Below are 906705 nucleotides of genomic sequence, written 5' to 3' on the forward strand. Positions count from 1 at the left end.
TCGCCGAACAAATCTCCCCCCACCGGCAAAGCCCTGCCGGAGGGGCAGGAGTATCCTATCGCCATGGCTGATACCCCCCTCACTTCGCCGCAGTCGCCGGCGACGCCGCGTTGGCGGCATTACTGGAGTCTGATGCGCGCTGATCGCCCGATCGGCACGCTGCTGCTGCTGTGGCCCACCTGGTGGGCGTTGTGGCTGGCCGCGGGCGGCCTGCCGCCGCTGTGGACGCTGTTCGTGTTCACCGCCGGCGTGTGGCTGACCCGCTCGGCCGGTTGCGTCATCAACGACTACGCCGACCGCTGGCTCGACCCGCATGTGGAGCGGACCAAGGCGCGCCCGCTGGCCACCGGTGCGATCAGCGGCCGCGCCGCGCTGGCGCTGTTCGCCGTACTGATGCTGGTGGCGTTCGGCCTGGTGCTGACCCTGAACGGGCTGACCATCGGCCTGAGCTTCATCGGCGTGTTCCTGGCTGCCAGCTATCCGTACCTGAAGCGCTACACCCATCTGCCGCAGGTCTACCTGGGCATGTCGTTCGGCTGGGGCATCCCGATGGCGTTCGCCGCCGTGCAGGGCGAGGTGCCGATGCTGGGCTGGCTGCTGTATGCCGGCAACATCCTGTGGTCCACCGCCTACGACACCTGGTACGCCATGGTCGACCGCGAGGACGACCTGAAGATGGGCTCGCACTCCACCGCGATCCTGTTCGGTGATCTCGACCTGGTCATCCAGGGCGTGCTGTACGCACTGTTCCTGGCCACGATGGCGCTGGTCGGCGTGCGTGGCGGGCTGGGCGGGTACTACCTGGCCGGCGTGGCCGTGGCCACCGCGCTGGTGGTGTACGAGTTCTGGATCTGCCGCAACCGCGAACGCGGCCCGTGCTTCAAGGCGTTCCTGCACAACAACTGGGTGGGTGCCGCGCTGTTTGCCGGCATCGCCGTGGACCTGGCGCTGCGTTGATTGCCCGGGGTCGGATCCCTTTTCCTGTGGGAAAGGGCTCTGACCCTTCTGCCGCGCCGATACCCGGCTCGGGGTCAGAGCCCTCTCCTGTGGAGAGGGATCCGACCCCGCCGCCTACGACCAATAGGTGGCTGACAGCCCGCACCCCACCGCCCAGAATCGGGCCATCGAACCTGGGAGGGTGAATGATGGCCTCTACGGCAGCAGTACAGGACGGCTGGATGGCGCGCGCAGCGCTGCGTTCGGCCGCCTGGGCGGAAAAGTGGTTCCCCGATGCGTATGTGTTCGCGGTGCTGGGCGTGGTCATCGTCGCGCTGGCCGCGATGGGCTTCGGCTCGACCCCGCAGGCCACCGCGAGCGCCTTCGGTGACGGCTTCTGGAGCCTGATTCCCTTCACCATGCAGATGGCCTTCGTGGTCATCGGTGGCTACGCCGTGGCGACGGCGCCGGTGGTCGCACGCTTCATCGATTTCCTCGCCCGGGTGCCGCGTACCGGCCGCGGTGCGGTGGTGTACGTGGGCCTGGTCAGCATGCTCGCCTCGCTGCTCAGTTGGGGGTTCTCGCTGGTGTTCGGTGGCCTGCTGGTGCGTGCGCTGGCCCGTCGTACCGAACTGCGCATGGACTACCGCGCCGCCGGTGCTTCGGCGTACCTCGGCCTGGGTGCGGTGTGGGCAATGGGGCTCAGTTCCTCGGCCGCACAGCTGCAGGCCAACCCGGCCAGCATGCCGCCGGGGCTGGTGGAGATCACCGGCGTGCTGCCGTTCACCGAAACCATCTTCCTGTGGCAGTCGATCGCGCTGACCTCGGTGCTGATCCTGGTCTCGCTGCTGATCGCCTGGCTGACGGCACCCGCGGCGGGTAGTGCGCGTACCGCCGAGGAGTTCCCCGGTGCTGCACAGGCCGAGCCGGAACCGCTGCAGCGACGCACGCGCCCGGGCGAATGGCTGGAATACAGCCCGCTGCTGACCGTGCTGCTCTCGCTGCTGGCGTTCGGCTGGCTGTTCAACGAGTTCGCCAACAAGCCGGTGATCACCGCCATCGCCAACCTCAATACCTACAACTTCCTGTTCATCTCGTTGGGCCTGCTGCTGCACTGGCGCCCGCGCAGCTTCCTCAACGCGGTGGCCAAGGCGGTGCCGAGTACCACCGGCGTGCTGATCCAGTTCCCGCTGTACGGCGGCATCGCGATGATCCTCACCCACGCCGCTGGCGGTGACGGGCAGACCCTGGCGCACCGGCTGTCGAGCCTGTTCGTGCACGTGGCCAGCACCGATTCGTTCGCGCTGGTGATGGGCGTCTATTCGGCCGTGCTGGGCTTCTTCGTGCCGTCCGGTGGCGGCAAGTGGATCATCGAGGCGCCGTACGTGATGCAGGCCGCCAACGAACTGAAGGCGCACCTGGGCTGGGCGGTGCAGGTCTACAACGCGGCCGAAGCCCTGCCCAACCTGATCAACCCGTTCTGGATGCTGCCGCTGCTGGGCGTGCTGGGCCTGAAGGCACGCGACATCGTGGGCTTCACCTTCATCCAGCTGCTGGTGCACATCCCGCTGGTGCTGGGCCTGCTGTGGCTGCTGGGCATGACCCTGGCGTATGTGCCACCGGTGATGCCATGAATGCAGAGCTGGCTTCCCTGCATGCGCCGGGAAACCAGCCTCGTTCAGCGCGTGTTTCCGGCTGCGAGCGCCATGAATACGAGCAACGCTGGGGATGGCATGAGGACATGCCGAACCCGCATGAATCCTTCAGCGGCTTGTGCCGCAAGGGCTTTCGCGCGTTCATTCACGCGCGTACACACAGGTGTAGCCGTCCGCCAACGCGCGATTAACTCTTCGCTGCAGACGATGGCCCCGTCCACCGCATTCCGCGCGTGGCTTTGGAGATCGGACATGGCACAGCAGAACCAGAACCCGAACCAGAAGCAGCAGGGCCAGCAGAACCAGCAGGATCAGCAGCAGGGCCGTGGCCGCGACCAGCAGCAGCAACAACAGCAGGAACAGCAGCAGCGCAACCAGCGCAATCAGCAGCAAGGTGGGCAGGACGAGGAAGAGTGACGTCGGTACCCACCCTGGGCAACCCCCGAAGCCCCGCCGCGCGCGGGGCTTCGCTTATTCCAGCACGCCGATGCGTTGCAGCACCGGCGCGGCCGACATGTCATTGGGATTGGTGCCGGGCTGATCCTGCGGCACCTCCATGCCCATGCCGCGGTACAGATCGACCCAGTGCTGGGCGATCTGCCCGGTCTGCGGATTGCGGAAGTTCATCGGCTGCAGCGCGAACACATGGTGCGCACGGAACGCACGCTCGATGAAGTCGGAACAGTAGTAGCTGTCCTCGTTCAACACATACGACGTGTTGTACGGCTTGCCCAGCATCATGCGCGCGGTGGCGACCGCATCCTTGATCGCCGCCTGCTGCGGTGCCCGCAGGCGATAGACCACGATCTGCCGCTGCTTGGCCCGGGCGTCCTGGCGGAACTCGACCAGCGATTGCCGACGCGATCCCTTCTCGTCCGCATGCAGTACCTCCCAGCCGTTTGGCGCCACAGCGACCAGGGCCACATGATCGAAGCTGGGCGCGCCCTGCTTGCCGGTGGCATCGTCGATGGCCGCACTGAGGCCGCTGCGGCCGGCGGTGACGAACAGCAGATCGCCTTCGTGGACATCGACGGCCATCGCCAGCGCTGGCCACAGGGCGGGCAACAGCAGGCCGATCATGAGCAGGAGGCGACGCATGGAGAGTCTCGGTCAGGCGGAATGCCGGAATTGTAGGGCGCGCGGTAGCATGGGACGACCCAACCGGATTCAGGATGAGCCCATGCGTCGAAACCGTTCCGCTGCCGTGCTGATGCTTGCCTGTGGCGTGGCCCTGGTTGCCTGCACGCCCGAGCCCCAGGTGACGCCCACGGAAGTGGCGCCTGCACATCCCGCGCCGTCGTCCACGGCGGCAGCGGTCCAGCCCGCACCGGTGCCTGCCAGCGGTGAATGCCCCTACTCGCAGTTCGATGCGTTCCTGAAGCACTTCGGCAACGAGATCGCGCTGCAGGAAAAAGCCACCGCCGATCCGCTGCTGGACAGCTACATCGATGCCGAGGCCGAGCCGGAACCGCGCAAGGTGGAAAGCCGCCTGGCGCTGGCCGATGTCGAGTGGCCGGTGATGCCCGATCCCGCCGCGTTGGCCGGGCAGGGCCGCGAGATGCAGGTCAGCACGCTGGCCGATGGGCAACGACAGGTACAGATCCGCACGCCGGACAGCAGCGACCAGCAGACCTACACCTTCGCGCAGTCGCCCTGCTGGACGCTGGTCAAGCGCGAGGATGAGTCGATCTGATGCCTGTCCCGGCACAGGCGCGGCCGGGCGGGGGCTGCTAGGCTCGGAGCCTGATCCAGGCAGGGAGACGCCGATGCAGGCTCGCAGGATGTGCACCATCACCGCCACCATGACTGTCATGCTGGCAATGGCACCCTTCACCGGCGTCCAGGCGCAGTCGCTGCCGGCCGACGATAGCGCCTACTTCGCCAGTGCGGCAGCCGAACAGGCCGCGCGCGGCGAGCTGGGCAAGCGTGTCGAGGCCCTGCAGCAGGCTTCCGCGCTTGCACCTGCGCAACGCTTCCATCAGGCCGAGGCACTGCAGGCGCAGTGCCTGCGTCATCACAGCTATCTGCATCTGCAGGCCGCACGCAATGCCCGTGACCATCGCCCGACGCAGGCGCTGGACCAGATGATGGGGCTGTGCAGCCGCATCGCCCACACCGGCCGCGCGGCGCTGCGCGAAGCGCCCGCAGACGCGGCGTGGGCCGCACCGTATGCCTTCCTGCGCGCGCGTGCGCTGAAGGACGCTGCAGCACCGGCCAGTACCGCACTGGATGAGGCCGTGGAGGCCCTGGCCGATCCGGCGCTGGACAGTTTCGCACGGCTGCGTGGGCAGATCCTGCGCAGTGCCGAGTACCCGCAGATCGAGCGTGATGGTCGGCACTGGGACACCGGGCACGACAAGCAGGCACTGGCCCAGCAGCAGGACCGCGCGTTGCGGGAAGCGGGCTGGAAGGGTTATTGGCAGGGCCTGCACTCGCGCCGCGAGCCGATGGCCTCGGTGCTGCTGGGCCTGGTGCAGGTGAACGATGCCGCCGCGCGCCTGCAGGGCGATGGTTCTGCACCGGCGCGGGGCTACCAGCGCATGGGCCTGGATGCATCGGCGGTGGATGCTACGCTGCAGGCGATCGAACGCCATGCACGGGACCGTCGCGCCTACCAGGACATGCTGCTGCGCCACGCCGCGCGTTCAGGCATCGATGCGCCGCAGCTCTGGGATACCACGTTGCCCGATGCCGGCTATATGCCGCCGGTACTGACGCTGGCGCAGCTGCGCGACAATGCCGCCGATGCCATGCAGCACCTGGGGCCGGCATACGTCAGTGAGCTGCGTGCGCTGCTCGATCCGGCCAACCGGCGCATGGATCTGGCCACCGAACGTGGTGACCGCAGCCAGGACGCGTTCTCGGTAAGCGCTCCCGGCGTGCCGGCAATGCTGTTCGTTGGCGTGCGCCGTGGTGATCTGGAAAGCGATGTCGAGATGGCCCATGAGGCCGGTCATGCCATGCACGGTGAGTGGATGCAGCGCGGCCATGCCTCGCCGCTGCAGCGCAATGGCAGCCAGTGGCTGACCGAGGCCTTCGCCATCTACAACGAACTGCGCTTCCGCGACCAGCTGTACCAGCAGGCAGAGGACCCGCGGGCCAAGGCCTATTACCTGAAGTCACTGCTGGACGATATGGTGCTGCAGCTGTTCACGTCTTCCGAAGAGGCGCAGCTGGAGCAGTCGATCTACGAGGGCGTGGCGGACAACACGCTGGGTACCGCCGATGACCTGGACGCGTTGACCGGCCGGGTGCTGGCGCGCTTCGGGCAGGACCCGGAGCGCTATCCGCAGCTGCGCAACGGCTGGATCGGCAAGCGCCTGATGTATGACGACCCCAACTATCTGGTGAACTACCTCTATGCAGGGCTGCTGGCCGTGCAGCTGTTCGTGCAGGATCAACGCGACCCGGCAGGGTTCCGTGAACGCTATCTCGCGGTGCTGGGCGAAGGCTTTGATCGTGCGCCGACCGAGCAGGTGGCGCAGTTGCTGGGGCACGCGCCCGACTGGCCGGCGCTGGTCGATGCCGATATGCAGGTGTTCAATCAGGCGGCCGCGCAGCTGCAGGCGCTGCATGCGCGGATCGAGGCAGGGCAGGGCACGTGAAGATGCTGCGCAGGACGACGTGCACCCGGGCCACGGCATGGCTGTTGATGCTGTTGTGCCTGTTGCCGATGGTGGTGATGGCCGGTGCTGCGGTCCCTGCGCTGGATGACCCGGTGGTGGACGCCGCCAACGCACTTTCGGCGGATACCCGCGACATACTGCGCACGCAGGCCTTCAAGTTGCAGGCACGCACCGGCGCGCAGCTGCAGGTGCTGGTGGTCGACCATGCTGGCGACGAGGGCATCGAGGCCTACGCACAGCGGGTGTTCGACCAGTGGCAGCTGGGCCGCGAAGGCGTTGACGATGGCGTGCTGCTGCTCGTGGCCGTGCAGGACCGCCGGGTACGCATCCAGACCGGTTACGGTCTGGAGGGCGCGATTCCAGATGCCTATGCCGCCCGCATCATCGACAAGGCGATCGTGCCGCGTTTCCGCGATGGCGACCTTGACCAGGGCCTGCTGGATGGAACGAAGGTCGTGGTCGCGCTGATCGATGGCGAGGACCTGCCGGCCTGGGAAGCGCCAGCGATGCGCAACGTGTTGCCGGCCGATTGGCGCAGCGCGGATTCCGTGGTTGCACTGACGCTGCTGGCCGGCTTCCTTGCGGGTCTGTGGCGCTCACCGCCCTCGGCGCCCGCGGCCAGGATGCCGGACGACCTCGCACGCAGGCACCGCGAGCGCCAGCGTGGAGCGCCACGCGAGGTCACCACGCCGCAGGCGCGCCCGAAGCGATTGCCGGCCTGGGGTCGCCCGCTGCTGGTGACGGCTGTGGTAGCCGCGGGTCTGCTGTCGGCGGCTATGTGGGCGCCACGCCAGGCATTGGCAGCGGTCTGCATCGTATTGGCGTTGTGCGTACCGGTGGCGAGCCTGCTTGGCTGGTGCTGGCGCCGCAGCCGAGGTGTGCGCGTGGTGCTGCTCGGCATGCTCGGGGTCAGTTCGGGGTTCTTGGTGGTGATGCTGCTGCGTGGCCAGTTGCCGCCCAGTCTGGCCCTGCACACGTTGCTGGACCTGGCGGCAGGCATCGTAGCCATGCTGCTGTTCTTCCTCGTGCAGGCGTGCCGCGCGCGCTGGCACAAGGACCGCAGCAGCTTCGGGGTGAGGTTCGCAGTGCTCTTGCTGCTGACCGCTGGCTACGTGCTCTTCGCACTGCTGGCCATTGATCGCGCCGACCCGGTGGCACGCCTTGCCGCGACGATCGGGTGGAGTGCCGGCACGGTCGTGCTGTACTTCGCCTGGATTTTCACCATGCTGCCCGGTGAGAAGGCACGCGGCAGCCGCAGATCATCCGTCGGCCACCGCAGTGCGTCCAGCACCCCGTCGTCAAGTTCGTCTGCGAGCAGCTCCAGCAGCTGGTCCGGAGGCGGCGGCCGCAGCGGCGGAGGTGGTGCGTCGGGCAGCTGGTAGTTCAGGCTGCCTGTACCCGCCAGCCGAGCACAACGTCCTCCACGACACCGGGGCCAGCCACGTCGCCCACCTGCAGCAACAGCCCCTGCGCATTGGGCAGGTCCTTCTGCTCGGGAAACCACCGTCGATCGGCCGCGACCACGATCAGCAGGCCCTCGTCGTCGCCCATCGGTGCGAACTGCGGCGAAGCCGGGCTGATCGGCTGCAGGCCGAAACGTTGGTTGGACAGTTCGCGTACGGCCTCGACATCGCGGCTGGGCAGGCCGACTTCGCTCAGGCAGGTCAGCTCGCTGCCATGGAACACGCCTTCGCAAGCGCTGGCCGGCAGGCGGCGGCGGCCGATCAGTTCAAGGATCAGGCCGTCCGGGCCGGTGAAGTACACCGACTGCGACTGCCAGCTGCTCTCCAGCGCGAAGTAGTCCAGCCCCGCCGGATTGCGCTGCAGCGGCGTGCGCTCACGCAACCACGTCATTGCCTCGCTGAAGCGGTTGTCCGGCACGTTGAAGGCCAGATGCACGCCACCCACCGGACGCCCCGCCGCAGGCTGAAGTTCGAGGGTGCTCCAGCCGACGTGCACATGGTTGCCGACCACGCGCTGCTGCAGCACATCGTGGAAATATGTGGCCACGGAAGCGACGTCGGATACCGGCAGAGTGAGGTGCAGCAGGCGCATGATCGATTCTCCGTGGACGCGCCCACTGTAGCGCCGGGCGATGCCCGGCGGCCACTAGCGCAGCGAATGGTTGAAGAACCGTATTGCCGCCTCCGCTGCCTGCGCGTGGGTCTGCGCCTTCGGCACCGATGTGCTGCACAGGTCCTGCAGCCGCTGTTGTCCGGCCGGGGTGCATGCGGCGAGGAAATCGTAATGGCCGACACCGGGCAGCACCTGCAGTGCAGCGCCCGCAATCACCGCACGCGCAGCCTCGCCATTGGTCTGTGGTGGCGCGACCGTGTCCGCCTGGCCCAGCACGATCGACACCGGCTGTTTCAGCGAGGAGAGCTGCTCGGGCGCAAAGGCCTGCACGATTGCCGGCGCCAGCAGGAACACCGCGCGCACGCCGGGAATGGCGCGTGCGTCGTTGGCGTGGGACATCCATGGCGACAGCTCGGGCGACGCCGCAGCGGCAACGCGCGCCTCCATCGTGTGCGTTGCCGCCTCGTGTTGGGGCCGGCAGACGCCGTCATCCGGATGTGCGGTGCAGAAGTCCCGCAATCGCTGCAGGTCCGGTCGCGCACCGGCTGCCAGCAGCGCGGTGTAGCCACCGGCCGAGAAGCCGGCGACCCCCAGGCGCTCAGGATCGACATGCGGGCCCAGCACCGGATCAGCTTGCACGGCCGCCAGTGCGGCACGCAGGTCATCGGCGCGCAACCAGGTCAGAAGGCTGCCGGGCAGGGTCATGGTGTCAACGCCGTTGTTGCCTGGATGATCCACCGCAATCACCAGATATCCGGCCCGCGCCAGCGCCGTGCCCAGCCAACCCATCATGCGCGCGCTGCCGCCGTTGCCATGCGAGAGCAGCAGGGTCGGCAGGCGATCACCCGCGACCGGCGCATCCTTGGCCGACCGGCCGGCGTCGAACAGCGGCGCGTCGGGAGGACCGATGGTCAGCGCGTTTTCGCGGCTGCCGGCCTGTGCCGGATACCAGGCCGTGTAGCGCAGCGCGTCGCGGTGCCCTGCGTCGCGCACGGCGGCGCTGGCCAGCGTCGTCGTGCCGTGGCGCTCGCCGGCGACGCCGCTTTCGCGGGCGGCGCCGACGCTCGCGAACGCCAGCAGCATTCCTCCCAGCACAGCAGCGGTCATGCGCATCTTCAACTCCTTGTCAGTGGGGACGTTCTTCCACCGGCAGCCAGATCTCCACGCCGCCGTTGCCGCTGTGCTCGTCGAACCGGGCGTCGTAGCGCTCCAGGTCCGGCGCATCGGCAAGGCTCAGGTTGGACGCAGGGAGATAATGATCCAGCAACCAGAACCAGGTCGAGCGGATGGCCGAGATGTGTCCGCCGTGCCAAGCCACCAGGTAGCGGCGCGCCGGGATGTCCACGCGTCGCCAGTGCGCAGGCACGCTCGGCACCGTGCTTGCCGGTAGTGCCGCAATGTAGTCGAAGCCACCATCGTCATCACTGTTGCAGCACACGCCGAAGCTGACCGGTGCCGGCGTCGGCCACTCGCGGTTGAGCTGGGCCCATTGGCCCGGAATCGCGCCGCTGCTGTCGCGGGTGTGCCGCATGCCGACGCCTGCCAGCTGGAACGCGGACGTATCGAGCAGCCGCGGGGCTTCAATGCAGGCTGACGGGGCCTCGTCCAGGCGGATCGCCTGCACCAGCGTCAGCCCATCGGTGCCCTGTTCGCGTACCCGTTCCGGTGTCTGCCCGAACTGTTCGCTGAAGGCACGGGTAAAGGCAGCATGGGTGGTGTAGCCGGCCCCCAGCGCCACCTGCAGGATGTCGCCCGCGCCGTTGGCCAACCGCTGCGCGGCAGCGCTCAGGCGGCGCCCGCGCAGGTAGCGCACCACCGAGGTGCCGGTGCGGGCCTGGAACAGGCGTGACAGATGAAACGGCGACAGGCCGGCCGCAGCGGCGATATCGGCCAGCGCCAATGGCTGGTCCGCATGGGTTTCGATGTACCACAACGCCTTGCCTGCCGCGCTCATCCTGCCGTTCCCCGCATCCAATGCCGGCACAGTAGCGGATCGGCAGGCGCGGCGTTTAGCAGTTCTTGCGCTGCCGGGCTTTGCGTCTGCCTGCGTACCGGCAACAATGCGTGCTTCATGGACGTGATGGGGGGCAGGGAGATGCGATCGACGACGGGGGATGCCAGGCCAGCGGAGCCCGGCCGATGATCGAGATGATCGAAATGCTGCTTGCCCTCTGGGTACTTCCCAGTCTGTTGACCCTGGCGCTGATGCTGCTGATGTTGTTCGGCGCGCCACGGTGGCGCGGCAACCCCTGGGTGTACCGTGTCGGCTTCGCGTTGCTGGGCGGGTTTCTGACACCGACGTTGTTGGGGGCCGGTCACGGTGGGTTGCCGTGCGCGACTATCGGCGGGCTGGTGATGATACTGACGCAGCTGCAATGGATCGGCGATCTGCAGGTCGACTTCATGGGGATCGGGATTCGCAACAGGGGCATCTGGATCATGTCCACCCCCGCCTTGGTGGTGTTCGCTGCCATGATGTTCGTTCCGCTGCGAACGGCACGGCCGGCCCGTTTCGGCTTTGGCGACGACGCCAACGGCTAGCCGCTGTGTGCGGAGATGGGGCGTGGGTCTGCATTGCCACCCATGCATGGCGTGGATCTACGGATGAGCCCTGGCAGGGGCCAACCTTGGTTGGCGCATCAAGCTGTCGTACTGACGTCATGCCTCCTTCACACATCGCGCCGAGACTGCGCGCCTTGTCCAGGCCTGTTGTGTGCGCACAGGTGCTGGCCCTGTCGCGTCCTCCCGGAGCCCTGCCGTGCATCGTTCGAAGCTTTCGCGTTCCATCCTCCTTGCCCTTTCCATGGCCAGCGCAGGAGGCGCGATCGCAACGGAGGCCGATGCGGTCGATGCCGCCGGCGGCAGCCGCGCCGCGCCCACCCAGCTCGACGCGATGCTGGTCACCGGTACCCGCGCGTCCAACCGCACCCAGTTCGAAACGCTGGCGCCGGTGGATGTGTTCAGCAAGGAAGACATCAGGTCCGTCGAATCCACCGACCTGAAGGACGTGCTGGCCCAGCTGGTGCCGTCGTTCGTGGTGCAGCGCCTGCCGATGGCGGACGGCCAGGTGTTCGTGCGTCCGGCCACGCTGCGTGGCCTGTCGCCGGACCAGACCCTGGTGCTGGTCAACGGTCGCCGCTTCCACCGCAGCGCGCTGCTCGGCAACCGTGGTGCACAGGCCGCTGATCTGGCACAGATTCCAACCAGCGCGATCAAGCGCATCGAGGTGCTGCGTGATGGCGCGTCGGCGCAGTACGGCTCGGACGCCATCGCCGGCGTCATCAACATCATCCTGGAGGATGGGCCGGGTAGCGAGATCACCGCCGGCTACTCGCAGTACGCGCAGGGCGACGGTGCTTCGCGCGATTTCAGTGCGCGCACCGGCTGGTCGCTGGGCGACTATGGCAGCCTGGTGCTGTTCGCCGAATCGTCCACCTCCGACGCCACCTCGCGCACCCGCCAGCGCCCCGATGCCATCGCCTTCCAGGCCGCGCATCCGGAGCTGGAGGTGCCCAACCCGGTGCAGCGCTGGGGCCAGCCGGAACTGGAAAGCCGCCGCGTCGGCTTCAACGTAAAGGCCAACGCCAGCGATACGCTGGAGCTCTATGCCTTTGGCCTGTACAGCCACAGCGATGGCGTCAGCGATTTCAACTGGCGCAACCCGGACACCACCACCGGCGCGTACCGCACCACCGCCATCTTCCCGGGCTGGAACCTGCGCTCGCTGTATCCGGTCGGCTTCAGCCCGCAGTACGGCAACGTGCAGAACGACCTGCAGCTGGTCGGTGGCCTGCGCGGCGAGATCACGCCGAAGCTGCGCTGGGATGTCAGCGCCTCGTATGGCCGCAACGCCATCGACTATCGCCTGAAGAACTCGATCAATGCCTCGCTCGGTCCGGCCAGCCCGACCGACTTCGATCTCGGCCGCCTGACCCAGACCGAGAAGAACGCCAACGCCGACTTCAACTACGAATGGGACGTGGCTGCGCTGTCCAAGCCGATCAACGTCGCCTTCGGTGGCGAGTTCCGCCAGGAAACCTACCAGGTGCGCGCCGGTGATCCGGCCTCGTACGCGGTGGGTCCGGGCGCGGCCGCGGGCCTGGAGGCCAACTCCAATGGCGCGCCGGGCTTCTCGGCCAGCCAGGCCGGGCAGTGGAGCCAGCGCAGCAAGGCCGCCTACGTGGACATGGAAGTGCCGCTGGGCGAGCGCTGGAGCATCGGTGCAGCCAGCCGCTATGAGGACTTCTCCAGCTTCGGCAGCACACTGGACGGCAAACTGTCGGCGCGCTTCGCGATCACCCCGGACGTCGCCCTGCGCGGCACCGTGTCCACCGGCTTCCGCGCGCCGACGCCGGCGCAGCTCAACACCACCAGCACCACCCAGGGGTTGGATACGCGCACGCTGCAGATCTTCACCAGCGGCCGCCTGTCGCCGAACGATCCGCTGGCGCAGCTGCTCGGTGCCAGGCCGTTGAAGCCGGAAGAATCGCGTACCGCATCGCTGGGCCTGACCTGGCGCACCGACCTGGGCCTGTCCGGCTCGGTGGATGTCTACCAGATCAAGCTCACCGACCGCTTCAGCCAGTCGGCCAGTTTCGCCATTCCGGCCGGTACGCCCAATCCGCTGGGCTATACCTCGGTGAACTACTTCACCAACGACTTCGACACCACCACCACCGGCGTGGACGTGGTCGGCAACTACCTGCGCGACCTCGGCGCGGGCCGCATGACGCTGACCCTGGCCTACAACTACAACCGCACCCGCGTGGACAACGGCAGCACCTCGGTGGCCACCAATGAGACCCAGCGCGTGCTGTTTGAAGACCGCCTGCCCGAGCACAAGGGCAGCCTGACCGGCAGCTGGGACATCGGTGCCTGGTCGCTGATGGCGCGCATGCGCTACTACGGTGCCTGGACCGATTCCAGCGGCAATGCGGTGGGCGATATCTACCAGCGTTTCGGTGCGATGAGCTTCCTCGACCTGGCCGTCGGCTATCGCATCAACGAACATCACAGCCTGCGCGTGGGTGCCGACAACGTGTTCGACCGCTATCCGGACGAAGCCACCTTCCAGGCCAGTCGCGGCCTGGTCTACTCGCGCAACGCGCCGTACGACACCGACGGTGCCAACCTGTACGCACAGTACCGGCTGAGCTTCTGATGGACCGCAACCGCCGCGTCCTGTTGCGTGCCGGTGCACTGCTGCCGGCTGCAGCTGCGCTGTCTTCACTGCCCGCCATGGCGGCCGCGGGTTACGCTGCGCCCATGCAGATTCCCGCAACGACCGTAGCGCCGGACGCGCTGGCCCGCGATGAAGGCTACTGGGCCGCCGTGGCCAGCCACTTCGACATCACCGATGAAGTGAACCACCTGGAGAACGGCTACTGGGGCGCGATGGGCCGTGAGACGCTGGCCAGCTACCAGCGCCACACCGCCGAGGTGAACCGTGGTAACGCCTGGTACGGCCGTCATGAGTTCCCGGCGCAGTACATGGCGGTGCAGCGGCAGGTGGCCGAACTGCTGGGCGTGGGCGCCGACGAGATCGCACTGACCCGTGGCGCCACCGAAGCGATGCTGGCGCTGATCGGTGGCTACAACCGCCTGCGGCCCGGCGACCAGGTGCTGTACGCCGACATCGACTACGACAGCATGATCGGTGCGATGCGTTGGCTGCAGCAGCGCCGTGGCGTGCAGGTCGAGCGCATCGCGCTGCCGGTGGTGCCCGACCATGCGCAGATCCTGCAGGCCTACGAGGCCGCGTTCGCGCGGCTGCCACGCCTGAAGCTGGTGCTGCTGACCCAGGTCAGCCATCGCCATGGGCTGGTGCTGCCGGTGGCCGAGATCGCCGAGCGTGCACGCGCAGGCGGTATCGACGTGATCGTCGATGCGGCGCACGGGTTCGGCCAGATCGACTACGCGGTGCCGCAGCTCAAGGCCGATTTCGTCGGCATCAACCTGCACAAGTGGATCGGCGCACCGGTCGGTGTCGGCGCGATGTACGTGCGCAGGGGCCGCGTTGCGGACCTCGACCCGTACATGGGCGAGACCGACGACGGCCGCGTGGGCAGCCGCGTACACACCGGCACGGTCAACTTCGCCGCTTACCTGGCACTTCCGGAGGCGATTGCCCTGCACCAGCGCATCGGTGCGGACAACAAGCAGGCGCGCCTGCGTTACCTGCGCGAGCGCTGGACGCTGCCGGCGCGGCAGATGGCGCACATCGAAGTGCTGTCTTCGCCGGATCCGGCGTTGGCGAGTGCATTGGCCAGCTTCCGCCTGCGCGGGCGCACCAGCGTGGCTGACAACATCGCGCTGCAGAAGCGCCTGTTGGATGAGCATCGCGTGTTCACCACCCATCGCGACGGCTTGGACTCCGGCGCCTGCGTGCGGGTGACGCCGTCGGTGTTCACCCGGCCGCAGCAGATGGATGCGCTGGTGAAGGCCCTCTCCGCCTTGGCCTGACCCTGCTTTGGTGGGTGCCAACCTTGGTTGGCACATTCCAACCGTGCCGGGGAATCTTCCGCCGGCCAGCGGCCGGCGCTACCGGTCGGGTGGGTGCCAACTGTTGGTTGGCACATTCCAACCGTGCTGAGGAATCTTCCGCCGGCCAGCGGCCGGCACTACCGGTCGGGTGGGTGCCGACCGTTGGTCGGCACATCCCATTCCAGGGCTACCGCTCGATCGCCGGCAACGCGTCCGACAACAACAACCGGTCAATCCGCCGCAACGCGCTCTCCAGCTGCCGGCGATCGGCCGCCAGCCCCAGCGACAGCCGCACGCCGTTCTGATGCTGCACCCCCGGCGGACAGAACGCCGAAGATGGCGCGATCGCCAGCCCCTGCAGCTGTGCGGTACGCACCAGGGTGGCGTCAGTCCATGGCGCTGGTACCCGGCACCAGGCATGCAGGCCTTCGGCGCGCAGCAGCAGCGAAGGCGCCAGCAGGTAGCGCGCCATGCGCATGCGCTCGTGCGCTTCGCTGCGCACCTGCGCCAGCAGCGATTGCGCCGAACCATCCAGCAGCAGCTGGCTGGCCAACGCCGAGACCAGCGGATGACCCATCAACCGCGTCGCCCGCAATGCAGCCGTCATCGACTCGGCGTGCGCAGCGCTTGGGCACTGCACGAACGCAGTGCGCAGGCCGGGGCTGATCACCTTCGACAGCGTCGCCACGAAGAACACATGGCGCGGTGCCAGCGCCGCCAGCGGTGTCGGTGCATCCTCGGCGAGGTGCCAGTAAGGATCGTCTTCGATCGCCAGCAGGCCTTCCCTCTCCAGAACACGCGCCAGCGCTTCGCGCCGCTGCAGCGGCAGGGTCAGCGCGGTCGGGTTCTGGCAGGTGGGGTTGAGATAGACCAACCGCGCGCCGCTTTCGCGTGCCAGCCGGGCCAGCGCATCGGGGCACATGCCGTGTTCGTCGCTGTCCACCGGCAGCAGCCGCCGGCCCAGTGCGGCGGCGGCCTGCAGCAGGCCCGGATAGACCAGCGCATCGCAGAGGATCGCATCATCGTCGCGGCCCTGGCTGACCAGGATCGCGGCAAGCGCCACCTGCGCGCCTTCGGTCAGCAACAGGCTGGCATCCTCCACCGCGCCCAGCATCGGTTGCAGCCAGCGCGCTGCCGCGTGGCGGTCGGTGGGATTGCCGCCGCCCAGGTGGTAGGTCATCAGGTTCGGCGCGTTGCTGCGCGCAAGCACGGCGGCGGCACCGCGGCGCAGGGTTTCGGCCAGCGCATCGGCATCGGGCACCGGCGGCACGTTCATGCTCAGGTCCACCACCTGGTCGAAGCCGGCCTTGGGTGGTGCGATGAAACTGCCTTGTGGCCCGCGCGCCTCGATCAGGCCGCGCTTGCGCGCTTCGTCGAACGCCCGCGTTACCGTGGTCAGGTCGACGCCGAGCTGCTGCGCCAACGCGCGCTGCGAGGGCAGGCGTTGTCCTGGTGCAAGACCACCGCGACGCACCGTGCGCTCCAGCGAATTGACGATGCGCAGATAGATCGGCCCGTTGTGCGCGAGCACGTCCTGCACCCATTCGCGGGCTGCGACATCCGGTCGCGGCATGTACGGAGCATGTCGGGGCGTATCGTTGCTTCCAACGGCGGGAGCCTGTCCATAACCATCGGTCGGTTCGGACAGGTGACCGCCGTTGTTGCTTGTGGCGGCCACAGCGGCCAGCGTCAGTGGTGTCATTGCGCGTCCTCAGCGCTTGGCCTGCCAGGGGCAGTAGCAGCCCACGGCAAGCAGTCCTTTCGGGCGCACGGTTTCGCCGCGCACCAGTCTGTCCAGCAGTGGTTCGACGAAGCTGTTGGCCGAGTTGCAGACCATGCCGATGCTGTACGGGCCGGCATAGGCGAGGTGGCCCTGCCGGTCCCAGATCGCCACGGCAGGGCTGGCCGGGATGTGTTCGATGCCGTCGATGGTCGGCAGGTTGATCACCTTGTTGCGCAGCGGCTCAGGCAGTTCGCCCTGGGTACCGGGGCGGCGGATCGCATAGAAGTCGATGCCGGCGCGGCGGTACATGCTGATCAGGTAGCTCAGGTGTGCGCCGGTTTCGCGGTTGCAGACGGCACACGCCGGGTCCCAGAAGTGCACCACGCGGATGCGGCCGGTATCACCGGCCAGATCGGACGGCAGGCGCAGCTGCGAGTCGTCGAAGACGATGGCCTGTTCGGTGAACGTCGACTGCGCGCTGTAGCCGAAGTACTGCCACAGCGCAGCCGCCACGCCGGCCATGAACAGGCAGGCGAGGGCGATCATCGTCGGCAGCAGCCAGCGGCGGCGCGGCGCGGCTGCGCCCATCAGGACGCGTCCCCGCCGAACTTGTGCACGTACTGCTTGCGCATCTCGCGGCAGGAGTCGGCCTGCGCGCGACGCTGGATCTCGCTACGCGACGGATCCTCGCTGCGCTGCACGCATTGCTCGATGGCGTGGCGCTCGGCGGCCTGCACATCCACGGTCTGCGGCTGCAGGCAGACCCAGGCCAGCGCGGCCAGCATCAACACCACAAAGCCACCACAGCCGGCCATTACCAGGTGGAACTTCAGTCTCTCGGCGCGCATCGACGCACGTCCCTTCATCCATACATTGCATACAAAATATCATCTTGTATGGATGAGGCGCCATGCGCCCGGTTCAGACGATGGCGTTGTGCCGGGCCCCGGGGGCCTCAGACAGGATCTCGTTCAGTTTGGCCAGCGCCCCGGCCAGCGCATCCTGGTCAACTGCGCCGCCCAGCGACAGGCGGATGGCGTTGCCCGGTGGCGGTTCCTCCACGCTGAAGGCGTCCGAGCTGGCGATGCCCAGCCCCTGTTCCTGTGCGGCCTGGATCAGCCGGTACTGGTCCAGCCGCGGCGGTAGCGGCAGCCATACGTGCAGGCCGGCCGGGTGCGCCCGCGCGCGGGACGGCAGGTACTGCGCGGCAATCGCCTGGCGCTCGCGCAGCTCCTGCTGGAAGCGCTGCACCATGTCCTGGGCCTGGCCGCTGCGGATCCACTGCGACGCCACCGCCACCATTGACTGGGTCGGCATCAGCGCGATCGCACGCAGGGCGTCCAGCACCGGTTCCATCGGTTCGCCGCCCGGCACCACCAGGTAGGCGGTGCGCAGGCCCGGTGCCAGGCACTTGGACAGGGTGGAGATGTAATACACCGGGCAGCCGGCGTCGCGGTGGGCGGCCAGCGGCGGTGCGGCGTCCCCGGCCAGCAACCAGTAGGGATCGTCTTCGATCACGGTCAGATCGTGGCGCTTGGCAACCGCCAGCAGGGCCTGCCGGCGTTGCGCCGACATCGTCGCCGTGGTCGGGTTCTGGATGGTCGGTACCAGGTACAGCAGGCGCGGGCGGCGTAGCTGGCAGGCCTCTTCCAGCGCTTCGGGCAGCATGCCTTCGGCGTCCATCGCCACTGGCACCACACCCCGCTGCAGCACGCGCGTGGCGGCCAGCAGGCCCGGGTAGGTCAGCTGCTCGGCGGCGATCAGCTCGCCCGGCTGGGTGCGGGCCAGGATCAGTGCGCACAGTGCGGTCTGCGCGCCGGGGCAGATCACCACCTGGTCGGCACCCACCGTGCCCAGCACCGGTGACAGCCACTGCACGGCGGCGGCGCGGTCCTCGCGGGTGCCGGCGCCGACGTGGTAGCTCATCAGTTCGCCCTGGCCCAGCTGCTGGCCCACGTGCTGGAAACCGGCCTCCATGCCCTGTGCGAACGGCGCGCTGCCCAGCAGCGGCGGGATGTTCATGCTCAGGTCCACCGAGGTGCTGCGGTTGCCGGCCGACAGCGCGATGAAGGTGCCGCCGGCGCCTTGCGCATCCAGCAGGCCAGCCTGGCGCAGCTCGGCAAAGGCCCGGGTGACCGTGGTCAGGTCCACGCCCACCTGCTGGGCCAGGTCGCGCTGCGGCGGCAGCCGGTCGCCCGGACGCAGCACGCCGTCATCCACTGCCTCGCGCACCTGCTGGGCGATCTGCAGGTACAGCGGGCCAGCGCCCTCGCGGAAGGGGCGAACCCAGGTGCGATTGGGGTGTTTCAGGCGGCGGCCGGCGGCAGGTGGCGTCATCGGTCAGTTTTTCCATACGTGCAGATGCACAAGTCCATACAATAATGTATCTTGTATGGGCTTGATTGGAGTGGATCGCTCTCTTGTAGGCGACCTCGTACCCACAGTGTAGCCGCTCCACGCCCGGGCGCTGCGCGCAGGCGAGCCGGTCAAGCGCGCTTCTTCAACAGGGTTGACCTCCAATGAATATCTGCTGGAACCGCATCCGCCTGGCGCTGGTCGCCCTGGCCTGCGTCGGCCTGTCGGGCTGTGACTGGGTGCTGCTGGATTCGAAGGGCATGGTCGGGCTCGCCCAGCGCGACCTGATCCTGATCTGCATCGGCCTGATGCTGATCGTGGTGATACCGGCCATCGTGCTGACCTTCGTATTCGCCTGGCGCTTCCGCGCCGGCAACACCAAGGCGAAATACACGCCGGACTGGTCGCATTCCACCAAGGTGGAGATCGTGGTCTGGGGCGTGCCGCTGCTGATCATTGCCGGCCTGGCCGTGATCGTGTGGAAGTCGACCCACGAACTGGACCCATACAAGCCGCTGGACGTGGCCGGTGAGCCGCTGCACGTGGACGTGATCGCCACCGACTGGAAATGGGTGTTCGTCTACCCGGACCTGGGCATCGCCACGGTCAACCAGCTCAACTTCCCGGCCAACCGCCCGCTGGCGTTCAACATCACCTCCAACTCGACGATGAATACCTTCTTCATCCCGCAGCTGGGTGGGCAGATCTACGCGATGGCCGGCATGCGCACGCAGCTGCACCTGATCGCCAACGAGCCCGGCCAGTTCCGTGGCATGTCCGGCAACTACAGCGGGCATGGCTTCTCGAACATGAAGTTCATTGCCACCGCCAGCAGCAACGAGGAGTTCGAGCGCTGGGTGGCCGAGGTACGCAGCGCACCACAGGCGCTGGACTTCAACCAGTTCAAGGCGCTGGCCGCACCGTCGAAGAACGCGCCGGTGCAGCACTTCTCCAGCGTCGAACCGCTGCTGTTCAAGAAGGTCATCGACCAGTTCATCGGCGTCGGTGAGAACACCGCTGCTGCGTCCCCGGCGGGTGCTGCCGGTGGTGCCCAGGTTTCCCAGGAGTAACGAACATGTTGGGTAAATTGACGTGGGAGGCCGTGCCGCTGCACGAGCCGATCGTCGTGGTCACGCTGGCGGCCATGGTGCTGGGTGGCCTCGCGCTGCTTGGCGCGGTGACGTACTTCAAGCTATGGGGCGTGCTCTGGCGCGACTGGTTCACCACCGTGGACCACAAGAAGATCGGCATCATGTACGTGGTAGTGGCGCTGGTCATGCTGGTGCGTGGCTTCGCCGACGCGCTGATGATGCGCGCGCAGTTGGCCGCGGCCGGGCCAGGCAGTGATGGCTTCCTGCCACCGGAGCACTACGACCAGATCTTCACCGCGCATGGCGTGATCATGATCTTCTTCGTGGCCACCCCGTTCGTGGTCGGCCTGATGAACATCATCGTGCCGCTGCAGATCGGCGCACGCGACATGGCGTTCCCGTTCCTCAACGCCTTCAGCTTCTGGATCTTCGTGGTTGGCGCTGCGCTGATGATGATCTCGCTGGGCGTTGGCGAGTTCGCCATGACCGGCTGGGTGGCCTATCCGCCGCTGTCGGGCATCGAGTTCAGTCCGGGCGTAGGCGTGGACTACTACATCTGGGCGTTGCAGGCCTCGGGCATCGGCACATTGCTGACCGGCGTCAACCTGTTCATCACCATCCTGCGCATGCGTGCGCCGGGCATGACCCTGATGAAGATGCCGGTGTTCACCTGGACCGTGCTGGTCACCAGCGTGATCATCATCGCCGCCTTCCCGATCCTGACCGTGGCGCTGGGTGCGCTCACCCTGGACCGCTACCTGGACTTCAACTTCTACACCAACACGTTGGGTGGCAACCCGATGATGTACGTGAACCTGGTGTGGGCCTGGGGCCACCCGGAGGTGTACATCCTGGTGCTGCCGGCGTTCGGCATCTTCTCTGAAGTCACCGCCACGTTCGCGCGCAAGAAGCTGTTCGGCTACAAGTCGATGGTGGGCGCCACGCTGGCGATCGGCATCCTGTCGTTCATCGTCTGGCTGCACCACTTCTTCACCATGGGTTCCGGTGCCAGCGTCAATGCCTTCTTCGGCATCATGACGATGATCATCGCCATTCCCACCGGCGTGAAGATATTTACCTGGCTGTTCACCATGTACGGTGGCCGCGTCGAGTTCAGCGTACCGATGCTGTGGACCATCGCCTTCCTGGTCACCTTCACCATCGGTGGCATGACCGGCGTGCTGCTGGCCATCCCGGGCGCGGACTTCCTGCTGCACAACAGCCTGTTCCTGGTCGCCCACTTCCATAACACCATCATCGGCGGCGCGCTGTTCGGCTACCTGGCCGGCTTCGCCTACTGGTTCCCGAAGGTGTTCGGCTTCACCCTCAACGAGCGCCTGGGCAAGTGGTCGTTCGCCTGCTGGGTGATCGGCTTCTACCTGGCCTTCATGCCGCTGTACATGCTGGGCTTCATGGGCATGACCCGCCGCATGAACCAGTACGACAACCCGGCGTGGACGCCGTACCTGATCGCCGCCTTCATCGGTGCACTGTTCGTGTTCGCGGGCATCATCCTGATGCTGGTGCAGATCTACGTGAGCGTGCGCGACCGCAAGCGCAACCTCGACCTGACCGGCGACCCGTGGAACGCACGCACGCTGGAATGGGCCACGCCGTCGCCGCCGCCGTTCTACAACTTCGCCGTGGTGCCCAAGGCCGATGAGCTGGATGCCTTCCACGAAGCGAAGAAGCGCGGCCTGCCGCCGCCGCCGAAGACGTACGCCCCGATCCACATGCCGAAGAACACCGGCGTGCCGCTGATCCTCAACATCTGGATCCTGGTGCTGTGCTTCGCCTTGGTCTGGCACATCTGGTGGATGGCCGCAGCCAGCTTCATCGCGATGATCGTGACCCTGATCGTGCGGTCCTACGATGAGGACGTGGATTACTACGTCAGTTCCGAAGAGGTGGCGCGCACCGAAGCGGCCAACCTTGCCAAGCTGAAGGAGGTACGCGCATGAACCTGTTGACCCGCCCGGAGCTGGCCAGCGACACGCAGGCGCACGAGGACCACCACGAGCACGACCATGGCCACGAACAGGGCGGCATGAAGGTGTTCGGCATGTGGGTGTACCTCATGTCCGACCTGGTGCTGTTCGGTTCCCTGTTCGCCTCGTACGCGGTGCTCAGCACCGCCTACGCCGGCGGCCCCACCGGCAAGGACCTGTTCTCGTTGCCGTTCGTGATGGCCGAGACCTTCCTGCTGCTGGTCTCCAGCATCACCTACGGCCAGGCCGTGCTGGCCATGCATCGCCACGACACCTCGGCGGTGTTGCGCTGGCTGGGCGTGACTTTCGTGCTCGGTGCCTCGTTCATCGGCATGGAGATCTACGAGTTCTCGCACCTGATCCACGAAGGCGCGGGCCCGAGCACCAGTGCCTACCTGTCGGCGTTCTTCGCGCTGGTCGCCACCCACGGCCTGCACGTGGCCAGCGGCCTGATCTGGATGGCGGTGGTCATGCACCAGGTCTACCGCCGTGGCCTGACCCCGACCAACATCACCCGCGTGTCGTGCCTGAGCCTGTTCTGGCACTTCCTGGACCTGGTGTGGATCTGCGTCTTCACCTTCGTCTACCTGATCGGAGCCTTCTGACATGGCCCACGTCGAAACCTCGCGCGCCGGCAATGCGCACGGCTCCACCAAGTCCTACCTGATCGGTTTCGTGCTGTGCGCGCTGCTGACCGTGGTGCCGTTCGCACTGGTGATGAATCCGGTGCTGTCGCGGCCGCTCACGCTGTTCCTGCTGGTCGGCTTCGCAGTGGCGCAGATCCTGGTGCAGCTGGTCTATTTCCTGCACATGGACCGCAAGTCCGAAGGTGGCTGGAACCTGGCCAGCTTCGTGTTCACCCTGGTGATCCTGTTCATCGTCGTCGCGTTGTCGGTCTGGATCATCTGGAGCATGCACTACCACATGATGATCAACTGAGCCTGCGAACCGTGAAAGGCATTGCGTTCCCCCATCGTGGCCTGCGCCTGGCCGCAGGCCTGCTGCTCGGCCTGCTGGCCGGCTGCAGCGCGCAGTCGCGCATGGACTTCTATGCGAAGGACATCGCCTGCGAAGAACTTGGCCAGCAGTGGTCGATGCCCGACAGCCACGGCACCGTGCGTGGCCCCAAGGACCTGCAGGGGCAGGTGACCTATCTGTTCTTCGGCTTCACCAGCTGCCCGGACGTGTGCCCGACCACGATGGTCGAGCTGAGCCAGGTCAAGCACCTGATGGGCAAGGATGCCGATCAGCTACAGGTGGTGTTCGTCAGCGTCGACCCGGCCCGCGACACGCCCGAGGTCGCGCGCACCTATGTGGAAGCGTTCGATCCCAAGGCAATCGCGCTGGTTGGCAACGATGCGCAGCTGGCCGCGATGGCCAGCGACTTCAAGGCGTTCTACGAAAAGGAACCCGGTCAGGTACCGGATACCTACACCATGAGCCACATTGCCGGCGGCTACGTGTTCGACCGCCAGGGCCGCCTGCGCCTGTTCGCGCCGTACGGCATGCCGGTGGAAAAGCTGTTCTCGGACGTGCAGCGCCTGCTGCTCGAGCCCGGCCACCCGGCCGCCGGCAACGACGCGCTGGCCAGCTGCCACCTCAAGCACAGCGGCACACTGGCCGCGCGGTAACGCCGGTGGGTGCCAACCTTGGTTGGCACGTCCGAATCTGCTCCTGGTAGATGCCAGCCTTGGTTGGCACAGCTGTAGAGCCGAGCCCATGCTCGGCGCCGCGCGCACCGCGCCTGCGGCACCCCGTAGACAGCAGCCGAGCATCGGCTCGGCTCTACACGCGCACGGCCCCGGCAGGTGTCGACCGTTGGTCGGCACACCCCCACACCAATCCCCGGCCGGCCAGGAGAGCCAGCCGGCCGGGGCACCGCTCAACGCCTTACTTGGTCTCTTCCCACTGCACCACGTCCGGCTCGGTGGCGCGGATACCGGCGGTGGACAGCAGCTTGGTGCTCGCATCCAGCGCCGCGTTCACCGACGGGTACTCCACGATCGCCTGGCCCGACGCCTTGGAGACCTTCACCACGGTGCCACCGGTGGCCGTAGCCGCGCGCTGGGCCGATGCTGCATCGGTGAAGAACACCTTGACCCGCGAGGTCGCCACCACCGGCGCTCCGTCACGGGAGACCGCCGCCGCGAACTTGCCGGCACCGGCATCAGCAGGCGCCGCCGCGGCGCCATCCAGCGAACGCTTGGTACGCGAGCTGGTGGTCGCCGCCGCCTGCGGGGTGATCGTGAACTGGCCGCCGCTGGCCTGCTTTACCGTTGCCGAGGGCGACAGCTGGAAACGCGTGCCGCCCACATCGAACGAGCGGCCGGTAGCGGACGCCTTCAGTTCCTGAGCATCCACGGTCGACAGGGTCCTAGCCGGAGGGGTCTGCCCCGAGCTCTGTGCCCAGGCAGGGAAGGTCATCGCCGCGAAGGCGAGCGTGCTCAACAGAATGGTGGTCTTCATCATCAGTGCCCCAGAACGCGGATCTTGAAGAATTCGAGGTTGCCACGCGATGCAGCGGTCGCGGCCTGCCCCATGTCGGTCACTTCCAGCGTCCAGGTGCCCGTGGCGTTCTCATCCAGGAAGGCATTGCTGGACAGCAGGTCCCAGCTGGTGAAGTTGCTCTGCGCGCCACCCGTGCCCGAACCGATCGCGGTGAACGCCGGTTGCACCACGCTGCGGGTACCGCTGGGTGACACCAGCACGAACTGCAGCTGGCGCGTGTTGCGGTGGTTGACCCGGAAGCCCAGCTGCACGCTTTCGATGTTGCGCGCGCCGTTGGCCAACTGGAAGGTCAGGCGTGCAGCGGCGGCCGAGGTGTTGCCGATGGCCACGGTACGCGTGGTGTTGCGCCAGCCGCTGTCGACCAGCGCACCGAGCGACTGGAAGTTCTCGGCCACCTGCACCGCGCGTGCAGCGTTGACCACGCCGAAGCCATACCAGTTGCTGTAGGCACGGCCGGCAGCATTCACCGTCCAGCCCGGCACCAGCGTGCGCCCGTCGGCCAGCGTCACCGCCGGCTGGTTCGGGTGGTTGCGGGTGGCGGTGGTGGCCAGGATGTACTTCACATCGCGATAGGACAGGTTCGGATTGGCTTCCAGCACCAGTGCCGCCACGCCCGAGACCATCGGCGCTGACGCCGAGGTGCCGTTCATCTTGGCGGTGTAGTTGCAGGTGCTGTCGATGGCCGACAGGTTGCTGTCCAGCGTGTTCTGGCGGTTGGTGTTCTTGTTGCTGCCCTGCGCGCATCCGGTCACGTCGGTGGTGACGATGGCCGGGTCGTACGCGCGTGCCACCAGGCCGGGGGCGTACTGGGCCTGCAGGCCGTATTCGCCGCCGAAGGCCGACACCCACAGCGCCGAGCCGGTGGAGGAATACGACGAGCGCACGCCATCGGCACGCACCGCGCCTACCGTGATCACGTTGAACAGGTTGTTGCGCGGATCACGGCCAGCCGGCACGCAGCCGGTGTTGCGGTTCTTGGTGTCGGTGGTGCAGACATCCTGGGTCTGGCTGATCGAGGCATTGTTGAAGTTGTTGCCCGCCGACTTCACGTAGATGCCGCCGCGGCCACCGCGCGTACCCGACAGTGCCTGCTCATACGAACGAATCGTGTTTTCGCTGTACGCCAGCGGCAGGTTCGGATTGCCCGGGCCGGCGCCCCAGCTGTTGTTGAACACCTGCACGTCGGCCGACTCCGCGCCGTCCCACCAGGCGTACTCGATGTTGCTCTGCTGGTTGCCCAGGGCTGAGCGCGAAATCGGGTTGAAGCCCTTCAGCGTCGCCGCCGGCGCCACACCACGTACGCCCAGGTTGTTGGCGCCCACCGCGCCAGCAATGCCGCCGACCATGGTGCCGTGGTTGTCGACATCCGGGTTGGTCGGGGTGGGGTTGTTCGAGCCGTTGGTGAAGTTCTTGCCGGCCACCGCCGCCACGTTGGCCGCCAGGTCCGGATGCGCGATCTGCAGGCCATCATCGACGATGGCGATGGTGACGCCCTGGCCACGGATGCCGTTGCGGAACAGGCCATCCACGTTCAGGTCGTTGCCGGCCACCGGCAGGGTGTCGGCCGGGACGGTCTGCCCGGTGTTGAGCAGGTGCCACTGGATACCCGCCAGCGGATCGGCCTGTTGGGCCTGCGCGGTGGCGGCCAGGCTGCCCAGCACCAGGGCAGTGGCAAGGGCCAGGCGCGCGGAGCGCGGTGGCGCGGAGCGTTGCGTGTGTCGCTTCATACACGAATCCTTCTGTTGTGAATCGGCATGGCAGGACGGCGGGGCGGAACTGCCCCATCGCAACGAGCCAAACGCGACACAACGGAGAACCCCCTACCTCTTCACATCCGCAATGTACGAATATGCAAATTGCGTCACAAACACTTATTCCGTGGGGTAATGACGGCTGCAGCGGCCCGCATCTGGTGGGTGCCAACCTTGGTTGGCACGCGTATCCACGCATGGCGCGAATCTACCCAGCATCATCGCGCGCCCTCACATCGCGCTGTGCTACTACAGCCCGTGCACCCTTCCGCACGGAGCACGATGATGGTCAATCCGCTCGCCCAGGCCCATCGCGGCCTCGGCACCACGCTGTTCAGCCTGTTGAACCCGATACCCTTCGGCTTCTTCGTCGGTGCACTGATCTTCGACGCGATCTACCTCAACAGCGCCGAGGTGATGTGGGGCAAGGCCGCCGCTTGGCTGATCACGTTCGGCCTGCTGATCGCCATCGTGCCGCGCCTGATCAACCTGTTCGCGGTCTGGCGCCGCAACGGCACGGCCACCCGCATCGACCGCATCGACTTCTTCCTCAACCTGGTCGCGGTGGTGCTGGCCATCTGGAACGCCTTCGTGCACAGCCGCGATGCGTATGCCGTTGCTGTGCCGGGCACGATCCTGTCGGCGCTGACCGTGGCCCTGATCGCGCTGGGCCTGATCCTGTTGTCATTGCAGCCGCCGGTGCTGCAGGGAGGTCGTCATGGCTAAGCACATCCTGCCCACCGTCGCCGCGCTGGCACTGGCCGTCACCCTGTCGGCCTGCGCGGGCAAGGCCGAATACCATCCGGCCGACCAGTCGGGCCCGCAGCCGCCGCTGCCCAAGCCGGCCAACTTCCTGATGCCGCCGATGCAGGTACCCAAGGGCGTTGGCTGGGCTGATGGACAGACCCCCACGGTGGCCGAAGGCCTGAAGATCGAGCGCATCGCCGCCAACCTGCAGCACCCGCGCCGGCTGCTGACCCTGCCCAACGGCGATGTACTGGTGGTGGAAGGCAATGGCCCCGGCGAAGAGCCGGTCACCACACCCAAGCAGTGGATCGCCGGCAAGGTGAAGGCGCGCTCGGGCAAGGCCGGCAAGGGCGGCAACCGCGTCACGCTGCTGCGCCGCTCGCCAGGCACGAACACCTGGACCCAGCACGTCTACATCGAAGGCCTGCACTCGCCGTTCGGCATCCAGCTGATCGGTGACACGCTGTATGTGGCCAACACCGGCAACATCATGCAGTACCACTACGTGCCCGGCGAAACCCGCATGTCCGACAAGGGCCGCGAGTTCACCGACCTGCCCAGCACCATCAACCACCACTGGACCAAGGAACTGCTGGCCAGCCGCGATGGCAGCAAGCTGTACGTGGGCGTCGGCTCCAACAGCAACATTACTGAAAATGGCCTGGCCGTCGAATACCGCCGCGCGGTCGTGCTGGAGGTGGACGTAGCTACCCGTGGCAGCCGCATCTTTGCGTCGGGCATCCGCAACCCGACCGGGCTGGACTGGGAGCCGAGCACTGGCCAGCTGTGGGCCGTGGCCAACGAGCGTGATGAGATCGGTGCCGACCTGGTGCCGGATTACCTCACCTCGGTGAAGGAAGATGGCTTCTACGGCTGGCCCTACAGCTACTACGGCCAGCACGTGGACGAGCGCGTGCAGCCACAGCGGCCGGACCTGGTGGCCAAGGCGATCGTGCCGGACTATGCCATCGGCTCGCACGTGGCACCGCTGGGCCTGTTGTTCTACACCGGCCAGGCACTGCCGGCGCAGTACCACGGCGGCGCCTTCATCGGCGAGCACGGCAGCTGGGACCGCTCGCCACTGAGTGGCTACGAAGTGGTCTACGTACCGTTCAAGGACGGCAAGCCGACCGGGCGGCCGCAGACCGTGGTCAGCGGCTTCACCTCGAAGGACGAGAAGACCCTGATGGGTGCGCCGGTGGGCATGGCCATGGATGCCGAAGGCGCGCTGCTGGTCGCCGACGACGTGGGCGACGTGGTGTGGCGGGTGTCGGCACGATGAAGGCCGCTGGCCGGCACCGGATGACCCGATGCTGGTCATTTCGTTACGATGCTCCCCGTCGATAGGGAGCATCGTATGAAGTTGAATCATGAAACGTCCAACGTGGCCGCGTTCAGCAGGAACCTGGAACGCGAGCTGGAGAACCTGGGGCATAGTGCCTATATCGCGCCAACCGACCATCAGGATGTTCGGCTGGGTGCGGACGTGCTTGCCTCAGATGGCCGGAACTTCTCGCTGATAGAGTTCAAGGATGAGAAGCGTGATGCAGCCAGTGAAGCAAGAAAGCCGCGCAGGAAGACGCTGTGCCGTCGCCTGGATGGGTGGTCTGACATCCATGCAAGCTGCCATCTGATCGGCTGGCGATCGCGCCAGGGGTCCAGTATCGAGTTTCCCGTGAGGAGCTACGGAACCTATGTCTGTACTCCCGCGATCATCCAACTTCCTCAGGCTGATATCACCTTCAGCAGCACCATCTCCATCCAGTGCGAGACGGTCCAGGAGTTTGCACAGGCGATGGTGTCGCAGAAGGTCGGAGTCGACTTTCAGCATTTCAGGGACTACGTGCGATGGCTGCTGTCACTGGACGATGACACCGACGATAAAGGCGAAAATGACGATGCCAACGACGTCGAACTGCTGATGTGTTGTGTCGTAGACGGTAAGCTGTACACCAAGGAGTTCGCAAACCTCGCCGAACTCAAGCTCTGGATCGACAACGCGCCCGGCCCCAGCCCGCGTAGAACCTTTGTGATGTGACGTGACGTGCGTCCGCGTCCACCGTGGCGCGGCCTTGCCCGTATGCCCAACCCCGCAGCCGAGTATCAGATTGAGTTGCCACGCACCCCGTTGAACACGGACTCGGCAGCAAACCCGACGCCGCCCAGCAGCACGCCGAAATACACCACCGTGGCCACCACGAAACCATAACCGGCAGCCACCGCCGCACCATCGCGCTGGATGAAGCCAATCGCAAACGACATCAGCGCCAGCGCCGGCAGCGTGTTGCTGAAGGGAATCGGCCCGGCCGGCGCCATCAGCAGCAGGGTCGCGAACACCAGCATCAGGTTGTTCAGGCGCATCATCTTCTTCGAGCGCACCATCACCGCCAGCCGCATCGGCCGCGACAGCCGCTCCATGCGGTGCACCCATTTCAGCGCACGGCCCAGGTTGGCCTTCAGCTTGTCGGTGGCGATCCCGCGGCCCGCCAGCTTCTGCGGCACCCACAGCGGGCGGTCGCGCACCCGGCTCAGGCCGATCAGCAGGATCGAGGCGCCAAACACCGTGCTCAGCCCGGGAATCGACACCGGAATGATGAAGATGGCCGAGAGCAGGATCACGACCAGCAGCAGGCCCTCATCGCCCAGCGCGCTGAGCAGGGTGCCGACGCTCACCTGGTCGCCGGGCAGCTCGTCGATCATCTGCTCGATCTGCTGGGCCAGGGGGGCGCTGTCGTTGGTTTCGGGGGCACGGTAGGTCATGCGTCGCAAGGTTCTCCAGGGAAGGGCGGTCAGCGGGCCGTCCTGCGGTGGGGGACGCACAGGCTCCTGCAGTATCCCGGCCAACGTGGGCAAAGAGGTGAACCGGGCATGAGGGGGTAAACTGGCGTGCCCCGCACGAGTTGAACGCAATGGACATGGGCCGCAGGCAATCGACCATCGAACTGGTCGCCATCGACATGGATGGCACGCTGCTGGACCCGTCGCACCAGCTCACCCCCCGCGCCAGGAAGGCCATCGCGCAGGCGCGGGCGCTGGGCGTGCACATCGTGCTGACCAGTGGCCGCCCGGTTCCGGGCCTGGCGCCGTACCTGCACGAGCTCGGCATCACCGGCAACGACGACTACTGCATCGCCTGCAATGGCGGCCTGGTGCAGCGCATCGGCACGCGCGAAACCGTGGTCGAGTATCCGCTCAGCTTCGACGACTTCCTGTTCTGCGAGCAGGTCGCCCGCGACCTGGGCGTGCACTTCCAGGCGCTGGACAGCCAGCGCATGTACACGCCCAACCAGGACATCAGCTACTACACCGTGGCCGACTCGCATCTTTCGCGGATGCCGCTGTCGTATCGCCGCGTGGAAGACATGGACCCGTCGATGTCCTTCATCAAGCTGATGATGATCGACGAACCCGAGGTGCTGGACGCTGCCATCGCGCGCCTGCCCAGCGCGATGACTGAGCGCTTCGCGGTATTGAAGAGCGCGCCGTTCTTCCTGGAAGTGTTCGACCACCGCGCCGGCAAGGGGCCGAGCCTGCAGAAGTTGGCCGAGCACCTGGGCATCGACCGCGCCAACGTGATGGCCATCGGCGACCAGGAGAACGACCTCACCATGCTGCAGTACGCCGGTACCAGCGTGGCCATGGGCAATGCCATCGATGCGGTGAAGGCGGTGGCGCGGTTTGAGACCAGCAGCAATGCCGATGAAGGCGTGGCGCGCGCGATCGAGCGTTTCGTCCTGCAGTAGCCGCGCGTCCCTATGCTCTGGTAGCTGCCAACCTTGGTTGGCACACACAATCGGCAAGCGCCGACCAAGGTCGGCCTCTACCAGGCCCCATTCGTCCCGGTGGGTGCCAACCTTGGTTGGCACACGAGCACCGACCAAGGTCGGCCCCCACCATGCCGGGGCTATACCCACGTATAACCCACCCATCCCCATCGCCATCGGCGCTGTACCACCGCGCAATGGCGGATGCGGCAGCGCGATGCAAGAATTCCGCACGTCGAAATCACCCCACCGAATCCCACGGCAGATGATCGTCTTCGTCTGCCACTGACCGGCACGCACCGCGCCGTCAAGCCCTCAACGCAATCGCATCGCCAGCCAGGGCGCCGACACCGGCGCTGCAACGCGCTGGGCGTGCGCCTGCGCGGCTCTCTCCCTGCACCCTGGATCTACTGCCATGAACACCCCACCCACGACGCGCCTCGCCCTGGCCATCATCGCGGCCACCACTGCACCTGCCTACGCCGCAGACACGCACGACGCCGCGCTCGACACGCCCACCACGCTCAACGCCCTGCAGGTCATCGCCACGCCGCGCGGCGCGGCCGTGGCACCGACCCAGGTGGTCGGTCCCAACCGCTACATCATCAACGCCGAGGACCTCGACGCGATGGTCACCGGCAACAATGGCCTGGCCATGCTGAAGCAGGTGCCGGGCGCGAGCTATACCGCCACCGATGGGCTGGGCCTGGATATCTCCGCCACCAGCCTGTTCGTGCGCGGCTTCCGCATGAACGAAATGGGCATCACCTTCGAAGGCGTGCCGCTGAACGACAACGGCTTCCTCTCGCTCACCGGCACCAGCGTGGTGAACGTGGGCGTGCCCGATGGCATCGGCGCGATCACGGTCAGCCCCGGCGGCGCACCGGTCAGCGTGTTCTCCAGCAGCGTCAACGGCGGCAGCCTGGAATACCGCCTGCGCGACCTGCAGGACACGCCCAGCCTGCGCGTGAAGCAGGGTGTGGGCAGCAACAGCACGCTGGTCACCACCGTATCCGGGCAGAGCGGCCAGCTCGGCGAGCATGGCCCGAAAGTGCTGGTCGACCTGCAGCGTGTGTCCGCCGACAAGTACCAGGGCGAGGGCACGCAGAACTTCCTGCGCGGCGACCTGAAGCTGCAGCAGGACGTCGCCTGGGGCGATGTCACCGTGTTCCTGTCCGACAGCAAGGCCAAGGTCTGGGGTTACAACAACATTTCCTTCGACATGATCAGCAAGCTGGGCTGGAAGGCCGACATCTTCTACCCGGACTACGCCTGGGCGTACTACGTGGCCTCGCCGGAGAACGCAGACAAATCCTGCGGCGCCTATACCTGTGGTGAACTGTCCGGGCTGATTCCCTACGACACCGGCCAGAGCACGCGTGACCGCGCGTCCTCGATCAACCACCGCTTCCAGATCAGTCCGGCGCTGAGCGGCAACGTGCAGCTGTACAACGCCAACAGCCACACCCAGGCCACGCTGACCGACCCGAACGTGCCGTCGCCCAACGGCGCGCCGTTCTCCGAACAGGTGCAGACCCCGCGCCTCAACCGGCTGGGCGGCATGCTCAATCTGCAGTTCGAGACCGGCGCGCACACCTTCACCGCCGGTTTCTGGCAGGAGAAGAGCAAGGCCGCGGCCAAGACCGAGTGGTACCAGCAGCCGCTGCTGGGCGAGGGCCCGCCGCTGAAGGCCACCGGTCCGTTCGATGTGTACGGCCCCGCGTTCAAGACCGACAACGCATCGAGTTGGGTGACCCGCTCGCGCCAGTTCTACCTGCAGGACGACATCGTGCTGAACGACACACTGAAGCTGGGTGTCGGCTTCAAGGCCGTGGACTTCCGTACCCGCGGCGGCGGCCTCGGTGACGCCAAGGACCGGCCGGTGAACGGCACGCTGCGCGCGAAGAGCAACTTCCTGCCGCACGTCTCGCTGTTCTGGAGCCCGACCGAGTCCACCGATGCCTTCATCGACCTGGCCAATACCATGAACGGCTATCGCGTGGCCCAGCGCGGCAACATCGGCTACACCGCCTCGGCGTGGACCATCACCGACCAGGAGGAGTTCGACCGCGTGGCCGGCACGCTGCGCCCGGAGAAGAACTGGAACCTCACCGTGGGCGCATCGCATCGCTTCGACCGGCTGACGATCACCGGCGACGTGTTCTACAACGACATCCACAACCGCTTGCTGTCGGCCGCCATCGGTACCCAGTTCGCGCAGATCAACACCGTGCGGCTGATGCCGAAGATGCACGTGATCGGCGCTGACCTTGGCATCACCGCCGACCTGAGCGACCACCTGCAGTTCTACCAGGGCGTGGCCGTGGCCCGTTCCTACTACGACAGTGACTTCGTGGTGGGCGACACGGTGTACCCGATCAAGGGCAACGCCCAGCCGGGTTACCCGCAGATCTCGCTGGTCAGCGACCTATCGGCGCATTTCGGCGATTGGCGTTTTGGTGCCACCAGCACCTCGTACCTGCGCCAGCCCTTCACCTACGAGAACGACATCCGCGTGCCGACGTTCTGGCAGGTCAACACCTATGCCGCCTACCGCTTCGGTGCCGACAGCGCCGTGCCCGGCCTGGAGCTGCGGCTGGACGTGAGCAACCTGTTCAACCGCCACAACATCGGCACCGCCACCATTGCCGGCTCGTCGTTCTCGGGGGATTACCAGACCCTGCAGCGCAGCGCGCCACGGCAGCTGATGTTCAGTACCTCGATGGCGTTCTGAGGCGATGAGGGCGGGGTCAGAGCCCTTTGCTGCGCGAAGGGATCCGACCCCGCAGCCATCCCGTGATCGGGGGTCAGACCCCTTTGCGCAGCAAAGGGCTCTGACCCCCAAAACCCGCCTAGAAACCCGCCTTGCGCAAACAACAGGGGTTTTCTGGCGGCGACGCAAGGTTCCCACAATGTTGCTGGGTCATCCTGTTGGCATGGCACAGCACAACCCGCGAACCCCGTTGTTCGGCATCCGGGGCCCAGGACGGCCCCGGCAGGCGCTGTCCGTGGCGCCGGCGATCGATCTGCAGGGCGAGTACCAGTTCTGGCAGGTCTACGAACGCGTGGTCCGCCCGCTGCCCGGCGGTGGGCTGCGCCGGGCCTGGCTGGTGTGCCAGAAGGTGTACCGGGACCGCCTGCGGTTCCCGCATGACACCCGTGAAGCCGCGCTGGCGCGTGTGCTTTTCGGCAGCAACAGCACGCCCGAGCGCGCAGCCGAACTGCAGGACCTCTTCGGCCTTGTCAGCCGCCGCATGGCGTCCGTTGCCGTCCGGCGACAGGCGCCCATCCCGGGAAAGTGAATCACTGGCCAGGAATCGACACGCGTTGATGGCTTTCTCTTGGTCCGCCTGCTTTTGGCCTATTCTGGGGCGGGCTGGTAAGGACGGGAAACGATGGAAATCAGACGATCTGCACGCCTTGTGATCGTTGCTGAGGATGCGGTGTTGCTGTTCCGGTATCACGATGAACACCACGCTCCCTTCTGGGCTACACCGGGCGGGGAGCTTCTGCCCGGGGAGGGATATGCGGACGCCGCACGGCGTGAGCTCAGGGAGGAGACCGGATTGGATCTGCCGATAGGCGTGCGGCTGGAAAAGCGCGATGCCATCTACGCGGTCGCCCGATCAACGCCCGCGCGATGGCTGGAAGAATATTTTCTGGTCCGCAGCCCCAACCAGCCCGACATCCAGCGTGACGGGTGGACGGAGGAGGAAAATGCCACGATCAGGGCGTGGAAATGGTGGCGCGTAGAAGAGATGAGAGAACAGCCTGCTTCCCTGTTCAAGCCGGAATGGCTGCCGGATCTTTTTGAACGTGTGCCCGCATGACGCGGCCTGATTCTGCCCGCTGCAATTACGTGCTCGCCTTCCCGCGGTCCAACTGCCGGTAGCCAATGGCCTCGGCCAGATGCGCCGTCTGGATCGTTTCGCAACCCGCCAGATCGGCAATCGTGCGCGCCACCCGCAGAATCCGGTGCATCGCCCGCGCCGACAGCTGCAGGCGCTCGATGGCCTGTTCCAGCATGTCCTGATCTGCCTCGCTCAGTCGGGTACAGGCCCGCAGTGCCGCCGGCGGCAGATGCGCGTTGAGCCCGCCACGCACCTGCTGCTTGGCATGGGCGGCTTCCACCCGTGCACGTACCGCCGCACTGGGCTCCCCCAGCGGCGTGCTCTCCCGCAACTCCACTGCGTCCATACGGGCCACACTGATATGCAGGTCGATACGGTCCAGCAACGGACCAGACACCCGCGCACGGTAACGGTTGATACGCTCGTCGCTGCACAGGCAGCGGTTGCTGCGGTCACCGGCCCAGCCGCAGGGGCAGGGATTCATCGCCGCCACCAGCTGGAACCGCGCCGGATATTGCACGCTGCGTGCCGCGCGGGCGATGCGGATGTGGCCGGATTCCAGCGGCTCGCGCAGGGTCTCCAGCGCGCTGCGGTTCCACTCTGGAAGCTCATCAAGGAAAAGGACACCGTGATGGGCCAGCGAGATCTCACCGGGGCAGGGTGGATTGCCGCCGCCTACCAATGCCGCCGCGCTCGCACTGTGGTGCGGTGCCCGGAAGGGCCGCTGCCGCCATCGTCTGGGGTCCAGCCCTTCGCCACTCACCGAGGCAATCGCGGCCAGCTGCAACGCCTCGGCTTCCTCGGTATCCGGCAACAGGCTGGGCAGGCGCGAAGCCAACAGCGTCTTGCCGCAGCCAGGGCTGCCGATCAACAACAGATGGTGCCCACCGGCGGCCGCCACTTCCAACGCGCGCCGTGCATGCGCCTGCCCCCGCACGTCGGCCAGATCGGGCAGGGGCAACGGTGTCGTGTCCACGCGCTCCACGGGCGGCAGCAGGCGCGGATTGCCCAGACCGGCACAGCACTCCAGTAGCGTGCGCGCCACGCGCACATCCGCGTGCTCGGCCAGCGCCGCCTCGGCGGCATTGCCGGGCGGCACCACCAGGATGCGGCCGGCATCAGCCGCCGCAATCGCAGCAGGCAGCGCTCCGGCCACCGGCCGCAGTTCGCCGGTCAGCCCCAGCTCGCCCAGGAACTCGTATTGCAGCAGCGACTGCGGATCGACCTGGCCACTCGCGGCAAGAATGCCCAGCGCGATGGCCAGGTCGTAGCGCCCACCTTCCTTGGGCAGGTCGGCAGGCGCGAGGTTGAGCGTGATGCGCCGCTGCGGAAAGTCGAAGCGTGCACAGAGCAGCGCGGCACGCACGCGCTCGCGGGATTCGCGCACGCTGGTCTCGGCCAGGCCGACAATCTGGGTGGCGGGTAGGCCGCCAGAGAGGTGCACTTCCACCCGCACCAGCGGGGCATCGACCCCGGCGCGGGCACGGCTGTGGACCAGCGCCAGGCTCATGTGTGGATTCCTGCAGAAAGACGCCTGATGATGCGGCAGGTAATCTGCGTGGGACTATCGGGGTTTGCCGGCAATGCGTCTCGGGGTATTTCTGCCTGCAAAGGGTGCAGCGTGCGCATCGAGGGCAAATGATCTGTGCAGCGCGGCTCTGCGATGGCGGTCTCGCAGGTCTTGCGTCAGACAAGGCGTACTACAGGGCAGTGAAGGAAAGGAGCGAGCTGAAATGCAGTGCATTCGAGTACTGATGGCCCTCTCGCTCGCCATGGGCCTGCCGGGGTGCCGGGATGAGGTGGAGAGTTCAACGTATCCCATTGGCCAGACGGGAGAGACGTGCACCGCCTACAAGGGCTTCGAGCGCCAGCCTCCTGAAGTAGTTGTGGCCGAGCTTGCCAAGCGAGGGTTGGATAGCAGCCGTTTGGTGCATAGGACAGTCTGCGGCCCGATCACAAGTTGGGACATTCTCCCCGCAGGGGCGTCGATCGATCGGATACCTCCGCCAGACGCATATGTAAGCGTCCACCTGCTGGAAGACGGCTCGGTTTCCGTCAGTACAGACCGCCCCTGACGTTGGCGCCGCCCTTGATGATCGAGCGGCGGGGGAACAGACAAAAGTACGGATGGGCTCGCAGGCGGGGCGAGTGGCACCCAGGTGGGCTGGAAGGGTGACAACGATACGACCCTGCGTGCTGAGAGCGGCACCAGGACAGCGGCGGAGTAGACATTGAGTTTTCCACATGTCAGGAGTACCCGGGAAATGTACAGATTCAAGGCCGAAGTCGTTTTCATAGAGGAAGATGACTACTGCATCGTAGTTGGCTTGGCCGACAGCTCGACGAATCCGTCTCGTTACGTGGTATTGCAGAACGCGAAGGCGTATGACGACCAGGACGAAGAGTTGGGCATGGCGCACGCCCATATCGAGGTCGGTGGAGGTCTTGAGCCTTGCTATGGCGGTCTGGTGCATATCTCTCTGCGGCGCATGGAGCTTGAGCTGTCTCTCTCCGAAAGTGCACAGAGGAAGCTTGGGATCACTGGTGGGATTGCAGTGACACTGAAAACGTTGGACAACGGCAGCAAGCTGGAGGCCGCGTTGCGGAAAATCTGTGTTGCGGAGAGTATTCCGTTTGATCTGAAATGGTGATACGTCTCCGGAACGAATGGGCTATCCGCGCATGAGTCGCGAATGTCCCGTGATCATTCCTTCAGATGGATGGACGAAGTTGTCATGAACACACGCAGACTCATCTTGATTGCGCTGGGCATGTTGCCTGCAGCTGCAGGCTTCCCCGCAGGGAGTCCACGTGTGGACTTTGTATCGGAAGCCTTCCGCGATGGAAGTTTCATCCCGCATGTCTACAGCGAGCGGGATGTCCTGCGCCGCTATGGTGATGGCGAAATGGTCGCGGACGCGGCAGGGCTGATACGGCGTAGATATCTGGATCCAACTACCCGATTGGAGGTGCTGATGACCTCCAACCCTGACGTCGCTCCGGAGTTCCGAACCATCGATGAGATCCGCGTTTCATCGATCAGCGCAGGGCAACCCGCTGCAGGCAGAACCGAGAGCTTGCGGGGCGTGAAGCTGAAAGGCGTTGCCATGGGTGACCCGGCGTCCAAGGCTGCCAGCGCAGCAGGCGCGTATGGCCAGAGGGACACAGAGCAGGCAACGCTGGGCAGCTTCAAGGTCGAGCGCACCTGTGGGTTCTCGGAAGGTGGATCGAGCATTTGCTTCTACGTCCGGGATGGAAAAGTGGTTGCGATGGCACTGGGATTTGGCCCCTGACCAGTTGCTGTGCCCCTTGCGGTGCAGGCGCAGCGCAACTGTGAGCGTCAGCCTACGATGGCACTTCAGCGCTGAAGTAGTTGGTGGGATCGGGCTGGCGGCGGCCTGGGGCCCCAAGCAGGCACCGCTGCTCATCCAGCACCAACCCATTGAAGCGCCCAAACCGCGTCTCAACCCACGAAGGCCCCGCACTTTCCACCAGCAACCGCCCCTGGCTCTGGTGCAGATCCAGCCAGCGCTCGAAGCTGATGCGCAGACGTTCGATATCCGGTGCCCGCCAGCGTGCATCGGCAGGCATGCGGATCAGCACGCGCGAGGGCGCGTTCTCCACCTCCATCACCAGCACGCCCTTGCAGCGGATCTCGAAGGACGTCGCCCCGGCATGGCGCGTGTGCAGTTCAAAACCCTCGTGGGCCTTCGCGGTCACGAAGCCGAGTGCATCACTGTGCAGCAGGCGGTAATCGGCCGGCTGTAGCTTCTGGTAGGCCCACACCTGATCGCCCGCTGGCTCGGGCCACTCCACCCACATCGCGCCGATCACCGCGATGCACACCATCGCAGCGGCAAGGCCGTGCATCTTCATTCGTCACCCCGCACACAGGCAGAAAGGTCCGCGCCATAAGCGCGCTCATTCCTTGGGTCGCATCCGCTCGTGGATGAAGGCGGTCAGCGCCAGATCGGCCATCACCAGCCCCTCCATCACCCGGTCGCCGACGTACTGCTCCGGCTCCCCGTTCTGGCGCGTGCGCTCGGCCGCCAGCAGGATCTCCTGCACGATGCGCTGGCCGGTAAGCGCGCAGTCGGCGTCGGACAACTGCATCTGCCGGCTGCGTAGAGGGTGCCGCTCGGGCCAGGGCTGGCCGTCGGCCGCAGCGCCCGCGCCGATGGCGTGCAGGATGGCGATGAGGCTGTTGGGGGCCAGGGCCGGAGCGGCCGAGGGCGCTTGCTGGATCGGGCGTGGGGGAGGGGAGTGCGGCGTGGTCATGGCGGGCTCCGTGCATGCAGGCGGACGCCGCCACCGATAAAGGTGGCGGGCAGAGCGTGGCTCGAAAACCGGATGTTGGGAACCGGCGGGTACAAGACCCCCACGCCCCGCCCGCCATAGCCGGCAGACGGATTGCCAGCCGGCACCACGCGCGGTGGTGCCGGCTGGCAAGCGCAAACTACTTCCCAACAAAACGGGCTTTCGAGTCCCGACCACCGATGCACGGTGGCGCAGTAACGATTACCTGCTGTTGTTCGGAATTCCAACGGGTGGGGGGCAATGCCGCCAAAACCCGAGACGCTTTTGGCATTGTCGCATAGCACCGGAAGCGGCGAGAGCCTTGGCGTGCTTGGCGCAGCGGCACTTCTGGAACGGAGTCGTCAGAACCTTCCGTCAGAGATGTAAGGCGCGGCAAATGCGACAGCACTCGCCCATCGGACATGTGTGATCGCTCATGCAACCGAACCGCTGCGACACCCGCTAGATGGTTTAAATGACTTCTTGCCTATTGAACCTACCGAGTGCCCCGCGCAATCTGACTACCGCTGTAGTCACGCGGGGCTACCCTGCCCGCAGCAGGACGGTCTTGTAGCGTTTGAACGGATTCCACCCACTGGCGCAGGCCAATACAAGGATCACTGTACGTGTTACGCCCAATCGACTTCTTCTGTCTGCGGGTCTGATCCCGCTTCCGTGGTTCCTGTTCTGGACCAGCGTTGCCGCCGTGTTTGCGCCGGGCTTCAACCCGCTTGCGCAGCACGCCAGCGAGCTGCTGCAGGCGCCGACGCTCGCAAGCATCTGCGGCAGGATCGCCGCCATCGGCTCCGGTGTCGGCTTCGTGGCGTTCTCCATCGGGGTATGGCGGGAGTCCGGCCGCCGGCTTGCAGTAGGTGCAATCTGCTGGTTGGTCTTTGGCATTTCCATGCTGACCAACGGGCTCTGGCCCATGGGCCATCCGATGCACGGCTTCTACACCATCGGTATCGCCAACATCATTGCACCGGCGATGTCACACATCGAGTTGAGCGCGTGGTCTGCCAACCGAAGGGCGTACGCCGTGACCGCTGTGGTGAGCATCGGGGGCATCGTCTATCTCTGGTTGAACGTGGTGGGGGCGGATCCGGAGGGGTTCAGGGGGCTGACCCAGCGCGTGTTCTCTTCGATCAACTCGCTGTGGCCGTTCCTGGTTGCGTTATATCTGGTGCGCAGGGGTTCAAGTGCGTTGCGGACGCAGCCGGCGCCTTGATGGAAAGGCGCGCCGGCACATGGACGACTATTGAGCGTGTGGGGTTGAGAAGGGGATGAGGATGTTTCGCCGTCAGCTGATCTACGTTCAAGTGCACCAGGACCACTTTATCGCGCGCGTGGTGGGTGGAGACAGGACCATCCGTCGCCAGTGCCATGCCCTTGGCAATCGCGCGGGCCCGATCAAGGACTTCTCTACTCTCCAGCCCCAGCTCAAGGCGATCTTCTCGGAACTCTTGCCTGGGTTCTCTTTCGTCAAGCCGTGGGGGCTTCTGCACTTTGATCCGGTTGAGTATCCGGTCACGAAGGAGGAATTGGCCGGATTTCAGAAGGCTGCCATGCAAGGTGGTGTGAGCTTCTGTTTTCTCTCCACGTGGGAGCAGCGGCATGAAGACAAGGATCTGTTGGAGATGTTCAAGTAGGGTTCGGCCCGATACTTTGTTCTAGGCCATGCAGATTCTTGGGCCGGTTCGAGGCACTGCGAGAGTCCGCTCTTGGCCGAAAGCGGACACTGGGCCAGCTTCCGGCCTAAGCGGTGCCGATCTCCGCATTCGACACTCAGGCGGCCTCCGCCGGAGGGCTCGTTCCTACCGTTTGGAGGGAGGGGGGCGGCGGTGAAACATGTGCTTGTTAGCCGGACCCAGCCTCTCTAAGATCGATCAGTATCAAGGGGAAAGCCCGCATACGGTGATTTGTGGATACGTCGCAGGGCAGGACTCACGGGTCAGTCTATTAGGTCGTTAGAACTCATAGAGGAAATTCATGGCACGTTGGACAGAGACTCATGCAGATCTGGTTCGTATAGCCTCCGCTCTAAAAGAGATCCCAGTTTCTGGCATCGTTTCCATGCGTCTTTCAGATGGATCAAGCATCGAGGGTGTCATTCGGCGCATGAACTTCGGAAACAATGCTGGGCGCGGTGGTTGGCGCTACTACGGAGAGTACGAATTGGAAAGCATCGATGGAGCCAGATGGGTCATCGACGTTCTTGACATTGAATCAGCTTGTGACATGTGGAAAAGCCGCCACGCAGACTATGAGGCAGCGGGCCGGATTAACATCATCAGGTGAGTTCTAACAGTTCGTTCAAGGTGAAGCCATTTCGTGGCTCGCCTTAACTCTGGCGTTAGGCCAGGCAGGGGGGCAATTGATATTCGAACAAGCATTCATGGCGATGCCAGAGTTCCTAACCGGTACGCCGTTCTCGGCATATCAGTTCGAGGCGACAATCGCCAATGCTTTTACACTGGCTATGCTCCAAGAACTCAATTCGCGCAATGTACAAAATCCGATTTCACTGCTCCGCAGTGAGGTGTCGTATCCTGGAACGGGGAAGCATGCAGACATTCATATTGGGCTAGGGCCCCTGGGAATTTTTAACAAAGAATTCGCTTCATACGGGTATTACCAAGATAACTGGCTGGAGGCGAAATTCTGCCGTTTGTCTACGGCTGGTACGCCAATCGTCCCCCCGCTGACCTCTACCCATCTGCTGCTGAAAGATTTGCTCAGGCTTTGTATGCTGGTACCCGATGCGCGTCCTGGAGATGCGTCGTCATCGGGTCGCTACTTGCTGCACGCCTACCAAAACAATCCGAGCCAGTATCTCGTCCACAACCGAAACTCTGGCGGCTCGCGGACGGAAAGGGCTTGGCTGTCCCCGCTATTAGAAGCGGGCGACCAGCATCTTGTGATTCGAGACCTTGGGAAAGAACGAACGAAATCGTTTGATGTGAACGTTGGCAAGAAAGCTGCCCTCTATCAAGTTGAAGCTCACATCACTAATCTCGTGCACAAGCCTCGGACGGCAAGCTCCAATGTTTATTATATTGTGCTAACCCGTATCAATGATTTTTCGGTGATGAAGGGTAATCTTCTTTACGGTCGCAGCAATGGGCAAGCGACGGGAAATCCAAAATTCTTCCGGAACCTGGCGACTGCGGCTGACCGGCGTTTGGCGTGACAACTCAATCAATCCGAGGCCGCTTCGAGGCTCGGCGCAGTTCAGGCGTTGAACGTCCGCTACTGGCCGGAAGCAGACATCAGCACTGCGTCGGCGCTTGGTCCGGTGCTATTGTCCGCTTTCGACCCAAAGCGGATATCTGCACTTCTACCGGAGCGAGTCTGCTGTGAACACCAAGCCCTCCGTCGGGTTCCGTTGTACGCTGGCCTGTTCGCGGGACGCAGTCGCGCTAAGGTCACATTGCATCAAGGGGAAAGACCGCCATAGGTGCTTTCTGAATAAGTCGCATAACCAGACCCGCGCGTCTGTTTATTAGGTGGTTGGGCCGCTAAGGAGAGGTGTATGGATCGTGCACAAGAAACAATGCTAAACGCGGGTCTGATTTTTATATATTCCATCTGGCTTCAGGGGCAGATGTCAGATCTCGTCATCCTCAAGAAAAATCCGGAATTGGTGGTGGATTTTGTGGCTGACCCAGCCAAAATTCCTGCCGCCTACCACGAACTGCGAGTCAGCTACTGGGAGCGCCAGTTCGGAGATGTAAAGAAAGAGTTCTTGGAGGTGTTCGCTGATCAGCTAACGGAACTAGAGCTCAAAGAAATAGACGAGATTTATCACGTTCGCAATATGATCGGCCACGCCCATGTATCAGGAGGTCGTGATTACATGCTCTATCGGCCCAGTAGTTCCCGCAAGGAGAAAGAGGTCCTTGCAGCACTTAATATAAAATCAATTCTTGATCAGGCAGATCCTGTGCTCATCAAGCTGCCATTTGGGCAGCCAGAAGTTTTCAAGTCCCTATCTGATAAAATTGAACACCTTGATCAAGTTTGTTTTGCAAGGTTAGCAGCATCGCTTCGGGTGCCGCATGGCCGCGTTAGGTAGGTCGCAGCCTGACAATTCGTTTAAGCCGAACCCACTTCGCGGCTCGGCTAAATGCAAGGGTAGAGCGTCCGCTTCTGGCCGGGAGCGGACATTGGCTCACGCATGGCAATTCCTGCGGATCAGTGGCCGGCCAGCGATCCGTGACGGACATGCCCGTGGTGTCTTGAACGTGGATTTCGCGGGGCTTCTGATCCTATGCCTGGATCTGGCCATGCGCCGGCTTGATGGCCGAACCCAGCCGCCCTAGGATCGCGCTGTATCAGGGGAAAGTACGCCACATGGTGCTTTGTGGGCAGGTCGTATGACCGGATCCAAGGGTCCATCCATCAGGGAGTCAGGTCCCATGAGAAACATGACAGTGCTCCTACTCGTGCTTGCGATTGCCAGCGCAGCTGCAGTCGCGGCGGATCGCCCTTCGGCACAGGCCGTGCTCAATCGCGTTGCCAACGAAGGGGGGCGCAAGGTGCTTTGGGACCTGTGGCAGCACGAGCGGGAGTTTGGGCAGGTCACCGCTGGCATCGAGTCAGGCGATCCTGCATGGCTTGAGGTTGCGGCTGCGCTAAAGCCGTTTTCAGATGCGGGCGCCTCGCTATCCATCAATTACGCGGTAGCCCGTGCATTGCCCAAAGCGCCTGAGCGGGTCTTGGCATTGACCACCCAGGGATTCAAGCTCGAGGACATCTGCACATCGCCGTTCATCGAGCCAGATCCGGGAGTCGCGGAGGCGTATGAACGACGTACGCTTGCGGCACTTTCACGACTGAAGGGCACATCGGTTGCGTCCGTTGCGGCAGAATGCGCGGCGCAGGTCCGCCTTCCGGATGGGGCTTGATGATTTTTACGGCTGGGCTTTTTGGACATGTTCAAGTAGGGACCGGCCAGCTCTCCGTTTGAGCCCAAGCCGATTCCCCCGGTTCGGCCTATTCTGAAGCTGCTGTCGTTCGGTTCCGGCCGGAATCTGACATCAACGAGGCCTACGCACTGGAATACGTTCCGAAAAGGACAGCTGGATTCCCATGGCAGCATTCGATCATTCCCTGGTAACCCTCCGATTCTTCGGGGATGACCTCCTACCCGATGAAGTCAGTGCCTTGCTCGGGGCGACCCCGACCGCATCGCATCACAAGGGCCAGGAACTCAGAGGCAGCCGATCAGGCACCGTGCGTATCGCTAGGACTGGAAGCTGGCAACTTGATGCGGAGCGTCGTGAGCCTGAAGATCTGGACGCTCAGATCTTCGAGATCCTCGATCAACTCACCGGCGATCTCGCCGTATGGCAGGCTCTGGCACGCTTCCGACCTGATCTGTTCTGCGGTCTTTTCATGGGCAGCAGCAACGGTGGTGTCTCGCTTTCGCCTCGCGCGCTGCTCGCCTTGGGTGAGCGCGGCATTGAGCTCGGGCTGGACATCTATGAAGCCGATGAAGAAGTGCGCAACGCCCAGCGCCAGCAGGCCATCAGTTGATGATCTCCCCACTCCCCGAAGCAACAAACGCCTTCAACTGCCGAACGAACTCCGCGTCGTAGGCTTCCCACTCCGTAACCTCCCCAACCACCCGCAACGGCTGCGCACTCCGATACGATCGCGTCGGGTTGCCGGGAAACTTCTTGTTGGTCACGTTCGGATCGTCCTCGAACGGCCCGGTCGGCTCCACCACATACACGCGCGGTCGCCCTTCACCGCGAGCCATCTCCGCAGCCAGCCCGGCGCCCTTGGCAATGGTGGTGAAGTAGATGTGGTTCATCACCACGCTGTCGCGATAGTTGGAGCGGAAGCCCGCGCTCAGCAACTCGCCCACCGCCAGGTCAGCGCGGGTGCCGTGATAGAACGGCCCAGCCACCTGGTCGCAGGTGTCATGCGAAACGGGTGTCCAGTCGGTGTCCTGTGCCATTGCTGCTGCCCCTCTCTGTGCTGCCGGATCGACAGGCCGGCGAGTCTAGGGCGCCCGGTGGGCCTTGCTGCAAGGCCCCATCCGGGAAATAATCTGTAAACGGGAGGCGCAGTGCGCCTCCTTTTTTCATTCTGCAGCGCCGCGCCCTTCCAGCTCGCGCACGGCGGTTTCCAGCGCGTCCAGCTTCTGGCGGGTCTTCAGCAGCACGGCGCGCTGCACTTCGAACTCCTCGCGGGTGACCAGGTCCAGCTTGGCCAGGCCGGCCTGCAGCGCGCTCTTGAAGGTGGCCTGCAGTTCTTCGCGCGATTCGCGCAGGCCCGGCGGCACCAGGTCGCTGAGGCGACGGGCGAGGTCATCGATTTGGTTCAGGTCGATCATGGGGTGCTCCGTGGGGGTGGGCCCGTGCATCCGGCGCGGGCAGGCCATTCGGGCACAAGGATACTGCCGGCACCCACTGCCCGGACAGGCCGCAGCGGCTTCGCACGGGCCGCGTTCAGGCGCTATCCTCCACGCCGGAAGACAGGAGATAGACGATGAAGATGGTCATGGCGGTGATCAAGCCGTTCAAGCTCGACGACGTGCGCGAAGCGCTGGCCGAGCGTGGGGTTACCGGGATCACGGTGACGGAAGTGAAGGGCTTTGGTCGCCAGAAGGGCCATACCGAGCTGTACCGTGGCGCGGAGTATGTGGTCGATTTCCTGCCGAAGGTGAAGCTGGAAGTGGCGGTAACCGATGACCAGGTGGAGGCGGTGGTTGAGGCCATCGTGAAGGCCGCCGGCACCGGCAAGATTGGGGACGGCAAGGTGTTCGTGTACGACCTGGGCAGCGTGGTGCGTATCCGTACCGGCGAGTTGGACGCGGACGCGTTGTAACCCGCTCGGCGGGATGTTGTAGAGCCGAGCCCATGCTCGGCTGCATTTCGCGCGATGCAGGAACAGCAGCCGAGCGCGGGCTCGGCTCTACAAAGAGCGGTAAAGCGGTCGAGCGAGCTCGACCCCTACCGCCGCTTGGCCCACTTGTAGAACCGCTTCCAGCCCTGGCGCACGGCGGCGACCCAGCCCGGGTCGGCCACCAATGCGGCCTGCGCGGCGCTCGGCGCCTGGCCGGTCACGCGCTGGCGGATCTTCAGCAGGTTCTTCATGTCGCTGCGGCGCATCTGCCGGCTCAGCGGGCCGCGGCGCAGCCAGCGGGGTACGCGCCAGGCGGAGGTGAAATCCAGCAGCACCGGCACGCCGCCACTGACCACCACGTTGGTGCCATGCAGGTCGTTGTGGGTGATGCCGGCGGCATGCAGGCGGCTGAGCGCGTGTTGCAGCTGCTCGAACACTTCATTGCCGACGGCCTGCGCGGTGCTCAGGGTCTGGCCGGGGATGAACTCCATGCCCAGCGCCAGGCCGCCCAGGGTGCCGAGCAGCGCGGGGGCATGCTTCCAGCCGCCAAGGCGCTGCAGCATGCGGGCTTCACGGCGCACCATCAGCCGCGCGATCAGCGAAACGGGAGTGCCGCGGTAGCGGGAATAGTCCTTGATGACTGCCTCGCGCCCGTCCAGGCAGGTGCGGTAGACATCGGGGGCCAGGAAGCGCTCGCCGCGCTTGAGCAGCAGCGGGGAGGCGGCATCATTGCCGCAGGAAGAGGGGGGAAGAGCAGGAAGATGCATGTCGGGGTCTCGGACGACCCGGTGGGTGGCGCAAAGCGTCAAGCGAACCGGTGTTACAGGGAGTTACTAAGTTTTCGTTAATTTTAGTACTCGCCAGTTCGCTATTCCACGATTTGTCGGAGAAATGTCGGGGTCGTGGCTGGAACAGTTCGTCACGCAGAATCGGACAATTCCGTCTCACTTATAAGGGTTGCCTCGCTGGATCAATGAGTTGGGCGCGATTCCAGCCCATTCATCGGCGGCGCGCTGAACGCCACGCACGTCCAGCTTGACCCCGGCGCACGCCCTGCCGACCATAAGCTGTTAACCCGCGACATCGGCGGCCGCCCCCCTCCGGCACGTCCCCGTCCCCTGCCGCGTTCCGAACCGGTGCTGGCCGCCTGGCCGTGCATCGCCCCGTTTCCCGTTCCGGCCGCGGCTGGAGGAAAGTGCTTTGATCATCAAAATCGTCATTGCAGCGCTGTTCGTGGCCTGCGTGCTGTACATCCACTTCCGTGGCAAGGTCCGCGCGCGCTGGTCGCGCCAGCTGCTGGACCACTCCAGTTTCATGGCCCCGATCAACGTGGTCATGTACATGTTCTCGAAGGTGCCGACCACGCCGTTCCTGGACCCGGGCAAAGAGTTCCCGCAGCTGGAGCCGCTGCGCCAGAACTGGCAGATGATCCGCGACGAGGCGCTGGCGCTGCGCGACGCGCAGAAGATCGCTGCCTCCAGCACGTTCAACGATGCCGGCTTCAATTCGTTCTTCCGTCGTGGCTGGAAGCGCTTCTACCTGAAGTGGTACGGCCCGTCGCACCCGTCGGCGAAGACGCTGTGCCCGAAGACCACGGCGCTGATCGAGTCGATCCCGGACGTGCGTGCGGCGATGTTCGCGCAGCTGCCACCGGGCAGTGAGCTGCGCCCGCACCGCGACCCGTTCGCTGGCTCGCTGCGCCTGCACCTGGGCCTGAGCACGCCCAACGACGATGCCTGCTACATCGAAGTGGACGGCATCAAGAAGAGCTGGCGCGACGGCGAGTGGATGATGTTCGACGAGACCTACATCCACCATGCGCACAACGAGACGCAGCAGGACCGGGTGATCCTGTTCTGCGACATCGCCCGCCCGCTGCGCTTCGGCCTGCCGGGCCTGTTCAACCGCGCGGTGGCGGCCACGCTGCTGGCCGGTGGTGCATCGCCGAACCTGCCGGGTGACCCGACCGGTGGCGTCAACAAGGCGTTCGGCAGTGTCTACAAGGTGCGCCTGAAGGCCAAGGCACTGCGCGAGCGCAGCGTGGTGGCCTACCAGCTGATCAAGTGGGGCCTGGTGGTGGCGGTGATCGCCGGTATCTGGGCGCTTTGATCGTTACATGAGGTTGCCGGCCAGCGGCCGGCACTACCGGAACATGAAAAAACCCGCGCTGTCGCCAGCGCGGGTTTTTCTTTTGCATTGGTGGGTGCCGACCGTTGGTCGGCACGCCTTACTTCAGTGCCGCCTGCACGAACGGCGGGGTCACCAGCACGCCGGTGTGCAGCGCGGCGGTGTAGTACAGGGTGTTGAAGGTCTTGGCGGCCGAGTCGGCCTGGCGGAAGTCGAAGCTGCTGTCGCCCTTGCGCGCCATGGTCACGCTCCACCAGCCGGTGGGGTAGCACGGCTGCGGGAACGGCAGGGTCTTGAACGAACCGAAGCCGGCCTTGCCCATCTCGGTGCGCATTTCGTTGATCAGGTCCAGCTGCATCAGCGGCGATTCGGACTGCTGCACCAGGATGCCGTCGTCCTTCAGGGCCTTGAAGCAGCTCTCGTAGAAGGCCTTGTTGAACAGGCCTTCGCCGGGGCCGACCGGGTCGGTCGAATCGACGATCACCACGTCCACGCTGCCGGCCGGGCAGTTGGCCATGTAGGCCACGCCGTCGTCGAACAGCAGCTCGGCGCGGGCGTCGTCGTTGGAGTCGCACAGTTCCGGGAAGTGCTTGCGCGCCATCACGGTGACCTGCTCGTCGATGTCGCACTGGGTCACGCTCTCCACGCCCTTGTGCTTGAGCACTTCGCGCAGGGTGCCGCAGTCGCCGCCACCGATGATCACCACGCGCTTGGGCGCAGCGTGGGTGAACAGCACCGGGTGACTGATCATCTCGTGGTAGAAGAAGTTGTCCTTGCTGGTCAGCATGATGGCCCCGTCGATGGTCATCAGGTTGCCCCAGTCGGTGGTCTGGAAGATCTCGATCTTCTGGAACGGCGACTGCACCTCGTCCAGCTTGCCGGTGATGCGGTAGCCGATGGCCGAGCCGGTGCGCTCGAAGTGTTCGATGTACCAGTTGTTGCTGTCAGTCATTGGAAAACAGTCCTGTTCGGAGGGGTGGAGCCGGGCTGGCGGGCGGGGCCGCGTGGCACAGATGCCACATCCGGACGGATCGGCCCGTTCAGGTTGGAACCTGTCACGGGCGCGGGCGCGCATGATAACGAACCTGTGGGCATATAGGCGTTATCATGCCCCCCCTTTTATTGCCAACAAGGCCGACTGAAATGACCGATTGGTCCCTCGACCAAGCCCGCAAGACCTACTCGATCCCGCATTGGGCGGACGGTTACTTCGACGTGGATCAGGCCGGGCACATGGTGGTGAGACCGACCGGGGCGGACGGCCCGGTGGTATCGCTGCCCAAGGTGGTGGACGCTGCGCGCGCGGCCGGTGCCAAGCTGCCGCTGCTGGTGCGCTTCCCGGACATCCTCGGCCAGCGCCTGGGCAAGCTGCAGGCGGCCTTCGCCCAGGCCCAGCAGGACTGGGAGTACAGCGGCGGCTACACCGCCGTGTACCCGATCAAGGTCAACCAGACCCGCGGCGTGGCCGGCACCCTGGCCAGCCACCACGGCGAAGGCTTCGGCCTGGAAGCGGGCAGCAAGCCCGAGCTGATGGCCGTGCTGGCGCTGTCGCGCCCGGGTGGCCTGATCGTCTGCAACGGCTACAAGGACCGCGAGTACATCCGCCTGGCCCTGATCGGCCGCAAGCTGGGCCTGCAGACCTTCATCGTCATCGAGAAGCCGTCCGAGCTGAAGCTGGTGCTGGAAGAGTCCAAGGCGCTGGACGTGAAGCCGGGCCTGGGCGTGCGCATGCGCCTGGCCTCGCTGGGTGCCGGCAAGTGGCAGAACAGCGGTGGCGACAAGGCCAAGTTCGGCCTGTCGCCGCGCCAGCTGCTGGACCTGTGGAAGTCGCTGCGTGACACCGAGTACGCCGACTGCCTGAACCTGCTGCACTTCCACATGGGTTCGCAGATCTCCAACGTGCGCGACATCGCCAACGGCATGCGCGAAGCCACCCGCTACTTCGTGGAGCTGTCGCGCCTGGGCGCGAAGATCACCCACGTCGACGTGGGGGGGGGCCTGGGCGTGGATTACGAAGGTACCCGTTCGCGCAGCTTCTGCTCGATCAACTACGGCCTGCATTCCTACGCCAGCAACATCGTGCAGCCGCTGGCCAATGCCTGCGAAGAGTTCGGCCTGACCCCGCCGCGCATCGTCACCGAGTGCGGCCGCGCAATGACCGCGCACCACGCGGTGCTGATCGCCAACGTGTCGGAAGTGGAAGAGGCACAGGAAGGCCGCGTGCCGGACCAGCACGACGACGAGCCGGCAGCGATCCGCCACCTGCGCGAGATCCACGACGAGCTGGACGTGCGCCCGGCGGTGGAACTGTTCCAGGAAGCGCAGCATTTCCATGCCGAAGGCCTGGCCAGCTACGCGCTGGGCCAGATCGACCTGCCGCAGCGTGCGCGCATCGACGACCTGTTCTACGCCATCGCCCACGGCGTGCGCGCGCGCCTGAGCTACGACGAGAAGAGCCATCGCCCGGTGCTGGACGAACTGAACGAGCGCCTGGTCGACAAGTATTTCGTCAACTTCAGCGTGTTCGAATCGATCCCGGACGTGTGGGCGATCGACCAGGTGTTCCCGATCGTGCCGATCGAGCGCCTGGATGAAACCCCGGACCGCCGCGGCATCATCGCCGACATGACCTGCGACTCGGACGGCATGGTGGAAACCTATGTCGAGAACGAGAGCCTGGACAGCTCGCTGCCGCTGCACAAGATGAGGCCGGGCGAGAGCTATCGCATCGGCTTCTTCATGGTCGGCGCCTACCAGGAAATCCTGGGCGACATCCACAACCTGTTCGGCGATACCGACGCGGTGGAAGTGCTGGCCGATGCCGATGGCTACGCCATCACCCAGCAGCGCCGCGGCGACACCACCGACGTGATGCTGGATTACGTGGGTTACCGCCTGGACGAACTGCGTGCGACCTATGCGCAGCGCGTGGCTGCGGCGCAGCTGTCGCCGGAACGCGCGCAGGAACTGTCGGACGCGCTGGAAGCCGGCCTGACCGGTTACACCTACCTGTCCGACGAACCGCTGGTGTGATGGACGGCGCCGGGTTTGCCCGGCGCCACCGTTGCCGATGAGCGCGCGCGCGATCTTCCACCTGTTCCTGCATGCCGCCGTGCCAGCGTTGCTGGCATGGCTGTTCTGGCGCAAGCGCTTTGCCTCGGCGTGGCTGCTGATGCTGCTGGGCTGGATCATCGACCTGGACCATCTGCTGGCCGACCCGATCTATGCACCGAACCGCTGCAGCATCGGGTTCCACCCGCTGCACACCGCACCGGCCATCGCAGTCTATGCCGGGCTGTGCGTGCCGAAGAAAACGCGGTTGTTCGGCATCGGTTTGATCATCCACATATTGCTGGACGCGATTGATTGCTGGTGGATGCATCACCGTTGATGTTTGATGTGTGTCGACCAAGGTCGACACCTACCGGGTGTACGGCGACCGGTCGGATTGGCGCTCGGTAGAGCCGGCCGCTGGCCGGCTTCCGCTGGGTGTTCCCGGTGATCACGTGGCTGCCGGCCAGCGGCCGGCACTACCCACCGTTGGGTTGGCCGCGTCACGCCACCGGCAACCACAACGTCGCACGCAGGCCCGGCTGCGCATTCTCCAGCTGCAACCGCCCGCCATAGCTGGCAGCGATATCGCCCACGATCGCCAGGCCCAACCCGCTGCTGCCTTCGCGCTCGTCCAGCCGCACACCACGCTGGGTGACACGTTCCAGCGCGTCTGCGGCCAGGCCGGGGCCATCGTCGCGCACTTCGATGCGTAGCTGCCCTTCGCTGGTTTCCGCTTCGACAGTGACCTGCTGTTGCGCCCAGCGCCCGGCGTTGTCCAGCAGGTTGCCCAGCATCTCCTCCAGATCCGCACTGGCGCCGGCGAACTGCAGCGCCGGATCGATGCCTGCCGCCGTGAACGCGATGCCACGTTCGCCATGCACGCGTGCCATCAGCCGGCACATCGCCTGTGCGACGGCCGCCACGTCGGTGCGCTGGCGATGGTCGGCAGCCAGCCCTGCAGCCAGGTAACGGTCAACACTGGCCTGCATGCGCGCACTCTGCTCGCGCACGGTGGCACGCCAATGCGTGCCGTCGCTGTCAGCTTCGGTGGCCAATACGCTCAGTGGAGTCTTCAGCGCGTGCGCCAGATCCTGTGCACTGGTGCGCGCACGCGCGACCATGCGTTGCTGGTGGTCCAGCAGCGCGTTGAGTTCCTCACCCAGTGGTGCGACTTCCGCGCCCAGTCCCTGTGTGTCGATGCGCTGCGCATCGCCGCGACGTACCCGTTCCAGCTGCGCACCGAGGCGATGCAGCGGTCGCAGGCCGAAATGCACCTGGCTGGCCAGCACCGCCAGCCACGCCGCGACCAGCATGCCCAGTGCGATGGCGGTGCGCTTGCGGAACGCGGCAACATCGGCATCCAGCGCGCTGCGGTCGGTGGCGACCACGGCCACGAACGGTTCGCTGGCGCGTGGCAGGCGCACCTGCTGCACGCGTGCACGCAGGAATTGTTGCAGCGGCCCGGGCAGATTGCGCGTGGCCGGCCCGGCGGCCTTCGCCGGCAGGGTTTCATCCCACAGCGAGCGCGACTGCAGCAGCACGCGGCCATCGGTACCGGCGATCTGCCAATAGGCACCGGAAAACACGCGCTCGAAGCGCGCATCATTGGGTTCCTGGCGCAGGCGCAACTGCCCGTCCGGGTCCACTTCGGCCTGTGACAGCAGGGTCAGCATGTCCTGCTGCAGTTCGTGGTCGAGGCGGTCGCGCGCGCTGCGCTTGAACAGCTCGCCCAGCAGAGCGCTGGCCAGCAGCGAGACCAGCAGCAGCCCGACGCCGCCGGCCAGCAGCAGGCGCCGCCGCAGCGACGGTTGCCGGTTCATGGCGCGGCCAGCCGCCAGCCCTGGCCGCGCACGGTCTGGATCAGATCGATGCCGAGCTTGCGGCGCACGCGTCCGAGCAGCACGTCCAGTGCGTTGGAGTCCGGGTCGTGGCCGCCGTCGAATACCTGCTCGCCCAGCCGGTCGCGGCCGATCACTTGTCCGCTGTGGTGGATGAAGTAGCTGAGCAGGCGGAATTCCTGCGGACTCAGTGGCAGCGGCTGTCCATCCAGCTCGAAGCGGCCGGCGTTGACGTCCAGCTGCAGCGGGCCGCAGTGCAGGCGCGGGCTGGCGTGGCCATGGCTGCGGCGGATCAGGGCGCGCAGGCGCAGCACCAGCTCATCGGCCTGGAAGGGTTTGGTGAGGTAATCGTCGGCACCGGCATCGAAGCCGGCCAGCTTGTCGTGCCAGCGCCCGCGCGCGGTCAGCACCAGCACCGGAAACCCCCGGCCGTTGCCGCGCCAGCGCTCGATCACGCTCAGTCCATCCAGCCCGGGCAGGCCGAGGTCGACGATGGCGGCCTGCAGGTCTTCGATCTGGCCGATTTCTTCGGCCTCGCGGCCGTCAGCGACCACCGCCACCACGTAGCCGGCCTGTTCCAGCAGGGGCACCAGGCGCTGTGCCAGTGCGGCATCGTCTTCGGCCAACAGGATGCGCATCAGTCGTCGAGCTCCGTCTTCAGCAGCTTTCCGCTGCGCGCATCATAGTCCAGCTCCACCACTACGCCGTCGCCGCGCAGGATCTCCACTTCGTAGACGCCGTCGTCCAGCTCCACTTCCAGCAGCTGGCCCGGGTAGCGCTTGAGCGCATCGCGCACCACGCTCTCCAGCGGCACGTAGCGGCCCTGCTGCACGGCGCGACGCGCGACCTGCTGCGCCGGGTCCTGCAGGGGCGCGGCGGCGGTCGGGGCGTTGGCCAGGGCCAGCAGCAGGGGCAGGGTGGCGAGCATGCGGGTAAGGAAAGAGAGAGGGTACAGGCGCGAGTGTGGCGGGGATGACTAACAGCCGGCTAACAGCCACGGCTAAGGCGCTGTTAACCGGGCCATGCATCGTGGCGTTGCCGGGATGGTCCGGCCACGAACAGGAGAACCCCCATGTTGAAGTCGCTCACCCTCGCCACTGTTGCCCTGCTTGCCGTCGCGCCGGCCGTACAGGCCGCGCCGCTGGGCATGGCCCAGGTTGAACAGACCCTGCGCAAGGCCGGCTACACCCAGGTCCACGAGATCGAACGCGATGATGGCCTGTGGGAGGCTGACGTGAGCCGCGCCGATGGCCGCTTCAGCGAGGTCTACGTGGACCCGAAGACCGGCGAGATCTTCGATGAGCACAGCGGCCGCGCGCTGCTGACTACCGAGCAGGTGCTGGCACGGGCGCAGTCGCATGGCCTGCGCGAGATCCATTCGCTGGAACGCGATGGTGCGACCTGGTCGCTGGAAGCCCGCAATGCCCGCAACCAGAAGGTAGAGGTGCGCCTGAGCGGCTATGACGGCCGCATCCTGCACAGCGAGCGCGATGGCTGGCTGGATTGATGCGTGTGCGGGTAGGTGCCGGCCGCTGGCCGGCACGGAATGCAGAGCGTGTCGACCAAGGTCGACACCCACCGGCACATGCAAGGTCGACACCTACCAAGTGTACGCAGCGGTAGTGGCCGACCTTGGTCGGCCCAGGCCTGGCGCGGGGCTTACCAGCCGTACGGCGGCGGGTAATCCCAGCCCGGCCCGCGGCCGTAGTAGCCGCCATACGGGCCGAAGAAGCCCGGGCCCTTGCCCTCACTCACGTGGATGTTGAGGTTGACCCCGTGGGTCTTGCCTTCATCGGTGGTGTAGTTCTTGCTCAGGTTCAGCGTGGCCGCGTTGTAGTGGCTGTTGCCGCCGTTCTTCGAATAGCCGATGCCGGTGGTGAAGCTGCCGGACACCTTGACCTTGTCGTCGGTCACGTCGGCGATCTTCGCATCGTCGTGCACGCGCGGGCCGCTCTTGTCACCGTAATAGGTGCCGGGCGGGTCCTGCTGCAGGGCCGGGTCGTTGAGGTAGCGCATCGGCGCCTGCGGCAGCGTCAAGTCCAGGCCGGCAGCCTGCGGCGCAGTGGCGCCAGCGGCGGACTGGGCCAGCACGGTTCCCGGCAGGGCCAGGCACAGCAGCAGGGTCAGGGGGCGGATCATGACGGCGCTCCAGCGGACAGGTGGCCGCGCAACTCGCGGCGGTACAGGCCGACGCTAGCAGGGGTTGCTTGAATGATGCCTGTCGGCGCCGGATTGGGGTAGAGCCGGCCGCGGCCGGCTGCAGGTCACAACCGCCCGAACCCGAACAGCCTTTCCAGCGCATGCTTGCGCCGCTCGATCCGGGCCCGCAGCAGCTGGGCGCCGATCATCGAATAAGTGATGCCGTTGCCGCCGTAGGCCATGGCGAAATGGACCCGCGGTCCCCACTGCGCGTGCGGGCCGAAGAAGGGCAGGCCGTCGGCGGTTTCGGCGAAGGTGCCGGCCCAGGAAAAGGCGGGTATCGGATCCAGCCGTGGGAACCAGTGCCGCAGCTGCTTCATCAGCTTGCCGGCCTTGCCATCAACGCGCCGGTCGCGCCGGGCGGGGATATCGATGGCGTCGTCCAGCCCACCCACCAGCAGGCGGCGGTCGCCGGTGGCGCGCAGGTACAGGTACGGGCGGGCGCTTTCCCACACCATCGTGTTGCGCAGCCTGCCGAGCACGTCCGCTTCGATGGGATCGGTGATGAAGGCATAGCTGCTGCGGTTGCGCGCAACCCGCTGTTCCAGCCACGTCTGGTTGGCATAGCCCATGGCCAGGACCACGTGGCGGGCACGGACCGAGGCGCCGGCCTCGGTCATCGCGGTGACGCCCTGCGCGCCAGGCTTGAGCGTGTGCAGCACGGTGCGGTCGTGCACATGGCCGCCGCGGCGGCGCACTCGTTTGAGCAGGCCGTAGGTGAGACAGTAGGGATCGACCCGCGCCGCCTGGCGGGTCAGCAGGGCGCCGCCGGCATCCACGTCGAAACGCTCGCGAAGCGCTTCGCGGTCCAGCCAGCGGGCATCCAGGCCGATGCTGCGCCGCGCCTCACCTTCGGCCATCAGGCGCGGCACGTCGCGATGGCGGCTGGCCAGGTACAGGCTGTCCATGCGCTGGAAATCCACGTCCTTCAACCCGCGTGCCACTTCGCCCAGTGCCGGGATTGCCTCCGCGCAGGCCCGGTACGCCCGTGCTGCGGCGTCTTGCCCGTAGCGTTCGGCCAGTTCGAGCAGATGGGTATCGATCTCGTACTGCAGCAGCGCGGTGCTGGCCGCCGTGCTGCCCCAGCCGATGTCACGCTGCTCGATCACGGCCACGTCATGGCCATGGTGGGACAGCTCGTCGGCAATCAGCGCGCCGGTGATGCCGCCACCGACCACCAGCACATCGCAGCGCAGATCCTTCTCCAGCGGGGGGAACGCCTGGATCAGTCCGTTGCGTACGGCCCACCACGGGTAACCGCTTTTCAGGTCCATGCGTGCGTGGGGCTCAGGCTGTGGGTTTGCCGGTATGTGGCGTCTGGATCAGTTCGGACAGATCGAAGCCCTGCAGGCGGGCCGCCGCCAGATAATGGTCCTGCACGGTCGCGTCCAGGCGCGGCTCGCGCGCCAGCAGCCACAGGTACTTGCGATCCGGGCTGCCGACCAGCGACACGCTGTAGTCCGGGGCGATCTGGATCACCCAGTAGTCGCCCTTGGCGAACGGCAGCCAGCGCAGGCCCTTGGGCAGGAAGCTGACCTCCAGCCGCGCGCTGTCGTTGTCGACAGCGCAGGCCTCGCCGGTGGCCTCTTCGATCTCGCCGTCCATGCGGCAGCGGTTGGTGACGCCGACGTTGCCGTTGTCGAGCAGGGTGTAGTGCGCCGATACGTCGGTGCAGCCTTCCGGCTCGTGGCGCATCGGCAGGCGTGCGATCTCGTACCAGGTGCCTAGGTAGCGCGGCAGCTTGAGGTCGGCGACGGTTTTCAGCGGCGGGTGCTCGGTCATCGGCGGTCGTGGCAGGGGTGGGCCTCCACGATGCCGATGGCCTTGCCATGGGCGGGTGAAGCCGGGGCGATGGCCGTGTCCAGAACGTTCCATCGCCCCGGCGGAGCGCCCGTTGTCACCGGCCTGGGGGTATCCTGCCGCCAGCGCCGTGTTTTCCTGATCCAACCGAGGTGGAGGTGCCGATGTACCAGGTGATCCTGTTGAAGAGTGAATCTGCGTTCGCGCGCGAACAGTGGCCGCAGGTCGACGAACTGGTCGACTACGAAGGTGTGAGTTACAGCCTGCGCGCCGGCCCGCGCCAGCCGCTGCCGACCGACCACGACTGGCACCCGGTGGCGGTGTACGCGCCCGATGAGATCACCGAGGAAGAGTTCCAGGACTGGTATGCGCTGCAGCAGCCGACGGTGGAAGAGCTTCGCCTGAAGTACTGATGCGCGACGCTGGCGGGGCCGCCCATCCGGCCTTGACCGGCTCTGCCGTATAGTCGCGCGCAGGCGCGGTGGTCCGCGCGAACCGGTGTGGCTGCGTGTCTTCTTTCCTGCGATCGATCCGTGCACGGGGGCCCTGGTGGGTCCTGCTGCTGTGTACCGCCTTCCTGCTGTCCGCGCCGGTGCTGGCGCAGGATGAGGACCCCACGCCGAAGCAGCAGCTGGCGGATATCGATTCCAGCCTGAAGGATGTGGAGCGCAAGCGTGGCGATGCAGAAGCCACCGAGACGCTGGCGATGCTGTCCGAGAATGCCTCGCAGGTACGGCGCGATGCCGAGGCGCTGGAAAAGGCGCTGCAGCCGCAGCTGGACCGACTCAACGAACAGCTGGCGCAGCTGGGAACGCCGGCAGAAGGGGCCGCTGAGCCGCCGGAGCTGGCGGCGCAACGGCGCACCCTCACCAAACAGCGTGACGGCCTGGCCGCTTCGGTGGTGCAGGCCAAGGCCAGTGCCGTGCGTGCGCAGCAGCTGGCGGCGGACATCGAGCAGCAGCGAGCCGCGCAACGCACGGAAGAACTGGGCCAGAAGGTGGCCTCGCCGTTGTCGCCCGCGCTGTGGAGCAAGGTGGCCGAACGTCTGCCGATCGATATCGCGCGGGTTGCGCCATTGGCCGGGCAGGGCCGCGATGCGCTGGTCGCCGGTATCCGCGCCCATGGCTGGGGCACGCCGTTGCTGGGCCTGCTGGCCGCGCTGGTGATGATGTTCCCACTGCGGCTGTGGCTGCGCAAGCTGGGGCGCCGTTTTGCTGCGTCCGAACGTGCGCCCGATGGTCGACTGCGCCGGTCCGGCCTGGCCATGTGGCTGCTGCTGGTCGGTACGCTGCTGCCCGGCTATGCCGTGGTGGTGCTGATGGCGGCGCTGGATGCCATCGATGGAATCGCGCCGCGCCTGCAGGTGGTGGCCGACGGCCTGGAGACCGCAACGTTCCGCGCGGCCTTCATCGCCGCACTCAGCGCCTGCCTGCTGGTGCCCAAGCGCCCGTCATGGCGGCTGTTGAACCTGGACGACACCGCCGCGCTGAAGCTGCGCAAATACGCCTGGGGCGCGGCGGCGCTGGCCTGGCTGAGCACGGTGCTGGTGGCCCTGGACCAGGCCACGCGCACCAGCGACGTCACCACGGTGGCGCTGGACGGACTGATTGCGCTGACTTACCTCGGCCTGATCATGGCCATGCTGGTGACCCTGGCGCGCCTGCATCGCCGGCAGACCGCCGAGGCCGAGGCCAAGCTGGAAGCGCAGGCCGATGGCGTGGGTGCAGCCACGCCGGTGCGCCGCAGCAGCTGGCTGGTACTGGCCCGGGTAGCGGGTAACATCGCGGTGGTGGCCGCCATCATTGCCACATTGCTGGGCTACCTGAATTTCGCCAAGTTCGTGAACCAGCAATTGATCGGCGGCAGCATCGTGGTGTTGGCCGCGACGTTGCTGTTCAAGTTCGTCGATGACCTGAGCACGTGGATGCTCAACGCCGACAGCAAGGTCGGCCAGACCATCCTGCTCAGCACCGGCCTGAGCGTATCGCGGCTGGAACAGGCGGGCGTGCTGCTGTCGGCAGCGCTGCGTACCATCGTCGTACTGATCGCGCTGCTGGCGCTGGTGGCACCGTTCGGCAACATCGGCGCGGTGGTGGAGCGCTTCACTTCACTGTTCACGACCGGATTCGATATCGGTGGCACCAAGCTGGCACCGGCGGGGATCGTGTTGGCGGTACTGGCGCTGCTGGCCGGCCTGGCGATCACCCAGCTGGTGCAGCGCTGGCTGACCGACACCTACCTGCCCAAGACCGAGCTGGACCTGGGCGCGCGCAATTCTGTGAGCACCGTTGCCCGTTACGTGGGCATCATCATCGCGGTGATCTGGGCGCTGTCGGCGATGGGGCTGCAGCTGAGCAAGCTGGCCCTGCTGGTCAGCGCACTGTCGGTGGGTATTGGCTTCGGCCTGCAGGTGATCACCCAGAACTTCGTCTCCGGCCTGATCCTGCTGGCCGAGCGCCCGGTGAAGATCGGCGACTGGGTGAAGCTGGGTGACCAGGAGGGCGACATCCGCCGCATCAGCCTGCGATCGACCGAGATCCAGGTGGGCGACAAGTCGACGCTGATCGTGCCCAACTCCGAGCTGGTCACCAAGACCGTGCGCAACATGACGATGGGCAACAACCAGGGCCGCATCCAGATCCAGTTCGCGGTGCCGCCCAGCACTGATGTCGGCAACCTGCGGCAGGCGCTGCTGGATGCGTACACCGCGCACACCAACGTGCTGAAGCAGCCGGCGCCGACGGTCTACATCGACAGCATTGCCGGTGGCCAGATCACCATCAACAGTTTCGCGTACGTGGCCAGCCCGCGGCAGGTGTATGCAACCCGCAGCGATCTGTACTTCAGCCTGCTGCAGATCCTGGCCGAGCGGAACATTCCGCTGTCGACCCCGACCGACATCCACATCATCCGCGACCCGCAGGAGTAGGGGTTGTTTTGCAGGGCTGCGCCCTGCACCCGCGGTAGTGCCGGCCGCTGGCCGGCAACTTCAACAGCAACAGCAACAGCAACAGCAACAGCAACAGCAACAGCACAGCTGATTTCCTGCGGGATGGCGGGGTGGGTCCGGTTGCGGTAGACGCCGTAAACCCCCAGGCCGGCCCAGCCCCTGGCGGCTGTGCGTTCGGGCGCTTGCGAAGCAGTGCTTCGCAAGCAAAGCGCCCTCACCCATGGGGGCTTGGCCGCGGCATCCATGCCGCGGACACTCCTGCGACCGGACCCACCCCGGCTTCGACAGTTTCCCGCGATCTGTCGGAAATGCTCTTGGGGTCAGATCCGTTTTCCGGAGGAAAACGGATCTGACCCCATCTTGATTTTCGATATCTGACAGAGTGTGTCGACCAAGGTCGACACCGCCCCGCCAAACCACGGATTGCACGCTGTTGCCGTTGCTTCTGAGGTTGCCGGCCAGCGGCCGGCACTACCACGGGTGCAGGGCGCAGCCCTGCAAAGAACCCTATCCCCGTGGTCGGCTGCGCGAGGGCACCAGTGCGAACGTATCCACCGCCAGCTTCTCGGCATGGTTCAACCACGCGCGGATCTCCAGATCATCCACTTCGTGGTCCAGCCCGAACGACACGTTGATCTTGCCGTCGGCATCGGGCTGCACCCACTGCTGGGCCAGCACCACCTTGCGCTGCGAGGACACCGCCTCGATCCAGAAACCGCGATCCGGGCGCGTGCTCGCCACCAGCTGCAGCATGTACTGGCCGGCACGGGTGCGGCGGCCCTTCTGGGTGATCATGTGCGCCTGGCGCACGCTCGGGCGCGGGCCCTGGAATGCGTCCAGCGGTGCATCGACCGCGATGCCGCCGCGCAGGTCATTGTCGCGGTACAGCTTGATGCCGTTGTCGCGGTTGACGAGCAGCGCACACCAGTCGCCGTCGGCCGAACCGTCCTCGAATGCGGTGCAGCGATCAACATAGGCCAGCGTGTTGTCCGGATCCGCGTCATCGAACTGGCGCGAGGTGTTCTCCAGGTAGACCGACTTCAGCCCCCAGTCCTTGCCGTACTCCAGCAGCACCGGTGGCTGCACGTGCTGCAGGCCGACCACCACCTGGTCATCGCCATCGATCTTCAGTTCGCGGGTCGGTTCGCCCAGCCACAGTGAGCGGGCGAAGGCCAGGTACTGCGGGTAGTCGCGGCCACCATCGCGCCGGGCCGCCACGCTGGCGCTGGGTGCGCGTTGGCTGTCGATCAGCGAGCGGCCAAAGCCCATCGTCTTCAGATTCGGGTCCAGCAGGCTGAGCAGGGTCGCACCCGAATCCAGGGTGGTGCCGGCGTCGGCGCTGAGCTGCTGCGGGGCAATGCCATCGCCCAGGAACAGCAGCAGGTTCTCGCGCTTCTGCCGGGTCAGGATGTGGGTCAGATCGTTGGGCATCGCCAGGTGGTCGGAGGCGATCACGATCAGCGTGTCCTTGCCGTACGGGCTGGCCTGGATGCGCTGCACCAGCTGCGAGATCAGCCGGTCGCTGCACTTGAGCGCGTTGAGCATGTTGATGTTGCCGTACTGGCTCTGGTAGCGCTCGCCCTTGCACGATACCGGCAGGTGGCCCGCCGGGTGGTGGGTGTCCATGGTCAGCGTGGTCAGCATGAACGGTGAACCGGCGCGCGAGAGCTGTTCGAAGCGCTGGTAGGCGGTGTCCAGCAGCACGTCGTCGTGCACGCCCCAGGCCGAGTAGTGGATGCGGCCGATCTTCTTCTGCTGCTTGAACCACGCCAGGTCATGCACTTCGTCGAAGCCGTGGCTGGCCAGGAACTGGCCCTTGCCGGCGAACTGGCCGTTGGCCCCCCCCAGATAGTGGTTGGTGTAGCCCTGCTGCTTCAGGTAGTCGCCCAGGCAGACCGCCTTGGGCAGGAAGCTGCCCATGCGGTCCATGCTGTTTTCATCGCCCTGCGAGGTGGTCAGCGGCACGCCGCACATCGACGACACCAGGCCGGCGATGGTCCAGCCGCTGCCTTCGGCCGAGGCCAGCCCACGCACGTCCAGCGACTCGGACGCCAGGCGGTTGAGGTTGGGCATCAGGCCGGGAAACACGGCCTCGTCCAGATAGGTGCGTTCCAGGCTTTCGCCGTAGATCCAGACGATGTTGCGCGGGCGCCGCAGCGGCTGCGTCGGCACCTGGTACTCAGGGGCGATGCGGGCGAAGTCGACCGGGCGCAGCTGCTGGTACAGGCGCTGGCCGTCGCGGGCCAGCGGGCTGATCATGATCGTGGCCACCCACACGGCCGCGAAACCGGCGAACAACGCGCCACCGTGGCCGGGCCGGCGCCAGCGCTTCACCCGTGTGGCGAACAGTGGCAGCAGCGAGACCAGCGCCAACACGATGAAGCCGGCGATGTAGCCCTTGAAGTCGGAGACACCGGCACCTTCCATATCGGCGCCGAGGTGGTACAGGGTGGCGGCATTGAGCCCATCACCGGACAGCTTGTCGATCAGCCACCACGCGCTGAGCATGAGCAGCAGCAGCGAGAACGCGCCGGCCTTCCACCACACCCACTTGTCGGACGCGAGGAACAACCAGCACAACAGCAACAACGACAGCAGCAGTATCCAGAGCATAGGAAGCTTCGGCAGTGACGGGGTGGTGGTGATGGACGTCGTACCGACGCGTGTCCATCCGACCGGCGCTGCCGCAAGCACATGCATGTGACAGGCCGATGACCCGATAGTGCATGCACGAACCTGACTGAAATGTTTGTTGAAATGACGCGCGCGTAATCGCGCTCAGAAGGTAAAACGAGCGTGAAAGGGGTAGCTGGATTGCATTAAAAACTGCATGAATACGGGCGTTTTCGTCGATGCGCTAGCGATGCCCGCGTTCTTCGCGTGCCCGCGCACGACGGTCGAACAGCAATGCACTGGTTACGATGCCCAGGCCGAGCACCACGCCGATGAACAACAGGATCAGGGCGATGAGCGGGTAACCGAACAGGTGCCAGCCGGTGTCGATCCTCATCATCATCGCGGCGGCCATGATCAATGCGGCGCTGATGATGCCGGCCGCCACGCGGTTGGCGATCTTCTGCAGGTTCTCCATCAGCCGCGATTCTTCCAGGCCGGTGACCTTCATCTGCAGGCGGTTCTCGGCCAGCAGCGCCATGATGTCCGACAGCTTGCGCGGCCCATCACGCAGCAGCTGCTGCAGCTCCATCGCCTCGCTGGCGATGTTGGCTGCAGACAGCGACTTCTTCAGGCGCGCACGCATCACGTGCTGCAGCTGGCGCTCGACGATGCGGCGCGTGTCCAGCTCTGGCGCCAGCAGCCGGCACACGGTTTCCAGGTTGAGCAGGGCCTTGCCGAGCAGGCTCAGTTCCGGCGGCGTGCGCAGGCCGCAGGCGGTGGCGATGCGCACCATGTCCAGCACCACGCGGCCTTCGGAGAAGCTGCCACTGGCCGCATAGCGCGCGATCAGCTGACCGGTTTCGCGCAGGTAGCGCTCTTCATCGAAGGCCTCCAGCCGCGTGCTGATACTGATCAGGTCATCGGCCACTTCCTCGCCACGGCCGTCGACCGCCGCGAACAGGATCTTCAGCAGACGCTCGCGCAGGCGCGGCGGCATGTGCGCGACCATGCCCAGGTCGAAGATCGCCAGCCGGCCGTCGGGCATCACCCGCAGGTTGCCCGGGTGCGGGTCTGCATGGATCTCGCCATGCACGAAGATCTGGTCCAGGTAGCCGCGGATCAGCGCCGCCGCCAACGGGTCCATGTCCTGCTCGGTGCGGCGTACGCCGGAGATCGCATCCACGCGCACGCCGGTGGCAAGCTCCATCGTCAGCACGCGCTGGCTGCTGTAGTCCCAGATCGGTTGCGGCACCCACAGCCGGCGGAACGGCCGCAGGTGCCGTCCGAAGCGCGCCAGGTTCTCGGCCTCGGCGTGGTAGTCCAGCTCCTGCATCAGGGTCTTGGCGAACTCGTTGAGCCAGTCGCGCAACCGCACGCGGCGACCGACCTGGGTCAGGTGGTCGGCGGCCAGCGCGAAGCTGCGCAGTGCCTCCAGGTCCGAGCGCAGCTGCGCGGCCACTTCGGGCTTCTGCACTTTCACCGCCACCTGGCGGCCATCGTGCAGCACCGCGCGATGTACCTGCGCGATCGAAGCACAGCCCAACGGCTCGGGATCGAACGAGGCAAACAGCTTGTTCACCCCTACGCCCAGTTCCTGCTCGATGATCGCGTGGATGCGCTCGACCGGGATCGGCGCCACCTTCTCCTGCATGCGCTCCAGCGCCGTGGCGAACTCCACCGGCACCATGTCCGGCCGCGTGGACAGCATCTGGCCCAGCTTGACGAAGGTCGGCCCCAACGCTTCCAGGTCGCTGACGAACTGTTCCGGATTGCCGTCGGCGGGCACGTCGGCCTGGTTGCTTGCCGCATCCAGGTTCATGCCCGAGAACACGCCCGAATGGCGGTAGCGCATCAGCAGGCGCAGGATCTGGCTGCGCCGGCTCATGCCTTTGACCAGCGGGGGATTGCCATTGGCGGCGGACGGATTGCTCAAGCGGGACTCCCATGCGACGAAGACAGGTAGCGCCGGCTGCGGGCCGGCAATGTCCGGATTCCGCAGTGTCGCCGGGGGGCGGTGGGCATGCGGTGAACCCGGTGTCTTCCGCAGTCCACATCGGATCGGTCAGAATCCGCCTATTCCCTTTCTTGGACGCCCCATGGCCGGTGCCAGCCTGTTCGCCCTGCTCGACGATATCGCCACCCTGCTCGACGATGTCTCGGTGCTGACCAAGGTCGCCGCGAAGAAGACCGCCGGCGTGCTCGGTGACGATCTGGCGCTGAACGCGCAGCAGGTCACCGGGGTCAACGCCAACCGCGAACTGCCGGTGGTGTGGGCGGTGGCCAAGGGCTCGCTGGTCAACAAGGTGATCCTGGTGCCGGCGGCCCTGGCGATCAGTGCGCTGGAAGCCTGGCTGCACAGCCGCGGCTGGAACGTGCCCCTGATCGTGCCGCTGATGATGATCGGTGGTGCCTTCCTGTGCTTCGAGGGCGTGGAGAAGCTGGCGCACCGCTTCCTGCATTCGGCCGACGACGATGCCGAGCGCCAGACCGAACGCCGCAAGGCGCTGGCCGACGCGCAGGTGGACATGGTCGCGTGGGAGAAGGACAAGGTGAAGGGTGCGATCCGCACCGACTTCATCCTTTCGGCCGAGATCATCGTACTGACCCTGGGCGTGGTCGCCACCGCATCGTTCACCAACCAGCTGGTCACGCTGGCCGTGGTTGCACTGGCGATGACGGTCTTCGTCTATGGGCTGGTGGCGGGCATCGTCAAGCTGGATGACGTGGGCCTGTACCTGTCGCGCAAGGGTGGGGCTGTTGCCGCCTTCGGTCGCGGCCTGGTCGCGTCGGCACCGTGGCTGATGAAGTTCCTTTCGGTGGCCGGCACCATTGCCATGTTCCTGGTCGGCGGCGGCATCCTGGTGCACAACGTGCCGGCGCTGCACCACGCAGTACAGGCGCTGGGCGGCGAGGGCCAGTGGGGCTGGCTGGTCAGCGCGGCGGGCAACATGGTGGTGGGCATCATCGCCGGCGCCATCGTGCTGGCGGCGGTGACCGGGTTCCAGAAGCTGCGCGGCAAGTAGTCGCCGGCAGGTTCCCCGGTAGAGGCCGACCTTGGTCGGCGCTTTGTTTCCCACGCGTGCCAACCAAGGTTGGCACCTACCAAAGCGGTTCAAGGTGGTCGGCATCGTCGCCGGCGGGTTCCCCGGTAGAGGCCGACCTTGGTCGGCGCTTTGTTTCCTGCGTGTGCCAACCAAGGTTGGCACCTACCAAAGCGGTTCAGGGTGGTCGGCATCGTCGCCGGCGGGTTCCCCGGTAGAGGCCGACCTTGGTCGGCGCTTTGTTTCCTGCGTGTGCCAACCAAGGTTGGCACCTACCAAAGCGGTTCAGGGTGGTCGGGATCATCGCCGGCGGGTCGCCGGGTAGAGGCCGACCTTGGTCGGCGCTTTGTTTCTGCGTGTGCCAACCAAGGTTGGCACCTACCAACGTAGTTTGCTGCGGGCCGGACGGTCAGCCTGCCTGCACGCGGTTCTTGCCCTGTCGCTTGGCGGCATACAGCGCGTCGTCCGCGCGCCGCAGCAGGGTTTCGGTGTCGTCGCCGGGTTGCCATTGCGCCAGCCCGGCACTGAAATGCACTGGTACGCGCCGGTCCTGCACGGTCAGCACGCGATGCGCCAGTGAACGCTGAAGGCGCTGCACCGTGGCCATGCTGTCGGCGCCCTGGGTTTCCGGCAGCACCAGTACGAACTCGTCGCCGCCCAGCCGCGCGATGCCATCGGTGGCGCGCAGCAGCAGCTTGCAGACGGCCACCAGGTGCTGCAGCAGTGCATCGCCACCGGCATGACCATGTGCATCGTTGGTCTGGTGGAAATCATCCAGATCGATCACCGCCACGCCCAGCGGCGAGTTGTTGCGTGCGGCACGGGCCAGCTCGCGTTGCAGCAGTTCGTCCAGGCCACGGCGGTTCAGCGCCTGGGTCAGTGGATCGATGCGTGCCAGGTCACCGGCCGCGCGCAGTTCCTGCTCCAGCTCGGCGATGCGCTGCTCGGCACGCTCCACTTCCTGCCGTGCGTTGGCCAGGTGATCGCGCGCCTGCGCGGCCTGCTGCTGCACCTTGCCGGTGTCGCGCATCACGTCCTGCAGCAGCTGGTTGAGGTCGGCGATGCTGCGCGCCTCGCGCAGCTGCAGTGCGTAGCTGCCGATGCGATCGTGGTACTCGCCGGTGCTGGTGGCCATGCCATCCATGCGCTCGATGAACTCGCCCATCAGCCCGCGCATCGCCGCCTTCGAATCGTCGATGCCCTGGCGCAGCAGGCCCTGCTTGTAGATCACTTCGCGCAGTTCGGCGCGGGTGCGCTCGACCGCTTCAGCTTCCAACGGCCCGTCCAGCAGCTGGCGTACCGCGGCGATCTGGCCCTGCAGCCAGCTGCGGTCATCCAGCAGCTCGCTCACGTTCTCCAGCAGCAGCGCGAACAGCTCCAGCAGCAGTGCCTGCTGCTCCTGCCAGCTCTCGGCACGCACGCCGACCTGGTGGCCAAGTTCGCGCACGCCCTGCTCGATCGGTTCCAGCGCCGTGCCTGGCTGCCACTGGCGCAGGTGCATGGCCAATGCCTGCGCCTGTTCGCGCAGGTCCGGGTCGTGCTGCAGCAGCGCCACCACCGCGCCGCCCAGCAGCAGCCGCAGCTGCTCGGACAGGCGCAGGCTTTCGGGTTGCCCATCCGGCGAATGCTGTTCGATGGTGCGGATGTACTTGTCGATCAACTGCCGCATCGCGCGCCCGTAGCGCGGCCAATCGGCGCTGGCCTGCGCCGACTGCAGGCGGTCGCCCATATCGCCCAGCTCGCCGGGCAGGGTGGCCATGCCGTTGGCGAACGCGGCCAGCAGCGGTTCCGGCGCGTCGGCGCCTGCGAACAGCTGCTGCAGCGCCACGCCACCGCCGCCCTGCAGCACCACGCGGTCGCCCAGCCCATCGTCCACCACCGCGCGCACGCGTGCCGGCGGCCCAAGGGCGGTACCGGGGGCAGGGCGGTGGTCGGGCTGGTCCGTCATGGAGCGAATCCTGGGGGCTGGCAGGGACTGGTTCCAGCATATCGGCGCGGCCGCCGACGGCTTGAACGGCTAGGATGGGCGACAGGATGCCGCAGTGGAGGTGGTGATGCGCGTGATGTTGCTGGGGGCGACCGGCCTGGTCGGTGGGCTGACCCTGCCCCGGCTGCTGGACGACCCGCGCTGCAGCGCCGTGATCGCCCCGGCCCGTCGCCCGTTGGGCGCAGCCCACGGGAAGCTGGAGAACCCGGTACTGGCCTTCGATGCGCTGCCCGCCGCAGCCGGGTGGGCGTGCGTGGACGCGGTCATCTGCGCGCTCGGCAGCACCATTGCCCAGGCTGGCAGCCGCGAGGCCTTCCATCGCATCGACCATGATTACCCGCTGGCGTTCGCCCGCCTGGCGCAGGCACAGGGTGCGCAGACCTATGTGCTGAATTCCGCAGCCGGTGCCGATCCGCGGTCGTCGATCTTCTACAGCCGGGTGAAGGGTGAATTGGAGCGCGATCTGCGCGCGCTGGGCTTCACCTCGTTGACCCTGGTCCGCCCAGGGTTGATCGGTGGCGAGCGCAACGAGGTGCGGCGCGGTGAGCGTCTCGCGCTGAAGGTGCTGGGCGTGCTGGGGCCGGTACTGCCGCGGGCGTGGCGGATCAACCCGGCCAACGAGATCGCCAAGGCGCTGGTCGAGGCCGCGCTGGCCCCGCAACCGGGTGAGCACGTGGTGGCATCGAGCGCACTGGCCGGCTGATGTCGCGTGCGCTGCGCCTGACCCAGCTTCAACAGCTGCTGCGCCGCCATCGGCGGCCGGTGGCCGGGCAGGTGCTGGCCGACGCGCTGGGTATCAGCCTGCGCACGCTGTACCGCGATATCGAAACCCTGCGCGAGCAGGGCGCCGACCTGCGCGGCGAGGCCGGCGTCGGCTACCAGCTGACGCCCAGCGACACCCTGCCGCCGATGACCCTGCCACCGGCCGAGATCGACGCACTGGTGCTGGGCCTGCGCTGGGTTGCGGCCCGTACCGAACCCGCGTTGGCCGAAGCCGCACGCGATGCCCTGGCGCGTATCGCCCATGTGTTGCCCGCAGCGCGGCGCGAGGCCCTGCGTGACAGTGGCCTGCGGGTGGGCCCTTCGCGTGCGGCGGCCAAGGTTCCCCCAGCTCGTCTGCAGGCCGTGCGAGAGGCTGTCGGTTCACAGCAGCGCCTGAAGTTCGGCTATGAGGACGCGCACGGCCAGCGCAGCGAGCGCATCGTCTGGCCGTTCGCGCTGGGCTACTTCGATGAGGTGCCGATGCTGGCGGCGTGGTGTGAGCGCCGCGAGGATTTTCGCCATTTCCGCCTGGATCGCATCCGCCAGGTGCGCGTGCTGGAGGAGCACTACCTCGTACCACGCGCCACGCTGCTGCGGCGCTGGCAGAAGGCGCAGGGCATCGCGCCGGACTGGCTGGACCGTTCGTAGCGTCGGGCCTGCTCGACTGCTGCTGCGTTCTGCTTCCTGCCTCTGGGGGAGGGCGGCCTTCGCACTTTGCTCCTGGTAGGGGTCGAGCTTGCTCGACCGCCTTTGATCTTCGCGAACAGCAGTCGAGCAAGCTCGACCGCTACCAGGGCAGTGGCAACAGCAGTCGAGCACGCTCGCCGCTACTGACAGAATCTGTCAGCAGGCTCGTACCACCATGATCGCTCCCAACAACGGAGCTTCCCCATGTTCACGCCCAGCACCCTGCTGCAGTACGTGCGCGACGTCGCCACCAGCGCCACCTTCTACAGCGGCATCCTCGGCAAACCGCCGGTCGAGCAGTCGCCTGGCTTCGCCCTGTTCCTGCTCGGCGATGGCGCCGCACTCGGCCTGTGGCAACGTGACGGCGTGCAACCGCCGGTGTCTGCGCAGGCTGGCGCCGCCGAACTGGCGATGGTGGTCGCAAACCCCGAGGCCGTGCAGCAGATGCACGATGCGTGGCGTGGGCTCGGCGTGCAGATCCTGCAGTCGCCGGTGACGCTGGAGTTCGGCCACACCTTCGTCGGTGCCGACCCTGATGGCCACCGGCTGCGTGTGTACAGCCGCGCCGAAGGCATGGTCGCGCGCAATTGAGTACATGCGTTCTGTAGAGCCGAGCCCATGCTCGGCTGCTTATTGCCTTCATCCACACGTGGCGTGGATCTACTGAAAAGCACCCGGGCATGGCTCGGCTCTACAGTAGTGCGGGCACAAAAAAACGCCGGGCAATGCCCGGCGTTTTCTCCAAGTCATGTGCCAACCAACGGTTGGCACCTGCCGGTCAGGTGGCCGATCAGCTGGCCAGCGCCAGGTCGTCCATCATCGCGCGCAGGAAGCGGGCAGCTTCACCACCCGTGGCTGCGCGGTGGTCGAAGGTGACCGACAGCGGGATCACCTTGTGTGCTTCCACGCCGCCCATCACCGGGGTCATCTGGTGGCGGGCTCGGCCGGCACCGACGATGGCCACGCACGGCGGCACCACGACCGGGGTCGCGTAGCGGCCGGCGAACATGCCGAAGTTGGACAGCGAGATGGTGTAGCCACTCAGTTCCGACGCCGCGATCGAACGCGATTCCACCTGCTCGCGCAGGCGGTTGACGCCTTCGCGGATGCCGCGTGCGTCGAGCATGTCGGCGTTGCGCAGGGCCGGCACGAACAGGCCGTCGTCGGTGTCCACGGCGATGCCGATGTCCACCTGCGCGTGCAGGGTACGGGTCAGCGCTTCACCGTCGAACCAGGCGTTCATCGCCGGCACCTTCTGCGCGGCGACCACGATCGAACGCACCAGGCGCGCGGTGACGTCGTTGCCCGGCAGCCAGGCGTGGATGTCGGCGTCGTCGTTCAGCGTGGTCGGCACGACCTTGCTGTGCGCATCGGCCATCACGCGTGCCATGTTGCGGCGCACGCCCTTCAGCGGTTCCGGCTGGCCCTTGGCGACCACACCCGGCGGCTGGGTGCGCATCGGCTTGCCGGCGGCAGACAGCGGGGTGCGGGCTTCGCTCTGCACCGGGGCAGACACCTGCGCCGGGGCCGGCGCGGCATAGGCAGCAGCGGCAACCGGTGCCGGAGCAGCGCCGAGCTTGGCGCTGCCGTTGGCGGCAGCCTGCTTGACGTCGGCCATGGTCACCGCGCCATCGGTGCCGGTAGCGGCCACGCGGCTCAGGTCCACGCCCAGCTTGCGCGCCATCGCACGCACGGCCGGCACGGCCTTGACGCCACCGACGGCCAGCGCCTGTTCGGCATGCACGGCATTGGAGCTCTGCATCGCGCCGACCACGGTACCGGCGTCATCGCGCTCGGCCGCGGCGGGCTTGGCCTCCTCGGCGGCAACCGGAGCGGCCGCAGCCGGCAGCGGCGGCGGGGTCGGTGCGGCCGCCGGTGCAGCGTGGCCATGGCTGTGGCCGGTGTCCTGGCCATCGGCTCGCTGCGGCAGGTTCGGGTCCAGTTCGAAGCTGGCCAGCACCGAGCCGGTCGGGATGATGTCGCCGGCGCCGCCGGACAGCTTCAGCACCTTGCCGGAGAACGGCGAGGGCACTTCCACCACGGCCTTGGCGGTCTCCATCGACACCAGCGGCTCGTCCAGCTTGATCACATCGCCTTCCTTGACGAACCACTCGACGATGGTCGCGTCCGGCAGGCCTTCGCCCAGGTCGGGCAGGTTGAAGTTCTTGGTCTGGCTCATTTGCAGTTCTCTTCCAGCAGTTCCAGTTCGCGGGCCGGCAGCCAGCCCGTCGCGCCATTGGCGCGCTCGGACCACCACCACCCGCCGTGTTCGTGATGAAGCTTCACCATCTCGCCGCTTTCCACATCCAGCTCGCGGGCGTCGTAGTCGCACAGCGCTTCGGCGCGACCCTCGTCCAGCAGCTGCAACCAGGCGATGGGCGCCCATCCAGCGCGCCCATCGTTGGTGCGTACCCAGGCAAACGCCGGCCATTCCTCGTCACGTACACCTACTTCGACGATCTGGCCGGTGTGGAACCGGAGCGGGTTGGGATACTGGCTGCGGTAAGCCCCCAGAAGGCGGGCCCGCATGTCAGCCGGCCGCCACCGCGCGCTTGGCCGCAGCCACGATCCGCTCAACGCTCGGCAGGTACTTCATTTCCAGGCGGAACAGCGGAATGTGGGTGTCGTAGCCAGTGACGCGCTCGACCGGTGCCAGCAGGTCGTAGATCGATTCCTCGGCCAGGCGCGCGGCGATCTCGGCGCCGAAGCCCGCGGTCTTCGGGGCCTCCTGCACGATCACGCAGCGGCCGGTCTTGGCCACCGACTCGGCGATGGTGGCGAAGTCCAGCGGACGCAGCGTGGCCACGTCGATGACTTCGGCACTGATACCTTCGCCGGCCAGCTTGTCGGCCGCTTCCAGCGCTTCCTTCACCTGCGCGCCCCAGGTCACCAGGGTCACGTCGGTGCCGTCGCGCAGCACGAAGCAGACGTCCAGCGGCAAGGCTTCGCCGTCGTTGACGACCACTTCCTTGTACTGGCGGTAGATGCGCTTGGGCTCCATGTAGATCACCGGATCCGGCTCGCGGATCGCGGCCAGCAGCAGGCCATAGGCACGCTGCGGCGACGACGGCAGCACCACGCGCAGGCCCGGCACGTTGGTGAAGATCGCCTCGTTGGCTTCGCTGTGGTGTTCCGGCGCGCGGATGCCACCGCCCCACGGCACGCGCAGCACCATCGGGCAGTGCAGGCGGCCACGCGTGCGGTAACGCAGGCGTGCGGCGTGGCAGACGATATGGTCGACCATCGGGTACATGAAGCCGTCGAACTGGGCTTCGGCCACCGGCTTCATGCCCTGTGCGGCCAGGCCGATGGTCAGGCCGGCGATGGTGGTTTCGTCCAGCGGGGTATCGAGGATGCGGTCCGAGCCGAAGCGCTGCTGCAGCCCGGCGGTGGCGCGGAACACGCCGCCGTTGACGCCCACGTCCTCGCCCAGCACCAGCACCGACGGGTCGTGTTCCAGCTCCCAGGCCAGCGCCTGGGTGATGGCTTCGATGAGGGTGATCGGGGTGGTGGTCATGCTCTCTTCTCCGCGCGCGACCGCAGCGCTGTCGGCGGCGTTGGTGTGCGCGCCGGGCGCGCCGTTCTTGATCTCATCCATGGCGCTTCTCCAGGGCGATCGCCTGGGCACGCTGGGCCAGCAGGTCCGGCGGCGGATCGGCATACAGGAAGTCGAACATCGCCTCGACCGGCTGCACCGGCGTGTTGAGGTACAGGTTCACTTCCTCGTCCACGCGCTTGCCGCACTCGGCGACCCAGGCGCTTTCCTCATCCTCGCTCCACACACCGGCGTTGATCAGGTACTTGCGCAGGCGCAGCATCGGCTCGCGCTGCCAGGCATCCTTCACTTCAGCATCGTCGCGGTAGCGGCGCGCGTCATCGGCGGTGGTGTGGTCGGACAGGCGGTAAGTCATCAGTTCCAGCACGGTGCCACCGTCGCCGGCCAGCGCACGTTCGCGCGCCTGCTCCATGGCAGCCAGCACGGCGATCAGGTCGTTGCCGTCCACCTGCAGGCAGTGCAGGCCGCCAGCCAGGCCCTTCTGCGCCAGCGTTTCGGCACCGGTCTGGGCCGAACGCGGGACCGAGATGGCCCAGCCGTTGTTGACGATGCACAGGATCAGCGGGAGCTTGTAGGCGCCGGCCGAATTCAGTGCCGCGTAGAAGTCGGTCTTGGAGCTGCCGCCGTCGCCGCACACCGCCACGGCGATCTGCGGTTCCTTGTTGAGCTTGAACTTCAGCGCGGCGCCTGCGGCATGCAGGCACTGGGTGGAGATCGGCACGCAGAACGGGAAGTCCTTGGCCGCGTTGCCGCCGTAATCGTTGCCGCGTTCGTCGCCGCCCCAGTACATCAGCACGTCGTGCGGGCGCACGCCACGCATGAACATCGCGCCATACTCGCGGTACGAAGGCGCGAACACGTCGTCCTTCTGCATCGCTGCGCCGATACCCACGTGCGCGGCTTCGTGGCCCAGGCAGGCGGCATAGGTGCCCAGCTTGCCGGTGCGCTGCAGTGCGATGGATTTGCTGTCGAACGTACGTACGAACAGCATCTGCTTGAACAGCGGTACCAGGACCTGGGGGTCGCGCAGCGACGCGGGCAGGTCATCGCGGACGAGTTTGCCGTCCGTATCCAGGTACTGCAGGTATTCGATCTTGAATTCAGCGGCAACCGTCATTGCGTACTGCACCTTCGACAGAGAAGTTACAAATGATATGAATCGCCATGTTAAGGAACGCGTACGGAATAGCCTTCCTGCGCCGCAACACGGCAACGCCCTGTTTTACCCCTGCCGGCGGGTGGGGGGCCAATAACAACAACGTATTCAGTCGTTGCTGCAAAGCATCAGAATACGCCTCTGGCTGACTGCTGGCGCAACGACCCGATCGGTTCCACGCGCAGGCCCCGCATCGGCCAATGCTCCACGGGGCACCGCACGCCCCGGTATGGCCCCGGCGGCTGCCAGCGCGGCGGCAACGCGCTACCCTTGCCGCCCCCGATCTGGTCCCGCCCATGTCCGTCGACAACAACCAACGCGATCTCGAAGCCGGCATCCACACCGACCTGCAGGGACGCCTGACCTACGGCGGCTACCTGCGGCTGGACCAGCTGCTCAGCGCGCAGCAGCCGCTGTCCAACCCGCCGCACCACGATGAGATGCTCTTCATCATCCAGCACCAGACCTCGGAGCTGTGGCTGAAGCTGCTCGGCCACGAACTGCGTGCGGCGATCGGCTTCCTGCAGCGCGATGAAGTCTGGCAGTGCCGCAAGGTGCTGGCGCGCAGCAAGCAGGTGCTGCGCCAGCTGACCGAGCAGTGGTCGGTGCTGGAAACGTTGACCCCGTCCGAATACATGGGGTTCCGCGACGTGCTGGGCCCGTCTTCGGGCTTCCAGTCGCTGCAGTACCGCTACATCGAGTTCCTGCTGGGCAACAAGAACGCGCAGATGCTGCAGGTGTTCGAGCACGACCCGGCCGGGCAGGCGCAGCTGCGCATCGTGCTGGAGGCGCCGAGCCTGTACGAGGAATTCCTGAAGTACCTGGCCCGCTTCGGCCATGCCGTGCCGGCGGTCTACGAGGCCCATGACTGGACCCAGCCGCATGTGGCCGACGATGCGCTGCAGCCGGTCTTCGAACGCATCTACCAGGACACCGATCGCTACTGGCGCGAGTACGCGCTGTGCGAGGACCTGGTGGACCTGGAGACCGCCTTCCAGCTGTGGCGATTCCGACACATGCGCACGGTGATGCGCGTGATCGGCTTCAAGCGCGGCACCGGCGGCTCGTCCGGCGTGGGCTTCCTGGCCAAGGCGCTGGAGCTGACCTTCTTCCCCGAACTGTTCCAGGTGCGCACCAGCCTGCAGGCGGCACCCCCGGCAGAACTGGGCTGACCCCCATTCAGCTTGGACCCCGGCCATTGGCTGGATCGTTTCAGATGCAAGTTCAGCGAGCAGGCTGGCACCTGCCTCAAACGGCGTGTATTTGACGTGAACGGCAGAAGTCGGTGATCCTCGCGCGTTGCTCCAACTGCACAGCGGACGTGCTCGTCATCCACCGAACCAGGAAATCCGCATGAGCGTAAACGCCACTGCGAACACCCCAGAGCCGGCGCTGCCGGACTTCAAGACCACGCTGGGCCACCCGCGCCCGTTGTGGATGCTGTTCATGACCGAGTTCTGGGAGCGCTTTGCGTTCTACGGCATCCGCTGGGCGTTGGTGCTGTACATCGTCGCCCAGTTCTACAACGGCAGCGCTGCCGGTGAAGGCGACGCCAGCCGCATCTATGGCGCCTACCTGGCCCTGGTATACGCCGCGGCGATCTTCGGTGGCTACGTGGCCGACCGGGTACTGGGCTACCAGCGCTCGATCCTGACCGGCGCGATCATCATGGCCGCCGGCCTGTTCATGATCTCGCTGCCGCAGGAGCACATCTTCAAGCTTGGCCTGGCCACGATCATCGTAGGCAACGGCCTGTTCAAGCCCAACATCTCGACCATGGTCGGCAAGCTGTACGGCCTGAAGGACGAGCGCCGCGACTCCGGCTTCACCATCTTCTACATGGGCATCAACATCGGCGCGATGATCGCCCCGGTGCTGACCGAGTACCTGGCCCGCAAGGTGTTCGGTACCGACGCGATGCCGTCCTACAAGGTGGTGTTCATCGCCTCTGGCGTGGGCATGCTGATCTCGCTGGTGTGGTTCTACATCGGTCGCGCCGGCCTGAAGGGCATCGGTGCACCGCCGGCCGGCGCTGAAGGCTTCGGCCGCATCATCATGGTGCTGGCCGGTGCCGTGGTCGCCATCCCGGTGGCGTACTTCCTGCTGGCTACCGGCGCCACCGCGCTGGCCTGGATCCTGGGTGCGATGTTCACCGCGCTGGCCGTCCTGCTGCTGGTCGAGGGCATCCGCGAAGGCAAGGTGCAGCGCGACCGCGTGATCGCCATGCTGATCATCTTCGCCTTCAACGTGATGTTCTGGATGTTCTTCGAACAGGCCGGCAGCTCGTTCACCTTCCTGGCCGAGAACATCGTCAACCGCCAGTTCGGTGACTGGACCTTCCCGACCGCGTGGTTCCAGTCGGTCAACTCGGTGGCCATCATCACCCTGGCACCGGTCATCGCCTGGATCTGGGTGGCCATGGGCCGCGCCAATCCGTCCATCCCGCGCAAGTTCGGCCTGGGCCTGCTGTTCAACGGCGCCGCCTTCGCCCTGCTGATGTTCGCCCTGTCGCAGATGGTCGTTGACGGCAAGATCCCGTTCTGGACCCTGTTCATGGTCTACGTCATCCAGTCCGTGGGTGAGCTGTGCCTGTCGCCGATCGGCCTGTCGATGGTGACCAAGCTGGCCCCGGTGCGCCTGGTCGGCTTCGGCATGGGTGGCTGGTTCCTGTCCACCGGCATCGGCAACAACCTGTCGGGCATCTTCGCCGGCGTGGTCAGTGGTGAAGGCGGCATGACGGTCGAGTCGGCCCTGAAGGGGTATACCTTCGGGTTCTGGGCCCTGATCGGCTCCGGCGTGGTGCTGTTCCTGATCGCCCCGCTGATCAACAAGCTGATGCACGGCGTCAAGTAATGATGAGAGGGTAGAAGGCATGCGCAGCAAGCTCGGTGGTGCAATGGTGGTGGTCTGTGCGGCGCTGATCGGCGCCTGTTCGCAACCGCAACCGCCTGCCGCCGCCGAGCCCACGCAGCCCCTGGATACCCGACCCACCGAGCCACCGGTTGCTGACCCCAGCGAACCGGTGGCCTCGGGCAACACCCCGGTGGCGGCGGACATCGCCGCCATCGCCGGGCTCGGCGCGCAGTTCGACCCGGCCCGCAACCCCGCCGACGACCTGGCCACCGCCAAGGTGGAAGCCCAGCGTGGCAAGAAGCGGATCCTGCTGGAGGTCGGCAACGCCGCCTGTGAGCGCTGCCGGGCGCTGGACGACGTGGTGGAAGGCAACGGCGACCTGCGTCGCTTCCGCGATGCCCACTACGTGTGGGTGAAGGTCAACGCCAGCGACGAGCAGCCCAACACCGCCTTCTTCGCCCAGTACCCGGTGATGGCGCGCGACTACCCGTACCTGCTGGTGCTCGATGCAGATGGCGGCCTGCTGGTATCGCAGGCCACCGGCGAGCTGCGCAGGGGCGAGGCGTTCCAGCCTGCGCGGGTGAGTGCCTTCCTCAAGCAGTGGGCGCCTGACAAACCGGAATAGGGTAGTGCCGGCCGCTGGCCGGCATGCTCTGGTGGGTGCCGACCGCTGACCGCCCACCCCGGTGGGTGCCGACCGTTGGTCGGCACTGAGGCGCATCCACGCCTGGCGCGGATCTACTGCGCGCACCGTCACACTCTCTGAATCGGCGTCTCAACTTCACCGTGAGCACGCCGTTACCGGCAAGGACCTCAGTCGACATCCCGTCGATGCAACCTTCCGGAACGCCCATGCACAGCGACCACGCCGAACGATTGCCCGAACCCGCCAGCGACCTGGCCGAGGGTGGGGCAGGCGAGGGCGTGACCCTGCCAGCGCAGGAGGCCCTGCTGGACGACGCGGGCACCGGCGAGGACGCCGTTGAACTGGCGCCGCCACGCCATCGCCTGCCGCAGATCGCGCTGCCCGACAACGTGGTGCTGAAGGGGGCGGTGCAGAAGCTGGTCGAGCAGAAGTCCCGGCTTGATGCGCTGGCCGCCGAAGGCCAGCTGGCCGGGCTGCTGCCGCCCGAATGGCAGGGCCACGGCGCGCGCGCGATCGAGCTGTCCACCTTCATCCAGGGCGTGCTGCCCTTCCTGCAGACCGGCGAGCGTGGCGAGACCGCCCCCGCGCGACTGCCGGTGCGCCATGTGTTGGGTGACGACAGCCGCTGGGGCCTGGACGATGTGGCCGAACCGAAATCACTGGCGTGGTATCTGGCCAGTGACGAGCGCGCCACGGCCGGCAGCAAGGACGTCGCCGAGGCGTATCTGGTGGGCGCACTGGGCCTGGCGTGGATGCAGGAAGGTCGCAGCCGCCCCGGCTTCCTGCGCGCGATGGGCCAGGACAGCCTGGCCGCGCGGGTGACCATGCTCGGCTATCCGCCGGCCAACGAACTGGCGCTGTACAGCGTCACTGCGCACGGCCAGCCGCAGATCTGGTGCGTGCACGGGCGCCGCCGCATGCGCCCGCTGGTGGCGCCGTGGTTGAGCGTGCCGCTGCTGACCGCCTACGGCGTGCCGGCGCCGGTTGCGTGGCCGTCCAGCTTCCCGCCGGTGGAAGCGGTGGCCGAGCTGCTGGCGACCGCCCGCCTGGGGCGCGCGCTGCCGGAAGTGGACCTGGCCAAGGCCGTGGCGAAGATCGCCGAGGACGCCGCCTCTGACGCCTGGCAGCCGGTCAGCCTGCTGCAGCTCAACACCTGGTCACCGCGCTGGCACTTCTTCCTGGGCACCTTCGTCGGCCTGCCGTCGCTGCTGCTGGTGGCGGCGGCGCTGGCGCTGCCGGGGGCGGTCGAAGCAGCGACGGTGGCCGCTTCACTGGGCTTCGCCGGCGGCGCCATCGCAGCACTGGCCGTGCCGTGGATCCACGCACGCCGCAAGCACCTCAGCTGAAAAAAGGGGACGGAGGGGATTAAGCCGCAATCAGCACAGGTGCGCCTGATACGACTTAATCCCCTCCGTCCCTTTTTCTTTCAGACGCCTTCGCCCATCCGCTCCAGGCCTTCGCCGGCCAGGCGCAGGATCAGCTTCTCCAGCACCTGCTCTTCCTCCTCGCTCAGCACCGACATCAGCTTGCGGGTGATCTCGATCACCATCGGCGCGATGGTCTCGTACACCTCGAAACCGGCGGCCGACAGCGCCAGCACCGAGCGGCGGCGATCGTCGCCGTGGGTCTCGCGCTTGATGAAGCCGCGCTCCAGCAGGCGGGCCACGGCGCGGCTGACCGCCACCTTGTCCATCGCCGTGCGGTCGGAGACCTCGCTGGCCGAGGAGCCCGGGTACAGCGCCAGGATGGTGATGACCCGCCACTCGGGGATCGCCAGACCGTAACGATCGCCGTACAGCTTGGCGATGTTGCCGCTGACCCGGTTGGACAGCACGCTCAGCCGGTACGGCAGGAACTGTTCCAGGTCGAGCAGGACGTGCGAGGCACGCAGGCGGGTCGAAACGGGATCGGCGGGGCTCATGTTGCGGTGCACCTTGCTGGTGGTTTCAAGTGTAACTATAAGGGGTGGGTCCAGACCCTGCATTCTCGCCGGGTCCCTACCTGCCCGCACCTGGTTTGTACCGATGCGGTACCGATTCGGAGCCACGCCATGAATACCGCAGTCCCGACCGCCTCGCATCCCAACCCCGGCATGCAGGTCACCACCTTCGAGAACCCGATGGGCATCGACGGCTTCGAGTTCGTCGAATTCGCCGCCCCGGCCGGCCGTGGCCAGGAGCTGCACGAGTACTTCCGGAAGATGGGCTTCAGCGCGGTGCTCAAGCACAAGCAGCGTCCGATTACCGTCTATCGCCAGGGCGACGTCAACTTCCTGGTCAACGAAGACCCCGATTCGTTCGCCGCCGACTTCGCCGAAAAGCATGGCCCCTGCGCCTGTGGCTTCGCCATCCGCTTCAAGAAGCCGGGCCAGGAGGTCTACCAGACCGCGCTGGGCAACGGCGCCGAAGCCATCGCCTTCAAGCCGGACAGCAAGGCGGTCAGCGCGCCGGTCATCAAGGGCATCGGCGACTGCATGCTGTACCTGGTCGACCGCTATGGCAGCGCCGGCAGCATCTACGACGGCGACTACGAGCCGATCGCAGGGGCCGACCTGCACCCGTTCGGCTTCGGCCTGACCTTCATCGACCACCTGACCCACAACCTGTACTTCGGCAACATGCAGCAGTGGTCGGACTACTACGAGCGCCTGTTCAACTTCCGCGAGATCCGCTACTTCGACATCAAGGGCCTGAAGACCGGCCTGGTGTCCAAGGCGATGACCGCGCCGGATGGCATCGTGCGCATCCCGCTGAACGAATCGTCCGACCCGAAGAGCCAGATCAACGAGTACCTGGACGCGTACAAGGGCGAGGGCATCCAGCACATCGCCTGCTTCACCGAGAACATCTACGAGACCGTCGAAGCGATGCGCGCGCAGGGCGTGGATTTCCTCGACACGCCGGAAACCTATTTCGACGTGATCGACCAGCGCGTGCCGAACCACGGTGAAGACGTGGCGCGCCTGGCCAGGAACAAGATCCTGATCGACGCCGATCCGGAAACCCACCAGCGCAAGCTGCTGCAGATCTTCACCCAGAACTGCATTGGCCCGATCTTCTTCGAGATCATCCAGCGCAAGGGCAACGAAGGCTTCGGCGAAGGCAACTTCACCGCGCTGTTTGAAAGCATCGAGCGCGACCAGATCCGCCGCGGCGTGCTGTAAGGTCCGCAGGCAATGTCGGCGTCCCGCCGGCATTGCCTGTCCGAATGGTAGTGCCGGCCGCTGGCCGGCAATCTCTGGAGTTCCCATGTCCCCCGCCATCACCGCCCGCGGCTACCAGTCCGGCTTCGGCAACGAATTCGCCACCGAGGCCGTCGCCGGCGCGCTGCCGGTCGGGCAGAACTCACCGCAGAAGGTGGCCCACGGCCTGTACGCCGAACAGCTGACCGGCACCGCCTTCACCGCGCCGCGCGGCAGCAATCGCCGCAGCTGGCTGTACCGGATCCGCCCGGCGGTGACCCATGGCGAGTTCACTCCGTTCGCGCAGTCGCAGCTGCAGTGTGATTTCGGCGCACAGCCGGCTTCACCGAACCAGCTGCGCTGGAGCCCGCTGCCGCTGCCGGAGCTGCCGACCGACTTTGTCGAAGGCCTGTACACGATGGGTGGCAACGGCTCGCCCGACGCGCATGCCGGCGTGGGCATCCACCTTTACGCTGCCAACCGCGACATGGTCGGCCGCTACTTCTACGACGCCGACGGTGAACTGCTGATCGTGCCGCAGCTGGGCGCACTGCGCCTGCTGACCGAGCTGGGCGTGATCGAGATCGAGCCGCAGCAGATCGCGGTGATCCCGCGCGGCGTGCGGTTCCGCGTGGAACTGCCCGATGGCCCGAGCCGCGGCTACATCTGCGAGAACTACGGCGCGCTGCTGAAGCTGCCCGACCTTGGCCCGATCGGTTCCAACGGCCTGGCCAACCCGCGTGACTTCGAGACCCCGCACGCGGCGTTCGAGGATGTCGATGGCGATTTCGAACTGATCGCCAAGTTCGAGGGCCGCCTGTGGCGCGCGCCGATCGACCATTCGCCGCTGGACGTGGTGGCCTGGCACGGCAATTACGCGCCGTACCGCTACGACCTGCGTCGCTTCAACACCATCGGTTCGATCAGCTACGACCATCCGGACCCGTCGATCTTCCTGGTGCTGCATTCGCCCAGCGACACACCCGGCACCAGCAACATGGACTTCGCGATCTTCCCGCCGCGATGGCTGGTGGCGCAGAACACGTTCCGCCCGCCGTGGTTCCACCGCAACATCGCCAGCGAGTTCATGGGCCTGGTGCATGGCGCCTACGACGCCAAGGCCGAAGGCTTCGTGCCGGGTGGCGCATCGCTGCACAACTGCATGAGCGGTCATGGCCCGGATGCGCCGACCTTCGACAAGGCCTCCAATGCCGATCTGTCCAAGGCCGATGTGATCAAGGACACGATGGCCTTCATGTTCGAGACCCGCGCGGTGATCCGCCCGACCGCGCAGGCGCTGGCCGCCGGCCATCGCCAGGGCGATTACCAGCAGTGCTGGAACGGCCTGCGCAACAACTACCGCTGACCCGGAAAAGGGGACGGAGGGGATTAAGCCGCAATCAGCACACGTGTGCCTGAAACGACTTAATCCCCTCCGTCCCCTTTTTCTTCAGGCGGCCTCGGTGAACGCGTCGCAATGCTCCAGCGGCAGCGCTTCCAGCAGGCGTTGCCGCACACGCTGGCAATAACCCTCCGAGGTCAGCCCGGGCAGCATCTGCATCGCCGAGTGCAGCACCTGCAGTACTTCACTTTCGGCGCGCGCCTGCTGCAGGTCGCGGAACAGCGCCGCCGCCTGCGGGTGGCGCTGCATTTCCAGGATGCCCAGTACATAGATGCGCGCGGCCACCAGCGAGCGGCGGCGCTCGCTGCCGGTTGCGGGTGCAGCCGGTGCCGCCGCCGGCGTGGTGGGTGCCGGTGCTGCCGCGTCTGCGGGTGGTGGCGGTGCGGCTGTGGCGCCGGTACCGGTGCTCAGGTAGCCGGCCTGCACCAGCTGGATGACCATGGCGGGCGCGTCCTGGCCGAGCAGGCCGGTCAGATCGGCGATGCTGCGCTGGCCGTCGCACAGGATCAGCAGCCGGCGCTGGCGCATGTCCAGCGGCGCGCGATGGGCCTGCAGCGCGGTTCGGGCGAGTTCGGTCTTGCGCGGTTGCATGGAAGGGACAGCCAAGTCGGTGCACGCCGAGCCTGAACGAAGGCGATGAAACCGCGATGACAATGCAGCGCCTGCACACGGGATGGGCTAGCGTGCAGCCATCTTCGTGCCAGGGAACCGCACCGATGAAGCACCTTCCGCTTGCTGGTCTGTTGCTCCTTTCGCTCACCGCCTGCAGTGCTGGCCCCGACAAGCAGGGGGCGGCCGGCAGTGGCAGCGACACTCCGGCCGAAACCGCCTCGGCGACCGGGCCCGCGCAGTCGGCGGATCCCGACCTGGCCGCCCGCCCGGCCAACGACCTCCGCAAGGACAGTCCAGCGCGCCTGGACGGCTTCGGCGGCGTCACGCTGGGCGCCGGCATCGCCGAGGTCCGCAGCGGCTTCGGCACGCCGCTGCAGGGACTGGGCACCGACGCCAATGGCAAGCCCCTGCCGGCCGACGACAGCAACGACGGCTGCTACTTCCTGCGTCCGCAGGGCGCCGAAGACCCTCGCCTGATGATCGAGGCACGCAAGCTGGTGCGCTATGACGTGCGCAGTGCGGCGATCGTCGCTCCGGGCGGCGGCAAGGTCGGCATGACCCTGGGCGAGCTGCAGGTGCTGTACCCAGAGCGCGCGGACGTCGGTCCTGACAAGTACGACGAGAAAGCGCAGCACCTGCGCGTGCGGCCGGCGCAGGAAGGCGGGGCGGTCATCGACTTCGCGCTCGGCGCCGATGGTCGGGTCAGCGCCTGGCGCGTCGGCCAGACCCCGCAGGTCGATTACGCCGAAGGCTGTGGCTGATCCTTGATCCACCGCCCAGCCATGCGCTCGGGCCAAGCGTAGAATCGCGCCACCACTGCTGGGGAGTGCTCGATGATCGCCATTGCCATTGCCTGGTTCCTGCTCGGCCTGCTGTTGCTGGCGCTGGGCGGGGATTCCATCGTCAAGGCCGTGTCCGGCCTGGCCCAGCGCTTCGGGGCCAGCCCGTTCACTGCCGGGCTGCTGCTGCTCGGGGTGACCACCTCGTTGCCGGAACTGGCGGTCAATGCGCGCGCGCTGGCGGTCGGCCAACCGGAGCTGGCACTGGGCAATGCCGTGGGCAGCAGCATCGTCAACCTGGGCTTCACCCTGGCGGTGGCAGCCATCGCCGCGCCCCTGTTGCTGCGCGCGCGCCTGCAGACGGTGCTGTGGTGGTCGCTGCTGGTGGCCGGCGTGCTGCTGGTCCTGTTCGGGCTGGATGGTCGCCTGGCGCGCTGGGAAGGCGGCGTGCTGGTGGCAGGCTTCATCGTCATGCAGGTGCTGCTGCTGCGCCGCGGCCGCGTTGAGCGTGCCGAGGTGCAGGCGGCCATCGCCGAGTCCGCCCTGAGCCGCACCAGCCTGCCGTTGAACGTGCTGCGGGTGCTGATCGCAGCGCTGACGCTGTACTGGGGCGCGCGCCTGGTCGTGGGCGCCGCCGCTGACTTCGGTGCCGCGCTGGGCTGGACACCGCTGCTGGTCGGCCTGCTGCCGGTGGCGATCGGCACCGCACTGCCGGAGGTGGCAACCGCAATTGCTGCCGCGCGTCGCGGCCACGGCGACATGGTGCTTGGCCACGTGCTGGGCTCCAGCGTGGTCAACCTGCTGCTGGTGATCGGGGCGATGGCGGTGTTGCAGCCGTTGGCGTTGCCGGCCTCGTTCGTGCGCCTGGAACTGCCGGCACTGCTGGCGTTCGCCCTGGTGCTGTACCCGATGCTGCGTGGCGATCTGAAGATCAGCCGCAGTGAGGGCGGAATCCTGCTGGTCGCGTTCGCCGGCTGGTTCGTGCTGGAGCTGCTGCTGGTCGGCGCGGCATGAGGTAGTGCCGGCCGCTGGCCGGCAACCTCACTGCCTCTGACGGAACCCTTGCCACTGCCGGCCAGCGGCCGGCACTACCGGTTCTGCGTGGCTTCCTCTTCCCGCGCCGGTTCCGGCGGCGGAAGCTGTTCCTCGGCAGCCGGCTCGTTGCCCGGCAGGCTGGGACGGGTTTCCATCAGCAGCGACAGCGCCGCCTTGGCCATCATGTGGGCGCTGATCGGCGCGGTGATGAACAGGAATACGGTGATCAGCAGCTCGCGCGGCTGCGGGTCCTGGCCCAGGAAGATGTGGTAGCAGACCGAGCACACCAGCACGCAGCCCACGCCCAGCGTGCTGGCCTTGGTCGGCGCGTGCAGGCGCTTGAAGAACGTGGACAGCTTCACCAGCCCCAGTGCGCCGACCAGGATGAAGAAGCAGCCGAACAGCAGCAGGATCGACAGGCCGATCTGGATCGCGGTGATCATTCGACGATGTCCCGGCGCAGCACGAACTTGCTCAGCACCACGGTGCTGCCGAAGCCGAGCATGGCGATGACCAGTGCGGCTTCGAAGTAGATCGCGGAGTTGAGGTACATGCCGAACAGCATCAGCTCGGCAATGGCGGTCACCGACAACGTGTCCAGTGCGAGGATGCGGTCAGGCACGGTCGGTCCGCGCAGCAGGCGCCAGGTGGCCAGCAGCATGGCCAGGCCGACCACGTGCATGCACACCACCAGCGTGGTCTGGATGATCTGGAATCCAGTCATGGGAAGATCTCCATCAACGGCGCCTCGTAGCGGCGCTTGATCGTATCGATCAGGTCCTGTGGGTCCTCCAGGTGCAGCACGTGCACCAGCAGGAACTTGCGGTCGTCGCTGAGCGCGGCCGAGACCGTGCCCGGGGTCAGCGTGATCATGCTGGTCAGCGCCGCGATGCCGTGGATGTTGGCGATGTCCAGCGGCAGCCAGATGAAACCGGGGTGAATCTTCTTCTCCGGGCCCAGCACCTGCAGGGCCACGCGGATGTTGGACATCAGGATGTCCCACAGGGTCACGCACACCAGCTTGGGCAGCGGCCGCAACGTGCCGATGCGCGCGAACTCGCGGTCCAGGCGTGCGGCGAACAGCGGCACCACCACGCCCAGCACCAGCCCCAGCACGATCTGGCCGAGGGTGAAGCTGTCGGACATCAGCAGCCAGAACGCCACCACCATGATGCTGAGCATTGGCGAGGGAATCAGGCGACGGAACAGGGAGCGCTGGGCGGTCATGGCTGGCGGATCTCCGGTGCGGTCGCGCGCAGCTGCTGCACGTACTCGCTGGGTTGCAGCAGCTGTGCGGCGGTGGCGTCGGTGTAGCGCATCAACGGTGCAGCGGCCAGGGTCATGGCGATACCGTAGGCCAGCAGGATGCACGCGGCGTACAGCTCCACCCGGCGCAGAGAAGCCTTGCGCGGCTTCGGTGCCTCCGGATCGACAGGCGGCACGCGCCAGAACAGGCGGATGCCGCCGCGGGTCAGGCCCATGATCACCAGCAGGCTGCTGACCAGCACCGCGGTCCAGACCGGAGCGGTGTACTGCGCCGGCATGCCGGCCAGCAGTGCGGCCTTGGCCAGGAAACCGGACAGCGGTGGCAGGCCGGCCACCGACACCGCGCCGATCAGGAACAGCACGGCGGGTGTCTCCTTGCCCGGCATCGGCGCGACCACTTCCTTGCGGTCGCTGGCACCGCCGCGACGACGGCGGATCAGGTCGGCGATCAGGAACAGCGCGGCGGCGACGAAGCTGCTGTGCGGCAGGTAGTACAGGCCGGCCGACAGCACCTGCGGCGTGCCCACCGAGAAGGCGATGAACAGCGTGGCTGCCGACACGATGACCAGGTAGGAGATCAGCACGCGCAGGCGGGTCGCGGCGAGGGCGCCCAAGCCGCCCAGCACCAGCGTCGCCACACCGGCCCACAGCAGCCAGTCACGGCCGTAGCCGGCCATCGCGCCGGCATCGTCGCCGAACCACAGCATCTGGATGCGCAGCACCGAGTACAGGCCGACCTTGGTCATGATCGCGAACAGCGCAGCCACCGCCGCCGGTGCGCGCGAATAGGCTTCCGGCAGCCACAGGTACAGCGGCATCAGGGCGGCCTTGGCGCAGAACACCAGCAGCAACAGGCCCATCGTCGCCTTCACCAGGGTCAGCTGCGCCGGCGGTACCTCGGCGATGCGCTGCGACAGCTCGGCCATGTTCAGCGAACCCAGCGTGGCGTACAGCAGGCCCAGCGCGATCAGGAACAGGGTCGAGGCGGTGACGTTGAACACCACGTAGTGCAGGCCGATGCGCATGCGCAGGCCACGGCCACCACTGAGCAGCAGGCCGTAGGAAGCGATCAGCATCACCTCGAAGAACACGAACAGGTTGAAGATGTCGCCGGTCAGGAACGCACCGTTGAGGCCGACCAGCTGGAACTGGAACAGCGCATGGAAGTGCGGTGCGCGGCGGTCCCAGCCCGAGCAGGCGTGCAGCAGGCAGGGAATGGCCAGCAGCAGGGTGGTCAGCAGCATCCACGCCGAAAGCCGGTCGGCCACCAGCGCGATTCCCAGCCGCGACGGCCAGTCGCCCAGCAGGTAGACGTTGATATCACCGCCCGCGGTCGACGCGAACAGCAGGCCCACCGCCAGCGCCAGCGCCGACAGTGCGGTCCAGGCCACCGCGCGCTGCACCCTGGGGCCGTAGCGGCGGTGTTCGACGAACAGCGACAGCGCGGCGCCGAGCAGCGGAATCAGGATCGGCAGGATCACCAGATGGTTCATGCGCGGTCCTCGCCCTGGCGCGGCGAGGCGCTCTCATCCTGCAGGTCGTCGTCGGGCTCGTGGGCGTCCACATGGTCGCTGTGGTTGTCGCTGCGGCTGCGCATGGCCAGCACGATGCTCACTGCGGTCATCGCGAAGGCGATCACGATCGCGGTCAGCACCAGTGCCTGCGGCAGCGGGTCGGTGTAGTTGCCCAGGTGGCTGTCCACGCCTTCCTGCAGTACCGGCGCCTTGCCCAGCACCACGCGGCCACCGGCGAAGATCAGCAGGTTGGTGGCGTAGGACAGGAAGGTCATGCCGAGGATCACGTCGAAGCTGCGCGCACGCAGCAGCAGGTAGATGCCGATGGCGGTCAGCACGCCGATCGCGGTAGCCAGGGCCAGTTCCATCAGTGCATCTCCCCGGTGCGTGCCGAGCGGCGTTGCAGGTCGATCTCACCCTTGCGGGCGGTACGGGTACGCGATGGCTTGATCGTGCCCATCATCGACAGCATCAGCATGGCACCGCCGAACACCACCAGATAGACGCCGATGTCAAAACCAATCGCACTGGCCAGCGGCACGTCGCCGATCAGCGGCAGGTGCAGGTCGAGGTGGCCGCTGGTCAGGAACGGCACGCCGAACAGCATCGACGCGCTGCCGCTGAGCAGGGCGATCAGCAGGCCCATGCCGATGCAGCGGATGTAGTCGAAGCCGAAGCGCGACTCCACCGACGCAGTGCCTTGGATCACGTACTGGATCAGCAGCGGCACCGCCAGCACCAGGCCGGCGATGAAGCCGCCACCCGGCGCGTTGTGGCCGCGCAGGAACAGGAAGATCGACACGGTCAGGGTCAGCGGGAACATGATCTGGGCCAGGTCGGCCGGCACCGGCAGCTTGATCGGCGGGCCGGGCATGATCTGCTCCGGCGCCATCCGCGTGCGCCGCAGCAGGGCATGCACCACCAGCGCGGCGATGCCGAACACGGTGATCTCGCCGAAGGTATCGAAGCCGCGGAAGTCGACCAGGATCACGTTGACCACGTTCTGGCCATAGGCCTCGGGCAGGGCACGGGCGAGCAGCTCGCCGGCCATGGTGTTCGGCGGCAGGGTCATCGCGGAATAGGCCAAGGCGCCAAGTCCGGCACCGGCGATGATCGCGATCACCGCGTCACGGCGCTTGCGCCAGCGCGGCCGCTCCGGCCCGGACTGCGCAGGCAGGTAGTTCATGCCCAGCAGCATCAGCACCAGGGTCACCATCTCCACCAGCAGCTGGGTCAGGGCCAGGTCCGGCGCGGACAGGAACACGAAGGTCAGCGCCACCATCAGGCCGACGCCGCCGACCAGCAGCACCGCCAGCAGGCGCTGCTTGTAGATACGCAGGGTAGCCACCGCGCAGGCCATCATCACCAGCCACAGCGCCCAGCCCAGCAGCGGGATCGGCTGCGGCCTGGTCCAGTTCGGCGAGGCGGGGTTGGCCACGAACGGCGCGGCGGCGGCCACGATCGCCACCAGCACCAGGCCCAGCAGCATGCGCTGAAGGCTGCCGTTGGCGATGCCGTTGGTCAGGCGCATGGCCAGTGCGGAGATCGCGTCCAGCTGCGCATGGAACACATTGCGGCCAGTGCTGACGTTGGTCACGGCGTGCAGGTTGATCAGCTTGCGCAGGCCGAAGTACAGCGCCACGCCGCCGATCACGCCGATCGCGCTCATCGCCAGCGGCAGGTTGAAGCCGTGCCATACCGCCAGGCTGTACTCGGGCATGGCGTCGCCGAGGATCGAGGCCGCAGCGGCGTGCAGCACCGGCGCTACGGTCAGTGCCGGTGCCACGCCCACCGCCACGCAGATCACCACCAGCAGTTCCACCGGCACCTTCATCCAGCGCGGCGGTTCGTGGGGCACGCGGTCCAGGTCGTGCGGGCCGGGGCCGAAGAAGGTGTCGTGCACGAAGCGCAGGCTGTACGCCACCCCGAATACGCCCGCCAGCAACGCTGCGATCGACACCGCCGTGCGCATGATTCCCGGGCCGCCGGCCGTGATCGCTTCGGCGAACAGCATTTCCTTGGACAGGAAGCCATTGAGCAGGGGGATGCCAGCCATCGCCAGCGAGGCGATGATCGCCAGCGCGCTGGTGAACGGCATCAGCCTGCGCAGGCCTCCCAGCTTGCGCATGTCTCGGGTACCGGTCTCGTGGTCGATGATGCCGGCGGCCATGAACAGCGAGGCCTTGAAGGTGGCGTGGTTGAGGATGTGGAACACGCCGGCCACCACCGCCATCGGCGTGGAAAGGCCGAACAGCAGGGTGATCAGGCCCAGGTGGGAAATGGTCGAGTACGCCAGCAGGCCCTTCAGGTCATGCTGGAAGATCGCATTCCAGGCGCCGATCAGCAGGGTCAGTGCGCCGATGCCGCTGACCGTGTAGAAGAACAGGTCGCTGCCGGCCAGTGCCGGATGCAGGCGCGCCAGCAGGAACACGCCGGCCTTCACCATGGTGGCCGAGTGCAGGTAGGCCGAGACCGGGGTCGGCGCCGCCATCGCGTGCGGCAGCCAGAAGTGGAACGGGAACTGCGCGCTCTTGGTGAAGATGCCGGCCAGTACCAGGAAGAGGGCGTAGGGGTACAGCGCGCTGGCGCGGATCTGCTCGCCAGCGGCCAGCACCATGTCCAGGTCGAAGCTGCCGACGATGCGGCCGATCAGCAGCACGCCACCGAGCAGGGCCAGGCCACCGCCACCGGTGATCACCAGCGCCATGCGTGCGCCTTCGCGGGCGTCCTGGCGGTGCGACCAGAAGCCGATCAGCAGGAACGAACTGATGCTGGTCATTTCCCAGAAGATCATCAGCAACAGCAGGTTGCCCGACAGCACCATGCCCAGCATGGCGCCCATGAACAGCAGCAGGTAGCAGTAGAAGCGGTGCGCGTTGTCCTGCGGGCTCAGGTAGTAGCGCGCATACAGCACCACCAGCGCGCCGATGCCGAGCACCAGCCCGGCGAACATCCAGGCCAGCCCGTCCAGTCGCAGGGTGAAGTCCAGCCCGATCTGCGGCAGCCAGGGCACCAGGGTGCGGACCACCTGGCCATCGAGCACCGACGGGGTCAGCCAGCCGAGGATGGCCAGCCCGCCCAACGGCGCCAGCGCCGCCAGCCAGGCAGCAGTCGAGCGCGAACTACGGGGGAAGGCCGCAACAGCCGCTGCCATCAGGAACGGCAGGGCCAGCAGCAGGGGCAGGCTGGGGAGCATGCAGGGAATCCATGATTCACGAGCAGGTCAGGGAGGATAACAGGCTGCGAAATGTCGCCGAAACCCATCGAACAGCGATCAATTGCATGTAACGTTCGCTGATTCATTTTTTCTGCGATGCAACATCACATTCCTGCATCCCTTCCCTGGCTGCGCTCGGGGGACACCCTACGCCCACGCAGGGAGACCGCAGGCCCTGTCGCACAGGGGCTGCCGTCGACGGGCGGGCAATGGGGAGCGGATCACCGGCGCAGGCTGGCAGGGCTCCCGTGGACTACGGGTGACGGAATCCGCCCGTTCAGGAAACGACGGCCGCTGTCGGCCGCCGCCAGGTCAGTAGCGCCAGTCCAGCTTGCGGTAGAACTTGGCCATCACCCAGGCCGGGCCGATCAGCAGGTAGGTCAGGTCGGTCAGGAAGCTGGGCTTGCGGCCCTCGAATTTGTGGCCGATGAATTGCGCGATCCAGGCCACCACGAACACGCCCACCGCCAGCCAGCGCAGGGCCTGCAGGCCGATCTCGGCCTCCAGCAGCCGGCACAGGCAGCCGAACACGAAGAACTGGATGAGCATGCCGATGCCCAGCGGGCGCGACAGCTTGTTGTAGAAGCACCACGCGCTGAACATCGCCAACGCCGACCAGATGCCGTACTGGAACCAGGTGATCAGCGGCGGCAGGCACCACAGCAGGGCCACCACCGACCACAGGATCGCCGGGACCGCCACCACGTGGATGCGCTGGTTGATCACATTGCGGTGGTCGTCGGAGTAGCTGGCGAAATAGCGGTCGATCGGCCGCGCAAGCTGGGTGGATGTCTGCATGCTGCGTCGCTTCCTCGGGCAACGGTAGTGCCGGCCGCTGGCCGGCACTCCAGAGCATAGCCGAGTTCGCGAGGTTGCCGGCCAGCGGCCGGCACTACCGCGATCAGAGCGCCCCCCGCCTTTCCGGCCGGGGGGACGCGGGGGGATCAGTCGACGCTGATCCCGGCCAGGCGCTGCAGCGCCTCGGCGTACTTGGCGCGGGTGCGCTCGATGATCTCGGCCGGGATGCTCGGGCCCGGGGCGGTCTTGCCCCAGTCCAGCGTCTCCAGGTAATCGCGCACGAACTGCTTGTCGTAGCTCGGCGGGCTGGTGCCCACTTCGTATTCGTCGGCCGGCCAGTAACGGGAGGAATCCGGCGTCAGCATCTCGTCCATGATGTACAGGCGGCCATCGGCGTCGGTACCGAACTCGAACTTGGTATCGGCCAGGATGATGCCGCGCTCGCGGGCGTAATCGGCCGCGAACTTGTAGATGCGCAGGGTGGCGTCGCGCACGCGCTCGGCCAGTTCCGCACCGACCTGCTTCACCATCGCATCGAAATCGATGTTCTCGTCATGGTCGCCGACGGCGGCCTTGGTCGAGGGGGTGAAGATCGGCTCCGGCAACTGCTCGGCCTGGCGCAGGCCATCGGGCAGGTCAATGCCGCTGACCTTGCCGGTGCGCTGGTAGTCCTTCCAGCCGCTGCCGATCAGGTAGCCGCGGGCGATCGCTTCCACCGGCACCGGCTTCAGCTTGCGGGTGACCACCGCACGCTTGGCGTACAGGGCTGGGTCCACGCCTTCGGGCAGCACGCTGGCCACGTCGATGCCGGTCAGGTGGTTGGGCATCAGGTGCGCGGTCTTGGCGAACCAGAAGTTGGAGACCTGGCAGAGCATCTCGCCCTTGCCCGGAATCGGGTCAGGCAGCACCACGTCGAACGCCGACAGGCGATCGGTGGCGACCATCAGCAGGTACTCGCCCGGCGGGGTTCCGGCTGGCAGCCGCTCGCGCGGGATATCGAACACATCACGCACCTTGCCGCGATGGCGCAAGGGCAGGCCGGGGAGATCGGATTGCAACAGCGTGGTTGGCACGGGCACTCCTGGGGCGTTGTCGATACGGCTGCTGCCCAACGGACCCGGCGGGCCCGCTGACCAGCGGGCGGCCTAGTGTAAAGCGGTCCGGGCCCGCTGTGACGTAAAATGAGCGTCCATTTCGTCGGTCGACCCCGGAGCGCCATGCGCTGGTACGGAAAACTGCTCGGATTCATCGCCGGCGCCCTGCTGTTCCGGCCCAATCCGCTGTTCGGCGCGGTGGTCGGCCTGTTGATCGGCCACGCCTTCGATTCGGACTGGTTCCGCCTGAACAAGGAGAACCCGTACCGGGAGCTGGGGCTGACCTCCGAGGCCACCGATGCCGAGGTCGAGCGCGCCTACCGCAAGCTGATCTCGCAGTACCACCCCGACAAGCTGGGCGGTGCCGCCCCCGAGCTGCAGCAGCAGGCCGAGCAGAAGTCGCGGCGGATCAATGCCGCCTACGACCGCATCAAGACCCTGCGCAAGCGCTGATTCCAGAGTCCCGCCTGCGGGCGGGAGAACCTTTTCCCCGTTCCGAAGGCCCCGGCCATGTCCAACTGCCTCATCGCCCCCTCCATCCTGTCCGCCAACTTCGCCCGCCTCGGCGAGGAAGTCGACAACGTCCTCGCCGCTGGCGCGGACTGGGTCCACTTCGACGTGATGGACAACCACTACGTGCCGAACCTGACCATCGGCCCGATGGTCTGCCAGGCGCTGCGCAAGCACGGCGTCACCGCGCCGATCGACGTGCACCTGATGGTCGAGCCGGTGGATCGCATCATCCCGGACTTCGCCGAGGCCGGTGCCACCTACATCAGCTTCCACCCGGAGGCGAGCCGCCACGTGCACCGCACCATCCAGCTGATCCGCTCGCTGGGCTGCAAGCCGGGCATCGTGCTCAATCCGGCCACTCCGGTGGACATCCTCGACTGGGTGCTGGATGACCTGGACCTGGTGCTGCTGATGTCGGTCAACCCGGGCTTCGGCGGCCAGGCCTTCATCCCCTCGGCGCTGGACAAGCTGCGCGTGGTGCGCAAGATGATCGATGCCAGCGGCAAGGACATCCGCCTGGAGATCGATGGCGGCGTGAAGGCCGACAACATCGGCGAGATCGCCGCTGCCGGCGCCGACACCTTCGTCGCCGGTTCGGCCATCTTCAACGCCAGGACCAGCTACCAGGATGTGATCGCGCAGATGCGCGCCAACGTCGCTGCGGCACGGGGCTGAGCCATGAGTACGGTGGCCGTGTTGAACATCCGCCCGGCCACCGTCGCCGATGCGGGACTGATCCTGCATTTCATCCGCGAGCTGGCCATCTACGAGAAGGCCGAGCATTCGGTGCAGACCGATGAGATCGGCATCGCCGAGAGCCTGTTCGGCGCCGATGCCACGGCGCGCGCGTTGATCTGCGAAGCCGACGGCGAGGCCATCGGCTATGCGGTGTATTTCTACAACTATTCCACCTGGCTGGGCCGCAAGGGCATCTACCTGGAAGACCTCTACGTCAGCCAGGAAAAGCGCGGTGCGGGCGCCGGCAAGGCACTGCTGAAGTACATCGCGCGCCAGGCCGTGGCCGAGGGCTGCGGCCGTTTCGAATGGTCGGTGCTGGACTGGAACACCCCGGCCATCGAGTTCTACACCGCTGCCGGTGCCAGGCCGCAGGACGAGTGGACCGTGTACCGGTTGCAGGGCCAGGCGCTGCACGATTTCGCCAACGGGTGAGGCGTGTGGTGGCTGCGTACCGCAACCCGGTGGGTGCGAACCTTGGTTCGCACTCCCTGCGTACCCCCCCAAAAAAAAAGCCACGCCAATCACTGGCGTGGCCTCGCTGCATGCGTGGGAGGCTGATCCTGCCTCCATCCATCGTCCCTGCTATGGCCTTCCATTCTCCAGCAACTGAATGACACCTGCGTGACATTCACCGCGGGCAAACAGCGCATTGCTAGCCTGTGCCACCCCCTCCTGGAAGTACCGCATGACCACCCCGCGCTGGCGCCTGATCCTCAATGGCAAATCCGCTGGCAACGAGGAGCTGCGCGATGCCGTCGGCCACTGGCGCGGACAGGGCGTGCAGCTGGACGTGCGGGTGACCTGGGAGGACGGTGACGCCGAACGCTACGTGGCCGAGGCCATCGATCATGGCGTGGACGTGATCGTTGCCGCCGGTGGCGATGGCACGCTCAGCGCGGTGGCCGAAACCCTGGCGCATCGTGAGGAAGCGGCGGATGCGCTGCCCTCGCTGGCGCTGATCCCGATGGGGACCGCCAACGATTTCGCCACGGCTGCGGGTATTCCGACCGAGCCTGAGGGCGCGTTTGCGTTGATCGGACAAGCCACGCCGCGTGCCATCGATCTGCTGCGCGTGGACGCCGATGGCACGCCCTGGTGGTGCGCCAACCTCGCCAGTGGCGGCTTCGGCACGCAGGTGACGGTGGAGACCGATGCCGGCCTGAAGAAGATGCTGGGCGGGCTGGCCTATGTGATCACCGGCATCGCCAAGCTGGGCCGCATCGAGCCGATCACCGCGCGGCTGTCCGGCCCGGATTTCGCGTGGGAAGGCGACTTCATCGCCCTGGGCATCGGCAATGGCCGGCAGGCCGGCGGTGGCCAGCAGTTGTGCCCGCAGGCCGTGATCGACGATGGGCTGCTGGATGTCACCGTGCTTCCGGAACTGGAAGGTGAGGTCACCGCCACGCTCGGCCAGATGCTGAAGTCGGGCACCCAGGCGGCGCTCGAACAGCTGGCCACGCGCGCGCGGCTGCCGTGGCTGCAGGTGGAGTCCGAGCGCCCGTTGACCCTCAACCTGGACGGCGAACCAGTCCAGGCCCGCCAGTTCCGCATCGCGTGCGTGCCGGGCAGGGTGCGGATGCACCTGCCGACCGGATGCCCGTTGCTGGCCGGGTAGGGGTAGGGTCGACTGTTGGTCGACTGCTCTTCGTTCCGACGGCGTAAAACCCCGCGCTACGCGCGCAAGTCGACCAACAGTCGACTCTACCGGTCCGCGTCGTTGGTTCCCGTGGCCGGCCCCGCCCGTCCCGTGGTTCAGTTTCCCAGGGTTCCCCTCCCGCCCCGGCTGCGATACAGTCAGGGGGTGTCCAGCCTGACGACCCCGCATACCCTTTCTTCCGCACGCCGTTGGTGGCGATGGTGGCCCGTTGCCGTCGTCCGCCCCCATAACGCTGTGTCCCGGAAGGAAAGTCGTCTTGAACTCGCACGCTCAGTTTCAGCAGCAGGCCGCTGAAGGCCACACCCATATTCCCGTCGTCCGTGAAGTGCTGTCCGACCTGGACACGCCGCTTTCGGTCTATCTGAAGCTCGCCGACGGCCCCAATACCTACCTGTTTGAATCCGTCGAAGGCGGCGAGCGCTTTGGTCGTTACTCGATCATCGGCCTGCCGGCGCGTCGCGTGTACGCCTTCCATGGCCACACGCTGACCGTGCGCGAAGACGGCCAGGTGGTGGACACCCGCGAAGTGGCCGACCCGTTCGCCGAGGTCGAGGCGCTGCGCAGCGCCCACTCGGTGCCGAAGCTGGAAGGCCTGCCGGGCTTCACCGGTGGCCTGGTCGGCTGGTTCGGTTTCGAGTGCATCGGCTACATCGAGCCGCGCCTGGCCCCGCCGGCCGGCCGCGATGAGCTGGGCACGCCGGACATCCTGCTGCTGGACTCCAACGAGCTGGCGGTGTTCGACAATCTCAAGGGCCGGCTGTACCTGATCGTGCACGCCGACCCGCGCGTCGAGGGCGCCTTCGAGCAGGCCCAGGCGCGCCTGGATGCACTGACTGCCAAGCTGCGTGCACCGGGCGCCGGCTATCCGGCGCCGCTCAACAGCGACGTGCTGGACGAATCGGATTTCGTCTCCGGTTTCACCCGCGAAGGGTTCGTCGATGCGGTCCAGCGCAGCAAGGAATACATCCGCGCCGGCGACATCTTCCAGGTGGTGCTCAGCCAGCGCCTGAGCGTGCCGTTCAAGGCGCGCCCGGTGGATGTGTACCGCGCGTTGCGTGCACTGAACCCGTCGCCGTACATGTACTTCCTGGATGTCGGCGACCTGCAGGTGGTCGGTTCATCGCCGGAAATCCTGGTACGCCTTCAGGATGGCGAAGTCACCGTGCGCCCGATCGCCGGCACCCGCCCGCGTGGCGCCACGCCCGAGCTGGACCTGGCGCTGGAAGCCGAGCTGCTGGCCGATCCGAAGGAACGCGCCGAGCACCTGATGCTGATCGACCTCGGCCGCAACGATGCCGGCCGCGTCTCGAAGGCAGGTACCGTGGAGGTGGGCGAGCAGTTCGTGATCGAACGCTACAGCCACGTGATGCACATCGTCAGCGAAGTGACCGGGCAGCTGCAGCCGGGCCTGAGCTATGCCGACGTGCTGCGTGCCACCTTCCCGGCCGGCACGGTCAGCGGCGCGCCGAAGATCCGCGCGCTGGAAGTGATCCGCGAGCTGGAACCGATCAAGCGCAATGTCTACGCCGGCAGCATCGGCTACATCGGCTGGCACGGCGATGCCGATACCGCGATCGCGATCCGCACCGCGGTGATCAAGGATGGTCGCCTGTATGTGCAGGCCGGTGCCGGCATCGTCTACGACTCGGACCCGGACAAGGAATGGGACGAAACGATGAACAAGGGCCGCGCGCTGTTCCGCGCCGTCGCCCAGGCCGCCAAGGGCCTGTGATCCTTCCCGTGCCGTGGCCTGCGCCGCGGCACCTTCCGCTGTTCCCATTCAAGACGAGGAGTACCGCATGAAGCTGCTGAGCGCATTGCTGTGGTCGTCACTGCTGGCCACGATGGCCCCGTCTGCGTGGGCGCAGGCCAACACGATTCCCTCGCAGCCGCACCTGCTGGTGAAGGGGCAGGGCAGCCGCACGGTGATGCCGGATCGGTTCGGCCTGCAGTTGAACATCGAAGAGACCGACATGGACGCCGACGCCGCACGCCGCCGCGTGCAGGACAACGTTGCCCGCGTGCTGGCACTGTTCAAGCAGCACAAGGCGGTGGAGGGCAGCGTGCGCGCGGACAACCTGCGGATCGGCCCGGCCACGCGCTATGAGCAGAACCGGCAGGTCTTCATCGGTACCCGCGTATCGCGCCAGCTGCGTGCCAGCTTCGCCAGCGTGAAGGCGATGCAGGATGTGCTGGGGGCGTTGAAGGCCAACGAGAACGTACAGGTGAGCAGCCTGGCGCCGACCTATTCGGGCGAAGTGGCGCTGCGCCGCGAACTCAAGGGCGAGGCAGCGGCCCAGACCCGCGAGTCCGCGCAGGGCCTGGCCAAGGCCTATGGAACAAGAGTGCGTGGCCTGTACAGCATCTCCGATGTGGCGCCGGACTTCGCCTACGGCATCCGGGCCGGGCAATGGCCGCAGCAGGGCGAGGACGGCGGGGACCTCGACAGGATCTCGGTGACCGGCAGCTACGCGCCCGCCTCCGCGCCCGCGCCCGCGCCCGCTGAGCCCGAATCCATTGAAGCCGGCCCCATCACCTACACCGAAAACGTGTACGCCATTTTCCTGATAAGCGACGGAACCTGACCATGTTGTGGATGATCGACAACTACGACAGCTTCACCTACAACCTCGTGCAGTACCTGCAGACGCTGGGCGCCGAGGTGAAGGTGGTGCGCAACGATGCGATGAGCGTGGACGAGATCGCCGCGCAGAAGCCCGAGCGCATCGTCATTTCGCCCGGCCCGTGCACGCCCAACGAAGCGGGCGTGTCGCTGGAGCTGATCCAGCGCCTGGGCCCGACCACGCCGATCCTCGGCGTTTGCCTGGGCCACCAGGGCATCGGCCAGGTCTACGGCGGCACGGTCATCCGTGCCGGCAACATCATGCACGGCAAGACCTCGCCGATCCGCCATGAAGGCAAGGGCGTGTTCGCCGGCCTGCCGGACCGCTACCAGGCCACCCGCTACCACTCGCTGGTGGTGGACAAGAACAGCCTGCCCGATGTGCTGGAAGTGACCGCCTGGACCGAGAACGACGACGGCTCGATCGAAGAAATCATGGGCCTGCGCCACCGCCAGTTCCCGGTGGAAGGCGTGCAGTTCCATCCCGAATCCATCCTCACCGAACACGGCCACGCCCTGCTGCGCAATTTCCTGCAGCGTCCGGCGGCCTGATCCAAGGAGCATTCCCATGAGCTTCTCCCCCCAGGAAGCCCTGCATCGCACCATCGAACACCGCGAAATCTTTTTCGACGAAATGGTCGACCTGATGCGGCAGATCATGCGCGGCGACGTCTCGCCGATGATGACCGCGGCGATCCTGACCGGGCTGCGCGTGAAGAAGGAGACCGTGGACGAGATCGCCGCGGCGGCCACCGTGATGCGTGAATTCGCCCGGCCAGTGCCGGTGGCCGATACCTCCAACCTGGTTGATATCGTCGGTACCGGTGGCGATGGCTCGCACACCTTCAACATCTCCACCTGCTCGATGTTCGTGGCCGCTGCCGCCGGTGCGCGCGTGGCCAAGCATGGCAATCGCAGCGTGTCGTCCAAGTCCGGCAGTGCCGATGCGCTGGAAGCGCTGGGCGCGGTGATCGAACTGCAGCCGGATCAGGTGGCCGCGGCCATCGAGCAGACCGGCATCGGCTTCATGTTCGCGCCGATCCACCATCCTTCGATGAAGGTCGTTGCGCCGGTACGCCGCGAGATGGGCGTGCGCACCATCTTCAACATCCTCGGCCCGCTGACCAATCCGGCCAGCGCGCCGTCGGTGCTGATGGGCGTGTTCCATCCCGATCTGGTGGGCATCCAGGCCCGCGTGCTGCGCGAGCTGGGCACCGAGCGCGCCATGGTGGTCTGGGGCCGCGACAACATGGACGAGATCTCGCTGGGTGCCGGCACGCTGGTGGGCGAACTGCGCGACGGCAAGGTGCGCGAGTTCGAGATCCACCCGGAGGACTTCGGCATCGCCATGTCGGCCAGCCGCAACCTGCGCGTGGACAGCCCGGAGCAGTCCATCCAGATGCTGCGCGCGGTACTGGACAACGAGCCCGGCCCGGCGCTGGACATCGTTGCGTTGAATGCCGGCGCCGCGCTGTACGTTGCCGGCGTGGCCAGCGACATCGGCGACGGCCTGGCCCGCGCCCGTGCCGCCATCGCCAACGGCAGTGCCCGCCAGCGCCTGCAGCAGTATGTTGAGACCACCCGCGCGCTGGTTGCCTGAGCGCGCGGTTCAGCCTGACCCCGTCGATGGCCGATAATGGCCGTCCTCACCGCCCCCGCACCGAACCGAAGACGATGAGCGACATCCTGCAGACGATCCTGGCCCGCAAGGCCGAAGAAGTGGCCCAGCGCCGCGCCCAGCGCCCGCTCGAGGCGCTGCAGGCCGCCGTGGCCAGCGCCCCGCCGGTACGTGGCTTCGTGCGCGCCTTGCAGGCGGCGGTGGCCAACGGCGATCCAGCGGTGATCGCCGAGGTGAAGAAGGCCAGCCCGTCCAAGGGCGTCATCCGCCCGGACTTCCGCCCGGCCGACATCGCCGTCAGCTACGAGTTCGGCGGCGCCAGCTGCCTGTCGGTGCTGACCGACGTGGACTTCTTCCAGGGCGCCGACGCCTACCTGCAGCAGGCGCGCGAGGCGTGCACGCTGCCGGTGCTGCGCAAGGACTTCGTCATCGACGCCTACCAGGTGTACGAGGCACGCGTGCTGGGCGCCGACTGCATCCTGCTGATCGTCGCCGCGCTGGACGACACCCAGCTGGCCACGCTGTCCGAACTGGCGCTGTCGCTGGGCATGGACGTGCTGGTGGAAGTGCACGACATCGACGAGCTGGAGCGTGCGCTGCAGGTGCCGGCGCCGATGATCGGCATCAACAACCGCAACCTGCGCACGTTCGAAGTGTCGCTGCAGACCACGCTGGACATGCAGAACGCGGTGCCGCGTGACCGCCTGCTGGTCACCGAGAGCGGCATCCTTGGCCCGCAGGACGTGGCGCTGATGCGTGACGCCGGCATCCATGCCTTCCTCGTCGGCGAAGCCTTCATGCGCGTGGAAGAGCCGGGCGAGGGCCTGCGTCAGCTATTCTTCGCGGCATGACAACGCACTATCCAACGCCGCGCGAGGATGCGCCGCTGGTGGTCTTCGACTTCGACCACACCCTGTACGACGGCGATTCGGGCACCCACCTGTTCGCCTCGCTGATCAAGCGCAACCCGCTGCGCATGCTGGCGGCGCTGCTGGTCACGCCGATCGCCGGGCCGATGGTGGCGATGCTGCCGACCCGTCGCGCGGGCATCTCGGTCTATGTGTGGATCGGCAGCTTCGGCCTGCACCGTGCGCGTGACTTCAACAAGGTGATCGACGCCTATGTGCTGCGCAACCAGGCGCAGATGCGCGCCAAGCTGCTGCCGCAGGCGCTGGAGGTGTTCGCCGCGCACCGCGCCAAGGGCGACCGCGTGGTGGTTGCCACAGGTGCGCCGCCGGAGCTGGCGCGCGCGATCCTGGCTTTCGTGGCCCACCAGGACGTACCGGTGATCGGCACCGAGGTCGGCCCACGGCTGGGCGGCGTCGGCCCGACCCGCCACTGCCACAATGAAGAGAAGATGCGCATGCTGCGCGAGCGCGGCTACGGCGACATCGATATCGCCTATTCCGACAGCACCGCCGACCTGCCGCTGCTGCTGGCGGCCAAGGCGCCGGTAGTGGTGAACCCCAAGCCGGGCCGGGTGGCGTTCTTCCGCCGCGTGCTGCCGGCGGGCACCCGCATCCTCAACTGGGGTTGCGTGGACCGGGGCGGCGACAAGGCCTGATCCCGCCGCACGGTGATGGATCTGCCGGCCAGCGGCCGGCACTACCCTTCTCCGTCGCGGTTGTGCCGGCGCTTCTCTGTCCCGGTAGTGCCGGCCGCTGGCCGGCAAACGCTCAGCGGTACAGGTGCCCGTACACCGCGTGGCCAATCTGGAACAGGCTGATCCCCAGCACCAGCACGCCGACGGCCACCAGCACCCAGCGCTCCTTCACCCGCTTGACCAGGATGGCCGCTACCGGCGCGGCCATCATGCCGCCGATCAGCAGGCCGGCGACGATCTGCAGGTGCTGCACCCCCATCGACAGCAGGAAGGTCGCCGACACCGTCAGCGTGACCACGAACTCCGCCGCATTGACCGTGCCGATCGTGGTGCGCGCCTGGCCACCCCGGGCGAGCAGGGTGGACGTGGCGATCGGCCCCCAGCCGCCGCCACCGCTGGCGTCGAGCAGGCCCGCGAAGAAGCCCAGCACCGGTACCCGGCGGATCTCGCCCTTGGGCATCCAGCGTCCGGCCGCGCGGGCCAGGATGATGATCGCCAGCACCAGCAGGTACAGGTAGATCAGTGGCCGGATGATCTCGCCCGGGATCTGCGTGAGCACGTACGCGCCCACGGCACCGCCCACCGCGCCAGGCAGGGCCAGGCGCAGGAACAGGCGCTTATCGACATTTCCGGCTGCGAGGTGCGACACACCCGAGGCGCCAGTGGTGAACACTTCAGCGGTGTGGATGCTGGCGCTGACCTGCGCCGGGGGCAGGCCCATGCTCAGCATCACCGACGAAGACACCAGGCCGAACGCCATGCCCAGCGCGCCATCGACCAGCTGTGCGCCCAGGCCGATGAGGATGAACCACCAGAATTCGCTGCTCAGTTCCATGCCCCGAGCCTAGCGCGCGAAGGAGTGCGGACCAAGGTCCGCACCCACCGGGTGCTCAACGGTCAACGGGTGCCGTACAGCACCACGGTCTTGCCACGGGCATGCAGCAGGCCGTCGGTCTGCAGCTTCTTCAGCACGCGGCCGGCCATTTCCCGCGAGCAGCCGACCAGGCGTGCCAGCTCCTGGCGGGAGACGCGCAGCTGGCTGCCCTGCGGATGGCTCATCGCCTCCGGTTCCTGCGCCAGGTCGTGCAGGGTGCGCACGATCCGGTCGGTAACGTCCAGGAATGCCAGGCGGCTGGCCTTGCGGCTGGTGTCGAGCAGGCGCTTGGAGATCTGCTGGCCCAGCGCGTACAGCAGGCGCGGGGCGTCGGCCGACAGCGGGCCGAGGAACAGCTGATGCAGGCGCTCGTAGCTGATTTCAGCCAGCTCGCAGGCGGTACGGGTCCGCAGGATCACCTCGCGGCGGTCCGATTCGACGAACAGGCCCATCTCGCCGACGAACTCGCCGGCACCGAAGTAGCCCAGCACAAGCTCGCGATCGTCATCTTCCTCGGCCATGATCGAAACCGAGCCGCTGATGACGTAATACAGGGTTCCCGCCGGGTCACCGGGTCGGAAGACGTCGGTACGGGTGGGATATCGCCGCCTGTGGCTGTGCGCCAGGAAACGATCGATTGTGGCGATATCCAGGGCCAGTGGACTGCTAGCTAGGCGCACGGTTGACACGATAGGGGCGCTCCCTCTGCGCATGAACGGATTCACGGGGTCGATAGCGGAGCTTAACCAGCGCAATTGTTAAGGGCAAACAGTGTGCCAGAACTCTTGCGTCTTCACGTTCCCCCCGGGGGCAGTTTGCCCCATAATTCCCCCTTTCCCTTCTTACACAGGAATCGACCGCCGTGGTCAAGCCGTTGCCTCGCCTGAGGCTGCAGGGTTTCAACAACCTCACCAAGGCGCTGAGCTTCAACATCTATGACGTGTGTTACGCGCGCACCGAAGAGGAGCGTCAGCGTTACATTGAATACATCGATGAAGAGTACAACGCCGACAGGCTGACTCAAATCTTGACCGATGTCGCCGAGATCATCGGCGCCAACATCCTGAACGTGGCCCGCCAGGACTACGACCCACAGGGTGCCTCGGTGACCATCCTGATCTCCGAAGAGCCGGTGATCGACAAGAAGCAGGCCGGCAAGGAACTGATTCCCGACGCCGTGGTCGCGCACATGGACAAGAGCCACATCACTGTCCATACCTACCCGGAAACCCATCCGCAGGAAGGCATCGCGACGTTCCGCGCGGACATCGACGTGGCGACCTGTGGCGTCATTTCGCCGCTGAAGGCCCTGAACTACCTGATCGAGAGCCTGGAATCGGACATCGTGATCATGGACTACCGTGTCCGTGGCTTCACCCGCGATGTGAAGGGCAAGAAGCATTACATCGATCACAAGATCAACTCGATCCAGAACTTCCTGGCCAAGAACATCAAGTCGCGTTACGAGATGTTCGACGTCAACGTCTACCAGGAAAACATCTTCCACACGAAGATGCACCTGAAGGACTTCGACCTGGACCAGTACCTGTTCGAGGAAAAGGCCAAGAACCTGTCGTTCAAGGAACGCATGAAGATCGAAGCGCTGCTCAAGCGCGAGATCGAAGAGCTGTTCCACGGCCGGAACCTGTCCGAGTAAGCCCCATGTGCGATGCCCGCAGGCATCGCCGCCCAGGCGGGACGACCCGCCCCGTGGAACCAGTGCCTCGCACGCGTTACAGTTCCACGGTGATGTACCGACCCACGGCCCGGTGTGAAAACACCGGGCCGTTTCGTTTTTCCCAAAAAGGTAAGGAGCCCCCACCCATGCCCTGGATCTATCTGCTGCTGGCCGGCCTGTTCGAGATCGGTTTCGCCCTCGGAATGAAGTACTCCGAAGGCTTCAGCAAACCCCTGCCCACCGTTGCCACGGTGGTGTCCGCCCTGATCAGCCTGTACCTGATGAGCCAGGCGATGAAGAGCATCCCCGTCGGCACCGCCTACGCGATCTGGACCGGCATCGGCGCCATGGGCGTGGCGGTGCTGGGCATCTACCTGTTCAACGACAGTGCGTCGCCGGCCCGCCTGGCCTGCGTGGGCCTGATCGTAGCCGGCGTGATCGGCCTGAAGCTGGTCTCGCCGAACTGATTGATGGCCCGACCAACGGTCGGGCCCCACCGTCGCCCCCGCACCTCCTGGTAGGCCCGCACCGTTGGTGCGGGCGACCCTTCAAATGCGGTAGGCGATGGTCTTCATCACCCTGGAAGCCAGCGCCATCGCGCCCGGGATCGGGAACGGCAGGCGGCGTGCGCCGGCCTGTTCGGCGTGCTCCGCATGGCGGGCCTCGTCTTCCTTCATCACCTGGATGACCGCGCGGCTGCGCAGATCGCCGGCCGGCAGGTCGACCAGGTGCTCGTCCAGATGGGCTTCCACCTGGCGCTCGGTTTCAACCACGAAGCCCAGGTTCCAGCCGTCGCCGCGCAGACCCGCCAGGGTGCCGATGGTGTAGCTGCCGGCGTACCACAGCGGATTGAACAGGCTCGGGCGGCTGTCCAGTTCATCCAGTCGGGTCGCGCACCAGGCCAGGTGATCGGTCTCTTCCTGGGCCGCTTCCAGCAGGTGTTCACGGGTGGCCGGGTCGCGGGCCACGGCCGCCTGGCCGAAGTACAGGCCCTGTGCGCAGACCTCGCCGACATGGTTGATCCGCATCAGCCCCGCGGCGTGGCGGCGCTCGGCGCGGTCCATGCCCGGCTCGCCGGTGCCTGCGGCCGGGTAGGGGCGGGCCGCCGGAGGGTTGCCGAACACCGTGTCCAGGGCGCGCTGCGCCTCGGTCAGCAGGTGGTCCAGCGGGGTGGTCTGGCGGAGCACGGTCATGGCGGCACGCGGTGGGGCGGGAGACCCGCCGATTCTCGCCCGCCCCCGCTCCCCTGCCAACCCGGGGCAGGGCCAGCTTGCACCGAGGGCGTGACCTGCGTACAATCCCGCCTCTTGCGCTTCACCTTTCACAACGCGTGGCAGAGTTCCGGCGAGTCCTTCGCCGCAATGAGCCCGACCTAACCTAGAGTTCTTCATGAGCACTTTCACTGCCAAGAACGAGACCGTCCAGCGCGACTGGTACCTCGTCGACGCCGAGGGCAAGACCCTGGGCCGTCTCGCCACCGAGCTGGCCCGCCGTCTGCGCGGCAAGCACAAGCCGGTCTACACCCCCCACGTTGATACCGGCGACTACCTGGTCGTCATCAATGCAGAAAAGATTGCCGTCACCGGCAAGAAGCTGCAGGACAAGATGTATCACCGTTTCACCGGCTACATCGGCAACCTGAAGACCGAATCCCTGGCCCAGGCGCTGGAGCGCCACCCGGAGCGCGTGATCGAGATCGCCGTGAAGGGCATGCTGCCGAAGGGCCCGCTGGGTCGCCAGATGTACCGCAAGCTCAAGGTCTACGCCGGCACTGAGCATCCGCACGCCGCACAGCAGCCGCAGGTTCTGGATATCTAATCATGGCTATCACTCAAAACTACGGCACTGGCCGCCGCAAGTCCTCCACCGCTCGCGTGTTCCTGCGCAAGGGTTCGGGCAACATCACCGTCAATGGTCGTCCGCTGGACGAGTTCTTCGGTCGTGAGACCGCGCGCATGATCGTGCGCCAGCCGCTCGAGCTGACCAAGAACACCGAAAGCTTCGACATCCTGGTCACCGCCGCTGGCGGCGGCACCACCGGCCAGGCCGGTGCGATCCGCCTGGGCATCGCCCGTGCGCTGGTCGAGTACGACGAAACCCTGAAGTCCGAGCTGCGCAAGGCCGGCTTCATGACCCGTGACGCCCGTGAAGTCGAGCGTAAGAAGGTCGGTCTGCACAAGGCCCGCCGCGCCACCCAGTTCTCCAAGCGCTGATTTACCGCGCCTGGTTGGGCTCCTGCGGGAGCCCGCTGGTTGGAAAAGCAAAAGCCCGGCTTCGGCCGGGCTTTTGTCGTTCTGGGGTCGTGGATTTCCTGGTTGCCAGCCAGCGGCCGGCACTACCCGGGGTTTCGCATCTCCGAAGGGGTGGGGTCAGAGCCTTTTCCTTTGGAAAAGGATCCGACCCCGGGCCTCTCTCTGGAGAGGAGCCCCCTTGTTGTTCAGGGGGGGGGGGGGGGGGGGCGCGCCGACAGGCGCGGGGATAAGGTGGAATGCGCGACCAAATTAAAAGCAAAAGGCCAGATCTTTCGATCTGGCCTTTTGCTTTTAATTTGGCTGCCCCGGATGGATTCGAACCACCGAATGCCTGAGTCAGAGTCAGGTGCCTTACCGCTTGGCGACGGGGCAAAACGTGCAACTATTTTCTCACTTTTCACACTGAAAAACAACTTGATTTTCAGTGTGGTGGCTATGGGTGGACTCGAACCACCGACCCCAGCATTATGAGTGCTGTGCTCTAACCGGCTGAGCTACATAGCCTTGGTGAGCCCGCTATTCTGCGGATGTGTATCGACCCTGTCAACACTTTTGTGTCGTGCTTGTGGGCCGACAGAGGGCATGGGATAGTCCCGACCAGTAGATTTTCTTAGGAGTCCGCATCGTGATCGATCCGGACGGCTATCGACCGAACGTCGGCATCGTGCTGATGCGGCAGGACGGCCAGGTGTTCTGGGCACGACGCGTGCGCCGGGATGGCTGGCAGTTCCCGCAGGGTGGCATGAACACCGACGAGACGCCTGTCGAGGCCATGTATCGTGAACTGCAGGAAGAGACCGGCCTGCTGCCTGAGCATGTGGAAGTGCTCGGGGCCACGCCCGGCTGGCTGCGCTACAAGCTGCCGGCGCGGGCCATCCGCCGCAACGAGCGGCAGGTCTGCATCGGCCAGAAACAGGTCTGGTTCCTGCTGCGCCTGACCGGCGACGAATCCCATGTGACGCTGGACCACACCGACTCGCCCGAGTTCGACCACTGGCGCTGGGTCGACTTCTGGTACCCGGTAGAGCACGTGGTGATGTTCAAACGCGGCGTCTATGCGCGTGCCCTGCGACACCTGGCGCCACTGGCGCGCGGCGTGGCCGGGCAGGGCGTCACCGCCATGCCCAAGAGCGCCGCCGAGGCCTGGATGCCGGGCCACACCGCCGGGCACGACCGCCCGCGCAAGCGCCCGCGGACCCGAGGGTACTGGCCGAAGAAGGTCACGGGCGAAGGCCCGGCCAGCTGACCGGCTGAACCGTATCGAGAATGGTTCAGGTCTCTGATTGACAACCATTCTCGTTTCCATTGGAATAGCCACCAGGCCGCTTCTGGCCTGTCAGCCCGGTTCCCGCCTGTGTACGTCTGCATCTGCAACGGAGTCACCGACCACCAGATCCGCGAAGCCGCCAGCCATGGCGTCAGCACGGTGGCCGAACTGACCATGCGTACCGGTTGTGGTGCCACCTGCGGTTCCTGCCTGGACATGGCCGGCGACCTGCTGGCCAAGGCACGTGCGACCCACGATCTGCCGCTGCCGGTATTGGGCCTGGCGCAGGTCGCCTGATCGCCTTTTCGCGGCGCGTTGACGCCGCGCTTTCGCATCCTTCACCTTCGGCCGCGCAGGCCAATGCGCACGATTCGCGTTCCTTCACGAGTGCACGCGAGGCGTTAAAGTGCCTGCGTTTTCAGCGTGCAGGAGCACCCCCATGAAGGGCGACACCAAGGTCATCGAATTCCTCAACAAGGTCCTCTACAACGAGCTGACCGCGATCAACCAGTACTTCCTGCACGCCAAGATGCTGAAGAACTGGGGCATCAAGGAACTGGCCGAACACGAGTACAAGGAATCGATCGACGAGATGAAGCATGCCGACATGCTCGCCGACCGCATCCTGTTCCTTGAAGGCCTGCCGAATTTCCAGGCGCTGGGCAAGCTGCGCATCGGCGAGAACCCGACCGAGATCCTGCAGTGCGACCTGTCGCTGGAACGCGATGGCGTGGTCACCCTGCGCGAGGCCGTGGCCTATTCCGATTCGGTTGGCGACTACGTCAGCCGCCAGCTGTTCGTGAAGATCCTCGATTCGGAAGAGGAGCACATCGACTGGCTGGAAACCCAGCTGGACCTGATCGAGCGTATCGGCGAGCCGAAGTACCTGCTGAGCAAGCTGGAAGAGTGAGTCAGCCGCCCTGGCCGGCGCGGTGCTGTGCCAGGTAGCCCGTCAGTGCAACACGCGCCCGGGCGAATTCCGCAACCAGCAGCGCCACCGCCACCGCGGGGCGCTGCAGGCTGCCACTACGGGCTTCGTGCTCGATCCGCTGCGCGATCGCCGACAGCGACAATGCGCCGACGTTTGCACTCGATGACTTCAGGCTGTGCGCTGTGGCCTGCAAGCGCAGCTCATCGCCGTTCTGCGCGGCCAGCTGCAACTGCTGCACCATCACCGGCGCATCTTCAAGAAAGACCATGACGATCTGGGTGGCAGCGTCGCCGATCACGGTGTGCAGTTCATCCAGTACGTCGCGGTCGATCACCGGTTTCGGCGCGGCTTGGCTTGTCGTCTCCTGTAAAGCCGAGCCATGCTCGGCTGATGGAGTGGGAGTGCCACTGGCCGTCAGCCGAGCATGGCTCGGCTCTACAGACGGCTCCACAGAAAATTGTCCAGGTGATGCAGCTTTGCCGCCACCCCAACGCAGCAGCAGCGCATGCAGCGTGGCGCGCGCGATCGGCTTGGACAGGTAATCGTCCATGCCCGCCTGCAGGCAGCGCTCGCGGTCACCGGCCATGGCGTTGGCGGTCATGGCGATGATCGGCAGGCGGGCGCGCCCGGTCTCCACTTCTTCGGCGCGCCAGCGGCGCGTGGCGGCGTAGCCGTCCAGCACCGGCATCTGGCAATCCATCAACACGATGTCCACGCCGCCTTCGCGGAGGGCGGCCAGCGCCTGCTCGCCATCGGCGGCGTTGCGCACTTCGCACTGGAACACGCGCAGCAGTTGTTCGGCGACCATCCGGTTGACCGTATTGTCCTCCACCAGCAGCACACGCAGATGCAACGGCGGCAGCGTGGCAGCCGGTTGCTCGTTGTCCGCGCCGGCCAGCAGCGCAGCGGGGCGGGCGGGGGCGACCGGTGCAGCCAGCAGTGCATGCAGGGCCGCATCGTCGAAGTGCGGGGGCAGCTGGCGCTGGCGCTGGCGTTGTGGAAGTGCGCCCTCCTGCAGCCACAGCACCTGCAGCACATCGTCGTCACCACGTTCACTCAGCGCCAGCTGCAGCGTGGCCTCACCGTTGCGGCGTGCGCGGGCATCGACCAGCAGCCATGCCGGTGCCGGTTGTCCGGGCCGCGCGGGAGCGCGCAGGCGCTCGACCACGGCATCCAGCTGTGCCAGCACCTGCACCTGCAGCCCATGGTGGGCGGCGATGCGCTCGATACGTGCCTGCAGCGTTGCATCGGCACTGAACAGCAGCAGCGGTGCCGGTGCGCGCGCCATCGCCGGCAGGTCGCCAGCGACCTTCAGCAGCGGGATCTCGAACCAGAAGGTTGCGCCCTGGCCCGGCGTGGAGTGCACGCCGATGTGCCCGTGCATCAGGTCGATGATGCGCTTGCAGATGGCCAGGCCCAGGCCGGTGCCGCCATAGATGCGGGTGGTGGATGCGTCGGCCTGGCTGAAGGACTGGAACAGGCGTGCCTGCAGCGCGTCGTCGATGCCGATGCCGGTATCGATGATCTCGAAGCGCAGCTGGTGCTGCGCGGCACTTTCACCCAGGCGCAGCACGCGCAGCTGCACCTGGCCGCGGGCGGTGAACTTGATGGCGTTGGCCAGCAGGTTGCTCAGCACCTGGCGCAGGCGCACCGGGTCGCCGCGCACCGGCAGGCGCACCGATGGATCCAGTTGCAGGCCCAGGGCCAGGCCCTTGGCGTCGGCGGCCCGCTGCATCAGCTGTACCACGCCATCGAGCAGGTCGCGCAGGTTGAAGCTGGTGATCTCCAGTTCCAGCGCCTGCGCTTCCAGCCGGGAGTAGTCGAGGATGTCGTCGACGATGCGCAGCAGCTGTTGCGAACTGGCCGAGGCGGTGGCCAGCATCTGCCGCTGGTCTTCGCCCAGCGGCCCGCGTGCGATCAGCTCCAGCATCGGCAGGATGCCGTTGAGCGGGGTGCGGATCTCGTGGCTCATCGTGGCCAGGAACTCGCCCTTGGCCAGCACGGCCGCCTCGGCGGCCTGCTTGGCCTGCAGCAGCTGTTGTTCCAGCTGGCCCTGGCGTTCGGTGGTATGGCGAAGCTGGTCGCGTTCGGCGGCCAGCGCACTGTGCGTGCGCTGCAGCTGGGCCAGCGCATGGTTGCGCGCGCGCAGGCGCAGGCCCAACAGCAGCAGCGCGATGGCGGCCGCAGCAAGGGCAACCAGCAGCACGCCCCACAGCGGCACGTCAGAGCACCGCGTTGTGGAAGTCGAAGTTCAGGTCGCTGCCGGCCGACTGCACCATGTTGCCCTGGATGTAGTCGACGCCGCCTACCCACATCGCCGCTGCAGCCTGCGGATCCTCGATCTGCTGGCCGATGATCTGCAGTCCGGCGGCATGGGCCTGTTCGATCGTCTTGCGCAGTTCCTCGCGCGTGGCCGGATTGGAGTGGCTGCTGGAGAAGCGCGCAGCCATGCGCACGAACGACAGCGGCAGCTGGGTCAGCAGTGCATCGGCCTCGCCGCTGGGTTCGAACTGGCTCAGGCAGAAGCGCACCCCCGCGCTGGCCATGCGCTGGCAGAACTGCTGCAGCGGCACGGTGTGGATCAGTGCGTCGGGCAGGCGCACGTCGATCACCAGCGCACTGCCGGGCAGGTCACGCTGCTGCAGTGATTCCAGCAGCCAGTCGGCGAAGGCATCGCGCTGCAGGGTGCGCAGCGACTGCGAGACGAACAGGCTCAGCGGCTGCGTTGCGTGCCGGTACAGATCCAGCAGGCCCAGTGCGTGGTCCATCACCTGCTGGTCGAGGTCGGCGATGCGCCCGGCGGCTTCCGCGGCGGGGATCACCTGGCCGGCCGCCAGCACCGTGCCATCGGCCTGGCGCAGGCGCAGCAGCAACTGGTATTGCGCGGTGTTGCCGCCTGCCACGGCGACGATCGGCTGGTAGGCCAGTTCCAGCTGGCCCTCCAGCAGCGCCAGGTGTTCCTGTTCGGTGACCGCCTGGCGATGCACATGGCCCGCCACGCCGGCGCTGAGCAGGCGTGCCTGCAGGGTGGTGCGCTCAACCGCTTCCAGCGCACTGCTGGCATCCTCGAAGCCCGGCGACAGCGGCGCATAGCCGACCACGCCGCGCAGATGCACGGATTCGTCGTCGCGGATCACGAAGGCGCGGGCCGACAGCTGCTCGCGCAGGCTCGCGGCGATGCCTTCGAGGGCGTCCTCGTCGGCGTTGCGGGCCAGCAGCAGGAAGCTGTTGTCGTTCAGCCGCGCCAGCAGGTGCGGATGGCCGGCTTCGGCCAGGCGCTGCCCGGCCTGCACCATCAGCCGTTCAAACGCGGCATAGCCATAGCGTTCGCGCAGGCCCAGCGCACTGGCCACTTCGATGAAGAACACGCCGCCCCGGTCGCGGTGGGCGAGTGCGGTGTTGAGCTGCTGCAGCACATGGTGGCGCGTCGGCAGGCCGGTTTCCGGATTGCTGGTGGCCGGTGCGCCGGTGGCGCCCGGCAGGGTCGCGGCCTGGGCACGCGCGCGGCGGATGCGGTTGGCCACCGCTGCGATCAAGTGGCGCGGCCGGATCGGCTTGCTCAGGTAGTCGTCGGCGCCGCTGTCGAGCACTTCGAACTGGCGCTCTGGATCCGGATCGCCGCTGAGGAACACGATCGGCAGCAGCTGCAGGCCGGGCTGCTGGCGGATCAGCGCGGTCAGGCGCATGCCGTCCAGCCCGGGCAGGTGCAGATCCATCAGGATCAGGTCGGGGCGGTGCTCCTTGATCGCCTGCAGCGCGGCATCGGCATCGCTGTGCACGATCGCCTGCATGCCGGCGCCGTGCAGCACGCTCTGCGCGAACAGCGCCTGGGCGCGATCGTCTTCAACGATCAGCACGCGGTAGGGCGAGTCCGAGGGCGGCGGGGCCAGATCGTTGTTGCCGGCTTCGGCCAGTGCGATCGGGCCGGGCAGCGGCGGCGGTGCGCTGTTGACCGGCGCCGGGGCATCGGTCGCGATGGGCGGCGGGGTCGCAGCCGTCGGTGCGGCCACAGCGGGGCCTGCCGCCTCGGGTGCCCAGCGCTGCCAATGATCGGCCGGAGGGATTTCAGCGCGTCCCGGGCGGGCGCCCGCGGGGGATTCGTTTGCGGCCATCGGTGCTCCTGGTGTTCGCGTCCATTATGCGACAAGCCCGGTGCTCAACCGGTACTGCTGTGCCCCGGCGGTGCTGCCGATGCACCGCGCGCCAGCCAGCGCACGCCCTTCCACAGCGCGCGCCAGACCAGCCACACCAGCAGCGCGCCGGCCAGGCTGCAGGCCAGCACCACGATCAGCGCGATCCACGGGTGTGCCAGGGCCAGCGCCAGGCCACCGACTACCACGGTGTCCTCGGCGGCGGAGGCGACCCAGTTGCTGGCCGGTTCCGGCGAGGTATTGAGCAGCGCGCGGGTACCGGCCTTCAGGCCGTGGCTGGCGAGGGCGACGCCGGCACCGGCGGCGAGTGCGCCGGCGCCGAGCTGACCGTCCGGCGACAGGGTAGCCGCTGCGAGGAACGCGCCGGCCGGCACGCGTGCGAGCGTCTGCACCAGGTCCCAGACCGAGTCCACGCCGGGAATCTTGTCGGCGAAGAACTCGGCGATGGCCAGCGCCGCCGACGTGCCCAGCACCCACCAGGATTCGGTGGCCTGCAGGGCGGGCGGCAGGTCGACCCAGCCGAGCAGGCCGGCAAGGCCGACGCCGAACACGGTGAGGTAGACGCGGATGCCGGCCAGCCAGGCCAGCAGGATGCCGATCACGAACAGGTGGGCTTCGGTCATGGCGATGCTCCGGCGACGGAACTGTGCAGGGGACCACACTATCGACGATGGCATGCCTGAACGCCACAGACCGTGGCCGGCCACGGCGCAGGAAACCCACCCGTCCTGTCATACACTAGCCCGTCGTTTGCCACAGGGGCCGTACCGGTGTCGCCCTCGCGATACCCCGGAAACCACCCATGACCAACCGTCCTCCCATGCGCGTGCAGGTACGCCTGCCCGGCGCGCCGCAACCGCCGGCCGACCGTCGCCGCCTGCTGGTGATCGGCGGCATCTGGCTGCTCAGCCTGGTGCTGGCGGTGCTGGGTGGCTGCTGGATGGCCACGCCACGCGATGCCCAGGGCCAGCGCCTGCAGGCTGCCGAGAAGCGCGCCGAGACGCTGCAGGCGCAGCTGACCGAGCTGCGCCAGAAGCAGGCCACGCTGGAAGCCTCCGACCGCATCAGCCGCGCCGCCAATACCGAGGTGCAGTCCTCGCTGGCCGAGCGCGATGAGGAAATCGCCGGCCTGCGCGCCGACGTTGCCTTCTATGAGCGCCTGGTGGGTTCGACCAGCCAGCGCAAGGGCCTGAACACCCATTCGATCGAGTTCAGCCCGGAAGCGGCCGGCACCTGGCAGTACACCGCCGTGCTGACCCAGAACCTCAACCGCGGCGCCATCAGCCAGGGGCAGATGCGCTTCACCGTGGAAGGCGTGAAGAACGGCAAGCTGGCCACGATCAGCTGGGATGATCTGCACCAGCGCAGCAAGGTGCCGGGACAGGATTACTCGTTCCGGTACTTCCAGCAGCTCACCGGCAGCGTGATGCTGCCGGCTGACTTCACCCCGCAACGCGTGCGGGTGACATTGGGGAGTGGTACGGGGGGTACCACCCAGGTATTCGACTGGAAACAGGCCGGCGCGCCGGCCAGCAAAGGGGAGTAGGCAGATGTTCGGAAGCAGCAAATCCAACCGTGAAGGCCAGCTGGTGGTGGATGCCCTGATCGGCAACCAGGTGGTGATCCGCGGTGATGTGGAATTCAGTGGTGGCCTGTATGTGGAAGGTCGCATCCACGGCAAGGTGATCGCCACAGAAGGCGCCAGCGGCGCGACCCTGACGGTCGCCGAGCATGGCGTGATCGAGGGTGAGATCCGGGCCCAGGTGGTGGTCATCAGCGGCCGTCTGGATGGCGATGTACACGCCACCGAGAAGGTCGAGCTGACCCCCAGCGCACGGGTCAATGGCAACGTCCATTACCAGGTGGTGGAGATGAATGCGGGCGCCCAGCTGAACGGCCGCCTGATCCATGCCAGCGCCCCGATGGCGGCCCTGCCGGCGCCGGAAGGCGATGAGGCCAATGGCGGCAAGGGCGACACCGCCGCACGCCGCAAGCTGGCCGAGGCGATGGCTTGAAAGCCATCCCCGGCACCCCCATGCTGGCACCATGAGCACGCTAGTCTCCCTGCCCGGCGCCACCCCGCTTGCCGCGCCCGATTACCAATCGCTGGAGCGCCCGCTGAACTTCACCGAGTCGGCGGCCGCCAAGGTCAAATCCCTGATCCAGGAAGAGGGCAACCCCGACCTGGCCCTGCGTGTGTACATCGAGGGCGGCGGCTGTTCGGGCTTCCAGTACGGGTTCGAGTTCGACGAGAACCGTGCCGAGGATGACCTGGCGGTACAGACCAGCGGGGTGACCCTGCTGGTCGACCCGCTGAGCCTGCAGTACCTGATGGGCGCCGAGGTGGACTACACCGAGAGCCTGACCGGTGCCCAGTTCGTGATCCGCAACCCGAACGCAAAGACCACCTGCGGCTGCGGCAGCAGCTTCAGCATGTAAAAGGCCTGTGGCCGGAATGTGCCAACCAGGGTTGGCACCTGCCAGAGCGGGTAGATCCACGCCATGCGTGGATGATCCTTCCTGCATCCACAACGGCAGATTGCGCACAGCGCCGACCTTGCCACCCGCATCGATTGGCGGCACGCTTGCAGAATGCCCAATACTCCTTCGCCGCTTTCCGGTTTCGCCTTCGTGGGTGAACCGCTGGAGCGCGCCGATGCCCTGCGCGAAGATGCCGATGCACTGGCGCGCCTGTGGCCGGGCGCGCGCATTCTCGTGCTCGATCAGGACGGCAGCGCCTTCACCGGCGATGACGATCAGCCACTGGCGCTGACCGGCGCCGACATCGGCGGCGGCCCGGGTGCCGCGATCTTCCTCGGCCTGCGCGGAGAGCAGGCGTGGTTCTCGGTTGAAGCCACCAACGTCACCATCAGCGCACCACGCCGGCTTGATCTGCGCCAGGCCGCGCTGCTGTGGTCGATGGCCGATGCGACCGCCTTCAGCTATGCCCGCGGCATGTCGTACTGGCACTCGCGCACCCGCTTCTGCGGCGTGTGCGGCGGCGCCGTGGCGTTTGCCCGTGGTGGCTTCGTCGGCCGCTGCGGGCAGTGTTCCACCGAACACTACCCGCGTGTCGACCCGGCGGTGATCGTCGCCGTGGAAAACCAGGGCCGGCTGCTGCTGGGCCGGCAGTCGAACTGGGCCCCGCGTCGCTACTCGGTGCTGGCCGGCTTCGTCGAACCCGGCGAGACCTTCGAGCAGACCGTGGTGCGCGAAGTCCATGAAGAGAGCAAGGTGCGGGTGACGGCCTGCCAGTACCTCGGTTCGCAGCCCTGGCCATTCCCGGGTGCGCTGATGGTTGGCTTCCGCGCACAGGCGCAGGATGACCTGCCGACCGTGGACGGTGAGCTGGAAGACGCGCGCTGGTTCAGTGCCGACGAGGTCGGCGCGGCACTGGCGCGCGACGTGGAGGACGATGGCCAGGGTATCCGCCTGTCGCCGCCGATCTCGATTTCGCGCGGCCTGATCGAGCATTGGTACCGGCAGCAGGAGGGCTGAGCCGGGCCGGCTGGGGCGATTGCATTGCCGCCACCTGAACACGGCCCGGGTTACAGTGCGGGTCATCGCGGAGGGCGCCGCTGCGACAGGTAAGGTAGCGGCGCCGAGCGTTCTGTTTTGTAGGGAGACCTGCCATGTTCACCACTCTGGCCGCCGTGCTGGTGGCACTGGCCCTGGGCCATGTTGCTCCGGCCGCTGCTGCCTCGCTGCGCCGTTTCGACGGTTTCCGGCGTTGGCTGGGCTGGCTGGATGCGCGTGGTGGCAAGGCCTGGCAGGGACCGGCCGGCGTTGCCTTGGCACTGCTGCCGCCGCTGTTGCTGATGGTGCTGCTGGCGTGGCTGCTGCGCGGGGTGCTGTTCGGCCTGCCGTCGCTGCTGCTGGGCGTAGCGGTGCTGGCCTGGTGCTGGGGCCCGCGTGACCTGGACCGCGATATCGAGGCCATTATCGATGCCGATGATGCGGCGACGCGGCAGGCTGCAGTGCGCAACCTGCAGTCGGCCGGCGGCAGCCTGCGCGAGGACATTCCGTCACTGGTCGAGGCGACGGTGCTCAACGCACTGCGGCGCTGGTTCGCGGTGCTGTTCTGGTTCCTGTTGCTGGGCCCGGCTGGCGCGCTCGGTTACCGGCTGCTGGCGCTGATGGCGGAGAGCCCGATGCGCGCACGCGTGCCGGTGGAGCCGCTGGCGCTGGCGCAGCGCCTGCTGGGCTGGATCGAGTGGCCGGTGGCGCAGCTGATGGCCTTCTCGATGGCGCTGGTGGGCAATTTCGATACGGCGTGGAAGGCCTGGCGCCAGGCCCATGGCGAACGCCTGGCCGGCAACATCGGGTTCCTTGGCGCGGTGGCGCGGGCCAGCGTCAACGCCGAGCTGCGTGAGGATGCGCACGATTACACCGAGGCAGGGTTGCTGCCGGTGTGGCAGCGGTTGCCGGACCTGCGTGATGCGATGAGCCTGGTGTGGCGGATGCTGCTGCTGTGGCTGGCGGTCCTCGCCCTGCTGGTGATTGCAGGCTGGGTGACGTAGTTGCTGTTGCAGGGCTTGCAGCCCTGCACCTGCAGAGGCCAAAGCCAATGCCAGAGCCAAAGCGGCTCTGGATTGCTGAGGGTTGGGCGGGGCGGTGTGGGGCTGCAGGACACGCCGTAAACCCGTCCCTGGGGGCTCGATGGCGCCATCCATGGCGCCAACGGTCCTGCTGCCCCACACCGCCCCACCCCCGACAGTTTCCCGGTGACGGTGGGTCAACCGCGACTGCCGGTGGGTGTCGACCTTGGTCGACACGGTCGATCCACGCCATGCGTGGATACAGAGCGAAGCGATCCGCTTCTGTTTTTGATCTTCTCTTTCTTTTCCGTGGTGGACGCACACGGAAACTGTCCGTGGCCGGGCGGGATGGGTTTGCGGGGGTGTCCGCGGCATGGATGCCGCGGCCAAGCCTCCACGGACGGATTCACGGCGTCCCCCGCAAACCCATCCCGTCCGGCCAACCCCAGGGCTTTTGCCTTCAAACGTCGCCCACCGCGAGGGGCTGCGCCGTTGGCTGGAAAACCTAGATCGGTGCCAGTGCGGTGAACGGTGCCCACGGCAGGTTGCGCAGCAGCGCATACCCGGGCAGCACCCAGAGCCAGAACGTGGGATTGGCCAGTACCCGCATCAGCGGGTCGAGCACGCGCGGACGGATGCCGGCGACGTTCAGCAGCATCAGCAGCAGGAACGGCAGGCTGATGACCAGCAGCGGGTTCATCGCCATCGCGCCGGGCAGGTCGAAATGGACCAGTGAATACAGGCAGCGGGTGCTGCCACAGCCCGGGCAGTACAGGCCGGTCAGCGCGTACAGCGGGCAGCTCGGCAAAGGATTGCCGGCGACATATGGATTGACGTTGCGCAGCACCACCGCAGCACCGGCGGCCAGGCCGGTGGCGGCCAGCAGCGGTGCCCAGCGGGCGAATCGGGAGCGGGCGGGAAGTGCGGACATTGCAGCAACGGATCCGGCGCAGGCGCCGGATCCGTCCACGCGGATCAGTAGCCGCTGTTGTTCATTGCACCCATGCCGCCGACAGCGACGATCAGGATGCCGTACAGCACGCCGACCACGACGGCGGCGATGGCCGACCAGATCGCCCACTTCTTGGCCTTGGCGGCGGAGTCCTGGGCACCGGCGATGTCGCCAGCGGCCAGCTTGCCGTTGACCTGCGCGGCGTAGACGATCGACACGATGCCGGCCGGCAGGCAGCAGAACAGGGTGCTCAGGATGGCCCAGACCAGATTGTTCGGGACCTGCGGAGTGGCGGTGTTCATGGGTTCAAGCTCCTTGATGGGTGGTGGTGGTGAATCATTGGTCGGAAAGAGCGCCCAGTACGGCCAAGCCGCCGAACAGCCCGAACCACAACAGCAACAGGACCGGCAGGGCCACGGCCGAAGCCACCGCCCACCAGCCCGCCTTGCGCGACGCACTGTAGGCCCCCGGCAGGTCGCCGGCGGCGCGGCGGCCATCGACCTGGGAGGCATAGACGATCGACACCACGCCCAACGGCAGGCAGCAGAACAGCGTCGTCAGGATCGCCCAGACCAGATGGTTGGGGATGTAGACCGGACGGCTGAGCGGTGGCGGTTGATTCAAAGCGAGACTCCATTCCTTGGTGGCCGGCCATGATGAAACGGCCGAACCTCCCCCCTGTGGGTGCGTAATCTACCTCAACCCGCGCTGCATGTATGCGGTTACAGTCAGATACTGGCCGGTATGGCCCTTGATCTGACGCATCTGACGGACCTCTGCGATGCATCGGAGGGCGAGGATGGGGGCTTGTCGCTGGGACGGTCTACCCGTGTCCGTGCGGTCGATCAGGCGTGATCACCACGCAGGGCCCGCACCTGGGCCTCCAGCACCGGGGCGCTGGTGGCGTGGCCATCCACGGCCGGTGCCGCCACCACCTCGACCGTGGCGCGGAAACGACGCGGCACCCGCATGCGGCCAAGGCGGCTGTCGCGGCGGCTCCACATGCTCGACCACATGCCGCGCAGCGCCATCGGCACCACCGGCACCGGCCGCCGCTCGAGGATCTTCTCGACGCCGGACTTGAACGGCGCCATCTGCCCGTCGCGGGTCAGCGCGCCCTCGGGGAAGATGCAGACCAGTTCGCCTTCGGCCAGCGCCGCGTCGATCTCATCGAACGCACGCTGCATCAGCGCCGGGTCTTCGCGCGCCCCGGCAATCGGGATCGCCTTGGCGGTCCGGAAGATCCAGCGCATCACCGGGATGTTGAAGATCTTGTAGTACATGACGAAGCGCACCGGGCGCGGGATGGTCGCCGACAGGATCAGCGCGTCCATGTAGCTGACGTGGTTGCAGACCAGCAGTGCGGCGCCTTCGTCGGGCACGTTGGCCTCGATGCCGTGCGGGCGCAGCCGGTACAGGGTGCGCACCATCAGCCAGCTGAGGAAGCGCATCAGGAATTCGGGGACGATGGTGAAGATGTAGATCGCCACCAGCGCGTTGGCGATGGCCAGCGCCAGGAACTGCTGCGGAATGGTCCAGTGCAGCAGCTTGTGGGCGGCCAGCGACAGCAGCGCCGCAGCGACGATGAAGCCCGAGTTCTGGATGTTCAGTGCGGCGAACACGCGCGACATCTGCGCCTTCGGCGTGCGGCTCTGGATCAGTGCGAACAGCGGCACCACGAAGATGCCGGTGAACAGGCCGATGCCGATCAGGTCGATGACGATGCGGATGCTGCCGGGCTGCTGCAGGAACGGCCCGATGGTCAGCCCGTGCACTGTCGCTTCGCCGCTGCGGGCGAAGTACAGGTCGAGCAGGAACGCGGTCATGCCGAACGCGCCCAGCGGTACCAGGCCGATTTCCACCGTACGTGCTGACAGCTTCTCGCACAGCAGCGAGCCGACGCCGGTGCCCACCGAGAACAGGGCCAGCGCGAAGATGTACAGGGTCGGCTGGCCGCCCAGGTTGGTCACCGCATAGGCCGGCAACTGCGAGGTCAGCACGGTGCCGACGAACCAGAACCAGGACACGCCCAGGATCGAGTTGCGTACGGCTTTCTGCTGGCGCGCCATGCGCAGCACCGCCAGCGATTCCGGCAACGGGTTCCAGTTGATCTTCAGATTCGGGTCGCCGGCATCGACCTTGGGAATCAGGCGCGCGGCGATGTTGCCGCAGATCGCCAGGGCGATGATCGCGCACGCGGCCACCACCGTGCCGTGACTGCCAGCCACGGTGAACACCAGGCCGCCGACGATCATGCCGGAGAGGATCGACATCGAGGTGCCCATCTCGACCAGGCCGTTGCCGCCGGTCAGCTCTTCTGGCCTGAGCACCGACGGCAGCACTGAGTACTTCACCGGGCCGAACAGGGTGGACTGCATGCCGGTGCAGAACAGCGCGACCAGCAGCACCGGCAGGCTCTGGGTGAGGAAGCCGGTGGCCGCCAGCGACATGATCACGATCTCCATGGTGGTGGTGATCACGATCAGTCGCGATTTTTCCAGTTTGTCGGCGATCTGCCCGGCCAGCGCCGAGAACAGGAAATATGGCAGGATGAAGATGGCCGGTGCCAGGGTGGCGTACAACCCCAGTTCTTCCTCCGGCACAGCCATGAACAGCAACATGCTGATGATCGCCTGCCGGTACACGTTGTCGTTGAACGCACCGAGCGCCTGGACCACGAAGAACGGCAGGAAACGGCGCTGGCGCAGCAGGGCGAACTGGTTGTGACCGGACATGGAACCTCCTTGACCGGCGCAGCCTAGCATTCCTTCCCCTCCGCTGTGGATGCGGACCTGTGGGTGCGGACCGTTGGTCCGCACACCTGCCAGCACTCTCAGACGATATCGTCGACCACGCCGCCATCCACGCGCAGCGCCGCACCCGAGGTTGCCGAGGCCTGCGGCGAGGCCAGGTACACCACCATGTTGGCCACTTCCTCGACCGTGGCGGTGCGCTGGATCACCGAGGACGGCCGGTGCGCCATCACGAACTCACGGCCGATCTGCTCCAGCGGCTTGCCGCTGCGCTGGCGTTCATCCTCGAACATCGCCGCAAAACCGTCGGAGAGGGTCGGGCCGGGCAGCACCGCGTTGACGGTGACGCCACTGCCGGCCACGCGCTTGGCCAGGCCGCGCGACAACGACAGCTGCGCGGTCTTGCTGACCCCGTAATGGATCATGTCGGCGGGAATGTTGCGCGCTGATTCGGAGGAAATGAACAGCACGCGGCCCCAGCCGGCATCGACCATTGCCGGTAGCAGCGCACGCGACAGGCGCACGCCGGACATCACGTTGGTCTGCCAGTAGCGCTCCCAGGTCGCGTCATCGGTCTCGAAGAAGTCCTGTGGGCCGAAGATGCCGGCGTTGTTGACCAGGATGTCGACCTTGGGCAGGCCGGCCAACAGTGTTTCGACACCGGCTGCATCAGAGAGATCGGCGGCGACGCCGACCACGTCGGCTCCCGGCACGGTGGCGAGCAGGTGCCGGCGGGCGCGCTCGACGCTGTCGGTGCTGCGGCCATTGAGAATGACTCGCGCACCAGCGCTGGCCAGTCCTTGGGCGATGGCCCGGCCGATGCCGGCGGTGGAGGCGGTGACCAGCGCGGTGCGGCCACTGAGCTCGATTTTCATGGCGATAGTCCGGAGCGGGGGGATTGCCCAGTATCCGCGCGGCCGCGTGATCGAACCGCAGCGCCAGGCGCAACGCGCCGTTGCACACGGCGCAATTGACCCATGCCACGCGTGGGTGGGATCTCCGATCAGCGATGAGGAGTCAGGTCAGGCTGGTCACCGCTTCATTGGCCGCTGCCCGCACCTTCGGCAGCATCCGCAGTACCAGCGCCATCTGCGTGCGGATCAGCTGCAGTTTCGGCGGCATCGCCTCGTCGATCTGCTCCAGCTCGGCGGCCACCGCGCGGTCGGCGTCGTTGTCATCGTCGGCGACCGGTTGCCGTGCGGTCAGCGCCGAGGCCAGTTGCTGCAGTGCCTTGCGCACGCGCTCGCCGGCCGCCAATGCCAGCGGGTCGCCCGCATAGCTGTCCACCTGGTCGCGATGCGCGCCCAGCGCCGACAGGTGTCCCAGCAGTGTGTTGGACAGCGCCAGGAAGCGGAAGCCGGCATCCAGATTGCGGCGCACATGGCCGGGCTCACGCAGCATGTTCGACAGTGCGGTGGACAGCGCGGCATCGGCATTGTGCATGTCGCGCCGCGCGATGCGGTAGGCCAGGTCGTCGCGCATGCCGCTGCGGTACTGGCCCAGCACCGAATCCAGGTAGCGAGCCGCAGTGTCCAGCACGCGTGCCAGGACGAGATGCAGCTGCCGGCCCTGCCAGTCGGGCAGGACCAGGAACGCGGCCGCCGCTGCGATCGCGCAACCCAGCACCGTATCGACCATGCGCGGCACGATCAGCACGAAGCCGTCGCCGATCAGGTTGAAGCAGGTCAGTGCCATCACCGTGATCGCCGCCGACGCCACCAGGTAGCGGTCGGTGCGGGTGAAGAAGAACAGAAGTGCAGAGAGCAAGGCTATCAGCAGCTGCACGTGCAGCTGCGGGAACAGCTGCAGCAGCGCCCAGGTCAGCACCAGTCCGGCCAGGGTACCGACGATGCGCTGGGCCAGGCGTTGGCGGGTGGCGCCGAAGTTGGGCCGGCACACGAACACGATGGTCAGCAGTACCCACGAACCGTTCTGCGCATTGAACAGGCGGATCGCTGCAAAGCCGGCAATCAGCGCCAGCGCCATGCGCAGCCCATGCCGGAACAGCACCGAGCCGGGCGTAAGCTGCTGGCGGATGCGCACGCCCATCTCGCGCAGGGTGTGTGGGTTGCTGTCGCGCAGGCGGGTATCGACGTTGTCCAGGCTGGCTTCGGAGCGCTCGGCATCCAGCAGGCGCCGTTCGATGCTGCGCAGGTTGTGCACCAGCAGGTCCAGCGAGCCCAGCAGGCGCTGCCATTGCGGCCGCTGCTGGTCGCGCAGGTAGGCCAGCGCATCGGCCAGGTCGCGCCCGGCCTGCTGGTTGCCTTCTCCGTACACGAACGGACGGCGCAGCCGGATTGCCTCGCCCAGGCGGGCACAGGCCTGTCCCTGCAGGTCAAGCAGGCGCTGGCAGCGGTACAGCACGTCGCTGTGGAAGAACGCGTCCACCAGCGCGCCGTACGGGTAATGCGAGGAACTGGCGCGCTCGTGGAAATCCTGCGCCATGTAGTACAGGCGCAGGTAAAGGCCGGAGTTCACGCCGGGTCGGCCGGAGCGGCCGAAGCGGGCCAGGATCGCGGTCTTGGCCTCGTTCAGCGCGCCGACCACGCGGCGGTTCTGTTCGGCCAGGTCGAGCTGGCGACGTTGCAGGTCGGCTTCGCGCACCGGCTCGAACAGCGCGGCCTTCAGCTGCAGGTAGCGGCCCAGCTCAACGTACAGTCGCGCCACCCGCTCGCGGACCGGCCGGTTGGCGAACAGCGCGGTCCACAGGATCGACAGCAGGCCGTACCAGACCGCACCGGCCAGCAGGTGGCTGACCGCTTCCAGCGCACTGTGCAGGTCGCTGGCACCGTGCTGTTCCAGGCCGATCATGGTGTAGATCGCCAGCGTCACCGTGGCCTGGGCAATGGACGCATAGCGCTCGCCGAGCGCGCCGAGCAGGGTCAGGCCGAAGGTGGACAGCGCCAGCGCGCCGATGAAGATCCACGGCCACGGGAACAGCCAGATGACCGATGCTGCGGCAATGCAGAAGCACAGCAGCGACAGCGCCACCGCCTTGGTCCGGCCCCACCAGTTGTCATCGGTTTCGGCGATGGCACTGGCGATGATGCCGAGGAACACGCCGGGCAAGGCGGTCAGGGCATCCAGCTGCCAGCACACCGCCAGCGCCGCGGTCAGGGCGATGAACACCCGCAGGCCGTAACTGGCCTTCTCGTGGGCCCACAGGCGGCTGAGGCGGGATTGTCGGGCGGACATGCAGGCTCGGCGGAAGGGTCTCCGACCATTATTGCGGGTGCGGGGTGAAATATGGAGTGCGGACCAACGGTCCGCACCCACGGTAGTGGTAGTGCCGGCCGCTGGCCGGCAGATTTGCGGTACGGAGAAAGCCGGCCAGCGGCCGGCTCTACCCATAGATCCACGCCGCGCGTGGATGGGCCCTTCTACGCCCGCTGCGCGCGCTTGAGCAGCTTCGCTTCGCGCCTGCGTGCGCGGCGTGCGCGCCAACGCTCGGCCAGGCACGAGAAGATCACGTACAGCGCCGGCGTGCTGAGAAGGGTCAGGCTCTGCGAGAACAGCAGGCCGCCGATCATCGCGATGCCCAACGGGCGGCGCAGCTCGGACCCTTCACCCAGACCGATCGCCAGCGGCACCGCCGCCAGGATCGCGACCATCGTGGTCATCATGATCGGGCGGAAGCGCACGATGCTGGCCTCGCGTGCGGCATCGCGCGGCGCCAGCCCATGCTCGCGCTGCGCCACCAGGGCGAAGTCGATCATCATGATCGCGTTCTTCTTGACGATGCCGATCAGCAGAACCAGCGCGATCATCGAGATCACCGACAGTTCGGTGTTGGTGCCGAACAACGCCAGCAGCGCACCGACGCCCGCCGCCGGCAGCGTGGACAGGATGGTGACCGGGTGGATCAGGCTCTCGTAGAGCATGCCCAGCACCAGGTAGACGGTCAGGATCGCGGCAAACACCAGGATCAGCATGTCGCTGGGATCTGAATTGAAGCCGAAGCCCGCATCGTCGGCCAGGCGGATGTCGCCAGGCATGCGCATGCCGGCGACGGTGGCATCGATGATCGCCTTGGCCTCACCCATGCTCACGTTCGGAGCCAGGTTGTAGCTGAGGTCCATCGTCGTGTACTGGTTCTCGTGGGTGATCTGCGAGGGGGCCAGGCCGGGCATCTGTGTGGCCACCGCGGTGATCGGCACCATGTCGCCGTTGCGCGCACGCACGTACACCTCATCCAGCGCCGCCGGGGTGGCGGTCTGCGAGGGCAGGGCGTTGACCACCACGCTGTACTGGTTGATGTCCGAATAGATGGTGGAGATCTGGCGCTGGCCGAACGCACCGTACAGCGCGCCGTCGATGGCGCCGACAGTGATGCCCAGGCGCGCGGCCTTGGCGCGGTCGATCTGGATGTTCTGGCGCAGTCCGGCATTGTCCACGTCGGTGCCGACGTCACGCAGCTTCGGGTTCTTCTTCAGTTCCGCCTGCAGCTTGGGCAGCCATTCCTGCAAAGCAGCCAGGTCGTTGCCCTGCAGGGAAATGCGGTACTGCGCGCCCTGGCTGGAACCGCCGCCATCGTTGCTGGGCAGGTCCTGGATCGCGCGCAGGCGCAGCTGCAGGTCGGGGTAGCGATCGGCCTTGGCACTGAGTCGCGCCAACGCATGTGCGGTGGTTTCGCGGCGACCGTCGCTGCGTGACTTCAGCTCGATGTTGAACTGTGCACTGGAGCCCTGACGGCCGCTGCCGAGGCGCACACCCACGGTTTTCACTGCCGGGTCGGCCATCAGCATGTCGGTGATGCGACGCTGGCGGGCGACCATGTCCTCGAAGGAGACGGTGGCGCTGGAATTGGCGCGGCCCCAGATCAGGCCGGTGTCCTGCGGCGGGAACGCGCCCTTCTTCACCGCCCCGAACAGGAAGATGGTGACGCCGATCAGGATCAGCGGCGTCAGCGACAGCAGCAGCGCGTGGCGCAGCGAGAAGTCCAGGAACACGGTGTAGATGCGCAGCATGCGCTCGTGGCCGGCATCCAGCCAGCGTCCGAAGCGCGACGGCGGCGCGCTGTGGTCATGGGCGCTGAGGAAGCGGCTGCACAGCGCCGGGGTCAACGTCAGCGAAACGATCATCGAGACCACGATGGCCGCCACCAGGGTGACGGTGAACTCGCGGAAGAACGCGCCCATCATGCCGCTGGCGAACAGCAGCGGGATGAACACCGCGACCAGCGAGGCGGTGATCGAGACAATGGTGAAGCCGATCTCGCGCGCACCGGTCAGCGCCGCCTGCATGCGCGGCATGCCCTCATCGAGGTGGCGCATGATGTTCTCGATCACCACGATCGCATCGTCCACGACGAAGCCGATCGCGATCACCAGCGCCAGCAGGCTCAGGTTGTTCAGGGTGAAGCCCATCACGTACATCACCAGCGCGGCACCGGCCAGCGACAGCGGCACGGTCACTGCGGCGATCAGCGTCGGTGCCAGCCGGCGCAGGAACAGCGCCATGGTCAGCACCACCATCGCCAGGCTGATCAGCAGGGTGATCTGCACTTCATGCAGCGACGAACGAATGGTCGGCGTACGGTCGAAGTACGGCGTCATCGTGGTGCCGGGCTGCAGGTAGTCGCGCAGGGTCGGGATCTGCGCCTTGACCCGGTCCACGGTCTCCACGATGTTGGCGCCGGCACGGGTGAACACGTACATCACCACCGCCGGTTTGTGGTCGAACCATGCGGCCTGGTAGGCATCCTGCTGGCCGTCGTAGACATTGGCGATGTCCTTCAGGCGGATCACCCGGCCATCGCCCTGGGTCTTGACCACCAGGTCGGCGAAGTCGGCCGCACGCGCCACCGAATCGTTGGCGATGATCGCAGTGGTGGTGTTGCCATCGCTGAGGAAGCCGGTGGGCGAGGTCACGTTGGCCGCGCGCACGGCGTTGCGCAGGTCGTCAGCAGTGAGTCCCAGCGCGTTCATCAGGCGCAGGTTGACGTCCACCCGCACCGCTGGCGTGGAGGCACCGGCGATGTCGACCGAGGCAACGCCGCTGATCTGGCGGATGCGCTGCGCCAGCAGTGAATCGGCGACGTTGTACAGCTCGTCGGCCGACTGCGTCTGCGAGGTCAGCGCGATGGCGATGACCGGGTCGTCGTTCGGGTTCGCCTTCTGGTACATCGGCGAGCCCATGCCCGAGGGCAGGTCGGCTTGCGCCGAGTTGATCGCGGTCTGTACGTCCAGCGCGGCCGAATCGATGTTGTGGCCGCTCTGGAAGATCATGAACACCAGCGAGCTGCCTTCCGAGCTCGACGAGCGCATGCGGTCGATGCCCGGCAGCTGGCCGAGATGGCGTTCCAGCGGCGCGGTAACCGTGGAGGCCATGGTCGCCGCATCGGCGCCGGACTGGCTGGCATGCACGAAGATCACCGGGATCTCGATGTTCGGCAGTGCCGATACGCCCAGGCGCAGGTAGCAGATCAGGCCGACCATGAACAGGCCGATGGCCAGCAGCGCGGTGCCGATCGGGCGGCGGATGAAGGGGCCGGACAGGTTCATCGTGCGGCCCCTTGCAGCAGCGGGGCGTGGATCATGCCTGCGGCTCCTGCAGCGAACCGTCGCGCAACGCACGCTGCTCGCGGCGGCGGGCAAGCCACTCGGAGAAGCGTTCCATGTACAGGTAGATCACCGGCGTGGTGTACAGCGTGACCAGCTGCGACAGCAGCAGGCCGCCGACGATGGCGATGCCCAGCGGGCGGCGCAGCTCCGAGCCGATCCCGGTGCCCAGGGCCAGCGGCAGCGCGCCCAGCATGGCCGCGGCGGTGGTCATCATGATCGGGCGGAAGCGCAGCAGGCAGGCACGGCGGATTGCTTCGTGCGCGTTGGCACCGGCGCGGCGGGCCTCGATCGCGAAGTCCACCATCATGATGCCGTTCTTCTTGACGATGCCGATCAGCAGCACGATGCCGACGATGCCATCCACCGACAGGCTCAGGCCGCACAGCATCAGCGCCAGCAGCGCGCCGACACCGGCTGGCGGCAGCGTGGAGATGATCGTGATCGGGTGGATGTAGCTCTCGTACAGCACGCCCAGCACGATGTAGATCACCACCAGCGAGGCCAGCAGCAGCCACACCACGTCCGTCTGGCTGCCAGTGAACTCGGCGGCCTTGCCGATGAACTCGGCATGCAGGTGGGTGGGCATGTCCAGGCTGTCCTTGGTCTCCTGGATTGCACGCACCGCTTCGGACAGCGAATAGCCCGGCGCCACGTTGAACGAGACCGTCACCGCCGGCAGCTGCTGCTGGTGGCTGACCACCAGTGGCGCGCTGCTCACCTTGCCTTCGGCCAGCGCCGACAGCGGGATGATGTTGCCGGCGCCGACGGTGATGCCGGTGTTCTGCGCGCCGATGCCGGTGGCGGTCGACGAGTTGGACGAGGTGACCTGGCCGAAGCTGGTGGCGTTGGTGCCGGTCAGCGCGCCGGCGCCATTGGAGGCCACCGCCAGCTGCTCCATCAACGCGGTGCTGGTGCGGAACTCCGGCGCCACTTCCAGCACCACGCGATACTGGTTGAGCTCGGTGAAGATGGTGGAGATCTGGCGCTGGCCGAACGCATCGTAGAGCGTGTCGTCGATGGTCTGCATCGGCACGCCCAGCACGCTGGCCTTGTCGCGGTCGATGTTCAGCTCCAGGGCGCGGCCCTGGTTGGACAGGTTGTTGTCCACGTCAGCCAGTTCCGGGCGCTTGCGCAGCGCTTCGGTCAGGCGCGTGGCCTGGGTCGCCACCGTTGCCGAATCGACGTCCGACAGCGAGTACTGGTACTCGGTAGCGGCCACACGGGTATCCAGGGTCACGTCCTGCACCGGCTTCAGGTACAGCGCCACGCCGGGAATGCCGGCCACCGCCTTCTGCAGGCGCGGCAGGATCTCGTCCAGGCCATCGCGCTGGCTGCGCTCCTTCAGCACGATCGACAGCTGGCCCTGGTTGAGCGTGGGGTTCATGCTGCCGGCACCGATGAATGCCGACACGCCGGTCACATCCGGATCGTGCCGCAGTGCTTCGGCGACCTGCTTGGTGCGCTGTTCCATCTGCGGGAAGGCGATGTTCTGGTCGGCCTGCACCACGCCGGTGATCAGGCCGGTGTCCTGTTCGGGCAGCAGGCCCTTGGGAATCAGCACATACAGCAGCACGGTCAGCACCAGCGCGCCGCCGGCCACGGCCAGGGTCAGGCGCTGGTGGCCCAGCACCCAGTCCAGGCTGTGCTCGTACAGGCCGACGGTGCGCGTCCACAGGTTCTGCTTGCCGGCCGCTGCCGCGCGCTCATGCGCGTCCTCGCCCTCGGGCAGGGCGTCGGGCTTGAGCAGGTAGGCACACATCATCGGGGTGAGCGTCAGCGAGATCAGCATCGACAGCACCACCGCGATGCTCAGCACCCACGCGAACTCGTGGAACAGGCGTCCGGTGACGCCGGGCATCAGCAGCAGCGGCAGGAACACCGCCACCAGCGAGACGGTCAGCGACAGCACGGTGAAGCCGATCTGGCGCGCGCCGATCTCGGCCGCTTCCTTGCCACTCTTGCCCTGCTCGATGTAGCGCACGATGTTCTCGATCATCACGATCGCATCGTCGACCACGAAGCCGGTGGCCACCACCAGCGCCATCAGCGAGAGGTTGTCCAGCGACATGCCGGCGAAGGCCATCACCGCGAAGGTGCCTGCCAGCGACAACGGCACCGCCACCGACGGGATGATCGTGGCCCACAACCGGCGCAGGAACACGAAGATCACCGCCACCACCAGGCCGATGGTGAGGATCAGGGTGAACTGCACTTCATGCACCGAGGCGCGGATGGTCTCGGTACGGTCGTTGAAGATCTCCAGGTGCACGTCGGCCGGCAGCACGCCCTGCAGCTGCGGCAGGATCGCGCGGATGCGCTCGACGGTCTGCACGATGTTGGCACCAGGCTGGCGCCGGACTTCCAGCAGCACCGCCGGCTTTCCATCGGCCCAGGCGGCCAGCTGGTCGTTCTCCACGCCATCGATCACCTCGGCCACGTCCGACAGCCGCACCGGGCGGCCGTTCTTGTAGCTGATGATGGTGTCGCGGTACTCGGCGGCGCTGGCCAGCTGGTCGTTGGTGCCGATGCTGTAGGACTGCGTCTTGCCGTTCAACGAGCCCTTGGGCGCATTGACGTTGGCCTGGGTCAGTGCGCTGCGCAGCTGCTCCAGGGTCAGGCCCATGTTCGACAGCTGCGCCGGATTGACCTGGATGCGCACGGCAGGGCGCACGTTGCCGGCGATCGACACCAGTCCCACGCCCTGCACCTGCGACAGGCGCTGGGCCAGGATCGAGTCGGCGTAGTTGTTGACGTCGCGCAGCGGGCGCGTGTCGGAGGTCAGCTTCAGGGTGACGATGGCCGCGTCGGCCGGATTCACCCGGTTGTAGACCGGCTGGTAGGGAAGCGACGAGGGCAGGGTGGCCTGGCGGATCGCCGCCTGCACGTCCTGCGCGGCGATGTCGATGTCGCGGTCCATCGAGAACTGCAGGATGATCGTCGACAACCCGGCCGACGAGTCGGAGGTCATCAGCTCCAACCCGGAAATCTGCCCGAACTGGCGCTCCAGCGGGGTGGTGACCAGCGAGGCCATGGTGGTGGCGTTGGCGCCAGGGTACTGGGTGGTGACCACCAGGCTGGGCGCATCGATTTCCGGCAGCGCCGACACCGGCAGCTTGCGGTAACCGAGGATGCCCAGCAGCAACAGGCCCGCCATCAACAGCGAGGTAGCGATCGGGCGGCGGATGAAGATCGTCGAAAAGCCCACGGACTGATCCTTGCTGGCACTTCAATGTCGGCGCCGGCGGGTATGCCGGCGCGAGGGAGATCAGTGGCCTGCGCTCAGCGCGGGCCACCACCGCGGCGGCCACCGCCGCCTGCGTTCTTCTGCTCGGCCGCCTTCAGTTCGGCCTCGGTCGGTGCGGCCGGGGTCTCGCCCGGCTTCAACGCGGTGACCTTGCTGCCCGGCTTCAGGCGGAACTGGCCTTCACTGACCACCCGCTCGCCGCCCTTCAGGCCTTCGGCGATCTGCACCTGGCTGTCGCCCACTTCCACGCCGCTACGCACGGTCTGCATCTTTACCGTGTTGTCGCCCTGCACGATGTAGACGTACTCGCCATCCGGGCCACGCAGCACCGCCTGGGTGGGGATGACCACACCACCGGCGATCGTGCGCAGCTGCATGCGCACGTTGACGAACTGGCCCGGCCACAGGCCGTTGTCGGTGTTGTCGAAAATCGCGCGCGCCTTGAACGTGCCGCTGTCGGCACTGATCAGGTTGTCGACCACGTCGAGCTTGCCGTCGCCGGACAACACATGCGAATCGGCACGGTCCAGCGCGGCCACCGGCACCGTGCCGGCGGCCTGCGCCTGGCGCACGTCGCCGAGCTGGCGCTCGGGCAGGTTGAACAGCACGTGGATCGGATGGATCTGGGTCAGCGTGACCAGCGCGGTGCCGGCGTTGACCACGTTGCCCGCGTCGACCGCGCGGATGCCGGCGATGCCGGAGATCGGTGCGGTGACCTTGGTGTACTGCAGCTGCACCTGCGCCGAACGCATGCTGGCCTCGTTGGCGGCCACGGCGCTTTCGTACTGTGCCACTTGGTTACGCTGTGTATCCAGATCGGTCTTGGCGACGTACTGGCGATACTCAGGCGCGTTCGAGCGCTGGAAGTTGGAGCGCGCAGTGGCCAACAGGGCTTCGTTCTGGCGCTTGGCTGCGGCGGCCTGGTCATAGCTGGCCTGGGCCGTGCGCGGATCGATCACCGCCAGCACGTCACCCTGCTTCACTTCCTGGCCTTCGCGGAAATTCAGGCTCATCAGCTGGCCGCCGACCTGCGGGCTGACGGTAACGGTGTTCATCGCAGTCACCGTGCCCAGCGCGCTGGCATACACCGGCACGTCCTGGCGCGTGGCCTCCACCACGGTCACCGGTACTGGACCGGCATTCGGATCCTCGCCGCCCTGGCGCGCCCCCGCAGCTGCACCACCGGCCTTGTCCTTGCCCCCGCCCATGACGCGCAGGCCGACCACGGCCAGCACCAGCACTGCCACGACCAGCAGCACGATCTTCCAAACACGTGACATTACGAGGACTCCGAGAGGGCTGGACCAGGCGGGACGCCGGGGCAATGCGCAAAGCATACCTGTGCCACATCACGTTTCCTGCATGACGGATGGGACGGGCGCTAAGACCGGATCGAGCGCCGGAGGTTCCCGTGGCGGCGGTGTTGCCCTACATTCAGCTGGAACCCTTCTGCTGTGGAGATTGCGATGCGCCGTTCGCTGCTGCTGTCCGCCCTGCTGCTGGCCCTGCCGGCCCTTGCCCACGCCCAGGACGGGCAGCGCCCGGAAGTGACCGCCGCCGCGCAGCGGCTGCAGGCCAAGGTGGTCGAATGGCGCCGCGATTTCCACCAGCATCCGGAGTTGTCCAACCGCGAGGCGCGCACCTCGGCCGAGGTCGCCAAGCGCCTGCGTGCGATGGGCCTGAAGCCGAAGACCGGCATCGCCCACCACGGCGTGGTGGCGATCATCGAGGGCGGCAAGCCGGGGCCGAAGATCGCCCTGCGCGCCGACATGGACGCGCTGCCGGTGACCGAGCAGACCGGCCTGCCGTTCGCCTCCAAGGCCACTGACCAGTACCGCGGGCAGACCGTGGGCGTGATGCATGCCTGTGGCCATGACGCCCACACCGCGACCCTGCTCGGCGTGGCCGAAGCACTGGTGTCGATGAAGAAGGACCTGCCGGGCCAGGTGATGCTGATCTTCCAGCCGGCCGAGGAGGGCGCACCGCCGCCGGAAGAGGGTGGTGCGGCACTCATGCTGAAGGAAGGCCTGTTCGCCGATTTCAAGCCGGAAGCGGTGTTCGGCCTGCATGTGTTCTCCAGCGTGCAGGTGGGTCAGATCGCGGTGCGCGGTGGCCCGTTGATGGCGGCCTCGGACCGGTTCGGGATCAAGGTGATCGGCCGCCAGACGCATGGCTCGGCGCCGTGGAACGGGGTTGATCCGATCGTCGCCACCGCCGACCTGGTGGGCACCGCGCAGACCATCGTCAGCCGCCGCGCCAACCTGTCCAAGCAGCCGGCAGTGCTGACCTTCGGCGCGATCAACGGCGGCATCCGCTACAACATCATTCCCGATGAAGTGGAGATGGTCGGCACCATCCGCACCTTCGACGAAGGCATGCGCCAGCAGATCTTCGCCGACCTGCGCAACGTGGCCGAGCACACCGCCGCCGCGCATGGTGCCAAGGCGGTGACCGAGATCTACGAAGCCGATGGCAACCCGGCCACGGTGAACAACCCGGCACTGACCGCGAAGATGCTGCCGAGCCTGCAGGCGGTGGTGGGCAAGGACAACGTATACGAGCCACCGCTGCAGATGGGTGCGGAAGATTTCTCGCTGTACGCCAAGGAAGTGCCGGGCATGTTCTTCTTCGTCGGCTCCACCAGCGCGGGCATCGATCCGGCAACGGCGCCGGCGAACCATTCGCCGAAGTTCCTGCTGGATGAGAAGGCGCTGGATGTCGGGTTCCGCGCGCTGCTGCAGGTGAGCCTGGATTATCTGCACGGTGCCGGCACCCCGGCGGGGTGATGGTTTCCGCAGGGCTTGCAGCCCTGCACCCGCCGAGACCAAAGCCACGTCAACGGCAAAAGCTGGTTTCCTGAGGGATGGCGGGGTGGGTCCGGTGGCAGGGGACGCTGCAAGTACGTCCATGTAAGCTCGGTCGCCGCATCCATGCGGCTCACGCCCCTGCCACCGGACCCGCCCCGCCTTCGACGGTTTCCCGCGAGCTGTCGGAACGACATCCTGCTTTGGTGGGTGTCGACCTTGGTCGACACGGCAGGCGTCGTGAACGTCTGAAGAATCGGCTTTTGATCTTGATTTTCTGATCTTTCCCGTGGTGATGGCCGCGCGCAAGGAACTGTCAGGGGCCGGGTGGGCAGGCGGGGCGGGGGTGTCCGCGGCATGGGCCCGAGGCATGCCTCGGGCGGGTTGGGCAGGACGCCCAACCCAGGCCTTGCCGTGTGCGCAAGACAGCGCACACGAGCAAGCCGCGGCCAAGCCCCCATGGACGGGTTTACGGCGTCCCCCGGCCAACCCACCCTCCCGGCCAGCTCCTGTATCCGGCAACACAACCACCACGGAGGGGCTCCGCCGTTGGCCGGCCCGGCCGAAGGCCCGCCGCCCGCGCGATACAATGGCGCCCATGAACACCCCACAGGATTCCAGCCTCGGTCGCGAGGTCAGTTACCCGTCGCAGTACGATCCCGGCCTGCTGTTCCCCATCCCCCGCATCGGCGCCCGCGCCGAGATCGGCCTCGATGACGCCGCGCTGCCGTTCGTCGGCCATGACCGCTGGCACGCCTTCGAGCTGAGCTGGCTCGACCCGCGTGGCAAGCCGCAGGTGGCCGTGGCCACCGTGCAGGTGCCGTGCACCTCGCCGCGGCTGATCGAATCGAAGTCGTTCAAGCTGTACCTCAACTCCCTCAACAGCACCCGCATCGACAGCGCCGAGGCACTGCGCGCGCGCATCGTGGCGGATCTGTCGGCCTGCGCCGGTGCGCCGGTCGAGGTCGAGTTCGGCCTGCCGGGCCTGCGTGAGACGCCGCTCGGCGAATCCATCGATGGGCTGGACCTGGAGATCGACTGCTACGGCCCGCCGCAGGCAGACTTCCTCGCCGCTGATGCCGGCGAGGTGGTGGAGGAAACCCTGGTCTCGGCGCTGCTGAAGTCCAACTGCCCGGTTACCGGCCAGCCGGACTGGGCCACGGTCAGCCTGCGCTACCGCGGGCCGAAGATCGACCGCGCCGGCCTGCTGCGTTACCTGGTCAGCTACCGCGAGCACGCCGAGTTCCACGAGCAGTGTGTTGAACGGATCTTCAGCGAGGTGTCTGCGCGCTGCCAGCCGCAGTGGCTGGAAGTGGAGGCCCGCTACACCCGTCGTGGCGGCCTGGACATCAACCCCTGGCGTGCCAGCCCGGGCATCGCCGCCCCGGCCGCGACCTACCGCGAACTGCGGCAGTAACCGCCACAGGCGGTTGCCCGTTGCGCCGGGCCATGCCCGGCGAGCACCGGCCATCGGCCGGCACTACCATGATTCGCAGGTGGTTACGGGTAGAGCCGGCCGCTGGCCGGCAATCGGTCAAGGCCGGATCCCCCTGGCACAGCCGGCCAGCGGCCGGCACTACCGGGCGTCCATTCCCCCGATTGTTCAGCCGCCCCGGGGGGCGGCTTCACATCTGCACCATCCCCATTTAACAACCTCCATGGCACCGTGCGAATCACGTAGTCATGCAGACGGGAGTTGTGGATGAGTACCGAGAAGAAAGCCGATTTCTCCGGCGTCAGTGGCAGTGTCGACAGTACCGCCGAGCAGGTGCCGAAGGCGGACTTCTCCGGCGTCAGCGCTTCGGTGGACAGCACCGCAGACGTTGTCAGCGGCGGCACCTATACCGTGCAGAAGGGTGACTCGCTGTCGAAGATCGCCAAGCAGCATCTGGGCGACGCCAATGCCTGGAAAAAGATCTTCGAAGCCAACCGCGATGTGCTTGATGACCCGGACAAGATCTTCCCGGGCCAGACCCTGAAACTGCCGCCGAAGTAAGCCGGCCATCGAACGCCGTCCGACAATCCCTGGGAGGAACCCCGAATGATCAAGACCACCCCGCTACAGACCGCCCTGATCGCCGCCCTGCTGGGCAGCGTTGCCCTGGTCGGTTGCAAGAAGAAGGAAGAGTCGACCGACAGCAACGCCGCTCCGGCAGCGACCGCCCCGGCCGAACCCGCAGCTCCCGCGCCGATGACCGGCGCACCGCCGCCGATGGCCGAAGCCTCTGCGGTCAACGTCTCGTCGGTCACCGTCGGCAAGACCGCCGCCGCCGACAAGTCGGTTGCGACGACGGCTTTGTTCGCACCGAAGGATGACATCATCGTCTCGGTCAAGACCGACGGCGCTGCAAACAACGTCACCGTTGGCGCCAAGCTGACCTATCAGGACGGCCAGGTAGCCGGCGAACAGAACGCTACCCTGAACACCAGTGGTGCGGAAACCACCAACGTCACGTTCAAGAATGCAAAGGGCTGGCCGGCCGGCAAGTACCGCGCCGAGGTCACCGTCGATGGCAAGGCGGCCGGAACGCCGCAGGAGTTCGAGGTCAAGTAGGTCCTGCCGACTCTCTCCCGGCAGGGCTCACGATGGACGCAGCCGCGAGGCTGCGTCCTTTTTTGTTGGGCGATGGCTGGCTTCATCCACGCATGGCGTGGATCTGCTGATGCTGTGGGGGGCTTCATCCTGGCGCGGATGGATCACAGCGTTGCCGCCGTGCAGTACCGCCGCGTATGGCGCGGCTTTGCCCCGCGCGGCTGAAAACGCGACAATGCAGGGGTTTCCCCGCCGCGCGCCCACCCTGACGGCGACGGGGGAAAGCGTGGGGCCCGGCCCCGCGCGCGACACGGTTGCACGTGGCCCGGCGCTGGCGCCGGCCTTCCCCTGAGCACTGCTACAGAGTCCAAGTCCCCCATGTCCAAGATTCTCTACACGCTGACCGACGAAGCACCGTTCCTGGCCACCCAGTCGCTGCTGCCGATCGTCGGCGCCTACACCGCCACCGCAGGCATCGTGGTGGAAACCCGTGACATCTCGCTGTCCGGCCGCATCCTGTCGCTGTTCCCTGAACTGCTCAGCGACGCGCAGAAGGTCAGCGACGACCTGGCCGAGCTGGGCCAGCTGGCGACCACCCCGGACGCCAACATCATCAAGCTGCCGAACATCTCCGCCTCGGTGCCGCAGCTGAAGGCGGCCATCAAGGAACTGCAGGACCAGGGCTATCCGCTGCCGGATTACCCGGAAACCCCGGCCGACGACCAGCAGCGCGACTACAAGGCGCGCTACGACAAGGTCAAGGGCAGTGCGGTGAACCCGGTGCTGCGCGAAGGCAACTCCGACCGCCGTGCACCGCTGTCGGTGAAGAACTACGCGCGCAAGCATCCGCACCGCATGGGCGCCTGGGCGTCGGATTCGAAGTCGCACGTCGCGCACATGGCCGCCGGTGACTTCTACGGCAGCGAGAAGTCGGCCACCCTGGCCAACGCCGGTTCGCTGAAGATCACCTTCCACGGCAAGGACGGCAGCGCCGTGGTGCTGAAGGAAAAGACCGCAGTGAAGGCGGGCGAGATCGTCGATGCCGCCGTCATGAGCCGCAAGGCACTGGCCGCGTTCATCGGCGAGCAGATTGCCGATGCCAAGGCCCAGGGCGTGCTGTTCTCGCTGCACCTGAAGGCGACCATGATGAAGGTCTCCGACCCGATCATGTTCGGCGTGGCGGTGAACGAGTTCTACAAGGACGTACTGACCAAGCACGCCGACGTGCTGAAGCAGGCCGGTTTCGATGCCAACAACGGCATTGGTGACCTGGCTGCGCGCCTGCCGTCGCTGCCTGAAGCCACCCGCGCCGCGATCGAGGCCGACCTGGCCGCCGAGTACGCGCAGCGCCCGGGCGTGGCCATGGTCAATTCGGACAAGGGCATCACCAACCTGCACGTGCCGAGCGACGTGATCGTCGACGCCTCGATGCCGGCGATGATCCGCGACTCGGGCAAGATGTGGAATGCCGAAGGCAAGCTGCAGGACACCAAGGCGGTCATTCCGGACCGCTGCTACGCCGGCGTGTACCAGGCCGTCATCGACGACTGCAAGGCGCACGGTGCCTTCGACCCGGCCACCATGGGTTCGGTGCCGAACGTCGGCCTGATGGCGCAGAAGGCCGAGGAGTACGGCTCGCACGACAAGACCTTCCAGATCGCCGCCGATGGCGTGGTCAAGGTCACCGATGATGCCGGCGCCGTGGTGTTCGAGCACGCCGTGGAAGCCGGTGACATCTGGCGCATGTGCCAGACCAAGGACGCGCCGATCCAGGACTGGGTCAAGCTGGCCGTCGAGCGCGCCCGCCTGAGCAGCACCCCGGCCGTGTTCTGGCTGGACGCCGCCCGCGCCCACGACGCGCAGGTCATCGCCAAGGTCGAGCAGTACCTGAAGGACCACGACACCACCGGCCTGGACATCCGCATCCTGCCGCCGGTGGAAGCCACCGCGTTCTCGCTGGACCGCATCCGCAAGGGCGAGGACACCATCTCGGTGACCGGCAACGTGCTGCGTGACTACCTGACCGACCTGTTCCCGATCATGGAACTGGGCACCAGCGCCAAGATGCTGTCGATCGTGCCGCTGATGGCCGGTGGCGGCCTGTTCGAGACCGGTGCCGGTGGTTCGGCCCCGAAGCACGTGCAGCAGTTCGTTGAAGAGGACTACCTGCGTTGGGATTCGCTGGGTGAGTTCCTGGCCTTGGCCGCGTCGCTGGAACACCTGGGCAACCGCTACGACAACGCCGCTGCCCGTGTGCTGGCCAAGGCGCTGGACGAAGCCAACGGCCAGTTCCTGGACAACGACAAGTCGCCATCGCGCAAGCTGGGTGGCATCGACAACCGTGGCAGCCACTTCTACATCGCGCTGTACTGGGCCCAGGCCCTGGCCGCGCAGGACGAGGACGCCGCCCTGAAGGCGCGCTTCGCCCCGCTGGCCAAGACGCTGACCGACAACGAGCAGAAGATCGTCGAAGAGCTGATCGCAGTGCAGGGCAAGGCCGTGGACATCGGCGGCTACTACCGCCCGGACGTGGCCAAGGCCAGCAAGGCGATGCGCCCGAGCGCGACCTTCAACGCCGCGCTGGAGCAGCTGCGCGGCTGATCCACTGCCGTTCGGCCGTGACACCGGAACCCGCGCTTCGGCGCGGGTTTCTTTTTATGGCGCTGGGGTCAGATCCCTTTTGCAAGCAAAAGGGATCTGGCCCCATTCGACCCGTGTCCAGAACCGTGACATCCGTCGGTCGTCGGAATGCCGTCAACGGGGCATGAAACTTGCCCGCGATGGCGGTCGCAGAATGGATCGGCGCGGTTTCGCAGTCGCCTTGAATCTGAGCAATCGATCACGACGGCCGCCGCTGGCGATGCCCTAGCCTTGGCGACGCGAGGCCACCGGGGAGGTGGCCGCACGGGGAACACGGATGGCACGCGTGCTGGTAGTGGGAACCGATATCCAGGGCGAGCAGGCCCTGCTGCAACGGCTGCGCCTGGCCTCGGCGCTGCCGGATGGCCAGGTCCGCCGCAGCCAGGATCTGGACGATTGCGATCTGCTGGTCATCCGCGATACCCCGGCGCTGCGCAACGCCGCCCAACGCATGCGACAGCAACGTCCGCGCCTGCAGTGCTGGATCGAGGACATCGGCGGCCAGCTGCGTGATGGCGACGGGCATCAGGACGTGCTTGATGACGGTGCCATCGGTCGCGCGTTGCGTCGCATGCAGTTGGCACCGGAGCCCCTGGTCATGCAGACACCTGCGCCGATCCGCCTGGCAGATGGCGCGCACGCCATCACCCGCCTGCTGCGCGAGCGGCTGCCGCTGCGACAGGGCCAGGCACTGCTGGGTGATGCGGGCGAGCCTCTGCTGCTGATGGATCTGGAGCACGATCAGGCCGTGCTGTTGCAGGAGCCGGCTGCGGCGCTGGTGGAGCGGCTGGCCGATGCCTTTGAGGGCCTGCAGCTGGACGCGCTGACACCGGCGCGCCTGCAGGCCCTGGCCGGCGAGCGGCCACGCCAGCCGCTGCGGCCACTGCTGTGGCAATGGGCGCAACGCAGCCGCCATTGGCAGGCGCTGGACGAGCGCCTGCGCGGCGCCTCGGTGAAGCTGCTGCGCTGGCCGGACTTCCGCGTACTGGGCCATGACCACGATGGCTTCCGCCTGTGCTCGCTGCTGCTCAAGCGTGCGTGCACGGTTGAGGAATGCGCGATGCTGCTCGAACTGCCGGCGGCGGCGGTTCGCGATTTCATCCATGCCGCCTATCTGTGTGGCTACGCGCAGCTGCAGGCCGCCCCGGCGACGCTGATGATGGCGGCAGGTGGCACCCGCACCGACAACGGACTGCTCGCCCGCCTGTGGCGGCACCTGCGCGGGAGCGAGCGCAATGCGTGAGCACAAGGTGGTCGTGCTGGGCGGCATGGGCAGCGGCAAGTCGACGCTGGTACGCAGCATCGCGGCTGGCGCGGTGGTCGACACGGATGTGGCCAACAGTGATCGCCTCGGCGCCGACAAGGCCTCCACCACCGTGGCGCTGGACTACGCAGACATCGACCTGCCCAACGGCGAACGCCTGCGTCTCTACGGTACACCCGGCCAGCAGCGTTTCGATTTCCTGTGGCCGATCCTGCTGCAGGGCGCGCGTGGCGCGGTGCTGCTGCTGGATGCGCGCCGCGCCGGCCTGGCCAGCGAGCTGGAAGGCTATCTGCAGGTGCTGCAGCCGTTCGCATCATCCTTGGCACTGGTCGTGGCGGTCACCCACCTGGACCAGGCACCGCAGGCCGCACTGGATGACTGGGCCATCCGTGCCTGCCTTGACGACCAGCCGCTGCCGCTGCTGGCCGTGGATGCCCGTGACCGAGGACAGGGACTGCTGCTGATGGATGTACTGATGAGCGAAATGGAAGCGCACGCACTGGTGGCTGCACATGGCTGACGGGCAGCTGGCGGTACTGCCCGACGCCGGTCAGCGTGAGCGCCTGCAGCCCCTGCTGCAGGACCTGCAGCAGCGGGTCGAAGGCGTGCGCACGGTCGTGCTGGCCAGCGTCGATGGCTTTGCCCTGGTCAGCGCCGGCGCCGAAGGGCGCGGCGAACGGCTGGCGGCGATGACCAGCGCGATGCTGGCGCTGGCTGCGGCGGTGGGGCGCGAACTGGTGCTGGGCGATCTGCAGACACTGATGCTGGAAGCGGCGGGCGGAAAGGTGCTGATGCTGGCGATCCAGGCCGAAGGGCGCGCACCGTTGCTGCTGATGGCGGCCTGCGACCAGCGCAGCGTGATCGGCCAGGTGCTGTGGCAGAGCAGGGAATGTGGCCAGGCGATCCTGGCCGAACTCGGCGGATCGTGAGCCCGGCCGCAGGGGAACAAGGGGCTCGGACCAACATCGACAAGGGGTGCGACGTGGCTGGATTGAATGATTCGTTGAACGCACTGATGGGCATCGACGGCGCGCAGGCAGTGGCGCTGGTCGATTACGAAAGCGGCATGCTGCTGGGCGAAGCCGGTGCCGGCATGGACATGGAAGTGGCCGCCGCCGGCAATACCGAAGTGATCCGCGCCAAGATGAAGACCGCCGCATCGCTGAACCTCAACGACAGCATCGAGGACATCCTGATCTCGCTGGGCAAGGCGTACCACATCATGCGCCCGGTGGCGAAGAAGAAGGGCCTGTTCTTCTACATCGTGCTGGACCGTGCCAAGTCCAACCTGGCATTGGCCCGGCGCAAGGTGCAGGACGTGGAGGCCGAACTGGCGATCTGAGTGGCCGCCTCCGTAGCGCCGGACCATGCTCGGCTGCTTCCAGCCGAAGCAGCCGAGCACGTTCGGCGCTGCCTTCAGGCTGCTGGAAGCAGCAGTGCAGAGACGAACGAGAGAGCCTTGCTGTCGCGTGCGGCGAAGTACCTGGGCGCATGATCTGGCAGCCACACTTCGTTGAAGTGGCGGCGGAAGTCCTCGTAGAACTCGTTGGGATACAGCTTGGCCGGCACCGTGCGGCCGTCCGGGTAGGCGTGGTCATACGTGGGCAGCGCATCGGTGTCGACGCCGCGATGATCCCTCAGCCATTTGCAGAACAGGCGGCCTTCGGAGATGTCCGGCACCAGCGCCTGCGGGAGCGTATAGCCCGCCTGCTCCAGCGGTGCGATCAGGTTCAACGTCAGCTCGTTGAGCATCGAGAAATGGGTGTACGGCACCTTGGCACGGTTCTGCATGTAGCGGTCGATGTGCACGGGCAGCAACGCATTGGCGCGACCCTGCTGCCATTCCACCACCCACTGCGAGACCTTCACTGCGAACCTGCGCGACAGCCACTGGCCGAGGTGGATGGCGAGGTACGGGTGGATCCAGGTGCCCTGCATGGCCGGGTTCCCACCGGATACCACGTGGATCAGCTCATTCTCGGACAGCTTCGTCTGCGCCATGAGCTCCTGCAGGAACTCCTCCGTCGATTTCAGTGCCCGGTAGTCGGACCAACGCTTGCCGACGGACTGGCACAGGGCGGTCGCGCTGATGTAGCCGTCGCGGGCGCGCTGCGGGATGACGTTGCCTTCCTCCACGCGCGGAATAAAGGTCATTTGCTGCATGCGTCACCTCGTGCCGTTGTTGGGCCTGAAAGGGTAGGCAGCAGGGAGGCATCAGGTCTGTAGGAATCGTTGCGTTTGTCGCGGCATGCAGTGGCCCTACACAAGCCACCCCACGCCAGCGTATGGTGAGGCAGGTCCTCCCGGGTGAGCCCTGCATGTCCGAGCCTGACACCGTTGCCGACTTGGCGTCGCGCATCGCCGGCGCCATTCACGCCGGCTTCGAGCAGTATCACGCCCGCTTTGCGGCGATCACCGCCCGTGCGCGGCAGCGTTTCGAGCAGCGCGACTGGGTGGGCGCGCGCCGGGATGCAGTCGAGCGCATCGCGTTGTACGACCTGTGCATCGCCGACCAGATGGATGCGCTGCGGCGTCTCGCCGGCGAAGCGATCGGGGAACGCGCGCTGTGGCTGCAGGTGCATGCGCGCTATAGCGCACTGCTGCGGGGGCTGATCGACGCCGAGCTGTACAAGACCTTCTACAACACGCTGTCGCGGCGCTTGTTCTCCACCCGTGGCGTGGACCCGGCGCTGGAGTTCATCGCCTTCGATGTCGAGCCATCCGATGCGATCACCCACCCGGTCGCACGGCATACCTATGCGGTCTCGCCGACGCGGCCGGTGGAGGCTCTCCAGCGCGTGCTGGCCGATTACCGCTTCGACATTCCGTATGCGCACCAGCTGCGCTGCGCGGCGGCCATCGCTGTGCGCCTGCAGGATGATCTGGCCCACTGGGGTGATACGCCGGTGCGCAGCATCGAGCTGCTCGACACCGTGTTCTACCGGGAGCGCCGCGCCTACCTGGTGGGTCGCGTGTTCGGCGAACACCGCTTCTCACCGTGCGTGATCGCCCTGGTCAACGATGGGCAGGGCCTGCGTGCAGATGCGGTGCTGACCCGGCGTCGCGATGTCGCCCATCTGTTCGGCGTGTCGCGCAGCTATTTCCAGGCCGACCTTGCCACGGTGGGCGATGCGGTGGTGTTCCTGCGCAGCCTGTTGCCGGGCAAGCCCATTGATGAGATCTATACGGTGCTGGGCCGCGCCAAGCAGGGCAAGACCGAGCGCTACCGTACCTTCTTCCGCCACTTCAACGAACATCCGCAGGAGCGGCTGGTGCCCGCCGAAGGCACGCCGGGCATGGTCATGGCGGTGTTCACCCTGCCCAGCTATCCGCTGGTGTTCAAGCTGATCCGCGACCGCTTCGCCTGGCCCAAGGCGATGTCGCGGCAGCAGGTGGAAGAGAAATACGCGCTGGTGTTCAATCTCGACCGCGTCGGCCGCCTGCTCGATGCGCAGCCGTATCGCCACCTGCGTTTCCCGCGCGACCGCTTCGCCCCGGCCTTGCTGGAAGAGTTGCTGCAGCAGTGCGCGCAGAGCGTGCGCGTCGATGGCGACCAGGTGGAAGTCGCACTGTGCTACGTGCAGCGTCGCTTCCGTCCATTGAACCTGTACCTGCGCGAGCAGGGCGGCGACGCGGTGCGTGCGGCGGTACTCGACTACGCGCAGGCGATCACCGACATGGCGCGCAACAACATCTTCCCCGGCGACATGCTGCCGAAGAACTTCGGCGTATCGCGGCATGGCCGGGCAGTCTTCTACGACTATGACGAGCTGTGCCTGGTCAGCGACTGCGTGTTCCGCGCCTGGCCGCAGCCGCGCACGCCGGAGGAAGCCATGGCCGACGAACCCTGGTTCCATGTCGGGCCACGCGACGTGTTTCCCGAGCGCTTCGGCCCGTTCATGGGCCTGCCGGCGGGCGAGCTGGCGGCGGTGCGCGAACATTACCGGCACCTGTTTGATCCCGCGTGGTGGCAGGGCCTGCAGGCGCGCTTCGCCAGCGGTGATTATCCGGATACCCCGCCCTATGCGGCGGTCCATCGCCTGGCCTGAACGGCGTGGCGTGGACTGCCTGCCGGTCCCGCTCGGACTGCGGTACGCTCGGGGTTCACCTCATCACCATGGATCCGGCAATGATGCGTTCCCCCCTGTTCCTTGCGCTGGCCCTGGCGTTCGCCGCCGGTGCTCCCCTGCTGCCGGCCGATGCCATGGCCCAGAACGCGCGCGCCGTGCGCGCCACTGCCGAGATGAGCATGGTGCTGTCGGGCAGTATCGACGTGGCGGCCGATGGTTCGGTCAGCACGCTGGTCCTGGACCAGCGTGCCATGCTCGCACCCGGCATCGTGTCGTTCGTGGAAGGCGCCATCCGCGGCTGGCAGTTCGAACCGACGTTGCGCGATGGCACGCCGGTGGCCGTCCACGCGCCGCTGCGCGTACGCCTGCGTGGCAAGCAGCAGGAAGACGGCAACTACCAGATCAGCATGACCAGCGTCGACTTCAGTGAATATGATCCGAAGGCTACCGATTCGATCACCCAGAAGCGCATGCCGCCGCCGCGCTACCCCGAAGAGGCCTTCCGCAATGGCGGGCAGGGTGACGTACTGCTGCTGGTCAAGGTCGCACGCGACGGCACCGTGGCCGATGTCATTGCCGAGCAGGTGAACATGACCGTGGTCGCACCGGAACGGACCATGGCCAGGATGCGCGACATCTTCGCCAAGGCCAGTATCAGTGCGGCCCGCAAGTGGACCTTCTCGCCGCCGACCACCGGCGAGGACAGCACGCGGGATTCATGGACCGTGCGCGTGCCGGTCACTTTCGCCCTGAACAACAGCGACAACGGCCAGCCGGAACGCTACGGCCGCTGGCGTGCCTTCATCCCCGGCCCGCGCCAGGCCGCACCCTGGCGCACGCCGGATGGCGCCGGACAGGCGGGAAGTGATCTGCTGCCGGCCGGCGGCGTGTACATGGTCGATGGCACCCAGCGCGGCCTGCGCCTGCTGACGCCGCTGGCGCAGCGCTGAGCCCGGTGCGATGGAGCGGTCGGCCAGGCCGGCCGCTTTTCAGTCCGCGTACGGGTAGACCACCACGCGGTTGCGGCCCTGTTCCTTGGCCATGTACAGGGCCTTGTCGGCCAGCCGCAGCGCCTGCTCGGCATCGACATGGAAGCTGGGGAAGTGGGCCACGCCCAGCGACACGGTGATGGTGCCGACCGGCTCGAACGGATGATCGGCGATGTGCTGGCGCAGGCGCTCGCCGGCCTGGCGCGCCGAGTCGGTACTGATGCCCGGCAGCAGCAGCAGGAATTCCTCGCCACCGGCACGGCAGAGGATGTCGCTGTCGCGCGAGTAGCGGCGCATCTGGTCGGCGATATGGACGATGGCGGCGTCACCGACGTCATGGCCGTGGCTGTCGTTGATCGATTTGAAGCGATCGATGTCCAGCGCCAGGATCGCGAACGGAATGCCCTGCACCTGCAGCGCATCCAGCGCCTGCTGCAGGCCGCGGCGATTGAGCAGGCCGGTCAGCGGATCGGTACGGTTGGCGCGGTTGAGTGTGCCAATGCGGTCCTGCAGGGCGTTGAAGCTGTGCAGGACCGCCTGCTTGAGCTGGGCAACCTCGAAGTACCATGCGCGGATGCCGCTGACGTGGTTGATCGCGCTGCCGGTGTCCTCGCCACCCTGCACGTTGCGCGCCAGCTGCCACAGCGGCATCGAGATGCGCCGGGCGAACCACCAGGTGATCAGCAGTGACAGCAGGCCGAGCGGGATCGCGTTCCAGATCACCGCGGTCATCAACCGTGACAACGGCTGCAATGTGGCCTCGGTCGGCCGCTGGGCGATGATGCCCCAGCCAGTGGCCGGTACCGGCGCGTAACCGGCCAGCATCGACACGCCCAGGTTGTTACGGACCTGCTGCGCGCCGCGCTCACCGCGCACCACCGCCTTCACCGCCGGATTGCCGACCACGTAGTCGCCGACCCGCTTGCCGTCGGCGTGGTACAGCAGGCGGCCATGGCGGTCGACCACGTACAGGTAGGAGCCGTCGCGGTAGTAGTGCTTGCCCAGCAGCGTATGCAGCGCGCTGCGCTGGCGCAGGTACAGGGTGCCGCTGACGTAGCCGCGATAGTGGCCCTGGCGGTCGAAGATCGGGTGCGACAGCGAGACCAGCAGCTTGCCTGTGGTCGACTGGTACGGGTCGCTGATCATCGGCTGGCGTGCAGCCAATGCGGCATTGTTGCCGACGCTGTGCAGGATCTCGCCCTGCAGCTGCAGGGTCTGCGGCGAGGTGGCGATCACCAGGCCGTCGGCGTCCACCACCAGCGAGGAATTGAAGCTGTTGGTCTGCAGCTGCAGGCGGCTGGCCTCGTCCTGCGCCTGTGCCGGATCGAGGTCACTCTGGCCGAGCCGGGTGGCGGCGTAGGCCAGCTCCTGCTGCGCGGCCAACAGGAAGTTCTGGGTGGTCTCGGCCAGCTTGGTGGCATAGACGCGGTTGGCTTCCAGGGTATTGCCGACCAGCTGGTCGCGCTGCACGCGGTAGCTGGCCAGCAGGGTATTGGCCAGGGCGATGATGGCGCTGAGCAGGGCCAGGGCGAGGATCAGCTTGCCCAGGTTGAGGCGGGGAGACAGCGTTCGCATGCGTCGACGGATCCGGCAGGAGGCTGGACCCGACCGGTTCTCCGGAAGGGGCGACAGCGGAATCGGTGGCCACGCCCGCAGGGCCGGGCAGGGTATCGGGCGGATTATCGCCAAAAGTCGGCGGCGGCAAAGTGAAGTGGGTCGCCCTGCAGGCAAAAAAAAACCTGCCGCAGCGAGCGGCAGGTTCCTTTCGATGCAATGCCGTGGATCAGCGCTTCATCGAGCCGAAGAACTCGTCGTTGGACTTGGTGTTCTTCATCTTGTCCAGCAGGAACTCCATCGCGGCCATTTCATCCATCGGATGCAGCAGCTTGCGCAGGATCCAGATCTTCTGCAGCAGTTCCGGCTCGATCAGCAGGTCCTCGCGGCGGGTGCCGGAACGGTTGATGTCGATGGCCGGGAACACGCGCTTTTCAGCGATACGGCGGCTCAGGTGCACTTCGCTGTTGCCGGTGCCCTTGAACTCTTCGTAGATCACCTCGTCCATCTTCGAGCCGGTGTCGACCAGCGCGGTGGCGATGATGGTCAGGCTGCCGCCTTCCTCCACGTTGCGCGCGGCACCGAAGAAGCGCTTCGGGCGGTGCAGGGCGTTGGCGTCCACACCACCGGTCAGCACCTTGCCCGAGCTCGGCACCACGTTGTTGTAGGCGCGGGCCAGACGGGTGATCGAGTCGAGCAGGATCACCACGTCCTTCTTGTGCTCGACCAGGCGCTTGGCGCGCTCGATGACCATTTCGGCCACCTGCACGTGGCGCGCGGCCGGCTCGTCGAAGGTCGAGCTGATGACCTCGCCGCGCACGGTGCGCTGCATTTCGGTCACTTCTTCCGGGCGTTCGTCGATCAGCAGCACGATCAGGTGCACGTCCGGATGGTTGGTGGTGATGGCAGTGGCGACCTGCTGCATCATCATCGTCTTGCCGGCCTTCGGCTGGGACACGATGAGCGAGCGCTGGCCCTTGCCCTGCGGCGCCATCAGGTCGAGGATGCGGCCGGTAATGTCTTCCGACGAACCGTTGCCACGCTCCAGGGTGAAGCGGCGGCGCGGGAACAGCGCGGTCAGGTTCTCGAACAGCACCTTGTTCTTCGACGCTTCGATCGGCTCACCGTTGATGGTGTCGACGATGTTCAGCGCGAAGTAGCGCTCGCCGTCCTTCGGGAAGCGGATGCGGCCGGAGATGTGGTCGCCGGTGCGCAGGTTGAAGCGGCGGATCTGGCTGGGCGAGATGTAGGTGTCGTCCGGGCCGGCCAGGTAGCTGGCTTCGGCCGCGCGCAGGAAGCCGAAGCCGTCCGGCAGGATTTCCAGCACGCCATCGGCGGCAACGCCGTCGCCGTGGCGGGTCAGCACCTTCAGCAGGGCGAAGATCACGTCCTGCTTGCGGGCACGGGCCACGCCTTCGGAGATCTGCAGCTGCTCGGCGATCTCCAGCAGCTTCTGTGCCGGCATGCGCTTGAGGTCGCTCAGCGAGTAGACCGGGAAGCCCTCGGGCACGTTGGCGTGCGGGCGCGGCACGAAGGGCTGCTGCTCGCCGCCGTCCTGCGGCATGCCGTCATCGCGGCCACCGCGGTTGCGGTCGCGGTCGCGACGGTTGCGGAAACGGTCGCGGCGATTGCCCTGGCCCTGCTGGCCGTTCTGGTTGTAGGGGTTGTTGTTCTGACCCTGGCCCTGGTGCTGCCCACCGCCCTGGTGGTTCTGCTGGCGCTGTCCGGATTCGCGGCCTTCGCCACCCTCACCGCCGCCGGAGGCGGGGGCTTCAGTGGCAGGCGCGCTCGGCGCGGGGGCGGCTGCAGCCGGTGCCGGCGCTTCGGGCGCGGCTGCCAGCGGCAGGGTCGGTTGCGCCGGAGCGGCGCTGGTTTCGGCGGCTGCCGGGGCGGCGGCCTTGCTCACGCGGGGCTTGCGCACGCGCTTTTCGGCGGGCGCATCGGCGCTGCCGGTTTCGGAAGTGTTATCGGACAAGAGCGTTATTCCTCGCTTGAAGGTGCGAGCGCCCGGCTGGGGCGGCGAACGTTGGGAATGGGTCTGGAAGAAACTGCGTCCAGAGGGTGCGGCACGCGAGCGCGGCCGGATATGCCGACACTATCATCGGCCTGCGGCGGCATGCAAGGGTCGCCGGGAACAGCATTCATGATGGACGCGGGGCGCCCGCCGGCAGCCGCGGGCGGCGGCTGCCGGGAACAGCAGGATCAGGCCAGGGCCTTGTCCAGCAGGCCGGCCAGCTGGGCCTTGCCCACCGCACCGATCTGCTCGCCGACCTTCTCGCCGTCCTTGAACACGACCAGGTACGGAATCGAACGCACGTGGTACTTGGCGGCCAGTGCGCGGTTGTGGTCGACGTTGACCTTGGCGATCTTGGCGCGGCCCTGGTAGGCATCGGCCAGTTCGTCCAGCGCCGGGGCGATCATCTTGCAGGGGCCACACCACTCGGCCCAGAAATCGACCAGCACCGGTTCCTTGGAATTCAGCACTGCGCTATCGAAGTCGGCGTCGCCGACATGTACAACCTTGTCGCTCATCTTGGTTTCTCGTCTTGGATTGCACCCGGCCATGCCGGAGGTGGGTGAACTGGGCCATGCCCGGTGGCGCGACCCTCGTCGTTGCCTCGCGGCGCACTGCCGCGGTGCGTTCGGCGGGATGCCTGGACGCTCACGGCCGGCAGTGTACCCCTATCGCAGGGCAGGGACAGGCGCCGGTTGGAACCCAGCGTATCGCGATCGCTTCGATGGCCGGTATGTGTCGGATTTCACTGTCTTCCTGTACATGGGGCTGGCAGTGGGCGACACCAGCGAACCCGGGCAGGCCGTTCAAGTCCGGTGTGGCTGGGTGAAGGTGGCGTCTCTGGATGCCATGAGACGCTGCATTCCGGTTTGCCTGCCCGAGTGCGGTAAACTGGGGCATTGTGCGGCGCGCGGACCGGTGGTCCCAGCCTGCCAACCCGCCGCAGGGGCCGCAGTTTGCGACGGTGCCCCTAGACGATGAAGTGCCAGCCGCCCCACGGGCCGGCGGCCATACCAAGACGGACTCATGAGCGACAAACCGCTGACCGATTTGACCTTCTCCTCCTTCGAGCTGCATCCGGCCCTGCAGGCCGGCCTTGAAGGAGCCGGATTCACCCGCTGCACCCCGATCCAGGCGCTGACCCTGCCGGTCGCGCTGCCCGGCGGTGATGTTGCCGGCCAGGCCCAGACCGGCACCGGCAAGACCCTGGCCTTCCTGGTCGCTGTCGTGAACCGCCTGCTGACCCGCCCGGCGCTGGCCGACCGCAAGCCGGAGGATCCGCGTGCGCTGATCCTTGCCCCGACCCGCGAACTGGCCATCCAGATCCACAAGGATGCGGTGAAGTTCGGTTCCGACCTGGGCCTGCGTTTCGCGCTGGTCTACGGTGGCGTGGATTACGACAAGCAGCGTGAGCTGCTGCAGCAGGGCGTGGACGTGATCATCGCCACCCCGGGCCGCCTGATCGACTACGTCAAGCAGCACAAGGTGGTCTCGCTGCATGCCTGCGAGATCTGCGTGCTGGACGAAGCCGATCGCATGTTCGATCTGGGCTTCATCAAGGACATCCGCTTCCTGCTGCGCCGCATGCCGGAACGCACCATCCGCCAGACCCTGCTGTTCAGTGCCACCCTCAGCCATCGCGTGCTGGAGCTGGCCTACGAGCACATGAACGAGCCGCAGAAGCTGGTGGTCGAAGCCGAGACCATCACCGCTGCGCGCGTGCGCCAGCGCATCTATTTCCCGGCCGACGACGAGAAGATCCCGCTGCTGCTGGGCCTGCTGTCGCGCAGTGAAGGCGCGCGCACCATGGTGTTCGTCAATACCAAGGTATTCGTCGAGCGCGTCGCCCGCTCGCTGGAAAAGGCCGGCTACCGCGTCGGCGTGCTGTCCGGCGACGTGCCGCAGAAGAAGCGTGAGAGCCTGCTCAACCGCTTCCAGAAGGGCCAGCTGGAAATCCTGGTGGCCACCGACGTGGCCGCACGTGGCCTGCACATCGACGGCATCAAGTACGTCTACAACTACGACCTGCCGTTCGACGCCGAAGACTACGTGCACCGCATCGGTCGTACCGCGCGCCTGGGCGAAGAGGGTGATGCGATCAGCTTCGCCTGCGAACGCTACGCGATGGGCCTGCCGGACATCGAGGCCTACATCGAGCAGAAGATCCCGTCCGAGCCGGTCACCAAGGAACTGTTGACGCCGCTGCCGCGCCCGGAACGCCCGGCCCCGGCTGCTGGCGAGGAAGGTGAGGAGAACGAGAGCGTCGGCCAGATCTTCCGTGAAGCGCGCGAAGCCCGCGCCGCTGAAGAAGAGCGCCGTGGTGGTGGTCGCAGTGGGGGCCGCTCCGGCGGTGGCCGTGGCGAGCGTCGCGACGGTGAGCGCAGCGGCGAGCGCCGTTCGCGTGGCCCGCGCAAGCCGCGCGTGGAAGGCGAGCAGGTTGCAGCTGCCCCGGCCGAAGGTGCTGAAGCCGCTGTCGCCCAGGCTCCGCGTCCGCCGCGCCCGCCGCGCGCCGAGGGCGCGCCGGAAGGTGCCGTGGATGGCGAGCGCAAGCCGCGCAAGCGCCGTCGTCGTCGCCACGGACGTCCGGTCGAGGGTAGCGAGGGTGTGCAGGCCAACGCCGGCAACGGCGCCAGCCCGGTGACCCCGGTGCAGGTGATGGCCAAGCCGGTGCGCACGGCGGCCGACAGCGGCGATTCGTTCCTGACCCGCATCGGCCGCAAGATCCGCCGGATGCTGTCGGGCAGCTGATCGGCGCTGCCGATCAGCGGGTAGCACCCGACCGCTGGTCGGGTCGCTTTGAACGGTAGTGCCGGGAACGGTAGTGCCGGCCGCTGGCCGGCAACCCACATGGCTGCCGGCCAGCGGCCGGCACTACCGATCGGCGCGACCGTCTCCACGAGGTCGCGCCGCTCCTGCATAATCGGGGCATGAGTGTCCTGCGCTTCGACAATGTCAGCAAACAGTACGCCGGTGGCCACGAGGCGCTGATCGATGTCAGCTTCGAGGTCGCGCCGGGCGAGATGCTGTTCGTCACCGGCCATTCCGGTGCGGGCAAGAGCACCCTGCTCAAGTTGATCCACCTCGACGAGCGGCCCAGCCGCGGCGCGGTGGTGTTCGACGAGCGCAACCTGCTGAAGGTGCGCGGCGGCGACGTGCCCCGCCACCGACGCGCGGTGGGCGCGGTCTACCAGGACCACCGGCTGCTGATGGACCGCTCGATCGCCGAGAACGTGGCGCTGCCGCTGATCCTGCGCGGCACCCGCCGTGGCGACATCAGCAAGCGCGTGCGCTCGGTGCTGGAGCGAATGGGCCTGGGCCATCGCGAGAAGGCGCTGCCCTCGCAGCTGTCGGCCGGCGAGCAGCAGCGCGTGGGCATCGCCCGCGCCATCGTCGGCGAGCCCAAGCTGCTGGTGGCCGATGAGCCGACCGGCAACCTCGACCCGACCCTGGCGGCGGAGATCATGGCCCTGTTCGCCGAGCTGCCCTCGCGCGGCACCAGCGTACTGGTGGTCAGCCACGACCTGCCGCTGCTGCGCCGCATGCGCAAGCGCGTGCTGATCCTCGACCATGGCCGGCTGGTGGATGACATCTCGCCGCAGGACCTGGCGGAGTAACCGATGGCGAAGAACGAAAACAGCGAAGCCGCCGCCCCCTCACGCGTGGGCGTCTGGTTCCAGCACCACGTGCACAGCGTGGTGTTCAGCCTGGGCCGCGCCTGCCGCAAGCCATGGGCGACCCTGCTGACGGTGATGGTCATGGCGCTGGCGCTGGCGCTGCCGCTGGGCCTGTCGATCGCGCTGGACAACCTCAAGCAGTTCGCCGGCAGCGTGCAGCAGTCGCGCGACATCAATGTGTTCCTGAAGGGCAACGTCGATGCACCCGGCGCGCTGCGCCTGGCCGGCCAGCTGCGCGACCGCGACGACGTGGCCGAAGTGAACGTGCGCACGCCCGAGCAGGGCCTGCAGGAACTGCGCGATGCCGGCCTGGGTGAGGCGATCGACGCACTCAACGACAATCCGCTGCCTTCGCTGCTGGTGATCACTCCCGGCCAGGGCAAGGACGACGCACGCCTGGCGCGCGCGCTGGAAAGCCTGCCGGAGGCCGATCTGGTGCAGCACGATGCGCTGTGGCGCCAGCGCCTGGATGCCTGGCTTGCCTTCGGTGCGCGGCTGGTGCAGGTGCTGTCGGTCCTGCTCGGCGCGGGTGCCGCGCTGGTGGTCGGCAACACGGTGCGCCTGGACATCCAGGCCCGCCGCGAAGAGATCGGCGTGCTGCAGCTGCTCGGCGCCAGCGATGGCTTCATCCGCCGCCCGTTCCTGTATCTGGGCGCGTGGTACGGCCTGGGCGCCGGCGCGGTGGCGCTGGCCCTGATCGGCGCTGCGGGTGCCGCCCTGCGCATGCCGCTGGCCGAACTCTCGCGCAGCTACGGCAGCCCGTTCGTACTGCACGGCCTGGACCTGCTGCACGGCGGCCTGGTCCTGCTCGGCACGCTGCTGCTGGGTTGGCTGGGCGCCTGGCTGGTCACCGGCCACTTCCTCCGCCAGACCCGCCCGACCGACACCTGAGACCGGCATGCAACCGCAAGCGCTGAAACACCTTGAAGGGCCCGCGACGCGGGTGATGGTGGTCGATGGCTCGAAGCTGGTGCGCAAGCTGATCGCCGACGTCCTGCAGCGTGACCTGCCGGGCGTGGAGGTGATCGGCTGCGACAGCATCGAGGACGCACAGCAGGCGCTGGCACAGGGGCCGGTGGACCTGGTGACCACCTCGCTGACCCTGCGCGATGGCGACGGCCTGGCGCTGGCGCGGATGGTGCGCGAAGCGGCCGGCCAGGCCTATGTGCCGGTGATCGTGGTCTCCGGCGATGCCCAGCAGCACCTGGAGCAGCGCCGCTTCACCGAGTACGTCACCGACTATTTCGACAAATCGCTCGGCCATGAAGCACTGGCGACCTTCATCCGCGGCTACGTGCAGCCGCAGACCATCCCCGGCGCCACCATCCTCTATATCGAGGACAGCCGCGTGGTGGCCGAGGCCACCAAGCGCATGCTGGAACGCCAGCAGTTGAACGTGCTGCACGTGGTCAGCGCCGAAGAAGCGTTCACCCTGCTCACCGCCGAGTCGCTGGGCCGCAGTCGCCACCGCATCGACCTGGTGCTGACCGACGTCACCCTGAAGGGCGAACTGAGCGGTCGCGACGTGGTGCAGCGCGTGCGCGTGGATTTCGGCTACGGCAAGCGCCGCCTGCCGGTGCTGGTGATGACCGGCGATGGCAACCCGCACAACCAGACCGGGCTGCTGCAGTCCGGTGCCAACGACCTGGTGCTCAAGCCGATCGAAGAACGGCTGCTGGTCACCAAGGTGCTGTTCCAGCTGAGGCTGGCCCGATTGAACGATGGACCTCTGTTGCGATGATGGATGAAGTAGCCGACACCCCGACGATCCAGCTGGAACCGAGCTGGAAGCAGCATGTCGGCGATTACCTGTTGCAGCCGCAGATGCGCGAGCTGTCCAGCTTCCTGCGCCAGCGCAAGGCCAGTGGCGCGGCGGTGTTCCCGCCCGGCCCGCAGATCTTCGCCGCGTTCGACGCCACGCCGTTCGAGCAGGTGAAGGTGGTGATCCTCGGGCAGGACCCGTACCACGGTCGCGGCCAGGCACATGGCCTGAGTTTCTCGGTGCCGCCGGGCGTGCCGGTGCCGCCGTCGCTGCTGAACATCTACAAGGAGATCGAGAGCGATCTCGGTATCCCGCGTCCGGACCACGGCTGCCTGATTCCGTGGGCGCAGCGTGGCGTGCTGCTGCTCAATGCGGTGCTGACGGTGGAAGAGGGCAAGGCCGGTGCGCACCAGGGTCGTGGCTGGGAAGGCTTCACCGACCACGTGGTGGATGTGCTCAACCGCGAGCGCGAAGGGCTGGTGTTCATGCTCTGGGGCGCCTATGCGCAGCAGAAGGGCAAGGTGATCGACACCCGCCGCCATCGCGTGCTGAAGTCGCCGCATCCGTCGCCGCTTTCGGCCCATCGGGGCTTCCTCGGCTGTCGTCATTTCTCGATGGCCAACGAGTACCTGCAGCGCCGCGGCCAGGCCCCGATCGACTGGTCGCTGCCGCCGCGCTCGGCACTCTGAGGGCCGGCGGGCCGCTGGGCCTGAACAGCGGGCAACGTTCCCGGGCCTGAATGGGCCTTCAGAACGGCCCGTTCAGCTCCGCTTGACCGGAATCGGCCGCTTTACGGCAGGTAATTGCTTGAATTCCAAGGGATTGTGAATCCCGAAAAGCGTGCTCGCCACTGTCATCAAATCGCGCTACGGTAGGGCTCTGTTTGGGACCAGTGTTGCATCAATGGGACGCTGGAACTTTTTCCTCCTTTAGCAGTCCAATTGCCGGACTGCTAAGATGGGTGCCTATGAGCCAGAACACCTCTACTGCCCTTGTGGCAAACAATCTCCCGATTCCCAGTGCGCTCGGTTCGCTGGACGCCTACATCGGTGCCGTGCACCAGATCCCGGTGCTGTCGGTCGATGACGAACAGGACCTGGCCCGTCGCTTCCGCGACGGCAACGATCTGGACGCTGCCCGCGAGCTGGTGCATTCGCACCTGCGCTTCGTGGTGCACGTGGCCCGCGGCTACAACGGCTACGGCCTTGCCCTGGGCGACCTGATCCAGGAAGGCAACATCGGCCTGATGAAGGCGGTCAAGCGCTTCGACCCGGACATGGGCGTGCGCCTGGTTTCCTTCGCGGTGCACTGGATCCGTGCCGAGATGCACGAGTTCATCCTGAAGAACTGGCGCATCGTGAAGGTCGCCACCACCAAGGCGCAGCGCAAGCTGTTCTTCAACCTGCGCAAGTCGAAGACGCGCCTGGGCTGGATGAACGCGGCGGAAGTGAGCGCGGTGGCCAAGGACCTGAACGTGTCCGAGCGCGAGGTCATGGAAATGGAGTCGCGCCTGTCCGGCCGCGATATCGGTTTCGATGCGCCGACCGACGAGGACAACGAACACGCACCGCCGTCGCCGGCTGCGTTCCTGGTCGCCGATGACGAAGACCCGTCGATGGCCTACGAGCGCGAGGACAGCGAAGACAACCAGATGCAGCTGCTGCGCGAAGGCCTGGCGGAACTGGATGCGCGTTCGCGTGACATCATCCGCCGCCGCTGGCTGGATGCCGACAGCAAGGTGACGCTGCAGGAGCTGGCCGACGAGTACGGCGTGTCGGCCGAGCGCATCCGCCAGGTTGAAGCGAACGCGCTGAAGAAGATGAAGGCGCTGTTCACCGCGTAAGGCGGGACGGTGTTGAAGCAATGAAAAGGCCCGGCATTGCCGGGCCTTTTCTTTTCGGTGGCGTTCTCATCCATGCATGGCGTGGATCTACCAATGTCAGTAGAGCCACGCCCTGCGTGGCTGCGGTGCGGTCGTCACTCTTCGCGTGCGATCGCGCGCCAGCCAATGTCGTTGCGGTGGAACTCGTTGGCCCAGCTCACCTTGGCCACGCCGGCATAGGCATTGGCCTGCGCGTCGCGCACGCTGTCGCCCAGTGCGGCCACGCACAGCACGCGGCCGCCGGCACTGACCACCTGGCCCTGCGCATCCAATGCCGTACCGGCATGGAACACCTTGGCACTGGCCGGCACGTCGTCCAGGCCGGAAATCACGTCACCGGTGATCGGCGCTTCCGGGTACGGCCTGACCGCCAGCACCACGCCCAGCGACGGGCGCGCGTCCCACTGCGCTTCGACCTCATCCAGGCGGCCATCGATAGCCGCTTCCACCAGCTCGACCAGGTCCGACTGCAGGCGCAGCATCACTGGCTGGGTTTCCGGGTCGCCAAAGCGCACGTTGAATTCGATCACCTTCGGTGCGCCGCTGGCATCGATCATCAGGCCGGCGTAGAGGAAACCGGTGAACGGGATGCCGTCGGCGATCATGCCCTGCACGGTGGGGTTCACCACCTCGCGCATCACCCGTGCATGCACCTCCGGCGTCACCACCGGGGCCGGCGAATAGGCGCCCATGCCGCCGGTGTTCGGGCCGGTATCGCCGTCGCCGACGCGCTTGTGGTCCTGCGAGGTGGCCATCGGCAGCGCATGCACGCCGTCCACCATCGAAATGAAGCTGGCTTCCTCGCCGTCAAGGAATTCCTCGATGACCACGCGCGCACCGGCATCGCCGAACGCGTTGCCCGAGAGCATGTCACGCACCGCGTCCTCGGCTTCGGCCAGGGTCATCGCCACGATCACGCCCTTGCCGGCGGCCAGGCCATCGGCCTTGACCACGATCGGCGCGCCCTTCTCGCGGATGTAGGCCAGCGCGGCGTCCACGTCGGTGTGCACGGCGTAGAACGCGGTGGGGATGTTGTGGCGGGCCAGGAAGTCCTTGGCGTAGGCCTTGCTGCCTTCCAGCTGCGCAGCGGCGGCGGTCGGCCCGAAGATGCGCAGGCCGGCGGCGCGGAAGCGGTCGACCACGCCAGCCACCAGCGGTACTTCAGGGCCGACCACGGTCAGTGCCACGCCTTCAGCCTGGGCCAGCGCCAGCAGACCGTCGATATCGGTGACTTTCACCGCCACGTTGCGGCACTTGTCTTCGCTGGCGGTGCCGGCGTTGCCGGGTGCCACGATCACTTCGGTGACACGGGAGGACTGGGCCAGCTTCCATGCCAGGGCGTGTTCGCGGCCGCCAGAGCCGATGACGAGGATCTTCATGGGACAGGGTTCTCGGGTACGGAAGAGAAAAGCCGGGCAGGGCCCGGCTTCGTGATGCGGATCAGTGGCGGAAGTGGCGCACGCCGGTGAACACCATCGCCAGGCCATGTTCGTCGGCGGCGGCGATCACTTCGGCATCGCGCATCGAACCGCCCGGCTGGATGACCGCCTTGATGCCGGCGGCAGCAGCGGCGTCGATGCCATCGCGGAACGGGAAGAACGCATCGGAAGCCATCACCGAACCCTCGACCACCAGGTTCGCATCGGCGGCCTTGATGCCGGCGATGCGGGCCGAGTACACGCGGCTCATCTGGCCGGCGCCCACGCCAATCGTGCGGTTGTCCTTGGCGTACACAATCGCGTTGGACTTCACGAACTTGGCCACCTTCCAGGCGAACAGCAGGTCGGTGAACTGCTTGTCGGTCGGCGCCAGCTTGCTGACCACCTTCAGTTCGTCGCGGGTCATGCCGCGGTTGTCCGAGGACTGCAGCAGCAGGCCCGAGCCGACGCGCTTGCTGTCGAAGTTGTTCAGGCCATCACCGTGCGGGATGCGCAGCACGCGCACGTTGGCCTTCTTCTGTGCGTATTCCAGCGCGGCCGGCTCGTAATCCGGGGCAATCAGCACCTCAACGAACTGGCGGTCGAGGATGACCTTTGCAGTGGCCGCATCCAGCGGCTTGTTGAAGGCAATGATGCCGCCGAAGGCGCTGGTCGGGTCGGTGGCGTAGGCCAGCTCGTAGGCATCGCCGTTGCCGGCGCCGACGGCCACGCCGCACGGGTTGGCGTGCTTGACGATGACGCAGGCCGGCGCATCGAACTGGCGCACGCATTCCCACGCCGCATCGGCGTCGGCCAGGTTGTTGTAGCTCAGCTCCTTGCCCTGCAGCTGCTGGAAGGTGGCCAGCGTGCCCGGCACCGGGTACAGGTCGCGGTAGAACGCGCCGCTCTGGTGCGGGTTCTCGCCATAGCGCAGGTCCATCACCTTCACGAAGGTGGAGTTCATCTGCGCCGGGTACTCGGCACGGGCCGGCACGGCGGCGTCAGTGGCGGTGACCGCCGACAGGTAGTTGCTGATCGCCGCATCGTACTGGGCGACGCGGTTGAACGCGGCCACCGAGAATGCGAAGCGGGTGGCCGCCGTCAGCTGGCCGTTGTTGGCCTCCAGCGAGGCCAGCAGCTCGGCGTACTGCGACGGATCGGTGGCCACCGCCACGCGGGCGAAGTTCTTGGCAGCCGAGCGCAGCATGGCCGGGCCGCCGATGTCGATGTTCTCGACCGCGTCGGCCAGGGTGCAGTCGGCCTGGGCGGTGACCGATTCGAACGGGTACAGGTTCAGCACCAGCAGGTCGATGGCACCGATACCGTGCTCGGCCATCACTGCGTCATCCAGGCCGGAGCGGCCCAGCAGGCCGCCGTGCACCATCGGGTGCAGGGTCTTGACCCGGCCGTCCATCATTTCCGGGAAGCCGGTGACCTCGGCCACGTCCTTCACGGCCAGGCCCGCATCGCGGATCGCCTTGGCGGTGCCGCCGGTGGACAACAGCTCCACGCCGCGTGCCGCCAGCGCAGTGGCCAGCTCGACCAGGCCGGTCTTGTCGGAAACGGAGAGGAGGGCCCGGCGGACGGGCAACAGATCAGCAGTCATGGGACAGAATCGGCAGCGGAGCGGGGCCGATATTGTAGGCGGTGGGGGCCGGTGGCGGGCGCCGGCGGGGAAAATCGACCCGCACCCACGGCCTGTGGCCGCCTTCAGCACAGCCTGGCCGGGGACGGTCCGCAAGCAATTCGATGGGGCGCGCTGCTCCAATCGGGTAGGCTGTGCCGGAACTGCCAAGGATCAGCGGGTTCGGATCGTGTCGATCTATGCATTGAAAGGACGTTTTCAGGACCTGTTGCGTCCGGCCGTACGCGGTCTGTACCGCATGGGGATCACCGCCAATGCGGTGACCTTGACCGCGGCCGCGGTCTCGCTGCTGGTGGCTGCCGCCGTCTGGTGCTGCGCGCCGGCCCAGCCCCTGCTGTACCTGCTGCTGCCGCTGTGGATGCTGCTGCGCATGGCGCTCAACGCCGTGGACGGCATGTTGGCCCGCGAGTTCGGCCAGCAGTCGCGGCTGGGCGCCTATCTGAACGAGCTGTGCGATGTGATCGCCGATGCGGCGCTGTACCTGAGCCTGCTCAGCGTGCCGGGCGTGCGCCCGGAAGTGCTGTGGCTGCTGGCCTTGACGGCGGCGCTGAGCGAGTACGCCGGGGTGCTGGGGCTGATGGTCGGTGCCAGCCGCCGCTATGACGGCCCGATGGGCAAGAGTGACCGCGCCTTCGTCGTCGGCGTGCTGGGTCTGCTGCTGGCGTTTGAGTGGGTTGGCGCGATGACGGTCACTGGCGTGGCTGCGGCCATGGCGGTGCTGTGCATGCTGACCATGATCAACCGCGTCCGTCGCGGACTGCGGGAAACGGCGGTTTCGTCGAATTAATCAAGCAGATACAAAAAGACAATCAGGAGATTGCATGCGTCAGGCGCAGGAACGGGAATTCCACAGCTTCGACCAGGTACCGCTGTTCTACCGGTACTGGGCGGGCACCACCGCAACGCCGGCCACCAAGGCCATCGTGCTGCTGCACCGCGGCCATGAGCACTCCGGCCGGGTCACCCACCTGGTCGATGAGCTGGACCTGCCCGACACCGCCTTCTTCGCCTGGGACGCGCGCGGCAATGGCCGTTCGCCGGGCGCACGGGGCGATGCACCGGGCTTCCCGGCGCTGGTGCGTGATCTGGACAGTTTCATCGCCCACATCGGCGCCGAGCACGGCATTGCGGTGGAAGACATCGTGGTGATCGCGCAGAGCGTAGGGGCGGTGGTCGCCGCGACCTGGGTGCACGATTACGCGCCACGCCTGCGCGCGCTGGTCATGGCCTCGCCGGCGTTCAAGGTGAAGCTGTACGTGCCGTTCGCGCGGCCGGGCCTGGCCTTGATGCAGAAGCTGCGTGGCAACTTCTTCGTCAACAGCTACGTCAAGCCGCAGTGGCTGACCCACGATCCGGCGCGGGTGGAAAGCTATCGCACCGACCCGCTGATCACCCGGCCGATTTCGGTGCGCGTGCTGCTGGGCCTGTACGAGGCGGCCGACCGCATCGTGGCCGATGCGCAGGCAATCAGCGTACCGGTGCAGCTGCTGGTGTCCGGCTCGGATTTCGTCGTGCACCGTGGCCCGCAGGACCGCTTCTACGAGCGCCTGTCCAGCCCGATCAAGGAGCGTGTGCATCTGCCGGGCTTCTTCCACGACACGCTGGGCGAGCGCGATCGGGCACCGGCACTGGCGCGCATCCGCAGCTTCATCCAGGCGCGTTTCGCCGAGCCGCTGCGCGAGCTGTCACGGCGCGACGCGCACCGTCACGGGCCAACCTTCGAGGAATCGGAGATCCTGGCCTGGCCACCGGAGCGCAACAGCCTGGCCGACCTGCGCTGGCGCGTGGTACGTGGCGGCCTGCGCTTCGGCGGCACGCTGTCCGAAGGCATCGCGCTGGGCCTGCAGACCGGTTTCGATTCCGGTAGCACGCTGGACTACATCTACCGGAATGAGGCGCGCGGCAAGGGCCCATTGCGGCGGATGGTCGACCGCAACTACCTGGATGCGATCGGCTGGCGTGGCATCCGCGTGCGTGGCCAGCACCTGCAGGAACTGCTGCGCGACGCCGCACAGCGCCTGCGCGGGCAGGGCACGCCGGTGCGGGTGCTGGACGTGGCCGCCGGCCATGGCCGCTATGTGCTGGAAGCACTGGGCCAGGGCGAGCAGCGCGCCGACCGCATCGTGCTGCGCGACTTCAGCGATCTGAACGTGACCCAGGGCCAGGCGTTGATCCAGCGCCTGGGCGCGGCCGACATCGCGCGCTTCGAGCAGGGTGATGCGTTCGACCCGGCACAGCTGGCCAAGGTCGATCCAGCGCCGACCCTGGCGGTAGTTTCGGGCCTGTACGAACTGTTCCCCGACAACGACGCCGTGCTGCGCTCGCTGCAGGGCATTGCCGCAGCGGTGCCGGTGGGTGGCTACCTGGCCTATACCGGCCAGCCCTGGCACCCGCAGCTGGAATTCATTGCCCGTGCCTTGACCAGCCACCGCGGTGGCGCGGCGTGGGTGATGCGCCGCCGTACCCAGCAGGAGATGGACGAGCTGGTGCGCCTGGCCGGGTTCGAGAAGGTGGCGCAGCGCATCGACGACTTCGGCATCTTCACCGTATCGCTGGCGCGCCGGACCGCGTGATGGCGACGCTCGCCGCATCCCCACTGGCCGCAGAGGGGCGCCCCTGGCGGCGCGCCCTGTTGTGGCTGGCCCTGCTGGGTCCGTTCTTCTTCGCCAGTTATGGCTTCGCCAACTGGATGGCCGGCCGCCACGCCACCCTGCCGGTGATGGCGTTCGGCTGGGAGACCCGCATCCCGTTCGTGCCATGGACCATCGTGCCGTACTGGTCGATCGACCTGTTCTACGCGGTCTCGTTCTTCCTGTGCCGGCAACGGCTGGAGCTGGACCGGCACGCATTGCGGCTGTTGAGCGCACAGCTGATCGCCGTGAGCTGCTTCCTGCTGTGGCCGCTGCGCTTCAGCTTCGAGCGTCCGCAGATCGGCGGTGTGTTCGGCTGGCTGTTCGATGTGCTGCTGGGCTTCGACAAGCCGTTCAACCAGGCACCGTCGTTGCACATCGTGTTGCTGATCGTGCTGTGGGTGAAGTTCGCACAGTACCTGCACGGGGTGTGGCGCTGGGTGCTGCACGCGTGGGCGCTGTTGATCGGCGTCTCGGTGCTGACCACGTTCCAGCATCACTTCATCGATATCCCGACCGGCCTGCTGGCCGGCTGGTTGTGCGTGTGGCTGTGGCCGGAGCAGGGCACGCCACCGCTGCGTGCATGGCGCACGGCACGTGATGCCAAGCGCTGGCGCCTGGCAGGGGTGTACCTGCTGGGGGCCGCTGTACTGCTGGTGCCGGTGGTGCTTCTGCGTGGCGCCGCGTTGTGGCTGCTGTGGCCGGTGGTGTCGCTGCTGCTGGTGGCGCTGGCCTATGCCGGGCTGGGTACCGCGGTGTTCCAGAAGCGCGCCGATGGTCGCCTGACCATGGCGGCACGCTGGCTGCTGGCGCCGTACCTGGGCGCAGCCTGGGTCAATTCGCGGCTGTGGACGCGGCGTGCGCCGCATCCGGTGCCGGTGATGGATGACGTGTGGCTGGGACGCATTCCCTGTGCTGCGTTGCCAACACCGCTGGTCGGCGTGGTCGATACCTGTGCTGAACTGTCCTGCCGCGCGCCGGGCGCGGCGTATGCCAGCGTGCCGATGCTGGACCTGGTGGTGCCCACGCCGGAACAGCTGCGCGAGGCGGCCGATGCCATCGAGCGTCTGCGCGTGCAGGGGCCGCTGCTGGTGTGCTGCGCGCTGGGCTATTCGCGTAGTGCCGCCAGCGTCGCCACCTGGCTGCTGCGCAGTGGTCGTGCCGCCGATGCGAACGCGGCAGTGGCGATCGTGCGGGCTGCACGCCCCGGCATCGTGCTGCACGCGGCGCATCTGCATGCCATCACTGCTGCGGCAGGAGCGCGCGCATGAGCACGGTTCCCGATCTGGTGACCATGCAGCTGCTGCTGCGCCAGGGGCGGTGGCCGGCGCTGCTGTCGCTGGGGATGTTGCTGGTGGCACTGCTGCTGCTCGGCACCGAGCCGGGGCTGGCGATGATCGCTGCCGGCCTGTTGCTGCTCAGTGTTGCCGCGGGCATCGCACAGGCCTACCACGCGTGGCGGGTGGGGCTGGATGCCAGCCTGCTGCAGCTGCTGCGCGATGAAGGCCTGGAGGGCGAAGCCGCCGCGCGCCGCATCGATCAGCTGCTGCACGACAGTGGCCTGCGCCGCGCGTCGCCCGATGCGTCACTGCGTGGCTGGGATGCGCGCTGGTCCGGCATGCGCCGCCTGCTGCTGCGCCAGTACCTGCTGACCGCAGTGCAGTTCGCACTGCTGGTGCTGGCCGTGGTGTGGCCGCAGACGTGAATGGGAGTGACCGATGTTTGCCGAACTGATTGCCCGCGCCTGCAGTGGTGCGATCCATGTGGTGACCGGCGCACGCGCGCTGTGGATCGGTTGCGCGCCGTCCAGCGAGCGCCGTGTGTACTACGGCAACCACGCCAGCCATGGTGACTTCGTGCTGATCTGGTCATCGATGCCACCGGCACTGCGGCGCCAGGTGCGCCCGGTGGCCGCGGCCGAGTACTGGCAGCGTGATGGCCTGCGTCGCTACCTGATCGATGCGGTGTTCAACGGTGTTCTGGTCGAGCGCGAGGCCGGCCATCGCCAGCAGGACCCGTTGCAGGTACTGCGCGATGCGGTGGACGAAGACTGCTCGCTGATCCTGTTCCCGGAAGGCACGCGCAATATCGGCGATGAACCGCTGTTGCCGTTCAAGAGCGGCATCTACCACCTGGCGCGGCAACGGCCCGAGCTGGAGTTCGTGCCGGTATGGATCGACAACCTGAAGCGGGTGATGCCGAAGGGGCGGTTCCTGCCGTTGCCGCTGCTGTGCACGGCCACCTTCGGCACGCCGCTGCGGCTGCAGGCCGACGAGGACAAGGCCGCATTCCTGGCCCGCAGCCGGCAGGCGCTGCTGGACCTGGCGCCGAATGGAGGTCGTGCATGAGTTTCGTGCTGGATGTATCTGGCGATCTGGCAACGCAGAGTGTCGGCCAGCAGACCGGCCTGCTGTTTGCCGGCGTCGGCGCGGTGCTGGTGCTGGCCACGCTGGTGGCCGAGACCCTGCGCTGGCGCCAGCGCGGTCAGCCCAGCGCGGTGATCGCCAACCTGGTGTCGCGTATCCGTGCATGGTGGGTGATGGCGATCGTGGTCGGGCTGGCGCTGTTCTTCGGCCGCGCCGGGGTGATCGTGCTGTTCGCGATCATTTCGTTGTTTGCGCTGCGCGAGTTCATCACCCTGGCGCCGACCCGTTCAGGCGACTACTACGCGCTGCTGGCTGCGTTCTACATCGTGCTGCCGTGGCAGTACTACCTGGTGTGGATCGACTGGTACGGCATGTACACGCTGCTGATCCCGGTCTATGCGTTCCTGTTCCTGCCGATCCTGTCGACCATCGGTGGCGATACCACGCACTACCTGGAGCGCACCGCGAAGGTGCAGTGGGGGTTGATGATCTGCGTGTTCTGCATCTCGCACGTGCCGCTGCTGCTGAACCTGCACGTGCCCGGTCACGACCCCTCGCGCAACGTGCTGCTGTTCGCCTTCCTGGTGATCGTGGTGCAGTCCTCGGACGTGCTGCAGTACATCTGGGGCAAGCTGCTGGGCCGGCACCTGATCGCGCCGAAGCTGTCGCCGTCGAAGACGGTGGAGGGCTTCGTGGGTGGCGTGCTGAGCGCCAGCGCGCTTGGGGCGGCGCTGTGGTGGATCACCCCGTTCACGCCGCTGCAGGCGTTCGGCCTGTCGCTGCTGATCAACCTGATGGGATTCTGGGGCGGCCTGGTGATGTCGGCGATCAAGCGCGACCGTGGGATCAAGGACTGGGGCCACATGATCGAGGGCCATGGCGGCATGCTCGACCGGCTCGATTCGGTGTGCTTCGCCGCGCCGGTGTTCTTCCATGTGGTGCGGTACTACTGGAAGGCGGGCGGCGGCGGGTGATCCCGCCGGGGCTGCATCCACGCATGGCGTGGATCTACCGGTAGTGCCGGCCGCTGGCCGGCAACTGCGATATCCTGCCATCGTTCATGGGGTTGCCGGCGAGCGGCCGGCACTACCCGCGCGCGCTCAGGCGCTGATGCCGTATTCCTTCAGCTTCTTGCGCAGGGTGGCACGGTGGATGCCCAGCATCGCGGCGGCGCGGCTCTGGTTGCCTTCGCAGTGGTTGAGCACTTCCACGAACAGCGGGATTTCCATCTCGCGCAGCACGATCTCGTAGACATCGTCCGCGTCGCAGCCATCAAGATCACGCAGGTAGCGGCGCACGGACTGGGCGACGTGTTCACGCAGCGGTGGCCGGGGAGCGCCACGACTGTTGTCAGGACGAGAGAGGACAGCGTTCAAGGGGGTTCCCGATTCGGTTGGCCCGTGCGCGCGGAGCGCGCGGCCGGACGAGGTGGTGGCGGCCAGTCTAGCGCGAGCGTGCCCGACCTGCCACGGCTGGTCGCCTCTACCCTGGTCAGAGGAAGTCGAAGGTGAATGCGACGGTGGACGCGGCGGGTTCCTGCACGCGGAACGCGATGCGCGCACTCTGGCCCGGTTCCAGCACGGTCGTGGCCGGGCTTTCGCCAAGGTATTGCGCGGGCGTGAACACGCCGCTGCCGATCACCCGGCCATCGGCATCGGACAGTGACAGGCGCAGGTCCGGCCAGGCCTGTGCCCAGCGCGCATCGTTGCGGATGCTGGCCTGCACCTGCAGCACACCGGCCTGGCCGGGCAGGGGGCGGATCTCGCGGCTGGTCATGGTGAACGCGGTCGGCTCGTGCCAGGCCGGCAGGCTGCAGCGCAGCACGCCGCACAGTGCGCCCAGCCAGGTGCGGTTGCCGGCGTCGGCGGCCAGGCGCGCACGATCGGCCAGCACGCTCTGCAGTACCAGCAGCAGTGCCAGCCCGGCGACCAGCACCCAGTGCCAGCGCGGCGTCGGCAGCGCGCGCGGCCGCGAAGTGCCCAGGAAGCTCGGCGCATCGCCGGCCACCGCCTGCGCGGCCGGGACGGCAAGGACGGGTTCGATCACGGTCGCTTCGTCGAGGATGACGGTGTCATCGAGCTGTCGCGTCTCCGCCATCGGCGGCAGCGCCGCGTCGACCGGGTCCCCGGACTTCGCGGCAGGGATGTCATGCGCCGACGGGTCGGGCGTGCGCGCGTCGGTCGCAGGTGCGGCCTCGCCTTCCGACGCGGGGCGCAGGAAGGTGGCCAAAGGGCGGCGCGGCGGGTTCGGCTCGGACATGCTCAGGGCGCGGGCTCGGATCCAGCGGTCATTCAATCACGATCAGGCGCGGCGCGTGCCGGTGATGCGCATCCAGTCGCCATCCTGGGTGGCCTGCAGATCGTCGAACCACGCGGCATAACGCTGCAGCAGTTCGCCTTCCTGGCCCTGCAGGATGCCCGACAGGGCGATGCGACCGCCGGCGGCGACGCGTGCGGCCAGCAGCTCGGCCAGCGCATCCAGCGCCGAGGCAAGGATGTTGGCGACCACGATCGGGTAGGTGGCGACCGGTTCGTCCTGCGGCAGGTACACCTGCATGCGGGCCTGCTCGCCATTGCGCTCGGCATTGTCGGCGGTGGCGACCAGCGCCTGCGGGTCGTTGTCCACGCCGATCGCTTCGGCGGCGCCCAGCTTCAGCGCGGCCAGCGCGAGGATGCCCGAGCCGCAGCCGAAGTCGAGCACGCGCTGGCCCTGCAGCTGGCCGTCCACGGCCAGCTGGTCCAGCCAGCGCAGGCACAGGGCGGTGGTCGGGTGGGTGCCCGAGCCGAAGGCCAGGCCCGGGTCCAGCCGCACCACGGCGGCATCGGCGGCCTGTGCAGCGTCCGGCAGTTCATGGTTCCACGGCACGATCCAGGTGCGGCTGCCGAAATCCATCGGCTGGAACTGGTCCAGCCATGCGCGCTCCCAGTCTTCGTCTTCGACGGCGCGGAAGCTGCCATTGCTCCAGTCCAGTTCCGGGTCGAAGGATTCCAGGGCGGCCAGCAGCAGCAGCGCATTGCTGTCGGCGGGGAACAGCGCGCTCAGCACCAGGGTGTCCCACAGCGGCGTTTCACCCACGCCGGGTTCGAGGATGGCCTGTTCGTTGCTGGTGTCGGCTTCGGCATCAAGCAGGGTCACGGCCAGTGCGCCGACGTCCTCCAGCGCATTTTCATAGCGGGGCTGGGTGGCTTCGGTGCAGCGCAGGGTCAGTTCCAGGAACGGCATGGCGGTGGGGACAGTCGCGGGAAAGGGGGCAATGCTAGACCATCGGGGCGTCTCCGTATTGCCTGAGATGCCGCTCTGAGATGAATGGGGGCAGTTCAGACAGGCCTGCCGGGCCTTGCTAAACTCGGCGCTTTCCTGTGTGCCGTGAACGCTCACCACCGCCGATGGCCTTCGCTCCGACCCTGAAAACCTGGTTGCTCGTGCTGCCGGCGGTGGCCGTGCTGGGCGTGGCCGGGTATCGGGCCAGCGGCCATGCCGCGGGCGTGGCGTCGACGTCGGCGCCGCCGGACCTGCCGCTGGCCATGGCCAGCCGTGACGGCGGAGCGCCGCTGCCGGTGGTGCCGGAAGCCCTGGCGCGGCGGCTGGCGGCTTTCGAGCGCGGCAACACGCTGCCGTCGGGCCTGCCGCTGGACCTGCGCGCCGACATCGAAGACGCCAGCGACCTGTATGCCTACGCCCAGCGCCTGCGCGCACAGGCCGACACCGGCAATCACGAGGCGCGCTGGATGCTCAGCCGCGTCTATGACTATTGCGCGCAGTACGCACTCGATCCGGGTGGCTACCGCCTGGACAACAACGTACTGAGCGGGTTGGGCCTGACTGCGGCGCCGGCGATGATCGAGGCACGCGAGCGGGTGGCACAGCGGTGTGGCGGTTTCGTGCCGGGCGACAAGCTGGGCGCGGCGCTGGTGCTGGCCGAACGCCGCAAGGCGGCCGCGCAGGGCAACCTGGCCGCGGAAGCGTCGCTGTTCGCCGAGGGCGAGCCCTTGCATGACAGTGCCGAGTACCGCCGCGACCTGGTCGAGCGCGTGCGCACCTCGCGCGACCCCGAGGCCTACATGGCCATCGCGCCAGGCATGGGCGTGCGTGCGGCCGGTGACCGCGCGCTTGACGGGCTGGTGGCGGGCGAGCAGCTCAGTGAACTTGCATGGCGGCTTGCGGCCTGTGAACTCGGCCTGGCCTGTGGAGCGGACAGCGTGCTGGTCAACAATTTTTGTGCGAACGGAGGGATCTGTTCGCAGGATGGAGCGCAGGATTTCCGGGATTTCGTGTATGACGCTGCGGTATCGCGGCAAGGTGCTGGGAAAATGAAGGAATGGATCAAGCGATTGGTTGGAAAGAGGGACGGGCGATGAATTACCGTCGATTCCTGCATGGGGCCAAGTTCTGGTTCTGGGTGGCGCTGTTCGTGGCCTACTCGGCTGGGGCGGTTGGCCTGCTGATGATCGATACCTACGAGGACCGCTACCGGCATCTGTCGAAGGTGGAGCTGACCACGGTGAAGGCGCAGGAAGACGTGCGCCGCGCCGGTGCCAGCCAGGTCGCTGCGGTCTACCGCGCGCAGAGTGGCATGCCATTCGCTTCACTGCCGGCCGGCAGCACCTTCCAGGTGGTGTGGCCCGATGGTTCGACCGAAACCATGGTGATCGTCGATCCGACCTCGCCCAATGGCGTGCGGCCGCTAGCCCATTCGCAGATTCCGGCCGACGTGGCCGACAAGCGCTGACGTGCTCGCTGTGGAGCCGAGCCCATGCTCGGCTGTGCTTGGCGGCAAGCCGAGCATGGGCCCGGCTCTACAGGAACAGAAAAGGGCGGGGATATCCCCGCCCTTTTCATGTCCAGCACCTGGCGCCGATCAGGTCAATGCGATCGGCTTGTTCTTGCGCTCGGCCAGGCGCTTTTCCAGGTAGTGGATGTTCTGGCCACCGGCCTGGAAGCCCTTGTCACGCATGATCCGCTGCTGCAGAGCGATGTTGGTCTTGATGCCATCGACCACCATTTCGCTCAGTGCCACCCGCATGCGGGCAATGGCGGTTTCGCGGTCCGGGCCGTGCACGATCAGCTTGCCGATCATCGAGTCGTAGTTCGACGGCACGCGGTAGCCACTGTAGATGTGGGTGTCCACGCGCACGCCGGGGCCACCCGGCGGATGGAAGCCGGTGATGGTGCCCGGGCTCGGCACGAAGGTTTCAGCATCTTCAGCGTTGATGCGGCACTCGATGGCATGGCCGGTCAGCACCACGTCGCTCTGCTTGATCGACAGCTTCTGGCCGGCGGCGATCTTCAGCTGCTCGGCCACCAGGTCGATGCCGGTGACCATTTCGGTGACCGGATGCTCCACCTGGATGCGAGTGTTCATCTCGATGAAGTAGAAGCGGCCGTCCTCGTACAGGAACTCGAACGTGCCCGCGCCGCGGTAGCCGATGCGGATGCAGGCTTCCACGCAGACCTTGCCGATCTGCTCGCGCTGCTCGGCGGTGATGCCCGGCGCCGGTGCCTCTTCCACCACCTTCTGGTGGCGGCGCTGCATCGAGCAGTCGCGCTCACCGAGGTGGATGGCATTGCCCTGTCCATCGGCCAGCACCTGGATTTCCACGTGGCGCGGATTCTCCAGGAACTTCTCCATGTAGACCTCGCCATTGCCGAACGCGGCCTTGGCCTCGCTCTTGGTGGTTTCGATCGAGGTCTTCAGCGACGCTTCGGCGTGCACCACGCGCATGCCGCGACCACCGCCACCGCCGGCTGCCTTGATGATGACCGGATAACCGATCTCGCGGGCGATCTTGGTGTTGGCGACGATGTCCTCGCCGAGCGGGCCGCCCGAGCCGGGCACGCACGGTACGCCCGCGGCCTTCATCGCGCGGATGGCTTCGACCTTGTCACCCATCATGCGGATGGTGTCGGCCTTGGGGCCGATGAAGATGAAGCCGGATTCTTCCACGCGTTCGGCGAAGTCGGCGTTCTCCGACAGGAAGCCGTAGCCCGGGTGGATGGCCTGGGCATCGGTGACTTCCGCCGCCGCGATCAGGGCCGGGATGTTGAGGTAGCTCTGCGGCGACGGCGCCGGACCGATGCAGACCGACTCGTCGGCCATGGCCACGTGCTTGAGGTTGCGGTCGACCGTGGAGTGCACGGCCACCGTGCGGATGCCGAGGGTATGGCACGCGCGCAGGATGCGCAGCGCGATCTCCCCTCGGTTGGCGATGACGACTTTGTCGAGCATGGCGCGCCCCTCAGCCGATCACGAACAGCGGCTGGTCGAATTCCACCGGCTGGCCGTTCTCGCCGAGGATGGCAACGATGGTGCCGGAGGTGTCGGCTTCGATCGGGTTGAACATCTTCATCGCTTCGATGATGGCCAGGGTTTCGCCTTCCTTGACCTGCTGGCCCACGGTGACGAAGGCCGGCTTGTCCGGGGCGGACGAGGCGTAGAAGGTGCCGACCATCGGCGAGCGCAGCACGTGGCCTTCCGGCAGTGCCGGGCCCGGCTTGGCGCTGCCGCCGGTGGAGGCTTCGGTCGGCGACTGCATCGGCATCGCCTGCGGCGCCGGGGCGGCCGGAGCGGCATACACCGGCGCGGCGACCGGGGCGGCATAGCCGGCCACCGGGGCGCGCGACAGGCGCACCGACTCTTCGCCTTCCTTGATTTCGATTTCAGCCAGATTCGACTCTTCCAGCAGGTCGATCAGCTTCTTGATTTTGCGGAGATCCATGGTGGCCTCTTTGCTCGTGATGTCAGTGTGGTGGAGAGTGCGGTTGCACTCGGTTCAAAGCAGTTCGTAGAACTCGCGCAGCTGCCGCGTACGGTCGCGCGTCTGGGTGATCAGGCATTGCATCTTCGCGGGGTTGCGCGAGGTGCCGTCTGCATTGAAGGCATACACCGCCTCGCAATCTGCATCGCGCAAGGTGATCCAGATGCGCTGGGCCTTCACCAGCTGCTGTTCGGCCGCCGCGCAGCGGCTGCAGCTGCCATCGGTTGCCTGCGCCTTCAGTTCGCCACGCGCCTGCGCGTAGACGGCGTTCAATGCGCTGTCGGCATCATCCAGGCGATCGGAATCGCACATGTCGCGCTCGTAGCCGCCGCTTGCCTGTGCGCAGTCGATGCCCGCGGCCGCGCGCTCGGCAGCGACACTGGCGCCGCACAGACCGGCCCACAGCAGGATGCCGGCAAGCACACGCGGCGGCATCTTCACGCGCTGGCCGCCTGCACGCGCAGCAGCGCCGCGTCCATCGCGTAGCGGTAGCTGTCGGCACCGAAACCGCATACCACGCCCACTGCCTTGTCACTGAAGTAGCTGTGCTGGCGGAACGGCTCACGGGTATGCGGGTTGGACAGGTGGATCTCGATGAACGGCACCGCCACCGCCGCCAGCGCATCGCGCAGGGCGACCGAGGTGTGGGTGAAGGCGGCGGGGTTGATCAGGATGAAAGCGGTTCCGTCGCTGCGCGCAGCCTGCACGCGGTCTACCAGCACATGCTCGGCGTTGGACTGCAGGCGTTCCACGGTGTGTCCGGCGGCCGATGCCTGGGCAGCCAGGGCCTGGTCGATGTCGGCCAGCGTGGTGTGGCCGTAGACCTCCGGCTCGCGGGTGCCGAGCAGGTTGAGGTTGGGGCCGTGCAGGACCAGCAGCTTCGCCATGGGATCCGGAAGACGGGAAAGGGCGGCAGTCTGGCGGAACCGGCGGATGCTGTCCAGTTCGGCGAAGTTTGCAGCGTTTCAATCGTATGTTTGAAATCTGCCGGAGCGCTTGCGGCCGTATGGCGGGCGCTGGATCAAGGCGCGCTGAACGTGGTGCTGGACGGGGATGCGTGCACGTAGGCCGACGATGCCGGCATCCACGCCATGCGGGGAGACGGGGTTCGGTGGCAGCACACTGCGCCCCAACATGGAGCTGTCCGGCACCCGGCCGCTCAGATCTCCAGCGGCACCGTCGGCACCACGTTCGGGAACACCTCTTCCAGCGGTTCCGGCTGCCCGGGCTTCGGCGCCGGCCAGTTGTAGGCATTGACCGGCTGCGCGCGGTTCACCCACAACGCGTAATGCAGATGGTCAGCGCGGCCATCGCCGGTATTGGGGTGGATCAGGATGGTCAGGCCCAGGCTGTTGAGCTGCAGCCAGGGCACCAGCACCGGCAACAGGTCGTTGGTGAAGCCGAAATAGAACGACGGGGTGACGTGCGGCCCGCGTGGCTCAAGGTTCCAGTTGCCCAACTCCACAGGGAAGCGCTCGGCGGCCCAGCGCCGCAGCAGCGCGGCCTTCTCGAAGCTGTCCTCGTCGAAGTAGATGTGGGCGTGGTAGCTCTTGATGGCGGTGTAGGCACGTGGCCGGGTGGGCAGCGTGGCCTCGCCGGGGCGCACGCTGGCCGGCCGCGGGGTAGGCTCGCTGGCCGTGGCCTGGCCCCATGGGCTGCGGCCCTCGGACGCCGGCGGAACGATGGCGCGGAAGCCGGGTCGCCCGGGTTCGGTGGTGTTCACGGCGTTGTCGCTGCGCGCGGCTGCGGCGGCAGCCGACGCGCTGGCCAGGCCGCCAGCGGCCAACCCGGCCGACGCGATCAGGCGACGGCGCGCGGGTGAAAGCAGGTCGGCCCAATGGGCGTCATCGTCGCCGGCGTCGATCAGGGTCTGCGGGTCCGGGTGCATCTGGGGCTCCGTGGGGCACTGTGTGGCAGGCAAGCACGCTCGGGCAGTGCACCCGGCGGCGTCCAATAAGCAGGCGGCATCACCTCATGCACGGCCGCCTGCATCGCCATTGAGCGCGACCGGGCGGCGGGCTAGGGTGAAGGTCTGCCGCCCGGGAACCCGCCATGACCTCGCTCGATGCCGACACCCAGCGCAAGCGCGCGCGTTTCCGCCAGCTGCATGCGCGAGGTTGTTTCGTGCTGCCCAATCCGTGGGACGTGGGCAGCGCCCGCTACCTGCAGCGGCAGGGCTTCCAGGCACTGGCCACGACCAGTGCCGGCTGCGCCTGGAGTGAAGGGCGGCCGGATGGGGCGGTTTCGCTGCAGGCCACACTGGAACATCTGCGGCTGATGGCGGCCGCGACACCGCTGCCGTTGAACGCCGATTTCGGTGATGGCTTCGGCGCCACGCCACAGGCAGTGGGCGAGGCGGTGGCGGCGGCCATCGACACCGGTATCGCGGCGCTGTCGATCGAGGACGCCAGCGGCGTGGCCGATGCGCCGCTGCGGCCGATCGGGCAGGCGGTCGAGCGACTGTGTGCGGCACGTGCGGCCATCGACCGCGCGGGGGGCGATGTGCTGCTGGTCGCGCGGGCCGAGAATTTCTTCGTTGGCGTGCCGGATCTGCAGGACACCCTGCAGCGCCTGCGCGCCTATGCCGAGGCCGGCGCCGATGTGCTGTATGCACCGGGCATCAGCACGCCCGAACAGATCAGCGCGGTGGTTGCCGCTGCGGGGGCGAAGCCGGTGAACCTGCTGGTGGGTGGACCGACACCGCTGAGCCTGCAGGACATCGCCGCACTCGGCGTGCGACGGGTCAGCCTGGGCGGTGCGCTGGCGCGAGCTGCGTGGGGTGGGCTGATGCAGGCCATCGAGCCGATCATGCAGGACGGCCGCTTCGATGGCCTGCAGCAGGCGGCTTCGGGCGCGGCGTTGAACGCGCTGTTCCGCTGACACATGCCCAGGCCTGCAATGGACCACCCCGGGCGTGGATGGACGCGCGCCTGCGACTACAGCGCTTCCATCCCACCCCTGGGCAGCGTCACGCCCGGCTCCAGCGCCGGCAGCAGTTGCCGCAGCAGTGCCGGGTTGTCCAGCATCGCCGCGCCGTCCAGATAGCGCCATTGCGTTGTACCGACGCGTCGCACAGCAACCATGAATGACGTGCTGCGCATCGGCGCTTCGCGCACGCGCAGCAGTGACTGGCGCGGTACGAAGCAGACTTCCTCGTCACCGGCCGCATAGGTGCGGCCCGGCACGCCTGCCTCGTCGCTGATGATGGTGACGCCGGCCTTGCGCAGCGCCTTCACGGTGTCGCGGGTCGCCCGCGCATAGGCCTCGTCGCCACCGGCCAGCTGCTTCAGGCTGGGATGGGTACGCGCGATGATCAGCTCGGTATCGCCACGGGCGAAGGCGCCCATCATCGCCTGCACCTCCTTGCGCAATGCGGCCGAGTCTTCCGGACTGAGTTCACCGGCCAGCGCGGGCGTAACGTCCATTGCCATCGGCAGGGCCAGCAGAAGGGCAAGCAGATACCGGTGCATCGTCGGGCAGCTCAGTGGGAACCGCCGCACTATACGGTGGATGCGGAAACAGCGTCCCACGCATGGCGCTGGTATCCCGGGCGACACTACTTACTATTGGTAGTTAGTGAACTCCGGACATGCCCCATGCACACCCTCATCGTTACCGCCCACCCTGAACCCGGCGCGTTGACCCATGCCGTCGCCAGGCGCATCGGCGAAGCCATCACCGCGTCGGATGCCGCCAACAGCGTGACCCACGCCGATCTGATGGCTGAAGGCTTCGATCCGCGCTTCAACATGCAGGACCAGGCGCTGTTCCGTGGCACCGGCGCAACTCCGGCTGACGTCGCCGCCGAGCAGGCGCGGCTGCAGGCTGCCGACACGCTGGTACTGGTCTATCCCCTGTACTGGTGGTCCTTCCCCGCGCTGCTGAAGGGCTGGATCGATCGTGTGTTCACCCAGGGCTGGGCCTACCAGGACGGCGCCGATGGCAAGGTGCAGAAAAAGCTGCAGCGGTTGGGCGTGCATCTGGTCGGCATCGGCGGGGCTGGCGCGGACATGATCGAACGGCGCGGCTACGGTGCGGCGATGAAGACCCAGATCGACATGGGCATCTTCGACTACTGCGGCGCGCGCGTGCTGTCGTCCGACCTGCTGCTGGACGCCGATTCCGGTGCAGCCGAAGCGCATCTGCAGACCGCGCTGGCGATCGGCCGTAAAATCGGTGCTCCGATGCGCTGACCGCCGTGCTCCACCGATGCCTGCCAACGCCGCACCCACGCGCCGCCGATTGACCCGCGAGCAACGCGCCCGCCAGTTGCTGGACGTGGCCTGGGCGCTGGTCGGCGACGAAGGCACCGACGCATTGACGCTGGGGCGGCTGGCCGAGGCGGCCGGTGTGACCAAACCGGTGGCCTATGATCACTTCGTGACCCGCAACGGACTGCTGGCCGCGCTCTACGATGACTATGACGGGCGGCAGACGGTGGTCTTCCACGAGCGCATCGGCCGTGCCAGGGCGCAGCTGGCCGATCGTGCGGCGGCCATCGCCTCCGGCTACATCGACTGCGTCCTCAGCCAGGGCAGTGAAGTGCAGGGCATCCTCGCTGCGCTGGTGGGCGCGCCGGAACTCCATGAAGTACGTCGGCGCTACCAGCAGGACTTCATCGACAACTGCGACACCTGGCTGGGCCCGTTTGCGGCCGATGGCACGGTCCCCCTGGCCGGACGCTGGGCGATTCTCGGTGCGGCCGAAGCCCTGTCCGAAGCCGTGGCGGCAGGCGCGCTGGACAAGGCCGGCGCCGAGGCCGAGCTGCAGCGCTTGATCGTGGCGACGGTCAAGCGACGCTGATCCGCTCAGGCGTCGGCGGTGGTGTCGGCCAGCGCCGCAAACCCGGCGGCCAGCCGCTCGCGCACAAGGGCATCGCGTGCGTCGCGGCTTTCAGCGCCCAGCACCACGGTGATCAGGCGTACCGGCAGGTTCCGCCCGGGCACAGCCCGGCAGGCAGTGGCGGCCAGGCAGAAGCCTGCGGCCTGGGTGTAGCCGGTCTTCAATCCATCCACGCCGTCTTCGCCAAGCAGGGCGTTCTGGTTGCTGCGGCTGAAGCGGCCATGCGCGAACGTGCGCTGCGCGGTGATTGCCAGGATCTGCGGATGGTCATTCAGCAGGCAGGCGGCGAGTACCGCCATGTCGCGCGCGCTGGAGGCATGGTGCGGGGTGGTGATGCCGGACACGCTGGCGAACCGCGTGCTGCGCAGGCCAAGCTGGCGCGCGTGCCAGTTCATGCGGCCCAGGAACGCAGGCTGTGATCCGTCCAGATGGCGTGCGATGGCCAGCGCCGCATCATTGCCGGAGACGATCATCAACCCTTCCAGCAGGCGCGCCAGCGTGACCGTTTCGCCGGGCACCAGGCCCATGCGTGTTTCATCATCGGCTACGGCATGCACATCCTCGGCGGCGATGGTGACCGCCTGGTCCCACGTGCCACCGTTCTCTTCGACGCATCCGTAAGCGGCGTAGGCGGTCATCAGCTTGGTCAGCGAGGCCGGTTGCCGCGCGATGTCCGCGTTGTGCTGGTGGACCACCGCGAAGGTTGCCGCTTCCAGGGTGATGGACGAGACCGGCAGGTGGGCAGGCGCAGGAGCAGGCATGGTGGCGGTGATGACAGCGACAGCCAGCGAGGATAGTCCGAAGCGGCTGCATGAAGCCGTACTGCCAAAGCCCTGCGGCGCCCACCGCAACGCCCGGTTGCGCCCGGGCTGCAGTGGAGGCAGCCTGCGCACATGCAGCCGCATATCCGCATCGACGGTCGTGTCTTCGCCTACGTCTTCCCCTGTGCGTGGGAGGACTACGCGAAGATCGGCTTTTCACGCGATCCGCTCGGGCGCATCAGCGCATTGCACCGGCGCTGGTTCGAGTTCTTCGACCTTGATGCCGGTACGCTGGTGGAAGCGGAGAGCGAGCGCGATGCGCGTGATCTGGAGCTGCAGCTGCGTTCGCCGTTCAAGGCGCACCGCGCGCCGGCGCCGATGACGGTCCAGGACAAGGCCGGAGGTCGCACCGAATGGGTGCGTGGTGCCAACCAGGCGTTGTCGCTCGCGGTTGATGCGTTGGGCGCACAGGGCTATCGCTGTTTCCAGCTCAAGGCTTGGCTGCAGGCCGCCCAGCGCCTGCGCATGGACCGGCTGCACGACTGGGCGGCGGTGCAGCTTCCGGAAGAGGATGGCCTGCGCATGCCCGGTGGCCCCGGCGAGCGCGTGCTGCGTGACACCCTCGACGGTTGCCGGGCGCTGGATATCGACCCAATGCCATGGCTGCCTGAACACGTCCAGCGTTGGTATGCAGGTTGAGCCGTGTTCAACGGCCACGCGGTTTCTGAACCGGCGCGGCCGGTTGCGGCGCACCCGTGGGGGAGCCGGTGGACGGGCAGGCCAGCTGCCGGGCCAGTTCGGCGTTGGCCACGTGGCCCTGCAGGAACAACAGGCTGCCGTAGATGTTCATGAGCGTCCCTCCACTTGAGTGGATTGCACGATACGGGCAGCATTGACCGGGAAAAAGCGACATTTCCGCAAGCATGCCTTGAGAGGAATTCAAGCCTGATGTCCCGTCCGCCCCTTCACGCCCTGCAGGGCTTCGTGGCCGCCGCGCGGCTGGGCAACCTGTCACGCGCAGCGGCGTCGATGAGCCTGACCGTCAGTGCGCTCAGCCATCAGATGCGCCAGCTGGAAGAGCGGCTGGGGCAGCCACTGCTGGTCCGCCAGCCACGCGGCGTCACCCTCACCCTGGAAGGGCAGCGCCTGCTCGACCAGGTCGGCCCGCATCTGGATGCGATCAACGAGGCCTTCCAGCCCTATGCCGCACGCGCCGAGCACGTGCTGACGATCAGCGCGGTACCGTCGATGGCGTCGGCGTGGCTGGTGCCGCGCTTGGGGCACTTCGTTGCCGAGCATCCACAGATCGAGATCAACCTGCAGTCGAGTGAACGCCTGATTGACTTCGAGCGACAGCGCCAGTTCGACGCCGCGCTGCGGCTGGGCAGCGGGCAGTGGCCGGGCCTGGTGGTGGAGCCGCTGTTCGACGAGTGGCTGCTGCCGATGGCCAGCCCGGCGCTGATCGAACGCATGGGAGGGATCGACCGCGTGCCGCTGAACCAGTGGCCGCTGCTGGGGGATCCCGATGGCGCGTGGGGCGCCTGGTTCGCGCTGAGTGGGCAGAACCCGCCGCCGCGCTTCGTGGCGGTGCTGGATGATTCGGAGGCGCATCACCGTGCGGCGCTGGACGGGGTGGGCGTAGCGCTGGGACGGGTGACGCGGGCGCGCCTGCTGCTGGATTCCGGCCAACTGGTGGCGCTGTCCAGCCTGCGACTGAAAACCGCCTGGCCGCATTGGCTGGTCTACCCGCAGCGCTCGGCCCGCCATCGCGGCTTCCTGGCCTTCCGCGACTGGCTGCACGCTCAGGCGGCCGAGCACGTCCGGCACATGGCAGACGCGCATTTATAGCGTCGAGCCATGCTCGACCGCGTGTGTCCCGCGGTCACCGTACCAACGTAACCGCCTGCCCGGCACGGGCGAAGGCTTCGCCCAGCAACGAGCCTGCCTTGATCGCCTCCACTTCCTCGAACAGCGCCTGCAATGCATCGGCCGGGCGCGAGGCCGGCGCCGCGACCGCCTGCTGGATCACGGTGAAACGGTCGGCCAGCACGCGGTGGCCGGGATGCGCCTGCGCCCAGGCGGCCAGCGGCTGGCGCACGCCGGCGGCGGCATCCAGGCGCTGCAGATCGAACAGGGTGATGGCAGCGGCCGACGTCTCGGCCCGCTCGATCATGGCGTGGCGCAGTTCGCGGCTGAGGAACAGGTCGTAGGCGGCGCCACGACCGACCGCGATGCGCAGACCATCGCGGTCCAGGTCGGCCACCTGCTGCGCAGGGCTGTCCTCGCGCACCAGGTAGGTGCCTTCGATCTCCACATAGGGGGCGCTGAAGGCGATGCGGTCGGCGCGCGCCGGATCGATGGCCAGGAAGGCCAGGTCCCAGGCATCCTTGCTGGCTGCAGCGACCACCGCGGCCGCGGCGTCGTGGCAGGTGAAGCGTGCCTGCACGCCCATGCGCTGCGCCAATGCCGTGGCCAGTTCCAGTGACGGCCCGCGCGGTGAGCGCGCGTCCCCCTGCGCCAGTACTGGATTGCCCAGGTTGATGGCCACGCGCAGGAAGCCCAGCGGTGCCAGCGCACCACGATGATCGGCCAGGGACATGCAGGACTCCGCGGGGAAAGGGCGGTCCAGCATGCCAGTACGGACCTGCAAGGCAGTGTCAGCATCCGGTTATCCTGCGGACATGAACCCCATCCTGCACGTCGAGATACCGGTCACTGACCTGGGCCGGGCCATCACGTTCTACCAGCACTGGCTGCAGGTGGCGGTGGACGAACCGATCCTGCTGCACGACTGCAGGATGGCCTACCTGCCGTTTGCCGATGAGGCCACCGGTGCCAGCATGGCGCTGGTGCGGGGGGCCGACTATCTGCCCTCCGTCCACGGTGCGCGCATCTACATCGGGGTTGATGACCTGGATGCCAGCCTCGAGCGTGCGCTGCAGGCCGGGGCCGAGCTGCGCTTCGGCCCGGCCGATGCCGGTGACTGGCGCGTGGCCGAGATCGCCGACAGCGAAGGCAATCGCATTGCGCTGCAGGCGCGCGTGGTTCTTTAGGGCCGAGCCCATGCTCGGCTGAGCTGGAGCGGCTGGGCCAACAGCAGCCGAGCATGGGCTCGGCTCTACAAGGGCGCGGCGCGCGAGCGCTGCAGCCAGTCGTTGATCGCCGGGTCCAGCCGTGGGTCGTCCGGCAGCTGCATGCCGAAGCGCTGCTGCAACACTTCGCGCACGTCGCCCACATCGTGCAGCGGACGCTTGTCCGGTGCCTGGCCGGGACGGTACTCGGTGTAGTTGCCGCTGCCGATGGTGCGTCGCCAGTCCGGCCCGGTCAGGGATGCACGCAGCTGGCCGGGGAAACTGGAATCGGGATGGGTGCACACGTACCAGTTGCCCACGACGTTGTCGATCGGTGCCGGCGCGTGCAGGTCGAAGCGATACATCGCCCGCCAGCCATCGCCGGACTCGGCGGACAGCACGAAATCCCCTTCGCCGGGCAGGCGCTGCAACAGGAAGCGCTCGTGGGGCGTGGCCTGCGGCTGCGGATCATGCAGCCGCAGCGGCACGGTCGGGGTCAGGCTGCCGAAACCGGCATCCACCAGCCAGTCATCGCCGTCCACCTGCACGCGCAGCAGCAGGTGGGTGCGTGCGGTCAGTTCGCCGTCCTGGGCGGCCAGCAGCACGCGCGCGCTCAACGGCTGTGCATCGAAGCCCAGCGCCTGCAGCAGTGCCAGCAGGCCGCCGTTGAGTTCGAAGCAGTAGCCGCCACGACGGTCGTCGAGCAGCTTGCGCTGCACGCTGTCCAGGTCGATCGGTACTGCATCGCGCAGCAGGCAGCTGAGGGTTTCGAACGGCAGCAGTGCGTTGTGGCGCTGCTGCAGCAGGGTCAGGCCCGCCAGCGTCAGCGGTGGCGGTGCATCCAGCTGCAGGCGTTGCAGGTAGCGGGGGACATCGAGCGTCGTCATGCGCGCGCCGGGCGGGGGAGGGAGATCTACTGTGCTCCCCCAACCGGGGTTGAGGTCAAGCATTGCGCGGGTGTCATCCCCCCGTCGCCTGTGCCGGGTACAAAGGCCGCGTCCGCCAGCAATCGGTGGGAGTGAACCAGGAGCGCCCTAAAGTTGCGCCATTTCCCGCCGATACAGGTGCGTCCTTCCGCCTGGAGCCTGTCATGTCGGCCGTCGTCCCCCACCTCCGGTCCCTGAGCATGCGGCTTGCCGCACTGCGCTCGGCGTCCCCCGGCCTGCTGCTGTGGCTGCAGCCGCATCGGCTCAGTGTGGCCAGCAAGCTCAAGGCGACCCTGTGGGTCTGTGGGCTGGGCCTGATCGCGATCGCCGCCGTCTACGCCTGGACCGGCCATGCCAGCACGCAGGCGGCGCGCAGCCAGGCCAGCTACCAGCACGGCAGCGATCTGGCCGCGAGCGTGGCCACGCAGGTGGCCGAGGCGCGTCGTCTGCAGACCCAGTATGCACGTAGTTTCGACGATGCCGACCGCGCGCAGCTGCTGGCGACGCAGAAGGCGCTCCAGGCCGATCTTCAGGCGCTGCGCGCGATGCCGATGGATCCCGGCCGGCGCGAGGCGCTGCAGGCACTGACCGAAGCCGCCGGCGCGTTCTCGCAGGGTGTGGCCGCCCTGTTCGAACGCGTCGATGAGATGGGTCGTGGCGATGCCGGCCTCGCCGCGCAATTGCAGCAGGCCGCCGACGCCCTGCAGGCGCAGGTGGATGCGTTGCAGCGGCCTTCGTTGGCGTTGTCCCTGCAGAAGATGCGCCGACAGGAGGCACTGCTGCTGCTCGATGGCGACTCCACCCATGCCGACCGTGCGAGCGAAGAAAAGCTGCCGTTCGATCTCGCACTGGTGGGCCTGCCGACCGATGCGCAGGATGCCCTTCGCAACGGCATGGAGGCCTATCAGGCCGCATTGCTGGGCTATACCGCCGCCCGCGTGGGCCTGGATGTAGAGGCGCAATCGCTGCTGGATACCGCCGCCGGCGTGGCGCCGGCGCTGGCCGCCTTCCAGCAGGCCCAGGTGGCGGCGCTGGCCAAGGCACAGGCGCGCCAGCAGGCCGGCGCACGCACCATGAGCGTGCTGTTCGCGGTGACCCTGCTGCTGGTCGCCGGTGTGTTGATCACCAGCCTGGTGCTGGTGCGGCGTGCGGTGCGCCAGCCGATCCAGGACACCCTGCGCTTCGCCAGCGACATCGCCGACGACCGACTCGACACCACCCTGTGCGTCTACAACGCCAACGATGAAATCGGCCAGCTGGCGCAGCGCCTGGTCGACATGCAGCAGCGCCTGCGCGCGCGCATCGAGACCGAGCGTGCCGTGGCGCGCGGCAACACCCGTGTGCGGCAGGCATTGGACAGTGCGCAGACCGGGCTGATGGTGATCGATGCCGAGGGCCAGGTGGCCTACGTCAATCCGGCACTGCTGCAGCAACTCGAGCGCGAGGCCGAAGATCTGGTGGGCAGCGATGCCGTGCGCCTGCATCCGGCGCTGGCCAGCCTGGCCGGCGCGCGCCAGCGCGAGGAGCGCGAGATCGGCCATGCCGGCGTGCGCTACCAGCTGATTGCCAACCCCATCATCGACGAAGGGCAGTTCCTCGGCGTAGCGGTGGAATGGCGCAGTCGTGCGCTCGAGACGCTGCTGGAAACCGAGGTCGCTGCCCTGGTCGACGCCGCCGCACATGGCGACCTGCACGGCCGCATCGCGCTGGAGGGAAAACAGGGCTTCGTGCGCACCTTGTCGACCAGCATCAACCGCCTGCTGGCCACCTTTGAAACCAACCTTGGTGACCTGCAGGCACTGCTGGCTGCGCTGGCCCGCGGCGACCTCAGCGTGCGCATGGAGGGGGACCTGCAGGGCGTGTTCGCGCGCATGCGCGACGATGCCAATGCCACCGTCGCGCAGCTGGGCCGCATCGTCACCCGCATCCAGCAGGCCACCTCCAGCCTGGATACCGGCGTTGGCGAGATCGTCGCCGGCCATCACGATCTGTCGCGGCGCACCGAGCAGCAGGCCGCCAACCTGGAAGAGACCGCGGCGTCGATGCAGGAGCTGACCGATACCGTCGGCCGCAACGCCGATGCCGCAGGCCGCGCCGATGCACTGGTGCAGGGCGCGGCGGCGGTGGCCCAGCGGGGTGGCGAGGCGGTCGGCCAGGTGGTCGCGACCATGCATGGCATCAGCGAAGCCTCGCGACGGATCGGCGACATCACCCAGTTGATCGACGGCATCGCCTTCCAGACCAACATCCTTGCCCTCAATGCGGCGGTGGAAGCGGCGCGTGCCGGCGAGCAGGGCCGCAGCTTCGCCGTGGTGGCCGCCGAAGTGCGCCTGCTGGCGCAGCGCAGTGCCGAGGCGGCCAAGCAGATCAAGGGGCTGATCGAGGATTCGGTGGCGCGTGTCGGCCAGGGCAACCAGCAGGCCGCGCAGGCCGGCACCACGATGGGCGAGATCGTCGGCAGCGTGCAGCAGCTGGCCGAGCTGCTGGCAGGTATCCGCAGTGCGTCGCAGGACCAGCATGCGGGCATCGCTCAGGTGAACCAGACCATCGTGCAGATGGAAGCCAGCACCCAGCGCAACGCCAGTCTGGTGGAAGAGGCGGGGGCCTCGACTGCGCAGATGCAGGCGCAGGTGCGTGCCTTGGCAGAAGCCGTGGGCGCGTTCCGCTTGCGGTCGATGCCGCAGGCGCGCGCGGCGGCCTAGTCAGCCGAGCGTGGGCTCGGCGCTACATCGGCTGCACGAACACTGTAGAGCCGAGCCCATGCTCGGCTCACACCAGCGTTCGGCGGCAGGAATCAATACACGTCGCGGCGGTAGCGCCCGTTTTCCAGCAGCGTTTCCACCGCTTCATCACCCAGCGCGGTTCGCAGCACCTGGTCCACGCCTTCGGCCATGCCCTGCAACGACCCACAGACATGGATCACCGCACCGCGCTGCATCCAGTCGCGCAGCGCATCGACGGCCGCACGCAGGCGATCCTGCACGTAACCACCCTCGCCATCGCGCGAGAACGCCAGGTCCACCCGCGTGAGATGGCCATTGGCCTGCCAGGCTTCGATCTGGTCGGCGAACAGGAAGTCGTGTGCGCGCTGGCGTTCACCGAACAGCAGCCAGTGCCCGCGCTCGCCTGCGTGGGCAGCTTCGCGCAACAGGCTGCGCAGCCCGGCGATGCCGGTGCCGTTGCCGATCAGCACCATCGGCGCGCCGCTGACGCGATGGAAACCGGGGTTGCGATGCACGCGGGCGACGATGCCGGCACCGATCGGTGCATGCAACGACAGCCAGCCCGAGCCCAACCCGGCGCGACCGGAGGCGTCATGCACCAGCCGCACCACCAGCTCCACCACGCCATCATCCGTGCAGGAGGCGATCGAATACTCGCGGCTGGGCAGCAGCGGCAGCCCGGCCAGCCACAGGCAGGCATCCTGCACCGCCAGCGCGGCATCGGCCTCGGGCAGCTCGCGTTCACTGGCCAGTGCCAGCAGCGTGCGCGGATGGCCATCGACCAGCAGGGGCTGCAGCGGATCCAGACCGTGTCCCTTCAGCACGGCACCGGCATGCCGCGCGTTGTGGCGGGGTGCGATGTGCAGGATGTCACCCGCCTGCCACTGCACGTCGGCCGGTGCGGCAAGACGGATACGCCAGATGGCTCCGCCGACGCTGCCCGGGTTGAGGTGGTCGCGGCCGAGCAGGCGCCACTCATGCATCTGCGTAGCCGCAGGCAGCACGCTGTCATCGGTGACGATGCCGGTGAGCGTACCCAGCTGCTGCTGCCATTGGCGCAATGCCGGCACCGAAGCGGCATCGACATCGATGCGCTCGAACAGCGGGCGCGCGCCGTTGCCGATCAGCCAGCCATCGAACTGGCGGCCGAAGCCGCAGTAATGCGGGTACTGGCGGTCGCCCAGCGCGAGCAGGCCGAACTGCAGGCGCGACAGGTCCAGGCGTTGTGCGAGCAGCAGCCGCGCCGCGCGGCGCGTGGCATCCGGTGGCTCGCCGTCGCCGAACGTGCTCAGCACGAGCAGCGCCTGGGAGGTGGCCTGCAGCGTCGCGGCATCGACGCGGGCCAGCGACTGCACCTGCACCGCATGACCGGACGCCTGCAGCTGCGCGGCCGCACGCCACGCCAGTTGTTCGCCCAGTCCGCTCTGGCTGGCATGCACCACCAGCCACGGCGGACCACGGCCATCGGTGGTCGTGGCCGGCAGCGCGCGGCGCAGCCCTCGCGCTGCACGCTGGCTGCGGCGGCGGTCCAGGTACAGCATCCAGCCGGTGATGAAGAACAGGCTCATGCCCAGGCTGCTGAGCATCACCACCACGCGCCCGGGCACACCGAAGTAGCTGCCCGAATGCAGCGCGAACACGCTTGTGGCCAGCTGTCCGCCCGCGCCCTGGCGTGCGTACGGGCGGGCATCGAGAACCGCGCCGCTGGCCGGATCGAGCTGCAGCAGGTCATGCGCACGGTCGTGGTGGCCGCCGCGCTGCGACGGATCACCGGCCATCACCCGCACGTTCAGCGCCTGCCCCGGCTTCTCCGGCAGGCGCAGGTCGATGAAGCCGGTGCGCACGCCGGGTAGCGCGTACAGCGTGGCCTCGATGCGATGGACGTCCAGTGCCGCGTCGGCGGCAACCGTGTGCTTTGCCGCCGGCGCCACACCGAGCAGCGTGTTGGCCGCGTTGCGGTACCAGTCGAACGACCACCACAGGCCGGTCAGCGCACTCATCAGGTAGATCAGCAGCACCCAGGTGCCGACCACCGAGTGCAGGCTCCACAGGAAGCCTCGGCCGCTGCGCGTCCACTCCACCGCCAGCCAGCTGCGCCAGTGCCACCAGCGTCGTGGCCAGCGCAGGTAGAGACCGGACAGGGTGAAGAACAGCAGCGCGATTGCACAGCTGCCGGTGATCCACTTGCCGCGCTCACCGGCAGCGAGGTGGCGATGCAGGTCCTCGACGACGTCGAAGAATGCCTGCCCGCGCAGGGCGCTGAAGCGCTCGCCGCTGTACGGATCGAAGTACACCCAGTGTTCCTTGCCGCCGGCAAAGCGCGCGACCGACGGCCGCTGTCCGGTGGCATCCACGCGCAGGCGTTGCAGGGGGCGCTCGCTGCCAGCCTGCAGCAACGGCACCAGTTCGCTGAGTGCAAGGGGATGCTGGCCGTCCGCATGGTGCTCGGCGATTTCAGCGAAGCCAGGATTGGCCGCGCGCAGCAGCTCGTCCTCGAAAGACAGCATGGCGCCGCTGAGGCCCATCAGGGCCAGGACGGCACCGGCGGTAATGCCCAGCAGCCAATGCAGTTGGAACAGGACGTTCTTGAACATCGAAGGAGAGGGGCCCGGGAGGCTGCCGCCCGCATCCTGCGCAACAGCAAATGAGAATTAGTCGCGGAATTCTCCGTGGCGCCCTGCCTGCGGTCAAGCAGGGGTTGCCGGCCGGGCTGCGCCCGGCACCCGCGGTAGTGCCGGCCGCTGGCCGGCAACAGCACAAACAGTGGATTTTTAGCAGGTAGGCGGGGTGGGTCCGGTTGCGGAGGACGCCGTGAACCCGTCCATGGAGGCTCGGTCGCGCCATCCATGGCGCTCACGCCCCCTCAACCGGACCCACCCCGCCTTCGACAGTTCCTGCGATCTGTCGGAACGACGTTCTGCTTTGGTGGGTGCCGACCGTTGGTCGGCACGGGGTCTGATTCCGTTCTGAATATCGATATCTAACAGATGTGTCGACCAAGGTCGACACCTACCAACAGCCGCAGGAATCTGTCGAAGGTGGGGCGGTGTGGCTGTGCAGGACCGTTGGCGCCATGGATGGCGCCATCGAGCCCCCACGGACGGGTTTACGGCGTGTCCTGCACAGCCACAGCGCCCCGCCATCCCACGGAAAGCCCGCTTTGGCTGTTGCCGTTGCATTGAGCAGGGTGCAGGGCTCCAAGCCCTGCAAAAAACACCCTCACTTCACCCAGCCGTCGATCTCGCCGTGGGCGAACGGCCCCAGCTTTGCCTTCACCCGCCGCCCCTGCGCATCGAACAGCACGCTGTAGGGCAGCAGGCCCTGGGTATTGCCCAGCTGCACGCTGGCATCGCGCGGCCCCGGGGTCTCGATCACGATCGGGTAGTCCACCGGCACCCGCAGCAGGAAAGCGCGCACGTCGTCCGGGGCATCCAGCGCAATGCCCAGCACCTGCACACCGTTGTCGCCCTGGGCTTCGGCGAAGCGGGCCAGTTCGGGCATCTCTTCCACGCAGGGCGCACACCAGCTGGCCCAGACATTGATCAGCAGCGGCCGGCCGGCGAAGCGGGCGCGCAGGTCCAGCAGCTGTTCCGCCAGGTCCGGCAGGATCAGCGCCGGCAAGGGATCACCCACCTGCAGGGTAGGCTTCACGGCCGTCGCTGTGGAAGCCGTCGTTGCCGCGGCCGGTGCAGACGGGCCGGGTGAGAATCGATGCCCGGCCCACAGGCCGAGGCCGGCGGCCAGCACCGCTGTCCACAGCAGCGCTGGCCGTTGCCACTTCATCGTGCGGTGCGCAGCAGCGCTTCCTCGACCACCGCCTGGGTCAACAGGGTCGGCAGCACGGTCGGCGGCGCACCCGGGCCGTACACCACGTACAGCGGCACGCCCACGGCCTTGTGCTCTTCAAGGAACGTGGTGATCTGCGGGTCGACGTTGGTGTAGTCACCGCGCATGTACACCGCGTTGGTGCGCTTGAGCAGTTCCTTGAACTCCGGCCGCGACAGCACGGCACGTTCATTGGCCTTGCAGCTCACGCACCAGTCGGCAGTCATGTTGACGAACACCACGCGGTTGTCCGCACGCAGGCGGTCCAGCAACTGCGGCGAATACTCGACCACGTTCTCGCTGGCGGCCTGTGCGGCCCGCGCCGGTGGTGCCAGCTGGGTCACGCCCCAGGCAGGAACCAGCGCGCCGATCGCCAGCAGCACGCCGAGCAGGGTCACCGCACGCGAGCCGGTCCAGCGATTGCGCTCGAACAGCCACAGGCCGAAGGCGAACAGCAGCAGGCCGCCCAGCACCAGTGCCATGCCGTCCACGCCGCGCTGTTTGCCCAGCACCCACAGCAGCCACAGCGCGGTGGCATACATCGGGAAGGCCAGCACGTGCTTGAGCGTTTCCATCCACGGGCCGGGCTTGGGCAGGCGGCGTGCCAGCGCCGGCACGAAGCCGATCAGCAGGAACGGCAGCGCCAGGCCCAGGCCGAGGAACAGGAATACGGTCATCGCCTTCAGCGGCGGGGCAATGAAGGCATAGGCGATCGCCCCGCCCATGAACGGGCCGACGCAGGCGCTGCCGACCAGGCAGGCCAGCGCACCGGTGAAGAAATCGCCGGCCGGCCCGCTGCGGCTGGCCAGCGACTGGCCGAGGTTGCCGATGCCACCGCCGAGGGTAAACACGCCGGACAGGCTCAGGCCCACCGCGAACATGATGTAGGCCAGCGCCGCCACCACGCCCGGGTGCTGCAGCTGGAAGCCGATGCCGACGGCGTTGCCGATCGCGCGCAGGCCCACCATCAGCGCGCCGATCACCGCGAACGCGACCAGCACGCCCAGCGTGTACCAGAGGGCATGGCTGCGTGCCCGCTCAGGGCTTTCGCCACTCTGCGCCAGGCTCAGCACCTTCAGCGACAGGATCGGCAGCACGCAGGGCATCAGGTTCAGCACCAGGCCACCGGCCAGCGCCAGCAGCAGCACCCAGACGAACGAACGGTCCGGGTTCGGGGTTGTCGCCGGTGGGCGCGTGCGCAGTGCGTTGCCATCGCGCGCGTCGGCGGCGAACTCATTGCGCGCACCCTCACTGCCGCTGGCGGCGGGAGTGGCAATGCCGTCGTTGGGGACGGTCGGCAGCAGGCGCAACGGTGCGCCGTTGGCGGATTCACGTGGCACGCCGGCGGCGGGCAGCGGGCTGATCACCTCGTTGCGCGCTGGCGCCTGGTCAGTGCTGGCGGACAGCTTGCCAGCGGGAATCGACAGCTTCACCCGGCGGGTCATCGGCGGGTAGCAGATGCCATCGGTCTGGCAGCCCTGGAAGGTCACCACCAGGGTGCTGTCGACGGCATCAGTGACAGTGCGGCGCAGCGGCAGCGGCACTTCCACCTGGTTGAAGTAGACCGAGACATCGCCGAAGTGCTCGTCGCGATGCGATTGCGCGGCTGGCCAGCGCGGCTTGCCGGCCAGCACGCCGGCGCTGCCTTCCAGCTTCAGCGAGGTGCGGTCGCGATACAGGTAATAGCCGGGCGCTGGGCTGAAGCGCAGCAGCAGGGTGTTGCCGTCACTGGCGATGGCATCGAAGCCGAACGCCTGTTCCGACGGCAGCGGCAGGGCCTGGCTGTTGCTGGCCGCACCTGGCAGGCGCAGGCCGCCGCTGTTGCCGGCACCGGCCAGCGGGTTGTTGAACGGACTGGCTGCACCGGTGCGGCTGGCAGGGGCCGCCGCCTGTGCACCGCTGCCGGGCAGGGTGACCTGCACCACGCGCTTCTGCGGCGGGTAGCAGACACCGGCATCGGCGCAGCCCTGGTAACGCACTTCCAGGCTGATGGTGCCGGCCGCCTCGGTCGGCGTGCCGGGCAGGGTGGCCTGCAGGCGCTCGCGATAGGTTTCGACCTCGCCGAAGAAATCGTCGTGGTGCTTGTCGCCCTTGGGCATCTGCAGCGCGCCGGCATTGAAGGCCGGGTCGGCCTTGACGCTGGTGCGGTGGCGATACAGGTAATAGCCCGGTGCGATCTTGAACTGCAGTTGCACCTGGCCCCGTTCGGGGGCACTGGCGGTCAGCGCGAACGCCTGGTCCACCGGCAGCAGGTCCTTCTCATCCAGCGCGAAGGCCGGCAGCGAGAGCCACAACAGGGCGCACAAGGCGGCGCCGCGCGCAAACAGAGTCTTCAATCAGTGTCCTCCCGGGTCTGTGCCCGGATCCAGTCCAGATACGCCGGCAGGCCGGCCCGGGTTTCGACCGCGATGCACTCCGGGAGTTCATACGGATGCAGTGCGACGATCCGGGCAATTGCGTCATCGACGCGGCTCGCGGTGGTTTTCACCAGCAGCTGCAGTTCGGCGTCGGTGGTCACCTCGCCCTGCCAGCGGTAGGTCGACTGCGCGCCATCGAGGCGGGTCACGCATGCCGCCAGGCGCTCGCCGACCAGCGCGTGCGCGATGCGCTCGGCACTGGCCCGGTCCGGGCAGGTGGTCAACAGCAGCAGGACGGGATCGACGGTCGACATGACCGCCGAGTATAGGGCCGCCGCCGGGTCAGGGCCCGGCGGCGGCAGTGGACCGCTGCGTTGCGCGGTCAGTTGGCCAGCTGGCAGGTGGCCGGCTTGGCCGAGGTGAACAGGGCCGGGGTTGCCCACTCGGGGTGGTCGATGAACGGGTTGCGGTTGCCCTGGAAGCTGTAGATCACGTCATTGCGCGCACGCTCGGCATCATCCGGCGGATCGGACAGGTGCCAGTCGATCAGCGTCGACAGCAGGCCCATGTAGGCCGGCGAACTGCTGGTCTTGACGATTTTGCTGCGGTCGTCGGTCAGCTCCAGGTCCGGCTCGGACTGGCCGGTGGCCGCATCCTTGCCGCCCTCGTAACGGATCGCCATGTACATCACCGCACGCGCCATGTCGCCCTTGCGCTTGCCCCACACCTCGAAGGTGCCGGTGTTGCCGTCCGGCGTGCGCACCCAGTTGGAGTTGCCCGGATAGCCGCCGCTGCCGCCGCCCTGGCCGTTGTTGGCCTCGGTGGCGCGCTCGCCGCAGTTGGCGTCGCACTTGCCGAACGGCTTGTTGCCACGGTCGGCGTTCCACTGCGCGTCGGTCAGGTACAGCATGTGGGTGTCGGTATACGGCGCGTACGGCAAGCCCTTGTCACCGGTGGTGGTGGCAAAGCCCAGCGAGTTCGGCCAGGTGTGCTCGCGGTTGTACTTCAGGCCACTGCCACTGCCGGCGCGATCGGTCACCTTGGCGTAGCTGTGGTTGCGATATGCATCGAGGATCCTGCCGGAATTGTTCGGATCCTCGTCGGCGATTTCCAGAATGGTCCAGGTACTGGTGCCCGAGCCGCTGTAAGGGTAGGCGGTGTGGCCCTTGATGGTGGCATGCAGCGAGCAGCGCAGCTGGCTGGGGCTGCTGGTGTTGACCTTGGAGTAGTAGCCGGCCGGCACGCCCGGGTTGCCCGGGTCCGGATTGCCGCCGGTGCTGGCCACGGTGAAGGCGATGCGGCTGTCGGCGGCCGGGTGCGCGCCCTGCAGGTCGGTGATGCGCGCGGCGCGGATGTCGAAGCGGCAGGCCTCACCGGCCACCAGCGCAGTGTTGGTGGACAGCTTCACGCTGCGGCCGCTGGCCGGGAAGGTCAACGGCACGCTGCCGGAGGTGCCGCAGCTCAGGGCGAAGGCGCCACTGGCCAGGTTCACCGTCTCGCTGAACACCACTTCCAGGTCGGCGGCGGCCGGGAAGGTGCTGCTGCCCTGCGCCGGGGTGGTGGTGGAGACCGACGGCGGTGTGTTCGGGCCCGGCGTGCCGCCGCCACTGAAGGTCTGGCCGTTGTTGCAGCTGCCGAAGGTCTGCCTGGCCGACTCGGCCCAGGTGAAGTGGGTGTACTGGCTGCCGCTGCCGGTCAGCTGCAGCGAGGTGCCCGCGGCCGTGCTGTTGGTCTCGGCCACCGGGATGTTCTGGCTGGTCATGCCGGCGGCAGGGCCACCGGAGGCGGTGATGGCGCCCTCGTAGCTGAGGAACTGGACCACCTTGCCGCTGGCATCGACCAGGGCGATGCCGTCGTTGGGGCCGTTCTGGATGCCGTTGGTCGGGTAGTTGACCACGGCGATGGTCGCGCTGCCGCAGCCGGCGGCGGTGCCGGCCGGGACCGGGTTGTTGGCGTAGACCGCGGCCGCCGAAGGATTGCTGCCGTTGTAGAGGTAGAGGCGGTAGCCGGACAGGTCCTCGCCGGCGGTGGCGACCACTTCGATGGCTTCGCCGACGTCACCGGCGGCGGTGCTGTCGTCGTAGTGCAGTTCGTTGATGAAAACCTCGGCCTGGGCCGGCGCGGCGGCCAGTGCCAGCAGGCAGGCGGCGGCAAGCGGGGACAGCAATCGCATCGACTACTCCTTGTGATTGGGAATGCCTGACCGAGCCTAAGGCCGATCCAGTGACACTTTGTCGTAAATGAACGTCAGATATCTGACAGTGCGACGCTTGTCACCGAAATTGTCCAGGACCGACGCCTTGGCCGAGGCGCGCGGGCGGAAAAATTTTTTCATTCCGCCCTTGAAAGGGGGCGGCGGGGCTCCATCTCTGCCCTGCTCCCGACGTTGTCGGGTTTCTTCACGTGCGGTTCTGGCACTCGCCTGGGGTGAGTGCTAACATCGCCGGACTTTTTTAGACCAATCAATCACTTAAGAGGTCTCCTATGAGCATCAAGCCGCTGCACGACCGCGTTGTGGTCAAGCCGATCGAAGCCGACGAAATCTCCGCCGGTGGCATCGTCATCCCCGACTCGGCCAAGGAAAAGTCCACCAAGGGTGAGGTCGTGGCCGTCGGCCCGGGCAAGCCGCTGGACAACGGCAACGTGCGCGCGCCGTCGCTGAAGGTCGGCGACAAGGTCATCTACGGCCAGTACGCCGGCAGCTCGTACAAGAGCGAAGGCGTCGAATACAAGGTCCTGCGCGAAGACGACGTGCTCGCCGTCATCGGCTGAGCCCCGGCGCGACCTGTTTCAACCTGATCCCAAACTCCCAGCCGCCGGGCATCGTCCGGCGCTACCAATGAGGTAAATGCAATGGCTGCCAAGGATATTCGTTTCGGTGAAGACGCCCGTTCGCGCATGGTGCGCGGCGTCAACGTTCTCGCCAATGCCGTCAAGGCCACCCTGGGCCCGAAGGGCCGCAACGTCGTGCTGGAAAAGAGCTTCGGCGCGCCGACCATCACCAAGGACGGCGTCTCCGTCGCCAAGGAGATCGAACTGGCTGACAAGTTCGAGAACATGGGCGCGCAGATGGTGAAGGAAGTTGCTTCGCGCACCAACGACGATGCCGGCGACGGCACCACCACCGCCACCGTGCTGGCCCAGGCCCTGATCCGCGAAGGCGCCAAGGCCGTTGCCGCCGGCATGAACCCGATGGACCTCAAGCGCGGTATCGACAAGGCCGTCTCGGCCGCCGTCGCCGAGCTGAAGAACATCTCCAAGCCGACCGCCGACGACAAGGCGATCGCCCAGGTCGGTACCATCTCGGCCAACTCGGACGAGTCGATCGGCCAGATCATCGCTGACGCGATGAAGGAAGTCGGCAAGGAAGGCGTCATCACCGTTGAAGAAGGCTCGGGCCTGGACAACGAGCTGGACGTGGTCAAGGGCATGCAGTTCGACCGCGGCTACCTGTCGCCGTACTTCATCAACAACCAGCAGTCGCAGACCGCTGACCTGGATGACCCGTTCATCCTGCTGCACGACAAGAAGATCTCCAACGTCCGTGACCTGCTGCCGGTGCTGGAAGGCGTCGCCAAGGCCGGCAAGCCGCTGCTGATCGTGGCCGAGGAAGTTGAAGGCGAAGCGCTGGCCACCCTGGTGGTCAACACCATCCGTGGCATCGTCAAGGTCGTGGCCGTCAAGGCCCCGGGCTTCGGCGACCGTCGCAAGGCGATGCTGGAAGACATGGCCGTGCTGACCGGCGGCACCGTGATCTCCGAAGAAGTCGGCCTGTCGCTGGAGAAGGCCACCATCAAGGACCTGGGCCGCGCCAAGAAGGTGCAGGTCTCCAAGGAGAACACCACCATCATCGACGGCGTCGGCGACAAGGCCAACGTTGATGCACGCGTGGCGCAGATCAAGACCCAGATCCAGGACACCTCCTCGGATTACGACCGCGAGAAGCTGCAGGAACGCGTGGCCAAGCTGGCCGGCGGTGTTGCCGTGATCAAGGTCGGCGCCTCGACCGAAATCGAAATGAAGGAAAAGAAGGATCGCGTCGACGACGCCCTGCACGCGACCCGTGCGGCCGTTGAAGAAGGTGTGGTTCCGGGCGGCGGCGTTGCCCTGGTCCGTGCGATCACCGCGCTGGCCGGCCTGAAGGGCGCCAACGAAGACCAGAACCACGGCATCCAGATCGCCCTGCGTGCGATGGAAGCCCCGCTGCGCGAGATCGTGGCCAACGCCGGCGACGAGCCGTCGGTCATCATCAACAAGGTCAAGGAAGGCACCGGCAGCTTCGGTTACAACGCCGCCACCGGCGAGTTCGGCGACATGCTGCAGTTCGGCATCCTGGACCCGACCAAGGTGACCCGTTCGGCGCTGCAGAACGCCGCCTCGATCGCTGGCCTGATGATCACCACCGAAGCCATGGTTGCCGAAGCTCCGAAGAAGGACGAGCCGGCCATGGGTGGCGCCGGTGGCATGGGCGGCATGGGTGGCATGGGCGGCATGGACTTCTAAGTCCACGTCCCCGGCGGTCGTTGCCGACCCTGGTCGGCACGCCCTCCCGATGCAAGGAAGAACCCCGCCGCAAGGCGGGGTTTTTCGTTGCCCGGTTGCCGCCGCAGCAGCGCATCGCTACGCTCGGTGGCCATGCCTACCTCGTTCATCGTCGTCGACGACTTCCTTTCTCCTGCCGATGCGCAGGGGCTGCGCCAGGCGGCGCTGGGCCTGACCTATCCGGTGCAGGAGGGCGCATTCCCCGGCCGCAATTCGCAGCAGCGGCTGGAACTGGACGGGCTGTCCGGCGCGGTCTCGCGGCTGGTCAACGAACCGCTGCGGCCGGTCAACCCACTGCAGTCGCACGGCAAGTTCCGCCTTACCCTGGCCGGTGACACCGGCCGCGCCAAGGTGCACGCCGATCACTCGCACTGGTCGGGCATCCTCTACCTGAGTGCACCGGAGCACTGCGAGGGCGGCACCGAGTTCTTCCGCCACCGCCGTACCGGCACCGAGCGCATGGCCCTGGATGCAGCGGAGCTGGCCGCATTGGGCTATGCCAACGGCGGCGACATGCATCGTGACATCATCGAGCGCGACAGCAACGACGACAGCCAGTGGGAAATGACCATGCGCATCCCGATGCGTTTCAACCGGCTGGTGCTGCTGCGGCCCTGGTTCTGGCATACCGCCGGGCCAGCGTTCGGCGACCGCCCGGAGAATGGCCGGCTGGTGTACCTGATGTTCTTCGAGCAGGCGCGCTGAGCGGAGCAGGTATCCACGCGTGAGGTGGATCCACACGCCATGCATGGTTGCTCCCATCCCTCCGCACTCCCCGCCCAGGGATCATCGCGCCTTCATTCGACGAAGGCCTTCGCCGCGCCGTACTCCCACTGCCATGGCACGCCGGTATCACCCAGCACGAACGCCACCAGTGCCGGGAAGGTGGCCTCGGCCCGTACATCGTTGCCCAGGATCACCACGCAGCGTTTGTGCCGCTCGATGCACACCAGGGTGTTGCCGACCGCATCGTCGTGGCCGCCCTTGTAGAAGCCTGCACCCTGAGGGCCACGGAAGGTCACCACGCCCAGGCCCGCGGCCAGATCCCGGTGCTGGTGCGCAACGGGCAGCTCCGGCTGCAGCGTTGGGAACTGGCTGGCGGTGGTGATCGGCAGCTGCGGCCGCACCAGTTCCCTGCGCATTGCCGCAGACAGCCCATCGCCGCGCACATAACCGGCGGCGAAGTGGGCCATGTCGGTGATGGTGGTATCCATCGATCCTGCCGCCCGCACACGGCTGCGTTGATCGTGCGGCTCTGTATTGCCTTCGACGGTCCAGCCATCGGCCAGGTTGCCGGCGAAATCCGCGCGCCACGACATGCTGGTGCGCGTCATGCCGAAGCGATCGAACACGCGCTGCTGCATCAACGCACCCACATCCTCGCCCATTCGCCCACGTTCGATCACGAACTGCAGCAGGATCAGGCCCTCGCCGGAATAGCCGTAGCGGCTGCCGGGCTCGAAGTGGAACTTCAACCGGCCATCCGGTTCGAGAAAGCCGAAGTTGGCAAAGCCGCTGGCGTGATTCAGCAGCTTTCGCGGCGTGAGCCGGCGCCAGCGTGCATCACTCGCCAGCACGCTGTAGTCGGCGTACTTTTTCGGTTCGGGCGGGTAGTCTGGCAGCGGCACGTCCAGAGCTGTGGCGATGCTGGCATCCAGATCGATCACCCCGTCCTGCGCCAGCTGTGCGACCAGGTGGCCGAAGGCCATCTTGGTGAGCGATGCGGCATACATCACGGTGTCGGTGCGCAGCGGCTCGCCTGCGGCGTTGCGTTCACCGTAGGCGGCCACATGCACCACCTTGCCGTCATCGATCACCGCCAGCGCCATCCCGCGCGCATGGGCCGCCTGCATCAGCCGCTGTGCTTCGGCATCGATGCGAGTGGGCGAGGGCACGGGTGGCGGCGCGGCCAGTACCGCCAGCGGGAGCAGCGTCAGCAACATCAGGGTGGCACGGCACATGCGTGGAACTCCTGGTGGGGCGCACGGTGATGCTACGCCGGGCTGCCGCTGGCGTCATCGCCAGTTGTCAGCCGGCCTGCGGCCGGCGCAGGCAGATCCGTGCTGCGCCGGCACCGATGTCCACCTGGCCGCCGCGCATTGCATCGGCACCGAGGATCAGCGCCGGCCGGCCCTCCAGGCCGATCGCCTTGAACACCGGCAGTTCGCTGATGCGGACCTCCATCGACGGGTGCTGCCAGCCGCCGCCGGTCATGCCGGGCAGGGTGTACAGCCAGGTTGCCTGCTTGCCGCCGCCCAGGCCTTCGGTGCCCTTTTCACGCACCCGCACCCGCGCGTCGCTGCCGTCGGTGCGCAGCCCCAGTGCGCGGGCGGCTTCGGCGTTGAGGACGGTCTGTGCGGCACCGGTGTCGACCACGGCGATGGCGTCCACCGCGGGCGCGCCCAGTGCAAGCGTGATGAAGCCGAACTGGCGCAGGCCGCCAGTGCGGCCGGGCAGCGCATTGGGCTGGCAACCCGGTCCTTCCAGGTTCAATCCGCCGGGTGTCCACAGCGCCAGTTGATTGCGGCCGAAGTCCCAACGGGTGTCCCAGCGCCCGGTCAGATCGTTGCCGATCAAGCCGTCGATGGCTGGATCATCATCCTTCGGCAACGATGACAGATCCACGTTCATGGCTTGGGCCTGCAGCTGCCAGCTGCCCAGCTGCCAGGACGTGCTGCGCATGCGCTGCAACCGCGCCGAAGCTGCACTCGCCCCTTGCGCCTGTGATACCTCTGCATCCGCATCCTCCAGGCCATAGCGCCGCACGACGCGGGCGTCGACCAGCGTTGCCCCGGCGGCACTGTCGACCACGAAGCGCAGCGGTTCGGCGCGCCCGTCCAGCGAGACGGCCACCGCCGGATGACCGCCCTGCATCCACATCGGCAGGATGTGCGCGGCGGCGTTGGAGGCGAGCGCAGGCAAGGGAGCGGCGAACAGGGGCAACAGGAAGAGGCGCAAGGGAAGACTCCGCAGTGATCGTGGGTGACCATTGGCGCACGGCGGCGTATCGCCGGAATATCGGCGTTGATACCGTCCTGATACACAGGTGCTGGATACTGTCCGAATGAGTACTCCCATCCGTGTCATCGTCGTCGACGACGATGCCAGCATCCGCGACGCCATCGCCGACCACCTGCTGCTGCACGGCTACCAGGTACGCCTGGCGGCGGATGCGGCGGCACTGGACGTGCTGCTGCAGGCCGAACGACCGGACCTGATCATCCTCGACTGGATGATGCCCGGTGAGGATGGGCTGTCGGTCTGCCGCAGGCTGCAGGCGAGGGCGATCCCGATCCTGATGCTGTCGGCGATGGGGGCTGCACCGGACCGCGTGATCGGCCTGGAGATGGGCGCGGACGACTACCTGGCCAAACCCTTTGATCCGCGTGAACTGCTGGCGCGGGTACGCGCACTGCTGCGCCGTCAGGACAAGCTGCGCACGCAGGTGGCCAGCGAGCTGCGGTTTGATGGCTGGCGATTGCTGCCCGACCAGCGTCGCCTGTTCGCACCGGACGGTGCCGAGCTGGTGCTGAGTCGTGGTGAGTTTTCCCTGTTGCTGGCGCTGGCCGAACGTCCCGGGCGGGTGCTGGGGCGTGAGCAGCTGCTGCAGTTGAGTCGCGGAGAAGCCAGTGACAGCGTGGACCGTGCCATCGACCTCGCGATCAGCCGCCTGCGCCGCAAGCTCGGGCAGGCCGCGTCCGGGGCAGAAGCCCTCGTGCAGACACTGCGCGGGGAAGGGTATCGCTTCGACGCTGAGGTACAGGTGCTGTGAGCAGCCGGTGGTCGACCACACGCTGGATCGCGATGCTGGCGCTGGCCAGCCTGCTGCTGGCAACCCTGGTCAGCGTTGCAGTGGTGGGTTGGATGCCCCGGCCCGCGCCGCCACCGATGCGGCTGGACCATGCGATGCAGGTACTGCGTGGGGAACAGGCGCCGGCGTCACTGGGATTGCGCAGGGCGACGCAGGACGCGCCTCCCCAAGGTAGCGCCAGCGACTGGCTCGCGCAGCTGGCGGCCGCGCAGATGGGCATGCCGGCCGAGGATGTACGCCTGGCATGGACGGGGCAGGGCAGGGCGCCCGATGTGCAGGTCATCGAGGGTGGCGCGGTACTGGACGCCTCCGGTCGTGCTGGCGTGCTGAAATCACAGGCCGCGCTGCTGACCGCGATGCAGTGGCCGCCGTTTGAACTGGGGATGCGCCAGGCCGACGGCCGCTGGCGGGTGGTCGGCAGCGACCATAGTGACCTGGCGGCCTGGCGCCGCCAGGTGATGCTCGCCCTGTTGGGCGGTGCGATCCTGCTGGCGCCGTTGGCGGCGTGGGCGTCGATCCGGTTGGGGCGCCCGCTGCGGCGCCTGGCCGAAGCGAGCGCACGCGTCGACCTGCAGGCCGAGTCGCCATTGCCCGACGATGGCCCACGCGAAGTGCAGATGCTGGCCGCCGCGATCAGCACCGGTCGCGAACGCCTGCGGGTCCAGGCACAGGACATGACCCATATGCTGGCGGCAGTGGCGCATGACCTGCGCACGCCCCTGACCGGCCTGCGCCTGCGCGCCGAGTTCGCTCCCGCACCACAGGCCGCCCGGATGGTGGCGGACATCGAACGCATGGACGCGATGATCGAGCAGGTGCTGGACTATGCACGCGGCGAGCTGCAGCCCTTGCAGATGCGCTCGCTGGATCTGGCTGCCCTGCTGCAGGAATGCCTGCAAGGGGCGCTGCTGCGCGGGGTCGACATTTCGCTTCAGTGCCCGGATACGCTGCCGTGGCATGGCGATGCGCTGCTGCTCCGGCGCGCGGTCGACAATCTCATCGACAACGCCGAGCGTTACGCGGGCGCCGTGGAGCTGCATGTCGCCGTGTGGGGACATGGGGTGCAGCTGGATGTGATGGATCGCGGGCCGGGTATCGCCGAAGCTGATCGTGTCCGCCTGCTGCAACCGTTCCAGCGCAGCGAAAGCTCGCGCAGTCGCGCTACCGGTGGGACCGGGCTGGGACTGGCCATGGCCGCCAACGTGGCCAGGCGTCACGCAGGCGAACTGCAGCTGCTGCACCGCGAGGGCGGCGGGCTGATCGCGCGCCTGCTGCTGGGAAAGCTCCCCTGATATCGGCTGTGGTTTACAGATGGCGGCTATCTGGTGATATGATTAGTCGCCTAACCATATCGTGTTCGTGAGATGATCGAAGCCAAGCATCAGGCCCTGCTGGAGGAATCGCAGCGACGCGGCCACGCCAACATCGCGCAACTGCGCCTGTGCTTCCAGCTGCTCTCGTTGTCCTCGTCGATCGATCGCGACTGCGCCGCGCGGCTGGCACCGCATGGGCTCAGCGAGGGCCGCTTCATCGTGCTGTTCCTGCTGCACGGGGCCGGTGGCACGCTGCCGCCGCACCTGCTGGCCGCGCGTGCCGGCGTGACCCGTGCCACCATCAGCGGCCTGCTCGATGGCCTGCAGCGTGAAGGCCTGCTGCAGCGTCGCAGCGATGACGGGGATGGCCGCCGTCTGCAGATCGTATTGACCGCACCGGGAAAGCGCTTGGCCGAGTCGTTGTTCGAGCAGCACACGCAATGGATCAGCGGCCTGTTCGACGGCCTGGATGCGGGTGAACAGCAGCAGCTGTCGCAGCTGCTGCACAAGGTCTGGCAGCACACGGACGGTGGGCGGGAATCGGCAGCATGAGCACGCCCGTTCCTGCGCAAAGGCTGCATGCACTCAACAGTGGCAGCGCTGCTGCCACCCATCTGGCCGAATGCCTGGCCGTGGATTTCACCGCGCTGCTGCAGGTGGTGGCGCCTGCCCTTGAGCCGGAATCGCTGCAATGCATGCGCGACGCCTCAGGCAAGGGCATCACCCAGCGCATGGCGCTGGCGGCGCGGTTGCTGCACGAAGCCGGACAGGGGGAGCCTGCGCGCTGGCAGGCGCATGCGTCAGACACGGTGCGTGGCTGGGCCTGCTACCTGATCGGCGGCGAAGCCGACGCGACGCTGCCGGCCAAGCTGCAGGCGATGCGGCCACTGGCTGACGACCCGCACTTCGGCGTGCGCGAATGGGCGTGGCTGGCGCTGCGTGCCGACATTGTTGCCGCACCACTGCAGGCGCTGGAGTACCTGCAACCATGGACGCAGGAAGGATCGCCGTACCTGCGCCGCTTCGCCTGCGAAGCGCTGCGCCCGCGCGGCGTGTGGGCCACACATGTCGCGCTGTTCAAGCGGCAGCCGGAACTTGCAGAGGCGATGCTGGAAGCACTCGCCGACGACCCGGAGCGCTATGTGCAGGACTCGGTCGGCAACTGGCTCAATGATGCCGGCAAGACACAGCCGCAGTGGCTGCGTGCGCTGTGCGCGCGCTGGCAACAGCAGCACCCTGGTGATGCCAATGCCTACATCCGCAAACGCGCCATGCGCTCGCTCCGGTAGTGCCGGCCGCTGGCCGGCAACCCCCCAAACCTTCAAGGAAGAAGCAGCATGTCGCACACCTTCATCGAGCTCTATACCGCCACCCCCGCCTGGACCACGCTCCAGCCCGCGCAGCGGAATGCCTTCTTCGCCCGTATCGGTGCAGGCATGCAGCAGTTCGATCCAGTCCGCATCACACTGCTGGCGATGGGCCGCATTGCCACGGGCGTACAGCACGGCAGCGATGAGCAGTTCTATGCGGTCTGGCGCTGTGCAAGCCGCGCGGACGCCGACGCGCTGGTGGCCGGCATTGCCGCCACCGGTTGGCATCAGTACTTCGCCACCATCAACGCCGTCGGCGCAGACGATGGGATGGGGCAGCACCTTGCCGACCTGGCCGCCTTGTAGCAGCGTCTCCGGACGCGCATGGCACATGCGCCTGTCACCCGGACGCGGTAAACAGGACATTGCCCATGTCCATCCGCAGGGAAGTTGATCATGCAGAGCACGCTCCAGGTCACGCTGTTCGGCCCGCTTGGCGACAGCCCGGCATTGCAGTTGCCGGGGCGGGAAGGGCCGTCGGTGGCCATCCCGGAGGCGGCCCTGCGGCGGTTGGTCTCCGACCTCTACACCGCCCGTTCCCTGCTCAATCCCGAGCAGCTGGACGAGGCCAGGCAGGAGCTGGACCGCGTGCTGGAGCGCTGGGCCGACATCCACGAAGGCCTGTTGCTGGACGTGGAAGTGCATGGCAAATGAGCGGCTTTGCGTGGCTGCTGCCGCGTGGGCAGCGCCGGCGCGCGCCTCGCTGAACCGCACCCGCGGTTGCGGATGAAACATTTTGCACTGCGCAAAAGCTGTGCTATCAATACACCCCATGAACGCAGCCGCCACCCGCTTTTACTGGTATTACTTTCCGAAGCCACTGGCGGAGGAAGGACTGCGCTCACCCTGAAGAAAGCTTCAGACGCATTCCCGAAAGCCGCCAGCGAACCTGGCGGCTTTTTTCATGCCGCCACGCTGGGGACCCCAACGTTCCGGAGATCTCCTGCAATGCCCCCGCACACCGACGACCTGCGCATCCGCACCATCGAACCGCTGACACCGCCTGCCCAGCTGCTGGCGATGCTGCCCTGTGACGATGAAGCCTCCGACACCGTCAGCGCCTCGCGCGCGGCCCTGCACCAGATTCTGCACGGCCGTGACGACCGCCTGGCAGTGGTGGTGGGCCCGTGCTCGATCCACGACCCGAAGGCCGCCATCGAATACGCCCAGCGCCTGAAGCCGCTGCGCGACGCGCTGGCCGGCGAACTGGAAATCGTCATGCGTGTGTACTTCGAGAAGCCGCGCACCACGGTGGGCTGGAAGGGCCTGATCAACGACCCGGACCTGGACGGCAGCTTCCGGATCGACAAGGGCCTGCGCATTGCCCGCGGCCTGCTGCGCGACATCAACAAGCTCGGCCTGCCGGCCGGTGTCGAATTCCTCGATGTGATCTCGCCGCAGTACATCGCCGACCTGGTGGCGTGGGGCGCGATCGGCGCGCGTACCACCGAAAGCCAGGTGCATCGTGAGCTGGCCTCGGGGCTGTCGTGCCCGGTCGGCTTCAAGAACGGCACCGATGGCAACGTGAAGATCGCCGCTGACGCGGTGGGTGCGGCGTCCAATCCGCATCACTTCCTGTCGGTCACCAAGCAGGGCGGCACCGCCATCGTGTCGACCACCGGCAATCCGGATTGCCATGTGATCCTGCGTGGCGGCAAGCAGCCGAACTACGACGCCGGCAGCGTCGCCGACGCCTGCCAGGTGCTGGCCAAGGCCAAGCTGCCGACGCGCCTGATGATCGACGCCAGCCACGCCAACAGCCTGAAAAACCCCGAGAACCAGCCGAAGGTGATCGAGGACATTGCTGTTCAGCTGGAAGACGGCGAACAGCGCATCGTTGGCGTGATGATCGAGAGCCATCTGGTCGGTGGCCGCCAGGAACTGGTGGAAGGCCAGCCGCTGGTTTACGGGCAGAGCATCACCGATGGCTGCATCGACTGGGACACCACCGTGACGGTGCTGGAGCGTCTGGCTGCGGCCGTGCGCGCCCGTCGCGACGTGAAGGTGTCCGAAGCAGCCTGATCGAAGCCGCCTGAGTGCGGCACGTGTGTGGATGGCGGCCAGCGCCTGCGGGGGTGCGGCCGCGATCAGGGCCGGTCGGAGTTGGAGGCCGGCCCATCTGCACCGGCGATGCGCCTGGCGCTGCGCATGAGCGACAGCGCCAGGTACATCGCCGGGGTGGTGATACCGCTTCCTGTAGCGTCGAGCCATGCCCGACCTGCGCGCGAAGCGCGTTGGTTTCCTGCAAAGAGCAGTCGAGCATGGCTCGACTTTACGAAGAGGCTCAATGCACTTCGTCGTGGTAGACGAACTTCGGCATTTCCCAGCGGTAGTGGATCGCCAGCAGGCGCAACGCGAAGCCGCCGCCAAGGCAGCACAGGATTGCGGTGGCATCGGCCACGCCCCAGTGCAGCAGCAACAGATAGGCCGCGCCGGTCAGCAGCGCGATGATCGCGTACAGCTCCTTCTGGAAGATGAGTGGCACCTCGTTGCAGAGGATGTCGCGCAGCACCCCGCCGAACGCGCCGGTCAGCATGCCGGCGATCAGCACGATCGGCATCGCATGGCCGGCCTCGCGCGCGATCGAGCAGCCGATCAGGGTGAAGGCGATCAGGCCCAGCCCGTCGAGCACCAGGAAGGTGCGGCGGAAGTGGTGCATCCAGCGCGCCACCCAGGTGGCGATCAGCGCCGCGCACACGGTGAAGCCCAGGTACTCGGGGTGCTTCACCCAGCCCAGCGGGTAGTGGCCGAGCAGGATGTCGCGCAGTGAACCACCCCCGAGGGCGGTGACGCAGGCGATCATGACCACGCCGAACAGGTCCATGCGGCGGCGGCCGGCGGACAGTGCGCCGGTCATGGCTTCGGCGGAAATGGCGATCAGGTAGATGATGGACAGCAGCATGGGACAGGCTCCGGGCGCGGTGGGGCCGGCCATGCGCGACCACCGCCACTGCCTGCGCAATGACGGGATGACGATGACCGGTGCCGCTCCCGCTGTCCTTTTGCCTGAGAGTTCAGCGGCATGGGCCGCGTGCCCCTTCGGCGGATCGTCCCGGGCATGCCCGGTGACCTCTCTCCAGCTCGGCGAGTCGAATGCATGGTTGGCGGGATTCCAGCCCACCGGCCTGAGCGATCATGGGAGCCTGCGCCTTCGGCGGGCGCCAGCGCGGCGCCTCTCTCCTGCATTCGGTCGCCAGTATATCCGCTGCAGTGCAGCACGGCATAATCCAGGCATGGCCCCGTCCGTCCGCCCGTGGTTCCTGTACCTGCTCGAATGCCGCGATGGCAGCTATTACGCCGGCATCAGCACCGATGTGGAGGCGCGTTTCGCCGCCCACCAGGCCGGCAAGGGCGCGCGCTACACCCGGGCCCGGCCGCCGCTGCGCGTGCTGGCCGTGCGCGAATACCCGGACCGGGCCGCCGCCTCGCGGGCCGAGTGGCAACTCAAGCAGCAGCCCCGCGAACGCAAGCTGGCCTGGCTGCAGGCAACGGATCCTGCGCTTCTGTAGAGCCGAGCCCACGCTCGGCTGTTGTTCCGTCTGCCCGATGCGGGAGCCGAGCATGGGCTCGGCTCTACAGTAGATCCACGTCATGCGTGGATGGGCCATTCGGCCCATGCGATGATCCGCCCGCGCCCAGAGCCGGAGACCCGGATGTCCACGATTGCCCTGCTGTTCGCGCTTTCCGCAGCAACGAGCCCTGCCGCCGACCCCGCCACGATCGCGGCCATCGAAGCCACCTGCCACGACTACGTCGATGGCCAGCTGGAGGCCGATCCGCAGCGCGTCGCCCGTTCGCTGCACCCGGACTTGGCCAAGCGCGCTGTGCTCGGTGACACGCCAGACGAGCGCCTGGGCCTGCGCCGGATGTCGAAGGAGGAGCTGGTCTCGCTGACGAAACAGGGCGCGCTGAAGACCCCGAAGGATCAATGGGATCGCCGCTGCACGGTGCTGGACGTGACCGGCAACGCGGCCTCGGTGCGGCTGGAAACCCCGTGGTTCGTCGACTACTTCCACATGGGGCGTTTCGACCAGCGCTGGGTCATCGTCAACGCACTGTGGTACCCGAAACCGAAGGCGCACTGAGCGATGCGTGCCGCCGGCAACGCATGGATCTCCGTCGTCGTGCTGGTCGCCGGCATCGCGCTGCTGCCTGGCCTGCTGTATCTGCTCGGGCTGGCATTGGTGGACGGTCGGCCGAAGCCGGCCGACCGCGCGCCCAGTGGCGTGGCTGCGTGCAGTGGTGAGCCACGGGCGGGATACCAGCCGATGAACCCCTGGCGCTTCACCGCCCAGTTCTTCGACAAGGACGGGATGAAGAACAAGGTGCCTGAAGTGGAGCGGGAGGCCTTCTGGATTGCCCGGCGCCACCTGTGGCGGCAACCTCGGCGCGGCATGCTGCGCTGGCATCTCAGCAGCACCGCGTTGGCGATCTGGATCACCCGGCATTGGAGTACCGCGCAGATTGCCGACACCGCGAGGAAGGAGGACTTCTGCCGGAAGTAATCCACGTCATGCGTGGATGCGGTAGCCGGCGTCGGGCCCCTTTCCGGCGGAAAGGGCTCTGACCCCAGGAAAGGCCCCGGGAAGCCCTAGCGCTTCGGCCGCCGGTCGTCCTGGTCATCACCGAAGATGATGCGCGCGCTGCGCTGGTAGCTCCAGTACGCGACCGCCCAGTTCAGCAGCACCACGATGCGGTTGCGGAAGCCGATCAGGAAGAACACGTGCGCGGCCAGCCAGAACCACCAGGCCAGCACGCCGGAGAGCTGCAGCCGGCCCAGGTGCACGATCGCGGCCATGCGGCCAATGGTGGCCAGGTTGCCGTAGTCGGCGTACTTGAACGGACCGGGCTCGGGCTTGCCGTGCAGGCGTGCACGGACCACCTCGGCCACGTACTTGCCCATCTGCTTGGCCGCGGGCGCCACGCCGGGAACCGGCTTGCCGTCGGCCTGGCTCAGTGCGGCCAGGTCGCCGGCCACGAACAGCTCCGGGTGATCGGGCAGGGTCAGGTCCGGCTGCACCTGCACGCGGCCGGCGCGGTCCAACGGCACGTCCAGCGTGCGCGCCAGTGGTGAAGCGGCCACGCCGGCGGCCCAGACCACGGTGCGGGCCGGCACGAACTGCTCACCGAGCTTGAAGCCCTGGCTGTCGATGTCGCTCACCGGGGTACCGGTCAGCACTTCCACGCCCAGCTTTTCCAGCTGGCGGCGCGCCTTCAGCGAAAGCACTTCCGGGAACGAGGACAGCACGCGCGGCCCAGCCTCGACCAGCCGCACCTTGGCGCTGGCCGGATCGATGTGGCGGAATTCGTTGCGCAGCGTGTGGCGCGCGATCTCGGCCAGCGTGCCGGCCAGTTCGACGCCGGTGGGACCACCACCGACGATGGCGAAACTCAGCCACGCCGCCTTCTTCGCCGGGTCCGGTTCGGCCTCGGCGCGTTCGAACGCCAGCAGCAGCTTGCGGCGCAGTGCAATGGCATCGTCCAGCGTTTTCAGGCCAGGGGCATCATCGGCCCACTGGTCGTTGCCGAAGTAGGCGTGGGTAGCGCCGGTGGCCAGCAGCAGGCTGTCGTAGTCCAGCGTGCTGCCATCGGCCATGCCGATCTGCCGTGCCTGCTTGTCGATGGCGACCACTTCGCCGAGGCGGACTTCCACGTTGCGCTGGTGGCCGAGGATGTGGCGCAGCGGTGCGGCGATATCCGGCGCGGACAGGCCGGCGGTGGCCACCTGGTACAGCAGCGGCTGGAACAGGTGATGGTTGCGGCGGTCGACCAGGGTGATGCGTATGCGCTCGCGAGCCAGGGCACGGGTGGCCCAGAGACCGGCAAAACCGCCGCCGACAACGACCAGGTGGGGAACGCGCTCGCGACTCATCGACTCACTCCAGTGGGGGCATTGGGGGAAGCGCCTGGCATCTTCGCACGGCGGCCACCTGTCACGTCAGCGCCCGCGTGGATCGGCGATACTCGGGTTCAGGCAACCGCCCGCGAGGAATCCATGAGCGAACCGGAAAAGCGCATCGCCCTGTTGATCGACGCCGACAATGCGCCGGCCTCGAAGATCGACGAGGTCCTGGCCGAAGTCGCCCGCTATGGCGTGGCCAACGTGCGCCGTGCCTACGGCAACTGGAAGAGCCCGCGGTTGAAGGGCTGGGAAGCGGTGCTGCACGAATACGCGATCCGCCCGATCCAGCAGTTCGCCTACAGCAAGGGCAAGAATGCGTCGGACATGGCGATGGTGATCGATGCCATGGACCTGCTGTACGCGCGCAACCTTGATGGCTTCGCCATCGTGTCGAGCGATGCCGATTTCACCCCGATGGTGATGCGCCTGCTGACCGACGGCGTGAAGGTGTATGGCTTCGGCGAAAAGAAGACGCCGGAACCGTTCGTCAACGCGTGCTCGAAGTTCACCTACCTGGAAGCGCTAGGCCAGACCCACGCCAGCGTGCCGGATGCCGAGCAGGCATCGAGCGAACAGGCATCGAACGAGCCCGTCGCCAATGATGATGCACGCCCGCGCAAGAGCGGGGCGGAGATGCGCAGCGACACCCGGCTGGTGAAGATGCTGCGCCGCGCGGTGTCCTCGGCCGAGGGCGAGGATGGCTGGTCGCACCTGGGGCCGGTCGGCAGCCAGATCGGCAACCAGGCCTCGTTCGATCCGCGCAACTATGGCTACGGCAAACTCAGCGATCTGCTGGCGGCGATCGGCCTGTTCGAGCTGAAGAAGGACGGCAAGTCGTCCTACGTGCGCGCGCTGCCAAAAAAGAACCGGTAGTGCCGGAAAAAGAACCGGTAGTGCCGGCCGCTGGCCGGCATGCTGTAGATGCCCGATCCCGCATCCGGCACGCACATCTCCACTCCAATCAGGCGTATCGTTGCCGCTCGCATTGCCAGCAAGGAAAACCCGCATGTTGAAGATCTGGGGCCGCCGCAATTCCAGCAACGTCCGCAAGGTGCTGTGGTGTGCCGAGGAGATCGGCCTGCCGTACGAATCCATCGAAGTCGGCGGCAGCCATGGCGGCACGCAGACGCCGGAGTACCAGGCGATGAATCCCAACGGCCTGGTGCCGGTGATCGAGGACCACGGCTTGCCGCTGTGGGAATCGAACACCATCGTGCGTTACCTGAGCGCGCGCTATGCGCTGGGCACGCTGTACGCCGAGGACCCGATGGAGCGCGCGCAGGCCGAAAAGTGGATGGACTGGAGCACCTCGCGGATGGCGCCGCTGTACAGCGACCTGGTCTGGGGCATCATGCGCACCGCGCCGGCCGACCGTGACGAAGCGCGCATCAGCGCGGCCATCGTCCGTGCCGGTGACTACCTGGCGATGGCCGATGCCACCCTGGCCACGCAGCCATGGCTGTCGGGCGGGACGTTCGCGATGGGCGACATTCCGCTCGGCTCGCTGGTGTACGCCTGGTATGAACTGCCGATCCAGCGCCCGGACATGCCGCACCTGGCCGAGTGGTATGCGCGCCTGCGTGAGCGACCGGCCTACCAGCGCGGCGTGATGTCGCCGCTGACGTGAGCGAAGGCGTCCGGGGTCAGAGCCCTTTTCTGCGAAAAGGGATCCGACCCCAGGGCATCGGGGTCGGATCCCACCCGACGGGTGGGCTCTGACCCCTCAATAAAGATCCGTTGGATCCACATCCAGCGACCAGCGCACCTTGCGTGCTTCCGGCAGCGCGTACAGCTGCGGAACCAGTTGCGAAAGCACGCCATGCAGCGGCGGCCGCTGCAGGGCAGACAGCAGCAGCTGCGTGCGCTGGTAACCGGCCCGCCGCGGCATCGGCGCCGGCATCGGCCCGTAGGCCTCGACCACGTTCTGTTCGCCCAGCAGGTGCCGGGCCGCCAGCAGGAATGCATTGGCATGTTCCACCTGCTGCGCTTCGGCGCGCATCAGCGCCAGATGCGCGAAGGGCGGGAATCCGGCCGCCTGGCGCTGGTTCAACTCGGCTTGCGCGAACGGATGGTAGCCACCGCTCACCAGGGTTTCCAGCAGCGGGTGCCCGGGGTGATGGGTCTGCAGCCAGACCTCGCCCGGGTCGCGCGCACGTCCCGCGCGACCGGCCACCTGGATCAGCTGCTGCGCCAGTTTTTCGCTGGCGCGGAAGTCGGCTGAGAACAGGCCCTCATCGATACCCACCACCACCACCAGGGTCAGCTTGGGCAGGTCGTGGCCCTTGGCCAGGATCTGCGTGCCGACCAGGATGCCGGGCTGGTCGCCCAGTTTCGCCAGCTGCTGTTCCAGCGCGTCGCGCCGTGAGGTGGTGCTGCGGTCGATGCGCACCACCGGGAAGTCGGCGAAGGCCGCAGTGAGATGTTCTTCCAGGCGTTCGGTACCGATGCCCTGCGGTTGCAGCGCCAGGCTGCCGCAGGCCGGACATGCCAGCGGCGCCGGTTGCCGCGCGCCGCAGTGGTGGCACTGCAGGCGACGACCGCCACCATGCACGGTCATCGGCGCATCGCAGCGCTGGCATGGCGCGGTCCAGCCGCAGTCGTGGCACAGCAGCACCGGTGCGTAGCCGCGGCGGTTCTTGAACACCAGCACCTGCTGGCCACGCTGCAGATGCTCCCCGATGCCGGCCAGCACATCGGCCGAGAGGCCGTCATGCAGCGGGCGCTTGCGTACATCGAGGATGCGCACGCGCGGTGGCCGCGCATCGCCGGCGCGCTGTTTCAGGCGCAGGTGGGTGTAACGCCCGGCGTAGGCGTTGTGCAGGGTTTCCAGCGAGGGCGTGGCACTGCCCAGCAACACCGGAACGCCCAGCGACTTGGCCCGGACCAGGGCGAAATCGCGCGCGTGGTAACGGATGCCGTCCTGCTGCTTGTAGCTGCCGTCGTGTTCCTCGTCGACGATCAGCAGGCCGGCCTGGGGCAGCGGCGTGAACACCGCTGAGCGGGTGCCGACGATGACGCGCGCTTCGCCGCGTGAGGCCGCTGCCCAGACGCGCGCGCGCTCGTTGTCGTTCAACCCCGAGTGCAGCGCATGCACGGCGATGCCGAGGCGGCCACGGAAGCGTGCCAGGGTCTGCGGGGTCAGGCCGATTTCCGGCACCAGCACCAGCGCCTGCCTGCCCTGCGCCAGGCAATGGATGATCGCCTGCAGGTAGACCTCGGTCTTGCCGCTGCCGGTCACACCATCCAGCAGGAACGGCTGGAAGCCGTCGGCGGCATTGATCGCGGCCACCGCCTCGGCCTGGTCCGGGTTGAGCGTGGGACCGGGCAGTGGCTGCGCGTGTTGGGGGGCCACGCTCAGCGCAACCCGCTCGGCCAGCCCGCGCTTGGCCAGGCTGCGCGCGGCGGTGCGCCAGTCCTGCATGCGTTCGCCCAGCACGTCCTCATCCACGATGGCTTCGGCCAGCAGCTCGGCCAGTTGCCGTGGACGGCTGCCTGCGCGCAGCTTTTCACGCTGGGCGTGGCCTTCGGTGGTCAGCTGCCAACCCCAGTGGTGTGTGTCGGGCAGGACCTCGCCATGGCGCAGCGGGCCGGGCAGGGCGGTGCTCAGCACCTCGCCCAGTGGCGCATGGGTGTAGCGCGCCAGCCATTGCAGGCTCTGCCACAGCTCCCCCTGCAGCAGCGGCTGCGGGTCGCACCAGGCCAGGGCCTGGCGCAGTCCCTGGCCGTCGTCGGTCTGGCCGTGCCCCACCACCACACCGACCAGCTCCCGGTTGCCGAACGGCACCTTCAGGCGGCAGCCGACCGCGACCGCCGGGGCATCGCCCTCCGGCGACAGGTAGTCGAACAGGCGGGGCAGGGGGACAGGCAGGGCGACCTGCAGGGTCGGAATCGGTGAAAGCATCGGGCCAGTGTAACGGGCCATGCGCGCGCGAACGGCAGCAGCGGGAGCGGCGGGGCGGCGCCCGTTGAATCATAAATGTCACCTAAATATCGGTGTCCATTGGAGATTCAGTCTTATCCACATGTTCTGTGGATAACGTTGTGCGTTAACGGCCATCGGAAACGTAGAAGGCCGATGGCGACGGCCTCACGCTTGGGTTGGTCAAAAAATCGCCACACAAAAAAGGACAATAAAATCAATATCTTAAGTGTGAAACAATGCTGAAACAGAGTGAATTCAGCCCGAAGCCACAGTTTTCGCCGGAGGGGGCGTGGTGCTGTGCACAACCTGCAGCACGAAGTGCCTGTGGGCGCAAGTCCTACGGGCGTCGATGGCCTGCCGCTATCATGCCGGAAGACCTTTGGAGTGACCGATGACGGCTGTGCCCGCCCCTGTTTCCTCGACCGCGGCCGGCGCGCTGTCGGCGTTCCTGCGTGGCGTCGAGCGCCGTGCCCTGGTGGTCGCTGAACTGCAGTGCGGCGATGCCGCGCGCGCCGAGCAGACCCTGGTGGCGGTGATGCGCGCCTTTGCCGCAGTGGCCAGCGACCTGCCGATGGCGCAGTGGCCGACCCGCTTCTGGACCCTTCTGGGCCAGCGCCAGGCGCTGCGCGAGCCGGTGGGCGGGCAGTGGCTGCCGCCGTTGGCCGTGCTGGGCGCGATGCCGCCGCTGCCGCGCCTTGCGCTGCTGCTGCGGGTGGGGGGCAGCCTGGACGAGGGCATCGCCATGCGCGTGCTCGACCAGGACGAGGCCGGCTACCAGCACCTGCTGGCCGACGCCTGCCCGCGTGATGCCCACGGCCAGCCGGATGCCTCGGCCTGGCGCCAGTTGGCCGAACAGGTGCAGGCGCGTATCCGTGAGTTGCCGGCCGCGCGCCTGCAGCAGCTGCAGCAACCCGCCGCCGCGACCGCCCACAATGAAGCCCCGACCCCGAGCTGGCGCGCACCGCAGCGCGATGAGCGGGCGGCCGCCAATGGCAAGCGCCGTCGCACGAACGCCAAGCCACGTTGGCGCGGTCCGCTGATCCTGCTGGCGACCGTGGCGATACTGTTGGCCGCAGCGCTGGGCTGGCGCCACTGGCAGGGGCATTCCTTCGGCGGTGATGCACCGCTGCCGGAGGGAGTGGTGGGCGAAGCCGGTCCGGTGACGGTGGAAGCCCTGCCACCCAGCAAGGTCGACGCCACGCCGGATGCGACCACGGCCCAGGCCACGGACGACGCAGCGATGCTGGCCGATCGTGACTACCCGCTGGTCGCCGATGCCGACCTGTACGCGTGGACTGCCGCGGGCGGCCCGCTGCCGGTGGATGAATCGCAATCCAGGCCGAGCCGGCCCGAGCCGGCCAGTGCCACGCTGGAAACCGCTGCTGCCGATGAATAAGTCCGTGTTCGCCAGCCTGCTGCTGGCCCTGCCTTTGTCGCTGTCTGCCGCGCCGCAATCGTTGAACGTGCCGTTGCCGCCACCGACGTCGCCGGCCACGCCGCTGGCTTCGCCAGCACCGTCGACGGCAGCACCCTCTGGCTTCGCCCAGCTCGATGCGCAGCAGCAGCGCCAGCGCCGCGCCGACTACGCCGCCTGGCGCGCGCTGCCGGAAGGAGAGCGCGAGCGCATCCGCCAGGCGGCTGCGCGATTCAATGCGCTGCCTGCGGACCAGCAGCAGCGCCTGCGCCAACAGTTCCGCGACCAGGACCAGGCGTTCCGCGACGGGTGGCGGCTGGGCCCGCAACTGGGCCTGGAATTCCCCAAGCTGCATGGCTTGTTCGGCTTCGTGCCGCCGGAACAGCGCGAGACCGCGCTGGCCGTACTGCGCCAGCTCAGCCCGGCGCAGCTGGCCCAGCTGACTCTGGTCGCGCAGCGCACGCCACCGCAGGAACGCGACGCAGTGCGCAGCGCCTTCCTCGCCGTGCCCGCCGCCGAGCGCGACAGCTGGCTCAAGCGCCAGGCCGGCCAGTAAAAAAGGGGACGGAGGGGATTAAGTCGCATCCGGCACTAGCGGGCCTGAAACGACTTAATCCCCTCCGTCCCCTTTTTGTGTGGGGCGGCTGAAACCCAGCATTCACGCCATGTCATGGGAATGCACGCGCCGCCCGCGTAAGATGGGCGCCCGCAACCCGGTGCCTGTGCCCTTCGCGCGCAACCGCAGTTCGCGTCAAGCACCTTATGTCTACTGCAACCTCCACGCCGCGCTTCAGCAAGGAAGTCGGCGCCACCGGTCTGCTCGCCCTGCCGCTTGTGCTGGGCCATGTGTCCACCGGTCTGATCTCCTTCGTCGACAACGTGATTGCCGGCCACCACGCCACGGCCACACTGGCCGCCGTCACCATCGGTACGGCGCTGCTGTGGCTGCCGATGCTGATTCCGATCGGCACCCTGATCTCGCTCACCGCCTCGGTGTCGCAGCTGCATGGCGCCGGCCGCGAGCGCGAGATCGGCCCGCTGTTCCGCCAGGCACTGTGGCTGGCCTTGGGGCTGGGCCTGATCATGTTCACCTTCCTCACCGTGGTGCCGCCGCTGCTGCCGTCGTTCGGCATCGCGCCGGACATCGTGCCGGGGGCGACCGCGTTCCTGCATGCGGTGCGCTGGGGCGGACCTGCGCTGACCCTGTACTTCTGCATGCGCTATCTCAGTGAAGGCATGCACTGGACGCTGCCGACCATGCTGCTCGGCTTCGGTGGCCTGCTGGTGCTGGCACCGATGGGCTATGTGCTGGCCAACGGCAAGCTCGGCTTCCCGGAAATGGGCGCCGAAGGCCTGGGCATCGCCTCGGCGGTGATGATGTGGCTGCAGGCGATCGCCTTCGCCACCTACCTGTGGTTCACCAGGCGCTTCGCCCATCTGCAGCTGTTCTCGCATTTCGAAGGGCCGCGCTGGAAGGCGATCTGGGACTTGCTGCGCACCGGCCTGCCGATCGGCATCACCGTGCTGATGGAGGGCGGCCTGTTCATCGTCACCGCGCTGCTGATCGGCCGCCTTGGTGCCAACGAAGCCGCTGCGCACCAGATCGCGATCAACGTCGCGCAGCTGTGCTTCATGATCCCGATGGGCGTGGCCGAGGCCACCACCGTGCGCGTCGGCCATGCGGTCGGCCGTGGTGACGGCTTCGGCGTGCGGCGTGCGGCCTGGGCCGGTTACGCGATCATCATGGGCACGCAGACGTTGTCGGCGGCGGTGCTGCTGTTCGGCCACGATGCCATCGTCGGTGTGTACACCAACGACCTGGCAGTGGCCGGCCTGGCCTCGACCCTGCTGCTGTACGCGGCCACCTTCCAGTTCCCGGACGGCATCCAGGTGCTGTCGGCCGGCGCGCTGCGCGGCCTGAAGGACACCCGCGTGCCGATGTTCATCGCCATGTTCGCGTACTGGGGCCTGGGCATGCCGCTCGGCGCCGGGCTCGGCCTGGGGCTGGGCATGGGCCCGCAGGGCATGTGGATCGGCCTGATCGTCGGCTTGACCGCCGCTGCCATCCTGATGGGCTGGCGCCTGCGCCGCAGCAGCCAGCGCATCGGGCAATCCGCGCTGTCCTGATCTTCCCGCCCGCCACGTTCACCCGTGACGGGCGATCCCCTGACTTGTGTCCGATGCTGCATCACGCGGCACCGGCTATGCTGGTACCACGGCAAGAAGCCATCCGGAGCGTTCCATGAATCAACCCGTGCCCCCGCTGCCCCCGGCGCGTCGCAACCCCGTCGCCAGTTTCTTCATCGGGCTGTGGGACGTCATGAACTTCACCCGCCGGTTGATCCTCAACCTGGTGTTCTTCGGCCTGCTGTTCCTGCTGCTGGTGATGTTCGTCATCGCCGCCGGCATGGGCGCCGGTGCCAGCAAGTCGCTGCAGGACCGCACGACGCTGGTGATCGCGCCGGAAGGCCGCCTGGTCGAGCAGTTCAGCGCCGACCCGGTCAGCCGCGCGCTGGCCAAGGCGGTGGGTGACAACGGCGCCGAGGAGATCCAGCTGCGCGATCTGCTGCGGGTGATCGAGTCGGCCAAGGAAGACAAGAAGATCGAACGCGTGGTGCTGGAGCTGGACAAGCTGCAGCCGTCCGGTTTCGCCTCGCTGCGTGAGGTGGCCGCCGCGCTGCAGGACCTGCGCGCCTCCGGCAAGCAGCTGGTGGCCTACAGCGAGAGCATGGGCCAGTCGCAGTACCTGCTGGCCGCGCAGGCCGACGAGGTCTACCTGGACCCGATGGGTTCGGTCGTGCTCGAAGGCCTCGGCCGCTACCGCCAGTACTTCCGCACCGGCCTGCAGGACAAGCTGGGCGTGGACGTGCACCTGTTCAAGGTGGGCGAGTACAAGTCCGCGGCCGAGCCGTACGTGCTCGACGCGGCGTCGCCGGCCTCCAAGGAAGCCGACCTGTTCTGGATGAACGACGTGTGGCAGCGCTACCTGGGCGACATCGCCAAGGCCCGCCGCCTGGATCCGGCACAGCTGGCCGCCGGCATCGACACCCTGCCGGAAGGCATCGCTGCCGCCGGTGGTGACCTGGCCAAGTTCGCCCTGCAGCAGAAGCTGGTGACCGCGCTGAAGACCCGCGAGGAATTCGAGGATCTGATGATCGAGCGCGGTGTGGCCGACGAGGATGCCGACGGTGGTTTCCGCAACGTTGACTTCGGCCGCTACCTGGCCCTGCTCGACGCGCGCCGCAACCCGGTGGACTCGCGTCCGCAGGTGGCCGTGGTGGTGGCCGCCGGCGAAATCAGTGGCGGTGACCTGCCGGCCGGCCGCATCGGTGGCGAGTCGACCTCGGCGCTGCTGCGTGCCGCGCGCGACGACGACAACGTGAAGTCGGTGGTGCTGCGGGTGGATTCGCCGGGCGGTGAAGTGTTCGCCTCCGAGCAGATCCGTCGTGAAGTGGTAGCCCTGCAGGCCGCTGGCAAGCCGGTCGTGGTGTCGATGGGGGATCTGGCCGCTTCCGGTGGCTACTGGATCAGCATGAACGCCGATCGCATCTATGCTGATCCGTCGACCATCACCGGTTCGATCGGCATCTTCGGCATGGTGCCGAACTTCAGCCGCGCGCTGGACAAGATCGGCGTGCACACCGACGGTGTCGGCACCACCCGCTTCGCCGGCGCCTTCGATGTCACCCGCCCGATGGACCCGGCCGTCGGCCAGGTCATCCAGACGGTGATCAACAAGGGCTACGCGGACTTCACCGGCCGTGTCGCCGACGCCCGCAAGAAGCCGGTCGAGGCCGTGGACGAGGTCGCCCGTGGCCGCGTGTGGAGCGGTGCACAGGCCAAGGAACGCGGCCTGGTCGACGCCTTCGGTGGCCTGAAGGACGCGGTGGCCGATGCGGCCAGCCGCGCCAAGCTGGGCAAGGCCGATGCCTATCGCGTGCGCTACATCGAGAAGGCAGCCACGCCGTTCGCACAGTTCGTCAGCGGTTTCGCCGGCAGCAGCGCCGGTGCCTGGATGCTGTCCGATTCGGGGATGGCGCGGATGATGCTGGCACGCACGATGCCGGAAGTGGACACTCAGTTGCGCTTCGTCGAGAACGCGGCCCGCGAGAAGGGCAATGGCGCTCCGGTGAAGGCGCTGGCGTACTGCTTCTGCGGATTCTGATCGGCAACGGTACCGAATGAAAACGCCCGGCTCTGGCCGGGCGTTTTCGTTCATGGGGTCGGATTCCTTGGCAGCACAAAGGTCTCTGACCCCACAGGTCATTGCCTCGCGTCTGCTTCGGCCTTGCGCTCACGCGCAGCGGCATCATCGACGGTTTTCTGCACGTCCTTGGCGCGGTCCAGCGGGTCGTTGATCGCACGCGACATCGCTCGTGGCACCGGTGGCTTCTCCGGGTTCGGCGTGGGCGGCCGCTGGCAGGCCGCCAGCAGCAGGCTGGCCAGCAGCGACGTGGACAGGATCAGGATGCGCATGGCGGCTCTCCGCGGTGGGCGTATGGGCAAGTGTCGCATCCCCGGCCGAGCGCTGCCGTGAGCGCGTATCCTTGCGGCATCGAAACACAGCGGGCGCGGCCCCGGAGGACTCATGACCCAGCAACGGTGGCGCCTGGACGGCCAGACGGCCCTGATCACGGGTGCCAGCGCCGGTATCGGCCTGGCCATTGCGCACGAACTGGCTGGCCTCGGCGCCGACCTGATGATCGTCGGCCGCGACATCGACATGCTGGAAACGGCGCGCGACGAACTGCTGGATGTCTATCCGCAGCACCAGGTGCACGCACTGGCGGCCGATGTCTCCGATGACGAGGACCGTCGGCAAATCCTGGACTGGGTGGAAGATCACAGCGATGGCCTGCACATCCTGGTCAACAATGCCGGTGGCAACGTCACCAAGGCGGCCACGGAATATTCCGAGGACGAATGGCGCAAGATCTTCGAGACCAACCTGTTCTCGGCCTTCGAGCTGTCGCGCTACGCGCATCCGCTGCTGGCCCGGCACGCGTCGTCGTCGATCGTCAATGTCGGCAGCGTGTCCGGGCTGACCCATGTGCGCAGTGGCGTGGTCTATGGCATGACCAAGGCGGCGATGCACCAGATGACCCGCAACCTGGCCGTCGAGTGGGCCGAGGATGGCATCCGGGTCAACGCGGTGGCGCCCTGGTACATCCGCACGCGGCGCACGTCCGGTCCGTTGTCGGACCCGGACTACTACGAGGAAGTGATCAACCGCACGCCGATGCGCCGCATCGGCGAGCCGGAGGAAGTGGCCGCAGCCGTCGGCTTCCTGTGCCTGCCGGCGGCCAGCTATGTCACCGGCGAATGCATCGCGGTGGATGGCGGCTTCCTGCGCTACGGGTTCTGATCTTCCAAAAGGTAGTGCCGGCCGCTGGCCGGCAACTGGAATCATTTGAAGATCCTGCGATTGCCGGCCAGCGGCCGGCACTACCGGGTGGCTGTCACCCCGGTACCGGGCAGTTGCTGGCCTCCAGCACGCCCTGCAGCCGTTCGCGTTCCCCACGGGCGTTGTCGCGGTTTTCCGGCGAGGCGAACCGCTCACGGCCACGTGCGTCGCGGAAGCGTTGCTGCCAGCTGCTGCAGCGCTGCGCGTCCGGCAGTTCCTCGCAGCGGTCGCGCACCACTTCGCAGCCGGCGGCATTGACCGGCGTGGCGCCGCCCAGTCCCTGCACGGTCATCAGTTCGCAGCGCCCGGGGGCGGCTTCGTATTCGTGAAGGTAGCCACCGCCCTGGCTGTCGGTGCACTGGAAGATCGGTGGCAGCGGCGGCTTCGGCGGCGCATTGCTGTCCGGCGCGGCATCGGCCTGGCGCGGCAGCGATGCACTGTCGAGTATCAGATCGCCGCCTTCGCGTTCGACCATGCCAGCTTCCATGATCGTGCGTCCTTCGCCGGGGCGACGAGGCGCGGGTGCGGGAACGGACGGCGCAGTGGCCGCGGCCGGTCCGGGCGCGGCCGGCACGGGTGCCGCTGAGGCCGGCGCCGGCGGAGCACTGGCCGGCACCCTCACCACCTGCTGCTTGCTGCCGGCAGGGCAGGGCGTGCGTTGCAGGGTGGGCACATCGCTGCTGCTGGAGGTACAACGGTAGATCACCCCGTCGTCGGCCAACGCGTTGCCGGCGAACAGGCCCAGGGCCAGCCAGATCAGGTTCTTCATGCGCACAGCGTACATGCCCCGGCAGGCATCGCGCTCAGCGTTCGCAGTCCCGCGACAGGCGCGCGTCGATGCCACGCTGTTCATTGCTGATGGCGGTGCGCTCACTCTGCAGCGCGCTGTTGTAACGGCGGTCCAGTTCCCAGCGGCGGTCACGCAGGCGCGCACAGACGTCCTGCGGCGGCAGCGCATGGCAGCTGTCACGGACCAGCACGCTGCCGGCCGGCACCTGCACGCCGACGCCCACCGCAGGCGGCCGGTAGCCTGCGCCTTCACCGATCGGCGCACCGACCGGCGTGCCGAAGCCCGGGCGTGGACCGGGATGGACCGCGCCGTGGTGCCCGTGCGGGAGCCACACGCTGGTCCACAACGGGACCCAGCGTGGATTGCCCTCGTTGCTGTCGCTGGTGTAGCGGCGACCGTCGTCGCTCACGCACTCGTACAACGGTTGTGGCGGCTGGATGTAGACGTGGCGGACTTCGCGATCGCGCATCACCGGAACCTCGCTGGGCACCGCGGGAGGGGCGTCACTGCGCACCACCCGGGGTGCCGGATCGCGCGGGCGCTGCAGGTCACGCACCTCCTGCCGGCCGCTGCTGCAGGGCCTGTCCTGCAGGGCCACGGCGCCATTGCTGGCGACGCAGCGGTAGACGCGCACGTCCTCGGCGGCCGGTGCGGTCCATGGCAGCAGCAGGCACAGGCCCAGGGCGGTGCGCAGCAGGTTCATGGCGGCAGGGTGCGTGATTGTGCGTGGCAGTGCAATCGTCCGCTCAGGAGCGCAGCACGTTGCCGCTGAGCGCGTCGCGGATCGGGGTGGGCTGGGCCAGGCCGCCGGTTTCGCCATCGAGGATGCCATCGAGCAGGCGCAGCAGGCGTGGATCCAGCTCGGCCCGGCTGCGTGCCGGTGGTTCACCGGCCAGGTTGGCGCTGGTGGAGACGAGGGGCCCGCCCCAGGCGCGGCACAGTGCGGCGACCAGCGGGTGCGCGCTGATGCGCACGGCGATGCCGCTGTGCTCGCCGGTAATCCAGGGCTGGGCGCGCGGACCGGCCGGCAGGATCCAGGTGTTGGCACCCGGCCAGCTGGCCAGCACCGCGCGCTGGCGGGCATCGGGCAACGCCTGCAGGCGCACCCAGCCCTCCAGCTGCGACAATTCGGCGGCGACCAGGATCATGCCCTTCTCGATCGGGCGCTGCTTCAGCCGCAGCACCATGTGCACCGCCGCCTCATGCGAGGGATCACAGCCCAGGCCCCAGACCGCTTCGGTCGGATAGGCGATCACGCCGCCGGCGCGGAGCGTGGCGACAGCAGAGTCCAGGGTGAGTTCTTTCATGGCGGCGACCGGCCCGACGTGGGCCCCCATTATCCCCCTGCGGCGTGCAGAAGGGGTGGACCCTGGCCCGGTAGTGCCGGCCGCTGGCCGGCATCGGGTGCTTCTGGATGTTGCCGGCCAGCGGCCGGCACTACCCCTTATCCACGCATGGCGTGAATCTACTTCGCGGCTTTCTTGACGGCCTTCTTCGCCGGTGCCTTCTTTGCAGCGGCCTTCTTTACCACGGCCTTCTTCGCCGCCTTCTTGGCAGGCGCTTTCTTGGCTGCGGCCTTCTTCGGCGCCGCTTCCTTCTTCACCGCCGCCTTCTTGGCCGGTGCCTTCTTCGCGGCAGCCTTCTTGGCGCCGAAGCCCTTGCGCACGGGCTTGCCGGTTTCTTCCATCAGCTGCTGCACTTCGGCCAGGGTCAGCGATGCCGGCTCGCGATCCTTGGGGATCTTGCCGTTCATCCTGCCGTCGCTGATGTACGGGCCGAAGCGGCCGTTCAGCACCTGGATGTCGCTGCCCTCGAACTCCTTGATGATCCGGTTGCGCGCGATCTCTTCCTTCTCTTCGATCAGGAACACGGCGCGGGCCAGGTCGATGGTGTACGGGTCGTCTTCCTTCTTCAGCGAGGCATAGGTGCTGCCGCGCTTGGCGAACGGGCCGAAGCGGCCGATGCCGACGCTGACCGGCTCGCCGTTGTCCTCGCCCAGCGCGCGTGGCATCAGGAACAGTTCCAGCGCGTCTTCCAAGGATATGGTGTGCATCGACTGGCCGGGGCGCAGCGAGGCGAATTTCGGCTTCTCCTCGGCGTCCTCGGCGGTGCTGCCGATGGCGGCGTAAGGCCCGAAGCGGCCGAGGCGCACGCTGACCGGCTTGCCGGTCTTCGGGTCGGTGCCGAGCTCGCGCGCGCCACTGGCCTCGGCGCGGTCCACCGATTCCTTCTTGTCTTCCACCAGCTCCTTGAACGGCTCCCAGAAGCGGGCCATCAGCGGGATCCACTCTTCTTCGCCACGCGAGACGGCGTCGAGCTCGTCTTCGAGCTTGGCGGTGAAGTCGTAGTCCACGTACTGGGTGAAGTGGCTGGACAGGAACTTGGACACCGCGCGGCCGACGTCGGACGGGCGGAAGCTGCGGCCTTCCATTTCCACGTACTTGCGGAACAGCAGGGTCTGGATGATCGAGGCGTAGGTCGACGGACGGCCGATGCCGTACTCTTCCAGCGCCTTCACCAGCGCCGCTTCGGTGTAGCGCGGCGGCGGCTGGGTGAAATGCTGCTCGGCCTGGATGCGTTCCAGCGGCACGCGGTCGCCCGGCTTCATCGCCGGCAGCTTGCGGCCTTCGTCCTCGTCTTCGGCGCTCTTGTTGTCCTTGCCTTCCTCGTACACGGCCAGGAAGCCGGGCACCACCACGGTGGTACCGCTGGCACGGAACACGTGCTCGCTGCCAGCCGACAGGTCGACGCTGACCGTGTTGAGCGTGGCCGGGATCATCTGGCAGGCGACGGCGCGCTTCCAGATCAGTTCGTACAGGCGGCGCTCGTCGTCGGTCAGGAAGCGCGCCACCTGGGCCGGGGTGCGCAGGGCCGAGGTCGGGCGCACCGCCTCGTGCGCTTCCTGGGCGTTCTTGGACTTGGTCTGGTAGGTGTTCGGCTGGTCGGGCAGCGAGGCGATGCCGTAATCACGGGCGATCACGTCGCGGATCTCGGCCAGCGCGTCCTGCGACAGGTTCACCGAGTCGGTACGCATGTACGAGATCAAGCCGACGGTGCCTTCGTCACCGATCGCCACGCCTTCGTACAGCTTCTGCGCCACCTGCATGGTCTTGCGGGTGGTGAAACCGAGCTTGCGCGAGGCTTCCTGCTGCAGGGTGGAGGTGGTGAACGGCGGCGCCGGGCGGCGCTTGCGCTCCTTGCTGGCCACGTCGGTGACATGCAGCGAGCCCTGCGCGGCCTGCTGGATGCGCAGGCGGGCGGCTTCGGCGGTGTCGCCGTCGGTGATGGTGAACTGCTCGAATTTCTGCCCGTCCAGCTTGACCAGCTTGGCGTTGAAGTGCTGCGACGGGTGTGCGCACTCGGCGGCGATCGACCAGTACTCGCGGGCGATGAAGGCTTCGATCTCTTCCTCGCGCTCGACGATCATGCGCAGCGCCGGGCTCTGCACGCGGCCGGCGGACAGGCCGCGCTGGACCTTGCGCCACAGCACCGGCGACAGGTTGAAGCCGACCAGGTAGTCCAGCGCGCGGCGCGCCTGCTGGGCATCGACCAGGTCGCTGGCGATCGCGCGCGGCTGGCTGATCGCTTCCTTGATGGCGCGCGGGGTGATCTCGGTGAACACCACGCGCTGCATCGGCTTGTCCTTGACCAGCCCGCGTTCCTTCAGGATCTCGGCGATATGCCAGCTGATCGCTTCACCTTCGCGATCCGGGTCGGTCGCCAGAAGGATGTCGTCGGCGCCCTTGGCGGCCTTGGCGATCGCGTCGACATGTTTTTCGTTCTTGTCGATCACGTCGTAGTGCATGGCGAACCCGTTGTCCGGGTCGACCGCGCCTTCCTTCGGAATCAGGTCACGCACATGCCCATACGAGGCCAGGACGGTGTAGTCCTTGCCGAGGTATTTGTTGATCGTCTTGGCCTTGGCCGGCGATTCGACGATGAGCAGGTGCTTGGGCATGGCAGCAGTGTCTGTGGGGCGAGCCGCAGGGGAGGGGCCGCTAGGGTGGAGCAAACGGCCGCATTAGTGAAGCGGCCACGGACAAATCAATACGCTGAACGCCCGGTAGTGTGCCGGGCGTTCAGGTTTCACCTTATTAGAGGAATCACGCCCGGCCAGCCCCTGTCAAGCAGCCAGACGTGAGGATGGCCGTTCATGAGGCCATCTTGGCGATGAAGCCGACCGCGGCCACCAGCACCACCAGGCCCGCCAGCACCAGCAGGCCGGTGAGCACCAGGATCACGATGGTGACCGTGCCCAGCTCATGGCGCTGCAGGTGCGGCTGGTCGGTGTAGGCCCAGCGGTCGACCACCAGGGTGTCGCAGATCATGTCGTGCAGGCCCTGCTTGCGCTCGGTGAAGGCGGCCATCAGGAAGCCGATGCCGAGGGTGAAGCTGCTCAGCAGCATGGCCCAGTAGCGGCCGAAGGCGCGGCCCTTGGTCAGGCGATCGCCGTTGCTGCGCACGACCTTGATGCCGACCGCCATCTTGCCCAGCGTGGCGCCACCCTGCGAGGAATGGAACCAGGTGTAGTAGGCAACGCCGATGGCCATGTTGATCAGCGCGCTGGCCACCTGCGCGACGATTTCGATGGAGGTCTCGCCGCTGCCCACCGCGCCCATGCTGGCGCCAAGCACCACGCCGATGATGGCGCCGATGATGCCGCCCGGAATGGCCAGCACGAAGTAGTCGATCATGTACGCCGCTACGCGCTTCCAGAAGCCTGCGTAGACCACCTCGCCGCCGATCACCGGCTGCGGGCCACCGGCACCGGAAGCGGCCGGGGCGCTGTAGGGCGAGCTGCTGAGCGCACCCGTGCCAGGCAGCGGTGCAGTGCCGTTGTCGATGGCGGCGTAGTCGCCGCGCAGGTCGAAGCCGCCGCTGGCGGTGGCCGTGCTGGCATCGGCCAGTGTCTGCAGGCCGAGCTCATCGACCACCTGGCGCAGTGCAGCCCACTGGGCCATGCCTTCGCGCCAGACCAGGGTGTCCAGGTTCAGTTCGCCCCGCTGGAAGCGCTGGCGGATTTCCTGGACCGGCAGCGGGCCCTGGCGTTGCTGTCCTTCGGCGTAGTACCACTCGGTCATTGCATGTTCCCTGTTGGATCGTCCTTGGAGGTGCTGCCGTGCACGTGGCTCAGCCGCGGCACGACGGCGGCAGGTACTTGTCGTCGCTTTCACCGCTGCATTCCCAGCGGCCGCTGTCGCGATCATATTCCAGCCACAGCAGGTCGCCATCGAGGCTCTTGCCGGGCACGGCCAGCGTTGCTTCGATGCCGCAGTGGCCGTTGTTGAAGCGGCCGATGTTCACCGCCGACAGGCCGGCCTGGGTGAAATCACCCGGCGCCGGGAAACCGGCATCGTTGGCACCGGGGCAGCGGCCTTCGTCGTCGGCGAAGTGCTGCACCTGCTGTTTCAGCGGCTGCAGGGCATTGACCGCGGTGGCAACCTTGGCACGCACGGTGTAGTCGTTGTAGGCAGGCAGGGCGATCGCCGCGAGGATGGCCATGACCGGCACCAGCACCAGCAGCAGGCCGCCGCCGATGATCGCGGTCAGGGCGCAGCCGGAGAGCTTCTTTTTCGGCGGCGGCAGCACCCCGGCCGGGGTCTGCGTGGCATAGGGCGTGGACGGCGGCAGCACCGGTGGTTGCGGCGGCGGCGGCGCGACCGGTTCCGGTTCGGGCTCCGGCTCGGGTTCCACGGCCGGCGCGGCGACGTCCAGCGCCGGCACGATCAGGCCCAGCTCATCGACCACGCTGCGCAACGGCTGCCATTGCGGCAGGCCGTCGCGCCAGACCAGGGTGTCCAGGGAGATCTGGTTGTTGCGGAACAACTCGACCAACTGTTCCGCCGGCAGCGGGCCTTGCTGCCGGTTGCCTTCTGCGTGGAACCACTCGCTCACGGGGACGCTCCTGAATACGCTATGCCCCCAAGTGTACGGTCAGTGCAGGGGTTCTGGCTCGTCCATGAACATCTGCGTCTCCATCCAGGCGTAGGCCGCTTCGGAGCCGGGCTGGTTGAACAGCACCATCAGCACGACCCACTTCAGGTCGTCCAGGTCCAGTTCGTCCTGGTCCAGGGCCATCGCCCGGTCCAGCACCAGCTCGCGCTGGTCGGCGTCGAGGATGCCGTGCTGTTCCAGGTACAGCAGGAAGCCGCGGCATTCCACGTCCAGCTTGTCCAGCTCGGGGCCGTGGTAGATGCGCACGGGGCCATCGACCCGCGCCTGGGCCACGCTCGGCCGCTGCGCGGCCAGGGCATCGAGCCAGTCGAACGCCTTGTTGATCTCGGTGGGGCTGAAACCGGCCTGGATCAGGCCGTTCTGGAGCGAATCGCGGTCACGGATCAGGTCCGCATCTTCGCTGAAATAGTGTTCAAACAGGTACAGCAGTACATCCAGGATGCTCTCTTTCATTGCCCCTCGGCCTGCGTCGCGCGACGCTGTGGAGGTGAAGAAACTAGGGAGTTCGACAGTAGCGGCCGTGTACGCACACCACGATTCCCGCCAGTTCCATGGCCAGCAGCATGGAGGACACCTGTGACGCCGTCAATCCACAACGCGTGATCAGTGAATCCATACCGCTTGGGTTGTGGTCCAGCGCCCGCCACAAGCACTGGTAGTCAGGGTCGCCGGCCCAGCGCGCCGGCAGGAGCGCCGGCGGTGCCTGTTCAGTGGGGGTGGCCAACCGCGATTGCAAGCCCGGCAGCTGCTGGCGAAGGGCGGGGGCGAGCAGTTCCAGGACCTCCTCGGGGCGCTCGACCAGCGCCGCGCCCTCGCGGATCAGGCGATGGCAGCCGGCCGCGCGCGGGTTGAGAACCGACCCGGGCAGGGCACAGACCTCGCGGCCCGCCTCGGCGGCCAGGTGCGCGGTGATCAGCGCGCCCGAGCGCTGTGCGGCCTCGACCACCACGGTGGCCAGCGCCAGTCCGGCCACCAGCCGGTTGCGCGCAGGGAAGTGGCTGGGGCGGGCAGCCGTGCCCGGCAGGTACTCGCTGAGCACCACGCCTTCGGCGGCGATCCGCGCCTGCAGCCGGGCGTGGCTGTCCGGATAGGCCCGGTCAGGGCCGGTGCCGATCACTGCCATGGTGCAGCCGCCGGCCTCCAGCGCAGCCTGGTGCGCGGCCGCATCGATGCCTGCGGCCAGGCCGCTGGTCACCGCCAGGCCGGCCTCGACGAAGCAGCCGGCAAAACGCGCGGCCAGTGCACGCCCGCCCGGGGTGGGCGAGCGGCTGCCGACCAGCGCCACCGAAGGGCGCCAGGCCAGGCAGGGATCACCGGCCACGAACAGCGCCAGCGGCGGGTTGGGTACATCCAGCAGTGATGGCGGAAAGGCCGGATCGGTACACGACAGCAGGTGATGGTTGTCCTGTTCCAGCCAGCGCCGGGCGGCTGTCCAGGCCCGGGTATCAACGCGTTCCAGGGCGGCGCACTGCTCCGGCGTGCAACCGTGCGCACGCCAGGTCGCAGTGCCTTGCGCGATGGCGGTTTCCGCATCGCCCGCGGCCTGCAGCAGGGCCCGTCGGGGCGCCAGTGCGCCTCCCGCCATCAACAGGCGCAGCAGCGCCTCGTATGCATGTGTGGTCATCCCCCACTATCGGCCGCACACAACAAAGGCGCCCTAGGGCGCCTTCGCATGTGGCTGTCAGGTTTTGCCGGAGGTGCCTGCCGGCCCGCGGCCGGCACTCCAGTGGTGGCCGGGGCAGTCCGGCAACCGTTACTTCGCGTCCGGGTGCAGCGCGTTGTAACCCACCTGCACCGGCTTCACGCCCTGCATCACCAGCGCGTAGCTGACGTTGTCGAAGGTGCGGAACACCATCGCATGCGCGGCATATTCATCCGGCAGCGAGACCCGGCCTGCGCCGGTGCTGAGCGAGTCGTCCATGCGCGAGGAGGTCGGGTACTTCATGCGGTGCGCTACATGCCGGCCCGGGCGCCACAGCGAGAACACGGTGCCGTTGTCCACGCCCTGGGCACGGCCGGCCGAAATCGCGATCACGTCGCGTGGGCCACCGGCGGTGAACATGTCGGTGACCGCCAGCACGCGCACGTCCACGCCCTCGACACCCGCAGCGGGTACGTGGGGCACGAACTGCAGGTCGTACGGCCGGGCTTCGACCGGCACCAGGCGGTCGCCGGCGCGCACTTCGCGGCCGCCGACGTTCTTGTCCAGCACCAGCGTGGAGGCCTCGACCTTGCCGCCGGCGATCTGGGTGATGGTGCCGGTGGCGACCTGGGCCAGTTCGTAGCCGAGCACGCCACGACGTGCGTTGGGTGCGTTGTAGGCCTTCCACAGGTTGCCGCTGCCCGGGGTGACGTCGCCGTTGGCGGTCAGGTCCTCGGTCGGCTTGGGCTGGGCGTAACGCACGGTCGGGCGTACCACGGCCCAGCGCTGGCCCACCTGGGCATCCGCCAGGCGCACGTAGACGGTGTCGCCACCGGACACGCGCAGGCGGCTGTCCTCCAGGCCGACGACGTAGGGCAGCTGCTTGACGCTGTCGACAACGCTCAGCTGCTTCAGGAACGGCTCGACCTGGGCCAGCGGAATGGCGTCGATCGGGGCCTCCTGGCGCGGACCGGCCTGGGACACGGTCACCCGGTCCAGGTAGGCCAGGCTCAGCACGTCACCTGGATAGATCAGGTGCGGGTTGGCGATCTGCGGATTGGCTTGCCAGATCTCCGGCCACAGCCAAGGCTTCTGCAGGAAACGTGCGGCGATATCCCACAACGTATCCCCTTTTCGGACCACATAGGTGTCCGGGTGCCCGCCATTCACTTCCACGGCGGTAGCATAGGCAGCCACGGTCAGCATCGCCGCGGCGACGACCGTACGAAAACGAAGCAACATAGGTGTGAAGCCCTGATTCCCCAACAGGTCCACGCACTATAGTCCAGAAACCGGGGCGCAAGGCAAGCGTTGGAGCTAGAATCTGCGACGTATGCCGGCGTGCCGGCCCCCTACCCGGAAACAGCCATGGCCCTTCTCCCCATTCTCGAGTTCCCCGATCCGCGCCTGCGTACCAAGGCTGCGTTGATCGACGCCGCCGAAGTCACCACGCCGGCCTTCCAGGAACTGATCGACAACATGTTCCTGACCATGTACGACGCCCCGGGCATCGGCCTGGCCGCCACCCAGGTGGACGTGCACAAGCGCTTCATGGTCATCGATGTCAGCGAAGAGAAGAATGAACCGCATGTGTTCATCAACCCGGAAATCGTCGCCAAGGACGGGGGCCGGGTGTACCAGGAGGGCTGCCTGTCGGTCCCGGGCATCTTCGCCGACGTGACCCGCGCTGACACCATCACCGTGAAGTACCTGGACCGCAACGGCCAGGAGCAGCAGCTGGAGGCCGGTGAAGTGCTGGCCACCTGCATCCAGCACGAGATGGACCACCTGGACGGCAAGCTGTTCATCGACTATCTGTCGCCGCTCAAGCGCGAGATGGTCCGCAAGAAGCTGGCCAAGCAGCGCAAGCACGTGGCGTGATCGCCAATCCGGGCCGCCCTCCGGGCGGCCCGTGCCTGCGCGACGCGCGCGGGCTGTACGGCGCCGGCCGACGGCGCCGTTTTCTTTCCTGCACGAATCCATCCTGCAAGTGGGGTAGCCATGAGGATTGTCTTTGCCGGTACGCCGGAATTCGCGGTGTCGTCGCTGCGCGCCGCGGCGCGCCACCACGAGGTCGTGGCCGTCTATACCCAGCCTGATCGCCCGGCCGGGCGCGGCCGTGGCCTGGCACCGTCGCCGGTCAAGCTCGAAGCCGTGGCCCGTGGCATTCCGGTCTACCAGCCCGAATCGCTGAAGGATGAAGCTGCCCAGCGGCAGCTGCGCGACCTGCAGCCGGACCTGATGGTGGTGGTCGCCTACGGCCTGATCCTGCCCAGGGCGGTACTGGCGATCCCGACCCACGGCTGCTGGAACGTGCATGCCTCGCTGCTGCCACGCTGGCGCGGTGCCGCGCCGATCCAGCGCGCGATCCAGGCCGGTGACGCAAAGACCGGCGTGTGCCTGATGCAGATGGAAGCCGGCCTGGATACCGGCCCGGTGCTGCTGCACCAGGAGCTGCCGATCGCGGCCACCGATACCGGCGGCCAGTTGCATGACAAGCTGGCCGAACTGGGCGCACAGGTGCTGTCCGACGGCCTGGGCCTGCTGCGTGCCGGCATCAAGCCGATCGCGCGGCCGCAGCCCGAGCAGGGCGTGACCTACGCGCACAAGCTGGACAAGGCCGAAGCCCGCCTGGACTGGGCGCAGGACGCCGATGCCCTGGCGCGCACCGTGCGCGCCTTCAATCCGTGGCCGATCGCCGAGGCCACGCTGGCCGGCGAGCGCGTGCGCATCCACGGCGCGGTCGCTCTTGACCTGGCCCACGGCCAGGCGCCGGGGGCGGTGCTGGCGGCCAGCCGCGATGGTATCGACATCGCCTGCGGCCAGGGCGCGCTGCGCCTGCGCACGCTGCAGCGCGAAGGCGGCAAGGCGATCACCGCCGCCGACTACCTCAATGCCCGCCGCGACCTGCACGTGGGGGCATAGGCGGTGTCGAAGCAGAATGATTTCTCCGTCGCCAAGGCGGCGCCGGGCGCGGCCACCCGCATGCTGGCCGCACGCGTACTGGCGCAGGTGTTCACCCGTGGCCGCTCGCTGAAGGCGGAACTGGCCTGGGCACTGCCCAAGCTGGCCGACAGTCGTGATCGGGCCTTGCTGGAAGCGCTGTGCTTTGCAGTCCTGCGCCGCCGCAGTACCTACGACGCTGCCTTGCAGTCGTGGATGCAGAAGCCGCTGTCGGCGCGTGATGCCGATCTGCGCACGCTGCTGATGGTGGGCTTCGCGCAGCTGGACGTGCTGGAACTGCCGGCGCATGCGGCCCTGTCGGCCACGGTCGACGCCGCCCGCGCGCTGGGCCGTGAGCGCCAGGCCGGGCTGGTCAACGCGATCCTGCGCCGCGCGCAGCGCGAGGGGTTCCCGGAGCAGCCTGCGCGTGACGCCTTTCCGGCGTGGCTGGCCGATGCCGTCGAGCGCGACTGGCCGTCCCAGGCCCAGGCGATCTTTGCTGCCAGCCTGCAGCCGGCGCCGCTGTGGCTGCGTGCCAACCGCCAGCAGGGGGGCCGTGACAAGGCGCTGGCCACGCTGGCCGAGGCCGGCATTGCTGCCGAAGCCAGCCCGCTCAGCGCCGACGCGCTGCGCCTGGTGGCGCCCATCGCGGTGAACCAGTTGCCGGGGTTCGCCGACGGTGCGCTGTCGGTGCAGGACCTGTCGGCGCAATGTGCGGCGGACGCGCTGGCACCGGCGTCCGGCGCCCGCGTTCTGGACGCCTGCGCGGCACCGGGTGGCAAGTCGGCGCACCTGCTGGAGCGTGACCCGAGCCTGCGCCTGCTGGCGCTGGATATCGATGCGCGTCGCCTGGCGCGTGCCCGCGATACCTACACCCGCACCGGTGTAGGTGAGGGCGCGCAGACCCGGGTGGCCGATGCCAGCGACCCCGGTGCGTGGTGGGATGGCACACCGTTCGACGCCATCCTGCTGGATGCGCCGTGTTCGGCCACCGGCGTGATCCGCCGCCAGCCGGACGTGATGTTCCACCGCCGCGCCGAGGATATCGATGCGCTGGTCGGCGTGCAGGCCCGCCTGCTGGAGGCCTGCTGGTCGATGCTGCGCCCGGGCGGCGTGCTGCTGTACGCCACCTGTTCGATCCTGCGCGCCGAGAACATCGATCAGGTGCGGGCCTTCCTGAAGTGGCATCCGGACGCGGTGGCACAGCCGCTGGATGACAGATTCGGCCTGGACTGCGAGGGGATCGCGCGCCAGCGACTGCCGGGTGACAACGATGCTGACGGTTTCTTTTACGCGCGTCTGCTAAAAACTGCCTGACCCCCCGCTGACGTTGCGAGTCCCATGCTGAAATCCCGCGCGTCGCGCGAGACGTGGTTGTTCGTGGTGATGGCCCTGCTGGTGCTGGGGGCCGGGCTGGGCCTTCGTGATCCGTGGCCGTCGGACGAGCCGCGCTTCGCGCTGGTGGCCAAGCAGATGTTCGACAGCGGCCACTGGCTGTTCCCGCACCGCGGGACCGAGCTGTACTCGGACAAGCCGCCGATGCTGATGTGGTGGCAGGCCACGCTGTACAGCCTGGTCGGGCAGTGGCGCGTGGCCTTCCTGCTGCCGTCGCTGCTGGCGGCACTGGGCACGCTGTGGTGCGTGGTCGACCTGGGCCGGCGGCTGTGGACGCGGCGGGTGGGGCTGTATGCCGGCTGGGCGCTGCTGTTCGCGCTGCAGTTCACCTTCCAGGCGAAGAAGGCGCAGATCGATCCCCTGCTGCTGCTGTTCATCACCCTGGCCAACTACGGCCTGCTGCGCCACCTGCTGCTGGGGCCTGCCTGGCGCTGGTGGTGGCTGGGCTGGTTCTTCGCCGGCATCGGCGTGATCACCAAGGGCGTGGGCATGCTGGCGCTGCTGATGATCGTGCCCGCGGCAATCGCCACGGCGCTGCGGTGGCCACGGGTGGGCCTGCACGCGCGCGACGCGCGCTTCTGGCTGGCGCCGCTGGCCTTCCTGCTGGCGGTGTCGTTGTGGCTGGCGCCGATGCTGCTGGCCGGCTTTGCCACCGGCTCGGACGAATATCGCGCCTACATGGACGATATCCTGTTCCAGCAGACGGCGCGGCGCTACACCCATTCCTGGGATCACCACCAGCCCGCCTGGTACTTCCTGGCGACGATGCCGCTGATGTGGATCCCGGCATTCCTGGCCCTGCCCTGGGCGATTCCGGCCTGGCGCCGCCGGCTGCAACGCCGCGACGCGCGCTATCTGCTGCCGCTGGCCTGGTGGCTGATGGTGGTGCTGTTCTTCTCGATTCCCGCCGGCAAGCGCGACGTCTACATCCTGCCGGCGCTGCCGATGTTCTGCCTGGTGCTGGCACCGCTGTTGCCGGGGTTGCTGAAGCGACGCGATGTGCAGGCCGTGGTCGGGCTGTTCACCGGCCTGCTGTCATTGGGCCTGGCCGTGGCTGGCGCGATGGCGGTGCTGGGTGACCCGGCCTTCGAGCTGCGCCTGACCCATAGCCGCGGGCTCGCCCCCGGGGCCGTCGACGCGCTGGCGTGGACGATCCTGGCGATGGGCCTGTGGGGCGGATTGAGCCTGCTGGCCTGTGGCCGTCGCCGGCACCTTGCGCTGGTGTCGACCCTGGCGGCGGTCTGGGTGCTGTACAGCCTGGTCGGCTACCCGCTGCTGAACGATTCCAGTTCGGCCCGTGGCCTGATGCGCACGGTCGGTACCCGCCTGGGCCCCGATGCCGAGCTGGGGCTGGTGGCCTGGAAGGAACAGCACCTGCTGCTGGCCGACCGTCCCGCAGCGACCTTCGGTTTCGAGACTGACTGGGACGAGCAGCTGGTGGCGGCCACGCGCTGGCAGCGGCTGGCGCCCGGGCGCCGTTGGCTGCTGGTCCACGAGTACGCGATGCTGTCGTGCGTCGACCGCAACCGCTCCGAACTGGCCGGCGTGTCCAACCGGCGGCGCTGGTGGCTGGTGCCGGCGGCGGCGGTGACGGTGCCGTGCGTGGTCACTGCCGAGGAGCGGGAACGTGAACGGCGTTTGCAGGAACATGACTAGCCAGCACGATTTCCGCTTGTCCAGTCTGCCCAAGCGGGTCCAAAGGCAGTAAAACAGCAGGCTGGGACGGCCCGCGTTGGCCTGTCCCATTCTTCCAGCATATTGCAGCGATACTTCCCGACGTGCCAGCTTCACCGGACAACCTGAACCTCATGGCCGGCGACCCGCTGGGCGTTCCCGTCGGTGGGCGTCACGGGGTTGCACACGGGCTGGCCCAGCTGGGGCTGTTCTGCCTGCCGGCACTGGTGCTGACCGTGCCGATCAACCTGTTGCCGTATGGTCTCCTGCTGCTGCTCAGCACCCTGCTGGCGCCGGAGCTGCTGTGGCGCGCGCGGGGCATGGCCGGCCAGCCGGTGAAAGTGCTGGTCTGGCTGATGCTGGCGGTGCTGGCGCTCGGCGTACTGTCGGTGGTGCTGTTCGAACAGGGCCTGCGTGACGTCGACAACCGTTCGCGGTTCGTGGTGATCCCATGGATCGCGCTGTGGATCTGCGCGCTGCGTCCCAGCCTGCGGTGGCTCTGGTACGGCTCGTTGACCGGCCTGCTCGCCACCTTCGTGATGTCGCTGTGGCAGGTGCTGGGCGGCGCCCCGCGCGCGGAGCTGTTCACCAACGCCATCGTGCTGGCCGACATCGTGATGGTGTTGATGGTGCTGCTGGTGTTCTGCCGGCCGTCGCGGCGCTGGTCGCTGGTGATCCTCGGCATGGCCGCCGGTTGCGGCACCATCGTGCTGACCGGCAGCCGCGGTGTGTTCGCCGCCTTGCTGGCGCTGCTGGTGGTGCTGGCGCTGAGCCTGCGCTGGCGTACCGGTGCGGCGCGCCTGTCGGTGCTGGCCGGGATGCTGGCGATCGGTGCGACGCTGCTGCTGTCGGTGCCGGAGCTGCGCCACCAGGTCCGCCTGAGCGAGCTGCACAGCGACGTGCAGCGGATGGAGCTGGGCGACAGTGATTCTTCCGCCGGTGCCCGCGTCGAGCGCCTGCAGGTAGCCTGGCAGACCTTCCTCGATCATCCGCTGGTGGGTGTTGGCATCGGTCATTTCGACAGCGCGATGCAGCGCGTGCCGGTCTGCCGGGAGAACCCGGAAGAGTTGCGCTGCCACCTGGGGCATGCCCACAACGACATGGCCGAATGGGCGGCGACCCAGGGTGTACCGGGCCTGCTGCTGTTGCTGGCGGTGTATGGCATCCCGCTGTGGTTGTTCGTGCGCCTGCATCGCCGCAGCGGACGGGCGACCTTCCGCGGGCCGGCCGCTGCCGGCGTCATGCTGGTGATCACCTACGCGTTGTGCGGGCTGACCCAGTCAATGTTCGCGCACCAGATGACGGCCAGTTTCTACGTGACCCTGGTCGGGCTGCTGACCGGCCTGTCGATCGTCGAAGGCGCGCGCCACCGGGCGATCACCGGCTCGTGATGCGTCGGCGCGCCGGGCGGGGCCCGGCGATCAGGGGATCGGCGGGTCGGCCACGGGCTGGCCGTTGCCCAGCATCCACAGCATGATGGTCTTCTGCCGCACGTAGTTGGCGCGCACGTATGCGTAGACCAGGCCGTGCCAGCCGTCGCGGAAGCCGCCACGGAACACGAAGCCGCGCCAGAACCGCCAGGCCGGCGCCAGTACCAGCTTGCCCAGCGTGGCCCGCTTGCCGCGTGCGAACTCGTGCTCGGCCATCATCCGCGCGTACTTCTCGGTCTTGGCCAGCTGCTGCTGCAGGGAGCGGTACGGGTAATGGACCAGGTCGCCGCGCAGGGTGCCGACGCTGCCGTCGACGCTGGCCGCCTCGTGGATCTCGCGCTTGCCGCGCCAGCCGCCGCGGCGGCGGTCGAACAGGCGCATCACCCGGTCCGGGTAGGCATTGCCATGGCGCAGGAACCTGCCGAAGTACTCCGACAGGCGCGCGAAGCGATAGCCGGCATGGCTGGCGAAGCCACCGTCGCGGGCCTGTTCGATGGCTGCGCGCAGTTCCGGGCTGATCCGCTCATCGGCGTCCAGGCACAGCACCCAGTCGTGGCTTGCCTGCTCGACGCAGTAGGCCTTCTGGCTACGGAAGCCATCGAACGCGCGCTGCAGCACGCGGGCGCCTGCGGCCTCGGCGATGGCCAGGGTGGCATCGGTGGAGTACGAGTCCACGACGATGATTTCGTCGCAGAAGGCCAGCGAGGCCAGGCAGTCGCCGATGCGGCCGGCCTCGTTGAACGCGATAATGCAGGCCGAGATGCGAGGCCGTTCGATGGGAGCGGTCGTGGAGGACATGATGGCCGGGTACCTGTTGTTTGCGACGGAGCGCTATGCGCTGCCTATTCTCGCCCCGTTGGCGCAGGCCTTGCACGCCTCCGGGCAGGAGGTGGCGGCCTGGTTCGAGGACGGCGCGGCCGCCAGCAGCCTGCCGGACGTGCCCAACATCGGACTGAAACAGGCCCTGGCGATGCGGCCGCGTGCCGTGTTCAGCGCCGCCAACTGGGTGCCGACCTTCCTGTCCGGCGCCAAGGTACAGCTGTTCCATGGCTTCAACGTGGAGAAGCGCGACAGTGCGCGCGGCCACTTCCGGGTGCGCGGCATGTTCGACCTGTACTGCACGCAGGGGCCGGCCACCACCGCGCCGTTCCGTGAGATCGCCGCCCTGCAGGGCCACTTCGCCGTAGCCGAGACCGGCTGGCCGAAGCTCGACCCGCTGTTCCGCGACGACGGTGGCGAGAGCGCCGCGCTGCGCGCAGCGGCGGGCGGGCGCCCGGTGATCCTGTTCGGTTCGACCTTCACCGAGCGCCTGAGCGCAGCGCCCCACCTGCATGCGCAGATCGCCGCCGATATCGCTGGCGGTGAGCGCTACTGGCTGCTGACCCTGCACCCGAAGTGCCCACCGGAACTGTTCGAGCGCTACCGCGCGCTGGCCGGTGCCCATGCCCGCTTCATCGAGCCGGAGCAGGTGATGGCCGCGCAGCGCGCCGCCGATGTGCTGGTGTCGGACACCTCGTCGATCGTTTCGGAGTTCATCGTCCAGCACAAGCCGGTGGTGACCTTCCGCAACCGCGTGCCCAAGCCGCACATGATCGACTTCGGCGACCCGGCGCAGCTGCCGGCGATGCTGCAGCGCGCGCTGCATCCCGACGCCGCGCTGCAGGCGGAGATCGTGCGCTACGCCGACGCCATCCATCCGTACCGCGATGGCCTGTCCAGCGAGCGGGTGATCGCCGCCACCGAGGATTTCCTGTCCGGTGAAATGGGCGTGCTGCGGCGCAAGCCCTTCGGCAGCTGGGTGCGCGACCTGCAGATCCGCAAGGACCTGGGATATTGGGGGCCGTCGCAGCGCTGATGCCTCGCCGACCCCGCTCGCGGTAGTGCCGGGCGCTGGCCGGCAACCTCGGGAATGTCTGCGGTTGCCGGCCAGCGGCCGGCACTACCGGTATTGCTTACCAGCGCAACTTGCGCCGCGCCAGCGCCGCGGCCAGCTGCTCCATCACGTGTTGCGCCTGCGCCTGCGGCAGGTGGCGCAGGGTCAACGCCACATCACCGTGCGCACCGGCCGTATCCAGCTGCAGGCTGCTGGTGCCGAGCAGCTTGTCCAGCGGTGAACGCTGCAGGCGCAGGCCCTGCACCTTGTCCAGCTCGGCCCAGCGCCACCAGCGCGTCCACCAGCCGCCGCGCACGGCCACGTAATGGGCATCCAGATACCAGCCCATGCGCGCCATCTGCCGATGTGCCACCAGCAGCGCCACCGGCAGCCAGGCCAGCACGATCAGGCCCCATGATCCCCAGCGCCAGTACGCGGCCGCTGCCAGCAACGGCACCAGCAGCAGCGCGCCCAGGCACAGCCGCCACCAGCCACGCTGCTGAATGGACTGCCATTGCGCCGGCGGCCATTGCAGTTGAGGCAACAGGTGCTGCACCAGCTGCTCGCAGCGCATTGCCGGTGCCAGCGGTGCCAGCTCGCGCAGGGCGCGGTCCTCGTCGCGCGAGGGGCCGCCGGCGGCGCTGTCGATGCGCAGCTGGCGCAGGCCGAACCAGCGATGCAGGGTGGTTTCGCGCAGCGTCCAGGCCTGGATGCGGCGACGCGCGACACTGCTGCGGGTACGGCTGAGCAGGCCGGCCGAGACGGTCAGGCGGCGATCCTGCTCGCTGAGGGTGAAGCCGTGATAGCGCAGCAGGGTCAGCACCACCGACAGCGCACGCAGCGCCAGCCAGCCCAGCAGCAAGGCTGCGGCCAGCAGCAGGAAGGCGCCGGCCACGCCGGGATGCAGGTGGCTTGCGTAGCCGAAGGCTTCCCGGCCGCCACGCTGGATGGCCGCGTCCATCACCGGCCGCGGCACGGTCTGGAACAGCACGCCGAAGGCGGCGATCGCCAATGCCCAGCCGCGGTTGGACAGCAGGCCCATGCGCACCACATCCCAGCTCGACAGGCGCAGCAGCACCTGTTCGGTGTCGGAGTCGGTGATCGAGGGGGCGGCCACGACGTCGGCGGCCTGCGGTGCCTGCCCACGCTGGCGCACCAGTCGTTCCAGCGCCAGCGCCTGGTCCAGCTTCAGCACGCGCATTTCGGCTTCCGGACGCACGCCGCCGGCCGATTCAAGGTGCAGCTCGGCCACGCCGAACAGGCGGTGCAGCGGGTTCTGCCGCACTTCCACGTTGTGGATGCGGGCGAACGGGATCTCGCGGCGGTTGCGCGCCAGCAGTCCGCTGCGCACGGTGATCGCGTCGCTGCCGATGCGGTAGCGGTAGCTGAGGTACTGCAGCACCGAGACCAGCACCAGCGCGGCAATCGCCGACAGCGGAATCAGCTGCGCCCACATCGGGTCGCGGTCACCGCGCTGGCCGAACACCAGCAGCGCCACCAGCGGCAGGAAGTAGTGGCGCAGCTGCATCAGCAGCACGAACAGCCACGACCACGGGTGCAGGCGATGGTCCTCGCCACCGGCAGGCAGCGATGCGGGCAGGGGCGGCGGCAGGCTCACAGGGCGTCGGCGTCCTGGTCGAGCTGATGGGACAGGGTGTCACGCAGGCGCTCGGCGTCGGCCTCGTCCAGGCCGCTCACGGTCACTGCGCTCATGCGGGTCCCGGCGGTGTGCACGATCAGCGTGGCCAGGCCGGCACGGCGTTCCAGCGGGCCGCGGCGCAGGTCCAGGTGCTGCACGCGCGAAATGGGGATGCGCGTTTCCAGCTGCCACATCAGGTCGCGGCGCAGGCCCAGCCCTTGGGTATCCAGCCGCCAGCGGGTGCGGGTCAAGCGCCGGTGGCCAAGCCACGCGCCGAAGACGATGCCGATCAGCAGCCCAAGGGCGGCCGTCCACAGGCCGCCGGGCAGCTGGAAGAACCACGCGGCCGCGGCCAGCGGCAGGCCCGGCACGAACAGTCCGCCGAAGGCGCCTTCCAGTGCGGCCAGGCGGGCGGCGCGCTGCGGCAGCGACTGCCAGGCATCGGCAGGCGGGGAGGTCAGGGGAACGTCGATCACGCGGGCTCCGTCAGGTGGCAGGGCGGGCGGTGGCGGCAGGGCCGCACCGCGCAGACGGTAGCAGGTCGACCGCGCTACTGGGCAGCCTGGATCAGCGCGTCCACATCCAGCATGTGGCCGGCACGATCGGCCTTGGTGCGCAGGTAGTGTTCGTTCTCGGCAGTGATCTCGCCGGTGACCGGAATGCAGTCCAGCACCTCGATGCCGGCGTTGCGCAGACGCTGTGCCTTGGTCGGGTTGTTGCTGAGCAGGGCCACGCGCGAAATGCCCAGGCCATGCAGCATCGCCACCGCACTGCCGTAGCGGCGCTCGTCGGCACCGAAGCCCAGCTGTGCATCGGCATCGATGGTGTCCAGGCCGTCGTGCTGGTAGCCGTAGGCGCGCATCTTGGCGGCGATACCGGTGCCGCGGCCTTCCTGGTCCAGGTACAGCAGCACGCCGCCGCCCAGTTCCTTCAGCTTGCGCAGGCCGCGCCGCAGCTGGTCGCCGCAGTCGCACTTGAGTGAGCCGAACAGGTCACCGGTCAGGCACGAGGAGTGCACGCGTACCGGCACCACCGCCGACAGGTCCGGTTCGCCGACGATGATCGCGACCTGGTCGCGCTGGGCCACGCCGCCGCGGAACACCGCGAAGGTGGTCATGCCGACGTCGCGCAGCGGTACCGGCGAACGGGCGACCAGTTCGTAATCGTGGGCGGCGTGTGCCGCGCCCTCGGCCAGGTCGCACAACGCCACTTCGGCCGCACCCGCAAAGGTCATGTCCTCTGCATCCAGGCGCACCGCCACCATCGCCGGCAGCAGCAGGCCCAGGCGGGCCAGCTCCACCGCGCCGGCATCGAAGGCGTCGCCGGCCGTCCAGTCGTCCGGCATCGGGCCGGGCTCGCGCAGGTAGCCCAGCGAGGGCAGGGCATCGAAGGCAACCCCCGCCAGCGGCAGGCGCGCGCCTGCCGGTGCCTCCACGCCGAGCACGCGGGCGCGGGTGGCGGTCAGGAACAGGTAATGGCGCTCGCGTGCGGCAGCGGCGAAGGCAGCGAAGCTGCTGGCAGTGGCGCTGTCCAGTGCAATCACCGCCAGGCGCTGGCCCTGCCCATCGTGGAGCAGTACCGGGCGACCGGCACGCAGTTCGGCCACCGCGCGTTCGCAGCGGATCGCGGCGGGGTCGCCGAACAGGGAAGAGGCAGCAGGCATGGCGGGACCGGGGGAGGCGGACATCGCAGTCTCTATGGGGGCGCCGGCGTCGTATTCAACGTGGTGCGGCCGCCGGTCGCAAGGGCCGGATGGGCATGGGCGTGGGGGCCGTCAGTGCGGATGCTCTTCGGTCGCATACGGATCTTCCTCGCCGCTGCCCGGTGGCCGCAGCGTATAGCGCTTGTAGGTCCACTGGTACTGCGTCGGGTCGCGGCGGGCGATGCGCTCGATGCCGGCATTGAGCGCGGTGGCGGCCACCTGCGGGTCCGGATCGGCCACGGCCGGGTCGGTCGGCTCGATGTGCAGGGCGAATTCCATGTCCGGCCCGATGCGCTCGCACCAGCCATACAGCACGGTGGCGCCGGTGCGCTCGGCCAGCCGGTTGACCAGGGTCATGGTCAGCGCCTGCACGCCGAAGAACGGCACGAACACGCCATCGCCGGCCTTGGGCTGCTGGTCGGGCAGGATGCCGGTGGCGCCGCCGTCCTTGAGCACCTTGAACAGCTGGCGCACGGCCGGGCCCTCGGCGCGTACCTGCTGCACGTTCTGGCCGCCGCGCACCAGCTGCAGGAAGGCGTCGCTGGCCTCGTCTTCCGGCGGCTTGTAGACGATGGCGATCTGCCCGCGCGAGGCCAGCCACTGGTTCAGCAGCTCCCAGTTGCCGAAGTGCGGTGCGGCCACGATCACGCCCTTGCCGCTGGCCAGGGCCGCGTCGTACAGGGCTTCGCCGTGGCGCTGCTTCAGGTGCAGCCGCAGGTTGTCGGCCGGCTGCCGGCTCCACAAACGCAGGGTCTCGATGGCCTGCAGCGCAGTGGAGCGCAGCAGTTCGCGGTGCAGACGGTCGCGTGCAGGACCGTCCAGCTCCGGGTAGGCCAGTTCGAGGTTGCGCCGGGTAACGCGGCTCTCACGGGCATTGACACGAACCCACGTCCACGCCAGGGCGTGTGCGAACCCCCGCAGCAGCGGCCAGGGCAGGCGGGCGAACAGGGTGGTGGCGCGGTAGACCAGCCGGGCTTTGCGTTGCGGATTCATCGGCGCCAGTTTAGCCAAGGGCGCTGCTATCGTGGCCGGCCCCGTTCATTGGAAGCCCACGATGCTCGTCCTGATCCAGCGTGTCAGCCAGGCCGCCGTCCATGTCGACGAGGAGGTGGTGGGGCAGATCGGCCCCGGCTTGCTGGCCCTGGTCGGCATGGAACCGGGGGATAGCGAGGCCCAGCTGCGGCGGATGGCCGAACGCCTGCTGGGTTACCGGGTGTTCGCCGACGAGGCCGGGAAGATGAACCGGTCGCTGCGCGACACCGGTGGCGGCCTGCTGCTGGTCAGCCAGTTCACCCTGGCGGCCGATACCCGTTCGGGCATGCGGCCGAGTTTCACCAGCGCCGCACCGCCGGACGAGGCTGAACGCGGGTTCAATCGATTTGTCGACATCTGCCGTGAAAATCATGCGCCAGGGGTGGAAACGGGCCGGTTTGGTGCCCATATGGTCGTCAGCCTGGTCAACGACGGTCCCGTGACCTTCCTTCTCAGGCCCTAGGCCGCCGGGACCACCGCCCGGCAGGCAGGGCCCCGGGCTGGTATAATGCTACGTTCCCTATTTCTCCCTAGCCGGTGGCGCGAGCACTACATGGCCAACGAACGTCCTGCCCAATCCGAAATCAAGCAACTGATCAGCAAGGGCCTGGAACAGGGCTACCTGACCTACGCCGAAGTCAATGACCATCTGCCGGACGACATGGTCGACCCGGAACAGATCGAAGACATCATCGGCATGATCAACGGCATGGGCATCGATGTCCATGAAGTTGCGCCGGATGTGGAAACCCTGCTTCTCAACGACGGCAACACCGGTAACCGCGAAGTCGATGACACCGCGGCCGAAGAAGCTGCCGCCGCGCTGAGCGCGCTCGACACCGAAGGTGGCCGTACCACCGACCCGGTGCGCATGTACATGCGCGAAATGGGCACGGTCGAGCTGCTGACCCGCGAAGGCGAAATCGCCATCGCCAAGCGCATCGAGGAAGGCCTTTCGCAGGTCCAGGCCGCCCTGGGCCAGTTCCCGGTTTCGGTCGAATCGCTGCTGACCGACTACGAGGCCCACAAGGAAGGCAAGAAGCGCCTGGCCGAAGTGATCGTCGGCTTCAACGACCTGGCCGACGAAGAGCCGGCGCCGCCGGCGGTCGCTGCCGATGACAGCAGCGATGCCGACGCAGAAGGCGACGAGGACGAGGACGATGACGTCGAGGGTGGCGAGGAAGAAGCCGCACCGACCGGTCCGGATCCGGAGGAAGTCGCTGCGCGCATGCAGGCGCTGAGCGATGCTTTCAATGCCTTCAAGAAGGCGGCGACCAAGGGCGACAAGAAGAACCTGCCGCGCCTGCGCGAAGAGATGTCGGCGGTGTTCGTCACTCTGAAGCTGCCGCTGCCGCTGACCGACGTGCTGACCAAGCAGCTGCGCGACACCATGGCGTCGATCAAGGCCCATGAGCGACGCGTGCTGAACCTGGCCACCGTCACCGCGCGCATGCCGCGCAAGGACTTCATCCGCTCCTGGGAAGGCAACCAGACCAACCTGGAGTGGGTGGAAGACGCACTGAAGCGCAAGCAGAAGTGGTCGTCGGCCCTGCGCGAAGTGAAGGATCAGATCATCGCCGAACAGCAGGCGACGATCGACATCGAGAAGCTGACCCAGCTGGACCTGGAAGAGCTGAAGGAAATCAGCCGTGCCATGGCCTACGGTGAAGCCAAGGCGCGCAAGGCCAAGAAGGAAATGGTCGAGGCCAACCTGCGCCTGGTGATCTCGATCGCCAAGAAGTACACCAACCGTGGCCTGCAGTTCCTCGACCTGATCCAGGAAGGCAACATCGGCCTGATGAAGGCCGTGGACAAGTTCGAGTACCGCCGCGGTTACAAGTTCTCGACCTACGCCACCTGGTGGATCCGCCAGGCGATCACCCGCTCGATTGCCGACCAGGCGCGCACCATCCGTATTCCGGTGCACATGATCGAGACGATCAACAAGTTGAACCGCATTTCCCGCCAGATGCTCCAGCAGTACGGCCGCGAGGCTACGCCGGAGGAGCTGGCCAAGGAAATGGACATGCCGGAAGACAAGATCCGCAAGGTGATGAAGATCGCCAAGGAGCCGATCTCGATGGAAACCCCGATCGGCGACGACGAGGATTCCCATCTGGGCGACTTCATCGAGGACACCAACGTGGAGTCCCCGATCGAGAACACCACCAACATCAACCTGTCTGAAACCGTGCGCGACGTGCTGGCCGGCCTCACCCCGAGGGAAGCCAAGGTGCTGCGCATGCGCTTCGGCATCGACATGAACACCGACCACACGCTGGAAGAAGTCGGCAAGCAGTTCGACGTGACCCGCGAGCGCATCCGCCAGATCGAAGCGAAGGCGCTGCGCAAGCTGCGTCACCCGAGCCGCTCGGAGCAGCTGCGCAGCTTCCTGGATATCGATTGATTTCCAGCGGCTGGTGAAGCGTTGAGAGAAACCCCGCCTGGTGCGGGGTTTTTCTTTTTTGGGCGTGCTTTCTGTAGAGCCGAGCCATGCTCGGCTGCTGTTCGCGATGACGTATTCGACGGGTCTTCTCAACGGGTGTCGGTTGCTTGCCGCACCTTGTGACGTAACTGGCCTGAGGATTCTTGAGGACTTCGCTGCGATTCGCTGCCGGGGGAAGTGGTCATTCAGCCGAAACCCCAAGTGCCTCAATGAAATGAGTAGCCGCATGTGAGTGATAAGCGCACGCAATGTCGCATTCACCAATTGAAGCCTCTAGCCTTCCTTCCACACAGTCCTCCTCAGGTGCTCAACACACCGTCGTAGGCGGACTGTCTGCCGCAACAGCAGGCAATCCAAGGTCAAACCGCAACTCTCGCCATTCCGGTGAGCCCAAGGGTTTCTGGCCGGGTGGCGCGCAGCCATACAAGACCCTGCAAGGGGAAAGCTGCGGGCGGCCCTACGACCGTGTTGAAGCACCCGGTCGCCTCTCTCAACAGGAGGCGGAAGAGGTTCGACGAATCGTAGGAGAGTGAGTATGGGGCTGACGGAGATTGACGGTGGGTGTGGCTGGGGTGGCTCGGGTACGCGTGGTTGCGACTTCCCCCCGTTGTTGGACTGGGACGATGTGCTGCGTGATGAACGCGAGGATCCACTGGGGTTCGCCCGACGAGCGACATTGGCATTGCTGACACAGTCGGGTGCCGGACTGCTTGCTGGCTTCGGCGGCGGCAACCAGATTGGGCTGGAAGAGGCCAGGAGGACGGTGGCGCTGTTCCACGCCCACTTGCGGCGACTGGAGTGGTTCGCGGAAGTGGCGGAGAAGCGATTGGGGCGCGTTGCTGAGACTCTTGATGCTACCGGGTAGCCGATCGAGCGCGGCCTCCACTACACTGTGAGGCTGCGCAGGGCCTATAGCTCAACGGTTAGAGCAGGGGACTCATAATCCCTTGGTTCCAGGTTCGAATCCTGGTGGGCCCACCACATTGACGTCCATCAGAGTCCAAGGACGTCTTGCGAAGCCTGGTGGGGCTGGATTTAGAGGGGTTTTGGCGTCCAGCGGTGTCCAGTGGCATCCACTTGCATCCACGAAAAAAGTGAGTCAGGCTGTGTGTCAGCGGGCTAGACGCCCCTAGACGACTCACAGGCGCTCGACTCACATGCTGACCGACACCAAGTTGCGCTCGCTCAAGCCGAAGGCCAGTCCCTTCCGTGTGGCTGATGCCAACGGCTTGTGCATCGAAGTGCGCCCATCGGGAGCCAAGGTCTGGCGTTACCGCTATCGCTACCTGGGCAAGGCCAGCATCGTCACGCTTGATGAGTACCCCTCAATGTCGCTGCAGGCTGCTCGCGTAGAGCGCGACCGTCTGCGCTCGTTGCTGCGCGGCGGGGCAAATCCTGCTCAGGTGGCTCGGGTGGAGAAGGCCGCACATGGCGAGCGGTCCGCCAACACCTTCAGTGCCATCGGCCTCGAGCTGCTGGCAAAGCGCACCAAGGAGGGGCTGTCTCCCGGGTCGGTCGTGCGGGAGCGCAGGCTGATCGAGAAGGATCTGGCCGGGCTGGCGGATCTGCCTATCGGGGACATAACGGCTCCGGTCCTGCTGGCGGCACTTAGGAAGCTGGAACAGCGAGGCGTAGTCGAGACTGCCCATCGCGCCAGGGCCCATGCCGGCCGAATCTTCCGCTATGCCATCGCAACCGGTCGTGCTGATAGGAATCCGGCCCAGGATCTAACCGGGGCGCTCGAGCAGCCGCAGACGAAGCACTTTGCGAGCGTGACCGACCCCGCTGTCATCGGCGATCTCTTGCGCGCGCTGTGGGGCTATCAGGGAGCGCTGGTCACTCAAGCGGCGCTGAAGCTGGCCCCTATGCTGTTCGTGCGTCCGGGCGAGCTTCGCCAAGCGAAATGGGCCGATATCAATCTGGATGCAGCCGAGTGGCGTTACGTCACCAGTAAGACCAAGACCCCGCACATCGTCCCTTTGTCCGACCAGGCCGTCGAAGTCCTGCAGGAGCTTTACCCGTATACGAAGCGGAGCGAGTTCGTCTTCCCTGGCGTGCGCAGTGCGCTCAAGCCGATGAGCGAGAACACGATGAACGCAGCGCTCCGAAATCTTGGCTTCGACTCAGACACGATGGTCGGCCACGGCTTCCGAGCAATGGCGAGAACGGTGCTGGACGAGGTTCTTGGCTACCGCCCGGACTACATCGAGCATCAGTTGGCGCATGCCGTGAAGGATCCGCTCGGGAGGGCCTACAACCGGGCAACCCACCTGCCGGAACGCCGGAAGATGATGCAGGCCTGGTCTGACTATCTCGACCAGCTGCGCGTTGCAGAACCGAACGTGCTGGCCTTCAAGGCCAAGCGCGCCTAACCACCAGATAGGCCTCTAGGGAGGGCCATAGCAAGAAGCAGAACCGCATAAACAAAGCGGCCGAGGAAGGGGCGGGAACCCCTAGCTCGGCCTACCACAACCGACTATTGGAGAGTCGATCATGGATTGCAACATTGTACCTGTTGCGCCTGAACGGGCGCGTTCGGCCGAAAAACGGCCGTCAGTCTCTACGCGGGCTACTCGCCCCAACACGTTCGTCCGAGTCCACCGCTGGCTCGCCCTCAACGACGACGCAAATACTTACAAGCTCTGCACGGCGCTGTTTGTCGTTGCTCTTGCGTCGGCCGCTACTTCCCCTGCGTCAGTCACTGCGTGCCTGGGGGTGATCCATGGCTGCTGCTGAAGTCACCATTGAGGCAGCGTATGGGCGGATACCGGTGCAGGACAACGCGCCCACGTACAAGATCTGCGCCGGCATCGACACGCTGCACGCGCTTGGCGACGCCAGCCTTTACGTCAGTTTCGTGCGCTCCTTCTGTAGAAGCTGCATGGATAACGAAACGGTTCCGTCGTTCGATGATCTTGTTGTTCTGGATCATCTTTTGGAACAGGCCCAAGCCCTCCGCCGTGCATCGAGGACCGACTAATGGACGCAAGGGAGATGGAAAGCCGCATCTCAGAGCTTCGCTACGCACTGAACAATGCCGTGCAGGCTGCGTGGGATTTCCAAGGTGTAACAAACCTGCTTCTCAACTCTGCGGAGTATGAGTCGCCGCATATCCCGCCCGAGGTCCGGGCGGTGATAAGTATTGTCAACGAGAGGGCTACCTCTGTCGCTAAGGCGATTGAGGAGGTCCTGTGAGTCGATCAAGCACGCCCAGGTACAGGCGGCCGATCCGATTTAATCGGACCCGCGCAAACCCAATCCAGCGCTTGCCCTTCTATCGCCAGAGCCACGCTAAGGCCGGGGACTACTGGCGAATGCCGGAGGCCCACGGTCATCTGATGGGCCGTGAGGTGGGCCGGGTCTGTTGTCTCGCATTCCTCCAAGCACTGGGGGAGGCGGCAGCAGACCCGCGCACTAGCGGGAGTGCCCACTTGGCCGATATTGTCTGTTCGGTAGTTGAAGCGTACGGCGGGAGCCTGGGCAGCGCTCAGCGGGGCATTGTCGACGGATTCTTTGGGCCAGAGTCGCCGCTGAGGGATGTTCTGCTCTGGGGTCTTGAATCCAAGAAGGGAGCTAACTACACCATGGAACAACTAGAGGATGCTCTCAGCGACTTGGCATCGGTCACCGTTGAGGATTACGCCGGAAGGCGCACAGTTCCAGTCCAATCTCTGATCCCTGATAGGTCCGACCATCCCGCTTTCGAACTGTCATCTCTGGACGCAAGGCCTCGGTGAGAGGCAGCTTTAACTGAGGAAGAACTACATGGCCCGTCCAAAATCTGCCAGTCGAATTCCCGATTGGTTCAATCTGAAGGCATATGACCGCTTGTCCGGCTTGGACGCCAATGGGTGGCTTACGGTGGTCAGTGGACTCCGACTGCTACTCGATGAAGTTCCTTACTTCTATCGAGTTGATGATGAAGACGGGGAGCTCGATCTGGATGAGCTTGAGACGACCTTCGTAAGCTTCCAGGAGGATGAGGGAAAGGGGTGGGCCGACTGGAAGAAGCGGGACTACACCGTCGACAAGGATGCTTTTGACTTTGGAAGCGTGCAGTCATTGAGCAACTGGACAGTTGCTCATATGGGCGCAACTCTTGGCCACATCCCTAACGGGCCGGAGTTGCTGGCCGGCGTCCAAACCGTTGTATCTCTCGAGGGCATGAAGGAGTTCAAAGAGGCGAGGAAGGCCGCTGAAGCCTTGGATCCCTTAGAAGACTTTGCCAATACTCCTTTCTTCATTTCGCTGAGGGACTCCAGGCACCTAGCAGGTTCTGGACGCTTGCTCCCGAGGCGTAGGACGCTTTCCGTCAACATGCGGGCTCCTGACGAAATACTCCGCAAGGATTTCGACCGCTGGCTGCAGGCGATGCGCGCGCTCCAAGGACACCAAGCAGCGAAGAAGCCGTTCTCTGACGCTGACTTCAAGCGGTGGGTCCGCAACGCGTATGTCCCCCTCTTAGTCCTCAACAAATGGAAGGAGATCACCGGCACGAAGATCACGTATGGAGATCTCTGTGACGCTGCATTCCCGCCAGGGAGGCGCGTGGAAGTGGACGACGTCCGCAAGACGTTCTTGCCTAATGCCAAGGCGTGGGTATCAACCGAGACCATCGACGCTCTTGCTGCCCAAGCGGCCAGGGAAGACGAAGAATCGGAAGATTCTGGAGGCTAGAAATTTCCGGAAGTTCCTGGTGCAGACACTGGCCCGGGCAGGAAAGAGGGCCAAATTTGGCCCTTCTAGTGCACGTGCTATGTGCATAGTTTTACATCCGCCCGGACACAGACGGGCGGGTGCGAACACCGGTTCGTACCCAGCTAACAGGTACGAACTATGGTCAACTCAACGAACGCCCTCGATCCCCTGCTGCACCGCATTCCTGATGCGTGCCGCCGGCTCAGCGTCAGCCGAACGACCCTGTACGAACTGATCAAGGCCGGGGAGATTCGCTCGGTCAAGATTGGGACCCGGTCCCTGATCCCGGAGATCGATCTGCAGCGAGTTCTGTCCTCCAGGCTGGGGGACGTGCAATGAGCGGATTCAACTTCTCCGACCTGAGCGCCGATCAACGCCGCCTGCTGGACTTTGGAGGCTGGACCGCCGATCACCCTCACGCCGAGACCAAGCCGGCCCGCAAGGACGCTGTAGGCCTGATTGAGCGCGGGCTCCTGCTGGCCGTCAGCGTCCGCAGGCGCGACAAGTACGGTTCCTACTCCCTGACCGAGTACCGGGTGCCTGATACCGCTCGCCGGGCATGGGCACTGCACAAGGAGGTCACCCCATGACTTCCGATGCTATCCGAGCTGGCCGAGTGGCAGCCAGGGGACGGACCTTGATGCGCCTACCCGAGGTAGTCGCGGCCTGCGGTATTTCCCGCTCCCTCATCTACAAGATGGCGAAGGAAGGCCAGTTCCCCGGACCCATCCGCGTAGCTGCCCGTCTGTCTGCTTGGGATTCGGAGGCTGTGCAGAGCTGGATCGACTCCCGCTGCGAAGAAGGGAGGGCGACCTAATGGCTACTGGAATCGTCCACGTAGAGTTCCACGGGGCCGAACTGATCGGCCGACTCCATCAGGGACAGCCCTTTGTGGCGATGCGACCCATTGTGGAGGCCATGGGCCTGGACTGGTCCAAGCAGCTGGACAAGCTGAAGTCCCACCCGGTGCTGGCCCGCCAACTGTCTACCTTAAGGGGGATGGTTGCTGGCGATGGTAAAGGTCGTCAGATGCAGGCGTTGCCCCTGTCCAGGCTTCCGTTCTGGCTGGCCACGGTCAATCCCAACAAGGTGAAGGCCGCGATCCGGGAACGAGTGATTCTGTTTCAGGAGCAGGCGGCCGACGCCCTTGCAGCTGCGTTTCTGTCGAATGGGGAAAGGCGTGATGCGGCAATGGCAAAGCGCGTCGCGGGAACCGTCATGTGCCGGATCTTGCACGACACGCTGGTGGGCCTCGGGAAGGACCCGAAGGGCTATGACTACGCGACAGAGCATCGCCTGGTGAACCACTGCATCACCGGCGTGTTCCAGGGCGTGTCCGAGGACTCCCTCTCGACTGACCAACTGAAGCTGCAGCAGGAGCTGCGGATGCAGAACGCCGTCTGGATCGGGCAGGGCATGGCCTACCGGGATCGCAAGCCTCTCCTCGAACAGCACGCGGCCACTTGGTGCCGCGCCCAGCATATTGGATTGGAGGCTTCCCATGGCCACTAGAGCGGCTCAGAGGTTGCTGCATGGGCCGAGCGGCCTCTTGGTATCACCCGCGACAGGGCAGCTTTGGAGCGCCTGTGGACGTGCTACGGGCCGAAGGGGCCGCGATGGGTACATTCGCGTCATTGCCCGCCTGGCGGGTGGCTCGTGCGCGACTTGGTACGCCCACAGGCTCGTTTGGGAGGTCGTGAACGGCCCTGTTCCAAAGTCAATGGAGGTCGATCACCTCGATGGCAATCCGTCGAACAACCGGCTGGAAAACCTTCAGCTGGTGACGGGGGCGGAGAACCGCCGCCTCCAGCGTGCGCGGAGCATGGCCAAGTACGGCAGCCCCTCTCCTCACTGCAAGCTCAGCGTTGCGGAGGTGAAAGCAGTTCTCCGCACCATCGGAACGGTTCCCACCAAGGTCTGGGCGCGTCGCTACGGCGTCACCACGCCAGCCATAAGAAGCATCCGGAGGCGGAAGACCTGGCGACACGTCGAAACAGATACGAACACCAAGCCCAGTCGTTCCAAGCGCGGCTGAGGCCGCGACCACCGCCCTTGGGGGGCAAATGCACAGTACAGGCCAGGACCGCGCGCAGCGGCCTCCAGAGGGCGCTGCCGGCTACGCGCCGACACAGCCCAAGAAGAACGTCGACAGGCGGCGGCAGAAGCTGCAAGGGCGCTCTAAGGGGCCGCCCTTCTTCATGATCGAACACAGAATCTCCGACTCGCCCGAGTTCGGCAGACTGTCCGGCAATGCGGTGAAGCTGCTGCTGGAGCTGGCTCGGCAATACCGCCCGGGGAAAAACGGCGACCTGAGCATCCCTTGGTCGATGCTGTCCACGCGTGGATGGAAGAGCAAGGCGACGGTCCACAGCTCCAAGCTGGAGCTCCTGGCCGCAGGCTGGATCATCGAGACGCGAAAGGGCGGCAAGAACATGTGCAGCCTGTACGCCCTGACGTACTACGCGATTGATGAATCAGAGAAGCACCTAGAACCGTCGACTGTCACTCCGCCGAACCTGTGGAGGGGACGCAATGGCTAGTCGCTATGTGGGCCAATGTGGTCGCTATGCAGGCCAATGCCCCGATGAGTTGGCCCGCATACAGACCTACGAGGTCGCAATGCAGGCCAGTCAGGCGGTTATCCACAGTACCCCGAGGTCGCTATGTGTACACCCTTCTAGATATATACCAAGCGGAGCGTGCTTCTACTGCTTCAAGGCACTGTCTTTAGGGCTTAGGGCCTGGGCGGTCCTTTCGCTGGCAATTCGGTGCATCGAACTGACCGGTTCGCGTGCCGGACTGGTTCGCCAGGCGGACGGCCAGCGGCATGGGGAGGGCGCCTATGGCAGCCCGAGACCATGAGCGCTATGTGGAGCTGGTGCTGCTGTCGGACGACTCTGTCGACTTGGTAGTGAGGGCCATCGCTGGCGCGTTCGGTTTCGGGGTGCCTACTCGGCCGGCAATCCGGCACGCGTCAAGGCGGAGGTCCAGCGAGGAGTCCTGTCCGGATGAAGGCGCGTACCTGCCCATCCATCGGGTGCACTCGATTGAGCAGGCCGCATCCAAGTACCTGCCGGCGCAGGCGGCGGCTCGTAAGCAAGCGCTGGAGACGTTCAGCCCGAAGGATCGCCAAGCGGTGCTGGAATTTGACCAGATGGCGGTGATGCGCTCCCCGGCCGCGGCTGATCGCACTCGCCAGCTAAGGGGCTGGAAAGCACAAGGCTCGCTGACAGCTGCACCTGCCAAGGGGCCGAGCAGGCTGGTGCTGCACGCACTGGCGGACGCGCAGCTGGACGGTCCTCTAGGTGCCTGGCTGATGCTGTATGCGGTTGGCGACCAAAGAGTGTGGCCAGTGGTCTGTCGACACATGACCGCCTGCGGGCATCCCGATTGGGCTTCACTCGAAGCAGCCAGGAGACTGCTAGCCGGACGCCACCAGCAGTCCTATCGGGAGGCGGCCAAGGACCAAGCCCGCCAAGAGGCGCGGTTTCGTCGCGAGGTGCAGTCGGCCGAGAGGCGCCTGCTCGAATGGCTGGCTCGCGCCAGCCGGAGAGTTGCCGCCGCAATGGGCTCTGCCTGCGAGTAGTAGACCTACATGGACGGCAGTGGACGCGGGAGTCAAAAGCACCCGGATTCCGACCTACCTAGTAGGGCCCCACGTCCCCCCAAGGGCGGGTCCGGGCGGCAGCCCCCAGAGAGCTGCCGCCTTCTTTTTTTGTCTAGGGAGGCGCGCCGAGCGTACCCCTTGGCGTAGCCCATCCGGCGACTACCAACGGAGCAATCGAATCCAATGGCCACCTTCTACGAATCCTTCGAGCAGGGCATGCGGAATGGCATGGCGAGGCGGGAAGCAACAGAAAAGCGCAACCGGCTCGCAGAGCTCCAGTCCCTGGCGCCGCAGGTTATCGCAGGCGATCTTGACGCTACCACTCGCTCTTACGCGCTTGATCCGACTACTACTCAGGCCTATCAGCAGGAGGGTAATCGCCGTCAGGAGAAGCTTTTCGGTCTTGCGAGGAGCCTGAAGAAGTTTGATAACCATCCGCAGATGCAGGCTGCTTTGTACAAGTCTGGAGTACCTTTCCTGCGGGCCGAATTTGGCCCAGGCATCCCCGAAGTGTTCGACCGCAACACTGCGATGCCGATTGTCGACCAAGTGCTGGCGATGGCCGCTGGCCAGCCAGCGCCTCAAGGCGATCAGTTCACCTTGTCGCCAGGCTCAAAGCGATTCGACGCCGCTGGAAATGTTCTGGCGGAAGTGCCGTTCGCGCCGGCCAATGCCAATGTGATTGACGTGCCCGATGGAATGGGAGGCAGCATGCAGATGATCTGGGACCCTCGCGAGCGCAAGCTAAGCGATTTTCCTGGCTCTGGGCAGCAGGCAGTGATGGCGTCCACTGGAGTAGGCCCGGCAGGCAACCGCTACAGTCTCGGGTCGGACTTGAATCCGGACGAGCTGGCCGCTGCACAGGCCGATATCGCCGCTGGCGGAACGTTGGATAACGTAACTCTGCCTGACAGGCAAGTGGCCACCGCCGGGAGGATGGGGTACACCCCACCCAAGCAGCGTGAGGCGCCACAAGGGTACGTCTATCAGGGGAATGCGTTGGCGCCAATCCCCGGAGGTCCGGCCGACAACTCATCCCCCCAGGCCATTGCTACCGGCGAGCAGAGCCTACGCAAAGAGGTGACCCAGAACCTCAAGGAGGATCAGGGCGTCCTGTCCATGTATCGAAACGTCCAGGCGGCTGCTGGCCAGCCAAGTGCAGCCGGCGACCTGAGCCTGATCTTCGCGTTCATGAAGATGCTGGATCCAGGCTCAGTGGTCCGCGAGCAGGAGTTTGCCAACGCGCAGAACGCTGCAGGCGTCCCAGATCAGGTGCGTAATGCCTACAACAAGGCGATCAGCGGCCAGCGGTTGAATCCCACGCAGCGCCAGGACTTCCTCAACCAAGCCGCTCAGCTCGCGACCAACGCGGAAGGGCGGATCACTGGGACAACCCGGAAGTACCAGGACATTGCACGCCAGTACGGGTACGACCCCGTGCGTGGCACGGGCATGGCCGACTTTTCTGGCGTCACAAGCAGCGTCAGTGGCGGCCCCGAGTCATCCGCAGGCCCGGCTCGTCCCCAGACGGATGCTGATTTCAAGGCTCTTCCCAGCGGCTCTCTCTACATCGACCCGGACGACGGTCGAACCTACCGCAAGAGGTAAGCAATGGCCCGTTTCGATGGAATCCCGGTTGATGAGCCGGCGAAAAGCAAGCCACGGTTCTCTGGGGAGCTTGTGGAGCCTGCGAGATCCACTCCAGCCCCGACCCCGACCGCCCAGCGCAGCCAGGTTGCACCGGATGGATGGAAGTATGGGGCTGTGCGCGACACCATGTTTGGTGCACGGTCGGTGCTGCAAAGCGCCGGCGGCCTTCTGGGCGCTATCGGTGGCGATGCCTTCAACAACTACGTGGTCAACCCGGTTGCGCGCGCTGTGGGCGCTCAGGAAGCCCGGCCTTACCGAGAGGAGGCTGCAGCGTTGGCTGACTCCCTAGGATTGCCCAAGGCGCAGACGGCGGGTGACCGTGTGCTGGGTGACGTAGGCGAGGCTGTTGCGGGCACTGGCTTGACCCTTGGCATCGGCGGCGGCATCAACGCCCTCGCCGCAATGGCACCCCGCGCCGCGCAAGCAGGGGTCGCCCCTGCACTCCGCAGTACGGCGCCGGTGGCACAGAACCGCCTAGCCAACTTCTTGACCGCGCAGCCGGGCCTGCAGACTGCGTCTGCGATTACGGGTAGCGCTGCGGCATCAGGAACCAAAGAGGCTGGTGGCTCTCAGCGCAACCAGCTGCTGGCCGGTCTGGCTGGCGGATTTGCACCTGGCACCCTGAGCGGACTTGCGAGTCTTGCCACGGCTGGTCGAGTCAGCGCCACTGGCACAGTGCCAACGGCTGCAGCTGGCGCCGCGCGCCGTGCGGCGAGGGGGAATGATGCCTCGGGCGTACAGAGCATGATTGACGACTTCGCAGCTTCTGGCACCTCACCCAGCGTCGGGCAAGCCACTGGCAATCGTAGTGCTAGTGCCCTTGAAACCTACCTCGGCAATACCCCAGGTGGTTCGGGCCAGATTGCCCAGCGCGCGGCCGATCAGGCGGCTGCGGCGCGCAACGCCACCGACGACCTGTCCAACAGGATCGCGGCTGGCGGCGCGGACCTGACGCCGACTCAGGTCGGAACGAACGTCCAACAGGGCATCTATGGGCCTGGTGGCTTTGTGGATCGAACCGGGTCGGTTTCGGATCGACTGTATAGCGAGCTGGATCGCCATCTTCCTGCAGGTGAAATGGTGCCCGTCTCCAATGCCCGGGGCGCACTTCGGGAGATCAACGCTGCGATCAACGGCGCGCCGGAGCTTTCCCACCTGTTCGACCAAGCGGCACTTAAGCAGATTGAGCGCGCGCTGGTCAGCGACACCACCGGGGGAGCATCAGTCCTCAGCCGGCCAGGGATGCGTGAGAACGCGGCCGCCTACAGGCAGTACTTGGAGCAGCAAGCCCAGGAGGCGGCAGAGAGAAATGCGCGCAGGCAGTCGCTGGGAATGACTGTGATGGAACCGGTGCCAAGCCGAGCCGACATCGAGCAGAACCTGAGCAGCACTCTGGGCAACATGGCGGACGGGACGCTTCCGTATCAGGCCCTTAAGGAGCTGCGCTCGAAGGTCGGCAAGCAAGTCGGTGCGACGTTCCTGACCCGTGACGCCGCCCACGCTGAGTGGAAGAAGCTGTACGCAGCGCTTTCCCGAGACATGGAGGCTGCCGCCACAACGCCGGAGGCCAAGAAGGCGTTCGCCAGGGCCAATAACTACTATCGGCTCAGGGAGCAGCGCTTGGACGCTATCGGCAAGATCGTCCAGAAGGAAGGAGGCCCAGAGGCCGCCTACCAAGCCATGTTCACTGGTGCGCGGAATGGCGCCACTCCCCTGAAGCGCGTGATGGACTCGCTCCCTGCGCAGGTACGCGCCGACGTAAGCGCCTCCTTCCTGCAGCGGATGGGACGCGCCAGCAAAGCCAACCAGAACGCTGCCGGCGACGCCTTCTCAATGGAGACCTTCCTCAGCAATTGGGCAGATATCAGCCCCGAGGCCAAGAGGCAGCTATTCAACAATGCACGCTTCGGAACGGACTACGTCCAGAACGTGAATAAGCTGGCGAGGATGGCTGACTCCATCCGCAGTGGCAGCAAGGTGTTCGCCAACCCTCCAGGCACAGCCAAGCAGACTGCTCTAGGCGTCACCCTCGGCGGCACGGGCCTCATCGCGGGCCAGAATGTGATGCAGGGGAATCTCAAAGACGCCGCGATTGCGGTCGCATCAACCCTGGCACTGGCTGGCGCCAACAACCTGCTCGCCAGAATGATGACCAACCCCAAGGCGGTCCGCTGGCTGGCTAGGAACACCGAACGGGATAGCGGCGACATTGCCGGGCAGATCAACACGCTGCTGCAGATCGGCAAGGAAGAGGACGACGACGAGATGGTCGAGCTGGCTCAGCGCCTGAAGGCGGAGGCGGCCGGGCGGCGTTAGATGCCGAAGAAGGTCAGAACCGAGTACGCCAGCCCAGCGACTGCAGCGAGGCCCAAGGGGACGGCGATGATGGCCAAGGCGATGGATCTACCGCCAGCCTTCCCCTCTGGGTAGCGCTGGTTGAAGGCCTCGCTCTTCATCGCTTCCCAACTCTTTTGGGGGGCGTAGTTGTTGGTCTTCCAGTCCATGGCACTGCCTCAATCGGTATCGGCCGGTTGAATCGTAGCACCGACCTGGGGCGGAAGCCCTGCGTAGAGGAAGTGACACCCCATGAGGAAAGAGAACCAACCAGCCGGCGGTGCCAGCCAGCGTGCGGCCAAGCTGGATGTGCCTCTGGAGAAGGGGCAGACCCTGGAGGAGAAGTCGGCCGGGCTGATCGCTGAGGGCATCGCCAGCAACGCTTTCATCAGCCTGTTGTTTGCGCAGCATTCCGGGGTGGCCGGCGGCAACGAGCTGAACGAGCTCGTGAAGTCGACCCGGGCGGCAGTAGGGCGTGCCGCAAAGGGCGAGACCGACCAGGCCGATGGGCTGCTGACCAGCCAAGCCATTGCCCTGAATGCGGTCTTCCTGGAGATGAGCCGTCGAGCGGCCCTCAACATGGGGGAGCACATGGGCGCCATGGAGACCTACATGCGGTTGGCCCTGAAGGCGCAGTCCCAGTGCCGAACCACCCTAGAAACCCTGGCCGAGATCAAGAATCCGAGAGCCGTGGCGTTCGTGAAGCAGGCCAACATTGCTGGCGGCCACCAGCAGGTGAACAACCATCCCCCAGGCAGCTCCGGGCCGGTCCCGGATGAGGCCGGGCGCGCGGAAAGCAAAAGACGGCCAAACGAACTATTGGAGGAGATCTCAGATGCGCAATGGCTGGACCCCAGAGCGGCGCCGGCGACAGGCGCAGGCAATCCAGAGCTGGCGACCGTGGGAGCAGGCCACCGGCCCGCGCAGCGTCGAAGGAAAGGCCAAGGCGGCTAGGAACGCCTGGAAGGGCGGGGAGCGGAAGGCGCTCCGTCAGCTGGCCGCTGTCCTTCGGGAAGTCAAGGGGCTAAGGCAGCGGCTCATTGGCTAGGGCGCGGGAGTTTCTGGACGCCTCCACGCGCACGAGCCCGCCGACCGCCACCCCCGGAGTTTCGCGACAAGTACGCGCACGCGCGCGAGGCCGGTCGGGTCTCCGGAGTTTTCCGACGCCTTTACGCGCGCGTGCTATGCGAGCGAAGCGGCATATGTCGGCCCAACGTCCAGTATTTGGAGCCCCTAAAAGGAGCGGATCCATGTTGCTTTGTGATGCCCCCCAAGTCCTTTCGGCAGAGGGGGAGGTGGACTACGTAGACCTGATCACCCGCGCCGGCCTGGCGAAGGACCTGATCGGGAAGATCAACTGGCACTACCTCCTGCATGAGGACGGGTGTCCTGGGGAGGTTGGTGAGGCGTGTACCTGCGGACTTGTCGTGGCCTTCGTAGGGCGGTCCGCCATGGTCATGGTGGATAGCCAGTACCGGCACAGGGCCGATCCGATCAATTAGTCGACTGTGTGGGGGCCTGAAGCCTTGGTTGGGGGGCCTGATAGGATGCGGGCAGGCCCTGGACTGGCCAGGACAGCAATGGAGATGTGGATGGCTATGAAGGCAAGCTTCTTCCGGATCGGTAGAGATAGAGACCTCCCTCCTGGATCGTTGATTCTGCAATCGAACAACTGGCTACTTAGGACAACGATCCACAGCCAGGGAGAAGATAGGCCTTCTGCGCTCTGGCTGACCGGCGAACACGTTGGAACATTCCAGCTTCTCGACGATGTAAGCCAATGCGTCACCTTGGACCCGGCGCTGAAGCTGGAGTTGCGAGTTGACGGACCCATCGAAGGCCCTGCTGGTGCACGGATTGGCTCGCTGATTTGGTCCGAAAATGAAGCATCACCGGCGATCTGCGCTGTAGATCGTTTGTTCATGACGATGGAGGGGATTGCGATGGCCCGCGCGTCGGGTATTAGGTCCTTCTTCGCTCCGGATTGGAGCATCTGGATCGTGGACGAAGACGGCAAGGACATGGCGAAAGGCGCACTCGTTACGGTGAAATCTTAACGGCCCGTACTGGCTGCACGGGCGGTCCTGGCATAAGTCCATCGAGGGCAGAAGGGTGGGCAATTCCGGTTGGCTGGTCGATAGGGCCGCGCCGGAAAAGCAGTCGGCTGCGTGAAGGGAAGCCGTCGAATAGGCCTGGAACTCGATGCGGCAGACCGTTCATCAGAGTTTTGTCAGTCCCTAAAGGCGGGCTAGGCCGTGAAGCGCCTGCCCGCCTGAAGCGTTTTCCCGCGAACCACTGCATGCTGGGCTACTGCTGCTCATCTTCGTGTGCCAGATCCTCGCTGACCGCTCCCTAATCTCACTGCAGCCCGCGAACAACGCATTCTGAGGCTCTCGTCCGCCATTGGCCGATGAGCCCTAGCCCGGTTAGCATCTCCCCAGTCGGGCACGGCGCCCACCAGAGCTTCAAGGGGGATAAATGGAATTGGCTTGGGCCACCGTAATTGAAGGATCGGAAACGCCGGCCGGAGACGGCGACTTTGGGGCTCTCCGGTGTGTAATTGAGACGGTGGACGGCGAGCTTCTTGCCGCAGTTCTTAAGCGCGACCCTCCGGAATTCGTCTTTGCAGAAGCGCTCTGCTCAATTCTTCTAAGCAGATGGGGTCTAGTTGTTCCTCGGCCATTCCTCATCAAGGACACTCACGGGGTGTCGTTTGCTAGTGCAGACGTTGGATACCCCAATCTCAAGCAGCGGGTTGGACTAGGACCAGGCTACGCGGAGGCTGACCAGGAAACGGCGTTTAAGGTGGCTATCACTCTGGTCGGTTCCTTCCCATCCACCCCGCTCGCCCTCGCGATAGATGAAGCGATAGACAACCGCGACCGCAACCTCGGAAATATCCTTTGGGACGGCACCCAAGAGGCATGGATAGATCACGCCCTAGCTCTTGGAAACGGTCTTCACATGGATGACCTGAATAAGCTGTGCATACTGATGGTCGAAGCCGGCAAAGCGGACGAGGCGCTACATGGTGCAATCGCCCAGTGGTTGGCTCTAAATCGATCAGAAGTTGCCAGCGCAGCCCTTGCTGTGGAAAGGCTGCACAATGCAGGACCTTGGCAAGCGCTGATCGTGGAGCGCCTTGAGGACTTGGGTGCTCGTCTCACTGCTCGCTTCCCTAGACCTGATGATCTATTGGCAGATCTGTGATGAATACGCCTACGGAATCCATCGTGACCAAACCCCAACGCCACCCGTGGCGGCCCATGTTCTGGGAGCCGGTGACGGGAACTGGTGAACGAATCCTCGTTGGAGTCCTCTACTGTTTCGAGGGCACAGCGGGTGTATCCCGTTTCATTCGAGATGAGTCGCTTGATGGGATGTTCGGTGCTCAGGCGGCTGGTGCGCGCCGTTTAATTGACCAGGCGTTGTCTACATATGTCGCTATTGCTGAGCAGCGCAATGGGAACATTGGATCGACGGAAGCAAAGTACATGGGGCTGGTTCCTGGGCCGCTGAGGGAAACGTCAGCCCACAGTTTGAACGACCTCTTGCGTACAGCTGCGTTGCTCTACTCCAGTATGGCAAGCCTCGCCAAGCTAGAGGACCTAGATCAAGCGGAGACACCGCTTCCAGAGGACGTCAATCGACGGTTCAGTACCGAGGTTAAGGATCTGGTACTAGCGCAGCGCCCGGAATTCTCGGAGTACTTCGGCCGTTCCACACCTCTGGTCAACGGAGGCAACCCTGTGAAGTTCGGTTTCGCCTCACAACGGGCGCTTCTCCACTTCTGTGTCGTCCATCCATTGCGTGTTGGGGCAAGCATTCGTGATGCTAGGGCCCGTCTTTTTGAGCTTCAGCGTGCTCGCGAACTGGTTGAAATCTCAGAGGCGGCGTTGATCGGTGCGACTACCCGCAACGACGACGTTACGCTGGGCGACAAGCAGAGAGCCGCTGTAGCCAGTGCGCGCGAAGAGATTGAGGCTGAGGCATTGGCGGCAAGATTGCGCTTCTATCCAGTCACATCTGCCGTCGAAGGGGCAGAGAGGGTCTTGGAAGCAGCGTAGAGCGCTGCTGCTCGGCTATGGGCGGGATTGAATTCCTAACTGGCCCCGCCAGAAGTCTAGGGCCTGAGTCAGAAGCCCTCGCATGCTCACATGTCGGCCGTCAGGGCTTTCAAAGTAGATCTCCACTGCCTCGGCGAATACGCCTTGGCCGAATGGAGCATTGAACAGGCTCGGCGTTACCTTCAGCTGATCCGCTCGGTCGATCTGGCGGACGCGTGACTGAATTGAGGCCAACCTCCCGTGCTTGGCGGCATCGGCTGCATCGGTGAGTAGCTGCAGGTCTGGATAGAGAGCTGACAGAGCTTCGCGGCCTTGGCTCACTGCTTCGGTCATGTCCTTCCTGGATGACCCGCCCGTGTAGCTGCCCATCACCCAGTAATCGACCATGTGAGAGGTTACGATCAGTGACAAGATCCCTCGGCGGAACTCCCACGGTCGCTCTAAGTACTCGGAGCAAGTTGGCTCGACTATCAAGGCGAAGTAGTTCTGGGCTTCAACCCGCATTGGAAGATCTCGCTATGGGAATTGGCATGGTTGAAAGGGCAGGATGGCAGTTTCGCAGAGATCGCAGAGGCGCAAGATTCACTTGGGGCGTTTTTTGGGTGCCAGCTGGACGCGGGGCGTCGTAGGTTTATAGATAGCCAAGGCAGGACTAGTCAGCGTCCGGTCGCCAAGAGTGCGCAGCGCGGAGGACGAATGGGGCGTACTGGCTGACACAGACGTCTAGCAACCAAGCGGATAAGTGACGCCGCGCTCCTGAACTGTTCGGGGTGCAGGTCACTGTTTCACGGCGCGATGACGCCGTCTGTTGAGCCCGGTGCTAGCCTCACCAGCTTGGGGGGGGGGGCTGACAGGGAGACTATCCAATGCCGATCAGGGCTGTGGTGTACGTGAGCGAGGCAGGGCCGACAGTGGCTGGTTGCGCTCTTGACCTGCCGAGCGCGAAGCTTGAAGAACTGGTAGACGACGCCGCGCGTTTTAACAGGGATGCCGGAGTGACGGGCGTCCTGCTTTTTGACGGAGCAAGATTCCTTCAGTACCTGGAAGGTCCAGAGGATGGCTTGACTGTCGCCTACTCTCGGGTACTGGGATCGCAGAGCCATGGCGGGGTTGTCGAGCTTCAGCGCGGCCGCGTCGGACAGCGCCGCCTGCCTTTCTGGCCGATGCGCTGGCTTCCGGTAGAGCGCCAGGATTTGTCTAGCGTTGCCCATGCAGATTGGACGCGCTTCAACAGGCGCGGCGATGCTGAGGCGATGAATTCTACAGCGATGGACCGTTTGGTCAATTTGGTCCAGGTTCGTGCGGCTACGCCGGTTATCGCTCGGGATGCGCCGCCGCTTCGATCTGCTCTGTGAGCAGGGCCAGCCCCTGGCGCATTGCTGCGGAAGTTAGGGCGGAATCTTCGAGGTGATTGTCAAAGATCCCTGGAACTATGCCCTCCCATACCCTCGTCAATGATGTCGGATCGGGGTGACTGATGACGAGGGCGCGGAGGCAATATTCCATCGCTTTGAGGTAGCCCCGATGGGCCTCAAGTTCCGTGGTACAGCTATCGAGGCGGTGCAGTAGCTCTGAGATGGTTGGCATAGGGCGCTCGTAGACAGCTCGCTGAATGAGGGTAATAGTTAGGGCATTCCATATGGCCCCAGGCAATGAGCATCCTCAACGTTCTGCTGTCGCCAGATCAACTATTGGTTGCTGTAGATACCTTGGCTGAGGACTCGCGGACGGGAGCCAAGTCGGCCGGCGCTAAGCTGCTCCTTATCCCTCAGCACAACCTAGTACTGGCGACTCGCGGGAGCGCGCAGTTCTTCCTGCGGATCTATGAGTTAGCGCTACAGGCCAGCTTCCGCGCGGACTTCACCATGGAGCAGCTTGGTAGAGAGCTGGGGCTGGTAATCGACCAACTCTGGCCGGCCTACGAGAAGGCCGCGCTGGAAGCAGGAGTGGCTCGGTCGGCGATAGGGACTGAACTCGTCTTCGGAGGATGGTCCCCCCAGGCGGGGCGCATGATGGCCACCGCATACGCCAAAAGCGTCAGCGAGGCTCCAGCTCGCGTGCAGCCGCTTCTAGGCGGACTCGCTTCCCCTGGCGAGCCGCTGCGGGGAAGTCCGGACAGTTTTGCGCCCGAGGACGTGTTGGACGCTGGTCGGATTCAGGCTGCTTGGCTGAATAGGATGAGCGCACGGGAGGTTGCCGGCGGCCGGTTGCTCGCTGCCCAGCTGCGCCCGTCATGTGCCGTGATCTCTGATCTAGGGGCTATATAGGTCGCGAGGATCTATTCCGGCTCGGACCAGCATTCGATCACGTCGCAACTGTTCGGCCCATTCTGCCCAGATCCGCGCACTTGGCAGATCAGCGCAGGCGTGACATGTCGGGCAGGTAAGCTGAACGCCCGTGGGAAGTTCTACAAGCCCTAAACCGTGAGAAAGCTTGGACGTGTCTCCACAGGCCTGGCAGGTGCAGATCAACGCCTCGACGCCTTCAAGGCTGCCGTTGGCGCGTAGCAAAGCACTGATCCTGAGGATCCGGAAGATGGTGGGGGTGGTCATGGGGTCCAGCCATTTGGGGCTGGACACGGGCGGGAAGGATTTTCCGCCGGAGAAGAGCCAAGAGGGTGTAGTGTCGCACTTCGGCGTGAAGTGTTCATCAAAGGGATAGGCGCCTTTCGCAGCCTGTGCGACGGCGGTCCGTATCCTGCGCCCATGCTCCCTTCCCTCGGCTACCAAGGCTTCCGCACCGCTCCTATCCCTGCCGGATGGGTGCAGATGGGCGAGCGCTGGGCACTGTGGTGGAACGGCCGGGAGGTAGCCAGCCTCACCCCTGATCGCGCGGGCGGCCTGCGCATGACGCTTAATGCGCTGAAGATGTGGCAGACCAAGAGCGTGAGAGTGGTCAGCTTGCGCCAGGGCAAGCGATTCGCCGAGCGATGGTGCGCCGCCAGGCTATATCCGGACCTGCCTCTGCGAGACGCGGTCGTCCGCCTGACCGACAACACACCCATCCAGCCGGCGCCACCGCTGCCTGGCCTGCCGCCTACCCGCGAGCAACAACAGCAGGCCGAACGCCTAGACGCGGCAGCGGCGGCAGCATCGGCCCGAGTGATGGCCGCACTGGAGCCGATCCGGACGCCGGCGGAGATCAAGCCCAGGGCAAAGGGGCCATGGAAGGGGAGAATCCGACCCAGCAATGCCGATTTCTCAAGGGTATGACCATTCCCTTGGTCGTCGCGGGGGCTACTCTATTCGTCGCAAAGGCTGGGTTGCTGCAGGGCCACGATGAGATTGATGACGCTCCAGCGCTGGCTGGACCGCTACTTCGAAGAAGGCAGCCGCCCGTCCATGCAGGTGCTGCAGCGGCTGCTGCGCGAGGGCAAGCTGCCCGGTCGCAAGGTCGGCGGCGCCTGGTACATCGACGAACACGAATGGCTGGCGAATGGCGACGATCTTGTCCTGAGGGTCTTGAGGAGTTCTTAAGGCTGGATGCAGTCCCGCCACCTGGCTTCGGGATCGCCTTGGGTTCGGAGCTATAGCTACGAATTGGCTCCGCATCCAATGAGGGGTAGCATCCGCTCAGGCAGCCATGCCGGCTGCAGGACGCCCTCTTGGGGATGACCCCAGAGGCAGGGGAGTGGGCGCTGTGAAAGGATTTCTGATGCTCTGTCTGGGGCTGGCTTTGGCGTGGACAAGCGGGGCTGATGCGCGTGGTGTTCGGGTCAGCGGTTACGTCAAGAAGGACGGGACCTATGTCGCCCCGCACTACAGAAGCGCTCCGAATCGGTCGACGCTGGACAACTACTCAACCCGGGGGAACTACAACCCCTATACGGGCCAAGCTGGCAAGAAGGATCCGTACGCGCTACCTCCGCCGAGGGGAGGATCCGGATCCGGATACGTGCCCAGTGCCCAGGCGTCGACCTATGCCCAACCGGTCTATAGGAGCCCTTCGGCTCCAACGGAGCCGACTCCATATCGCTTTGCAGACTCCAGCGGCGGCTGGCCCAAGTTCAACGCGCCGGCCACCGCGAGCCCGGAGAGTGTGGACGATGTGGAACGCTACGGTAGTGCCCGCGCTAACTATCTGGCGTCGGCGGCTGGAAGTCTCTGCAACGAGTTTTTGCTAGCCGCTGACGAGATGGCCAGGTCGGCAGAGACTTTGGCCAAGTGCGCTTCGCGGATGGACCCCAGACAGACCTGCGCAGTCGAGGCTGATGACGCTATGCAGTCTTCCATTCGTTACCAAGTCAGCGCAAGCAGGGCACAGAGTTACTGTCGCGGGCCTTAGCAGATCGAATGGAGGAAGCGCCATGTCTAGTGAAGATTGCACCGTACCGTGGGAACTGAGGGCAATCGGTGCACATGACGTCGGGATCCTTTTAGGCTTGGCGCCACGCACGGTCCTAGAGACCGTCGCCTGCAGGCCGGATTTCCCTTTACGCGTATCAATGCGGCCAGCGACTTGGGTTGCAGGAGAGGTTCTCAAATGGAGGGACGAGAACAGGGCCATTCCGAAGGGCCGGAAAGGCAAGCGGAGCAGTGCATCGGCCGCCGCCGCTAAGCCTGCCGCGCGTCGGTTCGCCGGCGACCCTTAGTTCTCCGGTTCGTCGGTGCCAAGAGGGCCGCGAGCCTTTCATCGGCCGAGCCAGGGCGGGGGACTGATTGGGATGCTCTTGGTGCTGCTTGCCCTACTGTCGATGCCCGCCGCGAGCGCTCCCACCAATCCTCAAGATCGGCCGGGTGAATGCGATCCGACCTGGCACTAGCTCCTAGCCGAACAGCCACGAGTTGCCCTGCGTCAATGGCTCTGCGAACCGTCTTGGGCGCGCAGGCGCTTCGTTCTGCTGCCTCGGCCAGCGTCATCAGCTTTCCAGGCAGGGTCATTAGCGTTTCCTGTTGCGTTGGTCGTAGCGGCGCAGCCGCGCCAATGCTTCCTCCATCTGGGGAGACGCAGGGACCAGGGACGGCGACGCGCCGGCCGCCACCTTGGATTTCCAGCCGCTGGAGCTGTGGATTGCTCTGTACAGCTCGTTCTTCTCGTAGAGCTTCTTCCCCATGAATTGTCTAGGCGAGAGGTCGTACTCTCCGGCCTTTGCATTGAACTGACTGACTGACACTCCGCAGTAGTGCGCAGCCTCGTCCACAGTCAGCCAGTCTTTGCCAGAAAGGTCGATCCGCAGGGTGGTCAGCTGCTGCCTCAGCAGGGCGATCTCCTGCTCAAGCGGCAATTCGGCTGGCAACTCGTCCATGGCGTCTCCTCGGTCTGTAGCCGAGAGTAGCGCCCTGGGGCATGATCGGCACTGGCTACTCTGAGACGTCCGATGAATGGCGAAGTGCTGTCGCGCGCTGAGGTCGAAGAGATCACTAGAACCCCGATCAGGGTACGGCAGTTGGCCTTCTTTACGCAGAACCGGATCCCTCATTACGTCAACGAGTACAACGAAGTGATCGTGCTGCGTAAGGCGGTGGGAGCGCCAGAAAGGCTCGACGCGCCCAGGCCAGTATGGCGATCCAACAAGGAGGTTTGAAATGTCTGAAAAGCTCTGCCTGACCAAGGATGAGATCAAAGCGCTGACGCGCACGCGTTTGAAGGCACGACAGCTCCAGTTCCTTCGCCAGAACGGCATCCGGCACTACATCGATGGGTACGGGTGGCCGGTGGTGCTGCGGGCCGCAGTGGGCATTGTCGATCCGACGCCGACCGTCAAAGCCGTTCCGTGGCGGTCCAACAAGCTCGGGACACTTCCTGGCTGACCGGCCAAGCAAAAGAATTTCAAACCCATAACACGATAGGGAGGGGCATCAGCCTCTCCTCTATGCCGGCGCAATGCCGGCTCCCTACTGACTAGGAGCCTATCGTGTTCATCGAACGATCCAATTCCCCTCTCGAATACCTGGCCGCCTTCGCGGTCGTCTTCATGGCTGGCTTCTTGACCAGCGAGCTCAGGTAACGCGCCAGGGGTGCTTCATGAAGCACCCCTTCCCTGTTCAAATTTGGTTCCGGGTCAAAGAAATCTAGTTCCTTCTGGCTCCATATCGATGCTTGGCACTACCTGCTCCATTGAAATCAATGACTTGCGAAGTGGTGGAGTAAAAGTTTACCGCCGCTAGCGCGCTCCCCAGCTCGATCTGGGCTGCCTAAGCTCCCCTCGTCGCAACCAGATGAGGATCAGGAAATGCCGCTCGCTAGCAACAAGTCGCTCTGTGTGATCAGCCGTGAAGAGGCGCAGAGGCGCCTCGGGATCGGCCGCTCCACCTTCTACGCTTTCTGCAACGAGAACTCGCCGTCGTTCAAGCCGTCCTTCCCCAAGCGTGTTCGTCAGGGCGGCTTGGTGGGCTTCATCGAGCACGAGGTGGACGACTACGTGCGCAGCCTCATGCAGGCTAGGGAGGTGGGCCGCTAGGAAGCTCTAACTTTCCCAATCAGCAAACCGGCTTGGTTCCTAATGAGGCCGGATTCACGTGACGTTCCCTGTAAACGGCGATGAAAAGCCGGCAGGAATGAACGTTGTTATCAACAAAAGAATTGGAAGAAGTTACATGGGTATCGCAGGAAACAGCGTGTCAATCACGCGGCGAACGTACCTCTGGGATGAATACGGTCGGCCCGTCATCACCAGTGAGCAGAGCGCGATCTATGCCGTGAAAAAGATCGTGGACATGATGGGAAGGCTGATGCGCAGCAAAGGAGACCTGTTTAAGGTGAGCTCCACGGGTCTCGTCTTGCAGGATGATCTGGCTCAGCAGTTCCGAACCTGCCTCAAGGCTGACCTGGCCAAGATCGCGCGCCACTTCCCTGCCCATCGCCACAGCCCGCTCTTCACCATCTTCAAGCGCTTCAGCGCGCCCGTACGCTTCAAGTGCAGTGGGAGGCTCATCGCAGAGGACGTTGCTCCTCTCAATGCTGCTGTGGCGAAGATGCGGGCATTCACTAAGGGCGCCGCACTGGGCACCGCGTTAGCGAACATGCGTCGCGCTGAGCGCAAGAACCGCAGCAGCACACGCGAGCTGCTGCATCAGTTGCGCCAGGGCTACTCCAAGTTGCTGATCATTCGATTGGACTTGGGCTACTTCTCGAAGATCCTGACGGATCTCGGCTTCTGTGCTCAGGATCTGCCTATCAGTGAGGTGCAGCGTCACCGTGACGCATTTGTCACGTACCTCCGCAACGGGCCGTACTCGAAGGATCTCGCTGGCTACATCTGGCGCCTTGAGTACGGTTTGGAGAAGGGCAGCCATTTCCACATGGCCATCTTCTTCGATGGCCAGGAACTGGCCAAGGACATCACTATTGCTGACGCATTGGGACACTACTGGAAGAACTTTGTCACCGGCGGTAACGGCATGTACTTCAGCTGCAACAAGAACAAGGAGGCGTACGAACGCTGTGGCATAGGGATGGTCGCGCGTAATGACGATATGGCTTGGGCCAACGTCGAGGAGGCGATGTTCTACCTCACCAAGCAGGACTATTACCTCCGCTTCCGCCCCGCCAAGGGCACCCGGACGTTTGGTTCCGGTGGTCCGTACGGCGGCGTTCAATCCGTCGAATAAGCGAGATGCTGCCGGCCCCCTCGCGGGGCCGGTGGTCAACGCGCCGAACGCAGCTTAGCTACCAATTCCAGCATGGCGGGCCTCTTCTTGAGCCTCGAAAGCCAATCAGCCTGGTTTGAGCTCATACCGTGCTCGTCGCCAAATTCCTGAGCCTTAAGCTCAAGACCTTCGATTGTCCTGAAAGCGGCCTTTAAATGGTGCGCTTTCAACTTGGCTGCTATCGCATCAAGATTCTCGGTGAGGTTGGCCGCTTTTGCCTTACCCCCTCTTTTCCCGGCGCGGGCTGGTCGGTCGACCTTGCTTGCTTGAAACCGTCCTTCGCGGATGCCTCGGTGATAGGACAGCGTATTGCTCGCCTGAAGCAGATGAAACCACGCGTCCTCTAAGCTGCCTTCCGCATGATGAGCCTTGGCCTGCCTCAAGTGGCCCTCCACGAAGTCCAAGTTCTCCTGGGACAGCTCAATTAGCTCCGAACTACCCCGGCCCCCGATCCGTGTGAAGCTCCCCTCCAGCCGGTCTAAGGCGCTGAAATGGGACTTGTCGACCACGAGCTCCGACGTCCACCCTCGGCTCTCCAAGTACTCGAATTCATCCAGAACGGGCTTTCTTGCCACCGTCAGTCTCCATGGGCTGTGACTGAATAGTCTCTTCACGTTTGGAGCGATGGCAAGAGCAGGCACCGACTAGCCACGGGACAAGTGAGTCGCTTTGTGAGTCCAAAGTAGATTTAGGTACGCATTAGGCTTGCTAGATCAATGACTTATTAGATCTATGTGGTTGCTGGTGGGCCATCGAATCAGGCACTTAGAATCATCCGCAGCGCCTTCTTCGTCAAGCCGGCGCGACCCGGTGACCGCTCGGTGACCGTTTACGCTCCGCTGCTGTCACAGTTGGCCGCGGGTTGCCCTGCATCTTCGGGCGTCCACTGCAGAGCGCTCCTGCGTGCGCGAATCCAACGCTGGATGTCGCTCTGGTATCAACGGCGGACGGATCTCTCCCGACTCCTCGGCTGGCGCATGAGATCAGCACTGACCCAGCGAGTGCAACTCCAGCCACAACTCTGGAGTGATGGAGCTCGCGACGTCTACTGATTTCAGACATTCGGCTAGTTGCGTGCCCTCCGAACAACCGAGCAGGACACTACTGACGAGCCTGTTTTGCAAGCACCACGCAATGGAAAGCTGGGCGCGAGATACTCCCAGAGCCTTGGAAATTCTCTCGATGCCTTTTGCAGCTTCGACCCATCGCAGGAATTGTGCCTCACCCGCATGATCCCTCAACGTCGTGAAGTCCCGGAAGGACAGTCTCGAGCCAGGCGGGATGCCCTGGTCGTAGCGACCAGCGAGTATGCCCTGCTTCAATGGCGACCAAGTGAGCAACCCCATGCCATATCGATCAATCAGGTCTGGTAGATCTTCCTCCACAGCTCTGGTAGCGACCAGGTTGTACTCAGGCTGCTCGACGGACGGGCCAATCAGATGATTGGAAAGAGCGAAATCATGCGCCTCCGCCACCAGTCCAGCAGGCCACTTCGACGTCCCCCAATGCAGCACCTTGCCCTGCACAATCAACGAGTGCATCGTCCATACGATCTCTCCAACACTCACATTTGCATCTTGTGAATGGCAAAGATAGATATCCAGGTACTCCAAGCCCAGCCGTGTCAGCGCAGCATCACACTCCTCCACCAGGTGCTTGCGGCCCAAACCGCGTTGAGTCGGCTTGAGCTGGTCGTCCGGCTTTGCCCCGTAGAATGCTTTGCTACAGATGGAGTAGGTGTCGCGCTGCCAGCCGGCATCTCTTATCGCACGCCCCAGCTCCGTCTGCGCCCCACCCCAGCCATAATTCTGGGCGGTATCAAACAGATTGATTCCTCTATGGTAAGCCTGCGATAGCAACCTGGCGCCATCCGAATTACTCAGCCGCTGACCAACACTAAGCCAGGTGCCAAGGCTGAGTACAGACACGCTCAAGCCCGTCCTTCCAAGATATCGATATTGCATGAAAGTACCGGTAAAGACGGGGTGGCCATAGGACACCCCGTCACGCAGCAAGATTAGAAGTTGAATATCTCAGGAAAAGCTAGGCGTCTCGCACTTCTGGTCATATCCGCCGCTTTTCTGGTCGAATTTGCAATACCCACCTGTATTCTGCGCATAGGTTTCGAACCCGCCACCAGCGACGGCATCGGTCTCCTGCGGCGTCAGCAGCCGCGCGACCAATTCTTCACCCTGTGACTTCTTGTCGCTTGCATTCATCGCGAACTCCCTTCTGATTGTAGATCAACAATTGACCGCACTTCCCTTGATTTCCGTCGACCGCGGTCGGGATCGACGGGTACAACAGGCATGAGCCTCGGTGAAGCGAGAGAGCAGGATTGCCAAGCAATCACCGCTCAGGTCCAGCACACTGCTTAGATGGCGAAGGTGGGCTGCATGACCTCGTCAGCCTTCAGGCGCTCCTGAATCGCTGCCTCCGGATATCCGTTCTCGATCAGAAAATCAACTACATGTGAGTAGTACTTCTTCAGTCCAGCACAATAGACGCTTGGATTATCGAACTGTCGAGTGCGGCTAAAGCGATTCTCTAGTGCGCCCCCTCCGCATATTCTCACCCACCTGCAGTTGAAACAGTCATCGGGGAGGTTTGCTCGCGCCCGATCAAGTACCACAAGGCCTGGGTCATTGACGAAGCTATAGAGCGACGAACCGAAGATTGAGTACGAACGCTGCGAGGATCGCCACTCCAATGCGGGAATCAACGAGTCATCGCAACTCACTTCGCCCGTGCTCTGGATCACCACCACATGGGTTCGTTTGTCGAATACGTCCGTGGCCGCGGCGCGTGCAGGCGCATACTCTTGAAAGTAGCGAATTACCTTCGTTACTTCCCTCACAGAGATGTCCTGGTGGCTCAGCCACTTATTGAAGAGGCCTATCAGTAGATCTCCGTACTCGTCTGGGGTCTCTCCATCGACGAATGGTTCATCATGACTCCTGTCCGGCAACAGGAACCCCATATGACGGAACTTGAGCTCCTCAACGAAGTGATCAAATGTTTCTTCAATCGGGATGTCGCGTCCAAGCACACTTAGTACGCCGATTGCACTGATCTTTCGCTCGGCCTCCAACTCGTGAAGTCGCCCAACCGTGCGCGCGATCTTCTCATGCGATCCCTTCCCCTTATGGGTTACCCGGAATCTATCGTTGTACTCAGCCGGACCATCAAGACTGATGCCAACGGAAATACTGAACTCTGAAATCAGATCTTCCCACTCGGCCGTAAGGTGATATCCATTTGTCTGTATGCCAAGACTCAACCCGCATATGGGGGTCAACGTCTCACGCAGAGCAGAAACCAGTCCCCTGAAATCGCGAGCCCTCATGAGGGTGGGCTCCCCGCCGTGGAAGACGATGTTTACATTCCTGATGCCTAGATCCTCGACGCCACGCTTGATGTAATCAGCGACGGCTGAGAATTTGTCAGGCTTCATGATCGGATCACGGCCCTTGTAGGAATCATCGCCCATGAAGAAGTAGTAACAGTAGCTGCAAGCGAGGTTGCAGCGCTCGGCGATCTTGATGATGACCTGCAGCTCATGTAGCTTCTGAATCGGGGAAGATGTGTCGCTGTTGAGTACGTCGATCATGGTCGCCCCCTTGGCGTGATTCGGGAAAGATGAAACGGCGTGTACAGGGACCTTGGGGGGGATTGGCACGACACGATCGACCGTTTCGCAGAGCTGTCGGAGTAGTCGATGCGCACTGCTCCTCCATTCCGGCAAGCAGAAATCCATGCAGATCGAGCGTCCAACACATGCTCTCTAAAATCAAACCCATCTATTGCCGCGGGTTTTCCCCCAGGCCTCAGAGAGCTGCAGGTCTTCACTTCGGGATCAAGCACAATCACCCCGCCACCGGTAAACAGGCCGTAGTTCCCTTGGCAGTCGTTGCGTGAAACCTCTCGCATCAGTTCGGCGGCAATGCGGAACTGCTGGTCCTTGCTCAAGCCGCTGATCGCTTCGCGAAGCGCGTAGCCATTCTGGGCTAGAAGTTCGATCATGGCGTTCTGCACCGACGATCGCGCACCGAATGCCTCATTGAAGTCGGTGCGTTCATTGAAACGAGACGAGGAGTTATCCTGCAGGGTACTTTTCCAGAACGTGCCCAGAGCAGCTGCTGGATCAGAATCTGTCCGGACGAGGTTGAGGAACGTGTAGACCATCCCGCAGGAGTAGGCGAGTTGATACTTGCCCTCACTGATCAGGTCGTTCAATGGTCGCTTCCTGTACTCTGCCTGGTCGATACATGACTCTGCAGCTGCGCCCACGTCGCGCGTGATCCCTTGCTCCTTGCTCCCAGTCTCCTCCGAAAGAAACAGGCTTGCTGCCATTTCTGCCCCGCCCTCGAGCAGCATCATTCTGCTTTGCTGTGGGAGTGACTCCATCATTTGCACATCTTGATTCCATTGATGAAATGCTTCATGGGCAATGAAGTGAGATAAGTCTTTTGGAAAGCCCTTTGAGGTGTCCAGGCAACCCGCACGAAGGCCAATCAGCAGCAGTCCGGGCAATGAGCTTCCGCTGAAGTGGCAGCCCTGCTGGGTATTGGCGCCCTGCTCAAGCAAGAAGATTACAGAGCTCACGCTGTGCTGCTCAGGTCCGAGGGCACGCCCATAGAACTTCTGGGCCTTCTCCAGCCAATTCTTATACTGGCTCCTGAACACCTGTGGCACGCCTTGATCGGCCAGCATCGTTGGAACGGGTACTGGCCGCCCATCGCTGAAGAATGCGTAGCCTTCGAACACCGTCACTGGAGAGCTTGCTGGGTGCTGTGAGGCTCCTGGATCGATATCGCCACATAGGCGTTCAAACTGCGGATCGTCAGGATTGATCAGAGGCTGTAGGTTGATCATGACAGTGGAGGGCGCCAACCTGATGATCAGCGGATACTTTCTTCCCTCCGGAAGCCGGCTCCTGCTGATATCCAAGGTATAGACGTGTTCGTCCGGGCGGGCGCTCTTCGACGCTTGCCACTCCTGCAGGTTGAGTTTGGGCGTACCCAGCGAGGTCACTCGCAAGGTCGCCTTTGACATGGCTGTGTCAACCTCAAGGCCGGACGCGAGGCAATCACGCTTCCCTGCCCATGCGTTTGCCGTGGGCAGAGCCAACATGAGCAAGGTTGCCAACAGCGCCCATGGCTTTGGAGCTATGGGCACCAGTCGAATGAGAGCTTTGCCGACAGTTACGCGCATATCACCCCGTCCACAGCCACTTCCTTGAATCCTCAGACTCAGCATTGCTCAGCACTCCCGGTGCTTTATCTCGAACCGTTCGTCTGCACTTTGTATTGTCTCCAGCCGATGGGCGATCACCACCCGGGTCATGCTCGACATCTTCACGGCCGCATTGACGCGCCGCTCACACTCGAGGTCCAGATGGCTGGTTGCCTCATCCAGGACCAGCAGACGGGGGCGGCGATATAGCGCTCGAGCGAGGATCACTCGCTGCTTCTGCCCTCCAGACAGGCTGGAACCCATGTCGCCTACCAGAGTTCTGTAGCCCATTGGCATCGCCTCGATATCGTCGCTCACTGCAGCGAGCGTCGCCGCCTCCCTGATGCGCTCATCGGTTGAGTCCTGATCACCAAAACTGATGTTGTCCCCGATCGTTCCGGCGAACAGCTGATCTTCCTGCATGACTGCACCGACCAGGCCTCTGAATCGTCCGTGACCCATATCATCAATTTTCTGTCCTCCAAAGATCACCTCTCCTTCGCTAGGCTTCAGTAGGCCGAGCATGATCTTGGCGAGTGTCGTCTTGCCGCTCCCTGACACTCCAGTGATGGCGATTGAACGACCCGATTCCACTTTAAAACTACAGTTTCTCAACACCCAGGGCTCTCCGTCGGAGTAGCGGAAACTGACATTCTTGAATTCGACACTCGAATCGTCCGGCACGTGGCACGAGTCGACTCCGTCGGGGCTCTCCTGTTCGCTGAGGGCGATATCGGACAACCGTTCCGCGTGCAATCTAAGCATCCTGAAATCCACCCACTTATCCGCCAAAGAAGTAGATCTATGAATAAACATGTCTGCGAAGGCGACAAATGCAACCATCATGCCAACAGAGAACTTCTCATCCATGACCAGAGAAGCAGCTATCCAGATCAGTGCGACTCTGCCCAGGCCAAAGATAAGGCCGTTGATAATTCCGAAAGAAATATTCAGTTGCTGAATTCGGATTCCGCGGTTTATTACCTGAACCGAAGCATTGGCATAGCGTGCGCGTCGCACATTCTGCTGATTGGCCAGCTTGATCGGAAGAATTCCTCGGATGCTCTCTAGGATTTCGCCCTGCTGGCGTGCCGCATGAACAATCTGATCTTCGTTTGCCCTCCACAACGGAGCAAAGAACACCCATCGAAGCATCGTGTAAAGTAGAAATAGGCCCGCTACCAGCGCCGCCAATCCAGGGCTGTAGAAGGTCATTATCAAAAGAACGACAAGTGACATCAGCCCGTCCAACAGTGAGCCGATGAACTGGACTGTCAGCGTACTTTGGATGATCTGGACTGAGCCAAGTCGCGAGACGATGTCCCCCACCTGCCGCTTCTCAAACCAAGCCAAGGGCAGCCGGAGGAGATGCCCAACCATGTTGCTCATCCATTGCGCAGATGTTGTTGCACTGATCCAGCTGAGTAGCCAGGCGCGTAGTGCCGTGATGACAACCTGGAAGACCGCAACAATTGCGAAACCAATCGCCAGCAGCGAAAGAAGATCTCTATCAGCGGATACGATGACCTGATCCATCGTCCACTGGAGATAGAATGGTCCAATGAGAATGAATGCCTCTAGCGCCAGTGCAAGCCCCAGAACTTGGAGGCAAGCCGGCACGAGTCCCTGGATGGTACCTGCCAGTCGCCGAAGTGAAATAGATGGGGATCTGTGCGCTGGACGGAAGTCGGCGCCTGGTATGAGCTCCAAAGCGACACCGGTGAACTGGCTTGACACCTCCAGAAGATCGAGCTTTCGGACACCTCGTGCCGGATCGTGAATTACAGCCGATCGAGGGCCAATCTTGCACAGCACGACGAAATGATTCATGCCCCAATGCAGGATACAGGGCAGCTTCAATCTTGATAGGTTGCCAAGATCGAGCTTCAGCGGGCGCCCCTCCATGCCGAGTGCCGTCGCCAAATGCATCATCTGCCTCAGCGTGACGCCCTTCTGGGACGATCCGAATTTCGCCCGCATTCCCAGCATATCCACATGATGACCGTGATGCCCCGCGACCATGGCTAGACAGGCCAGTCCACATTCAGCGGTCTCTGCCTGCAGAATCAATGGCGTATCGCGACGCCACCCAAAACGGAGTTCGGCCCGGACGTCCGCTCGCGAATGTCGATCGGGGCGCCTCCGCTCTGCCGATGCGGAGCCATCAGCCATTGGAGTTTTCCTCGAACACACGTCTCTGGATGCCAAAAAGCGGCTCAAACAACCATTCGATAAGGCGTCTCCGCTCTATAAGCACATCTGCTTGTAGCGCCATCCCAGGCCGGATCGACTCCTTGATCCCATATGCGGAAACGTACTGCCGGTCCAGCTCTACATCTACTCGATAGAGTGGTCCTTGATCCGCTGGCGGTAGTCGGCCAGTCAAAGCGGAATGTTCCGCTGGCGTCAGTGCGCTTCGGGAGACGATGGATACCCTTCCGTACTGCTGACCAAATTTCTGGTACGGAAATGCCTCATAGCGGAGGATGACGCGATTGCCTGGAGCGATGAATCCAATTGCACGACTAGGAATAAGGAGCTGCGCCTGCAGCTTCGCGTCGCCAGGCAGTATCGTTATCATGGGCTGACCGGCACTCACCATTTGACCGGTCTTAACAAGTAGAGCTGCGACGACACCTCCTTGTCTCGCTCTAAACAGTGTGCCGCGTTGTAGATCGTTTTGGGCCTGCGATTGAGCTACGTCGGCAAGCTCTCGCACGATTTCGTTTCGGCGAGTTGCGTCCTCTAGCGGAAGTTTCGCCAAGGACTCCTGGGCGGCAGCAAGCTGTTGCTGGAGTTCGAGCCCCTGCCGCTGCAGTTCTGCCTTCCGGGAGCGTGCGGCACGTACCACCGCTTGCTGCCGCTGAATCTCAAATGCCGAAATGTATCCACCCTTTCCCAAAGGCTCGATCCGCTCCAAGAGCGCCTGCGAGCCTTCAACTTCCTCAGCCTGCAATGCAACCTGTTCGCCGACTTGGTCCAGCTGTCGTCGTATGAGCGATTCGCGAGCAACCAGCGCCTCTCGCTGATGCCGGGCGACAGAATCCTGGGAAACGAGATCGGCCCTGTAGCGCCCCTCCTTTTCCGCAAGCTGCTCATCAATTGATGCTCGGGTTGCACCAAGTCGAACCGTGTCCTGATCGCTTGAGATCTCCATCAGGACTTCGTCTGCCTGTATGGATTGGCCATCTTCAACATGTAGTCGCGCGACTGTTCCCGGGCTAAGAGCGGTGATATTGATCAGTCCGCTAGCGGGCACCAGTTGACCCGTCACCGTTTCTCGGCGGGTGTATTGGCCTAGGACCAGGAACAGGCCCATAGCAGTCGTTAGCAGAAGGATCAGGCAAAGCCATAGCCAGCGAGAAGGTGGTCCGGCAAGCAGGGTCTCGCCGAGGCCACTATGCTGATCTTCAGGTGAAGCCTCTCTGCGAAAGAGGTTATCTGCCACGGCATACCTCGCGCCATTGATGCACAGTCGCGATGTCGCTCAGCCTCGAAATGAGGCGATGTCCGCAATCGGTTCCAGTGGCTATGCCCCCCCCCAGCCGGGCATCTGTCGCCATTGGCGTCGGGCCTAGACCAGCCCCGCTGGTCCTTGATCGCAGCGCACGCGAAAACAGGAAATGCCCCCATCGAATTTCTCCGCCACCATCCTTGTATGCAATTTCTTTATGGAAGTATTTGCATGGCGTCAACCCCTTCGGCGTGGAGCGTGGAGCGGGGTGCATCGAAGATGGTGGCAATGCTTTGATCTCACATAGTCACCCTCGGCGTTGCGGTGTACGCAGGTCAGCGCCAAGCAGGCGAAAGGCGACACAATGGTGGGGGTGCGCTTGGATCCCCTGCATCACCAGTTGACTTGGCCGCCTGAATCCAGCCGCTACGAAAACCGAAGTGAGGTTCGGGGGAGTGATGTAGGTGGGGGGATGTATCGGCCCGTCCTGACCAGTGCTGCAATCGGCATGACATGTCAGGGGCTCCCTTCCTTACTGCCATGTGGATTGCGACATGATCAATCGTGGAGACATTGCTCTCTTTCATCGCAATCAGCATCAAATTGTCGGCCTGTTTTCGGGGGCATAACTGAGACCAGTGCAGGCAATCGTGAATGATGGCGGCCCGGCCCTACCAGCGTGTCTTGGGAGTGGCGACATGTAGGATTCTCGGGATGGACGCTCCGTCATGCACGAATCCCGCGAAATGTGGGTAGTGTGAGTGCTGGTGGGCCCACCGCAGGAATGGCACTTGGGTTCCGCCCAGGTGCTCATTTTTGTGCCGCGGGCAGAATTCACGTGGGGCAGGAGCGCGGGGTTGCCAGCGGTCCAGGTGAGCCTGATCGTCAGTGTCACGGATGTCCATGGTCATACCCCTCACCTCTGCTATCACCTCCGAAACAGCGATTGGTCTCTGATGGCCGGTCTGTCTCTGAATGCAATGAAGGATGGCTCAACCACGATGGCAACGATTCACCTGGTCGAAGGGCCCGTCGGTGCGGGCAAATCCACGTTTGTTGCCGAGCTGCGAAGTCTGCACACGGCTGCAGGATTCATTCTGGACGCGTGGTTCGTACGGCTGTACAGCCCGGACCGTCCCGCCGCCAACCTGATGGAATGGTATGCCGCAAGGAAGGCGCGTTGCATGGCGCAGATATGGATCACAGCCTGCGAAGTGCTCGATACGGGTCGCGACGTTGTACTCGAGCTGGGTCTGGTGGAGAGAGCCAGCCGCGAGAGCTTCTACGCGCAGGTCAGGGAGGCGGGCTACGATCTGGCCGTGTATCTCCTGGATGCCCCACGTGACGTTCGTCGTGATCGCGTCCGCCAGCGCAATCGCGAGAAAGGCCCAACGTTTTCCATGGATGTGCCGGATGCCTTCTTTGAGTTGGCGAGCGACCATTGGGAGCCCATGGACCAAACCGAGTGCGAGATCTACGACGTCCAGGTAATCACCTGGAATCCAGGGTCTGCTTCTGGTGGATGAGGGATATCAAGGCTGCCGGGTGCTTCAGGAGCGATGCGATGGCGTGTCATCTGCCCTGCAGCCGCGATTCTGGTTCAAGGAAGGCGACAGCGGCAGCCGCGATGCGGCTGCCGCGCATGTGCTCGTCCTGCTGCATGCAACTACTTCGGCATCAACACGGTGTCGATCACGTGGATCACGCCATTGGACTGGCCGACGTCGGCAATGCTGATCCCCGCCTTGCCGCCCTTGGCATCGATGACCCACAGCTTGCCGTCATGCAGTGCGACGGTGAGGGATTCACCTTCAACGGTCTTCAGCGTGGCCTTGCCGCCGTGCTTCCTGGCATCGGCCATCAGCTGCGCTGAACTGTAATTGCCTGGCACCACGTGGTAGGTCAGGATCTTGGTCAGTTGTGCCTTGTTTTCAGGTTTCACCAGCGTATCGACCGTACCTGCGGGCAGCTTGGTGAAGGCTGCATTGGTGGGCGCGAAGACGGTGAAGGGGCCGGCGCCATTGAGGGTATCGACCAGGCCCGCTGCCTTGACCGCAGCGACCAGGGTCGTGTGGTCCTTGGAGTTGATGGCGTTCTGGACGATGGTCCTGGTGGGATACATTTCCGCCCCGCCGACCATCACGGTACTGGCGGCGAAGCTCATTGAAGTGGCTGAGACGAGTACGGCGAAGCTGACTGTGGCGGCTATCCGCTGAAGGGCTTTCACGGCGCGTTCCTCTATGGGATGCCCGCAAGGCGCGGGCATCCTACATACGCGCTGGCGCGGCCCTTGGATGCAGGCAGATGCATCAGTGCGCGTTGTCGCCTGAAACGTCGCAGCGTTGTAAAAGCCGAGTGAACGACTGCCCCCTGCCGGCGGCTACGCAGTACGAACTGCGCGCCGCTCAGCGGCGCGGATGGCGGATGTCGGATGGGCAGCCAGAAAGGCGCGCGTTGCTGATGGCCTGGCGGACACCACAGCCACGGCATGAGAGCACGGTTCCACCGGCAACGTGTTCCATCTCATGCTCGTCCCACACGCTCGTCGATCCGCAGGCGGTGCAGGTGGCGACGATCTGCAGTGCGCGGGCCAGGTCGCCCTGCTCCCCAGCCTTGTAGGTGAGATCGGTGATCTGAAAAATGCCGGTATGACTCATGGGAATGCCGGGGGGTGCTTGTTGGCGAACGATAGGGCCCACCGGGTATCGGTCGTGTCGGTGCTGTGTTGATGGATGGTTGAAGTGCAGGCTATTCGTCGCTGCGTCGATTGAGCTCTTCAAGCCGTGCGCGGCTGACTGACTGGTGATTGCCGCAGGTTGGGCAACTGAGGGCAGCCGCACCGTCGAGATCGACAAGGCCATGGTTGGGAATGGCCCTGAACTGCCAGGAACACTTGATGCAGGAGCAATCGATTCGGGTGACCTGCAGCAGGGTGCCGTCTGCCCGCGTCACTCCCTCGACGCTGATTACGTAGAACTGTCCGATGTCACGCATGAAGATGAACGAAATTCCTGAATCCGTAGGGCGCCATCATGCTGTCTTGTGGGCCATCTGGGACAAAGGTGGCTTGGTCGAATTCTGAAGAGTTAAGAATTCGAGTGACGATGCGGTCCCGCAGCGGGACAGGTAATCCAACGCCGCGCGAGTGAGAGTTGGATACGACGACGTGAGCGCCTTCCGCAAGGTGTTCCAGGGCATTGTCGGCATGTCCCCGTCCGCATGCCGGGATCATTTCCGTATCCGGCGGCGTGCACAGGGGGAAGGCCGACGTCGGGGGGCGTGGTTGACGGGATGGTATCGACCCATCGCCAGCATGCCGGTGTGCCGCGCGGGGTCGTCGACCACAGGCATGCTTGGCGTGCGGATGCTGATTCCGATCCCGACAGGAGATCGCATGATGCGCAGTGCTTGTACGTTCTTCGTTCTGGCTGCATCGCAATGCGTTCCGGCATTCGCGTCCGACGCTGGCGAATCACCCAGGTCAAGACGCCGGCGCCGATCATCGATGGCCTGCAGTACAAGCGCGCCTTCAACGTGGCCGGACCCTCACGGCCGAGGGTTACGGTGCCATCGAGTTCCTGGATGCACAGGGCAAGGTGATCCACACGCTGGCGCCAGAGGCCGAACTTCGCCGCCAGCGCGTGCACACCTCGAATCGAGGCTTACCCGCGCCGACCGCGCCCGTCGATGCTGTAGCGCCCGGCCCCGGTGCAGGCCAGCAGCAGGAACCCACCGGCCAGCCCCAGGTTCTTCAGGAACATGATCTGCTGGGTCTGGTCGGCGAAGTTGTGGTGGAAGATGAAAGCGGTGACCAGGCTGAAGCCCACCAGCACGATCGACACCAGCCGGGTCTGGAAGCCAAGCAGGATGCACAGGCCACTGCCGATCTCGAAGGCGACCGTTGGCCACAGCAGGATGCCGGGCACGCCCATGGCTTCCATATAGGCCTGGGTGCCGCTGAGATCGCCGAGCTTGCCCAGCCCGGAGACCAGGAACAGCGCCATCAGCAGGATGCGCGCAAGCAGGTAGGCAAGCGAATGCGATGAGGTGCTCACAGGGATGTCCTCGGGGATGGCCGACGAAGGCGATCGGAGCCCACCCGCAGTGAAGCCCGTGTCTACGCGGGGGCAAGCCGCCTTGACAGGCGCCGCGCGGCAGTAGACCTTTCCAGCATGACGATCGATATTGAATCGCTCAGCCTGCGGGAGCTGGGCGCCTTGGTGGTTGCCGCTGAACAGCGGAAGCAGCTGATTTCCAACCGCCGTCCTGCCAGCGCGGTGCGGCGTATGCTGAAAGCCGCCGCGGCGGAAGCGGGATATACCCTCGAAGAACTCTTTGGCGATGAAGCCATCGAAGCGGCCGCACCCAGCCGGAAACCGGCACGGCGCAGAACCGGCAAAGTGGCCGCCAAATACCGAGACCCGGAATACAAGCGGCTGACCTGGTCCGGTCGCGGGCGCATGCCGCGTTGGCTCGCTTCCAGGATCCAGAAGGGCCACAAGGTCACCGACTTCCTGATTCCCGGGTTGGCGCGACCGACGGCGCGCAAGGGCAGCCCGATCGGCAAGCGCACGGTCTTCAAGAAGGATTGAACCTGCCACGCTGCTACCCTGCCGGGGTCTTTGAACGAAGGAGCGCGGGATGGCACACGATGCAGGCAGGACGATCACGCCCACGATGCTGTATATCGCCGCGGCCGCGGCCGTGCTGGTCAGCCTGCTGGCCTGGGCGGTGGAATGGAGCGGGATGGCCTATGTCTGCCCATATTGCCGCGTGCAGCGCACGGTCATCGGCGTGCTGGGCCTGCTGACGCTGTTCGCGCGCCCGGGCGGCATCGTGGTGCCCTGGCTGTCGTACAGCGCGGGCGCCTTCGCGTTCGTGGTGGCGGCGATGCAGCACTTCAACGGTTGGAAGCGCATTTCCGCCGGCGACTTCAGTTTCAACGAACAGTGGTACATCGATCCGTGGCTGCTGTCGGGCTGCGCGATGCTGGTCCTGGTGGCGCAGCTGATGCTGGTGCAGGCCGCCTGCCGGCGCAGGTTGCACTGACAGTGTCGTCGCTGCGGGAGAAGTGCCGGGTATGGCAAGCGCTCTCAATCCTTCAAAGCGGTAGTGACATCGCGTGTGGCGCGCGATGCTCATGAAGTATGCCGTCGCACAGGATCCTCTACATACTGAATCCATCGGGCAACATGGCACGAAAGTTCAGCGTCATGCGTGATCGCGAAGGCGGCATCCGTTGCGACAAAATGGAACCCGGCGCGATGGATTGCGAACCCTTCGTCATCATCGACGAGCTCCCGGTCGAGCAACCGGCGATCAACTATCTTCAGTTCAAGCGCATAGTCGCTCAATCGGTGATCAGCCTGTCTGAGCCCGGCTACCCGACCAATGTGTACGATGACATCCAGAATCCGCAGAGAAGGGATGCGGTCAGCCAGCATCTGGGGCAGCGTTTCGAGACTTACATCTACCTGGCTTCTGGCGCGTACTCGCTTGGCATCGATGTCTGGGCGCCGCAGAAGATCCGCTATGCTGACGGGTCTACCGCTTCCTACAACTACAGCATGATCAACCGTCGCTGGGAGCCCAACGCCCTCCTTTACAAGGACAGGTTCGGTAACTCCATTCCGCTTAGCGTTACACAGTTGAGCGAGGGGCGAGGCGGCGTTACGCATCGCTTCGAATTCCCGAATGGCAATGCCACCGATATGGGAAGCTTCGTCAATGCGCTCAACAACATCGGTGTCCCGGTGACGGGGGCAGGCAATCAGTCTGTCACCTGCACCAGCACGATCAGGCTGACCGAGGTCAAGGTGACCTGCAACCGGAACTGATGAGGAATAGATCGATGCGAGTTTCACCAGGCCTGGGTTCCACGGTCATATTCGGTACTTCCTTTGTGGGAGCACTGCTATGCGGGTTCGTGTTTCCATCCATGTCGGCAGGTTCCCCGGAGCTGACCCCTTGGATGTTCAACGGTCTGCTGGCGTGCGGCGCGGTTGCGCTTTTTAGTGCTCCCTTTGGCTGGCGGGGTTACCTGAACTGGAGATCGCGTCGATTGAAGTAACGCATGGGGCCTGCGTGACTGCTGGCCCCTTGTTACCTGGGAGGAGGCGCAGCGCTAGGCGTCCTGGAAAACCGCCAGCTGCGCAGCGAACGCACGCTGGTAGGCGGGCCGCTGCGTGGCCCGGGTCACATAGGCGGCGACCTGTGGGTACTCGTCGAGCAGGCCGCTGCTCTTCAGGCGCAGCAGCACCGAGACCATCATCAGGTCGCCCACGCTGAATTCGCCGTCCAGCCACGTTGTCCTGGCCAACCACGTCGATAGTTGGACCAGCCGCGTCCGGACCCGCTCGTCGAGCATTGGCAGCCGTTGCGCGTACCAGGGCTGCTCGCGTTCCAGTACCCAGGCCATTGAGCGCTCGATGATCGGCGGCTCCACCGTGTTCAGCGCAGCGAACACCCAGATGATCGCGCGCATGCGGGCGTCCGGATCGCGCGGCAGCAGGCCGGGGTGCTGTTCGGCCAGGTGCAGGGCGATGGCGCCGGATTCGAACAGGGTCCGGTCGCCCTCCTGCCACGTGGGAATCTGCCCGAACGGATTCCGTGCCAGGTGCGCGGGCTGCTTCAGCTCGGCGAAGCCGAGCAGTTGTACGTCATAGGCCACGGCCAGTTCCTCCAGCGCCCAGCGCACGCGCATGTCACGGGCCAGGCCCTGGCCGCGGTCGGGGGAGTTGGCGAAGGCGGTGAGGATCGGCGGCATTGGAGCGCTCCTGCAGGCCGATGGGCCTGCCTTTCCTGTTCCGACGAGCGACGGGGCGGGAAATCGACAGCCCTCGATGCGGGCCTTCACGCGGCCCGATGCTGCTGCCGATACTGATCGGGCGTGCACTGCGCGTGCCGCTTGAACATTTCGGCAAACGCGCTGACGCCTGAATAGCCAAGCTCCCCGGCGATGCGGCTGATCGGCTTGCGTGTGCACAGCGCCTCGGTGGCGCGCACGAACTTCACACGCCCACGCCAGTCGCCCAGTGACATGCCCGGTTCACTGCGCGCCATGCGCTCCAGCGTGCGCACGCTCATGTGATGCTGCTGCGCGATCTCGGCCACGGATTCGGCCGTGCATTTGCCGCCTGCATCGTGCTGATGCGGTGCCGGAAGATTCCGCTGATGGTGCTGGAGTCACTGTTCCTGCAGGCCACGGCGGCGTCGCTGATCCTGCTGCCGGTGCAGCTGCCGGAGTGAACAACCTGACCGCGGTGGGCTGTTTCGGTTTCGCTGCGGTGTGTGCATCGATCCTTGCGCCCCTCAGCTGGATGACCGGTCTTTCGCGCTTGGGCGCGGCGCGCGTTTCGGGATTCTTCAACCTGGTGCCGATCGTGACCGCCGCACTGGCGGTGATGCTGCTGGGTGAGTCACTCAGCGGATGGGGGTGCTGGGTGGCAGCCTGCTGGCGGTGTCGGGTGTGGTACTTGCTGAACATGCTGCCAGGCACGCAACGGGGGTGCGGAAGGCCGATGCGGCCGGATGTCTCAGCAAGGTCTGCACGAAACGTGCACCTCACGTCGACGTTGTGCGATGCCGTTGCGCTTCAGTCTGGCAACCCCATTCCCCGCCCGCGCAGGAGCCCATCGATGAATACGCCTGGAAAGCCGAGACCCACCTGGAAGCAATGGCACGTGCTGCTGGTGATCCTGGCAATCGCGCTGCTGGTCACTCTGATCATCGTCACCGCACCGTGGTAACGCGTGCAACGCGCTCAGATTCCGTGAAAGCCGACGATGTTTGAAATGACGAAGTCAGCAGGTGTTTCGCATGGTGATGCGTGCATCAATTCGTGCTCACCTGGTTGGCACACGCGATTGCACACAGTGGGGTCGAAGGCAATGCAGATGCACTGCCATTCTCCACTGACTTTCGAGCACACAGGAGCGACGCCATGAGCACCCAGTCCACCATCGAACATCGCCTCAACGACCTGATCGAAATCGCCCGCGATGGCAAGTCGTTCTATGAAGAAGCGGCCACCAAGGTCAAGGATGCCGAGCTGTCGGCACTGTTCACCCGCATCGCCGGCGTCAAGGGCCGCATCGTGGCGGCGTTGAGCGGCTCAGTGGCCGCCAGCGGTGGCAAGCCGGCCGAACATGGCACCGTGGTCGGTTCGATGCAGCAGTTCTACGGCAAGGTTCGAGCCGCTTTCGGTGACACCAACTATGGCTACGTGGCTGAACTTGAAGAATCCGAGGACCGCCTGCTGGGCGCGTTCAAGGATGTGCTGCAGGACAACGAGCTGCCGCCGGCCGTGCGCCAGGAAGTGACCCAGCTGCTGCCGGAAGTGCAGGAGTGCCACAACGTCATGCGTGCGCGAAAGCACGCAATGAAGGCCGCCTGACCGCAGCGGTCGGCCCAAGCAGCGGGACTGGCAGCCGGGGCGGTTTACCGCCCCGGCTGTTGCATTTGCGGCCCGCGCCGATGGCCTTTGATCAGGCCGCGTCGTCGTTCAGCATGTAGCCCAGCCCACGCTTGGACTCGATGCTGACACTGGCCGAGCGCAGGGCACGGCGCAGGCGTGATACGTGCGGATCCAACACGGTGGTACCGCCGTCGGCGCCGGCCAGGTGCACGGCAGCACTCAGCACTTCATGGCGGACGATCCGGCCCTGGCGGGCGCAAAGCGCTTCCAGCAGCAGCAGCTGGCTGCGCGGCAGGCTCAGGGGCGCACCGCCTACCAATGCCATGCGGTTGGAAAAATCGAACGTGAAATTGCCGATTCTCAGAATGTGGCCGGCATCAGCGTCGAGGCGCCGGGTAATCGCGCGCAGCCGCGCGGCCAGTTCGTCGAACTCGAACGGCGTGGGCAGGTAGTCATCGGCACCGGCATCCAGGCAGGCGATGCAGTCGGCAGCGTGGTTGTGGCGCCCCAACAGCAGAATGGGCAGCCAGGTACGCAAGCCGCGCACGATCTGCACCAGCTTCAGTGAATCGCCTTCGGGCAGCCAGCGGTCGAGAATGAGGGCGCGGTACTCCACGGCCTGTACCGCGGCCTTGGCCAGTGACCAGGTTGCCACGAGGTCCACCAGCATGTTGCGGCTCTGCAATACGTTGCGAAGCGCCTGTGCAAGTTCGGCGTCGTCCATGGCCACGAGGATGCGCATGCTGCGTCTTTTCCTGATTGCTGGATCCGGCGGGCGTGCAGGCGCACTGCGTAGCGTCCGTCATGGTGGTGAGGTCGCAGCGGGGCCGAGCAATGGTCACGGCTGCAGCACGTGCTGCAGCTGGCTGATCATCCCCCCCCCGGGATGCCTGTCCTGGCATTGGCAGATGCAGGACGCGCAGCGCGGGCAGCGGACGGCTGCCTGCCAAGCGATCTCTACGTCGTATGGAGATCTGCCACGTGGCGGTGCATCACGCTGTGGCAGATGTCGAGGTGGTGGGCGCGCACCACCACCTCAGGCAAGCCGGAGAGGCTTAGCCGTTGCAGCAGTTGCTGTCGGAGCTGCTGCAGCTGTTGCCCAGGTTTTCCTGCTGGTTTTCGATCATCAGGCGCTGCAGATTCAGGACGCGATTCATATCAACTCTCCTTAGTCGTACATGGGATCGGGAGGCATGCGTGCCTCCCACGCGTTACGCAATGAAATGATTCACTGCGCGATTGCACCACGCAATCTCAAAGCCCTGTTGCAGTTGCTGAAGAACCCCGGTCTATACGTGGCGGATGGAAAATGGCATTGCCGATTGGAATGAGTCAAGTCAATTGTGGAATGAGAATCGCCTGCGCAATGTAGCGGCAAGGTACGGTGGCAATCATCGATCTGCAGGGACATTCCGGGCGCCTGCATTGCAGCGATAGCCGGCGGATTTCACGCCGTGCTTACGAATGAAGCAGGCAGGGAATCCGCATTCCGCATTTTGCGATGCCTGCAGGCTGGAGCGCCCGCAATGCATCCATCGCGCATGTGCGAGGCGTTCGCGGATGTGTGCACCGGGCAAATGAGCCATGGAACCGACCAGGGAGAGACGATGTCAGCGCGTCAACGATCACTGCGTGAAGCACGCCACATGGACAAGGCCGCCTATGTGGGGGGCGACGAGCGGTTCTACGAATTGAGCTACAACCAGTACCGGCCCAGCGAAGATTTCCGCAGTATCGTTGAAGCGGAGATCGAGGCGGCCGGCATGGCGTGGACGATCCATCGCATCGGTGTCTGGTCGCACCTGGCGACGCATGGCGACCCGGTCGCCGGCAACCTGCCGCCGCAAGGCTGGAAGATCCACGTTTCAGCCACGCAGGAGAACTGCCAGCGGGTGCTGCGCACCGTCACCCGGATGGCCCTGGCCGAGCGCGTGAAGTTCAAGTTCGCCAATGACATGAACACGATGCGCATGATGAGCTCCAAGCGTTGGCCACGCGGTGGCTCGGGCAAGTTCATCACGCTCTATCCGCTGGACCTTGCGGTCTTCACGCGCTTCATCGAGCAGCTGCATGGGGCGCTGAAGGACGAAGATGGCTCGTACATCCTGTCTGATCGACGCTACAAGGACTGCCGCTGCCTGTATTACCGCTATGGCGGCATGCGCCAGGTGTACCGGCTTGATTTCATCGGCCAGAAGGTGCCGATGCTGGTCGCGCCCGACGGCAGCCATGTTCCCGACCTGCGCAATCCCTATTTCGAGGTGCCTGCCTGGGAAACCGACCCGTTCCCCAGCGAGGATGATCCCGGCGAGATGACGTTGAAGGAGGGCCGCTATCAGGTGCAGGCCGCGCTTGGGTTCTCCAACACGGGCGGGGTCTACCTGGCGTTGGACCAGGTCACCGGGGAGGAAGTGGTCATCAAGGAGGCGCGGCCCCATGTGGAAATGCACGGGGAAGGGCTCGACGCCACCAGCCGCCTGGCACGCGAGCGGCGCAATCTGGAGTTGCTGGGCCCGGTGGGCGCCTCGCCGCGCTGCCTGGATGCATTCACCGATTGGGAAAACAGCTATCTGGTGGAAGAGCGCCTGGATGCATTCGATCTTCGCGAGCTGATGCTCAAGCATTCGCCGCTGATGAAGGCCCGTCCCAGCGCACGCGATGGTAGTGACTACTACGGCATGTGCGTGACCATCTTCACCGGTCTGCTTCGCGCGGTCGACCGCGCACACAAGGTGGGAGTGGTGATCGGTGACATCTCGCCGTCCAACATCATGGTCGACCGCAGCGACATGCGTGTGCGCCTGATCGACCTGGAGGCCGCGTTCCTGGACGGCAGCGATGAGTGGGATGACATCCACACGCCCGGATTCCGCCGGATCATGAAGGGTCGCAAGCGCGCCAGCTGTTTCAGGGATGACCGCTATGCGACCGCGGTGGTGATGTTCTACTGCCTGTTCCCGCTGATGGCCATGGCCTACATCCGTACCGACCTGTTCCAGAAGGTGCTGCCGGTGATGATGGAGGACATCGGCTGGCAGCACACGCCAGTGGCCGAGGTCATCCAGGCGCTTGTGGACGACCGTATCGGCCTGGAAGAGGCCGCACAGCTGCTGCAGCAGCCGGCGACCCTGCAGGCGCCGTTCTCGTCGCCGCAGCGCCCGTTGCCGGCGCCGCGCCAGTGTATCCGGCGGCTGCTCGCGTTCATGGATGCACACAGCCGGCTGCAGCCGGAGCGGACGCTGTTCCCACTTGATCCGTTCTCGCACTCCACCAACACGATGAGCCTTGGTCTGGGGGCGACCGGTGTGATCCACGCCTTCCATGGGGTGGGTCATCAGCCGTCGCCGGCGGTGATGGAGCGCTATGCGCAGGAGCTGCAGGCCCTGGATCGCACATCGCTACCGCCGGGGTTCCTCACCGGCCTTGCCGGCATCGCCTGGTCGGCGCTGCTGCGTGGCGAGGTGGAACTGGCCCGCAGCCTGCTCGACAGCGCTGACGGCAGTGACCTGTTGCATGCGCATCACTCGCTCTATCACGGCATGGCGGGTATCGGAATGGCGCACCTGGCCATGCATCACGCGACCGGCCTGCCCGGGCATCTCGACAGGGCGCTGTCGCTGGCGCGGCGGCTTGCAGACACCGTCCACCACGGAGAGCGGGGTGCCTACTGGCAGGACGAAGGTGGCGTCCGCATCGGCATGGGTTACGGCCAGGCCGGCGTGGCGCTGTTCCTGCTGAGGCTGTCGCAGCTCAGTGGTGATCCGGCATGGCGCGTGCTTGGCGAGCAGGCACTGCGACACGATCTCTCCTACGGCTTCGAGCTGGAGACCGGGGTAACCACCTTCCCCAGCTCACCGGAAGAGGTCAACACCTATGAACCCTATCTGGAGCAGGGGACTGCGGGCATCGCCAAGGTCGCGATCCGTTACGGCCTGTGGCAGGACGTGAATCGGCTGGTGGATGACTTCCATCGCAAGTATTCCGGCTTCTGCGGCCTGTTGTATGGCCTGTCGGGCATGCTGGATGTGTTTGTCGACGCCCATCTCTACTCCGGTGACCCGAGGTACCTGCAGATGGCGGAGCGACCGTACCAGGGCATCGTCGATCTGTATCTGTTCGAGGAGGAGGAGGGAATGGCGGCGGTGCCGGGCGAGAATCTGTTCCGCATTTCCTTCGACCACGGTACCGGCATCGCCGGAGTGATCCGCGCCCTGCATCGGTACGACACGCTGGCGCCGGATGAGTTCTTCCTGGATGCACTCGATGTGCATGGCGCGGTGGTACGGGAAGTGGACGGAGCCGGGGTGGGGCAGGCGGCGATTGCATGAATGCGCGCCCGCACCCGGCCGGACAGCCACTTCAGCGCGAGCAGACCGCGCAGCGGCACAGTGTGCGCGCCATCCTCGCCAGCTTCGCGATCCTGCTCGGCCCCCTCCGCGGGCGCTACCTTGCGGTGGCCGCCACCACCGCGATGTTCGGCGGACTGGGCGGGCTGCTGCATCCGCTGCTGATCCGCGCGATCTTCGACGAGGCCGCCAGCCGGCAGGATTTCAATCGCTTCCTGCTGCTTACCGGTGCATATCTGCTGCTGTGCCTGGTGACCAACCTGGGCAACTACAGCTGCGCGCTTTGGCAGCAGCGCGTGGATAACCGCATCGTGGAGCGGATCGGGACCGCGTTGCTGACCGCCTACTATGGCCGCAGTTATGACGAGGTGGTGCAGAAGGGGGCCGGCTACTATGTGGCGCGGATCCGCTCGGACGTGAAGGATGGCGTGGTGCCGATGCTGTCGGTCGCACGCACCACCCTGACCCAGGCGGTGACATTCGTCGCCTTGATCGCAGCCCTGCTGATCATCTCCTGGCGTGCGTTCCTGGTGCTGATGGCCATCATCCCCATCGCCACCACGGTCAGCGTGCTGGTCGGCCGACGCATCCGCGAGCTGACCGTGGTGGAGCGTGACCGCGAGGCCGAACTGGTTTCTTTGCTGACCCGGGCTGTGGCTGCCTTCAAGATGGTCTGTACGTTCGGCCTGGGCCCCAGGACGGTGCAGGCCCATGACCGCAGCCTGCGCGAGGTGCTGGATTCGACCTACCAGCGCTTCAGGGTGGTGAGGACCCTGCAGGGTGCGAGCGACCTGACCATGGTGATCTCGGATGTCTGCTCGATCTTCGTCGGCGCACTGTTCGTGTTCCGCCAACAGATGACACTGGGTTCGTTCATCGCCTTCATGAACGCCTTCTGGCGCTCAGCCACGACGCTCATCGGCATCTTCAAGAACATTGCCGAGATGCACAGCCACGGTGTGGTGGTGGTGCGGGTGGCGGAGTTCATGACCGCGCCGGCAGCCGCGGCGTCGGCCACGCACATCGAGGGTGGTCTGCTGGCGACGTCGATCGGCTACGGCTACGGCGCCGCTCCGGTGTTCTCGGATTTCACCCTGGCCCTTTCACCCGGTGAACGTGCACTGGTGATTGGCGACAATGGCAGCGGCAAGACGACCCTTGCCAACGTCCTGGCCGGGTACTTCCAGCCCGTCGCCGGCCAGCTGCTGCGACCGGCGCGTATCCGCGCCATCACGCTTCCTCTGCAGTTCCCTCCGCTGAAGGTGCGCGACCTCGGCGCCGATCCGGTGCTGCTGGCGCGACTGGGGATGGACGGCGACGGGATCGCCGACAGCCTGCCGGAAACCCTGTCGGCAGGGCAGCAGCAGAAGATCGCCCTGGCGATGGTGCTGGGCGAGGATGCCGACCTCTACATTCTTGATGAGCCGGTCGCCAACCTCGATAGGGCCAGCCGCGAGATTGCGATGGACGCGATCTTCGCACGCAGCCATGGCCGCATGCTGGTGATGATCATGCACGGCGCCGAGGCCTACCGCGCCCGATTCGATCACGTACACGAACTTGGCAGGTCCATGTGGCAACCGGCACGGGTCACGCCCGTGCACGTCCGGGGAGAGGCATGACATGAAGTCGATACAGGGTGCAGGAAAGGGTGCGGGCATGCGCAGGCTGGTCTACTGCGCGCAGGTGGCGCTGCACAATACACTGCGGAGCAAGGCCATCACCGCCCTGATGGTGCTGGCCATCGCGGTGGGCATTGGGGCCAGCATGACCACCTTGACCGTGGTCTACCTGCTGTCCGGCGATCCCTTGCCCGGGCGCAGCGGTGACCTCTACTACCCCCAGCTTGATGCCAACCCGAACTCGAAGGGCCGCGAGCCGTACGATGTGCTGGACTATCGTTCGGCCTACGACCTGTGGTCGTCCGGGCGCGCGGACCAGCAGACACTGGTGGTCACCAATCCGGTCAAGCTGCGGCCCGATCAGGGCAGTGCGCCACCGGTCATCCGCTCATCGATCTCCACCACCACCGACTTCGCGACGATGTTCGCGGTGCCGCTGGCACATGGGCGCTGGTGGTCACGCGAGGAGGATGACGCGCGCGCACGTGTGGTGGTGATCTCGTCGGAGCTCAACGAGCAGATGTTCGGTGGGGGCGACAGTGTGGGGCAGACACTGCGGGTCAAGGACACCGCGATGCGCATCGTGGGCGTGCTCGCGCCCTGGCGGCCCTCGCCGCTGTTCTACAAGGTGCGGGGCGGCCGCTTCAGCGGCGGCAACACGTCGGGCTTCTTCGCCTCGGCCGATGATCTGTTCATGCCGCTGACCTCCAGCCTGGAGATCAATGACGGCGACTTCGTGCCGTTCACCTGCTGGTCCACGCCGGAGGAGCGCGGCCGGCTGCAGACCGCGCCGTGTGTCTGGGTACACCTGTGGGTCAAGCTGGACAGCGCCGCCAAGGTGGCCGCCTATCAGCGGTTCCTGCAGAACTATGCCGCTGAGCAGAAGGCCCTGGGCCGGATCAGCCATGCCGACAACACGCGGCTGCGCTCATTGATGCAGTGGCTCGACTTCAACCAGGTGGTACCCAGCGACGTGAAGCTGCAGGCCATCCTGGCCTTCGCCTTCCTCGGGATCTGCATTGCCAATGTGGTCGGTCTGCTGCTGGCGAAGTTCCTGCGCTACAGCGGCGAGATCGGCTTGCGTCGCGCACTGGGCGCAAGCCGCGCGGCGATCTTCCTGCAGTGCGTGGTCGAGGCCGCGCTGGTGGGGGCACTGGGTGGCACGCTGGGCCTGTTGCTGACCTGGCTCGGCCTGAGCGCGGTGCGCAGCCAGCCGGTGGCCTATGCGGACCTGGCGCGGCTTGATACCACCATGCTGCTGTTCACCCTGGCGCTGTCGGTGCTGGCCAGCCTGCTGGCGAGCCTGATTCCCGCGATCCGTGCCAGTGCGGTCCAGCCCATCGCCCAACTGAAGCTTCTGTAGAGGAACCACCATGCAGATCGGCATCGTACTTTCGGCCCTGCGCCGGCACCGCCTGGCGACCTTCCTCATCGCGATGGAGATCGCATTGGCCTGCGCCGTGCTGTGCAACGCGATCTTCCTGATGATCGAGCGGAACGCTGCAATGCAGCTGGTCAGTGGCCTGGACGAGTCACGGCTGGGGGTGATCCAGCTCGACGGCATCGATGCCGAGCGCGCCAACGATGTCAACGCGCGGGTCGTTGGTGCATTGCGGGGGCTGAGCGGCGTGACGGCGGCCGGGCTGGTCAGTGCCATGCCGTTCGGCAGCCCGGGCATACGCGCCGGCGTCAACCTGGACGAGGACCAGCAGGTGCCCGGCGGTGTTCTGGATTTCTACCTGGCCGATGCCGTAGCCCTGGACGCGCTGCAGTTGCACCTGGTGGGGGGGCGCATGCCCGGTGCGGACGAGTTCGCACCGACCGATGAACTGGTGCCGGCCAATCCCCCGGCGCTGGTCACCCAAGAGCTGGCCCAACGCTACTGGCCCGGCGAAAACGCCGTGGGCAAGAGCCTGTGGGCGATGGACACCCGGCTGCGGGTGATCGGCGTGGTCGAGCACATGGCCGTATCCCGCCCCGGCCGCGGTGAAGCCAAGGGCTCGGACTGGTCGGTGATCGTGCCCGCATCGCAGGGGCCGCGCCTGACCGGCCGCTATCTGGTGCGCGCCGAGGCCGGCGACATGAACCGCGTGATGCGCGATGCGCAGCAGGCAATCCGCCGTGTCGCGCCGGACGTGGTTTTCGATGTCGAAGGCAGCCGGCGGATCTCCGAACTGCGCGAGCGGCATTTCGAAGGTGACCGGGTCATGATGGGGCTGCTGGGCGGTGTCATCATCGCACTGCTGGCTGCCACTGCCCTGGGCATAGTCGGACTGGCCAGTTACTGGGTGGAGCAACGTCGCAAGCAGATCGGCATCCGCCGCGCGCTGGGGGCCACGCGCACCGATGTGATGCGCTATTTCCAGATCGAGAACCTGCTGATTGTCTCCATCGGCATCGCGGCCGGGGCTCTGCTGGCCTACGCGATGAACCTGACCCTGATGCGCTTCTACGAACTGCCGCGCCTGCCACTGCTGTATCTGCCGGTGAGTGCGGTGATCCTGCTGCTGCTGGGCCAGGCGGCGGTACTGCTGCCGGCGCTGCGTGCCGCGGCCATCGCGCCGGTGTCGGCCATCCGTTCGTTGTGAGTCCCGCAGCGGCCTTGGCCGGTCGCTGCTTCCATCTGCAAGCGAGAATTCCCATGCTCAGGATGCAAGGCGTCAGCAAAGTGTTCCAGGTGGGTGAAGTCATGACCCATGCATTGCGCTCCATCGACCTGTCGGTGCAGGAGGGCGATTTCCTGTCGATTACCGGCCCTTCCGGCTCCGGCAAGTCCACACTGCTGAACATCCTCGGTCTGCTCGAGGGCTTTTCCGGCGGCCACTACGCGATCGGCGGCGTGGATGTTGGCGGCATGCGCGACGCGGCGCTCAGCGCGCTGCGCAACGAGAAGATCGGCTTCGTGTTCCAGGCGTTCAACCTGATTCCGGACCTGACCATCCAGGCCAATGTGGAGGTGCCCCTGCGCTACCGTGGCATGGCGGCAGCCGAATGCAGGCAGCGTGTGGTCTCGGCACTGGCCCAGGTCGGGCTGGGCAGCCGCATGTCGCACTATCCCGGCGAACTGTCGGGCGGGCAGCAGCAGCGCGTGGCGATCGCCCGCGCCATCGCGGGTACGCCGGCCCTGCTGCTGGCTGACGAGCCGACCGGAAACCTGGACTCGCAGATGTCGCAGGGGGTCATGGAGATTCTGCGTGAGCTCAACCAGGGCGGCATGACCATCATCATGGTGACGCATGACAAGGAGCTGGCGGCATGCGCTGGTCGCAGCGTCCACATCGTGGATGGGCAGATCGTCGAGGTCACAGCGCAGGCCATGCAGGCGCTGTGCGCCTGAGCTGAAAGGGAATCACCTGCAAGCAGAAGGGGCGGCCGATCGGCCGCCCCTCCTGTTTTCATCGCATTGCAGGCACAGATCAGAAACGCACGGACCAGCGTGCATTCGCACCATGGTCACGGCTCTCGCTGCCGAACTGGCCGCTGTAGCCCAGCTCCAGCTGCTGGCGCGAGGTCAGCCACGCCGACAGGCCCAGTTCGGCCACCACCGCGTTGTCGGCGATCGGCGCGCCGTTGACCGCGAACGTGGAGCTGCCATTGACAAACGCAAGGTTGGCGACCTGGCTGCGATCCCCCGAGGCACGACGATAGCCGACACCCCCGCGCAGGTGCAGCCAGCTGTCCTGCTGGAACGAAGCCTTCAGCCCCTTGTCGAAGCGCACGCCGGCGGTGGCGATCGTGGTTCCGGTGTCTTCCACCTTGCCCTGCAGCGCCGCTGCTCCACCGCGTTCGCTGATGCGCTTGAGGTCCACTTCCACGCGCGCCACCTGCAGGTACGGCTCCAGCCCGGCTTCGGGGCCACCGAAGCGATAACCAGCTTCGATGAAGGCCTGGCGGGTGCGGGCGTCGTAACGCGCGCTCAGGCTGTCACTGAAACCTGCGAAGGCGACTTCACGCGTGCTCTTCACCTCGTGCTTGCTCCACGCCACACCACCGCGCAGGCCGAAGCCGCCCCAGGTGTGGCTGGCGTAGGCACCGAAGTGCGTGTTGTCGATCTTCGACTTGGCGCGGCGGTCCTGCTGCTTGACGTCGGTACGGCCGGTACCGGCCAGCACGCCGACCTGCCAGCCGGAGAACTCGCGGTCGATGCCGACCAGCAGGCCGTTGCTGTTGGCCTCGGTGCGGGCGGTGTTGAAGTCACCGTCCAGCCTGCTGTTGCCACCGATGGCCTGCACCCATGCACCCGTCGCATCACCCACGTCGCTGCCGGGCGCGCTGGCGCCGGCACGGCGTGACAACGCGGCATCGCGCACGTAGCGGCTGCCCTCGACCAGGGCGATGGCCGTGGCCGGATGCAGCTCGCCGCTGAGGCCATCGAGCACGCCACCGACCTGCTGCGGGAACAGCTGGGTCAGCGGCTTGGGCAGGCCCTGGGCGATCGGCAGCAGGTCGGCGGCGGCCGCCACCGCACGCTGGTTGGGCGTGTTGGCAGCCGTGGCCAGCGAAGCGCCACGGGCCACGTCGATGCGCGTGCCATTGGCACCGTAGGCCAGGCTGAACTGCAGGAAGGGCGAGAACGCACTGAAGTCGGTCTTGGCGAACTGGCCGCTGATGCCACCGTCGGCACGCAGGACGTTGAACTGTTCGCCGAGGTAATACACGCCCGGTTCCGGCAGGGCGACCAGGGTGCCGCCGAGGGTGGCGGTGCCGGTCACGTGCAGCTGGTCACTGCGACCACCCGGTGCCAGCTCCGCCGCATACACGCCGGTGGCGCCCTGCACGTAGTTGCCGTTGATGGTCAGCGTGCCGATCGAGTTGCCCGGCGCGATGATGCCGTCCACGCGGGTGTTGCCGAGCGTGCCGACGCCCTTCAACAGGCCATTGGCGCCGACGGTGGTGGTGCCACCGGCCTGCGTGCCGTTGAAGGACACCACGCCGCCGTTGACCACCAGGTTGCTGTTATCCAGCACGCCGCTGGTGCTGACCGTGCTGACGCCACCGGTGGTGGTCAGGGCGGTGGAGACCAGGCTGCCGTTGAGCAGGAACCGGCCACCCTGGACCTCGACCGCCGAGGTGAGCGTGTTGGCGCCGTTCAACTCCAGCATGCCGTCCTGCACCACGGCGCCGTTGAAGCTGTTGTTGCCGCTCAGGCGCAGCCAACCGATACCGGATTTGGTCAGCTTGCCGGGGCCGCCGATGTCGTTGGTCCAGTTGTCCCACGCATCGCCTTCCCAGACCTTCAGGCCGCCGGCCCTCTGGTTCATCACCACGTTGGTGTCCACGCGCAGCGAACCATAGCCTTCGATGGCCTTGCGCAGGTCGACCATGCCCCAGCCGTAGATTGCATCGATGCCTGGCGCGCCGAGATCGCGTGCGGTGGTCAACAGCACGTCGCGGACCTGGGCGTTGTCCAGGTACGGGAAGCGCTCCATCAGCAGGCCGAGGGCGCCGGTGATATGGGGTGCGGCCATCGACGTGCCGGTCTTGGTGCCGTAGACGTAGCTGGTGTTCTCGCTGTCGATGATCAGCCGCACGTAGGCGGAGGTGTTCTCGATGCGGCCCTGGATATCGCCGGAGACGATGGTGCTGACGATATCGGTACCGGGGGCAGAGATGCACCAGTTGGCGGCAACGCCGCAGATGCTGGAACTGCCATCGATCACGTAGTCGGTTTCACCTGCGGCGGTGTCGGGCCGACGGACATTGGCGACCGCCAGCCAGTACGGTTCCAGTTCGGGCTTCCAGCGCGGCATCGAGGCGGTGATGCCGGCAACCGCACCGCTGCCGTTGCCAGCCGACCACACCTGGATGAGAGTGGAGCCCGGGGCATCGCCGTTGTTGGCGTAGATGCTGCCGTACACGCCGTAGTCGGCACCGATGCTGGCGTACTGCTGGTCCAGCGCGGCGGCGGTCATGTTGCGCGTGGAAATGCCCCAGCTGTGATTGATGGCGCGTACACCCTGCGCCTGGATCTGCGCATACATGTCCAGCGTGGCGGCATCATCCGGATCGGTGCGGTACACCGCGCGCGGACGATAGAACCTGTCCGGGTCCAGGCGCCACTCGTAGTAGGTGTCACCGAACACGCGGGCGGCAGTGAGATCCGCACCAAAGGCCACACCATGCATGCCGGTGCCATTGCGGTTGGCGCCGATGGTGCCAAGCACATGCGTGCCGTGATCGGCGTAGCTGAAGCCATAGGGCTGGCCGGCGGCGATCAGGCGTGCCGCCAGTGAGGCCGGAACGCCGGCGCCCAGTCCGTAGTAGTTGTAGCCGGGCTGTTCGCCGCGGGTCTGCCCGCAGGCGCCCGCCCCTGCGACCACGCCCGGCGTCGCACAGTCGGCACCGATGGTGATGCTGGAGGTATTGCGTCCTGCAAACTCCGGATGCGCCAGTGCGGAGCCCGAGTCGAACAGCGCCAGGCGTACGCCCTTGCCGGTCAGGCCGCGCGCATAGGCGTAGTCCGCGCCCATCGCGCCCAGGCCCCAATCGGCGTTGAATTCGTCGCTGCGCCAGCTGGCCGGATCGCCGGGATTGCCAAGAACGGCGTTGCTGCTGGCGGCAGCTGCCGTGGCCGTGGCCGTGGTTGCAGGTGCGGTGCTGGCAGCGGGCTGCGCCCACGCGGCCTGCAGCTGGCGCTGCTGCTGCCAGGCCTCGAGTGATTCGCTGGCCATGGCTGGCAGTGCGGTGGCCAGCAGCAGCGAGCTGGCGACGGCAAGCGCCAGCGGGCGATGCGACAGGGAGCGGGACGAACGGCCGTACAGCGGGTGATTCATCGGACAACTTCCTTGGTTGACGGACAACAAGGCCGTTAACGCCAAGGCATGGCGATATCCCCCAGTAATGTGAAGGGAATTTTATGAACGTGTTAATGTTTTGTGATCGGTGCATGGTGCGGCTCCAGCGGGCAGGGCAACGTGACCCTTCCTTCCGAGGCTTCGGAACCGCCCATGCGTACCGCATTCCGTAAACCACCGTTGGCGATATTGGGCGGTGCCGATCCTGGCAGCGACGCGTTCGAGCGCGCAGCTGGTGGCCAGGTGCCCAGCGTCATCCCGGAAGGCAGCATGCCGCCGGCCGACTGGCCGGCCACGGTGGTGGTGCCCTGTGGCATGGGGGATGCGCGCAACCTGATCATGGCCCTTGCCGGTGATGCCTGCATCGTCAGCGGTGGGCGCGCCTGCACGATCTCGGAGGTTTGGCTGCACAAGCGGCCGCTGCTGCCGCTTGCAGGGGCAGGTGGCGGGTCCGACGCGCTGCCGAACACCCCGCCGGACGAGCGCGGCAATTCGCCGATCCTGCCGTGGCGCAACAGTGATGAGCTGGCCGGGCAACTGCGTGTCCTGGGAATGCTGCAACACTGAGTCCAGCCGCATCCGCCTTCACCCAACGTCCCGTGTGCAGCGCTAAGGTGGCCCGGCCTGGGCTCACCAGGCTTATCAAGGAGTGATGTCGATGCGTACTTTCAGGAAAGTGATCGCCGGTGCTGTGTTCGCGTTGGCCTGCAGCGGCTCGGTGGCCGTGGCCGGACCGGTCCAGCCCTGCGATTTTCCCTGCTGGAAGGCCTACCAGGCGTGTGTAGCCGGTGGGGGTGATGCCATGGAATGCCAGTACGAATACGATCGATGCGTCATGGAGCGCTGCGGCGCGGTGTAAGCCCAGCCATGATCGGCTGATGACGGGCCCCGTCCATGACGGGGCTCTTCTGTTTGTGCGCAGGGTCGGGCACTCTCGGCGCATTCTTCCTGGTGGAGTGGAACATGGCCGTCATGCGTGTCGTCGCCAACATCGCCACGTCTGATCCCGCCCGCGCCGCTGCATTCTATGGCGAGCTGCTCGGCATGCCGGTGGTGATGGACCATGGCTGGATCGTCACCCATGGCGGGCAGGGCAGTGCGCTGGCGCAGGTCAGCTTCGCCAGCGAAGGGGGTTCCGGCGCACCGGTGCCGGACCTGTCTATCGAAGTGGACAACCTGCAGGAGGTGCTGGAACGCATGCACGCGGCTGGCATCGCGCTGGACTATGGGCCGGCCGACGAGCCCTGGGGCGTGCGGCGCTTCTTCGTCCGCGATCCGTTCGGCCGGCTGTTGAACATCCTCGCCCACGCCTGAGCGACGGCGGGCGCTTCAGCGACGGGTGCCGCCACGCTTCGGCGCCGGCGACACGCCGACCATGCGCAGGCAATCGGCCACCACCGCCGCAATGAAGGTGTCGGCGTCCTGCGTGGGCGCAGCGATCAGGTCATCGGTGGCGCCATGTACGCCGGCATAGATCAGCGAGGCCGTGATCTGCGGTGCCGGCAGCTGCCACAGGCCTGCACGGGTGCCCGCCTCGAGGATGTCGAGCAGCTGCTGCTGGATGGCGTTGCGCTCGGCATTGCCGCGCTGGTGGTGGTGATGGTTGGCGTAGACGACGTCGTGCAGTGCGTGCGTGCGCACATAGGTCTCGATGTTGGCGCGGATCCAGGCGCACAGTCGCGCCACGCCATCGTGGGCAGGCTGCTGCTGAACGGCATGGTCGACCTCGGCCATGAACTGCAGCGTGTAGCGCTGCGCCAGCGCCTGCAGGATCTCGGTGCGCGAGGCGAAGTAGGTATAGAACGTGCCCTTGGCCACGTCGGCGGCGGCCACGATGTCACTGATGGTGGTCGCTTCCACGCCCTGTGACAGGAACAGCGCCTGCGCGGCGTCCATCAGCTCTTCCTGGCGGGTTTCAGCGGGTTTGGTACGGGGCCTGGCGACTGCGGGAATCTGCATGGGGCGGGGTCCGGGTGCGACGGTCGCCATTCTAGCTTCCCCCGGCAATGACTGACCGCCGGTCATTGACTGACGGTCAGTCAGCAAACTACGATGCGCGCACGCTCCCTCCCGGCATCCGCACATGCAACGCTTCCGACGGCCGGCCCTGGTGCTGGCGGCCTACCTGGGCACCTTCCTCGCCTCGCTGGACATCAGCATCGTCAACGTCGCGCTGCCGACGCTGCAGCAGGCACTGCACACCGACATGGCCGGGCTGCAGTGGGTGATCAACGCCTATGCCATCGCCCTGTCCGCAGTGATGCTGTCGGCGGGGCCGCTGGGTGACCGCTATGGCCACCGCCGCATGTGGCTGCTCAGCGTGGCGACCCTCACCGTGGGCTCGCTGCTGTGTGCCTGCGCAGGCAGTCTTTCCGCACTGGTGGCAGGGCGGGCGGTGCAGGGGGTGGCCGGCGCCCTGCTGATCCCGAGTGCGATGCCGATCCTCAGCCATGCGTTCCCTGATCCGCGCCAGCGTGCACGCGCGATCGGGGGCTGGTCGGCGTTCAGCGCGCTGGCGCTGGTGCTGGGGCCGCTGCTGGGAGGCGAACTGGTGCAGCGCGCAGGTTGGCCCAGCATCTTCCTGATCAACCTGCCGCTGGGCCTGCTTGCACTCGCGCTGGGGGCCTGGGGCATTCCAGAGCGACGGCATCCGCAGCACGCTGCGCTGGACCCGGCCGGGCAGCTGCTCAGCATCGTCGCGCTGGGTGCACTCAGTTACGGCCTGATCGCGATCGGCGAGCACGGCCTGCTGGCACCTTCGACCCTGCTGGCGCTCGGCATCGCAGCATCCGGCCTGGCGCTGTTTGCGTGGGTCGAGCGCCGCGTGGCGCGGCCGCTGCTGCCGCTGGACCTGTTGGCGAAGCCGGGTTTCGGCATGCTCAACCTGGCCTCGTTCGTGCTTGGATTCACCGCTTATGCGAGCCTGTTCTTCCTGTCGCTGTTCTTCCAGCAGGCGCAGGGACATGGGGCTGCGCAGGCCGGTGCGCAGCTGGTACCGCAGTTCGTGCTGATGGCGGTGGTGTCGCTGCTGTTCGGCCGTCTGGCGGCGTGGTTCGGGCTGCATGCCGCGCTGGTGACGGGCTATGCAATGACAGGCATGGCGCTGTGTGCGATTGCCACGTTCGAGCCGACTACAGCGCACGGCCAGGCCAGCGCACTGCTGATGCTGCTCGGCACTGGCATGGGACTGGCGGTACCTGCGACCGGCATGGCGGTGATGTCATGCGTACCGGCCGAGCGTGCCGGCATTGCGTCGGCCACGATGAACGCGCTGCGCCAGGCGGGCATGAGCCTGGGCATCGCGCTGCTGGGCAGCCTGATGGGCCTGCGCGCGGTACGCCAGTTCACTGCGACCGCGCAGGCGGCAGGGCAGCCCGCAGTGGCCGCACAGGCGCGCACGCTGATCCTGCAGCCGTCGTCACTGCTGCCGGGGACGCAGATACTGGCCTGGTACCGCGGCGCCATGGCCAGCGGTTTCGGCTGGGCGATGGCCGTCGCCGGCGTGCTGGCCCTGTTGGCGGCGCTCGCCCTGTACCGCCAGTGCAGGCGCGCCTGAGCACGCTGCGGTCAGCCCTGCTGGCGTTGCGGCCCTTCCTTCGTCGGCGCGGGTTCGGCCGCGTGCTGCCGCTGTTGCCGTGCATTGGCGTGGCGCGCGTGCCCGCCTTCGCGGCCGATCGCTGCCATGTGCTGGCGATTGCGGCTGATCGCCTCGCCGCCCTTGCGGCCCGCCACGCGTGCCTCGGCCGGGCTGAACTCATGTGCATTGCCGGACGCATGCGCGGCGCGTCCACCCTTTGCGGCAATCGCGCGCTGCTTGTCCCGGTCCATCGAAGCGAAGCCGCGATGGGAGGTGCCGTGATGCTGGTCAGCCATGTGAAGGCTCCCGGTGCATGGAAGGGGAGCTCATCCTTGCGTGTGCCCGGCTAAGGCAGTGTCCGCACCGGCGGTGCTGCCCTCACGCCACGCCGCACCGGCTTTCACGGCGCAACTACGCCGCTGCGCGATGAGCGCCGCTTGGCTAGGATGGACCGGCATGGCGGATGACCGCCCAGACAGGAAAGGACGCCGTGAACAGATTCGGATGGCTTGCACTGCTGGCCTGCGCTGCACCGGCCCATGCGGACACTGCGCTGCTGAGCGGCAGTTTCGTTCACTTCGGTTACTCGTCCACCGATGAGCAGCTGCCAGCGGCGCAGCTGCCGCTGTTCCTCGACGAACTGCGGGACCTGGGCAACGACACGCTCATCATCGGCCAGACCCGCGCCACCCGTGCCGGCGTGGGCTGCGCCAGCAGCGCGCAGGATTTCGAATGGATCGCCGGCTTCCCGGCCAAGCTGGGCACGGTGCTGGACGCGGCCGCAGCGCGTGGGATGAAGGTCGTGGTCGGCACCACCTACAGTTCGGGCCAGTGTGCGGCATTCTGGCAGGGCTCTAACGCTGCAGCGGTGGCGCAGGACGCAGCGCAGTCGATGGCGCAGCTGGCCCAGCAGTACGCGATGCATCCGGCATTCGCCGGCTGGTACATCACCGATGAGCCCGCGCAGGTACCGGCCGAGCGTGCGTCGTTCTATCGTTCAATCGTTTCCACACTGAAAGCGGCGACGCCATCCAGGCCGGTGATGGTGGCGCCCTATCTGGCATCCTCCAGCGTCGACCCGGCCAGCGTGGCCAGTGCTGCGCTACGGTTCCGCTCTGCCACGGGGGTCGACGTGCAGATCTGGCAGGACGGCATCGGCGCGGCGTCGCACGCGAAACTGTTCCAGTGGGATCGACCGGGCTATTCCACCGAGCAGTACTACCAGGCGTTGTCGGCGCAGCTGGGCGCCAGCGCTGTGTGGGCCGACATCGAGCTGTTCAACCATGGCAGCCCGCTGTTCCTTGATACCGGTAACGGCCTGTCCGGTGCATACCGGTCGGCGTCGGTGCAGCGCATCAACCAGCAGTTGTGGAGCGCGCGTTCGGCTGGCAAGCGCGTTGCCTGGCTCAACCAGTACCACATGTCCGAAGTGGTCGGCCCCGGCCAGGGCTACGGCGAGGCGCCACGGATGATGAACACCTATCGCGGGTTGTACGGGCTGGGTGCCTCGTACCTCGTCGATCCGGTGCAGACCACCTATCACTACAGCGTGGCGCCGGCGACCAGCTATCCCGACGGCAGCGGCCATGAGCTGTTCGACCGCCGGGTAGGCGACCCGCGCAATCCGATGGACGCGGGCTGGGTAGGCGTGCACGGCAACGTCAGCATCACCATCGACCTGGGCCAGCGCCGACGGGTGGACTGGATCGGCCTGCATACGATGACCCGCCCGGCCTGGGGCATCGTCACGCCGACGTCGGTGGAGGTGATGTGCGCCGAGCCCGGAACTGCCGCCGTAACCATCGGCACGCTGTCGGCACCCTTCACCCAGTCCGGCGTGATGGGCTCGACCGAAGAGGAGTACGTGCTCGGCAATGCAGCCCCCCTGGCTGCGCAATGCCGCACGCTGGAGCTGCGCGTGGCCAACGGCAGCTGGACATTCCTCAGCGAGATCGAGATGGCTGCAGAGCAGTAACGCCTCAGCGCCGGCGGGCGTCCTGCAGGCGCTGTGCGAAGGGCCGTTGTTCGAGCGCCACCAGTGCTTTGCGCAGCACCTGCTCCAACGACTGCCCCAGATCGGCATCGAGGCTGCGTGCCGCCACTGCGGTGGCCTGCCATTGCGCCTGCAGCACAGGCATCGCGCGCTGCGCGCGCGGGCTCAACTGCAGGATGCGTTCGCGCCCGTCGTCACCATTGGCAGTGTGCAGCCAACCATCGCGCACCATCGCCGCCACGGTCTGGCTGAGCGCCGAATGGCTGAGCCCGCAGGCCAGCGCGAGGTCCTTGATCCGGCAGGGGCCCTGCGCCATCAGCGTGCGCAGCACCGGCGTGTAGCGCGGCCGGTAGTCCAGTTGCAGGTGCCGGTAGGCCTGCTCGACGGCCGGGTCCAGCTGGTCGAGCAGGGCGCGCAGCAGGGTACCCAGTGTGGCGTGTTGGAGATCCATGAGTGGGATGATATATAAGCGCTTATATATCCTCAATGCGGGGTGGATGATGGCGGTCTCCTGGATGCTCGGCGCGCTGCTGGCGACGGCCTGCCCGGCGCAGGATGCGGTGCTGCAGGCGGCCGCCAGCGCCGTGCAGGCGCAGTACCTGGACGAGGCGGAGGCCGCCCGTATCGCCGATGCCCTGCGCAGCTGGTCGGCGCAGCAGCGGTATGCGGACAGCTGTTCGGATTCTGCTGCGTTCAGCGCACGCCTGAACCAGGACCTGGACATGTTCGATGGCCACTTCCACGTTGAGCGCGTGGACGCAGCTGCCGGCCAGGACGACTGGTTGATGGCCTGGCGTGCCGATGCCCGCAGCAATGGTGCCGGTGTGCGCGAGGTGCGGGTGCTGGAAGGCAACGTTGGCTACCTGCGGCTGAGTACCTTCTATCCGCTGGATCTGGCGCGCCCGAAGTTCGCTGCGGCCTTCACGCTGCTGGCCGACACCGATGGCCTGGTGCTGGATCTGCGCCAGAACGGCGGCGGCGACGATGCAAGTGCCGACCTGCTGGTGCGCACGCTGCTGGACGCGAAGATCGGCGCGGTGCAGCAGCTGGACCAGCGTGGCCGGCGCACGCCGGTACCGCTGCCGCCTGCCAGCCTGCCTGTGTACCTGAAGCCGCTGGTGGTGCTGATCGACCGGCGTACCGGTTCGGCGGCCGAGTTCGTCGCCTATTCGCTGCAGACCCTGGGCCGCGCGCGCATTGTCGGCACGCGCAGTGGCGGTGCCGCGCATATGTTTGGTGATCCTGTGTTGCTGCCCGATGGCTATCAGATCAGCATTCCCGACCGGCAACCGATCAATCTGCGCACCGGCGGCAATTGGGAAGGCACCGGCGTGAGGCCTGATGTGGCCGGCGGCGACGATCCGCTGTTCATCGCGCGGCAACTGCTGGCGCCTGCGAGGTCGTCAAGATGAACGCACGATTGCAGGGCTGTCCTATCGCAGATGCGCGAATGCATGCCTAGAATCGAAGCATCCCGGTAGTTCCCGGGCGCTTCGAGTGAATGGACTCAATGAAGATTCTGTTGACCGGCAGTTCCGGGCGCATCGGGCGCGCGATCTTCGGTGCGTTGGCGGCCGCCCACGAAGTGGTGGGGCTGGACCGCAGCCCGTTCGCCACCACGCGCATCATTGCCGATGTCACCGATCGCCAGGCGGTCACGCGTGCGGTGCAGGGCGTGGACGCGGTCATCCATACCGCGGCCCTGCATGCTCCGCATGTCGGCCTAGTGCCGGACGCGGTATTCCAGCAGATCAACGTGGAGGCAACCGCGCACCTGCTGCAGGCCGCACGCGAAGCCGGCGCACGGCGTTTCGTGCTGACCAGCACCACCGCGCTGTACGGCCATGCCGTGGTAGCCGGTGGCTGCCGTTGGATCGACGAAGACACCGAGCCACTGCCGCGCACGATCTACCATCGCACCAAGCTGCAGGCCGAGACCCTGGCTGAAGCTGCCGCCACGCCGGGCTTCAGCGTTCGCGTGCTGCGCATGGGCCGGTGCTTCCCGGAACCGCCCGAGCGCATGGCGATGTTCCGCCTGCATCGCGGCATCGACGCCCGCGATGTGGCCAGCGCACACGCTGCACTGCTGCTCGACGAAGGCGCCCGATTCGCCCGCTATCTCGCCTGCGCACCGACGCCGTTCCGGCGCGAGGACTGCCTGGAACTGGCCACCCACCCGCGCAGCGTGCTGGCCCGTCGCGCGCCGCAGCTGCTGGCCGAGTTCGAACGCCGTGGCTGGCCGCTGCCATTGAGCATCGACCGTGTCTACGACAGTGCCCGCCTGCGCAGTGAGCTGGGCTGGCAACCGTGCTTCGGGCCGGACGACGTGCTGCAGCAGTATGCCGTCGGCAGCATCGAGGTACTGCCGCGCGCGCAGTGGATCAAGGACCGCGTGGCCGAGTGAGGCCATCGCGACGGACGGGTGGCTGACCCGACCCTGAGCAGATTCAGGAATGTGCAGGCCGGTCGCCTCAACCTCGTTGGCGGGCGGCCGCTAACCCGGTGCGCTTCCAGCGCCGGGCCCGCCCGGCGGCCGGTGGCCTGCGCGACGGATCGCGCGCCTGCGCGGTGCCTTCGTGGTGCCGGTCGTCCTGAACTGCCTTGCGGACCCTCCCATGCCTTCTTCCCGTTCCGCCGCTGCCCGCCGCCCGGGCAGCATCGCCCACAAGCTGATGCTGGGCACCGCCGCGATCGCGCTGCTGTGCTTCGGCCTGACCGCGTTCCTGATCTACCGACAGGCCAGCGCCAGCCTTATCAGCGCCTCGCGCCAGACCATGACCAGCGAGGCGACCGCTGAGGCGCGCCAGGTGGCGGCCGATCTGGGCACCGCCTTTGCCAGCAACGATGCCATGGTTGAAGGCGTGCTGGCCCAGCGCGCCCGTGGTGACGTGCCCGACCGCGCCAGCCTGGCGGCGGTGCTGGGCGAGCAGCTGCGCGCCCATCCCGAATGGCTGGGCAAGAGCACCATGTGGGAGCCCGATGCCTTCGACGGCAAGGATGCCGAGTTCGTCAACACCGAGGCGCACGATGCCACCGGCCGCTACATGAGCTACTGGGCCTGGCAGGAGGGCAAGCCGCAGCAGTCGGTGATGACCGATTACACCGAGACCGCCAGCGGTTCCGGTGACTGGTACATGGTGCCCAGCCGCGACAAGCTGCCGAAAGTGAGCGAACCGTATGCCTATGACATCGCCGGGCAGCAGGTGCTGATGAGTACGCTGAGCACGCCGATCATCGAGAACGACAGGTTCCTCGGTGTCTTCACCGTCGACTTCTCGCTGGCAGCGTTGCAGAAGCACCTGGCCACGCTGAAGCCGATGGGGGCCGGCCGCGTCGAACTGCTGTCGCCGAAGGGCGTGGTGCTGGCCTCGGCCAATGCCGCCGAAATCGGCAAGCCTCGCAACGACGCACTGACCCGCAGCATGCTGGCCGAGATCGCCGCCGACCGCCCCTTCGAGGCCTTCAGCCCCGATGCGGCCGGCAACGTGCGCGTGTATGTGCCGCTGCGCGTGGGCGATGCCCCGCAGCGCTTCGCGCTGGGCGTGGTGATGCCGCATGCGGTGATCGTGGCCGAAGCGCGCCAGCTGCTGTGGCTGACCCTGCTGGTCGGCGTGATCGCCGCGCTGACCCTCAGCGCCGGTGTCTACATACTGCTGCGCCGCCTGGCGATCCGCCCGCTGGCCGAAGCGGTGCGCGTGGCCGGTGACGTCGCCGCCGGCAAGCTGGACAGCACCCTGCCGGCGCGCAGCAACGACGAAGTGGGGCGCCTGCTGGACGCGATGCAGGGCATGCGCGGCCAGCTGCAGGCGGTGATGGCTGCGCAGGCCGAAATGGCGCGCCGCCACGATGCCGGTGAACTCAGCTACCGCATGGATGCCGCGGCGTTCCCGGGCGAGTACGGCCGCATGGTGGCCGACAGCAACCAGCTGGTGGCCTCCAGCAACGCGGTCACCCAGCGCCTGGTTGAAGTGATGCAGCGCTATGCCGTCGGCGACCTCAGCGTGGACATGGAAGCACTGCCGGGCGAGAAGGCGGTGTTCACCGCTGCGATGGCAACCACCAAGCGCAACCTGGCCGCGATCAACGAGCAGATCCAGCAGCTTGCCGCTGCGGCCGCCGCCGGTGACTTCGCCGTGCGCGGTGATGCACTGCGCTTCGACCACGATTTCCGCCGCATGGTGGAGACCCTCAACACCATGATGGAAGTCAGCGACCACAACCTGGCCGCACTGTCGACGCTGCTGCGCGCGATCGCCGGCGGTGACCTCAGTACCCGCATGCAGGGTGACTTCCATGGGGTATTTGCGGTGATGCGCGACGATGCCAACAGCACCGTGCAGCACCTGACCCAGATCGTCGGCCAGATCCAGCAGTCGGCAGCCAGCATCCGCCTGGCCGCCGGTGAGATCACTGCCGGCAACAGCGACCTGTCGCGCCGTACCGAACAGCAGGCTGCCAACCTGGAAGAAACCGCCGCGTCGATGGAAGAACTGACCTCCACCGTGCGCCAGAACGCCGACCACGCGCTGCAGGCCAACGCGCTGGCCGGTTCCGCGGCGGGCGTGGCCAGCGAAGGCGGCCAGGTGGTCAGCCAGGTGGTGCACACCATGGAGCAGATCGAGGCGTCTTCGCAGCGCATCGCCGAGATCATCTCGGTGATCGATGGGATTGCGTTCCAGACCAACATCCTGGCGTTGAACGCAGCAGTGGAAGCGGCGCGCGCCGGTGAGCAGGGCCGTGGCTTCGCCGTGGTTGCCAGTGAAGTGCGCGCGTTGGCGCAGCGTTCGGCGGGTGCTGCGAAGGAGATCAAGGAGCTGATCGACGCCTCGGTGGCCCAGGTCGGTGCCGGTGCGCAGCTGGTGCACGGCGCGGGGCGCACCATGCAGGACATCGTCGGTCAGGTCGGTCGGGTCAACGAGATCATGGCCGAGATCTCGGCCGCGTCGCGCGAACAATCGGCCGGCATCGAGCAGGTCAACCAGACTGTGGTGCAGATGGACGAAACCACCCAGCAGAACGCCGCGCTGGTGGAGGAAGCCAGTGCCGCCGCGCGTGCGATGGAGGAGCAGGCCGAGCAGCTGGCGGTGGCGGTGTCGCGCTTCCGCCTGCAGGCCGAGCCGGCGGCCGTGGCACGCCGCGCGGCCTGATCGCGCAAATGAAGACGCCCGGCGGGGGCCGGGCGTCGGTTGCATCCTTGCCGCGCATCCCTGCGCCGGTCTGATGGCTTAGAACATTCCTTCAAACGGGTTCCAGCTGGCGCGACCTTCCACCTTCTCCAGGTAGTAGCTGTAGTTGGTGCTGGAGGCGACCAGCAGATTCATCGCGATGAACAGCATGCGCCCGACGACGTCGGGAAGGAACATGCTGACGATGGCCAGCGCGATGTTGATGCCGATGACCACCAGCGCCTTGCGCCACATGCCCAGGATCAACAGGTAGATCGCACCGAAGAACAACGCGAAGAAGTTCAGGTTGATCTTCAGGCGGTCACCGAACGACAGCGCCTTCCAGGCCTGCTTGAAACCGGGATTCTTGGGCGCGCCATGCTGGCGGAAGAAGTTGAAGCGGAACTGCCACTTCGGGCTGAACTGGGACAGGTCAGTGGTATTCATTTTGGGGAAACATCCCTGTGAGAAAACGTTTTCATGATAAGGCAAGTCCTATTCAGGATCCAAGGGCTGCCGTCAAAAATGTGACGCGTGCCGTGTTCCACGTGCTGCGGCCGGGTGCCGCACCGTCACCCGCCCGCCTTGTTTTTAGGATAGGGTGCGCAGTTCCGCTGCCGCCCCGGTTGGACCCGTGCGGCGGCGGGATGTCCATGGAGGTTGCATGACCACACCTGCTACACCGGAAAACGCACCGGGACCGGTGCTCCTGCCGACACCTGAAGTGGTGCAGGCACAACAACTGCTCGCACGCCAGCAACTGGCGGTGGCGATGGACCGTGCGCGCACGGCCGCCACGCGGGACGCGGCACCGGCCGCGCTGGAAAGCGAGTAACCCGCAATACCGTCGATCGCGCTGGCATGTCGCCAGCGCGATCACGGCGCGTGCCGCCGGTCAGAAGCGCGCGGTCATGCTGAGGAAGTAGCTGCGCCCGGCGACGAAGTAGTCGGTGGAGCCTTCCGCATACAGCTTCTTGTCGGCCAGGTTGCTGACGCCACCGCGCAGGGTCAGCACCTCGTTGACGTTCCATGCGACGGTCAGGTCATACAGGGTGTAGGCCTTGAGGAAGGTCGTGGCGGTGCCGGTCTGCTTGCCGGTGTACTGCGCCGACAGGCTGCCGGAGAACACCGTATTCGGCGACCAGTCCAGCGACGAGTAGCCGGAGAATTCCGGCGTATCGATCAGGTTGCGGCCGGTGGTCAGGTTCCTGGCTTCCTTCATCCAGGTTGCCGAGGTGCGCCAGCGCCACTGCTCGCCGAAGCGGACGTTGAAGTTGCCTTCCATGCCGCTGGTGCGCGCGCGCTGCACGTTGCTCATGCGCGTCCACCAGATGCCGTTGAAGCGGCCCAGCGGTGCGTATTCGATCTTGTTCCGGAAGTCGGTGTGGAAGTAGGTCACGCCAACATCGATCAGGTCATTGTCGAAGCTGATGCCGATCTCGCGGTTGGTGCTGGTTTCCGGATCCAGGTCCGGGTTGCCGGCCATGTAGCACCCGCCGCGGGTATAACCCAGCGGGATCAGCGAGGTGCAGCCACGGCCGCCGGACTGGGTGGCAGCGGTGGCCGAATTCTCGGTCAGGCTGGGCGCACGGAACCCCTTGGAGACGCCACCGCGGATGGTCCACTGTTCGGCCGGATGCCAGACCACGTACGCACGCGGGCTGACGTGGCCGCCGAACTTCTCATGGTGGTCCAGGCGCGCGCCCACGGTCAGGGCCAGGGTGCGGTGCAGCTTCAGTTCGTCTTCGACAAACAGCGCCCAGGTATCCACTTCCAGGCTGGAGCCGCTGACGGCGTTGCCGGCGTAGTCGATCGGCGCGCGGCCGATGGTATCGGTGTTGGTCAGTTCCTGGCGCTTCCACTGCCCACCCACGGCAAACTGGTGTTCAACGCCCAGGGTGAACGGCGTGGTCAGGCTGCCTTCGATGATCGTGTCGGTGGCCTCTGAGCGGCCGGTGGCGCCGATGTCGTTCTTGTATTCGGTCCAGTACGCGCTGAGCCTGGAGGTGCCGAAGCTCCACGTGCCATCGTGGTTGAGCGCCAGCGAGCTGCGCTTGAGCTCACTGGCTCCCCAGGCGCCTTCGTCCTGCTTTTCCAGCGACGCATCGATGAAGGCCTGCTGCACGCCATGGCCGGCTTCCAGCGACAGTTCCTGTGCGTCGCTCAGCTTCCACTGCAGCAGCGCATCGACAGTGCGGTCCTTCTCGCCGGCGTAGGCATTGCCGTAGACACCGTGGTTGGACTGGTCCGAATCACGGCGCATGCTGTTGGCACCGATGCGCAGGCCGAAGCGTTCGCCCAGTGGGCCGGAGAAGGTCGCGCCGATCTGCTGGGTATCGCCGCGCTTGCCATCACCGGGACGGGTGTAGCTGTGGGTGGCGCTGCCGTTCCATTCGTCGCCGATGCGCCGGGTGATGATGTTGATCACCCCGCCCATGGCGTCGGAGCCGTACAGCGAGGACATCGGCCCACGCACCACTTCGATGCGTTCGATCTGGTCGGGCGAGATCCAGTTCAGGTCCTGGCGGCCGAGGTCGGGGCGGTAGTTGGTCGCGGCCGAGCTGCCCATGCGCTTGCCGTCCACCAGCACCAGCGTGTAGTTGGACGGCATGCCGCGCAGCTTGATCTTGGACTGTTCGCCGACGGCGCTGAGGCCGCCGGTCACGCCCGGCACGCGGCTGAGCAGGGTGGCCAGGTCGGGAACCGGCTGGCGCTCGATGTCCTCACGGCTGATCACGCTGATGCTGGCCGGGGCATCCTTGATCCATTGCTGGCTGCCCGAGGCGGTGACCACCACGGTATCCAGATCCTTGGTGGAGGCATCGGCGCCGGCCTCTGCAGCGGCCAGGCCGGGCAGGGCCAGCAGGCAGGCGGAGGCCAGGGCAGGGGCCAGGCGGGTGCGCGGCAGGCGCGCGGAACGGGAACGGGACGATGGGGACATGGCGGCTTCCATGGGAGGTGGGGTGACCCGGTGGAAGCAGCAGGCGCAGGCAGACAGCAGGCAGCCACCCTTCCGTGGGTCGTCGGTGCGCGCGGTGTGGACCGGCGCAGCTGGGTGGGTCGCGGCCGTGCGGAAGACGGTGACCTGCCTGGTTAATGAAATGATAACCGTTCGCGTTTGATACGATCCAGTACCCGGGGCGATGCAGTGACATCTGGCCATCCCCCGACGTGATCGCCTGCTATTTGCTGAATGGGGATAAATCCCGGCGTAGGCCTTCGCACCCGGCTTACATCCAGCGCCCTAGACTGGGCCGCATTTTCGATTCCGCCCCGTTGGAGATCGTGTGGGTTCCGGTAGTGACAGACATCGACTGTGCGGCCTGAAGCCGACGCAGTCTGGACAAGTGCGGGCGCCGGGAAAGCGCGCCGGGAACCTTGGTGCATGCAGCCCGGCCGGGATGGCCGGCCGTGCCGACGGCGCGGAGTAGGCGGCGATGGGGGTGCAGACCATCCATGCGGAAGCAGAAACGCCCCGGCTCGACGCCGGCTGGGCGCTGCTGCCCGCTGAATCTCCGTTGCAGATGCCCGAACAGACCCTGCGCGAAGGTGCACTGAAGGTCCGGCGGCATCGCACGTCGCCGCGCCTGATCGGCCTGCGCCGGCTGTACATCTTCGGTGGCACGCTCGGCATGACCGCCGTGGCCACGCGGATGATGTGGCGGGTGCTGTCGGCCAATGGCATCAGCGTGCTCGAAGCCTGCCTGCTGGTGCTGTTCGTTGGCCTGTTTGCCTGGATCGCGCTGTCTTTCGCCAGCGCCCTGGCCGGCTTCCTGACCGCCGTGTTCGACCGTGGCTATCGCCTCGGCATCGACCCGGACAAGCCGCTGCCGACCGTGCACAGCCGCACCGCGCTGCTGATGCCGACCTACAACGAAGACCCGCGCCGCCTGCTGGCGGGCCTGCAGGCGATCTACGAGTCGGTGGCGGCCACCGGCCAGCTCGGCCGATTCGATTTCTTCGTGCTCAGCGATACCCGTCGCGAGGACATCGCCGCTGCCGAGGAGCGGGTGTTCGGCGAGCTGCGCGAGCGGGTGCCGGACGGCCAGACCCGCCTGTTCTACCGTCGCCGTGGTGACAACAGCGGGCGCAAGGCCGGCAACATCGCCGACTGGGTCCGTCGCTTCGGCGGTGCCTACCCGCAGATGCTGATCCTCGACGCCGACAGCCTGATGACCGGCGACAGCATCGTGCGCCTGGTGGCCGGCATGGAGCACAACGCCGACGTCGGCCTGATCCAGACCCTGCCGTCGGTGATCGGCGGCCGCACCCTGTTCGCACGCATGCAGCAGTTCGGTGGCCGCGTGTACGGGCCGGTGATCGCCCGTGGCGTGGCCTGGTGGCATGGCGCCGAGAGCAACTACTGGGGCCACAACGCCATCATCCGTACCCGCGCCTTCGCCGACCACGCCGGCCTGCCGGCGCTGCCGGGGCGCAAGCCGTTCGGCGGCCACGTGCTCAGCCATGACTTCGTCGAAGCAGCGTTGATGCGTCGTGGCGGCTGGGCCGCGCACATGGTGCCCTACCTCGGTGGCAGCTATGAAGAGGGCCCGCCGACGCTGACCGATCTGCTGGTACGCGACCGCCGCTGGTGCCAGGGCAACCTGCAGCACGGCAAGGTCGTGGGCAGCCGCGGCCTGCACTGGATCAGCCGCACGCACATGCTGATCGGCATCGGCCACTATTTCACCGCACCGATGTGGGCAATGCTGATGCTGATCGGCATCGCCATCCCGCTGTTCCAGGAGGGCATCGACTTCAATGCCCTGCTGCACCTGTCGCCCAGCGTGTACTGGCGCGCACAGGACGAAGAGCAGGTGGTGCGCCTGTTCGCCGCCACCATGGCGGTACTGCTGCTGCCCAAGGTGCTCGGTTACCTGGCGATGCTGCTGGACCCGGTCGACCGCCGCGGCTGCGGCGGTGCGATCCGTGCCTTCGTGTCGATGCTGGTGGAAACCGTGCTGGCCGCACTGATGGCGCCGGTGGTGATGTACGTGCAGTCGCGGGGCGTGGCCGAAGTGTTGTCCGGCCGCGATTCCGGCTGGGATGCGCAGCAGCGTGACGACGGCGGCATCTCGTGGCTGGCACTGATCCGCGGCTACGGTGGCCTGGGTGTGTTCGGCGCCTTCATGGGCGTGCTGGCCTGGGCCGTGTCGCCGTCGCTGGCGGCGTGGATGGCGCCGGTGGTGATCGGCATGGTATTGGCCATTCCGGTGGTGGCGCTGACCTCCTCGCGTGGTCCGGGCGCCTTCCTGCATCGCCTGGGCCTGCTGGACATTCCCGAAGAGAACATCCCGCCACCGGTACTGGTCCGCGCCGCGCAGCTGCGGCGCGAAGCGGCCGAGCAACCGCCGCTGTACTGATTGCCCCACGCCAGCGGCATAATGCGGCTCGAACTTGAAGGAGCCGCATCATGCTGCAAACGGTGGAACAGGAAACCGGCGCCTCGCCGCAGTGGTCGGTGATCTGGCTGCACGGCCTCGGCGCCGATGGCCATGATTTCGCGCCGATCGTGCCGGAGCTGGTGCGGCCGCACTGGCCGGCGCTGCGCTTCGTGTTCCCGCACGCACCGGTGCGGCCGATCACGATCAACAACGGCGTGCCCATGCGCGGCTGGTACGACATCGTCGGCATGGACTTCCGGTCGCGTGCCGACATGGCCGGCGTGCAGGAATCGGTGGTGCAGCTGGACGCGCTGATCGCGCGCGAGATCGAGCGTGGCGTCGCGGCGGAGAAGATCTTCCTGGCCGGCTTCTCGCAGGGTGGTGCGATCATCCTGACTGCTGCGCTGTCGCGTACCGCGCCGCTGGCCGGCCTGATCGCCCTGTCCACCTATCTGCCCGAAGCCGACAGTGCCACGCGCGTTGAAGGCGCGGTGCAGGTGCCGGTGTTCATGGCCCATGGCAGTGGCGACCCGGTGATCCCGCAGGCCGTGGCGGCCCACAGCGCACAGGCGCTGCGTACGCTGGGCCTGGACGTGGCGTGGCACAGCTACCCGATGGCCCACCAGGTCTGTGCCGAGGAAATCCAGGCACTGGGTGACTGGCTGCAGGAACGGCTGGGCGCGGCCTGAGCCATGCCCCTGGCCAGCCCATCGCCGTGGATGCCGGAACTGTGCCGCCTGCCGCGGCTGGCGGCGATGCTGGGCCTGGCCGAGCTGGTGGTGGTGGTGCTGGCCCTGGCCCCGGATGGCAGCCGCCACTGGACCGTTGGCGAGCTGCTGTCAGCCAGCGGCTTCGCCTTGTGGCTGGCGCTGGCCGTGACCGCCAGCCTGTGCCTGCTGCGGCAGGCGCTGTCCAGGCTGCCGCAGGTGATGGGGGCGGTCGCTGCCATCGCACTGGCGGCCCTGATCGCGGTCGTCTGCGCCGGCATCGTGCACGCGCTGTACGCGGTGCTGGGTGACAGCTTCGCCAACGGCATCAGCTTCTGGCGCTTCACCCTCGGCAGCGCCGCCACCACCGCGCTGATCACCGCGCTGGCGCTGCGCTACTTCTATGTCAGCGACCGCTGGGCCGCGCAGGTGCAGGCCAATGCACGCGCCCAGGCCGATGCGCTGCAGGCGCGCATCCGCCCGCATTTCCTGTTCAACAGCATGAACCTCATCGCCAGCCTGCTGCATCGGGACCCGGCGGTGGCCGAGCGTGCCGTGCTCGACCTGTCCGATCTGTTCCGTGCTGCGCTCGGTGCAGGCGAGGGCGATTCCACCCTGCGCGACGAATGCGAACTGGCCGAGCGCTACCTGTCGATCGAATCGCTGCGCCTGGGCGAACGCCTGCAGGTGCGCTGGCAGCGTGACGAGCCGCTGCCGTGGGACCTGCCATTGCCAAGGCTGGTACTGCAGCCGCTGGTGGAAAACGCCGTGCTGCATGGCATTTCGCGCCTGCCCGAGGGCGGCACCATCGAGCTGCAGCTGCTGCGCGAGGGCAACGATCTGCAGATCCGCGTGCGCAATCCCGCGCCTGATCCGCAGGCGCCCGGGCTGGCCCTGGCGCGGGGGGCTGGCCATGCCCAGCACAGCATCGGCCATCGGCTGGCCTGGCGCTTTGGCAGTGCCGCGCGGATGACGGCTGGCTGGAGCGAGGGCTACTATGCCTGCCAGGTGACAGTGCCGATCCAGTGAGGGGACGATCGTGAGGGTAGTCATCGCTGATGACGAACCACTGGCGCGTGAGCGCCTGCGCAGCCTGTTGGCCGCGCAGGACGGCGTGGACGTGGTGGCCGAGGCCGGCAACGGCGAGCAGGCCCTGCACGCGTGCGCGGAGCTGCAGCCGGACCTGGTCCTGCTGGACATCGCAATGCCTGGGCTGGACGGCCTGGAAGCAGCCCGCCACCTGGCCAGCTTCGAACCGCGGCCGGCGGTGGTGTTCTGCACTGCCTACGATGCGCATGCGCTGTCGGCCTTCGAAGCGGCAGCCATCGATTACCTGATGAAGCCGGTGCGCGCCGAACGCCTGGCAGCGGCGATTGCACGGGCACGCACGTTCCTGGCCGGTCGCGATGGCCAGCCGCAGGCGCACAGCGGGCAGCAGGCACGCAGCGTACTGTGCGCACGCCTGCGCGGCAGCCTGCGGCTGATTCCGCTGGACGACATCCACTACCTGCAGGCCGAAGAGAAGTACGTGGTGGTGCACCACGCGCGCGGCGAGGACCTGATCGAGGAATCGCTGAAGTCGCTGGAGGAAGAGTTCGCCAGCCGCTTCATCCGCATCCATCGCAACTGCCTGGTGGCGCGGCACGAGCTGGTGGAGCTGCGCCGCGGCTCCGGCGGGCAGGTGCAGGCAGTGCTGCGGCATGGCAGGCAGCCGCTGGAAGTCAGCCGCCGCTGTGTGGCGACGCTGAAGCAGGAACTGCGGCATCTGTGAGTGGTCCCGCGCGGCCTGCGGCCGCGACTGCTTACAGATCAACATCAACATCAAGATCAACAGCAGGTTGGCCGGCTCGTTGTTCTTACGTGCTGGGTCGGGCCGGGGTGGGGTGGCGGGACACGCCGTAGACCCATCCCTGGGGGCTCGATGGCGCCATCCATGGCGCCAACGGTCCCGCCACCCCACCCCGGCCCAACCCTCTCGTTTTTCCCGCGTCGGACGGCAAAGGCATTGTTGTTATCCGGTGGGGGAAGAGGGGTCAGATCCCTTTTCCTGCGGAAAAGGGATCTGACCCCGGAAGCCGTCGGCTGTTGCCTTTGCTTCTGCACTCTTTTTTTTGATCTTCCGTGGCTGGCGCACACGGAAACTGTCAGAGGCCGGGCGGGGTGGGTTCGCGGGGGTGTCCGCGGCATGGGCCCGAGGCATGCCTCGGGCGGGTTGGGCAGGACGCCCAACCCCGGTCTTGCCGTGTGCGCGGGACAGCGCACACGAGCAAGCCGCGGCCAAGCCCCCAGGGATGGGTTCACGGCGTCCCCGCATGACCCCACCGCCCCGGCCAAGCGCGGCTGTTGCTTTCACGACCCCGCCGCCAGCCACGAGGGGCTCCGCCGTTGGCCGTATCCGCGCCGAAGGCGCGATAATGACCGGATGGAAACCGTCCGCATCGCCACCCGCAAGAGCCCGCTCGCCCTCTGGCAAAGCGAACACGTCGCCAACCGCCTGCGCCAGGCCCATCCCGGGCTGCATGTGGAACTGGTGCCGATGAGCACCCGCGGTGACGAGGTGCTCGACCGCTCGCTGGCCGCCATCGGTGGCAAGGGCCTGTTCCTGAAGGAGCTGGAGCTGGCCATGCTGCGCGGTGAGGCCGACTGCGCCGTGCACTCGCTGAAGGATGTGCCGATGGAACTGGACGAACCCTTCGCGCTGCCGGCGATGCTGACCCGCCACGATCCAGCCGATGGTTTCGTCTCCAACCTGTACGCCTCGCTGGACGCGCTGCCGATCGGTGCGCGGGTCGGCACCTCATCGCTGCGCCGCCAGGCCCAGCTGCGCGCGCTGCGCCCGGATCTGGAATTGCTGGACCTGCGCGGCAACGTCAACACCCGCCTGGCCAAGCTCGACAATGGTGGTTACGACGCCATCGTGCTGGCCGTGGCCGGCCTGGAGCGCCTGGGCCTGGGCGGGCGCATCGTCGCGCGCCTGCAGCCGCCGCAGTGGCTGCCGGCACCGGCGCAGGGCGCGGTGGCGGTGGAGTGCGACGGTGGCAATACGCGCCTGATGGCGCTGTTCGCCACGCTTGATGACGCCGCTACGCGCGCCTGCGTGGAAGCCGAGCGGGCGATGAACCGCGCGTTGCATGGCAGCTGCCACGTGCCGGTGGCGGCCATCGCGCAGTGGCAGGGCGACGACCTGCACCTGCAGGGCCTGGTCGGCAGTGCCAGCGATGGTCGTGCGGTGCGCGCCGAGGCGGTGGGCCCGGCCCGGGATCCGGAGGCGCTGGGCCAGCGCGTGGCGAAGATGCTGCTGGAAGCCGGTGCCGGCGAACTGCTGAACGTCTGAGCTACCGCCGGTAGTGCCGGCCGCTGGCCGGCAACCGCGTGCCCAGTTGAATGCAGTTGCCGGCCAGCGGCCGGCACTACCGGAAGAAGAACGGGCGCCCTGGGCGCCCGTTCTGCTTACTTGAACTTGTAGACCACGTTCATCGTGGTCAGCGTATCGGTCTTGCGCTTGTCCTCGGCCACGTCACTGTTGTAGCGCGCCTGCCAGCCGGCCTTCAGTGCCAGGTGCTCGTTCATGCTCACCGAGACACCGAAGTCGTTCTGGCCGAAGGTGTTGTACGAACCGGATTCGACCAGCAGCGTGTTGACCAGGTCGGTGTTGTCAGTCAGCGAATACTTCATGTCGAACAGGCCACGGCCGATCAGGCCGGTGCGGGTGCGGTCGTCCTCGGTGCTGTGGGTGCGGCGCACACCGGGGCCGATCTGCGCGTCGAACGAGAAGCGCTCGGTGTTCCACAGGCGGGTGCCGTAACCCAGACCGAACGAGCTCTGGCGGTCGTAGGTGGCGAAGTCGTCGCGTTCCGTACGCACCGTCGCGGTCAGCTGGCGGTGTTCGCCCAGCTGCAGCGCGCTGCCGGCACTGCCGGTGTAGCGGTTGGCGGTGGTGTTGTTGCGGCGGGTGGTGGTGCCGTCGTCGTTGGTTTCGGTCACCTTGGAGCTGGAGCGCAGGCCGAACAGGTCCATGCTGTGCACCCAGTCACCGTCGGTGTAGCGCAGGCGCAGGCGGCCGTTGAAGCTCTCGGTGCTGCTGTTGCCGCGTGCCGAGGCAAACCCGAGCTCGCCACCACTGCCGCTCCACGGCGAGGACATCGCCGCCAGCTCGGAGGCATCCTGCGCGTATGCGAGCGGCGCACACAGCAGCAGGGGGATCAGCAGGGACACGCGCAGGGACATCGAGGCTTCTCCGGAACGGTTGACAGCCGGTGATGATACTGGAAGCGTGATGGCGGTCCGAATCGATCCAATGCGCGCTTCAGCGAACGTTGGCGCGGTCGCCTATTCAGGGCAGATCGACGCGCACCTCAGGGTCGTTGAAGCGCGAATAGCGCAGGCGCAGCTGGAAGCTGCGGCCATTGCTGCTGCCGCTGCGCACGATCTGGCGTGGCAGGCCCTGGGCATCCACCCAGTATTCCAGGCGTTCCCCGGACTGGGTGCCGCGCAGCCGGTAATGCCGGGTCTGCACCCCGTCCAGCGACTGGCTGCCGAGGTCTTCGGCCTTCAGTTCGGCGGGCAGGGCATCGGCGGGCAGCGGGTTGCGCCATTGCTCGAGCAGGCCGGGCGGGGTCGGCACCTGGCGGATCGCGCCGTCGGCCTGCAGGAACATGGTGTCGCCGATGATGGTCTGCGGCCCCGCCGGCGTCTCCACCCGGAAACGATCAGGCGCGACGAAGTCCATGGCGCTGCGCACCGGCTGTGGTGCGCCCAGCACCTCCAGTTCGGCGTGGAAGCTGCGCAGGGCCGCGAAACGCTGGCTGGCGCCCAGCACCGCCTGCGTCGGATCGGCGACGGGTACCGGGGGCTCGGCGCCGGTCGGCGCCGGCGCGCGATCACAGGCGGCCAGCAGCAGGCAGGCCAGCAGGGACAGGGCAGGCAACCGGCGCATCGGGCATTCCATGGGGGTGGGGGCGACCACGATAGCCCAAACGTCCCACACAAGACCCGCGACTCGGACATAATCGGGGGTATGGACCGATACGAACGCATCACCGCCCTGCATCGTCTGCTCAAGTCCGCGCGCTATCCGGTGACGGTGGCGACCCTGCAGGACAAGCTCGGTTGTTCCCGCGCCACCGTCTACCGCGACCTGGCCTTCCTGCGCGATGCGCTGATGGCACCGATCGAGGGCGACGGCGAGGCGGGCTTCCGCTACCAGGCTGACGAGAGCGACCGTTTCGAGCTGCCCGGCCTGTGGCTCAGCTCGGAGGAGCTGCATGCCCTGCTGGCCTCGCAGCACCTGCTGGCGCGGACCGGCGGTGGTGTGCTGTCGTCGGTGCTGGCACCGCTGCAGCAACGCATCGAGAGCCTGCTGGCGGCCCAGGCCGGCGTGTCCAGCTGGCCGGTCGACCGCGTGCGGGTGATTCCGCACCGTGGCCGCAAGTTTGACGAAGGCAGCTTCCGCAGCGTCGCATCGGCCGTGCTGGAGCGCCGCCAGCTGGCGTTCGAGTACCGTGCCCGTTCCACCGACGAGCCGACCAAGCGCACCGTCTCGCCGCAGCGCCTGACCCACTATCGCGACAACTGGTACCTGGATGCCTGGGACCATGACCGCGACGCCCTGCGCAGTTTCGCGGTCGACCGCATCCACAAGGCGCGGGTGGTCGACAGCACCGCGCGCGACGTCGCCGACAGCGAGCTGGACGAGCAGCTCGGCGCCAGCTACGGCATCTTCTCTGGCGCGCCGAAGGGCTGGGCGACCATCCTGTTCAGCGCCAAGGCCGCGCGCTGGGTGGCCGACGAGCACTGGCATTCCAAGCAGCAGGGCCGCTTCCTGGCCGACGGCCGCTATGAGCTGAAGGTGCCGTACAGCGTCTCGCGCGAGCTGCTGATGGATGTGCTGCATTACGGCTCGGATGCCGAGATCGTCGAGCCCATGATGCTGCGCGAGCAGGCCAAGGCGTTGCTTGAGCTGGCCCTGAGCAACTACGAAAACTCCTGACACTCCCCCGAGAATTCAATCCCCCATGAAAAAGACCCTGTTGCTGCCCCTGCTCGCCGCTGCGCTGGCCCTGACCGCCTGCGGCAAGTCCGGCGAGCCCTCGCAGAAGCTGGTGGTGGCCGCCACGGCCGTGCCGCATGCCGAGATCCTCGAGGTGGTCAAGCCAATCCTCAAGCAGGAAGGCGTGGACCTGGACGTGCGGGTGTTCAATGACTACGTGCAGCCCAACGATCAGCTGGTGCAGAAGCAGGTGGATGCGAACTACTTCCAGACCGAGCCCTACCTGGATGCCTACAACCGCGACCGCAAGACCGACCTGGTGAAGGTGATCGGCGTGCACATCGAGCCGTTCGGTGCGTACTCGCGCAAGGTCAAGTCGCTGGCCGAGCTGCGCGAAGGCGCCGACGTGGTGATCCCGAACGACCCCAGTAACAACAGCCGCGCGCTGATCCTGCTGCACAAGGCCGGCGTGATCGAGCTGAAGGACCCGACCAACGCACTGTCGACCCAGCGCGACATCATCGCCAATCCGAAGAACCTGAAGTTCCGCGAGCTGGACTCGGCGATGCTGCCGCGCGTGCTGGACCAGGTCGACCTGGCCCTGATCAATACCAACTACGCGCTGGACGCAGGCCTCAACCCGACCCAGGATGCGCTGGCGATCGAGAGCAAGGACTCGCCGTACGTGAATTTCCTGGTCGCGCGCCCGGACAACAAGGACGACGCCCGTGTGCAGAAGCTGGCCAAGGCCCTAACCAGCCCGCAGGTGAAGGCGTTCATCGAGACCAAGTACAAGGGCGCGGTGCTGCCGGCGTTCTGACCGGCGCTACGGGCGTTGTGGCCATGCGGTAGTGCCGGCCGCTGGCCGGCAATCTGCAAACGCCGCGAAAGATCATGGGGTGCCGGCCAGCGGCCGGCACTACCCCTCAATCGACGTGGAAGGCGAGGGTCGCGGCCACCGCCTGCTGCCATCCCGCATACAGTTTCTCGCGCCGGGCCACCTCCATCCGTGGCTCGAAGCGCCGGTCCAGGCCCCATTGCGCGGCGATCTGTTCGCGGCTGTTCCAGAACCCCACTGCCAGGCCGGCCAGATAGGCCGCACCCAGCGCGGTGGTCTCGGTCAGTCGCGGCCGCAGCAGCGGCACACCGAGAATGTCGGCCTGGAAACCGGCCAGGAAGTCGTTGCCGATCGCACCGCCATCAGCGCGCAGCTCGGTCAGCGCGATACCCGCATCGGACTGCATCGCATCGAGTACATCGCGGGTCTGGTAGGCCATCGCTTCCAGCGCGGCGCGCACGAAGTGCGCCTTGCGGGTGCCGCGGGTCAGGCCGAACATCGCACCGCGCACATCACTGCGCCAATAGGGCGCGCCGAGGCCGACGAACGCCGGCACCAGGTAGGCGCCGCCACTGTCGGGCACCTGCGCAGCCAGCGCCTGGCTGTCGCTGGCGCGTTCGATCATGCGTAGTCCATCGCGCAGCCACTGCACCACCGAGCCGGCGATGAAGATCGAACCCTCCAGCGCGTACTCCACGCGCCCGTCCAGGCCCCAGGCAATGGTGGTCAGCAGGCCGTTGCGCGACCGCACCGCCTGCGCGCCGGTGTGCATCAACATGAAGCAACCGGTGCCATAGGTGTTCTTGACCATGCCCGGCTGGAAACAAGCCTGGCCGAACAGCGCCGCCTGCTGGTCACCGGCGATGCCGGCGATGGGGATCGGGTGGTCGAAGAAGAACTGCGGCCGGGTGTGTGCGTACACCGCGCTGGAGTCGCGCACCTGCGGCAGCATCGCGCGCGGAATGCCGAGCAGGGCCAGCAGGTCGTCATCCCAGTCCAGCGTGTGGATGTTGAACAGCAGCGTGCGCGCCGCATTGCTGTAGTCAGTCACATGTGCCTGGCCACCGCTGAGGTTCCACACCAGCCAGCTGTCGATGGTGCCGAACAGCAGCTCACCACGTTCGGCGCGCTGCTGCGCACCATCCACGTGGTCGAGGATCCAGCGCACCTTGGTCGCGGAGAAATAGGCGTCGATCAGCAGCCCGGTCCGCTCGCGGATCAGTGCTTCATGCCCGTCGGACTTCAGCCGCTCGCAGATGGCGTGGCTCTGCCGCGATTGCCAGACGATGGCGTTGTGGATCGGCTGGCCGGTGGCACGGTCCCAGACCACGGTGGTTTCGCGCTGGTTGGTGATGCCCAGCGCGGCGATATGGCGTGGGTCGATCTGCCCGCGGCTGAGCAGTTCGGTCAATGTGGCATAGACGCTGGTAAGGATCTCGCGGGGGTCATGCTCGACCCAGCCGGGCTGCGGGAAGATCTGCGCGAACTCGCGCTGCGCGCTGCCGACGATGTCGCCGGCGCGGTCGAACAGGATCGCGCGCGAACTGGTGGTGCCCTGGTCGATGGCCAGCACGTAGCGGGGCGTCATGCAGCGTCTCCAATGGCGATGGGGAAATCCTAATGCATCGATCGCGTCGCGCGCGGCTGCCCTGGTAGCTGCCAACCTGGGTTGGCACACGTGGCAACACGGGGGTCAGAGCCCTTTCCGTGGAAAAGGGATCCGACCCTCCATCCACGCCTGCAGCCGTGCCACCTGCGCAGCATCCAGGCGCAACCCCAGCTTGCTCCGGCGCCACAGGATATCGTCGGTGTCACACGCCCACTCGCGTTCGCGCAGGAAGTCCACTTCGCGTGCATGCAGGCCACCGCCGAAGTCCTCGCCCAGATCGTGCAGGCCGTATACACCCTGCAGCAGTTCCGCGCTGCGACTGCCATAGGCCCCGGCCCAGCGTCGCGCGATACCTGCGGGCAACCACGGTGCCAGCGCCAGCAGGCGCGAGCACGCCTGTGCGGCGTCGCCCCAGTCGCTGCCCGGCAACGGGTCTCCGCGCGCCGTCCAGGCCGGTCCCATCTGTGGCAGGGCAGGGCGCAGCAGGTCCAGTGCCTCCTCGGCCAGCACCCGGTAGGTGGTCAGCTTGCCGCCCAGTACATGCAGCGCCGGTGCCGGGTCCACCTGCACCTGCAGGCGGTAGTCGCGGCTCAGCTGCGCTGCGCGCGGATCCGGGTCGGCCAGCAATGGACGGACACCGGCGAACGCCCAGACCACCTCGTCCGGGGCGATGGGGTCACGCAGGTAGCGATTGGCCGCTTCGCACAGGTAGGTCACCTCGGAAGGCAGCACGCTGCAGCGCGCCGGGTCACCGCGATAGTCGGTATCGGTGGTGCCCACCAGCAGGTGGTCGTGGGCGAAAGGCAGCAGGAACACCACCCGCCCGTCGGGCTGCTGCAGCAGGCAGGCGCTGTCATCGGGCCACGGCCTGCGCAGCACGATGTGGCTGCCCTGCACCAGGCGCAGCGCAGGGCCGCCGCTGCGCGCCTGCATCCGTTCCAGCAGGCCCCCGGCCCACGGGCCCGCCGCATTGACCACGGCGCGGGCATTCACGGGGTGCCGCTGGCCATCGGCGGATTCCAGAACAGCCCGCCACCGGCCCTGCACGGGGTGCAGGTCGATGCAGCGGCTGCGCACCTGCACCTGTGCGCCCCGCTGCGCGGCATCCAGGGCGTTGAGCAGTACCAGCCGCGCGTCATCGACCTGCGCATCGGCGTAGCTGAAGGCTTGCCGCAGCGCCGGGGAGAGCCACTGGCCGAGCGGATCGTGTTGCAGTTCCAGTGCGCGTGACGCGGGGAAGGCGGGGCTGCGCCGGCCCAGATGGTCGTACAGCCACAGCCCCGCGCGCAGCATCCAGCGCGGGCGCAGGTGCGGTTCCCACGGCAGGACGAAGCGCAGCGGATGGACCAGATGGGGCGCCTGCCGGCGCACCACCTCGCGTTCGCCCAGCGCCTTGCGCACCAGCCCGAACTCGCCCTGCTCCAGGTAGCGCAGGCCGCCGTGGATCAGCTTGCTGCTGGCGCTGGAGGTGTGCGCGGCCAGGTCATGCTGTTCGCACAGCAGCACGCGCAAGCCGCGACCGCTGGCGTCACGGGCGATGCCGGCGCCATTGATGCCGCCACCGATCACCAGCAGGTCGACGTCGTCCATCGTGTCTCCGCGTCCTGTGTCTGTAGAGCCGAGCCGCGCCACCATTGACCGTGGGCGCCATTGAACGTAACGCATCGCAATGCGCGCGGAGCCCGCCGCTCGACTCGGGATAGGGGGCTTGGCTCGACTCTACAAAAAAGCAGCCGAGCATGGGCTCGGCTCTACACGCGGAACGCGGGTGACGGAAACGACGACGGGCCCCGAAGGGCCCGTCGCGTTGCATCAGTGAAGCAGGTGCTGCCTGGATCAGAAGCGGGCGCCGATGCCGAAGCCGACGGTCCACGGATCCATCTTGGCTTCGCCGATCTTCTCGCCGCCGACCTTGATGTCCGGGCGGGCGCGCATGTAGCGGGCGTCAGCACGGGCGAACCAGGTGGAGTTGATGTTCATGTCGACGCCGACGGTGCCGATCACGCCCTTGGCATCCTTGAAGCGGATGTCGGTGTCAGCGCCGTTGCCCAGCTTCTCGTTGCTGAAGCTCGACTGGTAGTAGCCCACGCCCACGAACGGGCGGAACACGTTGTCAGCCTGGCCGAAGTGGTACTGGCCGCTCAGCGCGACCGGCTGCTGCTCGACCGAACCCAGGCGGGCGTTGTTCGGGCCCTTGAACTTGTTGTCGAACTTGTCGGCAGCGCCCCACAGCTCAACGGCCCAGTTGTCGTTGATGTAGTAGCTGAAGCTGACGGTCGGCGCCGGGCCACCGTCGGTCTTCTTCACGCCGGTGATCGGGTCGTTCTTCGGCTCCAGCAGCGAGATGCCGCCAACAACGGCAAAATGCTTGCCCGAAGCGGTATCGGTGGTGCTGCTGTCCTGGGCGAAAGCGGCCGGCGCGAAGGCGGCGGAGGTCAGCAGGGCGAGACTCAGGATACGGATGGAGCGCATGGGGGTATCTCCTAATGTTTCTTGTTTTGGGCCCCCGGTTGCGGGGCGAGCACACCGTAGTCGCCCCAACATGAATCGAATCCGACGCACGTTAAAAAATAGTTTTCCTTGTTCAGCGACGGGTGCGGAATGCCTTTATTCATGGCGTTTTCTGCTCTCGCCGACATTCATGCAGTTGGAGAAGATGTGAGCACGGCAACGTTGTGCATTGGCCTGCCAGCGCAGGTGAACGTCGATTGCAGGGTGCTGCTGCTGGGCTCGATGCCAGGCGTGGCATCCCTGCAGGAGCAGCGCTACTACGCGCATCCTCGCAACCGCTTCTGGCCGCTGATGGCCGATATCTGCGGTTTCGACGCGGATCTGCCCTATGCGCAACGGCTGCAGGCGTTGAACGCCGCAGGCATCGGCCTGTGGGATGTGATCGGGCGCTGCGAGCGGCGCGGCAGCCTGGATGCGGACATCGTGCGTGGCACGGAAGTGGCCAATGCACTGCCGGAACTGATCGCCACGTTGCCTGAGCTGACGCTGATCGGCTGCAATGGCGGCGCGTCATTGCAGGCATTCCAGCGCTGGGTGTTGCCGCGGCTGGAGGCCCCGCCGAAGGTGGTCGCGCTGCCGTCGACCAGCCCTGCCAATGCGGCGTGGTCGTTGCCGCGCCTGCGCCAGGCCTGGCAGCCAGTGGCCGACGCGCGGGCGACATGAAGCGGACATCGCCTGGACAATACGCTACCGACTGGTCGCGCACCCGACCCATGGGCAACAGCCTGTCCCGGCTGCGTGCGTACTGAAAACACCTGTAACGGTTGGCGCTGGACCCCGCTGGCCGCACAATAGACGTTTCCCTACACCAGATTGCCGGAGTTATCCCCATGGCCGAAATCAAGGAAGCACTTGTCCCCGATATCGGTGACTACAGCGATATCCCGGTAATCGAGGTGCTTGTCGCCGTCGGCGACACGGTCAAGAAGGACCAGGGCCTGGTGACGCTGGAAAGCGACAAGGCGACCATGGAAGTGCCGTCCTCGGTGGCGGGCGTGGTCAAGGAGCTCAAGGTCAAAGTGGGCGACAGCCTGTCCGAAGGCAAGGTCGTGGCCCTGATCGAAGTGGCCGAAGGCGAAGCCGAAGCCGCCAAGCCGGCCGCTGCCGCACCGGCACCGGCACCGGCACCGGCACCGGCCAAGGCCGCTGCCCCGGCTGCCGCCACCCAGAGCGCGCCGGCTGCAGCTGCGCCGGCCGCTCCGGCTGCCAGCGCTGGTGCGGTTGAAGCCCTGGTGCCGGACATCGGCGACTACGCCGGCATTCCGGTCATCGAAGTGCTGGTCGCCGTGGGCGATACGGTCAAGAAGGACCAGGGCCTGGTCACGCTGGAAAGCGACAAGGCCACCATGGAAGTGCCGTCGTCTGTGGCCGGCGTGGTCAAGGAGATCAAGGTCAAGGTGGGCGACAATCTGTCGCAAGGCGACGTGGTTGCCATCATCGAAGCCGAGGGCGCTGCCGCGCCGGCGCCGACCAAGGCCGCTGCTGCTGCCGCTCCGGCTGCCGCAGAGACCGCCACCAAGGTCGAGCCGGTCGCTGTGCCGGCGCAGCCGGACAAGCTGGCGGCCCGCGAGATCGCCTCGGCCGGTACCCCGTCCAGCCCGCCGGTGCAGTTCAATGCCGATGGCGTGTTGCCGGCCAAGGTGCCGTACGCCACCCCGGCGGTGCGCGTGTTCGCCCGCGAGCTGGGCGTGGACCTGCTGCAGATCAACGGCACCGAGAAGGGTGGCCGCATCACCAAGGGTGACGTACAGAAGTTCGTCAAGGCCGCGCTCAGCGGTGGCGTGCCGGCAGCTGCCGGTGGCGCCGTCGCCGCTGGTGGTGGCCTGAACCTGCTGCCGTGGCCGAAGGTCGACTTCAGCAAGTTCGGCGAGACCGAAGTCCAGCCGCTGTCGCGCATCAAGAAGATCTCCGGTGCGAACCTGGCCCGCAACTGGGCCATGATCCCGCACGTCACCCAGTTCGAGCAGGCCGACATCACCGACCTGGAAGGCCTGCGCGTGGCGTTGAACAAGGAGAACGAGAAGGCCGGCATCAAGCTGACCATGCTCGCCTTCCTGATCAAGGCCAGCGCCGCAGCGCTGAAGAAGTTCCCGGAATTCAACGCCTCGCTCGATGCCAGCGGTGAAAACCTGACCCTGAAGAAGTACTTCCACATCGGTTTCGCCGCCGACACGCCGAACGGCCTGGTCGTGCCGGTGATCCGCGACGTGGACAAGAAGGGTGTGGTGCAGATCGCGCAGGAAACCGGCGAACTGGCCAAGAAGGCACGCGACGGCAAGCTGGGCCCGGCGGACATGAGCGGCGGCTGCTTCTCGATCAGCTCGTTGGGCGGCATCGGCGGCACCGCGTTCACCCCGATCGTCAACGCACCGGAAGTGGCCATCCTCGGCGTCTCCAAGTCGTCCATCCAGCCGGTCTGGAACGGCAAGGAATTCGCACCGAAGCTGATGCTGCCGCTGTCGCTGAGCTACGACCACCGCGTCATCGACGGCGCACTGGCCGCACGCTTCACCACGTACCTGTCGCAGGTACTGGCCGACATGCGCCGCGTGCTGCTGTAAGGCACCGCTTCGCCCCCACCGTGCGGCCGCAGCCCCTGGCGCGGCCGCGTGAACAGATGCAGTGACAGCCCGCCGGCGCCGCCGGGCGGGCACGAGGAAAACCCACCATGGCCACGATTGAAGTCAAGGTTCCCGACATCGGCGATTACAGCGATGTGCCGGTGATCGAAGTGTTGGTCGCCGTCGGCGACACGGTGAAGAAGGACCAGGGTCTGGTAACCCTGGAGTCGGACAAGGCCACCCTGGAAGTGCCGTCCTCGGCCGCTGGTGTGGTCAAGGAAATCAAGGTCAAGCTTGGCGATACCCTGTCCGAAGGCGCCGTGGTTGTGGTGCTGGACACTGAAGGCGCCGCCGAAGCCCCGGCCAAGGCCGCCGCGCCGGCTCCGGCCGCCCCGGCCAGCAAGCCGCCGGTGACTCCGTCGCACCGCGCCCCGGCTGAACCGGCTGCGCCGAAGCCGGCGCTGTCCAGCGGCAAGCCGGCCGACATCGAATGCGAGATGGTCGTGCTGGGCTCCGGCCCGGGCGGCTACACCGCGGCCTTCCGCGCCGCCGACGTCGGCCTGGATACGGTGCTTGTCGAACGTTACGCCAGCCTCGGCGGCGTCTGCCTCAATGTCGGCTGCATCCCGTCCAAGGCGCTGCTGCATGCTGCTGCGGTGATCGACGAAGTGGCCCACGCCGGTGATTTCGGCGTCGAGTTCGGCAAGCCGACCATCACCCTGGACAAGCTGCGCGCGTACAAGGAAAAGGTCGTCAACCAGCTGACCAAGGGCCTGGCCGGGATGGCCAAGCAGCGCAAGGTCCGCAACGTGCAGGGCGTTGGCAGGTTTGTTTCGGCCAACGAGCTGGAAATCACCGCGGCTGACGGCAGTACCCAGCTGCTGCGCTTCCAGAAATGCATCATCGCCGCCGGTTCGCAGGCGGTGAAGCTGCCGAACTTCCCGTGGGACGACAAGCGCGTGATGGATTCCACCGATGCGCTGGAGCTGGCCGAAGTGCCGGGCTCGCTGCTGGTCGTCGGCGGCGGCATCATCGGCCTGGAAATGGCCACCGTGTACAGCGCGCTGGGCAGCAAGGTCACCGTGGTCGAGTTCATGGACCAGCTGATGCCGGGCGCCGACAAGGACCTGGTCAAGCCGCTGGCCGACCGCCTGAAGAAGCAGGGCATCGACGTGCACCTGAAGACCAAGGCCTCGGGCGTCACCGCCGATGCCAAGGGCATCACCGTGACCTTCGAAGCCGCCGAGGAAGGCCAGGCGCCTGCGCTGGCGCAAGGCACCTTCGACCGCGTGCTGGTGGCCGTGGGCCGCTCGCCGAACGGCAAGAAGATCGATGCCGAGAAGGCCGGCGTGCAGGTCACCGACCGCGGCTTCATCCCGGTCGATCGGCAGATGCGTACCAACGTGCCGCACATCTTTGCCATCGGCGACATCGTCGGCAACCCGATGCTGGCCCACAAGGCCACGCACGAGGGCAAGCTGGCCGCTGAAGTGGCAGCCGGCCACAAGAAGGAGTGGGTCGCCCGCGTGATTCCGTCGGTGGCCTACACCAACCCGGAAATCGCCTGGGTCGGCGTGACCGAGACCGAAGCCAAGGCCAAGGGCCTGAAGGTCGGCGTGGCCAAGTTCCCGTGGGCCGCCAGTGGCCGCGCGATCGGCATCGGTCGCACCGAGGGCTTCACCAAGCTGATCTTCGACGAAGAGACCCACCGCATCATCGGTGGCGCGATCGTCGGCGTGCATGCCGGCGATCTGCTGGCCGAGATCGGCCTGGCGATCGAGATGGGTGCGGAAGCGGAAGACATCGGCCACACCATCCATGCGCATCCGACGCTGAGCGAGTCGGTGGCGATGGCCTCGGAAATCTACGACGGCACGATCACCGATCTGTACATGCCGAAGAAGAAGTAAGGCGTCCGCGCCGTTCCGAACGAAAAGCCCTGGCATCTGCCGGGGCTTTTTTTCTTCGATCAGTGCTGCAGCAAAGGGTGGGGCCACTGCACGGGTGGCAGGCATTTCGACAAATGTCCCCCGTCGCCCGCCTGCGGCGGTCGCCTCCTCCTTTACTTTGTCAAAATGCCTGCCACCCGCGCAGCGGCTCGGCTTGCGGATAGTCGAGAGCCACAGCCTGGCCCGCCTGGATGCCTGACACGCGGGGGAAGAGGGGCTTGTGTGCGAAGTAGAGGAGGAGGTGACGGCCGTAGGCCGGCGCCGGGGGACATTCGCACGCAAGCCCCTCTTCCCCCAGCGCTCGACCACGCATGCGTCTACGGCAACTGCCACCGCGAAGGTCTGGGCCGCTGCGCGGGTGGCAGGCGTCTGGACAAATGTCCCCCGTCGTCCGCCTTCGGCGGTCGCCTCCTCCTTTACTTTGTCCAAACGCCTGCCACCCGCGCAGCGGCTCGGCTTGCGGATAGTCGAGAGCCACAGCCTGGCCCGCCTGGATGCCTGACACGCGAGGGAAGAGGGGCTTGTGTGCGAAGTAAAGGAGGAGGCGCCGGCCGTAGGCCGGCGCCGGGGGACATTCGCACGCAAGCCCCTCTTCCCCCAGCGCTCGACCACGCCTGCGTCTACGGCAACTGCCACCGCGAAGGTCTGGGCCGCTGCGCGGGTGGCAGGCGTCTGGACAAATGTCCCCCGTCGTCCGCCTTTGGCGGTCGCCTCCTCCTTTACTTTGTCCAAACGCCTGCCACCCGCGCAGCGGCTCGGCTTGCGGATAGTCGAGAGCCACAGCCTGGCCCGCCTGGATGCCTGACACGCGGGGGAAGAGGGGCTTGTGTGCGAAGTAAAGGAGGAGGTGACGGCCGTAGGCCGGCGCCGGGGGACATTCGCACGCAAGCCCCTCTTCCCCCAGCGCTCGACCAGCCTGCTTTTCTGCTCGACGATGCAAAGAAAAAACGCGGCCCCGATGTTCCGGAGGCCGCGCCAGGAGAGAAGATGCCGTGGAAGGGGCAGGGGATCAGAACACGAAGCTGATACCGGCCACCGGGCCCTTGAATTCCTGCTTCAGGCCGACCGTGCCGTCGCTGCCCTTCTTGTCCACGTCCAGCTTGAACCAGTCGTAGCCGGCGAACACACCGAAGTTCTTGGTGAAGCGGTAATCGACGATCGCATTGGCGCGGCTCAGGTCGCCCTTGTAGTCATCGAAACTGCCCCAGCGCGTGTTCAGGTACTGGCCCTGCAGCGTGATCATCCAGCGCTCGGACGGAGTGAAGGTCATGCGCGCCCCCACCACCGGTGCCACGCCATCGGCCTTCTCGTTGAGGAACTGGCCTTCATACACCGTGCCCAGGTCCGCGTAGCCCTTGGTGCTGACCTTGGCGTACTCGCCACCGATCTGCAGGCCCAGGTCGAAGGTGTCGGTATCGACGACCGAGTAGTCATAGACCAGGCTGGCCACCTGGTACTTCAGCTCGCCCTTCACGAAGCTGCCGGCCGGCACGCTCTCACCGCCGAAGGAAATGCCCTGGTCAAGCGTCTCGCGACGGTCCTTGTCGTACTTGAAGTAGTTGAACAGCAGGCGCTGACGGTTGCTGATGCGGAACATGCCGTCGATGCGCGGCTCCCATTCCTTGCCACCCAGCTTGAAGTCCTGGTCCAGGGAGATGTCCTGGCCGGCCACGGTGGTGCTGCCACGCAGCGTGTTGTCCGAATCGATGTTCATCGCACCCAGACGGATGGCGAAGCGGTCGTCGCCTTCGGCGGCGTGGGCGGCATTGGCGAACGAGGCGCCGGCAGCGAGCAGGGAAAGGGCGAGCAGGGTGGGTACGGGGCGCATCGAAGAGTCCTTGCAGTGGTTCATCAGAATGAAGACCACTGTGCCGGACGCCGCCGTCCACCATCCGTGAACGTATGGTCCACGGAGTGTGCACGGTTCAGCCCTGTCGCGACGACGCAAAAAGATGGCCCCGGAGCCGGGCTTCGGGGCCATCGTGGGACCTGCGGGGCGGAGCGTCGACGAGGTTGCTGCAGGCAGGTCGAAAGATCGGACCGGCGCATCCGGCGAAAGTTCCGCGCCTGCGACCAAAGTTCAATACTGCAGTGCAGCATCACGCGGACGTCATTGTCCCCCGGGTGGCACGCAAAAATGTAACCGTTACCGCAACTTGCGGCTTCCAGGGATGAACAGGCAGCGGTTGTCTCGCAAATTGTCCCATTGCTATAATTTGGCGGCTCGATGAGGCCCCCCTGCTGTAGCCGCCTCAGCCCTCCACTTGCAACCACGCGGGACGTCCTGTGCTGAACTCCGTTGATGCGGGTCGGCGACTGATGCTGCGCGCCGCGGTCTACCCGCTGGCCGCGGTGGCTGTCCTGGCCCTGGCCTTCCTGCTGGTAGGTCCGAAGTATGCCCTCGGCGCGCTGGCGTCCGGTGTGGCCATTTCGGCCGGCGGCTGGGTTGCGGCACGGATGGCTCTGGGCGGTGGTGCGGTGGCCGCAGGATCGGCGATGGCTCGCCTGATCATTGCGATCGTGGCCAAGTGGGTCGTGGTTTTCGGCGTCCTGCTGGTGGGGTTCCTGGTCTTCAAGCTGCCTGCATTGGCGCTGTTGGCCGGTATCGCCGTCGGCTTGATGTTCCAGGTCCTGGCCATGGCCAGGCGTTGACAGAATTCAATTAACTGAAGGTTCCGGACACATGGCGGGCGAGGCTCTAACCCCTACCAGCTACATCCAGCATCACCTGCACAACCTGACCGCACCGGTCGGCAAGGGTGAGGGTATGTTCTGGCATATCCACGTCGATACCTTCCTCACCGCCGTCCTGATGGGCCTGGTGATCGTTGTCGCGTTCTGGCTGGGAACCCGCAAGGCCACCGCCGGCGTGCCGGGCAAGTGGCAGGCCTTCGTCGAGATCTGCCTGGAGTTCGTCGACCGCCAGGCCAAGGACACCTACCACGGCAAGAGCAAGCTGGTCACGCCGATCGCCATCACGATCTTCTTCTGGATCCTGTTGATGAATCTGCTGAAGATGATCCCGGCCGATTTCATCGCCAAGCCGCTGGAATGGGTGGGCGTGCACTACTGGAAGCCGGTGCCGACCGCTGACGTCAATGCCACCCTCGGCATGGCCATCAGCGTGTTCTTCCTGATGCTGTTCTTCGCGCTCAAGTCCAAGGGCCTGGTCGGCTTCGTCAAGGAATTCCTGACGGCGCCGTTCGGCAAGTGGATGATGCCGTTCAACCTGATCCTCAACATCGTCGAGTGGCTGAGCAAGCCGATCTCGCTGGCGATGCGACTGTTCGGCAACATGTTCGGCGGCGAAATCGTGTTCCTGCTGATCTGGGTGCTGGGTGGTGCCGGTTTCTTCGGTGCCATCGCGGGTGGTGTGTTCGGCCTCGGCTGGATGCTGTTCCACCTGCTGGTGATCCCGCTGCAGGCCTTCATCTTCATGATGCTGTCGATCGTGTACCTGAGCCTGTCGGAAGACGCTCACTGAGTTTCAAGCTTCAACGCGTTTCAACCTTCATCCGTTTCATCACCCTTAGCAACTTAAGTTCCTGGAGATAACCATGTACTTCGCCGTCCTGACCAACTTCGCGCAGATTCAGAGCTCCACCGCCCTTGCCGTCGGCATCATGATCGGCCTGGCCGCGCTGGGCGCCGGTCTGGGTCTGGCCATCATGGCTGGTAAGTTCCTGGAGTCGGCCGCGCGCCAGCCGGAACTGATCCCGGTCCTGCAGGTCCGCATGTTCATCACCGCCGGCCTGATCGACGCCGCGTTCATCATCTCGGTCGCCGTTGGCCTGCTGCTGGCCTTCGCCAACCCGCTGTCGGCTGCCTTTGCTGGCGCCGTCACCAAGGCTCTGGCCGGCTGATACAGCGGTTTGAGACGACCGGGTGCTGATGCACCCGGTTTCGGATGAAGGCCGGATGTGCCGCTTCGGCGGCACGTCCACCCCGAAACCAGCGATCGAGCTAACCATGAATATCAATTTCACCCTTCTTGCGCAGGCGCTGGCCTTCGCTGGTCTGATCTGGATCATCGCGACCAAGATCTGGCCGCCGCTGATGAACGCGATCGAAGAGCGCCAGCAGAAGATTGCTGAAGGCCTCGCTGCTGCCGACCGCAGCCAGAAAGATCTGGCCCAGGCGCAGGAGAAGGTCAACGAAGCGCTGAAGGAAGCCCGCACCAAGGCCAACGAGATCATCGATCAGGCCCACGCGCGTGCCAACCAGATCGTTGATGCAGCCCGTAACGAAGCGATCACCGAAGCCACCCGTCAGAAGGAACTGGCCCAGGCTGAAATCGACGCCGCCGCCAACCGTGCCCGTGAAGATCTGCGCAAGCAGGTGTCCGCGCTGGCCGTGACCGGTGCCGAAAAGCTGCTCAAGCGCGAAATCGACGCCAACGCCCACAAGGCGCTGCTCGACGAGCTGGCCTCGGAGATCTAAGGATGAGCCAGGCCCTCACGCTTGCCCGCCCGTACGCCCGCGCCGCGTTCGCGACCGCGCGCGACGAAGGTGCGTTCGCGCCGTGGTCGGACGCCCTGGCGTTCTCCGCCCACGTCGCCGCCGACCCGCGCGTGGCGGCCCTGCTCGCCAACCCGGAGCTGGGTCGTGACGACGCCGTCGCCCTGCTGGCGCCGGTGTCGCACGGCGAGACCTACTCGCGCTTCCTGGCCATCCTGGCCGAATCGCATCGTCTGCCGCTGCTGCCGGAAATCTCCGGCATGTTCGACGCCCTGCGCGCCGAAGCCGAGCACGTGGTCAAGGCCACGGTGACCTCGGCTTCCGAGCTGTCGGCCGGCGAGCTGGACGCGATCAAGGTCGCGCTGCGCAAGCGCTTCAACCGCGAGGTCGACGTGACCACCGCGGTCGATGCTTCGCTGATCGGCGGCGCCGTGATCGACGCCGGCGACGTGGTCATCGATGGTTCGCTGAAGGGCAAGCTGGCCCGTCTGCAGACCGCGCTCGCTAACTGAATTCATTTAACGTCCGGCCCCGCTGCCGGCACTAGGACTTGACGATGGCAACCACGCTCAACCCCTCCGAAATCAGCGAACTGATCAAGAACCGCATCGAGAAGGTCAAGCTGGCCGCGGAATCGCGCAACGAAGGCACCGTGACCAGCGTGTCCGACGGCATCGTGCGCATCTTCGGTCTGGCCGACGTGATGCAGGGCGAAATGATCGAACTGCCGAACAACACCTTCGCCCTGGCCCTGAACCTGGAGCGCGACTCGGTCGGCGCCGTGGTCCTGGGTGACTACGAGCACCTGCGCGAAGGCGACGTCGCCAAGACCACCGGCCGCATCCTGGAAGTGCCGGTCGGCCCGGAACTGCTGGGCCGCGTCGTGAACGCGCTGGGCGAGCCGATCGACGGCAAGGGCCCGCTGGGCACCGACCTGACCGCTCCGGTGGAACGCGTTGCTCCGGGCGTGATCTGGCGCAAGTCGGTCGACCAGCCGGTGCAGACCGGTTACAAGTCGGTCGACTCGATGATCCCGATCGGCCGTGGCCAGCGCGAGCTGATCATCGGTGACCGCCAGACCGGCAAGACCGCCATGGCGATCGATGCGGTGATCAACCAGAAGGGCACCGGCATCAAGTGCGTGTACGTTGCGATCGGCCAGAAGGCGTCGACCATCGCCAACATCGTGCGCAAGCTGGAAGAGAACGGCGCGCTGGCCCACACCATCGTGGTGGCCGCGACCGCTTCCGAATCGGCTGCCATGCAGTACATCAGCGCCTACTCGGGCTGCACCATGGGTGAGTACTTCATGGACCGCGGCGAAGACGCGCTGATCGTGTACGACGATCTGTCCAAGCAGGCCGTTGCCTACCGCCAGATCTCGCTGCTGCTGAAGCGTCCGCCGGGCCGTGAAGCCTACCCGGGTGACGTGTTCTACCTGCACTCCCGTCTGCTCGAGCGCGCTGCCCGCGTGTCCGAGGAATACGTCGAGAAGTTCACCGAAGGCAAGGTCACCGGCAAGACCGGTTCGCTGACCGCGCTGCCGATCATCGAAACCCAGGCCGGCGACGTGTCCGCTTTCGTTCCGACCAACGTGATCTCGATCACCGACGGCCAGATCTTCCTGGAAACCGACCTGTTCAACGCCGGCATCCGTCCGGCCGTGAACGCCGGTATCTCGGTGTCGCGCGTCGGTGGCTCGGCCCAGACCAAGATCATCAAGAAGCTGTCGGGCGGCATCCGTATCTCGCTGGCCCAGTACCGCGAGCTGGCTGCGTTCGCGCAGTTCGCCTCGGACCTGGACGAAGCGACCCGCAAGCAGCTGGAGCGTGGCCAGCGCGTCACCGAGCTGATGAAGCAGAAGCAGTACGCGCCGATGTCGATCGCCAACCAGGCGCTGTCGATCTACGCCGTCAACGAGGGTTACCTCGACGACGTGCCGGTCAACAAGCTGCTGGCGTTCGAAGAAGGCCTGCACGCCCACTTCGCCAACACCCAGGGCGAGCTGATCAGCAAGGTCAACGCCACCGGCGGTTGGGACAACGACATCGAAGGTGCCTTCAAGAAGGGCATCGCCGAGTTCAAGACCACCGGCAGCTGGTAATCGCGGTCCTGTAGAGCGGAGCCGCTGGCTCCGCTGGACCAGATGACAAACGGTTGAACAACGCGGGGCATCAGCCCCGCGCCACGGGAAACAAGAGATGGCAAGCGGACGCGAAATCAAAACCAAGATCAAGAGCGTGCAGAACACCCGCAAGGTGACGCGCGCCCTGGAAATGGTCTCGGCCTCCAAGATCCGCAAGGCGCAGGATCGGATGAAGACCTCGCGTCCGTACGCGCAGGCGATGAAGCAGGTGATCGGTCATCTGGCCCAGGCCAGCACCGACTACCAGCATCCGTTCCTGGTCGAGCGCGAGCAGGTCAAGCGGGTCGGTTTCATCGTGATCTCCTCCGATCGCGGTCTGGCCGGCGGCCTGAACAACAACCTGTTCCGCAAGATGCTGGGCGAAGCCAAGGCATGGCAGGACAAGGGTGCCGAAGTGGACCTGGTGACCATCGGCCAGAAGGCTTCGACCTTCTTCCGCCGCGTGAAGGTCAACATGGTCGGCAGCGTGACCCACATCGGCGACGTGCCGAAGCTGGAATCGCTGATCGGTGTGATCAAGGTCATGCTCGACGCCTTCACCGAAGGCAGGATCGACCGCGTGTACCTGGTCTACAACCGCTTCGTGAACACCATGGTGCAGAAGGCCAGCTTCGATCAGCTGCTGCCGCTCCCGCCGGCTGAGAAGCAGGTCGCTCACCACGACTGGGATTACCTGTACGAACCCGATGCCGCGACCGTGCTCGAGCACGTGATGACGCGTTACATCGAGTCGCTGGTGTACCAGGCACTGCTGGAAAACGTCGCCTCCGAGCATGCGGCACGCATGGTTGCGATGAAGGCGGCGAGCGACAACGCCAACAAGCTGATCGGCACCCTGCAGCTCGTCTACAACAAGGCGCGCCAGGCAGCGATCACCCAGGAAATCTCCGAAATCGTCGGCGGCGCGGCAGCAGTCTGACCGCGTTCGTTCAAAGCACACATTAGAGGATGCAGCAATGAGTCAGGGCAAGATCGTTCAGATCATCGGCGCGGTCGTCGACGTCGAATTCCCGCGTGAATCGGTGCCGAAGGTGTACGACGCACTGAAGGTGGAAAACACCGAGATCACCCTCGAAGTCCAGCAGCAGCTGGGCGACGGCGTGGTGCGTACCATCGCCCTCGGTTCCACCGACGGCCTGAAGCGCAACCTGGTTGCCGTCAACACCGGCCGTGGCATCTCGGTGCCGGTCGGCGCCGGCACCCTGGGCCGCATCATGGACGTGCTTGGCCGTCCGATCGACGAAGCCGGCCCGGTCGCTGCCAGCGACAACTGGGAAATCCACCGCGCTGCGCCGTCGTATGAAGACCAGTCCCCGGCCACCGAGCTGCTGGAAACCGGCATCAAGGTCATCGACCTGATGTGCCCGTTCGCCAAGGGCGGCAAGGTCGGCCTGTTCGGCGGCGCCGGCGTCGGCAAGACCGTCAACATGATGGAACTGATCAACAACATCGCCAAGGCGCACAGCGGTCTGTCCGTGTTCGCCGGCGTGGGTGAGCGTACCCGTGAGGGCAACGACTTCTACCACGAAATGAAGGACTCCAACGTCCTGGACAAGGTGGCGATGGTGTACGGCCAGATGAACGAGCCGCCGGGCAACCGTCTGCGCGTCGCCCTGACCGGCCTGACCATGGCCGAGTACTTCCGCGACGAGAAGGACGAAAACGGCAAGGGTAAGGACGTCCTGCTGTTCGTCGACAACATCTACCGTTACACCCTGGCCGGTACCGAAGTGTCGGCACTGCTGGGCCGCATGCCGTCCGCCGTGGGTTACCAGCCGACCCTGGCCGAGGAAATGGGCGTCCTGCAGGAGCGCATCACCTCGACCAAGAACGGTTCGATCACCTCGATCCAGGCCGTCTACGTTCCCGCGGACGACCTGACCGACCCGTCGCCGGCGACCACCTTCGCCCACCTGGACTCGACCGTGACCCTGTCGCGTTCGATCGCCTCGCTGGGTATCTACCCGGCCGTCGATCCGCTGGACTCCACCAGCCGCCAGATGGATCCGCTGGTCATCGGCCACGAGCACTACGACACCGCCCAGCGCGTCCAGCAGACCCTGCAGAAGTACAAGGAACTGAAGGACATCATCGCCATCCTGGGCATGGACGAACTGTCCGAAGAAGACAAGCAGGCCGTGTCGCGCGCCCGCAAGATCGAGCGCTTCTTCAGCCAGCCGTTCCACGTGGCCGAAGTGTTCACCGGTTCGCCGGGCAAGTACGTGCCGCTGAAGGACACCATCCGTGGCTTCAAGGCCATCGTCGATGGCGAGTACGACCACCTGCCGGAGCAGGCGTTCTACATGGTCGGCGGCATCGAAGAAGCGGTCGAGAAGGCCAAGAAGATGGCCGAGAAGGCCTGATCCGGGACGGGCGGGAGCGATCCTGCCCGACCTGACGCCCGCGCCGGGCAACCGCCCGCGCCGGTGGACCCCCACGGCGGCATTGCGCCGCCGCGAACAGCGAAGAGATTTGCATGAGCACGATCCGTTGCGACATCGTCAGCGCCGAGCAGGAAATCTTCCGTGGCGAAGCGACCCTGGTCGTGGCCACCGGTGAGCTGGGCGAACTGGGCATCGCGCCCAAGCACGCGCCGCTGATCACCCGCCTGAAGCCGGGCAAGGTGGTGGTGACCACGCCGAACGGCGAGCAGCTGGATTTCGCCATTTCCGGCGGCATCCTGGAAGTGCAGCCGCAGGTGGTGACCGTGCTGGCCGACACCGCGATCCGCGCGCAGGACATCGACGAAGCCTCGGTCCGCAAGGCCAAGGAAGAAGCCGAGCGCATCCTGGCCAACCGCGGCGAAGCGATGGAAGTGGCTGAAGCCCAGCAGAAGCTGGCCGAAGCCGTCGTCCAGCTGCAGGCGCTGGAGCGCCTGCGCAAGAATCTCAAGCACTGAGGTTCGCGCGTCATCAAGCACAAGCGCCGGCTAGCTGCCGGCGTTTTTGTTTGTTCGCCACAGGAGCAGGGAATGCAGCACTACTCGACAGCGATTGAAGGCGGCAGCTGGCAGCGGCCGTGGCGCACACCGGCAGGCGTGTTCCTGATTGCGTGGATCGTTCTGTGCCTGCCATGGCTCAGTGGCATCAAGACCATTCCCTTTGATGCCGTGCAGCAGTTCTTCCCGGCGGTCAGTTTCAGTGCCGAGCAGTTGCGTCACCTGCAGGCCCCCTGGTGGAATCCGTATCTTTACGGTGGCTACCCGCAGGTGGCCGATCCGCAGATGATGACGCTGCAGCCGACGATGCTGCTGCCGATGCTGCTGGCGCCGGGCTCCCTGCACCTGTTCACGGTGGTGGTGCTGCTGCATGTGCTGGCAGGCGGCCTGGGTGCACTGCGGTTGAGCCGCGTGCAGGGCATGCCGCCGCCGGCGCAGCTGCTGTTCGCACTCACGCTGATGTTTGGTGGCGTGGCCGCGTCGCGCCTGCAGCACACGCCGATGGTCATCAGCTACTGCCTGCTGCCCTGGCTGTGGCTGGGCCTGGAGCAGGTCCGCCGGCGGGGACGGATGCGCGACATCCTGCTGGCCGGTGTGGCCGGCGGGATGTGTGCGCTTCAACTGACCCAGGTCACCTATTTCATCATCCTCGCGTGCGTGATCTACGCCGTGGCTGCTGTCGTGCTGGCACAGGGGCAGCGCATGCGCCTGCTGTGGCAGCTGGGCGTGGTGGCCATTCTCGCCGGTGGTGTCAGTGCGCCGCAGTGGCTGTCCACGCTGGCCTGGCTGGACCAGACCAATCGCAATGGCCTGACGCTGGAAGCCGCGCTGCCGGGTGCCATCCACTGGCAGACACTGGTGACACTGCTGTCGGGCAACGTGTTCTCGCAGGGGCGCGGCGACAGCTGGGCCTTCGGTGATATCAGCGCCGATTACCTCTATGTGGGGGCAGTGCCGCTGGCGCTGTGGCTGCTCTGGGGCGGTGAGGTGCTGCGGCGCAAGCCGGCGGCGACGCGCGTCGCGCTGTGTGCGCTGACGCTGGCGATCATGGTCGCGGTGGGTGGCGCCACGCCGCTGTTCCCCTGGTTGTTCGGCTGGCTTCCGGGGCTGGACCTGTTCCGGCGCCCGTCCGATGCGCTGTTCCTTACCGTGCCTGCGGCGGCGTGGCTGGGTGCCAGTGCCCTGCAGGTTGCCCTGCAGCGGCAGCCATTGCGATTGCATCGGGTGTCCGTGGCGGTCGTCGCAGTGCTGGGCGCGTGCGCTGCGTGGCTGGCGATCGATCATGGTCATCCGCTCGCTTTCGCCTGGCTTGCGGTCAGCGCCGCGCTGGGCGTAGCCGCTGTGTGGGTGCTGCGCCGCCACCAGTCACCTGCGCGCTGGGTGCTGGCGCTGGTGCTGTTGGACCTGCTGCTGTTCAACGTCGGCACCAGGTTCAACGCGGGCAGCGGCACAAAGTCGGTGCTCACCGCCGATCGTGCGGGTCCTGCGCAGCGCGCCTATGCGCTGCTGGCGGCAGAGCGGCATATCGGCATACCCGAGCGCGCGGTGGTCTTCGGCATCGGCGGACTCACCAACGGCGCGGCGGTGCATGCCATTGCGCTGGCAAACGGCTACAACCCGCTGCTGGCAAGCGACTATCTGCAGATGACCGGGATGCCGGGCGAGCCGGTGGATACCTTCCAGCAGAAGGTCCCCACTGCCTGGATGCCAGACACCGCTGCTCCCCTGTACGACCTGCTGGGCGTGCGTTGGCTGCTAGCCCAGGAGCCGTTCCCGGGCTCCAGCGCGCAGGGCGACCAGGTGGAACTTGCGCGGCGTGACAGCGTGCTGCCACGGGTGCTGAATCCGCGGCAGGTGCGCCGCCATGAGGAGCGTCTACCGCCTGCGCCGCTGTTCAACCAGACCGATTTCAACCGGCAGCTATGGCTGCCGGCAGCCGCCAGCAGCCACTGTGCCGAACAGGATGCCGGCGAGGCCACGGTACAGGTGCTGCACTACCAGCCGGGACGCATCGAGCTGACGGTGGTGGCCGACGATGCAGCATGGGTGGTGATCAACGAAACCACCGGTCGTGGCTGGCAGGCGCAGCTCGAGGATGGCCAGGTACTGCCGCTGCTGCGCGGCAATGGCCTCTTCCATGCGTTGTGCGTGCCGGCCGGGCAGCATCAGGTGCGGTTGCGCTACAGCGCGCTGCAGCTGTGGCGTGAGGGACTGGGAGCGCGCCTGCGCCGTGACGGTGATCGCTGACCGCTGACCGCGATCAGCGGTACACCACATGGCGCATCAACAGGAACGACACGCACGCCAGCCCGCCTTCCACCAGTGGCTTGGCCAGCCAGGTGTACTGCAGGCCCAGCGCGTGGTCGACCAGGCTCACCAGCAACGTGCTTGCCGCGGTCAGCAGCAGCCACAGCCCGAAGAAGCGTACAAAGCGCCTCCAGCCCAGCTTGTGGGTGCCGGCCTCGGCAAAGGTGTAGCGGCCGTTGAGCCAGAAGCCCAGCAGCATGCCGGCCAGGCGTCCGGCGACGTTGGCCGGTGCGACCGGCATGCCAAGCGCGGTGGCGACCACGAACACCAGCCAATCGACCAGCAGCTGCACGAGCCCGATCACGAGGTAGGCGCTTCCCTGGCGGACAAGGCTCATCGGCATGGTGAAGGAGGAGGGATGCCCATGTTAACGGCGTACGCTCTAGAATCGTCGGCAACGAACCACGGACTGCCGTTCCCATGACCCAAGCCCTGCACGTCATCATCCTCGCCGCCGGCGCCGGCAAGCGCATGAGGTCGGTGCTGCCGAAGGTGCTGCAGCCGGTCGCCGGCCAACCGATGCTGGCGCACGTGATCGATGCGGCCCGCGAACTGCAACCGGCGGCCATCCATGTGGTCTACGGCCATGGCGGTGAGGCGGTGCGGCAACAGTTTGCCGACCAGCCCGACCTGCAGTGGGCTGAACAGGCGCAGCAGCTGGGTACGGGCCACGCGGTGGCGCAGGCGATGCCGCAGGTGCCGGATGCCGTGCAGGTGCTGGTGCTGTACGGCGATGTACCGCTGATCCGCGCGCAGACCCTGCGCGATCTGCTGGCGCAGCCAGGGCGGTTGGCGGTACTGGTCGCCGAGGTTGATGACCCGACCGGTTACGGCCGCGTGCTGCGCGATGCCGAAGGCAAGGTGGGAGCGATCGTCGAGCAGAAGGACGCGACCGACGACCAGCTGCGCGTGCGCACGATCAACACCGGCATCATCGCCGCGGAGTCGACCGCGCTGCGCCGCTGGCTGTCGCAGCTGTCCAACCGCAATGCACAGGGCGAGTACTACCTGACCGACGTGTTCGCGTTTGCCGCGCATGAGTACACCCCGGCCGAAATGGCGCTGGTGGCCGACGCGCAGGAAGCCGAGGGGGCAAACGATCCCTGGCAGCTGTCGCAGCTGGAGCGTGCCTGGCAGCATCGCGCCGTGCGTGCGCTGTGCGCACAGGGTGCACGCGTGCGCGACCCGGCACGACTCGACATCCGTGGCACCGTCACCGTGGGCAGTGACGTGCTGATCGATGTCGATGTCGTTCTCGAAGGCAACATCGTGCTCGGCGACGGCGTTACCATCGGTCCGTTCAACCGCCTGAAGGACGTTACTCTCGGCCCCGGTACCGAAGTACGCGCGCACTGTGATCTGGAGGGTGTGGTCACCGAAGGCGCGGCGCTGGTCGGTCCGTTCGCGCGCCTCCGCCCAGGTACCGTGCTGGCCGATGGCGTGCACGTCGGCAACTTCGTCGAAACCAAGAAGGTCACCCTCGGCGTCGGCAGCAAGGCCAACCACCTCACCTATCTGGGTGATGCGGTGATCGGCAGCAAGGTGAACATCGGTGCCGGCACCATCACCTGCAACTACGACGGCGTGAACAAGTCGACCACCACCATCGGCGACAACGCGTTCATCGGTTCCAACAGTTCGCTGGTGGCGCCGCTGACGATCGGCGAGGGCGCGACCATCGCTGCCGGTTCGGTCATCACCCGCACCGCCCCGGACGGCAAGCTGACACTGGCCCGCGCACGACAGGAAACCATCGATGGCTGGAAGCGCCCGGTCAAGAAGTCCTGAGCCACGTATTCCGCATGCCGACGAGCTCGGCGTGCTGCTGGCAATTGAACAGCGTGCCGGCGAACTGCTGAAGGATCACGAAGCCCATCCGGTATTTGCCGGCCACGGCCTGGATCTGCCGACGCTGCAGGACGGCCTTCAGCGGGGCCAGCTGTGGGTTGTGGATGGCCCCGGCGGCGACATTGCCGGCTACCTGCTGGGCGGCGAGCTGTGTGGCGAGTTCCATGTCCTGCAGATGGATGTGGACCCGGCGCACGCGCGTCGTGGCCATGGCCGCGCATTGCTGCGGCACGCCTTGGCGCAGGCCAGGGCCACCGGCTTTGCTGCAGCGGTGCTGACCACCTTGAGCGATGTGCCATGGAATGCAGCCTTCTATGCCAGCGAAGGGTTCGACGTAGTGCCTGAGGCTGAGTGGAACGACGGCCTGCGCGCCGTCATGGCCGAAGAGGCTGCGCTCGGGTTTCCGATGCACCTGCGGGTGGCGATGCGGCGGACCTGGTAGGTGCCGGCCCTGGTCGGCACATCCGCGCATGGCGTGGAGCTACCCGATCGGCCCGCTCAACCCACCGGCAACAGGATCGACACGCACAACCCGCCATCGCCGCGGTTCTGCAGCGACACGCGGCCACCGTGCGCTTCCACGATCTCGCGCGTCAGTGCCAACCCCAAGCCGGTGCCGTTGCGCTTGGTCGAATAGAACGGCATCAAGGCGTTCTGCAGCACCTGCTCGTTCATGCCCTTGCCGCGATCCAGTACGTCCAGGCGCAGCCATTGCGGCAGCCGCGTGAGTTGCACCTGTACGTCATCGTTGGGCGGATCGGCCTCGGCGCAGGCTTCATGCGCGTTCTTCAGAAGATTCAGCAATGCCTGCCCGAACTGCGCGATGTCGATGCGGCTGCTCAGGTCCTCGTCCGGCTCGCGTTCCATGGTGAACGGGATCTGCTGGCGCAGGCTGGACAGGAACGGCGCCCAGTGCACGGTCTGCAGTTGCGGCTGCGGCAGCTTTGCGAAGCGTGCATAGCCACGGATGAAGCCTTCCAGGTGGCGTGCGCGGTCCTCGATGGTGGTGAAGATCTCCGGCAACCGGTCGAAGCGTTCGCGCTGCACCAGCACGCCACCGGAGTGGGCCAGCGAGGCGATCGGTGCCAGTGAGTTGTTGAGCTCGTGGCTGATCACCCGGATCACCTTCTTCCACGTCTGCACTTCCTGGCGGCGCAGTTCGGCGGTGAGCAGGCGTACCAGCAGCAGGTCGTGCGGACGGCCGTTGAGCTGGAAGGCGCGGCGCGACAGGTGGTAGACCTGCTCGTCATCCTCGTCGCCGTCCTCGCCCTCGGCATGCACCGCGAACAGGCTGTCGCCGCCACGGGCGATGGCATCGCGCAGCTCTACCGGCACCTGTTCCAGCACCTCTTCCAGACGCTGGCCTTCCAGCTTCCAGCCGCCATGCAGCAGCTTGCGCGCAGCCAGGTTGGAGAACACCACGCGGGCGATGCCATCGCCGCCGGAGGCAATCAGCAGCATGGCCACCGGCGTGTTCTGCACCATGGTGTCCAGCAGCAGTTCGCGCTGCACCAGGCCCTGCCGCTGTTCGCGCAGCACATCGCCCAGCTCGCGGTGCGCCTGCACCAGGTCGCCCAGTTCGTCGTTGCCCGGCCAGTACACGCCGAAGTTGTACTCGCCGTCGCGGTAGCTGCTGGTGGTGCCGGACAGTGCACGCATCAGCGAGCGCACCGGTGCGGTGGCACGGCGCAGGGTCCACCACATCAACGCCAGCAGGATCACGGCCGACGCCGTGGTCACCACCCAGCCATGGTTCATCCAGTACGCCAGCAGCCACGGCAGCGCAGCGGCCAGCGCCAGCACCGGCAGCAGGCGCAGGAACAGGCGGAAGGTGAACGAGCGCCGCTTCATTCGCGTGGGATGCCGTGGCGGTCCATGCGCCGGTACAGGGCCTGGCGGCTCAGGCCGAGTTCGGCAGCCGCCTGGGCGATGACGCCGTGGTTGCGTGCCAGCACGTCCTCGATGCGCTCGCGGTCGGGATCGTTGCCAGCGCTCGGTGCGGGTCGTGGTGCCGGTGCGGTGCGCGGCAGGTTCAGGTCGGCCACCTCGATGCGGTTGCCGGTCGCCAGCAGTTCGGCACGCTGGATCACGTTGCGCAGTTCGCGCACGTTGCCCGGCCACGGGTGCCGTTGCAGGGCGGCACTGGCGGCACTGGACAGCGGCTTGCCGGCCGTCAGGAAACGCTCGGCCAGTGGCACGATGTCGCCCGCGCGCTCGGCCAACGGCGGTAGTACCAGTTCCACTGTATTGAGGCGGTAGTAGAGATCTTCGCGGAACGTGCCGTCGCGGATCATCGCCGGCAGGTCGGCATTGGTCGCGCTGACCACGCGGACTTTGACCTGGCGTTCGCGATTGGAACCCAGGCGCTCGAAGCGGCCGGTTTCCAGCACGCGCAACAGCTTCATCTGCCCGCCCAGCGACAGGTTGCCGATCTCATCCAGGAACAGCGTGCCTCCGTCGGCGGCTTCGAACTTGCCCTCGCGTGCCTTGTTGGCGCCGGTGTAGGCGCCGGCCTCGGCACCGAACAGTTCGGCCTCGATCAGCTCCGACGGCAACGCGCCGCAGTTGACCGTGATGAACGGACCCTTGGCCACCAGTGAATTGGCCTGGATGATCTGCGCGATCTTCTCCTTGCCGGCACCATTGGGACCGGTGATCAACACCGGCAGCTCGGAGCGCGCGACCTGGCAGGCCAGGGCGATGACGCGCTCGCTGGCCGGATCGGCGAAGACCGCACCGCACAGGTCGTACTTTTCTTCCAGCGCATTGCGCTGGCGCAGCTCACGGCTGCGGCGGCGGTCCAGTTCGCGCCGCGCCTCGGACAGCTCCAGCAGGTTGTTGACCGTGGTCAGCAGCTTGCGGTCGTCCCAGGGCTTGGCCAGGTAGTCGGCGGCGCCGGCCTTGACCAGGTCCACCGCGCTGCTCAGGTGGGTCCAGGCCGTCAGCAGGATCACCGGCAGGTCCGGGTGGCGTGCGCGGATCTGTGCGAACAGCGCTTCGCCCTCCTCGCCGGAGGTGGTGTCCTCGCTGAAGTTCATGTCCTGGATCACCAGGTCGACCGGCTGCGACTCGAGCAGGGCCAGCCCCTCGGCCGGGCTCTGCGCCTGCAGGGTGTCGATGTCGTGCAGGGAGAACAGCACGTCCAGTGCAGTGCCCACACTGGCGTTGTCGTCGATGATCAGGATCGAAGGCATCAAGCGGTTCTGCAGAAAGGGATGGGCGGCGCCGATGGAGCCGTGTTCGTGTCCATACGCCGGGAGAGCCCGGCGCCACCCATCAAGCATAGCCAAACCCGTAGCCGTCGGGGCGGCGGGCTCAGCGTCGGGGCGGCGGCGGTGGTGGTGCTGGCGGAGGCGGGGCGACCAGCGCCCTGCGCCAGGCAGCGGCGTCCACCGCGACCGTCAGTTCCTGCCTGTCGCGCTGCAGCAGGAGATAGGCCCTGGCGGCGCTTGAACGCCGCAGGGCCTCGGCAAGATGCTCGATCCTGCGTACGGTGGTGTCATCCACCCGCAGGATGCGATCGCCGCTGCGCACGCCGAAGCGGGCTTCCGGGCCGGCGGCTTCCACGCGCACCTGGCCTTCGCTCGAACGCAATGCCAGGCGCGCATCGTCCTGGCGCCACTCCAGTGTCTGCGAGCTGCCACCGCCGGCCAGTGCCGGCAGTGGCAGGAGCATCATCATCAGCATCCAGCGGATACGCATCTCATGCGCCCCGCGTGGCAACCGCAGGCGGTACCGCTGCCGCGCGCCGGGCCGGCCCGAACACCGCGATCTGGCCAAGCACCCACAGCAGCAGTGCGCCCAGCGGCAGGTAGTGCAGCGGCATGCGCGGCAGCTCGTACATGTTCATCAGTGCCAGGTTGATCGCATAGGCGGCCAGCATGCCCAGCACGATGCCCAGCGTGGCCAGCAGGAAGTTCTCGGTCTGGAAGTAGCGCAGGATCTGCCCACGCGTCGCGCCGAGCGCGCGACGGATACCAATCTGCTTGCTGCGCTGCTGCACCCAGAAGCTGGCCAGGCCGATGATGCCCAGTGCGGTGACCACCAGCAGCGAGATGCACACCGTGATCAGCAGCCCGACCATGGCCCTGTCGTTCTTGAAGTAGTCATTGCGCTGCGCCTCATAGGTCAGCTTCTCGCGCACCAGCCGGTTGGGGTCGTTGCGTTCAAGCGCGGCGATCGCGCCCTTGAGTACTTCCTCGCGCCGTTCCGGAGCGGTGCGCAGGACGTACGGGCCCTGGGTGAAATCGGTCCGCACAGGCAGCACCATCGACAGCGTGGTGTTGTTGTTGTAATCGGTGGGCGTGGCCAATGACGCGACAATACCCACCACGTGCAGTGGCTGCTTGCCCATGTAGAACGTCTTGCCCAGTGCGTTCTCGCCGGGGTACAGCCTGTCGGCGAGCGTGCGGCTGATGATCACCGAGGAGGCGGTATTGGTGGAGGCGTTCTTCTGTGCATCCTCGACGTTGCTGTATTCACTGGGCTGGAAGTCGCGGCCGGCGGTCAGCTGCAGTCCAAGCGTGGACAGTCCACCTTCGCCGAACATGTACATGGTGACGAAGGCGGTCGGACGTTCCTGCTCCTGCTTCAGCGAAACGCTGGTATTGGAGGAGTTCGGGCGGAACGGCAGCTGGTTGACCTTCGCGGCGGCGGTGACCCCGGGAACGGCGCGCAGGGCGGACAGGTCCTCCTGGGTGCGGGCCTGGCCATTGGTCTGCTTGCCGATGCCGCTGACCCGGACGAACACCAGCTCGTTCTCGGCCAGGCCGCTGGTCTGGCTGATCCGTTCAACGCGCTGGGTGACCAGGAACAGGGCATTGCAGACGATGGCGCAGGTCAGGGCGACTTCCAGCACGATCAGGGCGGCGGCTGTCTTGTGCCGGCGCAGGGTGCTGAGGATGGGGCGGATATCCATGGGAGGTCCTCGTACTCGTGCTTACTGCGACTTGAGCTGGATGGCCGGGGTAACCTGCATCGCGCGCCAGGCGGGCAGGAAACCAGCGGCGAGGCTGGCGAACAGGGTCAGGCCAATGGCCAGCAGCAGCATGCTGCCGTCCAGGTGGGCCAGGCTCGCGTAGTCCACGGGTTGCTGGCGCACCGCATACAGGCCGAGCAGGGCCAGGCCGATGCCGAGCACGCCGCCGGCAACGCCGATCGCACCGGCTTCAACCAGGCATTGCAGGAAGATCTGCCCACGGCTGGCACCGAGGGCGCGGCGCACGCCGATCTCGCCGCTGCGGCGCAGGAACTTCGCCAGCAGCAGGCCCACCGTGTTGACCAGGCAGACGCCGAGAAAGCCCAATGCCAGCCACATCTGCAGGCGCACGTCGCTGGGCACGGCATTCTTGAACGTCAACCACTCCATCACCGGGCGCAGGCGCACGTTGGTGGGGCGCTCGAAACGGCCCGCTGCGCGCTGCTGGTCCGAGTAGTTGGCCAGGTAGCTGCGGTAGTCCTCGACCTTGGCCGGATCCAGCTCCACCCAGTACTGGATCCAGCTGCAGGGCGCGTTGATCGAGTTGCTGCTGCCATCCGGATTCTCGCCGAAGCAGTTCATGTTGCCGTTGCTGCCGAACTCCAGGTCCATCGCAGTGGAAAACGGCACCAGCAGGTCTTCATCCTTGCCGTAGTTGCCGGTGGTCAGATCGAAGAAGTGGGGTTCGGGATTCCACTTCTTCATCACGCCGATCACCCGCAGTGAATGGCCACTCAGGCGGATCTCGCGACCGGTGCTGTCGGCACCCTGGAACAGCTTGTCGTTGATCGCTTTCGACAGCACCACCACCCGGCTGCGATTGTCATCATCGCTGCTGTTCCAGGCACGCCCGTACTGCATCGGCACGTCGAACATCGGGAAGAAATCGGCCGACGTCCAGCGCGTATCCACCGAGAACGGCTTGAGCGTGCTGAGCTCCGGTTCCACCGTGCCGCCGCCCGCGCTCATCATCGCCTGGCGGATGCCGCGCTTCTCGCGCAGCAGGGTCTCGGCGTCGCGCCGTGTCATCTGTTCCTCAGGCTCCTCACCCGGGGTATAGCCGCCGCGCGGGCGCGGATCGACCTGCACGTAGAACAGCTGGTCGCTCTTGCCGGGAATCGGGTCGCCGGACAGCACGTGGAACACCGTCAGCGTGGTCATCGAGGCACCGATGCCGAGCGCGATGGCGACCACCATCAGTGCGGTCAGGATCTTGTTGCGGCGGAAGCTGCGTACCGCCAATCGGGTGTAGTAGGCGAACATGGGAGTGCCCTCACTCGTTGACGGCAACGATGTGGCGCGGCGGGGTAGCCAGCACCGGTTCGCGCACCAGGTCGGTCACCTGGCCATCGACGATGTGCACGTTGCGCTGCGCGCGCGCGGCCAGTTCCGGGTCGTGGGTGACCATCACGATGGTGGTGCCGGCGGCATTGATCTCCTCCAGCAGTTCCATCACGCCGCGGGCCATCTGCGTATCCAGGTTGCCGGTCGGTTCGTCGGCCAGCAGCAGGCGCGGGCTGCCGGCCAGCGCACGCGCGATCGCCGCACGCTGCTGCTGGCCGCCGGACAGTTCGTTCGGGTAATGCTTCATGCGTGAGCCCAGGCCGACCTGGGTGAGCGCCTTCTCGATGCGTTCGCGGCGCTCGTTGGCACTCATCTTCCGGTAGCGCAGCGGCACGTCGACGTTGTCGAACAGGTTCAGGTCGGGAATCAGGTTGAAGCCCTGGAAGATGAAGCCGATCTTCTGGTTGCGCAGGCGGCTGCGGGCGTCATCGCCCAGCGTGCTCACGTCCTGGCCGTCAAGCAGGTAGGTGCCGCTGGTGAAGGTTTCCAGCAGGCCGGCGATGTTGAGGAAGGTGGTCTTGCCGGAGCCGGACGGGCCGGTGACCGCGACGAACTCGCCTTCCTTGACCTGCAGTTCCAGCGAGCGCAACGCGTGGGTTTCCACCTGTTCGGTGCGGAAGACCTTGGCGACCGAACGCATTTCGAGCATGTACATGGGGTGTCCTCTCTCCAGGATTCAGGTATCGGGTATCAGTTGACGGAGACGCGTTCGGCGTCCTTGAACAGGTCGCTGCCGGAGACCACGATGCGGTCGCCCGGCTGCACACCCGACTTGATTTCCACTTCGCCCAGGCTGCTGACGCCCAGTTCCACCGGACGCCGCACCGCGGTGCGGCCATCCATCACGTAGGCCACGCCATTGCCCTGTTCGACGAACGGGCCGCGCTCGACCTTCAGCACGTCCTTGCGGGTATCGAGCAGCACGCGCACCGACATCCGCTGGCTCTGGCGCAGGCCTTCCGGCTGCGCGCTGGCGAAGCGCACGCGGGCGTTGACCTCGCCGTTGACCACTTCCGGCGACACCGCGCTGATCTCGCCCGGGAACGGCTTGCCATTGCCGCCGGTCAGCTGCGCCGGCATGCCGATCGCCAGGTCGCGGGCGAAGCTCTCCGGCACCTTGATCTCGACCTCGAACTTGGACAGGTCGACCACGCCCAGCACCGGCGCGTTGGCAGCCAGGTTGGTGGACTGGACCGCCTGCACCTGGCCGACCTGGCCGTCAAACGGTGCGCGCAGGGTCAGTGCGTCGACCTGGCGCTGCACTTCGGCCACCACGGCCTTCTGGCGGTCGGCCAGCAGGCGCTTGTTGCGGGCATCCAGGTCGGCGCCCTGGCTCTGCAGGCGCGCATCGGTGGTGGCGTTGGCCAGGGTGATGTCGGCCTTCTTCAGCGAGTCCTTGGCCTTGGCCAGGTCGATCTGTGGCACCGCACCGCCGTCGTAGCCGCGCTGGAAGCGCTGCAGGTCGCGGTCGGCGGCCTGGCGCTCGATGGTGGCCTGGTCGGTTTCCTTGCGCGACTTGGCGCGGGCCAGGGTGGCGTCCAGCGCGGCACGGCTGGCCTCGGCTTCCAGGCCGGCCAGGGTGGCCTGTTCCTGGGCCAGCTTGCTGCGCAGTTCCGGGCTGTCGATGACCGCCAGTTCCTGGCCCTTCTTGACCACGTCACCGGCGACCACTTTCAGGTCCACGGTGCCGGCCGAGATGGCGTACAGGATCGGGCTGTTGGCGGCGATCACCCGACCGTCGGCGGCGATGTCGCGGACCAGGTCGCCGCGCTTCACTTCGGCGATGCGCACCCGGCTGCTGTCGAAGGAGCGGCTGGCATTGGACCAGGCATGCACGGCCCAGCCGATGCCGGCCAGCAGCACGATGGCGCCCAGCGCCGGCCAGCGGTAGCGCTGCCAGTTGACGCGGGTGGCGCCGGCGGGGGCGGAGGAAACGATCTGGTCCTGTGCGGAAGTGTCGCGGATCATCGGGTGCGTGCCTGACGGTGGTAGCCAGTACCAAGCACGTAGCGTGCCAACTTTATTTCCTTTCAGTTCAACAGGTTGGGCGGGCCGCTGGAGTGTCCGGGTGTCCGCGGACACCTTTCCGGACACTTTCATTAAGCGGACAGGAGGGGGAAGCCGGGCACGCGGGCTAGAATGCGCCGATCGTCTTCAAGGAAACGCGTGACATGTGTGGAATCGTGGGTGCAATCGCCGATCGCGACGTGGTGCCGGTGCTGATCGAAGGCCTGAAGCGGCTTGAGTACCGTGGTTACGACTCCTCGGGCATCGCGGTGATCGATCACGCCGAGCGCCCCGAAGTACGTCGTGTCCGCCGCACCGGTCGCGTGTCGGAAATGGCCACGGCGGCCGAGGCCGAAGGGTTCAATGCGGTGCTGGGTATCGGCCACACCCGCTGGGCCACCCACGGCGGCGTCACCGAGGCCAACGCGCATCCGCACATCAGCCACGGCGTGGCGCTGGTGCACAACGGCATCATCGAGAACCACGAAGAGCAGCGCGAGAAGCTGCGCGCGCTGGGCTATACCTTCGAGTCGCAGACCGACACCGAAGTCATCGCGCACCTGATCCATCATCACCTGAAGGGCGGCGATGACCTGCTGGTGGCGCTGCAGCACACGGTGAAGGAGCTGACCGGCGCCTACGCGCTGGCCGTGGTCAGCCGCGCCGAGCCGGAGCGCTTCGTCTGCGCGCGCATGGGCTGCCCGCTGCTGGTGGGCCTGGGCGAGGGCGAGAACTTCGTCGCCTCCGACGTCTCGGCGGTGATCTCGGCCACCCGCAAGGTGATCTTCCTGGAAGAGGGCGACACCGCCGAGATCCGTCGCGATGGCGTGCGCATCTTCGATGAGCATGACCGGCCGGTCGAGCGCGATGTGCACCTGTCCGACGTGTCGCTGGCATCGCTGGAGCTTGGCCCGTACCGCCACTTCATGCAGAAGGAAATCCACGAGCAGCCGCGCGCGCTGGGCGACACCATCGAGGCGGCGATCGACGCCGGTGGTTTCCCGGCCGAGCTGTTCGGCAAGAATGCCGAAGCGGTGCTGTCGGGCATCGAGGGCGTGCAGATCATTGCCTGCGGCACCAGCTACTACGCCGGCCTGACCGCGCGCTACTGGATCGAGGCCATCGCCGGCCTGCCGTGCAGCGTGGAGATTGCCAGCGAGTACCGCTACCGCGCCGCGTATGCCAACCCGAAGCACCTGATCGTCACCATCTCCCAGTCCGGCGAAACGCTGGATACGATGGAGGCGCTGAAGTACGCCAAGGCGCTTGGCCACAAGCACACGCTGTCGATCTGCAACGTGCCGGAAAGCGCGATTCCGCGCGCCAGCGAGCTGGTCTGCTACACCCGCGCGGGCGCGGAGATCGGCGTGGCTTCGACCAAGGCCTTCACCACCCAGCTGGCCGCGCTGTTCCAGTTGACCGTGGTGCTGGGCAAGCTGCATGGCCGCATCGACGCGGCGCAGGAAGCGGATTACCTGGAACAGTTGCGCTTCCTGCCGGGCAGCGTGCAGCACGCGCTGAACCTGGAACCGCAGATCGCGGCGTGGGCCGAACGCTTCGCGCGCAAGTCCAATGCGCTGTTCCTGGGCCGTGGCCTGCATTACCCGATCGCGCTGGAAGGCTCGCTCAAGCTCAAGGAGATTTCCTACATCCACGCCGAGGCCTACCCGGCGGGCGAGCTGAAGCATGGCCCGCTGGCGCTGGTGGACGAGGACATGCCGGTGGTGGTGATCGCCCCCAATGACAGCCTGCTGGAGAAGGTGAAGTCGAACATGCAGGAAGTGCGCGCCCGTGGTGGCGAGCTGTTCGTGTTCGCCGACCAGGACAGCAACTTCAATGAGTCCGAAGGCGTGCACGTGATCCGCACGCCGCGCCATGCCGGCGTGCTCAGCCCGATCGTGCACACCATTCCGGTGCAGCTGCTGGCCTACCACACCGCGCTGGCACGCGGCACCGACGTGGACAAGCCGCGCAACCTGGCCAAGAGCGTGACGGTGGAGTAACACTCCCGGATCCGTTGAATGCTGCATGCGAAAGGGGCCGGCGTGGCCCCTTTCGTTTGCGTCGGTAGCGGTGCCAAGTGGGACAGCCGCCGGGTGTTCTGTCCGCCGTCGGCAGCAGGCAATCATTCTTTAATGCGTGGCATTGGCTGTATTCAGCGGCGGTTTCAGCCGCGGTGCCATTCTCTGGATCGTCGGTTGGTTCCCACGACGAACTGTCCTATCGATGCCGGTAGTGACCGATGGTCGCAGTCGTAGAATCGATTTGACCGAGGTCCGGGTTGAGCGGTTGAGCCCACCTCGTTCGCGTTGCAGCACATCGCCTGCCGATCCATTCCACGCGGCGGGCGGGTGCGCCAGACGTGCGCTGAAAGGTCTGTTCCCGGGGAGGGGGCGTATCGGAAGAGCACACTTTTTTGACTTCAGTGACCTGCACCAGGAAACAAGAATGAACGTCCGCGAACTCCTGCAATCCAAGAAAGAAGCTGTCATCACCATCGACGCCGAGGACACCATCGGTGCCGCCGCCCACAAGATGAGCGCGAACAGGATCGCTGCGCTGGTGGTGATGAAGGACGATGCCCCGGTCGGCATCATTTCCGAGAAGGACATCGTGCGTACCCTGGCCGACGACGGCCCGCAGGCCGGCCGCCGGGTGATCTCCAGCCTGCCGTCCACCGGCCTGGAAGGCATTGCGCCGGACGCGACGCTGAAGCAGGCCATGTCGTTGATGACGTACTCGCGGCGCCGTCATCTGATGGTGACCGACGGCAACCAGCTGGTCGGCATCCTCAGCCTGGGCGATATCGTGAAGAACCTGCTGGGCGAGCTGGAACTGGAAAAGGCCGTGCTTCAGGACATCTACATGGCCGCCCACTGAGGGCTGCAGCGCTGGAAGCAGGGAAGCCGGGCATTGCCCGGCTTCTTCGTTCACGGCTTCGGTGATATCAGAACGTGACCTTCACCGAGTCGGCGCTGTAGTTCGCAGGACCGTGATAGACCACTTCGATGTTGTTGCCGTCCGGGTCGAGCACGAAGGCGCCGTAGTAGCCCGGGTGGTAGGGGCGTTCGCCCGGCGCGCCGTTATCGGTGCCGCCGGCGGCGATCGCGGCGGTATGGAAGGCATCGACGGTGGCGCTGTCGCGGGCCTGGAAGGCCAGATGGTGGCGGCCGGTCAGCTGGCCGGCGGCGGCCTCGCTGCTGGCGCTGGAAATGAACAGCTCATCGGCCCAGAAGTAATCATCGCCTTCGCCGGCGATCGGGATGCCGATGGTGTCGAACACCGCCTGGTAGAAGCGGCGGCTGGCGGCCAGGTCACGCACCACCAACTGGATGTGGTCGATCAGGCGGCCGCGGTGCAGTTCCATCGTTTCCATACGAACCTCGCAAAAAAGGGGACGGAGGGGATTAAGTCGCTTCCGGCCAATAGTGCCAGAAATGACTTAATCCCCTCCGTCCCCTTTTTCTCAGTTGGCGATGATTTCGACCCAGTAGCCGTCCGGGTCCTTGATGAAGGCCAGGTTCTTCATGCGGCCGTCGGTCAGGCGTTTCTGGAAGGTCACGCCGAGGTCCTCGAAGCGCTGACAGGCGGCCTCGATGTCCGGCACCGACACGCAGATGTGGCCGAAGCCGCGCGGGTCGCTGTTGCCGTCGTGGTACACCGCACCGGCCTGGGTTTCGGTACCGTGGTTGTGGGTCAGTTCCAGCACGCCCGGCAGGCCGGCCATCCACAGGCGGCGCTGGCTGTCGTCTTCTGGCACCACTGCGCCGGCCGGCACGTAGGCCAGGAAGTACAGGCTGAACTGGGCGTCCGGGAAGTCGCGCTTGTCGATCAGCTGGTAACCCAGCACGCGGGTGTAGAAGTCCAGCGAGGCGGTGATGTCCTTCACCCGCAGCATGGTGTGGTTGAACACGAAGCCGCTGGTTTCGGCCGGGGCCTGGGCGGCGACGCCGGGGACATCGCGCAGGGCGGGAATGGTCATGGGGGAGGTCCTTCAGACGGGGCCGTTGCCGGCCGGATGGCGCCATTCTACCGGCCCGCACCTGACGGCACCGCGACGTACAATGGCCGGATCGCACCGTTCCGTCCTGATGACGATTGCCCGCCATGTCGCAGCGTGAATGGGTGGCCGCCGCCATCCGCAAGATCGAAGCCGATTTCAACCGTTCCGCCGATACCCATCTGATCCCGCTGGCGCTGCCCGGGTTCGAGGGCATCGACCTGTACCTGAAGGACGAGTCGAGCCATCCCACCGGCAGCCTCAAGCACCGGCTGGCGCGCTCGCTGTTCCTGTACGCGCTGGCCAACGGTTGGTTGCGCGAGGGCCGGCCAGTGATCGAGGCCTCCAGTGGCTCGACCGCCGTGTCCGAAGCCTATTTCGCGCGCCTGCTGGGCCTGCCGTTCATTGCGGTGATCCCGGCCACCACCTCGCCGGAAAAGATCGCGGCGATCGAGTTCCATGGGGGCCGCTGCCACCTGGTCGAGCGCGCCTGCGACCTCAACTGCGATTCGGAAAAGCTGGCCCGCGAAACCGGCGGCCACTTCATGGACCAGTTCACCTATGCCGAGCGGGCGACCGACTGGCGTGCCAACAACAACATCGCCGAATCCATCTTCAAGCAGATGGCCGAAGAGCCCAGCCCGGTTCCGGAATGGATCGTGTGCAGCCCGGGTACCGGCGGTACCGCCGCCACGCTGGGCCGTTATGTCAGCTACCGCCGGCATGACACCCGCATCCTGTGCGCGGACCCGGAAGTGTCGGTGTTCTTCGACGGCTACAAGGCTGCCGTGGCCGGTGAACAGGACTGGCGTGGACTGACCTGTAGCGGTGGCTCGCGCGTGGAAGGCATCGGCCGGCCACGGGTGGAGCCGAGTTTCATCCCGACCAGTGTCGATGCGATGGTGAAGGTGCCCGATGCGCTGAGCCTGGCCGCAATGCGCCATGTCAGCCGCCAGCTCGGCCGCCGTGTCGGTGGCTCCACCGGCACCAACTTCATCGGCGTGCTGCAGGCCGCGCAATGGATGCGTGAGGCGGGCCACCAGGGCAGCATCGTCAGCATCCTGTGCGACAGTGGCGAGCGCTATGCGCAGAGCTATTACGACCCGGCGTGGTATGGGCGACAAGGAATCGATGTCGACGGCGCCGATGCGCAGCTGGCGGCGGCGGTGGCCGGGCAGGGGTTGCCCGAACTGCCGTGGTGCAGCCTGGAAGCGTTGTAACGCGGCAACGCACGGCCGGCTGTGCATCGGCTGGGTAGCGTCTACTGTTGGTCGACCGCTCCACGTTCAGGTCGCCAGAATCCCGCGCTGCGCGCGAAAGTCGACCCACAGTCGACTCCACCCGGTCGCCGGGGCGTCTCAATACCCCGCTGCGGTGAACGCATCCAGCACCGCATCGCGCAGCGCATCAGGCAACGCCTCGATGTCCATCGCGCGGTCATCCAGGTGCAGGCTGGGGTCCAGGATGCTGGCGCGTCCCTGGGCCAATGCCTGCAGCCACAGCAGCACGCAGATCACGAACTCGCGCTCGTGGCCCAGCTGCAACTGGCTGGCGCCGCGCTCGATCACCTCGAACGGGTACCACTCCTGGGCATCGTTGAACGTGCCGCCCTGCTGCAATACCGCCTGCAGCTGCTCCAAATGGCGGGGGGCGTCGTCGCCGGCATCGCACAGCGCGGCGATCCAGGCCAGTTCTGCCGGGCTGGCGGACAGCGCCAGCGAGCGCGCCGGTGAGATGGATGCCACTGCAGCCAGACCTTCCATGTAGGGCCTCGTTCGGTAAGTACCGCTGCGGACTCCCCCGCAGCCAGAGCTTCGGTGCGCGGCCGTCAGGCCGACGTGAACGCCGGCGCATGCCCCCTTGTCAGCCGCGCCTGTCAGCGCCATATCTGGGAAGCTGCCCGCCCGCCGGGCCCGTTCCCTGGAGATCTGCCGTGACCGTTGCCAACCCCCTGCTCGATTTTTCCGGACTGCCGCGCTTTGACGCGATCCGCCCCGAGCACGTCGCGCCGGCGCTGGATGTGCTGCTGGCCGAGGCCGAAGCTGCCGTCAGCGCAGCCGAGCGGGTGCAGCCGGTGCGTTGGGACACCTTCGTCACCCCGCTGGATGACGCCACCGAGCGCCTGTGGCGTGCCTGGGGCCTGGTCGGCCACCTGCAGGGGGTGGTCAACACCCCGGAACTGCGTGAGGCCTACAACGGCAACCTGCCGCGGGTGACCCGTTTCGCCAGCGCGCTGGGCCAGAACCTGGCGCTGTATCGCCAGTACCAGGCACTGGCGGCCAGCCCGGAGGCGGCGCATTTCAATGAAGCCCAGCGCAAGGTGCTGGACAACACGCTGCGTGACTTCCGCCTGGGCGGTGCCGAGCTGGCACCTGAGGCGCAGCAGCGCTTTGCGGCGATCAAGGAGGAACTGTCGGCGCTGTCGGCGAAGTTCTCGCAGAACGTGCTCGACGCCACCGATGCATGGACGCTGTACATCGAGGACGAAGCGCGACTGCTGGGCCTGCCGGAAGACGTGAAGGCTGCCGCGCGCGCTGCGGCAGAGAAGGACGGCAGGACCGGCTGGAAACTGACCCTGCAGATGCCGTGCTACCTGCCGGTGCAGACCTGGGCTGAAGACCGCGACCTGCGCGAGATCCTGTACCGTGCCAGCGCGCAGCGTGCATCGGAGTTCGGCGATGACGCGCTGGACAACAGTGGCAACATCGACCGTATCCTTGCCCTGCGCGCCGAACTGGCCGCGTTGCTCGGCTTCGATTCGTACGGCCATTACTCGGTGGCGACCAAGATGGCGCAGGACCCGGCCGAAGTGCTGGGTTTCCTGCGTGACCTTGCCGCGCGAGCCAAGCCGTTCGCGGCCAAGGACCGCGCCGAGCTGGAGCAGTTCGCACGCGAGCAGCTGGGCATCGATGCCCTGCAGGCCTGGGACCTGGCGTTCGCCGCCGACCGCCTGAAGCAGGCGCGTTACAGCTATTCCGAGCAGGAAGTGAAGCAGTATTTCACCGAACCGAAGGTACTGGGCGGCCTGTTCTCGGTGATCGAGCAGCTGTATGGCCTGCATGTGCAGGAAGACAGCGCACCGGTGTGGCACGAAGACGTGCGCTTCTTCCGCCTGGTCGATGCGCAGGGCGCGCTGGTCGGCCAGTTCTACCTGGACCTGTACGCGCGCGAGGGCAAGCGCGGCGGTGCGTGGATGGACGATTGCCGCAACCGTCGCGTGCGTGGCGACGGCAGCGTGCAGACGCCACTGGTCTACCTGGTGTGCAACTTTGGCCGGGGCGCCAACGGCAGGCCGGCGACCTTCAGCCACAATGAAGTGACCACGCTGTTCCATGAGATGGGCCACGGGCTGCACCAGCTGCTGACCTGCATCGGCGAACTGGGCGTGGCCGGCATCAACGGCGTGGAATGGGACGCGGTGGAGCTGCCCAGCCAGTTCATGGAGAACTTCTGCTGGGAATGGGACCACCTGCAGGGCATGACCGCGCACGTGGACAGTGGCGAGCCGCTGCCGCGCGCGCTGTACGAGCGCATGCTGGCTGCGCGCAATTTCCATAGCGGCATGGCCACGGTGCGCCAGCTGGAGTTCGGCCTGTTCGACATGCTGCTGCACAGCCAGTTCGAACCGGCGCAGGACAGCGTGCTGGCACTGCTGGACCGCGTGCGCGCGGAAGTGGCGGTGAACCACCCGCCGGTCTGGAACCGCTTCCCGCACCAGTTCAGCCACATCTTCGCCGGTGGTTACGCCGCGGGTTACTACAGCTACAAGTGGGCCGAAGTGCTCAGCGCCGATGCCTACGCCGCGTTCGAGGAAGCGCCGCAGGCACTGGCTGAAACCGGTGCACGCTTCCGCGATGAGATCCTGTCGCGTGGTGGCAGCCGCCCGGCGGCGGAGAACTTCAAGGCCTTCCGCGGCCGCGCGCCGCAGATCGACGCGCTGCTGCGGCACTCGGGCATGGCGTAAGCGAAAAAAAGGGGACGGAGGGGATTAAGTCGTTTGTGCACAAACGACTTAATCCCCTCCGTCCCCTTTTTCTATTCGGCGTAGATCATCTTCCGGGTCATGCCGCCGTCGACGATGAAGTCCTGGCCGGTGCTGAAGCCGGACAGCGACGACAGCAGGTACACCGCCAGCGCGCCGATGTCCTCGGGGCGGCCGACCCGGCCGACCGGGTGCTGTGCCTGGTCGATGGCGGAGTACTCCGGTGCGTGTCGCCGCGAGGGGGCCTGCCAGGCCGTGGTGCCGATCCAGCCCGGACTGATGCTGTTGACCCGCACCGTTGGGCCGGCACTGATCGCCAGCGCATGGGTGAACGCCACCAGCCCGCCTTTGGCCGCAGCATAGGCCTCGCTGTGCGCTTCGGATTGCCAGGCGCGGGTCGAGGCGATGTTGATGATTGCGCCGGCGGCGCTGGCCGTCAGCGCCGGTAGTGCGTGCTTGCTGCACAGGAAGGCACCGTGCAGCGAGGACAGGCGGCGCTGCCACTCGTCCCAGTCCATGTCCTGCAGCTGCGTGCCATGCGGTCCGGCGATGCCCGCGTTGTTGACCAGCCCGTCGATACGGCTGAAACGCCGCAGGGCCACGGCGATGAAGTCGCGCACGCTGGCTTCGTCGGTGATGTCCAGCCGCTGGAATGCGGCCTCGCCACTACGCTGCCATTCCGCCAGGCACGCCTCGCCGGCCTCCACGTCCAGGTCGCCGATCAGCACGCGTCCGCCGGCACCGAGCACGGCCTGTGCGATGCCACGGCCGATGCCGTTGGCGCCGCCGGTGACCAGCACCACCTTGCCCGACAGCGGCGCGGCCGGCCATGCGGCAATCGGCGGCACCGTGCTCACGTCAGGTCTTCGCCACGCAGGCGGCGATGCCAGCCGTCCACGCCGATGCGGTCCAGGGTCTGGATGTTACGCTCGACGATCACGTCCGGGTCCGGATAGACATCCACTGCGCGCGCCACGCTGTCTTCGCGCAGCAGGTGCAGGGTGGGGAAGGGCGCGCGATTGGTGTAGTTGCTGGCGTCGTCCGCTGCCACGCCGTCGAACTGGTAGTCCGGGTGGAAGCTGGCCACCTGCAGGATGCCCTGCAGGTCCAGTGCCTCGATCGCGGCGTCGGCGTTGTCGAGGAAATCGTTGTAGTCGAGGAAGTCCGTCAGCACCTGCGGATGCACGATCAGCGTGGTATCGATCTGCTCGGCCGGCGTATCGCGCAACAGCACCAGTTCCTCGGCCAGCTGCTCAACCAGCGCTTCCGGCGTGGTCGCATCACTGAGCACGATGCGGACCTGGTCCTTCACATACACCGCCTTGGCGAACGGGCACAGATTCAGGCCGATGACGATGCGCTCCAGCCACAGGCGGGTGGCAGCGATCGGGTCATCGGTGGGCAGGGGGGAATCGGTCATGGCGGGCACGTCGGCTGGCGGGGCCGCCATTGTAGGCGCGTCGCTGGCAACGCGCCGTCGTGCGGATGCCTCAGTCGCGGAAGTTGTTGAACTGCAGCGGCAGCTCGAACTTGCCGGCCTTGAGCACGGCGATGGCGTCCTGCAGGTCGTCGCGCTTCTTGCCCTGCACGCGCAGCTTGTCGCCGTTGATCTGGCTTTCCACCTTCAGCTTGGCATCCTTCAGCGCCGCCGCGATCTTCTTGGCGATCTTCTGCTCGATGCCCTGCTTGACGGTGATCTTCTGCCGGGCCTGGGCCAGGTTGGTCTCGATGTCGCCGAACTCCAGGCTGAGCACGTCGATGCCGCGTGCGGCCAGGCGAGCACGCAGAATGTCGTTCATCTGCTTGAGCTGGAATTCGGTCGGCGCGGTCTGGTTGATGACATCGCCGTCGCGCTCGAACTTTGCGTCCACGCCCTTGAAGTCGAAGCGGGTGGCCAGTTCGCGGTTGGCCTGGTCGATGGCGTTGGTCAGCTCGTGGGTGTCGACTTCGGACACGACGTCGAAGGAAGGCATGGGCGGTGCTCCGCAGGTTTCAGTGGTGATCATTCTATCGCGAGGGCCCGCATGCCCGCCCTTTGTAGCGCCGAGCCCACGCTCGGCGGCTTTGTGAAGGGCAGCCGAGCGTGGGCTCGGCTCTACAGAAAGCGACGACCGGGCGATAATGGGCCATGAACGTGCAACGCTCCCCTTCGCGTGCGGTGGCCTGGATGGTCGCTGCGGTCGCCTGTTTCTCGCTGATGGACGCTGGCATGAAGCAGCTGTCGGCCAGCTATCCGACCCTGGAAGTGACCTTCCTGCGCGGCGCGGCCTCGTTGCCGTTCGTGCTGGTCTGGGTGTTGGCCAGCGCCGGCCCGCGCTCGCTGGTGCCGCGTCGCTGGGGCCTGCACCTGCTGCGTGGCGCGCTGGGCATGGCGATGATTGGCTGCTTCGTGTTCGCCCTGCGCGACCTGCCGCTGTCCACCGCCTACACCATCTATTTCGTCGCCCCGCTGCTGATCGCCGCCTTGTCGGTACCGCTGCTGGGCGAGCGGGTCGGGCCACGGCGCTGGGTCGCCATCGGCATCGGCCTGGTCGGCGTGCTGGTGGTGCTGCGGCCGGGCGTGGACGGTTTCATCTCGGTGCCCGGCCTGATGGTGCTGGCTGCGGCCACCGCCTATGCCGTGGCGGCGATCACGGTCAGCCTGCTGACCCGCACCGATACCTCGCAGTCGATGGTGGTCTGGTTCCTGGTGATCATGGCCATCGGTGCCGGCCTGCTGTCCCTTCCCGGCTGGGTGCCGCTGCAGCTGGCGCATGCGCCGCTGATCGCCGGCATGGGCCTGGCCGGGGCGCTGGGCCAGATCGCCCTGACCAAGGCGTTCCAGCTGGGCGAGGCCTCGATGATCGCGCCCTTGGAATACAGTGGCCTGGTCTGGGTGATCGGTTGGGATCTGGCCTTCTGGGGCCAGCTGCCTGATGGCTATACCTGGGTGGGCGCCGCGATCATCGTGGCTTCGGGGCTGTACCTGCTGCATCGTGAGCGCCTGAACCGGGTGCAGCCACCTAAGCCGCTGGACCATCCCTGAGCCGGTTGGGCCTGGGAATGGGGTCAGAGCCCCTGCGGGGATCCGACCCCGGGGTCGGATCCCCGCAGGGGCTCTGGCCCCAGCCAACACGTCGGCGCGGGCGGCTTAGAACCAAAAGGAATAACATTCTGGCCCATGGCGCGGGCGCGCGACCGCCTGCGCTGGTAGGCTGCACGCCCCCTTCCGTCACCCAGCCGGTGAGCCACGCCCGTGATCGAGTTCCAGCGCCTGCACAAATCCTATGCCGTTGCCGGCCGCGAAGTCAGCGCGCTGCAACCGCTGGACCTGACCATCGAGGCCGGTGAGGTATTCGGCATCATCGGCCATTCCGGCGCCGGCAAGTCGACCCTGATCCGCATGATCAACCGCCTGGAAGAACCCAGCGGTGGCCGGCTGCTGATCGGTGGCGAGGATGTCACCGCACTGGACGCGGACGGCCTGCGCACGCTGCGCCGGCGCATCGGCATGATCTTCCAGCACTTCAACCTGCTGTCGTCGCGCACGGTGGCTGGCAATGTCGCCTTCCCGCTGGAGCTGGCCGGCACGCCGCAGGCGGAGATCGACGCGCGCGTGGCCGAGCTGCTGCAGACCGTGGGCCTGGAAGCGCATGCGCAGAAGTATCCGGCGCAGCTGTCCGGCGGCCAGAAGCAGCGCGTCGGCATCGCCCGTGCGCTGGCGACCCGCCCGCAGATCCTGCTGTGCGACGAGGCCACCAGCGCGCTGGATCCGCAGACCACCGCCTCGGTGCTGTCGCTGTTGTCGAAGATCAACCGCGAGCTGGGCCTGACCATCGTGCTGATCACCCACGAGATGGACGTGATCCGCCGTGTCTGCGACCGCGTGGCCGTGCTCGATGCTGGCCAGATGGTCGAGACCGGCCCGGTTACCCGGGTGTTCCTGCATCCGCAGCACCCGACCACGCGGCGGTTCGTCAGCGAATCGGAGCACGTGGACGAAGGGACGTTGCACCGCGATTTCGACGTGGTCGGCGGGCGCATCGTGCGCCTGACCTTCCTCGGCGGTGACACCTACGAACCCCTGCTGGGCAGCGTCGCGCGCCAGACCGGGGTCGACTACAACATCCTGTCCGGCCGTATCGACCGGATCAAGGACACCCCCTATGGCCAGCTGGTGGTCGCCCTGGTGGGCGGTGACCAGTCCGCCGCGCAGGCGGCCTTCGTGGCTGCCGGCGTGCATGTCGAGGAGCTGCGTCGATGATCATCGCCACTGCCGGCGGTTTCTTCCGTCACCTGGATGCGGGCAAGTGGGCCGACATCGGCCAGGCCACTATCGACACCCTGCTGATGCTGCTCGGTTCGCTGCCGCTGACCCTGGCCATCGGCCTGCCGCTGGGCGTGCTGCTGTACCTGTTCGGGGCGCCGCAGATGAAGCGCCGGCCGTTTGCCTATGGCGTGCTGGCTCTGGTGGTGAACCTGCTGCGCTCGGTGCCTTTCATCATCCTGATGATCGTGCTGATCCCGGTCACGCTGTTCCTGATGGGTACCTCGCTGGGCGTGCGCGGCGCGATCGTGCCACTGGTGATCGGCGCGGCGCCGTTCTACGCGCGCCTTGTCGAGACCGCGCTGCGCGAAGTGGATCGTGGCGTGATCGAGGCGACCCAGGCGATGGGCGCCACCACCTGGCAGCTGGTCACCCGGGTGCTGCTGCCGGAAGCACGACCGGGGCTGATCGCCGGGGCGACGGTCACCACCGTGGCCCTGATCGGCTTCACCGCGATGGGCGGTGCGATCGGTTCCGGTGGCCTCGGCGACCTGGCGTTCCGCGATGGTTACCAGCGTTCGCACACCGACGTGGCGCTGGTCACCGTGGTCCTGTTGCTGGTCCTGGTGCAACTGCTGCAGATGCTCGGCGACCGCTTGGTCGCGCATTACAGCCGCAAGTAACAGAATGCCGGGCGGCAGCCGGCCAGCGGCCGGCTCTACCCGATTGCCGGGAAAAAAACGGTAGTGCCGGCCGCTGGCCGGCAACTCCACGTGCGGTCAACGCGCGTTCGGTACTTCGTAGCCCAGCTTGCCGACCTGTTCCGGATGCTGAGGCACGCGCTTGAGCTTGTCGGTGTTCACGCCGTACTCGTCGCGCAGGCGCTCGGCCAGCTCCTTGTACAGGGCTTTGTCCATGTCCGGCTTGCGCGCGAAGATCCAGGCCATTTCGCGGCCCGGATAACCGATCAGTGCCCATGAATAGTCCGGGGCCACTTCCAGTACCCGCGAATGGGTCGGCACCACGCGATAGAACCAGGTTCGCCAGCCATGGTTGCCGCTGTCCGGATCGACGCTGGCACGTGCGCGAATTTCCTGCAGTGGTTCGCCGAAGCCATCACGGTAGCGGTAGGTGATGGCGACCTTGTGCTCGTCGCGCAGCTCGTACTCGTTGACGCTGGCGACATGCCCGCGTTCGATGAAGTTCGGCACGCGGCCGATCACATACCAGGTGCCCATGAAGCGCTTCAGGTCGATCGGCGCCCCCGGGTCGGCCGCGTCGGTGGCGCTGGCGCGGGGCGACGGCGGCTCACTGGCGGCCATGGCAGGACCTGCCAGGGACAGAGCCAGCAGCACGGCGCAGAACGGGCGGATCGAAGTCATGCGGGAGCGGGCTCCAGTGGGCTTGCACGCGCATGGTCGACTGTGTGCACGCGATCCGTCAATGGTGTCGCATCCTGTGAGAAGGGGCTTGCCCAAGCTGTGTTGCATTGTCTACCGGAGAAGCCCCCATGAACGCTCGTTCCGTCCGTCGCCCTGCAACTGAACGCGTCATCGAACGCGCCGACCCGCGCCTGCTGCGCGGCGTGCGGCAGCTGACCCTGGCTGGGCTGGCGCTGGTACTGGTCTGGCCGGCGGCGCGTGGCAGCAGCGCATGGCTGGGCTGGCTGCCGATGTGGCTGGTGGGCATGCCGCTCGCGGCCTGGTGGGCGCTGCTGCGCTTTCCGCTGCCGCACCCGTCATGGCGATGGCGGGCGCGGCGTACCGGTGGACAGGCGCGCCGTCGACCGACTACCGCCGCACGCGGGCGGCGCGGTCCGGCGGCCACGGCCTGACCTTCGACACGGGGGAGGCCGCGACATTCCGTGCTAGCGTTCCCCGGCTTATGACTGCCTGGAGCTGCAATGTCACGACTCGCTTCCGCCTGCCTGCTGGCCGGCATGATGACCGCTGCCTCGGTGGGGACCGCCGTGGCCGCTGAAGACACCGATCGCTACGCCTGGCTGGAGGACGTCACCGGCGACAAGCCACTGTCCTGGGTCAAGGAACAGAATGCCAAGTCCGAGGCGCGCCTGGCGCAGACCCCGGCCTTCAAGCAGATGGAGACCAGCATCCGCGAGGTGCTCGACTCCGACGCCAAGATTCCCGGCGTGCAGAAGATCGGCGATTACTACTACAACTTCTGGAAGGACCAGCAGCACGAGCGCGGCCTGTGGCGCCGCACCACCCTGGCCGAGTACCGCAAGGCCTCGCCGCAGTGGGAGACCGTGCTCGACCTGGATGCACTGAACAAGGCCGAGGGCGAGAACTGGGTCTGGCACGGCGCCGATTGCCTGCGCCCGGATTACAGCCGCTGCCTGATCGCGCTGTCGCGCGGCGGCGCCGACGCCGACGTCACCCGCGAGTTCGATCTGGCCAACAAGACCTGGATCAAGGACGGCTTCTTCCGTCCGGAGTCGAAGGGCGGCCTCAACTGGGTCGATCGCGACACCGTGTTCGTCTACACCGACTTCGGTGCCGGCTCGATGACCACCTCCGGCTACCCGCGCGTGGCCAAGCTGTGGAAGCGCGGCACGCCGATGGCCTCGGCCACCGTGGTGTACGAAGGCAAGCCGGAGGACATGTACATCGCGGCGATGCACGATGACACCCCGGGCTTCGAACGCAACCTGGTCAGCCGCACCCTGGCGTTCTACAACAACGAGCTCTACCTGCGTGGCGACGACGGCACGCTGACCAAGATCGATGCGCCGAACTCGGCCGAGAAGGGTTTGCACAAGCAGTGGCTGACCCTGGAACTGCGCGATCCGTGGACCGTGGGCGGCAAGACCTACGCGTCCGGTTCGCTGCTGGCGACGAAGCTGGACGACTTCCTGGCCGGCAAGCGCGACTTCGACGTGCTGTTCACCCCAACCGCGACCACCTCGCTGGCCAGTGCCAGCTGGACCAAGAGCCACCTGGTGCTGAATGTGCTGGACGACGTCAAGAACCGCCTGTCGGTGCTGACCCCGGGCGCCGACGGCTGGCAGACCAGCCGCTTCGTCGGCGCCCCGGCCTTCGGCACGCTGGGCGTGGCTGCGGTGGACAGCAATGACAGCGACGCGGTGTGGCTGACCGCCACCGATTACCTGACGCCGACCACGCTGGCCCTGGCCGAGATCGGCCAGGCGCCGGAAACGCTGAAGACCATGCCGGCCTTCTTCGATGCCAAGGGCAAGGTGATCGAGCAGCACTTCGCCACCAGCAAGGACGGCACCCGCGTGCCGTATTTCGTGGTGCACGACAGGGCGATGAAGCTCGATGGCTCCAACCCGACCCTGCTGTATGGCTACGGTGGTTTCGAGATCTCGCTGACCCCGAGCTATTCCGGTGGCATGGGCCGCGCCTGGCTGGAGAAGGGCGGCGTGTACGTGGTCGCCAACATCCGCGGCGGCGGCGAGTACGGCCCGCGCTGGCACCAGGCGGCGCTGAAGCAGAACCGTCACAAGGCGTATGAAGACATGGCCGCGGTGGCGCGGGACCTGGTCAAGCGCAAGATCACCAGCGCCAAGCACCTGGGCGTGCAGGGCGGCAGCAACGGTGGCCTGCTGACCGGCAACATGCTGACCCAGTACCCGGAGCTGTTCGGTGCGGTGGTGGTGCAGGTGCCGCTGCTGGACATGAAGCGCTACAGCCACCTGTTGGCCGGCGCCTCGTGGATGGCCGAGTACGGCAACCCGGACACCAGCGACTGGGAATTCATCAAGACCTTCTCGCCGTATCACCTGTTCAACGCGAAGAAGAACTACCCGCCGGTGCTGTTCACGACCTCCACCCGCGATGACCGCGTGCACCCGGGCCACGCCCGCAAGATGGCGGCGAAGATGATCGACGCCGGCAAGGACGTGACCTACTACGAGAACATCGAAGGGGGCCACGGCGGCGCAGCCAACAACGCACAGGCCGCGCATATGTCCGCGCTGGCCTACAGCTTCCTGTGGGAGCGGTTGGGCGGCAAGTAAGCAGAACGGAAAACGCCGCCCCAGGGCGGCGTTTTTCTTTACCGGTAGTGCCGGCCGCTGGCCGGCAACCGCATCATTCAGGTATTCCCGGCTTGCCGGCCAGCGGCCGGCACTACCCTCAACGTGATCCCTGCCAACGCTTCAACCCGCGCGCGATCCGCGCCACCGCCTCCTGCAACCGCGGTACTTGCTGGGTATACGCCAGCCGCACATGCTGGTTGGCGCGATGGAAGCCGAAATCCAGGCCCGGGGTGAACGCCACGTGCTCGGTTTCCAGGAAGTGCGCGCAGAACGCCTGCGCGTCGTCGGTGAACGCGCTGACATCGGCGTACAGGTAGAACGCGCCCTGCGGCTCGACTTCAATGCGGAAGCCGAGCTCACGCAACGCGGGCAGCAGGAAGTCGCGGCGTTGGCGGAACGCTTCCCGGCGCTGTTCGAAGATCGCCATCGATTCCTCGCTGAAGCAGGCGAGCGCGGCGTGCTGGGCGATGCTGGAGGCGCTGATGTACAGGTTCTGCGCCAGCTTTTCCAGGTCCGGTACCGCTGCAGGCGGTGCCACCAGCCAGCCCAGCCGCCAGCCGGTCATGCCGAAGTACTTGGAAAAGCTGTTCAGCACGAACGCGCTGTCGTCCACCTGCAGCACGCTGGGCGCATCCAGGCCGTAGGTCAGGCCGTGGTAGATCTCGTCCACCACCAGGTGGCCGCCCCGCGCGTGCAGGGCCTGCGACAGTGCCGCCAGTTCGTCGGCGGACAGCACGGTGCCGGTCGGATTGGCCGGTGAGGCGACCAGCGCGCCGACGCTGTCGTCATTCCAGTGCTGTTCCACCAGCGAAGGGGTCAGCTGGTAGGCGGTGTCCGGGCCGACCGGCACCAGCTGCGCGCCGCCCTCGACGAGGCGCAGGAAGTGGCGGTTGCAGGGGTAGCCGGGGTCGGCCAGCAGCCAGTGGCGGCCGGGATCGACCAGCAGGCTGCTGGCCAGCAGCAGCGCACCGGACCCACCCGGGGTGACCAGGATGCGTTCGGGATCGACATCCAGCCCATAGTGGCTGCGGTAGAAACCGCTGATCGCCTGGCGCAGCGCCGGCAGGCCGCGCGCGGCGGTGTAGCGGGTGTGGCCGGCGGCCAGTGCGGCCTGGCCGGCACGCACGACGGGTTCGGCGGTAGTGAAGTCCGGTTCGCCGATTTCCAGGTGGATCACATCGTGGCCTGCCTGTTCCAGCGCCTGCGCGCGGGCCAGCAGGGACATCACGTGGAACGGAGCGATTTCATGGCTGCGCCGGCTGTAGCCCGGCGTGTGGGGCGGGGTGCTCATGTGCCCATGGTACGCCGGCCGGCGCAACCCATGACGTTCCGCAGGGTTGCCGCATTGCCGAGATTGGGGTCAGATCCCTTTTCGGGAAAAGGGATCTGACCCCGTCGAAGACCATTGCATTGATGCGCCAGGAGCCTTATCTCATGAAGTCCACCCTCTGCCTGTTGCTCGCCAGCCTGATGACCACGACTGCTACCGCCGCCACGCCGCCCGTTCCGCCGGATGCCGCCAAGCATCCGCACGTGGTCAAGGCGCCGTTCGGCGCGACCCGCAACGATGACTATTACTGGCTGCGCGACGACAAGCGCGAGAACAAGGACATGCTGGCCTACCTGCAGGCCGAGAATGCCTACGCCGACCAGCTGCTGGCGCCGCTGAAGCCACTGGAAGACACCCTGTACAAGGAGATCGTCGGCCGCATCAAGCAGGACGATTCCAGCGTGCCGGCGCGCGAGCGCGGCTACTGGTACTACAGCCGCTTCGAGACCGGCCAGGATTACCCCATCCACGCGCGCCGCAAGGGCAGCATGGAGGCGGCAGAGGAAATCCTGCTGGACGTCAACGCGATGGCCGCCGGCAAGGGCTACTTCAGCGTCGGTTCGATGGAAGTCAGCCAGGACAACCAGCTGCTGGCCTGGGCCGACGATGACGTCGGCCGCCGCCAGTACACGATCCGCTTCAAGGACCTGGCCACCGGCACGGTGCTGCCCGATGTGATCACCGGCAGCTCCGGCGACCTGGTCTGGGCCGACGACAACCGCACCGTGCTGTATGTCGAGAACGATCCGGAAACGCTGCTGACCGTGCGCGTGAAGAAGCACGTGCTGGGCACCCCGGCCAGCGCCGACACCGTCGTCTACGAAGAGAAGGACGACAGTTTCTACATGGGCATCGGCCGCACCCGCGACGATCGCTTCATCACCATCGGCGTGCACAGCACCGTGTCCTCGGAAGAGCGCTACGCGCCGGCCAGCGACCCGACCACCTTCACCGTGCTGGCCCCGCGCCAGCGCGATGTCGAGTACGACGCCGACCACCATGACGGCCGCTGGGTGATCCGCACCAATGATGGTGCCAAGAATTTCAAGCTGGTCACCGCACCGACCGATGCCACCTCGCGGGCGCAATGGAAGGATTGGATCGCGCACGACGATGCGGTGTTCATCGAAGGCTTCGAACTGTTCGACACGTACACCGCCATCGCCGAACGGTCCGAGGGCCTGGAGCGCATCCGCCTGCTGTTCAAGGACGGGCGCAGCGACTACGTGAAGGCCGACGAGCCGGCCTATTCGATGGGCCTGGGCGATAACACCGAGGCCGATACGCCGTGGCTGCGCTACGTCTACACCTCGATGACCACCCCGACCACCGTGTTCGAGCTGAACACCGCCACCGGCGAGCGTCGCCAGCTGAAGGTGCAGCCGGTGATCGGCTATGACGCCTCGAAGTACGAGACCGACCGCGTCTGGATCACCGCGCGCGATGGCGTGAAGGTGCCGGTGTCGCTGGTCTACCGCAAGGGCTACCAGAAGGACGGCAAGGGCGCGCTGTTCCAGTACGCCTACGGCAGCTACGGCATGTCGATGGATCCGTACTTCAACCAGACCGCGGTCAGCCTGCTTGATCGTGGCGTGGTGTATGCCATCGCCCACATCCGTGGCGGCCAGGAGATGGGACGCGACTGGTACGAGAACGGCAAGCTGCTGCACAAGCAGAACACCTTCAACGACTTCATCGACGTCACCCGTGGCCTGGTAGCACAGGGCTGGGCGGCGAAGGATCGCGTGGCCGCGTCCGGTGGCAGCGCCGGCGGCCTGCTGATGGGCGCGGTGGCCAACCAGGCGCCGCAGGATTACCGGGTGATGGTGGCGCAGGTGCCGTTCGTCGACGTGGTCACCACCATGCTCGACCCGACCATTCCGTTGACCACCAACGAATACGACGAGTGGGGCAACCCGGAGCAGAAGCCGTATTACGACTACATGCTGTCCTACTCGCCCTATGACAACGTGAAGCAGCAGGCGTACCCGGCGCTGTACGTGGGTACCGGCCTGTGGGATTCGCAGGTGCAGTACTGGGAGCCCGCCAAATGGGTGGCCAAGCTGCGTGATGACAACACCGGCCACTACCCGATCCTGTTCCGCACCAACATGGAAGCTGGCCACGGCGGCAAGTCGGGGCGCTTCCAGCGCTACCGTGAACTGTCCGAGTCGTACGCGTTCGTGCTGCAGCAGCTGGGCATCGCCCAGCCGTAACGGCGAAGGGGCGCCGGGCGCTGCCTGGCACCCCGAACCGGTATCCTTGCGGCCATGAGCCTGCCCGAGCCATCTGCACCCCGCGATAGCGCCACGCCGCCGCGCGTGGTGCGTTTCCGCTGGGCATGGTGGCTGCTGGCGTACGTCAGCCTGGGCACCGGCATCGTCGGCATTTTCGTTCCGGGGCTGCCGACCACCGTATTCATCCTGATCTCGGCCTGGGCCGCCTCGCGCGGTTCGGAGCGCCTGCATACCTGGCTGCTGCAGCATCCGCGTTTCGGCCCGGCCATCGTCAACTGGCAGGCACACGGGGCGGTCAGCCGCTACGGCAAGTGGATGGCCACGATCACCATGGCGGTATGCGCCGGCATCATGCTGTGGTGCGTGCCGATCGCCTGGGTGAAGTGGTTCTCGATCGGCAGCATGACCGTGGTCGCAATCTGGCTGTGGACGCGGCCGCTGCCACCGCCGCCCGCGGATTGAGCGCCGGCGGTAGTGCCGGCCGCTGGCCGGCAACCCGATTCCCTGCACCAACCGCTCAGCCGCCAATGGCTATACTCGGGGCATGAAGATCCCCCATCGAAACGCCATCCTGATTCCGCTGGCAGCGGCCTCGCTGCTGCTCCTCGCCGCCTGCGGCAACAAGGGCCCGCTGGTACTGCCGCAGAAGCCGGTGCCGGTGGAAGAAACTGTCGAACCCGCTGCCGAGCCCGCCACCGAGGCGACTGCGCCGCAGACCCAGGGCAGCGGCACCCCGGCCACGACCGTGGAGCCGGCCGCACCGGCCACCCAGCCGGCGCCCACGCCCGCGAAGAAGGCGGGCAGCGGGAATGAGTAAGGCCGGTTCCAGGGCCCTGCGTTTCAGCAAGATGCATGGCGCGGGCAATGATTTCGTAGTGATCGACCTGCGTGACGGCACCGCGCCGCCCACGCCCGAGCTGGCCGCGCGCCTGGCCGACCGCCACACCGGCGTTGGCTGCGACCAGATCCTGACCATCGAGGCACCGCGTGCGGACGGTTCGGTGGCCTCGTACCGCATCTGGAATGCCGACGGCTCCAATTCCGAGCAGTGCGGCAACGGCGCGCGCTGCATCGCCGCTTGGCTGGTGCGCGAGGGCAGTGCGCAGGGCGATGCATTCGTCATCGACAGCCCGCTGGCCAGCCATGAAGTGAAGGTGCTGGGCGAAGGGCAGTTTGCGGTGACGATGGGCGTGCCCGCCTTCGAGCCGGCCAACGTGCCGCTGATGGGCTTTGCGCACGCGCGCGAGGAATACCTGCTGCCGCTGCAGGGCGAGAGCGTACGCTTCGCCGCGGTGTCGATGGGCAACCCGCATGCGGTGATCGAAGTGGGCCTGGTCGATGCTGCACCGGTCGAGCGCGTCGGTGCGCTGCTGCAGCAGCATGCGTCGTTCCCGCGCTCGGTGAACGTGGGCTTCGCCCAGGTGATGAGCCCGGCCCACGCCCGCCTGCGCGTGTTCGAGCGCGGTGTCGGCGAGACCCTGGCCTGCGGCAGTGGTGCCTGTGCCGCCGCGGTGACCCTGATGCAGCGCGGTCGCCTGCAGCGCGATGCCCGCATCAGCCTGCCCGGTGGCGACCTGCGCATCCAGTGGCCGGGCGATGGCCAGCCGGTGGTGATGGCGGGCCCGACCGCATTCGTCTTCGAAGGGGAGTGGATCGCATGACCGAAACCGTCGACAAGCTCGGGGCCCATGAAGTCGCTGCCTGGTTGCGGCGTCATCCCGGCTTCCTCAAGCAGTTCCCGGACCTGGCCCTGACCCTGGTGGTGCCGCGTGACGACGGCCCGACCGCGTCGCTGGCCAGCTACCAGCTGGAAGTGCTGCGCGAGAAGAACCGCGAGCTGGCACGACGGTTGGCCGATCTGGGCGCGACCGCCCAGGTCAATGAGCGGCTGGCGGTGCGCACGCACCAGCTGACCCTGGCGCTGATGAAGCAGGACAACGCGGCTGACACCCTGCGCGCGATGGCCGCCTCGTTGCAGGAAGACTTCGCCGGCGACCTGGTGCGGCTGGTGGTGCACACGCCAGTGGCCGGGCTGGAACAGGCCGACTGGCTGCAGGTGATTGCCGCGGATGATCCGCAGCTGGGCCCGTTCCGCGATTGCCTGAACGATGGCGAGCCGATCTGCGGCCGCCTGCAGCCGGAAAAGAATGCCGTGCTGTACGGCGTGCGCAGCGAGGAAGTGCAGACCACCGCGCTGCTGCCGCTACCGGGCGTGGGCCTGATCGCGGTCGGCAGCCACGACCCGAACCGCTTCTACCCGGGCATGGGGACGTTGTTCCTGCGCATGATGGGCGACGCGCTGGTCACTGGCCTGAAGCGCTTCCCGGGCTGAGCAGGTTGCGACGACGATGAGCGCGGTACAGGCCTTCCTGCAGCACCTGCAGGTGGAGCGGCGGATGTCGGCGCATACGCTCGACGCCTACCGCCGCGACCTGGACGCGCTGTCGGCCTGGGCCGAGCCGCGTGGCGTGGCGGTGGAGGCACTGAATGCCGAGGCCGTGCGCCAGTTCGTTGCCGACGAGCACCGCCGTGGCCTGTCGGCCAAGAGCCTGCAGCGGCGCCTGTCGGCCTGCCGAAGCTTCTATGCCTGGCTGCTCAAGCACGGGCGCATCGAGGTCAGCCCGGCAGCGACGCTGAAGGCACCGCGCGCACCGCGCCGCTTGCCACAGGTCCTCGACGCCGATGAGGCGGTGCAGCTGGTCGAGCTGGAGCCGGAGGGTGAGCTCGGCCGCCGTGACCGCGCGTTGCTGGAACTGTTCTATTCCTCTGGCCTGCGCCTGAGCGAAGTCTGCGCGCTGACCTGGCGCGATCTGGATTTCGACAGCGGGTTGGTGAACGTGCTGGGCAAGGGCAACCGCCAGCGCCGGGTGCCGTTCGGCCGGCCGGCGCGCGAAGCGCTGCAGGCGTGGCGCGCGGAAAGTGGCGGCGGCCCGGCCTCGCCGGTGTTCCCCGGCCGCAACGGGCCGATCAGCCAGCGTGCAGTGCAGATCCGCATCCGCCAGCTGGCGCAGCGCCAGGGCCTGTTCAAGCACGTGCACCCGCACATGCTGCGGCACAGTTTCGCCAGCCACATCCTGGAATCGTCCGGCGACCTGCGCGGTGTGCAGGAGCTGCTGGGCCACGCCGACATCGCCACCACGCAGATCTATACCCACCTCGATTTCCAGCACCTGGCCAAGGTCTACGACGCCGCGCATCCGCGCGCGAAGCGTCGACGCAGCAACGAGGGCAGCGGAGAAAGCTGAACGTTGCCCCTGCGGCAGCCGGTCGCGGGTGGCTTGAAGGGCGCAGCGCAGTCCCCACCTCTGGTTCTGTCACCCCGGAGGCATCATGGACCCCAGTCAGAACCCCAACGTTTTCCACGCCACCACCATCGTCTGCGTCCGTCGCGGCGAGCACGTGGCCATTGCCGGCGACGGCCAGGTCACGCTGGGCCACACCGTGATGAAGGGCAACGCGCGCAAGGTGCGCCGCCTCGGCCGTGATGGCCAGGTGCTGGCCGGCTTCGCCGGTGCCGCCGCCGATGCCTTCACCCTGTTCGAGCTGTTCGAGGCCAAGCTGGAAAAGCACGGCCAGCTGCAGCGTGCTGCGGTCGAACTGGCCAAGGATTGGCGCACCGAGCGCCGCCTCGGCAAGCTGGAAGCCCTGCTGGCGGTGGCCGACAAGGAAACCTCGCTGATCATCAGCGGCACCGGCGATGTGATCGAGCCGGAGGACGGCATCATCGCCATCGGCTCGGGTGGCTCGTATGCACTGTCGGCCGCACGCGCCTTGATGGCGCACACCGAACTGGATGCGCGCACCATCGCCAGTGAAGCGATCGGCATCGCCGGCGACATCTGCATCTACACCAACCGCAACGTGGTGGTCGAGGAGCTGTGAGGGTAGCGTCGGCCGCTGGCCGGCAACCTCATGATCCCCCGCACGCGTGCCTGGTTGCCGGCCAGCGCCCGGCACTACCGACAGAGAATCCGTGAGCACATCCATGTCGAAGATCGAAGTTTCCTCTGCCACCATGACCCCGCGCGAGATCGTGCAGGAACTGGACCGGCACATCGTCGGCCAGCACGACGCCAAGCGCGCCGTGGCCATCGCCCTGCGCAACCGCTGGCGCCGCATGCAGCTGGTGCCCGAGCTGCGCAATGAAGTGATGCCGAAGAACATCCTGATGATCGGCCCGACCGGCGTCGGCAAGACCGAGATCGCGCGCCGCCTGGCCACGCTGGCCAACGCACCGTTCGTGAAGGTCGAAGCCACCCGCTTCACCGAAGTCGGCTACGTCGGCAAGGACGTCGAGCAGATCATCCGCGACCTGGCCGATACCGCGGTCAAGCTCTATCGCGAACAGGCCAAGGTGCGCGTACGCACCCAGGCCGAAGAGCGTGCCGAAGACCGCATCCTGGATGCGCTGCTGCCGCGCCGCAGCGGTGGCATCGGCTTCGATCCGGAAGTCGCCCGCAACGAGCCGTCGGCGCAGGACAACGAGACCCGCATCAAGTTCCGCAAGATGCTGCGCAACGGTGAGCTGGACGAGCGCGAGATCGAACTCGACCTTGCCGCCAACGTCAGCATGGACATCATGACCCCGCCGGGCATGGAGGAAATGGGCCAGCAGCTGAAGTCGATGTTCGCCAACCTCGGCGGCGGCGCCAAGGCGCACAAGCGCACGCTGACCATCAAGGCCGCGCGCCCGCTGCTGATCGAGGAAGAAGCGGGCAAGCTGGTCAACGAGGACGACATCCGCACCGCCGCGATCGAGGCCTGCGAGCAGCACGGCATCGTCTTCATCGACGAGATCGACAAGGTCGCCAAGCGTGGCGACAACGTGGGTGGTGGTGACGTGTCGCGCGAAGGCGTGCAGCGCGACCTGCTGCCGCTGGTGGAAGGCTCCAACGTGTCCACCAAGTACGGCACGATCAAGACCGACCACATCCTGTTCATCGCGTCGGGCGCGTTCCATCTGGCCAAGCCCAGCGACCTGATTCCGGAGCTGCAGGGCCGCTTCCCGATCCGCGTGGAGCTGGGTGCGCTGAGCAAGAACGATTTCGTGCGCATCCTGACCGAACCGAAGGCCGCGCTGACCAAGCAGTACGAAGCACTGCTGGCCACCGAAGGCGTCAAGGTCAGCTTCACTGCCGATGCCATTGATCGTCTGGCCGAGATCGCTTTCCAGGTGAACGAACGCCAGGAAAACATCGGCGCGCGTCGCCTGCATACGGTGCTGGAGCGCCTGCTGGATTCGCTCAGCTACGAGGCACCGGACCGCGACGGCGAAACCCTGGCCATCGACAGCGCCTACGTCGACAAGCACCTGGGTGAGCTGGTGCAGGACCCGGACCTGAGCCGCTACATCCTGTAATGCCTGGTGGGGTCGGATCCCTCGCCGTGGCGAGGGCGCTGACCCCGCCCACTGCAGCAGAAAAGGCCGCCGCAGGGCGGCCATTTTCCTGTGCGGTCAGTGCGATTGCCGGGTGCGGTAGTCCCGCAGCACCTGGTCGATCACTGCACTGGTGCGGGCGGCGCTGATGCCGTTCGAGGGCGAACGGCCGTTGCCGCGCAGCTCGTCCACGAGGGAGGCGATCAATGGCTGCTGGACCGATGGCGGGTTCGGGACGTCGAATGCCTGCATGCCCGCTTCGGTCTCCAGAACCACTGGAACGTCCTCGAAGGTGGCAAAGCGCAGCTGCCCGCGGTCGCCGGTGATCTCGACCTCATCCTGGCGGCGGAACGCGCAGAAGCTCCATTGCGCGATGCCGTGCGCTCCGCTGCCGGTACGGAAGCACATCGAGACACTGTCCTCGGCGGCGTAGGCGCCGGTCAGCGAACTGGCCAGGCCACGCACGTCGCCCAGCGGCCCCAATAGATGGTCGAGCAGGTCCAGGGTATGCGAGCCCAGATCGACGAACAGCCCGCCGCCGGCGATCGACGGATTGGTCCGCCAGAAGTCGGGCGATGCGGCATTCGCCGAATGCGGCCGATGCAGGGTGGCGCGCACGCTGCGCGGCGTTCCGATCGCGCCGTTGTCCAGCAGCTGCTTCACCTGTGCGAAGCGGGGCAGGGCACGGCGGTAGTAGGCCACGAACACGGGCACGCCGCTGCGGGCGCTGGCCGCGATGATGCGCTGGCACTCGTCGTGGTCCATGGCCATCGGCTTTTCGATTTAGACCGGCTTGCCCGCGGCGATCGCCTGCAGCGCGTATTGCATGTGCGTCGAGGGCGGCGTTGCGACGTACACCGCGTTCACTTCCGGATCAGCGATGAGTGCGTCGGCGTCCGCGTACCAGCGCGGAATCGCGTGGCGCCGCGCATAATCCTCGGCCAATGCCGCATTGCGGCGCATGACCGCTGCCACCCGTGAGCCGGGTGTGCTGGCCAGGGCGGGGCCGCTCTTCTTCTCGGTGACGCTGCCACAGCCGATGAAGCCCCACACCACGTTGTCCAGGATCATCGATCTGCCCTTGCAGGGGGGGCCGCAGTGATGGGAGCAGCCTCGTTCACGCCTCGGGCAGCGGCTCGGGGACGGTGCCGGGAACGAACACACCATCCTTCACGTAGGCGGCCAGGGTCATGTCCAGCGCGAGCATGCCATCGCGCTTGAGGTCCATCAGTTCCGGTTCGACCATCGCGCCGTGCAGCACGCCCAGCACGGTGGCGTGCAGCATGCGCGCGGCGATTTTCGGGTCGGCGCCCTCGCGCAGCTGGCCCAGATCGCGGGCGCGGCGCAGGGCACGCTCCATCCGGTCCAGCGCATCGCGGAATCCGGCCTGCTGCATTTCGGTCAGCACCCTGGTGTCCGCCGACGCATCGCTGCGCAGCATGATCTCCATGGTCTTGCGCAGGCGCTCGTCCTCGGACAGCTCGATGAACGAGTGGATCATCACCGCGCGCAGGTCGTGCACCGGGGTGTCGCGCTGGTCGGTGGAGGTGCGCTCCAGTTCCTGCATGAAGGGCAGGTGCACGCGCTCGACGATGGCGGCCAGCACCTCGCTCTTGTTCTTGAAGTGCCAGTAGACCGCGCCACGGGTGTAGCCGGCGCGGGCACCGATCATCTCCAGCGTGGTACGGGCCACGCCGTGTTCATGGAAGCAGGCTTCGGCGGCGTCAAGGATGCCTTCCCGGGTTGCCTGGGTGTCCTCTTTGGTCTTGCGGGCCATGGGTGTGGGTACGAGTGCGGGTGAAACGTGGCTGAATTGTACCGGTTTACAAACAAACAAGCATGTATGTATATTTCGCACCCATCATTCCCGTCGTGTGCGTGGCAGGCCGGTCCGGCTCCCACTCCACCCGGGTGGGCGCGATCTGCGGGCTTTCACCGGAAGGGGAACGTCCATCGATATCAGCTCCCTCTGAGATTCCTTCCTCCAAGAGCCTTTCCGTCATGTTGCTGAGCCGAATCCGACCCTTTGCACTGTCGCTGGCAATCGCCGCGACCGTGGCTGCCTGCGGCGGCCAACCCCAGGCCCCCGAGCAGGGCCCGGGTGACGTCACCGTGGTCACGCTGAAGTCCGAGACCGTGGGCCTGACCCGCGAACTGCCGGGCCGTACCAATGCCTTCCTGGTCGCCGAAGTGCGCCCGCAGGTCAATGGCATCGTGGCCAAGCGCCTGTTTACCGAGGGCGGCATGGTCAAGGCCGGCGAGCCGCTGTACCAGCTCGACGATGCCAGCTACCGGGCCCAGGCCAACAACGCCCGCGCCCAGCTGGCCCGCGCCGAAGCCACCGCCAATGCCGCGCGCCTGAGCGCCAAGCGCATCACCGAGCTGGCCAAGGTCGATGCGGTCAGCCAGCAGGACCTGGAGAACGCCGTCGCCGCGCAGAAGCAGGCCGAGGCCGACGTCGGTGCCGCCAAGGCCTCGCTGGATGCGGCCAACGTCACCCTGGGCTACGCCCGCATCACCGCGCCGATCAGCGGCCGCATCGGCAAGTCCAGCGTCACCCAGGGTGCGCTGGTCAGCGCCGGCCAGGCCAACGCACTGGCCACCGTGCAGCAGCTGGACCCGATCTATGTCGACCTGACCCAGTCCTCGGCCGAGCTGCTGCAGCTGCGCCGCGAACTGGCCGCCGGCCGCCTGCAGGACAACCAGACCCTGCCGGTCAGCATCCTGATGGAAGACGGCAGCACCTTCGAGCACAAGGGCACGCTGGAGTTCTCCGAAGTCAGCGTCGATCCGACCACCGGCAGCTTCGGCCTGCGCGTGAAGGTGGACAACCCGGACGGCCTGCTGATGCCGGGCATGTACGTGCGTGCGGTGATCGGCGGCGGCGTGCGCAGCGACGCGGTGCTGGTGCCGATGCAGGGCATCGCGCGCGATCCGAAGGGCGACACCACCGCGATGGTGGTCGGCAAGGACAACAAGGTCGAAGTGCGCCCGGTCAAGGTCAGCCGCACGGTCGGCGACAAGTGGCTGGTCGAGGACGGCCTGAAGGCCGGTGACAAGGTCATCGTCGAAGGCCTGCAGAAGATCGGCCCCGGCATGCCTGTCAAGGCCACCGAGAAGGGCGACGCACCGGCCAAGCCGGCGGCAGCCGCCCAGCCTGCCGCCCCGGCCGGCGACGCGAAGTAAGCGGAGAACCCCATGGCACGCTTTTTCATCGATCGACCCATCTTTGCGTGGGTGATCGCCATCATCATCATGCTCGCCGGCGGCCTGGCCCTGTTCAAGCTGCCGGTCTCGATGTACCCCAACGTCGCACCGCCGGCGGTGGAAATCAGTGCCACCTACCCGGGTGCATCGGCCAAGGTGGTCGAGGACTCGGTGACGCAGATCATCGAGCAGAACATGAAGGGCCTTGATGGCCTGATCTACTTCTCCTCCAACAGCTCGTCCAACGGCCAGGCCACCATCACCCTGACCTTCGAGAGCGGCACCAACCCGGATATCGCCCAGGTGCAGGTGCAGAACAAGCTGCAGCTGGCCATGCCGCTGCTGCCGCAGGAAGTGCAGCGGCAGGGCATCAACGTGGCCAAGTCCAGCTCGGGCTTCCTGAACGTCATCGCGTTCGTGTCCGAGAACGGCAGCATGGACGCCAACGACATCGCCGACTACGTCGGTTCCAATGTCGTCGACCGCCTGAGCCGCGTGCCGGGCGTGGGCAACATCCAGGTGTTCGGTGGCAAGTACGCCATGCGCATCTGGCTGGACCCGAACAAGCTGCATACCTATGGCCTGTCGGTGCCGGAAGTGACCGCCGCGATCAAGGCGCAGAACGCCCAGGTGGCGATCGGCCAGCTTGGCGGTGCGCCGTCGGTGAAGGGCCAGCAGCTCAACGCCACCATCAACGCGCAGTCGCGCCTGCAGACCCCGGAACAGTTCCGAAACATCATCGTGCGCGGTGCGCAGGACGGTGCCGAGCTGCGCCTGGGTGATGTCGCCCGCGTCGAGCTGGGTGCCGAGTCCTACGACTTCGTCACCCGCTACAACGGCCAGCCGGCCAGTGGCCTGGCGGTCACCCTGGCCACCGGCGCCAACGCGCTGGATACCGCGGCCGGTGTGGATGCCGCGCTGGAAGACATGAAGGGCTTCTTCCCGGCCGGCCTGAAGGCCGAGATCCCGTACGACACCACCCCGTTCGTGCGCGTGTCGATCAAGGGCGTGGTGCAGACCCTGATCGAAGCGATCGTGCTGGTGTTCGTGGTGATGTACCTGTTCCTGCAGAACTTCCGCGCCACCCTGATCCCGACCATCGCCGTGCCGGTGGTGCTGCTGGGTACCTTCGGCGTGCTGGCGATGCTGGGCTTCTCGGTGAACATGCTGACCATGTTCGCGATGGTGCTGGCGATCGGCCTGCTGGTGGACGATGCCATCGTGGTGGTGGAGAACGTCGAGCGCATCATGTCCGAGGAAGGGCTGTCGCCGCTCGAAGCGACCCGCAAGTCGATGGGCCAGATCACCGGTGCGCTGGTGGGTATCGGCCTGGTGCTGTCGGCGGTGTTCGTGCCGATGGCCTTCATGAGCGGCTCCACCGGCGTGATCTATCGCCAGTTCTCGGCCACGATTGTCTCTGCGATGGCGTTGTCGGTGCTGGTGGCGATCGTGCTGACCCCGGCACTGTGCGCGACCATGCTCAAGCCGCTGAAGAAGGGTGAGCACCACGTCGCCCACCGTGGCCTGGCCGGTCGCTTCTTCAATGGCTTCAACCGTGGCTTCGACCGCACCAGCGAAAGCTACCAGCGCGGCGTGCGCGGCATCATCCACCGTCCGTGGCGCTTCATGGGCATCGTGGCGGCGCTGTTCGTGCTGATGGGCGTGCTGTTCGTGCGCCTGCCCAGCTCGTTCCTGCCCAATGAAGACCAGGGCGTGCTGATGGCGCTGGTGCAGGCGCCGGTCGGTGCCACCCAGGAACGCACGCTGGAATCGATCGCGGCACTGGAAAACCACTTCCTGCAGAACGAGAAGGATGCGGTGGACTCGGTGTTCTCCGTGCAGGGCTTCAGCTTCGCCGGCATGGGCCAGAACGCGGGCATGGCGTTCGTCAAGCTGAAGGACTGGAGCGAGCGTGACGCCGACAATGGCGTGATGCCGATCACCGGCCGTGCGATGGCGGCCCTGGGCCAGATCAAGGATGCCTTCATCTTCGCCTTCCCGCCGCCGGCCATTCCGGAGCTGGGGACCGCCTCGGGCTACACCTTCTTCCTGAAGGACAACAGCGGCCAGGGCCACGAGGCACTGGTGGCCGCGCGCAACCAGCTGCTCGGCCTGGCCGCAGGCAGCAAGAAGCTGGCCAACGTACGCCCGAACGGCCAGGAAGACACGCCGCAGTTCCGCATCGACATCGACGCGGCCAAGGCGACCTCGCTGGGGCTGTCGATCGATCAGATCAACGGCACGCTGGCCGCGGCGTGGGGCAGCTCGTACATAGATGACTTCGTCGATCGTGGCCGCGTCAAGCGCGTGTTCGTGCAGGCCGACCAGGCGTTCCGCATGGTGCCGGAGGACTTCGATCTCTGGTCCGTGAAGAACGACAAGGGTGAGATGGTGCCGTTCAGCGCCTTCGCTACCAAGCACTGGGATTACGGTTCGCCGCGCCTGGAACGCTACAACGGTGTGTCGGCAATGGAAATCCAGGGCGAACCGGCCCCGGGTGTCGCCTCCGGTGATGCCATGGCCGAGATCGAACAGCTGGCCAAGCAGCTGCCGGCGGGTTTCGGCATCGAATGGACGGCGATGTCCTACCAGGAACGCCAGGCCGGCTCGCAGACGCCGCTGCTGTACACGCTGTCGCTGATGATCGTGTTCCTGTGCCTGGCCGCGATGTATGAAAGCTGGAGCGTACCGACCGCGGTGCTGCTGGCGGCCCCGCTGGGTATCCTCGGCGCGGTGCTGGCCAACACCTTCAAGGGCCTGGAGCGCGACATCTACTTCCAGGTGGCGATGCTGACCACGGTGGGCCTGACCAGCAAGAACGCGATCCTGATCGTCGAGTTCGCCAAGGAAAACCTGGAAAAGGGCGCCAGCCTGATCGAGGCGATCATGCACGCCGTGCGCGACCGCCTGCGCCCGATCGTGATGACCTCGCTCGCCTTCGGCATGGGCGTGGTACCGCTGGCGATCTCCACCGGTGCCGGCTCCGGCGCCAAGCAGGCGATCGGCACCGGCGTGCTCGGCGGCATGATCGTCGGCACCGTGCTCGGCGTGTTCTTCGTGCCGTTGTTCTTCGTGGTGGTGCAGCGCGTGTTCAAGCGCAGATCCACGACGTGACCTGTAGCGGTCATGCCGGCCTCAGGCTGGCGTTATCGAAACGGTAGTGCCGGCCGCTGGCCGGCACTGCCTCCTGCCATCCGGCAGTACCGATGGAAGTGATCCCCATGAAAAGTGCATCCCTGTTCCTCTCCATTGCCGCCACGCTCGCGCTGGCCGGCTGCTCCACCCTGGCGCCGAAGAACACCGCCGTCGCTCCGGCGATTCCTGCGCAGTGGCCGGCCGAGGCCGCGCAGGGCGAGGTGGCCGATGTCGCCGCTGTCGGCTGGCGCGATTTCTTCACCGATGCGCGCCTGCAGCAGGTGATCGAGCAGTCGCTGCAGAACAACCGCGACCTGCGCGTGGCCGTGCTCAATGTCGAGCGCGCGCGTGGCCAGTACCGCGTGCAGCGCGCCGATCGCGTGCCCGGCGTGGCCGTGACCGGCCAGATGGACCGCCGTGGTACCGATGCCGGTGTCACCGAGCAGTTCAGCGCGGGCGTGGGTGTGGCCGAGTTCGAGCTGGACCTGTTCGGTCGCGTGCGCAACCTCAGCGAGGCGGCGCTGCAGCAGTACTTCGCCGTGGCTGCCAACCGCCGCAACGCGCAGCTGAGCCTGGTGGCCGAGACCGCCACCGCGTGGCTGACCTATGGGGCTGATGCGCAGCGGCTGAAGATCGCCGATGCCACGCTGAAGACCTACGAGGATTCGCTGCGCCTGGCCGAGGCCCGCCACGAACGCGGCGGCAGTTCGGCGCTGGAGCTGACCCAGACCCGTACCCTGGTCGAGACCGCACGCACCGATGCCGCGCGCCTGCGCGGCCAGCTGGCCCAGGACCGCAACGCACTGGCGCTGCTGGCCGGTGGCCAGCTCGATCCGGCACTGCTGCCGGACAGCATCGAACCGCAGCTGCTGGCGCTGGCCCCGCCGCCGGCCGGCCTGCCCAGCGACGTGCTGCTGCAGCGCCCGGACATCATGGCCGCCGAACACCAGCTGCTGGCCGCCAATGCCAACATCGGTGCGGCACGCGCAGCGTTCTTCCCGAGCATCTCGCTGACCGGCAGCATCGGCAGCGGCTCCAGCGAACTGTCCAACCTGTTCGACAGCGGCACCCGTGTGTGGAGCTTCCTGCCGAAGATCACCCTGCCGATCTTCCAGGGCGGCAGGCTGCGCGCCAACCTGGCCATCGCCAACGCGGATCGTGATATCGCACTGGCGCAGTACGAGAAGTCGATCCAGGTGGGATTCCGCGAAACGGCCGATGCGCTGGCGTTGAATGTCAGCCTGGATGAGCAGGTGAGTTCACAGCAGCGCCTGGTGGAAGCGGCCGAACAGGCCAATCGCCTGTCGCAGGCACGCTACGACGCGGGGCTGGACAGCTTTGTCACCCTGCTTGACGCGCGGCGTACCGCCTACAACGCGCAGCAGACCCAGCTGCAGGCGCAGTTGGCGCAGCAGGCCAACCGCATCACCCTGTACAAGGTGCTGGGCGGCGGCTGGCACGAGCGCGGGTAAGCAGTGCTTCTGGTAGGTGCCAACCTTGGTTGGCACGGATGCGTCAGCGCAGGCGGCTGGCCCTGTGCCAACCAAGGTTGGCACCTACCTGGAGATCGAGGGTAGTGCCGGCCGTTGGCCGGCATTGTCATTCGGGGGCCTGCTACACCGCTTCATCGTCGCGCCGCGCCGCATGGCAGGCGCGAACGCGCGCCAGCGCATCGCCGGCTTCGCGCGCCATCTGCTCGTACTCGGCGCGGATCTCTTCCAGGCGCGCTTCATCCAGTTCTTCCAGATCCAACAGTTCGTTGTTGGCTTCGGCCGTCGCCCGGATCAGCTCGTCCAGCTTGATCTGCATCGCGGCAGTATCCGCGTTCTGCGTGTGCTGGATCAGGAACACCATCAGGAAGGTGATGATGGTGGTGCCGGTGTTGATCACCAGCTGCCAGGTGTCGTTGAAACCGAACACCGGGCCACTGATGCCCCAGATCACCACGATCGCTACTGCAGCCAGGAAGGTCCACGGCGAGCCGGTGGCGGCCGCGGCCTTCTTGGCGATCGTATTGAACAGGTTGCGTGCTTTCATCGTCGTCGTCCCACTCAGGTGACGAGGATGATCGGCAGTGGCCCGTGCAGGGGTTGTGCAGCGGCGGTCAGGCGCGCATGCGCTGCAGTCGTGGCGCCTGCAGGCTGCGCACCGGGCTGCTCTGGTAGACGTGCTGCCAGCAACGGTCGACGAACTCACGGGCCTGGGCTTCGCTCAGCCGCGGCATGATCTGCAGGGCGTATTGGGTCTGGAACATCTCGTCACGTTCGGCCTCGCTGGCGCGCGGCTGGGTGATCAGCGAATCACAGGCGAACTTGATCCACGGCACGTACGAGCCGAACGAGTTGTGCGGCAGTGCGCCTTCGGCATGTTGGCGGCGCCAGTGGTCAAGCTCGGCGTCAACGTTGATGACCGGAGGAATGGTGGGGACTTCAGCGTGCATGACAATCCAGTTCGGTTGAGTGGAAAGGGAGTGGGGGTTCATCCGAGTGTGGCGTATGTGGCGGTGCATGCCGCGTCAGCGGGATGTGGAGCCTGCGTTGGCATGGCCGATCAACTGCGCATGTTCGACCGCACCGAGGTCTTCGGCCAGAGTGGCCATCGCATTGCACAGGCGTTCGTGGTCGAGCGGGTGGCGGCGGACCAGCTCCAGTTGCATGTGCTGATAGGCAGTCCAGAACGGCGCGCCGCGCCGGTGCAGCGCATATTGCTGCTGCAAGCGTTCGCGGATCGGATCGAGGATCGGGTCTGTCGTAGGGCGTACGGCGTGCGCGCACATGGCTGGCTCCGCCGGGGAAAGGGTGCCCCGGTGAACCCACCGTAGGCGTGTCAGCCGCGTGGGGTGTTACCGCAATGTGTGCGCGTGACCTGGCTGACTGTGCGCGCGGTCACGCCGATGCCCGCAAAGGCCGCCGGCACAAGGGCGCACCGGCGCTGAAGCGTTCATTAAATGTGTTGCAGGGACGAGCGCGCGTGGCTCATTCGCCGATGTCCTCGTTCCAGATGTCGGGATGACGGCTGATGAAATCGCCCAGCAGGTCCACGCATTCCTGGTTGTCCAGGTCGATCACGTTGACGCCGTTTTCGCGCAGCCAGTCGATGCCGCCCTGGAAGGTGCGCGATTCGCCCACCACCACGGTGCCGATGTTGAACTGGCGCACCAGCCCCGAGCAGTACCAGCACGGGGCCAGGGTGGTGACCATGATGGTGTCCTGGTAACGGCGCTGGCGGCCGGCCTTGCGGAAGGCGTCGGTTTCCCCATGCACCGACGGGTCGCCTTCCTGCACGCGGCGGTTGTGGCCGCAGCCGAGCAGGCGGCCGTCGTTGTGGTACAGCGCCGCGCCGATCGGCACGCCGCCCTCGGCCAGGCCCTGGCGGGCTTCGGCGATGGCGGTCTGCAGCAGGGCCTGGTAGTCGGGCGTGGTGATCATGCGGGGCTCCGGTAAGTCGTGGCCCGCCATCATACGGGCAGGGGGTGCCGCTGGCCCCCGGCGGTGCGATAATCGGGGCCATGAGCGAATCCCCCTACAAAGCCGGTACCACCCATTTCGGGTTCCGCGACGTCGCCGCCAAGGACAAGCAGAAGCTGGTCGGCCAGGTGTTCACCTCGGTCGCGCGCAACTACGACCTGATGAACGACCTGATGAGCCTGGGCGTGCACCGGGCGTGGAAGCGCTACTACGTGGCCACCGCGCAGGTGAAGCCGGGCGACCGCGTGCTCGACCTGGCCGGCGGCACCGGCGACATCGCCGCCCTGCTGAAGGAGCGCGTCGGCGCCGAGGGCTCGGTGGTGCTGGGCGACATCAACGCCGGCATGCTGTCGGTCGGCCGTGACCGCCTGACCAACCGCGGCCTCGTGCTCGGCCTGGACTACGTGCAGTGCAACGCCGAAGCCCTGCCGTTCCCGGACAACAGCTTCGATCTGGTCACCATTGCCTTCGGCCTGCGCAACGTGACCGACAAGGACGCTGGCCTGCGCGAGATGTACCGCGTGCTGAAGGTGGGCGGCCAGGCCCGCGTGCTGGAATTCTCCGAAGTCACCGCGGACTGGTTCAAGCCGATCTACGACTTCCACTCGTTCAAGATCCTGCCCAAGCTGGGCAAGCTGTTCGCCAACGATTCGGACAGCTACCAGTACCTGGCCGAGAGCATCCGCAAGCACCCGCCGCAGGACGAACTGAAGGCGATGATGGGGCAGGCCGGCTTCGAGCGCTGCCACTACAAGAACCTGACCGGCGGCATCGTCTCGATCCACTCCGGCTACAAGCTGTAAGCCCTGCTCTGGTGGGTGCCAACTTGGTTGGCACTCGCCCGCTGCGGTCATCCGCTCTGGTAGGTGCCGACCTTGGTCGGCACGGGCCTGCCGCGTGCGTTGATGGATCCGTGCCAACCAAGGTGGGCACCTGCCTGTAGATGCCAACCAAGGTTGGCACCTGCCTGTAGATGCCAACCTTGGTTGGCATGCGCCGGAGGCGCAGGAACGGCCCCGGCCTGCATTACCCCGCACCGCGCAACGCCTGCGCGGCCGGAGGGAGGTACCATTGGGGTTTGATCCCCGTAACGGTCCCGATTCATGCGTAATCCGCTGATGCTCCTTCCGCTGGCCGTGGCCCTGGCCGCCGGCTGCTCCCAGGAGGCGGCCGCGCCCGCCGCCGCCCCGACTGCCGCAAAGGCCCCCGCCGCCCCCGTGAACGCCGAGAACCGCAGCCACGACGAAAGCTCGTATGCCGAGCCGGACAAGGTCGTCATCAAGGACATCGCGCTGGATCTGAAGCTGGACTTCGACCAGAAGCAGATCGGCGGAACCGCCACCTACACCCTGGAATGGAAGCAGAAGGACGCCAGGCAGCTGGTGCTCGACACCCGCGAGCTGACCGTGTCCAAGGTCGAGGCCGTCGGTGCCGATGGCGCGCGCAGCCCGCTGCAGTTCGCGCTGGCCCCGGTCGACAAGGTGTTCGGCAGCAAGCTGACCATCGAGACCCCGGAACAGCCGGCCAAGGTGGAAGTGACCTACCACACCGCACCGACCGCCTCGGGCCTGCAGTGGCTGGCGCCGTCGATGACCGAAGGCAAGAAGCTGCCCTTCATGTTCAGCCAGTCGCAGGCCATCCACGCCCGCTCCTGGGTGCCGCTGCAGGACACCCCGAGCGTGCGTTTCACCTACAGCGCGCACGTGGTCTCGCGCCCGGACGTGATGGTGCTGATGAGCGCCGACAACGATCCGAAGGCCGCGCGTGACGGTGACTACACCTTCAAGATGCCGCAGCCGATTCCGTCCTACCTGCTGGCCATCGCCGCCGGCGACCTGGTGTTCGAGCCGATCTCCGGCCGCTCCGGCGTCTGGGCCGAGCCGACCATGGTCAACAAGGCGGCCAAGGAATTCGAAGACACCGAGAAGATGATCGGTGCCGCCGAGAAGCTCTACGGCGAATACCGCTGGGGTCGCTACGACATGCTGGTGCTGCCGCCGTCGTTCCCGTTCGGCGGCATGGAGAATCCGCGCCTGACCTTCGCCACCCCGACCGTGATCGTCGGTGACAAGTCGCTGGTCTCGCTGGTCGCCCATGAACTGGCGCACAGCTGGTCGGGCAACCTGGTGACCAACGCCAGCTGGAAGGACATCTGGCTCAATGAAGGCTTCACCACCTACGTCCAGGGCCGCATCACCGAAGCCCTGTACGGCAAGGAGATGGCCGAGATGGAGAAGCAGATCGACCAGACCGACCTGCTGGCCGAAGTGAAGGACATGAGCCCGGCCGACCAGGCGCTGGCGCTGCCGCCGCTGAACGAGCGTGACCCCGACGAAGCCCTCAGCCAGGTCGCCTACGTCAAGGGTTCGTGGTTCCTGGAATTCCTGGAGCAGCGCTTCGGCCGCGAGACCTTCGATCCGTTCCTGCGCGGCTGGTTCGATGACCATGCCTTCCAGAGCGCGAACACCGACCAGTTCGTCGCGTACATGAAGAAGAACCTGCTGCCGAAGAATCCGTCGGCCGTGACCGAGGCCGAACTGAAGGCGTGGCTGGACGAGCCGGGCATTCCGGCGTTCGCGGCCAAGGCGCAGTCGCGCAACTTCAGCAGCGTCGATACCGCGCGCATTGCCTTCGCCAGCGCCGGCACCGTGCCGAGCAGCCAGGTCATCGCCGACTGGAGCACGCAGGAATGGGTGCGCTTCATCGACGGCCTGGGTGCGACCCAGCCGCTGGACAAGCTGGCCACGCTGGACAAGGCGTTCCACTTCACCGGCACCCCGAATGGCGAGATCGCCATGCGCTGGTACCCGCTGGCGATCCGCAGCGGCTACGAGCAGGCCAATGAAGGTGCTGCCGCGTTCATCGAGCGCGTCGGCCGTCGCAAGCTGATCCTGCCGATCTACGCCGAACTGGTGAAGACCCCGAAGGGGCTGGAGCTGGCCAAGCAGGCCTTTGAAAAGGCCAAGCCGGGCTACCACCCGATCACCACGGCCTCGGTCCAAGACATGCTGGCCAAGGCTGAAGCCAAGTAACCGGTGGTGCCGGCCGCTGGCCGGCAACCGGTCACTGCTTCACCAGCTACGGCGGGGAAACCCGCCGTTGCTGTATCCGCTTTTCGCTGCCGATAGAATCGGGATGCACTCGCATAGGACCTCCGCCATGAAACGACTGATCCTGCTCACCGCCTGCACCCTGGCCCTGGCCGCCTGCAGCAACCCCGAGGAAGAGCGCAAGGCGCAGGAAGCCGCCGCGGCCGCCGTGCAGGCGCAGAAGGAAGCCAAGGCCGAGGACGTAGCCAAGCAGTACGACATGGCCGTGGCCGCGCAGGACTGGGAACGCGCGCGCCTGCATGGCGCCTCGCTGCTGGACCAGTACAAGGACACCGCCGCCGCCGAGCGCATCGCCGCGGGCTTCGACGAGGTCAAGGCCAAGGGCGATGCCGCGCGCGACCTGCGCCGCATGCAGGCGCTGTGGCAGTACAACCAGATCCCGGTGGGCAACAAGGGCAACCAGGTTTCGGCGCAGATCTACAGCAAGGAACGGGTGGACGTGGATGGCAGCGGCGCCAAGCCGGTGCAGCTGGTGTTCCGCGATCACCCGGAGTGGAAGCGGCACGCTTACCTGGTGCTGCAGGCCGGCGATTTCCGCTGCCCGCAGTGCACGGTGAAGGTGACCGTGGACGATGGCAAGCCGGTGTCGATGGCGGCCTGGCGCCCGAAGACCGATGAAGCCATCGCCCTGTTCATCACCGACCAGAAGGCGTTGTGGAAGCTGGCGCGCAAGGGCAAGTCGATCAGCATCGAGTTCCCGGTCAAGGCTGGCGGCACGCGTACGGCCGTGTTCGAGACCGGCGGTGTCGACGCCAGTCGCATGCCGCAGTGGTGGCAGTGATGATCGCGACGGGCAGCGCAGTGCACGCGTTGTCCGCGATCCGGCACTGGGTCTTCGACATGGATGGCACGCTGACCGTCGCCGTGCATGATTTCGCCGCGATCCGCCGTGCGCTGCAGATCGCGGCCGAGGAGGACATCCTGGACCATATCGCAGCGTTGCCGGATGCGCCGGCGCAGGCCAAGCGTGAGTGGCTGCTGGATCACGAACGTGTGCTGGCCGAGGAGGCGCTGCCGGCGCCGGGTGCGGTGACGCTGCTGCGTGCGCTGGCAGCCGACGGTTGCCGGCTGGGCATCCTGACCCGCAACGATCATGCGCTGGCGAAGCTGACGCTGGACGCGATCGGGGTCGGGGAACTGTTCGATGATGCCGACATCGTCGGCCGTGATGAAGCGGTGCCCAAGCCCTCGCCGGATGGCCTGCAGCAGCACCTGCGGCGCTGGGGCATTGCAGCGAGGGAGGCGGTGATGGTCGGCGACCACGCCTACGACCTGGAGTGCGGCCGCGCCGCGGGCGCCCATACCGTACTGGTCAACCTGCCGGAAAACCCGTGGCCCGGCCGTGCCGACTGGCATTTCGCCGATTGCCGCGCGCTGTTGGCGGCCTGGCAGGCCGCATGACCGTGTAGAGCCGAGCCCACGCTCGGCTGCTCTGCGGTCAGATCGCGCAGGCGCGCGCAAGCCGAGCATGGGCTCGGCTCTACAGAGCAGGCAACGTGTCGGTCGGAAGTTCCGGTAGTGCCGGCCGCCGGCCGGCAGTGTCGACCCAGGTCGACACCCACCGAGCGATGCGCGGGCAGTTCGGTTTACGCGCCCAGCGCGTAACCGAACTGCTGCTTGAACTGCTCGTTGAACTCGTCGAAGGTGAAGCGCTGGTTCTGCGTGCCTGGGTGCTCGACCTTCAGTGCGCCCATCAGGTTGCCCATGCGGCCGATGGTCAGCCAGTCGTAGCCCTTCTGGATGCCGTAGATCAGGCCGGCGCGGAAGGCGTCGCCACAGCCGGTCGGGTCGACCACGCGGCGCTCGTGCGCCGGCGGGATGTCGTAGCTCTTTTCCGGGGTGTGGATGACCGCGCCCTTCGGGCCGCGGGTGGTGATGTAGGCCTTGACCCGGCTGACGATCTCCTTTTCGTCCCAGCCGGTGCGCTCCTGCAGCAGGTTCGACTCGTAGTCGTTGACCACCACGTAGTCGGCCTGGTCGATGAAGGCGCGCAGTTCCGGGCCGTTGAACAGCGGCATGGCCTGGCCCGGGTCGAAGATGAACGGGATGCCGTCCTCGTGGAATTCCTGTGCGTTCTGGATCATGCCTTCGCGGCCGTCCGGGCCGACCAGGCCCAGGGTCACGCCCGGCACGCCGCGCACATGGTTCTCGTAGGAACGCATCATCGCGCCCGGGTGGAAAGCGGTGATCTGGTTGTTGTCGTGGTCGGTGGTGATGAACGCCTGCGGGGTGAACAGCTCATCGATAACGCGCACGCGCGACAGGTCGATGCCCAGGCCTTCGAAATACTCGCGGTACGGGCCGAAGTCCGAACCCACGGTGCCCATCGGGATCGGCTGGCCGCCCAGCAGGTGCAGGTTGTAGGCGATGTTGCCGGCGCAGCCGCCGAACTCGCGGCGCATGCGCGGCACCAGGAAGGACACGTTCAGGATGTGCACCTTGTCCGGCAGGATGTGATTCTTGAACTGGTCCGGAAACACCATGATGGTGTCGAAGGCAAGAGAACCACAGATCAGAGCGGACATCGATGTAAGCCTATGCGGTGAATTTTGGGGTGGGCCAGCCCGGTTCAGCGGGCAAGCAAACGGCGCCCTTGGGCGCCCGACGGCGCAAAGGTTACCCGCTGGTGCCGCTCAGGGCCAGAACCGGGTGATGCCCGATCAGGCCGAAAGCCTGTGAAGACGCGGGTTCAGCTAGTTTTTTCCTTGCTCGGCGGCAGGCGGGTTGCTAGGCTTGTCGGCCTCGATTTCTGCCCATTTTTTCGCCATCCCGCGGCGGGCACGACACCCCTCAGGACTCCTTCCTCAGATGTTCAAGAAACTCCGTGGCATGTTCTCCAACGACCTGTCCATCGACCTGGGCACGGCCAACACCCTCATCTACGTGCGCGGGCAGGGGATCGTGCTGAACGAGCCGTCGGTCGTGGCCGTGCGCCAGGACCGTGCCATCGGTGGCACCCGCTCGGTGGCAGCCGTGGGCGCCGAAGCCAAGCAGATGCTGGGCCGTACCCCGGGTCACATCACCACCATCCGCCCGATGAAGGACGGCGTCATCGCCGACTTCACCTACACCGAGGCGATGCTCAAGCACTTCATCAAGAAGGTGCACAAATCGCGCGTGCTGCGCCCGAGCCCGCGCGTGCTGGTCTGCGTGCCGGCCGGCTCGACCCAGGTCGAGCGCCGCGCGATCAAGGAATCGGCCGAGGAAGCCGGTGCCCGTGACGTGTTCCTGATCGAAGAACCGATGGCGGCCGCGATCGGCGCCGGCATGCCGGTCACCGAGGCCCGTGGCTCGATGGTCATCGACATCGGCGGCGGCACCACCGAAGTGGCGGTGATCTCGCTCAACGGCATCGTCTATTCGGCCTCGGTCCGCATCGGCGGCGACCGCTTCGACGAGTCGATCACCAACTACGTGCGCCGCAACCACGGCATGCTGATCGGTGAAGCCACCGCCGAGCGCATCAAGGTCGAGCTGGGCTGCGCCTACCCGCAGGCGGAAGTGATCGAGATGGAAATCTCCGGCCGCAACCTCGCCGAGGGCGTGCCGAAGATGATCAAGATCAGCTCCAACGAGGTGCTCGAGGCCCTGCACGAGCCGCTGTCGGGCATCGTCAGCGCGGTCAAGCTGGCGCTGGAGCAGACCCCGCCGGAACTGTGCGCCGACGTCGCCGAGCGCGGCATCGTGCTGACCGGTGGTGGCGCCCTGCTGCGCGACCTGGACCGCCTGATCTCCGAGGAAACCGGCCTGCACGTGCAGGTGGCCGACGATCCGCTGACCTGCGTGGCCCGCGGTGGCGGCCGTGCGCTGGAGCTGGTGGACATGCACGGCAACGAGTTCTTTGCGCCGGAATAAGCCGTCCCGGCCGTTCCTGCCTGCCGCGCCCTTCCGGGGTGCGGCCCGCCGTGATGGCGGGCCGGCACCGGCGGGGCGCCCGCGTGTTTCCCTTTCGCCTTCTGCCAGTTGAATCGTTGCCGTGCCGCCCTACGCCGGTCCTCCCGTTGCCTCCCGATCCGGTGATGCCGCCAGCCCCCTGCGGTTGCTGGCCTATCTCGCGTTGGCCATCACCCTGATCGTCCTCGATGACCAGGCCGGCTGGCTGGCGCGCCTGCGCGAGCAGGCCAACAGCCTGGTGCAGCCGGTGTGGGCGCTGGCCGGCCTGCCCGGCAAGCTCGGCAACCAGGTCAAGGATTCCGCCGCCAGCCATACCCAGCTGGTGACCGAGAATCGCGAGCTGCGCAACCAGCTGCTGCTGGCCAACGCGCGCCTGACCCGCCTGCAGACCGCCGCGCTGGACAATGCCCAGCTGCGCGAACTGCTGAACGTGGCCGAGCGCAGCGGCCTGGACGTGCAGCTGGCGCCGATCCTGGACATCGACCTGGACCCGGTGAAGCAGCGCCTGGTGCTCGACGCCGGCACCCGCGAAGGCGTGCACGTCGGCCAGGCGGTGATCGATGCCGGCGGCTTGATGGGGCAGGTGATCAGTGTCACCGGCGGCACTTCCACCGTGCTGCTGCTGACCGACCCCGACCACGCGGTGCCCGTTACCGTGGCCCGCAACGGCGTGCGCCTGATCGTCTACGGCCGCGGCGATACGCTGGAGCTGCGCGACATTCCGCTCAGCGCGGGCGTGGAAGTGGGCGATGAGATCGTTACCTCCGGCCTCGGCGGGCGTTTCCCGGCCGGCTTCCCGGTCGGCACCATCACCGGCCTGCGCCCGGACGACACCCATGCCTTCCTGGTCGGCGAACTGAAGCCGGCGGCCCAGCTCGACCGCGGCCGCGACGTGCTGCTGCTGCGCCCGGGGGCGGCGATCCGCATTCCGCCGGGACTGCGCCTGCAGCTGGAAGAAACCGCCCCGGGGGGGCCGGCCACCGGCGCCAGCGTGCCTGCGGGAGCCGCGCCAGCGGCAACGACGCCGGCTCCGGCCAGCTCCCCGGTAGTGCCGGCCGCTGGCCGGCAACAGCCCTCGTCGCAAACGAGGACTGTTGCCCCCGCATCCTCCCTTACCCCCGCGCCGTTGGCGCGCCCCCCTCAACAAGAGGGGGGCTCCACTCCAGCCGGGTCCACGGTAGTGCCGGCCGCTGGCCGGCAACCGACCACGCCGGAGGCCCAGCGATGAGCCGCCTGCGCGACAACCCGTGGGTGCTGCCGGCCAGCCTGGTGGTGGCGCTGCTGCTGGGCCTGCTGCCGTTGCCGGCGCTGCTGCAGCCGCTGCGCCCGTACTGGCTGGCGCTGGTGCTGGCGTACTGGGTCATCGAAGCCCCCGAACGCGTCGGCCTGGGCATCGCCTTCGCCAGCGGCGTGGTTGCCGACCTGCTGTACGGCGGCGTGCTGGGCGAACAGGCGCTGCGGCTGGTGATGCTGGCCTTCATCCTGCAGCGCTTCCGCGCCCGCATCCGCTTCTTCCCGATGTCCCAGCAGATGCTGGCCATCGGCGGCCTGCTGTTCAACGACCGCATCGTCAGCGCGCTGGTCCACATCGTGGTGGATGAGCCGACCCTGCCGTGGTCGTACTGGTGGGCACCGCTGCTGGGCATGGGCCTGTGGCCGCTGGTGTTCGTGCTGCTGGACGCAGTGCGCTTCGGCAAGCGCGGGCGCTGAGCCATGATCCCGCGCCGCCAGGTCAAGAACCCGCACGCCGAAGCCGAACAGTTCCGCCGCCGCGCGGCGCTGGGCTTCCTGGGCGTGCTGGTCTGCCTGCTGGGCCTGGGCGGCTGGTACTTCAAGCTGCAGGTGCTGGACCACGACGTCTATGCCACGCGCTCGGAAGCCAACCGCATCAAGCCGCGGCCGGTGGTGCCCGGGCGCGGCATGATCTACGACCGCAATGGCCGCCTGCTGGCCGAGAACGTGCCGGCCTTCCGCCTGGACGTGACCCCGGACAAGGTCAAGGACATGGACGCCACCCTGGAAGGGCTGGCGAAGATCATCAACATCAGCCCGGAAGAGCTGGAAGCGTTCAACAAGTCGCGCAAGGCGCGCCGCAAGTTCCTGCCGGTCACGCTGAAGCTGCGCATGAGCGACGAGGAGATGGCGCGCTTCGCGGTCGACCGCTGGCGCTTCCCCGGCGTCGAGCTGGAGCCCTACCTGACCCGCCGCTACCCCTACGGCGATCTGTTCGCGCACATCATCGGCTACGTTGGCCGCGTTGATGACAAGGATCTGGAGATCCTCGGCGAAGGCAATGCCGCGCTGACCCACATCGGCAAGTCCGGCCTGGAGCGTTACTACGAGCAGCAGCTGCGCGGCAAGGTCGGCTACGAGCAGGTCGAGACCAACGTGCAGGGGCGCGCGATCCGCACCATCGGCCGCGTCGCCGCGCAGTCCGGCGCCGACCTGCGGCTGTCGATCGACGCCGACCTGCAGCGCGCCATGGTGGCCGCCTTCGGCGACCAGGAAGGCTCGGCGGTGGCGATGGACCCGCGCACCGGCGAAGTGCTGGCGATGGTCAGCCTGCCGTCCTACGACCCCAACCTGTTCGTCAACGGCATCTCGCATGCCGACTTCAAGGCGCTGAACGAAAACCCGTCGCGGCCGCAGTTCAACCGCCTGGTGCTCGGTGGCGTCGCCCCCGGTTCCACGCTGAAGCCGCTGATCGGCCTGGCCGGCCTGGATTCGGGCGTTCGACGCCCGGAGGACAAGGTGCTGTCCACCGGCATGTTCTATCTGCCGGGCACCTCGCGCGGCTGGGGTGACGCCCACCGTGGCGGCCATGGCTGGACCGACCTGCGCAAGTCCATCGCCGAATCGGTCAACACCTACTACTACAAGCTGGCGCTGGACCTGGGCATCGAGCGCTTCGACCATTACATGGAGTACTACGGCTTCGGCCAGCCGACCGGCATCGACCTCACCGGCGAAATTGGCGGCATCCTGCCGTCGCCGGCCTACAAGCGGAAGAGCCGCAAGGAAGCCTGGTACCCCGGTGATACGGTCAACATCAGCATCGGCCAGGGTGACTGGAAGGTCACCCCGCTGCAGCTGGCGCGCGGCGTCAGCGGTCTGGCCGACGGCCAGCTGCGCACCCCGCACCTGGTGATCCAGCAGCGCGACGGTTTCGACAGCGACTGGTCGGCGATGCCGGCTGGCGAGAGCAAGCCGGTCAGCCCCAACCCCGCCAACGTGCAGGCCGTGCGCGAGGGCATGATGGCGACCATGCGGCCCGGCGGCAGCGGCTGGCGCGTGGCGGTGGGTGCGCCGTACGTGATGGCCGGCAAGACCGGTACCGCGCAGGTCATCAGCCGAAAGGGCACGGCGGCGGTGAATCCGAAGAGCCTGCCGATGCACCTGCGCCACCGCGCGCTGTTCGTCGGCTTCGCACCGGTGGACAACCCGGTGATCGCGATCGCGGTGGCCGTGGAAGGCGGCGGCTATGGTGGTTCGGCCGCCGCGCCGATCGCACGCAAGGTGTTCGACGCCTACCTGCTGGGCAAGATGCCCGAAGGCATGCAGCCACTGGACAGCGAGCGCGGCACCACCGCCATCGGCGCCACCGCGTTCGACAACGAAGATGCCGGCGCGCGCCAGGCTGGCGACCTCGCCGCGGCGCAGCTGGGTGAACATCCGGTGCTGGTCGGCGTGCCGGCGCCGGAACCTGTACCCGCACCGCAGCCGGGTACGCCGCCCGCCGCCGCGTTGCCCGCCACGCCACGCCCGACCGTCGCGGAGCCCGTACGATGAGAGTGTTCCTGCGCTGGGCCGGCGACATGCTGCGCCGCTTCTTCAGCACGCTGGACTGGGTGCTGTGCCTGGCCCTGGGGACGCTGATGGTGATCGGCCTGGCCACCCTGAAGAGCGCCGGTGGCGACAGCCTAGTGATGGCCCAGGGCGCGCGCTTCGCCGTGGGCATGGCCGCGCTGTGGGGCATCTCGCGGGTGCCGATCCTGCGCATCCGCTCGGCTACGCCGATGATCTACGCGATCTCGATGATCCCGTTGCTGGCGGTGTTCGTGCTGGGCACCGGCAAGTACGGCCGGCAGTGGCTGGACCTGAAGTTCTTCTACCTGCAGCCGGCCGAGCTGCTGAAGGTCAGCCTGCCGATGATGGTGGCCTGGTACCTGCACAAGATGCCGCTGCCGCCGCGCTTCAACACCGTGCTCGTGGCCCTGGTCATCATCGGCGTGCCCACCGGCCTGGTGATGCTGCAGCCGGACTTCGGTACTGGTGTGCTGATCGCTGCCAGTGGCGTGTTCGTGCTGTTGTTGGCCGGCCTGCCGTGGTGGTGGGTCGGCCTGGGTGTGGGTGGCGTGGCCGCGGTCGCGCCGGTGGCCTGGTTCTGGTTGCTGCGGCCGTACCAGAAGGACCGCATCATGATGTTCCTGGACCCGGAGATGGATGCGCTGGGGGCCGGGTGGAACATCATCCAGTCGAAGATCGCGATCGGTTCCGGCGGCTTCGATGGCAAGGGCTGGGGCGAGGGCTCGCAGTCGCACCTGAACTTCATTCCCGAACAGACCACCGACTTCGCGTTCTCGGTGCTGAGCGAGGAGTTCGGCTGGATCGGCGTGGCCACCGTGCTGGCGCTGTACCTGGTGGTGATCGGGCGCTGCCTGTGGATCGCCAGCCAGTCGCGCGATTCGTATTCGCGCCTGCTGGCCGGCGCCACCGGCCTGGCGTTCTTCGTCTATGTGCTGGTGAACGGCGGGATGATTTCCGGTCTGCTGCCGGTGGTGGGCGTGCCGATGCCGCTGATCAGCTACGGCGGTACCTCGGCGGTGTCACTGCTGGCCGGCTTCGGATTGGTGATGGCGGTGCGCAGTCACAACCCGGTGCACGGCGGCTACGGCTGAGTACGGCGTCGGGGTCAGATCCCTTTTTCCACAGGGAAAAGGGATCTGACCCCACAGCCCGGCTACGGAGATCAGAAGCACCCTGACAGCTTCACGCAAGCGCCCGTTGCTAGCGTGCTGTGCGTGGAATGGAAACGACTGTTTGGCGGCTGCCGTGAGGCAGTGCGCACGATCGATCTGCCGTTGCTGGTCGCATTGCTGATCCTGATGGGCGCGGGCCTGGCGGTGCTGCACAGTGTGTCCGGGCCGGTGGCCGGGCAGGCGGCGCGCTTTGCGGGTGGACTGCTGGCGATGTGGCTGCTGTCACGTGTTTCGCTGCTGCGCCTGCGCGCGTGGACACCAGCGTTGTACGCGCTGTCGATGCTGCCGCTGATGGCGGTGTATGTGATCGGCACCGGCAAATATGGGCAGCGCTGGCTCAACCTCGGCGTGTTCTACCTGCAACCGTCGGAGCTGCTCAAGCTCAGCCTGCCGTTGATGATGGCCTGGTACCTGCACCGGCAACCGCTGCCGCCGTCGCCGCGCACGGTACTGACCGCCGCGGTGCTGATCGGCGCGCCGGCGGTGTTGATCCTGATGCAGCCCAACCTCGGCACCGCCACGCTGGTCACCGCCAGCGGCGTGTTCGCGTTGTTGCTGGCGGGCCTGCACTGGGGCTGGGTGGCGACCGGCGCGGCGGGGCTGGCAGTGGCCGCGCCGCTGGCGTGGTTCGGTCTGCTGCGTCAGTACCAGAAGGATCGTGTGTTGACCTTCCTCGACCCGGCGGCCGACCCCCTGGGCACCGGCTGGAACATCCTGCAGTCACGCATCGCGATCGGCTCCGGGGGATGGCAGGGACGCGGCTGGGGGCAGGGCACCCAGGCCACGCTGGATTTCCTCCCCGAATACACCACCGACTTCGCGTTTTCGGTGCTGGCCGAAGAGTTCGGCTGGATCGGCGTGGCGACGCTGTTCGCGCTGTACCTGTTCGTGGTCGGGCGTTGCCTGTGGATTGCCGTGCACGCGCGCGACACGCATGCACGGTTGCTGGCCGGCAGCCTGGGGCTGGCGTTCTTCGTCTACGTGCTGGTGAACGGCGGAATGATTTCCGGCCTGCTGCCGGTGGTGGGCATTCCGATGCCGCTGATCAGCTACGGCGGGACATCGGCGGTTTCGCTGTTGGCCGGCATCGGGTTGGTGATGGCGGTACGCGGGCACCGGCCCGTGCACGGGGGATAGGGTTTCCGGCCAACGGCGCAGCCCCTCGTGGGTGGTCGCGAAAAGCAGTTAACGGGTGAGGCCAGGTAGATGGGCTGCGCAGGGGCCGCTGCAAGTACGTCCATGTAAGCTCGGTCGCCGCATCCATGCGGCTCACGCCCCTGCGCAGCCCATCTACCCGGCCACGGACAGGTTCCGTGCGCGTCTACCCACGGAGAAGAAAGAGAAGATCAAAAGCAAAAGCGGCCTGGCGGGTCGCTTCATTGCCTTGCGTGGAGCCGAGCCATGCTCGGCTCACAAGCAAGCGCAGCGCCGCGACCCGCTTTTGATTTTCTCTTTCTTCTCCGTGAGTGGCAGACCGCCAAAATCTGTCAGAGGCCGGTCGGGTTGGGTACGCGGGGGTGTCAGCCGCATGGATGCGGCTGCCAAGCCTCCAGGGACGGATTCACGGCGTCCCCCGCGTACCCAACCCGACCGGCCCACCCGCGGCTTCTGCTTTCCGCGACCACCCAGACACCACCCACGAGGGGCTGCGCCGTTGGCTGGAAACTTCCTGACTGCGCAACGCCCGTTGTGTAAGCGTTCTCACACCGATGCACGACAGCACGCCCGCTGACGAAAGTCCGCAAAAAACGTTAGCTGGTTCACACTTTTACACCGCGTTGATCTTGATCAATGGACTTGTCGTAATCGGCCTGCACAATGGCGGCCCGTTCGGCACGGCGCGCCGTCAATCGTTGCAGCGCGAGGGGGCGTCGGGCGGGAAGCAGTACTGATCCAACGGGTACAGGGAGCGCGGGGTACTGCCACTGGGGAGCGGCAGCCGCGCAGGTACCGACCGGATCCGGTCGCCGGTTGCGTCTGCGGGGATGGGGACGCAACCGGCAACCTCTATCTGAATGGGGAAGGGCGATCACGATGTCTTCACATTTCCCGCTGGTCGCAGGCAAATCGTTGTGATTCATGGTGTTAGGGGTTTTAATTCATCCATGACCTGCTAACCTGCGACGATGATTCGACGCACTCTGGCCTGCATGCTCACCCTCGGCCTGGTCGCCTGCGCGACCCAGCCGAAGTCCCCACCGTCTTCGCCCCAGGCCAGCAGTACGCCGCGCCAGCCCGCCGCCAAGGCCCATGGCCCGGCCGAGGCCGCGCCTGAAGCCACCGCCGCCACCGCGGCGCCTGTCGATCTCACCCCGGTGCCGTTCGAGGTCGCACGGGCCCGCTTCATTGCCGATACCGCCAAGCGCTATGGCCTGAAGCCGGAGCAGATCAGCAGCGTGCTCGACCAGGCGCAGGTGCGCCAGCCGATCATCGCCGCGATGTCGCGCCCGGCCGAACGGGTCAAGCCGTGGAATGAGTACCGGCCGATGTTCATCAGCAAGGCGCGCATCGATGGCGGCCGCGCGTTCCTGGCCGAACACCGCGCCGAACTGGATCGCGTGCAGCAGCGCACCGGCGTGCCGGCCGAAGTGATCGTCGCGATCATCGGTGTGGAAACCAGCTACGGCAGGAATGCTGGCAGCCATCGCGTGCTCGATGCGCTGTACACGCTGGCGTTCTATTACCCGCGCAGCGGCGACCCGACCAAGCTGGAACGCGAAGTGCGCCGCGAGCTGTTCTTCCGCGATGAGCTGGCCAAGCTGTTCGAGTTGGGCCACGAAGAGAAACTGGATATCACCACGCTCAAGGGCAGTTATGCCGGTGCGATGGGCATGGGCCAGTTCATGCCGTCCAGCTATCTCGACTACGCCGTGGACGGAAACGGTGATGGCCGCCGCGACCTGTTCACCAGCTACGACGACGTGTTCTCGTCCATCGCCAACTACTTCGTGAAGAAGGGCGGCTGGGTGCGTGGCGGGCAGGTGGCCGTGCCGGCCACGCTGGCGCCGGGCCGCGAGGAGTTCAATCCGACCGAATGGATGCCGACCTGGACGATGGCCGACCTGGCGCAGCGCGGCTACCAGCCGGGCGCGCCGGTGCAGCCGGGCGCCACCGCCACGCCGATCACGCTTGAAGGCAGCACCGGCAAGCAGTACTGGCTGGGCTTCCAGAACTACTACGCGATCACCCGCTACAACCTCTCGAAGATGTACGCGATGGCCGTGTTCCAGTTGTCCCAGGCCATCGCCGGACAGGAGCTGCCCCCGGCATGAACATCAGATGGCTGGTCCCAGGCTTGATCGTCCTCGCGCTGGCTGCCTGCAGCAGCGCGCCGAAGAAGCCGGCCACGGCCGGCCATGGTGGCAAGTCCGGCGGCACGCTGGTGCAGGGGCGTGGCTCGCGCCCGGCACACTGCCCGGAAGGGTCACCGTACGCGGCGGCCAAGGAAGACCTGAGCACCCGCGGCAACTACACTGCCGGTGGCCTGTACAAGCCGGGCGTGCGTGACAGCACGCCGGATTACATTCCCAACGTGGCCTGCATTCCCGAGCCGGAAGTGACCGCCGAGGAGCGCTCGGCGATCGGCAACAAGTCGCCGTACGTGGTGCTGGGCAAGTCGTACAAGGTGCTCGACGATACCCACGACTATGTCGAGCGCGGTACCGCGTCGTACTACGGCGCCAAGTTCCATGGCCGCCTGACCTCCAACCGCGAGGTCTACGACATGTACCAGTTCACCGCCGCGCACAAGACGCTGCCGCTGCCCAGCTTCGCCCGCGTGACCAACCTCGACAATGGCGAGTCGGTGATCGTGCGCGTCAACGACCGCGGCCCGTTCCACGATGGTCGCGTGGTCGATCTCAGTTATGCCGCCGCCGTGCGCCTGGGCATCACCCAGCGCGGTACCGGCAACGTGGAAGTGCGCGCGCTGCAGCCGGGCGAGAGCAACCTGCTGGCGCAGAAGCCGTCCCGCCGCGAGCGTCGTGCCGCCGAAGCGGCAGCTGCGGTGGCCAGTGCACGCCCGGCAGCGACCGCGCGCGCCACTGCCGACAGCGATATCGATCGCCTGGTCAAGCGCCTGCCGGCCGATGGCATGCCGGCACGCGGCCAGCCGGCCACCACCCAGGGCGTGGCCAGCACCGTGCCGGACGTGGCGGTCAGCAGCCTGCCGCCGAGTGCACCGCTGCGCAACACCGCACCGGCGCCGGTTGCAGTCGCCAGCGCCGCGCCGCGCGCCGTCGCGCCGGCACCCGTGCGCACCGTCGCCGCCACGCCGGCGGCACCCAGCCTGTCGCAGCAGGTGGTGGGCGCGGTGATGGTGCAGGTCGCCAGCTTCTCCAGTCGCGACAACGCCAACCGCGCGATGGGCCAGCTCAACGCTGCCGGCATCGTCGGCGCGACCATCAGCGACATCGCCGCCGGTGGCCGCACCCTGTTCCGTCTGCGCGTTCCTGCCACCGACCATGCCAGTGCCGCGGAACTTGCCGGCCGCATCGCCGGTCTGGGCCTGGGTTCGCCGCAGATCGTCAAGGATTGATCCGCCCGGGCCGGTGCTGCCGGCCCAGGCTCCCCCGGCCTTACAATGGCCGTTACGTTCCACCCTCCATTCCCGGCCGTCCCCTGGAGCCTGCTGTCCAATGAATTTCCGTTCCGCCGCCACCGCCCTGGCCGCCACCCTGGTGGTGGGCCTGGCTTCCGCCCAGACGCCGCTGCCGACCCCGGCCACGCCGGCGCCTGCCGCCGCCGCTGCCGCCCCGGCCACCGTCGCGACCCCGCCGGCCCCGGCCCCGAGCGTGTCCAAGGCCTGGGTCCTGATGGACTACGCCACCGGCCAGGTGCTGGCCGGCGAGAACATCCACGAGCAGCTGGCCCCGGCCAGCATCACCAAGGTGATGACGTCGTACGTGGTTGCCGCCGAGGTCAAGAACGGCAAGGTCCGTGCAGATGACCAGGTGATGATGAGCGAGCGCGCCTGGCGCGAAGGTGGCGCCGGTACCGACGGCAGCTACAGCGGCTTCCCGGTCAACCAGACCGCACGCCTGGAAGACATGGAAAAGGGCATGGCGATCCAGTCCGGCAATGACGCCGCGATCGCCCTGGCCGAGCATGTGGCCGGCAGCGAAGAAGCCTTTGCGTCGCTGATGAACAGCTACGCCGCCAAGATCGGCATGAAGGACTCGCACTTCGTCAACGCCCACGGCCTGACCGCACAGGGCCACCACAGCACCGCCTACGACCTGGCGCTGCTGGGCCGCGCGATGGTGCGTGATTACCCGGAAACCTACGCGTACAACAAGATCAAGGAATTCCAGGTCGGCAACATCAAGCAGCCGAACCGCAACCTGCTGCTGTGGCGCGATGGCAGCGTGGATGGCATCAAGACCGGCCACACGTCCGAAGCCGGCTACTGCCTGATGAGCTCGGCCCAGCGTGGCGACCAGCGCCTGATCGCCGTAGTGCTGGGTGGTGCGTCGGAGAAGCAGCGTGCCGACGACAGCCTGGCCCTGCTGAACTGGGGCTTCCGCTTCTTCGAGACCCACCGCCTGTACGAACCGGGCAAGGCCGTGGCCGAGCACAAGGTCTGGAAGGGCACCACCGACAAGGTACAGCTGGGCGTGGCCCAGCCGATGCTGGTGAGCGTGCCGCGCGGCCGCTACAACGACCTGAAGCCGAGCATCGACGTGCCCAAGACCCTGGAAGCACCGTTCACCGCCGGCCAGCAGATCGGCACCGTGAAGGTCACGCTGGATGGCAAGGTCATCGCCGAGGCACCGCTGGTGGCCGTGGCCGCCGTCGAGCAGGCCGGCTTCTTCAAGCGCCTGTGGGACAGCTTCTGGATGTGGTGGGAATCGGAATGATCCACGCCTTGGCGTGGTGAACGAAAAGGCCGGCAAATGCCGGCCTTTTCTGTTTCGGAAGGCCGCTTCCCCCCGCACGCGGGGGCTAGAGCCGGCCGCTGGCCGGCTCCGCGTGAGCCCATCCGGATGCGGGTCGTGCCGGCCGCTGGCCGGCTCCCCATGAACCCACCCGGATGCGGGTAGAGCCGGCCGCTGGCCGGCTCCCCAGCAACTCATCCGGAACTGCCGGCAGCCGGCCAGCGGCCGGCACGACCTGCAGCGCCTGACTTGCAAGAGCGATGCGGTAACCGGTGTGCCGACCAACGGTCGGCACCTACCCGCTTCACCCTCAGCCCCTCGCCTACAGCGAGCGGCTGATGGTGAAACTGCCGAACACCGGCGATTGGCGCTGGCCGTTGAACTCCCGCGTGCTGTGGTAACGCGCAGCGGCGAACTTCCAGCGTCCGTACATCACGGCCACGCCATAGCCGCCGTAGGCCACCACATGGCGCTTGTCCACGCTGTGACTGTTGCGGAACGTGTTGCCATCCAGCGTGATGTCGCGGATCACCCAGGCCGCGTCCGAGGTCGCGAACAGGTGCCAGGACCAGCCATTGGGACGGCCGCTGCGGGTCGGTGCCGTGTTCTCACCGGCCGGGCGCAACGGCGTGCTGCCGAAGTCGTCCGGCAGCTTCCAGCCGAAGCGCACTTCACCGCCGAGGTTGGCCTTGGTTTCCAGGTTGCCGATCGAGCCGCCGTAGTGGCTGATCGCGTCCCAACCCCAGCCGTCGGCATTGATGCTGGCATCACCCGGCCAGCGGCGCATGCGCTCATGGGTCAGCATGAACAGCGGCTCGTTGTGCAGCTGGTTGTCCCAGCCCTTGAATTTCTCGTCGCCCAGCACTTCGTGCACGGCATTCTGCACCTGCTTGCCCTGTGCCCACGGGCCAACTACGCCCAACGTCAGCTGGGTGGTCTGCAGGCGGTCGCCGCTGCGCGCATTGAAACCGAAATTTGCGATCAGTACGCCCGCGTAAGGGCGGTCGTCTTCGATCAGGTCCCTGCGGCTGAAATCGGTCGGGGTGAAGATGCCCTGGCCGATGCTGAAGATCATGTTCTGCTGTTCGAACCTGCCCGGATGCAGGCCTTCCAGGTACTGGTTCACCCAGCGCGCCATGCGTGGAAGGCACGGGTCGTCGGTGTAATCGACCAGATTGGGCGAGACCAGGGTCAACAGCGCACCGTTGGTGTAGCCCTGGTCCTGGTGGCGGCCGCCGAACAGGTCGTTGTCGACGCGGAAATTGACCTGCGGCGGGTGATCGCGCATCGCGTCCGGGCCACATTGTTCGGCCGCCTGGGCGGCAAAGGGGAGGGCAGAGGCCAGCAGGCCGGCCAGCCCGAGGGCTGCGACACTACGCATGGATGGAATGCTCATGGGGAAGGGGGCGGTTTTCTGTCGTTTTCTGCAACGCTACGGTACTCGTGCCCGCGCGCCGGAACGAGCACGTTGGGATCACTTGTCTGTTCCGAAAACAACATTGTCCGGCGGACACAATTCGTTACCCGCGCACGCGCCGCAGGCCTGGCGTGAAGGCGACTGCAGGCCGCGCGCACGATGCCCCGGTCAGTGAGGGGCCGAAAGAACCAGTCAGCTGCCGTTGGGCTCTCCGCCCCCGCTTTTGGGCCAGCTGCAACGCAGCAGGCCGCCAGTGCTGTCTTTGACGTTGATGAATACTCTTGGGTTTGTTGCCCTGCGGCCCGATAATGGGGCCATGGAAATCAAGTCCGACAACCCCGACCACGGCTTCCAGTTCCCCGGCCAGTTCGAGCTCAGCGCCATGGGCCCGGCCAACCGCGGCCTGGAGCATGAGCTTCCCCGTCTGCTGCTGGCTGCCGGCATCGATGTGGTGAACGAACGCATCAGCTGGAAGCATTCGTCCAACGGCAAGTACGTGTCCGTCCGCATCGTGTTCAAGGCCGAGAGCCGCGAGCAGTACGACCTGGCGCACCAGGCGCTGCGCGACCACCCGGAAGTGAAGTGGACGCTGTAGCCGACAGCTGCCCGGCCGAAGCCGCCCCGGAAGACCGCGCGCCGCGTCCGGCGGTGGTCCGCGACCTCGGCCGCCAGGCGTACGAGCCGGTGTGGCGCGCCATGCAGCGCTTCACCGACCAGCGCAGCGACGCCGACGCCGACGAACTGTGGGTAGTCGAGCACGATCCGGTGTTCACCCTGGGCCAGGCCGGCAAGGATGAGCACGTGCTGGCGCCGGGTGACATCCCCGTGCTGCACGTGGACCGTGGCGGCCAGGTGACCTATCACGGGCCCGGCCAGATCGTGGTCTACCCGCTGTTGCGCCTGCCGCGGCTGGGCATCGGTGTGCGCGACTACGTGTGCCGCATCGAGCAGGCCCTCATCGATACCCTGGCCGAGTGGAACATCGGCGCCGAACGCCGCGAGGGCGCCCCGGGCGTCTACGTCGGTGGCGCCAAGATCGCTGCGCTTGGCATCCGCGTGCGCCGCGGCTGCACTTTCCATGGCCTGGCCTTCAACGTGGCCATGGACCTGGAACCCTTCCACCGCATCAACCCCTGTGGCTATCAGGGGTTGCAGGTGACCTCGGTGGTAGACTTGGGCGGCCCCTCCGGGCTGGATGCCGTCAAGCCGGTGCTGCTGGACCACCTGGCCCGCCAGTTCGGCCTGCTGCTGCAGCACACGCCGGAACTGCCCGATCTTTCTGCGGCCGCCTGACCGCCCCCCGGAACTGCCATGACTGAAACCACCGCCCGTTCCATTCCCCTGCAGATCGTGCAGGGCGACTCTCCGTCCGCCGCGCCGTTGCAGGCCGGGGTCAAGCAGCTGGGCGGTGACAAGATCAACCGTTCGCCGGTGCAGTTCGCCGACGCGCCGGTGCTGCGCAAGCCGTCCTGGATCCGCGTGCGCATTCCCTCGGGCAACGCCGTGCAGAACCTCAAGGCCAAGCTTCGCGAGAACCGCCTGGTGACGGTGTGCGAGGAAGCCAGCTGCCCGAACATCCACGAATGCTTCGGCCATGGCACCGCCACCTTCATGATCCTCGGCGAGGTCTGCACCCGCCGCTGCTCGTTCTGCGACGTGGCCCATGGCCGCCCGAAGCCGCCGGATGCCAACGAACCGGCCAGCCTCGGCCAGACCGTGGCCGACATGGGCCTGAAGTACGTGGTGGTGACCAGCGTCGACCGCGATGACCTGCGTGACGGCGGTGCCCAGCACTTCGTCGACTGCATCACCGCCATCCGCGAAAAGTCGCCGGGTACCCGCATCGAAGTGCTGACCCCGGACTTCCGTGGCAAGGGCCGCATGGAGCGCGCGCTGGAGATCCTGGCGCAGAACCCGCCGGATGTGTTCAACCACAACATCGAGACCGTGCCGGAACTGTACCGCAACGTGCGCCCGGGTGCGGACTACCAGTGGTCGCTGAACCTGCTGAAGAACTTCAAGGCGCAGCACCCGGACGTGCCGACCAAGAGCGGCATCATGCTGGGCCTGGGCGAAGACTTCGAACAGATCAAGGCCACGATGCGCGACCTGCGCGCGCACGATGTGGACATGATCACCATCGGCCAGTACCTGCAGCCGACCGCGCATCACCACCCGGTACTGAAGTACTGGACCCCCGAGGACTACAAGGCGCTGGAAGACTACGGCTACGCGCTGGGCTTCAGCCACGTGGCGTCCGGCCCGATGGTGCGCTCGTCGTACCATGCTGACGTGCAGGCCAAGGGCGCCGGCGTCTCCTGAGGTGGGTGCGGACCGTTGGTCCGCACGCCTCTGCCTGCCGTAGAGCCGAGCCCATGCTCGGCTGCTTGCTGCCGGCCAGCCGAGCATGGGCTCGGCTCTACCTGCATTCACAATTTGCTACACCGGCCCGGCTAGGCTGGTTTTCCACCGAGCGCGGCCGGATGACAAACCCGGCAACTTTCGGCACTGTCGTGGTGTCTGAACACCCTGCAGTCTCCCCCTTGGCAAGGCGCCTTCGAGCACGTCAATGAAATTCAAAGCCCCCGCATTCCTGATGGCCCTGGCGCTGGTCGCGCCGCTGGCGCTGGCGGCCAAGGCCGACTCGCCCGCATTGCCCGCGGCGGCCACCGCCGATCAGGTGACCACCTCCAAGCTGGTGTACGGCCTGTTGTCCGACAGCCGCTACGCCTACCGCCCGCGCGCGCTGGACGAGGCCACCTCCAAGGACGTGTTCAAGCGCTACCTGGAGACCCTGGACGGCGGCAAGCAGTACTTCACCCAGGCCGACGTGGCGCGCTTCGCGCCGTTCGAAGCCAACATCTCTTCGGCCATCCGTGGCGGCGAGCTGGAGCCGGCGTTCCAGGTGTTCGCGGTCTACAAGCAGCGCGTCGGCGAGCGCGTGGCCTATGCGCGCAAGCTGCTCAAGCAGGAGCCGGACTTCACCACCGACGAGCGCTTCGAATACGACCGCAAGAAGGTTCCGTGGGCGGCCAGCAGTGCCGAACTGGATGAGCTGTGGCGCAAGTCGGTGAAGAACGACTGGCTGCGCCTGAAGCTGGCCGGCAAGAAGCCGGACGACATCCGCAAGACGCTGGACAAGCGCTACGCGACGCTGGAGAAGTCGGTCAACGAGCTGAAGGGCGAAGACGTCTTCCAGTTCTTCATGAACGCCTACACCAGCGCTGTCGATCCGCACACCGACTACTTCACCCCGCGCACCGCCGAGAACTTCAACCAGGCGATGTCGCTGTCGCTGGAAGGCATCGGTGCGCAGCTGCAGCGGCAGGACGACATGGTGGTGATCCGCGAGATCATCGCCGGTGGTCCGGCCGCAGTGGACGGCACCCTGAAGCCGGGGGACCGCATCGTTGGCGTTGGCCAGGGCAAGTCCGGCCTGGTCGAGGATGTGATCGGCTGGCGCATCGACGACGTCGTGGCCAAGATCCGCGGTGCCAAGGATACCCAGGTCAAGCTGGAATTCATCCCGGCCGCCGAGGGCGTGGACGGCAAGCACCACACGCTGGTCCTGACCCGCCAGAAGGTGCGCCTGGCCGAACAGGCCGCCAAGGGCGAGACCATGAGCATCCCGGCCGCCAACGGCGAACCGGCGCGCAGGATCGGCGTGATCAAGCTGCCGACCTTCTACCAGGACTTCGAAGGCCGTCGCCGCAACGCCGCTGACTACGCCTCGGCCACCCGCGACGTCGCCAAGCTGCTGGCCGGCTTCAAGAACGACAAGCTGGATGGCGTGGTGCTGGACCTGCGCAACAACGGGGGGGGCTCGCTGGATGAAGCGATCGAACTGACCGGCCTGTTCATTGAACAGGGGCCGGTGGTGCAGGTGCGCGAGTCCGGTGGCCGCGTTACCGTCAACAGCGACCGCAACCAGGGCGTGGCGTGGGACGGCCCGCTGGCGGTGCTGATCAACCGCGGTTCGGCCTCGGCCTCGGAGATCTTCGCCGGTGCCATCCAGGACTACGGCCGTGGCCTGGTGATCGGTGAAACCAGCTTCGGCAAGGGCACCGTGCAGAACATCGTCGACCTCGATCGCTGGCCGAGCGGCGAAACCCAGCGCTTCGGCCAGGTCAAGCTGACCATCGCCCAGTTCTTCCGCATCAGCGGCAGCAGCACCCAGCACAAGGGTGTGGTGCCGGACCTGGCCTTCCCGGCCAGCGTCGATGCCACCGAATTCGGCGAAAGCACCTACGACAACGCCCTGCCGTGGACCCGCATCGCCGCCGTGCCGCACACCCAGTACGGCAACTTCGCGCCGCTGCTGCCGAAGCTGGAGACCCGCCACGACGCGCGCATCGCCACTGACAAGGAATTCCAGTGGTGGAACGAGGACGTGGAGCAGTTCCGCACCGAGGCCGCGAAGAAGTACATCTCGCTCAACGAGGCGACCCGTCGTGCCGAGCGCGAGCGGCAGGACGCCCAGCGCAAGGAGCGCCAGGTGCAGCGCAAGGAACTGGGCCTGGCCCTGGACCCGCTGGCCGACGACAGCAGCGACGATGGCCTGACCGGCAACGAGCGCGACATCGTCAAGGATGCCGCCCGTGAGAAGGCCGCTGAAAAGCGTCCGGACCCGCTGCTGCGCGAGTCGGCTTCGATCCTCGCTGACGCGGTCAATCTGCTGGCCAATGACCGCCCGCTGTCGGCCCAGGTGCTGCCGCAGTCCACCGGCGCGGGGCGCTGGGCGGACTGAGCCGGCCACGGAATATGACACCTCAGGGGCCGGCATTGCCGGCCCCTCGGCGTAAAAGGGGACGGAGGGAATTAAGTCGTTTGTGGCACAAACGACTTAATTCCCTCCGTCCCCTTTTTCGTGCATGAACCGGGAGCAACGTGGGAGGGTATGTCGACCTGCCGCACACGGGGGTGGGACTACCCTTGGTGCTTCCGTTCTCGCAGGAGTACCCATGCGGGCCTCCCGTCTTTCCAGCGCCGCCGCGGCGCTCACCAGTGCCCTGATCCTCTCGGCCTGCGGTGGCCGTGCCGCCGACAGCACCGTGTTGCGCGAGTCCTTCGATTCCGGCGATACCTTCTCGCGCACGGTCGATGGGCGCCCGGGCGAAGCCTGCGAAGCGGCGCGCCGCACGCTGCTCAGCCAGGGCTATGCCATCGCCCGTTCCGACGATGCACAGGTGGAAGGCAACAAGAACTTCCAGCCGCGCGAGGATGACCATGAGCAGCTGGTGCTGCGCATCTCCTGCGCCCCGCGTGGCGGCCAGACGCTGGTGTTCGTCAGCGCAGTGCAGGATCGCTATGCGCTGAAGAAGAGCCCGACCTCGGCCAGTGTCGGTGTGGGAGCGCTGGGTTCGGTATCGCTGCCCTTCGGCAGCAACGACGACTCGCTGGTGAAGGTGGCCAGCAGCACGGTCACCGATGCCGAGTTCTATCGTCGCTTCTTCCAGCGCCTGCAGCAGTACCTGCCGGCCGCGGCGGGCAAGCCGTCGCCATCGCCGGCCGCGGCACCGGAGCCCGCACCCGCACCGGCGGTCACGGACCAGGGCTGAGCGTGCGCGGCAGGTGGCTGATTGCAGCCCTGCTGCTGGCGCCCGCGTGGGTCGTCGCAGCGCCATCCCCGGACTGTACGCAGGGCCTGTTGCAGCGGTTGGGGTGGCGCTTCGAGGATGCCGAGCTGCGCACACCGCAGGTACACAAGGGCCCGGTGTGTACGCGTTCCTCGCTCGCCGCGGCACAGGCAGCGGGTGACCTGCGCGTACGCTGGCCGGCGGATCTGCCTGCAGGCGAACGACAGGCACTGCTGCAGCAGCTGCTGGAAGACCCTGCTACGGTCTGCGCCTATGCCTTCGAGCTGGGGGCGGCCACGCGGCGCGCGACCTCGGCATTGCAGGGCAATGCCACGTTCCGCTTCTCCGGCCCGCAACTGGGCTGGATCGGCTTTGGTCTGCGCGGCGCGCCCGCACAGGGCTGGCAGCGTACGCGCAGTTTCGGCCGTGGCTTCGTGCCCAGTGCGGGCAACAGCCATGCGCTGCAGGCGTTCTACAGCGGTGCCGTGCGCGCCGAGTGCGGTGTCGGCCGCCAGGTCGCGCAGCTGGCCACCCAGCGCGAGCTGTATGGCGATGCTGCGTTCGATACAGAGTTCGCAGCGGATGAACTGTCGATCGGCACCTTCCTCGCGCTGCGCGCCACCGACAGCATCCTGCTTGGCGCGCACGCGGGCGAGTTCTTCGCCGATGGCAAGGCGGTGCGCACCTCGGCGATGGGGCGGCAGGCGTTCGTGGGTGTGCCCGGCTTCATCGAACATGTGTACGACAACGGTACGCTGGATGACCTGAGCAACCAGGCCGAGAACTTCGTGGTCGTCACTGTGGGCGAGGGCGCTGCGCAGGCCCTGGCGCAGCACGGCGGCCTGGCCTGGTACGACCAGCGCAATGCCGAACTCTGGAAACTGGCGCAGGACATCCCGCGCATCGGCCAGCGCTACTTCGAGCGCCTGCTGTTCGAGCGCGATCCGCAGTTGCGCGCACGGCTGGCGCCGCGCTACCACGACACGCTCGCGCGCATGGACCAGCTGCTGGACGATCCGTTCTACCAGCAGTTCGTGATCTATGTGCATCCACGCGGTATACGTCCCATCGGCTACCACGTCGCCCGCCTGCTCGATCGCAACCCGCGAACCCCGTTTTCGATCGACCTGGCGGTGCACAATCTGCATACCACGCTCTACCGGCGTTGGCGCGAGGCGCAGCTGCGCCACTGCGCGGCTACCGGCAGGCCAGGCAGCCTGACCCTAGACCCCAACTGAAGGTGAAACAATGGATATTGCAATGATCGGCCTCGGCCGCATGGGCGCCAACATGGCCCAGCGCCTGCATCGCGGCGGCCACCGCGTGGTCGGCTACGACCCGGGCGAAAGCGCCCGCCAGCGCGCCGCCGAGGCCGGCCTGGAGGTGGTCGATTCGCTGGCCGCCGCCGTGGCCGCGCTGCCGGTGCCGCGCGTGGTGTGGCTGATGGTACCGGCCGGCGAAACCGTCGATCAGACGCTGGGCCAGCTGACCCCGCACCTGGCCGAGGGTGACATCGTCATCGACGGTGGCAACTCCAACTACCAGGACTCGATCCGCCGCGCCAAGGCGCTGGCCGAGGACGACCTCGGCTACGTCGACTGCGGCACCAGCGGTGGCGTGTGGGGCCTGCAGGAGGGCTACAGCCTGATGGTCGGTGGCGAAGCGTCGGTGGTGGAGCAGATCGCACCGTTGCTGCGCACGCTGGCCCCGGCCGAAGATCGTGGCTGGGGGCGCGTCGGCCCGTCCGGTGCCGGCCACTTCACCAAGATGGTCCACAACGGCATCGAGTACGGAATGATGCAGGCCTATGCCGAAGGCTTCGCGCTGATGGAGCGCAAGCAGGAGATGGAACTGGACCTGGCGCAGGTGGCCGAGGTGTGGCGCCACGGCAGCGTGGTGCGTTCGTGGCTGCTGGACCTGAGCACCGAAGCCCTCAAGCGCAATCCTTCGCTGGATGGCATTGCCCCGTACGTGGAGGATTCCGGCGAAGGCCGCTGGACCGTGGCCGAAGCCATCGCGCTGGATGTGCCGGCGCCGGTGATTACGCTGTCGCTGCTGGAACGCCTGCGCTCGCGCGAATCGAATTCGTTCACCGATCGCCTGCTGTCGGCGATGCGCAATGAATTCGGCGGCCACGCCATCAAGAAGTCGTAAGCACGAAGCCGGGGTCGGAGCCCTTTCCGCAGGAAAGGGCTCCGACCCCATCAGGAAAGCTGTCTCCGATCGTTTCCACGTCATTCACGCATGGCGTCGATGTGTCGACCAAGGTCGACACCTACCAACAGCCGCAGGAATCTGTCGAAGGCGGGGTGGGGCCGGTTGCGGGGGCGTGAGCCGCATGGATGCGGCGACCGAGCCTACAGGGACGTATTCACGGCGTCCCTCGCAACCGGCCCCACCACGTCATTCACGGAATGCCCGCTTTAGACGTTGACGTTGCCGTTGATTCGGCAGGTGCAGGGCGCAGCCCTGCCGATCACCCCAACGCGATTCGCCGCCCTTCGCGCGCGCTGTCCATGCCGGCCTGCAGCAACCGCATCAGCTGCAGCGCCTGCACCGGGCTGACCGTGGCTTCGCCCTCGCCGTGCATCGCCGCCGCGAACTGCGCATACAACCGGCGATAGTCGCCGGGCAGGTTGTCGACGGTGCTGCGTTGCACGTTGTCTTCGGTATCGCAGCGCACCAGCTCGCCATGCCGCGGATCGAGGCCCCAGCCTGGTGCGCCCGGCGCGACGCCGCGGCGCAGCTGCGCCTCCTGCACGTCCAGCCCGTGCTTGATCCAGCTGGCGGCGCTGCCATGCACACTGAAGTGCGGCGTCTGCGCTGCCACCAGGGAACCGGCGTGGACGATCGCCCGATGCCGTGGGTAGTGCAGTATCGCGTGGAAGTAATCGATGCCGCCGCCACCTTCGCGCTGCACGGCCAGGTCGGCATCGATTGCCTCGGGCCAGCCGAACAGCACCAGCATCTGGTCCAGCAGGTGCGGACCGAGGTCGTACCACAGGCCACTGCCGGGCCCGTCCTGTTCGCGCCAGCGGTCGCGCACCCGCGGACGGTAACGGTCGAAGTGCGCGTGGCACTCGGCCACGTCGCCCAAGCTGCCTTCGGCCAGCAGCGACTGCAGGGTGAGGAAGTCGGCATCGAAACGCCGGTTCTGGAACACGGTGGCGATGCGCCCGGCATCGCGTGCCGCAGCCAGCACCGTTTCCGCTTCGGCCACATCCAGCGCGAACGGCTTGTCGACCAGCACATGCTTGCCTGCCGCCAGCGCCGCGATGGCCAGTGGCGCGTGCTGTTCGTTCGGCGTGGCGATCACTACGGCATCCACGGCCGGATCATCGAATACCTGCTGCGGCGTGGCACGCACGTGCACATCGCTGAACGTCCGCAGCAGGGTGTCGCGTTGTGAACTGACGATGCTGTGCAGCGCCAGCCCGGGGGTGTGCTGGATCAGCGGTGCATGGAAGACGCGGCCGGCGAGGCCGTAGCCGATCAGGGCCAGTTGCAGGTCGGGGCGCATGGCAGGGCTCCGGCAGTGGGAAGGGCAGGGTAAACGACGGGTGCTGGCAGTCCAAAACTGAACGGTTGCCATTGGAAACGTTTCGATTCACGGCGGCATGACCGCAACGCCACGCCTGCTCTACGGTGGGTTGTCCAGACTGGCAGCACATTCCGAAGGAGTACGACACGATGAGCAATACCACCCGCACGCTGATTGCTTCCGCCCTGACCCTGGGCCTGGCGCTGTCCTCCTCGGCCGCATTCGCCAAGGACCCGGCCGCGAAGAGCCCGCCGACCAGCACCCATCCGACGACCCATGCTGATCGTCACGACTCCAACGAGCCGGTGACCGATACCTGGATCACCACCAAGGTGAAGGCCGATCTGCTGGCCAGCAGCAACGTTCCGGGCACCGAGATCAAGGTGGAAACCGTGAACGGCGTGGTCAGCCTGAGCGGTGCCGTCGCTACGCAGGCGGAGAAGGACAAGGCGGTCAACACCGCCAAGGGCATCAAGGGCGTGACCCGCGTCGATGCCGCCGCACTCAAGGTCAGCGCCGCTGCCAAGCGCTGAGCATCCACCGACCGTTGAACAGGGTGGGCGCCCCGCAGGGGGCGCCCACTCGCGTATGGGGCCGGCTGCGGGGGCCCGTTCAGCCTGCCGCGCTTTGGGCTCCAGAGTTGTGATTGCCTGCGCTATATTGCCGGTTCCGCCGCAGCCGGGCTCGTCCCGGGTCCCGCTCCGCGGCCGTGCTGACGAGGAACTATGGCGCTGGTTTTCAGTGACGACATCTGGGACCGCTGGCGGTTGCCGGCCCTGGCGCTGGCGGCTGCCGCGATCATCGTGGTGCCGTGGTTGACCCTGCGCAAACTGCAGCAGGACAGCGAAGAGGCGATGGCCTGGGTCAACCATACCCAGTCCGTTGGCGTGGCGCTGCAACAGCTGCAGGCCGATGTGCGCGACGTCGAATCCGCCGCCCTGACCCTGTCCAAGGGCGTGGATGCGCCCGGCCTGCGCGAGCGGATGGCCAAGGCCAACGAGATCCCCGGGCGCCTGGCCGAACTGGGCCGGATGACCCGTGACAATCCCGATCAGCTGATCCGCATTGGTCGGATCGAATCGATGCTCGAAGGCCGCATGGCGCTTGCCCGCGAGCTGGCCCGGTCCGAACCGAACTCTGACCAGCGTGAGCTGGTGCAGGACCTGAGCACGCGTTATCCGATCCGTGGCCTGGTGGAGGAGCTGCAGGCCAGCGAGCAGAATCTGCTGGCACTGCGCGCTCAGCAGGCCGCGCGCCAGCGCAAGCAGACCGAACTGGTGTCGTGGAGTTCGCTGGCGATCCAGCTGGCCCTGCTCGGCCTGGTGCTGTGGCTGCTGCAGCGGCAGATCGGCCGCCGCCTGCATGCGGAACGGCAATCGCTGCGCTCGGCCGCACGCGCGGCATCGGTGCTGCAGACCGTGCGCGAACCGATCGTGCTGCTCGACCGCGACCTGCGCGTGCAGCTGCACAACCCGGCGTTCGCCGAACTGTATGACCTGCAGGACGAGCGCGCCGATGGCCTGCTGCTGGAAAACATCGGCGACGGCGCCTGGCGGGATCCGGTGGTGCGCCAGCGCCTGGCCGATGTGCTGTCGCGTGGCCGCGAACTCTGGGACTTCGAGCATGAGCAGCGTACCGCCGATGGCATGGTGCGCTACATGCTGCTCAACGCACGGCGCATGCCGCTGCCCGACACCGATGACGAAGTGGTGCTGCTGACCATCAGCGACGTCACCATGCAGCGCGCAGTGCAGCTGCGCGTGGAGGAGCTGAACCGCCAGCTGGAGGGCAAGGTCGCGCAGGTGTCCGAGGTCAACCGCGAGCTGGAAGCCTTCAGCTACTCGGTTTCGCATGACCTGCGTGCGCCGCTTCGCCACGTGGCCGGATTCTCCGACAAGCTGTCGCGCCACCTCGGCGACGCCGCCGATGACAAGAGCCGGCATTACCTGGAGGTGATCTCCAGTTCGGCCCGGCGCATGGCGGCGCTGATCGACGACCTGCTGGTCTATTCGCGGCTGGGCCGCGCGGCGATGCGCCAGCAGGCGGTGGACATGCAGTCGCTGGTGGCCGATACCCGCGCCATGCTCGATGCCAACCTGCAGGCCGAGGCCGAGAACAGCGGCCATGCGCACCACGTGGAGTGGAGCATCGCGCCGCTGCCGATCGTGGTGGGCGACGAGAACATGATCCGCCAGGTCTGGCTGAACCTGCTCGGCAACGCGGTGAAGTACTCGGGCAACCGCGAGCCGGCGAAGATCCGCGTGGACTACCAGCCGCAGCCCGATGGCGGCCATCAGTTCACGGTCAGCGACAATGGTGCAGGCTTTGACATGGCCTACGCCGGCAAGCTGTTTGGTGTATTCCAGCGCCTGCACAAGGCCAGCGACTACCCGGGTACCGGCATCGGCCTGGCCAGCGTGCGCCGCGTGCTGACCCGCCATGGCGGCCGTATCTGGGCCGAGGCCGAACCGGACGTCGGCGCCACCTTCCACTTCTACCTGCCTCCCGCGATCGACGCGGACAAACAAGGGCCTTCTGCATGACCACTCTGCGCACCATTCTTCTCGCCGAAGACAGCCCGGCGGATGCCGAAATGGCGATCGATGCCCTGGAAGAGGCGCGTCTGGCCAATCCCATCGTGCACGTCGAAGACGGCGTGGAAGTGATGGACTACCTGCTGCGCCGCGGCGCCTTCGCCAATCGCGAGGAAGGCCTGCCGGCGGTGCTGCTGCTGGACATCAAGATGCCGCGCATGGATGGCCTGGAAGTGCTTCGGCAGATCCGCGAGCATGAAGAACTCAAGCGCCTGCCGGTGGTGATCCTGTCGTCCTCGCGCGAGGAAAGCGATCTGGCCCGCAGCTGGGACATGGGCGTGAACGCCTACGTGGTCAAGCCGGTGGACGTGGACCAGTTCTTCGGCGCGGTGCAGACCCTGGGCAAGTTCTGGGCGTTGATCAACCAGGCACCGGAACTCGAGTGAGCCCATGCCCCTGACCGGTCCCGCCCTGGGGGCGCTGCGCATCCTGCTGGTGGAAGACTCACCAGAGGATGCCGAGCTGATGTCCGAACAGATGCTCGACGCGGGCCTGGACGCCCGCTTCGAGCGTGTCGAGAGCGAGGCGGAACTGCGCCAGGCACTGGCTGCGTTCCAGCCGGACATCGTGCTGTCCGACCTGAGCATGCCGGGGTTCTCCGGTGATGACGCGCTGCGCATCGTGCGCGAGACCTCGCCGGACGTGCCCTTCATCTTCGTCTCCGGCACGATGGGTGAGGAGAACGCGGTGGCGGCGCTGCAGAAGGGCGCCAATGACTACATCATCAAGCATCTGCCGGCGCGCCTGCCGTCGGCGGTGGCGCGTGCGATCCGCGATGCACGCAGCGCGGTGGAGCGTGCACGGGTGGAAACCGAGCTGATGCGCGCGCAGCGCCTGGAAAGCCTGTCGCTGCTTGCTGCCGGCCTCAGCCATGACCTGCGCAACATCCTGCAGCCATTGCTGATCATGCCGGACCTGCTGAAGGCGCGCACCGAGGATCCGCAGCTGCACCACCTGGCCGATGTCATCGCCGAGTGCGGTCGCCGTGGCCATGAGATGGCCGAATCGATGCTGTCGTTCGTGCGCGGTTCGCGCAAGCCGAGCGAGCGCATCGAGATCGATGGCCTGTTCGACGCGGTTGCACTGCTGTTGCGCAGCAACGTGCCCGATGCCGTGCGCCTGGAACTGCAGGTGCAGGACGAAGGCCTGGTGGTCGATGCCAACTACACCGAGCTGCAGCAGGTGATGTTGAACCTGGCGCTCAACGCGATCCAGGCGATGCCCAACGGCGGTCGCCTGAGCCTGACCGCCAGCCATGCCGGCCAGCGCGATGGCGTGGACTGGATGCGGATCTGCGTGGCCGATGAAGGCATCGGCATGGATGCAGACACGCTGTCGCACCTGTTCAATCCGTTCTTCACCACCAAGGCCGACGGCACCGGCCTGGGCCTGATTTCCTGCAAGCGCATCGTCGAAGGTGCCGGCGGCAGCATCCATGTCAGCAGCCAGCCGGGGCAGGGCACCTGCTTCGAACTGCACTTGCCGATGCACGAAGCCAGCGACGGTAGTGAGCCGATCGAGCAGCTGGTGGCCCTGGGCAGTGGCCAGTCGATCCTGGTGGTCGATGGCGAGGCCACGCGCCTGTCGTTGCTCGGCAATGCGCTGTCAAGCCAGGGATATCAGCTGCAGCTGGCCTCCGATGGCCCGGCGGCGCTGCGCTGGATGCAGCAGGAGGCAATGCCGGCGCTGGTGATTGCCGACGCCGGCTCGAAGTTGTTGCCGGCCAGCCAGCTGCTGGGCGAGATGGCCACGCTGGGCTATCGCGGCCCGGCGCTGGTGCTGGAAGACGCAGCGGTGGAGGTGGCGGCCGATGCATTTCCCGCTGGCGTGCAGGTGCACGTGCTGCGCAAGCCGCTGCAGATGCAGCAGGTGTTCCGCGCGGTGTCCGAAGCGCTGGGCTGATGTCGCGGTAGTGCCGGCCGCTGGCCGGCATCCCTGTGTGGTGGGATCAACGCGGTTGTCGGCCAGCGGCCGGCACTACCGTTCGGCAGGTTCCCAGGGGAAGCGTGGCAGGGCGTCCACTGCCTGTTCCAGCCGCTGCAGATGCAGCTGGTGTTCCGCGCGGTAGCCGAAGCGCTGGGCTGATGCCACGGTAGTGCCGGCCGCTGGCCGGCATCCCTGTGTGGTGGGATCAACGCGGTTGCCGGCCAGCGGCCGGCACTACCGTTCGGCAGGTTCCCAGGGGAAGCGTGGCAGGGCGTCCACTGCCTGTTCCAGCCGCCGCGACCAGTTCTGGTGAATGTCCGCATACAGCGTGGAATCCGCACCCAGCCGCAGCTGCTGGCCGATGCGCAGTTCGCCGTCGCGCAGCAGCGCCAGGTCGATCGGCAGGCCCACCGACAGGTTGGAACGGATGGTGGAGTCCAACGAGACGATCGCCGTGCGTGCGGCATCCTCCAGGCGCGTGGCCGGGCTGAGGATGCGGTCGAGGATCGGCTTGCCGTACTTGGATTCACCGATCTGCAGGTAGGGCGTCTCCGGCGAGGCGGCGATGGCGTTGCCGAGCGGATAGATCATGTACAGCCCGGGGCGCTCGCCGGCGATCTGCCCGCCGAAGATCAGCGTGGCCTGGGTATTGACCCCATCGTGGCCATGTTCGCTGTGGTTGCTGTGCACCTGGCTGTCCACCAGCAGCTGGCCGACGTACTCGGCGGCTTCGAACAGGTGGGTCATGTCGCGCAGGTTGGGCGCGCGCCGTTCGTCGGCATCGCGCCCCAGGCGCGACACCAGCAGCTGGGTGGTGGCCAGGTTGCCAGCCGCCATCAGCACGTAGGCTGCCTGGCCGGGATACTCGAACACGTGCAGCTTGCGGTGCACGCGCACATCGTCCAGCGAGGCATTGGTCCGGGTGTCGGCAGCGAAGACCAGGCCCTCGTCCACCTCGATTCCAACGCAATAGGTCATGTCGGTGCCCTATCATGTGCATCCCGGATTGTAGGCAGGCCGCCGTGACGACGGCATGTCCACGCCCCCATTGCTGCCACCTGAACCGCATGACGACCGTGCTCCTGAGCCTGGGCAGCAATGTCCAGCCCCGCCGCTACCTCCACGCCGCGGTGGCGGCCCTGCGCGAGCGCTTCGGCGCGCTGCAGGTATCGCCGGCCTACCGTACCGCCGCGGTCGGCTTCGATGGCCCGGCCTTCCTCAACAATGCGGTGGCGATCGAGACCGATCTGCCGCTGCAGGAGCTGGACGACTGGCTGCACGCGCTGGAAGACGCGCACGGTCGCGACCGCAGCGGGCCGCGCTTCTCCGACCGGACCCTGGACATCGACGTGGTGTTCTATGGCGACCTGGTGCTGGAAGGCCCGGGGCACCTGCGCATCCCGCGGCCGGAGCTGAAGCACGCGTTCGTGCTGAAGCCGCTGGCCGACATCGCGCCGGGCTTCATCGACCCGGTCAGCGGGCAGGACCTGGCCACGCTGTGGCGCGCGCACCCGCAGTTTGGCGAGGCGTTCGAGGTGGTGGATCTGGAGTGACGGGGTCAGATCCCTTTTCCCGCCGGGGAAAGGGATCTGACCCCGTTGTGGACCCCGGCAACCTTTCAGCTGACCGTACGCCCGCCATCCACGCGCAGGGTGTGGCCGGTGACGAAGCTGGCCTCGGCCACCAGCCAGTACACCGCCTCGGCGATCTCCTCGACGGTGCCGATCCGCGCCAAAGGCGTGCGTGCCAGCAGCGCCTCGCGGGCGAAATCATCCTTGCCCTGTTCCGGCCACAGGATCGCACCCGGCGCTACTGCATTGACCCGCACCTTTGGCGCCAGCTCCAGCGCCAGCGCGCGCGTTGCCATCTCCAGCGCGGCCTTGGCCATGGTGTAGGCGATGTGGTCACGCATCGGGTCGGTGCCGTGCAGGTCGGTGAGGTTGATGATGCAGCCCTGCTGGCGGCGCAGGTAGGGCGCTGCCGCCTGTGACAGCAGCAGCGGCGCGCGTGCATTGACCGCATACAGCGCGTCCATCGCCTCGGCGGTGACCTGGCCGAGCGGGGTGGGGAAGAAGTTGGAGGCGTTGTTGACCAGCGCGTCCAGGCGGCCGAAGTGGGTGACGGCCTGTTCGACCAGATCGGCCAGGGCGTCGGCGTCACGCAGGTCGGCCTGCAGGGCCAGCACGCTGCCCGGGCGCACGTTGTCGAAATCGAACGCAGCCTGCTGCAGCTCGGCGCTGGAGGTGTTGGCGTGCAGCACCACCGACCAGCCACAGGCGTGGAACTGGCGGGCGATGGCCGCACCGATCCGGCGCGCGCTGCCGGTGATCAGGACCACGGGGTGGGTATCGCTCATCGAGGGTCCTCCAAGGCTCGGCTATCCTGTGCACCATTGTCACCGCATTCGAAGACGCCATGCAGCCCACCTTCCCCCTGCCCGAAGCCGATGCCCTGGCCCACAGCGACCAGCTGGCCGCTGCCCTGCGCGCCGAAATCCTTGCGCAGGGCGGGGCAATGCCGTTCTCCCGCTTCATGGAGCTGTGCCTGTACACCCCCGGCTGGGGCTATTACAGCGCCGGCGCCAGCAAATTCGGCGGCAGTGGCGACTTCACCACCGCGCCCGAGCTCGGCAGCCTGTTCGCCGGCAGCGTGGCCAACGCGCTGGCGCCGGTGTTCGCCCAGCTGGGTACGCAGGCGCGGATGCTGGAACTGGGCGGTGGTACCGGCGCCTTCGCCGAAGCGGTGCTGCTGCGCCTGGCCGAGCTGGACGCGCTGCCGTCGCGCTACGCCATCCTCGAACCCAGCGCCGACCTGCGCGAGCGCCAGCAACAGCGCCTGCAGCAGAACCTGCCGGCCGAGCTGGCCGCACGCGTGGACTGGGTCGATCGCCCGTTCGAAGAGGACTGGGAGGGCGTGGTGTTTGCCAACGAAGTGATCGACGCGCTGCCGACGCCGCGCTTCCTGATCCGGGATGGCGAGGTCTACGAGGAAACCGTGGAACTGGACGCCGAAGGCAACTTCATCCGTGGTGCGCAGCCGGCCGACATCCTGCTCAACGGTGCGGTGCGCCACATCGAGCGCTACCTGGAGCGCCCCTTCGCCGAGGGCTACCGTTCCGAGGTGCTGCCGCAGCTGCCGTACTGGTTGCAGGCGGTGGCGGGCGGCCTGCAGCGCGGCGCGATGCTGTTCATCGACTACGGTTACAACCGTGGCGAGTTCTACCAGCACGACCGCGATGAGGGCACCGTACGCGCGTTCTACCGCCACCACGTGCACAACGACGTGCACCGCTGGCCGGGCCTGCAGGACATCACCGCGTCGGTGGATTTCACCGCGATGGCCGAGGCCGGCATGCACGGCGGTTTCGAGCTGGCGGGCTACTGCAGCCAGGCCAGCTTCCTGCTCGGCAACGGCCTGGACCAGGTGCTGTCGCTGGCCGAGGAGCGCACCGATGAAGTCGGTCGTATCCAGCTGCGCGACCAGGTGAAGAAGCTGACCCTGCCGACCGAGATGGGGGAGCGCTTCCAGGCGATCGGCCTTCAGCGCGGCGTCGACTTCGAGCCCGCCTTCGAGCTGGGTGACCTGAGCTGGCGCCTGTGAGCGATGCGCTGCCGCTGATCAAGCCGCTGCGGCGGCCGCGGCTGTGGACCGCGCTGTGGTTCAGCGCGGTGCTGCTGGTGATCGTGGTCTGCCTGATCCCACCGCCACCGATTCCGTTGCCGGAAAACGGCGACAAGGGTGAGCACTTCCTCGCCTATTTCATCCTGGCTGGCAGCGCGGTACAGCTGTTCCGGCGCGGACGTCCGCTGCTGTGGGTGGGCGTGGGCCTGGTGCTGATGGGGATCGGCATCGAGTTCGCGCAGGGCGCATTGACCGATGACCGCATGGCCGATCCGATGGACGCGCTGGCCAACACGATCGGCGTGCTGGCCGGCCTGGCTACGGCACTGACCCCGCTGCGCGATCTGCTGCTGCGCTGGCGCGGGTAAAGTTCCTGTAGAGCCGAGCCCATGCTCGGCTTCCTCCCAAAGGCAGCCGAGCATGGGCTCGGCTCTACAGTAGATCCACGCCATGCGTGGATGAAGTGCCCGAGGTGCCGACCAAGGTCGGCACCCACCAGGATAGGCCTGCCGTTACTTCCCCAGCGTGACCTCATCCAGCACCCACATCGCCGGGCGCGTGTCGCCGGTGAAGTTGATGCACAGGTCACCGGTGCCCTGGGAGCCCTTCGGCAGCGTCGCACGCAGCGTCACGAAGCCATCGGCATCCGGCGTGGCCGGCAGCGGCACTTCGGCCAGCACCTTGCCGCTGCAGTCGCCGCGACGCACCAGCATCTCGCCATGCGCACGCTTGGCCTTCTCGAAGCGACGCTTGGGCTCGTCGTGGGCCAGCTGGAAGTAGTACGGAATACGCCCCGCGCGGACTTCCACGCTGCCGATGCCGTCCAGCGGTGCCTGTGGCCAGCGCCAGCATGGCTGGAAGATGTCCACGTTGAACACCGCGCGGTTTCCTTCGCGCGGGCCATCGTCCTCCAGGCGCAGCACCAGCCCCTTCTTGCCCACGCAGCTGAGCAGTTCGTCACTGCGGCGGCTGAGCAGCGATTGCGCACTGAAGTCCGCGACCGTCGGCTTCGCCGCCAGCATCTGGCCCTGGTAGAACGCGGCGGCCTGCACCGTGGTCGGCAGCGTACTGGTCAGCGGCTGCTGGTACAGCGGCGACTGCGCCGTCACCGGCTGGCCATCGGTGCTGTAGCGCACCTCATAGCCCAGCGGGTTGGCCAGCGACACGGTCACCGTGTTGGCGGCGCGGTTGTCGGTGTAGTCCACGCCCACTTCGAACGGGGTCTGCGCGTAGGCCAGGCCCCAGGCGCGGTAGCGTTGCAGCTGCGCGGGCAGGCGCGCGAGGAAATCGCGGAAGTCGCGATGCTCCGGCGTGCTCCAGCCGGTCTCGGCCACCGCGGCCAGGCGCGGGAACAGGTTGTGCTGCAGGCGCGCATAGGTGCGCGTGTGTTCGGTGAACATGTTGGCCTGCAGGCCGAGGATGTGCCCGCGCTTGTCAGCGGCCAGCTCGGCCGGCACGGGCTCGAAGTTGTACAGCTTGCCGAGGTTGACCTGGGCCGGGCGGCCCGGCGGTTCGTTCGGCGAGGCCGTCTGCAGGTAATCCAGATAGAGGTAGCCCACGGGCGACATGACCACGTCATGGCCAGCACTGGCCGCGGCCAGGCCACCTTCGGTGCCCTGCCAGGACATCACCGTGGCCTGCGGCGGCAGCCCGCCTTCAAGGATTTCATCCCAGCCGATCAGGCGCCGGTCGTGCTCCTCCAGAAAGGTCTCCAGGCGCTTGATGATGTGGCTCTGCATGGCCATTTCATCCTTGATGCCCAGCGCACGCATGCGCTGCTGGACCTGCCTGGAGGCTTCCCACTGGTCCTTGACCGCCTCGTCGCCGCCGACGTGCACGTACTTGGCCGGGAACAGTTCGATCACTTCCTCCAGTACGTTCTCGAGGAAGGTGACAGTACTGTCTTCCACGTTGAACAGGTTCGGGAACACGCCCCATTCGCTGATCGGCTTCAGCGGGGTATTGATCGAACCCACTTCCGGGTATGCGGCAATCGCTGCGGTCGCGTGCCCCGGCACATCGATTTCCGGAATCACCTGGATATGCAGCTTCGCGGCATAGGCAATCACTTCGCGGATCTGGTCCTGCGTGTAGAAGCCGCAATACGGATGCTCCTTGCCAGTGACCGGATCGATGCCACCGTCGCCGGCCGGCAGGCGGCAGCTGCCCACTCCGGTCAGCTTCGGATAGCGCTTGATCTCCATGCGCCAACCCTGGTCATCGGTCAGGTGCCAATGGAAGGTGTTGAGCTTGTGCGCGGCCATTGCGTCGAGCACGCGCTTGATCTCGTCCAGGCTCTGGAAATGCCGCGCCGAGTCGAGCATGAAACCGCGCCAGCTGAAGCGTGGCGCGTCCTGGATCTGCACCGCTGGCAGCACGCCGTTGCTGCCGCCGGTGGCGAGCTGGGCGAGGGTGGTTGCGCCATAGAACAGGCCGGTTTCGTTACCGGCCTGTACCACTACGCCCTGTGCGGTGCTTTCCAGCGTGTAGCCCTCGCCGCTGTCGCGGAAGGTGGGCACGATCTGGAAGCGGATGCCACCGGTCCTGGCCGCCGCCTTGCCCTTGGCCAGCCCCAGGCGCGGGCCGCCACTGCGCGCCAGCAGGTCGGCGAACTGGCTGGCGACGCGCTGTGCGGCCTCGCCTTCGGCCTGCAGCACGGTATCGGCGCGCACGGTGATGCCGCTGCCCTGGCCAGGCTGCACATTGCTGGGGGCGGGAATCAGCATCAGGCTGCCGGCACGCAGCTGCGGGCCGGGTGCCTCAGCGGCCGGCATGGGGGCGGCGGCAAGTGCCGGCAGTGCCGGCAACAGGGCGAGCAGGCTGCCCAGCAGCACTGCGCTGCGCATCCGGGCGCGGGAAGGCTTGACCATCGGTACGACTCCTTGGAACGGTGCGATGAACGCTATACATGAAAAACGCCGGGCCCGGAATGACCCAGGCCCGGCGTGCGTGCACGACTCGGCGATGTTGCCGCCGCTGGATCAGTACTTGAAGCGGAAGTTGAGGTAGTACTGGCGACCGTTGCTGTAGAACGAGGTCGGGATGGCCGCAGTCTGGTAGTACTTGTAGGTCGGGTTGTTGAGGTTCAGGCCATCCAGGGTGATGCTCAGCCAGTCGGTGGCCTTGTAGCTCAGCGACGCCGACAGCGTGCCGAAGTCATCCTGGTAGTACGGATTGGTGCCCGACAGGCTGATCAGGAACGAGGAACGGCGGGTATAGCTGACGCGGGCGCCAAAGCGCTCGTTCTCGAAGTAGGCACCCACGTTGTAGGTGTTCTTCGAGGTGCCCAGCAGGTTGTGCGAGCCGTCCGACCAGGTGTGCGAGGTGGTGCCGTTGGCGTAGGTGTAATTGGCATTGACGCCGAAGTACTCGCCGATCGGCTGTTCGTAGGCCACTTCCACGCCGGTGACCTTGCCGTCGGCATTGATCGGGGTGGAGATCTGGTAGGTCTCAAGCTGGTTGGTCAGTTCGCTGTACAGCTGGCGCGAGACCACGTCGAAGGCGATGTAGTCCTTCAGGTTCATGTGGTACGCGCCCACCGACAGCAGGCCGCGCGGCATGAAGTACCACTCCAGGTTGGCGTCCAGGTTGGTCGACAGGGTCGGCTTGAGGTTCGGATTGCCACCGCCGCCGGTGCGGTTCAGGTCCGAACCGTACGAGGAGGCACCCAGTGCCGAGTAGTCCGGCAGGGTCTGGGTCTGCGAGGCGGCGACGCGCAGCACCAGCGAGTCGTCCAGGTCGAACTTGATGTTGGCGCTGGGCAATACGCGGTTGCGCTTGTTCTGGAAGGCCAGGCGCTCCCACATGCCGAACAGGCTGCTGACATCGGCATCGGCGGCCTTGCTGACGGCGTTGTAGGTGTCGATGTCCTGCTTGATGTTGACGTAGCGCAGGCCGACGTTGCCGCTCCACCAGTCGCCGCGGAAGTTGGCCTGCACGTAGCCGGCGAAGTTCTTTTCCTTCACCTTCCACTCGGCGCCATAGTTGTGGCGACCGGTCGGGCCATCATTGCCGGCCAGCCAGGTGGAGTTGTTGGTCACCGCGTCCTTCAGCGCGCCCGGGGTGAAGTACCAGAGGTTGCGCGGGAAGGTGCCGCCGATGTCACCGGCAAAGCCGCTGGGATAGTTGGCCGTCGCACCGTTCTTCAGCGCGCTCCAGATGTCACCCGGGGTTGCACCTTCCGGCGACAGCGCTTCGCGCTTGTGGTCGGCGAAACGCAGGCCGAAGTCGATCGAGCTCAGCACGCCGCCATCGTTGAAGTACTGGTTGAAGTCGAGCGTGGCCCACTTCTCCTTGTCTTCAGCGGTGACCTGCTGGTTGCCCCAGGTGCCGAAGCTGGTCACGCCGTTGGGCGAGATGTCGCCGCCGACGTTCCAGTCGATCGGCGAGCCATTGCCGTGGGTAGCCCAGCTGGCGCCGCCGCCGTTGGCCAGGGTGACCTCGGCGATGTACTGGCGCGGCGTCTCGCCGGTACCCTTGGTGCTGCCGGCCTGGAATTTGGCGGTCAGGCTGTCGCTGATCTGCCAGTCGGCATCGAAGGTGACATAGCTCGACTTGGCCTTCGACTCGCGGTAGATCATGTCGTACACCGCATAGTCGGTGCCGGGCACGCCCTTGTAGTTGGCGTTGGTCAGCACGCCGTCCTTGACCACATAGCCCGGATCCGGCGCCTGCGACTTGGCGAAGCTGTTGCCGAACATCATGAAGTTGCGGTTGTAGTTGTTCGCCTTCAGCTCGGAGCTGAAACCATTGAGGCCGAGGGTGAGGCTGTCGCTCGGCTTGAACTGCAGCGAGACCAGGCCGCCCTTGCGCTCGCGGGTCTGTTCGAACAGGGTCGAACCCAGCAGGCCCGGAACGTTGACGCCGATCAGGTCCGGATTGGTCCTGGCGACCGGATCGTTTGCGCCGATCTTGAAGAAGCCACCCGGGATTTCCTGCGCTTCACGGCGCAGTTCGCGCTTCTGGCTGAAGCCCTGCACCATCACGCCGAAGGTGCCTTCGTCGTTCTTGTAGTTGAACAGCGCCGAATATTGCGGGTCGTTCGACTTGGCCTGGTCCGAGCGCACCAGGCCGATCGAGCCTTCCGCGGTGAACGGCTTGGAGAATTCCAGTGGCTTGCGGGTGATGATGTTGACGGTACCGGTGGTGCCGCCGTCCTGCAGCTTGGCCTGCGAGGACTTGTTCACTTCCACCGAGCTGACCAGTTCGGACGGCAGCAGCGAGTAGCTGACGCTGCGGCCGACGTTGTTGCCCTGGCTGAGCACGAACCAGTCGGCCGAACCGACGGTGTGGCCGTTGATCAGGGTCTGGGTCAGGCTCGGGCTGGTGCCGCGCAGGCTGACACGGTCGGCTTCGTCGAAACCGCCTTCATCGGCGCTGGACGAGCTGATGTTGACGCCCGGCAGGCGCTGCAGGGTGTCGGCGACGTTGTGCGCCGGCAGCTTGCCCACGTCCTCGGCGGTGACCACTTCCACGCGCGCATTGGCTTCGCGCTTGGTGTCCAGCGATTTTTCCATCGAACCACGGATGCCGGTAACGGTCACGGTGTCCAGGTCGGTGGCGGTCGGGGCAGCCTGCTGCGCGTGCGCACTGAAGGCGATGCAGCTGACGATGGCGGCCGAAAGCAGGGTCTTGCGGGTATTCATGATGTCTCTCCTCATCACTCGATTGGATGCCGGCGGCGGTGTTCGATAACGGTTGCGATGACATGCGCGGGGCGGCGGCGAAGTCCCGTGCGTTGGCGTGCCACGTACTGCGTGCTGCGATTGCGTTGAAGCCTGTTGCGGTGTCAGGCGGCCGACTGCTGCAGGTACCAGCTGGCAGCGCCGACCACGCCCAGCTGGCCGTGCTCGACGACCTTTACCGGGATGCGTGCCAGCGCTTCGCCCATCGGCCCCTTCTGCAGGTAGCGTTCGACAAAGGTGCTGGCGTGCAGGTATTCGCGGATCTGCGGAAGGATGCCGCCGGCCAGGTAGACACCACCGTGGGCGCCGTAGAACAGCGCCATGTCGCCGATCGTGCTGCCGAGCAGGCCGCAGAACACATCCAGCGCCTGGCGCGCATGCGCATCGGTGTCGGCCATGGCAGCGGCGGTGACCGCATCGGGGCTGGCCAGCGTCGGCGCCTGCCCCTGCAGCGCGCAGACCGCGCGGTACAGGTTCATCAGGCCGGGGCCGGAGATCGCGTGTTCGATCGACACGTGGGCGCGGTCGCGCTGCATGTGGCGGACGATGGCCATTTCCAGTTCGGTGCTTGCCGCCAGGGTCGGCTGGCCGGCTTCGGTCGGCAGGACCACCGGACCATGCGCAGTGGGGATCCACAGCGCGGCGCCGAGGCCGGTGCCGGGGCCGACCACCAGGGTCGGGCCACGCGTGCCGGTGTCCGGCCCGCACAGGTGCAGCACGCCACTGGCGTCCACCTGCGCAGCGGCATAGGCCACCGCTTCGAAGTCGTTGACGATGTAGACCCGCTGCAGGCCGACATCGGCCTCCACCTGGCGCGCCGACAGTGGCCACGGCAGGTTGGCGGTGATCACCGTGCCGTCCTCGCGGGCGTAGCCGGCGCTGGCAACCACGCAGTGCGTGGGGCGCGGGCCTTCGCCGAGGAAGTCGGACAGGATCGCGCTGAGGCCGGCATGGTCGGCGTTGCGGTACTTGCGGTATTCCAGCACCTGCACCGGATGGGCGGCATCGCCGCTGGCCTGGACCCGGGCCACGCGCACATGGGTGCCACCGACGTCGGCGGCCAGGAACGAGGGCGCGACGCGGGACAGGACATGGGCCGGGGCGGGGTGGCTGGCGGTCACGCGGGCTCCTGCTGCAGGTGGGGCCGGCCCCGGGAACGGGAGCGGCGATTGGGCCGGAGTCTGTAACCGCGCTGACAACGATGTCAACGAGTTCGTGACACTTTCGTTGCTGCGCCGCAACGAATGCGCTGCTTGGTAAACGTTTACATGGCGTGAATGCGGGATTCACGTGGGAACCGTTGTGCCATGGGGCTCAAGCCGCGCAGCGCATTCAGCGAGATGCACGGCGACCGCCTTGCGCAGTGCAACATGAGGCGCAGGGGGCGTCGGACGGAAGTTGACAAACCGCCGTTGTCCATCGAAAGAATGTGACAACGTTGTTCCCAGCCACTCTCCGACGCCGCGTTCTGCGGCCGTCGCCGCAGGAGCCCTCCTGATGTCCGCCGTCCCCGCTGCAAGCGCGCGCCCGAACGTGGCCACCTCCATCGCCATCGTCGGCGTGCTGTTCTTCCTGATCGGCTTCTTCACCTGGCTCAACGGCCCGTTGATCACCTTCGTCAAGCTGGCCTTCGAACTCAGCGAGGTCGGCGCCTTCCTGGTTCTGATGGTGTTCTACCTGTCCTACTTCTTCCTGGCCCTGCCGGCGTCGTGGATCCTGCGCCGCACCGGCATGAAGAAGGGCCTGAGCCTGAGCCTGCTGGTGATGGCCGGTGGTGCCGCCCTGTTCGGCGAATTCGCCACCCAGCGCTGGTACCCGGGTGCGCTCGGCGGCCTGTTCGTGATCGGCAGCGGCCTGGCCCTGCTGCAGACGGCCATCAACCCGTACATCTCGATCCTTGGGCCGATTGAAACTGCGGCACGCCGCATCGCGCTGATGGGCATCTGCAACAAGATCGCCGGCATGCTGGCGCCGGTGCTGATCGGCACCCTGGTGCTGCATGGCATCGGCGACCTGGACAAGCAGGTGCAGGCCGCCGACGCGGTCACCAAGGTCGCGCTGCTCAACGAATTCGCCGCCAAGATCCATGCGCCGTACCTGGCGATGGCCGCGCTGCTGGTGGTGCTGGCGGTGGCCGTGCTGTTCTCGCCTCTGCCGGAGATCAAGTCCTCCGAAGCCAATGCAACGCCGTCAGGTGCACCAGGAACCGCCGAGCGCCGCAGCATCTTCCAGTTCCCGCATCTGTGGCTGGGCGTGCTGTGCCTGTTCGTGTACGTAGGCGTGGAGGTCATGGCTGGTGATGCGATCGGCACCTACGGCCACGGTTTCGGCTTGCCGCTGGACCAGACCAAGATGTTCACCTCGCTGACGCTGGGTGCGATGTTGGCCGGCTACGTGGTCGGCCTGCTGGCGATCCCCGGCCTGGTCTCGCAGTCGCGCTACCTGACCATTTCGGCAGTGATGGGCGTGGTGTTCTGCCTGGGCGCCTGGGCTACGCACGGCTACGTCTCGGTGGGCTTCGTGGCGCTGCTGGGCTTTGCCAACGCCATGATGTGGCCGGCCATCTTCCCGCTGGCGATCCGCGGCCTGGGCCGCTTCACCGAGACCGGCTCGGCCCTGCTGGTGATGGGCATCGCCGGCGGCGCGATCATTCCGCAGCTGTTCGCCGTGCTCAAGCAGCACATCGACTTCCAGCTGGTGTTCGTGCTGCTGATGGTGCCGTGCTACCTGTACATCCTGTTCTATTCGGTGGTCGGCCACCGCGCCGGCCTTCCGCAGGACAAGGTCTGATCGGCGATGATGGACGGCAGCCAACCCCAGGGAAAACCCATGCGCAGAGCGACCATCAAGGACGTTGCGGAGAAGGCCAAGGTCTCGCTGAAGACGGTCTCGCGGGTGATCAACAACGAGCCCTCGGTGATGCAGGCCACCCGCGCGCGGGTGCTGCGTGCCATCGCCGAGCTCGACTACGAACCCGATCCGTCCGCGCGCAACCTGCGCAGCGGCACCACCTTCGTGATCGGGCTGGTCTACGACAACCCGAACCCGTACCACATCATCGGCGTGCAGAACGGCGTGCTCGCCGCCTGCCGCGAGACCGGGTTCGGCCTGCAGATCCATCCCTGCGATTCCAGTTCGCCGCTGCTGGCCGATGAACTGGCTGACTGGGTGCAGCGTTCGCGCCTGGCCGGGCTGGTGCTGACCGCACCGATGTCCGAGCGCCGCGACCTGATCCAGGCGCTGACCGCGCGTGGCATCAAGCTGGTGCGCATCATTGCGGCCACCGAAGATCCGGCCGACGGTGCCTGCGTGTTCGTCGACGACCGCGAGGCCGCCTACGAGATCACCGAACACCTGATCCAGCTGGGGCACCAGCGCATCGGCTTCCTCTGGGGCGGCAGCTCGCACCGCTCCTCGGGCGAACGCTATGCCGGTTATGAGGCCGCGTTGAAGGACTACGGCATGACCGTGGACAAGCACCTGGTGGTGCAGGGCGACTACACCTTCGACGACGGTTTCCGTGGCGCGCGCCGCCTGCTGGCGCTGCGCGAACCGCCTACCGCCATCTTCGGTTCCAACGACGAAATCGCTGCCGGCGTGCTGGCCGCCGCCAAGTCGGCCGGCATGAACGTGCCCTACGACCTGTCCATTGCCGGTTTCGAGGACAGCCCGTTCTCGCGCCAGTCGTGGCCGCCGCTGACCACCGCCAAGCAGGCCACCGAAGACATCGCCCGCCATGCCGCGCGCCTGCTGATCGCGCAGCTGCGCAGCGACGCCTACGACGATGCGCCGGCACCGCTGCACAACCAGGGCTTCGTGCCGCAGCTGGTGGTGCGCGGTTCGACCGCGCCGATGCGCCCGGCCGGCGCACGCCCCCTTCCTTCCGATCCTGCCTGAGCCTGCCATGTCGCTGTCAGACCCCACCGCTACCCTGATGTTCGCCGAGGCCGCTGAAGCGGCCGACGTGGTTGCCCGCCAGTTCTCGCGAAACCACGCCACCCTGGAAACCCTGGCCGCCAGCCTGCGTGCCGCGCCGCCGCCGTTCGTGGTCACCTGTGCACGCGGCAGCTCAGACCACGCCGCCACCTATGGCAAGTACCTGCTGGAAACCCAGCTGGGGCTGGTGGTCGCGTCGGCCTCGCCATCAGTGGGCTCGGTCTACGCCGCACCATTGCAGCTGCGCGGCGCACTGTTCATCGTCATCTCGCAGTCGGGCAAGAGCCCGGACCTGCTGCGCAACGCCGAGGCGGCCAAGGCCGCCGGCGCGCGCGTGATCGCGCTGGTCAACGTCGAGGATTCACCGCTGGCGCAGTTGGCCGACACGGTCATCCCGCTGCATGCCGGCCCCGAGAAGAGCGTTGCAGCGACCAAGAGCTACCTGGCCTCGCTGGCCGCATTGCTGCAGCTGGCCGCGTACTGGAAGCAGGACAGCAGCCTGCGTGCGGCGCTGGACCTGCTGCCGGACGCGATGCGTGAAGCCTGGCAGTGCGACTGGAGCGCGGTGACCGAGGGCCTGGTCGAGGCCACCAACCTGTTCGTGCTCGGCCGCGGCCTGGGCCTGGGTGCGGCGCAGGAAGCGGCGCTGAAGTTCAAGGAAACCTGCAGCCTGCACGCCGAAGCCTACAGCTCGGCCGAGGTCAAGCACGGCCCGATGGCGCTGGTCGGCCGTGGCTTCCCGGTGCTGGCCTTCGCCCAGCCGGACGAGACCGGCGCCGGTACCCGTGCGGTGGTCGATGAATTCACCGCACGTGGTGCGCAGGTGTGGATGGCCGGTGCCGGCGGCAACCTGCCGGTGGCCGCCGCGCCGCATCCGCTGTGCGCACCGCTATTGACCGTGCAGAGCTTCTATCGCGCCATCAATGCGCTGGCGCTGCGCCGTGGCTTCAACCCGGACCTGCCGCCGCATCTGAACAAGGTTACGGAGACGGTGTGATGGCGACGGTGCTGCGCAATGCCCGCATCCTGGCCGGCGATGAGTTCCGCGACGACCTGGCGGTGGTGATCGAGGACGGTCGCATCAGCGTGCTGCTGCCCGATGCCGCGCCGCAGCTGGGCCACGCGGCCGAGCAGGTGGACCTGGGGGGCGGCTGGCTGCTGCCCGGCTTCATCGATGTGCAGGTCAATGGCGGCGGCGGCGCGCTGTTCAACAACACGCCGGACGTGGCGGCACTGCGCACCATCGCGCAGGCGCACCGCCGCTTCGGTACCACCGCGATGCTGCCGACGCTGATCAGCGATGACGTGGCGGTGATGCGCGAAGCCATCGGTGCAATGCGCGAGGCCATCACGCAGGGCGTGCCGGGCGTGATCGGCATCCATCTGGAGGGGCCGTACATCGCGCCGGCGCGCAAGGGCACGCACGATGCCAGCAAGTTCCGCGTGCCGGACGAAGCGGAGATTGCGCTGGCCGCATCGCTGGATAACGGCGTGACCCTGCTGACGCTGGCGCCGGAGCGCGTGCCGCTGGAGACCATCCGTGCGCTGGTCGAGCGTGGCGTGATCGTCGCTGCTGGGCACACTGCAGGCACCTACGAAGAGATCCGCGCCGGCCTGGATGCTGGTGTGCGCGGTTTTACCCACCTGTACAACGCGATGTCGCCGCTGCAGGGCCGCGAGCCCGGCGCGGTGGGCGCCGCGCTGGAAGACCGCGACAGCTGGATCGGCATCATCGTCGATGGCGTTCACGTGCACCCGGCCAGCCTGCGCGTGGCACTGGCGGCCAAGCCGCGAGGCCGCCTGCTGCTGGTGACCGATGCGATGCCGCCGGTTGGAGCCGACGATCCCAGCTACGTGCTGTATGGCGAAACCATCACCGCCATCGATGGCGTGGTGCGCAATGCCGCCGGTTCGTTGGCCGGCTCGGCGCTGGACATGGCCACCGCCGTGCGCAATACCGTGCAGCTGCTCGGCCAACCGCTGGCCGAAGCGGCGCGCATGGCGTCGACCTATCCGGCGCAGTTCCTCAACGTCGACGACCGCCTTGGCCACATCGCCGAGGGCTACCAGGCCGACCTGGTGCTGCTGGACGACGCCCTGCAGGTCCGTGGTACCTGGATTGCCGGACAGTACGAGGCCGCCTGATGAACATTACGCCGCCACGCCGTCTGGGCTCGATCGATGCCCTGCGCGGCATCACCGTGGCGGCGATGCTGCTGGTCAACAATCCGGGCGACTGGAGTGCGGTGTTCGCGCCGCTGCGTCACTCGGAATGGCATGGCTGCACGCCCACCGACCTGGTGTTCCCGTTCTTCCTGTTCCTGGTGGGTGTGTCGATGGCCTTCAGCGTGGCACCGCGCGCGCTGGATGCCGCTGCACGGCCAGCATTGGCGCGCGGGGTGCTGGAGCGTGCACTGCGCATCCTGCTCGCCGGCGCGTTGCTGCACCTGTTGGTCTGGTGGGCGCTGCATACCCATCACTTCCGCATCTGGGGCGTGCTGCAGCGGATTGCGGTATGCGCAGCGTTGGTGGGTGTTCTGGCGGTGTATGCGCGGCCGCGCGTGCAGGCTGGCGTGCTGGTCACGCTGCTGGTGGGCTACACCGTGCTGCTGCTGGGCATCGGTGATCTGGCGCCATGGACCAACCCGGCCAGCCGCCTGGACACCACGCTGTTCGCACCGTGGATCTACCAGTGGCACGCCGATACCGGACTGGGCCATGACCCGGAAGGATTGCTGAGCACGCTGGGTGCGCTGGCCAGTACCGTGCTCGGCCTGATTGCCGGTGGCCTGCTGCGCAACGGTCGTGCGGCGGCATTGGCTGGCCTGGGTGTGGCAACCGCCGTGCTGGGGCTGCTGCTGGCCACGGTGCTGCCGTTGAACAAGCAGCTGTGGACGCCCAGCTATGTGCTGTGGACCGGCGGCCTGGCCGCGCTGGCGCTGTGGCTGGGCCATGTGTTGATCGACCAGAAGCGATGGCCGCCGCTGGGCCGCCGTTTCGGGGTCAACGCAATTACCGCCTATCTTGGCGCATCGGTGATGTCGGTGGCGCTGATGGCGACCGGCGCGTGGGGCTGGATCTGGCAGCAACTGGCCGCCGCGATGCCGCACGCGCTCGAGCTGGCGTCGATGCTGCAGGCGCTGGCGTTCGTCGCGCTGTGGTGGGGCGTGGGGTGGTGGCTGGACCGGCGGAAGATCTATCTGAAGATCTGACGGCTCCGGGTCGGATCCCTTTCCGCAGGAAAGGGCTCTGACCCAACCCGGGAGGCCGCCTCATCCAGGCATGGGCATGACTCCGCAAAGGTGAACGATTTCAGGCACGTAGAGGTGGGGTGATGCCCGATCAGGTTCGCATCTGAACTGTGATGATCGGCACGCAAATTCACCTGTCGAAACCGTTCACCATGGCGCAGACTTCGCTCGCAGTACCGCATATCCGCAGTTCCTGATCCCCTGTCCAGGAGTGCTGTATGTCCCGTGCCGTCCCGCGCGCCGTGCGTCCGCGCCGCCTCACTGTCTCCGTACTGCAGGCCCTGGCTGTTCCGTCCGTCATGCTGTTGACCGCCAGCGTTGCCTGGGCCGGCTGTGACAGCGCCGCCCCCCTCGCCGGCCAGACGGTCACCTGCGATGCCAACGCGCCGAACCCGCAGACCGTTCCCGTCACCGCCAATGGCGCGGCCGGCATCACCGTCACTGTCGCCAGCACGGCGCAGCTGCAGCAAAGCGGTGGCAGCAGCGCGATTTCGCTTGTCGGGGCCGGTGGGCACCTGTTGTCCAACCTGGGCACGATCAGTTCGGTGGGCGGCGTGGCGGTCCAGCTCGGTGGCGGCAGCCGCGTCGAGAACTCGGGCAGCATCAGCACCGGCAACAACACCGCCCTGCAGTTCGTCGGCGCGGGCGACAGCGTGCTGGTCAACCGCGGAACGATCAGCGGGCGCACCGGCGTGCAGTTCGGTGCCGGCAATGATCGCCTGGACATGCAGGCTGGCAGCATCAGCGGCAGTGTGCTGCAGGGCGATGGCAATGATGCGCTGCTGCTGGACAACGGTACGATCGACAGCGTCGACCAGGGCAGTGGCGATGACCAGATGACCGTCACCGGCGGCACCGTCACCGGCGTGGTGGCGCAGGGCAGTGGCCGCGATGATTTCGTCATGAGTGGCGGCACGGTCGGCGCGCTGCAGCAGGGCGACAACATCGATACCTTCCGCATGAGCGGTGGCCGCATCATCGGTGCGTTCGAGGATGGTGACCAGGCGTGGATGACCGCTGGCCGCATCGGCCGGGTCAACATGAAGCTGGACAAGAACCTGTGGGACCAGTCCGGCGGCACCGTGGACGGCAACGTGGTGACCGGCTTCGATACCGACACCATCATCATCTCGGGTACCGCCTACATCGGCGGCAACATCAGCGTCAGCGGCGGCAACGACAGCGTGACCATCACCGACGGCACCGTGCGCGGGCAGGTACTGCTCAGTACCGGCAACGACACCTTCAACTGGAATGGCGGCGGCATCGTCTACGGCGCGATCGACATGGGGCCGGACAACGACGTCGCCGACCTCGGCAACCTCAACCAGGGCAACCTGGGGGCGGTGCCGCTGGTCGACGGTGGCGGTGGCATCGACCAGCTCAACTTTCACAACGTCAAGACTGCCGGCGTGGGCCGCTTCCAGAACTGGGAGGCGATCAGCCTGGCTAACAGCACCGAGCTGACCTTTGATGGCGACCTGGTGCTGGGCGACAGCGGAACCGGCACCGGCACGCTCACCGTGGACGACACCAGCACCGTCTACGCGGGCAGTGGCGGCCATGCAGTCCGTCCGTTCAACAGTGGTGCACTGGTGGAGATGGTCAATGCCGGGCGCATCGACCTGACCGGCACCGGCGCAGGCGACGTGTTCACCGTGCGTGGCAACTACCGTGGTGACGGCGGTGGCCTGTACCTGCGTACCGTGCTGGGTGCGGACAATTCCAGCAGCGACCGCCTGGTGATCGATGGCGGAACCGCCACCGGTACCACCGGCATCGGCGTGCTCAATGCCGGCGGCAGCGGCGCCGCCACGCTGGCCGATGGCATCCTGGTGGTGCAGGCCTTGAATGGTGGCCGCACTGCGCCGGGCGCGTTCTCGCTGTTCGCACCGGTTGCAGCCGGTGCCTACGAGTACTTCCTGTTCAAGGGTGGTGTCAGCGCCGGCACCAGCGAGAACTGGTACCTGCGATCGACGCTGGTGACCGGACCAACGCCGGCACCCAACGGCGGCGGCACTGCCACGCCACCGCCCCTGACGCCGCCGGTCGCACCGCCGCCGGCGATCACCCCGGCACCGCCGCCGCCGCCTGAAGGCGCTACCGATCCGAACCTGACCGTCGGCGAGGCCGCGCCGCCACCGCCGCCACCGGAACCGGCGCCGGTGGCGCCGCCCAGCGACCCGGCGGTGCCGGACGTGCCGGTGGCCGGCGGTGCGTTGCCCGGTACCGGCACCCCACCAACGCCGGGTGCACGCCCGGCCGAAGGCGCGGTGGTGCCGCTGTACCGCGTGGAGACCGCCGCCTACGCCGTGGTGCCACCGCTGCTGCGCGAGACCTCGCTGGCCAGCCTCGGTACCTTCCACGAGCGGCAGGGCGAACAGCGCCTGCTGTACAACCAGGGCATATTCCGCACCGCCTGGGGCCGGTTGGTGGGGCAGAGCAGCGAGATCCACTGGAAGGGTGATGCGCAGCCGGGCTTCGATGGCGATGTGATGGGCCTGCAGGCCGGTCTCGACGTGTGGGCTGCGGCGTCTGACAACCACCGCAACCAGATCGGCGTATTCGTTGGCCGCACCCGCGCGCAGGGCAAGACCACGGGTCTGGCACTGGGCTGGGAGAACGTGCAGATAGGCCAGAACCGCCTGGATGACAAGCACGTGGGCCTGTACTGGACCTTCACCGACAGCAGTGGGGGTTACATCGACGCCGTGGCGATGCAGAGCCGCTACGACGGCCGCGTGCGTTCCTCGCGTGGGCTCGGCTTCGGCCTGAGCGGCGACGGTACCAGCGTGTCGGTGGAGGCGGGCAAGCCGCTGCTGCACTTGGGGCAGTCCGCATGGTGGCTGGAACCGCAGGTGCAGGTGATCTGGCAGCGCACTTCGCTGGATGACCGTCGCGATGAAATATCGAGCGTGCGCTTCGACAACGACAACGCCTGGACCGGCCGCATCGGCCTGCGCTTGGCGGGCGATTACCAGTTGGCCGACAACGGCTGGCAGCCGTATTTCAAGCTCAATTACTGGCATGGCCGTTCTGGTGAAGACCGCATCCGTTTCGACGACGACGTGATCATCAATTCGCAGCGCTCACGCGCGCTGGAAGCCGGCGTGGGTGTGGTCGGGCGTTTCAACCGAACGATCAGCGCCTATGCCGTGGCCGACTACACGCGCGAACTGGGCGGCGACCGCAACGAGAAGCGCCGCGTCATTGAAGGCAACATCGGCCTGCGTGCGGACTGGTAGCGCCTAGTGCAGATGGCTGACCCGCTCTGGCAGGTGCCGACCTTGGTCGGCACGAATCGCACCCGCGCCATGACGCTGCTCTGGTAGGTGCCGACCTTGGTCGGCGCGAATCCCACCGACGCCATGACGCCGCTCTGGTAGGTGCCGACCTTGGTCGGCACGAATCCCACCGGCGCCATGACGTTGCTCAGGTAGGTGCCGACCTTGGTCGGCGCGAATCCCACCGACGCCATGACGCCGCCCTGGCAGGTGCCGACCTTGGTCGGCACGAAGCCCACCGGCGCCATGACGCCGCTCTGGTAGGTGCCGACCTTGGTCGGCACGAATCCCACCGACGCCATGACACTGCTCTGGTAGGTGCCGACCTTGGTCGGCACGAATCCCACCGACGCCATGACGCCGCTCTGTTAGGTGCCGACCTTGGTCGGCACGAATCCCACCGGCGCCATGACACTGCTCCGGTAGGTGCCGACCTTGGTCGGCACGAATCCCACCGGCGCCATGACACCGCTCTGGTAGGTGCCGACCTTGGTCGGCACGAATCCCACCGGCGCCATGACGCCGTTCTGGTAGGTGCCGACCTTGGTCGGCACGAATCCCACCGGCGCCACGACGCTGCTCTGGTAGGTGCCGACCTTGGTCGGCACGAATCCCACCGGCGCCATGACGTTGCTCTGGCAGGTGCCGACCTTGGTCGGCACGAATCCCACCGACGCCATGACCTCCGCGCAGCCGAGCATAGGCTCGGCTCTACAACAGCGGTGCGCATGCATCCGGTTCCACCAACGCCCCGGCATGATCGGCCAACACGACCACCGCATGTAGCAGCCCTTCCTCCACCTGCGGCGGACACTGCGCCTGCGCATCATCCATCTCGCGTGCCGACTGCGCCGCCAACAAGATGCCCCCACACGCAGACACTGCCGCCAGGCAGCGCGTTGCCTCGGCCAAGTCCCGGCCGCGCGCCTCGCTGAGTTGCTGCTCGCGCCACGCCTGGCCGTCGGCTGCGTGGTTGTGAGCGATGCCGCGCAACCGGGTGAAGAACGCCGATGGCGGCGCTTGTTCGTTGACTTCGGCGAGCGCACCTTCCAACGCTTCGGCTGCGGCGTTGGACAGCTGCAGGCCGGGCAGTGCACCGCCGAGCAGTGCATGCAGGCGTGGATAGGTGGGGTGGGGCGTGTTCATGGCGGCAACCTCACGAGGCGAGGCCACCTGCGGGATGCAAGGTGGCGGGCGGTGCGGGTTGGCGTGCCGGTGAAGCTCTTCACGAGGAATGACGCCGGCGGATCCGGGGATCCCCTCGCACCGCCCGCCGCAGAACGACGGACGGTGCATTGTTCGGGCCGGCAACGACGTTGCAAGCCTGCTCGTGAAAAACTTCATTCAGGACGCCAATCCCGACCAGCGCAGGAGGCGCCGGCAAAGCCACCTTGGCGTGTTGTACGCCGCGATGACATGGGCAAAGTTGTAATGTTGTGATCGCAGTGAGCGTGTCTGCCTGCAATCTGCGGAGGAGGCAAATACGACAGTTCGCGCGTGGCGCAAGCGATCATGCCCCGGTTATGCTGCGGTCCTGATTCAACGACAAGGAAGCGTCGCATGCAGGTTCGCAAGGGAGTGCGTCGCATCGGCGCGCTGATGCTCGTGTTGCTGGCGACCGTCGCCATGGCCGATACGCCAGGCGCGGTCGAGGTGCCCTCGCCGGAGGCCCAGGCCGAGATCCTCAATCTGCTTGAACGCCAGGCGCTGTATCGCGATCGGGTGGACTGGCCCGCCATCCGCATCCGCCTGCAATCGGCGCAGGGGGATCCCGCGCAACGGCTGGCCGTTCTGCGCGAAGCCATTGCGCTCAGCACCGGCCACCATGGTGCGTGGACCACGACCCAGCGTCAGCGCGAATCCCTCGCGCGTGCGCAGCAGGCCGGTGCCGCCGCCGTGGACCGGGCCAAGGCCGCTGATGCGGTGGATGCGCGCATCGGCTGGGTGGTCATCGAGGGCTATGCCTCCTCGCCGGGCGCGACGCCGCAGGAAAAATTCCGCCAGGACATCCAGCGTGCCGCGCGGTGGCAGCAGGTCATCCGCAGCAAGGACGACGGCGCGCGCTGTGGCTGGATCGTTGACCTGCGGGACAACGGTGGCGGCTCCATGTGGCCGATGCTGCTGGGCATGGCACCGCTGCTGCGCACCTCGGTGGTGAACAATGAGGACGTCGGCGCGTTCGAAACCGCGCAAGGGCCGCAGCGCTGGACGTTGACGGCGACTGCGGTGCAGCTGGCGGGCAGGCCGCTGCTGGACTTCGGCCAGTCCGGCCATGTAGTGCGGCAGCCCGGCGCGCCGGTGGCGGTGCTGTTCGGGCCCCGCACCGGCAGTTCGGGCGAGGCCTCGGTGCTGGCGTGGCGTGGCCGCCCGCAGGCGCGGAGTTTCGGCCAGCCGACCGCGGGCGTCTCCACCGGCAATGTCGTGCACACGCTTGCCGATGGCAGTCGCCTGCTGCTGACTACCAGCGTGATGCGGGACCGCAATGATCGTGGCGATGGCCTGAAGATCGAACCCGACCAGCGCGTCGAGGGTGACGCGGCCACTGTGGCCGCCGCCCAGGCCTGGCTGCTGGCCCAGCCCGCCTGCCAGGTCAACCGGACATGATCCTGATCGGCCAACAGGAACGGGTGCTGATCGTCGGCCCCACCGAAGCGCACCACTGCCTGCGCTGCCAGACGGAAACCGAGTTCGCTCCGCAGCTGCGCTACAAGATGGCGCGCATCGACCTGCTGTTCGGGTTCACCTACCAGCGGCGCTACGAGCTGGCCTGTACCCGGTGCGAGCACGGCTGGGTGCTGGATACCGAGACCATGGACCAGCAGCTGGGCGGGGTGCCGATCCCGTGGCGGCACCGCTTCGGCCTGCCGTTGATGCTGGTGGGGGTCGCCGCGCTGGCGGTGGCCGGTTGGATGTGGCGGCACGGATACATCGGTTGAGGACCGGGCCTGTTAAAGTCTGCCCTGCAACCACGTACCGGAACCGACCATGGACCACGATACCCCGTTCGAACCCCTCAACGATCTCGAGGTGCGCCTGCTGCAGGCCCAGGACGGCACGCTGACCGCAGCGCAGTTCCTCGACGGCCTGCTGACCTCGACGGCGTTCGTGCTGCTGGACAAGGCCATTGGTGAGGATGGCGCCTGGGACGAGAGCATCTCGCCGCTGGTGCTGACCAGCGAGAGCGGCGAGCCGATGTTCGCGGTGTTCACCGCGCCCGAGCGAGCGGGCCTGTGGCACGAGCAGCTGCCGCAGTTTGCCCATGCCATGCCGATCGCGGTGCACGCGCTGCTGGCCGGTATCGGCGACGGCGTCGGCCTGGTGCTGAACCCGGGCCTGGACGTGGGCATGGAGATGATTCCCGATGCCGTGGCCCAGCTGAAGCAGCGTGCGGGGGCGATTACCCGTGGGATGGCGCACTGAAGCCAGTGATATAGGGGTGCCGGCCAGCGGCCGGCACTGCCCATAGCAGTGCGCGCGGACGTTGCGGATCAGCGGGCGGCGGCGATGGCTTTCACCCGCGCCTTGGCCAGCGCTTCGCCGATGGCCGGGCCCTTCAGATGCGTGGTATCCAGATCCCGCGCCTGCACTGACAGCGCCGCTTGGTGCAGGCGCTTGAGCGTTTCGCCCTGGGGGTAGTCGGCGTCCTCGAAGCCGAGCCGGCCGCGCTTGTCGGCCTCGCAGCACAGTGCGATGCGGGCCACGCGTTCCGGCCGGCGCAGCGCATCACAGCGGCCCAGCAGTTCCAGCACGGTGGCATCGCGCAGTTCGTCGATGCGGTGCACGTTCAAGTGCTCGCGACACACCGCTTCGGCCAGCTGCTGGTGTTCGGCGGGAATCTTCAATCGTGCGCACAAGGCCTTCAGCGGCTTGATGCCGCGTTGCTCGTGCATGATGTGGCGCGGCCATTCCTCCGGCGGGGTCAGGCCCTTGCCCAGGTCATGGGTAAGCGCGGCAAAGCCGACCAGGTCATCGCCCGGCGCCAGCCTGGCAGCCATGTCGCTGACCATTTCCTGGTGGATGCCGGTATCGACTTCAGGGTGGAACTCGGCACGTTGCGGCACGCCATACAGCGCTTCCAGCTCGGGCAGGATCGGGCCCAGTGCCTGCGCATCGTGCAGCGTGCGCAGGAAGGCGGAGGGCCGTTCACTGACCAGCGCCTTGCGCAGCTCCTGCCAGACGCGCTCGGGCACCAGCGCGTCCAGCTCGCCGCTGGCGGCGACCTCGCGCATCAGCGCCATGGTCTCTTCGGCGACGGTGAAGCCCAGTGGTGCGAAGCGCGCCATGAACCGGGCCGCGCGCAGCACGCGCAATGGATCTTCCACGAACGCGGGGCCGACATGGCGCAGCACGCGTTGCTCGATATCGCGCACACCGCCGTAGGGATCGACCAGCGTGCCGGTGTCTTCGTCGCAGGCAATCGCGTTGATGGTGAAGTCGCGGCGCTGCAGGTCTTCTTCCAGCGTCACTGCCGGGTCGGCATCGACCACGAAGCCGCGGTAGCCACGGCCGGATTTGCGCTCGGTGCGCGCCAGCGCGTATTCCTCAGCGGTCTTCGGGTGCAGGAACACCGGGAAATCGCGGCCGACGGCGGTGAAGCCCTGCGCTTCCATCTGCGCGGGCGTGGCGCCGACCACCACCCAGTCATGGTCGCCGGCAGGTCGCTGTAGCAGGCGGTCACGCACGGCGCCGCCGACAAGATAGATCTTCATGGCTGGAATCATCGCATGCCCGGCGCAGACGCACCGGTAGTGCCGGCCGCTGGCCGGCAACCGCAGTCACCCCGAAGCTGCCGGCCAGCGGCCTGCACTACCGATACACCGTCCAGCCCGATCCAGGCCAGCAGGCTCATCGTTTCCCTCCCCAGGGAGTGGATGCCGGGGAATGCCGGCCAGCGGCCGGCAGTACTGTGTTGCGATCAATCGCCGCCCTGGTCGGCGTTGGCGGCGCAGCTGAAGCGCTTGCGCTTGTCCACCAGGCGGCCCAGCAGGCGATCGCTCAGCGGCAGCGCATCACCATTGAGGCGCCAGTCGTAGATCACGCTGAAGGCCAGCACGCGGGCCACGTACTCGCGGGTTTCCTTGTAGCTGATGGTCTCGATCCACAGGTCCGGATCAAAGCCCGGGCGCTGGCTCTGCCAGCGTGCGGTCGGGGTCGGGCCGGCGTTGTACGCGGCGATAGTCACGTAGGGCAGGCCGTCGTACTTGTTCATCAGCTGGCGCAGGTAGGCGGTGCCGATGGCGATGTTGGTGTCCGGGTCGTACAGGCTGTCGGCGCCGCCGTAGCCGGTCAGGCCGATCGACTTGGCCACGCCGGCACCGGTGGCTGGCAGCACCTGCATCAGGCCCATGGCGTTGGCAGGCGAGCGCGCACGCGGGGTGAAGGTGCTCTCGGCGCGGATCTCCGCCGCCACCCAGGCCGGGTCGATTGCGTTGCGTGCCGATTCGCGGCGGATGGTGGCGTCGTGGTGCAGCGGGAAGCGCAGGTCGTACAGGCGCTGCTCCTGCGGCTGCTTGCCGAGCGCGAACACGGCGCGGTCGAACCAGCCGTTGTCCTGCGCCACGCGCACGGCGAGGCGACGCTGGGTGTCATCGAAGCGCGACAGTGCACTGTTCCATTCGGCCACGGCCCAGCCAGCGCGATCGATCTGGTACAACGCCATTGCGCGCTGGATGGCCGGGTCGCGCGCGATCACCGCCTGAGCCTGCGCGCTGTCGTTGGGCTGCCACGGGCACAGCGTGTAGCCCTGCTGCAGCTTGTCGGCGGCGAGGAAGCCGTGGAAGGTCGATGCACGCGCGGCCTCGCGGAACAGCGGCTGCGCCTGCTGGGCCTGGCCGGTCTTCTCCAGCATGCGGCCTTCGAAGTAGCGCCAGCGCGGGTCGCTGCGCTGCTTGCTGCCCATCTTGCGGATGGCGGTCAGCGCCGCGGTCCAGTCGCCGCGGGACATCGCTTCGCGCACGCGCCACTCGTGCAGGCGTTCGTCATAGGCCGACTCCGGCACCGCGTTGAGGCGGCGTGCCGAATCGGGCAGGTAGGACGCCACCGTCCACAGCGCGATCTGGTACAGCACCTGGCCCTGCTGGGCGGCACTCAGCCCCAGTGCCTGCGCGTACTGCGGCAGCTGCTGTTCGGTGGCGGCCGGGTCGGCCTTGGCCAGCTTGGCCAGGCCATCGGTGGCGATGCGCCGGCTGCGCTCGTTGCGGGGCCAGTTCAGGGCGCTGGCGTTGGGCTTGTCGACGAAGGCGGCGTAAGTGTTGGCCAGTGCCAGGTCAGTGGCAGGCAGGCCGCGGGCCGCGCTGCGCATCACGGCGGGCTGCTGCGCGTCGGCGGCAGCATCGATCCGTTCCCAGCGCAGGGCGTCGCTCAGGCCGCCTTGTGCCTGCAGCACGGTGAACACCGCATCGCAGCTGTCCGGCAGCGGCTTGCCGTTCTTGCGCCACAGCTCCTGTGCTTCGCTGATCCACTGCGGATCGACCTTGCCGGTCACCTGGCGCGCGGTCAGCTGCGCACAGCGCAGGCCGGCGTTGTCGGTGGGCGCCCAGTTGGCCAGCAGGGTCGGCCAGTCCTGGCGGCGGGCGAGCGAGGGCAGCCACACGCTGCGGAACGTGCTGGCCACGGCCTGGCCCTCATAGCGCTTGAGGAAGGCCTGTGCCTGCGCGGTATCGACGGTGTCGATGTTGCGGCGCAGGTTGGCGTACTCCAGCCAGCCATACGCCGGATGGCGGCTGAGCGCAGCGGCCTGGCCAGGATCGAACTGGCCGCGTTCGGCGGCCGCGATCGCGGCTTTCAACTGCGCGTTCTGGGCATCGAGGGACTGGGCATTGGCGCAGCCGATCAGCAGCGTGGTGGCCAAGGGCAGCAGGGACAGGGCGGTCGAAGAGCGTCGGGTCATGGCATGCAGCATAGCGGGCAGTGGCTGAATTCAGTTTCGCATTGCGTGCACGCAATGCGTGGGCAACGATAGCTGAATGACTCCGCACAGGCCCCTGCCGCAGGCGGGCGCAGGCGTCGTAACGTCGGCCTTGGGCGAACCGCCCGGCTGCAGGGAGCGGCACATGGCGTTCAGTAGCGCAGGAAGAAGCGGCCCGCTGGCGGACATCAATGTCACGCCACTGGTGGATGTGATGCTGGTGCTGTTGATCATCTTCATCGTAACCGCGCCGATCGTGGCCCGGCCGATTCCCGTGCAGTTGCCACAGGCCACCGATCGCACGATCGATCGCCCCGAACCGCCGCCGCCGATCGAGCTGCGACTGGATGCGTCGAACCAGCTGAGCTGGGATGGCCAGCCGATGGCGATCGGCGATCTGCAGGGGCGCCTGCAGGCGCAGGCCGGCGAGCATGCCGGCAACCTGCCGGAGCTGCGCATCGCCACCGATCCGGCGGCCGAGTACGAAGGCATGGCGCGGATCCTGGCCGCCGCCGAGGCCACCGGCATGGAGCGCATTGCGTTCGTGCGGTGAGTCCGGCAACGGGCGGCCTGCCATCGGCAGGCCGCTCTTCCTGCGAGGGAACGTGGCATGCGATACGGGACACAGCACGCGGCCTCACTGATGGCCACCCCCAATCTGGCACCGCTGGTGGATGTGTTACTGGTGCTGCTGGCGCTGGTGATCACCACGCTGCCGATGGCGCAGGCGACCGGCCTCCTGGCGTTCCAGCAGCGCACCTCGTGCCCACCCTGGCCGGCGTCCTCACCCCAGCCGATCCACCTGCGCATCGACGCGGCGGGAGCGATGTTCTGGAATGGCCAGCCGCTCGACGCTGTCGCGTTGCAGCGGCACCTGGTGCAGGCGCAGCAGATGCCGCAGCAGCATCGCCCCTGGGTGCACCTGGCGACCGCCGACGACACCGACTACGAAGACATGGCACGCGTGCTGCTGGCCGTGAGCCAGCATGGGCTGCGCGTCGACGCGCCCGGTCACTAGCGCCTGCACCGACAAGTCCCCTTGATGAGCTGTGGCGGATCTCGGCGCGCGCTGACGCAGCCGGCATCAAAGTGGAGGGCGGTGAACAGTACCGTCCGGTTCTAAACGGTCCTCATCTGACGTAAATGGCTGTCAATTGCGTCAATTCCGCGTGAAAGAGTGTCGATCATCACGTCGTGATTTTTACCGCTTGTTTACAAAGGAGACGCTGCCGCCATGCAGGGGGAGCGCGGCAGTCCATGTCCCGACATTCCTTTGGAGAGAGAGCGAATGAAGCACCTGCACCACCGCCCGTTGGCGGTTGCCGTCACGCTGTGCGTGATGGCCTTGGCACCCCTGGGTGCCGCTGCACAATCCACCACCAACCTCGACGCGGTGGAAGTCACCGGTACCCGCATCAAGCGCGCTGAAGTAGAGGGCCAGGTCCCGATCCAGACCCTGACCCGTGGCGACATCGAACGCACCGGCCTGACCTCGATCGGCGAAGTGCTGCAGCAGCTCACCGGTTCCGGCTCTGCGCTCAACGCCAAGTTCAACTCGTCCGGCAACTTCGGTTTCCCGCCCGATGGCAGTGGCGTGGGTGCCGGCTCGGCGCAGGTCGATCTGCGCCACCTGGGTGCCAAGCGCGTGCTGGTGCTGGTCGACGGCATCCGCTGGGTCAATGAATCGTCGGCGTCCGGTGTGGGCTCGGCCACCGACCTCAACACCATTCCGCTGGCCATCGTCGAGCGCATCGAGGTGCTGGAGGACGGTGCTTCGTCGCTGTACGGCTCCGATGCCATCGCCGGCGTGGTCAACATCATCACCCGCCGCGATTTCGATGGTGGGCAGGTGACGCTGAACTACGGCGAGTACAGCAAGGGCGACGGCACGCAGAAGGGCGTGGACCTGGCCTGGGGCAAGAGTGGCGATCGCTTCAGCCTGTTCCTGGGCGCCAGCTGGACCAAGCAGGACCCGGTATTCGCCAAGGATCGCGAGCAGTCGCGCTTCCCCATTCCCGGTACCGGCCTGGCGTTCGGCAGCGGTGGTATTCCGCAGGGCCGTTTCATGTTTACCGACCCGAACACCGGTGCGGTGCAGAACATCGTGCCCAATACCGGCGTGAGCAATCCGCGGTACGACGGCAGTGCCGGCTGCAGCCGCACGGATGACTATCACTGCTTCACCACCGCCGACCGCTTCAACTTCGCCGAGTACAACATGGTGCTGACGCCGTCGGAGCGCAAAGGCCTGTTCGGCCAGTTCCGCTTTGACATCACCGACAACGTGCAGTGGTACATCAAGGCGCTGGGCAACCGCCGCGAGTCGACCAACCAGGCCGGCCCCGAGCCGCTGTTCTTCGGCCCCGATGGCGCCACCGGCAATCCGTTGGCCGACAACATCGTGGTCTCGCGCCTGAACCCGTACAACCCGTTCGGCTTCGATCTCGTCTCCGGCGACAACATGAGCCTGATCGGTCGTCGCCCGGTGGAGGGCGGTGCGCGCGTGTTCAAGCAGAAGGTGGACACCACCTACTTCGCCACCGGCCTGGTCGGTGACTTCCATGCCGCCGACCGCAGCTGGTACTGGGACGTCAACGGCATGTACAGCAAGAACAAGGCCGAGCAGACCAACTACGGCAGCTATGACATCTACAAGGTGAACATGGCGCTGGGCGATCCCGCGGTGTGCGCGGCCACGCCTGGCTGCGTGCCGTTGAACATCTTCGGTGGCGCCGGTTCGATCACCCCGGACATGCTGAAGTGGATCCAGCCGGTGGTGCGCGACCGCAGCCAGAACGAACTGAGCCTGTTCACCGCCAACCTGTCCAGCGAGCTGTTCTCGCTGCCGGCCGGTCCGGTGTCCTTCGCCACCGGCTTCGAGTACCGCAAGTACAAGGGCGCCTACCAGCCCGATCCGCTGACGGTGATCGGCCACTACAACGGCGTGCCGTCGCAACCGACCTCCGGTTCCTACGACGTCAACGAGGCCTACCTGGAGTTGAGCGTGCCGATCTTCGCCGACTCCTCGTTCGGCAAGAAGCTGGACCTGAGCCTGGCCGGCCGCTATTCGGACTACTCCACCTTCGGCGGCGAGTTCACGCCCAAGTACGGCCTGCGCTGGCAGGTGACCGATGACTTCGTGCTGCGCACCACGTACGCCGAGGGTTTCCGCGCACCGTCCATCGGTGAGCTGTACGGCTCTGCCGCACGTGCCGACCTGCAGCTGTTCGATCCGTGCTCGGTGGGCCTGGGCGGCACGCCGCCGCGTGGCAGCGCGGCCAACTGTGCTGCACTGGGCGTCCCGGCCGGCTTCCAGCAGGCCAACTCGCAGATCTCGGTGACCACCGGCGGCAACCGCGAGCTGGACCCGGAACGCTCGCGCAGCTTCAGCGCCGGCTTCGTGTGGAGCCCGTGGTTCGGCAACAACGCCTCGTGGTCGGAGCGCTTCGATGTGGAAGTCACTTTCTACCGCCATGCCATCGATGGTGCGATCCAGGCCATCAACGCGCAGACCCAGCTGGACCTGTGCGTGGATACACTGGACCCGATCTACTGCAACGGCATCACCCGTGCCAGCACCGGTGCGGTCAGCAGCTTCAACAACCGCCTGACCAACCTGGGTTCGATCAAGACCGACGGTTGGGACGTGGATCTGTTCTGGACGCTGCCGCAGACCTCCATCGGCCAGTTCAAGCTGGGGTGGAAGAACACCTTCGTCGGCCGTTACGAGGCCACTGGCGCGGCCGGGCAGAAGCAGCCGCAGAAGCCGGGCGTGGAAGTGGCCGACAGTTCGATCCCGGAGTGGACCAGCAATGCCAGCCTCGGCTGGACGATGGATCGCTGGAGTGCCAACTGGACGGTGCGCCACATCTCCGAGCTGACCGAGAACTGCGGCGATGCGGCGGCCTTCCCGGTGTGCAGCAACCAGGCTGCGGGCACCAACACGCTGTCGGCCACCACCTTCCACGACATGCAGGTGGGCTACAAGATCGACTGGATGAAGGGGCTGCAGCTGACCGCGGGCCTGAACAACGTGTTCGACAAGGATCCGCCGATCTGCCTGTCGTGCTCGTTGAACGGCTACGACGCTTCGACCTACGACATCCCGCGTGGCCGTTACTGGTACCTGCGCGCGGACCTGCGCTTCTGATGTGACGGTGGCAGCGCCGGTCAGTTCCGGCGCTGCCTTGCGGGTGTAGAGCCGAGCCCGCGCTCGGCTGATTCTCTGAGCCGAGCATGGGCCCGGCTCTACAGGTGCGGGGCGTGCGAACCCCGCGTCTGATCAGAACGCCCAGGTGAACGTCAGCGAGCCATTGCGGCCATCGCCGTACGCACCGTAGCCGGTGATCTGCGAGTAGTACTTCTTGTCCAGCAGGTTGTTGAGGTTGGCCTGCACGCTGAACTCCGGCGAGATGCGGTAACGCACGAAGGCGCTGACCAGCGCGTAACCTTCCTGCTCGAAGCGACCCACCACCGGCGCGGTGTAATAGATGCGGTTCTGCCAGTTGGCACCGCCACCGATGGTCAGTTCCTGCAGCGACTGCGGGGTGTAGCTGGTGAACAGCTTCAATGCGGTCTGCGGCAGGTTGGTGCTGATGTCGGCGCCGTTGATGTCCTTGGCCACATAGCGCGAAGCACCGAAGGTCGCGTTCCAGCCCGGTGCCAGTTCGCCGTTCACTTCGAATTCGAAGCCACGGCTGACGGTGCCGCGTGCGGCGATCGAGGCGAACTCACCCGGACGGCCGATGATCGGCTCGCTGGTGACCTGGGCGACGTTGTCCTGCTCGATGCGGAACACCGCCAGCGAGGCGTTCAGCCGGTTGTCGAACCAGGCACCCTTGACGCCCACCTCGTAGCTCTTGCCGTCGACCGGGTCGAGATAACGGTCGTTGCGGTCACGTGCGGTCTGCGGCTGGAAGATCTCGGTGTAGCTGGCGTACGCGGAGTAGGTATCGTTGATGTCATACACCAGGCCGGCGTACGGGGTGGTCACCTTGTGTTCGCGGTCGTCGTTCTCGCCTTCGCTCTTCCAGTTGGTGTAGCGCGCACCGAGGATCAGCTTCAGCGGATCAGCCAGCGACAGACGGGTGGCGGCATAGCCGGCCTTCTGGGTGATGGTGCCCTGGCTGGCCAGCGCCAGCGGGTTCCAGTTCGGCTGGGCGATGTTGCCGGTCCAGTCGAGATAGGAGCTGAAGGGATTCCAGCCGGTGCCGGGGCCACCCATCTGGAAGTCACCGTAGTTGGCGAATTCGCGCTTGTTGTAGCTCAGGCCGGCCATGAACTGGTGCTCGCGGCCGAACAGCTGGAACGGGCCGTCGATGTAGCCATCGATGCCATCGACCTTGCGCTCGGTGTTGTAGTAGCCGGCCATCGGCGTGACGCCGGTGCCGGTGGCCTTGTCGAACGCGGTGTAGGACGGATAGAACAGCTTGTCGTCGGCGTTGGTGCGGTCGTGGGTGGCGCCGATCCTGAACTTCCAGCCGTTGCTGAAGGCGTGCTGCAGGGTGGCAAACGCGCGCTTGCTGGTGGTGTCCCAGTAGGTCCAGTCCGGCGACGGATTGAACGAGGTCGGGTAGTTGGTCGGGCTGCCATCGGCGTACCACATCGGGAAGCCGCCCCAGGTCGCACCATTGGCGCGCTTCTGCTGGTAGTCGTAGCCCACGCTCAGCTGGGTGTCCGGGGTCAGGTCGGCATCGATGACGGCGTAGCCCAGCGTCTTGCGCTGGTTGTAGCGGTCCATCTGGCCGTCGGTATCCAGATAGCTGCCGATCACGCGCCCGCGCACGCTGCCGCTGGCGTTGAGCGCGCTGCCCACATTCACCGTGGTGCGGGTGCGGCCCCAACTGCCCACGTTCACCGAGACGCTGCCGGTCAACTCGGCGCTGTCGGCATGCTTGCGGATCAGGTTCACCGACGCCGACGGATTGCCGGCGCCGCTGAGCAGGCCGGTGGCGCCGCGCACCACTTCCACGCGGTCGTACAGCGCCAGATCCAGGCCGGAGTCACCGTAGCTCCAGTTCTGCACCATCTGCGTTGGCAGGCCGTCGAACTGGTAGGCGTCGATGTAGAACCCACGCGCGTAGAACTCGGTGCGCTCGCTGTCGGACTGGGTGCTGGTCACGCCGGTGGTGTTGGCCAGCACGTCGATGATGTCGTCGAGCTTCTGATCTTCGATGCGCTGGTGGCTGATGATGCTGACCGACTGCGGGATCTCGCGCGGAGCCAGGTCGAAGCGGGTACCGGCCGAGGTGCGGCGCACCGAATAGCCTTCGGCGCGTTCGCCCTTGACCACGACCTTGTCCAGCGTGGTCGGGTCGGCGGCGGTGTCGGCGAAGGCGGCCGGGGCCACGGCGCTGAGAATGGCGAGCACGGCAACGGACAGCCGCTGCGGCTGCGGGATACGGAAGGCGGAACGGGTCATGGGGGTCCTGGACGAGCACGCGCGCTCGACCGGCATCCAGAAGGCGAGGCGCTACGGGTGGGAAACGGGCGGGCAGGCCGTCCTGGCACCACCGGAAACGAAATAAATGGTAATACGAACTATTCCTATTTACAAATCATGAACGAGGAAGACGCTCGCGCAGGGCGCGACGCAGTAGATGGGATTCAGCGCAGCAGCGGCAGTGGATCGCGCGCGCCATCGGCGCCGTAGATGCCCCAGTGCAGGTGGGGCGGCGTGCCCTTGGCGTTGCCGCTGTCGCCTACATGCCCGATCAGGTCGCCGGCCTGGACCACCTGGCCGCGCGACAGGCCCTCGGCCCAGTCGTCCAGATGCGCGTAGTAGTAACGTTCGCGCCCGGGCCCGATCACCCAGACCTGGCGGCCACCGAGGCCGCGCTCGCTGACGTCCGCGATGACGCCGGCAGTGACGCTGCGCACCGCGGTGCCGCGCTTGGCGAAGATGTCGATGCCGGCGTGGGAGCGGTCACGGCCACGTGGTGCGCCGAAGGTGTCGGCGATCTGGCGTGGCCGCACGCCGTCCACCGGCACCGCCAGTTGCGTGGCCGGCGGCATACGAGAGAGTGTCCACAGCAGCTTCGGCGCAGCGGCCCATGGGCTGTTCCACAGCGCCATCGCGGCAATGAGGGCGATGGCCAGCCACAGGCCGCGCAGCAACCAGCGGCGCAGGCGACGGGCGGGGGAGGGCGATGTGTTCATGGTCTCCGACTGTAGCGCCGGGCCATCCTCGGCGGCTGTTGCTGTGCGGTCAAAGCGCAGTCGAGCATGGCTCAGCGCTACAGAACCGGGGCCAACGGCACCTCGAAACTGCGCTTCAACGTGCCCAGCGCCACCGATGTGCGGAAGCGCTCGATGTTGTCATCTGCGCCGAACAGCCGCTCGGTGATTGCCTCGTACTCTTCCATTGACGCGGCCGAGACCAGCAGCAGGAAATCGCCATCGCCGGTGATCGAGTAGCACTGCTGCACCGCCGGGTCGTCCTGCACGCGGCGCTTGAACGGTGCCACGCGGTCGCGCTGCTCGCTGACCACGCGCACCTCGACGATGATGGTCAGCGGTCGCCCGACCCTGGCCGCGTCGACCACCGCCACGTTGGCGGCGATCACGCCGCTGTCCTGCAGGCGCTTGATGCGGCGCTGCACGGCCGGCGTGGACAGGTGCACGGCCTCGGCGATTTCGCGCTGCGGCAGGGTGTTGTCCCGCTGCAGCAGGTCGAGGATGGCGCGGTCGAAGCTGTCGAGCACGGGGGCGGTGGCCATGGCGAGCAGAAGTTGCACGAACGGGCTGTCAATTGAGCCAAGTGCTCGGCGCTGGCGCAATAGACTTTGCCCATGCAGACCTCACGACTCGCGCCGATGTTGCCGGCGCTGGCGGTGCTCGGCTCGGTCACCTCGCTGGCCATCGGCACCTCCTACGCAAAACACCTGTTCCCGCTGATCGGCGCGCAGGGCACCAGCGCGCTGCGCGTGGGCTTCTCGGCGCTGTTGCTGCTGCTGTTCTGGCGGCCGTGGCGCTGGAAGACCAGCCGCCCGGATGCCATCACCATCCTGCGCTACGGCCTCACCCTGGGCCTGATGAACCTGCTGTTCTACATGGCCCTGCGCACCATTCCCTTCGGCATCGCGGTGGCCATCGAATTCACCGGGCCGCTGACGGTGGCGATGCTGTCGTCGCGGCGGCCGATCGATTTCCTCTGGGTGGGCTGTGCAGCGGTGGGGCTGCTGTTGCTGCTGCCGATCGGCGGTGGTCCGGCGCTGGATCCCGCTGGCGTGCTGTATGCGATGGGGGCTGCGGCGTGCTGGGGCCTGTACATCGTGTTCGGCAAGCGTGCCGGCCACCTGCACGCCGGGCATTCGGTGTCGCTGGGGCTGCTGGCGGCATCCCTGGTGGTGGTGCCGGTGGGCGTGGCGCATGCCGGTGCCGCGCTGCTCGACCCGAAGATCCTGGCCGCCGGGCTGCTGGTGGCGCTGGTGTCCAGCGCGATCCCGATGTCACTGGAGATGATGGCGCTCAAGCGCCTGCCGAAGGAGACCTTCGGCATCCTGATCAGCATGGAACCGGCGGTGGCCGCGCTGTGGGCCATGCTTCTGCTGCACGAGCACTTGCATGGGCTGCAGTGGCTGGCGATCGGCTGCACGGTGCTGGCCTCGGTGGGCAGCACGATGACCGCGCGGCGCCTGAAGGCACCCGTCACCGCCTGAAAAAAAGGGGACGGAGGGGATTAAGTCGTTTATGCCCCGATTTAGGGGGCGCCGGGCGGCGCCCGGCGCAGAGCGTGCGGACCAACGGTCCGCACCTACCGTAACGGCGAGTCAGCGCAGGGCGTCGGCCGGGACGTCGATCTGCATCGCCAGGGCGAGGTGATCGGAGAACGCGGCTGGTACGGCTTCCACGGTACGAGTCTGCAGGCCACTGCTGACCAGGATGTGGTCGATGGCGCGGTCGGGGCGCCAGCTGGGGAAGGTCGGCACGATGCAGCCCGGGGGCTGCAGCCGGGTCTTCTGGTACAGCACCTGCATTTCCGGGCGTTCGGCCAGGCAGTTGAAGTCGCCCATCAGCACCGCGTTGGGGTGGTCGGACAGCAGCTCGGCGATGAAGCCCAGCTGCGACATCCGCGAGCCCGCGCCCAATGACAGATGCGCCACCGCCACCGCCAGGCCATCTGTACCGTCGCCGAACTTGGCCAGCAGCACGCCGCGCCCGCCGATGCGGCCGGGCAGGGCATGGTCCTGCACTTCCACCGGTTCCAGCTTGCTCAGCAGGCCATTGGCACTGGACGCCACGCCGCCCATGCGCCGGTTCGGCTGGTGGCTCCAGTAGTTGAAGCCGGCGCGCTGGGCCAGGTAGTGGGTCTGGTTGGTGAAGCCCGAGCGCAGGCTGCCCGGGTCGGCCTCCTGCAGGCCGACGATGTCATGGTCGCGCGCCAGGGTGGCGATCGCGTCCAGGCTGCTGCGCTTGCGCCCCGCCGGCAGCGCATGTGACCAGCTGCGGGTCACATAGTCGCTGTAGCGGCGGGTACTTGAGCCGGCCTGGATGTTGGCCGTCAGCAAGCGCAGGGTCCGTGTACGGGGGGAATTCACGGCCGGGAAATGCTTCTCTTGGATCAGTGAGCCTGGGCCGCACCGCGTTCGCGGGCGATCAGGTGGTCGGCGATGCGCAGCATGTCCGGGAAGCTCTTGCCCTTCACCAGATACTTGCCGTTGACGATGATCGACGGGGTGCCGCTGATCTGGCTGCGCTGGGCGAACTGCTTGGCCGAGTTGGTCTTGGCGTTCACCGCGAAGCTGCCCATGGTGGCGGCGAACTGCTTCGGATCCACGCCATAGGCGGCGTAGAACTTGGCGATGTCTTCCACCGAGTCACGGCCGCGCTCGCCCTTCAGGGTCTTCTGCGAGTGGATGGCGGCGTACAGCGCTTCGTGGGTCTTTTCCTGCACGCCCAGGGTCTGCGCGGCGTAGAAGGCACGGGCGTAGTCATCCCAGGTGCCGCCGAACATGGCCGGCACGTAGACGAAGTTCACGTCGCTGGGCAGGCCGGCCTTCCACGGGCCGACCAGCGGCTGGAATGCGGCGCAGGCCGGGCAGACGTAGCCGAAGATCTCGGTCACTTCGATCTTGCCGGCAGCCGGCTGGAACGGCTGGCCGTTCGGGATCACCTGGTAATCGGCGCCTTCCACCGGGGCCGGGCCGGTCAGCGCGGCGGTGGTCGGGGCCGGCGCCGCGGCGGGGGCGGCTTCGGCCGGGGCCTTTTCGCCTTCGGCGGCAGCCGGAGCGGTGCCTTCGCTGCCCGTGGCCGGCGCAGCGGCCGGTTCGGTGGTGGCCGGGGCGGCTGCCGGTGCGGCCGGGGCCGCGGTGGTGTTGGTGCTGCCGTCATCAGCCTTGCAGGCAGCCAGGATCGGCAGCAGCGCTGCGAGGGCGAGGGCGTAACGGATCTTCATGGAAACGTCTCCAGCATCTGGAAAGGTGGGGGCCGGCGCCAGGCGCCAGCCAGGGGGAAATGATGACATGCGGCGGCGACAGCGCCGTGTCGAGGGTGGGCGTTGGTTCAGCGGCCGCGGGCGGCGCGGGCCTGCGCGATCAGCGCCGAGGCGATGCGTAGCTGGTCGTCGAAGCTGTTGCCCCGCACCAGGTACTGGCCGTTGATGATGATGGCCGGAGTGCCCGGGATCTTGGTGCGCTGGGCGAACGCGCGCGCGGCCTCGACCTTCTTCTGCACGGCATCGCCGCGCAGCGCCTGGAGGTAGCGGTCCGGGGTCACGCCGTAGGCCTTGTAGAACGTGGCGAGCTCATCGGCCGAGACGTTCTGCATCGGCAGCGATCCCTGCTCGTGCAGGGCCTTGAACACGGCAGCGTGGCTGCGCTTGGCCACGCCGACTTCGTCGGCGGCGTAGTAGGCCAGTGCCCAGGCATCCCAGGCGCCACCGAAGGCCGCCGGCACCGGGGTGAAACGCACGTCGGCCGGCAGCTTGGCCGCCCAGGCTTCCAGCTGCGGTTCGAAATGGGCGCAGTGCGGGCAGGTATAGCCGAAGACCTCGACCACTTCGATCTTGCCGGCCAGCGGCTGGAACGGGCCTGGCTGGGCGATGCGCTCGTAGTCTTTGCCCTCGACCAGCGGGGCATTGGCGGGGGTGGCGGCGCAGGCTGCCAGCGGCAGCAGCACCAGCACGGACAACAGCAGGCGGGAAATCAACCTCATCGACACGCATCTCCGTTGAAAAAAGCAACGCCGGCGCGGTCGCCGGCGTGAAGGAAACATACCGCAGCCGTGGGCCGGCGTCGCGGCCCGGGCCGACCAATGGTGGTCAGGGGGCGGCAGCCGGTTGCGTCGGCGTGGCCGCAGCGGCCACATCGTCGGCCTTGTTGTGCAGGCCCTGCAGGTAGCTCGACAGCGCCTGCACCTCCTGCTCGCTGAGCTTCTGCGCGACCGTGGCCATGATCTGGAAGTGCGCCTTGTCGGTCTCGTTGGTCTGGCCGGCCTGGTACTCCTGCAGGCGGCGCGCGACATAGCTGGCGTGCTGCCCACCGAGGTGCGGATAGGCCGGGCCGGGATTGCCGGCACCGCTGGGGCCGTGGCAGGCCATGCAGGCCGGCAGGCCGCGCTTGGCATCGCCACCGCGGTAGAGCTGCTGGCCGATCTCGTAGAACTTCATGCCCTTGTAGGGGCCGTCGGTGACCGCCGTGTCATCGGCGATGCCCGCGTTGGCCTTCTGCGTGGCGAAGTAGGCGCCGATATCACGCATGTCCTGCGGGGTGAGGTTCTGCACGAACGGCACCATCGCCACCGCGGCGCCGGAACTGCGCTGGCCATTGGCGATCAGGGCCATCTGCTGGGCCACGTAGCGTTCGCTCTGGCCAGCGATGGACGGATACATCTCCACCGTGGAATTGCCGTCGGCGCCATGGCAGGCCGCACAGGCCGTCGCCTTGGTCTGGCCGGCCTTGGCATCGCCCCAGTGGGTCTTGCTGAAGTCCACCTCCAGCGAGGCGGTATTGATCGGCCCGTTGTCGGGCAGCGGGGTCAACGTGGTCTGCGCGAACGCAGCAGCGGCAACGACTACAGCAGTGGCAAGGGCGGATACGGCAAGAACGCGAGCGTGGCGCATGCTGAAGCTCCGTATGGACCGGGCCGGACGGTGGCCGCCGGCATCGCCCGGATTATCAACGCCGTTTCCGCGCACGGTCAACGCAGCAGTGCAGCAAAATGGCCGCAGCGGCCGCCGGCACGGGCGCGCGGCGCCGCAACATGCGATCCTAGGCACATGTCATTGCTCATCGAACGCGCCCGTTACCACCTTTCGGCCCACAACGTGCGGCAGCTGCCGCCCGACGAAGGGGCTGAAGTGGCCTTCGCCGGCCGCTCCAACGCCGGCAAGTCCAGTGCGCTCAACGCGCTGACCCGCCAGAACGCCCTGGCCCGTGTCTCCAAGACCCCCGGCCGCACCCAGCAGCTGGTGTTCTTCCAGGTCACCCCGGAAGCGCATCTGGTCGACCTGCCCGGTTACGGCTACGCCAAGGTGCCGCTGGACCTGCAGGCGCACTGGCAGGCCTTCATTGACAAGTATTTCCGCACCCGCGAGGCCCTCAAGGGCCTGGTGGTGGTGATGGACATCCGCCACCCCCTGAAGGACTACGACCGGCAGATGCTGTCCTATGCCGTGCAGCGTGGCCTGCCGGCGCACGCGTTGCTGACCAAGGCCGACAAGCTCAGCCGCAGCCAGCAGATGCAGTCCCTGCAGAAGGTGCGCAAGGAGCTGCAATCGGCTTACGGTGACAGCGTCAGCGTGCAGGTGTTCTCCGGCGAGGACCGTACCGGCGTGGACGAAGCCCGCGGCGTGATCGGCGGCTGGCTGGGGCTGGAATAAGGCATTTACGGTCGCCCGGCTGGCAGCCGGGCGCTACCGGGCAGCCGGCCGCTACCCGATCGGGTGGGTGCCGACCTTGGTCGGCACACCCTCACAACGGCGAATACTCCGCCGGCACCCACGCATAGGCCTGGCCCTCGCCACGCACATGGCCCAGGCCCGGGAACGGCAGGTGCGCACCGGCCACCCACCAACCGTTGGCGGTGGCCTGCTGCAGCAGCCCGCGACGGCTGGCGATGGCCGCCTTGCGGTCCGAATCGGCCTCGAATGCCGCTTCCGGGTGCGCGAACTGCACCGCATGGAAGTGCAGCACATCACCCCACACCAGCAGTGACTGGCCCTGGCTGTCGAACCGGTAGGAGACATGGCCGGGGGTATGGCCGTGGGTGTCCATCGCCACCGCGCCACCGGGCAGGGCATCGCCGGGGCTGAACGTGCGCAGGTGGCCGCTGGCCTGGTAGGGCGCGACCGCGTTGCGTGCCAGCGGGAAGGCGAAGCGCACGCCCTTCGGCGCCGTGGCCTCGCTGGCCGGGCTGAGCCAGTAATCGGCATCGGCCTTGGACAACCACACCGTGGCATTCGGGTAGGCCGGCTTGCCCTGCGCGTCGAGCACGCCGCACAGATGGTCCGGGTGGGCGTGGGTCAGCAGCACCTCGTCCACCTCGGCCGGGTCCACGCCGGAGGCGCGCAGGTTGCCCAGCACCTGGCCCAGGCCGGGGCCGAAGCACTGCGCGGTTCCGGTATCGACCAGGGTCAGGTGGTTGCCCTGGCGCACCAGGAAGGCGTTGATCGCGGTCTGCAGGCCCTTCTTGTCTTCCGGTACGTAGCGGCCTTCCAACAGGCGGCTGACCAGTGTCGGCGGCACGTCGACCACTTCCTGCCGGCCCAGCGCGACCACGCCGTCGAACAGGGCGGTGACCTGCAGCGCACCAACGCGCTGGTGGTAGACGCCGGGCACCTGCTGGGTGGGAGCGGGCGAGGTGGCTTCGGCCAGTGCAGCCAGCGGCAGGGACGACAGGGCCAGCAGCAGGGCGCCGCGCAGCGGCAGGGGACGCAGGATCATGGCGGTTCTCGGTGGATGACGGGCGGTTCCGTTGTGCCCAGCGTGCCGTGGCCGGCGTGTGCGCGGCGCTCAAACCACTGCGCGGAATGCTCAGGGAGGGGGTGTTGTCTGCAGGGCTGCGCCCTGCACCTGCTACGAGCCAGGGCAACGGCCGAAGCAACAGCAACAGCGACAGCGGGCTATCCGTGGGATGGCGGGGTGGGTCCGGTTGCGGGAGACGCCGTAAACCCCGCTCCGCGGTCCGGCCCAGTCGCTGGCGGCTGGGCGTTCGGGCGCTTGCGAAGCAGTGCTTCGCAAGCAAAGCGCCCTCACCCATGGGGGCTTGGCCGCGGCTTGCTCGTGTGCGCTGTCCTGCGCACACGGCAAGACCGGGGCGGGGCATCCTGCCCAACCCGCCCGAGGTATACCTCGGGCCCATGCCGCGGACACTCCCGCAACCGGACCCACCCCGCCTTCGACAGTTTTCCGCGATCTGTCAGCTCGCGGGGTCAGATCCGTTTTCCGCAGGAAAACGGATCTGACCCCAGATCGATTTCGATATCTGACAGATGTGTCGACCAAGGTCGACACCTACCAACAGCCGCCGGAATCTGTCGAAGGCGGGGCACTGTGGGTTGGCGGGGTGTGAGCCGCATGGATGCGGCGACCAAGCCCCCATGGACGGGTTTACGGCGTCCCCGCAAACCCACAGTGCCCCGCCATCCCACGGGATGCACGCTATTGCTGTTGCTCTTGCTCTTGCTTCGGCAGGTGCAGGGCGCAGCCCTGCCGAACCCCCTCAAATGTCTGTCGGAGCCAGCCCGTACTGCTCGGCGAAGCGCTTGCTGAAACTGGCCGCAGACCGGTAGCCCGCGCGCGCGGCCACGGTCTTCAACGGCAGGTCGGTGGTGTAGAGCAGCTGCATGCCATGCGCCAGCCGGGCCTCGGTGAGCAGCTGGCGCAGGCTGGTGTCCTCGGCCGCCAGGCGACGGCGCAGGGTCGCGCCGCTCAGCGCGAACTGTTCTTCCACATCACGCGATTGCCAGTCGCGAGCCGGTTCGGCGGCGATGCGGTCGCGGATCTGTTCGCCCAGGCTCGGCGCCTGCGGCAGCAGCAGGTTGCCGTGGCCCTGTCGGCACAGGGTCAGCACCAGCGAGGCCAGGGCCAGCCGCGCGTCGCTGTAACGGCCGTCCTGCAGCGATTGCCGCCACTGGCGCAGCACCGCGCCATGGTCGATCAACGGCAGTCGCGCCATCGCCTGGCCGGGGGCGGGAAGCTCTTCATTCCAGAGCGTACGCGCCGCCGCCAGCACTTCGGTGCAGAGCGGCACCATGGCACTGAGGTAGCGGCCGCTGCAGGGATCGGGGGTGTTGACCACGTCGATGCGGCACCGCTGGGTCAGCAGCAGGATGTCGCCGGGAACGAACGTCAGCGACTGGTGTGCGGTACGTACCTGCTTGCGGCCTTCCAGCAGGATCGCGAACTGCGGTTGCGGAACCTCCACCGAGCTGGCGCCATGCTCGCGGCGTGCGGTGATGCAGGCATAGCCCTCGGCGCGCCCGCAGCCGGCCAGGCTGGCCATCTCGGCCAGCAACGCAGTGGCCGCTGGCAGCATGCCGGTCATGACACCTGGGCACCGAACAGGCGACCGACGCCGGCCGCCGCAGCCATCGCCAGCGCGCCCCAGAACATCACCCGGACCGCGCCGCGTACAGGCGGTGCGCCCCCGGCCTGGGCCGCCACCGCGCCGGTCAGGCACAGGCCGAGCAGGGTGCTGGCCGTGGTCATCAACGCAACCTTGTCGGTCGGCGCGAGCAGGGCGGTCAGCACCGGCAGCGCCGCACCGCAGGTGAACGCACCGGCCGAGGCCAGCGCCGCCTGCAGCGGGCGCGCGCGCAGGGTGTCAGTGATGCCCAGCTCATCGCGGGCGTGGGCACCCAGTGCATCGTGGGCGGTAAGCTGTTCGGCCACCTGCCGGGCCAATGCAGGCTCCAGGCCGCGGTGGCGGTAGATCGCGGCCAGCTCCTCCAGTTCGCTGTGCGGGTCTTCGCGCAGCTCGCGCTTTTCCATTGCCAGGTCGGCCGCTTCGGTGTCGGCCTGGGTCTGCACCGATACATACTCGCCGGCGGCCATCGACATCGCGCCGGCCACGGTGCCGGCCACGCCGGTGGCAAGGATAGTGGTGGCGGAGGCGCCGCTGGCCGCCACGCCGACCACCAGGCCGGCCACCGAGACGATGCCATCGTTGGCCCCCAGCACGGCGGCACGCAACCAGCCGACGCGCTCGGAGCGGTGCAGTTCGGGGTGTCGCGAATGACGGTTCATGACGCCGAGTGTACGAGGGTCAAGAGGGCGTCGGTAGGATGCTGAAACCCGTCACCGTCGCATGACGCAACGGGGTGCCACGCTATAGTGCGCCCTTGCGATGGAAGGCCGCGAGCCCCACATCCCCCGCCACCGTCCAGCGAGCCTTCCCCTTGTCGAGCCCCAGCCACGTCGCCGATACCCCCATTACCGACCGCTCGCAGCTGGTGGAGGTGATCGCCTCCGGCGAGAAGCCCCGCGCGCAGTGGCGCATCGGCACCGAGCACGAGAAGTTCGGGTTCCGCCTGGATGACCTGCGCCCGCCGACCTTCGAGGGCGAGCGCGGCATCGAAGCGTTGCTCAACGGGTTGGTCCGCTTCGGCTGGGAGCCGGTGCAGGAAAACGGCAACACGATCGCGCTGCTGCGCGACGGTGCCTCGGTGACGCTGGAACCGGCTGGACAGCTGGAACTGTCCGGCGCGGCGCTGGAGACCATCCACCAGACCTGCGTGGAGACCGGCACCCACCTCAACGAAGTGGCACAGGTGGCCGGCGAACTGCAGCTGGGTTTCCTCGGCATGGGCTTCCAGCCGAAGTGGAAGCGCGATGAAATGCCCTGGATGCCGAAGGGGCGCTACAAGATCATGCGCTCGTACATGCCCAAGGTCGGTTCGCTGGGCCTGGACATGATGACCCGCACCTGCACGGTGCAGGTGAACCTGGACTACGCCACCGAAGCGGACATGGTGAAGAAGTTCCGCGTGTCGCTGGCGCTGCAGCCGATCGCCACCGCGCTGTTCGCCGATTCGCCGTTCACCGAAGGCAAGCCGAACGGCTACCTGAGCTACCGCTCGCACATCTGGACCGACACCGACGCCGACCGCACCGGCATGCTCGACTTCGTGTTCGAGGATGGTTTTGGTTACGAGCGCTATGTCGACTACCTGCTCGACGTGCCGATGTATTTCTCCTACCGCGATGGCATCTACCACGACGCCAGCGGGCAGAGCTTCCGCGATTTCATGCAGGCCAGGCTGCCGGTGCTGCCGGGTGCGCTGCCGACGCTGCGCGACTGGTCGGACCACATGACCACCGCGTTCCCGGAAGTGCGCCTGAAGAAGTACCTGGAAATGCGCGGTGCCGATGGTGGCCCGTGGAGCCGCCTGTGTGCGCTGCCGGCATTCTGGGTGGGCCTGTTGTATGACGACACCGCACTGGATGCCGCCTGGGACCTGGTACGCGATTTCACCCTGGCCGAGCGCCATGCACTGCGCGACGGCGTGCCGAAGCATGCGATGAACCTGCCGTTCCGCAATGGCACGGTGCGCGACCTGGCCCGCGAAGCGGTGAAGATTTCCGTCGAAGGCCTCAGGCGCCGTGCGGCGCGCAATGCCGACGGCCAGGACGAGAGCAAGTTCCTGGACGTGCTGCAGGAGATCGTCGAATCCGGCCTGACCCCGGCCGAGCGCAAGCTGGCGCTGTTCCATGGCCGCTGGCACGGCGACGTCGATCCGGTGTTCCGCGAGTTCGCGTACTGAGTGGATTGCGGTAGTGTCGGGCGCTGGCCGGCAGATGTATGGGGTTGCCGGCCAGCGGCCGGCACTACCAGAAGAAAAACCCCGGCATTGCCGGGGTTTTTCTTTTTCGCATCTGCCCTGGATCAGGCGGCGTTCTGCATCGTCGCCATGTCGATCACGAAGCGGTAGCGCACATCGTTCTTCGCCATGCGTTCCCAGGCTTCGTTGACGTTCTTGATGTCGATGATCTCGACGTCGCTGACGATGCCGTGCTCGGCACAGAAGTCCATCATTTCCTGGGTTTCGGCCATGCCGCCGATTGCCGAGCCGGTCAGGTGCTTGCGGCCGAAGATCACGCTGCCGCCGGTCAGCGGCGGGTCCAGTTCGGTCAGCACGCCGACCAGGCACATGGTGGCCTCGCGCTTGAGCAGGCCCATGTACGGGTTGGTGTCATGGCCGACCGGGATGGTGTTGAGCAGGAAGTCGAAGCTGCCGGCGTGCGCCTTCATCTGCGCGGCATCGCGCGAGACCAGTACCTCATCGGCGCCCAGGCGCTTGGCATCGGCACCCTTTTCCGGCGTGGTGGTGATCATCACGACGTGCGCGCCCAGTGCCTTGGCGAACTTCACGCCCATGTGGCCAAGGCCACCGAGACCGATCACGCCCACCTTCTGCCCCGGGCCGACCTTCCAGTGGCGTAGCGGCGACCAGGTGGTGATGCCGGCGCACAACAGCGGGGCGGCCGCCTTCAGGTCGAGGGTGTCGGACACCTTCACCACGAAGCGCTGCTCGACCACCACGTGGTCGGAATAGCCGCCGTAGGTCGGCGCGCCGGTTTCGCGTTCACGGCCGTTGTAGGTCCAGGTCGCGCCTTCGGCGCAATATTGCTCCAGATCGTGCTCACAGGCGTCGCAGTGGCGGCACGAGTCGACCATGCAGCCGACGCCGGCGTGGTCGCCAACCTTGAAGCGGGTGACGTTGCTGCCGACTTCGGTCACCCGGCCGATGATCTCGTGGCCCGGCACCATCGGGTAGATCGAGCCACCCCAGTCATCGCGGGCCTGGTGCAGGTCGGAATGGCAGATGCCGCTGTAGAGGATCTCGATGCGCACGTCGTCCGGGCCGACCGCGCGGCGTTCGAACTCGTACGGGACCAGCGGGTCGGTATGGGAATGGGCGGCGTAACCACGGGCGAGGGACATGGGGAATCCTTGGCAGGGTTTATCGAAAGGCGTTTTACAATACGCCCCGCAACCAGCAGCAAGAAGCGCGGATATCGGCATGATTCATCAAGTGAAACTGCACAATGGCCACTGACAACCTGACCCATCTGGCCGCGTTTGCCGCAGTCGCCCGCCACCGCAGCTTCCGCCGCGCCGGTGCCGAACTGGCATTGTCGACCTCGGCGGTGAGCTATGCGATCCGCGCGCTGGAAGAACGGCTGGGCGTGGGCCTGTTCCATCGCACCACCCGCAGCGTGGCCCTGACCGAGGCCGGGCAGCGCCTGCTGGAGCGCCTGCAGCCGGCGTTGGGGCAGGTGCACGACGCACTGGAAGAAATGAACCACTTCCGCGCAGCCCCGGCCGGCCTGCTGCGCATCAACGCCACCCGCGCGGCGGTACCGACCCAGTTGGGGCCGAGGCTGGCGCGCTTCCTGCACGCCCATCCCGACGTGCGGGTGGAGCTGACCGAAAATGACGGCCTGGTCGACATCGTCGCCGAGGGCTACGACGCCGGCGTGCGCCTGCATGAGTTCGTGCCGGAGGACATGGTGGCGGTGCCGATGGGGCCGCCACTGCGCGGGCTGATCGTCGGCTCGCCGGACTACCTGCGGCGTCGGCCGGCACCGCAGCATCCGCGCGACCTGGCCGCGCACGAATGCATCCGCTTCCGCTTCGCCAGTGGGCACCTGTACAAGTGGCAGTTCGAGCGCGATGGGCAGGCGCTGGAGATCGACGTGCCCGGGCGGTTGACCCTGTGCGAGCAGGGCACGATCGTGCGCGCCGTTCTGGATGGCATCGGCCTGGCGTACGTGCTGGAAGACACGGCAAGGTCGTACATCGAATCGGGGCAGATGGTGGCGGTGCTGGAAGACTGGAGCGAGCCGTTTGCCGGCTTCGCGCTGTACTACCCGAAGCAGCGGCAGATGCCGGGCGCGCTGCGTGCGTTCGTGGATATGTTGCGCGAGTGAGTCGCGATGGATGACGTGGTGCCGACCAACGGTCGGCACCCACCGGGGCAGGCCATTGCCGACCAACGAATCGACATCGGCCGGTAGATCCACGCCATGCGTGGATGGCACCACGCTACGGCCCTTGCAACACCGGCGCCAACAACGCCACGCACTCACGCAGATGCATCTCCACCGGCGCATCCTCGGCCACCACGCCGATCACACGTTCACGCAGCGGCTCGGCCACGGCCATCGCCAGGATCAGCCGCGCCATGCATGCGGAATCTCCCTCGCGCAGCAGTCCACGCTGCTGCTGACGTGCCAGCCAGTCGGCCAGCAGCGCACGGCCGCGTTCGATGCCGTTGTCGAGGTAGGCCTGCAGCAGCGCGTCCTTGCCGGGGAAATCGGTGGCCAGCAGGCGAAACACCTGCACCGCCTGCGCCGATAGCGCCTGCGTGCACACCGCGTGCAGGATGTCCTGCAGCAACGGCACGACCTCTTGGGCATTGCGCGCATCACGCTGCAGCTGTGGCGCGAAGCCGTCGGTCCACTCGCGCACCGCCAACCCGACCAGTTCCTCGCGGTTGCTGGCATGGCGGTACACGGTTTTCTTCGCTACCCCGGCATGCGCCGCCACCGCTTCGATGGTGGTGGCCTCGTAACCCTGTGCCAGCAGCAGCTCCAGCGTCGCCTGCAGCACCGCGTGGCGGACTTCGGCTTCCGGTCGCGCAGGGCGGCCACGGCGGCGGGTCGGTGATGTGGTCGCGGGCAGGGTGGTGCTGTTCATTGCGCCCATCTTACCGCATCCGGTTAATTGCGAAACGGTATACGTTTCCGTATTGTCGGGTCTCCCAACCTGTAGAAGACCCCAATGGATACCGCTGTGAACGCTCGCCCCTGGCTGGACCACCACGATCTGCTGGACCCGGCGCCGATGCATCTGGAAACCGGCATCCAGCGCAGCGAAGACGGCACGCTGCTGGTGGCGGTGCGCACCGATCTGCACGGCTGCAAGGGCCGCATGCTGGACTGGTGGTTCACCTTCTTCGAGACCACCCAGCACATCCGCTGGTGGCATCCGGTCGATCATGTCGAGCATCGCGGCTGGGACGCGGCCTGGCAGCGCGGGCGCAGCTACCACGGCGCCAGCATCCATGCGGTGGAATCGCTCGCTGACATTCCGCCGGTGGCGGCGCGCCTGAAGTTCCATGACCCGCGCACCTTGCTGGTGCCCGAACGCCTGCAGGCGGCACAGGATGCACGCCATGTATCGGCGGTGATCGCCGCGCGCATCGGCTTCAGTGATCACGTGCGTCTGGATGTACAGGGCGATCCCTGCGATGGGCAGATGCTGCATGTGGCGCGCGATACGCCGTTTGGCTGCGTGCTGCGCAGCCGCTTCGTGCTCGGCCTGGATAGCGCCGATCCGCGTCGCGATGCCGGCGACGCGGTCGGCCTGGGCCTGCTCAGGCACTGCTATACGGAGTTCAGTTTCCTGTCGCGGCTGCTGCCTTCGCTGTACTACGGCGAGCGCGCCAACGGCGAAGCAGTGCCGTTGCCGTGGTGAACGGCGCGCCGGTCATTCAACCAGCGCATCGTAGCCTTCGCCACTGAACTGGATCAGGCAGAAGCCATGCCCGAACGGATCAGCCAGTACGGCGATGCGTCCCCAGCGACGCTCGCGCACGGACTGCTCGAGTGTCGCCCCGGCCGCAACTGCACGTGCCAGCGCGGCTTCAATGTCATCCACCACCCAGTCCAGGTGCAGCGGCGTCCAATGACGCTCGTAGTCGCGCACGTCGCCGTCTTCCGTGGCGGCGCTGCCGGCGTCGTTGTGCAGCAGGTAGAGCGGCGTTGGCCCACCGAGCAGCTCCACGGCGCCCGGGCCGAGACGGCGGCCGATGCGCAGGCCGAAGGCCCGGATGTAGAAGTCTTCGGCGGCGGCCAGGTCGGGCACGTCCATGTTGACGATGAAGCTGTGGGCAGTGGCGTTCATGGTAGCGATGGGCGGCATCCGGTGGTCGCAGTCTAGTCCTGCCGCGTGGTGCCGCCGGTTCATCTCCTGCGCGGATTCGGACAAGCTGGGCGGTCTCCATCGACAAGGACATCCATGAGCGCGCTATCCGGCATCGAACAGGCCACCGGCCAGACCTTCCCGCCCCTGTTCAAGCAGTTGCATGCAGCGGGTCGGTTGAGCTGGGGTGCTCCCCATCCGGAATGGTCCGAGGTGGTATTCCCGGCGCTGCAGGCAGAACCGCCGGTGCTGCTGTACGCCCAGGACTATGAGCCGTTGGAGGACGATGAACTGCTCGAGGCGTGGCAGGAGCTGACCGCGGAGGATCATTACAATCCCCTGCGCACTGACCTGCAGTTGCTGCCCTTTGCGCGGACCGGCGCGGGTGACAGTTACTGTTTCTGGAGCAACGCGCCCGGTTTCAGCGAACCGCCGGTGGTGATGGTGTGGCATGACGACGACCGTGCCGACGTGCTGGCCGCCAGCTACCAGGATTTCGTGTTCCGCAAGATGGTCGAAGCGGTTGCCGACTACCAGCGGCCGTACACACTGCTGTCGCACGGCGAGCTGGCCGGGAATCTGCAGCGCTGGCTGCAGACTCACCATTCCTTCCTGCGCGGCGACCAGTACGCGGCATTGCAGCGGCTGTTCGCCCGCGTTGACGATATTGAAGAAGGCAACTTCAGCGAAGACGAGGCACAGGCCATCGTCGCTGAAGTGATCGGCTTCGAGCGGTTGGACGAGTCGTTCGCCTACGTGCGCGAGGACGCCTGAGGGCTGGGGTCGGATCCGGGCGCAGCGTGGCTCTGACTCCTTGTTCGCCGAACAGGGGTCAGAGCCCTTTCCGTTGGAAGGGGATCCGACCCCGTGCGGGCCCCGTGCGGGATCAGCCTGCGGCCGGGTAATCGAGATAGCCCGCCTCGCCGCCCCCGTAATAGGTGCTGCGGTCGGGCGTGGCCAGCGCGATGTTGCGCTGCAGGCGTTCGACCAGATCCGGGTTGGCGATGAACGGCTGGCCGAACGCGGCCAGGTCGATGGTGCCGGCCTCGACCAGCTGCAGGGCGCGTTCGCGGGTCATGCCGCCGGCCAGGATCACGGTGCCACCGTAGGCCTGCTTGAACTGCTGCAGGAAGGCCTCGCCCAGCACCGACTGGCCCGCCTGCTGGTTGTCGTTGAGATGCACATAGGCCAGGCCGCGCTTGCCCAGTTCCTCGGCCAGGTACAGATAGGTGGCCTCGTTGTCGGGGTAGAACGGCATGTCGAAGGTGAGATTGTTCGGTGCCAGGCGCACGCCGATGCGCTGCGCACCGATGCGCTGGGCCATCGCATCGACGGTGTCCAGGATCAAGCGCGCGCGGTTGGGCAGCGAGCCGCCGTAGTGATCTTCGCGCTGGTTGATGACCGGGTTGAGGAACTGTTCGAACAGGTAGCCGTTGGCGGCATGCAGTTCGATGCCGTCGAATCCGGCGGCAATGGCGTTCTCTGCGCCGCGCACGAAGTCGTCGACGATGCCGGGGATCTCTGCGGTCTCCAGTGCACGTGCCGGGGTGGGATCGGCGTGGCCGCGGCTGCCATCGTCCAGGTACACGAACGAGGTGTTCTTCGGTGCGCTGGCCACCGGGCGGGTACCGGCGCTGACCGGTTGCCCACCGTCGGGCTGCAGCGAGGAATGCGACATGCGGCCGACGTGCCAGAGCTGGGCGAAGATCGTGCCCTGTGCGGCATGCACCGCCTCGGTGACGAGCTTCCACCCGGCCACCTGCTCGGCCGACCAGATACCCGGGACGTCGATGTAGCCCTGGCCCTGCGGCGAGACCGGGGTGCCTTCACTGATGATCAGGCCGGCGCTGGCGCGCTGCCGGTAGTACTGCGCGGTGAGTTCGTTGGCGACCGCACCGGGGTTGCGGGCGCGGGTCATCGGGGCCATCGCGATGCGGTTGCGCAGGGCGGTGCCTGCCAGATCGAAGGGGCGGAACAGGGCGGCGATCATGTCGGTCATCTCGGTGTGGGGGAAGGCGCCAGCGGCGCGATGCACACAGGATGGAGTTGACATGCGGACGCATAAAGCGCTTCGATCTCCCTGGGCGCGGGACTATTTGTCCCCAATGGAGCGTGATAGATGCTGCCGCTGGAATCGTTGAATGGCCTGGTGACCTTCGTTACCACGGCCCGCTCAGGCAGCTTCACCGAGGCTGCCGACGCGCTGGGCATCTCGCGCTCGGCAGTGGGCAAGGCCATCGCCCGGCTGGAAGCGCGGCTGGGCGTGCGCCTGTTCCACCGCACCACGCGGCGCATCGCGCTGACCACCGACGGCGAGGCGTACTACGCATCGTGCGCGGCGGCGCTGGAAGAAATCTCCGCCGCCGAAGCCTGCCTGGGGTCGGCCGGCCTGCCCAGCGGACGGCTGCGCATCGACATGCCGTCCTCGTTCGGGCGGCTGGTGGTGCTGCCCGTGCTGCTGCGCCTGTGCCGGCAGTACCCGGACCTGCAACTGACGATGACCTTCACCGATCATTTCGTCGATCCCGTCGAAGAGGGCATCGACCTGCTGATCCGCTTCGGCGGGTTGCACCAGGCCGAGCACCTGGTCGTGCGCCGGCTGGGTCGCCAGCGCCTGGTCACCTGCGCATCGCCGGAGTACCTGCAGGCGCATGGCGTGCCTGCGACCGTGGAGGAACTGGCGCAGCATCGCAGCATCGTTGGCTTCCGCCATGGGCAACCGGTGGCGTGGCGGATTGGCAGTGATGATGCCGAGGGAACATTCATCCCGAACGCGGCCTACCAGCTCAACGATGGTGACGCGGTGATCGATGCGGCCATCGCAGGACTGGGCATCTGCCAGATGCCCATTTCACTGGTACGCCGACATCTGGAATCCGGCGCGCTGCACTCGGTGCTGGATGCGCACATGCAACGGCATATCGACATCCATGCGCTGTGGCCACCGACCCGGCACCTGCGGCCGAAGGTGCGCTATGTGGTGGATGAGCTGGCGCGGCTGGCGGCTCAGGGCCTGTTTGACTGAGCGTAGGGCGTCAGTAGTCGACGATCCGGGCGGACGTGTCTTCGCCTTCCTGAAGTGCTTCAAACACCTCAGCCAGAAGCGCGATCAGATCGCGCCCATGTGAGGTGACGAAGTAGGTCGCCAGGCTGTCGATGTCGCCAGCGATATCGTTTCCCCACGGTGGACGCTGGGTTCGATCCTCGAACGACCATATGACACGGGCTGGCGGAAGCTCGGCCAGCTCGCGGCGGACCCTATGCAGTTCGGCCAGCGCGTCGGCAGCATCTGATTGCTGCAGTCCGCCGGCGTACAGTTGCCTCATGAGGATAGGGAATCGGCTTCCCCATCCATCCGGTTCCAGATTGCCGGTGATCGTCGAGAAGAACGCGTACAGAAAGTCGCCGCTGCCGATCTCATCGGTGATGCGCCCGAGCTGGATACCAACGCCCATTACCTGTTCCTGATTCTGCAGTTCCCAGAGCATGCCTCATGTGTTGATGGTAGAAGCTGGGTTTCTGTAAGTGATTGATCTTGATGAATTCAAGGGCGCCGTTGCGGAGCCCGGAGATGCCATTCCCGTCACCTTAAAAACATCCGTGTATACTATCCCCCAGTATAGTTCCGAGGTGGCGCCGCCATGCCGCACTCCCCCGAAGAGAAGAAGAAGGTCCTGGCCCGCGTGCGCCGCATCCGTGGCCAGTGCGATGCGCTGGACCGCGCGCTGGAAGCTGGCGCCGACTGCGGGCCGGTGCTGCAGCAGATCGCCGCCATCCGTGGCGCGGTCAACGGCCTGATGTCCGAGGTGATGGAGGCCCATCTGCGCGAGGAGTTCGGGCAACCCGCCGCCTCCGATGAACAACGCGCTGAACGCGTGCGCGACATGAGCGCGTTGATCCGCTCGTACCTGAAATAAACGACGGCGCAACATGGCGCCGCCCATCCTGTCATTGCCTGTCTCTGGAGAGTCCACCATGAAGTCCCGTGCCGCCGTCGCCTTTGGTCCCGGCCAGCCGCTGCAGATCGTCGAGATCGACGTCGCCCCGCCGAAGAAGGGCGAAGTGCTGGTGAAGATCACCCACACCGGTGTCTGCCACACCGATGCGTTCACGCTGTCCGGCGATGATCCGGAAGGCCTGTTCCCGGTGGTGCTGGGCCATGAAGGCGCCGGCATCGTGGTTGAAGTGGGCGAGGGCGTGACCAGCGTCAAGCCGGGCGACCACGTGATTCCGCTGTACACCGCCGAGTGCGGCGAGTGCCTGTTCTGCAAGAGCGGCAAGACCAACCTGTGCGTGGCCGTGCGCGCGACCCAGGGCAAGGGCGTGATGCCCGATGGCACCAGCCGCTTCAGCTACAACGGTGAGCCGCTGTACCACTACATGGGTTGCTCGACCTTCAGCGAGTACACCGTGGTGGCCGAAGTGTCGCTGGCGAAGATCAATCCGGAAGCAAACCCGGAACACGTCTGCCTGCTCGGCTGCGGCGTCACCACCGGCATCGGCGCGGTGCACAACACCGCCAAGGTGCAGGAAGGCGACAGCGTGGCGGTGTTCGGCCTCGGCGGCATCGGCCTGGCGGTGATCCAGGGCGCGCGCCAGGCCAAGGCCGGCCGCATCATCGCGGTGGACACCAATCCGTCCAAGTTCGAACTGGCGCGCGAATTCGGCGCCACCGACTGCATCAACCCGAAGGATTTCGATAAGCCGATCCAGCAGGTCATCGTCGAGATGACGACCTGGGGCGTGGACCACAGCTTCGAGTGCATCGGCAACGTCAACGTGATGCGCGCGGCGCTGGAATGCGCGCACCGTGGCTGGGGCCAGAGCGTGGTGATCGGCGTGGCCGGTTCGGGCCAGGAGATCTCCACCCGTCCGTTCCAGCTGGTGACCGGCCGCAAGTGGATGGGCACCGCCTTCGGTGGCGTGAAGGGCCGCAGCCAGCTGCCGGGCATGGTCGAGGATGCGATGAAGGGCGATATCGAACTGGCCCCGTTCGTCACCCACACCATGGACCTGGACAAGATCAACGACGCCTTCGACCTGATGCATGAAGGCAAGTCGATCCGTTCGGTGGTCCACTACTGAGCCGCGGCGTGGGCTGGTTCGACGCCCTGCGCAGGCCGCGTGCGAAGGATCCGCGCGCGGCCCTGGTCGACCCGATCGAGCAGGCGCTGCGCGCGCTGGGCTGGGTCGAGGGCGGCGTGGGTCCACCGCGCGTGGTGGACTCGCCCTTCGGCATTGATGAAATGCCGTTCGAGCACTGGCTGGCACAGGTATTCCTGCCGCGCCTGCACGAAGCCCGCGCCGACGGCCTGTGGCCACCGCGCAGCGACGTGGCGGTCGCGGCGTATCGCAACCTGGACGGCCAGCCTGGCGTCGAATCGTTGCTGCGCCTGCTGGCACAGCTGGATGAACTGATCAACCAAGGCGTCCACGCCGGGCGTGGATAAGCCGACCAAGGTCGGCATCTACCAGAAGCACGCGTGCGCTGACGCGCCGCGCAGGAGAGCACCATGGAACGCATTGAACACCGCGCCTGTTTTGGCGGTTGGCAGGATGTCTACCGCCATCATTCGACCACGCTGGGCTGCGACATGCAGTTCGCCGTGTACCTGCCGCCGCAGGCGGAAACGCAGACGCTGCCGGTGCTGTACTGGCTGAGCGGACTGACCTGCACCGAGCAGAATTTCATCACCAAGGCGGGCGCGCAGCGCTATGCGGCCGAACACGGCGTGATCATTGTCGCGCCTGATACCAGCCCGCGCGGTGATGACGTGGCCGATGCCGAAGGCTACGACCTGGGCAAGGGCGCAGGGTTCTACCTCAACGCCACCCGTGCACCGTGGGCGAAGCACTTCCGCATGCATGACTATGTAGTGCAGGAGTTGCCGGCGCTGATCGAAGCGGAGTTCCCGGCGACCGGCGCACGCGCCATCAGCGGGCACTCGATGGGCGGCCACGGTGCGCTGGTGATCGCGCTGCGCAATCCGGGGCGCTACCGCAGCGTGTCGGCGTTCTCGCCGATCGTCGCGCCCAGCCATGTTCCGTGGGGGCAGAAGGCCTTCCACGCCTACCTTGGCGACAACCCGGCCGACTGGGCGCAATGGGACGCCTGCGCATTGATTGCCGCGGCCAGCGAGCGCCTGCCGTTGCTGATCGACCAGGGCGAGGCGGACGAGTTCCTGCAGACCCAGCTGCAGCCGCAGCGCCTGCAGGAGGCCTGCGCCGCTGCCGGCCATCCGCTGACCCTGCGCCTGCAGCCCGGCTACGACCACAGCTACTACTTCATTGGCAGCTTCATCGGCGAGCACATCGCCCACCACGCCCGCGCCCTGCACGGCTGAGCCCCCGGGAAAAAGGGGACGGAGGGGATTAAGTCGCATTTGCCGCTGTGCCGCAAACGACTTAATCCCCTCCGTCCCCTTTTTCAGCGATGGATCACACCCTCGTGGCGCCGCCCCGCGCTATCGTGCGCGTAGACGGCCTTGCGGATCGGGGGATGCATGCCGGTAGTGCTGGCGCTGCTGTATGTGCTGTGCCATGGCCTGGTGCTGGCCTTGTGGCCTGGTCCGGCCGGGGTAGGCTCCTTCGTTTTCCTGACCGGTGCCCCGTTGCTGGCGGCGGCCGCCTGCCTGTGGCGGGCCCGCCGCGACCGCGCGGCACTGGGGTGGCGCGCCACGGCATTGGCGCTGCTGCTGTGGGCCGGCGGCATGGCGTTCAACATGATCGACGCCCTGGGCGCCGGGCGTGCCGATTTCACCCCGCGCGCAAGCCTGTTCCTTTACGTGCTCTACGGTGTGCCCCTGGTGTTCATCCTGGCCAGGGCGCGCCGGGAACGGGTCAGCATCAGCCTGATCGATGCGGCCATGGCGGCGCTGCTGGGCGTGCTGTTCTTCGTGCACGCGCAGTCGTTCGCCGCCCGCGTTGACATCGACGACCACGCGTTGTCCAACATGCAACGCATGTTCGATATCCAGAACCTGTGCATCGCCGTGTTCGCGGTGGTGCGCTGGCTGGCCGGCGACGTTCCCGAGCGGCGTACCTTTTTCCGCGCGCTGGCAATGTATGCGGCGACCTACCTGTTGGTGGCGTATTACATCAACCACTACACCTCCGGTGATGCGTTCGGTGCCTATGCCGATCTGCTGATCGATCTGCCGTTCCTGCTGCTGGCGCTGCTCGCACTCAGCCAGGCACCGGCGCGGGTCCTGACGCCGCATCCGCGGATGGCGCGCACGGTGCAGGCGGCGGGCCCGATGATCCTGCCGCTGCTGCTGCTGGTGGTGGGCACCCTGGTGGTCGACCATGCCCGGCCCCTGGCCGTGAGCGGTTTCGTGGTGGCGACGCTGGGGTTCGGCCTGCGCAGCATCCTGCTGCAGGTGGACCTGATGGAACGGCAGGCCTCGCTGGACCAGTTGGCGCGCCAGGATGGCCTGACAGGCGTGGCCAACCGGCGCGAGTTCGACGCGCTGCTGCTGGCCGAGTGGAACCGCGCACGGCGCAGTGGCACCGAGCTGGGCCTGCTGCTGTTGGATATCGATCATTTCAAGGCCTTCAACGACCGCCACGGCCATCCCGCCGGCGACCGCTGCCTGCAGGCCGTGGCAGCGGTACTGAAGGCGAGCGCCGGTCGCGCCGGTGACAGCGTCGCACGTTATGGCGGCGAGGAATTTGCGGTGATCGTGCCCGGAAGCGCGCTGTCGGGCGTTCTGGCGCTGGCCGAGCGCCTGCGCCAGGCGGTGGAAGCGCTGCCGTTGCCGGAAGGATCGGTCAGTATCAGCATCGGCGTGGGTTACCTGCATCCGCCGGCTCTGGCCAGTGCCGATCAGTTGCTGGCAGACGCCGATGCCGGCCTGTATGCCGCCAAGCGGGCTGGCCGCAACCAGGTGATCCTGCATGCGCACGTGCTGGATGACGAGGGCAGCACGCACGGAACGATGGACTGCTGAGCAGCTCTCTGCATGCGATCACACGGGGGGCGCGACGGCTTATCGCTGCCGCAACCAGCCGGTCGGTTCGAGCAGCCTCAGCCCGACCGGGGACAATGAGCGCTGCCGCAACGGCAGGTTTGCCGCCTGCACGGCCATTGCACAGCGCGCCAGCTGCCGGCGCAACGGTGCCAGCGTGTCGTCTTCGCGGGGCCGCGCATGCCGCCATTGTGCGATGCGCAGCAGGCAGACCAGCAGGTCCAGTTCACTGGCGGCAATGAAGGGGGAGCCGGCGGGCAACAGGTCGATCGGTGCCGCCGGCGCGGCCAGCAGCGGCAGCAGGCCGATGAAGGCGTCGCAGCCCTCCTGGCCAAGCCCGAGTCCGCTCAGCTGGGCAAGGCCATCGGCCTGCAGATCGGGGTCGCGCAATTGCCGTATCGCGCCCAGCAGCGCCTGTTCGCCCCGGCCGAACTGTCGACCGAAGGCGCGGTAGTTAACCCGGGTGGGAAACAAGGGGGAACGGGAGGCCATGGTGGCTAGGGCTGTGGGTCGCGGGTTTCCACCAGCACCGGACAGGGCGCGTGGTCGATGGTCCATTGCCCGATCGAGGGTTCGAACAGGCGTTCCAGCCGGGACAGGTGGCGATGGCCGATCACGATCAGGTCGCACTTCAGGCGCCGGGCCTGCTCGCTGATCACTTCGCCGGGATCGCCGGAGGGGATCTGCGCGATGGCATCGACGCCGCGCTCGCGCAGTTCGGCCAGGGCTTCGGCCAATACTGCCTCGGCGCGGGAGCGCTGGCGGGCGGCTTCCGGATACTCGGTGCGATCGGCTTCGCTGGCATCGGCCGCCAGCGCGAATTCGGGGTCGAGCACGCACAGCAGGTGCAGGCGGCTGTGGGGGCCGGCGATGGCGGCGGCCAGGTCCAGCACGCGTGCGTGCTGGGGGCCACCATCCAGGGCGACCAGCAGGGTAGTGAACATGGATGTCTCCTTGGCAGGACGGGGATGGTCGCCGATGTCACCGCGCGCACCCATGCCGTGCGCGGCAGTCAATGAATGCGTCGAACGCAACCCACGGTGGTTGCAAGTGCCGTAGAGTCATCTGATTTACTGGAGACTGTCATGCCCCTGCCGGACCTGAACCTGTTGCTGGCACTGGACGTGCTGATTGACGAATGCAGCGTGGCCGCCGCCGCGCGCCGCATGAACCTGAGCGCGCCGGCGATGAGCCGCACCCTGGGCCGGATCCGCACTGCGCTGGGTGACCCGGTGCTGGTGCGTGCCGGCCGCGGTCTGGCGCCCACGCCCCGCGCGCTGCAGCTGCGCGAGCAGGTCCGCGATGTGATCGAGCAGGCCCACCGCGTCTTCAACGCTGGTCGTGAAGTGGACATGCGCGTGCTCGAGCGAACCTTCAGCGTGCGCGCCAATGATGTCTTCATCGGTGGATTTGGCGGTCGCCTGCGCGAGATCTTCCGCCAGCAGGCACCGCGCGCGGTGCTGCGCTTCGTGCCCGAGGGCGATACCGACGATGATGCGATGGCGCAGGGCCGGATCGACCTGTACATCAGCACCGCCGGCAAGCATGCGCCCGATACCAAGGTGCAGAACCTGTTCAGTACCTCGTTCATGGGCGCCGCGCGCGAGGACCATCCACTGTTCGACGAGGAGATCAGTGCAGAGCGCTTTGCCGCGTGCGACCACATCGCGGTGTCGCGCCGTGGCCTGCCGCGTGGGCCGATCGATGATGACCTGGCCACGCTCGGCCTGCAGCGCCGCGTGGCGCTGATCAGCCCGACCTTCCACGGTGCGATCTTCGCGGCGGCCGAATCAGACCTGATCCTGCCGCAGATGCCAAGCGTGATGCTGGAGCGGATCGTCAGCATGCGCCTGCCGCTGCGCCTGTTCCCGCTGCCGATCCCGGTGCGTACCGCGGCCATCGTGCAGGCCTGGCATCCGCGGCTGGACAACGATGCCGCGCACCAGTGGCTTCGCCGTTCGATCAAGACCATGTGCGAGCGCGTCGAGGACGCCCACCGCTGAGACCCGCAGGCGTGCGCTGGACGCACGCCTGGGATGCCGGCGACGCCATTTTTCACAGGGTACCGGCTCCCTAGACTGCGCTCCCCGGAGTTTCACTGAGCGCATTCCAATGACCCTCAACATGCCGTGCACTGCACGGATCGGCGCCTGGCGATGAGTGCGCCGGCCGCCGCTGTCCCGGCCGCCGCGGCGCCCCGTCCTGCCGCCGCCCCCGGGCTCGATCGCCGCATTCTGGTCGGCCTGTGTGGCGTGCTGCTGGCGGTGCTGGTGTCCGGCTTCAACGAGAACATCACCAAGGTCGCGCTGGCCGACATCCGTGGCGCGATGGGTTTCAGCGTCGACGACGGCAGCTGGATCGTCGCCCTCTACAGCGCGATGTCGGTCAGCGCGATGGCCTTCGCACCGTGGTGTGCCGCCACCTTCTCGCTGCGCCGCTTCGCATTGGCGATGATCGGTGGCTTCATGGTGCTGGGCGTGCTGTGCCCGCTTGCCCCGAACCTGCAGGTGTTCCTGCTGTTGCGCGCGCTGCAGGGTCTGTGCGGTGGCGCGCTGCCGCCGCTGCTGATGAGCGTGGCCCTGCGCTTCCTGCCCCCGGGCATCAAGCTGTATGGCCTGGCCGGCTACGCGCTGACGGCGACGTTCGGCCCAAGCATGGGCACGCCGCTGGCCGCGTTCTGGGTCGAGCAGGTGGGCTGGCACTGGGCGTTCTGGCAGATCGTGCCGTACTGCCTGGCCGCCATGGCGATGGTCGGCTGGGGCCTGCCGCAGGACCCGCTGCGGCTGGAACGCTTCGCCCAGTTCGATGGCGTCGGCCTGCTGCTGGGCCTGCCGGCGCTGGTGCTGCTGGTGCTGGGCCTGGTGCAGGGCCCGCGGCTGAACTGGTTCGACTCGCCGATGATCACGCTGATGATCGGTGGCGGTGCCGGCCTGATGGTGCTGTTCATGATCAATGAATGGTTCCACCCCTTGCCGTTCTTCAAGCTGCAGCTGCTGGCCAACCGCAATCTCAGCTACTCGCTGGTGACGCTGGGCGGCGTGCTGTTCGTGCTGCTGGCGGTGATCTCGATCCCGTCCGGGTTCCTGGCCAGCGTGCAGGGCTACCGGCCGCTGCAGACCGCACCGATGCTGCTGTGGGTGGCGCTGCCGCAGGTGATCGCGCTGCCGCTGGTGGCGGCGCTGCTGAACATTCGCGCGGTGGACTGCCGCTGGGTGCAGGCCACGGGCCTGGCGATGCTGGCGCTGGCCTGCTGGCTGGGCTCGCACCTGGACGTGGCCTGGATCCGCGACAACTTCCTGTGGGTGCAGCTGCTGCAGGTGTTCGCGCAACCGATGGCGGTGCTGCCGCTGCTGATGCTGGCCACCGGCGGCCTGGCGCCGCAGGACGGCCCGTTCGCCTCGGCCTGGTTCAACACGGTCAAGGGCTTCGCTGCGGTGCTCGCCGGTGGCGTACTGGATGCCATCGCCCAAGGCCGCCGTCATTTCCATTCCACCGTGCTGGTCGACCGCCTTGGCGAGCAACCGTGGCTGGCCGATGGCCCGCAGCTGGGCGCGCGCCTGCATGCACAGGTACAGGCGCTGACTTCTGCCGACCTGTACTGGGTGGTCGCACTGGTGGCGCTGGCCTTCATTCCCCTCATTGCCTGGATGCCCACCCGCATCCATCCGCCACGCGCCGTGGCCTGAACCTTTCGCAGGAACCCCTCATGACGATCAATCGAACCACTCTCAACACCGGCCTGGGCCTGGGCGTGCTGGCCCTGGCCATCGGCGCGTGGCTGCTGCTGCGCGATGGCGGTCACCAGACCACCAACAATGCGTACGTGGTGGCCGACTACACCCTGGTAGCGCCGAAGATTGCCGGCTTCGTCAGTGCCGTGGAGGTAGAGGACAACCAGTCGGTGAAGGCCGGCGACGTGCTTGCCCGCATCGACGACCGCGACTACCAGGTGGCATTGCAGGCTGCGCGTGCCGACCTTGCCAATGCCCGTGCACAGCTGGCCAATGCGCAGGCCGCACTGGCCCAGCAGGACTCGCTGATCGCGCAGGCCAGGGCCAGCGTCGATGTCAGCCGTTCCGAACTGACCCTGGCCAGTGCCGACCAGCAGCGTTACCGCGAACTGGCCCGTGATGGCGCCGGTACAGTGCAGAACGCGCAGCAGGCGCAGTCGAAGCAGGCCGTGGCCAGTGCGCATCTGCAGCAGGGCCAGGCCGCACTGTCGACCGCACGCCAGCGCACCGACATCCTCAGCGCGGGCGTGCAGGCTGCACAGGCGGCGGTGCAGCGTGCAGAAGCGGCACAGGCACGCGCCGAACTGGATCTGTCGCACACCGTGCTGCGCGCGCCGATCGATGGCATGGTCGGTCGCCGCGCAGTGCGCGTCGGTGCCTACCTGACCCCGGGTACGCCGGTGGCTGCGGTGGTCCCGCTGAAGCGCGCCTTCGTGGTCGCCAACTTCCAGGAAACGCAGATGACCCGCATGCAGGCCGGCCAGCAGGTCGAACTGAAGGTGGACGTATTCCCGGGCACGCCGCTGCGCGGGCACATCGACAGCATTGCACCAGCCACCGGCGTCACCTTTGCTGCAGTCGCACCAGAGAACGCCACCGGCAACTTCACCAAGGTGGTGCAGCGCATTCCGGTGAAGATCGTGCTGGAGCCGGGCCAGCCGCTGCTGGACCAGCTGCGTGCCGGCATGTCGGTGGAAGCCAGCGTTGACCTGGGCAGCCGCGCGCGTGCGCAGAGCGTGCAGCACGGACCGGGCCACAAGCGCGGGGAGGGCGCATGAGCGCCATTACCGTTTTCCGCACCTTCGTTGCGGCCACCCTGTGCACGGCCCTGGCTGCCTGCGCGATGGGCCCGGACTTCGTACGCCCGCAGGCGGAACTGCCCGGCCACTGGCGGGGTGGGGCTGTCGCCGGCAACGCCATCGATCAGGACGCCGCCTGGTGGGCCGGCTTCGACGATCCGCTGCTGGGGCAGCTGGCCCACCAGGTGCTGGCGGCCAACCTGGACCTGCAGCTGGCCGCCAACCGCGTGCAGCAGAGCCGCACCGCGCGCGGCATCACCGCCGCCGATCACCTGCCCAGCGTCAGCGCGAGCGCCAGTGGCGTGCGTGCACGCAACAGCGAAGTGGGCCTGAATGATCCGTCCGGCAACGGCGGCCGTGATGACTACGGGCTGTTCCACGCCGGTATCGGCCTGGGCTGGGAACTGGACCTGTGGGGCCGCGTGCGGCGCCAGGTGGAAGCGGCCGACGCGCGCGTGCAGATGGCCGAGGAGGATGCACACGCCGTGCGCATCGCGCTGCTGGCGGAAACCGCGCGTGATTACCTGCAGCTGCGTGCGACGCGGCAGCTGCTGGCGATCACCGAGGACAACCTCAGCATCGCGCATGACATCAAACGGCTGACCGAGGCGCGCCAGAAGCAGGGCGTGGCCAGCACGCTGCAGGTGTCCAGCGCGGCCGCGCAGGTGGCTTCGCTGCAGGCGCGCATCGCGCCGCTGCGGCATCGCGAATCGCAGCTGCGCAATGCGCTGGCGTTCCTGCTGGCACAGCCGCCGCAGGCACTGGACGCGCAGCTGCAGGATGTACGCCGTGACTGGCCGGCGTTGCCAGCGGTGGCGGTGGGTCTGCCGAGTGAACTGGCCGAGCGTCGCCCGGACATCCGTCGTGCCGAGGCGGCACTGCATGCGGCAACGGCCGGCATCGGCGTGGCCGAGGCCAGTTTCCTGCCGCGCATCACCTTGAATGGTGACGCAGGCTTCCAGGCCAAGCAGCTGGATGACCTGGATGGCTGGAACGCGCACCGTTTCAGCATCGGGCCGTCGATCAGCCTGCCGATCTTCCAGGGCGGGCGGCTGAAGGCGAACCTCGCGCTGAGCAGGCTGCAGCAGCAACAGTCGGCCCTGCAGTTCCGCCGTACCGTGTTGCAGGCCTGGCATGAGGTGGACGACGCCATGGATGGCTACAGTGCCGAGCAGCAGCGCACGGTGCAGCTGCACGTGGCGGTGGATGAGAGCGAGACGGCACTGGGGGCGGCGCGCCGGCAGTACCAGGCCGGCGTGGTCGACATGCTGGACGTGCTGACCACCCAGCGCATCGCGCTGGACAACCAGGCCGCGCTGGCCAACAGCCAGGCCGCCGCCGCGATCGCGCGGGTGGAGCTGTACCGCGCGCTGGGTGGTGGCTGGTAGCGATAGGGAAACGCCGGGCCATGCCCGGCGGTTCGTCGGTAGTTGCCAACCTTGGTTGGCAGCTTTTTTGGAGCGCCAACCAAGGGTGGCGTCTACCAGAGCCCGTCGTGCGCCGGGCCACGTGCTGTGGACCCGGTGGACGCATCAACGCCGGTCCGCTACCTCGCCGTAAAACCAGTATTCCTGTTCCAGACCGTCATCGTGGTCGGTGGGAGGAATGCTGACCTGCACACCTCGCTCCTCAACGCCTTGGGGTAGGACGAGCTGCCATTCGGCGGAAAGACTGCGCGAGGTGATGGCGGTGACCTGGCCATCCGCTGTCGAGGCGACGTGGCCCTGGAAGTACGCTTCGTCCAGGTAAAGGCAAATCTCGCTGGAGAACATCCCTGGCTGGGCGATGCAGCAGGTTACCCGCACAGTAGCTTGTGAAGCGGGCCGCGACTGGATCAGATTTGCGCAGGCGCTGATGAGCGATTGGGCGCAGGCACGCTGGATTCTCAGGGTGGTGGCCGGCCAGGGTTGGCATCTACCGGAGCAGCCCTCGGAAGCGCCGGGCCATGCCCGGCGGCGCGTCAGTAGTGGCCAACCTTGGTTGGCAGCCGTTTGTGCAAGCGCCAACCAAGGTTGGCGTCTACCAGAGCATGGTCATCGGCACCGGGTCGATCACGACACGGGCACGGTAGCGCCGGGCCATGCCCGGCGGGCGGGTGCCTCAACGCACGTCGCGCAGTTCCCAGTGGCTGCCGGCCAGCAGGCGCAGGCGCTGCTTGAACACGTCACTGTCGATGCGGGTGGTGGCGACCAGGTTGATGCGCAGGTCCTTCTGCTCGCCGGTCACGGTGGCCTCCGGGTCGGTCACGCCCCACTGCGGTTCCACCGCATCCGGGTCGGGCTGCTTGGCCTTCCAGCGTTCGAACAGCGTGCCGCTGCGCAGGGCATCCTGCAGCTCTTCGGCGAAACCGGCGGCGCCCTGCGAATGGAAGGACAGGTCAGGGTCGTTGCCGCGGGCCTTGGACGGATCGGGCAGGCTGATGTGGTACTGCGCAGGCATGGAGTTCTCCTTGAAGTGCGGCAAGGCTGGCACAGTCGGGGTGGAATCGATGTGCAGATTCCTGCCGTGGCCAGCGCTCATTCGAACCGATGCGGCCCATCGGCAAATCCCACGGTGACCGCGCCCTTGCCGACGTTGACCATGCCGGTCAGGCTCATCACCGATTCGTACACGGTCACGCCATGGCCGGCGCAGACCTCTTTCATCTGTGCATAGCCGGGCAGGCTGCGCAGCTCGTCCAGTTCGCCGCCGTAGCTGACGCACACCGTCGGCGTCATCAGCCCGGCACGCACGCGCTGGCCGACCACCGCGAACAGCTTCTGCACGGCGCTGTCGAAGCCCTTGATCTTGGCCACCGGCCCGGTCTCGCCACGGTAGCCGTGCAGCACCGGCTTGATGTCCAGTGCACTGCCCAGTGCCGCGCTGAGCAGGCCGACACTGCGGTCGCCCTTGTGCCGCGCGCGTGCGCGCATGTAGTACAGGTCGCGGGTGATCATGTAGCCGTGCACGTTGCCGGCCAGTTCTTCCAGCCGTTCGCGGATCTGCTGCACGCTGGCGCCACTGTCACGCAGGCGGACAGCCTCCACCGCGGTCACGGCCTGCGCGGCGAACAGGTTCTGGGTATCAAGTACGCGCAGCGCGAACGGCGAGTTGTAGCCCGCTGCCTGCCGCACCGGCTTGTAATCGTTGAGGATGGCGAAGCTGGCCTGCAGCGCGTTGTCGTGGATCGGGCTGCGGGTCTTGGTGATGGTCATGCAGAACACGTGGTCGTAATCGATCACCAGCTGCTGCAGGAACAGGTCGCGGATCTGGTTGACGCTGAAGGGGATGGTTTCCGCTTCAGCGCCATGTTCGGCCACATGCGCGTGCAGGAAGCTCAGGGTGGCCTGCTCATCGCGATGATCGGCCAGCACGGCTTCGCCGATCCGTACGGTGATCGGCAGCAGCACGATGTTGTGCTCGGCAATGAAGTCCTGCGGCAGGTCGCAGGCCGAGTCGACGACGATTCCGATGCGCATCCGCGGCTCCCCCTCCAGGGCGGTTGTAGGTTCGGAAATGTGAAATCTATCTCAAATTCTGGCGTGGCGCGCGAGGGAAACGCGGCACGCCCTGTTCAGCGACTGCGCTGCACGGCCACCGGAAGCTCGGCCAGGCGCTGCCATTCGGGCTGCCGCAGCAGATCCGGGTCGGCCAGCACCGCCGCCATCAGTGGGTGGGCGTCGTTGCCCCAGAACAGTTCGCCATCGATGGCCAGGGTCGGCACGCCGAACACGCCGGTTGCAATGGCGGCCTCGGTGTTCCTCCGCAGCTGCTCCTTGACCGCGGGAGTCGCGATGGCGCTGGCGACATCCTCGATCCCCAGCCGCGCGGCTGGTTCGCGCAGGGCCTCGGCGCTGTCGGCGGCATTGCCGTCGCGCCAGATCCAGTCGAACAGCACGTCCACCGCCTGTGCGCTGCCACCCGCGGCCAGGCACAGGCGCAGGGCAGACAGCGGATTGAACGGGTGGCCCGGCGGGAACCGCAGCGGTGTGCCTTCGGCCTGCGCGGTCCACAGCAGCTGGCGGTAGATGAAGCGGCGCTTGGCCGGAATCTCGGCCGGCCCGAGGTTGCCCAGGTGATGCAGCACGGCACCAAAGGCGATCGGCACCGGCTGGATCCGCGGGAACTCGGGCAGCTGCTTCAGCTTCTGCCAATGCAGGTAGGAGTACGGCGAAACGAAGTCGAAATACCAGCGCAGGGTGGCCATGGTGGTGTCCTTCAATGCGGTCAGGGCTGCGCGTTGCGCAGCAGGTAGCGATCGCGCAGCTCGGTCTGGCGCGAGCGCATCGGCATCGCCCGGCCGCCCAGCCAGACCTGTTCGGCATAGTGCGCCACGTCCAGCGGGTCGCCCTCCCACAGCACCAGGTCGGCACGCTTGCCCGGCTCGATGCTGCCGATCTGGTCGGCCACACCGAACGCCTGCGCCGGCACCCGGGTCAGGCCGGCCAGGCCGTCGGCCCAGGGCAGTCCATTGGCCACGGCATTGCCGGCCAGCTGGCGCATCTTGCGGGCGTTGTGCGAGGCGTCGCCACGCTGCACGAACGAGACCGCCACGCCGGCCCGTTGCAGGCGTGCCGCATTTTCCAGGGTTGCACCGATCTGGTCGAAGCTGGCCGGCAGGTTGGACAGCACGTCGACGAACACCGGCACCTGCGCGGCGGCCAGCTCCGGTGCCAGCTGCCAGGCTTCGCTGCCACCGGCAATGGCGATCTTCACCTTCTCGCGGGCGGCCCAGCGCAGCAGCTGGCGGATGTCCGCCGCACGGTCCACCTCCACCACGATGCGGCCCTGGCCGGCCAGGTAGCGGCCCAGCGTGCGGCGCCCGGCCGGGGTCAGCAGCGCATGCGGTGAGTCCGCGGCGACCTGGCCACGCGCCTCGTCCACCATCTGCTGCAGCAGCATCCATTGCGCCGCACGCGAATGCCCGGTCAGTTCCACTGCGGCCGACCCCAGGCGCAGGAACAGCGCGCGCGGCCCGAGGGGATCGGCGCTGCCGTCCAGCCGCATCACACCGCCCTGGCCAGCGACGAAGCCGCCACCGGTGGCGGCCCCCAGGGCGGTGAAGCCGATGCCGTCCAGGCGCGCCACCGGGATCAGCACCGAGGCCGGGTTGTAGGCCAGGGTGACATCGAATTCGGGGCGCAACGGTTGTTCGCCGATCTTCAGCGTGCTGTCGACCGTGCTCGCTTCACCGGAGACTTCTTCGATGCCGATCTCGGTGATGCCCCCGAACAGCGCGGGTGTCAGCGGGCGGCCATCGGCCTCGACGACGTTGGCCCCGGCCGGTGCGGACAGCCCGTTGCCGACTGCGCGGATGATGCCGCCCTGCACCAGTACATCGGCGTGCTGCAGGCTGCCGCGCGCGCTGGCCGTATGTACGGTGGCGTTGCGGACCAGCAGGTCCTGCGCCTGCGCAGCTGCGGAGAGGCAGACCAGCACCATGACCGTAGCGCCGAGCCAAGCCCGGCGACGCTTGTTCAACGCGCCCATCAGTGCACCTCCTGGCCGAGCTGGAAATCGGAACGCGGCGTCGCTGCCGGCGCACTGCGGTCGTACAGGCGGCGGCCGTCAATGAAGACCTGTTCGGCCAGCGCGTAGGAACCGAAGGGGTTGCCGTTCCACACCACTACGTCGGCCATCTTGCCGGCCTCCAGGGTGCCGGTCTGGCCTTCAATGCCCAGCGCTCTGGCGGCATTGGCCGTCATCCAGGTGATGGCATGTTCGGGCGTGATCTCCGGCATGTGCGCGCGGCGCGCGGCGGCGATCACCTTGGCCGCTTCCTGGTTCAGGCGCTGGATGCCTTCGGGCGAATCGGAATGGACGATGGCGCAGCTGTTCTTCGGCCGGTCGACCAGTGCGATGTTCTCCGGAATGCCATCGAAGGCTTCCATCTTGAAGCCCCACCAGTCGGCCCACAGCGCACCGCAGACGCCGTCGGCGGCCAGCCGGTCGGCCAGCTTGTAGGCCTCCACGCCGTGGTGGAAGGCCGCCACCTTGAAGCCGAATTCCTTGGCCAGGTCGAGCATGGTGGCCATCTCGTCGGCGCGGTAGCAGTGGATGTGCACGCGGATGTCGCCTTCGATCGCGCCGGCCAGCGTGTCCAGCTTGAGATCGCGCTTGCCGCCGGCATCACCGGCGCTGTCGCCCTTGTCGCTGCCGAACCAGCCCTTGCGCTTGGCCGGCTTGGGTTTGTTCTTGGCGATGTAGTCGGCAGCATCGATGAAGGCGGCGCGGTAGCCGGCAACGTTGCCCATCCGCGTGGCTGGGGCGACGTTCTTGCCTTCGCCGTAAACCCGTTTCGGGTTCTCGCCGCAGGCCATTTTCAGCCCCCACGGAGCACCCGGGAATTTCATGGCCTGGTAGGTGATGGCCGGCACGTTCTTCAGGGTCACGCCACGGCCACCGACCAGGTTGGCCGAGCCAGGCAGCACCTGCATGCTGGTCACGCCTCCGGCCAGGGCTGTAGCGAAGCCCGGGTCCTGCGGCCACACCGAGTGCTCGGCCCAGACATTGGCGGTGACCGGTGCGGTCATCTCGTTGCCGTCGCTGTGCGCGCCGACGCCCGGGCTGGGGTACACGCCCAGGTGCGAGTGCACGTCGATCAGGCCCGGGGTGACCCACTTGCCCCGCGCATCGATGCGGGTGACCCCGGCATCGGCCTGCAGCTGGCGGCCCACGGCGACGATGCGGCCCTCGCGCAGCAGCACGTCGGCGTTGTCCAGGCGCTGGCCGGTGCCGGTCAGCACGGTGGCGTTCTGGATCAGCACCGGCGCATCGGGATGCGCCTGGTAGGTGCTGGGGTAGGGATCGGCGACGAAGCGCGAGGCGCCCACCGCCGGTGCCGTGCTCAACGAAACCAGCGCCATCCCAAGAGCGGCGCGCAACACCATCGATGCCATGCAGAGATCCCCAACCCACGCGTGAATCCGCCGACGCTATCCGTCGTCGATACCACTTGCCAAGTGACCTTGGGCAGGGGCAGGGGTGGGGATTTTCCTATACAAAAATTCTGAACGAAGCATTAATTTTTTGTGACACCTGCCGCTACCAACCGGTGGGACAGCGAGCGCTGACCCGCCGTGAGGTGTGCTTTCCATTGCTCCATGACGGAGCTGCACCTGAAATATTTCAAGGAATCAAGGACGTAACTGCAGATGATTGTCTTCCCGTCGTATCGCTCCACCGCTTCCCGCCGCTCGATCCTCCCCTCACCCCTGGCCTCGGCCATTGTTGGCTCGCTGCTGATGGCCGCCGCTCTGCCGGCGCTGGCCCAGGACAGCAACGCAGACGCCTTGTCGCGTTACCAGTTCCAGCGCAGCCTGCAGGCCGCGTTTGCCGCACCGGTCCTCACCGCTTCGCCGTCGCTGGCCGTCGCCGCCGCCGATGTGGAAGTCGATCCGGAACCCATCATGGGCAAGCCGGGTGATGCCGCCAGCTGGCGTACCACCGAATTCAACAGCGACTGGGGCCTGCAGGCGATCAACGCCGATGTGGCCTACGCACGCGGCCTGACCGGCACCGGCATCCGCCTGGGCGTGTTCGACAGCGGCACCGGCCTGGACCACGACGAGTTCGCCGGCAAGGACCACCGCAGCATCCATCTGGCCGACGTGCTGGCCGATGGCAGCCTGTGCGCGCGCGAAGTGCTGAGTGGCCCGGACGCCTGCTTCGCCAGCGACGGTGGCCAGGTGGCCGTGTCCTACCAGCTGCTCGACCCGGACTATGCCGATCTGCTGGAGCGCAATGGCTTCTACGAAGGCCTGAGCTACAACGTGCACGGTACCCACGTGTCGGGCACCATCGCCGCCAACCGTGATGGCCACGGCACCCACGGTGTTGCCTTCGGCGCCGACCTGAGCGTGGCCCGCCTGTTCTCCAACAGCGCCACCTACCTGTCGGTGGTGAATATCGGCGGTTCCCTGTATCTGGACGAACAGACCATCGCCGCGATCCAGGCCGACGATTCGATCTACCCGCAGCTGTATGCGCAGATGAACGAGCAGGGTGTGCGCGCCATCAACCACAGCTGGGGCCTGGCCAACGAGCCGACCACAGCGGAAGACCTGGACATGTACCAGTCGCACCCGGTGTTCGCCGCCAGTCTGGCTGCGATGGCCGAAGGTTCGCGCAGCAGCGGCCTGATCCAGGTATGGGCCGCTGGCAACACCGATTCGCCCAACACTTCGCCGGAAGAAGCGCCGATTGCCGGCATGTATGCCTCGCTGCCGCGCGCCGTCGCCGACGTCGAGCCGTACTGGCTGGCCGTGGTCAACGTCAATCAGGACCTGGAGCTGAGCAACCGCTCGATGCGCTGTGGCCTGGCGGCGAACTGGTGCCTCGCCGCGCCCGGCTCGAACATCAACTCGACCGTGTACGGTCCCGATTCGGTGATCGAAGGTGATTTCTACGATGACAATGGCAACCTGGTGGTGGACATCATCAGCCAGACCCCGTCGTCCGATTACGAGGAACTGAGCGGCACGTCCATGGCCGCCCCGCACGTCACCGGCGCGCTGGGCCTGCTGTTCGAGCGCTTCCCGTACCTGGACAGCGCGCAGGTGCGCGACGTGCTGCTGACCACCGCCACCGACCTGGGTGCTGCAGGCGTGGACGATGTCTACGGCTGGGGCCTGATGAACCTGGCTGCGGCCGTCGAAGGCTACGGCTCGCTGCGCGTGGACACCGAAGTGGTGATGAACCAGAAGGCCGGCGGCCTGAAGGTGTGGGAAGGTGATGCATGGGACGACTGGACCAATGACATCGGCGGCCCGGGCAAACTGACCAAGAGCGGCATCGGCTGGCTGCGCCTGAGCGGCGACAACAGCTTCAACGGCGCGGTGGTGCGCGAAGGCGTGCTGGAACTGGACGGCGTGAACACGCTGACCAGCGCCGTGGACGTGACCGGCGGAACCTTCCTGCTGAACGGCACCCTGCAGAACACAGCGCTGAACAGCCTGGGCGGCAGCAGCCGCATCACCGCCACCGGTGTGCTGGACGGCTCGGACCTGACCGTCACCGGCGGCGTGGTGTCCTTCAACGGCGTGCAGACCGGCGGCAGCACCTTCGTGGGTGAAAAGGGCACGCTGAAGGGCGTGGGCCAGCTGGGAAACACCACCGTGGCCGGCATCATCGCTCCGGGCAACTCCATCGGCACGCTCACCATCAACGGTGACTATGTGCAGACCGCCACTGGCGTGTACCAGGCCGAGGTGGCCCCGGGCAGCCGCAGCGACCAGCTGCACGTGACCGGCACCGCCACCCTGGGCGGCACCCTGGTGGCGCTGCCGGAACCGGGCACCTACTACCTGGGCGAGCAGTTCAACTTCATCCAGGCCGACGGCGGCGTGAACGGTCGGTTCGCCAGCACCGATTTCAGCGCCTTCTCGCCCTTCCTGCAGTTCGGCCTGGCCTACTCCGCCGCCGGCGCGCGCATTGAAGTGACCCGCGGCAACGCGCTGGCTACCGCGGCCACCACCGCCAACCAGTTGGCCGTGGCCACCGTGGTCGACGGTCTGGCGGTCAACCAGGGCCTGCCGCGTCCGCTGACCATGCTGTTCCCGGAACAGGTGGGCAGCGCACTGGACAGCCTCAGCGGCGAACTGCATGCCGCCACCAGCGCGGCCCTGCTGGAAGGCAGCCGCTACGTGCGTGATGCCGCGCTGGCCCGCCGTGCCGGTGCCGCTGCACCGGGTGCCGAAGGCGGCGACGCCAGCGGTGTGTGGGTGCAGGCCCTGGCCGGCAGCACCACGCTGGACGGCAACACCAACACCGCCCGCACCGAAGCCAACAGCAACGGCCTGCTGGTCGGTGCCGACCGCGAGTTCGGCGGCTGGCAGGTGGGCGTGCTGGCCGGTACCGGCCGCACCGACGTGAAGCAGGGCGAAGGCCGCCGTGCGAGGTCGAAGGTGGACAACACCCACTTCGGCGCCTACGCCAGCCACAACTGGGGCGGTTTCGGCCTGCGTGGCGGCCTGGCATGGAGCGAACACGATGTGGACAGTACCCGTGAGCTGGCGTTCGCCCGTTACAGCGACACCCTGAGCGCCCGCTACGACGCGCGTACCCGCCAGGCCTTCATCGAAGCGGCCTACCGCTTCGGTGGCCGCGAGGCCGGCCTGGAGCCGTACGTGCAGGTGGCCCGCGTGGAAGTGGACACCAAGCACGTGAACGAGCGTGGCGGTGCTGCGGCCCTGCAGGGTTCGGTGGACGACGTGCGCACCACCCTGGCCACGGCCGGCGTGCGCTTCGACAAGGGCCTGAAGGCCTCGTTCCAGCAGGACAGCTGGTTGCACGTGCGCGGCGCGGTGGCGTACCGCCACGCCAGCGGCGACCGCAACCCGTCGGCCCGCCTGGGCTTTGCCACCGGCGGTGACAGCTTCGTGGTCAACGGTGCACCCATCGCCGACAGCGCGGTGGTGGCCGAACTGGGCCTCTCGGCCTGGCTGACCGCCAAGCAGCAGCTGGAACTGGGCTACAGCGGCCAGTTCGGCGACGAAAGCCGCGACCACGGTGCCAACCTGCGCTGGTCGGTGCGTTTCTGAGCCACCGGCTCCCGCAGGGAAACCAGGAGGGGCGGCCGTTGGGCCGCCCCTTCTCTTTGTGTGGCAGGGCAGGCGCAGCGTTGCCTACAATGGCGCCCCTGCAGAACCGGACCGGGCATGAAGAGCAAACAGGAAATCGTCGACAACTGGCTGCCGCGTTATACCGGCGTTCCGCTGGACCAGTTCGGCCAGCATATCCTGCTGACCAATTTCGGCGGCTACCTGCACACCTTCTCCGCGCTGACCGGCGCCCCGGTCATCGGCCTGGACCGGCCGATGGCCAGCGCCACCATTGATGGCATCACCATGATCAACTTCGGCATGGGCAGCCCCAATGCCGCGATCATCATGGACCTGCTGTCGGCGGTGATGCCCAAGGCGGTGCTGTTCCTGGGCAAGTGCGGTGGCCTGAAGCGCAAGAACCAGCTGGGTGACCTGGTGCTGCCGATCGCAGCGATCCGCGGTGAGGGCACTTCGGGCGACTACCTGCCGCCGGAAGTGCCGGCCTTGCCGGCGTTCGCGCTGCAGCGTGCGGTCTCGACCATGATCCGTGATCTCGGCCACGACTACTGGACCGGTACCGTCTACACCACCAACCGCCGGGTCTGGGAGCACGACGAGGCGTTCAAGGAGCGGCTGCGGGCGATGCGCTGCATGGCCATCGACATGGAAACCGCCACCGTGTTCGCCGCTGGCTTCGCCAACCACATTCCCAGCGGCGCACTGCTGTTGGTGTCGGACCAGCCGATGATCCCCGATGGGGTCAAGACCGAGGCCTCCGATGCCAAGGTCAGCTCCCAGTTCGTGGAAAACCATATCCAGATCGGTATCGAGGCGCTTAAGCTTATCCGGCGCAACGGCAAGTCGGTCCGCCACCTGCGCTTCGACGAATGATGATGATGGCCTGGCGCGGCGCGCCGGCCCTGGGGAGTAGGTGATGGACGTTGCCGCGCACGTGGTGGAATTCTGGAAAGAGGCGGGCCCTGCGAAGTGGTTCGCCCGCGATGATGCGTTCGACGCGCAGTTCCGCCAGTTGTTCCTGGATGAGCATTTCGCAGCCGCCTCGCGCGCGCGCGAACACTGGCTGGGCAGTGCCGAGGGCGCACTGGCGCTGATGCTGCTGCTGGACCAGTTCCCGCGCAACTGCTTCCGCGGTAGCGCCCATTCCTACGCCACCGATGGCCTGGCCCGGCACTACGCCATGCGCGCCATCGAGGAAGGCCTGGACCTGCAGCTGGTGCCCAAGCTGCGCGCCTTCATCTACCTGCCGTTCGAGCACTCCGAGGATCCGCTGGACCAGGACCGCTCGGTGGCGATGTTCGACGTGCTGGGCGACAAGGAATACCTGCAGTACGCCGAGCTGCACCGCGACATCATCCGCCGCTTCGGTCGCTTCCCCCACCGCAACGCCGTGCTGGGTCGCATTCCCTCACCGGAAGAACTGGACTACCTGGCCGAAGGCGGTTTCGCCGGCTAAGAAAAAGGGGACGGAGGGGATTAAGTCGTTTTTGCCACAAACGACTTAATCCCCTCCGTCCCCTTTTTAGGGGTCAGATCGCCTTTCCGCAGGAAAGGGCTCTGACCCCGGGCCTTCAATCAGTACTTCGGCACGCCGTTGTCGACGTCTTCCGACCAGGCGTTGATGCCGCCGGTGACGTTGAACACCTTGGTGAAGCCCAGGGCGCGGAACTGCTCGGCGGCCTGCGCGCTGCGGCCACCGTGGTGGCACATGAAGGCCAGCGCGGTGTCCTTGGGCAGGGCTTCCAGCGCGGCGCGACCGTTGCCGTCGAAGGTCTTGAACGGCACGCCCACGGCGGCGATTTCACGCTCGTCGGCCGGGCGCACGTCCACCAGGGTGATGTTGCCGGCACGCACCAGGTCGTCGGCATCGCGCACGCTGATTTCCTGCACCGGCTTGGGCGCATTCGGGTTGTCGATGGCCAGGCCCTTGCCGCGGATGTCGTCCACCCAGTCGATGGTGATGCCGTTGGCGCGACGGGCGCTGGCCAGGTCGAACTGCACGCGCAGGCCGTTGGACTCGGCGGCGATGGCGCCTTCGTCGTGCGGGGCCAGCTGGAAGTTCGGCTGGAAACCGGCGTCGATGGACAGCTGCAGGGCAGCGCCCGGGGCATCGGCCAGCGCGCCCTTGAGCATTTCCACGGCCGCCGGGGTGACGGTGATGCTCGGCGGGGTACGGTCCGGCGCGGCCAGGCCCAGCACGCTGCTCAGCTCGCCGCTGGCAGCCATCTGCAGCACGATGTCGCTGCCGCCGACCAGTTCGCCGTCGATGTACAGCTGCGGAATGGTCGGCCAGTCGCCATAGGCCTTGATGCCTTCACGGATTTCCTGGTCGGCCAGCACGTTGACGTGGGCGAACTCGACACCGAGGTCCTGCAGGGCGCCCACGGCCTTGGCCGAGAAACCGCACTGCGGCATCGACGGCTGGCCCTTCATGAACAGCACGACGCGGTTGGCGTTGAGGATGGATTCGATGCGCGAACGCAGGGCGGGATCGAGGGACATGGACGTCGGGGTTCCGGGAATTCGAATCATCAATTCTACCCCTCATGGCATCATGGGGGATGAGCAACGCAGGAACATTGCATCGCATCCCGACCCGGCCCTGGCGCTGGCTGCCCTGGCTGGTGGCGTCGCAGCTGGCCGTGATCCTGGTCTGGGCCCTGGCCGGCTGGCACTGGGGGCTGCCCGTGATGGTGGCCAGCCACGCACTGTTCCTGGTGCCGGTATTCCTGCCCAACAGCCGCTTCTACGCGCCGGTGCTGAGCCGGATGGGAGAGGCCGGAAACAGCGTCTGGTTGACCATCGATGACGGTCCCGGCCCGGAGACCCGTGCGGTGCTCGACCTGCTGGACCGCTACCAGGCCCGCGCCACCTTCTTCCTGGTGGGCGAGCGTGCGCTGGCACAGCCGGAGCTGGTGCAGGAGATCCTGCGCCGCGGCCACGACCTGGGCAACCACAGCCACAGCCATCCGCAGGCGCGCTTCTGGCGGCTGGGCCCGGCAGCGATGCGTGCCGAGATCGAGGGCTGCCAGCATGCGCTGCAGGCGGTAAGCGGCCGCCCGGTGCGCTGGTACCGTTCGGTGGTGGGCATGACCAATCCGTTCGTGGCGCCGGTGCTGAAGGCGCTGGGACTGGTGCGCGTGGGCTGGAGCGCCCGTGGCTACGACGGTGTCGGCTGCACGCCGGAGGGCGTGCTGTCGCGGCTGCTGCCGGACCTGCGCCCGGGCGCCATCGTGCTGCTGCATGAGGGGGCCGCCCACGGCCACAACCTGGCGATCATCGAACGCGTGCTGCAGGCGCTGGACGAGCGGGGGCTGAAGGCGCGGCTGCCGGTTCCGTAACGCCGGGCCCTGGTGGTGTAGAGCAGCCGAGCATGGGCTCGGCGCTACAGGGGTTGCCGATCATCCTGTAGCGTAGCGCCGGCACATGCTGCACTCGGCGCTACAACGCGGGGCGTTCGGCCACCAGCAACCAGCTGTTGAACGGCGTGCGCCCGTGCAGGGGGCGCGGGGCCGTCACTTTCAATCCGGCCTCGGCCAGTGTCGCCTGCAGCACCTGCGGGTCGGGGTAGTGGCGCGGCCGCGTGCCCATCCAGCCGACCAGCCAGGCCAGCCGGTCCGCCACCCGCGTGGTGCGGTCGCGGCCATCGCCGGTGGCCAGTGGCGTGCGCAGCAGCAGGCGGCCGCCGGGAGCGACCCGCATACTGGCCTCACGCAGCAGTGCCTGCTGTGGGCCCGCGTCCAGGTACTGCAGCACATCCAGCAGCAGCACATGCCCGGCCTGCGCCGGCAGCGGCGCCTGCACGTCCAGGCAGTCGAAGCGCACAGCGGGCAGGCCGGTGGCGGCACGCTGGGCGCGGGCGATCTTGCCGGCATCCACGTCCACGCCCCGGTAGGGCTGGGAGCCACCGCGCTGGCGCAGCACGTGGGCGAACAGGCCCAGCCCGCAGCCCAGGTCCAGCACGGGTTGCCCGTCGCCAGGCAGGTGCTGCAGCACGCCGTCATACAGCGGGTCGCTGCCCAGCTTGCTGCGGGTGTAGTAGTAGTCGCGGCGGCTGGCCCAGGCGTGTGCGGGGCGGAATGCCTCGGCGATCGCGCGGGCCTGCGCGGCGCTCAAGGGTGTGCAGGGCAGGGGCGGGCCGTTCCGTGGCGTGCCATCCATCGGGTCAGTCCGTTCCGCCGAGCAGGTGGGCGGCGACCGGCAGCGCGCGCGCGCTCCACAGCGCGTACATCCGTGCTGAAGGGTGCAGGCCGTCGTCGGCGATCATCGCCGGGTCGCCACCGTGGTCACGGCTGATGTCGGTGATGTCGACGAAGGCCACGCCCTGCTGGGTGCAGATCACTTCAGCGGCCGCGTTGAATTCGTCGGTCTCGATCTCGATCGCGGCCAGGTCACGGCCGCTGCCGATACCGAACGGGGTTGCACCCCAGTCGGGGAAGGACAGCACCAGCACACGCCCGGGGCGGCCACCGGCAAAGCCGATCGCCCGCTGCAGCAGGGCGTGGAACTGCACGCGGTACTCGTCCAGCGGGCGGCCGCGGTACTGGTTGTTGACGCCGATCAGCAGGCTGACGAAATCGAACGGGCCCTGCGGTGCCGCCGCATCGATGCCGGCGTCCAGCTCGTCGGTGGTCCAGCCGGTGGTGGCGATGGTCTGCGGGTCGGCCAGTGCCACATCCTGCGCACGCAGGGCGGCGGCCAGCTGGTGTGGCCAGCGGCCTTCAACGGCAACGGCTTCTCCGATGGTGTACGAGTCGCCCAGCGCCAGGTAGGACAGCGCCACGGCTCAGGCCACCGAACGGCGCGGCTTCAACGGTACGACCTTGGTCGCGTCCTCGGCACGGCGGGCCAGCACGCGGTCGATGCGGGCGAACACATCGCGCATCACCGAGGCTTCCGGCAGCAGGGTCACGCGGAAATGATGGCGGTAGGGCACGTTGAAGCTGGAACCCGGTACCACCAGCACGCCTTCATTGTTCATCAGGTCCAGCGCGAAGTTGTGGTCGTCGAAGCCCTTGGCGGCGGCACCGACCACGGCCGGGAACGCGTACAGCGCACCGGCCGGCGCGACCAGCGACAGGTGCTCACTGGCTTCGCAGGCTTCGATCACCGCGCGGCGGGTTTCATACAGGCGGCCGCCCGGGGTACACAGTTCGGAGATGGTGTCCGGGCCGTTCACCGCGGCTTCGATGGCGTACTGGCCCGGCACGTTGGCGCACAGGCGCAGCGCGCCGAGCAGGTCCAGCGCGGCGCGGAAGTCGCCCAGGCGCGCGTCGTCGCCGCTGAGGTGAGCCCAGCCCACGCGCCAGCCGCAGGCACGGTGCACCTTGCTCAGGCCACTGAAGGTCAGGCACGGGTGGTCGCCGGCCAGCGGCGCGACCGGCTGGAATACCGCATCGTCGTACAGGATCTGGTCGTAGATCTCATCGACCAGCAGCAGCAGGTTGTGGCGGCGCGCGATCTCGACCACGCGCTCGAGCAGTTCACGCGGGTAGCTGGCGCCGCTGGGGTTGTTCGGGTTGATCAGCACGATGGCGCGGGTGCGCGAGGACACCAGCGTCTCGATCTCGCTCGGGTCCGGCTGGAAGCCGTTCTCGGCGGCGCAGCGGTAGTACACCGGGCGGCCATCGTTGAGGATGGTCGAGGCCGACCACAGCGGGTAGTCGGGTGAGGGCACCAGCACTTCGTCGCCCGGGTTGAGCAATGCGCGCAGCGACAGGTCGATCAGTTCGCTGACGCCGTTGCCGACGAACACACGGTCGGGGTGCGCATCCGGTGCGCCCCGGCGGGCGTAGTACGCCGCGATGGCTTCGCGTGCGACCGGCAGGCCCTGCTGGTGGGTGTATGGATCGGTGCGGCCCATGTCATCGGCGATCGCGCGCTGCAGGTGCTCGGGCGCGCGGAAACCGAAGTTGCCCGGGTTGCCGATGTTGAGCTTGATCAGCTTGCGGCCCTGCGCCTCCAGCTCCCGGGCTCGCCGCGCCAGTTCTCCGCGGATTTCGTAGCGCACTTCGGAAAGGCGCTCGCGGATGGCCAGGGGCTTGGGCGAGATGGTGGACATGGGGGCTGGGCCGTCAAAAGGCATGGGGATTCCATCCTACCGGAATTGCTGCAGTGCATGGCAGGGGTGCCGGGCTTGTCATTGCTGGGCTGGCAGGGCGCCGGCGCAGGTAGAATGGCGGCGATGACCCAGACCCCCGATTTCATCGCCCTGCAGACCATCGGTTGGCCCTGGCCGGGCCCGGCGCAGCAGGCCGACTGGCAGGCCGTGATGGCCGCGCACCCGCAGGCCCGCCCGGCGCGGGTGATCGAACAGCACCGCACCCACTACGTGGTGGCCGATGGCCCGGATGCGTCGATCAAGGCCGAATCGCTGCTGGAATGGCAGCGCCCGCGCTTCCCCAGCCACGAGCGGCCTGCAGTGGGCGACTGGGTGCTGCTGGACGGCATCCGCATTGTCGCGCTGCTGCCACGCCGCACCGCGATCAAGCGTGGCGCCGCCGGCGAGCACTACCACCAGCAGGTGATCGCGGCCAACATCGACACGGTGTTCATCGTCTGCGGCCTGGATGCCGACTTCAATCCGCGCCGCATCGAGCGCTACCTGCTGCTGGTCGGCGGTGGTGGTGCAGAACCGGTGGTGGTGCTGACCAAGGCCGACCAGACCGAGTACAGCGAGGATGCGCTGGCGGTGCTGGAAGAGCTGGAGATGCAGGGCATCGCGCTGCATGCGATCAACGGCCTGGATGCCGACAGCGTGGCGGTGCTGCAACCGTGGCTGGGCCCGGGCCGCACGGTGGTGCTGGTCGGTTCCTCCGGTGCCGGCAAATCCACGTTGACCAACACCCTGCTTGGCGAGCAGCGGATGAAGACCAACGCGGTGCGCGCCAACGATTCGCGTGGCCGCCATACCACCACCCACCGCGCGCTGATGCCGTTGCCTACGGGCGCCTGCCTGATCGACACCCCGGGCATGCGCGAGCTGAAGCCGACCGGTGAAGAGACGCTGTCCGAAGGTGGCTTCGCGGACATCGAGGCGCTGGCCGCACAGTGCCGTTTCAACGACTGCAAGCACCAGCAGGAACCAGGTTGTGCGGTGCGTGCGGCGATCGAGGCGGGCGAGATCGAAGAAAGCCGGTTGCTGAACTACTTCAAGCTGAAGGAAGAAGTGGCTGCCGCTGCCGCCAAGCTGGCGGTACGCCAGGCCGAGACCGCGCAGGAGCGCGGCGGCAAGAAGGGCAAGGGCCAGCAGTTCCGCCCGGCAGGCAAGCCGCGTAGGCGCTGATCGGTACCGCGGGGTCGGATCCCATTGCGCCGCAATGGGCTCTGACCCCTGCAATGAACCCGCCACTGCCTGCTTCGAGCGGGTGCCAACAGCCCGCGCCTGGTAGGTGCCAACCTTGGTTGGCACGGGTGTGTCGGCAAGCCCGCCGTCGGCGGATGCCAACCAAGGTTGGCACCTACCAAAGCAGGGGCAGGGCGTTATAGTCCGCGCATGGAACCGACTGCGACGCTGGACCGTGACGTGGCCCACCATGCAGCGCTCGATGCGCGCCTGGTCGAGGCCGTGGGAGGCATCCGCCTGCTGGGCCTGACCAGCTGGCCGGCCACGCTGCAGGCACCGTTCCTGGACAGCGTGGCGCGCGGCCAGCCGGTGCTGCCGAAGGTGGATTACCCACGGCTGGACTTCAGCGAAGAACGTCGCGCGCTGGCCGCGATCGCCGCCGACTGCGACGACACTCATCCGCTGGGCCACTACGTGCGGCAGTCAGCGCAGAGCTGGGACCTGGCCGCGCAGCTGCTGGAAGGACTGGGCACCGCCGCCGTTGATACCTGTTCGGTGCAGCTGTTCGGCGCCCCCGAGCAGCCGCTGCCGGGCAATGGCCCGAGCACGCGCGACGCGGCGCGCCACTTCATACAGATTGCCGCCGAACTGGACCACGAACTGCTGGCGCCGGAAGAGCAGGTGCCGGTCTCGGCCATCGCCCTGCAGCTGCAGCTGCAGAATGATCTGGATGCGTTCTTCGAATCGCGCATCATCCAGGTGCAGCTGGATCCGGAGCTGGTGTCCAAGGCCGCCGCCGGCCCGACCCGCATCCGCCTGCGCACCAGCGCGCGCTTCAGCGCCTACGACCGCGCGCAGTTGTTCCACCACGAAGCGCTGGTGCATTCGCTGACCGCATTGAATGGCCGCGGCCAGCCGGTACTGCCGAGCCTGGCGTTGTCCTCGCCACGGGTAACGGCGACCCAGGAAGGGTTGGCGACCTTCGCCGAGCAGATCACCGGCAGCATCGACATCGAGCGCCTGAAACGCATCAGCCTGCGTACCGACGCGATTGCGATGGCACGCGAAGGCGCTGATTTCATCGAAGTGTTCCGCTATTTCTGCGATGCCGGGCAGAACGCGGAAGAGAGTTTCGCCTCGGCCCAGCGCGTGTTCCGTGGCGTGCCGCCGAGTGGCGGCCTGGCGTTCACCAAGGACACGGTGTACCTGCGCGGCCTGGTATCGGTGCATACCTTCTTCCGGCACATGCTGGCCGAGGACCGCCTGCAGGTCTGCCGCTGGTTGTTCGCCGGCAAGATGAGCCTGGCCGATGCGATCGCGTTCGCGCCGCTGTTCGAGGCGGGGGTGCTGAAGCCGCCGCGCTGGCTGCCGCATTGGGTGAGCCGGGCGAACGGCCTGGCCGGCATGCTGGCGTTCTCGCTGTTCGCCAACCGGATACGGATGGACCAGCTGGCGCCGGAATGAAATGCGTTGGCGGATCCTCCTGCGCCTGCCTGCTATCGGCTGGGAGGAGGCGGGGCACCCTGGTCAGGACACGCAAAAGCCCCTCCATGGTGCTCGATGGCGCCATCCATGGCGCCAACGGTCCTGACCAGGGTGCCCCGCCTCCTCCAGACAATTTCCTGCGGGCGCGGCAGCAGGTCCACCAGAGGGATTGCGTTTGAGAAGCTTGAAAAGCAAAGCGCCGGGCAATGCCCGGCGCTTTGCTTTTGCTCTTGCTTTCCATTGCCTCCGCGCCGGCGCTGGGAATTGCCTACCTGCGCCATGCAGGAACACTCAATGCGCCGCAGCGCCCGCTTCTGACTTAGAACTCCGCCGCCACCGTCATGAACAACTGCCGCGGTGCGCTCGCATGGATCGCATAGCGCGTGCCCTTCGGATCGGTCGGTGCGAACGAGCTCAGCTGGCCGGCGTAGCGCTTGTTGGTCAGGTTGGTCGCGTTCAACGACACCCGCACGTTGCGCAGGCCCAGGCCCGGGCCGAAATCGTAGCCCGCACCGGCGTCGAAGGTGGTCACGCCCGGCACCGACTGGTCGTTGGTGTAGGTGTAGTAGCGCTTGCCGGTGTACTTCGCACGCAGGCTGGCGAAGAAGCCGTCGCGGTTCCAGCTGATCTCGCTGGAGGCCATGCGCTGCGGCGTATCCACCGTGATCTTGCCGGCCACCGGAACGATCGCACCGCCCGAGGTGTAGTCATCCTCGTAGGTGGTCTTGTTCCAGGACAGCGCGTTGTACCACTGCAGGCCATCAATCGGCTTGAGGATGAAGGTCAGTTCCGCGCCATGGCTCTTCACCGAACCGACGTTGATGAAGCGCGTCACGCACTCCGGGCGCGTGCCGACTTCGATGCTCGAACACGGGTTCAGCGACAGCAGGCGGTTGTCGAACTTGACGTTGTAGGCCGCGATCGAGGCCTGGTACTTCTCGCCGAAAGTGCGGAAGCCGGCTTCCAGGCTCTTGGACTTCTCCGGCTCCAGCCCGGCGCTGGCCGCGAACGATTCCGGCGACACCTGCAGCGGGCCGCCGCTGCCACCGCCGACGAAGGCGGCGATGTTCTCGGCGTAGGAGGCGAACAGCTCGTTGTTGGCGTTGAGCTTGAAGCCCAGGCCTACCTGCGGCAGCACCGATTCCTTGGCGGTCAGTGTGCCCGACGCAATGCGGGTTTCAACGCCGGGCTGCGCGGTGGCGCGCATGCGGGTGTTGGGGCTCTTGATGCCCACGTCCACGGTCAGGCGCTGGTCCAGGAAGCGCATGCGGTCCTGCACGTAGAACTGACGCGTGCGGATGTCGAAGTCCTGGTTGAACAGCAAGCGGTCGGGGTTCTTCAGGTACAGGTCGTCCAGGAACGGGCCGCTGATGTAGTAGAAGTTGCGCGACACGTTATGGTCGTTCTGCTCGTACCACAGGCCGGCTTCCAGCTCGTGGATGCCCACCGTCCACGACAGCGCGGCGGTCAGGCCATCGCGGTTGATCGTGTAGTTGGTGCTGCGGATCGAGATCGGCAGCATCCTGTCGGTACCCGGGTAGGACGGCTGGCCCGGTGCCCACCAGTGGCCCTGGCCACGGTTGTCGTGGTGGTAGGCCAGCAGCTTCAGGCGGCCCTGCTCGCCCAGGCGCAGGTCGGCATCGACCGAGTACAGGTTGTCGTCGCGCAGCGCACGGCTCTGATAGTACGCATCGTCGATGCTGTTGACGCCGCCGCTGAACTTGCAGCGCGCCTTGTTGTAGGTGCCAGGCGCGCAGTACGCGGCGGCGACGGCGCGATCCCAGTCCGGCGCGTAGATGTTCCAGTCATACCCCAGTCCGCGTGCCAGCATGTCCTTGGACAGGTAGGCATAGTTGGCCTGGCTGGCGCGCGAGGTCGCCACGAACGCACCGAAACGGTGGTCGCCAACGTTCCACACTGCCTTGGCATTGAACTGGCGGGTGGTCTGGTTCTGGTACGGCGCGGCCCACATGTCCTGGTCCTGGTGCACGCCGGACACATAGGCCGAGAAGCCGTTGAGGTCGCCGGTGTCCACGCGCAGGTAGCCGCGGCGCTGGTTGTTGTCGCCGACGGTGACGCTGGCGCGGCCACCGAATTCGGTGGACGGATCCATCGAGAAATACTGGATGGTGCCGCCCAGGTTGCTGGTCGAGGCCACGCCCAGCGAACCAATGCCCTGCGACAGTTCGGCGCCGGCCAGGTTCTCGGCGATGATCGCGCGGGCGATGCTCAGGCCGTTGTAATTGCCGTAGCTGTTGTCGCCCAGCGGGATGCCGTCCAGCGTGTAGCCCAGGCGGCTCTTGTCGAAGCCGCGCAGGCTGATGGTCTGCGATTCCTCGTTGGCGCCAAAGGCATCGTTGGACTGCACCGACACGCCCGGAAGGCGATCGAGGATCTTCTGGCCACTGGTGCCCGGCGGCAGCACCTGCTTGTCCACGGCAGTGATGCGCTGCACCTGGCGGGTCTCGCCCTGGCCGATCACGGAGACGGTATCCAGCGTCTGCGCGCTCAGCGCGGCATCGGTGCTGGCGCCGGTATCGGCGGCGGTGGCGGCATGGGCGCTGGCAGCGGCGGAGAGCGCGATCGCTACGGCGATCGTCAGGTGTCGGGTCTGCATGGTGGTCCGTTGCATGGGGGGTGATCACCGGCACGCGTGCGCGGTGCAGGGCCACTATGCGAACGGAACATGAAACCTTCTTTACGGAAAACCAACGAATGGTGCAGGGCACCCGCGCAGGTCCCGCAGCCGGATGAAAAAGGGGCCGGATTCCCTTCGCAAGCAAAGGTTCACCGGCCCCGCGCACTCCGTGGGGGAGGCGGTCCACGCGCAGCGTGGAGACTGGCTTACCCCATGTACAGGCCACCGTTGACCGGATAGTCGGCGCCGGTCACGTACGAGGCTTCATCCGAGGCCAGCCAGGCGCACAGGCCGGCCACTTCTTCGGGGCGACCCAGGCGGCGCACCGGCACCGAGGCCGCCAGCCGGTCCAGTACATCCGGCGGGAAGCTGCTGATCGCCTGGCTGGCGATGTAGCCCGGAGACAGCGTGTTGACGGTGACGCCGCGCGAAGCCACTTCGGCGGCCAGCGCACGGCTGAAGCCATGCATCGCGGCCTTGGCGGTGGCGTAGTTCACCTGGCCGATCTGGCCCTTGTGGGCGCTGACCGAGCCGATGTTGATGATGCGGCCCCAGCCCCGCGTGGCCATGCCGTCGACCACCTGCTTGGTCAGGTTGAACAGCGCGTTGAGGTTGGAAGCGATCACCGCGTTCCAGTCCTCCACCGTCATCTGCCGGAACAGCAGGTCGCGGCTGCCGCCGGAGTTGTTGACCAGTACATCGACCTCACCCACTTCGGCGCGGACCTTGGCGAACGCGGCGCTGGTCGAGGCCCAGTCGGTCGCGTTGCCTTCGGAGGCGATGAAGTCGAAGCCCTGTTCGCGCTGCTCGCGCAGCCAGTTGGCCTTGCGCGGCGAGTTCGGCGCGCAGCCGGCAACCACGGTGTGGCCGCTGCGGGCCAGGCTCTGGCAGATGGCAGTGCCGACACTGCCCATTCCACTGGTGACGTAAGCGATTCGAAGCGTCATTGCAGAAGGCTCCTTGGCAAAGGGTCAGGCGGCGAGGGGATACAGGCCGAACAGCAGGCTGCCGATCATCAGCAGCATCGAGATGGCGATGGCCCACTTCAGGGTGAACTTCTGGTGGTCGGCGAATTCGACCTTGGCCAGGCCCACCAGCAGGTAGGTGGACGGCACCAGCGGGCTGAGCAGGTGCACCGGCTGGCCAGCCAGCGAGGCGCGCGCCATTTCCACCGGAGTGATGCCGTAGTTGCCGGCGGCCTCGGACAGGATCGGCAGCACGCCGAAGTAGAACGCGTCGTTGGACATGAAGAAGGTGAACGGCATCGACGCCACCGCGGTGATCACCGCCAGGTACGGGCCCCACGACTCCGGAATGACCGCCAGGAAGCTGTGCGACATCGCTTCGACCATGCCGGTGTTGTTGAGGATGCCGGTGAAGATGCCTGCGGCGAAGATCAGCGACACCACCGACAGCACGTTGCCGGCGTGGTTGACCACGCGGCGGCGCTGCTCGGCCAGGTTCGGGTAGTTGATCACCAGGGCGATGGCGAAGCCGACCATGAACAGCACCGGCATCGGCAGCACGCCGATGATCAGCGCGGTCATCAGCGCCACGGTCAGGGCCAGGTTCACCCACAGCAGCTTCGGCCGCTTGATGTCCTCGGCGTCTTCCACGGTCGGCAGCGGATTGCTGTCATCGGACACGCTGTTGTCCATCCAGCTGCCGCCCTTGGGCAGGGTCACCACGCCGAGGCGACGACGTTCCTTCAGGCCCAGGTACCAGGCCAGCAGCAGCACGCCGGCACAGGCGATCACCATCGACGGGATCAACGGCACGAACACATCGGCCGGGTCCACGTGCAGCGCGGTGGCCGCGCGTGCGGTCGGGCCGCCCCACGGGGTCAGGTTCATCACGCCGCCAGCGAGGATGGTCACGCAGGTCATGTTCAGCGCGTTCATGCCCAGCCGCTGGTACAGCGGCAGCATCGCCGAGACGGTGATCATGTAGGTGGTCGAGCCATCACCATCGAGCGAGATAAGCATCGCCAGCACGGCGGTGCCAAGCACGATCTTCATCGGATCGCCCTTGACGAAGCGCAGGATCACCCGCACCAGTGGATCGAACAGGCCGGCATCGATCATCACCCCGAAGTAGAGGATGGCGAACATCAGCATCACGCCGGTCGGCGCGATCTTCTTGATGCCCTCCAGCATCATCTCGTCGATGCCGGCACCGAAGCCACCGATCAGCGCGAACAGGATGGGAATGGTGATCAGGGCGACGAGCGGCGACAGGCGCTTGCTCATGATCAAGTACATGAACGTAATGACCATGCCAAAGCCGAGGATGCTCAGCATCATCTGCGGACTCCTTGCGAAAACAGGACGTGGGGAGTGGAAGGGGCCGGGCGGAATGCCCGGAATGTCGGGCCTAGAAGTCGTACTGCAGGCGGCCGGTGACCGCGCGCGTGCGGTCCACCGTGACCCCGGCCAGGCGATCACGGTTGCGGCTTTCGATCACGTTGAGCATGAAGCGCAGGTTGTCGCGCAGGTACCAGTTGCCACCCAGCGTCCAGGCTTCGGTGCTGCCGCGACGCAGGTCCGGCGCACCGTCGAGATGCTGCGCGCCCCACATCTGGTCGTAGCGCAGCGCCACTTCGAAGGCACCGGCCTTGTGCCGGATGTCCTTCACCCGCGCGAATCGACCGGTCTTGCGGTCGTAGGCACGGCTTTCGCCGGTGACGAACCAGCTGAGCATGCCGTAGGCCGCCATTACATCGCCGCGCTGCGCGCCGTCGTCGAAGGTGGCGCCACTGAACTCGCCCTGCCACGACAGCGGGCCGCGCACCTGCGCGTATTCCAGCGACCACTTGTTGACGTCGGTATCGCGGCCGGCGGAGAAGTCGACCAGGGTCAGGCGGCTCTCGTCCGACAGATGGCCGGCCGGGCGCGGGCGGATGCGCAGGCCGGGCACGCCGTTGGCGCCGGGGTTGTCGTAGGCCTCGCGGGCCAGCGACAGGCCCAGGTGCAGCACGTCGCCATCGCTGGGCGAGGGCGCCCAGGTGACGCGGCCACCGGCAGCGCGCCCCTTCACCTGCCAGGCGTCGATGCTCTCCAGGCTGTAGAGGCTGGCCGCCCAGGTGAAGTCACCGGGGTTGGCCTGCCAGGACGCACCCAGGCGGTACAGCGGCGCCAGGGTGGTGCCGGCGTTGCCGCGCTCCAGGAAGCTGCCGTAGTTGGAGCTGGTACGGTCATCCAGCGAGAAGTACTGCTTGAACTGGCCCACGGTCAGCTTGCCGGCCTTGCCGAAGCTGCGTGCCAGGTACACGTCCTTGGCCTCGACGCGGTCGCCGGAGAAATCGGCTTCCAGCTTGTAGTCGACGACGAAGAACTTGCCGGACACGTCAACCCACGCACGGCGGATCTCGGTGTCATCCTTGTTCGGCGTTCCGCGGTTGTCGTTGTCGAAGGTGGCGAAGTCCAGGTGCAGGCGGCCCCCCAGGGTGGCGGTGACCGGACGGTCGTCTTCGGCGGCGAAGGCCGGCACCGACAGGACAGCCAGCGCCATCATGGCGGCAGGACGCCGCCAGGCAAACGTGAATTCCACAAACCCTCCCAGGTGCGCGCCAGGCGCGCGGCAATCGTGGGCACCGGACGGTGCGCGGCCGCAGTCTGGGTCGGGCAAGCTGTCATCGTCCTGTCAACGGATTGTGCGGTGCAGCGAAAAGCAGGCCGCTGGGCTCGCCGTGCCGCGCCCGGCGAGCCCAGCGGCGGCATGCGGTAGCATTCGGTTCCCCTCCCACCCGTGTGCCCATGCGCCTGCTGCTGGTCGAAGACAATCCGGATCTGGCCGATGCGATCATCCGCCGGATGCGCCGCAGCGGGCACGCCGTGGACTGGCAGGCCGATGGCCTGGCCGCTGCCAGCGTGCTGCGCTACCAGAGCTTCGACCTTGTGGTGCTGGACATCGGCCTGCCCAAGCTCGATGGCCTGCGCGTGCTGGCCGGCATGCGCGAGCGCGGTGACAGCACGCCGGTGCTGATGCTGACCGCGCGTGACGGCATCGAAGATCGCGTGCAGGCGTTGGATGTGGGGGCCGACGACTACCTGGGCAAGCCGTTTGATTTCCGCGAGTTCGAAGCGCGCTGCCGCGTGCTGCTGCGGCGTGCGCGCGGCCAGGCCAGCGAAGTGGTGCAGATTGGCGGCTTCCAGTTCGACAACGCGGCGCACCGGGTCAGCCTCGACGGGGAGCCGATCGAACTGCCCAATCGCGAGTACCGCCTGCTGGAGATCCTGGTCGGCCGTCTTGGCCAGGTGGTCGGCAAGGACGAGATCGGCAACGGCCTGTTTGGTTTCGATGACGAAGCGGGCCCGAATGCCATCGAGTTGTACGTTGGTCGCCTGAGAAAGAAGCTGGCGGGCGCGCCGCTGCGCATCACCACGGTGCGTGGCGTCGGTTACCTGCTGGAAGCCAGCGATACCCATGCCGACGCCGATGCCTGACACGCGTGCTGCGACTGCGGCGCCGGGTTCGCTGCGGCGCACGCTGCTGCTCTACCTCGGCGTGCTGCTGGCGGTGTTCGCGGTGGCCCTGCTGTTCGCCGCACGCGATTACGGCCAGCGCGCCGCCAACCGATCCTACGATCACCTGCTGGTGTCCTCGGCGCTGTCCATCGCCGATTCGGTGGCCCTGGTCGACGGCCAGTGGCAGGTCGATCTGCCCTATGCGGCGCTGGACCTGCTGGCGATGGCGCCGGAGGACCGCGTGTTCTACCGGGTGGCCGACAGCCGCGGCACGCTGATCACCGGCTACGGTGATCTGCCGACACCGCCGCGCAGGCCCGGTACCCAGCCGCAGCTGTTCGACGCCCCCTACAGCGGCGAAACCGTGCGCTTCGTGGTGGTCGGCCGCAGTTTCGCCGCGGCCTCGGCACAGGGCGAGGTGCAGGTGCAGGTGGGCCAGACCCGGCGCGCGCGCGAAGCCGTTGCGCAGGACATGGTCAATCGTGCATTGCTGGCGATCGGTGTGTTGTCTGGGCTGCTGCTGGCGCTGGTGGCGTTCGGCGTGCATCGTGCGTTCCGGCCGCTGGTGCGGGTGGAGCGCGAGCTGTCGCGCCGCGAGCCGTCCGACCTGAAGCCGCTCGATGCCCGCGTGCCACGCGAGATGGACCAGATGGTGGCCGCGTTGAACCGCTTCATGGAGCGCCTGTCCAGCAGCAACGAGACACTGCGCGCGTTCATGGCCGAGGCCGCACACCAGATGCGCACGCCACTGGCGGCATTGCGAGCTCAGGCGCAGTTGGCGCTGGATGATGACGATCCGGAGGACATGCGACGCAGCCTGCAGGCGATCGAGCGCAACGCCACGCATATGAGCCGGCTGCTCAACCAGCTGCTCAGCGATGCCAGCGTGATCCATCGTTCGCACCTGCAGCGCTTTGCGGCGGTGGATCTGGCCGAGACCGTGCACCAGGCGTTGCATGAAGCACTGCCGCAGGCAAGCCCGGCACCGCGCGTGCAACTGGCGATGACTGCCGAGCCGGTGCAGGTGCATGGCGACGCGCTGCTGCTGCGCGAGGCAATCAAGAACCTGGTCGACAACGCGTTGAAGTACGGCGGCGACGGCCCGTTGCAGATCGCGCTGACCGTGGAAAGCGGGCAGGCCGTGCTGACCATCGCCGACCATGGCGCAGGCATCGCGGCTGCCGATGCCGAACGCGTATTCGAGCGCTTCGCGCGTGGCGAAGGCGCGCCATCCGGCGGTGCCGGGCTGGGCCTGGCCATCGTCAAGCGGGTGGTCGACAGCCACGGCGGCCGCATCGACCTCAGCAACCGCCCGCAGGGCGGGCTGATCGCCACCATCCGCCTGCCACGGAGCAGTCCATGATCCGCCTGTTTGCCACGGCCGTTGCCCTGCTGCTGGCCCTGCCGGTGCTGGCCGCGCCCGGCGATGTGCGTCGTTTTCCCGCACAGGGGGCGGCCACCGCGCAGCTGCGCATTCACGGCACTACCGACATCGAAGTGTTCGCGGTGGTGATTGCCGATTACCAGCGGCTGCACCCGGGCACCGAGGTGGTGTACGAGGACATCATCACCCAGGACCTGTACGCGCGTTACCTGCACGACCGCGGTGGACCGGCATCGCCGGACCTGCTGATCTCCAGCGGCATGGACCTGCAGACCAAGCTGGTCAACGATGGCCACGCGCTGCCACATCGCTCGGCGCTGACCGCTGCGCTGCCAGCCTGGGCGCAGTGGCGCAACGAGGCCTTCGGCATCAGCTACGAGCCGGTGGTGATGGTCTACAACACCCGCGCAATGCCTTCGGCAAAGGTGCCGCACACGCGCCGCCAGCTGCTGGACCGGCTGCGTGCCGAAGGTGCACCGCTGCGCGGCAGGGTCGGCACCTATGACATCGAGCGCAGCAGTGTCGGCTACCTGCTGGCAACCCAGGATGCGCAGCGCGGCAGCATCGCCGGCGCGCTGCTGGGGGCGCTCGGCGACAACGACGTAGTGCGCGAAGAGCGCACCGGCGTGCTGCTGGACAAGGTGGCCAGCGGCGAGCTGTCGCTGGTCTACAACGTGCTTGGTTCCTACGCGCAGGCACGGGTCGATGCCGGCGCGCCACTGGCCATCGTCGAGCCTGAGGACTACACGCTGGTGGTGCTGCGCACCGCGGTGATTCCGCGTACCGGCCCACACCCGGAAGAAGCGCGGCGCTTCCTCGACTACCTGCTGTCGCCCCGTGGCCAGCAGGTGCTGTCGCGCGAGGCGCGGCTGATGCCGATCGTGACCGGCAACGCACGTGGCGACGATGCGCCCGGCCGCAGCCGGCGTCCGATCCAGCTCGGCCCGGGCCTGCTGGTGTACCTGGATGCGCTCAAGCGCCGCCAGTTCCTCGATGCCTGGCGCAGCAGCGTCGAGCCGGCGGGGCGCTGAGGCTCCGGCCTGCCCGTACAATGGCGGCATGAGCGAATACACCATCCTGATCGCCGACGACCACCCGCTGCTGCGTTCGGCGGTGGTGCAGTCCTTGCGGCAGAGCCTGCCGCTGGCGCAGGTGCGCGAGGTGGCCAGTGCCGATGCGCTGGCCGAGGCGCTCGACGCACAGCCGGACGTGGACCTGGTGCTGCTCGACCTGACCATGCCCGGCGCGCACGGTTTTTCCGCGCTGCTGCACGTGCGCGGCTCGCATCCGGACATCCCGGTGGTGATCCTTTCCTCCAACGACCATCCGCGGGTGATCCGCCGTGCCCAGCAGTTCGGCGCCGCCGGTTTCATCCCGAAGTCCGCGCCGGCCGAGACCATCGGCGAGGCCGTGCAGGCAGTACTCGATGGCGGCCTGTGGTTCCCGGCGATGGCCGCCGAGCGTTCCGAGGCCGATGCACTACTGGCCAGCCGCCTGGCCCAGCTGACCCCGCAGCAGTTCCGCGTGCTGCTCTGCCTGGCCGATGGCCTGCTCAACAAGCAGATCGCCTACACCCTGGGGCTGGCCGAGAACACGGTGAAGGTGCACGTCACCGCCATCCTGAAGAAGCTCGAGTGCCACAGCCGCACACAGGCGGCGGTGCTGGTGAAGGCGCTGGAGCCCGAGGGCGACGCCGGCATCGGGCTGTAGTTTCCAGCAAACGGCGCAGCCCCTCGTGGGTGGACACGTAGAGCAGTTCATGGGTGAGGCCGGGCAGGTGGACTGCACAGGGGCCGCTGCAAGTACATCCCTGTAAGCTCGGTCGCCGCATCCATGCGGCTCACGCCCCTGCGCAGCCCACCTGCCCGGCCACGGACAGGTTCCGTGCGCATCCACCCACGGAAGAGACAAGAAGATCAAAAGCAAAGGCAGCCTGACAGGCCGCTTTTTGCAGAGCCGAGCCCACGCTCGGCTGCTTTCTGGCCGGTCCGTGAAGCCGAGTATGGGCTCGGCTCTACACGAGCAAGCGCAGCGCGCGACCCGCTTTTGATCTTATTTTCTTCTCCGTGGGTGCAGGCCACCGAAATCTGTCGGAGGCCGGTCGGGTTGGGTGCGCGGGGGTGTCAGCCGCATGGGCCCGAGGCATGCCTCGGGCGGGTTGGGCAGGACGCCCAACCCGGGTCTTGCCGTGTGCGCAGGACAGCGCACACGAGCAAGCGGCTGCCAAGCCTCCAGGGACGGATTCACGGCGTCCCCCGCGTACCCAACCCGACCGGCCCACCCGCGGCTTCTGCTTTCCGCGACCACCCAGACACCACCCACGAGGGGCTGCGCCGTTGGCTGGAAACTACCCGCGATGGCGGATCAGCAACTGACTCATCAGTGCCCGCAGCGCCGGCGGCTTCACCGGCTTGGCCATCATCCCCCAGCCGCGTTCGGCGGCCATCTCACGCAATCCCGCATCGCGCTCGGCAGTAACCAGCACTACCGGCGGGCGGGCCTGCCACAATTCGGCCAATGTCTCGTACAGCACCGGCCCATGGTGATCGCCCATGCGCACATCCAGCAGCACCAGCTCCGGTACTGCGCCTGTTGCTGCCAGCTGCAGCGCCGCCTGTGGGCCATCGGCCAGCGCCACCTCGCAGCCCCAGCGCTCCAGCAGCGCGCGGCTGGCCGCGCACACGTGCGGATCGTCGTCGATCACCCATACCCGGCGACCGCGAAGCGGGTTGTCCGCTGCCGGTTCCTGCACCAGCACCGGCACAGGAGCAGTAGCGGGAATCGCGCTGGCTTCGCCGAACGGCACGCCCACCGCGAACACGCTGCCCTGGCCCAGCTGCGAGCGCAGCCGGATCGGATGCCCAAGCAGGCGGCCGATGCGATCGACGATGGCCAGGCCAAGGCCGGCGCCGCGCTGCTGGCCGTCGTGCAGGCGGCGGAACTCCTCGAAGATCTCGCCCTGCAACGCGTCGGGAATGCCGGGGCCCTGGTCGTGCACCTCGATCCACAGCATGCCTTCACGGCGACGGCAGCCGAGCAGCACGCGGCCGCGTTCGCTGTAGCGCAGCGCGTTGGACAGGAAGTTCTGCAGGATTCGGCGCAGCAGGGCTTCATCGCTGACCACTACCGCATCGGTATCGACCCAGTCGACCACCAGGCCACGCGACTGTGCGGCGATGCCGAATTCGCGCGCCAGCGTCTGCAGCAAAGGCCCGAGCCGGAACGCCTGCACTCGGGTCGGCAGGCTGCCGGATTCCAGGCGCGCGATATCCAGCAGACTATTGAGGATCGCATCCTGCGCGGCCAGTGCAGCATCGATGTGGTCCGCAGTCTGCTGCTGCGCCGGGTCGCCCAGCTTGCCGCGCAGCACCGAGACGAACATGCGCGCCGCGTTGAGCGGCTGCAGCAGGTCGTGCACGGCCGAGGCGACGAATCGCGTCTTGTAGCGGTTGGCCTGCTCGGCTTCGCGGCGTGCTTCCTCCAGGTCATGTGTGCGCTCGGCGATGCGGTGTTCCAGCGCATCGGCCAGCGAGCGCAGTTCGCGCGCGGCGTTCTTGTAGCTGGTGATGTCGGCATAGCTGGTGACGAAGCCGCCGTCGGGCAGCGGGTTGCCACGGATTTCCAGCACGGTGCCATCGTCTTTTTCGCTCTCGCGCATGTGCGGGCGGCCGCTGCGCAGGTGGTTCAGGCGGCGCTCGATGGCTTCATCGACCGGGCCCGGACCAAGCAGGCCACGGCGTGCGTTGAAGCGGAACAGTTCCTCGATCGGCCGGCCGACGCGAACCAGGTCCTGCGGGAAGCGGAACAGTTCCAGATAGCGCGAATTCCACGCGACCAGGCGCAGTTCGCGGTCGATCACCACCACGCCCTGCGGCAGGTGTTCGAGGCTGCGGCTGAGGCCGCTGTCGGCATCGGTGGCGGCCTGCAGCAGGCCATCCTGCGCGGTACGCAGTTCCTGTGCATGCTGCTTGAGCAGGGTTTCCAGCTCGCGGCGGCTGCGCAGGCGATGCTTGGCCAGGCGCCGGCGCTGCTGCACGAACAGCACCAGGAAGCCCAGCGCCAGCCATGCAGCGCCACCGGTGAGTGCTGCGGCGCGGCCGGCGCCGGTGGCGGCACCGGCATCGTGCAGCAGGTGCAAGTTCCAGCCTTCGGCGGGCAGCGGCAGGCTCTGCCACAGCATCGGCTGCGGCAGCGCCGGGTCCAGCAGGCGCACCATGCGGCCGCCATCGGCCAGCACGTCTTCGGTGCGTGCGCGCAGGGGCTGCAATGCGCGGTCGGCGTACTGGCGGGCGTCCAGCATCTCGCGGCGCTCATCGGCCCCCAGCGGGCGCAGCAGCCGGTAGCGCCAGCTGTCCCGGTTGGCCAGGAACACCACGTCGTGGTCGTCGCTGGCCAGCACCACGTCGGGGCTGCTCAGCCATTCCTGTTCCAGCGCGGACAACTCGACCTTGATCACCACCACGCCCAGCCGCTTGCCGTCTTCTTCGATGGCCTGCGAAAGGTAATAGCCGGGCACGCCGGTGGTCATGCCGATGCCGTAGAAGCGGCCACGGCCCTGCGCCAGCGCCTGGCGGTAGTAGGGGCGGTAGCTGTAGTTCTCGCCGACGTTGGTGGTCGGCTGGTCCCAGTTGCTGGCCGCCACCGCCACACCGTCGTGGCCGACCAGGGTCAGGGTCGAGGCACGGGTGACTTCGTTGGCGCGTTGCAGCTTGAGGTTCAGCCGCTGCCGTTCGCTGGGCGAGGGCGGCACGCGCAGTGCATGCAGCAGATCCGGGTCAAGTGCCAGCACCTGCGGCAAGGTGCCGAAGCGGTCGATGCGCTGTTGCAGGCCCTGGCCATACAGCTGCAGCTGGCGTTGCACCTGGCTGCTTTCCTCGCCGAGCGCGCGCCGCCAGGCGTAATGACCGGCGGCGACCGCGCACAGCACGGTACCGCCGACCATCACCAGCAGGGTCAGCAACAGCATCCGGTGGCGGCTGAGCCAGTACATGGCGGCAGTCTACGCAGGGCCGGCGGGCGTGGCGTGCACGCCCGCCGGGGTCTGACGTGGAAGGGGTCAGAAGTGCATCTGCGCGCGCAGTTCGAAGATCTCCGGCGTGCTGTGCACGCCACGACGGCTGGCGTCGACCTTCACGTAGTTGGCCTGGAACTTGAAGTGGCTGGTCAGGTACCAGTTCGCGCCCAGCGTCAGGTCGTGCTGGCGGCCGCCGAGGATGCTGCCATCGTCCAGGTCGAGACGGCTGTATCGGGCCAGCAGTTCGACCGCGCCGTAGTTGTGCGCCGGCTTGATGTTGGCCACCGCGCCGGCGTTGTACGGGCGCGATTCGCCGGTCAGCACCCAGCTGGCCATCGCGTACTGGCCACTGCCGGTGTAGTCGGGCTTGCCGTCATGACGGGTGACCGTAGCGCGCAGCGCTTCGGCCTGCAGCGAGAACGGGCCCCGGATCCAGATGCCTTCCAGGCCGGTGCGGCGGATCTGGTCGGCAGTGACCAGCGCACCGGAATCGACGTAGCGGATGTCGGTCAGGCCGGCTTCCGGGCGCGCGCGCAGGCGGGCGCTGGCCTCGTGATGCACGTCGCGGCCATCGCTGTAGCCACGCGGGTTTTCCTGCGAGTAGGCCAGGCCCAGGTGGATCACATCGCCTGGTGCCTTCACCGGCGTCCACACCGCACGCACCGCCTGGGTGGTGCCGGGGTTGTCGCCCTGCAGGTCCTTGCCGCCATAGGCCCCGGCCTGCAGCAGGTACTGCGGGCGCTCCAGCACCCACTCCACGCCGGTGCGGCGGCCTTCGTAGAAGGCCTGCACCGGCAGCGAGGTTTCCAGGAAGCTGCCGGCACGCGAAGAGGTGTTCGCATCCAGGCCGACCGGGGTCTTCATGTAGCCGAAGCGGAAGCGGCCGACGTCACGGCCGAAGAAGGCCTTGCTCTCGAAGCGCACGAACACGTCCAGCCAGGTATCGGCCTGGAAGTCGTAGTAGACCATCGCATCGTAGACGCCCTTCTTTTTCAGCGTCGCGCCGAATTCCTTGCGGCGCACGGCATCGTCGTCCTCGAGGCCACTGGCCGAGGAGAAGTCGTTGTAGTCGTAGGCGATGTTGGCGGTGGCCGCCAGCTCGGTGCCATCACCGAAGGTGTACTTGGTCGGCCAGTTGTCGAAATCGGCGGCCGAGGCGAAGGCGGGAAGGGCGGCCAGCGACAGGGCCAGCAAGGTGGGATTCGGGCGCATGTTGGGTGCGGCTCTCTCAGATTGCGTGTGGACAGGACATCAACGGCCGCAAGGGCCGGAACTTTCGCAAAGACTCACCCAGCCGTTCAGCCCGGGCCACCAGCCTCCCCAGGATCGGGCGGTGCGGCGCCAGTGTAGGCACCTGTGCCACCTGAACCGGGAGGCTAGTACCAATAGGTTATCTGCGCTGGCGTGCCTGGCGCGTACAAAGGCGTCCATTGGTCGCACCTCCTGTGCGTGCTGCACAGGGCCTGCGAACAGTTTCCACGGTAACGGTTCCCGTGCAGCTCCGGGGCCGTACGTGCCTGAAAACGCCCCTTCCGGAGTCCGCCATGCACATCCCGACCGCAGCACCGGTGCCTGCAAAGCCGTTGCCGATCTATCGCCAGCTGTACTTCCAGGTGATCGTGGCGATCGTCCTGGGCGCCATCCTCGGCCATTACGAGCCGTTGATCGGCGAGAAGATGAAGCCGCTCGGTGATGCCTTCATCAACCTGGTGAAGATGATCATCGCGCCGGTGATCTTCCTCACCATCGTCACCGGCATCGCCAGCATGACCCACCTGCGTACGGTGGGCCGGGTCTTTGCCAAGGCGATGGCGTACTTCCTGTTCTTCTCCACGCTGGCGCTGATCGTCGGCATGATCGTGGCGCACGTGGTGCAGCCCGGCGCCGGCATGAACATCAACCCCGCCGAGCTGGACCAGACCGCGGTGCACAGCTACGTCGAGAAGTCGCACGACCTGACCCTGGTCGGCTTCCTGATGGACATCATCCCGAAGACGCTGCTCAGCGCGTTCGTCGACGGCAACATCCTGCAGGTGCTGTTCGTGGCCGTGCTGTTCGGCATCGCGCTGGCGATGGTGGGCGAGAAGGGCAAGCCGGTGCTGAACTTCCTGGAGGCGCTGGTCGCTCCGGTGTTCAAGCTGGTGCACATCCTGATGAAGGCCGCCCCGATCGGCGCCTTCGGTGCGATCGCCTTCACCATCGGCAAGTACGGCGTCGGCTCGCTGATCAACCTGGCCTGGCTGGTGGGCTCGTTCTACCTCACCGCCTTCCTGTTCGTGGCGGTGATCCTCGGCGTGGTCTGCCGCCTGTGCGGCTTCTCGGTGTTCAAGCTGGCGCGCTACCTGAAGGCCGAACTGCTGCTGGTGCTCGGCACTTCGTCGTCGGAGTCGGCGCTGCCGTCGCTGATGGAGAAGATGGAACGCGCCGGCTGCAGCAAGTCGGTGGTGGGCCTGGTGGTCCCGACCGGCTACTCGTTCAACCTGGACGGCACCAACATCTACATGACCCTGGCGGCGCTGTTCATCGCCCAGGCCACCAACACCGAACTGACCCTGGGCCACCAGATCGCCCTGCTGCTGGTCGCCATGCTCAGCTCCAAGGGCGCGGCCGGCGTCACCGGCGCGGGCTTCATCACCCTGGCCGCCACCCTGGCCGTCGTGCCGGAAGTGCCGGTTGCCGGCATGGCGCTGATCCTGGGCGTGGACCGCTTCATGAGCGAATGCCGCTCGCTGACCAACTTCATCGGCAATGCCGTGGCCACCGTGGTGGTCTCGCGCTGGGAAGGCGCGCTGGACCGCAACCGCCTGAAGCTGGCGCTGGATGGCCGCGAAAGCGAACTGCCGCCGCCGGTCGATGCGCTGCCCGAGGCACTGCCGGCCAAGGGCTGATCCAGGTGTGTGGTACCGCGGGGCCGGTCACGACAGTGGTACGGCCCCGCGGCGTTTCAGGGCGTCCCATGGCTGTCATGGGCAACGCCGAAGCTGACATCGCGGTACCGTCGCATACGGCACGGAATTGTGCGGTCGCAGCATGCTTGCGACAGGATAGCGACAGGTCCAGACGCTCCAACGGGGGTATCATCCCCTGTCCCTTCTGCCCATTCATGTAACCCACATCGATGTCCAACGAAGATTTCAAACAGGCCGCCCTCGATTACCACCGGATGTCCCCGCCGGGAAAGATCAAGGTTTCCGCTACCAAGCCCATGCTGACCCAGCGCGACCTGTCGCTGGCGTATTCGCCGGGCGTGGCGTACGCCTGTGAAGCGATCAAGGCCGACCCGCAGCAGGCCAGCGAGCTGACTGCCCGCGGCAACCTGGTGGCGGTGATCTCCAACGGCACCGCGGTGCTGGGCCTGGGCAACATCGGCGCGCTGGCCGGCAAGCCGGTGATGGAAGGCAAGGGCGTGCTGTTCCAGAAGTTCGCCGGCATCGATGTGTTCGACATCGAAGTCGACGAGACCGACCCGGACAAGCTGGTCGACATCATCGCCTCGCTGGAACCGACCTTCGGCGGCATCAACCTGGAAGACATCAAGGCGCCGGAATGCTTCGTGGTCGAGCGCAAGCTGCGCGAGCGCATGAAGATCCCGGTGTTCCATGACGACCAGCACGGCACGGCGATCATCGTCGGCGCGGCGGTGCTCAACGCCATGGCGATCACCGGCAAGAAGATCGAGGACGTGAAGCTGGCGACCACGGGCATGGGCGCGGCCGGCATTTCCTGCGTGAACATGCTGGTGCAGCTGGGCCTGAAGCCGGAAAACATCCTGGCCTTCGACCGCGAGGGCGTGATCCACACCGGCCGTACCGACCTGGATCCGGAAAAGCAGCGCTATGCGCGCGACACCGACAAGCGCACCCTGGCCGAGATCGTCGACGGCGCGGACATCTTCCTGGGCCTGTCGGCGCCGGGCATCCTGACCGCCGACATGGTCAAGACCATGGCGCCGGATCCGGTGATCTTCGCACTGGCCAACCCGACCCCGGAAATCATGCCGGAACTGGCGCGCGCCGCCCGTCCGGACGCGATCATCGGCACCGGCCGTTCGGACTACCCGAACCAGGTCAACAACGTGCTGTGCTTCCCGTACCTGTTCCGTGGTGCGCTGGACGTGGGCGCCACCGCGATCAACGAGGAAATGAAGATCGCCTGCGTGCGTGCCATCGCTGCACTGGCCCGCCGCGCCGCCACCGACATGGGCTCGGCCTATGGCGGTGACACCCCGAGCTTCGGCCGTGAATACCTGATCCCACGTCCGTTCGACCGTCGCCTGCTGGTGGAGCTGTCGGCCGCCGTGGCCCAGGCCGCGATGGACTCGGGCGTGGCCTCGCGCCCGATCGACGACATGGGCGCCTACCGCGACAAGCTGGCCCAGTTCGTCTACCGCACCAGCCTGATGATGAAGCCGGTCTACGACCGCGCGCGCAGCGACAAGCAGCGCGTGGTGTACGCCGAAGGCGAAGAGGAAGTGGTGCTGCAGGCGGTGCAGAACGTGGTCGATGACGGCCTGGCGCACCCGATCCTGATCGGCCGCCCGGAAGTGATCGAATCGCGCATCGAGCGCCTCGGCCTGCGCCTGAAGATCGGCGAGAACGTTGAAGTCACCAATATCAACGATGACCCGCGCTTCAACGAATACTGGCAGTACTACCATGGCCTGACCGGCCGTCGTGGCGTGACCGTGGCCGCGGCGAAGAACCTGATGCGTTCGCGCCCGACCCTGATCGCAGCAGTGATGGTGGCGCGTGGCGAAGCCGATGCGATGCTGACCGGCATCGTCGGCCGCTTCCACAAGAAGCTGGGCTACGTGCGCAGCGTGCTGCCGCTGGAGCCGAAGGTCACCTCGACCTCGGCGATGACCGGCGTGATCAACCAGCAGGGCGTGTTCTTCTTCGTCGATACCCACGTGCAGGAAGACCCGACCGCCGAGCAGCTGTGCGAAGCGACCCTGCAGGCGGCCTACCGCATGAAGTTGTTCGGCATCGAGCCGAAGGTCGCGCTGCTGTCGCACTCCAACTTCGGCAGCCACGATTCGAAGGACGCGCTGAAGATGCGCCAGGTGCGCGAGCTGCTGCTCAAGCGCAACCCGCGCCTGAACGTGGACGGCGAAATGCAGGGCGACACCGCATGGGATGAAGCGCTGCGCCAGAAGCTGCTGCCTGGCTCGACCCTGCAGGGCCGCGCCAACCTGTTCGTGCTGCCGAACCTGGAAGCGGCCAACATCGCCTACAACCTGGTGCGCGTGTTCACCGATGGCGTGGCGATCGGCCCGATCCTGATGGGCGTGAACAAGCCGGTGCACATCCTGACCACCAGCGCCACTTCGCGCCGGATCCTGAACATGACCGCGATCGCGGCGGTCGATGCGCAGATCCGCAAGCAGCTGGAAGCGGAAAAGAAGGCATAAGCCTTCTTTCCCACTTCCGCTGCCCACGCATTCTTCCTCTACCCCCGCCTTCGGCGCGCCCCTTCAACAAGAAGGGGCTCCTGGTCGGAAGAATGATGGCGCTGGCGCGGCTGGACGTCGGCGCAAGTGAAAACACCGGGCATTGCCCGGTGTTTTCACTTGCCGCAACGGCCGCAGAACCTGCCACACGCGCTACGCCGCCCGGTCATTTCCCTGCAACGCCGTTGCGGCCCAATACGCCCACGCGGCCCGGCCGTGGGAAGGGACCGGACCGGCCTTCCCACCCTGGGCCCGACCAACTTTCATGGGCGAGGGTGTCATGCGTAATCGAGTCACGCGGCGATATTTCCAGCAGCTGTTCGCGCTGTACGCCGGTTTCGTGCAGTCGCGCTGAGGCGTAGAAAGCAGCGAGGTAGAGTCGACCGTTGGTCGACTATCGCGCGAAGCGCGGGGTTTTCGGGGGCTGTACGAAAGTCAGTCGACTAACAGTCGACTCTACCCAGTCGCCCCAATTCCCAGTTGACCAGCCAGTCAGCGCCGCTTGCCGCGGCGTGCAGGGGCCGGCGGCGGTGCATCCGAACGCGGCTTGGCGTACTGGGCCCACAGTGCGGGCAGTGCCTTGCCGGTGTGCTTCTGCCACAGCGCCGGTGCATAGCGGCCATCGCGCAGGGCCGTGTCCAGTGCCAGCACCAGGCCGGGGTGTTCGGCGTCGGCCCATTTCAGGAACGCACCGGTGACCCGGTAGCCGCTGTCGAAGTTCTGGCCCTTCTCGACCTTGCCCGGCAGCGACCAGCCCGCGGCGGCATTGTCCATGCCGTAGCGGTCGCGTGCGTAGTCGGCGATGCCCTCCACCAGCCAACCCGGCACCCGTGCGTCGCCATGGCCCGGATAGCCCTGCACGATGTGCATGGCCTCATGGGTGACCAGGTCGATGTCGTTGGGGTGCTGCGCCAGCCAACCCGGATTGATGGTGATCGTTGCCGCCTGGTCCTTGTCACCGACGAAGGCGATCCCGGTGTAGGCCGGATCGATCACGATGCGCACCATCGATGGCGCGGCCGGGTGGAAGTCCGCACGTTCGCGCAGGTAGGCGAAGTAGAACGTATCGATCACCCGCTTGCGCTGCGGCGCGGCCAGGGCGCCACGGGCGTCCTGGTAGTTCAGCGTCACGCCGTCGCGGGTCAGCTGCGCATCAAAGGCCTGGGTCTGGCCGAAGCTGGAGAAGGAAAGGGCAACAAGGGCCAGAGGCAACAGACGGTAGCGCATAGGGCTCATTGTACGGCGCTGGGCGCCAACAGTTCGATCTCCGCCAGCGGCAGCCGGCCCGGCGCGGCCAGGCGCAGCCGGTACTCGCTGTAACGACCGGGTCTGGCGATGCGGAACGGACGGGTCTGGCGGGCAGACTCGAAGGCTTCGCCGCTGCGCTGGTCGAGCACGATCCAGTGGCCGTTGCCATTGCGCGCTTCCAGCGTCCATTCGCCGCCCTGGATGCGGCCGTCACCGCTGGTCAGCGTATACATCGTCGGCGTGCCATTGCTCAGGCCGGTCAGTGCGATGGTCGCGCCGCCATCCAGGCCGACGGTGGTGGCCGCATCGTCATCGACCAGCGCCGGCAGGGCGCGGCCATCGGCCAGCGTCGCCTTCGCGCCGCTGCCGAGCAGGTCGTGCAGCAGTTGCGGGCGCTGGCCACGGGCGGTCAGCGAGCGCGGCACGTCATCCACGCCGCTGCCCCAGCGCGACGGCTGCGGGCCCATCACGAAGTCCAGCGTCGCGCCCTTGGCGATCAGCTCGTGCGGCACCCAGGTCTTCGTCCAGGGCGTGCCGTTGATCTTCAGCGACTGCACGTAGACGTTCTCTCGCGAATTGTTGGCCGCGTTCACGGTCAGCACCGCGCCGCCCTGCAGTTCCACCCGCGCGTGGCGGAAGGCCGGCGAACCGATCACATACTCCGGGGCGCCCATGCGCAGCGGGTACAGGCCCAGCGAGGCCAGCACGTACCACGCCGAGGTCTCGCCATTGTCCTCGTCGCCCGGATAGCCCTGGCCGATCTCGCTGCCGACGTACAGCCGCGACAGGATCTCGCGCACGTGCTGCTGGGTCTTCCACGGCTGCCCGGCGTACAGGTACATCCACGGGATGTGGTGCGCCGGCTGGTTGCTGTGCGCGTACATGCCCATGCGCACGTCGCGCGCCTCGGTCATCTCGTGGATGGTGCCGCCGTAGGAACCGGCCAGTGCCGGGTCCGCGGTTTCCGGCGTGGCGAAGAAGGCATCCAGTTTCGCCGCCAGCTTGTCGCGGCCACCGTACAGCGCGGCCAGGCCCTCGCCATCGTGGGCGGCGGTAAAGGCGAAGGTCCAGCCATTGGACTCGGTGTAGTCGTGGCCCCACACGCGCGGGTCGTAGTCCTTCGCGTCCACGCGCCACTGGCCATCGGCAGTGCGGCCCTGGAAGAAGCCGGCGGCCGGATCGAACATCGTCGTGTAGCTGGCGGCGCGATAGCGGAAGTAGTCGGCCTCGGTGCTGTAGCGCTCGCGTGCGGCCGGCGTGGTCGCACGCTTGGCCAGCGCGTCGGCCATGTTGGCGATGCCGAAATCATTGAGTGCGCCTTCCATCGTCCACGACATGCCTTCATGCACGTCCGCGCTGGCGTAGCCACGGAAGGTCGAACGGTCCATGCCCTTGCGGCCGACATGGCGGTCGGGCGGGACCACGGTCGCGTTCTTCAGCGCGGCGGCGTAGGCCTCGGCCGGATCGAAACCGCCGATGCCCTTCAGCCACGCATCGGCGAAGGCCACGTCCGAGCTGGTACCGACCATCAGGTCCGCATAGCCCGGCGACGACCAGCGTGCGATCCAGCCGCCGGCGCGGTACTGCTCGATGAAGCCCTGCACTAGCTGGCCGGCATCGTCGGGCGTGAACAGTGCATAGGCCGGCCAGGTGGTGCGGAAGGTGTCCCAGAAGCCGTTGTTGACGAACACCTTGCCATCGCGCACGCCGGCGTAACTGCGGGTCGCGCTGCCTTCGGTGTTGTCATCGCTGGCGCTGGCCTGGTTGGCGTAGCGCCACTCCGGTGCGGCGGCGCTGCCCACGTTCTCGTGGCCGGAATTAGGGTACAGGTACAGCCGGTACAGGCTGGAGTACAGCGTGGTCTTCTGGTCGTCGCTGGCATCGCCGATGTCGAAGCGGGCCAGGCGCGCGTCCCACGCGTCCTGTGCGCGGCCGGCCACGCTCTCCAGCGTATCGGCGGCGGCGATTTCCAGTGCCAGGTTGTGCCGCGCCTGCTCCACCGAGATCAGCGAGGTGGCGATGCGCATCGTCACCCGCCGCTCGCTGCCGGCATCGAACTTGATGTAGCCGGTCGGGCGCCCGGTGTCGAGGCGGCCGCTGCTGCGCCAGGGCTTGTCGAAGCTGGCCACCACGTACATGCGGCTGGCGCCGTTGGAGAGGCCGCTGCGCGTGTCGGTGTAGCCGGACAGCGTCTGTGTGGCGGCATCCAGGGTCAGGCCACCACGCGCATCGACGTTGTCGAACAGCAGGTTGGCGTCACCGCCTTCGGGGAAGTCGAAGCGGAACAGCGCGGCATGATCGGTCGGCGCGATGGCGGCAGCGATGCCGTTGTCGAAGCGCACGTCGTAGCGGTACGGGCGCGCGCTTTCATGGCGGCGATCGAACGACAGCGCGCGCTTGCGGCGGTCGGCCTCCGGCACGCCACGGCTGGCCGAGGGCATCACCTGGAAGGTCTGGCGGTCACCCATCCACGGGCTGGGCTGGTGGCTCAGCGCAAGCGCCTGCAGCTGCGGGCGGTTCTGTGCGTCGTTCTGCTCGTTCCAGCGGTACAGCCAGTTCAGTGCACCGGCATCGGTCACCGGGGTCCAGAAGTTGAAGCCGTGCGGCACCGCCGTGGCCGGGAAATTGTTGCCGCGCGAGAAGGTGCCATTGGCCTGGGTGCCGCGGGTGGTCAGCACCCAGTCGGAGACGCGCTGTGGCCGCTGCCGCGGCTGTGCGTCCAGGCGCACGTCATCAATCCAACCAGAGACCGGCGCGCCCTCGGCACTGGCCACCTCCAGCTCGATCGCCACCACGCGGCGGCCCTTCAGCGTGGGTACGTCGCCCAGCCGCACTGCCTTGCGCGCCCACTGTTGCGGGTACAGCGTCTTCGATTCGCCCTGCGCGAGCGCGCCGATCGCCACCCCATGCTGGTCGCGCGCCGTACCGGCCGACACGCGGCTGCCATCGTCCAGCAGCAGGTCCAGCGAGACATAGGTCGAAGCGACGGTGTCCTTGCCGACGATCTCCGGCAGCACCAGCCACGACAGCGTGGTATCGGCCTCGATGGGCAGGTCGGCCTTGAACAGTTCGCGCCGCGCGCTGCCGCCTTCGCTGCTGTAGCGCAGTGCATGCAGGCCGCTGTAGCCGGCGTTGCGCTTGGCCGCGTAAGGCGCCGCAGGGCCGTTGCCGATCGTGACCTGAAGTGCACCCGCGGCCTGCGTCGGGGCAGGTTCGCCGGGCTCGAACGAGGTCTGCAGCCCCTGTGCCAGCACCGGCATCGCAGTGGTCGCACAGGCCAGGGCCAGGGCGAGTGGAAGCAGGGCGCGGCGCGGATCGGACAGGGTCATGCAAGGGTCTCCCGGAAGGGCTGGCGGCGGGCAGAACCCGCATCGGCGGACACCACGGACAGCATCGCTCCGCCCGCCAGGCTGGCAGTGGAAGAGGCGATGCCGGTCCGGTGGGGGCGGGCCATGCGATCGGGTTGGATTGGGTGGGTCGGGGTGCGACCTGGCCCGATCCTGCAACAGCCGTCGCGCGCTGGCAAGTGCCATTTAGTTCGATCCAAATGCGGGAAATCTCGCTGGAGTCGATTCCGGCGAGGGAACCTGCCGGATCTGCCGCAGAATCCCCATGGGTGCCATCGCCCGGCGTGCCGCGCGCAGCTGCGTGACATTCGCGGGAGCGCGCAAAGGCCCGTTGTGGCGCAATGTCGGTGCGGCCCAGATGCTAGAATCACAGGCCTCGCAACCCGTTCACCGACATCCGCCATGAGCCATACCGCCACCGCGCCCGCCAACGCCGAGAAGCGCTACACCGTGCACCGCAGCGATCTGCCGTTGAGCTGCCCGACCCCGGAAATGGCGCTGTGGAACTCGCATCCGCGCGTGTACCTGCCGATCGAAGACGAGCCCAACGGCGAAGCGCAGTGCCCGTACTGCGGTTCCGTGTTCGTGTTGGCCGACTAAACGGCGGCCCCTTCGATGCGCCGATTGACCGTGGTGCAGTTGCTGCCGGCGCTGCACTCCGGCGGTGTCGAGCGCTCGACCCTGGAAATCGCTGCTGCCCTGGTCGCGGCCGGCCATCGTGCGCTGGTGGTGTCCGCCGGTGGCCGCCTGGTGCAGCCGCTGCTGGACAGCGGTGCCGAGCACCTCACCCTGGACATCGGCCGCAAGTCGCTGCTGACCCTGCGCCATCTGCCGACCCTGCGCCGCCTGTTTGCCGAGGTCGGTGCGGACGTCGTGCACGCCCGTTCGCGGCTGCCGGCCTGGCTGGGCCTGTACGCGATCCGCGCCATGCCCGCCGCACAGCGCCCGCACTGGGTGACCACCGTGCACGGGTTGAATTCGCCCAGCCGCTACAGTGCGGTGATGACCAGTGGCGAACGCGTGATCTGCGTGTCCAATACCGTGCGCGCCTTCGTGCAACGCCACTACCCGACGGTGCCGGAAGAAAAACTGCAGGTCATTCCCCGCGGTGTCGATGTCGGCCAGTTCCCACGCGCAGCACGTGCCGACCGTCGCCCGCGGCTGGCCCTGGCCGCCGATTACCCCTGGCTGGCGCAGGTGGATGGCCCGCTGCTGCTGTTGCCCGGGCGCGGCACCCGGTTGAAGGGCCACGCCCACGCGCTGCGGCTGCTGGCCGACGTGCGTGCCGCCGGCGTGCCTGCGCAGCTGTGGTTGCTGGGCACCGAGGAACCCGGGCGCGAGGCCTACGTGGCCGATCTGCGCCGCCAGGCTGCGGCACTGGGCGTGGCCGAGGCCGTACAGATCAGCACACCTACCGCACGCATCGCCCTGGCCTACGCCGCCAGCGATCTGGTGCTGCAGCTGTCGGACAAGCCGGAAGCCTTTGGCCGCACCGTGGTCGAGGCGCTGTCGGTCGGCCGCCCGGTGCTGGGCTGGGACCACGGTGGCGTCGGCGAACTGCTGCAGCAGCTGCAGCCCAGCGGCGCGGTGCCGCTCGGCGACGCGCGCGCGCTGGGTGAACGTGCGCTGGCCCTGCTGGCGCAGCCGCCATCCTTGCCGACCCGCATCCCGTTTACCCTGCAGGCCATGCAGCGCGATACCCTCCGCCTCTATGCCGATCTCGCCGGCTGACCCCGCTGCCATCGTGCGCGACGACCGCGCTGGGCGCTGGGCGCCCTGGTGGGTGCTGGCGTACGTGGCGATGTGGCCGTTGCCAGGCATCGCCGAAACCGTGCTCGGCCTTGGCGCGCTCTATGCTGCCGCGCGCATGGTCATGCGCCGGCTGCAGCGCCGCCCGCACCTGTTGAGCACGGCGGCGTGGGCCCTGACCTCGATCCTGTTCCTCGGCTACTGGCTGCCACAGGCGTTCTCGGCCATCGATGCGATCGATCCGGCGGCCTCGTGGACCAAGGCTGCCGCCGGACTGCGCTACCTGCCCTTCATGTGGCTGGTGGCGATCGCGGTGGCCTCACCGGAACGGCGGCGGCTGACCTTCGGCGGCCTGACGCTGATCACCGGCGCGTGGACGCTGGACGCGTTGGTACAGGCGCTGGCCGGCACCAGCCCATGGTTCTGGTCGCTGGAGCACCTGAAGCTGGCCGTAAGTGGCCACGCGCTGTGCCCGGCCGACGAAGCCGCACTGGCCGACCGCCTCAGTGGCGCGCTCGGGCCCTGCAACCTGAAATTCGGCCAGGTGCTGGCCAGCCTGTCACCCTTCCTGCTGCTGCCGATGGCGCGGCGTTTCGGCAGTGCGGGGTGGTTGCTGGCCGCCGCCGCACTGGGAGGCGTGCTGCTGCTGGCCGGTTCGCGCGCCTCGTGGATCACCTTTGTGCTGGTGCTGGGCTACAGCGGCCTGCGCCAGTTCGGCTGGAAGCGGCTGCTGCTGCTGGCCCTTGTGGCAGCGCTGGGTACGGCCGCACTGACAGCGGGCGTGCCGCAGCTGCGCGAGCGTGTTGCGCGCACGGCACAGGCATGGAACGAAGACGGGCAGGGCGTTGACGAGGCGCTGTCGGGGCGCGCGCGCATCTGGACGGCGGCGGTGTGCATGATCGAGGAACATCCGGTCAACGGTGTCGGTGCGCGCGGCTTCCGTGATGCGTATCCGGCCTGCGTGTCAGACGAGGGCCCCGCCGTGTGGGGCAATCAACCGGCATTGCACGCCCACCAGATCGTGCTGGAAATCCTGGCCGAGACCGGCGTGCTGGGCCTGCTGCTGTGGCTGGCGGCGGTGGCGCAGGCCTGGCGGGCCTGGCGCTATGCACCGCCGGCGGCGCGTGACCGCGCCCGCCCGGCGATGCTGGCGCTGGCGGTTACCGTGTTCCCGCTCAATACGCACCTGGCGTTCTATTCTGCGTTCTGGGGCGGCCTGACCGTGCTGCTGGCGGCCCTGTTCGCCGGCAGTCTGCTGGCCCGCGAATCGGACGAATCTCCGCCGATGCAGTAGTTGCCAACCTTGGTGGGCTCCCCGGGACCGGCCTCGGTTCATCCGGCGCCAACCAAGGTTGGCGACTACCGCGAGGACGCCGGCCCTTCCACCGCATCCGGCTATTTGTAGAAATCACTCCGGCCGCCGGGCTGGCGCTTGAAGCGGCGGTGGATCCACAGGTACTGGTCGGGGGCTTCGCGCACCATCTCTTCGATGGCCTGGTTGACCCGCGTGGTATCGGCTTCCACGTCCTCGCTGGGGAAATTCTCCAGCGGTGCGCCGATCTTCAGCACGTACTTGCCGCCTTCGCGGCGGTGGAAGTACGGGATCACTGCACAACCGGTCATCCTTGCCAGCTGGTGGGTGGCGGTGATGGTCGAAGCGGTGTGGCCGAAGAACGGCACGAACACGGTGTCCTTGCCACGCATGTCCTGGTCCGGCGCGTACCAGAGGAAGCCGCCCTTCTTCAGGTGGCGCACGGTCGCGCGGATGTCCTCGTTGGCGAACATCGCCTTGGCATAGCGCAGGCGGCCGAACTTCACCGCCCACTCGTACACCGGGTTCTTGTGCTTGCGGTACATGCCGGACAGGTCGACGTAGTCGCACAGCAGGCGTCCGCACATTTCCAGGGTCATGAAGTGGCCGGAGACCAGCAGCACGCCGCGGCCTTCAGCCTCCATCTGCCGCAGGTGTTCCAGGCCTTCGATCCGTACCTGCGGGCGGATGCGGTCGATGCTGCCCCACCAGGCGCGGATGCACTCGAACACGCCCACGCCCAGCGCATCGAAACTGTCGCGCACCAGGCGCTGGCGCCAGGCTTCGTCCTTCTCGGGGAAGCAGAGCTGCAGGTTGACTTCGGCGGCGCGGCGGCGGCTGCCGAGCAGGCGCCAGGTGATCCAGCCGACGCCCCGGCCCAGCGCGCGCTGCAGCATCCACGGCAGGCGAGCGATGGCGAAGGCGCCGAACATGGCGGCGAACATCGGCCAGTTGCGCGGATCGCGCAGCGATGGGCGGACGGCGGTGGAGGCATCTGACATGGGGCCATTCTACCAAGGCGGCCGCGTGTCTTTCCCCGGGGGCTCCCGTATCCTTGCCGCATGCGCAAAGACCCTGTCGAATGGATCCTGCGCGGCCTGTATTCGGTCGTGCTCTACATCCTGCTGCCGATCACCGTGTACCACCTGGTCTGGCGCGGTTTCCGGGTTCGTGAATACTTCCGGCGCTGGGATGAACGCTATGCCTCCTATCCGCAGCCGACCGGGCAGCCGCGGGTCTGGCTGCACGCGGTCTCGGTGGGCGAGGTCAATGCCGCCGCGCCGCTGGTCAATGCCCTGCGCCAGCAGCGCCCGGACATCCGCTGGGTGATCACCACCATCACCCCGACCGGCTCCGAGCGCGTACGCGCGCTGTGGGGCGACGCCCTGGACCATGTCTATCTGCCGTACGACGTGCCGGGCAGCGTCAACCGTTTCCTCGGCCATTTCCAGCCCAGCCTGGCGCTGATCCTGGAAACCGAGCTGTGGCCGAACATGCTGTTCGGCTGCCGTGACCGCGGCATTCCGGTGTACATCCTCAACGCCCGGTTGTCGGCGCGTTCGCTGCGCGGCTACCGGTTGCTGGCGGCACTGATCCGCCGCGCGCTGCGCACCGTCACCTGCGTGGCCGCGCAGTCGCAGGACGATGCTGAGCGCTTCGTGCAGCTGGGGGCGGATCCCGGCCAAGTGCAGGCGCTGGGCAACCTGAAATTCGACATCGCCACGCCGGATGTGCAGGGTTTCGTCGAACAGTTCCACGCGCGGGTACCGGCCGCTCGTCCGGTATGGATCGCCGCCAGTACCCATGATGGCGAGGAGCAGGCGGTGATCGACCTGCACCGGCGCCTGCGCCAGCGGCATCCGGAGCTGCTGCTGCTGTGGGCACCGCGACATCCCGAGCGTTTCCCGAAGGTGGAAGCGCTGGCGCGCGAACAGGGCTGGAGCGTGGCGACCCGCCGCGTGGACCAGTGGCCACACGCGGCCACAGACGTGTTCGTCATCGACACCCTTGGCGAGCTGATGCCGTTCTATGCCTGCGCCCAGGTCGCCTTCGTCGGCGGCAGCCTGCAGGCCATCGGTGGTCACAACCTGCTGGAGCCGGCCGCGATGGGAACGGCGGCGGTGACCGGCCCGCACCTGCACAACTTCGCGGAAATTTCCCGGCGCATGCGCGAGGCCGGGGCGCTGCTGATCGGCGAGGACGCGCAGGCGGTGGGCGATCTGCTGCAGCACCTGCTCGACGATGCCCAGGCCCGCGAAGACATGGCGCGGGCGGGATGCACGCTGGTCAGCAATGGCCGCGGCGCGCTGCAGCGCACGCTTGCCCTGGTGGCGCCGCACCTGCCACCACCGCGCGAGTGATCGCGGCAGCGCGGAGTCAGCGGAGCTGACGAGCATTGTCGTGATCAACTTCATCAATTCTGCTTAGCGACGATTTTTCTGTCGTTGCTGGACCGACCCTGCCGCTGGCAGCGTGCCTGCCATCACATCGTTGCGCACATTCCACCGATTCTGATTCCGCAGGGCGACGCAGGCTGCCAGCCTGCTGTCGACCGCGCTTGGGCGGATATCAAGGGAACTTGCGATGGACGGCGACAGGGGCGGGGACGGCACGGGTGGGGCCGGACTGGGGACGGACCATCTGGCGGTGGTGGCATTGACACTGTTGGTGGGCGGCAGCGTGATCGCACTGGTGGGCCAGCACACGGCGGCACAGGCAGGCCCCGCCATCGTGCTCAGCCTGTTGCTGGCTGCACTGGGGGCCAGCCTGGTGCTGTGTTGCCTGCAGGATCTGGTACTGCGGTTGCCGGCGGGCGAGGGCCTGCACGGGCTGCTGGCTGCCAGCTGGGGGCCGCGGGTGGCGGGCGTGTTGGGCATGGCCCTGCTGCTGGAGCTGGTGGCGACCACGGCGGGCGTGGCGCAGTCCATGGCCCTCCATCTGCACGCGGTGCTGGCCGCCGAAGGCCTCCAGCCCTGCGACTGGCTGCCGGAACAGGTCACGGCGGCGGTGGGCCTGCTGATGCTGGGCGCACTGGCATTGCTGCCGCCACGGCGTGTGGTGCTGGTGGCCTGCGCCCTGTTGACGGTGAAGATCGGTGCGGGGGTGTTGCTGCTGGCGCTGGCGGCACGTCATGTGCATTATGCGCACTGGATCCCCTGGCTGCCACCGGCGACCGCGCCGTATCGCTTCGGGCTGGGCGGGGTGCTGGCGGCTGCGGTGCCGCTGCTGGGGGTATTTGCCAGCGTCGGCTTGGCACTGGGCTTTCCTGCGTTGCGCCGCCAGGGCGCGATGTGGCAACCGGCAGTGCTGGCGTTGGTCTCGTTGCTGGCGATGCTGCTGCTGATCGTGCTGGCAGCACTGCAGGCAGGGCTGGTCGAGTTTTCCGCGCTTGCCAGTACCCGGCCACTGTCGGTGGCGCTGCAGATGCATCCGCAATTGGAGTGGATGCTGCCGTTGTTGCCGCTGGCGGGGGCTACGGGCCTGGCCGCCCTGCAGCTGGTGCTGCTGATGCTGGCCTTGCGGCTGGCAACATCGCTGTGGCCAGGGGTGGGTGATGCCGTGGGACGCTCCCGCGGTGTGATCGTGGCGGCGGTCGGACTGCCGGCGGTGATGCTGGTGCTGTGGCTGCCGTTGGGCACCCTGCCGGCGCTGCCGGGTCCGGCAACCCTGCTGGTGATGGCGGCGCTGTGCCTGGCGGTGCTGCGGCGGCGGAATGACATGAGGCAGGGCGCAACCGGTCGCGAACTGGTGCTGCCGATGCTGGCGCCCTTGGCGGCCGCGCTGTGCGTCCTTGCGGCGCTGGAACGCCTGCGGGCATGGCCGGGCTGAGGGTTCGCGGGGCCACGCAACGGGTAGCTGCGGGCGGATGCACCGCCCGCAAAAAAGCCACCCTTGCGGGTGGCTTCTTTGTTGCCGGCAGGGCGACGGATCAGTGCGTGGTCGTTGCCGGATTGCCCGCGTCCTGGGTCAGCAGGCGGTTGACGTCCTGCAGCTCGGCCACGTCCAGCGCACCCAGCGACTGGCTCAGCAGCAGGCGGTTCTGCAGGAAGGTGTAGCGGGCCTGGGCGTAGTCCAGCTGCGCCGAGAACAGGATACGCTGGTTCTGGATCACGTCCAGCACGGTACGGGTACCGACTTCCAGGCCGACCTGCGAGGCGTCGTACGCGCTCTGTGCCGAGACCACGGCCAGGCGACGGGCCTCCACTTCGCTGATGCCCTGTACCAGGGTCTGGTAGGCATTGCGGGTGTTGCGGTCCAGGGCGCGCTTCTGCTGCTCGTAGCCGTCCTGGGCGATGTCACGCTGCGCCAGCGCCTGGCGCACGCCGGACTGGGTGGCACCACCGGAGAAGATCGGCACGCTCAGGGTCAGGCCGATGCTGTTGGTGCGGGCGTCCGGCGACAGCGAACCGGAACCAGTGCTGTCACCCCAGGTCGCGCTCTTGCCCCAGCTGCCGCCCAGCGACAGGGTCGGGTAATGGCCGCCACGGGCGGCCTGCACGCCAGCCTCGGCGGCGCTGACCTTCAGTTCCTGCGCCTTCAGCGCCGGATTTTGGGTGGTGGCCTGCTGCACCAGCTCATCGATGTTGCCACGGTTGGCCGGCACTTCCGGGCGGAAGTCGGCCGGCAGCCCACGCAGGTTGGTCACCGGCTGGCCGGTCAGTTCGGTCAGGGCCTGGTAGTTATCGGCCAGGGTGTTCTGCGCAACGATGGTGTTGGCACGCGCCTGGTCGTACTGGGCGCGTGCTTCGTGCACGTCGGTGATCGGCGCCAGGCCCACTTCCAGGCGCTTGTCGGCGAAGTCGAACTGCTTCTTCGCGGCCGCTTCATTGGTCTGTGCGGCATTCAGCGATTCGATCGCCACCAGCACGTTGAAGTAGGCCGCCGAGGTGCGCACGATCAGGCTGTCGTTGGCCGAATCGAGGGTGAAGTCCGCCGCCTTGCTCAGCTCGCGCTGCGAACGCAGGTTGTTGATCTGGGTCCAGTTGAACAGCGTCTGGCTGCCGTCGATCGTGTAGGTGCGGCGCTTGTTGGTGAACGAGCCGGAGTTGGCGTCGGCGTTCGGCTCACTGCGCGTGCGGTTCAGCTGGGCCTGGCCGTTGATCTGCGGCAGCAGGGCGGCGCGCGCCTGCACGGCGCCTTCCTTGTCATACAGCCGGGTCGATTCGGCGGCGGACAGCTGCGGATCGCCATTGCGCGCCATTTCGTAGACCTGCAGCAGGTCGGCGGCATGGGCGGACAACGGCAGCAGGGCAGTGGCCAGCGCAACAGCGAGGGATCGGCGGATCATTGCGGCTTCCTTGGACTCAGAGGTGGAACTGGGGGGCCGGGGCGGCACCACGCAGGTAATCGATATCGGTCTCGAACAGGGACTCGCTGCTGCCGTCGGCCTTGACCAGCAGGGCCTCCATCGCCGGCGAGCGGCCGTGGATCACGAACAGGCGACCACCCGGACGCAGCCACGAAGCGAACTGTGACGGCACCACGTCGACCGCACCAGTGACACAGATCACGTCAAAGCGGCGTTCGGTCTGCCAGGACAGGGCGTCGGCCACTTCCACGCGGACGTTGGTGCCCAGGCCGGAAGCATCCAGACGGGCGCGCGCGGCGGCGGCCAGCTCCGGGTCGATTTCCAGGCTCAGCACGTCGCGCGCCAGCGCGCCGATGCAGGCCGACAGGAAGCCGCTGCCGGTGCCGATTTCCAGCACTTCGTCACCCGGCTGCAAGTCCAGCGCCTGCAGGGTACGGCCCTCGATGACCGGCTTCATCATCTTCTGGCCATGGCCGATCGGCAGTTCGACATCGGCGTAGGCCAGTGCCCGGTGTGCATCGGCGACAAAAGCCTCGCGCGGCAGGCGGGCCAGGACGTCGAGCACCTTGATGTCCAGCACGTCCCAGGGACGGATCTGCTGTTCCACCATCAGTTCGCGGGCGTGGGCGTAATCAATCGTCATGAGGTTCAAATCCAGCGCAGTGGGCCGGCCATTTTACCGGTGCCGGAGGCCGGCGGCGCGCCCAGAGCATCAGCTGCCGGGTGGCCGGGGTCGCAGTGCCGGAAGTCATCGCGACCTCCGGTTCGTTCAGTTTTGGTTATTCAGCCGTCCCGGCCCCTCGCGGCGCATAGGCGCGCAGGAAGAAGTCGATGCTGGCAGTCACGTGGGCAAGAGGGTCGCACTCCACCGGTGACAGTGGCATGCCGCACATCATATGCATGTGCACTTCACCCTTGACCAGGGTCAGGAACTGCTCGCCAGCCAGCGAACAGTCGGTGATTTCCAGCTCGCCGCGCTCGGCGCGTGCCCGCAGGAAGTCAGCCAGGGCCTCGCAGGTACGTTCCGGTCCTGCCTTCCAGAACAGCTCGCGCAGGCGTTCGTCGGTCTCCGGCGCCATCATCATGCGCTGGATCGAGATCGCCGCATCGGACGTGATCAATTCGAAGAAGGCCAGACCGATCCCGATCAGCTGGTCGCGCAGCGGGCCGTCCGCGTCGGCCACGAACAGGGCATCGGGCAGCATTTCAATGCACTTCGACTGCACGGCCTCGGAGAACAGGGTCTCCTTGTCGCCGAAGTGGCTGTACACAGTCAGTTTCGAGACGCCGGCCTGAGCGGCGATGGTGTCCATGCTCACGCCGGTATAGCCCTGTTCGATGAACAGTGTCTTGGCTGCTTCAAGGATCGCCGCGCGCTTGCCGAGGTCCTTGGGGCGCCCGGGTCCGGCGGCCTTGGCAGCGGGCTTGGCCGACGGCTTGCGGGAAGTGTGAGAACTCATCACGACAATACTAGACCAAGCGGTTCGATATTTATACTATACCGGCCGGTTTATTAAATTGGGCCGGCAGTCGCGGCTCCCCCCTTAGTTGCAACCCTGCGTTTTCAGGACGTTGACCGATGAAGATCGTGCGCTGGATGGGCGGTATGGTGTGGATGGCTGCGCTGGCAGCCTGTTCGGGACAGGAACAGGCGCCCCAGGCGGCCGTTCCGGTGCTGGTGGTTCACCCTGGCGAGCAGGCCGGGCAGGCGCCGGCGGCGTTCCCGGGCACGGTGCGTGCGCGGCAGGAAAGTCCACTGTCGTTCCGCGTTGGCGGCAATCTGGTCAAGCGCCACGTCGATGCCGGGCAACGGGTGAAGAAGGGCGACGTGCTGGCCGAGCTGGACGTGGCCGACTTCGCGCTGCAGGCCCGCGCCTCGCAGGCGCAGCTTGCTGCGGCCGAAGCCGATCTGGTGCGTGCCCGTGATGACCTCAAGCGCTACCAGGTGCTGGCCGACCAGCAACTGGTCAGCCGCTCGCAGCTGGACCAGCAGTCCGCCGCCTTCAAGGCCGCGCAGGGCCAGGCCAACGCCGCCCGCGCCAACCTCGATGTGCTGCGCAACCAGGCCGACTACGCACAGCTGCGCGCGCCGTCCGATGGCGTGATCGCCAGCCGCGAGGCCGAAGCCGGGCAGGTGGTGTCGGCCGGCCAGACCATCTTCAACCTGGCCGCCGATGGCGGGCGCGAAGTGCTGATCGACCTGCCCGAGGCCACCATCCGCGACTATGCGGTGGGCCAGCCGGTCGCGGTGGAGCTGTGGAACCGTCCTGGCCAGCGCCTGCCAGGCACGATCCGCGAGATCGCCGCTGCCGCCGATCCACAGGCACGCACCTATGCAACCCGGGTCAGCCTGCCCGCCGATGCGCTGGCCGATGTCGAACTGGGCCAGAGCGCGCGCGTCTACAGCAGCGCCGGCCGCCACGGCACCCTGCAGCTGCCGCTCGGTGCGCTGCAGCGCGGTGCCAACGGTGCCGCCAGCGTGTGGGTGGTCGATCCGGCCAACAGCACGCTGAAGGCCGCGTCGGTCACCGCCGGTGCCTATGGCAGCGAATCGGTGCCGGTGCTGTCCGGCGTGAATGCGGGTGACTGGGTGGTCGCTGCCGGCGGACACCTGTTGCGTGCCGGCCAGCCGGTGATCGCCGTGGACCGCCAGAACCGCCCGGTGCTGAAGCCGGCCACGCCGACCGCTGCCGCCAAGGCCAAGGAGTAAGCCGGTGCGCCGCTTCAATCTTTCCGAGTGGGCGTTGTCCAACCGCCCGCTGGTGCTGTTCGCGATGCTTGCCTTCGCGCTGATCGGCGCATGGTCGTACAAGCATCTGGGCCAGTCCGAGGATCCGCCATTCACCTTCAAGGCGATGGTGGTGCGCACGCTTTGGCCGGGCGCCACCGCCGAACAGGTCTCGCGGCAGGTGACCGAGCCGATCGAGAAGGCGCTGATGAACACCGGCGAGTACGAGTTCATCCGCTCCTATTCGCGCCCCGGCGAATCGCAGGTCATCTTCATGGCGCGCGACAGCCTGCGTTCCAGGCAGATCCCGGACCTGTGGTACCAGGTTCGCAAGCGCGTGGGCGACATCCGTGCGACGCTGCCGCGCGAGATTGTCGGCCCGTTCTTCAACGATGAGTTCGGCGACACCTACGGGAACATCTATGCGTTGACCGGCAAGGGCTTCGACTACGCGGTGATGCGCGACTACGCCGACCGCATCCAGCTGGAACTACAGCGCGTGCCCGATGTCGGCAAGATCGACCTGGTCGGCCTGCAGGACGAGAAGGTGTGGATCGAACTGTCCAACACCCGGCTGGCAACGCTGGGTGTGTCGATGCAGCAGGTGCAGCAGGCGCTGGCCGACCAGAATGCGATCACCGGCACCAGCTTCTTCGAGACCGCCACCGATCGCGTGCAGCTGCGCGTAACGGGCCAGTTCAACGACATCGACGCCATCCGCCAGTTCCCGATCCGTGCTGGCGACCGTACCGTGCACCTGGGCGACATCGCCGAGGTCAAGCGTGGCTTCGCCGATCCGGCGTCGCCGAAGATGCGCTTCATGGGCGAAGAGGCGATCGGCCTGGCGGTGGCGATGAAGGATGGCGGTGACATCCTCAAGCTGGGCGCCAACCTCGACGCCGAGTTCGAGCGGCTGCAGAAGACCCTGCCGGCCGGCATGCAGCTGCGCAAGGTATCCGACCAGCCGCAGTCGGTGGAGGAGTCGGTTGGCGAGTTCGTGCAGGTGCTGACCGAAGCGGTGGTGATCGTGCTGCTGGTCAGTTTCTTCTCGCTGGGCCTGCGCACCGGCCTGGTGGTGGGCGTGACCATTCCGCTGGTGCTGGCGATGACCTTCTTCGTCATGCATTACTTCGACATCGGCCTGCACAAGATTTCGTTGGGCGCACTGGTGCTGGCGCTGGGTCTGCTGGTGGACGATGCGATCATCGCGGTGGAGATGATGGCCACCAAGATGGAGCAGGGCTTCGATCGCCTGCGCGCGGCCAGCTTCGCCTGGGAATCGACCGCGTTCCCGATGCTGACCGGTACATTGATCACGGCAGCCGGCTTCCTGCCGATCGCCACGGCGGCATCGAGCACCGGTGAATACACCCGTTCGCTGTTCCAGGTGGTGACCATCGCACTGGTGGTGTCGTGGATCGCAGCGGTGCTGTTCATCCCGTACCTGGGCGACAAGATGCTGCCGGACCTGTTCAATCCGCAGCCGCCGAAGCCCGGCAGCCTGTCCGCGCGTTGGCTGGCCAAGCGCCAGCAGTGGGCCGACCGCTATCCGGCGCTGGCCAACCTGATCGCACCGCCGCAGCATGGGCACGACCACGATCCCTACCAGCGCCCGTTCTACCGCAGCTTCCGGCGCTTCCTCGACGCCTGCCTGCGCCGCCGCTGGTGGGTGATCGCCGCGACCGTTGCCCTGTTCGTGTTCTCACTGATGATGTTCCGCTTCGTGCCGCAGCAGTTCTTCCCGGACTCGACCCGGCCGGAACTGATGGTGGACATCGAGCTGGCCGAGGGGGCGTCGCTGCGCTCGACCCAGGCCCAGGCCGAGAAGCTGGAGAAGCTGCTGTCCAGCCGCGAGGGCATCGCCAACTATGTGTCCTACGTGGGTACCGGTTCGCCGCGCTTCTACCTGCCGCTGGACCAGCAGCTGCCGGCGACCAACTTCGCCCAGTTCGTGGTGCTGGCCAAGGACATCCAATCCCGCGAAAGCACCCGTGACTGGCTGCTGCACGAGGTGATTCCGAAGTTCCCGGACGTGCAGATGCGCGTGACCCGCCTGGAGAACGGCCCGCCGGTCGGTTATCCGGTGCAGATGCGCATCTCCGGCGAGCACATCGAGAAGGTGCAGGCGATCGCGCGCCAGGTCGAGGCCAAGGTGCGTGAGAACCCGCACGTGATGAACGTCAACCTGGACTGGAGCGAGCCGAGCAAGGTGGTGCGGCTGGTGATCGACCAGGAGCGTGCCCGCGCGCTGGGCGTGAGCAGCGCCCAGGTCAGCCAGTTCCTGGCCAGTTCGCTGGCCGGCCAGTCGGTGAGCGTGTATCGCGAAGGCAACCGCCAGATCGAGATGCTGCTGCGCGGACCGGCCGATGAGCGCAACCAGCTGGAGCTGCTGTCCAGCCTGTCGATGCCGACCGCCAACGGCGGCAGCATCACGCTGTCGCAGGTGGCGACGATGGAGTACGGCTTCGAGGACGGCATCATCTGGCACCGCAACCGGTTGCCGACCGTGACCGTGCGCGCCGACATCAGCGATGGCATGCAGGCGCTGGACGTGGTGCACCAGATCGTGCCCACGCTGGATGGCATCCGTGCCGAGCTGCCCAGCGGCTACCTGCTGGAAACCGGCGGCACCGTGGAGGACTCGGCGCGCGGCCAGAACTCGATCAAGGCCGGCATGCCGCTGTTCCTGGTGGTGGTGGCGACGCTGCTGATGCTGCAGCTGCGCAGCTTCTCGCGTGCGGCGATGGTGCTGGTGACCGCGCCGCTGGGCATCATCGGTGCGACCCTGTTCCTGCTGCTGTTCCGTGCGCCGTTCGGCTTCGTCGCGCTGCTGGGCACGATCGCGCTGGCGGGCATGATCATGCGCAACTCGGTGATCCTGATCGACCAGATCCAGCAGGACATCGATGCCGGGCATGATCGCTGGCATTCGATCATCGATGCCACGGTGCGCCGCTTCCGCCCGATCGTGCTGACCGCGCTGGCGGCCGTGCTGGCGATGATTCCGCTGTCGCGCAGCGCGTTCTATGGCTCGATGGCGATCTCGATCATGGGGGGTCTGATCGTGGGTACGGTGCTGACGCTGGTGTTCCTGCCGGCGTTGTACGCGGCGTGGTTCCGGGTGAAGCCGGACGAATCCGGGGCGTAATGCCCCGGGTTCTGCGGCCACGGCCCCTGGCAGGTGCCAACCTCGGTTGGCACTGACGCATGCATCCACGCATGACGTGGACTGATCTGCTCGCGGGATCTGCTTTCTGTAGAGCCGAGCCATGCTCGGCTGCTCTTCGCTCTTCGCTCTTCGCGCGATGATGGGATGAGTCGAGCATGGCTCGACTCTACAGAAACATCCCCGTAGGGCGTGGATCTACCGCAGCGGGTCGTTGCCCTGGCAGGTGCCAACCTCGGTTGGCACTGACGCATGCATCCACGCATGGCGTGTATCTACTGCAGCGGGTCTTTGCCCTGGTAGGTGCCAACCTTGGTTGGCACTGGAGCATGCACCCACGCATGACGTGGATCTACTGCAGCTGCAGGCCGATCCGCAGCACTGGAAGCAGCCACTCGACGAACACCTGTACGCGCAGTGCACGGTGTTGCCGATGCGGTTGCAGCAGGGTCACCGGCAGCGGCTGCGCCGCGTACTGCGGCATCACCTCCACCAATGCGCCTGACTGCAGCTCGGCCTGCACGTCGTAGCGCGGAATCTGCAACAGCCCCAATCCCGCCACGCAGCACGCGATCGAGGCCTCGGCGCTGTTCACGCGTACCCAGCCGGGCATCGGCAGCGTGCGCAGCTGGCCGCCATCCTGCCATTCCCACGGTTCCACCCGTGCCGTGGTCGGCGACGCATAGTTCACCGCGCGGTGCTGCGGCAGGTCGGCAGGATGCTGCGGAACACCGTGCTCGCGCAGGTAGGCCGGCGCGGCCACGTTGACGAAGTCGAGCTGGCCCAGCGTGCGGGCCACGAGGCTGGAATCGCCCAGCTGGCCGACCCGCAGCACCGCATCGCAGCCGTCTTCGATCAGGTTCACCGCGCGGTCGGTCATGCCCAGGTCCACTTCCAGCTGTGGATAGCGCGCGAAGAAATCCGGCAACGCCGGGGCGATGATGCGACGGCCGATGCGGCTGGGTACGTCGATCTTCAGCAAACCGGCCGGTTGCGCGTCGTCCTGCCGGAACAGCGACTCGGCGTCTTCAACCTCCGCGATCAGGCGCAGGCAGCGGGCATGGAACACGTCGCCGTCATGGGTGGTGGATACCCGTCGGGTCGAGCGCTGCAGCAGGCGGGTGCCAAGCCGCTGTTCCAGTTCGGCAATCGCCGCCGAGACGGTCGAGCGGGGCAGGCCGAGCTGGTCGGCAGCACGGGTGAAGCTGGCGCATTCCACGACCCGGGTGAAGATGCGGAAGCGATCGATCCGGTCCATTGTTCGCTGGTCCTGGAAAGTTAAGTCAATGTGGCGGGCTTTATCCGCATTTTCTGCACGATATCGTCGTCAGGGCAGGGTTGCCACCCCGGGCAGCCCCCTCCCGAGACCGAAGCCATGACCGAGCATTCCCTCAAGGGCAAGACCGTGCTGATCGCCGGTGGCGCCAAGAACCTGGGCGGCCTGATCGCCCGCGACTTCGCCCGCCAGGGTGCCAGCGCCGTCGTCATCCACTACAACAGTGCCGCCACCCAGGCCGATGCAGAAGCAACCGTTGCCGCCGTGCAGGCGGCCGGCAGCAGGGCGGTGGCCCTGCAGGGCGACCTGACGTCGGCGGCAGCGATGGAGCGCTTGTTCGCCGATGCCGTGGCCGCAGTCGGCCGTCCCGACATCGCCATCAATACGGTCGGCAAGGTGCTGAAGAAGCCGCTGCTGGAGATCAGCGAAGCGGAGTATGACGAGATGAGCGCGGTCAACGCCAAGGCCGCATTCTTCTTCCTCAAGGAGGCCGGCCGCCAGGTCAACGACGGCGGTCGCATCTGCACCCTGGTCACCTCACTGCTGGGTGCGTTCACGCCGTTCTATTCCAGCTATGCCGGCACCAAGGCGCCGGTCGAGCATTTCACCCGCGCGGCGTCAAAGGAGTTCGGTGAGCGCGGCATCTCGGTGACTGCGATCGGGCCGGGCCCGATGGACACGTCGTTCTTCTACCCGGCCGAGAGTGCCGATGCACAGGCGTACCACAAGACCGCGGCCGCGCTCTCGGCGTTCACCCGTACCGGCCTGACCGACATCGCCGACATCGTGCCGTGGATCCGCTTCCTGGTCACCGATGGCTGGTGGATGACCGGGCAGACCATCCTGGTCAATGGTGGGTACACCACCAAATAATGCAGCCGCGCATGGCGTGGATCTGCTGCGCGACATTCGAACGATCCACGCATGGCGTGGATCTACAGTAGAGCCACCCCATGGGTGGCTGCGCACAATGACCAAAGGCAGAGGCGCCACGCATGGAGTGGCGCCATCGGATCAGTTGAGTTTGGCCAGCACCGCATCCGTGGCGGCGGCGGTACTCACGGCCTGGCCCTTGGCGGCCAGGTCGGCAGTGAACACCCCATCATCCAGCACCGCGTGCACCGCCCCTTCCACTGCTGCGGCTTCGTCTTCCAGCCCCAGCGAATGGCGCAGCAGCATCGCCGCACTGAAGATCGTTGCGTAGGGATTGGCGATGCCCTTGCCGGCGATGTCCGGGGCCGAACCGTGGATCGGTTCGTAGATGCCGACCGCACCCGGTTCACCCAGCGAGGCCGAGGGCAGCAGGCCGAGCGAGCCGGCCAGCATCGAGGCTTCGTCGGTGAGGATGTCGCCGAACATGTTCTCGGTGACGATCACGTCGTACTCGCGCGGCTTGGCCAGCAGGTGCATCGCCATCGAATCGACCAGCTGGTGCTCCAGCGCCACCTCCGGGAATTCCTCGCGGCCGATGCGCGCGGCCACGTCGCGCCACAGGCGCGAGGTTTCCAACACGTTGGCCTTGTCCACCGAGGTGACCCTGCCACGCCGCTGCCGGGCCAGGCGGAAGGCACTGCGCAGCACGCGCTCGATCTCGGCCACGGTGTAGCGGCACAGGTCGCTGGCACTGTCGGCATCGCGAGTCTTGTCGCCGAAGTAGATGCCACCGGTCAGTTCGCGTACCACGACGAAGTCCACGCCCTGCAGCAGCTCGGCCTTGATCGGCGAGGCGTGCAGTGCGGCTTCGTGGGTACGCACCGGGCGCAGGTTGGCATACAGGCCCAGCGCCTTGCGGATCGCCAGCAGGCCCTGTTCCGGGCGCACCTTGGCATTGGGATCGGACCACTTCGGGCCGCCGACTGCGCCCAGCAGCACCGCGCTGGCGGCCTGGCAGGCGGCCAGGGTCGACGCCGGCAGCGGTTCGCCGTGGCGGTCGATGGCGATGCCACCGATGTCGTGCTCGCTGAAGGTGAAGCTGTGGTTGAAGCGTTCGGCGACGGCCTTCAGGACGGCGACTGCCGCGGCGGCCACCTCCGGGCCGATGCCATCACCGGGCAGGACAACAATTTCAGCGTGCATGCTCACTCTCGTAACGTTCGATTTCAGGGACACGGCCCAACAGATACCCCAACTGGTCGACACCTTCCAGCAGGCAGGTCTGCGAGAAGCCGTCCAGCGGGAAGGAATAGACGCGGCCGTCCGGCGTGCGCAGTTCGCGCGCGGCCACGTCGATGGTCAGCTCATCATCCGGGCGCTGCATCAGCGCCTGCACGTCGGCCTCGTCCAGCACGATCGGCAGCAGGCCGTTCTTCAGCGAGTTGCCGCGGAAGATGTCGGCGATCTCGCTGCTGACGATGGCGCGCAGGCCCAGGTCGGTCAGCGCCCACGGTGCATGTTCGCGCGACGAGCCGCAGCCGAAGTTGCGACCCGCCAGCAGGATGCTGCGGCCGGCGTTGTGCGGCTGGTTGAAGGCGAAGTCGGCCACCGGTGAACCGTCGGCCTGCCAGCGCCAGTCATTGAAGGCGTTGCGGCCCAGGCCGGCGCGTTCGGTGGTGGACAGGAACCGCGCCGGGATGATCTGGTCGGTGTCGATGTTGGTCTGGCGCAGCACCACGCTGGCCGAGGTCAAGGTACGGAAACCGGCCATCACGCCACCTCCTGTGCGAACAGCTCGCGGGTGTCGGCGACATGCCCGTTCACCGCGGCCCACGCCGCGCTCATCGGTGAGGCCAGCAGGGTGCGCGAACCGGGACCCTGGCGGCCTTCGAAATTACGGTTGCTGGTGCTCACGGCCAGCTGCCCGGGCGCGACCAGATCACCATTCATGGCGATGCACATCGAGCAGCCCGGCTCGCGCCACTCGGCACCGGCCGCGCGCACGATCTCATGGATGCCTTCGGCCTCGGCCTCTCGCTTGACGATCTCCGAGCCCGGCACCACCAGCATGCGCACCCGGTCGGCGACGCGACGACCGCGCAGCACCTGCGCCACCTCACGCATGTCACTCAGGCGGCCGTTGGTGCAGGAACCGACGAACACCACGTCCACCGGCGTTCCGGCCAGCGCCTTTCCGGCCTGGAAATGCATGTAGTCCAGGCCCTTCTGTGCGGCGGCATCGTTGGCGGCCGGAATCGGCGCATCCACCGCGATGGCGGTACCCGGGTGGGTGCCCCAGGTCAGGGTCGGGCGGATATCGGCGGCGTCGATGTGCACTTCGCTGTCGAAGTGCGCGCCGTCATCACTGCGCAGCTGCTGCCAGCGCGCCACCGCAGCCTCGAAATCGGCGCCCTTTGGGCCGCGCGGGGTGTTGGCGACGAAGTCGAAGGTGACCTGGTCCGGCGCCACCATACCGGCACGCGCACCCGCTTCGATCGACATGTTGCACAGGGTCATGCGCTGTTCCATGTCCATCGCTTCGATGGTGCTGCCGCGGAACTCGATCACGTGGCCGGTGCCGCCATTGACGCCGATCACGCCGATGATGTGCAGAACCACGTCCTTGGCGCCGACACCCGGCGCCAGCGGCCCATCGACGGTGATCGCCAGCGTCTTCGCCTTGCGCTGCAGCAGGCATTGCGTGGCCAGCACGTGGCCGACCTCGCTGGTGCCGATGCCGAACGCCAGCGAACCGAAGGCACCGTGGGTGGAGGTGTGGCTGTCGCCGCAGACGATGGTCATGCCCGGCTGGGTGAAGCCCTGCTCGGGCGCGATCACGTGGACGATGCCGCGGTTGTCCGAGGCCATGTCGAACAGCTCGATGCCGTGCTCGGCGCAGTTGCGCGCCAGCGTGGCGACCTGTGCCTCGGAGGCGGCGCTGGCATAGGGCAGCGTGCCGTCCGCGGCGGCCGGCAGGGTCGGCGTGGAGTGGTCCATCGTCGCCTTGGTGCGGTCCGGCCGGCGCGGCGACAAGCCGCGTTCGCGCAGTTCGGTGAAGGCCTGCGGCGAGGTCACCTCGTGGATCAGGTGCAGGTCGATGTACAGCACGGCGGGCGCGCTGTCGGATTCGGGAACCACCACGTGGGCGTCCCACAGTTTGTCGTACAGGGTGCGGGGTGCGGAAGTCATGCGTATGCCTGGCAGAAGTACGAAATAGCGAACATCAGTAAGGAAAGCGGAACGGTCAAGTCAGCGACGGCGGGCGAGCACACGCAGGCGCACGTAGTCGGCCAGCGGCTGGCCAGATGCGTCACGCGGCAGCTCGGCCAGCAGTGCGGTGGCCGCCTCGCGCACGGTGGCGCGGGCCTCGGCCGGCAGGTCGTCCAGCAGCGGTGCGGCGAATACCCGCAGCCAGCCGGCCACGCCGGTCGGCAGTGCGGTCGGGCGCGGCGTGCACTCGATCAGTTGCACCTGGAAGCCATGCTGGCGCAGGCGATCGGCGTAGGCGTCGGCCGTCGGGAAGTACCACCGGAAGGTGCTGGCGCCATGCCCGTGGGCCACGCGCGCGGCCTGCACGGCCGCGACGATCGTGGCCACGTTGCCGTGGCCGCCGAACTCGGCGACGAAGCGGCCACCGGGGCGCAGGGCGCGGCGCACGCCTTCCAGCACGCGGTCCGGAGTCGTCATCCAATGCAGTGCCGCATTGCTGAACACCGCATCGAACTCGCTGTCGAACGACAGTGCGTGGCCGTCCATCAGCTGGGCGTCGACGCCGCGCGCACGGGCGGCGATCACCAGTTCCGGCGAGGCATCCACGCCGTGGATGCGCGCACCGCTCAGGGCCAGTTCGGTGCTGAGTACGCCATCGCCACAGCCCAGGTCGAGGATGCGCTCACCGGCGCGCGGGTCGAGCAGGCGCGATACCGCACCGCCGAGCAGCGGCACGAAGCCGGCATCGATCGCATAGTCCTGGGCGTTCCACTGCTGGCCAGCGGCGCTGGCCGGGGTGGGGGTGTCGAAGGCGCTCATGGTGGGATCCTCAGGCGGTGGCGGAAGCGGGAACGTCGGTGCTGCTGTGGACGGCGGCCTGACGCTGGCGCAGCAGGCGGTTGGCCACATCCAGCCAGGCCAGCGCGGAGGCTTCGATGATGTCTTTGCTGGTGCCGGTGCCGTCGTACTCCACGCCGTCATGGCGCACACTCAGGTTGGCTTCACCGCGCGCATCGGCGCCGATGCCGACGCTGTGCACGTGGTAGCTGTCCAGCATCAGCTGCACGCCGGTAGCGGCCGACAGCGCGCCGAACAGCGCATCGACCGGGCCGTCGCCCTGCGCGGTCTCGGCCACGCGGTTGCCATCCGGGTCGGACAGTTCAACCAGCGCGTTGGCGCGGCTGCCGACGTCGCTGATGGTCATCGATGCCAGGCGGTAGCCCTGCGCGCTGGAGCCGCCCTGCATCAACGTCTGCAGGTCGGCATCGGTGACCACGCGCTGCTGTTCGCACAGGCCCTTGAACTGCTCGAACACCAGCTTCAGTTCGTCTTCGTCCAGCCAGAAGCCCAACGCACGCAGGCGCGCTTCGACGGCGGCGCGGCCACTGTGGCGGCCCAGCACCATCTGCGAATCTTCCCAGCCCACGTCTTCCGGACGCATGATTTCGTAGGTGCCGCGATGGCGCAGCATGCCGTGCTGGTGGATGCCCGATTCATGGGCGAACGCGTTGGCACCGACGATGGCCTTGTTGCGCTGTACCGGCATGCCAACCAGACGCTGCAGCAGCTGCGAAGTGCCGACGATGCGTTGGGTGTTGATCGAACTGTCCTGTTCGTAGAAGGCCTGGCGGACCTTCAGCACCATCGCGATCTCTTCCAGCGAACAGTTGCCGGCGCGCTCGCCGATGCCGTTGATGGTGCACTCGACCTGGCGTGCACCGCCTTCGATGGCGGCCAGCGAGTTGGCCACCGCCAGGCCCAGGTCGTTGTGGCAGTGCGCGCTGAAGATCACGTTGGCCGCGTTCGGCACGTCGGCGACGCCGGCGATGACCTGCTGGAACATCGCGCGGATTTCTTCCGGCGTGGTGAAGCCGACGGTGTCGGGCAGGTTGATGGTGGTGGCGCCGGCGGCAATGGCCACGCGCGAAACCTCGATCAGGTAGTCCAGCTCGGTGCGGGTGGCATCCTCGGCCGAGAACTCGACGTCGTCGATGTAGGAACGGGCCAACGAGACGTGCTTGCGTACCGACTCCAGCACCTGCTCGCGGGTCATCCGCAGCTTGTGCTCGCGGTGCAGCGGGCTGGTCGACAGGAACACGTGCAGGCGCGGGTTGGCTGCCGCTTCCAGTGCACGTGCGGAGGTCTCGATATCGGCCTGCAGGCAGCGCGACAGCACCGCCAGGCTCAGGCTCGGGCGGCGCAGTTCGCGGCCGATCAGCGCCATCGCCTCGCGGTCGGATTGCGAGCTGGCCGGGAAGCCGGTCTCGATGATGTCCACGCCCAGTTCGTCCAGCGCACGCGCCATCACCAGCTTCTGCGGCGGGCTCATGCTGCAGCCGGGGGACTGCTCGCCGTCACGCAGGGTGGTGTCGAAGATGCGGATGCGCGGGGTGGTAATTCGTTCGATGGTGGTCACAGGGAAATCTCCTCGACAGCGGGTGCGACGGCTTGCAGGGGGGAAGGGGAAGAGGCGGGGGAGGCGAGGGCGCTGGCCGTGGTCGGCGAGCGCGGGGTTTCGCTGCGCCGTCGCCGCGGTTTGCGTGGCGGGCGCGGACGGATGTCGGTGAGCAGGCCGGCCAGGACACCGGCATCGATGTTGCCGCCGGACACCACCGCACACTTGCGGCGGCCGGCGACGCGGCGGCCGGCCGCCAGCGCCAACGCGCCCGCGCCCTCGGCGATGATGTGTTCCTCCAGCGCAAGCCGGACCAGCGTTTCGCGCAGTTCGGCCTCGCGCACGATCACCACATCGTCCAGCAGCGAGGTGCACAGGCGGCGGGTCAGGAAACCGGGAATCTTCACCCGCACGCCGTCGGCCAGAGAGGCAACCGGGGCGATCTCGCGCACGTCGCCGCGGATCGCACGTGCCATCGAATCGACGCCTTCCACCTGCGCGCCAATCACGCGCACGCCCTGCGATTTCAGCGCCAGTGCAACGCCGGAGGCCAGTCCACCGCCGCCGATCGGCACGATCACCACGTCCGGCGCGTGTGCGGCCAGCTCGATGCCGACCGTGCCCTGGCCCGCGATCACATCGGCGTCGTCGAACGCGGACAGGAAGCGGTAGCCGTGTCGCTGTGCCAGTTCGACCGCGAAGGCGTAGGCCTCGTCGTAGCTGGTGCCGTGCTGGCGAACGGTCGCGCCCCAGTGGGCGACGCCGGCGATCTTGGTGGCCGGTGCGCCATGCGGCATCACGGTGATGGCCGGCACGTCCAGGCGGTAGGCCGCCCATGCCACGCCCTGGGCATGGTTGCCGGCCGAGGCGCAGATCACCGGCCGGGTATCGCCGCGCTCGCGGCCGGCCAGCAGCGCGTTCAACGCGCCGCGTACCTTGTAGGACCCGGTGCGCTGCAGGTTCTCCAGCTTCAGCCAGGTGCCGAAGCGCTCGGCATGGTGCAGCGGGGTAGGCGGCAGGAAGCGGCGCAGCCGGGCCTGCGCCGCCAGTACGTCGGCGACGCTTACGTCGCCGACATCGCTTTCCTGGCTGGCATCAGCGGCCGGCATGGGCCACCAGCGCGGTGCGGGCGACCGCCGCATGCGGGCACGGGCGGCGAAGAAGACGCCTCCGTACCGGCACCGTGGTCACTACGGTACGGGTGTTCATACGGATGCTCCTTCCACGGCAGTGACCTGCACGGACACGCAGTCGTAGATCTTCTCGATCTGCCGGCACAGCGTTTCCGCCGGGCGCTGGCCATCCACCACCAGCTGCAGGTGCCAGCGGCCATCGTCGGCGGCCACCGGCGCACCGCTGATCGCGCGCGGTGCGAAGCCCCGGCGTTCGGCCATGCCGATCACGCGCAGCAGCGCGCCTTCGGCCGGGTGCAGCACCAGGTCAAGCCGGTATTGCATTGGGGGTCTCCTGGCGGGCATGGGCAGGGTTGCTTTCCAGCATCGTGCTGTTGGCGGTGTTCGGCGGCACCAGTGGCCACACGTTGGCACGTGCATCGATGGCCACGTGCAGCAGGGCCGGGCCCGGTTCGGCCAGCAGCGCGGCCAGGCCGCCTTCCACGTCATCGCGGTTGTCGATGCGGGTGGCGGCGATGCCGAACACCTGTGCCAGCGCCACGAAGTCCGGGTTGTCGGACAGGTCGATCTCGCTGTAGCGCTCGGCGAAGAACAGTTCCTGCCACTGCCGCACCATGCCCAGCGAACTGTTGTCCAGCAGCACGATCTTCACCGGCAGGCGGCAACGCGCGATGGTCGCCAGCTCCTGCACGTTCATCATGAAGCTGCCGTCGCCGGACACCAGCACCACGGTGCGCTCCGGGCATGCGAACTGCGCACCCATCGCCGCCGGCAGGCCGAAGCCCATGGTGCCCAGCGCGCCACTGGTCAGGTGGTTGCGCGGGTGGTTGAAGCGGCAGTGCTGCGCCACCCACATCTGGTGCTGGCCGACATCGCAGGCGATCACCGCATCGGCCGGGGCCAGCTCGCTCAGGCGCTTCAGCAGCGCCGGGGCGTAGATGTGCTGGCCCGGTGCGTCGTAGCGTGCCGAGAAGCGGTCGCGGTGCTGCGCGCAACGCCTGCGCCACGCGTCCTGATGGGCCTTGGGGGAGGGGAAGGCCGCACGCAGGGCACGGATGGCATGGCCGACGTTGCCAGGCACGGCGACATCGGCGCTGCGCAGCTTGGAGATCTCGTAGGCGTCGGCATCGATATGGACGACGCGGGCGAACGGTGCGAACTCGGCCAGCTTGCCGGTGGCGCGGTCGTCGAAGCGTGCACCCAGCACCAGCAGCAGGTCGCTTTCCTGCACCGCCATGTTGGCCGCGCGGGTACCGTGCATGCCCAGCATGCCCAGTGACTGCGGATGGCTGGCCGGCAGCGCGCCCAGGCCACGCAGGGTCATCACGGTGGGGATGGCGCTGGCTTCGACGAAGTCGCGCAGGTCCTGCACCGCATCGCCCAGCGCGATGCCGCCACCGGCGTAGACCACCGGCTTCTCGGCGGCTGCCAGTGCGGCGATGGCTTCGGCGATGGCCGCTTCGGCCGGCGCAGGTGGCGGCTCGACGCTGCTCGGCACGTGCGCCGGCAGGTGGCTGGCATCGGCCAGCTGCACGTCCTTGGGCAGGTCGATCAGCACCGGGCCGGGCCGGCCCTCGCGGGCGACGCGGAAGGCATCGGCGACCACGCGCGGCAGGTCGTCGACGCTGCGCACCAGCCAGCTGTGCTTGACGATCGGCATGGTCAGGCCGAACACATCCAGTTCCTGGAAAGCGTCAGTACCCAGCAGCGGCGTGGCGACCTGGCCGGTGATGCAGACCATCGGCACCGAATCCAGCATCGCATCGGCAATGCCGGTGACCAGGTTGGAGGCGCCCGGGCCGGAGGTGGCCACGCAGACGCCGACCTGGCCGCTGGCGCGGGCGAATCCATTCGCCGCCAGTGCGGCACCCTGCTCGTGGCGCACCAGGATGTGCTTCAGCGACGAATCCACCAGCGCGTCGTAGAACGGCATGATGGTGCCGCCGGGATAGCCGAACAGCGTGCGGATGCCTTCGGCTTCCAGCGCCTGGGTCAGCCAGCGCGCGCCGTTGGGCGGCGCGCTGCGGTGTGTGGAAGAGTTCATGGGGGAACCTTGCAAAGCGGGTGGGGGAGGGCCGCGCAGTTACGCGGCCTGTCCTTGCAACCAGACCATCTTGGCGCGCAGTTCCTTGCCCACCTTCTCGATCGGGTGCTCCAGGTCGGCCTGCTTGAACCGGTTGTAGTTCGGCAGGCCCGCTTCGTACTCGGCCACCCAGTTCTTGGTGAAGGTGCCGTCCTGGATGTCCTTCAGCACTTCCTTCATGCGCGCCTTGGTGCCGGCGTCGATCACCCGCGGGCCGCTGACGTAGTCCCCGTACTGCGCGGTCTCGGAGATGAATTCCAGCATGCGCGAGATACCGCCTTCATAGAACAGGTCGACGATCAGCTTCAGTTCGTGCAGCACTTCGTAGTAGGCGATCTCCGGCTGGTAGCCCGCTTCGACCAGGGTCTCGAAACCGGCCTGCACCAGTGCCGAGGCACCGCCGCACAGCACCGCCTGCTCGCCGAACAGGTCGGTCTCGGTCTCTTCCTTGAAGGTGGTCTGGATCAGGTTGGCGCGTGCACCGCCGAGGCCGGCCGCATAGGCCAGTGCGTACTCGGCCGCCTTGCCGCTCTTGTCCTGGTAGACCGCCCAGATGCAGGGCACGCCACGGCCGATCTCGTACTCGCGGCGCACCAGCGCGCCCGGGCCCTTGGGCGCAACCAGCACCACGTCCAGGTCGTCGCGCGGCCTGATCATGTCGAAGTGCACGTTCAGGCCGTGCGCGAACAGCAGCACCGCACCCTGCTTCATGTTCGGCGCCAGCACGTCGTCGTAGAGCTTCTTCTGCACCATGTCCGGGGTCAGCACGGCGACCAGGTCCGCATCCTTCACCGCGTCGGCCGGTGCTTTCACGGTGAAGCCGTCGGCCTGTGCCTTGACTTCGGTCGGGCCGCCCGGACGTAGGCCTACCACCACGTCGAAGCCGGATTCGCGCAGGTTCAGTGCGTGGGCGCGGCCCTGGCTGCCGTAGCCGATGACGGCGATCTTGGTCTGGGGCAGGTCGTTGGTGCTCATGGGGGAGGTTCCTTGCGGTGGGAAGAAAAAAAGAACGGCCGGTCGTCGAGGTGACGTACCGGCCGGTCAGGGGAAAGCGGTGGAGGAGGCACCATGCGCCGCGCAGGCACAGCCACCACGAGGCGTGGCGGCGGTGTGGGTCCGGGTTTTGCGTTGGGCGTTGTGCATGGTGGTTGCGTCTGAAACCAGGTTCTGAAATGAAAAAACCCGCACCGGGGCGGGTGCGGGTTTTTGAAGAGTTCCGGTGTATTCGTTGCTTACACGCTGGCTCGTCCCGCACCTGTTGGTTGGGTAATAAGTACGAGCACAAGAATCGAACGCAGCGAGGCGGCGCCGATGTCGGCGGCTTCGTTGTGGGTTCGCGGTGGCGTGTTGTGATGCAACATGTGATCGAGAGAAACACAGCCGTTTTGGCGATGTCAACCCTCGCGACGGAATTCTTGTTGGTTTCCGTTGCATCCGGCGCAATCGCCTGTGGCACAAGGATGGTTGCCGCTGAAAGTGTTTCGGTGAACCGGAATTCACTCCTTTCAGGGCGGTTTTTGCGCGGAATCCGGCGGATCCTCGCCTTGCTGGGTGCGGACCTTGCACACCCACCCCAGGATCAACGTCCATGACCTCTGCCCGATACCCCAGGATGGCCGCAGCGGCGAAGATCGGGGGACCACCCTTCCATCGGAACCCGACCGTGTCCCGACGCCTTGCCCGTTCCCTGCTGGCCGCCGCTGTACTGGCCGCTGTGCCCGCACTGTCTTCGGCCGCCGACCGCATCACCGGCCACACCTTTGCCACCCGTTCGGAGGTGATCGCCCCGCATGCGATGGCCGCGACCTCGCAGCCGCTGGCCACCCAGATTGCACTGGACGTGATGAAGGGGGGAGGCTCGGCGGTGGACGCGGCGATCGCCGCCAACGCCGCGCTTGGCCTGATGGAGCCGACCGGCAACGGCATCGGTGGCGACCTGTTCGCCATCGTCTGGGACCCGAAGACGCAGAAGGTCTACGGCTACAACGGTTCGGGGCGCTCGCCGAAGTCGCTGACCCTGGCCGAGTTCCAGCGACGTGGCCTGAAGGACATCCCGGCTACCGGCCCGCTGCCGGTCTCCGTGCCCGGCGCGGTCGACGGCTGGTTCGCGCTGCACGACCGCTTCGGCCGCAAGCCGATGGCCGACAACCTGGCGCCGGCCATCCGCTACGCGCGCGAGGGCCATCCCGTCGCCGAGGTGATCGCCTACTACTGGGACCGCTCGGTGCCCAAGCTGTCGCAGTACCCGGGCTTCAAGGAGCAGTTCACGATCAACGGCCACGCCCCGCGCAAGGGCGAGATGTGGAAGAACCCGAACCTGGCCAGCACCCTGCAGCAGATTGCCGACGGCGGACGCGATGCCTTCTACAAGGGCGCCATTGCCCGCACCATCGGCGACTACTTCAAGGCCAATGGTGGCTACCTGAGCTACCAGGACATGGCCGAGCACCACGGTGAATGGGTCGAGCCGGTCAGCAGCAACTACCGTGGCTACGACGTGTGGGAGCTGCCGCCGAACAGCCAGGGCATCGCCGCGCTGCAGATCCTCAACGTGCTGGAAGGCTACGATTTCTCGAAGATCCCGTTCGGTTCACCCGAGCACGTGCACCTGTTCGTCGAAGCGAAGAAGCTGGCCTTCGCCGACCGTGCGCGCTTCTATGCCGACATGGCCTTCCAGCCGGCGCCGGTGCAGAAGCTGATCTCCAAGGAATACGCCGCGCAGCGCCGCGCGCTGATCTCGATGGACAAGGCGTTGAAGGAAGTGCAGCCGGGCACGCCGAAGCAGCTGGAAGAAGGCGACACGATCTACATGACCGTGGCCGACGCCGACGGCATGATGGTGTCGTTGATCCAGTCCAACTACCGCGGCATGGGCAGCGGCATGGCGCCGCCGGGGCTGGGCTTCATCCTGCAGGATCGTGGCGAGATGTTCGTGCTGCAGAAGAACCATCCCAACGGCTATGCACCGGGCAAGCGGCCGTTCCAGACGATCATCCCGGCGTTCATCACCAAGGGCGGCAAGCCGTACGCCAGCTTCGGCGTGATGGGCGGCGCGATGCAGCCGCAGGGCCACGCGCAGATCGTGATGAACCTGGTGGATTTCGGCATGAACCTGCAGGAAGCCGGTGACGCACCGCGCATCCAGCACGAAGGCTCGACCGAACCGACCGGACAGGCCACGGCGATGACCGACGGTGGTGAAGTGAATCTGGAAACCGGCTTCCCCTATGAAACCGTGCGTGCGTTGATGCGCAAGGGGCATCGCATCGTGTTCGCCGATGGGCCTTATGGCGGGTACCAGGCGATCATGCGCGACCCCGAGAGCGGGGTTTATTACGGAGCTTCGGAGAGTCGCAAGGATGGGCAGGCGGCGGGGTACTGAGTTTCCCGGCCAACGGGCTGAGCCCCCTCTGCGGTGGGTTCAGAAGCGGAATAGCTTGTTGGGCCGGGTGGGTAGGCTGTTCGGGGGACGCCGCAAGTACGTCCTTGTAGGCTTGGCAGCCGCATCCATGCGGCTGACACCCCCGCCCAGCCCACCCACCCGGCCTCTGACAGTTTTCTGCGGCCGCCACCGCAGGAAGAAAAAAGAAGATCAAAAGCAACAGCAACAGCAACAGCAACAGCCGCGTGCTGATGGTTGGGGTCGGATCCGTTTTCCGCAGGAAAACGGATCCGACCCCTTCTTGTTTTCCGATACACATCTTCCACGCAAAGCGTGGAAAACCAACCGTTACCGGGAAACTGTCGGGGGTGGGGCGGTGTGGGTGGGCAGGACCGTTGGCGCCATGGATGGCGCCATCGAGCCCCCATGGATGGGTTCACGGCGTGTCCTGCCCAGCCACACCGCCCCACCCAACCAGCAGCAACCCGGAGCCGCCTTTGAATTTGACCTTGGCCCTTGCCTGGAAAAGCGGTGCAGCCGCAGGCTGCAAAACACCCTCAATCCTGATCGTGCGCGCGTGCGGCCTCGGCCTGGGTCTCCTCCTGCGCCGCCATCTCGCGCGCGATCCACGCATCGATCATGTGCCGCTGGCGCTGCGCCTGCCGCCGCTCCCGCGTGTACTCCTGGTCGAGCACGCGGTACAGCGACACCATCACCAGCACCATCAGCAGCGCGAATGGCAACGCCGCAATCGTGATCATGCCCTGCAGTGCATCCAGGCCACCGGCCAGCAGCAAGGCCGCTGCGATCAACGCCACCGCGATGCCCCAGGCCAGCTTGCGCTTCAACGGAGGATCGCCAGCTTCGTCAGTGGACATGCTGGCCAGAACCAGTACCGCCGAGTCGGCCGAGGTCACGAAGAAGATCATCAGCAGTACCAGTGCGATGCACGACAGCAGCAGCGGCAGCGGCATGCTGTCGAACAACGTGAACAACACCGTCTCATATCCATTGCCCAGCGCCTGCACCAGATCGGCATGGCCGAAGATCTGTGCCCACAAGGCCGTTCCACCGAAAACGGCGAACCAGAAGAAGCCCAGCAGCGTCGGCGCGAGCACTACGCCGATCACGAACTCGCGCACGCTGCGGCCGCGCGAGATGCGTGCGATGAACGACCCCACGAACGGTGCCCACGAGATCCACCAGGCCCAGTAGAAGATTGTCCAGTCCGCCACCCAGGTGCTGCCGGAGAACGGTGACATGCGCAGGCTCATCGTCACCAGCTGGTTGAGGTAGGAGCCCAGCGTGGTGGTGAAGGTATCGAAGATGAAGCCGGTCGGCCCCAGCACCAGCAGGATGGCCGCCAGCAGGGCAGCCAACGCCAGGTTGAAGTTGGACAGCCACTTCACACCTCGCTCCACGCCACTGGCGGTGGAGGCCATATACAGCACGAAGGCGATGGCGATGATGGTCATCTGCACCGGGACCGTAGCTTCCAGGCCGAACACGCGTTCCACGCCCGCGGCGATCTGGATGGTGCCGAAGCCCAGCGTAGTCGCGACACCGATCGCGGTGGCGACCACTGCAGCGATGTTGACCACCCTACCGATCCAGCCGCGATGGTGGCGGCCGATGATCGGCTGCAGCATGTCGCTGACCAGGCCGCGGCCGTTGCGGTTGAACTGGAACCAGGCCATTGCCAGCCCGATCAGCGCATAGATGGCCCACGGGTGCAGGCCCCAGTGGAAGAATGCATAGCGCATCGAGGCGCGTGCCGCATCCAGGCTCTGCGGAGCAAGCCCTTCCGGTGGCTTGCTGAAGTGCGAAATGGGCTCGGCGGCGCCCCAGAACACCAGGCCGATGCCCATGCCGGCGGCGAACAGCATCGACATCCAGCTGGCTCGCGAGAACTCGGGCTCGGCGTCTTCGCCACCGATGCGCAGGTTGCCGAAGCGACCGAAAGCCAGGTACATCAGGAACACCAGGGCCAGGAATACCACCAGCAGGTACAGCCAGCCGACGCTGCGGATGACTTCTGCCAGCATCGACTGCACCACGGCATTGAAGGGGCCTGGTGCAATACCGGCAAGCAGCACCAGCAGCAGAACCAGTGCGATGGAAACGCGAAACACCATGAAGGAGCTTCTCCGATCAAGGGATTGAGGGGAGCGAGCAGAGCTTGCAGCGAAGGACCGGCGGCATGCAGCGCGAACCGGGCAGGGGCCGCGTCGGCGGCGAAGGACGCATCGGTCGCTGGAGGGCGACGGACGTGCACGTTACTGAACGCGACGTCATGGTTCTGTTAACGAACAACGATCCGGATCAGATCCGCTTTCCACAGGAAAGCGGATCTGACCGCGGGGGCAACTCCCGGAGCGGGCGGTCTATGCTCTAATGCACGCCAAGAAGCGGGGGTACCGCGGCCATGTGGCCACGGTTGAGACAGTCCCTTGGAACCTGATCCGGCTCATACCGGCGTAGGGAAGCTTTGCAGTGCAGCCGTGCCCGGACACCGCCCAAGGACCGTCCGTGCGCGGTCGCAGTGCGCCGCCGCTTCGTCCCTGACCTTCCTGGACGATGCCCGATGAACGCACAGCTCTCCGCCCTGCAGCAACAGGCCCAGCAACTCTCCGAATCCGTGACCCGGCCCATTCCCGGCTCGCGCAAGATCCACGTACCCGGTTCGCGTCCGGATCTGCAGGTGCCGATGCGCGAGATCGCGTTGACCCGCACGCCGACGCTGTTCGGCGGCGAAGAGAATGCACCGGTCACGGTCTACGATACGTCGGGCCCGTACACCGATCCGGACGCGCGTATCGATCTGTCCGCGGGCCTGCCGGCGCTGCGTCGTGGCTGGGTGGAGGAGCGCGGCGATACCGAACAGCTCGACGGCCTGAGTTCGTCGTTCGGCCGCGATCGCGAGCACGACCCGAAGCTCGATGCTGTGCGCTTCCCCACACGCAGCCTGCCGCGCCGTGCACGTGCAGGCGCGAACGTCACCCAGATGCACTATGCGCGCCGCGGCATCATCACGCCGGAAATGGAATTCGTCGCCATCCGCGAAAACCAGCGGCTGGACGCGATCCGCGATGCCGGCCTGCTGCAGCAGCACCCGGGCGAGGCGTTCGGCGCCTCGATCCAGAAGATCATCACGCCGGAGTTCGTGCGCGATGAAATCGCCCGTGGCCGTGCGGTGCTGCCCAACAACATCAACCACCCGGAAAGCGAGCCGATGATCATCGGCCGCAACTTCCTGACCAAGATCAACGCCAACATCGGCAACAGCGCGGTGTCCTCGGGCATTGCCGAAGAGGTGGAGAAACTGGTGTGGGCGATCCGCTGGGGTGGTGACACCGTGATGGACCTGTCCACCGGCAAGCACATCCACGAAACCCGCGAGTGGATCATCCGCAACTCGCCGGTGGCGATCGGTACCGTGCCGATCTACCAGGCGCTGGAGAAGGTCGACGGCCGCGCCGAAGCGCTTACCTGGGAGATCTTCCGCGACACGCTGATCGAGCAGGCCGAGCAGGGCGTGGACTACTTCACCATCCACGCCGGCGTGCTGTTGCGCTACGTGCCGCTCACCGCCAAGCGGGTCACCGGCATCGTCAGCCGTGGTGGTTCGATCATGGCCAAGTGGTGCCTGGCGCACCACAGGGAGAATTTCCTCTACACGCACTTCGAAGACATCTGCGAGATCATGAAGGCCTATGACGTGACCTTCTCGCTGGGTGACGGCCTGCGCCCGGGCTGCATCGCCGATGCCAACGACGCGGCGCAGTTCGGTGAGCTGGAGACGCTGGGTGAGCTCACCAAGATCGCCTGGAAGCATGATGTGCAGACCATGATCGAAGGCCCCGGCCACGTGCCGATGCAGCTGATCAAGGAGAACATGGACAAGCAGCTGCGCGAATGCGGCGAAGCGCCGTTCTACACGCTGGGGCCGCTGACCACCGACATCGCGCCGGGCTACGACCACATCACCAGCGCGATCGGTGCGGCGATGATCGGTTGGTTCGGCACGGCGATGCTCTGCTACGTGACGCCGAAGGAACACCTCGGCCTGCCCAATCGCCAGGACGTGCGTGACGGCATCATGGCCTACCGCATCGCCGCGCATGCGGCCGACCTGGCCAAGGGCCACCCGGGCGCGCAGGTACGCGACAACGCACTGAGCAAGGCGCGCTTCGAGTTCCGCTGGGAAGACCAGTTTCACCTTGGCCTGGATCCGGAGAAGGCCAGGGAGTTCCATGACGAAACGCTGCCGAAGGATGCGCACAAGCTGTCGCACTTCTGCTCGATGTGCGGCCCGCACTTCTGTTCGATGAAGATCACCCAGGATGTGCGTGACTACGCCGAGGCCGGCATGAAGGAGAAGTCGGAGGAGTTCCGCGCCGCGGGTGCCGAGGTCTACCACCAGGGGTGATGCGCAGACGGTGGTGCCGGCCTGCGGCCGGCACTACCGCTCATCACGCCGCTCCCGGCTATCCTCCGCCCATCATCCCGCGGAAAGGACACCATGCCTGTTGCCATGACCACCCGTTGGCTGGCCATTGCCCGCCGGCATCCTTCGGCCTGGTTGCTGGGCGCGCAGCTGCTGGCGGTGCTGCTGTATCCCGCGCTGGATGACACCGCCGCCGGCCGCGCGGCACTGGGCATGTTCGGCATGGCGGTACTCGGCCTGGCGCTGTGGGTGGTCCAGCGCAGCCCGCTGGGCACCTGGCTGGCGCTGTTGCTGGCCATTCCCTCGGTGGTGTTCTCGTTGGCAGGCGCATTGCTCGAGCGCACCGCATTGCTGACCACCGCGCAGGTGCTGGAGAGCCTGCTGTACTTCTACACGGCTGGCGCCCTGATTGCCTACATGCTCCAGGACCACAAGGTCACCCGCGACGAACTGTTCGCCGCAGGCGCAACCTTCACCCTGCTGGCGTGGGCGTTCGCCTTCGCGTTCGCGGTGTGCCAGCAGTGGTATCCGGGCAGTTTCCAGGGCACCGGCGGGCAGGCGCAGCGCAGTTGGATGGAGCTGCTTTATCTCAGCTTCAGCTTGCTGTCTGGAGTCGGCTTGAGTGATGTCGTGCCGCTGCATCCACAGGCACGAGCACTGGTCATGCTGGAGCAGTTTTCCGGCGTGATGTACGTGGCTTTGGTGGTTTCGCGGCTGGTCGGATTGACCATGCTGCGGCGCATGTGAAAATGAACGCCAGATAAAAATTTCGCGCCCAAGAGGGCGCGAATGATGTCGCGAATTATGTGAATGCGTCGGCGAGAGAGAGCCTGATGTCGACCACGCGATAGGCGAGGTAACTTGCATAGGCTAGTATTCGCGCGCTCGATTGTTTTTGCGGTATGCGCCGATGCTTTGTGCGGAGTCTGGCTTTTCGCTGTTCCCAGGACGGGACCGTAACGAAGGCAAACACTGCCCGGGACCTGTCTCTACTGTGTAGCAGAAAATGAACAGCAGCGAAATACAGCCACCCGTGTCCGATCGGATACGGATAGGAGAGTGCATCGTCACTCTGTCCTCGCGCGAAGTCGAGGTCGTCGGTGCGCGTCGTCCGCGCCGGCTGACGCCGAAGGCGCTGGGCGTGCTGCGCGTGCTGCTGCGGCAGCCGGGCCGTGTGGTCACCCGCGACGAGTTGTTCGCCGAGGTGTGGCCGGACACGCTGCCGACCAACGATGTGCTGACCCAGGCCGTTACCCAGCTGCGCAAGGCGTTCAGCAACGACGACGACAGCGGCCAGGCCTACATCGAGACCATTGCCAAGACCGGCTATCGGCTTCTGGTACCGGTACAGGCGCTGGACGATGCGGAGCCGTCGGCTGCGGGCTTGCCTGACGACGAAGGTGTGGACGTGCAGCCCGCACTCGCCGCCGCCGCGGTGCTGCCCGCGCGCGCGCAGGAATCGCGCCGCCGCTGGCGCCATGTCCGCCGCCGCGTGCTGCTGGCGCTGGGCGTGTTGATGCTGGCCACGCTGCTGGTGATGACCACGCTGCTGCTGCGCCGCGCACCGGCCAGCAGTTCGCCGGTGGAGGCCGCCGTGGAGAACGGCACGCGGGTGATCGGCAGCCCCCAGCGTCCCTATCGGTTGATCACCGCAACCAGCGGCTTTGAAACCTATCCCACGCTGTCACCGGATGGTTCGCTGGTGGCCTATGAAGGCGCCAACGAAGATGGCAACGGCGGTGGTGCGATCAAGGTACAGACCTCCGGCAACGCGCCGGCGCGCCAGTTGCTGGCGCCGCCGGCCGGTGCCGTCGATCGATTCCCGAACTGGTCGCCGGATGGTCGCGAAATTGCCTTCGCACGGTTCTCCGCCGACGGTGGCTGCCAGGTGCTGATCGCCAGCGCAACCGGTGGCGCCCTGCGCCAGGCCACGCGCTGCGATGGCACCGAGCTGCTCAGCTTCGACTGGACGCCCGATGGTCGCGGCCTGGTGTTCGGCAGCATGGTCGGGCGCTACGCGCACCGTGGCATCCGCGTGCTGGACCTGGCCAGTGGTCAGTGGCGCGCGCTGGCGTACAGCGTCGACCAGGACGACTTCGACTACGCACCGCGTTACTCGCCCGATGGGCAATGGCTGGTGTTCGTGCGCAATCCGCAGCTGGGCGATCTGTGGCGGGTGCCGGCCGCGGGCGGTACGCCCGAGCAGTTGACCAACGAGGCGGCAGAGCTGCGCGGATGGGCCTGGCTGGACGATGGCCGCACCATCGTGTTCGGTCGCCGCGTCGACAGCGAGGCGCGGCTCTATTATCTGGACGTCGAGCGGCACACGCTGCGCGATGCCGGCCTGGATGATGCGCAGTGGCCCGCCGTGTCGCGACGTGGCGGGATGCTGGCCTTCGTCCACCGGCGCGCGCAGTTCGGCGTGTTCAAGGTGCCGGTGCAGGGCAGCGGCGCGCCCGAACGCCTGTTTGCATCCAGTGGCCGCGATGGGCAGCCGATGGCAGCGCCCGATGGCCGCCAGCTGGTCTTCACCTCGGATCGCTCCGGCAGCTTCGCCCTGTGGTGGGCGGACATGCAGCGGCCGGATTCGCTGCGCCCCATTGAAGGGCTGCGGCCGGAAGCGCGGCAGGCACCGGACTGGTCGGCCGACAGCCGCCAGCTGCTCGTGGTCGGCCGCGACGCGCATGGGCGCACGGTGGTCTACGAGATCGCGCCACGCGATGAACGCCTGCAACCTTTGCCGGTCCCGGCCGAACAGCCGCTGCAGGCCCTGTATGGCGCGTCGCCGGAGCAGTTGTTCGTGATCGAGCGCGATGCCGACCAGCGCACCCGGTTGAGTCTGTTCGACCGCAGCACCCAGCCCTGGCGCCGGTTGGCCAGCATCGAAGGGGTGTCGCAGGCGCGCTTCGACCGCAGCAGTGGCCGCGTGTTGTTCACCCGCCTGGCCGCCGGTGGCCTGTGGTCGGCCGACGCCGCGTTGTCGTCGGGCAGCGTGCAGCAGATCAGCGATGACCGGCCCAGCCGCTGGCGATACCGGGCCTGGACCGTGGCCGGCAACACTGGCGTCGGTTACCTCGGCACTTCGAGCACGTGTGGCACCACCTTCGTGCGCATCCTGCCCGGCCGCGCGGAGCCGGAACGCTGCCTGGATGCGGAGCGGCTCAGCGCCGGCAACGGACTCAGCGCCAGCGCTGACGGGCGTGACCTGTTCGTGGCGATGGCGGTCAGCGATGGTGCCGACATCGGTGTGATGCGGTTGCCCGAACGCCCCCCCGCGCTGTTCCCGGCGTTCTCCAAGTTGTTGTTTTTCAGTGGAAATGGGCCTTCGTAATTTCTTCGTCTGGATCTCGTCGCGAATTCGTGGCGATCTCGTCGGACTTTCCTGACGCGGTGCCGCCTGATTAGGCAAAACGGAGTCCTGTACTAGGCAAATCCGTGGTGCCCCCATGCGTCAACTCTCGCTGGCCGATCGCGGCCAAACCGTCTCCCTGGACCGGTCGCTCGACGATGTCACGCCGACCTGCCTGGGCGTGGCCCGGCTGGGCAGCCTGCAGACCGCCGGCTCCAGCTTCACTGTCTGGATGCAGGTGCGTGGCAGTTCGTGGGTGGAGGCCAAGGAAGGGCGATTCCGCCTGCGCCAGGGCGAGTGGATCGCCTTCGAGAAGGAATCGCGGCCGTTGGTGCAGGCCGGTCGCAACGGGTTGTGCGTTGGCCTGAACCTGAACGTTGAAGCGCTTCGCGTGCTGACCGAGATGGCCGACTGTGGCCTGTATGCCGGTCGTGGCCGCATGAACCGCAGTGACGCCCGCGTTGCGCTGCGCTTGTGGCGCGATGCGCTGGCCAGCGGCCAGCCGGCCCAGGCCTTGCGTCCGTTGCTGCTGCACCTTGCTGGCCTGCAGCGTGGCCTGGCCGACAACGTGCAGCGCTGCCCGGGCCGCTCGCGCAGCCGCAAGCGCCAGGTGTTCGGCCGCATGCAGCGTGCGCGCCTCTATCTGGAAGGCAACAGCCACCGGGTGGTGCGCATCGGCGAACTGGCCGAACTGACCAACTTCTCCAGCTGGTACCTCTCCAAGACCTTCCAGAGCCTGTACGAGGAAAGCCCGCAGTCGCTTTCGGCACGACTGCGCCTCGAACGCGCCGCCGACCTGCTGCGCGACACCGACATGATGGTGGGCGAGGTCGCCGCCGCCAGCGGCTTCGACAACTGCTGCAGCTTCGCGCGTGCGTTCCGCGCCCGCTACGGCCAGTCCGCGTCGCGCTTCAGGGAGAACGGCGGCTTGCTCCCGCCACAATCCGCAAAGTCTCCGGTTGGTTCGCGCAAATACAGCGCTGCAACGCAATCGTAACGTGCTGGGGTGTTTTAACACGCTGCTAACACGTACCTTGGAGAGATAGATGAACGTTCGTAATCCCGCAGTGCGGTTCGGCTTGCTGCCGGCCGGCATTGCGCTGGCGCTGGCGCCGGCCTTTGCTTCGGCTCAGGAAGCAAAGGGCACCACCGACCTGGACCGCATTTCGGTCACCGGCTCGCGCATCCGCGGCGCCTCGGTGGAGACCCAGCAGCCGATCCTGACGATGACCCGCGAATCCCTGGAAAAGCAGGGCTTCTCGAGCGTCGCCGACGTGCTGAACAACCTGACCTCGGCCGGTTCCCCGGCCATTTCGCGTTCGGAGTCGCTGGCTTCGGGCGAGAACGTGGGCGGCTACTACGTCGACATCCGCAACCTGGGCGCCGAGCGCACCCTGGTGCTGATGAACGGCAAGCGCCTGGGCGCTTCGACCTCGGGTCTGCAGGACCTGAGCCAGATCCCGATGTCGGCCGTTGAGCGCATCGAGATCCTGAAGGACGGCGCCTCGTCGATCTACGGTTCCGACGCCATTGCCGGCGTGGTCAACGTGATCACCCGCAAGAACTTCGACGGCGGCGAAGCCAATGTCTACGTCGGCCAGTACGGCAAGGGCGACGGCGACAGCGAAACCTATTCGATGACCCTCGGTGCCCGCGGTGAGCGCGGCAGCCTGACCCTGTCGGCCGAGTACTCGAAGCAGGATCCGGTGTGGGCCAAGGACCGCTGGTACAGCCGTGACGGCTCGCTGGGTCCGAACTCCACCTCGGCTGATTGGAGCCCGATCAGCCAGAACGGCAGCTGGTGCAACCCGAAGCTGTACGACTGCAGCAAGTCGAGCGCGGTGTGGCAGACCCTGAACCCGGGTGGCAATCCGAAGAACCCGAACGACTACCACGCGATCACCGAAGACGAGTTCGCCAACTCGAACGAGCAGATGACCCTGCTGACCGGTGTGAAGCGCAAGTCGGTCTACATCAACGGCACCTACGACTTCACCGATTCGATCAGCCTGAACACCGACGTGCTCTACAACGAGCGCCAGACGTTCCAGCAGATCGCCGGCTATCCGTACCAGTCCGCTTCCAAGTCGATCAACACCCCGCTGTCGGCAGACAGCGCCTTCAACCCGGTTGGCCAGGACGTCAGCTTCCGCCGCCGCCTGTGGGAAGTGCCGCGTACCACTGACAGCCAGCTGAAGACCCTGCGCTTCGCTCCGACCCTGACCGGCTTCTTCGAGCTGGGTGGCAAGACCTTCGACTGGGATGTCGGCGCGCTGTGGAACCGCAACGAGTCGATCAAGAGCAACCGCGGTGACATGAGCCTGATCGGCGCGCGTCAGGCGCTGGGCCCGTCGTTCATCGATGCCGGTGGCGTTGCCCGCTGCGGCACCGCCGCCAACCCGATCCTGGGCGATTGCCGCCCGTGGAACCCGCTGCTGCCGTACGGCGTTGAGGGTCAGGGTTCGCTGGCGAACCAGGAGCTGCAGGACTTCCTGTTCCCGACCTTCACCACCCGTGGCGTCACCAAGACCACCAGCTTCACCGCCAACCTGTCGGGCGCCATCGTGACCCTGCCGGCCGGCGACCTGGGCTTCGCCCTGGGTGTCGAGCACCGCAAGGAAGAAGGCAGCTACGTGCCGGACGCCTTCGCACAGTCGGGCCAGTCCACCGGCCTGGGCCAGAAGCCGACCCGCGGCCAGTACGATCTGAACGAGGTCTACCTCGAACTGAACGTGCCGCTGCTGGCCGACATGGCCTTCGCCAAGGAACTGACCCTGAACGTTGCCAGCCGTTATTCGGACTACAGCAACTTCGGTGGCACCACCAACAGCAAGTTCGGCCTGACCTGGCGTCCGCTGGATGAACTGCTGGTCCGCGGCACCTACGCCGAGGGCTTCCGCGCTCCGACCATCAGCGACCTGTACGGTGGCCTGAGCTCGAGCTTCGAGTCCTACATCGATCCGTGCGGCGTGAAGGCTCCGGGCAGCGTTGCAGGCAATGCCGCGTGCTCCGGCGCAGGCGTGCCGGCCAACTACGTGCAGCTGGGCCAGGCAGGCAAGGAATGTTCGACCCTGCCGTGCCAGTCGGGTGACCAGTTCATCTCGGGTGCCAATCCGAACCTGAAGCCGGAAACCTCCAAGAGCACCACCTTCGGCCTGGTGTGGAGCCCGCGTTGGGTGCAGGGCCTGGACGTGTCGCTGGATTGGTACAAGTACGAAATCAGCGACATGATCATCGCTGACAGCGTCGACCGCATCCTGCGTGACTGCTACGTGCTGGGTAACGCTTCGCGCTGCTCGAGCGTGACCCGTGCGGCTGACGGCCACGTCAGTGCGATCACCTACGGCACCGCCAACCTCGGCAAGATGGAAACCCAGGGCTACGATCTGGGCATCAAGTACCGCCTGCCGGAACTGGCCATTGGCCAGTTCAGCATCGACTGGCAGACCAGCTACACCGCCAAGTACGACGAGCAGCGCCAGAACAGCGCGGGCGACAACATCATGGTCGGCCGCGTCAGCGAGCCGGGCCTGTTCCGCGTGCGTTCGAACCTGGGCGTCAACTGGCAGTACGGCGATTTCGGTGTGAACTACACCGCGCGCTACTACTCGGGCATGAAGGAAAGCTGCATCTCGCTGGCTGACGGCTGGTGCGATGCTCCGAACCACATGGCCAACGGTGAGACCGATCCGCTGCGTCACACCGGTTCCAACACCTTCCACGACCTGCAGGTCAGCTGGAAGGCGCCGTGGGATGCGACCATCGCCCTGGGCGCGAACAATGTGTTCGACCACAAGGGTGCCCTGCAGTACTCGGCTCCGAACTCGGCGTTCGCCTACTACGGCGGCTTCGACGTGGGTCGCTTCCTGTACATGAAGTACACCCAGCGCTTCTGATCCATCGAAGTGCGGTAGCAACAGAAGGAGGGCGGACCGCAAGGTCCGCCCTTTTTTTTGTAGGGGAATTCCGGAAATTGTTGGAAGGTGAGCGCAGTCACGGTCCCGTCGTGTCGTAATCAACACAGTCAGGAGGTCCACTACCGGACGCTTGCATGTGGAGAGGGATATGAAGAATACGTTGCTGCGGCAGGCATCGGCCGCTGCATTGATCTACGCAACGCTGGTGGGCGCGGTGTTCGCGCAGGGCCTCGGGGTCTGCGGCGGTGGGCTTTACTGCGAGGAGTTCCGCCAGCAGTGCCTGGCCAGTGGCAAGTCACCGGTCATCTGCGAGTCGCAGTACCGTCGCTGCGTGCAGGACGCCTGCGGTATCCGCTGACATGGAAAGGGCGCACCTTGCGGGTGCGCCCTCTGTCATCCGGACATCATGCAACGCGCTCAGGCGTCGCTGGGCACCAGTCCCATCAGCGCATTGGCGTGTTCGCGCCATTGCGGCAGTTTGTTCAGCACGCCTGCGCGCTGCAGGTAGTCCTCGTCCACCGGATCGCCATTGACCAGCGCCAGGGCCACGTGCACCGCACCGGTCACCCAGAAGCTGCGGGTGTTGGCGCGCTGCGGCTGCAGGTGGAAGGCCACCGCTTCGATGATCGGCATCGGCAGGCCCCACAGGCCCAGCAGGTAGGCGCCGGCCTCGGCATGGCCAGGGCGGGTGTCGCCGGCCAGCGAGGGCTCGCTGCGCTCGTTGCGCACACCTGGCAGCAGCAGGCCGATGTCGGCCAGCAGCGCGGCAGTCGCTCCCAGTTCGGCACTGGATTCGGGCAGCAGGCGTGCGGCGAGCCGCGAGGCCAGCAGTGCGCGCTGTTGCAGCGAGTTGCGCTCGGCGGCCGACAGCGTCGGTGCGGAGAACACTTCGCTGGCCAGCACCAGGTCACGCAGCGTGGCCAGGCCCAGCCGGGTCACGGCGGTGCGCAGGTCGGCAATGGTGCGGCCCTGGCTGAAGAAGGCCGAGTTCGACAGTTGCAGCACCTTGGCGGCGATCGCCGGATCGGCGGCGACCAGCTTGGCGACATCGGCACTGTCGGCGTCGTCGTCATGTTCCAGGGCCTGGGTCAGGCTCAGGTACAGGTGCGGCGGCGAGGGCAGTTTCTCGATACGGCCGATGGCATCGCGCAGGCGCGGGCTGTCCAGCACTTCGCGCAGTTCTTCCAGGCTGGTCAGTGCCTCCAGCAGCACTTCCGGCGCCAGCGGCAGCGGCAGGAAGCGGTGGGCGACACCAATGAGGCGCGCCGGCGGCGGCCGGTTGCCATGCTGCGCATCGACCAGCGCGATGCGGATGGTCTCCGGGCGCAAGGTCCGGATCTGCCCAAGCAGCGTGGTGGCATTGAGATCCGGCAATTGCGGGCAGACGATCACCGCGTCCACGCCCTGCGTGGCCACCGCGGTCATCGCAGCCTGGCCATCGGTGGCGGTCAACGGCTGCCAGTCTTCCCCAAGATCGGCAATGAATTCGGTCAGCTCGGCCGGCAGGCTGGCTGCATCCCCAACAAGCAGAATACGCACGACACATTCCCCTGGCTGTCTCGACGATGGATGTCGATGACGTGTGAAGTGACGCAATTTACCTAATACGGCAGCAAGAGTGATGTGCCGTCGTCATGAAACGTGACCCGCATCGCTCCGGCAGGGTACCGCCGGAGCGATCCGGTTCAGGCTCAGGCCTTGCTGTCGAGATGGCGCTGGTGCGCCTCGATCAGGATCTGCTTGGCCTCAGCGGCGCCGCCCCAACCGTCCAGCTTGACCCACTTGCCCTTCTCCAGGTCCTTGTAGTGCTCGAAGAAGTGGCCGATGCGCTCCAGCCAGTGGCTCGAGACCTGGGCGATGTCTTCGACGTGGGCGTAGCCGCTGAAGATCTTCGAGACCGGCACGGCCAGGATCTTCTCGTCGCTGCCCGCCTCATCGCTCATCTTCAGCACGCCGACCGGACGGCAGCGCACGACCGAGCCCGGCACCAGCGGCAGCGGCAGCACCACCAGCACGTCGGCCGGATCGCCGTCGCCACACAGCGTGCTCGGCACGTAGCCGTAGTTGCACGGGTAGCGCATCGGGGTGGAGAGGATGCGGTCGACGAAGATCGCGCCGGTTTCCTTGTCCACTTCGTACTTCACCGGCTCCGAGTCCTTCGGGATCTCGATGATGACGTTGATTTCTTCCGGCGGGTTCTTGCCGGGCGAGACGAGTTCCAGACCCATGGTGTGCTCCAGGTGGGGGGATATAGACGGATAGCTCACCATTTTATGCCTTTGCCGGGCGCTGTGCAGCGGGCGGGTGGCCGACCTGCCGACGCGGCAAGGCCTGACGGGGGGCGCCGCCCTTGGCCGATGGGCCAGGAGGGTCTGCCGGCGCAGGCTGGACGCTCATTCCCGAGGAGTTCCGTCGATGTCCTGGTATGCCCGATGCATGGGGGTCGTGCTGTTGCTGGCGTCCCTGCCTGTCTCCGCCCGCGGTCTGCACGTGGACCTGATCGATTACCCCCGGCCCGAGGCCAACTGGGAGCGCGCCTACGGGCTGCAGGCCGCCCTGGCAAGGGAGTTCGACCGGCTCTGTGCCGATACCTGGTGCGAAGGTGAGTACAGCAACTACCGGGTGATGGAGGTCCGCTGCGCGGTGCTGGCCCATCGCGGAACGGTGCAGCGCTGCGCCTGGGTGGTGGTGGCCAGCGAGCTGGCCGTGCAGGCCGATACCGGGGAGGTGCAGGTCGACAATGGCCGCTGGGTCTGTCCGTTGGAGTTGGGGCCAGGGGTACCTGTTGACGCCTTCCATGCTTCACTGGAAGCACCAGATGGCCTGACGGCGAACCTGCCTGGACTTGACCATGGCCTGTTCGATGCGCTGCCGGACTGCCTCCGGAAGACCGGGAGGGCGGGGTGATGCGCGTCTTCCCGGCACGATGGCTGGTCTGCGCGCTGCTGATGGCAGCCAACGCCCAGGCGACCCCTCAATTTGTCGATGCCCGTGACTACCCGAATCCGGCAACCGGGCGCGAGCGCTTCCTGGCGGCCGAACGTCTGTTGGTGCGCGGCTTTGACGATATCTGTGGGGATACCTTCTGCGAAGGGCAGTATTACAACCTGCGGGCGATGCGCTTGCGCTGCTCAGTGCAGCGGGCCACCGGTGTCGTGGCCCGTTGTGTCTGGACGTTCGCCGGGAGCTACACCTGGGTCCAGAAGACCGGGCAGATCGATGTTGACCAGGGACGCTATGCCTGCATGCTGCCACTGGCGGCGGGAACCCGCCTGGACGAGCTGCTGGCAGCGTGGGAGCGCGCCGGGCATGAAGCTCTGAATGCCACCTTGCCCGGAACCAGCACCCACGTTTACGAGGGGCTGACTGATTGCCTGTGACCATTTCGACAATGCAAACGTGACTGATTCGCATTTGCGGAGTAGCATGCGCGGCGCCTCCCGTCTGTCGTCCCGGCTCCGCGCATGTCCTCCAATGCTGCCTCCCTCACCGAACTGCTGATCCGCGAGCGGCCAGCGCTGCTGCGCCGGGTGCAACGTATTCTGGGGGGCGACAACGGCGCCGAGGACGTGATCCAGGCGGTGTGGTTCAAGGCCCGTGGGGTCGATGACAGCCAGGCCATCGACAATCCGCGCGCCTATCTGTACCGGCTGGCCGCCAACCTGGCCACCGACCACGGCCGCGAGTCGACCCGGCGCAACCGCCTGCTGGCCGATCACTACCTGTGGGGGCCGGACGAGGTGATCTCGACCGAAGAGCAGGCCATGGCGCAGGACGAGCTGCAGCGGGTACTCGACGCGGCCGGCCATCTGCCGGAGCCGACCCGCACCATCTTCCGGCTCAACCGCCTTCAGGGCCTGACCCAGGCCGAGATCGCACGCCGCCTTGGGGTATCGGTGACCACGGTGGAGAATCACGTACGCACCGCGCTGCAGCGCCTGGCCTGGGCCCGCAGCGGCCGATGATCGCGCCGCCTTGGGGCTGGCCTTCGCGCAAACGTCTTGATCATTGGACCGTGGATGCGGTCCAGTTTCTCCGCCCCGCGCTTGAATGCGCCTGTCCGCCAGCCGATGAGCCCGCCGAACATGCTGCCTGCCGCCAATGACGATGCCCTGGCCGAGCAGGCCCGGGACTGGATCGCGTGGCTGGCCTCGGGCGATATCAGCGACGCGCGCATGCAGGCGTTCGAACACTGGCTGCAACAGCCGGGGCACCGCAGGGCCTTCGAACACGAGCGCGCACTGTGGCGCAGCGTCGGGCCGCGAGCGCAGCCGGCCCGCGTGGCTGGACGACGCCCGCGCCGACGGCGTTGGGCCATGGCTGCGGCGGCAATGCTGGCGATGCTGGTGGCATGGCCGGAGGCGTGGCTGCGCCTGCAGTCCGATCACCGCAGCACGCACCAGGTGCAGAACGTACTGCTGCCTGATGGCAGCCGTGCGGTGCTGGACGCCGACAGTGCGATTGCCGTGCACTTTGATGCGAACGCCCGCCAGGTCGAGCTGTTGCGCGGGCGTGCCTGGTTCGAGGTCAGTCCGGATGCGCAGCGACGTTTCAGCGTGCGCGCGGGCAATGGCGTGGTCGAGGACATCTCGACCGCCTTCACCGTGGCGCGGGGCCACGACCAGGTGGAAACCCAGGTCGGGCAGGGCAGGGTACGGATGGCCAGCCCGGTTGACGGTGGCTGGACCTACCTGCAGCAGGGCCAGCGCGCGGCCTACGGTGAACACAGTGGGGTGAGGCGATTGGGGGACGTTGCGGCCGACAGCGTCGGCGCCTGGCGTCAGGGCGAGCTGCTGTTGGAACAGGCCCGCGTCGCTGACGCGGTGCAATGGGTGGGGCGCTATCGCGCTGGCCCGACCTTCGTGCGTGGTGATCTATCGCAGCTGCCGGCGGTAAGCGCGGCGTTGCGCATCGACCGCCCGGAACAGGCGCTGGATGCGCTGGCCGCGACGGCTGGATTGCAGGTGACCCGGCTGCCGCTCGGCGTCGCCATCGTCCATCGGTAGATCCACGCCATTGCCCCGGTGCCGACCAACGGTCGGCACCCACCACTGCAACCAGCCACGCAACCGTCGGCGCCCACCACTGCAACCGGGCGCGCAACCGTCGGCACTTGCTTCGACTGCAAATCCCCTTGGGGTTGCCACGCTTTCATCCGTCTTACTCCGCGAACGTACCCGCCGCCGCCACGTACGTCGCCGTGTCCGCCCGTGTTGCGGATGACGCCGCGTTCGCGGCACCGATTACCTGACAGGTTCCCCCATGTTCGACTTCCATCGCCCGGGCCGCGTGCTGCGCCCGTCCCGCCTGTGCATCGCGTTGCTCGCCGCCGGCCTGGCCAGTGCCGCGCCGTCCGTACTGGCGCAGAGCGCCAGCAGCGACCACGCGGCCGTGCTGCGCTTCGATATTCCGGCGCAACCGCTGGATGACGCGCTGCGCAGCTACATGCGCCAGTCCGGTGTGCAGGTGGTCTATCCCGCATCGCTGGCACGTGGCGTAACCTCTCGCGCGGTCGGCGGCAGCCTGTCGGCCAACGAGGCGCTGCAGCAGCTGCTGCAGGGCAGTGGCCTGGCAGTGCGCCGGGTCAGCGCCGATGCGGTCACCCTGGAAGCGGCAACGCCGTTGCAGGCCGACAGTGGTGTGATCGTCACCGACACGCTGAGTGTGGCCGGCGACCGCGTCGGGAGCGGCGCGACCAGTGATGAAGCACGCCTGCTCGACAGCTATCGCAGCGTGGGTTCGACCACCACGCTCAATCGCACGCATCTGGAGCGTTTCCGCGGCACCTCCAACGGCGACATCGTCAAGGGTGTGGCCGGTGTCACCGCCGGTGATCCGCGCGTGGGCAACGGCTTCGACGTCAACATCCGCGGTATCCAGGGCCAGGGCCGCGTGCCGGTGATCATCGACGGTGGCCAGTCCAGCATGGATACCTACCGTGGCTACGCCGGCCAGTCGCAGCGCACCTACCTCGACCCGGACCTGATCTCCAGCCTGACCATCACCAAGGGGCCGAGCCTGCAGGCCAACGCGTCCGGTGGCATCGGCGGCGTGGTCGAGATGGAGACGTTGAAGATCGGTGACGTGCTGCGCGAGGGCCGCGACGTCGGCGTGCGCGTGCGCGGCGGCCTGGCCAATGGCAGTGCCAACAGCCTGCCGTCCTACAGTGCGGCACCGCGCACCGATCGCAGCGCCACCGGCAGCCAGTTCTTCAACGTGGCCGCCGCAGGGCACTGGGACCGCTTCGATCTGGTCGCCGCCTACGCCTACCGTGACAACGGCAACTACTTCTCCGGCCGCCATGGCTACGACGACTTCCCGCAGGATCGGCGCACGCTGGCGCCGCTGAATCCGCCGCGCACCGAGGTTTTCAATACCTCTTCGCGCTCGAAGTCGGCGCTGCTCAAGGGCACCTGGCGCATCGACGACACGCAGACGCTGGAAGCCGGCTACCGCCGCTATGAAGGCACTGCCGGCGAGATCATGGCCTCGCAGATCATCCGCGTGGATCGTGACCGCATTCCACAGTGGGATCCGGGCCACGTCGACATGGACAGCTACAGCCTGCGCTACCGCTTCAATCCGGACAGCGAGCTGATCGACCTGCGCGTCAACGCCGCGTACACCGATACCGACAGCGTGATGTACAACAGCCTGACCGGCATCACCCCGTGGTACTTCGACCGCCGCACCGAGTGGTATGACGCGCCCAGCTTCAGCGGTGACCCCGGCTACAAGGATGCCTACCGCAATCCGCTGCGGCACAAACGCTTCGGCCTGGATGCCAGTAATACCTCCAGGTTCGACACCCGCGCCGGTGCGTTCACGCTCGACTACGGACTGTCCTACAGCGACGAAGACATCGCGCCGGGCAGTTCGGCGCCGGTCATGCACGACGACCTGGTCAACAACCGTTTCCTGCGCAACGCCGAGCGCAAGGAGTACAGCGCCGTGGCCTCGCTGAAGTGGCAGCCCGATGAGCATTGGGAACTGCTGGCCGGCGGCCGCTGGAACCGCGTGGATGTGCATGACCGCAACCGCCTGGCCACGCCCGATGCCTATGAGGTGCAGGGCCAGTACCGCTACACCGAACTGCTCAATGGCAACCCGGCGCTACCGTCGTGGCGGGCCAAGCGCATCGCGCTGCTGAACTGGTACCCGGATGCCAACGGCAACTTCACCCGGGAATCGCTGCTGGCCTCGCCGTACAAGAAGGGCACGGTGGCCGACATCGGTGGCTGGAACTTCTACGACGCTGGCAAGGCGCAGGATCTGGAAGTGCCGGTCAGCTGGAGCTGGTCGCAGCCGATCCGCCGCCGCGACAGCGCGTTCTCGCCGACCGCCAGCGTGGCCTATCGCTTCAGCGAAGACACCATGGTCTACGTGAAGTACGCCGAAGGCACCAAGCTGCCGAGCCTGTTCGAGACCACGCTGGGCCTGTTCACCGCCGCCAAACCGGTGGGCGAGCTTAAGCCGGAGCGCGCGCGCAGCTGGGAAATCGGCGCCAGCACCCTCCGCTACGACCTGTTCACTGCCGGCGACCGCCTGGCGCTGAAGCTGGCGTATTTCGATACCCGTATCGACGACCTGATCACCCGTGACTACCGCACGCTGTCGGCGGGCCTGATCCGCAACGTCGACCAGTTCAAGGTCTCGGGCATGGAGTTCCAGTCCAGCTATGACAGCGGCAAGGTATTTGCCGATCTGTCCGCGCACTACTACTTCAAGGCCAAGACCTGCGCGCCGGACATCGCCGCCGAGCGCCGTGCCTATGGGGCGCAGCGCAGGAACGGCGAACTGGCCAACACGCCCGACTGCGTGGACGGCGGCTTCGAGGGCTCGTACACCAATACCCAGAACCCGCCGCGCTACATGGTCAACCTGACCCTGGGCTCGCGCCTGTTCGAGGAGCGCCTGACCTTCGGCACCCGCGTGGTCCACAACGCTGGCCCGATCAGCAAGCTGGACAAGGACTGGAACGTGGGCCTGTCGGCGATCCAGCAGTTGTACCGGCCGACCACGCTGGTCGACCTGTTCGCCAGCTGGAGCTTCAACGACCAGCTCTCGGTGGAAGCCGGCGTGGACAACCTGACCGATCGTTACTACCTGGACCCGCTGGCCCTGGGCGTGATGCCGGCACCGGGCCGTACGGCCCGGCTGGCGTTGACCTGGAAGTACTGATCGGTCGCGGATGAGCGCTGGGGTCGGATCCCTTTCCTGCGGAAAGGGCGAGCGGCGGGGTCGGATCCCTTTCCTGCGGAAAGGGCGAGCGGCAGGGTCGGATCCCTTTCCTGCGGAAAGGGCGAGCGGCGGGGTCGGATCCCTTTCCTGCGGAAAGGGCTCTGACCCCAACAGCGCGGGATACCCCGCTTACAGCCCCGTCGCCGCCTTCACCGCGTCCTCGTGCAGCGACTCGTTCAGCTCATCCACCACGGTGGTCCATGCCGCATCGGCCTGCAGCGACTCGGACAGGAACTGGCGCTGCGCATCGTTCCAGTACGGCGCCTCGACCACTTCCACATCGGTGGCCAGCTGGTGCTCGCGGATGAAGCGGGCGATGCCCTCGGCGCTGGCGTCCAGGCCCAGCTGCAGGAACAGGTTGGTCATGCGCGGTTCGGTGGTGATCATCGTCGGTTCCTGCGGTAAGAAGGGATGCGCCATTATCGGCGCACATAGCCTTGGGGAAAGCCCCGTGGCGAACGTCTACAGCAGGACGACCCCCTTGGCATCCCCCATGAACGCACACATCGCCCCTGAAGACAGCCGCAGCCTGCGGCTCAAGGCCGCCACCCGCGACAGCCATGGCGCCCTGGACAAGCGCATCATGGCCGGTGACATCTTCGCCGACCGCAGCAACTTCGCCCGGTTCCTGCGCGTGCAGTACCGCTTCCATCGCAGCATCGATGCGCTGTATGCCAACCCTGCGCTGGACGCACTGCTGCCGGACCTGGGCGAGCGCCGCCGCTTGGCCCAAGTGGCGCGCGACCTGCAGGATCTGGAGCAGACGCTGCCCGGGGCCGACATCGCGGCGTTGCCGTCCGATCTGGAACTGCCCGCCGCGTTGGGGTGGCTGTATGTGGCCGAAGGGTCCAACCTCGGCGGCACCATTCTGTACAAGATGGCCGCCAGGCTCGGCCTGGATCGTGATTTCGGCGCCCGCCACCTGGCCGCGCATCCGGATGGCGCGGCGCGCCACTGGCGCGAGTTCACCGCTGCGCTGGACGCGGTACCGCTGAGTGCCAGGCAGGAGCAGCAGGTGATCAATGCGGCCGACGCCGCGTTCCGCAGCGTGCACGGCCACGTCGAAGTGGAATTCGCCTGATGCCTGGTGCCCGCCTGCGGATGCAGCGCTGATGCGTTGGCTCTGGTTCGCGCTGGGGTGGTTGATGGTCGTCCTCGGGGTGATCGGCGCGTTGCTGCCGGTGATGCCGACCACCATCTTCCTGATCCTCGCCGTGGGCTGCTTCGCACGCAGCTCGCCGAAGTTCGAGCAGCGCCTGCTGGCGCATCCGCGCTACGGCCCGTCACTGCGGCTGTGGCGTGAGCAGGGTGCGGTGTCGCGCAAGGGCAAGGCGTTCGCCAGTGCCGGCATGGCCGTGGGTTTTGCGCTGTTCTGCTGGGGAGCGCACCCGTCGTGGCGCCTGCTGCTGGGCGTGGGCCTGTTCTTCGCGGTCAGCGCCGGCTACGTGCTCAGCCGCCCCGCGCCGCGGCTGCAGCCCCATCCGGTCGTGGAAGTGGACGACGCCAATGATCCGCGTGCGACCCGCCGTCGCGCAGCGACCCCTGATGCTGATGGAAACCGAGACGATGCTGCCTGCTGACCTGGCCCCTGTGGCCGCCCCCGCATTGACTCCGTGGGGCATGTACCTGGCCGCCGACGTGGTGGTGAAGGCCGTGATGATCGCGCTGGCACTGGCGTCGCTGGCCACCTGGACCGTGCTGCTGGCCAAGGGCTGGGAGCTGGCGCGGCAGGCCCGGCAGCTGCGTGCGGCACGCGCGCTGTTGCTGCAGTCCGCACAGCTGCCGACGCAGAGCGAAGAAGCGACCCTGCAACAGGGCGCCGCACTGACGATGCTGGATGCTGCACGCACCGAACTGCGCCTGTCGCAGGAGCTGGACAGCCACGACGGCATCAAGGAGCGCGTCGCCTCGCGCCTGGAGCGCATCGAGCTGGAAACCGCGCGCGTGCAGCGGCGCGGTATCGGCGCGCTCGCCAGCATCGGCGCGGTGGCGCCGTTCGTCGGCCTGTTCGGTACGGTGTGGGGCATCATGAACAGTTTCATCGGCATCGCCCACAGCAACACCACCAGCCTGGCGGTGGTTGCGCCCGGCATCGCCGAGGCCCTGTTGGCGACAGCGCTCGGCCTGGTCGCGGCGATTCCCGCGGTACTGGTCTACAACCATTTCAGCCGCGTGCTGGCCGGCCTGCGGGGGCTGCTCGGCGATCTGTCGGCGGCCGTGCAGCAGCTGGTGTCGCGCGATCTTGATCGTGCCGTCCCGCGTGCCGCTGCGGCGCCGCTGCGCGCGGTGCACTGAGGCGCGACGATGGCGATCAGGACCGCGTCCGACCGCGACGATGCCCCCGAAGAAGCGCACGAGATCAATGTCACGCCCTTCATCGACGTGATGCTGGTGCTGTTGATCATCTTCATGGTGGCCGCACCGCTGGCCACGGTGTCGGTGCCGGTGCAGCTGCCGGCCAGCAGCGCCAATGCCGCGCCGCCGGAACAGGCACCGGTGTACGTGACCGTGCAGGCCGACCTGTCGCTGCGCGTTGGCGAACAGGCGGTGGCGCGTGACGGGCTGGCGGCTGCACTGCAGGTGGCCACCCACAGCGATACCGCGCAACGCATCTTCCTGCGCGCCGACACCCGCGTGCCCTACGGCGAACTGATGGCCACTCTGGATGCGCTGCGTGCGGCGGGCTACCTGAAGGTGGCACTGGTCGGCCTGGAGCAGGGCACGCAATGAGCGGACTGCGGCGCTGGGCGACCAGCCTGGCGATCGTACTGCTGGTGCACGCGCTGTTGATCGGCGCGGCCTGCTGGTGGGTGGCCCGCGCACCGGTGCAGGCTGCAACGGCTCCCCCGGCAGCGCTGACGCTGGAGCTGGCGCCGATGGCGCAGGCACCGCCGGCGCCGCCGCGCGAGGTCGCCACCGGGCCGCTGCAGCAGCAACAGCAGCGGCAGCAGGCGCCAGCGCCAGCCGTGCGTGAGCAACCCAAGGCACCCGTGCAGCCGCAGGGTGAGCTGCCTCCGCCAGAAGCGCCGGAACCAGCGCCCGCGCCGGACAGCGCCGATGCCAACGTCGCGCAGACCAGCGCACCGCCGCAGGTGGCCGCCGACGCTGCCGCACGCTACACCGCGCCGCAGACCACGGCGGGTGAGCGCAGTCGTGCCGAGGCGACCTGGGAAGGACGCCTGCTCGGGCACCTGCAGAAGCACCGGCACTATCCACGCCAGGCCGAGCGGCTGCGCCAGCAGGGCGTGGTCTACGTGCGCTTTGCCGTGGCCCGCGACGGTGTGGTTTCGGCGGTGGTGCTGGGCCGCAGCAGCGGCTTCGCGTTGCTCGACCAGGAGACGCTGGACACCGTGCAGCGGGCCAGCCCGGTCCCGGCGCCGCCGGCCGAGGTGGCTGGCGACCCGGTGCAGGTGATGGTGCCGGTGTCATTCTTCCTGCGCGGGCGCTGACCGCCATCGGGGTCGGATCCCTTTCCGCAGGAAAGGGCTCTGACCCCATCGAGGCCGGCATCCACGCATGGCGCGGATCTACAGCAGCGGCACCAGCAGCAGCGCCACGATGTTGATGATCTTGATCAGCGGATTGATCGCCGGGCCGGCGGTGTCCTTGTACGGATCGCCGACGGTGTCGCCGGTCACTGCCGCCTTGTGTGCCTCGCTGCCCTTGCCGCCGAAGTGGCCATCCTCGATGTACTTCTTGGCGTTGTCCCAGGCACCGCCGCCGGTGGTCATCGAAATGGCCACGAACAGGCCGGTCACGATGGTGCCGATCAGCAGGCCGCCCAGCGCGCGTGGCCCCAGCAGCAAGCCGACCACCACCGGCACCGCCACCGGCAGCAATGACGGCACGATCATTTCGCGGATCGCCGAGCGGGTCAGCATGTCCACCGCCTTGTCGTACTGGGGCTTGCCGGTGCCCTGCATGATGCCGGGGATCTCGCGGAACTGGCGGCGCACTTCCTCCACCACCGCACCGGCGGCGCGGCCGACCGCTTCCATCGCCATCGCACCGAACAGGTAGGGAATCAGGCCGCCGATCAGCAGGCCGATGATCACCGTGTGGTCGCTGAGATCGAAGCGGAACTCCTGGCCGGGATTGGCCGCCTGCAGGTTGTGGGTGTAGTCGGCGAACAGCACCAGTGCGGCCAGCGCCGCCGATCCGATCGCATAGCCCTTGGTCACTGCCTTGGTGGTGTTGCCCACTGCATCCAGCGGATCGGTGATGTCGCGGATTTCCGAGGGCAGCTCGGCCATTTCGGCGATGCCACCGGCGTTGTCGGTGATCGGGCCGTAGGCATCGAGGGCGACAATCATGCCGGCCATCGACAGCATCGCAGTAGCGGCGATGGCGATGCCGTACAGGCCGCCCAGCGCGAAGGCTCCCCAGATCGCCGCACACACCGCCACCACCGGCAGCGCGGTGGACTTCATCGAAATGCCTAGGCCGGCGATGATGTTGGTGCCATGGCCGGTGGTCGAGGCCTGCGCCACGTGCTGCACCGGCTTGTACTGGGTGCCGGTGTAGTACTCGGTGATCCACACGATCAGCCCGGTCAGCACCAACCCGATCAACGCGCAGCCATACAGCGCCATCGGCCCATGCACGTTGTCGGACATCAGCCCGGTGGTGATCGGATAGAACGCAATCGCCGCCAGCACGCCGGAGACGATCACGCCCTTGTACAGCGCACCCATGATCGAGCCGCCCGGCTTCACCTTGACGAACAGCGCACCGATGATCGAGGCGATGATCGATACGCCGCCCAGCACCAGCGGGTAGAGCACCGCGTTGGCGCCGGCCTCGGCCAGCATCAGGCTGCCCAGCAGCATGGTGGCGATCACGGTCACCGCGTAGGTCTCGAACAGGTCGGCGGCCATGCCGGCGCAGTCACCGACGTTGTCACCGACGTTGTCGGCGATCACCGCCGGATTGCGCGGGTCGTCCTCGGGAATGCCAGCTTCGACCTTGCCGACCAGATCGGCGCCGACGTCGGCGCCTTTGGTGAAGATGCCGCCGCCCAGGCGCGCGAAGATCGAGATCAGCGAGGAGCCGAAGGCCAGGCCGACCAGCGCGTGCAGCGCCTGTTCCATCGGCAGGCCCATGCGCAGCAGCAGCGCGTAGTAGCCGGCCACGCCCAGCAGGCCCAGCCCGACCACCAGCATGCCGGTGATGGCGCCGCCGCGGAAGGCGACGTCCATCGCCGCGCTGATGCCCTGGCGCGCCGCCTCCGCGGTGCGCACGTTGGCGCGCACCGACACGTTCATGCCGATGTAGCCGGCGGCGCCGGACAGCACCGCACCGACCGCGAAACCAATCGCGGTGTACCAGCTGAGGAACACCCCGACCAGCACGAACAGCACCACGCCGGCGATGCCGATGGTCAGGTACTGACGGTTGAGGTAGGCACGCGCACCTTCCTGGATCGCGGTGGCGATCGCAACCATGCGCTCATTGCCGGTGGGTTGGCGCAGGATCCAGCGCGCCGAGACGATTCCGAACAGGATCGCGAGAATGGCGCAGCCCAGCGCCAGTGACAGCCCGTGACGTTCCAGCATTAGACCCCTCCGCAGAATGGATGTAGGCATCCAGTGGCGATGAACGGCACCACGAGGGGGACGACGGGCTGCAGCCTGGAACCAACCCGTACCGACCTTGGTGGTCGTCCGACGTATGGCGGTGTTCAGCATTCCCTGGTGCCTGCAGTATGCGTGCCGCTCTTTGTAGAGTCGAGCCATGCTCGACCGGCCCGTGGGAGCCGCGCCGCATGACCCGTGGGCGCCCTGCCAATGAACGCGTCGACATGCGCGCGGACCCGCCGCCAGGCAAGGGCCTGATTTGCGAGCCACCGGCCTTTGCACCCCGTTAAGCCAGTCTCTGCAAGCCTGCGCGGAGTCCCGATGGAGATCCCCCATGCGCCTGTCCCTGTTGATGCTCGCCGCCCTGGCCCTGGCCGTGCCGGCACTCGCTGCGGAAACCCCGGAGCTGCAGCGTGCCGTGGGTGCCCCCCAGGCGGTGGGTGCGGTGCATACGCTGCGGCAGATCCCCGAGGCCTGCGCGCGCCTGGAAGGTGCGTTCACCGGCGATGCCGCCGCCCCGTACCGCTTCTCCGCCGTGCGTACCAGCGAGCAGTGCCAGCCACGTGCGCGCTTCGTCGACTACACCAAGGCACAGCCGAGTGCCGACAAGGGCTGGAAGCTCAACGATGTGATCCGCGTGCCCAACGCGGCATGCCCGGCGCAGCAGGCGGTGGTGCGGGTGTGGCGCCTGCCGTCGAGCAACAAGGTCGAGCTGGATGGGCAGGGCCAGTCGCGCATCTATCTGGAAGAGGCCAAGAAGCAGGCGGCAGCCGGCCAGATTCCGCAGGTGACGATGTTCGCCGCGCAGCTGCAGATGGAAGGCAAGGCCTGCAACTGAGATGATGCGTGCGCTGCGCCCACGCAGTCGTCCACGGGTGGTAGTGCCGGCCGCTGGCCGGCACCCGGCTGATCTCACTCCGCCAGCGTCGCCCCGCGCGCCACCAGCAGCTCGCGCAACGCCCTGCGATGGCAGTGCGCTTCGTCCTCGCAGTAGCAGCCCACGCTGAGGTCGCTGTGCTGCGACATCGCGGCCAGCAGGTCCAGCGCGTGCGCGGCATCGGGCGCTTTCATCTCGGCCTTGTAGTGGCGGAAGAACGCAGTCCAGTCGGCGGCGGTCTTCGCCTCATGGGCCTGCTTCACCAGCTCCGCGCTGGGTGACAGAGTCGGGAACCAGACGTCGTACCAGTCCCGTTTCGCGAATTCGCTGCGGGGCACGCCGCGCGGTGGTCGCCGCACGGTGCCGATGCGCAGGCCCTCACCGGGTTGGCGCGGGCTGCCGAGACGAACAACACGCAGTGCCATGATGACCTCCAGGCGGGGCGTCCATCATCCTGCGATGCACGTGCGCCAGGCGTGAACCGCTGGGGAAACGAAAAGGCCCGGGCGCCTGCGCACCCGGGCCTTTTCCCACGCCGGCAGCGGTCAGTTGCCGCGGCAGTCCTTCAGCCACAACACCCGGCCGATCTGGTCGTAGCTGTCGACCACGCCGGTCAGCGTTACTTTCTCGCGCGGGCGCAGGGCCAGCGCATACGCGGCCTGGTTGGCTGCGAACGAGCAGGAAATGGCCACACGCTCAAAATCGATGCTGCCATCGCTGGGCAGGTCGAAGCTGGTGTTGTAGGTGCCGCCACTGCGCAGCACGGTGGTGATGCGACCGGTGATGGCGTAGGTCTTGCCCTTGTAGCGCGGCTCGACCGCGGCCGGGTTGTCCTTGTTCTGGTTGCGCAGCTGGAAGCCGAAGCGGTCGGCGGCAATGGTCACCACCGAGGCCTGCGGAGTGGCCTTGGCCGCCTGTTCGCCCGCCTTGCCTGGCTTGATCTGGTTGAGCAGCTTGCACATTTCTTCGCGCACGCCGTCGGCCGGGGCGATGGCGCCCTTGTTGACCTTCACCACCATGCCGACGGTGCCCTGGCCGCCTTCGGAGGTGGCACTGATGATCATCGGAATCGGCTTGTGGGCCATGGATTCCGGCTCTTCGATCAGCATCGAGCCGCCTTCCACGTCCTCGCTGAGGACGTCCATGTTGGCGTTCTTGGCGATTACCCGCATCTGGCCGATGGCGCTGGCCACGGTCAGGTCAGGATGGGTGACCGATGAAGTGAAGGTAGTGCCGACGAAGGGATTGCCCTTCTTCTGGAAGTTGCTTTCGCAGGTCGCAGCGAAGGCCGGCGCGGCAGCACCGCACAGCAGCGCGGCGATCAGGATCGGGTGCTTCATGGTTACAGTCCTTGTGGAATGGCAGCACGGGCCCGGGCCTCGAGGGCCGGGCAGCGTCGAATCTGGCTTGCAGCGGCCCCTTTGCCCCGGGCCGGAGCCCGATTGTGGGGCGCTTCGGCGGCCGCCGCAATGCGCCCTGTGCGCCGCACAGGACGCAGGCACACTTCAGCCCTCGAAGGCCGGCAGCTTCTGCTTCACCGCCACGTTCTTCAGAGTGACGTACTTCGGCAGGCCGTCGGTGCCATAGGGAAGCGGCGCTTCGCCCTTGATCAGCGGCGACAGGTAGGCGCGCGCCTTGGCGGTGATGCCGAAGCCATCGCGGCGGATGAAGCCGGCTGGCATCTTCTTCTCGTGGTTGGCGATCTTCGACAGCGGGGCCGCTTCGATCTTCCAGCGATAGGGCGCATCGCTGCTGCGCACGATCACCGGCATCACGCCGTTCTGGCCCTTCAGTGCCAGCTGCACGGCGGCCTTGCCGACCGCCTGTGCCTGCTCCCAGTCGGTCCTGCTGGCCAGGTGGCGGGCCGAGCGCTGCAGGTAGTCGGGCAGCGCCCAGTGCACCTTCAGGCCCAGCTGGTCCTTGACCCGTGCAGCAAGGTGCGCGGCCACGCCGCCCAGCTGCGAGTGACCGAACGAGTCCTTGCCGCCGCCTGCGTCGGCGACGAAGCGGCCATCTGCGGTCGCGATACCTTCCGACGCCACCACCACGCAGTAGCCGACGCGCTCGACCACGGCCTTCACCTTGGCCAGGAACGCGGCCTCGTCGTAGGCGCGCTCGGGCAGCAGGATGATGTGCGGTGCTTCGTCATCACCGTTGCCAGCCAGGCCGGCGGCCGCGGCCAGCCAGCCGGCGTGGCGGCCCATCGCCTCGTAGATGAAGACGCGGGTGGAGGTCTCGGCCATCGCCGCCACGTCCAGCGCCGCCTCGCGCACCGAGACGGCGGTGTACTTGGCCGCCGAGCCGAAGCCGGGGCAGGTGTCGGTCACCGCCAGATCGTTGTCGATGGTCTTGGGCACGCCAATGCAGGTCAGGTCGTAGCCGGAGGCCTTGGCCAGCTGCGAGACCTTCAGCGCGGTATCGGCCGAGTCGTTGCCGCCGTTGTAGAGGAACCAGCGCACGTCGTGCGCGCGCAGCACCTCCAGCAGGCGGTCGTAGCGGGCACGGTCGGCGTCCAGCGATTTCAGCTTGACCCGGCACGAGCCGAAGGCACCGCCCGGGGTATGGGCCAGCGCGCGGATGGCCGCGGCACTCTCCTTGCTGGTGTCGATCAGCTCCTCGCGCAGGGCGCCGAGGATGCCGTTGCGGGCGGCCAGGACCTTGATGCCCTTGGCCCGCGCCTGCTCGATCACCGCCGCCGCCGTGGCGTTGATGACGGCGGTGACACCGCCGGACTGGGCATAAAGGAGAGTACCGTTGCGCATGCTTCTACCTGCTCGGGGGAGGGGACATTGCAGGGACATTACCCGGATGCGGTAAAGTGGCGCTATTGCGGTGCAGCGATACCGGACCGTCCGGGACGCGAACCTTCTTTGTTTTCAACACGTTGGAGTCAGGTCAATGCGATTGGTTCTGTTGGGACCGCCCGGTTCGGGCAAGGGGACACAGGCGACGCGCCTGAAGGAAAAGCTGGGCATCGCCCACATTTCGACCGGTGACATGCTGCGCGCGGAAATCGCCGCCGGCACCGAGCTGGGCAAGCAGGCCAAGACGGTGATGGATGCCGGCAACCTGGTGTCGGACGACATCCTGCTGGGCATGCTGGAGTCGCGCCTGACCCAGGCTGATGTCGCCAAGGGCTTCATCCTCGATGGCTACCCGCGCAACGTGGCCCAGGCCAATGCGATGGACGGCCTGCTGGCCAAGATCGGCCAGCCGCTGGACGCCGTGGTGCAGCTGGACGTGGCCACCGAGCTGCTGGTGGATCGCATCGCCGGTCGTGCCAAGGAGCAGGGCCGCGCCGATGACAATCCGGAAGCGGTGCGCCAGCGCCTGCAGGTCTACAACGAGCAGACCGCCCCGGTGGTCGATTTCTACGCCGGCCGTGGCACCCTGGCCCGCGTCGATGGCGTCGGTGAGCTGGACGAGATCGAAGCCCGCATCCTGGCGGCGATCAAGGCCTGATCCGGCCGGGCCGGCGCGAATTGCCGGCTCCCCGGGCGCAAAAAAACACAGGCCTGGTCCGCGAGGATCAGGCCTGTGTCGTTTGACAGGCGCCAGCGAAGGGCTTGCTCAGGGCCCCGCAGCATGAGCTCCCTTGGGGATGGCCTCTTGGGGAGTAGGACCGGTTCGGGTACTGCGGCTGGCAGTTCGAATTGTGTCCGGGTTCACAGAACATCGCTATCGGGAATTCCCTGACAGCTGATTGGAGTTTTCTCACATCCCGTGTAGGGGTTGTCTTACCCGATAGCGGACATTGGCCCTATACAGCCGTCATCGGTCACAATCCTCGGTCATGAGCAGCGTACATATCCTTGCAATTGCCGGCACCTTCATGGGCGGCGTGGCCGCCCTGGCGCGGGAACTCGGGCATTCCGTCAGCGGCAGCGACCAGGCCATCTACCCGCCGATGTCGACCCAGCTCGAACAGCTGGGCATCACCCTGGACCAGGGCTACCGTGCCGACAGCGTGCCGGCCGGCACCGACGAGGTAGTGATCGGCAACGCGCTGTCGCGCGGCAATGCCGCCGTGGAAGCCGTGCTCGATGCCGGCCAGCGCTATATATCCGGCGCGCAGTGGCTGTCCGAGCAGGTGCTGCCGGGCCGCGACACGCTGGCCGTGGCCGGTACCCATGGCAAGACCACCACCACCACCATCCTCACCTGGCTGCTGGAAAGTGCAGGGCGCTCGCCCGGCTTCCTGATCGGCGGCGTCGCCGAGGATTTCGGAGTCTCCGCGCGCCTGGGCCAGGGCCGCGAGTTCGTGGTCGAAGCCGATGAGTACGACACGGCTTTCTTCGACAAGCGCAGCAAGTTCGTGCACTACCGGCCGCTGGTGGCCATCCTCAACAATCTTGAATACGACCACGCCGACATCTTCCCGGACGTGGCGGCGATCCAGCGCCAGTTCCATCACCTGGTGCGCACGGTGCCGGCGCGTGGCCGCCTGATCGTCAACGGCGAGGATCAGCACCTGGCCGAAGTGCTGGCGATGGGCTGCTGGACCCCGGTCGAGCGGTTTGGTTTCGATCCCTCGCTGGAGTGGCATGCCGAGCTGCTGGCCGCCGATGGCAGCGCGTTCCGCGTGCACCATCGTGGGCAGGCGCTGGGCGACGTGCAGTGGTCGCTGCTGGGCCGCCACAACGTGCTCAACGGGCTGGCCGCGCTGGCCGCTGCGCATGCAGTGGGCGTGGCGCCGGCCGCGGTGATCCCGGCGCTGGCGCGCTTCCGCAGCGTCAAGCGCCGCATGGAAGTGATCGGCAGCCATGGCGGCATCACCGTCTACGATGATTTCGCCCATCACCCCACCGCGATCGCCACCACGCTGGAGGGCCTGCGTGCCAGGGTCGGCGATGCGCGCATCGTGGTTGCGATGGAACCGCGCAGCAACTCGATGCGGTTGGGCGCACATGCGCAGGCACTGGCACCGTCGCTGGCGCTGGCTGATGAAGTGGTGTTCCTGCATCGCCCGGAACTGGCCTGGGATGCCGCTGCGGTGATCGCTGCGGTACGTGGTGACGCCCACGCGGTGCCGGATACCGACGCGTTGCTGGAACAGCTGCAGGCCAGCGCGCGCAGCGGCGACCACGTGGTGTTCATGTCCAACGGTGGCTTCGACGGCGCCCCGCGCCGCTTCCTCGCCGCGTTGCAGGCCCGATGAGCGTCGACAGCCCGCTGCCGCTGTTTCCGCTGCACACCACGCTGGTGCCGGGTGCGGCGGTGGGCCTGCGCGTGTTCGAGCGCCGCTATCTGGACCTGGTCCGCGACAGCGGCCGCAGTGGTGAGGGGTTCGGTGTCTGCCTGATCCTCGATGGCGAGGAAGTCGGCGCACCGGCGACGCCGGCGGCCTACGGTGTGCAGGTGCGCATCGAAGACTTCGATGTCGGCGCCGATGGCGTGCTGCAGCTTCGCCTGCGCGGCACCCGCCGTTTCCATGTGGAGCGTACCCGCGTGCGCGACAACGGCCTGGTGGTGGCCGACGTGCGCTGGTGCGAGGAAGACCCGGACGACGAACTGCGACCACAGCACGCGCTGCTGGCCACGGTGCTGGGGCACATCATCGAACAGGCCGGCGAGGCCTATGCGCCGTCCAACCCGGCGTTGCTGGACCAGGCCAGCTGGGTCGGCTGGCGGCTGGCCGAGCTGTTGCCGCTGAGCGAGCAGCAGCGCCTGCAGCTGCTGCAGATGGACGACCCGCACCAGCGATTGCAGCAGTTGCTGGGCTGGATGCCGTAGCAGCCTGCCTTGGGTGGGTGTGCACCTTGGTGCACACGCTGGGGCATGCGTGGAATGCCATCCACGCACGGCGTGGATCTACTGTAGAGCCGAGCCTATGCTCGGCTTGGTGGTTCCCGCGAAGAGCAGCCGAGCATGGGCTCGGCTCTACAGTGGGTGATCGCGCACCGGTGCCGGTCAGGGCGCCGTGGTCTTCAACCGCAGCACCGGCAACCCGGTTTCGCTGTGCAAGTCCTCGCGCTGCGGCAGGTCCTGCACGGCGTCCTTCACTGCGTTGAGCGCCGGGTCGACGCCACGCAGCGGGTGCCACATGCCGATCCACTCGAAATGACGCTCGTAGCGCAGGGTCTGCGCACTGCCCAGCCATAGCGGCGTACTGCCCGGTTGCAACTGCGCAGGGGCTGGCCACAGGCGCAGTACGTAGCGCTCATCGCGGTGTGTACCCGGGCGCACCATCAACAGCGCTTCCACGCGCGTGTCCAGCGTGGCTGGCAGCACCGGCAGTTCGTCGGCACCCGTGTTCTTGTCCAGCATCAGCAGCGCCTCCTGCCAGCCGGCCTGTTCCTGCCGCTTCCAGCCGCGTGCTTCCAGCTGCGCCTGCAGCGGGGCCAGCGGGCCCGCCACCTGCACGTCCAGCGGCCAGCGCTGATCGTCGTCGAACTCGTTGCGGCGCGCCGGCAGTGTCGCCCAGTCGTGCTGCCACCAGGCCTGCATGTCCATCGCCTGCGCCGCCGGCAGGGTCGGCTCGAAGCGTTCCAGCTTCACCGGAATGTGGCGCGGCGCGTACCACATCGCCGCCACGGCGAAGACACCGTAGAACAGCCACGCCACCGGCTTCACCCAGAACGAGCGGTTGAAGCGGCGGCGGTAGGCGATGCCCAGCACCAGCAGCCAGAACGTGCCGAACAGCATGCCGCCGATCACATCGCTCAGCCAGTGCGCGCCCAGGTACAGGCGCGAGAAGCCGATCAGGCTGACCACGATGCCCGACACCAGGTACGGCCAGACACGGGTGCGGCCAGGCATCTCGCGGGCGATCAGCACCGCGAAGAAGCCGAAGGTGATGGTGGCCATGGTCACCGACACCGACGGGAAGCCAAAGCCACTGCTGGCATCGACCGGTCGCACCACATCCACCGTTGCGCCGAGCAGCATGGTCAACGCCAGGCCGAAGGCAAGCGCGGCCAGCCAGTGCGCGGCTGCCATCCAGCGGCGGCGCCAGATCAGGTAGCCCATCGCTGCAGCGGTGGCCGGCAACAACACCTGCCAGGCGCCCAGCGATGCCAGCGCGGCCATCGGGTAATCGGCAAGCGGATTGCGCAGCGCCAGCATGGCCTGGTGCACCAGCAGGTCGATCGCCAGCGGCTCGCCATGGGCGACCACCACGGTCAGCAGCGCGAACCAGCCCCAGCCCAGCACCAGCAGCATCAGCGCCAGCATCGCCAGCGGCACCGACTCGCGGCGCTTCGGGTCCAGCACACCGACGGTGTAGCGGCCCAGCGTCGGGTGTCGGTTGGACCAGTCCAGCAGCCGCGCCAGCCAGTTGTCCATGCGCGCGGCCGACCAGCGGTAGCCGTACAGCACGATGGCCCAGACCAGGCCGAGGATCACTGCCAGCAGGCCGACCACCACCACCAGGCGCCCTGCGACGGCGGCCACCGCGTCGTAGGCCTCGCCGAGCACCCAGCCCGGTGCCAGGAACAGCACCGCCCACGAAATGCTGGCGATGCCACTGGCCTGCATGTAGCGGCTGGCCGGCATTTTCATCATGCCGGCGATGGCCGGCACGAACGGCCGGATCGCGCCCACGTAGCGTGCTACCAGGATGCTCTTGAAGGCATTGCGGCGGAACAGGTTTTCGCCGCGGTCGAGCAGCTGCGGGTAACGGCTGAAGGGCCACACGCCACGCAGGCGGTCACCCCAGCGGCGCCCGATCCAGTAACTGATGCCATCACCGGCGAATGCGCCCAGTGCGGCTGCCGCCACCGCATACGGCCCGGAGATCTGGCCCAGCCCGATGAACACGCCCACCGCGAACAGCAGCGGCAGGGCCGGCACGATGGCGCCGAGAATGATCACCGCATCGCAGAAGGCGATGAGGAAGATAACGGCACCCGCCAGCACGGGGTGAGCGGCAATCCACGCGAGGGTGGCGTCGATCCATGAAGAGTCCATTGCCCGATTATAGGGGCGTGAAGGTGACTGGTTCCCAGCCGCTTGGTGACCGTTTGCAACGGGCGCCATCGCCTAGAATGGGCACATGCCGCATTCGTCAGACACGCCCTCGCACGCCCTGAAGGCCGACAGCTTCGGTCGCATCCTCCTTGTGGAAGGGCCGGCCGGCTCCTTTGTACGCCGTGATCTGGGCGCCACACCACTGTGGTTGCGGCTGCCGGCCTGGTGGCTGGCCCGCCGTGAAGCACGCGCACTGCGCCACATCCACGGCATGGCCGATGTGCCGCAGCTGCTGGCGTGGGATGGACGTCATCTCGACCGCAGCTTCATGGCCGGCGACGCCATGTACCAGCGTCCGCCTCGCGGTGACCTGGCCTGGTTCCGCGCCGCGCGTCGCCTGCTGCAGCAGCTGCATCGCAATGGCGTGGCCCACAACGATCTGGCCAAGGAAGCCAACTGGCTGGTCACCGACGATGGCCGCCCGGCGCTGATCGACTTCCAGCTGGCGGTGATCGGCAACCCGCGCTCGCGCTGGATGCGCCTGCTGGCCCGTGAGGACCTGCGCCACCTGCTCAAGCACAAGCGCATGTACTGCCGCGAGTCGCTCACCCCGGTGGAAAAGCGGGTGCTCAAGCGCACCTCCTGGGTGCGCGAGCTGTGGTTCGCCACCGGCAAGCCGGTCTACCGCTTCGTCACCCGCCGCATCCTGCATTGGGAAGACAACGAGGGGCAGGGGCCGAAGCCGTGAGCCGTACGCAGGTGGTGACCGGCCCGCCGAGCGCGGGCAGCATCCTGCGCCCACAGCTGGCCGGTGCCGACTTCGTGCACGCCTGCCAGACGACCACCCGTCGCGATGGGCGCTCGGCCTTGCAGGCCTATCGCGACATGGCGGCGACCATTCCCGGCTGGTTCGATGGGCTGATGGCGCTGCGCAATCGCGGCATGCGCCTGCTCGGCATGAAGCACCTGGGCTCGTTGCGCGCGGTGCAGGACATCGCGCAGCCGCGTCCGGGGCAACGGCTGGGCATCTTCACCCTGCAGTCGCTGGATGACGATGCCATCGTGCTGGAAGACGACGACCGCCACCTGCGTGTGCAGCTGGCCCTGCAGTGGCAGGGCGATGTGCTGGAAGTGGCGACGGTGGTCCATACGCACAACGCGTTCGGGCGCGTGTACATGCTGCCGGTTGCACCCGTGCATCGGCTGATCGTGCCGCATCTGCTGAGGAAGCAGGTGCAGGGGTACCGGTAGATCCACGCCATGCGCGGGTGCGCCCGCTGTCGACCTTGATGTAGCGCCGAGCCATGCTCGGCTGCATTCAATGGGCCGAGCATGGCCCGGCGCTACAGGCGCCGGTGACCTTACGGCGTCGCCGGCACCACCTGCTGGCCAATGAAGTTGCGCTTGGCGTCGAAGTCGTACGCGATCTGCAGCTGGCCCACATCCGGGCAGGCGTGGCAGTCGCGCAGCGGCGTGCGGTACAGCAGGCGGACGCCACCGTTCTCCAGCGGCGTGGCCCCGGCCGACTGCGCCGGTGCGAACGGCGTGGCCTGCGGGTGGTCCTTCAGCAGGGCCTGCACGGCGGGGTCGGCACGCAGGGTGTCGTCCAGCTGCACGGCATCCACATCGATGCGCTTGCCGGTGGCGTCGACCAGGCGGGTGCCCTCGTTGGTGTTGGCGCGGAACGGATACTCGACCGTCGCAATGCCCAGGCCTTCGTTCTCGTGCCAGGCCGTCACGTAGGCCAGCTCGCCCCCGGTGGACAGCTGTTCGGCGGCGGTGATCGCATCGGCGCTGGCGCCGCCGGCGCGCATCGCATCGCGCAGGCAATCACGCGTGGCGGCGTTCTCGCCCTGGCGGCAGGCGTTGAGGTCGCCATCCCACACCACGGCCTCGCTCCAGCGCAGCTTGCCGTCGGCGGCGGCCTTCTCTGCGCTGGGCGTGTCACCGGCAGGTGGCTCCTTGCCCGGTTCCGGCGAACGGCCCTGGCAGGCGGTCAGCAGGGCAAGCCCCAGGGCAGGCAGCAACAGGCGGGAACGGCGCATGGCGTGGACCTCGTGTGTTGTCTGGAGGCCCAAGTATCGTCAAGGCCGGGTGAACTCCACGTCGGCGCGGCATACTAGCGGCTCATTGCATACGCTGGAGTGTGGGACGTGGGCAGTCTGCAGGGCAAAACGCTTTTCATCACCGGTGCCTCGCGTGGCATCGGCCTGGCCATCGCACTGCGCGCTGCGCGCGACGGCGCCAACGTGGCCATTGCGGCCAAGTCGTCGGTGCCGAATCCGAAGCTGCCAGGCACCATCCATACCGCGGCCGAAGCGGTAACAGCAGCGGGCGGCCAGGGGCTGGCGCTGAAGTGCGACATCCGCGAGGAGGAGCAGGTACACGCCGCAGTTGCGGCCACGGTCGACACCTTCGGTGGCATCGACATCCTGGTCAACAATGCCAGCGCGATCTGGCTGCGTGGCACGCTGGATACGCCGATGAAGCGCTTCGACCTGATGCAGCAGGTCAATTCGCGCGGCAGCTTCCTGTGCGCGCAGGCCTGCCTGCCGTACCTGCTGCAGGCGCCGAACCCGCACATCCTCACTCTCGCGCCGCCGCCGAGCCTGGAACCGAAGTGGTGGGGCGCGCATACCGGCTACACGCTGGCGAAGATGGGCATGAGCTTCGTCACGCTCGGCCTGGCCGCGGAATTCGGCCCGCAGGGTGTGGCGGTGAACGCGCTGTGGCCGCGCACGGTGATCGCCACCGATGCGATCAACATGATTCCGGGCGTCGATGCGGCCGGCTGCCGCACGCCGCAGATCATGGCCGATGCTGCGCACGCGGTGCTGGTGCGCGAGGCGGCGGGTTTCCACGGCCAGTTCCTGATCGACGATGACGTGCTGGCACAGGCGGGTATCACCGATCTGTCCGGCTATGCGGTGGATCCATCGCGTCCGTTGCTGCCGGATCTGTTCCTGGAGTGATCGCGCGTCGCCGGCAGAGGCCGAGGGCTGCGACCTTCGGCCTGCTGCGCTAGAATGCGAGGCTGTAATCGTTTTCAACAAGGACGTGAACCCATGTCACGCACTCTTTCCGTCGCGGCGCTGGCCGCTTCGCTGTCGATTGTCCTGGCTGCCTGCGGCGGCAAGGCACCCGCAACCACTGGCGACGCCGGCCCTTCCAGCACGCCCGACGCCAGCGCGGCGCCGTCCGACGCACAGCAGCAGTTGACCGCCAAGCTCAACGCCTACATCGGCTGCTTCAACACGCTTGATTCGAAGACCCACGGCAGCATCGAGTCCTATACGCGCTGGATCAAGGACGTCGAGGCCGGCCCGAGCGGGCGCGAGACCCAGGTGTACGGTCCGTTCGAGATCAGCGATTACGACATGAAGCAGTGCGATGGCCCCGTGACCGAGGCGATGGCTGCCAAGCCGGCGCTGGCTGAGCTCGATGCCGCTGCTGGCCATTACCAGCAGGCGCTGAAGGCACTGGTGCCGCTCAGCAAGGACGCGCACGACTATTACGATCGCCAGGACTACGAAGACGACCAGTTCGCCAAGGGAAAGCAGCTGCACGCGCCCTTGATGGCCGCCTTCAAGGAGTTCGTGACTGCCAGCGAAACGTTCAACGCCGAGCTGGAGCGCCAGAACGACGCCGCCCAGCGCGAGCAGCTCAAGGTATTGGAACAGGCCGAGGGACGCACGCGCGAGTACTACCGTCTGGCAATGATGCTGGAAGCCAAGGCCATCATGGATCTGATGAGTGAGGATGACTTCGATCAGGCCAAGGCGCGCGAGCGCCTGGATGCGTTCAACCGCATTTCCGACGAAGCGCATGCGAAGGTGGCTGATCAGGAGCCGGGCAAGCTGGACTGGAACAGCTTCGAGCGTGAAGCCGAGAACTTCCGTCGCGAAGGCAAGGAGCGGCTGCAGCGCGTCAGCGAGAAAAAGCCTTACAGCGATTTCGAACGGCGCATGCTGGATTCGCCTTCGATGGCGCCGCGTGGCTCTGCCAGCAAGCTGATGCAGGAATACAACTCGCTCGTTTTCCAGAGCAACCGCCAGTAGCGCTCCCGCTCATGGCGTGATCAGCGAGCGCCGGTGTACATCGCCGGCGCTCGCATCAATGACTGAACGCATCCGGCAGTTCGCCGCCGCACTTGCGGCAATGCCGGGCATCCGGCTCGTGGCCTTCCAGCCCGCAGTGCGGGCAGCCACGCGCATCGCGGCGCGCGGCCAGCTCGGCTTCGCGCATGGTGCTGGCCAGCTCCGCGGTGTAGATGCCGGTGGGCACGGCGATGATGCTGTAGCCGATCAGGATCAGCACCGACGTGACGAAGCGGCCAAGCACGGTCTGCGGCACGATGTCGCCGAAGCCGACCGTGGCCATGGTCACCACCGCCCAGTACATGCTGGCCGGGATGTTGGTGAAGCCGTGTTCGGGGCCCTCGATCACGTACATCAGCGCGCCGGCGATGATGGTGATGGTGATCACCGTGAACAGGAACACCAGCACCTTGCGCCTGCTGCGCCACAGCGACGTCATCAGCACGCCGCTTTCCTCGATGTAGCGGGTCAGCTTGAGGATGCGGAACACGCGCAGGATGCGCAGCGCGCGTACCACCAGCAGGCTCTGCGCGCCGGGGATGAACATCGACAGGTAGGCGGGCAGGATCGACAGCAGGTCGATGATGCCCCAGATGCTCACCGCGTAACGCAGCGGGCGCTTGACCACGGCCAGCCGCAGCAGGTACTCGGCGGTGAAGATGATCGTGAAAGCCCATTCCAGGATGTACAGGCCGGTGGACCATTCGGCATGCAGGTGCTGCACGCTGTCGATCATCACCACCAGGATGCTGGCGACGATCGCCACTACCAGGATCAGGTCGAAATTGCGCGAGGGCCGCGAGTCGTGGCGGTAGATGATGTCGAACCACCGGCGGCGCCAGCCGGTCTCGGTGGCGGGGTTCAGCTGGGGGGCAGAAAACGGTCGCATGGGCGCATTGTGCCGCAGGGGTTCCGGCGCGAGAATGGGGATTCCTGAACCCTGCCGACTGCCATGACCGCCGCTACCGATCCGCTGATCTCCCTTTCGCACTATTACCTGCCGGTCTACAAGCCCCGCCAGGTGGTACTGGAGCGAGGCCAGGGCGCCCGCGTGTGGGACAGCCAGGGCCGTGAGTTCATCGACCTGGCTGCCGGCATCGCCGTGTGCGGCCTGGGCCACAACGATCCGGACCTGGTGGCCGCACTGGTCGAGCAGGCCGGCAAGCTCTGGCACACCAGCAACGTGTTCTACAGTGCGCCGCCGCTGCACCTGGCCGAGGAGCTGGTGAAGGCCAGCCGCTTCGCCGAGCGCGTGTTCCTGTGCAACTCCGGCGCCGAAGCCAACGAAGTGGCGATCAAGATGGTCCGCAAGTGGGCCTCCAGCCAGGGCCGCCCGGCCGACAAGCGGGTGATCATCACCTTCCGTGGCAGTTTCCACGGCCGCACCCTGGGCGCGGTGACCGCCACTGCCCAGCCGAAGTACCAGGAAGGCTACGAGCCGCTGCCCGGCGGCTTCCGCTACATCGATTTCAACGATGAAGTACAGCTGGAAACCGCGATGGCCGCCGGCGACGTGGCGGCGGTGATGCTGGAGCCGATCCAGGGCGAGGGCGGCGTGATGCCGGCCAAGTCCGGTTTCCTCAAGCGCGTGCGCGAACTGTGCGACCAGCACAACGCACTGCTGGTGCTGGACGAGATCCAGGCCGGCATGGGCCGCACCGGCACGCTGTTCGCGCACTGGCAGGACGACGTGGTGCCGGACATGGTTACCCTGGCCAAGGCACTCGGTGGCGGCTTCCCGATCGGCGCGATGCTGGCCGGCCCGAAGGTGGCCGAGACCATGCAGTTCGGCGCGCACGGCACCACCTTTGGTGGCAACCCGCTGGCTGCTGCGGTGGCCCGCGTGGCGCTGCGCAAGCTGGCCTCGGCGGAGATCGCCGCCAACGTCAGTCGCCAGTCCAAGGCGCTGCGCGATGGCTTCGCCCGCATCAACGACGAGTTCGGTGTGTTCAGCGACGTGCGTGGTCGTGGCCTGATGCTGGGCGCGGTGCTGAGCAAGGACTTCGCCGGCCAGGCCGGTGCGATCCTCGACCACGCCGCCGAGCAGGGCCTACTGACCCTGCAGGCCGGCCCGGACGTGCTGCGCTTCGTGCCGTCGCTGAACATCACCGACGAAGAAGTGGCCGAAGGCCTGAAGCGCCTGCGCGCGGCGATTGCCGCGTTCATCACCGCGCGCTGAGGCCATCATGCCGGGGTCGGACCCCTCTCCTGCGGAGAGGGCTCTGACCCCGTTGCTGAGGAATGCCCGTAGAGCCGAGCCTATGCTCGGTTCATCGCGATGCCAGGCCACAGCAGCCGAGCATGGGCTCGGCTCTATAGTGGTTCACGCAATCCGGTAACGCTTCAACACCTTGCCCAATCCCCGGCCATCGCGCACGGTTTCCGCGTGCAGGCCGGCAGCGCGCGCGCCACGCACATTGGCGAACAGGTCATCGACGAACAGCGTGCGCGATGGCGCTACGTTTAGTGCTTCCAGCGTGCGCAGAAACACCGCCGGCGCAGGTTTGCGCAGGCCGAAATCCGCACTGCAGAACACGCGCGCCTGCAGGGCAGGAAACAGTTCCGGCAGCAGGGTGGGCAATGCCTGCTGCATCAGCGCGCCGTTGTTGGTCAGCACCGCGATTGGCAGTTGCAGGGCCTGCAATCGTTGCAACACGGCCGCCTGAGGATGGCTGGCGGCCCGTCGCGCCGCGGTCCATGCAGCCACATCGACAGTCGTGCCCAGAAGCTCTCCCAGCTGCGCCAGATAGGCCGGGCCATCCAGCGTGCCATTGTCATGCGCTGCTTCCAGACCGCTGTCGTACAGCGCGGCCTGTACGGCGTGCGTCGGAACCTGCAGTGTCCGGGCCAGATGCAGCACGCGTTGCCCGCGCTGGTACTGCACCAGCACGCCATCCACATCCAGCAGCAACAGGTCGATCCGCATCGGCTGAGCATGCCATTGCGATGAGTGCGCGGGAAACCCTGGAGCTGGCATGCGACAGACGGTCGCAGACGGCGCCGCAGGGGGCTGCCTAGAATGGCGCTTGAATCCGCAGGAGATGCAATGATGAAGGCTTGGAGGGTGGCAGTGGGACTGGGTGCGCTGATGCTGGCGCCGTCGGCGATGGCGCGGGTGTGTGCGGTGAGCATCGACAGCACCGACCAGATGAGCTTCAGCAGCCGCGAGATCAAGGTTGCCGCTGATTGCACCGCCGTGGACCTGACCCTGCGCCATACCGGCAAGCTGGCGGTCACCGCGATGGGCCACAACTGGGTGCTGACCCGCAGCGCTGATTACCAGCCGGTGGCGATGGCGGGCATGCGCATGACCCTGGCTGACAGCTACCTGCCGAAGGCCGACAAGCGCGTGCTGGCGCACACCAAGGTGATCGGCGGCGGCGAGACCACGCGCGTGCGTTTCTCTACCCAGGGCCTGCAGAAAGGTGGCGACTACACCTTCTTCTGTTCGTTCCCCGGCCACTTCGCGATGATGAAGGGCAAGTTCCTCTTCGGTTAGAAAAAAAGGGGACGGAGGGGATTAAGTCGTTTGTGCACAAACGACTTAATCCCCTCCGTCCCCTTTTTGCGATCAGCCCTTGGTGGCCTTGAACGCCACGCGTGCAGCGGCGAGGGTGGCCTCGATCACCGCATCGTCGTGCGCGCTGGACAGGAAACCGGCTTCGTACGCCGACGGCGCCAGGAACACGCCCTGGTCCAGCATCGCATGGAAGAAGCGGTTGAACGCCGGGATGTCACAGGCAGTGGCCTGCGCATAGGTCTCCACCTTCTCGCTGGTGAAGAACAGCCCGAACATCGCGCCCACGCGGGTGGTGGTCACGGCCACGCCGGCTTCGGCGGCGGCCGCTTCCAGGCCGGCACACAGGCGCGCGGTGCGCTCGGCCAGGTCGGCGTGGAAGCCCGGCTGCTGGATCAGTTCCAGCATCGCCAGACCGGCGGCCATCGCCACCGGGTTGCCGCTCAGCGTACCTGCCTGGTAGATCGGGCCGGCCGGGGCGATCTGCTGCATCAGCTCGCGGCGGCCGCCGTAGGCCCCGACCGGCATGCCGCCGCCAATGATCTTGCCGAAGGTGGTCAGGTCCGGGGTGATGCCGTAGTGCGCCTGTGCGCCGCCGAGGGCGACGCGGAAGCCGGTCATCACCTCGTCGAAGATCAGCAGCGCGCCATGCTTCGTGCACAGTTCGCGCAGGTGCTGCAGGTAGCCCTCGCGCGGCGGGATGCAGTTGGCGTTGCCGACCACCGGCTCGATGATCAGGCCGGCAATGTCGTCACCCTGCTGCGCGAACAGCGCAGTGGCCGCTTCGAAATCGTTGTAGGGCAGGGTCAGGGTCAGTTCGCTCAGCCCGGCCGGGACGCCCGGCGAGGTCGGCACGCCCAGGGTCAGCATGCCGCTGCCGGCCTTGACCAGGAACGAGTCGCCATGGCCGTGATAGCAGCCTTCGAACTTCACGATGCGGTTGCGGCCGGTCGCACCACGCGCCAGGCGGATCGCCGACAGCGTGGCCTCGGTGCCGGAGTTGACCATGCGCACCATCTCGCACGACGGCACCAGGCGGGTGATGGTCTCGGCCATGGTCACTTCGGCTGCGCACGGCGCGCCGAAGGACAGGCCGTTGTCGATCGCCTTCTTCACCGCCTGGCGCACGGCCGGGTGGTTGTGGCCGACGATCATCGGGCCCCAGGAACCGACGTAGTCGATGTAGCGGTTGCCGTCGACGTCGTACAGGTAGGCGCCGTCGGCGCGCTCGACGAAGAACGGTTCGCCACCGACCGATTTGAACGCGCGTACCGGCGAATTGACGCCGCCCGGCAGCAGTTGCTGGGCGCGGGAGAACAGGGCGTGGGACTGGTCGTGGTTCATGGGGCTTTCCTGGGCGTTACGCGAACTGGGCGAGGTAGGCGCGCTGGGTCGCGACCGGGTCTTCGGCGGCGAACACGCTGCTGACCACGGCGACCAGATCGGCGCCGGCGTCGATGATGGGACCGACATTGTCCGGCGTCAGGCCGCCGATCGCCACCCGCGGCACGCCCAGTGCGGCGCTTTGCCGCAGCAGGTCGGTATGCGCGCGGCTGCTGGTGACCTTGGTCCTGGTCGGGAAGAACGCGCCGAAGGCCACGTAGCTGGCGCCGGCGGCCACGGCCTTCTCTGCATTGGCAAGCTGGTCGTAGCAGGAGGCGCCGATGATGGCCTCGGCACCGAGCAGGGCGCGTGCGCTGGGGATGTCACCGTCGGTGCCGCCGAGGTGCACCCCCGCCGCGCCAACGGCTTTGGCCAGCGCCGGGTCGTCGTTGACGATCAGCGGCACGCCGTGTTCCGCGCACAGCGCCTGCAGGGCGGTGGCCTGCTCCCGCCGCAGCGCGTCACTGGCGGTCTTGTTGCGGTACTGCAGCCAGGTGGCGCCAGCGGCCAGCAGCGGCGCGGTACGGGCCAGCAGGCGTGCGGTATCGGGCTCGTCCGGGGTGATCAGGTAGACGCCGCGGGGCGCCGGGGAAGCAGAAGTCATCGATGGCTACCGGTGAGTGGACCGCGATGGGACAATGGCGGCCCGTGAATCCAGCCCTGATTATCCGATGAGCGATGCCACCCCCACCACCTTGCGCACCTGGATGTGCGTGGTCTGCGGCTTCCTGTACAACGAAGCGGAGGGCCTGCCGGAGGAGGGCATCGCGCCGGGGACGCGCTGGGAGGACATTCCGGAGACCTGGACCTGCCCGGACTGCGGGGTCACCAAGGCCGATTTCGAGATGGTCGAGGTCGATTGATGAGGGTAGGTGTGGACCGTTGGTCCACACCCCGGCACCCTCAATGCAGCCGCGGCATCGGTCCGCCGAGGTCGATCAGCTTCTCGCGCAGCCACTGCGCATCACTGGCTTCCGGGTTGCGCTTCAGGTACTGCCCCAGGTCGTGGCGGGCACCGGCCAGGTACTCCAGTTGCAGGTAGGCCAGGCCGCGGTCACGCAGCGCATCGTCCTGCTCCGGGGCGAGCTTCAGCAGGCGGTCGGCACTGCGCGCGGCGCGGTCCCATTCGCCGGCCTCGGCATACACGCCGTGCAGGTTGCGCAGCATGCGCATCAGGATCGCGCGCGCCGGCGCCGGGTCCAGAATCTGCGCCAGCACCTGGTCGTCGGGCATCTGCCCGCCCAGGTGTGACTTGGCGCGTTCGCGCAGTTCGTCCACGTCCAGCGGGCGACCACCATTGAACGGGTCCATCACCAGCACGCCGTCGTCCACCGGCAGGCGCACCAGGAAGTGGCCGGGGAAGGACACGCCGTCGAGCGGAATGCCCAGCCGTCGCGCGACTTCCATCTGCACCAGCGCCAGCGAGATCGGGTTGCCCAGCCGGCGCTCGAATACCTGGTTGAGGTAGCTGTTGCGCGGGTCGTAATACTCGTCGTGGTCGCCGCTGTAGCCCAGCTCGTCGAACAGGTGGCGGTTGATCGCCGCCATCTTCAATGGACTGTTGTCGATGCTCTCCACTTCCGAGCGGAGGTGGTCGACGTGGCTCTGGATCAGCGCATCGTAGGTCGACGGCTGCAGATCGGGGTATTCATCGCGCGCGATCAGCAGCGCGGTCGGCAACAGTGGCAGCGCCTCGTCTTCGAGGTCGGCCAGTGCATCCCAGTCGGGGAGTGTGATCCGGTCCTGCATGGCCACAGACTGGCGTCATTCGCAGGCCGTTTCAAGCGGTGCCGCGTGAAAAATGCAGGGGTCAGATCCCTTTCGCGTGCGAAAGGGATCTGACCCCTGCAGGGTTGCCGGCCAGCGGCCGGCACTACTGCGGGTGCCGGGCGCAGCCCGGCCGTACCTTACTTTTCGATGCCCGGGCCGAATTTCAGCTCCGTGCCGTCCTTCAACTGCAGCTTCTCGGCCTGGCCGGCGTTGAGTTCCAGCACGTAGCGCGCCGGGCCACCGCTGGGGTAGGGCGGGCACATGTCGCCGGCCGAGCACGGCGGTACGTCGCGCTGCTGGCTGACCAGCCTGCGCTGGCTGTCGAAGTACAGGATGTCCAGCGCGATCCTGGTGTTCTTCATCCAGTACGCCTGCATTTCTTCGCGGTCGTGGATGAACAGCATGCCGTGGTCGGCCGCCATCTGGTCGCGGAACATCAGCCCGCGCGCGCGGGTTTCATCGTTGGTGGCCAGCTCCACCTGGTAGCGGGCGCCATCCAGTTCGACCCAATGGCGGGCCGCGTCGGTGGCACAGCCGGCCAGGGCCAGCAGCGGAAGCATCAGCAGCGAACGCAACAGCGACATCGTCAGGATCCTTCGGAAGGGTCAGAGCACGACCGGCGGCTCGCCGCCGACGATCACCACGTCGGCGCGACGGCGCGCGAACAGGCCCACGCAGACCACGCCCGGCAGTTGGTTGAGCTCGCGCTCCAGCTTTTCCGGATCGGTGATCTGCAGGTTGTGGATGTCCAGGATCTGGTTGCCATTGTCGGTGACCACGCCTTCGCGCCAGGTCGGCTGGCCGCCGGTCATGTCGCGGATCTGGCGGGCGACCAGGCTGCGCGCCATCGGGATCACTTCCACCGGCAGCGGGAACCTGCCCAGCACCGGCACCTGCTTGCTCGGGTCGACGATGCAGATGAAGCGCTCGCTGGCCTCGGCGATGATCTTCTCGCGGGTCAGTGCGGCGCCGCCGCCCTTGATCAGGCACTTGTTCGGATCGCACTCATCGGCGCCGTCCACGTACAGCGACAGGTTGCCGCTGTGGTTCAGCTCGATCACTTCGATGCCGTGCTGCTTCAGGCGCGCGGTGCTCTGCTCGGAGCTGGACACGGCGCCCTTGATGCGGTGCTGGATGCGGGCCAGGGCATCGATGAAATAGGCCACGGTGGAACCGGTGCCGACACCGACGATCATGCCGTCTTCGACGTATTCGATGGCTTTCTCGGCGGCCAGGCGCTTGGCTTCGGACATGGGAGAACTCTCAGGCAGGGAATCAGGATTTCTTTTCCAGCGACAGCAGCAGCTTCCACTGCGCGGCGGTCACCGGGAACACCGACAGGCGGTTGCCCTTGGCAACCAGCGGGAAGCCTTCGCCCAGTTCCTCGGCGTGCAGCTTGATCTCGTCCAGCGCGATCACCTGCTTCAGCTTGCGGTCGAAGGCCACGTCCACCAGCATCCAGCGCGGGTTCTCGCGCGTGCTCTTGGGGTCGTAGTAGTCGGATTTTGGATCGAACTGGGTGTCGTCCGGATAGGCGGTGCTGGCCACCGTGGCCAGGCCGACGATGCCCGGCACCTTGGTATTGGAGTGGTAGAACAGGATGCCGTCGCCCACCTGCATGCCATCGCGCATGAAGTTGCGCGCCTGGTAGTTGCGCACCCCGTTCCAGGGTTCGACCTTGACCTTGGCCAGGTCATCGATGGAGAAGGCGTCCGGTTCGGACTTCATCAGCCAGTAGCGCTTGCGGGCGGTCATGCGTTCACGGGGGCAGCGGAGGGGAACAGGGTGCCGTCTTCGGTGCAGATCGCATCCACCGGCACGTCCCACGACGCCACCGGCAAGGACTCGACCTGCTGCACCGCGAACGCAGCACCGACCAGCCAGGGCGGCGCCGGCCGGTCATGGCGGAAGGCGAAGCTGCGATCATACCAGCCGCCCCCCATGCCCAGCCGCCGGCACTGTGCGTCGAAGCCCACCAGCGGGGCCACCACCAGCGCCATCTGCGCCGGTTCCAGCGTATCGTCCAGCGCTACGTCCGGTTCGGGAATGCCGTAGCGGTTGCTGGTCAGCGCCTGTCCCGGCCGCCACGGCGCGAAGCGCAGCACCTCGCCGGCCAGCACCGGCAGGCAGTAGGTGAGGCCTTCGGGCAGTTGCAGCTGCCAGCGGTGCAGGGCGATTTCGCCATCCAGCGCCCAGTAGCCGGCCACGGCGCCTTCGCGCGGGGCGAACGGCAGGGCGAGCAGGGCATCGGCAAGGGATTCGGCGGCAGCAATGCGCTCACCGGCGGAAAGGTCGCGGCGGCGTTGCCGCAGGTCGTGGCGCAGGGCCCGGCGCGGGTCGGTCATGGCAGCGTGCGGCAAGGATCAGCCGCCATTGTGCCGGAAAGAACAAGGGCGACGCCCGAAGACGCCGCCCTTGCTGGAATATTGCATTCTCCGCAATGTCGATGCATGCGAAACGACCTTGAACCCGGGGGCTCAAGTGGGAACGCTGGAGAACCATCGGGCTTCCCGCTACAAGGCGGACCTGCACTCCCGGCGCTGTCGCGCTCCCGGTGTCGTTCTTAAGGGACAAGGCGAATGTTTGCACATGCCGTCGAGTACCGCAGAGAACGCGTGGCCATTATAGCCAGCATGCAGGATCTGGAAAGGCCGTTCGTCGGCAACAGTCCGTGCCAATTCAGATATGCGAAAAGGGGACGGAGGGGATTAAGACGTTTCCGGCACGGATGGGGCGAATGCGCCTTAATCCCCTCCGTCCCCTTTTTCTAGGGGGTGCCGTCGATCGCGCGGTCGAGGCGCCTGTTCAGGTCGGCCAGCGTCTGCTGCAGGGCCACGGCCTGGCGGGCGTTCTCGTCGCGCAGCAGCTGCAGTTCGTGGGCCAGGTTCAGTGCGGCCAGCACGGCGACGCGGTCGACGGCGGCCATGCGGTTGCTGCCGCGGATTTCGCGCATGCGCGCATCGAGCAGGCGCGCGGCGGCCATCAGGCTGTCGCGTTCATCGCCGCCGACACCCACCGTGTATTCACGATCGAGGATGCGGACACTGACCGGTTCGGCGCTCATGTGTGCTGCTCCAGGGATTTGAGCCGGCTGATCATTGCTTCCACCCGCGAGCGTGCCTGCTCGTTCTTGGCCAGCAGCGTGGAACGCTCGGCCACCAGCTGTTCCTGCTGGTGGCGCAGGCTGCGGTTCTCCTCGGCCAGGCGCTGGTTGCGTTCGAGCAACGCTTCCACGCGGGCGGCGAAGTCCTGCAGCTGGGCAAGGGGATCGGCGGGTTCCATGCGGGCACGATAGGCAAGCCGGGCAAGGGCGGTCAAGCGTTGTCGCAGCAAGGCCTGGCGGCCGCAGAGAGGACGCCGCCGGGTTGCTACACTACGGGGTCTCACGGGCGCGCGCGTGCGCGCCCCGGGTTTCCTTCTCCGAACGAGCCGCACGATGACCGAACTTCCCTCCGTCGACGACGTTACCCGCGCCAGCCAGGAACTGGGCCTGGGCGCTACCGCTGCCGAGCTGCACGGTGCGCTGTGTGGCTGGCTGGCCGCCGGTGGCGCCCCCGGCAACGACTGGCCGGCACGGGTGCTGGCCGACGACAACCTGCCGCCGGTGGCTGCCGACAGCGTGCTGGGGCAGCTGCTGCAGGCGACCATCAAGCAGCTGGAAGACCGCGACTTCGCCTTCGAACTGCTGCTGACAGACGGCGACGATGTGTCCGCGCAGGCCGATGCCATGTTCAGCTGGACCCGCTCGTTCCTGGGTGGTTTCGGCCTGGGCAGCGGCGGCCGTCGCCCGACCTTGTCCGAAGAGGGTGAAGAAGCGCTGACCGACATGGCCAGCCTGGCACGCGCCTCCAGCGAGGATTTCGAAGCGGGTGGCGATGATGACGACGAAGCACTGTCGGAGATCGAGGAGTTCATCCGCGTGGCGGTACTGCTGCTGCACGGTGACGTGGTGCTGGCCTCGCGCCATCGGCAGCGCCTGAACTGATGGACATCAAGCAGCGCACCGGCATCGCGGCCGGCGAATACAAGCGTCGGCGCCGCCAGCTGATGGACATGGCCGGCGAGGACGCGATCCTGGTGCTGCCGGCCGCGGCCGAGAAGGTGCGCAGCCTCGATACCCATTACCCGTTCCGCCAGGACTCGGACTTCCAGTACCTGAGCGGTTTCCCGGAGCCGGAGGCGGTATTGGTGCTGATCCCGGGCCGGCGCCACGGCGAGGCCATCCTGTTCTGCCGCGAACGTGATGCCGAGCGCGAAGCCTGGGACGGCAGCCGTGCCGGCCAGGAAGGCGCGGTGGCGCAGTACGGCATGGACGATGCGTACCCGATCGATGATCTGGACGACATCCTGCCGGGCCTGTTGGAAGGCCGTTCGCGCGTCTACTACCACTTCGGTCGCGACGCCGATTTCGACCTGAAGCTGATCGGCTGGGTCAACCGCGTGCGTTCGCAGGTGCGCCACGGCGCGCAGCCGCCGCATGAATTCCTTGAACTGGGCCATCTGCTGCACGAGCAGCGCCTGTTCAAGTCCGGTGCGGAAGTTGCATTGATGCACCACGCCGCCCAGATCAGCGTGCGTGCGCATCTGGCGGCGATGAAGGCTGCCAGGGCCGGCATCCACGAATACGAGCTGCAGGCCGAGCTGGAACGCGTGTTCCGCGCCAGCGATGCAGTGCCGGCGTATTGCAGCATCGTCGGTGCGGGCCGCAACGGTTGCATCCTGCATTACCGGGACAACAACGCGCGTTCGCGCGACGGCGAGCTGGTGCTGATCGACGCCGGTGCCGAGTACCGTGGCTACGCCAGCGACATCACCCGCACGTTCCCGGTGAATGGCCGCTTCAGCGCCGAGCAGCGTGCACTGCACGACCTGGTCGGCGATGCACAGGCCGCCGCGCTGGCCCAGGCCAGGCCGGGCGTGCCGTACGAGGCCGGTCACCTGGCCGCGGTGCAGACCCTGACCGAGGGCCTGCTGCGGCTGGGCCTGCTGAAGGGGACGCTGGAAAAGAACCTGTCCGAAGGCCTGTACCAGCGTTTCTACCGGCACAAAACCGGGCACTGGATCGGGCTGGACGTGCACGATGTGGGCGATTACCGCCTGGCGGGCGATTCGCGGCTGCTGGAGCCGGGCATGGCATTCACCATCGAGCCGGGGCTGTACATCGGCGTGGACGATACGACGGTGGAACCGCGCTGGCGCGGCATCGGCATCCGTACCGAGGATGATGTGCTGATCACCGACGACGGTCATCGCGTGCTGACCGAAGGCCTGGCGCGCAGCGCCGACGAGATTGAAGCGGTGATGGCGGGGTAAGGGGTGTTCTGCAGGGCTTGCAGCCCTGCACCCGCAGAGGCAACAGCAACAGCAACAGCAACAGCGCGCATTCCGTGGGATGGCGGGGCACTGTGGGTGTGCGGGGACGCCGTGAACCCATCCATGGGGGCTTGGTCGCGGCATCCATGCCGCTCACACCCCGCAAACCCACAGTACCCCGCCTTCGACAGGTTCACGCGGCTGTTGGCAACCGCGGTTATTGGCACGCGCGGCTGTTGGTAGGTGTCGACCTTGGTCGACACGGAGCGAGCGCAGCGAGCGACCCGCTTCTGCTTTTCTTTCTTCTTTTTCCGTGGTTGGACGCAGCAGGAAACTGTCAAAGGACGGGCGGGGGGGGGTGCAGGACCGTTGGCGCCATGGATGGCGCCATCGAGCCCCCATGGATGGGTTTACGGCGTGTCCTGCAAACCCACCCCGCCCGGCCAAGCGCGGCCTTTGATATCAGCGCCCAACCACGAGGGGCTCAGCCGTTGGCCGCCGCAAACGCCGGCCGCGTCAGGTTGTCCGCCTCGCCCTCAGTGCACAGCACTTCGTCTTCAATGCGGATGCCACCATACGGACGGAAGAAATCCACGCGGTCCCAGTTGATCGCATCACCATGGCCGGCATCCTTCACTTCGTTCAACAGCATGTCGATGAAGTACAGGCCCGGTTCAATGGTCACCACCATGCCCGGTTCCAGTACACGGGTCAGGCGCAGGTACGGGTGGCCCGCCGGGCGCTCGATGCGGCCGCCCTCGTCGCTGGCCGCGAAACCGGCCACGTCGTGCACCTGCAGGCCGATCAGGTGGCCGATGCCATGCGGGAAGAACGCGGCGCTGACGCCGGTCTCCAGCGCGGTCTGCGGCGAGACCTTGATCACGCCGAAGTCCTTCAGCACGCCCATCAGCGAAAGATGTGCGTCCACGTGCAGCTGCCTGTAGTCGAAGCCCGGGCGCACCGCTGCGCACATCTGCTGCTGGGCGGCGTCGACGGCAGCAATCATCGCAGCGAATTCGTCGTGGCCCTGCGCGGCGTAGGTACGGGTGATGTCGCTGGCGTAGCCGTGCGCGCTGGCGCCTGCATCGATCAGGAAGCTGCGCAGCGGCTGCGGCGCCTTGCGGCCCAGCTCGGTGTAATGCAGCACGGCGGCATGTTCATTGAGCGCCACGATGTTGCCGTAGGGCAGCTCGTTGGCATCCTGGCCCACTGCCTGGCAGTACGCCATGTGGATGCTGAATTCGTCGGCGCCGTTGCGGAACGCGGCTTCGGCGGCGCGGTGGCCGCGCACGCCCAGCACCTGCGCCTGGCGCATCAGCGCGATCTCATACGGCGTCTTGCTGCCGCGGTGCCATTCCAGGTAGTTCACCACCGGTGCCGGGTTGTTCGGCACGTACCTGCCCAGCGCGCTCTGCGGCTCGCCGAGGATCGCGCAGCGCGACGGGTCGGCCGGCAGCAGGGCCAGCGCCTCTTCGGGCTTGCGGATGATGTGGATGTCGAAGTGCTCCACCCACCAGCCACTCGGTGCGTCCGGTACCACGTGCCAGTAATCGAAGGGCTGGTGGAAGATCACCGCCGGGCGCTTGCCCGGGGTGAACACGATCCAGCTGTTGGGCACCCGGGTCAGCGGCAGCCAGGCCTTGAACTGCGGATTGACCGCGTACGGGTAGTCGCGATCGTCGAACACCTGGTAGTGCAGGGTGCCGCTGGGCACGACCAGATGGTCGAAGCCGCCGCGGGCCAACGCCTGTTCGGCACGTCGGCACAGCACGGCCAGGTGGTCGGGGTACAGGGCGCCGGGGTCTTGCTGGATCATTGCGGTGGCTCGACACGGAAAACGGCCCTAGATTCTGCCGCATACCGGGAAAAACCGCTGTGCTGGAACCGGCACTCAGGCCGTCGAAACCGGTGCCTCGTCGCTGTCTTCGCCTATCCACTGGCGCAGCAGCTGCCGATGTTCGCGTGACAGGGTGAGGAAGCGGAAACCGGTCCAGCTCTGGCCGGGCACATGCGCCGGCTCGCTCCACAGCAGGTGCACGCCCACGTCAATGGCCTCGTGGCGGCCGTCACCGATCGGCAACGGGAAGCGGAACTGGTACAGCGCGTCCTCGCGCAGCGGGGTGCTGGCCAGCATCAACATGCCAGTCTCGGAGACATTGCCGAGCCGGCCCACCACGCATTCGCGCATCTGGTCGGTGACCGGTACCAGGTCCGAGACCTGGCGACGCGGCGCGCGGCGGGTGTCCTGCGGCGGTTGCACGTTCAAACGGACGCCTCCTTGTAATGGCCACCGGCCAGCGCACGCAGCGCACCGAGGCTGGCCTGCCATGCGCGATCGACCAGCCGCCCCTTGTCTTCGGTGACCAGCTGCGCACGTCCGGCGCTGAGCTGCCGGGCCAGCGTATCAAGGTCGGTATCGGCGATCTTCTGCCCGCGCGGATTGACGAACAGGGCGTGACCGGTCAGCAGGCTGTACCAGGACAGGCGCTGGCGGCGCAGGGTGCCGTCACCGTTGTCGATGTCGAACCAGCTGCCAAAGGGCAGGGTCACGAGCTGCTGGTAGGCCGCCTCTTCGGCGCTGCTGCGCGGCGTGCGCGGGGCGTCGGCGCTGCCGCTGGCAGCATGTTCGCCCAGTCGTGCACGTGCCTTCAGGCGTGCACTGAGCTCGGTGCGCGAGGTGCTTTCATCCTCGCCTCCTGGCGTGGCCAGGCGGCGCGCAACGGCGGCGGCTTCCTCGGCGTGATAGCCGACCTGCACGAGCGCCGATTCCACCTCGTTGGCCAGCACTGCATCGGTGCCACCGTTGGCATCGACGGCCTGCGCGGTCACCGCGGCGATGCGCTCGGTCTGTAGCAGGCGTTCCTGCCACTGCGGCGAATCTTCGCCATGGCGCAGGCGGGTGAGGGTGAGTGCATCGGCCCAGGCCTGGCGCAGCAGGGTCTGCACGAAGCGCGGCGGCGCCTGTGTGTCGCAGCACTGGTCGATCTGCGCATTGGCCTGGCGACGCGCCAGTTCCAGCCGTTCCTTGCCACGCGCGGCCTCGACGTGGCGGCGCTCGGCCAGTTCGGCGCGATGGGCCGCCGCGCGCTGATGCTGCTGTACGTCTTCGTTGGCGGTGGCGAAGGCCTCGGGCGAGCGTGCATCCTGGCCGAGCAGACCCTGCACGCTCTGCGCCATGCGCTGCAGCAGCTGGGGATCCACGTCATCGTCGCCCAGCCAGTTGGCGCCGACTTCGGCAATCTGGTTGAGCAGTTCGCGTGCAGGGTGTTCATCGCGCACGAAGAAGCCGGGGTCGGCCATCGCCGCACGCGCCAGTGGTACCTGCAGGCGCGCCAGCAGGGCGGCCGGCACCGGGTCGGGGCGCTGCTGTTGCTGCACCTGCTGCATCAGCAGGCGCAGCAGGTCGAGGTTGTCGCGGTCGTGGCTGCCCAGCTGGGCCTGCGCGCCGTGCTCGCTGCGCAGCTGGGCGACCACCGCGGCCTGCAGGTCGGCGACGCCGGTGGCCGCGCTGGACTGGGCTTGCAGCCGCGCGAGGACCGCATCGACGGCCGCACTGGGCACGGCGGCGGTGTCCGCAGGAGGGGCAGTGGCATGGCGGGCCTGCTGCAGCAATTCATGCAGCGCACTGCCGGTGGACGTGGTCACGCCAGCGGTGGCTGCGCCCGGCGTACCCGCGTCGTTGAATGCGTCCTGCACCAGGTTCGACCAGGAACCGGCCGGAGCGGAGCCGTTCCAGCCGGTCAACGGCGCGGCGGAACGCTTGGCAGGCTGGGTCGTGCGGCCGCCGCCCACCGACTGGGTGATGATCCGCCGGGTGCTCGACGAGCGTGCCAGGTACGGGGTGTAGACCAGGCCCGGCAGCACGCCATGCTGGGCCAGCAGCGCATTGGCGCGGTCCAGCACATCGCCCAGGCGTTCCAGCACCTGCCGCTCGAAGCTGCGGTACAGCGCAAGCTGCACCTCCACGCCAAGGGCGTCCTGTTCGGCGATCCGGCGCACCATCGCGCACAGGGCCTGCGGTGCCAGTGGCAGGGTGTCGGCCTCGAACGCCGGCGCCGCCGCGAGCACGCCCAGGCGCTGTCCCAGCAGGTTCAACGTATTGGTTGAACGCAGGGTCTCGCGCCGGATCATTTCGGTCAGCAGCAGGTCGCGATCCACCTCGTGCTCATCGACCAGCGACAGGCCGAGCGTGCCCGGTAGCGGCGGCGGCGAAGCAGGGGCCGCAGCGGCGGTGGGCGGCTCGCGCAGGCCCGCCAGCGCTTCGGCCACGGCATCGAGCATGCGGTCGGCGAAATGGCCGGCGAAGGCGTGCAGCTGGCCACGCTGGGCCATCAGGTCCGCCTGCTGCATCGGATTGCGTGCACGGTCGGCGTCGTGCAGCAGCGTCTGCTCCAGCGCTTCGACGGTCAGGATCAGGGGCGCGGCCAGCGTTTGCCGGCACAGGCCGATCAACGCACCCAGCAGTTCACGCACCCGCGATGGCAGGTCGCTGGCGGCCAGGCGTGCTTTGTCGGCAGAGGTGATGGAAAAGACAGCTGACATCGGCGAGCGGTACCCGGATTCCCGCGGATCGATCCTGTGAATCTACCGTGTCGGCCGCAGTCGGCGCTACTTTAGGCTGAACGTGTCTCACGTTCATCGGGCAGGGCCGACGGATGAACGGTAGTGCCTGCCGCTGGCCGGCAGCGCTGTCTTTACCAGAGTGCCGGCCAGCGGCCGGCACTACCCGGTATGGCGGAAGGCTTATTCCTCCAGGAACAGGCTCACCACATCGTTGGTGAACCGGCGGCCCAGCTCGGTCGGCTGCACATGACCCCCCGCCACCTCCAGCCAGCCGCGCTGGACGGCCTCGGCCAACGGAGCGTCCAGCACGCCGCGCGGCAGCCCGGTGCGCGACTCGAAATCGCGAAGGCCGAACCCTTCGTGCAGGCGCAGCAGGTTGAGCATGTACTCGAACGGCAGGCGCTCGGCTGCGATCACATCGTCACCCCCGAAAGAGGCCGGCGTGCCAGCGCTGTCCAGGTAGGCCTGCGGATGCTTCAGCTTCCAGCGGCGCAGCACGTGTTCTTCGGCGCCCGAGCTGATCTTGCCGTGCGCACCGGCACCGATGCCCAGGTAATCGCCGAAACGCCAGTAGTTCAGGTTGTGCGCGCTTTGCCGGCCGGGGCGCGCATAGGCGCTGACCTCGTACTGGCCGAAACCAGCCTGTGCCAGCAATGCCTGGCAGTGTTCCTGCATGTCCCAGGCGTTGTCTTCATCGGGAATGCCCTGCGGCGGCCGCGCGAAGAACACCGTGTTCGGTTCCAGGGTCAGCTGGTAGTGCGAGATGTGCGCCGGTTGCAGTGCAAATGCACGCTCCAGGTCGGCCTCGGCGCCGGCCAGGGTCTGTTCCGGCAGCGCATACATCAGGTCGATGTTGAAATTGTCGTAGCCCGCATCCTGCGCCATCTTCACCGCGCGCTCGGCTTCGCCACTGTCGTGGATGCGGCCCAGGCGCTTGAGCATGGCGTCGTCGAAACTCTGGATGCCGAAGCTCAGGCGGTTCACGCCGGCCGCGCGGTAGCGGTCGAAACGGCCATGCTCGGCGGTGCCCGGGTTGGTTTCCAGGGTGATTTCGGCGTTGGGGGCAAAGCGCAGGCGCGCGCTGGCCTGCTGCAGGAAGCGGTCGATCGCTTCCGGCGGGAACAGGCTGGGCGTGCCGCCACCGAAGAACACGCTGTGCACCACCCGGCCCCAGACCAGCGGCAGGTCCTGGTCCAGGTCGCGCAGCAGTGCATCGATGTAGGCCTCGAACGGCAACTCGCCCTTGGCCTGGTGCGAATTGAAATCGCAGTACGGGCATTTGCGCACGCACCACGGCAGGTGCACGTACAGCGACAGCGGTGGCGGCACCAGCCGCGGTGCGCTGTCGTGGTCAGCGGAGCAGGCTTCGCCGGGCAGGTGGTTGCAGTGGTCGTGGGCGTGCGGCATGGGCTTCATCGGTAGTGCCGGCCGTTGGCCGGCTTCCCTGGTTCGATCAGGTCGGGCGTCAGTACAGCGTCGCCAGCTGTTGCTTGAGCTGCTGCAGGGCAACGGCACGGTGGCTGATGGCGTTCTTCAACGCCGGCTCCATTTCCGCGGCGGTCAGGCCGTGGGTGGTGTCCAGGAACACCGGGTTGTAGCCGAAACCATTCGTGCCACGCAGCTCACGGATGATCTGCCCTTCCCAGCGGCCTTCGCAGATCAGCGGCTGCGGGTCGGTGGCGTGGCGCAGCAGCACGATCACCGCATAGAAGCGGGCACTGCGCTGACCATCGGGAACACCGGCCATCGCGTCCAGCAGCTTGGCGTTGTTGGCAGCGGCGTTGGTCGGGTGGCCGGCATAGCGCGCGCTGTACAGGCCCGGTGCACCACCCAGGGCATCGACGATCAGGCCGGAATCATCGGCCAGCGCCGGCAGGCCGGTCGCTTCGCAGGCGGCGCGTGCCTTCAGCAGCGCGTTCTCGACGAAGGTCAGGCCGGTCTCTTCCACGTCGCCCAGGCCCAGCTCGGCGGCCGAGGTGATCTGCAGCGGCAGGTCGGCGAGGATCTCCTGCATCTCCACCAGCTTGCCGGCATTGTGGCTGGCCAGTACCAGTTTCTTCATTGACGGGGCTCCAACAGGTCCCAGGTGTTGCCATACAGGTCGCGGAATACCGCGACCGTTGCATAGGGTTCTTCGCGCGGTGCTTCCAGGAACTCGACGCCGGCGGCCAGCATCGCCGCGTGGTCGCGGTGGAAGTCGTCGGTGTTGAGGAAGAAGGCAACGCGGCCACCGGTCTGGTTGCCGATGCGGCTGCGCTGTTCCTCGTCGCTGGCACGGGCCAGCAGCAGGGCGGCGGCGCTGCCGTCGGTCGGGCCGACCACCACCCAGCGCTTGTGCCCCTGGTCGATGTCTTCGAGCAATGCGAAGCCGAGCTTGCCGGTGTACCAGGCAATGGCTTCGTCATAGTCGGCCACCACCAGGGTGGTCAGGGCGATGCGCCGGTTCATGCCGACAGCGCCGCCTGCTGCGCGGCCAGCAGCTCGGCCACGCCCTTCTCGGCCAGGCCCAGCAGCGCGTCCAGTTCATCGCGACGGAAGGCGTGGCCTTCGGCGGTGCCCTGCAGCTCGATGAAGCCGCCACCGTCGTTCATCACCACGTTCATGTCAGTGTCGCAGTCGCTGTCTTCGGCGTAGTCCAGGTCCAGCACCGGGGTGCCGCGGTACACGCCCACCGACACTGCTGCAACTGCGCCCAGGACCGGGTTGCGCTTGATGTCGCCACGCTTCATCAGCACGTTCACCGCATCGACCAGGGCCACATAGGCGCCGGTGATGGCGGCGGTGCGGGTGCCACCGTCGGCCTGCAGCACGTCGCAGTCGAGGGTGATGGTGCGTTCGCCCAGCGCATTGCGGTCCACGCAGGCACGCAGGCTGCGGCCGATCAGGCGCTGGATCTCCAGCGTGCGACCGCCCTGCTTGCCACGGGCCGCTTCGCGGTCGCTGCGGGTATGGGTGGCGCGCGGCAGCATGCCGTACTCGGCGGTGACCCAGCCTTCGCCCTTGCCGCGCAGGAAGCCCGGCACGCGGTTCTCGACGCTGGCGGTGCACAGCACGCGGGTTTCACCGAAGCACACCAGCACCGAACCTTCGGCGTGGCGGGTGAAGCCGCGTTGGATGACGACCGGGCGGAGCTGGTCGGGCTGGCGGCCGCTGGGGCGGGAGTCGGACATGGTGCGGGTTCCGTAATGGCGAGGGAGTACGCCGCCACGCCCGCGGCCTTCACGGGGCGGGCAAGGGGGCTCTGGTGAGGGCGCTAGGGTACCATTCCCCCTTTGCACGCACCGGACACATTCCATGATTCGAAGCATGACCGCCTATGCCGGCGGCGAGCGGGTCACCCCGTGGGGCACGCTGGGCTGCGAGCTGCGCTCGGTCAACCACCGCTTCCTGGAGGTCGGCACCCGCCTGCCCGAGGAACTGCGGGCGCTCGAACCGCAGCTGCGCGAGCGTATCGCCGCGCGCCTGAGCCGCGGCAAGCTGGATCTGGTGATGCGCCTGCGCGCGCCGGAGGCGGCTGCCAACCTGCAGGTGGACGAGGCCCTGCTGGGCCAGCTGGGCCGCCTGGCCCACCGCCTGACCTCCGATTTCCCGAACCTGCAGGTCAGCTTCACCGATCTGCTGCAGTTGCCGGGCGTGACCCGCGGCGAGGCAACGGATGCCGCCGCCCTGCAGGTCGAGGCGCTGGCCCTGCTGGACCAGGTGCTGGACGGCTTCGTCGAAGCGCGTGAGCGCGAAGGCGGCAAGCTGGCTGCGGCCATCAGCGAACGCGTGGACGGCATCGAACGCATCGCCACCGAAGTGCGCACCTTGATTCCGGCCATTCGCGACGGCCAGCGCGCCAAGCTGGCCGCCCGTCTGGCTGACCTGCCGCACCCTGTCGACCCGGGCCGTGCGGAGCAGGAGCTGGTCCTGTGGCTGCAGAAGCTGGACGTGGATGAAGAGCTGGACCGGCTCGGCAGCCATATCGTCGAGATCCGCCGCGTGCTCAAGCAGCGCGAGCCGGTCGGCCGCCGCCTGGACTTCCTGCTGCAGGAGTTCAACCGCGAAGCCAATACGCTGGGCTCGAAGTCGGTGGACAGCCGCACGTCCAATGCCGCGGTGGAGCTGAAGGTGCTGATCGACCAGATCCGCGAGCAGGTGCAGAACATCGAATGATGTTGCATCCAGCGATACAGCAGGGGCGCCTTCGGGCGCCCTTGTCGTTCCAGCGCATCAGCGCACGCTGACGCCCGGCGCCCCTTCACCCAATCGCCCGACCACGGCGGCTTGACCGAACCCTGCGTCGTGGAAGCAGGCCAGCACCGCATTCACTGCCTCGGGGGTGCAGGACACCAACAGCCCGCCACTCGTCTGCGGATCGGTCAGCAGTGGCTGCCAGTGGCCGGCCAAGCGCTCGGCGAAGCGCACTTCGGCGCCGTACGAGGCCCAGTTGCGGGCGGAGGCGCCGGTCACGCAGCCGCGCTGCAGCAGCTCCAGCGCCTGCGGCAGCAGCGGCACCTGTGCACTGTCCACTTCGGCAGCGACGCCGCTGGCGCGGCACACTTCCAGCAGGTGGCCGAGCAGGCCGAAGCCGGTGACGTCGGTCATCGCGTGCACGCCGTCCAGCGCGGCCAGCGGCACGCCCACGCTGTTCAGGCAGGTGGTCGACGCGATCATCTGCCGGTAGCCCTCTGCATCCAGCACTTCTTTCTTCAGCGCCGACGAGTACACGCCCACGCCCAACGGCTTGCCCAGCACCAGCACATCGCCGGCGCGGGCATCGGCATTGCGCTTGAGCCGTTGCGGGTCGAGCACGCCGATCGCGGCCAGGCCGTAGATCGGTTCCACCGAGTCAATGCTGTGACCACCGGCCACCACGATGCCGGCATCGGCGCAGGCGCGTTCGCCACCCTGCAGGATGCCGCGGATGGTGTCCTGCGGTAGCGTGTTGATCGGCATGCCGACGATGGCCAGTGCGAACAGCGGGCGCGCGCCCATCGCATACAGGTCCGACAGCGCGTTGGTGGCCGCGATGCGGCCGAAGTCGAACGGGTCGTCGACGATCGGCATGAAGAAGTCGGTGGTGGCGACGATTGCCTGCCGGTCATCGAGGCGGTACACCGCGGCGTCGTCGCTGGTCTCGCGGCCCACCAGCAGTTCGGCCGGTGCGGGAAGTGCTGGAACGCCGCGCAGCAGTTCGCTCAGCACGCCCGGCGCGATCTTGCAGCCGCAGCCGCCGCCATGCGCGAGAGAGGTCAGTCGTTGCGGGGCATCGGCCGTGGATGGGGCGGGTGACTGCGCGTGCGTGGCCATGCCGACATCTCCTGCGGAAACACGAATGGCGGAAGGCAGCAGGAGTCGAACCTACCAGGGAACGATCGACGCCCCCTACTGGGTTTGAAGCCCAGCCACATGCCCGGATGCGCATGCCTTCCGAAAGTACGGCGGTACCGGTGGGCTCAGTCGCGGGCTGCGTTCCACTGCAGGTCGCCGCGCGGCCGATGCTGGTCACCGACGCGTCGAGTGTAGCCAACGCGATTGAAGAACTCCAAGATCTGGATGCTGCGTTTGCGGCCCAGGCCGATGGCATCGCGGAAGGCCGCCGCATCCACCGCGCCGCTGGCCTGTGACAGCTGCGCGACCATCGCGGCGAGTTCCGCAATGCGCGCGGGTGCATAGAACAGGTCCGGCACCACCTGGAACAGTTCGCCACGTGCGGCGGCGCGGCGCAGGACGGCGCGGACATCGTCTTCGGTCAGTCCGAAGTCGGCGGCCAGAGTACGCACCCACGGCGGATCGAAGCCACCGGCGTGCAGTTGCGGCAGCACGCGTTCCAGCAGCAGGCGCTCGCGTTCCGGTGGCGCATGGTCATGGCCGGGCAGGCGCCACCAGGCGCCCACGCGCTGCAGTGCGCCGTCAGCGAGCAGGTCCTGCAGCAGCGCATTCCAGAGCCCCGTCGCAAGCGCGGGCAGGGTGCTGCGTTGCAGGCGCCCGCTGTCGACACCGGGTTCGTCCGGGCGTCGCTCATGCCAGCTATGCAGCGATGTGATCACCTGCTCGCGCAGCACCTGCCAGTGCGAGGCAAGGATGACCACCGTGTCCTCGCGGGTGATGATGCGCTGTGCGTCTGCAGGAAGATCGATCCGGTCGGCCGCGCGCCGGCAGTAGCGTTGCAGCGCGGCCATGGCAATGCCGAAGGGCGCCTGCTGCAACAGCGGGCCGATTCCCGCACCTGTGGCCAGCTGCTCCAGTGCGCCCAGCCAGGCGAGCCGTGCCGGGCTGCGCCGGCGCCGCTGTGGCGGGTCCGGGTCGAGCACGACGCCACCGCCCAGCGTGTGGGTCGCGGCGGAATCGCGGGCGATGAAGCGATCACCACACATCGCACAGACCGGTGCATCGAAGACCAGCTGCACCAACTGCCCATCACCTTGGTCACGGTCCTCCAGCAGCACCACATGGGCCTGCCGGTGCATCGTGCCCCAGTGGATGTGCAGGGGTGCCCAGGCGCGCAGTGGTGCTGCCCGTGCGGACAGGCGCAGGCGCACATCGACGCGGGTGGTGGCCAGCAGCGCGCGCGGGTCGGCAATCCAGTCGCCACGATGAATCTCGTCGCGGGCGATGGCGGCCAGGTTCAACGCGCAGCGCTGTCCGGCCATCGCGTGTTCGCTGGCCTGGTTCTGCGCGTGGATGCTGCGTATGCGCACTTCAGTGGCGGCCGGCATCAGCTGCAGATGCTCGCCCACCGCGGCGACACCGCCATGTACCGCGCCGGTCGCCAATGTGCCGTGGCCGGCCAGCGAGAACACGCGGTCCACCGGCATGCGGAACAGCTCGCTGCGCAGCGCGGCCTGGCGCGCGTTGGCATCGCCGGCGGCCCATGCGTGCAGGTGGGTGCGCAGGGCGTTGATGCCTGCGTCATCGGGGGACGTGCTGTTGCAGGCGAACACGGGGGAACCCTGCAGCGGCGTTCCGGCCAGCAAAGCGGCAATCTCGATCTCGACCCGGGCGATGCGCGCGGCGTCCACGCGGTCGATCTTGGTCAGCGCCACCGCGCCGCGATCCACGCCCAGCAGCTGCAGGATCGCCAGATGCTCGCGGGTCTGCGGCATCACGCCGTCGTCGGCGGCGACGACCAGCAGGGCGACATCGATACCGGTGGCGCCGGCCACCATCGTGTGGACGAAGCGCTCATGACCCGGCACATCGACGAAACCCAGCATCGCGGCGGGGCCTGTGCCGTTCGCGCTTTCCACCGGGACATAGGCATAGCCCAGTTCAATGGAGATGCCGCGCGTGCGTTCTTCCTGCAGGCGATCGGTTTCGATGCCGGTCAGTGCCCGCACCAAGCGCGTCTTGCCATGGTCGATATGCCCGGCGGTGCCGACGATCATGGTTGCAGCATGCTCCATTGGGCGAGGAAGTCCGCTTCGTCGGCCGGTTCCAGGCAACGCAGGTCCAGCCACAATGCGTCCTCGCCGATGCGGCCCAGCACCGGTCGCGGCAGCTGGCGCAGGCGCTTGGCCAAGCGGTCCAGGCCGCCACGTTGCGCAGTGATGATGCGCAGGCCGGCACTGCCGAGCTGCGCCTGTGGCTGCGCACCACTGCCGATCTGGCTGTGCATCCGTGCCTGTTCAAGCATGTAGCCGGTCGGCAGCGCCGAGCGCAGCGGCGGCAGCAGGCGCTGGGCCTGCGCATCCATGTCCTGCTGCGTGCGCGAGAGCGTACGCAGTGTCGGCAGCCGTTGCGCCAGCAGCTCCGGCTCGCGGTACAGCGCCAGTACCGCCTCCAGCGCGGCCAGGCCCATCTTGTCCATGCGCAGCGCACGCTTGAGCGGGTTGCGGTTGATCCGCGCGATCAGGTCGGCGCGGCCGGCGATGATGCCGGCCTGCGGCCCACCCAGCAGCTTGTCGCCACTGAACGAGACCAGGTCGGCACCGGCCGCCAGTGTTTCCTGCACGGTCGGCTCGTGTGGCAGGCCGAAGGCCGCCAGGTCGCACAGGCTGCCGCTGCCCAGGTCCACCACCAACGGCAGGCCATGGTCGTGCGCGATCGCTGCCATCGCCGCGGTGTCGACCTTGGCGGTGAAGCCGGTGATCGCGTAGTTGCTGGCGTGCACCTCCATCAGCAGTGCGGTGCGCGCGCCGATGGCATGGGCGAAGTCGGCCGGGTGGGTGCGGTTGGTGGTGCCCACTTCCAGCAGCCGCGCGCCGGCACTGCGCATCACATCGGGAATGCGGAAGGCACCGCCGATCTCCACCAGTTCGCCGCGCGACACCACCACTTCGCGGCGGTTGGCCAGGCTGTTGAGCAGCAGCAGGACCGCCGCCGCATTGTTGTTGACCACGGTGGCGGCTTCGGCACCGGTCAGCTCGCAGACCAGCGCCTGCACCCGTGCATCGCGGTCGCCGCGGCGGCCGCGGGTGATGTCGAATTCCAAGTCAACCGGTGCGGTCATCGCGCGGGTGACGGCCTGCACCGCGGCCTCGGGCAGCAGGGCGCGACCCAGGTTGGTATGCAGCACGGTGCCGGTCAGGTTGAACATCGGCTGCAGGTTCAGCCGTGCATCGGCGATGAGTGCGGCGTCGAGCGCCGCGACCAGTGCCGGGCCTTCAATGGCCTGATGCAACTGCTCGGCCGAGAGCTGCGTGGCACTGATGCGCTCACGCAGCGCCTGCAGATGCACGCGCAGCAACTGGGTGATGCGGCTGCGGCCGTGGCCCTCGATCAGTGTTGCCAAGGCAGGCAGGCGCAGCAACCGGTCCAGCGAGGGCAGCGCGGAAGCCGATGCCGGGGTGGGGGGCGTGGCTGTCATCGCCTCACTCGCCGTCGGACTGCCACAGCAGCGGATTCTGGCTGGCGCGTGCATAGCCTTCCTCGCCCAGCAGCAGGTCCAGCGCCAGCGTGCCAAGGTCATCAGCCACCGGTTCCAGCGACGGATCTTTTTCCAGATACAGGATCTTGCGGTAGCTGTGGCAGTGGTCGCAGGTTTCTGCACGTACCGCGCTCTCGCGCACCGCCTGGCCGGTATCGCCGTCGGCATCAGCCAGGGCGCGATAGGCGATGTCCTTGCCAGCGGCGCCACACTGGCTGCACTGCACGCGCACGTAGTGCCACTGGCAGGCGCACAGCGAGCACGACATATAGCGGTATGAAGCATAGGGCGGGCGGGCCTGCACCACGCTGGCCACCGGCAGGGTGCCGCACAGCGGGCACAGCCCTGGCGCATCGGCCAGCGGCTTCAGGTCGCTGGGGCGGAAGCTGGCCGCCAGTACCGCCCAATACACCTGCAACGCGTTCATCACCAGCAGCGCAGCGACCGCGTCGACCGGGGGCGCGTCATCGCGTTCCAGCACGGCGTGGGCCTGCGCATCCAGCCAGGTGTCGTCGGCGGCGGCGACGCGCAGCAATTCCTGCCGTGTTTCCGCCGGTAGCCCCGCTTCGTCGGCGCAGTGCCGGCACAGCGTGCGCAGCCAGTCGCGCCAGCGCCCGTCCAGATGAAGCGTGTTGGCGGGCCGCAACGGCATGCCGGCACTGGCGGCCGCGCTGGACTGCTGCGCGCGCGCGTGGTCCTGCAGCGCCTCGCGTTGCTGGGGTGTCAATTCCTCCAGCAGCGCCTGCTGTGCGTCGGCCAATGCCGCCAGCAGCTGCAGGTAACCGCCGATGGCGCTGTGCGCGGCCAGGCTGCGCAGGCGCGCCGCGCGTGTGGCGAACAGCGATCCGGTATCAGGCAGGATGATGCGCGGCACGTCGCGCGAGGCGAGCGTCTCGATCTCACCGGGTTCAAGGATGCGTTGCGCCATGCAGGGCCAGCCAGAAGAACCAGCCTCCATCCTCGCCGTTGTCGGCGCTGGCGTCCAGCGCACTGTAGGCCATTTGAAATGGTCGGGGTCAGATCCGTTTTCCACAGGAAAACGGATCTGACCCCATCGGTTGTTGCCGTGTTCATCGTGTCGACCAAGGTCGACACCTACCAAAAGCACCGGGGAACTGTCGAAGGCGCCTCTGCAGGTGCAGGGCCGCAGGCCCTGCCGTTACCCCTCTTCCCGACGTCCGCGCAGGATGTCGCGGAACCACTGCCGGTGGTGCTTGTACGCCCACCCATAGGTCACCTTGCCCTGGGTCATCGCCCGCACCGAGCCCTTGATCCAGAGCGCCGCATAGATGTGCACCACGATCGCGCACACCAGCACCCAACCGAACAACGCATGGGCCAGCACCGAGAAGCGGATCAGCCCGATCGGGAAGAGATGGCTGAAGTATTGCCGCCAGATCACGAAGCCGGTCAGCAGCAGTGCCGACAGGCAACCAATGATCGCCCAGAACAGGAGCTTCTGGCCGGCATTGAAGCGGCCCACCGGCGGCAGCCTCTCATCCTCGTTGCGCAGTACATCGCGCATGCCGCGCATCCATGCGCGATCGTCGGCCGTCGGCAGATTGTCGCGCCACATGCGGAACGCCAGCAGCGCAAAGCCGACCACCATGGCCAGCCCGATGAACGGATGCAGGATGCGCGTCCACGGGCCGCCACCGAACAGCTGGGTCAGCGGAAACAGCGCGGGATGGAACAGTGCCAGCCCGGACAGCGCCGTCAGCACGAAGCAGATCGCCACGATCCAGTGATTGATGCGGGTCGGCGCGCGGTAGCGGATGATCTGCCGCGGGTGCGGGGCGTACTTCATGGCCGCTGCTCCTCTTCGATCTTCCTCGCCTCGTGTTCGGCTTCCTCTTCTTCCTCGTCATTGACCGTGTTGCGGCCGATGCCGATGTAATGCAGGAAGCCGGCGAAGGCGGTGGCGGCGATCGCCAGCACGCCCAGCGGCTTGGCCACGCCCTTCCAGACTTCCACCATCGGGCTGATCCGCGGGTCCTTGGGCAGGTCGGCGTACAGCTCCGGCTTGTCCACATGCTGCAGCACGTACATCACGTGGGTGCCACCCACGCCCTGCGGGTCGTACAGGCCGGCGTTCTCGTAGCCGCGCGATTTCAGGTCTTCCACGCGGCCGGCCGCGTGCTCGGTCATCGCCTGCTTGCTGCCGAAGGTGATCGCCCCGGTCGGGCAGGTCTTCACGCAGGCCGGTTCCTGGCCCACCGCCACCCGGTCCGAACACAGCGTGCACTTGTAGGCCTTGTGGTCCTTCTTGGAAATGCGCGGCACGTCGAACGGGCAACCGGTCACGCAGTAGCCGCAGCCGATGCAGTTCTCTTCCTGGAAGTCGACGATGCCGTTGGCGTACTGGATGATCGCGCCCGGCGACGGGCAGGCCTTCAGGCAGCCCGGGTCGCTGCAGTGCATGCAGCCCTCCTTGCGGATCAGCCACTCCAGCTTGCCCTTCTCGTCCTCGTACTCGCGGAACTTCATCACCGTCCACGACTGGTCGCTCAGGTCGGGCGGGTTGTCATAGCTGCCAACGCAGCTGCCGACCTCGTCGCGCAGGTCGTTCCATTCCATGCAGGCGACCTGGCAGGCCTTGCAGCCGATGCATTTGCTCACATCGATCAGCTTGGCGACCTGGCCGGTGTGCGCACCGCGCGCTTCCGGCGAGGGCGTGGTGGTGGCCGAGCGGCGGATGATGTCCAGCGATTGCAGTGACATGGCGTGTCTCCTACACCTTCTCGACCTTGACCAGGATGCACTTCGATTCGGGCGTCTGCGAGTTGCCGTCACCGATGGCGTTGGTCAGCGTATTGGCGATGTATCCAGGCTTGGCCGCACCGAGGAAGCCCCAGTGGATCGGCACGCCCACCTGGTGCACGGTCCGGCCATCGATCTTCAGGGCCTTGATGCGCTTGGTCACCATCGCCACCGCTTCGATGTGTCCACGCTTGGAACTGACCCGCACGCGGCTGCCGTTGCTGATGCCCAGCTCGTCGGCCAAGGCCGCGCCGATCTCGACGAACTGCTCGGGCTGGATGATGGCGTTCAACTTGCCGTGCTTGGTCCAGAAGTGGAAGTGCTCGGTCAGGCGGTAGGTGGTGGCCACATGCGGGAACTCGTCCGGCGAACCGATCTGTGCGCGATCGCTGGCGAATACGCGGGCGGCCGGGTTGTTCAGCGTCAGTGCCTGGCCGGGGCTGAGCGGATTGCTGCGCAGTGGCGTGTCGAATGGCTCGTAGTGCTCCGGGAACGGCCCTTCGGCCATGCCGGCCTTGGCGAAGAAGCGGGCGATGCCTTCCGGGTTCATGATGAACGGGCCCATCCCGCCGGCGGGATCTTCGTCGGCCTTGAAGTCCGGTACGTCCACGCTGCCCCAGTTCTTGCCGTTCCAGGCCAGCAGCGTGCGGCGCGGGTCGAACGGCTGGCCGGCCACGTCGCACGACGCGCGGTTGTACATCACGCGGCGATTGGCCGGCCACGCCCAGGCCCAGCCCAGCGTGTTGCCGATGCCGGTGGGGTCGCTGTTGTCACGCCGCGCCATCATGTTGCCGGTCGGGCCCCAGGCACCGATGTAGATCCAGCAGCCGGAGGAGGTGCTGCCATCGTCGCGCAGGTCGCCGAATGCGGCCAGCTGCTCGCCGGCCTTGCGCACCAGCCTGGTCGGGTCCTTGGGATCGAACACGTCGGCCAGCGCCTTGCCGTTGTATTCCATCGCCAGCTCTTCCGGCGTCGGCAGCTCCGGGTTGGAATACTTCCAGGCCAGGTCGCGCACCGGATCCCACCACGCACCGCCGTCCTTCTCGTACATCGCCTTGATGCGATGGAACAGCTCGGACATGATCTCGATGTCGCTGCGCGCTTCACCCGGCGGATTGGCGCCCTTCCAGTGCCACTGCAGCCAGCGCGAGGAATTGACCACCGCGCCGTTCTCCTCGGCGAAGGACGTGGTGGGCAGGCGGAATACTTCGGTCTGGATCGTGCTCGGGTCGACGTCGTTCAACGCGCCGTGGTTCTGCCAGAAGGCGATGGTCTCGGTTTCCAGCGGGTCCATGCTGACCATGAACTTCAGCTTGGAGAACGCGCTGATCAGCTTGCCCTTGTTAGGCGCCGAGGCCAGCGGGTTGAAACCCTGGCAGATGTAGCCGTGGATCTTGCCCTCGTTCATCAGCTCGTACGCCTGCAGCATGTCGTACGGCTTGTCGAGCTTGGGCAGGTAATCGAAGCACCAGTTGTTGTCGGCGGTGGCGGCATCGCCCCACCACGACTTCATCAGGCTGACGTGGAACTTCGGATAGTTCTGCCAGAACGACATCTGGTTGGCGCGCAGCGGCTTCTGCGTGCGCTTGGCGATGTAGGCGTCGTAGTCCTGCTCGTCCTGCCTCGGCAGCGTCAGGTAGCCGGGCAGCAGGTCGGACATCAGGCCGATGTCGGTCAGGCCCTGGATGTTGGAATGCCCGCGCAGCGCGTTCATGCCGCCACCGGCCACGCCGATGTTGCCCAGCAGCAGCTGCACCATGGTGCCGGCACGCACGTTCTGCGCGCCGATCGAGTGCTGCGTCCAGCCCAGCGCGTACAGGATGGTCATCGCCTTGTCCTTGCCGGCGGTGGACGCGATCATGTCCCAGATCTGGCGGATGCTGTCGGCCGGCGTGCCGCAGATGCGCTCGACCATCTCCACGGTGTAGCGCGCGTAGTGTTGTTTCAGCAGGTTGTAGACGCAGCGCGGGTCCTTCAGCGTCGGGTCGCTGCGTACGTAGCCGTCGTCACCGTAGGCGTAGTCCCAGCTGGAACGGTCGTAGCTGCGCTTTTCTTCGTTGTAACCCGAATACAGGCCGTCCTTGAAGGCGAATTCGTCCTTCACCAGGAACGGCATGTCGGTGTAGTTCAGCACGTACTCGTGCTGGATGCGGTCCTCGGTCAGCAGGTAGTTGATCAGGCCGCCCAGGAACACGATATCGGTACCGGTGCGGATCGGCGCGTACACGTCGGCCACCGCGGCCGAGCGGTTGAAGCGCGGATCGACCACGATCAGCCGGGCCTTGTTGTGTGCCTTGGCCTCGGTCACCCATTTGAACCCGCACGGGTGCGCCTCGGCGGCATTGCCACCCATGATCAGGATCAGGTCGGCATTCTTGATGTCGACCCAGTGGTTCGTCATCGCACCACGGCCTAGCGTCGGGGCAAGACCTGCCACCGTCGGGCCGTGTCAGACACGTGCCTGGTTGTCGAATGCCAGCATGCCAAGGGAGCGGACGACCTTGTGGGTCAGCACCGCGGTTTCATTGCTGGTGGCCGAGGCCGCCAGCATGCCGGTGGTCAGCCAGCGGTTGACTGTCTGCCCGGCTTCGTTCTTCTGCACGAAGTTGGCATCGCGGTCTTCCTTCATCAGCCGCGCGATGCGGTCCAGCGCATCGTCCCAGCTCAGCCGCTTCCACTCGTTCGAGCCCGGCGCGCGGTACTCGGGGTAGAGCAGGCGCGACTTGCTGTGGATGATGTCGGCCAGGCCGGCGCCCTTCGGGCACAGCGTGCCGCGGTTCACCGGATGGTCCGGGTCGCCTTCGATATGGAAGATGCTCGGCTCGGCGTTCTTGGCACCATCGCCGAGGCTGTACATCAGGATGCCGCAGGCCACCGAACAGTAGGTACAGGTGTTGCGGGTCTCGGTCGCGCGGGTCAGCTTGTACTGCCTGACCTCCGCGAGCGCGATGCCGGGCGCGAAGCCCATCAATGCCAGGCTGGAGCCGACCAGGGTTGTCCCGGTCACTTTCAGGAACTGGCGGCGGCTCATCGATGGCATGCCGTTCTCCTGGGATGGCGGGGAGGCACGGGCCTCCGGGCTGTCGTTGGGTACGGCCCGGTTATAGCACAGGCCCCCGCACGCCCATGTGGCACAAGGCCCGGCGCCGGCGGGGCGGGCGCGCAACGGGGCCGCTCTGGTAAAGTTGCGTGCCCGCCCCCCGGGGAAGCGTCTGCCGGGCCTGGTTCCAGGATGTTCCGCGCAGCCCCCGCCGTCCTGGCGCGATCCTCCGCGCCGGATCTGGAACACCGAGGAAAAATTTTGCGAAATCAACCCGTTGGATCCCCCGCATGAGCGCCCCGTCGAAGCCGTCGGACGCCGTTGCGCGCGGCACGCTGTACATCGTTGCCGCCCCCTCCGGCGCCGGCAAGAGCAGCATCGTCAATGCCACCCTGGCGCGTGACCCGCAGATCGCGCTGTCGATCTCCTTCACCTCGCGCGCGATGCGCCCGGGGGAAGTGAACGGCCAGCACTACCATTTCGTCTCTGCGGAAAGGTTCGAAGAAATGATCGCCGCCGGCGACTTCTTCGAGCATGCGTGGGTGCACGGCGACTGGAAGGGCACGGCCCGGCAGTCGGTGGAGCCGCAGCTGGCCGCCGGCCAGGACGTGCTGCTGGAAATCGACTGGCAGGGCGCGCAGCAGGTGCGCCAGCTGGTGCCGGGCACGGTCACCGTGTTCATCCTGCCGCCGTCCAAGCAGGCCCTGCAGGATCGCATGCGCAAGCGCGGCCAGGACAGCGAGGCGGTCATCGCCCAGCGCCTGGGCGCGGCGCGCGATGAAATGCTGCACTTCAACGAGTTCGACTACGTCATCGTCAACGAGGTGTTCGACACCGCCGTGGACGAGTTGTGCGCCATCTTCACCGCCAGCCGCCTGCGCCGGGAGGCCCAGAAGGTCCGCCACGCCGGCCTGATCCAGGCCCTGCTGACTCCCGATCCGGGCGCAACTGACTGATTCCAAAAGAATCGGGTAGGGGTTGGCTTGATTTTGTCCAGCTCCTGCCAGTACACTCCGTCCCCTTTCCCTCATTCGACTGAGCGGCCGACCGGTCGCCGGGAGCCCGTATGGCCCGCATCACCGTAGAAGATTGCCTGGAAGTCGTTAACAACCGTTTCGAACTGGTCATGATGGCATCCAAGCGTGCCCGCCAGCTCGCCAACGGCGTGCAGGCCACGCTGGACAACAGCGAGACCGAGGACAAGCCGACCGTGCTGGCGCTGCGCGAAATCGCCGCCCGCAAGATCGACAACGCGCTGATCGACGAAGTCGAGAAGGCCGAGCGTGAGCGCGCCGAGCGCGAAGCGCTGGAGTGGGCTGCCGCCGAAGTGGTCGCTGACGAAGACATGTCCAAGAACGACGATTGATCGCATCGATCAACGTAATCGTTGGATACACCGAACAGCCCGCCCCGTGCGGGCTGTTTCGCATTCAGGATTTGCCGTAAACGTCGCGCTGGAATAGGCTGCGGGCATGAACCCAGGCCCCACTGCCAAGGTCGCCGCAGCCCCCACTGCCGCCGTACCCGACTACGTCCTCCAGCTTGAACGCGCCGCCCATTACCTGCCGCCGGAACAGCTGCCGCTGTTGCGCCGTGCCTGGGAAGTCGGAGCCTCCGCGCACGCTGGGCAGACGCGCAAGTCGGGTGAGCCCTATATCACCCACCCGGTGGCGGTGGCCCAGGTGCTGGCCGAGCTCGGCCTGGACGTGGAAGCGCTGATCGCCGCGATCCTGCACGACACCATCGAAGACACGCCGCTGACCCGCGAGGCGCTGGCCGCCGAGTTCGGCGAAGCCGTGGCCGAACTGGTCGACGGCGTTACCAAGCTGGACAAGCTGAAGTTCCGCGACCGTCAGGAGGCGGCCGCCGAGAGCTTCCGCAAGATGCTGCTGGCGATGTCGCGCGACCTGCGCGTGATCATGATCAAGCTGGCCGACCGCCTGCACAACATGCGCACGCTGGGTGCGCAGAGCCGCGAAGCGCGCGGCCGCATCGCCCGCGAGACGCTGGAGATCTACGCGCCGATCGCCCAGCGCCTGGGCATGAGCCTGGTCAAGAGCGAGCTGCAGAACCTCGGTTTCAAGGCGCTGTACCCGTGGCGCCACGCCATCATCGAGAAACACATCCGTAGCCAGCCGGTGGTGCGTCGCGAGGCGATGGCACAGGTGGAAGTGCAGCTGTCGCAGCGCCTGGCCAAGGAGGGTATCGAGCATCGGCTGATCAGCCGCATCAAGACCCCGTGGAGCATCTACAACAAGATGCGCGACGAGAACAAATCCTTCGACCAGGTGATGGATGTGTTCGGCTTCCGCCTGGTCGTGCGCAGCGTGCCCAGCTGCTACCACGCGCTGGGTTCGGTGCATGCCACGTTCAAGCCGCTGGATGGCCGTTTCCGCGACTTCATCGCCATTCCCAAGGCCAACGGTTACCAGTCGCTGCACACGGTGCTGTTCGGGCCGTATGGCTCGCCGATCGAAGTGCAGATCCGTACCGAGGAAATGGACCTGATCGCCGAACGCGGCGTGGCCGCGCACTGGACCTACAAGTTCGGCGGCGATTCGCCCAACAGCGCACAGAGCCGTGCCCACGCGTGGATCGTCGAGCTGATCGACTCGCAGCGTGCCGCCGGTTCCTCGCTGGAGTTCCTGGACAACGTCAAGGTCGACCTGTTCCCGGACGAGGTCTACCTGTTCACGCCAAAGGGCAAGATCCTGGCCCTGCCGCGCAACTCCACCGCGCTCGATTTCGCCTACGCCGTGCATACCGACGTCGGCAACATGGCGGTGGCCTCGCGCGTGGACAAGAAACTGGTGCCGCTGCGCACCAAGCTGGTGTCGGGGCAGTCGGTGGAGATCATCACCGCACGCTCGGCCACGCCGAAACCGCAGTGGCTGGAATTCGTGGTTACCAGCAAGGCGCGCACCGCCATCCGCCACCAGCTCAAGCAGCTGGAGCACGAGGATGCCGTGCAGCTGGGCCACCGCATGCTCGACCGTGCGCTGGAGGCGATGGATTCGTCGCTGGAGCGGCTGCCGAAGGGGCGTCTGGATGCGTTCCTGGCCGAACACCGCTTCCCGCGCCTGGAAGCCCTGCTGGCCGAGGTCGCACTGGGCAACTGGATGCCGACCCAGGCCGCGCAGGCGCTGATGGCCTACGCCGAACTGCGTGGCGGCCCGCATTCGCGCCACCACTCGCAGGAAAAGATCCTGATCAACGGCAGCGAGCGTGGCGTGGTCACCTTCGCCGGCTGCTGCCAGCCGATTCCCGGCGACGAGATCATGGGCTACCACACCGCCGGCAAGGGCATCGTGGTGCACCGCATGGACTGCCCGAACCTGGCCGAGCTGCGCAAGTCGCCCGAGCGCTGGGTGCCGATCGGCTGGGACACCACCGTCTCCGGCGACTACGACACCTCGCTGGTGGTGGAAGTGGAGAACGGCACCGGCGTGCTGGCACAGCTGGCCGCTGCCATCGCGCAGAGCCACTCCAACATCGAGCGCGTGGACTACCTGGATCGCGATTTCAACGCCGCCGTGCTGGCGTTCAACATCCAGGTGCGCGACCGCAACCACCTGGCCGAAGTGATGCGCCGCCTGCGCCGCCTGTCGGTCGTGCAGTCGGTACGCCGCCAGTAGGTCCACGCCATGCGTGGATGACGTTCCGCGCACACGACATACGGGGTCGGATCCGTTTCCCGCCGGGAAACGGATCCGACCCCCAGCCGATGCCGCGCCCACCCGGTACAATCACCGCTCTGTTTTCCCCCAAAGCACCGGAGCGACCCATGTCCCGCCAGATCATCAACACCGAAAAGGCCCCCGCCGCCATCGGCCCGTACTCGCAGGCCGTGCGCGCCGGCAACACCGTGTACTTCTCCGGCCAGATCCCGCTTGACCCGGCCACCGGCGACATCGTCGGCGCTGGCGACGTCGAAGCGCAGGCCCGTCGCGCCTTCGACAACCTCAAGGCCGTGGCTGAAGCCGCCGGCGGCTCGCTGGACAAGGTCGTGCGTCTGGGCCTGTACCTGACCGACCTGGGCGAGTTCGCCAAGGTCAACGCGGTCATGCAGGACTACTTCCAGGCCCCGTACCCGGCCCGTTCCACCATCGAAGTCTCCGGCCTGCCGAAGGGCGCCAGCTTCGAGGTCGACGCGGTGATGGTCATCGACTGACCACCACGTGGCACGCAAGGCGGCGGTCACCCCGGTCCTGTCACCGTCCGGCGAAGCATCCCTGGCGATGCTCGCCGGCGTCGGTCCGGCCGTGGCCGCCAAACTGCAGGCGCGTGGCCTGGCCACCCTGCAGGATCTCTGGCTTCACCTGCCCCTGCGCTATGAAGACCGGACCCGGCTGACCCGCATCGAAGACCTGCGCAACGGCGTGCCGGCGCAGGTGGAAGGGCGGGTGGTCGCCGTCGAGCGCGGCATGCGCTACCGGCCGATGCTGAAGGTCGCGGTGGAGGACGAAGGGCAGGGCACCCTGGTGCTGCGCTTCTTCCATTTCCGCCAGCAGCAGGTCGGCCAGTTCGCGGTCGGCAACCGGCTGCGCTGCTTCGGCACGCCCAAGCCCGGCCACCTCGGCCTGGAAATCGTCCATCCCAGCTACCAGGTGCTGGGCCGCAACGATGATCCCGAACTCGGCGACCGCCTCGACCCGGTGTATCCCACCGTCGAAGGCGTGGGCCCGATGACGATGCGCAAGCTGATCGGCCAGGCCCTGGATCGCCTGCCCGAGGAGAGCACGCTGGAACTGCTGCCCAGCGGTTGGCTCGATGGCCTGGGCCTGCCGTCGCTGCGCAGCGCGCTGCTGACCGTGCACCGGCCACCGCCGGATGCCGACCTCGCCGCGCTGGCCGCAGGCACCCACCCGGCGCAGCGCCGCCTGGCGATGGAAGAACTGCTGGCCCACCACCTCAGCCTGCGTCGCCAGCGCATTGCCTTGCAGGCACACCATGCGCCGCCGCTGGCTGGTCCTGGCAAGCTGGCCAAGGCGCTGCTGAAGCAGCTGCCGTTCGCGCTCACCGGCGCGCAGGCGCGCGTGTTCAAGCAGATCCGTGAAGACCTCGCGCGCCCCAGCCCGATGCTGCGGCTGGTGCAGGGCGACGTCGGTTCCGGCAAGACCGTGGTGGCCGCACTGGCGGCGATGCTGGCGGTGGAGCAGGGCAAGCAGGTCGCATTGGCAGCGCCCACCGAACTGCTGGCCGAACAGCATCTCAACAACCTGCGCGGCTGGCTGGAGCCGCTCGGTGTGCGTATCGCCTGGCTGGCCGGCAAGGTCACCGGCAAGGCGCGCGCCAAGGTGATGGAGCAGGTCGCCAGCGGCGAAGCGCAGGTGGTGGTCGGTACCCACGCGCTGATGCAGGAGGCGGTGGTGTTCCAGGATCTGGCCTTGGCCATCGTCGACGAACAGCACCGCTTCGGCGTGCACCAGCGCTTGGCGCTGCGCGACAAGGGCGCGGGCGGCAACAGCGTGCCGCACCAGCTGGTGATGACCGCCACGCCGATTCCGCGCACGCTGGCGATGTCCGAGTACGCGGACCTGGATGTGTCGGCCATTGATGAACTGCCACCGGGACGCACGCCGGTGCAGACCGTCGCCCTCAACAATGACCGTCGCCCGGAACTGATCGAGCGCATCGCGCTGGCCTGCGAGGAAGGGCGGCAGGTGTACTGGGTGTGCACGCTCATCGAGGAAAGCGAAGAACTGGATGCCACCCCGGCGCAGGCCACCTACGAATCGCTGCAGGCACTGCTGCCCGGCGTTCGCGTGGGGCTGGTGCACGGACGCCTGAAAGCCGCCGAAAAGCTGGCGACGATGGTGGCGTTCAAGACCGGCGAGATCGACCTGCTGGTCGCGACCACGGTCATCGAAGTAGGTGTGGACGTACCCAATGCTTCGTTGATGGTGATCGAGAACGCCGAACGCCTCGGCCTGGCCCAGCTGCACCAGCTGCGCGGCCGCGTGGGGCGTGGTTCGGCGGTATCGCGCTGCGTGCTGCTGTACCAGGCTCCGCTTTCGCAGATGGCGCGCGAGCGTCTGCAGACCATGCGCGAAACCAACGATGGTTTCGTCATCGCCGAGAAGGATCTGGAACTGCGCGGCCCCGGCGAACTGCTGGGCACCCGCCAGACCGGCCTGGCCGGTTTCCGCATTGCAGACCTGGCCCGCGACGCCGGCCTGCTGCCCGGCGTGCATGACCTGGCCGAGCGACTGCTGGCCCAGCAGCCCGCGTTGGCCGATCGCGTGGTGCAGCGCTGGATCGGCACCGCCGTGCGCTACGCCTCGGCGTAAGTGGCGGGGTCAGGCCCCTTTGCACAGCAAAGGGCTCTGACCCCATCCCCGGGACGCTCATCCACGCACGGCGTGGATCCACTGTAGAGCCGAGCCCACGCTCGGTTGCTGTGCGCGTTGCGCGCGGGAGTCGAGCATGGCTCGACTCTACAGAGAGCTCTTCCCTGCCATCCGCGGGAAACCCGTTTTCGGCGTTGCTGTTGAAGTTGTCGGCCAGCGGCCGGCACTACCGCGGGTGCAGGTCGCAGCCCTGCCGCCCCCCATACTTGCAACGGTCATCATCCCGGTCCACACTTCGTTGCCGATCTGAAGACGGCAACGATGACCCACAAGATCCCCCTGTTGATCGACACCGACCCCGGTGTGGACGACGCCCTGGCCCTGCTGATGGCCTTTGCCGATGAACGGCATGACGTGGTCGCCCTGACCATCGCCGCCGGCAATGTCGGCCTGCAGTACACCGTCCGCAACGCCCTCAAGCTCTGCGACATCGTCGGCCGCACCGACGTGCCGGTGTTTGCCGGCAGCCCGGATCCGCTGCTGCATCCTTCCGTAGACGCTGCCCACGTGCATGGCCGTGATGGCTATGGCGACGTGGACCTGCCGCCGCCGAGCCGCCAGGCCGAAGCCGAGCATGCTGCGCTGGCCATCCTGCGCCTGTCGCACGCGCATGCCGGCGAACTGATGCTGGTGATGCTTGGCCCGCTGACCAACCTCGCGCTGGCACTGAAGCTGGACCCGACCCTGCCCCAGCGCATCAAGCGCATTGTGGTGATGGGCGGCGCGGTCACCTGCCACGGCAACATCACCCCGGCGGCCGAATTCAACATCGCCTTCGATCCGGAAGCGGCGCATGTGGTGTTCACCTCGTTCAAGCATCTGCTGGTGTCGGACTGGGAGGCCACCGTCGCCCACGGCCTGCCGCTGGAAGAAGCCGAGAAATGGCTGCAGGCCGATTCCGATCGCGCCCGCTTCTACGAGCTGATCTCGCGCAAAACCCGTGGCCTGTCCGAAGACAGCAAGGGCGGCCGCTGGTACACCGCCGACGCGGTTGCCATGGCCTGGGCACTGAACCCGGAAGGGCAGCTTCGGGTCGAGTCGCGTCCGCTGAACGTGGAGCTGAATGGTACGTTCAGCCGCGGCGCCACCATCGTCGACTGGAACCGCCAGACCGGCCAGCCGGACAACTGCGATCTGCTGATGGCCTACGACCAGCAGCGTTTCGAGGCCCTGGTACGCCAGGCCCTGGGCGCGGACTGAAGCCGATTGACCGGCACCGGTTGCCCCGGGCGGCAACCGGTGCTTATAATGCCGCTCTTGACCACCAGCCCATTTACGGTGTGAGCCCATGAAGGCCGATATCCATCCGAACTACCGCGACGTCGTCTTCCATGACGTCACCTCCGATTTCAAGATCCTGACCCGCTCGACCATGGCGACGAAGGAAACCATCAAGTGGGAAGACGGCAACGACTACCCGCTGGTGAAGGTTGAAATTTCCTCGGCTTCGCACCCGTTCTACACGGGCAAGCACAAGGTCATCGACACCTCGGGCCGTATCGACAAGTTCCAGAAGCGCTACGCGCGCTGATCTGTCGATCCAGCTTCGAACCGACGGCCGCGCTCTGCGCGGCCGTTTGTTTTTCCCCAACGCCTACCCAACGGGCGTTTGGATGGACAGAACACTGCGTTCGTGTGACAACGCTTTTGCCGATCCGGGCCGCTTGCTGGCCGGGTTCTGGCCGCCTGCCGTCTACGACTTCTGTCTAGCGCCGGGCAAATGCTGCTGTGCGATAATGGCATGATCCCCGGCACAGGCCGAGGACGTCATTCACGTGCCTGACCAATGCGCTTGGGCAGGCGCCTTCCCATGAAGGAGCGCACACAGTGTCCGATCTTGATCAGGTCACGCTCAACGCCGGCGATAAGTCCGTCGTTCTGCCCGTCATCAAACCCACCCTTGGCAACGACTGCGTCGACATCGCGAAGCTGACCAAGGAAACGGGGTTTTTCACCTACGATTCCGGCTTCACCGCGACGGCCAGCTGCAAGTCCGCCATCACTTACATCGACGGCGACAAGGGCGTGCTGCTGTACCGCGGCTACCCGATCGAGCAGCTGTCGGAAAAGTCGAGCTACGTCGAAGTGGCCTACCTGCTGATCAACGGCGAGCGCCCGAGCGCCGAGCAGCTGAAGGCCTTCACCGATGAGCTGACTGCCGAAGCCAATGTCGACGACTCGATCAACACCCTGATCGGCAGCTTCGCCAAGGACGCCCACCCGATGGCCATCCTGGCTGCTGCGATCGCGCAGCTGTCGGCCATCTACCACGACGCGCTGGACCTGTCCGACGCCGAACAGCGCCGCCAGGCCGCCGTGCGCCTGATCGCCAAGGTGCCGACCCTGTCGGCGCTGATCTACCGCCATGGCAAGGGCCTGCCGGCCAACAAGCCGGACACGTCGCTGGACTACGTCAGCCGCTTCCTGAAGCAGACCTTCGAGTCGGCTGACGGCCAGTACGATCTGAACCCGGATGTGGTCAAGGCGCTGGACCTGCTGTTCATCCTGCACGCCGACCACGAGCAGAACGCCTCGACCTCGACCGTGCGCCTGGTCGGTTCGACCGGTGCCAACCCGTACGCGTCGGTCGCCGCGGGCGTCACCGCGCTGTGGGGTCCGGCCCACGGCGGTGCCAACGAAGCCGTGCTGAAGATGCTGGAAGAGATCGGCAGCGCCGACAACGTCGAGTCCGCCGTGGTCAAGGCCAAGGACAAGACCTCCGGCTTCCGCCTGATGGGCTTCGGCCACCGCGTCTACAAGAACTTCGATCCGCGCGCCAAGGTCATCGGCGAGATGACCAGCAAGGTGCTCAAGCAGCTGGGCGTGCAGGATCCGCTGCTGGACGTGGCCGTGAAGCTGGAACAGGCCGCGCTGCAGGACGAGTACTTCGTCGCGCGCAAGCTGTACCCGAACGTCGATTTCTACAGCGGCATCATCTACAAGGCGCTGCAGATCCCGACCGAAATGTTCACCGTCATGTTCGCCCTGGGCCGTACCTCCGGCTGGGTCTCGCATTGGCTGGAACAGCAGGTCGATCCGGAAATGAAGATCGGCCGTCCGCGCCAGGTCTACACCGGCAGCGATGTGCGCGACTACCAGGGCTGATCGCCCGCGTAGGTTGTGCCGAGAACGCCCCGCATGCGCGGGGCGTTTTTTTTTTCTGCCGCCCTGGTGGGTGCCAACCAAGGTTGGCACGCTTTCGACACTCGCGAAAAACCATCCACGCATGGCGTGGATCCACTTGTTCCCGCCCCTGGTTGGCACGCTTCCCCATCCACGCGTGGCATGGATTTACCGCGTTCCCGCCTTTGGTAGGTGCCAACCTTGGTTGGCACGCTCTTCAACGCGCCAAGACCGCGTGATTCAGGGGTCTCACCAGCTTCACAAGCGCTCGCGCAGCCTCAGGACGCCAGCTGCATTCGCAGCACCTGAAATGGAGCGTCCATCCGATGAGTACCCGATTCGACCCACCCGAGCGCGGCCCGCTCGGCGCTGACGTCGCCGCTGTCGTCACTGCCCCCATCGTTCCGCCCGCCAGCGAAAGCGCGGTGTCGTGGGGAGCCATCTTCGCTGGCGCCGCCGCCGCCGCTGCGCTCTCTCTCATCCTGCTGATCCTCGGCGTGGGCCTGGGGTTGTCGTCGGTGTCGCCCTGGTCGTTCGAAGGCGTCAGCAAGGAAACCTTCGGCTGGTCCAGCATCGCCTGGCTCACCTTCACCGCGCTGGCCGCTTCCGGCCTGGGTGGCTATCTGGCGGGTCGCCTGCGCACCAAGTGGACGCAGATCCACGGCGACGAAACCTACTTCCGCGACACCGCGCACGGCTTCGTGTCGTGGGCGGTGGCCACGCTGCTGACCGCGGGCCTGCTGACGTCGGCCATCGGTGGCGTGCTGGGTGCGGGCGCAAAGGTGGCCGGCGCCACTGCCGGTGCCGCTGCGTCCACCGTCGGCGTGGCTGCAGCCGGTGCCAGCGGCGCTGTGGCGGCTGCACCGGAAGGCGACCTCGACTATTGGGTGGATGCGCTGTTCCGCAGCACGACCCACGCAGGGCAGGCCGATCCCGCAGCGCCGCCGCCGGGCGCACCGATGGACCCGGATGCCGCGCCACCGCCGGCAGCGGGCGCCGGTCCGCGCGACGCGCGCATGGCCCCACCGCCGCGACCGGCGCCGGGCAACGGTCCGATCGGCGATCGCCGCGAAGTGCGTGCCGAAGTGAACCGCATCATCGTCAACAGCCTGCAGGGGGAAGGCCTGGATCCGGCCGATACCCAGTACCTGTCACAGCTGATCGCGCGCGAGACCGGGATGAGCCCGGCTGAAGCGCAGGCCCGCGTGACCGATGTGCAGACCCGCATGCGTGCAGCGCTGCAGAAGGCCAGGAATACCGCCAAGCAGGCTGCCGACGATGCGCGGAAGGCGACCGCCTACGCCGCATTGTGGCTCTTCATCACCCTGCTGATCGGCGCGTTCTTCGCCAGCCTCAGCGCCACCTGGGGCGGCCGCCGCCGCGACCTGTAATCCACCCTTCCATGCAAGGAGACCTGCCATGAAGATGATTCTGCTCTGGTTGCTGGGCGTGCCGATTCCGCTGCTGATCCTGTACGCGATCTTCTTCTGATCGCGCACCACCGCGTCGTGTCATCAGGCCGCCGAAAGGCGGCCTGATGCCATCCCGCAGATCCACGCCACGCGTGGATGCCCCACAGTAGAGTCGAGCCATGCCCGACTCTACAAACGCAATGCAATGAGGTTTATTGCATTCAAACAGTGAGGGAAATTGCATAACCCTCAAACATAGAGCGCCTTCAAAAATTCTCCTTAACGGTCAACGTTTTAGGAATGCTTGAATGGCCTGCACGGCAATGGATTTCTAACATTCTCTCCGTCGCCCGCACCCATCCCCGCGGGCGGCGCTTCCCTCCCTTTTCTCCTTGGGGAGGGGAGCTTTCAAATTCCCCCTTGTCCGAGAGAGACAACCATGCACGCCATTATCAAGAAGGCCGCGCTCGCTGCAGCGCTGGCTACTGCTTCGCTGTCCGCGCACGCGCTGGAAACCAAGATCACCGTCTACGCCGACGTCGACCCGACCCTGGCGCTGCTGCGCGACGATGGCACCCCGCTGCCGGACACCGTGCAGCTGACCCACGATCCGCTGCGTGGCCTGCTGCCGTCGACGCAGCAGGTGCGCATCCATTCCAATGACGAAACTGCGGACATCCAGGTTCGCCTTCGCCAGACGCCGGAGCTGCTCAATGGCAGCACCCGCGTACCGCTGGCCGTCAGCCTGAATTCCGATGCGCTGACCACGTCGGTCACCGAGCTCAAGGCGGCCGACCTGTTCAACGGCGCCAGCTCGACGCCCGGTGCCTCCATCCCCATGCCGCTGACCATCGCCCAAGGCGGTGCCGGCGGCCCGCTTACGGTCAACGGCCGCTACGAAGGCGTTGTCTTCATCGTCATGAACCAGAAGCCCTGATCCACGGCTTCCCGCGCCGGCCCGCACCCCGGGCCGGCCGCTACTCCAGCGGTACCCCCAATGACCCCACACGCCCCCGCCGTTACCCGGCTGGCGGTCGCGCTCGCCCTGGCACTGGCTGCTCCCTCGGTAGCGGCCCACGGCGTCCCCGCCGGCTTCGAGGATCTGGTCGAAGGCCAGACCGAACAACTCGACATCCAGCTGTTCGGCCGCTCGGCCGGGCTGTCGCCGGTGCGCGTGACCCTGGAGCACGTGCAGCTGGAAGACCCCGCGCGCGTGCTGCAGGCGCTGGCCCTGCCTGCCGAAGCACAGGCGGCGTTGCTGCCGGCGCTGTCGCAACCATTGCCGCGCAACAGCCACCTGGCCTGCCGCTTTGGTGGCGCCACGGCGGGGTGCGGCTATCTGGACCCGCCCGAAGAGCCCACCGCGGCGCGCGCGCTGTACGACGAAGGCGAGGGCGCCGTGCGCCTGTTCGTGGCGCGGCAGTGGATTCCCGGTGAACCGGCGGCTGAGCGTTACCACACGGTCACGGCCAATGCCGAGAACGCCTTCCTGCACCAGCAGACACTCAACGTCAGCGGCGGCCGCGACTACCGGGCGCTGTCCGCGCGCGGTGTGGGCACGCTGGGCCTGTTTGATCGCGGCCACCTGTCCGCCGACTGGTACTACACCCAGCAGCGCTACCGCAGCCGTGGCAGCGACGACGACTTCCAGTTCGACAACGTCTATTACCGCCATGACCTGGGCCAGGCGCATTACCTGCAGGCCGGGCGCATGGACCGCCGCAACCTGTCCAGCCCGCAGGGCGGCACCTTCAGCTTCAGCATGCTGCCGCTGGACCGTTTCCAGGGCGCACGGGTGGGCACCACCCAGGCCTATGTGGACACCGACGCGGCCGTGCAGGCCACGCCGCTGACCGTGCTGCTGGCGCGCGATGCGCGCGTCGATGTGTTCGACGGCGAGCGCCTGCTGCAGACCTTCTACCTGCAGGCGGGCATCAACCAGATCGACACCCGCAATTTCCCGTTCGGCAACTACCTGGTGCGCATGCGCATCTACGAAGATGGTGTACTGGTGCGCACCGAGGAGGCGCCGTTCGACAAGGGCGGCGACTGGACCAACAGCCAGTGGCAGTGGTTCGTGCAGGGCGGCCGCCGCAATGAGCGCCGTAGCGACCGCTTTGATGGTGAAAGTGTGGCGATGGCCGGCGTGCGCGTGCCGTTGGGCCGCGATGCCGCCATGACTGCCGGCGCTGCCAACCTCGGCGGCCACAGCTACGGCGAGCTGCGCCTGGACCTGCGCCGCGTGCTGGCCACCCAGGAAATGCGCGCCTCGCTCAGCGGCATGCGTGGAAGCGATGGCAGCAATGGTCAGCAGCACCAGCTGTCATACCGGCGCAAGGCATCGTGGAATCTCTACCAGCAGCGCATGCGCGGCAAGGCCTGCCAGTTCGAGGCCGATGCACGCGACCAGCTGGGCTGCACCAACTCACTCAGCGGCTCGGTATCGCTGCCGCTGGCCGGCGGCAACGTCTACGTGGGCTACACCCGGCGCCAGACCTGGCGCACCGGCTGGCATCGGCCTGAATTCGAGCAGGACCCGTTGTTCGGGCTGGATCCATTGCTGCCGCCCGGCCCGCTGGAGCCGCGCCGCGAGCCGGTGCTCAGCCGCACCTGGCAGGCCAGTTTCAGCCGCAGCCACCGCTGGCAGAACTTCAGCGTGTCCACGCGCGTGGGGCTATGGCAGCAGCGCAGCACCGACAGCGTGCGCGGCAGCAACGAGCGTGACCGTGGCATCTACTTCAACCTGAGCCTGACCCGCCTGCAGCGCAACCATGAAAGCAGTGGCCAGCGGCGCTATGCGGTGGACGTGCGCCAGCCGCAGCATCAGCGCCCGGCCATCGACTACAGCGTGGGCCAGAGCCTGCGCCAGGACCGGGACACGCACTATCGGGAGCTGAATGCCGAACTGCGCGCCAACAACAACGATCGCTACAGCGCATCGCTGAGTGGCCAGCTGCAGAACGGCATCGGCAACACTACCGCCAGCATCGCGCACTATCAGCAGCGGGGGCGTGGCGAGACCGGCTACAGCGGCAGCCACAGCTCCGGCTTCGCACTGGGTCGTCGTGGTTTCTACTGGAGCGGTGCCAACGGTGCCGAGGCCGGCCTGGCCGTGCAGGTGGACGGTTTCGACGATGCCGACCTGCATGGCGTGGCCGCGGAATTGCAGGTGGGTGGGCTGCGCCGACAGCGTCTGCAGATCGGCGAGCGCCGGCTGCTGCCGCTGCAGGCCTATCAGTCGCAGCGCGCCGAAGTGCAGGATGCCAGCACGCTGGACAGCATCGCCGCGATCCGCGTGACCGGCGTGGGCGGTGCACGGCCGATGTTCCTCACGCCCGGCAAGCTGATGCGCATGCCGGTGCCGATCGAAGTGACCTACACCTTCATTGGCAACGCCAAGGACCTTGCGGGGTCGCCGCTGGGCGGTGCCCGCATCCTCAATGCGCCGGTGCCCGGCACCAGCGCCAACGGCAGCTTCGTTGCCGATTTCCCGCGCCGCGAAACAACGCTGTACCTGCTGCAGGACGACCGCCTGCTGCACTGCCCGCTGCAGGTGCGCGAGCGCCGCCAGGTGGTGCTGCTGGTCGGCGCCGTGCACTGCGAGCCGCTGGCCGTGGCCCAGCTGCCGCCCGAGATCCGCCAGCAGGCCCGCGTGACCCGCCTGCTGCAGGAACGCGCGTTGATCGCCGCCACGCCCCAGACCGCTGCTGCAGGAGGTGCGCCATGAGCCGGCGTTGGATGTGTGTGTTGATGCTGGTGTGTGCGCTGGTTCTGGTGATGCCACGGGCGTGGGCGCAGTGGCCGCCGGAGACGCATCCGACTGACCAGAGCCGGGACATCGTGATGAGCTGGGATCGCTCGGCGGTACCGGGTGATGTGGAGCTGTGGGCGCCGCGGACGGTGCTGGGGTTCAGTCACGATCTGGCGTTCAAGTATGGGCAGATCCATGTGGTTTGTGGATCTGCTTCTGATAGTGAGTTTGGGCGGTGCCCGACGGAAGGTGAGCCGAGCTCGTCAGGGGGAACAACAGAGATAGCATTGCGTCTCGTTGAACTGAGGACTGGTCTGCGTACGGAGATTCGCGCGGTAGGAAGCCTGCAGCGAGTTATGTCGGGTCCTCGCTGCAATTTCGATTACTGGGACCGTCAGAAGCACATTCTGAACAGCGTATTCTGGTACCAATGTGCATCTGACGAACCGATCGGCACAGGTGCTGCTCTGATTGTTCCGGCATCTGAGCTTGCGCGGCTCGTGGCAGGCCACTGGAAGGCCGCGATGCGCCTGAACATCAAGGCCGATCCCGCCGCAGCACCTGTCGCCACAGCCACCTTCAACTTCGATTTCACCGTCACCGACTACGACGCGATCTCGATCTACTTTCCTGGCTTCGATGGCATCGCGCCGCTGGTCAACATGGACCTGCGCTACGACCCCATCCGCAAGATGGTCGGCGGCTACAAGGAAGTGGACATGTGCCTGTACGACGGCGTGGGCTCGCAGAGCGAGTTCCTCGGCGTCACCGTGCGCGACAGCGGTCCACGGCCACCACCAGGGCGTGACTATGCGGTCTGGCACGGAGATGGCGGCAGTGACGACACCCAACGCCTCGACTACCAGGTCGGCCTGAAATACGGCGGAAACCTGCTGGCCATGAAACACGGCGAGGAACAGCTGCTGCGTGGCATCGACAGCGCGCAGCTGCGCCTGGTGATGCTGCCGGGCATCAATCAACCCGTGTACTGCGTGCCCACCCCGCTGGTGCTGGAAACGCCGCCTACGCCCATCGCCAGCAAGCGGCCCGGTCTTTACGACGGCGAGCTGACGGTAGAGCTGCGCGTGCCGACCGCCAAACCCTGATCACCACGGAGCCTCATCATGAAGAAGCTGCTGTTCTGTCTGTTGCCGTTGAGCGCGCTGCTAGCGCCGCCGGCGCATGCCAACCTCTCCATCCATCCGATGCGCGCGGCCGTCGATGGCAAACGCGGTACGCAGATCCGCGTCTATTCGCACTCCACGCAGCCGCAGTACGTGCAGGCACGCCTGTTGCGCATCTCGAATCCTGCCCAGGTTGGCGAGGAAGAGGTGGAAATGGAGGCGGCCGACGCCGCGGTCGCCATCACCCCTGGGAAGTTCGCACTGACTGGCGGAGGCAATCGCCTGATCCGGGTGATTCCGCTACGCAGCGTGGAGAAGGAAGTGGCCTACCGCGTCTACTTCGAGGGTGTCAGGGGACCGGACGGGACCCTGCTCGAGGGTGACGAGCAGGCGGCACAGGCCAACGTCGGCGTCAGCCTGGTCTGGGGTGCGCTGGTGAACGTGCTGCCCGCCAATGGCAGCGTGGATCTGCAACTGCAGGGCGACACCCTGCGCAACGTGGGGACCTTGCGGGTCGGCATCACAGGGCTGGCCGAGTGCACTGGCAGTGGTGCCTGCACGACCCACGACTTTGCCAAAAGCCTGTACCCGGATGCGGAGCTGAAGCTGCCGTTCCAGCCTCAGCCGGGCAACACCGTGCAGCTGCATTACCGCCTGTCCAAGGACGGCTACCGCGAGCACGTAACCACCCTGGCGCCAAGCGCCTGATCGTTCCTGGCCCCGCGCTGTTCGCGGGGCCTCATTTTCGATGTCCTGTTAAGGAAAAGAGCATGAATCATATCTATCGTCGTATCTGGAGCAATGCAAAGCAGTGTTGGGTGGTCGTGGGCGAGCTGGTAGCAGCGCGTGGAAAGCCACGAAGCGCCTTGATTCATCGTCGCGGGACCGCACTGATTGTCTTCATCGCACTGGCCGGTGCGGCGGGCAGCGCGAATGCGGGTCTCGATGTCGGTTGTTCGGGTGACAACGGGAACATCCGGCATTGCATTCCATTCATAGGTTCGTGGGACCCTCGCATGTCGACAGGCTATGCTGACATGGGTTTGGATGTGACGAACTCGATGGCGATCGGTGCGGGGTCCAGAATGTACGGAAGTTACTCGTTCGCGTTCGGTCAAGGTGCGCGAGTCGAGAAGCGTAACAGTGTCGCGTTCGGCTACCACTCTACAACCTCCGACGTCGACAGCGTCGCCATCGGCTATATGTCGCGTACTGGCGCAAATGGTGGTCATAGCATTGCCATCGGGACGAGAGCGTTTGCCGATTACATTGGCGCAACCGCTTTGGGGAACAGCTCAACGGCTCGCGCCGAGAATGCTGTCGCCCTTGGAAGCGGCGCCTCGGCCACCGCATCGAATGCGGTGGCCATTGGTGCCAACTCGGTAGCCAACGGAAGCAACACAGTATCGGTGGGAAGCAACAGCATTAAACGAAGGATCGTGAATGTCGCATCAGGCAACATTTCCTACGGTAGTGCGGACGCGGTCACCGGTGGTCAGCTGTATGAAACCAATCAGAATGTAGCATCGGCGCGAAGCACAGCGGATTCGGCTTACTCGACCGCCAGGGCGGCCAGGACTGTTGCCGATACGGCGAAGTCCAATGCGGACAATGCCTTGTCGAAAGCCAATGTGCTTTCCGGCCTCCTGAGCCAGACGTCTGCCTCGGGGAACGTTCGCCTAGGTGCAAGTAACAGCGGAACCGTGCTGGACGTCCGCAACAGTGCCAGCGCCAATCGCAGGATCACGGGCGTGGCGGATGCCACGCTAAGCACGACGAGTACGGATGCTGTGTCTGGCAAGCAGCTCAATGCCACCAACACCAATGTAACGGCCGCACGGTCCGTCGCCGACTCCGCCAAGACCAATGCCGACAGTGCGCTGGCAAAGGCCAATACGCTCTCCGGCCTTCTGAGCCAGACGTCTGCTTCGGGAAATATCCGTATAGGCGCAAGCAACAGCGGCACCGCACTGGACGTCCGCAACAGTGCCAGCGCCAATCGCAAGATCACGGGCGTGGCGGATGCCACGCTGAGTGCGTCCAGCACCGATGCTGTGTCAGGGAAGCAGTTGAATGCCACCAACACCAAGCTGGCAGATGCACAGCGCGCCGCAGACGCGGCAACCGCGCGCCTGAATGCATCCGCCCCGGCCATCGGGCTGGCGGCAGAAGCGGAGGGAAGCGGAAGCGCTGCGAGTGCAGCGATGGGGCGCTCGGCGAAGGCCTACAACACCAACAGCATCGCAGTTGGTGCAGATGCTCGGGCCAGTGTCGACGCCAACGGCGACAAGAGCGCTGCCACCGGTGCAGTCGCTCTCGGTGCTGCAACGCGCAGTGGCAACGGCGCGGTGGCGGCAGGCCTGCGTGCTTCGGCAGTGGGCGATCGCGCCGTGGCCGTAGGCAATGATGCCACGGCCGCGGCGACCCATGCCGCCGCGCTGGGCTACAAGGCAGATGCGAGCGGCAATCAGGCCGTCGCCATTGGCCGGGAGGCCGCCGCATCGGGTTTGTATTCGACGGCGCTTGGCAATCTTGCAAAGGCGGGTGCCGAAAGTGCCATTGCGTTGGGCGACCGCGCCCTGGCATCGCACACGGGAAGTGTCGCTCTGGGCAAAGGCTCGCAGACCACCGGCATCAATCAGGTCTCGGTCGGCAGCTCCAGTATCAAGCGCAAGATCGTCAACCTGGCGGATGGCGCTGTCAGCAGCAGCAGTGCCGAGGCCATTACGGGCAAGCAGTTGAATGAAACCAACGGCCGGGTAACAACTGCACAGAATGCCGCCAACGACGCGCAGGCCACCGCCAACGCCGCACAGGTTGATGCCAGCAAGGCCTTGGCTGAAGCCACCATATTGGGTGGGCTGGTCGGGCAGGTTTCGGCCACGGAGGCTGTCCGCCTGGGTGAGAAGAACAGCGGCACCGTGCTGGATGTACGCAACAGCGCGAATGCGAACCGGAGACTGGATGGCGTGGCCGATGGTGCGATCAGTGCCAGCAGCTATGAAGCCGTGAATGGCAGACAGCTCAGTGCCACCAATGAGAAGGTGGTGGCTGTGGAAGGCATGGCCACCTCTGCGGCTGCGGACGCGACCCTGGCAAAGGCGGATGCGACCAAGGCGCTGGCCGAAACAGCGGTGCTGGGCGGGCTGGTGGCGCAGGTTTCCGCGTCCGGCGATGTGCGCCTGGGCGGGAAGAACAGCGGTGCGACGTTGGATGTGCGTAACAGCGCCAATGCCAATCGGAAGATCAGTGGTGTGGCAGATGGGATCTTGAGCGCCAGCAGTGCTGAGGCTGTGTCTGGTAGGCAGCTGCATTCAACCAATTCACGCGTCTCAGATCTTGAGGACATTGCACAGTTTGTGAGTATCGGCTCAGCACCCTTCAGTGAGCGCGCAGAAGCGGGTGCGGCAGGCGTTGCGGTGGGAAATTCAGCAAAGACAGGACTGGAGGGAGGAACTGCGGTAGGGACATTTGCGGAGGCGATGGGGAGGAACTCTACTGCAATTGGTAGAGGGGCAACTGTCTCTGTGGACTCCGAGAATGGATTCGCGATGGGGGTCGGGGCACAGGTCGGTGGAGGCGCGGGCGGTGCGAATGAAGGTGTCGCGATTGGTGCTGGCGCAAGAGTTGGAAGCGGGGCTCACGGCTCGCTGGCGCTTGGAAATAGTTCCCTAGCAGATGAAGAAGGAGTTGCGTCATTTGGGGGTGTCGGCATGCAGCGCCGCCTTGTAAACATCGCCCGAGGCACCGCTGACCACAACGCCACCACTGTCTCCCAGCTCAAGGATTCCCTCGCCACCCTCGGCGGCGGCGCAGGCATGGATGCGAACGGCAACATCATTGCCCCTACTTATGCAGTACAGAGTGGAACTCAGAGCACCGTTGAGGACGCGCTGGTGGCACTCGACGGCGCTGTGATCACCGCAGGCCGCCGGGCGGAGAAGGTGGAAGGCCAGCTCAGCTCGATCTTCCAGGAATCACCCTCGACCCGCGCCGACGGCATGAGCCAGATCGCGCTTAATGGAGTGAATGGCATGGTGCTGACCAACCTTGCTGACGGTCGAGTGGCGCCAGGAAGCCGCGATGCTGTAACCGGCAGTCAGTTGTACGCCGCCGAGCAGAAGATCTCGCAAAATCGGAATGATCTGGAGGCGATGCGCAAGGAGCGGGAGGTGGGCGAGCAGGCAATGCGTGGATTGGATGCGAGCGGTCCAATCGACTTTGGCGGTGCGCGATTGACTGGTGTGGCCGAGGCGACACTGTCGGCTGATAGCTCGGATGTTGTGCGTGGCAGTCAGCTCTATGAGACCAACAGCCGTGTTTCGGCCATGGAAGGCATCAGCCAGTACGTCAGTGTGGGTACGGCTCCTGAGCATGGCGGTGCTCAGGCTGGTCCGGTTGGTCTCGCCATTGGAAACTTGGCAAAGACGGGCATTGAGGGTGGCACTGCAATTGGAACTTTCGCCGAGGCAATGGGCAAAAACTCAATTGCCATCGGACGGGCGTCCACTGTCTTCCAAGGCTCAGATTCCAGCTTTGCCGTCGGAACTGGAGCTGAGGTTGGTAGGGGCGGCGAGCCCGGTGCAATCGGAGCCATTGCGTTTGGTGCTGGTTCCAGAGTCGATTCCGGGGCCCATGGTTCTATCGCGCTCGGAAGCGGCTCTTATGCAGCCGAGGCGGGGGTTGTGTCGTTTGGTAGTGTTGGTACGAAGCGCCGCCTCGTAAACATCGCCAACGGCACCGCCAACCACAACGCTGCCACCGTCGGCCAGCTGCGCGGTGCACTCTCCGCCCTCGGCGGCGAAGTCGATGCCAATGGCAACATCGTCGGCCCCAGCTTCAACGTGCAGGGCCAGTCCCAATCCACCCTCAACGGCGCATTGGAAGCGCTCGACGGCGCCGTGGTCAGCACCACCTCGCGCGTGAACCAGGTCGAATCCCAGCTCCGCTCCGTGTTCCAGGAAACTCCCTCGGTACGCGCAGACGGTACCGCCCAGCTCACCCTGGCCGGCGCCAACGGCATGGTCATCTCCAACGTGGCCAACGGCCTGATCGCGGCCGGCAGCCGCGATGCGGTCAACGGCGGCCAGCTGCATTCGATGCAGCAGCAGATCAACGGCCGCATGGATGGGCTGGAGCAGCGTATCGACGGTCAGCCGCAGGCCCGCGCCACGGCGGCAGCATCCACGCCTTCGCCATCCACCGAAGAGACCGCGCCGGCGCCGGAGACCGGCGGCTCGCCGCAGATCGCCTCAACCGGTGAAGGTGACAAGCCAGCCCCGCAGCCGAAGTCGAAGCAGGACGACACGCCCAAGCCGCAGGTCGATACCGCCGAGCTGGAGAAGATGCTTGCCCGGGCCAACGAGTACACCGATGGTGCGATCAGCAACTTCGAGCGCCGCCTGGACAAGATGGACAAGCGCTTCAACCGCATGGCGGCAATGAGCAGCGCACAGAGTGCGATGGCGATGAATACCGCCGGCCTGGCCACCTACAACCGCCTGGGTGCGGGCGTGGGTTACAGCGAGGGTGAGTCGGCGATGGCGGTGGGCTACCAGCGCGTGCTGAACGAGAAGGGTTCGGCCACCTTCAGCCTCAATGGTGCGTTCACCAACAGCGGTGAGCGCAGCATGGGCGTCGGCGTGGGCATCGGCTGGTAAGCCGTGCAGCCCCGGCGTGGTGCGCGTAATGAACCCCGCCGCGCCGGGGTCCTTGCCGAGGAGATGGCAATGTATCGATGGGTAAGCCGATTCATCAGCTACCGCACGTTCTATCTGTGGCGGGCGCGTTTCTACTACTACACCCGCAATCTGGATCGCTGGGTGCAGTTCACCTTGTTGTGCCTGGTGGGCATGGTGCTGGTGCTCTGGTACCACTGGCGGGTGGCGAGCGTGCCGCCACCGCGCGTGCATCCGGAGGCCGCCGCGGTGCGCGTGGAGAACATCACCCAGGAGGCGATCCATCGCATCGTGCTGGTGCGGCATGGTGGCCCGACACCGGGCGAGCCGTTCACCACGCCGGAAGACGTCCGCGCGGGAACGCTGCGCACCCTGCGGGTGCGACAACTGCTGGACAGTGAGAGGGTGTGGCAGCTGAAAGCCCACATGCTGGCCGACATGGCGGCGTACATCGAAGCCACGGGCAGCTGCTTCCCCTTCCCATGCTGGCAGGTGAGCCACCGGCTGGAGCTCATGCGTGCGGCGGAGGCGGAGAACGCGGCCATCAACCGGGGGCTGGAGCCGGTGCTGGAGGTGCCGTTGGACAGGATGCCCAACCTCAACGGCGGTGAGCGCGCGCGGATACAGACGGCGTGGTCGGACCCGTTCGGCGATGTCTACAACCAGACCTGGTTGCTGGGCGATCTGCAGAACATGCATGCGCGGATGATGATGGCGTACCCGCAGCGGGTGGGAGCACCGTGGCTGATGCGCCTGCTTGGCGATGAGACGGAGGAGCAGCACCATGATGTCTGGTAGGGCAGCGCGCCTTCTGTAGAGCCGAGCCATGCTCGGCTGCTCTTGGGCCAGGTGTCCGGATGCCTGATGCATCGTGCGGACCAGCGGTCCGCACCCACCAGAAGAAGGAAGCAGGCCGCGCGCCTTCTGTAGAGCCGAGCCATGCTCGGCTGCTCTTGGGCCAGGTGTCCGCATGCCCGATGCATCGTGCGGACCAACGGTCCGCACCCACCAAGGCCGGAGCTACCGCTACCCGCCGATATACGCGGTGATCTCCGCCTCGGCCAGCAGCTGCCGCAACTGTGCGACAGACGCGCGTCGCATCGGCTTCTCGTCCACCGGCGACAAGGGCGCCTGGCGCAGGGCGTCATACGGCAGCACGGCCAGGTCGAAGGTCAGCTCTTCGGCGCTGAACACCCACACCGGCACGTCCAGGCTCCGTTCGCGGTCCATCCGCAGTCGACGCGTCCGCGATTCGGCGGGAATGCCGTGCTCGTCCAGGAAGCGGTGCACGGCCTCCGGATCGTCACTGTGCAGGTGCAGCTGTACGGGGCTGTTGGCGTCGGCGGTGCCCTCCAGCACCGGGCCGGCCAGGCGCGGTGCGAAGCCGTGCAGGAACTCCAGCGCACGCAACGCGGCTTCGCGGCGGCGCTGCAGCTCGTTGCCGTGCTGGGGGCCGGAGAACAGCCGCTGGTACTCGCGCAGGGCGTCTTCGATCTCGGTGTTGCGGGGCAGGGAGGCATCGTCGTGGATGCCGAGCCGGCTGGCAGCCTTCAACTTGGCCTGGTGGTAGTCGCGGATGCCGCCTTCGGCCATCAGGCGGGCGGCTTCGTGGGCGAGGCGATGGCGCCGCTCGCGGGTCTGGCTGGCAGCATGCTGACGGGCGCGATGCATGCGATGACTCCTGTTGCGACCTGGCCACAGACTAGCGCACGGATGTGACATCCGCGTGGGTATGGCGGAGGCAACCGCTCTGGTAGGTGCCGACCTTGGTCGGCACGGGGCGCCAACCAAGGTTGGCCTCTACCGGAGCCGCATCGGCACCAGCCAACGGTTGGCACCCACCAACGCTCTGGTAGGTGCCGACCTTGGTCGGCACGGGGCGCCAACCAAGGTTGGCCTCTACCGGAGCCGCATCGGCGCCAACCAACGGTTGGCACCCACCAACGCCTTGGTAGGTGCCGACCTTGGTCGGCACGGGGCGCCAACCAAGGTTGGCGTCTACCGGAGCAGCATCGGCACCAACCAACGGTTGGCACCCACCAACGCTCTGGTAGGTGCCGACCTTGGTCGGCACGGGCCGCCAACCAAGGTTGGCGTCTACCGGAGCAGCATCGGTACCAACCAACGGTTGGCACCCACCGGACCATTCCTCAGAAGATGTCGAACGCGGCGGCGTCGGCCTGCGGCGTATTGAGGTTCAGGTCGTAGTCGGTCAGGCGGTCCATGTCTTCCACCTTCACCCACTCGGTCGCGCCGTTGAGGGTGGCCTGGACCATGCCGCTGGGCGGGTCGTTCTGCGCGATCGGGGTGTCCTTCAGCGCGGTGCGCATGTAGTCGATCCAGATCGGCAGGGCGGCCTTGCCACCGTATTCGCGGTAACCCAGCGAACGGAAGTCGTCGCGGCCCACCCACACGGTGGTCACGTACGGGCCACCGAAGCCGGAGAACCAGGCGTCGCGGTGGTCGTTGGTGGAGCCGGTCTTGCCGCCCACGTCCTCGCGGCCGAGCACCTTGGCCTGAACGCCGGTACCGCGCTGGACCACGTCGCGCATCATCGATACCAGCTGGTAGGCGGTGCGGGCGTCGATCGCGCGCGGGGCAGTGCGGGCATCCGGGTTGGCCGGTGCCGCCGGGGTTTCGACCTTGGCTTCGGCCTTGGCGGCGGCCGGGTCCACCTTCGGGGCCGGAGCGCCGAAGTTGAAGCCGTCCACCACCTGGTTGACCGGCTGGTCACTGCTGCCGGCGCAGTCGCGGCAGGCCAGCGCCGGGTTTTCCTTGAACACCAGGTTGCCGTCGCGGTCATTGACCTGGTCGATCAGCCAGGTGTCCACGCGCGAGCCGCCGTTGGCGAACACGGCGTAGCCGCGCGCCACCGACAGCGGGGTCAGCGAGGCGGTGCCCAGCGACATCGACAGGTTCGGCGGCAGCTCCGATTCGGCAAAACCAAACTCGCTGATGTACTTGCGTGCGTAGTCCACGCCCATGCCATCGAGCAGGCGCACCGACACCAGGTTGCGTGACTGCACCAGCGCTTCGCGCAGACGCATCGGGCCGCGGAAGCCGCCGCCGTCGTTCTGCGGGGCCCAGGTCTTGCCGCGGCGATCGCGGAACACGACCGGGGCGTCGAGCACGATCGAGGCCGGGTTGTAGCCCTTGTCGAAGGCAGCTGCGTAGACGAACGGCTTGAAGCTCGAACCCGGCTGGCGGCGGGCCTGGGTGGCGCGGTTGAACTTGTTGCCGGAGAAGCTGAAGCCACCCACCAGCGCCTTCAGCGCGCCGCTGTGGGCATCCAGCGAGACCAGCGCGGACTGGCCGCGCGGGATCTGGTCCAGCAGCCACTCGCCCTCCTTGGCACCGGCGCGCACGCGCACGATGTCGCCGCGCTGCACCAGCTTGCCCGGGGTCTTGTTGGTCCACTTGGCGGCACCGGCCGGCAGCACGATCTCGCTGCGGTTGGCCAGCACCACGGTGGCGCTGCCGTCGGCGCCGGTGCTGGCGACGATCGCCGGCAGCAGGCCGGCCTGGCCGTACATGCCGCGCAGGTGCTCGGCCAGGGCGGCGGCGTCTTCGCCGGCACCCACCTGCACCTGCTTCTCCACGCCGTGCCAGCCGTGGCGGTGGTCGTACAGCAGCAGGCCGTCGCGCACCGACTGGTTCGCGGCGGTCTGCAGGGTGGAGTCGATGGTGGTGGTGACGTGATAGCCCTTGTTGACCACGTCGCCGCCGAAGCGGGCGATCATCTCCTGGCGCACCAGCTCGGCCACGTACGGGGCATCGACCTGCACCGGCGGCTCATGCGCGGTGGCGTGCATCGGCACGGCCTTGGCCGCGTCGGCCTCGGCCTGGCTGACGAACTTCAGGTCGGCCATGCGCTGCAGCACGTAGTTGTCGCGGCGCTGGCGGGCACGTTCCGGGTTGGAGATCGGATTGCCCGACGAGGGGAACTTGGGGATGCCGGCCAGCGAGGCCATCTCGTCCAGGTCCAGCTCGTTCAGTTTCTTGCCGTAATAGAACTCGGCGGCAGCGGCCACGCCGTAGGCGCGGTTGCCGAAGAAACTCTTGTTCAGGTACAGCTCGAAGATCTCGTCCTTGCTCAGCTCGGACTCGATCTTGCGCGCCAGCAGGATCTCGGCCAGCTTGCGGGTGTAGCTGTACTCGGAGCTGAGGAAGAACTGGCGGGCCACCTGCTGGGTGATGGTGGAGCCACCCGGCACGCGCTTGTCGCTCGTGGTGGCCAGCAGCCAGACCGCCCGCCCGATGCCCATGTAGTCCACGCCGCCGTGCTCGTAGAAGCGGGCGTCCTCGGTGGCCAGGAAGGCCTGCTTCAGCTTCTCCGGCACGTCCTTCATGGTGATCGGGGTACGCCGGGTCTCGCCGAACACCGCCATCAACTTGCCATCGGCAGCATAGACGTACATCGGCTCCTGCATTTCCACGTCGCGCAGGGTCTGCACGTCGGGAAGCTTGGAGGAAACGGCATAGTACAGACCGCCCACGGCGGCCGCGCCGATCAGCGCCAGGACCAGGACAATCAGGAAGATCCAGCGCAGCCAGCGGCGGAGTCGAGTCATCGGGTTCAGATTCCGATTGCGAATTTCGTGGTCGCAGAGTATAGATTACGCAAGGTGCCGGCTGGGGTCGGCACCGGGGAGCGCAAGGGGAACAGTCAGGGGCTGCATGGTGAATCCGTGAAGGAATTCACAGCAGGGCCGTTGCCATTTGCTAAGAATACGTTATTAATGCTTGGGCGCAGGTCTTGCGTCCAAGTGCCCGTCGGCAGGGGAGAAACCGTGGGGCTCATCCCAAAAAGTCAGTCGCCGCTCGTAGGCGTCGACATCAGTTCGACTGCGGTAAAGCTTTTGCAGCTGTCCCGCAGCGGCAATCGTTTCCGCGTGGAACATTACGCTGTGGAACCTCTTCCGCCGAATGCGGTGGTGGAGAAGAACATCGTTGAAGTGGAGGCCGTGGGTGAGGCCATCCGTCGGGCGATGAACCGTTCAGGCAGCAAGGCCAAATTGGCCGCTGCCGCCGTCGCGGGGTCGGCAGTGATCACCAAGGTGATCCCGATGCCGGCCGATCTCGACGAAAACGACATGGAAGCCCAGATCGAGCTGGAAGCGGTCAACTACATTCCGTATCCGATCGAGGAAGTGAACCTGGACTTCGAGGTGATCGGGTCGATCCCGAACAACCCGGAGATGGTCCAGGTGCTGCTGGCCGCGTCGCGTTCGGAGAATGTCGAGCTGCGCCAGTCCGCGCTGGAACTCGGTGGCCTGCAGGCCAAGGTGATGGACGTGGAGGCCTTCGCGGTCGAGAACGCCTACGCCCTGGTCGCCAGCGAGCTGCCGGTATCCATCGACGGCGTGGTCGCGCTGGTCGACATTGGCGCCACCATGACCACCCTCAATGTCCTGCGCGGCGGCCGCAGCCTCTACAGCCGCGAGCAGGTGTTCGGTGGCAAGCAGCTGACCGATGAGATCATGCGCCGCTACGGGCTGAGCTACGAGGAAGCCGGGCTGGCCAAGCGCCAGGGCGGCCTGCCGGAAAGCTACGAGATGGAAGTGCTGGAGCCGTTCAAGGAAGCCACGGTCCAGCAGATCAGCCGCCTGCTGCAGTTCTTCTACGCAGGCAGCGAGTTCAACCGCGTCGATCACATCGTGCTGGCCGGCGGCTGCGCCGTGCTCGGTGGCCTGCCGGAGATGGTCGAGGAACAGCTGGGCGTGCCGACCGTGGTCGCCAACCCGCTGGCGCAGATGACCCTGGGGCCGAAGGTGAACGCGCATGCGTTGGCCCAGGATGCCCCCGCGCTGATGATCGCGACCGGTCTGGCGCTGAGGAGCTTTGACTGATGGCACGCATCAATCTATTGCCCTGGCGCGCCGAGCGGCGCAAGCAACGCCAGCGCGAGTTCTACGCAATGCTGGGCATGGCCGCCGTCGGTGGCCTGCTGCTGTCGCTGATGATCTGGTTCTACTACGACCGTCAGGCGAGCGGCCAGATGGACCGCAATGCCTATCTGGAAGCCGAGATCGAGAAGGTCAAGGAACAGAACAAGGAGATCGATCGCCTCGACGCGCAGAAGGAACGCCTGCTGGCCCGCAAGAAGGTGATCGAGGAACTGCAGGCCAAGCGCTCGCAGATGGTCCACCTGTTCGACGCGCTGGTGCGCACCATCCCCGACGGTGTGGTGCTGACCGCGCTGAAGCAGGAGGGTGATGTGCTGACGCTGGAAGGCCGCACCCAGTCCAACGCCCGCGTTTCGGCCTACATGCGCAACCTGGAGACCTCCGGCTGGATGACCAACCCGGAGCTGTCGATCATCGAAGCGCGTGACCCGGAGAAGGACAAGGACGGCAAGGCCGGCCCGCTGGCCGACATCAAGGCGCTGCCCTACGTGTTCGTGGTCAAGGTGAAACTGCCGGCACAGAGCGAAGAGGTGTCGGCGACGCCGGGCCTGAACGCCGATGGCTCGGTGGCGACGGCTGCCCCGGCACCGGTGGCACCGTTGGCCGCAGGTCCGGATGCCGCGACGCCTGCGGCCCCGGCAGCGGGCCAGCCGGCAGCAGCTCCCGCCGCACCGGCCACTGCACCGGCCACGCCGGCCAAGCCGAACCAACCGGCCGCTCCGGCCGCCGCGCCGGCCCCGGCACCTGCCCCGAAGCCTGAGGGCAGCCGCCTGGCGCAGCCGCCGCAGGCCTTCAATGCGCTGCTGCAGGGGGACCGCGCATGAGCCAGAAGATCGACATCAAGAACCTGGATTTCAACGACATCGGCAACTGGCCGCAGAAGGCCAAGATCGTCTTCTGCTCGTTGCTGGCGCTGGTCATCATGTTCGTGGCGTGGATGCTGCTGATCAGCGGCAAGCGCGAAGAACTGGCCGGCCTGGAATCGAAGGAAGTCGAGCTGCGCACCGAGTTCACCAAGCAGCAGGAACGCGCGGTGAACCTGGGGCCGCTGAAGCAGCAGCTGGCGCAGATGGAGCAGGTGCTGCAGCAGATGCTGCGGCAGCTGCCGAGCAAGACCGAAATGCCCGACCTGATCATCGACATCTCGCAGACCGCGCTGTCCAGCGGCCTGACCAACGAGCTGTTCGAGCCGGAGCAGGAGCAGATCAAGGAGTTCTACGCCGAGAAGCCGATCAAGCTGCGCATGGTGGGCAGTTACCACCAGTTCGGCGCGTTCGTCAGTGGCGTGGCCTCGCTGCCGCGGGTGGTGATCCTGACCATGCATGACATCAACCTCAAGCCCAAGGAAAAGACCGGCGGCAACGTCCGCAGCGGTGCACTGGAACTGTCCGGTACGGTCAAGACCTACCGCTACCTGGACGAGACCGAGGTGCAGGCGCAGCAGGCGGCCGACGCTGGCAAGGAGGGCAAGAAGTGATGCGCGCGCAGACCGTACGTGGTGCGATGGTGCTGGCTGTGCTGCTGCTGGCTGGTTGCGGCCGTGGCGTGACCAGCACGCCCGGTGACGCACCGAACCTTGAGAAGTGGGTGGAAGGCGAGCGCGCGCGACCGGCGCAACCGCTGGAGCCGCTGCCGGTGATGCAGCAGTTCGAGACCTTCGAATACTCCGCGCAGGGCATGCGCGATCCGTTCACCGATGCCTGGACCAATCCGCAGCAGGGGAACGGCGGATTGCGACCGGACCCGAACCGGCGCAAGGAGCCGCTGGAAGGCTTCCCGCTGGATGCGCTGGACATGGTCGGCACCATCGGTACCGGCGCAGGTACCGTGGCGCTGGTGATGGGGCCGGACAAGGTCACCTACCGGGTTCGCCCGGGCGGTTACCTGGGGCAGAGCGACGGGCGGGTCACGGCGGTCTTCGAAGACCGCGTGGAGCTGATCGAACTGGTGCCGGATGGCGCGGGTGGCTGGCTGGAACGGCCGGCAACGCTCTCGCTTGAAGATCAATGATCGTTTACTGGGGATAGCACGATGACCTTTCACCAAGCCAAGGGGCTGCGTCCCATCCGGCGCTCTACCTTGAACCGTGTCAGCGCGCTGGGAGTCGCGCTGATGCTGGCCTGCGCTCCGGCGCTGGCTGCCGCACCGGCGGAAAAGCCGGTGGGCGCCACCGTGGCACCGGCCGCCGCGCCGGCGGGCCTGTCGGTGGCCAAGATCGATTTCAAGCGTGGCGATGACGGCGCCGGGCGCCTGATCGTGCAGTTCGACGGGCAGGGCGCGATCCCTGACCTGCGCACGCAGGGCAACAGCGTGGTGGTCGACGTCGGCAATGCCCGGCTGCCGGCCAACCTGCAGAAGCCGATGAACGTCACCGACTTCGCCACGCCGGTACAGCGCATCGACGCCAAGCCGTCGGGCGCCGGTACCCAGCTGGTGCTGAGCACCGGTGGCGCGGTGGAGTCGCTGGCCTACCAGAGCGGCAACGAATACGTGGTCGAGATCAGCCCGCGCCAGGCCCAGGCCGCCGTGGGTGCGGTCACCGCCGGCAGCGTCACCCAGGCGGCCAAGGCCGTCGGCCAGCGCGGCTTCACCGGCAAGCCGGTGACCTTCAACTTCCAGGACGTGCCGGTGCGCACCGTGCTGCAGTTGATCGCCGAGGAGTCCAACCTGAACGTGGTGGCGTCCGACTCGGTGCAGGGCAACGTGACCCTGCGCCTAGTCAATGTGCCGTGGGACCAGGCGCTGGACATCGTCCTGCGCGCCAAGGGCCTGGACAAGCGTCGCGACGGCAGCGTGATCTGGGTGGCGCCGCAGGCTGAACTGGCCAAGTTCGAGCAGGAGAAGGAAGACGCGCGCATCGCCATCGAGAACCGCGAAGACCTGCAGACCGACTACATCCAGATCAACTACCACAGCGCCACGCAGATCTTCAAAGCGCTGACCGAGGCCAAGGGGATCGGCGGCGGCGGTGGTGGTGGCAGTGGTGGTGGTTCGGGCAACTCCTCGCAGGAAGACAGTGGCTTCCTGTCCTCGCGTGGTCGCATCGTGGCCGACGAGCGTACCAACACGCTGATGATCAGCGACATCCCGAAGAAGATCGCGCGCATGCGCGAGCTGATCAACGTGATCGACCGCCCGGTCGACCAGGTGCTGATCGAAAGCCGCATCGTCATCGCCACCGACACCTTCGCCCGCGAGCTGGGCGCGAAGTTCGGTGTCAGCGGCAGCCGCGACAATGTCTATTTCAGCGGCAATCTCGAGGCCAACCGCTTGACCCGGGAATCGCAGGTCAAGTCCGCGCAGGACAACGCCAAGGCCGAGCGCGACTGGATCGCCGGTGGCCGGGTGGGCCCGGCTCCTGTCCCGGTGGGCTCGACCATCACCCGTGGCCTGAACTGGAACCTGCCGGTGGCTGCCGCCAGCAACCCGGGTTCGCTGGCACTGTCCATCCTCAATGCCGGTTACCTGCTGGACGTGGAGCTGTCGGCCATGCAGCAGGAGTCGCGAGGCGAGGTGATCTCCAACCCGCGCGTGGTCACCACCAACCAGCGCGAAGCGATGATCAAGCAGGGCAAGGAAATCGGCTACGTCACCATCAGCGGTGGTGGCGCTGGCGGCGTCGCGACCCCGAACGTCCAGTTCAAGGAAGTGGTGCTGGAGCTGAAGGTCACCCCGACCATCACCAACGACAACCGCGTGTTCCTCAACATGCAGGTGAAGAAGGACGAAGTCGACCAGCTGATCCAGCTGGAGGGCTACGGCACCGTGCCGTCGATCAACCGTCGCGAAGTCAACACCGCGGTGCTGGTCGAGGATGGGCAGACCGTGGTGATCGGTGGCGTCTACGAGTTCACCGATCGCAACAGCATCAGCAAGGTGCCGTTCCTGGGCGACGTGCCGTTCCTGGGCAATCTGTTCAAGAAGCGCGGCCGCAACAAGGACAAGGCCGAGCTGCTCGTGTTCGTCACCCCGAAGGTGCTGCGCGTGGCCAAGCAGAACTGAGCCGTCGCACCGGAGTCTTCGAAGAAGGGCCGCCGCGTGCGGCCCTTTTTCGTTTGGGCTGGCGACATGCACGAAGCAGATCCATGCCCGTCGTGGACGGCTGTTCAGCGGTTCTTGATGCCAATCGCAGGGCACCCTGCGATGATGTCGGGAACCCGTGCCGTCCTGCGCCGGTCAAAGGCCCCCATGAACCTGCCACCGCCGATGCCCGAAACCGTCTCGCCGCCGCCCGCGCCGGCCACCTCCCGCCTGCATGCGGCGTTCACCCAGCTGCGCGACGCGCTGTCGGCCGAGATCGTCGGCCAGGCGGCACTGGTCGAACGCCTGCTGATTGCATTGTTGGCCGACGGCCATCTGCTGGTGGAGGGCGCGCCGGGCCTGGCCAAGACCACGGCGATCCGTGCACTGGCCTCGCGCCTGGAAGCAGACTTTGCCCGCGTGCAGTTCACCCCCGACCTGCTGCCGGCCGACCTCACCGGCACCGAGATCTGGCGCCCGCAGGAGGGCCGCTTCGAGTTCGTGCCCGGCCCGATCTTCCACCCGATCCTGCTGGCCGACGAGATCAACCGGGCACCGGCCAAAGTGCAGTCGGCGCTGCTGGAGGCCATGGGCGAGCGCCAGGTCACGGTTGGCCGCCATACCTATGCGCTGCCGCCGCTGTTCCTGGTGATGGCCACGCAGAACCCGATCGAGCAGGAGGGCACCTTTCCGCTGCCGGAAGCGCAGCTGGACCGTTTCCTGATGCACGTGCGCATCGGTTACCCGGACCAGGCCGCCGAATCGGAAATCCTGCGGCTGGCCCGTGAGCGTGCCCGTGGTGCATTGGGCGAGGCTGCGCCGGCGCCGGACAAGATGCCGATGCAGGACGTGTTCGACGCCCGCCGCGAAGTGCTGGACCTGCACATGGCACCGGCACTGGAGCGCTACCTGATCGAACTGGTGCTGGCCTCGCGCGATCCCGCGCGCTACGACGCCGGCCTCGGCCGCCGCATCGCCTGGGGGGCAAGCCCGCGCGGTTCCATCGCACTGGAGCGCTGTGCCCGTGCGCGGGCGTGGCTGGCCGGCCGTGACTTCGTCACGCCCGACGACGTGCGTGCAGTCGCCGCCGACGTGCTGCGCCATCGCGTGCTGCCCAGCTATGAAGCCACTGCCGAGGGCTGGGACGGCGAGCGCCTGGTGCAGGAGCTGCTGGCCCGGGTGCCGGCACCCTGAGCCTGCGCATGACCGATCCATCCCTGGAACAGGCACCGTCCGCGCTCGAAGGTGACGGGCTGCGCCCGCAGCTGGCCGAACTGGTCGCGCTACGGCGGCTGGCACAGCGTCCGCCGCCGCCGCGCCGTGGCCGCACCGGCAACGCGGGCCAGGCACCGTCCCAACTGCGCGGCCGCGGCATGGAATACGCCGAGTCGCGCGAATATGTAGCTGGCGACGACGCGCGCCACATCGATTGGCGCGTGACTGCGCGCACCGGCCGCGCCCATACCAAATTGTTCCAGGCCGAGCGCGAGCGGGTCAGCCTGATCGTGGCCGATACGTCGCCGGCGCTGTACTTCGGCACGCGCGTGCGCTTCAAATCGGTGCAGGCCGCCCGTGCCGGTGCGGTTGCCGCGTGGTCGGCGCAGCGCCGCGGCGACCGCGTGGGTGCGCTGCGCGGCAGCGATCGCGAAGCGCCGATTGCCCCCGCGGGCGGGCCACGCGGCGTGCTGCGCGTGCTCGACGCGCTGACCCGCTGGTATGCACAGCCGCCGGCCGACGATCTGGGCCTGGCGCGCGCGCTGGATCATGCCGGTCGCGTGCTGCGCCCGGGGGCACGCATGCTGGTGCTGGCCGATCCGCAGCAGGCCATCCGCATTCCGCCCGCGCGCTGGAGCGCGCTGGCCCAGCATCACGATCTCAGCCTGGTGCTGCTGGTTGATCCGCTGGAACTGCATCCCCCCTCGGCGGCGCTACAGTTCCAGACCGCACAGCAGCGCATCGGCCTCGACCTGCGCCGCAGTGAAGTGCAGGCGCGTTGGCAGGCACACTTCGTCGAACCGCTGCAGGAACTGCGGCGCCAGCTCGGCGCACGCCGTGTCGATGTGCAGGTGCTGTCCACGGATGCGCCCAGCGACGCGTGGCTGGCGCCATCACCGACCGAGGTGCCGGCGTGAGCGCCGCGCTGCCGCTGCGCGATGTGCAGTTGCCACCGGCACCTTCATGGTGGCCGCCTGCCCCCGGTTACCTGATGGTCGGCGCGGCGGTTGTGCTGGTGCTGTTGGTGATCGCCGTGCTGATGTGGCGGCGTCGCCGTCGCCGCCAGCGTTGGTTGCAGCTGTTCGATAGCGAACTGGCAGCCACCACCGACGCTGCGGCCGAACTGGCGGCCATTGCCGGATTGCTGCGCCGTGCCGCACGCCGTGCAAAGCCGGGCAGTGAATCGCTGCGCGATGATGCCTGGTGGCAGCGTGTAGACCCGCAGGGCACGTTGCCCGATGCGCGTCGCAGCCTGCTGGCCGAAGGCGCGTATCGCCCACGCGTCGACAGCAGCGACGTGGCGGCCGTGCGCAGTTGGGCCCGCGAGCGCTATCTGGCGATGCTGCTGGAGCGCCGCCGATGAACCTCTGGACGACCTATTGGCCATGGCCGGACCTGCAGCTGGCATGGCCACTGGCATTGCTCGCGCTGCCGTTGCCGTTGCTGATGCGCTGGTGGAAGCGCCGTGCAGAACCGGGCGCCGCGCTGCGTGTGCCCTACGCCGCCGCCGAGCTCGAAGCGCTGTCCGGTGGGGGCCGCGTCGACGTGTCGTGGCTGCGCACGCTGCTGCTATGGCTGGGCTGGTGCGCGCTGTGCATCGCGCTGGCACGGCCGCAGCAGCTGGGCGAAGCCATCACGCCGCCGCAGCAGGGCCGGCAGATGATGCTGGCGATGGACGTGTCCGGCAGCATGGGCGAGGGTGACATGGTGCTGGGAGCCCAGGCGGTTGATCGCCTCACCGCGGCCAAGGCCGTGCTGGCCGACTTCCTGGATCGTCGTGCCGGCGACCGCGTCGGCCTGCTGATTTTCGGTGATCGCGCCTACACGCTTACGCCGCTTACCGCAGACCTGGCCAGCGTGCGCGATCAGTTGCGCGACAGCGTGGTCGGCCTGGCCGGGCGCGAGACCGCCATCGGTGATGCCATCGGCCTGGCGGTGAAGCGCCTGCGCAGCCAGCCGGAGGGACAGCGCGTACTGATCCTGTTGACCGATGGTGTCAGCAACGCCGGTGTGCTGGAGCCGCTGCGCGCCGCGGAAGTCGCGCGCGCCGAAGGCGTGCGCATCCACACGGTTGCATTCGGCGGCGATGGCAGCATGCGCCTGTTTGGTATCCCGATTTCCACCGACCAGGATCCGGTCGATGAGGCCACCCTGAAGAAGATCGCCAGCATGACCGGTGGCCAGTTCTTCCGCGCGCGTGACACCGCGCAGCTGGCCGGGATCTACGCCGAGCTCGATCGCCTGGAGCCGGTCGCCGCGAAGGGGCCGAGCCTGCGTCCGCGCGAAGAACGCTATGCCTGGCCGTTGGGGCTGGCGTTGCTGCTGGGCGTGCTGGCCTGGCTGTGGCCGGAGCGTCGCCGATGATCGCGTTTGCTTCGAATCTCCCCGATTGGAGCGCATTGCACTTCCTGCGACCGGAGTGGTTGTGGGCGCTGCTGGCGTTGCCCCTGATCCTCGCGCTCGCGGTGTACCGGCAGCGACGCAGTGATGCGTGGCGGCAGGCGGTGGACGCACACCTGTTGCCGCACCTGCTGGCCGCGGGCGCGAAGCGGCGAGTGCGCCTGCCATGGGCGCTGCTGCTGGGCTGGACACTGGCATCGCTGGCCATGGCCGGGCCGAGCTGGCGCCAGCAGGCACAACCGATGTTCCAGGCCAGCGCACCGCTGCTGGTGGTGCTGGACCTGTCCAGCCGGATCACGGCAACCGATCTTCCGCCGTCGCGCCTGCTGCAGGCGCGGGCGAAAGTGGGCGAACTGCTGCGCGCGCGCCAGGGCGGGCAGGTGGGGCTGGTGGTGTATGCCGATGATGCCTACACCGTGGCGCCGCTGACCGACGACGGCAGCAATGTTGCGTTGTATCTGGATGCGCTGTCGCCGGACGTGATGCCGCGTGATGGCCAGCGTGCCGACCGCGGCGTCGACTGGGCGACACGCTTGATGCGGCAGATCGGCGCGTTGCAGGGGCAGATCCTGCTGGTCAGCGATCAGGCGGACAGCGAAGCTGCACTGGCGGCGGCGCAGGCACGCAGCCTGGGCCTGCATGTGTCGGTGCTGGGCCTGGGCACGCCTGCCGGTGCGGCCTACCGCGATGGCAATGCGCAGATCCGCCAGGCCGCGCTGGATGAGGGCAGCCTGCGTGCAGTCGCCACTGCCGGTGGCGGCCGCTATGCGCGCATCTCTGCCGATGACGGCGATCTGCGTGCGCTCGGTGTACTCGACGCGCGCGACGGCACGGCGGCGCAGCGGCCGGGCGAAGGCAAGCAGTGGCGTGACGAAGGCTTCTGGTTGCTGCCGCCGGTGATGCTGCTGGCATTGCTGGCCTTCCGCCGTCGCGCGGTGCTGGCCGCGGTGCTCGCGGTGGGTCTGCTGCCATGGATGAATGACGCGCAGGCGCAGGCCCCTGCGACGCCTGTCTCGCAGCCGGCGCAGGGCACGCTGTGGAAGCGCAGCGACCAGCTGCAGCATCAACGCCTGGCCGAGGGGGTTCAGGCCTACCGCAGGGGCGACTTCGCCACTGCACGCAGACAGTTCGAAGGCATCGACAGCGATGCCGGTTGGTACAACCTGGCCAACACGCTGGCACGCGAAGGCAACTACGACGACGCGATTGCCGCCTACGACCGCGCGCTGGCGCTGCATCCGGGCATGGCCGATGCGGTGGCCAACCGTGCCGTGGTCGATGCCGCACGCAAGCGCAGGCCATCCGGGGGCGGCCAAGGCCAGGATCAACAGAAGCCACCGCACAACGGGCAGCAGAAACAACCGCAGGGCCCGCAGGGCCAGCAGAACCCACAGGGACAGCCGAAGCAGGGCCAGCAGCAACCCGGCCAGGGCCAGCCGCCGTCGGGCCAGCAGGGCCAGCCCAAGGCGGGTGACAACAACGCGCAGTCGGAGCCTCAGCCTGGCGAACGTGGCCGCGATGGCCAGCAGGCACCACCGCAGGTGGAAGATGCCAAGGCGCAGGCGCAGGCCGATGAACAGCAGCGCCAGCGCATGCAGCAGGCGATGCAGCAGGCACGCGAGGGTGAGGCCGGCAAGGGCGGCAAGCCAGTGCCGGGTGGTGAGGGCCGCACGCCGCGCCAGCGCGAGGAGCAACAGGCGGTGGAGGCATGGATGAGGCGTGTGCCGGATGATCCGGGCGCATTGCTGCGGGCCAAGTTCCAGCTGGAAAACGAACGCAGGAAGAGGGAAGGGCGATGACGCGGTCGATCAACATGCACGGGCACTGGCCTCGACAGGTACTGGCGGCGCTGCTGTTGTGGCTGCCGCTGCTGGCCTGGGCGCAGCCGCGCGCGTGGCTGGACCGCGACCGCATCGCGATGGGCGACACGGTCACGCTCAATGTCGAGAGCGACCAGGGCGCCCCTGACTTCACGCCATTGCGCACCGACTTCGACCTGAGCGGGCAGACCAGCAGCCGCCAGGTGGAATGGAGCAATGGCAGCATGCAGCAGCGCAACCTGTATGGCGTGGCGCTGACACCACGACGTAGTGGTGCGCTGGTGGTACCGGGCCTGCAGGTGGGCAGTGTGCGCACCGCACCGCTGACGCTGCAGGTCGATGCGGCGGCCGTGGCGGGGCCCGACAGCAATGCGATGGCCTTCATCGAAACCGTTGTCGATGACGATACGCCGTATGTGCAGCAGAGCGTGGGCGTGGTGGTGCGGCTGTACTTCGCCTCGCAGCTGGCCTCCGGCGAGCTGGTGCTGGATACCCCGGCGGGCGCGTCGTTGCAGCGTGTGGGCGACGACCGCACCGATGTACGCCAGGTCAACGGGCGCCGCTACAACGTGGTCGAACGGCGTTTCCTGCTGATCCCTGAGCGCAGCGGCGCGTTGCGCCTGGCCGGTGCCCGTTTCAGTGGGCGCAGTGCGGGTGGCTTCTTCGACGACTTCTTCGGCGGTGGCGATGGCCGCATGAATGCCACCGGCGCAGACCGCACGCTGCAGGTGCAGGCACAGCCGGCGCAGGCCCCGCAGCCGTGGCTGCCACTGCAGAGCCTGCAGCTGCGCTACACCAGTGCGCCGACCAGTGCCCGCACCGGTGAGGCCGCCAACGTGGTGGTCGAAGCGGTTGCCGAAGGCGCGACGCGCGCGCAGTTCACCGACCTGCCGGTGCCGGATGTCGGCACCAATGCGCAGGTGTTCGCCGAACCGGCACAGTACGAAGAGACCTTCAACGGCAGCACGCCGCGCCTGAAGATCACCCGCCGCTATTCGATCGTGCCGCGCCAGCCGGGTTCGCTGGTGGTGCCGGGGCCGCGCCTGCCCTGGTGGGATGTGCGTAACGGCAAGGCGCAGGAGGCGAAGCTGCCGGACCTGACGCTGGCCGTCGCGGCCGGCACCGGCACCGGCACTGCCTCACCGGCGCCATTGCCGCCGATCGACACCGATGCCGCGCTGCCGGGCGCCGATGGCCGGGACAGCCGCATCGCCGCGACCGATCCGCGTGCCAGCGGCCTGTCCGAGCGTCCGTGGCCGTGGATGGCGGCGGCCATCGGCCTGGCGTTGCTGTGGCTGCTGACTCTCCTGTGGGGCTGGCAGCGAGGTCGGCGCCCGCGCGCAGTGGCGCCAGTAGCGGGCAAGGCCTCTGTGCCGACTGCGGCGGGCGGGCGTGCCGGCCTGGCAGAACTGCGCCGCGCGCTGGATGGCGAGGGCTTCGACCAGGTGGAAGCACAGCTGTGTGCGATGGCTGGTGTGGAACGCATCGAGCAGGTCATCGCGCGGCTTGGGGATGCAGCCCAGCGTCAAGTGCTACAGGACCTGCAGCAGGCGCGGTGGGGCGGGCAGGGGGATCTGGCGCCGCTGCGCACGCGCCTGCGCGAGGTCTTCCGTGACGGACCGCACTGGTCGGCGGCTGCGGGCACCGCCGACACTGACCTGGCGCCGCTGTATCCGCCGCGGCGAACCTGAACCGGCGCCGCTTGCGCGCTTTGTTAGAGTGCATTCATTTTTCGAGGAAACCCGCGTATGACAGCAGCTGCTGCCGACAAGAAGAAGTTGCCCCTGCATTGGAAGATGGGCATCGGCTTTGCGATCGGCCTGGTCCTGGGACTGATCGTGCACGCCCTGGGCGGCAGCGTCGATGGTCTGCAGGCTGGTGCCAAGTGGGTAATGGACTACGTCACCACCCCGGCGTCGGGCCTGTTCCTCAACCTGATCTTCATGCTGATCGTGCCGCTGATCTTCTCGGCGCTGATCATGGGCGTGTCGGAGATGGGCGACATCCGCGCCCTCGGCCGCATCGGCTGGAAGACCCTGGCCTACACCGTGCTGCTGTCCGGCATCGCGGTGGGCATCGGCCTGGTGCTGGTCAACCTGCTCAAGCCGGGCGCGGGCGTCGATCCGCAGACTGCGGCACTGATGCTCTCGGAGAACGCCGAGCGCAGCAAGGAAATCGTCGCTGGCATCCACGGCACGCCGAAGGGCATGGACATGCTGCTGTCGATCGTGCCGAGCAACGTGCTGCAGGCGGCGTCGGACAATGGCGCGATCCTGTCGCTGATGTTCTTCGCGCTGATGTTCGGCATCGGCATGGTGCTGACCGACAACGAGAAGGTCGCCCCGCTGCGCCGCGCCATCGAAGGCGTGTTCGAAATCTCGATGACCCTGATCAACCTGGTCATCCGCCTGGCCCCGTACGCGGTGGCCTGCTTCATGTTCAACCTGGCCGCGCTGTTCGGTTTCGAGCTGATCATCCGCCTGGGCGCCTACGTGGGCGTGGTGGTGCTGGCGCTGGGCCTGCACATGATCGTGACCTACGGTACTGCGGTGTGGCTGTCCGGCCGCTCGCCGCTGTCGTTCTTCCGCGATACCCAGGAAGCAACGGTGATGGCGTTCTCCACCGCCTCCAGCAATGCCACCCTGCCGACCGCGCTGCGCGTGGCCGACCAGATGGGCTTGCCGCAGCGCGTGTCGCGCTTCGTGCTGACCGTGGGTGCCACCGCCAACCAGAACGGCACCGCGCTGTTCGAGGGTGTGACGGTGATCTTCCTGGCCCAGTTCTTCGGCGTGGACCTGAGCATCGGCCAGCAGATCATGGTGATGGCGGTCTGCATCCTCGGTGGCATCGGCACTGCCGGCGTGCCGTCGGGCTCGCTGCCGGTGGTGGCGATGATCTGCGCGATGGTCGGTGTGAACCCGCTGGGTATCGGCCTGATCCTGGGCGTGAACCACTTCCTGGACATGTGCCGTACCGCGCTGAACGTGACCGGCGACCTGGCCCTGACCACGCTGGTGGCCAAGGGCGAGTCGCACGATGGCCCGGCGCTGGGTCCGCAGCAGGACTGAGTCCAACGCCCCTCCTGGCGACCTGATCGGGGTCGGATTCCTTTCCTCAGGGGAAAGGGCTCCGGCCCCTTTTCACATGCGGAATCCGGCGGAGATCACGTCCTTGCGGGCCAGCGGCCGGCACGACCGGGCAAGGTGAACCGACCCCCCGCCCGGCGACTATGGGACAATAGGCCGCCCGCACGTCCGCGGCCGCCTCCCGATTCCGACAGAACCATGACGCAGCCTACCCGTCGCCAGTTGGCCAACGCCATCCGCTTCCTTGCCGCCGATGCGGTTGAAACCGCAAAGTCCGGCCACCCCGGCATGCCCATGGGCATGGCCGACATCGCCGAAGTCCTCTGGAACGACTACCTCCGCCATAACCCGAGCAACCCGCACTGGTTCAACCGCGACCGTTTCGTGCTGTCCAACGGCCACGGTTCGATGCTGCAGTACGCGCTGCTGCACCTGAGCGGCTACGACCTGCCGATCGAGCAGCTGAAGCTGTTCCGCCAGCTGGGCAGCCACACCGCCGGTCACCCGGAACGCCACGAGACCCCGGGCGTGGAGACCACCACCGGCCCGCTGGGCCAGGGTTTCGCCAACGCCGTGGGCTTCGCCCTGGCCGAGAAGCTGCTGGCACAGCGCTTCAACCGCCCGGAGCTGGAAGTGGTCGACCACCGCACCTGGGTGTTCATGGGCGATGGCTGCCTGATGGAAGGCGTGTCGCATGAAGCGGCCTCACTGGCCGGTACCTGGGGCCTGCACAAGCTGGTCTGCTTCTGGGACAACAACCACATCTCCATCGACGGCAACGTCGAGGGCTGGTTCACCGACAACACCCCGGAGCGTTTCGAGGCCTATGGCTGGAACGTGGTCCGCGACGTCGATGGCCATGACCCGGACAGCATCAAGGCCGGCATCGAGGCCGCGCTGTCGCAGAGCGACAAGCCGACCCTGATCTGCTGCCGCACCACCATCGGGTTTGGTTCGCCGAACAAGGCGGGCAAGGAATCCAGCCACGGTGCACCGCTGGGCAAGGACGAGCTGGAAGCCACCCGCAAGCAGCTGGGCTGGGAATACGGCCCGTTCGAGATCCCGCAGGCGATCTACGACGGCTGGCGCGCCAATGGCGCCGGCACCCTGCGCCAGGCCGAGTGGGAACAGCTGTTCGACAAGTACGCCAGCCAGTACCCGGCTGAAGCAGCCGAACTGACCCGCCGCTCGCATGGCGAACTGCCGGCCGACTTCGTTGCCAAGGCCGATGCGTACATCGCCCAGGTGGCCGCGGAAGGCCCGACGATCGCCTCGCGCAAGGCGTCGCAGCTGGCCATCGAAGCCTATGCCCCGCTGCTGCCGGAAATCGTCGGCGGCTCGGCCGACCTGGCGCACTCCAACCTGACCCTGTGGAAGGGCAGCAAATCGGTTGCCAGCGACGACGCCAACGCCAACTACGTGTATTACGGCGTGCGCGAGTTCGGCATGACCGCCATTGCCAACGGCCTGGCCCTGCACGGTGGCTTCATTCCGTTCGACGCCACCTTCCTGGTGTTCAGCGACTACGCCCGCAACGGCGTGCGCATGAGCGCGCTGATCCCGGCGCACGCCATCCACGTCTACACCCACGACTCGATCGGCCTGGGCGAAGACGGCCCGACCCACCAGCCGGTGGAGCACCTGGCCTCGCTGCGCTACATCCCGAACAACGACGTGTGGCGTCCGTGCGATGCGGTCGAGTCGGCGGTGAGCTGGAAGGCCGCGATCACCCGCCAGGACGGCCCGAGCTGCCTGGTGTTCAGCCGCCAGAACCTGCCGCACCAGCCGCGCAGCGCCGAGCAGATCGCGCAGATCGAGCGCGGCGGTTACGTGCTGGCCGATGCCGCCGGCACCCCGGATGTGATCCTGATCGCCACCGGTTCGGAAGTCTCGCTGGCCACCGAAGCCAAGGCCCAGCTGGATGCGGCTGGTCTCAAGACCCGCGTGGTCTCGATGCCGTCCACCGACGTGTTCCTGCGCCAGGACGCGGCCTACCGTGAATCGGTGCTGCCGAACGCGGTGCGCAAGCGCGTGGCTGTGGAAGCCGGTGTCACCGGCTTCTGGCGCCAGTTCGTCGGCCTGGACGGTGCCGTGATCGGTATCGACACCTTCGGTGCCTCCGCCCCGGCCGACCAGCTGTACAAGCACTTCGGCATTACCACCGCCCACGTGGTGGAAGCCGCCAAGGCGCTGTAAGCAGCATCGCGACGTAATGAGGAAAGGCCGGCGCACGCCGGCCTTTTCTTTGCCGCAGGAAAAAGGGGACGGAGGGGATTAAGTCGTTTGTGCACAAACGACTTAATCCCCTCCGTCCCCTTTTCTCAGGCGGTGCGCGCCAGTGCCAGCCGCAGCAGGCGCGCGTCCAGGCGTTCGGCGAAATCCTTCGGTGCCTGCAGGCCCATGCGCTGCAGGTACACCGCATCGCCGTCGCCGGCCGGTTGCCGTAGTGCTGCCCAGACGGTACGCAGCTTGTCGCCGCGGGTCTGCGTATTGGCCTTCAGCCACGCCAGCGCTTTCACCAGCACCTGCTCGATCTCGTTGAAGTCACTGCCCAGCGGATAGTCCGGCAGACTGCCATCGGCGCGGAACGGGGCCAGCGCCGCTGTCAGCGCCTGCGGCGTATTGCGCTGCTGCCGCTGCGGATCCGGTTGCGCGACCGCCAGCAGTTTGCGCGAGGCGTGCGCCTGCTGCAGCAGGCCGCCCTGGAACGGGGCCTCGGTGATTGCGGTCATCGCATGCACGCAGTCCTCGTCGGTCAGTCCGCGCAGGTCGGCAATGCCGTATTCGTTGAGGTAGATGTCGCGCAGGTGGCGCGGAATGGTGGTGTGCCCGTAGTTCCAGCGCACGTTGGATTCGCGTCGGCCCTTGTCATCGCGCGCGGCGCGGAACATCAGCACGCTGCGGGCTTCCGGCAGGGCATGTGCCATCGCCACGAAGTTGTACTGGCCGCCCACACCGGATACCACGCGTCCATCGTCCAGCGCGTCGGACACCGCCGCGCCCAGCGCGGTGGCCATCATGCAGGAGTTGAAGAAGCGCGCATGGCGGCGCTGCAGGCGTTCCAGCGTTTCGTTGCCGCCGTACAGCTGGTTGATCTCGCTGATGCGGCGCATGCCGATCGCACGGCACTCGTCCTCCGGCAGCGTGCGCAGCCACTCGTAGAATTCCGGCGAGCCCAGGTAGAACGCGCCGTGCAGGTACTCACCTTCGGCCGCCAGGGTGGCGTGGTCGATCGACAGCGTGCTGCCGTTCTCGATGCGCTGCATCAGCGCCAGGTCATCGTGTACCTTGCGCTTGATCACCCCGGTCTGCACCAGCCTGCGGAAGCCCTCGTTGAGCATCTCGCTGCAGCCGTACAGGCCCACTTCGAACGGGTCCACGCCGCCGATCTCCTGCACCAGCGGGTGGCTGGCCAGCTGCGGATCCAGCGCGTGCAGCACGCGGCGGTAGCGCGCGTTGTCGGTGTGGCGCAGCACCAGCGCATGGCTGAGCGCGTCGGCCAGCGTACCGATGCCGATCTGCAGCGTGCCGCCATCGCGCACCAGCGTGCTGGCGTACAGGCCGATGGCGTAGTCGACATCGCCGACCGGCTGCCGCGGCAGCCCGAACAGCGCCGGGTACGGCGGCGGTGGGGTGATCACCAGATCGAAGAACGAGACATCGACCGTGGCCGAGCCGCCCAGGTAGGGCAACTGGGGATCGATCTCGGCAATCAGCAGCGGACGCGGCAGGCCACGTGCGGTCATCGCGTCCAGCGTGTCCTGGGTGATGTCGTTGTTGCACGACAGGGAAAGCCGGCGGTCGTTCGGGCGCATCGCCACTTTCTGCACGATCACCTGTGGCGCGCGCTGCGCCACCGCATCGGCGGCGTGGGTGTAGTTCAGGCTGGTATAGCTGGATTGCGCCTGGCGCGACCCGAGCAGGGCGCCGGATTGCATGTAGAACTCTTCCACCTGCACATGTGCCGGCAACGCGTCGCGTGCGATCGCATCGGCATAGGCCAGGCGCGGGAAGTCGTCGCCGAAATGGCGCTGCGCGAACGGCGCCAGGAAGCGCGCCTCCAGGCCGTTGCCCCGCGCCTTCGGCGGATTCAGCGACAGCGCGGTATACAGCTGCAGCGGCCGCGAAGGATCATGTTCGACGCGTGCGTAGAGGGCATTGAGCAGCCGATGCGGCTTGCCCAGTGCCAGCGGTGCCCCGATCCGCAGCGGCCCGTCCACGCGCGCAAACAACCAGTCGACGGCGGCGTCCAGGTCGGTGAGGTGTTCGGTCATGCGCGGCGGTCCTGCGTCGGGGGAGTGCGGGCATTACAGCATGTCGGGCTTGAACCGCCGTCGACGCGAGACTTCCGCGCCGGCCACCATGAACTGCCCATCGCCGCGGTAATGCACCGTGCGCGGCAGTTTCGGCCGGGGCGCAACATGGGCATGCACGATTTCCCAGATGAACAGATTGCTCGCTGCCACCTGGCTGTCGTCGTACAGGCGGCATTCGAAGCACGAATGGCATTGGCCGACCAGTGGCGCGCCGACCTCACGCGCGGGCAGTGCGTCGAGCCCGAAACGGGCGAACTTGTCGACCTCGCGGCCGCTGCAGTTGCCGATGTCCACCACGGTATCGAGCAGCTCCACCCCGGGCACGTTGATCACGCACTCGCCGCTGCCGCGCGCCAACGCGTGGCTGTGGTTTGCGTCCCACAGGTAGGTGGCGACCAGTGAAGGCGAGAAGCCCATGACCATGTGCCAGCCCATCGTCATCAGGTTGCGCTGGCCGCGCCATGCCGTGCTGACCAGCACGATCGGGCCGGGTTCGAGGAAGCGGCGGGCCTGCTCGACCGGGAAATCCTTCTTCGGCAGTGCTTTCATCCGGGGCCAGGGGCGGGAGGAACCGATGCTGGCGCAGCCGGGATGAACCCGGAGTCGAGGGGCTTGACAGGTAGTTCGATTACGCGCGTAATCAATCCGTCGATTACGGATGTAAACCATGACCCCGATCAGCGAAGCCGAAGCCGTCGTGATGGAGGTGCTGTGGCAGCAGGCACCGCGTAGTGCCGATGACGTGGTGGCCGCGCTGGCCCATCGCGACTGGGCCGAGCCGACCATCAAGACCCTGCTCAACCGCCTGCTGACCAAGGGCGCGATCACTGCCGAGCGCGATGGACGGCGTTACCTGTACCGGCCGCTGCTGCAGCGACAGACGTGGGTGGAGGCGCAGAGCCAGGACTTCATCGGCCGTGTCTTCGAAGGGCGCGTGGCGCCGCTGGTCGCGCACTTCAGCGAACGCGGCCAGCTGAGCGCGCAGGACATCGCCGAACTGAAGAAGCTGATCCAGGAGCTGGACCATGACTGAGCTGCTCGACGGACTGTGGCGGGTCAGCTTGTGGCTGGCCGTGGGTGTGGTCCTGCTGGCGGTGCTGCGACCGCTGCTGGTGCGGTTGGGGGGCGCTGGGCTGGCCTACCGCAGCTGGTGGCTGCTGCCGCTGCTGCTGGTGGCCCTGACGCTGCCATTGCCACAGGTTGCGGTGTTGCAGCAGGTACCCACGCTGCCGCTGAAAGTGATGCCCGGTGCCCTCGATGCCCTGAGCGGGCCCTCGCTGCCATGGGCCGGGCTGTTGTTCGCGCTGTGGGCATTGGGCGCGGGCATCCGCCTGTTGCGCGACCTGCACGCACAACATCGTTTCGAACGGAGCATGGGCCCACTGACGCCGCGCACCGATGGCAGCTGGCAGGCCAGCGGCGATCCCGGCTTGCCCGCGCTGGTTGGCCTGTGGCGCCCACGCATCGTGGTTGGTCCCGACTTCGACCTGCAGTTCACCGCACAGGAACAGAGCTTGATCCTGCAGCACGAGCGCAGCCATCACCGTCATGGCGATCACTGGGCCAACGGTGCGCTGCTGCTGGTGCGCGCGGTGTTCTGGTTCCACCCGCTTCTGCCGTGGGCTGCGGGCCGCTTCCTGCGCGACCAGGAACTGGCCTGCGATGCCCGCACCATGGCCCCGCAGCCGGCGCTGCGCGGCCTCTACGCCAGCACGCTGCTGAAGGCGCAGCTGGTCCACCCGGTTGCGCCCGTGGTCTGCCATTGGCGCAGCCAACCCGTGTTGAAGGAGCGTATCGCCATGTTGAAGCAGTCCAAGCGGAAGGCATTGCCGTGGGTGTCCGGGCAGGTGCTGGTGGTCGGGTTGTGTGTGGGCATGGGCGCGGTGGCATGGGCCAGCCAGGGCGGCGCGGTTGGGAGCCCGGGGATCGGTGTCGAGCCGTTCGAGCACGCTGAGGAAGATGCGGCCAAGGCTGGGCTGGACCGTCCGATCCAGATCGACAGGATGCCACCGCCGTCCTATCCGAAATCCGCGTTCGAGCAGCGCCAGGTAGGTGTGGTGAACCTGCGCGTGGAGGTGGATGCGCAGGGGCGTCCCAGCGATGTCCGCGTGCTCAGTGCCACCAATCCGGGCGTGTTCGATGCGGTGTCGATCGCTGCGGCACGCAGCTGGACCTATCGGCCGGCGATGAAGAACGGTAAGCCGGTTGCAGCGGCGGTGAAGATTCCGATCACGTTCGCCATGGACAACACCGAGGACACCCAATGAAGTCCGCTGCGCTGATCATGGCGGCAGCGCTGCTGGTGGGGTGTGCGAGCCAGGACCGCCTGACCACGGTGGATACCCGCAGCGAAAATGTCGGCCACCAGCGCCTGCAGCCGCAGGCGGGCAGCGGCGGTGGACAGTCGCAGGTGTATTCGCTGGGTGCGACCGAAGGCTACCGGATGCCCCAGCTGTACGCGGCACCAGACCCGGAGGTTGGCGATCGTGACCCGCGCGCGGAACTGGCGCCGACCACGATCTGCCTGCAGGTGGTGGTTGATGCCAATGGCGCCGTGGAGCGAAGCCTGCCATTGACCGATCGTCCGGAGTGCGCGGCAGGTGCTGCGGGCGAGAATGCGCCCCTGCTGCAGGCTGCCCAGGAAGCCGTGGCGATGTGGAAGTACTCGTCCGCAGCGGTCTGCCACTTCGCGGCGGGCAAGGTGCCTGCCGACCGCGGTGACTGCCGGGGCGCCGAGCGCGTCGAGCCGGTAGCGGTCACCCTGCAGTACGCCTTCACGTTCGAGATCGTGAAGGGCCAGCACGTGGTGCGGATGCAGGGAAAATGAACGCTCGCGGTCCGTGATGGAAACCGATGGCGCCGGGCTCTGCCCGGCGTACGTCAGGCCCCGCCCTGGATATTGGCCTTTACCGCAGGCTGCATCAGCTTCGGTTCTTCCAACGTCGCATCGCGGGCCTGGCGCACGCTGACGAACTCCGCCTCGGCCACGCCGTCGTGCACGTGGATGTTGTGCGCGCGCTGTTCACCGATGGTGGTTTCGTTGGCGAAGTCGCGGCCGCCCGGGCCGTAGTCGTGGCAGACGAACACGCGGGTGGCATCCGGCAGGGCCAGCAGGCGCTGGATCGAGCGGTACAGCTGTGCGGCATCACCGCCGGGGAAGTCGCAGCGGGCAGTGCCGCCATCGGGCATGAACAGCGAGTCGCCAGTGAACAGCGCATCGTCAATCAGGTAGGCGATGCTGTCGCTGGTGTGGCCAGGCACGGCGATCACCTGGCAGCGCAGTTCGCCCAAAGTGAAGGTCTCGCCGTCACTGAACAGGTGGTCGAAGATTTCATCGGCGCCCGGAAGCTGCAGGCCATAGCGTGGCGCAAACGTCGCCTGCACCGCGCGGATGCCTTCACCGATGGCCAGCGTGGCCTGCGGAAAGCGCTGCTTGAGCCGGCGCCCGGCCGACACATGGTCGGCGTGGGCATGCGTCTCCAGCAGCCAGCGCAGCTGCAGGCCCTGTTGTTCGATGGCCTGCAATGCCGCGCGCAGCGGTGATTCGCTGCTGGCGTCGGTGTCCGGGTCGTAGTCCAGGACCGGATCGATCAGCGCCGCCTCGCCGCTGGCCGGGTCGCTGACCAGGTAGCTGAAGGTGTTGCTGTCACGGTGGAAGAACGACTGCACCTGGACCGGCATTGGAGCTCTCCTCAGCGCGTGCCGAGCACGCGGTTCAGCAACTGCGCCAGGTTTTCACCGGCCAGCCGCAGCTGCGCTTCGGCCAGCGGCCGGTAGCGCTCGGTGTACTCGTCACCGATTTTACGCGAGGCCGGATAAACGCCAGGTTGCATGGAGATGCGGCAGCTGGCTTCGGCCCAGGCCTGCGGGTCGCGCTGCGGGTTGGACTGGCGCGCCAGCTTCGGTGCGCGCTGGCTCTGCAGCACCGGCAGGTAGCCGGCATCGTCCAGCTTGCGGGTGTTGAGCATGCCGCTGTCCCACAGCGAGTGCAGGTTGGTACCGCGGTTGCCGAACTGCAGCTGGAAATCATTGCCGCCCTTGTCGTGGGCGTAGCCGGCGTGCATCGGCTGGTGGATGTCGCCGACCAGGTGCACGACGAACTTCAGCGCCTGCAGGCGCTCGCCGTCAGTCAGGCTGCGGTCGCCCAGAATGGCGCTCTGCGCCTTGAGGGCTTCGACGATGCAGTTGCCGTTCCTGCAGTGCTTCGGTGCTTCGTAGTGGCAGTCGTCTTCGGCGATGTTGACGTAGTGCCAGCCGGCCGAGCGACGGCCCAGGCCCGGGTCCTTGGCGCGCAGCTGGTCGGCCCAGGGCGCGATGCTGGCCAGGGTGGCGTCCGGTTCGGTGGCCAGCAGGCGGTCCACTTCGGCGCGGGCGGCGGGGGTGAGGCGGGCGTCGGCGACTTCGGCGACAAGGCGGTGGCCTTGCGCGCCCCAGGCATGGGCAGGGGCGGAGACGGACAGCAGGGCCGGCGCCAGGGCGGCGGCGAGGAACAGGGAGTGCAGGGCTTTCATGCGCCCATTCTAGCGGGGTAGGTGGATTGAAGAGCGGCGCGTTCCTGTTCCGAAGTGGAAGCGTAGAGGGAGGGGCGTGTCCCGGCTCCGCTCCCTGCCTTGCCCCAGCTCCGGAACCGCTTCAGTCCCAGGCACAAAAAAGCCCCGGCAATTACCGGGGCAACATGCTGCGAGGGCTTTGCGTGTAGCGGGGGAGCGGGGGCGAAGCCCCCGCGCCCAATACACCGCTTTAGAACTTGAAGACGTACGAAGCGCCGTAGACCAGCGGATCGATGTTGACCGTGCCGATCTTCTCGCCGTTCAACTTCACCTTGCTGTCGATGTCGATCCAGCGCATGTCCACGCGCAGGGCGCCCTTCTCGCCGATCGCGAAGTCCACGCCGGCGTGTGCGGCCAGGCCCCACGAATCCTGCAGCTTCAGCTTGCTGCCGGCCAGCGCACCCGTAGTGTCTTCGCTGAAGAAGGTGGTGTAGTTCAGGCCGGCGCCGACGAACGGCGACACCTTGCCCTTGCTGTTGAAGTGGTACTGCAGGGTGACCACCGGCGGCAGTTGCTTGGTGCTGCCGACGCGGCCCAGGCCGTTGATGTTGATGTCGTGCTTGAACGGCAGCGCGGCCAGCACTTCGATGCCCAGGTTGTCGGCGATGAAGTACTCGCCGGTGATGGTCGGCTTGACGTCATTGTCGACGTCGACCTTCAGGGTGCCGCCGGCCAGCCAGCCGTTGTTCGACTTCGGCGCCACCTGGTGCACGCCGGCCGAGACGGTCCAGTCGCCCTTGGACTGGGCCATGGCCGGGGCGGCGGCGAGCGACAGGGCGGCGGCCAGGCTGGCCACGATCAGGGGGGAGGTCTTGCGCATGGGGGTGTTCTCGTTGCTGGGTGGATGGCGACAGTCTCGGCCTCACGCCGCGCTAACGCTTTGATCCGGATCAAATCCTGTCCGTGGGCCGGCCGGCGGTCCCGGCTGGCCCACGGTGGCCAGCGGCGGTTTGCTAGACTTGTGGGCCCTATCCATCCCGCCGCACCTGTCGCGGCCGCAGGAGCTTGAGAAATGGCAATCAAGGTTGGTATCAACGGTTTCGGTCGCATCGGGCGTAACGTCCTGCGCTCGGCGGTGCTGAACTTCGGCGACGACATCGAAATCGTGGCCATCAACGATCTGCTGGAGCCGGACTACCTGGCGTACATGCTCAAGTACGACTCCGTGCACGGCCGCTTCAAGGCCGACGTGGCGGTGCAGGGCAACGACCTGCTGGTCAACGGCAAGAAGATCCGCCTGACCCAGGAACGCGACCCGGCCAACCTGAAGTGGGATGAAGTCGGCGCTGATGTGGTGCTGGAAGCCACCGGCCTGTTCCTGACCAAGGAAACCGCGCAGAAGCACATCGATGCCGGCGCCAAGAAGGTCATCATGTCGGCCCCGTCGAAGGACGACACGCCGATGTTCGTGTACGGCGTGAACGACAAGACCTACGCCGGCCAGGCGATCATCTCCAACGCCTCGTGCACCACCAACTGCCTGGCCCCGCTGGCCAAGGTCATCAATGACAAGTGGGGCATCAAGCGCGGCCTGATGACCACCGTGCATGCGGCCACCGCCACCCAGAAGACCGTCGATGGCCCGTCCAACAAGGACTGGCGCGGCGGCCGTGGCATCCTGGAAAACATCATTCCCTCGTCCACCGGTGCGGCCAAGGCCGTCGGCGTGGTCATTCCGGAACTGAACAAGAAGCTGACCGGCATGAGCTTCCGCGTGCCGACCTCGGACGTGTCGGTGGTCGACCTGACCGTCGAGCTGGAAAAGGAAGCCACCTACGCCGAGATCTGCGCCGAAGTGAAGGCACAGAGCGAAGGCCCGCTGAAGGGCATCCTGGGCTACACCGAAGACAAGGTGGTGGCCACCGATTTCCGCGGCGAAACCTGCACCTCGGTGTTCGACGCCGATGCCGGCATCGCCCTGGACGGCACCTTCGTCAAGCTGGTGACCTGGTACGACAACGAGTGGGGCTACTCGAACAAGTGCCTGGAAATGGCCAAGGTCATCGCCGCCAAGTAAGGCCGGCGTAGATCGCAGACGAACCCCGGCCTGGCCGGGGTTCGTCGTTTAAGGGGCCCACCCTGTCGTAGCATGGGGCGGTCGACCGCTGCCGCTGGGGCGCGGGAACGCAATGGAAGCACGCAATGGAAGCACTGATCGCACTGGTCGTATTGGTCCTGTTGGCCATCCCCCTGCTGCTGGTGGTGGCGCTGGTGATGATCTCCGGCCTGCGCCGCCGCGTCGCGGCGCTGGAAAGCGCGATGGCCGCCGCGCCTGCCACCGCCAGGCCGGCCGCCAGCGCGCCCACGCCTGAACGGGCTGCGGCCACGCCCACGGCCAGTGCCGATCCACCGTTCCTGCGGCCGGTCGCCGCTGCTGCGCCGCACCCCACGCAGCCACCGGTGCGCGAAGCAGCGCCGACCGAGGCGCCTGTTCCCCGACCTGCTGCGCCACCGCCGGTGCCACCGGTGCCGGTGCAGCCGCCGCTGCCTTCCGAGCCGGCACTGCCCAACGTCATCGAGCGCGGCATCGGTGCGGTCAAGCGCTGGTTCACCGAAGGCAACGTCCCGGTCAAGATCGGCATGCTGGTGCTGCTGGCCGGTGTCGCTGCGCTGCTGAAGTACGTCAGCGACCAGGGCTGGCTGGTGTTGCCGATCGAGCTGCGCCTGGCCGGCATCACTGCGGGCGCGCTGGGCCTGCTGGCCTTTGGTTGGCACCAGCGCGAGCGCCGGCGCCTGTTTGCGCTGGCATTGCAGGGCGGTGCCATCGGCGTACTGCTGCTGACCATCTTCGCGGCCTTCAAGCGCTTCGACCTGATTCCGCCGGGCTTCGCCTTCGCCAGCTCCATTGCCCTGGTGGCCGGGCTGTGCGTGCTGGCGGTGGTGCAGAACTCGCGCACGCTGGCCGTGCTGGGCATCCTGGCCGGCTTCATGGCACCACTGTGGCTGTCCACCGGCAGCGGCAATCACGTGGGGCTGTTCAGCTATTACGCGGTGCTCAACGCGGGCATCTTCGCCATCGCCTGGTTCCGCCCTTGGCGCGCGCTGAACCTGCTGGGCTTCGCCTTCACTTTCGGCATCGGCACCTTCTGGGGCGCGCTGCAGTACGTACCGGACAAGTTCAGCAGCACTGAGCCGTTCCTGCTGTTGTTCTTCGTGTTCTACCTGCTGATCCCGCTGCTGTACGCGCGCCGCCAGCCGGCCGGCCGGCGCGATCTGATCGATGGCAGCCTGGTGTTCGGCGCGCCGCTGGTCGCATTCTCGTTGCAGGCAGGCATGCTGCACGAACAACCGATGACGCTGGCACTATGCGCGCTGGGCCTGGCCGCGATCTACGCGGTACTGGCACGGGCGCTGATCGCACGTGCGTCGTACACCATGCTGGCGCAGTCGCATGCCGTGCTTGCGGTGGGCTTCGCCACGCTGGCGGTGCCGCTGGCCTTGTCGGCGCGTGCCACCGGTGCCGTGTTTGCGCTGGAAGGTGCAGGCCTGGCCTGGTTGGGGCTGCGCCAGAAGCGCTGGCTGCCGCAGGTATCCGGCGCGTTGCTGCAGATCGGCGCCGCATTCGCCTTCGTTGCCGGTGGCGACCACTGGCACGAAGACCTGCGCTTCCTGATCAACCCGACCGCCATCGGCGCGCTGTTGCTGGCCCTGGCCGGCTTCGCGTCGGCGTGGAGCTACCAGCGCAGGCCACGTCATGAGGTCGCACTGGTGTACTACCTGTGGGGCCTGCTGTGGTGGCTGGGCGGCCTGGTCCATGAGATCACGCGCTTCTTCCCGTACCGCACCGAAGTGGACGCGTTGCTGGTGCTGGCCGCGGTCACTGCCTGGCTGGTGGCCGAAGTGCAGCGTCGCCAGCCGGCGCGTGCACTGGGCGTGACCGCACTGGCCATGCTCGCGCTGGGCTTCCCGCTGGCCCTGGTGCAGAGCGATGCACACCACCAGCCGTTCGCCGGTTATGGCGCGCTGGCCTGGGCGGTGTTCGCGGTGCTGGGCGTGCGGACCCTGCTGTGCCTGCGCCAGGGCGGCGATACCGTGGCCCGCATCGCGCAGTTCCTGTGGTGGCTGCTGTGGCCGTCGCTGCTTTCGCTGCTGGCCCTGTGGGGCGGTGGCGAAGCCGATCTGGCGCAGGGCTGGACGACCCTGCTGGTGACCTTGCCATGGCTGCTGATGGCGGCACTGTCGCTGTGGCGCTGGAATGCGCTGCGCTGGCCATTGGGACAGGCCTTCGACAGCGTGCGCGTCCCGCTGCAGTGCGTGCTGTTCGGCCTGCTGTCGATCGGCTGGCTGTTGGGCCAGCTGCTGCCGGGCGACGCCGCACCGCTGTTGTGGCTGCCGGTGCTGAATCCGGCCGAGATCGGCCAATGGTTGAGCCTGTTGCTGCTGGCGCGCTGGCTGTACAGCAATCAGGGATCGCAGGCCCCGCAGGCATTGCTGAACATCCGCATGCCGCTGCTGGCACTGGCGGCCTTCGTCGCGCTGACCAGCCTGGTGCTGCATGGCGTGCACCAGTGGGGTGGGCTGGCGTGGAACGCGTCGATGATGCGCTTCAGCCTGGCCCAGACCAGCCTGACCGTGTTGTGGAGCGTGCTGGGCGTGATTGCCTGGGTGTGGGGTTCGCGTCGTGGCCAGCGTGTGCTGTGGATGGTCGGTGCCGTGCTGATGGGCGTGGTACTGGCCAAGCTGGTTATTGTCGATCGCCAGCACCTGGGCAACCTGCTGGGCATCGCATCGTTCATCGCCTACGGCCTGCTGTGCACGGTCGTGGGTTATCTGGCACCGGCTCCGCCGAGCGTGGCGCCGACCGTGGAGGAAAAGCAATGAGGAAGTGGAGCAGGGCGCTGCTGCCGGCGATGTTCGGCATGCTGGCCGCCGTCGTGGTGCAGGCGGCTGATTACCGCACGCAGTATGCCGAGCAATGGCCGCTCACATTGTCCAGCGCGCAGTCCGGTGCCTACCGCATCGTGCTGGAGCCGGCGATCTACCGCCGTGCCGTGAGCCCCGACCTCAGCGACCTGCAGGTGTTCAATGCAGCCAGCCAGCTGCTGCCGTCGGCACTGCTGGCGCCGGACCAGCCGCTGGCGCAACCGCCGGTGCAGCGTGAACTGCCGTGGTTTGTGCTGCCACCGCTGGCCGATGCCCAGCGCAACGATCTGCAGCTGCTGACCGAGCGTGATACCGATGGGCGCGTGCGCCGGGTCGAAGCACGGGTGAGTGGCGGGGCGACGGCGAACGGGCAGGGCGGCTGGCTGATCGACGCCAGCATGCTCGACCAGCAGCCGCTGGCGGCGCTGGTGCTGGACTGGGCCGACAGCGGCCAGCCGCTGCAGGCGCAGGTTCAGCTGGATGCCAGTGATGACCTGCAGCACTGGCGATCGATGGGTCGCGACGTGCCGCTGGTGGATCTGCAGCGCGCCGGCAAGCGCCTGCTGCAGCGCCGCCTGCAGGTGGACGGCACTGCACGCTACCTGCGCATCCTGGCGCAGGGCGACTCGCGGCTGCCGACCCTGCGCGGCGTGTTGGCGGAACTGCCGCCAGCGCCGGCCACGCTGCCGTGGGAATGGCTGTCGCTGGAGCCGACGTCGAAGGGCAAGGGCGAATACACCTTCGAGATGGATGGCCGGTTCCCGGTGGCGCGCGCCGATGTGGCCAGCACCGACAACAGCCTGGTGCAATGGACGCTGTTCAGTCGTGATGACGAGAGTGCCGAGTGGCAGCGCCGCAGCGCGCCGTGGATCGCCTACCAGGTGCAACAGGGCACGCAGGGCCAGCGCCAGCAGTCGGCGGCGCAGCCGCTGGGCGGCGTGCACCGCGACCGCTACTGGAAGCTGGTGGCCAATCCGGCGGAATCTGCCACTGCGGCGACGCTGCGCCTGGGCTACCAACCGGAAGTGCTGGTGTTCCTGAGCCAGGGTGCGGCGCCCTACGCACTGGCGGTGGGCAGCGCGACCGCGCGCCGCACGGACGCGCCGATCGGGGTGTTGATCGAGGAACTTCGGCAGCGCAACGATCCGTCGTGGCAGCCGACGCTGGCGCGACTGGAAGGCAGCCCGGAGCCGCTGGCGGGCGATGCGGCGCTGAAGCCGCAGCATGACTGGAAGTCGTGGCTGTTGTGGGCGCTGCTGGGTCTGGGCGTGCTGGTGGTGGGTGGTCTGGCGCTCAGCCTGCTTCGGCAGAAGCGGACGCCTTCGGCGTAGGTTCCGGCGAACGGCGCAGCCCCTCGTGGGTGGCTGCAAAGCGCGATCCCGGGGATGGGCCGAGCGGGTGGGCTGGGCAGGGGACGCCGTGAATCCGTCCCTGGAGGCTTAGCCGCGCCATCCATGGCGCGGATACCCCTGCCCAGCCCACCCGCCCGGCCTCTGACAGTTTCCGTGTGCGTCCACCCACGGAAATAAAAAAAGAAGAGCAAAAGCTGCTTGGCTGGGCGCTCTTTGTAGAGCCGAGCCCACGCTCGGCTGCTGCTCGCGGTAGACCCAGCCGAGCATGGGCTCGGCTCTACATTGGTTTCTCCGACATCAGAAACCGCTCTTGCTCCTGCCTTTGCCATCCGCTCCGCCTCATGAACCTGTCGAGGCCGGGATGGTGTGGGGTGGCAGGGGTGTGAGCCACATGGATGCGGCGACCAAGCCCCCATGGACGGGTTTACGGCGTCCCCTGCCACCCCACAGCACCCCGGCTCACCCTCAGCACCAAGAAGCGCCAGCGCTTTGGCTGTTGCAGTTCGCTGTTGCCGTACGCCTCTGCCTGCCGCAGGCATCGCCACCCGATACAATGGCCGCCTGCCGTAGCCCGGCATCCCGTCCCTGAGCCAAAGAGTTGCCCATGTCCATCGTCCGCATGACCGACCTCGACCTCTCCGGCAAGCGCGTGCTGATCCGCCAGGATCTGAACGTGCCGATCGAGAATGGCCGCATCACCTCCGAACAGCGCATCACCGCTTCGCTGCCGACGCTCAAGCGCGCGCTGGAGCAGGGCGCGGCGGTGATGGTCACCTCGCACCTGGGGCGCCCGAAGGAAGGCGTGTGGAGCGAAGCGGAGTCGCTGGCGCCGGTCGCCCAGCGCCTGTCCGAGCTGCTCGGCCGCGAGGTTCCGCTGGTGCGTGACTGGGTCGACGGCGTCGACGTGCAGCCGGGCCAGCTGGTGCTGCTGGAAAACTGCCGCATGAATGTCGGCGAGGGCAAGGACGACGAGGCCCTGTCGAAGAAGTACGCCGCCCTGTGCGACGTGTTCGTGATGGATGCCTTTGGTACCGCACACCGCGCGCAGGCCTCGACCCATGGCGTCATCCGCTTCGCCCCGGTCGCGGCCGGTGGCCCGCTGCTGATGGCCGAGCTGGACGCGCTGGCGCAGGCGCTGGACGCACCGGCCAAGCCGCTGCTGGCCATCGTTGCCGGCAGCAAGGTCAGCACCAAGCTGGAACTGCTGGCCAACCTGGTCGGCAAGGTCGACCAGCTGATCGTTGGTGGTGGCATCGCCAACACATTCATCGCTGCCGCCGGCTACAAGGTCGGCAAGTCGCTGTATGAGCCGGACCTGCTGGACACCGCGAAGAAGATCGTGGCCGATGCCAAGGCGCGTGGCGCCGACATCCCGCTGCCGGTCGACGTGGTCACCGCCAAGCAGTTCATGCCGGACGCTGTTGCCGAAGTGAAGGCGGTCGACGCCGTCGCCGAGGACGACCTGATCCTGGATATTGGCCCGCAGACCGCTGCGCAGTACGCGCAGCTGATCGGAAAGGCCGGCACCGTGGTCTGGAACGGCCCGGTCGGCGTGTTCGAGTTCGAAGCCTTCAGCAAGGGCACCGAAGCGCTGGCCCGCGCCATCGCCAGCTCGCCGGCATTCTCCATCGCGGGCGGTGGCGACACCCTGGCGGCGGTCGACAAGTTCGATATCGCCGGACAGGTCAGCTATATCTCCACTGGCGGTGGTGCGTTCCTGGAGTTCCTGGAAGGCAAGACCCTGCCGGCCGTCGCCGCGCTCGACGCGCGCGGCGCATGAGTGCCGACCGTAGCAAGGATGTCCTGTTCTTCGACCTCGACGGCACGCTGATCGATTCGCAGGTGGGCATCACCGCCTGCATCGCCTATGCGCTGCAGAAGATGGACCATCCGGTGCCGCCGCAGGAGACGCTGCTGGGCTGGATCGGTCCGTCGCTGCGCACCACCTTCGCGCCGCTGTTCGTCGAACCGGCACGGGTGGAACAGGCGGTGGGCTACTACCGTGAGCGCTTCGACGTCGAAGGCTGGCGTGAACACACGGTGTACCCGCAGGTGGAAGACACGCTGCGCACGCTGCATGGCCGTGGCCACCGCCTGGCGGTGGTCACCGCCAAGAACGAGCCGCATGCGCGCCGCATCCTTGCGCACCTGCCGTTTGGCGGGCTGTTCGAGGAGATCATCGGTTCGACCCTGGATGGCTCGCGCAGCCACAAGCCGGAGCTGGTCGGGGAAGCTCTGCGCCGGCTGCAGGTGCAGCCCGCACAGTGCTGGATGATCGGCGACCGCCGCATGGACATCGAAGGCGCGCGTCACCACGGCCTGCGCAGCGTGGGTGTGCTGTGGGGCTTTGGCGGTGAGGCGGAACTCACCGCGGCCGGCGCTGGCCAGCTGGCACGCGAACCGGCGCAGCTGGAAACGCTGCTGGCCTAGCTTCCTGTAGCGCCGAGCCGATGCCCGGCTGCTCCGGCGAGTGGCCAGCCGGGCATGGGCTCGGCTCTATGGAATGCCCTGCGCCAGCGTATGTCCGGACAATGTCCGTTGCATGACCTGCGGAGTCAGGCAGCACAAGGCTGTAACCGTATACATGCGGCGTGAAGGATGTGCTAATTTCCGTTCTTTAACGGGAGAGGCCCATCCACCATGTTCGAGCGTCAGCGTCGCACCAAGATCCTTGCCACCCTCGGTCCGGCCACTGATCCGCCGGGCGTGCTGGAGGATCTTTTCCGCGCCGGCGTCAATGTGGTGCGCCTGAACTTCAGCCATGGCGATCCGTCCGGCCAGGCCAAGCGTGCTGCCGAAGTGCGCGCCGCGTCGGCCCGCGTGGGCGTGGAAGTGGGCATCCTGGCCGACCTGCCGGGCCCGAAGATCCGCATCGAGCGCTTCGCCGAAGGCAAGGTGCAGCTGAAGGCGGGTGACCGCTTCGACCTGATCGCCAGCGAGAACGCCGGCCCGGGCAACGCCAGCCAGGTGGGCGTGAGCTACCTCGGCCTGCCGCAGGACGTGGGCCCGGGTGATGTGCTGCTGCTCGACGACGGCCTGATGCAGCTGCAGGTGGTGGAAGTGCAGGGCGAGCGCATCGTCAACACCGTGCTCAACGATGGTGTGTTGTCCGACCGCAAGGGCCTGAACAAGCAGGGCGGCGGCCTGTCGCTGGGTGCCCTGACCGAGCGCGACAAGGAACTGATCGGCATCGTTGCCAAGATCGGCGTGGACTTCATTGCCGTGTCGTTCTGCCGCAACGCGCAGGACATGAACGACGCGCGCGACATTGCCCGCTCGCACGGCTGTGATGCCGCCCTGGTGTCGAAGATCGAGCGCACCGAGGCGATCGAGAACCTGGAAGAAATCGTCGAGGCCAGCGACGTGGTGATGGTTGCCCGTGGCGACCTTGGCGTGGAAATCGGCGATGCCGAGCTGCCGGGCCTGCAGAAGAAGATCATCAAGGCCTCGCTGGCGCAGAACAAGGTGGTGATCACCGCCACGCAGATGCTGCAGTCGATGGTGGAAAGCCCGATCCCGACCCGCGCCGAAGTGCTGGACGTCGCCAACTCGGTCATCGACGGTACCGACGCGGTGATGCTGTCGGCGGAAACCGCCGCCGGTGCCTACCCGGTCAAGGCGGTGGAAGCGATGGCACGCATCTGCCTGGGTGCCGAGCGCCAGTTCCAGACCGAGACCGATTTCAACGCCTCGCCGCGCAACCTGGAACGTGCCGACCAGGCAATTGCCATGGCCACCATGTTCCTGTCGCAGCATGTGGGCGTGCGCGCGATCGTGGCCATGACCGAATCCGGCGGCACCGCGCGTTACCTGTCGCGTTTCCGCGCCAAGGCGCCGGTGTTCGCGGTCACCCGCCACGACGGCGCGCGTCGCCAGATGGCGCTGATGCGCGATGTGTTCCCGATCAACTTCGACAGCCGCGGCCTGACCCCGCGCGAAGCGGCGCGCGGCAGCATCCGCCTGCTGGTCGAATCGGAACTGCTGCAGGCCGGTGACCGCGTTGTGTTCACCAGCGGCGAGCACATGGAAACCCATGGTGCCACCAACACCCTGCGCCTGCTGGAAGTGGGCGAGGATGGCCGCGCCATCGGCCTGGGCGATCTGTAAGCCCTGACGGTCGGGTCGGCGCTGCTGATCTGGGGTCAGAGCCCCTGCGGGGATCTGACCCCATGCCGCAGGACATCCTTTGTCCTGCGTAGACGTGGAAGCGTTTCCATCCTGTCCTCCACGGCGAGGCAACGGGCAGCAGGGCTATACTTACGTTTTTCCCGCACCCGCCACAGGAAATACATGAGCATCGAACAGCTGGCTGAAACCGCCCAGGCCATGGTCGCCCCGGGCAAGGGCATCATCGCGATCGACGAATCCACCGCTACCATCGCCAAGCGTTTCGCCGGCGTCGGTATCGAGAACACCGAGGAGAACCGTCGCGCCTACCGCGAGCTGCTGCTGACCACGCCGAAGCTCAACGAGCACATTTCCGGCGCCATCCTGTACGACGAGACCATCCGCCAGTCGACCAAGGACGGCGTGCCGTTCGCCAAGTACATGGCCGACCACGGCATGATTCCGGGCATCAAGGTGGACAAGGGTGCGCACCCGCTGGCCGGCTGCCCGGGCGAGCTGGTGACCGAAGGCCTCGACGGCCTGCGCGAGCGCCTGCAGGAGTATTACAAGCTGGGCGCGCGCTTCGCCAAGTGGCGTGCGGTCATCAACATCGGGGAGAGCATCCCGTCGGGCACCTGCATCGAGTCCAACGCCCATGCGCTGGCCCGCTATGCAGCGCTGTGCCAGGAATGCGGTCTGGTGCCGATGGTCGAGCCGGAAGTGATCATGGACGGCGACCACGACATCGAAACCTGCTACGAAGTCACCGAAGCTACCCTGCGCTCGCTGTTCGACGCGCTGTACCAGCAGAACGTGCTGCTGGAAGGCACCATCCTGAAGGCCTCGATGGTCATCTCCGGCAAGGACTGTGAAGAGCAGGCCGATGTCGAGGAAGTGGCCGAGTCGACCGTGATGTGCTTGAAGAGCACCGTGCCGGCGATCCTGCCGGGCGTGGTGTTCCTGTCCGGTGGCCAGAGCGACGAGCAGTCCACCGAGCACCTGAACGCGATGAACCAGCTGGGCAACCTGCCGTGGCCGCTGAGCTTCTCCTACGGCCGCGCCATGCAGCAGGCCGCGCTGAAGCTGTGGGCCAAGGACATGAAGGGCAACTACGCTGCTGCCCAGAAGACGGTGTACGAGCGCGCCAAGGACAACGGCCTGGCCGCGCTGGGCAAGTGGAACGGTTGATCCGTCCCATCGCCGGATGAACAAGGCAGCGCCGGCATCACGCCGGCGTTTGCTTTTGCGGGTATCTTTTCCGCCCCCGCGTGCCTGGCCGGTATGCGGGAACCACATGGAAGGCCAAGGAGAAACAACATGCGTTTGGCAGCAATCACACTGGCCGTTGCCACGGTCCTGGTCGCCAGCGGTTGCAACCGCATCGGCGGCGGCGCGGACGCGGGCAAGGCCGCGTCACTCGATTTCGACAAGCCGGTATCCGGCGAGATCACCTCGCGCAGCGGCATCAACTACAACGACGGCAGCCACCACCAGCTCTACCAGATCAAGCTGGAAGACAAGCAGCTGGTCGGGCTGAAGCTGACCGGTTCGCTGAGCGGCTCGATCGCCGTGTTCAACAACGGCAGCCTGGTGGCCAGCAGCAACTCCGGCTACGAGCGCGAAGGCGACGTCTCGGTGGCCTTCCGTGCCAACGGTGGCGGCACCTACCAGGTGGCGGTCAACGCCAACGGCTCGACCGACTACGGTCCTTACCGCCTGCGCGCCGAGAAGCTGGTGCCGTACGACGGCAAGCCGCTGGCGGGCAGCGGCGAGATCGTCGACATGCTGGCCGGGGGTTCCCAGGACTACACCCTGCAGGTGGACAAGGCCGGCCTGTACGAGATCCGCCTGGTGTCGGATGTCTTCGATCCGGTGCTGAAGCTGTCGGGCCAGGGCGTGGATGCAGAGAATGACGATGGCGGCGACAGCACCAACTCGCGCCTGACCCTGTCACTGAAGCCGGGCAAGTACACCCTGACCGCGCGCGGCCTCGGCGACGGCGTCAGCGGCATGTTCACCCTGTCGGCCAACCGCATCGAGCTGCCCGGCAATCTGGTCGAGCGCGATGGCACGGCACTGCCGAAGTCGGGCAGCGTGTACACGATGCTCGACAACGATGGCCGTCGCCGCTTCCTGCTGTCGCTGGACCGCCCGGCCGATGTGCGCCTGGATGCGATTTCCAGCCAGGTTGATACCGTGCTGCGCGTGGTCGGCGGCGATGTCGAGCTGACCGACGACGATGGTGGCAACGGCACCAATTCGCGCTTGGAAGAGACCCTGCCGGCCGGTCATTACACGGTCGACGTGTCCAGCCTGAACAATGGCGCGGGCATGGTGGAAGTGCGCGTGCAGGTGGATGGCGCCAGCGCCGATGGGGCTGCGGCCTCGGCGGCACGCGCCGCAGCCGACGCAGCCGCCGTGGCCGATGACGCCGCCGCGGTGGAAGCTGCCAGCCGTTGAGCGTGACCCACGCCATGCGTGGCTGATCACAACGGTGCAACGGAAAAGGCCGGGTACTGCCCGGCCTTTTTCTTTACGTCGCGCACTGGGATTCAGTGCGCGGCGGCAAAACCCGCATCACCCAGCGGCGGCAGCATCGACCCGCGCGGTTCGCTGTCCGCGCTTTGCCCGGCGGCGCTCAACGCCTGCTGGTAGGCCTTGGCCGTAGCGGTATTGAACGCCACCAGCACGATGCGCATCGGTTGCGCATGGCTGCGCTGCCACGCCAGTGTTTCGGTCACTGCGATCTGCGCCGCCTGGTACAGCGGATAGCCATAGACGCCGCAGCTGATCGCCGGGAACGCGATCGACTGCACGCCCAGCGACTCGGCCAACTGCAGCGACTTCCAGTAGCAGTTGGCAAGCAGCGCCGGTTCGTCGCGCTGGCCGTCATGCCAGACCGGGCCCACCGTGTGCAGTACATGGCGCGCCGGCAGCGCATGCGCGCTGGTGGCGCGCACTTCGCCCGTCGGGCAACGCACGCCCGGGCGCAGCTCCGGCAACTGCGCGCACTCGGCCAGCAATGCGGGGCCGGCCGCGCGATGGATCGCGCCGTCGACACCGCCGCCACCGAGCAGTGTTTCGTTGGCCGCGTTGACGATCGCATCCACCGCCAGGGTCGTGATGTCACCCTGCCAAACCTCGATCTTCATGCGTCCGTCTCCTGCCTGTGAGGTGATCCGCGCATCATCTGCGCCGGCTGTTCCCACGGTAGGGGACAGGGCATCGATACTGCGTCATGACCGTCTCACGCGCTGCGATCCGACGGCCTTCACGCACGATGGCGGGCGACGCCTTCACGCAGGCTGAAGCAGAACGGGGTCAGATCCTTTCCCGCATGGGAAAGGCTCTGACCCCTGTCGCTGATCCACGCGGGTGGGGTCAGAGCCCTTTCCCTGCGGCAAAGGGATCCGACCCCGGGCGGTTTACGGCAGGCCGGCCAGCCAGTCGTCGTCGGAGCCTTCGTTGACATCGGCGAACAGCGGCGTGGAGAAATAGCGTTCACCGGTGTCCGGCAGCATCGCCAGGATCACCGCGCCGGGTTCGGCGCGGGCAGCCACGTCCAGCGCGCTGGCCACGGTGGCACCGGCAGAGATGCCGACGAAGATGCCTTCCTCGGCGGCCAGGCGGCGCGCGGTGGCGATCGCGCGGTCATCTTCGACCGAGACCAGTTCGTCCACCACATCGCGGTTGAGCACGTCCGGCACGAAGTCCGGGGTCCAACCCTGGATCTTGTGCGGCTTCCAGTCATCGCCCTTGAGCAGGGCGGCGCCGGCCGGCTCGGTGGCGATGATGCGGGTCTGCGGGCGCGCGACCTTCAGCACTTCGCCCACACCAGTGAGCGTGCCGCCGGTGCCCCAGCCGCTGACGAAATAGTCCAGCCGCTTGCCGGCGAAGTCGCGCAGGATTTCCGCGGCGGTGGTGTTGCGGTGATAGGCCGGGTTGGCCGGGTTGGCGAACTGGCTGGCCAGGAACCAGCCGTGCTGTTCGGCCAGTTCGGCTGCCTTGCGCACCATGCCGCTGCCGCGTTCGGCGGCCGGGGTCAGGATCACCTTGGCACCATAGGCACGCATCAGCTTGCGGCGCTCGACCGAGAAGGTCTCGACCATGGTCGCCACGAACTTGTAGCCGCGCGCTGCGGCGACCATCGCCAGTGCCACGCCGGTATTGCCCGAGGTGGCCTCCACGATGGTGTCGCCCGGCTTGAGCAGGCCACGCGCTTCAGCGTCGAGGATGATCGCCAAAGCCAGGCGGTCCTTGACCGAGCCGCCCGGATTGAACGACTCGACCTTGGCGTAAACGCTGACCTGCGGCGGTGCCAGACGCTGCAGCTTGACGATGGGGGTGTTGCCGACGGTGTCGAGGATGGAGTCGTACAGGGCCATGGAAGCGCTCCGGAAACGGGGCCGCGCCGGGCTTCGGCGGGCGAAGGGGGAGGGCTGGCCGTTCAGGCCAGCGGCTGCCGGCTGACCGTAGCGCCGGCATATGACGCCCGGAAATGACCAGATACCTTTCTTAAACAACCTTTGGTTATAAGCTGGTGACGGCAATTGACCCTAGAGTGGACCTCCGCCCCACGCCGCCTGCCTGCCCATGACGCTGACCCAGCTGCGCTACCTGGTTGCCATCGCCGACGCCGAGCTGAACATCACGCTGGCCGCCTCGCGCGTGCACGCCACCCAGCCCGGCTTGTCCAAGCAGCTCAAGCAGCTGGAGGACGAGCTGGGTTTCCTGTTGTTCGTGCGCAAGGGCCGCAGCCTGGAGTCGGTCACCCCCGCCGGTACCGAGGTGATCGCCCGCGCCCGCGCCGTGCTGGCCGAGGCCAACAACATCCGCACCTACGCGGCCAACCAGCGGCGCGAGAGCCAGGGCCAGCTGATCCTGACGACCACCCACACCCAGGCGCGCTTCGTGCTGCCGCCGGCGGTGGCGGCGATCAAGCAGGCTTACCCGCAGGTGAGCGTGCACCTGCAGCAGGCCGGTGAAGCCGACGCGCTGGATCGCTTGAACCAGGGTGACGCGGATATCGCCATCATCAGCACCGCTGGGGGAGAGCCCACCGATGGCATCGCGGTGCCACTGTTCCGCTGGCGACGCCTGGTGGTGGTGCCCAAGGGCCACCCGCTGGACCGCGCCGGGCGTGCACCGGACCTGGCCGCGCTGGCCCGGCAACCATTGATCAGCTACGAATCCTCGACCCGCCCGAATTCGTCGCTGCAGCGTGCGTTTGCCGCCAACGGGCTGGTGCCGGATCTGGCGCTGACCGCGCTGGATGCCGATCTGATCAAGACCTATGTGCGTACCGGCCTGGGCGTGGGCCTGCTGGCCGAAATGGCGGTCAGTTCCAACGACGAAGACCTGAGGGCGTGGCCGGCGCCGGACCCGATCAGCGAATGCATCGCCTGGGCGGTGCTGCCGCGCGACCGCGTGCTGCGTGATTACGCGCTGGAGCTGGTGCATGTGCTGGCACCGCAGATCGATCCCCGCGACCTGCGGCGGGTGCTGGATGGCAACCAGGCGGCCGCGTGGCCGGTGCCACCGACCTGGAAATCACTGACCCAGACCATCACGGTGTGAGGGGTTGGTCGAGCAGGGCTTGCAGCCCTGCACCTGCCGCGGCATTCAAGCAACAGCAACAGCAACAGCAGAAGCGGCATTCCGTGGGTTGGCGGGGCGGTGTCGGAGTGCGGGGACGCTGCAAGTACGTCCCTGTAAGCTTGGCAGCCGCATCCATGCGGCTGACACCCCGCACTCCGACACCGCCCCACCTCTGACAGATCTTCGCGGCTGTTGGTAGGTGTCGACCTTGGTCGACACGGTAGATCCACGCCATGCGTGGATGAAAGCTGTCAGATATCGAAATACATCTGGGGTCAGATCCGTTTTCCTTCGGAAAACGGATCTGACCCCAAAGCCGTTCCAACAGACCGCAGGAAACTGTCGAAGGCGGGGCGGGTCCGGTTGCGGGAGTGTCCGCGGCATGGATGCCGCGGCCAAGCCCCCATGGATGGGTTTACGGCGTCTCCCGCAACCGGACCCACCCCGCCTACCCACAGGAACCCGCTTTTGCTGTTGCTTCGGCTCTTGCCGTGGACGTGGCCTCTGCAGGTGCAGGGCGCAGCCCTGCCGATAAATCCCTCCTGCGACGGTTCGTCGCACGGGCAACCCTGGACCCGGCTCTACACTAGCGGGATGACCCGGCTGTCCCGCCCGCAGCGCCTTCTGCTCCAGCTTGCCGTCCTGGCGACGCTGCTGATGGTGCTTGCGCCGCTGGTCAGCCGCGCGCTGCAGGCGCCATCGGTGGGCCACGCTGCGATGGCCGGCATGGACCACGCGCACATGCATCACGATGGCGCCGGATTGGGTCAGAGCCCTCTGCATGGGCAGAGGGATCCGGCCCCACCGGCCGATCCCCACGCCATGCACGGCGAAGCCTGCGAATACTGCGTGCTGGCGATGCGCCTGCTGCCGTGGCTGGCCGTGCTGGTGCTGCTGTTGCCGCTGTTGTGGCGGCCGCGGCTGGTGTTCCCCTGGTCGCGGCAGGTGCTGCCCGCGCTGTGCTGGCCGGCGCATGCCGCGCGTGGGCCGCCGCCTTTCTCCATCGTTCGCTGATGTCCCTGTCGAATCTGCCGCACGACGCCTGACCGGGCGCCGTGCGCGCCTGCGTACCTTGGAGCTGTTCCGATGAAAATGACTTCCCGCCCCGCGGGCGCCTGTGCGCGCCTGCCGGTTGCCCTTGGCCTGGCCGCAGCTGCAACGCTCGCCCATGCCGCGCCCGCCGAAGAGGCGCGTACCCTCGACACCCTGGTGGTCACCGCTGCCGCACCGTCCTCGCCACTGCACTGGGTGACCGACCCACGCCTGCCGCGGCAGCCGGTACCCGCCAGTGATGGCGCCGATTACCTGAAGACCGTTCCCGGTTTCTCCGCCATCCGCAACGGTGGCACCAACGGTGACCCGGTGCTGCGCGGCATGTTCGGTTCGCGCCTGAACATCCTCAGCAATGACGGCAACCTGATCGGTGCCTGCCCGTCGCGCATGGACAATCCGCTGTCCTACATCGCGCCGGAGAGCTTCGACCGGCTGACCATCATCAAGGGCCCGCAGAGCGTGCGCTGGGGCGCAGGTGCCTCGGCTGGCACCGTACGCTTCGAGCGCGATACACCGCGCTTCGAAGAGCCGGGCCTGCGTGCCGATGCCAGTGCGCTGGTCGGTTCGCGCAACCGCAACGACCAGGTGCTCGACCTGACCCTGGGCAACCCGACCGGCTATGTGCGCGCCAGTGGCAACCGTTCCGAAGCCGATGACTACAAGGACGGCCACGGCGATGTGGTGCCATCGAAGTGGCGCAAGTGGAACGGTGACGTGGCGATCGGCTGGACGCCGGATGCCGACACGCTGCTGGAAATTTCTGCCGGTGCCGGAGATGCGATCGCACGCTATGCGGGACGCGGCATGGACGGGGCCGCGTTCGAACGCACCAGCTATGCCGCGCGCTTCGAGAAGCGCAACCTGCCGGGTGCGTGGGACACGGTGCAGGCCAACGTGTACTACAACGAGGCCGATCACGTGATGGACAACTATACGCTGCGTGCGCCGAACCCGAACAGCACGATGCCGATGCCGATGGCTTCGAACGTGGATCGCCGTACCCAGGGCGGCCGGGTCAGTTCCGAGTGGCGCTGGCAGGACGTGCAGCTGGTGGCGGGCGTGGACGGCGAAGACAGCCGCCATCGTGGGCGCATGGGCATGGGCCGCGGCACCTATCGCCAGGTGGCGTGGGAGACCGATGCCCACTTCCGCCGCAATGGCGTGTTCACCGAGTTGACCCTCGGCGCCGGCACCGATCAGCGTTGGATCAGCGGCCTGCGCATCGATCGCGCCAGCGTGCGCGACGAGCGGCAGTCGCTCCGCGGAATGATGGGCAACATGCCCAATCCGACTGCGGGCCAGCGTCGCAAGGAATGGCTCGGCAGTGGTTTCCTGCGCTACGAGCAGGATCTGGCCGACGGCCTGACCTGGTACGCCGGCCTCGGCCACAGTGAACGCATGCCCGACTACTGGGAGCTGTTCTCGCCCGACCACGGCCCGGCCGATGCGGTGAACGCGTTTGCCGGCATCCAGCCCGAGCGCACCACCCAGCTCGACGCTGGCCTGCAGTACAAGGGACCGCGCGTGCAGGCCTGGGTCTCGGCGTACGCCGGGCAGATCCAGGACTACATCCTGTTCACCTACCACCGCAGCGGCGCGATGGGGATGAGCCAGGCCAGCAACGTCGATGCGCGCATCGCCGGTGCCGAGGCGGGGCTGGAAGTGAGCGTGGCCGAACAGTGGAAGCTGGGTGGCACGCTGGCCTATGCCTGGGGCGAGAACCGCGACCAGCAGCGTCCGCTGCCGCAGATGCCGCCGTTGGAAGCGCGCCTGAGTGCGAACTGGGAAGGCCAGCGCTGGAGCGCCGGTGCGCTGCTGCGCGCGGTGACCCACCAGCATCGTGTCGCAGATGGCCAGGGCAACGTGGTCGCGCAGGATCTCGGGCCGAGCGCGGGCTTTGCCACCTTCGCGCTCAACGCGGCGTACCGTTTCGGTTCGCAGCTGCAGCTCAGCGCAGGCGTCGACAACCTGTTCGACCGCGCCTACAGCGAGCACCTGAACCTGGCCGGCAGCGCCGACTTCGGGTTCCCGGCCGACCCGGTGCGCATCAACGAGCCGGGGCGCAGCGTGTGGATGAAGCTGAACTACCGGTATTGATCCGCCGGGTGTAAAAAAAAACGGGGCCGGATCCCCGCCAGGATCCGTCCCCGCCCGACGCCCTCCGTCGGGCAGCTTCGACTCTACGATGACTGACCCGGTGGTGCACGACGGGATACACCCCGATACACGCCGACACTGCCCATGGCAGCCTTGCACGGAATGGGTTCAAGGCGCTATCGCAGCCCTGGTTCCACGCCGGTAAACGCTTGGCACATACCGCTTTCAGGGGCACTTGCCTACACTCGGCGGCCGTGGATCAATTTGGACCGTTCATGTTGGCTCGTATCGCTTCGACCCTGGCCCTTGGCCTCAGCCTGGCCGTGCTGGCCGGGTGCGCAGGCAAACAGGAGGCCGCCGCGCGTCGGCAGGGAGAAGCGGTGCCGGTCACTGCGCAGGTCGTGCAGTCCCGTCAGTGGAGCGACACCCTGCAGGCGCTTGGCACGGCCAAGGCGCGCGAATCGATCAGCGTGACCGCCAAGGTCAGCGAGATCGTCGAGAAAGTGCATTTCGAAAGCGGCCAGCACATTGCTGCCGGTGCGCCGATCGTGACCCTGCGTGGGCAGGCCCAGGAGGCCGCACTGGTGCAGGCGCAGGCGACCTTCCATGAAGCCGATCAGCTGTACAAGCGCCAGCGCGAGCTGGCCGCCCAGCGGCTGGTGTCCAGCGCCACGCTGGATACGCAGAAGTCGATCCGCGATGCCGCCGAAGCGCGCGTGATGCAGATGCAGGCAGACATCGGTGATCGCCGTGTGCGCGCGCCGTTCGCCGGCGTGCTCGGCATCCGCCAGGTCAGCCCTGGCTCGCTGGTGACTCCGACCACGGTCATCGCCACGCTCGATGACATCGAGCACATGCACATCGATTTCCAGGTGCCTGAAGTGGAACTGGCTGCGCTGGGCGTCGGTGACAAGGTCAGCGCCACCAGCGTGGCCTGGCCGGGCCGCACCTTCGAGGGCGTGGTCAGCACCATCGATGCGCGCATCGACCCGGCCACCCGTGCCGTGACCGTGCGCGCCGACTTTGCCAACGGCGACCATGCGCTGCGTCCTGGCATGCTGCTGGACGTGCGCCTGTTCCGCCCCGAGCGCCCGGCGCTGGTGATTCCGGAAATCGCCGTGGTGCAGGTCGGTCGCGATACCTTCGTGTACCGCATCAAGGCTGACGACAGCGTCGAGCGTGTGGACGTGGTAACTGGCGCGCGCCGTGCCGGCGTGGTCGAGATCAGGCAGGGTCTGGAAGCGGGCCAGCGCATCGTGGTCGATGGCACCGGCAAGCTGCGTCCGGGCCTGAAGGTTGCCGCCAAGGACGCAGCGCCCGCCAGTGGTGCAAAGCCCGCTGAAGACGCTGCGCCGGCCGCGGCCGAGGGCCACGGCGGATGAAGCTGTCCGACATCTCCATCCAGCGGCCGGTGTTCGCCGTGGTGATGAGCCTGTTGCTGCTGGTGCTGGGCGTGATGTCCTTCACCCGCCTGACCCTGCGCGAACTGCCGGCCATCGACCCGCCGATCGTCTCGGTCTCGGTGGACTACACCGGCGCCTCGGCGGCGGTCATTGAAAGCCGCATCACACAGGTGCTGGAAGATGCGCTGGCCGGCATCGAAGGCATCGATACGATCAATGCGCGCAGCACCAACGGCCGCTCGCAGGTCAGCATCGAGTTCACCTCCAACCGCGATATCGAAGCGGCGGCCAACGACGTGCGCGATGCGGTCAGCCGCGTGGCCGACCGCATGCCGGAAGAGGCGCGGCCACCGGAGATCGCCAAGGTCGAAAGCGATGCCGACCCCATCATCTGGTTCAACATGGTCTCCTCGACCATGGACACGCTGGAGCTGAGCGACTACGCCGACCGTTACGTGGTCGATCGCTTTTCCAGCCTCGATGGCGTGGCCCAGGTCCGCATCGGCGGCCGCCAGCGCTATGCGATGCGGATCTGGCTGGACCGGGACCAGCTGGCCGCACGCGGGCTGACCACCGGCGACGTGGAAACCGCGCTGCGCAACGAGAACGTGGAGCTGCCGGCCGGCCGCATCGAGTCGACCGACCGTGATTTCACCCTGCGCGTGGAGCGCAACTACATCAAGCCCGAAGACTTCGCGACCATCCCGCTGGGCAAGGGCCGCGACGGTTACGTGGTGCGCATGGGCGACGTGGCGAAGATCGAGCTGGCCTCGGCCGAACGCCGCGCGTACTACCGCAGCAACGGCGAACCGGGCATCGGCTTGGGCATCGTCAAGACCTCCACGGCCAACTCGCTGGACGTGGCGCGTACCGCGCGCGCTGAAGCCGAGCGGGTGGCGCTGACCCTGCCCAAGGGCACGCAGATCTTCGTCGCCTTCGACAACACCACCTTCATCGAAGCGGCGGTGGACCGCGTCTACGCCACGCTGGTGGAAGCGATGATCCTGGTGCTGGCGGTGATCTGGCTGTTCCTCGGCAGTTTCCGCGCCGCGTTGATCCCGGCGGTGACGGTGCCGGTCTGCCTGGTCGCGGCGTTCATCGCGCTGTACGCGTTCGATTTCTCGATCAACCTGCTGACCCTGCTGGCGCTGGTGCTGTGCATCGGCCTGGTGGTGGACGATGCGATCGTGGTGGTGGAGAACGTGCAGCGCCGCATCGACCTGGGTGAGCCACCGCTGGTGGCCTCCAAGCGCGGCACCGCGCAGGTCGCCTTCGCGGTGATCGCCACCACCGCCGTGCTGGTGGCAGTGTTCCTGCCGGTCGGCTTCCTGGAAGGCAACACCGGGCGCCTGTTCCGCGAGCTGGCAGTGGCGCTGGCCGCCGCCGTGGCGTTGTCCGCGTTCGTGGCGCTCACACTGACGCCGATGATGGCCTCCAAGCTGCTCAAGCCGCACACCGGGCAGGCGCCACGTGGCCTGCACGGCTTCATCAACCGCAACCTGGAACGCCTCGCGGGTGCCTATGGGCGGGTGCTCGATCACCATGTCGACCGCACCTGGATCTACCTGCTGGTGATGGCGGCCGCGCTGGTCGCCAGCTGGGGCCTGCTCAAGCTGCTGCCCTCGGAACTGGCGCCGGCCGAAGACCGCGGTTCGTTCCAGATCATGATCGACGGCCCGGAAGGTGCCGGCTACGACTACACCGTGCAGCAGGTGCAGCAGGTGGAGGCGCTGCTGGCCCCGCATGTCGGCCCGGACAAGCCGATCGTGCGTGCCAACCCGCGCGTGCCCGGTGGCTTCGGTGCCAGCGAGGAAATGCACACCGGCCGCGTCAGCATCTTCCTGCAGCCGTGGCGCCAGCGCAGCGAGGCCACGCCGGACGTGGCCAACGAACTGCAGAAGGAACTGGACACCATCCGCGGCGTGCGTGTGCGTACCCAGGTCGGTGGCGGCCTGGTGCGCAGCGGCGGGCAGCCGTTCCAGATCGTGCTGGGTGGGCCGGAATACGCGGAGATCGCGCAGTGGCGCGACCGCATCCTGCTGCGCATGGCCGACAACCCCGGCCTGGTCGGCCCCGACTCGGACTACAAGGAAACCCGGCCGCAGATGCGGGTCAACATCGACCGCCAGCGTGCGGCCGATCTCGGCGTGCCGGTCACCGCGATCGGTTCGGCGCTGGAAACCATGATGGGCTCGCGCCGCGTCACCACCTTCGTCGACAACGGCGAGGAGTACGACGTGCTGGTGCAGGCCGGACGTGACGGTCGCGCCAGCCCGGCCGACCTGGCCGCGATCCGCGTGCGCGCCACCTCTGGCGAGCTGGTGCCGCTGTCCAACCTGGTCACGTTGAGCGAAGTGGCCGAGGCCGGCACCCTGAACCGCTTCAACCGCCTGCGCTCGATCACCATCAGTGCCGGCCTGGCGCCGGGCTATCCGCTGGGCGAGGCCATTGCCTGGGCGCAGAGCGTGGCCCAGGAAGAGCTGCCGCAGTACGCGCAGGTGAACTGGAAGGGTGAATCGCGCGAGTACCAGAGTGCCGGTGGCGCCGTGCTGCTCACTTTCGCTATGGCCCTGCTGGTGGTCTACCTGGTGCTGGCCGCGCAGTTCGAGAGCTTCATCCACCCGCTCACCATCATGCTGACCGTGCCGCTGGGCGTGCTCGGCGCGCTGGTCGGGTTGTGGGTGAGTGGCGGTACGGTGAACCTGTTCAGCCAGATCGGCATCGTGATGCTGGTTGGCCTGGCCGCGAAGAACGGCATCCTCATCGTCGAATTCGCCAACCAGCTGCGCGACGATGGGCGCAGCGTGCGCGAGGCGATCATTGAATCGGCGATGGTGCGCCTGCGCCCGATCCTGATGACCTCGATCGCCACCGTGGTCGGCGCCATTCCGCTGGTGGTGGCCGGTGGTCCCGGTTCGGCCAGCCGTGGCACGATCGGCATCGTGATCATCTTCGGCGTGACCCTCTCGACCTTCCTGTCGCTGTTCGTGGTGCCGGCGTTCTACGCGCGGCTTGCCCCGTACACCCGTTCGCCGGAAGCGGTGAAGCGCGAGCTGGAGAAGCAGGAAGCGGAATCGCCGTCGGTGGGCGGCCATGCCTGACCGGCACACCGACGGGATCGGGTCCCTCGCTGACGGGGTCGGACCCCTTTCCCAAAGGGAAAGGGCTCTGACGCCACTTCGAGGCGACGGCTTCCAGCTGCGCCCCTGGCGCCCCGATGATCTGGAATCGCTGCTGCGCCACGCCAACGATCCCGAGGTGTCGCGCGGCCTGCGCGACCGTTTCCCGTACCCGTACACGCGCACCGATGGCGAGGCCTTCCTCGCCGGCCGCGTGCTGGCCCCCGGAACCCTGAACCTGGCCATCGAGATCGACGGCCAGGCCTGCGGCAGCGTCGCTGCCCAGCAGGGCATGGCCGAGCGTGGGCACACCGCCGAACTGGGCTACTGGCTGGGCCAGGCCTATTGGGGGCACGGCGTGATGACCCGTGTGGTCGGGCTGTTCGCACCGTGGGTGATGGACGAGCTGCGCCTGTTCAGGCTGCAGGCCACGGTCGTCGACTTCAACCTCGGCTCGGCGCGGGTGCTGGAGAAGAACAGCTTCCAGGAGGAGGGCGTGGAGCGCTGCGCGGTCTACAAGCGCGGCGTGCTGCACGACCTTCGCCGTTTCGCCCGGGTACGCACCCAGCTGCCGTGAACACGCGGGCTGGCCGCTGTAGAGCCGAGCCCATGCTCGGCTGCCCTCGGGGGGCCAAGCCGAGCATGGGCTCGGCTCTACAAAACAGCGCTACCGCAGCGGCCTGCGATCAGGGAGAATCGACCGGTCCCTTCCAGCCGACGGGACGTCCTTACAACCCGCCGACTGGAGAGAGCGCGCGTGGAAGCAACCGTACACTTCATCAACAGCATCATCTGGAGCAAGGCACTGATCTTCGTGTGCCTGGGCGCCGGCCTGTTCTTCAGCCTGCGCACGCGCTTCATGCAGATCCGTGGCTTCTTCGAGATGTGCCGCCTCACCGTCAAGGGTGAGAAATCCGACGCCGGCGTGTCCTCGTTCCAGGCCCTGGCCATGTCGATGGCCGGCCGCATGGGCATCGGCAACATCGCCGGCGTGGCTACGGCCATCGCCTTCGGCGGCCCCGGTGCGATCTTCTGGATGTGGGTGATGGGCTTCCTCGGCGCGTCCACGTCGTATGTGGAATGCACCCTGGCGCAGATCTACAAGACCAAGGACGCCGAAGGCCGCTACCGCGGTGGCCCGGCGTACTACATCGAAAAGGCCATGGGCCTGAAGTGGTACGCGCTGGCCTTCGCCATCGCCACGATCATCGCCGCCGGCTTCCTGATGCCGGGCGTACAGGCCAACGCCATTGCCGACAGCATCATCAACGCCTGCCGTGGCACCGCGCTGTGCGGTCCGCTCGATGGCCAGGCCTTCGGCATGGAGTCGGTGCAGGCGCTGAAGCTGGGCATCGGCATCGTGGTGGCGCTGCTGCTGGGCGTGGTGATCTTCGGTGGCGTCAAGCGCATCGCCAACTTCGCCGAAGTGGTGGTGCCGTTCATGGCCGCCGGTTTCATCCTGATGGCCATCGTCATCATGATCATCAACTACGACCGCGTGCCGGAGATGTTCAACATCATCTTCAGCAGCGCCTTCGGTACCCACGCCGCGTTCGGCGCGATGATGGGCCTGGCGGTGGAGTGGGGCATCAAGCGCGGCATCTATGCCAACGAAGCCGGCCAGGGCTCGGGCCCGCATGCAGCGGCCGCCTCGGAAGTCTCGCACCCGGCCAAGCAGGGCTACGTGCAGGCCTTCGCGATCTACTTCGACACCATGATGGTGTGCACCGCCACCGCGTTCCTGATCCTGGCCAGTGGTACCTACAACGTGTACTCGCCGGTGGAGGGCGCCGCGCCGATCTTCCAGGGCCTGGCCGGTATTCCCGAAGGTGCGGGCTACGCCCAGGCCGGCGTGGAAGCGGTGCTGCCGGGCTGGGGTTCGGCGTTCGTGTCGATCGCCATCTTCTTCTTCGCCTTCACCACCATCATGGCGTACTACTACATGGCCGAGACCAACCTCAGCTATGTGAACCACAACAGGAAGCGCCCGCTGACCGTGCTGGTGCTGCGCCTGGGCATCATCGGCATGGTGGTGTTCGGCGCGTTCCATAATGCGACCCTGGCCTGGGCGCTGGGTGACATCGGCGTCGGCCTGATGGCCTGGCTGAACATCATTGCCATCCTCATCATCCAGAAGCCGGCGATGCTGGCCCTGCGTGACTACGAACGACAGAAGAAGCTGGGCCTGGATCCGGTGTTCGACCCTGATGCCCTGGGCATCAAGAACGCCGATTTCTGGCGCCAGCGCAAGCAGGAGAGTGTGTAAGTGAACAACCCTTGGAACAACCGCCGCCCGTCCGCCCGTCCGCCGCGCGCAACGCCGTTGCCGCGCCCGGAGGTGCCGGCCACGGGCGGTGGTGGGCGCGGTGGCAGCGACGAGCTGCGCCTGTACGGCCTGAATGCCGTGCTGGCCGCGTTCGAAGCGCGGCCACAGGCGCTGCGCAAGCTGTACCTGCTGGAGGCGCGCATTCCGCGCCTGCAGCCGCTGCTGAAGTGGTGCGTGGCCAACCGCGTGGGGTATCGCGTGGTTGAAGACGGCGATCTGAACAAGCTTGCCGGCACCACCCACCACGAAGGCGTGGTGGCCGATGTGCTGCGCGCACCGGCGCTGCCGCTGGCGCAGTGGCTGGAGCAGGTCGGCGACGGCCCGGCGCTGGCGCTGTGGCTTGATGGCGTGGGCAACCCGCACAACCTCGGTGCGATCCTGCGCTCGGCCGCACACTTCGGCGCCAAGGCGCTGCTGCTGCCGGGCGGCAGCACGCTGGCGCTGTCCGGTGCCGCCGCGCGCGTGGCCGAGGGCGGTGCAGAAGCGGTGCCGCTGGTGCAGCTGCCGGAGACCGCCCAGGCGATGACGCAGCTGCGTGCGGCCGGCTTCGGCCTGGCGGCGACCCTGGTGGAGGGCGGTGACGACGTGTTCCGCACCTCGCTGCCGGCCCGCCTGGTGTATGTGATGGGCGCCGAAGGCGAGGGCATGGACCGCAGCCTGGCGGGAGCGTGCGACCAGCAGGTCTCGATTCCCGGCAGCGGCGCGGTGGAGAGCCTGAACGTGGCCTCGGCCACGGCGGTACTGCTGGCGCAGTGGGCGAGCCGCCGCGGCTGATCCGGTATCCCGGGTCGGATCCCTCGCCGCAGGCGAGGGCGCTGACCCCTTCCAGGGTCCGTAATTGCGTCAAGCGCGCATGACGTTTTGAAAGTTTCCTTATTGGTCAGCCGCTTCCGGCAACGCAGGGTGGAACTCCATCCCACGTTGTCCAGAAGAGGCTGCCATGCATCACCCACGCTGTATCCTCATCGCATTGCTGGTCCTGACCAGCGTCCTTGCCAACGGCCGTGCCGCAGCCAGCGAACGCAGCCTGGACGGCGTCAACTTCACCGGGCCGCTGATCACCCCCAACCCGGCTGGCCTGCCGCAGGGCAACTGGTACATCGAACCCTATCTGGTGCGGATCGACAGCCGCGATCATTACGACGATGGCGGCCATCGCCGCCGCAGTGGGCAACGCAGCGGCGCATGGGCAACGGTGGTACCGATCATCTACGGCTTCAGCGACCGGGTGATGGGGCAGGTCAATCTCAGTGCATCGCGTGCCGAACAGGGCGGCGCGCGCAGCAGTGGTTTCCGTGCCGGTGACACCACCGCGCGCCTGCAGTACCTGTTGCAGGCGCCCAATGCCGATGGCACGCGTCCGGCCATCTCGGTCGCGCTGGTGCAGCGCTTCAGCACCGGCAGCCATGACCGCATCACCGGCAATCCGCTCGATGCGCAGGGCGACGGTGTGCAGCGCACCACTGCCGCATTGGGCGTGCAGCAGGTGGTCTGGCTGGGTAACGACCGCCCGCTGCGCTGGCGTGCCCAGCTTAGCGCCGGGCCTGCGCCGTCGCGGACGGCGATCTCCGGGGCCAGCGTCTACGGCACCGACGACAGCTTCCAGGGGCACATCTCCCGGGGGTCGGTGCTGGGCCTGTCGGTCGGCGCCGAGTACAGCTTCAATCCGCGCTGGGTGGGCGTGATGGAAGTGGCCGCCAGCCGCGAGACCGGCCAGCGCCTGAGGGGTTTCGCGCGCAACGCCAGCGGTGGTTTCGAACGCATCGACGAGCATCGCCCGGCCAGCCGCAGCGTCACCCTGGCGCCGGCCGTGGAGTACCACTTCAGCCCGTCACTGGGCCTGATCGCCGGCGTCGAGTTCAGCGTGGCTGGCCGCAACACCGGCCGCATCATCAGCCCCCAGGTCGCCCTGGGCATGTTCTTCTGAGGGGCCGCCGATGAACATCGAATCCATCGTCAACGCGATCCTTGGCGTCGTCTGGAGCCCCTACCTGGTGGTGCTGTGCCTGCTCACCGGCCTGTACTTCAGCGTCCGCACGCGCTTCATCCAGCTGCGTGCATTGCCGGACATGCTGCGCCTGATGTTCCGCCATGAGCGCTCCGATGCCGGCGTGTCGCCGTTCCAGGCGTTGTCCCTTTCGCTGTCCAGCCGCGTGGGCGTGGGCAACATCGCCGGCGTCGCCATGGCCATCGCCTTCGGCGGGCCCGGCGCGATCTTCTGGATGTGGATCGTCGCCTTCCTCGGCGCCTCGAGCGCCTTCATCGAGTCCACGCTCGCGCAGATCTACAAGGAGCGCGACGGCAAAGGACAATACCGGGGTGGCCCGGCGTACTACATCGAAAAAGGCCTCGGCCAACGTTGGTATGCAGTGCTGTTCGCATTGGTGACGGTGCTGGCGGGCGCGATGCTGGCCGGCACGCAGTCCAATGCGATCACCAGTGCGGTGAACGAAGCCTGGGACGTGCCGGTGATGACCACCACGGCGGTTCTGCTGGTGGTGCTGGGTGCCATCCTCATCGGCGGTGTGCGGCGCATTGCGCGCGTGGCCGAATGGGTGGTGCCGCTGATGGCCGTGGCCTACCTGCTGGTCGCGGCGCTGGTGATGGTGCTCAACGCGGACAGGGTGCCGGAGGTGATCATGCTGGTGCTGCGCAGTGCATTCGGCGTGGATGCGGCGTTCGGCGCGATGATCGGCACCGCCATCCAGTGGGGCGTGCGCCGTGGCGTGCTGTCCAACGAGGCCGGCATGGGCAGTGGTGCGCATCCGGCCGCCGCCGCGGAAGTCTCGCATCCGGTCAAGCAGGGCCTGGTGCAGTCGTTCTCGGTCTACATCGACACAATGGTGGTGTGCAGTGCGACCGCCTTCCTGATCCTGTCCACCGGCCTGTACAACGTCTACGACCCGTCGGTGAACGGCATTCCGGATGAGGCGCGCCTGCTGCTGGGCAATCTGCCGGGCGTCGAGGCCGGGCCACGCTTCGTGCAGCATGCGGTGGAATCCGCGCTGCCGGGCTTCGGCCGTTCGTTCGTGGCGCTGGCGATCCTGCCGTTCGCGTTCACCACCATCCTGGCGCTGTACTACATGGCCGAGACCAACGTCAGCTATCTGTGTCGCGATCGGCCGACGCCGTGGGTGATGGGCAGCTTCCAGCTGCTGTTCCTGGCAGCGACCGGCTACTCGGCGGTGAACAGTGCAACGGTGGCCTGGTCGCTGGGTGACATCGGCGTCGGCCTGATGAGCTGGCTGAACATCATCGCCATCCTGCTGTTGCAAAGGCCTGCCCTGGCCGCACTGCGCGATTACGAGGCGCAGAAGCGCAAGCAGCGTGATCCGCTGTTCAAGCCGCAGACGATCGGGGTAAGCAACACCCGGGTCTGGGAGAGCTAATACGATCAGGGGTCAGATCCCTCGCCAAGGGCGAGGGCTCTGACCCCCTGTGTCACCGCATCACTCGTTCGGCGGCGTGGTCGCCTTGGCCTCGCTGCCAAAGCTGCCGTCGGCTTCCGCCGCCAGGTACGCGAACACGGTATACGCGGCCACGTTCTGCGCCAGCGCCTTCGGGTCGATCTTGTCCAGCGTGTCGTCGGCGGTGTGGTGCAGGTGGAAGTAGTCCGAGCCATCCTGCGCCAGCCACGCCCACGCACCGCCCTTGGCGGCCAGCGGGCCGACGTCGGGGCCCGGGCCACCCTTGTCGGCCTGGTACTCGATGCCCAGCGGCTTCATTACTTCGGCAATCTGCTTCGTCGCTTCACGCGAGCCTTCCGGATTCGGTGAACCGGTATTGAAGGCGTAGATGCGGCCTGCGCCGAAGTCGCTCTCGGCGGCCAGCTGGTGCAGGGCCACGTCCTTGGCGTGTGCCTCGGCATAGGCCTTGCCGCCGTAGAGGCCCTGTTCCTCGTTGGCGAAGGCGATCACGCGGATGGTGCGCTTCGGTGCCTGCTTGAGCTGGCCGATCAGGTGGCCGGCGGCCATGGTGATGCCCACGCCCGCGCCGTCATCCACGGCGCCGGTGCCCAGGTCCCACGAATCCAGGTGACCACCGATCACCACCACTTCCTTCGGCAGGCTGCGGCCGGTGATCTCGCCGATCACGTTGTACGAGGTGGCGGTGCCGTCCCAGCCGCAATCCAGTGCCACCTTCACCGTGGTGCTGCCACGGGCCAGCAGGCGGGCCAGCTGGTCGGCATCGGGCACTGACAGCGCGGCCGACGGCACCGGGGTCAGGCCGTCATCGAAACGGGTGATGCCGGTGTGCGGCACGCGGTGCGAGTCGGTGCCGGCCGAGCGCATCAGGAAGCCGACCGCGCCCTTGCGGATGGCTTCGGACGGGCCCTTGCTGCGGATCGCACCGCCGCGGCCGTAATCGCGGCCATCGCGGAAGGGCAGCATCTGGTAATCGACGAAGGCGATCTTGCCCTTCAGCGAACCTGCCGGTGCGGCCTGCAGCGCGGCCAGGTCGGGGAAGCGCACCACCTCGGCTTCCACGGTGCCCCCCGGGCTGCCGCCCAGTGCGGTGATCTGCAGCGGCTGCGGGTTCCTGCCGGTCACGGCGGCGTGTTCGCTGCGGCGCTCCCATTTCGGGAACGTCACCGGCTCCTTCCACACCTTGTCGAAGCCCAGGGCCTTGAACTTGGCTTCGGCCCAGGCAACGGCGCGGGCATCGGCTTCGCTGCCGGCAATGCGCGGACCAATCTCGGTGGTGAGCGACTCGACCACCTTCCAGCCGGTGTCATCGGCCAGCGCCTGGTCGCGCAGCTGCGCGGCGGTCGCCAGCGAGGCGGGGGGCAGGGTGGTGGTGCGCGGTGCCGCGAAGGCCGGGACGGCCAGCAGGGCGAGGGAGGATGCGATGGCAAGGACGCGGCGACGCATGGACAACTCCGGGAAGGGACCTAAGCCTTGGAGCTTAACAGTCGTTCAGCCCGGCGCATGGGCGGGAGGTCATGGCTGGCGCGGATGCTGTTTTCCGCCAGATGCAGCAAAGCGAAAGCCCCGCCGGAGCGGGGCTTTCGCCTGCTTCTGTAGAGCCGAGCCCATGCTCGGCTGCCTTTTGCAGATCAGCCGAGCGTGGGCTCGGCTCTACAGGTGGGAGGGGCGCCCATACGCGCCCGGTACCCTTACTTCTTCAGGCTGTCGCGGATCTCGCGCAGCAGCACCACTTCTTCGGCCGGCGCCGCCGGTGCCGCTTCCTTCTTGCGCGACAGGCGGTTGATCGCCTTGACCACGAGGAAGATCGCGAAAGCCACGATCACGAACTGGATGACGGTGTTGATGAAGTCGCCGTAGCCAACCACCACCGCCGGGATCTCCTTGCCATCCGGTCCGAGCCGGGCTGGCGACAGCGTCCAGGCCAGGCTGGAGAAGTCCACGCGGCCGATCAGGTAGCCCAGCGGCGGCATGATGATCTTCTCGACCAGTGCGGTCACGATCTTGCCGAAGGCCGCGCCGATCACCACGCCGACGGCGAGGTCGATGACGTTGCCGCGCATCGCGAATTCCTTGAACTCGGTGAGCATTCCCATTGTTGTTTTTCTCCGGTGGGGAAGTGGACAGCGCGCAGGGTAGCGCAGGTGATGTCAGCCGGCGATCACGCCGTGGCGCTCGGCCACGTTTTCCAGGCGCGCGCTGAAGCGGTCGCCGGGCTTGAGCGCGGCCACGCCGGACGGCGTGCCCATGAACACCAGGTCGCCGGCACGCAGCTGCCACAGCTTGGACAGCTCATGCAGGATCTCCGGCACGTTCCAGATCATCTGGTCGAGCAGAGCCTGCTGGCGCACCTCGCCGTTGACCTCCAGCGACAGGTTCAGCGCGGCCAGGTCGCCGACTTCCTCGGCGTGGACGATTTCGCTGATCGGCGCGGAGGCGTCGAAGCCCTTGGCCGCGTCCCACGGGTGGCCCTTGTCCTTGGCCGCGGCCTGCAGGTCGCGGCGGGTCAGGTCCAGGCCGACGGCATAGCCGTAGACCAGTGCGTCGGCGTCGGCCACGGCCAGCTCGCCGGCGGGCGCATCGCGGCCGATCGCCACCACCAGCTCCACTTCGTGGTGCAGGTTGGCGGTCGCTGGCGGGTAGGGGATCGCATCGTCGTGGCCGACCACGATCGCATCGGCCGGCTTGCTGAAGAACATCGGGCGGCCACGGTCATCGGCCGCCGGCACTGCCGCACCCATTTCGCGGGCGTGGTCGGCAAAGTTGCGGCCGACGCAGTAGATGCGGTGCACGGGGAAACTGCCACCACCGGCTACCGGCACACGCGGCAAGGCTACGGCAGGGATCACATCGGAGACATCGGACATGCGGGCATCCAGGAAGGGCGTGCCCGCAGTCTAGAACGCATGGCGCCCGCCGTCAGCGGGCGCGCAGGAGGTGGATCAGCGCGAGGCCGGCAGCACCGGCTTGCGTACCACGCGGTACTCGCCTTCGACCACGGTCGGGTCGACCGGGCGGGCAACACCCGGCTTGCGCGAGGCCAGCAGCTTCCACGCCAGGCCGACCAGGATCATCGCCGCACCGACGAACACACCGATGAACACCATCGCGGCCAGGATCGCCAGGCCAAGCAGGCCCACGGCAACGCGCACCAGCGGGTGGCGCGGCTTGCGCGGCGCGAACAGGGTGCGGAACTGGTTGAAGGCGGATGCGCGATTGAACATGGCGGCTCGATAGGCTGGGATCAGCGAAACCAGAGTATCGGGACGCGCCACTGTCATTGAGTGAAAAACTCGTTAAATATAGCCTGTGCTTATTACGGATCAATGACTTGTGTTCATGTCGCAGCCAGTCACCTGAGTGGGCATGCGACAATGCGGGTTTACCGTACGAGCCTTCGCCATGACTGCCGCTGCTGCCCTGATCGCCCTGGATGCCATTGCCGATGGCGCGTTTGCCGAGGTCGAAGCGGTGGTCGATGGCGATGCCGAATCGCTGGTGCTGTACCGCGACGGCGCGCAGGTGCGCGCATTCCTGAACATCTGCCCGCATGCCGGCCGCCGCCTGGACTGGGCGCCGGGGCAGTTCCTGAAGAGCCGCGAGGGCCACCTGGTGTGCGCCGCGCATGGCGCGTCGTTCGCGCTGGACAGTGGCGACTGCATCGCCGGCCCGTGCAAGGGCGACCGCCTGCGCGCGGTGCCGGTGGGCGTGCGCGACGGGCAGGTCTACCTGGCTTGAGGCCAGAAGCAGTCGAGCACGGCTCGACGCTACAAAAGCCGTGTCGACCAAGGTCGACAGCTACCAGAGCGAGATCCGTGCCGACCAACGGTCGGCACCCACCACCAGCCGCGTGAAACTGTCGAAGGCGGCGCACTGTGGGTTTGCGGGGTGTGAGCGGCATGGATGCCGCGGCCAAGCCCCCATGGATGGGTTTACGGCGTCCCCGCAAACCCACAGTGCCCCGCCATCCCACGGAATGCCCGCTGTTGCTGTTGCTTCGGCTTCTGCAGGTGCAGGGCGCAGCCCTGCCGATCAAGTCCCTCAGAACATCAGGTTGATCATCAGCACCACCACGCAGGTGTAGATCAGCGACAACGGGCCGCCGACCCGCCACATCTCGCGCGGGGTGTAGTTGGCCGGGCCGGTGATCATCGAGATCACCGGGTTGGAGGCCGTCATCAGGTTGTTGGACGCCGACAGCGCCACGATCAGCGCGAACGCGGTCGGGTTGCCACCCGCCGCCAGTGCCAGGTTCACCGCAATGGGGACCATCACGATGGTCGCGCCCACATGGCTGATCACCAGCGAGAACGCCGTGGTCAGCAGCGCCAGCGCCACCTCCAGCACCCACACCGGAATGCCGGTCGGCAGCTTGTCGATGGTATGGCCGGCCACCCACGCGGCCGCACCGCTGGAGTCCATCGCCCAGCCGAGCGGAATCAGCCCGGCCATCATGAACACCGTCTTCCAGTTGATCGAGGCATAGGCCTCGTCCATGCGCAGCACGCCGGTCAGCAGCATGCCGGCCACGCCGGTCATCAGCGTCAGCGCCACCGGCAGCTTGCTGGTCAGCGCGATCAGGATGGTCAACGCGAAGATCGCCATCGCGATCTTGAACTTGTGCGGGCGCTGCTCGCCGGTCGGGTAGTCGGTCACCACCACGAAGTCGCGGCTCTTGGCAGCCTGCGCCAGGTCGGTCCAGATGCTGTGGAACACCAGCATGTCACCGGCGCGCAGCTGCACGTCACGCACGTCCTCGCGGATCACCTGCTTGTCACGGTTGATCGCCAGCAGGCTGATGCCGCGCTCCTTGCGCAGGCGCAGGTCGGCCGCACTCTTGCCGATCACGTTCGAGGTCGGCGGCACCACCGCCTCGGAAATGCCGGCGCGGCTGGGGTTGAACAGGTCGCCCAGGTGCTTCAGGCGCGAGGACATGCGCAGGAACTGGTTCTGCGCGAAGTCGCTGATCTGCTGGCGCGGGCCCATCGCACCGAGCACGCTGCCGACCCAGATGCGCATCTCCGCCGGCGGCGCCAGGCGGGTGTCATTGCCGGTCTTCAGGGCCAGCAGCAGTGGCGCATCGTGCAGGGTCTCGGCCTCGCCCAGGGTCATGCCGACCAGCGGGCTTTCGGCGCTGACCACCAGCTCGAACACATCGCCTTCGATGCCGTAGGTCTTGGCAAAGTAGCTCTCGGTTCGCGCCGGGGTGACCCCGTCGTTGACCAGGTTTTCTTCCTCGATCAGCTTGCGGTCGCCGTAGTAGCGGAAGTACAGCAGCGAGGCGACCAGCAGTGCCACGCCGATCGGCAGCGGCGCGAACATGCGCAGCGGCTCGATGGTGGCCAGGCCGGAGGGCAGGTTGTTGTTGGCCGAGGCCAGCAGATCGTTCAGCAGGATCAGCGGCGAATTGCCGACCATGGTCAGCGCGCCGCCCATCACGATCGCCGCCGAGATCGGCAGCAGCAGGCGCTGCATCGTCAGCCCGGTGCGCGCTGCCAGTCGCGAGGCGACCGGCAGGTACAACGCCATCACCGACGGGTTCTGCATGAAGGATGAATTCAGGCCGGCGATGGCCGTGGTCATCATCAGCAGCCGCTGCTCGACACCGTGGCCGCGCCGCAGCAGCCAGGCGGCCAGCCGGTTCAGCGCCCCGGTGCGGTCCAGACCCGCACCGAGGATGGTGGTGGCGATGATGCTCATCACCGCGTTACCGGAGAAACCGCCGAAGATTTCCTCCGGCGCGATCAGTCCGGTGACACCGAGCACCACCAGCACCACCAGCGCGACCACGTCGGCGCGGATGCGCTCGAACAGGAACATCGCCATCGTGAAGCCGACCAGCCCGAGCACGAGCTTCATGTCGTTGGTCAGCGTCAGCGCGGTATCCATGTGGGGCGCGGCGTCCTCAGGCGATCGTCAGGTGCGGTCGTACAACAGGTCCCAGACGCCGTGGCCGAGCTTCTGGCCGCGGGTCTCGAAGTGGGTCTGCGGGCGCCAGTCCGGGCGCGGCACGCTGCCACGCGGGCCGGCACGGTTGACCAGGCCGGCGGTGGCATCGAGCACATCCCACATCTGCTCGGCGTAGTCTTCCCAGTCGGTCGCGCAGTGCAGGCGGCCACCCGGGCGCAGCTTGCGCACCAGCAGTTCGGCGAACGCCGGCTGCAGCAGGCGGCGCTTGTTGTGGCGCTTCTTGTGCCACGGGTCCGGGAAGTAGATGCGCACTTCATCGAGCGCGCCGTCGGCGATCTCGTTCTGCAGCACTTCCACCGCATCGTGGTGGTACAGGCGCACGTGGTCGGCATTGTCCTCGGCCAGCGCGTTCAGCAGACGGCCCACGCCCGGGGCGTGCACCTCGATGCCGATGTAGTCGCGCGACGGGTCGTGCTGGGCGGCGAAGCGCAGCGCGGCGCCGTTGCCGAAGCCGATCTCCAGCACCTTGGGTGCCGGGCGGCCGAAGGTGGCGTCCAGGTCACGCAGCTGACCGTTGTAATCGATGCCGAAGCGCGGCCAGCGTTCGTCGAACGCGCGCTGCTGGGCAGGGGTGAAGCGGCCCTGGCGCAACACGAAGCTGCGCACTTCGCGGCGGCCCTCGCTTACGGTGAAGGGCTTGGGCGGAGCCTTGGAACCGGCGCTGTCGAATGGATTGGTCATCAGCCGATCAGCCCATCCACCGGCGAGGAGGCGCTGGCGTAGCGCTTGCGCGGGATGCGTCCGGCCAGAAAGGCCTCGCGGCCGGCCTCGACCGCCTTGCGCATCGCACTGGCCATCAGCACCGGGCTGCGTGCACCGGCAATGGCGGTGTTCATCAGTACGCCGTCGCAGCCCAGCTCCATCGCGATCGCCGCGTCCGACGCGGTACCGACGCCGGCGTCGACGATGATCGGCACCTTGGCGTCTTCGATGATCTGCAGCAGGTTGTACTTGTTCTGGATGCCCAGGCCCGAACCGATCGGCGCGGCCAGCGGCATCACCGCAGCGCAGCCGATCTCTTCCAGGCGCTTGGCCAGGATCGGGTCGTCGGAGGTATAGACCATCACCTCGAAACCGTCCTTGACCAGCTGCTCGGCGGCCTTCAGGGTCTGCATCACGTCCGGGTAAAGGGTCTTCTGGTCACCCAGCACTTCCAGCTTGGTCAGGTTGTGGCCGTCCAGCAGCTCACGGGCCAGCCGGCAGGTACGCACGGCGTCCTCGGCGGTGTAGCAGCCGGCGGTGTTGGGCAGGATGGTGAAGCGCTCCGGCGGCAGCACGTCCAGCAGGTTCGGCTCGCCCGGGTTCTGCCCGATGTTGGTGCGGCGGATGGCCACGGTGACGATCTGGGCGCCAGCGGCCTCGGTGGCCAGGCGGGTTTCTTCCAGGTCCTTGAACTTGCCGGTGCCGGTCAGCAGCCGCGAGCCATAGGTCTTGCCGGCGATCACCAGCGAATCGGGGGAGACATGAACGTTCATGGCGCGATTATCGCTTATCCGCCTGAAGATGGGGTCACGCAGAGGGCGGGGTCGAGCGTGGGGTCAGATCCCTTTGCCATCGGCAAAGGGATCTGACCCCTGAACACCCGCGCAGGCCTCAGCCCCCGCCCAGCGCGTGCACGATCTCCACCACGTCGCCTTCGGCCAGGACGTACTCGCCATGGCGGCTGCGGCTGACGATCTCGCCGTTGACCTCCACCGCCACCCGGCGCTGCAGCAGCTGCTCGGCCTGCAGCAGGTCGTGGAGGGTCGCCGAAGCGGGCAGGGTACGGGGTTCGCCGTTGAGCTGGATGTTCATCGCCGCATTGTCGCCGATGGCCTGCGCGGATCGGAACCCTTGCAAATTTCGTTGATCGCCAGCCCCGGCACAGCGTGGTCCAGCGCCCTCAGGCGACAATCCATGCGGCGGCGCAGCGTGAGCAAAACGCGGCGCAGTGGAACCATTCACCGTGCGCCGGCGTACGTCCGCCGGGTCCTCAACGATATCCCCACAGGAGTTTTTTACATGCTGCTCAGCAAACGCCCGATCCGCTCCCTGATGGCGGCCGCGATCGCGCTGGCCGCGCTTCCGGCCATGGCAGGCGAATCCCCCTATTCCAAGGCCGTGTTCTTCGGTGACAGCCTGACCGACGCTGGCTATTTCCGCCCGCTGCTGCCGGCCGATGTGCGTCCGGTGACCGGCCAGTTCACCACCAACCCGGGTTGGGTGTGGGCGCAGCAGGTCGCCAACTACTACGGCCTCAACGGCACGCCCAACGGCAATGGCCAGAACGGTGACAACTACGCCGTCGGCGGCGCCCGTGTATCGGCCGACGAAGCGGGTGGCCTCGGAGCCATTCCGTCGCTGAAGTCGCAGGCGACCCGTTACCTTGCTGCGAATGGTGGCAAGGCTGACGCCAATGCCCTGTACACCGTCTGGGGCGGTGCCAATGATCTGTTCGCGGCCACGCGCGCAGCGGCCGGTGGTGCCTCGCAGGCCCAGGTGCAGGGCATCATCGGCGCCGCGGTCACCGACCAGATCGCGCTGGTGGGCGCCCTGAAGCAGGCCGGTGCCCAGTACGTGCTCGTGCCGAATCTGCCGGACGTGGGCATCACTCCGCAGTTCCGTGGCCCCAACGCCGCCGCCGCCACTGCACTGTCGGCCGGTTACAACAAGGCCCTGTACGGTGGTCTGAAGCAGGCGGGCATCGAGTTCATTCCGCTCGACACCTTCAGCATCCTGCGTGAAGTGACCGCCAACCCGGGCATGTACGGCTTCACCAACGTCACCAGCACCGCCTGCAAGATCGATCCGGCCAACTCGACGCAGAGCATCCTGACCTGCAACCCGACCAGCTACGTCAGCCCGGATGCGGCCAACACCTACCTGTTCGCCGATGGCGTGCACCCGACCACCGCGGGTCATCAGCTGCTGGGTCAGTACGCGGTCTCGGTGCTGGAAGGCCCGCGCCTGCAGCAGGTGCTGAGCCACTCGGCACAGACCATCGGCCGCTCGCGTGCCGACCAGGTCAGCATGCACCTGGGTGGTCGTCCGGCTGACGGCCTGTCCTGGTGGGGCGGCGTGCGCGGTGACCTGCAGCGCTACGACCACGCCGACCTGTACGACGGCCTGGCCCCGGCCGGCCTGTTCGGTATCGACTGGGCCCGCGACGGCATGGTGTTCGGCGGTTTCGCCGGCTTCGGCCGCCTCAGCGCCGACTTCGGCAACAGCCGTGGCGACTTCACCCAGAAGGACACCACCGCCGGTCTGTTCGCCGGCTGGTATGGCGACCGCATCTGGGTGAACGGCCAGGTCAGCTACACCTGGCTGTCCTATGACGTGAACCGCAAGGTCCAGCTGGGCCCGGCCACCCGTGAGCATGGTGGTTCGCCGGACGGCAGCAACCTGACCGCCGCCCTGAACGCCGGTTACGAGTTCGGCACCGAAGGCGGCTTCCGCCACGGCCCGATCGCCTCGGTGATCTGGCAGAAGGTGAAGATCGACGGTTACACCGAAAGTGCTGCGGCTGGCACCCTGGCCACCGCACTGGGCTATGACCGCCAGAACGTCGATTCGACCGTCGGCCGCCTCGGCTGGCAGGCCCGCTTCGATGGCGGCGCCGTCAAGCCGTACGCGCAGGTGACCTACGATCACGAGTTCGAGGACACCAAGCAGGCCAGCGCCTGGTTGCAGACCCTACCGGAACTGGGCAGCTACCGCGTGCCGGGCCTGAAGTTCGACAAGAACTACGCCACCGTCGTGCTGGGCGCCCGCACCGAGCTGTTTGGCCTGCAGAGCAACTTCGGCCTGAGCGCTTCGACCGGCCAGAAGCGCGCGCAGGACGCTACCCTGTTCGCCAACTTCAGCGGCACGTTCTAAGCAGCACCCGCTGGGGTCGGGGCCCTTTCCGCAAGGAAAGGGCTCTGACCTGTTGCGCCGGGGGTCGGATCCGTTTCCGCCAGGAAACGGCTCTGACCCCATTGCGGCACGCTGCCATTGCGCAACACCGGCCCCACCGCATAGACTTTCACCCGCAATGCGGGCGTAGCTCAATGGTAGAGCTGTAGCTTCCCAAGCGTGCGACACGAGCCGTGCCGCACGTTCAACCGACCAGGCGGTTTCCTGGCCACAGCTGTACAGATCTCGGTCTGACAGCAAAACGTCCCCCAGCAACACGGTGGACGATACGTTGAACGGTAGGAGTACATCCCTACTGGCACGGCGAAGGCTGTGCATGCAATTGTTGGTCGTCCACCCTGCCAAGGGTTGTCGAACCAACCCGGTGTTCAGCCACCGGTAGCCAAGGAGTGGTGCGGGAGAAGTAATTCTCCGGTGCTAAGCTCTCCGTTAATGTAGCCATCCTCACGGATACGATTCTCCCGTGAGGGAGGACTCGTGACCTCGGTAGTCGTAACCGAGTAGGCGCTAGGCTGAGTATCAAGGATCAGTACAAACGAATCGCCATATAAACGTCGTCAAGCTAGACGGGCCAACTGCGACTGGGCCCTACCCAAAACGGGACGAGGTCGGATGTTTCTCTGCTTGGTAGAGACACGCTGACAATTGCACCTCCGGCGAAAAGGCGAGATCCTAGGTACTCTGTTGCATGTACGGAACGTGGTAAGCCCAACTGGTTGTCGCCTCGGCGACTAGGTTCTCCGCAAGGAGAAACGATGACCAAGTGGGTATAGGATGGTGGAGTAAGCGAACGCCTCTCTGTAATCGAGGGGATAGGGGATGAAAAGATCGCCCCAACCCGAAAGGGTGCTGACTTCCACCGGGTGGTCTGTCGCTAGACAGGCTTCGCAAACTCACACCCAACGGGGAACGACTCCCCTTTGGGGCGTCTATCCCCTGACGGGCTCTGGGCGGGTGTAGCTCAATGGTAGAGCTGTTGCTTCCCAAGCAACTGACGAGGGTTCGATTCCCTTCACCCGCTCCACTCCAGGAGGTAGATATGGACGCCATCATCGATGGTGATGTCGCCTCCTCACACCTCAGCAACTGGCACTCCATCAACTGGAAAGCCACAAGCTGCGCTGTGTCGAGGATGCAGGCAAGAATAGCGAAGGCAGCCAAGGATAAGCAGTGGCGTAGGGTCACACGCCTACAGAAACTACTTGTCCGCTCAACTGCAGCCAAAGCAACGGCTGTACGTCGAGTCACGGAGAACCAAGGCCGTCGTACCCCGGGTGTAGACCGTGCAACGTGGTCGACACCTGCGGCAAAGTGGAATGCCATCAACTCCCTGCAACGTAAGGGATACAAGGCAAAACCGCTTCGCCGAATCCACATCCCCAAGGCCCGAGGTGGCACCCGCCCTCTCGGTATACCGACGATGAAAGATCGAGCAATGCAGGCGCTGTATCTGTTTGCGCTCGACCCCGTCGCCGAAGCATATGGGGACATTCACTCATACGGGTTCCGTAATTTCAGGTCGACAGCTGACGCTGCCGCCCACCTGAAGACCTGTCTGAGCACGAAGACCAGCTCACGCTGGGTGATGGAAGGGGATATCAAAGGCTGCTTCGACAACATCAGTCACGACTGGCTGATGAAACACGTACCAATTGACCGGCATGTGCTGTCGCAGTGGCTGAAAGCAGGCTTCATGGAAGACCGTAAGTTGTTTCCGACGGACGCGGGTACACCACAGGGCGGAATCATTTCCCCCGTGCTCGCAAACATTGTCCTTGACGGATTGGGCCGGCTCATCGATGCGCTCCCACGCCGCAACAAGTGCAACTTCGTCCGCTACGCAGACGACTTTGTCATCACAGGAGCCTCTGCGGAGATCCTGGAACGCAAGGTCAAGCCGATCGTCGTCAAGTTCCTCGCAGAAAGAGGGCTCACGCTCTCCGAAAGCAAGACGAAGATCACACACATGGACGAAGGCTTCGACTTCTTGGGATGGAACTTCCGGAAATTTGGAAATCTCCTCCTTAGAAGGCCGTCGAAACAAAACACCAACGCCTTCATGGCTAAGATCCGCAGCCAGCTCCGGCTACTGCGGGGATCCACCCAAGACGACGTACTGCACGTCCTTAACCCGATCATTCGGGGGTGGGGCATGTATCACCAAGTCGTGAACGCTTCAGAACCGTTCGCAAGATTGGATCACCTTATCCACCACGCGGTCTGGTGTTGGGCCAAACGCCGTCACCCCACCAAAGGTCTCCGCTGGATCAAACGTCGGTACTTCCGGCGCGACAAGTCCCGCGACTGGATCTTCGGTGTTGGTAAACACACTCTGATGCGCCTGTCGTCCCTCAAGGTCGGCGAGTACATCAAGGTGCGGTCTGACGTTAGCCCCTACGACCCCAAAGACGAGAGCTACTTTAATCAGCGGTTGCAGTACCGCATGAAGCGCTCGCTGACCGGGAAAAGGAAACTGCTATGGCTTTGGACAAAGCAAGAGGCCAAGTGCGCCTGCTGTGGGCGGAAACTGACCAGCACCAGCTGGCACATCCACCACAAGGTTTTCAGGGTGTACGGGGGGTCTGACCGCCTCTCCAACCTTGTTTTGCTCCACACCACCTGTCACGAGCAGCTTCACGCCCGTGCCAGGCTACGGCTGTCGCCCCCTCCCATAGAAGAAGGGGGTTCGTGACTGCTTGAGCCGTGTGAAGGGTAACTTTCACGCACGGTTCTGAGGGGGGAGGGTGGCCGCGAGGCCACCTTCCCACCCGACTACTGACGTGGGTTCGATTCCCATCGCCCGCTCCAATCGCGCCACGCGCGTAGACAGAAGGCCGCTCATCAGCGGCCTTCTTCATTTCTGATTAGTTTCATATCCACGGCCATGCCCGCCCGGTTAGCGTTGCCGCATTTCCTACACGGAAGCAGCGCATGGAAACGAAGGACGACGTCGTCGGCAGCCTTCATGAGATCTACAGGAACTCCGGTGCCGGCACCTCCCGCCAGCTGGAGGCAGTGCGCGCACTGGGTCGCGCCGGTGGGCCGAAGGCCGCGCAGCTTCTGTGGCAGATCTATGAGGGGACCTCGGCCGGATCGGTCACGCAGATGGCCTGCATCGCAGCGCTGGGTGAATCCGCGCGCGGGTTCTGAAGCGGAACCAGCCCGCATGGTGATGCGGGCCTGTGGTGTATCCGGCGACGGTTACTCTTTCGCCGGAATCGTCGCCGCAGGAGCCGGCCACTACCGGCGCAGGCGGCACGGGCCAGGCATCATCCACCCGCCACACGCCCGCGCTATGCTTCGCGCCTGCCGACCGATCCCACCGCGATGAAGCTCGCCATCCTGTCCCGCAACAGCTCCCTGTATTCCACCCGTCGGCTGGTCGAGGCGGCGCGCGCGCGCGGCCACACCGTGCGCATCCTGGACCCGTTGCGCTGCTACATGCGCATCGCCGCCGATGGCTTTTCCATGCACTACAAGGGCCGGCCAATGACCGGCGTGGACATGGTCATTCCGCGCATCGGTGCCTCGATCACCCGCTACGGCACCGCGGTGCTGCGCCAGTTCGAGCTGATGGGCGCGCGCACGCCCAATCCGTCCGACGCCATCCTGCGTTCGCGCGACAAGCTGCGCGCGCACCAGCTGCTGGCGGCCAAGGGCATCGACATGCCGGTCACCGTGTTCGGCGACAACCCCGACGACACCGTCGACCTGCTGTCCATGCTGGGCCCGCCGCCGCACGTGGTGAAGCTCAATGAAGGCACCCAGGGGCGCGGCGTGATCCTGACCGAGAAGGCCAGTGCCTCGCGCGGCATCGTCGAAGCGCTGCGCGGCCTGTACGCCAACTTCCTGATGCAGGAATTCATCGGCGAGGCCAAGGGGGCCGACCTGCGCTGCTTCGTGGTGGGCGACCAGGTGGTGGCGTCGATGCAGCGGCAGGCACCGGAGGGCGACTTCCGCTCCAACCTGCACGCCGGGGGTACCGCCGTGGCGGCCAAGGCCAGCCGTGCCGAGCAGCAGGTGGCGGTGCGTTCGGCCAAGGCGCTGGGCCTGTCGGTCTGCGGCGTGGACCTGATCCGTTCCGCGCGCGGCCCGCTGGTGCTAGAGGTCAACTCCACGCCCGGGCTGGAAGGCATCGAAGCGGCCTGCGGGGTCGACGTGGCGACACGCATCATCGAGCACGTAGAGAAGATCAAAAAACCCTGATTATCCATGGGGTTATGATTCTCACCGGCAAATGATCCGGGCCTTTAACGAGGCTTTAATCGGATCGGGCGTAGGCTTCAGCGAACCGCAGCTCTGCCTCTCAGCAGGATCGGTATCGGGATACGACTTCAGGCCCAGGCGGGTGCACCGTCTGGGCCTTTTTTATGCCTGTCGGCCCCATGCCCAAGGTCTCTTGTGGAGGCCGCGTGACGGTCGTAGAGTTGGCCCTTCGTTCCGGGATGGATCGGGAGGTTGGCGATGTACCGCATCATGATGATCGCGTTGCTGCTGGGCCTGTCTGGCGCTGTTGCCGCCAAGCCGGAGAAAGTGGCTGTACAGATGGACCGGCAGGGCTCGGTCGCCGAGCAGATGCGTCAGGTGGAAACCGCCCTGGCCGCCCCCGACTATGCCGAACTGTCCGCCGAGGATCGCGGCCAGGTGCAGCAGTCGCTGTCGCGTATCCGCCAGCACATGGGCGAACGCCAGACCGTGCAGGAGCTGCCGCCGCAGCTGCAGGCCGAGGTCTTCAACGAGCAGGAACGCATCAACACCCTGTTGGCGCGTGGCCATGAAGACAGCCGGCAGATCTGCAGGTACGAACGCACCACCGGCAGCAACATGCCCAAGAGCCGCTGCCTGACCGTGGCCGAACGGCGCCGGATCGAAGAGAAAGGCAAGGCGCTGATCAACGACCAGCGCAGCTACAACACGCTCAGCCCACCGCCCGCCGGGCGTTGACCGCACCGCCCTTCGGCCCATCGAGCGTGCTGTGACGGCGCATCGGTGGCACCGCAGGATCGATGTTCCACTCATGGAAGAACCTGGAGGTAACGATGCAGCGCATGACCCCCTTCGCCCTGATGTTGGGCCTGGCCCTGGCCACCACCGCCCACGCCAAGCCCGAGAAAGGGCAGGTGAAGTTCGACGCCAACGCACCGGTGGCCGAACAGATCCGCAACGTTGAGACGGCGATCAACAGCGAGGACTACAGCGAGATCGGGCTGGAAGACAAAAGCCGCGTGCAGCAGGCGCTGGGCCGCATCAAGATCAAGATGGGCGACCACGAACGCGTGGAGCAGGTCAGTCCGCAGGACCGCACCGAGATCTTCAACGACCAGGAAGTGATCAACACGATCATGACCCGCGCCCACGCCGACAGCCGCATGGTCTGCCGTCGTGAACGCACCACCGGCAGCAACATGCCGCAGAGTGTCTGCCTGACCGTGGCCCAGCGCCGCAAGGCGCAGGAAGACAGCCGCAAGGCGCTCAACGACAACCAGCGCTTCAACAACTACAAGCCCTGATCGCTGCCGGACCGATCGCATGCCGCCATCGGTCACCCTGCCGTGCGTCCCTTGTGGGCGCATCGGCGGAATCGTACAGTCGAGACCCTATTCATGGACGAACATGGAGCTCGTCATGTACCGCAATACGACACTTGCCCTGATGCTGTCGCTCGGCCTGGTAGCCACCGTGCAGGCCAAGGCGCAGAAGGACACCGTGCAGATGGATGCCTTCACCCCGGTGTCCGAGCAGATCCGCCGCGTTGAAACGGCCATGGGCAGCGAGGACTACAGCGAGATCGGGCTGGAGGACAAGAGTCGCGTGCAGCAGGCACTGAACCGGATCCGGATCAAGATGAATGGCCGGGAGAAGGTGGATGAGTTGGCCCCGCAGGAGCGCAACGACCTGTTCAACGAGCAGGAGATCGTCAACACCATCATGACCCGCGCCCAGGCCGACAGCCGCATGATCTGCCGCCGCGAGCGCCTTACCGGCAGCAACATGCCGACCAGCGTCTGCCTGACCGTGGCCCAGCGTCGCAAGGCCCAGGAAGACAGCCGCCGGGCGCTGACCGACCAGCAGCGCATCAGCCGCTGACCGCTCGCCGAGGGGGCTTTTGCCGGTGTCGGCCCTTCGGTACGAAATGTTAAGAATGGAACCTGTATCGTTCAGCAGGTAGACGTCGCGTCCACCCACGCAGGGGCATCCTGAGCGGGTGGGCCTGGCCCCCCGACGACCCTTCAAGAACCAGAGGTCCCAGTGCGCATTCTCGTAATCGAAGACAACAGCGACATCGCCGCCAACCTTGGCGACTACCTTGAGGATCGTGGCCACACCGTGGACTTCGCCGCCGACGGCGTGACCGGCCTGCACCTGGCCGTGGTCCACGAGTTCGACGCCATCGTTCTGGACCTGAACCTGCCGGGCATGGATGGCATCGAAGTGTGCCGCAAGCTGCGCAACGAAGCGCGCAAGCAGACCCCGGTGCTGATGCTGACCGCCCGCGACTCGCTGGACAACAAGCTGGCCGGTTTCGATTCCGGCGCCGATGACTACCTGATCAAGCCGTTCGCGCTGCAGGAAGTGGAAGTGCGCTTGAACGCGCTGTCGCGCCGCGGCAAGGGCGTGCAGACCCGCGTGCTGGAAACCGGCGACCTGGAATACAACCTGGATACGCTGGAAGTGCGCCGCCAGGGCAAGCTGCTGCAACTCAACCCGACCGCGCTGAAGATCCTGCAGGCCCTGATGGAGGCCGCGCCGGCCGTGGTCACCCGCCAGGAGCTGGAAACCCGCGTGTGGGGCGAGGAGCTGCCCGACTCGGATTCGCTCCGTGTCCACATCCACGGCCTGCGTGCGGTGGTCGACAAGCCGTTTGAAGTGCCGCTGATCCAGACCCGCCATGGCATCGGATACCGCATCGCCACCCCGGAAGCCTGATTCCGTGGCAACCAAGGGGGAGCGCCGGCGTTCGCCGTATCGCCGGCGCCTGCGCAGCCGCATCATCGTCTCGTTCGTGTTGTTGGGCTTCTGCCTGACGACACTGTTCGCGTTTGCCACCAACTGGGCCCGCATGCGCGTGGAAAACCAGCTGGTGGAAGACGTGATGAACCGCAACATCAACGAGTACGTGCGGCGGTTCTACGAGAGCCCGGATCGCAACCCCGACCTGCCCGTGCAGCAGATGCGTGCGCGCCTGATCAAGCCTGACAAGTTTGACGCGCTGCGCGAGGAAGAGCCGGACTGGTATGAGTTCAAGGATGGCCTGTACAACATGGGCGGCGTGGACGAGCGCGGCCAGCGCTATTCCTACAAGCTGGCCGTGCGCAAGACGCCCGACGCCTGGGCGTTCCTGGCCTATGACATGACCGACAGCGTGCGCGGTGGGCAGCAGCTCAACCGCGCGCTGGTGCTGTCGGTGCTGGTGTTCAGCCTGTTGTCGCTGGTGCTGGGCTGGTGGTCGGCATCGAAGGTGATGAAGCCGGTCTCGGACCTGGCCGCGCGGCTGCGTGCCTATCGCGGCGGCACCAGTGATCCCGAGCCGCTGGCGCCGCGGTTCCCCGACGACGAAGTGGGGCAGCTGGCGCAGGCGCTGGATGATTATTCGTCGCGACTGACCGAAGTGGTGCAGCGCGACCGCGAGTTCAATGCCGACGTCAGCCACGAACTGCGCACGCCGCTGGCGGTGATCCGTGGCGCCACCGAACTGCTGCTGACCCGGCCCGGCCTGGATGAGAAGGTGTTGCAGCGCCTGCAGCGCATCCAGCGTGCCGAACAGCAGTGCAGCGACCTGATCGGCGCACTGCTGCTGCTGTCGCGCAACGAACGCGGGCAGGGCACCAGCAACGTCGCGCGCGTGGCCGAACAGCTGCTGGACGCCCACCGCGCCCAGCTGGGTGGCAAGCCGCTGGAGCTGGCGCTGGAAGGCGAGCGCAACTTGGTGATCGATGCGCCGGAGGCGGCCTTGTCGGTGGCGCTGGGCAACCTGATCGGCAACGCGGTGAAGTACTCGCAGGATGGCGAAGTGCGCGTCTTTGTCGGCAGCAATTCAGTGTCGGTGACTGACAGCGGCCCTGGCCTGAGCGAAGAAGACGCCGCCAAGCTGTTCCAGCGCGGCTATCGCGGCACCCATGCCGGCCATTCGCAGGGCGGTGGCATCGGCCTGTCGATCGTCAGCCGCCTGTGCGATCTGTACGGCTGGCAGGTCAGCGTGCGCCCCGGTGGCGAGCGCGGCGTGATCGCCACGCTGACGTTCTCGCCGAAGCCGTTGTAAGGGCCGACTGCCGACCTCCATCGGCATCTGGATCTGCTCTGGTCGCTGCCGACCTCGGTCGGCAATGGCTCTGCTTTGGTAGGTGCCGACCTTGGTCGGCACGAATCCCGCCGGCACCGTATAGCGCCCTGTGTCGCTAGTGCCATCGAATTAACCTCGCAGTCGTGATGCGCAAGAAGCCCAATACGACATCACCGTGATCGCCGCCACGCCGCGTGCGTGTCCGCGTGCACGCATTCGTGCCCTCAGCGGCGGCTTGAGAATTTCCTTACAGATCACAGCGCTGCGTGATGGCCAGATGGGTCGGCCGGGGCAGGTGCCTTGGCCGGGATTGGCGTCCTGAAAAAAACCTTCAACTCAAGCGCTCCGGGTGGGCTGCGGCTCATCATGGAAAATGCATCGCCTGCCTCGTTTCGGCGGATGGTGCGTGGGGATTCATCAGAATCCGCTGGAGTCTTTTTCCTCGCGCTTGAGTTGTTGGGTCTCCGGTACGCCAACCCGCACCGTCCGCCACCTCGCATCCGCAGGTGGCTCGTCGTCTGCGAGGAGATTCACCATGTCCGCACGCCCCGTGTTCCCTCAACTGCACGCCCTGATCGGCGAAGCCGCCGACCTGCTGCCGGCCGACGTCGCCGCGCGCATCGAAACCCTGCTCGATGATCCCAAGGATCTGCTGCCCGCGCTGCTGGCCCGCATGGACGGTCGCGATGCAGCCGACGGTCGCCGACTGGAAGCGCAGGGCCTCAGCCCGGCCCAAGCGGCCACCATGGCCGGTCTCAGCCGCACCCTGGCCGGCTTGAATGCACTCATGCAGGTGCTGCACGCCGCCGAAGCCGCCCGCGAACAGGGCGGTGCCCACCAGCAGCTCAGCCCGGATGTCGTCGACGGCCTGCTGCTCGGCGCCCGCGAACTGGCCCGCTACGCCCGCCTGCAGCTGGAGTAGATCCACGCCATGCGTGGATGCAGAACGCTTTGTAGAGCCGAGCCCATGCTCGGCTTGATGATCGCAGCCGAGCACGGGCTCGGCTCTACAGCAGTTCCACGCTGGCGCGGGGTAGATCACCGCCATGCATGGATTCGCTTCGGTAGTGCCGGCCGTTGGCCGGCAGCCAGGCCTCAGCCCCCAGCCAACCCCAGATACCGCGCATGCAGCGCTTCCACCTGCGCCTGCAGGTCTTCCGGGTGGCCATCGTTGACCACTACATCATCGGCCAGTGCCAACCGCTGCGCGCGGCTGGCCTGGGCGGCGATCATCTTGTCGGCCAGCGCGGCGTCGATGCCGTCGCGCTGCATCAGCCGGGCGTGCTGCACGGCTTCGGGCGCATCCACCAGCAATACCCGGTCCAACCACGGGTAGGCCTGCCGCCCACCGACCTCGGTCAGCAGCGGAATGGCGGCAATCGCATAGGGGCTGGCGGCCTGCGCGCATTGCTGTTGCATCAGCAGGCGGATGGCCGGGTGGGTGATCGCTTCCAGCGCCGCCCGTTCGGTCGGGTCGGCGAACACGTGGGCCCGCAGGCGTGCCCGGTCCAAGCTACCGTCCGCCTGCAGCATGCCGGCGCCGAAGCGCTCGGCGATACGGTCCAGGGCCGGGCTGCCGGCGGCAACCACCGCGCGGGCGGCCAGGTCGGCGTCGGCCACCACGATGCCCAGCGCCTCGAAGCGCCGGGTCGCCTCGCTCTTGCCGGCGGCAATGCCGCCGGTCAGGCCAACCACATAGCGGCTCATGGGGATTCCCCTCAGCGCAGTCCGCTCAACACCAGGTACTGCTCCACCACGGGCGCGCCCCACATGAAGTACAGCCAGCCCGCGATGGCCAGGTAGGGGCCGAACGGGATCGGCGTGGCGCGGTCACGGCCCCGGGTGTACAGCCAGATCGAGCCGATGATGGCGCCCAGCACCGACGACAGCAGGATGATGGGCAGGATGCCCTTCAACCCGCACCAGGCGCCGAGCGCGGCCAGCAGCTTGAAATCGCCGTGGCCCATGCCTTCCTTGCCGGTCAGCTGCTTGAACAGCCACCAGACCATCCATAGCGACAGATAGCCCACCGCCGCGCCGACCAAGGCAGGCTTGGCCGGCATGTACAGGTTGTCGATGTTGCCTATCAGGCCCAGCCACATCAGTGGCAGGGTCAACTGGTCAGGCAGCAGCTGGGTGCGCAGGTCGATGCCGGACAAGGCGATCAGGAAGCAGGTCAGCACGATGGCGCCGAAGCCCTGCCAGCCGAAGCCGAACTGCCAGACGCAGGCCAGCACCAGCACCGAGGTCAGGGCCTCGACCAGCGGGTACTGCAGCGAGATCGGCGCCTTGCAGTGGCGGCACTTGCCGCCCTGGATGATCCAGCTGAACAGCGGGATGTTCTCGTACCAGCTCAGCTTGTGCTTGCAGTGCGGGCAGTGCGAGGGCTCGACCACGATCCCCGGTGGTGGGGGCTCGTAGAAGTCCGGTTCTTCCAGGACCTCGCGCGCATCGCGCTTCCACTGCCACTCCAGCCGCTTGGGCAGGCGCAGGATGACGACGTTGAGGAAACTGCCCAGCAGCAGCCCCAGGGCGGCCGCGGCGGGGTAGCCGAGGCCGGGATGCTGGTCGAGAAATGCCATGTATGCGTCAGACCACCGATGCCAATTTGAAGATGGGGAGGTACATGCCAATGACCAGGCCGCCGACGATGATACCAATGAACACCATGATCATCGGCTCGAGCAGGCTGCTCAAGGCATCAACGGCATTGTTGACCTCCTGCTCATAGTACTCGGCCACCTTGAACAGCATGGCGTCCAGGGCGCCCGCCTCTTCACCGATACCCGTCATCTGGATGACCATGTGTGGGAACAGGGCGGTCTGCTTCATGGCCATGTTGACCGGGTAACCGACCGAGACGTCATCGCGCATGCGCAATACGGCATGCTCGTAAACCGTATTGCCGGTAGCGCCTGCAACAATGCCCAAGGCTTCTACCAGCGGTACGCCAGCCTTGAAAGTCACAGCGGTCGTGCGGGCAAAGCGGGCAATCGAGCTGTTATGCATGATCTGGCCAATGACTGGCACTTTCAGGATCAAGCGATCCATCCCGTGCTGCATCTTCGGCGAGCGTTTGTAGGCCATGGTGAAACCTACGATGCTGCCGATGACGATGATCGCGATCAGCCACCACCAAGAGACCATGAACCGGGATGCGGCTACGATCATCTGAGTAAATGCTGGCAGATCAGCGCCAAATCCCCTGAAGACGTCCTCAAATTGCGGAACCACCCAGATCAGCAGGATCGAGCTGACCAAGAGCGCTACCGCAATGACCATTGCAGGGTAAAACAGAGCCTTTTTTATCTTGCCCTTCAGGGCTTCGATGTTCTCTTTGTAGTTGGCCACGGTATCAAGCACCGTCTCCAATACACCGGCGCCTTCACCTGCACGCACCAGGTTGCGATAGAGCTCGTCGAACTGCACCGGATACTTGCTGATTGCCTCATGAAGGGACGATCCGCCCTCGATATCGGTGCGGATGCCGTCCACCATCTTCTTCATGCGCGGGTTCTTGTGCCCGCTGGCGATGATGTCCAGCGCTGAGACGATCGGCACACCGGACTTCATCATCGTCGCCATCTGGCGGCTGAAGAATGCAATGTCCTTCGGCGAAATCTTGCTGCCGGCTGCGCCGAACAGTGGCTTGGGCTTTGGCTTGACCGTGCCCGGGGTGATGCCTTGGCGGCGCAGCTCGGCCCGCAGCAGATTCGCGTTTTTCGCGGCCTGCTCCCCTTTCATCTTCACACCCCGCTTGTCCGTCCCCTCCCAGACAAACGGCTGCAGGTCCGTGGTGCTGCGCGCCACGGGCTCCTTCTTGATCGCACTGCGACTGACAGACATATCGGCTCCCCAAGACCCGCCATCCCCAGGCGGGCGTCTAGCCGTCGATGGTAGCGGGTTCATGCCCGTCTGGGCAGTTGTTGGGGGCACCATCATGCGAATTCGTGCCGGGTGCCGACCAAAGGTGACGCACTGCGTCACATTGCCGCGTCCATCGCAGATTCGCATCCGGGGGGTTCCCATCCGTGAAATAGCTGCCATCATGGGCGCGGGGAAATCCAGGGGGAGGCGTGCCGGGGTTGGCACGCAACCTGCGTTGATCCACCCGCAGGGGGCAGGACCCGCTCAGCTGACCACTGGTCAGACCGATCCTGACTTCTGAAATCAACCACCACTTATCTTGGGGATGTACCAAATGAAGAACCAGAAGGGCTTCACCCTTATCGAACTGATGATCGTTGTTGCGATCATCGCCATCCTGGCTGCCATCGCGCTGCCGGCTTACCAGGACTATGTGGCACGCTCGCAGGTTTCCGAAGCGATGACCCTGAGCTCGGGTGCCAAGACCGCTGTTACCGAGTACTACGCCGACAAGGGCGCCTTCCCGACCACCAATGCAATGGCCGGCCTTGCTGGCGCGTCGTCGATCAACGGCAAGTACGTGGCCAGCGTGACCGTTGGTGCCAACGGCGTGATTACCGCCAAGATGAAGGGCTCGGGCTCGGTGAGCTCCAAGGTCGCCGGTCGCGACTTTGCGCTGGTCCCGGCAGACGCTGGCGGCTCGATCACCTGGGACTGCAAGGGCTCCGCCACGACCATCGACGCCAAGTACCGTCCGTCGTCCTGCCGCTAATCGCGCAGACGGCATAGCGGTATGGGGAAAGGGCCGCTTTGCGGCCCTTTCTTTTTGGGGCAAGGGGAGTTCTATTCGATGCGAAGTGTGCCTGCTCAGCGACTGCTGCCTCTGGTGGGTCTTGTCCTGCTGGCGCTGCTGGGTGTGGGCGTCTACTGGAATGGCTTGAATGGGGGGTTCATCTTTGATGACTTTCCCAATCTGGTGGACGATCCGGATTGGCGCTTGACCTCGATGGACTTTACTTCCATCGCGCAGGTCATGGGCAATGGGGTCACGGGCGACGTGGGCCGTCCATTGGCAATTCTCAGTTTCGGCCTGAATTACTACTTTACTGGCTTGGCGCCTTGGCCGATGAAGGCGACCGGCTTGGCTCTACACCTCCTGAATTCAGTGCTGGTGTTCGCCCTGGCGTCCATGCTGATCAGGCGAGTGCTCAGCATTTCGTGGTCACAGGTGCGCTTGACGGCCTTCATGGTCGCCACCGCGTGGATGGTTCATCCATTGCAGGTGTCTACCGTCCTTTATGTCGTGCAGCGCATGGAAATAGGAGGGGCGACGGGAGTCCTGATCGCGCTTCTCTGCTATCTCAAGGCGCGCGGCAGCGCTCCCTGGTCCCGGGCGTCGTTGCTCTGGTGGTGCTGTGCGGTGTTCGGAGCCGGGATTGGCCTGGGCTTCAAAGAGACCGCGATACTCATTCCAGCTTACACACTCTTGATCGAGGTGTTTCTCCTCAAGTTCCGGAATCCGGATGGAACACGCGCGCGCGCAATTTCCCTCCTATATGCCTTTGGAGCGATAGGGGCGATCTTTCTATATTTCGCAGTGATTCTGCCTGGCGCCCTGGCGCCGGAACGCTACTCGGCACGTGATTTCAGCTTGGCAGGCCGGTTGTACTCGCAACCGGCGATTCTGCTGAACTACCTTCAGCAGATCATGCTTCCCTGGCCCGAGTCGTTGAAGTTCTATTACGACAATGCACAGGTCCCGCCATCCTGGCGTTCAACTACTTTCATAGTCCCGATGCTGGCGCTGGTCGCGCTGTCGACAGCGGCTTGGGGGCTGCGCAAGCGCTGGCCCCTGACGGCACTTGGCATCGGATGGTTCTTTGCCAGCCATTTGCTGACCAGTAACGTTGTGCCGCTGGAGTTGGCATTTGAACATCGGAACTACCTGGCAATCGTGGGTATCGCTCTTGCCCTGGTGCAACCACTGGCCGCGGTGATGCAGAGGTGGACCGTTGAGGCACGCCGTACGGTAGGGGGAGTCCTGCTGCTTTTTGTTGCGGCCATGGGGTGGATCCAGGTGCAGACGTGGGCAGATCCAATGCGCCTTGCTCTCACGTTGTCCAACCGTAATCCTGATTCTTCGCGGGCCGGTTATGAACTTGGACGAGCACTGCTGGCATCGGCCCCCGCCGATCCTGCCTCCCCGGCCTGGGCGCTGGCTGAGAAGGAGTTCACGCATGCGGCCTCATTGCCCGGTAGTTCGCCACTTCCCGAGCAGGCACTGATCATTCTCAAGTCGCATCAAGGGCGGGCGCAGCCCCGGGAGATATGGGGTTCACTTGAGCGGAAGATATCCAGGCGGTCATTGGGACCACAGGAAGTCGGGGCGCTTGAAGCGATCGTCGCATGCCGGGTTGAGGGGGGGTGCAGGCCAGTTGAAGAGCAGGCACTGTTTGCTCTGTTGTCGACCGCAACTGCAGAGAATCCTCGATCGTCGAGGGTCCGGGTAGTGTTCTCCAACTACGCCTTCAACGTGATGAAAGATCCGTCTCTAGCGATGAGGCTCATTCGTGAGGCCGTGCAGATCTCGCCGGAGGACCTGGGATGCCGGCTTTGGTTGCTGAGGATGGGATTGGCATCGAACTTGCTTCAGGTCAGTGAGGCTAGGCAAGGATTGGGGATCCTGCGAGCCGTCAATCATCGCCATGCATATGACCGGGACATTGAGGGCCTGGAGCATTGGCTGGTGGCGAGCCAACAAACAACAGGGGAGTAGTACATGAATCAGCGTGGATTTTCCTTGATCGAACTCATGATCGTGGTCGCTATCATCGCCATCCTGGCGGCAATTGCGCTGCCGGCCTACCAGGACTATGTTGCTCGAGGACAGGTGGCTGAGGGGCTCTCGTTGTCGACCGGGGCCAAGGAGGCAATAGCCACCTACTACTCCGACCATGGGCAGTTTCCTGCCGACAATCGCGCCGCCGGCATGGCTGCTCCAGGGTCGGTCTCCGGAAGATTCGTCCGATCGGTGACCGTTGACGGTACCGGATCGATCTCGGTGGCCTTTGCTTCTTCGGCCAGCGCGAAGGTCGCCGGACAGACACTAGTTCTTACCGCGAGCGATACCAACGGGGCGGTGAACTGGTCTTGTGGAGGGTTGGACGCCCGGTATGTGCCCACATCCTGTCGCTAGACGACAGTCCGGTCCCGGGGCTTGAACGAGAGTTCAGGGGTGATTTGAGCGTGTCGCCTCTAGAAGAAGCGCTTCCATCTGAATGGCTCGCTCTTCCCAGTCGAAGGCCCTCAGGGCGGTATTGGAAAGCGGCATCTGAAGCTGAAGATCGATGGATTCTACGAGATCATTGATGTCGCCGGGGGCGTATACGCGTATTGCGCCCCCGCCGATCCGTCGTGTGTCACCAACGTCTGAGGCGACGATCGGCACACCACAGGCAATCGATTCCGCTAGCTTCAATGGGTAGCAGAAACGCCCAAACCCTGAATTGCGATTGCAGACTACTGATACATCGAGTGAATTGATTAGTAACGGGACCTGCTTCCAGCCGATGACGCCGAAATCGATGATCCTGGGATGTGGGTAGCGGTGAAGGGTGGCATCCCTGGGGCCGGCAATGACGAGGTGGATGTCGGGGTGGCGCTCTGAAAGTGCCTGGAATGCTCGGAATAGATCTTCAATCCCCCTGCTTTGATCGAGGGCGCCGGCACAGCCAATTAGGCGAGCCTTCACGGGAAGACCAAGCATCTCCCTGCTGACACGTTTGTCGATCGGATGAAACAGATCCCGGCGGACTCCGTTGCCAATGACATGTACTGGAACAGGTGTTGAAAGGGTGGATTTCACGTGATCAGCCAGGGCATGTGTTACTGCGCTGATTGCCTTTGAGCCCGCACATGCGCGACGGAACGCGGCGCGCATGCCTGGGATCCGGCTGAGTCCGAAAGATTCGTAATTGTCGTAGAGATCTGCAACGTGAGGAGTATGGATGTGCTTCGCCAAGCTTGCACCGAGCACGGTGCATGGTGCATCAGAGCTTGTCAGGAGGACATCGATAGGGCACTGCTGGTGAAGTCGCCTGATTGCACGTTCTAACTGGATGGTCTCGAGTGAAAGAGCGTTGATGGAACGCCATTGAACCCCTGCCGCAGACAGGAAATTCCCGGAATCTCGATGCCGATAGCTCAGTGCGATTCCGCTGATGGCATGCCCACGGCGCGCAAGTGCTTCCGGGATTTCCCAGAGTCGGCCATAGCGGTCGTCGATGAGGTCGCGTCCGGTGTACTGCCGCTTGCTGAGCATGAGGACATGCATGGACTGACCTGTTTGGAAAATCAGATGGGTAGTGCATCATCATGGGCCAGTTGAAGGTGGGAAGTCACCTGCGGGGGGGGGCATGGGATTTGCAACAGCGCTGAGGCGGGTGGGTAATCAGCTGCGCATCGGGGAGCGGCCGGGCTGGGTGCAGAGCATGCTGCGCCGCCTGTTCCGTCGGGCCCGCGGGCGGCAGACCGTACGCGATTTCGATGGCCGGTTCATCATGACCCTCGATCTTGCCGAGCATATGCAGCGTCGCATGTTCTGGATGGGCTACTACAACCTTCGCCTCGTCTCTCTCCTCGACCGTCTCCTCGAGCGGGGAATGACCGTGATCGATGTGGGTGCCAACATCGGGGAGATTAGCCTGGTCTGCGCGAATCGAGTGGGCAGTGCCGGTCATGTCGTCGCATTGGAGCCGATAGCCGGGATTGCTGACGAATTGCGATTGAATGTGCGGCGCAATGGGCTGCAGGGGATAGTGCAGGTCCATCAGCAGGGCTTGGCGGGAGAGGTTGGCCGGCAGGCGATCTATGCGTCCTACGGACAGCATGATGTGGATGAAGTTAATCTGGGACTGGGGAGCCTGCATGGAACCGAGGGCGTCGACCAGCGCATTGGAATGGTCGACATCACGACGCTGGACGAACTCGTACGGCGTATTGGCCTGTCACGGCTGGACCTATTGAAGGTCGACATTGAAGGCGGTGAGTTGCCCTGTCTGCAGGGGGGGATCGAAACGCTACGACGCTTCCTGCCGATAATTGCGGTGGAAGTGCAGGAGCGCTCCAGCCTGGCCGCTGGATACCATAGTCGGGAGATTCTGGAGCTGCTATCGCCATTGGGCTATCGCTTCTATCGCTTGGAGGCGAGGCGGCGGTTGGTTCGGATCGGTGTTCAGGATCTGTGTGACTATCAGGATGTGATCTGCATTGCAGGGCCGGTCCGGGCCTTGGAGGTTGCATGATCTGGCTGCTGGCCAGCCGCTGGGAAGCCGGCGGATTGGAGCGCGTGCAATTGAACCTCGCGCGTGGCTTCAAGAAGAGAAAATGCTCGGTGAGTATCATCGCCGGGCGTGATCTGAATGGGCCGGGTGACAATGGTGAAGTGACGTTCATCGCTCCGCGCGGTGCCTGGCAGATGCTCCTTGGATTGCCCTTGCGCATCCGACGTGAGCGGCCACGCGTCGTGGTCACTACCTCCAACGACATTGCGGTATGGGTCACCTTCTGGCGCCGCATTCTCTATCCTTCTACGGCAGTCGTTGTGGCTCAGCATCTTTCGCTGTCAGGGCCCAGGCGGGCGGCTCGTGGGTTTGTCAGGCTCAAACTGGAATTGATTCGTTGGGCGATGCGGGGCATGCTGACGCGGTCCCAGGGTCTGGTCGCTGTTTCTGTGGCGTTGGCGGCAGAAATGGCGTCTGAGCTGAAGCTCCCTCGCTCCGGAATACGAGTGATTCACAACCCGTTGGTCAGTACGGAGGGTGTGCAGGCAAGGCACATTTCTCAGGCGTGGCCCTTCCCGCATGACGATGTTCCGGTTTTTATCTATGCGGGGCGCCTTTCACCGGAGAAGCGCCTCGATCTTCTTTGGGAGGCATTTGTGCTGGTGCGAGCCACACATCCGGCACGTTTGCTCATACTGGGACAGGGGCCGGAAGGTGCGCGTGTGGCCCAGTGGATTGAGAGGAGCACATTCCAGAGCGACTGCGCTCTGCTGGGGCGGGTGGAGGATGCGCTGCCCTGGATGGCCCGAAGCACGGCGCTGGTGCTGCCGTCAGACTACGAAGGGTTTGGCAATGTCCTGGTCGAGGCCATGAGCTGCGGCGTTCAGGTGATTGCTACCGACTGCCCACACGGTCCGTCGGAAGTCCTGGGCGGCGGTCGGTTTGGTCAACTGGTGCCTGTGGGAGATGCGCATGCATTGGCCCAGGCCATGAGGAATGTGCTGAATGGAAGGCGGCAGGTGGCTGCTGAAGATCTTCGCGAACGTAGCAAGGCATTCTCCATCGATGCAGCCTGTGAGGCGTATCTGGAGCTCTTCAGCTTGGCAATTGAGCGGCTTCAGGGCCGGGACTGAAAATCACAGTCAACCATGCGGCCATTGCCATCAGTGCTTCGGCGACGATGATCATCCAAACCGCTCCCAACAGTCCGTGTGCAGGAATCCAGGCTGCGGCGATCAAGGTCATTATCACCAGCCCGAGAGTCTCGATGACGAATCGATGCATTTTCTTGCCACGTCCAATCAGCACATTACAGGCGATTTGGCGCAGGCTGTAGCCGATGATGAACAGGCCCATCCATTGCAGGCCGGGAATGGCAGCAGAGAACTCAATACCGAGCACGGAGGGCAAGATGCTGGCGGTACACCACAGCACGAGGCCCCCCAGCGTTCCATACGCCGTCGCGACCAAGATCATTGAAACGATCAGGTGTAGATGCTGGGGGGACACTGGTTGCGCACGGAACAACCGCGGCATCGCTGACATGACCATTGCATCGAGTGGCATCGCAATTACCGCCGCGATGCGATAGCACGCAGCATACAAGCCGGCTAGCTCGCTTCCACCTGCATGCAGGACGAACGATTTATCCAGGGTAGTCACGGCAACGGCAGAACTCCATGCAGCGGCGTGTCCGGTGCCATGCTTCAAATCGCTGCGTCCGATCTGCAGGTGTGCTGGGCCGGGGCGCAGTATTCGCCGGACCAGCATGAGGGCCAGCACCGCGCTGCATGCCGAAGAGGCCAGGTGCAGCAATAGATAGGTCGTCAGGTTGTGGTCGACCGGTAGCAGCCCGAAGATGCAGATGGCTGCAAGCCTCATGCCTGCGTTCAATGCGGGAAGGGCAGCGGCCCAGCCCAAACGATCATTGGCTGAAAATGCGAATGCAGCATTGGTGACGATGGGGAATGCGATGATCTCCGAAAGCGCGACAAGGCCGAGTGCGGGCCACGACATCAAGCCAGCGGTCAGTAGAGAAAAGGCCAAGGAAAGTGGCGCTGCGCTCAGGGCGCAGAGCACAAGGCTCTGCTTCCAATAACGGGGAAACTTCCCGTGGTCCGCAGTGCTGTATTGGTACATCAGCATGCCGCTGCCCAGCCCGACTAGGCCGGCAAGAGCCGAGGCCGTGCCAACCGTGCCGGAGAACAGGCCGTAGTCGGTTGCCCCCAAGACGCGAGCGCCGAGGATGATCCATGCAGCCAAGCACGCCATCCGCATGCCCTGCCAGAACATCACCAGGATCGAGGTCCTAGCAAGGTTGCCAAGGCGCGGTAGCCTAGCGGACATTCTGGGGCTCCATGATGGCGCGTAGTCGCTTCGCATAGTCTGCGGCGACTTGCGAATGGTCGAAGCGAGCTACCAGCTCAGGTCGTTGTGCGTGTGCCCACGCTTGCGCCTGTTCCGGTGCACTCAGCAGTTCGATGATTACGCTTGCAAGCGAAGTTGAGGATCGTTGCGTGGCCAGATAGCGAGGCGGGCCCGCTGGAAATGCATCACGTACTGCCGGCACGTCCGTGGTAACGACCGGGCAGCCGCAACCGAGAGCTTCCACAGTAACCAATCCAAGCCCTTCCTGATCTCCGTTGCGGGCCTCGACGAAGGGAGCGACGAGCGTAGTCGCACGTTGGTAGTAGGCGGGAAGCGCGTTCTGTGTCACCGGGCCGACGAAACGGACGTGCTTTTGCAGACCTAATGCTGCCACCTGAGCTTCCCGTTCTGGTAGTTCCGGCCCGTGTCCGATGACGGTGAGGAAGACCTGGGAATGACGAGCCAGAACGAGTGGCAAAGCATCAATCAGGTACGTCAATCCCTTCTTCTCGACCAGTCGTCCGACGAACAGCAGTTCGTTACGTGCCCGCTTCACTGGGGAGGGGACAAAGCGGTGTTGAAGGTCCACGCCCATTGGCGAAACTGCCAAGGGAAGGTTCGCCGCTAATGCGCGAAAGGGCGCCACCATCGCCTGACTGACGACGCTGGCCGCTTGTGCGCGAGCTAGGGAGAATCGTTTCACGGCCGAGAGGAGCCGCCCCTTCAGAGAGAAGAGATCTCCGCCATGAGATGTAATCAGCATCGGGGGGCGGAGGCGTCTTGGCAGCAGCGCGCTTGTGAGTCCCTGCGGAATGATCCAGTGTGCATGCAGCACTTCGTGACGATTTCGCCGCAGCTCGCGTTGCAATGCCCACCACTGACACAGCAGGAACGTGGGCAACAGTGCAAGCATCCAAGGTCGGCGGCGCAAGTTGGAGGTGATGCCACCACCATTGACAAGTTGCTCCATGCCTTCCGGCGCGTAGCGATAGCGAATGACCTGTACACCGTCCAGTTTCTCTTGGGTGGCGGCGCCAGGAGCGTGAGGACATAGCACAGTGACCCGGAAATCACCGGTCAGATGCCGGCTGAGGGCGTGCACGAACCCAGGCTCGGTGTCTCCTTCCCACCGCGGATAGGTGGACGCCACGACCAGCAGCCCCGGAAGAGAGGCGGTCTGCATGCCTCCCTCAGTCACTCGGTTGAGTCCTTCCGCGATGCAAGGTAGGTAAGGCCGGTGATCTGCTCCGATACCAAGCCGATAAGGAAGATGATCACCGATGCGCTGAACAGCAGTGTGCTCATGTTGGTGAAGCGATGCATGGTCGCGAATGTATACCCGTAGTAGCCCAAGCCCAGAAGGAAGAAGGCCAGCGCCACGGGTGCGAACAGCTTCAGGGGAGAGTACAAGGTGGCAATCTTGAAGATGATCAGCAGGAAGCGGATTCCATCCTTGATCGGACGAATGTGGCTACCGTTTCCCACACGCTTCGCGACAGGAATGGGGACATAGGCAACAGGGTAGGCGCTTCGGAAGAATGCCATGGTGCTGGTCGTTGGGTAGCTAAATCCGTTAGGCAGCAAATGCAGGAACTCGCGGAAGCGTCGCGCGCGTACCGCACGGAAGCCCGAAGTCAGGTCCATTACTTTGAAGCCGGTCATATGGCTGGCCAGCCAGTTGTAGAATCGATTGGCAAGGCCGCGGTGAACGTTGGCTTGGCCGCTGCTGTCGCGAGCGCCGACGACCATGTCGTAGCCTTCGGACAGCTTATCCAGCAATGCCCGGATGTGGGCCGGGTCATGCTGCCCATCGGCATCCATGAACACCAGAATGTCTCCACAGGCTGCGCGTGCGCCACGTTTGATCGAGGCACCGTTACCCATCGAATAGGGGCTGGAAAGCACCCGAACACCTTGTTCCCGCGCAATTGTTGCGGTGGCGTCGGTGGAGCCGTCATCGACTACGATGATCTCTGCAAGTGGGTACTGCAAACGAAGTTCCGGCAGCGTGCGAAGAAGGCCTTCGGCTTCATTCTTGGCCGGCAGGATGATGCTGAGCTGATTCAAAGTGTGTCCCCATTTTCCCCGGTGCAATGGTACTCCGCTGCGGTGCCTGAATGGGGCGGGGAAGGAGCGGAAGGAAAGGCACGGGTCAGACCTCCTCCAACCTGAAGTAGTCTGAGGAGCGGCTGTAGACGAAAGCGATGTGGAAACATGTGACCAGAAGGGATGTTGGCGGGCCGTTGACGGGGCTATCATCCCCGGGGGAGTCAGGATCGTGCCTGCCGGGCTGGGAGTGCCGGGCGAGGCAGTCATGCTGAAGGATTGGCGTCGTCGTCGGCCATCGGGTCGCGGCAGGTTCTGCTGCCCTGTGCGGTGCCTCTGGAAGGCGCGCCGCACTGCCTGACCCATGATGAGCCAAGGATCCATATGAACGCCGTAACCACCGCCAATCTCGTCGGCATCACCGGCCTGGCCCGTCGCCTGGTCCAGGATGGTGCGCTGGACGAGGCTTCCGCCCGCGACGCCATGGCCAAGGCCGCTGCGGCCCGGCAGCCGCTGCCGACCTGGTTCGCGCAGAACAAGGTGGTCGGAGCGGCCCAGTTGGCGGCGGCCAACGCGGTCGAGTTCGGCATGCCGCTGTTCGACGTGTCCACGTTCGACGCCAGCCAGAACGCGATGAGCCTGGTCAGCGAGGAGCTGCTGCGCAAGCACAACGTGCTGCCGCTGTTCAAGCGCGGCGGCAAGCTGTTCGTGGGCACCAGCAACCCGACCCATTCGCTGGACGAGATCAAGTTCCACACCAACCTGGTGGTGGAGCCGATCCTGGTGGATGAAGACCAGATCCGCCGCACGCTCGAGCAGTGGCATGCCAGCCATGACACGCTGGGCGACGCGCTGAGCGGTGACGACGATGGCATTGGCAACCTGGATGTGTCCGGCGGTGACGAAGACATTTCCGGAGCCGGCGACTCCGGCATCGATGCCAAGGGTGATGACACCCCGGTGGTGAAGTTCGTCAACAAGGTGCTGGTGGACGCGATCCGCAAGGGCGCCTCGGACATCCACTTCGAGCCCTATGAAGACGACTATCGCGTGCGCCTGCGCATCGATGGCCTGCTGAAGATGGTGGCGCGCGCGCCGGTGAAGCTGAACCAGCGCATCGCCGCGCGCCTGAAGGTGATGGCGCAGCTGGACATCGCCGAGAAGCGCGTGCCGCAGGACGGACGCATCAAGCTCAACCTGTCCAAGACCAAGCAGATCGACTTCCGCGTGAGCACGCTGCCGACCCTGTTCGGCGAGAAGGTGGTGCTGCGTATCCTGGACGGCAGCGCGGCCAAGCTGGGCATCGACAAGCTGGGTTACGAGCCGGACCAGCAGAAGCTGTTCCTGGACGCCATCCACAAGCCCTACGGCATGGTGCTGGTGACCGGCCCGACCGGTTCGGGCAAGACGGTGTCGCTGTATACCGCGCTGGGCATCCTCAACGACGAGACGCGCAACATCTCCACCGCCGAAGACCCGGTGGAAATCCGCCTGCCCGGCGTCAACCAGGTGCAGCAGAACAACAAGCGCGGCATGACCTTCGCCGCGGCACTGCGCTCGTTCCTGCGACAGGATCCGGACATCATCATGGTCGGCGAAATCCGCGACCTGGAGACGGCCGAGATCGCGATCAAGGCGGCGCAGACCGGCCACATGGTGCTGTCCACGCTGCACACCAACGATGCACCGCAGACCATCGCGCGCCTGATGAACATGGGCATCGCGCCGTACAACATCACCAGCTCGGTGACGCTGGTGATCGCCCAGCGCCTGGCGCGCCGGTTGTGCAACAACTGCAAGCGCCCGGCCAACCTGCCCGAACATGCGTTGCTGGCCGAGGGCTTTACCCAGGCGCAGCTGGATGCGGGTATCGAGCTGTACGAGGCGGTCGGCTGTGACGAGTGCACCGAGGGGTACAAGGGCCGCACCGGTATCTACCAGGTGATGCCGATGACCGACGAGATCGCCACGATCGTGCTGGCCGGTGGCAATGCGTTGCAGATTGCCGAGGCCGCGCAGCAGATCGGGGTGAACGATCTGCGCCAGTCGGCGTTGAAGAAGGCGGCTGCTGGCGTCACGAGCTTGGCCGAGATCAACCGCGTTACGAAAGATTGAGGCGGAGAGTGATCATTGTAGAGCTCCGCTGGGTGGGGCTCTTTCCATAGTCACGCGGCGATCGGACTGACAATGTTCATCCATTCAAGGATGGGCTTGGCCACTGCATGATCGTCCGTACGGCAGTCGAAAATTTCGATATTGCCGAGTTGTATCCGACATACCGTAAACGCTTCTTCTTCGTTCAGGCTGTTGTCGGTCAGAATGCAGGCATCAGCCACGCCCGCTGCAGCCGCAATGGCCCTTTGCGTTCGAGGAAAGCGCGAGGTCAGCTTTCCCGGCTGGACGTTGTGTCCGCCGCTGGCAACACGTGTTAGAACCCGTGCGATGGAAAGTTGATCATTGGCCAACCCAACAAAAACCAGAATGACGAAGTAGCCCGCCTCCTGCAGTTGTTGGATTTGATCAATCTTTGATTCAAACGTACCGTCGCCACGAGGCTGCCAGTGCGAGAACACCGTCTCAAACGCAAAGGGAACGTTTGCCGTCATCGCGTGGCCGACGAAAGCCTGGACTCCTTGCTGTGCGACCTTCATCCATGCGTCATTTTCGTCTCGTAGCTGCACCGCCCATTGTGGGAGCGCCTGCTTGTTCGCATCTGGCAGGATGGACAGCATCATGCGATCAGCATTGATCAGAGGAATCTGCAACGAATCGGCCAAGTGTTCATACCACAATGTCGATTTACCAGACCCATTGTGGCCGGCAAGAATGACCGCAAGCGGGCGATTAGTTTCTGCCCTTGCCTGTTCTATACGGCCGAATGCAGTCGCCAGGTCAGGCGGCGTTTTCCTTGAACTTGCCATTGATAAACCGTCCTTGGGCTATCTTTCCATCGAGGCGGCGGATGATCACGCCAGGATGCTGTGGGTCTGCACTGTAGTAAGGAACGCCTCGCGCTTCCTTGAGTGTGACGCCAGGGCGGCCTAGTGCCTGGCCAAGTGCTTGTAGCGCGCGCTGGCTTTCCGCACGGCCTTGCCGCCCAGCCTTGGCGTCTAGCGCTGGACTATTGATCAGTACTGAGCCGAACTGAATCTGGCGCCAGTTGTCCGTGGCCTTCTTGGTACCTGGCTTCTGACGGGCGACGGCAACGCGGTCGGCGACCACAAGCGTTTGCCTGTATGGCTGCGGGGGCGATTTCCGGGACATGGAGCGGACGCTATCAGATCATTCGGGCGACAACAAGGTAGCCTGATCAATGGATGTTGCGTCCATTTACTTATTCAGTTTGTTGGACCATCTGATGCCCTTTCCTTCGGAAGGGATCCGACCCTGTCCTTACTCCATCCCCAGCTTCTTCAGCTTGTAGCGCAGCGCGCGGAAGGTGATGCCCAGCTGCGCGGCGGTGCGGGTCTTGTTCCAGCGGTTCTCTTCCAGCGCGCGCTGGATGGCGCTGCGTTCGAGCTGTTCGATGTACGAGGGCAGGGCGGCGCTGCCGGGCTGCAGGTCCACCACGGCTTCGGCGTGTGCTGCGCTGCCGGGCGTGCGCGGGGCATGCTGCGGCAGGCGCAGGTCGTCGGCGCCGATGCGGTCTTCTTCGGCCAGGGCCAGCGCACGTTCCAGGATGTTCTCCAGTTCGCGCACGTTGCCGGGGAAGGCGTACTGGGCCAGGGCGTCCAGTGCCGACGGCGCCAGCAACGGCGTCGGGCGGCCATGGCTGCGGGCCAGCCGCGCCAGCACCGATGCGGCCAGTTCCGGCAGGTCCTGGCGACGCTCACGCAGCGGCGGCACCCTCAGTTCGATCACGTTGATGCGGTAGTAGAGGTCGTGGCGGAAGCGCCCGTCCTCGACCAGCTCGGCCAGGTCCTTGTGGGTGGCCGAGAGGATGCGCACGTCCACCGGCTCCTCGGCAGCCGCGCCCACCGCGCGCACCGACTTCTCCTGGATCGCGCGCAGCAGCTTCACCTGCATCTGCAGCGGCAGCTCGGCCACTTCGTCGAGGAACAGGGTGCCGCCATGCGCGGCCTGGAACAGCCCGGGCTTGTCGGCGTGGGCGCCGCTGAAGCTGCCTTTGCGGTGGCCGAAGAATTCGCTTTCCATCAGCTCGCCGGGAATGGCGCCGCAGTTGACCGGCACGAACGGGCCGGCCGCGCGGGCGCCCTGGGCGTGGATGGTTCGTGCGACCAGCTCCTTGCCCACGCCGGATTCGCCGAGGATGTAGACCGGCGCCTGGCTGCGCGCGACCTTGCCGATGGTGGTGCGCAGCACGTCCATGGCCGGCGAATCGCCGAGCAGGCGTGCGCCCTGTTCGGCGGCGGGGCCGGGCGCAGGGCGCTCGGTGTTGTTCAGTTCCAGCGCGTGCTTGACCAGGCCGCGCAGCACGGCGATATCCACCGGCTTGCTGACGAAGTCGAAGGCGCCGGCCTTCAGCGCTTCCACGGCCAGGTCCATGCTGCCGAAGGCGGTGATCATCGCCACTGGCGTGCGCGGGTAGTGCTGCGCGATCTCGCTGACCAGCTCGATGCCATTGCCGTCCGGCAGGCGCATGTCGGTGATGCACAGGTCGTACGGATTGCTGGCCAGCAGTTCGCGCGCTTCTGCAAGGTTGGCTGCCGTACTGATGCGCAGCCCCATGCGGCCGAGCGTCAGTACCAGCAGTTCGCGGATGTCGCGTTCGTCGTCGACGACGAGGGCGCTGCGGGTTTCGTTCATGGGCGTGAAAGATAAACGAGGGGGCTGGAAGCGACAAATGTTTGACGCACAGAATCGAGATCAGGTGGGCAACAGCGTATGCGGGCCGGGCAGCACCAGGCGGAAGCAGGAGCCTCCAGCGGGAACCGGGATGTAGTCCAGCCGCGCCTGGTTGGCCCGGCACAGCTCGCGGGCGATATACAGGCCCAGCCCGGTGCCATGCTCGGACGTGGTGAAGAACGGCCGGAACAACTGTGCGGCCACACTCTCGGGAATACCGGGGCCACGGTCCATCACGTCGATGACCGCACTGCGCTCGTGCTGCGCCACGCGCAGGCGCACCCGCGCCGGCTGCTGGCCGATGCGCCCGTACTTGAGCGCGTTGTGCACCAGCACGGTCAGCACCTGGTAGAGGTGCTTGGTGTCGACCTGGGCCAGCACCGAGGTGTCGTTGATGATCGGCTCGATGCTGTCGGTCTCCAGCGTCTGGCCCTGCTTGTACTCCAGCACGAAGCGGCGCACGAAGGCGGCCAGGTCGACGTTCTCCGGCGTGGCGCGCTCGCGCCGGGCCAGGCCCAGCACGCTTTCGACGATGCCGTTGGTGCGCTGGCACTGCTGGCGGATGATCTGCAGCAGGCGGCGGTCGCTTTCGTTGAAGCCGGTGCCTTCTTCCAGCAGCTGCACCGCGTAGTTGATCGCGGCCAATGGGTTGCGGATCTCGTGGGCGAGGCTGGCCGAGAAGCGGCCCATCGCCGACAGGGTGAGCGATTCGGCGCGGCGCGAGACCACGCTGGAGTCGTCCAGGAACACCAGGGCCAGGTCGCTGCCGGCCAGCAGGCGGGCAAAGCGCGGCTGCACTTCGGGCTGGTCGGGGTTGAGCTGCAGCGGTAGTTCGTCCTGCGCCCAGCCATTGCGCCAGCGCTGCAGGCGACGGGCGAGTTCCGGGGCGGCGCTGGCCAGGTCCAGGCGGCCGCTTTCGCCGCTGCCATCACTGTCACCGAGCAGCATCGAGGCGGCCTCGTTGGCCAGGGTGACGCGGTTGTCGGCGTCGACCACCAGCACGCCGGTACGCATGCGGCGGATGATCAGCTCGTTGATCTGGAACAGGTTGGCCACTTCATCGCCGCGCTGGTTGGCCAGCTGCTGGTTGCGGCGCGCGCGGCTGCCGACCTGGTAACTGATGAAGGCCAGTGCCAGGTAGCTGGTGGCGAACATGGCCAGTTCGGCCAGGGTACGGGTGGGGTCGCCGCCTTCCAGCAGCTTCCAGGTGTACTCCACGCCGGTGGCGAGGCTGGCGGCCAGGGCCAGGCCCAGCCCCAGGCTGAGCGGCAGCAGGGTGGCGGCGGCGGCGATGTTGAACAGCAGCGACATCGAGATGCCGGCGCTGGCACCGGGCAGGGCATGCGACAACAGGGTGGCGGCGACGATATCCACCAGCACGCCGCTGACCACGATCGGGCGCAGCCAGCGTTCGTTGCGGCCGATCACCAGAGCCAGCAGGGACAGCACCAGATAGATGGCGGCGACGGTGTCGGCCAGCCGCGGGTGGTGCGCTTCGCCGACCATGGCCGACAGCGGGCTGTAGAGCAGGGCGGCGATGACCGAGGCGATCAGCACCCGGTACAGCGCGAAGAAGTACAGCTCACGCCGCGGAATCGATTCGATGCGGTCGATCAATGAAGCACTGGGTGACACGCCGGAACTCCCCTTCTGGCTGCCTGGGTCTGGACGCTGCGGCGGGCCTGCCTGGCGTCCCCTGAGGCCGGGCGGGCACGTCGCTTCGATGTAGCCTGCGGTGGAAGCAGCAGGGCAAGCCCGACTCTACACACCTTGGTCGGCCAGTATAGGGCCCCAGGCAGGGCGCCGCCGGAGCCGCCCGGATCGCGCATTTGGCCCGGGATGGATACCGGTGGCCAGTGGGCCGCCGGGCGCAACTGCCTGAATGACGGCGGAAATCTGGCCGGGTCTGGCGTTTTGTACAGACTTCTTTGCGCCCCGGCGCCGGCTCGGCCACAATAGTGGGCCCGCCGCGGTCCATGCCGGCGCCCCGCCGGGGCCCTGAGGAATTGCGTGCGGTCGTTCCTATTCCCACGGTGACGCATGAATTTCCACGAATACCAGTCAAAACAACTGCTTGCCGAGTACGGCATCCCGGTCCCGGCCGGCAAGGTCGCTGCGACCCCGGACGAAGCGGTTGCCGCTGCCAACTCCCTGGGCCAGGGCCCCTGGATGGTCAAGGCGCAGATCCACGCTGGCGGCCGCGGCAAGGCTGGCGGCGTCAAGTTCTGCAAGACCACCGACGACGTGAAGGCCGCTGCGGCCAAGATGCTCGGCACCAAGATGGCCACCTACCAGACCGCAGGCGTTGAACTGCCGGTCAACCTGGTGCTGGTGACCACCGCCGGCGAGATCGTCAAGGAACTGTACCTGTCGGTGCTGGTCGACCGTGGCACCAAGACCATCACCTACATCGCCTCTTCGGAAGGCGGCGTGGAAATCGAGCAGGTCGCTGCTGAAACCCCGGAGCTGATCCACTCGCTGAACGTCGACTTCGTCGAAGGCGTGCAGGGTTACCACGGCCGTGATTTCGGCTTCAAGCTGGGCCTGACCGCCAAGCAGGCCGGCCAGTTCGCCAGCATCATGGTGAACCTGTACCGCCTGTTCAACGAAAAGGACCTGGCCCTGGTTGAAATCAACCCGCTGGCCATCCTGGACGACGGCAACCTGTACGCGCTGGACGGCAAGTTCGACAGCGACGACAACGCCGCGTTCCGCCAGAAGGCCCTGGTCGCCATGCGCGACAAGACCCAGGAAGATCCGACCGAAGTGATCGCTTCGGAGCTGGACATCAACTACGTCACCATGGACGGCAACATCGGCTGCATGGTGAACGGCGCCGGCCTGGCCATGGCCACCATGGACGTCATCAAGCTCAACGGCGGCGAGCCGGCGAACTTCCTGGACGTGGGCGGCGGTGCCAACAAGCAGCGCGTCATCGAAGCGTTCAAGCTGATCCTGTCCTCGGACAAGGTCGAAGGCATCTTCGTCAACATCTTCGGCGGCATCGTCCGCTGCGACATGATTGCCGAAGGCATCATCGCCGCCGTGAAGGAAGTGGGCGTCAAGGTTCCGGTCGTGGTGCGCCTGGAAGGCACCAACGTGGAAGAAGGCAAGCAGCTGCTGCGCGACAGCGGCATGGCCATCATCCCGGCTGACAACATCAACGATGGCGCCAAGAAGATCGTTGAAGCTGTCAAGAACGCTGCCTGATTCGACACCAAGGAATTCCCATGTCTGTTTTGATTAACAAGAACACCAAGGTGATCGTGCAGGGCTTCACCGGCCAGCAGGGCACCTTCCACGCCACTCAGATGATCGAGTACGGCACCCAGGTTGTTGGCGGCGTGACCCCGGGCAAGGGTGGCACCACCCACATCGATCTGCCGGTCTTCAACACCGTTGCCGACGCCGTGCAGAGCACCGGCGCCAACGCTTCGGTCATCTACGTGCCGCCGCCGTACGCGGCCGACGCGATCCTGGAAGCCGCAGCTGCCGGCATCAAGGTCATCGTCTGCATCACCGAAGGCATCCCGGTGCTGGACATGCTGCGCGTCAAGAACGTGCTGACCCGTTCGCATCCGGACACCGTGCTGATCGGGCCGAACTGCCCGGGCGTCATCACCCCGGGTGAGTGCAAGATCGGCATCATGCCGGGCCACATCCACCAGCCGGGCAAGATCGGTATCGTGTCGCGTTCGGGCACCCTGACCTATGAAGCGGTCAAGCAGACCACCGAAGTCGGCCTGGGCCAGTCCACCTGCATCGGCATCGGTGGTGACCCGATCAACGGCCTGAACTTCGTCGACTGCCTGAAGCTGTTCAACGAAGACCCGCAGACCGAAGGCATCATCATGGTTGGCGAGATCGGCGGTGACGCTGAAGAAGCCGGCGCCGAGTACATCAAGAACCACGTGAAGAAGCCGGTCGTCGGTTTCATCGCCGGTGCGTCGGCTCCGGCCGGCAAGCGCATGGGCCACGCGGGCGCGATCGCCTCGGGCGGCAAGGGCACCGCGGAAGGCAAGTTCGCCGCCATGGAAGCTGCCGGTGTTGTCACCGTCCGCTCGCCGGGCGACCTGGGCGCTGCCATCGCCAAGCTGGTGAAATAAGATCGACTGCCTCCGGCAGACGATGCTGTAGAGCCGGCCGCTGGCCGGCTGCTTGAACACAGAAAGGCCGCCTCCGGGCGGCCTTTCTGCGTCTGACGTGGGGCCAGATCCCTTTTGCTGCGCAAAACGGATCTGACCCCGGCGTTACAATGGCGGCATTGCAACCACAGGCTGGATTCCCATGGCTTCGATCCGCATCGCGATGGCGCAGTTCGACTTCCCGGTCGGCGACGTCGCCGGCAACACCGAGCGCATCATCGAGATGATCGGCCAGGCGCGCGACGAGTACGGCGCCGAGCTGGTGATGTTCCCCGAGCTGGCGGTGAGCGGTTATCCGCCGGAAGACCTGCTGCTGCGCCCGGGCTTCCTGTACGAGTGCGAGCAGGCAATGACGCGCATTGCCGCAGCCTGCCGCGGCATCACGGCGGTGGTCGGCTGGCCGCAGGCGGCTGGCGCGGTGGTCTACAACGCCGCCAGCGTGCTGCGCGACGGGCTGGTCGAGCAGACCTACCGCAAGCGTGAGCTGCCCAATTACGCCGTGTTCGACGAACGCCGCTACTTCGATGTTGATCCGGACGGCGGCAGCTGCGTCTTCGAGGTCAACGGCATTCCGGTGGGCCTGCTGATCTGTGAGGACCTGTGGTTCGCCGAGCCGCTGGCCGACACCGTGCGCGCCGGCGCGCAGCTGGTGGTGGTACCCAATGCCTCGCCGTACGAGCGCGGCAAGCACGCCCAGCGCGATGCGGTGCTGGCCGCACGCACCCGCGAGAGCGGGGCAGCGATTGCCTATCTCAATGTGGTCGGTGGCCAGGATGCGCTGGTGTTTGATGGCGCCTCGGTGGTGGCCGATGGCGACGGCACGGTGCACCCCGCCGCTGCCGCCTTCGTCGACCAGTGGCTGGTGGTGGAGTACGACGGCCAAACGCGCCGCTTCATGCCGCACGTGTGGATGGACGACGGCGACGAGAGCATGGACGCGCTGGCCTGGCGCGCGGTGACGCGTGGCATCCAGGATTACTGCCGCAAGAACGGTTTCAAGAAGGTCTGGCTGGGCCTGTCCGGTGGCATCGATTCGGCGCTGGTACTGGCGCTGGCGGTCGACGCGCTCGGCGCGGAGAACGTCACCGCTGTGCGCCTGCCGTCGCGCTACACCGCCGGCATGTCCAACGACCTCGCCGCCGAGCAGTGCCAGGCACTGGGCGTGAAGCTGGAAGCGGTCTCGATCGAGCCGGCGTTCAAGGGCCTGATGGAATCGCTGGCGCCGATGTTCGAAGGCACTGCGCCGGACGTGACCGAAGAGAACCTGCAGTCGCGCAGCCGTGGCGTGATCCTGATGGCACTGGCCAACAAGTTCGGTGGCCTGCTGCTGACCACCGGCAACAAGAGCGAGTACGCGGTCGGCTACGCCACCATCTACGGCGACATGTGCGGTGGCTATGCGCCGCTGAAGGACCTGTACAAGACCGAAGTGTTCGGTTTGTCCAAGTGGCGCAATACCGTGGGCGGCGCACCGGTGATCCCGCCGGCGGTGATCAGCCGCCCGCCGTCGGCCGAGCTGCGCGAGAACCAGCTGGATCAGGATTCGTTGCCGGCCTATGACGTGCTGGACGGCATCCTGTACCGCTACATCGATCAGGAACAGTCGCGCACGGAGATCGTGGCCGCCGGTTACGACGCGGCCGTGGTTGACCGCGTGCTGCGCCTGGTGCGCATCAGCGAGTGGAAGCGGCACCAGGCCGCGCCGGGGCCGAAGGTCTCGCGCCGGGCGTTCGGCCGCGAGCGTCGTTACCCGATCAGCAACGGCTACAAGGGCTGAGGCAGCGGTTGGCAGGTAGTGCCGGCCGCTGGCCGGCAACCCGTATCCCGCGCATCCACGCATGGCGCGGATCTACCGTGTTCGTTAGTGCCGGCCGCTGGCCGGCAACCCGTATCCCGCGCATCCACGCATGGCGCGGATCTACCGTGTTCGTTAGTGCCGGCCGCCGGCCGGCAACCCGTATCCCGCGCATCCACGCATGGCGCGGATCTACCGTGTTCGGTAGTGCCGGCCGCTGGCCGGCAACTTCCTGGATCGCGTATCCGGCATGGCGTGGATCTACCGGGCTTCGTCGAGCCGTTGTTCGAGGCCTGCGATCTCCGCAGCGTCGTTGAAGTGGTCGTCCTCCAGCCGCGCACGCACGAACGCCAGGGCATCCGCCGCCGCCGCATCCAGCGTGCCGCGATGATCGACCGGGTAGCGCCGGAACGCGACCGGCTCACCTCGCACGGCCAGGCTTGCGGCGTACAGCAGGGTGGTCAGATAGGGCACGTCGCGGTCCTCGCTGCCATGGGCCAGCATCAGCGGCTGGCTGAAGCCGCGGCGCGGTACGCCCAGGTAGTCATGCAGCACCGCCCAGATGCCCGGCACGCGGGTCAGCGGTGCAGTGAACATGCTGCCGGTATCCATGCCGTCCAGCGTGGTGGCCAGATCACCCAGGCACTGCTCGCGTGCCAGAGCAATGCGGGCGCGCCCGGCCTCGCTCAGCACGCCGTCGACCTGCGGTGCAACCTGCAGCAGGCCGTCGAGCAGGTACGCGTGAGATGCGTTGAGCGCGCCGGGATTGGCGGTGCGGTTGTCGGGCTTCATCACCAGCGCGGTCAGTTCGACTGCGGTGGGCGTTCCGGCGGTGAAACTGCCGCGGTACTGCAGTGAGGGCCCGCCATGGGACGCCGCCAGGTGGCCGGCGACCAGCGCGGCCGCGCCCCCCTGCGAATAGCCTACCGAGACCCAGCGCGGCGACAACGCTGCGGTGCCCAGGTACTGCCGGCTGGCCTTGACCATATCGATGGCGTTGCGCGCCGCGGTACGCACGTGCAGGTAGGCATGATTGCCTGGGCTGCCCAGGCCCTGGTAGTCGGCGGCGGCGACGGCATAGCCCTGGGCCAGGAACACGTCCAGGAAGCGTCCGTCGCGTTCGGCATGGGTGGGGCCGGAGACCGAGGGCGCACAGCGATCCGCAATGCCCTGAGTGCCATGTGCCCAGGACACCACCGGCCACCCGCCCGCAGGCGCCGCGCCGGCGGGCAGGTACAGCAGGCCGGTGCCTTCCGCCAGCTGGCCGCGGTGGTCCGGGGTGCGGTAGTGCAGCTTGTAGGCCTGCGCGGCCCTGGACGGCACCCATGACGCGCGATAGGGGGCAGCAGACAGCAGATCGCCCGGTGCGTCCCGCGCGGCGGCCGCGGGCGCCAGGGTCAGCGCCAGCAGGGCGCTGGCGAGAAGGCAGGACAGGAAACGGAAACTACAGGGCCGTGTCGGCATGGGGCGCTCCGTGATGGCCGGTGTGGCCGCAGCGCCGCAGTGTGGACACCCCCGCCCAGGCGGGGTGCGACCGCCGTCGCAACTGCCGGGGATTCGTAGCATTCCGAGTGTCGTGGTCCATTGGTGCACGAACCATCCACGCATGGCGTGGATCTACCGACAAAGAAAAGGCCCCTTTCGGGGCCCTCTCTTATTTCTTTTCCAGTCGCGCGTTGCGCTGGCCGGTGCTGGCGGACTTCTCGCCGGCGAACGGGTTCAGCTTGCGGATCATCCACGGGTACTTCGGCCACTTGCCTTCCAGCCACGGGTGATCCGGCTGGTTCAGCTGCAGGACGCGACGGGCGTCGTCGGCCAGGGTCTTGTTGCCCAGGTGGGTGTAGGAATCGGCCAGCACGGCCACGGCGTCGTACTGGAAGGCGCTCTGCGGGTAGGTTTCCAGCAGGTAGTTGGCGCGGCCCACGGCCGAGACCCAGGCGCCGCGGCGCATGTAGTACAGGGCGTTGTCCAGCTCGTGCTGGGCGAACACGTCACGCAGCTCCAGCATGCGCTGGCGCGCATCGGCGGCGTAGCGGCTGTTCGGGTAACGATCAACCACGATGTTGAAGTCCGAGTACGCCTGGTGCGGCGTGGACAGGTCGCGGCGGCTGGCATCCAGCGACCATACGCGGCGCAGGAAAACCGTACTGCGGTTGGAGTTGGCCAGGCCGCGCAGGTAGTACAGATACGCAATGTTGCGGTGGGTCGGGTAGGTCCGGATGAAGCGGTCGATGCTGGACACCGCGTCATCGTGCTTGCCGGCCTTGTACTGGGCGTAGGCGGTTTCGATCATCGCCTGCTCGGTGTACGGGCCGTACGGATACTGGGCCACCAGGCGGCGGAAGCTGGCTTCGGCGCCGCTCCAGTTGCCGCCCTGCATCAGCTTGTGGCTTTTCTCGTACAGCTGTTCGACCGGCACGCCTTCGTCGGGGCGATCACCCTTCTTGGCGCCGCGGTGGCAGCCGGTTGCGGCGATGACCAGCACCAGCAGCAGGGCGGTGAGGCGGACGGGCGCGGAGAGCATGGCGGAGCGTCGGATCATGGGGTCGAGGCGGGACGCGGCTGGAATACGAAGGGTCGATGATAGCCTAGTGTCCTGTCCAGCGACTGAAACCGGCCGCCGGGACCCCAAAATTTCAAAGAATGCCCCCTGCCATGTCTGAACAACCCTCTGAATCGGCCCGCCAGGCCATCGTCCCCGACACCGCCGCCGGCCGTCGTTTCGATGCCGTCGTGGCCGAACTGTTCCCCGAATATTCGCGTTCGCGCCTGACCGAGTGGATCAAGTCCGGTGACGTCCTGCTGGACGGCGCCCAGGTGCGCCCGCGCGATCCGCTGCGCGGCGGCGAGGTGGTGACCCTCCACGTGGTGCTGGAAACCCAGACCGACGCCCAGCCGGAGGACATCCCGCTGGACGTGCTGTTCGAGGACGAGCATGTGCTGGTGATCAACAAGCCGGTCGGCCTGGTGGTCCACCCCGGCGCCGGCAACCACAGCGGCACCCTGGTCAACGCGCTGCTGTTCCGCGACCCCTCGGTGGCGGTGCTGCCGCGCGCGGGCATCGTGCACCGCCTGGACAAGGACACCAGCGGCGTGATGGTGGTGGCCAAGACCCTGGAAGCGCAGACTGCATTGGTCGAGCAACTGGCGGCCCGTGACGTGCACCGCCAGTACCTGGCCATCGTGATGGGCGCGCTGGTGGCAGGCGGTACCGCCGATGCCCCGATCGACCGCCACCCGCGCGACCGGCTGAAGATGGCGGTGCGCGAAGACGGCAAGGAAGCGGTGACCCACTACCGCCTGCGCGAGCGCTTCCGTGCGCACACCGCGCTGGAGTGCCGCCTGGAAACCGGCCGTACCCACCAGATCCGCGTGCACATGGCACACGTGCGCCATCCGATCATCGGCGACCCGCTGTACGGCGGTGCGCTGAAGCTGCCCAAGGGTGCCAGCGACGAGCTGGTGGCCGCGCTGCGCGGCTTCAAGCGCCAAGCCTTGCACGCCGAGACCCTGGAGTTCATGCATCCGATCACCGGTGAGCCGGTGCGCAATACCGCGCCGGTGCCGGAGGACATGCTGCACCTGATGAAGGTGCTGCGCGAAGACAGCGAAGCCTTCGCCGCCCGCGAGCGGGATCGCTGGTGATGGCCGCCGCGCTGCCGTTGCTGCAGGCGGACTGGCCGGCGCCGGCAGGCGTCCATGCGCTGACCACGCGCCGGCATGGCGCGGGCATTTCGCCGGCGCCGTTCGCGCAGTTCAACCTCGGCAACCGGCACGCGGCCGATGGTGATACCCCGGCCAACGTGGAGCACAACCGCCAGCTGCTGCAGCAGGGGCTGGCACTGCCCTCGGCACCGCACTGGCTGCGCCAGGTGCACAGCAGCACCGTGCTGCGCTTCACCGCGCCACCGGTGCCCGGCACCAGCGAACCGGTGGCCGACGCCGCGGTGACTTCGGTGCCGGGCGTGGTGCTGGCGATCCTGACCGCCGACTGCCTGCCGGTGGTGTTTGCCGCGGCCGATGGCAGCGAGGTGGGTGCGGCCCATGCCGGCTGGCGTGGGCTGGCTGACGGCATGCTGGAGGCCACGGTGGCCGCCCTGCAGACGCCGCCGGCGCAGCTGCGGGCCTGGCTGGGCCCGGCCGCCGGGCCGTCCGACTATGAGATCGGCGAGGAGGTCTATCACGCCTTCGTCGGCCATGATCCGGCCGCCGAAGCGGCGTTCGTGGCGACCCGGCCGGGCCACTGGAAGGTGGACCTGTTCGCGCTGGCGCGGCAGCGGTTGCAGGCGGCGGGGATGGACCCGGCGCAGGTGTATGGCGGCACGGTGTCGACCATGGCCGATCCTGACCTGTATTCGCACCGGCGCGACCGTCGTACCGGGCGCATGGCGACCCTGGCCTGGATCGCGCCCTGACCACGCCGCTGTTCGCGCGCGTGCTGGGGCCGGCCTTCGCCACCCTGGCAGCGCCGGTGCAGGCGCTGCATGCCGCGTCGTTGCCCTGCCGCTACGTGGGGCAGGCGCGCATCGTGCGAGGGCGGCACTGGCTGGTGCCGCTGCTGGCCGCGTTGGCGCGGCTGCCGAAGGACGGCGACGCGCTGCCCACCGAAGTGGCGTTCAGTGCACGCGGGCAGGGCGAGCAGTGGGCGCGACGGTTCGACCGCTGGCCGATGGTGTCGCGGCTGTGGGCGCACGAAGGGCTTCTGCGCGAGCAGCTGGGCGCGGTGCGCTTCGAGTTCGCGTTGCAGGCCCGCGAGGGTGGTATCGACTGGTCGGTGCGGCGGGTCTGGGCGTTCGGGCTGCTGCCGCTGCCGACGCGTTGGTTCGGCGGTGTGCGCTGCCGTGAAGCCTGGCGCGGCGAGCGTTACACTTTCCGGGTTGATGTGAGGTTGCCTTGGGTGGGAGCCCTGATCCGCTATGAAGGCTGGCTCGAACCACAGTGACGGCGCCGCCGGGACTGGCAGCGCGGTGATCGTGTTCGACGGCGTGTGCGCCCTGTGCAACCGCTGGGTGCGCTTCCTGCTGCGTTTCGACCGCAAGGGGCGCTACCGTTTTGCAGCGATGCAGGGGCAGCAGGGCAGCGCGATGTTGCGCGCGCACGGGCTGGACCCGCAGGACCCGATGTCGTTCCTGCTGCTGGACGCGCAGGGCACCTGGACCGATACCGATGCCATCCTGCGTGTACTGGCCGGGCTGGGCGGTGGATGGCGCCTGAGCGGCGTGCTGCGGATGGTGCCGCGCGGCTGGCGTGATGCCGCGTATCGCGCGCTGGCGCGCAACCGCTACCGCTGGTTCGGGCGGCATGATGCCTGTCATCTGCCCGCACCGGAGCAGGCAGCGCGGTTCCTGGATTGAAGAAAAAAGGGGACGGAGGGGATTAAGTCGTTTGTGCACAAACGACTTAATCCCCTCCGTCCCCTTTTTCCTCAGCCTTCCAGTGCGTCCAGGTAGCTGCGCCGCCAGTGGTTGATGTCGTAGGTGCGCAGGTGCTCCATCATGGCGTGCCAGCGCTCCTTGCGCTTGCGCAGCGACATCGTCGCCGCGGTGGCGATGGCGTCGGCAACGCCATCCAGGTCGTGCGGGTTCACCAGCAGTGCCTGCTTGAGTTCATCGGCGGCGCCGGCCAGCAGCGACAGCACCAGCACGCCCGGGTCCTCCGGGTCCTGCGAGGCCACGTATTCCTTGGCCACCAGGTTCATGCCATCACGCAGCGGCGTGACCAGCCCCACCGCCGCTGCACGGTAGAAACCGGTGAGGGTGGCATGGGTGAAGTTCTGGTTGACGTAGCGCAGCGGTGTCCAGTCCGGCTCGGCGTGGCCACCGTTGATGTGGCCGGCGATCTGCTCCAGCTGGCTGCGCAGCTGCCGGTACTCGGTGACATCACCGCGCGAGACGGGGGCGATCTGCAGGTAGGTCAGCGACCCGCGCTGGTCGGGATGGCGCTCAAGGTACCGTTCGAAGCCGAGGAAGCGCTCGGGCAGGCCCTTGGAATAATCCAGGCGATCAACGCCGATCGCCAGTTGGCGATCACGCAGGCTGGCGCGCAGGTTCTTTACGGCGGCCTTGGTGGCGGCGGTACCGGCCTGGCGCGCGATCAGCTCGGTGTCGATGCCGATCGGGAACGCCGCCGCGCGGAAACGACGCCCGCCCGGTGCCTCCAGCTCGCCGTTGGCGAGTACCCGACCGCCGCCGAACAGGCGCAGGTAGGTCTGGAAGCGATCGGCATCGCGCTGGGTCTGGAAGCCCACCAGGTCATACGCGTAGAGCGCGGAGAACAGCCGCAGGTGGTCGGGCATCGCCTGCAGCAGGTCGGCCGACGGCATCGGGATGTGCAGGAAGAAGCCGATGCGGCAGCCGATGCCACGCTCGCGCAGCAGTGCGCCAAGCGGGATCAGGTGATAGTCGTGGATCCAGACGATGTCATCCTCGCGCAGCAAGGGCGCGAGCTTGTCGGCGAACAGTGCGTTGACCTTGTGGTAGGTCTCGCGGGTGGCACGGTCGTAGTCGACCAGATCCAGGCGGAAGTGCAGCAGCGGCCACAGCGTGCGGTTGGCAAAGCCGTTGTAGTAACCGTCCACCTCGCGCTTGCTCAGGTCTATGGTGACGTAGTCGATGTCACCGTCTTTCTGCCGGTGCAGCGTGCCGCTGCCGTCCTTTACCGTCTTGCCGCTCCAGCCGAACCACAGGCCGCCGCGTTCCTTCAGGGCGGCCAGCAGGCCGACAGCCAGGCCGCCGGCGCGGTTCTCGCCGGGTACGGCCACACGATTTGAAACCACCACCAGACGACTCACGATGCCTCCTGCCAGGACCGCGACAGGCGCATCGCGGCAGTGATCAGGCCGACGTGCGAATAGGTCTGCGGGAAATTGCCCCAGGCCTCGCCGCTGTCGAAGGCCAGATCCTCCGACAGCAGGCCCAGGTGGTTGCGCTGCTTCAGCAGCAGCTCGAACATCTCGCGCGCCTCGTCCATGCGCCCGATCGCCGCCAGCGCATCGATGTACCAGAACGTGCAGATGGTGAAGCTGGTTTCCGGCTCACCGAAGTCATCTGGCGCGACATAGCGGTACAGCGAATTGCCATGCTTGAGGTCGCGGCCGATCGCATCGACGGTGGCGATGAAGCGGGCGTCCATCGCATCGATGAAGCCGATGTCGGCCAGCAGCAGGAGCGAGGCGTCCAGGCGATGGCCGCCGAAGGTATCGGTGAAGTGGCCCAGTTCCTCATTCCAGGACTCGGCCATGATGCGCGCATGGATGGTGTCGGCGCGCTCGCGCCAGTAGTGAGCGCGGTCATCGCGCTTCAGGCGCACGGCGATCTTGCACAGGCGATCGCAGGCGGCCCAGCACATCGCGCTGGTGTAGGTGTGCACTTCGGTGCGGCCACGGAACTCCCACAGGCCAGCATCGGGCACGTCATGCAGGGCGAAGGCCTGTTCGCCCAGCGGTTCGAGGCGGGCGAAGGTGTGCGCGTCGCCGGGATCCTGCAGGCGGCGGTCGAAGAACAGCTGCGTGGAGGCCAACACCACGCTGCCGTAGACATCGTGCTGGCGCTGCACCCAGGCCAGGTTGCCGCGGCGTACCGGGCCCATGCCGCGATAACCGGACAGGCTGGGCACTTCGTCTTCGTCCAGCTTGGCTTCAAAGCCGATGCCATACAGCGGCTGCAGCGTGCCGTCGGTGGTGGCCAGGTTGAAGATGTAGCCGAGGAACTGTTCCATCGTGCGCGTTGCGCCGAGACGGTTCAGCGCCCGCACCACGAAAGCCGCGTCGCGCAGCCAGCAGTAGCGGTAGTCCCAGTTGCGCACGCTGCCGGGTGCTTCTGGAATGGAAGTGGTCATCGCCGCGATGATCGCGCCGCTGTCCTCGTACTGGCACAGCTTCAACGTGATCGCACTGCGGATGACCGCGTCCTGCCACTCCAGTGGAATGGACAGGTAGCGCACCCATTCGCGCCAGTAGTCGCGGGTGCGCTGGAAGGCTTCCTGCACGTAGCCGCTGATCGACCGGTTGAGCGACTCATCCACGCCCAGGATCAGGTGGATGGGATGGTTGAGCACGAACGGCAGGCCATCGCGCACGAAGCGCACCGGCACATCGGTGGTCAGCCGCAGCACGTGCTCCGGCAGGATCCAGCGCACATGGTTGCTGCCCCAGGTCGACTCTGGCACGCGTGCGCCCCAGTCGGCCAGCGGGCGCGCGCGCACGGTGATGCGCGGGCTGCCGGCCAGCGGACGCACCTGGCGGATCAGGCTGACCGGCCGGTAGAAGCGGTCGTTCTGCCGCCAGCGGGGGGCGAAATCCAGGATTTCCAGTTCGCCGCCGTGCGCGTCGCGGAGCACCGTGCGCAGGATCGCCGTGTTGGTGAGGTATTCCTGCTCGCTGCTGGCGAAGTCTTCCAGCTCGATGGCGAAGTCGCCACCGGTCTGCTGGTTGGGGCCCAGCAGCGCACAGAAGGTAGGGTCGCCGTCGAAGGTCGGCAGGCAGCTCCAGACAACGCGGGCACGTTTGTCGACCAGGGCGCCGAAGCTGCCGTTGCCGACCACGCCCAGATCAAGATCGGGTTGGGTCATCACGCGGTACATCTCGGTTGCGGCCGTGGGGGGTGGCCGGGTCAATAGGCATTCTCACGCAGCCAGGCGTGCACGCTGCGTATGTCGGGCAGCGCGAACACCGCCGCGCTGGGTTCACGTTCACCCACCAGCACGCTCCAGCCATGCTGGCTGTTGGCGGCATCGAAGCCGAATTCATCGGTGAGGTCGTCACCGAGAAACACCGGCAGGCGGCCGCGGAAGGGCAGGTACTGCATCATCCGGCGCACGGCACGGCCCTTGTCGGTGCCGACGGGCACGAACTCGACCACATGGTCGCCGGGTTGCAGGCGGTAACTGGCGCGGCCCCGCACGTGGCGATCGGCGAAGGCGCGCACATCACTTGCCGCGTGCGGCGCACCGCGCCAATGCAGGGCCAGGCCGACGCCCTTGTCTTCCACCAGCACGCCGGGATGGCCGTGGGCAAAGCGCATCGCCTGCTGGTGCAGCGCGTGCAGCCACTCGGCGGTGTCGTCGTCGTGCTCGTCGCGCAGCACACGACCGTCCTCGCCGCGCAGTTCGTGCCCATGCAGGCCGGCGGCAGGCAGCTGGAGGGGAGCAAACAGCTGGTCCAGCTGTTCAAGCGGTCGGCCACTGACCAGTGCCACGGCGCCTTCCAGGCGGTCACTGATGCGGCCGATGGCTTCGCGCACATCCGGCAGGAGCTGCACGGCATCCGGTCGTGCAGCGAATTCGATGAGGGTGCCATCGACATCGAGGAACAACGCACAGGCGTCGTCCAGCAATGGCGGTGGCGGACGCAGGGGGAGCGGTTCAGCCATGACGACCAGCCTGCCAGCCTGGGCGTGTACGTGGGGTCGAGGGCAGGCTGCGGATCAGCTTCGGTGGGTGCCGACCGTTGGTCGGCACGGCAGGTTAGCCTGCATCCAGCCCAAACAGCGCGGACCAACGGTCCGCACCCACCCAATGCGATCAGAACGTATAGCGGACGCGGCCGTAGTAGTACGCGCCGTTGCTGCCGATCGGCGACAGCACGTCGTACGGCAGGTTGCCGAAGTAGTGGATATCGCTGTTGGATCGATCCGGGTAGTTGTCGGTCAGGTTCTGGCCACCGATCGCCACGCTCCATTGCGGGGTGATGCGGTACTCGACTTCGGCATCCAGCTGCCATTCGGCCTGGTAGGTCTGGCGCGGGATATAGCCATCACCGAAGTTGAACACCCGGGTGGCGCTGCCGTAACGGTTCACGCGGGTGCTCAGCGACCAGTGGTCGTTGCTCCAGGCGGCCGAGAAGCTGCCACGCGTGCGCGGGGTGGCATCGGTCAGGGTGTTGGTCTCCTCGATGCCGAACAGTACGTAGTCCGGGTTCAGCGCGCGCAGCTGCGCCGGCGTGGCCAGCACATTCTTCAGCGTGGTCTTGGTGTAGGCGTAGGTGCCGGTCAGCAGCAGCTGGCCATCGCCCAGCGACTGCCGCCAGTTGCTTACCAGCTCGGCGCCACGGGTGCGGGTATCGGCGGCATTGACGAAGAAGCTGGCGCTCTGCAGGCCACTGACGCCGTAGCTGGCGGCCACGTAATCGGTCAGCGCATCGCCGGTGATGCTCTCCGACAGCGCGATGCGGTCGTCGATATCGATCTGGAAGAAGTCCAGCGACAGGTCGAAATGCTCGCCGATGCGGCTGGTGAAGCCCAGCGAGGTGTTGATCGACTTCTCCGGCTTCAGGTTCTGCGCACCCAGGCCACGCGCGATCGGATTGTTGACCGACAGCAGCCGGCCCTGCACCAGCTGGCCGCCGGCGTTGTAGCCGGTGGAGGTGGATTCGTAGCCGATCTGCGCCAGCGACGGAGCGCGGAAATTGTTGGAGATGGCACCGCGCAGTGCGAACGCCGGGGTGAATTCGTAGCGCAGGCCGAGCTTGCCGGTCAGTTCGCCGCCAAAGTCGTCGTTGTGCTCGTAGCGCGCGGCCAGGTCGGTGGAGAACTTCTCGCCGAACTGGCTGGACAGGCTGGCATAGGCGCTGGCCACGTCGCGCGACAGGGTGGCGGCGTCCTGTGGGGTCAGGCCGCCACCGGCCTGCGAGCCGGTCGGGCGGTCGGTGTACGGGCCCGCCGCATAGCTGGCCGGGTCGCCGGGGCGGGTCTGGTAGCGCTCATGGCGCGCTTCCACGCCCAGGCCCAGCGTGTGGCTGATGCTGTCGCTCTGGGTGAACACGCGGCTCAGATCGAGGTTGCCCACGGTCTGCGCGTACTCGTAGTCGGCGGTCTTGAAGCGGGTCGGGCTGGTCGGGCCCAGCGATGCGTTGAGCGAATCACGCAGGCGGTAGGTGAAGTCGTTCTGGCCGTAATCCAGGCTGCTGTCGTAGCTCCATTCGCCCCACTGCCCGCGCACGCCGGCCACGGCCTGTACGTCGCGGTTCTCGCCTTCGGAGATCGGTCGGTAGCCGTTCGGATAGACCTGCTTCCAGTTGGCATCGCCATCGGGATAGCGGAAGTAGTTGGCGCCTTCGGTATCGCGCTGGTTGAAGGTGCCGAACGCGTAGAACGTCGAGGTCTGGCCTACCGGAATCTCGGTGTTCAGCCACAGGTTGATGTCCTTGCTCTTGCCATCGCCCAGCACGTAGTTGCGCTTGCCCTGCAGCGCCAGGTTGTCCGGCGTCTGGTCCCACGGCGGAATCTGGTCAAAGCCAGCGCGGTTGGTGCCGTTGCGGTGCTTGTATTCCAGGCCGACGCGCAGGAAGCCGCCGTCCTCGCCCAGCGAAGTACCGACCTTGGCGCTGACGTTGCCGGTCTGGCCGTCGGTGAGGGTGCGGCCGATCGGCTTGAGGTCGGTGTGGTTGGCACCGTAGCTGGCCTCGATCTCGCCACCGTCGCCGCCGTTGTCGAGGATCACGTTGATCACGCCGGCCACGGCGTCCGATCCGTAAAGCGCACCGGCACCATCGCGCAGCACTTCGATGCGCTTGATCGCGCTGACCGGGATCGAATTGAAATCGACCGGGGTGGTGCCCTTGCCGATCTTGCTGTCGGTGTTGACCAGTGCGGTGTGGTGGCGGCGCTTGCCGTTGACCAGCACCAGCACCTGGTCCGGCGACAGGCCACGCAACTGCGCCGCGCGCACGTGGTCGGCGCCACCGGAGTTGGATTGGCGCGGGAAGTTGAACGACGGCAGCAGCGCCTGCAGCGCGCTGCCCAGTTCGCCGTTGACCACGCCGGCCTTGCGGATGTCCTCGGCGGTGAGCACATCCACCGGCGAGGTGGATTCGAGCACGGTGCGGTCTGCGGCACGGGTGCCGGTGACGATCACGGTGTCCAGGTTGGTGGCGTCCTGGGCCAGGGCCGGGATGGCAGCGGAGGAAAGCGCGAGGGCGATGGCGAGGCCGAGCGGCGACGCGGGCAGGCGGGCGGACATGGAGGGCTCCAGCAACAACGACGACGGGGAAGGGGGGAGATAGTTTCACTTACATCCATCCGGATGAAGCGATATATTATCTTCGCGTGATGGCCGGTGCCGATGCAAGTCCCTGCCGGTCCGGCATGAGCTGATGCCCGGTTGGCATCAGCACGCCGGGCCGGTGGCGCTGTACGCTGCCGGCTTGCCCTGTCCCCCTTCCCCGGAGCTGTACCGATGAAACACCTTGGCCTCGTCTTCGCCGTGCTGCTGGCCACCAGTGGCTGCGCCAGCCTGTCTTCGCAGGCGCCCAGCGCCTATGCCACGGCCACCACCGCCGAACTGAAGGGCGATGCCGCCCGCCCTTCCGCCGGCCACGGCTGGGTGCGCAGCGAGCTGTACTTCGGCGTAGGCGAGGAGCAGGGGGCCGGCAACCGCCCGCAGGCCGACACCATCAGCGACGCGCAGTGGCGCGCCTTCCTTGACAAGGAAGTAACGCCGCGCTTCCCGGACGGCCTGACCGTGTTTGATGCCTACGGCCAGTGGCTGTTCCGCGGCGATGCCGCGCCCAACCGCCTGCGCACCAAGGTGCTGGTGGTGCTGCACGAGGACACCCCGCAGCGCCGCGCCGACATCGAGGCGATCCGCCTGGCGTGGAAGCAGCAGACCAGGCATCAGTCGGTGCTGTGGTCGCGGCAGCCGGTCGAGGTATCGTTCTGAGTTGAAGGTGCCGCCGCGGTGCTGCAGGGAGCAATGATGAACTACAGGGAATGCCTGCTGGGCCTGGCATTGGCAGGCGTACTGGCACCGACGGCGCAGGCGGGTGGGGACGACGGAGAAACGCTGCGCTTCCAGGTGGCCGCGCATGTGCAGGCGCATGCCGATCCGCAGCAGGACGGCAGCATCGCGGTGCAGCTGTCACCGTCAGGCAAGCGCCAGACGCTTGAGGGCGCGGCCGATGCCGACGGCAATTCGCGATGGTCGCTCGAAGATGTCGATTTCGATGGCTACCCGGAACTGGTCGCGCGCGCCTCGGTGGGCATGGTCAACGAAGCGGTGACGGTGTACCGCTTCGATCCGGCCAGTGCCGGGTTCCGCGCGCTGCAGGCCGACACCCACGGCAAGGACAGTTGCGGTGACCTGATGGGGCTGGCGGTCGACCGTCCGAGCCGCACGCTGACCAGCAGCTGCCGCAGCGGCCCGATGTGGTACACCGACCAGTACCGGTTTGCAGGCGCGAAGCTCTATCTGTACCGCGCCGAGAGCGTGCTGATGCTGGGCGATACGTTGAACGCCGCGCTGCAGTGGGAACAGACCGGCGAGCAGGGCCCGCTGGCGGTCTGGCGCACCTATGATGCCGCCGGCCGGGTGCTGGAAAGTGCCATCGCCGATGGCCTGGGTGCACCGCCGGATGGACCGTTGCGTGGCCAGCAGGCCACCGTGGTACCCGCGCGGCTGTTCCTGTTCGATCGACCCGGCGCATCCAGCACCAGGCGTTACCTGGTGCAGGGAGACCGCGTGGAGATGCTGGATGAACAGGATGGCTGGGTGAAGCTGCGCTACCGCAACCCGAAGCAGGGCGCGGTGGAGGGCTGGATCAACGTCAACGATTGACTCGATCTCCGCCGGTAGTTTGCCTATCGAGGTGATGTGCGCCTTGCCCACGGAGGCATCACTTCTTCGGGTCTAGCCTCGGATGCTCCCCCCTCGAGGATGTATCCGATGAGCAAGCGCGTTGCCGAGATCGTTGTCGATACCCTGCAGCAGGCGGGCGTCCGCCGCTGTTACGGCATCGTTGGCGATACCTTGAATCACGTCACCGATGCCCTGCACCGCAGTGAAATCGACTGGGTACATGTACGCCACGAAGAAGTGGCCGCCTTCGCTGCCGGCGCCGATTCGCTGGTGAGCGGCGAGTTGACTGCCTGTGCGGGTTCTTGTGGTCCCGGTGGCCTGCACTTCATCAACGGCGTCTTCGAGAGCAATCGCAACCGTGCACCGATGGTACTGATCGCCAGCCAGGTGGTGACCAGTGAGCTGGGCATGGAATTTCCGCAGGAAGTGGACTTCAAGGCGGTGTATGCCAGTTGTTCGGTGTTCTGCGAGCAGGTGCACAGCCCGGAGCAGGCGCGGCGCGTCGTGGCCCTGGCCTGCCAGGCCGCGATCAGCCGCCGTGGCGTGGCGGTGGTGATCCTGCCGGCCGACATCAGCCAGGCCGAGGTGAAGCACGATGTGCCGTTCTCGGTTCACTACACCCAGCCGGTGCTGCGCCCGTCCGATGCCGAGCTGCAGCGCATCACCGAACTGCTGGGGCAGGGCAAGCGCATCGGCATCTATGCCGGTGCCGGTTGCCAGGGCGCGCACGCGCAGCTGCTGGAGCTGGCCCGGCGCCTGCAGGCGCCCATCGCGCATACCTCGCGCGCCAAGGATTTCGTCGAGCCGGACAACCCGTACAACATGGGCATGACCGGCATCTTCGGCATCGAATCCGGCTTCCACACGCTGATGGAGTGCGACACGCTGCTGCTGCTCGGCGCCGACTTCGCCTGGGGCCAGTTCTACCCGGACAAGGCCACGATCATCCAGGTCGACCGCGATGGCAGCCATCTCGGCCGCCGCCACCCGGTGAACCTGGGCGTGGTCGGTGACATCGCACCGACGCTGGATGCCTTGCTGCCGATGTTGCCGCCGCGCGAGGACAGAAGTTTCCTGGACGAATGTATCGAACGTCGCGACAAGGCGCTGAAGAAGCGCGAGCAGGAAGAACAGCCGGGCGGGGGCGAGCTGATCCACCCGCAGCATCTGACCGCGCTGCTGTCGAAGTACGCCAGCAACGATGCGCTGTTCACCGCTGACGGCGGCTCGCCGATGGTCTGGGTGCTGCGGCATATCCGCGTCAACGGTCGCCGCCGCACGCTGACCAGCCTGCTGCACGGCACGATGGCCAATGCAATGCCGCAGGCACTGGGCCTGCAGAAGGCGTTCCCCGGCCGGCAGGTGATTTCGCTGTCCGGCGATGGCGGCCTGGCGATGCTGCTGGGCGACCTGCTGACGGCCGTGCAGGAGAACCTGCCGATCAAGGTGGTGGTGTTCAACAATGGCTCGCTGAACTTCGTCGAGCTGGAGCAGAAGGTGGAAGGCCTGCTGGACAACTACACCGACCTGAAGAACCCGGACTTCGGCCGCCTGGCCGAGGTCATCGGCTTCCACGGCCGCACGGTGACCCGCAGCGAGGATCTGGAAGAGGCGGTGCTGGATTTCCTGTCCCAGCGCGGCCCGGCGCTGCTGGACGTGCATACCAGCCGCGCGGAGCTGGTGATGCCGCCGCAGATCGAGGCCAAGCAGGTGGCCGGTACGGCGTTGTACGCGGCCAAGGCAGTGTTGAACGGCCGCTTCGACGACGTGAAGCATCTGCTGGTGGACAACTTCCTGAAGAAGTAACGGGGTGGGTTTGATGCAGGGCTGCGCCCTGCACCCGCTACGAGCCGGAGCCAGAGCAGAAGCGGCCTTCCTGAGGGATGGCGGGGTGGGTCCGGTTGCGGGGGACGCCGTAAACCCGTCCCTGGGGGCTTGGCCGCGGCATCCATGCCGCGGACACCCCCGCAACCGGACCCACCCCACCTTCGACAGTTTCCTGCGATCTGTCGGTAGATCCACGCCCTGCGTGGATAGCGTGGAAATGATCGAATTGTTCGTGTAGAGCCGAGCCATGCTCGGCTCAGAGCGAAGCGACCCGCTTTTGCTTTTGATCCTTTGATTCCTTTCCGTGGCTGGCACGCGCAAGGAATTATCAGGGGCCGGTCGGGATGGGCTGCGCAGGACCGTTGGCGCCATGGATGGCGCCATCGAGCCCCCAGGGATGGGTTTACGGCGTGTCCTGCGCAGCCCATCCCGACCGGCCCACTCCGATAAAGCTGCTTTGACGACCCCCCCAGCCACGAGGGGCCCCGCCGTTGGCTGGAACCCATCATTCCACGACGGAATTGGCGCGCCGGCCCCGCTGGGCCTACCATCGGCGCTCCCCACCCCCACCGCCCCTTCCATGTCCGCTCCCGCTTCCGCCGTACCGCGTCGCTGGTTCGTCGCCGGCGACTTCAACGGCTTCTTCGGCCTGGTCGTCGACAACCTCTCCATCCTCGGCTTCATCGCCATGGCCCTGGTCGGGATCTTCCAGTTCCCCGCCGACGTGGTGTTCGGCCGCATGTTCCCCGGCACCGCCTTTGGCGTGCTGGTCGGCAACCTGCTGTACACCCTGATGGCGCGCCGGCTGGCGGCACGTACCGGCCGCGACGATGTCACCGCCATGCCGCTCGGCCTGGATGCCCCCACCAGCATCGGCATGGCCCTGCTGGTGCTCGGCCCGGCCTTCCTCGCCTTCAAGCAGCAGGGCATGGATCCGCACGCTGCGGGCATCGCCACCTGGCAGCTGGGCATGGCCGCGCTGGTCATCATGGGCGTGCTCAAGTTCGTGCTGTCGTTCTTCGGTGAAGCGGTCACCCGCGCACTGCCGCGAGCTGCGCTGCTGGGTTCCATCGCGGGCATCGCGCTGGTGCTGATGGGCCTGCTGCCGCTGCTGGAAACGCTGCGCTCACCGCTGGTCGGCTTCACCACGCTCGGTTTGCTGCTGTACGTGCTGATCGCCAAGGGCAAGCTGCCGGTGCGTGGCCCGGGCGTGCTGCTGGCCTTCGTGTTCGGCACCGTGCTGTATTACGGCCTCGGCCTGGCCGGGCTGGGCGCACCCGGCTTCCATGTACCGGAGTGGGTGCCGCCGCAGGTGGTGCTGCCGCTGCCGACACTGGGCTTCCTCGACGGCCTGCCCACCGCGATGACCTACCTGCCGCTGCTGCTGCCGTTCGGCCTGCTGATGGTGGTGGGCGGCATCAACGTGTCTGAAAGCGCGCGCGCAGCCGGCGACGACTACCGCACCCGCGACATCCTGCTGGTGGAAGCGGTGGCCACGCTGGTGGCCGGCGTCTGCGGTGGCGTGGCGCAGACCACGCCGTACATCGGCCAGCCGGCGTACAAGCACATGGGTGCGCGCAGCGGCTACACGCTGCTGACCGGCCTGTTCGTCGGCATCGGCGGCATGCTCGGCATCATTTCCGGGCTGGTGCAGTGGCTGCCGCTGGCGGTGCTGGCACCGATCATCGTGTACGTGGCCATCGATATCACCACCCAGGCCTTCCAGGCCACGCCGCGTCAGCACACCGGTGCGATGGTGTTCGGCTTCCTGCCGTCAGTGGCCTACCTGCTGGCGATCAAGGCACCCGGCTGGATCGCGCCGGACCAGCTGCCGCAGCTGCTGACCAAACTGGATGGCCACGGTCTGCCCGAGCTGGCGGTGATCTTTACCCTCGGCAACGGCTTCATCATCACCTCGATGCTGTGGATTTCGGCGGTGGCGGCGATGGTCGATGGCCGCCTGCGCCGTGCCTGCGGCTTCCTGCTGGTGGCGGCGGTGCTGACCCTGTTCGGCCTGATCCATTCGGTGGACCCGCGTGGCGGCATCTACCTGCCGTGGGATCTGGACGGGCTGGCGCGCATCATCAGCTGGCAGTTCGCTGGTGCCTACGTGGCACTGGCGTTGCTGCTGGGGTTGCTTTCGCTGCAGAAGCAGCCGGTGCAGCCGCTGGGTGAAAACAACTGACCCAACGGTAGTGCCGGCCGCTGGCCGGCAACCTCATGGGCTTCGGTCGGATCGTGCAGCTGCCGGCCAGCGGCCGGCACTACCGTTCGGCGTCCAGTTCCGGGTAGTGGCGGAAGATGCCGTTGGTGTTGAACGGCAACCGCCGCTCCGAGGCCAGATAGGCGGCGATGTTCGGCCGCTTCGCCACCCGCTCCTGCAGCGCACGCAGCAGGGGCAGGGTCGGCGCCAGTGCCTGCATGCGGCGCGGGAACATGTAGTCCAGTCCGCTCAGCAGCTGGAACAGCGACAGATCAACATAGGAATGCTCGCGCAGTGCGTGGCGGCCACCATTGGCGGCCAGCACCTGCTCGAAGTAGCCGAGGAACTTCGGCAGCCGTTCGCCACGCAGTGAGGCGGCCCGTGCCTTGGCTTCGGTCTTCTGCTCTTCGTAGTACTTCGATGCGGCAATTGGATGGTGGGTGTCATGCACCTCGGCCACCAGATCAGCGATGGTCAGCTGCAACTGCAGTGCCTGCATCCGCCGCGAGGCCGCCTGCGGCACCAGGTCAAGCGGCGGGCCGAGGAAATCCAGGATCGCCGCGACCTGCGCGATGACCTGGCGGCCGGCCTTCAGGAACGGCGGCGCAAAGGGCTGTGCCCCTTCGTTGCGACCCTCCAGAAACGGCTGCATCACCGCATCGCCGTGCACCCGCGCCATGTCGATGTAGTCGGCGCCGGCATCTTCCAGCGCCAGGCGCACGAACTCGCCACGGCCCTGGATGCCGGTCCAGTAGTACAGCGCGTACTGCATGGCAGAGTCTCCACGGGACAGGACTCCTAGCCTCGCGCGGGTGGCGCAAAGCAGACGTGAGCGTGGACGACGCGTGCCTGAACCCGAACGGCAGCGGAACAGGCAGGGAACCGGCTGCACTCGATGGGGTCACACCTTCTCCATGCGTGTGAAACGAGGTGCTGCATCATGCAGAGTGGAAAGGCGGTCTGGCCCTGGGTGTTGGGTGTGGTGGTGATCGGTGGCGCGGGCGGCTGGTTGTTCCGCGATCAGCTGAAGAGCCTGGCCGACGGTGTCCCGGTGCCGGTGCAATCAACCCCTGCCAGTACCAGTGCACCGGCACAACCGCAAGCGGCCGCAGAGCCCGCGCCAGCACCACCATCGATCAGGCATCCGCTGGATACCGAGGCCGCCGCCGACCCGGCGCTGCCGAAACTGGCTGACAGCGACGCCGCGGGCTGGGGCGCACTGAGCCAGCTGTTCCAGGGCGAGGGGCCGCTGACCCTGCTGCTGCGTGATCACCTTATCCAGCGCCTGGTCACCCAGGTCGACAACCTGGACAAGCCCAGCGTGCCGCCGACCGCGCTGGCCGCGCGGCCGCTGCCGGGCAATCTGCAGGTCGATACGGGCGAAGGCGGCGAACGCATCGCCGCCAGCAATGCGGCACGCTATGCGCCCTACGTGCAGGCGTTCACTGCGCTGGACCCGACGGCAACGGCTACCGCTTACAAGCGCTTCTATCCGCTGATCCAGCAGGCCTATGCCGACCTTGGCCGGCCCGAGGGTTATTTCAACGACCGCCTGGTCATGGTGATCGACCACCTGCTGGACACCCCGGAACTGGCCCAGTCGCCGCTGGTGCAGCGCGATGAACGCGGCCGCTATCGCTTCGTCGATCCCACCCTGCAGTCACGCTCGATCGGGCAGAAGGCCCTGCTACGCATGGATCCTGCACAGGCGCGGGCGATCAAGCAGCAGCTGCGGGCGATCCGCAGCGCGATCACCCGCTGAGCCCGTCCACCGTACGGAACTGATCGGGATCAACGCGCCGACCACACCCGCTCCGGCATGCTGGCCGCAGGCTGACTGGCCCCGGGGTGCAGTCGCAGCCACCCTTGAAACCGGGTGGGGCAACCGCATCTTTGCAGCATTGCCGGCCCAGGCCGGCCCTGATGACCGATGAGGATTCGCAATGCGGATGGACAAGCTCACCTCGCGTTTCCAGCAGGCGCTGGCAGACGCACAGTCGTTGGCCGTGGGCCGCGACAACAGCATCATCGAACCGGTTCACCTGTTCAGCGCGTTGCTGGACCAGCAGGGTGGCAGCACGCGCCCGCTGCTGGCCCAGGCCGGGGTGAACGTGCCGGTGCTGCGCGAGCGCCTGACCGAGGCGCTGGACGCACTGCCGAAGGTATCCGGCCAGGCCGGCAACGTCTCGATGGGCAACGATCTGGGGCGCCTGCTGAACCAGACCGACAAGCTGGCGCAGCAGCACGGGGACGCCTTCATTGCCAGCGAGTGGTTCGTGCTGGCGGCGCTGGACGATGGCGGCACGCTGGGCATGGCGCTGCGCGCCGCCGGTGCCGACAAGACGCGCCTGCAGGCGGCGATTGACAAGCTGCGTGGCGGCGAGAACGTGCAGTCGGAGAATGCCGAGGAGCAGCGGCAGGCGCTGGAGAAGTACACCATCGACCTGACCGCGCGGGCCGAGAGCGGCAAGCTCGACCCGGTGATCGGCCGTGACGAGGAAATCCGCCGCACCATCCAGGTGCTGCAGCGCCGGACCAAGAACAACCCGGTGCTGATCGGCGAACCCGGCGTGGGCAAGACCGCGATCGTGGAAGGGCTGGCCCAGCGCATCATCAACGACGAAGTACCCGAGGGCCTGCGCGGCAAGCGCGTGCTGTCGCTGGACATGGGCGCGCTGATCGCCGGGGCCAAGTTCCGCGGCGAATTCGAGGAGCGACTGAAGGGTGTACTCAACGACCTGGCCAAGAACGAAGGCCAGATCATCCTGTTCATCGATGAACTGCACACCATGGTCGGCGCGGGCAAGGCCGACGGCGCGATGGATGCCGGCAACATGCTGAAGCCGGCGCTGGCACGCGGCGAGCTGCATTGCATCGGTGCGACCACGCTGGACGAATACCGCAAGTACATCGAGAAGGACGCTGCGCTGGAGCGCCGCTTCCAGAAAGTCTTCGTCGGTGAGCCGTCGGTGGAGGACACCATCGCGATCCTGCGCGGGCTGAAGGAAAAGTACGCCGTGCACCACGGGGTGGAGATCACCGACCCGGCCATCGTGGCCGCCGCCACGCTGTCCAACCGCTACATCACCGATCGCCAGCTGCCGGACAAGGCCATCGACCTGATGGACGAGGCTGCCTCGCGCCTGCGCATGGAGATCGACTCCAAGCCGGAGGAGCTGGATCGTCTGGAACGCCGGGTGATCCAGCTGAAGATCCAGCGCGAGATGCTGAAGAAGGAAAAGGACGAAGCCTCGCGGCAGCGGCTGGCCGACCTGGAGAACGACATCGACGGGCTGGAGCGCGAGTTCTCCGACCTCAATGAAATCTGGAAGTCGGAGAAGGCTGCGCTGCAGGGCGCCACCAAGATCAAGGAGCAGGTCGAGCAGGCCAAGCTGGAACTGGAAGCCGCGCAGCGCCGCCAGGATTTCGCCAAGATGAGCGAGATCCAGTACGGCCTGTTGCCGCAGCTGGAAAAGCAGCTGGCCGCGGCCCAGGAAGCCGAGCACAAGGACTTCAAGCTGGTGCAGGACCGGGTCACCGACGAGGAGATCGCCGAGGTCGTGTCGCGCTGGACCGGCATTCCGGTCAACAAGATGCTCGAAGGCGAGCGCGACAAGCTGCTGCGCATGGAAGAAGTGCTGCACAACCGTGTGGTCGGCCAGGAGGAAGCGATCAAGGTCGTCTCCGACGCCGTGCGCCGTTCGCGTGCAGGCCTGTCCGATCCGAACCGTCCGGCCGGCTCGTTCCTGTTCCTCGGCCCGACCGGCGTCGGCAAGACCGAGCTGTGCAAGTCGCTGGCCGAATTCCTGTTCGACAGCGCCGACGCGATGATCCGCATCGACATGAGCGAATTCATGGAGAAGCACAGCGTCGCCCGCCTGATCGGCGCCCCCCCGGGTTACGTGGGCTACGAGGAAGGCGGCTACCTGACCGAGGCGGTGCGCCGTCGCCCGTATTCGCTGATCCTGCTGGACGAAGTGGAGAAGGCGCATCCGGATGTGTTCAACATCCTGCTGCAGGTGCTGGACGATGGCCGCCTGACCGATGGCCAGGGCCGCACCGTGGACTTCCGCAATACCGTCATCGTGATGACCTCGAACCTGGGCTCGCACCAGATCCAGGACATGAGCGCCGACGACAGCCCGGAGGCCTACACGCAGATGAAGGCAGCGGTGATGGGCGTGGTGCAGGCGCACTTCCGTCCGGAGTTCATCAACCGCCTGGACGACATCGTGGTGTTCCACCCGCTGGACAAGCAGCAGATCAAGCAGATCGCGCGCATCCAGATGCGCGGGCTTGAGAAGCGGCTGGCCGAGCGCGGGTTGAAGCTGGCGGTCTCCGATGCGGCGTTCGACCTGCTCGGCAACGTCGGCTTCGATCCGGTGTACGGCGCGCGCCCGTTGAAGCGTGCGATCCAGTCGCAGCTGGAAAACCCGCTGGCGCAGCAGATCCTGTCCGGCGCCTTCGTCAACGGCGATACCATCGAAGTCGGCAACGACGGTGGTCGCCTGGTGTTCGCCAAGGCTTGAACCGGTGGCGCCCCAGCCATGGCTGGGGCGCCATCCGAGCCTTGGCAGCGCACGATGGTCCTGTTTCACTTTCGCAAGGATGAGGAGAACCGCATGGACGTTGCCCGCAGGGCTTCACTCTGCATGACGCTGGCGGTGGCTGCTGTTTGTGGACACGCCGCGGCCGCCGAACAGGTACAGCTGCCGCCGATGAAGGGCTACCAGCAGGCCCACCAGAGCACCGACGCGCAAGGCAACCGCATCACCGAGTACGTGCCACAGGGCCAGACCGTGCACGACTGGACCGACATGGTCACCGTCAACGATGCGCCGAACAGTGGCCATGTGAGTCCGCGTGAGTTCCTCGGCATCATCGAGGCGGGGTGGCGCATCGCCTGTCCGGCGGCGCAGAGCCACTGGATCCGCGAAGGTGAAGAAGGGGGACGGCCCTTCGCCCTGCTGATGCTCAGCTGCCCGCGGAATCCGGGGACAGGCAAGCCCGAGTTCACCTGGATCAAGGGCGTGCAGGGCAGGCAGGGCTTCCACACCGTGCAGAAGTCGTTCCGCTCCGAGCCGGAGAAGGAGGACGTCGTGCAGTGGATCGGCTGGCTGCGCGAGGTCGGGTTGTGCGGCAACGGCGACGCACCGGCCTGCCGCTGACCGCAGAGGGAAAGGGCGCCCAGCGGCGCCCTTCATGCATCAGAAGCGGTGGGTGTAACCGCTCATCAGCCCGAACTGGTTTGCCTTCTGCACGATCGGGCTGTTGGCCGCATCGCCGAGCAGGCGCGTGCCTTCGGCCGAGATGTACCAGTTGCCGTTGCGGCCCACGCGGTGGCTCCACTTCAGGCCGACACCGGCACTGACCAGGCCGGCCTTCGGCTTGTGCTCGGCGAAGCCCGTGCGTTTGGCCTGTTCCGGGCTGACGCCGTACCAGGTCTGCATGTAGCCGCGGTTGCCGTAGTCGGTGGAAACACTGCCGCTGACCACGCCACCGGCCAGGTCGAACAGCGGCATGCTCAGGTTCAGATGGATCTGCTGGGTGGCCAGGCCGTTCTCGGCCTTATCCTCGTCCTTGCGGGTGAACTGCCAGGAGCCGCTCAGCACGGCTTCGCCCAGCGTATAACCAGCCGAGACGCCGACCAGGGGACGGGTATCGATATCACCCATGCCGCGCAGGAAGTCCGAACCGCCCAGCAGCGAGTCCTTGTCCTTGCGGATGCCGCTGGCGCCGACATAGGCACGCACGCGCGTGTGCTCGCCGAGGGAGGTGCCCCAGCCGATGCCACTGGTGCCCAGAAACCATCCCCCCGGCGAGGTGACATCAAAGGACAGCGACGGCGTCGCACGATACTCCTCGCTGCCGCTGTAGCGCGGTGCCACGCCGCCACCGGCGGCGAGCTCGAAGGTCCAGTGGTCATCCTTGGCGTGGGCGATCGGGGCGGCGAACAGCGGCAACACGGCCAGGCAGAGCAGGGCGGGGGAACGGCGAAGCTGGGACATGGAAACTCTCGGCAATGGGAGGAAAGCAGCGCGCGCATCCGGCGAGTGCTGCAGGGTTGCCAGCGTGGCGATATGCCGGCGACCGATCCGTCCGCAGTTGTGCGGGAGTTGTAATCAACTGTAATCGCGCCCTTGGGCGTTCAGCTGGCAGCCAGCGGCCAGTGCATTTCCAGGCGCGCGCCGCCCAGCGTGGCGCGACTGATGCGCAGCTCGCCGCCGTGGCGGGCTGCAATGCGGCCGACAATGGCCAGGCCCAGGCCGAAGCCGCCGGTATCGCGGCTGCGGCTGTCGTCCAGGCGGGTGAACGGGCGCATCACCTTCTCCCGATCGGCTTCGGCGATGCCCGGGCCGTCATCGTCCACGCGCAGGCAGGCGCGGCCGCTGATACCGACCAGCGAGACCTCCACCTGCGAACGCGCGTGGCGCAGCGCATTGCCGACCAGGTTGCTCAGCGCCAGCTGCAACAGGCGTGGCTCGGCATCCACTCGCGGCAACGCGCTGGGCTGCACGCGCAGGACAATGCCGGCACGTTCGGCATCGCGGCGGGCATCGGCCAGGCAGGCCTGCAGCCAGTCGTTGGCTTCGATGCGCTGCATCGGTTCGCCCTCGCTGGGATGCTCCAGCCGTTCGTAGGCCAGCAGTTCGCTGACCAGCCGGTTGAGCTCGGCCAGGTCGCCGTGCAGGCCCTGCGCCAGCCGTTCGCGGCGTTCGCGGTCATCGCTGTCCTGCATCAGGTCCAGGCCGAAGGCCACCCGCGCGATAGGCGTGCGCAGTTCGTGCGAAATGGCATGGGTCAGGTCGCGCTGGCGCTGCACCAGTTCGGCCACGCGTGCCGCCATGCGGTTGGAGTGTTCGACGATGACCCGGATCTGCGAGCGGGGCGAAACCTGCGCACGTGCCTGCAGGTCGCCGGAACCGATGCGGTCGGCGTGCCGGCGCAGTGCTTCCAGGTCGCGCCAGAGCAGGCGCACCCAGGCATACAGGCTGGCGCCCACCAGCAGCAGGATGCTGAGGTAGGCGGCGATGGTCATGTACGTCGTCATCTGCACCGCGCCGGGCAGGCGCAGGTGCAGCCAGCGGCCGCCGATGCCGTCGATGGGCAGCAGCACCTGCTGGTACTGATCGCGCACGACGAAGCCATCGGCCTTCACGGCCTCCTGTTCCTGCGCGTCGAGCGCGGGAGGTTTGTCGAGCAGGGTCAGGGCGATGCCGTAGTGTGGCTGCCACTGTTGCAGGCGCTCACGCTGCTGGACGGCGTCCAGGCCGGCCAGGCCACTGCGCAGGGCGTACACCTGCCCGCGCACCTGCTGCACGAACACGCGATCCTGCACGGGCGTGTAGATGCCATCCAGGATGTGGTTGAGAAAGAACACCGACACCAGGAAGCAGGCGCCGGTGATGAACCACAGCCACAGGAACAGCCGCTTCATTCCGACCAGGCCGCAGGATTGAACTGGTAGCCGCGCCCCCACACGGTCTTGATCCGCCGCGGTTCGCGCGCATCGTCGCCGAGCTTGCGGCGCAGCTTGCCGATGCAGACGTCGACGCTGCGGTCCAGACCGTCGAAGCCGATGCCGCGCACCGCCTGCAGGATCTGGTCGCGCGACAGGATCTGCCCCGGCTGGCTGGCCAGCAGCCACAGGATCTCGAATTCCGTGGTGCCCAGCTCGACCGGCTGGCCGTGCAGGTGCACCTCGCGCTGCATGCGATCGATCAGCAGCTCACCATGCATCAGCCGGCTGGGCGTGCCGGTGTTGCTGCTGCCGTGGCGGCGGCGCAGCAGGGCGCGCAGGCGGGCCAGCAGCAGGCGTGGCTCGATCGGCTTGTGCACATAGTCATCGGCACCCGATTCCAGGCCCAGCACCTGCTCGATGTCGTCCTCACAGGCGGTCAACATCAGGATCGGCACATCGGAGAAGCTGCGGATCTGCCGGCACACATCGATGCCCCCCAGGCCGGGCAGCATCAGGTCCAGCACCACCAGCTCCGGCGCATGCTGGCGGCAGGCGGCGCTGGCGAGGTCGCCGCGTGCCACGTGCTGCACGGTGAAGCCATGTTCGTGGAGATAGTCGCTGACCAGTTCGGCCAGGCGACGGTCGTCCTCCACCAGCAGGACCGACGTGGGCGAACTGCTGGCAGGGGGAGTCCAGGGGGATGGCTGCATGCGTGGGGCCTCCGTTCCCAGGCAGGAGCGCCCGGCGGCGCAGCCTAGCAATGCCCCACGACGACTGCCTGAATCGCGGCCAACCTGATAACCGCGGGTACGGACGTCATCGCCAGCGGCTTTCAGCGGGCGGCCCCGGCTGGCCTATGGTGGCGGTTTCCCCGGATGGAGCCTGGTGCAATGAGCGACCCGCAGTGGCAACTGGAAACCCTGGCCGTGCACGGCGGTTACCGTCCCGACCCGACCACCCGCGCGGTGGCGGTGCCGATCTACCAGACCGTGGCGTATGCCTTCGATGACACCCAGCACGGCGCCGACCTGTTCGACCTGAAGGTTCCGGGCAACATCTACACGCGCATCATGAACCCCACCACCGACGTGCTGGAGCAGCGCCTGGCCGCGCTGGAAGGCGGCATCGGCGCGCTGGCGCTGGCCTCGGGGCAGGCCGCGATCACCTATGCCATCCAGACCATCGCCGAGGCCGGCGACAACATCGTCGCCTCCAGTGCGCTCTACGGTGGCAGCCTCAACCTGCTGGCGCACACGCTGCCGCAGTACGGCATCCAGGCGCGCTTTGCCGATCCGGCCGACCCGGCCGCGTTCGCCGCGCTGATCGACGACCGCACCAAGGCGGTGTTCGTCGAATCGATCGGCAACCCGCGCGGCAATGTCACCGACATCGCTGCGATCGCCGAGGTCGCGCATGCCGCGGGCGTGCCGCTGATCGTCGACAACACCGTGGCCACGCCGTTCCTGCTGCGCCCGTTCGAGCACGGCGCCGACATCGTGGTGCATTCGCTGACCAAATACCTCGGGGGACACGGCAACAGCCTGGGCGGCGCGATCATCGATTCCGGCCGCTTCGACTGGACCGCACAGCCCCAACGCTTCGCACGGCTCAACCAGCCCGACCCCAGTTACCACGGCGTGGTCTATACCGAAGCCCTGGGGCCAGCGGCCTACATCGGCCGCGCGCGGGTGGTGCCGCTGCGCAATACGGGCGCTGCGTTGTCGCCGTTCAACGCGTTCCTGATCCTGCAGGGCATCGAGACCCTGGCCCTGCGCATGGAACGCATCAATGCCAATGCGCTGGCCGTTGCGCAGTTCCTGAAGGCGCATGCCAAGGTCGCCTGGGTGCGCTACGCCGGACTGGCCGACGACCCCGAGCATGCCGCCGCGCAGCGCTATCTGGGTGGACACGGCTCGGGCGTACTGACCTTCGGTCTGCCCGGTGGGCGCGAGGCCGGCGCCCGCTTCCTCGATGCGCTGAAGCTGTTCACCCGCCTGGTCAACCTGGGGGATGCGAAGTCACTGGCCACCCATCCGGCTTCGACCACGCATCGCCAGCTGGATGCAGCGGAGCTGGCCAAGGCCGGTGTCAGCGAGGACACCGTGCGGCTGTCGATCGGCATCGAACACATCGGCGACCTGCGCTCGGACCTGGAACAGGCCCTGGCCGGCGCCTGATAGCTGCGCGCTTGGTCGTCATCGCCACAGGCGATCACCGCCGGCACCGCGATGGGTTACGGTGGAACTGCCTCTCCAAGGCGTGGCAACGTGGCGATCCAGATCCCCGGTCGATGCGGGTCGACCGGGGATTTTTTTGTTTCCGGGGTCAGATCCGTTTTCCTGTGGAAAACGGATCTGACCCCGCGCGCCGCCGTGTCGACCAAGGTCGACACCCACCAGAGCAGAACGCCGTTCCGACAGATCGCCGGAATCTGTCGAAGGCGGGATGGGTCCGGTTGCGGGGGCGTGAGCCGCATGGATGCGGCGACCGAGCTTACATGGACGTACTTGCAGCGGCCCCCGCAACCGGACCCACCCCGCCATCCCACGCAATGCCAGCCTTTGCTTTCGCCGTTGCCGCCGCTTCGGCAGGTGCAGGGCGCAGCCCTGCCGCACGCACACCCCTCACACCACCGGAATGCTCTGCTGCCCCAGATTCCGGTACGGCGGCGTGGACATGATCATCTCCGCCAGCGAATACGCCAGCTCGCGCTCGGCCATCACCGTGCCATCGGCGCCGTGCTCCAGCAGATGCTTCACCTCGGCATCGCTGTGCGCGCGCGCCAGCAGGGTCAGGTCCGGATTGATCGCCCGCAGCTTGGCCAGCGCCTCACCGGCTTCCAGCGGCTGCGGAATCGCCAGCACCGCGATCTTGGCGCGCTCCGGATGGGCCTCGGCCAGCACCCGGTCGGCGGCGGCACTGCCGCGGATCGCCGCCAGGCCCTTGGCATGTGCCTGCTCGACGTGTTCCTTGTTGTCATCGATCACCAGCACCGGCACGCCACGGTCGCGCAGCACCTGCGCCAGTTCGCTGCCGACGCGGCCGTAACCGATCACGATGGCGTGGTCATGCAGGTCGCGCGACGGGCCGATCGCTTCGGGCGGCTCGGGTACCTGCGGAGACTGCTCCTGCTTGGCCTGCCAACGGTCCAGCAGGCCGAACACCAGCGGGTTGAGCATGATCGACACCAGCGCGCCGGCCAGCACCAGCGACTGGCCTTCCTTCGGCAGGATCTGCAGCGCCACGCCGAGGCCGGCGATGATGAAGGCGAACTCGCCGATCTGCGCCAGGCTGGCCGAGATGGTCAGCGCGGTGCTGGTCGGGTGGCCGAACGCACGCACGATGAAGAATGCCGCCGCCGACTTGCCGAACATGATGATGGCGACGGTGGCCAGCACCTGCCACGGATGCTGGACGAGGATGTTGGGGTCGAACAGCATGCCGACCGACACAAAGAACAGCACCGCGAACGCATCGCGCAGCGGCAACGAATCATGCGCGGCCTTGTGGCTCAGCTCCGATTCGTTGAGCAGCATGCCGGCGAAGAACGCGCCCAGCGCGAACGAGACGCCGAACAGCATCGCCGAGCCGAACGCCACGCCCAGCGCGATCGCCAGCACCGACAGGGTGAACAGCTCACGCGAACCGGTACCGGCGATGCGCTCGAGGATCCACGGGATGACCCGCCGACCGACCACCAGCATCACCGCCACGAACAGGCCCAGCTGCACGAAGGTCCAGCCGATGTCGGCCAGCACGCTGCCGAGCGAGTGCGATTCCTTGGCCGCGTCAGGACCGAACACACCGGCCATCACCGGCATCATCACCAGCGCCAGCACACAGGCCAGGTCTTCCACGATCAGCCAGCCGACCGCGATCTTGCCGCGCATCGTTTCCAGCAGGCGGCGTTCCTCCATCGCCCGCAGCAGCACCACGGTACTGGCGGTGGCCAGCGAGAAACCGAAGATGACGCCATGGATGGCCGGCCAGCCCATCAGCGAGGCCACGCCCCAGCCGAGCAGGGTGGCCACCGCGATCTGGCCGATGGCGCCGGGAATGGCGATCGCCTTGACCGCCATCAGGTCCTTCAGCGAGAAGTGCAGGCCGACGCCGAACATCAGCAGCATGACGCCCAGTTCGGCCAGCTGGTTGGCCAGCGCCTGGTCGGCGACGAAGCCGGGGGTGAACGGGCCTACGCAGATGCCAGCAACCAGGTAACCGACCAGGGGAGACAAGCGGAGCTTGTTGGCCAGCGCGCCGAAGATGAAGGCGAGCCCCAGGCCAACGGCAACGATGTTGATCAGGTCGGTGTCATGGTGCATCGGCACTCGCAGAAAGCAGGGGGATACCCCGATTTTCACCGAAGCGGCCAGATACGGCAAACCCGCCGTCCACGTGCCGTGGCCGGCGGATTTGCCCACGCATTTCTCCTCAACCCCCGCCTTCGGCGCGCCCCTTCAACAAGAAGGGGCTCTCCTCCAGACGCGGCCCGGGTATGCCGGCCAGCGGCCGGCACTACCCCTTACCAGGTGTACTTGATCCGCCCGTACACATACGCGCCGTTGAAGCCGAACGGCGAATAGTTGCTGTACGGCAGCATGCCGAAGGTGGAGTTCTGCAGGTCCTCGGTGCGGTCCGGGTACTTGTCCAGCAGGTTGTCGGCACCCACGGTCAGGGTCCAGTTGCTGCTGGGCTTGTAGCTGGCCGAGGCATCCACCACCCAGGCGTCGCCGTAGGTCTGGTCACGCAGCGCGGTGGCCGAGTTGCGCACGGTGAATTTGCCGTAGCGGGTGGCGGCCAGGCCCAGCTCCCAGTGGTCCGAACGCCAGGTGCCGCTCAGGATCGCCTTGTCGCGCGGGTAGCTGTCCTCGATGCGACCGATCTCATCACGGCCGATCAGCGACTGGGTCAGGCCCAGCGTGCCGAACACCGGCGGGGTGCCGCCAACGCGGCGCACTTCGGTGTCGTTGTAGCTGTACGCCGCGGTCAGCTCCAGGCTGCTGGCGCTGAACGGCACCGTGTAGCTGGAGACGAAGTCGACACCGCGGGTGCGCGTATCCAGGCCGTTGGTGAAGTAGGAGAACGCGGTTACCTGCGGCAGGCCCAGGGTGCCCAGCAGCGCGCTGGTCGCGGCATTGGTGGTGATGCTGGACGACAGCGCGATGCGGTCATCGATGTCGATCTGGTAGGCATCGACGGTGATGTACAGGCGGTCGACCGGCTGCAGCACCAGGCCCAGGCTGTAGGAGGTGGAGGTCTCGGCCTTCAGCGGCGAGGCGCCCAGCGCCTGCGCGGCCTGGCTGGTGGTCGGGAAGGTGCCGCGCTCGACGAATACGCCATTGAGGAACTGGCTGGTCACCGCCTGGTAGCCCTGCTGCGCCAGCGAGGGCGCGCGGAAACCACTGGAGGCGGTGGCCCGCAGCGCCACCTTGTCGGTGAACGCGTAGCGCGCCGACAGCTTGCCCGAGAAGCGGTCGCCGAAGTCCGAGTAGTCCTCGTAGCGGCCGGTGATGCCGGCCGAGAACTTCTCGGTCAGGTCCGCTTCCAGGCCAGCATAGACCGCGTAGTTGTGGCGGTCGGCATGCACTTCATTGGTCGGGGTGAAGCCCGCGAAGCCCTGCGCGCCGCTGCCGGTGTACGAGTTCAGTTCGCCCGGGTTCTGGTCCCACTTTTCCTTGCGGTACTCACCACCGAAGGACAGCGTGACCGGGTAGGCCAGGCCCCAGTCCAGCGACTTGGTCAGGTCGGCATTGAAGATGTCCTGCTGGTACTTCAGCGTGCCGTCGTAGAACGAGCGCGGGCTGGTTGCGCCGAGGCTGTAGTTGATGCTGTTGCGGGTGTGGAAGTCCAGGGTGTTCTCGCCGTGATTCAGGCTCAGGTCCCAGGTCCAGCCGTTGTCGGTGTTGCCCTTGACCCCGGCCACCAGCGAGCGGTCCTTGGAATACTGGTTGATCTCCGGCACGTAGCCGTCCGGGTAGGTCTGCGCCAGCAGCGCGCTCTGCCCGCTGTGGTTGCGCGAACGGTAGAACGCGAACGAGGTGATGTCGCGGTTGCTGAGCAGCGCGCTGGCGTAGCCGGTCACGTGGTCGCTGAAGTCGAAGCTGGCGTTGGCCGAGGCCGCGGTGGCATCCACGCGCGGGTCGCCGACGATGAAGGTCTTCTGGCCGATGCTGGGGAAGTTGCCGGTGTTCGGCGTGGTGCCGCGGTACGGGCCGGCGCGGTTGCTCTCGTCCTGCTGGCTGATCTGGCCGGCCACGTGCACGCGGCCGCGGCCGTTGCCGAACTCGACGCCGGTGTCGCCGGACAGCTGGTACTTGTTGCCGTCGCCGGCCGAGTACTGGCCGTAGTCCACTGCCAGGCTGCCGCCACGGCCGCTGCCCTTGAGCACGATGTTGATGACGCCGGCGATGGCGTCCGAGCCGTACTGCGCCGAGGCACCGTCGCGCAGCACTTCCACGCGCTCGATCGCGGCGATCGGGATCGCGTTGATGTCCACCGCCGACGAGCCACGGCCGATGCTGCCGTTGACGTTGATCAGCGCCGAGGTGTGGCGGCGCTTGCCGTTGACCAGCACCAGCACCTGGTCCGGCGACAGGCCGCGCAGCTGCGCCGGGCGCACGCCGCTGGTGCCGTCGGTCAGCGCCGGGCGCGGGAAGTTCAGCGAGGGCAGGGCGCGCGACAGCGCGGTGGCCAGTTCACTGGTACCGGTGGACTGCAGCACTTCGGGGGTGATGATGTCGATCGGCGACTGCGATTCGGCGACCGTGCGGTCGGCCACGCGGGTGCCGGTGACGATCACCGTGTCCAGGGTGTTGGCGGCGGTGCCGGCCTGCTGTGCAGCGGCGACGAACGGAGAGCCACCGAGTGCGACAGCGACGGCGGCGGCGATCAGGCGGGTCTTGCGGGTCATCGGGATGGGCTCCGGTTGGCGGGGGCGGCACCGGAATCGACATCACGAGCGTGAGGCGGACGGCGGTTGTTGCGGTGCGCAATACAGCAATTAACGGGATATTCAGTGCCTGTCAAATGCCAGGCGTCAGAAAAAACGTTGCAGCAGCAACCATTTAGCCCGGATCAGCGCTGGCAGGAAGGGACCCCGGGACGCGCGCGGCGGGGACGTGGGAGAGAGGAACGTCGGCCACTGCGCATCCCGGGACGCGTCAAGTATTCGTTAACGCTAGAATTGCGTCGCAGGAACAGTGCTCACCAGCACATTCCATCCGGTTATATGGACCCCTCCCCCGATGATCTCCCTTCGTAATTTCGCCTTGCGCCGCGGCGAGCGGCTGCTGTTGTCCAATGTCGACCTGACCCTGCATGCCGGTTACCGGGTGGGTGTGGTCGGTCGCAACGGTGCTGGCAAGTCCAGCCTGTTCGCGGCGGTGAAGGGCGAGCTGGAGGCGGACAAGGGTGACGTCGACCTGCCCGGCAAGGTGCGCATCGCCAGCGTGGCCCAGGAAACCCCGTCGCTGCCCGACCCGGCGCTGAGCTTCGTGCTCGGCGGCGACCTCGAGGTGGCCGCGGTGCTGGCCGCCGAGGCCGACGCGACCGCCCGCGAAGACTGGGAAGCGGTGGCCGAGGCACACACGAAGATGGCCGAGCTCAACGCCTACGACGCCGAAGCGCGCGCCGGCAAGCTGCTGCACGGCCTCGGTTTCCCTGCCGAGACGCACCACCGTGCGGTGTCCTCGTTCTCCGGCGGCTGGCGCGTGCGCCTGAACCTGGCACGCGCGCTGATGATGCCCAGCGACCTGCTGCTGCTGGACGAACCGACCAACCACCTGGATCTGGACGCGGTGTACTGGCTGGAACAGTGGCTGCTGAAGTACCCGGGTACCCTGCTGCTGATCTCGCATGACCGCGAGTTCCTCGACAACGTGGCCACCCACACCCTGCACCTGCATGGTGGCGGCGCCAAGCTCTACCCGGGCGGCTACACCGATTTCGAGCGCCAGCGCGCCGAACAGCTGCGCCAGCAGCAGATCGCGCACGAGAAGGAACAGGCCGAGCGCGCCCACCTGCAGAGCTTCATCGACCGCTTCAAGGCGCAGGCCAGCAAGGCCGCGCAGGCGCAGAGCCGCATGAAGCGCCTGGCCAAGCTGGCCGGCACCGAAGCGGTGCGCGCCGAGCGTGAGTTCCGCATCGAGTTCGCGCCGCCGGCCAAGCTGCCGTTCTCGCTGATCCGCCTGAACCACGTCGAGGCCGGCTACGGCAAGGACGCGGTGATCCTGCATAACGTCGGTTTTGGCCTGGAAGCGGGCCAGCGCATCGGCCTGCTCGGCCCGAACGGTGCCGGTAAGACCACCCTGGTGAAGACCCTGGTGGGCGAGCTGGCGCCGATCATTGGCGAGCGCATGGCGCATCCGGACCTGAAGATCGGCTACTTCGCCCAGCACACGGTGGAGTCGCTGCACGAAGGCCAGTCGCCGATGGAGCACTTCCGCGAGATCGCCCCGGACGCACCGAACCAGTCCTTCCGCGATTTCCTCGGCAAGTGGAACTTCCCGGGCGACCGTGCATTCGAGCCGGTCGATGGGTTCTCCGGTGGCGAACGCGCCCGCCTGGCGCTGGCGCTGATCGCCTGGCAGCAGCCGAACGTGCTGCTGCTGGACGAACCGACCAACCACCTTGACCTGGAAATGCGTGAAGCGCTGGCCGAAGCGCTGGCCACCTTCGAAGGCGCGATCGTGATGGTCTCGCATGACCGCCACCTGATCGGCCTGGTCTGCGATACCTACTGGCGCGTGGCCGATGGCGTGGTCGAGCCGTTCGATGGCGACCTGGATGCCTACGCCGCGTGGCTGCGCACCCGCCCGCAGGCGCAGGGCACCAAGGCACGCATGGAGCAGGTGGAAGAACCGGTGGTGGTCAAGACCGCGCCGGTGGCGCAGGTGGTGCAGAAGAAGCCGGTGAACCCGCACAAGCTGGCCGCCGCCGAGGCCAAGGTGGCCGAACTGGAGGGCGCGCTGGCCGAGCTCGACCGCCAGCTGGCCGACCCGGCCAACTATGCCGATGCCGCCCGCATGGCGGTGATCGGCCGCGACCGCGAAACCACCGCCGCGCAGCTGGAGAAAGCCGAAGCGGCGTGGATGGAGCTGCTGGAGTCCTGATCACGCAAAAAAGGGGACGGAGGGAATTAAGTCGTTTGTGCCACAAACGACTTAATTCCCTCCGTCCCCTTTTTTGTTACGTGCCCTGCGCCTGCAGCCATTCGCGGAACCGCTTGGCCGGTTCGCGCTCGGCGCGCGAGCGCAGCCGCGTCAACCAGTAGCGGCCCAGCTCCAAGGTGGTGCCGAAGGGCTGCAGCAGGCGGCCTTCGGCCAGTTCCTGCTCGAACATGCACAAGGGCAGCAAGGCCACGCCGGCGCCCCCGGCGGCGGCCATCGCCACCGTCAGTGAGGAATCGAACACCGGCCCGCGGGCTTCCACGCCGCTCACCCCGGCCGCCTGCAACCAGCGCGGCCATTCGTCGCTGCGGTAGGAACGCAACAACGGCAGTGTGGCGAGGTCGCGCGGTTGCTTCAGCCGCCGCGCCAGCGCCGGTGCGCACAGCGGTGCAAACGGCGCGTCGAGGATCGCCGTGCACGCCTGGCCCTGCCAGTCGCCATCACCAAAGCGGATCGCCAGGTCCAGCCCTTCGCCGGCCAGGTCGATGCGGTTGTTGTGGGTCTGCAGGCGCAGCTCGATGTCCGGGTGCGCTGCCTCGAACGCGGCCAACCGTGGCAGCAGCCAGCCGGTGGCGAAGGTGCCGACCACTCCCAGGGTCAGCACTTCACGCGCAGGTCCGCCGGTGTAACGCGCGATGCTGGCGGAGATGCGCTCGAACGATTCGTTGAGCACCGGATACAGGGCCGCGCCTTCATCGGTGAGCGCCACGCCGCGCGGGAGGCGATGGAACAGGCGGATGCCGAGCCGGTCCTCCAGCCCACGGATCTGGTGGCTCAGTGCGGCCTGGCTGACACACAGCTCCAGCGCGGCACGGGTGAAGTTCTGGTGGCGGGCGGCGGCCTCGAAGGCGCGCAGCGCGTTCAGTGGCAGGGTGGGGTGCAGCATCGGAGAGCCGTGAGCCAGGGTGATGGCTGATCCTACCCGTTCAATGAGGAATTTCGTAAATCTCAAACATTTGATCGCGTCAGGCATGAGTTCAACTTATGGCTTGCCCTGATTTTTCGCGCTGGTCGGTCGCAGGGGAGGCGCCAATAATCGAGCGGTCACCAGGAGAACCCCTATGCTCGCCCGTCGCCGATTCCTGCAGTTCAGTGGTGCTGCCGTTGCGTCCTCGCTGTTTGCCCCGGCGCTGGCGCAACCGGTTTCCGCCTCGTCTGGCATACCCGCCGCGAACGCCGCCATTGCCGGCGCCGCCGATTTCGCCGCGCTGGAGAAAGCCAGCGGTGGCCGCCTGGGCGTCACCGTGCTGAACACCGGCAACGGCCGTCGCATCGGCGGGCATCGGCAGGATGAGCGCTTCCCGATGTGCAGCACGTTCAAGTCGATGCTGGTCGCCCATGTGCTGAGCCTTGCCGATGCAGGCCGCGTTTCGCTCGACACCCGTGTGCCCATCGCCGGGAAGGATCTGCTGTCCTACGCTCCGGTGGCGCGCCGCCACGTGGGCAAGGATCTGACCGTGCGCGACCTGTGCCGGGGCACGCTGACCACCAGCGACAACACGGCGGCCAACCTGCTGCTGGAGGTGGTGGGCGGGCCGTCGGCGCTGACGGCATTCCTGCGCGGGCAGGGCGACAGCATTACCCGCAATGACCGCAACGAGCCGGACGTGAATCTGTTCGCGAAGGGAGACCCGCGCGATACCACCAGCCCGGCCGCGATGGCCACCAGCCTGGCCCGCTTCGCGGTGGGCAATGGCCTGCAGCCTGCATCGCGCCGGCAGTTCGCCGATTGGCTCATCGACAACCAGACCGGCGATGCCTGCCTGCGCGCCGGGCTGGGCAAGCGCTGGCGGGTGGGGGACAAGACCGGCAGCAACGGTGATGACACGCGCAACGACATCGCCGTGCTGTGGCCGCATGCGGGCGGCACCGCGTGGGTGGTCACCGCCTATCTGCAGGGCGCATCGGTCGATGACGACCAGCGCGCAGCAGTGCTTGCACGGGTGGGGGCGCTGGCCGATGCGATGATCGGATGAGGTAACCGGGAGTCATCCAGAAACGGCTTGCCGGATCGGTCGGGCGCGCGCATCCTGCGCGCGTTCGAACCCCACGGAAGACCCCGATGAGCCATGAGTTGATCTACCTGCTGCTGATCTTCGCGCTGCTGGTGATCCCGCGCGCACTGCAGCGCTTCAGCCTGCCGGCGCCGTTGACCTGCCTGCTGTTCGGCATCATCGGCATGCTCTGGCTGGCCGACCAGGCACACGACGCGGTGATCGGCCTGCTGGCCACGCTGGGCATTTCCTCGCTGTTCCTGTTCGCGGGCCTGGAAGTGGATCTGCAGGCGCTGCGGCGTGGCATGTGGCCGCTGCTGGCGCACCTGGTGATCCGTACCGGCACGCTGTTCGGCGTGGGCTGGCTGGCCTGGCGCTATGCGGGGCTGCCATGGCAGGCCGCTGGGCTGCTGGCGCTGGCGCTGCTGACGCCCTCCACCGGCTTCATCATGGATTCGCTGTCGCGGCTGGGCCTGAGCGAGGACGAGAGGTTCTGGGTCACCAGCAAGGCCATCGCCGGCGAACTGCTGGCGCTGGCGGCGTTGTTCATCGTGCTGCAGGCCGGCGACCCGGGCCACATGGCGCTGTCCAGCCTGGCCCTGCTGGCGATGATGATCGGCCTGCCGCTGCTGTTCATTGCGCTGGGCCGCTGGGTGGCGCCGCACGCGCCGGGCTCGGAGTTCTCGCTGCTGGTGATGGTCGGCATGGTGGCGGCGTACATCACCTATCTGCTGGGCGTGTATTACCTCGTGGGCGCGTTCATCGCCGGCCTGGTCGCGCGCCTGCTGCACCAGCGCATGCCGCTGCTGGCCTCGCACGAGAACCTGCACGCGCTGCGCCTGTTCGCCTCGTTCTTCGTGCCATTCTATTTCTTCAATGCCGGCACCAAGGTGCCCAGCGAAGCCCTCAGTTTCGAGGCGCTGGGGCTGGGCATCGTGATCACCCTGGTGGTGCTGCCGCTGCGCATCGGCGTGGTCTGGCTGCAGCGCCGGGTGATGTTCGGCGAGAGCTTCCGCAGCAGCCTGCGCGTCTCGCTGGCGCTGGCCCCGACCCTGATCTTCACCCTGGTGCTGGCGGCGATCATGCGCGAGCGTTTCCAGATTCCGGCGGTGCTGTTCGGCGCGCTGCTGCTGTACGCCGCACTGACCACACTGTTGCCGTCGCTGGTGTTCCGCACACCCTTCGACGTCGATCCGGTGGAGCAGGAGCCGGCGGGCGAGGGCGAGTCCGCGCCGGTAGCGGCCACCGAGACGCGGCCGGAACCTCACATCGCCGAACGCTGACCGGTTGCCGCGCGCGGTTTGCGCCCGTCGGCCATGGCCGTTAGGGTTGGGGCATGAAACTGCCTGCCGTTGTCACCGCTTCCGCCCTCCTGCTCAGCCTCGCTGCCTGCTCGCAGCGTTCCGATACGGTCGCGCATGATCTGGCGACCGCACCGGCCGATGCCTTCATGGCTGCCATCGCCGCGCATTGCGGCCAGGCCTATGAGGGCCGGGTGGTGGAGGACACGCCGGCACCGACCGGCAAGGACCCGTTCGCCGGCCAGCGCCTGGTCATGCATGTGCGCGGCTGTGCCGACCCCGCCCATGAACTGCGGATTCCCTTCCATGTGGGGGATGACCATTCGCGCACCTGGGTGCTGACCCGCACCGGAAACGGCCTGCGCCTGAAACACGATCATCGCCACGAAGACGGTAGCCCCGACGCGATCACCCTCTATGGCGGCGACAGCACGCCACCGGGCACCGCCGAGCGCCAGCGGTTCCCAGCCGACTCCGATTCGGTGGCGATGTTCCGTCGTGCCGACATGCTGGCCTCCACGCACAACACCTGGGCGATGGAGATCGACCCCGACCAGACTTTCGTCTACGAACTGACGCGCCCGGAAGGCCGCCGTTTCCGCGTGAAGTTCGACCTGAGCAAGCCGGTCGAGCTGCCGCCCGCACCGTGGGGCGACGAGAAGGCGCCAGCACCCTGATCTTCGGGTCGGATCCCTCCTGCGGAGGGTCCGACCCGGTCACTGCATGAACCCACGGGTCAGAGCCCTGGCCGTCGGCCAAGGATCCGACCCCGGGGCTCAGCGCGCGCTGAAGCGTGCGCGGCAGCCGTTGCTCACCCACACCTGGCCGCGTGCATAGCCCCAGCTGCGGCCTTCCTGGCAGGCACTGCCGGACAGCTGCTGCTGCAGCACCGGCCGGCCCTGGCGCTCATCCCAGTCGCAGTTCTGCGTGCGGTTGTTGTTGCTGCTGCAGGTGATCGAATAATTGCTGTTGCCGCCGCCCCAGCCACCGCCGCCGCCCCAGCCGCGGGCCTCGGCGAACTCGGCGCGGCAGCCGTTGCTGACCCAGACCGCGCCGTTGCGCACGCCCCAGGTGCGGCCTTCATCGCAGGGGCTGCCGGACAGCTGGCGGACCAGGCGGGCGTTGCGCCAGCCGACCGGGCAGCTGCGCTCACGGTTGCTCTGGCTCTCGCAGCGGATGGTTTCGCCGGGACGGCCGTTGTTGCCGCCCCAGCCACCGCCATTGCCACCGCCCCAGCCGCCGCGGGCTTCAACGAACTCGGCGCGGCAGCCATTGCTGACCCAGATGCTGCCATTGCGGCTGCCCCAGGTGCGGCCCTCGTCGCAGGCGCTGCCGGACAGCTGGCGGACCAGCTGCGCATTGCGCCAGCCGGTGCTGCAGACACGTTCACGGTTGTTCTGGCTTTCGCAGCGGATTACCCCGTCCTGCGCAGCGGCCGGAGCAGAGGGCAGGGCGAGCACGGCCAGAGTGCTCAGGGTCACGGCCAGGCTGGCCAGGGACAACGATTTCATGGCGGCATCCCATACGGTGGCAGGTGCCCGACTATAGGGACCGGGGCGATCAAGCCGGCGTGACTGCCCGGATTTGCCCCGGCCGGGGCCTCGGCCGCAGAATACGAGGCTTTCCGGCCCCCATCCGGTGCCGGCGTTCTCCAGCGGAGCTTCCCCCCATGCGTACCCACTTCTGCGGCCTGGTCGACGAGACCCTGATTGGCCAGACTGTCACCCTCGCCGGCTGGACCGACGTGGCCCGTAACCAGGGCGGCGTCTGCTTCATCGATCTCCGCGATCATGAAGGCATCGTGCAGGTGACCGTGGAGGTCGACAACGCCGACGTGTTCGCCGTGGCCGCGTCGCTGGGCTATGAGGACGTGCTGCAGGTGGAGGGCGTCGTGCGCGCCCGCCACGCGGTGAACGACAAGATGCGCACCGGCAAGGTGGAAGTGATCGCCACCGCCATCACCGTGCTGAACAAGGCCGCCCCGCTGCCGTTCCACGCCCACGAGAACCCGGGCGAGGAAACCCGCCTGAAGTACCGCTACCTGGACCTGCGCCGCCCCGAAATGCAGCGCATGCAGCGCACCCGCATCAAGCTGGTGCAGGCGCTGCGCCGCCACCTGGACGAAAAGGGCTTCCAGGACATCGAGACCCCGATCCTGACCAAGGCCACTCCGGAAGGCGCGCGCGACTTCCTGGTGCCGGCGCGCATGCATCCGGGCGAGTTCTACGCCCTGCCGCAGAGCCCGCAGCTGTTCAAGCAGATCCTGATGGTGGCCGGGTTCGACCGCTACTACCAGATCGCGCGCTGCTTCCGCGACGAGGCCCTGCGTGCCGACCGCCAGCTGGAATTCACCCAGCTGGACATGGAGTTCGCCTTCGTCCGCGAACGCGATGTGCAGGACTTCGTCGAGGACATGATCCGCGCCATCTTCAAGGAAGTGGTCGATGTCGAGCTGGATGCCAGCTTCCCGCGCATGACCTGGGCCGAGGCGATGCGTCGCTATGGTTCGGACAAGCCGGATCTGCGCATCGCGCTGGAACTGGTCGACGTGGCTGAACTGGTCAAGGACAGCGAGTTCCCCGTGTTCACCGGCCCGGCCAACGATGCCGAAGGCCGCGTCGCCGCGCTGCGCATCCCGGGCGGCGCGTCGCTGAGCCGCAAGCAGATCGACGAGTACGCCGCGCATGCCGCCAAGTACGGCGCCAAGGGCCTGGCCTACATCAAGATCGCCGACAACGGCGAAGTCAGCTCGCCGATCCAGAAGTTCTTCAGCGAAGAGCACTTCGCCGCGCTGGTGGCCCATGTCGGTGCCGGCAACGGCGATATCGTGTTCTTCGGTGCCGGTGGCTACAACAAGGTCTCCGACTTCATGGGCGCGCTGCGCCTGAAGGCCGGCAAGGACTTTGGCCTGGTCGCCGACGGCTGGGCACCGCTGTGGGTCACCGACTTCCCGATGTTCGAGTGGGACGAGGAAGAACAGCGCTACGTCGCCCTGCATCACCCCTTCACCGCACCGGCCGTGGACGACATCGCCGACCTGCGCGCCAATGCCCGTACCGCCGTCTCGCGCGGTTACGACATGGTGCTCAACGGCAATGAAATTGGCGGCGGTTCGATCCGTATCCACCGTCCGGACATGCAGAGCGCGGTGTTCGAGCTGCTGGGCATCGGTGCCGAAGAGGCCCGCGCCAAGTTCGGCTTCCTGCTCGACGCGCTGAACTACGGCGCGCCGCCGCACGGTGGCATCGCCTTCGGCATCGACCGCATCGCCGCGCTGATGGCCGGAACCGAGTCGATCCGCGACGTCATCCCGTTCCCGAAGACCACCGGTGCACAGGATCTGATGACCGACGCGCCGTCGCCGATCGTCGACGCGCAGCTGGCCGAAGTGCACATCCAGGTTCGCCCCAAGACCAACTGATCAGGAGATCCAGGCAATGACCGAGTTTGCGTTTTCGCTGGAGTGGGAAAAGCTGGGCAATGAAGGCTCCGAGGCCACCCTGGTCACCGAGCGTGCACGCGTGTTCGGGGGGTGGCTGGTCCGCGTCGGTACCAATCCGGCCGCGATGGCCCTGACCTTCGTCGCCGACGGCGAAGGCCGTTGGGACGGTGAAGACTTCGGCGTCGAGGACTACGAGGACGACGAAGAGGAAGAAGAGTACGACGAGGACGAGGAAGGCGAGGAAGAAGAGGACGAGGACGAAGAGGAATACGAGGAAGAGGGCGAGGAAGAAGAAGCGGAATCGGAATCGCCTGGAAAGGCTTGACCCGCGCTTCGCCCTGACGTCAACTTCCTGCATGTATTCGATCCGCCGCGCCACTGTGGACGACGCGCCGACCCTGTCGGCGCTGGCCGCACGCACGTTCACTGAAACCTTCGGCCATCTGTACCCGCCGCAGGACCTGCAGGCCTTCCTCGAGGAGGCCTACACGGTCGAGCGCCAGCGCGTGATCCTGTCCCACCCCGATTACGCGGTGTGGCTGCTGGAACTGGATGGGGAGGCGGTCGGCCATGCCGCCGCCGGCCCCTGTGGCCTGCCGCATCCGGATGTGAAACCTGGTGACGGCGAACTCAAGCGCCTGTACCTGGTCAAGACGCAGCAGAGCTGCGGCTGGGGCAGCCGCCTGCTGGAAACCGCGCTGGCCTGGCTGGAACACGAAGGCCCGCGCACGTTGTGGCTGGGCGTGTGGTCGGAGAACTTCGGCGCGCAGCGCTTCTACGCCCGCTACGGCTTCGAGAAGGCCGGCGAGTACCTGTTCCCTGTCGGCGACACCCAGGACCTCGAATTCATCCTGCGCCGCGCGCCGCGCGCGGCCTGACGTTCACCGCCGCTTGCCGCGCGCGCGTGTTCAATCACCTCACGTTCCTGCCCCGCTGACCGCCAGGCTGTTTGCATGACTCCCCCCGTATTGCTGCTGCATGGCATCTGGAATGCCCGTGCCTGGGTCGGGCCACTGGCCTGGCGCCTGCGCGCGCGTGGTTTCCAGGTACACGCGTTCGGCTATCCCTCGGTGTTCGGTGGCCCCGATGTGGCAGTGCCGCAGTTGCTGGAACGTCTGGCCGACGCCGGGCCGTTGTCGCTGGTCGGTCACAGCCTGGGCGGACTGCTGGCACTGGAGGCGCTGCGCCGCGATCCGCAGCTGCCAGTGCAGCGCGTGGTCTGCCTGGGCTCGCCGCTGCGCGGCAGTGGTACCGCGCGCTCGTTGTCCGATCATGGCTGGGGCCTGGCGCTGGGGCGCAGCAGCGAGCTGCTGCTGGACGGCCTGCCGGACTGGCAGGGCAAGGCCGAGGTTGGCCTGATCGCCGGTTCGGTACCGCACGGGCTGGGCAGCCTGCTGGGCGCGATCGACGATGCGTCCGACGGCACCGTGGCACTGGCCGAGACCCGCCTGCCGGGCCTGGCCGACCATTGCGTGGTGCGTACCAGCCACAGCGGCCTGGTGGTGTCGCCCGACGCCGCGCGGCAGACCGCGCATTTCCTGCGCCACGGCCACTTCGACCACAGCCGCGACGCGGCGGCGGCATAGGGGCAGGGGAGGCGGGGCCGCCTTGTAGCGCCGAGCCCATGCTCGGCTGCATTCCGTCGGGCCCATTGAGCCGAGCATTGGCCCGGCGCTACAACAATACGGGCCTAGACACGGTTGCAGCGCCCGATCAGGTAGAATCCGCGCCTTGATCCTGAAGCAGCCAGACGGTAGCACCCATGGGTAGAGGCCCCTCCATCGAAGCCCGCAAGAACGCGTCCGACGCGAAGCGCGGCAAGATTTTCACCAAGATCATCCGCGAGATCGGCGTTGCCGCGCGCGGCGGTGGAGGCGACCCCAACAACAACCCGCGCCTGCGCGTGGCGGTGGACAAGGGCCTGGCCGTGAACATGTCCAAGGACGTGATCGAGCGCGCCATCAAGAAGGCCACCGGTGAACTGGAAGGCGTCGATTACGAGGAAATCCGCTACGAGGGCTATGCCCCGGGTGGCGTGGCCGTGATCGTCGACTGCCTGACCGACAACCGCGTGCGCACCGTGGCCGACGTCCGCCATGCGTTCAGCAAGTGCGGCGGCAACATGGGCACCGAAGGATCGGTGGCCTTCATGTTCAAGCGCCTGGGCGTGCTCAGCTTCGCCCCGGGTGCCGACGAGGAAGCCATCACCGAAGCAGCCATCGAGGCCGGCGCCGACGACATCGTGGTCTACCCCGATGACGGCTCGATCGACGTGGTCACCAGCCCTGACGCGTTCAACGCAGTCAAGGACGCAATGGTCGCCGCCGGGCATGTCGCCGACCACGCCGAGATCACCTTCCGCGCCGACAACGACATCAAGGTCGAAGGCGAGGTCGCCCTGCAGGTCAAGAAGCTGCTGGACATGCTGGAAGACCTGGACGACGTGCAGGACGTGTATTCCAACGCCGAACTCGGCGCCGACGCCTACGCCTGAGCCGTCCTCGACGGCCTGGGCGCGGGCCGTTGAACGGTCACCGCGGACAGTCATGAGCCCATACGCCTGCCAGCGCCCCCCGTTCCGCCCCGCCAGGAGCGCGGCATGACCCGCATCCTCGGCATCGACCCCGGTTCGCAGCGGACCGGGGTCGGCATCATCGATGTCGACGCCGCCGGCCGCGTCAGTTACGTGCACCACCAGCCGCTGGTGCTGCTGGGCGCCGACGACTTCCCGCAGCGCATGAAACTGCTGGTGCTGGGCCTGGCCGATCTGTGCCGCGAGTACCAGCCCAATGAAGTGGCCATCGAAAAGGTGTTCATGGCGCGCAATCCCGATTCGGCGCTGAAGCTGGGCCAGGCCCGCGGCGCGGCGATCTCGGCCGTGGTGCTGCGCGACCTGCCGGTGCACGAATACGCCGCCAGCGAGATCAAGCTCGCGGTGGTCGGGCGCGGTGGTGCCGAAAAGCAACAGGTTCAACACATGGTCGGGCTCATGCTCAACCTGAAAACCAAGCTGCAGGCCGACGCGGCCGACGCGTTGGCGGTGGCGATCACCCATGCCCACGTAAGGGCGACGGCCAACCGCCTGGGGCTCAGTGCCCGCCAGGCGTGGGGCCGCAAATGAGGAGCTGCACGCAATGATCGGTCGACTGCGCGGCATCGTCGCCTACAAGGCGCCGCCGTGGCTGGTGGTGGACGTGAACGGAGTGGGCTACGAACTGGAGGCGCCGATGAGCACCTTCTACGACCTGCCCGAGCTCGGCCGCGAGGTCACCCTGTACACCCATTACTCGCAGAAGGAAGACAGCGTCTCGCTGTACGGCTTCCTGCGCGAGGGCGAGCGGCGCCTGTTCCGCGACGTGCAGAAGGTCAGCGGCATCGGCGCGAAGATCGCGCTGGCCGTGCTGTCTGGCGTCAGCGTCGAAGAATTCGCGCGCATGGTCCAGGCCGGCGACATCACCGCGCTGACCCGCATCCCGGGTATCGGCAAGAAGACCGCCGAACGCATGGTGCTGGAACTGCGTGACCGCGCGGCCCAGTTCGGTGCCGGCGGCGCGCTGCCCACCGGCAGTGGTCCGGCCCCGGCCGATCCGCTGTCCGATGCCACCGTGGCCCTGCAGCAGCTGGGCTACAAGCCGGCCGAAGCGGCCCGCATGGCCCGCGATGCCTTCAATGAAGGCGACGAAGTGGCCACCGTGATCCGCAAGGCGCTGCAGTCCGCGCTGCGCTGAACCGCGTCCCTTTCCCCCAACCTACCGCCTGAGCTTCGCCAGGAGTCCCATGTCCAGCAGTCAAACCCCGCACGCAGCCGCCCCCGGCGGCCATGGCCACGCCCCCTCCGCTGGAGGACTGGCGCTGGTCATCGGTGCGATCGGCGTGGTGTTCGGCGATATCGGTACCAGCCCGCTGTACACCCTGAAGGAAGCGTTCTCGCCACACTACGGGCTCAACAGCGACCACGACACCGTGCTGGGCGTGCTGTCGCTGGCGTTCTGGGCGCTGAACCTGGTGGTGACCCTGAAGTACGTCACCATCATCATGCGCGCCGACAACGATGGCGAAGGCGGCATCATGGCGCTGATGGCGTTGACCCAGCGCACGCTGCGCAACGGCTCGCGCTCGGCTTATGTGGTGGGCATCCTCGGCATCTTCGGCGCCTCGCTGTTCTTCGGCGACGGCGTGATCACCCCGGCCATGTCGGTGCTCAGTGCAGTCGAAGGCCTGGAGGTGGCCGCGCCCGGACTTCATGTCTTCATCGTGCCGGTCACCCTGGTGGTGCTGCTGGCGGTGTTCGCCGCGCAACGCTTCGGTACCGAGAAGATCGGCAAGGCGTTCGGCCCGATCATGGCAATCTGGTTCGTGTCGCTGGCGGCAATCGGCATCTACAACATCGTCGATGCGCCCGAGGTGCTGAAGGCCTTCAACCCCTGGTGGGGCATCCGCTTCTTCATGGAGCACGGCTGGCACGGCATCTTCATTCTCGGTGCAGTGGTGCTGGCGGTGACCGGCGGCGAAGCGCTGTATGCGGACATGGGCCACTTCGGGCTGCGCCCGATCCGCCACGCCTGGTACTTCTTCGTGCTGCCGTGCCTGGTGCTGAACTACCTGGGGCAGGGCGCACTGGTGCTCAACCACCCCGAGGCCCTGAAGAATCCGTTCTTCGAGGCAGTGCCGTCGTGGGCGCTGTACCCGATGATCATCCTGGCCACCATGGCGGCGGTGATCGCCTCGCAGTCGGTCATCACCGGCGCATTCTCGGTCTCGCGCCAGGCCATGCAGCTGGGCTACATCCCGCGCATGCGCATCAAGCACACCTCGCACGACACCATCGGCCAGATCTACATCCCGGGCATCAACTGGGGCATTGCGGTGATGGTGTTCGGGCTGGTGCTGGCGTTCCGCAGTTCGTCCAACCTGGCCGTGGCGTACGGCATTTCGGTGTCGGCCACGATGCTGATCGACACCCTGCTGCTGGCCGTGGTGGCGCGGACGTTGTGGCCGAAGTCGCGTGGCTGGCTGCTGCCGCTGTGCGTGGTGTTCTTCATCATCGACCTCGGCTTCGTCATCGCCAACGGCGCCAAGCTGCTGCAGGGCGCCTGGTTCCCGGTGGTGCTGGGCATCTTCCTGTTCACCATGATGCGCACCTGGCGCCGTGGCCGCGAGCTGCTGCGCGACGAGATCCGCAAGGACGGCATCCGCCTGGATACCTTCCTGCCGGGCCTGATGCTGGCCCCGCCGGTGCGCGTGCCGGGCACCGCGGTGTTCCTCACCGCCGACCCGACCGTGGCGCCGCATGCGCTGATGCACAACCTCAAGCACAACAAGGTGCTGCACGAGCGCAACGTGTTCCTGCACGTGGAAACCCTGCCGATCCCGTATGCGATGGAAGGGCAGCGGCTGAAGATCGAATCAGTGGGTGACGAGTTCTACCGCGTCTACGTGCGCTTCGGCTTCATGGAGACCCCGGACGTGCCGCTGGCGCTGATGCGCTCGTGCGACCACGGTGGCATCTATTTTGATCCGATGGACACCACCTTCTTCGCCAGTCGCGAGACCATCGTCGCCACCGCCAACCGCGGCATGCCGATCTGGCGTGACAAGCTGTTCGCGCTGATGCACCGGAATGCCGCTCCTGCGACCGGCTTCTTCCGGATTCCGGGCAACCGCCTGGTCGAACTCGGGGCCCAGGTCGAGATCTGACGCGCGCGGGGTCGGATCCCTTTTCCGTAGGAAAAGGGCTCTGACCCCATGTTCCCGGTGTTCCGGTTCGGGGTCAGAGCCGTTTTCCTCTGGAAAACGGATCCGACCCCATACGCTTTTGCCGCATAATCAGCACATGACCGACGACCGTATCATCGGCGCCGGCGCCACCCGCGAGGATGACGCCGCCGACGCCAGCATCCGCCCCAGGCGCTTGGCCGACTACCTCGGCCAGGCCCCGGTGCGCGAGCAGCTGGAGATCTACATCGAAGCGGCCAAGGCCCGTGGCGACGCGCTCGACCATGTGCTGATCTTCGGGCCGCCCGGCCTGGGCAAGACCACGCTCAGCCACGTCATCGCCAACGAGCTGGGCGTGGCCCTGCGGGTGACCTCCGGCCCGGTGATCGAGAAGGCCGGCGACCTCGCTGCACTGCTGACCAACCTGCAGCCGCACGACGTGCTGTTCGTGGACGAGATCCACCGCCTGTCGCCGGTGGTCGAGGAAGTGCTGTACCCGGCGATGGAAGACTTCCAGATCGACATCATGATCGGCGAGGGCCCGGCGGCCCGCTCGATCAAGATCGACCTGCCGCCGTTCACCCTGATCGGCGCCACCACCCGCGCCGGCCTGCTGACCGCGCCGCTGCGCGACCGCTTCGGCATCGTCCAGCGCCTGGAGTTCTACAGCGTCGAGGAGCTGACCCGGATCGTGCGCCGCTCGGCCACCATCCTCGGCATCGACTGCACCGCCGACGGCGCCGGCGAGATCGCGCGGCGCGCGCGTGGCACCCCGCGCATCGCCAACCGGCTGCTGCGCCGCGTGCGCGACTACGCCCAGGTCAAGGCCGGTGGCCACATCGATGAGGCCGTGGCGCAGGCGGCGATGAAGATGCTCAAGGTCGATCCGGAGGGCTTCGACGAGCTCGACCGGCGCCTGCTCAAGACCCTGGTCGACTACTTCGACGGCGGCCCGGTCGGCATCGAATCGCTGGCCGCGGCGCTGTCCGAAGAGCGCGGCACGCTGGAAGACGTGGTCGAGCCGTACCTGATCCAGCAGGGCTTCCTGGTGCGTACCGCGCGCGGCCGCATGGCCACCCACAAGGCTTACCGGCACATGGGCCTGAAGCCGAAGAACCCGCCGCAGGACCTGTTCGCGGAGGTTCCCGATGTCGGTTGAGCCCCGATTCAGTTGGCCGACACGCATTTACTGGGAAGATACCGACGCAGGTGGCGTGGTCTACCACGCCCGCTACGTGGCCTTCATGGAACGGGCCCGGACCGAATGGATGCGTGCGCTCGGCTACGGCCAGGAGCGCATGCGCGCCGAGCACGGGATGGTCTTCGCGGTGCGCTCGATGCAGATGGATTTCATCAGGCCGGCACGGCTGGATGACACCCTGCAGGTGACTGCCCGCCTGGTCCAGCTGAAGAAGGCCAGCATGGTCTTCGACCAGCAGATCCTGCGCGACGGCGAGCTGCTGCTGTCCGCGCAGGTCCGCATCGCCGCACTGGAAGCGGCCAGTTTCCGCCCGCGTGGCATGGACGATGCCGTCCTTGCCGTGCTGCAACCCCACCTCCACCCCGAATCCGAACATTGAGGAACAACGGATGATCGCAACGCTCCTGGCCCTGCAGGCCACGGTCACCGAGGCACTGCCGGCCGACGTCAGCAACGCCGCGACACAGACCCTTGCCCAGGCCACCACCGGCGGCGGCATCAACTACCTCGAACTGATGGCCAAGGCCAGCCTGCCGGTGAAGATCATCGTGCTGCTGCTGCTGGTCGGCTCGTTCGTCAGCTGGGTGATCATTTTCCGCAAGGCCCGCGTGTTCAAGCAGGCCACCCGCGAAGCCGACGAGTTCGAGAACCGCTTCTGGTCCGGCGCCGACCTGGGCAAGCTGTACAGCGCAGCCACCGACCGCAGCCGCAGCGTGACCGGCCTGGAAGCCATCTTCGAAGCCGGTTTCCGCGAGTACACCCGCCTGCGCGACAAGCGCCGGCTGGATGGCCGTGCGCAGCTTGAAGGCGCGCAGCGCGCGATGCGCACCACCTATACCCGCGAAGTGGACCAGCTCGAGCGCAACCTGGAGCTGCTGGCCAACATCGGCTCGACTGCCCCGTACGTGGGCCTGGTCGGTACCGTGTTCGGCATCATGGTGACCATGCACGACATGATCAGCAGCGGTGCCCAGGCCGGTATCGCCGCCGTCGCGCCGGGCATCTCCGAGGCACTGTTCGCCACCGCCATCGGCCTGTTCGTGGCGATCCCGGCGGTGTGGGCCTACAACCGCTTCACCACCCGCGTGGAGCGCATGTCGGTGCGGTTCGAGACCTTCGCCGAAGAGTTCAGCTCCATCCTGCAGCGCCAGAGCGCTGGCGACGAGTAAGCGCCTGACCCGGGAGTCCAAGCCATGTCCGCTGCCATCGGTCGCCGCAAGCGCCGCAAGCTGAAATCGGAAATCAACGTCGTTCCCTACATCGACGTCATGCTGGTGCTGCTGATCATCTTCATGGTCACCGCACCGCTGCTCACCCTGAGCTTCGACGTCGACCTGCCGCAGTCCAACGCCAAGGCGCTGGAGAGCAAGCAGGACCCGGTGATCGTCTCGGTGCGCCAGGACGGCCAGCTCAGCCTGAAGCTGCCCGACGCCAAGGAGCCGGCCGCCGTGTCGGCCGAGGAACTGGAAGGCCGCCTGGCCGGCATCGCCGCCCAGGACAAGGGCGTGCGCGTGATCGTCGCCGCCGACCGCGCCGTGGCCTATGAGAAGGTCATTGCCGCGATGGACGTGATCAAGCGCGCCAAGGTAGACAAGGTAGGCCTGGCCACCGATGCACGCTGACGCCCTGCCACCCCCGCATCAGCGCGAACCCGGCTGGGGTCTGCCCCTGGCGCTGGCGTTGCTGGTGCACCTGCTGGTCGCGCTGGTCTTCATCGTGGCCTGGCTGTGGTCGCCCCAGCGCAACACCGATGCCGCCGCTGGCGACCCCTCGGTCGAGGCCAGCCTGGCGCTGTCCGCCTCCGAGGCGTCCGCCGCACGCCAGGCGCTGCGCCAGTCGGAGAAGCTGGAGGACCTGCCGCCGCCGGTCGCCGAGCCGATCCCGGTGCCGGAAGACACCATTCCGCCGCCGCAGCCGATTCCCGAGCCGCGCCCGCAGGACGCGCCCACGCCCCAGCAGCAACAGGCGCAGGAGCGTGTTGCGCAGCCGGACACCAAGGACCAGGAAGCGGTGAGCGCACTGGCCGTCTCGCAGGAGAAGGCCAAGCAGGAACAGGAAGCCAAGCGCCGCCAGGAGCAGATCGACCTGACCGAACGCAAGCGCCAGGAAGAAGCGGAGCAGAAGCTGCGCCTGGCCAAACAGCAGGAAGCGGACGAGAAGAAGAAGCAGGCCGAGCAGGAGCGCGTCGCGGCTGACAAGGCCGAGGCCGAGAAGCAGAAGAAGATCGCCGAGATCCGTGCCCGCCGCGAGCAGGCCGAGAAGGAAGCCAAGCTGGCCGAGCGCAAGCTGCGCGAGGTCGCCGCCGCGCGCAATGCCGCCGGCAGTGCCGCTGCCGGCTCCAGCGGCGCTTCCCAGCCGGCGGCCGGTGGTGGTGGCAACAGCGACGATCTTTCAGCCAAGTACGCCGCAGCGATCCAGGCCAAGGTGCTGTCGCAGTGGGTGCGCCCGGATACGGTGCCGCTGGGCCAGCGTTGCCAGATCACCATCACCCAGATTCCGGGCGGCACGGTGATGCAGGCCAAGGTCAGCCCGAACTGCCCCTATGACGAGGCCGGCAAGCGTTCGATCGAGGCCGCGGTGCTCAATGCGCAGCCACTGCCGTACCGCGGCTTCGAGTCGGTGTTCGCGCGTACGCTCAACTTCACCTTTACCGCCCAGGATCGCTGAGGCGGGCAGGGCAGGGGTGGCCTCGGGCCACTCCTGCCCACGGATGTCGCGCTTGCCTCTGGCGTGCTCGGTTTCGGCCGGGCAGGCTGTAGGTTGTTGTCGAACACCGCCCCGAGGGGCGGCGTGACCGGGGCAGGCGGGTGCGATGTTAGCCACGACGTTAACGGTGCGTGAGAGGACGGGCTGGAACTGACCCGGAATTCACGTACCCTTGGTTCATGATTGCGAAGCGGTTCACTCCCGCTTTGTTATCCCTCGTTCCGGTTTCCCCCTATTGAGCGCTCCATGAAAAAGATGCCTCGCTGGCTTGCCGTGTTTGCGGCCCTGTTGCTGCCCTTTGCTGCCGTCGCGCAGCAGAAGGGGCTGGATATCGACATCATCGGCGGCAATGCCTCCGCCCTGCCGATCACCATCGTGCCGATGCCCTACCAGGGTTCGTCGGCCGCTCCGCAGACCGACGTCGCCGGCGTGGTCCGCGCCGACCTGGAGCGTTCGGGCCAGTTCCGCACGCTGCCGGAAGCGCAGATCGTCGAGAAGCCCGTGCGTGGCGGTGACATCCAGTTCGCCACCTGGCGCGCGCTGAAGCAGAACTACATCGTGGTCGGCCGCGTGCTCGATGCCGGTGCCGGTGCCTACCGCGTCGAGTACGAACTGTTCGACGTGCCCAAGGGCGAGCGCCTGCTGGGCCTGGCGATGACCGCCCGTGGCAACGCCATGCGCGACGTCGCCCACCAGATGGCCGACGCCATCTACGAGAAGATCACCGGCGTGCGCGGCGCCTTCTGGACCCGCATCGCCTACGTGACCGCCAGCGGCAAGGGCGATGCCATGCGCTATGCGCTGATGGTGGCCGACTCCGACGGCTACAACCCGCAGACCATCGTGCGTTCGGCCGAGCCGCTGCTGTCGCCGTCGTGGAGCCCGGATGGCAGCAAGCTGGCCTACGTCAGCTTCGAGCGTGGCAATTCGGCGATCTACATCCAGAACATCGGCACCGGTGCGCGCGAACTGGTCACCAGCTTCCGCGGCATCAACAGCGCCCCGGCGTTCTCACCCGATGGCCGCAAGCTGGCCCTGACCCTGTCGCGTTCGGGCAACCCGGAAATCTACGTGATGGACCTGGGCAGCAAGCAGCTGACCCAGCTGACCAACCACTTCGCCATCGACACCGAGCCGACCTGGGCGCCGGATGGCAGCGCGGTGTACTTCACCTCCGACCGCGGCGGCCGCCCGCAGGTCTACAAGGTCGGCGCCGGTGGCGGCAGTGCCGAGCGCGTGACCTTCCAGGGCAACTACAATGCCAAGCCCTCGGTGTCCTACGACGGCAAGAAGATCGCCGTTGCGCAGGGCTCGGGCAACAGCTACAAGATCGCGATGATGGACAGCTCGCTGGGTTCGCCCCGCTGGAGCACGCTGTCCCCGGGTTCGCTGGATGAATCTCCGAGCTTTGCGCCCAACGCAAGCATGGTGTTGTACGCCGCCCGCGAGGGTGGCCGTGGTGTGCTGTACGCCGTTTCCGCCGATGCGCGCGTGCGCCAGCGGTTGGTTCTGGCTGACGGAGATGTGCGCGAACCGGCATGGTCCCCATACCGTACCCAGCGCTAAAAGAGTGTTAATATTTTCGCTGTCTTGAACCCCTCATCGGCCTAGGAGCCACAAAGGTATCGCCATGAACAAGTCCACCCGCGTTCTGCTTGTTTCCCTGCTGTCTGTGGCCGTCCTGGCCGGTTGCTCGAAGAAGGTGAAGGAAGAGCCGGCAACCCCGGTCGACACCGGCACCTCCACCACCACCCCGACCGGTCCGTCGACCTCCGGCCTGTACGGCCCGGGCGACCTGGACACCGACGCTTGCCTGCGCCAGCGCGTTGTCTACTTCGACCTGGACAAGGAAAATGTGAAGCCGGAATTCCAGGCCATCATGGCTTGCCACGCCAAGTACCTGCGTGACCGTCCGTCCTCGCGCATCACCCTGCAGGGCCACACCGACGAACGCGGTTCGCGCGCGTACAACCAGGCCCTGGGTGAGCGTCGTGGCAACGGCGTCAACTCGGCCCTGCAGGCCAACGGTGGCTCGGCTTCGCAGCTGACCGTCGTGTCCTACGGTGAAGAGCGTCCGGTCTGCACCGAGTCGAACGAGTCCTGCTGGTCGCAGAACCGTCGCGTCGAAATCGTCTACACCGCGCAGTAATCCATGCGCATTGGCATCAAACTGATGCTGGTCGTTGCGGCAGCCCTCGTGGCTGCCGCACCGGCGCATGCACAGCGACAGAGCCTGGCCGACCGTGTCGGCGCGCTCGAGCAGCAGATGTACAACAACAGCGCCAACCAGGACCTGTTGAACCAGATCAATCAGCTGCGGCAGCAGGTCACCAGCCTGCAGGCCTCGATCGAGCAGTTGCAGCACGACAACGCCCAGCTCAAGCAGTCCGCCCAGGACCAGTACCTGGATCTGGACAGCCGCCTGAACCGGTTGGAAGGGGGCAATGCCGCCCCGGCCCTGCCGCCCGTTCCGGCGAGCGCGCCGAAGGCCGCACCGGCCCCGGCAAAACCCGCAGCGGCGGCCACTTCCGAGCGGCCGCCTTCCGTCCACGGTGATGCCGGCAGTCTTGCCGCCACCGGCGACGAGCGCACCTCCTACAACGTCGCCTTCGATTCGCTGAAGGCCGGCAAGTACGATGATTCGGCGCAGTTGTTCCTGAGCTTCCTGCAGCTGTACCCGAACGGCGTCTACGCGCCGAACGCGCTGTACTGGCTGGGCGAGAGCTACTACGCCACCCGCAACTTCCCGATGGCCGAGACCCAGTTCCGCGAACTGCTCTCGCGCTATCCGACGCACGACAAGGCTGCCGGCGGCCTGCTCAAGGTCGGCCTCTCGCAGTATGGCGAGGGCAAGGTCGACCAGGCCCAGCAGACGCTGGAGGCCGTCGTGGCGCAGTACCCCGGCTCGGACGCCGCGCGCACCGCGCAGGACCGTCTGCAGTCCATCCGCCTCGGCAAGCAGATCCGCTGATCCGCTGACCCGGCGTACAATAGGTGCCCTGTAGAGCCGAGCCCACGCTCGGCTGCTTTCGTTTCCGGTTCGGCAAACCCGCCCGGATCCGGCAGCGCCGGGCCCTGTCTGCCCGGTTGTTTTCGTAGAGCCGAGCCATGCTCGGCTGCGTTCGTTACCGGCCACGGTAGCCCACCCGCCACGTGTCCCACCAAGAAGTACCCGCCATGACCGCCGTTACTCCGTCCAGCGCCGCCGCCACGCCCAGTGAGATCGTGCAGTCGCCCCTGCCACGCCTGAAGATCACCGAGATCTTCACCTCGCTGCAGGGCGAAGCCGATACCGCCGGCTGGCCAACCGTGTTCGTGCGCCTGACCGGCTGCCCGCTGCGTTGCCAGTACTGCGACACCGCCTATGCCTTCCACGGCGGCACCTGGTGGGATATCGACGACATCGTGGCCGAGGTGCTGGCCCAGGGCGTGCGCCACGTGTGCGTGACCGGTGGCGAGCCGTTGGCGCAGAAGCGCTGCCTGGTGCTGTTGGAAAAGCTGTGCGATGCCGGCATGGACGTCTCGCTGGAAACTTCCGGTGCGCTGGACGTCAGCGCGGTGGACCCGCGGGTGTCGCGCGTCGTCGACATCAAGACGCCGGGTTCGGCCGAAGCCGCCCGCAACCGCCTGGAAAACCTGCCGCTGCTGACCGCCCGCGACCAGATCAAGTTCGTCATCTGCAACCGCGAGGACTACGACTGGGCCAAGGCGATGGTCGCCGGGCACGGCCTGGTGCAGCGCTGCACCGTGTTCTTCTCGCCCAGCAAGGGCGAGATCACCGCGCGGCAGCTGGCCGACTGGATTGTCGAAGACCGGCTGCCGGTGCGCTTCCAGATGCAGTTGCATAAAATCCTGTGGAACGACGAGCCGGGCCGATGAGCCGGCGCAGCGTTCCCTGATGTAACTCCGGCGCGGGACAGCGTGCTGGCTTTCCCCTCCCAACCGGATGTTTTTCCCATGAAGAAGGCAGTCGTGCTTCTCTCCGGCGGCATGGATTCAGCCGCCGTCATCGCCATGGCCCAGGAACAGGGCTTCGCCGTGCATGCCCTGAGCGTGCGCTATGGCCAGCGCCATACCTCCGAACTGGACGCTGCCGCCCGCGTGGCCAAGGCCCAGGGCGTGGTCGCGCACAAGACCGTGGACGTGGACCTGCGCAGCATCGGCGGCTCGGCACTGACCGACGACATCGACGTGCCGGAGGCCGGCGGTGCCGGCATTCCGGTCACCTATGTGCCGGCGCGCAACACCATCATGCTGTCGCTGGCCCTGGGCTGGGCCGAAGTGCTTGGCGCCAACGACATCTTCTGCGGCGTCAACGCCGTGGATTACTCCGGCTACCCGGACTGCCGCCCCGAGTTCGTGGCGGCGTTCCAGGCGCTGGCCAACCTGGCCACCAAGTCGGGCGTGGAAGGTGCGGGCATCAAGGTGCACGCACCGCTGCAGTTCCTCAGCAAGGGCCAGATCGTCAGCGAAGGCGTGCGCCTGGGCGTGGACTTCGGCCTGACCGTGTCCTGCTACAACGCCGACGCTCACGGCGCCGCCTGCGGTCATTGCGATGCCTGCCGCCTGCGCGCGCAGGGCTTTGCCGAGGCCGGCGTGCCCGACCCCACGCTGTACGCCTGACCGCGTCTGGTAGAGCCGGCCGCTGGCCGGCTTCACTGCAGGTGCGAACCGCCCCTTCTTGGTGGGTGCAAGCCGCCCCCTCTCGGTGGGTGCGCCCGCCCCCCTCTCGGTGGGTGCGAACCGTTGGTTCGCACTCCTTGACCTAGCGGGCCTGCAACCATCCCGATGCCTCGATGAAGCCGCGCACCGCGTCCGGATCGGCGTAGTCCAGTTCGATCATCCGCGCGATGGCGGCCCCCTCGTCGGTCTGTTGGCGCATGTACTCCTGCGCGATGCGGTATCCGGCGTAGTAGCCCAGATCACTCACCCCGAACGGATTGCGCGCGCTGTTGTACAGCCAGTTGTCCAGGCTGTCACCGTGCATCTCGGCAAGGAAGCGCGTGCGGATTTGTGCCTCGTGCGCGGGCCCATAGGCGTACAGCGGCAGTGCCGGACGGCGACCGCTGATGCGCTCTGCCACGTATTCGGCTACGCCTTCGCGTACTGCGTACTGGGCCAGGCTGCCAGTGGTCTCGCGCTGCTGGGTATGCACGTACTCGTGCAGGTTGTTCTGCGCGTTGTTCGCACCGGGGCGGCTGTCGTAGAAGATCCGCAGGCGGCCGCGCATCGGCTCGGGCAGCTCGCTTACGTCCACGCGCTCATCGCCCAGCGCCATCTCCGCCCCGATCAACACCTTGTCGCCCAACGTGGTGCCGCCGGTACGCAGCACGCCCATCGCGTAGGTGATGGTGGCCGGACGCAGTGCAGGGTAGAGCGCGCGGAACGCGTCCAGGTCCCGGTCCAGCGTGGCGCTGGCCTGCTGCGCGTTCGCAGTCAACGGCCGTACCGAAGTCCAGAAGCGTGGCCATGACTGCATGGCCTCGGCGTATTCGCGGGCCGTGTAGTTGCGGACCTGCGTCAGTGCATGCAGTCCGGGGCTGCCGGGATCGATGTAGCGTTGCTGGACCAGCACCACGCGGCGTTCGGCATCAGGCTCGGCGCGCACCGCGTCATAGGTGGCCCAAAAGCGGGCGATGTCGTCAGTGACGACCTGGGACGGCGAGGCCACTGCTGTGCAGGGCAACAGCAGGATGGCGATCAGATAGCTGGAAAAGCGCATCCGTGGCTCCGGGTGTTGAACATGGATGGGATGCGTGGAAGGCCCGGAAGGTTTAAGCGGGCTGACCCGACCGGGTAGTGCCGGCCGCTGGCCGGCACACGCACCAACCCTGTACTTCGCGCGACCCGGCAAAGTAGGGTAGAATGCGGACCCCGCCGAAAGGCCGGGCGATGCATCGGGCCGTTAGCTCAGTCGGTAGAGCAGAAGACTTTTAATCTTTTGGTCGAAGGTTCGAATCCTTCACGGCCCACCATTGCATTGACGATCAAGGCGCCCAAGGGGCGCCTTTTTTGTTGCTTCCTTCAAAGCACTTCCGCAATGGGGGAAGTGCCGCTGCAACGATGCGGTGTTGCAGGTGCCATCGACTCCCCGGCGCCCGCTGGCAGCGGGTGCGGGGAGGCGGCGCTCCGCGCACCCGCTTCCGTCGCTGCTGCCCCCACGTCACTCACCTTAAAAAAATTACCTTTAAGGTAACAATAATGGTAATTTCAGGTAATTGATCTCATCAGAACCGGCCGTTTCCGGCCGGCCAGGGACGCTGTCAGCCGTAATGCGCGCGCAACAGCCCGGCGTCGTGGAAGGAAATGCCCTCGCGGATGCACTCCTCCGCGCGCTCCATGTCCTTGTGCAACTGGATCAGTGCGTCGTCGGCGAGCTGCTCGATGTTGACCACACCGCAACATGCCTGATCGATCACATGCTGCATGGGTTCGCCCCAGCGTCGGCGTACGTTGCGGATCATGCGGCAATGCCACTCGCGCATGATCGCGTCCATGCGCCTCTCCCCGCGGACCACATGTGCGTCTCCCGCCACCACCCGCAATGCCGGCGCCGGGGTGCGCTCGCCGCGCAGTTCCTGGGTCCTAGCGGCCAACCGCTGTGCGAGCTCCTCGAGTCGCGTGTGAGTCATCCCTTGCCTCCCTGATCCGTCTTGCCAGAAGCTTCGTCAGGTCGAGCACATTGTCCGGTGCAGAGGGCTGACCGAACTCGTCCACGACCATGAATGCGGTCTCCAGCAGCACGGGATCGTAGATCCATTCCGGTGGATCGCCGACCAGCTCCAGGTAGTGCGAAAGCACCTTGACCGCAGCGCTCATTTTCTCGAAATCCAGTCCCGTAGATTGAGACTGAAGCGACACGTCCCCGTCCTGATCGACGCGATCCAGCGTTCCATGTGGAAGCTGCATCACTGATTCAAGATCGCGCGCAAGCCGATGGCCGATGCTCTTCGGGTTGCTCTCGGAAATCCACTGGCTGACCTGGGGCTGGGCCCAGCGGGTGCCACCGTACAGGCGGGCCCACTCGGCCGGGCCGCCGGCGGCGGCCACGCGGAGGCGCATGTTGAGGGTGCGAGCGGTACTGGCGTCCATCTGTAGATGGTGCGCTGCATTACCAATCCAGCAAATGACCAAAACGGTATTGACCACCAATTACCGTAGCAGTAATGTGTGGCCCATGAACCTCATCGACTACGCCATCTCCCAAGGGGGCTACGGCACCCCCAGCTGTCCCGTCATGCGCCGCCTGGCCCACCAGACCGGTTGCGCGCTGCGGACCCTCTACATGATCGCCCGCGGCCACAAGCTGCCCGGCGCGCGCCTGTGCCGGCGCATCGAGCTGGCCACTGCGGGCGCCGTGCGCCGCGAATCCCTGCGCCCGGATGTGTTCGGTCCGGCCCCGTCGCCCGTCAAAGGAGAAGCCACCCATGCAGCTTGATACGTTCGGTGAGTATGTCCGCAGCCGCCTGGAGCACTGGGGCGGCGAATATGCGCTGCATCGCGACTGCGAATACCTCGGCTTCCAGTCGCGCAACCTGCTGGCGGTGCTGATCGAGCATCGTGGTGACATGCCGGGGCGGGCCCAGGGCTACAAGCCTCTGGAAACCGATCAGCTGGCGCAGCAGATCGAAGACATCATCACGGCGGTCGCGCGTGACAACGTGGCGATGGCCTGTGCGCTGCGCGGCTACTACTGCGGGCGTGGCCGACGCAAGGTCGAACGATTCGAAACGGCGAATCTGCTGCTGGCCAACAGCGGGCAGCGGCCGGTATCCAACCGGCATTACCTCAACCTGGTCGAACTTGGCTTCCAGCGCGTACGTGGCTGGATGGAGGGCATCGCCCAGGCCGCATGAGCGGCGGAACCGATCTTCCGCCCGCCTCCCGACCGGAACAACCCTCGTGCCGAGCCGGCAGCGGGGCGGGCACCTCTTCGGGCCACGTCGATGCGACGCGGCCTGCATTCCCTCCAGGACCCATCATGAAAGAAGAAATCATCAGCACGGCCGGCGCGGCGGCCATCAAGTCGGCGCCGCCGGTTACCGTCGCCGGTGCGCTTGCAGCCGGCATCACCCTGGACCGCCTGGTCGTGGTCCTCACCATCATCTACCTGGCGGCGCAGATTGCCTATCTGGGCTGGCGCTGGCTGCGCGAATGGCGCCGCAGGGAGCGCGAATGAGCCGGCCCGGCAGTACATTGCAGGTACGCAGCCTGGTCGCCGCGCTTGCGCTGAGTGCTGCGGGCCTGATCGCCATCGTTGACCGCGAGGGATACACCGACGCCGCAGTGGTGCCCACGCGCAATGACCGACCCACCTATGGCTTCGGCTCGACCGTTCGCGAGGATGGCACGCCGGTGAGGCTGGGCGACCGTACCACGCCGGTACGCGCGCTGCATGCCGTGCAGGCTCATCTGGCCAGGGAGGAAGGGCAGTTCCGCGCGTCGCTGCCCGGTGTGGCGCTCAGCCAGGGCGAGTACGACGTCTATGTCGATTTCCTCTACCAGTACGGCATCGGCAACTGGCGCGCGTCGTCGATGCGCCGGCATCTGCTGCAGGGTGAGTATCACCAGGCCTGCGATGCCTTGCTGCTATGGAGGCGGGCAGGGGGCTACGACTGTTCAACCCGCATCGACGGCCGCCCCAACACCGTGTGCTGGGGAGTGTGGGAGCGCCAGCAGCAGCGCCATGCGCGTTGCCTGGCGGAGCAGTGACCCATGCCGCGCATGCTGGTGGTGATGGCGTCGCTGCTGCTGTGGTCGTTGCTGATGTTCATGACTGGCTGGCGTTGGCGCGGTGATCGCAGCGACCTCGCGATGGCGCGTGCCGATGTGGAGCAACAGGCCGGCGCGGTGCAGTCCGAACGGCGGTTGCGCCGGGATCAGGAAGAACGGAGCGAGGCGATGGCCTCACTGGGGGAACTACATGAACAGGATCGTGAGCGCGCGGCCGAGGTGGATGCCGATGTGGTGGCTGCCCTGCGCGCTGGCACTCTCCGCCTGCGCGACGACCTCGCCGCGTGCCATACCGGCCGTCTGTCCGAAGCCGCCGCCCGCACCGGCGAACGTGATGCGGGCGCCCAGTTACGAGCAGAGGTTGCGGCAGCGCTTGTTCGAATCGGACGCGATGCCGACGACCAGCTCCGTGCCTGCCAGGCCGTGATCGAACTGGATCGCCGTTGAGGGCGCCGGCGCAGTTATGCTGGCCGTCCTCTCGAAAATGGAAGTTCGCATGCGCGTCGTCGCTCTCTCCGCCCTGATCCTGCTGGCCGCCGCAGGGCCGGGCCTCGCAGCTGTTCCCACCGTGCCGGCAGCACCGCCGGCATCGACCGCTGCGGCCGCACCACTGGTGATCGGCGAGACCTTCACCGTGCAGTCGAAGGCACTGGGCGAGACCCGCCGCATCAATGTCTATCGTCCGCAGCCCTGGGGCCTGGATCCGAAGGCGCCGCTGCCGGTGCTGTACATGGCCGATGGCGGCATCGGCGAGGATTTCCTGCATGTGGCAGGGCTGGTGCAGGTGCTGACCGGCAATGGCAGCATGCGTCCGTTCCTGCTGGTCGGCATCGAGAATACCGAGCGCCGCCGCGACATGACCGGCCCCAGCAGCGACCCGCAGGACCAGAAGATCGCGCCACGCATCGGTGGCTCGGCGGCCTACCGCAGCTTCCTGCGCGATGAACTGATGCCGCAGGTACGCCAGCGCTACCCGACCACAGACGAGCGTGCGCTGATCGGTGAGTCGCTGGCTGGCCTGTTCGTGGTCGAGACGCTGCTGCAGGAGCCGACGCTGTTCAACAGCTATATCGCGCTGGACCCCAGCCTGTGGTGGAACCGTGGTGCGATGCTGGCCGGAGCATCCCGGCAGCTGCCGGCGGTGACGCGTGCACAGCCGCACGTGTTCCTGGCCAGCAGCGGGCAACCGGAACTGGCCGCATCCACTGCACGACTGGCCGAGATCCTGCAGCAGGCCTCGCCGTCGCCGCTGGTGAAGTACCTGCCGCTGCCGGAGGAAACCCACGCGACCGTCTACCACCCGGCCGCATTGCAGGCGCTGCGCACACTGTTCCCGGCGCCGCCGCCGGCCTCGCCCTGACCGCGCGTGGCGCGGCGCCGCGCGACGTGTGAGGATGCGGTAGCGACGCCACCCGGGTGCGTCGCCCGCAACGGGAGAGTGTGGATGCAGCGTGTGCGTGGATGGAGTGTGGCGGCCTGCCTGGCCATGGGGGGCTGTGCGATGTCGGTGGCGCCACCGGCAACTCCGGATGAAGCGAAGGAAAGCGCGGCCACCGCCGCGCAGGGCGTGGTGCTGCCGGATACCGAGGCGCTGCGCGTGCACGACCCGGTGGGACGCGATTACCCGATCTGGGTGGCGTTGCCGGCCGACTACGCCGCACATCCGGAAAAGCACTATCCGGTGCTGTACGTGACCGATGCGCTGTACAGCTTCCCGCTGGTGCGCAGCGTGCGCAACCTGGTCGGGCAGCAGGGCGTCAACATCGAGAACTTCATCCTGGTCGGGCTGCCGCCGCAGGAGGGGCTGACCTCCAAGCAGAGCCGCTCGCGCGACTACACGCCCAGCACCCCGGCGCGTACGGTCGATGGCTACTACAGCGACGACGTCTCCTACGGCGGGGCCGCGCACTACCGCGATTTCCTGGCGGCGCAGGTGCTGCCGATGGTCGATGCGCGCTACCGCACCGATCCCACCCGCCGCATGTTCGCCGGCCACTCCTATGGCGCGCTGTTCGGCGCCTATGTGCTGACCACCCAGCCGGACTTGTTCAGCACCTACATCCTGTCCAGTCCGTCGCTGTGGTTCGACCAGCTACTGCTGCCACGCATGCAGGACGTCGCCGTCATCCCGGCGCAGCCCACGCGCGTTCTGTTGTCGGTGGGCAGCTATGAAACGGACAAGCCCGGGCCGCGCTATTCAACCGGCAACGACATGCTGCGCCAGACCGCCGACTTCACCGCCCAGCTTCAGCGCAGTGGCCGCAAGCTGAAGGTGGACAACGTGGTGATCGACGGTGAGGACCACCTGACCGTCTACCCGCGGGCGATCACCCGTGCGCTGCTGGAAGTGATGCCGGGCGAGGGGCCGTATACCGGCGGTTGATGGCCGGTGGCATCCACGCATGGCATGGATACCGGGGTGTGGTGTGGATGAATGCCTCAGGCGGCCTGTGCATCCGGCCCGGTCAATACGCCCACATCGGCGTGCCGGAAGCACAGCCGGATGGCGTCGAGCAGCTCGCTCATGTTGTAAGGTTTGGGCAGGAAATGGATGCCGTCGCGCAGCTGCGGCAGCACCTGGTGCTGGTCCATGCCCGACGTCACCAGGATCGGCAGCTGGGGATACAGGCTGCGGACCCGGTTGGCGGCTTCAATGCCACTGATCGCACCCAGATTGACGTCGGTGAACAGCAGGTCGAAACGCTCACCGGCCGCCAGCAGGCCCAGCGCCGCTTCGGCAGAGCTCACGCCCACTACGTGGCAGGCCTGGCTTTCCAGCGCCAGTCGGCTCAGCTCGCGGGTTTCCTCGGCGTCCTCGATGAGCAGGACGCGGGGTTCAACGTGGCGCTTGGACAGCAACATGACGCGACAACTCCGGACAGCAACGGTGAAAAGGCGCGCAAGTATGCGCAAGCCGGTAGTGATCCCGACGTGCACGGCAAGCTAAGCGGGCGTTACAGCCCTCTCTGGCGCCTGAACCGCACGTGCCAGGCCAGCACCGCCACCGCGAGCAGGGCGGTGCCGATGCGCAGGCAGGTGGCCTGCCAACCCAATGCGATGGCGTCATCGAAGCTGAACACATTCCAGGCCAGGTTCATCGAAACATGCAGGACCAGGCCGCACCACAGGGTGTCGCCGTCGAGGTGGTCGAGCCAGGCGAAGATGAAGCCGCCCAGCGCGATCACCGCGCCAATGAACAGTGCGATGCCGCCGCCGTCGAACCCGCCGAAGCCGAGCCAGTGCACCATGCCGAACAGCAGTGCCTGCGGCAGCGCGAGCAACGGCCACGGACCGCGCACGATCTTCACCAGCAGCACGAAGCCGAGGCCACGGAACAGCACTTCCTCGGCCAGCGGGAACAGCGCGGCCAGCATCGTGGCATCCAGCCCAGTCAGCGCCGTGTTCGGAGTTCCGAGCAGCGCCAGTCCCAGCCAGCAGGGCAGGCTGGCCAGCAGCACCCACAACGGGCCGCCCCAGCCGTTTCCGCGCAGTCCCAAGCTGGCCATCAGGCCCATGCCACGGGGCCGCAGCAGCGCGGCCAGCAGCAGTGCCACCAGTACCGCCAGCGCGTTGTCCAACAGGCTGCCGCCATAGGGGATGGGCAGTGCGGGAACCGGTGTGCCGATGGCCGCGGCGATATCCCGCAGGTTCAGGCCAAGGCCGACACCCAGCAGCACCAGCAACAGGCGCGCGGTGGTGGGCAGGCGGGACAATACGGTCATGTACGCATTCCCTGCGGAACAAGGGCGCAGTGTGCCGCGCGGTACGCATGTGGGCACGCGCCGGAAGTCCCTGTGCCATCGGTCACGCGTTGCCGCACAGTCATCGCGGTGCAGGTACAGTCGAAACCAGACCGACAGGAGCAATACCGATGCTGTGCCCCGTGTGCAAGACCCAGACGCTGCAGATGGCCGAACGCCACGGCATCGAGATCGATTACTGCCCAAGTTGCCGCGGCGTGTGGCTGGATCGTGGCGAGCTGGACAAGATCATCGAGCGCGCAGGCGCCGGTGCGGCCGTACCGCCGCCAGCGCCCGTGCAGGCTCAGCCGGCCTCGCCGCCACCGGTGATGCACCGTGATACCCGCCACCTCGGCCAGCGCTACGAGGACAACCGGGGCCAGGGCTACAAGAAAAAGAAGAAGGACAGCTTCCTGTCGGAACTGTTCGATTTCTAGTTTGTAGCGTCGAGCCATGCTCGACTGGATATTGCAGACCCTGGCCAAGCATGGCTCGACGCTACATGGGCTGCATGATCATGGCCGCCGCAGGATGAACTCGCGGTCGTGGGTATCACCGACGATGAAGTCGTACTCGCCGACCTTGCTGCAGCCATAGCGCGCGTAGAAGCGCTGCGCGCCGAAGTTTTCTTCCCATACGCCCACCCACAGGGTGCGGCGCTGCGGCCGGTCCAGCCAGGCCATGAACGCGTCCATCAGGCGTGCACCATGGCCGCCGTTCTGGTGTGCGGCCAGGATGTAGAACCGCTTCAGTTCGATGTCGCCCTCGCGTGCATCGGCGTGCGGCAGGGTGTTGGCACCGGCGGCCAGGTAGCCGACCACGGCGTCGCCGTCCATCAGCAGCCAGATGGCACTGCGTGGGTCGGACAGTTCAGTGCGCTGCGGTTCGCTGCTGTAGTGCGCCTGCAGGAAATCATGCAGCTCCTGCGCGGGGTACGAGTCGCCCCAGGTTTCGGTGTAGGTGGTGATGGCGATCGCCGACAGGGCGTCGACATCGGCAAGGGTGGCGCGGCGGATCTGCAACGACATGGCGGTGCCTGCACTGGAACGTGGCGCAGTGTAGCCGGCCCCGGCGGCTGCCGGGGCTGGCCATTGCGCACGAGCCGCTGCTCAGAACCACATGCGCACGCCGGCCACCCAGCGTGTGTCGCGCGCGTGGTCACCGGCGTAGTCGGCGGTGTCGCCAAACGTGCGCTCGTGGCTGATGCCGATGTATGGCGCAAAACGGCGGCTGAACTCATAGCGCAGGCGCAGCCCGGCTTCGACCTTGTTCAGTCCGCGACCAATGCCGTACTCCGGTTCATCCCTGGCAGCGACGGTGGCTTCCAGCAGCGGCTGCAGGATCAGGCGGTTGGTCAGCAGCACGTCGTACTCGACCTCGGCCTTGGCCAGCACCTGGCCGCCGGAACCCATATACAGCGTGGCCGAGCTCTCGAACTTGTACGGTGCCAGCCCCTGGATGCCGATGGCCGCCCACGTGCGCGAGTCGGCCGGGCGGAAGTCCTGGCGCACGCCGACCAGCACGTCCCACCACGGCGACACGCTGCGGCCATACAGTGCTTCCAGCGACGATGACTCGGTGCGGCCGCGGCTGCGTTCGCCATCGGTGCGCAGCCACAGGCGGTTGATGTTGCCACCGATCCAGCCGGTGGCCTCCCAGGCCTGGCCATTGCTGCTCTTGCCGTCCCAATGTTCGAGGCGGTCGATCAGCAGCAGGCTGTTGATCTCCGGCGCATGCTCCATCGCACCGTGCGCGATCGGTGGGAATGCGGCAGCGCGGTCGGCATCGGTCGGCACCGGGATGGGGGCGCGCGGTTCGGTGGGCGCGGGCGTGGCATGGCCCATTGCCCCGTGGTCCATCTGCGAATGGTCCATCGCCGCCGGTTGCATCGCGCCATGGTCCATCTTCGAGTGATCCATGCCGGCATGATCTGTGGCGCCCGAATCCATCTTCGAATGATCCATCTTCGAATGATCGGCCTGTTCGACCGGCGCGTTGGCGGTCTTTGCGGGCGGATCCATCGCGGCCATGTCATGCCCGGCGTGCGACTGCGCGAACACCGGCAATGCGGCGGCCAGGCCCAGGGCCAGCAGGCTGGGGGAAAGCAGTGAGCGGCTCATTCTTCGATCCTCACTTCGCGCATCATGCCCGCTTCCATGTGGTACAGCAGATGGCAGTGGTAGGCCCAGCGGCCGAGCGCATCGGCGCGCACGCGATAGCTGCGGCGGGTGCCGGGCGGCATGTCGATGGTGTGCTTGCGCACCTGGAATTCCTCCTGCGCGTTCTCCAGATCGCTCCACACGCCATGCAGGTGGATCGGGTGCTGCATCATGGTGTCGTTGACCAGCACGATGCGCATGCGCTCGCCGTAGTTCAGCCGCAGCGGTTCGGCGCTGGCGAACGGAATGCCATCGAACGACCAGGAGAATTTCTCCATGTGCCCGGTCAGGTGCAGTTCGATCTCACGGCTGGGCTCGCGGCCATCGGGGTCCTCGAACAGGCTGCGCATCGCGCCATAGGTCAGCACCTGGCGGCCGTTGTCGCGCAGGCCGATGCCGGGGTCGTCCAGCTTCGGTTCGGTGGCCGAGCTCTGCATGTCCACCAGCGGGTTGTTGCGCTCGCTGGCCGGGTGCTTCGGCGCCTTGCTGGCGGTATCGCCACCGGCAGGCGCGCCGTGGCCCATGCTGGCGCCGCAGCCGCCCTCCATGCCCTTCATCGCGGCCATGTCGTGCCCGCCATGACCGCCACCGCCCATGTCATGCCCCATGTCGCTCATGGTCAGCAACGGGCGCGGGTCGCGTGCAGGGATCGGCGCCTGCAGGCCATGGCGTACCGCCAGCGTGCCGGCGGCGAAGCCGGTGCGGCCCATGTCCTGGCAGAAGATGGTAAACGCGTCCTGGCCGGTGGGCTCGACCAGCACATCGTAGGTTTCGGCGGGAGCGATGCGGAACTCATCGATGCTGACCGGATGGATGTACTGGCCATCGGCGGCGACCACGGTCATCTTCAAACCGGGGATGCGCACGTCGAAGTAGGTCATCGAGGCGCCATTGATGAAACGCAGCAGCACCTTCTCGCCGCTGCGGAACAGCCCGGTCCAGTTGCCGGCCGGGGCGGTGCCGTTCATCAGGTAGGTGTAGGTGTGGGCGTTGATGTCGGAGATGTCGGTCGGCGTCATCCGCATCCGCCCCCACATGCCACGGTCGGACAGCGCGGCTGACCAGCCCCCGCGCTTCACGTCACGCAGGAAGTCAGGCAGGGTGCGCTTGTAGTAGTTGTCATGCTCGGCGAGCTTCTTCATGCGCCGGAACAGCGCACCCGGATCCATGTCGGTCCAGTCGGACAGCATGATCACGTGCTCGCGGTCGTGCCGGTACGGCGCCGGTTCGGCCGGATCGATGATCAGCGCGCCGTACAGGCCGGCCTGCTCCTGGAACATCGAGTGGCTGTGGTACCAGTAGGTACCCGACTGCTTCAGCTGGAAGTGGTAGTGGTAGGTCTCGCCGGGGCCGATGCCGTTGAAGCTCAGGCCGGGCACGCCGTCCATGTTGGCCGGCAGCAGGATGCCGTGCCAGTGGATCGAGGTCGGGTGGCGTTCCAGCGTGTTGCGCACGAACAGGTCCACGGTCTGGCCTTCGCGCCAGCGCAGGATCGGCGCCGGCAGCGATCCATTGACGGTGATCGCCGGGCGGGTGCGGCCGGTGAAGTTGGCCAGTGATTCGCCGATGGCCAGTTCGATGCGGGTGTCGCTGAGCACGGCTGGGGCGCCGGCCAGGCGCGGGGTGGCCGTGGCGGCGGCGAGCGCGCGCTGTGGTACGCCGACGGCGGCGATGCCGGCAACCACGCCGCCGGCGGCCAGGCCCTGCACGAACAGGCGGCGCGACGGCATGGGCACGGCGCCCGGACCGGGGGGAATGCGGGTATTCATGGTGGTGACTCCAGACACGTAAAGACGCCGGCTGGTGGCCGGCTACGGTGCGCAGGGCGCACGGTGCATGTGGAATCAGCCGATGGGAGGGCGTGAGATCGGCGGCAGCGGCGGCGCCGGACGGCCGGTGGCCGGCATCGGCTGTGGTGCCAGCGACAACGCCGGGCCGGCCATGAACGGCAACGGCTGCACCACCAGCAACGGGTGCTGGGCACAGCTGCGCACGCAGTCCTTGATCTGGCAGTGGGCGTCGTGGGCGGGGGCCTTGGCCTGCGGGGCCGGGTCGGCCTGCATGCCGGCGTGGTGGTGGCAGTCGGCGTCACCGCCAGCTGCGGCGGCCGCGACGGCGTGTGCCATCCGCCCCATTTCTTCATGACCGCTGGCCATGGCCGCGTTCAGCCCGTTGAGCAACAGGCTGAGCATGAGCACGACACGAAGCAGGGTCGAGGCCAGGGACATGGCGCTAATCTAGCCGCAAGCGGGCGCGGATGCACTTCCGGCTGAATGGCCGGTTCAAGGTTGGAGCTGCACCAAGGTGGAGCCGGGCCCGCGCTCGGCTGCTGTTCGCGCAGGGGCAGCCGAGCGTGGGCTCGGCTCTACAGGGGCGCCCGCGCGCTGTTGGGACCATGCCCGGCGGCCGCGCAGCGCGGCAGCGCGATACCGTCAGCCCTCTTCGCGCACGATCTCGACCAGGCGCGGGCCGTAGCGGCTCAGCTTGGTGCCGCCGATGCCGCCGACCCGTGCCAGTGCATCCAGGCTGGTCGGGCGCTGTTCGGCGATGTTGCGCAGGGTGCTGTCGTGGAAGATCACGAACGCCGGCACGTTCTGTTCGCGGGCCAGTTCGGCACGCAGGCCGCGCAGGGCGTTGAACAGCGCCAGATCCTGCGGCAGTACCGACAGCCCGGTACGCTGCGCACTGCGCTCGCGCCCGCTGGTGCTGCTGGCCGGGTCGCGGCGCATGCTGATCTGGCGGCGGCCGGTCAGTACGTCGCGGCTGGCGTCGGTCAGGCGCAGGCCGCCGTGGCCCTCGCCGTCCACTTCCAGCAGGCTGGCGGCGACCAGTTGGCGGAACACGCTGCGCCAGGTGCGCGCATCCAGATCGCGACCGATCGCATAGGTGCTGAGCTTGTCGTGGCCCTGCTGCTTCACCTTCTCGTTCTCGCTGCCACGCAGGATGTCGATCAGGTGGCCGACGCCGAAGCGCTGGCCGCTGCGGTAGACGCAGCTCAGCGCCTTCTGTGCCGGAATGGTCGCGTCCCACGAGGCCGGCGGTGTCAGGCAGTTGTCGCAGTTGCCGCAGGGCTGGGGGTAGGTCTCGCCGAAACCGGCCAGCAGCACCTGGCGGCGGCACTGCATGGATTCGCAGTAGCCCAGCAGATGGTCGAGCTTGGCCCGCTCCAGCTGCTTGCGCTCTTCGCCGGCCTCGGACTGCTCGATCATCTGCTTGAGCAGCACCACGTCGCCCAGGCCGTAGCACAGCCAGGCCTCGGCGGCCTCGCCATCGCGACCGGCGCGGCCGGTTTCCTGGTAGTAGCCTTCCATCGACTTGGGCAGGTCGGTATGCGCGACAAAGCGCACGTCCGGCTTGTCGATGCCCATGCCGAAGGCGATGGTGGCGCACATCACGATGCCGTCCTCGCGCAGGAAGCGGCGCTGGTTGTTCGCGCGCACGTCCGGCGGCAGGCCGGCGTGGTAGGGCAGGGCGTTGAAGCCCTGGCCGCAGAGGAATTCAGCGGTCTCCTCGACCTTGCGCCGCGACATGCAGTAGACGATGCCGGCCTCGCCACGGTGGCTGCGCAGGAAGTCGGTCAGCTGCTTGCGGGCGTTGTCCTTCTGCACCACGGTGTAGCGGATGTTGGGGCGGTCGAAGGAGCTGACGAAGTGGCGTGCTTCCTGCAGATCCAGGCGCTCGGCGATCTCGCGCTGGGTTGGCGGATCGGCGGTGGCGGTCAGCGCGATCCTCGGGATCTGCGGCCAGCGCTCGTGCAGCACGGTCAGCTGGCGGTATTCCGGGCGGAAGTCGTGGCCCCACTGCGACACGCAGTGTGCTTCGTCGATGGCGAACAGGGCGATCTGGCTGCGCGACAGCAGCGACAGGAAGCGACCGGTCAGCAGCCGCTCGGGAGCGACATAGAGCATGTCCAGCTCACCGGCGAGCAGTTCGCGCTCGACGCGGCCGGCAGTCTCGGCATCCAGGGTGGAATTCAGGTACTCGGCGCGCACGCCGAGCTGGCGCAGGGCTTCGACCTGGTCCTGCATCAGCGCGATCAGCGGCGAGATGACGATGCCGCAACCGTCACGCAGCAGGGCCGGGACCTGGTAGCACAGCGATTTGCCGCCGCCGGTGGGCATCAGCACCAGGGCATCGTGACCGGCAGCCACATGCTCCACGATGTCCTGCTGCGGACCACGGAAATCGTCGTAACCAAAGACGCGTTGGAGCAGGTCGTGCGCGGGACGGGAAGCCATCCGGTTAGTTTACCCCGGAGGGAGGGGTAGGGGTTCGGCAGGGCTGCGCCCTGCACCTGCTGCAAGCCAGTGCAACGTCAAAGGCAACAGCCGGCTCTGCGCTGTCTGCTTATTGGGCGGGGCGGTGTGGGCTTGCAGGACACGCCGTAAACCCGTCCTTGGGGGCTCGATGGCGCCATCCATGGCGCCAACGGTCCTGCAAGCCCACACCGCCCCGCCCCCGACAGTTTCCCGGTGACGGGGGCCAGATCAATCCACGCCATGCGTGGATGAAAACTGTCAGAACTCGACAAACAAAATGGGGTCAGATCCGTTTTCCTGGGGAAAACGGATCCGACCCCAATGGCTTTGCCGGCAGATCGCGGAGAACTGCCGAAGGCGGGGTGGGTCCGGTGGCAGGGGCGTCCGCGGCATGGATGCCGCGGCCAAGCCCCCAAGGACGGGTTCACGGCGTCCCCTGCCACCGGACCCATCCCGCCTACCCACAGGAGGCCAGCTTTTGCTCTGGCTCTGGCCTTGGCTTTAAGGCCTCTGCGGGTGCAGGGCGCAGCCCTGCCGGGCCCCCCAACTCTTACTGCAGCAGCGAGCGCAGCATCCAGGCGTACTTCTCGTGGGTCTGCAGCCGCTGGGTCATCAGATCCTCGGTCGGGGCGTCGTCTCCCTTGGCCGCCACCTCCAGCACTTCACGTGCCGTACGGCAGACTGCTTCGTTGGCGACCACCAACTGGCGTACCATTTCACGCCAGTCCGCGCTGTCGGTCAGGCCCGGTTCCTCGGCGATCGAGGTCAGCGCAGCGAATTCCCGGTAGGAGCCCGGGGCATTGAAGCCCAGCGCGCGGATGCGCTCGGCCACGTCGTCCAGTGCCGCCCACTGCTCGGTGTACTGCGTCTCGAACATGGTGTGCAGCGAGTTGAACATCGACCCGGTCACGTTCCAGTGGAAGTTGTGCGTCTTCAGGTAGAGCGTGAACGCATCGGCCTGGAAGCGCGACAGACCGTCGGCGATCTTCTTGCGGTCGCCCTGGGTGATCCCGATATCGATGTTCGGCGCCGACGGTGCCGCCGCTGCAAGCTTCTGCTTGCCGGTCTTGGCCTTGGTCGTGCTCTTGGTCTTCGCCATGGGGTTCCTCCTTGTGGAATCGTTGGCCTTCACAATAAACCGGTCGTGATGACTGGTCGCTATCAAAGTTTTGAACGAACCGATTGATGAACTCTATCGATAAAAATCCATCGTCCCGCCTGCGCCAACAGCGCGCCGCCATCGACGGCGCCATGAGCCGCGACCGGGGCCGTTTGCTGGGGATGCTCTCGCGTTGCCAGGCCAAGCCACAGGATGCGGCGTTGGCCGCTACCTTCGAGCAGGCCTTGCAGGCGTCGGTGCAGCGCCGGCAGGTCCGGGCGCAGCAGCAGCCGTCCATTACTCTGGACCCGCAGCTGCCGATTGCGCGTGAAGCCGACGCCATCATCGGGCTGATCCGCGACCATCAGGTGGTGGTGATCGCTGGTGAAACCGGCTCGGGCAAGACCACCCAGCTGCCGAAACTGTGCCTGGCCGCAGGCCGTGGCCAGGCCGGCATGATCGGCTGCACCCAGCCGCGACGGATTGCCGCACGTGCGGTGGCAAGCCGCGTGGCGCAGGAACTGCAGAGCGAACTGGGCCAGCTGGTCGGCTACCAGGTGCGCTTCAACGACAAGGTCAGCGACGACAGCCGCATCAAGTTCATGACCGACGGCATCCTGCTGGCGGAGATCGCCAGTGACCGCTGGTTGTCGAACTACGACACGATCATCGTCGACGAGGCGCACGAACGCAGCCTCAACATCGATTTCCTGCTGGGCTACCTGAAGCAGCTGCTGCGCAAGCGCCCGGACCTGAAACTGATCGTCACCTCGGCCACCATCGATACCGAACGCTTCGCCCAGCATTTCGACAATGCGCCGGTGATCAGCGTCGAAGGCCGCACCTACCCGGTGGAAGTGCGCTATCGCGCGCTGGAAGGCGAGGGCGAAGACCAGGGCGAACGCACCGTCAACGACGCCATCGTGTCGGCCATCGACGAGATCACCCGCCTGGATGCGCGCGGCGACGTGCTGATCTTCCTGCCGGGCGAACGCGAGATCCGCGATGCGCACCAGTCGCTGGAGCGCCGCAAGTACCGCAAGTACCGCAACACCGAGGTGCTGCCGCTCTATGCGCGGCTGTCCAACCAGGACCAGGACCGGGTGTTCAATCCCGGGCCGAACCGGCGCATCGTGCTGGCCACCAACGTCGCGGAGACCTCGCTGACGGTGCCGCGCATCCGCTACGTGGTCGATCCGGGCTTTGCCCGCGTCAAGCGCTACAGTCCGCGCAACAAGCTGGACCGCCTGCACATCGAGCCGATCTCGCAGGCCAGCGCCAACCAGCGCAAGGGCCGCTGCGGCCGTATCGCCGAGGGCATCTGTTACCGCCTGTACGCCGAAGCCGATTTCCAGGCGCGGCCGGAGTTCACCGATCCGGAAATCCGCCGCTCCAGCCTGGCCGGGGTGATCCTGCGCATGCTGCAGCTGGGCCTGGGCCGCATCGAGGAGTTTCCGTTCCTGGAAGCGCCGGACGAGCGTGCGGTGGCCGATGGCTGGCAGCAGCTGACCGAACTGGGTGCGATCGACGCCGAGCGGCGCATGACCACCATCGGCAAGCAGATGGCACGCCTGCCGGTGGACGTGAAGCTGGCGCGCATGCTGGTCGCCGCGCAGGCCGCCGGCTGCCTGCGGCCGATGCTGGTGATCGCCTCGTTCCTGGGCATCCAGGACCCGCGCGAACGTCCGCCCGAAGCACGCGGTGCCGCCGACAGCGCGCATGCGCAGTTCGCCGATGGTCGTTCCGAGTTCGTTGGCGTGCTGCGCCTGTGGGATGCCTACCGGCAGGCCCATGAAGACCTGACCCAGTCCAAGCTGCGCGACTGGTGCGGCCGTCATTTCCTCGGCTTCCTGCGCATGCGCGAGTGGCGCGAGCTGCACCGCCAGCTGCGGCTGCTGTGCGAGGAACTGGGCTGGAAGGAAGAGGCCGACGAGGCGTCGATGGCGCCGTTGCTGGCCGGCAGCAGTGCGCCGGCAGCAGCGCGTGATGATGCCGCCGCAGTGAAGGCCACCCGTGGCCAGCTGCACCGCGCTGCACGCCTGGCCCGCGAAGGCAAGGCCGAAGCGGCGCCGACGCCGGTGGCCGTACGTGCACAGAAGGAGCAGGCACCGGCGGGCGGCGGCTTCAGCGAACGCGTGCGCGCGGCTGCCTACCAGACCCTGCACCGGGCGTTGGTGGCGGGCCTGCCGACGCAGATCGGGCACCGCACCGAGAAGGGCGATTTCCAGGCGCCACGCCAGCGCCGTTTCCTGCCGTTCCCCGGTTCGGCGCTGTCCAAGCGCCCGCCGCCGTGGTTGCTGGTGGCCAACCTGCTGGACACGCAGAAGGTCTGGGGCATGACCCTGGCCGCGATCGAGCCGGACTGGGTCATCGCCGAACTGCCGCACCTGCTGCTGCGCAAGCACTTCGACCCGCACTGGTCGCGCGCGCAGGGCCAGGTGCTGGCCTCCGAGCAGATCAGCCTGTTCGGCCTGGTGCTGGCACCGAAGAAGCCGGTGCACTACGGCCGCATCGCACCGGGCGAGGCGCACGACATCTTCGTGCGCCAGGCGCTGGTGACCGGCGAGATCAACACCCGCGCCAGCTTCGTGGCCGACAACCAGAAAGTGCTGGAGGTCGCCCGCGAGGAGGAAGCGAAGCTGCGCCGCGCCGGCATCGTGGCCGACGAGGACTGGCAGGCGCGCTGGTACTTGGACCGGGTGCCGCCGCAGATCCATTCGGCCGCAGGGCTGGATACCTGGTGGAAGGGGCTGGCGCCGGAACAGCGCAAGACCCTGCACTGGTCACTGGTCGACCTGTTGCCGGGTGAGGGCAGCGAACAGGAGCGCTACCCGAAGTACCTGTCACTGGGCCAGGCGCGCCTGCCACTGCACTACCGCTTCGAGCCGGGTGCCGATGATGACGGCGTGACCCTGGACGTGCCGCTGCACCTGCTCAACGCGCTGGACCCGGTGCAGCTGGGCTGGCTGGCGCCTGGCTTCGTCGCCGACAAGGCCTCGGCACTCATCCGCAGCCTGCCCAAGGCGATGCGCCGCAACTACGTGCCGGCGCCGGACTTCGGTCGTGCGTTCTTCGAGGCATTCCCGCAGCCCAGCGCCGATGCCATCACTGGCGAACTGGCGCGCTTTTTGTCACGTGCCACCGGCGCGACGGTGACGGCGCTCGATTTCGAACCCGCTTCGATCGAACCGCACCTGCGCATGAACCTGCGCCTGCGCGACGAGCACGGCAAGGTGCTGGCGACCTCGCGTGATCTCGATGCGTTGCGCGCGAAATTCGGCGGCCGTGCCGGCGATGCCTTCGCTGCACGCGCGGGGCGCGAGATGGCGGCCGATGGCCTGCGCACGTTCCCGGCCGCGCCGATTCCGCTGCAGGTGCCCGGTGAAGCCGGCGTTCCGGCCTATCCGGCGCTGCTGGACGAGGGCGACAGCGTGGCGCTGCGCATCTTCGCCGATCGCCAGCAGGCGCAGGAGGCCCACCCGCTGGGTGTGCGCCGGCTGCTGGAGATTGCCCTGGCCGAGAAGGTCAAGCAGGCGCGCAAGCAGCTGCCGGTGGGTGCCAAGACCGGCCTGCTGTATGCCGCGATCGAATCGCAGGAACGCCTGCGTGGAGACCTGGTGGATGCGGCGATGAACGCGGTGCTGGCCGAAGGCCTGGAAGACATCCGCGATGCGGCAGCCTTCGAGCAACGCCGCGAGCATGCGGCCAAGGCCCTGTTCGGCGAGGCGATGTCGCGGCTGAAACTGGCCGAGTCCATCCTGGCGCTGGTGGCGGAACTGAAGCCGTTGCTGGAGGCGCCGTTGATGGGCTGGGCGCGTGGCAACCTGGACGACATGGAAGCGCAGCTGGCCGGGCTGATCCACCCCGGCTTCCTGCGCGACACGCCGGCCGACGCGCTGGCGCAGTACCCGCGCTACCTGAAGGCGATGATCCTGCGCACCGAGCGTGCCAAGCGTGATCCGCCGCGTGACCAGGCGCGCATGCTGGAATTGCACCCGTTCCTGGAGGCGCTGGAAGCGGGCGAGCAGCAGGGCCTGCGTGATCGCCCGCAATGGCAGGCGCTGCGTTGGGATCTGGAAGAGCTGCGGGTGTCGTTGTTCGCGCAGGAGCTGGGGGCGCGCACCGGCATTTCGGCGAAGAAGCTGGCGCAGCGGGTGGCTGCACTTCGCCAGGCGTGAACGCGCGCCATGGTCGCCCCATCGGGCGACCATGGCCGCCGGGCATGGATCCGGCACGGCCGGAATGCCCGGGCGTTACTTGGTGCGACGAACCTTCGGTTGCACGTTCACCCCGTCCACCTTCATGTACCAGGCGCCCATCACGCCCGGGCGCATGCTGACGTTCGGCGCTTCCTTGCGGCCACCGGAATAGTGCGTGGCGTCTATCTGCTCCCACTCCTGGCCGTTCTGCAGCACGTAGCGGCGGCCCTGGCCGAAGCCACGGAATTCGCCCTGCAGGGTGCTTTCGATCGGTTCGCTGCTGCCGAAGTCCAGGAAGCCGCGGTTCTTCTTGATCACTTCCTGGCGGCCTTCTTCGCGCGCTGCGGCGACGGCCTGGGTGGTGGCCGCCTCGACCTTGCCCTGCAGCCAGCGGTTGAGCGTGGCCAGTTCAGCGGCGCTGAGCTTGTCCAGGCCGGCGGCCTTGAACTCGGCGGGCGACATCTGCTGCTGCAGGTCGCCCTCCACCACGCGCTGGGCCAGCGCAGGCGCGGACAGGGACAGCAACACGGCGGCACAGGCCAGCAGCCGTGGACGGACGCGCAGGGCAATCGAAGGCATGGCGGGTCTCTCCTGGATGTGTTGGCGAGTGTAGCGGCATGTCTTCATGCCGGGTGATGGTGGCCGCAGTGATTGTCCCTGAACGGCACCGGCGCTAGTGTAGGGGCCTCTGTCTTGCCTGCTCGATGCTGTGAACCGCGCTTCCGTCCCTGGCCTGGATGCCTTGTTGAACCGTCCCTCGGCAGCGGTGCTGCCTGCTCCGCTGCGCCAGGCCCTGCGCGAGCATTGGGAAGCGCCGGATTGCGACCACCAGATGCGTGCCACCTGGTCGGTGCTGGGCGATACCCTCGATGCGCTGGCGATGCTCTCGGCCGACGAAGGCGCGGTGGTGGCAGCATTGCTGTTTGACCTGCCGGGCCTGCGTGCCAGCCTGGACCAGCTGCCGCTGGGCAGCCACCAGGCGGCGGTGATCGGCCTGCTCGACGGCCAGGATGCGGCCGACCCGGTGTGGGCGCTGCACGCCGGCCGTGAGGCCGGACGCAACAGCGAGGGCCTGCGCCGGCTGCTGCTGGCGATCATCCGCGACCTGCGCGTGGTGCCGATCCTGCTGGCGCGCCAGCTCGCGAGGATGCGCGCGGCCGACAAGCTGGACGACGAGCAACGCCGCGCGCTGGCCCAGCTGACCCGGGACATCCACGCGCCCCTGGCCAACCGCCTGGGCATCTGGCAGCTGAAGTGGGAGCTGGAGGACCTGGCGTTCCGCCACCTGGAACCGGAAACCTACCGCCGCATCGCCCGCGAGGTGGACGAAACCCGCATCGCCCGCGAGCGTTACGTCGAGAACGTCAAGAAGGTGCTGTCGCGCGAGCTGGTCGCCCAGGGCATCAAGGCCGAAGTCAGCGGCCGCCCGAAGCACATCTACAGCATCTGGCGGAAGATGCAGAAGAAGCGGCTGGCCTTCGACCAGCTGTATGACATCCGTGCGGTGCGCGTGATGGTCGACGACGTCGCCGCCTGCTACGCCGCGCTGGGCGTGGTGCACGCGCTGTGGGCGCCGGTACCAAGCGAGTTCGATGATTACATCGCACGCCCGAAGGCCAACGATTATCGCTCGCTGCATACCGCCGTGGTCGGCCCGGAAGGTCGCACCATCGAAGTGCAGATCCGTACCCATGAAATGCACTCGCAGGCCGAGCTGGGCGTGGCCGCGCACTGGAAGTACAAGGAAGGCGGCAAGGGCGCGGAGAAGTCCTTCGATCGCAAGATCACCTGGATGCGCCAGCTGCTGGAGCAGGCGCAGGACGGGCAGGGCAATGAACTGGCCGGGGCGCTCGATGCCGAGCTGACCGAGGACCGGGTCTATGCGCTGAGCCCGAAGGACGAGGTGCTGGACCTGCCGCAGGGCGCTACGCCGCTCGATTTCGCCTACCAGGTGCACACCATGGTCGGGCACCGCTGCCGCGGCGCCAAGGTCAACGGCCGTATCGTGCCGCTGACCTATCGCCTGCGCAGTGGCGACCGCGTCGAGATCCTGACCGGCAAGGAGGCCGACCCGCGCCGCGACTGGCTGATGCCGGCCAATGGCTTCCTGGCCAGCAACCGCTCGCGCGAGAAGGTGCGCAGCTGGTTCCACAAGCTGGACCGCGCGCGCAACGTGCAGGCCGGTCGCGAGCTGCTCGAGCGCGAGCTGAAGCGGCTGGGCCTGCAGCACTCGGACCTGGCCGTCGCGGCCAAGAAGTTCCATGCCGACAGCGTCGATGACCTGTACATCCAGGTGGCGCTGGGCGATACCGGCCCGAACCAGGTCAGCCGGACGTTGCTGGAGGCGGAACGTGCCGCCAGCCAGCCCGCGCCCGCGCCGACCCTGCCGCGGCCGACCGCGCGCCGCGAGAACCTGGGCAAGTCCAAGTTCACCGTGCAGGGCGTGGGCAACCTGCTGGTGCAGCTGGCACGCTGCTGCCAGCCGGTGGCCGGCGAGCCGATCGTCGGCTACCTGACCCGTAGCCGTGGTGTCACTGTGCATCGTGCAGACTGTGCCGCGCTGGCCCGGCTGGCCGCCGCCAGCCCGCAGCGCATCCTGCCGGTGGAGTGGGGCCAGGCCGGTGGCGGCTACGAAGTGGATGTGGTGGTCGACGCGGTCGACCGCCGCTGGCTGCTGAAGGACATCACCAACCTGATCGCCCAGGAAGACGCCTACGTGCTCGACATCCACAGTGACAACGTGCGCAACAGTGGCCGTGCCCATCTGCGGCTGCGGCTGAAGGTCAGCGACTACGGGCAGTTGTCGACGCTGCTGGGCAAGCTTGATGCGCTGCCGGGCGTGAGCGAGGCACGTCGCCTCGGCTGAGCTTCACGCTGCCCCGGCTACCCTGCACGCATGGAACGCGAGCCCCCGCATCGCCCGCATGGCGCTGAACATCCTGCGCTGGACCGCGTCCGTCGCGAGGGTCGCTGGTGGTGGCTGCAGGCACGCCATGCGCGCCGGGTCTGGCGCTGGGCGCTGCTTGCGGCGCTGGCCGTGTTCGTGCTGCTGGTCCTGCTGCGCAAGCCGCTGGCCGACTGGTTCTGGGATGAGCCGCAGATCGAACAGCTGCTGGCCGAGGGGGATCGTGCGCTGGCCGCCGGTCGTTTGAGCGATGCCGATGGCAGTGGTGCGCGCGAGCGCTACCAGGCGGTGCTGGCGCTGGACGGTGATCGCCCGCAGGCGCGCCAGGGCCTGGCCAATACCGGCGCGGCAGCGCTGCAACAGGCGCGCGATCGCCTGCACGCCGGTGACCTGGACGGCAGCGCGCAGGCACTGGCACTGGCCCGTGAGCTGCAGGTGCCGCAGGGCGAAGCCGATGCGGTCGCCCGCCAGCTGCAGGCGCGACGCAGTGCCGGAGCCGGTATTGGTGCGTTGTTGGCTCAGGCGCGCAACGCGTTCGCGGCCGGACGCCTGGATGATGGCGACAGCAGTGCGTTGCCCTTGTTCCAGCGCATCCTTGCCCTGCAGCCGGACAACCTGCCGGCGCTGGAAGGTCGCGAAGATGCGCTGAGCGACCTGCTGCTGCAGGCGCGCACGCTGGCAGGGCGCGGAGAGCTGGCCGAGGCGGCCGCGATCCTGCGTCGTGCCCGCCAGTTCGATGCCGGTCATGCCGATCTGCCGGCCAGCGAGGAAGCCCTGGCGCGCGCGGTGGACCAGCGCCTGCGGCAGGCGCAGCGGGCACTGCAACGACAGCAGCTGGACGCCGCAGCCCAGGGTTTCCTGGCAGTGCTTGCGGTGGCGGCCGATGATCCCAATGCCCAGCGGGGGCGTGAGCAGGCGCTGCAGGCGGTGGTGGCGCGCAGCCAGACATCCGCCGACGACTTCCAGTTCGATGCGGCGCAACGCGATGCAGCCCTGGCGGCGGAGCTGGGCGCTTCGCAGGCAATCCGGCAACAACTGGCACAGCGCCTGCAGCGTGCGCGCCAGGCGCAACAGGCCCTGCAGCAGCCCGCGATCAGTACGGTGCAGCGCGAACGCCAGCTGCGCGACCACCTGCGCAAGATCGAGCGTGCCGAACGTGCAGGGCAGTGGATCAGCCCACCGGGGCACAGCGCGTTCGACGCACTGCGCGAAGCCCAGTCACTGGCCCCCCGCGACACGCGGGTGAAGGCTGCCGCAGCACGCCTGCTGCCCGCCAGTCGCCGCTGCTTCGACGACAATCTGCGGCAGAACCGGGTACAGGCGGCGGGTGCCTGCCTGCAGGCCTGGCAGACGCTGTCACCGACCGCAGCGGGCCTGCCCTCGGCGCGGCTGCGGTTGGCCCAGCGCTGGCTGGCGATCGGCAGCGAACGGCTCGGCAATGGCGACCTGGCCTTTGCCGCGCACGCTGCCGAACAGGCGCGGTTGCTGCAACCGGACCTGGCCGAACTGCCGGCGTTCGAAGACCGCCTGCGTCGCGCCGGTGGACGGGCGGACTAGGCGAAGAACACCCGCTGCACGGTCGCGCGGGCGGCATCAAGTGAGAAATGCTGGGCGACGTTGGCCAGGCCGGCATCGGACAACTGCTGCCACAGCTGTGGATCCTGGTACAGGCGGATCACCGCATCGGCGAAACCGACAGCGTCATCGGCCACCAGCACGTCCTGGCCGGGATGCAGGTGCATGCCTTCCACGGCGCAGGTGGTACCGACCACCGGCTGGCCATGGGCCATGCTCAGGTTGATCTTGCCCTTCACGCCGGCGCCGAACCGCAGCGGCGCAATGGCGATGCGCGCGCCGTCCATGTAGGGCGTGATGTCTTCGACGAACCCGTGCATCTGCACACCGGGCTGGCGTGCGGCCAGTGCCAGCAACGACTCCGGCGCCGCGGCGCCGATGCAGTGCAGGCGCACTTCCGGCAACCGGGCGCGGATGCGGGCAAAGACCTCGCCGATGAACCATTCCATGCCGTCCAGGTTCGGCGGATGACGGAAGCCGCCGACAAACACCAGGTCGCGCCGCTGCTCGAATACGGCGCCGGCACCGGCGACCTCATGCAGGTTGGAGATCAGCTCCACCCGCACCTGCGGCGCATCGGACTGCAGCTGCTCCCGTTCGGCCGCACTGACCAGCACGGTGATGTCGCACTGCTCCATCACGGCCAGTTCGCTGCTGCGGGTACGTTCCGCTGCACGCAGCAGGGTTGCGTCGCCGGCCACTTCGGCACCGCGGCGTTCGCGCAGGTAGTGCAGGTCAACGGTGTCGAACACGGTCCGTGCCTGCGGTGCATAGCGCTTGAGCAGCGGCAGGCATTCGTGGGCGACGTGGTGACGCACCAGCATTGCCACGTCGAAACGCGATCCGTGGCTGCGCAGCCAGCCGGCTACGCTGTCCAGGAAGGGCGCGTACCAGACTTCCACGCCCATCCGTTGCAGCGCTTCGGTGGCCGCACCGGCGTGCTCGCGCCGGGTCGGTACGAACACAACGTGGGCGCCGCCCTGCAGCAACAGGCGGATCAGATTGACCTGGCGCAGTGACCCGGAATCGCGATCCGGTTGCGGTACTTCCTCGTCCAGGATCAGCACCTGGCGCCGGCCGCGCAGCAGCAGCGCCGGAGACGGCACTTCGCCGACCGCCGGATGACGGCCCAGTTCGGTGGCCCAGCGGGCGGCGAAGATGGCCTGGTTGCGTACCTGGTAGGCCTTCACCCCGCTGCCGGTGTCGGTACCGTTGCTGGTGCCTTCGTCGTGGATCACCCGGCTGGCCGGCTGCACCAGCACGCGCAGGCCGTGTGCACGCACGCGGAAGGCCAGGTCGGTGTCCTCGTAGTAGGCCGGCTTGTAGCGGGTGTCGAAGCCGTCCAGCTGCTGCCAGAGGGCGCGTGGCAGCATCAGCGCCGCGCCCGAGCAGTAGTCGACGTCGCGCAGGCTGGCAAAGCGCGGATCATCGGCGGCCTCGAAGCGGCCGTAGCTCCAGCCACTGCCATCGGCGAAGATCACCCCGCCCGACTCCTGCAGGCGGCCATCCGGGTACAGCAGCTGGCTGCCGACCAGGCCGGCGTCGGGCACGCTGCCGAAGGTGTCCAGCAGGGCGTCGAGCCAGCCCGGCTGCGGCACCGTATCGTTGTTCAGCAGTACCACGTAGCGGCCGCGTGCGCGCGATACACCGTCATTGCAGGCTTCAATGAAGCCGCCGTTGTGCGCACGCACTTCATAGCGCAGCCCGGCCACCTGCGGCATCCACCGCACGGTGGCATCGCTGCTGCCGTCATCCACTACCAGGATCTCGCACGCGGCGGCCGGCGGGTGCGCCGCCAGGGCGCGCAGGCAGGCCACGGTGTGGGCGACGTGGTTGTAGACCGGGATGACGATGCTCACCTCCGGCGACTCGCTGAACGGCACCGTGAAGGGGGCGAAATCCTGCGCTGGCGGCAGGAACAGTGGCGTGCGCGGGGCGGGGACGGCGCGCTGGGCATGCACGCGGATGCGTTGCCAGGTGGCACGCCAGCCACGGGTGCGCAGGCTTGCCAGGCTCCGGCGGGCCAGGCCCGACAGGCGGTTGATCAGGTATCGGATCTCGGCCAGGGACATCGCCATCCGGTTGCAACTCCAGCTTAAGCAGGGGAACCCGGGAGAATTCGCCAGCCGCAGCGGCTGGGGTAGACTCGCCAGACCCTACATTCTCGCATTCCCGTGCCCCGACGCTACGATTCCGACGACATCGACGATTCCGACGACGACCAGCAGGACAACGGTCCGCTGTGGCGGCGCCGGCTGATCACCTGGAGCATGGCTGCGGTCGCGTTGGGATTGGGTTTCCTCATTCCCTATACGCTGTACCTGAACCAACAGGTGACCCAGCGTTTCGGTGAACTGCGCTGGCAGATCCCGACGCGCGTGTACGCGCGCCCGCTGGTGCTCACCCCCGGCAAGGCGATGGATGCGTCTACGCTGAAGACCGAGCTGGCCGCCTCTGCCTACCGCGATGACGGGCAGGGCAAGGAGCCGGCCACCTATGCGGTGAACGGCGGGCGCTTCGTCATCTCCAGCCGCGGCTTCAACGACGTTGACGGCCGGGTGGCCCCGCGCCGGGTGGAGCTGTCGCTGGCCGATGGCGGCGTGGCCTCGCTGCGCGACGCCGACAACCGCAAGGCGCTGAAGGCCGCGCGGCTGGATCCGGCGCGCATCGCCACCCTGTACGGCCAGAAGCAGGAAGAGCGCCGCCTGATCCGCATGGACGAGGCGCCGGACCTGCTGGTGACTGGCCTGCAGGCGGTGGAGGACAAGGACTTCAACCGCCACCACGGCATCGACCTGTCCGGCATCGCGCGCGCGGTGTGGGTGACGATCCGTTCCGGTGGCCAGAGCCGCCAGGGCGCTTCGACGCTGACCCAGCAGCTGGCCCGCAGCGGCCTGCTCGGCATCGGCAAGGAGCAGACGGTCACCCGCAAGTTCAATGAGGTGCTGTACGCACTGATCATGGAAGCGCGTTATGACAAGCGCACCATCTTCGAGGCCTATCTCAACCAGGTGTACCTGGGCCAGCGCGGCAGCCAGGCGATCCATGGCATGTCCTCCGGCGCCGAGTTCTGGTTCGGCCGTGACCTGCAGTCGCTGGAGACCGAGCAGATCGCACTGCTGATCGGCCTGGTCAAGGGGCCGTCCTTCTACGACCCGCGGCGCAACCCGGAGCGCGCGCTGGATCGCCGCAACTTCGTGCTGGGCAAGCTGCACGAGGCCACGCTGATCGACGATGCCGAGTACCAGCGCGCGCTGAAGGCACCGCTGGGCGTGCCCAAGACGCCGGGCCTGGTGGCAGCCAACCGCTTCCCGGCCTACGTTGACCTGGTCCGCCGCCAGCTCGGCCATGACTATCCGGAATCGGCGCTGCAGGGCGCGGGCCTGAGCGTGATGACCGGCATGTCGCCGTCCGCGCAGGCCTATGCCGAAGGCGCGGTGACCCGCACCATCAAGTCGCTGGAAAGCAAGCGCCGCCCCGAGCTGCAGGCCGGCATGGTGCTGACCGACGTGCACAACGGCGACGTGCTGGCGGTGATCGGCAGCCGCGAGGTGTCCGAGGTCGGCTTCAACCGCGCGATCGAGGCGCAGCGTCCGGTCGGTTCGCTGCTCAAGCCGTTCGTCTACCTGCTGGCCCTGGCGCAGCCGGACCGTTACTCGCTGGCCAGCTGGGTGGATGATTCGCCGGTGACGGTGCAGCTCGGCCGCGGCCGCAACTGGAGTCCCGGCAACGCGGACAACCGCAGCCACGGCACGGTGCGCCTGATCGACGCACTGGCGCATTCCTACAACCAGGCCACGGTGCGCGTGGGCATGCAGGTCGGCCCGGAGCGCGTGACCCAGCTGATCCATGTCCTGGCCGGCATCAAGGCTGACGCCAACCCGGCGGTGATCCTCGGCTCGACCGACCAGAGCCCGTACGCGATGGCGCAGCTGTATCAGTTCCTGGCGTCCGGCGGCGAGATCCAGCCGCTGCACGCGGTGCGTGGCGTGCTCGATCCGCAGGGCAAGCTGCTCAAGCGGTACGACAAGACCCCGGCACCGGCGCAGGAAGGCGACTCGATTGCCGCCAACCTGATCAGTGTCGGCCTGCAGCAGGTGGTCGCCAGCGGTACCGCGCAGCGGCTCAATGCCGATGGCCTCGGCCGCCTGCAGCCCGCCGGCAAGACCGGCACCACCAACGATGGCCGTGACAGCTGGTATGCCGGCTACACCGGTGATCACCTGGCAGTGATCTGGATCGGCAACGACCAGAACGCGCAGGCCGGCCTGTATGGCGCCACCGGCGCGATGCGGGTCTGGTCGGGCATCTTCCAGCGCCTGCCGAGCGCGCCGCTGCGGGTCAGCAACAAGGGCCTGGACTGGCAGTCGGTGGCTCCCACCGGCCTCAACAGCACCGATGAAGGCTGCCCCGGCGCGCGTCGTTTCCCGTTCGTGGTGGGCTATGCGCCTGCCTATGCGCCGTGCGCGCCGGCCGCGTCGCCGGAGGGGCAGGGCGAGGCCGACGGCGAGGGCGGTGGCTGGCGCAGCTGGTTCGGCCTGGACCGCAAGCCGGAAGCGCCTGCCGAACCTGCCGCGGCACCTGCCGCCGCCACTCCTCCCCCGAGCCGATGATGCCGATGAACATGCGATCCCTGCTGCAGCCCCTGGCCCTGACCGGCCTCAGCCTGGCCCTGGCCGCCTGCGTGAGCAGCGCACCACCGGTGGTCAAGCCGGTCGATACCACCACGCCGGCGCAGCGCCTGGCTGCGGTGGATGCTGCAGCGGGTCCGGACGACAAGGAATTGTCGGTACAGCCGCTGCGTGATTCGCAGGTGGAAGATCTGCGGGTAACCGCACTGGCACAACGCCAGGCGAACGACCTGGCCGGCGCGGCCAGCAGCCTGGACCACGCGCTGGAGATCGTGGCGGGTGACCCGGCAGTGCTGCAGGAACGTGCCGAACTGGCGCTGCTGCAGGGCCAGTGGGCGCAGGCGGAGACGTTCGCGCGCAAGGCGGTGGATCTGGGCTCGAAGACCGGGCCGCTGTGCCGCCGGCATTGGGCGACGATCGAGCAGTCGCGCCTGGCGCGGGGCGAGAAGGAGAATGCGGTGTCGGCGCATGCGCAGATTGAGGGCTGCACGGTGCCGGGGATCAAGCGGTACTGAATTTCCAGCCAACGGCGCAGCCCCTCGTGGCTGTGGGTTGGTCGCTGAAGCCAGAAGCAAAAGCCGCGCTTGGCCGCGGCATCCATGCCGCGGACACCCCCGCGAACCCACCCCGCCCGACCTCTGACAGTTTCCGTGTGCGTCCAGCCACGGAAAAGAAAAAGAAAATCAAAAGCGGGTCGCGCGCTGCGCGCACTCGTTGTGGGGTCGGATCCGTTTTCCGCAGGAAAACGGATCCGACCCCTTCTTGTTTCCGTTCCACCCACCGCTTCTGAAAGGGCAGTCGAGCAAGCTCGACGCGACGCCGCGCGTGCATCCGTCACTGGGAAACTGTCGAGGGTGGGGCGGGAGGGGCAGGCAGGACCGTTGGCGCCATGGATGGCGCCATCGAGCCCCCATGGATGGGTTTACGGCGTGTCCTGCCTGCCCCTCCCGCCCCGCCAAACACGCGGCAACCCAGAGCCATGAAACACGCTGTTGCTGTTGCCTTTGCCTGCGCTCTGGCTTGAAACGGGTGCCGGGCAGCGCCCGGCCGGGTATCCTCTCCCTCTGATGTCCGACCTTGTCCATGCCAGCCGCGAAGCCCTCAGCGAAGGCGGCGCGCTCGCCTCGCATCTGGATGCCTTTGTCCCGCGTCCGGCACAGCTGCACCTGACCGACGCCATCGCCGAAGCGCTGCAGCAGCGCGACCTGCTGCTGGCCGAGGCCGGTACAGGCACCGGCAAGACCTTCGCCTATCTGGTGCCGGTGCTGCTGTCCGGGCTGCGCACCATCATCTCCACCGGTACCCGCGCGTTGCAGGACCAGCTCTACCACCGCGATCTGCCGCGCGTGCGCCAGGCACTGGGCGTTGGCCTGCGCAGCGCGCTGCTGAAGGGGCGCGCGAATTACCTGTGCCGCTACCGCCTGCAGCAGGCGCGGGGCGAACCGCGTTTTTCCAGCCCGGAGCAGGCTGCGCAGTTCCAGCGCATCCTGGCCTGGTCCGGCCGTTCGGAGTTCGGTGACATCGCCGAACTGGAAGGCCTGGCCGATGACTCGCCGCTTCTGCCGATGGTCACTTCCACGGTCGACAACTGCCTGGGTACCGATTGCCCGTTCTGGGACGACTGCTTCGTGGTGCGCGCGCGCCAACGTGCGCAGGCTGCCGACGTGGTGGTGGTCAACCACCACCTGCTGCTGGCCGACCTGGCACTGAAGCAGGACGGCTTCGGTGAGTTGCTGCCGGGGGCGCAGGCCTTTGTCATCGACGAGGCGCATCAGCTGCCCGAGTTGGCCGCGCAGTTTTTCGGCGAAGGCTTCGGCATGCGCCCGTGGCAGGAACTCGGCCGCGACTGCCTGGCCGAGGCGCGCGGCGTAGGCGGCGCGCAGTCGGCCCTGCAGGAACCGGTCGACCAGTTGCAGCAGGCGTTGCTGGCGCTGCGCTCGGCGATGGAGGGGCTGCCGCAACGGGGTACGCAGTGGCGTGCGCTGGCGATGCCACAGGTGCGCGATGGATTCGATACGGTGATGGCCGGCCTGGTGACGCTGGAGCAGGCACTGCAACCGCTGCGCGAGGCGGCGGCGGGTCTGGATGCCTGTCATGCGCGGGCACGCGAGGCGGTGTCGCGGCTGCAGCGCTGGCTGGGCGATGATGAGCCCACCCTCGATTTCGATACCGATCCGGCGGAGACCCCCCGTGCCGCCGATGTGCTCTGGTATGAGCTCACCCCGCGTGGTTTCCGCTGCCAGCGCACGCCGATGGATGTGTCCGGCCCGCTGCGCGAGCATCGCGAGCGCAGCCGCGCGGCATGGATCTTCACCTCGGCCACGCTGACCGTGGGCGGTGGCTTCGACCACATCGCCACGCGCCTGGGCCTGGACGATCCGCACACGCTGGTCCAGCCGAGCCCGTTCAACTGGCCCGAGCAGGCGTTGTGCTACCTGCCCGAAGGCCTGCCCGATCCGGCGGCGCGCGGGTTTGGCACCGCGCTGATCCAGACCTTGCGGCCGGTGTTGCAGGCCTCGCAGGGCAGGGCGTTCCTGTTGTTCGCCTCGCACCGTGCATTGCGCGAGGCCGCCGAGGCACTGCGCGACGGGCCGTGGCCGTTGTTCGTGCAGGGCGAGGCGCCACGCGCAGCGCTGCTGCAGCGTTTCCGCGAATCGGGCAATGGCGTGCTGCTGGGCTCGGCCAGTTTCCGCGAGGGCGTGGACGTGGTCGGCGAAGCGCTGAGCGTGGTGATGATCGACAAGCTGCCGTTCGCGGCACCGGATGACCCGGTATACGAGGCGCGGCTGGAGGCGATCCGCAGCCAGGGGGGCAACCCGTTCCGCGACGAGCAGCTGCCGCAGGCGGTGATCGCCCTGAAGCAGGGCGTTGGCCGCCTGATCCGCAGCGAAAGCGACCGGGGCGTGCTGGTCCTGTGCGATCCGCGCCTGCTCAACCGTGGCTATGGCCGGGTCTTTCTTGAGTCGCTGCCGCCGTTCCGGCGCACCCGCAGCCTGGCCGATGTGCAGGCCTTCTTTAGGCCACAATGGCTGCCCGTGGCCGATGATGCGGCTGCCCCGGCCGCCGTTGCGGCGGGCCCGGAGCCTGCTCCCGGTGCCACGTTCCCCTTGTTCTGACCTGATCCAATGAAACTGCTTGCCTTTGAAACCGCCACCGAAGCCTGTTCCGTTGCCCTGCATGTCGATGGGCAGGTGCTGGAACGCTTCGAGATCGCCCCGCGCCGGCACGCCGAGTTGAGCCTGCCGTGGGCCGAGGCGCTGCTGGCCGACGCCGGCATCAGCCGTCGCCAGCTTGATGGCATCGCCCTCAGTCGCGGTCCGGGTGCGTTCACGGGCGTGCGCCTGGCGATTGCCATTGCCCAGGGCATCGCACTGGCACTGGACCGCCCGCTGCTGCCGGTCTCGACGCTGCAGGTGTTGGCGCTGCGCGCACCGGCGGAAGAAACGCAGATCCTGTCGGCGATCGATGCGCGGATGGGCGAACTCTACGTCGCCCGCTTCGAGCGCGTGGACGGCCTGCCGGTCGCGCGCGATGCCGAGCGCGTCTGCGCGCCGGCAGCGGTGGCGCTGCCGGAAGGGCTGTCGGCCTACGGTGTCGGTACCGGGTTCGCCGCAGCCGGGGGGGCGCTGGTCGCGCAGCTCGGTACAGGTTTGCGCGGATTCGACGCCACGGCATTGCCGCGTGCGTCGGACGTGCTCGCACTGGCGGTGCCGGCGTTCGCGCGCGGCGAAGCCATTGCACCGGAGAAGGTCGAGCCGGCCTACCTGCGCGACAACGTGGCACTGACCCTGGTCGAGCAGCAGGCGGCGCGCGAGGCGAAGGCGAAGGCCAACGGCTGAGCCCCTCGTGGCGGGGTTGGTTGATCGCATAAACCCAAAGCCGCGCTTGGCCGGGCGGGGTGGGTTCGCGGGGGACGCCGTAAACCCCGCTCCGCGGTCCGGCCCAGCCGCTGGCGGCTGTGCGTTCGGGCGCTTGCGAAGCAGTGCTTCGCAAGCAAAGCGCCCTCACCCATGGGGGCTTGGCCGCGGCATCCATGCCGCGGACACCCCCGCGAACCCACCCCGCCCGACCTCTGACAGTTTCCGTGTGCGTCCGCCACGGAAAATCAAAAGAAAATCAAAGTCAACAGCGGATCGCTTCGCTCGCATCCACGCGTAGCGTGGATGTGTGTCGACCAAGGTCGACACCTACCAACAGCAATGATGCGTCGGGATCTGTCAGAGGCGGGGCGGCATGGGCTTGCAGGACCGTTGGCGCCATGGGCCCGAGGCACGCCTCGGGCGGGTTGGGCAGGACGCTCAACCCCGGTCTTGCCGCGTGCGCAGGACAGCGCACACGAGCAAGGCGCCATCGAGCCCCCAGGGACGGGTTTACGGCGTGTCCTGCAAGCCCATACCGCCCCGCCAAACCCAATATCCCGACCGCTGCTGTTGATGTTGACTTTGACTTTGCTTCCAGCGGGGCCCGGGCCGCAGGCCCGGGCAACAAACCCCTACCGGTCGTCGTGCAGGGTGCCACCCGGCAGGAACACCCAGGTGCGGGTGACCTGCAGGATGTCGATCTCGTCCTCGGTCTTCGGCAGCGGCGGGAATGGCTGCGCAAGCTGCACCACCCGCAGCGCCGCCTCATCCAGCAACGGCGTCCCGCTTGAACGCAGGATCCGGCTGCTTTCCACGCTGCCATCGCGGCGCACGCCCACGCTGATCACCACCTGGCCGCCGAGCCGGCGCTGCCGGGCCTCGTCCGGGTAATTCAGGTTGCCGACGCGCTCGGCGCGGTCGACCCAGGCGCGCAGGTAATTGGCGTAGGCATATTCGCGCGTGCTGGCCGACACGAACTTGCGGTTCGGGCGCTTGGCGTACTGCGCCGAGCGCAGATGCACCTCGGCCGCCAGCCGCGCCATCTCGGCATCACGCTGCTCGCGTGCCGTCAGCGGTGCATCCGGTTCCGGCTGCTCCGGTGTCGGGCGCGCCTGCGCCTGGGCCACTGCCTCTTCGCCGTTGCGGCTGCTGACCACCCGCGCCTGCGGCGGGGGCGCCGGCGCGGCCGATTGCTGCTGTTGCGGCACCGGGCTCAGCCCCGCCTGGGCCTGCGGAACGATGCCGGCCTGGTTGTCGCGCGGGCGCTGCGCACGGTCGTGCTCGCCGCCACCTTCCTGGCTGGCGGCGGCAAGGAAATCGGCCTGCTTCGGGGTCAGTGCGGTGCGGGTCTGGCTGAAGATCACCTCCAGCGTCGGCACCAGTGGTGCGTCGCCTTTCACCGCAAAACCCACGCCCAGGATCAGCAGGGCGTGGACCACGATCGACAGCGCGATGGTCGCGCCCAGCCGTTGCGCTTCGCGCGCCGGCGGGGGCAGGACGGCAGGTGCGGCCGCCATCAGCGCAGGCCGGCCTCGAGCGCGTCGAACAGGGTGCCGGCGATGTTCAGGCCGTACTGCGCGTCGAGCTCGCGCACGCAGGTCGGGCTGGTCACGTTGACCTCGGTCAGGTAATCGCCGATCACGTCCAGGCCGACGAAGCGCATGCCACGGCGCTTCATCTCCGGGCCAACCTGGCCGGCGATCCAGCGGTCACGCTCGCTCAGCGGGCGCCCTTCGCCACGGCCGCCAGCCGCCAGGTTGCCGCGGAACTCGTCACCCTGGGGAATGCGCGCCAGGCAGTAGTCGACCGGTTCGCCGTCGACCAGCAGGATGCGCTTGTCGCCGGCCGTGATGTCGGGAATGAACTTCTGGGCCAGCGCCAGCTTGCGGCCGCCGTCGGTCAGGGTTTCCAGGATCACGTTCAGGTTCGGATCGCCCTGGCCGCTGCGGAAGATCGAGCGGCCGCCCATCCCATCCAGCGGCTTCAGCACGGCCTGGCCGTGCTCCAGCGCGAAGGCCTTCAATGCCTTGGCATCGCGGCTGACCAGGGTCGGCGGGCAGCACTGCGGGAACAGCAGGGCGGCCAGCTTCTCGTTGTAGTCGCGCAGGCCCTGCGGGTTGTTGACCACGCAGGCGCCGGCAGCGGCAGCCACGTCCAGCACCTGCGTGTCGTAGATGTACTCGGCGTCGACGGGCGGGTCCTTGCGCATCAGCACGATCTGGCCGGGACCGAACGCGGTACGGCTGAACGCGCCCAGCTCATACCAGCCGGCCGGGTCGTCGCGCACCTGCAGCGGTGCGGTCTGGGCCACCGCCACGCCACCTTCCAGGGCCAGCCCGCCGGGCCGCACGTAGTGCAGGGCGTGGCCGCGGCGCTGGGCTTCCAGCAACATGGCGAAGGTGGTGTCCTTGGCGATCTTGATGTGGGCGATGGGGTCCATCACCACGATGACGTTCAACGGCATGGGCGCACCTGTCAGGCAAGGCGTTGATGGTAGCGGCAACGCCGGCCGTGCGCCTCCCCGCCGTAGTGCAACGCAGCGTCCGCCTGCCGGCAGCGCAGTCATTGCGAACCCGGTCACGTTCAGCCCGGTGCTACCCCCTGCGCGGCAGGCCGGCCTTGAAGCGGGCGCGGGAAGTGCGATATAGATACGCTTTCGCAGCGGCTCCCGCCAGAGATTGGGCCGTGCGCTTGGGGATAGGCAATGACTGAAAACACGACTGCGGGCGGGGAACTCGCAGGACTCCGGGTGATGGTCATCGATGATTCGAAGACCATCCGCAGGACTGCGGAAACGCTGCTCAAGCGCGAAGGCTGCGAGGTGGTCACCGCCACCGACGGCTTCGAAGCGCTTGCCAAGATCGCAGACCAGCAGCCGCAGATCATCTTCGTCGACATCATGATGCCGCGCCTGGATGGCTACCAGACCTGTGCGCTGATCAAGGGCAACCAGCTGTTCAAGGCGACCCCGGTGATCATGCTGTCGTCCAAGGATGGTCTGTTCGACAAGGCGCGGGGGCGCATCGTCGGCTCGGAGCAATACCTGACCAAGCCTTTCACGCGCGAAGAACTGCTGGGTGCCATCCGCACATACGTCAACGCCTGACCAGGGGGGAAAGGCACAATGGCTCGTATCGTCCTGATCGAGGATTCACCGACCGACCGCGCGGTGTTCACCCAGTGGCTGCGCCGTGCCGGCCACGAGGTGCTGGAAGCGGACAACGCCGAGGATGGCCTGCAGCTGGTCCGCGACCAGGTGCCGCAGCTGGTGCTGATGGACGTGGTCCTGCCCGGCATGAGCGGGTTCCAGGCCACCCGGGCGATGGCCCGCGATGCGGCGATCAAGCACATCCCGGTGATCATCGTCAGCACCAAGGCGATGGAGACCGACAAGGCCTGGGGCCTGCGCCAGGGCGCAGCCGATTACATCGTCAAGCCGCCGCGCGAGGATGAACTGATCGCGCGGATCAACGAACTGGTGGCCTGATGCGCTCGCCCTTCGACATCCTTGAAGCCTACGAACGACGCAGCCTGGCCCATGCAGTGCAGCTGCCCGGGCGGCAGTTCGCCCAGGACCTGTGGCGTGGCGTCGGTTACCGCGTCGGCCAGCGCCGGCTGGTGTCCGATTTCCGCGAAGTGGTGGAAATCGTGCCGATGCCGCCGGTGACCCCGGTGCCCTGCGCGCAGCCCTGGCTGCTGGGCGTGGGCAACCTGCGTGGCAACCTGTTCCCGGTGGTCGACCTGAAGTACTTCCTGGAAGGCACGCGCACCGTGCAGCAGGAAGGCCAGCGCGTGCTGATCATGCGCCAGGCTGGCGGCGACGTCGCACTGACCATCGATGAACTGTTCGGCCAGCGCAGCTTCGAGCTGGACCAGCAGATCGACGCGGGCACGTTGGCCGAAGGCCGCTACGGCCATTTCGTTGACCGTGCCTTCCATGCCGACGGCCATGACTGGGGCGTGTTCTCGCTCTCGCTGCTGTCGCGCACCCCTGAATTCCGGCAAGCCGCGGCCTGAGGCCGGGCATCGCCCCCTGCATTGAAGATCGAGGTTGAACGATGAGTACTGCTTCGGACGCCACCAAGACCGGCAAGCTGCGGCTGGGCGGCAGCAACCTCTGGCTGTTCCTGCTGCTGGCATCGATGATCCTGTTCGGCGTCAACACCGGCGTCGCCACCTGGCAGGGCAGCCGCCTTGCCGACGCCGGCTCCAAGGCCGCCGACCTGCAGGTGCTGTCGCAGCAGCTGGCCAACCAGGGACGTGACGCGGTCGGCGGCAACGCCCAGGCCTTCACCGCCTTCAAGGCCACCCGCAACGCGATCGAACAGAACGTGTCGACGCTGCAGGGCCGCTATGGCAAGGAGCCGGGCGTGTCCGGCGCCATCGCCACCCTGGGCGAAACCTGGGCGCCGCTGGGCAAGCAGGCCGGGCAGCTGGTGGCCAGCGAGCCGGCGGTGCTGGCGCTGGCCGGCAATGCCAACAACTTCACCGGCGCGGTACCGGGCCTGCAGGCCCAGCTGAACGAGCTGGTGCGCGCGATGTCCGCCTCCGGCGCCCCCTCGTCGCAGGTGTACAGCGCACTGCAGCAGGTCGTGGTGGCCGGTTCGATGGCCCGTCGTGTGACCGAAATGCGTGCCGGTGGCAGCGCCGCAGCGACCTCCGGGGATGCGCTGGCGCGCGACATCACCGTGTTCTCGCAGGTGCTCGACGGCCTGCGCAACGGCAACGAGGAACTGGGCATCACCGCCGTGCGCGGTGCTGCCGCCGTGGCCGCACTGGAGCAGTCGCAGCAGAAGTGGGAAGCGATGAAGCAGGACGCCGACGCGATCCTGGCCAGCTCGCGCCAGCTGTTCGCGGCGCAGTCGGCGGCGACCGCGCTGGGCCAGGGCTCGGCCCACATGCTGGACGACAGCCGCAAGCTGTTCGATGCGTTCTCCTCGTTCGGCTCGGTGTCCGACACCCGCCTGTTCCCCAACTTCTGGATCGGCGTGGTGTCCGGCGCGCTGTCGCTGATCGCGATCATCGGCTTCGTCTCCACCAACGTGCGCAGCCGCTCGCGCGAGCAGGAACTGCGTTACCAGACCCAGGTGGAATTCAACAGCCGCAACCAGCAGGCGATCATGCGGCTGCTGGACGAAATCTCCTCGCTCGGTGAGGGTGACCTGACGGTGAAGGCCTCGGTGACCGAGGACATGACCGGCGCGATCGCCGACGCGATCAACTATGCGGTGGACGAGCTGCGCCACCTGGTGACCACCATCAACGACACCTCGGCCAAGGTCGCGATGTCCACCCAGGAAACCCAGGCCACCGCGATGCAGCTGGCAGAGGCGGCGGGCCACCAGGCCAACCAGATCACCTCCGCCTCGGACCGCATCGGCGAAATCGCAGCGAGCATCGAGCAGGTGTCGCGCAACTCGGCCGAGTCGGCCGACGTGGCACAGCGCTCGGTGGTGATCGCCGCCGAAGGTGCCGGCGTGGTGCGCGAGACCATCCAGGGCATGGACCAGATCCGCGACCAGATCCAGGAAACCTCCAAGCGCATCAAGCGCCTGGGCGAGTCGTCGCAGGAAATCGGCTCGATCGTGGAACTGATCAATGACATTTCCGAGCAGACCAACATCCTGGCGCTGAACGCGGCGGTGCAGGCGGCGTCGGCGGGTGAAGCGGGCCGCGGTTTCGCGGTCGTGGCCGACGAAGTGCAGCGCCTGGCAGAACGTACCTCGGGTGCGACCCGACGCATCGAAAACCTGGTCCAGGCCATTCAGGCCGATACCAACGAAGCGGTCACCTCGATGGAGCAGACCACGGCCGAAGTGGTGTCCGGTGCGCGCCTGGCCGAGGACGCCGGTACCGCGCTGACCGAGATCGAGCGCGTGTCCAACGCCCTCAATACCCTCATCAAGAACATCTCCATCGCCGCCCAGCAGCAGTCGGCCGCGGCCTCGGACATCACCCGCACCATGGGCGTGATCCGGCAGATCACCGGCCAGACCTCGCAGGGTGCCGGGCAGACCGCAGAGTCGATCGGCCACCTCGCGCAGCTGGCGGCGGACCTGCGCCGGTCGGTCGCCGACTTCAAGCTGCCGGCGTGACGCGGGCAGGGCGGCGAGCAAGGAACCAGTCGATGAAGCATTTCCATTCCCCACGCCAGAATCCGCGCGGCCATCGCGCGGCGGCGAACGGAGCGCGTCCATGAGCAGTCTGCGCGATGCGATGAGCCACGCAGCGCTGGGCTGGGTCAAGCCCGAGCTGGACGAGACCCTGCGCCAGGTGCGCAACGAGGTCGAGTACTACGCGGAAGACCCGAGTGATGCCAGCCGCATGCGCATCTGCGCCGGCTACCTGCACCAGGTGCAGGGCACCCTGCGCATGGTTGAACTGTATGCCCCGGCGATGGTGGCCGAAGAGCTGGAGCAGCTGGCCAATGCCATCGGCGCCGGCCAGGTGGCCGACCGGGATGAAGCCTGTGCGACCCTGATGCGTGGCAGCGTGCTGCTGCCGGACTATCTGGAGCGCCTGCAGAACGGCCATCGCGACATTCCGATCGTGCTGATGCCGCTGCTCAACGAGATCCGCGCGTCGCGTGGCGAAGAAGGCGTCAACGACAGCGTGCTGCTGGCCTTTGCGCCGGACAGCATCACCGCCACCGAGGCCGAACTGGACCATGCCCGGGGCAGCCTGAGCGGGCGCAACCGCGAGCTGCTCGATACCGTCGGCAGCGCAGTGAAGGAAGAACTGCTGCGCATCAAGGATGCGCTTGACCTGCACCTGCGCACCGGCGGTGCACCGGAACAGCTGCAGACCCAGGCCAACGAACTGGGCGCCGTGGCCGACACGCTGGGCATGATGGGCCTGGGCGTGGCCCGCGGCGTGGTCGTGCAGCAGCGCGACGCGCTGCGTGGCGTGGTCGAGGGGCGCCAGCAGATCGACGAGAACCTGCTGCTGGATATCGCCGGTGCGCTGCTGTACGTCGATGCCTCGCTGGACGACCAGGTTGCCCATCTGGGCGCCGGCGGCAGTGGCGAGGACGATCCGAGCGCGGTGGAGAACCGGCGCACGGTGGAAGTGCTGGCCCATGAAGCCATCGCCAACTTCGCTGCCGCCCGCGAGCATTTCGTCGCCTTCATCGAAACCAGCTGGAACCATGCCGAGCTGCAGGATGTACCGCGCCTGCTGGGCGATGTGTCCGGCGCGCTGCGCATGCTCGACCTGGGTACCGCCGCCGATTACCTGCGTGGCGTGCAGCAGTACATCGAGGCCGAGCTGATCGGCCGCCAGCGCGTGCCCAGCGGCCGCCAGCTGGACACCCTGGCCGATGCCATGGCCAGCCTGGAGTACTACCTGGAAGCCCTGCGCGATCGTCGCCCGGGCCGCGAAGACATCCTCGAAATCACCCGCAGCAGCCTCGAGGCACTGCGCTACTGGCCGCTGCCCGAACGCAACGCCGCCGCACCGGAAGCGCCGGCAGCGCTTGCGATCGAACGTGAGCCGCTGCCGGTGCAGGTCGAGCCGCTGCAGCCCGAGCGCATCGAGGTACCGGTGCAGCCTGCTGCGCCCGCGGCCGGCGACGTGCCGGTATCGCTGCCGGACTTCACCTTCGATCCGCCGCCGGCCACACCGGCACCGAGGGTGCCCGACAACAGCCTGATGTTCGGCGCGCTGGGCACCGCGGGCGTCGTGGCCGCCAGCCCGTTGGATGCTGGCGCCTCGCCGCTGCCAACACAGGATGATGCCGAGGCATCGCTGGTCTTCGCCGCATCCAGCGCACCTGCGCCTGATGTCCCGCAGTGGGAGCTGGCGCCGTTCTACCCCGAAGCCGAGGCGGCCGCGCCCGCCGGCGACGAACGCGCGCCGACGTTCGCCAGTTTCGATCCCGTCAGCTTCGAACTGGCCGACAGCGATCACGCCGATGCACCGCAGTGGTCGCTGTCCGAGGCGCCGCAGGTGCTCGAGGAAAGCGCAGCGCCTGCGATCGACGAGACGACGGACAGCATGGTTTCGCCCGTAACCGGATTCGATGCTGCGCCGGTGTTCGATCCGGTAGCGGCCGAACAGGGCGCGGTTGCCGAGGCCGACGACGTGGTGTTCCGCTTCGACGCCGATGCATTGGACAACGCTGACGACGTGCTGTCGCTGCATGCGATGGAAACGTTGTCGCTGGACGATGACCCCGGGTTGCATCCGTCGCTGGAGATCGTCGATGCCGTGGCGCCGCCGCTGGCCGATGCATCGCCTGCGGCGGAGGTCAGGGTGGACGAGGCTCCGGATGACCTGCCGGCATCGTCGATCACGCCGCCGTCGATCGAAGCGCCCGCCCCGGCAGCGGAAACGTCGGCGCCGGCCGTGTCGGTGATCGATATCGACACCATCGCGCCGATCGATTTCAGCGAAGCCGATGCCCAGTTCTTCGCCGAGCTGAGTGCAGCCGCTGCCGGCTTCAATCCGCAGGCGATGCCCACCGCGACGGCACCGGAGGCGGTCGTTGCGACCGGCGCCGACGCCAATGCCGACGCGACTACGGGCTTCGACGCCGGCTTCGACGACGACGCCGAGAACATCGACGAGGACATCCGCGAGGTGTTCCTGGAAGAGTTCGACGACGAGCTCGCCAATCTGGGCACGCTGCTGCCGGCGTGGCGCATGCAGCCGGACAACATGGACCGGCTGCGCCCGATCCGCCGCATCTTCCATACCCTCAAGGGCAGTGGCCGCCTGGTTGGCGCACGTACGCTGGGCGAGTTCGCGTGGAAGATCGAAGGCATGCTCAACCGCGTGCTGGATGGCAGCCGCGCCGCCTCGCCGGCGGTGCTGGCGATGGTCGACAACGCACATGCGGCGCTGCCACAGCTGAACGCAGCGCTGCGCCACGGCCAGCGCATCAGCGTCGACCTGCAGGCCATGCAGGCCATTGCCGATCGTGTCGGCGCAGGCGAGGAAACCTACTACGTACCGCTGCCGGGTGCGGCTGCGCCGGTTGTACCGGTTGCTGAAGCTGACGGCGAAGACGAGATCAGCCGCATTCTCGATGTGGAGGCTGCCGCCTCGGCGCCGGCCGATACCGACGTGGAGGCCGAAGTGGCCGGTACGCCGGCCAACATCGACAGCGTGCTGCGCGAGATTCTCGAGGCCGAGGTGGAAGTCCACCAGGCCACCCTGCAGGACTGGCTGCGTTCGGCGCAGCAGGCGCCGCAACCGGTCAGCGATGCACTGCTGCGCGCGGTGCACACCATGAACGGCGCCTTCGCGATGACCGAAGTGCCCGAGATCACGGCGGTGACCGGCGGCGCGGAGTCCTACATCAAGCGCGCACTGGCCGCCGAGGTGGTCCCGGGTGATGAAGGCGTAGCCGCCCTGGATGCGACTGCGCAGGCGATCACCGCCACCATGGAAGCGTTGCAGGCCGAACAGCCGCGCATCGCGCCGCAACAGGTACTCGCGCAGCGCCTGCAGGCGCTGGCTGGCGCGTTGCCGGAAGCGCGCTGGCCGATGGTGGGCCTGGAAGACGAAGAAGACGATCTGGCGCTGGATGACGAACCGCCGGTGGAACTGGACGCGGATGCATCGACAGCCGTCGCGCTTGAATCCGATGCGGTGCCGCATTCGTTTGCCGCACCGGAGCAGGACGCGGAAGCACGTGCCGATACTGCCGAAGCCCCGGTCGCCGACGTGGCGATCGAGGCCGGGCTGGAGGTCGGTGAGCTGACGGCCAGCGATGATCTTTCGCGCTACTTCGATGCCGGATGGCCGTCCGTACCGGGTGAGGAGGATGCGTCGCTGCCGGTGGTCGAATCGATCCAGGTGGCCGACGACGTTCCAGCCGTTGCCGTAGCCGGTGTCGAGGCGGAGGCCGAAGGCGTGCTGCGGTTGTCCGACGATGCCGGTTTGACCGTCGTGGATGATCTGTCGCCGTACCTGGATGCCAGTGCGCTGCCGGTTGACGACCGCGACGCCGAAGAGACTCCGGCCGCTGTCGAAGCCGTCGCATCTGACCTGAATGCGCCCTCGGCCGATCACGCGCACGTCGCTGATGCCACGGCGTTCGAAATGCCTGCTGCACTGCCACTCGACAGCGAGCTGTCGAGCCTGCAGGATGAAATGGCTGCGCCGGGGTTTGCAGAACCGGTCTCGCTGGAAGCCGCGCTCGAGGCCGGCCTGCACGTGATCGACGAAGAGCAGCCCCTGGCCGACGACGGGCAATGGCCCGTGCTCGGCCTGCAGGCCAGCGAACTCGCGCCGGGCGAGGCGGAAGCCTTTGCCGAGGATGCGGACGTCGGCGGGGAGGCGGCGATCGGTGAAGGAGAGAGCGCCGATCAGCCGTCCCCGGCGACGGTGAATGAGGAGATCGCGGAGGCCGCAGCGCAGGCCACCGCCGAACCGGTTCGCTTCTTCGAACTGGAAGACGCGCCGGGCCAGGCGGAGGTCCACGCCGAAGCTGCCGATGTCGATGCGGTTGCGGTATCGGATGCCGTGGCAGCCAGCGCGCCCGAAGCCGACGTGCTTGAAGCCGTGACACCTGACATCCTTGCCATGCCGGTGCCGGAAGACAGCACCGATACGCTCGACTTCAGCGTCTACGATCGCGAGCTGGTCGACATCTTCGTCGAGGAAGGCAAGGACCTGCTCGACCACTGCGATGGCCTGATCAGCGAGCTGCGTGATGCACCGCAGGACCGCGAGGTGCTGGCCGGCCTGCAGCGTGACCTGCACACCCTGAAGGGTGGCGCACGCATGGCCGGCATCAACGCCATCGGTGATCTCGGCCACAGCATCGAATCGTTGCTGGAGGCGGTCGCCGCCGGTCGCACCGAGATCGAACGCCGCGATGTGCAGTTGCTGGAGCGCGGATTCGATCGCCTGCACCAGCTGCTGACCCGCACCGGTAACCACCGCGTGGTGGAACCGGCGCAGGAGCTGGTCGATGCGTTCGAAGTGCGTACCACCACCGATATTGCCGCAGCAGCAGCGGCTGCCGCAGGCGCAGCGGACGTGGCGAGCGTTGCAGAAACCGCGTCGGCAACGGTCGCCGGCCCGGCGCCGGCGCTGCTCGATGCGCCGTTGTCGGCACCGCTGCCGGCCGAAGGCGTGATCGATGAAGATCCGCTGGCGCGCCCGCAGCAGGAACAGGTGCGCGTGCGCGCGGATCTGCTCGACCGCCTGGTCAACCATGCCGGTGAAGTGGCGATCTACCGCTCGCGCCTGGAACAGCAGCTTGGTGCCTTCCGCGGCGCGATGGGCGAGCTGGAGCGCACCAATGCGCGACTGCGCGACCAGCTGCGCCGACTCGACCTGGAAACCGAGGCGCAGATCGTCGCCCGCTACCAGCGTGAGCAGGACCAGGCCGATCAGAAGTTCGATCCGCTGGAACTGGACCGCTTCTCCACGCTGCAGCAGCTCAGCCGTGCACTGAACGAGTCGGCGGCCGATCTCGGGGGCCTGCAGGGCGTGCTCGACGATCTGTCACGCCAGTACGATTCGTTGCTGCAACAGCAGTCGCGCGTCAGCTCCGAGCTGCAGGATGGCCTGATGCGCGCGCGCATGGTGCCGTTCGATGGCCTGGTGCCGCGCCTGCGCCGCGTGGTCCGCCAGTCCGGAATGGATACCGGCAAGCAGGTGCACCTGACCCTGGAGGGCACCCACGGCGAACTGGACCGCAATGTCCTCGATCGCATGGTCGCGCCGCTCGAACACATGCTGCGCAACTCCGTGGCCCACGGCCTGGAGGCGCCGGAACAGCGTCGCGCCGCCGGCAAGCCGGAGGAGGGCGAAGTCGCCATCCGCCTGCACCGTGAAGGCTCGGAAATCGTGCTGGAAGTGGCCGATGACGGTGCTGGCCTGGACCGCGAAGCGATCCGCCGCCGCGCCATCGATCGTGGCCTGTTGGCCGCCGATGCGCAGCCCAGCGAGCAGGAACTGGACAACCTGATCTTCGCCTCCGGTTTCTCCACCGCCGACCAGGTCAGCCAGCTGGCGGGTCGTGGCGTGGGCATGGACGTGGTGCGCAACGAAGTGCGCCAGCTCGGCGGCTCGGTCGACATCCAGTCGGTGCGTGGCCAGGGCGTGCGCTTCACCTTGCGCCTGCCGCAGACGCTGGCCGTCACCCAGGCGGTGTTCGTGCAGATCGGTGAAACCACCTTCGCCGTGCCGGTGGCCTCGGTCAGTGGTATCGGCCGCCTGTCACGCGAACGCTTCGAGGCCGCCGACAGCAGCTACCGCTACAGCGGCGAAGACTATCCGCTGTATGACCTCGGCAGCCTGGTCGGGCAGGCCCCGGCACGCGCCGATGGCCAGGACCAGGTGCCGCTGCTGCTGGTGCGTGCCGGTGACCTGCGCGCTGCCGTGGCGATCGACCAGGTGCTGGGCAACCGCGAAATCGTGGTCAAGCCGGTCGGCCTGCAGATCGCATCGGTACCGGGCATCTACGGTGCCACCATCACCGGCGATGGCCGCGTGGTGGTGATCCTGGACGTCGCGCCGCTGGTGCGCCGTTTCCTCGCCAATCCGACCGCACCGGTGCTGGCCAATGCACCGCGCGACGAACGCCAGGTGCCGCTGGTGATGGTGGTCGATGACTCGCTGACCATGCGCAAAGTGACCGGACGCATCCTGGAACGCCACAACTTCGAAGTCAGTGTTGCCCGTGACGGCGTGGAAGCACTGGAGCGGCTGGAAGAGCGCGTGCCGGACCTGATGCTGCTGGATATCGAGATGCCGCGCATGGACGGCTACGAGCTGGCCACGGCGATGCGCGCCGACCCGCGCTACAAGGATGTGCCGATCGTGATGATCACCTCGCGCAGCGGCGACAAGCACCGCCAGCGCGCCTTCGAGATCGGTGTCCAGCGTTATCTGGGCAAGCCGTACCAGGAACTGGACCTGATGCGTAACGTGTACGACCTGCTGGGGATCGCCCGTGTCCGTGAGTGAAACCCATCCGGCCCCGGCCGTCGCCCTGCTGGCCCGCCCCGGTGCGGCGCGCGAACGCCTGCGCGAGGCGCTGTCGCACGCAGATGTGCAGCTGGTCCTGGAAGATGACCCGAACGGCCTGGAGCCACAGGTCCTGCAGGCTGCGGATCCGCAGTTCGTGGTGATCGCGCTGGAAACGGCCATCGAGGACGCACTGGAACGGCTGGACGCCGTGCTCTCGGCACCGGGGCTGACCCTGGTGTTCGATGAGGCCGAGCTGGCCGCGCGCCGCGACGGCTGGGAGGCGCAGCGTTGGGGGCGCCATCTGGCCGCCAAGCTGCACGGCCACCAGCAGGTGTTGCCGCCGGGTGCCGAGGAAGAGCCCAGCCTGCAGCTGGAGCCCGGCCATCCGGCGCCCGCGCCGGCACCGCAGGAAGAAGCCCTGCAGCCGCATCTGGCGCAGGCGCTGAGCTGGGCCGATGACGTTCCGGCCGACGGTCTGTACTCGCCGCCGGCACACCTGCACGAACCGATCGCGCTGGAGCAGGCCCTGGCGGCACTGCAGCCGGACGTGCCCGAACCACGGGATCCGCCTTCGCCGCCGCAAGCGCCGGCCGAACCGGCGGCGCCTGCGGCACCGCCGATCTCCTTCGATCACACCGCCTGGTCGCTGGTCGAGGAATCGATCGAAGCGCCGGCACCAGCAGAAGTGGCGGCGCCGGCCGCCGCGCCGCAGCCCTCCTTCGATACCGATCATTTGACCCTGGTCGATCTGGATGCCGCCGCCCCGGCCGGTGCGCGCGCCGCATCACTGCTGGTGCTGGCCGGCATCGGTGGCCCGGATGCGTTGCGTCGCCTGCTCGGCGCACTGCCCGCGTCGTTGAGCGTGCCGGTCCTAGTGCACATGCGCCTGGACGGTGGCCGCTACGGCAACCTGGTCAAGCAGATGTCGCGTGTTTCGCCGTTGCCGGTGCAGCTGGCCGAGGCCGGCCAGCGCGCCGCGCCGGGCGAGGTCCACGTGCTGGCTGATGATATCGGCGTGCGCGCGGCCAGCGATGGCCTGCATTTCCAGAGCGATGCCACCGGTATTTCGCTCGCTGCATTGCCGGCCGCACACACCGCGCTGGTGCTGCTCAGCGGTGCCGACCTGGCCCATGTCGGCCCGGCGCTGGACCTGGCGGCCGCCGGTGCGTGGGTGGCCGGGCAGGTAGGCGAGGGCTGCTACGACCCGGCTGCGGCCACCGCCGTGGTTGCTGCCGGCATGGTGGCCGGTGAACCGCAGGAGCTGGCGCAGGCAATTGCCACGCGCTGGGGTGAGCAGGACGACAACGGAGAGGCACCATGAGCTACGCCAGCAACGACGAAATCCGCGGCGTCCTGATCCAGGCCGGCAACGAGCGCGTACTGCTGCCCAATGCCACCGTGGCCGAAATGATGTCGCGCGTACCGGTGCAGCCGGTCTCCGATGCGCCGCGCTGGCTGGTTGGCGAGATCGGCTGGCACGGCTGGCAGGTGCCGCTGGTGTCGTTCGCACGCCTTTCCGGGCTGGGCGAAGAGACGGTGGCCGGCCACAACAAGGTGGTGGTACTGAAGTCCCTCAGCGGCAACGCGCAGCGCCCGTACTACGCGCTGCTGACGCAGAACTTCCCGCAGCTGATCTCGGTGCCGCGCGACGGCCTGCTGGCCGACGCCTCCGAAGAAACCCTGCCGCAGATCGTGCACATGCGCGTGCTGCTGGGTGAACAGAGTGCGCTGCTGCCGAACCTGGATGCACTGGAAGCGGCGCTGGATTCCTTGGCGGCCTGATCGGGAATCCGCCGGTCGGGTAGCTGGTAGTGCCGGCCGCTGGCCGGCAACCTCATGATCCCGTGGATGCCGGCCAGCGGCCGGTACTACCACGAAGCCTTACCCCAGATCGCCCAAGCGCGCCTGCAACGCCGCGATCGCGGCCAGTCCGGCCGTTTCCGTGCGCAGGATCCGCGGCCCCAGTTGCAGCCCCTGGAACCCTGCCGATTGCAATCACGATGCCGCCAGCGGGAGCGGCTTCCAGCGTCGACATCCGCTGGCGGCCTGATCGGCAATCCGCCGGTCGGGTTCCCGGTAGTGCCGGCCGCTGGCCGGCAGCCCCATGATCCCGTGGATGCCGGCCAGCGGCCGGCACTACCACGAATCAGCCTTACCCCAGATCGCCCAACCGCGCCTGCAACGCCGCGATCGCGGCCAGTCCGGCCGTTTCCGTGCGCAGGATCCGCGGCCCCAGTTGCAGCCCCTGGAATCCTGCCGATTGCAATCACGATGCCGCCAGCGGGAGCGGCTTCCAGCGTCGACATCCGCTGGCGGCCTGATCGGCAATCCGCCGGTCGGGTAGCTGGTAGTGCCGGCCGCTGGCCGGCAACCTCATGATCCCGTGGATGCCGGCCAGCGGCCGGCACTACCACGAAGCCTTACCCCAGATCGCCCAACCGCGCCTGCAACGCCGCGATCGCGGCCAGTCCGGCCGTTTCCGTGCGCAGGATCCGCGGCCCCAGTTGCAGCCCCTGGAATCCCGCCGCGGCCAGTTGATCGCGGTCGCGTGGCGACCAGCCGCCTTCCGGGCCGATTGCAATCACGATGCCGCCAGCGGGAGCGGCTTCCAGCGTCGACAGGCGATGTGCTCCCTGCGGATCCAGGGTCAGCCGCAGCGAATCGGCTGGCAGCGCCGCCGCAGCCTGCGCCAGCGACAGCGGCGAACCTACCGGCGGAATGCGCGCGCGCCCGGACTGGCCGCAGGCCGAGGTCACCACGTTGTTCCAGTGCGCCACGCGCTTTTCCGCCCGTGCCGCGTCCAGCTTCACCTCGGTGCGCTCGGCGTTGACCGGAATGATCGCGACCACGCCCAGCTCGGTGGCCTTCTGCAGGATCAGGTCCATCTTCTCGCCACGGGCGATGCCCTGCAGCAGGGTGATCGCCAGCGGGGATTCGTTGTCGATGGCCTGCACGGCGTCGATGCGGACCTGCACCTCGCGCTTGCCGGTCACGGTCAGCGTCGCGCTGTAGTCGTGGCCATCGCCGTTGAACAGCACGCAGGTATCGCCTTCGCGCAGGCGCATCACCCGCACCAGGTGGTTGGCGGTGTCTTCCGGCAGGGTCACGGTCTGGCCGCTGTGCAGCGCCAGGTCGATGGGGCAGCGGGTCACGCGCATGCAATCGCCTCGTCGATGGCCGCCAGCGTGGTGTGCGCCAGCAGCTCCAGTTGTTCGTCGTCCACGCAGTAGGGTGGCATCCAGTACAGCACGTCGCCCAGCGGGCGCAGCACCACGCCGCGCTTGAGGGCGGCCTTGTAGGCCTGCAGGCCCAGCCGCAGGCCCGGGTCGAACGGCGTGCGCTTGTTGCCGTCGCGCGACAGCTCGAACGCCACCACCATGCCGGCCTGGCGCACGTCGGCCACGTGCGGGTGGTCGGCAAACGGTGCCGCCAGCGTGCCCATCACCGAGGCGATGCCCCGGTTGCGCGCGATCACATCGTCGTCGCGGAAGATGTCCAGCGTCGCCAGCGCCGCGGCGCAGGCCAGCGGGTTGCCGGTGTAACTGTGCGAATGCAGGAAGGCGCGCTCGCGCGAGTCGTCGAGGAAGGCGTCATACAGCGCCTGCGTCGCCAGTACGGCGGCCAGTGGCAGGAAGCCGCCGGTCAGGCCCTTGGACAGGCACATCAGGTCCGGCATCACCCCGGCCTGCTCGCAGGCGAACAGGGTGCCGGTGCGGCCGAAGCCGGTGGCGATCTCGTCGGCGATCATGAACGCGCCATGGGCATCGCACAGTTCGCGCACGCGCTGCAGGTAGACCGGGTCATGCATGCGCATGCCGCCGGCACACTGCAGGCGCGGTTCCAGGATCACCGCGCAGACCTCGCCCGGGTGCTGGTCGAACAGCGTGGCCAGGCCATCGGCCGCCTGCCGTGCGCGATCGGCCGCGCTCTGGCCCGGTTCGGCCAGGTAGGCATCGGGCGACGGCGCGAACAGGCCCTCGGCCAGCAGCGGCGCATAGACGCGGCGGTACAGCGGAATGTCACCCAGCGCCAGCGCGCCCAGGGTTTCGCCGTGGTAGCCGTTCTCGAGCGCGATGAAGCGCGTGCGCCGGGGCTCTCCGCGGTTCTGGAAGTACTGGAAGGCCATCTTCAGCGCCACTTCCACGCCGGCGGACCCGTTGTCGGCGTAGAACACCTTGGCCAGCGGTTCGCGGCCGGCCTGGCGTGGCGCCAGTGCCAGCAGGCGTTCGGCCAGGGTGATCGCCGGCTCGTGGCCGAAACCGGCGAGCATCACCTGTTCCAGCTGCCCGGCCTGGGCAGCGATGGCACCCCCGATGCGCGGTTCGGCATGACCGAACAGATTGGTCCACCAGCTGCTGACCGCGTCCAGATAGCGGTTGCCGTCGTGGTCGATCAGCCATGCGCCTTCGCCACGGGCAATCGGTACCAGCGGCAGGGTGTCCGGATGCTCACGCATCTGCGTGCACGGGTGCCACAGCACCTGCAGGTCGCGCTGCCGCCAGTGGCGGGCCAGCGGGGAGGGGGTTGGGTCTGCTAGCATTTCGGGCTCATGAACATGTTGCTGCCTGCACATTCTATCGGCCCCGGCGCAGCCGCCGGTCGCCGCGGAGATTCCGCATGAACGATGACCGTGCCGGCCGTCGCTTGCCGATCATCCATCGGATCACCGATGAGGAGAACGGCCCCTTCCAGCGCCAGCACCTGGACCTGGAGTTCTCCAACGGCGAACGCCGCCGCTTCGAGCGCCTGGTCAGCCGTGGGCACGGTGCGGTGGTGGTGGTGCCGATGCTCGACGACGAGACCGTGCTGCTGGTACGTGAATACGCCGCTGGCATGCACCGTTACGAACTGGGGCTGGTGAAGGGCCGGATCGATGCCGGCGAGACGCCCGAGCAGGCGGCCGACCGCGAACTGAAGGAAGAGGCCGGTTATGGTGCGCGCCGGGTCGACGTGCTGCGCGCGATGACCCTGGCCCCGACCTACATGAGCCACCAGTCGTGGCTGGTGGTGGCGCGCGACCTGTACCCGGAAAAACTGGCCGGCGACGAGCCGGAGGAGCTGGAAGTGGTGCCGTGGAAGCTGGCCGAACTGGACCAGCTGATGCTGCGCGAGGACTTCTCAGAGGGACGCTCGCTGGCGGCGCTGTTCATTGCCCGCCAGTGGCTGCAGGGAACGCGATGATCAAGCTGACGACGGACCTGCGCGAGACCGCCATCGCCATCGCCCAGGAAGCCGGACAGGCCATCATGCAGGTGTATGCCGATGGCTTCGACGTGCAGATCAAGGACGACAACAGCCCGGTCACCGCAGCTGACCTGGCCGCCAACCAGGTCATTGAACTGGGCCTGCGCCAGCTGACCCCGGACCTGCCGATCCTGTCCGAGGAATCGGCGCAGGTGGGCTGGGAGCAGCGCCGCCACTGGGGCGCCTACTGGCTGGTGGACCCGCTCGACGGCACCCGCGAGTTCGTCAAGCGGAACGGTGAGTTCAGCGTCAACATTGCCTTGATCTACCAGGGCGCACCGGCATTCGGCGTGGTGCTGGCGCCGGTCACCGGCATTGTCTGGCATGCCATGCGCGGGGAACTGGCCTATCGGCGGCAGGGTCTGCACGACACCGTGCTGCGCACCCGCACGCCGGCCACTGCTCCGCTGCGCGTCGCCGCCAGCCGATCGCACCGTTCGCCGGAAACCGAGGCGCTGCTGGCGCGCATGGGCCGCATCGAGACCATCGCGCAGGGATCGTCGCTGAAATTCTGCCGGATCGCCGAAGGCGGCCTGGATGTCTATCCGCGGCTCGGCCCGACCTCTGAATGGGATACCGCCGCCGGCCAGTGCGTGCTGCATGCGGCGGGTGGCGCGGTGCTGTCGGCCGCGACCGGCAAGCCGTTCCGTTACAACCGCCGCGAAACGCTGTTGAACGGCGATTTCATTGCCCTTGGTGATACCAGCCTGCCGTGGCGCGACTGGTTGTCCGACTGAACCTGGAGGCCGCATGAGCGCGCACGACACCCCTGCCACCGGCAGCGAGGCAAGCCATCAACTGGAACGCCTGCTGGTCATCATGGCGCGCCTGCGCGACCCGCAGGGAGGTTGCCCATGGGACCTGGAGCAGGACTTCTCGACCATTGCCCCGTACACCATCGAGGAAGCCTACGAGGTGGCCGATGCGATCGACCGCGGCGACCTCGACGATCTCTGCGACGAGCTCGGCGACCTGCTGCTGCAGGTGGTGTTCCACGCACGCATGGCCGAGGAGCAGGGGGCATTTGCCTTCGCCGATGTCGCACGTGCGATCAGCGACAAGATGCAGCGCCGTCACCCGCATGTGTTTGCCGATGTCAGCATCGACGATGCCGACGGAGTGATGCGCAACTGGGACGCGATCAAGCGCGCCGAGCGTGCCGCCAAGGGCGAGCAGGACACCTCCGCACTGGCCGGTATCTCGCGTGGCCTGCCGGAATGGCAGCGCGCCGTGAAGCTCCAGTCGCGCGCGGCCAGGGTCGGTTTCGACTGGCCGGGCCCGCTGCCTGTGCTGGACAAGGCGGCCGAGGAGCTGCAGGAGCTGCGAGAGGAATTCGAGCGCGGCGATATCGCGGGCAACAAGGCGCGCCTGCAGGAAGAACTGGGCGACCTGCTGTTCGTCTGCGCCAACCTGGCCCGGCACGCCGATATCGATCTGGGCGCCGCACTGCGCGGGGCCAACCACAAGTTCGAGCGGCGCTTCCGCGCGATGGAAGCGCAGGCCGAGGCGCAGGGGGAGGCGTTGGCGGCACTGGACCTGGATGCGCAGGAAGCGCTGTGGCAGCACGCCAAGGCAGCAGAAAAAGCGTGAAGACGCTTGGCCTGTTCCTGCTGACCGCGCTGGCCGAGATCGTCGGCTGTTACCTGCCATGGTTGTGGCTGCGCAAGGGAGGCAGCGTCTGGTTGCTGCTGCCGGCCGCGGCCAGCCTGGCCCTGTTCGCCTGGCTGCTGACTCTGCACCCGACTGCCAGTGGACGGGTCTATGCCGCCTACGGTGGCGTGTACATCGGCACCGCGCTGTTCTGGTTGTGGCTGGTCGACGGCATCCGCCCCAGCCGCTCGGACCTGTTCGGTGCAGCCCTGTGCCTGGCCGGCATGGCGGTGATCATGTTCGGTCCGCGCACGCCCCCGGTGTAGCGTCGAGCCAGGCTCGACCGCGCCCACCCTTTTGTAGAGCCGAGCCATGCTCGGCTGCTTCTCCGGTGAGCAGTCGAGCAAGCTTGGCGCTACAAAGGCCAAGGCAGCCGAGCATGGCTCGGCTCTACAACGGCCGCCGGGCCATGCCCCGCAAGCGCGCAGCGCTGCATCCCGGTAAGGCGCATGATGGCAGTGACCACGGCCCCCGGAGCACGCGCATGTCCCGCTTCGCCAGCTTCCGCGAGTTCTATCCGTTCTATCTCAGCGAGCACCGCCACCCGGTCTCGCGGCGCCTGCATTTCATCGGCAGCTGCGGGGTGCTGCTGCTGGCTGCGGCTGCCGTGTTGCGCGGCCAGCCGACGCTCCTGCTGGCCGCGCTGTTCTGCGGTTATGGATTCGCCTGGGTCGGCCACTTCTTCTTCGAGAAGAATCGCCCGGCCACCTTCCGGCATCCGCTGTATTCATTCATGGGTGACTGGGTGATGTTCGTCGACATCCTGCGTGGGCGGGTGCGCCTGTAACAGGCGGTTGCGGGGAGCGCAGCCATTGCCTTGCCCGAAAGGGAAAGGGCGCGGCGGGCCGCGCTTCCGCTTCCACGAACCGCTGCGCTGCGGCACGCCTGCGGGCGACCGATCTGGGATAATGGGAATTCCTGTTTCCTCTGCTGCCGGACCGGTCATGACCCAGAAGACGCTGCTCAACGATACCCACCGCGCCCTTGGCGCCAAGATGGTCGATTTCGGGGGTTGGGACATGCCCATCCACTACGGCTCGCAGCTGGACGAACACCACCTGGTGCGTCGCGAAGCCGGCGTGTTCGACGTCAGTCACATGACCGTGGTCGACCTGCGCGGTGACCAGGTCAAGCCGTTCCTGCGCCGCCTGCTGGCCAATTCGATCGACAAACTGAAGGTGACTGGCAAGGCCCTGTACTCGTGCATGCTGAATCCGCGCGGCGGCGTCATCGACGACCTGATCGTCTACTACCTGGGCGACGATTTCTTCCGCATGGTGGTCAATGCCTCCACCCGCGAAAAGGACCTGGCCTGGCTGCGTGAGCAGGCGGCACCGTTCGGTGTTTCCGTCGAGCAGCGCCCGGACCTGGCCATCCTCGCCGTGCAGGGCCCGCAGGCGCGCGACATCGTGATCGGCCTGGCCCGCGAAGCCGACCGTGCAGCACTGACCAAGCTGGGCCGCTTCGCCGCCCTGCAGGCGCAGTCCGACGACGGCGTCGAGTTGTTTGTCGCCCGCACCGGCTACACCGGTGAAGACGGTTTCGAGATCCTGCTGCCGCAGGATGCCGTGGTCGCCTTCTGGAACCGCCTGCTGGCGGCAGGCGTGAAGCCGGCCGGCCTCGGTGCGCGCGACACCCTGCGCCTGGAGGCCGGCATGAACCTGTACGGCCAGGACATGGACGAAGAGATCAGCCCGTATGAAGCGGCACTGGCCTGGACCGTGTCGCTGGACGAAGGCCGCGACTTCATCGGCCGCGACGTGCTGGAGGCGCAGAAGGCCGCCGGCACCGCGCGCCAGATGATCGGCCTGGTGATGGACGAGAAGGGCGTGCTGCGCCACGGCCAGGCGGTGACCACCGCTGGCGGCCAGGGCGAGATCCTGTCCGGCACCTTCTCGCCGACCCTGGCCAAGGGCATCGCCTTCGCCCGCGTGCCGGCCGGTGAACTCGGCGAGGTCACCGTCGACATCCGCGGCCGGCAGGTGCCGGTGCGCGTGGTCAAGTTCCCGTTCGTGCGCGAAGGCCAGGCCCAGCCCGGCGTGCTCGCCGACGCCTGATCCGAACGTGCCGGTCGTCACTGACAGCAGTGGCGGCCGGTTGGTTACACTAGCCCCGTTTTTTCCACCCCTGCATATCTCTGGAGCAGTCCCATGAGCGAGATCCCCGGCGACCTCAAGTTCCTCAAGTCCCATGAGTGGGCCCGTGTCGAAGGCAATGGCCGCGTCACCGTCGGTATTTCCGACCACGCCCAGGGCCTGCTGGGTGACCTGGTCTACGTCGAACTGCCGGAAGTCGGCGCCGACGCCAAGGCCGGCGAACAGATCGCCGTCGTCGAGTCGGTGAAGGCCGCCTCGGACGTCTACAGCCCGATCAGCGGCAAGGTCGTCGAGGTCAACTCGGCCCTGTCCGACAAGCCGGAAACCATCAACGAAGATGCCTACGGCGAAGGCTGGATGTTCGTGATCGAACTGACCAACGCCGAAGAGGTCAACGAGCTGCTGGACCCGGACGCGTACGCCGAAGCCCTGGAGAACGACGACCACTGAGTCGTCGTTTCCGGATTCTGGAACGGCCACCTTCGGGTGGCCGTTTTTGTTTTGGCGACCGCGTCGGGCTCATGACGCGGGGTTCGCTGTGCACCCTCGGCGTGGCATCAGCCGACAGGCGAACGGTGCCGATGGGCGTGCGCAGTTTTGCGCAAATCCGCGTTTCAGCCCCGCGCCGAAGCGTTCGAATGTGAAAACTTTTCGCCCCCCGTTGCGGCGCCGTTGTGCTGGCGTTGGCGGCGGTGCCGGTGACCACCGACGATGCGCGTACGCCGTTGTGCCTTGCCTGCGCCTGTCTACGCGGAGTGCTTATTTCAAGTGTTTTTTGATCAACGCCTGCATTGGCATCGATGCAGGCAACGTGCGTGCGCGCCGCTTCCACCGTCGTTGCAGACCGTGCAGAGTGGTGGCGCCGGCGGCGCCCGGGAAGGCGCGGATGTGAAAATTTTTCGCGGGGGTTGTTGACAGTAAAAAAAACCGTGATTAGGTTTCGCCTCAGCAGACCTTGCCTGCCCAACCGAGTGCGCAGAATCAATCGTCCGATGCGAAGCAGCCCCTTCAAGACCACCGCGACCCTGATGACGGTGGACATGGCCCCGCTTCCCCCGGAGAAATGCAAGGCAACTCCCGTTCCGATGCCCGCTCCGCCGATCGAGGCGGGCATTGCCGCATCCGTAACGGCGCGCCTGACGCGCCGGCGGTCCCCGCACGCAGCATCCGCGGGTTTGATCCAACTGGGCGTTTCAACTCCCTATCACTGACGAGGAGCCATCCCATGGCAACCAAGAAAGCTGCGAAGAAGAAGCCCGCCGCCAAGAAAGCGGTGAAGAAGGTCGCGAAGAAGGCCGCTGCCAAGAAGGCAGTGAAGAAGGTCGCGAAGAAGGCAACCGCCAAGAAGGCAGTGAAGAAGGCTGCGAAGAAGGTCGCCAAGAAGACCACTGCGAAGAAGGCAGTGAAGAAGGCGGCGAAGAAGGTAGCCAAGAAGTCCGCTGCCAAGAAGGTAGCCAAGAAGGCCACCAAGAAGGTAGCCAAGAAGGCCACCAAGAAGACTGCCAAGAAGGCCGCGGCGCGCAAGCCGGCCAAGAAGGTCGCGAAGAAGGCCACTGCCAAGAAGGCCGTCAAGAAGACCGCCAAGAAGGCAGTGAAGAAGACCGCGAAGAAGGCCACCAAGAAGGCTGCCCCGAAGAAGGCAGCGAAGAAGGTTGCCAAGCGCAAGCCGGCCGCCCGCAAGAAGAAGGCCGCTCCGGTCGCTCTGCCGGCAACCCCGGCGCCGCTGATCTAAGTACTTCCCGATAGCCGCATCCTGAAACCCCCTTCCCTGGCTGCCCAGCGGGGAGGGGGTTTTTTTATGGGCCACTTGTAGCGTCGAGTCGAGCCAGGCTCGACCGCTTTCCTGACGGTCGGCGCTAGCCGTGCGGCGCCGCTGGAAAGCGCTCCATCAGGAAGTCGAGGAAGCTGCGCAGGCGGGTGGAGTGGTAACGGTCGTGCGCATAGACCACGTGCATCGGCCGACCGGCCTGACCGTATTCCGGGAACAGCTGCACCAGACGCCCCGCCTCGACATCGGCGGCCAGCAGCAGCGTCGATTGCAGGACGATGCCAAGGCCGTGCAGCGCCGCCGAACGCAGCGCTTCGCCATTGTTGATCTGCAGTCGGCCGTCGGGCACGTGGTCGAGCTCGCCAGCGTCGTCCTGCAGCCACTGGGCAAGCGCACTCGGTTCGAACGACAGGCATTGATGGCCGCCAATTGCGTGCACGCTGCGTGGCGTGCCGTGCCTGGCCAGATACGCCGGCGAGGCGCACATCATCAAGCGATAGGGGGCCAGTGCTCGTGCCACCAGCACGCTGCTGTCGGCCAGCGTGCCGATGCGCAGTGCCGCCTCGAAGCCCTCTTCGGCCAGGTCGACCACACGATCGGTCAGCGTGGCTTCGACCCGGACATCCGGATGACGGGCCATGTACTCGGCCAGCGCCGGTACCAGCGCGTGTGTACCGAAGATCACCGGTGCGCTGATGCGCAGCGTGCCCGCCGGTGAGAGCTGCTGGTGCTGCGCCTGCGCGTCGGTTTCCTCCACCAGGCGCAGGATCTCCTTGCAGCGCGCGTAGTAGTCCTCGCCGAACGGTGTCATGTGCTGGCGCCGGGTGGTACGGCTCAACAGCTGCATGCCCAGCCGGGCTTCCAATGCGCGCAGGTGCTTGCCGGCCATCGTTGCCGAGATATCCATCGCCGCGGCTGCCGCACTGAGGCTGCCCTTGTCCACGATCAGCACGTAGACCTGCATGCTCTCCAGCAGGTTCATCTGACACCCCGGGTGTTGAATGCTGAAACCTGCGTGGAGTTTATCAATCAGGGGTGATCAAACAGCATGTCGTGCACGGACCGGATTCGCCGGCCACGCTGACAGGAGAACACCATGGACTTGAATCTTGCTGGCCGTACCGCGTTGGTGACGGGCGCGGCCAGCGGCATCGGTGCCGCCGTCGCCAGGCAGCTGGCGGCCCAGGGCGTGCGCATTGCCATCACGTCGCGGCAGCGGGCACCGTTGCAGGCGCTGGCGGCGCGGATCGAAGCTGAAGGCAGCGCCGCACCGGTCATCGTGGCCGGCGATGTCACGGTTGCCGGCGACCTCCGGTACATCGCGGACGCATCCCGTGAGGCATTGCAGCGTGTCGACATCCTGGTCAATGCCGCAGGCGGTTCCCGGCCGACCACGGTCGATGCCGATGACGATATCTGGGAGGAAGCGATCGCCCTGAACTTCTCCGCCGCACGACGGCTGACCCAGGCGCTGTTGCCCGGCATGCAGGCGCAGGCATGGGGACGGGTGATCAACTTCAGCGGTTCGATGGAACCGCGCGCGGTGAACGCGGCCACCGCGGCGAAGGCGGCATTGCACCTGTGGAGCAAGGGCCTGTCGTCGGAGGTGGCGGGGCAGGGCATCACGGTGAACGCGATTGCACCGGGGCGCATCAACAGCGCGCAGATCCTGGACCGCCTGCACCGCACCGAGGAAAGCAGACGCGCGTTCATTGCCCGCAACATCCCGATCGGACGCTTTGGAGAACCGGAGGAAGTGGCGCCGCTGGTGGCGTTCCTGGCCTCGCCGCTGGCGGGTTACATCACCGGTGCGGTGATTCCAGTGGACGGCGGCATGCACTACTTCGCGCACTAGCGCTGCGGAACTGCAGAGCCGAGCATGGGCTCGACGCTGCAACGGCCAACAAATAGGGCGACCGATGGGCCGCCCTTCGCACACACGGTCGAGCCCGCCTGGTCAGCGCGGCGAAGCCACCGCGCGGTTGCCCGAGGCGCCCTTGCCCTTGCGCTTGTCCTGCTGCGCCGGGCTTGCGCCCTCGGCCATCAGGTTGTCGCTGCCGAAGTCGGTGTCCACGTCCAGCCAGCGCTGCGCCGGCAGGCCGAGAGCCGAGTCGAGCACGGTCGGCAGCAGGCCGCTGGGCAGGCCGCTTTCGCCATTCCAGAGGATGGCGATGCCGAGGTCACGTTCCGGCACCAGCGCGACCAGGCCGCGATAGCCCTGCACGGCACCTGCATGGAACACCACGTCGTGGCCGGCGTAGTCGAAGGTACGCCAACCCAATGCGTAGCCCGCCGAGTGCAGGCGCTCACGGCGCCAGCCCGAACGCATCTCGCCCGGCGTGTTGATCAGGCTTGAATGCAGGGTGGCCAGCAGCGGTGCCGGCAGCACGTCGGGGCGATGGCCGGTGTGGGCCAGCAGCCACTGCGCCATGTCGCTGGCGCTGGCGTTGACACCAGCCGCCGGAGCGACGCGGTAATAGGTGGGCTTGGGCGTCAGCGAGACCCAGCCGTTGCGGCTGCGCACGTGCGGACGCGCCCAGCGCGAGCTGGCCTGGATGCCGGCCAGGCCGAGGCTGGCATCATTCATGCCCAGCGGCTTGAAGATGCGGCGCTCGACCGACTGCTCGTAGAAGCTGCCCGAGGCCGCATACACAACGTCGCCGATCAGGCTGAAGGCCACGTTCTGGTAGGCGTAGCAGTCGCCCGGCAGGCATTTCAGGCTGGTGTTGGCCAGCTTCTGGGTCAGCGCGTAGTACTCGGCGTTGCCTTCGATGTCGCGGTCGTACGCGTTGTACGGCAGGCCGACGCGATGGCTGAGCACGTCGGCCACGGTCAGGCGGTCGGTGGCTTCGGGCGAATTGAGGCGGAAGCCCGGCACGTAGTCGGTGACCTTGCTGTCCCAGCGCAGCGTGCCGTCGTTGACCAGCAGGCCGGCCATGGTGCCGGCGAAGGCCTTGGACAGCGAGGCCAGGCGGAACACGGTGTGCGCATCGACCGGCAGCGGGTTGTTGACGTCGGTGACGCCATAGCCACGCGCGCTGAGAATGCGGCCGCCCTGCACGATCGCCACCGCCATGCCTGGCACGCGCTCGCCATAGGTCAGCTGCTGCGCCATCGATTCGATGTTGGCGACGTTGAAGCCAGCCGCCGGCGCCTGGACGCGCGGCACCAGACCGGTGCGGTAGGCCGCAGGCTGGGTGTGGGCGACGGTGGCAGCCGTCGCGGATTCGATGTTGGTCGGCATCGGCGGCAACGCCGGCGGTGTCTGCGCGGTGGTGGACAAGGCAACGGGCATCAACATGCCCAGCAAACCGGTGGCCGCCGAACGGATCGGACGACGCAGGCTGTTCTTTTTCATCGGTTGGACCCGTGCGCGACTGCTGATGGCGATTCTAGCGCCGCTTTTCCCCTGTGCACAAACAAAGCGAAGATGAATGCGCATCTTGTTGAAAAAGTTGGAATTTTGACGCCCCGAAAGTGTGTATCGGAACGTGTCGTCCAGGCCGGTCGTCGCGTCCGTCCGCAGGCGCGAGGGCGCGTCACGCTGGCGATGTTGCAGTGCATTGGCTAACGTACGCGCTTCACCGCCCCGGAGCCTGCCATGCTGCTGTCCAACCGCCGTCTGTGGGCGAGGGGCGCTGCATGAGCGCTGCATCGGGCAAGGGGCCGCTGCAGGGCCTGGCGGCGGCGCTGCGCGAGTCGCCGGCGCTGTGGTGGTCGTTCCTGTACTTCTTCTGCCTGCTCAGCGGCTACTACGTGCTGCGCCCGGTGCGTGAGGCCATGGCCGCCTCGGCGGACCTGGAAACGGTGTTCCCGCCCGTGCTGATCACCTGGTTCGCCAGCCATGGCATCGCGTTGAAGGACTTCGTCCTGCAGTTCCTGTTCTCCTGCGTGTTCGTGATCATGCTGGTGCTGCAGCCGGTGTACGGCTGGCTGGTCAGCCGCTTCCCGCGCCGTGTGTTCCTTCCCATGGTGTACGGCTTCTTCATCGTCACCCTGCTGGGGTTCTACGCACTGTTCGACAGTCACGTGCCAGGGCGGGGCATGGCCTTTTTCCTCTGGGTGATGGTCTTCAACCTGTTCGCGGTGGCGGTGTTCTGGAGCTTCATGGCCGACGTGTTCTCCAACGCACAGGCGCGTGCCTACTACGGCTACATCGGTGCGGCCGGCACCGTTGGCGCGTTCCTCGGCCCGTTGATCACCAGCGCGCTGGCGCAGCGCGTGGGCATCGCCAACCTGATGCTGGTCTCGGCAGCATTCCTGGTCGTGTGCCTGTTGTGCATCTGGCGGCTGCGGCATTGGGCGGTGCTGCGCGAACGCGAGCAGCAACTGGTGTCCGGCGAGCAACCGATGGGCGGCAGCGTGCTGGACGGCCTGAAACTGATCGTGCGCGAGCCGCTGCTGCGCTGGTTGGCGGTGATGGTGGTGTTCGGCGTGGGCGTCGGCACGCTGCTGTACAACCAGCAGGCCAGCATCGTGCGCGCGGCGTTTACCGACCCGGCGGCCAGTACCGCGTTCTTCTCGCGCATCGACCTGGCGGTGAACGCGCTGGCGCTGCTGATGCAGGTGGGCCTGACCCGCTGGCTGCTGTCGCGCCACGGCATCGCGCCGGCGCTGCTGATTCCCGGTTTCGCGATCCTGATCGGCTTCTCGGTGCTGGCAGCCTCGCCGATGCCGTTGATGGTCGCGGTGGTGCAGGTGATGACCCGCGCCAGCGAATTCGCACTGGCCAAGCCGGCGCGCGAGACCATCTACACGCGCGTGGACCGGCAGTGGCGCTACAAGGCCGGCGCGGCGATCGACACCGTGGTGTACCGCGGCGCGGACCTGGGGTTCACCTGGATCCACAAGGCACTGACCCTGTTCGGTTCGCACGTGGTGTTCATCGGCGGCGTACTGGTGGCCGGCTTCATGACCCTGGCTGCGTTCGGCGTGCTGCGCGAAGAAAAGAAGCTGCCGCGCGACCGTTGATTTGCCGGGGTCAGGGCCCTTTCCCGCGGGGAAAGGGCGCTGACCCCATTCTCCTTCCCTGTCCAAGGAACCGCACATGTACTGGATCGCACTCGCCCTGACCTTGCTGGTCGCACTGCTGCACGTCTATTTCCTGGTGCTGGAGATGTTCCTGTGGACCCGCCCGCTGGGCCTGAAGACCTTCCGCAACACGCCGGAGAAGGCCGGGGACACGCGCGTGCTGGCGGCCAACCAGGGCCTGTACAACGGCTTCCTGGCGGCAGGCATCGTGGTGGGGCTGGTGATCGATCAGCCGGTGCTGGTGACGTTCTCGCTGGCCTGCGTGGCGGTGGCGGGCTGCTATGGCGCGTACAGCGTGAGCCGCCGTATTTTCATGATCCAGGCGGTGCCGGCGATCCTGGCGTTGGTGTTTCGCGCGCTGGCGTAGTTTCCAGCCAACGGCGCAGCCCCTCGTGGGTTGGTCGCGTGGAGCGGGTCATGTGTTGGGGGTGGCGGGTGGGCCGTGCAGGGGATGCTGCAAGTACGTCCATGTAAGCTCGATGGCGCCATCCATGGCGCCAACGCCCCTGAACGGCCCACCCGCCACACCCCTGACAGTTTCAGGGCGCGGCCAGCCCACGGAGAAGAAAAAGAAGTTCAAGAGCAACAGCAACAGCAACAGCAAAAAGCGGCCGGTGGGCCGCTTTTGCTTTTGCTTCTGCCCTTCTTTTTTCTCTTGCGTGGGTGGACGCCGCAGAGATGCGTCCGAGGCTGGGGGCGGTGGGTTCGCGGGGGTGTCCGCGGCATGGATGCCGCGGCCAAGGCCCCAGGGATGGGTTCACGGCGTCCCCCGCGAACCCACCGTCCCCAGCCTAGCCAGGGCTTTCCGCGATCAACCGTCCACCCACGAGGGGCTGCGCCGTTCGCGGGGACCTACTTCGCCGGCGACAACCACATGTCGATCACCGCGCTGAACACCTCCGTGCCCGCACGGTCGCGCACGCTCACCGTCACCGGCAGCGCATAGCCCTCGGCCGCGACGACAATCGGCTGTGCCGGCAACGCCACCGCCTGCAGCGTGCCACGTGCCTTGGCCAGGTACTGCACCTGCATCCCCTTCGGGATCCAGCGCATGCCCTTCGGCAGCGATGCATCGACCATCAACCCGGCGGTCAGTTCGGCCAGGTTGCACATCGCGATCGCGTGCACCGTGCCGATGTGGTTGCGCACCCTGCGGCGGTCGGCCAGCGTGCCTTCGCAGCGGCCGTGTTCCAGGCGGGTGATGCGTGGCGCGATGCTGGCGAAGTAGGGCGCCTTGAAGCACACCGCGCGCGAGAACAGCCAGGTGCCGGCGGGCCAGCGCTGCAGCCGGTGGTAAAGCGAGAGCAGGGGCGTGGACATGGTGGGTATTCCGGTCGGCGGATAAAGCGACGGCGGGCCGAGGCCCGCCGTCGAAGCAACGCGTGTCGCGGGCGATCAGGCTGCCTGCGAATGCGGGTCCTTGTGCTGGCGGTCGTAGTAGCTGGCCGCGCGCAGTTCGTGGGTGTCGAAGTCGTCCACGGTGATGGTGTCCAGGGTCAGCGTGCGCAGCTCTTCCAGCAGGCTGCGCTCATCCTGGGTGATCACGCCCTCGGCCACGGCTTCGTCCAGCTGCGCCTTGAAGTCCAGCGCCTCGATGCCCTTGCTCTTCAGCGCCTTCAGGAACTTGCGCTCCACCGGCTCGGCCATGATCGCCTTGCTCAGGTAGCTGTTGATACGGCCGCCCGGGTTGTTCTCGCACGGGGTCAGGAACACGCCACTGGCCAGACGGTCGCGGGCTTCATTCGGCGCCATCAGCAGGGCGGCGACACGACGGCTCAGGCGATCGCCCGGAGCCTCGGCACGACGGCCCAGCGGGAAGATCAGTGCCCACATCAGCCAGCCGATCGGACGGATCGGGAAGTTGCGCAGTGCGGCCGACAGCGACTCTTCGATCTTGTGCACGCTGTCATGGAAGGCCCAGGCCAGCAGCGGCTGGTCGGCCTGCGGTGCGCCTTCGTCGTGGTAGCGCTTGAGCATGGCGCTGGTCATGTAGACGTGGCTCAGCACATCGCCCAGGCGGCCGGACAGCGATTCCTTGAACTTCAGCTTGCCGCCGAGGGTCATCATCGAGATGTCGGCCATCAGCGCCAGGTTGGCCGAGTAGCGGTCCAGCTTGCGGAAGTAGCGGCGGGTATAGGCGTCGCCCGGGGCGGCACCGAAGCGCGCGCCGGTCAGGCCGAACCAGAACGAACGCACGGCATTGGAGATGCCGAAGCGGATGTGGCCGAACAGGCTGCGGTCGAAGTCCTGCAGGCCGGCGCGGGTATCCGGATCCTGCGCGGCCTTCATTTCCTTCAGCACCCACGGGTGGCAGAGGATCGCACCCTGGCCGAAGATCAGCAGGCTGCGGGTCATGATGTTGGCGCCTTCCACGGTGATCGCGATCGGCGCGGCCTGCCAGCTGCGGCCAGCGAAGTTGCGCGGCCCCAGGATGATGCCCTTGCCGCCGATCACGTCCATCATGTCCGAGATCACTTCGCGACTCATGGTGGTGCAGTGGTACTTGGCGATCGCCGACGGCACCGACGGCACGTCGCCACGGTCAACCGCGGCGGCGGTGGCCTGCGACAGCGCACTGATCTTGTACGCCTTGCCGCCGATGCGGGCCAGCGCTTCTTCCACGCCCTCGAAGCGGCCGACCGACAGGCCGAACTGCTTGCGGATGCGCGCATAGGCGCCGGTCACCGCGGCACCGGCCTTGGCACCACCACTGGCGGTGGACGGCAGGGTGATCGAGCGGCCCACGGCCAGGCACTCGTTGAGCATGTTCCAGCCCTTGCCGGCCATGGCCGCGCCACCGATCAGCTGGGTCAGCGGAATGAACACGTCCTTGCCGCGGATGGGGCCGTTCTGGAACGTCGAGTTCAGCGGGAAGTGGCGACGGCCGATTTCAACGCCGGCGGTGTCGCGCGGCAGCAGGCCCAGGGTGATGCCGATGTCGCGGGTATCGCCGATCAGGCCATCCGGGTCGTACATGCGGAACGCCAGGCCGATCAGCGAAGCGACCGGGGCCAGGGTGATGTAGCGCTTGTCGAAGGTGAGCTTGACGCCGAGCACCTGCTCGCCGTTCCACTCGCCCTTGCAGACGATGCCGTAGTCCGGGATCGAGGTGGCGTCGGAGCCGGCGAACGGACCGGTCAGGCCGAAGCAGGGCACTTCGCGGCCATCGGCCAGGCGCGGCAGGTACTGGTCCTTCTGTTCCTGGGTGCCGTAATGCACCAGCAGTTCACCCGGGCCCAGCGAGTTGGGCACGCCGACGGTGGAGCTGACCACCGAAGACACCGACGCCAGCTTCTGGATCACCTTGTGGTGGGCCAGTGCGGAGAAGCCCAGCCCGCCATATTCCTTCGGGATGATCATGCCGAAGAACTTGTTCTTCTTGATGAAGGCCCACAGTTCCGGCGGCAGGTCCGCATGGACGTGGGTGATTTCCCAGTCGTTGACCATCGCGCACAGCTCTTCCACCGGGCCATCGAGGAAGGCCTGTTCCTCGGCGGTCAGCTGCGGCTTGGGATAGTTGAGCAGGATGTTCCAGTCCGGATCACCGGTGAACAGTTCGCCCTCGAAACCGACCGAACCGGTTTCCAGTGCGATGCGCTCGGTCTGCGACAGCGGCGGCAGCACCTTGCGGAACACCTTCATCATCGGGCCGGTCAGCAGCGGCTTGCGGATGAACGGCAGCAGCAGCGGCACGGCGATGACGGCCAACACGGCGGCCGCGACGATCGTGGCGGTCTGGTTGACGTAGGGAATGAACCAGCAGGCAGCCAGCAGGGCCACGCTGATCAGCGTCCAGGTAACCAGCCGCATGCGGTGGTAGGCGACGAACGCGCCTGCCAGCAGCAGGGCGAGGAAGGGAAGAACGATGCTCATGAGCGTGCTCCGGTGACGTGCTCGTTTGTGGCGGACGAAGCCGCAGCGTCCGCTGCGGGCAACACGTCCAGATAGTCCAACACAGTAGCGGTAAAGGCGTCGTTGTCATCGCCGGCGACCATATGGGTGGCCTGCGGCAGCTGCACATGGCGCGCATGCGGCGCCAACGCCAGGAACTCGGCCACGGTCTGCGGCGTGACCAGGTCGCTGCGTCCGCCGCTGACCAGCAGCAGCGGGCACTTCACCTGGCGCGCGGCCTCGGCCAGTGCGTCCTGGTGCTGTTCGCTGTCGCGGGCCAGTTCGGCCACCAGGCGCGGATCCCAGTGCCAGCGCCAGCGGCCGCGGCCGTCCTCGCGCAGCAGCGCACGCAGCGACTGCTCGGATTTGCGCGGACGGTGCGGCATGTACGCCGAGATCACGTCGGCGGCCTGGGCCAGCGAAGCGAAGCCGTCGGGATGGGCGGTCATGAAGGCGAGGATGCGCTCGACGCCGGCGGTATCCCAGCGCGGGGTGATGTCGACCAGCACCATCGCCGAGAACAGGCCGGGCCAGCGCGACTCGGCCAGCAGGCCGAACAGCCCGCCCATCGATGCGGCAACCAGTACCGGCGGGCGCGGCTGCTCGCCGGCCAGCACGATCAGGTCATCGGCGAACTGTTCGCCGTGATAGGGCAGGTTGGCGGCATTCCAGTCCGAATCGCCGTGGCCGCGGGCGTCGTAGGCCAGCGTCTGCAGGCCGGCGGCATTCAGTGCGCGGGCAGTGGCATTCCAGGCGTGGCGGGTCTGGCCGAAGCCATGCGCGAACAGCACCCGGCCGCGCCGGCCATGGTCGCTGGCGGTGGCGGCCAGGCGGGCGCCATGGGCGGCGTCCAGGCGCAGGTCATGGAACGCAGCGGGAGGTGGGGACGTAACCATACTTGCTAGTATGGATCGGTTCGGGGGGAAGTCAATACTGCACGGTATGGTGCGCTGCGGAAGTCCCCTGAATGGACCTCGCCTGGGAGGCTGCGACGGTTTCGACCGCAACCGCGTACTGCAACGAACCCCGGCGTATGGTTAAATCAGCCCATGAATCAACCTGACGCTTCCGCCGGCGAACCGCGCGCCGGCCGCAACAGCCGCCTGAGTGCCGAAGACTGGGCCCAGGCGGCCCTCGATCTGATTGCTGAACAAGGTGTCGGCGCCGTCGCGGTGGAGCCGCTGGCACGGCGGCTCGGCGTCACCAAGGGCAGTTTCTACTGGCATTTCCCTTCGCGCGATGCATTGCTGCAGGCGGCGCTGGAGCGCTGGGAACTGTTCGAACAGGAACAGGTGTTCGGCAGCCTGGAAGACGTGCCGGATCCGCGCGTGCGCCTGCGCCAGCTGTTCCAGATGGTGGCGCATGAAGTGCAGCCGCACATCATCTACAGCGAGCTGCTGAAGGCACTGGATCATCCGATGGTGCGGCCGGTGATCGACCGCGTCTCGCAGCGCCGCCTCGATTATCTGGTCGCCTCGTTCCGCCAGGCGGGCCTCAGCTCGACCGATGCACGCCATCGCGCGCGCCTGGCCTATGCCGCCTATGTCGGCTTCCTGCAGTTGTCGCTGCAGCTGCAGCAGCCCAAGCAGGCACGCGAGGATTTCGAAGCGTACGTCGAGCATCTGATCGAGACGCTGATTCCGAACGGATGAGCACCCGGGAGTGATGCGAAGCAAGGCCGCGGCGACACCGCGGCCTTTTTTTGTTGTGCCTGGCCAGCTGTTTCCATGCGCCACAAAGAACAACGGCCCCTTGCGGGGCCGTTGCTGCATCAGCTGATCAGACTGGCGATCAGAACTTCTGCTTGTACTGCATGTACATGAAGCGACCGATGTCGTAGCCGCCGTAATAGGAGAACTGCGAGTTCGGTGCCGAGTACATCTGCGGGCCGTAGTGGTCGAACACGTTACGTGCGCCGACGGCGATGGTCGCATTCCACGGTGCGTTCCAGGAAACCTGGACGTCGTGGAACATGGTCGAACCACGCTTGTTCATCGGCTGGTCGCGCACCGGATCCGGCGAACCGAAGTCCGGCAGGCTGCACTCGTCGCTGTAGTAGCAACGCTCCTTGACGCTGGAGAAGTAACGGGTGCCCCAGGTCACGCCCCAGTCGCCACGCTCCCAGCCCAGCACCAGGTTCGAACGCAGGCGGAAGTTGCTGCCGAAGCCGTTGAGGATCGACACCGGCACCTGCTGCGCATTGGTGGTCTTCAGCACGTTCTTGGTGACGTAGCTGTTCTGCAGGTTGGCGTTGAAGGTACCCCAGCTGTCGGTCTCGAAGCGGTACGCCACGTCGAAGTCGAAGCCTTCGGTTTCCTGGTAGCCGGCGTTACGCGGTGCGTAGGTCAGGTTGATCACGTTGTGACGGTTCGGATCACGGGTGAACGAGTTGCAGCGCTCGGCGATGCCAAGCACGTAGCAGTCGTTCAGCTGGTCATCCGGGCTGTCGGTGACGATCGTGTTGGTGATCTTGATGTTCCACCAGTCCAGGCTCATGTTCAGGCCCTGGGCGAAGGTCGGGCTCCACACCAGGCCAACGGTCTTGGACTTGGACTTTTCCGGAGTCAGGTTCGGGTTGGAGACGGCGTTGAACGGGTCCGGCGTCTGCTCATCCGGACCGCTGGCCGGCACGTAGCCCTGGCGCAGCTGGCGGAAGGTGCTGGCGGTCGGGCCGATGGCCGCGGCGCAACGGGCAGCGACGCCCGGCTGGCCGGTCGAACCGAAGTCGGTATCGCACGGATCGGTGAAGTACGCGAAGGTCTGCGAGCTGCCACCGTACAGATTGTCGATGGTCGGCGCACGGAAGCCTTCGGCGTAGGTAGCACGCACCAGCAGCTGGTCGATCGGCTTCCACTTCAGGCCGAACTTGTTGTTGGTGGTGTTGCCGAAGGTGCTGTACTTCGAGTAGCGCGTCGCGGCGTTGAAGCTCAGTTCCTTGGCACCCGGCAGGTCGGCCAGGATCGGAACATTCAGCTCCAGATAGACTTCGTTGACGTCGTAACCACCACCGGTCGGGCCGGCGGCCAGGTCGGTCGAGTAGCCGGTCTGCGACAGGGCGTCCGGATTGTACGAACCCTTGTCCTCGCGGTACTCGTAACCCAGCGCGAAGCCCAGGTCGCCGGCGGGCAGGGTGAACAGGCTGCCGGCGATGTTCGCGTAGTAGGTCTTGGTGGTGACTTCACCGGTGTTCTTGGTGGTCGGGAACAGGAACTGCTGCAGATCCGGGTTGCCGGTCAGGCCACCGTCACCGGTACGGCCGTACGGAATGGCCGGGTTCCACGGCAGGCAGCCGCCGGCGCCCGGGCCATAGATCGGGTTGGAGCCATCGACCAGGCCTGCTGCCGTGCCGCACTCGACGCGGCCGGTGGCCGGGTTGTAGAACGACGGGCCGGTGGCGGCATTGACCGCCAGCACGTTGTAGTTGCCGGTCTGGCTCTGCTGGTTCTCCGAGTTCTGGTAGATGTAGCCGGCTTCCCAGTCGAAGTACTTGTCATTGAACTGGAAGCTGCCCTGCAGGGCGCCGGTGAAGCGGAAGGTGGTCAGCTTGTTGGTCGACAGGCGCGGCACTTCCCAGCCACGGCGCATGAAGCCCATGTCCTTGCCGAAGGGGTTGTAGTAGCTGTCGGCATCCCACTTGGCACCCAGGCGCTCATACGACGCAGACTGCAACGGATAGCCTGCGACCTGGGCCTGCGACTCACGACGGGTGTACAGCAGGTCGGAGACGAAGCGGATGTTGTCGGTCAGGTCGTACTGGACGTTGGCGAACACCGAGCGACGCTTGGTCGGCGTCAGCAGGTGCATCTGCGTATTGGAGTTGCTGGTGTCACCGGTGATGCCGGCGAAGTCCTGGTCGTGGTACTGGTTGACGTCGCGGTAGTCGCCACCGCGGTTCAGCACCAGCCAGTCATCGGTATCCGGATCGATGATGGTGCCCCACTGGCTGACCGGGCTCCAGTTCTGGGCCGGGTGGAAGGTGGTGCGCGGATAACGGCTGAACCAGCGATCCTTGGCCCACACTTCCTTTTCTTCGGCGTACTCGGCGCCGATGGTGATCGAACCGCGGTCACCGGTGAAGCCGGCCACGAAGTCGTAGCTGGTCTTCTGGCCGTCGCCTTCGCCGTACTGGCCGACGTAGGCGTTGGCTTCCAGGCCCTGGAAGTTCTTGCGGGTGATGATGTTGATCACACCGGCGATCGCGTCGGAGCCGTAGATCGACGACGCGCCGTCCTTCAGGACGTCGATGCGCTCGACGATGGCCGACGGAATCTGCGACACGTCCTGCAGGCCGCTGACGCTGGCGCCGAGGCGCTTGCCGTCGACCAGCACCAGGGTGCGTTCGGCGCCGAGGTTGCGCAGGTCGATGTAGAAGCCACCGACGGCTTCACCGGAGGACAGCGGCTCGGAACGGCTGATGGCCGGGCTGCCGGCTGCGGCGATGTTCTGCAGGACGTCGGCGACCGTCTTGAAACCGCTCTTCTCGATCGAAGCGCGGCTGATGCTCAGAACGGGCTGGGCGGTTTCGGTATCGACCTGACGGATGCGCGAACCGGTGACCTCGATGCGGTCGAGGTTGGTGGCTTCCTGGGCGTGCGCCGTCGCGGTGGTGGCACCGGCGACAAGCGCGATCACAACTGCGTCACGCAGCTGGCTGGACTTTAGTTTCATTGGCTCTCTCTCTCCAAGAAATCTTGGCTGGGGTTAATGCCCGGCGGGGGAGCGAAAAAGCGCTCCCAAATCGCGAGGCTGACCCGATAGTAACGGGCGTTCGCCAAGAATTAAAGCTGTGTTAATCAAGCCTGTGATTTTGGTAAAGATGCGCTTTTCCCATGCCACTCAATAGTTTACCGGCATGGTCAGGGCGCTCTGCCTCGTTTGTTAACGCAGAATGATGAAAAAAGTTTCGATTGAAATGTATCTCACTATGTCGGTGCGCAGCGTTTCATCGCCCAGCGGCGATACCGGTTACACAAGTGCGCGGCAGGCTTGCACATGCAAAAGGCGCCTTTCGGCGCCTTTGGGAATATCGTTGCTGAGCCTGTTTACCGGGATCAGAGATCCTGTTCGTAACGCACATACGGCACGGTGCCGTCGTCGTTGCTTTCGTTGCGCGGGGAGAACGGATTCTTGCCGCGGCTGATCACATTCTCGGCGCCGACGGTGAGCTGGCCGGACCACGGGGTACGCCAGGTCAGGCCGATGCCCAGGCCTTCCCACTTGCCGGGCTTGCCCGGGACGTCGACCACGCGGCCGATGATGCTGCCGGTGAAGTTGCCGTAACCGGCGCCGATGCTCAGGCTCTTGCTGTCCCAGCGATCGACGATGGCCGGCGAGGCGTCGGCCAGCGGAACCAGGCGCGCCTTGGCGTAGGTACCGGCAATGGAGACGAAGCCTTCGCGACCGATGTTCTTCTGCGCGAACACGGTCAGATCGTTCTGCTCGGCACGCAGCGAGGGCGTCTTGTTCGGGCCCGACAACCAGGCGGGCAGGGTTTCACGGCCAGTGCCGGCGGTGATGCCCAGGCGGCTGTTGCCGCGGTTCAGCGCGGCGGTACCGCTGAAACGACGGCTGTTCAGATCATCCTCGTCGCCCAGGCTGGCCAGCATGCAATGGCTGGCCAGACCGCTGATGCTGGTGCCGCTGCTGCTGTTGCAGAGCAGGCCCAGCGAATCGCCGGAGGACAGGCCAAAGGCCGCGTCCAGCGAGTTGCGGCCGAAATGCCAGCGGGCGCCGGCCGCCTGTTCGCCGGTCGGCTCAAGGTACAGCAGCGCCTCGACCTTGCCGCTGCCCTTGTTCCAGACCGGCAGCACGGTGCGGGTGTCCTTGCTCTGCGCATGCACGCCCGTGATCGCGCCGAGGGCGATCAGCAGGGCCAGCGGTAGACGCAGGAAGGTACGCATCGGACCAGTTCAGACAGGGACAGACAACGGAAGTTCCCGTGGGGACGGGAACTCGATCCTAGGGTGTTTATGAATTCTTAACAAGCCTTGATCCTCCCCAGGTACAAGACTGCCGTTCACTGAAGTCGTTCAGGCGCCGGTACAGCCCCCTGGGCGCCGTGGAACAGTATGCCGAACTCCGTCAATGGAAAGTGATACTCGCGTCCGCAGAATTCGCAACGCACCTCGACGGCGCCAGTGTCCTCGGCGGCCGCTCGGGCCTCCTCTTCCCCCAGCGACTGCAGCATGCCGGCCACCCGCTCGCGCGAGCAGGAGCAGGCGAAGGAGAGCGGCTTTTCACCCAGCAGCTCCGGCCGCTCCTCGTGGAACAGGCGGTGCAGCAGCTGCTCGGCCGGGGTCGCCAGCAGTTCGGCCTTGCCCAGGGTCTCGAACAGGGCGCTGGCGCGCGCCCAGCCATCTTCGTCGCCTTCGTCGCCCGGCAGTTTCTGCAGCAGCAGGCCGGCGGCACCGTTGCGGTCGGCCGCCAGCAGCAGGCGGGTGGGCAGCTGCTCCGACTGGCGGAAGTAGTCCTCGAAGGCCTCGTCCAGTTCCGGCGCGGTCAGCGCGACCAGGCTCTGGTAGCGCTGCGGCTCGCGCGGGTCCAGGCCGGGGTTCTCGATGGTGATGGCGAGGATGGCGTCATCGCCGAGGCTGGACAGGTCACGCGGCGCGTCGGCGCCTTCGCTGAGCTGGGCGATGCCACGCAGGGTGCCGCCCGCGGTGCATTCGGCGAACAGGGTGCGCAGGGCAGTGCTGCTGCGCAGCTGCACTGACAGGCGGCCGTCGATCTTGGTGTGGCCGGTGAACAGGGCCGAGGCGACACAGGCCTCGCCGAGCAGCTCGGCAGCGGCGTCCGGGTACACGGCGTGGGACAGGATTTCCTGCCAGGTGGCCTGCAGGTGCACATGCACGCCGCGGACGCCGGCGTCGGGGAGCAGGAAACGGATCAGGGAATCGGAGTTGGCGGTCATCGGCTCACATCGCGCGTAAACGGGGGCGGTTGCCGGATAATGCGCCGACAACCAGATAGAAGAAGGATGCACCAGTAATGGGGGCAGCGGGAGAGCAGCACAAGGTAGTGGCGGAGGTGGCCGCGCCGCGCCGGCGGCGCTGGCGCTGGAAGCGGCTGCTGTGGCTGCCGGTGCTGCTGGCTGCTTTCAGCTGCCTGCAGGTGCTGGTGCTGCGCTTCATCGACCCGCCGGTGTCCACGGTGATGCTGTGGCGCTACGGCGAGGCGCTGGGCGAGGCGGACTGGTCCTATCGGCTGCATTACCAGTGGCGCGACCTCGACCAGATGGCGCCGAGCCTGCCGATCTCGCTGGTGGCGGCCGAGGACCAGCGCTTCCCCGACCACAATGGCTTCGATCTGCAGGCCATCGAAAAGGCCCGCGACCATAACGCCAGGGGAGGGCGCCTGCGTGGCGCCAGCACGATCAGCCAGCAGGTGGCCAAGAACCTGTTCCTGTGGCAGGGCCGCAGCTGGATCCGCAAGGGCCTGGAAGTCTGGTACACGGTGCTGATCGAGGCGCTGTGGCCGAAGGAGCGCATCCTGGAGATGTACGCCAACATCGCCGAGTTCGGTGATGGTGTGTACGGTGCGCAGGCGGCAGCCCAGAAATACTGGGGCAAGGACGCGGCCCGGTTGAGCCCGGCCGAGAGTGCGCGACTGGCGGCGGTACTGCCGGCACCGCGACGCTACAACGCGGCCGCACCGGGGCCGTATGTGCAGCGGCGCGCCGCATGGATCCAGCGCCAGGCGCGCCAGCTGGGAGGCGCGTCATACTTGTCGGAGGACTGAGGCAGGCGTGGCGTGAGCGGCGGGCGACGGGTCGTGCGCCTGGCCGGCAATGTACAATCCGGGCATGACCCGCGAACGGCTCACTTTTGTCATCGCCGCCTACAACGAGGCCCTGGCATTACCGCTGCTGCATCCACGGCTGTGCGCGGTGCTGGACGGCATGCCCGACATCGACGGCCACATCCTCTATGTGGATGACGGCAGTCATGACCGCACATGGGAGGTGATCGCGGGGTTGGCCCAGGCTGATGCGCGCGTCTCGGCGCTGAAGCTGTCGCGCAACTTCGGCAAGGAGGCGGCGCTGACCGCGGGCCTGGATCTGGTGCACGAGGGGGCAGCGATGATCCTCGATGCCGACGGCCAGGACCCGCCGGAGCTGGTGCCGCAATTCGTCGCGCGCTGGCGCGAGGGCCATGACAACGTCTACGGCACGCGCATGGCCCGCGATGGCGAGTCCTGGATCAAGCGCGCCACGGCAGCGATGTTCTACCGGGTGATGGGTCGCCTGTCGCGTACGCCGATCCCGGCCGATACCGGAGATTTCCGCCTGCTGTCCCCGCGCGCGCTGAGCGCCCTGCGCGGGATGCGTGAGCGCCACCGTTTCATGAAGGGGCTTTTCAGCTGGGTAGGCTTCAAGCGGATTGCCGTGCCCTATCACCGCCACGCGCGCGTGGCCGGCACCAGCAAATTCAGCCTGTGGCGGCTGTGGAATTTCGCCCTCGAAGGCATCACCGGCTTCTCGACTGTGCCGCTGCGGGCGGCCCCTACCTGGGACTGGCAACCGCCGCAGTCGCGTTCGTGTTCGGCCTGTGGGTGATCGTGAAGGCGGCGCTGTATGGCGACCGGGTGGCGGGTTGGCCGACGATGATGGCGGTGATCCTGTTCCTGGGGGGAGTGCAGTTGATCGCGCTGGGGCTGGTGGGAGAGTACCTGGGGCGGCTGTACGAAGAGTCCAAGCAGCGGCCGTTGTACCTGGTTGACGCGTGGCTAGCATCCGCCGTGGCAGACTCGGCCCTGCAACCCACCCTCGGAGGGCAGGCAGATGACGACGGTACGGCAACTGTTGGATGGCAAGTCTCCTGAAGTACATGCGGTCGCGCCGGACGCGGCGGTGATCGATGCGATCCGGTTGATGGCGGAAAAGGGCATCGGTGCGGTACTGGTGATGGACGGGCCGCGGCTGGTCGGGATCCTGTCCGAGCGTGACTACGCGCGCAAGATCGTGCTGCGTGATCGTTCATCGCGCGATACCGCGGTGGCGGAGATCATGACGGCGCAGGTGGTGACGGTGTCGCCCGGTGAGCAGGTGGAGCATTGCCTGCAACTGGTGACCGACTACCGCATCCGCCATCTGCCGGTGGTGGAGGGCGCGCAGGTGCTGGGGGTGATCTCCATCGGTGACCTGGTGAAGTCGGTGATTGATGCGCAGCGGCGCGAGCTGGACCAGCTGCAGCAGTACATCGTGGCGGGGTGAGGTGTTCACCGGCGGGCCTGCGGCCCGCCGGCCCGCCAACAGCAAGTGCAGAAGCAGAAGCGGCGCCTTCCTGATACGTCGGAGAGGCGGAGGGCATGGGCGTGTCCTGCCTGCGTCACCCGTCCCCCTCAAGCCACCATCAATGCAGGCGCCGCGAACAACGCTGTAACCCTACTTCGCATACTGCCCCCCGCAGTCGGCATCCTTGCCCGGCCCCAGTTCGATGGTTGCCAGCAATGCCGCCGGCGGGGCGATGCTGCCCAGTGCCAGGGCCACCGCGCCGCGGATGCCCAGCGCCTTGAAGTCCGGGCGGAACGACGGGTCCTTGAAAGTGCCGGCGATGTGCAGTGGCGAGCGCAGCACCAGGATGCTCTTGTCCTTCGGGCGTGGCTTCAACAGCAGGTCCAGGCTCTCGTCGCGCAGGCTGACCGTGCCTTCGCCGATGAGGATCGTGTCGGTGGTATCCACCGCCAGCGCCTGGCTAGTCATCAGGCCGTCGCGCACGCCGAAGTCGGCGAAGGCGCAACGCAGGGGGATCTGCTTGTCGCCGGTCACCAGGAATTTCAGCGACTCGGTGATGTCCAGGCCGGCCAGTTCCATCACCAGGTTGCCGACATGGCCACGGCCCATTGCCAGGCCGACCTTGCCGCTGCTGCTGCCGAGCATCGCGGCGATCGAATTGCCGCGGCCACTCAGGTCTACCTCGCCGCCGATGCCGCCCTTGGCCTGTTCGGCCAGCTTGGCGTCGGGGAACAACTGGCCAAGCTGCACGCCGCGCACACTGGCCTTCAGCGCGGTACTGATCTGCGGCTGGCGCGCGTCCATGCGGATCGTGCTGCGGATGTCGCCGCCGGCGACGCCGAAGTTCAGTGGGTCCAGCCGCAGCACACCGTCATCCAGCAACAGGTGTGCATCCATGTCGTCCAATGGCAATGACGGCGCGTTGATGCGGTGGGCTTTCCAACGCACGTCGGCATCCATCGCACGCAGCTTGCCGAGGTTGTAGGGCGTGTCCGGCAACACACGCGCTCGCGCGGCGAGCCGTGCGGCCTCGGCCTTCTGCTCTGCATTGGCGGTTTCGCCGCCGCCGGTCTTCGGTGGCGCACCGACGAAGCCGGCCAGGTCATCGAAGTCCAGGCGTCTGGATTCCAGCGTGGCGGTCAGTCGCGGGCGCGCGCCTCCCACTTCGAACTGCAGGTTGCCACCGAGGTCGCTGTCGCCGACCTTGCCGGTGAACTGCTCGTAACGCCAGAGGTCGTGGTCACGCTTGAGCCGACCATTCAACGCGTAGGGTGGGGACGGCGGAATGGCGATGCCGAGCAAGGGGTAGAGGTCGGCCAGGTCCTGGCCGCTGAGCGCGAACTGCAGGTCGAACACGCGCAGCTGGAAGGGATTGGTCAATGTGCCGCTGGCGACGGCGTGGGTGGCGCCAGCGCGACCGTCGAGGTGGATGCGGAACGGGTGGCCGCTGTCGGTCAGCTCCAGCGGTGATTCAGTACCACCGCGCAGGGTGAACGGATTGCCCTGCCAGCGTCCCTTGCCCTGCACCAGCAGCGGTGGCGCCGCGTCGGCCTGTTTCGGCTGGCCGCTGCGCACGTCCACGCGGATATCGGTGCGGCCGAGCGCATCGAGGAACTGCAGGCGACCGTCATCGACGCGCAGCCGTTTGAGCTGGGGGCTGGTCCCGCCGGCGCTGTCACCGAGGAAATCCCAGTTGCCCGGTTCGCCTTTGCGCGGGGCGGTTTCCAGCAGCACGTCCGGCCGGGTCAGGCGCACTTCGGGCAGCTGCACGCTGCCGCGCAGCAGGGGCCAGACCCGTACGTCGATCTCGACGCGGTCGGCGCTGGCCATATCGGGTTGTTTCGCCCAGCTGGCATTGGCGAAGGTGACCGCATCGGCGCGGATCGTGCTGGTGCGGCCGAGGTCGACATCAAGGTTCCCGATGTGCAGCACGCGGCCGGTGCGTGCCTGCACCGCGCGCTCCACCGGCCCCTTGAACCAGTTCCAGTCCCACAACGCGATCAGTACCAGGATCGCCGCCAGCAGGAAGATCAGGATCGTGAGCCAGCGCCGGCCTCGTGGGCCGGGGCGGCGGAGGCGCCAGCGGGGCGTGCGCTTTGCGGCAGGGGAGGCGGCAGCATTCACGCTGCCATGGTTGCCCCCTCTTCGTGGACAGGGCGCGAAGCGACCATGTGCATGGTGTGCACGCGCTGCCGTCGAGCGGCCGTTACAGCACCTGCATGGTGACCGCGACGAAGTGGCAGACGCTGCCGCCGATCACGAACAGGTGCCAGATGGCATGCGAGTACGGGATCGATTCACGGTGGTAGAAATAGGTCCCCAGCGTGTACGACAGGCCGCCGGCGAACAGCCAGGTGAGGGTGCCGCCATCGATCGAGGCCCACATCGGCTTGATCGCCACGACCACCAGCCAGCCCATGGCGATGTAGATCACCGTTGAGAGCACCTTGAAGCGGCCGGTGTAGAACAGCTTGAACACCACGCCGCCCAGCGCCAGCGCCCAGATCGCGGTGAACAGGCCCCAGCCCCACGGACCGCGCAGGCCGATCAGGGTGAACGGGGTATAGGTGCCCGCGATCAGCACATAGATCGCGCAATGGTCGAACACCTTCAACCGGCCCTTGGCGGCCGGATGCTGGATGGCGTGGTACAGCGTGGAGGCGGTGTACAGCAGCAACAGCGCGATACCGAATACGATCGCGCTGGCCAGCTGCCAGCCGTCGCCGTAGATCGCCGCCAGGGTGATCAACACCGCGCTGGCGGCCAGGGCGAATACCGCGCCCAGGCCATGGGTCAGGGCACTGGCGATTTCTTCACGGATCGAAGCAATGGACGTCGTGGACATGGCGTAGGCATTGTTCGCGGGGAGGGGGACCCGCACCCCCCTATCATCGCCGCGATGGGCGATGCGTGCACGCCTGTCACCGTATGGTGGGTGAATGTCTGCCTTGCGTTGGCTGGGGTCAGAGCCCTTTCCTGCCGGAAAGGGATCCGACCCCGTGGCATCAGCCTGCCGAAACGGTATGCGCCGCTTCGCGGGTGGCAGAGAAGCGCACGTCCGGCGAGCGTTCCTGGGCCAGCTGCAGGTTGACCCGGGTCGGCGCCAGGTAGACCAGGTGCCCGGCGGCATCCAGCGCCAGGTTCAGCGCGTTCTTCTCGCGGAACTCTTCCAGCTTCTTCTCGTTGCTGCAGTGGACCCAGCGCGCAGTGGTCACGCTCACCGGCTCGAAGGTGGCTTCCACGCCGTACTCGTCCTTCAGGCGGTAGGCGGCCACATCGAACTGCAGCACGCCGACGGCACCCAGGATCAGGTCGTTGCTGGTGAGCGGGCGGAAGAACTGGGTCGCGCCCTCCTCGGACAGCTGGGCCAGGCCCTTCTGCAGCTGCTTGAGCTTGAGCGGATCGCGCAGGCGGGCGCGGCGGAACAGTTCCGGGGCGAAGTTGGGGATCCCGGTGAAGGTGACCGCTTCGCCTTCGGTGAAGGTATCGCCAATGGAGATGGTGCCGTGGTTGTGGATGCCGATCACATCGCCCGGCCACGCCTCGGCGGCGATTTCGCGGTCGCTGGCCATGAAGGTCAGCGCGTTGGCCAGCTTCATTTCCTTGCCGGTACGCACGTGGAAGGTCTTCATGCCGGCGCTGAAGCGGCCCGAGCAGACCCGCATGAAGGCCACGCGGTCGCGGTGCTGCGGGTCCATGTTGGCCTGGATCTTGAACACGAAGCCGGTCAGCTTGTTTTCTTCCGGGGCGATCTCGCGGCCGGTGGTGGAGCGCGCCTGCGGTGCGGGTGCGTGTTCGACGAAGAAGTCCAGCAGCGGCTGCACGCCGAAGTTGTTGACGCCCGAGCCGAAGAACACCGGCGTCTGCTTGCCCTCGCGGTAGGCCTGCAGGTCGAACGGGTGGCTGGCGCCCTGCACCAGTTCCAGCTCGTCGCGCAGGTCGGCCAGCATCTGTGCACCGATCTTCTCGGCCAGGCCGGGAGCATCGATGGACGGGAAAATGGTCGAGTCCTGGCGGGTGAAGTTGCGGCCCGGTTCGTATAGGTGCACTTCGCCGGTCAGCAGGTGGACCACGCCCTTCAGGCGCTGGCCCATGCCGATCGGCCAGGTGACCGGCGCGCACTGGATGCCGAGCACGGTTTCCACTTCATCCAGCAGCTCGATCGGGTCCTTGCCCTCGCGGTCGAGCTTGTTGATGAAGGTCATGATCGGGGTGTCGCGCAGGCGGCACACTTCCATCAGCTTGATGGTGCGCTCTTCCACGCCCTTGGCCACGTCGATCACCATCAGCGCCGAGTCCACCGCGGTCAGCACGCGGTAGGTGTCTTCGCCGAAGTCGGCGTGGCCGGGGGTGTCGAGCAGGTTGACGATCTTGCCTTCATACGGGAACTGCATCACCGAGGAGGTGACGGAGATGCCGCGCTCCTTTTCCAGTGCCATCCAGTCGGACGTGGCGTGGCGGGCAGCCTTGCGGCCCTTGACCGAACCGGCCATCTGGATCGCGCCCCCGAACAGCAGCAGCTTTTCGGTCAGCGTGGTCTTGCCGGCATCAGGGTGGGAAATGATGGCGAAGGTGCGGCGACGCGACGCTTCGTTGGCGACTTCGGACATGGCAGTGGCGCCCGCCCGGGGCGCTTTTCAAAGAGATAAGCGCCCGATTATACCGGCCGGGGGCGGTCAGCGCCCGGTACCGCCTTCGGCCTCGCCCTGGCGGGCGAACTGCAGCTGGCCCTGCTCGGCGAAGATGCGCACCGGCACCGAGCGCAGGCCCATGCCGCGGTTGACCTGCACCACGAAGTGCAGGTGCGGGGCACTGCTGTAGCCGCTGTTGCCGGACAGGCCGATCGGCTGGCCGGCCCCTATCGCCTGGCCACGACGCACGCGCATGCCGCCGGCCTGCAGGTGGCCGTACAGCGCCATGCTGCCGTCGCTGTGCAGCACGCGGATGAAGTTGGCGCGGGCACCATCGCGTTCGCGGTCCTGGCCGTTGCCACGGAAGCCATCCTGGATCTGCATCACCGTACCCTCGCGCGCGGCCAGCACCAGGGTGCCCTCCGGCAGTGCGAAGTCGACCGCGTCGCGGTTCTCCTCGTCGTCATGGCTGAATCGTCCGTGCGGCGCCTGGTCCACGCGCAGGCGCGCGGCATCGAATGGCAGGCGGTAGGCGACATCTTCGGCCTGTGCGGCCGGGTTGCCCGGCACCGACTGCAGGCGCAGATCCAGCATGCGGCCATCGATCGGGGCGGGCAGGTGGCCGACTACCAGGCTGCTGTCGCCCTGGATCAGCGACTCGACCGGGAGGCCTTCGACCGGGTGCCCGGGGGCGGCGCGCAGCTGGATCTGCAGCGGCCCTGCCAGCCCGTTGTCGATCCGGGCCTGCCATTGCGTACCGACCGGCTGCAGGCGCAATTGGGCCATGGGGGCGGCGCCCTCGGCACTGCCTGCGCGAGTGGCAGGGGCGGAAGTGGGAGCCAGTCCCCAGCCCTGGCGCCAGTCGCCGGCGTGTGCGGTCGCGCTCGCCAGCAGAGGCAGCAGCAGGCAGGACAGGGGCAGGCGCGACATCGGCGTTTCCAGCGGAATGGACCGCCCGGACTGTACCCGATCCTGAACAGGGCGACCGGGACGGCCTTCGCATAGCTGTCCCAAGAATATTCATCGCTTTATCCGCATGAAGGGATTGACAGTGCCGGAAAGGGCTGGCATCGTGGCCCCACCATCGAGACCGGCAGAGGGACAGGCCCTTTGAAGCCGGGGCAGCCCGCAGGCGCGCAAGCGTCTGCGTAGGTGCCAAATCCTGCGGGGACCGTGGCGTCCACCGAAAGATGGTTCGAACCATGCACCACACGTGCATCTCGAACGCGGGCCCCGCGAAGGCTCGATGGCCGATTCCCCAACCGGATCCCGCCATGAGCTTCGCCGCCAGTACCGCCATTCGCCCCGAACCCTTTGTCCCCGTCAGCGTGCCGGTCGAAGACCGCGTGCATGCCGAGCGCGGTGAGTTCGCCGCGGTGTTGTCGATGCGCCACGCCGGCCCCAGCCCGGTGCGCCTGCGCTATGAGTGGGTCGGTCCGGCCAATGCACCGGTGGTGGTGCTGGCCGGCGGCATTTCCGCCCATCGCCACGTGGCGTCCAACACGCAGTTCCGCGAGAAGGGCTGGGCCGAAGACCTGGTGGGCAGCGGCCGCGCGCTGGATCCGCAGCAGCTGCGCGTGCTGGCCTTCGACTTCATCGGCGCCGACGGTGCACTTGATGTGCCGATCGATACCGCCGACCAGGCCGATGCCTTGGCGCTGCTGCTGGACCATCTCGGCATCCGCACGCTGAAGGCCTTCGTTGGCTATTCGTATGGCGCGCTGGTCGGCCAGCAGTTCGCGATCCGTCATCGTGCCCGCGTGCGCCAGCTCGTGCTGGCCAGCGGTGCGCACCGACCGCATCCGTATGCCGCCGCCTGGCGCGCATTGCAGCGCCGCGCGGTCGCGCTGGGCCAGCTGCAGTGCGGCGAAGACCACGGCCTGGCCCTGGCCCGGCAGTTCGCCATGCTCAGCTACCGCACCCCGGAAGAGTTCGGCGAGCGCTTTGATGCTGCGCCGGAGGTCATCAATGGGCGCGTGCGCGTGGCTGCCGAAGACTATCTCGACGCGGCCGGTGCGCAGTACGTCGCGCGCACGCCAGTGACCGCTTACCTGCGCCTGTCCGAATCAATCGACCTGCACCGCGTCGATCCCACCGCGATCCTGCCGCCGACCGTGGTGGTGGCCGTGGAGGGCGACCGCCTGGTGCCGCTGGCCGACCTGGTCGGCCTGGTCGAAGGGCTGGGCCCGCGCGGCAGCCTGCGCGTGCTGCGCTCGCCCTATGGCCACGATGCCTTCCTCAAAGAAACCGATCGCATCGATGCGATCCTCGCCACCGCCTTCCGCACTTCTGGAGAGTCCGCATGAGCCTGCACGCCAACGAGCCGTCCTGTAGTCGTACCACTGCCGCCGTCCGTGCCGGCATCGATCGGGACACCGCGCATGGCGCGGTCACGCCGCCGATCGTGCTGTCGTCGAACTTCAGTTTTGAAGGCTTCGGCAACAAGCGCCAGTACGATTACACGCGCAGTGGCAACCCGACCCGCGACCTGCTGGGTGAAGCGCTGGCCGAACTGGAAGGCGGCGCCGGCGGCGTCATCACCGCGACCGGCATGGGCGCGATCAACCTGGTGCTGAACGCGCTGCTGCAGCCGGGCGACACCCTGGTGGTGCCGCACGATGCCTACGGCGGCAGCTGGCGGCTGTTCAACGCGTTGGCAAAGAAGGGCCACTTCGAACTGGTCACCGCCGACCTGACCGATCCGCGAGCGCTGGCGCAGGCGCTGGCCACGCAGCCAAAGCTGGTGCTGGTGGAAACCCCGTCCAACCCGCTGCTGCGCATCACCGACCTGCGCTTCGTCATCGATGCCGCGCACAAGGCCGGTGCCCTCGTGGTGGTCGACAACACCTTCCTGTCACCGGCGCTGCAGCAGCCGCTGTCGTTTGGTGCGGACCTGGTGCTGCATTCCACCACCAAGTACATCAATGGCCACAGCGATGTGGTGGGTGGGGCGGTGGTCGCGCGCGATCCGGCGCTGCACGAGCAGCTGGTGTGGTGGGGCAACGCGCTGGGCCTGACCGGTTCGCCGTTCGATGCCTTCCTGACCCTGCGCGGCCTGCGCACGCTGGATGCGCGCCTGCGCGTGCACCAGGAAAACACGGCGTCGATCGTTGCCCTGCTGGACCAGCATCCGGCGGTCGGCGCGGTGTACTACCCGGGCCTGGCCGATCACCCGGGCCACGCCATCGCCGCGCGCCAGCAGAATGGCTTCGGCGCGATGCTGTCGTTCGAACTGGCGCACTGCGCCGGTGATGATCCGCATGCGGCGGTGCGTGCATTTGTCGACGGGCTACGCTGTTTCACCCTGGCCGAATCGCTGGGCGGCGTCGAAAGCCTGATCGCACATCCGGCCACGATGACTCATGCGGCGATGACCGCCGAAGCGCGTGCAGCCGCCGGCATCAGCGAAGGGCTGCTGCGCCTGTCGGTCGGCATCGAGGCCGAGCGTGACCTGCTGGCCGATCTCGGCGCCGCGCTGCAGCGCGCCGAAGCGGTGATCGATGCGGCCGCCCGCCGCAAACAGGTGGTGGACGCATGAGCGCACTCGCCGCTGACATTCCTGCGCTGGGGGCGGGACGCCTGGCGCTGCTCGGTACGGGCACGGTCGGTTCGGCCTTCGTACAGCGCTACCAGGCGCTGCAGGCACGCGGGTTGGAACTGCCCAGCGTGCAATGGCTGGCCAACTCGCGCACCGCGCTGGAGATCGATCGCGACCTGGCGCTGCCCTTGGAACTGGCACGTCGAGCCCCCCGCGATGGCCACAGTTCGCCACCATGGGCGAGCGCCGAAGGGCTGGAGCGTGGCGACGTGGTGGTCGATGCCACGGCCAGTGAAGACGTGGCCGCCCGTCACGTGCAATGGCTGGCGCGCGGCGTGCATGTGGTGACCGCCAACAAGCTGGGCCGGGGCGCGCAGCTCGCCCGCGCGCAGGCCATTGCCGAAAGCTGTGCCGACAGTGGCGCGCGTTATGGCGACAGTGCCACCGTTGGTGCCGGGCTGCCGCTGTTGAGCAGCCTGCGCGCGCTGGTGGCCGGTGGCGATCACATCCATGCCATCGAGGGCGTGCTGTCCGGCTCGCTGGCGTGGCTGTTCCATCGCTATGACGGCCAGTCGCCGTTCTCGGCGGCGGTGCGCGAGGCGCTGGCGGCCGGTTATACCGAGCCAGACCCGCGCCTGGACCTGTCCGGCGAGGACGTGCGCCGCAAGCTGCTGATCCTGGCGCGCAGCAGCGGGCTGGCGCTGGATGCGTCGCAGGTACAGGTGGATTCACTGGTGCCCGAAGCGCTGGCAGCGTTGCCGCTGGAGGATGCCGTGGCTGCCTTGGAGCAGCTGGATGCGCCGCTGCAGGCGCGTTGGCAGCAGGCACGTGACAACGGCCGCGTGCTGCGTTTCGTTGGCCGTGTTGACAGCGAAGGTGCGCAGGTGGGCCTGCGCGAACTGCCGGCCGATCATCCGCTGGCGCAGGGTGCCGGCACCGACAACCGCGTGGCCATCCACAGCGATCGCTACCGCCGCCAACCCTTGTTGATCCAGGGACCGGGTGCCGGCGCGGAAGTCACTGCGGCTGCGTTGCTGGATGACGTGCTGCGGATCGTGGGTTGATCGCATTGTTCCTGTAGCGCCGAGCCCACGCTCGGCTGCTCCTGACAGAACCCCGGTCCTGCCGCATGAGCCGAGCGTGGGCTCGGCTCTACAGAGGGCACGCCTGCCGGTCAGCGGGACTTCAGGGCCTTCAACAACGCGCTGTTGAACTGCTTGGGGTCCTGCACCTGCGGCGAATGGCCCAGTTCGGCGAACTCGACCAGCGTCGCGCCGGGAATCGCTGCGGCCGCTGCTTTGCCCAGCACCGGATAATTGCCCAGCGTCGCCTTCACCGCAGGCGGCGCCAGGTCGCGCCCGATCGCGGTGCGGTCCTTCTGGCCGATGAACAGCGTGGTCGGCACCTGCAGGTGCTTCAGTTCGTAGACCACCGGCTGGTTGAACACCATGTCCGAGGCCAGCGCCTGGCTCCATGCAACGGCCTGCTTGCCCGGGCCTTCGTACATGCCCGACTGCATCCGCGCCCACGGTTCGTAGGCCGGTTTCCATTTGCCGTCGTAGTACACCTCCAGCTGGTAGCGGCGGATGCTGTCATAGCTGATGTTCATTTCGCCGGCGTACCACGCGTCGACGCTGCGCCAGGGGACGCCCAGCGCCTTCCAGTCCTCCAGCCCGATCGGATTGACCAGCGACAGGCTGCGCAGGTCCTGCGGGAACATCAGCGCGTAGCGCACCGCCAGCATGCCGCCCATCGAATGACCGACCAGGTGCACCGGGACGTCACCCAGCTGCAGCTGTTGCAGCAGGGCATGGGTGTTGGCGGCCAGCTGCGCGAACGAATACTGGTAACGCTCGGGCTTGCTGGATTTGCAGAAGCCCACCTGGTCCGGGGCGATCACCCGATAGCCGGCGGCGACCAGTGGCTTGATCGATTCCTTCCAGGTGGCGGCACAGAAGTTCTTGCCGTGCAGCAGCACCACCACGCCGATGGGTGCCTTCTTCGGCGCGATGTCCAGGTAGGCCATCTCCAGCGGCTGCCGCTGCGATTCCAGCGCGAAGGTCTTCACCGGATAGCCGTAGTCGAAACCCTCCAGCCGAGGCCCGTAGGTGGGGGCGGCCAGGGCGGCCAGCGGAAGGCAGGCAAGCAGGGCGGCAGCGATCACGCGCATGGGGCAATCCGGGGTGGGGAAGCCCCGAGCCTAACCGGAACGCGGTGACGGTGTCGCCCGTACGGGCAAGGGTGACCGGGTAGAGTCGACTGTTGGTCGACTGCTCTTCCCTCAGGCCGCGGAAATCCCGCGCTGGGCGCGATAGCCGACTGAAAGTCGACTCTACCTGTGGCCCGTCGCCATCGCGCCGGAGCCGGTCGCCCTCAGCACTCGATGACGTTCACCGCCAGGCCACCGCGGCTGGTTTCCTTGTACTTGTCCTGCATGTCGCGGCCGGTATCGCGCATGGTCTTGATGACCTTGTCCAGCGACACCTTGTGCTTGCCGTCGCCACGCATCGCCATGCGCGAGGCATTGATCGCCTTCACCGCGCCCATTGCATTGCGCTCGATGCAGGGAATCTGCACCAGGCCGCCGATCGGGTCGCAGGTCAGGCCCAGGTTGTGTTCCATGCCGATTTCCGCGGCGTTCTCGATCTGGCTCGGGTTGCCACCCAGCGCCGCGACCAGGCCACCGGCCGCCATCGAGCAGGCCACGCCCACTTCGCCCTGGCAGCCCACTTCGGCACCGGAAATCGAAGCATTTTCCTTGTACAGGATGCCGATCGCCGCCGAGGTCAGCAGGAAATCGAACACGCGCTGTTCGTTGGCGCCGGGGCAGAAGCGGTCGAAGTAATGCAGCACCGCCGGCAGTACGCCGGCCGCACCGTTGGTCGGTGCGGTCACCACGCGGCCACCGGCAGCGTTCTCTTCGTTCACTGCCAGTGCGTACAGGTTGACCCAGTCCAGCGTCGTCAGCGGATCGCGCATCGCCGCTTCCGGCTTCGACGACAGCTCGCGGTACAGCGCCGGTGCACGACGGCCGACCTTCAGGCCACCCGGCAGCACGCCCTCCTCGCGGATGCCGCGGGTGACGCACGACTGCATCGCGCTCCAGATCTCGCGCAGCTGGGCGCGGATCTCGTCTTCGCTGCGCCAGCACTTTTCGTTCTCGAACATCAGCTGGGCGATGCTCAGGCCGCTGCGTGCGGTCTGTGCCAGCAGCTCGTCGCCGCTCTTGAACGGGTAGGGCAGCGGGGTTTCATCGGGCACGATGCGGTCATCGGCCGCGTCGTCCTGGTTGACCACGAAGCCACCACCGACCGAGTAGTAATCGCGGGTCGCGATCACTTCGTCGTCGGCGTTGTACGCGGTGAAGCGCATGCCGTTGGTGTGGTAGGGCAGCTTCTGGCGCTTGTTCATGCCGAGATCGCGCTTCTCGTCGAAGGCGATCTCGTGCTGGCCCATCAGCTGGATGCGCTTGCTGCTGCGGATGCGCTCCAGGGTGGCCGGAATGATGTCCGGGTCGATCAGGTTAGGCCGTTGGCCTTCCAGGCCCAGCAGGATCGCCTTGTCGGTGCCATGGCCGCGGCCGGTCAAGGCCAGCGAGCCATAGACATCGGCGCGGATGCGCGCGACCTCGTGCAGGCGGCCCGGGTCGAGCAGCCAGCGATGGATGAATCGCTCGGCGGCCTTCATCGGTCCGACGGTGTGCGAGGAGCTCGGGCCAATGCCGATCTTGAAAACGTCGAACGTGCTGACAGCCATGGATGCCAAACTGCGGGTACCGGACAAGCGGCTATTCTAGCGGCTTGCCGGGCCATCCGATGGCTGCGGCGCAGCATTTCCGCCACGGGAGCCTGACTGGTGCTGACCCTGATCCAGCGTGACGATTGCCACCTGTGCGACCTGGCCCTGGCCGAGCTGGCCAAGGCGCGGGCGCCGGAGTTCGAATCGGTGTTCCTGGATGACCAGCCGGCGCTGGAAGCGCGCTATGGCACGCGGGTGCCGGTGCTGCGCGACGAGCGCGGCGAGCGCGAGCTGGACTGGCCGTTCGATGCGGCCACGGTGCAGGCCTGGTTGGCCGTCGATCAGTAGTGCCGGCCGCTGGCCGGCAACCCCTCTGTTCCCGGTGATGCCGGCCAGCGGCCGGCACTACCGGATGCGTTGCGATGTCCGGTGATGCCGGCCACGGGCACGGCATCACCGGATGGTCTTATTTCGCGTCGAACTTCACGATCGTGCTGATCGCGGTGTCGTCCGGAATGGTCTTGGTATCGGCCCAGTCACCGCCGCCGACGCCGAAGTCCAGGCGCTTGACCGTGGCCTTGCCGGTCAGCACCGGCTGGGTGCCCGGCTTCCAGGTGAAGGTCAGGGTGACCGGCTTGCTGACGCCGCGCAGTTCCAGGGCGCCATCGGCGGCGAACTGGTCGTTGCCCACGGCGCGGAAGCCCTTGGCGGTGTAACGCGCGGTGGCGAACTTGCCGACATTGAAGAAGTCGGCGCCCTGCAGGGTCGAGTCACGGTCGCTGTTGCCGCTCTTGGCGCCTGCCAGCGGAATCACCACATCCAGCGAACCGGCGGCCGGGTTGGCCGGGTCGAAGCTGAGCTTGGTGGCGAAGCCCGGGAAGCTGCCGGTGAACACTTCGCCGTCGTACTTGCTGGCGAACACCAGGATCGAGCCGGCACCGGGGGCCTGCGCATACTCCGCAGCGAGCGCCGGGGCGGTGGCCAGCATGCCGGCCAGGGCGGCGGCCACGGCGGCCGGAGTGGTCAGTTTCAGGTTCATCGGTCAGTCCTTCTGAGGGGAGGCGAGCCAGCCGCGCGGCAACATGCGGGACAGCGTTGCATCGCGCTGGAACAGGTGGTGGTAGAAGGCAGCGCCGGCATGGGCCAGCACCACCGCGATCAACAGCCAGAAGCCGTATTCGTGGAGGGCATGGGACACCGCGACGACCTGCGGGTCGGGGCCGCTCAGCTTGGGCACGTCGACCAGGCCGAACCAACGGAACGGGCGCAGGCCACTGGCCGAGTCGTACAGCCAGCCCGACAGCGGAATGGCAAACATCAGCACGTACAGCAGCACGTGGGTGGCACTGGCGATGCGTTCCTGCCAGCTGGGCACGCCCGGCACCGGCTTCGGCGCACCCGCATACAGGCGCCAGCCGAGACGGAACAGCACCAGCGCCAGCACGGTGATGCCGATCGACTTGTGCGCGGTGTAGACCCAGAAGTACTTGGGCGTCTTGGGCAGTTCGCCCATGGTCAGGCCGACCACGCCCAGGGCGAGGATCAGCAGTGCGATCAACCAGTGCAGGAGCTGGCTGACACTTCCCCACGCGGCGGGGGTGTTCTTGGCGGTCATGAAGGGTCCTTGGGGGCCGTCGTGTGGTCGGAGTGTGGAACGGGAGCGGGAGTTCCCGGGGCGTCGCTGCGGTCGAGGGTGGCTTCGGCCTCGATCCGCACCTGTACCGCATCACCGATGACCCCCGGCCAGGCGGTGATGCCGAACGCGCGCCGGCTCAGCGTCGTGCTGGCGGAAAACCCGGCGGTGCGTCGGAATGGAGGGAGCGGGTAGCGCTTGAGCGCGTTGAGGGTCACGTCCAGGGTGACTTCCTGGCTGACCCCGCGAAGGGTCAGCGTGCCGATCACATGCGCACGCTTGGCGTCGATCGGTTCGACCCGGCTGGAGACGAAGCGTGCGCTGGGGAATCGCTCGCCATCGAGCAGGCTGCGGGCCAGCGTGGCCTGGTTCCACTTGGCGTCGCCAAGGTCCAGACGCGACACCGGAATGTCCACTTCCAGGGTGGCGTCGCGCCAGTTGTCGGGATCGAACAGCACGCGGCCCTCGCTGCCGGACACGGTGCCCATGGCCTGCGAGTAGCCCGCGTGATCGATGGAGAACAGCACCCGCGTGTGCACCGGATCGAGGCGATAGGTGTCGGCGGCCGCCCAGGCAGGGGCGGTGGCGAGCAGCATCGGCAGCAGGGCCAGGCAGGGACGCATCGATGGCGGGCTCCGGAAGGTGACGCTGTGATCATACGCACAGCCCCCTGCCAACGTTGCGTGCATGGCTGCAACAGTTCGTGGTGGTGCCGCCGCTGGAAACAGCCTGTTGCAGCCATGAACCCGGCCCTGTGTGACAATCGGCCCAGGACAGGGGGTTCAGGATGACGAGCGGCTGGCGCCGGTGGTGCCGTGGCATCGCAGGTATGGGACTGCTGCTGATGGCGATGGCCACGGCGGCTGCGACCCTGGACATGGCAGAAACACCGCGCCTGCGCCGCTTCGGTGCCGCCGAAGGCTTGCCGTCACGCATGGTGGTGGCGCTGGCCGAGGATCGCCAGGGCCACATCTGGGCCGCCACCGATGGTGGACTCGCCCGTTATGACGGCAACAGCCTGCGGGTCTGGGAGCACGATCCGGAACAGCCGGGCTCGCTGCCCGGCAACGAGATCGAGACCCTGCTGATCGATCCGCTGGACCGGGTCTGGGTGGGCATCAACGGCAAGGGCGTGGCCCGCCTGGATGCCGACCGCGAGCGCTTCCGGACCTTCGACACGGTCAATTCCACCTGCCAGGGGCAGTTCTGGGCGCTGGCCTATGTCGACGACGCCTTGTGGATCGGGACCAACAACCATGGCGTCTGCCGGCTTGGCGAGGACGGCAGCGTGCGCCTCTACACCCATGACCCGGCGCAGCCGGGGGGCCTGCCCAGCAACAGCATCTTCACCAGCCTGGTCGATGCGCAGGGCCGCCTGTGGCTGGGCACCGAAGCGGGCGTGGCGCGTTGGAACGGCAGCGGATTCGAGCCGGTGGCCGCGCGGGAACTGGGCACGCTGAGCGTGCTCCGGTTGAGCCGGGATGCGGAGGGTTCGATCTGGGTCGGCAGCCAGAACGATGGCCTGTACCGCATCGATGGGCAGGACCGGGTCAGTCGTCCGCGATGGGCCGACAGCGCCCAGCTGCGCTCGGCCCTGGTCCTGGCCGATCGCCAGGGGGGCTTCTGGGCTGGCACCTCCGATGGCCTGTTGCGGGGGGATGCGGCGGCGCTGCGCCGGCTGGAGGGCGACCGCGGCAGCGGCTTCCTGACCGCGCACAGCGGTGTGCTCGATCTGCTGCAGGACCACGAGGGCGGATTGTGGGTGGCGCTGCTGACCCAGGGCCTGGCCTATCTGCCACCGGACTGGCGGCGCTTCTCGATCTGGAACCAGCTCGACGGCAAGCCGCTGGACAGCCAGTACCTGTTGAGCGCGGCCAGCGATGGGAAGAACTACTACGTCGGCTCGGCGCGAGGGGTGTACCAGCTCGATGCGCAGGGCACCCTGCGCCTGCTGGCCAGCGACCGGCAGCTCGGCAGCGGCGTGGTGTGGTCGGTGCTGCCGCGCCCGGATGGGCGCCTGTGGCTGGGACGCGGCGGCCGCATCACCGTCTACGATCCGGCTACCGGCGCGCTGCGCGATCTGCGGATCGATGGCAGTGCCGACCTGCGCCAGCGCATCGACCTGATGCGGCAGGCGCCTGATGGCACGGTGTGGGTGTCGGTGATGGGCCTGGACCTGCAGCAGCGCGATGCAGAGGGCCGGCTGCTGCACCGCTATCCGCTGGAGCATTTCCGCGGGACCGCCGATGCGCCGATCGAGCAGATCCGCTTCGACGCCCATGGCCGGCCCTGGGTGATGGGTGACATGGGCATCTGGCGCGAGCAGGCTGGACGCTTCGAGGCAGTACCGGGCGTTTCGCGCGGGCCCATCTACGACCTGGTGTGGATCGATCCGCAACAGTTGTGGCTGGCGCGCCAAGGCGCGTTCGAGCGCTACCAGTGGGATGGCATGAGCCTGCGCCTGATCCAGCGCATCGACGGCAGTGCAGGCGTGCCGCCGGTCACCATGGGCGGGCTGGCGCTGGCCGGCAACGGCCAGCTGTGGGCGACGACGCCGCGCGGCCTGCTGCGTTGGGACCCGAAAACGCGGCGCCTGCAGCAGTTCAACGAGCGCGATGGACTGTCCGATGCGGAGTTCACCGGCCGGCCACCGGCAGTGAATGCAGATGGTCGCGTGCTGGCCGTCACCCAGACCGGGTTGGTTGCCTTCGATGTGAATGCCGACGACACGGTGCTGCCTTCTTCATCGCTGGTGATCGCCGAAGTGCGCGTACGCCGCGACGACGCGCGCGGCTGGCAACCGTTGCCGCTCACCGGCACCCTGTTGCTGGGACCGGATGACCGCGATCTGCAGATCGATGCGCGGCTGCTGTCCTATGCCAGCCCGCAGGGCAACCGTTACCGCTTCCGCGTGCAGGGCTATGACCAGGACTGGGTGGAGCAGGGGGGCGATGGCCAGCGCACCCTGTCGCGGCTGCCGACCGGCAGCTACGTCATCGAGGTGCAGGCAGCGACCGCCCGGGGCGCGTGGACGCCTTCGCAGCAGTTGCAGGTGAAGGTGCTGCCGCCGTGGTGGCGCAGCGGCATGGCGATCTTCGGCTACATCCTGCTGGGGTCGCTGCTGCTGGTGGTCCTGGTCTGGTCGGTCCGCGCGCGGCTGCGCCGTCGTCAGCAATGGCAGCTGACGGTGCACAAGCAGCAGCTGGCCGAGCAGGCCTCGCAGGCCAAGAGCCGTTTCCTGGCCACGCTGGGCCACGAAGTACGCACGCCGATGACCGGCGTGCTGGGCATGAGCGAACTGCTGCTGGCGACTCCGCTGGATCCGGTGCAGCGTGGCTACGCGGGGTCGATCCAGCAGGCCGGCAGCCATCTGCTGCGGCTGGTCAACGATGCGCTGGACCTGGCCCGCATCGAAGCCGGGCGGCTTGAGCTGGATCTGCGTCCGTTCGACCTGGAGGAACTGCTCGACCAGGTGCAGGGCCTGATGCAGCCGATGGCGCAGCAGCGCCAGCTGGAATTCCGGCGTGGTGAAAACCCGGCAGGGCCGGTCAGTGTCAGCGGCGACGAGATGCGCGTGCGCCAGATCCTGCTGAACCTGCTCGGCAACGCCATCAAGTTTACCGAGCGCGGCCACGTCGGCCTGGCCGTGCGCCTGGAAGAGAAGGGCGGCCTGTGTTTCGAAGTGCATGACAGTGGCCCGGGCATCAATGCCGAGCAGCAGCAGCGCCTGTTCCATCGTTTTGAACAGGCCGACGGTCCGCGCACCGCGTCGCGCTACGGCGGCAGTGGCCTGGGACTGGCGATCTGCCAGGAACTGGCGGTGGCGATGGGGGGGCGTATCGAAGTGGACAGCCAGCCTGGCAAGGGGGCGCGGTTCCGCGTGCGCCTGCCCCTGCCCTGGACGCGCCAGGCCGCCAGCACCGCGGGCGAGGTGGCGGCCCTGCCGGAACTGCCGCCGCTGCGCATCCTGCTGGTCGAGGACGACGCCACGGTGGCCGAGGTCATCGCCGGCCTGCTGCGGGTGCGCGGGCATGAGGTGGTCCACGTGCTGCATGGCCTGGGTGCGCTGTCGGAGATCGCCACCGATGGTTTCGACGTCGGCCTGCTCGATCTCGATCTGCCCGCGCTGGACGGTACGGCCATCGCCCGCCAGCTGCGCACCATGGGCTATGAACTGCCGCTGGTGGCAGTGACCGCCCGTTCCGATGCCTACGCCGAAACCCAGGTGCTGGCCGCCGGCTTCGATGGCTTCCTGCGCAAGCCGGTGACCGGCGACCTGCTGGTGGCGGCCATCGCCCAGGCGCGTGCGAAACGGCAGGCAACTGCGTGACTGTGCCGGCGCCGGGCGTGAACGGCGCGACTTTCGGTTTACCATGCCGACGCCCGCAGCGCGGGAATCATCAGGACCAGCGTGAGGAGGCAATCGGTGGTGTATCTGCGGGCGGCGATGCTGCTGCTGGTCCTCCTGTGCGGCGCGTTGCCCGCTGCGGCACAGCCGGTGCCTCCGAGCCCGCGGCAGGTGACGGTGTTCGATGGCCTGCCGTCCAATACCGTCAACCGCATGGCCGAGGACCGGTACGGCTACCTGTGGATCGCCACCAACGATGGCCTGGCCCGCTATGACGGCCGCACCTACCGCGTGTGGCGTTCCGAGGATGGACTGCGTGACAACCGCATCTGGACGGTGCTGGTCGATGCCCGCAACCAGTTGTGGATAGGCACCGAGAACGCTGGCCTGGTGCGCATGTCGGCCGACCGCCGGCAGCTGCACTTCTACGACCGCAGCAGCCAGCCGTTGATGGGCACCAACACGGTCTGGAGCCTGGCCAGCACGCCTGATGGCTCGATCTGGTTCGGTACCCACGAAGGCGGCCTGTACCGCCTGGACAGCCAGGACCGCCTGCAGCGCTTCCTGCCCGAGCCGAACAATCCGCGCAGCCTGCCTTCGTCGTCGGTGCCCTACCTGGCCACGCTGGCCGATGGCAGCCTGTGGATCGGCACCAAGCATGGCGTGGCACGCTGGACCGGGACCGACTTCGAGCGTGTCGGTACGGACATCATTCCCAGCCTGCTGATCAACGGGTTGACCGCCGAGCCCGATGGCAGCCTGTGGATCAGCACGATGGCCGGGGCCACCGTGCGCCGCCCGGATGGCCGCTTCGAGGCACCGCCGTGGAAGCTGCCGCCAGGCGAGCAGGTGCTGGGCATGATGCTGCGCGACGAGCAGGGCGGGCATTGGCTGGATACGCGCACCGGGCTGGGACGTGCGGTCGACGGCCAGTACCAGACCGTGCCGCTGTACAGCGCGATCGCACGTGGTCCGGTGCGGCCGAACTGGACCGGTGCCTATGAGGACCGCGAAGGTGGCATCTGGCTGGCCAGCACCAATGCCGGGTTGTGGCACCTGCTGCCACGCTGGTGGCAATTCTCGGTGCTGTCGCGGCTGGAGGACGACCCCAGCTCGCTGCGCAATGCGCTCGTGCTGGGCACCAGCCCGTCCAGCAATGGCGGTGTCTGGACCGTGGGCAGCCATGGTGCGCTGGACCGCTTCGATCCGAAGACCGGCAGGATCGAGCAGCACCGCACCTGGGTCAACGGCATGCACTGGCTGACCTCGGTGCGCGAGGACCGGCGTGGCCAGGTCTGGATCGGATCGACCGATGCACTGGTGCGCTACGACCCGCAACGGCGCGAACTGCGTCGTTGGGGCCGTGATGCCGGTGCCGATGCGGCGATGGAAGGGGTCATCGAAGCGATGATGACCTGCGACGGCGACAGCCTCTGGTTGATGCTGCCCGCTGGCCTGCAGCAACGTGATCTCGACGGACGCCTGCGGCGCCAGCTGGACAATGGCCAGCGCGGCCTGCAGCAGGGCCAGCTCAACCTCGATGTGGAATGCGGTCCGCAGGACCATATCTGGCTGGCCAGCAGCCGTGGCCTGCTGCAGTGGCTGCCGGAAAGCGAACGCTTCCAGCCGGTGCCGGGTGCGCCGGCAACGGCCATCCATGCGTTGCATGTGGGCCGTGACGGCCAGGTCTGGTTGTCCGAGGACGGGCGCCTGTCGCGATACCGCTGGAGCCAGGGGCGGCTGGAACGGCAGGCGGTGGTCGGTGCCGAACAGGGCTATCCGGCGATCTCCGCCTCTGGACTGGTGGTGGATGCGCAGGGCGTGGCCTGGGCGACCAGCGCACGCGGCCTGGTACGTGTCAGTGCCGATGGGCAGAGCGTGCGCCTGTACGGCGTGCACGACGGCCTGCCAAGCCAGGAATTCCGCGAGCACACCCTGATCGCAGCGGCCGATGGCCACCTGGTGGCCGGAACGGCGGCAGGCGCGGTGGTGTTCGACCCGGAGCAGGTACGGCCTTCGGTACGTCGCGCGCCACTGGTGATCGAGCGGGTGGAAGTGCGCCGCAACGAACAGGTGCTGGACATGACCCACGATGCGCCGTTGCAGATCGCCGATGGCGATCGCGACCTGCGCATCGTCGCGCGATTGCTGTCCTTTGCCGACTCGGCGTCCAATACCTACCGTTATCGCCTGGCCGGCTACGACCCGGATTGGGTTGAGGTCGGTCCGGCGGGTGAACGCCTGTTCTCGCGCCTGGCGCCGGGCAGCTACCGGCTGGAGGTGCAGGCACGCTCGGCCGACCATGTGTGGTCGCGTGTGCAGAGCCTGGAATTCCGCGTGCAGCCGCCGTGGTGGCGCAGCCTGTCCGGCCTGCTGGTGCTGGCGTCGGTCGGGTTGCTGTTGACCAGCTGGTTCGCCTGGTTGTACCGACGTCGCCTGCAGCGGCGCCACGCCTACCAGCTGGCGCTGCACAAGCAGGAACTGGCCGAGCAGGCCTCGGCGGCCAAGACCCGCTTCCTGGCCAACCTTGGCCATGAGATCCGTACGCCGATGACCGGCGTGCTGGGCATGAGCGAGCTGCTGCTGGCCTCGCCACTGGATCCGCAGCAGCGCGGCTACACGCAGTCGATCCGGCATGCGGGCGAGCACCTGCTGCATCTGGTCAACGATGCGCTGGACCTGGCGCGGATCGAGTCCGGGCGCCTGGAGCTGCAGTCGCAGTCGTTTGCGCTGAATGGCCTGCTGCAGGATCTGGCGGCGCTGATGGGCCCGCTGGCTGCACAGAAGGGCCTGCGCTTCGTCCTCGACAACCAGCTGCCGCCGGGCCTGCAGGCGACCGGTGATGCCATGCGCGTGCGGCAGATCCTGCTGAACCTGCTGTCGAACGCAGTGAAATTCACCAGCCGCGGCACCATCACCCTGCATGCACGTTGCGATGGCGAGCTGCGCGCGCTGCATTTCGAGGTACGTGATACCGGCCCGGGCATCAGCCAGGAACAGCAGCAGCGCCTGTTCCGACGCTTCGAGCAGGCCGATGGTGCACGTACGGCAGCGCAGTACGGTGGCAGCGGCCTGGGCCTGGCGATCTGCCGCGAGCTGGCACAGGCGATGCAGGGGCGGATCCAGGTGGAGAGCCAGCTGGGCCGGGGCACCTGCTTCGGCGTCACCCTGCCGTTGCCACTGGTGGTGGACGGTGACGCCGAGGTGTCCGCCGAGGGGCATCGCGACGATGCGGCGAACATGCCACCGCTGCGGGTGCTGCTGGTCGAGGACGATGCCACCGTGGCCGATGTGGTGCGGGGGTTGTTGAGCGCACGCGGCCACGAGGTGGTGCATGCCGGCCATGCGCTGGCGGCGCTGCGCGAGATCAGTGCCGGCGATTTCGACGTCGGCCTGCTGGATCTGGACCTGCCCGGCCTGAGCGGCTTCGAACTGGCCCAGCACCTGCGTAACCAGGGCTACATGCTGCCGCTGCTGGCGGTGACCGCGCGGACTGATCCGGACCTTCAGCAGCAGGTGGAAGCGGCCGGCATCGGCGGCTTCCTGCGCAAGCCGGTGACCGGTGAACTGCTGGTGGAAGCGATCGCCAGGGCGATGGGTAGGTAGGGTTTATTGCAGGGCTTGCAGTCCTGCACCTGCAGAATCAACGTCAAAAGCCCGCCTTCGACAGTTTTCCGCGATCTGTCGGAGCTCGGGGTCGGATCCCGTTGCTGCGCAACGGGCTCTGACCCCAATCTGGAATTCGATATCTGACAGATGTGTCGACCAAGGTCGACACCTACCAACAACCGCGCGTTCCAACAGTCGCCGTTACCCACAGCCGCGTGAACCTGTCAGAGGTGGGGCGGTGTGGGCTTGCAGGACCGTTGGCGCCATGGATGGCGCCATCGAGCCTCCATGGGTGAGGGCGCTTTGCTTGCGAAGCACTGCTTCGCAAGCGCCCGAACGCGCAGCCGCCGGCGGCTGGGCCGGACCGCGGAGCGCGATTTACGGCGTGTCCTGCAAGCCCACACCGCCCCGCCAACCCACGGAATGCTCGCTGTTGCTGTTGCCGGCCAGCGGCCGGCACTACCGCAGGTGCAGGGCCGCAGGCCCTGCCGAACCCCCTTCACTCCGCGACGTGCTCGACCTGCCGCGGTTCGGGCTTGGTGTCTGGCAGCTGCCAGAAGATCATCGTCGAGGTCAGCGTGATCGCGCCCACGCACAGGAACGTGGCATGCAACGCCGCAGTGGCGTCGGTGCTGTCCAGGTGGGTGCCGAACGCGGCCAGCAGGCTGCCGGCGGCTGCGGCGCCGAAACCGGCGGCCAGCATCATCACCATCGACAGCAGACTGTTGCCGGAACTGGCGAATTCGCGGTCGAGATCGCGCAGGGTCACGGTGTTCATCACGGTGAACTGCAGGGAATTGACCGCACCGAAGAACGCCAGTTGCAGCAGGCGCCACGCCAGATGCTGGCCGGGTGTCATCAGGATGAAGCTGGCCATCGCCAGGCCGACCAGCACGGTGTTGACCATCAGCACGCGGCGGTAACCGAAGCGCTCGACCAGCTTCACCGCCAGCTGCTTGGAGACCATGCCGGCGGCCGCCACCGGCACCATCATCAGGCCGGCATGCATCGGGCCCAGGCCAATGCCGACCTGCAGCAGCAGCGGGATCAGCATCGGCATCGCGCTGCTGCCGATGCGCGAGAACAGGTTGCCGAGAATGCCGATGCGGTAGCTGGGCACGCGGAACAGGGCCAGCGAGAACAACGGTGCGGTCGAGTTGGCGGCGTGCAGCCAGTAGCCCACCAGCGCGGCCAGGCCAGCCACGGTCATCAGCATCACCAGTGCGTGTGGCGTACCCAGGCCGGAGATGCCGTCCAGTGCCAGCGACAGCACCACCATCGCGAAGGCCAGCATGACGTAGCCGCGCAGGTCGAAGCGGGTGCGGTGGCTGGCGTAATGGTCGGGCATGATCTTCATCGCGGCGATGAAACCGATCACGCCGATCGGCAGGTTGATCAGGAACACCCAGTGCCATGAGGCGATCTCGACCAGCCAGCCGCCCAGCGTGGGGCCGATCAGCGGGCCGACCAGCGCGGGGATGGCGATGAAGCTCATCGCGCGCAGGAAATCCTCGCGGGGCACCGAGCGCATCACCGCCAGCCGGCCGACCGGCAGCAGCATCGCACCGCCGATGCCCTGCAGCACGCGCGCACCGACCAGCTGGTGCAGGTGCTGGGCCAGCGCGCAGGCCAGCGAGCCGAGGGTGAACAGGATGATCGCCACCAGGAAGGTGCGCCGGGTGCCATAGCGGTCGGCGATCCAGCCCGAGGCGGGAATGAAGGTGGCCACCGCCAGCGCATAGCTGAACACCACCGACTGCATCTGCAGCGGGCTCTCGCCCAGGCTGGCCGCCATCGCCGGCAACGCCGTGTTGACGATGGTCGAGTCCAGCATCTGCATGAAGATCGCCAGGGACACCAGCCACAGCAGGGGACGCTGGCGGTTGTAGGTCGATGGCGATGTGGACATGGGGTGCGGCCGGTGCAGCGTGGGGGCCGCCATGATCGCGCACTGCGGGTCACGGCGCGATCAAGGTCGCGCCGTACCTGCATGCGGAATGCTCAGCGTTGGCTGTGCGCGTGCACTGCGTCGACCAGCACCTGTACATGTGCCGGGTCCATGTCCGGCGACATGCCATGGCCGAGGTTGAACACATGGCCCTCGCGCGAGCCGCCGTTGCCGGCGGCATAGGTGTCGAGCACGCGCGCGGCGGCCGCGGCGATCGCATCCGGCGAGGCGTACAGCGTGGTCGGGTCGAGGTTGCCCTGCAGGGCGACGCGGCCACCGGTGCGGCGCATCGCCTCGTCCAGGTCCAGCGTCCAGTCCAGGCCCAGTGCATCGGCGCCGGTCTGCGACAGCGCTTCCAGGTGCAGGCCGGTGCCCTTGCCGAACAGGATCAGCGGCGTGCGCTCGCTGCCTTCGCCGCGCTCCAGCCCCTCGGCAATGCGCTGCAGGTAGCGCAGCGAGAACTCGCGGTACATCGACGGCGACAGCACGCCACCCCAGGTGTCGAACACCTGCAGCGCCTGCGCACCGGCCGCGCGCTGCGCGCCGAGGTAGGCGATCACGGCGTCGGTGGTGACCTCCAGCAGGCGGTGCAGCGCCTGCGGATGGTTCAGCGCCATCGCCTTGATGCGCGCGAAATCCTTGCTGCCGCCGCCTTCCACCATGTAGCAGGCCAGCGTCCATGGGCTGCCGGAGAAGCCGATCAGCGGTACCTGGCCGTCCAGTTCGCGGCGGATCAGCCGTACCGCATCCATCACGTAGCCCAGGTCCTGTTCCATGTCCGGCACCGCCAGCCGGGCGATGGCGGCTTCGTCACGCACCGGGTGCCGGAACTTCGGGCCTTCGCCTTCGACGAAGTACAGCTCCAGGCCCATCGCGTCGGGAATGGTGAGGATGTCCGAGAACAGGATGGCCGCGTCCAGCGGGAACCGGCGCAGCGGCTGCAGGGTGACTTCGCAGGCGATCTCCGGGGTCTTGGCCATGGCCAGGAAGCTGCCGGCCTTGGCCCGGGTCGCGCGGTATTCCGGCAGGTAGCGGCCGGCCTGGCGCATCAGCCAGACGGGGGTGCAGTCCACCGGTTCGCGGCGCAGGGCGCGCAGCAGGCGATCGTTGCGGAGAGGGCTGGTCACGATGGGCATTCCTTGGACGGGAGGAGCAGCGGCGTCAGTCGCCGTGCGAAAGGATCTGGAAGCCGCGATGCAGTTCGGCATCACGGGCCTTCTCGAAGGCGTGGCGGGCGTCGTCGGCCTGCAGGAACAGCTCGCGCCGCAGCTGCGAGCGGCTGCCGACACGGCCGCTCTCGCGCAGCAGCTCCCAGCCGCCGAACAGGTCCGGCAGCAGGCTCAGGCGCAGGAAGCGCGGTGCCTGCGCACCGGCGTCGGGATGTTGCAGGTAGACGTGCATGGCGCCGATTGTAGCGGGGCCAGGGTGACCCCGGCCGCAACGCCAGCGTGCCGGTCGCTGGCCGGCAATCCTGCCGCGCAGCCTGGTAGTGCCGGCCGCTGGCCGGCCTCCTCGTTGCTGACGTTGCCGGCCAGCGGCCGGCACTACCGGACCGACAGCACCTTCAGCACCGCCGCCTCATCCACGTCCGGCACCACTTCGGCACGGCCCATCCCGCGCCACAACACCAGGCGCAGGCGGCCGGCCACGTTCTTCTTGTCCAGGCGCATGCGGCCGAGCAGGGCCTGCGGCTCCAGCCCGGCCGGGATCGCCACCGGCAGGCCGAGGCGTTCCAGCAGGGCCTGCAGGCGCGCGCGGTCGGCATCGTCGGCCAGGCCCAGGTCGGTGGACAGCTTCGCCGCCAGCACCATGCCCACCGCCACCGCCTCGCCGTGGTTCAGCGCATCGCGGCCCGGGGCCGAATAGCCCTGTTCGGTCTCGATGGCGTGGCCGAAGGTGTGGCCGAGGTTGAGCAGGGCACGCTCGCCCTTTTCGAACGGGTCGCGCTCGACGATGGCGGCCTTGTGCCGGCAGCTGCGCGCGATGGCCTCGGCCAGCACCGCATCCTCGCCGGCCAGCAGCGCATCGGCATGCTGCTGCAGCCACTCGAAGAACACGGCATCACCCAGCGCGCCGTACTTCACCACTTCGGCCAGGCCGGCACGCAGCTCGCGTGGCGGCAGGGTGGCCAGCACGCGGGTATCGGCGATGACCGCACGCGGTGGATGGAAGGCACCGACCAGGTTCTTGCCGGCCGGAATGTCGACTGCGGTCTTGCCGCCCACCGACGAATCGACCATTGCCAGCAGGGTGGTCGGCAGCTGCACGCAGTCCACGCCGCGCATCCAGCAGGCGGCAGCGAAACCGGCGAGATCACCGACCACGCCGCCGCCGAGGGCGAAGACGCAGGCGTCGCGGGTGGCGCCGAGCGCGGCCAGCGCTTCGATCGCGCGGCCGAACTCGGCCAGCGTCTTGGAGGCTTCGCCCGCGGCCAGCACGTGCTCGCCGATGACCAGGTCGGGGCGAGCGGCCAGCAGCGTCTGCTTCACCGGCGCCAGATAGCGCGGGGCGACTTCACTGTCGCTGAGCAGCAGCACATGACGACCGCGCACGTGCGAGGCCAGCGCGGTGCCATCGGCCTGGGCACCGGCGCCGATGGTGATGGAGTAGGGGCGGTCGCCGCCAACGGCGACCTGCAGCAGGGCGGGGGAGGTCATGCGGTCAGGTCCTGGCGCTGCCATTGCGTGGCCAGCTTGACCACCAGTTGGGCGGTCGCATCGGCAGCGGTATACGGGTCGGTGTCGAGGGTGAGGTCGGCCAGTTCGCGGTACAGCGGGTCGCGGTGTGCGGCCAGATCGTGCAGCACCTGCTCGCGGTCCGGGCGCTGCAGCAGCGGCCGGCCCTTGTCGCGGGCCAGGCGCTCGAGCTGTTCGGCCACGCTGACCCGCAGATAGACCACGAAGCCGCGCCGGGCGATCAGTGCACGATTGTCCGGATCCAGCACGGCGCCGCCACCGGTGGAGACCAGCTGGCCACGGCCTTCCAGTACCCGCGCAAGCGCCTGGCGTTCATGGCTGCGGAAGCCGGCTTCGCCGGAGTGCTCGAAGATGGTCGGAATGCTGGCGCCGGCGGCATCGACGATGGCCTGGTCGACATCGACGAAGTCCAGCGTGAAACGCTCGGCCAGGCGGCGGCCGATGCAGGTTTTGCCGGCGCCCATCGGGCCGATCAGGATCAGGTTCGGAGCAGGATTCATGCCTTCTGATGCTAACACCTCCGTGCCCTGGCCTTTACGTTCTTCACGTCAGGGTGGGCGTTCCTGCGGGGTCTCCCGCGCCAGACGGAGTACAGGCCATGACGGTCGCCAAGGTCATCGAAATCACTGCGTCCTCGCCGAAAAGCGTGGAAGACGCCGTGCGCAGCGGGCTGAAGAAGGTATCCGAGACGGTCAAGGGCATCCAGGGCGCCTGGGTGAACGAGACCAAGGTAGTCACCAATGGCAGCGGCGAGATCACCGAATGGCGGGTCAACCTGCGGGTGACTTTCCTGGTGGAATAGGCGCGTTCAGCGCACGTCCTGCACCTGTCGCTGGCCGTCCAGCACCACCACGTGGTCGGCCAGGGCGGGCAGGGCGCTCAATGCCTGCCGGCTGACCCGCTCGTAGTACTGCACGAAGCGCTCCAGCTGTGGCCGGCTCATGCCGTGCCGGCCCGGCTGCGCGGCCTGCAGGTTCTGCTCCTGCTGCCAGCGCCAGCGTGGTACCACCGAGAAATCCGGCGGCTGCAGGAACCACAGGCGGTCGCAGCGCTGCCACAACGCCGGGTAGTCACGGGCCAGCGCCTGGTTGCACCAGCGCCGCCAGCGGCCATCGGCGTCGGCTTCGCGTTCCAGTGCGTTCAACGGGCTGTCCAGCGCGTCGTCATCCTGCGCGGGCGTGCCCAGGAACCAGCCTTCGAAGACCAGCAGGTCCAGCGGTTGCTGCAGCTGCGGCCAGTGTGCTTCGGGCAGGCGCTCGTCGGCCAGCTTGTCGAAGCGCGGCATTGCGAAGGGCTGGCGTGCGGCCACGGCGTTCAATACCGCATGGGCCAGCGGCAGGTCGTGGGTGCCGGGCGGGCCGCGGGTGATCAGCAGTGGGTGCACGTGGCGGGCCAGCCGTTGGCGCTGTGCGCGGGTCAGGTAGACATCATCGATCGACAGCGTGGCGGCGTTCAGGCCGCGTGCCTGGGCACGGGCCACCACCTGCGCCGCCAGCGTCGATTTGCCGCTCCCCTGCAGGCCGCTGATCGCCAATACTGGAACCGCTGCGCCGCTGCCCAGCGCATCATCCAGCGCCTGTTCGGCCAATGTTTCGGGGAATCCTTTCACCTGGGGCATATACGCAGCAGCGGCTATGCAGCCACAATAGCCCAATCCGTGTGAGAAGAACGCAATCATGAGCGACCTGTACGCCGAAGCCCTGTCCACGTTTGCCGGCCTGTTCGACGAGGCCAAACAGAGCCGCGAGGTCGAGCCGAACGCGATGACCGTGGCCACCGCCGATACGCAGGGTCGCCCCTCGGCGCGCACCGTGCTGCTGAAGGCGTTCGATGAGCGCGGCTTTGTGTTCTACACCCACCTGGACAGCCACAAGGGCCAGGAGCTGCAGACCAATCCGCAGGCCGCGCTGCTGTTCCTGTGGCGCAGCCTGCGCGAGGCCGGCATCCAGGTGCGCATCGAAGGCCGTGTCGAGCAGGTCGCCGATGCCGAAGCCGATGCCTATTTCGCCAGCCGCCCGCGGATGAGCCAGATCGGCGCGTGGGCCTCGCAGCAGTCGAAGACGCTGGCAACGCGCGAGGAATTCGATGCGCGCGTGGCCGAGGTCGAAGCCCGCTTCGAGGGCAAGGACGTGCCGCGCCCGGAGGGCTGGAGCGGCCTGCGCGTGGTGCCTGACCGCATCGAGTTCTGGTATGGCGCGCAGTTCCGCCTGCACGAGCGCTGGTGCTATGAAGCCGGCGCCGAAGGGTGCTGGAGCAAGCGCCTGCTGTACCCGTAAGGCGGGGTGGTGCTGGGGCTGCTGTAGAGCCGAGCCCATGCTCGGCTGATGTTCTCGCAGGAGCAGCCGAGCATGGGCTCGGCTCTACAGCAACCTGCGTTTGTCGCGAACGGACTGGTCCGCTTCATGCACGAGCAGGTCGGCGACGGGCACACTCGCTGCGATGCCCTCGATCTGCGGAGTTGCCATGCCCTCCTGGCGTTGCCTGTTTGCCGTGCCGCCACCACGCCGCGGCGTGGAAGCGTTGTTGTTGCTGCTCGCCCGCATCGTCGCCGGGGTGATGTTCTGCGTGTCCGGCTGGAACAAGGTGTTCACCGACGCCGGGCGCGAGCGCATGGTGCATACGCTGGTCGATGCCGGTATCCCATTCCCGGTGTTCAGTGCGCCGATACTCGGTGCGATCGAGTGGATTGCGGGTGGTCTGCTGGTGCTGGGCCTTTTGAGCCGCCCCTCGGCCCTGCTGCTGGCGGCGATCTGCGTAGTGGCTGCGCTGACCGATGGCATCGCGCGCATTCCTGCGGGACTGAGCGTGCCGGATTGGCTGAGCTGGTTCTTCTACCTGAGCGAAGTGCCGCTGGGCGTGCTGCTGTTGTGGATTGCCGCAGTGGGTAGTGGACGGTTCGCCATCGAAGCGCGCTGACGACAGGCACCCTGTAGAGCCGAGCCCATGCTCGGCTGCTTACGCGGGAACCTCAGCCGGGCATGGGCTCGGCTTTACAGATCCTCCGCGCGCAGCCAGCGCCACAGCGTGGTGCGTGACACGCCCAGCGCCTGCGCCATGCCCTCGCGATCATGCCGGTGTTCCCGCAACAGTGCTTCCAGCTTGGCCCGCGGTGGGCGCCTGCCGTTGCTTTCCCGCGGCAACGCCGCGACACCTTCATGCACCAGCTCGGGTGCCAGCTGCAGCAGCCGCGCCGTATCGATCAGCCCTTCACCGGGCTGCCAGTGGATGCGCAGGCGATCGACCAGATTGCGCAGCTCGCGCACGTTTCCCGGCCACTCGGCCGCGCACAGCACCGCCAGCGCCGCCTCATCCAATGGCGCGTCGATGCCACGCAGCTGGCGGAAGAAATGCTGCGCCAGCAACGGGATGTCACCGCGTCGGGCGCGCAGCGAGGGCAGGGCAATCCGCAGCGCGGCCAAGCGGTAATACAGGTCGCGGCGGAAGCTGCCGGCCGCCGCGCGCTGCTCCAGCGATTGCAGGGTGGCGGCGACCACGCGCAGGTCCACCGGCGTCGGTTCGGTGGCACCCACGCGCAGCACTTCACGTTCCTCCAGCACCCGCAGCAGGCGGGTCTGCAGCGGCAGCGGCAGTTCGCCGATTTCGTCCAGGAACAGGGTGCCGCCATCTGCAGCTTCCACCAGGCCAACGCGGCCGCCACGCCGTGCGCCGGTGAAGGCGCCATCGCTGTAGCCGAACAGCTCCGCTTCCAGCAGCGATTCGCTGATCGCGCCACAGTTCAGCGCGACGAAGCGGCCACGGCGCCCGCTGGCGGCGTGCAGCTGGCGCGCCACCAGTTCCTTGCCGGTGCCGGTTTCGCCGCTGACCAGCACGGTGCTGTCATGTGGGGCATACAGCGCGATCTGCGCGCGCACCTGCGCCATCGCGTCGCTGTCGCCGAGCAGTTCATGCGCATCGGCACGCGCTGCCGGGCGCCGGCGCGGTGCAGCGCGGTTGCTGCCGGAACGTGCCAGGGTCTGGGTCAGTTCCAGCGCATGTTCGAACGCCTGCCGCACCGAGTCGGCCGAATACAGCAGCACCCCGGGCAGGCCGGCCTGCTCGGCATGGTCGATGGCCATGCCGGTGCCGACGATCACCTCGATGCCGTTGGCGCGCAGGTCGGCGATGCAGTCGCGCGCATCCTCGCGGGTGACGAAACGGCGATGCTCGATATCCAGGCCGAAACTCTGCTGGAAGTTGCTGAACACGGGTACGTCGCTGGCGTGGGTGACCAGGCCGATGCGGCTGGCGATACGCCGTGCCCGTGCCAGCGCTTCCATCAGGTCGAAGCCGTTGGCCTGGATCGGCACCAGCGGCAGCTCCAGCCGGCCGCGCAGCCAGGCCGCGTTGGAGCCGCCGGCGATGACCACGTCGCAGTGCTCGCGGCGCAGGCGTTGGCCGATCACCTCCACCGCTTCCTCGAAGCCGAGGTTGATCTGTTCGATACGCGCGCGGCGGTCGAACTCGGGGATCACGTCGCCGAGCAGGCCGGTCAGCCGCGAGACGCTGACCGTCCAGATCACCGGACGGCCCGGGTCGGCATCGGCATGGCGAAGCGGGGAGCGGGGCAGATACATGGCAGCCGGTTCGGGGAGGATGTTTCATGATACATCCGTTTCAATGTTTCATATGTTCCACTGCTGCATGCCGGTCATTCCCGTGAAATCAACCGCTTGCAGCTTGGCATGGTGCTTGCGCTTCCTTATCCGTACTTCAACCTGGATCGTCGCATGACCGCTTCTGCCCCTTTCTCCGCCGGTGCCCGCTTCCGTGAGGCGCTGGCTGCCGAATCGCCGCTGCAGGTGATCGGTGCGATCAACGCCAACCACGCCCTGCTGGCCAAGCGCGCCGGCTTCCGTGCCATTTACCTGTCCGGCGGCGGCGTTGCCGCAGGCTCGCTGGGCCTGCCGGACCTGGGCATCAACACCCTGGAAGACGTGCTGGTGGACGTGCGCCGCATCACCGATGTCTGCGACCTGCCCTTGATGGTCGACATCGACACCGGCTTCGGCCCGAGCGCGTTCAATATCGCGCGCACCGTGAAGTCGCTGATCAAGGCCGGCGCGGCCGCCTGCCACATCGAGGACCAGGTCGGTGCCAAGCGTTGCGGCCATCGTCCGGGCAAGGAGATCGTCTCGCAGGGTGAAATGGTCGACCGTGTGAAGGCCGCTGCCGATGCCAAGACCGATCCGGACTTCTTCCTGATCGCGCGCACCGACGCCATCCAGGTGGACGGCGTGGACAAGGCGATCGAGCGCGCCATCGCCTGTGTCGAGGCCGGTGCCGACGGCATCTTCGCCGAGGCCGCCTACGATCTGGATACCTACCGCCGCTTCGTCGACGCGGTGAAGGTGCCGGTGCTGGCCAACATCACCGAATTCGGCGCCACCCCGCTGTTCAGCCGCGATGAACTGGCCTCGGCCGGCGTCGCCATCCAGCTGTTCCCGCTGTCGGCGTTCCGTGCCGCCAACAAGGCCGCCGAGAACGTCTACCAGGCGGTGCGCCGCGATGGCCACCAGCGCAACGTGGTGGAAACCATGCAGACCCGCGAGGAACTCTACGACCGCATCGGCTATCACGCCTTCGAGCAGCAGCTCGATGCGCTGTTCGCCGCCAAGAAATAAGCAGTACCCTGCACCATCAAGTTTCGGAGGGAAACATGAACGATACGACCGCAACCCCGACCTTCAAGCCGAAGAAGTCCGTCGCCCTGTCCGGCACCGCGGCCGGCAACACCGCGCTGTGCAGCGTGGGCCGCAGCGGCAACGACCTGCACTACCGCGGCTATGACATCCTGGACCTGGCCAACACCAGCGAGTTCGAGGAAATCGCCTACCTGCTGGTGCACGGCAAGCTGCCGACCCGCGCCGAGCTGGTTTCGTACAAGGCCAAGCTGAAGTCGCTGCGTGGGATCCCCGCCGCGGTGAAGGCGGCGCTGGAAGAGCTGCCGCCGTCGGCGCACCCGATGGACGTGATGCGCACCGGCGTGTCCGTGCTCGGCTGCGTGGCACCGGAGAAGGACGACCACAACCACCCGGGCGCGCGCGACATCGCCGACAAGCTGATGGCCTGCCTCGGTTCGATGCTGCTGTACTGGTACCACTGGAGCCACAACGGCCGCGCCATCGATGTGGAAACCGACGATGATTCGATCGGCGGCCACTTCCTGCACCTGCTGCATGGCGAAAAGCCGCAGGATTCGTGGGTGAAGGCGATGCACACCTCGCTGATCCTGTACGCCGAGCACGAGTTCAACGCCTCGACCTTCACCTGCCGTGTCATCGCCGGTACCGGCAGCGACATGTACAGCGCGATCTGCGGTGGCATCGGTGCGCTGCGTGGCCCGAAGCATGGCGGCGCCAACGAAGTGGCGTTCGAAGTGCAGAAGCGCTACGACAACCCGGATGAGGCCGAGGAGGACATCAAGGCGCGCGTCGAGCGCAAGGAAGTGGTGATCGGTTTCGGCCACCCGGTCTATACCGTCTCCGATCCGCGCAACAAGGTGATCAAGGACGTGGCCCGCGAGCTGTCCGAGGAACAGTCGAGCATGAAGATGTACGACATCGCCGAGCGCCTGGAGTCGGTGATGTGGGACATCAAGAAGATGTTCCCGAACCTGGACTGGTTCAGTGCGGTCAGCTACCACATGATGGGCGTGCCGACCGCGATGTTCACCCCGCTGTTCGTGATCGCGCGCACCGCCGGCTGGAGCGCGCACATCATCGAGCAGCGCATCGACGGCAAGATCATCCGCCCGAGCGCCAATTACATCGGTCCGGAAGACCGCGACTTCGTCGCCATCGACAAGCGCGTCTGATCCCCCTGCTGTCCCCATCCGGCCGGCCGCATGCCGGCCGGGTGCTTTCGCCGCCGCACCGCCGGCACCCGGCCCGCCCCAAGCACTCCGCCAGCCCATGAATACCGATTACCGCAAGAACCTCCCCGGCAGCGCGCTGGACTATTTCGACGCGCGCGCCGCCGTCGATGCGATCCAGCCCGGCGCCTACGCCACCCTGCCGTACACCTCGCGCGTGCTGGCCGAGAACCTGGTGCGCCGCTGTGATCCGGCCACGCTCGGCAATTCGCTGAAGCAGCTGATCGAGCGCCGTCGCGACCTCGACTTCCCGTGGTTCCCGGCACGCGTGGTGTGCCACGACATCCTCGGCCAGACTGCGCTGGTGGACCTGGCCGGCCTGCGTGATGCGATCGCCGACAAGGGCGGTGACCCGGCCAAGGTCAATCCGGTGGTGCCGGTGCAGTTGATCGTCGATCACTCGCTGGCGGTGGAATGCGGTGGCTACGATCCGCAGGCGTTCGAGAAGAACCGCGCCATCGAGGATCGCCGCAACGAAGACCGTTTCCACTTCATCGACTGGACCAAGCAGGCGTTCCAGAACGTGGACGTGATTCCGCCGGGCAACGGCATCATGCACCAGATCAACCTGGAGAAGATGTCGCCGGTGATCTACGTGCAGGACGGCGTGGCCTTCCCGGATACCTGCGTGGGCACCGACAGCCACACCCCGCACGTGGACGCGCTGGGCGTGATCGCGATTGGTGTTGGCGGCCTGGAAGCGGAGAACGTGATGCTGGGCCGCGCGTCGTGGATGCGCCTGCCGGATATCATCGGCGTCGAGCTGACCGGCAGGCCGCAGCCGGGCATCACCGCCACCGACGTGGTGCTGGCACTGACCGAGTTCCTGCGCAAGGAACGCGTGGTGGGTGCGTATCTTGAATTCTTCGGCGAGGGGGCGTCGGCACTGACCATCGGTGACCGCGCCACCATCTCCAACATGTGCCCCGAATACGGCGCCACCGCCGCGATGTTCTATATCGACGGGCAGACCATCGATTACCTGCGCCTGACCGGCCGCGAGGAATCGCAGGTGGCGCTGGTGGAGAACTATGCCCGCACCACCGGCCTGTGGGCCGATGACCTGGCCACCGCGCAGTACGAGCGCGTGCTGCGCTTCGACCTGTCCAGCGTGGTGCGCAACATGGCTGGCCCGTCCAACCCGCACAAGCGGGTGGCCACCGCCGAGCTGGCCGAGCGCGGCATCGCCGACGAAGCCAAGCTGGCAGCGGGCAGGGCCGAGCAGGCGCAGGGCCTGATGCCCGACGGCGCGGTGATCATCGCCGCCATCACCAGCTGCACCAACACCTCCAACCCGCGCAACGTGATCGCTGCCGCACTGCTGGCGCGCAAGGCCAACGAACGTGGCCTGCTGCGCAAGCCGTGGGTGAAGTCGTCGCTGGCGCCGGGCTCGAAGGCGGTGCAGCTGTACCTGGAAGAATCCGGCCTGCTGCCGGACCTGGAAAAGCTCGGCTTCGGCATCGTCGCCTTCGCCTGCACCACCTGCAACGGCATGAGCGGCGCGCTGGATCCGGCCATCCAGCAGGAAATCATTGATCGCGACCTGTACGCCACGGCCGTGCTGTCGGGCAACCGCAACTTCGATGGCCGCATCCACCCGTATGCGAAGCAGGCCTTCCTGGCGTCGCCGCCGCTGGTGATCGCCTATGCCATCGCCGGCACCGTGCGCTTCGACATCGAAAAGGACGTGCTGGGCGTGGACGCCGAGGGCAACGAGGTGCGCCTGAAGGACATCTGGCCGAGCGATGCCGAGATCGACGCGGTGGTGAAGGCCTCCGTGAAGCCCGAGCAGTTCCGCCGCGTCTACAACCCGATGTTCAACGTGCGCGTGGAGCATGGCGCGGCGGTCAGCCCGCTGTACGACTGGCGCCCGCAGAGCACCTACATCCGCCGTCCGCCGTACTGGGAGGGCGCACTGGCCGGTGAGCGCACACTGTCGGGCATGCGTGCGCTGGCGGTGCTGCCGGACAACATCACCACCGACCACCTGTCGCCGTCCAACGCGATCCTGGCATCCAGTGCCGCCGGGGAATACCTGGCGAAGATGGGCCTGCCGGAAGAGGACTTCAATTCCTACGCCACCCACCGCGGTGACCACCTGACCGCACAGCGCGCCACCTTCGCCAACCCGAAGCTGTTCAATGAAATGGTGCGCAACGACGATGGCAGCGTGAAGCAGGGTTCGCTGGCGCGCGTGGAGCCGGAAGGCAAGGTGATGCGCATGTGGGAAGCGATCGAGACCTACATGGACCGCAAGCAGCCGCTGATCATCATCGCCGGTGCCGACTATGGCCAGGGCAGCTCGCGTGACTGGGCCGCCAAGGGCGTGCGCCTGGCCGGTGTGGAAGCGATCGTGGCCGAAGGCTTCGAACGCATCCACCGCACCAACCTGATCGGCATGGGCGTGCTGCCGCTGGAGTTCAAGCCGGGCACCACCCGCCTGACCCTGGGCATCGACGGTACCGAGACCTTCGACGTGATCGGCGAGCGCACCCCGCGCGCCGACCTGACCTTGGTCATCCACCGCCGCGACGGGCAGGACGTGATCGTGCCAGTGACCTGCCGCCTGGACAGCGACGAGGAAGTGGCGATCTACGAAGCCGGTGGCGTGCTGCAGCGCTTCGCCCAGGATTTCCTGGAAGGGGCCAAGGTGGCGTGATACCGGCCTGAATGCCCGCCCCCGGAGGCCGGGGGCGGCTTGTCCGACACCCGGGCAGGGCGCACACTGACTTGGCAAAAACTGCCAATGGAGAGTCTCATGGCCACCATGAACATTTCGCTGACCGACCCGCTCAAGCAGTTCGTGGACGAGGAAGTGCGTGAAGGCGGCTACTCCAGTACGTCGGACTACGTGCGTGACCTGATCCGCCAGCGCCAGCGCAGCAAGGCCGAAGAGCTGCTCAAGCAGTTGATGGCCGAGGGGCTGGCTTCTGGTCCAGGCGTTGCGGTGACGGCCGACACATTCGAGCGCATGCGTCGCGAACTGACCGAAAGGTTGGAGCGTGAAGGCGATTGAATGGCGGCCAAGGGCCGAAGCCGACGCAGCCGATGCCGCGCTGTGGTTTGCACGGCAGGGTGGGCTGGTACTGGGTCGGCGCTTTCTCGCCGAGTTGGAGACCACGCTTCAACGCATCGCCGTGTTTCCAGGCTCGGGTTCCACCCGGCACGCCGACGTCGCAGCACAGCTGCCGGTGCCGTTGCGGTTCATGCTGGTTCCGGGCTTGAACGCTACCTCGTCTATTACCTCGATCTACCGGGCCGCGTGGACATCATGCGTGTGTGGTGCGTTGATCGTGGTCTTGACGCACTGATGCAAGACATTTCCTGAAATTCAAACGCGTGGATTCGACGATGACCTTCCTCCCGCAACTCCGTATTCCCGCCACCTACATGCGCGGCGGCACCAGCAAGGGCGTGTTCTTCCGCCTGCAGGACCTGCCCGAAGCCGCTCAGGTGCCGGGCGCCGCGCGCGATGCGCTGCTGATGCGCGTGATCGGCTCGCCCGATCCGTATGGCAAGCAGACCGACGGCATGGGCGGTGCCACCTCCAGCACCAGCAAGTGCGTGATCATCTCCACCGCCTCGGTGCCGGCCCACGATGTGGACTACCTGTACGGCCAGGTCTCGATCGACACCGCCTTCGTCGATTGGAGCGGCAACTGCGGCAACCTCAGTACGGCAGTGGGTCCGTTCGCGATCGCCAATGGGCTGATCGATCCGGCCCGGGTGCCGCGCGATGGCCTGTGCACCGTGCGCATCTGGCAGGCCAACATCGGCAAGACCATCATCGCCCACGTGCCGATGCGCGATGGCGAAGTGCAGGAGATCGGCGATTTCGAGCTGGATGGCGTGACCTTCCCGGCCGCCGAGATCCAGCTGGAGTTCATCGATCCGTCCGATGACGGCGATGCGGGCGCGATGTTCCCGACCGGCAACCTGGTCGACACCCTGGACGTGCCGGGCGTCGGCAGTTTTGAGGTGACCATGATCACCGCCGGCATTCCGACCATCTTCCTCAATGCGGCCGACCTGGGCTACACCGGCACCGAACTGCAGCCTGCGATCAACGAGGACAAGGGGGCGCTGGAGCGCTTCGAGAAGATCCGCGCCTACGGCGCCTTGCGCATGGGTCTGATCAGGAACCTGGAAGATGCGGCCACCCGCCAGCACACGCCGAAGGTGGCCTTCGTGGCGCCGGCACAGGACTACGTGTCCTCCAGCGGCAAGGCCATTCCGGCCTCGGCCATCGACCTGCACGCGCGGGCGTTGTCGATGGGCAAGCTGCACCACGCGATGATGGGCACCGCCGCCGTGGCGATCGGCACTGCGGCGGCGATTCCGGGCACGCTGGTCAATCGCGCGGCCGGTGGTGGTGAACGCGAAGCGGTGACCTTCGGCCACCCTTCCGGCACGCTGCGCGTGGGTGCGCAGGCCGGCCTTGTTGACGGCCAGTGGACAGTGACCAAGGCCATCATGAGCCGCAGCGCCCGCGTATTGATGGAAGGCAAGGTGCGGGTGCCGGCCGAATAACCAGCCGGTCGGCGCTGGCATCACATGCTTCGGTAGATGCCAACCT

810 protein-coding genes, 6 tRNA genes, 1 other RNA gene, 7 pseudogenes and 4 riboswitches are annotated in these 906705 nt (G+C 66.9%); of the genes and pseudogenes, 483 read left to right on the top strand and 341 right to left on the bottom strand.

Annotation, left to right across the window (positions count from 1 at the left end; all coding sequences use genetic code 11):
* Positions 1-63 precede the first annotated feature (63 nt).
* The 3 genes from ubiA to AC5P98_RS06760 all read left to right on the top strand — a co-directional run bounded on the left by ubiA (position 64) and on the right by AC5P98_RS06760 (position 3008).
* The gene (gene ubiA / locus AC5P98_RS06750; protein WP_005411493.1) at positions 64-957 is read left to right on the top strand and encodes a 4-hydroxybenzoate octaprenyltransferase; all 894 of its coding nucleotides are present in this window, start codon (positions 64-66) and stop codon (positions 955-957) included.
* 188 nt (positions 958-1145) lie between these two features.
* A complete protein-coding gene (locus AC5P98_RS06755; protein ID WP_014038818.1) occupies positions 1146-2570 on the top strand; it encodes a short-chain fatty acid transporter in 1425 nt (474 codons plus the stop codon).
* Positions 2571-2843: 273 nt separating this feature from the next.
* Positions 2844-3008: a hypothetical protein gene (locus AC5P98_RS06760; protein ID WP_005414774.1), complete on the top strand. Its 165-nt coding sequence runs from the start codon at positions 2844-2846 to the stop codon at positions 3006-3008.
* A 54-nt stretch (positions 3009-3062) separates the two neighbouring features.
* Here AC5P98_RS06760 and AC5P98_RS06765 read toward each other — a convergent pair whose 3' ends face one another.
* Positions 3063-3689 (bottom strand): YiiX/YebB-like N1pC/P60 family cysteine hydrolase, encoded by a 627-nt coding sequence (locus tag AC5P98_RS06765; protein WP_049408871.1) that lies wholly within the window; start codon positions 3687-3689, stop codon positions 3063-3065.
* An 82-nt stretch (positions 3690-3771) separates the two neighbouring features.
* Between AC5P98_RS06765 and AC5P98_RS06770 the strand changes: the two genes are divergently transcribed.
* The 3 genes from AC5P98_RS06770 (at position 3772) to AC5P98_RS06780 (ending at position 7599) form a co-directional block, all read left to right on the top strand.
* Positions 3772-4284 carry a hypothetical protein gene (locus AC5P98_RS06770; RefSeq protein ID WP_032958753.1) on the top strand — a complete coding sequence of 171 codons (513 nt, stop codon included), beginning with the start codon at positions 3772-3774 and terminating at the stop codon, positions 4282-4284.
* Positions 4285-4357: 73 nt separating this feature from the next.
* Positions 4358-6196, top strand: coding sequence for a M3 family metallopeptidase (locus tag AC5P98_RS06775; RefSeq protein WP_495229920.1), 1839 nt, complete (start codon positions 4358-4360; stop codon positions 6194-6196).
* Positions 6197-6198: 2 nt separating this feature from the next.
* Positions 6199-7599 carry a TPM domain-containing protein gene (locus AC5P98_RS06780; RefSeq protein WP_049408869.1) on the top strand — a complete coding sequence of 467 codons (1401 nt, stop codon included), beginning with the start codon at positions 6199-6201 and terminating at the stop codon, positions 7597-7599.
* A 1-nt stretch (position 7600) separates the two neighbouring features.
* Here the strand turns inward: AC5P98_RS06780 and AC5P98_RS06785 are convergent, their stop codons facing one another.
* The 3 genes from AC5P98_RS06785 to AC5P98_RS06795 are packed head-to-tail and all read right to left on the bottom strand — an operon-like array spanning position 7601 to position 10247.
* On the bottom strand, positions 7601-8272 hold the full coding sequence (locus AC5P98_RS06785) for a VOC family protein (RefSeq protein WP_049408868.1): 672 nt from the start codon (positions 8270-8272) through the stop codon (positions 7601-7603).
* A gap of 54 nt (positions 8273-8326) precedes the next feature.
* Positions 8327-9406, bottom strand: coding sequence for an alpha/beta hydrolase family protein (locus AC5P98_RS06790; RefSeq protein ID WP_495229921.1), 1080 nt, complete (start codon positions 9404-9406; stop codon positions 8327-8329).
* A 13-nt stretch (positions 9407-9419) separates the two neighbouring features.
* Positions 9420-10247, bottom strand: a complete 828-nt coding sequence (locus tag AC5P98_RS06795) for an AraC family transcriptional regulator (protein ID WP_049408866.1) — start codon at positions 10245-10247, stop codon at positions 9420-9422.
* A gap of 185 nt (positions 10248-10432) precedes the next feature.
* Here AC5P98_RS06795 and AC5P98_RS06800 point away from each other — a divergent pair, with 185 nt between their 5' ends.
* The 3 genes from AC5P98_RS06800 to AC5P98_RS06810 all read left to right on the top strand — a co-directional run bounded on the left by AC5P98_RS06800 (position 10433) and on the right by AC5P98_RS06810 (position 14755).
* Positions 10433-10834, top strand: coding sequence for a hypothetical protein (locus AC5P98_RS06800; protein WP_014648738.1), 402 nt, complete (start codon positions 10433-10435; stop codon positions 10832-10834).
* Between the two features lie 217 nt (positions 10835-11051).
* Positions 11052-13454 (top strand): TonB-dependent receptor plug domain-containing protein, encoded by a 2403-nt coding sequence (locus AC5P98_RS06805; protein ID WP_080354590.1) that lies wholly within the window; start codon positions 11052-11054, stop codon positions 13452-13454.
* On the top strand, positions 13454-14755 hold the full coding sequence (locus AC5P98_RS06810) for an aminotransferase class V-fold PLP-dependent enzyme (protein WP_049408028.1): 1302 nt from the start codon (positions 13454-13456) through the stop codon (positions 14753-14755). Before AC5P98_RS06805 ends, AC5P98_RS06810 begins: the two co-directional genes overlap by 1 nt.
* A 208-nt stretch (positions 14756-14963) precedes the next feature.
* Here AC5P98_RS06810 and AC5P98_RS06815 read toward each other — a convergent pair whose 3' ends face one another.
* Genes AC5P98_RS06815 through AC5P98_RS06830 form a run of 4 tightly spaced genes read right to left on the bottom strand, consistent with a single transcriptional unit; the run spans position 14964 to position 18836 of the window.
* On the bottom strand, positions 14964-16478 hold the full coding sequence (locus AC5P98_RS06815) for an aminotransferase-like domain-containing protein (RefSeq protein ID WP_049408026.1): 1515 nt from the start codon (positions 16476-16478) through the stop codon (positions 14964-14966).
* 9 nt (positions 16479-16487) lie between these two features.
* Positions 16488-17087, bottom strand: coding sequence for a DUF6436 domain-containing protein (locus AC5P98_RS06820; protein WP_046432980.1), 600 nt, complete (start codon positions 17085-17087; stop codon positions 16488-16490).
* Complete coding sequence (locus AC5P98_RS06825; protein WP_169411283.1) at positions 17087-17365, bottom strand: hypothetical protein; 279 nt, start codon at positions 17363-17365, stop codon at positions 17087-17089. The genes AC5P98_RS06820 and AC5P98_RS06825 overlap by 1 nt, the downstream gene beginning before the upstream one ends.
* A 55-nt stretch (positions 17366-17420) precedes the next feature.
* Positions 17421-18836 carry an aminotransferase-like domain-containing protein gene (locus AC5P98_RS06830; protein WP_049408024.1) on the bottom strand — a complete coding sequence of 472 codons (1416 nt, stop codon included), beginning with the start codon at positions 18834-18836 and terminating at the stop codon, positions 17421-17423.
* A gap of 182 nt (positions 18837-19018) precedes the next feature.
* Here AC5P98_RS06830 and cyoA point away from each other — a divergent pair, with 182 nt between their 5' ends.
* Genes cyoA through AC5P98_RS06855 form a run of 5 tightly spaced genes read left to right on the top strand, consistent with a single transcriptional unit; the run spans position 19019 to position 23564 of the window.
* A complete protein-coding gene (cyoA, locus tag AC5P98_RS06835; RefSeq protein ID WP_014648731.1) occupies positions 19019-19924 on the top strand; it encodes a ubiquinol oxidase subunit II in 906 nt (301 codons plus the stop codon).
* A 5-nt stretch (positions 19925-19929) separates the two neighbouring features.
* On the top strand, positions 19930-21906 hold the full coding sequence (gene cyoB, locus AC5P98_RS06840) for a cytochrome o ubiquinol oxidase subunit I (protein ID WP_032958781.1): 1977 nt from the start codon (positions 19930-19932) through the stop codon (positions 21904-21906).
* Positions 21903-22538, top strand: coding sequence for a cytochrome o ubiquinol oxidase subunit III (gene cyoC, locus AC5P98_RS06845; RefSeq protein ID WP_080281857.1), 636 nt, complete (start codon positions 21903-21905; stop codon positions 22536-22538). Before cyoB ends, cyoC begins: the two co-directional genes overlap by 4 nt.
* Position 22539: 1 nt before the next feature.
* Complete coding sequence (gene cyoD / locus AC5P98_RS06850; RefSeq protein WP_006399830.1) at positions 22540-22872, top strand: cytochrome o ubiquinol oxidase subunit IV; 333 nt, start codon at positions 22540-22542, stop codon at positions 22870-22872.
* Positions 22873-22883: 11 nt separating this feature from the next.
* Positions 22884-23564, top strand: coding sequence for an SCO family protein (locus tag AC5P98_RS06855; RefSeq protein WP_014648727.1), 681 nt, complete (start codon positions 22884-22886; stop codon positions 23562-23564).
* A gap of 259 nt (positions 23565-23823) precedes the next feature.
* On the opposite strand, the gene AC5P98_RS06860 is transcribed toward AC5P98_RS06855, so the two are convergent.
* Positions 23824-24402 (bottom strand): hypothetical protein, encoded by a 579-nt coding sequence (locus tag AC5P98_RS06860; RefSeq protein ID WP_032958787.1) that lies wholly within the window; start codon positions 24400-24402, stop codon positions 23824-23826.
* Positions 24402-26168 carry a S8 family serine peptidase gene (locus AC5P98_RS06865; RefSeq protein ID WP_049408020.1) on the bottom strand — a complete coding sequence of 589 codons (1767 nt, stop codon included), beginning with the start codon at positions 26166-26168 and terminating at the stop codon, positions 24402-24404. Before AC5P98_RS06865 ends, AC5P98_RS06860 begins: the two co-directional genes overlap by 1 nt.
* A gap of 309 nt (positions 26169-26477) precedes the next feature.
* Between AC5P98_RS06865 and AC5P98_RS06870 the strand changes: the two genes are divergently transcribed.
* From AC5P98_RS06870 to AC5P98_RS06880, 3 genes are all read left to right on the top strand, one after another.
* The gene (locus AC5P98_RS06870; protein ID WP_041863928.1) at positions 26478-26918 is read left to right on the top strand and encodes a DUF2231 domain-containing protein; all 441 of its coding nucleotides are present in this window, start codon (positions 26478-26480) and stop codon (positions 26916-26918) included.
* On the top strand, positions 26911-28221 hold the full coding sequence (locus AC5P98_RS06875; protein WP_088475502.1) for a PQQ-dependent sugar dehydrogenase: 1311 nt from the start codon (positions 26911-26913) through the stop codon (positions 28219-28221). Before AC5P98_RS06870 ends, AC5P98_RS06875 begins: the two co-directional genes overlap by 8 nt.
* A gap of 75 nt (positions 28222-28296) precedes the next feature.
* Complete coding sequence (locus AC5P98_RS06880; RefSeq protein ID WP_049478524.1) at positions 28297-28977, top strand: hypothetical protein; 681 nt, start codon at positions 28297-28299, stop codon at positions 28975-28977.
* Between the two features lie 65 nt (positions 28978-29042).
* Here the strand turns inward: AC5P98_RS06880 and AC5P98_RS06885 are convergent, their stop codons facing one another.
* Positions 29043-29699: an exopolysaccharide biosynthesis protein gene (locus AC5P98_RS06885; protein ID WP_049408015.1), complete on the bottom strand. Its 657-nt coding sequence runs from the start codon at positions 29697-29699 to the stop codon at positions 29043-29045.
* A gap of 149 nt (positions 29700-29848) precedes the next feature.
* On the opposite strand from AC5P98_RS06885, the gene yidA reads away from it, so the two are divergent.
* The 4 genes from yidA to AC5P98_RS06905 all read left to right on the top strand — a co-directional run bounded on the left by yidA (position 29849) and on the right by AC5P98_RS06905 (position 34533).
* On the top strand, positions 29849-30682 hold the full coding sequence (gene yidA, locus AC5P98_RS06890) for a sugar-phosphatase (RefSeq protein ID WP_049408013.1): 834 nt from the start codon (positions 29849-29851) through the stop codon (positions 30680-30682).
* 436 nt (positions 30683-31118) lie between these two features.
* Complete coding sequence (locus AC5P98_RS06895; protein WP_495229922.1) at positions 31119-33437, top strand: TonB-dependent receptor; 2319 nt, start codon at positions 31119-31121, stop codon at positions 33435-33437.
* 178 nt (positions 33438-33615) lie between these two features.
* Positions 33616-34005 (top strand): hypothetical protein, encoded by a 390-nt coding sequence (locus AC5P98_RS06900; protein WP_049408008.1) that lies wholly within the window; start codon positions 33616-33618, stop codon positions 34003-34005.
* A 93-nt stretch (positions 34006-34098) separates the two neighbouring features.
* The gene (locus AC5P98_RS06905; protein ID WP_049408006.1) at positions 34099-34533 is read left to right on the top strand and encodes an NUDIX hydrolase; all 435 of its coding nucleotides are present in this window, start codon (positions 34099-34101) and stop codon (positions 34531-34533) included.
* 25 nt (positions 34534-34558) lie between these two features.
* On the opposite strand, the gene AC5P98_RS06910 is transcribed toward AC5P98_RS06905, so the two are convergent.
* Complete coding sequence (locus tag AC5P98_RS06910) at positions 34559-36064, bottom strand: YifB family Mg chelatase-like AAA ATPase (protein ID WP_014648717.1); 1506 nt, start codon at positions 36062-36064, stop codon at positions 34559-34561.
* A 754-nt stretch (positions 36065-36818) separates the two neighbouring features.
* On the opposite strand from AC5P98_RS06910, the gene AC5P98_RS06915 reads away from it, so the two are divergent.
* Positions 36819-37205 carry an Imm10 family immunity protein gene (locus AC5P98_RS06915; protein ID WP_049408001.1) on the top strand — a complete coding sequence of 129 codons (387 nt, stop codon included), beginning with the start codon at positions 36819-36821 and terminating at the stop codon, positions 37203-37205.
* 42 nt (positions 37206-37247) lie between these two features.
* Entirely contained in the window at positions 37248-37847 is a 600-nt protein-coding gene (locus AC5P98_RS06920) for a hypothetical protein (protein ID WP_049407999.1), read from the top strand.
* 52 nt (positions 37848-37899) lie between these two features.
* Here AC5P98_RS06920 and AC5P98_RS06925 read toward each other — a convergent pair whose 3' ends face one another.
* Positions 37900-38430 (bottom strand): hypothetical protein, encoded by a 531-nt coding sequence (locus AC5P98_RS06925; RefSeq protein WP_049407998.1) that lies wholly within the window; start codon positions 38428-38430, stop codon positions 37900-37902.
* A 45-nt stretch (positions 38431-38475) separates the two neighbouring features.
* Positions 38476-38832 (bottom strand): hypothetical protein, encoded by a 357-nt coding sequence (locus tag AC5P98_RS06930; RefSeq protein WP_049407996.1) that lies wholly within the window; start codon positions 38830-38832, stop codon positions 38476-38478.
* A gap of 595 nt (positions 38833-39427) precedes the next feature.
* Here AC5P98_RS06930 and AC5P98_RS06935 point away from each other — a divergent pair.
* The 7 genes from AC5P98_RS06935 to AC5P98_RS06965 all read left to right on the top strand — a co-directional run bounded on the left by AC5P98_RS06935 (position 39428) and on the right by AC5P98_RS06965 (position 44388).
* Entirely contained in the window at positions 39428-40078 is a 651-nt protein-coding gene (locus tag AC5P98_RS06935; protein WP_495229923.1) for a DUF998 domain-containing protein, read from the top strand.
* 61 nt (positions 40079-40139) lie between these two features.
* Complete coding sequence (locus AC5P98_RS06940) at positions 40140-40499, top strand: hypothetical protein (protein WP_234413099.1); 360 nt, start codon at positions 40140-40142, stop codon at positions 40497-40499.
* Positions 40500-40839: 340 nt separating this feature from the next.
* Positions 40840-41148, top strand: a complete 309-nt coding sequence (locus AC5P98_RS06945; RefSeq protein WP_141098874.1) for a hypothetical protein — start codon at positions 40840-40842, stop codon at positions 41146-41148.
* Positions 41149-41224: 76 nt separating this feature from the next.
* Entirely contained in the window at positions 41225-42040 is an 816-nt protein-coding gene (locus AC5P98_RS06950; protein WP_141098873.1) for a hypothetical protein, read from the top strand.
* A 342-nt stretch (positions 42041-42382) separates the two neighbouring features.
* On the top strand, positions 42383-42925 hold the full coding sequence (locus AC5P98_RS06955; protein WP_143570029.1) for a hypothetical protein: 543 nt from the start codon (positions 42383-42385) through the stop codon (positions 42923-42925).
* Between the two features lie 343 nt (positions 42926-43268).
* Complete coding sequence (locus tag AC5P98_RS06960) at positions 43269-43757, top strand: hypothetical protein (protein WP_049406663.1); 489 nt, start codon at positions 43269-43271, stop codon at positions 43755-43757.
* A 184-nt stretch (positions 43758-43941) separates the two neighbouring features.
* On the top strand, positions 43942-44388 hold the full coding sequence (locus AC5P98_RS06965; RefSeq protein ID WP_041863919.1) for a DUF4279 domain-containing protein: 447 nt from the start codon (positions 43942-43944) through the stop codon (positions 44386-44388).
* Here AC5P98_RS06965 and arr read toward each other — a convergent pair.
* Positions 44381-44815, bottom strand: coding sequence for an NAD(+)--rifampin ADP-ribosyltransferase (gene arr, locus AC5P98_RS06970; protein WP_032958812.1), 435 nt, complete (start codon positions 44813-44815; stop codon positions 44381-44383). The two genes, AC5P98_RS06965 and arr, sit on opposite strands and share 8 nt — an antisense overlap.
* 126 nt (positions 44816-44941) lie before the next feature.
* Positions 44942-45193, bottom strand: a complete 252-nt coding sequence (gene ubiK, locus AC5P98_RS06975) for a ubiquinone biosynthesis accessory factor UbiK (RefSeq protein ID WP_005419983.1) — start codon at positions 45191-45193, stop codon at positions 44942-44944.
* 155 nt (positions 45194-45348) lie between these two features.
* Between ubiK and AC5P98_RS06980 the strand changes: the two genes are divergently transcribed.
* The gene (locus AC5P98_RS06980) at positions 45349-45687 is read left to right on the top strand and encodes a P-II family nitrogen regulator (protein WP_005411374.1); all 339 of its coding nucleotides are present in this window, start codon (positions 45349-45351) and stop codon (positions 45685-45687) included.
* 125 nt (positions 45688-45812) lie between these two features.
* On the opposite strand, the gene AC5P98_RS06985 is transcribed toward AC5P98_RS06980, so the two are convergent.
* The gene (locus AC5P98_RS06985; RefSeq protein WP_049406658.1) at positions 45813-46472 is read right to left on the bottom strand and encodes an RIO1 family regulatory kinase/ATPase domain-containing protein; all 660 of its coding nucleotides are present in this window, start codon (positions 46470-46472) and stop codon (positions 45813-45815) included.
* A 436-nt stretch (positions 46473-46908) separates the two neighbouring features.
* Between AC5P98_RS06985 and AC5P98_RS06990 the strand changes: the two genes are divergently transcribed.
* Positions 46909-47814 (top strand): aspartyl/asparaginyl beta-hydroxylase domain-containing protein, encoded by a 906-nt coding sequence (locus AC5P98_RS06990; RefSeq protein WP_032954620.1) that lies wholly within the window; start codon positions 46909-46911, stop codon positions 47812-47814.
* 118 nt (positions 47815-47932) lie between these two features.
* Here AC5P98_RS06990 and speE read toward each other — a convergent pair whose 3' ends face one another.
* Complete coding sequence (speE, locus tag AC5P98_RS06995; RefSeq protein WP_049403786.1) at positions 47933-48784, bottom strand: polyamine aminopropyltransferase; 852 nt, start codon at positions 48782-48784, stop codon at positions 47933-47935.
* 191 nt (positions 48785-48975) lie between these two features.
* Here speE and speA point away from each other — a divergent pair, with 191 nt between their 5' ends.
* Positions 48976-50865 (top strand): arginine decarboxylase, encoded by a 1890-nt coding sequence (gene speA / locus AC5P98_RS07000; protein ID WP_014648708.1) that lies wholly within the window; start codon positions 48976-48978, stop codon positions 50863-50865.
* Between the two features lie 37 nt (positions 50866-50902).
* On the top strand, positions 50903-51223 hold the full coding sequence (locus AC5P98_RS07005; protein ID WP_014648707.1) for a DUF6122 family protein: 321 nt from the start codon (positions 50903-50905) through the stop codon (positions 51221-51223).
* 163 nt (positions 51224-51386) lie between these two features.
* Here the strand turns inward: AC5P98_RS07005 and AC5P98_RS07010 are convergent, their stop codons facing one another.
* Genes AC5P98_RS07010 through AC5P98_RS07020 form a run of 3 tightly spaced genes read right to left on the bottom strand, consistent with a single transcriptional unit; the run spans position 51387 to position 53652 of the window.
* Entirely contained in the window at positions 51387-52706 is a 1320-nt protein-coding gene (locus tag AC5P98_RS07010) for a sensor histidine kinase (protein ID WP_049403788.1), read from the bottom strand.
* Positions 52703-53362 (bottom strand): response regulator transcription factor, encoded by a 660-nt coding sequence (locus AC5P98_RS07015; RefSeq protein ID WP_049403790.1) that lies wholly within the window; start codon positions 53360-53362, stop codon positions 52703-52705. The genes AC5P98_RS07010 and AC5P98_RS07015 overlap by 4 nt, the downstream gene beginning before the upstream one ends.
* Positions 53362-53652: a PepSY domain-containing protein gene (locus tag AC5P98_RS07020; RefSeq protein ID WP_049403791.1), complete on the bottom strand. Its 291-nt coding sequence runs from the start codon at positions 53650-53652 to the stop codon at positions 53362-53364. Before AC5P98_RS07020 ends, AC5P98_RS07015 begins: the two co-directional genes overlap by 1 nt.
* A gap of 144 nt (positions 53653-53796) precedes the next feature.
* Between AC5P98_RS07020 and AC5P98_RS07025 the strand changes: the two genes are divergently transcribed.
* Entirely contained in the window at positions 53797-54231 is a 435-nt protein-coding gene (locus tag AC5P98_RS07025) for a PepSY domain-containing protein (RefSeq protein WP_049403793.1), read from the top strand.
* 152 nt (positions 54232-54383) lie between these two features.
* On the opposite strand, the gene AC5P98_RS07030 is transcribed toward AC5P98_RS07025, so the two are convergent.
* The 3 genes from AC5P98_RS07030 to AC5P98_RS07040 all read right to left on the bottom strand — a co-directional run bounded on the left by AC5P98_RS07030 (position 54384) and on the right by AC5P98_RS07040 (position 56705).
* Positions 54384-54863 (bottom strand): hypothetical protein, encoded by a 480-nt coding sequence (locus AC5P98_RS07030; protein ID WP_014038776.1) that lies wholly within the window; start codon positions 54861-54863, stop codon positions 54384-54386.
* Positions 54864-54988: 125 nt separating this feature from the next.
* Positions 54989-56197 (bottom strand): NAD(P)/FAD-dependent oxidoreductase, encoded by a 1209-nt coding sequence (locus AC5P98_RS07035; RefSeq protein ID WP_032958821.1) that lies wholly within the window; start codon positions 56195-56197, stop codon positions 54989-54991.
* Between the two features lie 13 nt (positions 56198-56210).
* Entirely contained in the window at positions 56211-56705 is a 495-nt protein-coding gene (locus AC5P98_RS07040; protein ID WP_032958822.1) for a lipocalin family protein, read from the bottom strand.
* A 182-nt stretch (positions 56706-56887) separates the two neighbouring features.
* On the opposite strand from AC5P98_RS07040, the gene AC5P98_RS07045 reads away from it, so the two are divergent.
* Together AC5P98_RS07045 and AC5P98_RS07050 are read left to right on the top strand one after the other, a co-directional pair.
* Positions 56888-57136 (top strand): hypothetical protein, encoded by a 249-nt coding sequence (locus AC5P98_RS07045; protein WP_014648700.1) that lies wholly within the window; start codon positions 56888-56890, stop codon positions 57134-57136.
* Positions 57137-57231: 95 nt separating this feature from the next.
* Positions 57232-59652 (top strand): DUF3772 domain-containing protein, encoded by a 2421-nt coding sequence (locus AC5P98_RS07050; protein WP_049403795.1) that lies wholly within the window; start codon positions 57232-57234, stop codon positions 59650-59652.
* Positions 59653-60180: 528 nt separating this feature from the next.
* Here AC5P98_RS07050 and AC5P98_RS07055 read toward each other — a convergent pair.
* A complete protein-coding gene (locus tag AC5P98_RS07055; RefSeq protein ID WP_049408078.1) occupies positions 60181-62286 on the bottom strand; it encodes a phosphoglycerol transferase I in 2106 nt (701 codons plus the stop codon).
* Positions 62287-62530: 244 nt separating this feature from the next.
* Positions 62531-64180: pseudogene (locus AC5P98_RS07060) on the bottom strand (ABC1 kinase family protein); the annotation flags it as partial.
* A gap of 205 nt (positions 64181-64385) precedes the next feature.
* Between AC5P98_RS07060 and AC5P98_RS07065 the strand changes: the two are divergent.
* On the top strand, positions 64386-65312 hold the full coding sequence (locus tag AC5P98_RS07065) for a DUF808 domain-containing protein (RefSeq protein WP_014648696.1): 927 nt from the start codon (positions 64386-64388) through the stop codon (positions 65310-65312).
* Between the two features lie 427 nt (positions 65313-65739).
* On the opposite strand, the gene AC5P98_RS07070 is transcribed toward AC5P98_RS07065, so the two are convergent.
* Entirely contained in the window at positions 65740-67278 is a 1539-nt protein-coding gene (locus tag AC5P98_RS07070) for a GGDEF domain-containing protein (RefSeq protein WP_014648695.1), read from the bottom strand.
* 106 nt (positions 67279-67384) lie between these two features.
* Here AC5P98_RS07070 and AC5P98_RS07075 point away from each other — a divergent pair, with 106 nt between their 5' ends.
* The 3 genes from AC5P98_RS07075 to AC5P98_RS07085 all read left to right on the top strand — a co-directional run bounded on the left by AC5P98_RS07075 (position 67385) and on the right by AC5P98_RS07085 (position 69357).
* Positions 67385-68020, top strand: a complete 636-nt coding sequence (locus tag AC5P98_RS07075; RefSeq protein ID WP_172412053.1) for a Rossmann-fold NAD(P)-binding domain-containing protein — start codon at positions 67385-67387, stop codon at positions 68018-68020.
* Positions 68020-68727, top strand: coding sequence for a helix-turn-helix transcriptional regulator (locus AC5P98_RS07080; protein WP_032958826.1), 708 nt, complete (start codon positions 68020-68022; stop codon positions 68725-68727). Before AC5P98_RS07075 ends, AC5P98_RS07080 begins: the two co-directional genes overlap by 1 nt.
* Before the next feature lie 243 nt (positions 68728-68970).
* Complete coding sequence (locus AC5P98_RS07085; RefSeq protein ID WP_049404541.1) at positions 68971-69357, top strand: VOC family protein; 387 nt, start codon at positions 68971-68973, stop codon at positions 69355-69357.
* A 199-nt stretch (positions 69358-69556) separates the two neighbouring features.
* On the opposite strand, the gene AC5P98_RS07090 is transcribed toward AC5P98_RS07085, so the two are convergent.
* The 4 genes from AC5P98_RS07090 to pdhA are packed head-to-tail and all read right to left on the bottom strand — an operon-like array spanning position 69557 to position 73439.
* Positions 69557-70945, bottom strand: a complete 1389-nt coding sequence (locus tag AC5P98_RS07090) for a dihydrolipoamide acetyltransferase family protein (protein WP_046432903.1) — start codon at positions 70943-70945, stop codon at positions 69557-69559.
* Positions 70942-71295: an SH3 domain-containing protein gene (locus tag AC5P98_RS07095; RefSeq protein WP_005411349.1), complete on the bottom strand. Its 354-nt coding sequence runs from the start codon at positions 71293-71295 to the stop codon at positions 70942-70944. The genes AC5P98_RS07090 and AC5P98_RS07095 overlap by 4 nt, the downstream gene beginning before the upstream one ends.
* Position 71296: 1 nt before the next feature.
* A complete protein-coding gene (locus AC5P98_RS07100) occupies positions 71297-72364 on the bottom strand; it encodes an alpha-ketoacid dehydrogenase subunit beta (RefSeq protein WP_005414714.1) in 1068 nt (355 codons plus the stop codon).
* Positions 72357-73439, bottom strand: coding sequence for a pyruvate dehydrogenase (acetyl-transferring) E1 component subunit alpha (gene pdhA, locus AC5P98_RS07105; protein WP_049404539.1), 1083 nt, complete (start codon positions 73437-73439; stop codon positions 72357-72359). The genes AC5P98_RS07100 and pdhA overlap by 8 nt, the downstream gene beginning before the upstream one ends.
* A gap of 335 nt (positions 73440-73774) precedes the next feature.
* Here pdhA and AC5P98_RS07110 point away from each other — a divergent pair, with 335 nt between their 5' ends.
* From AC5P98_RS07110 to AC5P98_RS07125, 4 genes are all read left to right on the top strand, one after another.
* Positions 73775-74650 carry a tryptophan 2,3-dioxygenase gene (locus AC5P98_RS07110; protein ID WP_049404537.1) on the top strand — a complete coding sequence of 292 codons (876 nt, stop codon included), beginning with the start codon at positions 73775-73777 and terminating at the stop codon, positions 74648-74650.
* Positions 74651-74831: 181 nt separating this feature from the next.
* Positions 74832-76331, top strand: a complete 1500-nt coding sequence (locus tag AC5P98_RS07115) for a peptide MFS transporter (RefSeq protein WP_005411345.1) — start codon at positions 74832-74834, stop codon at positions 76329-76331.
* A 19-nt stretch (positions 76332-76350) separates the two neighbouring features.
* Positions 76351-76956 carry a thioredoxin family protein gene (locus AC5P98_RS07120; protein WP_014648687.1) on the top strand — a complete coding sequence of 202 codons (606 nt, stop codon included), beginning with the start codon at positions 76351-76353 and terminating at the stop codon, positions 76954-76956.
* Between the two features lie 227 nt (positions 76957-77183).
* A complete protein-coding gene (locus tag AC5P98_RS07125; protein WP_049404535.1) occupies positions 77184-78323 on the top strand; it encodes a hypothetical protein in 1140 nt (379 codons plus the stop codon).
* A gap of 80 nt (positions 78324-78403) precedes the next feature.
* Here AC5P98_RS07125 and AC5P98_RS07130 read toward each other — a convergent pair whose 3' ends face one another.
* The gene (locus AC5P98_RS07130; RefSeq protein ID WP_014648685.1) at positions 78404-78898 is read right to left on the bottom strand and encodes a MarR family winged helix-turn-helix transcriptional regulator; all 495 of its coding nucleotides are present in this window, start codon (positions 78896-78898) and stop codon (positions 78404-78406) included.
* Between the two features lie 129 nt (positions 78899-79027).
* Between AC5P98_RS07130 and hppD the strand changes: the two genes are divergently transcribed.
* On the top strand, positions 79028-80140 hold the full coding sequence (gene hppD / locus AC5P98_RS07135) for a 4-hydroxyphenylpyruvate dioxygenase (protein ID WP_014648684.1): 1113 nt from the start codon (positions 79028-79030) through the stop codon (positions 80138-80140).
* 85 nt (positions 80141-80225) lie between these two features.
* The gene (hmgA, locus tag AC5P98_RS07140; protein WP_032957134.1) at positions 80226-81524 is read left to right on the top strand and encodes a homogentisate 1,2-dioxygenase; all 1299 of its coding nucleotides are present in this window, start codon (positions 80226-80228) and stop codon (positions 81522-81524) included.
* Between the two features lie 84 nt (positions 81525-81608).
* Here hmgA and AC5P98_RS07145 read toward each other — a convergent pair whose 3' ends face one another.
* Positions 81609-82151, bottom strand: coding sequence for a hypothetical protein (locus tag AC5P98_RS07145; RefSeq protein WP_046432894.1), 543 nt, complete (start codon positions 82149-82151; stop codon positions 81609-81611).
* 125 nt (positions 82152-82276) lie between these two features.
* Between AC5P98_RS07145 and AC5P98_RS07150 the strand changes: the two genes are divergently transcribed.
* Positions 82277-82933: a hypothetical protein gene (locus AC5P98_RS07150; RefSeq protein WP_046432891.1), complete on the top strand. Its 657-nt coding sequence runs from the start codon at positions 82277-82279 to the stop codon at positions 82931-82933.
* A gap of 72 nt (positions 82934-83005) precedes the next feature.
* A complete protein-coding gene (locus AC5P98_RS07155; protein WP_014648680.1) occupies positions 83006-83965 on the top strand; it encodes a sodium:calcium antiporter in 960 nt (319 codons plus the stop codon).
* 74 nt (positions 83966-84039) lie between these two features.
* Here the strand turns inward: AC5P98_RS07155 and AC5P98_RS07160 are convergent, their stop codons facing one another.
* From AC5P98_RS07160 to AC5P98_RS07195, 8 genes are all read right to left on the bottom strand, one after another.
* Complete coding sequence (locus tag AC5P98_RS07160) at positions 84040-84429, bottom strand: Na+/H+ antiporter subunit G (protein WP_014648679.1); 390 nt, start codon at positions 84427-84429, stop codon at positions 84040-84042.
* Positions 84426-84710: a K+/H+ antiporter subunit F gene (locus AC5P98_RS07165; RefSeq protein WP_006399171.1), complete on the bottom strand. Its 285-nt coding sequence runs from the start codon at positions 84708-84710 to the stop codon at positions 84426-84428. Before AC5P98_RS07165 ends, AC5P98_RS07160 begins: the two co-directional genes overlap by 4 nt.
* Positions 84707-85213 carry a Na+/H+ antiporter subunit E gene (locus AC5P98_RS07170; RefSeq protein WP_032957141.1) on the bottom strand — a complete coding sequence of 169 codons (507 nt, stop codon included), beginning with the start codon at positions 85211-85213 and terminating at the stop codon, positions 84707-84709. Before AC5P98_RS07170 ends, AC5P98_RS07165 begins: the two co-directional genes overlap by 4 nt.
* Entirely contained in the window at positions 85210-86745 is a 1536-nt protein-coding gene (locus tag AC5P98_RS07175; RefSeq protein WP_495229924.1) for a monovalent cation/H+ antiporter subunit D, read from the bottom strand. The genes AC5P98_RS07170 and AC5P98_RS07175 overlap by 4 nt, the downstream gene beginning before the upstream one ends.
* On the bottom strand, positions 86742-87134 hold the full coding sequence (locus AC5P98_RS07180) for a Na+/H+ antiporter subunit C (protein WP_005414705.1): 393 nt from the start codon (positions 87132-87134) through the stop codon (positions 86742-86744). Before AC5P98_RS07180 ends, AC5P98_RS07175 begins: the two co-directional genes overlap by 4 nt.
* Positions 87134-89962 carry a monovalent cation/H+ antiporter subunit A gene (locus tag AC5P98_RS07185; protein WP_049418804.1) on the bottom strand — a complete coding sequence of 943 codons (2829 nt, stop codon included), beginning with the start codon at positions 89960-89962 and terminating at the stop codon, positions 87134-87136. Before AC5P98_RS07185 ends, AC5P98_RS07180 begins: the two co-directional genes overlap by 1 nt.
* Before the next feature lie 333 nt (positions 89963-90295).
* Positions 90296-90781, bottom strand: a complete 486-nt coding sequence (locus AC5P98_RS07190) for an Mpo1 family 2-hydroxy fatty acid dioxygenase (protein ID WP_014648674.1) — start codon at positions 90779-90781, stop codon at positions 90296-90298.
* 146 nt (positions 90782-90927) lie between these two features.
* A complete protein-coding gene (locus AC5P98_RS07195) occupies positions 90928-91854 on the bottom strand; it encodes a phosphoribosylaminoimidazolesuccinocarboxamide synthase (RefSeq protein ID WP_014648673.1) in 927 nt (308 codons plus the stop codon).
* A 144-nt stretch (positions 91855-91998) separates the two neighbouring features.
* Between AC5P98_RS07195 and AC5P98_RS07200 the strand changes: the two genes are divergently transcribed.
* From AC5P98_RS07200 to AC5P98_RS07245, 10 genes are all read left to right on the top strand, one after another.
* Positions 91999-92328: a J domain-containing protein gene (locus AC5P98_RS07200; RefSeq protein WP_005411327.1), complete on the top strand. Its 330-nt coding sequence runs from the start codon at positions 91999-92001 to the stop codon at positions 92326-92328.
* Between the two features lie 57 nt (positions 92329-92385).
* Complete coding sequence (gene rpe / locus AC5P98_RS07205) at positions 92386-93063, top strand: ribulose-phosphate 3-epimerase (protein ID WP_006474082.1); 678 nt, start codon at positions 92386-92388, stop codon at positions 93061-93063.
* A 12-nt stretch (positions 93064-93075) separates the two neighbouring features.
* Positions 93076-93558 (top strand): GNAT family N-acetyltransferase, encoded by a 483-nt coding sequence (locus AC5P98_RS07210; RefSeq protein ID WP_049404524.1) that lies wholly within the window; start codon positions 93076-93078, stop codon positions 93556-93558.
* 253 nt (positions 93559-93811) lie between these two features.
* A complete protein-coding gene (gene yegS / locus AC5P98_RS07215) occupies positions 93812-94741 on the top strand; it encodes a lipid kinase YegS (protein ID WP_049404522.1) in 930 nt (309 codons plus the stop codon).
* A gap of 298 nt (positions 94742-95039) precedes the next feature.
* Entirely contained in the window at positions 95040-96515 is a 1476-nt protein-coding gene (gene trpE, locus AC5P98_RS07220; protein WP_014648670.1) for an anthranilate synthase component I, read from the top strand.
* A gap of 67 nt (positions 96516-96582) precedes the next feature.
* Positions 96583-97368 carry an SIMPL domain-containing protein gene (locus tag AC5P98_RS07225; RefSeq protein WP_049404521.1) on the top strand — a complete coding sequence of 262 codons (786 nt, stop codon included), beginning with the start codon at positions 96583-96585 and terminating at the stop codon, positions 97366-97368.
* A 2-nt stretch (positions 97369-97370) separates the two neighbouring features.
* On the top strand, positions 97371-97958 hold the full coding sequence (locus AC5P98_RS07230; protein WP_014038739.1) for an anthranilate synthase component II: 588 nt from the start codon (positions 97371-97373) through the stop codon (positions 97956-97958).
* A gap of 16 nt (positions 97959-97974) precedes the next feature.
* Positions 97975-99006, top strand: coding sequence for an anthranilate phosphoribosyltransferase (gene trpD, locus AC5P98_RS07235; RefSeq protein WP_049404517.1), 1032 nt, complete (start codon positions 97975-97977; stop codon positions 99004-99006).
* A 74-nt stretch (positions 99007-99080) separates the two neighbouring features.
* Positions 99081-99875: an indole-3-glycerol phosphate synthase TrpC gene (trpC, locus tag AC5P98_RS07240; protein ID WP_008264665.1), complete on the top strand. Its 795-nt coding sequence runs from the start codon at positions 99081-99083 to the stop codon at positions 99873-99875.
* A complete protein-coding gene (locus AC5P98_RS07245) occupies positions 99872-100588 on the top strand; it encodes a haloacid dehalogenase-like hydrolase (protein WP_005419826.1) in 717 nt (238 codons plus the stop codon). The genes trpC and AC5P98_RS07245 overlap by 4 nt, the downstream gene beginning before the upstream one ends.
* A gap of 112 nt (positions 100589-100700) precedes the next feature.
* Here the strand turns inward: AC5P98_RS07245 and AC5P98_RS07250 are convergent, their stop codons facing one another.
* Complete coding sequence (locus AC5P98_RS07250; protein ID WP_010482650.1) at positions 100701-101462, bottom strand: sulfite exporter TauE/SafE family protein; 762 nt, start codon at positions 101460-101462, stop codon at positions 100701-100703.
* A 62-nt stretch (positions 101463-101524) separates the two neighbouring features.
* Positions 101525-102214, bottom strand: a complete 690-nt coding sequence (crp, locus tag AC5P98_RS07255; protein WP_010482649.1) for a cAMP-activated global transcriptional regulator CRP — start codon at positions 102212-102214, stop codon at positions 101525-101527.
* 149 nt (positions 102215-102363) lie between these two features.
* Here crp and speD point away from each other — a divergent pair, with 149 nt between their 5' ends.
* Entirely contained in the window at positions 102364-103158 is a 795-nt protein-coding gene (gene speD / locus AC5P98_RS07260) for an adenosylmethionine decarboxylase (protein ID WP_014648662.1), read from the top strand.
* Between the two features lie 167 nt (positions 103159-103325).
* Entirely contained in the window at positions 103326-103646 is a 321-nt protein-coding gene (locus AC5P98_RS07265) for a DMT family transporter (RefSeq protein ID WP_005419816.1), read from the top strand.
* A gap of 81 nt (positions 103647-103727) precedes the next feature.
* On the opposite strand, the gene coq7 is transcribed toward AC5P98_RS07265, so the two are convergent.
* Complete coding sequence (coq7, locus tag AC5P98_RS07270; RefSeq protein WP_014648661.1) at positions 103728-104372, bottom strand: 2-polyprenyl-3-methyl-6-methoxy-1,4-benzoquinone monooxygenase; 645 nt, start codon at positions 104370-104372, stop codon at positions 103728-103730.
* Positions 104373-104568: 196 nt separating this feature from the next.
* Between coq7 and rplM the strand changes: the two genes are divergently transcribed.
* Both rplM and rpsI read left to right on the top strand, forming a co-directional pair.
* Positions 104569-104997 (top strand): 50S ribosomal protein L13, encoded by a 429-nt coding sequence (gene rplM, locus AC5P98_RS07275; protein WP_005414692.1) that lies wholly within the window; start codon positions 104569-104571, stop codon positions 104995-104997.
* A gap of 2 nt (positions 104998-104999) precedes the next feature.
* Complete coding sequence (gene rpsI / locus AC5P98_RS07280; protein ID WP_005411311.1) at positions 105000-105392, top strand: 30S ribosomal protein S9; 393 nt, start codon at positions 105000-105002, stop codon at positions 105390-105392.
* Between the two features lie 336 nt (positions 105393-105728).
* Here the strand turns inward: rpsI and AC5P98_RS07285 are convergent.
* Both AC5P98_RS07285 and AC5P98_RS07290 read right to left on the bottom strand, forming a co-directional pair.
* Positions 105729-105803 (bottom strand) — tRNA-Gln (locus tag AC5P98_RS07285).
* A gap of 55 nt (positions 105804-105858) precedes the next feature.
* Positions 105859-105935: transfer RNA gene (locus tag AC5P98_RS07290), tRNA-Met, on the bottom strand.
* 121 nt (positions 105936-106056) lie between these two features.
* Here AC5P98_RS07290 and AC5P98_RS07295 point away from each other — a divergent pair.
* The 3 genes from AC5P98_RS07295 (at position 106057) to bfr (ending at position 107608) form a co-directional block, all read left to right on the top strand.
* Positions 106057-106677: an RNA pyrophosphohydrolase gene (locus AC5P98_RS07295; protein WP_049407834.1), complete on the top strand. Its 621-nt coding sequence runs from the start codon at positions 106057-106059 to the stop codon at positions 106675-106677.
* 108 nt (positions 106678-106785) lie between these two features.
* On the top strand, positions 106786-106995 hold the full coding sequence (locus AC5P98_RS07300; protein ID WP_005411309.1) for a (2Fe-2S)-binding protein: 210 nt from the start codon (positions 106786-106788) through the stop codon (positions 106993-106995).
* A 142-nt stretch (positions 106996-107137) separates the two neighbouring features.
* On the top strand, positions 107138-107608 hold the full coding sequence (gene bfr / locus AC5P98_RS07305) for a bacterioferritin (RefSeq protein WP_005419804.1): 471 nt from the start codon (positions 107138-107140) through the stop codon (positions 107606-107608).
* Between the two features lies 1 nt (position 107609).
* Here bfr and AC5P98_RS07310 read toward each other — a convergent pair whose 3' ends face one another.
* The 3 genes from AC5P98_RS07310 to AC5P98_RS07320 are packed head-to-tail and all read right to left on the bottom strand — an operon-like array spanning position 107610 to position 112403.
* Entirely contained in the window at positions 107610-109850 is a 2241-nt protein-coding gene (locus AC5P98_RS07310) for an ATP-binding protein (RefSeq protein WP_049407835.1), read from the bottom strand.
* Position 109851: 1 nt separating this feature from the next.
* Positions 109852-111741, bottom strand: a complete 1890-nt coding sequence (locus tag AC5P98_RS07315; RefSeq protein WP_049407837.1) for an EAL domain-containing protein — start codon at positions 111739-111741, stop codon at positions 109852-109854.
* Between the two features lie 44 nt (positions 111742-111785).
* Entirely contained in the window at positions 111786-112403 is a 618-nt protein-coding gene (locus tag AC5P98_RS07320) for a DUF4126 domain-containing protein (RefSeq protein WP_049407839.1), read from the bottom strand.
* Between the two features lie 179 nt (positions 112404-112582).
* On the opposite strand from AC5P98_RS07320, the gene AC5P98_RS07325 reads away from it, so the two are divergent.
* From AC5P98_RS07325 to ampE, 5 genes are all read left to right on the top strand, one after another.
* Positions 112583-113326 carry a DUF6776 family protein gene (locus AC5P98_RS07325; RefSeq protein WP_005411304.1) on the top strand — a complete coding sequence of 248 codons (744 nt, stop codon included), beginning with the start codon at positions 112583-112585 and terminating at the stop codon, positions 113324-113326.
* A gap of 4 nt (positions 113327-113330) precedes the next feature.
* The gene (locus AC5P98_RS07330; protein WP_032956754.1) at positions 113331-113795 is read left to right on the top strand and encodes a bactofilin family protein; all 465 of its coding nucleotides are present in this window, start codon (positions 113331-113333) and stop codon (positions 113793-113795) included.
* Positions 113796-113826: 31 nt separating this feature from the next.
* Positions 113827-114219, top strand: a complete 393-nt coding sequence (erpA, locus tag AC5P98_RS07335) for an iron-sulfur cluster insertion protein ErpA (protein WP_046432858.1) — start codon at positions 113827-113829, stop codon at positions 114217-114219.
* Between the two features lie 153 nt (positions 114220-114372).
* On the top strand, positions 114373-115278 hold the full coding sequence (gene nudC, locus AC5P98_RS07340) for an NAD(+) diphosphatase (RefSeq protein ID WP_049407841.1): 906 nt from the start codon (positions 114373-114375) through the stop codon (positions 115276-115278).
* 134 nt (positions 115279-115412) lie between these two features.
* Positions 115413-116300 (top strand): regulatory signaling modulator protein AmpE, encoded by an 888-nt coding sequence (ampE, locus tag AC5P98_RS07345; protein WP_014648654.1) that lies wholly within the window; start codon positions 115413-115415, stop codon positions 116298-116300.
* A gap of 523 nt (positions 116301-116823) precedes the next feature.
* Here the strand turns inward: ampE and AC5P98_RS07350 are convergent.
* The 9 genes from AC5P98_RS07350 to AC5P98_RS07390 all read right to left on the bottom strand — a co-directional run bounded on the left by AC5P98_RS07350 (position 116824) and on the right by AC5P98_RS07390 (position 131110).
* Complete coding sequence (locus tag AC5P98_RS07350) at positions 116824-117249, bottom strand: DUF2752 domain-containing protein (protein WP_014038725.1); 426 nt, start codon at positions 117247-117249, stop codon at positions 116824-116826.
* A 44-nt stretch (positions 117250-117293) separates the two neighbouring features.
* On the bottom strand, positions 117294-117572 hold the full coding sequence (locus tag AC5P98_RS07355) for a CD225/dispanin family protein (protein ID WP_014648653.1): 279 nt from the start codon (positions 117570-117572) through the stop codon (positions 117294-117296).
* A gap of 34 nt (positions 117573-117606) precedes the next feature.
* Positions 117607-117894: a CD225/dispanin family protein gene (locus AC5P98_RS07360; RefSeq protein ID WP_005419784.1), complete on the bottom strand. Its 288-nt coding sequence runs from the start codon at positions 117892-117894 to the stop codon at positions 117607-117609.
* A gap of 221 nt (positions 117895-118115) precedes the next feature.
* The gene (locus tag AC5P98_RS07365; protein WP_049403842.1) at positions 118116-120005 is read right to left on the bottom strand and encodes an MFS transporter; all 1890 of its coding nucleotides are present in this window, start codon (positions 120003-120005) and stop codon (positions 118116-118118) included.
* Positions 120006-120103: 98 nt separating this feature from the next.
* Positions 120104-120898 (bottom strand): SDR family NAD(P)-dependent oxidoreductase, encoded by a 795-nt coding sequence (locus tag AC5P98_RS07370; protein WP_049403844.1) that lies wholly within the window; start codon positions 120896-120898, stop codon positions 120104-120106.
* Between the two features lie 142 nt (positions 120899-121040).
* Complete coding sequence (yccS, locus tag AC5P98_RS07375; protein ID WP_014648650.1) at positions 121041-123218, bottom strand: YccS family putative transporter; 2178 nt, start codon at positions 123216-123218, stop codon at positions 121041-121043.
* A gap of 185 nt (positions 123219-123403) precedes the next feature.
* A complete protein-coding gene (locus AC5P98_RS07380; protein WP_049403847.1) occupies positions 123404-126526 on the bottom strand; it encodes an efflux RND transporter permease subunit in 3123 nt (1040 codons plus the stop codon).
* A gap of 31 nt (positions 126527-126557) precedes the next feature.
* Complete coding sequence (locus tag AC5P98_RS07385; RefSeq protein ID WP_032957879.1) at positions 126558-129791, bottom strand: efflux RND transporter permease subunit; 3234 nt, start codon at positions 129789-129791, stop codon at positions 126558-126560.
* A gap of 74 nt (positions 129792-129865) precedes the next feature.
* Positions 129866-131110, bottom strand: a complete 1245-nt coding sequence (locus AC5P98_RS07390; RefSeq protein ID WP_014648647.1) for an efflux RND transporter periplasmic adaptor subunit — start codon at positions 131108-131110, stop codon at positions 129866-129868.
* A 186-nt stretch (positions 131111-131296) separates the two neighbouring features.
* On the opposite strand from AC5P98_RS07390, the gene AC5P98_RS07395 reads away from it, so the two are divergent.
* From AC5P98_RS07395 to AC5P98_RS07435, 9 genes are all read left to right on the top strand, one after another.
* Complete coding sequence (locus AC5P98_RS07395; protein ID WP_032957881.1) at positions 131297-132616, top strand: M20 family metallopeptidase; 1320 nt, start codon at positions 131297-131299, stop codon at positions 132614-132616.
* Between the two features lie 616 nt (positions 132617-133232).
* Complete coding sequence (gene queF / locus AC5P98_RS07400) at positions 133233-134051, top strand: NADPH-dependent 7-cyano-7-deazaguanine reductase QueF (protein ID WP_049404039.1); 819 nt, start codon at positions 133233-133235, stop codon at positions 134049-134051.
* Between the two features lie 285 nt (positions 134052-134336).
* Positions 134337-134630 (top strand): LysM peptidoglycan-binding domain-containing protein, encoded by a 294-nt coding sequence (locus tag AC5P98_RS07405; RefSeq protein ID WP_005419771.1) that lies wholly within the window; start codon positions 134337-134339, stop codon positions 134628-134630.
* A 45-nt stretch (positions 134631-134675) separates the two neighbouring features.
* Positions 134676-135188, top strand: coding sequence for a hypothetical protein (locus AC5P98_RS07410; protein WP_049404042.1), 513 nt, complete (start codon positions 134676-134678; stop codon positions 135186-135188).
* A gap of 357 nt (positions 135189-135545) precedes the next feature.
* A complete protein-coding gene (locus AC5P98_RS07415; RefSeq protein ID WP_046432822.1) occupies positions 135546-137768 on the top strand; it encodes an NADP-dependent isocitrate dehydrogenase in 2223 nt (740 codons plus the stop codon).
* Positions 137769-138084: 316 nt separating this feature from the next.
* Entirely contained in the window at positions 138085-139050 is a 966-nt protein-coding gene (locus tag AC5P98_RS07420) for a hypothetical protein (protein WP_049404045.1), read from the top strand.
* Positions 139043-139591, top strand: coding sequence for a GTP-binding protein (locus AC5P98_RS07425; protein WP_014648641.1), 549 nt, complete (start codon positions 139043-139045; stop codon positions 139589-139591). Before AC5P98_RS07420 ends, AC5P98_RS07425 begins: the two co-directional genes overlap by 8 nt.
* Positions 139584-140000 (top strand): roadblock/LC7 domain-containing protein, encoded by a 417-nt coding sequence (locus AC5P98_RS07430; protein WP_014648640.1) that lies wholly within the window; start codon positions 139584-139586, stop codon positions 139998-140000. The genes AC5P98_RS07425 and AC5P98_RS07430 overlap by 8 nt, the downstream gene beginning before the upstream one ends.
* 53 nt (positions 140001-140053) lie before the next feature.
* Positions 140054-140413, top strand: a complete 360-nt coding sequence (locus AC5P98_RS07435) for a hypothetical protein (RefSeq protein WP_049404047.1) — start codon at positions 140054-140056, stop codon at positions 140411-140413.
* Between the two features lie 74 nt (positions 140414-140487).
* Here the strand turns inward: AC5P98_RS07435 and AC5P98_RS07440 are convergent, their stop codons facing one another.
* Positions 140488-141234, bottom strand: a complete 747-nt coding sequence (locus AC5P98_RS07440; protein ID WP_049404049.1) for a KilA-N domain-containing protein — start codon at positions 141232-141234, stop codon at positions 140488-140490.
* Between the two features lie 155 nt (positions 141235-141389).
* Between AC5P98_RS07440 and aceK the strand changes: the two genes are divergently transcribed.
* Both aceK and AC5P98_RS07450 read left to right on the top strand, forming a co-directional pair.
* Positions 141390-143120 (top strand): bifunctional isocitrate dehydrogenase kinase/phosphatase, encoded by a 1731-nt coding sequence (aceK, locus tag AC5P98_RS07445; RefSeq protein ID WP_049404051.1) that lies wholly within the window; start codon positions 141390-141392, stop codon positions 143118-143120.
* An 80-nt stretch (positions 143121-143200) separates the two neighbouring features.
* Positions 143201-144091, top strand: a complete 891-nt coding sequence (locus AC5P98_RS07450) for an energy transducer TonB (RefSeq protein ID WP_049404052.1) — start codon at positions 143201-143203, stop codon at positions 144089-144091.
* Positions 144092-144130: 39 nt separating this feature from the next.
* Here the strand turns inward: AC5P98_RS07450 and AC5P98_RS07455 are convergent, their stop codons facing one another.
* The 3 genes from AC5P98_RS07455 to trxA form a co-directional block, all read right to left on the bottom strand.
* Positions 144131-145705, bottom strand: a complete 1575-nt coding sequence (locus AC5P98_RS07455; protein ID WP_032961682.1) for a sensor domain-containing diguanylate cyclase — start codon at positions 145703-145705, stop codon at positions 144131-144133.
* A 208-nt stretch (positions 145706-145913) separates the two neighbouring features.
* Positions 145914-147659 carry a transcription termination factor Rho gene (rho, locus tag AC5P98_RS07460; protein ID WP_046429862.1) on the bottom strand — a complete coding sequence of 582 codons (1746 nt, stop codon included), beginning with the start codon at positions 147657-147659 and terminating at the stop codon, positions 145914-145916.
* A 227-nt stretch (positions 147660-147886) separates the two neighbouring features.
* The gene (gene trxA / locus AC5P98_RS07465) at positions 147887-148216 is read right to left on the bottom strand and encodes a thioredoxin (protein ID WP_005411275.1); all 330 of its coding nucleotides are present in this window, start codon (positions 148214-148216) and stop codon (positions 147887-147889) included.
* Positions 148217-148724: 508 nt separating this feature from the next.
* On the opposite strand from trxA, the gene rhlB reads away from it, so the two are divergent.
* The 6 genes from rhlB to rpoH all read left to right on the top strand — a co-directional run bounded on the left by rhlB (position 148725) and on the right by rpoH (position 154977).
* Positions 148725-150446 (top strand): ATP-dependent RNA helicase RhlB, encoded by a 1722-nt coding sequence (gene rhlB, locus AC5P98_RS07470; protein ID WP_049404055.1) that lies wholly within the window; start codon positions 148725-148727, stop codon positions 150444-150446.
* Between the two features lie 179 nt (positions 150447-150625).
* Positions 150626-151312, top strand: coding sequence for a cell division ATP-binding protein FtsE (gene ftsE / locus AC5P98_RS07475; RefSeq protein WP_014648630.1), 687 nt, complete (start codon positions 150626-150628; stop codon positions 151310-151312).
* 3 nt (positions 151313-151315) lie between these two features.
* Positions 151316-152263, top strand: coding sequence for a permease-like cell division protein FtsX (gene ftsX, locus AC5P98_RS07480; protein WP_032961674.1), 948 nt, complete (start codon positions 151316-151318; stop codon positions 152261-152263).
* Between the two features lie 7 nt (positions 152264-152270).
* A complete protein-coding gene (locus tag AC5P98_RS07485; protein WP_019660837.1) occupies positions 152271-153113 on the top strand; it encodes a response regulator in 843 nt (280 codons plus the stop codon).
* Positions 153110-153823 carry a uracil-DNA glycosylase gene (ung, locus tag AC5P98_RS07490; protein ID WP_005419723.1) on the top strand — a complete coding sequence of 238 codons (714 nt, stop codon included), beginning with the start codon at positions 153110-153112 and terminating at the stop codon, positions 153821-153823. Before AC5P98_RS07485 ends, ung begins: the two co-directional genes overlap by 4 nt.
* 278 nt (positions 153824-154101) lie before the next feature.
* A complete protein-coding gene (gene rpoH, locus AC5P98_RS07495) occupies positions 154102-154977 on the top strand; it encodes an RNA polymerase sigma factor RpoH (RefSeq protein WP_005411269.1) in 876 nt (291 codons plus the stop codon).
* A gap of 134 nt (positions 154978-155111) precedes the next feature.
* Here the strand turns inward: rpoH and purD are convergent, their stop codons facing one another.
* Together purD and purH are read right to left on the bottom strand one after the other, a co-directional pair.
* Entirely contained in the window at positions 155112-156395 is a 1284-nt protein-coding gene (gene purD, locus AC5P98_RS07500) for a phosphoribosylamine--glycine ligase (protein WP_495229925.1), read from the bottom strand.
* A 61-nt stretch (positions 156396-156456) separates the two neighbouring features.
* Entirely contained in the window at positions 156457-158040 is a 1584-nt protein-coding gene (purH, locus tag AC5P98_RS07505) for a bifunctional phosphoribosylaminoimidazolecarboxamide formyltransferase/IMP cyclohydrolase (protein ID WP_049407889.1), read from the bottom strand.
* A gap of 208 nt (positions 158041-158248) precedes the next feature.
* Between purH and AC5P98_RS07510 the strand changes: the two genes are divergently transcribed.
* Genes AC5P98_RS07510 through AC5P98_RS07535 form a run of 6 tightly spaced genes read left to right on the top strand, consistent with a single transcriptional unit; the run spans position 158249 to position 164049 of the window.
* Positions 158249-158866, top strand: a complete 618-nt coding sequence (locus AC5P98_RS07510; RefSeq protein WP_049407891.1) for a CDP-alcohol phosphatidyltransferase family protein — start codon at positions 158249-158251, stop codon at positions 158864-158866.
* 34 nt (positions 158867-158900) lie between these two features.
* A complete protein-coding gene (locus AC5P98_RS07515) occupies positions 158901-160652 on the top strand; it encodes a bifunctional alpha/beta hydrolase/class I SAM-dependent methyltransferase (RefSeq protein ID WP_495229927.1) in 1752 nt (583 codons plus the stop codon).
* Positions 160652-161980, top strand: coding sequence for a phosphatase PAP2/dual specificity phosphatase family protein (locus AC5P98_RS07520; RefSeq protein ID WP_049407895.1), 1329 nt, complete (start codon positions 160652-160654; stop codon positions 161978-161980). Before AC5P98_RS07515 ends, AC5P98_RS07520 begins: the two co-directional genes overlap by 1 nt.
* A complete protein-coding gene (locus tag AC5P98_RS07525) occupies positions 161977-162414 on the top strand; it encodes a hypothetical protein (protein WP_049407897.1) in 438 nt (145 codons plus the stop codon). The genes AC5P98_RS07520 and AC5P98_RS07525 overlap by 4 nt, the downstream gene beginning before the upstream one ends.
* A 13-nt stretch (positions 162415-162427) precedes the next feature.
* On the top strand, positions 162428-163057 hold the full coding sequence (locus AC5P98_RS07530; protein WP_014648619.1) for a lysophospholipid acyltransferase family protein: 630 nt from the start codon (positions 162428-162430) through the stop codon (positions 163055-163057).
* Positions 163054-164049, top strand: coding sequence for a phosphatidate cytidylyltransferase (locus tag AC5P98_RS07535; protein WP_014648618.1), 996 nt, complete (start codon positions 163054-163056; stop codon positions 164047-164049). The genes AC5P98_RS07530 and AC5P98_RS07535 overlap by 4 nt, the downstream gene beginning before the upstream one ends.
* 126 nt (positions 164050-164175) lie before the next feature.
* Here AC5P98_RS07535 and fis read toward each other — a convergent pair whose 3' ends face one another.
* The 3 genes from fis to prmA form a co-directional block, all read right to left on the bottom strand.
* On the bottom strand, positions 164176-164451 hold the full coding sequence (gene fis / locus AC5P98_RS07540; protein WP_005419706.1) for a DNA-binding transcriptional regulator Fis: 276 nt from the start codon (positions 164449-164451) through the stop codon (positions 164176-164178).
* Positions 164452-164566: 115 nt separating this feature from the next.
* Complete coding sequence (locus tag AC5P98_RS07545) at positions 164567-165334, bottom strand: DUF3426 domain-containing protein (RefSeq protein ID WP_049407899.1); 768 nt, start codon at positions 165332-165334, stop codon at positions 164567-164569.
* 42 nt (positions 165335-165376) lie between these two features.
* On the bottom strand, positions 165377-166297 hold the full coding sequence (gene prmA, locus AC5P98_RS07550; protein ID WP_014648616.1) for a 50S ribosomal protein L11 methyltransferase: 921 nt from the start codon (positions 166295-166297) through the stop codon (positions 165377-165379).
* Positions 166298-166461: 164 nt separating this feature from the next.
* Here prmA and AC5P98_RS07555 point away from each other — a divergent pair, with 164 nt between their 5' ends.
* Together AC5P98_RS07555 and AC5P98_RS07560 are read left to right on the top strand one after the other, a co-directional pair.
* Positions 166462-167433 carry a hypothetical protein gene (locus AC5P98_RS07555; protein WP_049407901.1) on the top strand — a complete coding sequence of 324 codons (972 nt, stop codon included), beginning with the start codon at positions 166462-166464 and terminating at the stop codon, positions 167431-167433.
* Positions 167430-167804, top strand: coding sequence for a hypothetical protein (locus tag AC5P98_RS07560; RefSeq protein WP_032959077.1), 375 nt, complete (start codon positions 167430-167432; stop codon positions 167802-167804). Before AC5P98_RS07555 ends, AC5P98_RS07560 begins: the two co-directional genes overlap by 4 nt.
* A 129-nt stretch (positions 167805-167933) precedes the next feature.
* On the opposite strand, the gene accC is transcribed toward AC5P98_RS07560, so the two are convergent.
* The 5 genes from accC to AC5P98_RS07585 form a co-directional block, all read right to left on the bottom strand.
* Positions 167934-169301, bottom strand: a complete 1368-nt coding sequence (gene accC, locus AC5P98_RS07565; RefSeq protein ID WP_014648613.1) for an acetyl-CoA carboxylase biotin carboxylase subunit — start codon at positions 169299-169301, stop codon at positions 167934-167936.
* A gap of 10 nt (positions 169302-169311) precedes the next feature.
* A complete protein-coding gene (gene accB, locus AC5P98_RS07570; RefSeq protein ID WP_005419696.1) occupies positions 169312-169791 on the bottom strand; it encodes an acetyl-CoA carboxylase biotin carboxyl carrier protein in 480 nt (159 codons plus the stop codon).
* 54 nt (positions 169792-169845) lie between these two features.
* A complete protein-coding gene (locus AC5P98_RS07575; RefSeq protein WP_032959079.1) occupies positions 169846-170271 on the bottom strand; it encodes a lysozyme inhibitor LprI family protein in 426 nt (141 codons plus the stop codon).
* Positions 170268-170717 carry a type II 3-dehydroquinate dehydratase gene (gene aroQ, locus AC5P98_RS07580; protein WP_032959080.1) on the bottom strand — a complete coding sequence of 150 codons (450 nt, stop codon included), beginning with the start codon at positions 170715-170717 and terminating at the stop codon, positions 170268-170270. The genes AC5P98_RS07575 and aroQ overlap by 4 nt, the downstream gene beginning before the upstream one ends.
* Before the next feature lie 272 nt (positions 170718-170989).
* Positions 170990-171718: a DOPA 4,5-dioxygenase family protein gene (locus AC5P98_RS07585; protein WP_049407903.1), complete on the bottom strand. Its 729-nt coding sequence runs from the start codon at positions 171716-171718 to the stop codon at positions 170990-170992.
* Between the two features lie 164 nt (positions 171719-171882).
* Here AC5P98_RS07585 and AC5P98_RS07590 point away from each other — a divergent pair, with 164 nt between their 5' ends.
* Complete coding sequence (locus AC5P98_RS07590) at positions 171883-172710, top strand: isocitrate lyase/PEP mutase family protein (protein WP_049407905.1); 828 nt, start codon at positions 171883-171885, stop codon at positions 172708-172710.
* 56 nt (positions 172711-172766) lie between these two features.
* Here the strand turns inward: AC5P98_RS07590 and AC5P98_RS07595 are convergent, their stop codons facing one another.
* Positions 172767-173300: a hypothetical protein gene (locus AC5P98_RS07595; RefSeq protein WP_049407907.1), complete on the bottom strand. Its 534-nt coding sequence runs from the start codon at positions 173298-173300 to the stop codon at positions 172767-172769.
* A gap of 126 nt (positions 173301-173426) precedes the next feature.
* Here AC5P98_RS07595 and AC5P98_RS07600 point away from each other — a divergent pair, with 126 nt between their 5' ends.
* Together AC5P98_RS07600 and AC5P98_RS07605 are read left to right on the top strand one after the other, a co-directional pair.
* Positions 173427-174023, top strand: a complete 597-nt coding sequence (locus AC5P98_RS07600) for an NAD(P)H-dependent oxidoreductase (RefSeq protein WP_495229928.1) — start codon at positions 173427-173429, stop codon at positions 174021-174023.
* 16 nt (positions 174024-174039) lie between these two features.
* On the top strand, positions 174040-174633 hold the full coding sequence (locus AC5P98_RS07605; RefSeq protein WP_111205593.1) for a TetR/AcrR family transcriptional regulator: 594 nt from the start codon (positions 174040-174042) through the stop codon (positions 174631-174633).
* Between the two features lie 5 nt (positions 174634-174638).
* Here AC5P98_RS07605 and AC5P98_RS07610 read toward each other — a convergent pair whose 3' ends face one another.
* Positions 174639-175433: a D-alanyl-D-alanine carboxypeptidase family protein gene (locus AC5P98_RS07610; protein WP_046432803.1), complete on the bottom strand. Its 795-nt coding sequence runs from the start codon at positions 175431-175433 to the stop codon at positions 174639-174641.
* Between the two features lie 132 nt (positions 175434-175565).
* Here AC5P98_RS07610 and AC5P98_RS07615 point away from each other — a divergent pair, with 132 nt between their 5' ends.
* A complete protein-coding gene (locus tag AC5P98_RS07615) occupies positions 175566-176132 on the top strand; it encodes a GIY-YIG nuclease family protein (RefSeq protein ID WP_032959085.1) in 567 nt (188 codons plus the stop codon).
* Between the two features lie 7 nt (positions 176133-176139).
* On the opposite strand, the gene AC5P98_RS07620 is transcribed toward AC5P98_RS07615, so the two are convergent.
* Positions 176140-176283 carry a hypothetical protein gene (locus AC5P98_RS07620; RefSeq protein WP_162838509.1) on the bottom strand — a complete coding sequence of 48 codons (144 nt, stop codon included), beginning with the start codon at positions 176281-176283 and terminating at the stop codon, positions 176140-176142.
* 98 nt (positions 176284-176381) lie between these two features.
* On the opposite strand from AC5P98_RS07620, the gene AC5P98_RS07625 reads away from it, so the two are divergent.
* On the top strand, positions 176382-177281 hold the full coding sequence (locus AC5P98_RS07625; RefSeq protein WP_032959086.1) for a LysR substrate-binding domain-containing protein: 900 nt from the start codon (positions 176382-176384) through the stop codon (positions 177279-177281).
* 34 nt (positions 177282-177315) lie between these two features.
* Here AC5P98_RS07625 and AC5P98_RS07630 read toward each other — a convergent pair whose 3' ends face one another.
* A complete protein-coding gene (locus AC5P98_RS07630) occupies positions 177316-178032 on the bottom strand; it encodes a transporter substrate-binding domain-containing protein (protein ID WP_014648602.1) in 717 nt (238 codons plus the stop codon).
* An 82-nt stretch (positions 178033-178114) separates the two neighbouring features.
* Here AC5P98_RS07630 and AC5P98_RS07635 point away from each other — a divergent pair, with 82 nt between their 5' ends.
* Complete coding sequence (locus tag AC5P98_RS07635; RefSeq protein WP_014648601.1) at positions 178115-178486, top strand: VOC family protein; 372 nt, start codon at positions 178115-178117, stop codon at positions 178484-178486.
* Between the two features lie 65 nt (positions 178487-178551).
* On the opposite strand, the gene AC5P98_RS07640 is transcribed toward AC5P98_RS07635, so the two are convergent.
* On the bottom strand, positions 178552-179391 hold the full coding sequence (locus AC5P98_RS07640) for an arylamine N-acetyltransferase family protein (protein ID WP_049407913.1): 840 nt from the start codon (positions 179389-179391) through the stop codon (positions 178552-178554).
* Between the two features lie 203 nt (positions 179392-179594).
* Here AC5P98_RS07640 and AC5P98_RS07645 point away from each other — a divergent pair, with 203 nt between their 5' ends.
* On the top strand, positions 179595-182132 hold the full coding sequence (locus tag AC5P98_RS07645) for a methyl-accepting chemotaxis protein (protein WP_049407915.1): 2538 nt from the start codon (positions 179595-179597) through the stop codon (positions 182130-182132).
* A gap of 92 nt (positions 182133-182224) precedes the next feature.
* Here the strand turns inward: AC5P98_RS07645 and AC5P98_RS07650 are convergent, their stop codons facing one another.
* The 5 genes from AC5P98_RS07650 to AC5P98_RS07670 form a co-directional block, all read right to left on the bottom strand.
* Entirely contained in the window at positions 182225-184747 is a 2523-nt protein-coding gene (locus tag AC5P98_RS07650) for a PepSY domain-containing protein (RefSeq protein ID WP_049407917.1), read from the bottom strand.
* Positions 184748-185372: 625 nt separating this feature from the next.
* Complete coding sequence (locus AC5P98_RS07655; RefSeq protein ID WP_049408682.1) at positions 185373-185936, bottom strand: TlpA family protein disulfide reductase; 564 nt, start codon at positions 185934-185936, stop codon at positions 185373-185375.
* A complete protein-coding gene (locus tag AC5P98_RS07660) occupies positions 185933-188314 on the bottom strand; it encodes a protein-disulfide reductase DsbD domain-containing protein (protein ID WP_099476095.1) in 2382 nt (793 codons plus the stop codon). The genes AC5P98_RS07655 and AC5P98_RS07660 overlap by 4 nt, the downstream gene beginning before the upstream one ends.
* Positions 188311-188649: a divalent-cation tolerance protein CutA gene (gene cutA / locus AC5P98_RS07665; protein ID WP_014648595.1), complete on the bottom strand. Its 339-nt coding sequence runs from the start codon at positions 188647-188649 to the stop codon at positions 188311-188313. Before cutA ends, AC5P98_RS07660 begins: the two co-directional genes overlap by 4 nt.
* Before the next feature lie 68 nt (positions 188650-188717).
* Positions 188718-190508, bottom strand: a complete 1791-nt coding sequence (locus tag AC5P98_RS07670) for an endonuclease (protein WP_014648594.1) — start codon at positions 190506-190508, stop codon at positions 188718-188720.
* A gap of 311 nt (positions 190509-190819) precedes the next feature.
* On the opposite strand from AC5P98_RS07670, the gene AC5P98_RS07675 reads away from it, so the two are divergent.
* The 3 genes from AC5P98_RS07675 to AC5P98_RS07685 all read left to right on the top strand — a co-directional run bounded on the left by AC5P98_RS07675 (position 190820) and on the right by AC5P98_RS07685 (position 193582).
* Positions 190820-191107, top strand: coding sequence for a co-chaperone GroES (locus AC5P98_RS07675; RefSeq protein ID WP_005411227.1), 288 nt, complete (start codon positions 190820-190822; stop codon positions 191105-191107).
* 81 nt (positions 191108-191188) lie between these two features.
* A complete protein-coding gene (groL, locus tag AC5P98_RS07680; protein ID WP_005411226.1) occupies positions 191189-192838 on the top strand; it encodes a chaperonin GroEL in 1650 nt (549 codons plus the stop codon).
* Between the two features lie 132 nt (positions 192839-192970).
* Positions 192971-193582, top strand: coding sequence for a DUF6445 family protein (locus AC5P98_RS07685; protein ID WP_032958237.1), 612 nt, complete (start codon positions 192971-192973; stop codon positions 193580-193582).
* 92 nt (positions 193583-193674) lie between these two features.
* On the opposite strand, the gene AC5P98_RS07690 is transcribed toward AC5P98_RS07685, so the two are convergent.
* Both AC5P98_RS07690 and AC5P98_RS07695 read right to left on the bottom strand, forming a co-directional pair.
* A complete protein-coding gene (locus AC5P98_RS07690; protein ID WP_241884801.1) occupies positions 193675-194838 on the bottom strand; it encodes a serine hydrolase domain-containing protein in 1164 nt (387 codons plus the stop codon).
* 67 nt (positions 194839-194905) lie between these two features.
* On the bottom strand, positions 194906-195835 hold the full coding sequence (locus AC5P98_RS07695; protein WP_046432775.1) for a retropepsin-like aspartic protease: 930 nt from the start codon (positions 195833-195835) through the stop codon (positions 194906-194908).
* Positions 195836-195941: 106 nt separating this feature from the next.
* On the opposite strand from AC5P98_RS07695, the gene AC5P98_RS07700 reads away from it, so the two are divergent.
* From AC5P98_RS07700 to AC5P98_RS07730, 7 genes are all read left to right on the top strand, one after another.
* Complete coding sequence (locus AC5P98_RS07700) at positions 195942-196649, top strand: response regulator transcription factor (RefSeq protein ID WP_014648590.1); 708 nt, start codon at positions 195942-195944, stop codon at positions 196647-196649.
* Positions 196650-196681: 32 nt separating this feature from the next.
* A complete protein-coding gene (locus AC5P98_RS07705; RefSeq protein WP_032958242.1) occupies positions 196682-197980 on the top strand; it encodes a sensor histidine kinase in 1299 nt (432 codons plus the stop codon).
* Between the two features lie 72 nt (positions 197981-198052).
* Positions 198053-198553 (top strand): MarR family winged helix-turn-helix transcriptional regulator, encoded by a 501-nt coding sequence (locus AC5P98_RS07710; protein WP_049408675.1) that lies wholly within the window; start codon positions 198053-198055, stop codon positions 198551-198553.
* Complete coding sequence (locus AC5P98_RS07715) at positions 198550-199290, top strand: DNA alkylation repair protein (RefSeq protein ID WP_049408673.1); 741 nt, start codon at positions 198550-198552, stop codon at positions 199288-199290. Before AC5P98_RS07710 ends, AC5P98_RS07715 begins: the two co-directional genes overlap by 4 nt.
* Positions 199291-199338: 48 nt before the next feature.
* Complete coding sequence (locus tag AC5P98_RS07720) at positions 199339-199677, top strand: DUF6616 family protein (protein WP_049408671.1); 339 nt, start codon at positions 199339-199341, stop codon at positions 199675-199677.
* A gap of 90 nt (positions 199678-199767) precedes the next feature.
* Positions 199768-200025 carry a hypothetical protein gene (locus AC5P98_RS07725; RefSeq protein WP_014038658.1) on the top strand — a complete coding sequence of 86 codons (258 nt, stop codon included), beginning with the start codon at positions 199768-199770 and terminating at the stop codon, positions 200023-200025.
* Positions 200026-200319: 294 nt separating this feature from the next.
* Complete coding sequence (locus tag AC5P98_RS07730; protein ID WP_014038657.1) at positions 200320-201393, top strand: 3-deoxy-7-phosphoheptulonate synthase; 1074 nt, start codon at positions 200320-200322, stop codon at positions 201391-201393.
* A 262-nt stretch (positions 201394-201655) separates the two neighbouring features.
* Here the strand turns inward: AC5P98_RS07730 and AC5P98_RS07735 are convergent, their stop codons facing one another.
* Positions 201656-202273: a trimeric intracellular cation channel family protein gene (locus AC5P98_RS07735; protein ID WP_005411215.1), complete on the bottom strand. Its 618-nt coding sequence runs from the start codon at positions 202271-202273 to the stop codon at positions 201656-201658.
* An 82-nt stretch (positions 202274-202355) separates the two neighbouring features.
* A riboswitch (glycine riboswitch) is annotated at positions 202356-202461 on the bottom strand.
* Positions 202462-202474: 13 nt separating this feature from the next.
* A riboswitch (glycine riboswitch) is annotated at positions 202475-202564 on the bottom strand.
* A gap of 40 nt (positions 202565-202604) precedes the next feature.
* Between AC5P98_RS07735 and AC5P98_RS07740 the strand changes: the two genes are divergently transcribed.
* The 3 genes from AC5P98_RS07740 (at position 202605) to AC5P98_RS07750 (ending at position 203876) form a co-directional block, all read left to right on the top strand.
* The gene (locus AC5P98_RS07740; RefSeq protein ID WP_032958252.1) at positions 202605-202880 is read left to right on the top strand and encodes a GIY-YIG nuclease family protein; all 276 of its coding nucleotides are present in this window, start codon (positions 202605-202607) and stop codon (positions 202878-202880) included.
* A 144-nt stretch (positions 202881-203024) separates the two neighbouring features.
* Positions 203025-203456 (top strand): nuclear transport factor 2 family protein, encoded by a 432-nt coding sequence (locus AC5P98_RS07745; protein WP_049408669.1) that lies wholly within the window; start codon positions 203025-203027, stop codon positions 203454-203456.
* Between the two features lie 3 nt (positions 203457-203459).
* Complete coding sequence (locus AC5P98_RS07750) at positions 203460-203876, top strand: hypothetical protein (protein WP_049408667.1); 417 nt, start codon at positions 203460-203462, stop codon at positions 203874-203876.
* 86 nt (positions 203877-203962) lie between these two features.
* Here the strand turns inward: AC5P98_RS07750 and AC5P98_RS07755 are convergent, their stop codons facing one another.
* Positions 203963-205243, bottom strand: coding sequence for an NAD(P)/FAD-dependent oxidoreductase (locus AC5P98_RS07755; RefSeq protein WP_049408665.1), 1281 nt, complete (start codon positions 205241-205243; stop codon positions 203963-203965).
* A gap of 123 nt (positions 205244-205366) precedes the next feature.
* On the opposite strand from AC5P98_RS07755, the gene AC5P98_RS07760 reads away from it, so the two are divergent.
* Positions 205367-206146, top strand: coding sequence for an NYN domain-containing protein (locus tag AC5P98_RS07760; RefSeq protein ID WP_014648580.1), 780 nt, complete (start codon positions 205367-205369; stop codon positions 206144-206146).
* Positions 206147-206279: 133 nt separating this feature from the next.
* Positions 206280-206900, top strand: coding sequence for a glutathione S-transferase family protein (locus AC5P98_RS07765; protein ID WP_049408663.1), 621 nt, complete (start codon positions 206280-206282; stop codon positions 206898-206900).
* A gap of 96 nt (positions 206901-206996) precedes the next feature.
* Here AC5P98_RS07765 and AC5P98_RS07770 read toward each other — a convergent pair whose 3' ends face one another.
* Positions 206997-209174, bottom strand: coding sequence for a primosomal protein N' (locus AC5P98_RS07770; protein WP_049408662.1), 2178 nt, complete (start codon positions 209172-209174; stop codon positions 206997-206999).
* Between the two features lie 412 nt (positions 209175-209586).
* Between AC5P98_RS07770 and AC5P98_RS07775 the strand changes: the two genes are divergently transcribed.
* The 4 genes from AC5P98_RS07775 to sppA all read left to right on the top strand — a co-directional run bounded on the left by AC5P98_RS07775 (position 209587) and on the right by sppA (position 214774).
* Positions 209587-210591: a hypothetical protein gene (locus AC5P98_RS07775; RefSeq protein WP_049408661.1), complete on the top strand. Its 1005-nt coding sequence runs from the start codon at positions 209587-209589 to the stop codon at positions 210589-210591.
* On the top strand, positions 210584-211165 hold the full coding sequence (locus tag AC5P98_RS07780) for a DUF3106 domain-containing protein (protein WP_049408659.1): 582 nt from the start codon (positions 210584-210586) through the stop codon (positions 211163-211165). The genes AC5P98_RS07775 and AC5P98_RS07780 overlap by 8 nt, the downstream gene beginning before the upstream one ends.
* A gap of 206 nt (positions 211166-211371) precedes the next feature.
* Positions 211372-212736 (top strand): MATE family efflux transporter, encoded by a 1365-nt coding sequence (locus AC5P98_RS07785; protein ID WP_046432753.1) that lies wholly within the window; start codon positions 211372-211374, stop codon positions 212734-212736.
* Between the two features lie 115 nt (positions 212737-212851).
* The gene (gene sppA, locus AC5P98_RS07790) at positions 212852-214774 is read left to right on the top strand and encodes a signal peptide peptidase SppA (protein ID WP_049408655.1); all 1923 of its coding nucleotides are present in this window, start codon (positions 212852-212854) and stop codon (positions 214772-214774) included.
* A 98-nt stretch (positions 214775-214872) separates the two neighbouring features.
* On the opposite strand, the gene AC5P98_RS07795 is transcribed toward sppA, so the two are convergent.
* Positions 214873-215085, bottom strand: coding sequence for a hypothetical protein (locus tag AC5P98_RS07795; protein ID WP_049408653.1), 213 nt, complete (start codon positions 215083-215085; stop codon positions 214873-214875).
* Between the two features lie 112 nt (positions 215086-215197).
* Between AC5P98_RS07795 and AC5P98_RS07800 the strand changes: the two genes are divergently transcribed.
* On the top strand, positions 215198-215974 hold the full coding sequence (locus tag AC5P98_RS07800) for an SDR family oxidoreductase (RefSeq protein ID WP_014038643.1): 777 nt from the start codon (positions 215198-215200) through the stop codon (positions 215972-215974).
* A 94-nt stretch (positions 215975-216068) separates the two neighbouring features.
* Here the strand turns inward: AC5P98_RS07800 and AC5P98_RS07805 are convergent, their stop codons facing one another.
* The 9 genes from AC5P98_RS07805 to AC5P98_RS07845 all read right to left on the bottom strand — a co-directional run bounded on the left by AC5P98_RS07805 (position 216069) and on the right by AC5P98_RS07845 (position 225642).
* A complete protein-coding gene (locus AC5P98_RS07805) occupies positions 216069-216782 on the bottom strand; it encodes a hypothetical protein (protein ID WP_041864295.1) in 714 nt (237 codons plus the stop codon).
* A gap of 34 nt (positions 216783-216816) precedes the next feature.
* Positions 216817-217506: a hypothetical protein gene (locus AC5P98_RS07810; protein WP_049408651.1), complete on the bottom strand. Its 690-nt coding sequence runs from the start codon at positions 217504-217506 to the stop codon at positions 216817-216819.
* Positions 217507-217549: 43 nt separating this feature from the next.
* Positions 217550-218140, bottom strand: coding sequence for an L-threonylcarbamoyladenylate synthase type 1 TsaC (gene tsaC, locus AC5P98_RS07815; protein WP_080053022.1), 591 nt, complete (start codon positions 218138-218140; stop codon positions 217550-217552).
* 128 nt (positions 218141-218268) lie between these two features.
* Positions 218269-220761, bottom strand: a complete 2493-nt coding sequence (locus AC5P98_RS07820; RefSeq protein WP_049408649.1) for a DNA topoisomerase I — start codon at positions 220759-220761, stop codon at positions 218269-218271.
* A 193-nt stretch (positions 220762-220954) separates the two neighbouring features.
* Entirely contained in the window at positions 220955-221884 is a 930-nt protein-coding gene (locus tag AC5P98_RS07825) for an RDD family protein (RefSeq protein WP_049408647.1), read from the bottom strand.
* Positions 221885-221933: 49 nt separating this feature from the next.
* The gene (locus tag AC5P98_RS07830) at positions 221934-222698 is read right to left on the bottom strand and encodes a pilin (RefSeq protein WP_014648567.1); all 765 of its coding nucleotides are present in this window, start codon (positions 222696-222698) and stop codon (positions 221934-221936) included.
* Positions 222699-222737: 39 nt separating this feature from the next.
* Entirely contained in the window at positions 222738-223211 is a 474-nt protein-coding gene (locus AC5P98_RS07835) for a DUF494 family protein (RefSeq protein ID WP_005419622.1), read from the bottom strand.
* Positions 223212-223254: 43 nt separating this feature from the next.
* Positions 223255-224382, bottom strand: coding sequence for a DNA-processing protein DprA (gene dprA, locus AC5P98_RS07840; protein WP_049408643.1), 1128 nt, complete (start codon positions 224380-224382; stop codon positions 223255-223257).
* Positions 224383-224511: 129 nt separating this feature from the next.
* On the bottom strand, positions 224512-225642 hold the full coding sequence (locus tag AC5P98_RS07845) for a LysM peptidoglycan-binding domain-containing protein (RefSeq protein ID WP_032958270.1): 1131 nt from the start codon (positions 225640-225642) through the stop codon (positions 224512-224514).
* Between the two features lie 126 nt (positions 225643-225768).
* Between AC5P98_RS07845 and def the strand changes: the two genes are divergently transcribed.
* From def to AC5P98_RS07870, 5 genes are all read left to right on the top strand, one after another.
* Positions 225769-226281, top strand: a complete 513-nt coding sequence (def, locus tag AC5P98_RS07850) for a peptide deformylase (RefSeq protein ID WP_014648564.1) — start codon at positions 225769-225771, stop codon at positions 226279-226281.
* A 120-nt stretch (positions 226282-226401) separates the two neighbouring features.
* Positions 226402-227325, top strand: a complete 924-nt coding sequence (fmt, locus tag AC5P98_RS07855) for a methionyl-tRNA formyltransferase (RefSeq protein WP_014648563.1) — start codon at positions 226402-226404, stop codon at positions 227323-227325.
* A 3-nt stretch (positions 227326-227328) separates the two neighbouring features.
* Positions 227329-228660 (top strand): 16S rRNA (cytosine(967)-C(5))-methyltransferase RsmB, encoded by a 1332-nt coding sequence (rsmB, locus tag AC5P98_RS07860; protein ID WP_049408641.1) that lies wholly within the window; start codon positions 227329-227331, stop codon positions 228658-228660.
* Positions 228661-228684: 24 nt separating this feature from the next.
* Positions 228685-230394 carry an ArnT family glycosyltransferase gene (locus tag AC5P98_RS07865; RefSeq protein ID WP_049408639.1) on the top strand — a complete coding sequence of 570 codons (1710 nt, stop codon included), beginning with the start codon at positions 228685-228687 and terminating at the stop codon, positions 230392-230394.
* A 152-nt stretch (positions 230395-230546) separates the two neighbouring features.
* Complete coding sequence (locus AC5P98_RS07870) at positions 230547-231803, top strand: O-antigen ligase family protein (RefSeq protein WP_049408637.1); 1257 nt, start codon at positions 230547-230549, stop codon at positions 231801-231803.
* 30 nt (positions 231804-231833) lie between these two features.
* Here AC5P98_RS07870 and AC5P98_RS07875 read toward each other — a convergent pair whose 3' ends face one another.
* Positions 231834-232640, bottom strand: a complete 807-nt coding sequence (locus AC5P98_RS07875; RefSeq protein WP_049408636.1) for a glycosyltransferase family 2 protein — start codon at positions 232638-232640, stop codon at positions 231834-231836.
* Here AC5P98_RS07875 and AC5P98_RS07880 point away from each other — a divergent pair.
* The gene (locus AC5P98_RS07880) at positions 232639-233697 is read left to right on the top strand and encodes a CDP-glycerol glycerophosphotransferase family protein (RefSeq protein ID WP_049408634.1); all 1059 of its coding nucleotides are present in this window, start codon (positions 232639-232641) and stop codon (positions 233695-233697) included. The two genes, AC5P98_RS07875 and AC5P98_RS07880, sit on opposite strands and share 2 nt — an antisense overlap.
* 97 nt (positions 233698-233794) lie before the next feature.
* On the opposite strand, the gene AC5P98_RS07885 is transcribed toward AC5P98_RS07880, so the two are convergent.
* From AC5P98_RS07885 to AC5P98_RS07900, 4 genes are all read right to left on the bottom strand, one after another.
* The gene (locus AC5P98_RS07885) at positions 233795-235333 is read right to left on the bottom strand and encodes a PH domain-containing protein (RefSeq protein ID WP_049404857.1); all 1539 of its coding nucleotides are present in this window, start codon (positions 235331-235333) and stop codon (positions 233795-233797) included.
* Positions 235330-235830, bottom strand: a complete 501-nt coding sequence (locus AC5P98_RS07890) for a PH domain-containing protein (RefSeq protein ID WP_032958281.1) — start codon at positions 235828-235830, stop codon at positions 235330-235332. The genes AC5P98_RS07885 and AC5P98_RS07890 overlap by 4 nt, the downstream gene beginning before the upstream one ends.
* 74 nt (positions 235831-235904) lie before the next feature.
* Positions 235905-237041, bottom strand: coding sequence for a GTP cyclohydrolase II RibA (gene ribA, locus AC5P98_RS07895; RefSeq protein ID WP_032958282.1), 1137 nt, complete (start codon positions 237039-237041; stop codon positions 235905-235907).
* Positions 237042-237128: 87 nt separating this feature from the next.
* The gene (locus AC5P98_RS07900; protein ID WP_099476005.1) at positions 237129-238049 is read right to left on the bottom strand and encodes a lauroyl acyltransferase; all 921 of its coding nucleotides are present in this window, start codon (positions 238047-238049) and stop codon (positions 237129-237131) included.
* A gap of 61 nt (positions 238050-238110) precedes the next feature.
* On the opposite strand from AC5P98_RS07900, the gene dtd reads away from it, so the two are divergent.
* The 16 genes from dtd to AC5P98_RS07980 all read left to right on the top strand — a co-directional run bounded on the left by dtd (position 238111) and on the right by AC5P98_RS07980 (position 252805).
* Positions 238111-238551, top strand: coding sequence for a D-aminoacyl-tRNA deacylase (dtd, locus tag AC5P98_RS07905; RefSeq protein ID WP_014648553.1), 441 nt, complete (start codon positions 238111-238113; stop codon positions 238549-238551).
* Positions 238552-238641: 90 nt separating this feature from the next.
* Positions 238642-240495: an RNA polymerase sigma factor RpoD gene (rpoD, locus tag AC5P98_RS07910; protein ID WP_014648552.1), complete on the top strand. Its 1854-nt coding sequence runs from the start codon at positions 238642-238644 to the stop codon at positions 240493-240495.
* A 944-nt stretch (positions 240496-241439) separates the two neighbouring features.
* Positions 241440-241515: transfer RNA gene (locus AC5P98_RS07915), tRNA-Ile, on the top strand.
* A 176-nt stretch (positions 241516-241691) separates the two neighbouring features.
* Positions 241692-242906 carry a tyrosine-type recombinase/integrase gene (locus AC5P98_RS07920; protein ID WP_324810099.1) on the top strand — a complete coding sequence of 405 codons (1215 nt, stop codon included), beginning with the start codon at positions 241692-241694 and terminating at the stop codon, positions 242904-242906.
* A 350-nt stretch (positions 242907-243256) separates the two neighbouring features.
* The gene (locus AC5P98_RS07925) at positions 243257-243514 is read left to right on the top strand and encodes a hypothetical protein (protein WP_495229939.1); all 258 of its coding nucleotides are present in this window, start codon (positions 243257-243259) and stop codon (positions 243512-243514) included.
* A gap of 14 nt (positions 243515-243528) precedes the next feature.
* Entirely contained in the window at positions 243529-243729 is a 201-nt protein-coding gene (locus tag AC5P98_RS07930) for a hypothetical protein (RefSeq protein ID WP_495229941.1), read from the top strand.
* Positions 243730-244299: 570 nt separating this feature from the next.
* Entirely contained in the window at positions 244300-245211 is a 912-nt protein-coding gene (locus AC5P98_RS07935; protein ID WP_495229943.1) for a DUF6387 family protein, read from the top strand.
* A gap of 159 nt (positions 245212-245370) precedes the next feature.
* Complete coding sequence (locus tag AC5P98_RS07940; RefSeq protein ID WP_049423354.1) at positions 245371-245571, top strand: helix-turn-helix transcriptional regulator; 201 nt, start codon at positions 245371-245373, stop codon at positions 245569-245571.
* Entirely contained in the window at positions 245568-245822 is a 255-nt protein-coding gene (locus tag AC5P98_RS07945; RefSeq protein WP_495229945.1) for a hypothetical protein, read from the top strand. The genes AC5P98_RS07940 and AC5P98_RS07945 overlap by 4 nt, the downstream gene beginning before the upstream one ends.
* 50 nt (positions 245823-245872) lie before the next feature.
* A complete protein-coding gene (locus AC5P98_RS07950) occupies positions 245873-246049 on the top strand; it encodes a helix-turn-helix transcriptional regulator (protein WP_495230010.1) in 177 nt (58 codons plus the stop codon).
* The gene (locus AC5P98_RS07955; protein WP_495229947.1) at positions 246049-246744 is read left to right on the top strand and encodes a phage antirepressor N-terminal domain-containing protein; all 696 of its coding nucleotides are present in this window, start codon (positions 246049-246051) and stop codon (positions 246742-246744) included. Before AC5P98_RS07950 ends, AC5P98_RS07955 begins: the two co-directional genes overlap by 1 nt.
* Positions 246734-247267 carry an HNH endonuclease signature motif containing protein gene (locus AC5P98_RS07960; protein ID WP_495229949.1) on the top strand — a complete coding sequence of 178 codons (534 nt, stop codon included), beginning with the start codon at positions 246734-246736 and terminating at the stop codon, positions 247265-247267. The genes AC5P98_RS07955 and AC5P98_RS07960 overlap by 11 nt, the downstream gene beginning before the upstream one ends.
* A gap of 28 nt (positions 247268-247295) precedes the next feature.
* Positions 247296-247772: a hypothetical protein gene (locus tag AC5P98_RS07965; RefSeq protein WP_495229951.1), complete on the top strand. Its 477-nt coding sequence runs from the start codon at positions 247296-247298 to the stop codon at positions 247770-247772.
* 302 nt (positions 247773-248074) lie between these two features.
* Positions 248075-248818, top strand: a complete 744-nt coding sequence (locus AC5P98_RS07970; protein WP_495229953.1) for a hypothetical protein — start codon at positions 248075-248077, stop codon at positions 248816-248818.
* A 204-nt stretch (positions 248819-249022) separates the two neighbouring features.
* Entirely contained in the window at positions 249023-250447 is a 1425-nt protein-coding gene (locus AC5P98_RS07975) for a hypothetical protein (RefSeq protein WP_495229955.1), read from the top strand.
* Between the two features lie 156 nt (positions 250448-250603).
* Positions 250604-252805, top strand: coding sequence for a hypothetical protein (locus AC5P98_RS07980; RefSeq protein ID WP_495229956.1), 2202 nt, complete (start codon positions 250604-250606; stop codon positions 252803-252805).
* On the opposite strand, the gene AC5P98_RS07985 is transcribed toward AC5P98_RS07980, so the two are convergent.
* Positions 252802-252993 (bottom strand): hypothetical protein, encoded by a 192-nt coding sequence (locus tag AC5P98_RS07985; protein WP_495229958.1) that lies wholly within the window; start codon positions 252991-252993, stop codon positions 252802-252804. The two genes, AC5P98_RS07980 and AC5P98_RS07985, sit on opposite strands and share 4 nt — an antisense overlap.
* A gap of 82 nt (positions 252994-253075) precedes the next feature.
* Here AC5P98_RS07985 and AC5P98_RS07990 point away from each other — a divergent pair, with 82 nt between their 5' ends.
* The 4 genes from AC5P98_RS07990 (at position 253076) to AC5P98_RS08005 (ending at position 256890) form a co-directional block, all read left to right on the top strand.
* Entirely contained in the window at positions 253076-253777 is a 702-nt protein-coding gene (locus AC5P98_RS07990) for a hypothetical protein (protein ID WP_180863519.1), read from the top strand.
* A gap of 638 nt (positions 253778-254415) precedes the next feature.
* Complete coding sequence (locus tag AC5P98_RS07995; RefSeq protein ID WP_180863521.1) at positions 254416-254880, top strand: hypothetical protein; 465 nt, start codon at positions 254416-254418, stop codon at positions 254878-254880.
* 421 nt (positions 254881-255301) lie between these two features.
* Positions 255302-256033, top strand: coding sequence for a hypothetical protein (locus AC5P98_RS08000; RefSeq protein WP_180863522.1), 732 nt, complete (start codon positions 255302-255304; stop codon positions 256031-256033).
* Positions 256033-256890 (top strand): hypothetical protein, encoded by an 858-nt coding sequence (locus AC5P98_RS08005; RefSeq protein ID WP_180863523.1) that lies wholly within the window; start codon positions 256033-256035, stop codon positions 256888-256890. Before AC5P98_RS08000 ends, AC5P98_RS08005 begins: the two co-directional genes overlap by 1 nt.
* A gap of 15 nt (positions 256891-256905) precedes the next feature.
* Here the strand turns inward: AC5P98_RS08005 and AC5P98_RS08010 are convergent, their stop codons facing one another.
* The gene (locus AC5P98_RS08010; RefSeq protein WP_180863524.1) at positions 256906-257223 is read right to left on the bottom strand and encodes a hypothetical protein; all 318 of its coding nucleotides are present in this window, start codon (positions 257221-257223) and stop codon (positions 256906-256908) included.
* A 533-nt stretch (positions 257224-257756) separates the two neighbouring features.
* Here AC5P98_RS08010 and AC5P98_RS08015 point away from each other — a divergent pair.
* The 4 genes from AC5P98_RS08015 to AC5P98_RS08030 all read left to right on the top strand — a co-directional run bounded on the left by AC5P98_RS08015 (position 257757) and on the right by AC5P98_RS08030 (position 260366).
* Complete coding sequence (locus AC5P98_RS08015; RefSeq protein ID WP_495229961.1) at positions 257757-258245, top strand: BLUF domain-containing protein; 489 nt, start codon at positions 257757-257759, stop codon at positions 258243-258245.
* A gap of 297 nt (positions 258246-258542) precedes the next feature.
* Positions 258543-259157 (top strand): hypothetical protein, encoded by a 615-nt coding sequence (locus AC5P98_RS08020; protein WP_495229963.1) that lies wholly within the window; start codon positions 258543-258545, stop codon positions 259155-259157.
* A gap of 438 nt (positions 259158-259595) precedes the next feature.
* Positions 259596-260102 (top strand): hypothetical protein, encoded by a 507-nt coding sequence (locus AC5P98_RS08025; RefSeq protein ID WP_495229965.1) that lies wholly within the window; start codon positions 259596-259598, stop codon positions 260100-260102.
* A 75-nt stretch (positions 260103-260177) separates the two neighbouring features.
* Positions 260178-260366: a helix-turn-helix domain-containing protein gene (locus AC5P98_RS08030; protein ID WP_235642187.1), complete on the top strand. Its 189-nt coding sequence runs from the start codon at positions 260178-260180 to the stop codon at positions 260364-260366.
* A gap of 1077 nt (positions 260367-261443) precedes the next feature.
* On the opposite strand, the gene AC5P98_RS08035 is transcribed toward AC5P98_RS08030, so the two are convergent.
* Entirely contained in the window at positions 261444-261770 is a 327-nt protein-coding gene (locus tag AC5P98_RS08035; RefSeq protein ID WP_180863531.1) for a helix-turn-helix domain-containing protein, read from the bottom strand.
* A complete protein-coding gene (locus AC5P98_RS08040) occupies positions 261770-262135 on the bottom strand; it encodes a hypothetical protein (RefSeq protein ID WP_495229966.1) in 366 nt (121 codons plus the stop codon). The genes AC5P98_RS08035 and AC5P98_RS08040 overlap by 1 nt, the downstream gene beginning before the upstream one ends.
* Before the next feature lie 72 nt (positions 262136-262207).
* On the opposite strand from AC5P98_RS08040, the gene AC5P98_RS08045 reads away from it, so the two are divergent.
* The 4 genes from AC5P98_RS08045 (at position 262208) to AC5P98_RS08060 (ending at position 264440) form a co-directional block, all read left to right on the top strand.
* Positions 262208-262414 (top strand): hypothetical protein, encoded by a 207-nt coding sequence (locus tag AC5P98_RS08045; protein WP_495229967.1) that lies wholly within the window; start codon positions 262208-262210, stop codon positions 262412-262414.
* A 1-nt stretch (position 262415) separates the two neighbouring features.
* Complete coding sequence (locus AC5P98_RS08050) at positions 262416-262640, top strand: DUF4224 domain-containing protein (protein ID WP_180863534.1); 225 nt, start codon at positions 262416-262418, stop codon at positions 262638-262640.
* Positions 262641-263062: 422 nt separating this feature from the next.
* Positions 263063-263290, top strand: coding sequence for a helix-turn-helix transcriptional regulator (locus tag AC5P98_RS08055; protein ID WP_180863535.1), 228 nt, complete (start codon positions 263063-263065; stop codon positions 263288-263290).
* Between the two features lie 58 nt (positions 263291-263348).
* Entirely contained in the window at positions 263349-264440 is a 1092-nt protein-coding gene (locus tag AC5P98_RS08060; protein ID WP_180863536.1) for a YagK/YfjJ domain-containing protein, read from the top strand.
* A 35-nt stretch (positions 264441-264475) separates the two neighbouring features.
* On the opposite strand, the gene AC5P98_RS08065 is transcribed toward AC5P98_RS08060, so the two are convergent.
* From AC5P98_RS08065 to AC5P98_RS08100, 8 genes are all read right to left on the bottom strand, one after another.
* A complete protein-coding gene (locus AC5P98_RS08065; protein WP_180863537.1) occupies positions 264476-265054 on the bottom strand; it encodes a hypothetical protein in 579 nt (192 codons plus the stop codon).
* 408 nt (positions 265055-265462) lie between these two features.
* Complete coding sequence (locus AC5P98_RS08070; RefSeq protein WP_158490976.1) at positions 265463-266407, bottom strand: aldo/keto reductase family protein; 945 nt, start codon at positions 266405-266407, stop codon at positions 265463-265465.
* Positions 266408-266512: 105 nt separating this feature from the next.
* Positions 266513-266698: a hypothetical protein gene (locus AC5P98_RS08075; RefSeq protein ID WP_049404788.1), complete on the bottom strand. Its 186-nt coding sequence runs from the start codon at positions 266696-266698 to the stop codon at positions 266513-266515.
* 155 nt (positions 266699-266853) lie between these two features.
* Positions 266854-268089 carry a radical SAM protein gene (locus AC5P98_RS08080; protein ID WP_049404786.1) on the bottom strand — a complete coding sequence of 412 codons (1236 nt, stop codon included), beginning with the start codon at positions 268087-268089 and terminating at the stop codon, positions 266854-266856.
* Positions 268086-269534, bottom strand: coding sequence for a hypothetical protein (locus tag AC5P98_RS08085; RefSeq protein WP_049419465.1), 1449 nt, complete (start codon positions 269532-269534; stop codon positions 268086-268088). Before AC5P98_RS08085 ends, AC5P98_RS08080 begins: the two co-directional genes overlap by 4 nt.
* Positions 269535-269741: 207 nt before the next feature.
* Positions 269742-271886 carry a peptidase domain-containing ABC transporter gene (locus tag AC5P98_RS08090; protein ID WP_262085603.1) on the bottom strand — a complete coding sequence of 715 codons (2145 nt, stop codon included), beginning with the start codon at positions 271884-271886 and terminating at the stop codon, positions 269742-269744.
* Positions 271879-273162 carry a beta-barrel domain-containing protein gene (locus AC5P98_RS08095; RefSeq protein ID WP_080354603.1) on the bottom strand — a complete coding sequence of 428 codons (1284 nt, stop codon included), beginning with the start codon at positions 273160-273162 and terminating at the stop codon, positions 271879-271881. Before AC5P98_RS08095 ends, AC5P98_RS08090 begins: the two co-directional genes overlap by 8 nt.
* A gap of 341 nt (positions 273163-273503) precedes the next feature.
* Entirely contained in the window at positions 273504-273827 is a 324-nt protein-coding gene (locus AC5P98_RS08100) for a hypothetical protein (protein ID WP_080354480.1), read from the bottom strand.
* A gap of 132 nt (positions 273828-273959) precedes the next feature.
* On the opposite strand from AC5P98_RS08100, the gene AC5P98_RS08105 reads away from it, so the two are divergent.
* Positions 273960-274694, top strand: coding sequence for a P-loop nucleotide/nucleoside kinase family protein (locus tag AC5P98_RS08105; RefSeq protein WP_230374577.1), 735 nt, complete (start codon positions 273960-273962; stop codon positions 274692-274694).
* Positions 274695-274834: 140 nt separating this feature from the next.
* On the opposite strand, the gene AC5P98_RS08110 is transcribed toward AC5P98_RS08105, so the two are convergent.
* The 4 genes from AC5P98_RS08110 to AC5P98_RS08125 form a co-directional block, all read right to left on the bottom strand.
* Complete coding sequence (locus tag AC5P98_RS08110) at positions 274835-275395, bottom strand: fasciclin domain-containing protein (protein WP_049404781.1); 561 nt, start codon at positions 275393-275395, stop codon at positions 274835-274837.
* Positions 275396-275573: 178 nt separating this feature from the next.
* Positions 275574-275825: a hypothetical protein gene (locus AC5P98_RS08115; protein ID WP_049404779.1), complete on the bottom strand. Its 252-nt coding sequence runs from the start codon at positions 275823-275825 to the stop codon at positions 275574-275576.
* Positions 275826-275916: 91 nt separating this feature from the next.
* Positions 275917-276162 (bottom strand): hypothetical protein, encoded by a 246-nt coding sequence (locus AC5P98_RS08120; RefSeq protein WP_014648541.1) that lies wholly within the window; start codon positions 276160-276162, stop codon positions 275917-275919.
* A gap of 668 nt (positions 276163-276830) precedes the next feature.
* Positions 276831-277223 (bottom strand): DoxX family protein, encoded by a 393-nt coding sequence (locus AC5P98_RS08125; protein WP_032958324.1) that lies wholly within the window; start codon positions 277221-277223, stop codon positions 276831-276833.
* A gap of 117 nt (positions 277224-277340) precedes the next feature.
* Here AC5P98_RS08125 and AC5P98_RS08130 point away from each other — a divergent pair, with 117 nt between their 5' ends.
* The 3 genes from AC5P98_RS08130 to AC5P98_RS08140 all read left to right on the top strand — a co-directional run bounded on the left by AC5P98_RS08130 (position 277341) and on the right by AC5P98_RS08140 (position 279005).
* Positions 277341-277760, top strand: coding sequence for an H-NS histone family protein (locus tag AC5P98_RS08130; RefSeq protein WP_032958325.1), 420 nt, complete (start codon positions 277341-277343; stop codon positions 277758-277760).
* Positions 277761-277809: 49 nt separating this feature from the next.
* Positions 277810-278217, top strand: coding sequence for a hypothetical protein (locus AC5P98_RS08135; protein ID WP_049404777.1), 408 nt, complete (start codon positions 277810-277812; stop codon positions 278215-278217).
* Between the two features lie 164 nt (positions 278218-278381).
* On the top strand, positions 278382-279005 hold the full coding sequence (locus tag AC5P98_RS08140) for a hypothetical protein (RefSeq protein ID WP_227864596.1): 624 nt from the start codon (positions 278382-278384) through the stop codon (positions 279003-279005).
* Positions 279006-279292: 287 nt separating this feature from the next.
* On the opposite strand, the gene AC5P98_RS08145 is transcribed toward AC5P98_RS08140, so the two are convergent.
* A complete protein-coding gene (locus AC5P98_RS08145; RefSeq protein ID WP_049404775.1) occupies positions 279293-279934 on the bottom strand; it encodes a glutathione S-transferase family protein in 642 nt (213 codons plus the stop codon).
* Positions 279935-280020: 86 nt separating this feature from the next.
* A pseudogene (locus AC5P98_RS08150) lies at positions 280021-280290 on the bottom strand (helix-turn-helix domain-containing protein); the annotation flags it as partial.
* Here AC5P98_RS08150 and AC5P98_RS08155 point away from each other — a divergent pair.
* The 3 genes and pseudogenes from AC5P98_RS08155 (at position 280258) to AC5P98_RS08165 (ending at position 281563) form a co-directional block, all read left to right on the top strand.
* Positions 280258-280416 carry a hypothetical protein gene (locus AC5P98_RS08155; RefSeq protein WP_234413085.1) on the top strand — a complete coding sequence of 53 codons (159 nt, stop codon included), beginning with the start codon at positions 280258-280260 and terminating at the stop codon, positions 280414-280416. The pseudogene AC5P98_RS08150 and the gene AC5P98_RS08155 overlap by 33 nt on opposite strands.
* A gap of 38 nt (positions 280417-280454) precedes the next feature.
* Positions 280455-280541, top strand: a pseudogene (locus tag AC5P98_RS08160) (hypothetical protein); the annotation flags it as partial.
* 569 nt (positions 280542-281110) lie between these two features.
* Positions 281111-281563 carry a PA2169 family four-helix-bundle protein gene (locus AC5P98_RS08165; RefSeq protein ID WP_014648535.1) on the top strand — a complete coding sequence of 151 codons (453 nt, stop codon included), beginning with the start codon at positions 281111-281113 and terminating at the stop codon, positions 281561-281563.
* Positions 281564-281654: 91 nt separating this feature from the next.
* Here the strand turns inward: AC5P98_RS08165 and AC5P98_RS08170 are convergent, their stop codons facing one another.
* Entirely contained in the window at positions 281655-282326 is a 672-nt protein-coding gene (locus AC5P98_RS08170) for a response regulator transcription factor (protein ID WP_032958333.1), read from the bottom strand.
* Positions 282327-282639: 313 nt separating this feature from the next.
* Positions 282640-282741: a class III lanthipeptide gene (locus tag AC5P98_RS08175; protein WP_014038605.1), complete on the bottom strand. Its 102-nt coding sequence runs from the start codon at positions 282739-282741 to the stop codon at positions 282640-282642.
* Between the two features lie 450 nt (positions 282742-283191).
* On the opposite strand from AC5P98_RS08175, the gene lanKC reads away from it, so the two are divergent.
* From lanKC to AC5P98_RS08200, 5 genes are read left to right on the top strand one after another with little or no spacing between them, the layout of a single operon-like run.
* Positions 283192-285912 carry a class III lanthionine synthetase LanKC gene (lanKC, locus tag AC5P98_RS08180; protein ID WP_049404771.1) on the top strand — a complete coding sequence of 907 codons (2721 nt, stop codon included), beginning with the start codon at positions 283192-283194 and terminating at the stop codon, positions 285910-285912.
* Positions 285909-287552 (top strand): ABC transporter transmembrane domain-containing protein, encoded by a 1644-nt coding sequence (locus tag AC5P98_RS08185; RefSeq protein ID WP_049404769.1) that lies wholly within the window; start codon positions 285909-285911, stop codon positions 287550-287552. Before lanKC ends, AC5P98_RS08185 begins: the two co-directional genes overlap by 4 nt.
* Position 287553: 1 nt before the next feature.
* A complete protein-coding gene (locus tag AC5P98_RS08190) occupies positions 287554-288915 on the top strand; it encodes an ABC transporter permease (protein ID WP_478433778.1) in 1362 nt (453 codons plus the stop codon).
* 10 nt (positions 288916-288925) lie between these two features.
* A complete protein-coding gene (locus tag AC5P98_RS08195) occupies positions 288926-290140 on the top strand; it encodes an FtsX-like permease family protein (RefSeq protein ID WP_032958343.1) in 1215 nt (404 codons plus the stop codon).
* Positions 290141-290193: 53 nt separating this feature from the next.
* Positions 290194-290889, top strand: coding sequence for an ABC transporter ATP-binding protein (locus AC5P98_RS08200; RefSeq protein ID WP_032958346.1), 696 nt, complete (start codon positions 290194-290196; stop codon positions 290887-290889).
* A gap of 79 nt (positions 290890-290968) precedes the next feature.
* Here the strand turns inward: AC5P98_RS08200 and AC5P98_RS08205 are convergent, their stop codons facing one another.
* A complete protein-coding gene (locus AC5P98_RS08205) occupies positions 290969-294325 on the bottom strand; it encodes an autotransporter domain-containing protein (RefSeq protein WP_495229968.1) in 3357 nt (1118 codons plus the stop codon).
* 174 nt (positions 294326-294499) lie between these two features.
* Between AC5P98_RS08205 and AC5P98_RS08210 the strand changes: the two genes are divergently transcribed.
* The 3 genes from AC5P98_RS08210 (at position 294500) to AC5P98_RS08220 (ending at position 295660) form a co-directional block, all read left to right on the top strand.
* On the top strand, positions 294500-294913 hold the full coding sequence (locus AC5P98_RS08210; protein WP_049404763.1) for an SLOG cluster 4 domain-containing protein: 414 nt from the start codon (positions 294500-294502) through the stop codon (positions 294911-294913).
* 91 nt (positions 294914-295004) lie between these two features.
* Entirely contained in the window at positions 295005-295205 is a 201-nt protein-coding gene (locus tag AC5P98_RS08215) for a hypothetical protein (protein ID WP_032958391.1), read from the top strand.
* A gap of 104 nt (positions 295206-295309) precedes the next feature.
* On the top strand, positions 295310-295660 hold the full coding sequence (locus AC5P98_RS08220; protein WP_032958352.1) for a VOC family protein: 351 nt from the start codon (positions 295310-295312) through the stop codon (positions 295658-295660).
* Between the two features lie 15 nt (positions 295661-295675).
* On the opposite strand, the gene AC5P98_RS08225 is transcribed toward AC5P98_RS08220, so the two are convergent.
* Positions 295676-296305, bottom strand: coding sequence for a TetR/AcrR family transcriptional regulator (locus tag AC5P98_RS08225; protein ID WP_046432686.1), 630 nt, complete (start codon positions 296303-296305; stop codon positions 295676-295678).
* Between the two features lie 124 nt (positions 296306-296429).
* Here AC5P98_RS08225 and AC5P98_RS08230 point away from each other — a divergent pair, with 124 nt between their 5' ends.
* The gene (locus AC5P98_RS08230; RefSeq protein ID WP_495229969.1) at positions 296430-297902 is read left to right on the top strand and encodes an MFS transporter; all 1473 of its coding nucleotides are present in this window, start codon (positions 296430-296432) and stop codon (positions 297900-297902) included.
* An 11-nt stretch (positions 297903-297913) separates the two neighbouring features.
* On the opposite strand, the gene AC5P98_RS08235 is transcribed toward AC5P98_RS08230, so the two are convergent.
* Positions 297914-298219, bottom strand: a complete 306-nt coding sequence (locus AC5P98_RS08235; protein WP_046432675.1) for a KGG domain-containing protein — start codon at positions 298217-298219, stop codon at positions 297914-297916.
* Between the two features lie 194 nt (positions 298220-298413).
* Between AC5P98_RS08235 and AC5P98_RS08240 the strand changes: the two genes are divergently transcribed.
* Positions 298414-299898 carry a DUF4434 domain-containing protein gene (locus AC5P98_RS08240; protein WP_049404759.1) on the top strand — a complete coding sequence of 495 codons (1485 nt, stop codon included), beginning with the start codon at positions 298414-298416 and terminating at the stop codon, positions 299896-299898.
* Positions 299899-299902: 4 nt separating this feature from the next.
* On the opposite strand, the gene AC5P98_RS08245 is transcribed toward AC5P98_RS08240, so the two are convergent.
* Entirely contained in the window at positions 299903-300367 is a 465-nt protein-coding gene (locus AC5P98_RS08245) for a MarR family winged helix-turn-helix transcriptional regulator (protein WP_014648520.1), read from the bottom strand.
* A 49-nt stretch (positions 300368-300416) separates the two neighbouring features.
* Between AC5P98_RS08245 and AC5P98_RS08250 the strand changes: the two genes are divergently transcribed.
* From AC5P98_RS08250 to AC5P98_RS08260, 3 genes are all read left to right on the top strand, one after another.
* Entirely contained in the window at positions 300417-301328 is a 912-nt protein-coding gene (locus AC5P98_RS08250) for a S41 family peptidase (RefSeq protein WP_032958392.1), read from the top strand.
* A 98-nt stretch (positions 301329-301426) separates the two neighbouring features.
* Positions 301427-302320, top strand: coding sequence for an NAD-dependent epimerase/dehydratase family protein (locus tag AC5P98_RS08255; protein ID WP_014648518.1), 894 nt, complete (start codon positions 301427-301429; stop codon positions 302318-302320).
* Between the two features lie 211 nt (positions 302321-302531).
* Complete coding sequence (locus AC5P98_RS08260) at positions 302532-305063, top strand: methyl-accepting chemotaxis protein (RefSeq protein WP_495229970.1); 2532 nt, start codon at positions 302532-302534, stop codon at positions 305061-305063.
* Positions 305064-305141: 78 nt separating this feature from the next.
* Here AC5P98_RS08260 and AC5P98_RS08265 read toward each other — a convergent pair whose 3' ends face one another.
* Positions 305142-305528 (bottom strand): DUF2628 domain-containing protein, encoded by a 387-nt coding sequence (locus tag AC5P98_RS08265; RefSeq protein ID WP_014648516.1) that lies wholly within the window; start codon positions 305526-305528, stop codon positions 305142-305144.
* Positions 305529-305745: 217 nt separating this feature from the next.
* Between AC5P98_RS08265 and AC5P98_RS08270 the strand changes: the two genes are divergently transcribed.
* A complete protein-coding gene (locus AC5P98_RS08270) occupies positions 305746-305916 on the top strand; it encodes a hypothetical protein (protein WP_005419553.1) in 171 nt (56 codons plus the stop codon).
* A 60-nt stretch (positions 305917-305976) separates the two neighbouring features.
* Here the strand turns inward: AC5P98_RS08270 and AC5P98_RS08275 are convergent, their stop codons facing one another.
* The gene (locus tag AC5P98_RS08275) at positions 305977-308022 is read right to left on the bottom strand and encodes a TonB-dependent receptor domain-containing protein (RefSeq protein WP_049404753.1); all 2046 of its coding nucleotides are present in this window, start codon (positions 308020-308022) and stop codon (positions 305977-305979) included.
* Positions 308023-308518: 496 nt separating this feature from the next.
* On the opposite strand from AC5P98_RS08275, the gene mdoH reads away from it, so the two are divergent.
* The 5 genes from mdoH (at position 308519) to hemC (ending at position 314506) form a co-directional block, all read left to right on the top strand.
* On the top strand, positions 308519-310444 hold the full coding sequence (gene mdoH, locus AC5P98_RS08280; RefSeq protein WP_049404751.1) for a glucans biosynthesis glucosyltransferase MdoH: 1926 nt from the start codon (positions 308519-308521) through the stop codon (positions 310442-310444).
* Positions 310445-310494: 50 nt separating this feature from the next.
* Positions 310495-311154 (top strand): alpha/beta hydrolase, encoded by a 660-nt coding sequence (locus tag AC5P98_RS08285; RefSeq protein WP_014648513.1) that lies wholly within the window; start codon positions 310495-310497, stop codon positions 311152-311154.
* A gap of 3 nt (positions 311155-311157) precedes the next feature.
* Positions 311158-312201: a sensor histidine kinase gene (locus AC5P98_RS08290; RefSeq protein ID WP_414615637.1), complete on the top strand. Its 1044-nt coding sequence runs from the start codon at positions 311158-311160 to the stop codon at positions 312199-312201.
* A gap of 10 nt (positions 312202-312211) precedes the next feature.
* A complete protein-coding gene (locus tag AC5P98_RS08295) occupies positions 312212-312943 on the top strand; it encodes a LytR/AlgR family response regulator transcription factor (protein WP_014648511.1) in 732 nt (243 codons plus the stop codon).
* A gap of 651 nt (positions 312944-313594) precedes the next feature.
* The gene (gene hemC, locus AC5P98_RS08300) at positions 313595-314506 is read left to right on the top strand and encodes a hydroxymethylbilane synthase (protein ID WP_014648510.1); all 912 of its coding nucleotides are present in this window, start codon (positions 313595-313597) and stop codon (positions 314504-314506) included.
* A 116-nt stretch (positions 314507-314622) separates the two neighbouring features.
* Here hemC and AC5P98_RS08305 read toward each other — a convergent pair whose 3' ends face one another.
* Together AC5P98_RS08305 and AC5P98_RS08310 are read right to left on the bottom strand one after the other, a co-directional pair.
* Positions 314623-315399 carry a DUF481 domain-containing protein gene (locus AC5P98_RS08305; RefSeq protein WP_032961276.1) on the bottom strand — a complete coding sequence of 259 codons (777 nt, stop codon included), beginning with the start codon at positions 315397-315399 and terminating at the stop codon, positions 314623-314625.
* Positions 315400-315505: 106 nt separating this feature from the next.
* Positions 315506-316108: a LolA-like protein gene (locus AC5P98_RS08310; RefSeq protein ID WP_049405917.1), complete on the bottom strand. Its 603-nt coding sequence runs from the start codon at positions 316106-316108 to the stop codon at positions 315506-315508.
* 81 nt (positions 316109-316189) lie between these two features.
* Between AC5P98_RS08310 and AC5P98_RS08315 the strand changes: the two genes are divergently transcribed.
* The gene (locus AC5P98_RS08315; protein WP_014648507.1) at positions 316190-317161 is read left to right on the top strand and encodes a helix-turn-helix transcriptional regulator; all 972 of its coding nucleotides are present in this window, start codon (positions 316190-316192) and stop codon (positions 317159-317161) included.
* A gap of 25 nt (positions 317162-317186) precedes the next feature.
* On the top strand, positions 317187-317981 hold the full coding sequence (locus AC5P98_RS08320) for a MetQ/NlpA family ABC transporter substrate-binding protein (RefSeq protein WP_032961270.1): 795 nt from the start codon (positions 317187-317189) through the stop codon (positions 317979-317981).
* Between the two features lie 106 nt (positions 317982-318087).
* Here the strand turns inward: AC5P98_RS08320 and glpK are convergent, their stop codons facing one another.
* The 3 genes from glpK to AC5P98_RS08335 form a co-directional block, all read right to left on the bottom strand.
* Positions 318088-319587, bottom strand: a complete 1500-nt coding sequence (gene glpK / locus AC5P98_RS08325) for a glycerol kinase GlpK (RefSeq protein ID WP_049405911.1) — start codon at positions 319585-319587, stop codon at positions 318088-318090.
* Positions 319588-319692: 105 nt separating this feature from the next.
* Positions 319693-321198, bottom strand: a complete 1506-nt coding sequence (gene glpD / locus AC5P98_RS08330) for a glycerol-3-phosphate dehydrogenase (protein ID WP_049405909.1) — start codon at positions 321196-321198, stop codon at positions 319693-319695.
* A 246-nt stretch (positions 321199-321444) separates the two neighbouring features.
* Positions 321445-322080, bottom strand: coding sequence for an OmpW/AlkL family protein (locus AC5P98_RS08335; RefSeq protein ID WP_014648503.1), 636 nt, complete (start codon positions 322078-322080; stop codon positions 321445-321447).
* 186 nt (positions 322081-322266) lie between these two features.
* Here AC5P98_RS08335 and AC5P98_RS08340 point away from each other — a divergent pair, with 186 nt between their 5' ends.
* The 3 genes from AC5P98_RS08340 (at position 322267) to lpdA (ending at position 326590) form a co-directional block, all read left to right on the top strand.
* Positions 322267-322782: a DNA-deoxyinosine glycosylase gene (locus AC5P98_RS08340; RefSeq protein ID WP_049405907.1), complete on the top strand. Its 516-nt coding sequence runs from the start codon at positions 322267-322269 to the stop codon at positions 322780-322782.
* Positions 322783-322949: 167 nt separating this feature from the next.
* A complete protein-coding gene (gene aceF / locus AC5P98_RS08345; protein WP_049405904.1) occupies positions 322950-324680 on the top strand; it encodes a dihydrolipoyllysine-residue acetyltransferase in 1731 nt (576 codons plus the stop codon).
* Between the two features lie 107 nt (positions 324681-324787).
* Complete coding sequence (gene lpdA / locus AC5P98_RS08350) at positions 324788-326590, top strand: dihydrolipoyl dehydrogenase (RefSeq protein ID WP_049405902.1); 1803 nt, start codon at positions 324788-324790, stop codon at positions 326588-326590.
* A gap of 1048 nt (positions 326591-327638) precedes the next feature.
* Here lpdA and AC5P98_RS08355 read toward each other — a convergent pair.
* On the bottom strand, positions 327639-328457 hold the full coding sequence (locus AC5P98_RS08355) for a hypothetical protein (RefSeq protein ID WP_046432636.1): 819 nt from the start codon (positions 328455-328457) through the stop codon (positions 327639-327641).
* A gap of 458 nt (positions 328458-328915) precedes the next feature.
* Here AC5P98_RS08355 and AC5P98_RS08360 point away from each other — a divergent pair, with 458 nt between their 5' ends.
* The 10 genes from AC5P98_RS08360 (at position 328916) to AC5P98_RS08405 (ending at position 338418) form a co-directional block, all read left to right on the top strand.
* Positions 328916-329281, top strand: coding sequence for a hypothetical protein (locus tag AC5P98_RS08360; RefSeq protein WP_014648497.1), 366 nt, complete (start codon positions 328916-328918; stop codon positions 329279-329281).
* Positions 329282-329312: 31 nt separating this feature from the next.
* Positions 329313-330113: a F0F1 ATP synthase subunit A gene (atpB, locus tag AC5P98_RS08365; protein ID WP_014038569.1), complete on the top strand. Its 801-nt coding sequence runs from the start codon at positions 329313-329315 to the stop codon at positions 330111-330113.
* A gap of 73 nt (positions 330114-330186) precedes the next feature.
* Positions 330187-330492, top strand: coding sequence for a F0F1 ATP synthase subunit C (atpE, locus tag AC5P98_RS08370; protein ID WP_005411133.1), 306 nt, complete (start codon positions 330187-330189; stop codon positions 330490-330492).
* Between the two features lie 106 nt (positions 330493-330598).
* On the top strand, positions 330599-331069 hold the full coding sequence (locus AC5P98_RS08375) for a F0F1 ATP synthase subunit B (RefSeq protein ID WP_005419512.1): 471 nt from the start codon (positions 330599-330601) through the stop codon (positions 331067-331069).
* 2 nt (positions 331070-331071) lie between these two features.
* Positions 331072-331599 carry a F0F1 ATP synthase subunit delta gene (locus AC5P98_RS08380; protein ID WP_032129048.1) on the top strand — a complete coding sequence of 176 codons (528 nt, stop codon included), beginning with the start codon at positions 331072-331074 and terminating at the stop codon, positions 331597-331599.
* A 44-nt stretch (positions 331600-331643) separates the two neighbouring features.
* Positions 331644-333191 carry a F0F1 ATP synthase subunit alpha gene (atpA, locus tag AC5P98_RS08385; protein WP_005419511.1) on the top strand — a complete coding sequence of 516 codons (1548 nt, stop codon included), beginning with the start codon at positions 331644-331646 and terminating at the stop codon, positions 333189-333191.
* A gap of 97 nt (positions 333192-333288) precedes the next feature.
* On the top strand, positions 333289-334152 hold the full coding sequence (atpG, locus tag AC5P98_RS08390) for a F0F1 ATP synthase subunit gamma (protein WP_014648494.1): 864 nt from the start codon (positions 333289-333291) through the stop codon (positions 334150-334152).
* A gap of 37 nt (positions 334153-334189) precedes the next feature.
* Complete coding sequence (gene atpD, locus AC5P98_RS08395; RefSeq protein WP_005419510.1) at positions 334190-335596, top strand: F0F1 ATP synthase subunit beta; 1407 nt, start codon at positions 334190-334192, stop codon at positions 335594-335596.
* A gap of 113 nt (positions 335597-335709) precedes the next feature.
* Positions 335710-336132: a F0F1 ATP synthase subunit epsilon gene (locus tag AC5P98_RS08400; protein WP_005419509.1), complete on the top strand. Its 423-nt coding sequence runs from the start codon at positions 335710-335712 to the stop codon at positions 336130-336132.
* Positions 336133-336204: 72 nt separating this feature from the next.
* A complete protein-coding gene (locus tag AC5P98_RS08405; protein ID WP_049419161.1) occupies positions 336205-338418 on the top strand; it encodes a putative glycosyltransferase family protein in 2214 nt (737 codons plus the stop codon).
* Positions 338419-338431: 13 nt separating this feature from the next.
* Here AC5P98_RS08405 and AC5P98_RS08410 read toward each other — a convergent pair whose 3' ends face one another.
* Entirely contained in the window at positions 338432-338815 is a 384-nt protein-coding gene (locus AC5P98_RS08410) for a GtrA family protein (protein ID WP_049404178.1), read from the bottom strand.
* An 83-nt stretch (positions 338816-338898) separates the two neighbouring features.
* On the opposite strand from AC5P98_RS08410, the gene glmU reads away from it, so the two are divergent.
* On the top strand, positions 338899-340266 hold the full coding sequence (gene glmU / locus AC5P98_RS08415) for a bifunctional UDP-N-acetylglucosamine diphosphorylase/glucosamine-1-phosphate N-acetyltransferase GlmU (RefSeq protein WP_046432629.1): 1368 nt from the start codon (positions 338899-338901) through the stop codon (positions 340264-340266).
* Positions 340235-340768, top strand: coding sequence for a GNAT family N-acetyltransferase (locus tag AC5P98_RS08420; protein ID WP_049404180.1), 534 nt, complete (start codon positions 340235-340237; stop codon positions 340766-340768). Before glmU ends, AC5P98_RS08420 begins: the two co-directional genes overlap by 32 nt.
* Before the next feature lie 56 nt (positions 340769-340824).
* On the opposite strand, the gene AC5P98_RS08425 is transcribed toward AC5P98_RS08420, so the two are convergent.
* From AC5P98_RS08425 to AC5P98_RS08455, 7 genes are all read right to left on the bottom strand, one after another.
* Positions 340825-342177 (bottom strand): sensor histidine kinase, encoded by a 1353-nt coding sequence (locus AC5P98_RS08425; RefSeq protein WP_014648489.1) that lies wholly within the window; start codon positions 342175-342177, stop codon positions 340825-340827.
* Positions 342174-343520, bottom strand: coding sequence for a sigma-54-dependent transcriptional regulator (locus tag AC5P98_RS08430; RefSeq protein ID WP_014648488.1), 1347 nt, complete (start codon positions 343518-343520; stop codon positions 342174-342176). The genes AC5P98_RS08425 and AC5P98_RS08430 overlap by 4 nt, the downstream gene beginning before the upstream one ends.
* 121 nt (positions 343521-343641) lie before the next feature.
* Complete coding sequence (locus AC5P98_RS08435; RefSeq protein ID WP_014648487.1) at positions 343642-344013, bottom strand: PDZ domain-containing protein; 372 nt, start codon at positions 344011-344013, stop codon at positions 343642-343644.
* Positions 344014-344029: 16 nt separating this feature from the next.
* Positions 344030-345244, bottom strand: a complete 1215-nt coding sequence (locus tag AC5P98_RS08440; protein WP_014648486.1) for an ABC transporter permease — start codon at positions 345242-345244, stop codon at positions 344030-344032.
* A 21-nt stretch (positions 345245-345265) separates the two neighbouring features.
* Positions 345266-346567, bottom strand: coding sequence for an ABC transporter permease (locus tag AC5P98_RS08445; RefSeq protein ID WP_014648485.1), 1302 nt, complete (start codon positions 346565-346567; stop codon positions 345266-345268).
* Positions 346568-346577: 10 nt separating this feature from the next.
* Positions 346578-347303 carry an ABC transporter ATP-binding protein gene (locus tag AC5P98_RS08450; protein WP_014648484.1) on the bottom strand — a complete coding sequence of 242 codons (726 nt, stop codon included), beginning with the start codon at positions 347301-347303 and terminating at the stop codon, positions 346578-346580.
* Positions 347304-347338: 35 nt separating this feature from the next.
* Positions 347339-348616 (bottom strand): efflux RND transporter periplasmic adaptor subunit, encoded by a 1278-nt coding sequence (locus AC5P98_RS08455; protein WP_032961233.1) that lies wholly within the window; start codon positions 348614-348616, stop codon positions 347339-347341.
* Positions 348617-348819: 203 nt separating this feature from the next.
* Here AC5P98_RS08455 and glmS point away from each other — a divergent pair, with 203 nt between their 5' ends.
* A complete protein-coding gene (gene glmS / locus AC5P98_RS08460) occupies positions 348820-350658 on the top strand; it encodes a glutamine--fructose-6-phosphate transaminase (isomerizing) (protein WP_014648482.1) in 1839 nt (612 codons plus the stop codon).
* Positions 350659-351103: 445 nt separating this feature from the next.
* Positions 351104-351535 (top strand): CBS domain-containing protein, encoded by a 432-nt coding sequence (locus AC5P98_RS08465; RefSeq protein ID WP_014648481.1) that lies wholly within the window; start codon positions 351104-351106, stop codon positions 351533-351535.
* 67 nt (positions 351536-351602) lie between these two features.
* On the opposite strand, the gene AC5P98_RS08470 is transcribed toward AC5P98_RS08465, so the two are convergent.
* Both AC5P98_RS08470 and gloA read right to left on the bottom strand, forming a co-directional pair.
* Entirely contained in the window at positions 351603-352031 is a 429-nt protein-coding gene (locus AC5P98_RS08470) for a VOC family protein (RefSeq protein ID WP_049404183.1), read from the bottom strand.
* 90 nt (positions 352032-352121) lie between these two features.
* Entirely contained in the window at positions 352122-352637 is a 516-nt protein-coding gene (gene gloA, locus AC5P98_RS08475) for a lactoylglutathione lyase (protein WP_014648479.1), read from the bottom strand.
* A gap of 125 nt (positions 352638-352762) precedes the next feature.
* Between gloA and AC5P98_RS08480 the strand changes: the two genes are divergently transcribed.
* Positions 352763-353875 carry a PLP-dependent cysteine synthase family protein gene (locus AC5P98_RS08480; protein ID WP_014038552.1) on the top strand — a complete coding sequence of 371 codons (1113 nt, stop codon included), beginning with the start codon at positions 352763-352765 and terminating at the stop codon, positions 353873-353875.
* 138 nt (positions 353876-354013) lie between these two features.
* On the opposite strand, the gene AC5P98_RS08485 is transcribed toward AC5P98_RS08480, so the two are convergent.
* Positions 354014-354418, bottom strand: coding sequence for a hypothetical protein (locus tag AC5P98_RS08485; protein WP_014648478.1), 405 nt, complete (start codon positions 354416-354418; stop codon positions 354014-354016).
* Positions 354419-354588: 170 nt separating this feature from the next.
* Between AC5P98_RS08485 and AC5P98_RS08490 the strand changes: the two genes are divergently transcribed.
* A complete protein-coding gene (locus AC5P98_RS08490; RefSeq protein ID WP_495229971.1) occupies positions 354589-356619 on the top strand; it encodes a M3 family metallopeptidase in 2031 nt (676 codons plus the stop codon).
* A 71-nt stretch (positions 356620-356690) separates the two neighbouring features.
* On the opposite strand, the gene AC5P98_RS08495 is transcribed toward AC5P98_RS08490, so the two are convergent.
* From AC5P98_RS08495 to AC5P98_RS08505, 3 genes are all read right to left on the bottom strand, one after another.
* Positions 356691-357494, bottom strand: a complete 804-nt coding sequence (locus AC5P98_RS08495) for an SDR family oxidoreductase (RefSeq protein WP_032961223.1) — start codon at positions 357492-357494, stop codon at positions 356691-356693.
* The gene (locus AC5P98_RS08500) at positions 357491-358057 is read right to left on the bottom strand and encodes a DUF1415 domain-containing protein (protein WP_049406028.1); all 567 of its coding nucleotides are present in this window, start codon (positions 358055-358057) and stop codon (positions 357491-357493) included. The genes AC5P98_RS08495 and AC5P98_RS08500 overlap by 4 nt, the downstream gene beginning before the upstream one ends.
* 70 nt (positions 358058-358127) lie before the next feature.
* Positions 358128-358610: a YajQ family cyclic di-GMP-binding protein gene (locus AC5P98_RS08505; protein WP_006471121.1), complete on the bottom strand. Its 483-nt coding sequence runs from the start codon at positions 358608-358610 to the stop codon at positions 358128-358130.
* A gap of 155 nt (positions 358611-358765) precedes the next feature.
* Here AC5P98_RS08505 and AC5P98_RS08510 point away from each other — a divergent pair, with 155 nt between their 5' ends.
* The 3 genes from AC5P98_RS08510 to AC5P98_RS08520 all read left to right on the top strand — a co-directional run bounded on the left by AC5P98_RS08510 (position 358766) and on the right by AC5P98_RS08520 (position 361566).
* Entirely contained in the window at positions 358766-359662 is an 897-nt protein-coding gene (locus AC5P98_RS08510; protein ID WP_014648474.1) for a DMT family transporter, read from the top strand.
* 210 nt (positions 359663-359872) lie between these two features.
* Positions 359873-360880 (top strand): methionine ABC transporter ATP-binding protein, encoded by a 1008-nt coding sequence (locus tag AC5P98_RS08515; protein ID WP_049406032.1) that lies wholly within the window; start codon positions 359873-359875, stop codon positions 360878-360880.
* Entirely contained in the window at positions 360877-361566 is a 690-nt protein-coding gene (locus AC5P98_RS08520) for a methionine ABC transporter permease (protein WP_014038544.1), read from the top strand. The genes AC5P98_RS08515 and AC5P98_RS08520 overlap by 4 nt, the downstream gene beginning before the upstream one ends.
* A 96-nt stretch (positions 361567-361662) precedes the next feature.
* Here the strand turns inward: AC5P98_RS08520 and AC5P98_RS08525 are convergent, their stop codons facing one another.
* On the bottom strand, positions 361663-362265 hold the full coding sequence (locus AC5P98_RS08525) for a lipocalin family protein (protein WP_014648471.1): 603 nt from the start codon (positions 362263-362265) through the stop codon (positions 361663-361665).
* A 128-nt stretch (positions 362266-362393) separates the two neighbouring features.
* On the opposite strand from AC5P98_RS08525, the gene AC5P98_RS08530 reads away from it, so the two are divergent.
* Both AC5P98_RS08530 and AC5P98_RS08535 read left to right on the top strand, forming a co-directional pair.
* Positions 362394-362717, top strand: coding sequence for a hypothetical protein (locus tag AC5P98_RS08530; protein WP_049406034.1), 324 nt, complete (start codon positions 362394-362396; stop codon positions 362715-362717).
* 69 nt (positions 362718-362786) lie between these two features.
* A complete protein-coding gene (locus AC5P98_RS08535) occupies positions 362787-364883 on the top strand; it encodes a prolyl oligopeptidase family serine peptidase (protein ID WP_049406036.1) in 2097 nt (698 codons plus the stop codon).
* 118 nt (positions 364884-365001) lie between these two features.
* On the opposite strand, the gene AC5P98_RS08540 is transcribed toward AC5P98_RS08535, so the two are convergent.
* Positions 365002-366195, bottom strand: a complete 1194-nt coding sequence (locus tag AC5P98_RS08540; RefSeq protein ID WP_049406038.1) for a pyridoxal phosphate-dependent aminotransferase — start codon at positions 366193-366195, stop codon at positions 365002-365004.
* A 143-nt stretch (positions 366196-366338) separates the two neighbouring features.
* Between AC5P98_RS08540 and AC5P98_RS08545 the strand changes: the two genes are divergently transcribed.
* The 8 genes from AC5P98_RS08545 to hslU all read left to right on the top strand — a co-directional run bounded on the left by AC5P98_RS08545 (position 366339) and on the right by hslU (position 373830).
* Complete coding sequence (locus AC5P98_RS08545; protein WP_049406041.1) at positions 366339-368450, top strand: S9 family peptidase; 2112 nt, start codon at positions 366339-366341, stop codon at positions 368448-368450.
* A 54-nt stretch (positions 368451-368504) separates the two neighbouring features.
* The gene (locus AC5P98_RS08550; RefSeq protein WP_049406043.1) at positions 368505-368933 is read left to right on the top strand and encodes a YbaN family protein; all 429 of its coding nucleotides are present in this window, start codon (positions 368505-368507) and stop codon (positions 368931-368933) included.
* Between the two features lie 82 nt (positions 368934-369015).
* Positions 369016-369288 (top strand): LPS translocon maturation chaperone LptM, encoded by a 273-nt coding sequence (lptM, locus tag AC5P98_RS08555; RefSeq protein WP_014648465.1) that lies wholly within the window; start codon positions 369016-369018, stop codon positions 369286-369288.
* Positions 369281-370132: a diaminopimelate epimerase gene (gene dapF / locus AC5P98_RS08560; RefSeq protein ID WP_032961204.1), complete on the top strand. Its 852-nt coding sequence runs from the start codon at positions 369281-369283 to the stop codon at positions 370130-370132. The genes lptM and dapF overlap by 8 nt, the downstream gene beginning before the upstream one ends.
* Complete coding sequence (locus AC5P98_RS08565) at positions 370129-370803, top strand: DUF484 family protein (RefSeq protein WP_014648463.1); 675 nt, start codon at positions 370129-370131, stop codon at positions 370801-370803. The genes dapF and AC5P98_RS08565 overlap by 4 nt, the downstream gene beginning before the upstream one ends.
* A 16-nt stretch (positions 370804-370819) precedes the next feature.
* The gene (xerC, locus tag AC5P98_RS08570; protein ID WP_049406045.1) at positions 370820-371716 is read left to right on the top strand and encodes a tyrosine recombinase XerC; all 897 of its coding nucleotides are present in this window, start codon (positions 370820-370822) and stop codon (positions 371714-371716) included.
* Positions 371717-371801: 85 nt separating this feature from the next.
* Positions 371802-372353, top strand: coding sequence for an ATP-dependent protease subunit HslV (gene hslV, locus AC5P98_RS08575; protein WP_005411093.1), 552 nt, complete (start codon positions 371802-371804; stop codon positions 372351-372353).
* 103 nt (positions 372354-372456) lie between these two features.
* The gene (hslU, locus tag AC5P98_RS08580; protein WP_014648461.1) at positions 372457-373830 is read left to right on the top strand and encodes an ATP-dependent protease ATPase subunit HslU; all 1374 of its coding nucleotides are present in this window, start codon (positions 372457-372459) and stop codon (positions 373828-373830) included.
* Positions 373831-373926: 96 nt separating this feature from the next.
* Here hslU and AC5P98_RS08585 read toward each other — a convergent pair.
* Together AC5P98_RS08585 and smeT are read right to left on the bottom strand one after the other, a co-directional pair.
* Positions 373927-374919, bottom strand: a pseudogene (locus tag AC5P98_RS08585) (Gfo/Idh/MocA family protein).
* Between the two features lie 46 nt (positions 374920-374965).
* Entirely contained in the window at positions 374966-375625 is a 660-nt protein-coding gene (gene smeT / locus AC5P98_RS08590) for an efflux transporter SmeDEF transcriptional repressor SmeT (RefSeq protein ID WP_032961200.1), read from the bottom strand.
* A gap of 224 nt (positions 375626-375849) precedes the next feature.
* On the opposite strand from smeT, the gene smeD reads away from it, so the two are divergent.
* The 3 genes from smeD to smeF all read left to right on the top strand — a co-directional run bounded on the left by smeD (position 375850) and on the right by smeF (position 381662).
* Positions 375850-377034, top strand: a complete 1185-nt coding sequence (smeD, locus tag AC5P98_RS08595; RefSeq protein WP_014648458.1) for a multidrug efflux RND transporter periplasmic adaptor subunit SmeD — start codon at positions 375850-375852, stop codon at positions 377032-377034.
* Positions 377035-377046: 12 nt separating this feature from the next.
* Positions 377047-380169, top strand: coding sequence for a multidrug efflux RND transporter permease subunit SmeE (gene smeE / locus AC5P98_RS08600; protein ID WP_049406050.1), 3123 nt, complete (start codon positions 377047-377049; stop codon positions 380167-380169).
* A 92-nt stretch (positions 380170-380261) separates the two neighbouring features.
* The gene (gene smeF, locus AC5P98_RS08605; RefSeq protein WP_141098919.1) at positions 380262-381662 is read left to right on the top strand and encodes a multidrug efflux RND transporter outer membrane subunit SmeF; all 1401 of its coding nucleotides are present in this window, start codon (positions 380262-380264) and stop codon (positions 381660-381662) included.
* A 142-nt stretch (positions 381663-381804) separates the two neighbouring features.
* Here smeF and AC5P98_RS08610 read toward each other — a convergent pair whose 3' ends face one another.
* From AC5P98_RS08610 to AC5P98_RS08625, 4 genes are all read right to left on the bottom strand, one after another.
* Entirely contained in the window at positions 381805-382227 is a 423-nt protein-coding gene (locus AC5P98_RS08610; protein WP_032961193.1) for a low affinity iron permease family protein, read from the bottom strand.
* 67 nt (positions 382228-382294) lie between these two features.
* The gene (locus tag AC5P98_RS08615; RefSeq protein ID WP_005411085.1) at positions 382295-382630 is read right to left on the bottom strand and encodes a hypothetical protein; all 336 of its coding nucleotides are present in this window, start codon (positions 382628-382630) and stop codon (positions 382295-382297) included.
* Between the two features lie 75 nt (positions 382631-382705).
* The gene (locus AC5P98_RS08620) at positions 382706-382966 is read right to left on the bottom strand and encodes a hypothetical protein (protein ID WP_014648454.1); all 261 of its coding nucleotides are present in this window, start codon (positions 382964-382966) and stop codon (positions 382706-382708) included.
* Positions 382967-383165: 199 nt separating this feature from the next.
* Entirely contained in the window at positions 383166-383618 is a 453-nt protein-coding gene (locus AC5P98_RS08625; protein WP_005419409.1) for a nucleoside deaminase, read from the bottom strand.
* Between the two features lie 80 nt (positions 383619-383698).
* Between AC5P98_RS08625 and ubiE the strand changes: the two genes are divergently transcribed.
* From ubiE to AC5P98_RS08645, 4 genes are all read left to right on the top strand, one after another.
* The gene (gene ubiE, locus AC5P98_RS08630; RefSeq protein WP_005411082.1) at positions 383699-384460 is read left to right on the top strand and encodes a bifunctional demethylmenaquinone methyltransferase/2-methoxy-6-polyprenyl-1,4-benzoquinol methylase UbiE; all 762 of its coding nucleotides are present in this window, start codon (positions 383699-383701) and stop codon (positions 384458-384460) included.
* 300 nt (positions 384461-384760) lie between these two features.
* A complete protein-coding gene (locus AC5P98_RS08635) occupies positions 384761-386689 on the top strand; it encodes a M1 family metallopeptidase (RefSeq protein WP_041863838.1) in 1929 nt (642 codons plus the stop codon).
* A gap of 127 nt (positions 386690-386816) precedes the next feature.
* Complete coding sequence (locus AC5P98_RS08640) at positions 386817-387548, top strand: hypothetical protein (RefSeq protein ID WP_008265071.1); 732 nt, start codon at positions 386817-386819, stop codon at positions 387546-387548.
* Complete coding sequence (locus AC5P98_RS08645) at positions 387548-388168, top strand: HAD family hydrolase (RefSeq protein ID WP_049406055.1); 621 nt, start codon at positions 387548-387550, stop codon at positions 388166-388168. Before AC5P98_RS08640 ends, AC5P98_RS08645 begins: the two co-directional genes overlap by 1 nt.
* 185 nt (positions 388169-388353) lie before the next feature.
* On the opposite strand, the gene AC5P98_RS08650 is transcribed toward AC5P98_RS08645, so the two are convergent.
* On the bottom strand, positions 388354-389292 hold the full coding sequence (locus AC5P98_RS08650; protein ID WP_005411078.1) for a carbohydrate kinase family protein: 939 nt from the start codon (positions 389290-389292) through the stop codon (positions 388354-388356).
* A gap of 283 nt (positions 389293-389575) precedes the next feature.
* Between AC5P98_RS08650 and AC5P98_RS08655 the strand changes: the two genes are divergently transcribed.
* The 6 genes from AC5P98_RS08655 to rodA (AC5P98_RS08680) all read left to right on the top strand — a co-directional run bounded on the left by AC5P98_RS08655 (position 389576) and on the right by rodA (AC5P98_RS08680) (position 396777).
* On the top strand, positions 389576-390622 hold the full coding sequence (locus tag AC5P98_RS08655; RefSeq protein ID WP_005419402.1) for a rod shape-determining protein: 1047 nt from the start codon (positions 389576-389578) through the stop codon (positions 390620-390622).
* A gap of 121 nt (positions 390623-390743) precedes the next feature.
* The gene (gene mreC, locus AC5P98_RS08660; RefSeq protein ID WP_049406769.1) at positions 390744-391889 is read left to right on the top strand and encodes a rod shape-determining protein MreC; all 1146 of its coding nucleotides are present in this window, start codon (positions 390744-390746) and stop codon (positions 391887-391889) included.
* Positions 391886-392371, top strand: a complete 486-nt coding sequence (mreD, locus tag AC5P98_RS08665) for a rod shape-determining protein MreD (protein ID WP_005419400.1) — start codon at positions 391886-391888, stop codon at positions 392369-392371. The genes mreC and mreD overlap by 4 nt, the downstream gene beginning before the upstream one ends.
* A gap of 3 nt (positions 392372-392374) precedes the next feature.
* The gene (gene mrdA / locus AC5P98_RS08670; protein WP_049406766.1) at positions 392375-394450 is read left to right on the top strand and encodes a penicillin-binding protein 2; all 2076 of its coding nucleotides are present in this window, start codon (positions 392375-392377) and stop codon (positions 394448-394450) included.
* Positions 394447-395559 carry a rod shape-determining protein RodA gene (gene rodA, locus AC5P98_RS08675; protein WP_014648447.1) on the top strand — a complete coding sequence of 371 codons (1113 nt, stop codon included), beginning with the start codon at positions 394447-394449 and terminating at the stop codon, positions 395557-395559. The genes mrdA and rodA (AC5P98_RS08675) overlap by 4 nt, the downstream gene beginning before the upstream one ends.
* 123 nt (positions 395560-395682) lie before the next feature.
* On the top strand, positions 395683-396777 hold the full coding sequence (gene rodA / locus AC5P98_RS08680) for a rod shape-determining protein RodA (protein WP_049406772.1): 1095 nt from the start codon (positions 395683-395685) through the stop codon (positions 396775-396777).
* 623 nt (positions 396778-397400) lie between these two features.
* Here rodA (AC5P98_RS08680) and AC5P98_RS08685 read toward each other — a convergent pair.
* Entirely contained in the window at positions 397401-397721 is a 321-nt protein-coding gene (locus AC5P98_RS08685) for a DUF8588 domain-containing protein (RefSeq protein ID WP_425603907.1), read from the bottom strand.
* Positions 397722-397766: 45 nt separating this feature from the next.
* On the opposite strand from AC5P98_RS08685, the gene mltB reads away from it, so the two are divergent.
* The 3 genes from mltB to AC5P98_RS08700 all read left to right on the top strand — a co-directional run bounded on the left by mltB (position 397767) and on the right by AC5P98_RS08700 (position 401498).
* Positions 397767-398912, top strand: coding sequence for a lytic murein transglycosylase B (gene mltB, locus AC5P98_RS08690; RefSeq protein ID WP_049408079.1), 1146 nt, complete (start codon positions 397767-397769; stop codon positions 398910-398912).
* Positions 398909-400177: a septal ring lytic transglycosylase RlpA family protein gene (locus AC5P98_RS08695; protein ID WP_049408081.1), complete on the top strand. Its 1269-nt coding sequence runs from the start codon at positions 398909-398911 to the stop codon at positions 400175-400177. Before mltB ends, AC5P98_RS08695 begins: the two co-directional genes overlap by 4 nt.
* 100 nt (positions 400178-400277) lie before the next feature.
* On the top strand, positions 400278-401498 hold the full coding sequence (locus AC5P98_RS08700) for a D-alanyl-D-alanine carboxypeptidase family protein (RefSeq protein ID WP_014648443.1): 1221 nt from the start codon (positions 400278-400280) through the stop codon (positions 401496-401498).
* Positions 401499-401838: 340 nt separating this feature from the next.
* On the opposite strand, the gene AC5P98_RS08705 is transcribed toward AC5P98_RS08700, so the two are convergent.
* Positions 401839-402897 carry a lipid A deacylase LpxR family protein gene (locus tag AC5P98_RS08705; protein ID WP_080281880.1) on the bottom strand — a complete coding sequence of 353 codons (1059 nt, stop codon included), beginning with the start codon at positions 402895-402897 and terminating at the stop codon, positions 401839-401841.
* Positions 402898-403249: 352 nt separating this feature from the next.
* Here AC5P98_RS08705 and AC5P98_RS08710 point away from each other — a divergent pair, with 352 nt between their 5' ends.
* The 7 genes from AC5P98_RS08710 to gnd all read left to right on the top strand — a co-directional run bounded on the left by AC5P98_RS08710 (position 403250) and on the right by gnd (position 410663).
* Positions 403250-403528, top strand: coding sequence for a YbeD family protein (locus tag AC5P98_RS08710; RefSeq protein ID WP_005411067.1), 279 nt, complete (start codon positions 403250-403252; stop codon positions 403526-403528).
* Complete coding sequence (gene lipB, locus AC5P98_RS08715) at positions 403516-404226, top strand: lipoyl(octanoyl) transferase LipB (protein ID WP_014648440.1); 711 nt, start codon at positions 403516-403518, stop codon at positions 404224-404226. Before AC5P98_RS08710 ends, lipB begins: the two co-directional genes overlap by 13 nt.
* Before the next feature lie 18 nt (positions 404227-404244).
* Positions 404245-405255 carry a lipoyl synthase gene (gene lipA, locus AC5P98_RS08720; protein ID WP_049408083.1) on the top strand — a complete coding sequence of 337 codons (1011 nt, stop codon included), beginning with the start codon at positions 404245-404247 and terminating at the stop codon, positions 405253-405255.
* A 247-nt stretch (positions 405256-405502) separates the two neighbouring features.
* On the top strand, positions 405503-407680 hold the full coding sequence (locus AC5P98_RS08725; protein WP_014648438.1) for a carboxy terminal-processing peptidase: 2178 nt from the start codon (positions 405503-405505) through the stop codon (positions 407678-407680).
* Positions 407681-407894: 214 nt separating this feature from the next.
* A complete protein-coding gene (locus AC5P98_RS08730) occupies positions 407895-408491 on the top strand; it encodes a DUF2242 domain-containing protein (RefSeq protein ID WP_049407861.1) in 597 nt (198 codons plus the stop codon).
* A 2-nt stretch (positions 408492-408493) separates the two neighbouring features.
* Positions 408494-409747: a hypothetical protein gene (locus AC5P98_RS08735; protein ID WP_080354550.1), complete on the top strand. Its 1254-nt coding sequence runs from the start codon at positions 408494-408496 to the stop codon at positions 409745-409747.
* Positions 409748-409757: 10 nt separating this feature from the next.
* Positions 409758-410663 carry a phosphogluconate dehydrogenase (NAD(+)-dependent, decarboxylating) gene (gene gnd, locus AC5P98_RS08740; RefSeq protein WP_049407863.1) on the top strand — a complete coding sequence of 302 codons (906 nt, stop codon included), beginning with the start codon at positions 409758-409760 and terminating at the stop codon, positions 410661-410663.
* Between the two features lie 322 nt (positions 410664-410985).
* On the opposite strand, the gene AC5P98_RS08745 is transcribed toward gnd, so the two are convergent.
* On the bottom strand, positions 410986-412029 hold the full coding sequence (locus AC5P98_RS08745; RefSeq protein WP_049403946.1) for an oxidoreductase: 1044 nt from the start codon (positions 412027-412029) through the stop codon (positions 410986-410988).
* 170 nt (positions 412030-412199) lie between these two features.
* Between AC5P98_RS08745 and AC5P98_RS08750 the strand changes: the two genes are divergently transcribed.
* The 4 genes from AC5P98_RS08750 (at position 412200) to AC5P98_RS08765 (ending at position 416546) form a co-directional block, all read left to right on the top strand.
* The gene (locus AC5P98_RS08750; RefSeq protein ID WP_014648433.1) at positions 412200-412583 is read left to right on the top strand and encodes a BON domain-containing protein; all 384 of its coding nucleotides are present in this window, start codon (positions 412200-412202) and stop codon (positions 412581-412583) included.
* Between the two features lie 192 nt (positions 412584-412775).
* Positions 412776-414593 (top strand): sensor histidine kinase, encoded by a 1818-nt coding sequence (locus AC5P98_RS08755; RefSeq protein WP_046432554.1) that lies wholly within the window; start codon positions 412776-412778, stop codon positions 414591-414593.
* Positions 414590-415030, top strand: a complete 441-nt coding sequence (locus AC5P98_RS08760; protein ID WP_005411057.1) for a response regulator — start codon at positions 414590-414592, stop codon at positions 415028-415030. The genes AC5P98_RS08755 and AC5P98_RS08760 overlap by 4 nt, the downstream gene beginning before the upstream one ends.
* A 4-nt stretch (positions 415031-415034) precedes the next feature.
* Entirely contained in the window at positions 415035-416546 is a 1512-nt protein-coding gene (locus AC5P98_RS08765; RefSeq protein WP_046432552.1) for an ATP-binding response regulator, read from the top strand.
* Between the two features lie 258 nt (positions 416547-416804).
* Here AC5P98_RS08765 and AC5P98_RS08770 read toward each other — a convergent pair whose 3' ends face one another.
* On the bottom strand, positions 416805-417548 hold the full coding sequence (locus AC5P98_RS08770) for a proteasome-type protease (protein WP_032960219.1): 744 nt from the start codon (positions 417546-417548) through the stop codon (positions 416805-416807).
* Positions 417549-417637: 89 nt separating this feature from the next.
* Here AC5P98_RS08770 and folK point away from each other — a divergent pair, with 89 nt between their 5' ends.
* The gene (gene folK, locus AC5P98_RS08775) at positions 417638-418123 is read left to right on the top strand and encodes a 2-amino-4-hydroxy-6-hydroxymethyldihydropteridine diphosphokinase (RefSeq protein WP_014648428.1); all 486 of its coding nucleotides are present in this window, start codon (positions 417638-417640) and stop codon (positions 418121-418123) included.
* Between the two features lie 65 nt (positions 418124-418188).
* On the opposite strand, the gene AC5P98_RS08780 is transcribed toward folK, so the two are convergent.
* Positions 418189-418926 carry a pteridine reductase gene (locus tag AC5P98_RS08780; RefSeq protein ID WP_049403852.1) on the bottom strand — a complete coding sequence of 246 codons (738 nt, stop codon included), beginning with the start codon at positions 418924-418926 and terminating at the stop codon, positions 418189-418191.
* A gap of 59 nt (positions 418927-418985) precedes the next feature.
* On the opposite strand from AC5P98_RS08780, the gene AC5P98_RS08785 reads away from it, so the two are divergent.
* Positions 418986-420170 (top strand): class I SAM-dependent methyltransferase, encoded by a 1185-nt coding sequence (locus AC5P98_RS08785; RefSeq protein ID WP_014648426.1) that lies wholly within the window; start codon positions 418986-418988, stop codon positions 420168-420170.
* Positions 420167-420559 carry a VanZ family protein gene (locus AC5P98_RS08790; RefSeq protein WP_032960224.1) on the top strand — a complete coding sequence of 131 codons (393 nt, stop codon included), beginning with the start codon at positions 420167-420169 and terminating at the stop codon, positions 420557-420559. Before AC5P98_RS08785 ends, AC5P98_RS08790 begins: the two co-directional genes overlap by 4 nt.
* 144 nt (positions 420560-420703) lie before the next feature.
* On the opposite strand, the gene AC5P98_RS08795 is transcribed toward AC5P98_RS08790, so the two are convergent.
* The 3 genes from AC5P98_RS08795 to AC5P98_RS08805 form a co-directional block, all read right to left on the bottom strand.
* Positions 420704-423061 carry a beta-N-acetylhexosaminidase gene (locus AC5P98_RS08795; protein WP_049407462.1) on the bottom strand — a complete coding sequence of 786 codons (2358 nt, stop codon included), beginning with the start codon at positions 423059-423061 and terminating at the stop codon, positions 420704-420706.
* A gap of 111 nt (positions 423062-423172) precedes the next feature.
* The gene (locus AC5P98_RS08800; RefSeq protein WP_046432541.1) at positions 423173-425836 is read right to left on the bottom strand and encodes a TonB-dependent receptor; all 2664 of its coding nucleotides are present in this window, start codon (positions 425834-425836) and stop codon (positions 423173-423175) included.
* 143 nt (positions 425837-425979) lie between these two features.
* Complete coding sequence (locus tag AC5P98_RS08805) at positions 425980-426996, bottom strand: glucokinase family protein (protein ID WP_049407465.1); 1017 nt, start codon at positions 426994-426996, stop codon at positions 425980-425982.
* Between the two features lie 376 nt (positions 426997-427372).
* Here AC5P98_RS08805 and AC5P98_RS08810 point away from each other — a divergent pair, with 376 nt between their 5' ends.
* The 6 genes from AC5P98_RS08810 (at position 427373) to AC5P98_RS08835 (ending at position 436307) form a co-directional block, all read left to right on the top strand.
* Positions 427373-428665, top strand: a complete 1293-nt coding sequence (locus AC5P98_RS08810) for a sugar MFS transporter (protein ID WP_032957346.1) — start codon at positions 427373-427375, stop codon at positions 428663-428665.
* Positions 428666-428704: 39 nt separating this feature from the next.
* Entirely contained in the window at positions 428705-429772 is a 1068-nt protein-coding gene (locus tag AC5P98_RS08815; protein WP_005411045.1) for a LacI family DNA-binding transcriptional regulator, read from the top strand.
* A 7-nt stretch (positions 429773-429779) separates the two neighbouring features.
* Complete coding sequence (locus AC5P98_RS08820; RefSeq protein ID WP_014648419.1) at positions 429780-430808, top strand: SIS domain-containing protein; 1029 nt, start codon at positions 429780-429782, stop codon at positions 430806-430808.
* A complete protein-coding gene (nagA, locus tag AC5P98_RS08825) occupies positions 430808-431956 on the top strand; it encodes an N-acetylglucosamine-6-phosphate deacetylase (RefSeq protein WP_049407468.1) in 1149 nt (382 codons plus the stop codon). The genes AC5P98_RS08820 and nagA overlap by 1 nt, the downstream gene beginning before the upstream one ends.
* Complete coding sequence (locus AC5P98_RS08830; protein WP_049407470.1) at positions 431956-433023, top strand: acyltransferase family protein; 1068 nt, start codon at positions 431956-431958, stop codon at positions 433021-433023. Before nagA ends, AC5P98_RS08830 begins: the two co-directional genes overlap by 1 nt.
* Positions 433024-433280: 257 nt before the next feature.
* Positions 433281-436307 (top strand): autotransporter family protein, encoded by a 3027-nt coding sequence (locus AC5P98_RS08835; protein ID WP_049419518.1) that lies wholly within the window; start codon positions 433281-433283, stop codon positions 436305-436307.
* Here the strand turns inward: AC5P98_RS08835 and AC5P98_RS08840 are convergent.
* From AC5P98_RS08840 to AC5P98_RS08850, 3 genes are read right to left on the bottom strand one after another with little or no spacing between them, the layout of a single operon-like run.
* Positions 436226-436702, bottom strand: coding sequence for a hypothetical protein (locus AC5P98_RS08840; protein WP_049419517.1), 477 nt, complete (start codon positions 436700-436702; stop codon positions 436226-436228). The genes AC5P98_RS08835 and AC5P98_RS08840 overlap by 82 nt on opposite strands.
* 12 nt (positions 436703-436714) lie before the next feature.
* Complete coding sequence (locus AC5P98_RS08845; protein ID WP_141098936.1) at positions 436715-437026, bottom strand: hypothetical protein; 312 nt, start codon at positions 437024-437026, stop codon at positions 436715-436717.
* A 31-nt stretch (positions 437027-437057) separates the two neighbouring features.
* On the bottom strand, positions 437058-437492 hold the full coding sequence (locus AC5P98_RS08850; protein WP_049403913.1) for a hypothetical protein: 435 nt from the start codon (positions 437490-437492) through the stop codon (positions 437058-437060).
* Positions 437493-437906: 414 nt separating this feature from the next.
* Between AC5P98_RS08850 and AC5P98_RS08855 the strand changes: the two genes are divergently transcribed.
* From AC5P98_RS08855 to AC5P98_RS08865, 3 genes are read left to right on the top strand one after another with little or no spacing between them, the layout of a single operon-like run.
* The gene (locus AC5P98_RS08855) at positions 437907-438950 is read left to right on the top strand and encodes a S41 family peptidase (RefSeq protein WP_049403911.1); all 1044 of its coding nucleotides are present in this window, start codon (positions 437907-437909) and stop codon (positions 438948-438950) included.
* A complete protein-coding gene (locus AC5P98_RS08860) occupies positions 438947-439282 on the top strand; it encodes a hypothetical protein (RefSeq protein WP_014648413.1) in 336 nt (111 codons plus the stop codon). The genes AC5P98_RS08855 and AC5P98_RS08860 overlap by 4 nt, the downstream gene beginning before the upstream one ends.
* Positions 439283-439331: 49 nt before the next feature.
* Positions 439332-439766 carry an SseB family protein gene (locus AC5P98_RS08865; protein WP_049419515.1) on the top strand — a complete coding sequence of 145 codons (435 nt, stop codon included), beginning with the start codon at positions 439332-439334 and terminating at the stop codon, positions 439764-439766.
* A 68-nt stretch (positions 439767-439834) separates the two neighbouring features.
* Here AC5P98_RS08865 and AC5P98_RS08870 read toward each other — a convergent pair whose 3' ends face one another.
* The gene (locus tag AC5P98_RS08870; RefSeq protein ID WP_032957329.1) at positions 439835-441055 is read right to left on the bottom strand and encodes a multifunctional CCA addition/repair protein; all 1221 of its coding nucleotides are present in this window, start codon (positions 441053-441055) and stop codon (positions 439835-439837) included.
* 206 nt (positions 441056-441261) lie between these two features.
* Positions 441262-443247 carry a transglycosylase SLT domain-containing protein gene (locus AC5P98_RS08875; RefSeq protein ID WP_049403907.1) on the bottom strand — a complete coding sequence of 662 codons (1986 nt, stop codon included), beginning with the start codon at positions 443245-443247 and terminating at the stop codon, positions 441262-441264.
* 151 nt (positions 443248-443398) lie between these two features.
* Between AC5P98_RS08875 and AC5P98_RS08880 the strand changes: the two genes are divergently transcribed.
* The 3 genes from AC5P98_RS08880 (at position 443399) to AC5P98_RS08890 (ending at position 447403) form a co-directional block, all read left to right on the top strand.
* A complete protein-coding gene (locus AC5P98_RS08880; protein WP_014648410.1) occupies positions 443399-443806 on the top strand; it encodes an ExbD/TolR family protein in 408 nt (135 codons plus the stop codon).
* A gap of 90 nt (positions 443807-443896) precedes the next feature.
* Positions 443897-444271 carry an ExbD/TolR family protein gene (locus AC5P98_RS08885; protein WP_080354459.1) on the top strand — a complete coding sequence of 125 codons (375 nt, stop codon included), beginning with the start codon at positions 443897-443899 and terminating at the stop codon, positions 444269-444271.
* 270 nt (positions 444272-444541) lie between these two features.
* Positions 444542-447403, top strand: coding sequence for a TonB-dependent receptor plug domain-containing protein (locus tag AC5P98_RS08890; RefSeq protein ID WP_032957323.1), 2862 nt, complete (start codon positions 444542-444544; stop codon positions 447401-447403).
* 132 nt (positions 447404-447535) lie between these two features.
* Here AC5P98_RS08890 and fhuE read toward each other — a convergent pair whose 3' ends face one another.
* The 3 genes from fhuE to AC5P98_RS08905 all read right to left on the bottom strand — a co-directional run bounded on the left by fhuE (position 447536) and on the right by AC5P98_RS08905 (position 450971).
* On the bottom strand, positions 447536-449674 hold the full coding sequence (gene fhuE, locus AC5P98_RS08895; protein WP_049404067.1) for a ferric-rhodotorulic acid/ferric-coprogen receptor FhuE: 2139 nt from the start codon (positions 449672-449674) through the stop codon (positions 447536-447538).
* A 185-nt stretch (positions 449675-449859) separates the two neighbouring features.
* The gene (locus tag AC5P98_RS08900) at positions 449860-450411 is read right to left on the bottom strand and encodes a M23 family metallopeptidase (protein ID WP_049404066.1); all 552 of its coding nucleotides are present in this window, start codon (positions 450409-450411) and stop codon (positions 449860-449862) included.
* A gap of 77 nt (positions 450412-450488) precedes the next feature.
* Positions 450489-450971: an Lrp/AsnC family transcriptional regulator gene (locus AC5P98_RS08905; RefSeq protein ID WP_049404064.1), complete on the bottom strand. Its 483-nt coding sequence runs from the start codon at positions 450969-450971 to the stop codon at positions 450489-450491.
* Between the two features lie 72 nt (positions 450972-451043).
* On the opposite strand from AC5P98_RS08905, the gene AC5P98_RS08910 reads away from it, so the two are divergent.
* Positions 451044-451913, top strand: coding sequence for an EamA family transporter (locus AC5P98_RS08910; protein ID WP_049404062.1), 870 nt, complete (start codon positions 451044-451046; stop codon positions 451911-451913).
* Between the two features lie 111 nt (positions 451914-452024).
* Here the strand turns inward: AC5P98_RS08910 and AC5P98_RS08915 are convergent, their stop codons facing one another.
* The 4 genes from AC5P98_RS08915 to AC5P98_RS08930 all read right to left on the bottom strand — a co-directional run bounded on the left by AC5P98_RS08915 (position 452025) and on the right by AC5P98_RS08930 (position 455314).
* Positions 452025-452762 (bottom strand): endonuclease/exonuclease/phosphatase family protein, encoded by a 738-nt coding sequence (locus AC5P98_RS08915; protein WP_021202520.1) that lies wholly within the window; start codon positions 452760-452762, stop codon positions 452025-452027.
* 53 nt (positions 452763-452815) lie between these two features.
* Positions 452816-453649, bottom strand: a complete 834-nt coding sequence (locus AC5P98_RS08920; RefSeq protein ID WP_049404057.1) for a thiol:disulfide interchange protein DsbA/DsbL — start codon at positions 453647-453649, stop codon at positions 452816-452818.
* Between the two features lie 107 nt (positions 453650-453756).
* Positions 453757-454407 (bottom strand): thiol:disulfide interchange protein DsbA/DsbL, encoded by a 651-nt coding sequence (locus AC5P98_RS08925; RefSeq protein ID WP_032960695.1) that lies wholly within the window; start codon positions 454405-454407, stop codon positions 453757-453759.
* A 106-nt stretch (positions 454408-454513) separates the two neighbouring features.
* Positions 454514-455314, bottom strand: coding sequence for a c-type cytochrome (locus tag AC5P98_RS08930; RefSeq protein ID WP_014648400.1), 801 nt, complete (start codon positions 455312-455314; stop codon positions 454514-454516).
* Between the two features lie 156 nt (positions 455315-455470).
* Here AC5P98_RS08930 and yihA point away from each other — a divergent pair, with 156 nt between their 5' ends.
* Positions 455471-456073: a ribosome biogenesis GTP-binding protein YihA/YsxC gene (gene yihA, locus AC5P98_RS08935; protein ID WP_005411022.1), complete on the top strand. Its 603-nt coding sequence runs from the start codon at positions 455471-455473 to the stop codon at positions 456071-456073.
* 91 nt (positions 456074-456164) lie between these two features.
* Here the strand turns inward: yihA and AC5P98_RS08940 are convergent, their stop codons facing one another.
* The 3 genes from AC5P98_RS08940 to AC5P98_RS08950 form a co-directional block, all read right to left on the bottom strand.
* Positions 456165-457136, bottom strand: a complete 972-nt coding sequence (locus tag AC5P98_RS08940) for an MBL fold metallo-hydrolase (RefSeq protein WP_046432495.1) — start codon at positions 457134-457136, stop codon at positions 456165-456167.
* Positions 457137-457914: 778 nt separating this feature from the next.
* Positions 457915-458739: a helix-turn-helix transcriptional regulator gene (locus tag AC5P98_RS08945; protein WP_049407588.1), complete on the bottom strand. Its 825-nt coding sequence runs from the start codon at positions 458737-458739 to the stop codon at positions 457915-457917.
* The gene (locus AC5P98_RS08950) at positions 458736-459440 is read right to left on the bottom strand and encodes a VIT1/CCC1 transporter family protein (protein ID WP_014648397.1); all 705 of its coding nucleotides are present in this window, start codon (positions 459438-459440) and stop codon (positions 458736-458738) included. Before AC5P98_RS08950 ends, AC5P98_RS08945 begins: the two co-directional genes overlap by 4 nt.
* Positions 459441-459592: 152 nt before the next feature.
* Here AC5P98_RS08950 and AC5P98_RS08955 point away from each other — a divergent pair, with 152 nt between their 5' ends.
* The gene (locus AC5P98_RS08955; RefSeq protein WP_014648396.1) at positions 459593-460957 is read left to right on the top strand and encodes a glutamate--cysteine ligase; all 1365 of its coding nucleotides are present in this window, start codon (positions 459593-459595) and stop codon (positions 460955-460957) included.
* A gap of 122 nt (positions 460958-461079) precedes the next feature.
* Here the strand turns inward: AC5P98_RS08955 and AC5P98_RS08960 are convergent, their stop codons facing one another.
* Positions 461080-462138: an NAD(P)-dependent alcohol dehydrogenase gene (locus AC5P98_RS08960; RefSeq protein ID WP_014648395.1), complete on the bottom strand. Its 1059-nt coding sequence runs from the start codon at positions 462136-462138 to the stop codon at positions 461080-461082.
* 104 nt (positions 462139-462242) lie between these two features.
* Between AC5P98_RS08960 and AC5P98_RS08965 the strand changes: the two genes are divergently transcribed.
* Positions 462243-463127, top strand: a complete 885-nt coding sequence (locus tag AC5P98_RS08965) for a LysR family transcriptional regulator (protein WP_049419508.1) — start codon at positions 462243-462245, stop codon at positions 463125-463127.
* Positions 463128-463242: 115 nt separating this feature from the next.
* On the opposite strand, the gene AC5P98_RS08970 is transcribed toward AC5P98_RS08965, so the two are convergent.
* Positions 463243-463905, bottom strand: coding sequence for a TetR/AcrR family transcriptional regulator (locus AC5P98_RS08970; protein WP_049408781.1), 663 nt, complete (start codon positions 463903-463905; stop codon positions 463243-463245).
* A 75-nt stretch (positions 463906-463980) separates the two neighbouring features.
* On the opposite strand from AC5P98_RS08970, the gene AC5P98_RS08975 reads away from it, so the two are divergent.
* Entirely contained in the window at positions 463981-464676 is a 696-nt protein-coding gene (locus tag AC5P98_RS08975) for a DAPG hydrolase family protein (RefSeq protein WP_049408782.1), read from the top strand.
* A 12-nt stretch (positions 464677-464688) separates the two neighbouring features.
* Here the strand turns inward: AC5P98_RS08975 and AC5P98_RS08980 are convergent, their stop codons facing one another.
* Positions 464689-465105: a VOC family protein gene (locus tag AC5P98_RS08980; RefSeq protein WP_014648391.1), complete on the bottom strand. Its 417-nt coding sequence runs from the start codon at positions 465103-465105 to the stop codon at positions 464689-464691.
* Between the two features lie 114 nt (positions 465106-465219).
* Here AC5P98_RS08980 and AC5P98_RS08985 point away from each other — a divergent pair, with 114 nt between their 5' ends.
* Positions 465220-465897, top strand: a complete 678-nt coding sequence (locus tag AC5P98_RS08985) for an SMI1/KNR4 family protein (protein WP_014648390.1) — start codon at positions 465220-465222, stop codon at positions 465895-465897.
* 112 nt (positions 465898-466009) lie between these two features.
* Here the strand turns inward: AC5P98_RS08985 and AC5P98_RS08990 are convergent, their stop codons facing one another.
* The gene (locus AC5P98_RS08990; RefSeq protein ID WP_049408792.1) at positions 466010-467113 is read right to left on the bottom strand and encodes an alkene reductase; all 1104 of its coding nucleotides are present in this window, start codon (positions 467111-467113) and stop codon (positions 466010-466012) included.
* A 129-nt stretch (positions 467114-467242) separates the two neighbouring features.
* Here AC5P98_RS08990 and AC5P98_RS08995 point away from each other — a divergent pair, with 129 nt between their 5' ends.
* Positions 467243-468148, top strand: a complete 906-nt coding sequence (locus AC5P98_RS08995; RefSeq protein ID WP_495229974.1) for a LysR family transcriptional regulator — start codon at positions 467243-467245, stop codon at positions 468146-468148.
* Between the two features lie 10 nt (positions 468149-468158).
* On the opposite strand, the gene AC5P98_RS09000 is transcribed toward AC5P98_RS08995, so the two are convergent.
* The gene (locus tag AC5P98_RS09000; protein ID WP_234413084.1) at positions 468159-468611 is read right to left on the bottom strand and encodes an Imm70 family immunity protein; all 453 of its coding nucleotides are present in this window, start codon (positions 468609-468611) and stop codon (positions 468159-468161) included.
* 153 nt (positions 468612-468764) lie between these two features.
* Here AC5P98_RS09000 and frmR point away from each other — a divergent pair, with 153 nt between their 5' ends.
* From frmR to AC5P98_RS09025, 5 genes are all read left to right on the top strand, one after another.
* Positions 468765-469040, top strand: a complete 276-nt coding sequence (gene frmR, locus AC5P98_RS09005; protein WP_005411009.1) for a formaldehyde-responsive transcriptional repressor FrmR — start codon at positions 468765-468767, stop codon at positions 469038-469040.
* Positions 469041-469098: 58 nt separating this feature from the next.
* Positions 469099-470208 carry an S-(hydroxymethyl)glutathione dehydrogenase/class III alcohol dehydrogenase gene (locus AC5P98_RS09010; protein WP_032960685.1) on the top strand — a complete coding sequence of 370 codons (1110 nt, stop codon included), beginning with the start codon at positions 469099-469101 and terminating at the stop codon, positions 470206-470208.
* A gap of 8 nt (positions 470209-470216) precedes the next feature.
* On the top strand, positions 470217-470573 hold the full coding sequence (locus AC5P98_RS09015) for a YqcC family protein (protein WP_049408784.1): 357 nt from the start codon (positions 470217-470219) through the stop codon (positions 470571-470573).
* Positions 470574-470636: 63 nt separating this feature from the next.
* Entirely contained in the window at positions 470637-471467 is an 831-nt protein-coding gene (gene fghA, locus AC5P98_RS09020) for an S-formylglutathione hydrolase (RefSeq protein WP_049408785.1), read from the top strand.
* A 159-nt stretch (positions 471468-471626) separates the two neighbouring features.
* On the top strand, positions 471627-473072 hold the full coding sequence (locus AC5P98_RS09025; protein ID WP_049408786.1) for a GGDEF domain-containing protein: 1446 nt from the start codon (positions 471627-471629) through the stop codon (positions 473070-473072).
* Positions 473073-473111: 39 nt separating this feature from the next.
* Here AC5P98_RS09025 and AC5P98_RS09030 read toward each other — a convergent pair whose 3' ends face one another.
* Both AC5P98_RS09030 and AC5P98_RS09035 read right to left on the bottom strand, forming a co-directional pair.
* The gene (locus AC5P98_RS09030; RefSeq protein ID WP_049408787.1) at positions 473112-473582 is read right to left on the bottom strand and encodes a hypothetical protein; all 471 of its coding nucleotides are present in this window, start codon (positions 473580-473582) and stop codon (positions 473112-473114) included.
* 5 nt (positions 473583-473587) lie between these two features.
* A complete protein-coding gene (locus AC5P98_RS09035; protein ID WP_049408788.1) occupies positions 473588-474034 on the bottom strand; it encodes a universal stress protein in 447 nt (148 codons plus the stop codon).
* Positions 474035-474175: 141 nt separating this feature from the next.
* Here AC5P98_RS09035 and AC5P98_RS09040 point away from each other — a divergent pair, with 141 nt between their 5' ends.
* The 4 genes from AC5P98_RS09040 (at position 474176) to AC5P98_RS09055 (ending at position 479288) form a co-directional block, all read left to right on the top strand.
* Positions 474176-475093: a LysR family transcriptional regulator gene (locus tag AC5P98_RS09040; protein ID WP_014648381.1), complete on the top strand. Its 918-nt coding sequence runs from the start codon at positions 474176-474178 to the stop codon at positions 475091-475093.
* A gap of 153 nt (positions 475094-475246) precedes the next feature.
* Entirely contained in the window at positions 475247-476776 is a 1530-nt protein-coding gene (locus AC5P98_RS09045) for an MFS transporter (RefSeq protein ID WP_014648380.1), read from the top strand.
* 20 nt (positions 476777-476796) lie between these two features.
* A complete protein-coding gene (locus AC5P98_RS09050; RefSeq protein ID WP_049408789.1) occupies positions 476797-477879 on the top strand; it encodes an HlyD family secretion protein in 1083 nt (360 codons plus the stop codon).
* A complete protein-coding gene (locus tag AC5P98_RS09055; RefSeq protein ID WP_049408790.1) occupies positions 477876-479288 on the top strand; it encodes an efflux transporter outer membrane subunit in 1413 nt (470 codons plus the stop codon). The genes AC5P98_RS09050 and AC5P98_RS09055 overlap by 4 nt, the downstream gene beginning before the upstream one ends.
* A gap of 144 nt (positions 479289-479432) precedes the next feature.
* Here AC5P98_RS09055 and AC5P98_RS09060 read toward each other — a convergent pair whose 3' ends face one another.
* The 6 genes from AC5P98_RS09060 to AC5P98_RS09085 form a co-directional block, all read right to left on the bottom strand.
* Positions 479433-479906, bottom strand: a complete 474-nt coding sequence (locus AC5P98_RS09060; protein WP_080354568.1) for a DUF3916 domain-containing protein — start codon at positions 479904-479906, stop codon at positions 479433-479435.
* Positions 479907-480000: 94 nt separating this feature from the next.
* Complete coding sequence (locus tag AC5P98_RS09065) at positions 480001-480339, bottom strand: hypothetical protein (RefSeq protein WP_005410998.1); 339 nt, start codon at positions 480337-480339, stop codon at positions 480001-480003.
* Positions 480340-480416: 77 nt separating this feature from the next.
* Positions 480417-481358: a DegV family protein gene (locus AC5P98_RS09070; protein WP_032956590.1), complete on the bottom strand. Its 942-nt coding sequence runs from the start codon at positions 481356-481358 to the stop codon at positions 480417-480419.
* 95 nt (positions 481359-481453) lie between these two features.
* Entirely contained in the window at positions 481454-482086 is a 633-nt protein-coding gene (locus tag AC5P98_RS09075) for a 2-hydroxychromene-2-carboxylate isomerase (RefSeq protein ID WP_032956588.1), read from the bottom strand.
* Positions 482087-482106: 20 nt separating this feature from the next.
* Entirely contained in the window at positions 482107-483369 is a 1263-nt protein-coding gene (locus AC5P98_RS09080) for an amidohydrolase family protein (protein ID WP_053495765.1), read from the bottom strand.
* The gene (locus AC5P98_RS09085) at positions 483369-484778 is read right to left on the bottom strand and encodes an amidohydrolase (RefSeq protein ID WP_049405624.1); all 1410 of its coding nucleotides are present in this window, start codon (positions 484776-484778) and stop codon (positions 483369-483371) included. The genes AC5P98_RS09080 and AC5P98_RS09085 overlap by 1 nt, the downstream gene beginning before the upstream one ends.
* Before the next feature lie 255 nt (positions 484779-485033).
* On the opposite strand from AC5P98_RS09085, the gene AC5P98_RS09090 reads away from it, so the two are divergent.
* From AC5P98_RS09090 to AC5P98_RS09100, 3 genes are all read left to right on the top strand, one after another.
* A complete protein-coding gene (locus AC5P98_RS09090; protein ID WP_049405625.1) occupies positions 485034-488420 on the top strand; it encodes an autotransporter domain-containing protein in 3387 nt (1128 codons plus the stop codon).
* Between the two features lie 117 nt (positions 488421-488537).
* Positions 488538-489314 (top strand): AMP nucleosidase, encoded by a 777-nt coding sequence (locus tag AC5P98_RS09095; protein ID WP_005419211.1) that lies wholly within the window; start codon positions 488538-488540, stop codon positions 489312-489314.
* A 43-nt stretch (positions 489315-489357) separates the two neighbouring features.
* On the top strand, positions 489358-489897 hold the full coding sequence (locus AC5P98_RS09100; RefSeq protein WP_014648372.1) for a DUF924 family protein: 540 nt from the start codon (positions 489358-489360) through the stop codon (positions 489895-489897).
* A gap of 119 nt (positions 489898-490016) precedes the next feature.
* On the opposite strand, the gene grxD is transcribed toward AC5P98_RS09100, so the two are convergent.
* On the bottom strand, positions 490017-490943 hold the full coding sequence (gene grxD / locus AC5P98_RS09105) for a Grx4 family monothiol glutaredoxin (protein ID WP_032956577.1): 927 nt from the start codon (positions 490941-490943) through the stop codon (positions 490017-490019).
* 59 nt (positions 490944-491002) lie between these two features.
* Between grxD and AC5P98_RS09110 the strand changes: the two genes are divergently transcribed.
* A complete protein-coding gene (locus tag AC5P98_RS09110) occupies positions 491003-491782 on the top strand; it encodes a polysaccharide deacetylase family protein (RefSeq protein ID WP_032956574.1) in 780 nt (259 codons plus the stop codon).
* A gap of 100 nt (positions 491783-491882) precedes the next feature.
* On the opposite strand, the gene AC5P98_RS09115 is transcribed toward AC5P98_RS09110, so the two are convergent.
* Genes AC5P98_RS09115 through AC5P98_RS09125 form a run of 3 tightly spaced genes read right to left on the bottom strand, consistent with a single transcriptional unit; the run spans position 491883 to position 494502 of the window.
* Positions 491883-492602, bottom strand: a complete 720-nt coding sequence (locus tag AC5P98_RS09115) for a class I SAM-dependent methyltransferase (protein WP_046432455.1) — start codon at positions 492600-492602, stop codon at positions 491883-491885.
* Positions 492603-492606: 4 nt separating this feature from the next.
* The gene (locus tag AC5P98_RS09120; protein ID WP_032956572.1) at positions 492607-493224 is read right to left on the bottom strand and encodes an SGNH/GDSL hydrolase family protein; all 618 of its coding nucleotides are present in this window, start codon (positions 493222-493224) and stop codon (positions 492607-492609) included.
* A gap of 3 nt (positions 493225-493227) precedes the next feature.
* Positions 493228-494502, bottom strand: a complete 1275-nt coding sequence (locus AC5P98_RS09125) for a pyridoxal phosphate-dependent aminotransferase (RefSeq protein ID WP_032956570.1) — start codon at positions 494500-494502, stop codon at positions 493228-493230.
* A 114-nt stretch (positions 494503-494616) separates the two neighbouring features.
* Here AC5P98_RS09125 and rsgA point away from each other — a divergent pair, with 114 nt between their 5' ends.
* Together rsgA and AC5P98_RS09135 are read left to right on the top strand one after the other, a co-directional pair.
* Positions 494617-495726, top strand: a complete 1110-nt coding sequence (rsgA, locus tag AC5P98_RS09130; protein WP_495230012.1) for a ribosome small subunit-dependent GTPase A — start codon at positions 494617-494619, stop codon at positions 495724-495726.
* 210 nt (positions 495727-495936) lie between these two features.
* Complete coding sequence (locus AC5P98_RS09135) at positions 495937-497190, top strand: flavohemoglobin expression-modulating QEGLA motif protein (RefSeq protein ID WP_049406577.1); 1254 nt, start codon at positions 495937-495939, stop codon at positions 497188-497190.
* A 340-nt stretch (positions 497191-497530) separates the two neighbouring features.
* On the opposite strand, the gene AC5P98_RS09140 is transcribed toward AC5P98_RS09135, so the two are convergent.
* From AC5P98_RS09140 to AC5P98_RS09155, 4 genes are all read right to left on the bottom strand, one after another.
* The gene (locus AC5P98_RS09140; RefSeq protein ID WP_049405083.1) at positions 497531-499828 is read right to left on the bottom strand and encodes a TonB-dependent receptor; all 2298 of its coding nucleotides are present in this window, start codon (positions 499826-499828) and stop codon (positions 497531-497533) included.
* Between the two features lie 227 nt (positions 499829-500055).
* Positions 500056-500796 (bottom strand): acetoacetyl-CoA reductase, encoded by a 741-nt coding sequence (gene phbB, locus AC5P98_RS09145; protein ID WP_005419193.1) that lies wholly within the window; start codon positions 500794-500796, stop codon positions 500056-500058.
* Between the two features lie 24 nt (positions 500797-500820).
* Complete coding sequence (locus AC5P98_RS09150) at positions 500821-502149, bottom strand: CitMHS family transporter (RefSeq protein ID WP_005419191.1); 1329 nt, start codon at positions 502147-502149, stop codon at positions 500821-500823.
* Positions 502150-502222: 73 nt separating this feature from the next.
* On the bottom strand, positions 502223-503362 hold the full coding sequence (locus AC5P98_RS09155; protein WP_032956563.1) for an OprO/OprP family phosphate-selective porin: 1140 nt from the start codon (positions 503360-503362) through the stop codon (positions 502223-502225).
* A 242-nt stretch (positions 503363-503604) separates the two neighbouring features.
* Between AC5P98_RS09155 and AC5P98_RS09160 the strand changes: the two genes are divergently transcribed.
* From AC5P98_RS09160 to AC5P98_RS09175, 4 genes are read left to right on the top strand one after another with little or no spacing between them, the layout of a single operon-like run.
* On the top strand, positions 503605-504294 hold the full coding sequence (locus AC5P98_RS09160) for a response regulator transcription factor (RefSeq protein ID WP_049405080.1): 690 nt from the start codon (positions 503605-503607) through the stop codon (positions 504292-504294).
* Complete coding sequence (locus tag AC5P98_RS09165) at positions 504287-505678, top strand: sensor histidine kinase (protein ID WP_049405085.1); 1392 nt, start codon at positions 504287-504289, stop codon at positions 505676-505678. Before AC5P98_RS09160 ends, AC5P98_RS09165 begins: the two co-directional genes overlap by 8 nt.
* Positions 505675-506730 carry an ABC transporter substrate-binding protein gene (locus AC5P98_RS09170; RefSeq protein WP_014648361.1) on the top strand — a complete coding sequence of 352 codons (1056 nt, stop codon included), beginning with the start codon at positions 505675-505677 and terminating at the stop codon, positions 506728-506730. The genes AC5P98_RS09165 and AC5P98_RS09170 overlap by 4 nt, the downstream gene beginning before the upstream one ends.
* 28 nt (positions 506731-506758) lie before the next feature.
* The gene (locus tag AC5P98_RS09175; protein ID WP_014648360.1) at positions 506759-507409 is read left to right on the top strand and encodes a response regulator; all 651 of its coding nucleotides are present in this window, start codon (positions 506759-506761) and stop codon (positions 507407-507409) included.
* 637 nt (positions 507410-508046) lie between these two features.
* Here AC5P98_RS09175 and AC5P98_RS09180 read toward each other — a convergent pair.
* On the bottom strand, positions 508047-510689 hold the full coding sequence (locus AC5P98_RS09180) for a hybrid sensor histidine kinase/response regulator (RefSeq protein WP_049408085.1): 2643 nt from the start codon (positions 510687-510689) through the stop codon (positions 508047-508049).
* Between the two features lie 66 nt (positions 510690-510755).
* Positions 510756-511925, bottom strand: a complete 1170-nt coding sequence (locus AC5P98_RS09185) for an OprO/OprP family phosphate-selective porin (RefSeq protein WP_032959491.1) — start codon at positions 511923-511925, stop codon at positions 510756-510758.
* 332 nt (positions 511926-512257) lie between these two features.
* Here AC5P98_RS09185 and AC5P98_RS09190 point away from each other — a divergent pair, with 332 nt between their 5' ends.
* A complete protein-coding gene (locus AC5P98_RS09190; RefSeq protein ID WP_014648357.1) occupies positions 512258-513601 on the top strand; it encodes a dicarboxylate/amino acid:cation symporter in 1344 nt (447 codons plus the stop codon).
* A 230-nt stretch (positions 513602-513831) separates the two neighbouring features.
* Positions 513832-516123 carry an NADP-dependent malic enzyme gene (locus tag AC5P98_RS09195; RefSeq protein WP_014648356.1) on the top strand — a complete coding sequence of 764 codons (2292 nt, stop codon included), beginning with the start codon at positions 513832-513834 and terminating at the stop codon, positions 516121-516123.
* Positions 516124-516654: 531 nt separating this feature from the next.
* Here the strand turns inward: AC5P98_RS09195 and AC5P98_RS09200 are convergent.
* Both AC5P98_RS09200 and AC5P98_RS09205 read right to left on the bottom strand, forming a co-directional pair.
* Positions 516655-517398 (bottom strand): basic secretory protein-like protein, encoded by a 744-nt coding sequence (locus AC5P98_RS09200; RefSeq protein ID WP_032959489.1) that lies wholly within the window; start codon positions 517396-517398, stop codon positions 516655-516657.
* The gene (locus AC5P98_RS09205) at positions 517395-520739 is read right to left on the bottom strand and encodes a GH92 family glycosyl hydrolase (protein ID WP_049418819.1); all 3345 of its coding nucleotides are present in this window, start codon (positions 520737-520739) and stop codon (positions 517395-517397) included. Before AC5P98_RS09205 ends, AC5P98_RS09200 begins: the two co-directional genes overlap by 4 nt.
* 420 nt (positions 520740-521159) lie before the next feature.
* Here AC5P98_RS09205 and AC5P98_RS09210 point away from each other — a divergent pair, with 420 nt between their 5' ends.
* Genes AC5P98_RS09210 through AC5P98_RS09220 form a run of 3 tightly spaced genes read left to right on the top strand, consistent with a single transcriptional unit; the run spans position 521160 to position 523800 of the window.
* Positions 521160-521357, top strand: a complete 198-nt coding sequence (locus tag AC5P98_RS09210; protein WP_005410967.1) for a zinc-finger domain-containing protein — start codon at positions 521160-521162, stop codon at positions 521355-521357.
* Positions 521358-521372: 15 nt separating this feature from the next.
* On the top strand, positions 521373-522488 hold the full coding sequence (locus AC5P98_RS09215) for a glycosyltransferase (RefSeq protein WP_049408090.1): 1116 nt from the start codon (positions 521373-521375) through the stop codon (positions 522486-522488).
* On the top strand, positions 522469-523800 hold the full coding sequence (locus AC5P98_RS09220; protein WP_099475807.1) for an O-antigen ligase family protein: 1332 nt from the start codon (positions 522469-522471) through the stop codon (positions 523798-523800). The genes AC5P98_RS09215 and AC5P98_RS09220 overlap by 20 nt, the downstream gene beginning before the upstream one ends.
* 101 nt (positions 523801-523901) lie before the next feature.
* Here AC5P98_RS09220 and AC5P98_RS09225 read toward each other — a convergent pair whose 3' ends face one another.
* A complete protein-coding gene (locus AC5P98_RS09225) occupies positions 523902-524819 on the bottom strand; it encodes an LpxL/LpxP family Kdo(2)-lipid IV(A) lauroyl/palmitoleoyl acyltransferase (RefSeq protein WP_014648350.1) in 918 nt (305 codons plus the stop codon).
* A 60-nt stretch (positions 524820-524879) separates the two neighbouring features.
* On the opposite strand from AC5P98_RS09225, the gene waaA reads away from it, so the two are divergent.
* Together waaA and AC5P98_RS09235 are read left to right on the top strand one after the other, a co-directional pair.
* Positions 524880-526178, top strand: coding sequence for a lipid IV(A) 3-deoxy-D-manno-octulosonic acid transferase (waaA, locus tag AC5P98_RS09230; RefSeq protein ID WP_014648349.1), 1299 nt, complete (start codon positions 524880-524882; stop codon positions 526176-526178).
* A gap of 223 nt (positions 526179-526401) precedes the next feature.
* On the top strand, positions 526402-527646 hold the full coding sequence (locus tag AC5P98_RS09235) for a hypothetical protein (RefSeq protein WP_049407517.1): 1245 nt from the start codon (positions 526402-526404) through the stop codon (positions 527644-527646).
* A gap of 100 nt (positions 527647-527746) precedes the next feature.
* Here the strand turns inward: AC5P98_RS09235 and AC5P98_RS09240 are convergent, their stop codons facing one another.
* The 3 genes from AC5P98_RS09240 to AC5P98_RS09250 all read right to left on the bottom strand — a co-directional run bounded on the left by AC5P98_RS09240 (position 527747) and on the right by AC5P98_RS09250 (position 530586).
* Positions 527747-529105, bottom strand: coding sequence for a TolC family outer membrane protein (locus tag AC5P98_RS09240; protein ID WP_014648347.1), 1359 nt, complete (start codon positions 529103-529105; stop codon positions 527747-527749).
* Positions 529106-529121: 16 nt separating this feature from the next.
* Positions 529122-529769, bottom strand: coding sequence for a protein-L-isoaspartate O-methyltransferase family protein (locus AC5P98_RS09245; protein WP_014648346.1), 648 nt, complete (start codon positions 529767-529769; stop codon positions 529122-529124).
* 136 nt (positions 529770-529905) lie between these two features.
* On the bottom strand, positions 529906-530586 hold the full coding sequence (locus tag AC5P98_RS09250; RefSeq protein WP_032958174.1) for a TetR/AcrR family transcriptional regulator: 681 nt from the start codon (positions 530584-530586) through the stop codon (positions 529906-529908).
* A gap of 119 nt (positions 530587-530705) precedes the next feature.
* On the opposite strand from AC5P98_RS09250, the gene AC5P98_RS09255 reads away from it, so the two are divergent.
* Positions 530706-531836: an efflux RND transporter periplasmic adaptor subunit gene (locus AC5P98_RS09255; RefSeq protein WP_495229977.1), complete on the top strand. Its 1131-nt coding sequence runs from the start codon at positions 530706-530708 to the stop codon at positions 531834-531836.
* 4 nt (positions 531837-531840) lie between these two features.
* Complete coding sequence (locus AC5P98_RS09260; protein ID WP_049407522.1) at positions 531841-535002, top strand: efflux RND transporter permease subunit; 3162 nt, start codon at positions 531841-531843, stop codon at positions 535000-535002.
* 370 nt (positions 535003-535372) lie between these two features.
* Here the strand turns inward: AC5P98_RS09260 and AC5P98_RS09265 are convergent, their stop codons facing one another.
* The gene (locus AC5P98_RS09265; RefSeq protein WP_049405007.1) at positions 535373-536278 is read right to left on the bottom strand and encodes a LysR family transcriptional regulator; all 906 of its coding nucleotides are present in this window, start codon (positions 536276-536278) and stop codon (positions 535373-535375) included.
* Positions 536279-536395: 117 nt separating this feature from the next.
* On the opposite strand from AC5P98_RS09265, the gene AC5P98_RS09270 reads away from it, so the two are divergent.
* On the top strand, positions 536396-537169 hold the full coding sequence (locus AC5P98_RS09270) for an SDR family oxidoreductase (protein WP_049405006.1): 774 nt from the start codon (positions 536396-536398) through the stop codon (positions 537167-537169).
* Between the two features lie 141 nt (positions 537170-537310).
* On the opposite strand, the gene leuB is transcribed toward AC5P98_RS09270, so the two are convergent.
* The 9 genes from leuB to ilvC all read right to left on the bottom strand — a co-directional run bounded on the left by leuB (position 537311) and on the right by ilvC (position 546965).
* The gene (leuB, locus tag AC5P98_RS09275) at positions 537311-538372 is read right to left on the bottom strand and encodes a 3-isopropylmalate dehydrogenase (protein ID WP_049405005.1); all 1062 of its coding nucleotides are present in this window, start codon (positions 538370-538372) and stop codon (positions 537311-537313) included.
* Positions 538362-538940, bottom strand: a complete 579-nt coding sequence (leuD, locus tag AC5P98_RS09280; protein ID WP_005410953.1) for a 3-isopropylmalate dehydratase small subunit — start codon at positions 538938-538940, stop codon at positions 538362-538364. Before leuD ends, leuB begins: the two co-directional genes overlap by 11 nt.
* Positions 538940-540358, bottom strand: coding sequence for a 3-isopropylmalate dehydratase large subunit (gene leuC, locus AC5P98_RS09285; RefSeq protein WP_049405004.1), 1419 nt, complete (start codon positions 540356-540358; stop codon positions 538940-538942). Before leuC ends, leuD begins: the two co-directional genes overlap by 1 nt.
* A gap of 60 nt (positions 540359-540418) precedes the next feature.
* The gene (locus AC5P98_RS09290) at positions 540419-541198 is read right to left on the bottom strand and encodes a class I SAM-dependent methyltransferase (protein ID WP_032958187.1); all 780 of its coding nucleotides are present in this window, start codon (positions 541196-541198) and stop codon (positions 540419-540421) included.
* Positions 541199-541208: 10 nt separating this feature from the next.
* Positions 541209-542795 (bottom strand): 2-isopropylmalate synthase, encoded by a 1587-nt coding sequence (locus tag AC5P98_RS09295; RefSeq protein WP_032958189.1) that lies wholly within the window; start codon positions 542793-542795, stop codon positions 541209-541211.
* Positions 542792-543883: a threonine dehydratase gene (locus AC5P98_RS09300; RefSeq protein ID WP_049477347.1), complete on the bottom strand. Its 1092-nt coding sequence runs from the start codon at positions 543881-543883 to the stop codon at positions 542792-542794. The genes AC5P98_RS09295 and AC5P98_RS09300 overlap by 4 nt, the downstream gene beginning before the upstream one ends.
* A gap of 96 nt (positions 543884-543979) precedes the next feature.
* A complete protein-coding gene (locus AC5P98_RS09305; RefSeq protein ID WP_014038403.1) occupies positions 543980-544231 on the bottom strand; it encodes an ACT domain-containing protein in 252 nt (83 codons plus the stop codon).
* A complete protein-coding gene (ilvG, locus tag AC5P98_RS09310) occupies positions 544215-545951 on the bottom strand; it encodes an acetolactate synthase 2 catalytic subunit (protein ID WP_014648334.1) in 1737 nt (578 codons plus the stop codon). Before ilvG ends, AC5P98_RS09305 begins: the two co-directional genes overlap by 17 nt.
* A 39-nt stretch (positions 545952-545990) precedes the next feature.
* The gene (gene ilvC / locus AC5P98_RS09315) at positions 545991-546965 is read right to left on the bottom strand and encodes a ketol-acid reductoisomerase (RefSeq protein ID WP_014648333.1); all 975 of its coding nucleotides are present in this window, start codon (positions 546963-546965) and stop codon (positions 545991-545993) included.
* A 688-nt stretch (positions 546966-547653) separates the two neighbouring features.
* On the opposite strand from ilvC, the gene ggt reads away from it, so the two are divergent.
* Entirely contained in the window at positions 547654-549372 is a 1719-nt protein-coding gene (gene ggt / locus AC5P98_RS09320) for a gamma-glutamyltransferase (protein ID WP_049408502.1), read from the top strand.
* 557 nt (positions 549373-549929) lie between these two features.
* On the opposite strand, the gene AC5P98_RS09325 is transcribed toward ggt, so the two are convergent.
* Complete coding sequence (locus AC5P98_RS09325; RefSeq protein WP_049408706.1) at positions 549930-551507, bottom strand: BCCT family transporter; 1578 nt, start codon at positions 551505-551507, stop codon at positions 549930-549932.
* Between the two features lie 265 nt (positions 551508-551772).
* Positions 551773-551874: riboswitch (TPP riboswitch) on the top strand.
* Between the two features lie 82 nt (positions 551875-551956).
* Between AC5P98_RS09325 and thiC the strand changes: the two genes are divergently transcribed.
* From thiC to AC5P98_RS09355, 6 genes are all read left to right on the top strand, one after another.
* Positions 551957-553801, top strand: a complete 1845-nt coding sequence (gene thiC, locus AC5P98_RS09330) for a phosphomethylpyrimidine synthase ThiC (protein ID WP_032955989.1) — start codon at positions 551957-551959, stop codon at positions 553799-553801.
* A 93-nt stretch (positions 553802-553894) separates the two neighbouring features.
* Positions 553895-554566 carry an ion channel gene (locus AC5P98_RS09335; RefSeq protein WP_014648329.1) on the top strand — a complete coding sequence of 224 codons (672 nt, stop codon included), beginning with the start codon at positions 553895-553897 and terminating at the stop codon, positions 554564-554566.
* 259 nt (positions 554567-554825) lie between these two features.
* Positions 554826-557150: a winged helix-turn-helix domain-containing protein gene (locus AC5P98_RS09340; RefSeq protein ID WP_049408704.1), complete on the top strand. Its 2325-nt coding sequence runs from the start codon at positions 554826-554828 to the stop codon at positions 557148-557150.
* Between the two features lie 115 nt (positions 557151-557265).
* Positions 557266-558165 (top strand): helix-turn-helix transcriptional regulator, encoded by a 900-nt coding sequence (locus tag AC5P98_RS09345; RefSeq protein ID WP_032955994.1) that lies wholly within the window; start codon positions 557266-557268, stop codon positions 558163-558165.
* A 49-nt stretch (positions 558166-558214) separates the two neighbouring features.
* Positions 558215-561064 (top strand): TonB-dependent receptor plug domain-containing protein, encoded by a 2850-nt coding sequence (locus AC5P98_RS09350; protein WP_014648326.1) that lies wholly within the window; start codon positions 558215-558217, stop codon positions 561062-561064.
* Between the two features lie 169 nt (positions 561065-561233).
* Entirely contained in the window at positions 561234-561443 is a 210-nt protein-coding gene (locus tag AC5P98_RS09355) for a hypothetical protein (protein ID WP_032955995.1), read from the top strand.
* A 59-nt stretch (positions 561444-561502) separates the two neighbouring features.
* Here the strand turns inward: AC5P98_RS09355 and AC5P98_RS09360 are convergent, their stop codons facing one another.
* Positions 561503-562624, bottom strand: coding sequence for an HDOD domain-containing protein (locus AC5P98_RS09360; RefSeq protein WP_014038392.1), 1122 nt, complete (start codon positions 562622-562624; stop codon positions 561503-561505).
* 152 nt (positions 562625-562776) lie between these two features.
* Positions 562777-563313: an inorganic diphosphatase gene (gene ppa, locus AC5P98_RS09365; RefSeq protein ID WP_005410935.1), complete on the bottom strand. Its 537-nt coding sequence runs from the start codon at positions 563311-563313 to the stop codon at positions 562777-562779.
* Between the two features lie 187 nt (positions 563314-563500).
* Here ppa and AC5P98_RS09370 point away from each other — a divergent pair, with 187 nt between their 5' ends.
* The 5 genes from AC5P98_RS09370 to AC5P98_RS09390 all read left to right on the top strand — a co-directional run bounded on the left by AC5P98_RS09370 (position 563501) and on the right by AC5P98_RS09390 (position 569266).
* Entirely contained in the window at positions 563501-563992 is a 492-nt protein-coding gene (locus AC5P98_RS09370; RefSeq protein WP_049408702.1) for a hypothetical protein, read from the top strand.
* On the top strand, positions 563992-564465 hold the full coding sequence (locus tag AC5P98_RS09375) for a hypothetical protein (RefSeq protein ID WP_032955999.1): 474 nt from the start codon (positions 563992-563994) through the stop codon (positions 564463-564465). The genes AC5P98_RS09370 and AC5P98_RS09375 overlap by 1 nt, the downstream gene beginning before the upstream one ends.
* 84 nt (positions 564466-564549) lie before the next feature.
* On the top strand, positions 564550-565050 hold the full coding sequence (locus AC5P98_RS09380) for an RNA polymerase sigma factor (RefSeq protein WP_014038389.1): 501 nt from the start codon (positions 564550-564552) through the stop codon (positions 565048-565050).
* 105 nt (positions 565051-565155) lie between these two features.
* Positions 565156-566091, top strand: a complete 936-nt coding sequence (locus AC5P98_RS09385) for a FecR family protein (RefSeq protein WP_049408701.1) — start codon at positions 565156-565158, stop codon at positions 566089-566091.
* 256 nt (positions 566092-566347) lie between these two features.
* A complete protein-coding gene (locus tag AC5P98_RS09390) occupies positions 566348-569266 on the top strand; it encodes a TonB-dependent receptor (RefSeq protein WP_049408700.1) in 2919 nt (972 codons plus the stop codon).
* A 189-nt stretch (positions 569267-569455) separates the two neighbouring features.
* Here AC5P98_RS09390 and AC5P98_RS09395 read toward each other — a convergent pair whose 3' ends face one another.
* Positions 569456-569713, bottom strand: coding sequence for a DUF2789 domain-containing protein (locus tag AC5P98_RS09395; RefSeq protein ID WP_006390068.1), 258 nt, complete (start codon positions 569711-569713; stop codon positions 569456-569458).
* A gap of 106 nt (positions 569714-569819) precedes the next feature.
* Here AC5P98_RS09395 and AC5P98_RS09400 point away from each other — a divergent pair, with 106 nt between their 5' ends.
* The 5 genes from AC5P98_RS09400 to AC5P98_RS09420 are packed head-to-tail and all read left to right on the top strand — an operon-like array spanning position 569820 to position 572775.
* The gene (locus AC5P98_RS09400; RefSeq protein WP_032956006.1) at positions 569820-570407 is read left to right on the top strand and encodes a biliverdin-producing heme oxygenase; all 588 of its coding nucleotides are present in this window, start codon (positions 569820-569822) and stop codon (positions 570405-570407) included.
* A 31-nt stretch (positions 570408-570438) separates the two neighbouring features.
* The gene (locus AC5P98_RS09405) at positions 570439-570906 is read left to right on the top strand and encodes a YbaN family protein (RefSeq protein ID WP_014648319.1); all 468 of its coding nucleotides are present in this window, start codon (positions 570439-570441) and stop codon (positions 570904-570906) included.
* The gene (exbB, locus tag AC5P98_RS09410) at positions 570893-571621 is read left to right on the top strand and encodes a tonB-system energizer ExbB (RefSeq protein WP_014648318.1); all 729 of its coding nucleotides are present in this window, start codon (positions 570893-570895) and stop codon (positions 571619-571621) included. The genes AC5P98_RS09405 and exbB overlap by 14 nt, the downstream gene beginning before the upstream one ends.
* Before the next feature lie 9 nt (positions 571622-571630).
* Entirely contained in the window at positions 571631-572056 is a 426-nt protein-coding gene (gene exbD, locus AC5P98_RS09415; protein WP_049407692.1) for a TonB system transport protein ExbD, read from the top strand.
* On the top strand, positions 572053-572775 hold the full coding sequence (locus AC5P98_RS09420; RefSeq protein ID WP_049407691.1) for an energy transducer TonB: 723 nt from the start codon (positions 572053-572055) through the stop codon (positions 572773-572775). Before exbD ends, AC5P98_RS09420 begins: the two co-directional genes overlap by 4 nt.
* A 78-nt stretch (positions 572776-572853) precedes the next feature.
* Here AC5P98_RS09420 and AC5P98_RS09425 read toward each other — a convergent pair whose 3' ends face one another.
* Positions 572854-574881: a sodium-translocating pyrophosphatase gene (locus tag AC5P98_RS09425; protein ID WP_032956016.1), complete on the bottom strand. Its 2028-nt coding sequence runs from the start codon at positions 574879-574881 to the stop codon at positions 572854-572856.
* A gap of 355 nt (positions 574882-575236) precedes the next feature.
* Between AC5P98_RS09425 and AC5P98_RS09430 the strand changes: the two genes are divergently transcribed.
* Entirely contained in the window at positions 575237-575740 is a 504-nt protein-coding gene (locus AC5P98_RS09430; RefSeq protein ID WP_049407688.1) for a hypothetical protein, read from the top strand.
* Between the two features lie 74 nt (positions 575741-575814).
* Here the strand turns inward: AC5P98_RS09430 and AC5P98_RS09435 are convergent, their stop codons facing one another.
* The 3 genes from AC5P98_RS09435 to AC5P98_RS09445 form a co-directional block, all read right to left on the bottom strand.
* Positions 575815-576204, bottom strand: a complete 390-nt coding sequence (locus AC5P98_RS09435; RefSeq protein ID WP_014648313.1) for a DUF488 domain-containing protein — start codon at positions 576202-576204, stop codon at positions 575815-575817.
* Between the two features lie 120 nt (positions 576205-576324).
* Positions 576325-577119, bottom strand: coding sequence for a hypothetical protein (locus AC5P98_RS09440; RefSeq protein ID WP_046432358.1), 795 nt, complete (start codon positions 577117-577119; stop codon positions 576325-576327).
* A gap of 165 nt (positions 577120-577284) precedes the next feature.
* Positions 577285-578541 (bottom strand): 6-phosphofructokinase, encoded by a 1257-nt coding sequence (locus AC5P98_RS09445; RefSeq protein WP_014648312.1) that lies wholly within the window; start codon positions 578539-578541, stop codon positions 577285-577287.
* A gap of 136 nt (positions 578542-578677) precedes the next feature.
* Between AC5P98_RS09445 and AC5P98_RS09450 the strand changes: the two genes are divergently transcribed.
* The 3 genes from AC5P98_RS09450 to AC5P98_RS09460 all read left to right on the top strand — a co-directional run bounded on the left by AC5P98_RS09450 (position 578678) and on the right by AC5P98_RS09460 (position 581512).
* Complete coding sequence (locus AC5P98_RS09450) at positions 578678-579241, top strand: adenylate kinase (RefSeq protein ID WP_032956019.1); 564 nt, start codon at positions 578678-578680, stop codon at positions 579239-579241.
* A 331-nt stretch (positions 579242-579572) separates the two neighbouring features.
* Entirely contained in the window at positions 579573-580937 is a 1365-nt protein-coding gene (gene mpl / locus AC5P98_RS09455; protein WP_049407684.1) for a UDP-N-acetylmuramate:L-alanyl-gamma-D-glutamyl-meso-diaminopimelate ligase, read from the top strand.
* Positions 580934-581512, top strand: a complete 579-nt coding sequence (locus tag AC5P98_RS09460) for an LON peptidase substrate-binding domain-containing protein (protein WP_032956024.1) — start codon at positions 580934-580936, stop codon at positions 581510-581512. The genes mpl and AC5P98_RS09460 overlap by 4 nt, the downstream gene beginning before the upstream one ends.
* A 177-nt stretch (positions 581513-581689) precedes the next feature.
* Here the strand turns inward: AC5P98_RS09460 and AC5P98_RS09465 are convergent, their stop codons facing one another.
* Positions 581690-583687, bottom strand: a complete 1998-nt coding sequence (locus tag AC5P98_RS09465) for a bifunctional DedA family/phosphatase PAP2 family protein (RefSeq protein WP_099475712.1) — start codon at positions 583685-583687, stop codon at positions 581690-581692.
* An 85-nt stretch (positions 583688-583772) separates the two neighbouring features.
* Between AC5P98_RS09465 and AC5P98_RS09470 the strand changes: the two genes are divergently transcribed.
* Positions 583773-584435: a serine/threonine-protein kinase gene (locus AC5P98_RS09470; protein ID WP_014648307.1), complete on the top strand. Its 663-nt coding sequence runs from the start codon at positions 583773-583775 to the stop codon at positions 584433-584435.
* Positions 584432-584938 (top strand): DUF2867 domain-containing protein, encoded by a 507-nt coding sequence (locus tag AC5P98_RS09475; protein ID WP_049407679.1) that lies wholly within the window; start codon positions 584432-584434, stop codon positions 584936-584938. Before AC5P98_RS09470 ends, AC5P98_RS09475 begins: the two co-directional genes overlap by 4 nt.
* Positions 584939-585048: 110 nt before the next feature.
* Here the strand turns inward: AC5P98_RS09475 and AC5P98_RS09480 are convergent, their stop codons facing one another.
* Positions 585049-585732 carry a hypothetical protein gene (locus AC5P98_RS09480; protein WP_032956036.1) on the bottom strand — a complete coding sequence of 228 codons (684 nt, stop codon included), beginning with the start codon at positions 585730-585732 and terminating at the stop codon, positions 585049-585051.
* Positions 585733-585840: 108 nt separating this feature from the next.
* On the opposite strand from AC5P98_RS09480, the gene AC5P98_RS09485 reads away from it, so the two are divergent.
* On the top strand, positions 585841-586659 hold the full coding sequence (locus AC5P98_RS09485; protein ID WP_014648303.1) for an SDR family oxidoreductase: 819 nt from the start codon (positions 585841-585843) through the stop codon (positions 586657-586659).
* Positions 586660-586752: 93 nt separating this feature from the next.
* A complete protein-coding gene (locus tag AC5P98_RS09490) occupies positions 586753-587745 on the top strand; it encodes a YiiG family protein (RefSeq protein ID WP_049407676.1) in 993 nt (330 codons plus the stop codon).
* A 55-nt stretch (positions 587746-587800) separates the two neighbouring features.
* On the opposite strand, the gene AC5P98_RS09495 is transcribed toward AC5P98_RS09490, so the two are convergent.
* Positions 587801-588673: an ion transporter gene (locus AC5P98_RS09495; RefSeq protein ID WP_014648300.1), complete on the bottom strand. Its 873-nt coding sequence runs from the start codon at positions 588671-588673 to the stop codon at positions 587801-587803.
* A gap of 63 nt (positions 588674-588736) precedes the next feature.
* On the opposite strand from AC5P98_RS09495, the gene AC5P98_RS09500 reads away from it, so the two are divergent.
* The gene (locus AC5P98_RS09500) at positions 588737-589963 is read left to right on the top strand and encodes an acetylornithine transaminase (RefSeq protein WP_049407674.1); all 1227 of its coding nucleotides are present in this window, start codon (positions 588737-588739) and stop codon (positions 589961-589963) included.
* 144 nt (positions 589964-590107) lie between these two features.
* On the opposite strand, the gene AC5P98_RS09505 is transcribed toward AC5P98_RS09500, so the two are convergent.
* Positions 590108-590710 (bottom strand): HAD-IA family hydrolase, encoded by a 603-nt coding sequence (locus AC5P98_RS09505; RefSeq protein WP_049407672.1) that lies wholly within the window; start codon positions 590708-590710, stop codon positions 590108-590110.
* Positions 590711-590833: 123 nt separating this feature from the next.
* On the opposite strand from AC5P98_RS09505, the gene azu reads away from it, so the two are divergent.
* Positions 590834-591283: an azurin gene (azu, locus tag AC5P98_RS09510; protein WP_032956045.1), complete on the top strand. Its 450-nt coding sequence runs from the start codon at positions 590834-590836 to the stop codon at positions 591281-591283.
* 72 nt (positions 591284-591355) lie between these two features.
* Here azu and hemL read toward each other — a convergent pair whose 3' ends face one another.
* Together hemL and thiE are read right to left on the bottom strand one after the other, a co-directional pair.
* Positions 591356-592645, bottom strand: coding sequence for a glutamate-1-semialdehyde 2,1-aminomutase (gene hemL, locus AC5P98_RS09515; RefSeq protein ID WP_049407023.1), 1290 nt, complete (start codon positions 592643-592645; stop codon positions 591356-591358).
* A gap of 16 nt (positions 592646-592661) precedes the next feature.
* On the bottom strand, positions 592662-593288 hold the full coding sequence (thiE, locus tag AC5P98_RS09520) for a thiamine phosphate synthase (protein ID WP_049407021.1): 627 nt from the start codon (positions 593286-593288) through the stop codon (positions 592662-592664).
* 34 nt (positions 593289-593322) lie between these two features.
* Here thiE and AC5P98_RS09525 point away from each other — a divergent pair, with 34 nt between their 5' ends.
* On the top strand, positions 593323-593547 hold the full coding sequence (locus tag AC5P98_RS09525) for a rubredoxin (protein ID WP_075076014.1): 225 nt from the start codon (positions 593323-593325) through the stop codon (positions 593545-593547).
* Positions 593548-593587: 40 nt separating this feature from the next.
* On the opposite strand, the gene AC5P98_RS09530 is transcribed toward AC5P98_RS09525, so the two are convergent.
* The 8 genes from AC5P98_RS09530 to AC5P98_RS09565 form a co-directional block, all read right to left on the bottom strand.
* Positions 593588-594433: a SirB1 family protein gene (locus AC5P98_RS09530; RefSeq protein WP_024957828.1), complete on the bottom strand. Its 846-nt coding sequence runs from the start codon at positions 594431-594433 to the stop codon at positions 593588-593590.
* 158 nt (positions 594434-594591) lie between these two features.
* Positions 594592-595038: a DUF192 domain-containing protein gene (locus AC5P98_RS09535; RefSeq protein WP_014648292.1), complete on the bottom strand. Its 447-nt coding sequence runs from the start codon at positions 595036-595038 to the stop codon at positions 594592-594594.
* 21 nt (positions 595039-595059) lie between these two features.
* Positions 595060-595707, bottom strand: a complete 648-nt coding sequence (rpiA, locus tag AC5P98_RS09540) for a ribose-5-phosphate isomerase RpiA (protein ID WP_014648291.1) — start codon at positions 595705-595707, stop codon at positions 595060-595062.
* 22 nt (positions 595708-595729) lie between these two features.
* The gene (locus tag AC5P98_RS09545) at positions 595730-596209 is read right to left on the bottom strand and encodes an EVE domain-containing protein (RefSeq protein WP_014648290.1); all 480 of its coding nucleotides are present in this window, start codon (positions 596207-596209) and stop codon (positions 595730-595732) included.
* The gene (locus AC5P98_RS09550; RefSeq protein ID WP_049407012.1) at positions 596206-596799 is read right to left on the bottom strand and encodes a 5-formyltetrahydrofolate cyclo-ligase; all 594 of its coding nucleotides are present in this window, start codon (positions 596797-596799) and stop codon (positions 596206-596208) included. Before AC5P98_RS09550 ends, AC5P98_RS09545 begins: the two co-directional genes overlap by 4 nt.
* A gap of 83 nt (positions 596800-596882) precedes the next feature.
* Positions 596883-597068, bottom strand: a non-coding RNA gene (gene ssrS, locus AC5P98_RS09555) — 6S RNA.
* Positions 597069-597221: 153 nt separating this feature from the next.
* Positions 597222-597518 carry a cell division protein ZapA gene (locus AC5P98_RS09560; protein WP_005410899.1) on the bottom strand — a complete coding sequence of 99 codons (297 nt, stop codon included), beginning with the start codon at positions 597516-597518 and terminating at the stop codon, positions 597222-597224.
* Complete coding sequence (locus AC5P98_RS09565; protein ID WP_005410898.1) at positions 597515-597736, bottom strand: TIGR02449 family protein; 222 nt, start codon at positions 597734-597736, stop codon at positions 597515-597517. The genes AC5P98_RS09560 and AC5P98_RS09565 overlap by 4 nt, the downstream gene beginning before the upstream one ends.
* A 154-nt stretch (positions 597737-597890) precedes the next feature.
* Here AC5P98_RS09565 and AC5P98_RS09570 point away from each other — a divergent pair, with 154 nt between their 5' ends.
* Positions 597891-598439, top strand: coding sequence for a YecA/YgfB family protein (locus AC5P98_RS09570; RefSeq protein WP_014648288.1), 549 nt, complete (start codon positions 597891-597893; stop codon positions 598437-598439).
* Positions 598440-598444: 5 nt separating this feature from the next.
* The gene (locus tag AC5P98_RS09575; RefSeq protein ID WP_087786593.1) at positions 598445-599767 is read left to right on the top strand and encodes an aminopeptidase P N-terminal domain-containing protein; all 1323 of its coding nucleotides are present in this window, start codon (positions 598445-598447) and stop codon (positions 599765-599767) included.
* Positions 599768-600251: 484 nt separating this feature from the next.
* Here the strand turns inward: AC5P98_RS09575 and pepQ are convergent, their stop codons facing one another.
* From pepQ to rph, 7 genes are all read right to left on the bottom strand, one after another.
* Positions 600252-601583: a Xaa-Pro dipeptidase gene (pepQ, locus tag AC5P98_RS09580; RefSeq protein WP_046432334.1), complete on the bottom strand. Its 1332-nt coding sequence runs from the start codon at positions 601581-601583 to the stop codon at positions 600252-600254.
* Between the two features lie 75 nt (positions 601584-601658).
* Complete coding sequence (locus AC5P98_RS09585; protein WP_014648285.1) at positions 601659-602033, bottom strand: PilZ domain-containing protein; 375 nt, start codon at positions 602031-602033, stop codon at positions 601659-601661.
* Positions 602030-604309, bottom strand: coding sequence for a DUF1631 family protein (locus AC5P98_RS09590; RefSeq protein WP_049408048.1), 2280 nt, complete (start codon positions 604307-604309; stop codon positions 602030-602032). Before AC5P98_RS09590 ends, AC5P98_RS09585 begins: the two co-directional genes overlap by 4 nt.
* A 201-nt stretch (positions 604310-604510) precedes the next feature.
* The gene (gene hemW / locus AC5P98_RS09595; protein WP_049408050.1) at positions 604511-605737 is read right to left on the bottom strand and encodes a radical SAM family heme chaperone HemW; all 1227 of its coding nucleotides are present in this window, start codon (positions 605735-605737) and stop codon (positions 604511-604513) included.
* 58 nt (positions 605738-605795) lie between these two features.
* The gene (rdgB, locus tag AC5P98_RS09600; protein WP_032956061.1) at positions 605796-606392 is read right to left on the bottom strand and encodes an RdgB/HAM1 family non-canonical purine NTP pyrophosphatase; all 597 of its coding nucleotides are present in this window, start codon (positions 606390-606392) and stop codon (positions 605796-605798) included.
* Positions 606389-606778, bottom strand: coding sequence for a VOC family protein (locus AC5P98_RS09605; RefSeq protein ID WP_032956062.1), 390 nt, complete (start codon positions 606776-606778; stop codon positions 606389-606391). The genes rdgB and AC5P98_RS09605 overlap by 4 nt, the downstream gene beginning before the upstream one ends.
* On the bottom strand, positions 606775-607500 hold the full coding sequence (rph, locus tag AC5P98_RS09610) for a ribonuclease PH (protein WP_014648280.1): 726 nt from the start codon (positions 607498-607500) through the stop codon (positions 606775-606777). The genes AC5P98_RS09605 and rph overlap by 4 nt, the downstream gene beginning before the upstream one ends.
* 124 nt (positions 607501-607624) lie before the next feature.
* Here rph and AC5P98_RS09615 point away from each other — a divergent pair, with 124 nt between their 5' ends.
* A complete protein-coding gene (locus AC5P98_RS09615; RefSeq protein WP_005410888.1) occupies positions 607625-608485 on the top strand; it encodes a YicC/YloC family endoribonuclease in 861 nt (286 codons plus the stop codon).
* A gap of 57 nt (positions 608486-608542) precedes the next feature.
* Here AC5P98_RS09615 and selD read toward each other — a convergent pair whose 3' ends face one another.
* From selD to fdnG, 8 genes are all read right to left on the bottom strand, one after another.
* Positions 608543-609622, bottom strand: a complete 1080-nt coding sequence (gene selD / locus AC5P98_RS09620) for a selenide, water dikinase SelD (protein WP_049408045.1) — start codon at positions 609620-609622, stop codon at positions 608543-608545.
* A 26-nt stretch (positions 609623-609648) separates the two neighbouring features.
* A tRNA-Sec gene (locus AC5P98_RS09625) sits at positions 609649-609744 on the bottom strand.
* Between the two features lie 24 nt (positions 609745-609768).
* The gene (gene selB / locus AC5P98_RS09630; protein WP_049408043.1) at positions 609769-611700 is read right to left on the bottom strand and encodes a selenocysteine-specific translation elongation factor; all 1932 of its coding nucleotides are present in this window, start codon (positions 611698-611700) and stop codon (positions 609769-609771) included.
* A complete protein-coding gene (gene selA, locus AC5P98_RS09635; protein WP_049408041.1) occupies positions 611697-613121 on the bottom strand; it encodes an L-seryl-tRNA(Sec) selenium transferase in 1425 nt (474 codons plus the stop codon). The genes selB and selA overlap by 4 nt, the downstream gene beginning before the upstream one ends.
* A 4-nt stretch (positions 613122-613125) precedes the next feature.
* Complete coding sequence (fdhE, locus tag AC5P98_RS09640; RefSeq protein ID WP_049408039.1) at positions 613126-614109, bottom strand: formate dehydrogenase accessory protein FdhE; 984 nt, start codon at positions 614107-614109, stop codon at positions 613126-613128.
* 231 nt (positions 614110-614340) lie between these two features.
* On the bottom strand, positions 614341-614988 hold the full coding sequence (locus AC5P98_RS09645) for a formate dehydrogenase subunit gamma (RefSeq protein ID WP_049408037.1): 648 nt from the start codon (positions 614986-614988) through the stop codon (positions 614341-614343).
* Complete coding sequence (fdxH, locus tag AC5P98_RS09650; RefSeq protein ID WP_049408035.1) at positions 614985-615902, bottom strand: formate dehydrogenase subunit beta; 918 nt, start codon at positions 615900-615902, stop codon at positions 614985-614987. The genes AC5P98_RS09645 and fdxH overlap by 4 nt, the downstream gene beginning before the upstream one ends.
* 10 nt (positions 615903-615912) lie before the next feature.
* Positions 615913-618981, bottom strand: coding sequence for a formate dehydrogenase-N subunit alpha (fdnG, locus tag AC5P98_RS09655; protein WP_141098914.1), 3069 nt, complete (start codon positions 618979-618981; stop codon positions 615913-615915).
* 290 nt (positions 618982-619271) lie between these two features.
* Between fdnG and gmk the strand changes: the two genes are divergently transcribed.
* The 15 genes from gmk (at position 619272) to AC5P98_RS09730 (ending at position 641217) form a co-directional block, all read left to right on the top strand.
* Positions 619272-619937, top strand: a complete 666-nt coding sequence (gene gmk, locus AC5P98_RS09660; protein WP_032956072.1) for a guanylate kinase — start codon at positions 619272-619274, stop codon at positions 619935-619937.
* A 110-nt stretch (positions 619938-620047) separates the two neighbouring features.
* Positions 620048-620347: a DNA-directed RNA polymerase subunit omega gene (rpoZ, locus tag AC5P98_RS09665; RefSeq protein WP_005410877.1), complete on the top strand. Its 300-nt coding sequence runs from the start codon at positions 620048-620050 to the stop codon at positions 620345-620347.
* A 106-nt stretch (positions 620348-620453) separates the two neighbouring features.
* A complete protein-coding gene (locus AC5P98_RS09670; RefSeq protein WP_005418955.1) occupies positions 620454-622616 on the top strand; it encodes a RelA/SpoT family protein in 2163 nt (720 codons plus the stop codon).
* A 149-nt stretch (positions 622617-622765) separates the two neighbouring features.
* Positions 622766-623152, top strand: coding sequence for a RidA family protein (locus AC5P98_RS09675; RefSeq protein WP_005418954.1), 387 nt, complete (start codon positions 622766-622768; stop codon positions 623150-623152).
* Between the two features lie 7 nt (positions 623153-623159).
* Positions 623160-625271: an ATP-dependent DNA helicase RecG gene (recG, locus tag AC5P98_RS09680; RefSeq protein WP_046432316.1), complete on the top strand. Its 2112-nt coding sequence runs from the start codon at positions 623160-623162 to the stop codon at positions 625269-625271.
* A gap of 321 nt (positions 625272-625592) precedes the next feature.
* On the top strand, positions 625593-626531 hold the full coding sequence (locus AC5P98_RS09685; protein ID WP_049407499.1) for a nucleoside hydrolase: 939 nt from the start codon (positions 625593-625595) through the stop codon (positions 626529-626531).
* Between the two features lie 88 nt (positions 626532-626619).
* Complete coding sequence (locus AC5P98_RS09690; RefSeq protein ID WP_010484049.1) at positions 626620-626862, top strand: type B 50S ribosomal protein L31; 243 nt, start codon at positions 626620-626622, stop codon at positions 626860-626862.
* A gap of 296 nt (positions 626863-627158) precedes the next feature.
* A complete protein-coding gene (locus AC5P98_RS09695) occupies positions 627159-628436 on the top strand; it encodes a citrate synthase (RefSeq protein WP_014648268.1) in 1278 nt (425 codons plus the stop codon).
* Positions 628437-628780: 344 nt separating this feature from the next.
* Complete coding sequence (locus AC5P98_RS09700; protein WP_049419608.1) at positions 628781-629845, top strand: membrane protein; 1065 nt, start codon at positions 628781-628783, stop codon at positions 629843-629845.
* Positions 629846-630305: 460 nt separating this feature from the next.
* Complete coding sequence (locus AC5P98_RS09705; protein ID WP_049404508.1) at positions 630306-630803, top strand: CS1 type fimbrial major subunit; 498 nt, start codon at positions 630306-630308, stop codon at positions 630801-630803.
* Positions 630804-630863: 60 nt separating this feature from the next.
* Positions 630864-633593: a TcfC E-set like domain-containing protein gene (locus AC5P98_RS09710; protein ID WP_049419607.1), complete on the top strand. Its 2730-nt coding sequence runs from the start codon at positions 630864-630866 to the stop codon at positions 633591-633593.
* Positions 633590-634723: a CblD like pilus biogenesis initiator family protein gene (locus AC5P98_RS09715; protein WP_049404505.1), complete on the top strand. Its 1134-nt coding sequence runs from the start codon at positions 633590-633592 to the stop codon at positions 634721-634723. The genes AC5P98_RS09710 and AC5P98_RS09715 overlap by 4 nt, the downstream gene beginning before the upstream one ends.
* A gap of 18 nt (positions 634724-634741) precedes the next feature.
* The gene (locus AC5P98_RS09720) at positions 634742-635449 is read left to right on the top strand and encodes a pilus assembly protein (protein ID WP_049404502.1); all 708 of its coding nucleotides are present in this window, start codon (positions 634742-634744) and stop codon (positions 635447-635449) included.
* Between the two features lie 62 nt (positions 635450-635511).
* Positions 635512-640401 (top strand): ESPR-type extended signal peptide-containing protein, encoded by a 4890-nt coding sequence (locus tag AC5P98_RS09725; RefSeq protein ID WP_065427890.1) that lies wholly within the window; start codon positions 635512-635514, stop codon positions 640399-640401.
* Positions 640402-640470: 69 nt separating this feature from the next.
* The gene (locus AC5P98_RS09730; protein WP_049404510.1) at positions 640471-641217 is read left to right on the top strand and encodes a membrane protein; all 747 of its coding nucleotides are present in this window, start codon (positions 640471-640473) and stop codon (positions 641215-641217) included.
* Positions 641218-641445: 228 nt separating this feature from the next.
* On the opposite strand, the gene AC5P98_RS09735 is transcribed toward AC5P98_RS09730, so the two are convergent.
* On the bottom strand, positions 641446-642090 hold the full coding sequence (locus AC5P98_RS09735) for a hypothetical protein (protein ID WP_014648262.1): 645 nt from the start codon (positions 642088-642090) through the stop codon (positions 641446-641448).
* Between the two features lie 479 nt (positions 642091-642569).
* A complete protein-coding gene (locus AC5P98_RS09740) occupies positions 642570-644990 on the bottom strand; it encodes a penicillin-binding protein 1A (RefSeq protein ID WP_046432301.1) in 2421 nt (806 codons plus the stop codon).
* Positions 644991-645209: 219 nt separating this feature from the next.
* On the opposite strand from AC5P98_RS09740, the gene AC5P98_RS09745 reads away from it, so the two are divergent.
* The 13 genes from AC5P98_RS09745 (at position 645210) to tkt (ending at position 661062) form a co-directional block, all read left to right on the top strand.
* Positions 645210-646268: a pilus assembly protein PilM gene (locus AC5P98_RS09745; RefSeq protein ID WP_014038321.1), complete on the top strand. Its 1059-nt coding sequence runs from the start codon at positions 645210-645212 to the stop codon at positions 646266-646268.
* Entirely contained in the window at positions 646268-647149 is an 882-nt protein-coding gene (locus AC5P98_RS09750; protein ID WP_495229981.1) for a PilN domain-containing protein, read from the top strand. Before AC5P98_RS09745 ends, AC5P98_RS09750 begins: the two co-directional genes overlap by 1 nt.
* Entirely contained in the window at positions 647146-647802 is a 657-nt protein-coding gene (locus AC5P98_RS09755; protein WP_005418916.1) for a type IV pilus inner membrane component PilO, read from the top strand. The genes AC5P98_RS09750 and AC5P98_RS09755 overlap by 4 nt, the downstream gene beginning before the upstream one ends.
* Positions 647802-648335: a pilus assembly protein PilP gene (locus tag AC5P98_RS09760; protein ID WP_005418914.1), complete on the top strand. Its 534-nt coding sequence runs from the start codon at positions 647802-647804 to the stop codon at positions 648333-648335. The genes AC5P98_RS09755 and AC5P98_RS09760 overlap by 1 nt, the downstream gene beginning before the upstream one ends.
* A 21-nt stretch (positions 648336-648356) precedes the next feature.
* Entirely contained in the window at positions 648357-650327 is a 1971-nt protein-coding gene (locus AC5P98_RS09765) for a type IV pilus secretin PilQ (RefSeq protein WP_032962161.1), read from the top strand.
* A 186-nt stretch (positions 650328-650513) separates the two neighbouring features.
* Positions 650514-651539, top strand: a complete 1026-nt coding sequence (locus AC5P98_RS09770) for an AAA family ATPase (protein WP_014648255.1) — start codon at positions 650514-650516, stop codon at positions 651537-651539.
* A gap of 8 nt (positions 651540-651547) precedes the next feature.
* A complete protein-coding gene (locus AC5P98_RS09775) occupies positions 651548-652477 on the top strand; it encodes a DUF58 domain-containing protein (RefSeq protein WP_049407960.1) in 930 nt (309 codons plus the stop codon).
* On the top strand, positions 652474-652923 hold the full coding sequence (locus tag AC5P98_RS09780; RefSeq protein WP_014648253.1) for a DUF4381 family protein: 450 nt from the start codon (positions 652474-652476) through the stop codon (positions 652921-652923). The genes AC5P98_RS09775 and AC5P98_RS09780 overlap by 4 nt, the downstream gene beginning before the upstream one ends.
* Positions 652920-653924: a vWA domain-containing protein gene (locus AC5P98_RS09785; RefSeq protein ID WP_014648252.1), complete on the top strand. Its 1005-nt coding sequence runs from the start codon at positions 652920-652922 to the stop codon at positions 653922-653924. The genes AC5P98_RS09780 and AC5P98_RS09785 overlap by 4 nt, the downstream gene beginning before the upstream one ends.
* The gene (locus tag AC5P98_RS09790; RefSeq protein ID WP_495229982.1) at positions 653921-655759 is read left to right on the top strand and encodes a VWA domain-containing protein; all 1839 of its coding nucleotides are present in this window, start codon (positions 653921-653923) and stop codon (positions 655757-655759) included. Before AC5P98_RS09785 ends, AC5P98_RS09790 begins: the two co-directional genes overlap by 4 nt.
* Positions 655756-657471, top strand: a complete 1716-nt coding sequence (locus AC5P98_RS09795; RefSeq protein ID WP_495229983.1) for a BatD family protein — start codon at positions 655756-655758, stop codon at positions 657469-657471. Before AC5P98_RS09790 ends, AC5P98_RS09795 begins: the two co-directional genes overlap by 4 nt.
* 57 nt (positions 657472-657528) lie before the next feature.
* On the top strand, positions 657529-658848 hold the full coding sequence (locus AC5P98_RS09800) for a dicarboxylate/amino acid:cation symporter (protein WP_014648249.1): 1320 nt from the start codon (positions 657529-657531) through the stop codon (positions 658846-658848).
* Between the two features lie 216 nt (positions 658849-659064).
* Positions 659065-661062, top strand: a complete 1998-nt coding sequence (gene tkt / locus AC5P98_RS09805) for a transketolase (protein ID WP_014648248.1) — start codon at positions 659065-659067, stop codon at positions 661060-661062.
* Positions 661063-661187: 125 nt separating this feature from the next.
* Here the strand turns inward: tkt and AC5P98_RS09810 are convergent, their stop codons facing one another.
* On the bottom strand, positions 661188-663140 hold the full coding sequence (locus tag AC5P98_RS09810) for an acetyl-CoA hydrolase/transferase C-terminal domain-containing protein (RefSeq protein WP_049406588.1): 1953 nt from the start codon (positions 663138-663140) through the stop codon (positions 661188-661190).
* Positions 663141-663173: 33 nt separating this feature from the next.
* Entirely contained in the window at positions 663174-663731 is a 558-nt protein-coding gene (locus tag AC5P98_RS09815; RefSeq protein WP_014648245.1) for a flavin reductase family protein, read from the bottom strand.
* Positions 663732-663849: 118 nt separating this feature from the next.
* On the opposite strand from AC5P98_RS09815, the gene AC5P98_RS09820 reads away from it, so the two are divergent.
* From AC5P98_RS09820 to AC5P98_RS09830, 3 genes are read left to right on the top strand one after another with little or no spacing between them, the layout of a single operon-like run.
* A complete protein-coding gene (locus AC5P98_RS09820) occupies positions 663850-664215 on the top strand; it encodes a BlaI/MecI/CopY family transcriptional regulator (protein WP_049406228.1) in 366 nt (121 codons plus the stop codon).
* Positions 664208-665449, top strand: coding sequence for a M56 family metallopeptidase (locus AC5P98_RS09825; protein ID WP_049406226.1), 1242 nt, complete (start codon positions 664208-664210; stop codon positions 665447-665449). The genes AC5P98_RS09820 and AC5P98_RS09825 overlap by 8 nt, the downstream gene beginning before the upstream one ends.
* On the top strand, positions 665446-666009 hold the full coding sequence (locus AC5P98_RS09830) for a hypothetical protein (protein WP_014648242.1): 564 nt from the start codon (positions 665446-665448) through the stop codon (positions 666007-666009). Before AC5P98_RS09825 ends, AC5P98_RS09830 begins: the two co-directional genes overlap by 4 nt.
* 53 nt (positions 666010-666062) lie before the next feature.
* On the opposite strand, the gene AC5P98_RS09835 is transcribed toward AC5P98_RS09830, so the two are convergent.
* The 3 genes from AC5P98_RS09835 to AC5P98_RS09845 all read right to left on the bottom strand — a co-directional run bounded on the left by AC5P98_RS09835 (position 666063) and on the right by AC5P98_RS09845 (position 668552).
* On the bottom strand, positions 666063-666863 hold the full coding sequence (locus tag AC5P98_RS09835) for an MBL fold metallo-hydrolase (protein WP_014648241.1): 801 nt from the start codon (positions 666861-666863) through the stop codon (positions 666063-666065).
* A gap of 11 nt (positions 666864-666874) precedes the next feature.
* On the bottom strand, positions 666875-667693 hold the full coding sequence (locus AC5P98_RS09840; RefSeq protein ID WP_049406223.1) for a S1/P1 nuclease: 819 nt from the start codon (positions 667691-667693) through the stop codon (positions 666875-666877).
* A 229-nt stretch (positions 667694-667922) separates the two neighbouring features.
* Positions 667923-668552 (bottom strand): OmpW/AlkL family protein, encoded by a 630-nt coding sequence (locus AC5P98_RS09845; protein ID WP_014648239.1) that lies wholly within the window; start codon positions 668550-668552, stop codon positions 667923-667925.
* Between the two features lie 192 nt (positions 668553-668744).
* Here AC5P98_RS09845 and gap point away from each other — a divergent pair, with 192 nt between their 5' ends.
* The 8 genes from gap (at position 668745) to AC5P98_RS09885 (ending at position 680514) form a co-directional block, all read left to right on the top strand.
* Positions 668745-669749, top strand: coding sequence for a type I glyceraldehyde-3-phosphate dehydrogenase (gap, locus tag AC5P98_RS09850; RefSeq protein WP_005414333.1), 1005 nt, complete (start codon positions 668745-668747; stop codon positions 669747-669749).
* A gap of 125 nt (positions 669750-669874) precedes the next feature.
* Positions 669875-672553 (top strand): DUF2339 domain-containing protein, encoded by a 2679-nt coding sequence (locus tag AC5P98_RS09855; RefSeq protein ID WP_049406221.1) that lies wholly within the window; start codon positions 669875-669877, stop codon positions 672551-672553.
* Positions 672550-673926: a DUF3999 domain-containing protein gene (locus AC5P98_RS09860; RefSeq protein WP_049406219.1), complete on the top strand. Its 1377-nt coding sequence runs from the start codon at positions 672550-672552 to the stop codon at positions 673924-673926. The genes AC5P98_RS09855 and AC5P98_RS09860 overlap by 4 nt, the downstream gene beginning before the upstream one ends.
* 625 nt (positions 673927-674551) lie before the next feature.
* Positions 674552-675727, top strand: a complete 1176-nt coding sequence (locus AC5P98_RS09865; RefSeq protein WP_049405010.1) for a phosphoglycerate kinase — start codon at positions 674552-674554, stop codon at positions 675725-675727.
* On the top strand, positions 675724-676377 hold the full coding sequence (locus AC5P98_RS09870; protein WP_014648235.1) for an HAD hydrolase-like protein: 654 nt from the start codon (positions 675724-675726) through the stop codon (positions 676375-676377). Before AC5P98_RS09865 ends, AC5P98_RS09870 begins: the two co-directional genes overlap by 4 nt.
* Before the next feature lie 210 nt (positions 676378-676587).
* On the top strand, positions 676588-678054 hold the full coding sequence (gene pyk / locus AC5P98_RS09875; protein ID WP_032959168.1) for a pyruvate kinase: 1467 nt from the start codon (positions 676588-676590) through the stop codon (positions 678052-678054).
* Between the two features lie 183 nt (positions 678055-678237).
* Positions 678238-679242 (top strand): class I fructose-bisphosphate aldolase, encoded by a 1005-nt coding sequence (locus AC5P98_RS09880; RefSeq protein ID WP_014648233.1) that lies wholly within the window; start codon positions 678238-678240, stop codon positions 679240-679242.
* A gap of 129 nt (positions 679243-679371) precedes the next feature.
* The gene (locus AC5P98_RS09885; RefSeq protein ID WP_049405009.1) at positions 679372-680514 is read left to right on the top strand and encodes a hypothetical protein; all 1143 of its coding nucleotides are present in this window, start codon (positions 679372-679374) and stop codon (positions 680512-680514) included.
* Positions 680515-680606: 92 nt separating this feature from the next.
* On the opposite strand, the gene AC5P98_RS09890 is transcribed toward AC5P98_RS09885, so the two are convergent.
* Positions 680607-681206 carry an O-acetyl-ADP-ribose deacetylase gene (locus AC5P98_RS09890; RefSeq protein ID WP_014648231.1) on the bottom strand — a complete coding sequence of 200 codons (600 nt, stop codon included), beginning with the start codon at positions 681204-681206 and terminating at the stop codon, positions 680607-680609.
* A gap of 273 nt (positions 681207-681479) precedes the next feature.
* A complete protein-coding gene (gene cysK / locus AC5P98_RS09895; protein ID WP_014648230.1) occupies positions 681480-682439 on the bottom strand; it encodes a cysteine synthase A in 960 nt (319 codons plus the stop codon).
* Positions 682440-682647: 208 nt separating this feature from the next.
* On the opposite strand from cysK, the gene AC5P98_RS09900 reads away from it, so the two are divergent.
* From AC5P98_RS09900 to AC5P98_RS09945, 10 genes are all read left to right on the top strand, one after another.
* Positions 682648-683631 carry a LysR family transcriptional regulator gene (locus AC5P98_RS09900; RefSeq protein ID WP_495229987.1) on the top strand — a complete coding sequence of 328 codons (984 nt, stop codon included), beginning with the start codon at positions 682648-682650 and terminating at the stop codon, positions 683629-683631.
* Between the two features lie 615 nt (positions 683632-684246).
* On the top strand, positions 684247-684666 hold the full coding sequence (locus AC5P98_RS09905) for a DUF2946 family protein (RefSeq protein WP_049404920.1): 420 nt from the start codon (positions 684247-684249) through the stop codon (positions 684664-684666).
* A gap of 72 nt (positions 684667-684738) precedes the next feature.
* Complete coding sequence (locus AC5P98_RS09910) at positions 684739-686802, top strand: TonB-dependent copper receptor (protein WP_049418956.1); 2064 nt, start codon at positions 684739-684741, stop codon at positions 686800-686802.
* 275 nt (positions 686803-687077) lie between these two features.
* Positions 687078-688184 (top strand): efflux RND transporter periplasmic adaptor subunit, encoded by a 1107-nt coding sequence (locus AC5P98_RS09915; protein ID WP_032957171.1) that lies wholly within the window; start codon positions 687078-687080, stop codon positions 688182-688184.
* Positions 688181-691306: an efflux RND transporter permease subunit gene (locus AC5P98_RS09920; protein ID WP_049404922.1), complete on the top strand. Its 3126-nt coding sequence runs from the start codon at positions 688181-688183 to the stop codon at positions 691304-691306. The genes AC5P98_RS09915 and AC5P98_RS09920 overlap by 4 nt, the downstream gene beginning before the upstream one ends.
* Positions 691299-691901: a GNAT family N-acetyltransferase gene (locus AC5P98_RS09925; RefSeq protein ID WP_049404923.1), complete on the top strand. Its 603-nt coding sequence runs from the start codon at positions 691299-691301 to the stop codon at positions 691899-691901. Before AC5P98_RS09920 ends, AC5P98_RS09925 begins: the two co-directional genes overlap by 8 nt.
* A 180-nt stretch (positions 691902-692081) precedes the next feature.
* Positions 692082-693590 carry an alanine/glycine:cation symporter family protein gene (locus tag AC5P98_RS09930; RefSeq protein WP_049404924.1) on the top strand — a complete coding sequence of 503 codons (1509 nt, stop codon included), beginning with the start codon at positions 692082-692084 and terminating at the stop codon, positions 693588-693590.
* A complete protein-coding gene (locus AC5P98_RS09935; RefSeq protein WP_495229990.1) occupies positions 693591-694424 on the top strand; it encodes a TrmH family RNA methyltransferase in 834 nt (277 codons plus the stop codon).
* A gap of 166 nt (positions 694425-694590) precedes the next feature.
* Positions 694591-695577 carry a hypothetical protein gene (locus tag AC5P98_RS09940; RefSeq protein WP_049404925.1) on the top strand — a complete coding sequence of 329 codons (987 nt, stop codon included), beginning with the start codon at positions 694591-694593 and terminating at the stop codon, positions 695575-695577.
* 10 nt (positions 695578-695587) lie between these two features.
* Complete coding sequence (locus AC5P98_RS09945) at positions 695588-697039, top strand: alanine/glycine:cation symporter family protein (protein WP_049404926.1); 1452 nt, start codon at positions 695588-695590, stop codon at positions 697037-697039.
* A gap of 60 nt (positions 697040-697099) precedes the next feature.
* On the opposite strand, the gene AC5P98_RS09950 is transcribed toward AC5P98_RS09945, so the two are convergent.
* From AC5P98_RS09950 to AC5P98_RS09965, 4 genes are all read right to left on the bottom strand, one after another.
* Positions 697100-698521: a M28 family peptidase gene (locus tag AC5P98_RS09950; protein ID WP_049404927.1), complete on the bottom strand. Its 1422-nt coding sequence runs from the start codon at positions 698519-698521 to the stop codon at positions 697100-697102.
* A 245-nt stretch (positions 698522-698766) separates the two neighbouring features.
* On the bottom strand, positions 698767-699171 hold the full coding sequence (mscL, locus tag AC5P98_RS09955; protein WP_049404928.1) for a large-conductance mechanosensitive channel protein MscL: 405 nt from the start codon (positions 699169-699171) through the stop codon (positions 698767-698769).
* Between the two features lie 54 nt (positions 699172-699225).
* A complete protein-coding gene (locus AC5P98_RS09960; RefSeq protein WP_019660190.1) occupies positions 699226-699942 on the bottom strand; it encodes a fumarylacetoacetate hydrolase family protein in 717 nt (238 codons plus the stop codon).
* 75 nt (positions 699943-700017) lie between these two features.
* Positions 700018-700299 (bottom strand): hypothetical protein, encoded by a 282-nt coding sequence (locus tag AC5P98_RS09965; protein ID WP_005410817.1) that lies wholly within the window; start codon positions 700297-700299, stop codon positions 700018-700020.
* Positions 700300-700477: 178 nt separating this feature from the next.
* On the opposite strand from AC5P98_RS09965, the gene AC5P98_RS09970 reads away from it, so the two are divergent.
* On the top strand, positions 700478-700813 hold the full coding sequence (locus tag AC5P98_RS09970) for a Rieske (2Fe-2S) protein (protein WP_049404929.1): 336 nt from the start codon (positions 700478-700480) through the stop codon (positions 700811-700813).
* 303 nt (positions 700814-701116) lie between these two features.
* Here the strand turns inward: AC5P98_RS09970 and AC5P98_RS09975 are convergent, their stop codons facing one another.
* The 4 genes from AC5P98_RS09975 to thiS all read right to left on the bottom strand — a co-directional run bounded on the left by AC5P98_RS09975 (position 701117) and on the right by thiS (position 704839).
* Complete coding sequence (locus AC5P98_RS09975) at positions 701117-702964, bottom strand: SLC13 family permease (protein WP_032957191.1); 1848 nt, start codon at positions 702962-702964, stop codon at positions 701117-701119.
* Between the two features lie 27 nt (positions 702965-702991).
* Positions 702992-703726, bottom strand: a complete 735-nt coding sequence (gene trmB / locus AC5P98_RS09980; protein WP_032957196.1) for a tRNA (guanosine(46)-N7)-methyltransferase TrmB — start codon at positions 703724-703726, stop codon at positions 702992-702994.
* Entirely contained in the window at positions 703726-704520 is a 795-nt protein-coding gene (locus AC5P98_RS09985; RefSeq protein WP_005418798.1) for a thiazole synthase, read from the bottom strand. Before AC5P98_RS09985 ends, trmB begins: the two co-directional genes overlap by 1 nt.
* A gap of 118 nt (positions 704521-704638) precedes the next feature.
* Positions 704639-704839 carry a sulfur carrier protein ThiS gene (gene thiS, locus AC5P98_RS09990; protein ID WP_032957227.1) on the bottom strand — a complete coding sequence of 67 codons (201 nt, stop codon included), beginning with the start codon at positions 704837-704839 and terminating at the stop codon, positions 704639-704641.
* Positions 704840-705046: 207 nt separating this feature from the next.
* On the opposite strand from thiS, the gene AC5P98_RS09995 reads away from it, so the two are divergent.
* From AC5P98_RS09995 to AC5P98_RS10045, 11 genes are all read left to right on the top strand, one after another.
* Entirely contained in the window at positions 705047-706900 is a 1854-nt protein-coding gene (locus tag AC5P98_RS09995) for an autotransporter domain-containing esterase (RefSeq protein ID WP_046432240.1), read from the top strand.
* Between the two features lie 989 nt (positions 706901-707889).
* Positions 707890-707963, top strand: a tRNA-Gly gene (locus AC5P98_RS10000).
* Positions 707964-707978: 15 nt separating this feature from the next.
* On the top strand, positions 707979-709631 hold the full coding sequence (gene ltrA, locus AC5P98_RS10005; protein ID WP_164106453.1) for a group II intron reverse transcriptase/maturase: 1653 nt from the start codon (positions 707979-707981) through the stop codon (positions 709629-709631).
* 239 nt (positions 709632-709870) lie between these two features.
* A complete protein-coding gene (locus AC5P98_RS10010) occupies positions 709871-710089 on the top strand; it encodes a hypothetical protein (protein ID WP_049405652.1) in 219 nt (72 codons plus the stop codon).
* A 177-nt stretch (positions 710090-710266) separates the two neighbouring features.
* Positions 710267-711145 (top strand): 30S ribosomal protein S6--L-glutamate ligase, encoded by an 879-nt coding sequence (rimK, locus tag AC5P98_RS10015; protein ID WP_005418651.1) that lies wholly within the window; start codon positions 710267-710269, stop codon positions 711143-711145.
* Between the two features lie 258 nt (positions 711146-711403).
* On the top strand, positions 711404-711883 hold the full coding sequence (locus tag AC5P98_RS10020; protein ID WP_032957208.1) for a hypothetical protein: 480 nt from the start codon (positions 711404-711406) through the stop codon (positions 711881-711883).
* A 95-nt stretch (positions 711884-711978) separates the two neighbouring features.
* The gene (locus AC5P98_RS10025; protein WP_014648207.1) at positions 711979-712449 is read left to right on the top strand and encodes a hypothetical protein; all 471 of its coding nucleotides are present in this window, start codon (positions 711979-711981) and stop codon (positions 712447-712449) included.
* A gap of 115 nt (positions 712450-712564) precedes the next feature.
* The gene (locus AC5P98_RS10030) at positions 712565-713026 is read left to right on the top strand and encodes a hypothetical protein (RefSeq protein ID WP_014648206.1); all 462 of its coding nucleotides are present in this window, start codon (positions 712565-712567) and stop codon (positions 713024-713026) included.
* Positions 713027-713188: 162 nt separating this feature from the next.
* Positions 713189-713866, top strand: a complete 678-nt coding sequence (locus tag AC5P98_RS10035; RefSeq protein WP_005410804.1) for a response regulator transcription factor — start codon at positions 713189-713191, stop codon at positions 713864-713866.
* Entirely contained in the window at positions 713829-715199 is a 1371-nt protein-coding gene (locus tag AC5P98_RS10040) for a sensor histidine kinase (RefSeq protein WP_032957212.1), read from the top strand. The genes AC5P98_RS10035 and AC5P98_RS10040 overlap by 38 nt, the downstream gene beginning before the upstream one ends.
* Before the next feature lie 556 nt (positions 715200-715755).
* Positions 715756-716142 carry a hypothetical protein gene (locus AC5P98_RS10045; RefSeq protein ID WP_032957214.1) on the top strand — a complete coding sequence of 129 codons (387 nt, stop codon included), beginning with the start codon at positions 715756-715758 and terminating at the stop codon, positions 716140-716142.
* Between the two features lie 173 nt (positions 716143-716315).
* Here the strand turns inward: AC5P98_RS10045 and coaE are convergent, their stop codons facing one another.
* Genes coaE through AC5P98_RS10060 form a run of 3 tightly spaced genes read right to left on the bottom strand, consistent with a single transcriptional unit; the run spans position 716316 to position 719066 of the window.
* A complete protein-coding gene (gene coaE / locus AC5P98_RS10050) occupies positions 716316-716927 on the bottom strand; it encodes a dephospho-CoA kinase (protein WP_049405655.1) in 612 nt (203 codons plus the stop codon).
* Positions 716928-716938: 11 nt separating this feature from the next.
* Entirely contained in the window at positions 716939-717802 is an 864-nt protein-coding gene (locus AC5P98_RS10055) for a prepilin peptidase (protein WP_005418626.1), read from the bottom strand.
* Between the two features lie 7 nt (positions 717803-717809).
* The gene (locus AC5P98_RS10060; protein WP_032957218.1) at positions 717810-719066 is read right to left on the bottom strand and encodes a type II secretion system F family protein; all 1257 of its coding nucleotides are present in this window, start codon (positions 719064-719066) and stop codon (positions 717810-717812) included.
* A 355-nt stretch (positions 719067-719421) separates the two neighbouring features.
* Between AC5P98_RS10060 and AC5P98_RS10065 the strand changes: the two genes are divergently transcribed.
* The 3 genes from AC5P98_RS10065 (at position 719422) to AC5P98_RS10075 (ending at position 722283) form a co-directional block, all read left to right on the top strand.
* The gene (locus tag AC5P98_RS10065) at positions 719422-719859 is read left to right on the top strand and encodes a pilin (protein ID WP_032957219.1); all 438 of its coding nucleotides are present in this window, start codon (positions 719422-719424) and stop codon (positions 719857-719859) included.
* Between the two features lie 114 nt (positions 719860-719973).
* Positions 719974-721863, top strand: coding sequence for a hypothetical protein (locus AC5P98_RS10070; protein ID WP_141098907.1), 1890 nt, complete (start codon positions 719974-719976; stop codon positions 721861-721863).
* Between the two features lie 3 nt (positions 721864-721866).
* Positions 721867-722283: a pilin gene (locus AC5P98_RS10075; protein WP_032957223.1), complete on the top strand. Its 417-nt coding sequence runs from the start codon at positions 721867-721869 to the stop codon at positions 722281-722283.
* Between the two features lie 33 nt (positions 722284-722316).
* Here the strand turns inward: AC5P98_RS10075 and AC5P98_RS10080 are convergent, their stop codons facing one another.
* Positions 722317-723408, bottom strand: a complete 1092-nt coding sequence (locus AC5P98_RS10080) for a glycosyltransferase family 4 protein (protein WP_234413081.1) — start codon at positions 723406-723408, stop codon at positions 722317-722319.
* A 94-nt stretch (positions 723409-723502) separates the two neighbouring features.
* Here AC5P98_RS10080 and AC5P98_RS10085 point away from each other — a divergent pair, with 94 nt between their 5' ends.
* Together AC5P98_RS10085 and AC5P98_RS10090 are read left to right on the top strand one after the other, a co-directional pair.
* On the top strand, positions 723503-724390 hold the full coding sequence (locus AC5P98_RS10085) for an FkbM family methyltransferase (protein WP_157806066.1): 888 nt from the start codon (positions 723503-723505) through the stop codon (positions 724388-724390).
* Positions 724387-725502, top strand: coding sequence for a glycosyltransferase (locus AC5P98_RS10090; RefSeq protein ID WP_049405662.1), 1116 nt, complete (start codon positions 724387-724389; stop codon positions 725500-725502). Before AC5P98_RS10085 ends, AC5P98_RS10090 begins: the two co-directional genes overlap by 4 nt.
* Here AC5P98_RS10090 and AC5P98_RS10095 read toward each other — a convergent pair.
* From AC5P98_RS10095 to AC5P98_RS10105, 3 genes are read right to left on the bottom strand one after another with little or no spacing between them, the layout of a single operon-like run.
* Complete coding sequence (locus AC5P98_RS10095) at positions 725465-726661, bottom strand: lipopolysaccharide biosynthesis protein (protein WP_237760636.1); 1197 nt, start codon at positions 726659-726661, stop codon at positions 725465-725467. The two genes, AC5P98_RS10090 and AC5P98_RS10095, sit on opposite strands and share 38 nt — an antisense overlap.
* Positions 726662-726704: 43 nt before the next feature.
* Entirely contained in the window at positions 726705-727919 is a 1215-nt protein-coding gene (locus AC5P98_RS10100) for a glycosyltransferase (protein WP_234413078.1), read from the bottom strand.
* 11 nt (positions 727920-727930) lie between these two features.
* Positions 727931-728803, bottom strand: coding sequence for a glycosyltransferase family 2 protein (locus AC5P98_RS10105; RefSeq protein ID WP_049405668.1), 873 nt, complete (start codon positions 728801-728803; stop codon positions 727931-727933).
* A 363-nt stretch (positions 728804-729166) separates the two neighbouring features.
* On the opposite strand from AC5P98_RS10105, the gene pilB reads away from it, so the two are divergent.
* Entirely contained in the window at positions 729167-730897 is a 1731-nt protein-coding gene (pilB, locus tag AC5P98_RS10110; protein WP_049405669.1) for a type IV-A pilus assembly ATPase PilB, read from the top strand.
* Positions 730898-730947: 50 nt separating this feature from the next.
* On the opposite strand, the gene AC5P98_RS10115 is transcribed toward pilB, so the two are convergent.
* The 4 genes from AC5P98_RS10115 to AC5P98_RS10130 all read right to left on the bottom strand — a co-directional run bounded on the left by AC5P98_RS10115 (position 730948) and on the right by AC5P98_RS10130 (position 735223).
* Entirely contained in the window at positions 730948-731703 is a 756-nt protein-coding gene (locus AC5P98_RS10115) for a zeta toxin family protein (RefSeq protein ID WP_046432224.1), read from the bottom strand.
* A complete protein-coding gene (locus AC5P98_RS10120) occupies positions 731675-732004 on the bottom strand; it encodes a hypothetical protein (RefSeq protein WP_141098642.1) in 330 nt (109 codons plus the stop codon). The genes AC5P98_RS10115 and AC5P98_RS10120 overlap by 29 nt, the downstream gene beginning before the upstream one ends.
* A 171-nt stretch (positions 732005-732175) precedes the next feature.
* Positions 732176-733549, bottom strand: coding sequence for a sigma-54-dependent transcriptional regulator (locus AC5P98_RS10125; protein ID WP_049405671.1), 1374 nt, complete (start codon positions 733547-733549; stop codon positions 732176-732178).
* 60 nt (positions 733550-733609) lie between these two features.
* Positions 733610-735223 carry a sensor histidine kinase gene (locus tag AC5P98_RS10130; protein WP_014648198.1) on the bottom strand — a complete coding sequence of 538 codons (1614 nt, stop codon included), beginning with the start codon at positions 735221-735223 and terminating at the stop codon, positions 733610-733612.
* A 405-nt stretch (positions 735224-735628) separates the two neighbouring features.
* On the opposite strand from AC5P98_RS10130, the gene sucC reads away from it, so the two are divergent.
* The 3 genes from sucC (at position 735629) to AC5P98_RS10145 (ending at position 739510) form a co-directional block, all read left to right on the top strand.
* Positions 735629-736798, top strand: a complete 1170-nt coding sequence (gene sucC / locus AC5P98_RS10135) for an ADP-forming succinate--CoA ligase subunit beta (protein WP_004154430.1) — start codon at positions 735629-735631, stop codon at positions 736796-736798.
* A gap of 20 nt (positions 736799-736818) precedes the next feature.
* Positions 736819-737694 (top strand): succinate--CoA ligase subunit alpha, encoded by an 876-nt coding sequence (gene sucD / locus AC5P98_RS10140; protein ID WP_005410793.1) that lies wholly within the window; start codon positions 736819-736821, stop codon positions 737692-737694.
* 181 nt (positions 737695-737875) lie between these two features.
* A complete protein-coding gene (locus tag AC5P98_RS10145) occupies positions 737876-739510 on the top strand; it encodes an NAD+ synthase (RefSeq protein WP_049403035.1) in 1635 nt (544 codons plus the stop codon).
* A 279-nt stretch (positions 739511-739789) separates the two neighbouring features.
* Here AC5P98_RS10145 and AC5P98_RS10150 read toward each other — a convergent pair whose 3' ends face one another.
* Together AC5P98_RS10150 and AC5P98_RS10155 are read right to left on the bottom strand one after the other, a co-directional pair.
* Entirely contained in the window at positions 739790-740992 is a 1203-nt protein-coding gene (locus AC5P98_RS10150) for a lipase family protein (RefSeq protein ID WP_495229993.1), read from the bottom strand.
* Between the two features lie 190 nt (positions 740993-741182).
* Positions 741183-742070 (bottom strand): outer membrane protein assembly factor BamD, encoded by an 888-nt coding sequence (locus AC5P98_RS10155; RefSeq protein WP_032960726.1) that lies wholly within the window; start codon positions 742068-742070, stop codon positions 741183-741185.
* 113 nt (positions 742071-742183) lie between these two features.
* Between AC5P98_RS10155 and rluD the strand changes: the two genes are divergently transcribed.
* Genes rluD through AC5P98_RS10175 form a run of 4 tightly spaced genes read left to right on the top strand, consistent with a single transcriptional unit; the run spans position 742184 to position 744882 of the window.
* Positions 742184-743173 carry a 23S rRNA pseudouridine(1911/1915/1917) synthase RluD gene (gene rluD, locus AC5P98_RS10160; protein ID WP_014038257.1) on the top strand — a complete coding sequence of 330 codons (990 nt, stop codon included), beginning with the start codon at positions 742184-742186 and terminating at the stop codon, positions 743171-743173.
* Positions 743173-743943, top strand: a complete 771-nt coding sequence (pgeF, locus tag AC5P98_RS10165) for a peptidoglycan editing factor PgeF (RefSeq protein WP_049405676.1) — start codon at positions 743173-743175, stop codon at positions 743941-743943. Before rluD ends, pgeF begins: the two co-directional genes overlap by 1 nt.
* Before the next feature lie 20 nt (positions 743944-743963).
* On the top strand, positions 743964-744470 hold the full coding sequence (locus AC5P98_RS10170; protein WP_049405678.1) for a DUF4166 domain-containing protein: 507 nt from the start codon (positions 743964-743966) through the stop codon (positions 744468-744470).
* A complete protein-coding gene (locus AC5P98_RS10175; protein ID WP_049405680.1) occupies positions 744445-744882 on the top strand; it encodes a thiol-disulfide oxidoreductase DCC family protein in 438 nt (145 codons plus the stop codon). The genes AC5P98_RS10170 and AC5P98_RS10175 overlap by 26 nt, the downstream gene beginning before the upstream one ends.
* A gap of 71 nt (positions 744883-744953) precedes the next feature.
* Here AC5P98_RS10175 and otsA read toward each other — a convergent pair whose 3' ends face one another.
* The 4 genes from otsA to AC5P98_RS10195 form a co-directional block, all read right to left on the bottom strand.
* Complete coding sequence (gene otsA, locus AC5P98_RS10180; RefSeq protein ID WP_049406708.1) at positions 744954-746318, bottom strand: alpha,alpha-trehalose-phosphate synthase (UDP-forming); 1365 nt, start codon at positions 746316-746318, stop codon at positions 744954-744956.
* Positions 746315-748096, bottom strand: coding sequence for a glycoside hydrolase family 15 protein (locus AC5P98_RS10185; protein ID WP_032960733.1), 1782 nt, complete (start codon positions 748094-748096; stop codon positions 746315-746317). The genes otsA and AC5P98_RS10185 overlap by 4 nt, the downstream gene beginning before the upstream one ends.
* 41 nt (positions 748097-748137) lie before the next feature.
* Positions 748138-748896 (bottom strand): trehalose-phosphatase, encoded by a 759-nt coding sequence (gene otsB, locus AC5P98_RS10190; RefSeq protein ID WP_014648189.1) that lies wholly within the window; start codon positions 748894-748896, stop codon positions 748138-748140.
* 151 nt (positions 748897-749047) lie between these two features.
* Entirely contained in the window at positions 749048-751483 is a 2436-nt protein-coding gene (locus tag AC5P98_RS10195) for a TonB-dependent receptor plug domain-containing protein (protein WP_049419420.1), read from the bottom strand.
* A gap of 216 nt (positions 751484-751699) precedes the next feature.
* Here AC5P98_RS10195 and AC5P98_RS10200 point away from each other — a divergent pair, with 216 nt between their 5' ends.
* The 4 genes from AC5P98_RS10200 (at position 751700) to AC5P98_RS10215 (ending at position 757109) form a co-directional block, all read left to right on the top strand.
* On the top strand, positions 751700-752182 hold the full coding sequence (locus AC5P98_RS10200) for a DUF3574 domain-containing protein (protein ID WP_032957546.1): 483 nt from the start codon (positions 751700-751702) through the stop codon (positions 752180-752182).
* 36 nt (positions 752183-752218) lie between these two features.
* Positions 752219-753076, top strand: coding sequence for an SH3 domain-containing protein (locus AC5P98_RS10205; protein ID WP_049405002.1), 858 nt, complete (start codon positions 752219-752221; stop codon positions 753074-753076).
* 108 nt (positions 753077-753184) lie between these two features.
* On the top strand, positions 753185-754903 hold the full coding sequence (locus tag AC5P98_RS10210) for a thiamine pyrophosphate-dependent enzyme (RefSeq protein ID WP_495229994.1): 1719 nt from the start codon (positions 753185-753187) through the stop codon (positions 754901-754903).
* Between the two features lie 601 nt (positions 754904-755504).
* Entirely contained in the window at positions 755505-757109 is a 1605-nt protein-coding gene (locus AC5P98_RS10215; RefSeq protein ID WP_495229995.1) for a SulP family inorganic anion transporter, read from the top strand.
* Positions 757110-757188: 79 nt separating this feature from the next.
* Here AC5P98_RS10215 and AC5P98_RS10220 read toward each other — a convergent pair whose 3' ends face one another.
* Complete coding sequence (locus AC5P98_RS10220; protein ID WP_049404998.1) at positions 757189-757899, bottom strand: glutathione S-transferase; 711 nt, start codon at positions 757897-757899, stop codon at positions 757189-757191.
* Positions 757900-758067: 168 nt separating this feature from the next.
* Between AC5P98_RS10220 and AC5P98_RS10225 the strand changes: the two genes are divergently transcribed.
* From AC5P98_RS10225 to AC5P98_RS10235, 3 genes are all read left to right on the top strand, one after another.
* Positions 758068-758889, top strand: coding sequence for a DUF3014 domain-containing protein (locus tag AC5P98_RS10225; RefSeq protein WP_049404997.1), 822 nt, complete (start codon positions 758068-758070; stop codon positions 758887-758889).
* Positions 758890-759070: 181 nt separating this feature from the next.
* Entirely contained in the window at positions 759071-761656 is a 2586-nt protein-coding gene (gene clpB, locus AC5P98_RS10230) for an ATP-dependent chaperone ClpB (protein ID WP_012481080.1), read from the top strand.
* Positions 761657-761749: 93 nt separating this feature from the next.
* A complete protein-coding gene (locus tag AC5P98_RS10235) occupies positions 761750-762295 on the top strand; it encodes a hypothetical protein (protein ID WP_234413077.1) in 546 nt (181 codons plus the stop codon).
* A gap of 39 nt (positions 762296-762334) precedes the next feature.
* Here AC5P98_RS10235 and AC5P98_RS10240 read toward each other — a convergent pair whose 3' ends face one another.
* From AC5P98_RS10240 to AC5P98_RS10250, 3 genes are all read right to left on the bottom strand, one after another.
* Positions 762335-763135, bottom strand: a complete 801-nt coding sequence (locus AC5P98_RS10240) for a MipA/OmpV family protein (protein ID WP_100450495.1) — start codon at positions 763133-763135, stop codon at positions 762335-762337.
* A gap of 140 nt (positions 763136-763275) precedes the next feature.
* Positions 763276-764565, bottom strand: a complete 1290-nt coding sequence (locus AC5P98_RS10245) for an ATP-binding protein (protein WP_049407037.1) — start codon at positions 764563-764565, stop codon at positions 763276-763278.
* The gene (locus AC5P98_RS10250) at positions 764562-765299 is read right to left on the bottom strand and encodes a winged helix-turn-helix domain-containing protein (RefSeq protein WP_049407034.1); all 738 of its coding nucleotides are present in this window, start codon (positions 765297-765299) and stop codon (positions 764562-764564) included. Before AC5P98_RS10250 ends, AC5P98_RS10245 begins: the two co-directional genes overlap by 4 nt.
* Before the next feature lie 180 nt (positions 765300-765479).
* On the opposite strand from AC5P98_RS10250, the gene AC5P98_RS10255 reads away from it, so the two are divergent.
* On the top strand, positions 765480-766766 hold the full coding sequence (locus AC5P98_RS10255; protein ID WP_049407032.1) for an O-acetylhomoserine aminocarboxypropyltransferase/cysteine synthase family protein: 1287 nt from the start codon (positions 765480-765482) through the stop codon (positions 766764-766766).
* A 447-nt stretch (positions 766767-767213) separates the two neighbouring features.
* Here the strand turns inward: AC5P98_RS10255 and ybaL are convergent, their stop codons facing one another.
* Positions 767214-768911 (bottom strand): YbaL family putative K(+) efflux transporter, encoded by a 1698-nt coding sequence (gene ybaL, locus AC5P98_RS10260; RefSeq protein WP_049405954.1) that lies wholly within the window; start codon positions 768909-768911, stop codon positions 767214-767216.
* Positions 768912-769111: 200 nt separating this feature from the next.
* Entirely contained in the window at positions 769112-771499 is a 2388-nt protein-coding gene (locus tag AC5P98_RS10265) for a TonB-dependent receptor plug domain-containing protein (RefSeq protein WP_049419016.1), read from the bottom strand.
* 334 nt (positions 771500-771833) lie between these two features.
* Between AC5P98_RS10265 and AC5P98_RS10270 the strand changes: the two genes are divergently transcribed.
* The gene (locus AC5P98_RS10270) at positions 771834-773699 is read left to right on the top strand and encodes an ABC-F family ATP-binding cassette domain-containing protein (protein ID WP_049406023.1); all 1866 of its coding nucleotides are present in this window, start codon (positions 771834-771836) and stop codon (positions 773697-773699) included.
* Positions 773700-773775: 76 nt separating this feature from the next.
* Here the strand turns inward: AC5P98_RS10270 and ampR are convergent, their stop codons facing one another.
* A complete protein-coding gene (ampR, locus tag AC5P98_RS10275) occupies positions 773776-774642 on the bottom strand; it encodes a LysR family transcriptional regulator AmpR (RefSeq protein WP_014648174.1) in 867 nt (288 codons plus the stop codon).
* 175 nt (positions 774643-774817) lie between these two features.
* Here ampR and blaL2 point away from each other — a divergent pair, with 175 nt between their 5' ends.
* The 3 genes from blaL2 (at position 774818) to AC5P98_RS10290 (ending at position 777728) form a co-directional block, all read left to right on the top strand.
* Entirely contained in the window at positions 774818-775732 is a 915-nt protein-coding gene (blaL2, locus tag AC5P98_RS10280) for a L2 family extended-spectrum class A beta-lactamase (protein ID WP_049406179.1), read from the top strand.
* A gap of 86 nt (positions 775733-775818) precedes the next feature.
* The gene (locus tag AC5P98_RS10285) at positions 775819-777033 is read left to right on the top strand and encodes a cation:proton antiporter (RefSeq protein WP_049406174.1); all 1215 of its coding nucleotides are present in this window, start codon (positions 775819-775821) and stop codon (positions 777031-777033) included.
* Positions 777034-777086: 53 nt separating this feature from the next.
* Positions 777087-777728: a hypothetical protein gene (locus AC5P98_RS10290; protein ID WP_049406173.1), complete on the top strand. Its 642-nt coding sequence runs from the start codon at positions 777087-777089 to the stop codon at positions 777726-777728.
* A 99-nt stretch (positions 777729-777827) separates the two neighbouring features.
* Here the strand turns inward: AC5P98_RS10290 and AC5P98_RS10295 are convergent, their stop codons facing one another.
* The gene (locus tag AC5P98_RS10295) at positions 777828-778562 is read right to left on the bottom strand and encodes a DUF3011 domain-containing protein (protein ID WP_032958942.1); all 735 of its coding nucleotides are present in this window, start codon (positions 778560-778562) and stop codon (positions 777828-777830) included.
* A gap of 158 nt (positions 778563-778720) precedes the next feature.
* Between AC5P98_RS10295 and aspS the strand changes: the two genes are divergently transcribed.
* The 18 genes from aspS (at position 778721) to queC (ending at position 794738) form a co-directional block, all read left to right on the top strand.
* Positions 778721-780472, top strand: coding sequence for an aspartate--tRNA ligase (gene aspS, locus AC5P98_RS10300; protein WP_032958943.1), 1752 nt, complete (start codon positions 778721-778723; stop codon positions 780470-780472).
* 16 nt (positions 780473-780488) lie between these two features.
* Positions 780489-780818, top strand: a complete 330-nt coding sequence (locus AC5P98_RS10305; RefSeq protein WP_049406171.1) for a hypothetical protein — start codon at positions 780489-780491, stop codon at positions 780816-780818.
* 31 nt (positions 780819-780849) lie between these two features.
* A complete protein-coding gene (locus AC5P98_RS10310; RefSeq protein WP_014648167.1) occupies positions 780850-781371 on the top strand; it encodes a GNAT family N-acetyltransferase in 522 nt (173 codons plus the stop codon).
* 75 nt (positions 781372-781446) lie between these two features.
* A complete protein-coding gene (locus tag AC5P98_RS10315; protein ID WP_032958946.1) occupies positions 781447-782079 on the top strand; it encodes an esterase/lipase family protein in 633 nt (210 codons plus the stop codon).
* A 176-nt stretch (positions 782080-782255) separates the two neighbouring features.
* The gene (locus AC5P98_RS10320) at positions 782256-782987 is read left to right on the top strand and encodes a YebC/PmpR family DNA-binding transcriptional regulator (RefSeq protein WP_014648165.1); all 732 of its coding nucleotides are present in this window, start codon (positions 782256-782258) and stop codon (positions 782985-782987) included.
* 105 nt (positions 782988-783092) lie between these two features.
* The gene (gene ruvC, locus AC5P98_RS10325) at positions 783093-783614 is read left to right on the top strand and encodes a crossover junction endodeoxyribonuclease RuvC (protein WP_014648164.1); all 522 of its coding nucleotides are present in this window, start codon (positions 783093-783095) and stop codon (positions 783612-783614) included.
* A 13-nt stretch (positions 783615-783627) separates the two neighbouring features.
* Entirely contained in the window at positions 783628-784221 is a 594-nt protein-coding gene (ruvA, locus tag AC5P98_RS10330; RefSeq protein ID WP_014648163.1) for a Holliday junction branch migration protein RuvA, read from the top strand.
* Positions 784222-784270: 49 nt separating this feature from the next.
* Positions 784271-786190 carry a potassium transporter Kup gene (locus tag AC5P98_RS10335; RefSeq protein ID WP_014648162.1) on the top strand — a complete coding sequence of 640 codons (1920 nt, stop codon included), beginning with the start codon at positions 784271-784273 and terminating at the stop codon, positions 786188-786190.
* 136 nt (positions 786191-786326) lie between these two features.
* Positions 786327-787367 (top strand): Holliday junction branch migration DNA helicase RuvB, encoded by a 1041-nt coding sequence (ruvB, locus tag AC5P98_RS10340; protein ID WP_014648161.1) that lies wholly within the window; start codon positions 786327-786329, stop codon positions 787365-787367.
* A complete protein-coding gene (gene ybgC / locus AC5P98_RS10345) occupies positions 787357-787788 on the top strand; it encodes a tol-pal system-associated acyl-CoA thioesterase (protein ID WP_014648160.1) in 432 nt (143 codons plus the stop codon). The genes ruvB and ybgC overlap by 11 nt, the downstream gene beginning before the upstream one ends.
* A 10-nt stretch (positions 787789-787798) precedes the next feature.
* A complete protein-coding gene (gene tolQ / locus AC5P98_RS10350) occupies positions 787799-788578 on the top strand; it encodes a protein TolQ (RefSeq protein WP_005410752.1) in 780 nt (259 codons plus the stop codon).
* Positions 788579-788602: 24 nt separating this feature from the next.
* Positions 788603-789031 carry a protein TolR gene (gene tolR, locus AC5P98_RS10355; protein WP_006438804.1) on the top strand — a complete coding sequence of 143 codons (429 nt, stop codon included), beginning with the start codon at positions 788603-788605 and terminating at the stop codon, positions 789029-789031.
* Complete coding sequence (gene tolA / locus AC5P98_RS10360; protein ID WP_032958950.1) at positions 789021-790076, top strand: cell envelope integrity protein TolA; 1056 nt, start codon at positions 789021-789023, stop codon at positions 790074-790076. The genes tolR and tolA overlap by 11 nt, the downstream gene beginning before the upstream one ends.
* A 285-nt stretch (positions 790077-790361) precedes the next feature.
* Positions 790362-791681, top strand: coding sequence for a Tol-Pal system beta propeller repeat protein TolB (gene tolB, locus AC5P98_RS10365; RefSeq protein ID WP_014038220.1), 1320 nt, complete (start codon positions 790362-790364; stop codon positions 791679-791681).
* 64 nt (positions 791682-791745) lie between these two features.
* The gene (pal, locus tag AC5P98_RS10370; RefSeq protein WP_495229996.1) at positions 791746-792264 is read left to right on the top strand and encodes a peptidoglycan-associated lipoprotein Pal; all 519 of its coding nucleotides are present in this window, start codon (positions 791746-791748) and stop codon (positions 792262-792264) included.
* A 3-nt stretch (positions 792265-792267) separates the two neighbouring features.
* A complete protein-coding gene (ybgF, locus tag AC5P98_RS10375; protein WP_049406165.1) occupies positions 792268-793086 on the top strand; it encodes a tol-pal system protein YbgF in 819 nt (272 codons plus the stop codon).
* Positions 793087-793292: 206 nt separating this feature from the next.
* Positions 793293-793994, top strand: a complete 702-nt coding sequence (gene queE / locus AC5P98_RS10380; protein WP_032958953.1) for a 7-carboxy-7-deazaguanine synthase QueE — start codon at positions 793293-793295, stop codon at positions 793992-793994.
* A 78-nt stretch (positions 793995-794072) separates the two neighbouring features.
* Positions 794073-794738 (top strand): 7-cyano-7-deazaguanine synthase QueC, encoded by a 666-nt coding sequence (queC, locus tag AC5P98_RS10385; RefSeq protein ID WP_032958954.1) that lies wholly within the window; start codon positions 794073-794075, stop codon positions 794736-794738.
* Between the two features lie 142 nt (positions 794739-794880).
* Here the strand turns inward: queC and AC5P98_RS10390 are convergent, their stop codons facing one another.
* A complete protein-coding gene (locus AC5P98_RS10390) occupies positions 794881-795837 on the bottom strand; it encodes a DUF2268 domain-containing putative Zn-dependent protease (RefSeq protein ID WP_049406164.1) in 957 nt (318 codons plus the stop codon).
* 177 nt (positions 795838-796014) lie between these two features.
* Between AC5P98_RS10390 and AC5P98_RS10395 the strand changes: the two genes are divergently transcribed.
* Positions 796015-796090, top strand: a tRNA-Lys gene (locus AC5P98_RS10395).
* Positions 796091-796378: 288 nt separating this feature from the next.
* Here AC5P98_RS10395 and AC5P98_RS10400 read toward each other — a convergent pair.
* Both AC5P98_RS10400 and AC5P98_RS10405 read right to left on the bottom strand, forming a co-directional pair.
* Positions 796379-796747, bottom strand: coding sequence for a hypothetical protein (locus AC5P98_RS10400; protein WP_014038214.1), 369 nt, complete (start codon positions 796745-796747; stop codon positions 796379-796381).
* Positions 796701-797207, bottom strand: coding sequence for a hypothetical protein (locus AC5P98_RS10405; protein ID WP_032958957.1), 507 nt, complete (start codon positions 797205-797207; stop codon positions 796701-796703). The genes AC5P98_RS10400 and AC5P98_RS10405 overlap by 47 nt, the downstream gene beginning before the upstream one ends.
* An 85-nt stretch (positions 797208-797292) precedes the next feature.
* Between AC5P98_RS10405 and AC5P98_RS10410 the strand changes: the two genes are divergently transcribed.
* The 7 genes from AC5P98_RS10410 to AC5P98_RS10440 all read left to right on the top strand — a co-directional run bounded on the left by AC5P98_RS10410 (position 797293) and on the right by AC5P98_RS10440 (position 801231).
* Complete coding sequence (locus tag AC5P98_RS10410; protein WP_032958958.1) at positions 797293-797553, top strand: helix-turn-helix domain-containing protein; 261 nt, start codon at positions 797293-797295, stop codon at positions 797551-797553.
* The gene (locus tag AC5P98_RS10415) at positions 797543-797971 is read left to right on the top strand and encodes a hypothetical protein (RefSeq protein WP_014038211.1); all 429 of its coding nucleotides are present in this window, start codon (positions 797543-797545) and stop codon (positions 797969-797971) included. Before AC5P98_RS10410 ends, AC5P98_RS10415 begins: the two co-directional genes overlap by 11 nt.
* Before the next feature lie 125 nt (positions 797972-798096).
* Complete coding sequence (locus AC5P98_RS10420; RefSeq protein ID WP_014038210.1) at positions 798097-798294, top strand: hypothetical protein; 198 nt, start codon at positions 798097-798099, stop codon at positions 798292-798294.
* Positions 798291-798827, top strand: a complete 537-nt coding sequence (locus AC5P98_RS10425; RefSeq protein ID WP_049406161.1) for a glycoside hydrolase family protein — start codon at positions 798291-798293, stop codon at positions 798825-798827. Before AC5P98_RS10420 ends, AC5P98_RS10425 begins: the two co-directional genes overlap by 4 nt.
* Before the next feature lie 3 nt (positions 798828-798830).
* A complete protein-coding gene (locus tag AC5P98_RS10430) occupies positions 798831-799295 on the top strand; it encodes a lysis system spanin subunit (RefSeq protein ID WP_049406159.1) in 465 nt (154 codons plus the stop codon).
* Between the two features lie 49 nt (positions 799296-799344).
* Positions 799345-800208 (top strand): alpha/beta hydrolase, encoded by an 864-nt coding sequence (locus AC5P98_RS10435; protein WP_032958962.1) that lies wholly within the window; start codon positions 799345-799347, stop codon positions 800206-800208.
* 84 nt (positions 800209-800292) lie between these two features.
* Positions 800293-801231, top strand: a complete 939-nt coding sequence (locus tag AC5P98_RS10440) for an alpha/beta hydrolase (protein WP_049406154.1) — start codon at positions 800293-800295, stop codon at positions 801229-801231.
* Positions 801232-801287: 56 nt separating this feature from the next.
* Here AC5P98_RS10440 and AC5P98_RS10445 read toward each other — a convergent pair whose 3' ends face one another.
* On the bottom strand, positions 801288-801710 hold the full coding sequence (locus AC5P98_RS10445) for a response regulator (RefSeq protein ID WP_014648113.1): 423 nt from the start codon (positions 801708-801710) through the stop codon (positions 801288-801290).
* 92 nt (positions 801711-801802) lie between these two features.
* Entirely contained in the window at positions 801803-802570 is a 768-nt protein-coding gene (locus AC5P98_RS10450; protein WP_049406152.1) for a CPBP family glutamic-type intramembrane protease, read from the bottom strand.
* A gap of 149 nt (positions 802571-802719) precedes the next feature.
* Between AC5P98_RS10450 and AC5P98_RS10455 the strand changes: the two genes are divergently transcribed.
* Positions 802720-803025, top strand: a complete 306-nt coding sequence (locus AC5P98_RS10455; RefSeq protein ID WP_014648111.1) for a TFIIB-type zinc ribbon-containing protein — start codon at positions 802720-802722, stop codon at positions 803023-803025.
* 78 nt (positions 803026-803103) lie between these two features.
* Here the strand turns inward: AC5P98_RS10455 and AC5P98_RS10460 are convergent, their stop codons facing one another.
* From AC5P98_RS10460 to AC5P98_RS10485, 6 genes are all read right to left on the bottom strand, one after another.
* Positions 803104-803616: a GNAT family N-acetyltransferase gene (locus AC5P98_RS10460; protein WP_069116296.1), complete on the bottom strand. Its 513-nt coding sequence runs from the start codon at positions 803614-803616 to the stop codon at positions 803104-803106.
* Between the two features lie 81 nt (positions 803617-803697).
* Positions 803698-804708, bottom strand: a complete 1011-nt coding sequence (locus AC5P98_RS10465; protein ID WP_053496105.1) for a copper resistance protein B — start codon at positions 804706-804708, stop codon at positions 803698-803700.
* On the bottom strand, positions 804705-806516 hold the full coding sequence (locus AC5P98_RS10470) for a copper resistance system multicopper oxidase (RefSeq protein ID WP_495229997.1): 1812 nt from the start codon (positions 806514-806516) through the stop codon (positions 804705-804707). The genes AC5P98_RS10465 and AC5P98_RS10470 overlap by 4 nt, the downstream gene beginning before the upstream one ends.
* 75 nt (positions 806517-806591) lie before the next feature.
* Positions 806592-806975, bottom strand: coding sequence for a CopL family metal-binding regulatory protein (locus tag AC5P98_RS10475; protein WP_069116289.1), 384 nt, complete (start codon positions 806973-806975; stop codon positions 806592-806594).
* A gap of 204 nt (positions 806976-807179) precedes the next feature.
* Positions 807180-808985: a DNA helicase RecQ gene (gene recQ, locus AC5P98_RS10480; RefSeq protein WP_495229998.1), complete on the bottom strand. Its 1806-nt coding sequence runs from the start codon at positions 808983-808985 to the stop codon at positions 807180-807182.
* Between the two features lie 571 nt (positions 808986-809556).
* Positions 809557-810105 (bottom strand): Dps family protein, encoded by a 549-nt coding sequence (locus tag AC5P98_RS10485; RefSeq protein ID WP_005410730.1) that lies wholly within the window; start codon positions 810103-810105, stop codon positions 809557-809559.
* Between the two features lie 86 nt (positions 810106-810191).
* Between AC5P98_RS10485 and hrpA the strand changes: the two genes are divergently transcribed.
* The gene (hrpA, locus tag AC5P98_RS10490; protein ID WP_495229999.1) at positions 810192-814283 is read left to right on the top strand and encodes an ATP-dependent RNA helicase HrpA; all 4092 of its coding nucleotides are present in this window, start codon (positions 810192-810194) and stop codon (positions 814281-814283) included.
* A 75-nt stretch (positions 814284-814358) separates the two neighbouring features.
* Here hrpA and AC5P98_RS10495 read toward each other — a convergent pair whose 3' ends face one another.
* Positions 814359-814883: a hypothetical protein gene (locus AC5P98_RS10495; protein WP_032958975.1), complete on the bottom strand. Its 525-nt coding sequence runs from the start codon at positions 814881-814883 to the stop codon at positions 814359-814361.
* Positions 814884-815013: 130 nt separating this feature from the next.
* On the opposite strand from AC5P98_RS10495, the gene AC5P98_RS10500 reads away from it, so the two are divergent.
* Positions 815014-817170, top strand: a complete 2157-nt coding sequence (locus AC5P98_RS10500; protein ID WP_032958977.1) for a RelA/SpoT family protein — start codon at positions 815014-815016, stop codon at positions 817168-817170.
* A gap of 30 nt (positions 817171-817200) precedes the next feature.
* Positions 817201-818766 carry a hypothetical protein gene (locus tag AC5P98_RS10505; protein WP_069116283.1) on the top strand — a complete coding sequence of 522 codons (1566 nt, stop codon included), beginning with the start codon at positions 817201-817203 and terminating at the stop codon, positions 818764-818766.
* Here the strand turns inward: AC5P98_RS10505 and AC5P98_RS10510 are convergent.
* Positions 818763-820862, bottom strand: a complete 2100-nt coding sequence (locus tag AC5P98_RS10510; RefSeq protein WP_495230000.1) for a glycosyltransferase — start codon at positions 820860-820862, stop codon at positions 818763-818765. The two genes, AC5P98_RS10505 and AC5P98_RS10510, sit on opposite strands and share 4 nt — an antisense overlap.
* A gap of 96 nt (positions 820863-820958) precedes the next feature.
* On the opposite strand from AC5P98_RS10510, the gene mrcB reads away from it, so the two are divergent.
* The 4 genes from mrcB (at position 820959) to tsaB (ending at position 827254) form a co-directional block, all read left to right on the top strand.
* Positions 820959-823397, top strand: coding sequence for a penicillin-binding protein 1B (gene mrcB, locus AC5P98_RS10515; RefSeq protein ID WP_032958979.1), 2439 nt, complete (start codon positions 820959-820961; stop codon positions 823395-823397).
* Complete coding sequence (locus tag AC5P98_RS10520) at positions 823394-823930, top strand: hypothetical protein (protein ID WP_014648099.1); 537 nt, start codon at positions 823394-823396, stop codon at positions 823928-823930. Before mrcB ends, AC5P98_RS10520 begins: the two co-directional genes overlap by 4 nt.
* Before the next feature lie 552 nt (positions 823931-824482).
* On the top strand, positions 824483-826531 hold the full coding sequence (gene yoaA, locus AC5P98_RS10525; RefSeq protein WP_049408093.1) for a DNA repair helicase YoaA: 2049 nt from the start codon (positions 824483-824485) through the stop codon (positions 826529-826531).
* A gap of 9 nt (positions 826532-826540) precedes the next feature.
* Positions 826541-827254, top strand: a complete 714-nt coding sequence (tsaB, locus tag AC5P98_RS10530; protein ID WP_032962098.1) for a tRNA (adenosine(37)-N6)-threonylcarbamoyltransferase complex dimerization subunit type 1 TsaB — start codon at positions 826541-826543, stop codon at positions 827252-827254.
* A gap of 653 nt (positions 827255-827907) precedes the next feature.
* Here tsaB and AC5P98_RS10535 read toward each other — a convergent pair.
* Complete coding sequence (locus AC5P98_RS10535) at positions 827908-828792, bottom strand: energy transducer TonB family protein (RefSeq protein WP_014648095.1); 885 nt, start codon at positions 828790-828792, stop codon at positions 827908-827910.
* Entirely contained in the window at positions 828792-829739 is a 948-nt protein-coding gene (gene gshB / locus AC5P98_RS10540) for a glutathione synthase (protein ID WP_032959093.1), read from the bottom strand. The genes AC5P98_RS10535 and gshB overlap by 1 nt, the downstream gene beginning before the upstream one ends.
* Positions 829740-829979: 240 nt before the next feature.
* Between gshB and pilG the strand changes: the two genes are divergently transcribed.
* The 7 genes from pilG to AC5P98_RS10575 all read left to right on the top strand — a co-directional run bounded on the left by pilG (position 829980) and on the right by AC5P98_RS10575 (position 841987).
* Positions 829980-830381 (top strand): twitching motility response regulator PilG, encoded by a 402-nt coding sequence (pilG, locus tag AC5P98_RS10545; RefSeq protein ID WP_005418455.1) that lies wholly within the window; start codon positions 829980-829982, stop codon positions 830379-830381.
* An 18-nt stretch (positions 830382-830399) separates the two neighbouring features.
* Positions 830400-830762: a response regulator gene (locus AC5P98_RS10550; protein WP_005410717.1), complete on the top strand. Its 363-nt coding sequence runs from the start codon at positions 830400-830402 to the stop codon at positions 830760-830762.
* Entirely contained in the window at positions 830762-831292 is a 531-nt protein-coding gene (locus AC5P98_RS10555) for a chemotaxis protein CheW (RefSeq protein ID WP_014648092.1), read from the top strand. The genes AC5P98_RS10550 and AC5P98_RS10555 overlap by 1 nt, the downstream gene beginning before the upstream one ends.
* A 41-nt stretch (positions 831293-831333) precedes the next feature.
* Positions 831334-833370: a methyl-accepting chemotaxis protein gene (locus AC5P98_RS10560; RefSeq protein ID WP_014038185.1), complete on the top strand. Its 2037-nt coding sequence runs from the start codon at positions 831334-831336 to the stop codon at positions 833368-833370.
* A gap of 100 nt (positions 833371-833470) precedes the next feature.
* Positions 833471-840202: an Hpt domain-containing protein gene (locus tag AC5P98_RS10565; RefSeq protein ID WP_099476114.1), complete on the top strand. Its 6732-nt coding sequence runs from the start codon at positions 833471-833473 to the stop codon at positions 840200-840202.
* Positions 840189-841526 carry a chemotaxis protein CheB gene (locus AC5P98_RS10570; protein ID WP_049408188.1) on the top strand — a complete coding sequence of 446 codons (1338 nt, stop codon included), beginning with the start codon at positions 840189-840191 and terminating at the stop codon, positions 841524-841526. The genes AC5P98_RS10565 and AC5P98_RS10570 overlap by 14 nt, the downstream gene beginning before the upstream one ends.
* The gene (locus AC5P98_RS10575; RefSeq protein ID WP_014648089.1) at positions 841523-841987 is read left to right on the top strand and encodes a chemotaxis protein CheW; all 465 of its coding nucleotides are present in this window, start codon (positions 841523-841525) and stop codon (positions 841985-841987) included. Before AC5P98_RS10570 ends, AC5P98_RS10575 begins: the two co-directional genes overlap by 4 nt.
* Positions 841988-842086: 99 nt before the next feature.
* On the opposite strand, the pseudogene AC5P98_RS10580 reads toward AC5P98_RS10575, so the two are convergent.
* From AC5P98_RS10580 to bioA, 4 genes and pseudogenes are all read right to left on the bottom strand, one after another.
* Positions 842087-842200, bottom strand: a pseudogene (locus tag AC5P98_RS10580) (16S rRNA (uracil(1498)-N(3))-methyltransferase); the annotation flags it as partial.
* 157 nt (positions 842201-842357) lie between these two features.
* Positions 842358-842471, bottom strand: a pseudogene (locus tag AC5P98_RS10585) (16S rRNA (uracil(1498)-N(3))-methyltransferase); the annotation flags it as partial.
* 154 nt (positions 842472-842625) lie between these two features.
* The gene (locus AC5P98_RS10590; protein WP_053451536.1) at positions 842626-843363 is read right to left on the bottom strand and encodes a 16S rRNA (uracil(1498)-N(3))-methyltransferase; all 738 of its coding nucleotides are present in this window, start codon (positions 843361-843363) and stop codon (positions 842626-842628) included.
* Positions 843354-844745, bottom strand: a complete 1392-nt coding sequence (gene bioA, locus AC5P98_RS10595; RefSeq protein WP_032959099.1) for an adenosylmethionine--8-amino-7-oxononanoate transaminase — start codon at positions 844743-844745, stop codon at positions 843354-843356. The genes AC5P98_RS10590 and bioA overlap by 10 nt, the downstream gene beginning before the upstream one ends.
* Positions 844746-844822: 77 nt before the next feature.
* Between bioA and nudE the strand changes: the two genes are divergently transcribed.
* The 8 genes from nudE (at position 844823) to AC5P98_RS10635 (ending at position 850927) form a co-directional block, all read left to right on the top strand.
* On the top strand, positions 844823-845386 hold the full coding sequence (gene nudE, locus AC5P98_RS10600) for an ADP compounds hydrolase NudE (protein WP_005418435.1): 564 nt from the start codon (positions 844823-844825) through the stop codon (positions 845384-845386).
* Complete coding sequence (cysQ, locus tag AC5P98_RS10605; protein WP_014038179.1) at positions 845383-846186, top strand: 3'(2'),5'-bisphosphate nucleotidase CysQ; 804 nt, start codon at positions 845383-845385, stop codon at positions 846184-846186. The genes nudE and cysQ overlap by 4 nt, the downstream gene beginning before the upstream one ends.
* A gap of 13 nt (positions 846187-846199) precedes the next feature.
* Positions 846200-847039 (top strand): nucleoside triphosphate pyrophosphohydrolase, encoded by an 840-nt coding sequence (gene mazG, locus AC5P98_RS10610; protein ID WP_049405608.1) that lies wholly within the window; start codon positions 846200-846202, stop codon positions 847037-847039.
* A complete protein-coding gene (locus tag AC5P98_RS10615; RefSeq protein ID WP_495230002.1) occupies positions 847036-847365 on the top strand; it encodes a YnfA family protein in 330 nt (109 codons plus the stop codon). The genes mazG and AC5P98_RS10615 overlap by 4 nt, the downstream gene beginning before the upstream one ends.
* A 218-nt stretch (positions 847366-847583) precedes the next feature.
* Positions 847584-847886, top strand: a complete 303-nt coding sequence (locus AC5P98_RS10620) for an Mpo1-like protein (protein ID WP_014648084.1) — start codon at positions 847584-847586, stop codon at positions 847884-847886.
* 157 nt (positions 847887-848043) lie between these two features.
* A complete protein-coding gene (gene gcvT / locus AC5P98_RS10625; protein ID WP_014648083.1) occupies positions 848044-849156 on the top strand; it encodes a glycine cleavage system aminomethyltransferase GcvT in 1113 nt (370 codons plus the stop codon).
* 93 nt (positions 849157-849249) lie between these two features.
* The gene (gene gcvH / locus AC5P98_RS10630; protein ID WP_014648082.1) at positions 849250-849645 is read left to right on the top strand and encodes a glycine cleavage system protein GcvH; all 396 of its coding nucleotides are present in this window, start codon (positions 849250-849252) and stop codon (positions 849643-849645) included.
* A gap of 775 nt (positions 849646-850420) precedes the next feature.
* Positions 850421-850927, top strand: coding sequence for a hypothetical protein (locus AC5P98_RS10635; protein WP_049405613.1), 507 nt, complete (start codon positions 850421-850423; stop codon positions 850925-850927).
* Between the two features lie 124 nt (positions 850928-851051).
* Here AC5P98_RS10635 and AC5P98_RS10640 read toward each other — a convergent pair whose 3' ends face one another.
* Positions 851052-851945 carry a LysR family transcriptional regulator gene (locus AC5P98_RS10640; protein WP_049405615.1) on the bottom strand — a complete coding sequence of 298 codons (894 nt, stop codon included), beginning with the start codon at positions 851943-851945 and terminating at the stop codon, positions 851052-851054.
* 114 nt (positions 851946-852059) lie between these two features.
* Between AC5P98_RS10640 and AC5P98_RS10645 the strand changes: the two genes are divergently transcribed.
* A complete protein-coding gene (locus tag AC5P98_RS10645) occupies positions 852060-852818 on the top strand; it encodes an SDR family NAD(P)-dependent oxidoreductase (RefSeq protein WP_049405617.1) in 759 nt (252 codons plus the stop codon).
* A gap of 102 nt (positions 852819-852920) precedes the next feature.
* Here AC5P98_RS10645 and AC5P98_RS10650 read toward each other — a convergent pair whose 3' ends face one another.
* Positions 852921-854321 (bottom strand): serine hydrolase domain-containing protein, encoded by a 1401-nt coding sequence (locus AC5P98_RS10650; RefSeq protein WP_032960851.1) that lies wholly within the window; start codon positions 854319-854321, stop codon positions 852921-852923.
* 284 nt (positions 854322-854605) lie between these two features.
* Between AC5P98_RS10650 and AC5P98_RS10655 the strand changes: the two genes are divergently transcribed.
* Together AC5P98_RS10655 and AC5P98_RS10660 are read left to right on the top strand one after the other, a co-directional pair.
* Complete coding sequence (locus tag AC5P98_RS10655) at positions 854606-855934, top strand: NTP/NDP exchange transporter (RefSeq protein ID WP_032960854.1); 1329 nt, start codon at positions 854606-854608, stop codon at positions 855932-855934.
* Positions 855935-856010: 76 nt separating this feature from the next.
* Positions 856011-856361 carry a DUF1304 domain-containing protein gene (locus AC5P98_RS10660; protein WP_049405620.1) on the top strand — a complete coding sequence of 117 codons (351 nt, stop codon included), beginning with the start codon at positions 856011-856013 and terminating at the stop codon, positions 856359-856361.
* A gap of 485 nt (positions 856362-856846) precedes the next feature.
* On the opposite strand, the gene AC5P98_RS10665 is transcribed toward AC5P98_RS10660, so the two are convergent.
* The 3 genes from AC5P98_RS10665 to AC5P98_RS10675 all read right to left on the bottom strand — a co-directional run bounded on the left by AC5P98_RS10665 (position 856847) and on the right by AC5P98_RS10675 (position 860781).
* The gene (locus AC5P98_RS10665; protein ID WP_014648075.1) at positions 856847-857314 is read right to left on the bottom strand and encodes a hotdog fold domain-containing protein; all 468 of its coding nucleotides are present in this window, start codon (positions 857312-857314) and stop codon (positions 856847-856849) included.
* Positions 857315-857389: 75 nt separating this feature from the next.
* Complete coding sequence (locus AC5P98_RS10670; protein WP_049408155.1) at positions 857390-859867, bottom strand: acyl-CoA dehydrogenase; 2478 nt, start codon at positions 859865-859867, stop codon at positions 857390-857392.
* Positions 859864-860781 (bottom strand): alpha/beta fold hydrolase, encoded by a 918-nt coding sequence (locus AC5P98_RS10675; RefSeq protein WP_014648073.1) that lies wholly within the window; start codon positions 860779-860781, stop codon positions 859864-859866. Before AC5P98_RS10675 ends, AC5P98_RS10670 begins: the two co-directional genes overlap by 4 nt.
* 153 nt (positions 860782-860934) lie before the next feature.
* Here AC5P98_RS10675 and AC5P98_RS10680 point away from each other — a divergent pair, with 153 nt between their 5' ends.
* Positions 860935-861537: a TetR/AcrR family transcriptional regulator gene (locus AC5P98_RS10680; protein WP_005418411.1), complete on the top strand. Its 603-nt coding sequence runs from the start codon at positions 860935-860937 to the stop codon at positions 861535-861537.
* Positions 861538-861676: 139 nt separating this feature from the next.
* Here AC5P98_RS10680 and AC5P98_RS10685 read toward each other — a convergent pair whose 3' ends face one another.
* From AC5P98_RS10685 to hslO, 3 genes are all read right to left on the bottom strand, one after another.
* On the bottom strand, positions 861677-864553 hold the full coding sequence (locus tag AC5P98_RS10685) for a TonB-dependent receptor plug domain-containing protein (RefSeq protein WP_014648072.1): 2877 nt from the start codon (positions 864551-864553) through the stop codon (positions 861677-861679).
* A gap of 383 nt (positions 864554-864936) precedes the next feature.
* Positions 864937-865785: an XOO1806 family protein gene (locus tag AC5P98_RS10690; RefSeq protein ID WP_014648071.1), complete on the bottom strand. Its 849-nt coding sequence runs from the start codon at positions 865783-865785 to the stop codon at positions 864937-864939.
* Between the two features lie 116 nt (positions 865786-865901).
* Positions 865902-866795, bottom strand: a complete 894-nt coding sequence (gene hslO, locus AC5P98_RS10695; RefSeq protein WP_014648070.1) for an Hsp33 family molecular chaperone HslO — start codon at positions 866793-866795, stop codon at positions 865902-865904.
* A gap of 77 nt (positions 866796-866872) precedes the next feature.
* On the opposite strand from hslO, the gene mtgA reads away from it, so the two are divergent.
* The 3 genes and pseudogenes from mtgA (at position 866873) to AC5P98_RS10710 (ending at position 869096) form a co-directional block, all read left to right on the top strand.
* On the top strand, positions 866873-867622 hold the full coding sequence (mtgA, locus tag AC5P98_RS10700) for a monofunctional biosynthetic peptidoglycan transglycosylase (protein WP_032957384.1): 750 nt from the start codon (positions 866873-866875) through the stop codon (positions 867620-867622).
* 64 nt (positions 867623-867686) lie between these two features.
* Positions 867687-868705: pseudogene (locus AC5P98_RS10705) on the top strand (glycosyltransferase family 2 protein).
* The gene (locus AC5P98_RS10710) at positions 868665-869096 is read left to right on the top strand and encodes a CBS domain-containing protein (RefSeq protein WP_012511858.1); all 432 of its coding nucleotides are present in this window, start codon (positions 868665-868667) and stop codon (positions 869094-869096) included. The pseudogene AC5P98_RS10705 and the gene AC5P98_RS10710 overlap by 41 nt, the downstream one beginning before the upstream one ends.
* Before the next feature lie 171 nt (positions 869097-869267).
* Here AC5P98_RS10710 and AC5P98_RS10715 read toward each other — a convergent pair whose 3' ends face one another.
* The 4 genes from AC5P98_RS10715 to AC5P98_RS10730 form a co-directional block, all read right to left on the bottom strand.
* Entirely contained in the window at positions 869268-871241 is a 1974-nt protein-coding gene (locus tag AC5P98_RS10715) for an AsmA family protein (protein WP_032955910.1), read from the bottom strand.
* A gap of 82 nt (positions 871242-871323) precedes the next feature.
* Positions 871324-871962: a PAQR family membrane homeostasis protein TrhA gene (trhA, locus tag AC5P98_RS10720; protein ID WP_049404938.1), complete on the bottom strand. Its 639-nt coding sequence runs from the start codon at positions 871960-871962 to the stop codon at positions 871324-871326.
* A gap of 160 nt (positions 871963-872122) precedes the next feature.
* A complete protein-coding gene (locus AC5P98_RS10725; protein WP_014648065.1) occupies positions 872123-873727 on the bottom strand; it encodes a peptide chain release factor 3 in 1605 nt (534 codons plus the stop codon).
* A gap of 66 nt (positions 873728-873793) precedes the next feature.
* Positions 873794-874678, bottom strand: a complete 885-nt coding sequence (locus AC5P98_RS10730; RefSeq protein WP_049404939.1) for a M23 family metallopeptidase — start codon at positions 874676-874678, stop codon at positions 873794-873796.
* 148 nt (positions 874679-874826) lie between these two features.
* A riboswitch (SAM riboswitch) is annotated at positions 874827-874945 on the top strand.
* Positions 874946-875022: 77 nt separating this feature from the next.
* Here AC5P98_RS10730 and metX point away from each other — a divergent pair.
* Genes metX through AC5P98_RS10745 form a run of 3 tightly spaced genes read left to right on the top strand, consistent with a single transcriptional unit; the run spans position 875023 to position 878350 of the window.
* Positions 875023-876054, top strand: a complete 1032-nt coding sequence (metX, locus tag AC5P98_RS10735) for a homoserine O-succinyltransferase MetX (RefSeq protein WP_014648063.1) — start codon at positions 875023-875025, stop codon at positions 876052-876054.
* Entirely contained in the window at positions 876051-877286 is a 1236-nt protein-coding gene (locus AC5P98_RS10740) for an O-succinylhomoserine (thiol)-lyase (RefSeq protein ID WP_046432019.1), read from the top strand. Before metX ends, AC5P98_RS10740 begins: the two co-directional genes overlap by 4 nt.
* Positions 877283-878350: a homoserine dehydrogenase family protein gene (locus AC5P98_RS10745; RefSeq protein ID WP_032957054.1), complete on the top strand. Its 1068-nt coding sequence runs from the start codon at positions 877283-877285 to the stop codon at positions 878348-878350. Before AC5P98_RS10740 ends, AC5P98_RS10745 begins: the two co-directional genes overlap by 4 nt.
* 110 nt (positions 878351-878460) lie before the next feature.
* Here the strand turns inward: AC5P98_RS10745 and AC5P98_RS10750 are convergent, their stop codons facing one another.
* Together AC5P98_RS10750 and AC5P98_RS10755 are read right to left on the bottom strand one after the other, a co-directional pair.
* A complete protein-coding gene (locus AC5P98_RS10750) occupies positions 878461-879456 on the bottom strand; it encodes an alpha/beta fold hydrolase (RefSeq protein WP_032957057.1) in 996 nt (331 codons plus the stop codon).
* Positions 879457-879659: 203 nt separating this feature from the next.
* A complete protein-coding gene (locus tag AC5P98_RS10755; protein WP_006464040.1) occupies positions 879660-881042 on the bottom strand; it encodes an L-serine ammonia-lyase in 1383 nt (460 codons plus the stop codon).
* Between the two features lie 99 nt (positions 881043-881141).
* Between AC5P98_RS10755 and AC5P98_RS10760 the strand changes: the two genes are divergently transcribed.
* A complete protein-coding gene (locus tag AC5P98_RS10760) occupies positions 881142-881372 on the top strand; it encodes a glutaredoxin family protein (RefSeq protein WP_014648059.1) in 231 nt (76 codons plus the stop codon).
* A gap of 118 nt (positions 881373-881490) precedes the next feature.
* On the opposite strand, the gene AC5P98_RS10765 is transcribed toward AC5P98_RS10760, so the two are convergent.
* From AC5P98_RS10765 to AC5P98_RS10775, 3 genes are read right to left on the bottom strand one after another with little or no spacing between them, the layout of a single operon-like run.
* Positions 881491-882063: a YceI family protein gene (locus AC5P98_RS10765; protein WP_495230003.1), complete on the bottom strand. Its 573-nt coding sequence runs from the start codon at positions 882061-882063 to the stop codon at positions 881491-881493.
* A gap of 3 nt (positions 882064-882066) precedes the next feature.
* On the bottom strand, positions 882067-882639 hold the full coding sequence (locus tag AC5P98_RS10770; RefSeq protein ID WP_032957065.1) for a cytochrome b: 573 nt from the start codon (positions 882637-882639) through the stop codon (positions 882067-882069).
* Positions 882636-883280 (bottom strand): YceI family protein, encoded by a 645-nt coding sequence (locus AC5P98_RS10775; protein WP_014648056.1) that lies wholly within the window; start codon positions 883278-883280, stop codon positions 882636-882638. The genes AC5P98_RS10770 and AC5P98_RS10775 overlap by 4 nt, the downstream gene beginning before the upstream one ends.
* A 164-nt stretch (positions 883281-883444) precedes the next feature.
* Here AC5P98_RS10775 and AC5P98_RS10780 point away from each other — a divergent pair, with 164 nt between their 5' ends.
* Together AC5P98_RS10780 and AC5P98_RS10785 are read left to right on the top strand one after the other, a co-directional pair.
* Positions 883445-886987, top strand: coding sequence for a sensor histidine kinase (locus AC5P98_RS10780; protein ID WP_495230004.1), 3543 nt, complete (start codon positions 883445-883447; stop codon positions 886985-886987).
* 96 nt (positions 886988-887083) lie between these two features.
* Entirely contained in the window at positions 887084-890611 is a 3528-nt protein-coding gene (locus AC5P98_RS10785; RefSeq protein WP_099475815.1) for a hybrid sensor histidine kinase/response regulator, read from the top strand.
* A gap of 502 nt (positions 890612-891113) precedes the next feature.
* On the opposite strand, the gene mdtD is transcribed toward AC5P98_RS10785, so the two are convergent.
* The 5 genes from mdtD to AC5P98_RS10810 form a co-directional block, all read right to left on the bottom strand.
* Positions 891114-892523: a multidrug transporter subunit MdtD gene (mdtD, locus tag AC5P98_RS10790; protein WP_049408254.1), complete on the bottom strand. Its 1410-nt coding sequence runs from the start codon at positions 892521-892523 to the stop codon at positions 891114-891116.
* Between the two features lie 92 nt (positions 892524-892615).
* Positions 892616-893698, bottom strand: a complete 1083-nt coding sequence (gene hemE, locus AC5P98_RS10795; protein WP_049408252.1) for a uroporphyrinogen decarboxylase — start codon at positions 893696-893698, stop codon at positions 892616-892618.
* 25 nt (positions 893699-893723) lie between these two features.
* Positions 893724-893963, bottom strand: coding sequence for a WGR domain-containing protein (locus AC5P98_RS10800; protein WP_014648051.1), 240 nt, complete (start codon positions 893961-893963; stop codon positions 893724-893726).
* A gap of 143 nt (positions 893964-894106) precedes the next feature.
* Positions 894107-895219, bottom strand: coding sequence for a 3-dehydroquinate synthase (aroB, locus tag AC5P98_RS10805; RefSeq protein ID WP_032957074.1), 1113 nt, complete (start codon positions 895217-895219; stop codon positions 894107-894109).
* Entirely contained in the window at positions 895216-895758 is a 543-nt protein-coding gene (locus AC5P98_RS10810) for a shikimate kinase (protein ID WP_014648049.1), read from the bottom strand. Before AC5P98_RS10810 ends, aroB begins: the two co-directional genes overlap by 4 nt.
* Before the next feature lie 98 nt (positions 895759-895856).
* On the opposite strand from AC5P98_RS10810, the gene AC5P98_RS10815 reads away from it, so the two are divergent.
* The gene (locus AC5P98_RS10815; RefSeq protein ID WP_005410663.1) at positions 895857-896060 is read left to right on the top strand and encodes a dodecin family protein; all 204 of its coding nucleotides are present in this window, start codon (positions 895857-895859) and stop codon (positions 896058-896060) included.
* 6 nt (positions 896061-896066) lie between these two features.
* Here AC5P98_RS10815 and AC5P98_RS10820 read toward each other — a convergent pair whose 3' ends face one another.
* A complete protein-coding gene (locus AC5P98_RS10820) occupies positions 896067-896876 on the bottom strand; it encodes a kinase (protein ID WP_049408248.1) in 810 nt (269 codons plus the stop codon).
* A 58-nt stretch (positions 896877-896934) separates the two neighbouring features.
* On the opposite strand from AC5P98_RS10820, the gene pdxH reads away from it, so the two are divergent.
* Together pdxH and AC5P98_RS10830 are read left to right on the top strand one after the other, a co-directional pair.
* Positions 896935-897534: a pyridoxamine 5'-phosphate oxidase gene (gene pdxH, locus AC5P98_RS10825; protein WP_049408246.1), complete on the top strand. Its 600-nt coding sequence runs from the start codon at positions 896935-896937 to the stop codon at positions 897532-897534.
* Between the two features lie 187 nt (positions 897535-897721).
* Positions 897722-898174: a DoxX family protein gene (locus tag AC5P98_RS10830; RefSeq protein WP_049408245.1), complete on the top strand. Its 453-nt coding sequence runs from the start codon at positions 897722-897724 to the stop codon at positions 898172-898174.
* A 74-nt stretch (positions 898175-898248) separates the two neighbouring features.
* Here the strand turns inward: AC5P98_RS10830 and prpR are convergent, their stop codons facing one another.
* Positions 898249-899832 carry a propionate catabolism operon regulatory protein PrpR gene (prpR, locus tag AC5P98_RS10835; RefSeq protein ID WP_049408244.1) on the bottom strand — a complete coding sequence of 528 codons (1584 nt, stop codon included), beginning with the start codon at positions 899830-899832 and terminating at the stop codon, positions 898249-898251.
* A 153-nt stretch (positions 899833-899985) separates the two neighbouring features.
* On the opposite strand from prpR, the gene prpB reads away from it, so the two are divergent.
* From prpB to prpF, 6 genes are all read left to right on the top strand, one after another.
* Positions 899986-900879: a methylisocitrate lyase gene (gene prpB / locus AC5P98_RS10840; RefSeq protein WP_005418360.1), complete on the top strand. Its 894-nt coding sequence runs from the start codon at positions 899986-899988 to the stop codon at positions 900877-900879.
* Between the two features lie 35 nt (positions 900880-900914).
* Complete coding sequence (prpC, locus tag AC5P98_RS10845) at positions 900915-902072, top strand: bifunctional 2-methylcitrate synthase/citrate synthase (protein WP_005418357.1); 1158 nt, start codon at positions 900915-900917, stop codon at positions 902070-902072.
* Positions 902073-902169: 97 nt separating this feature from the next.
* Positions 902170-904788, top strand: a complete 2619-nt coding sequence (gene acnD, locus AC5P98_RS10850) for a Fe/S-dependent 2-methylisocitrate dehydratase AcnD (protein ID WP_049418846.1) — start codon at positions 902170-902172, stop codon at positions 904786-904788.
* 99 nt (positions 904789-904887) lie between these two features.
* The gene (locus AC5P98_RS10855) at positions 904888-905145 is read left to right on the top strand and encodes a type II toxin-antitoxin system ParD family antitoxin (protein WP_049408240.1); all 258 of its coding nucleotides are present in this window, start codon (positions 904888-904890) and stop codon (positions 905143-905145) included.
* Positions 905132-905440, top strand: a complete 309-nt coding sequence (locus AC5P98_RS10860) for a type II toxin-antitoxin system RelE/ParE family toxin (protein ID WP_234413073.1) — start codon at positions 905132-905134, stop codon at positions 905438-905440. The genes AC5P98_RS10855 and AC5P98_RS10860 overlap by 14 nt, the downstream gene beginning before the upstream one ends.
* A gap of 40 nt (positions 905441-905480) precedes the next feature.
* A complete protein-coding gene (prpF, locus tag AC5P98_RS10865) occupies positions 905481-906659 on the top strand; it encodes a 2-methylaconitate cis-trans isomerase PrpF (protein WP_049408238.1) in 1179 nt (392 codons plus the stop codon).
* Positions 906660-906705 lie beyond the last annotated feature (46 nt).

It is taken from the genome of Stenotrophomonas sp. YJH_SMC_135 (assembly GCF_059372355.1).

Coding starts and splice junctions, on each gene's coding strand:
- cysK (WP_014648230.1), bottom strand. CDS start 682,439: ATGGCCCTGTACGACTCCATCCTCGACACCGTCGGCAACACCCCCATC.
- AC5P98_RS07330 (WP_032956754.1), top strand. CDS start 113,331: ATGTTCGGAAGCAGCAAATCCAACCGTGAAGGCCAGCTGGTGGTGGAT.
- AC5P98_RS07325 (WP_005411304.1), top strand. CDS start 112,583: ATGACCAACCGTCCTCCCATGCGCGTGCAGGTACGCCTGCCCGGCGCG.
- AC5P98_RS09265 (WP_049405007.1), bottom strand. CDS start 536,278: ATGGACCGGATCGATCGCTTCCGCATCTTCACCCGGGTCGTGGAATGC.
- AC5P98_RS09905 (WP_049404920.1), top strand. CDS start 684,247: ATGACCCGGCTGTCCCGCCCGCAGCGCCTTCTGCTCCAGCTTGCCGTC.
- ybgC (WP_014648160.1), top strand. CDS start 787,357: ATGTCGGTTGAGCCCCGATTCAGTTGGCCGACACGCATTTACTGGGAA.
- AC5P98_RS09480 (WP_032956036.1), bottom strand. CDS start 585,732: ATGCGCCGTTCCCGCCTGTTGCTGCCTGCCCTGGGGCTTGCCCTGCTG.
- AC5P98_RS10125 (WP_049405671.1), bottom strand. CDS start 733,549: ATGAACGAAACCCGCAGCGCCCTCGTCGTCGACGACGAACGCGACATC.
- AC5P98_RS09725 (WP_065427890.1), top strand. CDS start 635,512: ATGAATCATATCTATCGTCGTATCTGGAGCAATGCAAAGCAGTGTTGG.
- AC5P98_RS09300 (WP_049477347.1), bottom strand. CDS start 543,883: ATGCCGGCCGCTGATGCCAGCCAGGAAAGCGATGTCGGCGACGTAAGC.
- AC5P98_RS08610 (WP_032961193.1), bottom strand. CDS start 382,227: ATGAAAGCACGCAACCTGTTCAATACGATCGCCAAGAAGGCCGCGGCC.
- AC5P98_RS10150 (WP_495229993.1), bottom strand. CDS start 740,992: ATGCCGACACGGCCCTGTAGTTTCCGTTTCCTGTCCTGCCTTCTCGCC.
- AC5P98_RS06910 (WP_014648717.1), bottom strand. CDS start 36,064: ATGAGCCTGGCGCTGGTCCACAGCCGTGCCCGCGCCGGGGTCGATGCC.
- AC5P98_RS08545 (WP_049406041.1), top strand. CDS start 366,339: ATGAAGTCCACCCTCTGCCTGTTGCTCGCCAGCCTGATGACCACGACT.
- AC5P98_RS09700 (WP_049419608.1), top strand. CDS start 628,781: ATGAGTACCCGATTCGACCCACCCGAGCGCGGCCCGCTCGGCGCTGAC.
- AC5P98_RS09870 (WP_014648235.1), top strand. CDS start 675,724: ATGAGTGCCGACCGTAGCAAGGATGTCCTGTTCTTCGACCTCGACGGC.
- speA (WP_014648708.1), top strand. CDS start 48,976: ATGACCGATTGGTCCCTCGACCAAGCCCGCAAGACCTACTCGATCCCG.
- rpoD (WP_014648552.1), top strand. CDS start 238,642: ATGGCCAACGAACGTCCTGCCCAATCCGAAATCAAGCAACTGATCAGC.
- AC5P98_RS06800 (WP_014648738.1), top strand. CDS start 10,433: ATGATCGAGATGATCGAAATGCTGCTTGCCCTCTGGGTACTTCCCAGT.
- AC5P98_RS09075 (WP_032956588.1), bottom strand. CDS start 482,086: ATGGCCACCCTGCGCTGGTATTTCGACTTCGTTTCGCCGTACTCCTAC.
- AC5P98_RS08520 (WP_014038544.1), top strand. CDS start 360,877: ATGATCATCGCCACTGCCGGCGGTTTCTTCCGTCACCTGGATGCGGGC.
- sucD (WP_005410793.1), top strand. CDS start 736,819: ATGTCTGTTTTGATTAACAAGAACACCAAGGTGATCGTGCAGGGCTTC.
- AC5P98_RS08145 (WP_049404775.1), bottom strand. CDS start 279,934: ATGCCGCCGATCCTCACCGCCTTCGCCAACTCCCCCGACCGCGGCCAG.
- rdgB (WP_032956061.1), bottom strand. CDS start 606,392: ATGAAGAAACTGGTACTGGCCAGCCACAATGCCGGCAAGCTGGTGGAG.
- AC5P98_RS10100 (WP_234413078.1), bottom strand. CDS start 727,919: ATGCAGACCGCCTCTCTTCCGGGGCTGCTGGTCGTGGCGTCCACCTAT.
- AC5P98_RS08865 (WP_049419515.1), top strand. CDS start 439,332: ATGGACCACGATACCCCGTTCGAACCCCTCAACGATCTCGAGGTGCGC.
- AC5P98_RS10685 (WP_014648072.1), bottom strand. CDS start 864,553: ATGAAACTAAAGTCCAGCCAGCTGCGTGACGCAGTTGTGATCGCGCTT.
- bioA (WP_032959099.1), bottom strand. CDS start 844,745: ATGCTAGCAGACCCAACCCCCTCCCCGCTGGCCCGCCACTGGCGGCAG.
- AC5P98_RS10205 (WP_049405002.1), top strand. CDS start 752,219: ATGAACTACAGGGAATGCCTGCTGGGCCTGGCATTGGCAGGCGTACTG.
- AC5P98_RS07725 (WP_014038658.1), top strand. CDS start 199,768: ATGCAGAGCACGCTCCAGGTCACGCTGTTCGGCCCGCTTGGCGACAGC.
- AC5P98_RS10550 (WP_005410717.1), top strand. CDS start 830,400: ATGGCTCGTATCGTCCTGATCGAGGATTCACCGACCGACCGCGCGGTG.
- AC5P98_RS07145 (WP_046432894.1), bottom strand. CDS start 82,151: ATGCAACCGCGCAAGACCGAACTCGCCCGAACCGCGCTGCAGGCCCAT.
- phbB (WP_005419193.1), bottom strand. CDS start 500,796: ATGACGCTTCGAATCGCTTACGTCACCAGTGGAATGGGCAGTGTCGGC.
- ung (WP_005419723.1), top strand. CDS start 153,110: ATGATGGATGAAGTAGCCGACACCCCGACGATCCAGCTGGAACCGAGC.
- AC5P98_RS08165 (WP_014648535.1), top strand. CDS start 281,111: ATGAGCACCCAGTCCACCATCGAACATCGCCTCAACGACCTGATCGAA.
- AC5P98_RS07440 (WP_049404049.1), bottom strand. CDS start 141,234: ATGCAGCAAATGACCTTTATTCCGCGCGTGGAGGAAGGCAACGTCATC.
- AC5P98_RS09800 (WP_014648249.1), top strand. CDS start 657,529: ATGACAGCAGCTGCTGCCGACAAGAAGAAGTTGCCCCTGCATTGGAAG.
- AC5P98_RS07735 (WP_005411215.1), bottom strand. CDS start 202,273: ATGCTGCTGTCCATCATCTACCTGATCGCCATTTCCGCCGAAGCCATG.
- tkt (WP_014648248.1), top strand. CDS start 659,065: ATGACGCAGCCTACCCGTCGCCAGTTGGCCAACGCCATCCGCTTCCTT.
- AC5P98_RS09535 (WP_014648292.1), bottom strand. CDS start 595,038: ATGTCGCTGTTGCGTTCGCTGCTGATGCTTCCGCTGCTGGCCCTGGCC.
- AC5P98_RS08830 (WP_049407470.1), top strand. CDS start 431,956: ATGAACATTACGCCGCCACGCCGTCTGGGCTCGATCGATGCCCTGCGC.
- AC5P98_RS09565 (WP_005410898.1), bottom strand. CDS start 597,736: ATGGAACCCGCCGATCCCCTTGCCCAGCTGCAGGACTTCGCCGCCCGC.
- AC5P98_RS10010 (WP_049405652.1), top strand. CDS start 709,871: ATGGAAACGAAGGACGACGTCGTCGGCAGCCTTCATGAGATCTACAGG.
- AC5P98_RS08375 (WP_005419512.1), top strand. CDS start 330,599: ATGAATATCAATTTCACCCTTCTTGCGCAGGCGCTGGCCTTCGCTGGT.
- purH (WP_049407889.1), bottom strand. CDS start 158,040: ATGACTGCTGATCTGTTGCCCGTCCGCCGGGCCCTCCTCTCCGTTTCC.
- AC5P98_RS08750 (WP_014648433.1), top strand. CDS start 412,200: ATGAGCAATACCACCCGCACGCTGATTGCTTCCGCCCTGACCCTGGGC.
- AC5P98_RS10175 (WP_049405680.1), top strand. CDS start 744,445: ATGAAGGCTGGCTCGAACCACAGTGACGGCGCCGCCGGGACTGGCAGC.
- AC5P98_RS06795 (WP_049408866.1), bottom strand. CDS start 10,247: ATGAGCGCGGCAGGCAAGGCGTTGTGGTACATCGAAACCCATGCGGAC.
- AC5P98_RS07155 (WP_014648680.1), top strand. CDS start 83,006: ATGATCGCCATTGCCATTGCCTGGTTCCTGCTCGGCCTGCTGTTGCTG.
- AC5P98_RS10645 (WP_049405617.1), top strand. CDS start 852,060: ATGGACTTGAATCTTGCTGGCCGTACCGCGTTGGTGACGGGCGCGGCC.
- AC5P98_RS09215 (WP_049408090.1), top strand. CDS start 521,373: ATGCGCCGATTGACCGTGGTGCAGTTGCTGCCGGCGCTGCACTCCGGC.
- AC5P98_RS08845 (WP_141098936.1), bottom strand. CDS start 437,026: ATGGCGTCGGTGGGATTCGTGCCGACCAAGGTCGGCACCTGCCAGAGC.
- AC5P98_RS09160 (WP_049405080.1), top strand. CDS start 503,605: ATGCGCCTGCTGCTGGTCGAAGACAATCCGGATCTGGCCGATGCGATC.
- AC5P98_RS09190 (WP_014648357.1), top strand. CDS start 512,258: ATGCACATCCCGACCGCAGCACCGGTGCCTGCAAAGCCGTTGCCGATC.
- glmS (WP_014648482.1), top strand. CDS start 348,820: ATGTGTGGAATCGTGGGTGCAATCGCCGATCGCGACGTGGTGCCGGTG.
- AC5P98_RS07745 (WP_049408669.1), top strand. CDS start 203,025: ATGTCCACGATTGCCCTGCTGTTCGCGCTTTCCGCAGCAACGAGCCCT.
- AC5P98_RS07005 (WP_014648707.1), top strand. CDS start 50,903: ATGAGCGCGCGCGCGATCTTCCACCTGTTCCTGCATGCCGCCGTGCCA.
- AC5P98_RS07760 (WP_014648580.1), top strand. CDS start 205,367: ATGAGCGAACCGGAAAAGCGCATCGCCCTGTTGATCGACGCCGACAAT.
- AC5P98_RS06810 (WP_049408028.1), top strand. CDS start 13,454: ATGGACCGCAACCGCCGCGTCCTGTTGCGTGCCGGTGCACTGCTGCCG.
- cyoC (WP_080281857.1), top strand. CDS start 21,903: ATGAACCTGTTGACCCGCCCGGAGCTGGCCAGCGACACGCAGGCGCAC.
- AC5P98_RS06940 (WP_234413099.1), top strand. CDS start 40,140: ATGTTTCGCCGTCAGCTGATCTACGTTCAAGTGCACCAGGACCACTTT.
- AC5P98_RS07880 (WP_049408634.1), top strand. CDS start 232,639: ATGATGGCCGGGTACCTGTTGTTTGCGACGGAGCGCTATGCGCTGCCT.
- AC5P98_RS09405 (WP_014648319.1), top strand. CDS start 570,439: ATGCGTTGGCTCTGGTTCGCGCTGGGGTGGTTGATGGTCGTCCTCGGG.
- AC5P98_RS08875 (WP_049403907.1), bottom strand. CDS start 443,247: ATGCTGCATGCCATGACCCGACGCTCTTCGACCGCCCTGTCCCTGCTG.
- pilB (WP_049405669.1), top strand. CDS start 729,167: ATGAACGCCGTAACCACCGCCAATCTCGTCGGCATCACCGGCCTGGCC.
- AC5P98_RS10405 (WP_032958957.1), bottom strand. CDS start 797,207: ATGGACGCCAGTACCGCTCGCACCCTCAACATGCGCCTCCGCGTGGCC.
- tsaC (WP_080053022.1), bottom strand. CDS start 218,140: ATGGGGGCCCACGTCGGGCCGGTCGCCGCCATGAAAGAACTCACCCTG.
- AC5P98_RS10335 (WP_014648162.1), top strand. CDS start 784,271: ATGTCCAGCAGTCAAACCCCGCACGCAGCCGCCCCCGGCGGCCATGGC.
- ftsE (WP_014648630.1), top strand. CDS start 150,626: ATGAGTGTCCTGCGCTTCGACAATGTCAGCAAACAGTACGCCGGTGGC.
- AC5P98_RS08055 (WP_180863535.1), top strand. CDS start 263,063: ATGCCGCTCGCTAGCAACAAGTCGCTCTGTGTGATCAGCCGTGAAGAG.
- fdxH (WP_049408035.1), bottom strand. CDS start 615,902: ATGTCACTGCAATCGCTGGACATCATCCGCCGCTCGGCCACCACCACG.
- AC5P98_RS07595 (WP_049407907.1), bottom strand. CDS start 173,300: ATGCACCGGTATCTGCTTGCCCTTCTGCTGGCCCTGCCGATGGCAATG.
- AC5P98_RS09995 (WP_046432240.1), top strand. CDS start 705,047: ATGCTGCTCAGCAAACGCCCGATCCGCTCCCTGATGGCGGCCGCGATC.
- AC5P98_RS10185 (WP_032960733.1), bottom strand. CDS start 748,096: ATGACCCAACCCGATCTTGATCTGGGCGTGGTCGGCAACGGCAGCTTC.
- purD (WP_495229925.1), bottom strand. CDS start 156,395: ATGAAGATCCTCGTCATCGGCTCTGGCGGCCGCGAACACGCCCTGGCA.
- AC5P98_RS08870 (WP_032957329.1), bottom strand. CDS start 441,055: ATGAAGATCTATCTTGTCGGCGGCGCCGTGCGTGACCGCCTGCTACAG.
- AC5P98_RS07560 (WP_032959077.1), top strand. CDS start 167,430: ATGAATTACCGTCGATTCCTGCATGGGGCCAAGTTCTGGTTCTGGGTG.
- mscL (WP_049404928.1), bottom strand. CDS start 699,171: ATGGGAATGCTCACCGAGTTCAAGGAATTCGCGATGCGCGGCAACGTC.
- ppa (WP_005410935.1), bottom strand. CDS start 563,313: ATGGGTCTGGAACTCGTCTCGCCCGGCAAGAACCCGCCGGAAGAAATC.
- AC5P98_RS07075 (WP_172412053.1), top strand. CDS start 67,385: ATGCGCGTGATGTTGCTGGGGGCGACCGGCCTGGTCGGTGGGCTGACC.
- AC5P98_RS10740 (WP_046432019.1), top strand. CDS start 876,051: ATGAGCCTGCACGCCAACGAGCCGTCCTGTAGTCGTACCACTGCCGCC.
- AC5P98_RS07040 (WP_032958822.1), bottom strand. CDS start 56,705: ATGACCGAGCACCCGCCGCTGAAAACCGTCGCCGACCTCAAGCTGCCG.
- mazG (WP_049405608.1), top strand. CDS start 846,200: ATGAGCGCGCACGACACCCCTGCCACCGGCAGCGAGGCAAGCCATCAA.
- AC5P98_RS08850 (WP_049403913.1), bottom strand. CDS start 437,492: ATGAACACGCCCCACCCCACCTATCCACGCCTGCATGCACTGCTCGGC.
- AC5P98_RS10270 (WP_049406023.1), top strand. CDS start 771,834: ATGATCTCCCTTCGTAATTTCGCCTTGCGCCGCGGCGAGCGGCTGCTG.
- AC5P98_RS10745 (WP_032957054.1), top strand. CDS start 877,283: ATGAGCGCACTCGCCGCTGACATTCCTGCGCTGGGGGCGGGACGCCTG.
- AC5P98_RS09770 (WP_014648255.1), top strand. CDS start 650,514: ATGAACCTGCCACCGCCGATGCCCGAAACCGTCTCGCCGCCGCCCGCG.
- thiE (WP_049407021.1), bottom strand. CDS start 593,288: ATGACTTCTGCTTCCCCGGCGCCCCGCGGCGTCTACCTGATCACCCCG.
- AC5P98_RS09845 (WP_014648239.1), bottom strand. CDS start 668,552: ATGCGCAAGACCTCCCCCCTGATCGTGGCCAGCCTGGCCGCCGCCCTG.
- AC5P98_RS10225 (WP_049404997.1), top strand. CDS start 758,068: ATGCAGAGTGGAAAGGCGGTCTGGCCCTGGGTGTTGGGTGTGGTGGTG.
- AC5P98_RS07955 (WP_495229947.1), top strand. CDS start 246,049: ATGGCTACTGGAATCGTCCACGTAGAGTTCCACGGGGCCGAACTGATC.
- AC5P98_RS10240 (WP_100450495.1), bottom strand. CDS start 763,135: ATGTCCCAGCTTCGCCGTTCCCCCGCCCTGCTCTGCCTGGCCGTGTTG.
- AC5P98_RS07990 (WP_180863519.1), top strand. CDS start 253,076: ATGAGGAAAGAGAACCAACCAGCCGGCGGTGCCAGCCAGCGTGCGGCC.
- AC5P98_RS08950 (WP_014648397.1), bottom strand. CDS start 459,440: ATGAACCGTCATTCGCGACACCCCGAACTGCACCGCTCCGAGCGCGTC.
- AC5P98_RS06980 (WP_005411374.1), top strand. CDS start 45,349: ATGAAGATGGTCATGGCGGTGATCAAGCCGTTCAAGCTCGACGACGTG.
- AC5P98_RS07585 (WP_049407903.1), bottom strand. CDS start 171,718: ATGCACCCGGACCCGCAGACCCTGATCGACGCCGGCGACGATGACGCC.
- aroB (WP_032957074.1), bottom strand. CDS start 895,219: ATGACCTCCCCCGCCCTGCTGCAGGTCGCCGTTGGCGGCGACCGCCCC.
- AC5P98_RS10420 (WP_014038210.1), top strand. CDS start 798,097: ATGAAAGAAGAAATCATCAGCACGGCCGGCGCGGCGGCCATCAAGTCG.
- grxD (WP_032956577.1), bottom strand. CDS start 490,943: ATGTCCCTCGATCCCGCCCTGCGTTCGCGCATCGAATCCATCCTCAAC.
- AC5P98_RS10020 (WP_032957208.1), top strand. CDS start 711,404: ATGTACCGCATCATGATGATCGCGTTGCTGCTGGGCCTGTCTGGCGCT.
- AC5P98_RS07380 (WP_049403847.1), bottom strand. CDS start 126,526: ATGAACCTGTCCGGCCCCTTCATCCGCCGCCCGATCGGCACCGCGCTG.
- AC5P98_RS09185 (WP_032959491.1), bottom strand. CDS start 511,925: ATGCGCCCGAATCCCACCTTGCTGGCCCTGTCGCTGGCCGCCCTTCCC.
- AC5P98_RS08925 (WP_032960695.1), bottom strand. CDS start 454,407: ATGAGGTTGATTTCCCGCCTGCTGTTGTCCGTGCTGGTGCTGCTGCCG.
- ybgF (WP_049406165.1), top strand. CDS start 792,268: ATGCGCATTGGCATCAAACTGATGCTGGTCGTTGCGGCAGCCCTCGTG.
- AC5P98_RS09615 (WP_005410888.1), top strand. CDS start 607,625: ATGATTCGAAGCATGACCGCCTATGCCGGCGGCGAGCGGGTCACCCCG.
- AC5P98_RS09030 (WP_049408787.1), bottom strand. CDS start 473,582: ATGGCCTCCCGTTCCCCCTTGTTTCCCACCCGGGTTAACTACCGCGCC.
- AC5P98_RS10560 (WP_014038185.1), top strand. CDS start 831,334: ATGAGTACTGCTTCGGACGCCACCAAGACCGGCAAGCTGCGGCTGGGC.
- AC5P98_RS07010 (WP_049403788.1), bottom strand. CDS start 52,706: ATGAACCGGCAACCGTCGCTGCGGCGGCGCCTGCTGCTGGCCGGCGGC.
- AC5P98_RS09790 (WP_495229982.1), top strand. CDS start 653,921: ATGATCGCGTTTGCTTCGAATCTCCCCGATTGGAGCGCATTGCACTTC.
- AC5P98_RS08710 (WP_005411067.1), top strand. CDS start 403,250: ATGGAAATCAAGTCCGACAACCCCGACCACGGCTTCCAGTTCCCCGGC.
- AC5P98_RS08200 (WP_032958346.1), top strand. CDS start 290,194: ATGCTCAGGATGCAAGGCGTCAGCAAAGTGTTCCAGGTGGGTGAAGTC.
- AC5P98_RS06785 (WP_049408868.1), bottom strand. CDS start 8,272: ATGCGCCTGCTGCACCTCACTCTGCCGGTATCCGACGTCGCTTCCGTG.
- fhuE (WP_049404067.1), bottom strand. CDS start 449,674: ATGACCCGTTCCGCCTTCCGTATCCCGCAGCCGCAGCGGCTGTCCGTT.
- AC5P98_RS08405 (WP_049419161.1), top strand. CDS start 336,205: ATGCAGCACTACTCGACAGCGATTGAAGGCGGCAGCTGGCAGCGGCCG.
- pal (WP_495229996.1), top strand. CDS start 791,746: ATGAACAAGTCCACCCGCGTTCTGCTTGTTTCCCTGCTGTCTGTGGCC.
- AC5P98_RS08695 (WP_049408081.1), top strand. CDS start 398,909: ATGAACATCAGATGGCTGGTCCCAGGCTTGATCGTCCTCGCGCTGGCT.
- AC5P98_RS07970 (WP_495229953.1), top strand. CDS start 248,075: ATGGCAGCCCGAGACCATGAGCGCTATGTGGAGCTGGTGCTGCTGTCG.
- AC5P98_RS08755 (WP_046432554.1), top strand. CDS start 412,776: ATGGCGCTGGTTTTCAGTGACGACATCTGGGACCGCTGGCGGTTGCCG.
- hslO (WP_014648070.1), bottom strand. CDS start 866,795: ATGACCGCCAACTCCGATTCCCTGATCCGTTTCCTGCTCCCCGACGCC.
- AC5P98_RS08535 (WP_049406036.1), top strand. CDS start 362,787: ATGTCACGACTCGCTTCCGCCTGCCTGCTGGCCGGCATGATGACCGCT.
- hppD (WP_014648684.1), top strand. CDS start 79,028: ATGAATACCGCAGTCCCGACCGCCTCGCATCCCAACCCCGGCATGCAG.
- AC5P98_RS09760 (WP_005418914.1), top strand. CDS start 647,802: ATGCGCGCGCAGACCGTACGTGGTGCGATGGTGCTGGCTGTGCTGCTG.
- hrpA (WP_495229999.1), top strand. CDS start 810,192: ATGAACTCTATCGATAAAAATCCATCGTCCCGCCTGCGCCAACAGCGC.
- leuC (WP_049405004.1), bottom strand. CDS start 540,358: ATGACTTCCGCACCCCGCACCCTGTACGACAAACTGTGGGACGCCCAC.
- otsB (WP_014648189.1), bottom strand. CDS start 748,896: ATGGCTGAACCGCTCCCCCTGCGTCCGCCACCGCCATTGCTGGACGAC.
- sppA (WP_049408655.1), top strand. CDS start 212,852: ATGAATCAACCCGTGCCCCCGCTGCCCCCGGCGCGTCGCAACCCCGTC.
- AC5P98_RS08810 (WP_032957346.1), top strand. CDS start 427,373: ATGTCCGCCGTCCCCGCTGCAAGCGCGCGCCCGAACGTGGCCACCTCC.
- AC5P98_RS06915 (WP_049408001.1), top strand. CDS start 36,819: ATGTACAGATTCAAGGCCGAAGTCGTTTTCATAGAGGAAGATGACTAC.
- AC5P98_RS09470 (WP_014648307.1), top strand. CDS start 583,773: ATGCCGCATTCGTCAGACACGCCCTCGCACGCCCTGAAGGCCGACAGC.
- AC5P98_RS08700 (WP_014648443.1), top strand. CDS start 400,278: ATGAATTTCCGTTCCGCCGCCACCGCCCTGGCCGCCACCCTGGTGGTG.
- AC5P98_RS07655 (WP_049408682.1), bottom strand. CDS start 185,936: ATGAAGTGGCAACGGCCAGCGCTGCTGTGGACAGCGGTGCTGGCCGCC.
- AC5P98_RS07715 (WP_049408673.1), top strand. CDS start 198,550: ATGAGCACGCCCGTTCCTGCGCAAAGGCTGCATGCACTCAACAGTGGC.
- AC5P98_RS10730 (WP_049404939.1), bottom strand. CDS start 874,678: ATGTCGCGCCTGCCCCTGTCCTGCCTGCTGCTGCCTCTGCTGGCGAGC.
- AC5P98_RS09205 (WP_049418819.1), bottom strand. CDS start 520,739: ATGACCCTGTCCGATCCGCGCCGCGCCCTGCTTCCACTCGCCCTGGCC.
- AC5P98_RS08075 (WP_049404788.1), bottom strand. CDS start 266,698: ATGAATGCAAGCGACAAGAAGTCACAGGGTGAAGAATTGGTCGCGCGG.
- AC5P98_RS10620 (WP_014648084.1), top strand. CDS start 847,584: ATGTCCCGCTTCGCCAGCTTCCGCGAGTTCTATCCGTTCTATCTCAGC.
- AC5P98_RS07110 (WP_049404537.1), top strand. CDS start 73,775: ATGTCCGTCGACAACAACCAACGCGATCTCGAAGCCGGCATCCACACC.
- AC5P98_RS10445 (WP_014648113.1), bottom strand. CDS start 801,710: ATGTTGCTGTCCAAGCGCCACGTTGAACCCCGCGTCCTGCTCATCGAG.
- AC5P98_RS09035 (WP_049408788.1), bottom strand. CDS start 474,034: ATGTTCACTACCCTGCTGGTCGCCCTGGATGGTGGCCCCCAGCACGCA.
- AC5P98_RS10250 (WP_049407034.1), bottom strand. CDS start 765,299: ATGCAGCCATCCCCCTGGACTCCCCCTGCCAGCAGTTCGCCCACGTCG.
- AC5P98_RS09150 (WP_005419191.1), bottom strand. CDS start 502,149: ATGCTGAGCATCCTCGGCTTTGGCATGGTCATTACGTTCATGTACTTG.
- AC5P98_RS08860 (WP_014648413.1), top strand. CDS start 438,947: ATGATCCTGATCGGCCAACAGGAACGGGTGCTGATCGTCGGCCCCACC.
- AC5P98_RS07765 (WP_049408663.1), top strand. CDS start 206,280: ATGTTGAAGATCTGGGGCCGCCGCAATTCCAGCAACGTCCGCAAGGTG.
- AC5P98_RS07985 (WP_495229958.1), bottom strand. CDS start 252,993: ATGGACTGGAAGACCAACAACTACGCCCCCCAAAAGAGTTGGGAAGCG.
- AC5P98_RS09125 (WP_032956570.1), bottom strand. CDS start 494,502: ATGTCCACCATCTCGCCCAAGCCCCTGGCCATCCGCGAGCGCCTTTCC.
- AC5P98_RS10390 (WP_049406164.1), bottom strand. CDS start 795,837: ATGCGCTTTTCCAGCTATCTGATCGCCATCCTGCTGTTGCCCTGCACA.
- AC5P98_RS09370 (WP_049408702.1), top strand. CDS start 563,501: ATGTCCTGGTATGCCCGATGCATGGGGGTCGTGCTGTTGCTGGCGTCC.
- AC5P98_RS06770 (WP_032958753.1), top strand. CDS start 3,772: ATGCGTCGAAACCGTTCCGCTGCCGTGCTGATGCTTGCCTGTGGCGTG.
- coq7 (WP_014648661.1), bottom strand. CDS start 104,372: ATGACCGTGCTCCGCCAGACCACCCCGCTGGACCACCTGCTGACCGAG.
- AC5P98_RS08305 (WP_032961276.1), bottom strand. CDS start 315,399: ATGTCCCTGCGCGTGTCCCTGCTGATCCCCCTGCTGCTGTGTGCGCCG.
- AC5P98_RS10555 (WP_014648092.1), top strand. CDS start 830,762: ATGCGCTCGCCCTTCGACATCCTTGAAGCCTACGAACGACGCAGCCTG.
- AC5P98_RS08315 (WP_014648507.1), top strand. CDS start 316,190: ATGGACCGATACGAACGCATCACCGCCCTGCATCGTCTGCTCAAGTCC.
- AC5P98_RS09820 (WP_049406228.1), top strand. CDS start 663,850: ATGACCCCGATCAGCGAAGCCGAAGCCGTCGTGATGGAGGTGCTGTGG.
- thiS (WP_032957227.1), bottom strand. CDS start 704,839: ATGAACATCCAGCTCAACGGCGAACCCCGTACCCTGCCCGCTTCGGCG.
- cyoA (WP_014648731.1), top strand. CDS start 19,019: ATGAATATCTGCTGGAACCGCATCCGCCTGGCGCTGGTCGCCCTGGCC.
- AC5P98_RS06920 (WP_049407999.1), top strand. CDS start 37,248: ATGTCCCGTGATCATTCCTTCAGATGGATGGACGAAGTTGTCATGAAC.
- AC5P98_RS09810 (WP_049406588.1), bottom strand. CDS start 663,140: ATGACCGAACACCTCACCGACCTGGACGCCGCCGTCGACTGGTTGTTT.
- AC5P98_RS09920 (WP_049404922.1), top strand. CDS start 688,181: ATGAAGCTGTCCGACATCTCCATCCAGCGGCCGGTGTTCGCCGTGGTG.
- AC5P98_RS09645 (WP_049408037.1), bottom strand. CDS start 614,988: ATGAAGTACGCCCCGCACCCGCGGCAGATCATCCGCTACCGCGCGCCG.
- AC5P98_RS10690 (WP_014648071.1), bottom strand. CDS start 865,785: ATGCGTACCTTCCTGCGTCTACCGCTGGCCCTGCTGATCGCCCTCGGC.
- AC5P98_RS10210 (WP_495229994.1), top strand. CDS start 753,185: ATGAGCAAGCGCGTTGCCGAGATCGTTGTCGATACCCTGCAGCAGGCG.
- dtd (WP_014648553.1), top strand. CDS start 238,111: ATGCTCGTCCTGATCCAGCGTGTCAGCCAGGCCGCCGTCCATGTCGAC.
- lptM (WP_014648465.1), top strand. CDS start 369,016: ATGAAGATCCCCCATCGAAACGCCATCCTGATTCCGCTGGCAGCGGCC.
- AC5P98_RS09100 (WP_014648372.1), top strand. CDS start 489,358: ATGGACGTTGCCGCGCACGTGGTGGAATTCTGGAAAGAGGCGGGCCCT.
- AC5P98_RS09010 (WP_032960685.1), top strand. CDS start 469,099: ATGAAGTCCCGTGCCGCCGTCGCCTTTGGTCCCGGCCAGCCGCTGCAG.
- AC5P98_RS08120 (WP_014648541.1), bottom strand. CDS start 276,162: ATGCGTGACATCGGACAGTTCTACGTAATCAGCGTCGAGGGAGTGACG.
- AC5P98_RS09065 (WP_005410998.1), bottom strand. CDS start 480,339: ATGCCTGCGCAGTACCACATCAGCCTGCCCGATCCGTCCAAGGCCCGC.
- AC5P98_RS08615 (WP_005411085.1), bottom strand. CDS start 382,630: ATGCACGCTGAAGTCCCCACCATTCCTCCGGTCATCAACGTTGACGCC.
- AC5P98_RS10665 (WP_014648075.1), bottom strand. CDS start 857,314: ATGTCCACGCCCCTGCTCTCGCTTTACCACCGGCTGCAGCGCTGGCCC.
- exbB (WP_014648318.1), top strand. CDS start 570,893: ATGCTGCCTGCTGACCTGGCCCCTGTGGCCGCCCCCGCATTGACTCCG.
- AC5P98_RS10675 (WP_014648073.1), bottom strand. CDS start 860,781: ATGGTTACGTCCCCACCTCCCGCTGCGTTCCATGACCTGCGCCTGGAC.
- AC5P98_RS07180 (WP_005414705.1), bottom strand. CDS start 87,134: ATGGAACTGGCCCTGGCTACCGCGATCGGCGTGCTGACCGCCATCGGC.
- ruvB (WP_014648161.1), top strand. CDS start 786,327: ATGACCGACGACCGTATCATCGGCGCCGGCGCCACCCGCGAGGATGAC.
- AC5P98_RS07825 (WP_049408647.1), bottom strand. CDS start 221,884: ATGACCGAGTGGTACTACGCCGAAGGACAGCAACGCCAGGGCCCGCTG.
- AC5P98_RS06930 (WP_049407996.1), bottom strand. CDS start 38,832: ATGACCACGCCGCACTCCCCTCCCCCACGCCCGATCCAGCAAGCGCCC.
- AC5P98_RS08770 (WP_032960219.1), bottom strand. CDS start 417,548: ATGACCTATTGCGTTGGAATCGAGGTGGACGAGGGCCTGGTCTTCGCT.
- hemC (WP_014648510.1), top strand. CDS start 313,595: ATGGAAACCGTCCGCATCGCCACCCGCAAGAGCCCGCTCGCCCTCTGG.
- AC5P98_RS10765 (WP_495230003.1), bottom strand. CDS start 882,063: ATGAACCTGAAACTGACCACTCCGGCCGCCGTGGCCGCCGCCCTGGCC.
- leuD (WP_005410953.1), bottom strand. CDS start 538,940: ATGGCCGGTTTCCGTACCTTGACCTCGGCCAGCGTGGTGCTGCGCCAG.
- AC5P98_RS07610 (WP_046432803.1), bottom strand. CDS start 175,433: ATGCCTGCTCCTGCGCCTGCCCACCTGCCGGTCTCGTCCATCACCCTG.
- rpiA (WP_014648291.1), bottom strand. CDS start 595,707: ATGTCCGAAGCCAAGCGCCTGGCCGCCGAGAAAGCCATCGAATACGTC.
- AC5P98_RS09080 (WP_053495765.1), bottom strand. CDS start 483,369: ATGGGCGCGTTGAACAAGCGTCGCCGGGCTTGGCTCGGCGCTACGGTC.
- cutA (WP_014648595.1), bottom strand. CDS start 188,649: ATGTCGACCGTCGATCCCGTCCTGCTGCTGTTGACCACCTGCCCGGAC.
- AC5P98_RS10815 (WP_005410663.1), top strand. CDS start 895,857: ATGACGGTCGCCAAGGTCATCGAAATCACTGCGTCCTCGCCGAAAAGC.
- AC5P98_RS08650 (WP_005411078.1), bottom strand. CDS start 389,292: ATGTCCGCTCTGATCTGTGGTTCTCTTGCCTTCGACACCATCATGGTG.
- AC5P98_RS10680 (WP_005418411.1), top strand. CDS start 860,935: ATGAATCAACCTGACGCTTCCGCCGGCGAACCGCGCGCCGGCCGCAAC.
- AC5P98_RS10775 (WP_014648056.1), bottom strand. CDS start 883,280: ATGCGTCCCTGCCTGGCCCTGCTGCCGATGCTGCTCGCCACCGCCCCT.
- selD (WP_049408045.1), bottom strand. CDS start 609,622: ATGGCCACGCACGCGCAGTCACCCGCCCCATCCACGGCCGATGCCCCG.
- AC5P98_RS09235 (WP_049407517.1), top strand. CDS start 526,402: ATGGACGGCGACAGGGGCGGGGACGGCACGGGTGGGGCCGGACTGGGG.
- AC5P98_RS07630 (WP_014648602.1), bottom strand. CDS start 178,032: ATGTCCCTGGCCGATCATCGTGGTGCGCTGGCACCGCTGGGCTTCCTG.
- pdhA (WP_049404539.1), bottom strand. CDS start 73,439: ATGACGGTTGCCGCTGAATTCAAGATCGAATACCTGCAGTACCTGGAT.
- AC5P98_RS09355 (WP_032955995.1), top strand. CDS start 561,234: ATGAAGAATACGTTGCTGCGGCAGGCATCGGCCGCTGCATTGATCTAC.
- AC5P98_RS06815 (WP_049408026.1), bottom strand. CDS start 16,478: ATGACACCACTGACGCTGGCCGCTGTGGCCGCCACAAGCAACAACGGC.
- acnD (WP_049418846.1), top strand. CDS start 902,170: ATGAATACCGATTACCGCAAGAACCTCCCCGGCAGCGCGCTGGACTAT.
- AC5P98_RS08885 (WP_080354459.1), top strand. CDS start 443,897: ATGGCCACCCCCAATCTGGCACCGCTGGTGGATGTGTTACTGGTGCTG.
- AC5P98_RS10400 (WP_014038214.1), bottom strand. CDS start 796,747: ATGACTCACACGCGACTCGAGGAGCTCGCACAGCGGTTGGCCGCTAGG.
- AC5P98_RS09450 (WP_032956019.1), top strand. CDS start 578,678: ATGCGATTGGTTCTGTTGGGACCGCCCGGTTCGGGCAAGGGGACACAG.
- yidA (WP_049408013.1), top strand. CDS start 29,849: ATGGACATGGGCCGCAGGCAATCGACCATCGAACTGGTCGCCATCGAC.
- AC5P98_RS07315 (WP_049407837.1), bottom strand. CDS start 111,741: ATGGCCGCAAACGAATCCCCCGCGGGCGCCCGCCCGGGACGCGCTGAA.
- AC5P98_RS07515 (WP_495229927.1), top strand. CDS start 158,901: ATGCGTCAGGCGCAGGAACGGGAATTCCACAGCTTCGACCAGGTACCG.
- AC5P98_RS08085 (WP_049419465.1), bottom strand. CDS start 269,534: ATGTCAAAGGCGACCTTGCGAGTGACCTCGCTGGGTACGCCCAAACTC.
- rodA (WP_014648447.1), top strand. CDS start 394,447: ATGAGAGTGTTCCTGCGCTGGGCCGGCGACATGCTGCGCCGCTTCTTC.
- tolB (WP_014038220.1), top strand. CDS start 790,362: ATGAAAAAGATGCCTCGCTGGCTTGCCGTGTTTGCGGCCCTGTTGCTG.
- AC5P98_RS07835 (WP_005419622.1), bottom strand. CDS start 223,211: ATGAAAGAGAGCATCCTGGATGTACTGCTGTACCTGTTTGAACACTAT.
- AC5P98_RS10655 (WP_032960854.1), top strand. CDS start 854,606: ATGAGCGCTGCATCGGGCAAGGGGCCGCTGCAGGGCCTGGCGGCGGCG.
- AC5P98_RS09975 (WP_032957191.1), bottom strand. CDS start 702,964: ATGGATACCGCGCTGACGCTGACCAACGACATGAAGCTCGTGCTCGGG.
- AC5P98_RS09560 (WP_005410899.1), bottom strand. CDS start 597,518: ATGAGCGCCGAACCGGTCAGTGTCCGCATCCTCGATCGTGAATACACG.
- AC5P98_RS07175 (WP_495229924.1), bottom strand. CDS start 86,745: ATGAACCATCTGGTGATCCTGCCGATCCTGATTCCGCTGCTCGGCGCC.
- AC5P98_RS09965 (WP_005410817.1), bottom strand. CDS start 700,299: ATGTTCAATCGCGCATCCGCCTTCAACCAGTTCCGCACCCTGTTCGCG.
- AC5P98_RS09050 (WP_049408789.1), top strand. CDS start 476,797: ATGACGATCAATCGAACCACTCTCAACACCGGCCTGGGCCTGGGCGTG.
- dprA (WP_049408643.1), bottom strand. CDS start 224,382: ATGACCACACATGCATACGAGGCGCTGCTGCGCCTGTTGATGGCGGGA.
- AC5P98_RS09170 (WP_014648361.1), top strand. CDS start 505,675: ATGATCCGCCTGTTTGCCACGGCCGTTGCCCTGCTGCTGGCCCTGCCG.
- tolQ (WP_005410752.1), top strand. CDS start 787,799: ATGATCGCAACGCTCCTGGCCCTGCAGGCCACGGTCACCGAGGCACTG.
- pepQ (WP_046432334.1), bottom strand. CDS start 601,583: ATGATCCAGCAAGACCCCGGCGCCCTGTACCCCGACCACCTGGCCGTG.
- AC5P98_RS09155 (WP_032956563.1), bottom strand. CDS start 503,362: ATGATGGCGCTGGCTGTCCTGTCGGTGCCGGCCTTCGCCGCCGAAGAC.
- AC5P98_RS09395 (WP_006390068.1), bottom strand. CDS start 569,713: ATGATCACCACCGAACCGCGCATGACCAACCTGTTCCTGCAGCTGGGC.
- AC5P98_RS08820 (WP_014648419.1), top strand. CDS start 429,780: ATGTCGCTGTCAGACCCCACCGCTACCCTGATGTTCGCCGAGGCCGCT.
- AC5P98_RS10465 (WP_053496105.1), bottom strand. CDS start 804,708: ATGAGCCGCTCACTGCTTTCCCCCAGCCTGCTGGCCCTGGGCCTGGCC.
- ubiE (WP_005411082.1), top strand. CDS start 383,699: ATGAGCGAATCCCCCTACAAAGCCGGTACCACCCATTTCGGGTTCCGC.
- rplM (WP_005414692.1), top strand. CDS start 104,569: ATGAGCACTTTCACTGCCAAGAACGAGACCGTCCAGCGCGACTGGTAC.
- AC5P98_RS08940 (WP_046432495.1), bottom strand. CDS start 457,136: ATGATCCTGCGTCCCCTGCCGCTGCGCGGCGCCCTGCTGCTGGCCCTG.
- AC5P98_RS10725 (WP_014648065.1), bottom strand. CDS start 873,727: ATGTCCGAAGTCGCCAACGAAGCGTCGCGTCGCCGCACCTTCGCCATC.
- AC5P98_RS10195 (WP_049419420.1), bottom strand. CDS start 751,483: ATGTCCGCCCGCCTGCCCGCGTCGCCGCTCGGCCTCGCCATCGCCCTC.
- AC5P98_RS08115 (WP_049404779.1), bottom strand. CDS start 275,825: ATGAGTCATACCGGCATTTTTCAGATCACCGATCTCACCTACAAGGCT.
- ltrA (WP_164106453.1), top strand. CDS start 707,979: ATGGACGCCATCATCGATGGTGATGTCGCCTCCTCACACCTCAGCAAC.
- AC5P98_RS07670 (WP_014648594.1), bottom strand. CDS start 190,508: ATGCGATTGCTGTCCCCGCTTGCCGCCGCCTGCCTGCTGGCACTGGCC.
- AC5P98_RS09445 (WP_014648312.1), bottom strand. CDS start 578,541: ATGCGCAACGGTACTCTCCTTTATGCCCAGTCCGGCGGTGTCACCGCC.
- AC5P98_RS07160 (WP_014648679.1), bottom strand. CDS start 84,429: ATGATCACCGCGATCCAGATCGGCCTGTCGATCCTGCTGCTGTTCGGC.
- AC5P98_RS07705 (WP_032958242.1), top strand. CDS start 196,682: ATGCTGGCGCTGGCCAGCCTGCTGCTGGCAACCCTGGTCAGCGTTGCA.
- AC5P98_RS06790 (WP_495229921.1), bottom strand. CDS start 9,406: ATGCGCATGACCGCTGCTGTGCTGGGAGGAATGCTGCTGGCGTTCGCG.
- AC5P98_RS07130 (WP_014648685.1), bottom strand. CDS start 78,898: ATGAGCCCCGCCGATCCCGTTTCGACCCGCCTGCGTGCCTCGCACGTC.
- AC5P98_RS08130 (WP_032958325.1), top strand. CDS start 277,341: ATGACGATCGATATTGAATCGCTCAGCCTGCGGGAGCTGGGCGCCTTG.
- AC5P98_RS07545 (WP_049407899.1), bottom strand. CDS start 165,334: ATGTCCGAGCCGAACCCGCCGCGCCGCCCTTTGGCCACCTTCCTGCGC.
- AC5P98_RS09025 (WP_049408786.1), top strand. CDS start 471,627: ATGCCGGTAGTGCTGGCGCTGCTGTATGTGCTGTGCCATGGCCTGGTG.
- AC5P98_RS07730 (WP_014038657.1), top strand. CDS start 200,320: ATGCCCCCGCACACCGACGACCTGCGCATCCGCACCATCGAACCGCTG.
- AC5P98_RS09140 (WP_049405083.1), bottom strand. CDS start 499,828: ATGCAGACCCGACACCTGACGATCGCCGTAGCGATCGCGCTCTCCGCC.
- nagA (WP_049407468.1), top strand. CDS start 430,808: ATGGCGACGGTGCTGCGCAATGCCCGCATCCTGGCCGGCGATGAGTTC.
- rhlB (WP_049404055.1), top strand. CDS start 148,725: ATGAGCGACAAACCGCTGACCGATTTGACCTTCTCCTCCTTCGAGCTG.
- AC5P98_RS10475 (WP_069116289.1), bottom strand. CDS start 806,975: ATGTCCCTGGCCTCGACCCTGCTTCGTGTCGTGCTCATGCTCAGCCTG.
- AC5P98_RS07030 (WP_014038776.1), bottom strand. CDS start 54,863: ATGATCCGCCCCCTGACCCTGCTGCTGTGCCTGGCCCTGCCGGGAACC.
- AC5P98_RS09705 (WP_049404508.1), top strand. CDS start 630,306: ATGCACGCCATTATCAAGAAGGCCGCGCTCGCTGCAGCGCTGGCTACT.
- AC5P98_RS07185 (WP_049418804.1), bottom strand. CDS start 89,962: ATGCTCCCCAGCCTGCCCCTGCTGCTGGCCCTGCCGTTCCTGATGGCA.
- AC5P98_RS09945 (WP_049404926.1), top strand. CDS start 695,588: ATGAACATCGAATCCATCGTCAACGCGATCCTTGGCGTCGTCTGGAGC.
- AC5P98_RS09225 (WP_014648350.1), bottom strand. CDS start 524,819: ATGTCAGATGCCTCCACCGCCGTCCGCCCATCGCTGCGCGATCCGCGC.
- AC5P98_RS07920 (WP_324810099.1), top strand. CDS start 241,692: ATGCTGACCGACACCAAGTTGCGCTCGCTCAAGCCGAAGGCCAGTCCC.
- accB (WP_005419696.1), bottom strand. CDS start 169,791: ATGGATCTCCGCAAAATCAAGAAGCTGATCGACCTGCTGGAAGAGTCG.
- AC5P98_RS08220 (WP_032958352.1), top strand. CDS start 295,310: ATGGCCGTCATGCGTGTCGTCGCCAACATCGCCACGTCTGATCCCGCC.
- AC5P98_RS09925 (WP_049404923.1), top strand. CDS start 691,299: ATGCCTGACCGGCACACCGACGGGATCGGGTCCCTCGCTGACGGGGTC.
- AC5P98_RS08285 (WP_014648513.1), top strand. CDS start 310,495: ATGCTGCAAACGGTGGAACAGGAAACCGGCGCCTCGCCGCAGTGGTCG.
- AC5P98_RS10440 (WP_049406154.1), top strand. CDS start 800,293: ATGCAGCGTGTGCGTGGATGGAGTGTGGCGGCCTGCCTGGCCATGGGG.
- AC5P98_RS08155 (WP_234413085.1), top strand. CDS start 280,258: ATGCTGCTGCGCGATCTCGGCCACGGATTCGGCCGTGCATTTGCCGCC.
- ybaL (WP_049405954.1), bottom strand. CDS start 768,911: ATGCACCATGACACCGACCTGATCAACATCGTTGCCGTTGGCCTGGGG.
- AC5P98_RS07055 (WP_049408078.1), bottom strand. CDS start 62,286: ATGCTCTGGATACTGCTGCTGTCGTTGTTGCTGTTGTGCTGGTTGTTC.
- AC5P98_RS08930 (WP_014648400.1), bottom strand. CDS start 455,314: ATGCGCCACGCTCGCGTTCTTGCCGTATCCGCCCTTGCCACTGCTGTA.
- AC5P98_RS07200 (WP_005411327.1), top strand. CDS start 91,999: ATGCGCTGGTACGGAAAACTGCTCGGATTCATCGCCGGCGCCCTGCTG.
- AC5P98_RS08900 (WP_049404066.1), bottom strand. CDS start 450,411: ATGAACACATCGCCCTCCCCCGCCCGTCGCCTGCGCCGCTGGTTGCTG.
- AC5P98_RS10575 (WP_014648089.1), top strand. CDS start 841,523: ATGAGCTACGCCAGCAACGACGAAATCCGCGGCGTCCTGATCCAGGCC.
- prpR (WP_049408244.1), bottom strand. CDS start 899,832: ATGTATCTGCCCCGCTCCCCGCTTCGCCATGCCGATGCCGACCCGGGC.
- azu (WP_032956045.1), top strand. CDS start 590,834: ATGAAGGCTTGGAGGGTGGCAGTGGGACTGGGTGCGCTGATGCTGGCG.
- AC5P98_RS10085 (WP_157806066.1), top strand. CDS start 723,503: ATGGGATTTGCAACAGCGCTGAGGCGGGTGGGTAATCAGCTGCGCATC.
- rluD (WP_014038257.1), top strand. CDS start 742,184: ATGTCTGAACAACCCTCTGAATCGGCCCGCCAGGCCATCGTCCCCGAC.
- AC5P98_RS08025 (WP_495229965.1), top strand. CDS start 259,596: ATGCTCCCTTCCCTCGGCTACCAAGGCTTCCGCACCGCTCCTATCCCT.
- AC5P98_RS09970 (WP_049404929.1), top strand. CDS start 700,478: ATGACTGCCGCTGCTGCCCTGATCGCCCTGGATGCCATTGCCGATGGC.
- prmA (WP_014648616.1), bottom strand. CDS start 166,297: ATGCCGTTCCTGGAACTGACCCTGCGCTGCACCGAAGCCACCCAGCCC.
- AC5P98_RS08035 (WP_180863531.1), bottom strand. CDS start 261,770: ATGACCCTGCCTGGAAAGCTGATGACGCTGGCCGAGGCAGCAGAACGA.
- AC5P98_RS07975 (WP_495229955.1), top strand. CDS start 249,023: ATGGCCACCTTCTACGAATCCTTCGAGCAGGGCATGCGGAATGGCATG.
- AC5P98_RS07125 (WP_049404535.1), top strand. CDS start 77,184: ATGCACAGCGACCACGCCGAACGATTGCCCGAACCCGCCAGCGACCTG.
- cysQ (WP_014038179.1), top strand. CDS start 845,383: ATGATCAAGCTGACGACGGACCTGCGCGAGACCGCCATCGCCATCGCC.
- mdtD (WP_049408254.1), bottom strand. CDS start 892,523: ATGTCCACATCGCCATCGACCTACAACCGCCAGCGTCCCCTGCTGTGG.
- AC5P98_RS10040 (WP_032957212.1), top strand. CDS start 713,829: ATGGCATCGGATACCGCATCGCCACCCCGGAAGCCTGATTCCGTGGCA.
- AC5P98_RS07350 (WP_014038725.1), bottom strand. CDS start 117,249: ATGTCCGCACTTCCCGCCCGCTCCCGATTCGCCCGCTGGGCACCGCTG.
- AC5P98_RS09250 (WP_032958174.1), bottom strand. CDS start 530,586: ATGAGTTCTCACACTTCCCGCAAGCCGTCGGCCAAGCCCGCTGCCAAG.
- AC5P98_RS08655 (WP_005419402.1), top strand. CDS start 389,576: ATGTTCAAGAAACTCCGTGGCATGTTCTCCAACGACCTGTCCATCGAC.
- AC5P98_RS10065 (WP_032957219.1), top strand. CDS start 719,422: ATGAAGAACCAGAAGGGCTTCACCCTTATCGAACTGATGATCGTTGTT.
- rimK (WP_005418651.1), top strand. CDS start 710,267: ATGAAGCTCGCCATCCTGTCCCGCAACAGCTCCCTGTATTCCACCCGT.
- def (WP_014648564.1), top strand. CDS start 225,769: ATGGCCCTTCTCCCCATTCTCGAGTTCCCCGATCCGCGCCTGCGTACC.
- AC5P98_RS07025 (WP_049403793.1), top strand. CDS start 53,797: ATGTTGAAGTCGCTCACCCTCGCCACTGTTGCCCTGCTTGCCGTCGCG.
- AC5P98_RS07965 (WP_495229951.1), top strand. CDS start 247,296: ATGCACAGTACAGGCCAGGACCGCGCGCAGCGGCCTCCAGAGGGCGCT.
- AC5P98_RS08225 (WP_046432686.1), bottom strand. CDS start 296,305: ATGCAGATTCCCGCAGTCGCCAGGCCCCGTACCAAACCCGCTGAAACC.
- AC5P98_RS07320 (WP_049407839.1), bottom strand. CDS start 112,403: ATGACCGAAGCCCACCTGTTCGTGATCGGCATCCTGCTGGCCTGGCTG.
- AC5P98_RS10810 (WP_014648049.1), bottom strand. CDS start 895,758: ATGAATCCTGCTCCGAACCTGATCCTGATCGGCCCGATGGGCGCCGGC.
- fghA (WP_049408785.1), top strand. CDS start 470,637: ATGGAACGCATTGAACACCGCGCCTGTTTTGGCGGTTGGCAGGATGTC.
- AC5P98_RS08355 (WP_046432636.1), bottom strand. CDS start 328,457: ATGCGCCCCGTACCCACCCTGCTCGCCCTTTCCCTGCTCGCTGCCGGC.
- AC5P98_RS06925 (WP_049407998.1), bottom strand. CDS start 38,430: ATGAAGATGCACGGCCTTGCCGCTGCGATGGTGTGCATCGCGGTGATC.
- AC5P98_RS10750 (WP_032957057.1), bottom strand. CDS start 879,456: ATGCGCGTGATCGCTGCCGCCCTGCTTGCCTGCCTTCCGCTGGCCGCC.
- AC5P98_RS07650 (WP_049407917.1), bottom strand. CDS start 184,747: ATGTTCAAGAACGTCCTGTTCCAACTGCATTGGCTGCTGGGCATTACC.
- AC5P98_RS08795 (WP_049407462.1), bottom strand. CDS start 423,061: ATGGTCAAGCCTTCCCGCGCCCGGATGCGCAGCGCAGTGCTGCTGGGC.
- AC5P98_RS09340 (WP_049408704.1), top strand. CDS start 554,826: ATGAACAGCAGCGAAATACAGCCACCCGTGTCCGATCGGATACGGATA.
- AC5P98_RS08005 (WP_180863523.1), top strand. CDS start 256,033: ATGAATACGCCTACGGAATCCATCGTGACCAAACCCCAACGCCACCCG.
- AC5P98_RS10075 (WP_032957223.1), top strand. CDS start 721,867: ATGAATCAGCGTGGATTTTCCTTGATCGAACTCATGATCGTGGTCGCT.
- AC5P98_RS07370 (WP_049403844.1), bottom strand. CDS start 120,898: ATGAAAATCGAGCTCAGTGGCCGCACCGCGCTGGTCACCGCCTCCACC.
- rph (WP_014648280.1), bottom strand. CDS start 607,500: ATGTCCGACTCCCGCCCCAGCGGCCGCCAGCCCGACCAGCTCCGCCCG.
- AC5P98_RS10045 (WP_032957214.1), top strand. CDS start 715,756: ATGTCCGCACGCCCCGTGTTCCCTCAACTGCACGCCCTGATCGGCGAA.
- erpA (WP_046432858.1), top strand. CDS start 113,827: ATGAGCACGCTAGTCTCCCTGCCCGGCGCCACCCCGCTTGCCGCGCCC.
- AC5P98_RS07165 (WP_006399171.1), bottom strand. CDS start 84,710: ATGACTGGATTCCAGATCATCCAGACCACGCTGGTGGTGTGCATGCAC.
- AC5P98_RS07995 (WP_180863521.1), top strand. CDS start 254,416: ATGGCTATGAAGGCAAGCTTCTTCCGGATCGGTAGAGATAGAGACCTC.
- AC5P98_RS06775 (WP_495229920.1), top strand. CDS start 4,358: ATGCAGGCTCGCAGGATGTGCACCATCACCGCCACCATGACTGTCATG.
- AC5P98_RS06885 (WP_049408015.1), bottom strand. CDS start 29,699: ATGACCTACCGTGCCCCCGAAACCAACGACAGCGCCCCCCTGGCCCAG.
- AC5P98_RS07410 (WP_049404042.1), top strand. CDS start 134,676: ATGATCAAGACCACCCCGCTACAGACCGCCCTGATCGCCGCCCTGCTG.
- AC5P98_RS09915 (WP_032957171.1), top strand. CDS start 687,078: ATGTTGGCTCGTATCGCTTCGACCCTGGCCCTTGGCCTCAGCCTGGCC.
- AC5P98_RS09095 (WP_005419211.1), top strand. CDS start 488,538: ATGAAGAGCAAACAGGAAATCGTCGACAACTGGCTGCCGCGTTATACC.
- ampE (WP_014648654.1), top strand. CDS start 115,413: ATGTTCACCACTCTGGCCGCCGTGCTGGTGGCACTGGCCCTGGGCCAT.
- AC5P98_RS09785 (WP_014648252.1), top strand. CDS start 652,920: ATGAACCTCTGGACGACCTATTGGCCATGGCCGGACCTGCAGCTGGCA.
- yoaA (WP_049408093.1), top strand. CDS start 824,483: ATGTCCGACCTTGTCCATGCCAGCCGCGAAGCCCTCAGCGAAGGCGGC.
- AC5P98_RS09910 (WP_049418956.1), top strand. CDS start 684,739: ATGAAAATGACTTCCCGCCCCGCGGGCGCCTGTGCGCGCCTGCCGGTT.
- AC5P98_RS10495 (WP_032958975.1), bottom strand. CDS start 814,883: ATGCCTTCGATTGCCCTGCGCGTCCGTCCACGGCTGCTGGCCTGTGCC.
- AC5P98_RS09545 (WP_014648290.1), bottom strand. CDS start 596,209: ATGACCGCCCGCAAGCGCTACTGGCTGATGAAGTCCGAACCGGACGCC.
- lanKC (WP_049404771.1), top strand. CDS start 283,192: ATGTCAGCGCGTCAACGATCACTGCGTGAAGCACGCCACATGGACAAG.
- AC5P98_RS08255 (WP_014648518.1), top strand. CDS start 301,427: ATGAAGATTCTGTTGACCGGCAGTTCCGGGCGCATCGGGCGCGCGATC.
- AC5P98_RS07625 (WP_032959086.1), top strand. CDS start 176,382: ATGTCCCGTCCGCCCCTTCACGCCCTGCAGGGCTTCGTGGCCGCCGCG.
- AC5P98_RS09840 (WP_049406223.1), bottom strand. CDS start 667,693: ATGAAAGCCCTGCACTCCCTGTTCCTCGCCGCCGCCCTGGCGCCGGCC.
- AC5P98_RS08245 (WP_014648520.1), bottom strand. CDS start 300,367: ATGGATCTCCAACACGCCACACTGGGTACCCTGCTGCGCGCCCTGCTC.
- AC5P98_RS07455 (WP_032961682.1), bottom strand. CDS start 145,705: ATGCGAACGCTGTCTCCCCGCCTCAACCTGGGCAAGCTGATCCTCGCC.
- trxA (WP_005411275.1), bottom strand. CDS start 148,216: ATGAGCGACAAGGTTGTACATGTCGGCGACGCCGACTTCGATAGCGCA.
- AC5P98_RS07700 (WP_014648590.1), top strand. CDS start 195,942: ATGAGTACTCCCATCCGTGTCATCGTCGTCGACGACGATGCCAGCATC.
- trpC (WP_008264665.1), top strand. CDS start 99,081: ATGAGCGACATCCTGCAGACGATCCTGGCCCGCAAGGCCGAAGAAGTG.
- AC5P98_RS10025 (WP_014648207.1), top strand. CDS start 711,979: ATGCAGCGCATGACCCCCTTCGCCCTGATGTTGGGCCTGGCCCTGGCC.
- gshB (WP_032959093.1), bottom strand. CDS start 829,739: ATGCCGTTGAACGTCATCGTGGTGATGGACCCCATCGCCCACATCAAG.
- trhA (WP_049404938.1), bottom strand. CDS start 871,962: ATGTCCACGACGTCCATTGCTTCGATCCGTGAAGAAATCGCCAGTGCC.
- atpA (WP_005419511.1), top strand. CDS start 331,644: ATGGCAACCACGCTCAACCCCTCCGAAATCAGCGAACTGATCAAGAAC.
- AC5P98_RS08685 (WP_425603907.1), bottom strand. CDS start 397,721: ATGAATCACAACGATTTGCCTGCGACCAGCGGGAAATGTGAAGACATC.
- trpD (WP_049404517.1), top strand. CDS start 97,975: ATGAGCTTCTCCCCCCAGGAAGCCCTGCATCGCACCATCGAACACCGC.
- AC5P98_RS07530 (WP_014648619.1), top strand. CDS start 162,428: ATGTTTGCCGAACTGATTGCCCGCGCCTGCAGTGGTGCGATCCATGTG.
- lpdA (WP_049405902.1), top strand. CDS start 324,788: ATGGCCACGATTGAAGTCAAGGTTCCCGACATCGGCGATTACAGCGAT.
- AC5P98_RS09380 (WP_014038389.1), top strand. CDS start 564,550: ATGTCCTCCAATGCTGCCTCCCTCACCGAACTGCTGATCCGCGAGCGG.
- AC5P98_RS09950 (WP_049404927.1), bottom strand. CDS start 698,521: ATGCGTCGCCGCGTCCTTGCCATCGCATCCTCCCTCGCCCTGCTGGCC.
- gcvT (WP_014648083.1), top strand. CDS start 848,044: ATGACCCAGAAGACGCTGCTCAACGATACCCACCGCGCCCTTGGCGCC.
- AC5P98_RS10320 (WP_014648165.1), top strand. CDS start 782,256: ATGGGTAGAGGCCCCTCCATCGAAGCCCGCAAGAACGCGTCCGACGCG.
- AC5P98_RS09570 (WP_014648288.1), top strand. CDS start 597,891: ATGACCGAACTTCCCTCCGTCGACGACGTTACCCGCGCCAGCCAGGAA.
- AC5P98_RS09530 (WP_024957828.1), bottom strand. CDS start 594,433: ATGCAGGACCGGATCACACTCCCCGACTGGGATGCACTGGCCGACCTC.
- glpK (WP_049405911.1), bottom strand. CDS start 319,587: ATGACGCCCCGCTACGTGCTGGCCATCGACCAGGGCACCACCAGTTCG.
- AC5P98_RS08020 (WP_495229963.1), top strand. CDS start 258,543: ATGAGCATCCTCAACGTTCTGCTGTCGCCAGATCAACTATTGGTTGCT.
- AC5P98_RS07770 (WP_049408662.1), bottom strand. CDS start 209,174: ATGCTTTCACCGATTCCGACCCTGCAGGTCGCCCTGCCTGTCCCCCTG.
- queC (WP_032958954.1), top strand. CDS start 794,073: ATGAAGAAGGCAGTCGTGCTTCTCTCCGGCGGCATGGATTCAGCCGCC.
- AC5P98_RS07795 (WP_049408653.1), bottom strand. CDS start 215,085: ATGCGCATCCTGATCCTGTCCACGTCGCTGCTGGCCAGCCTGCTGCTG.
- ubiK (WP_005419983.1), bottom strand. CDS start 45,193: ATGATCGACCTGAACCAAATCGATGACCTCGCCCGTCGCCTCAGCGAC.
- cyoB (WP_032958781.1), top strand. CDS start 19,930: ATGTTGGGTAAATTGACGTGGGAGGCCGTGCCGCTGCACGAGCCGATC.
- AC5P98_RS07245 (WP_005419826.1), top strand. CDS start 99,872: ATGACAACGCACTATCCAACGCCGCGCGAGGATGCGCCGCTGGTGGTC.
- AC5P98_RS07720 (WP_049408671.1), top strand. CDS start 199,339: ATGTCGCACACCTTCATCGAGCTCTATACCGCCACCCCCGCCTGGACC.
- AC5P98_RS07940 (WP_049423354.1), top strand. CDS start 245,371: ATGGTCAACTCAACGAACGCCCTCGATCCCCTGCTGCACCGCATTCCT.
- AC5P98_RS08135 (WP_049404777.1), top strand. CDS start 277,810: ATGGCACACGATGCAGGCAGGACGATCACGCCCACGATGCTGTATATC.
- AC5P98_RS07100 (WP_005414714.1), bottom strand. CDS start 72,364: ATGGATGAGATCAAGAACGGCGCGCCCGGCGCGCACACCAACGCCGCC.
- exbD (WP_049407692.1), top strand. CDS start 571,631: ATGGCGATCAGGACCGCGTCCGACCGCGACGATGCCCCCGAAGAAGCG.
- AC5P98_RS08235 (WP_046432675.1), bottom strand. CDS start 298,219: ATGGCTGACCAGCATCACGGCACCTCCCATCGCGGCTTCGCTTCGATG.
- AC5P98_RS08335 (WP_014648503.1), bottom strand. CDS start 322,080: ATGCGCTCCATCCGTATCCTGAGTCTCGCCCTGCTGACCTCCGCCGCC.
- AC5P98_RS09900 (WP_495229987.1), top strand. CDS start 682,648: ATGACGCTGACCCAGCTGCGCTACCTGGTTGCCATCGCCGACGCCGAG.
- blaL2 (WP_049406179.1), top strand. CDS start 774,818: ATGCTCGCCCGTCGCCGATTCCTGCAGTTCAGTGGTGCTGCCGTTGCG.
- AC5P98_RS07555 (WP_049407901.1), top strand. CDS start 166,462: ATGGCCTTCGCTCCGACCCTGAAAACCTGGTTGCTCGTGCTGCCGGCG.
- AC5P98_RS08500 (WP_049406028.1), bottom strand. CDS start 358,057: ATGACCGATTCCCCCCTGCCCACCGATGACCCGATCGCTGCCACCCGC.
- AC5P98_RS08310 (WP_049405917.1), bottom strand. CDS start 316,108: ATGCGCCGGTTGCCTGCCCTGTCCCTGCTGGCCTGCCTGCTGCTGGCC.
- metX (WP_014648063.1), top strand. CDS start 875,023: ATGAGCTTCGCCGCCAGTACCGCCATTCGCCCCGAACCCTTTGTCCCC.
- AC5P98_RS08890 (WP_032957323.1), top strand. CDS start 444,542: ATGAAGCACCTGCACCACCGCCCGTTGGCGGTTGCCGTCACGCTGTGC.
- tolA (WP_032958950.1), top strand. CDS start 789,021: ATGCACGCTGACGCCCTGCCACCCCCGCATCAGCGCGAACCCGGCTGG.
- AC5P98_RS06945 (WP_141098874.1), top strand. CDS start 40,840: ATGGCACGTTGGACAGAGACTCATGCAGATCTGGTTCGTATAGCCTCC.
- arr (WP_032958812.1), bottom strand. CDS start 44,815: ATGGCACAGGACACCGACTGGACACCCGTTTCGCATGACACCTGCGAC.
- AC5P98_RS07605 (WP_111205593.1), top strand. CDS start 174,040: ATGCCTGCCAACGCCGCACCCACGCGCCGCCGATTGACCCGCGAGCAA.
- AC5P98_RS07785 (WP_046432753.1), top strand. CDS start 211,372: ATGTCTACTGCAACCTCCACGCCGCGCTTCAGCAAGGAAGTCGGCGCC.
- rpoZ (WP_005410877.1), top strand. CDS start 620,048: ATGGCCCGCATCACCGTAGAAGATTGCCTGGAAGTCGTTAACAACCGT.
- AC5P98_RS10565 (WP_099476114.1), top strand. CDS start 833,471: ATGAGCAGTCTGCGCGATGCGATGAGCCACGCAGCGCTGGGCTGGGTC.
- AC5P98_RS08760 (WP_005411057.1), top strand. CDS start 414,590: ATGACCACTCTGCGCACCATTCTTCTCGCCGAAGACAGCCCGGCGGAT.
- mreD (WP_005419400.1), top strand. CDS start 391,886: ATGAGCCGCCTGCGCGACAACCCGTGGGTGCTGCCGGCCAGCCTGGTG.
- sucC (WP_004154430.1), top strand. CDS start 735,629: ATGAATTTCCACGAATACCAGTCAAAACAACTGCTTGCCGAGTACGGC.
- AC5P98_RS06860 (WP_032958787.1), bottom strand. CDS start 24,402: ATGATGAAGACCACCATTCTGTTGAGCACGCTCGCCTTCGCGGCGATG.
- AC5P98_RS08945 (WP_049407588.1), bottom strand. CDS start 458,739: ATGACCGGCATGCTGCCAGCGGCCACTGCGTTGCTGGCCGAGATGGCC.
- AC5P98_RS08040 (WP_495229966.1), bottom strand. CDS start 262,135: ATGGACGAGTTGCCAGCCGAATTGCCGCTTGAGCAGGAGATCGCCCTG.
- AC5P98_RS08010 (WP_180863524.1), bottom strand. CDS start 257,223: ATGACCGAAGCAGTGAGCCAAGGCCGCGAAGCTCTGTCAGCTCTCTAT.
- yegS (WP_049404522.1), top strand. CDS start 93,812: ATGACCACCCCGCGCTGGCGCCTGATCCTCAATGGCAAATCCGCTGGC.
- AC5P98_RS10030 (WP_014648206.1), top strand. CDS start 712,565: ATGTACCGCAATACGACACTTGCCCTGATGCTGTCGCTCGGCCTGGTA.
- AC5P98_RS07250 (WP_010482650.1), bottom strand. CDS start 101,462: ATGGAACTGAGCAGCGAATTCTGGTGGTTCATCCTCATCGGCCTGGGC.
- AC5P98_RS07225 (WP_049404521.1), top strand. CDS start 96,583: ATGAAGCTGCTGAGCGCATTGCTGTGGTCGTCACTGCTGGCCACGATG.
- AC5P98_RS07820 (WP_049408649.1), bottom strand. CDS start 220,761: ATGCCCAAGCACCTGCTCATCGTCGAATCGCCGGCCAAGGCCAAGACG.
- AC5P98_RS09305 (WP_014038403.1), bottom strand. CDS start 544,231: ATGCAATACCGGCTTGACCTGGTGCTGCACCCGGCCGAAGGCGCGCTG.
- AC5P98_RS10660 (WP_049405620.1), top strand. CDS start 856,011: ATGTACTGGATCGCACTCGCCCTGACCTTGCTGGTCGCACTGCTGCAC.
- AC5P98_RS08530 (WP_049406034.1), top strand. CDS start 362,394: ATGAACGCTCGTTCCGTCCGTCGCCCTGCAACTGAACGCGTCATCGAA.
- ubiA (WP_005411493.1), top strand. CDS start 64: ATGGCTGATACCCCCCTCACTTCGCCGCAGTCGCCGGCGACGCCGCGT.
- gap (WP_005414333.1), top strand. CDS start 668,745: ATGGCAATCAAGGTTGGTATCAACGGTTTCGGTCGCATCGGGCGTAAC.
- AC5P98_RS08995 (WP_495229974.1), top strand. CDS start 467,243: ATGCTGCCGCTGGAATCGTTGAATGGCCTGGTGACCTTCGTTACCACG.
- AC5P98_RS09255 (WP_495229977.1), top strand. CDS start 530,706: ATGAAGATCGTGCGCTGGATGGGCGGTATGGTGTGGATGGCTGCGCTG.
- aceK (WP_049404051.1), top strand. CDS start 141,390: ATGTCCGAGCCTGACACCGTTGCCGACTTGGCGTCGCGCATCGCCGGC.
- ribA (WP_032958282.1), bottom strand. CDS start 237,041: ATGTCCGCCTCCCCCGGTCCCGCCATGCCTGCTGCCTCTTCCCTGTTC.
- AC5P98_RS09825 (WP_049406226.1), top strand. CDS start 664,208: ATGACTGAGCTGCTCGACGGACTGTGGCGGGTCAGCTTGTGGCTGGCC.
- AC5P98_RS09755 (WP_005418916.1), top strand. CDS start 647,146: ATGAGCCAGAAGATCGACATCAAGAACCTGGATTTCAACGACATCGGC.
- AC5P98_RS09420 (WP_049407691.1), top strand. CDS start 572,053: ATGAGCGGACTGCGGCGCTGGGCGACCAGCCTGGCGATCGTACTGCTG.
- thiC (WP_032955989.1), top strand. CDS start 551,957: ATGAACGCACAGCTCTCCGCCCTGCAGCAACAGGCCCAGCAACTCTCC.
- AC5P98_RS08785 (WP_014648426.1), top strand. CDS start 418,986: ATGCAGCCCACCTTCCCCCTGCCCGAAGCCGATGCCCTGGCCCACAGC.
- AC5P98_RS09390 (WP_049408700.1), top strand. CDS start 566,348: ATGTTCGACTTCCATCGCCCGGGCCGCGTGCTGCGCCCGTCCCGCCTG.
- AC5P98_RS07930 (WP_495229941.1), top strand. CDS start 243,529: ATGGAAAGCCGCATCTCAGAGCTTCGCTACGCACTGAACAATGCCGTG.
- AC5P98_RS09885 (WP_049405009.1), top strand. CDS start 679,372: ATGCGTTTGGCAGCAATCACACTGGCCGTTGCCACGGTCCTGGTCGCC.
- AC5P98_RS09175 (WP_014648360.1), top strand. CDS start 506,759: ATGAGCGAATACACCATCCTGATCGCCGACGACCACCCGCTGCTGCGT.
- fdhE (WP_049408039.1), bottom strand. CDS start 614,109: ATGGCGCAACGCATCCTTGAACCCGGTGAGATCGAGACGCTCGCCTCG.
- AC5P98_RS09735 (WP_014648262.1), bottom strand. CDS start 642,090: ATGCATCGCGCCCGTCAGCATGCTGCCAGCCAGACCCGCGAGCGGCGC.
- AC5P98_RS08030 (WP_235642187.1), top strand. CDS start 260,178: ATGACGCTCCAGCGCTGGCTGGACCGCTACTTCGAAGAAGGCAGCCGC.
- AC5P98_RS07535 (WP_014648618.1), top strand. CDS start 163,054: ATGAGTTTCGTGCTGGATGTATCTGGCGATCTGGCAACGCAGAGTGTC.
- AC5P98_RS09960 (WP_019660190.1), bottom strand. CDS start 699,942: ATGTCCGATGTCTCCGATGTGATCCCTGCCGTAGCCTTGCCGCGTGTG.
- smeD (WP_014648458.1), top strand. CDS start 375,850: ATGTTGCTGAGCCGAATCCGACCCTTTGCACTGTCGCTGGCAATCGCC.
- AC5P98_RS10145 (WP_049403035.1), top strand. CDS start 737,876: ATGGCTTCGATCCGCATCGCGATGGCGCAGTTCGACTTCCCGGTCGGC.
- AC5P98_RS10755 (WP_006464040.1), bottom strand. CDS start 881,042: ATGGCTGTCAGCACGTTCGACGTTTTCAAGATCGGCATTGGCCCGAGC.
- AC5P98_RS07750 (WP_049408667.1), top strand. CDS start 203,460: ATGCGTGCCGCCGGCAACGCATGGATCTCCGTCGTCGTGCTGGTCGCC.
- AC5P98_RS09325 (WP_049408706.1), bottom strand. CDS start 551,507: ATGGTGTTTCGCGTTTCCATCGCACTGGTTCTGCTGCTGGTGCTGCTT.
- AC5P98_RS10310 (WP_014648167.1), top strand. CDS start 780,850: ATGTATTCGATCCGCCGCGCCACTGTGGACGACGCGCCGACCCTGTCG.
- AC5P98_RS10235 (WP_234413077.1), top strand. CDS start 761,750: ATGGACGTTGCCCGCAGGGCTTCACTCTGCATGACGCTGGCGGTGGCT.
- AC5P98_RS10095 (WP_237760636.1), bottom strand. CDS start 726,661: ATGTTCTGGCAGGGCATGCGGATGGCGTGCTTGGCTGCATGGATCATC.
- AC5P98_RS08445 (WP_014648485.1), bottom strand. CDS start 346,567: ATGTTCGCCTACTACACCCGATTGGCGGTACGCAGCTTCCGCCGCAAC.
- mrdA (WP_049406766.1), top strand. CDS start 392,375: ATGATCCCGCGCCGCCAGGTCAAGAACCCGCACGCCGAAGCCGAACAG.
- AC5P98_RS09115 (WP_046432455.1), bottom strand. CDS start 492,602: ATGGATGGCACGCCACGGAACGGCCCGCCCCTGCCCTGCACACCCTTG.
- AC5P98_RS09430 (WP_049407688.1), top strand. CDS start 575,237: ATGCGCCTGTCCCTGTTGATGCTCGCCGCCCTGGCCCTGGCCGTGCCG.
- AC5P98_RS07420 (WP_049404045.1), top strand. CDS start 138,085: ATGGCACGCGTGCTGGTAGTGGGAACCGATATCCAGGGCGAGCAGGCC.
- hemE (WP_049408252.1), bottom strand. CDS start 893,698: ATGCCCATCGTGACCAGCCCTCTCCGCAACGATCGCCTGCTGCGCGCC.
- tsaB (WP_032962098.1), top strand. CDS start 826,541: ATGAAACTGCTTGCCTTTGAAACCGCCACCGAAGCCTGTTCCGTTGCC.
- AC5P98_RS09135 (WP_049406577.1), top strand. CDS start 495,937: ATGGAACCGACTGCGACGCTGGACCGTGACGTGGCCCACCATGCAGCG.
- gmk (WP_032956072.1), top strand. CDS start 619,272: ATGAGCGCCCCGTCGAAGCCGTCGGACGCCGTTGCGCGCGGCACGCTG.
- AC5P98_RS07390 (WP_014648647.1), bottom strand. CDS start 131,110: ATGTCACGTGTTTGGAAGATCGTGCTGCTGGTCGTGGCAGTGCTGGTG.
- fmt (WP_014648563.1), top strand. CDS start 226,402: ATGAGGATTGTCTTTGCCGGTACGCCGGAATTCGCGGTGTCGTCGCTG.
- AC5P98_RS09765 (WP_032962161.1), top strand. CDS start 648,357: ATGACCTTTCACCAAGCCAAGGGGCTGCGTCCCATCCGGCGCTCTACC.
- AC5P98_RS10220 (WP_049404998.1), bottom strand. CDS start 757,899: ATGCAGTACGCGCTGTACTACTGGACCGGCATCCAGGGCCGTGGCGAG.
- crp (WP_010482649.1), bottom strand. CDS start 102,214: ATGCGCAGAGGGAGCGCCCCTATCGTGTCAACCGTGCGCCTAGCTAGC.
- AC5P98_RS09490 (WP_049407676.1), top strand. CDS start 586,753: ATGTCACGCACTCTTTCCGTCGCGGCGCTGGCCGCTTCGCTGTCGATT.
- AC5P98_RS07755 (WP_049408665.1), bottom strand. CDS start 205,243: ATGAGTCGCGAGCGCGTTCCCCACCTGGTCGTTGTCGGCGGCGGTTTT.
- AC5P98_RS08420 (WP_049404180.1), top strand. CDS start 340,235: ATGGCTGGAAGCGCCCGGTCAAGAAGTCCTGAGCCACGTATTCCGCAT.
- AC5P98_RS08625 (WP_005419409.1), bottom strand. CDS start 383,618: ATGATCACCACGCCCGACTACCAGGCCCTGCTGCAGACCGCCATCGCC.
- AC5P98_RS08960 (WP_014648395.1), bottom strand. CDS start 462,138: ATGTCCCTCGCCCGTGGTTACGCCGCCCATTCCCATACCGACCCGCTG.
- AC5P98_RS08195 (WP_032958343.1), top strand. CDS start 288,926: ATGCAGATCGGCATCGTACTTTCGGCCCTGCGCCGGCACCGCCTGGCG.
- ruvA (WP_014648163.1), top strand. CDS start 783,628: ATGATCGGTCGACTGCGCGGCATCGTCGCCTACAAGGCGCCGCCGTGG.
- AC5P98_RS10520 (WP_014648099.1), top strand. CDS start 823,394: ATGATGCCGATGAACATGCGATCCCTGCTGCAGCCCCTGGCCCTGACC.
- AC5P98_RS08980 (WP_014648391.1), bottom strand. CDS start 465,105: ATGAACGCCACTGCCCACAGCTTCATCGTCAACATGGACGTGCCCGAC.
- AC5P98_RS10060 (WP_032957218.1), bottom strand. CDS start 719,066: ATGTCTGTCAGTCGCAGTGCGATCAAGAAGGAGCCCGTGGCGCGCAGC.
- cyoD (WP_006399830.1), top strand. CDS start 22,540: ATGGCCCACGTCGAAACCTCGCGCGCCGGCAATGCGCACGGCTCCACC.
- mdoH (WP_049404751.1), top strand. CDS start 308,519: ATGGGGGTGCAGACCATCCATGCGGAAGCAGAAACGCCCCGGCTCGAC.
- AC5P98_RS08640 (WP_008265071.1), top strand. CDS start 386,817: ATGAAACGACTGATCCTGCTCACCGCCTGCACCCTGGCCCTGGCCGCC.
- coaE (WP_049405655.1), bottom strand. CDS start 716,927: ATGAGCCGCTATGTGGTTGGCCTGACCGGCGGCATTGCCGCCGGCAAG.
- AC5P98_RS08510 (WP_014648474.1), top strand. CDS start 358,766: ATGAACGTGCAACGCTCCCCTTCGCGTGCGGTGGCCTGGATGGTCGCT.
- AC5P98_RS09460 (WP_032956024.1), top strand. CDS start 580,934: ATGAGCGTCGACAGCCCGCTGCCGCTGTTTCCGCTGCACACCACGCTG.
- yihA (WP_005411022.1), top strand. CDS start 455,471: ATGTCATTGCTCATCGAACGCGCCCGTTACCACCTTTCGGCCCACAAC.
- AC5P98_RS06825 (WP_169411283.1), bottom strand. CDS start 17,365: ATGAAGGGACGTGCGTCGATGCGCGCCGAGAGACTGAAGTTCCACCTG.
- AC5P98_RS10855 (WP_049408240.1), top strand. CDS start 904,888: ATGGCCACCATGAACATTTCGCTGACCGACCCGCTCAAGCAGTTCGTG.
- rpsI (WP_005411311.1), top strand. CDS start 105,000: ATGGCTATCACTCAAAACTACGGCACTGGCCGCCGCAAGTCCTCCACC.
- AC5P98_RS08985 (WP_014648390.1), top strand. CDS start 465,220: ATGAGCGCGCTATCCGGCATCGAACAGGCCACCGGCCAGACCTTCCCG.
- AC5P98_RS09940 (WP_049404925.1), top strand. CDS start 694,591: ATGCATCACCCACGCTGTATCCTCATCGCATTGCTGGTCCTGACCAGC.
- hmgA (WP_032957134.1), top strand. CDS start 80,226: ATGTCCCCCGCCATCACCGCCCGCGGCTACCAGTCCGGCTTCGGCAAC.
- AC5P98_RS08970 (WP_049408781.1), bottom strand. CDS start 463,905: ATGGGCGCAATGAACAGCACCACCCTGCCCGCGACCACATCACCGACC.
- glmU (WP_046432629.1), top strand. CDS start 338,899: ATGACCCAAGCCCTGCACGTCATCATCCTCGCCGCCGGCGCCGGCAAG.
- AC5P98_RS10830 (WP_049408245.1), top strand. CDS start 897,722: ATGCCCTCCTGGCGTTGCCTGTTTGCCGTGCCGCCACCACGCCGCGGC.
- atpB (WP_014038569.1), top strand. CDS start 329,313: ATGGCGGGCGAGGCTCTAACCCCTACCAGCTACATCCAGCATCACCTG.
- recQ (WP_495229998.1), bottom strand. CDS start 808,985: ATGGCTTCCCGTCCCGCGCACGACCTGCTCCAACGCGTCTTTGGTTAC.
- AC5P98_RS07430 (WP_014648640.1), top strand. CDS start 139,584: ATGGCTGACGGGCAGCTGGCGGTACTGCCCGACGCCGGTCAGCGTGAG.
- AC5P98_RS10590 (WP_053451536.1), bottom strand. CDS start 843,363: ATGCGCGTGACCCGCTGCCCCATCGACCTGGCGCTGCACAGCGGCCAG.
- AC5P98_RS10115 (WP_046432224.1), bottom strand. CDS start 731,703: ATGGCAAGTTCAAGGAAAACGCCGCCTGACCTGGCGACTGCATTCGGC.
- AC5P98_RS07600 (WP_495229928.1), top strand. CDS start 173,427: ATGCACACCCTCATCGTTACCGCCCACCCTGAACCCGGCGCGTTGACC.
- AC5P98_RS09500 (WP_049407674.1), top strand. CDS start 588,737: ATGACCGCCGCTACCGATCCGCTGATCTCCCTTTCGCACTATTACCTG.
- AC5P98_RS08455 (WP_032961233.1), bottom strand. CDS start 348,616: ATGATCCGCGACACTTCCGCACAGGACCAGATCGTTTCCTCCGCCCCC.
- AC5P98_RS07690 (WP_241884801.1), bottom strand. CDS start 194,838: ATGTGCCGTGCCACCCTGATGTTGCTGACGCTGCTCCCGCTGGCGGTA.
- dapF (WP_032961204.1), top strand. CDS start 369,281: ATGAGTAAGGCCGGTTCCAGGGCCCTGCGTTTCAGCAAGATGCATGGC.
- ilvG (WP_014648334.1), bottom strand. CDS start 545,951: ATGAACTCTTCCACACACCGCAGCGCGCCGCCCAACGGCGCGCGCTGG.
- AC5P98_RS07485 (WP_019660837.1), top strand. CDS start 152,271: ATGCAACCGCAAGCGCTGAAACACCTTGAAGGGCCCGCGACGCGGGTG.
- AC5P98_RS09345 (WP_032955994.1), top strand. CDS start 557,266: ATGCGTCAACTCTCGCTGGCCGATCGCGGCCAAACCGTCTCCCTGGAC.
- AC5P98_RS09090 (WP_049405625.1), top strand. CDS start 485,034: ATGATTGTCTTCCCGTCGTATCGCTCCACCGCTTCCCGCCGCTCGATC.
- AC5P98_RS06820 (WP_046432980.1), bottom strand. CDS start 17,087: ATGGGCGCAGCCGCGCCGCGCCGCCGCTGGCTGCTGCCGACGATGATC.
- AC5P98_RS07675 (WP_005411227.1), top strand. CDS start 190,820: ATGAGCATCAAGCCGCTGCACGACCGCGTTGTGGTCAAGCCGATCGAA.
- AC5P98_RS09210 (WP_005410967.1), top strand. CDS start 521,160: ATGAGCCATACCGCCACCGCGCCCGCCAACGCCGAGAAGCGCTACACC.
- AC5P98_RS09070 (WP_032956590.1), bottom strand. CDS start 481,358: ATGCGCATCGGAATCGTCGTCGACTCGGCCTGCGACCTGCCGCAGGAC.
- AC5P98_RS08840 (WP_049419517.1), bottom strand. CDS start 436,702: ATGGCGTCGGTGGGATTCGTGCCGACCAAGGTCGGCACCTACCAGAGC.
- AC5P98_RS09425 (WP_032956016.1), bottom strand. CDS start 574,881: ATGCTGGAACGTCACGGGCTGTCACTGGCGCTGGGCTGCGCCATTCTC.
- AC5P98_RS08290 (WP_414615637.1), top strand. CDS start 311,158: ATGCCCCTGGCCAGCCCATCGCCGTGGATGCCGGAACTGTGCCGCCTG.
- AC5P98_RS07090 (WP_046432903.1), bottom strand. CDS start 70,945: ATGAGCCAGACCAAGAACTTCAACCTGCCCGACCTGGGCGAAGGCCTG.
- atpD (WP_005419510.1), top strand. CDS start 334,190: ATGAGTCAGGGCAAGATCGTTCAGATCATCGGCGCGGTCGTCGACGTC.
- queF (WP_049404039.1), top strand. CDS start 133,233: ATGAACACCCCACAGGATTCCAGCCTCGGTCGCGAGGTCAGTTACCCG.
- AC5P98_RS07780 (WP_049408659.1), top strand. CDS start 210,584: ATGAATAAGTCCGTGTTCGCCAGCCTGCTGCTGGCCCTGCCTTTGTCG.
- AC5P98_RS09670 (WP_005418955.1), top strand. CDS start 620,454: ATGAACCCAGGCCCCACTGCCAAGGTCGCCGCAGCCCCCACTGCCGCC.
- AC5P98_RS08175 (WP_014038605.1), bottom strand. CDS start 282,741: ATGAATCGCGTCCTGAATCTGCAGCGCCTGATGATCGAAAACCAGCAG.
- AC5P98_RS07945 (WP_495229945.1), top strand. CDS start 245,568: ATGAGCGGATTCAACTTCTCCGACCTGAGCGCCGATCAACGCCGCCTG.
- selB (WP_049408043.1), bottom strand. CDS start 611,700: ATGATCGTCGGCACCGCCGGGCATATCGACCATGGCAAGACGCGCTTG.
- lipA (WP_049408083.1), top strand. CDS start 404,245: ATGACTGAAACCACCGCCCGTTCCATTCCCCTGCAGATCGTGCAGGGC.
- AC5P98_RS09890 (WP_014648231.1), bottom strand. CDS start 681,206: ATGAAGATCGAGGTTTGGCAGGGTGACATCACGACCCTGGCGGTGGAT.
- folK (WP_014648428.1), top strand. CDS start 417,638: ATGACGACCGTGCTCCTGAGCCTGGGCAGCAATGTCCAGCCCCGCCGC.
- AC5P98_RS10640 (WP_049405615.1), bottom strand. CDS start 851,945: ATGAACCTGCTGGAGAGCATGCAGGTCTACGTGCTGATCGTGGACAAG.
- AC5P98_RS07845 (WP_032958270.1), bottom strand. CDS start 225,642: ATGTTGCTTCGTTTTCGTACGGTCGTCGCCGCGGCGATGCTGACCGTG.
- AC5P98_RS10430 (WP_049406159.1), top strand. CDS start 798,831: ATGCCGCGCATGCTGGTGGTGATGGCGTCGCTGCTGCTGTGGTCGTTG.
- gcvH (WP_014648082.1), top strand. CDS start 849,250: ATGAGCGAGATCCCCGGCGACCTCAAGTTCCTCAAGTCCCATGAGTGG.
- rpe (WP_006474082.1), top strand. CDS start 92,386: ATGTCCAACTGCCTCATCGCCCCCTCCATCCTGTCCGCCAACTTCGCC.
- trmB (WP_032957196.1), bottom strand. CDS start 703,726: ATGACCAATCCATTCGACAGCGCCGGTTCCAAGGCTCCGCCCAAGCCC.
- AC5P98_RS08905 (WP_049404064.1), bottom strand. CDS start 450,971: ATGGCCACCGCCCCCGTGCTCGACAGCTTCGACCGCGCCATCCTCGAC.
- queE (WP_032958953.1), top strand. CDS start 793,293: ATGACCGCCGTTACTCCGTCCAGCGCCGCCGCCACGCCCAGTGAGATC.
- AC5P98_RS08170 (WP_032958333.1), bottom strand. CDS start 282,326: ATGCGCATCCTCGTGGCCATGGACGACGCCGAACTTGCACAGGCGCTT.
- AC5P98_RS08425 (WP_014648489.1), bottom strand. CDS start 342,177: ATGAAGCGGCGCTCGTTCACCTTCCGCCTGTTCCTGCGCCTGCTGCCG.
- AC5P98_RS09240 (WP_014648347.1), bottom strand. CDS start 529,105: ATGATCCGCCGATCCCTCGCTGTTGCGCTGGCCACTGCCCTGCTGCCG.
- AC5P98_RS07960 (WP_495229949.1), top strand. CDS start 246,734: ATGGCCACTAGAGCGGCTCAGAGGTTGCTGCATGGGCCGAGCGGCCTC.
- AC5P98_RS10460 (WP_069116296.1), bottom strand. CDS start 803,616: ATGTCGTTGCAGATCCGCCGCGCCACCCTTGCCGATGTCGACGCCCTG.
- yccS (WP_014648650.1), bottom strand. CDS start 123,218: ATGTCCGCCCGACAATCCCGCCTCAGCCGCCTGTGGGCCCACGAGAAG.
- AC5P98_RS08080 (WP_049404786.1), bottom strand. CDS start 268,089: ATGATCGACGTACTCAACAGCGACACATCTTCCCCGATTCAGAAGCTA.
- AC5P98_RS08260 (WP_495229970.1), top strand. CDS start 302,532: ATGCCTTCTTCCCGTTCCGCCGCTGCCCGCCGCCCGGGCAGCATCGCC.
- AC5P98_RS06780 (WP_049408869.1), top strand. CDS start 6,199: ATGCTGCGCAGGACGACGTGCACCCGGGCCACGGCATGGCTGTTGATG.
- leuB (WP_049405005.1), bottom strand. CDS start 538,372: ATGCACGCTGAAATTGTTGTCCTGCCCGGTGATGGCATCGGCCCGGAG.
- AC5P98_RS08835 (WP_049419518.1), top strand. CDS start 433,281: ATGTCCCGTGCCGTCCCGCGCGCCGTGCGTCCGCGCCGCCTCACTGTC.
- mltB (WP_049408079.1), top strand. CDS start 397,767: ATGATTCGACGCACTCTGGCCTGCATGCTCACCCTCGGCCTGGTCGCC.
- AC5P98_RS10820 (WP_049408248.1), bottom strand. CDS start 896,876: ATGCCCCAGGTGAAAGGATTCCCCGAAACATTGGCCGAACAGGCGCTG.
- AC5P98_RS07190 (WP_014648674.1), bottom strand. CDS start 90,781: ATGCAGACATCCACCCAGCTTGCGCGGCCGATCGACCGCTATTTCGCC.
- AC5P98_RS10535 (WP_014648095.1), bottom strand. CDS start 828,792: ATGGCGGCCGCACCTGCCGTCCTGCCCCCGCCGGCGCGCGAAGCGCAA.
- AC5P98_RS08400 (WP_005419509.1), top strand. CDS start 335,710: ATGAGCACGATCCGTTGCGACATCGTCAGCGCCGAGCAGGAAATCTTC.
- AC5P98_RS08910 (WP_049404062.1), top strand. CDS start 451,044: ATGCAGACCTCACGACTCGCGCCGATGTTGCCGGCGCTGGCGGTGCTC.
- clpB (WP_012481080.1), top strand. CDS start 759,071: ATGCGGATGGACAAGCTCACCTCGCGTTTCCAGCAGGCGCTGGCAGAC.
- AC5P98_RS07015 (WP_049403790.1), bottom strand. CDS start 53,362: ATGCGCATCCTGTTGGCCGAAGACGATGCCGCACTGGCACAGCGCCTG.
- AC5P98_RS08540 (WP_049406038.1), bottom strand. CDS start 366,195: ATGAGCACCCCGCCCCACACGCCGGGCTACAGCCGGCGCAGCCATGAA.
- pgeF (WP_049405676.1), top strand. CDS start 743,173: ATGGCCGCCGCGCTGCCGTTGCTGCAGGCGGACTGGCCGGCGCCGGCA.
- AC5P98_RS06865 (WP_049408020.1), bottom strand. CDS start 26,168: ATGAAGCGACACACGCAACGCTCCGCGCCACCGCGCTCCGCGCGCCTG.
- AC5P98_RS09775 (WP_049407960.1), top strand. CDS start 651,548: ATGACCGATCCATCCCTGGAACAGGCACCGTCCGCGCTCGAAGGTGAC.
- AC5P98_RS09110 (WP_032956574.1), top strand. CDS start 491,003: ATGAGCAACGCAGGAACATTGCATCGCATCCCGACCCGGCCCTGGCGC.
- AC5P98_RS10055 (WP_005418626.1), bottom strand. CDS start 717,802: ATGGCATTTCTCGACCAGCATCCCGGCCTCGGCTACCCCGCCGCGGCC.
- AC5P98_RS08975 (WP_049408782.1), top strand. CDS start 463,981: ATGGATACCGCTGTGAACGCTCGCCCCTGGCTGGACCACCACGATCTG.
- AC5P98_RS09880 (WP_014648233.1), top strand. CDS start 678,238: ATGAGCATCGAACAGCTGGCTGAAACCGCCCAGGCCATGGTCGCCCCG.
- waaA (WP_014648349.1), top strand. CDS start 524,880: ATGCGCAAAGACCCTGTCGAATGGATCCTGCGCGGCCTGTATTCGGTC.
- AC5P98_RS06955 (WP_143570029.1), top strand. CDS start 42,383: ATGGATCGTGCACAAGAAACAATGCTAAACGCGGGTCTGATTTTTATA.
- AC5P98_RS08140 (WP_227864596.1), top strand. CDS start 278,382: ATGCGTGATCGCGAAGGCGGCATCCGTTGCGACAAAATGGAACCCGGC.
- AC5P98_RS07150 (WP_046432891.1), top strand. CDS start 82,277: ATGAAGCACCTTCCGCTTGCTGGTCTGTTGCTCCTTTCGCTCACCGCC.
- AC5P98_RS06985 (WP_049406658.1), bottom strand. CDS start 46,472: ATGCATCTTCCTGCTCTTCCCCCCTCTTCCTGCGGCAATGATGCCGCC.
- ilvC (WP_014648333.1), bottom strand. CDS start 546,965: ATGAGCACCAACGACCTGCCCCAGACCAAGATCGCCGTCATCGGCTAC.
- AC5P98_RS07925 (WP_495229939.1), top strand. CDS start 243,257: ATGGCTGCTGCTGAAGTCACCATTGAGGCAGCGTATGGGCGGATACCG.
- AC5P98_RS07170 (WP_032957141.1), bottom strand. CDS start 85,213: ATGACCGCCCAGCGCTCCCTGTTCCGTCGCCTGATTCCCTCGCCAATG.
- glpD (WP_049405909.1), bottom strand. CDS start 321,198: ATGGACGACGTCGACCTGCTGGTGATCGGTGGCGGCATCAATGGCGCC.
- rsgA (WP_495230012.1), top strand. CDS start 494,617: ATGGCGGCGATGACCCAGACCCCCGATTTCATCGCCCTGCAGACCATC.
- AC5P98_RS08525 (WP_014648471.1), bottom strand. CDS start 362,265: ATGACTTCGATCCGCCCGTTCTGCGCCGTGCTGCTGGCTCTGTCCCTG.
- AC5P98_RS09525 (WP_075076014.1), top strand. CDS start 593,323: ATGGCGGCCCGTGAATCCAGCCCTGATTATCCGATGAGCGATGCCACC.
- AC5P98_RS07395 (WP_032957881.1), top strand. CDS start 131,297: ATGCGCCGTTCGCTGCTGCTGTCCGCCCTGCTGCTGGCCCTGCCGGCC.
- AC5P98_RS08965 (WP_049419508.1), top strand. CDS start 462,243: ATGGCCACTGACAACCTGACCCATCTGGCCGCGTTTGCCGCAGTCGCC.
- AC5P98_RS07935 (WP_495229943.1), top strand. CDS start 244,300: ATGGCCCGTCCAAAATCTGCCAGTCGAATTCCCGATTGGTTCAATCTG.
- AC5P98_RS09860 (WP_049406219.1), top strand. CDS start 672,550: ATGAGGAAGTGGAGCAGGGCGCTGCTGCCGGCGATGTTCGGCATGCTG.
- pilG (WP_005418455.1), top strand. CDS start 829,980: ATGACTGAAAACACGACTGCGGGCGGGGAACTCGCAGGACTCCGGGTG.
- AC5P98_RS07115 (WP_005411345.1), top strand. CDS start 74,832: ATGAGCGTAAACGCCACTGCGAACACCCCAGAGCCGGCGCTGCCGGAC.
- AC5P98_RS08565 (WP_014648463.1), top strand. CDS start 370,129: ATGACCGAAACCGTCGACAAGCTCGGGGCCCATGAAGTCGCTGCCTGG.
- AC5P98_RS09750 (WP_495229981.1), top strand. CDS start 646,268: ATGGCACGCATCAATCTATTGCCCTGGCGCGCCGAGCGGCGCAAGCAA.
- hslV (WP_005411093.1), top strand. CDS start 371,802: ATGGACCCCAGTCAGAACCCCAACGTTTTCCACGCCACCACCATCGTC.
- AC5P98_RS09375 (WP_032955999.1), top strand. CDS start 563,992: ATGCGCGTCTTCCCGGCACGATGGCTGGTCTGCGCGCTGCTGATGGCA.
- AC5P98_RS07080 (WP_032958826.1), top strand. CDS start 68,020: ATGTCGCGTGCGCTGCGCCTGACCCAGCTTCAACAGCTGCTGCGCCGC.
- AC5P98_RS08210 (WP_049404763.1), top strand. CDS start 294,500: ATGCGTACCGCATTCCGTAAACCACCGTTGGCGATATTGGGCGGTGCC.
- AC5P98_RS09730 (WP_049404510.1), top strand. CDS start 640,471: ATGTATCGATGGGTAAGCCGATTCATCAGCTACCGCACGTTCTATCTG.
- AC5P98_RS10295 (WP_032958942.1), bottom strand. CDS start 778,562: ATGAAATCGTTGTCCCTGGCCAGCCTGGCCGTGACCCTGAGCACTCTG.
- AC5P98_RS10635 (WP_049405613.1), top strand. CDS start 850,421: ATGGCAACCAAGAAAGCTGCGAAGAAGAAGCCCGCCGCCAAGAAAGCG.
- AC5P98_RS07810 (WP_049408651.1), bottom strand. CDS start 217,506: ATGAACCTGCTGCGCACCGCCCTGGGCCTGTGCCTGCTGCTGCCATGG.
- AC5P98_RS08800 (WP_046432541.1), bottom strand. CDS start 425,836: ATGAATACCCGCAAGACCCTGCTTTCGGCCGCCATCGTCAGCTGCATC.
- AC5P98_RS09400 (WP_032956006.1), top strand. CDS start 569,820: ATGAACGCACACATCGCCCCTGAAGACAGCCGCAGCCTGCGGCTCAAG.
- AC5P98_RS09985 (WP_005418798.1), bottom strand. CDS start 704,520: ATGAACGTTCATGTCTCCCCCGATTCGCTGGTGATCGCCGGCAAGACC.
- nudC (WP_049407841.1), top strand. CDS start 114,373: ATGCCCAATACTCCTTCGCCGCTTTCCGGTTTCGCCTTCGTGGGTGAA.
- AC5P98_RS08275 (WP_049404753.1), bottom strand. CDS start 308,022: ATGTCCCCATCGTCCCGTTCCCGTTCCGCGCGCCTGCCGCGCACCCGC.
- AC5P98_RS07645 (WP_049407915.1), top strand. CDS start 179,595: ATGTCGGCCGTCGTCCCCCACCTCCGGTCCCTGAGCATGCGGCTTGCC.
- AC5P98_RS09715 (WP_049404505.1), top strand. CDS start 633,590: ATGAGCCGGCGTTGGATGTGTGTGTTGATGCTGGTGTGTGCGCTGGTT.
- AC5P98_RS09085 (WP_049405624.1), bottom strand. CDS start 484,778: ATGGCATCGATGGTGTTGCGCGCCGCTCTTGGGATGGCGCTGGTTTCG.
- AC5P98_RS10670 (WP_049408155.1), bottom strand. CDS start 859,867: ATGAGCATCGTTCTTCCCTTCCTCGCCCTGCTGCTGGCAGGCGCGTTC.
- groL (WP_005411226.1), top strand. CDS start 191,189: ATGGCTGCCAAGGATATTCGTTTCGGTGAAGACGCCCGTTCGCGCATG.
- AC5P98_RS07450 (WP_049404052.1), top strand. CDS start 143,201: ATGATGCGTTCCCCCCTGTTCCTTGCGCTGGCCCTGGCGTTCGCCGCC.
- AC5P98_RS10305 (WP_049406171.1), top strand. CDS start 780,489: ATGACCGAGTTTGCGTTTTCGCTGGAGTGGGAAAAGCTGGGCAATGAA.
- AC5P98_RS10200 (WP_032957546.1), top strand. CDS start 751,700: ATGAAACACCTTGGCCTCGTCTTCGCCGTGCTGCTGGCCACCAGTGGC.
- AC5P98_RS09270 (WP_049405006.1), top strand. CDS start 536,396: ATGACCGAGCATTCCCTCAAGGGCAAGACCGTGCTGATCGCCGGTGGC.
- gloA (WP_014648479.1), bottom strand. CDS start 352,637: ATGACCATTCCCGCCCTGCGCGATGTCCCCGGCGTCGCCGCCCAGGCC.
- AC5P98_RS08090 (WP_262085603.1), bottom strand. CDS start 271,886: ATGGCTGATGGCTCCGCATCGGCAGAGCGGAGGCGCCCCGATCGACAT.
- AC5P98_RS07415 (WP_046432822.1), top strand. CDS start 135,546: ATGTCCAAGATTCTCTACACGCTGACCGACGAAGCACCGTTCCTGGCC.
- aceF (WP_049405904.1), top strand. CDS start 322,950: ATGGCCGAAATCAAGGAAGCACTTGTCCCCGATATCGGTGACTACAGC.
- AC5P98_RS08430 (WP_014648488.1), bottom strand. CDS start 343,520: ATGCCTTCGATCCTGATCATCGACGACAACGCCAGTGTGGGCACTGCA.
- bfr (WP_005419804.1), top strand. CDS start 107,138: ATGAAGGGCGACACCAAGGTCATCGAATTCCTCAACAAGGTCCTCTAC.
- AC5P98_RS10245 (WP_049407037.1), bottom strand. CDS start 764,565: ATGAAGCGGCTGTTCCTGTGGCTGTGGTTCATCACCGGCGCCTGCTTC.
- AC5P98_RS06960 (WP_049406663.1), top strand. CDS start 43,269: ATGAGAAACATGACAGTGCTCCTACTCGTGCTTGCGATTGCCAGCGCA.
- AC5P98_RS09290 (WP_032958187.1), bottom strand. CDS start 541,198: ATGAGCGCCTTCGACACCCCCACCCCGGCCAGCGCCGCTGGCCAGCAG.
- smeF (WP_141098919.1), top strand. CDS start 380,262: ATGGAAGTGATCCCCATGAAAAGTGCATCCCTGTTCCTCTCCATTGCC.
- ampR (WP_014648174.1), bottom strand. CDS start 774,642: ATGCTGCACCCCACCCTGCCACTGAACGCGCTGCGCGCCTTCGAGGCC.
- AC5P98_RS07775 (WP_049408661.1), top strand. CDS start 209,587: ATGACGGCTGTGCCCGCCCCTGTTTCCTCGACCGCGGCCGGCGCGCTG.
- AC5P98_RS06870 (WP_041863928.1), top strand. CDS start 26,478: ATGGTCAATCCGCTCGCCCAGGCCCATCGCGGCCTCGGCACCACGCTG.
- AC5P98_RS07020 (WP_049403791.1), bottom strand. CDS start 53,652: ATGCTCGCCACCCTGCCCCTGCTGCTGGCCCTGGCCAACGCCCCGACC.
- AC5P98_RS09795 (WP_495229983.1), top strand. CDS start 655,756: ATGACGCGGTCGATCAACATGCACGGGCACTGGCCTCGACAGGTACTG.
- AC5P98_RS07640 (WP_049407913.1), bottom strand. CDS start 179,391: ATGACGACGCTCGATGTCCCCCGCTACCTGCAACGCCTGCAGCTGGAT.
- AC5P98_RS10290 (WP_049406173.1), top strand. CDS start 777,087: ATGAAACTGCCTGCCGTTGTCACCGCTTCCGCCCTCCTGCTCAGCCTC.
- AC5P98_RS08250 (WP_032958392.1), top strand. CDS start 300,417: ATGGCGGTCTCCTGGATGCTCGGCGCGCTGCTGGCGACGGCCTGCCCG.
- AC5P98_RS07685 (WP_032958237.1), top strand. CDS start 192,971: ATGCCTACCTCGTTCATCGTCGTCGACGACTTCCTTTCTCCTGCCGAT.
- AC5P98_RS10255 (WP_049407032.1), top strand. CDS start 765,480: ATGAGCGACCCGCAGTGGCAACTGGAAACCCTGGCCGTGCACGGCGGT.
- AC5P98_RS10485 (WP_005410730.1), bottom strand. CDS start 810,105: ATGGCGAAGACCAAGAGCACGACCAAGGCCAAGACCGGCAAGCAGAAG.
- smeT (WP_032961200.1), bottom strand. CDS start 375,625: ATGGCCCGCAAGACCAAAGAGGACACCCAGGCAACCCGGGAAGGCATC.
- gnd (WP_049407863.1), top strand. CDS start 409,758: ATGGATATTGCAATGATCGGCCTCGGCCGCATGGGCGCCAACATGGCC.
- AC5P98_RS07405 (WP_005419771.1), top strand. CDS start 134,337: ATGAGTACCGAGAAGAAAGCCGATTTCTCCGGCGTCAGTGGCAGTGTC.
- AC5P98_RS09045 (WP_014648380.1), top strand. CDS start 475,247: ATGAGTGCGCCGGCCGCCGCTGTCCCGGCCGCCGCGGCGCCCCGTCCT.
- AC5P98_RS08470 (WP_049404183.1), bottom strand. CDS start 352,031: ATGGAAACGATGGAACTGCACCGCGGCCGCCTGATCGACCACATCCAG.
- smeE (WP_049406050.1), top strand. CDS start 377,047: ATGGCACGCTTTTTCATCGATCGACCCATCTTTGCGTGGGTGATCGCC.
- AC5P98_RS09550 (WP_049407012.1), bottom strand. CDS start 596,799: ATGACCGACCCGCGCCGGGCCCTGCGCCACGACCTGCGGCAACGCCGC.
- AC5P98_RS06880 (WP_049478524.1), top strand. CDS start 28,297: ATGAAGTTGAATCATGAAACGTCCAACGTGGCCGCGTTCAGCAGGAAC.
- AC5P98_RS09055 (WP_049408790.1), top strand. CDS start 477,876: ATGAGCGCCATTACCGTTTTCCGCACCTTCGTTGCGGCCACCCTGTGC.
- AC5P98_RS07740 (WP_032958252.1), top strand. CDS start 202,605: ATGGCCCCGTCCGTCCGCCCGTGGTTCCTGTACCTGCTCGAATGCCGC.
- atpE (WP_005411133.1), top strand. CDS start 330,187: ATGTACTTCGCCGTCCTGACCAACTTCGCGCAGATTCAGAGCTCCACC.
- AC5P98_RS09505 (WP_049407672.1), bottom strand. CDS start 590,710: ATGCGGATCGACCTGTTGCTGCTGGATGTGGATGGCGTGCTGGTGCAG.
- AC5P98_RS08015 (WP_495229961.1), top strand. CDS start 257,757: ATGCCGATCAGGGCTGTGGTGTACGTGAGCGAGGCAGGGCCGACAGTG.
- prpB (WP_005418360.1), top strand. CDS start 899,986: ATGACCGCTTCTGCCCCTTTCTCCGCCGGTGCCCGCTTCCGTGAGGCG.
- AC5P98_RS07065 (WP_014648696.1), top strand. CDS start 64,386: ATGGCCGGTGCCAGCCTGTTCGCCCTGCTCGACGATATCGCCACCCTG.
- AC5P98_RS08815 (WP_005411045.1), top strand. CDS start 428,705: ATGCGCAGAGCGACCATCAAGGACGTTGCGGAGAAGGCCAAGGTCTCG.
- AC5P98_RS10650 (WP_032960851.1), bottom strand. CDS start 854,321: ATGAAAAAGAACAGCCTGCGTCGTCCGATCCGTTCGGCGGCCACCGGT.
- AC5P98_RS08050 (WP_180863534.1), top strand. CDS start 262,416: ATGTCTGAAAAGCTCTGCCTGACCAAGGATGAGATCAAAGCGCTGACG.
- aroQ (WP_032959080.1), bottom strand. CDS start 170,717: ATGGCGAAGCTGCTGGTCCTGCACGGCCCCAACCTCAACCTGCTCGGC.
- AC5P98_RS10455 (WP_014648111.1), top strand. CDS start 802,720: ATGCTGTGCCCCGTGTGCAAGACCCAGACGCTGCAGATGGCCGAACGC.
- AC5P98_RS08205 (WP_495229968.1), bottom strand. CDS start 294,325: ATGAATCACCCGCTGTACGGCCGTTCGTCCCGCTCCCTGTCGCATCGC.
- AC5P98_RS08880 (WP_014648410.1), top strand. CDS start 443,399: ATGGCGTTCAGTAGCGCAGGAAGAAGCGGCCCGCTGGCGGACATCAAT.
- AC5P98_RS08480 (WP_014038552.1), top strand. CDS start 352,763: ATGTCGCAGCGTGAATGGGTGGCCGCCGCCATCCGCAAGATCGAAGCC.
- AC5P98_RS08645 (WP_049406055.1), top strand. CDS start 387,548: ATGATCGCGACGGGCAGCGCAGTGCACGCGTTGTCCGCGATCCGGCAC.
- AC5P98_RS10315 (WP_032958946.1), top strand. CDS start 781,447: ATGACTCCCCCCGTATTGCTGCTGCATGGCATCTGGAATGCCCGTGCC.
- AC5P98_RS09685 (WP_049407499.1), top strand. CDS start 625,593: ATGACCCACAAGATCCCCCTGTTGATCGACACCGACCCCGGTGTGGAC.
- AC5P98_RS07805 (WP_041864295.1), bottom strand. CDS start 216,782: ATGAAGAACCTGATCTGGCTGGCCCTGGGCCTGTTCGCCGGCAACGCG.
- AC5P98_RS07615 (WP_032959085.1), top strand. CDS start 175,566: ATGCAGCCGCATATCCGCATCGACGGTCGTGTCTTCGCCTACGTCTTC.
- AC5P98_RS09740 (WP_046432301.1), bottom strand. CDS start 644,990: ATGACTCGACTCCGCCGCTGGCTGCGCTGGATCTTCCTGATTGTCCTG.
- AC5P98_RS08745 (WP_049403946.1), bottom strand. CDS start 412,029: ATGCGCCCCGACCTGCAACTGGCCCTGATCGGCTACGGCCTCGCCGGC.
- AC5P98_RS09335 (WP_014648329.1), top strand. CDS start 553,895: ATGCCTGTTGCCATGACCACCCGTTGGCTGGCCATTGCCCGCCGGCAT.
- AC5P98_RS08505 (WP_006471121.1), bottom strand. CDS start 358,610: ATGCCTTCCTTCGACGTCGTGTCCGAAGTCGACACCCACGAGCTGACC.
- AC5P98_RS10285 (WP_049406174.1), top strand. CDS start 775,819: ATGAGCCATGAGTTGATCTACCTGCTGCTGATCTTCGCGCTGCTGGTG.
- AC5P98_RS09000 (WP_234413084.1), bottom strand. CDS start 468,611: ATGCTCTGGGAACTGCAGAATCAGGAACAGGTAATGGGCGTTGGTATC.
- AC5P98_RS06905 (WP_049408006.1), top strand. CDS start 34,099: ATGGAAATCAGACGATCTGCACGCCTTGTGATCGTTGCTGAGGATGCG.
- AC5P98_RS09830 (WP_014648242.1), top strand. CDS start 665,446: ATGAAGTCCGCTGCGCTGATCATGGCGGCAGCGCTGCTGGTGGGGTGT.
- AC5P98_RS10215 (WP_495229995.1), top strand. CDS start 755,505: ATGTCCGCTCCCGCTTCCGCCGTACCGCGTCGCTGGTTCGTCGCCGGC.
- AC5P98_RS07230 (WP_014038739.1), top strand. CDS start 97,371: ATGTTGTGGATGATCGACAACTACGACAGCTTCACCTACAACCTCGTG.
- AC5P98_RS07870 (WP_049408637.1), top strand. CDS start 230,547: ATGGCCGGCGACCCGCTGGGCGTTCCCGTCGGTGGGCGTCACGGGGTT.
- AC5P98_RS08920 (WP_049404057.1), bottom strand. CDS start 453,649: ATGAAGATCCGTTACGCCCTCGCCCTCGCAGCGCTGCTGCCGATCCTG.
- AC5P98_RS06765 (WP_049408871.1), bottom strand. CDS start 3,689: ATGCGTCGCCTCCTGCTCATGATCGGCCTGCTGTTGCCCGCCCTGTGG.
- xerC (WP_049406045.1), top strand. CDS start 370,820: ATGAGCGCGGTACAGGCCTTCCTGCAGCACCTGCAGGTGGAGCGGCGG.
- AC5P98_RS09590 (WP_049408048.1), bottom strand. CDS start 604,309: ATGTCAGCTGTCTTTTCCATCACCTCTGCCGACAAAGCACGCCTGGCC.
- AC5P98_RS08320 (WP_032961270.1), top strand. CDS start 317,187: ATGAAAAAGACCCTGTTGCTGCCCCTGCTCGCCGCTGCGCTGGCCCTG.
- AC5P98_RS07950 (WP_495230010.1), top strand. CDS start 245,873: ATGCGCCTACCCGAGGTAGTCGCGGCCTGCGGTATTTCCCGCTCCCTC.
- AC5P98_RS10410 (WP_032958958.1), top strand. CDS start 797,293: ATGAACCTCATCGACTACGCCATCTCCCAAGGGGGCTACGGCACCCCC.
- AC5P98_RS06755 (WP_014038818.1), top strand. CDS start 1,146: ATGGCCTCTACGGCAGCAGTACAGGACGGCTGGATGGCGCGCGCAGCG.
- AC5P98_RS06875 (WP_088475502.1), top strand. CDS start 26,911: ATGGCTAAGCACATCCTGCCCACCGTCGCCGCGCTGGCACTGGCCGTC.
- AC5P98_RS10435 (WP_032958962.1), top strand. CDS start 799,345: ATGCGCGTCGTCGCTCTCTCCGCCCTGATCCTGCTGGCCGCCGCAGGG.
- AC5P98_RS06965 (WP_041863919.1), top strand. CDS start 43,942: ATGGCAGCATTCGATCATTCCCTGGTAACCCTCCGATTCTTCGGGGAT.
- AC5P98_RS08550 (WP_049406043.1), top strand. CDS start 368,505: ATGAGCCTGCCCGAGCCATCTGCACCCCGCGATAGCGCCACGCCGCCG.
- AC5P98_RS07265 (WP_005419816.1), top strand. CDS start 103,326: ATGCCCTGGATCTATCTGCTGCTGGCCGGCCTGTTCGAGATCGGTTTC.
- AC5P98_RS07425 (WP_014648641.1), top strand. CDS start 139,043: ATGCGTGAGCACAAGGTGGTCGTGCTGGGCGGCATGGGCAGCGGCAAG.
- AC5P98_RS07525 (WP_049407897.1), top strand. CDS start 161,977: ATGAGCACGGTTCCCGATCTGGTGACCATGCAGCTGCTGCTGCGCCAG.
- AC5P98_RS09440 (WP_046432358.1), bottom strand. CDS start 577,119: ATGAAGCACCCGATCCTGATCGCCGCGCTGCTGTGCGGTGCTGCCGCG.
- AC5P98_RS09835 (WP_014648241.1), bottom strand. CDS start 666,863: ATGCCGGTCCAGGTGCAGTCGTTCTTCCACCGTGACAGCAACACCTTC.
- AC5P98_RS09710 (WP_049419607.1), top strand. CDS start 630,864: ATGACCCCACACGCCCCCGCCGTTACCCGGCTGGCGGTCGCGCTCGCC.
- AC5P98_RS07635 (WP_014648601.1), top strand. CDS start 178,115: ATGAACCCCATCCTGCACGTCGAGATACCGGTCACTGACCTGGGCCGG.
- AC5P98_RS10770 (WP_032957065.1), bottom strand. CDS start 882,639: ATGACCGCCAAGAACACCCCCGCCGCGTGGGGAAGTGTCAGCCAGCTC.
- AC5P98_RS09865 (WP_049405010.1), top strand. CDS start 674,552: ATGTCCATCGTCCGCATGACCGACCTCGACCTCTCCGGCAAGCGCGTG.
- AC5P98_RS07520 (WP_049407895.1), top strand. CDS start 160,652: ATGGCGACGCTCGCCGCATCCCCACTGGCCGCAGAGGGGCGCCCCTGG.
- AC5P98_RS09200 (WP_032959489.1), bottom strand. CDS start 517,398: ATGAGCCCTATGCGCTACCGTCTGTTGCCTCTGGCCCTTGTTGCCCTT.
- AC5P98_RS10450 (WP_049406152.1), bottom strand. CDS start 802,570: ATGACCGTATTGTCCCGCCTGCCCACCACCGCGCGCCTGTTGCTGGTG.
- AC5P98_RS10470 (WP_495229997.1), bottom strand. CDS start 806,516: ATGAATACCCGCATTCCCCCCGGTCCGGGCGCCGTGCCCATGCCGTCG.
- AC5P98_RS09465 (WP_099475712.1), bottom strand. CDS start 583,687: ATGGACTCTTCATGGATCGACGCCACCCTCGCGTGGATTGCCGCTCAC.
- AC5P98_RS08730 (WP_049407861.1), top strand. CDS start 407,895: ATGCGGGCCTCCCGTCTTTCCAGCGCCGCCGCGGCGCTCACCAGTGCC.
- AC5P98_RS07070 (WP_014648695.1), bottom strand. CDS start 67,278: ATGACGGACCAGCCCGACCACCGCCCTGCCCCCGGTACCGCCCTTGGG.
- AC5P98_RS09855 (WP_049406221.1), top strand. CDS start 669,875: ATGGAAGCACTGATCGCACTGGTCGTATTGGTCCTGTTGGCCATCCCC.
- aspS (WP_032958943.1), top strand. CDS start 778,721: ATGCGTACCCACTTCTGCGGCCTGGTCGACGAGACCCTGATTGGCCAG.
- AC5P98_RS09220 (WP_099475807.1), top strand. CDS start 522,469: ATGCCGATCTCGCCGGCTGACCCCGCTGCCATCGTGCGCGACGACCGC.
- AC5P98_RS07085 (WP_049404541.1), top strand. CDS start 68,971: ATGTTCACGCCCAGCACCCTGCTGCAGTACGTGCGCGACGTCGCCACC.
- AC5P98_RS06900 (WP_049408008.1), top strand. CDS start 33,616: ATGTTGCTGGGTCATCCTGTTGGCATGGCACAGCACAACCCGCGAACC.
- AC5P98_RS08705 (WP_080281880.1), bottom strand. CDS start 402,897: ATGCGTAGTGTCGCAGCCCTCGGGCTGGCCGGCCTGCTGGCCTCTGCC.
- mtgA (WP_032957384.1), top strand. CDS start 866,873: ATGGGGGCAGCGGGAGAGCAGCACAAGGTAGTGGCGGAGGTGGCCGCG.
- ruvC (WP_014648164.1), top strand. CDS start 783,093: ATGACCCGCATCCTCGGCATCGACCCCGGTTCGCAGCGGACCGGGGTC.
- AC5P98_RS08725 (WP_014648438.1), top strand. CDS start 405,503: ATGAAATTCAAAGCCCCCGCATTCCTGATGGCCCTGGCGCTGGTCGCG.
- AC5P98_RS08635 (WP_041863838.1), top strand. CDS start 384,761: ATGCGTAATCCGCTGATGCTCCTTCCGCTGGCCGTGGCCCTGGCCGCC.
- AC5P98_RS07865 (WP_049408639.1), top strand. CDS start 228,685: ATGCTGAAATCCCGCGCGTCGCGCGAGACGTGGTTGTTCGTGGTGATG.
- AC5P98_RS07875 (WP_049408636.1), bottom strand. CDS start 232,640: ATGTCCTCCACGACCGCTCCCATCGAACGGCCTCGCATCTCGGCCTGC.
- AC5P98_RS10710 (WP_012511858.1), top strand. CDS start 868,665: ATGACGACGGTACGGCAACTGTTGGATGGCAAGTCTCCTGAAGTACAT.
- AC5P98_RS09350 (WP_014648326.1), top strand. CDS start 558,215: ATGAACGTTCGTAATCCCGCAGTGCGGTTCGGCTTGCTGCCGGCCGGC.
- AC5P98_RS08780 (WP_049403852.1), bottom strand. CDS start 418,926: ATGAGCGATACCCACCCCGTGGTCCTGATCACCGGCAGCGCGCGCCGG.
- AC5P98_RS08450 (WP_014648484.1), bottom strand. CDS start 347,303: ATGTACATGCTCGAAATGCGTTCGGTCGCCAAGGTCTTCCGCACCGAA.
- pdxH (WP_049408246.1), top strand. CDS start 896,935: ATGAGCGACCTGTACGCCGAAGCCCTGTCCACGTTTGCCGGCCTGTTC.
- AC5P98_RS10265 (WP_049419016.1), bottom strand. CDS start 771,499: ATGACCCGCAAGACCCGCCTGATCGCCGCCGCCGTCGCTGTCGCACTC.
- AC5P98_RS08620 (WP_014648454.1), bottom strand. CDS start 382,966: ATGTGCGCGCACGCCGTACGCCCTACGACAGACCCGATCCTCGATCCG.
- AC5P98_RS09165 (WP_049405085.1), top strand. CDS start 504,287: ATGCCTGACACGCGTGCTGCGACTGCGGCGCCGGGTTCGCTGCGGCGC.
- AC5P98_RS08465 (WP_014648481.1), top strand. CDS start 351,104: ATGAACGTCCGCGAACTCCTGCAATCCAAGAAAGAAGCTGTCATCACC.
- accC (WP_014648613.1), bottom strand. CDS start 169,301: ATGCTCGACAAAGTCGTCATCGCCAACCGAGGGGAGATCGCGCTGCGC.
- AC5P98_RS08435 (WP_014648487.1), bottom strand. CDS start 344,013: ATGCTGATGATGATGCTCCTGCCACTGCCGGCACTGGCCGGCGGTGGC.
- AC5P98_RS07710 (WP_049408675.1), top strand. CDS start 198,053: ATGATCGAAGCCAAGCATCAGGCCCTGCTGGAGGAATCGCAGCGACGC.
- AC5P98_RS08215 (WP_032958391.1), top strand. CDS start 295,005: ATGCGTACTTTCAGGAAAGTGATCGCCGGTGCTGTGTTCGCGTTGGCC.
- AC5P98_RS06895 (WP_495229922.1), top strand. CDS start 31,119: ATGAACACCCCACCCACGACGCGCCTCGCCCTGGCCATCATCGCGGCC.
- AC5P98_RS10800 (WP_014648051.1), bottom strand. CDS start 893,963: ATGCACGTCTACCTGCAACATCCCGACGCCGGTGCGCAGGCACCGCGC.
- AC5P98_RS08485 (WP_014648478.1), bottom strand. CDS start 354,418: ATGGAAGGTCTGGCTGCAGTGGCATCCATCTCACCGGCGCGCTCGCTG.
- AC5P98_RS07095 (WP_005411349.1), bottom strand. CDS start 71,295: ATGCGGGCCCGCCTTCTGGGGGCTTACCGCAGCCAGTATCCCAACCCG.
- AC5P98_RS07120 (WP_014648687.1), top strand. CDS start 76,351: ATGCGCAGCAAGCTCGGTGGTGCAATGGTGGTGGTCTGTGCGGCGCTG.
- AC5P98_RS08270 (WP_005419553.1), top strand. CDS start 305,746: ATGACCACACCTGCTACACCGGAAAACGCACCGGGACCGGTGCTCCTG.
- AC5P98_RS09435 (WP_014648313.1), bottom strand. CDS start 576,204: ATGGCACTGCGTGTTGTTCGTCTCGGCAGCCCGCGCCAACCCGGTGAG.
- prpC (WP_005418357.1), top strand. CDS start 900,915: ATGAACGATACGACCGCAACCCCGACCTTCAAGCCGAAGAAGTCCGTC.
- AC5P98_RS10505 (WP_069116283.1), top strand. CDS start 817,201: ATGGAACGCGAGCCCCCGCATCGCCCGCATGGCGCTGAACATCCTGCG.
- AC5P98_RS10080 (WP_234413081.1), bottom strand. CDS start 723,408: ATGCTCAGCAAGCGGCAGTACACCGGACGCGACCTCATCGACGACCGC.
- AC5P98_RS08990 (WP_049408792.1), bottom strand. CDS start 467,113: ATGATCGCCGCCCTGTTCCGCCCCTTCGATCTGGCAGGCACCGCCCTG.
- AC5P98_RS07900 (WP_099476005.1), bottom strand. CDS start 238,049: ATGAATCCGCAACGCAAAGCCCGGCTGGTCTACCGCGCCACCACCCTG.
- speE (WP_049403786.1), bottom strand. CDS start 48,784: ATGACTGACAGCAACAACTGGTACATCGAACACTTCGAGCGCACCGGC.
- AC5P98_RS07620 (WP_162838509.1), bottom strand. CDS start 176,283: ATGAACATCTACGGCAGCCTGTTGTTCCTGCAGGGCCACGTGGCCAAC.
- AC5P98_RS07365 (WP_049403842.1), bottom strand. CDS start 120,005: ATGTCCGGTCACAACCAGTTCGCCCTGCTGCGCCAGCGCCGTTTCCTG.
- AC5P98_RS08045 (WP_495229967.1), top strand. CDS start 262,208: ATGAATGGCGAAGTGCTGTCGCGCGCTGAGGTCGAAGAGATCACTAGA.
- prpF (WP_049408238.1), top strand. CDS start 905,481: ATGACCTTCCTCCCGCAACTCCGTATTCCCGCCACCTACATGCGCGGC.
- atpG (WP_014648494.1), top strand. CDS start 333,289: ATGGCAAGCGGACGCGAAATCAAAACCAAGATCAAGAGCGTGCAGAAC.
- selA (WP_049408041.1), bottom strand. CDS start 613,121: ATGACAGCCACGCCCCCCACCCCGGCATCGGCTTCCGCGCTGCCCTCG.
- AC5P98_RS08855 (WP_049403911.1), top strand. CDS start 437,907: ATGCAGGTTCGCAAGGGAGTGCGTCGCATCGGCGCGCTGATGCTCGTG.
- pyk (WP_032959168.1), top strand. CDS start 676,588: ATGTTCGAGCGTCAGCGTCGCACCAAGATCCTTGCCACCCTCGGTCCG.
- mpl (WP_049407684.1), top strand. CDS start 579,573: ATGAGCAGCGTACATATCCTTGCAATTGCCGGCACCTTCATGGGCGGC.
- rpoH (WP_005411269.1), top strand. CDS start 154,102: ATGAGCCAGAACACCTCTACTGCCCTTGTGGCAAACAATCTCCCGATT.
- AC5P98_RS07045 (WP_014648700.1), top strand. CDS start 56,888: ATGTACCAGGTGATCCTGTTGAAGAGTGAATCTGCGTTCGCGCGCGAA.
- AC5P98_RS08000 (WP_180863522.1), top strand. CDS start 255,302: ATGGAATTGGCTTGGGCCACCGTAATTGAAGGATCGGAAACGCCGGCC.
- AC5P98_RS10510 (WP_495230000.1), bottom strand. CDS start 820,862: ATGGCGATGTCCCTGGCCGAGATCCGATACCTGATCAACCGCCTGTCG.
- nudE (WP_005418435.1), top strand. CDS start 844,823: ATGAACGATGACCGTGCCGGCCGTCGCTTGCCGATCATCCATCGGATC.
- AC5P98_RS09385 (WP_049408701.1), top strand. CDS start 565,156: ATGAGCCCGCCGAACATGCTGCCTGCCGCCAATGACGATGCCCTGGCC.
- AC5P98_RS10090 (WP_049405662.1), top strand. CDS start 724,387: ATGATCTGGCTGCTGGCCAGCCGCTGGGAAGCCGGCGGATTGGAGCGC.
- frmR (WP_005411009.1), top strand. CDS start 468,765: ATGCCGCACTCCCCCGAAGAGAAGAAGAAGGTCCTGGCCCGCGTGCGC.
- ftsX (WP_032961674.1), top strand. CDS start 151,316: ATGGCGAAGAACGAAAACAGCGAAGCCGCCGCCCCCTCACGCGTGGGC.
- hslU (WP_014648461.1), top strand. CDS start 372,457: ATGTCGAAGATCGAAGTTTCCTCTGCCACCATGACCCCGCGCGAGATC.
- AC5P98_RS06830 (WP_049408024.1), bottom strand. CDS start 18,836: ATGACGCCACCTGCCGCCGGCCGCCGCCTGAAACACCCCAATCGCACC.
- AC5P98_RS09495 (WP_014648300.1), bottom strand. CDS start 588,673: ATGCGACCGTTTTCTGCCCCCCAGCTGAACCCCGCCACCGAGACCGGC.
- AC5P98_RS08765 (WP_046432552.1), top strand. CDS start 415,035: ATGCCCCTGACCGGTCCCGCCCTGGGGGCGCTGCGCATCCTGCTGGTG.
- hemW (WP_049408050.1), bottom strand. CDS start 605,737: ATGCCGCACGCCCACGACCACTGCAACCACCTGCCCGGCGAAGCCTGC.
- AC5P98_RS07355 (WP_014648653.1), bottom strand. CDS start 117,572: ATGAACACCGCCACTCCGCAGGTCCCGAACAATCTGGTCTGGGCCATC.
- AC5P98_RS08265 (WP_014648516.1), bottom strand. CDS start 305,528: ATGAATACCACTGACCTGTCCCAGTTCAGCCCGAAGTGGCAGTTCCGC.
- AC5P98_RS08380 (WP_032129048.1), top strand. CDS start 331,072: ATGAGCCAGGCCCTCACGCTTGCCCGCCCGTACGCCCGCGCCGCGTTC.
- AC5P98_RS08410 (WP_049404178.1), bottom strand. CDS start 338,815: ATGAGCCTTGTCCGCCAGGGAAGCGCCTACCTCGTGATCGGGCTCGTG.
- AC5P98_RS09180 (WP_049408085.1), bottom strand. CDS start 510,689: ATGTACTGGCTCAGCCGCCACCGGATGCTGTTGCTGACCCTGCTGGTG.
- AC5P98_RS09675 (WP_005418954.1), top strand. CDS start 622,766: ATGTCCCGCCAGATCATCAACACCGAAAAGGCCCCCGCCGCCATCGGC.
- AC5P98_RS09605 (WP_032956062.1), bottom strand. CDS start 606,778: ATGAACCGGCGCATCGCCCTGACCACCCTGGTGGTGGCCGACTATGAC.
- AC5P98_RS08440 (WP_014648486.1), bottom strand. CDS start 345,244: ATGGATATCCGCCCCATCCTCAGCACCCTGCGCCGGCACAAGACAGCC.
- AC5P98_RS07035 (WP_032958821.1), bottom strand. CDS start 56,197: ATGGACCTGAAAAGCGGTTACCCGTGGTGGGCCGTACGCAACGGACTG.
- hemL (WP_049407023.1), bottom strand. CDS start 592,645: ATGAACCACGACCAGTCCCACGCCCTGTTCTCCCGCGCCCAGCAACTG.
- AC5P98_RS09195 (WP_014648356.1), top strand. CDS start 513,832: ATGTCCAACGAAGATTTCAAACAGGCCGCCCTCGATTACCACCGGATG.
- AC5P98_RS07800 (WP_014038643.1), top strand. CDS start 215,198: ATGACCCAGCAACGGTGGCGCCTGGACGGCCAGACGGCCCTGATCACG.
- AC5P98_RS08185 (WP_049404769.1), top strand. CDS start 285,909: ATGAATGCGCGCCCGCACCCGGCCGGACAGCCACTTCAGCGCGAGCAG.
- tolR (WP_006438804.1), top strand. CDS start 788,603: ATGTCCGCTGCCATCGGTCGCCGCAAGCGCCGCAAGCTGAAATCGGAA.
- AC5P98_RS08230 (WP_495229969.1), top strand. CDS start 296,430: ATGCAACGCTTCCGACGGCCGGCCCTGGTGCTGGCGGCCTACCTGGGC.
- AC5P98_RS09040 (WP_014648381.1), top strand. CDS start 474,176: ATGCCCCTGCCGGACCTGAACCTGTTGCTGGCACTGGACGTGCTGATT.
- AC5P98_RS08190 (WP_478433778.1), top strand. CDS start 287,554: ATGAAGTCGATACAGGGTGCAGGAAAGGGTGCGGGCATGCGCAGGCTG.
- AC5P98_RS09690 (WP_010484049.1), top strand. CDS start 626,620: ATGAAGGCCGATATCCATCCGAACTACCGCGACGTCGTCTTCCATGAC.
- AC5P98_RS10415 (WP_014038211.1), top strand. CDS start 797,543: ATGCAGCTTGATACGTTCGGTGAGTATGTCCGCAGCCGCCTGGAGCAC.
- AC5P98_RS09815 (WP_014648245.1), bottom strand. CDS start 663,731: ATGAAAGCACTGCCGAAGAAGGATTTCCCGGTCGAGCAGGCCCGCCGC.
- AC5P98_RS07590 (WP_049407905.1), top strand. CDS start 171,883: ATGACCTCGCTCGATGCCGACACCCAGCGCAAGCGCGCGCGTTTCCGC.
- AC5P98_RS09720 (WP_049404502.1), top strand. CDS start 634,742: ATGAAGAAGCTGCTGTTCTGTCTGTTGCCGTTGAGCGCGCTGCTAGCG.
- AC5P98_RS10425 (WP_049406161.1), top strand. CDS start 798,291: ATGAGCCGGCCCGGCAGTACATTGCAGGTACGCAGCCTGGTCGCCGCG.
- AC5P98_RS09245 (WP_014648346.1), bottom strand. CDS start 529,769: ATGACGATTGATTACGCCCACGCCCGCGAACTGATGGTGGAACAGCAG.
- AC5P98_RS10780 (WP_495230004.1), top strand. CDS start 883,445: ATGACGAGCGGCTGGCGCCGGTGGTGCCGTGGCATCGCAGGTATGGGA.
- AC5P98_RS06760 (WP_005414774.1), top strand. CDS start 2,844: ATGGCACAGCAGAACCAGAACCCGAACCAGAAGCAGCAGGGCCAGCAG.
- AC5P98_RS10155 (WP_032960726.1), bottom strand. CDS start 742,070: ATGATCCGACGCTCCGCCATGCTCTCCGCGCCCGTCCGCCTCACCGCC.